Genomic DNA, 880,533 nt, shown 5'->3' with positions numbered 1-880,533 from the left:
CTAAAACAGTCAGGATGTTGGCTTAGAAGCAGCCATCATTTAAAGAAAGCGTAATAGCTCACTGATCGAGTCGTCCTGCGCGGAAGATGTAACGGGGCTAAGCCAGTTACCGAAGCTGCGGATGTGCAATTTATTGCACGTGGTAGGAGAGCGTTCTGTAAGCCTGTGAAGGTGTCTGGTAACGGATGCTGGAGGTATCAGAAGTGCGAATGCTGACATGAGTAGCGTTAAAGCGGGTGAAAAGCCCGCTCGCCGTAAGCGCAAGGTTTCCTACGCAACGTTCATCGGCGTAGGGTGAGTCGGCCCCTAAGGCGAGGCAGAGATGCGTAGCTGATGGGAAACAGGTCAATATTCCTGTACCGATCAATAGTGCGATGTGGGGACGGAGAAGGTTAGCTCAGCCAACTGTTGGATATGTTGGTTCAAGCCTGTAGTCGTGCCTGGTAGGCAAATCCGCCGGGCTTAGATGAGGGGTGATAACGAGTCTGCTTGCAGACGAAGTGAGTGATACCCTGCTTCCAGGAAAAGCCACTAAGCTTCAGCTATTGACGACCGTACCGCAAACCGACACTGGTGCGCGAGATGAGTATTCTAAGGCGCTTGAGAGAACTCAGGAGAAGGAACTCGGCAAATTGATACCGTAACTTCGGGAGAAGGTATGCCGCAAGTAGGTGAACTTGTACAAAGGGAGCCCAAAGCGGTTGCAAAAAATCGGTGGCTGCGACTGTTTAATAAAAACACAGCACTCTGCAAACACGAAAGTGGACGTATAGGGTGTGACGCCTGCCCGGTGCTGGAAGATTAAATGATGGGGTGCAAGCTCTTGATTGAAGTCCCAGTAAACGGCGGCCGTAACTATAACGGTCCTAAGGTAGCGAAATTCCTTGTCGGGTAAGTTCCGACCTGCACGAATGGCGTAACGATGGCCACACTGTCTCCTCCTGAGACTCAGCGAAGTTGAAATGTTTGTGATGATGCAATCTCCCCGCGGAAAGACGGAAAGACCCCATGAACCTTTACTGTAGCTTTGTATTGGACTTTGAACGGATCTGTGTAGGATAGGTGGGAGGCTTTGAAGTGAGGTCGCTAGATCTCATGGAGCCAACGTTGAAATACCACCCTGGTGCGTTTGAGGTTCTAACCTAGGTCCATTAGCTGGATCGGGGACAGTGCATGGTAGGCAGTTTGACTGGGGCGGTCTCCTCCCAAAGCGTAACGGAGGAGTTCGAAGGTACGCTAGTTACGGTCGGACATCGTGACGATAGTGCAATGGCATAAGCGTGCTTAACTGCGAGACTGACAAGTCGAGCAGATGCGAAAGCAGGACATAGTGATCCGGTGGTTCTGTATGGAAGGGCCATCGCTCAACGGATAAAAGGTACTCTGGGGATAACAGGCTGATACCGCCCAAGAGTTCATATCGACGGCGGTGTTTGGCACCTCGATGTCGGCTCATCTCATCCTGGGGCTGTAGTCGGTCCCAAGGGTATGGCTGTTCGCCATTTAAAGAGGTACGTGAGCTGGGTTTAAAACGTCGTGAGACAGTTTGGTCCCTATCTTCCGTGGGCGCTGCAGATTTGAGGAAGCCTGCTCCTAGTACGAGAGGACCGGAGTGGACACACCTCTGGTGTATCGGTTGTCACGCCAGTGGCATTGCCGAGTAGCTAAGTGTGGAAGAGATAACCGCTGAAAGCATCTAAGCGGGAAACTCGTTTCAAGATGAGATCTGCCGGGGCCTTGAGCCCCCTGAAGGGTCGTTGTAGACCACGACGTTGATAGGCTGGGTGTGGAAGTGCAGCAATGCATTAAGCTAACCAGTACTAATTGCCCGTGCGGCTTGACCCTATAACTTTGACTGCCAATCGCAGCTCAAGACTGTTATGCCAAGTACGCAATCAAATCCACGCTGATTCACAGACTCTATGAATTCGCTGTGCAGTCATCTCTGCTCAGCAACCCTTTATGCCTGATGACCATAGCAAGTTGGTACCACTCCTTCCCATCCCGAACAGGACAGTGAAACGACTTCGCGCCGATGATAGTGCGGGTTCCCGTGTGAAAGTAGGTCATCGTCAGGCTCTTACAGCCCAAACCGCCCTCCCACTAAAACAGTGGGAGGGCGTTTTGCTTTGGGCTTGCACGGTCAACATCGGCTGGCGACCAGCATTCAACAACTCCCAGTTGCCCTGTAGATCTGCAGCCGCTTGGTGTGTTGACGGGGATGTATCTGCTGTAGCATTGACGTTCACGTCAACTAATACGCTACATTGGAGCAGCCTCCCGGTCTGCAATGCATGGCTACCTACACCATCAGTGACCTTGCCAAAGAATTCGATCTCACGACTCGCGCCATGCGGTTCTACGAGGACATGGGCTTGCTGCGTCCGGAACGGGCAGGTCCCGGAGGACGGAATCGGATTTACAGCGCACGCGATCGCACACGGCTCAAATTGACACTGCGGGCAAAGCGCCTGGGTCTATCGCTCACCGAAGCCAAAGAAATCATCGACCTCTACGACAGCCCTCGTGACACGGGGGTGCAACTGCGCAAGTTCCTAGAGGTTCTCGCGGTTCATCGCAGGCAGTTGGAGTCCCAGATGACGGACCTGCAAGCCAATCTGGACGAGGTGCGGGAGCATGAGCGCGAGGCTCAGGAACTGCTTCAAAAAATTGAAGCCCCAACGCCTAAAGTCGTGGATAATTGACGTTTACGTAAACGTCATATTTGCGCGTCCTGGCTTTGTCCGGCCTGTAGCGTCGTCGTCTTGGGCGTATCGCAGTGGGGACATATCGAGCCAACGACCCGTGAGAGATCATCTTCCGAGGAGACACCCATGAGCACCGCCACCCAGTTGCCAGGCCTGAACTTTCAGTTGGGCGAAGACATTGACGCCCTGCGCGACGCGGTGCGCGAATTCGCGCAAGCCGAGATTGCGCCTCGCGCTGCCGAGATCGATCGCAACGACCAGTTTCCCATGGACCTGTGGCGCAAGTTCGGTGATCTGGGCGTGTTGGGTATTACCGTGCCGGAGCAATACGGTGGTGCCGACATGGGCTACCTCGCGCACATGGTGGCCATGGAGGAGATTTCTCGCGCCAGCGCATCGGTGGGTTTGAGCTACGGCGCGCACAGCAACCTGTGCGTGAACCAGATCAACCGCAATGGCAACGAAGCACAGCGTAAGAAATACCTGCCCAAGCTGATCAGCGGGGAGCACGTTGGCGCCCTCGCCATGAGCGAGCCCGGTGCCGGCTCCGACGTGATCAGCATGAAGCTGCGTGCGGAGGACAAGGGCGGCTACTACCTGCTCAACGGTTGCAAGATGTGGATCACCAATGGTCCGGATGCCGACACGCTGGTGGTGTACGCCAAGACCGAGCCTGAACTGGGTGCGCGCGGCGTGACCGCCTTCCTTATCGAAAAAGGCATGCAAGGCTTCAGCATTGCGCAGAAGCTCGACAAACTCGGCATGCGCGGCAGTCATACGGGGGAACTGGTGTTCCAGAACGTCGAGGTACCGGCTGAGAACGTGCTGGGCGGCGTGAACAACGGTGCCAAGGTGCTGATGAGCGGCCTGGACTACGAGCGCGCCGTACTGACGGGTGGGCCGCTGGGCATCATGCAGAGCGTGATGGACAACGTGGTGCCCTACATCCACGACCGCAAGCAGTTCGGCCAGAGCATTGGCGAGTTCCAGCTCATCCAGGGCAAGGTGGCCGACATGTACACCGTGCTCCAGGCGGGCCGCTCGTTCGCCTACACGGTGGCCAAGAACCTGGACATGCTGGGTTCCGACCACGTGCGCCAGGTGCGCAAGGATTGCGCCAGCGTCATCCTCTGGTGCGCCGAGAAAGCCACTTGGATGGCCGGCGAAGGTGTGCAGATCTACGGTGGCAACGGCTATATCAACGAATACCCGCTAGGTCGCCTGTGGCGGGATGCGAAACTCTACGAAATCGGCGCCGGTACCAGCGAGATCCGCCGCATGCTGATCGGCCGGGAGCTGTTTGCCGAAACCTGCTGATGGCCCGCACCGACGCCGCTCATTCATTCACAGCAAGAAGAAAAGGATTGCCTTTATGACCACCGCCTCCATCGACGAGCTGTTTGCCCACAACCGCGAGTGGGCGGAACGGATGGAGCGTGACCGGCCGGGTTTCTTCACCGGCTTGTTGGCGCAGCAAAAACCGCGCTACATGTGGATCGGTTGCTCCGACAGCCGCGTACCGGCCAACCAGATCACGGGGCTGGAGCCGGGCGAGGTGTTCGTCCACCGTAACATCGCCAACGTGGTCGTGCCCACCGACCTCAACTGCCTGTCGACCATCCAGTACGCGGTCGACCAGCTCAAGGTCGAGCACCTGATGGTCGTGGGGCACTACGGCTGCGGTGGTGTATTGGCGGCGCTGCAGGACGCACGCATTGGTTTGGCGGATAACTGGATCCGCCATGTGAAGGACGTGCGCGACAAGCACGCCGCCCTGCTTGAAGGCATGGACGTGCAATGGCGCCACGACGCGCTGTGCGAACTCAACGCGATCGAGCAGGTGATGAACATCGCCCACTCCACGGTGATGCAGGATGCCTGGGCGCGTGGCCAGAAGGTGCAGTTGCACGGATGGTGCTACAGCCTGAACAACGGCTTGATCACCAATCTGCAGATGTCCGTACCTGACGTGGCGGGGCTCGGCGAGGCGCACCGCCAGGCGGTGGCTCTGGTGGCCAGCCGCGTGCGCCAATAGGGCGCACCGCACTGCGCGCGGTTCTGCAGGCACGGTCATGTTTCCCGAGCGACTTGATGCCCCGCAGGCCTACGACATCGCCAAGGCGATGATGGATGGCTTCAACCGCCACTACCGCCTGTTTCGCGCCGAGTCTGCGCGCGCCAAGCACCGCTTCGAGACCGCCGACTGGCATGGCCAGCAACGCGCCCAGCGCGAGCGCATCGAGTTCTACGATCTGCGCGTCAAGGAGTGCGTGCGCCGCCTCGACAAGGAGTTCCACGCGGGCGACCAGTCCATGGAGGTGTGGCACCAGATCAAGCTGCACTACATCGGGCTCATGGTGAACCACCTGCAGCCCGAGCTGGCCGAGACCTTCTTCAATTCGGTCACCACCAAGATCCTGCACCGCACGCACTTCCATAACGACTTCATCTTCGTGCGTCCCGCGGTGAGCACGGAGTACATCGAAAGCGACGACCCCGGGGCGCGGCCCACCTATCGCGCCTACTACCCGTCGCGCGACAACCTGCACGAAACAGTGGTGCGCATCGTCGAGCACTGCGCGCTGCAGCGGGACTTCGAGGACCTGCCGCGCGATGCGGGCCACGTGGTGCATGCCCTGCAGCAGCGCCTGGGCGCGGTCAAGCTGCGCACCAACTTTCAGGTCCAGGTGCTGTCCAGCCTGTTCTTTCGCAACAAGGGTGCGTACCTGGTCGGCAAGGTCATCAACGGCTATAACGAACTGCCGTTTGCGTTGCCCATCCTGCATGGTGAGGATGGTCGCCTGCTGATCGACGCCGTGCTGTTCGGCGAGAACGACCTGCAGATGCTGTTCTCCTTTGCGCGGGCCTACTTCATGGTGGACATGGAGATCCCCAGTGCCTACGTGCAGTTCTTGCGCAGCCTCATGCCGCGCAAGCCCCGTGCCGAGCTCTACACCGCGCTGGGCTTGGCCAAGCAGGGCAAAACGCTGTTCTACCGCGATTTTCTGCACCACCTGCGTTATTCCACCGACAAATTCCGCATCGCCCCCGGCATCAAGGGCATGGTGATGCTGGTGTTCGACCTGCCGAGCTTTCCCTACGTCTTCAAGCTCATCAAGGACCAGTTCCCCGCACCGAAGGACACCACGCGTGAACAGGTGCAGGGCAAGTACCTGCTGGTCAAGCAGCACGACCGCGTGGGACGGATGGCCGACACGCTGGAGTACAGCCTGGTTGCCTTCCCGCGCGAGCGTTTTTCCGACGAACTCATCGAGGAGATCCGCAGGCATGCGCCGAGCCAGATGGAGATCAGCGACCGCGACGGCGATGGCCGCCAGGAGGTCATCATTGCGCACCTGTACATCGAGCGGCGCATGATCCCGCTGAACATCCACCTGCAGGAATGTTTCGATACCGGGCTCGACAAGCCCGAGGCACGCAGCGCGCTGGAGCATGCCGTCACCGAATACGGCAACGCCATCAAGGACATGGTCGCGGCCAACATCTTCCCCGGTGACATGCTCTGGAAGAACTTCGGCATCACCCGCAATGGCAAGGTCGTGTTCTACGACTACGACGAGATTGAGTACCTCACCGACTGCAACTTCCGCCGCGTGCCGCCGCCGCGTTGCGAGGAGGACGAAGTGTCTGGCGAGGTCTGGTGGCCCGTGGGGCCGCACGATGTGTTCCCCGAGACCTTCGGCCCGTTCCTGCTGGGTAACGACGCCGTGCGCGAGGCGTTCATGCGCCATCACGCCGACCTGCTGGACGTGGAGTTCTGGCAGTCGCACAAGGAACGCATCCAGGCCGGCCACGTGTACGACGTGTTTCCCTATGACAGTGCGCGGCGCTTTCGCTGCGCAAACCCTTCTTCATTTCAAACCCAAGGAGATTCCACATGAGCCAACACAACGACCCCGTCGTCATCGTCAGCGCCGCGCGCACGCCCATGGGCGCCTTCATGAGCGACTTTGCCGACCTCGCGGCGCATGACCTGGGCGGCGCTGCTATCAAGGCCGCCGTCGAGCGTGCCGGCCTTGCCCCCGAGAAGGTGGACGAGGTACTGTTCGGCAACTGCCTGATGGCCGGCCAGGGCCAGGCGCCTGCGCGCCAGGCGGGCTTCAAGGGTGGGTTGCCGCAGAGCACCGGCGCGGTGACGCTGTCCAAGATGTGCGGCGCGGGCATGGAGGCCACCATCTTGGCCCATGACCAGCTGATCGCCGGCAGCCGCGACGTGATGGTCTCCGGCGGCATGGAGAGCATGACCAACGCCCCCTACCTGCTCAAGAAGGGGCGCGGCGGCTACCGCATGGGCCATGACAAGGTGTACGACCACATGATGCTCGACGGCCTGGAAGACGCCTACGAGGCCGGCCGCTCCATGGGCACCTTCGGTGAGGACTGCGCCGCCAAGTACAGCTTCACGCGCGAGCAGCAGGACGCCTTTGCCATCGAAAGCGTCAAGCGCGCGCAGCAGGCGACGCAAAGCGGCGCCTTCGCCACCGAGATCACACCCGTCACGGTCAAGACCCGCAAGGGCGATGTGACGGTGAGCATCGACGAAGGCCCGGCCAAGGCCAAGCTGGACAAGATCGCCGGCCTCAAGCCCGCGTTCAAGAAGGACGGCACCATCACCGCCGCCTCCAGCTCCAGCATCAACGACGGCGCCGCCGCCCTGGTGCTGATGCGCCAGTCCACCGCCCAGCAACTGGGCTGCAAGCCCCTGGCCAAGATCGTGGCGCACGCTACGCATTCGCAAGCGCCCGAGTGGTTCACCACCGCCCCCGTGGGTGCAACCCAGAAGGCCCTGAAGAAGGCCGGCTGGACGGTGCAGGACGTGGACCTGTGGGAGGTGAACGAGGCCTTCGCCGTCGTGCCCATGGCGCTGATGGCCGAGCTGAACGTGCCGCACGACAAGGTCAACGTGCATGGCGGCGCTTGCGCTCTGGGCCACCCCATCGGCGCCAGCGGCGCGCGCATCATCGTCACATTGATCCATGCGCTGCAGCGCCATGGCAAGAAGAAGGGCCTGGCCACGCTGTGCATCGGCGGCGGTGAAGGCACGGCCATGGCCATCGAACTGGTCTGACCCGCCAGCCATGGGCGCCCCTGCACACGCAGTGGCGCTCTTTTTTTAATAGCTGCTAGCGCTTGCTGAATAAGCGCTGGAGGCCTATTTGGCTTATCACTTATGTCCACAGTCCTAGTGATTGGAGCGTCGCGCGGCATCGGTCTGGAGCTGGTGCGCCAGTACGCGGCCGACGGCTGGCGCGTGCTGGCTACGGTGCGTGACGAAGCCGGCCGCGCGCGCGTGCAGGCGCTGGGCGCGCAGGCCCTCACCGTGGACGTGGCCCAGCCCGCCAGCGTAAGCGGACTGGCCTGGATGCTGGACGGCGAAAAGCCCGACCTGGCGTTGTATGTCGCAGGCGTGATGCGCCGCCCCGGTGCGCGCACCCCGCCCACGCGCGAGGACTTCGACGCCGTCATGCACACCAACGTGCTGGGCGCCATGCAGGTCATTCCGCAGGTGGCGCCGCTGGTGGAGGCCGCGGGCGGCGTGTTTGCCTTCGTGTCCTCGTCCATGTCGCTGATCGGCGGCGTGCCGGACAGCAACGCTTGGCTGTACCGCACCAGCAAGGCAGCGCTGAACATGGCCGTGGCAGCGGCGCAGCACGATTACCCGGCCGCGACGCTCGTCACCATCGACCCCGGCTGGGTGCAGACCGATATGGGCGGCGAGGCCGCTCCGCTCACCGTGGCCGACAGCGTGCGGGGCATGCGCGCGGTGCTGGCGCAGGTCACACCCGCGGACCGCGCACGCCTGCTGCACCACGACGGCCGGCGCGCCACGCACTGGTAAGCCCGCGCAACGCGCCACTTCAAGAACCACTGAACCCTACGGAGACACGATGCTGCTGACCCAAGACCAGGAAATGATCCGCGACGCCGTGCGCGACTTCGCCCAGCAGGAGCTGTGGCCGAATGCCGCGCGCTGGGACAAGGAACACCACTTTCCACGCGAGGCGCACCAGGGCCTGGCCGCACTGGGCGCTTACGGCATCTGCGTGCCCGAGGATCTGGGCGGTGCGGGCCTGGACTACCTGACGCTGGCCCTGGTGCTGGAGGAAATCGCCGCGGGCGACGGTGGCACGAGCACCGCGATCAGCGTGACCAACTGCCCGGTCAACGCCATCCTCATGCGCTACGGCAACGCGCAGCAGCAGCGCGACTGGCTCACGCCCCTGGCGCGCGGCGAGATGCTGGGCGCGTTCTGCCTGACCGAGCCGCATGTGGGCTCCGACGCTTCGGCCCTGCGCACGACGGCCGTCAAAGAAGGCAACGAGTACGTCATCAACGGCGTCAAACAGTTCATCACCAGCGGCAAAAATGGACATGTGGCCATCGTGATTGCCGTGACCGACAAGGGCGCGGGCAAGAAAGGCATGAGCGCGTTCCTGGTGCCCACGAATACGCCCGGCTACGTGGTCGCGCGCCTGGAGGACAAGCTGGGCCAGCACAGCAGCGACACGGCGCAGATCAACTTCGACCACTGCCGCATCCCGGCCGAGAACCTCATTGGCGCGGAGGGCGAGGGCTACAAGATCGCGCTGGGCGCGCTCGAAGGTGGCCGCATCGGTATCGCCGCGCAAAGCGTGGGCATGGCACGCAGCGCGTTTGATGCGGCGCTGGCGTACTCGAAAGAGCGCGAAAGCTTCGGCCAGCCCATCTTCAACCACCAGGCCGTGGGATTTCGCCTGGCCGACTGCGCCACGCAGATCGAGGCCGCGCGCCAGCTCATCTGGCACGCCGCCGCGCTGCGCGATGCGGGGCGCCCCTGCCTGAAGGAAGCTGCCATGGCCAAGCTCTTCGCCAGCGAGATGGCCGAGCGCGTGTGCAGTGCCGCCATCCAGACACTGGGCGGCTATGGTGTGGTGAACGACTTCCCGGTGGAGCGCATCTACCGCGACGTGCGCGTGTGCCAGATCTACGAAGGCACGAGCGACGTGCAGAAGATCATCATCCAGCGTGCGCTGGCGTGATGGTGCTATTGATTGAATAGCTGCTCGCGCCCGCCAGACGGGCGCGACAGGCCATTTTGATGTAAAAGCGTCAGCGCTTCTTGAGCACCACGGTGATGGTGCCGTTGGTCTCCAGCGTGGCGCGCTCCACCTCGTGGGTGTGCAGGCAGCCGCCCATGCGCAGCGCGGCAGCCAGGTCGCTGGGAGAGATCAGCTCGCGCCGCAACAGCGCCTCGTCCACCTGTCCGTCCTGCACGACCACCTGCGCGTGGCCGTCGATCAGGCGTTCCAGCCACCGCATGCGGAACGTGAGCTGCGCCAGCGCCACATGGCACAGGATCAATGTGGAGGCCGAGATCAGCCCGCCGATGAGCGAGTTGTCGCCCGCGTTCATCGAGTTCTGCACCGCGTTCGAGAGGATCAGGAGCAGCACCAGATCGAACGGTGCGTACTGCCCCGTCTGGCGCTTGCCCGTCAGGCGCAGAAACACCAGCAAAAAGACATACACCACCACGCCGCGCAGCACGAATTCCCACCACGGAACACCCATAGACCACATGCAAGGCTCCCCATCTGCAACGTGAGGGGGGCAGTCTACGTTCAATAATCGCCGCATGACCTTGCCGATCTGCCCCTGCGGCGCCACCCACCGGCGCCGGCCGCTGGCCTATGCCGACTGCTGCGGCCGCTACGTGGAGCATTTCGACGCCGAGCCCGCGCCCAGCGCCGAGGCGCTCATGCGCTCGCGCTACAGCGCCTTCGTGCGCGAGAACGCCGCCTATTTGCTGGCCACTTGGCACGCCAGCACCCGCCCGGCGCAACTCGACTTCGAACCCGGTGCCAAGTGGCTGGGCCTGGAGGTGCGCGCCGGGGCGCAGACCGGCGAGCACAGCGCCGAGGTCGAGTTCGTCGCTCGCTACCGCGTGGGCGGACGTGGCGTTCGCCTGCATGAGCGCAGCCGCTTCGTGCGCGAGCAGGGGCGCTGGTATTACGTGGACGGCGACCTGAAGTGACACCAGGCTGCGGTCCTGGTGTTATCGCGCCAAAGGCCTTTGCTGGTGAGCGCGAGAAGCTATTAAATTTGTAGTAATTCAGCTGTCATTCCCACCACATGCCGGCGATGTTGTGCGCAAAGATGGGGTAGTTCATCCACGTGCCGCGCAGCCCCTTGCGCACCACGGTGCCGATCTGCGGTGCAAAGATCCAGGCGTTGACGGCATCCTGCGCCAAGTGCCGCTGCATCTGGGAGAACAGCATCTGGCGCTCGCGCGCGTTGGTGGCGCTGGCGTGGCGCTCCGCCAGGGCGCGAAAGGCCGGGCTGTCGTAGCCGAAGTAGTAGCCCGGGTCGGTGTAGATGCGGTAGTCCAGCGGCTCCACATGATTGATGAGGGTCATGTCGAACTGGCCCTTGAACGGCCCCTGCAGCCACTGCTGCCAGCTCAGCTGCTGGATGTTGGCCTCGATGCCCACCTGGGCCAGGTCGCGGGCGATCAATGGCCCGCCCACGTGTGCGTACGGTGCGGGCGGCAGGGCCAGTTCCAGCCGCAGCGGCGTCTGCACCCCGGCCTGTTTCAGCAGGGCGCGTGCGCGGGCGGGGTCGTAGGGGTGTAGGCTGGCCAGGTGCACGTAACCCGCGTCCGTGGGACTGAAGTGGCTGCCGATCACCACGCCGCGCCCATCCAGCGCGGTGCGGATAAAGCCCTCGCGGTCGATGGCGTGGGTGATGGCGCGGCGCACGCGCACGTCGTCCAGGGGTTTGCTGCGGTGGTTCAACGCCAGCATCCCCTTGCCGCCGGAGGCCCCGATCAACACCTGGTAATGGCTGTTGTCCTGAAAGCGCCGCACCGTCTGCGTGGCGAAGTTGAACAGCACGTCGATCTCGCCCGCGCGCAGGGCGTTGTCCTGCGCCTCCAGGTCGTGCAGAAAGCGGTACACGGCACGCTCCATGCGTACCTGGGCTGCATGGCGGTGGGACTCGGCCTTGACCAGCGTGATGCGTTGGCCGCGCTCCCAGCGCTGTACGCGGTAGGGGCCCGTGCCCACCGGGGCGCTGGCCGCCTGTGCGGCCGTGTCCGGGTGCAGGATCACGGCCGGCCCCTCGCCCAGGCGGAAGAGCAGGTGCGGATCGGGGTGGTGCAGCGTGAGCGTGACGGTGTGCGCATCGGGCGTGACCACCGTGGCGATGTTGTCGAAGAGCGCCTTGCGGGACTTGTTGGTGGAGCCGGGCGCGACGGCACGCTCGAAGCTGAAACGCACGGCCGCCGCGTTGAGCGCGCTGCCGTCGTGAAAGCGCACCCCCTGGCGCAGCCGGAAGGTGCAGGCGAGGCCGTTCGGGTCGGTGTTCCAGGACTCGGCCAGCAGTGGCTGTACCGCGCCGTTTTCCGTGATCTGCGTCAGCCCCTCCAGCACGTTGTAGTGCGTCACCTCGCCCACGGCGGCGGCAGCGGCCATGGTGGGGTCCAGGCTGTCGGGCTCCAGGGAGAGGTTGATCACCACGGAGCGTTCCGCGGCACGCGGTGAGACCTGTGCGGCGGCCGGCGCGGCGCACAGCGCGAGGGCCTGGGCCAGGCAGGCACGGCGGGTGAGGGAAGCGGGAGGCTGCGCAGGCATGGGCTACACCATCAGGGATGGGGCCTGTGGCCCCGGTGCTCAAATGCTACAGACTGTGACATAGTAGGGGCACATTGGCTATTCCTATCGTCCCCTGCGGGTTCAACCCGCGCCGTTTTCACCCATGACTTCGCCTGTGGCCTCGCTCCGCCTACCGGCGCCTGCCCGCGCGTGGTGGGCGCTCGGGTTGCTTGTCGCCCTGCTGTTTGCGGCGATTGGCTGGGGGGTGCATGCCATCTACCAGGCGCGTGAGCAACGCTACCGCCATCAGATCGAAGGCGGCCTGCAGGCCGTGAACCACATGCAGGTGCGGGGGGTGACGGACTGGCGGCGCCGGCGCTTGCAGGAGGCGGCGGCACTCACCGACGACCGCCTTCTGGCACAGGCCGTGGCCCGCTGGCGCGCAACGGCGGCGCCTGACGCCGAACAGGCGGTGCGTGAGCGGTTGCGCATCCTGGTCGAGCATGTGCGCTATACCGCTGCCTATTTCGTCGATCCGCAGGGCCGGCTGATCCTGGATGCCGGCGGGCCGGCCACGGGCACGCTGCAGCCACCCGAGATGCGCGCGCTGGAGGGCGCGCTGGCGCGGGCCGAGCCCGGCGTTGTCGAGCTGCGCCGCGACCCGGCCTTCGCCTTTCCGTTCTTCGGATTGCTGGCGCCGCTGTACGACGGAACCGCGTCGCTGGGGGCCATCTGGCTGGTGATGGATGCGCGCACCACGCTCTACCCATTGCTGGAGACCTGGCCCACCAGCAGCCGCACCGCCGAATCGGTGCTGGTGGAGCGGCAGGACGACACGGCCTTGTTCCTCAGCCCCCTGCGCCATCGCAGCGATGAACCACTGGCGCTGCGCCTTCCGGCGGAGCCGGGCAGCCGTGATCCCATGGTGCTGGCCGTCGCGGGCGTGCGGGGCGCCTTCTACGGCAGCGACTATCGCAACCAGCCGGTGCTGGCGGTGGCCAGCGCGGTGCCGGACTCGCCCTGGCTGCTGGTGTCCAAGGTGGACGTGGCCGACGCCTTCACCGCTGCCCAGCGGCGCGAATGGCTGGCCCTGAGCCTGTTCGTCAGCCTGGGGCTGCTGTCGCTGGGCTGCGTCGTGGTGCTGTGGCAGGGGCGGGCCTGGCGGCGCGAACGGGCGTTGAAGGCGGAGCTGGAGCGCAACCTGCGCTGGCTGGACAACGCGCAGAAAGCCGCCTCGGTGGGCTACTTCGTCTATGAGGGGCAGAGCGAGGCATTCATCATGTCGCGCATGGCCAGCGCTATCTTCGGCCTGCCATCCGACGGGCGCATGACGCTGCGCCAGTGGGTGGGGATGCTGCACCCCGACGAGCGCGCGCAGACCCTGGAGATCCACGGCCGTGCCATGAGCGAGCGCATTCCGCTGCGCACCCAGTACCGCATCCAACGCAACGGCGACGGCCAGGTGCGCTGGATCGAGGTGTGGGGCGAGTACGGCGACTCCGCCGGCGACGGCGAGCCGCTGCTCATGACCGGCACCGTGCAGGACATCACCGACCGCAAGCACACCGAGGACGAACTCGCGCGTTACCGCAACGCGCTGGAGTCGCAGGTGCGCATGGACCCGCTCACCCAGGTGGCCAACCGCCTGGCGCTGGACGAGGCCGTGGCGCGCGCCTGGAGCCAGGCGCTGCGCGAGGGTTCGTCGCTGGCGCTGCTGATGATCGACGTGGACCATTTCAAGGCCTACAACGACTATTACGGCCACGTGGCGGGCGACCGCTGCCTGCAGCGCGTAGCGTCGGCGCTGGCGTCGGCCTTGGGGCGGCCGGGTGACCTGCTGGCGCGCTATGGAGGCGAGGAATTCGCCGTGCTGCTGCCGGGCGCGGACGCCGATGCTGCCCTGGCCGTGGCGCACCGCCTGCAGGAGGTGCTACGCGCCCTGTCGCTGGAGCACCGCGCCAACCCGGGCGGATTCACCGTCACCGCAAGCATGGGCCTGGCCCACCTGCGTCCGGCCGACGTCGTGTCCGCAGGCACCGAAACGCGCGCCGGCGTGGACGCGGCCCAGCCCCTGTTCCAGCAGGCAGACGCCGCGCTGTACCGCGCCAAACAGCTGGGCCGCGACCGCGTGGTGAGCTACGACGCGCAGTGCGCGGCTACCCTGTACGAGGCCGGGCAGCCCGCGCCTGCGATCATGCTGACCTATGACATTTGAAGCGATATTGTTCGATTGCGACGGCGTGCTGGTGGACAGCGAGCCCATTACCAACGGCGTGCTGTGCGAGATGCTCAATGAAGCCGGCTGGCTGCTGGCGCCCGAGGAGTGCATGCGCCTGTTCATCGGCAAGACCGTGCGCAGCGAGGCTGCGCGCATCGAGGCGGAGACCGGCCGCCCGCTCACCGACGCGTGGATGGCCGAGTTCTACGCGCGCCGCAACGCACGCCTGCAGGCCGAGCTGGTGGCCATCCCCAACGCGCCCCAAGCCGTGCGCGCCGTGCACGGGCTGCTGCAGGGGCGCATCGCCTGTGCCTCCGGCGCCGACCGGCAGAAGGTGGAGATGCAACTGGCGCAGGTGGGCCTGGCGCCGCTGTTCGCGGGACGCGTTTTCAGCGGCCACGAGATGCCCGCCACCAAGCCTGCACCCGACGTGTACCTGGCAGCGGCGGCAGCCGTGGGCGTGCCGCCCCTGCGCTGCCTGGTGGTGGAAGACACGGTGACGGGCGTCACGGCCGGCGTGGCCGCGGGCGCCACGGTGCTGGGCTACAGCCCGTCGCCCGTGGGCCATGGCTCTGCCGAGGCGCTGCGCGCCGCGGGCGCCGTGCAGGTCATGGCCGATATGGCAGAACTGCCCGCGCTGCTGCAGGCCATGCGCGTTGCGGTTTAAGCCAAATTGAGCTCTAGCGCTTGCTGGGTAAGCGCTAGCAGCTACTAATAAATGAGCGTCTATACCGCGACGGAGCGTGCGCCGCGACGGAACTCCGCGGGCGACTGGCCCGTCCAGCCGCGAAACGCGCGGATGAAGCTCTTCTCGCTGGCAAAGCCCGTGGCCTGCGCCACCTGCTTGATGGGGCGGTCGCTGCGGTGCAGCAGCTCGATCGCGCGGCTGCGGCGCACCTCGTCTTTCAGCGACTGCAGCGACGCGCCTTCCTCCTTGAGTTGGCGGTGCAGCGTGCGCGCCGAGACGTGCAGCTGCTCGGCCAGCGTGTGTGCGCTGTGGGTCGCGTCGGGCAGGGCGGCCAGCACCTGGCGCACGCGCTGCACCAGCAGCCGGTCGCGGCGGTACTGGCGCACGGTGAGGGGCAGCGCGTGCTGCAGCATTTGGCGCATGGCCGCCTCGTCGCGCGTGATCGGCAGCGCGAGGTAGCGCGCATCGAAATGCACCGCCGCGCGCGGTGCCTGAAAGCGCGTCGGGCCGCTGAAGAGCACGCCATAGGCCTGCGCATGGGGCGGTGGCGCGAAGGGGAACTCGGCCGCCAGCACCGGCAGGCGCGAGTCGATGAACCAGCTGGCCAGCCCGAGCGCGTTGCGCAGCGTGGAAACCAGGCAGAACTCGCGCAGCGTGCCCAGGTCGCGCTGCTCGGCGATGGTGAGCGTGGCCTGCTCGCCCTCGGCGTGCAGGTGCAGCGTGATGTCGTCCGTCAGCAGGGCGTGGTGGCGGCACCAGCGCGCCAGCGCCAGGCCCAGTGTGGGTGCACTCAGCGAGGCGCGCGCCAGCAGGCCGTAGCTGCCCCAGGGCAGGCGGCGGGAGAACCAGCCCAGGGCTTCGTCGTCCAGCTCGCGCATCGCACCGGCGGACAGCACCTCCATCTGCTGCGCCGTGATGCGGCCCGCAGAGTTGCCAACCTGCTCTGGCGGGATTTGTGCCAGCGCCAGCACCTGCGCCGCGTCCATTCCGCGCGCTGCGTAGGCCTGCACGATGGCTTGCACAAATGCCATGGGCGTGGCGGCCGTGGGTGCAGCGAGGAGTGCGGTGGGTGCGGGCGGTGGCGGCGCGGGGTCAGGGCGGTCGGGCATGCATGGAGTCTGCAACTCTGTGGCGCAATTTGCAACCTTTCTGACCCATCCCGGTCACCGCGCGTGCGGGGGTGCGGCGTATGCTGTGCAGCCTGTTGCCGGGCCCCGCGCGGGCGCTGGCCCACCCCGACCAGGAGACAAGCCCATGGAACCCGCATCCACCCCATCGGCCGCGTTGAGCCATGCGCGTGGCAGTGCCGCCACCCCCCTCATCGAGCAGACGCTGGGCGACTTCTTCGCCGGCATGGCGCAGCGCCAGCCCACGCGCGAGGCACTGGTCAGCCGCCACCAGGGCCTGCGCTACACCTACGCCGAGCTGCACCAGGCGGCCCGCCAACTGGCCAGCGCGCTGCTGGGCCTGGGGCTCGCCAAGGGCGACCGCATCGGCATCTGGTCGCACAACAACGCCGAATGGGTGCTGATGCAACTGGCCACGGCGCAGGTGGGCCTGATCCTGGTGAACATCAACCCGGCCTACCGCACGGCCGAGGTGGAGTACGCGCTGAACAAGGTCGGCTGCAAGGCACTGGTGGCCATGCCGCAGTTCAAGACCAGCGACTATCTGGGCATGCTGCGCGAGCTGGCACCCGAATTGGCCGCGTCCCAGCCCGGCGCACTGCAGGCCGCGCGCCTGCCCACGCTGCGCACGGTCGTGTGGATCGACGCGGCCGGCTCAGGCGTGGCGGGCCAAGGCGACGAACAGCCGGGCATGCTGCGGTTTTCCACGCTGATGGCGCGGGGCGACGCGCAGGACGCGCGCATCGACGCCATTGCCGCTCAGCTGCACAACACCGACCCCATCAACATCCAGTTCACCAGCGGCACCACCGGGTTCCCGAAGGGCGCCACGCTCACGCACCGCAACATCCTGAACAACGGTTTCTTCATCGGCGAGTGCATGCGCCTCACGCCCGAGGACCGGCTGTGCATTCCCGTGCCGCTGTACCACTGCTTCGGCATGGTGCTGGGCAACCTGGCCTGCCTCACGCATGGCAGCACCATCGTGTACCCCAACGACGGCTTCGACGCCCTGACCGTGCTGGAGACTGTGCAGGCCGAGCGCTGCACCGGCCTGCACGGCGTGCCCACCATGTTCATCGCCGAGCTGGACCACCCGCGCTTTGCCGAGTTCGACCTGCGCACCCTGCGTACCGGCATCATGGCTGGCAGCCCGTGCCCGATCGAGGTGATGAAGCGCGTGGTGGGCGACATGCACCTGTCGGAGATCACCATCGCCTATGGCATGACCGAGACCAGCCCCGTGAGCTGCCAGAGCGACGCCGAAACGCCGCTGGCCAAGCGCGTGTCCACCGTGGGCCGCGTGCAGCCGCACCTGGAGGTGAAGATCATCGACCCCGAGACCGGCGCCGTGGTGCCGCGCGGCGAGCGCGGCGAGCTGTGCACCCAGGGCTACTCCGTCATGCACGGCTACTGGGGCGACGAGGCCAAAACCCGCGAGGCGATCGACGAAGGCGGCTGGATGCACACGGGCGACCTGGCCACCATGGACGACGAGGGCTACGTGAACATCGTCGGCCGCATCAAGGACATGGTGATCCGCGGCGGCGAGAACGTGTACCCACGCGAGATCGAGGAATTCCTCTACCGCCACCCCATGGTGCAGGACGTGCAGGTGGTGGGCGTGCCCGACCAGCGCTTCGGCGAGGAACTGTGCGCCTGGATCATCGCCAAGCCCGGCACGCGCCCCAGCGAGGACGACATCCGTGCCTTCTGCAAAGGCCAGATCGCGCACTACAAGGTGCCGCGCTACATCCGCTTCGTTACCAGCTTCCCGATGACGGTGACGGGCAAGATCCAGAAGTTCAAGATCCGCGACGTCATGAAAGACGAGCTGGGCCTTGCCGAAGACAAAACCGCTTGAAACGAGCCACCGCCATGATTCTTGAATCCCAACTCAACCCGCGCTCGGCCGACTTCCAGGCCAATGCCGCCGCCATGCGCGCCGTGGTGGAGGACCTGCGCGCCCAGATCGAGCGCGTGTCCCAGGGCGGCGGCGAGGCCGCCCGCGCCAAGCACGTGGCGCGCGGCAAGCTGCTGCCGCGCGAGCGCGTGGAGATGCTGCTGGACCCCGGCACGCCGTTCTTGGAGATCGCCCCCCTGGCGGCCCTCAACATGTACGGCAACGACGCGCCCGGCGCGGGCCTGATCGCGGGCATCGGCAGCGTGGCCGGCATCGCCTGCATGATTGTGTGCAACGACGCCACGGTGAAGGGCGGCACCTACTACCCCATGACGGTGAAGAAGCACCTGCGCGCGCAAGAGATCGCGCAGCAGAACTGCCTGCCGTGCATCTACCTGGTGGACTCGGGCGGCGCCAACCTGCCCAACCAGGACGAGGTCTTCCCCGACCGCGACCACTTCGGCCGCATCTTCTACAACCAGGCCAACATGAGCGCGCAGGGCCTGGCGCAGATCGCCGTGGTCATGGGTTCGTGCACGGCCGGCGGCGCCTATGTGCCGGCCATGAGCGACGAGACCATCATCGTCAAGAACCAGGGCACCATCTTCCTGGGCGGCCCGCCGCTGGTAAAGGCCGCCACGGGCGAGGTCGTCAGCAGCGAAGACCTGGGCGGCGGCGACGTGCACACGCGCCTGTCCGGCGTGGCCGACCACCTGGCACAGAATGACCTGCATGCGCTCTCGCTGGCGCGCGGGGCTGTTAAAAATTTGAATAGAAATCAGCCTGTAGCGCCCGCAGATCAAGCGCCAGTAGCTCCTAAATATGCAGCAGACGAGCTGTATGGCGTGATTCCCGTGGACACGCGCAAGCCCTTCGATGTGCGCGAGATCATCGCCCGCATCGTGGACGGCAGTGCGTTCGACGAGTTCAAGGCGCGCTACGGCAACACCCTGGTGTGCGGCTTCGCGCGCATCGAGGGCATGGCCGTGGGCATCGTGGCCAACAACGGCATCCTGTTCAGCGAGAGCGCGCAGAAGGGCGCGCACTTCATCGAGCTGTGCTGCCAGCGCAAGATTCCGCTCGTCTTCCTGCAGAACATCACCGGCTTCATGGTCGGGCGCAAGTACGAGAACGAGGGCATCGCCCGCCACGGCGCCAAGATGGTCACGGCCGTGGCGACGGCCAACGTGCCCAAGTTCACGGTGATCATCGGCGGCAGCTTCGGCGCGGGCAACTACGGCATGTGCGGCCGCGCGTACTCGCCGCGCTTTCTGTGGATGTGGCCCAACGCGCGCATCAGCGTGATGGGCGGCGAGCAGGCCGCCAGCGTGCTGGCCACCGTCAAGCGCGACGGCATCGAGGGCAAGGGCGGCAGCTGGAGCATGGAGGAAGAAGAGGCCTTCAAGACGCCCATCCGCCGCCAGTACGAGGAACAGGGCCACCCCTACTACGCCACCGCCCGCCTGTGGGACGACGGCATCATCGACCCCGCCGACACGCGCCGCGTGCTGGCGCTGGCGCTGGCGGCTTCGCGCCACGCGCCGATCGAAGACATGAAGTTCGGCGTGTTCCGCATGTAAGGCGCGGTCCATGGATGCCGTCACCCATTTCAGCCTGCTCGCGCGCTACAACGTGTGGGCCACGGCGCGCCTGCTGGCAGCCGTGCAGGTGCTGCCCGAGGCGGACTACCGGCGCGACATGGGCCTGTTCTTTCGCAGCATCCATGGCACGCTCAACCATCTGCTGGTGGGCGAGCACCTGCTGTGGTTCGCGCGCTTTGCCGAAGGCGCGTCGCCCCGCATGGCGCTGGATGCCGAGGTGGAGAGCGATCGCGCGCGCCTGGCCGAGCGGCTGCGGGAAGGCGCCGCGCGCTGGGAGCCGCTGATCGCCGGCTTTGCGCCAGCGCGCTGGCTGGGTGCGCTGTCCTACACCACCATGCGCGGCACGCCCGCCGTGCTGCCGTTTGCCGCCACGCTGGCGCATGTGTTCAACCACGGCACGCACCACCGCGGACAGATCACGGCGGCACTCACCGCGCTGGGCCAGCCGTGCCCGTCGCTCGACCTTGTCTACTTCCTGCAGAACCCGGATACGCCATGAGCCAGAACCTTTCCATCACCCAGTTGGGCGCGGTGGCGCGCATCACGCTGACGCAGCCCGAAATCCGCAATGCTTTCAGCGACGAAGTGATCGCAGAGATCACCGAGGCCTTCACGGAAGTCGGGGGCCGCGCCGATGTGCGCGCCGTGGTGCTGGCCGCTGAGGGGCCGGCCTTCTGCGCGGGTGCCAATCTGAACTGGATGCGCCGCATGGCCGACTACACGCGGCAAGAGAACCTTGCCGACGCCGCCAAGCTGGCCGAGATGCTGCGCGTGATCTACGAATGCCCCAAGCCCACCGTGGCGCGCGTGCAGGGTGATGTGTACGCCGGCGGCATGGGGCTGGTCGCGGCCTGCGACATGGCGGTGGCGGTCGATACCGCGGGCTTTTGCCTGTCCGAGGTGAAGATCGGCCTGATCCCCGCCACCATCAGCCCCTACGTGATCCGCGCCATGGGCGCGCGCGCCGCGCACCGCTACTTCCTCACCGCGGAACGCTTCAGCGCGGCCGAGGCCCTGCGCATCGGTTTCGTGCACCAAGTGGTCGGCGCAGAGCAACTCGACGCCCAGGTGGATGAGCTGCTCAAGGCACTGACGGCCGCGAGCCCTAACGCCGTGCGCGCCTGCAAGACGCTGGTGCGCGACGTGGCCGGGCGCGAGATCGACGCCGCACTCATCGCCGCCACGGTGGAGGGCATTGCCGACATCCGCGCGAGCAGCGAGGGCCGCGAGGGCGTGCAGTCGTTCCTGCAAAAGCGCAAGCCCTCCTGGCTGGGCTGATCCGCCATGGACGCGCTCTGGCTCCAGATCGTGCAGTGGCTCCACAGCGTGGGGCTGCATGTCGATGCGGGTACCGCCCAGGCGGTGGCCGAAGGGGCTGCGCGCGCCACGCAGCAGCTGGACATGCCCGCGCTGCTGGCGCTGGCCGCCGCATTGGGCTGGGCCAGCGGCTTTCGGCTGTACGCCGTGGTGTTCCTGGTGGGCATGATGGGCTTGGCCGGCTGGCTGCCTCTGCCGCCGGGGCTGGCGCTGCTGCAGCACCCGCTGGTGCTGATGGCCAGCGGCTTCATGCTGCTGGTGGAGTTCTTCGCCGACAAGGTGCCCTGGTTCGACAGCGCCTGGGATGCCATCCACGCCTTCATCCGCGTGCCCGCCGGCGCGCTGCTGGCCGCCGGCGTGTTCGGTGCCGACAACGCCACCATGGCGCTGGCCGCGGGGCTGCTGGGCGGTTCGCTCTCGGCCACGGCGCTGGCCACCAAGATGACCACGCGGGCGGCGGCCAACACCTCGCCCGAGCCGTTTTCCAACTGGGGCCTGTCGTTCTTTGAGGACGGCCTGGTCGTCGGCGTGGTCTGGCTGGCCACGCAGTACCCGCTGGCCTTCGGCATTGCGCTGGCGGTGATGCTGGCGCTGTCGGCGCTGCTTCTGGTGGTGCTGTTCAAGTTCCTGCGCGCCGTGCTGCGGCGCATTTCCTCTTTCTTTTCCGATTCCGCCAAGGTGGCCTGAATGTTCCAAAAAATCCTGATTGCCAATCGTGGGGAGATCGCCTGCCGCGTGGCCGCAACCGCCCGCCGCATGGGCGTGAAGACCGTGGCCGTGTACTCCGACGCCGATGCCCAGGCCAAGCACGTGGCCGCCTGCGACGAGGCCGTGCATATCGGCGGCAGCGCCCCCAAGGACAGCTACCTGCGCTGGGAGCGCATCATCGAGGCCGCCCAGGCCACAGGTGCGCAGGCCATCCACCCGGGCTACGGCTTCCTGAGCGAGAACGAAGACTTCGCCCAGGCCTGTGCCGCTGCGGGGCTGGTGTTCATCGGCCCGCCGCCTTCGGCCATCAAGGACATGGGCCTGAAGGCCGAGTCCAAGCAGCTGATGGAGAAGGCGGGCGTGCCGCTGGTGCCTGGCTACCACGGCAAGGACCAGGACCCGCAACTGCTGCAGCGCGAGGCCGACCGTATCGGCTACCCCGTGCTCATCAAGGCCAGCGCCGGTGGCGGCGGCAAGGGCATGCGCCTGGTGGAAAAGAGCGAGGACTTTGCAGCGGCGCTGGCCAGCTGCCAGCGCGAGGCCATCAACAGCTTTGGCGATGATGCCGTGCTGGTGGAGAAGTACGTGCTGCGCCCGCGCCACATCGAGATCCAGGTGTTCGGCGACACGCAGGGCAACTGCGTCTATCTGTTCGAGCGCGATTGCTCCGTGCAGCGCCGCCATCAGAAGGTGCTGGAAGAAGCCCCCGCCCCCGGCATGACCGAGGCCCTGCGTCGCCAGATGGGCGAGGCTGCCGTGGCAGCCGCCAAGGCCGTGGGCTACGTGGGCGCGGGCACAGTGGAGTTCATCGTGGAACAGCCCGGCGGCTACGACGCGCCCGAGCAGATGAAGTTCTACTTCATGGAGATGAACACCCGCCTGCAGGTGGAGCACCCCGTGACCGAGGCCATCACCGGCGAAGACCTGGTGGAGTGGCAGCTGTGCGTGGCCAGCGGGCAGCCTTTGCCCAAGCGCCAGGACGAGTTGAAGATCATCGGCCACGCCATCGAGGCGCGCATCTGCGCCGAGAACCCTGACAACAACTTCCTGCCAGCCACTGGCCAGCTGCACGTGTACCGCAAGCCGGCATGCACCAGCTTCGAACGGGGCAGCGTGCGCGTGGATGACGGCGTGCGCGAGGGCGACGCCATCAGCCCCTTCTACGACAGCATGATCGCCAAGCTCATCGTGCACGGCGACACGCGCGCGCAGGCCCTGGCGCGGCTGGACGATGCGCTGGCGCAGACCCACATCGTGGGCCTGGCGACCAACGTGCAGTTCCTGCGCCATGTGGTGAAGAGCGATTCGTTCGCCCAGGCGCGGCTGGACACCGCGTTGATCCCGCGCGAAGAGGCCGTGTTGTTCGGCCAGGAGCGCGTAGGCCTGCCTTTGGCCGCGGCAGCCGCCGTGGCCAGCCAGTTGCAGCGTGAGCAGGCGCAGGAAGGCGCCAATCCGTTCAGCCGCCGCGACGGCTGGCGTTCGCTCGTAGCGTGCCGCCGGCGTTTCGAGTTCGACTTCAATGGCACACATGCCAAGGCCTGGCTGACCTATGAACGCGACGGCGGCTACCAACTGACCGTGGGAGAAGGCGAGGGAGCCGCGCAGGGTCCGCTGGCTTTCACGCCCTTGGCGGGCGGCCTGGACCTGCAATACGCCGGCCAGCGTACCTGCGCAACGGTCTATGCCCAGGGCGAGACCGACCACATCTTCACCCCCCGTGGCGCCACGCGCATCGAGGCATTGGACCTGCTGGCCCATGCGGGCGAAGCCGCCAGCGAGGGCGGGCGTCTCACCGCGCCCATGCCGGGCAAGGTGGTGTCGTTTGCCGTGCAGGCCGGCGACAAGGTGACCAAGGGCCAGCCCCTGGCGGTGATGGAGGCCATGAAGATGGAGCACACCATCGCCGCCCCCGCCGATGGCGTGGTGCAGGAGCTGCTCTACGCGCCAGGCGACCAGGTGGCGGAAGGCGCAGAACTGCTGCGGCTTTCCGCCGAGTGACGGCGGGGGCTTGCCCAGCCGCGGTACGCTCGTTGGCCATGAAGATTACCTTTTGCTGTACCGATACCAAGGCCGAACCCTGGCTGCAGGGGCTGGCCGCCGCCCTGCCGGGAGCCGACATTACCGTCTGGCAGCCCGGAGCCCCGCAGGCCGACTACGCCGTGGTCTGGGCACCGCCCCAGCAGTTCATCGACGAACAGCCCGCTTTGCGGGCGCTGTTCAACATCGGTGCGGGGGTGGATGCGCTGCTCAAGCTGCGCCTGCCGCCGTCCGTGCGCGTCGTGCGTCTGGATGACGCCGGCATGGCCGTGCAGATGGCCGAATACGTGTGCCACGCGCTGATCCGGCATTTCCGCGAGTTTGACCAGTACGAGGCCGCCATGCAGGCGGGCCAGTGGAGCTACCGCAAGCCGCGCCTGCGCCAGGACTTTCCTGTGGGCGTGATGGGCCTGGGCGTACTGGGCGAGCGCGTGGCGCGCGCGGTGGCGCAGTTCGACTTTCCCGTGCTCGGCTGGAGCCGCAGTCCGAAGCAGATGGCGGGCGTGCGCTGTTTCAGTGGGCAGGAGGGCTTCAACGAGTTCCTGGCCGCTACCCGCGTGCTGGTCAATCTGCTCCCGCTCACGCCCGAGACGCAGGGCATCATGAACCGCGACACGCTGGCCCGCCTCCTGCCCGGCGCCTACGTGATCAATGTGGCGCGTGGTGCGCACCTGGTCGAGGAGGACCTGCTCGCGCTGATCGACGCCGGCCATGTGGCGGGCGCCACGCTGGACGTGTTCCGCACCGAGCCGTTGCCTGCCGGGCATCCCTTCTGGGGACATCCCAAGATCACCCTCACACCCCACACTTCGGCGCGCACGCTGCGCGACGAGAGCATTGCCCAGATCGCCGGCAAGATCGCGGCGCTGGCGCGCGGCGAGGCCGTGGCCGGCGTGGTGGATGCCGGACGCGGCTACTGACGAATCCCTCACCCAAGGACACCCACCGATGAACCCGAACATCCCCTCCCGCGTCAAGCTTGTGGACGTGGGCCCGCGCGACGGGCTGCAAAATGAGAAGCACCCGGTGCCGGCGGCCGTCAAGATCGAATTGGTACACCGCCTGCAGCAGGCGGGCCTCAAGGAAATCGAGGTCACCAGCTACGTTTCTCCGAAGTGGGTGCCGCAGATGGCCGACAACCACGAGGTCATGCAAGGCATTACACGCATGCCCGGCGTGCGTTATTCGGTACTGACGCCCAACCTGAAAGGCTGGGAGGCAGCCGTGCTCGACAAGCCCGACGAGATCGTGGTCTTCGGCGCTGCCAGCGAGGCCTTCAGCCAGAAGAACATTAACTGCAGCATTGCCGAGAGCATCGAGCGCTTCGCCCCCGTGGTCGAAGCCGCGCGCGCCGCTGGCGTGTATGTGCGTGGCGCCATGAGCTGCACCGTGGGCTGCCCCTACGAGGGCGAGATTGCGCCCGAGCGCGTGGAATACCTGGCCGGGCTCATGAAGGGCATCGGCGTGCAGCACATCGGCGTGGCCGATACCATTGGCGTGGGTACGCCGCGCAAGGTGCAACGCGCCATCGAGGCAACGCTCAAGCACTACGACCTGAACGACGTGTCCGGCCACTTCCACGACACCTACGGCCAGGCGCTGGCCAACACGCTGGCGGCGCTGGAGCTGGGCGTGTGGCAGTTCGACACGTCCGTGGCCGGCCTGGGCGGCTGTCCCTATGCGAAGGGCGCCACGGGTAACGTGGCCACCGAGGACGTGGTCTACATGCTGCACGGCATGGGCATCGAGACCGGCATCGATCTGGACCAGCTGATCGACGCCGGCGCCTACATCAGCGACTTCCTGGGCCGCAAGCCGCAGTCGCGCGTGGCCGTGGCGGTGCTCACCAAGCGCAAGGGCTGAGCGGCCAGCCGGCGTCAGGCCAACGGCAGAGCCGGCGCTGCCGGGTGCTGCGCCGCGTCCTTGTGCGCCTGCTTGGCCTGATACATGCGCTGGTCGGCGCAGCGCATCAGCTCCGTCAGCGTGGGGCCGTCCTGCGGGCTGTGCGCAACGCCCGTGCTGCCGCCCACGCACAGTTCCTGGTGCTGGAAGTACACCGGCTGGCAGATAGCCAGCTCCAGATGCTTGACCAGCGCCGTCAGGGCGTCGCCCGCGGGCGCGTGGGCCAGCATGACCACGAACTCGTCGCCGCCCAGCCGGGCCACGATGTCGCCGGACCGCGTGTGCGTCTGCAGCCGTGTGGCAACGGCGCGCAGCACCTCGTCGCCGGCGTCATGGCCATAGGTGTCGTTGATGGGTTTGAAGCGGTCCAGGTCGAGCAGCAGCAGGGCGTGCGTGCCCCCTTCCGACAGCAGTTGCGTTGCGCCCTGGGTCAGCCCCATGCGGTTGGTCAGGCCCGTGAGAGGGTCGGTGGTCGCGGCCTTGGCCAGATGGTCCGCGCGCAGCCGCAGGGCGATCTGGGAGGCGTTCAGGCTGTCGATGCGGGTGCTCAACGCAACGGCGAACACCACCATCTCGGCCGCCACGCCGATCTGCAGGCCGTTGGCGAGCATGAAGGGCGCGTCGATCACCTTCCAGTTGCTCAGCACCACGCCGGCCACCGTGACGAACAGCAGCGCCTGCGCGCCCAGGTACCAGCGCGCGGGCGTGAAGCCCCGGCGCAGCACCAGAATGGCCGCGAGCGACGCGGCCGCGATGCCGGCGCTGGCCAGCAGTTCGTTCTGCGTCTGGGCGATGGCAAATTGCCCGAGCCCGCCGAGCACGGCGGTGAGCGCCGCCAGCAGGCCGATTGCCACCAGCACTCCGTCCATCAAGGGCGTCTGCCGGGTGTCCAGGAAACTGCGCGTGAACAGCGCGCCGAAGAACAGCCACAGGCTGGGCAATACGAAATAGCTGCGCTCCTGCCACCACGGCGCGTCGCCCCACAGGTAATGGGCCGTGTGGCCGTTGAAGGTGGCCAGCGTCAACAGCGCGAAGATGCACTGGCCGACGTGGAAGGTGTACGTGGTGTCCCGAAAGACGCCCACGAGCGTGAGGTTGTAGACCAGCAGTGCGATCAGGATGCCGTAGCAGATGCCGTCGAACAGCCGCTTGTGCTGGCGCCATTGCAGGTATTCGGCCGTGTCCCAGACGGACAGGTCGAAGGACGGCGCCGTCTCGCTGTACAGCCGGGCGTAGACCGTGTAGGTGCCCGGGCCCGGGGGCTGCAGGCGCATGAGGTAGCGCTCGCTGCCCAGGGGCCGCGTGGCGAAGGGCTGCGCCAGGCCCGTATGCACTGGCGGCGCAAGCGCCGTACCCGACGCATCGAACGGGCCGTAGAACCGCACGTCCTGCAAAGACGTGGTCTGGGTGGCCAGCACCCAGTCGCCGCTGGCCGCGCGCTGCTCCAGGACCACTTTGAACCAGTGGTAGGCCGGTGTGGCCCCGCGCAGCGGCATGCGGGGGGCGGGCCGAAGCGCGCATCGGTAGCCGCTGCGCGCACATCGTCGATGGTGAGGGTGCCCAGGTCGTCCACGAGCCACAAAAGCTGGCCGGTGCTTCCCAGCGATAGGCCCTTGCGGTGATCGTCCAGCACCGCAGGGGCGCCACCGGCCCAGGCCAGTTTGCCGACGAGAAGCCACAAGAGCAGGCAGGCGCGAAGCAGGTTCATGGACAATGGATGGCAGCTATCACACTGTAACCCCGCCTGGGGCTTGTGGCTGCGCCGAGGCACTCCGCATCCGTGCGTGCGCTTCGCCGTCCCAGGCCCCGCATTGCCCTGTTATGCACGCATTACCTGAAAGCACCCAGCGGGTGGCTGCCGAGTTGCAGCGCCTGCGCCACCCCCACGCGCCGCGCATGCTTGACGACGCCGCGCGCACCGCGCAGCAGGCGGCTGACGGGCTGGGCGTGGCGCTGGGGCAGATCGCCAAGAGCATCATCTTCCGGCGCAAGAGCGATGACGCAGCCGTGCTGGTCGTTACCTCCGGCGACCGGCGCGTGGACGAGAAGAAGGTCGACGCCCTCGTGGGCAAGACGGGCCGCGCCGACGCGGAGTTCGTCAAGGCCAAGACCGGCTTCGCCATCGGCGGCGTCTCGCCCGTGGCCCATTCCACCGCGCCTGTCACCCTCATCGACCGCGAGCTGTTCCGCTTCGATGTGATCTGGGCTGCCGCCGGCCATCCCCACGGCGTGTTCCAGTTGAGCCCGCACGATCTGCAGCGGCTCACCGGTGCCCCGGTGGCCGACGTGGTTCAGGAGATCAGCGCATGAGCGACGCCGCAGTGAATGCTTCTGAATTGATAGCTGCTCGCGCTGGTGAAATAAGCGCTAGAGGCCAATTTGGCTTAAATTCCCAGGAGCCGGTTCCGTCGCCCTGTGTGTCGGTCTGCCGCATGACGGCCGACCGCAGCCATTGCGAGGGGTGCTTCCGTACGATCGACGAGATCCGCGCCTGGTCGCAAGCCGATGGCGCCGCGCGCCGCGCGATCTGGACTGCCGTATTGCAACGCGCGGGGGTGGACCTTCCCGAAGAGCTGGAGCCACTGGCATGAAGCACATCACGTTCTACCTGGATTTCGTCTCGCCGTACGCGTGGCTGGCCTTCGAGCGGCTGCCGCAGGTACTGGAGGGGCTGAGCTACCACCTGCACTACAAGCCGGTGTTGTTGGGCGCGCTGCTGCAGCAGCATGCCAACCCCGGGCCGGCCGGCGTGCCGCCCAAGCGCGACTGGACGTACCGGCACGCCACCTGGCTGGGCCATGCGCTGGGCTGCGGTCTGGACATGCCGGCGCGCCACCCCTTCAATCCGCTGCCGTTGCTGCGCCAGGCGCTGGCGTGCAGCGACGATGGCACGGTCAACCGCTATGTCGCCGGCACCGTGCTGCGGCATGTCTGGCTGGGTGGGCAGGATGCGCTGGACCCCGCGCGCCTGGACGTGCTGGCGCAGGCCCTGGCAGAGCAGTTGCGGCCCGACGCCGAAGGCGCGGGCGCCCTGCCCAAGGCCCTGCTGCGCGCCAACACGGACGAGGCGTCGGCCCGTGGCGTGTTTGGCGTGCCGGCCTTTGAGGTGGAGGGGCGCCTGTTCTGGGGGCTCGACAGCCTGCCTATGTTGCGCGCCTACCTGGACGGCGACGCGTGGTTTGACGGGCCGGCATGGGATGCGGCCCCCGCGGTGCCATCGGGCCTGCCTTCCGTGCGCTGAAGCGCATTCCTCGGCGGCGGTCGACGGGGCCGCGGCAGGCGTTCCAAGGCGCCGCAGACAGCGTTCTGCGGCGCCTTTTTGCATGGGGCCGTGCCCAGCACTGTGCGGCGGGTATGGGTTTGTCATGCGTCAAGGGTTTGTCCTAGGGAGGGCAAACCCTGGCGAAAAACTGCGGGGTTACCCGTGTCTGGTGCCGTGCGCGGGACTCACCGCAGCCTCGCGCAGTCCGATTTTTCGCATCAAGAAAAACGATCTGCGGGTTGCCACGGAGTTTGTCAGATGGCCGTAAGACTGGGGTGGCGGCAGCGTTTGGCGCATGTCAGCTTTCGGTCAGATGGCGGCCCGATATTGCGTCGCAAGCACCGCAGAGTGCTTCAGATCGTCGGTTTTTCGCGCTTTCTTACGCGCATTTTCGATTCCATCCCAATAAGCAGGAGACAGCATTCATGGCTACCAGCACTGCATACGCCGGCCGCCCCGGCGCTGCCGCCCGACCGATGTCGGCGGAAGAAAAGAAGGTGATCTTCGCCTCGTCCCTCGGCACCGTGTTCGAGTGGTACGACTTCTACCTCTACGGCTCGCTCGCGGCCATCATTGCCAAGCAGTTCTTCAGCGGGCTGGATGCTGGCGCGGCGTTCATCTTCGCGCTGCTGGCCTTCGCGGCCGGCTTCCTGGTGCGCCCGTTCGGCGCGCTGGTGTTCGGCCGCCTGGGCGACATGATCGGGCGCAAGTACACCTTCCTGGTGACCATCCTGATCATGGGTATCTCGACCTTCATCGTCGGCGTGCTGCCCAGCTACGCCAGCATCGGCATCGCGGCACCGGTCATCCTGATCGCGCTGCGCATGCTGCAAGGCCTGGCGCTGGGCGGTGAATACGGCGGTGCGGCCACCTACGTGGCCGAGCACGCGCCCCATGGCCGCCGCGGTGCCTACACCTCGTGGATCCAGACCACGGCTACGCTGGGCCTGTTCCTGTCGCTGCTGGTGATTCTGGGCACCCGCACCATACTGGGCGAGCCCGTGTTCAACGACTGGGGCTGGCGCATTCCGTTCCTGGTGTCCATTCTGCTGCTGGGCATCTCGGTGTGGATTCGCCTGTCGCTGTCCGAGTCGCCGGCCTTCCAGAAAATGAAGGCCGAGGGCAAGACGTCGAAGGCGCCGCTGTCCGAGTCGTTCGGCGAATGGAAGAACCTGAAGATCGTGATCCTGGCGCTGGTGGGCCTGACCGCCGGCCAGGCCGTGGTGTGGTACACGGGCCAGTTCTATGCGCTGTTCTTCCTGATGCAGCAGCTCAAGGTGGATGCCGTCACGGCCAACCTGATGATCGCCGCCGCGCTGCTGATCGGCACCCCGTTCTTCGTGGTGTTCGGCTCGCTGTCCGACAAGATCGGCCGCAAGCCCATCATCATGCTGGGTTGCGTGCTGGCCGTGCTGACCTACTTCCCGGCCTTCAAGATGCTGACGGAAGCCGCCAACCCCGACCTGGCCAAGGCCCAGGCGACAGCGGGTGTCGTGGTGACCGCCGATCCCGCCACCTGCTCGTTCCAGGGCAACCCCGTGGCACGCGAGATCGACTTCAAGAGCTCCTGCGACATCGCCAAGCGCTACCTGGTGCAGAACTCGGTGAGTTATGACAACGCCGCAGGCGCACCTGGCTCCCAGGCCGTGGTGAAGATCGGCGACAAGGTCGTTACGGCGCCCAGCGGCACCGTGGTCAACCACAAGTTCGACGAGGCAAGCGTGAAGGCCATCGCCGCCTTCAAGAAGGAGATGGCGGAAGACCTGAAGCTCGCCGGCTACCCCTCCAAGGCCGATCCCGCCAAGATGAACAAGGTGATGATGATCGTCATCCTGACGTATCTGGTGATCCTGGTGACCATGGTCTACGGCCCCATCGCGGCCATGCTGGTGGAACTGTTCCCCACGCGCATCCGCTATACCTCCATGAGCCTGCCGTACCACATCGGCAATGGCTGGTTCGGCGGCCTGCTGCCCACGACATCGTTCGCCATCGTGGCGTCCACCGGCAATATGTATAACGGCTTGTGGTACCCCATCATCATCGCCGGCATGACGGCAGTGATCGGCACGCTGTTCATCCGCGAAACCAAGGACGTGGACATCTACGCCAACGACTGACGTCGTTCCGCTCTTTTGTCAGGGTTTTCCCTGACTAAACCCTGCCGCCACACCTTTGCCTGTGCGAAAGTGTGGCGGCAATACGTCAGGGGTATTACAGGCGGGACTTTCCCCTGCGTTGGCCCAGATGGTTACACCTAGAATTTGCGCCGTAGCTGCACATTGTGCTAAGCGGCTCCCTGCGGGCGGCGAGCTGTGCCTACCACAACTGATGGACACAAGCATTCAAGGAACTCAAATGCAAAAACCAAGTCGTTTGCTGCTCGCTACCCTGGCTCTGCTGGGTACTTCCGCTGTTTTCGCGCAAAGCAGCGTGACCCTGTACGGCCGCGTGAACACGTCGGTGGAACGCCAGAAGGTCGGCGGTACCAGCAACACCGTCATGGAGAACAACTCCTCGCGCTTCGGCTTCAAGGGCACTGAGGACCTGGGCGGCGGCCTGAAGGCCGGCTTCCAGCTGGAAAGCGGCTTCAACTCCGATACCGGCACGGGCTCGGGCTGGACCCACCCCACCACCGGCATGACCTTCGCCCGCCAGAGCGAAGTGAACCTGTCCGGCGGCTTCGGCATGATCCGCCTGGGCAACTTCATGCCCGAGTCGTACTACGCTACGGCCGACTATGTGAGCATGCACAACCATAACACGGGCACGTCTTCGGACGCTCTGTACTACGATCCCGTGTGGTTCGGCGGCCTGAGCACCACCAACAAGATCGGCTATCGCACGCCCAGCTTCGGTGGGCTGACGGTCGACGCTTCCGTCTCGTTGCATGAGAAAAACGCTGCCATTCCGCAAAAGAATGGCTATGACCTGGCTGCCAACTACAACATCGGCGCGCTGAACCTGGGCGCCGGCTACAGCCAAGTGGACAGCAATCGCCAGCTGGGCCTGCGCGCGTTGTACACCTTCGGCCAGTTCGTCGTGGGTGGCTACTACCAGCGTAACAAGGACGACAACCAGCTCCTCGCCACGGGCGCAGGCAACCGCAACAACTTCCGCTTGGCGGGCGCCTACATGATGGGTGCTTCCGAGTTCCACGTGAACGTGGGCCGCGCTGGCAAGTGGAGCGACATTGCCGACAGCTCCGCTACGCAGTGGACCCTGGGCTATAACTACAACTTCAGCAAGCGCACCAAGGTGTACGCTTTCTACACGAAGGTGGACAACAAGGCAGGTGCTACCTACATGACGGGCGCAGCTGGCCAGGACTTCAGCTCGCTGGCGCTGGGCGTTCGCCACAACTTCTGATGCACCGGCAGCGTAAGCTGCCTGCAATGCAAGCCTGATTCAATGGAGTCGGGCTTGCGATCAGACAGGCCTCACACGATGGTGTGAGGCTTTTTTATTGGTGCCGCCCTTTTCCGTCGACAACAATTTTCAGGAGATGAGCATGTGGAAGATCGTGGTGGGTTTCGTGGTGTTCGCAGTGATCATGCTGTTCGTGATCATGAAGGCAGGAGACCAGGTGGACATGAGCGGTGAAAAGCATGGGGTGGAAGCGACGCATGTGCCCGAGTCCGCAGCTGCTCCCGCGTCCGGCGCCAGCGCCAGCGCAGCGCAGTAAACCGGCCCCACCCATCCAAAACGCGGAGCCAGGCTCCGCGTTTTGGATGGGGCGGTGGACTCCGCCACCGTGGCGTTACGGCCCGCTCAGCGCTGGAATCGGCCGTCCGCTCCGATGATGGACAGGTCGGCGAAGTCCAGCCCCGAGTGTTCCTTTGCGCTGTAGGAAAGCTCCAAGCCCCCCAGGTCGAATTTGCTCAGGCTTTCCAGGGCCGCGTGCAGCCGTGCACGGTCCGGCTTGGGGCCGGCGCGGCGCAGGCCCTCGGCCAGCACCTTGGCGTTCACGAAGCCCTCGACCATGGCCGGAGTGAGTTCCTTCAGCCCCTGCGCCTTCGCCAATTCCAGGGCTTCCTTGATCACCGGGTAGTTCAGCGACCGCTCGGACGGAAAGACCTGCGTGACGATGACGCCGCGGGCCTGGTCGCCCAGCGCCTTGGTGAAGCCCCCCGACGCATTGTTTGACAGCGTGACGATCTGCCCGCCCACGCCGGCCGCGCGCAGTGCCTTGATGCCGTCCACGACCGCCGCGCCCGTGCCGATGAAGATGACGGCCTGAGGTTCCTGCGCACGCACGCGCGGGGCGATGGCTGAGAAATCGGGCTTCGCCCGGTCGAACTTCTCCACGAACAAGGCGGGCAGCTTGTTGTTCTGCAGGCCCTTTTGCGCACCGGCCAGGCCGTCCTGGCCGAAGGCGTCGTCCACATGCACGATGCCGATGCGCTGAACTCCCAGCAGCGCAAGGTGGGCGATGGCTTTCTCCACCTCGCGCTGGTAGGGCGCGCGGACGTTGAAGATATTGCGGGAAACGGGCTGGTGTAGCGCCATGGCGCCCGTGGAGGGCCCCACCAGCGGCACGCCGTACTTGTCCAGCAGCGCAACGATGCCCTGGGTGTGGGGCGTGCCGCGCGTCATGAACAGTGCCAGCACACCCTTGTCCTCGATGAGCGTGCGGGCGTTGTCCTGCGTCAGCTTGGGGTCGAACTTGTCGTCGAGCGTGACGAGTTCGATCTTCTGCCCGTTCACGCCGCCGCGGGCGTTGACATGGTCCAGGTACAGCGACGCGCCCAGCATCGATTCCTTGACGGTTGCCGCGGCGGACCCGGTGATGCCGACGGTCTGGCCGACGAGCAACTGCGCGTGGGCCAATGATGAGGCCGCACTGATCACTGCCAGGGCGCACGCTGCGCCCCACTTCTTCCAATGTGTCTTCATGAGGTGTCTCTTCCCTGTGTATTTGCGCGCGAGTGCGAGCAGGGGCGAGTGTATCGGCGGCAGCCTACGCTGGAATGACGTGCCGCAGACGCCGCGCGATCACCCGGGCGGCGTCTGACCTCACGAAAAGGGCTTCAGCGGCGGAACTTGCCGTCCGTGCCGATGATGGAAAGATCGGCGAAGTCCAGGCCCGTGTGATCGTCGGGGCCGTAGGAGATGTCCAGCCCGCCCAGATCGAACTTCTGGATGGATTCCAGGGCCGTCTGAATCTTCTCGCGCGACGGCTTCGGGCCAGCGCGGCGCAGGCCTTCGACCAGCACCTTGGCGGCGGCGAAGCCTTCGAGCATGGCCGGGCTGACCTCGGTCATTCCCTTGGCCTTGGCCAGGTCGATGGCTTCCTTGACCAGCGGGAAGGTCAGGCTGCGTTCGTTCGGGTAGACCTGCGTGACGATCACGCCGCGGGCATTTTCGCCCAGGCTCTTGATGAAGCCGCCCGAGGCATTGTTGGACAGCGTGACCACCTGTGCCGTGGAGCCCGCCTGGCGCAGCGCGTTGTAGCCATCCACCACCGAGGTGCCCGAGGCGACCATCAGGACGGCCTGGGCCTGCGCCTGGGAGACCTTGGCCACCAGCGGGGTGAAGTCCGGCTTGGCGCGATTGAACTTCTCCAGCACCACGGGCTGCAGCTTGGCCTGGGCCAGGCCTTTTTGCGCGCCCGTCACGCCATCGGCGCCGAAGCTGTCGTCCGCATACAGCACGGCGATGCGCGTGATGCCCATCGAGGCCAGGTGGGTCATGGCCTTCTCGGCCTCGCGCTGGTAGGTGGCGCGCACGTTGAAGATGTGCTTGCGCACCGGCTGGTGCAGCACCATGGCGCCCGTGGACGGGCCCACCAGGGCCACGCCATGCTTGTCCAGGTGCGGGATCATGGATTCGGTGTGGGGCGTGCCGCGCGTGAGGAACATGACATGCACGTTCTTGTCCTCGATCAGCGTGCGCGCGTTCTCGCCGGCGGTTTTGGGGTCGAACTTGTCGTCCATCGAGATCAGTTCGATCTTCTGCCCGTGCACGCCGCCCTTGCCATTGACCGCGTCCAGGAACAGCTTGGCGCCCTGCGTGGTCTCCTGCACTCCTGCGGCCACCTGGCCGGAGAACCCGGCCGTTTGCCCCACCAGGATCTGTGCATGGCTTGCGCCCAGCGTTGCGCCCAGGACCAGGGCGGCCCCCCATTTATGCCATGGCTGCATGGCGTCTCCTCTCTTTGGTTGTTGGTGCGGCGCAGTCTAACGGATAGGGCCGGATGCGCCATCACCTGCGTGACCGGCTGTGGTGTGGTGTCCACCCGGTCGATGCGGAATCCGGCTCGTCCCTAGAATGTTCCGCCTCATTGCAGAAAGACCCGCTCATGACCCAGGGACTGATCCGTATCCACGGCGCGCGCCAGCACAACCTCAAGAACATCGACCTGGACATCCGCACGGGCGAGCTCACCGTGGTCACCGGCCCCAGCGGCTCCGGCAAGTCCAGCCTGGTGTTCGACACGCTGTATGCCGAGGGTCAGCGCCGCTATGTGGAGACCTTCAGCGCCTACGCGCGCCAGTTCCTGGACCGCATGGACAAGCCCGCCGTGGACAAGGTGGAGGGTGTGCCCCCGGCCATCGCCATCGACCAGACCAACCCGGTGCGCTCTTCGCGCTCCACCGTGGGCACGATGACCGAGCTGAACGACCACCTCAAGCTGCTGTTCGCGCGCGCCGGCCAGCTCTTCGACCGCGAGACGGCGCTGCCTGTGCGCCACGATTCGCCGGACACCATCCATGCCGAGTTGCAGCGGCGCTGCGCCGCCGAGGACGACCCGCGCATCGTGCTCACTTTTCCCGTGGAACTGCCCGTGGGCACCACCGCGGAACAGCTGGAGCAATGGCTGTCGGCCAGCGGCTTCACCAAGGTGCAGGCCGAGCGCGAGGTGGCCACGCCCACAGGCCCGCGCAAGCTGCTGGACGTGGTGGCCGACCGCTTCCGCATGGGCAACGTGGAGCGCGCGCGCGCGGTCGAGGCGATCGAGGTCGCGCTCAAGCGCGGCGGGGGGCGGCTCAACGTCTATCGCCTGCGGGACGATGGCGAAGCGGACCTGTGGCGCTTCTCCACCGGCCTGCATTGCCCCGAGAGCGACCTGCGCTACGCCGAACCCATCGCGTCGATGTTCTCGTTCAACTCCGCCGTGGGCGCCTGCGACACCTGCCGGGGCTTCGGCCGCGTGATCGGCGTGGACTACGGCCTGGTCATTCCCAACGACAAGCTCACGCTGCGCGCCGGTGCGATCAAGACCATCCAGACCCCCGCCTGGAAAGAAGCGCAGGACGACCTCATGCGCCATGCCGAGGCCGCCGGTATCCCGCGCGACACGCCCTGGTACAAGCTCACCGCGGAGCAAAAGCACTGGGTGATCGAAGGCACGCCCGGCTTCAAGAACGGCAACTGGAACAAGCAGTGGTATGGCATCCGCCGCTTCTTCGAGTACCTGGAGAGCAAGGCCTACAAGATGCATATCCGCGTGCTGCTGTCCAAGTATCGCAGCTACACGCCATGCCCTGTGTGCGCCGGCGCGCGACTGAAGACCGAGAGCCTGCTGTGGCGGCTGGGCAGCAAGGAGGACGCCGATGCCGTGCTCGACCCCGCGCAGCGCTTCCTGCCGCAGGGCGTGGCCTGGACGCGCGCGCAGCTGGAGGCGCTGCCCGGCCTGTGCCTGCACGACCTGATGTTGCTGCCCATCGACCGCCTGCGGCGCTTCTTCGCGCGCATGGCGGGTGTGCAGAATGCTCCTGTTTCAATAGCTGGTGGCGCTCTCCAGATAAGCGCTACAGGCCAAAACGACTCTCAGGCTGGCGATCGCCAGGCGCTGCAGTTGCTGCACGACGAGATCGCCACGCGCCTCAAGTACCTGTGCGACGTGGGCATCGGCTACCTCACGCTGGACCGGCAAAGCCGCACGCTGTCGGGCGGCGAGGTGCAGCGCATCAACCTGACCACGGCGTTGGGCACCTCGCTGGTGAACACGCTGTTCGTGCTCGACGAGCCCAGCATCGGCCTACACCCGCGCGACATGCACCGCATCACCGAGGCCATGCTGCGCTTGCGCGACGCGGGCAACACGCTCGTCGTGGTGGAGCACGACCCGGCCGTGATGCTCGCGGCCGACCGCGTCCTCGACTTCGGCCCCGGCCCCGGCGAGCGCGGCGGGCAGATCGTGTTCGACGGCACGGTGGGCGAACTGCGCCGCGCGCCCACGCTGACCGGCCAGTACCTCGGCGGGCACAAACAGATCGGCACCGGGCTCAAGCGCCTGGTGACGGATGCGACGCCGCGCCTGGTGCTGGAGGGTGCGCGCGAGCACAACCTGCGCGATGTGAACGTGGAGTTCCCGCTGCAGCGCCTGGTCACCATCACCGGCGTGTCGGGCTCGGGCAAGTCCACGCTGATCCAGGACGTGCTGGCGTCCGCGCTCATGCGCCACTTCGGCAAGGCCACGGAGACGCCCGGCGCGCACGAGCGCCTGCTGGGCGCCGACCACCTGAGCGACGTGGTGTTCGTGGACCAGTCGCCCATCGGCAAGACGGCGCGCTCCAACCCCGTGAGCTATGTGGGTGCGTGGGATGCCATCCGCGAGCTGTTCGCCGTGGCGCCGCTGGCCCGGGAGCGCAGCTACACCGCGGCCAAGTTCAGCTTCAACTCGGGCGACGGGCGCTGCCCCACCTGCGGCGGCTCGGGTTTCGAGCATGTGGAGATGCAGTTTCTGTCGGACGTGTACCTGCGCTGCCCCGACTGCGACGGCAAGCGCTACCGGCCCGAGATCCTGGAGGTGCGCATCGAACGCGGTGGCAGGCTGTTCAACGTGGCGGACGCGCTGGACCTCACCGTGCACGAGGCGGCAGAGCTGTTTGCGAAAGACCGCGAGGTGATCCGCGCGCTGCAGCCCATCGTGGACGTGGGGCTGGAGTACGTGAAGCTGGGCCAGCCTGTGCCCACGCTGTCGGGCGGCGAGGCGCAGCGCTTGAAGCTGGCGGGCTTCCTGGCCGAGGCGGCCCGGAGCCAGGCCAAGTCGCGCCAGCCGCTGGCCCGCAAGGGCACGCTGTTCCTGTTCGACGAGCCCACCACCGGCCTGCACTTCGACGACATCGCCAAGCTCATGCGCGCGCTGCGCAAGCTGCTGGACGCGGGGCATTCGCTCATCGTCATCGAGCACAACCTGGACGTGATCCGCGCCAGCGACTGGCTCATCGACCTGGGGCCCGAGGGCGGCGACGCCGGCGGCCAGGTGGTGGCCGAGGGCGCACCCGAGGAGGTGCGTCAGCACCCCACGTCGCACACCGCGCAGGCGCTGCGCGAGTACGAACTGGCGCTGGGCGAGGGCGGCCATTCGGTGCACGAGCAGCAGGCGGTGCTACGAAAAGAGAAGCTACTCGCGCTGGATGGAAAAGCGCCAGAGGTCAAAAACGCCATAGAGATCGTGAACGCGCGTGAGCACAACCTGCGGCACCTCACGCTGGACATTCCGCGCGGCCGGTTCAACGTGATCACCGGCGTGAGCGGCTCGGGCAAGTCCACGCTGGCGTTCGACATCCTGTTCAACGAAGGCCAGCGCCGCTACCTGGAGAGCCTGAACGCCTACGCCCGCAGCATCGTGCAGCCGGCCGGGCGGCCCGAGGTGGACGCGGTGTACGGCATACCGCCCACCGTGGCCATCGAGCAGCGCCTGTCGCGCGGCGGGCGCAAGAGCACCGTGGGCACGACCACCGAGGTGTGGCACTTTCTTCGCCTGCTGTATGTGAAGCTGGGCGTGCAGCACTGCGTGCACGACGGCGCGGCGGTGCAGCCACAGACGGCCGAGAGCATCGCCGCGCAACTGCTGCGCGACTACCGCGGCCAGCACATCGGCTTGCTCGCGCCGCTGGTGGTGAACCGCAAGGGCGTCTATACCGAACTGGCCGACTGGGCGCGCCCGCGGGGCTACACGCACCTGCGCGTGGACGGCCACTTCCTGCCGACCGCGGGTTTTCCGCGCATCGACCGCTTCAAGGAGCACACCATCGAGCTGCCCGTGGCCAGCGTGGACGTGTCGCCGGAGCATGAAGACACGCTGCGCACGCAACTGTCCAAGGCGCTGGAGTTGGGCAAGGGCGTGGTGCATGTGCTGAGCGGCCTGGACGGCCTGCAGCAGGCGCTGCAGGACGGAGCGCCCACGGCGCACATCGGGCGGCTGCAGGTGTTTTCCACCAAGCGCGCCTGCCCCGTGTGCGCCACCAGCTATGCCGAGCTGGACCCGCGCCTGTTCTCCTACAACAGCAAGCATGGCTGGTGCCCCGACTGCGTGGGCACGGGCGTCAAGCTGACATCGGCGCAGCGCAAGGTGTTGGACGACTCCGTGCAGTCGGAGGACAACCGCGGCCGCGAGCAAACCTTTGCCGAGCCCGAGATGGAGGACGTGGCCGACGCCGCCTGTCCCACCTGCCAGGGCACGCGCCTGAACCCGGTGGCGCGCGCCGTGCAGTTCGCCGGCACGCCGATCACCGAGGTGGCGCGCCTGTCGGTGGCCGAAGTGCGGCAGTGGATCGCCGGGCTGCAGCTGTCGGGGCGCGAGGCGGAGATTGCGCGCGACCTTGTGCCCGAGATCCAGAGCCGGCTGGAATTCCTGGAGGAAGTCGGGCTGTCCTACCTCACGCTGGACCGCGGCGCGCCCACGCTCAGCGGCGGCGAGGCGCAGCGCATCCGCCTGGCGGCGCAGCTCGGCAGCAACCTGCAGGGCGTGTGCTATGTGCTGGACGAGCCGACCATCGGCCTGCACGCGCGCGACAACCAGATCCTGCTGAACGCCCTGCACAAGCTCGGCGACAAGGGCAACACCCTGGTGGTGGTGGAGCACGACGAGGACACCATCCGCCGCGCCGACCACATCATCGACATCGGCCCCAGCGCGGGCAAGCGCGGCGGGCGCCTGGTGGCCCAGGGCACGGTGGCCGACGTGCAGGCGGCTGCGGACTCGCAGACCGGCCGCTACCTGCTGCATGCCATGCGCCACCCGCTGCAGGCGCGTCGCCCGGTGGATGCTATTGAAAAAGTAGCTGGTGGCGCACATCCGGCGGGCGCTGGAGGCCAAAACGATGCGGAACCCCTGCGCTGGCTCACCGTGCACGGCGCGCACCTGCACAACCTGCAGCAGGTCACTGCACGCGTGCCGCTGCAGCGGCTGGTGGCCGTCACGGGCGTGAGCGGCTCGGGCAAGTCCACGCTGGCACGCGACGTGCTGCTGGCCAACGTGGCGGCCTGGGTGGGCCAGCGCGCCACCAAGGCCGGGCGCGACGCCATGGATGCGGGCAAGGCGCCGCCGCTGGCCGGCTGCACCGGCCTGTCGGGCTTCGAGACCATCGACCGCGTGCTGGAGGTGGACCAGACGCCCATCGGCAAGACGCCGCGCAGCTGCCCCGCCACCTACATCGGCTTCTGGGACACCATCCGCAAGCTGTTCGCCGAGACCCTGGAGGCCAAGGCGCGCGGCTATGCTCCCGGGCGCTTCAGCTTCAACACCGGCGAGGGGCGCTGCCCGGCCTGCGAAGGGCAGGGCGTGCGCACCATCGAGATGAGCTTCCTGCCCGATGTGAAGGTGCCCTGCGAGGTCTGCCACGGCGCGCGCTTCAACCCCGAGACGCTGGCCGTCACCTGGCGCGGCAAGAGCATCGGCGATGTGCTGCAGATGGAGGTGGACGAGGCCGTGGAGTTCTTCGCCAGCATGCCCGGCATCGCGCACCCACTGCAGCTCTTGAAGGACGTGGGCCTGGGCTACCTCACACTGGGCCAGCCCAGCCCCACGCTCAGCGGCGGCGAGGCACAGCGCATCAAGCTGGTGACCGAGCTCACCAAGGTGCGCGACGACGTAGGCCGGCGCGGGCAGAAAAGCCCGCACACGCTCTACGTGCTGGATGAGCCCACCGTGGGCCTGCACATGGCCGACGTGCACAAGCTCATCCAGGTGCTGCACCGCCTGGTGAACGGCGGCCACAGCGTGGTCGTGATCGAGCACGACCTGGACGTGATTGCCGAGGCCGACTGGATCATTGACCTGGGCCCCGAAGGCGGCAAGGAGGGCGGGCGCATCGTGGCCGCGGCCACGCCGGAGGACGTGGTGCGCCAGGGCACGCACACCGGCAAGGCGCTGGCACCGGTGTTGGCGCGCTGACCGGGCCGCGGGGGCTTTTCCTACAGGGGGCGGCGTGCGTGGCTCACACGCCGCGCCCGGGCGCGCTTTCTAGGATCGAACCCATGTTGCCAGCACGCGTTGCTGGCGGTGTTCAACCCCCAACAGCACACAGCGCCATGCATACCTTTGTCAGAACCTCCTGCGCCGCGGCGGTGGCCGCCACTGCCCTTCTTCTCAGCGCCTGCGGCGGAGGCAACGACGACGATCCCACGCCCAGCGACCAACTGGGCGTGCTGACCGTCACCGGCTCCACCGTGGACGGCCTCAACGGGGTGTATGGCGACGGCAACATCAACCTCACCGATGTGGACAAGAAGAACCCCATCGGCTCCTATCCCGAGGTGTGCACCTTCCGCTTCGACGGTGCCAACCGCGTGGGCGGCAGCGGCCAGGCGTTTGGCGACATCCGCTACCGGCCTGATGCCACGTCGGTGTACGAGGCCTTCTTCACCTTCATGGACCGCGAGTTCCGCGCCGACGACGGCTGGAGCGACGTGGCCGTGGTGCGCGACACCGATCGCATCCGCCTGGTCAACAAGACGCTGACGGCCACCGACGGCTCGGGCGCCCGGGTGACGGTATCAGGCGTGATCCCCATGCGGCCCAACCGCCCGTCGGGCTGCTGAGTACCGCTTCCTCCCGCTCTTTTACGGCTCTCTTTTGCTTACCCCTCGCCCCTACTACGGGGTTTGCCCCGGCCCGCTACGGCGCCGGGGCTCTTTTTTGCGCGTGTTGCGCACGTAGTGGATGGGACAATGCGGTCCATGACCGCCACCACCGACACCCTCACGATCACCCGCCCCGACGACTGGCACCTGCACGTGCGCGACGGGGAGCCGCTGCGCACCGTGGTGCCGCACACGGCCGCGCAGTTCGGCCGCGCCATCATCATGCCCAACCTGCGACCGCCGGTGACCACGGCGCAGCAGGCCGCTGAGTACAAGCAGCGCATCCTCGCCGCCGTTCCGGAGGGGGTGGCCTTCGAGCCGTTGATGACGCTCTACCTCACCGACAACCTGCCGCCCGACGAGATCGCGCGCGCCAGGGATGCGGGCGTGGTCGCCGCCAAGCTCTACCCCGCAGGCGCCACCACCAACAGCGACGCGGGCGTGACCGATCTGCGCAAGACCTACAAGACGCTGGAGGCCATGCAGAAGGCGGGTCTGCTGCTGCTGGTGCATGGCGAGGTGACCAGCAGCGACATCGACCTGTTCGACCGCGAGGCGGTGTTCCTCGAGCAGCAACTCATTCCGCTGCGCCGCGACTTCCCCGAACTGAAGATCGTCTTCGAGCACATCACCACGAAAGAGGCGGCGCAGTACGTGCAGGAGGCTGGCCGCTTCACGGCCGCCACCATCACCGCGCACCACCTGCTGTACAACCGCAACGCCATCTTCACCGGCGGCATCCGCCCGCACTACTACTGCCTGCCCGTGCTCAAGCGCGAGGTGCACCGCCAGGCGCTGGTGCAAGCGGCCACCAGCGGCAGCGACAAGTTCTTCCTGGGCACCGACAGCGCGCCGCACCCCGCGCACCTGAAGGAGCATGCCACCGGCTGCGCGGGCTGCTATACCGCGCACGCCGCCATCGAGATGTACGCCGAGGCCTTCGACAACGCGGGCGCGCTGGACAAGTTGGAAGGCTTTGCCAGCGTCCACGGACCGGCGTTCTACGGTCTGCCGCGCAACACGGGCACGGTCACGCTGCGCCGCGAGAGCTGGACGCCGCCCGACAGCTTCGCCTTCGGCGAAGCCGCGCTCAAGCCGCTGCGCGCGGGCGAGGCGCTGCCCTGGCGCCTGGTGGCATAAAAAGCGTCACAACCCACACAGGGGGAGGTCACCCATGGCGGAACGCCAATTGCGCATTGCGCTGCTGATCGACGCCGACAACGCGCCGGCCGACAAGATCGACGAGATCCTCACCGAACTGTCCACGCTGGGCGAGATCAACGTGCGCCGCGCCTACGGCAACTGGACCAAGTCCGGCCTGGGCGGCTGGCAGCAGCGGCTGCTGGAGTTCGCCATCCGGCCGATCCAGCAGTTCGACTATTCCAAGCGCAAGAACGCCACCGACATGGCGATGACGGTGGACGCGATGGAACTGCTCTATTCAGAGCGGCCCGACGCGTTCGGCCTCGTGTCGTCCGACGCTGACTTCACCCCCTTGGTCATGCACCTGCGGGCCAAGGGCTCGGCGGTGTACGGCTTTGGCGCCGCGCAGACGCCCAAGCCTTTCGTGAATGCCTGCTCGCGTTTCCTGTACCTGGAGTCGCTGGTCAGCGAGGAAGACGCCGAGGGAGCACCCCTGCCGGCGCAGCCCGAGGCCACGGCCGCGCCCGCGCAACCCGCCCCCGCCAAGACCGAGGATGTGCCCGCCCCCGGCGTGCCGCTGTGCCCCGCCACGCTGCGCGTGCCCACGGCCCAGCTGCGCCAGGACACGCGCCTCATGAACCTGCTGCGTGATGCCGTGCAGGCGTGCGCGGACGAAACCGGCTGGGCCCGCGTGGGCGCGGTGGGCACACAGATTGGCAACAAGACCTCGTTCGATGCCCGCAACTACGGCTATGCCTCACTGTCCAAGCTGCTGGCGGCCACGCAGGCCTTCGAGTTCCGCGACGAGGGCACCTCGCGCGTGGCCGTGCGCGACAAGCGCGCGGCGCGTGCTCCGGCCCCGCTCGTCGGTGGGCCGGCCAGCACGTGAGCGAACTCTCCGCCGCGCAGGCGTTGGCGGCCATCGACTGGCAACGCCCCTGGCTTGCGCCGCTGGCGGTTCTGGGGCTACAGGTGGCGGCGCGCGTGCAGGCCGGCGCCAGCGTGGCCGACGCGCTCAACGCTGCCATGGACTGCGCGGGGCTGGCGCCGGGTATTCGCTTCGCGCCGCAGCAGGCACTCCCAGTGGGCGAGGCCTATGAACAGTTCGTCCATGGCCAGCGCCGCGTGCCCACGCGCGACAACCTGCATGACTTCTTCAACGGCCTGATCTGGCTGCACTACCCGGCTACCAAGCGGCGTCTCAACGACTTGCAGGCCCGCGCCATCGCTGCGCAGGGCGTGGGCGCGGTGCGCGGGCCGCTGCGTGACGCGGTCACGGTGTTCGACGAGAACGGCGCCGTGCTGCTGGCGCCGCAACCTCTGTACGAAGCCCTGGCCGCGCGCGAGTGGCGCCGGCTGTGCGTGGAACTGCGCCCGCTGTGGCGGCAGGCGCGGCTGCTGGTCCTGGGCCATGCCCTGCTGGAAAAACTGGTTTCACCCCGAAAATCGATCACAGCGCACGTCTATCAAGCGCAGGCAGCTATCAAAAACGAAGCAATGGTGGACCAGGCGCTGGCGCGAGACCTCAGCGCGCCATGGCTCGCGGCCAAGCCGTTCAATCCCCTGCCGATTCTGGGGGTGCCGGGCTGGTGGCCCGAGAACGAGAACTTTTGCTTCTATGATGACTCCCTCGTTTTCCGCAGCGCGCGCGTCGCATAACGCAACCACAACAGGCGCACCCTTCGCTGCCCGCGCGGCTTGAAGCGCCGCGCTCCATCCCCAACTTGTTTTCTGCCCGCCGCGCCTGTCCGCGGCCTTACCGTCGCTTTCCACGGAGAAGCCATCGATGAAACGCATTGCGCTCTTTTTGCTGACCAACGTCGCCGTCGTGGTGGTGCTGGGCATCGTTGCCAGCCTGCTGGGGGTGAACCGCTACCTGACGGCCAACGGCCTGAACCTGGGCGCCCTGCTGGGCTTTGCCTTCATCATGGGTTTTGGCGGCGCCATCATCTCGCTCCTGATGAGCAAGCCCATCGCCAAGATGAGCATGGGCGTCACGATCATCAACGCGCCGCGCAACGGGGATGAGGCCTGGATCGTGGAGACCGTGCGGGCCTTCTCCGAAAAAGCCGGCATCCAGATGCCCGAGGTCGGCATCTACGAGGGCGAGCCCAATGCCTTCGCCACGGGCGCGTTCAAGAACTCGGCCCTGGTTGCCGTCTCCACGGGTCTCTTGCAGGGCATGACGCGCGAGGAGGTCGAGGCCGTGATCGGTCACGAGGTCGCGCACGTGGCCAATGGCGACATGGTCACCATGGCGCTGATCCAGGGCGTGATGAACACCTTCGTGGTGTTCCTGTCGCGCGTGATCGGCTACGCGGTGGACAGCTTCCTGCGCAGGAACGACGAGAACAGCTCGGGCCCCGGCATTGGCTACATGATCACCACCATCGTGCTGGACATCGTGCTGGGCTTCTTGGCTGCCATCATCGTGGCCTGGTTCTCGCGCCAGCGCGAGTTCCGCGCCGACGCCGGCGCCGCCCAGCTCATGGGGCGCAAGCAGCCCATGATCAACGCGCTGCACCGTCTGGGCGGCATGCGCCCGGGCGCCATGCCCCAGAGCCTGCAGGCCATGGGCATCACGGGCAACATCGGCAAGCTGTTCAGCTCGCACCCGCCCATCGAGGAGCGCGTGGCCGCACTGCAAAACAGCCAGAGCGCCTGATCCAGCGCACGGTCTTTACCTTCGCTTCACAAGCCCCTGTCAACAACCGGCAGGGGCTTTTGCGTTGTAAAGGCATGACTGCCAGGAATGCGCCATGACGATGAACTTCCCTGTTTCTCTGGGCATGCGCCGCGTGCTGCCAGCCGTGGCGCTGGCCAGCGCCATCGCGGCACTGACCGGCTGCGTGGTGGCGCCGGCGTATCCCGTCGTGCCGCAGGGCGAGGTGGTATATGCGCCGGCGCCCCCGCCGCCGCTGCGCACCGAGGTGATTCCTGTCGCGCCCTCGCCGGTGCATGTGTGGATCAACGGTTACTGGGGTTGGGGTGGCGGGCGCTATGCATGGACGCCGGGCTACTGGGCCGTGCCGCCGCACCGCGGCCACGTGTGGCACCCCTACCGCTGGCAACAGGGCCCGCAGGGCTGGTACCGCGGCGGCGGGCGCTGGGGGCCGCGCTGAACCCGACCGGCGATCAACCGCCGGTCGCGGCTGCCTCTGGCGCCGCCTGCGGGGCGGGCGGCAGTGCACTGCGGCCGGCCTTGGCCAACAGGAAGTCGATGCAGGTGCGTACCGCGCGCGTCTGGTGCCGGTTGGGCATGTACAGCAGGTACATGTGGGTGCCGAAGATGCTCAGCCGGTAGTCCTGCAGCGTGGTCAGCACCTCGCCGCTGGCGATCTTGTCCTGCACCACATAGTCCGGCACCACGCCCACGCCCAAGCCCGCCAACACACCCTGGCGCAGGAAGGGAAAGTGCTCTGAGATCAGCGTGGGCTCCAGCATCACCTCTTGCCGCTCCAGCCCCTGGTAGGCCGCCAGGCGCAACTGGCGCCCCATCACGCCGGCGGTGATCACCGGGGCATTGCGCAGCTCCAGCAGCGTGCGCGGCAGGCCGTGGCGGGCGGCGTAGTCCAGCGATGCGCAGGCCACATAGCGCACGTCGCCCAGGCTGCGCGCCACCACCGACAGCGGCGGCTCCTGGATCACGCGGATGGCGATGTCCACCTCGTCGCGCAGGTTGTCGGCGCGGTTCTCGAACAGCACGTCCAGCACGATGCCCGGGTACAGCTGCTTGAACTCGATCATCCAGTCGCTCATCACCATCTGGCCGTAGCCGCTGGGCACGCTGATGCCCACGCGCCCGCGCAGCTCCTGGCCCAGGCTGGTGATGGTCTCCTGTGCGGCGGCCAACTCGTTGCGCACATTGCGGCCATGTTCATACAGGCGCAGCCCCACCTCGGTGGGCTCCACGCGGCGCGTGGTGCGCTTGACCAGCTGCACGCCCAGCGACTTCTCCAGCTGCGCCAGGTGGTAGCTGACGTTGGCGCGGGTCATCTTCAGCTTGCGCGCGGCCTGGCTCAGGTTGCCGCTGTCCACGATCTCCACCAGCAGGGTCAGGGCATTCAGGTCCATGTCAGGCTCCGGTGGAAGGTAGGTGTTTGTTCAAAAAGATTTGACGCTCTGTCAATTTGGCTGTGGATTGTAAAGAACCATTATCAGAACAAAAATGCGACTTTTCCGTTACGAGACACCGGAGACGTACGCATGAGCCCTGCCGCCCAGGCCCCTGAAGTCCAGACCCGCCGCGAAGGCGCGGTGCTGGTGGTCAGCATCAACAACCCGCCCGTCAATGCCTTGGGGCAGGCGGTGCGCGCCGGCCTGCTGGCCGCGGTGGAGCAGGCCGAGGGCGATGCCGCCGTGCGCGCCCTGCTGATCGTGGGCGAGGGCAAGGCCTTCATCGCCGGTGCCGACATCCGCGAGTTCGGCAAGCCCCCGGTGCCGCCGTCGCTGCCCGAGGTGTGCAACCGCTTGGAGTCCTGCGGCAAGCTGGTGGTCGCCGCCATCCACGGCGCCGCGCTGGGCGGCGGGCTGGAAGTGGCGCTGTCTGCGCACTACCGCCTGGCCTTGCCCGCGGCCAGCCTGGGCCTGCCCGAGGTGAACCTGGGCCTGCTGCCCGGCGCCGGCGGCACCCAGCGCGCGCCGCGCCTGATGGGCGTGAAGGCGGCAGCCGAACTGATGCTCAGCGGCAAGCATTTGAGCGCCAAGGCCGCCGCGGCGGCGGGCCTGGTGGACCGACTGGTCGAAGGCACCGACCCCGTGGCCGCCGGCCTGGCCTACGCCAACGAGCTGCTGGCCCAGGGCGCGCAGCCGCGCCGCACGCGGGACCTGAAGATTGCCGACCAGGCCGCCGCGCGGGCCGAGCTGGACGCGCTGGCGCTTGAGACCGCCAAGAAGACACGCGGCCTGTTCTCGCCCGGCAAGATCGTGGAATGCGTGCGAGCCGCTGTGGAGCTGCCGTTCGACGAGGGCATCGCCAAGGAGCGCGCGCTGTTCGTCGAATGCCTGAACAGCCCGCAGCGCCAGGGCCTGGTGCACGCGTTCTTCGCCGAGCGCGAGACCGCCAAGATCCCCGAGGCGCAGGCCGCCGCGCCGCGCCACTTCGCCAAGATCGCCATCATCGGCGGCGGCACCATGGGCGCGGGCATCACCGTGTCCGCGCTGGACGCCGGCCTCACCGTGACCATGATCGAGCGCGACGCCGAATCCATCGCGCGCGGCCAGAAGAACGTCGAGAAGGTCTACGACGGCCTGATCGCCAAGGGCCGCATGACCGCGGAAGGCAAGGCCGCCATCCTGGCGCGCTACACGCCCAGCACCCGCTACGACGACATCGCCGATGTGGACCTGGTGATCGAGGCCGTGTTCGAGGACCTGGAGGTCAAGAAGGCCGTGTTCAAGGAGCTGGACCGCGTCTGCAAGCCGGGCGCGGTGCTGGCCACCAACACCTCGTACCTGGACATCGACGCGATTGCCGCCGCCACCTCGCGCCCGCAGGATGTGATCGGCCTGCATTTCTTCAGCCCGGCGAACATCATGAAGCTGCTGGAGATCGTGGTGCCCGCCAAGGTGGCGCCCGACGTGGTGACCACCGCCTTCGCGCTGGCCAAGAAGATGAAGAAGGTGCCCGTGCGCGCCGGCGTGTGCGACGGCTTCATCGGCAACCGCATCCTGGCCGTGTACAAGCAGGCGGCTGACTACCTGATGGAAGACGGCGCCAGCCCCTACGAGATCGACGAGGCCGTGCGCGGCTTCGGCTTTGCGATGGGTCCGTTCCAGGTGACCGACCTGGCCGGTGGCGACATCGGCTGGGCCACGCGCAAGCGGCGCGCCGCCACGCGCGACCCCCAGGCCCGCTACGTCGAGGTGGCCGACCGCGTCTGCGAGCGCGGCTGGTTTGGCCAGAAGACCGGCCGGGGCTTTTACCTCTACCCGCAGGGCGCCCGCGTGGGCCAGCCCGACCCCGAGGTGCTGGCCATCGTGGACGCCGAGCGCGCCAAGAAGGGCATCACGCCGCGCCAATTCACGGCCGACGAGATCATGCGCCGCTACATGGCCGCCATGGTCAACGAAGGCGCCAAGGTGGTGCAAGAGGGCATTGCCCTGCGCCCGCTGGATGTGGACGTGACCTTCCTGTCCGGCTACGGTTTTCCGCGCTGGCGCGGCGGCCCGATGAAGTGGGCCGACATGACGGGCCTGGACAAGGTGCTGGCCGACATCCGCGCCTTCGCCAAGGAAGACCCGCTGTTCTGGAAGCCCGCGCCGCTGCTGGAACAGCTGGTGGCCGAGGGCCGCAACTTCGACAGCCTGAACAAGGCAGCTTGATTCTCTGGCCGATTATCAAAAACAGGAGCTGCCAGCGCTTGTCATTCAAAGGTTTCAATGGGTTTTCATTCTTGAAGGCCCGTTGAACAAGCGCTAGCAGCTATCAAAAACACAGCATCCCGAGACACCCAGGAGACCCGCCATGCGCGAAGCCGTCATCGTTTCCACCGCCCGCACGCCGCTCACCAAGTCGCACCGCGGCGAATTCAACCAAACCCCGGGCGCCCAGTTGGGGGCCTTCTCGGTGCAGGCCGCCGTGCAGCGCGCCGGCATCGACCCCGGCCTGATCGAAGACCTGGTCTGGGGCTGTGGCTACCCCGAGGGCACCACCGGCCGCAACATCGGCCGCCAGACTGCGCTGCGCGCCGGCCTGCCGGTGACGGTGGGCGGCACGGTGATCAACCGCTTCTGCTCCTCGGGCCTGCAGGCGATCGCCGTGGCCGCAGGCCGCATCGTGCTGGAGGGCGTGCCGGCCATGGTCGCCGGCGGCGTGGAGAGTATCTCGCTCATGAACCCCGCCGGCCGCAGCGGCGCCTCGCACCTGGACCCCTGGTTGGTGGAGCACAAGCCCGCGCTGTTCATGGAGATGATCGACACCGCCGACGTGGTGGCCCAGCGCTATGGCATCACGCGCGAGGACCAGGACGCGTTTTCGCTGCAAAGCCAGCAGCGCACGGCGGCCGCGCAGGCCAGCGGCGTGTTCGACAACGAGATCGTGCCCTGCGCCACCACCATGGCCGAGAAGAACAAGGAAACCGGCGAGGTGACCTACCGCGAGGTGGTCGCCACCATGGACAACTGCAACCGCCCCGGCACCACGCTCGAAGGCTTGGCCAAGCTGGAGCCCGTGAAGGGCGCGGGCAAGTTCGTCACCGCGGGCAATGCCTCGCAGCTGTCCGACGGCTCGGCCGCCTGCGTGATGATGGAAGCCAAAGAGGCCGAGCGCCGCGGCTTGCAGGCCCTGGGCGCCTTCCGCGGATTTGCGGTGGCGGGCTGCGAGCCCGACGAGATGGGCATCGGCCCCGTGTTCGCCGTGCCGCGTCTGCTGGAGCGTGCGGGCCTGAAGGTCGAAGACATCGCCCTGTGGGAGCTGAACGAGGCCTTTGCCTCTCAGGCCCTGTACTGCCAGCGCCAGCTCGGCATACCCATGGAGCGGCTGAACGTCAACGGCGGCGCGATTTCCATCGGCCACCCGTTCGGTATGACGGGCGCGCGGCTGGCCGGCCACGTCTTGCTGGAAGGCCAGCGCCGCAAGGCCAAGGACCCGTCCGTGAAATGGGCCGTGGTGACCATGTGCATCGGCGGCGGCCAGGGCGCGGCCGGGCTGTTTGAAATTTTCTGAAGAGACTCCCATGGATCTGCAATTCACCCCCGAGGAGCAGGCATTTCGCGACGAAGTGCGTGCGTTCCTGAAAGACAAGCTGCCCGCGCGCATCGCCGCCAAGGTCAAGGCCGGCCAGCGCCTGACCAAGGAAGACCAGGAGGAATGGCACGCCATCCTCAACGAGCGCGGCTGGCTGGCCAACCATTGGCCCCAGGAGCACGGCGGCCCCGGCTGGGGCGCGGTGCAGAAGTTCATCTTCGACACCGAATGCGCGCTGGCCGGCGGCCCGCGCATCGTGCCGTTTGGCGTGAACATGCTCGGCCCGGTGCTGATCAAGTACGGCAACGAGCAGCAAAAGAAGTACTGGCTGCCCCGCATCCTGAAGGGCGATGACTGGTGGTGCCAGGGCTATTCGGAGCCTGGCGCGGGCTCGGATCTGGCCTCGGTCAAGACCACGGCCGTGCGAGTCACTGACGAAACAGGCGACCACTACATCGTCAACGGGCAGAAGACCTGGACCACCCAGGGCCAGCACGCCAACATGATCTTCTGCCTGGTGCGCACCAACAAGGAAGCCAAGGCGCAGGCCGGTATCAGCTTCCTGCTGGTGGACATGACGGCGCCCGGCGTGGAGCTGCGCCCCATCCGCACGCTGGACGGCGACAAGGAAGTCAACGAGGTGTTCTTCACCGATGTGAAGGTGCCCGTGGAAAACCTGGTCGGCGAAGAGAACAAGGGCTGGACCTACGCCAAGTACCTGCTGACGTATGAGCGCACCGGCATCGCCGGCGTGGGCTTTTGCATCTCGGCGCTGGCCAAGCTCAAGGTCATCGCCGCCAAGGTGCACAAGAACGGCAAGCCTTTGAGCCAGGACCCGCTGTTCGCCGCGCGCATGGCGCGCGTGGAGATCGACCTGGAAAACATGAAGACCACCAACCTGCGCGTGATCGCCGCCGTGGCCGGCGGCGGCGTGCCCGGTGCGGAAAGCTCCATGCTGAAGATCCGCGGCACCGAGATCCGCCAGGAAATCCTGTCGCTGATCCGCCGCGCCATGGGGCCGTATGCCGTGCCCTACATCGACGAGGCCCAGTACGAGGGCTGGAACGAGGCGCCCGTGGGCGGCATCGACGAGGCCGCCACCGCCGCGGCCAGCTACTTCAACTACCGCAAGCTGTCGATCTTCGGCGGCTCCAACGAAATCCAGAAGAACATCATCTCCAAGATGATCCTGGGCCTGTGACCTGATCGCGCGGGAAGAAAAGCACATGAACTTCGCACACACCGAAGACCGCCGCATGCTGGCGGACACGCTCGGCCGCTTCGTCTCCGAGCAGTACGCCATCGAGGCGCGCAACCGCATCGCCTATGGCGACGAGGGCCACAGCCCGCAGCTGTATGCGCAGCTGGCCGAACTGGGCGCCATCGGCGCGCTGTTTCCCGAGTCCGAAGGCGGCTTTGGCGGCGCGGGCTTTGACATCAGCGTGGTGTTCGAGAGCCTGGGCCGCGGCCTGGTGGCCGAACCCCTGCTGGGCGCGCTGGTGGTGGGCCAGGCGCTGATTGCCGCGGGCAGCGACGCGCAGAAGGCGCGGCTGGAAGACCTCGTGGCCGGCACCGCCATCGCCGCGCTGGCGCATGACGAGCCCGGCGGCCACTACGAGCTGAACCGCGTGACCACCACTGCCGCACGCACGGCCAGCGGCTGGGAGCTGAACGGCGCCAAGGGCGTGGTCGCCTTCGGCGAAAAGGCCGACCTGCTGCTGGTCTCGGCACGCACGGCCTGCGGGCCGCTGGACGAGGCGGGCATCAGCCTGTTCCTGGTCGATGGCAATGCGGCCGGCATCGCCAAGCGCGCCTACAACCGCTTCGAGGGCGGCCGTGCGGCCGAACTCACCTTCAACAATGTGCAACTGCCGGCCGACGCGCTGCTGGGCGCCGAGGGCGAGGGCCACGCCGTGCTGCAGCACATCGCGGGCTATGCGCTGCTGGCGCTGGCGGCCGAGTCGCTGGGCGCGATGGACGTGGCCAAGGACCAGACGCTGGAATACCTGCGCACGCGCAAGCAGTTCGGCGTGGCCATCGGCACCTTCCAGGCCCTGCAGCACCGCATGGCCGACCTGCTGCTGGAAGTCGAGCAGGCGCGCTCGGCCGTGATCAACGCCGCCGACGCCATCGACAACGCCCAGGGGGCCGCGCGCGACCGGGCGCTGTCCGCCGCCAAGTACACCGTGGGCTACGTGGGCACGCAGGTGGCCGAGGAGAGCATCCAGCTGCACGGCGGCATCGGCATGACCTGGGAACTGCCGCTGGCGCACTACGCCAAGCGCCTGGTGATGATCGACCACCAGTTTGGCGACGAGGACCACCACCTGCAGCGCTTCATGGCCCTGGCGGCCTGAGGCGGGTCTCTGGAACCCCTTCTTTGCTGAAAGAGGGGGTTAAGCATAAAAATAGCCACGAGCCATTGCGCATCAAGCGCGGATAGCTACAAAATAAATAGCATAGGAGATGCCCGTGACCGACAAAACCCTGGATGGCGCGCCAGACGGCGTCCTGCGCACCCGCCGCGAAGGCGCGGTGCTCGTGTTGTCCCACAACAATGTGGCGGCGCGCAATGCGTTGTCGCCCGCGTTCTATGCCGCCGTCACCCAGGCCCTGGTGGACGCGGTGGCAGACCCCACCATCGGCGCCGTGGTGCTGACCGGTGAGGGCGGGCACTTCTGCGCAGGCGGCGATCTGCGCCAGTTGGCCAAGCGCCGGGAGCTGCCCATCGCGGAGCGCCGCGCCAAGCTGGAAGGCCTGCACGACCTGATCCGCGCCGTGCGCGACTGCCCCAAGCCCGTGATCGCCGCGGTCGAGGGCGCGGCCGCGGGCGCCGGCCTGTCGCTGGCGCTGGCCTGCGACATGCTGGTGGCGGCAAAGAACGCGGTGTTCTCCGTGGCCTACGTCAAGGTGGGCCTCACGCCCGATGGCGGCGCCACGGCTTTCCTGGCCGAGTTCGTCTCGCGCCAGGTGCTGACCGAGCTGTGCCTGACGGGTGAGCGCATCAGCGGCGAGCGCATGCACCAGCTCGGCCCGGTGAACAGGCTGTCCGAGCCCGGCCAGGCACTGGCCGATGCGGTGGCGCTGGCCGCGCAGGTGGCCAGCGGCCCCGCGTGGACCATGGCCCGCATCAAGGAGCTGTGCCGCGCCGCGCCGCGCACCACGCTGGAGCAGCAGCTGGAGCTGGAGGCGCAGTGCATGGTGCGCGCGCAGGAGACCGCCGAATCGCGCGAGGGCATCGGGGCCTTTCTGGAAAAGCGCGCACCCGACTACACGAAACTGCGCGGCGCGCACTGATTTTCGTATTGGCCGATATCCAAGGAGACAAGCCCATGGCATCCAACGCACCGACCCACGACATCGACTTTCCGCTCGACGGCGTGAGGGTGCTTGATCTTTCCCGCGTGTTCGCCGGGCCGCTGTGCGGCCAGGTACTGGCGGACCTGGGGGCCGAGGTCATCAAGGTGGAGCACCCGGGCCGCGGCGACGATACCCGCGACTGGGGCATGCGCATCGGCAAGACCGAGACCACCTACTACAACAGCATGAACCGCAACAAGCGGTCCATCACCCTCGACCTGCAAAGCCCCGAGGGGCTGAAGATCGTCCACGAGCTGCTGCCGCAGTGCGACGTGGTGATCCACAACTTCAAGACCGGCGGCGCCGAGAAGCTGGGCCTGGGCTACGAGCAGCTCAAGGCCCTCAAGCCCGACCTCATCTACTGCGCCGTGGCCGGCTACGACACCAGCGGCCCCGAGGCCAAGCGCCCCGGCTACGACCTGGTGATCCAGGGCGAGACCGGCCTCATGGCGCTCAACGGCGAGGCGGGCACGCCGCCGCTGAAGTTCGGTGTCGCCGTGGTGGACCTGATGACCGGCATGTACGCCGGCCAGGCCGTGCTGGCGGCGCTGTTCCAGCGCAGCAGAACGGGGCGCGGGCGCCTGATCGAGATGGCGCTGTACGACTGCGGCCTCACCATCACCGGCTACTACGGCCTGGACGCGCTCAAGCTCGGCCACGACCCCGAGCGCTACGGCAACGCCCACCCGTCCATCGTGCCGTACGGCATGTACGAGTCCGCTGACGGCCCGCTGATCATTGCGGTGGGCAACAACGCGCAGTTCGATAAGTTCTGCCGCCAGGTGATCGAGCGGCCCGACATCGTCGAGGACCCGCGCTTTGCCACCAACGTGAACCGCGCCAAGCACCGGCTGGAGCTGGGTCCCATGCTCAAGGAGCTGATCGCCACCTTACCGCGCGACCTGCTGCTGCAGCGCCTGACCGCGGCCGGCATCCCCTGCGGCAAGGTGGCAGGCCTGCACGAAGCGCTGACCAGCGAGCGCACGCGCCGCGGCCGCCTGGTGCAGGACATGCCGCACCCCGTCGAGGGCACCACGCCGGTGTTCGCACCGCCGTACCGGCTGGACGGCCAGCGCCTGCCGATCCGCAATGCCCCGCCCACGCTGGGAGAGGGCACGCGTGAGGTCTTGCACCGGCTGCTGGCGCTCAGCGATGAGCAGCTGCAGGCCTTGCAGGCGCAGGGCGTGCTGACGCTGCCGCCGCAGTGAGCTATCTAAAAGATAGCTGCCAGCGCTTGATGGGTAAGCGCTGGAACCATTTTTTATTCTAGGAGACGTCATGAAATTTTCTGCAATCACCCGCCGCACCGCACTGGCCCTGGCCGCCGCGCCCCTGCTCGCCAGTGTGGCCGGCGGAGCCATGGCGCAGGCCGCCTGGCCCGACAAGATGGTCAAGCTGATCGTCCCGTTCCCGGCGGGCGGACCCACCGACACGGCCTCGCGCATCGTGGGCCAGAAGCTGGCCGACCGCCTCAAGCAGCCCGTGGTGGTGGAGAACCGCGCGGGTGCCTCCGGCTCGATCGCTGCCGCACAGGTCGCCAAGAGTCCGGCCGACGGCTACACGCTGATGATGCTGGCCACCCCCACGCTGCTGGCGCCGCATCTGTACAAGAAGGCGGGCTACGACACGGTGAAGGACTTCACCCCCGTGGCCATGGTGTACGACCTGCCCATCGTGGTCGTGGTGAACCCCACGCAGCTGCCTAACGTGACCGACCTGGGCTCGCTCATCCAGCATGCCAAGGCGCAGAAGGTGCCGATGAACTACACCAGCTCGGGCACGGGCAGCTTCGGCCACCTGAGCATGGAACTGCTCAAGCAGATGGGCGGCTTCGACATGCAGCACGTGCCCTACAAGGGCAGCGCCCCTGCCATCACCGACACCATCGGCGGCCAGGTGCCCGTGATGTACTCGGACCTCATCGCCGCACTGCCGCACATCCAGGCCGGCAAGCTGCGCGCCATCGCCGTGGGCTCGCCCCAGCGCGTGGGCGTGGTGCCCGATGTGAAGACCATTGCCGAGCAAGGCTTCAAGGGCTACGAGGCCGTGTCCTGGGGCGGCCTGGTGGCGCCCTCGGGCACGCCCAAGGCCGTCGTGGACCGCGTGGCCCATGAGGTGCGCCAGATCCTGGCCGAGAAGGAAGTGCAGGACCGCCTGCTGGGCGCCGGGGCCATTGCCCATTTCATGGACCCCGCCCAGATGGGCCAGCGCGTGCAGCAGGACTACACCCGCTGGGGCCAGGTGATCCGCGACAAGGGCATCGCCAACGACTGAGCGAGCGTGCCATGAAGACCCGCATCACCGAGCTCTTCGGCATAGAGCACCCGATCCTCCAGGGCGGCATGCACCACGTGGGGTATGCCGAGCTGGCCGCAGCCGTCTCCAATGCCGGCGGGCTGGGCATCATCACCGGCCTGACGCAGAAGACGCCCGAGTTGCTGGCGCAGGAGATCGCACGCTGCCGCACGATGACCGACAAACCGTTTGGCGTGAACCTCACGTTCCTGCCGTCGGTGAATCCACCCGACTACCCGGGCTATGTGAAGGCGATCATCGAGGGCGGCGTGAAGATCGTCGAGACGGCAGGCAACAACCCGCAGAAGTGGATGCCCGCGCTGAAGGAGGCCGGCATCAAGGTCATCCACAAGTGCACCTCGGTGCGCCACGCGCTCAAGGCCGAGTCCATCGGCTGCGACGCGATCAGCGTGGACGGCTTTGAATGCGGCGGCCACCCGGGCGAGGACGACATTCCCAACTTCATCCTGCTGCCGCGCGCGGCCGAAGAACTCAAGATCCCCTTCGTCGCCTCGGGCGGCATGGCCGATGGGCGCAGCCTGGTGGCTGCGCTGGCGCTTGGCGCTGAGGGCATCAACATGGGCACGCGTTTCATCGCCACCCAGGAAGCGCCGGTGCACGAGAACGTCAAGCAGGCGATCGTTGCGGCCTCCGAACTGGATACGCGGCTCATCATGCGCCCGCTGCGCAATACCGAGCGCGTGCTCACCAACAGCGCCACCGAGCGCGTGCTGGACAAGGAGCGCGCACTGGGCGCCGCCATCACCTTCGCGGACATTGCGCCAGAGGTGGCCGGTGTCTACCCGCGCATCATGCAGCAGGGCGACATGCAGGCCGGCGTGTGGTCCTGCGGCATGGTTGCCGGGCTGATCCATGACGTGCCCACCGTGCAGCAGCTCATCGACTCCATCATGTCCCAGGCCGAAGCGCTGATCTCCCAGCGCCTGGCGGGCATGCTCCGATAACCCAGCAGAAAGAGACTTGTTATGAAAATCCTCGTCCCCGTCAAGCGCGTGGTGGACTACAACGTGAAGGTCCGGGTGAAGTCGGACGGCACGGGCGTAGACATCGCGAACGTGAAGATGAGCATGAACCCCTTTGACGAAATCGCCGTGGAAGAGGCGGTGCGGCTCAAAGAAAAAGGCGTGGCCACGGAAGTGATCGCGGTGAGCTGCGGCGTGGCGCAATGCCAGGAAACGCTGCGCACGGCGATGGCCATTGGCGCCGACCGCGGCATTCTGGTGGAAACCGATGCCGAGCTGCAACCCCTGGCCGTGGCCAAGCTGCTCAAGGCCCTGGTGGACAAAGAGCAACCGGGCCTGATCATCCTGGGCAAGCAAGCCATCGACGACGACGCCAACCAGACCGGCCAGATGCTGGCGGCCCTGGCCGACCTGCCCCAGGCCACCTTCGCCAGCAAGGTCGAAGTGGCCGGCGACAAGGTCAGCGTCACACGCGAAGTCGACGGCGGCCTGGAAACCCTGCAACTGACCACCCCGGCCGTCATCACCACCGACCTGCGCCTGAACGAGCCGCGCTACGTCACGCTGCCCAACATCATGAAGGCCAAGAAAAAGCCGCTGGACACCGTCAAACCCGAAGACCTCGGCGTGGACGTGGCCCCGCGCCTCAAGACCCTCAAGGTGGCCGAGCCCCCGAAGCGCGGCGCTGGCGTGAAAGTGCCCGACGTCGCCACGCTGGTGGACAAGCTCAAGAACGAAGCCAAGGTCATCTAAAGGCAGGACAGGAGAAACAACATGACCGTACTCGTCATTGCAGAACACGACAACGCCAGCCTCAAGGCCGCCACCCTGAACACCGTCACCGCCGCACTCGCCTGCGGGGGCGACGTGCACGTGCTCGTAGCCGGTGAAGGCGCGCAGGCCGCCGCCCAGGCCGCCTCCCAAATCGCCGGCGTCGCCAAAGTCCTGCACGCCGACGGCGCCAGCCTGAAGGACGGCCTGGCCGAGAACCTGGCCGCCCAGGTGCTGCAGATTGCCGGCAACTACAGCCACATCCTGTTCCCGGCCACCGCCAGCGGCAAGAACGTCGCCCCGCGTGTGGCCGCCAAGCGGGACGTGGCGCAGATCAGCGACATCACCAAAGTGATCTCCGCCGACACCTTCGAGCGCCCCATCTACGCGGGCAACGCCATCGCCACCGTGCAAAGCGCGGACAGCGTCAAGGTCATCACCGTGCGCGGCACCGGCTTTGACGCGGCGCCCGCCACGGGCGGCAGCGCCGCGGTGGAAACCACCGCCGCCGTGGCCGACGCCGGCAAGAGCAGCTTTGCCGGACGTGAAGTCACCAAGAGCGACCGGCCCGAGCTCACCGCCGCCAAGATCATCGTCTCGGGCGGCCGGGCGCTGGGCAGCAGCGAGAAGTTCAACGAAGTCATGACCCCGCTGGCGGACAAGCTGGGCGCGGCCATTGGCGCCAGCCGCGCAGCGGTGGACGCGGGCTACGCCCCGAACGACCTGCAGGTGGGGCAAACGGGCAAGATCGTGGCACCGCAGCTGTACATCGCGGCGGGGATCTCGGGGGCGATCCAGCACCTTGCAGGGATGAAGGACAGCAAGGTGATCGTGGCGATCAACAAAGACCCGGAGGCGCCGATCTTTGCGGTGGCCGACTATGGGCTGGAGGCCGATCTGTTCCAGGCCGTGCCGGAGATGGCCTCGCGCCTGTGACCTGCCTTGGCGCGGCGCAGGGCGCCCGGCGCAGCCGCGCTTTCGTTCGTCCGGCGGGAGCACCCGCGCCCGCAAGAACCCTGCTGGGGACTTCGTCGAGAGCCATGCAGGCATGCGGAGTCACCGCGTGCACCCGACGATGGTCTCGGTGCCTCGCGGTGCGCGGCCTTGGGACAGGGCAGGGGGCCGAAGCTCAGGCCGCCCCGCCCGAGCCGCGCGTGCCCGAGGAGGGCAGCGGCAGGCCCAGCATGGCACAGGCCACGGCTTCGCCGACCTTGATGCCGTCCACGCCGGCCGAGAGGATGCCGCCCGCGTAGCCCGCGCCCTCGCCGGCGGGGTACAGGCCGGCGGTGTTCAGGCTCTGGAAGTCGTCACCGCGGCCGATGCGCAGCGGCGACGAGGTGCGCGTTTCCACGCCGGTCAGCACCGCGTCGTGCATGTCGTAGCCACGGATCTTGCGGCCGAAGGCGGGCAGGGCCTCGCGCATGGCCTCGGTGGCGAAGGCGGGCAGGGCGTCGTCCATGCCGACCAGCGTGACGCCGGGCTTGTACGAGGGCTGCACGTCCCCCAGCGCGGTGGATGCGCGGCGCGCCAGAAAATCGCCCACGCGCTGCGCCGGGGCGTTGTAGTTGCCGCCGCCCAGGCGGTAGGCGTTCGACTCCAGCTGGCGCTGCAGAACGATACCGGCCAGCGGGTGCACCTGCCCGGTGGGCAACGTGTCCACGCCGTGGGCTGCGCCCAGCGCGGCCTCGAAGGCCGCGGGGTCGCGCGGATAGTCCTGCGGGTCTACACCCACCACCATGCCGGCGTTGGCGTTGCGCTCGGCGCGCGAATACTGGCTCATGCCGTTGGTGACCACGCGCCCGGGCTCGCTGGTGGCGGCCACCACGGTGCCGCCGGGGCACATGCAGAAGCTGTACACGGTGCGCCCATGGCTGGCGTGATGCACCAGCTTGTAGTCGGCCGCGCCCAGCAGCGGGTGGCCCGCATGCTTGCCCCAGCGCGCGCGGTCGATCACGCTCTGCGGATGCTCGATGCGCACGCCCACGGAGAACGGCTTGGCCTCCATGGACACGCCGTGCGTGTGCAGCATGGCGAAGCTGTCGCGCGCGCTGTGGCCCAGGGCCATGACCACGTGATCGGCGCGCAGCTCCTGCACTGCGCCGCTGGCCAGATCGCGCACGCGCAGGCCGCGCAGGTGGCGCCGGCCGGCGGTGTCGGTTTCGATGATCACGTCGTCCACACGCTGCTCGAAGCGCACCTCGCCGCCCAGCGCGATGATCTGTGCGCGCAGCGACTCCACCACCTTCACCAGCTTGAAGGTGCCGATGTGCGGGTGGGCCACGTACAGGATCTCGGGCGGGGCGCCCGCTGCGACGAATTCCTCCATCACCTTGCGGCCCAGGTGGCGCGGGTCCTTGATCTGGCTGTAGAGCTTGCCGTCACTGAAGGTGCCGGCGCCGCCTTCGCCGAACTGCACGTTGGACTCGGGGTTCAGTTCGCGCTTGCGCCACAGGCCCCAGGTGTCTTTGGTGCGCTCGCGCACGGGCTTGCCGCGCTCCAGCACGATGGGCCGGAACCCCATCTGCGCCAGCACCAGCGCCGCGAAGATGCCGCAGGGCCCGAAGCCCACCACCACCGGGCGCTGTGCGGGCGCATCGCCAGCGCAGCCCACCGGGTGCCAGGCCATGTCGGGCGTGGGCTGGATGTGCGGGTGGCCGGTATGGCGTGCCAGCAGGGCGCCGGCCTGGGACGCGTCCGCGAGCTGCAGGTCCAGGATGTACACCGCCATCAGGTCGGCCTTGCGCGCGTCGAAGCTGCGCTTGTGCACGTGCAGGGCGGCGATGGCAGACTCGGGCACGCCCAGCACCTGTGCGGCCTGGGCGCGCAGCAGGGCGTCGGGGTGGGTGTCGGCGTCGTAGGCGCCGGCGGGCAGGGCTGCCAGCGGCAGCTTGATTTCGGAGAGGCGGATCATGGGGTGCGGCCCGTGACTATCGGGCGGTGCCAAAGAGGAGGGCGATCATAAGGGAGCGCCGCACGGTCATGACCGGTGAGGAGAACTCAAATTGCTATTGTATTAATAGCTGCTCGCGCTTGTCTGAAAAGCGCTAGGGGCTGATTTTGCTTGAGAACTGGTGGTCGGCTGATGCCGCCGCCACCACAGCTCGGTCGCCAGCAGGGCCAGCGCCGCGGGCGCGAGCGGTGCGAAGTAGTACACCGCGCGGAAGGCCAGCACCACGGCCAGCGCCTGGCTCACGGGCAGGTGCACGGCCAGCACGGCCGTACCCACGGCCTCCAGCACACCCAGGCCGGCGGGGATGCGCGAGACCAGCCCGGCCACCGCGCCCAGCAGCACCGTGGCCAGCGCCGCGGCGTAGGGCACCTGCTGGCGCGCCAGCACCCACACGGACGCGGCCATTAACGCCCAGTGGGTGCACGACAGCACCAACTGCAGCAGCGCCACGCGCCAGGTCGGTAGCGGCAGGCGTCGCCCGCGCAGCATCAGCGGTCGGTGCCCGCCTCGCCGCGCGCACAGCGCCAGGTAGCCCAGCGCCACGCAGGCCAGCACCGTGCCCAACCAAGGGAGCTGGCCGCTGCCCATGCGCCAACCCTCGGGCAGCGGCGGTGTCCAGGCCCAGAACAGCGCACAGGCCAGCACGCAGTAGCCCAGCCAGTTGGTGGCGATGGACAGGCTGATCACCTGCGCGATCTGGCCCACGTCCAGGCCCTGTCGCGAATACAACCGGTAGCGCACCGAAGCGCCGCCGATCAGCGAGCCCAGGTTGAGCGTGAAGGGGTAGGCGATCAGCGTGACGCCCATGGTCCGGGCGGCGCCCAGCCCGTGGCGTACCACGTGGCGACCGAACAGGTCGAAGCACCCGTACACCAGGTGGCCGGCCCAGGCCAGGGCCGCGGCTGCGGCCAGCGTGGGCACAGGCAACGCGCGCAGCGCCTGCCATACGCTGGGCCAGTCCACCTGCAGGCCCTGGCGCACCAGCAGCCACACCACCAGAGCGGCCACCGCTGCCATGGCCACGCCGGCCAGCCAGCGCCAGCCCCGCAACCGGCGCCATCCGCTGCGGCGGCGGCGCGCGGTGTGGACAGGCGAAGTGGCAGGGCCGTGCATGGGCTGCCTTGCCTCAGGACGCGCGCGCCGTTTGGTCAGCGGGCGGCTCGGCCTGCATGACGGCGATGGCGGGCTCGTGTCGGGGCAGCCAGCCCGCCCAGGCGGGAAACCAGCGCATGAGGTGGTACACGCAGTAGCCGCGCAGCAGGCGCAGGGCCTCCCAGGCGCCGCGCGGAGCGGGCTCCACCTGGCGGCAGTGCCGCTGCATCAGGCGCGACAGGCGCTGATACAGCAGCGCATTGAAGGAGGCATCGCGGATGACGACGTTCGCCTCCAGGTTGAGCGACAGGCTGAGGGGGTCGAGGTTGCTGGAGCCCACGGTGGACCACTCGCGGTCCACCAGCGCCACCTTGCCGTGCAGCGGGCGCTCGCAGTACTCGTAAATGTGCACTCCCGCGCGCAGCAGGTGGTCGTACAGCAGGCCGGCCGCGGTCTTCACGATGGGCATGTCGGGTTCGCCCTGCAGGATCAGGCGCACGTCCACCCCGCGCCGCGCCGCGCGGCGTAGCTCGCGCACCAGCCGGTAGCCGGGGAAGAAATACGCGTTGGCGATCACCACGCGCTCGCGCGCGGCGCGCAGGGCGATACGGTAGTGGCGCTCAATGTCGTTGGTATGCCGGTGGTTGTCGCGCGTGACGAACATGGCGTGGGCCGAGCCCGCTGCGGGCAGCTGCGGCGGCGGTCCTTGGGTGCGCTGGACAGACGGGGGCAGGACCGCCGTGCGGGTGAAGCGGTGCATGTGCGCCACGATGGGGCCATGCACCTCGACGGCATAGTCTTGCTTGGCCTGCGGGCCGAAGTCCGCCACATGGTCCGCCGAGTAGTTGATGCCGCCTATGAAGCCCAGCGTGCCGTCCACCACCACGATCTTGCGGTGCATGCGCCGCAGCAGGTTCAGGCGCTGGCCGAAAAGGCGCCGCCCTGGGTCGAACACACGAAAACGCACGCCCGCCTGCACCAGGCTGTCGACAAAATGATCAGGCAGGTCGGGCGAGCCAAAGCCGTCCACCAGCAGGTGCACCGACACGCCGCGCCGCGCCGCCTGCAGCAGCGCCGCGTGCAGCCCCTGGCCGATGTGGTCGTCGAACAGGATGAAGGTCTCCACCATCACCTCACGCTGCGCCTGGGCAATGGCCTCGAACACGCGCGGGAAGAACTCCTCGCCGTTCTCCAGCAGGCGAAAGTGGTTGCCGGGTATCCAGCGCGAGGACGGGCGCGGGCGCATCACAGGAGGATCTCCGCGGCCAGCGGCGCATGGTCCGACAGGCGGTTCCAGGGCCTGCGCGGCAGGCTCATCGGCGTGTGCACCGAGGTGCCGCGCACATAGATGCGGTCCAGCGGCAGCAGCGGCAGCGATGCGGGAAAGGTGCGCACGGCACGCCCGCAGGCTTGCACGAACACTTCATGCAGGCCGGCTTCGCGCTGCAGCACGTCGTGCGCGCGGCCGCGCCAGTCGTTGAAGTCACCCGCGACGATCACCGGGTCCTGCGTGGGAAACGAATGCACCAGCGCGGACACGCGGCGCAACTGCTGCTGGCGGTGCGCCTCCTGCAGGCCCAGATGTACGCAGATGGCATGGACCGGCCGTGCATGCTGGGGCGGCTGCAGCACGCAGTGCAGCATGCCGCGGCGCTCCGGGCCGCTCACCGAGATGTCGTGGTTCTCGTAGTGCACGATCGGGAACTTGGATAGCAACGCGTTGCCGTGGTGGCCATCGGTGTAGACCGCATTGCGGCCATAGGCGTACTGCGTCCAGATGGAGTCGGCCAGGAACTCGTAGTGCGGCTCCTGTGGGAAATTGGTCACGCGCCCCGCATGGCGCTGGTGCGTGCCCAGCACCTCCTGCAGGAACACAAGGTCGGCCGATACCTGGCGCACCGCCTCGCGCAACTCGTGCAACATGAAGCGGCGGTTGAAGGACGTGAACCCCTTGTGCACGTTCACGGTCAGCACCTTGAACGCGACGGGGGAGGAAGAGGGCGGGTTCTGAGTCATGGGGAAATCCAATGCCGGCCCGCTGCCGGGGGGCGCACCGCAGCGCGGCAGCGGAGGGCGATGGGGCATTGTTTCCCTGGCCGCCGGCACGCGGCTGTAGGACGGTGGACCATGCCGGTGCGTGAACATGCCGCGTCGTTGCGTTGGCGGCAAGGCATAAAAAAGGCCCCTTGCGGGGCCTTGTCGAAAACGTGCGCCAGGCGTGTCAGGCGGGCAGGAAACCCTCGACCGACAGATAGCGTTCGCCGGTGTCGTAGTTGAAGCCCAGCACCCGCGCGCCCGCGGGCAACTCAGGCAGCTTCTGGGCAATGGCGGCCAGTGTGGCGCCGGAGGAAATGCCCACCAGCAGACCTTCCTCGCGCGCGGCGCGGCGGGCGTATTCACGCGCGGGCTCGGCCTCGACCTGGATCACGCCGTCCAGCAGGCTGGTGTCCATGATCTGCGGCACGAAGCCCGCGCCCAGGCCCTGGATGGGGTGCGGGCCGGGCTGGCCGCCCGACAGCACGGGCGATTGCGAAGGCTCCACCGCGAACACCTTGAGCTGCGGAAACTGCGCCTTGAGCACGCGCGCCACGCCCGTGATGTGCCCGCCCGTGCCCACACCGGTGACGAGTGCGTCCAGCCCGTCGGGGAAGTCCGCGGCAATTTCCTGCGCCGTGGTGCGCATGTGCACCTCGACGTTGGCCGGGTTTTCGAACTGTTGGGGCATCCAACTGCCGGGTGTCGCGGCCACCAGTTCCTGCGCGCGGGCGATGGCGCCTTTCATGCCCTTTTCCTTGGGCGTGAGGTCGAAGCGGGCGCCGTAGGCCAGCATCAGGCGGCGGCGTTCGATGGACATGCTGTCAGGCATCACCAGCACCAGCTGGTAGCCCTTGACGGCCGCTACCAGCGCCAAGCCAATGCCGGTGTTGCCCGAGGTGGGCTCGATGATGGTGCCGCCTGGCTGCAGCGCGCCACTGCGCTCGGCCGCCTCGACCATCGCCAGGGCGATGCGGTCTTTGATGGAACCGCCGGGGTTGGCGCGCTCGGACTTCACCCACACGTTGGCACCCGCGCCGAACAGGCGATTGATGCGCACATGGGGGGTGTTGCCGATGGTGTGCAGGATGTTGTCGACTCGCATGGTGTCTCCAGGGTAGAGGGCGGGAATCCGGCAAAGCGGGAGAGGCGTCCATTGTGGGGGAGTCGTTCAGCGGCGTCGCGATATGGATATTCCCGCTGTGGATATGGCGCCGGCGTGAATCGTCCGCCTGTGGGCCGGCTCGATTGATGTGCATCAAGATTTGCCGGCGCGTGCGCGCCTGCCTGTGCCATCAGTAGGGTGTGCGCGCGACAATGGTCTCGTCTTCACTTTCCCTCCTGCGCCATGACCTTGCTGCATACCACCATGCTCATGCTCACCGCGAGCTGTGCGCTGATGCTGATCGGTTTCTCGGCGCGCGAGTCGCGCTGGGGCCCGGCGCTGATGATGGTGGGCATCGTGGGCGCGCTGCTGCTCATCGCCTACAACATCTTCCAGTTGTTGCCCGCGCATTGAGCGCGTGGCCGCGCGCCACAGCGGAGAAACGCGGATAATTGCGTCCGTGAAGCACGCCAGACCGCCGCTGGTGCAATCTGGGAAACCAGGCACTGGAGGAACGTCCGGACTGCACAGGACAGCGTAGCAGCTAACGGCTGCCCACCGTGAGGTGAGGATCAGAGCAACAGAGACGAGTCCCGGGGGAGTGCCTGCGAAGGCAGACCACTGGGGGTGAAACGGGCAATCTCTACGCGCAGCAATACCAAGTAGGCCAGCGTTGACGTGGTTCCGCGGAGCTGGCGGGTAGGTAGCACCGAGCCGTGGTGGTGACACCCGGCCCAGATTAATGGCGGTCACGCTGCGGGCAACCGCAGTGCACAGAATCCGGCTTATCGGCGCGCTTCACACTTTTATGCCAAAACAGCTGCCAGCCCTTGCCAGTCAAGCGCTGGCAGCTCTTTTTTCAGGAGCACTCAGGAGCAATACGGCGCACGGCCGGCGCGCAGCGCGGTGGCGCGCTCCAGCGTGTCCGGATGGGTGCTCAGCAGCGTCCACAGGCCGTGGGATTGCGGCGGGTCCTCGGGCGTGGACGGGGCCTTGCCGGCCTGCGGGGAGGGGGTTGTGGAATCCTCGTCCCGCAGCATGGCCAACAGCAGATCGCCCATCGGTGCGGTGGGCAGGCCGGCATGGCGCATCAGTGCGAGCGCGTGGCAGTCGGCCTCGCGCTCATGGGTGCGGCTGTAGGCCAGGCCCGTGAGCAACGAACTGCCCGTGGCCACCAGGCCGGACACGTCACCCAGCGCCAGCCCCAGCCCCACCTGCAGCACCCCCTGCTCGACGAGCATGCGCGTGGTATGCCGGTGGGCCACATGGCCGATCTCGTGCGCCAGCACGCCCACCAGCGCGTCGTCTTCCAGGTGTTGCGCGCGGGCGGTTTCCACCAGCGCATCGGTCATCACCACCGTGCCGCCGGGCAAGGCGAAGGCATTGGGCCCCAGGCCGGAGCGGAACGCGAGCGTGTAGTGCGGCGCGTAACCGCCATACCGCTGCAGCGCCGCGGGCGAAGCGGCCAGCAGCGCATCGAAACGTGCGCGCAGCGCGGCTTGGCGCGCAGGTGTGAGCGTGGTGGGCTTGAGCGTGCCCGCGTCCATCTGCGCCAGCGCACTCTGGGCCAGCGCCACCTCCCAGGCCAGCGGCACATGGCGCGTGAGCTGCGCGGCCAGCCAGGGCGTGCCGTGGCGGTAGAACGCGAACAAGCCGGCCACGGCCAGCACCAGGACGACGGCAAACACGCCCCAGCGCGTTTGCATGCGCTGCGCCAGCCCCGGCCGGTGGCCGGCCGCATCCAGCGCGGCCTGCCAGGCGGCGGGGTCGTCGATCTCCAGGCTACCGTCGTCGCCCAGATCGACCACGAGTTTTGGTTGCGGACGCCGGGCGTTCCAGGCCTCGGGCCAGGCCACGGCGCGGTGGGCAAAGCGGCGCGGCGGCGCACCGGGCACATGCAGTTCCAGCGCGGGGCCGTCGGGCGCGGGCAGCAGCCGCACCTGCACCGCGCGCGGTCGGCTGCTGCGCCCGTCGAACCAATGGGCGAGCACCATGCCCGTCAATGACGTCTCCGCGAGGGGGCGTCGGGCGAAGGTGTTTTGGGGCGGCCGGTCATCCGATCAGGTCCAGGCCCGCCGCATCAGCCAGCGCGTCGCCGATGCCGCCCGGCTGCTGCCGGCCCAGGCGCCCCGCCACCTGGTCCACGCCGCCCTTGACATGGACGGTGACGGATTCGAGCTTCATGCGGTATTCGCTCACCATGGCGAATGGGCGGAAGAACCCCAGCGTCAGTACCGTGAGCAGCATGTTGCGCAGCCGCAGCAGCACATATCCGCCCGTGCTGAGGTTGCACTTGAAGCGCGCGATGCGGCTCACACCGATGTTGCTCCAGGTCAGGCGAAATAGCGCGGCCTCGCGATAGGCGCGTGCCGGCGCGGTGGCCAGCATCATCGCCAGCAGCGCGCCCACGAAGGCCGCCATGATCAGCACGAAGATGCCCAGCCCCATCCCGCCCTTGCCCAGCTTGGACACGAGTCCGAGCGAGCCCGTGAAGAGGCCCGCGACCAGCGCGACGAGCACCAGCAGCGAGACGAGAAACACCGCCAGCGTGGCCAGCCACAGCTTCACGAAATCCATGTACACGGGCTTCCAGCGGCCGGCCTCGTTGCCGATGCGTGAGCGCAGCACCAGGAGGCTGCGGTAGTTGAACTCCAGCCGGATGATGCACAGCACCGTGAGCAGCAGGCCCAGTGCCACCAGACCTATCAGCGGCGCGGTGACCTCGGGCAGCTTGCGGCCGGTTTCTTCGTTCACCACCGCGGCCGGGGCCAGGGACTGCAGGCCCCAGAACACGCCCAGCCACACCAGTGCCAGAGCGAACACGGGCCAGCTGGCGGTGTAGACCTCGCGCCAGCTCGCCGCGAACTGCAGACGCAGCCCGCGCCAGCGCGTGTTGGCCAGGCGAAAGCGCATGGCGCTGCCCCAGATCAGCGGCGACAGGGCCGCGCCGCCCAGGATGAAAAGGCCCACGGCCGTGTCCTGCCCCGTGTTGACGGCCAATTGGTAGGCGACCGTGAGCAGCAGCAGCACGACGAAGCCCACCACCATGCGCCGCTGCTGCGCGGTGAATTCCAGGGGGCTGCCTGCCACCAGCGTGTGGCCGTAGAAGTACTGAGCCGTACGCCGCCGCGCCCAGGGGGTGTACAGGCCCAGCGTCAGAATGCTCAGCAGTACGTTCACGATCCACACGCGGAAGTACTCGCCGCCGCTGCCCGTGAAGCGCATGGTGTGTGGCTCGATGTCCTGTGACTCGAAGGACGAGCGCAGCCCAGAGCGCGCCCGCGCGCGCTCGGACGATACCTGGACGTCCATGGTTTTTCCCTCTCTGGTGGTTGTTGGCGCGCAGTGTAGCGCAGCACTAGGAGTGCTGTATCTTCTTGTTAAGAATGGCTGTATCGGTTGTCAATAAAGCGCTAGCAGCTATGTTTAGAGTAGCAATTCAGGCTTGGGCCACGGACCTCAGAACCGCTCCCACGGTTGCAGGTAGCGCCACTGCCCCTGGGGCACCTTGGCGAGCGGCACGCGGCCGATGCGGATGCGCTTGATGGCCCGCACGGACAGGCCCACGGCTTCGCACATGGCCGGGATCTGGCCGGGGCGGATGCCCTTGAGCGCGAAGCGCAGGCGTGTCTCGCTTTGCCAGCTGACCTTGATGGGCGGCAGCGGTCGGCCGTTGAAGCTCAGGCCGTGGCAGAGCTTTTGCAGGCCGCCGTCCGCGATCTGGCCTGCCACCTCCACGATGCACTCCTGTTCCAGCGTTTCGATGTCTTCCTGCAGTTTGCGGGCCACGCGCCGGTCCTGCGTGTAGACCACCAGGCCGCTGGCCTCGGTGGGCAGCGGCGTGAAGCATTCGAGCTGTTTGAAATGGCGCAGCAGCACGCGCGTGCCGGCGGCGTCTTCGGGCAGGTGCGACTGCGCGTTGAGCAGCGTGACGGCTTGCGGCGCGCCCTGGCTGCGGCTGCCGTGCGCGCCCGGTGCGCCGTGCGTCGCGCCAGTGACCAGGCCTAGCCCCGCCTCGTAGCCCGGCGGCTTGTGCAGCAGCAGGGTGACGGGGGTGAGCTCCATCAGATTGGCGTCTGGCGCCAGCACCACGCTTTGCGCGGACGCCACGCGCGCACCGGGCAGCTCGACCACCTGGCCGTCCACCGACACCCATCCGCCCTCGATGTACTGCTCTGCCGTGGTGCGCGAGCACTGGAACTGCTGCGCCACGCGCTTGGACAGGCGCACCGCGTCCGTTGGATGGCTGGACTCAGTCATTGCCGGGCTCCAGCATGCGGATGCGCTCCACATGCGCGAGCAGCGAGCGCTGCGCGATGGGCCACATGCGCGGCGGCACGTCGTCGTAGGCCAGGCGCACCCAGTCGTCCATGCTGCCTTCGGGCTGGGCCTGCATGGCGGCCAGCACCTTGGCCTCGCGCGCCAGGCGGTGGGCCTTCAGGCGTGCGATGGCGGTGCGCGCCCCATCTTCCGGGCCTCCCAGCACGTAGCCGTGCGCGGGCAGGATGAATTCGGCGCCGTGCTCGGCGCACAGCGCGTCCAGCCGGTCCAGCGAATCCAGGTAGTCCGCCATGTTGCCGTCGGGCGGGTCGATGACCGTGGTGCTGCCGTTCAGGATGTGGTCGCCCGAGAACAGCAGCCCGTCCTCGCGCAGCAGCAGGCACAGATGGTTGGCTGCATGGCCGGGCGTGTGGATGACCTGCAGGGTATGGGTGATTTCGCCATCCGGCCCTTGTCCAGCAAGCGTGAGAAGCTCATTATCTTGTAGCGAACGGTCGGGCGTGAATTGGCTGGCTGCACGCGCCGTGGGCGCCGAGGGCAGTCCCAGGATGGGCGGTGCGGCGCGCCCGGCGCGCACGCACATCGCCTGCAGCGGCGCGGCGCCGGGGGAGTGGTCGGGGTGCGAATGGGTGCACACGATCATGCGGATGTCCCCCCCCGCGGCGCGCCAGAGCTTGTCCAGGTGCTCGGTGTCGGCCGGACCGGGGTCGATGGCGATGTAGCCCGTGGCCGGGTCGCCCACCAGGTAGCTGTTGGTGCCGGGGCCGGTCATCACGCCGGGGTTGGGGGCGGTGAGGCGCTGCACGTTCTTCAGCAGCGGCACGGGCGTCTCGCTCTGCCAGTCCAGCGCATGCTCGCCGCGGCCCGTGGGCGTGACCAGCGCTAGCTCGCCGAAAGGCGCCTCGTCCTCCATGAAGCGCGCCTCCTTGCCGCCCAGCAGGCCCGAGCGCGGGCTGCTGACCCACAGAGGCTGCTCGTGCGCGACGGCGGCGAGCACGGCGTCCACGTCCGCAAACTGCGCCAGGCGCTGCAGCGTGCGGATGGTGGGGAAGATCATGAAGAACTGCCCCGCCTCGTGGCGCGCCAGCGCGTCGGCCGGGCTCACCCACACGGGCTCGAACTGCTCGGACTCGTCGGCCACGGGCTCCTGCCCCTCGGGCATGCGCGCGACGAGAAAGGGCACGGCGAAGCGCTTCGGTAAATTGCGGTCGGCCGTCCAGTGGGCCAGCCAGTACACGCGGTCGGCCGCCAGGCGCAGGCCGCGCGCGGCGCATTGCGCGGCGAACGTGGTGCCGGCCGGTGCTTGGCGTGCGATGGCGGCGATGTCGTCGGCCCCGGCCCAGCGGCCGTCGCCGTGGCGCGCCAGCAGCACGCCCAGCTCCTCGAAGCTTTCGCGGATGGCGGCCAGCGCGTCGGTCAGGCGCGCGGCGGTCTGCGCCGGGCGGTGGTCGGCCAGGGCGTGGGTGGCGGGGTCGGCGTCCTGCGTCTCGATGCCGCCGCCGGGGAACACGTAGGCGCCGGGCACGAAGCTGGCCTTGTCGGAGCGGCGCGTCATCAGCACCTGCAGCGTGCTGCCGCCGCCGGGTTGGGGCGCATCGCGCAGCAGCAGCACGGTGGCCGCGTGAAGGGGGGTGACCGGTTCGCGGTGGGGGTGTAGTTGTTGGCTCAGGCGTGGCATCGGCGCATTATCGGCAGGCGCACGCCGCCCGCCATCAGCCCTGCAGCGGGCGCAGCTGGGACAGGCGCTCCAGCACCGGGCCGATCAGCGGCTTGGCGCGCGGGATGCCCACGCTCCAGAGCATCTCCAGCAGCTCGATCAGCGCGGCGCCGTCGGCGCTGCGCTGCACGAGATGGGTGGCGGTGGCAACGTCTTCGGCGTGCAGCCGGTCAAGTACGTCAACGGTCAGAGTCATGGTGGCCTCGCTCTCTCTTTTCTGGGGCGATCAAAGGGACAACCTGCCCATGCCGGCCGAACCGCATCCGCGGCGGACGTGTTCAATCCGTGGGACGCAGCTGCAGCAGCCGCTGGAGCACGGGCTCCAGCAACTGCGGCGCGCGCGGAATGCCGCAGTTCCACAGCATCTCCAGCAGTTCGATGAGCGCCACGGCGTCGGCGCTGTCTTGCACCAGTTCCGTCGCGGCATTCGGGTCGGCGGCATGCAGCCGGTCGAGTACATCCATCGTCAGGGTCATCGCACCTCCGTTGTCGTTATCGTGGCCCGCCGCTGCCGGCAGGGCGGCGCGGCGGGAACCCCGGATGCTCCCCATGCAGCCCAGGGCGGGCTGATCGAAATCAATAGCCGAGCAAAAAACTCGGATGTCAGCCGTGCGGGGTTTCCCCGTGGTTGCACCCAGGCGACGCGCGCATGCGGCGGATAATCGCGCCATGCACATCCGCTTCACCAAGATGCAGGGCGCGGGCAACGACTTCGTGGTACTTGACGAGACGCAGGGACGCCTGGGGCTCACGCCCGCGCAGTACCGCTTTCTGGCCGACCGCCACTTCGGCGTGGGCGCCGACCAGATCCTCACCGTGCGCCCCTCGCCCGGCGCGGGCATCGACTTCGAATACGTGATCCACAACGCCGACGGCGGCCAGGTGGAGCAGTGCGGCAACGGCGCACGCTGCTTCGCGCGCTATGTGCGCGACAAGGGCCTCACCGCGCAGGACACGATCCGCGTGCAGACCATGGCCGGCGTCATCGCCCCGCACCTGACCGCCGACGGCCGTGTGACGGTGGACATGGGCCGCCCCGAGCTGGAGCCGGCGCGCGTGCCGTTCGACACCACGGGCCTCGCGCCCGTGTCGCAAGGTTCAGGCCAAAAATGGCCTCTGGCGCTTGATGGACAGGCGTCAGAAGCTACGCTATTAGTAGCAGTGGTGTCCATGGGCAACCCGCACGCCGTCCAGTTGGTCGACGATGTGGACACTGCCCCCGTGGCGCAGACCGGTCCCTTGATCGAAAGCCACCCGCGCTTTCCCCAGCGCGTGAACGCGGGCTACCTGCAGATCGTGAACCGTGGTGAAGTGCGCCTGCGCGTGTACGAGCGCGGCGCGGGCGAGACGCTGGCCTGCGGCACGGGCGCCTGCGCCGCCGTGGTGGCCGGCATCCGCCTGGGGCTGTTGGATGCGCGCGTGCAGGTGCACACGCGGGGCGGCCTGCTCACCATCGACTGGGCCGGCGGCTTGCAAGACCCCGTGTTCATGACCGGCCCCGCTACCACCGTCTTCGAAGGCGAGATCGACATTCCGGACGCTTTATGACCTCTTCCTCTCCCGTATCCCCCATCACCGAAGACGACATCGCGCACTTCCTGGCGAACACGCCGGGCTTCTTCGAGCGCCATGCCGAGTTGCTGGCCAGTGTCACCATCGCCAGCCCCCACGGCCAGCGCGCCGTGAGCCTGCACGAGCGCCAGGCCGAGATGCTGCGCGAGAAGATCAAGGGCCTGGAACACCGCGTGATGGAGATGGTGCGCCACGGTACCGAGAACGCCGCCATCACCCAGAAGATCCACCAGTGGACGCGCGAGGTGGCCGCCGTGCGCGATGCGGCCCGCCTGCCGCGCGCCGTGGAGAACGGCCTGCGCACGCTGTTCGACGTGCCACAGGTCGCGCTGCGGGTGTGGAACGTCGCGCCCGAGCACGCGGGCCTCGTCGCCACCCAGCCGGTGAGCGAGGACCTGCGCCTGTTCGCCTCGTCGCTGACCATGCCGTTCTGCGGGCCCAACCTGGGTTTCGAGGCCACGGCCTGGCTGCCCGAGGCGGGCGAGGTGCAGTCGCTGGCGCTGCTGCCGCTGCGCGAAGGCGCGATCGACAGCGCCGACCAGCCGGCCTTCGGCCTGATCGTGCTGGGCTCGCACGATCCGCACCGCTTCGAGGCCACCATGGGCACGGAATTCCTCTCGCGCATGGCCGAGCTTGCCAGCTCGGCACTGTCGCGCATGCGATGAAAAAGTGAGCGGCTTGCGCTGAATGGATAAGGGTTTGCGTAGGTTTTTTGCCTGAAAACACCACGCATCAAGCGCAAGAAGCTTCTTATTCAGTAGCAAATGAACGGTACGCCAGTTGCCCTGCACCTGCCGCCTGAGGCGTTGCAGTACCTGGAGCATGTGCGCGTGGAAAAGCGCCTGGCCGCGCGCACCCTCACGCTCTACACGCTGGACCTGCAGCGCCTGGCCGCCATGGCCGCGGGCGTGGATCTGCCGCTGCTGCGCCTGACCAGCGCGCACATCCGCCGCTTCGTCGCGCAGATGCATGCCGGCGGGCGCAGCGGGCGCGGCATCGCGCTCATCCTCTCGGGCTGGCGGGGTTTTTACACCTGGGCCGCGCGCCAGGGGCTGGTGCCGCACAACCCCGTGCAGGACGTGCGCGCGCCCAAGGCGCCCAAGCCCCTGCCCAAGGCCCTGCCCGTGGACGAAGCGGTGCGCCTGGCCGAGCACCAAGAGACGGGCGCCGACCCCTGGCTGGAGGCGCGCGACGCGGCCATCGTCGAGCTGCTCTACGGCTGCGGCCTGCGTGTGGGCGAACTGGTGGGCCTGGACGTGGCGCCCAGCCCCGCCGCGCACCAGCAGGGGCGCGGCTGGGTGGACCTGCAGGCGGGCGAGGCGCATGTCTTCGGCAAGGGCTCCAAGCGACGCAGCGTGCCCGTGGGCCGTGCCGCCGCCGCGGCCCTGCAGGCCTGGCTGGCGCAGCGCGCGCTGCCGTTTGGCGCCGCGGGCGCGGCGCGGCTGGAGCCGGCGCTGTTCATCGGCCGGCGCGGCGCGCGGCTCACGGCGCAGTCCGTCTGGTTGCGCCTGCGCCAGCGCAGCCAGGTGGCGGGCCTGACCACGCCCGTGCACCCGCACATGCTGCGCCACTCGTTCGCCAGCCACCTGCTGCAGTCCAGTGGCGACCTGCGCGCCGTGCAGGAGCTGCTGGGCCACGCCAACATCACCACCACCCAGGTCTACACGCGGCTGGATTTCCAGCACCTGGCGCGGGTGTACGACGCGGCGCACCCGCGCGCGCGGCGCAAGCCCTAGGTGGGCGGCGGCGGGCGGTAGCCTGGTCCCGCACGCTCTGCGTCCGGCCGGTGCGACAAAAGCGCTCACCCGCGCGCGCACAATCCAGGGATGAAAACCATTCGACTGAAACCCGGCAAGGAGCGTTCGCTGCAGCGCCGCCATCCCTGGATTTTTGAAGGTGCCATCGCCAAGGGCGGCGGCGACAGCGGCGAGACGGTGCGGGTGGAGTCGGCGGAGGGCCAGTTTCTTGCCTGGGCAGCGTTCAGCCCCCAGTCGCGCATCCGTGCCCGGGTGTGGAGCTTTGACGAGAAGCAGCGCATCGATGCTTCTTTTTTTATAGCTGCTTGCGCCCGATCCATAAGCGCTAGAGGCCGTTTTTATATTGAAAGCAATGGCGTGCGGCTGGTCCATGGCGAATCCGATGGGCTGCCGGGGCTGATCGTGGACCGCTACGAGGACACGCTGGTGGCCCAGTTCACCAGCGCGGGCACGGAGCGCTGGAAGGCCGTCATCGCCGATGCGCTGCTTCAGGCGACAGGCCTGTCGCGCCTGTACGAGCGCTCCGACGCCAGCGTGCGCCAGTTGGAAGGCCTGGCGCCGGCCACCGGCTGGCTGCGCGGGCAGGGGCCGCAGGAGCTGACGATCCGCGAGCATCGCTGGCGGCTCACGCTCGATATTGCCGAAGGGCACAAGACGGGCTTCTACCTCGACCAGCGCGACAGCCGGCACCATTTCTTTGGCACGGTGCAGCGCCTGGGCCTGCAGCGTGTACTCAACTGCTATTGCTATACGGGCGGCTTCACGGTGGCGGCGCTGGCCGGCGGCGCGGGGCAGGTCACGTCCATCGATTCTTCCGGCCCCGCGCTGGAGCGTGCGCGGGCGCACGTGCAATTGAACGGGTTTGACGCGGCGCGGGCCGAATTTCTGGATGCCGACGTGAATGGATCCCTGCGCCGCTTCCTGGCCGAAGGGCGGCGCTTTGACGCCATCGTGCTCGACCCGCCGAAGTTCGCCCCCACGGCGGCGCATGCCGAGCGTGCGGCGCGCGCGTACAAGGACATCAACCGCCTCGCGCTGCAACTGCTGGAGCCGGGCGGCGTGCTGTATACCTTTTCCTGCTCGGGCGGCATCAGCGCCGACCTGTTTCACAAGATCGTGGCCTCGGCGGGTGCGGATGCGGGCGTGGACGGCTACGTGCTGGGGCGCTTGGCCGGCGCGCCCGACCACCCGATGACGCTGGAGTTCCCCGAGGGCGAGTACCTCAAGGGTCTGGCCATCATGCGCAAGCCGGCATGACGCTGCGGGCGCGAAGGTCTTGACAGGCTCTGTACACTGAAATTCGATTCCCATGCGGCGGTCGTCCAGGCCGCCGTTTTGCGTTTGCACTCCACGGAAAGCGACCCATGGCCCTGATTCCCGTCACCATCCTCACCGGCTTCCTCGGCTCCGGCAAGACCACGCTGCTCAAGCGCGTGCTGTCCGAAATGCACGGCCAGAAGATCGCCGTGATCGAAAACGAGTTCGGCGAGGAAAACATCGACACCGACATCCTCAAGACCGAGTCCAAAGAGCAGATTCTGCAGATGAGCAACGGCTGCATCTGCTGCACCATCCGCGAGGATCTGCGCGAAACCCTGCAGCTGTTGGCTGCCAAGCGCCGCAAGGGGCTGGTGGCGTTCGACCGCGTGGTGATCGAGACCACGGGGCTTGCCGACCCCGGCCCCGTGGCGCAGACTTTTTTCATGGACGATGAGATCGCCGAGACCTATCTTATCGATTCCATCATTACTTTGGTGGACGCCAAGCACGCCCAACAGCAGCTGGACGACCGCCAGGAGGCACGCCGGCAGGTGGGCTTTGCCGACCAGATCTTCCTGTCCAAGACCGACCTGGTGAGCGAGGAGGAAAAGAACGACCTGATCCACCGCCTCAAGCACATGAACCCGCGCGCGCCCATCCGCGCGGTGCATTTTGGCGATGTGCCGCTGGCCGAGGTGCTGGACCTGCGTGGCTTCAATCTCAACGCCAAGCTGGACATCGACCCGGACTTCTTGAAGGAAGAAGACGCGCACGACCACAGCCATTGCGACCATGACCACGGGCACTGCGAACACGAGCACGACCATGGTCATGGCCATGCGCACGGCGAGCACGGCGGCCACGACCATGGCCATGAGCACAAGCATGACGAGCACTGCAAGCACCCGCATCACCACCACCATGACGACGACGTCAAGAGCTTTGTCTACCGCGCCGACCGTGCCTTCGATCCGGCCAAGCTGGAGGACTTCCTGGGCGCCATCGTCAATATCTACGGCCCGCGCATGCTGCGCTACAAGGGCGTGCTGAATATGAAAGGCACCGACCGCAAGGTGATCTTCCAGGGCGTGCACCAGCTCATGGGCAGCGACCTGGGTCCCCAGTGGGCCGAAGGCGAGGCGCGCCAGAGCAAGATGGTGTTCATCGGCATCGACCTGCCGCAGGACATCCTGCAACAGGGGCTGGAGCAGTGCCTGGTGTGAGACCCGTGGTGGCTGGCGGTAAAGTGCACTACGCCTGTGTGGTATCCACAACGTTTTGCGCTCGGCCAGCGCAGGTCTATACAATCGCGCCCCGGCAAAAACGCCCCCTGGGGCGCGTGCCATTCGCACCGTGCTGCACGAGGGGCCCTGGGCCCCGCACGCAGGCGGAAAAAGCCCGAACTGCGAGGAGACAGGAAGTGAAAGCCCAGTCCAGCAAAGCCCAGGCTGCGGCCCAGGCCAAGCGCGCGGGCGACGAACCCGCGCCGGTAACCGCGCGGCGCCTCCGGCCTTCTCCTTCCGGTTCCGGGCAATTGACCGTACCATCCAAGGCCACCGCGGCGGCGCCCGGCGCCCCCGAAGCCAGCTTTACCCAAACTATGCCTACGACCCTGCAAACCCCTGTGGCGGCCGCCAAGAAAGATCCCAAGCTGGCCAACAACTGGAAGACCAAGTCTGCCGAAGACCTGACGGATGCCGAAGTGCTGGCCATGCCCGAGAGCGAGTACATGAATGAGAAGCAGCTGGCGTTCTTCCGCCACAAGCTGGCTCAGCTCAAGCAGGACATGCACAACAACGCGGGCGAAACCACCGAGCACCTGCGCGAGGACACCGTCGTGGTCCCTGATCCGGCCGACCGCGCGACGATCGAGGAAGAGCACGCGCTGGAACTGCGCACGCGCGACCGCGAGCGCAAGCTGCTCAAGAAGATCGAGCAGTCCATCGCGCGCATCGACGCCGGCGACTACGGTTATTGCGACGAGACGGGCGAGCCCATCGGCGTAGGCCGCCTGCTGGCACGCCCCACGGCTACGCTGTCGCTGGAGGCGCAGCAGCGCCGCGAACTCAAGCAGAAAATGTTTGGTGACTGATCCAGCGGTCGATTACCGCGAGACGCCCGCACTGCGCACGCCCATTTGCATCCATGAGCAAGGAAGACACCACCACATCCGGCGGCCTGCTGTCCAAGATGGTGCGGTTCGTGCGCAATCCCACCGTCAACTGGTCCGATCTCGATGCGGTCGAGGCGGACCGCGAGAGCCAGTACAGCAAGCAGATGCTCAAGGAGATGATCGAGCGCAAGCGGCGCAACGATTTCGTGCGCCGCCGCGAGTTCGATCAGCTGCGCAAGCTGCGCCAGCGCGAGGCCCTGCACGGCCAGCGCCCTGAAGACATCACTGCGCGCACGTCGTTCTTCCAGACCAGCATGACCTCGCCCGATGAGCGGGCCGTCACGCTCAAGAAGATCGACGAGATCGAGGCGCAGATGTCGCAGCAATGGTGGAAAGGCAAAGGGTCGGGCGAAACCCCGGCCCCAACCCCTGCGGCGCCCGCGCCTGACGGTGCGGCGCTGCCCTCAGCGTCCGCAGCCCCCGCGCCGCGACCCGCACCGGTGGCTGCCGCGGCTTTTGCCGCCGCACCCATCGCAGGACAACCGTCGCCTGCGGCCGCGGCCATGGCGGCGGCGCTGGCCTCCAGCGGGCTGGCCGGCGACCCCGCGCGCGCCTTTGCGCCGACTGCGCCGCTGAGCCTGCCGCCGACGCTCGACAAGGCGCCCGCCGTCGAGCCGATGTTCCACGACGCGAGCCCGGTGGTCGTACCCCCGCCGCTCGCGGAGGACGCGCCGCAACCCGCGCCGTCCCAACCGGAGAAGTTCGTGCACGAACCCGACCTGGAAGAGGCCGCGATCCGCTTTGCCAATGGCGACTATGCCGGCGCGGAGTCGGGCCTGAAGGAAGTGCTGGTCCAACACCAGCACAGTGACCCCCAGCAGCAGCATGACATCTGGATGACCCTGTTTGACCTGTACCGGGCTACGGGCCAGCAGGAGCCTTTCGACGCGCTGGCCATTGACTATGCCGCTCGTTTCGGTCGCTCGGCGCCGCTGTGGTTCTCGTTGCCCGAACAGCTGGGTTTGAAGGCCATGACGCCTGACGTGGGTGCACCCGCCATCCCGCAGAGGGAACTGAGCTGGAGTGCGCAATCCACCCTCACGCAGCAATCGATTGCGGCGCTGCAGGCCTCGCTGGCGCGTTCCGCGCCGCCCTGGACCCTGAACTGGACGCGGCTGACCGCGATCGATCTGCCAGCGGTCACCGCGCTGGCCGAGCTGTTCGAGGCCTGCGCGGAGCGGGATGTGCAGATCCACTTCGTTGGCACCGCCGCGCTGCAGGGGGTCCTGCAGGCCCACACCCAGTCGGGGGACCGCGGCGCCGATCCACAGTGGTGGCGGCTGCGCATGGCGGCGCTACGGCTCATGGGGCTGCCCGATGAATTCGAACTCGTCGCGCTGGACTACTGCGTCACCTACGAGGTCTCGCCGCCATCGTGGGTGCCTCCGCGCTGCGGCTACAGCGGCGACGACGGTGCGCAGCCACCGGCCACGCCCGAGGCGGCCGACAGCTCGCTGTACGCGTCGGGGTTCGCGCTGTCGCAGCCGGGCGGCGTGGACGAGGGGCCTGCCGCCACGCTCGAAGGCCACATCGAGGGGGATGCGTCCTCCGTCCTGGAGCCGCTGGAGCCTCTCGTGCGCCCCGGTGTGCCGCTGAACGTGGCCTGCGACCGGCTGATCCGCATCGATTTCGCTGCCGTGGGCTCGGTGCTGAACTGGGCGGCCACCCAGCAGGCGCAAGGGCATGTGGTGCAGTTCACCAACCTGCACCGGTTGGTCGCCGTGTTCTTCAACGTGATCGGCGTGAACGAGCACGCCTGGGTGGTGCCCCGCAAGAACTGAGGCCGCACCGGCTATTTGCCACTCCGGGGCCGTTGCCGAGAAGGTGCTCTGCCGTGCTTGCAAGGCGGCGCAGCGCCCCCATATGCACGAGCTATGGAACAGTACCACGGCACCACCATCCTCAGCGTCCGACGCCAGACGGCAGACGGCATCCAGGTCGCCCTTGGCGGCGACGGACAGGTCACCCTGGGCAACATCGTTGTCAAGGGCACGGCGCGCAAGGTGCGCAAGCTCTACCAGGGGCGGGTCCTGGCGGGCTTTGCCGGCGCCACGGCCGATGCGTTCACGCTGTTTGAGCGTTTCGAGGCCAAGCTGGAAAAGCACCAGGGCCAACTGACGCGCGCGGCCATCGAACTCACCAAGGATTGGCGTACCGACCGCGTGCTGCGCCGCCTGGAGGCCATGCTGGCCGTGGCGGACCATTCCGCGTCCCTCATCATCACCGGCAACGGCGACGTGCTGGAGCCCGAGCAGGGCATCGTCGCCATCGGCTCGGGCGGCGCCTACGCCCACTCGGCCGCCAAGGCGCTCTTGAGCAACACCGACCTGCCCGCGGCCGAGATCGTCAAGAAGTCGCTGGAGATCGCGGGCGAGCTGTGCATCTACACCAACATGCACCACACCATCGAGACGTTGTAGGCGTCGTGTGGTTGGCTATCTTTTTTGTAGCTGTTTGCGCTTGTCTATCAAGCGTTAGCGGCTCATTTGACTCATAAAGACAGGCAGGCTGCAGCATGTCCTCCATGACTCCCCAGGAAATCGTCTCCGAACTCGACCGCCACATCGTCGGCCAGAACGGCGCCAAGCGCGCCGTGGCCATTGCGCTGCGCAACCGCTGGCGCCGCCAGCAGGTGGACGCCAGCCTGCGGCACGAGATCACGCCCAAGAACATCCTCATGATCGGCCCCACGGGCGTGGGCAAGACCGAGATCGCGCGGCGCCTGGCGCGCCTGGCGGACGCGCCGTTCATCAAGGTCGAGGCCACCAAGTTCACCGAGGTGGGTTACGTGGGCAAGGACGTGGATTCCATCGTCCGCGATCTGGTGGAAGTGGCCGTGAAACAGACGCGCGAAGCCGACATGAAAAAGGTGCGCGTGCGTGCCGAAGACGCCGCCGAGGACCGCATCCTGGATGTGCTCATCCCTCCGGCGCGCGGCGCCAGCGTCGATACCGCGCGCACCGGCGATCCCGCGGGCGACAGCACGGCGCGCCAGGTGTTCCGCAAGAAGCTGCGCGAGGGCCAGCTGGATGACAAGGAGATCGAAATCGACCTGGCGGATGCGCGGCCGCAGTTTGAAATCATGAGCCCGGCCGGCATGGAGGAGATGACCGAGCAGTTGCGTGGCATGTTCAGCCAGATGGGCCAGGAGCGGCGTCGCGCGCGCAAGCTCAAGATCGCCGAGGCCATGAAGCTGCTGGTCGAGGAAGAGGCCGCCAAGCTGGTCAATGAGGAAGAGGTCAAGACGCGGGCGCTGGCCAACGCCGAGCAGAACGGTATTGTTTTCATCGACGAGATCGACAAGGTCGCGTCGCGCCAGGAGGCCGGCGGCGCCGACGTCTCGCGTCAGGGCGTGCAGCGCGACCTGCTGCCGCTGGTGGAGGGCACCACGGTGTCCACCAAGTACGGCATGGTCAAGACCGACCACATCCTGTTCATCGCCTCGGGGGCGTTCCACCTCGCCAAGCCGAGCGACCTGATCCCCGAGCTGCAGGGGCGCTTCCCGATACGCGTGGAACTCACCTCACTGTCGGTGCAGGACTTCGAGGCCATCCTCACGCAGACCCATGCCTCGCTGGTCAAGCAGTATCAGGCGCTGCTGGAGACGGAAGGCGTCACCCTGGATTTCACGCCCGAGGGCATCACCCGCCTGGCCCACATTGCCTTCGAGGTGAACGAGCGCACCGAAAACATCGGTGCGCGCCGCCTGTCCACGGTGATGGAGCGGCTGCTGGACGAGGTGAGTTATGACGCCACGCGCCTGTCGGGGCAGACCGTGGTGGTGGATGCCGGCTACGTGAATGCACGGCTGCAGTCGCTGAGCCAGGACGAAGACTTGTCCCGATACATCCTGTGATGCCTGGTTGCGCGGGGCGTCAAGCCTTCATAAACCACTTGCATACCTGCAGCTAAGTGCTTAATCAATAAGGACATTTGCCCGATTTTCACCTTGGAAATCGGCGCTAAGTCCTTGATTTCATTGCAAAATTTTGTTGCGGCGCCTCTTGCCTGGTGTTCTTTTCCTGCTACAGTGCAAAAAAGTGCAATTAAGTGGTGAAAAGTGCCCTTTGCGCCCTCTCTCGGGGTGGAAAGCGGCAGTAGCGGGCAAGGGGTTCCATCGGTGTTTCAAGGGGCGTCATCGCTGAGTCTGGATGCAAAGGGGCGGCTGTCCGTGCCGACCCGGCATCGTGACGCCCTCACGGCGCAGGCGGGCGGCCAGCTCACCCTCACCAAGCACCCCGATGGCTGCCTGATGGTCTTCCCCCGTCCCGAGTGGGAGAAGTTCCGCGAGCGCATTGCCCAGCTGCCCATGTCCGCGCAATGGTGGAAGCGCATCTTCCTCGGCAACGCGATGGACGTGGAGATGGACGGCACCGGCCGGGTGCTGGTCTCGCCCGAATTGCGCGAGGCGGCCGGCCTGTCCAAGGACGCCATCCTGCTGGGCATGGGCAACCACTTCGAGCTGTGGGACAAGGCCACCTACGAGGCCAAGGAAGCCGCGGCCATGCAGGCCGAGATGCCCGATGTCTTCAAGGATTTCTCTTTCTAGGGGCCGCGTGTGAACCAGCCCCTGCAACACACCACGGTCCTGCTCGACGAGGCGGTGCACGCCTTGCTGGGCGATGGCGATGCGCCTGCGGGCACCTTCGTGGACGGCACCTTTGGCAGGGGAGGGCATTCGCGGCTCATCCTGCAGCGGTTGGGGCCGCAAGGCCGGCTGGTGGCGTTCGACAAGGACACCGAAGCCATTCAAGCAGCGGCGCGCATCACGGATGCGCGCTTTTCCATTCGGCACCAGGGGTTCAGCCATCTCGGGGAACTGCCCGCCGCCAGCGTGTCCGGTGTGCTGCTGGACCTGGGCGTGAGCTCCCCGCAGATCGACGACCCACAGCGCGGGTTCAGTTTTCGTTTCGATGGTCCGCTGGACATGCGCATGGACACCACGCGTGGCCAGAGCGTGGCCGAGTGGCTGGCAGATGCCGAAGCGGCACAGATTGCGGAGGTGATACGTGACTACGGTGAAGAACGGTTTGCTGGCCCCATTGCAAAGGCGATTGTTGCTCGGCGCACGGAACGCGGCCCCATTTCAAGCACCGCCGAACTGGCCGACATCGTGGCTGGCGCGGTCAAGACCCGCGAGCCGGGCCAGAACCCTGCAACGCGCACATTTCAGGCTCTTCGGATTTTCATCAACGCCGAGCTTGAGGAGCTGCAGCAGGCGCTAGAAGGCAGTCTGCGCGTGCTGCGGCCCGGTGGCCGGCTGGTGGTCATCAGCTTCCACTCGCTGGAAGACCGCATCGTCAAGCAGTTCATCGCACAGCACTCCAAGGAGGTCTACGACCGCCGTGCACCGTTCGCGCCGCCCCAGCCGATGCGGCTCAAGGCGCTGGAGCGCATCAAGCCAAGCACGGACGAGGTGGCCGCCAACGCGCGTGCGCGCAGCGCCGTGATGCGCGTGGCAGAACGCACGGAGGTGCCCGCATGAGCGACGCGCGGATGTGCCATGTCGCCACGCCGCTGCGCGCGCATGTGCGGGGCGCGCTCGCTTCGCGGCACAGTCCTTCGAGCGTTGCAGGGCACACGGGAGGCGGGCGATGACGCGCATCAGCCTTGTGCTGCTGCTGGCGGTGATGGCCAGCGCGCTATACCTGGTGCATACGCAATACCAGTCGCGAAGGCTGTTCACCGAACTCGATCGCGCGGTGGCTGAGTCGCGCCGCCTCGAGACCGAGCACCAGCGTCTGCAGGTGGACAAGCGCGCGCAGGCCACGCCGCTGCGCGTGGAGCGCCTGGCGCGCGACCGGCTGCAGATGCGTACCGCCACGCCGGCCATTACCGAATACGTGACCGACGGCGGTAACGTCGTCGTGCCAGCTGGCGAGGGGCGCGCGCCGTGAGCAGCCGCAGCGTCAACTACACCTCCAGCCCTCTGCTGGCCAGCAAGACACCTGTCTGGCGCAGCAAGTTCATCGTCGCCCTGGTGGCGCTGGGTTTCGTGGGCCTGGCGGGGCGCGCCGCCTACGTGCAGGTGATCGGCAACGACTTCTTTCAGCGCCAGGGCGAGGTGCGCTTTGCGCGCACGCTGGAGCTGCCGGCCAACCGGGGCCGCATCCTCGACCGCAATGGCCTGATCCTCGCTTCCAGCGTTCCGGCGGCCAGCATCTGGGCCATCCCTGAAGATGTGGAAATGGCCAAACCCGAGGTGCGCGCCAAGCTCAAGGACCTGGCGCGTCTCATGGATATGCCGCTGTCCACGCTGCAGGGCAAGCTGGCCGACGAGGACAAGACCTTCGTCTGGATCAAGCGCCAGCTCGACTGGGACGTGGGCCAGCAGATCACCGCCCTGGGGCTGAAGGGCATCTACCTGCGCAAGGAATACAAGCGCCAGTATCCAGAGGGCGAAGCCGCCGCGCACGTGGTGGGCTTTACGAACGTGGAAGACCATGGTCAGGAAGGCATGGAGCTGGCCTTCGACAAGGATCTGGCGGGCAAGCCGGGGTCGCGCCGTGTCATCAAGGATCGCCTGGGCCGCGTGGTGGAGGGCGTAGGCGCCGAAGTGCCGCCCGTGGATGGCAAGGACATGCAGCTGTCCATCGACAGCAAGGTGCAGTTCTTCGCCTACCAGAAGCTGCGCGACACCGTGCAGGCGCACAAGGCCAAGGCCGGCAGCGTGGTGGTGCTGGATGCGCGCACGGGCGAGGTGCTGGCCTTGGCCAACTACCCCAGCTATGTGCCCGACAAGCGTCAGAACCTGACGGGCGAGCAACTGCGCAACCGCGCGCTCACCGACGTGTTCGAACCCGGCTCCACCATCAAGCCCATCACGGTGGGGCTGGCGCTGGAGAGCGGCCGCTTCAAGCCCGAAACCAGCGTGGACACCACGCCAGGCCGCCTGACCATTACCGGCTCGACGATCAGTGACACGCACAACTACGGGCTGTTGACCGTGGAGGGCGTGATCCAGAAGTCCAGCAACGTGGGTACCACGAAGATCGCGATGCAGCTGCCGGCGCAGGAAATGTGGGAAACCTTCTCTGCCGTCGGCTTCGGGCAAAAGCCGCAGATCGCCTTTCCGGGGGTGGCGAGCGGGCGGCTGCGCCCCTACAAAAGCTGGCGGCCCATCGAGCAGGCCACCATGTCCTACGGCTACGGGCTGTCGGCCAGCCTGTTCCAGATGGCGCGCTCCTATACCGTGTTTTCCAACGGCGGCAAGGTGATTCCCGCCACCATGCTGAAGACCCACGAAGCGCCCGTGGGCGTGCCCGTGTTTTCCGAACGCACCGCCAACCAGGTGCGCAAGATGCTGCAGATGGCCGCGGGGCCCGGCGGCACGGGCCAGAAGGCGCAGACGGTGGGCTATTCCGTAGGCGGCAAGTCCGGCACGGCGCGCAAGCAGGTGGGCAAGAGCTACGCCTCGGGCAAGTACCGCGCCTGGTTCACCGGGCTTGCGCCCATCGACCAACCGCGCATCATCGTGGCCGTGATGGTCGACGAGCCCAGCAACGGCGTGATCTACGGCGGTGCGGTTGCGGCACCGGTGTTCAGTGAAGTGGTGCAGCAGACCCTGCGCATGATGGGCGTGGCGCCCGACATGGCTGTCAAGCCGCTCATCGTCTCCAACGGTGTGGAGGAATCGCTGTGAACGCACTGCACACGCTCACCACCCTGCAGGAGGCCGTGGACTGGCTGCGCCAGCGCGTCACGGGTACGCTGCAGACGGACAGCCGCCTGATCCAGCCGGGCGATGGGTTCATCGCCTGGCCCGGCGCGGCCACGGACGGGCGCGCCCACGTGGGCGACGCCGTGGCGCGCGGCGCTGCCGCCTGCTTGGTGGAGTGCGAGGGCGTGGAGCCCTTCGCCCTCGCGGGAGACCACATCGCGGCGCTGCGCGGCCTCAAGGCCGCGACCGGCATGATTGCCTCCGAATGGTTCGGCCACCCCACCCAGCGCCTGCAGGTGCTGGCCGTGACTGGCACCAACGGCAAGACCAGCACGGCCTGGTGGCTGGCGGATGCGCTCAATCAGCTATCAAAAGAAGAGCTGCCAGCGCTTGCTGGATGCGCGCTGGTGGGTACTTTGGGCATGGGCGTGCCGCCAGCGTTGCAGACCACGGGCATGACGACCCCCGACCCGGTGCGCCTGCAGCGCGCCTTTGCGCAGTTTGCGGAAGCGGGCCATCGCGCCTGCGCCATCGAGGCATCGTCTATCGGCCTGGCCGAGCACCGCCTGGACGGCACACGCATTCACGTGGCGCTGTTCACCAACTTCACGCAGGACCACCTGGACTACCACCCGGGCATGGCCGCCTACTGGCAAGCCAAGCGCGCACTGTTCGACTGGCCGGGGCTGCGCGCATCCGTGGTCAATGTGGACGACCCGCAGGGCGCCGCTCTGCACGCCGAGCTGCAGGGCAGCGACCTGGATCTGTGGAGCGTCTCCCTGCAGGGCCCCGCCCGCCTGCAGGCCAAGCACATCGTGCACACGGGTGCCGGCCTGGCCTTCACGGTGGCCGAAGGCGCGCATACCGAGGTGCTGCAAACGCAGGTCATCGGCCTGTACAACGTGTCCAACCTGCTGGGCGTGATTGCAGGCATGCGTGCGCTGGGGGTGCCCCTGGCGCAGGCGCTCCAGGCCTGTGCGCGCCTGCGGCCCGTGCCCGGGCGCATGGAGCAGTTGGCGGCCGCTGGCCAGCCGCTGGTGGCTGTGGACTATGCCCACACGCCCGATGCGCTGCACCAGGCGCTGGCCGCGCTCAAGCCCGTGGCGGCGCAGCGCGGAGGGCGGCTGTGGTGCGTGTTCGGCTGCGGTGGCAACCGCGACGCCGGCAAGCGTCCGCTGATGGGAGCCGTGGCACAGCGCGAGGCCGACGAGGTCATCGTCACCAGCGATAACCCGCGGGGTGAGGAGCCGCAATCCATCATCCACCAGATCCTGCTGGGCACGATTGCAGGCACCAGCGTGCGTGCCGAGGTCGACCGTGCCGCGGCCATCGCGCAAGCGCTGGCCGATGCCGGCGCCAACGATGTGGTGCTGATTGCCGGCAAGGGCCATGAGGACTACCAGGAGACGGCGGGCCAGCGTGTGCCGTTCTCCGACATGGCGCATGCGCGTGCAGCGCTCGCGCGCCGAGGAGGCGTGGCATGAGCCACCACCAGAACAACTCCCCCATGATGACGCTGCAACAGGCGTTTGATCTGCTGCGCGCCCGCATTCCTGGTGCGCGACTGATCGGCGAAGGTGCCACGCCGCTTGCGCGCGTGCACACCGATACCCGCACGCTGGCCGCAGGTGACCTGTTCGTGGCGCTCAAGGGTGAGCGTTTCGATGCGCACCAGTTTCTGTCCCAGGCGCGAACGGCCGGCGCCGCGGCGGCCATTGCGCATGCGGGCCTGGCCGACGCTGGTCTGCCCGGCATCGAGGTACCCGACACCCTGGCCGCCCTGGGTGCGCTGGCCACCGGCTGGCGCGCGCAGCGGGATCTGCCGCTGATCGCCGTGACCGGCAGCAACGGCAAGACCACGGTCACGCAAATGATCGCGGCGGTGCTGCGGGCCTGGAAAGGCGACGCCGCGCTGGCCACGCAGGGCAACTTCAATAACGACGTGGGCGTACCCCTCACGCTGCTGCGCCTGCGGCCGGGCCATGAGGCTGCGGTGGTCGAGTTGGGCATGAACCATCCCGGCGAGATCGCGAATCTGGCGGACATTGCCCGGCCCACCGTGGCCCTGGTCAACAACGCCCAGCGCGAGCACCTGGAATTCATGCACACGGTCGAGGCCGTGGCGCACGAGAACGGCAGCGTGCTGTCTGCCCTGCCGGCCGATGGCACGGCTGTGTTCCCGGCGGCAGATGCCTTCACGCCCTTGTGGCGCGAGCTGGCCGGCACGCGGCACTGCCTGACCTTTGGCGAGGCCGCGGGCGAGGTGCGCTGCGCCGCAGCGCAATGGGGCGATGGCGCATGGCAGGTGCGCATCGACACCCCCAACGGCGCATTCGATACGCGGCTGGCCATCGCAGGGCGCCACAACGTCACCAATGCCCTGGCCGCCACGGCCTGCGCGCTGGCGGCGGGGGGGCCTCTGGCGAGCATTGCGCGAGGGCTGGCGGCTTTCGCACCGGTCAACGGGCGCTCGCGCGCATTGGCCGTGCGTTGCGGGGGGCGTTCCATCACGGTGGTGGACGACAGCTACAACGCCAACCCCGACTCGGTGCATGCGGCCATCGAGGTGTTGGCCGCACTGCCTGGCCCGCGCCTGCTGGTGCTGGGGGACATGGGCGAGGTGGGCGACCAGGGGTCGCAGTTCCACGCCGAGGCCGGCGCGCACGCCCGTGTGCGCGGCATCGAGCAGCTGTTTGCGCTGGGCGACCTGAGCGCCCACGCCGTGCAGGCCTGTGGGACGGCCGCACGGCATTTCAAGGACATGGCCACGCTGCAGGCCGCAGTGGGGCAGGCCCTGCCCACGGTGGGCAGCGTGCTGGTGAAGGGATCGCGATTCATGAAGATGGAACAGGTCGTGCAGGCGCTGCAGGCACTGCATGAGGACGGCGCCGCAGGCGCTGCCGCGCAAGGGGGAGCCGCATGCTGCTGATGCTGACCCAATGGCTGCAAGGCCTGTCGCCCGAGCTGAGCTTTCTGCGGGTGTTCCAGTACCTCACGCTGCGGGCGGTGATGGCGGCGCTGACGGCGCTGCTCATCGGCCTGATCGCGGGGCCGAAGGTCATCCGTATGCTGACCTCGCTCAAGATCGGCCAGCCGATCCGCGGCTACGCCATGCAGACGCACCTGTCCAAGAGCGGCACGCCCACCATGGGCGGCGTGTTGATTCTGGGTTCCATTGCCATCTCCACGCTGCTGTGGTTCGACCTGTCCAACCGTTTCGTGTGGATCGTGCTGGCCGTGACGCTGGGGTTTGGCGCCATTGGCTGGGTGGACGACTGGCGCAAGGTGGTCAACAAGGACCCCGAGGGCATGCGTTCGCGCGAGAAGTATTTCTGGCAATCGGTGATCGGGCTGCTGGCCGCGCTGTACTTGGTGTTCAGCATTTCCGAGAACTCCAACACGCGGGTGTTCGAGCTGTTCATCACCTGGGTGCAGTCCGGCTTTTTGATGGACCTGCCGCCCAAGGCAGGCCTGCTGGTGCCGTTCTTCAAGGAAGTGAGCTACCCGCTGGGGGTGCTGGGCTTCGTGATCCTGACCTACCTGGTGATCGTGGGCTCCAGCAACGCCGTGAACCTGACCGACGGCCTGGACGGCCTGGCCATCATGCCCGTGATCATGGTGGGCGCCTCGCTGGGCATCTTCGCCTACGTGACCGGTAACGCGGGCTATGCGAAATACCTGCTGTTCCCTTATATCGCCGGCTCGGGCGAGTTGTTGATCTTCTGCGCCGCCATGGCTGGCGCGGGCCTCGCCTTCCTGTGGTTCAACACCCACCCGGCACAGGTTTTCATGGGCGACGTCGGCGCGCTGGCTTTGGGCGCTGCGCTGGGCACGATCGCGGTCATCGTGCGCCAGGAGATCGTGCTGGCCATCATGGGCGGCATCTTCGTGGTGGAAGCGCTGTCTGTGATGCTGCAGGTGACCTGGTTCAAGTACACCAAGCGCAAGTATGGCGAGGGCCGGCGCCTCCTCAAGATGGCGCCGCTGCACCACCACTTTGAAAAGAGCGGCTGGAAGGAGACGCAGGTGGTCGTGCGCTTCTGGATCATCACCATGCTGTTGTGCCTCGTGGGTTTGACCACGCTGAAGCTGCGATGAACACTGGCCACCACGATCCCCTGCACCCCGACGCACTCGGCGCCGCAGCGACGACTGTGCCCCCGGCGCCCCCGTCCACTCCCACGCCCGGGGAGCGGGACGACGCGTTGCCGCGGGATGCGGCGCACGACAGTCCGCCGCAGGATCTATCGCCCTTGCCAGCGCCCGCGCAAGATGCAGCGGCGCGCTATGACTACACCGCACCCGCGGTGTCAGCCGCGGCCGCCGCGGCCGAGTTCGTGGCGCGCATCTTTGCCGACGCGGCTCCGGCAGACGGTGGCGCTGGCACGTCTGCTGAAGACACCCCCGTTTCTCCGGCTGCGGACCACGCCGTTGAGGAGCCTGCCGTCGCGTCCGAGGAGGCCCCGCAGGCGCCGCCCGCGCTTGCCGGCAAGCAGGTGCTGGTGCTGGGTCTGGGCGCCTCGGGCCTGGCCATGGCGCGCTGGTGTGTGCGCTGTGGTGCGCAGGTCACCGTGGCCGACACGCGCAGCAGTCCGCCGCAGCTGGCGGTGCTGCGCGCAGAACTGCCGCAGGTGGAGTTCATCGCCGGCGCCTTCGATGAGACCCTGGTGCGGGGGCGCGCGCTGCACGCGGTATACCGTTCGCCAGGTCTGAGTCCGAATGAGATTGCTCCTGTTGTTATAGCTGCTCGCGCCCGCCAGATAAGCGTGGAAGGCGAATTGGGTTTGTATGCGCAGGCGCTGCGCGAGCTGCGCGCCGGTCAGGGCTATGCGCCCGCGGTGCTGGCCATCACCGGCACCAATGGCAAGACCACCGTGACCTCGCTCACGGGGCTGCTGGTGGAGTGCGCGGACAAGCGCGTGGCGGTGGCCGGCAACATCGGCCCCACGCTGCTGGATACGCTGGCGCAGCACATCGACGCGGGCACGCTGCCCGAGGTGTGGGTGCTGGAGCTGTCGAGCTTTCAGCTCGATGGCGTGCAGGGCTTCGAGCCCACGGCCGCGGCCGTGCTCAACATCACGCAGGACCACCTGGACTGGCACGGCAGCCTGCAGGCCTACGCACAGGCCAAGGGGCGCATCTTCGGCGAAACCGGCCTCATGGTGCTCAACCGCGAGGACGCGGAAGTCATGGCCCTGCTGCCGCCGCCAGTGCGCGTGAAGCTGCAGAAGCCCCAGTTGCGCGCACACGTGACCTTCGGTGGCGACATGCCGCAGCGCCCGGGGGACTTCGGCATCGAGGTGGTCAGCGGCATGGCCTGGCTGGTGCGTGCACACGAAGCGGACGAAACGGCCAAGCGCGGCAAGGCGCAGGACGCCGAGCTGCACATCCAGCGCCTGATGCCCGCCGACGCGCTGCGCATCCGCGGGCGGCACAACGCCATCAATGCCCTGGCTGCGCTGGCGCTGGCCCAGGCTGCGGGCTGCCCGCTCGCGCCCATGCTCTACGGCCTGCGCGAATACCGCGGTGAGCCGCACCGCGTGGAGCCCGTGGGCATCGTGCGCGAGGTGGAGTACTTCGACGACAGCAAGGGCACCAACGTGGGCGCCACGGTGGCTGCGCTGACCGGGCTGGGCGCCGACCGGCGCCTGGTGGTGATCCTGGGTGGCGACGGCAAGGGTCAGGACTTCTCGCCGCTGGCCGCGCCCGTGGCGCGCTATGCGCGCGCGGTGGTGTTGATCGGGCGCGACGCGCCGCAGATCCGCGCCGCGCTGCAGGGCTGCGGCGTGCCGCTGCAGGACGCCGCCACGCTGCCCGAGGCCGTGCAGTTGGCCACACAGCGCGCCCATGTGGGCGACGCCGTGCTGCTGTCGCCCGCCTGCGCCAGCCTGGATATGTTCGACAACTACGCGCACCGCGCTCGCGTTTTCTGCGAAGCCGTGCAGGCGCTGGCCGAAGACGCCGGCCAGACGCTGGAAGGAGGGACGGCATGACCGCCGCGACCGCCGCTTCCCGTCCCTCGTTGTGGCAGCGCATGCGGGCCTGGGCGGGTGCCGCGCCGGCCGCAAACGCCGACGTCCTGCCCGTGCGCGTGGGCGGCACCGAATACCGTCGCACGGCCGCCACGCCCGCGCGCGTGCTGGGCTTCGACCAGGCACTGTTGTGGGTGGTGGTCCTGCTGCTGGCCTTCAGCGTGGTGATGGTGTATTCAGCCTCGATCGCCATGCCGGACAACCCGCGCTTCGGCAACATCGCGCCCACGCACTTCCTGCTGCGCCACGCAATTGCCATCGGCGTGGGGTTCGTCGCGGCACTGATCGCGTTCCAGGTATCGATGGACACCTGGGAGCGCATGGCGCCGTGGTTGTTCGTGGCCTCCATCGTGCTGTTGATCGCGGTGCTGATCCCGCACGTGGGCACCATGGTGAACGGCGCGCGGCGCTGGCTCAGCCTGGGGTTCATGAACTTCCAGCCGTCCGAGCTGGCGAAGTTCGCGGTGCTGATCTACGCATCGGACTACATGGTGCGCAAGATGGAGGTCAAGGAGCGGTTCTTTCGCGCCGTGCTGCCCATGGCCGCCGCCGTGGCGGTGGTGGGTGCGCTGCTGCTGGCAGAGCCCGACATGGGCGCCTTCATGGTGATCGCGGTGATCGCCATGGGCATCCTGTTCCTGGGGGGCGTGAACGCGCGCATGTTCTTCCTGATTGCGGGTGTGCTGGTGGCGGCCTTCGCCATCATGATCGCCAGCTCACCCTGGCGCCGCGAGCGCGTGTTTGCCTACCTCGATCCGTTCAGCGAGCAACACGCCCTGGGCAAGGGCTACCAGCTCTCGCATGCGCTGATCGCCATCGGCCGCGGCGAGATCTTCGGTGTGGGGCTGGGTGGCAGCGTCGAGAAGCTGCACTGGCTGCCCGAGGCGCATACCGACTTCCTGCTGGCGGTGATCGGCGAAGAATTTGGCCTGGTGGGCGTGCTCACGCTGATCGTCGCCTTCCTGTGGATGACGCGGCGCATCATGCACATCGGCCGCCAGGCCATCGCGCTGGACCGCGTGTTCTCGGGCCTCGTGGCCCAGGGCGTGGCGATCTGGGTGGGCTTTCAGGCCTTCATCAACATGGGAGTGAACCTGGGGGCGCTGCCCACCAAGGGGCTGACGCTGCCGCTGATGAGCTTTGGCGGATCGGCCATCCTGATGAACCTGGTCGCCATCGCGGTGGTCCTGCGTGTGGATTACGAAAACAAGCTGCTCATGCGCGGAGGCCGTGCATGAGGAACCTTATTCACCACCTCGGGCTTGTGGCAGTGCGTCGGTACTGCCGGCTTGCCATGCCCCTGCGCGCGCGCCGCGCACCAGGAGCGCCGACATGACGTCACGTTTCGGCCACAGCCATCACCCCCGCCGTGGGCGATCCGCGCGCGCGCGGGCCGGACGGCGCGAGGGCGTTCAGTCCAACTTTCCTGCGACGCAGGTCCTGGAGCGCTCTGCGCACTCCCTTCCCGCGCGCGAACGCACGGCGCTGGTCATGGCCGGTGGCACGGGCGGACATATCTTTCCTGGCCTGGCACTGGCCGAGGCGCTGCGCGAACGTGGCTGGCAGGTGCATTGGCTGGGCACGCCCGGCAGCATGGAAGAGCGCCTGGTGCCGCCGCGCGGTTTCGCGTTCGAGCCCATCGATTTCTCCGGCGTGCGCGGCAAGGGCCTGAAGACGCTGCTGGCCTTGCCGCTGCGGCTGGCACGCGCATGCCTGCAGGCGCGCGCGGTCGTGCGCCGGTTGCAGCCGGACGTGGTGATCGGTCTGGGCGGGTACGTCACCTTCCCTGGCGGCATTGCCGCGCGCCTGGCGCGCAAGCCGCTGCTGCTGCACGAGCAGAACTCAGTGCCCGGCATGGCCAACAAGCTGCTGTCGCGGCTGGCCACGCGGGTCTACACGGCCTTTCCCAATGTGCTGCCCGATGCGCAGTGGGTGGGCAACCCCATGCGGCGCGCCTTCACGCGCCAGCCCCGTCCCGAGCGGCGCCTTGCCGGGCGCGAAGGTCCGCTGCGCCTGCTGGTGGTGGGCGGCAGTCTGGGCGCCAAGGCGCTCAACGACATCGTGCCCCAGGCGCTGGCATGGATCCATGAGCAGGACCGTCCCATCGTCACCCACCAGAGCGGAGAGTCCCAGATCGAGGCGCTGCGCCGCAGCTACGCGGCGGCGGGCGTCGAGGCCACGCTCACGCCGTTCATCGAGGACACCGCGGCCGCGTTCGCCGAAGCGGACCTGGTGCTGTGCCGCGCGGGCGCCAGCACGGTGACGGAGATTGCGGCCGTGGGGGCTGCGGCGGTGTTCGTGCCATTCCCGCACGCGGTGGACGACCACCAGACCACCAACGCGCAGTACCTGGTGAAGGTGGGCGGGGGCTGGCTGGTGCAGCAGGCCGACCTGACCGCCCACGGCCTGGCCGAGATGCTGCAGAACATGAAGCGCCAGGACCTGCTGGCCAAGGCGCAAAAGGCACGCACGATGCGAAAGATCAACGCAACCCGCGACATCGTCGCGGCATGTGAAAGGCTGGCACGATGAAGCAGGCCATTCGCCACATCCACTTCGTCGGCATCGGCGGCTCCGGCATGTGCGGCATTGCCGAGGTGTTGCACAACCTGGGCTATGTGGTTTCCGGCTCCGACCTGGCCGACAGCCCCACGCTGCGCCGCCTGCAGTCACTGGGCGTGGCCACCCATGTGGGCCACGCGGCGGCGCACATCGCTGGTGCGGACGCCGTGGTGACCTCCACCGCTGTGCAGGCCGACAACCCCGAGGTGCTGGCCGCGCGTGAGCGCAAGATTCCCGTGGTGCCGCGCGCGTTGATGCTGACCGAGCTGATGCGCTTGCGCAAGGGCATCGCCATTGCCGGCGCACACGGCAAGACCACGACCACCAGCCTGGTGGCCAGCGTGCTGGGGGAGGCGGGGCTGGACCCGACCTTCGTGATCGGCGGGCGGCTGAACAGCGCGGGCACCAATGCCAAGCTCGGCCAGGGCGAGTACATCGTGGTCGAGGCCGACGAGTCGGATGGCTCGTTCCTCAACCTGCTGCCTGTGATGGCCGTGGTCACCAACATCGATGCCGATCACATGGAGACCTACGGCCACGACTTCGGCCGGCTCAAGCAGGCGTTCGTGGACTTCCTGCACCGTATGCCGTTTTACGGCACGGCCATCCTGTGCATCGACAACCCGGCGGTGCGCGACATCCTGCCGCTGGTGACCTGCCCGGTGACGAGCTACGGCCTGTCCGAGGATGCCGAGGTGCGCGCCGTGGATGTGCGTGCCGTGGGCACGCAGATGCATTTCACCGTGCAGCGGCGCAACGGCGTGACGCTGCCGGACCTGCAGGTCGTGCTCAACCTGGCCGGCGAGCACAACGTGCTCAACGCCCTGGCGGTGATCGCCGTGGCGGCCGAGCTGAACGTGCCCGACGACGCCCTGCTGCGCGCACTCGCCGGTTTCACCGGGGTGGGGCGGCGCTTCCAGCGCCACGGCGACCTGCCCGCGCAGGGTGGGGGGCACTTCACGCTCATCGAGGACTACGGGCACCACCCGGTGGAGATGGCGGCCACGCTTGCGGCCGCGCGCGGGGCGTATCCGGGGCGGCGCCTGGTGCTGGCCTTCCAGCCGCACCGCTACAGCCGCACGCGCGACTGCTTCGAGGACTTCGTCAAGGTGTTGGGCACAGCCGACGCGGTGCTGCTGACCGAGGTCTATGCCGCGGGCGAGGCTCCCATCGTGGCGGCCGACGGCCGGTCGCTGGCGCGCGCACTGCGCGTGGCCGGCACGGTGGAGCCGGTGTTCATCGACAACGTGGCCGACATGCCGCAGCGCATTGCCGCGGGCGCCCGGGATGGCGATGTGGTGCTGTGCATGGGGGCGGGCTCGATCGGTGGCGTACCCGCCAAGGTGGTTGATTTGCTACAAAAAAATGAGCTGCTAGCGCAGGAAGGACGGGCGCAATGAGCCAAAACGACCCCAAGATTGATGTGAAGGCGCTGGGCAAAGTGGCCGTGCTCATGGGGGGCACGTCGGCCGAGCGTGAGGTGTCGCTGATGTCGGGCGGCGGCGTGCTGCAGGCGCTGCGCTCGCGTGGCGTGGACGCGCATGCGTTCGACCCCGCGCACAGTGATCTGTCGGAGCTCAAGGCCCACGGCTACAGCCGCTGCTTCATCGCGCTGCACGGCCGCCATGGCGAGGACGGTACGGTGCAGGGCGCGCTGGAGCTGCTGGGCATTCCGTACACCGGTCCCGGCGTGATGGCGTCCAGCATCGCCATGGACAAGATCATGACCAAGCGCATCTGGCGCGCGGACGGCCTGCCCACGCCAGACTGGCGCCTGGTGTCCAGCAGTGCGGAGACGGCCCAGGCCTTCCAGGAGCTGGGCGCGCCGATGATCGTCAAGCCCTCGCGCGAGGGCTCCACCATCGGCCTGACCAAGGTCACTTCGCTGGGGCAGTGCGAACAGGCGTATCGGCTGGCCGCGCAGCATGACCCCGAGGTGCTGTGCGAGCAGTTCATCGATGGTGACGAGACCACCTGTCCCATACTGGGCCAAGGCGCCGAGGCGCGCGCGCTGCCGGTGATCCGCATCGAGGCGCCGCAAGGCAACTACGACTACCAGAACAAATACTTCACCGACGTCACGCAGTACCACTGCCCGAGCGGCCTGCCCGAGGCCGAGGAGCGCGAGATCCAGCGCATCGTCGTGCAGGCTTACCGTACGCTGGGTTGCCGCGGCTGGGCGCGCGCCGACATCATGATCCGCGCGAGCGATCGCAAGCCCTTCCTGCTGGAAATCAACACCTCGCCTGGCATGACCGGCCACTCGCTGGTGCCGATGTCGGCCAATGCCAGCGGCATCAGCTACCCCGACCTGTGCCTGCGCATCCTGGCGAGCGCGTCGCTGGACGCGCTGCAGGGCCGGGCCGGTGCGGCAGGAGGACGGGAGCCGGTATGAACAACACGCTGCCCGCACCGCTGGACGTTCGCCTCATGAACATGACCGCTACGGTCCTGTTCCTGGGCTGCGCCCTGGCCGTGCTGGCGGTGGGCGGGGGCTGGCTGCTGCGCCATCCCGCGTTCTCGATCGGGCGCATCGTGGTGGAGGGCGACCTCGTGCACACCAGCGCGTTGAGCCTGCGTGCCAACGTTGCGCCGCAACTCGTGGGCAACTTCTTCACCATCGACTTGCAGGCCGCGCGCCGCGCCTTCGAGCAGGTGCCCTGGGTGCGGCAGGCTTATGTGCGCCGCGAGTTCCCCAGTGGCCTGCGCGTGCAGCTGCAGGAGCACGACGTGGTCGCCTACTGGGGCGCCGAAGGCAGCGACACCCTGGTCAATAGCCGGGGCGAGGTCTTTGAAGCCGACGCGGGCGACCTGGAGCAGGACAACCTGCCGCGCCTGATGGGCACGCCCGAGCGCTCCGCGGAGTTGCTGCAGATGTACCGCCAGCTGGCCCCCGCGTTGGCGCCGCTGGGTTCCGGCATCGACTCGTTGCAGCTCACGGGGAATGGAGGCTGGCGGGTCACGCTGGACAGCGGGGCGGTGCTGGAGCTGGGGAGTGGCTCGACGCAATTGCTGATGCAGCGCGTGTCGCGTTTGGTGCACACGCTGCCGGACGTGGCGCAGCGGCAGGGGCGTCGCGTGGATGCGCTGGAGTACGCCGACTTGCGGCATGAAAGCGGCTATGCGCTGCGCCTGCGCGGCGTCACCACCGTGAGTACGGATGCACAGAAGGCGGCTGCGCTGCGCGCGGCGTCGCGTGCGCGCAGGGCGGGGCAGAACAACTGAGGGCAGGACAGAGAACTATGGCAAGAGAATACAAAGACGTGGTCGTGGGGCTGGACATCGGCACCGCCAAGGTCATGGCAGTCGTCGCTGAAGTGCTGCCCGGGGGCGAGCTGAAGCTGGCCGGCCTGGGCGTAGCCCCCAGCAACGGCTTGAAGCGCGGCGTGGTGGTGAACATCGACGCCACGGTGCAGAGCATCCAGCAGGCGCTGAAGGAGGCCGAGCTGATGGCCGACTGCAAGATCCAGCGCGTCTATACCGGCATCACGGGCAGCCATATCCGCGGCCTCAACTCCAGCGGCATGGTGGCCGTGAAGGACAAGGAGGTCACGCCGGCGGACGTGGCGCGCGTGGTGGAGACGGCCAAGGCCATCAACATCTCCAGCGATCAGCGGCTGCTGCTGGTGGAGCCGCAGGAATTCGTGATCGACGGGCAGGATGTCAAAGAGCCCATCGGCATGAGCGGCATCCGCCTGGAGGCCAAGATCCACATCGTGACCGGCGCGCAGAGCGCGGCCGAGAACATCATCAAGTGCGTGCGCCGCTGCGGCCTGGAAGTGGAGCAGCTGATGCTGAACCCGCTGGCGAGCAGCCAGGCTGTCCTTACCGATGACGAGCGCGAACTGGGCGTGGCCGTGGTGGACATTGGCGCGGGCACCACCGATGTGGCCATCTTCACCGGGGGGGCGATCCGCCACACGGCGGTGATCCCGATCGCGGGCGACCTGATCACCAGCGATATCGCGATGGCGCTGCGCACACCCACCAAGGACGCCGAGGACATCAAGGTGGAGAGTGGCTACGCCAAGCAGTTGCTCGCCGACCCTGAGGCGCAGGTCGAGGTGCCGGGCCTGGGCGACCGCAGCCCGCGCATGCTGTCCAAGCAGGCGCTGGCGGGTGTGATCGAACCGCGCGTGGAGGAGATCTTCTCGCTGGTGCAGCAGGTGATCCGCGAGTCCGGGTATGAGGAGGTGCTGTCCTCGGGCATCGTGATCACGGGCGGCAGCTCCGTCATGCCGGGCATGGTGGAGCTGGGCGAGGACATCTTCCTCAAGCCCGTGCGCCGCGGCATCCCGAAGTACTCCAGCGCGCTGGCCGACATGATTGCCCAGCCGCGCGCCGCTACCGTCATGGGCCTGCTGGAAGAGGCGCGCCTGGCGCGCCTGCGCGGCTTCAAGGTGGCAGCCAAGAGCGGGTCGGTGAAGACCGCATTTGGCCGGTTCAAGGACTTCATCGTGGGGAACTTCTGACATGACCTTCCCCCCGCTCTGGATGGCACGCGCCAGTCCGCCGCCGCGGCGCCGCGGGCGATGGCGAAGTACCGCGCCTCCGCCCGACGGCAATGACCGTCCCCTAACAAACACCAACCTACGGCAATTGCAAATCACAACCCAAGTTTCAGGAGCACCATCATGACCATCGAAATGATCGAGTCCGAAGAGTTCAACCAGGGCACGCAGATCAAGGTGATCGGTGTCGGCGGGGGCGGCGGCAACGCCGTCGAGCACATGATCTCGCGCAACGTGCAGGGCGTGGAGTTCGTCACGGCCAACACCGACGCGCAGGCGCTCACCCGCAGCACGGCGCATCGCACCATCCAACTGGGCGCAAGCGGCTTGGGCGCGGGCAGCAAGCCCGACAAGGGCCGCGAGGCCGCCGAGGCTGCGCAGGAGGACATCCGCCAGGCCATCCAGGGCTCGCATATGCTGTTCATTACCGCCGGCATGGGCGGCGGCACGGGCACGGGCGCTGCGCCCGTGATCGCGCGCGTGGCCAAGGAGATGGGCATCCTCACGGTGGGCGTGGTCACCAAGCCCTTCGACTGGGAGGGCGGGCGCCGCATGAAGAACGCCGACGATGGACTGGCCGAGCTCGAAGCCAACGTCGACTCGCTGATCGTCGTGCTCAACGAGAAGCTGCTGGAGGTGCTGGGCGATGACATCACCCAGGAAGAAGCCTTCGCGCACGCCAACGATGTGCTCAAGAACGCGGTCGGCGGTATCGCCGAGATCATCAACGAGTACGGCCAGGTGAACGTGGACTTCGAGGACGTGCGCACCGTGATGGGCGAACCCGGCAAGGCGATGATGGGCACGGCCACGGCCAGCGGCCCGGATCGCGCGCGCATTGCAGCCGAGCAGGCCATCGCCTGCCCGCTGCTCGAAGGCATCGACCTGTCGGGCGCCAAGGGCGTGCTGGTGCTGGTCACGGCAAGCAAGGGCAGCCTCAAGCTGGCCGAATCGCGGCTGGCAATGAACACCATCAACGCCTACGCCTCGCCGGACGCGCATGTGATCTTCGGCGCGGCATACGACGACACGCTGGGTGACGAGATCCGCGTGACCGTGGTGGCCACGGGCCTGTCGCGCCAGAACGCGCGCCGCCAGCCCATGCAGGTGGTGCAGGGCAGCCTGCGCACCGGCACGGACAACGTGGCGTACCAGATGCCGATGGCCGGCGCAGCGGTCGGAGTTTCCGCCGGCATGGTAGGCGGTGCGGCCCAGGCCGACTACGGCAGCATGGCCGTGCCGAGCGTCTGGCGCACCAACCGTTCCGTGGCCACGGCGCGCGTGGATGCGCTGTCTTCGGGCGGCATGGACGAACTGGAGATTCCGGCCTTCCTGCGCAAGCAGGCGGACTGAAGCTCCACCGGCGCCACGACCAAGGTGCCTGAATGAAAAAGCCGCTGGCGTGCCAGCGGCTTTTTCATGTGCGGTCGCGCATCCGTATGACGTGCGCTACACGGCGCGCGCTGGCGCCTGCGGGCACCGCACGGATCGGCGTCAGAACGACTCCCAGTCGCCGTCGTCCGGGCCGGCGCTGGGCGCCTTGGCGGGCTTGGCCTGTAGCGCGGGTGCCGCGGGAGTGGACAGAGCGCGAGGTGCGCTTGCGGCCGGGCGCGCCGCGGGGGTTGCAGCACGCGTGGTCGCCGTGGCGGGGCGGGGCCGCTGTACCTCGCCCGCCTGCACGCGGAACAGCGCCACCACGTCCGTCAGCTTCATGGCCTGCTCGCGCAGGCTGGCCGCCGCGGCGGTGGATTCCTCCACCAGCGCGGAGTTCTGCTGCGTCATCTGGTCAAGCTGGTGCATGGCGGTGCTGACCTGGGCAATGCCCTGGCTTTGCTCGGAGGTGGCGGCGCGCACTTCGCCAATGATGTCCGTCACCCGCTGAACGCTGCTGACGATCTCGGTCATGGTGCTGCCGGCGCTGTCCACCAGTGTCGTGCCGGAGCGGACCTTTTCCACCGAATCGTTGATCAACGCCTTGATCTCCTTGGCGGCTTGCGCACTGCGCTGCGCGAGCGTGCGGACTTCTCCGGCCACCACGGCAAAGCCCCGGCCTTGTTCGCCGGCGCGTGCGGCCTCCACGGCAGCGTTGAGCGCCAGGATGTTGGTCTGGAAGGCGATACCGTCGATCACGCCGATGATGTCGCTGATCTTGCCGCTGCTGGCGTTGATGCCTTCCATGGTGCTCACCACCTGGGATACCACGTCCCCGCCGCGTGCCGCCACTTGCGCGGCCGATGCGGCCAGTTGGTTGGCGGTCTGGGTGGCGTCGGAGGTCTGGCGCACCGTGCTGGAGAGCTCTTCCATGCTGCTGGCCGTGGCCTGCAGGTTGCTGGCCGTGTCCTCGGTGCGATGGGCCAGGTCGTTGTTGCCCTGCGCGATCTCGCTGGCCGCGGTGGCAATGCTGTCTGAGGCGCTGCGCACCTCGACCACGAGGCGGCGCAGCGAGGCCACCATCTGCGACAGTCCATCCATCAGCGATCCCGCGGGCGCGGGAGGGATAGCGGTGTCCAGATGGCCCTGCGCGACTTCCGACATGACGCTCATGGCGTGGGCAGGTTCGCCGCCGATCTGGCGCACCACCGAGCGGAACACCGCAAAACCGACCACTCCCACGGCAAGGGTGACGAGCGCGACCACCAGCAGGTCGGTCAGCAGCGCCTGGCGCACTGCGGCATCGATATCGTCGGTGTACAGGCCGGAGCCCACCATCCAGTTCCATCCATCGATGCGCACGGCGTATTGCAGCTTGGGTGCGAGCGTCTGCTCGCCAGGGCGCATGAACCTGGCAGAGACATACGCCTTGCCATCCTTGCTGCGCTGCAGTGCGTCCGTGATCTGCTTGAGCAGGTCGTTGCCATCGCCGTCCTTGAGCTTGCCGGCCATGTCCTGGCCTTCCCACTCGGGCTTGATGGGGTGCATCACGCCGCGGCTGTCCATGGTCCAGATGTAGAAATACTCGGTCTTGCCTTCCGCGCCGCCGTAGCGCGACAGGCGCAGGGATTCCTTGGCGGCCTTCTGCGCGTCCTCTACGCTCATCGCGCCCTTGTCGGCCGCTTCCTTGTAAGCGGCGACGATGCTGTGCGCCGTCTGCACGGCGGTGGTCAGCGTTTCCTTGCGGGCGTCGATGATGAGCTTGCGCTCCTGCAGCAACGACAGGGTAGACATCACGATCAGCGCGAGCAGCGCCGTTCCCAGCATGGCAAGAATCTTCATCTTGAGGCTGAGCTTGGTCATGGGGGGCTTTCTCCGAAATTCGCCAAGATGGCGGGTTTTGTAAACATTTATTAACATAACTATCGCATTTGTTCCAAATTTGTTCGGCGACCTGCGCGTTGTCCGTGCGTCAGCGCTTCTGCCGATCGACGCGCAAGGCAGGCGGCAGAACGTCTACCTGCTATCAACGTCATAGAAAAGGGGTACTGCCGGCCCGTGTCTGGCCGCCTAAAATCGCGGGATGCTTCAGCAACGCACCATCAAGACCCTGACCCGCGCTGTGGGCGTAGGCCTGCACAGCGGCCAGCGGGTCGAGTTGACGTTGCGTCCGGCACAGCCGGACACGGGGATCGTGTTCCGCCGCGTGGATCTGCCGGAGCCCGTGGACATTCCCATTACCGCCACGGCTGTCGTGGATACGCGCATGGCCTCGACCATTGGCGCCGGCGGTGCGAAGGTGCATACCGTGGAGCACCTCATGTCGGCCTGCGCAGGGCTGGGGCTGGACAACCTCTACATCGACATCACGGCGGAGGAGGTGCCGATCCTCGACGGATCGTCCGCTTCCTTCGTGTTCCTGCTGCAAAGCGCGGGGGTGGAGTTGCAGAACGCGCCCAAGCGCTTCATACGCGTCAAACGCCCCGTGGAAGTGCGTGAAGGCACGGGCCAGCAGCTCAAGTGGGCGCGGCTGGAGCCCTACCATGGCTTCAAGCTGCGCTTCGACATCGACTTCGCCCACCCCGCCGTGGACTCCACCGGGCAGAGCGCGGAGTTCGATCTGGGCGAAGGCAACTACGCGCGCGACATTGCGCGCGCCCGCACCTTCGGCTTCACGAAGGACGTGGAGATGCTGCGCTCCAGCGGCCTGGCGCTGGGTGGCGGGCTGGACAACGCCATCGTCATGGACGACTACAAGGTGCTCAACGCCGATGGTCTGCGCTACGACGCCGAGTTCGCCCGCCACAAGATCCTCGATGCCATGGGTGACCTGTACCTCGTTGGCAAGCCGCTGCTGGCGGCCTATAGCGCCTTCCGCTCGGGCCACGCCATGAACAACCTGCTGTTGCGCGAACTGCTGGCCCACGAGGATGCGTGGGAGATCGTGACCTTCGAGAATGAGCGCCAGGCGCCCGCAGGTTTCACACAGCCGGTGCGTGCCTGGTAATGGACGGGGGACGCGTGCATGTTGATCTTCCGATGGGCTGTCCTTCTGCTGCTGCTGGCTGCCGGCGTGTCGTTTGCCTTTTTTGCCGCTACGGGACAGCAGCGCTACAAGCGTTTTGGACTGGTCATCGTCAAATGGACCGTGATCGCGGCGTCCATGTTTTTCCTGGTGCTGATCCTCGAGCGTCTGCTGTAAGGCACCTTGCTGGCGGTCAAGTCGCCTATACTTGGCCCCGCTCCGGGGTGCACGTAACGGCGTGCTGAGATGGCGGACCTGACCGCCGGAACCGCGAACTTGATCTGGTTCATACCAGCGTAAGAAGAGCTGCAGTCGGATAGGGGGAAACGGGTACACCCGCAAGAAGGGTCGCGCTCCGTCCGTCCATCCGATCGATAGCGGAGCAATTCCATCCATCCCGCCGATGAAGGAGCTGCCCGCCATGAATGCCCCCGACAAGTTCGCCAGCCTGCTTGCGCTCACGCGCGAACCCTTTCCCGCTTCCACCAAGTCCTACCTCGCCGGCAGCCAACCGGGGCTGCGCGTGCCGGTGCGCGACATTCAGCTCACCAACGGCGAAGTGGTGAGCGTGTACGACACGTCCGGCCCCTATACCGATCCTGCCGTGCAGATCGACGTGCGCAAGGGCCTTGCGAGCGTGCGGGGCGAATGGATTGCCGCGCGCGGCGACACCGAGGGCTATGAGGGTCGCGTACGCAAGGCGCTGGACGACGGCCAGAAGGCCGAGGATGGCGACCGCCTGGCCCAGCTGCGCGCCGAGGCTGCGGCGCTGCAGCGCCAGCCGCTGCGCGCCAGGAGCGGCGCCAACGTCACGCAGATGCACTACGCGAAGAAGGGCATCGTCACTCCCGAGATGGAATACGTGGCCTTGCGCGAGAACGGTCGCCGCGAGTGGATGCAGCAATACATGCAGGACGCCGCGCGCGAGCAGCGCCTGGCCGGCAACCCACTGGGTGCGAGCATTCCGAAAATCATCACGCCCGAGTTCGTGCGCGACGAGGTCGCCCGTGGCCGCGCCATCATTCCCGCCAACATCAACCACCCCGAAGTGGAGCCCATGGCCATCGGGCGCAACTTCAAGGTGAAGATCAACGCCAACATCGGCAACTCCGCCGTCACGTCGAGCATCGAGGAAGAGGTGGAGAAGCTCGTCTGGGCCATCCGCTGGGGCGCCGACAACGTGATGGACTTGTCCACCGGCAAGAACATCCACACCACGCGCGACTGGATCGTGCGCAACTCGCCCGTGCCCATCGGCACGGTGCCTATCTACCAGGCGCTGGAAAAGGTCGGCGGCATTGCCGAGGACCTGACCTGGGAGATCTTCCGCGACACGCTGATCGAGCAGGCCGAGCAGGGCGTGGACTATTTCACCATCCACGCGGGCGTGCGCCTGGCCTACATCCAGCTCACCGCCGCGCGCCGCACGGGCATCGTGTCCCGTGGCGGCTCCATCATGGCCAAGTGGTGCATGGCGCACCACAAGGAGAGCTTCCTCTACACACACTTCGAGGACATCTGCGACATCATGAAGGCGTACGACGTGGCCTTCAGCCTGGGTGATGGCCTGCGTCCGGGCTGCGCCTCGGACGCCAACGACGAAGCCCAGTTTGCCGAGCTGCACACGCTGGGCGAGCTGACGCAGATTGCCTGGAAGCACGACGTGCAGACCATGATCGAAGGCCCCGGCCACGTGCCCATGCACATGATCCAGGCCAACATGACGGAGCAGCTCAAGACCTGCCACGAGGCGCCGTTCTACACCCTGGGCCCGCTGACCATCGACATCGCCCCCGGCTACGACCACATCGCCAGCGCCATCGGTGCCGCCATGATCGGCTGGATGGGCACGGCCATGCTGTGCTACGTGACGCCCAAGGAGCACCTGGGCCTGCCCGACCGCGACGATGTCAAGCAGGGCATCATTGCCTACAAGATCGCGGCCCACGCGGCCGACGTCGCCAAGGGGCATCCGGGTGCCCGTGCGCGCGACGACGCGCTGAGCCAGGCGCGGTTCGACTTCCGCTGGCAGGACCAGTTCAACCTGGGCCTGGACCCCGATACGGCCAAGGAATACCACGACGAGACCCTGCCCAAGGACAGCGCCAAGGTGGCGCACTTCTGCTCCATGTGCGGGCCGAAGTTCTGCTCGATGAAGATCACGCAGGAAGTGCGCGAATTCGCCCAACAGGGCCTGCAGTCCAAGGCCGAGGAGTTCAACCGCACGGGCGGCGAGCTCTACGTGCCCATCCACCGCGCCGACTGACCCGCGCAAAGCCGCCGGCCTGCCATGCCAGGCCGGCTCCAAGTGGCCGTATCAGGCCGCGGCCAGCAGCCGGGTGGGCATGGGCGACGGCAGTGCGTGCGCCAGTTCACCCGGCAGGCGAAAGCGGCTGACCTGCGCCGCCAGCTCATGGGCCTGGCCGCGCAAGCTCTCGGTGGCGGCCGCGGACTCTTCTACCAGGGCCGCGTTCTGCTGGGTCATCTGGTCCAGCCGCGACAGGGCCGAGTGGATGGAGAGGATGTCCTGCTGCTGCGCATGGTGGCTGGAGCGTATGTCGGCCATCGTGCGCGCGGCGTCCTGGATGGCCGCCACCACCTGCGCCATGGTTCGCCCCGCATCAGCGGCCAGGGTGGCGCCGGCATCCACCTGCTGCACGGATGCCTGGATCAATGCCTTGATCTCGCGCGCGGCTTCGGCCGAGCGGTTCGCCAGGCTGCGCACTTCGCTGGCCACCACCGCGAAACCGCGGCCCTGTTCACCGGCACGTGCGGCTTCCACCGCGGCGTTCAACGCCAAGATGTTGGTCTGGAACGCGATCGAGTCGATCATGCCCGTGATGTCGCCGATCTGGTGCGCGCTGTGGGCCACTTGCTGCATGGTCTGCTCCATGCGCGTCACCACGTTGCTGCCTTCGTGCGCGGTAGCTGCCGCCTGTGCGGCGCGTGCCTCGGCATGCTCGGCGGTCTCGGCCGATTGTTGAACGGCGCGTGTCACATGCTCCAGCGCGGCGGCCGTTTCCTGCAGGCTGGCTGCGGCCTCCTCGGTGCGGGTGGACAGGTGGGCGTTGCCGTTGGCCATCTCGGACGAAGCCGTGTGCAGGCTGTGCACGGAGGTGCTCACCTGTCCGGCCAGGCTGCGCAGCGCGGACTGCATGACCGACAGGGACGTCAGCATGTGCCCGGTTTCGTCCCGGTCGTGGCCCACGATGTCCTGGCGCAGGTCCAGCCCCGCAACACGCTGCGCGGTGTCGCTGGCCAGTGCAATGGGCCGCGTGATGCTGCGCACCAGCCACAGCGCGAGCAGGGTGCCCAACACCAGGGACAGGCTGCCGAACGCCAGCAGCGACCAGCGCGCCTGCTGGCTCCAGCCGCCCACGGCCAGGGCGGCCGTGTCGATGGACTGGCGCTGCGACTGCGTGAGCGCATCCAGCGACCCCAGCAATGCCTGGGACGCGGGCAGGAAGCGTTCGCCATACACCTGCTGAATGCGTGACGTGAGGCCGAAGTCGCGTGCCTGCACCAGTGCGGCCTGGGCCTCGTGGAAGTCGGCGGCCCGCGCCTTCACGCGGGACAGCAGTTCCTCGTCGGCTGTGCCGGCCAGCCGCTGTGCCAGGGTGGCTACCAGCCTGTCGTACTGCTGCTGCGTAGCGGCAATGTCGGCGCCGATGGCTTGCCCCACCTCGGGTTCTGAACTCAAGGCCACGGCCTTGTAGCGCTCGGCATTGATGGCCTGCAGCCGATAGGCGTCGGCCACCAGCCGTTCGTTGGCCACGCTGTGCTGAACCATGTCGTCGGTCGACTGGCCGATGTGCCGCAGCGACCACACGCCGATGGCCGAGCCGACCAGACTCAGCGCCAGCACCGTCATGAACAGGCCCAGCAGCCGGCGACCCAGCGGGCCGATGGAAAGAGAGCGGGTAGGGGAAGAAGAGAAGGACATGCGCGTGTTCGGGGTGAGCAAAGCCCTAGGGCCGAACCGCACTATGGACAAAGATTGTGACAATATGTTTTCTAGGCATGCCTTGCCGCGCTGCCTAAGCCCCGTCTCTCCAGAGACAACGGACCGTGATTACCCTGCCATGGAATGGAGCGCTTGCAACATACAGTTGCATTCCGGTCCGCCCACGAGGCGGTATCTCTGCCATGGCGTGGAACTTGCACACGCCGGTCATCATGTTCAGCAAAGGAATGCCATGAGGGTTCTGGGGCAGCTTTCCATTCGCGCGCGGCTGTATTTCGCCACGACTTTTTCCCTGGTCCTGCTGACTGCAGTGGGCGCTCTGGGCTACGTTGCGCTCGACCGCTCGCGCAGCACGCTGCAAGAGCTGTTTGCGCGCCAGGTGCAAACGCTCACCGACATGGCCGAACTTCGCACCGGCTTGGGGCACCTGCGCCGCGCCGAGAAGGACATCATCATCAACTTCAACAACGCCGTGGAGGTACAGGCGCTGCGTGAGGGCTGGAGCCGCCAGTTGGATGCGCTGCGCAAGAGCATGGCGCAGGTGCGCGAGGTGCAGGCCGGCAACGCGGAATTCACGGGTGCACTGGACAAGGCGCTGGCCGAGGTCGGGCAGTACGAAGGCGGGCTCGTGCCGATCTTCGACCAGATCGAGCGCGCCCTGCTCGATGGCGCGGGTGCGGGGGCGTATGCCGAGCGTTTCAAGGCCCACATGGACACCACCGATGCCCTGCTGGCCAGCCTGGCCACGCAGGCGCGCGGCCACATGGAAGAGGCGCGCGCCGCCCTGGACCAGCGCACCGCCACCATGTCCACGCTGATTGCTGCAGCCGTGCTGTTGGGGTTGGCGGTGCTGGTGCCGCTGACGTTGTTCAGCGTGCGTTCCATCACGCAATCGCTGGAGCAGGCGCGCGCGCTGGCCGAGCGCATTGCCGCAGGCGACCTGTCGCATGCGGTGCAGTCCCGCCAGCGTGACGAGATCGGCAGCCTCGTCGCTGCCATGGGCCGCATGCAGGATGCGCTGCGCACCCTGGTGGGCCAGGTGCAGCAGGCCGCGGGCAGCATCGCCACGGCCAGTGACGAGATCGCCCTGGGCAACCAGGACCTGAGCCAGCGCACCGAGCAGACCGCCGCCAGCCTGCAGCAGACCGCCTCGTCCATGGAGTTGCTCACCGGCACGGTGCAGCACAGTGCCGAATCGTCCCGCCAGGCCAGCGGGCTGGCGGCCAACGCGGCCGAGGTGGCGGTGCGCGGCGGCGCGGTGGTTGCGCAGGTGGTGCAGACCATGGGCGAGATTTCCGACAGCTCGCGGCGCATCGGCGACATCACGGGCGTGATCGACTCCATCGCGTTCCAGACCAACATCCTGGCACTCAACGCCGCCGTGGAGGCCGCGCGCGCCGGCGAACAGGGCCGGGGCTTTGCCGTCGTGGCCAGCGAGGTGCGCAGCCTGGCGCAACGCAGCGCCGACGCCGCCAAGGAAATCAAGGCGCTGATCGGCGCCTCCGTCGAGCGGGTGGAGGGCGGCTCGCGCCTGGTGGCGCAGGCGGGCGAGACCATGACCGAGATCGTGGCCAGCGTGCGCCGGGTTTCCGACATCGTGGCCGAGATCACCAGCGCGGCCGCCGAGCAGGCGGGCAGCATTGGCCAGGTGGGCCAATCGGTCAGCCACCTGGATCAGATGACGCAGCAGAACGCCGCGCTGGTGGAAGAGTCCGCAGCCGCGTCGCAGTCGCTGCGCGACCAGGCGGGCCGACTGACCGAGGCGGTCAGCCGCTTCAAGCTGCAGGGCAGCGCGCCGCAGCCGGGGGCCGTGGCGTTGGTGCGCGCAACCGCCGCGCGGGAAATGGCGGACAAGGACGTTGGCTTGCCCGCGCTTGCTGCGTAGGGAAAGGCCCCAGAGGCAAGGGCCGCGTTCAGTCGTTCAGTAACTGCGCCCGGCCTTGTACATGGCGTGCTGGCGCCGCGTGAGCTGCGCGACCTCGCCCACGCGGGCCATGGCCGCGCCGGCGTGCGCGTGGGTGATGGCCAGGCCCAGGGCGTCGGCGGCATCGGTGCCCGGCAGGCCGGGCAACTCCAGCAGACGGCGCACCATCTCCTGCACCTGCGACTTGGCCGCGCGGCCGTGGCCTACCACGGCCTTCTTCATCTGTAGGGCGGTGTATTCGGCCACGGGCAGGTTGGCATTCACCAGTGCGGTGAGCGCCGCGCCGCGCGCCTGGCCCAGCAGCAGCGTGGACTGCGGATTCACGTTGACGAAGATGATTTCCACCGCCGCCGTGCTGGGCTGGTAGCGCGCGGCCACTTCGCTCACGCCGTCGAACAGCACCTTGAGCCGGCCCGGCAGATCCCCCAGCGCGAGGCCCGTGGCGCGCCCCGTGGTGCGGATGGTGCCGCTGGCCACGTAGCGCAGGCGATGGCCGTCCACGTCCACCACGCCGAAGCCCGTGGTCTGCAGTCCGGGGTCGATGCCAAGGATTCTCATGGACTATTAAATTTATAGCTGTTCGCGCTTGCTGCTATTGGTTTTGAGGCTGATTTTGCTTGTATGAATGACATGTGGTTCAGGGCAACTCGCTGCGCCCCATGCGCGCCAGCAGCGCGCGCGTGCGCCCGGCCAGGTAGGCCGAGCCGGGCGCCTTCTCGAAGCGTTTGGGCGCCGGCAGCATCACGGCCAGGCGCGCGGCCTCGGGCGCGGTGAGCTGGCGTGCGCTCTTGCCGAAGTAGCGCTGCGCGGCGGCCTCGGCGCCGAACACGCCTGCCCCCCATTCCACGTTGTTCAGGTAGATCTCCAGGATGCGCTGCTTGGGCAGGAGCTGCTCCAGCGCCAGGGTGAGTACGAATTCCTGCCCCTTGCGCACCAGGTTGCGCTCGCCCGACAGCAGCAGGTTCTTGGCCAGTTGCTGCGTGATGGTGGAGCCGCCGCGGATCTTGGGCGCGCGCCCCGTGGCCGACGGCCGGGCGGCCAGTTGCGCCTCGATGCGCGCATTGCGCTCCCAGGCCTTTTCGATGGCATCCCAGTCCACGCCGTCGTGGTTGACGAAGTTGTCGTCCTCCGATGCGACCACCGCGCGCTTGAGGTGGTCGGATATCTGTGCGTACGGCACCCACTGCTGGCGCCAGCGCACGCCGCTGCCTTGGGACCATTGCGCCCAGGCCTCGGACCGCTGGAGGGTGGTGGATTCCGGGTCGATCACCGCCATGGCCGCGATGCGCGCCACGAAGAACAGCTGCAGCGCCAGCAGTGCCAGCAGCACCAGCATGCACCAGCGCAGTGCGCCCCGCATGCCTCAGGCCCCCGCGGCGATGGCCGCGCGCAGCTCCTGCAGCACCGGGGCCGACGGCGGGCGCACGCCGCGCCAGAGCAGGAACGCCTCGGCCGCCTGCTCCACCAGCATGCCCAGCCCGTCGCGCGCGGTGGCGCCGTGGGCCGAGGCCCAGTCCAGAAAGGGCTGCGCCGCGGGGCCGTACATCATGTCGTAGGCCAGGCTGCCGGGGCGCAGCACGCTGGCGGGCACGGGCACCGGGCCGCCTTCCAGGCTGCTGGCCGTGGCGTTGATGATCACATCGAAATCGGCCCCTGGCGCTTGCATGTCGAGCGCCAGTAGCTCTGTTTTTTGTAGCGCTGCGAGCGCGGCGTGGCTGTCCACCAGTGCCTGGGCGCGCGCGGGCGTGCGGTTCACGACGGCGATGCGCCGGGGGTGCTGCCGCAGCAGCGGGCCCAGCACGCCGGCGGCCGCGCCGCCCGCGCCCACCAGCAACACGTCGCGCCCGGCGAGCGGAACGCCCGCGCCTTGCGTGATGTCGGCCACCAGGCCCAGGCCGTCGGTGTTGTCGGCATGGATGCTGCCGCCGTCGAACACGAGGGTATTGGCCGCGCCGGCCAACTGCACGCGCTCGCTGCGCGTGGTGGCCAGCTGCGCGGCCTCCAGCTTGAACGGCACGGTGATGTTGCAGCCGCGCCCGCCTTCGGCGGCGAAGCTCTGCAGCGCCTGGGCGAAGCCGTCCAGCGGAACCAGGCGGCGCTCGTAGTGCAGCGACTGGTCCGTCAGTTGGGCAAAGCGCGCGTGGATCCACGGCGAGCGGCTATGGGCGATGGGATTGCCCATCACGCAGTAGAGGTCGGCGGCGGCGGTCATCAGCGCAGGTCGGTTTCCAGGGTCTGGTCGCGCGTGAACTTGAAGCGCGAGACCACGGCGATCTGATCGGCCTTGGCGCGCATCGCCGGGCCGAAGTGGCCAAAGGGCCCCGCGGCGCGGGCGATGGCCTCGGCGCGGCGGTCCAGCAGGCGGTTGCCCGAGCCCTGCACCACCTCGGTGGCCAGCACGCGGCCGTCATGGTTCACGGTCAGGATCATGATCAGCTCGCCGTAGAGCTTCTTGCCGCCCTGCTCGGGGAAGTTCTGCGTGCCCTTGTCCTCGACCTTGCGGCGCAGCGCGTCGTAGTACACGGCGTACACCTCTTCGCGCGTGGCGGGGCTGATGTAGCGCTTGCGCGGGCGGGCGTTTTCCTCGTTGATGCGCTTTTCGATCTCGGCCAGCAGCTTCACCAGCTGGCGGCGCTTTTCGTCCTGGGCCTGGCTGTCGGTGCTCTGGCTGGGCTTGCGCGGGTCGGGCTCGGGCAGCACGGCGAGCTGCTTGCGCAGCTGGGCCAGCATCTGGGTCTGCTGCTCCAGCATCTGGTCCATCTTGCGCTGGGCTTCTTCCAGGTCGTCGCCGATCGTGGTGAGGGCCGAGTAGGGCAGGGGGCTGGTGGCGCGTCCCTTGGCGGCCTCGCCGCCACCGGCCAGCGACGCCTGCGCGATGGCCTGCGCCTTGTCGGGGCGCTCGTTGGACTGCGCGTTGACCAGGATCACCTCCAGCGGCGTGTCCTGGAACACGCGGTTGAAGCTCTCGGGGTCCACGAAGCGCACCGTGAGCAGTGCGGCATGCACGGCGATGGAGACGCCCAGCGCGATCTGCAGCGTCGTCAGGCGTTGAAGCAGGGTGGAGATTTTCATCGTCGGGCCGCCATCACTGCAGGCCGCGGCGCCCCTGTGGGGCGGCGCGCTGCATGGCGGTGGAGCAAGGGAGCGGTTGTCACGGCGCCCGATTATCAGCGGTGCCGCCGGCGCCCTCGCCCTCGGCCTCGTTGACATCGACCGCGATGGCGATCGGGCCGGCCACGGCCTCCTCGTCGCCCTCGTCCTCGTCCACCGGGCCGTCGTCGCTGGCATCCAGCGGGTCGTCCAGGCGCGCCACCAGGGTGCCCGCCACGTCCAGCGTGATCTCGTCGATCTCGCCGAGCTTGACGCGCACGCGTGCGCCGCGCGGCAGCTGCTGCGCGCCCAGCACGGGCAGCACCAGTGGCAGGGTGTCGGCGCGCACCAGGAAGCTACCGTTTGGCCCTTCCTTGAACACGGTGGCGTCCAGCTCGGTGATCTGGTTCTGCTGCAGGTACTTGAGCGTCCAGAAGCGCTCCATGCCGGCCTGGTAGCCGTTGTAGGCGCTGTAGGCGGCATCGAAGCTGCTGATGATGGAGAACAGCTCCGCGTCCTTGGGCTTGAACGGTGCGGCCAGTGCAGCGGTCTTGCCGTGGCGCGCGCAGGCAATGATCTGCCACTGGTTCACCAGGTCCACGTAGCGGCGCAGCGGCGAGGTGGCCCAGGCGTAGCTCTTCACGCCGATGCCGGCGTGCGGCAGCGCCTTCGTGGACATGCGCACCTTGACCCCCGGCGCCAGGCTGGCCTGGCTGCGGTAGATGCCCGGCACGCCGTGCTCGGCCAGCATGTTGCCCCAGGTGCTGTTGGCGACGATGGCGGCCTCGGCCACGATCAGGTCCAGCGGCGCGCCGCGCTTGCGGGTGCCGATGTGCACCTGTTCGCTGCCATCGGGCTCGGCGCCGTCGTTGCGGGGCTTGTGGGCCCCCATGCTTGCCGCTTCGCTGCCTGCGCTGCCCCCCGCGGGGGCGTTCGCGCCTTCGGGCGGCCGGGCGGCGCTCAGCCGGAAGGTGTAGTCGGGGCGGTTGAAGGTTTCGGGCTTGCCGCGCACGACTTCGCGCTGGGCCTTGAGCTGCTTGGCCAGTCGGTGCAAAAAGGAGAGCTGCTCACGCAGATCCAGCAAGGCCTGAGGCGTATTTTCGGTCTGAATCGACGCATCCTGCAGCCATTCTTCGGTGACGATGTGGTCGAGCTGGTCGTGGCGCAGATTCACCGTCACGGGCACGCGCTCCAGGCGCGTCTCGGTGGCGGTGATGGCCAGCGTGGCCTCGTCGATCGTCACATACAGCGACACAGCCGGGTTGGCGCGCCCCTCGTCCAGCGTGTAGATCTGCACCACCTCGTCAGGCAGCATGGTGATCTTGTAGCCCGGCATGTAGACGGTGGACAGGCGCGTGCGCCCCAGCTTGTCCAGGTCGCCCCCGGGTTGGATCGCCAGGCCCGGCGCTGCAATGTGGATGCCCAGCGTCACGGTGCCGGTGCCCAGGCCCTGTACCGACAGGGCGTCGTCGATCTCGGTGGTGGCCGAATCGTCGATGGAATAGGCCTGTACATCCGCCAGCGGCAGGTCGGCCGGCGGCTGGGGTGCCGCCAGCGGGGGAAAGCCCGTGCCCTTGGGGAAGTTGTCGAACAAAAACCGCTTCCAGTGGAACTGGTAGCTGGAGTCGATCGCACCCGCGGCCTGCAACAGGTCCAACGGAGCCTTCTGCGCGCTGCGGCTGGCCTCGACCACGGCCTTGTACTCGGGCGCGTTCTTGTCGGGGCGGAACAGAATTTTGTAGAGCTGCTCGCGCACGGGCTGCGGGCAGGTGCCGGCGACGAGTTCGGCGGCCCAGGCGTCGATCTGCGCCTGGATCTGCTTCTTCTTCTCGATGGCGGCGAGGGCCTGCTGCAGCACCTCGGCCGACGCCTTGCGAAAACGCCCCTTGCCCGCGCGGCGAAAGTAGTGCGGCGCCTCGAACAGCGCCACCAGCATGCCGGCTTGCTCGGTCACTGGCGCCTGGGCAGAAAAATAGTCGCGCGCCAACTCGGCGAAGCCGAACTCCTCCTCGGGCGCGAACTCCCAGGCCAGCGGAAGCTCCACGCCGGCGGCGATCTCGCGCGCCTGCGCCAGCAGCTCGGCCGGGGCGGGCTTGTCGAACTTCAACAGGATGTTGGCGGCCTTGACCTTGACGCGTTTACCCGAGTCGAGCTCAATCTGTGCCGAGCTTTCGGCTTCGGAGAGGATGCGGCCGGCCAGGAACTTGCCGGCTTCGTCGAACAGTGCATGCATAGGGGCGCGATTTTCCCATGGCGGCGGGCAGCGCCCCTGTTCGTGGCAGGTGATTGCGGGTGTTTGTCACGCCAGGCCTTCGGCGTGCGTCCAATGGGCAAAGGGTCTCAACGAAAGCGAGGCGAGCCATGCACCCATCCGAGGACTTACCGCAGGCGGCGGTTGTCACTGCCATCCCGATCGCCGACCGTGCGGCGGACGCGGCCTTGGTGACGCGCGCCCTCGCCGGCGAGGCGGGAGCCTTCGCCGCCATCATGCGGCGCCACAACCGGCTGATGTTTCGCGCCGCGCGCGGCGTGGTGCATGACGACGCCGAGGCGCAGGACGTGGTGCAGGAGGCCTATTTGCGCGCCTTCACGCGGCTGCGGGCCTTCCGCGGCGATGCCGCGCTGGGCACCTGGCTGGCGCGCATCTGCCTGCGCACGGCCTTGGACGTCTTGCGCCGGCGTGCGCGCAGCGTGGCCATCGACCCCGCGCAGGCCAGCGACCAGGAGCCGCAGCCGGAGGATGCCATGTCCTATTTCGCCCCGCCCGACGACGCGCCCGACCAGGCACTTGCGCGTGCCCAGTTGCGCGCCCTGCTGGAGTCGGCCGTGCACAGCCTGCCGCCGCTGTACCGCAGCGTGTTCCTCCTGCGTGCCGTGCAGGAGATGAACGTGCAGGAGGCGGCCTTCTGTCTGGACATCAGCGAAGAGCTGGTGCGCACCCGCTACCTGCGCTCGCGCGCCATGTTGCGCGACGCGCTGGGCGCGCGGGTGGAAGCCTGCGCCGACAGCGTCTTTCCGTTTGCGGGCGCGCGCTGCGACCAGGTCGTGCAGCAGGTGCTGGACGCACTGGCGCGGCGCGGGCTGCTGGCCTGACGGGCCGGCGCCACCCCGCCCACACCTATGGCCCGTGCGCCGCTGTGCGCCGCGCCGATTACCCGCGCCGCCGGCGCGGCCCTTGTCCCTTTCTTCAAGGAGATGACCATGAACCGCTCTTCCTTCTTCCTTCCTCCTTCTTCTACTTCTGCACTGCTCGCGCGGCGCCGCACGTTGGGCGCGGCCGTGCTCTCGGCCTCGGCCGTGGCCCTGCTGGGCGGGCGCGACGCGCTGGCCGCTGGCGCCAAGACCGATGCGCGACAGCACGAGGCCGACGTGCGCATCCTCAACACCGCACTGGCGGCGGAGTACGAGGCCGTGGCCGCCTACCAGGTGGGCGCCGAGAGCGGTCTGCTCACCTCCGGCGTGCTGCCGCTGGCGCAGCAATTCCAGGGCCACCACAAGGAGCATGCCGACGCGATCGCCGGCGCCGTGCAGAAGATGGGCGGCAAGCCCGTGCAGGCCAACGCGCAGTACGGCTTTCCGACCGACAAGCTCAAGGCCGAAGCCGACGTGCTGCGCTTTGCCGCCGGACTGGAGCGCGGCGCCGTGTCGGCCTACCTGGGCGCGGTGCCGCTGTTTGCCGACCGTGCCCTGGCGCAGGAGGCCGCCAGCATCCTGGGCGACGAGGCCATGCACTGGGCCGTGCTGCGCCAGGCCCTGGGTGAGGCGCCGGTGCCCTCGGCGTTCATGTCGTGACCCGAGTCCAGGCAGGTGGGCGTAGGCGGGCCTGGGCGTTGGTGGGCGGATTGGCGCTCGGTGCTGCGGGCATGGCGGTCGCCGGGCCCGCACCGGCAACGCCAGCGCTGGCCGCGCCCCAGCCCATGGCGCCTGACGCAGCGCAGCTGGCGCGCGGTCAGCAGATCTACGCGCGCTGCGCGGGGTGCCACGCCATCGAGGGCCACCGCACGGGACCGCAGCACTGCGGCCTGTTCGGCCGCCGCGCGGGCACGGCGCCGGGGTTCGTCGGCTACTCCCCGGCCATGAAGGCCAGCGGCATCGTCTGGGACGAGCGCACGCTGCAGCGCTTCCTGATGGACCCGCCAGCCACCGTGCCGGGCACGTCCATGGGCTACACGGGCGTGAAGGACGATGGCGAGCGTGCGGCGCTCATCGCCTGGCTGCGCCAGGCCACGCGGCCGGGGAGCGCCTGCACGCCCAGGTAGTCCTTTGCTCTGCCTTTGATAGCTGCCAGCGCTTGCTGCAAAAGCGCTAGAGGCATTTTTGGCTTGAAGTGCGGCTGGTGCCATGGCGGCGCCTATGATGGGTGCCACCATGACGCCCACGATCGCCTTTGCAGCACCGCCCCGCCATGCGTCCTGATTTCACGCCGCTGGCGATTTTGGCGATGGCGCTGCCCTTCGTCTTTGGCATTACCGAGGCTCCGTATTCCAACTTTTGGCCGCTGCTGGCCAGCGGCGCCTGCGCCTGGCTGCTGGCGGCGCTGGCCTGGTGCGGCGCCTGGCGTCCCAGTGCCGCGCGCCTGGGCGCCCATCTGGCGGCGGGTCTGCTGCTGGCGGCGCTGGTGGCCGCGGCCATCGGCCTGGTGCAGTTCTTCATGGGCGACCCGGGGTGGGCGCCGTGGGTGCATGCCTCCAGCCCGGGCCTGGCCTTCGGCAACTTGCGCCAGCGCAACCAGCAGGCCACGTTGCTGGCGCTGGGCGTGTGGGCGCTGCTGTGGTGGGTGGCGCGCCTGCAGGAGCAGGTGGACGGCAACCCGGTGCTGGGAGGGCGCGGCGCGCGCTGGCCGGTGCTGGCGGCGGTCGCGGTGCCCTGGGCCATGGTGCTGCTGGCCACTGCGGGCGCGGCCACGGCCTCGCGCACGGGGGCGCTGGAGTGGCTGGTGGTGTTGGCGCTGCTCGTCGTGTGGCGGCGCAGCAGCGGCGCACTGGCGCTCGGCATGGCCGGCGTGGGGCTGGCGGTCTATGCGGTGGCCGCGTGGGGCTTGCCGCAGCTGCTGCTGCGGTGGACGGGCATGCGCATGGACGGCCTGTTCATGCGGATGGCCGATGGCTCCCAGACCTGCGTCGGCCGCGCTACGCTGTGGTCCAACGTGCTGGAGCTGATCGCCCAGCGGCCCTGGGCCGGCTGGGGCTGGGGCGAGCTGGACTACGCGCACTACATCCACCCGTTTGCGGGAGAGCGTTTTTGCGTGCTGCTGGACAACGCCCACAACCTGCCGCTGCATCTGGCAGTGGAACTGGGCCTGCCGGCCGCGCTGCTGCTGTGCGGCGTGCCGCTGTGGGCCGCGCTGCGCGCGCGCCCCTGGCGCGAGACGCAGCCCCACCGCCAACTGGCCTGGGGCGTGCTGGCCCTTGTGGGCGTGCACAGCCTGCTGGAGTTCCCGCTGTGGTACGGGCCGTTTCAGCTGGCCACCGCGCTGGCCGTGCTGGTGCTGCTGGCACCCTGGCTGTCGCGTGCGGCGCGCTGGCGCCCCGTGAGTGCGGTGGTGGCGGGCGTGGCACTGCTGGCGGCGCCGGCCATGGGGTTCGTGCTGGTACGGGACTACGCGCGCGTGAGCGCGCTGTACCGTCCCACGGCCGAGCGGCCCGCGGCGCTGCGCGCGCTAACGGCTGCCGACGCGGCGCGGCAGGTCTGGTTCTTCCGTGCGCCAGCGCAGTTCGCGCAACTCACCACTGCGGTGGTCACGCCCGCCAATGCGGCCGAGATGCATGCCCTGGCGTTGCAACTGCTGCACTACTCGCCCGAGCCGCGCGTGATCGAGAAGCTCATCGCCAGCGCGCGGCTGCTGGGCCGCGAGGACGAGGTGGCGCTGCACACCGACCGCTACCGCCGCGCCTATCCGTACGAATTCGGGCGCTGGCAGCGCGGCCAGCCTTCCGGTGGCCCGCCGCTGGAGCGCTGATCAGGCCAGGTCGCAGAACGCCAGCACCTCGGGCAGGTGCCGGGCGAAGTCGCTCAGCGCGTGGTCGCCGCCGGGCAGTACGCGCTGGGTGGCTTGCGGGTAGCGCGCGACCATCTCGCGCCAGTCCAGCAGTTCGTCACCCTGCGCGGCGATCAGCAGCTCCGGCCCCGCGGGCGGCAGGTGGCGCACGTCCAGCGCCTGCAGCTCGGCGATGTACTCGGGGCGGAAGAAGAACCGCTCTTCGGGGTTGTGCCACGCGGTCTGCTCGCCGATGTAGCGTTCCAGGTCGCGCGCGGGGTGGACGGCGGGGTTGAGCAGCACGCTGGTACAGCGCGCCTGTTGCGCCACCCAGCTGGCGTAGTAGCCGCCGAGCGACGAGCCGACCACCGCCATGCGCGGTCCCTGCGGCCAGGTGGCGATGCCGCCTGCGACCAGCGCCATCGCCGCGCGCGGCGAAGGGGGCAGCTGTGGGCACCAGAACGTCACGCCCGGGTGGTGCTGGGCCACGTGCGCGGCCACCTGGCGGGCCTTGGTGGACTGGGGCGAGGAGCGAAAGCCGTGCAGGTACAGCAGGTGGGTGGTGGGCATGGCTGTCAGCGTCGGCGCTGTCGAAAGGCAAATGCCGGTCCGGCAACGGTTTTTGGTGGATGATGCGTGGATCTTGTAGCCAGCTTACGCCATGCCCGATTCCGTTTCCCGTCCGGCCACCCTGGGCGCTGCAGCGGGCGCCATGCCCGCTCGCCAGCGCCTGGGGCGATTCGAGTTGCTGCACGTGCTGGGCCGGGGCGCGCAGGCGACCGTGTGGCTGGCGCGGGACACGCGCCTGCACCGCGAGGTCGCGGTCAAGTGGCTGGCCGACGGCGGCGACGCGCAGGCGCAGGAGCAGTGGCTGCGCGAGGCGCGCCATGTGGGCCGGCTGTCGCACCCGCGCATCGTGCCGGTGTTCGAGGCCGACGTGCACGAAGGCCAGCCCGACCTGGTGTTCGAATATGTGCCAGGCTGCACGCTGGCCGAGCATCTGGCGCATCAGGGCCGCTGTGCGGTGCACGACGCGGTGGAGCTGATGGTGGACGTGCTCGAAGGACTGCAGGCGGCGCATGAGGCCGGCATCGTGCACTGCGACCTGAAGCCGTCGAACGTGATGGTGGATGCCCAGCGCCATGCGCGGATCATGGATTTCGGCATCGCCGCGGCCATGGCCAGCCCTGGGGGCGGCCCCGTTGCGCGCGGCACGCCGGCCTACATTGGCGCCAGAAGCGGTGGCGGGCGCGGCGCCCGCGCCCGCGTCGGACATCTACGCCGCTGCGCTGGTGCTCGTGGAACTGCTCACCGGCAGGCGTTTGATTACTGAGCGCGATCCGGCGCAGGCGCTCGCGCATGTCGCCCGGCACGCGCCGCAGCTGCCCGACGATCTGGGCGCAGGCGTGGACGATGGCCTGCGCTCCATCCTGCGCCGGGCCCTGGCGCGCGACCCTGCCGAGCGCTACGCCAGCGCGCAGGAAATGTGCGATGCCTTGCGTGCCTGGGCGGCGCCGGTGAGCGCCCCTACCGCGGCAAGCAATGCCGCGCTGGACTTCCTGCTGCGGCGCATGCGCCACAAGAGTGACTTTCCGGCGCTGTCCGATTCGGTGGCGCGCATCCAGCGCATGACCCACTCGGAGGACGACAGCATTGCTGATCTGACCAACGAGATCCTCAAGAGCGTTGCCCTCACCAACAAGCTGCTGCGATTGGTCAACAGCGCCCCCTTTTCCCACCTGGGGGGCGGCATCGGCACGGTTTCGCGCGCGGTGAGTCTGGTGGGCTTCAATGCGGTGCGCAACATGGCGCTGTCGCTGGTGCTGCTGGAGCACATGCAGGACCGGGGGCATGCCAAGCAGATGCGCGAGGAATTCTTGCGCACCATGATGGCCGGCGCCGTGGCGGCGCAGCTGTGCGGGCCGAGTGACCAGCGCGAGGAAGCGTTTCTCGGCGCGATGTTCCAGGGCTTGGGGCGCATGCTGTGCTCGTTTTATTTCCCGGAGGAGGCGGCCCGGATCGGTGCGCTGGTGGCCTCTGACCGGCCGTCGGGGGGCGATGAGGCCGCGGCTTTGCAGGTGCTGGGACTGAGCCTGGAAGACCTGGGTGTCGGCGTGGCGCGTGTGTGGAGCCTGCCCGATTCCCTGCAGCGCTGCATACGACCGCCGCAGGGGCGGCCGCCGCAGCGCCCGCCCGAGGGCGTGGAGCGGTTGCGCTGGGTGGGACGTGCCGCGAACGAGGCGGCCACCATCATGCTGCAGCATGAGCCGGAACCCGCGGGCGCCCGCCTGCAGCAGCTGGCGGCGCACTATGCGGTCGCTTTCTCGATGACGCAGCAGGAGTTCGTCAAGGCCACGGTGCTGGCACGCGAGCAGCTCATCGCCATGGCCGACGCCCTGGACTTGCGCGTGGACAAGGGCTCGCCCGCGGCGCGCCTGCTGGCTCCGCCCGCCGCCCTGGATGCGCCGCCGGTATGGGCCGACCCGGCCACGGGCCATGAGCTGCATTACGACGCCCTGCAGACCCTGCCCCTGACGCTGGCGCCGTCCACTGATGCGGCGCCTTCCGTCAGCCAGGCGGCCGAGGTGCTGGCCGCTGGCATCCAGGAGGTCAGCAACGCCATGGTGGAGGACTTCCGCCTGAATGACATCGTGCGCATGGTGCTGGAAACCATGCTGCGTGCGCTGGGCGCGCGGCGCATCGTGTTCTGCCTGCGCGAGGTCAAGACCGAGCGCATGACCGGGCGCTTCGGACTGGGCGAAGGCAGCGCAGACGCCGTGCGCGCCCTGGCCGTGCCCCTGAAGGACGCGGATGACCTGTTTGCCGCCGTGTGCCAGCGGGGCGCCGATACCCTGATTGCCGACGCTACCGAGGAGCGTGTGCGAGCGCGTCTGCCGGCATGGTTCCTCGGCAGCTTCGATGCCACCAGCTTTCTGCTGCTGCCGCTGTCGATCAAGCAGCGTCCCTTTGCTCTCATCTATGCCGACCATGAGCGCCCTGGCGGCCTGGTGGTGGACGACAAGGTGCAGGGGCAGCTGCGCACGCTGCGCAACCAGTTGGTGCTGGCGTTTCGCCAGGCCGACTGATGCCTAGTCCTGGAATCACGCCGGGGGCTTGGCCGGGCGCCCGATAATCGCGCCCCATGGCCGCCGCTTTCGACAAACCTTCCCTGCCGCAACGCCTCCTGCCGCTGCTGCGCGGCTTTGACTGGCCGCTCATCGCGTTGCTGCTGGCGCTGTCTTCCATCGGCCTGGTGGCCATGTATTCGTCGGGTTTCGACCACGGCACGCGCTTTTACGACCATGGCCGCAACATGCTGCTGGCCGCGGGCATCCTGTTCGTGGTGGCCCAGGTGCCGCCGCAGCGGCTGATGATGCTGGCCGTGCCGTTGTACACGCTGGGCGTGGCGCTGCTGGTGGGCGTGGCGCTGTTCGGCATCACCAAGAAGGGGGCGCAGCGCTGGATCAACGTGGGTGTGGTGATCCAGCCCAGCGAGCTGCTGAAGATCGCCACCCCACTGATGCTGGCCTGGTGGTTCCAGAAGCGCGAGGGCCAGCTGCGTGCGCTGGACTTCGTGGTGGCGGGGGCGCTGCTCATGGTGCCCGTGGGCCTGATCATGAAACAGCCCGACCTGGGCACCTCGCTGCTGGTGATGGCCGCGGGGCTGTCGGTGATTTTCTTTGCGGGCCTGCCCTGGAAGCTGGTGGTGCCGCCGGTGCTGCTGGGCGCGGTGGGCATTGCGCTCATCGTCTGGTTCGAGCCGCAACTGTGCGCCGAGGGCGTGCGCTGGCCGGTGCTGCACGACTATCAGCAACAGCGCATCTGCACGTTACTGGACCCCACGCGCGATCCGCTGGGCAAGGGCTTTCACATCATCCAGGGCATGATCGCCATCGGCTCGGGCGGCGTGTGGGGCAAGGGGTTCATGGCCGGCACGCAGACGCACCTGGAGTTCATTCCGGAGCGCACGACCGACTTCATCTTCGCCGCGTTCTCCGAGGAGTTCGGCCTGGTGGGCAACCTCACCCTGATCGTCTGCTTTGTGCTGCTGGTGTGGCGCGGGCTGGCGATTGCGGCCAACGCCAATACGCTGTTCGGGCGCCTCATGGCGAGTGCCGTGGCGATGATCTTCTTCACCTATGCCTTCGTGAACATGGGCATGGTCAGCGGCATCCTGCCCGTGGTGGGGGTGCCGCTGCCGTTCGTCAGTTACGGCGGCACGGCCATGGTCACGCTGGGGCTTGCGCTGGGGGTGCTGATGTCGGTGGCACGCGCACAGCACCAGCCCGAGCAGGGGCCGCCGCGGGCGCGGTAGCGGGGCTGCGGGGGGAACCTGCGTGCACGCAGGGTCTAGGGCGCCTGCCTACAATCGGCCGATGATTTCCCGCGAACCCACCATTGAACGCCTGGGCCTGGCCCGTGAGCTGCTGCTCACCCCCTTCGGCCTGGACGAGTCCCACCTCTCCCGCGCCCTGGCGGAGATCCGCGCGCACCGCGTGGACGACGCCGACCTGTACTTTCAGTACACGCGCAGCGAAGGCTGGAGCCTGGAAGAGGGCATCGTCAAGACGGGCTCGTTCTCCATCGACCAGGGCGTGGGCGTGCGCGCGGTGAGCGGCGAGAAGACGGCCTTCGCCTACTCGGATGATATTTCCGAGGCCTCGCTGCTCGACGCGGCCCGTACCGTGCGGACCATTTCGGCCGCGGATAAGGTGGGACGTGCGCGAGTAGCTTCCAAGAAGATAGCAAAAAGCCGTTCACTGTACCCGCACATCGACCCCATCGCCTCGATGGACAGCACCGACAAGGTGCGCCTGCTGGAGCGCGCCGAGCAATGTGCCCGCGCCAAGGACCCGCGCGTGGTGCAGGTCATGGCGGGCCTGGCCAGCGAGTACGACGTGGTGCTGGTGGCGCGTGCCGATGGGCTGATGGCCGCCGATGTGCGCCCGCTGGTGCGCCTGTCGATCACCGTCATCGCCGAGCAGAACGGCCGCCGCGAGGTGGGCTCGGCCGGCGGGGGCGGGCGCTTCGGTCTGGCCTATTTCACCGACGAGCAGATCGGGCAGTATGTCCATGAAGCCGTGAATGCTGCGTTGGTCAACCTGGAGTCGCGCCCCGCGCCCGCGGGCGAGATGACCGTGGTGCTGGGCCCCGGTTGGCCCGGTGTGCTGCTGCACGAGGCCGTGGGCCACGGGCTGGAGGGCGACTTCAACCGCAAGGGGTCGAGTGCCTTCAGCGGCCGCATCGGCCAGCGCGTGGCGGCCAAGGGCGTCACCGTGCTAGACGATGGCACGCTGGCCGACCGCCGCGGCTCGCTCAACGTGGACGATGAGGGTCACGCCACGCAGCGCAACGTGCTCATCGAGGACGGCATATTGAAGGGCTACATCCAGGACGCGATGAATGCGCGCCTCATGGGTGTCAAGCCCACGGGCAACGGCCGGCGCGAGAGCTATGCCCACATCCCCATGCCGCGCATGACCAATACCTACATGCTGGGCGGCGACAAGGACCCGCAGGAAATCGTCGCCAGCATCAAGAAGGGCCTGTACGCCACCAACTTCGGCGGCGGACAGGTGGACATCACCAGCGGCAAGTTCGTGTTCTCCGCGAGCGAGGCCTACTGGGTGGAAAACGGCAAGATCCAGTACCCCGTGAAGGGCGCGACCATCGTCGGCAGCGGCCCGGAGTCGCTCAAGAAGGTGACCATGATCGGCAACGACATGCGCCTGGACAGCGGTGTGGGCACCTGCGGCAAGGAGGGCCAGAGCGTGCCTGTGGGAGTGGGCCAACCCACCATGCGCATCGATGGCCTGACGGTGGGCGGCACGGCCTGAGCGCCGCGGCCGGTTGTGTGCCATGCCCACGCCACTCTCCAGCCGCCCGCAGACTTTCACCGATCCGGACCGTAACCCGCATGGCGGCGAGGCGGACGAGGACGCGCGTGCGCTGCGCGACAGCTTGGGCGAGCTGGCCCAGCATATCGAGGCCGCCACGCGCGCGCGCCGGGGGCAGTTGGGGCCCGAGTCCGTGCGGCGCAGCGCCGAGGCGCTGGCGCATTGCGCAAGGCGCCACCAGTTGCACCTCACAGGGCTGGGGTCGGCCTGGCATGCGCTGTATGAATTCGGTGTCTACCAGCGCGCGTTGCGCGAATTGCGCGATGCCCTGGCGCAATGGCAGCAGGCCTTGCAGCAGCGCAGCCCCTCTGAGGCCGAGCGCTTCAGTACTTTTGAGCGGCAGGCGTGGCGCACGCTGGGAGAGGCGCGGCTGGTGCTCGACATCTATATGCAGGGCGACCCTTGCATGGAGCGATCGGCGCCCGACACCCGGCCTGCCGCGGAACGTCCGCCGCGTGCGCCACTGCTGGCGCGCCTGCGCCGGTGGTGGTTCGAGGGACGGCATCCGTAAGCGGTTGTAGCGCGACGGCAACACGGTGCCTATGTTGCGGTGCCGCAATACGTGCTACATTGGTTCGCATGTCAGTTCACAGCGCGTTTTACTTTTACTTTTGGTTCTCTGTCCCTGGCGGATGAGAGGTACGCGCGCACCCAGACTGAGCCCCCTTCTCTAAGAAACCGCCGAAGCTGAAAAGCCCGGCGGTTTTTTGTTATCTGTTCTTCGTTTTCCATCTTCACCCCCCCACACACCCGAGAGGAAGCACCCATGAACGCCCATGTCTCCAGCAGCGATGCCTGGTATCCCAACGTCGAGAAAACCAGCGAAACCGACGACCAACGCATCAAGGACATCACCGTGCTTCCTCCTCCAGACCACCTGATTCGCTTTTTCCCGATCCGCGGGTCGGAGGTGGAGTCGCTGATTGCCAACACACGCCGCAGCATCCAACGCATCATGAGCGGCGAGGACGACCGGCTGCTCGTGATCATCGGCCCCTGTTCGATCCACGACCCGCACGCCGCGGTGGACTATGCGCGCAAGCTCAAGGCCGTGCGTGAGCAGTACAAGGACCAGCTGGAAGTGGTGATGCGCGTGTACTTCGAGAAGCCTCGCACCACCGTGGGCTGGAAGGGCCTGATCAACGACCCCTACCTGGACGGCAGCTACCGCATCGACGAGGGCCTGCGCATCGCGCGCCAGCTGCTCATCGACATCAACCGCCTGGGCGTGCCGGCGGGCAGCGAGTTCCTGGACGTGATCTCGCCCCAGTACATCGGCGATCTGATCAGCTGGGGCGCCATCGGCGCGCGCACCACCGAAAGCCAGGTACACCGCGAACTGGCCTCCGGCATTTCGGCCCCCATCGGCTTCAAGAACGGCACCGACGGCAACATCCGCATCGCCACCGATGCCATCCAGTCCGCCAGCCGCGGCCACCACTTCCTGTCGGTTCACAAGAACGGCCAGGTGGCCATCGTGCACACCGCGGGCAACAAGGATTGCCACGTGATCCTGCGCGGCGGCAAGGCGCCCAACTACGACGCAGCCAGCGTTGCCGCGGCCTGCAAGGACCTGGAGGCCGCCGGCCTGCCGGCGTCGCTGATGGTGGACTGCAGCCATGCCAACAGCAGCAAGCAGCACGAGAAGCAGCGCGATGTGGCGCGCGACATCGCCGCGCAGATCGCAGGCGGCTCGCGCAGCGTGTTCGGCGTGATGGTGGAAAGCCACCTGCAGCCCGGAGCGCAGAAGTTTACGCCGGGCAAGGACGATGCCACGACGCTGGAATACGGCAAGAGCATCACCGATGCCTGCCTGGGCTGGGACGACTCCGTTGCCTGCCTGGCCGAGCTGGCGGCCGCCGTGCAAGCGCGGCGCGCGCGTTGAAGCGGGCGCGGTGTAAGCTCGCGGCACGGGAATGGCGCGGCCGCGCCGTCCCGTTCACCCGTCAACACTATTCCCTCAAGAGGCGAGACAGCTCATGCACAGCGAAGTATTGGTCACCCTGAGCCCCGATCAGGAATTCCGTCTGGACGCGCAGGGGGGACAGCCCCTGTCGCACGAGGACGCGCGCCGCTGGCTGGACGATGAATTTCTACGCCTGGAATGCGAGCCGCTGCGCGCCAGCGGCAAGGTACTGCTGGCCGACAAGGTGCTGACCGTGGCCCGCGCCGCGGGGGCGACGCTGCTGGCCGATCCTGCATGGTCCGGCCAGTTTGCCCGCGCCACCGTCGCTGCGCTTGCCAGGCCCGTCGTGCGCGTGGACGTGCCGGGCATGGCTGTCAGCTTCTAAGTCTCAAGCCAAAAAGGCTGCTAGCGCTTATTAATCAAGCGCTAGCAGCTATTGTTTTGATAGTTCTGCGAGCAGTTGGGCGTGCACTCCGCCAAAGCTGCCGTTGCTCATGCAGACGATGTGGTCGCCCGGCTGCACCGCCGCGCGGATCTGGCCCACCAGCGTGGGCAGGTCGCCCGCCGTCTGCGCGCGCGCACCCATAGGGGCCAGCGCTGCAGCGGCGTCCCAGTCCAGGCCGGCGGTATGGCAGAAGGCCAGGTCGGCCGGCTCCAGCGCCCAGGGCAGTTGCGCCTTCATGGTGCCCAGCTTCATGGTGTTGCTGCGAGGCTCGAACACCGCCAGGATGCGCCCGCGGCCTTCGCCTTTGGGGCCCACGCGCCGGCGCAGTCCGTCCAGCGTGGTGCGCAGCGCCGTGGGATGGTGCGCAAAGTCGTCATAGACAGCGATGCCCCGCACCATGCCGCGCAGCTCCATGCGGCGCTTGACGTTCTCGAAGCGCGCCAGCGCCTCGGCCGCCTGGGCAGGCGTCACGCCCACATGCTCGGCGGCCGCGATGGCAGCCAGGGCATTGAGCTGGTTGTGCACGCCCGTCAGCGTCCACTGCACGCGTGCCACTGTGCGGCCCCGCTGCAGCACCTCGAAATCGTGCGGCTCGCCTTGCGCGCCGAAGTCGCTCACCGCGGTGCCAAAGTTGGCCACGCCGCTCCAGCAGCCGGCGTGCAGTACGCGTGCCAGGCTCTCCTCCAACCCGTTGACCACCACGCGGCCCGAGGGCGGCACCGTGCGCACCAAGTGGTGGAACTGCCGTTCGATCTGGCCCAGGTCGTCAAAGATGTCGGCGTGATCGAACTCCAGGTTGTTCAGCACGGCGGTGCGCGGGCGGTAGTGCACGAATTTGCTGCGCTTGTCGAAGAACGCGGTGTCGTACTCATCCGCCTCGATCACGAACAGCGGCGCCGTGGCGAGCGGTCCTGGCCCGGCCAGGGGCCGTACGGGTGCGCCCAGACGCGCGGATACGCCGAAGTTCATCGGCACACCGCCCACCAGGAAGCCGGGCGCCAGGCCCGCGCATTCCAGAATCCAGGCCAGCATGGACGTGGTGGTCGTCTTGCCGTGCGTGCCGGCGACGGCCAGCACATGGCGGCCCTGCAGCACATGCTCGGCCAGCCATTGCGGCCCGCTGGTATAGGGCGCGCCCGCGTCGAGGATGGCCTCCATCAGCGGAAACTTCGGCGTGCCGTCCGCCAGCCGCGCGCGGCTGACCACGTTGCCCACCACGAACATGTCGGGCTTCAGCGCGAGCTGGTCGGCGCCATAGCCTTCGATCAACTCTATTCCCAAGGCGCGCAACTGATCGCTCATGGGAGGGTAGACGCCGGCGTCGCAGCCGGTGACACGGTGGCCCGCCTCGCGCGCCAGCGCGGCCAAGCCGCCCATGAACGTGCCGCAGATGCCCAGGATGTGTATATGCATGGCTCCCGATTCTATGGACCTCGGTGGAACCTCCAGGATTTATGAGGAAAATGGGTCTAACGCCTGTTGATCAAGCGCGAACAGCTATCGAATAAGGAGCAAATGGCGGATTCATGGTGCATTGCCCCTGCGGCGGGTGCGCCGTCACGGTTGCGTCAACGGTATTGCGGGGCATTGGGGCGACAATGGACGCCCTGCGTTCTGGACCGTGCCGCCATGCAAAACGCCCTTGCCATCGAAATCGCCAATGCCGCAGCCCGCCTGGTGGTCGAGGAGGGGCTGGAGTGGGGGGCGGCCAAGCGCCGCGCGGTCAAGGAGTTGGGGCTGCCCCAGCGCACGCCGCTGCCCGACAACGACCTCGTCGAGGACGCCGTGCGGGAGTACATCGGCCTGTTTTGCGCCGATACCCAACCCTCCGAATTGCGGGCGCTGCGCGAATTGGCGCTGGTGTGGATGCAACGCATGCAGGACTTCCGCCCCTACCTGGGCGGTGCGGTCTGGCACGGCACGGCCACACGGCTGTCCGACATCTACCTGGCGCTGTTCTGCGACGATCCCAAATCGGCCGAGATTGCCCTCATCGACCACCATGTGAATTACGAGCCGCGCACCGTCATGGGTTTCCGGGGCGAGCCGGTCGATGCTTTGAGTCTGAGCAGCCGATCCGCCGCGTTGCACGAAGAGATCGGCGTGCATCTGCTGATCTATGACCTGGACGACCTGCGTGGCGCGCTGCGCCCCGACGCCCGGGGGCGCGCCCCCCGGGGCGATCTGCAAGCCGTGCGCCGGTTGCTGCAGGAAATGCCTACTCCCACCCAGTCTTCATGAACGAACCCACTCTTTCCTCTTCGGCGTCTGCCGATTCCGCAAAGGCGCCGAGCGCCCATCCGCTCCGCCGCCGCCGCTGGCTGCTGGTGGGGGCCGGTGCCCTTGCCGCCCTGGGGGGCGCGGGGCTGGCGACCTGGCGGCTGCGGCCGGGCCCGGTGCAGGAGGGCGTGTCCGACGCCGTCTGGGGCGCGCAGTTTGAAGGCCCGGCGGGCGAAGTGCTGTCCCTGGCCGCCTTGAGGGGTCGGCCGTTACTGCTGAATTTCTGGGCCACCTGGTGCCCCCCGTGCGTGGAAGAACTGCCGCTGCTCAATGCCTTTTATGGGGAACACCGCGCCAAAGGGTGGCAGGTTGTGGGCTTGGCGATTGATCAGCCTTCCAACGTGCGCAAATTTTTGGAGCGCATGCCTCTCGATTTCCCAATCGCCTTGGGGGGGCTGGGCGGCACCGACCTGGCACGCGGGCTGGGCAACGAAAAGGGCGGGCTGCCCTTTACCGTACTGTTTGGCGCAAATGGCAGCATTTTGAAGCGTAAAATGGGCCAACTGACGGCGCAGGATCTCCAAGGTTGGTCCACAACGTTGTGAGCGCCTGTGTTTCCTCAATGGAGATGGTGGCAATTGGGGTCGTTTCGGTGAAATAGTCCGAAATTAGGGTAAATTCGCTCCCCATTCCGTTTCTAGCCGTTGGAGCCCCCATGGATTTGCGAAAACTCAAGACCCTCATCGATCTGGTCTCCGAGTCGAATGTTTCTGAACTCGAGATCACCGAAGCCGAGGGCAAGGTCCGCATCGTGAAGAGCGGCGGGGCCGTGGTGCAGCAGTTCGTCGCCGCTCCCGTCCAAACCCCCATGGCCGCCGCGCCCGTAGCGGCCGCGCCCACCGCGCCCGTCGCTGAATTGCCTGCCCCCGCGGCGGCGGCCCCTTCTGGCCATATCGTCAAGTCGCCCATGGTGGGTACGTTCTATCGCGCGTCCAGCCCGGGCGCGAAGCCGTTTGTCGAGGTGGGCAGCAAGGTCAAGGAAGGTGACACGGTGTGCATCGTCGAAGCCATGAAGATCCTGAACGAGATCGAGGCCGACAAGTCCGGCACGGTGACCCGCATCCTGGGTGAGAACGGGCAGGCGGTGGAATACGGGCAGCCGCTGTTCGTCATCGAGTAAGCCGCGCATGAGCGCTTCAGCCCCCGCCGCATGCGCTCGTTGCGCATGCATGGCAGCACCAGGCGCTGGCGCGGGTTTTTGTCTGCATGCGGCCTTGAGCCGCGAGGCCAACCATGTTTAAGAAGATTTTGGTCGCCAATCGCGGCGAGATTGCCCTGCGAATCCAGCGTGCCTGCCACGAACTGGGCGTGAAGGCCGTGATGGTCTATTCCGAGGCCGACCGCGACGCCAAATATGTCAAGCTGGCGGAGGAGGCCGTGTGCATCGGCCCCGCGCCCTCGCCGCTGTCCTACCTCAACATGCCTGCCATCATTTCGGCGGCCGAGGTGACGGACGCCGAGGCCATTCACCCGGGGTATGGCTTCCTGTCGGAAAACGCCGATTTCGCCGAACGGGTGGAAAAGAGCGGGTTCCAGTTCATCGGCCCGACGCCCGACTCCATCCGCATGATGGGTGACAAGGTGTCGGCCAAGCAGGCCATGATCCGCGCGGGCGTACCCTGCGTGCCGGGCTCCGATGGCGAGTTGCCGGATGATCCGGTGCAGATCCGCCGCATTGCCAAGAGCATCGGTTACCCGGTCATCATCAAGGCCGCTGGCGGTGGTGGCGGCCGTGGCATGCGGGTGGTGCACACCGAGGCGGCGCTGGTCAACGCGGTGCAGATGACCAAGGCTGAGGCGCAGGCCGCCTTTGGCAACCCGGCCGTGTACATGGAGAAATTCCTCCAGAACCCGCGCCATATTGAGATCCAGATACTGGCCGACAAGTACCGCAATGCCGTGTACTTGGGTGAGCGCGACTGCTCCATGCAGCGTCGCCACCAGAAGGTGATCGAGGAAGCGCCGGCACCGGGTATTCCGCGCAAGCTGATCGAGAAGATTGGCGAACGCTGCGTGGCCGCCTGCAAGAAGATCGGCTACCGCGGTGCGGGTACGTTCGAGTTCCTGTACGAGAACGGCGAGTTCTACTTCATCGAGATGAACACCCGCGTGCAGGTGGAGCACCCGGTGACCGAGTGGATCACGGGCGTGGACATCGTGCGTACGCAAATCATGGTGGCTGCGGGCGAAAAACTGCCGTTCACTCAGCGCCAGGTTCAGATCCAAGGCCATGCGATCGAATGCCGGGTGAACGCCGAGGACCCCTACAAGTTCATCCCGTCGCCGGGGCGCATCACGATGTGGCACGCGCCTGGCGGCCCGGGCGTGCGCGTGGACTCGCACGCCTATACGAACTACTACGTGCCGCCGAATTACGACTCCATGATCGGCAAGATCATCGTGCACGGCGATACGCGCGAGCAAGCCCTGGCGCGCATGCGCACGGCACTGTCGGAAACGGTGATCGAAGGCATCAATACCAACGTGGCGCTGCACCGCGAACTCATGGTGGACGCCAAGTTCGTAGCGGGCGGCACCAACATCCACTACCTGGAGGAGTGGCTGTCGCAGCGCCAGCGCTGATCGCTAGTACTTATGACCTGCCCGCTGGCATCCGGAAACGGATGCCAGCTTTTTTCATGGATCGCGTGCAAGGAGGCTGATCCCATGTTCGAGCTGAACCTGTTGTGTCCCGAGGAACGGGTGGAGACCGTGAGCGACGCGCTCGATGCGCTGGAAGCCTTGAGCGTGTCCGTGGAAGATGCCGACGCGCACACCGATGCCGAGCAGGCGCTTTTTGGGGAACCTGGCATGCCGGCCCCGCGTGAGGGTTGGCAGCGTAGCCGCATCACTGCCCTGTTTCCTACGCAAGAGGCGGCCGAGGAGGCGCGGCAGCTGCTGCAGGCGCAGGACTTCTTCGAGGGCTGCATCGTGCAGGGGGTGAGTGCCGTGCAAGAGCAGGACTGGGTCCGGCTCACGCAATCCCAGTTCGCGCCGGTGGACATCACGCCCGATTTCTGGATCGTGCCGACGTGGCACGAGATGCCTGCGGCTGCGCGCCGCAGCATCCGCCTGGATCCGGGGCTGGCCTTTGGCACTGGAACCCACCCAACCACGCGCATGTGCCTGCGCTGGATTGCCAAACATGGCGACGCGGCCGGGCAGGCGCTGGGGCGCGTGCTCGACTATGGCTGCGGCTCCGGCATCCTGGCGATCGGCGCCGCGAAATTTGGCGCCACAGAGATCGACGCGGTGGACATTGACACGGCAGCCGTGGAATCCACGCGACAAAATGCGCAAGCCAACGGCGTGCAGGTGAACGCGGGTCTGCCCGAGCGGGCGCAAGGGCAATACCAGACCGTGTTGGCGAATATTCTGGCGACGCCGCTGAAGGTGCTGGCGCCCTTGCTCAGCGGCCATGTTGCGCAGGGCGGGCACCTTGTGCTGGCCGGCATCCTGGAGCGGCAGGCGGAGGAGCTGCAGGAGGCCTATGCGCCGTGGCTGCAGCTGCAGGTGTCGGACCGTGAGGATGGCTGGATCCTGATGACCGCGCGTCGCTAACCGCGCGTCGCGGACCGCGCGGGCTGCGCGGGGTCGTAGAGGGGCCCCTACAATCCACAGCCGATGAGCCAGATCACCCGCTGCCCCCACTGCTCCACCACCTTTCGGGTGGTTGCCGATCAGCTGCGGATATCGGAAGGCTGGGTGCGATGCGGGCACTGCAAGGAAGTGTTCGATGCATCGCAGCACTTGCAGGTGCAGGAGGCGGAGCCGTTGCTTTCCGACCTGCTTCTGGATGCGCTCAAGCCTCCGCCACAGCCCGTCGGTAAAGCCTCGGAAGGCATTCAGGTCTGGGGCAGTGCGCGGCATGTGGAGGCTCCAACATCGCTTGCGCCGGACCCGGTGATGTCTGCAGCGGCCGCGTGTGCACCGCAGGAAGTGGTTCCCGCGGTGGATGAAGGCCTGCGTACGGAAAGCGAACCTCCACCATGGGTTCCCCCACCGCCCCCGGTCCCCGCCTTTCTGCTGGCGAATCCGGAGGGCGCAGCGCCTGCAAAGACGTCGAAAGCAATGGCCGCGCCCCCGGTGGATGCCGATGCGGCGCCCCTCTCTCCAGCCGCGCGCGATATTCCCGCCCCGCCAGTCCATACGCTCCCGCAGGGTTACGAGTTACCGGCGGCGCCTCTTGAGGACGATGCGGAATCGGAGGAACCCAGCAGCCACGAATCCGCGGAAGCCCCTGCCGTTCTGGTTTCACCGATGCCCACAGAGGAGGGGGGCACGTCCGCTACGGGGAGGGCCGCGCAGGAGACCATCGAATCACCAGAGATGGCGCCCAGCCCGGCTGAACCGCTGGAGTCCCTGGCGCCATCGGAGGATGCAGGCGCGCCATCGCTGGCACGGGAAGAAGGACATGCCGACGACCGCACGGATCCCGTCATTGAACCCGGCTTCGTGAAGGCTGCGCGGCGCAACGCGTTCTGGCGCAGGCCCTCCGTGCGTGTGGGCCTGTTCTTGGTCGGCTTGACGTTGGTGGTGGCCTTGCTTCTCCAAATAGCCATCCAGGAAAGGGACGACATCGCATCGCGTCATCCCGTGGCCCGCGCCTGGATGGAACGACTGTGCGGGCGCTTGCAGTGCGTGCTGCAACCTCCACGGCACATCACGGCCGTGGTCATCGACAGCTCATCGTTTTTGAAGGCGCGTCACGACCCGTCCGGGTACCAGTTGCAGATGAGCGTGAAGAATACGTCGACCCAGGCCGTTGCGATGCCGGCGCTGGAACTCACGCTGACAGATGCGCAAGACCAGCCGATTGTGCGGCGCGTATTGCTGCGTGACGAACTGGGGGCCCCCCTGGAATTGGCACCAGGTTTCGTGTGGAGCGGTGCACTGCCGTTGCAGGTGATCCAGGGCGCTGCGCAGGTGGCCGGCTATCGGCTGGTGGCCTTCTATCCCTGATTTTTTACTCTTGAGCTTTGACCCTATGGCTGCGCTGATTTGCGGTTCCCTGGCCTTCGACACCATCATGACGTTCGATGGGCGTTTTGCAGAGCAAATATTGCCCGAGCAACTGCATATCCTGAATGTGTCGTTTCTCGTTCCCACATTGCGCCGCGACTTTGGAGGATGCGCTGGCAATATCGCATACAGCCTCAAGCTGTTGGGAGGCAACCCGCTGCCCATGGCCATGCTGGGCGCTGATGGCGGCGAATACTTGGCGCGACTGCAGCAACTCGGCGTCGACACCCGCTTTGTCGGCCGCGTGGAGGATACATACACCGCCCAGGCGATGATCATGACCGATCGGGACAACAACCAGATCACGGCGTTCCACCCCGGTGCCATGATGCAGGCCCACCTGCACCGCATCCCGCCCGGGGCGGGTGCGCACGTGGGCATCATCGCGCCGGATGGCCGTGAGGCCATGCTGCAGCACGCGGCGCAATTCGTCGAGGCGGGCATTCCGTTCGTGTTCGATCCGGGACAGGGGTTGCCCATGTTCGATGGCGCAGACCTGCATCGATTCATCGAGCAGGCGAGCTGGATCGCCGTCAATGATTACGAAGGCAAGATGTTGTGCGACCGTACGGGCTGGAGCCTGGCAGAGATCTCGCATCGGGTCCGCGGCCTGATCGTCACACTGGGAGCACAGGGATGTGAAATTTGGGAACAGGGTGTCAGGACGCATGTTCCCCCTGTGCAACCGGCGCAGGTGGTGGACCCCACGGGCTGCGGGGATGCCTGGCGTGGCGGTTTGCTCTACGGCCTAGAGAAGGGGTGGACCCTGGCACGTTGCGCTCAGTTGGGCAACCGGCTGGGCGCGCTCAAGATCGCGCAACGCGGCCCGCAGAATTACCAGCTGGACTTTCAACCTGACTGAGCGAGCGCCGGGATTGAAGCAGCGTTTCTGACTGCAGCTTTGCCATAAAAAAACCCGGTGCAAGCACCGGGTCGTAGGCTGGACTGTCCCGTAGCCTTATGGCTTGCCACCCGTAGGGAAGGGCCATGCGGCTTGCGGGTTCAGCGTTGTTTGCGCGACAGGAGCGGGCGTTGCGGCAGGAGCCTTAGCCTTCTTCGCGGGCGCGGCTACCTTCTTGGCGGGTGCTGCCTTCTTGGCTGCTACAGCCTTTTTGGCAGGAGCGGCTGCCTTCTTGGCGGGTGCTGCCTTCTTGGCTGCTACAGCCTTTTTGGCAGGAGCGGCTGCCTTCTTGGCGGGTGCTGCCTTCTTGGCTGCTACAGCCTTTTTGGCAGGAGCGGCTGCCTTCTTGGCGGGTGCTGCCTTCTTGGCTGCTACGGCCTTTTTGGCAGGAGCGGCTGCCTTCTTGGCGGGTGCTGCCTTCTTGGCTGCTACGGCCTTTTTGGCAGGAGCGGCTGCCTTCTTGGCGGGTGCTACCTTCTTGGCTGCTACGGCCTTTTTGGCAGGAGCGGCTGCCTTCTTGGCGGGCGCTGCCTTCTTGGCTGCTACGGCCTTTTTGGCAGGAGCGGCTGCCTTCTTGGCGGGCGCTGCCTTCTTGGCTGCTACGGCCTTTTTGGCAGGAGCGGCTGCCTTCTTGGCTGGAGCCGTCTTCTTAGCGGGAGCTGCTTTCTTTGCAGCGGGTTTCTTCGCAGTTGCCATCATTTTCTCCTTGGGTCGATTTGCAAAGAGCACCCCACGCCTGCATTGGGCGTGGAGCGATCCATGGCGACGACTGAATATGCGTCACCACGAATGCGGAAACGCCCCAAGGCCGCAGCGCCGAACGGTGCTGTGTGCGCGGAGCGTGATTGAAAAGTCATGGCCTGGTCTACGAAGATGTCAGTCCCAGGACAAGGCGCCGCCCGACTGGTACTCGATGACGCGCGTCTCGAAGAAGTTGCGTTCCTTCTTCAGATCAATCATCTCGCTCATCCAGGGGAATGGATTCTCTTCATTCGGAAAGAGCGCTTCCAGCCCGATCTGTGTGGCGCGGCGGTTCGCGATGTAGCGCAGGTAGCCTTTGAACATGGAGGCGTTCATACCCAGCACGCCACGCGGCATGGTGTCTTCGGCATAACGGTATTCCAGTTCCACTGCCTTGATGAACAGGGCCTTGATCTCGTCCTTGAACTCGGCCGTCCACAGATGTGGGTTTTCGAGCTTGAGCTGGTTGATCAGGTCGATGCCGAAGTTGCAGTGCATGGACTCGTCGCGCAGGATGTACTGGTACTGCTCGGCAGCGCCGGTCATCTTGTTCTGGCGGCCGAGTGCCAGGATTTGCGTGAAACCCACGTAGAAGAACAGACCTTCCATCAGGCAGGCAAAAACGATCAGCGACTTGAGTAGTGTCTGGTCGCTCTCGGGTGTGCCGGTCGTGAAGCGCGGATCCATGATCGCTTCGATGAAGGGGATCAGGAACTCGTCCTTGTCGCGAATGGACTGGACCTCGTTGTAGGCGTTGAAAATCTCGCCTTCGTCCAAGCCCAGAGACTCCACGATGTACTGGTACGCATGGGTGTGGATGGCTTCCTCGAACGCCTGGCGCAACAGAAACTGCCGGCATTCCGGCGCCGTGATGTGGCGGTAGGTGCCCAGCACGATGTTGTTGGCGGCCAGCGAGTCGGCCGTGACGAAGAAGCCCAGGTTGCGCTTGACGATGCGCCGTTCGTCCTCGGTCAGGCCGTTCGGGTCCTTCCAGAGTGCGATGTCCCGCGTCATGTTCACTTCCTGCGGCATCCAGTGGTTGGCGCAGGTGGCGAGGTATTTCTCCCACGCCCACTTGTACTTGAACGGCACCAGCTGGTTGACGTCGGTCTGGCCATTGATGATGCGTTTGTCGACCGCAGACACGCGGCGGTGTTGGGGTGCTGCAGACGCGGTAGGGGCAGTGCGCGTCGAAGTGCTGGCGACGGACTGCAACACGGGTGCTTGGAAACCGTTTGGCGGAGGCTCCACAGGGCGGTCGTTGGAGTGACTGCCGTCCAAAAGTTTTTGCGATGAGGGCTTGACTTCGTCGTCCCAGGTGAGCATAGGTTTTCCAGTGGTCGGATTATGGAAGCAGTGCTTCAAAATGAAAAGCACCGAAGCGTTGCCAGGCGTGATCTGTTGCTTCACGACACATGCGAACGAGGCGACGATGTGTCGCGCTGCGCCCGCATGCGCACGGCATTACTGGCAGGCTTCGCAGCCGGGGTCGTCAATGGCGCAGAACTTCACGTCGGTCGCAGGGATGGCAGCAGCCTGCGCCTGCGCCTGCGCTGCGGCCACGGCAGCGTTCAGTGCCGAGCTTGGTGCCATCGTTCCCTCCCCCGTGTCGCTTGCGCCGGACGCGACGGCATTGAGCTGGCGTGTGTTCACGGTACTCATCTCCACATGCGTCGCGCTCTGCGTGCGCAGGTAGTAAGTGGTCTTCAGACCGCGTATCCACGCAAGCTTGTATGTCTCGTCGAGCTTCTTGCCTGAGGCGCCGGCCATATAGATGTTCAGGCTCTGCGCCTGGTCGATCCATTTCTGTCGACGCGCCGCCGCTTCGACGAGCCAGGTGGGAGCGACTTCAAAGGCCGTGGCATACAGTGCCTTGACGGTGAGGGGAACGCGGTCGATCGCGTGCAGCGACCCCTTGAAGTGCTTGAGGTCCATGAGCATCACGTCGTCCCACAGGCCCAGCTGCTTCAGGTCGCGCACCAGGTACTGGTTGATGACCGTGAACTCTCCCGAGAGGTTGGATTTGACGGAGAGATTGCCGAAGGAGGGCTCGATGGAGGCGTCCACGCCAACGATGTTAGAGATGGTGGCTGTGGGCGCAATGGCGATGCAGTTGGAGTTGCGCATGCCGTCTTGCGCGATCTTGGCGCGCAGCATGTCCCAGTCCAGACGGGTCGTACGGTCCACCTCCACGTACCCGCCACGTTCCTGCTCCAGCAACTGCAGTGAATCCAGCGGCAGGATGCCCTGGGACCACAGAGAACCCTGGTAACTGGAGTATTGGCCCCGTTCTTGGGCGAGATCGGTTGAGGCCCAGTAGGCGTAATAGCACAGAGCCTCCATGGAGGTATCGGCAAACTCCACTGCGGCGTCGCTTGCGTAGGGGATGCGCAGTTCATACAGCGCGTCCTGGAACCCCATCAGGCCCAGGCCGACGGGGCGGTGGCGCAGGTTGGAGTCCTTGGCCTTCTGTACGGCGTAGTAGTTGATGTCAATCACGTTGTCCAGCATGCGCATGGCCGTGCTCACGGTTTTGCGCAGCTTGTCGTGGTCGATGCCTCCGTCCTTGAGATGGCGCGCGAGGTTCACCGATCCCAGGTTGCACACGGCCGTCTCGGCATCGCTGGTGTTGAGCGTGATCTCGGTACAGAGATTGGAACTGTGCACTACGCCTACATGCTGCTGAGGAGAGCGGATGTTGCACGGGTCCTTGAAGGTGATCCAGGGATGGCCGGTCTCGAACAGCATGGACAGCATCTTGCGCCACAGGTCGACGGCCGGTACGCGTTTGAACAGAGGCAGCTCGCCGCTCTCGGCCTTGGCCTCGTAGGCGATGTAGGCTTTCTCGAAGGCCTGTCCGTACAGGTCGTGCAGGTCAGGGACATCCGAGGGGGAAAACAGTGTCCACAGGCCCTTTTCCATTACGCGTTTCATGAACAGGTCGGGAATCCAGTTGGCCGTGTTCATGTCGTGTGTGCGTCGCCGGTCGTCGCCGGTGTTCTTGCGCAGCTCCAGGAATTCTTCGATGTCCAGGTGCCAGCTTTCCAAGTAGGTGCAGACGGCACCCTTGCGCTTGCCGCCCTGGTTCACGGCCACGGCCGTGTCGTTGACCACCTTGAGGAACGGCACCACGCCTTGCGACTCGCCGTTCGTGCCCTTGATGCGTGCACCGAGGGCGCGTACGCGTGTCCAGTCGTTACCCAGGCCGCCCGCGAACTTGGACAGCAGGGCGTTTTCCTTGATGGATTCGTAGATGCCCTCCAGCTCGTCGGGCACCGTCGTCAGGTAGCAGCTGGACAGCTGCGAGCGCAATGTCCCGCTGTTGAACAGCGTGGGCGTGCTGCTCATGAAATCGAAGGAGCTGAGCAGTTCGTAGAACTCGATGGCGCGGGCGTTGCGGTCGTCCTCGCGCAGCGCCAGGCCCATGGCCACGCGCATAAAAAAGGACTGAGGCAGCTCGATGCGCGTTTTGCGCACATGCAGGAAGTAGCGGTCGTACAGCGTCTGTAGGCCAAGATAGTCGAACTGCAGGTCGCGCTCGGCCTTCAGTGCGCTTCCCAGGCGCTGCAGGTCGAATTCCATCAGGCGCGGGTCGAGCAACTCGTTGTCCACGCCCTGGCGGATGAACTGTGGAAAATTCTCGGCGTAGGCCAGGGCCATGTTGGCGGGATTCACGTCGCGGCCTAACACCTCGCGCACGATGGTGTGCAGCAACAGTCGTGCCGTCGCGTAGGTGTAGCCGGGATCTTTCTCAATCAGGGTGCGCGCCGCGAGGATGGATGCCTTGTACACCTCGTCCATGGGTACGCCGTCGTACAGGTTGCGCATGGTCTCCGCAATGATGGGCGCGGCCTGGACGTCCGATCCCAGGCCCGTGCATGCGGCTTCCACCAGGCTCTGCAGGCGCAGAATGTCAAGCTCCACGCGCTGACCTTGGTCCTGTACATACAGGGCCGGCATCTGGGGTAGCAGTTGTTCCTTCTTCTGTGCGCGTTCTTGCGCGCGGCGCTCGCGGTAGAGCACGTAGGCGCGTGCCACCTCATGATGGCTGCCTCGCATCAGGCCCAGCTCCACCTGGTCCTGCACGTCCTCAATGTGGAACGTTCCTCCCGCGGGGCGCGAGCGCATCAGCGCGCGCACGACTGCCTGGGTCAGCTGATCCACCACTTCGCGCACGCTCGCCGAGGCTGCTCCCTGTGCCCCGTGAACGGCCAGGAATGCTTTCATCATCGCCACGGCGATTTTTTGCGGCTCGAAGGGCACCACGGCGCCGTTGCGGCGGATGATCTGGTAGTGCATCAGTGGATGGGCCCCAGTCGGCGTGGCCGACGGGGTGGCCCGTGCAGGCGATGGGGTGTCAACAGGAACGGATAGGGGCGCAGCGTGCATGGAGGTCCTCGGAGGTGTTCGGAGAAATGGCCAGGCGGACGGGCAGTCACCTTCGGCCGGCGAAACGGCGGCTTAGACTGTCGCCGCACACTATATCTAGTGTGTCTTGATGGTTCAAGACACTAGGGGTAGTGTATCCCCGTAAGAGGCTGGCGAGATCGTTTCGTCGTGATTGAACGCCTGGGCCTTCTACTGCCGTCGCAGCCCCCGTAGGATCAGGCCCGCATCCGACGGCTTGAGCCATGGTGCGGCCTGCTGGCCGATCTTGCGCGCAAACGCGCGTGCAACTTCATCCTGAGCAGTGAAGGCGAGGCGAAGGCGCAAAGTGCGGCAATGCGTCCGGGTGCCTGGGGGGATCAACACCCTGGCGGAAAAAGAACACCCGTGCCGGCGAAGGCTCCACGAAGTACACGCCAGTCAAACCCAGGGCCTGGGTCGTGTTTGCGTTCAGGGGCGATGTGCTCATGCCCTGCGATGTAGCGCACGGGGTAGCGCTGCCGCAGCGCCTTGCAAAGGGTCACAAGGGTGGCGTACTGCGCCTGCTCGAAGCTCCCACCTTCCAGCCCCTCGAGCTCAACGCCGATCGAGTCGTCGTTGCAGGCATCGCGCCCCCGGTAGTGGGAACGGCCCGCGTGCCAGGCGCGTCGGCCCACGTCCACGAACTGCCACAGCACACCTGCGCGCGTGATGAAGAAATGCGTCGACACTTCCAGGCCGCGAATCTGCTGGAAATAAGGATGGGCGTCCCAGTCCAGCCGGTTCATGAAAAGCCGGTGCACATGACCCCCGCCAAACTCTCCGGGGGGAAGGCTGATGGAATGCACCACGATGAGGTCCACGCTGGCCTGCGGGGGACGTGGCCCGTGGTTGGGCGAGTCCATGCGTCTCGCATTCGCGTACCAGCCGCCGTGCCAGGCAGGCCGCCGGGCCGCAGGCTCAGGGCTGCGCGTCGCCATGGCTGTCGCCGTCTTGCGGTACCTCGATGTGCAGCCGGGCAATCCGGTAACGGATCTGGCGCAGGCTGATGCCCAGGCGGGCTGCGGTGGCCGTGCGGTTGAAACCCGCCTCGCGCAGGGCGCGCACGAGTATTTCCCGTTCCTGCTGGTCGAGCCAAGCTTGCAGATCGTTGGGCAGGGGCATGCCTTCGTTGATGCCGGACCAACGAGGGGGCGCGTGCGGCTCAGCGGGCTGCGCGATGGCTGGTGCGGACGGTACGGGCTGCGGTAGGGGTGGCGGTGCCTCCACGGTGGGGGCTGGCGCGCCTTCAACGTGCAGCTCATGGCCATCGCTGAGGGCTACCGCGCGATGCAGCAGGTTTTCCAGCTCGCGCACATTGCCGGTGAGCGGGTGCTGTGCGATGCACCGCAGCGCTTCTTCCGTCAGGCGGGGAACGGCCACCCCCGACTCTTGCTCGATACGGGCCAGCAAGGCCTCGCACAGCGCGGGCAGGTCCTCTCGCCGCTCGCGCAACGGTGGGATCAGCAGTTCGATGACATTCAGCCGGTAATACAGATCCTGGCGGAAGCGCCCCGCCTGCACGTCGGCGGCCAGGTCTCGGTGCGTGGCGCTGACGATGCGCACGTCCACGGCCTCTTCCTGCGTGGAGCCCAGGGGCCGTACCGTGCGCTCCTGGATCGCACGCAGCAGTTTGGATTGCATGGGCAGCGGCAGGTCGCCAATTTCGTCAAGGAACAGCGTGCCTCCACGGGCGGCCTGGAAGTAGCCCTCCCGGTCGTGCGTAGAGCCGGTGTAGGAACCCTTGCGCGCGCCAAAGAACTCTGCCTCCAGCAGGTTCTCGGGAATCGCGCCGCAGTTGACGGCGATCAGCGGGCCTTCGGAGCGCTGGCTGCTGGCGTGCAGCGCGCGGGCCACCAGTTCCTTGCCCGTGCCTGACTCGCCACGCACCAGCACGGGGGCCATGCTGCGCGCCACCTTGGCGATGCGCTGCTTCACATTGCGCATGGCTTCGGAGTCGCCGATCAGGCGATCCAGCACAGGATCTTGCATGTCCGGCCACTGCGTGACGTTGCGTGCGCCGGGGCGGGTGGCTTTGGGCGCCGCCAGTACGGCGCCAATACCCTGCACCGCCGAAGCCACCACGGCACGGAATTGCTTCAGGTCCACGGGCTTGGTCAGGTAGTCGAACGCGCCCGCGCGCAGCGCCTCCACCGCGTTCTCGGCGGATCCATAGGCCGTCATGACCACGCAGCGTTCACGCCGCTGCTGGCTGCGCAGGTCGTGCAGCAAGTCCATGCCGAAGCCGTCGGGCAGCCGCATGTCGGTGATCACGACGTCGAACTTCTGCGTCTGCAGCTGTTGGCGCGCGTCGTCCACGCTGGCGGCGGTCTCCACGCGGTAGCCTTCGCGCAGCAGGGTCAGCTCATAGAGGGTGCGCAGATCGGGTTCGTCATCAACGACAAGAATGGAGGCGGTGGATGCATTCATGGTCTGTGGGCCGTGTCAGACCACGATTGTGTCAAACAGTGATGCGCTGTCCGCAGGGCGCGAAAGGCTGCGAAAGGTCACAGTGAAGGCGTTTCCCGCCACCTCGCCGCGCGCCAGGCTGCGTGTGGTGCGCTGATGGCCGATCGCCGCCCCGTGGCGCTGGCACAGCTCGCGGCAGATGTACAAGCCCAGCCCGCTGGAGCGGCTTTCGGATGAGAAGAAAGGCTCGAACAGATGCCGCTCCACCGATTTGTCCAGCGGTGCGCCATCGCTCCACACCTGCACGCCGGCCTTCCCGCCGGGGGTGGCGCGCGTCGCGAGGCACAGCGAGTCGGGTTCGGGCCCTTTGTAGCGCAATGCGTTGTCCAGCAGGTTCACCAGCACGCGCCGCAGGTGCTCGGCGTCGAACTCCACCTGCGCCGCGCCCGCGTCCAGTACCAATTGCCCCTGCCGGCGTGCGGGGTCCTGCGCCGTCCAGTCGTTCCACACCTGCTGCACGGTGGCATCCAGTGCCACGGTGGAGGAGCTGGCCTGGTTGATCTGGTGCTGCACGCGCGCAATGTCCAGTACGTCTTCCGTGATGCGCACCAGCCGGTCGGCGTTTTGGCGCACCATGTGTGTCAGGCGCTTCTGTGTGGGGTCGTCCAGGTCTTCGTCCAGCAGTTCGTTGGCCTGCACGATCGCTGCCAGCGGGTTGCGGATCTCATGTGCCACGGCGGCCGACATGCGCCCCATGGCGGCCAGCTTCTCGGTGCGCAGGCGCGCTTCCATTTCGCGCAGGTCGTGCAGGAACATCACGCACAGCGGCTCCCCCGGAGAGTCGTCCGGGGCGTCCTGCGTGTGGGTGAGCCATGCGCGCACGCGCAGGGCCATGGGGATCTGGCCATCGTGCAGGACGTTGACATCGGCATGCTGGGGACGCTCCATCTGGAAAGTGGCGCACGCCAGATCCATGAGGGGTTTGAAGGCCGCCGTGTGCGTGAGCGTCAGGGAGGAATCTCCGGAGATCTTGTGGCCGAGCATCAGCAACGCCGCAGGGTTGGCCAGGCGGACCTGGCCATGCAGGTCCAGCACCAGCACGCCATCGGCCACGTGCTGCATCACCAGGGCACTGACCGCGCGGTGGGTGCGCGCATCCATCTGGCTGCGCCGGGCCATCTGCTGCTCGCTGGTGAGCTTGGCGGCCAGCAGGTGCACCAGATAGGCGACGATGAAGTAGCCGGTGCCTGTTAATGCCGCCTGCAGGTAGCGCTGCGTGCCGTCTCCGGCGCCGCCGTATGTGCCCAGCCACCAGGCCCAGGCCAGCAGCAGCAGCGTGGCGCCGGCCGTGGTTGCCAGAGCCAGTGTCAAGGATCCCAGCACGCCTGCCATCAGGACCGGAAGCCCGAACAACGGCGTGAAATTCAAGCCGCCCGACTGCTGCAGCGCCTGCAGCACGCTGACCAGCAACAGATCCAGCCCGATGGACGGCAACCACTGGATGCCGGGGCGCGGGTCGGGCACCGCGCCGTGTCCCCACACCCGCAGCGCCACCGTGGCCACCAGGTAGCCCAGGCAGATGCTGAACAGCAGCGGTTCGCCGGCCTGGTTGAGTGCAATGCCCAGCAACTGCAGCAGCAGCAGCGCCAGCGCCACCATCACGCGCGCTGTGAGGAAGGCATTCCACAGGCGATGAAAGGGCAGGGGAGAGGCGGCGGCTGCCAGCTTGGAGGGCATCGGCTCAGGCGGGCCCACGGTCCCGGTGGGCGGTGCTGCAGTACATATGCGCCCCCCCGGGCACGGCATCGCCACGTGGCAGGTGCACGCCGCAGTGGGCGCAGCGCACCATGTCCTGTGGCGGAGCGATGGACGGGCGCTGGGTGTTGCCTTGCCGCGGCGCAGACGCACGGCGCTGCGCGCGCCACACTGCGTAGACCACGGCCAGCACAGCGAACAGGACCAGGTATTTCATGCCGCCCGCCCCAGCACCACTTCCATCACGAAGCGCGAGCCCACGTAGGCCAGCAGCAGCAGTGCCGTGCCTGCATACAGCACGCGCACGGCGCTGCGGCCGCGCCAGCCAAAGCGCGAGCGGCCCAGCAGCAGCACTGCGAAGGTGATCCAGGCCAGCAGCGAGAACACGGCCTTGTGGTCCCACAGCCAGGCGCGGCCGTAGAGCTGCTCGCTGAACAGCCAGCCCGCCACCAGCGTGGCCGAGAGCAGCACAAAGCCCGCCGTCACGAAGCGGAACGTGAGCCGCTCCAGCGTCAGCAGCGGCATGCCGCTGTGCGAATCGGCAGCCAGGCGCATCTGGCGCTCGGCACGGCTCATGAGCCAGGCGTGCACCACCGCTGCGGCAAACAGGCCATAGCAGGCAATGCCCAGCGTGAGGTGCAGCGGCAGCCAGGGCGAGGCGGATACGTGCAGTGGCCGGCCCGGAAACAGCGCTGCCACCAACACGGCCGCGCCGCCCAGCGCGCACAGCACCCAGCGCGCGCGCATCTGCGGAAACAGCTGCCGCTCAACGGCGTAGGTGGTCAGTACCAGCCAGGCCGTCATCGACAGGGCGGCGGCAAAGCCGAAATGCGGCGTGCTGCCCAGCAGGCCCCAGACCAGCGCGGCGCCATGCAGCGTCCAGGCAGGGGCCATGATGGCCAGTTGGCCGCGGCCTGTGGCGGTGCGCGGCGCCAGGGCCGCCGCCAGCGCGTAGGCGGCCGCGGTGGCCAGGGCGAGCAGCCAGCCGAGCGGGGAAGCACTGGGTAAAATCATGGGTTCGCAGTTTAGCCTTTCGCCCCTGGTCGTCGGGGCTGTGCCATCGGCCGGCATTACGCCCGGGCCGGTGCATCTGGAGCATTTGGCCATGGCCTCCGCACTCACCGAAAAACTCACCCGTCTCGTCAAGGAGATGCGCGGCCAGGCCCGCATCACCGAAGCCAACGTGCAGGACATGCTGCGCGAGGTGCGCATGGCCCTGCTGGAGGCCGACGTGGCGCTGCCTGTGGTGCGCGACTTCATCGCCCGCGTGAAGGAAAAAGCCCTGGGCCAGGAGGTACTGGGCAGCCTGAAGCCCGGCCAGGCGCTGGTGGGCATCGTGAACAAGGAACTGGCCGCGACCATGGGCGAGGGCGTGGCCGACATCAACCTCAACGCGCAGCCGCCGGCGGTGATCCTGATGGCCGGCCTGCAGGGCGCGGGCAAGACCACCACCACGGCCAAGCTGGCCAAGCACCTGATCGAAAAGCGCAAGAAGAAGGTGCTGACCGTCTCGGGCGACGTGTACCGCCCCGCCGCCATCGAGCAGCTCAAGACCGTGACCAAGCAGGCCGGCGCCGAGTGGTTCCCCAGCACGCCCGACCAGAAGCCGAGCGACATCGCCCTTGGAGCGCTGGACTACGCCAAGAAGCACTTCTTCGACGTGCTGCTGGTAGACACGGCCGGCCGCCTGGCCATCGACGAGGTGCTGATGCAGGAAATCAAGGACCTGCATGCCGTGCTGAACCCGGTGGAGACGCTGTTTGTCGTCGATGCCATGCAGGGCCAGGACGCGGTGAACACCGCCAAGGCTTTCAAGGAAGCGCTGCCGCTCACGGGCATCGTGCTCACAAAATTGGACGGTGACTCGCGCGGCGGTGCGGCGCTGTCGGTGCGCCAGGTGACGGGCGCGCCGATCAAGTTTGCCGGCGTTTCCGAAAAGATCGACGGCCTGGAGGTGTTCGACGCCGAGCGCCACGCGGGCCGCATCCTGGGCATGGGCGACATCGTCGCGCTGGTCGAGCAGGTCACGGCCGGCGTGGACATGGAGGCGGCGCAAAAGCTCGCCGCCAAGGTCAAGAGCGGCGACGGGTTCGATCTGAACGACTTCCTGGCCCAGTTGCAGCAGATGAAGCAGATGGGCGGCCTGTCCAGCCTCATGGACAAGCTGCCCGCGCAGCTCACGGCCAAGGCAGGTCAGGTGGACATGGACAAGGCCGAGCGCGACATCCGCCGCAAGGAGGGCATCATCTGCAGCATGACGGCGCTGGAGCGCCGCAAGCCCGAGCTCATCAAGGCCACACGCAAGAAGCGCATCGCCCAGGGCGCCGGCGTGCAGGTGCAGGAGGTCAACCGCCTGCTCAACGAGTTCGAGCAGATGCAGGGCATGATGAAAAAGATGAAGGGCGGCGGCCTCATGAAGCTCATGAAGAAGATGGGCGGCATGAAGGGCGGCCTGCCGGGCATGGGAGGCATGCCGCGGTTCTGAACAGGGGAGCGGTGACCGCTCCTATAAATAGAGCTGCTTGCGCTGGTATTTCAAGGATTTCAGGTGGAAAACCATCTGAAATCTAGGAATGGCAAGCGCTGGTAGCTATGGTTTTTTGATGATTATCCGGCCGCGGTCGTGATCTCGCCCGTCACCACCTCGCCGCGCAGCGTGTAGGTACGCGCCTCGGTGATCTTCACGTCGATCATCTGGCCGATCAGCCGCTCGTGGCCGGGGAAGTTGACGACGCGGTTGCACTCCGTGCGGCCCATCAGCTCGCTGCCGTCGCGCTTGGACACGCCCTCCACCAGCAGACGCTGCACCGTGCCCACGCGCTCCTGGCTGATCTCCAGGATGTTGCGGTTGATCACGGCCTGCAGTTCCTGCAGGCGGCGCAGTTTCACCTCATGCGGCGTGTCGTCGTGCAGGTTGGCGGCGGGCGTGCCGGGGCGCGGGCTGAAGATGAAGCTGAAGGAATTGTCGAAGCGCACATCGTCGATCAGCTTCATCATCTTCTGGAAGTCTTCCTCGGTCTCGCCCGGGAAGCCCACGATGAAGTCGCTGCTCATCGCCATGTCGGGGCGGATGGCGCGCAGCTTGCGGATGGTGCTCTTGTATTCCATGGCCGTGTAGCCGCGCTTCATGGCCATGAGGATGCGGTCGCTGCCGTGCTGCACGGGCAGGTGCAGGTGGCTCACCAGCTTCGGGATCTTGGCGTAGGCCTCGATCAGGCGCGGCGTGAACTCGTTGGGATGGCTGGTGGTGAAGCGGATGCGCTCGATACCGGGGATCTCGGCCACGTACTCCAGCAGCAGCGCAAAGTCGGCTTTCTCCGCGGTGTCGCCCATGGCGCCCAGATAGGCGTTCACGTTCTGGCCCAGCAGCGTGACTTCGCGCACGCCCTGGTCGGCCAGGCCGGCGACTTCCACCAACACGTCCTCGAACGGGCGGCTGACCTCTTCGCCGCGCGTGTAGGGCACCACGCAGTAGCTGCAGTACTTGGAGCAGCCTTCCATGATCGAAACGAACGCGCTGGCGCCCTCCACGCGCGCGGGCGGCAGGTGGTCGAACTTCTCGATCTCAGGGAAGGAAATATCCACCTGCGGCCTGGCCTTGGCGGCACGGGCGTTGAGCAGATCGGGCAGGCGGTGCAGCGTCTGCGGGCCGAAGACCACGTCCACGAACGGGGCGCGCTTGATGATCTCCTCGCCCTCTTGGCTGGCCACGCAGCCGCCCACGCCGATGAGCACGCCCTTGTCCTTGAGGTGCTTGACGCGGCCGAGGTCGCTGAACACCTTCTCCTGCGCTTTCTCGCGCACCGAGCAGGTGTTGAACAGGATCAGGTCGGCTTGCTCCGGGTCGTCGGTGGGCTCATAGCCCTGGGCGGCGCCCAGCACATCGGCCATCTTGTCCGAGTCGTACTCGTTCATTTGGCAGCCGAAGGTCTTGATGAAAACTTTCTTGGACATGGCTTGTGTCTCTTTAATCTCGCGAAAGACCAGCCGCCGCGGCGCAGGCGGCAGCGGGGCGGTTGCGGGCTGGCCAGCGGGGCCGGCGAAACGCGAACGCGCGCCGGGCTTCAGCGCGGTGGATCAGCGCGGGTGTGTCAGCGCAGCGCGGCGGGCTTGGTGTCCCACTCGAAACGCACGTTGGTTTCGGTGTCGCTGCCCTTGCGGGGCAAGGCGGCCTCGGCGGGCGTGAGGATCCAGGCGGTGAGCAGCATGCCCGTGCTGGCCTCGGTCACGTAGTTCACCTTCAGGGGCTTGCCCTGCACGGTGTGGGTCATGACCAGCGCGTTCTGCGGGCTGAACAGGCGCATGCCGGGCGCCACCTGGATGGCATTGCCGTTGAGCAGGGCCGTCGTGCGGTCTTGGAAGTTCAGCGTGCCGCGCAGCGCATTGGCGGGGAAGGTGCGCGCAAGGCCGGTGGCCGCCACCGTCTGGGCCGTGGCGGCCGTGGACGCGGCGCCGCCCAGCAGTGCCAGGCATGCGAGGGTCGCCAGCCAGGCGCCGCGGGTGCGGGTGGACGCGAAGGTGCGGGTGTTGCAGCGATTCATGGTGTACATCCAGGGGCTGAAACGAAAATTCTAGTGGCAGGCGCCGGCCCGCCACGCGGCTAAAGAAAAACCCGCAGCACCTGGGGCGCTGCGGGTTGTATCTGGTGGTGGTACCGGGACTTGAACCTGGGACATCAGCATTATGAATGCTGCGCTCTAACCAACTGAGCTATACCACCGAAGCCGCGAATTATAGAACAAAAATTTATTGGTGCGTGAAGACTGCGGCGCGCTTGTTCACGAAGGCGTCCATGCCTTCCTTCTGGTCCTGGGTGGCGAACAGCGCATGGAACAGGCGGCGCTCGAACATCACGCCATCGCTCAAAGTCCCTTCGAAGGCGCGGTTCACCGATTCCTTGGCGGCCATCACGGCGATCTGCGAGAAACCGCTGATGACGAGGGCCGCGCCCAGGGCTTCTTCCATCAGCTTGTCCAGCGGCACCACGCGGCTGACGAGGCCGGAGCGCTCGGCTTCCGTGGCGTCCATCATGCGGCCGGTGAGGGCCATGTCCATGGCCTTGGCCTTGCCCACGGCGCGCGGCAGGCGCTGCGTGCCGCCCGCGCCGGGGATCACGCCCAGCTTGATTTCGGGCTGTCCGAACTTGGCATTGTCCGCCGCGATGATGAAGTCGCACATCATGGCCAGCTCGCAGCCGCCGCCCAGGGCGTAGCCGCTCACCGCCGCGATGACGGGCTTGCGGATGCTGCGGATCTGCTCCCAGTTGCGCGTGATGTAGTCGCCCTTGTACGCATCGGCAAAGCTGTACTTGGCCATGGCGCCGATGTCGGCGCCCGCGGCGAAGGCCTTCTCGCTGCCCGTCAGGATGATGCAGCCGATCTTCTCGTCGGCGTCGAACGCCTTGAGGGCCTCGCCCAGCTCGGTCATGAGCTGGTCGTTGAGCGCGTTGAGCTGCTTGGGACGGGCGAGCGTGATGATGCCGACCTTGTCCGCTTCGGTGCGGACTTCGATGCATTCGTAGGCCAAGGTGATCTCCTGTTTGTAGTGGGTGGGATGCCGGGAATATACCCAAGCCTTCATGCCTGAGGACCCGGCTGGGCCGGCCCCAGCCAGCGCTGGGCCACGGCGGCGTCCTGCACGTCCAGTCGCACCGTGTCAAAGGCCGCGCCGGCGCCTGGCAGAGTGAGCGCCAGGCGCATCAGACGCTGGTCGCGCGCCACCAGGGCCGTGATCTGGGTGGCGCTGGCGGCGTACAGCGGCACATCGTCCAACTTGTGCAGGCGCCAGGCCTGGCCCGGCGTTTCCAGCGCCAGCCATTCGTCGCCGGCCATGAAGCCGGCGGCCTCTGCCGCACCGCCGCGCAGCACGGTCTTGATGTGCACGCCGTGGTTCTCGTTCACGCGCAGGCCCAGGCGCTGGGCGATCTGCGCGGGCTCCGCCTGCAGCCGGATGCCATGGGCGGCCAGCAGCTCGGCCAGCGGCAGCTCCGCCGTGCCGTGCGCCCACTGCCCGATCTCGCCGGACCAGTCGCGCCCCGACAACTCCTGCAAAACGGCCAGCAGGTCGGTCTCGGCCATGGGGCCGCCGCCGGTGCGCTGCCACAACGCGCGCATCACGTCGTCCAGCGTGGTGCGGCCTTCGCGGCGCAGCGCGAGGTCCAGGCACAGGCCCACCAGCGCGCCCTTGGTGTAGTAGCTCACGGTGCTGTTGGGCGTGTTCTCATCCTGGCGGTAGTACTTGACCCAGGCGTCGAAGCTGGCCTGCGCCACCGACTGCACCTGGCGGCCCGGCGTCTGCAGCATCTGGTTGATGTTCTTGGTCAGCAGACGCAGGTAGGTGGCGTGGTCCACCAGGCCCGCGCGGCGCAGCAGCAGGTCGTCGTAATAGCTGGTGAAGCCTTCGAAAAACCACAGCAGCTCGGTGTAGTTCTCGCGCGTGTAGTCGTAGCGCGCGAATTCGGCGGGGCGCAGGCGCTTGACGTTCCAGGTGTGGAAGTACTCGTGGCTGATGAGGCCGAGCAGGGTGGTGTAGCCCTCGGGCGTGGCGGCCTCGCCCACGCGCGGCAGGTCGCGCCGGCCGCAGATGAGGGCGGTGGAGTTGCCGTGTTCCAGCCCGCCGTAGCCGTCGTGCACCACGTTGAGCAGGAACACGTAGCGTGTGAACGGCGGCTGCTGCGCGCCATGCCAAAAGCGGATGGCCTCCTCGCAGATGCGCTGCACGTCGCGCAGCAGGCGTTCGCCATCCAACGACGGCGCGGCGCCCGCCACCACCAGCTGGTGCGTCACGCCGCAGGCGGTGAATTGGGCGCTCCAGAACGGGCCCATCTCCACGGGGCAGTCGACCAGTTCGTCATAGTTGCGTGCGCGGTACAGCCCGAAGCCGGACGGTGCGACCGCCACCGGCTCCAGCCCCGTGGCCAGCGACCAGCCGGCCAGCGCGGGCGGGCACGCGACCTCCAGCGTGTGCGGCGCCTCCTCTTGCCCGTGCACGCGCAGGCACAGGCTGGTGCCGTTGAAGAAGCCCCGCGTGGCGTCCAGCCAGGCGGTGCGCACCGAGGTGTCGTAGGCGGCCACCTCGTAATTCAGCACCAGCGGCGTGCCCGCCGTGCACTGCGCGCGCCAGCGGTGCTTGTCCAGCTGCTGCAGGGGCACGGGGGCGCCGCCCTGCTGCGCTTGCAGCGACTGCAGGTTCTTGGAGAACTCGCGCACCAGGTAGCTGCCCGGAATCCACACCGGCAGCGACAGCTCCTGCTGCGCCGCCGGCACCGCCACGGTGAGCGTGACGCGGTACAAGTGGGCGTGGGTCTGCGTGGGGTCGATGCGGTAGTGGACGGCGGCGGTGCTGGCGGCAAAAGACATGGCGGAATGCAGCGAGAGGGGTGACGTCAAAAAAAATAGCTGCTTGCGCTTACTAGACAAGGGTTTCAATATGAAATGTATTGAAAGTCCTCAGTGAGCAAGCGCTAGCAGCTCTCATATTTGCAGCGCATGCCGATGAAGGATGCGCGGTGGGCGGCAGTGGCGCCTTACTTCCCGGCAGCGGCCAGGCGCTTTTCCACGTCCTGCGCGCCGATGGCGCCGGGCACGCGCGAGCCGTCGGCAAAGATCAGCGTGGGCGTGCCGGTGATCTTGTGCTTGCGCCCGAACGCCAGGTTGCGCTGCAGCGCTGCCGTGTCGCAGCTGGCCGCTGCGGGCGTCTTGTCGCGCAGCATGTGGTCGTCCCACGCGGCCGCGCGGTCCTTGGCGCACCAGATGTTGCGCGACTTCTCGGCCGAGTCGGGGCTGAGGATGGGGTAGAGGAACAGGTACACCGTCACGTTGTCCACGTTCTGCATGTCCTTCTCGAAGCGCTTGCAGTAGCCGCAGTTCGGGTCCTCGAACACCGCCAGCTTGCGCTCGCCGTTGCCACGCACCAGGGTGAAGGCGTCCTGCAGCGGCAGGGCCTTGAAGTCCACCGCCGTCAGCTTGTTAATGCGGTCCTCTGTCAGGTTGCGCCGCGCCTTGGTGTCGATCAGCTCGCCCTGGATCAGGTAGTTGCCCTGGGCGTCGGTGTAGAACAGGTCGGTGCCGATGCGCACCTCGTACAGCCCCTTCATGGGCGTGGAGCGCACTTCGTCGATCTGCTGCAGCTGCGGGATGCGCTCGGCCAGCGCCTTGCGGATCGCTGCGTCCTGTGCCGATGCGTTCAGGCCCAGGAACAGGGCAGTGGCGGCCAGCAAGGTGGGGAGGAGTTTCATTACGTTGGTTTCCGTTCTACTCAGAAAAAGGGGCTCGTCGTATCAGTCAGCGCCCATGGCCTGGCGGGCCACCCAGGCCTTGAGCGGGCCGCTGCGCTCGAAGCCCTTCATGCCCCAGTTGCGCAGCGCGGCCAGCGCGCCCTCGCGCCGGGTGAAGAGTTGCTGCAGGCCGTCCATGGCCATGCCCATCGGCAGCAGCGTGGCCTTGCGTTCGCGCTCGTAGCTGCGCAGCAGGCGCAGATCGCCCACGCTGCGCCAGGCCGCGCGCGCGTGCAGCACACGCGCCAGCGTGCGCGCGTCGCCCAGGCCCAGGTTCAGGCCCTGGCCGGCCAGGGGGTGCACGTTGTGTGCGGCGTCGCCGGCCAGTGCCCAGCTGCGGCGCGCACCGAGGGCGGACTGGCCGGGCAGGGCGCCGCACCAGTGGCGCGCCTGGGCCTGCTGCAGCGGCCAGCTGGCGCGCGGGCCCACGAGCTGCAAAGCGCCCAGCGCATCGCGGCTGGCTTCGCGCAGGCGCTGTGTGAAGCTGCCCTCGTCGGCCTGCAGCCAGTGCGGAGCCTGCTCCTGCGGCACCGACCACACCACGGCCACGGTGCGCCCCTGGGCGCCGTCCAGCGGCAGGAAGGCGAGGATGCCGCCGTCGGGCAGGAACCACTGGCGCGCCACCTGGCCGTGGGGCCGCTCGCACACCAGCCGCGTGGCGATCGCGTGCTGGGCGTAGGGGGTGATGTCGAATTCGGCACCGAACTCGGCGCGCGTGCGGCTGGCGCGGCCTTCGCACACCACGGTGAGCGCGGCGTCCACGGGCGCGGCGACCGGCTCCACCAGCGGCTGAAAGCGCACGGCATCTGCCAGGCGCGCCTCCAGCGCGGGCACGTCCACGATCCAGGCCAGCGCGTCGTGGCCCTGCTGGGCCGCATCAAAGCGCACCTGGCCGTCCTGGTCGGCGTGCACCTGCATCTGCAGCACGGCCGTCGCATGCTGCGCGTCGGGCCAGCCGCGCACGGATTCCAGCAGCGCGCGCGAGGCGGCGTTGAGCGCGTAGGCGCGCACGTCGCCGTCGGAGGGGGAGCCCTCCGGCGGGCCCACCAGCGCCACGCGCAGGCGGTCGCGCGCCAGCAAGAGTGCCAAGGTGCGGCCCACCACGCCCGCGCCGCGGATACATACGTCAAATGTCTGCGCCATCCCGGGATTGTAGGAGCCGCGCTACGCCCCTGCGCCGGGTGGGGCGGCGGCACAATCGCGGGCCAATCCCCTCATCCATCGCCAGCGACAGGAGCAGCAGCGTGAGCTTTCGTGCAGACCATGATTTGACCGGTACCGTGGCCCGGCTGTTCATCCATCCCGTGAAGTCCTGCGCGGGCATCGAGGTGCAGCAGGCTCTGCTGACCGATACCGGGCTGGACCTGGACCGCGCCTGGATGGTGGTCGACGCGCAGGGCGTGTTCCTGTCGCAGCGCACGCTGCCGCGCATGGCGCTGATTCGCCCGCAGTTGCGCAGCGACGACCTGGTGCTGCGCGCGCCCGGCATGCTGGCGCTGCATGTGGCGCTGGACCGGGTCGAGCAGCCGGCCACCGTGCAGGTGTGGGACGACACCGTGCCCGCCTGGGACATGGGCGACCTGGCCGCGCAGTGGTTTTCGGACTTTTTGGGGCTGCGCTGCCGGCTGGTGCGGTTTGACCCGGAGCACCGCCGGCTGTCCAGTCTGCGGTGGACCGGCGGCATCGAGGCGCCCACCCAGTTCGCGGACGGCTTTCCGCTGCTGGTGGCGAGCCAGGGGTCGCTGGACGGCCTCAACGAGCGGCTGCTGGCCGCGGGCGAGGGGGCGGTGGGCATGGAGCGCTTTCGGCCCAACCTGGTGATTGCCGGGGTCGAGGCGCACGACGAAGACCGCATCGACGAGCTGTTCATCGGCACGGGCGAAGGCGAGGTGCGGCTGCAGCTCGTCAAGCCGTGCACACGCTGCCCCATCCCCAACATCGACCCCGCTACGGCCGAGAGCACCCCGGCCGTCAGCACGGCCCTGCGCCGTTACCGCCAGGACCCGCGCATGGACGGCGCGATCACCTTCGCCATGAATGCCATCGTGCGCGAGGGCACGGGCACGGTGCTGCGCGTGGGCCAGCCCGTGGCGGCCAACCTGCGGTTCGACTGAGGGGGGCCCTGCGGGGGGCGCCTGGCGAGGGGAGCCCCTGCGGGGCATTGGCGCGCGCGCCTCGCTGCATACCCCCTCCCGTAAAATGGCGGGTTTGTCTCCCGAACCTACGAAAGCCCTGCCATGAGCCTGAAATGCGGCATCGTGGGCCTGCCCAACGTCGGCAAGTCCACCCTCTTTAACGCCCTCACCAAGGCCGGCATTGCCGCCGAGAACTACCCTTTTTGCACCATCGAGCCCAACACCGGCGTGGTGGAGGTGCCCGATCCGCGCCTGCAGCAGCTGGCAGAGATCATCAATCCCGAGCGCATCGTGCCCGCCATCGTCGAGTTCGTGGACATCGCGGGCCTGGTGGCCGGTGCCTCCAAGGGCGAAGGCCTGGGCAACCAGTTCCTGGCGCACATCCGCGAGACCGATGCCATCGTCAACGTGGTGCGTTGCTTCGAGGACCCGAACGTGATCCACGTGGCCGGCCGCGTGGACCCCATCGCCGACATCGAGGTCATCCAGACCGAGCTGTGCCTGGCCGACCTGGCCACCGTCGAGAAGGCCCTGCAGCGCTACAGCAAGGCGGCCAAGAGCGGCAACGACAAGGAAGCCGCCAAGCTGGTGCAACTGCTCACGCCCATCCAGGCTGCGCTGGATGAGGGCAAGCCGGCGCGCACCGTGCCCGTGTCCAAGGAAGACGCGCCGCTGCTCAAGCAGTTCTGCCTGATCACCGCCAAGCCGGCGATGTTCGTGGGCAACGTGGCCGAGGACGGTTTCGAGAACAACCCCCTGCTGGACAAGCTCAAGGCCTATGCCGAGGCCCAGGGCGCGCCCGTGGTCGCCATCTGCGCCAAGATCGAGGCCGAGATGGCCGAGATGGGCGACGAGGACCGCGACATGTTCCTGCAGGAAATGGGGCTGGAGGAGCCGGGCCTGAACCGCCTGATCCGCGCGGGCTTCAAGCTGCTGGGCCTGCAGACCTACTTCACGGCCGGCGTGAAGGAAGTGCGCGCCTGGACCATCCACGTGGGCGACACCGCGCCGCAGGCCGCCGGCGTGATCCACGGCGACTTCGAGCGCGGCTTCATCCGCGCGCAGACCATCGCGTTCGAGGATTTCATCCAGTACAAGGGCGAGCAGGGCGCCAAGGACGCGGGCAAGATGCGCGCCGAAGGCAAGGAATACGTCGTCAAGGACGGCGACGTGATGAACTTCCTCTTCAACGTCTGACCTGCGCCGCGCTGCGTATCCGCACTGGATAGGCCCGCAAAACCCCGTTGTGCTTTGCACCCGCGGGGTTTTTTCTTCTTGAGGCTATTGATCGAGCCGCTCCAGCGGGGCGGCGGCGGCCTGCGAACGCGCACGCAGTTCCGCGAGCAGTTGCGCGGCCGCGTCTTCCAGCGCGCCGTCGTTGCGGATGCGGATGCTTCCCTGGGGCAGCTGCAGCTGCACCTCGCGCGCCAGCCGGGCCTCTACGGCTTCTGCCGTTTCGCGCCCACGGGCGATCAGGCGCCGGCGGAGGATGTCGGCAGAGGCGCCGATGTGGACGACCTGGGCCGCAGGCCACTCGCGTAGCAGCGTCGGCAGGTGCTTGCGTGATCCGTTCACGAAGACCCAGTGGCCCTGGCGCAGGGGCGCCAGTTCGGCATGGCGCACGCCGTAGTGCAGACCGTTGGCACTCCATTGCAGCGCAAATGCCTGCGTGGCGCTCAACTGGCGGAAGGCCTGGGCGTCGACGGCCTCATGTTGCTCGCCCTGTGCCGCGCTGGGACGGGAGATGGTGCGGCGCGCCCAATGCACGGGGATATCCTGGGGCCAGCGGGCGCGCAGGGCGGCCAGCACGCTGTCCTTGCCTGCGCCCGAGGGGCCGATGACGTACACGAGTTGCCCCGTCATGGCTGGAAACTCATTTGCTCGATGAGGACGAAGTCCGCCCCGGGTGTCGGCTCCGCGAACAGGGAGAGTCGGTCTATCCGGCATGGCCCCAGGCCGCTGAAATGCCGTGAGGCGGCGTCGAGCAGTACCGCCTGGCAGCCCGCGGGTTGATCGTGCAGCGTTCCCGTCAACGACAGATGGAAGCGGTAATGGTCCAGCACCCACGGATAGCCCCAGGCTAGCAGCAGGGCGTCCTGTTCGGCGGTCAGGCCGGCGCGCCGGCGCCTTGCCAGTTCGCTTGCGCCCAAGGGCGCGGCCAGTGGGTGGAGCTGCCGCACGCAGTCTGCGGCCAGCTGCTCCAGCGCGGCCGGCGGCTGCACGGGCCGCAAGGCCAGGAAGCTGCCCATCGCACACGCTTGCAGCGCTGGTAAATCGAACGCGCTCCGCTGTTGGCAGAGCTGGTGGAGTGCCGCGCGCACCTGCTGCAGACCTTGGCCTTCCGCCAGTTGGAAGGGAGCCTTGAGCGTGGCATGCCAGCCATAACGCCGCGGCTCGGCCGTCAGTTGCGCAAATGCGTGGGGGCTCAAGCCGGGCGGGCAAGGCTGGGTCAGCGCCCGGCCGGTGGCCGCGCAACGGCCCAGCCAGTGGCTGCCGGCACTCCACCAGCCGGAGTCGGGAGCAGGCGCGTAGTACACGGCGACGCGGTGGGGACGGGCTGCGTCGTCAGTCATGTGCATGGTCCATCGTCAGCGTGACCCGGTCGCCGGCGAACCAGGCGCGGGCGAACTCCACGGGGACGCCTTCGGTGTCCACGTTCACACTGGTGACCAGCAACGTCGGCCGGCTGGCAGGCTGGTGCAGCAACGTGGCCACCTTCGCCTCCGGCAGGCGTGCGGAGATGCGGCTCTCCCGACGGGTGTAGTCGGCCACCCCCAGCTGTGCCAGCGATGCGGTGATGGAGCCCGTGGCCCGCAGGTGGGTGTCCAGCCCGGCGAGGCGGGGCAGGGGAAAGTACCGGTCGCTGACGTGCAGGGGCTGCCCGCCCCCGTCACCCAGCACGACGAGGTGGAGCACTTGCGAGCCGGGAGGCACCTCCAACGCCTGCGCGACCGCGGAGTCGGCGCGCAGCACATGGGACTGCAGCACCTTCATGCCGCCCTTCAGGCCCGCCTGGGCCAGGCTCTGGCGGTGCCGGGGGCGCTTGCCGAGGACGAGGTCCACGGCGAATTCCTCCACATAGGTTCCGCTGCCCTGGGCCGAACGCACCAGCCCCAGCTGCCCCAGCGTGGTCAACGAACGGCGGATGGTGTGCCGGTTGACGCCGTATTGCTGGGCCAGGGCATGTTCCGAGGGCAGGCGTTCGCCCGGCGCATAGATGCCGCGGCGAATCGCGTCGGCGATTTCGTGGGCGATGCGTGCCCAGAAGCTGTGCTCGGGGTGGGGCAGGACCAAAGTGGTGTTGTCGGCGGTGGCGGTATTTTTTGTCATGAAAGCTACACGAGGGGTGCCTAAGCTCCAGGCTACTGCATAAGTTGTCTACACAACATAGAAAGTAGCACCCCCATGTTTCATGCGTTTGACAGCGATGGGCCCCGCCGCAGCGGGTGCTCGCGCGCCGAATGGATAGCCCTGCTGGCCAGGGCGCCCCTGCCCCTGTTGGAGCAGGCCATGCGGCCCCACCAAGACCGGCGCCGCACCGAGTGGCTGCGCCCCCCCGAAACCGGCTTGTACATGGTGCAGGGCCGCGCAGGCGGCACCGGGCAGCGCTTCAACCTGGGTGAGGTCACCGTGACGCGTTGCGCACTGCGTTCACGCATGGACGGCGCGCACACCGCGCCCGTGGGCGTGGCCTATGTCTTGGGCCGCAACCACCGGCAGGCGGAGCTAGCGGCCATGGCGGACGCCCTGCTGCAGGAGCAAAACGCCGATCTGGAGCAGGTGCTGCTGGTTCCCGTGCGCGAGCACCTGGCCCAACAGCAGGCGCAAAGGCGGACCCGTGCACAGATGACCAAGGTGGATTTCTTCACCGTGGCCCGCGAAACCGGTGCGGGTGAAGGCGAGGAGGACGAGGCATGAGAAGCGAAGACCTGCAACAGGTGCGCCCCGGTTTCGATGACGCGGCCCTGGGCAGCCAAGCGGTGTTCCGCCAGGCGCTGCAGGCGTTGTCCCTGCCGGGCCGCGTGGTGGAGCTGCCGGCGGTGGCGCAGCTGCCGTCGCGCGGACAGGGCGCCGCGGCCTTGCTGCTGTTGGCTCTGCTGGACAGTGACTGCACGCTGTGGCTCTCGCCCTCGCTGGCGGGCTCGGATGCAGAGGCCTGGCTGCGCTTTCACACCGGATGCCGCTGCGTCGCCGCGCCGCAGCAGGCGCGCTTTCTCTGGCTGGCGGCGGGCGATGCATGGCCGTCGCTCACACAGCTGGCGCTGGGCAGCGACGAATACCCCGACCAGTCGGCCACCTGCGTGCTGGAGGTGGGCGTGCTGCAAGGCGACGCGGGCGACGAGCTGCGGCTGACGGGGCCGGGCATCCGAGACGAGGCGTGCCTGCGCGTGGCAGGGCTTCCCGCCGATTTCGCCGAGCAATGGGCGGCCAACCATGCGGCGTTTCCGCGCGGTGTGGATGCGTTCCTTGCGTCGGGCGTGCGCGTGGTGGGGTTGCCCCGCTCGACCCGCGTGCAATCCATGGTGGAGGCCTGAGCATGTACGTGGCCGTCAAGGGCGGGGAAACCGCCATCCTCAACAGCTACCGCCTGCTGGCCGAACAGCGCCGCGGCGACGAGACCCTGCCCGCGTTGAGCGTGGCGCAGATCCGCCAGCAGATGAAGCTGGCCGTGGACCGCGTGATGACCGAAGGGTCGGTCTACGATCCCGATCTGGCCGCGCTCGCCATCAAGCAGGCCTGCGGCGATCTCGTCGAGGCGATCTTTCTGCTGCGTGCCTACCGCGCCACGCTGCCGCGCCTGGGCGACGCCTGCCCGCTGCGCACCGAAGACATGGCGCTGTCGCGCCGTGTATCTGCCACCTTCAAGGACCTGCCCGGCGGGCAGATCCTGGGGCCGACATACGACTACACCCAGCGCCTGCTCGACTTCACGCTGATGGCGGATGCGCAATCTCCGGCGGACATCGACAGCAGTGCCGCGGTGCCGGCCGAGGTCCCCACGCCGCGCGTGGTGGACCTGCTCAACCAGGAAGGCCTGATCGAAAAACACCCGTTGCCCGAGGGCGACCCCGCGCCCCGGGACCTGACGCGCGAGCCGCTGCGCTTTCCCGCCGACCGGGCCACGCGGCTGCAGAACCTGGCGCGCGGCGACGAGGGCTTTCTGCTGGCCATGGCGTACTCCACGCAGCGCGGCTATTCGCACACCCATCCCTTCGTGGGCGAAATCCGGCTGGGCGCGGTGGCCGTGGAGCTCGCGCCCGAGGAACTGGACTTCACGATCTCCATCGGCGACATCGAGCTAACCGAATGCGAGATGGTCAACCAGTTCGCGGGCAGCAAGAGCGAGCCGCCGCAGTTCACGCGCGGCTACGGCCTGGCGTTCGGCCACAGCGAGCGCAAGGCCATGGCCATGAGCCTGGTGGACCGCGCCCTGCGCGCGCCCGAGCTGGGCGAGGCCGTGGAATCGCCCGCGCAGATGCAGGAGTTCGTGCTCTCGCACAGCGACAGCCTGGAAGCCTCGGGCTTCGTGCAGCACCTGAAGCTGCCGCACTACGTGGACTTTCAATCCGAGCTGGAGCTGGTGCGGCGCATGCGTGTGCAGGCCGCTGCGCCCCGGCACGCGACCCAAGAGCAGGAGCAGCAGCCATGAACGCCCCCATCGACACAAGCCTGCTGGGCGCGCCGGACGCAGCGGCGCAGGCCGCGGCAGAGGTCAACTTCGCCTACCTGGACGAGCGCACCAAGCGCATGATCCGCCGCGCCATCCTCAAGGCCGTGGCCGTACCGGGCTACCAGGTGCCCTTCGGCTCGCGCGAGATGCCGCTGCCCTACGGGTGGGGCACGGGCGGCATCCAGGTCACGGCTGCCGTGATCGGGCCGCAGGACATGCTCAAAGTGATCGACCAGGGTTCGGACGACACGGTGAATGCGGTCAACATCCGCCGCTTCTTCCAGCGCACGACGGGCGTTCCCGTCACCACGCGCACGGTGCAGGCCAGCATCATCCAGACGCGCCACCGCATCCCTGAGACGCCGCTGCGCGAGGGCCAGGTGATCGTCTACCAAGTGCCCGTGCCCGAGCCGCTGCAGCGGCTGGAGCCGCGCGAGACGGAGACGCGCACCCTGCATGCGCTGGCCGAGTACGGCCTCATGCACGTCAAGCTGTACGAGGACATCGCGCGCTTCGGCCACATTGCCACCACCTACGACTACCCGGTGATGGTCAACGGCCGCTATCTGATGGCGCCGTCGCCCATCCCCAAGTTCGACAACCCCAAGATGCACATGAACCCGGCGCTGCAGCTGTTTGGCGCGGGGCGGGAAAAGCGTATCTATGCCGTGCCACCCTACACCGCGGTGGAGAGCCTGTCGTTCGAGGACCACCCGTTCGAGGTGCAGAAGTGGGACGCTGCGTGCGCGCTGTGTGGGTCCACGGATTCGTTCCTGGACGAGGTTATCACCGACGACCAGGGGGCGCGCATGCATGTGTGCTCCGACTCCGACTATTGCCAGGAGCGCCAGGCGCACGAGATGCAGCCGGCAGGGCAGGGGGAGCGGCCATGAACCTGTTCGTCCGCGAGGCCACGGCCGATGACCTGCCCGACGTGCTGGCGCTGTACGCGCAGCCGGGCCTGGATGATGCCCAGGTGCTGGACCTGGAGCGTGCGCGGGAGATCCATGCGCAGTTCGCCCGCTACCCCCACTACCACCTGTATGTCGCGTGCGATGCCGATGCGCCCGATCGCGTCGTGGCCAGCTATGCGCTGCTGGTGATGCACAACCTGGCCCACATGGGCACGCCCTCGGCGATTGCCGAGGACGTGGTGGTGGATGCCGCCTGCCGTGGCCAGGGCATCGGCAGGCGCCTGATGGCGCACGCTGTGGAGCGGGCGCGCGCCGCCGGTTGCTACAAGCTCGCGCTCTCTTCCAACCGCCGGCGCACGCAGGCCCACGGGTTCTACGAGAGCCTGGGCTTCGAGCGCCACGGGTACAGCTTTGTGATCGAGACCCAAGCATGACCGTCACCATCCTTCCCCAACCCCTGCTGCGCGTGCGCGGCGTGGCCAAGCGCTATGGCGCATTCACCGCGCTGCACGAGGCATCGTTCGACCTGTGGCCCGGCGAGGTGCTGGCCGTGGTAGGCGAATCCGGCTCGGGCAAGAGCACGCTCCTCAACGCCATTGCGGCGCGCACGCGGCCCGACGCGGGCTGTGTCGAGTACCGCCTGCGCGACGGCAGCCTGGAAGACGTGCACGGCATGAGCCAGGCACGCCAGCGCCTGCTGGCGCGCACCGACTGGGGCTTCGTGCACCAGAACCCCGCCGACGGCCTGCGCATGGACGTGTCGGCCGGCGCCAACGTGGGCGAGCGGCTGATGGGACTGGGTCAGCGCCACTACGGTCAGCTGCGCTGTGCGGCCGAGGAGTGGCTGCAGCGCGTGGAGATCGACGCCATCCGTATCGACGACGCGCCGCGCACCTTCTCGGGCGGTATGCGCCAGCGCCTGCAGATCGCGCGCAACCTGGTGACCCGTCCGCGCCTGGTGTTCATGGACGAGCCCACCTCCGGCCTGGACGTGTCGGTGCAGGCACGCCTGCTGGACCTCCTGCGCCAGCTCACGCAGGAGTTGCAGCTGGCGGTGGTCATCGTCACGCACGACCTGGCCGTGGCGCGCCTGCTGGCGCACCGCATGGTGGTGATGCAGCGCGGTCGGATCGTCGAAAGCGGCCTCACCGACCAGGTGCTGGACGACCCCCAGCACCCCTACACCCAGCTTCTCGTTTCTTCGGTGCTCCAGCCATGACGCAAGCCGTTCTCTCCATGACAGGTGTGGCCAAGCGCTTCACGCTCCACCACCAGAACGGGGCCGAGCTGCCCGTGCTGGACGACGTTGACCTGCAGGCGCGCCCCGGCGAATGCCTGGTGCTGGACGGCCCGTCCGGCATGGGCAAGAGCACGCTGCTCAAGCTGGTCTATGCCAACTACCGCGCCAGCGCCGGGCGCATCGAGGTACACGCGCCGGGCGGCACCGCCCTGGACGTGACCCAGGCCAGCGCCCGCGAGCTGGTGCAGATGCGCCGCGACACCGTGGGCTACGTGAGCCAGTTCCTGCGCGTGATACCGCGGGTGCCGGCCATCGACGTGGTGGCGGAACCTCTGGTCGAAGGCCGGGCTGGCGACGCCGCCGCGGTGGCGCAGGCCCGCGCCGAGGCCGGGCGCTGGCTGCAGCGGCTGTGCATTCCCGAGCGGCTGTGGCAACTGCCGCCGGCCACCTTCTCGGGCGGCGAGCAGCAGCGCATCAACATCGCGCGCAGCCTCATCAAGCCCCGGCCCCTGCTGCTGGTGGACGAACCCACGGCTTCACTCGACCGCGCGAACACGCAAACCGTGGTGGAGTTGATCCAGGAGGCGGTGGCGCGCGGCGCAGCCGTGCTGGGCATCTTCCACGACCCCGACGTGGGCGCCCAAGTGGCCACGCGACGTATTGACATGACCCGTTTCCGGAGGAGCGCATGAGCACACTCGTTTTCCGCAACGGCCGCATCGTGCTGGCCGATGAAGTGGTGCAGGGCAGCGTGCAGGCAGACCGGGGCCGCATCACCGCCGTGGACAGCGGCTCCACGCACGCCGCGGGCCACGATCTGGAGGGCGACTACCTCATGCCCGGCCTGGTGGAGATCCATACCGACAACTTCGAGCGCCACCTGATGCCGCGCCCCAAGGTGCAGTGGGCGGAAATGCCCGCGCTGCTTGCCCATGACGCCGAGGTGGCGGCCGCCGGCATCACCACCGTGTTCGACGCGCTGGGGGTGGGCGACGCCGACCCCGACAGCCTGCGCGGCAGCGCCTGGAGCGGCGTGGTGGAAACCATCGACACCTGCGCCGCGCAGGGCCTGCTGCGCGCCGACCACCACCTGCATGTGCGCTGCGAGCTGCCGGCGCCCAACACCATCGACCTGTTCGAGCCCTTCGATGGCCACGAGCGCCTGTCGCTGATCTCGCTGATGGACCACACCCCCGGCCAGCGCCAGTGGGAGGACATTGAGCAGGCGCGCGTGTACTACACGGGCAAGAAGGGCTGGAGCCTGGAGAAGTTCCTGCGTCAGGTGGAGTATTCCACCGAGCTGCAGGCGCGCTACGCGCAGCCGCACCGCCAGTATTTCGTGGACTACTGCCGCACGCACGGCATTGCGCTGGCCAGCCATGACGACACCACCGAGGACCATGTCCAACAGGCCCATGCCGAGGGTGCTTCGGTGTCGGAATTCCCGACCACCGTGGCCGCGGCGCGCGCCGCGCATGAGCGCGGCATGTGCACGGTGATGGGCGGGCCCAACATCGTGCGCGGTGGCTCCCACTCGGGCAACGTCGCGGCGGCTGAGCTGGCGCGGCTGGGGCTGCTGGACATCCTCTCGTCCGACTACGTGCCGGGCAGCCTGCTCGGCGCCGTGGCGCGGCTGGTGCACGACGGCATCCTGACCCTGCCGCAGGCCGTGGCCACGGTCACGCGCAACCCGGCGCGTGCCTGCAGCATGGACGATCGCGGCGAGATCCGCCAGAGCCTGCGCGCCGACCTGATCCAGGTGCGGCTGGTGGATCTGCCCAAGGGCGGCCAGCAGGCCGTGGTGCGCGCGGCCTGGCGCGAAGGCCGGCGCGTGATCTGAGGGGTGATGCGAAGGAATTCATGAAAGCTTCCCCAAGCTGTCAAAACCCCTTCATATGCGGCGCACACACTGCAATCTTGTCTAGACAGATTTACCGGAGATGGATGATGGCTCTTCGCATTCAGAACCTCAGCAAGCGCTTTGCCAGCGGCAGGCTCGCGCTGGACAACGTCAACCTGGACATCCGCCAGGGCGAAATGGTGGCGTTGATCGGTGCATCCGGCTCCGGCAAGTCCACCCTGCTGCGCCACGTCGCAGGCCTGATGGCGGGCGATGCGTCGGGCGGCGCCGTCATCGAGGTGGCGGGCCAGTGCGTACAGCGCGACGGCCGCATCCAGCGCGATGTGCGCCGCATCCGCGCGCAGGTGGGTTTCGTGTTCCAGCAGTTCAACCTGGTCGACCGCCTGCCAGTACTGGTGAACGTGCTGGTGGGGCGCCTGCACAGCATGCCCTGGTGGCGCGCGTGGACGCGCTGGTTCACCCCGGGCGAGCGCGCCATGGCGCTGGAGGCCCTGGCGCGCGTCGGCATCGCGGATTGCCACGGCCAGCGTGCCTCCACCCTGTCGGGCGGGCAGCAGCAGCGCGCGGCCATTGCCCGTGCGCTGGTGCAGGGCGCCCGGGTGGTGCTGGCGGACGAGCCCATCGCGTCGCTGGACCCCGAATCGTCGCGCAAGGTGATGGATATCCTGCAGCGCATCAACCGCGAGGACGGCTGCACGGTGGTGGTCTCGCTGCACCAGGTGGACATGGCCATGCGCTACTGCCCGCGCGTGGTGGCGCTGAACCAGGGCCGCGTGGTGTTCGATGGCCCGTCCAGCGAGCTCACTCCCGCGCTGCTGCGCAACCTCTATGGCATGCAGGCCGACGAGATCCTGCACACCGGCATGGCGCCACAGCCCGCCGCTGCGACACCAGCACCGGCGCAGGCGGCCTGGCCGACTCCCATGGCTCAGGCCGCCTGAGCCGCCCGCTTCCTTCCCTCACCCTTCCTCAAGGAATCTCTCATGATCAAACAAACCCTTGCCGCCGTGGCCCTGGGCGTGACGCTGACCGCCTCCTGGGCGCAGGAGATCAACTTCGGCATCATCTCCACCGAATCCTCGCAGAACCTGAAGTCCGACTGGCAGCCGCTGCTGGACGACATGGCCAAGCAGACCGGTCTGAAGGTCAAGGCCTTTTTCGCGCCCGACTACGCCGGCGTGATCGAAGGCATGCGCTTCAACAAGGTGCACGTGGGCTGGTTCGGCAACAAGTCAGCCATGGAGGCCGTGGACCGCGCTCATGGCGAGGTCTTTGCGCAGATGGTGAATGCCGACGGCACGCAGGGCTACTACTCGCACCTGATCGTGCACAAGGACAGCCCGCTGCAGACGCTGGACGACGTCCTCAAGAACGGCAAGTCGCTGAGCTTCGGCAACGGAGACCCCAACTCCACCTCTGGCTTCCTCGTGCCGGGCTACTACGTGTTCGCCAAGAACCAGCTCGACCCCAAGGCCGTCTTCAAGGTGGTGCGCAACGCCAACCATGAAACCAACGCGCTGGCCGTGGCCAACAAGCAGGTGGACGTGGCTACCAACAACAGCGAAAACCTGGCGAAGGTCCAGGAGCGCCAGCCCGAGAAGTTCAAGGACTTGCGCATCGTCTGGACCTCGCCCCTGATTCCGCTGGACCCGCTGGTCATGCACAAGCAGCTGCCCGAGGAGGCCAAGCAGAAGATCCGCAACTTCTTCTACAACTACGCCAAGACCGACCCGCGCGAGAAGGAGATCGTCTACAAGATTTCCAAGCTCTCGGGCTTCAAGCAGTCGTCCAACGACCAACTGATTCCCATCCGCCAGCTGGACCTCTTCGGCAAGCGCAACAAGATCGAGGCAGACGCCACGCTCGCCGCCACCGACAAGGCCGCCAAGCTCGCCGAGATCGACAAGCAGCTGGCTGCCCTGCAGTAAGCCCGTGACCCTCAGGGCCCGCTCCTGCCAGGGCGGGCCTTGTCACACCTGGACATCCCCATGACACCGACGATCAACCCCACTCAACTGGCATCGCTGTCCCACGCGGCCGCATCCCGGCACGGCCTCGCGTGGTACGCGGGCTGGGCTGCCGTGCTGCTGGTGCTCGCAGCCTCGTGGAAGGGCGCCGACATGCGCCCCCTGGAACTGCTGCGCGACTCCGGCAACATGGCCGAGTACGCGGGCTCCTTCTTTCCACCCAACTTCGCCAACTGGCAGATGTATGTGCAGGAAATGCTGGTGACGCTGCAGATCGCCGTATGGGGGACCGCGCTGGCCGTGCTGACGGCGGTGCCGCTCGGGCTGCTGGCGTCTTCCAACATCGCGCCCTGGTGGGTGTACCAGCCGGTTCGCCGCGTGCTCGATGCCTTCCGCGCCATCAACGAGATGGTGTTTGCCATGCTGTTCGTGGTGGCGGTGGGCCTGGGGCCTTTTGCGGGTGTGCTGGCGCTGTGGGTCCACACGGCGGGCACGCTGGCCAAGCTGTTCTCGGAAGCGGTGGAGGCCATCGACCCGCAGCCGGTCGAAGGCATCCGTTCCACGGGCGCCACGGCGCTGCACGAGATCGTCTACGGTGTGATTCCGCAGGTCATGCCGCTGTGGATCTCCTACACGCTGTACCGTTTCGAGGCCAATGTGCGCTCGGCGTCGGTGGTGGGCATGGTGGGAGCGGGCGGCATCGGCGTGGTGCTGTGGGAGATCGTCCGGGGCTTCCAGTACGCCGAGACGGCGGCGGTAATGGTCATCATCATCGTCACGGTCAGCGCCATCGACCTCGTCTCCGCGCAGATCCGCAAGCTTGCGCTTTGACATGCGCGCGGCGGGATGAGCCGTTAATGCATGAAGAACGGCTGCAGCGCTTTATGGTAAAGCGCTAGCAGCTATCGTTTTTGAAGTGACGCACTCGCGGCGCGACCTGGCGAGCCCTCAGGTGCGCAGGAACGGCAGCGGCACATCGGCCGGGATCGGGCAGGTGTACGGCTGGCCCTGGCGGCGTTCCAGCAGTTCCACCCTGGCCTGTGCGATCAGGTCAGGCTGGGCTACGAGCTCGATGGCTGTCGCCGCCAGCACCCGCGCGGCGCGCACCATGCCGGCGTGCGCCAGGGAGGACTTGCCCTGCGACACCATCTGCCATGAGTGCAGCGGCGTTCCGAAGGCATAGCAGGCCACCCAGGCCTGCACGGTGGGGGTGATCCAGCTCACGTCGGCCACGTCGGTCGAGCCGAACATGGTCTCGTTGGCCGCAGGGTCGTAGGGCGCCACACCTTCGAACACGGCGGGCACCTGGCCGCGCAGCACGCTGGCCAGCGGGCGGCTGACGGCGTCGATGTCGCCCGGGCTGAGCGTGGCCTGGAAGTCCGCCGCCCGGCCCCGTTCGCGGGCATCCACGGCCAGCGCGCCCTCGGCCTGCAGCCTGGCGTAGAGCACCTGGTTCAGCGTGGTGTTTTGCAGCAGGTTGGAGCAGGCCTTGTCGAACACGATCTCCACGCGGCAGTCGGTCATCAGTGCCGCGCCGCGCGCCACGTTCTGCACGCGCTCGTAGAGCTCGGCGGCCTCGTGGTTGCGCGCCGCGCGGATCAGGTACAGCACCTCGGCGCGGGCCTGCACCACGTTGGGCGACAGGCCGCCCGAGTCCGTCACGGCGTAGTGCACACGGGCGTCCGAAGGCATGTGCTCGCGCAGGTAGTTCACGCCCACGTTCATGAGTTCCACCGCGTCGAGCGCACTGCGGCCCAGGTGGGGCGAGTGCGCGGCATGCGAGGCCTTGCCGTGGAAGATGAACCTGGCCTGGATGTTGGCCAGCGTGCTCTGGCTGAAGACGCCCGTGAAGCTGGCCGGGTGCCAGGTAAGCGCGGCGTCCACGTCGTCGAACGCGCCTTCGCGCGCCATGAAGGTCTTGCCCGAGCCGCCTTCCTCGGCCGGACAGCCGTAGAAGCGCACGCGCGCCTTCGCGCCCGTGGCCTGCAGGTGCGCCTGCAGCGCAATCGCGGCGAAGTGGGCCGAGGTGCCCAGCAGGTGGTGCCCGCAGCCGTGCCCGGCCAGGCCGGGGCTGTCCACGGACGGCGTGCACACCAGGGCGCCGCTTTGCTGGTTCATGCCCGAGAGGGCGTCGTACTCGCCCAGGAAGGCGATCACCGGCCCCTCGTCGCCCCACTCGGCCATGAAGGCGGTGGGGATGCCGGCCACGTTGCGCGTGACGCGAAAGCCCACACCGGCCAGGGCATCGATGTGCAGCTGGGCGGACGCCGTCTCGGCATAGCGCAGCTCGGCCAGCGACCAGATCTGGTCCGCCAGCGCATGCATGCGCGGTGTTTCGCGTGTGAAGAAGTCCTGCAGTGAGCGCATGGGAATCGGCCTGCTTACTCGGGCTTCACGCCGGCCTTGTCCAGCAGCACCTTGTGGCGTTGCGTCTGCGCGGTGATCTGGGCTGCGAACTGGCTCTGGTCCATGTCGGTGGGGGTGGCGCCCAGGGTCTTGAGGCGCTTTTGCACGTCGGGCAGGTGCGCCGCCTTGACAGCCGCCTCCTGCAGCCGCTTGACGATGGCGGCGGGCGTGTTCTTGGGCGCGACGATGCCGAACCAGCTGATGCCCAGCTGGTTCAGGTCGTTGTAGCCTAGTTCCTTGAAGGTGGGCACGTTCGGCAGCTCGGGCGAGCGGCTTTCGGAGGCCAGCGCCACCGCAATCAGCTTGCCGCTCTTGATGTGGGGCAGGGACGAGGGCAGCTGGTCGGGCATCACCTGCACCATGCCGGCCAGCGCATCGTTGAGCGCAGGGCCGTTGCCGCGGTAGGGCACGACCAGGATGTCGGTCTTCAGTGTCTCGTTGAACGACGCCAGCATCAGGTGGCCCAGCGTGCCCGGCCCCGGTACGGCGCCGCTGATCTGCTTGGGCTGTGCCTTGGCCTTGGCCACGAAGGCCTCGAAACTGTTCACGCCCAGGCTGGGGTGCACCATGTAGACGGAGGGCATGGTGACCAGGTTGGCCACGGGGGTGAGCTTGGCGCCCAGGTTGGCCGCGCGGGTGTACAGCAGCGGGTTGATGGTCATGGTGCTCACCGTGGCCATGCCGATGGTGTAGCCGTCGGCTGCCGCGTTGGCCAGGGCCTCCGTGCCGAGCAGGCCGCCCGCGCCGGCCTTGTTGTCCACCACGATGGACTGGCCCAGCGTCTGGCGCATGCCTTCGGCCAGCACGCGGGCCACGATGTCGGTCGAACCGCCGGCCGCGAACGGCACGATCAGCTTGACGGGCTTGCTGGGATAGGCGTCGGCGGCCCGTGCGGCAGGGAACAGTGCGAGGGCGGCGCCCGCGGCGAGGGTGGAGAGTGTGAGTGACTTGAGGCTCAGGCGTCGGGCGGGCACAGGGGTGTTGCGCATGGGAGGTGTCCTTCAGGTTCAAGCGTCGAAAAACCAGACGCCGGGGTATGCGTGAATCGTTGCTGCTCATGCACGCATTGCATGTGCCGCGAATATAGAAAAAACCGGTTGCCCGCGGGCACCGTTTTGACAGGAAGGTATAAGCAGGACCGATGGCTGCATACTGGAACATCCGAGTCTCTAAGGACAACCTGGAGAACCTATGCGCGAATCCGATAGCTTCCCCGAAGGCCGCGTGCTGTTCTCACGCCTGGCCAAGCATGTACGCCTGCGCCAGTTGCAACTGCTGCTGGCCCTGCAGCAGTGCTGCTCAATCGCGAAGGCGGCCGCCCATCTGGACATGAGCCAGTCCGCCGCCACCCAGGCGCTGGCGGAGCTGGAACGGGTGCTGGATCTGCGGCTGTTCGAGCGGCACTCGCGCGGCATCCGCCCCACCCAGGCTGGGCAGGCGCTGATCGACGCCGTGCGCAGCGTGATGAACCAACTGGAGGACGTGTCGGAAACACTGGCCGCGATCCGCATGGGCGCGTCGGCCGCGCTGCGGCTGGGCTCCATCCCCGCAGCCGCGCACGCCATCCTCGCGCAGTTGCTGGCGCAGTTCTATGCGCTGCGGCCCCAGGTGCATGTGGATGTGCAGGAGAGCGAGGGGCCGCGCCTGCTGTCGCTTTTGATCAGTGGCGGGCTGGACGCCGTGTTCTGCCGACGTCCTGCGCTGTTGCCCGAGAGCTTTGTGTTCGAGCCGCTGCTGCGCGACGAGGCAGTGGTTGTCGCAGCCGGCACCCATCCGCTGGCGGTGCGTCAGGCCGTGCCGCTGGCGGCGCTCGGGGACGCGCGCTGGGTGCTGCCGACTTCCAACATCGCTGTGCGCGACATCTTCGAGCACACGGTGCTGGCGCAGCTGCCGCAGGCGCAGTGGTTTCCGGTGTCCACCGTGTCGCTGCCGGTGCTGGAAGGGCTGCTCGGCCACCCGCGCGCCGTGGCCCTGGTGCCGCGCAGCATCGTGCCCGGCCTGGCGCATGACCGCCCGGCGGGCGGAATCCGCATTCTGGACATGGCGGTGGACCGCGCGGCCTTGGCGCTGGCCGACCTGGGGGTGATGCATGCGCGGGAGCCGGCTCCCCCGTTGCTGCAGGACCTGCTGAAGCTGTGGCGTGCCGCGCATCCCCTGGGGTGAGGCGCTCAGCCGGGCGCGGGGGTCAGGCGTGCAGCCAGCGTACCCAGTCGCCCGGCACCAGGTACAGCAGGCCGGCCGTCATGCTGGCATAGCGGAAGAACTTGCCAATCGCCATGTAGAGCAGGCAGGGCCAGAACGGCATGCGCAGCCAGCCGGCCACGGCGCACAGCGGGTCGCCCACCACGGGCAGCCAGCTCAGTAGGCAGGTCTTGGGCCCCCAGCGGCGCAGCCACACGCGGGCGCGCCGTTCGGTGCGGCTCAGTTCGCGGGCGGGCTTGGCGGGGGCATCGGCATGGCCCGCGTGGCGGTGCCGGCGAGCGGCGTCCCAGGCGCGGTGCGCGCCCAGGCCCATCCACCAGCTGACCGCGCCGCCCAGCGTGTTGCCGGCCGTAGCCACCAGGATCGCGGGCCAGAGCAGTTCGGGGTTCAGCTTGACCAGGCCGAACACCGCCGGCTCCGAGCCCACGGGCAGCAGCGTGGCGGAGATGAAGGCCACGATGAACACCGTGCTCAGGCCGAATTGGGGCAGAGCCAGCAGGTCCAGCAGTTGGTGCATCCAGATTTCCATAGCAGGGCTGCGAGTGTAGGGGCAGCGGTGCGCTGGCTGCGTCGCCACCCTCGGGCGCAACATGCGCAATCGCAGTGCTGGCTTTTCGGTTGCTGAAATTTTGGGCAGGTAGAATCCGCCCCTTCGCCCACACACCCCCAGCCCGCCCGTACCGTCCATGCAGATCGGCCCCATTCCCTTGGCCAACCGCCTGTTCGTCGCCCCCATGGCGGGCGTGACGGACCGGCCGTTTCGCCAGCTGTGCAAGCGGCTGGGCGCGGGCTATGCGGTGAGTGAGATGGTGACCTCGCGCAAGGACCTGTGGAACAGCCTCAAGACCAGCCGCCGCGCCAACCACGAGGGCGAGCCCGGCCCGATCGCGGTGCAGATCGCCGGCACCGACGCGGCCATGATGGCCGAGGCCGCGCTCTACAACATCGACCGCGGTGCACAGATCATCGACATCAACATGGGCTGCCCCGCCAAGAAGGTCTGCAACAAGTGGGCGGGCTCTGCCCTGATGCAGAACGAAGCCCTGGCCGTGGAGATCGCCGAGGCCGTGGTGGCCGCCTGCGCACCGCGCGGCGTGCCGGTCACGCTGAAGATGCGCACCGGCTGGTGCCAGCAGCACAAGAACGCCGTGGTGCTGGCGCGCCGCTTCGAGGACGTGGGCATCCAGATGCTGACCGTGCACGGCCGCACGCGCGAGCAGGGGTACAAGGGCCAGGCGGAGTACGACACCATCGCTGCCGTGAAGGCCGCAGTGCGCGTGCCCGTGGTGGCCAATGGCGACATCACGTCGCCCGAGAAAGCCCGGGCGGTGCTGGCCGCCACAGGCGCCGACGCGGTCATGATCGGGCGCGCGGCCCAGGGCCGGCCGTGGATCTTCCGCGAGATCGGCCACTACCTCGCCACTGGCGAGCACCTCGCGCCGCCGCTGGTGGCCGAGGTGCGTCGCCTGCTGCTGGAGCACCTGCAGGACCACTACGGCCTGTACGGCGAGGCCAGCGGCGTGCGCAGCGCGCGCAAGCACATCGCCTGGTATGTGCGCGCGCTGCCGGGCGGCGAGGCACTGCGACAACACATCAACACCATCGAGGACTGCGCGGCGCAGTGGCAGGCGGTGGCCGATTTCTTCAGCGCGCTGGGCGCGCAGATGGACCGGCTGCCGGCCGCACACGACGGCGCCGACGCGGTCCCGCCCCTGAGGGAAACAGAGCATGAGCCGGAACAACATTGAACAATGCGTGCGCGAGAGCCTGCAGGGCTACTTTCGCGACCTGGGCGGCGAGACGCCCGACGGCGTGTACGACATGGTCGTGCGCCTGGTGGAAAAGCCGCTGCTGGAGGTGGTGATGAGCCACGCCGACAACAACCAGTCCCGCGCCGCCGAATGGCTGGGGCTGAACCGCAACACGCTGCGCAAGAAGCTGGTGGAGCACAAGCTGCTCTGACGTTGCTTCTAAAAGAATAGCTGGGGGCGCTTGCCCATCAAGCGCTTCAGCCCGATTTCATCAAAACCATCACGAGTCCCCCATGAACGCACTCCTTTCCGTCTCCGACAAGACCGGCATCGTCGAATTTGCCCAGGCACTGCATGCGCTGGGCATCCGCCTGCTGTCCACCGGCGGCACCGCCAAGCTGCTGGCCGAGAGCGGCCTGCCCGTCACCGAGGTGGCCGAGGTCACGCAGTTCCCCGAGATGCTGGACGGCCGCGTGAAGACGCTGCACCCCAAGGTGCATGGCGGCCTGCTGGCGCGCCGCGAGCTGCCTGCGCACATGGCGGCGCTGAAGGAGCACGGCATCGACACCATCGATCTGCTGGTGGTCAACCTGTACCCGTTCGAGGCCACGGTGGCCAAGGCCGGCTGCACGCTGGCCGACGCCATCGAGAACATCGACATCGGCGGCCCCGCCATGGTGCGCAGCGCCGCCAAGAACTGGAAGGACGTGGGCGTGGTCACCTCGGCTGACCAGTACGAGGCGGTGCTGGGCGAGTTGAAGGCCGCGGGCAAGCTGTCCGACAAGCTGCGCTTCACGCTGTCGGTGGCGGCGTTCAACCGCATCGCGCAGTACGACGGCGCCATCAGCGACTACCTGTCGTCCATCCAGTTCGACGAGGCCAAGCTGTCCGAGAGCTACGTGCCCGAACGCGCGCTGTTCCCCGGCCAGAGCAACGGCATCTTCACCAAGATCCAGGACCTGCGCTACGGCGAGAACAGCCACCAGCAGGCCGCGCTGTACCGCGACCTGCACCCTGCGCCCGGCTCCATCGTCACCGGCGTGCAGCTGCAGGGCAAGGAACTCTCGTACAACAACATCGCCGACGCCGACGCCGCCTGGGAATGCGTCAAGAGCTTCAAGCTGCCGGCCTGCGTGATCGTCAAGCACGCCAACCCCTGCGGCGTGGCCGTGGGCACGAGCGCGCTGGAGGCCTACAGCAAGGCCTTCCAGACCGACCCGACGAGCGCCTTCGGCGGCATCATCGCGCTGAACCGCCCCGTGGACGGCGCGGCCGCGCAGCAGATCGCCAAGCAGTTCGTCGAAGTGCTGATGGCGCCCGACTTCACGCCCGAGGCGCTGGAGGTGTTCAAGGCCAAGGCCAACGTGCGCCTGATGAAGATCGCGTTGCCTGCCTCCGGCGGTGCCACGGCGTGGGAGCAGGGGCGCAACCTGATGGACGCCAAGCGCGTGGGCTCGGGCCTGCTGCTGCAGACGGCCGACAACCATGAGCTGCAACTGCCCGATGTGAAGGTGGTGACCCTCAAGCAGCCCACGCAGGAAGAGATGCAGGACCTGCTGTTCGCCTGGAAGGTGGCCAAGTACGTCAAGAGCAACGCCATCGTGTTCGTGAAGGGCGGCATGACCATGGGCGTGGGTGCTGGCCAGATGAGCCGGCTGGATTCGGCGCGCATCGCCAGCATCAAGGCGCAGGCCGCGGGCCTGTCCCTGCAGAACACCGTGGTGGCCAGCGACGCCTTCTTCCCGTTCCGCGATGGGCTGGACGTGGTGGTCGACGCGGGCGCGACCTGCGTGGCTCAGCCCGGCGGCTCCATGCGCGACCAGGAGGTCATCGACGCGGCCAACGAGCGCGGCGTGGCCATGGTCTTCACGGGCGTGCGCCACTTCCGTCACTGACACGCGCTGACCACGCCGCATGCCGGTGGACCCAGACCCGCTGCACGACGACACACCGCCGCCTCGGCCCCGCTGGCTGGGCTGGGCGCTGGTGGTGTTCATGGTGCTGGTGGTGCTGGGCGTGCTCAACGTGGGCTGGCGCATCCTGCAGCCGGGGCCCGCAGCCCAGGCGCTGGACGCCGCCCAGCAGGCGCACCCGGAACGGGCCGCGGGCCGCGCGCTGGTCGAGGCATCGGATTGCCTGCGCTGCCATGGCCTGGAGCGGCACGCCGTAGGCCCGGGCTTTCGCCAGATCGCCGCGCGCTACGCCGGCCGCAATGATGCGGCCGCGTACCTGGCCGGCAGGATCCGCGAGGGCAGCGTGGGCGTATGGGGCCGCACGCTGATGCCGCGCCATCCCCAGATCACCGAGGCGCAGGCCCTGCAGATGGCGCAGTGGCTGTTGGCGCTGCCGCCCGCCGAGGGTAGTGTGCTATTGAATCAATAGCTGTTAGCGCTTATTGGACGGGCGTTAGAGTCAGAAAACGCTGTAAACCCTCGCTTGGACGGCGGCACCGCTTGCGCCGTCCCGCTCACACCTTCAGCAGGCGGCCCGGCGTGCCGGCCTGTACGGCCAGCGTGGTCTCGGCGCTGGTGGTGAACTGGCGGCTGGTAATGGTGTTCACGTACACCCACTGCGCGCGGCATTCGGTGGCCGTGGCGGTCACCACCATGTAGCCGCGGCGCGCGGTGTCGCAGTACTTGAGTGGCTCCACCAGCTGCAGCAACGCCGCCGACAGCGTGGCCGGGTTTTCATTGGGCAGGTATTCCTCGAAGCCGGGCGAGCTCACCGACGAGGTGGCGAACTCCACGCCCACGGGGTTGCCGTTCATGTCGTTCAGCTCGCTGGCCCAGGCGTTGTGCGTGTCGCCCGCCAGCACCACCAGGTTCTTGTTCATGGCGCGGGCCATGCCCAGCACCGTCTCGCGGGCGGCCTGGTAGCCGTCCCACGCGTCCAGGTTGTAGGGGATGGAGGGCTGCGCCAGGATGGCTTGCTCCTCCGGCGTGAGCGTGGCGGGCGCCGTGCGCGCCTTGGCGACGATGGCCGCGTAGCGCGACACCGTCACGCCGCTGCCTGGCTGCAGCGTTTCCATGAGGATGGGCGCGGGGATGTTCATGCGGCCCATCAGCACCTGCTGGCCCAGCATCTGCCAGGTGGCGCTGGAGGCGGCCATCTGCTGCTGCAGCCATTGCGTCTGCGCGGTGCCCAGCAACTGGCGCGCGGGATTGCCGACGGCCGCGGTGAAGCCCGCTGCGTCGAAGCCGCCGGGCTTGAAGAAGGCGGCGTAGTCGACCTGCGCATCGCGTCCCACCACGCGCGTGTCCAGCATGTGCAGCGCCAGCAGGTTGCCGAAGGCGAAGCTGCGGTAAATGACGTCCGGCTGCGCGTTGCGTGTGGGCATCCACTCGTGGTACGCCTGCAGCGCCACGGCCTTGCGCGCGGCGAAGCTGCCTTCGGCGGCTTGGTGGTTTTCCGCGCCGTTCATCCAGGTGTCGTTGGCGATCTCGTGGTCGTCCCACACGGCGATCATGGGCGCGGCGGCGTGCAGCGCCTGCAGGTCGGCATCGGTCCGGTACTGGGCATGGCGCGTGCGGTAGTCGGCCAGGCTCAGGATCTCGTTGGCCGGCTGGGACAGGCGGCTCAGCGCCGCCGCGTTGCCCGAGGCGTAGCCGCCCTGGCCGTATTCGTAGAGGTAGTCGCCCAGGTGCACGGTGGCGTCCAGGTCGCCGCGCCGGGCGGCATCGGCGTACACGTTGAAGTAGCCGGCCGGGTAGTTGGCGCACGAGAACACCGCCAGCTTCACCTGGGCCACGCTGCCCGTGGGCAGGGTGCGGGTGCGTCCCGTGGGCGAGGTGGCCTCGAAAGCCTTGAAGCGGTAGTGGTAGGCGGTGGCGGGCTTCAGGCCCGTGGCGTCCACCTTGACCGTGTAGTCGCGCGTGGCGCTGGTGCGCACCTCGCCGCGCGCCACGATGCTGGCGAAGGCGGCGTCGCTGGCCACCTCCCACTGCACGGGGATCTCGGCACTGAAGTCGGCGGGCGGCGTGACGCGCGTCCAGAGCATGACGCGGTCGGCCAGCGGGTCGCCGCTGGCCACGCCGTGCGCGAACTGTACGGCGGGTGCGTCATCGTCGCCGCCGCCACAGGCCGCCAGGGGCAGGGTGCCCAGCGCGGCGGCGCCCAGCGTGATCTGCCGCACGAAACGACGGCGCCCGCCGTCTGCGGCTAGCGGGGTGCTGGCGTGCGCAGCCTGCAGGAGGTTGGTGAGGGGTTTGGAATCGTCGTGTCGCTGCATGGCGGGCGGGTGAAAGGTGATGAACCCGCCAAGGCTCGCAGCAAGGGATGACGGTTTCATGAACCACCGTCGCGCACGCGTCAGTGCGCCCATCCGCCGGTCACCCGCAGGGATGGATGCGGGCGAGTAAGCACGTTTTATGCCTCCAGCGCTTTCCCATCAAGCGCTGGAAGCTATGAAAACTATAGCTTCTGGAACACGTCGCGCGCCACGGCCACGGTGTCGGCGATGTCCTGCTCGGTGTGGGCGGCACTCACAAAGCCGGCTTCGTAGAGCGCCGGGGCAATGTAGACGCCGCCGTCCAGCAGGCCGTGGAACAGCGTGTTGAAGCGCATGCCGTCGGTGTTGAGCACCTCGGGGTAGTTCTGCGGCAGTTGCGGCAGCAGGAAGAAGCCGAACATGCCGCCCTGGGTGTCGCCGCAGAACGGCACACCCGCAGCGCTGGCAGCGCCCGCGAGGCCGTCGATCAGGGCGCGGGTGCGGGCGCCCAGGGCGTCGTAGAAACCGGGCTTGGCGATCTCGCGCAGCGTGGCCAGTCCGCAGGCCGTGGCCACCGGGTTGCCCGACAGCGTGCCCGCCTGGTAGACCGGACCCAGCGGCGCAAGCTGCTCCATCACGGCGCGCGAGCCGCCGAAGGCCGCCAGCGGCATGCCGCCGCCGATGACCTTGCCGAGCACGGTGATGTCCGGCTTGAAGCCCGGGATGGCCTGGGCGTACAGGCTTTGCGCCCCGCCCAGCGCCACGCGAAAGCCGGTCATCACCTCGTCGATGACCAGCAACGCGCCGTGCTGCGTGCACAGCTCGCGCGCGCGGCGCATGAAGGGCACGCTGGCGCGCACGAAGTTCATGTTGCCGGCGATGGGCTCCATGATCACGCAGGCGACGTCGGGGCCGTGCAGTGTGAAGGCCTCCTCCAGTTGGGCCACGTCGTTGTATTCCAGCACCAGGGTGTGCTGCACCACCTCTTGCGGCACGCCGGCGCTGGTGGCGTGGCCGAAGGTGGCCAGGCCCGAGCCGGCCTTGACCAGCAGCGAGTCGGCATGGCCGTGGTAGCAGCCGTTGAACTTGATGATCTTGTTGCGTCGGGTGGCGCCGCGCGCAAGGCGGATGGCGCTCATGCCGGCCTCGGTGCCCGAGCTGACCAGGCGGATCATCTCCATGGAAGGCACGTGGCGGATGATCTCCTCGGCCAGCTCCACTTCACGCTCGGTTGGCGCGCCGAAGCTGAAGCCCTCCAGGGCCGCTTTCTGCACGGCCTCCAGCACGGCCGGGTGGCCATGGCCCAGGATCATGGGTCCCCAGGAGCCGATGTAGTCGATGAAGCGCTGGCCGTTGGCGTCCCACATGTAGGCGCCCTGGGCACGCGTGATGAAGCGGGGCGTGCCGCCCACGGCGCGGAACGCGCGCACTGGCGAATTCACGCCGCCGGGGATGAGCGCCTTGGCGCGTTCGAAAAGGGGGAGATTGAGGTCAGTGTTGTGTGTCATGGGGTGGCAAATCGAAGCCCTCCACGACCGCGGAGGGAGATACGTCGTCGTCGGTGTCCTCGTCGTCGGGCTGCGCCCAGAACATGCGGTCGGGCAGCACATGGCCCATGCCGGGGCGGAATCCGTGCTGCAGGCAGCCGTCCAGGTAAGTGAGCGCTTCGCTCGTGGCCTCGCCCAGGTCGCTGCCGGTGGCAATGAGCGCCGCCAGGGTGGCCGACAGGGTGTCGCCCGCTCCGATAAAAGTCACTTCAAAGCGTTCGAAGCGCCCGCTGCCCAGCACCGTCTGCGGTGAGGCGAGCACATTGTCGATGTGCCGCTCCGCCGCGGGAATGCCGGTCACCAATAGATAGGGCACGCCTATCTCCGCGACTGCCATGGCCAAGTCGCGTGCCGAGGGTGGGCGCTCACTGCCCCAGTCCGGCAGCAGCCAGCGCCACAGGGTGCTGTGGTTTCCAACCAACACCGATGTCTGCGGCAGCAACAGCTCGCGGAAGGCGTCGTGGTACTGGTCGATGAGGTCGTCCTGCCACCACGACAGGTCCGGCATGAAGGCGATGACGGGCACGTCCGCATAGTCGGCGGCGATCTCGGAGATGGCGCTCAGGTTCTCGGGGCTCCCCACGAAGCCGACCTTGATCGCGTGCAGCGGCATGTCCTCCAGCACGGCACGGGCCTGCTCGGCGACCGTCTCGTCTTCGAAGGCGTAATGGTCGAATATCTCGGCGCTGTCACGCACATAGGTCCCGGTCACCACTGGCGCGACATGCCCCCCGACCGAGGACACCGCCGAAATATCGGCCGCCAATCCTCCCGCGCCGCTGGGGTCGTTTGCATTGAAAACCATCACGCAGATGGTGGGGGCGGTGGATTCGCTGTCATCCGCCGTCAAGCTTGGGCTGTCGGGTGCTGAAGGGGTATTCGATTGCATGGGTGGGTGCCAGCGTAACCGGTGGCACGAAAGCTGCATCCGGCAGTGATGACTAGATACAATCGTTGCATTCTATGTGAAGGCCCCTTAAGCTGTGACGGACCCAAAAACTTGGATGTGTTTGATTTGCGGTTGGATATATGACGAAGCTGCGGGCTGCCCCGAGCACGGCATTGCCCCCAACACCCGCTGGGCAGACGTTCCCATGAACTGGACCTGTCCCGAATGCGGCGCCCGCAAGGAAGACTTCGAGATGGTCGAGATTTGAGGCGCGGCTCCTGCCAGCGTTGTTTTTTCGTTCCTCAGGAGCAGTGAGAAATTGGCTACGACGACGACCGGTCCCACCTTCCGTGTCCTGGTGGTGGACGACAGCAATACCATACGGCGCAGCGCCGAAATTTTCCTCAAGCAGGGAGGGCACGAGGTTTTATTGGCCGACGATGGTTTCGATGCCTTGGCCAAAGTCAATGATTACCAGCCTCAGCTGATTTTCTGCGACATCCTCATGCCCAAGCTGGATGGTTATCAGACCTGCGCCATCATCAAACGCAACGCGCGTTTTGCTGATACGCCCGTGGTAATGCTTTCATCCAAGGACGGGGTTTTCGATAAGGCGCGCGGCCGCATGGTCGGTTGCCAGGAATATCTGACCAAACCATTTACCAAAGACCAATTGCTGCAGGCTGTGCAGCAATTTGGAAATGCCCAATAAGGAGTTTTGTAATGCCGATTCAGAAAGTTTTGGTCGTGGACGACTCGAAGACAGAGTTGATGTTTCTGACCGACTTGCTGCAGAAAAAGGGCATGCAAGTGCGTACCGCCGAGAATGCCGAAGAGGCATTTCGCCGTCTGGCCGAGGAAAAGCCGGACCTGATCCTGATGGACGTGGTCATGCCCGGCCAAAACGGTTTCCAACTGACCCGTGCCATTACCCGCGATCCGCAGTATGCGGATGTGCCCATCATCATGTGCACGAGCAAGAACCAGGAAACCGATCGCGTGTGGGGCATGCGCCAGGGCGCGCGCGGCTACATCACCAAGCCAGTCGATCCTGCAGAACTGCAGGCCAAGATCGACGCGCTGAACTGAGGCCGGCTGCATACCCATGGCTAACCGCGAAGCCCTGAAAGAGCTACAGACACGACTTGCCGCCCGGCTGCAGGCTGCCAGAGGCGAGGGTGTGTCCGTGTCGTCCTGGTTGGCCGTGGAGTCTGCCGGACGCTATTTCCTTCTCCCTCTTGGACAATCGGGGGAGATCTTCCCCTGGGGCGGGGTGCAGCCCGTTCCGTATACCCAACCGTGGTTCCTGGGCGTGGCCAACCTGCGTGGCGCGCTCACCGGCGTGGTGGATCTGGCGGGCCTCCTTGGCGCCGCGCAGATGCGCACGGAGCAGGTCTTGGCAGAATCCAGCCTGCTGGCCTTCAATGGTGCGCTGGACGTGAATGCCGCCTTGCTCGTGGACCGGCTGTCCGGCCTGCGGGGAATGGAGGCCTTCGTCGCCTCCGAGCCGCCGGAGGCCGATGCGCCCCCCTATTTCGGCACCACCTATCTTGATGCACAGGGCACGCGTTGGCAGGAATTGAACCTGCACGCCCTTTCCCAGCATCCCGCTTTTCTCAGCATCAGCGCTTGATTATTTCTGTAAGGCAGCACCATGTCCGTCGTCAATCCATTTGGAAAATTGTTTAACCGCAAGCCCGCCGACCCGGATGCTGAGCTGAACCCCACTGACTTGGCGCAGCACCCGGCGGGCGGACTGCTTGCCGATGCGTACCAGACCGATGGCATGGCCAGCGTGCAGGGCGATCCCGGCGATGCGGCGCAATATCCCGAAGGGGAGTTTGCGGATGAAGACTTGGTCTCGCTGCCTCTGCTGGGCCGCGCAACCACTGCCGTCCACCAGCGCCGCCTGCTGATGCTGCTGGGTGTTGGCTTGGTGGTGCTCGCCTTGATTGCCGGCTGGGTTCTGCAGCAAGCCAACCGCTCGGCGCAGCAGCTGACGGCGACCGGCCAGTCGCTGATGCAGTCGCAGCGGCTTGCAAAGTCCGTGTCGCAGGCCTTGGTGGGCAGCCCCCAGGCCTTCCCCGACGTGGTGGAGAGCTCGGGCGTGCTGGCGCGCAACGTGCGCGCACTCAACGGTGGCGACAACGAACTGGATGTGCAGGCACTGGGTGAGCCTTTCCGCCCCGAACTGGATGCCATCACGCCGCTGGTGGAGCGTGCCGAGCGCAACGCGGGCGTGGTGATGGGTCAGCAAAAGATCCTGACGCAGGTGGGCGACGCTCTGCGTACCATCAACCGCCAGTCCTCGGACCTGCTGGAGATCGCGGAGACGGTCTCGTCCCTGAAGCTTCAGCAAAATGCGCCCGCCTCCGAGATTTCTGCCGCAGGCCAGCTGGTGATGTTGACCCAGCGTATCGGCAAGTCGGCTAACGAGTTCCAAACGACGGAGGGCGTGAGCCCCGAGGCGGTGTTCCTGCTGGGCAAGGACTTGAACTCCTTCAAGGAAATCGCACAGGGCATGCTGGACGGTAGCGCCGACCTCCGCCTGGCAGCCACCCGCGACGCCCAAACCCGCGAGCAACTGGAGTCGCTCATCAAGCTGTATGAGCAGACGCGTACGCAAGCCGGCGCCATCCTGGGCAACCTCCAGGGTCTGGTGTCCGCACGTGAGGCGCAATCGGCCATCCTGGCAGACAGCGAACCGCTGCGCCGTCAACTGGAAGGCCTGCAGAGCAAGCTGTCGGCACAATCGGGCATGGGGGCGGGCCAGTTCGCCGCGCTCGCCGTGGCCGGTATCTTCGTGCTGCTGTGCGGCGTGGGTATTTCGCGCGTGCAGCTGCTGGACAGCCGCAGCCGCCAAGCCACGGCCGAAGCACAGCAGCGTGATGCCAAGCGTCAGGAACAGGAAGCCAAGCGCATCAACGACGCCAACCAAGCGGCCATTCTGCGACTGATGAACGAACTGCAATCGGTCGCTGAAGGGGACCTGACGCAGGAAGCCACCGTGACGGAGGACATCACGGGCGCCATCGCCGACTCGGTGAACTACACGGTGGAAGAGCTCCGCCAGCTGGTGGGCAACGTGCAAAACACCGCGGCCCGGATGGCCCAGACCACCGCGCAGGTGGACAGCACCTCTACGGAACTGCTGGCGGCTTCGACCGAGCAGCTGCGTGAAATCCGTGAAACGGGCCGTTCGGTGCTCGAGATGGCAACGCGTATTAACGACGTGTCTTCGCAAGCGCAGGAATCCGCCTCGGTGGCCCGCCAGTCGCTGCAGGCCGCCGACCAGGGTCTGCAGGCCGTGCAAAACGCCATCGGTGGTATGAACGCCATCCGCGACCAGATCCAGGATACGTCCAAGCGCATCAAGCGCCTGGGCGAGTCATCCCAGGAGATTGGCGAAATCACCGAGCTGATCTCGGACATTACCGAGCAGACCAACGTGCTGGCTCTGAACGCGGCCATCCAGGCTGCCTCCGCCGGTGAAGCCGGTCGCGGCTTCTCGGTGGTGGCGGAAGAAGTGCAGCGTCTCGCGGAGCGCTCCGCAGACGCCACGCGCCAGATCTCGGCGCTCGTGAAGGCCATTCAGACCGACACCCAGGACGCGGTGGCCGCTATGGAGCGTTCCACCCAGGGCGTGGTGGAAGGAGCGCGTCTGTCGGACAGCGCAGGAACGGCGCTTTCGGAGATCGACCGCGTGTCGCGGCGGCTGGCCGAGCTGATTGAGCAGATCTCATCGTCAGCCTCCCGCGAAGCGGACCTCGCCAACGGCGTGGCAGACAACATCCAGCATATTTTTGCGGTGACGGAGCAGACCGGAGAAGGTACCCGTACGACGGCGCAGCAGGTGCGTGAACTGTCTCACGTGGCCGAGGAACTGCGCCAGTCGGTGGCGCGATTCAAGATTGCCTGACGTCTTCCATTAACGAACTTGCTCCGGATCAGCCGGGGACGAATCCATGTCATCTGTTGACGCCGCAAACGCACAGGGCGCCGATTGGGCCCAGGGCGAGCAGGATCTTGGGCCGCTCGCATGGGTGCTCGATGAACTGCGCAAATCCTTGGATGGTGCCGTCAAGGCCATGCGCCGTTTCGTGCGCGATGCCGAGATAGCGCGGGAGTCCGATCTCGCCTCACTGGACGCGGGGCCTTTGCGCATCGCACGCCAGCAACTCCACCAGGCCAGCGGCGCGCTGGAGATGGTGGGCATGGCGCCTCCGGCCCTGGTGTTGCGCGCCATGGAAACTGCGGTCCAGCGGTTCGTTCAGCGGCCGGAGACCTGCAGCGATGATGCAGCGGCCGTCATCGAGCGCGCCAGCTTTGCCTTGATCGAATACCTGGAGCATGTGCTCGCAGGCAAGTCCGTGTCGCCGGTGGCGCTGTTTCCCCAGTACCGCGAGGCGCAGACGCTGGCGGGGGGCGAGCGGGTGCATCCAGCGGACTTGTGGCCCGTGGAGCGGCGCTTCCATGATCCTGACGTGCCGGTTGCCGCTGCGCCGCTGCCCTATGGCTCGGAAGCGCGTGCGCGGCTGGACAGCGCGGTACTGCGGCTGGTGAAGAATGCGGACCCGGGCGCCGCTGCAGACATGCAGACAACCTGCCTGGGCTTCGCTGCGGCGCAGACCGACCGCCAGGCTCGCGCTTTCTGGAAGATCTGTGCAGGCTTTTTCGAGGCGTTGGCGCAGCAGGCACTCAATCCGGACCTGTATGCCAAGCGCGTCGCTTCGCGCGTGCTGATGCAATACGCCACCTTGGCCAAGGGGGACACGGCGATCAGCGACCGTCTGGTGCAGGATCTTCTGTTCTTCTGCGCCCAGGCCGTGGTGCCTGCGACGGCGGATGCAGCTTCCCGCATGCCGGTACTGACGGCCGTACGGCGCGCGTTTGATTTGAATCGCTACCAGCCGGTGGACTATGACCAGCCGCGCTTCGGTCTTTTCGACCCTGCCATTCTTGCGCAGGCGCGCAAGCGCATTGCCGCGGCCACGGAAACCTGGTCCGCACTTGCGGGTGGAGACCGCAACAAGCTCAAACCGGCAGCGGACCAGTTCAGCCTGGTGTGCGATTCATTGCGCAAACTGCACCCGGACAGCGAAAGCCTGGCACTGGCCCTGACGCGTGCCCTGGAGGCCACCACACGGTCGGGCGAGCCTCCTTCGGCAGCGCTGGCCATGGAAGTGGCCACCTCTGTGCTGTATCTGCAGGCGTCCTTCGAGGAACTGGATGCCGCCCAGCAGTACATGGCCGAGCGAGCTGCGCGGCTGTCCGAGCGACTGGACAGCGTGGTTGCCGGCGGGGAATCGCAGCCTCTTGAACCCTGGATGGAAGAGCTGTATCGCCGCGTCAGTGACCACCAGACCATGGGTAGCGTGGTCGGTGAACTGCGTGCGACTCTGGCAGAGGCAGAGAAGTCCATGGACCAGTTCTTCCGCAGCCCGGAAGACATGACCCTGCTTGCCTCCGTGCCTGGCAGCTTGCAGCAGATGCGCGGCGTGCTGTCCGTGCTGGGACTGGATCAGGCCTCCTTGGCCGTGGTGCGTATGCGCGACACGGTCGAGCGCATGCTGACCAACGACCTGCCCGAGGAAGAGCGCCCGCAGGTTTTCGAGAAACTGGGCAACAGCCTGGGAGCGCTGGGTTTTCTCATCGACATGCTGAGCTACCAGCGTGCCATGGCGCGCAAGCTCTTCGTTTACGACGAAGAGGCGGGCGAGTTGCGTGTCCTCATGGGGCGGGCGCGTGCGCAACTGCCTCATCCGGGCGCGCATGATCAGGAAGCGCCTGCCGTACCAGCGTTGGAGCTCCCATTCCCCGACGCACCCGAACCCGCGGCTGCGGCTGTGGTCGAGAGCGCCACGCCGTCTGCACTGGCGGACATTGATTTTTCGCTGCTTGACGTGGACGCGGCGACGTCGGAAGGCGCCGTTTCGGCGGTGGCCGCTCCGGAAGAGCCCGCGCTTCCAGTGGTTCCTTCGAGCAACGTCGCTGCCGCAGCCCTGCCGGAGGACGATGGCGAGGATGAACTGCTCGACATCTTCCTGGAAGAGGCGCGCGAAGTTGTTGCCACCGGCTTGTCGGCCATTGACGCGCTGCGTGCTGCACCGGGTGACCTGAGCGAGCAGACCACGCTGCGGCGGGCCTTCCATACCCTCAAGGGTAGCTCGCGCATGGTGGGGCTGAACGAATTTGGTGAAGCCGCGTGGTCCATGGAACAGACGCTCAATGCCTGGCTGGCCGAGCAAAAACCCATCAAGGAAGCGCTGCTGCAACTCTCCTCCGAGGCGTTGGGCGCCTTTGGTCGATGGGCCGATGACATCGCAGCAGGAGCTGCCGACCCGTGGAAGGCCGAAGCCTTCCGGGTTGCGGCGGATGCGATGCGCACGGATGGCACGCTGCTGCCACTGGGCGTGCCCTCCCCCGATTCTGCGGACACCACTGCGGCCTTGGCGCCGCAAGTGCCCGCAGAACCGCTGCTGCCTGACGAGCCCGTGTTGTCGGTGCCAGACCTTCCGGAGCCCGCGGCCGAACCACAAGCATTTGCCATTGAACCGCCTGCACCGCTCGAAGCGGTTGACGCCCACGCCAACGCTGCCGTGCTGGAGTTTGATCTGGTGCTGCCAGATGTCGACGTGCCGTCTCAGGACGCGACGGCGGGCCATGAGGAAGTTGGCGGCGACTTTGTCGACACCTTCATCGATGCGGATGAGGCCGACCAGGCCGTGTTGCCGGTGGAGGAGGTGCCCGCAGCTCCCGAGACGGTGACGGAGGAGGTGGATTTCTCCCTGTTCGAGGCTGCGCTGCAAGCCACCGATGCGCCAGCACAGGAGGTCGGCGAACCCGCTTCAACAGTAGCGGCTGACACGGTGGCGGAGCCGGCGGATAACGCATCCGCGTTGCGGCAGGACGAGACATTCTTTATCGGCACGGATGGCGTCCAACCCGAGTTCATCCTGGACGAGGAGCCAGCGGCGGACGTACCGTCTGCGCAAGCCGCCGAAACCGTGGCTGGGACGGACGGTCCGGTGGAGGAAGCGGTCGACGAAGCGGTCAAGGTCATCGAGCACCTGCGCATCGGCATACCGTTATACAACGTGTACCTCAACGAGGCCGATGAATGGTCGCGCCGCCTCGTGACTGCGTTGCAGGAATGGTCGCTGGAATTGCACCAGCCGCTGCCGGACAGCGCGGTGGCGTTGGCGCACTCGCTGGCAGGCAGCTCTGCCACTGTCGGGTTCTCGGCACTGTCCAATCTTGCGCGTACCCTGGAACATACGCTGCAGCATGTTCAACTGCTGCAGCAGGGTCTCCCCGAGCATGCGCAGGCATTCAACGCCGCTGCCGAGGACATCCGGAGGCTGCTGCACCAATTCGCCGCAGGCTTCCTGAAGGAGCCCAGCGCCTCGGTGCTGGAACAGCTCAACGAGATCCTGCAGACCGAAGTGATCAGCGGCATGGTGTCGCTGGAAGACCGTGCTTTCGCCGAGGCAGAGGCACAGGCATTTGAGACGCAGGAGCCGGCTCCGGCAACGCCTCAGGGCACCCTGCATGCGACGGCCGTCGACGAGCCGGCTGCCCCATCGCCCGTGGTGGCGCCTACGCTCCCCGTAAGCCGCGACCGCGTGATTGGCGATACTGTCGCGCCTGCCGTGCCGACCACCGTCGATATCGATGACGACATCGATGCGCTGGACAACATCGACCCCGATCTGTTTCCCATTTTCGAGGAAGAAGCGGTTGAACTGCTGCCCACGCTGGGTGGGGCGTTGCGCCAGTGGTCGTCCCGGCCGGAGAACCTGGGCGCACGCAGCGAACTGCTGCGCGCCCTGCACACCCTCAAGGGCAGTGCGCGCCTGGCAGGCGCGATGCGGCTTGGCGAAATGGCGCACCGCATGGAAACGGCCGTGGAGCAGATCGACACGGAAACCGTGGCGGCCGCAGACATTGAGCCCTTGCTGGTCAACTTCGACGCATTGCAGGCGAGTTTCGACGCGCTGCGCGCAACTGGAGCGGAGCCGGCGGTACCGGCCGCTGAGCATGGACAGGACGCAGAGGTGGTCCAATCCGCTCCCGCGCCAGGGCTTTCCCAGCCGCTCGCTCCGCCCGTTGCGTTGCGTGCGCCGTTGGGTGCAGCCCCTGCGCCGGCCCCTCTGCGTGCGGCAGGTGGGCATTCCGTGCGCGTGCGTTCGCAACTGCTCGACCGGCTGGTGAACCAGGCGGGCGAAGTGATGATCGCGCGTTCGCGGCTGGACGTGCGCATGTCGCAACTGCGCAGTTCGCTGACCGATTTGTCGGGCAACCTGGAGCGCCTGCGCCAGCAGTTGCGTGACATCGAGGTACAGGCGGAATCGCAGATGCAGTCCCGCTTGGCACTGTCCAAGGACATGGCGGCGGGCTTCGATCCGCTGGAATTCGACCGCTTCACCCGCGTTCAGGAACTGACGCGCATGATGGCGGAGTCGGTCAACGACGTGGCCACCGTGCAGCGCAACATGCAACGTGCGATGGAAGACGCCGAAGACGATCTGATCGCCCAGGGCCGCCAGGCACGTGAGTTGCAGCGCGACCTGCTGCGCACGCGCATGGTGGAGTTCGAGGGCATCTCGGAACGCCTCTATGCGGTGGTGCGCCAGGCATCCAAGGAAACCGGCAAGCAGATCAAACTGGACATTTCGGGTGGTTCCATCGAAATGGACCGCGGCGTGCTGGACCGCATGACCCCTGCGTTCGAACACCTGCTGCGCAACTGCGTGGGGCACGGCATCGAGGAACCCGAGACGCGCGCTGCTGCCGGCAAGGCTCCTGTGGGCTCGATCTCCATCGACTTGCGGCACGAGGGCAACGACGTGTCGGTGGCATTCCGCGACGACGGGGCAGGCCTGAACATCGCCCGCATCCGGGACAAGGCCGTGGCGCAAGGGTTGATTGCCCCCGATGCGCAGCTGAGCGATGGCGAGGCGGCTAACCTGATCTTCATGCCGGGCTTCTCCACGGCGTCGGAGATCACGGGCCTTTCCGGCCGTGGTATCGGCATGGACGTGGTGCGCTCGGAGGTGAATGCCCTGGGTGGCCGTATCGAGACCTCTACCGAGGCGGGCAAGGGAACGTCCTTCCGCATGGTGCTGCCGCTCACGACAGCGGTGACCCAGGTGGTGATGCTGCGCGCGGGCAACCTGACCATCGGCGTGCCAGCCAACCTGGTGGAGATCGTGCGCCGCAGTTCCGGCACGGAGCTCGACGCTGCCTACGCCAGCCATACCTTCTCGGATGGCCTGGAGGATCTGCCCTTCTACTGGGCGGGTGCATTGCTCCAGTCGTCCTCGCGCAGCACGGAGGTCACGGGCAAGAGCCGCCCCGTGGTGATCCTGCGCAGCGCGTCGCAGCGCGTCGCGATGCACGTGGACGAAGTGCTGGGCAACCAGGAAGTCGTGGTGAAGAACCTGGGGCCGCAGCTGTCGCGTCTGCCAGGCCTCGCGGGCATGTCCGTGCTGGCTTCGGGCACCGTGGTGCTGATCTACAACCCGGTGGCGCTGGCCACGGTGTACGGCGACCAGGTGCGCGCGGCCACGCACGCACCGGCGGTGGACCAAGCCGGCGCGGTGGTGGCTGCCGAGGGCGGCACGCCCGCCGCTTCGCTGCTGGTGCCGGTGCAGCAGGTGCCCTTGATCCTGGTGGTGGACGACTCGATCACCGTGCGCCGCGTCACGCAGCGCCTGCTGCAGCGCGAGGGCTACCGAGTGGCCCTGGCGGCCGACGGCCTGCAGGCGCTGGAGCGCCTGCAGGAAGAGCGCCCCGCGGTCGTGTTGTCCGACATCGAGATGCCGCGCATGGACGGTTTTGACCTCGCGCGCAACATCCGCTCCGACGCTGCGCTGCAGGACCTGCCGATCATCATGATCACTTCGCGCATTGCGCAGAAGCACCGCGACCATGCGATGGAACTCGGCGTGAACCACTACCTGGGCAAGCCCTACTCCGACGAGGAGCTGATGAGCCTGGTGCGCCACTACGCCAGCCTGAACACGGAGGCAGCAACCGCCTGACGGCGACACAGTCCAGTGTCACCCAGGCCCGGCAGGCTGCACGCCTGCCGGGCCTTGTCTTTTGTGCGCCGGGGCGATGCCCTCGGATAACGGGCCGATGCGGTGGTTGGCCGTAAAATTGCCGCATGCCTGCCGATACCGCGCCCATGAATCTGACGCACCACTTCCTGATCGCCATGCCGGGCGTGGAAGATGCCTCTTTTTCGCGCAGTGTGGTGTATTTGTGCGAGCACAGCGAGCGCGGCGCGCTGGGGTTGATCATCAACAAACCCACGCCTATCAGCCTGGAAGGGCTGTTCGAGAAGGTGGACCTGTCCCTCGGGCGAGAGGATCTCACGCTGCAGCCGGTGTTCCAGGGCGGCCCGGTGCAGACCGAGCGCGGCTTCGTGCTGCACGAGGCTATGCGCGGCCCGCAAGAGAGCGAGGACGAGTCGCCCTACGCCTCCACGATGACCATCCCCGGCGGGCTGGAAATGACCACTTCCAAGGATGTGCTGGAGGCGCTGGCCCATGGTGCGGGCCCACGGCGCGTCCTCGTGACGCTGGGCTACTCGGCCTGGGGCGAAGGTCAACTGGAGTCCGAATTGGCCGAAAACAGCTGGCTCACCGTGGGTGCGGACGTGTCGGTCATCTTCGAAACGCCTGTGCAAGAGCGCTATGACCGTGCCCTGGGGTTGCTGGGCCTGCAGTCGTGGATGCTGTCGCCCGAAGCGGGGCATGCATGAGCGGCCAGCCTGCTCCAGCCGTCGTCCCCGCGCATTTCCAATCCTTTCTGGCTTTCGATTACGGGCTCAAGCGCACCGGCGTCGCCGTGGGTACGCGCATGCTGCGCAGCGCCACGCCCCAGGGCACGATCCGCGCGGAGGGCGATGCCCGCTTCGCCCAGGTGGCCGAGCGCATCCGCGAGTGGCAGCCCGATGCCCTGGTGGTGGGCGTGCCGCTGCATCCCGACGGGGCTGCCCATGAGAACACCGCCCGTGCGCTCAAGTTCGCGCGCCAGCTGCGCGGGCGCTTCGGCCTGCCGGTCTTCGAGGTTGACGAGCGCTACAGCACCACCGAGGCCCTTTCTGCGGGCGCGGCTGATGCCGACGCCGCGTCGGCCTGCATCATCCTGGAACAGTTTTTGAGGAACCTGCCATGAGTTCTGCTACGACCCCGCCGGGTGCCACGCGCCCGGGCCATCTCACGCTGGATGCCGAGGCGCTGTACGCCGAGCTGCTGCGCGGCGTGCGCATGCTGCGCGAATCTGACACCTACTTGGCGGGCATCGCCTCGGGCGGTGCTTGGCTGGCCGAGCGTCTGCAAAAAGACCTGGGCTTGCCGGGCCAGGCCGGGGTGCTGTCGTCTGCCATGCACCGCGACGATTTCTCCCAGCGGGGCCTGGCCTCCAGCGCGCAGACCACGCTGCCGTTCGACGTGAATGGTGCGGACATCCTGGTGCTGGACGATGTGCTCTACACCGGCCGCACCATCCGCGCCGTACTCAATGAGCTGTTCGACTACGGCCGCCCGGCGCGCGTGCGCCTGGCGGTGCTGGTGGACCGCGGCGGCCGCGAGCTGCCGGTGGCCGCCGAGTTCGCTGCGGCGCGCGTGGCGCTGCCGCCCACGCAATCGCTGGCACTGGCCCGCAGCGAGGCCGGCGCTTTCCATTTCGACGTCAAAGAGGTCTGACGGTGCTGTACAAGCGCAACCCCCAACTCAACAAGAACGGCGAGCTGATCCACCTGCTGTCGATCGAGGGCCTGCCCAAGGACATCGTCACGCACATCCTGGACACGGCCACCAACTTCGTCAGCGTCCAGGAGCGCGAGGTCAAGAAGGTGCCGCTGCTGCGCGGCAAGAGCGTGTTCAACCTGTTCTTCGAGAACAGCACGCGCACGCGCACCACTTTCGAGATCGCGGCCAAGCGCCTGTCGGCCGACGTGTTCAATCTGGATATCGCGCGCAGCTCCACCGCCAAGGGCGAGACGCTGCTGGACACCATCGACAACCTGAGCGCCATGGCGGCGGACATCTTCGTCGTGCGCCACAGCGAATCGGGCGCGCCCTACCTGATCGCACAGCATGTGGCACCGCACGTGCACGTGGTGAACGCCGGGGACGGCCGGCACTCGCACCCCACGCAGGGGCTGCTGGACATGTACACCATCCGCCATTACAAGAAGGACTTCTCCAACCTCACGGTGGCCATCGTGGGCGACGTGCTGCATTCGCGCGTGGCGCGATCGGACATCCATGCCCTGACCACTCTGGGCGCAGCCGAGGTGCGCGTGGTGGGCCCACGCACGCTGGTGCCTTCCGACATGGCGCAGATGGGCGTGCGGGTGTTCCACAACCTGGAGGAAGGCATCAAAGGCTGCGACGTGGTCATCACACTGCGCCTGCAGAACGAGCGCATGAGCGGTGCGCTGCTGCCTTCCAGCCAAGAGTACTTCAAGAGCTTCGGACTCACGCCCGAGAAGCTGCGGCTGGCCAAACCCGATGCCATCGTCATGCACCCGGGCCCCATCAACCGCGGCGTGGAGATCGACTCCGCCGTGGTGGACGGTCCGCAGGCCGTGATCCTGCCGCAGGTCACCTTCGGCATCGCGGTGCGCATGGCGGTCATGTCCATCGTGGCAGGGAATGAAGCATGACCTCGCTGAGCCGCTTCGCGCAATCCCCCCGGGGGACGCCGCGAACGCGGCGGGGCGGCCCTTGCACGGCGGCCCTGACCTGGGTTGCGCCAGTTTCATGGGGTGTGGGTGGCGCACGGCGCCATGGATCACCAGCATGACTTATTTGCTATTGTGTTGATAGCTGCTAGCGCTTGTGGGACGGGCGCTAACGGCCAATTTGGCTTAGAACCATGAAAATCCTCATCCAGAACGGCCGCGTCATCGACCCCGCCAGCGGCCTCGACAAGGTGTGCAACGTGGCGCTGGCGGCGGGCCGCATCATCGCGGTGGACCGCGAGCCCCAGGGTTTCACGCCCACCCGCGTGATCGATGCCAGCGGCTGCCTGGTGCTGCCGGGTCTGGTGGACCTGGCGGCGCGCCTGCGCGAGCCGGGGCATGAGCATGAGGGCATGCTGGAGTCCGAGATGGCGGCGGCCGTCGCGGGTGGCGTGACCAGCCTGGTCTGCCCGCCCGACACCGACCCGGTGCTCGACGAGCCTGGCCTGGTGCAGATGCTCAAGTTCCGCGCCGAGAAGCTGCACCAGGCGCGGCTGTTCCCCTTGGGCGCAGTCACGCGTGGGTTGGCCGGCGAGGTGCTGACCGAGATGGCCGAGCTGACGGAGTCCGGCTGCGTGGGCTTCAGCCAGGCCGAGGTGCCGCTGACCAGCACCCAGGTGCTGCAGCGCGCGCTGCAGTACGCCGCGACCTACGGCTACACCGTCTGGCTGCGCCCGCAGGAACTGCACCTGGGCAAGGGCGTTGCCGCCAGCGGCCCCCTGGCCACACGGTTGGGCCTGTCGGGCGTGCCCGTGGCAGCGGAGACGATCGCACTGCACACCATCTTCGAGTTGCTCAAAACCACGGGCGCGCGCGTGCACCTGTGCCGCCTGTCCAGCAGCGCGGGGGTGGATCTGGTGCGGCAGGCCAAGGCGGCGGGTCTGCCGGTGAGCTGCGACGTGAGCATCAACTCGCTCATGCTCACCGATGCGGACATCGGCTACTTCGACAGCCGCGCGCGCCTCACGCCGCCGCTGCGCCAGCAGCGCGACCGCGATGCGCTGGCCGCGGCGCTGCTGGATGGCACCATCGACGCGTTGGTGTCCGACCACACGCCGGTGGACGAGGATGCCAAAGCTTTGCCATTTGCCGAGGCCGAGCCCGGCGCGACGGGGCTGGAGTTGCTCCTGTCCGTGGCTCTCAAGTGGTCGCAGGAAGGCGGCGCGCCGCTGCAGCGTGCGCTGGCCGTGGTCACCGCAGAGCCCGCGCGGGTGCTGGGCACGTCGCTGGGCACGCTGCAGGCCAGCGTGGGCCGCATTATCGAAGGCGGGGTGGGCGACCTGTGCGTGCTGGACCCTGCGGCGCATTGGACCGTGCAGGCCGACGCACTGGCCAGCCAGGGCAAGCACACGCCGTTCTCGACCTATGAACTGCCGGGCCGGGTGCGCTGCACGCTGGTGGGCGGCCAGGTCGCGTTCGAGCGCGGCTGAGCGACGCCGGCACACGCACATGCTGCGGGGTTTACGGGCCTGCTGGCGGGTGTTGCGGCTGGTGCTGCACGCTGCACAGGGGTTGCTGGTGGTGGCGTTGCGCTTCCCCCGCCTATCGGTGGAGCAGCAGCAGGCGCGGGTGCAGGCGTGGGCGCTGGGCCTGCTGGCCTGCGCGGGGGTCACGCTGGAGGTGCGCGGCACCCCGCCGAGCCAGGGGCCGGTGCTGCTGGTGGCCAACCATCTGTCCTGGCTCGACATCCCGGTGATGCATGCGGCGCGCTACTGCCGCTTCATCTCCAAGTCCGACGTGCAGGCTTGGCCCATCGTCGGCACGCTCGCCACGGCAGCGGGCACGCTGTACATCGAGCGCGCGTCGCGGCGCGATGCCCTGCGCATGGTGGGCAGCATGCGGGATGCCCTATTGCGGGGCGAAATACTCGCGGTGTTTCCCGAAGGCACGACCGGAGACGGTCGCACGCTGCTGCCCTTTCACCCCAACCTGCTGCAGGCTGCGCTGCAGGCGGACGTGCCCGTGCAGCCCATCGGCCTGCGCTTCGTGGACCGCGCAAGCGGCCAGACCACCCACGCCCCGAGCTACATCGGCGACGAAACGCTGGTGGGCTCCATCTGGCGCACGCTCACCGCGCCGCCCATCACGGCGGTGGCGCATTTCGGCATGCCCGAGCGTGCGCAGGGGCGCGACCGCCGGGTGTGGGGCCAAGCATTGCATGCCGCAGTGGACGATCTGCGCCAACGCTGAATAGCCTCCTGCTGTCGCCAAAAGTGCACATGTGTGTGCAACGGGGCTGTAACGGTCTGTTTACATCCATCGCATCGACATGCGCCTGCAGTATGGTGCGCCTCTTTGCCAATAACCGAGGGAGGGATGCATGCAATTGATGGAGCGCGTGAAGGGGATTTTGCTCAAGCCCCGCGAGACCTGGGCCGCCATTGATGGAGAGCCTGCCGATACGGCACGCCTGTTCACGGGCTATCTGATGATCCTCGCGGCCATTCCGGCTGTCTGCGGATTCATCGGCATGTCGCTGATCGGCATGGGAGGCTTTGGCTTCAGCATGCGCGTGCCGGTGCTCGCCGGGCTTGCCAACATGGCCGTGTCCTATGTGTTGAGCCTGGTCGGCGTGTATGTGCTGGCCCTGGTCATCAATGCGTTGGCACCCACGTTCGGCGGCACCCAGAACCAGGGACAGGCGCTCAAGGTCGCGGTCTACGCCAGCACGGCCGCCATGCTGGGCGGCGTGTTCAGCCTGTTGCCGGCGCTGGCCATCCTGGGCCTGGTGGCGGCGCTGTATTCGCTGTACCTGCTGTACCTGGGCCTGCCGCTGCTGATGCGCAGCCCGGCTGCGCGCGCCGTGCCCTATACGGCGGTGGTCGTGGTGGTGGCCATCGTGCTGGGCATCGTCATTGCGGCCATCGGTTCGCTGTTCATGCCGCATGGCCCCGCCATGTGGGGCAGTGCGGGCGGCCCGGCCGTGGTCATCGACACGCCGCGTGGGCAGGTCACGCTGGATACCGCCAAGCTGGAAGAGGCCGGCAAGAAGATGGAAGAGGCTGCCCGCCGTATGGAGCAGGCGCACAAGAGCGGCGATACCCAACAGATGACCGAAGCCGCAGGCCAGGCGATGGCGGCGGCCATGGGAGGTGCCAAGCACCAGACGGTGGGGGTCGATGCGCTCAAGGCCGCGCTGCCCGCCAAGCTGGGATCGCTGGAACGCACCAGCTATGAGGTCCACGACGGCGCTGCCACAGGCCTGCCGACCAGCCAGGCGGAGGCCGAGTACGGCAACGGTGACAAGGTTGTGCGCATTTCGGTCGTGGATGCGGGTGCATTCGGCCAGTTGGCCCAACTGGCAGGCATGGTGCAGGGCGAGCGCGAGAGCGACGGCATCGTGGAAAAGACCTGGCAGGAGAATGGCCGCACGTTGCACCACAGCTACGCCAAGGACGGCAGCCAGGCGGAACTGCGCGCGGTGCTCAAGAACGGCGTGGTGGTCACGGTGGAGGCGGAGAACCTGCCGTTGAAGGACGTACAGGGCTTCATGGGCCAGATCGACCTGGCCGCGCTGGAGAACCTGCCGCGCAAGGACAAGTCCTGAGCCTGGCGCCCCCCGACGGCAGGGGCGCTTGAGGGGGCCGCGGTCAGCGTGCGGCGCTCTCCCGTGCGAACGCCACCACGTGGTCGACCTGCGTGCGGATGCCGATCCATTCGCCCATGGCATGGTCATGGTGGCTGGGCACGTGGGCCATCACGGTGAGGCCGTTGGCCAGTTCCAGCGTGTACAGAAATTCCGAGCCGCGGAAGGCCTTGCGCACGATGCGCGCCCGCACGGGTGAGCTGTCGTCATGCACCACGTCGTCGGCACGCAGCAGCACGTCGCATTCGCCGCCGGGATAGCTTGCCGGCAGCAGGCAGCCGTCGATGTCGGTCAGGTCGCCCAGCGGGGTGCGCGCCACCACATGGCTGCCCTGCTGCACCAGCGTGGCGGGGGCGAACACGCCATGGCCGATGAAGTCGGCCACGAAGCGCGTGGCGGGGCGGTGGTAGAGGGAGTAGGCGTCGTCCCACTGGTGCAGGTGGCCGCCCTCCAGCACGCCGATGCGGTCGCCGATGGCGAAGGCCTCCAACTGGTCGTGCGTGACGAACAGTGCCGTGGCGCCGGCGGTCTTGAGGATGCTGCGCACCTCGTGGGCCAGTCGCTCGCGCAAGTCCACATCCAGATTGGAAAACGGCTCGTCCAGCAGCATCAGCCGCGGGCGCGGTGCCAACGCGCGCGCCAATGCCACGCGCTGCTGCTGGCCGCCCGAGAGCTCATGCGGAAAGCGCGCCTCGCTGCCCTCCAGACCCACCAGAGCCAGGGACTCGCGCACGCGTTCGGCCTGCTCCGCCCGGGGGAGTGCGTGGATGCCGAAAGCCACGTTGCGCCCGACGCTGAGGTGCGGAAACAGCGCATAGTCCTGGAACACCATGCCCATGCGCCGCTGCTCGGGGGGCATGCTGCGCCCCGGTGCGCCCACCACCTCGCCCCCCAGGCGGATGGCTCCTTCGGTGACGGGTTCCAGCCCCGCCACCGCGCGCAGCAGGGTGGTCTTGCCGCAGCCCGAGGGGCCGATGAGCACACCGATCTCGCCGGCGGCCAAGCCCAGGGTCACGCCGCGCACGGCGGCTTGCGGGCGGTTGGCGTACCGCACGTCCAATTGAGACACTTCCAGAAACATGGCGTGAGTTTAGGGCGTGTCCTGCCCTGAATGACCCCACGCCACAGCGCCGTACTGCGCAGGCGTGGCCCCGCGCTGCGCCGCCGCCCCGGGGCCCGCATGCCGGCGGGGGCGTGGCCGACCAGCGGCCCGCGGTTGCGTAGAATTGTTCCCATTTGCATCACAGTCGCCAGGGTTCACCGGGCAGGCGGTGGATGCGCTCTCTTCGCCTTGCACCTCGCTACCGGCCGTCCCTTGCTGCCACGAATCCGCCGCGCCCTGCGCTCCACTTCACTGATCCTGTTGGCCTTGCTGCTCACGCTGCCCCTGCTGGCCGTGCTGGGGGCGTGGCTGCCCTGGGGCGAGGGCGGCGCGCAGTCCGGCGCAATTCTGCGCGCCATGGCCACCACGGTGCTGCCGGGGTACCTGTGGACCACGCTGTGGCTGGGTCTCGCCGTGGCCGTGGGCGCGGCCGTGGTGGGCACGGCCTGCGCTGCGGCGGTCACGCTGTTCGACTTCCGTGGCCGGCGCTCGCTGGAGTGGCTGCTGCTGCTGCCCCTGGCCATGCCGGCCTATGTGACGGCCTACGCGTATACCGACTTCCTGCAGTTCAGCGGCCCGCTGCAGGTCTGGCTGCGCGCCACGTTCGGGCTGGAGGGCCGCCTGCTGCCCGAGGTGCGCAGCCTGGGTGGTGCGGTGTGGGTGTTCATCTTCTCGCTCTACCCCTACGTGTACCTGCTGGCGCGCACGGCGCTGGGCGAGCGTGCTGCGCACCTCATGGAGGCGGCGCGCCTGCTGGGCGCATCGCCCGCGCGGCGCATCCGCAGCGTGGCGCTGCCGCTGGCACGCCCGGCGGTGGCCGCGGGCGTGGCGCTGGTGCTCATGGAGACGCTGGCCGACTTCGGCGTCGCGGCGTACTTCGGCATCCAGACCTTCACCACGGGCATCTACAAGGCCTGGCTGTCCATGGACGACCGGCTTGCCGCGGCGCAGCTCGCCACCGTGCTGCTGGTGCTGGTGGTGCTGCTGCTGCAGCTGGAGCTGCGCGCGCAGCGGCGCATGCGCTTTGCCACGGGCGGCGTGGGCCACGCCGGCTCGACCGAGGCGCAGCCCACGCGGCTGCACGGTGCAAGCGCCGTGGCGGCGTGGCTGGTGTGCGCCCTGCCAGTACTGATGGGCTTCGTGGCGCCGGTGCTGTTCATGCTGCGGCCGCTGGCGGCCGACTGGTCGGTGCTGCCCTGGTCGCGTTTCATCGAATGGGCGGGCAACAGCGTGCGGCTGGGGGGCATTACGGCCGTGCTGGCCGTGGGCATTGCCCTGGTGCTGGCGTTTGCCGTGCGCCGCCGGCGCGATGCGCTCACGCGTGGCGTGGTGCAGCTGGTCAGCCTGGGCTACGCCGTGCCCGGGGCGGTGATCGTCGTGGGTCTGCTGCTGCCCGTGGGCTGGATGCAGGCCGCGGCACCCGGCTGGGGGCTGCCCGCGATCATCACCGCCACGGCCGTGGGCATCGTCTGGGCCTACCTGGTGCGTTTCTGCGCGGTGGCGCTGCAGTCGGTGCAAAGCGGCTACGCGCGTGTCTCGCCCAGCCTGGACGACTCGGCGCGCATGTTGGGCGTGGGCAGCCTGGGCGTGCTCACGCGCGTGCACTGGCCGCTGCTCAAGCGCTCCACCGCAGCGGCGGCGCTGCTGGTGTTCGTGGACGTGATGAAGGAGCTGCCGGCCACCATGGTGCTGCGCCCCTTCAACAGCGACACCCTGGCCGTGGTGGCCTACCAGCTGGCCCGCGACGAGCGCCTGGGCGAGGCCGCGCTGCCCTCGCTGGCGCTGGTGGCCGTGGGGCTGGTGCCAGTGATCCTGCTGAGCCGCACGCTGCGCGCGTCGTCGCGCTGACCCGGCGCCGCCTCATTGGACACCGAGGCGGCCCGGTACGGCCCAGCGTGGCGGCCTACACTGCGCGTATGACCTCTGCCGCCATCACCATCTACCACAACGCCCGCTGCAGCAATTCGCGCGGCGCCTTGGCGCTGCTGCGCGAGCGCGGAATCGAGCCCACCGTCGTGGACTATCTCGCCCAGCCGCTGGATGCCGTCCAGCTCACCGCCTTGGTGGCGCGCCTGGGCGTGCCCGTGCGCGAAGTCATGCGCACCAAGGAGGCCGCCTACACCGCGCTGGATCTGGCCGACCCGGGCCGCACCGATGCCGAGCTCATTGCCGCCATCGCCGCGCACCCGGTGCTGCTCAACCGCCCCATCGTCGTGACGCCGCGCGGTGCCCTGCTGTGCCGCCCGCCCGAGCGGGTGCTGGAGTTGCTCTGATACCGAGCCATCGGAATTTCGGGTATTTCGGTTAAATTGGCCTGTAACGCTTATTTTTCAAGCGCCAATAGCTATTAAATAAATAGCAAAAAGACCCATTTTCCCTGGCGCCGCGCCGCTTTCCTACAGTCGCGCGCGGCGCCGGGCCGATATGCTGGGCGGCATGCTGCCTGTTCCGGGCCGTGGGAGAGCGCCATGACACCACCCGTACCGCCAGAAGAATGCGCCCCGCATGCGGGGCCCATGCATGCGGTCGCTGGCCGTGCGGCCGCGGCGCGCGCTGTGCAGCAATGGTCGTCGGCGGGCCCTCGCCGCGTGCTCCACCCCCGCGCATGATCCGCGTGGCCGTGCTCTCGGGCCTGGGCCACGCGATCTTCGTGGCCGTGGGGCTGCTGGTGTACGTGATGGGCACGCGCATCGGCCACCAGCGCCGCCACCCCTCGGCCGCGATGGGCTGGGTGCTGGGCATCGTCACGTTTCCCTATCTGGTCGTACCGCTGTTCCTCTTGTTCGGCACGCGCAAGTTCGCGCGGCCCGCACGCCGCCCGCACGGCCCGCCGCTGGAGGCAACGGAAGGCGGGCCGCCCTGGGCCACGCGGCTGCTGGCCAGCCTGGAGCTGGCGCCCGCCGTGCGCAATGCGCAGGTGGTGCTGCATGCCGACGGCACGCAGGCGCTGCAGGGGCTGCTAGCCACCATTGCGTCGGCCCGCCACCGGCTGGACCTGTGCACCTACGTGTTTGCCTACGACGAGGTGGGGCGCGAGGTGGCGCGCGCGCTGCTGGACTGCGTGCACCGCGGCGTGCGCGTGCGCCTGCTGGTGGACGCCTTGGGCAGCATGCGCACGCCGCCCGGCATGCTGCGCGCGCTGCGGCGCCAGGGCCTGCAGGTGCGCCGCTTCATGCCGCTGCTGCACAACCCGCTGCACGGGCGCACCAACCTGCGCAACCACCGCAAGCTGGTCGTGGCCGACGGCGAGCGGCTGTGGAGCGGCGGGCGCAACCTGGCCTGCGAGTACTTCATCGACCGGCCGGGCCACCCCGCCTGGGCGGACTTGAGCTACGAGGTCCATGGCCCGCTGGCCGCGCAGGCGCAGGCCCAGTTCGCCACCGACTGGCGTGTGGCGCGCGGCCTGGTGCTGCGCCGCCGCCGCAAGGCGCGGAGCACCGCCGCGCCGGCGCTGCCCGCGCCGCCCGCACACGGCCCGTTGGCGCAGTGGCTGCCCAGCGGTCCCGACCATGCCGACGACACCGTGCATGCGCTGCTGCTGGCGGCTGCCTACCATGCCCAGCGGCGCATCGTGGCCGTCACGCCGTACTTCGTGCCCGACGACGCGCTGCTGGACGCCTGGTGCCTGGCCTGCCGGCGCGGCGTGCAGGTCAGCGTGGTGGTGCCGGCGCGCTCCAACCACCGCCTGGCGGACCTGGCCCGCGAGCGCGCGCTGCGCCAGCTGGCCGCCGCGGGTGCGCGGGTATGGCTGTCTCCGGCCATGGTGCATGCCAAGGCGGTGCTCATCGACGACGAACTGGCTCTCGTCGGCTCGCTCAACCTGGACGCGCGCAGCCTGTTCCTGAACTACGAGGCCATGACCGTGTTCTACGGCCCGCAGGAACTGCACTGGCTGGCGCAGTGGAGCGACCAGCTGCTGGCCCGCGCGCGCCCCTACCACGCGCGTGCGCCCTCCTGGCTGCGCGACGTCATCGAAGGCGTGGTGCGCTCGGTGGGTTTTCAGCTCTAGGCGGCTGTCGCGCCCGTGCAGGCGAAGGGTAGGCCGGCGCGTTCGCTGTTGGGCGGCGCGGCTGCGATGGGTAGTCGTGGTGCCCGGGTTGCCCGGCACAGGTGCGCCGCACGTCCCTTCGGACCCATGGGGCGTGGGATGCGCGATCGGGGCCGTGCAGTGATGCGGTGGCGCCCTCGTCCGACACGCCTGCGGCCGGCTGGCGGGCACGCCCGCAGCCACCGCCACACTACAACGGGGGTATCGGGCGCACGCAGCGTGCGTCCACCACTGTTTTAAGGAGTGCGCCATGAACGCCACCGATCCGCGATTTCCCCAGAACCCACCCATCGACCCCGACCTGGCCGAACAGGCACGACCCGGCCACGGCGTGCCGTCGCAAGACCCGGAGCCGCAGGCACAGCAGCCCCTGCCGCCCGAAGACCAGGAGCGTGAATCCAAATCGGTGCTGATGGGCGGTGGCGCGATGGCGGGCGCAGCTGCCGGCGCGGCCGTAGGCGCTGCCACAGCGGGGCCGGTGGGCGTCTTTGTGGGCACCCTGGCGGGCAGTGTGGCGGGGGCGCTGGGCGGCGCTGCGGCGGGCCGGCTGGTGGACACCGACCCCACGGCACCGGAAACCGACCCCAAGGCCGGGCCGGACGGCGAGCGCTAGATGATCCTGCGCCGGCATCTGCCCGGAAAGTGGTCCCTCCGACAGGAATCGAACCTGTATCTAGCGCTTAGGAGGCGCTCGTTCTATCCATTGAACTACGGAGAGGGAGGCAAGATTGTAAGGGCGGTGCCATACCGCCCTTTTGCTATTGAGTTAATAGCTGCTTGCGCTTGAAGGGAAAGCGTTACGGCCGATTTTTGGCATAGAACTTCAGTCGTAGCGCACCGTGTAGATCAGGTCCACCGCGCTTTGCATGCCCGTCTGGCCGCGCAGCGTGAGGTGCTGCGACAGGTCGTAGAAGATGTACAGCGTGCCCAGCACGCCCGAGAGGCTGCGCTCGTAGGTCACGTACAGGTCCTTGGACAGGCGTTTGCCGAAGGTGAGGGCGGCGGCGCTCGCGTCCTCGCCCGTGCCGGGGCCCTTGAAGCCGATCTCGTCCAGTCCCACGCGCTTAGCGATACCGCCGGTGCCGCTGCCGGAGCCCCCGCCCAGCAGGGCCAGCGCGGCCTGCTGCAGCAGCGCGGCCTCGGCGCCGCCGCTGGCGGCACTGCGGCCCAGCACCACCCACGAGAGCTTCTCGGCGTCCGGCAGGTCGGGGTCGGCATACAGGCGCACGCGCGGCGACTGGGCCGTGCCGGTGACCTGCACGCCGGCGCGCACGCTGATGTTGGGCCGGATGGCCAGCACGTCCAGCGACGGGTTGTCGTAGGGGCCGTTGAAGCGCAGCAAGCCCGTCTCCACGTCCAGCGCCTGGCCCCAGGCGCGGTAGCGGCCCTGCACGGTGCGCACCTCGCCGGTCACGCGCGGCGGGGCGCCGGCCGTGCCGCTGCGGATGTCCAGCTGCCCCGTCAGGCGTGTGGTGATGCCGTGGCCCTGAAGGGCGAAGTCGTTGCCCAGGTCCAGCGTGACGGCGATGTCGGGCGGGCGCGCGGCCTGCACCTGCCCGCCGGCCTCGGCCTTCTGGGCCTGCTGCGCGTCACGCGCGGCCTTGGCGGCGGCTTCCTTGTCCAATGCGGCGGAGCGCACCACCACGTCGCTGCCCAGCGTGGGCGCGCCCGCCTCGGGCAGGATGATGGTGGCGCGGTCGGTGGTGAGCTGGCCGCGCAGCGTGAATTGCCCGCCCTGCAGCCGCGCCGTGAGGTCGCCCGAGACGCTGACCTGCCGGTCGGCGCGCACCAGCAGCTGCAGCGCGCGCGCCTGCGCGCGCAGATCCATGCGGATGCCGGAGCTACCTTCGCCCGCCGTGCCCCACGATACGGTGCCGCTGCCGGTGAGCGTGCCGCCGTCCTGCGGCGCCGCGGTGCGGTTGCCGCTGTAGCCCGCAATGCGTGCGCGGCTGCCCTGGCCGCCGTGCAGGCTCAGCTCGGTGATGGTGAGCCGGTCGCCCTGCAGCGCGGCGCGCAGGCGCCCGTCCTGCAGGTCCACGCCGTCCAGCAGCGAGCGGATGGCGAACTGGTCCGCCGCCAGCTGTCCGCTCCACTGCGGCGCGGTGCGCGTGCCGGACAGGCGCGCGTCGGCGCTCAGCGTGCCGCGCACGCGCCACCCCGGCGGCGCCAGGGCGGACCACACGCCCACGTCGGGCAGTTCGGCACGCACGGTGGCGGCCAGTGGGGCCTCGGCGGGCCAGGTCCAGCCGTCGGGCGTGCGCGCCAGTTGGGTGCTGCCTTCGGCGTGCAACTGGCCGGCGCGCTCACTGTCCCAGTCCAGTCGGGCACGCAACGCCGGGCCTTCGGCGCTGACCGTGAGTTCGGCCTGGCGCACGCCGGCGGGCGTGCCGCGCGCGGGCACGGCCTGCGCCGCCTGGGCGCCCTTGCCCTGGCCGCTGCTGTGCACCACGGTGGTCGGCGCGGCATCCAGCGTCAGGATGCGCAGGTCGCCGCCGCTGCGCCGCAGGCTGGCGCTGGCGCGCAGCGTGTCGCCGGCGTCGATGTCCCAGGTGCCGTCCAGCAGCAGGTCGCCCGCCAGGCCCGCCCGCTCCAGCATGCCGTCGCCGTCCATGCGCCAGGCGTTGGCCCAGTCCAGCGGCAGGCCCTTCAGTTCGCCCTGGCTGCGCAGCTGCAGGGCACCCTGCGCGCCCTGGGCATAGCGCAGGGGTTGCCAGCGCAGTTGCAGATGACCGGGCCGCGGCCCTTCGACGAAGGCCTGGCCGGCGCCGGCCTCCACCACCAGCTGGGGGGACTGGCGCAGCTGGATGGCCACCGGCTCGGCCAGGCGCAGCTTCCACGGGCCGGGCTGGCCGGCCGCGTCGGCCTGCATCTGCAGGGATTCCAACCGGGCCTGCCATTGGCCCGCGCCGCGGCTGGCCGCCGTGGCGCGCAGGCGCAACTGGGCACGCTGGCCCGTGAGGGTGGCGCTGCGGGCGGAAGGGCCCTCGTCAGGCTGCGGGCCGTGGCGCAGCTCGCCGTCCCAGTCGAGCGCGGCGCGCGCCAACGAGCCCTGCAGCGTGGCGGTGGTGCGCCGCAGCTCCAGCGTGAGGGGGCCCGCGTCCGTGCCGGGCTGGGGTGCGCGCGCGATCTGCAGGCGCGGTGCGGACAGCTGGGCCTGCAGGTCAAAGCGCTGCGGCGCGGCTGCGGCGGCCACGGCCGTGCCTGCCGGCAGGCCCGCGGCCTGCAGTTGGCGCTGCAGGTCGTGCCAGCCGCCGCGCCAGGTGGCGGCCAGCGTGGCGTTGCCGTCCAGGCTCCAGCCCGCCAATGCAGCGGGCAGGCCCGGCAGGCCCTGCAGCCAGCGCTGCGCGCGTTGCGCGTCCGTCATGCGCAGGTCCAGCGTGCCGTTGCCGCGCTGGGGTGCGAGCTGCCCGTCGAACTGCGCGCTGGCGCCTGGCAGCGTGGCCTGCAGCGCGCCTTGCACGGCCGGTCCCGCCAGGTCGATGCGCAGCGCCTGGGCGCGCACTTGCGCCCGCAGGGCGTCCAGCTGCAGGCGGGCGATGTCGATCCGATCGCCCTGCCACTGGCCCTGCACGGTCAACTGGTCCAGGCGCAGCGGCGCGGGGGCGCCCGCCTTCGCCGCGGCCGTGGGGGCGGGGCGGCCGGCGGCGCGCAGATCGGCGCTGAAGCGCACGGCGCCGCCCTCGGCAGCATCGCGGCTTTCGGCGCTGGCGGTGCCGTTCACGGGCGCGGCGTCCAGCAGGGTGTGCAGCGCCGCAGGGTTGAGGGCGCGCACCTCGGCTTGGCCCTGCAGCGCGCGCGTGGCGGGTGTGTAGGCGCCCTGCAGCGTGACGCTGCCGCTGCCCACCCGCGCCAGCGATTCGGACACGGTCCAGGTGGTGCCGTCGAACGCAGCGCGGGCCTGCAGTGTGTCGACAGGCAGGCGCTGCTGGTCCCACGGGCCGGGCAGGGCGTTGCGCAGCGCGGCCTGGACCTGCCAGCCGGGCGCGTCGGCCTCGGCGGGCTCCAGCGCGGCGGTGCCGCTGAGCTGGGTGGCCGGCGCCTGCGGCCACAGCGCGGCGAGGTCCAGGGCCTGCACCTCGGCCGCGGCCTGCAGCAGCGGTTGACCGGCCCAGGGGGCGATGCGCGCTTGCAGGTCGGCACGCAGCGGTGGATGGGTGGGGCCTGCGCCATCGGTGCCGCGCAGCTGGGCCGTGAGCTGGATCTGTGCGCCCGCGCCGGCCAGCGTGCCCTGCGCGCTGGCCTGGGCCAGGGCCTGCAAGGGTTGCGCGCTGCCGGGCACTGGCGTGCGCAGCGTGCCGTTGAGCGTGGCGGTGAGCGCCATGGGCGCCTGGGCCTGCAACGTGGCCAGCAGCGCGTAGCGGCCCTGGGCCAGCGTGACCTGGTCCACCGCCAAGCGGTGTTGCTCGCCGTCGTAGCGGTAGGTGCCCTCCAGTTGCTGGGCGACGGTGTTGCCGGCCCAGTCGATGCGGTCCGCGTGGAAGGGCAGCTCGATCCGCAGCGGCAGCCCCAGTTGCTGCAGCGGCGGGGTGGGCTCCTGCGGGCCGGGCGCGTCCTGCGGCGTGATGAGCACCTGCGCGGCCCGCACCTCGCCCAGGCGCAGTTGGCGGCGCAGCAGCGGCGCGACGCTCCAGGCGATGCGCGCGTCGTGCACCTCCACGGCCAGCGTGGGGCTGCTCCAGCGCAGCCAGCCAATCGTGCCGCCCGAGCGCAGCGAGCCGCTCACGTCGCGCGCCTGCAGGCTCTGCCCCTCGGGCAGGTATTGCGCCGCGCGTGCCAGTGCGCTGGCCAGCGAGGTGTTGCTGCCGGCCCACCACCACAGCCCGCCCAGCAGCACCAGCGCCGCCATGAGCAGGCCCCCCAGCGTGGCCAGCACCCAGCGCCCGGCGCGGCGGCGCGGCGGCGGCCGCGGCGTGGGCGTCGCGCCTGCGGCGTAGGGCTGGTGGCTGGAGGGGTGGGTCATGGAGGTTTAAAAACAATAGCTGCTAGCGCTCGCCAGCAAAGGAATCCGGAATGAAAACTATCAAAATCCCTTGTTTATCAAGCGCTGGCAGCTCACTTTTTTGCATGTCAGAACGTGTAGCCCAGCCGCAGGTGCAGCCGTACCTGGTGCGTGTGCAGGCCATAGGCCAGGTCGGCCTGCAGCGGGCCCACCGGGCTTTGCCAGCGCAGGCCTGCACCCACGCCCACGCGCGCCGTGAGATCGCCAGGTGTGTCGGCCACGGCGCCGGCGTCGATGAACAGGGCGCTCTCAAAGTCGGTGCGGTTGCCGCGCACGGTGATGGGGCGCTGCCATTCGGCGCTGCCCACGGCCATGTAGCGCCCGCCGAAGAGCTTGTCCGCGTCGGTGCGCGCGCCGATGCTGCGGTAGCCGTAGCCGCGCACGGTGGTGTCGCCGCCGGTCAGGAACAGCTGGGTAACGGGGATGTCGGCGCCGTCGCGCGCCAGCACCGCGCCGCCCTCCAGGCGCAGCGACAGGCGGCTGCCGCGGCGCACGTTGTTCCCCAGGTCCACGCGGCCCAGCCCGACGAAGGACTGCCAGCGCAGCAGGGTGCGCACGAAGGGGTCGCGCTCCGGGCGCAGTGTGGTGCCCACGCCCAGCTCGGCCGCCAGGCCCCAGCCGCGCGTGGGGTTGGTGTTGTTGTTGAAGTAGCGCCCCGTCCAGCCGTAGTTGGCGGAGATCGCGCTGCTGGACGGCGGCGCGTCCTCGCCGCGGTTCTTGGCCGTGTCGTGCTGCAGGAAGTAGCTGCGGTCGATGCGGTCCGTGCTCTTGGTGCGCCCGGCGCGCAGCCGCGAGCTGTCCACGTCGTAGCTGCCCGTGGCCTCGCGCTGCAGCTGCAGGCCCGTGAACCAGCGCCAGCCGTTCGCATGCGGCAGCCCGGTCCAGTCGGTGGACAGCAGCTTGCGCTTGTTGTCCACCGCCACCTTGCTCACGGCGCGCCAGCCCAAGCCCGGCAGGCGGTTGTGCGTGTGGTCCATGGACAGGCGCGGCCCGCTGTCGGTGGAGATACCGACGCCGAAGACCATTTTTTGCAGCGGTGCGTCGCGCACCTGGGCAATCACGGGGGCGGACTGCGGGTCGCCGTGCTCGGTGTCCAGCGTGAGGAACACCGCGTCGTAATAGCCGCTGCTGGCCAGGCGCTGCTGGGTGTCCAGCAGGCGCGCCTCGCTGTAGTCCTCGCCCGTGGGCAGGCGCGCAATACGGCGCATGCCCTCGTTGTCGTAACGCTCGCCACCCTGGATCTGCAGGGTGCCAAAACGGTAGGCCGGGCCAGGCGCGTAGGCCACCTGCAGCTTGGCCTCGGCGCGGTCGGCGTCCACCTCGGCGCGGCTGCTGGCGATGCGCGCCGTGGGGTAGCGGCGCGCCTGCAGATCGCGCAGGCCCTGGTTCTTGGCACTGTCCCAGCCCTGCTGCGTGAACGGCTCGCCGGGCGGCAGCGACCAGCCGCGCTGCAACCGGGCCTGGCGGCGTGCGAGCTCGGTCGCGTCGGCACCGTGGCCGTCCTCGCCCATCAGCGTGATGTCGGCGCTGGCGATGTGCGTGCGCGGGCCGGGCGACACGCTGACCAGCACGGTGCGCGGGGGCGCGTCGGCGTCGGTGGCCTGCTCGCGCAGCTCGATGGTGATCTCGGGACTGAAGTAGCCCTGCGTGGCCAGCAGGTCGCGGGCGTTCGCGTCGGCGGAACCCAGCAGCCGCGTGAGTTCATGCGCCTGCAGGTCGGGCAGTTGGCGAAAGCGCTGCAGCTCCAGATGGCGCGTGAGGTACTCGCGCAGGGTGTCGTCCTCCACCTGCACATCCAGCGCGAACGCATCGGGGCCGGAGTCCGGGCCCGCCTCGGAGGTGATGGAAGAGGGTGCGTCGTGCGGCGCGGAAGAGGGGCGCTGCAGCAGGCTGCAGCCCTGCAAGAGGGCCAGGCCGATCAGCAGAAACAGCAACGCCGGCCACCGGGCCGGCGCTGAGCTTGGCTTGGTCATGCGGGCTATTTTGACAAAAGCCGCATCGTTTCTTCGAGGCCTTTGAGTGACAAAGGGTACATGCGATCGCCCATGAGCTGCTGGATGATGCTGATGCTCTGGCGGTACTGCCACACGCCCTGGGGTTCGGGGTTGATCCACGCGAACCTGGGGAAGGCGTGCGTGAGGCGCTGCAACCACTCGGCGCCGGGCTCCTCGTTGTTGTATTCCACGCTGCCGCCGGGCTGCAGGATCTCGTACGGGCTCATGGTGGCGTCGCCCACAAAGATGAGTTTGTAGTCCTTGTTGTACTTGCGGATGATGTCCCAGGTCGGGAACTTCTCCGCGAAGCGGCGGCGGTTGTTCTTCCACATGAAGTCGTAAACGCAGTTGTGGAAGTAGTAGAACTCCAGGTGCTTGAACTCGCTCTTCACGGCAGAAAAGAGTTCCTCCACGCGCTGGATGTGCTCGTCCATGGTGCCGCCCACGTCCATCAGCAGCAGCACCTTCACGTTGTTGTGGCGCTCGGGCACCATCTTGATGTCCAGCCAGCCCGCGTTGGCCGCCGTGGCGCGGATGGTGTCCGGCAGGTCCAGCTCCAGCTCATGCCCCTCGCGCGCGAACTTGCGCAGGCGGCGCAGCGCCACCTTGATGTTGCGCGTGCCCAGCTCCTGCGTGTCGTCGTAGTCGCGGTAGGCGCGCTGCTCCCACACCTTCACGGCGCTCTTGTTCTTGCCCGCGCCGCCGATGCGGATGCCCTGCGGGTTGTAGCCGCCGTGGCCGAAGGGGCTGGTGCCGCCCGTGCCGATCCACTTGTTGCCGCCTTCGTGGCGCTCCTTCTGCTCCTCCAGGCGCTTCTTGAGCGTCTCCATCAGCTCGTCCCAGCCCATCTTCTCGATGGCGGCCTTCTGCTCGGGCGTCAGCTCGCGCTCCAGCATCTTGCGCAGCCAGTCGGCGGGGATCTCCTTGCGGAAGTCGGCCAGCATTTCCACGCCCTTGAAGTAGGCAGCGAACGCGCGGTCGAACTTGTCGAAGTGCTTTTCGTCCTTCACCAGCGCGGTGCGCGCGAGGTAGTAGAAGTCGTCCAGGCTCCAGGCATCGTCGGACTTGGGGCCGACCACGCCGGCCTGCAGCGCCTCCAGCAGCGTGAGGAATTCCTTCACGGACACCGGCAGCTTGCCGGCGCGCAGGGTGTAGAAGAAGTCGATCAACATGAAACAGGCCTCCAGCGCTTATTCAGCGGGCACATGGCGCTGCAGAAGGTATAGCAACTGCGCGCGCGCTTCGGGCCATTCGCCGCTGCGCATGCTGTACATCACCGTGTCGCGGATGGTGCCGTCGCGGCGCAGCGCATGGCCGCGGATCACGCCGTCCTTCTTCGCGCCCAGGCGTTCGATGGCGCGCTGCGATGCAAAGTTGAAGTTGTCCGTGCGCCAGCCCACCACGTGGCAGCCCAGCGTGTCGAAGGCATGGCCCATCATCAGCAGCTTGGCAGTGGTGTTCACATGCGTGCGCTGCACGCTCTGGGCGTACCAGGTGTAGCCGATCTCCACCCGCTTCACGGCGGGCAGGATGTCGTGGTAGCTCGTCGTGCCCAGCACGCGGCCCGTGGCATCGTCGAGCACGGCAAACGCGAAACGGGCGCCTTCGTCGCGCATGCGCAGCGCCGTCTCGATGTAGGCGCGCGTGTCCTGCGGCTCGGGCACGCTGGTGACGCGCAGTCTCCACAGCTCGCCGTCGGCCGCGGCGGCGGCGAGGCCGGCTTCATGCGCCAGGGCCAGGGGCTCCAGCCGCAGGCCGCTCTGGCGCAGGGTGACGGGCTCGACGAAGGCCATGGACTGTCGCTCCTTGCTCATTCTTTCCGCGCGCTGCGGGCCGCACGCCAGCGCCGTGCCAGGTGCAGGCCCAGCCCGCCCCCGATGCCCACCAGGGCGATGCCTGCAATGCTGGCCGCCCCGTAGCCCTCGCTGAAGATATCCATCCCCAGCAGCAGGCCCACGCCATAGCCCGCGAGCGCGCCGCCCACGAACCCTATCGCGTCGGACGCACCTTCCATCAGAAGCCGCTGTGCAGTGCTCATGACGGGCTCTGGCTCAGCGGTTGCGCTGGTTCATGAAGACCAGCTTCTCGAACAGGCTCACGTCCTGCTCGTTCTTGAGCAGCGCGCCCACCAGCGGCGGCACGGCCACCTTGTTGTCGGCGCTTTGCAGGGCTTCGAGAGGGATCTCCTCGGCCACCAGCAGCTTGAGCCAGTCGATGAGCTCACTGGTCGAGGGCTTCTTCTTCAGGCCGGGCAGGTTGCGCACGTCGTAGAAGGTCTTCATCGCCACGGTGAGCAGTTCGCTCTTGAGCGTGGGGAAGTGCACGTCGACGATCTTCTTCATCGTCTCGGCCTCGGGGAACTTGATGTAGTGGAAGAAGCAGCGGCGCAGGAAAGCGTCGGGCAGCTCCTTCTCGTTGTTGGAGGTGATGAACACCAGCGGGCGGTGCTTGGCCCGGATCATCTCGCGCGTTTCGTAGCAGTAGAACTCCATGCGGTCGAGTTCGCGCAGCAGGTCGTTGGGGAATTCGATGTCGGCCTTGTCGATCTCGTCGATCAGCAGGGCCACCGGCTTGTCGGCCGTGAAGGCCTGCCACAGCACGCCCTTGACGATGTAGTTGTGGATGTCCTTGACGCGCTCGTCGCCCAGTTGCGAGTCGCGCAGGCGGCTCACCGCGTCATATTCGTACAGACCCTGCTGCGCCTTGGTGGTGGACTTGATGTGCCACTGCAAGAGCGGCATGTCCAGCGCCTGCGACACTTCCTCGGCCAGCATGGTCTTGCCCGTGCCGGGCTCGCCCTTGACCAGCAGCGGGCGCTGCAGTGTGATGGCTGCATTCACCGCGAGCATCAGGTCCTGGGTGGCAACGTAATTCTGGGATCCTTGGAATTTCATGGGCCTGGGAATAGGGAAATCGTTGATGAAAGGGCTTGACAAGCGCTGGCTATAATCGTCCACGAACTAGAACGCGGAGACAACCAATCGCCTGATTGTGCGCGCAAAATGAAGAAGACACTGACCACGATATTCGGCCTGTCTGTCGCTTGTGCGACCGGTTTTCTCCATGCCGAGGAGATCAAGGGAGATGCCAAAGCTGGGGCGCAAAAGATCGCCATGTGCATCGGGTGCCACGGCATCCCGGGCTACCAGGCCAGCTTCCCCGAAGTGCACAAGGTGCCGATGATTTCCGGCCAGGGCGCCAAGTACATCGCGTCCGCACTCGACGCCTACAAGAAGGGCGATCGCAAGCATCCCACCATGCGCGGCATCGCCGATTCGCTGTCCGAGCAGGACATCGCCGATGTGGCGGCCTACTATGCCGAGCACGGCACGAGCGCCGGGGCACCCGCCAAGCCCTCGCGCGAACCCAATGCCCAGGTGGCGCAGCTGCTGCAAAAGGGCGCTTGCGTGTCCTGCCACGGCGAGAACTTCGCCAAGCCCATCGACCCGTCCTATCCCAAGATCGCGGGCCAGCATGCGGACTACCTGTTCGTGGCGCTCAAGTCATACAAGACCGACAAGGGCGCGTACGTGGGCCGCAGCAACGGCGTGATGGCCGGCATTGCCAAGCAGTTTTCCAACGCCGAGCTGAAGGCGCTGGCGGGCTACCTGGGTTCGCTCGATGGAGACCTGCAGGTCGTTCCGCAGCCGCGCTTTCGCTGACCGTGGCACGCACCCGAAGAAGCCCGCAAACGCGGGTTTTTTTACGCCCGGTTGAGGCAAGCGGGCCGGGTTCCTTATCTGGCACGCCCAGGTGCGGAATGGTTGCCCCGGAGAGAGGGACTTCCTACAATCGGCCTTATGCGTTTCCTGGTTTCCACCCCGTGCGTCCGTATCGCGCGGCTTGCATCTGCAGCCGTCGTGATGGCGCGCGCCATGCGCAGGATGGGTGTTCTGAAACCAGCTTCGCCGGCCGCAGATCACTAGGCCCGGCGGTTCTCCACTCCTTTCATCCAAGCGTCACGCGTACCGCCGGGCAGCCAGCTCCGGTGCGCTGGGGCCTGCTTGCCGCGCGCCCCGCCGTGCGGCACCCCGGATGCGCACCTTCTTCCCGCCGATGACGCGCCGCTGACGGTCGCTTTGTGCGCCGTTGTTCCCGCTTGTTGACCAGGAGTTTTGACCATGCGCCTTCAGACCATTGTGGCCCTCACCGATTTCTCGACCGCGGCGGAGCATGCGCTTGACCGTGCCGCGCTGTTGGCTGCCGAGCACAAGGCGCGCCTGCATCTTCTGTTCGGTGCGGAGCAGCCGGACCCGAAGTTCGTCGACCCGCAGGCGCGGCTGGAGCAGCGCGCGCGCCAACTGGCGCGCCGCCACGACCTGCCGGTCAAGGCCCTGGCGTACCGCGGCGCCGGCGTGGTGGATGAGGTCTTGCGCGCGGCCGTGGGCGCGGACCTGCTGGTGCTGGACAAGCGCGCGCACCAGGGCGTGGAGCAGTTGTGGCGCGGTGGCACGTTGAGCCAGATCCTGCGGCGCAGTCCGTGCCCCGTGCTGGTGGTGCAGCGTGCGGCGCGCGAGGCTTATGCGCATGTGCTGCTGGCCGTGGATTTTTCGCCGGCGGCCGATGCCATGGTGCGCTACGCGAGCGGGCTGGATACTGCTGCTGCGGTGGAGCTGTTCCATGCCGTGGACCTGCGCGATGAGGCCAAGCTGCGCAGTGCCGAGGCATCGGCCCAGGCCGTGCGCGCGTGGCGCGCGCAAATGCAGCGGCATGCGCACGACCGGCTGGTGCGGCTGTCCGATGCCTTCGAGGCGCGGCGCAATCGTGTGGGAATGACCGTCGGCATGGGCGATGTGGCGCGGCAGGTGGCCGTGCAGCAGGAGCGCTCGCGTGCGGAGCTGGTGGCGCTGATGCACCGGCGCCGGGGATGGATGCTGGATCTGCTGCTGGGCAGCGTAGCCCAGCGGCTGCTGGGGGGCGTGGGCTGCGACGTGCTGGTGTACCCGCACGACTACGCGGGCGCCGCACCGCGCGGCACCACGGCTCAGCCCCGCGTGGCGCGCCGCTGGACGCAGGCGATATAGGCGTCGCCGTCGGGTGCCCGGCCCGCGCGCTGTGCCTCCCACAGCATGGTGCCCAGGCACTCCATGGCGGCGTGGTGCGCGTCGTGCAACGACCCCAGGCGCGCGGCCAGCAGCTCCACGGCCTGGCGGATGCCGCGCGGCTGGTCGATGCTGCACTGCTCGCTGATCGAGAGGTGCATCGACAGGTGCAGGAAGGGATTGGTGCGGTCCGGCGTCTCGTCGTAGTTGCGCGCCAGGGCGGTATCCACATCGGCCAGCTCGGGCTGGTACTCGGGGTGCTCCGTGATCCACAGGCCGGCCAGTGTCTCGATGGCCTCCATGGGCTGGCCGGCCTGCTGCTTGGCATGCGTGGCGCAGAAGAAGCGGCGTACGTCGGCTTGGGTGGGATTGAACATGGATTCCAGAGTAGCATGCAACGCAGCGGCTCTGCCGCGGGATGTCGCGGTGGCCTCCTACGCCGGCGGGGTTACGCCGGCTCTACAGTAGCGGCGGGCGCCGCTGGCGGTTGCCGACCCTACGACCAACATAAAAAAGAGGTGGACACCATGACGGGCATGCGCATTCTGGGCGTGATCTTGCTGATTCTGGGCCTGGCCGGGTTCTTCACCGGGGGCTTCAGCTTCACCAAGGAAACCACGCAGGCCCGCATCGGGCCGCTGGAGCTGTCAGTGAAGGAAAAGGAATCCGTCAATGTGCCGCAATGGCTCAGCATTGGCGCGATCGCCGTGGGCGCCCTGGTGCTGGTGCTCAGCATGCGCAAGCCCTGACGCAGGTTCCATGGCCGCGCACGGTTTGCGCCGTGCGCGCGGGTGTAGGCCCAGGTCCTACGTGCGTCAGGGCCTGCGCGTGCCCAGCATGCGCGAGATGGTCTGAGCCGTGGCCAGCAACTCGGGCAGCAACTGCTCGCGCAGCATTTCGGTGCTGGTGCGATTGGCCTGGCCGCTGATGTTCAGGGCCGCCACCACCTGGCCCGCCCGATTCTTGAGCGGCGCGGCCACCGAAATCAAACCCTCTTCCAGTTCCTGATCCACCAGGCACCAGCCTTGGGCGCGTGCCTGGGCGATGCGCGCGAGCAGCGTCGCATCGTCCAGCACCGTGTGGCGCGTGAACTGCTGGCGCGGCAGCGCGGCCAGTCGGGCGCGCAGTTCCTGCTCGGGCAGCTCGGCCAGCAGCACGCGGCCCAGCGACGTCCAGAATGCCGGCAGGCGTGAGCCCACGGCCAGGTTGGTGCTCATGATCTTGTGGGTGTGTACGCGCAGCACATAGACGATGTCCAGCCCGTCCAGCACGGCGGCGGAGCAGGACTCATGCACGCGGTCGGTGAGGGCCTCCATCAGCGGCTCGGCCAGGTCCCAGATGGGCATGGAACTGAGGTAGGCAAAGCCCAGGTCCAGGATGCGCGGCGTGAGGCGGAACAGCCGGCCATCGCTCTCCAGATACCCGAGCGTCTGCAGCGTCAGCAAGATGCGGCGCGCGCCTGCGCGCGTCAGGCCGGTGCGTGCCGCGACTTCGCTCAGGGTCTGCTGCGGCGCCGCCGCGCTGAAGGAGCGGATCACCTCCAGCCCGCGTGCAAACGACTGCACGTAGCTATCCCCCGGCTTGTGGGTATTACTTACGGAAAGGGGGGTGTCATCCATGGCAGTTCGTCCTAAAATTCATTATACGAACATTTGTTCTATATACGAACAAAGTGACACGATCACGACAGCCGGCCCGGGCCGGCTCCTTTTCCCCTCACTGGACCAGCAACACATGATCAACAAGATTGCGGATTCCGTTGCCGAGGCGCTCGCGGGCGTGCAGGACGGCGCCACCGTACTGATTGGCGGCTTTGGCACTTCGGGCAACCCCATTGAACTGATCAACGGCCTGATCGCCCAAGGCGCGCGCGACCTCACCGTGGTCAACAACAACGCCGGCAACGGCGATGCCGGCCTGGCCGCGCTGCTCAAGAGCGGGCAGGTGCGCAAGATCATCTGCAGCTTCCCGCGCCAGGTGGACAGCTATGTGTTCGACGAGCTGTACCGCAGCGGCAAGATCGAGCTGGAACTGGTGCCCCAGGGCAACCTGGCCGAGCGCATGCGCGCCGCGGGCGCTGGCATCGGCGCCTTCTTCTGCCCCACGGCCTATGGCACGCAGCTGGCCGAAGGTAAAGAAACCCGCGAGATCAACGGCAAGCACTACGTGCTGGAGTACCCCATCTACGGCGATGTGGCCTTGGTCAAGGCCGAGAAGGGCGACCGCTGGGGCAACCTGACCTACCGCATGTCGGCGCGCAACTTCGGCCCCGTGTGCGCCATGGCGGCCAAGTACACCGTGGCCACCGTGCACGAACTGGTGGAGCTGGGCGAGATGGACCCCGAGGCCGTGGTCACCCCTGGCATCTATGTGAGCAAGGTCGTCCAGGTGCCGCGCGTGGCCACCCAGGCCGGTGGATTCAAGAAGTAAAGCCCGTTCAGCCCAAGGAGATACAGCGTGAGCAGCTATCAAAAACGAACCAAGGACGAACTGGCCGCACGAGTGGCCCAGGACATCTTCGACGGTGCCTATGTGAATCTGGGCATCGGCCAGCCGACCCTGGTGGCCAACCACATCCCCGCAGGCCGCGAGGTGGTGCTGCATTCCGAGAACGGCATCCTGGGCATGGGCCCCGCGCCCGCCAAGGGCCAGGAGGACTATGACCTGACCAACGCCGGCAAGCAGCCCGTGACGCTGCTGCCCGGTGGCTGCTACTTCCACCATGCCGACAGCTTCGCCATGATGCGCGGCGGCCACCTGGACATCTGCGTGCTGGGCGCCTTCCAGGTGTCGGCCACGGGCGACCTGGCCAACTGGAGCACCGGCGAGCCCGGCGCCATTCCCGCCGTGGGCGGCGCCATGGACCTGGCCGTGGGCGCCAAGTCCACCTGGGTGATGATGGATCTGGTCAGCAAGACCGGCGAATGCAAGGTGGTCCAGGCCTGCAGCTACCCCCTGACGGGCCTGGCCTGCGTCAAGCGCATCTACACCGACCTGTGCACGCTGGAATGCACGCCCCAGGGCCTGCGCCTGATCGACACCGTGCCCGGCCTCTCGCACGAGGAACTGGAGCGCATCGTCGGCCTGCCGATCCAGCCCGCACAGAAATAAGTGCCAAAACGGCCTCCAGCGCTTGATGGACGAGCGCTGGCAGCTCACTTTTTTGATATTCCCCTCGGAGACACCATGAGCAACGCCCGCCAAGCCTTCATCTGCGACGCGATCCGCACCCCCTTCGGCCGCTACGGCGGCGCCCTCTCCAGCGTGCGCACCGACGACCTGGGCGCGTTGCCCATCAAGGCGCTGATGGAGCGCAACCCCGGCGTGGACTGGGCAGCGGTGGATGACGTGCTGTATGGCAACGCCAACCAGGCCGGCGAGGACAACCGCAACGTGGCGCGCATGTCCAGCCTGCTGGCCGGCCTGCCCATCGACGTGCCCGGCGCCACCATCAACCGCCTGTGCGGCTCGGGCCTGGACGCCGTGGGCTCCGCCGCGCGCGCCATCAAGTCGGGCGAGGCGCGCTTGATGATCGCCGGCGGCGTCGAGTCCATGAGCCGCGCGCCCTTCGTGATGCCCAAGGCGGAAAGCGCCTTCAGCCGCAGCAACGCGGTGTACGACACCACCATCGGCTGGCGCTTCATCAACAAGCTGATGAAGGCTCAGTACGGCGTGGACTCCATGCCCGAGACGGCCGAGAACGTGGCTGACGATTTCAAGATCGAGCGCGAGGCCCAGGACCGCATGGCCCTGGCCAGCCAGCAAAAGGCCGCCGCCGCGATGGCCGCCGGCTACCTGGCCAAGGAAATCGTCAACGTCGTCATTCCCCAGAAGAAGGGCGACGCCGTCGTGGTCAGCCAGGACGAGCATCCGCGCGCCACCACGCTGGAGGCGCTGGCCAAGCTCAAGGGCGTGGTGCGCGAGGGCGGCACCGTCACGGCCGGCAACGCCAGCGGCGTGAACGACGGCGCCTGCGCGCTGCTGCTGGCCGATGAGGCGGCAGCCCAGCAATACAACCTGGTGCCCCGCGCCCGTGTGGTGGGCATGGCCGTGGCCGGCGTGGCGCCGCGCATCATGGGCTTTGGCCCCGCGCCCGCCGTGCGCAAGGTGCTGGCCCAGACCGGCCTGACGCTGGATCAGATGGACGTGATCGAGCTGAACGAAGCCTTCGCCGCACAGGGCCTGGCCGTGCTGCGCGACCTGGGTGTTGCCGATGACGACAAGCGCGTCAACCAGTGGGGCGGCGCCATCGCCCTGGGCCACCCGCTGGGAGCCTCGGGCGCGCGCCTGGCCACCACCGCCGTGAACCAGCTGCACACGCTGGGCGGCCGCTACGCACTGTGCACCATGTGCATCGGCGTGGGCCAGGGCATCGCCGTAGTGCTGGAGCGCGTGTAAGCGCGCGGCGTGACCCGAGGAGCGAGCATGAACAAGCAAGAACGCTGGGTGGACGTGCAAGGCGGGCGCCTGCGCGTGTGCGTGCAAGGCCCCGAGGGCGCCCCGGCCCTGGTGTTTTCCAACTCCCTGGGCACCACGCTGGAGATGTGGGACGCGCAGGCCGCGCGCTTCGCCCAGGACTTCCGCGTGGTGCGCTACGACACGCGCGGCCACGGCGCGAGCGTGGTGACACCCGGCCCCTACACCTTCGAACTGCTGGGCGGCGACGTGGTCGCGCTGCTGGATGCGCTGCGGATCGAGCGTGCGCACTTCTGCGGCATCTCCATGGGCGGCTTCACGGGCCTGTGGCTGGGCGTGCACCAGCCCCAGCGCCTGCTGAGCCTGGCCGTGTGCAACAGCGCCGCCAAGATCGGCACGGCCGAAGGCTGGCAGGCCCGCGCCGCGCTGGTGCGCGAAAAGGGCCGTGACGCCATGGCGGAGCTGGCCGCATCGTCACCCGCGCGCTGGTTCACCCCAGCCTTCTGCGCGGCCGAGCCGGACGTGGTGCTGCGCGCGCAGAGCTGGATTGCCGGCATTTCCCCCGAGGGCTATGCCGCCTGCTGCGAAGCCCTGGCGCTGGCCGACCTGCGCTCGCAGATGGGTGGCATCGACGTGCCCACGCTGATCGTGGCCGGCAGCGCCGACCCCGTGACCACCGTGGCCGACGGCCGCTTCATGCAGGCGGCCATTGCCGGTGCGCGGCTGGCCGAAGTGCCGGCTTCGCACCTGTCCAACCTGGAAGCGCCGCAGGCCTTTGACGAGGCCCTGGCGCAGTTCCTGCGCGGCTGAGACCGCAGGTAGCGATGCAGTGCGGCTTGCTGCGCTGCCCACGCCGCTCCCTTCCATTCATCCAATCCTAGAGAAAGAGGAAACAAGCATGACCAACCTTCATCACACCACCCGCCGCACGCTGCTGGCCTCCCTGGCCGTGGCCGCCGCCGGCGCGCTGCCCCTGGGCGCCCTGGCGCAGAACTTCCCCACCAAGCCCATCACCATCATCGTGCCGTTCTCGGCCGGCGGCACCACCGACATCCTGGCGCGCATCGTGGGCCAGGGCCTCACCACCGAGCTGGGCCAGTCCGTCGTGGTGGACAACAAGCCCGGAGCGGGCGGCAACATTGGCGGATCGCTGGCCGCCAAGGCCGCAGCCGACGGCTACACCCTGTTCATGGGTACCGTGGGCACGCACGCCATCAACCAGTCGCTGTACAAGAAGATGCCCTTCGACCCGGTGAAGGACTTTGCGCCGCTGTCGCGCGTGGCCACGGTGCCCAATCTGCTGGTGGCACACCCCAGCCAGCCGTTCAAGACCGTGAAGGAAATGATCGCCTACGCCAAGGCCAACCCCGGCAAGATCACGTTTGGCTCGCCCGGCAGCGGCGCGTCGCCCCACGTGTCGGGCGAGCTCTTCAAGAGCATGACCGGCACCGACCTGCTGCACATCCCCTACAAGGGCAGCGCCCCCGCCATGACCGACCTGCTGGGCGGCCAGACCTCCGTCATGTTCGACAACATGCCCTCGGCCATCCAGCACGTGCGCTCGGGCAAGCTGCGCCCCATCGCCGTGACCACCGCCAAGCGCTCGCCCGAGCTGCCTGACGTGCCGACCATCGCCGAAGCCGGCGTGCCCGGCTACGAGGCAACCTCCTGGTTCGGCATGTTTGCGCCGGCCGGCACGCCCAAGCCGGTGCTGGACAAGCTGCACGCCGCGCTGATCAAGGTGCTGAACCAGGCCGACGTGAAGAAGAAGATCGCCGAGCAGGGCGGTGACGTGGTGGCCGAGACCCCCGCGCAGTTCGCCGCCTTCATCAAGGCCGAAAGCGTGAAGTGGGGCAAGGTGGTGAAGGAGTCCGGCGCGACGGCCGACTGACCCTTCGCTGAGCGGTTCAGCCGCTTACCCCTCCCTCACACGGCGGGTGGAGGGGTAGCGGTAATCTGCTATTGATACGAGAGCTTGTAGCGCTTGATAGGCGGGCGCTACAGGCTCTTTTGTTATGGAGCCTTGGGTGCCTGGGGCACCTCGGGCGGCAGGCCGGCGCCAGCCTCCGCCGCGGCCAGGCGTTCCTGGCGCTCCTTGGCCATCTGCTCCACCAGCTGGGCACGGCCCTGCTTGGCGACGGCGATCATGGCCTCGCGGTCGTTGTGGTGCTCGTACATGCGGTTGGACAGCGCCATGTTGTGCGCGCGGAAGCGCTCGGCCAAGGTGTCGGCCTCTTGCGGCGACAGGCCGTTGAGCTCCAGCACCGTGCGTGCGGTGCGCAGGCTGGACTCGAACACCTCGCGTTCCACATGCTCCACGCCCAGATCGCGCAGCGCGTGCCAGTGCGTCACGTCGCGCGCACGCGCCACGATCTGCAACTGGGGGAAGTGCTTCTTCGCCAGTTGCACGATCTTGAGCGACTGCTCCGGCGCGTCCACCGCCACCACCAGGATGCGCGCATGCTCGGCGCCGGCCATGCGCAGCAGGTTCACGCGCGTGGCGTCGCCATAGAACACGCGGTAGCCAAAGGTGTGGGCCACCTCCAGCATCTCCACGCTGTGGTCCAGCACCGTGGCGGGCACGCCCTGCGCCAGCATCATGCGCGCAACGATCTGCCCATAGCGCCCGAAGCCGGCAATGATCACCGGGGCCGACTGCGGCTCGGAGATCTCCTGCGCCTGCGGGGCGGTCTTCAGCGTGGCAAAGCGCTTGAGCAGCACCCGGTCCAGCAGCACCAGCAGCAGCGGGCTGATCAGCATGGACAAGGCCACCGCGCCGATCAGCAGCGACGCCATCTCGGCCGGAATCGCGCGAAAGCCCGCGCCGGCCTGGAACACCACGAAGGCGAACTCGCCGCCCTGCGCCAGCAGCAGCGTGAACACCGGCCGCTCCTGGTAGGGCATGGCGGTCACGCGCGCCAGCGTCCAGATCACCAGTGCCTTGATGCCCAGGAAGCCCAGCAGCAGCGCCAGCATGCCCCACGGCGTGCGCAGGATCACACCGAAGTCGATGCTCATGCCCACGGCGATGAAGAACAGGCCGAGCAGCAGGCCCTTGAAGGGCTCGATGTCGGTCTCCAGCTCGCGGCGGAACTCGCTGTCGGCCAGCAGCACGCCGGCAAGGAACGCGCCCAGCGCCATCGACAGGCCCACCGACAGCATCAGCATGGCGATGCCCACCACCAGGAACAGCGAGGTGGCGGTGAAGATCTCGGGCGTCTTGCTCTTGGCGATCCAGCGCAGCAGCGGGCGCAGCGCGAGGCGCCCGCCAAGCACGATGGCGCCCACCACGCCCAGGATCTTGGCCGCCTCCAGCAGCAGCTCCTGCACTTCGTGCGGATGGTCCAGCTCGGCCGCGCGCGCGGCCACGCCCAGCAGCGGCAGCAGCGCCAGGATGGGGATCGCCGCCACGTCCTGGAACAGCAGGATCGAGAAGGCCTTCTGCCCGCTGTCCGTGCGCATCAGGTTGCGCTCGTGGATCACCTGCAGCGCGATGGCGGTGGACGACAGCGCCAGCCCCAGCGCGCCCACCAGCCCCACGCGCCATGGCAGCCCGAACGCCCAGGCCGCGGCCCACAGCAGTGCGGCGCAGCCCACCATCTGCGCCGTACCCAGGCCGAAGATGGGGCGGCGCAGGCTCCACAGGCGGCTGGGTTGCAGCTCCAGCCCCACCAGAAACAGCATCAGCACCACGCCGAACTCCGCGAAATGCAGGATGTCCTGCACATTGCTCACCAGCGCCAGGCCCCAGGGGCCGATGGCGATGCCCGCGGCCAGGTAGCCGATGATGGCGCCCAGCCCCAGCGCGCGGGCGATGGGGACGGCGATCACAGCCGCGGCGAGATAGGTGAATCCGTAGGTGAGCCAGACGGGGGCTTGGGCCATGGTGTGCAGGAAGAGGGCGCGAAAAGTGATGCGGGGAAGTGCGTGCGCCGCACTTGGGCGCGGGCAGAAATTGTGCACCCGGCCCGCGGGCGGCGCAGGCGCGGGGGCCCGCCGGGCGGGCAGGGTGCCGTGGATGCTCTGTTTTTGATAGCTGTTAGCGCTGAATGGAGAAGCGTTAGGCCGCGTTTTCATGCCAGACGCCAGGGGGCCGCCGCGCAGCGTGCCGGCGGCGTCGGCCGATAGAATCGACGCTTCCCTTCCCCCTCATTTCCCAACGGACCACGACATGGACTGGCATACCTGGATGGCTTTTTTTGCGGCGTCGTGGGTGATCGCCATCTCGCCGGGCTCGGGCGCCGTGCTGTCCATGAGCCACGGGCTGTCCTACGGCGTGCGCCAGGCGGGCGCCACGATCCTGGGGCTGGAACTGGGCCTGCTGCTGATCCTGGTGGTGGCCGGCGCGGGCGTGGGGTCGCTGCTGGTGGCGTCGGAACTGGCCTTCAGCATCGTCAAGGTGCTGGGTGCGTGCTACCTGATCTACCTGGGCTTCATGCAGTGGCGCGCGGGCGCCGCCGGCACGCTGCAGGGCGACCTGCAGGCGCAGCCCGCGAGCTGGCGCCGCCGCGTGCTCACCGGCCTGCTGACCAATGCCACCAACCCCAAGGGCATCATCTTCATGGTGGCCGTGTTGCCGCAGTTCATGACCGACACGCGCCCGCTGTGGAGCCAGCTGCTGGTGATGGCCGTCACCATGCTCTCGGTGGACCTGATCGTGATGAACGGCTACGCCGCCAGCGCCAGCGCGCTGCGCACGCTGATGCGCAGCGGCCGCGCCATGCGCACGCAGAACCGCGTGTTTGGCGGCCTGCTGATGCTGGTGGGCGCAGGGCTGTTTTTCGTCAAGCGCGGCACACAGCACGGATAGCCGGTGGTTAGCTACTTTTATGATAGCTATTAGCGCTTGATGGACGGGTGCTAAGGCCTGTTTTTGCTTATGTCGAGCCAGCGGCCGTGACCGCCGGCACTACGATGCGGGCTGGCCCCGCGCGGGTACGGAACACAGGAGGCAGGCATGACCGTGGTCGCAGTTGCAAATCCCAAGGGCGGCGTGGGCAAGTCCACGCTGGCCACCAACATCGCCGGCTACTACGCCAGCCGCGGGCATGCGGTGGTACTGGGCGATGTGGACCGCCAGCAGTCCGCGCGGCTGTGGCTGCAGCAACGCCCGGCCGCGGCGCGCCCCATCGGCGCGTGGGACGTGGAGCCCGATCGCTTTGACAAGCCGCCCAAGCACGCCACCCACGCCGTGCTCGACACGCCCGCGGGCCTGCACGGCTGGCGGTTGAAGGACATGCTCAAGCTGGCCGACCGCATCATCGTGCCGCTGCAGCCCAGCGTGTTCGACATCTTCGCCACGCGCCAGTTTCTGGACGAGCTGGCCACGCACCGTCGCAGCGCGGGCGTGCCGATCGGCATCGTGGGCATGCGCGTGGACGCGCGCACCATCGCGGCGGACAAGCTGCATGCCTTCGTGGACAGCCTGGGCCTGCCCGTGCTGGGCTACCTGCGCGACACGCAGAACTACATCCACCTGGCGGCGCACGGCCTGTCGCTGTTCGATCTGTCGCCTGGCCGCGTGGCGCGCGACCTGGAGCAGTGGCAGGGCATCTGCGCCTGGCTGGACGGCGCCTGACGCGCGCGCTGGCCGAGTTCCAGCGCCAGGGCTGTCGCGGTGCCGACAGGCGCCGGCGCGCGCAGGCCGCTACAGTGGCCGCATGAAAACCTTCCGCAGCTATTCCGAAGTGGCCTCCTGCGTCGGGCAGGAAGTGGCCGTCACCGACTGGGTGGAAGTCACCCAGGCGCAGATCGACCGGTTTGCCGACGCCACGGGCGACCACCAGTGGATCCATGTGGACCCGCAGCGCGCAGCGCAGGGGCCGTTCGGCACCACCATCGCGCACGGCTTTCTGACACTGTCGCTGCTGCCGCGCTTCATGGAGGCATCGTTTGCCATCACCGGCGCGCGCATGGGCGTGAACTACGGGCTCAACCGGGTGCGCTTCCCCGCTCCCGTGCCCGTGGGAAGCCGGCTGCGCGCGCACATGGTGCTGGCAGCGGCCGAGCCCGTCGCGCCCGACGGCATGCAGATGACCTGGGAGGTGACCCTGGAGCGCGAGGGCGGCGACAAGCCCGTGTGCGTGGCCGAGGCGCTGGTGCGCAGCTACGGCGCACCCGCCTGACGGGGCTGCGCCGGGGGCCTGCCGGTCCGGTTCAGGCAGGCTGGGTCTGCGTGGACGGAGTGAGAAAGCTGTTTTGCCGCCACGCCTCGTAGACCGTCACGGCCACGGCGTTGGACAGATTCAGGCTGCGCTGGTTGGGCAGCATCGGCAGGCGCAGGCGCTGCGCGGGGGGGAACGTCTCGCGCAGTTCCGGCGGCAGGCCGCGCGATTCGGCGCCGAACACGAACCAGTCGCCCGGCAGGAAGCCCGTGTCATACACCGACTGCGTGCCATGGGTGGTCAGCGCGAACATGCGCGACAGGTCGGGCTGCATGTCGCGCAGCAGGGCCGTCCAGCCCGGGTGGCGGCGCACCTCGGCGTACTCGTGGTAGTCCAGCCCCGCGCGGCGCATGAGAGGGTCTTCCATGGAGAAGCCCAGCGGTTCCACCAGATGCAGCATGCAGCCGGTATTGGCGGCCAGGCGGATCACGTTGCCGGTGTTGGGCGGAATCTCAGGCTCGACGAGGACGATGTGAAACATGGTGGCTATTGTCGGCGGCCCGCACGCTGCGGGCTGACGGATGAGGCGGCAGATGGTAATGAATCGTATACCGGCGGCCATGCCCGCGCGTCACGGCGTGCGGGCCAGCACCAGCGCGCAGACCTGCAGCGCACCCGCATCGCGCAGGGGCGCTGCGGCCGCATGCAGCGTGGCGCCGGTGGTCATCACGTCGTCCACCAGCAGCACCCGCTTGCCGGCCAGTTGCGCGGCCCGCAGCGGGTCGGGCACGAAGGCGCCGCGCAGGTTGCGCAGCCGTTCGGCACGTGCCAGGTGGCTCTGCGCCTCGGTATCGCGCATGCGCAGCAGCATCCGCGCGTGCACCTGTGGGTGGCCCAGCGCGCGCGCCAGCAGCAGGGCCTGGTTGTAGCCGCGCTGGCGCAATCGCTCGGGTGACAGCGGCACGGGCAACACCAGGTCGGCCTGGGCCAGGGCTGCCTGCGCGCCTGGGGCACGCGCCATCAGTTGCGCCAGGGCGCCGGCCCAGCCGGGCTCCGCATGGAACTTGAACTGGGCCAGCAGGTCGGCCCATGGAAAGGCGTAGTTCACCGCGGCCACGCAGGCATCCAGCGGCGTTGGGTGGCGCAGGCAGTCGCCGCACTGCGCGACGCCGTGGGGCAGCAACCGCGCGCAGGTGGCGCAGCGCGGGAGCGGCGGAGCAAACTGCATGCGGCAGGCGTCGCACACGGGGCGCGCGGGCCAGGCATGGCAGACCGCGCAGCGGCTGGGCACTGCCGCGCCCATGCGGGCCAGGCCGCGCGATATCCCTGCCAGGTGCGTGGCCAGATGCGTGAACAGCATGGGCTCAATATACTCGCGGCCATTTGCGGCCCGCCATGTCCGAACACCTTCCGCCCACCATCGACCCGGTTGCCGCTGCACGCTGGCATGCCATGGTGCCCGAGGTCTCGCCCTGGTTGCACGAAGAGGTGGCGCAGCGCATGCAGGAGCGGCTGCAGTGGATCGTGCAGGCGCCGCAGGCCTGGTGCGACTGGGATCCGCTGCGCGGCGGCGTGCAGGGCCATGGCCTGGTGGGCCAGCATTTCGAACAAGCCGCCAGCCATATCACCGAGACTTCATCACCCGCGGGGGAGGCGCTGGCGCGCGTGCGCTTCGCAAAGCCCTGGTGGAGCCCCGCGCGCTGGTCCGCGGCGGCGCCGCGCTTCGGGGTGCCGCCCGAGGGCAGCGTCCAGATGCTGTGGTCCAACATGGCCCTGCACATGGCGGCGGACCCGCAGGCGCTGATCACCCAGTGGCATCGGGCACTGGCGGTGGACGGTTATCTGATGTTCTCGTGCCTGGGCCCTGACACGCTGCGCGAGCTGCACGCGCTGTATGCCGAGCTGGGCTGGCCCGCCGCCGGTCACGCCATGACCGACATGCACGACTGGGGCGACATGCTGGTGCATGCGGGGTTTGCCGAGCCTGTCATGGACATGGAACGCATCACGCTCACCTTTGCCACGCCCGAGCGGCTGCTGCAGGAGCTGCGCGGCCTGGGGCGCAACCTGCATCCGCAGCGCTTTCCCGCGTTGCGCGGGCGCCACTGGCGCCAGCGACTGGAAGAGGCGCTGGCCCAGCGGCTGGCCGATCCTCGCCATGAGGGGCAGCTTGCATTGACCTTCGAGGTCGTCTACGGCCATGCCTTCAAGCCCGCGCCCCGCGTGCGCGTGGAGGGTAGCAGCGCGGTGTCGCTGCAGGACATGCGCGCCATGCTCCACGCAGGACGCACGCTGCCGCGCTGAGGGGGCTGCAGCGCAATTTGCGCTGTCAATGACCTCAATCAATGCAGGCTACAATTCTTTAAGATTGCAGATTCGGAACTCTCTTGGCGCGCCTGCATCGGGTGGTCGCCCGCGGCCGGCGTCGCGTCTTCTGGAGTTCTGATGGCGCCGCGCGGCGCCCTCAGGCCTCCTTTCTGCGTCACTTCTTGGCAGTGTTCTCTCGGGACTAACGTGTATTGCAGCCATGTCCCGTGCTGGGCATGCTGAATGCGATCAAGAGAGTCCGTGTTGGATTGCGGAGACAACAGGCTGCCAGGAAAGCGGTCTGGACTGATTGGTGAAAGCGGGTGCACGGCATGCCCGCATGGCTTTGTGCGCCGCCTGACCCCACGCAGGCGCGCACCGAGAGATTGGTCAATTGGAGCTTAGAAGTAAGTGAGAACTATGAAGAGCATTTCCAACAAGCTGGCTTCTGGGCTGCTGATGGCCGGAGCATGGGTGGGCACGGCGGCCCATGCGGTTCAGAGCCTGCCCGGCGGCCCGGCGGTGAACCAGCTGAACTTGCACCCCCCCGTGACCAAGATCGCCGAGGAGCAGCACTTCCTGCATTGGATGATGCTCATCATCTGCACGGTGATCTTCGTCGGCGTGTTCTCGGTGATGTTCTATTCGATCTGGAAGCACCGCAAGTCGCGCGGCGCCCAGGCCGCCAATTTCCACGAGTCCGTCACCGTCGAGGTGGTCTGGACGGTGATCCCCTTCATCATCGTGGTTCTCATGGCCCTGCCGGCCACCAAGGTGCTGGTGGCGCAAAAGGACACGACCAATGCCGACCTCACGGTGAAGGTGACCGGCTACCAGTGGAAGTGGGGCTACGACTATCTGTCGGGCGAGGGCGAGGGCCTGTCTTTCATCTCCACGCTGGACAGCAGCCATCGCCGGATGTCCGACAGCGGCAACGTGGCCAACGCGCCAGCCGACTACCTGCTGAAGGTGGACGCACCCCTGGTGGTGCCGGTGGGCAAGAAGGTGCGCGTGATCACCACGGCCAACGACGTGATCCACGCCTTCATGGTGCCGGCGTTCGGCATCAAGCAGGACGCGATCCCCGGCTTCGTGCGCGACACCTGGTTCCGCGCGGAAAAGGTGGGTGACTACTACGGCCAGTGCGCAGAGCTGTGCGGCAAGGAGCACGCCTACATGCCGATCCACGTCAAGGTAGTGTCCGCACAGGAATACACGCAGTGGGTGGATGGCGAGAAAAAGAAGGCCGCCGCCAAGCTGGACGACCCCAGCAAGGTCTGGACGCTGGACGCGCTGCTGCCGCGCGGCGAGAAGGTTTACGCCGCCAACTGTGCCGCCTGTCACCAGGCCAACGGCAAGGGGGCCGGCCCCATCAAGCCGCTGGACGGTTCGGCCATCGTCACAGACGCCGACCACGCCAAGCAGATCCAGGTGGTGCTCAAGGGCGCTGCCAACGGCGCCATGCCCGCCTGGGCGCAGCTCAGCGACACCGATCTGGCCGCCGTGGTGACCTACACCAAGAACGCCTGGTCCAACAAGACGGGTCAGCTGGTGCAGCCGTCTGAAATTGTGGCCCAGCGCGGCAAGTGAACCGCAACGCCCAACGCATTGAGGAATCGAACATGAGCGCAGTTCTGGACAATCACGGGCACGCCGGCGGCCACGCACACGACCACGGTGACCACCACCACGGCCCCACCGGCTGGCGCCGTTGGGTGTTTGCCACCAACCACAAGGACATCGGCACGCTGTACCTGCTGTTCTCATTCACCATGCTGATGATCGGCGGCGTGCTCGCGCTGCTGATCCGTGCCGAGCTGTTCCAGCCCGGGCTGCAGGTGGTGAACCCCGAGCTGTTCAACCAACTCACCACCATGCACGGGCTGATCATGGTGTTCGGCGCCATCATGCCGGCCTTCGTGGGTTTCGCGAACTGGATGATCCCGTTGCAGATCGGCGCGTCCGACATGGCGTTCGCGCGCATGAACAACTTCAGCTTCTGGCTGATGATCCCCGCGGCCATCATGCTGGTGTCGTCGTTCTTCATGCCCGGTGGCGCGCCTGCCGCGGGTTGGACGCTGTATGCGCCGCTGACGCTGCAGATGGGGCCGTCCATGGACGTGGGTATCTTCGCCATGCACATCCTGGGCGCCAGTTCCATCATGGGCTCGATCAACATCATCGTGACAATCCTGAACATGCGCGCGCCGGGCATGACGCTCATGAAGATGCCCATGTTCGCCTGGACCTGGCTGATCACGGCCTACCTGCTGATCGCCGTGATGCCCGTGCTCGCCGGCGCGATCACCATGACGCTGACCGACCGCCACTTCGGCACCAGCTTCTTCAACCCGGCTGGCGGCGGCGACCCGGTGATGTACCAGCACATCTTCTGGTTCTTCGGCCACCCCGAGGTGTACATCATGATCCTGCCGGCCTTCGGCATCATCAGCCAGGTCGTGCCCGCCTTCAGCCGCAAGAAGCTGTTCGGCTACGCCTCCATGGTGTACGCCACCTCGTCCATCGCGATCCTGTCGTTCATCGTGTGGGCGCACCACATGTTCACCACGGGCATGCCAGTCACGGGCCAGCTGTTCTTCATGTACGCCACGATGCTGATCTCCGTGCCCACCGCCGTGAAGATCTTCAACTGGACGGCGACCATGTGGCGCGGCTCCATGACCTTCGAAACGCCCATGCTCTGGGCCGTGGGCTTCATCTTCGTGTTCACCATCGGCGGCTTCACGGGCCTGATCCTGGCCATGGCGCCGATCGATATCCAGCTGCAGGATACCTACTACGTGGTGGCCCACTTCCACTACGTGCTGGTGGCCGGTTCGTTGTTCGCCATGTTCTCGGCCTACTACTACTGGAGCCCCAAGTGGACGGGCATCATGTACTCGGAGACGCGCGGCAAGATCCACTTCTGGGGCTCGCTGATCACCTTCAACATCACCTTCTTCCCCATGCACTTTCTGGGGTTGGCGGGCATGCCGCGCCGCTATGCCGACTACCCCATGCAGTTTGCCGACTTCAACGCGCTGGCGTCCGTCGGGGCGCTGGGCTTTGGACTGATGCAGGTGTACTTTTTCCTGTTCGTCGTGCTGCCGGCCATGCGCGGGCGGGGCGTGAAGGCGCCGCAAAAGCCCTGGGAAGCCGCTGAAGGCCTCGAATGGGAAGTGCCGTCGCCCGCGCCGTTCCACACCTTTGAAGTGCCGCCCAAGCTGGACGCTACGGCCACGCGGGTGATCGGCTGACATTGCGGGAGATCGCCATGACCACGCCGGAGCAAAGAAAGTCCAACCTGCGCATGGCGCTGATCCTGGCGTCGGTGGCGGCGGTGTTCTTCATCGGATTCATGGTGAAGATCGCCTGGCTGCATTGACGAAAGGGCGGGACCATGGGTGCGCGTAGCGAGAACCTAAAGATGGTGGGCAAGCTGGCCGTGGTGACGATCGGCATGTTCGCCTTCGGCTACGTGTTGATCCCGATCTACAAGCACATTTGCGAGATGACGGGCATCAACATCTTGTCGCTGTCGGAGCGGCAGGTGCCCGGCAATGGCACGGCCGGCCGCAACGCCCAGGTGCCCGCCAACAGCCAGGTGGACAAGACCCGCCTCATCACTGTGGAGTTCGATGCGAACGCGCGTGGTCCGTGGCAGTTCCGGCCCGCGCAGCGCTCCGTGCAGGTGCACCCGGGCGAGCTGGCCACGGTGATGTATGAGTTCCAGAACGTGCAGGACCGCCGCATGGCCGCGCAGGCCATCCCCAGCTATGCGCCGCGCCAGGCGGCCGCCCACTTCACCAAGCTGGAGTGCTTCTGCTTCAACCAATACACCCTGGAGCCCGGCGAGAAGAAGGAATGGCCCGTGGCCTTCGTGATCGACCCGCGCCTGTCGAAGGACGTCACCACGATCACGCTGTCCTACACCTTCTTCGAAGTCGGCGGCAAGACGCCGGCCGCGCCCCAGTCCACGGCCGCCGCACTGCCGGCGACTTCCGCGGAGGCCGGTTCATGAGCCCCACGCCCCCGCGTCCGCCACGCAAGGGATCGCTGTTGCGCACCCTGCGTGCCGTGGCATGGTCGCTGATCGGGTTGCGCAAGGGGGAGCAATACCAGCGCGACCAGGAGACGCTGCAGCCGCTGCACATCGTGTTCGTGGGATTGGTCGCTCTGTTTGTGCTGGTGCTGCTGCTGATCGGACTGGTGAACTGGATTGCTTGAGGCCTGCCGCCGCTGATAACAACGAGACAACCGAGAACTTTGAGAACGAGGAGCTGAAATGAGTGCATCTACCCACGGCACGACGCCTTACTACTACGTCCCCGCGGAGTCTCGCCACCCCGTGCTGGCGGCGGCGGGGTTGTTCTTTGTCCTCCTCGGCGCGAGCCAGTGGATCAACGGCCATGACTGGGGCAAGTATTCGCTGGCCTTCGGCCTGGCGTGGTGGCTGTTCGTGCTGTACCAGTGGTTCCGCGATGCCGCGCGCGAGAGCGAGGGCGGGCTGTATGGCCGCAAGATCGACATCTCGTACCGCTGGAGCATGAGCTGGTTCATCTTCTCGGAGGTGATGTTCTTCGGCGCTTTCTTCACCGCGCTGTGGTGGGCGCGTGCGCACTCCGTGCCGGCCCTGGGCAGCCTGGACAACGCGCTGCTGTGGCCCGACTTCAAGGCGGTCTGGCCCAGCCTGGCGGCCGGGGCGACCGCCTCGCCGGCCAACACCGTGGAGCCGTTCCAGACCGTGGGGCCATTCTGGCTGCCCACCATCAACACCGCGCTGCTGCTGACGTCGGGCGTTACGCTCACCATCGCCCACCACGCGCTGCGCGAAGGCCAGCGCGCCAAGACGATCGGCTTCATGTGGGTCACGGTGCTGCTGGGCTTCGTGTTCCTGTGCGTGCAAGGCTACGAGTACTTCCACCTCTACACCGACCTGAACCTCAAGCTCACCTCGGGCGTGTTCGGCTCCACCTTCTTCATGCTCACAGGCTTCCACGGTTTCCACGTGTTCGTGGGCATGCTGATGCTGCTGTTCATCACGCTGCGCCTGCACAGCGGCCACTTCACGGCCGAGCGCCACTTCGGCTTCGAGGGCGCGGCCTGGTACTGGCACTTCGTGGACGTGGTCTGGCTGGGCCTGTACATCCTGGTGTATTGGATGTAATCCCGTCTCCGGATCGGGAAAAAGCGCCGCAAGGCGCTTTTTTTACGCGGAGGTGGTTGCTTCAAAAACAGGAGCTGCCTGCGCTTGATAGATAAGCTCTTTGGATATAAATACTATTGAAAGCCCTGTGCACCAAGCGCAAGGCGCTCACTTTTTTGATAGCCATCGGCGTGCGCCTCAGCGCACTGCGGCGGGCAGCCCGGTTGGCTGGATGTACCCCAGCTTCCAGGCCAGCAGCAGGCACAGGAACAGCACGATGGACAGCCCCACGCGCAGCCCCAGCGCGCGGGCCATGCGCTTGCCCTGCTGCCGGTCGTCGCCCTTGCCGCGCATCATGAAAAACAGCGCCGAGCCCAGGCTTGCGATGATGGCGAGAAACGCCAATGCCACCAGAATCTTCATGAGGCCCATTATCCGGTGAACCCTGCCCGACAACCCTTCGGTCTGCGCTTCTGGCTGGTGACCCTCGCGGCGCTGGTCGCCATGGTGGTGACCGCGTCCCTGGGCCGCTGGCAGCTATCGCGTGCCGCGCAGAAGACCGCGCTGCAGGCGGCCATGGACGAACGCCAGTCCCGCGCACCGCTGCAGGGTGCCGAACTGGCACAGGCGCTGCAGTCGGCATCGCAGGAGGCCACCGCGCCGCTGCTGCACCGCCGCGCCGAGCTGCGCGGCCAGTGGCTCCCCGAGGCCACGGTGTTCCTGGAGAACCGCCAGATGTACGGGCGCCCGGGCTTTTTCGTGTTCACGCCCCTGCAACTGGCGGGCAGCCCGCGCGTGGTGCTGGTGCAGCGCGGCTGGGCGCCGCGCAACTTCCTGGAGCGCACGCGCCTGCCGGAGATCACCACCCCTGCCGGACCGGTGCAGTTGGAGGGGCGGCTCGCCGGCCCACCGGCGCGGCTGTACGAGTTCACCCCCACCGCCCAGGGCGAGGGGTCTTCGCGCATCCGGCAGAATCTGGACCTGGCCGCCTATGGGGCCGAGACCGGCCTGGCGCTGGCGCCCCTGACCGTCGTGCAGACCGGCGCCGCCAGCGACGGGCTGCAGCGCGACTGGGCGCCCATCGACAGCGGCGTCGACAAGCATTACGGCTACGCATTCCAATGGTTCGGGCTTTGCGGCCTGGTGGCAATCCTCTATGTCTGGTTCCAATTCGTCCGACGCTTCCTTCGCCCAGGCCGCCAGCGTGGTGCCTGAGACCGGCGGCCAGCAGCCGCTGGGCCTCACGGTGCACAGCCTGCCCCAGGCCGGCGATGCCATGGCGGCGCTGCAGCGCTCGCGCAGCGGCCGCTGGCAGATGCTGGGGCTGTTGCTGGTGTGCGCGGCGCCCGTGATCGCTTCGTACTTCACCTATTACGTGCTGCGTCCCGAGGGCCGGCGCAACTTTGGTGAGCTCATCGAACCCCAGCGCGCCTTGCCCGCGCAGGCCGCAGCCACCGCATTGGACGGCACGGCGCATACGCTGGGCGAGCTGCGTGGCCAGTGGCTGCTGGTGAGCGTGGCACCCGGCGCCTGCGACGACGGCTGCCGCAACAACCTGTACCTGCAGCGCCAGTTGCGCGAAACCATGGGCCGCGAGAAGGAGCGCATGGACTGGGTCTGGCTGGTGTCCGACGGCGCCGTGCCCCCGGCGGAGATCGCCCCCGGCCTGCAGGGCGCCACCGTGCGCCGCGTGGATGCCGCCACCTTGGCCACCTGGCTGCAACCCACGCCCGGCCATACGCTGGAAGAACACCTGTACGTCGTAGACCCGCAGGGCCACTGGATGATGCGCTTTCCCGCGCGGCTGGACCGCGCTGGCGCGGCCAAGGCCAAGCGCGACCTGGATCGGCTGCTGCGCGCCTCGGCATCGTGGGACCAGCCGGGCCGCTTGCAGGAGACCCCGTGACGGACATGCAGCCGCTGTACGACCTGGCGCCGGCACTGGAGCTGATGGCCCTGGGCATCGTGATCGCCCTGGGCCCGCTGGCCTGGGTGTGGTGGCGCGGGCGGGGCGGCACACCGGTGCGGCGTCTGCAGGCGCTCACCGTGCTCACGCTGTTCCTCACCTTCGACCTGGTGCTGTTCGGCGCCTTCACGCGCTTAACGGACTCCGGCCTGGGCTGCCCCGACTGGCCGGGCTGCTACGGCAACGCCAGCCCCGTGGGCGCGCGTGCGGAGATCTCCGCCGCGCAGGAAGCCATGCCCACCGGCCCCGTCACCCACGGCAAGGCCTGGGTGGAGATGATCCACCGTTACCTTGCCACCGGCGTGGGCGTGCTGATCATCGCGCTCACCGTGGGCGCGTGGCGCCAGCGCCGCGCAGTCGCGCAGTTGCCTCAGTTGGCAGGGGCGGCGCCTGCGCTGAGCCCCTGGTGGCCCACGGCCACGCTGGTGTGGGTGTGCCTGCAGGGCGCTTTCGGCGCGCTCACCGTGACCATGAAATTGTTCCCGGCCATCGTCACGCTACACCTCATCGGCGGGCTGGTGCTGTTGGCGCTGCTGTGCGTGCAGGCCGTGCGCCAGACGCAGATGACGCGGGGCGTGGTGCCCGTGGCGCTGCCACGCGGCCTGCGCTGGCTGCTGGGCGTGACGGCGGCGCTGGTGGCGCTGCAGGTCATGCTGGGCGGCTGGGTCAGCACCAACTACGCGGTGCTGGCCTGCACCACCTTTCCGCAGTGCCAGGGCAGCTGGTGGCCCGACATGGCGTTTGCCGAGGGCTTTCAGGTCTGGCGCGCGCTGGGCCTGCTGCAGGACGGCAGCCACATCAGCTTCGCCGGGCTCACGGCCATCCATTACGTGCACCGGCTCGCGGCCTACCTGGTGCTGGCGGCGCTGGTGGTGCTGGCCTGGCGCCTGCGCCGCGCGGGCGTGTTGCGCGACCCGGCGCGCTGGCTCGCCGGCCTGGCGCTGCTGCAGTTTGTCACCGGCCTGTCCAACGTGGTGCTGGACTGGCCGCTGGTGGCCGCCGTGCTGCACACGGGCGGCGCTGCCGCGTTGGTGGTGGTGCTGACCTGGGCGCTCACGGCCAGCCGCGCCACTGCCGGCGCCACGGCTTCGCAGCCGCGCGCCGGTGCCGATTCCGTCAAGAGAGTTTCCGCATGAGTGCCGCTCCTGCTCCCGCCCCCGCCGCCGCAGCGCCGCGCGCTCTGCCGTCGCGGCTGTCCCAGTTCTACGCGCTGACCAAGCCGCGTGTGGTGCAGCTCATCGTGTTCTGCGCCTTCATCGGCATGGTGCTGGCCGTGCCGGGCATGCCCAGCGGCGCGCAGTGGGCGTTGATGGCCGTGGCCAGCGCGGGCATCTGGCTCGTGGCTGGTGCGGCGGCGGCGTTCAACTGCATCGTGGAGCAGGGCATCGACGCCAAGATGAAGCGCACGGCCTGGCGCCCCACGGCCAAGGGCGAGCTGTCCAACACGCAGACGCTGCTGTTCTCGGCGCTGCTGTGTGCGGCGGGCTCGGCGCTGCTGTACTGGTGGGTCAACCCGCTGACCATGTGGCTGACCTTCGCCACGTTTGTCGGCTATGCGGTGATCTACACGGTGATCCTCAAGCCGCTCACGCCGCAGAACATCGTGATCGGCGGCGCCAGCGGCGCCATGCCGCCCGTGCTGGGCTGGGCTGCGATGACCGGCGAGGTGGGCCCCGAGGCACTGATCCTGTTCCTCATCATTTTCCTGTGGACGCCGCCGCACTTCTGGGCACTGGCGCTGTACCGCGTGGAGGACTATCGCAAGTCCGGCCTGCCCATGCTGCCCGTCACCCACGGCAACGAGTTCACGCGCCTGCAGGTGTTTCTCTATACCTTGATCCTGTTCGCAGGCTGCCTCATGCCTTTCGTGTACGGTATGAGTTCGTGGATCTACCTTGCAGCCGCCGTGGTGCTGAGCGCGGGCTTTTGCCTGTACGGCTTCCGGCTGTGGCGCGACTACTCCGACACGCTGGCGCGCAAGACCTTTCGTTTCTCGCTGATCCACCTGAGCCTGCTGTTCGCGGCGCTGCTGGTGGACCACTACCTCCTGTGAAGCAAGCTTATGGATAAACGTGATGCTCTGAAAAAAATAGCTGCTGGCGCTCTCTGGATGGGCGTTGCAGGCACTTTTGCCGCATGTTCTCCGAAGGCGCCCAAGTTCCAGGGGGTGGACCTCACGGGTGCCGAGTACGCGCGCGACCTGCAGTTGACCGACCACAACGGCCAGCCGCGCAGCCTCAAGGACTTCGCGGGCAAGGTGGTGGTGGTGTTCTTCGGCTACACGCAATGCCCGGACGTTTGCCCCACGTCGATGTCCGAACTGGCCGACGTCAAGCGCGCCCTGGGCGCGGACGGCGACAAGCTGCAAGGCATCTTCGTCAGCGTGGACCCCGAGCGCGACACGCCCGAGGTACTCAAGGCCTACATGGCCAACTTCGATCCCAGCTTCCTCGCGCTGCGCGGCACGCCCGAGCAACTGGCCGCCGTGGCCAAGGACTTCAAGATCTACTACAAGCGCGTGGAGGGCCAGACCCCCACGAGCTACACCATGGACCATTCCGCCGGCAGCTATGTCTACGACCCCGCCGGCCGCCTGCGCGTGTACCACCGCTACGGCAGTGGGGCACAGAGCCTGGCGGCCGACGTGCGCGCGCTGCTGGACGAAACCCGCTGATTCCACGCGCTCCACGCGCCCAGGGGCTGGCGTGTGGCAAAAACCACATTGCCCGTAGGGCCTGAATTGACGTGTGCGTCACCTTGGGTGGCGATAGGCGCCAGGAGAGCGTCGCGCCTGCCTAGAGTGCACAGTGGCTGGTCGCCATGCGCATCGACGGTGATGGCGCAGGCGCCGGCCACGGCCTCAACCTACCGACGCCCTACCGACGCGCCATGGATTCCTTTGCCCCTGCCGCCCGCCCCCGGTCCGAGGACGGCGTGACGCACCCGCCGCCCCATCGGACCGATGACGCCTCCGACGACAGTGCGGCGGCCTTCCTGCAGCGCATCGGCAGCCTGCGCGCGGGCACGCTGGAGCGCGCTGCCATGGATGCGGCGCCCGACGGCATCGTGCTGGCCGACCGACAGGGCCGCATCCTCATGGTCAACGCCCCCATGGAGACCATCAGCGGCTACACCAACGCGCAGTTGTGCGGCCAGTCCATCGACCTGCTGGTGCCGGTGCACGCGCGGCCCGAGCATGGCCAGCATATGCAGCGCTACCACCAGTCTCCCAGCCGCCGGCCCATGGGCATGGGGCGCGACCTGTGGTTGCAGCGACGCGACGGTAGCCAGGTGCCGGTGGACATCGCCCTCGGCCATTCCTCCGCCCACGGGGGCACGGTGGTGGCTTTTGTGCGCGACGTCTCCGACCTGCGGCGCCTGGAGGCGCGTATGCACTACCAAGCCACGCACGACACGCTGACCGGTCTGCTCAACCGCTGGAAGTTCGGCCAGCGGCTGGAACAGGCGATCGCGGAGCAGGCGGCAGCGCAAAGCCCGCCCTTCGCGCTGCTGCTGCTCGATCTGGACGACTTCAAGGCCATCAACGATGGCTACGGCCATGCCGCCGGCGACCAGGTGCTGCAGGAGGTGGCGCGGCGCCTGCGGGGTGCGCTGGGCACGGGCGACATCCTTGCGCGCCTGGGCGGCGACGAGTTCACCGTGCTGTTGCCCGGGGTGGCCTGCGCCACGCAGGCCGAGTGCGTGGCCGCGCGGCTGATGCAGGCGCTGTGCGTGCCCTGCCGCGTGCAGGGGTTCGAACTGAACTTCGGCGCCAGCATGGGCATCGCGCTGTGTCCGCAGGATGCGGGCGACGCCGCCACGCTGCTGCGCTATGCCGACATGGCCATGTACCACGCCAAGCACCGCGGGCGCGCCAACTTCGCGTTCTACGCTCCGTCCATGGGCCGCAAGATGGCCGAGAAGATCCAGTTGCACGACCGGCTCAAGCTGGCGCTGGCCTACGGCGGGCTGACGCTGCATTACCAGCCGCAGGTCGAGGTGGCCACCAACCGCATGGTGGGTGTGGAGGCCCTGCTGCGCTGGCACGACCCGCAGCTGGGCGAGGTGTCGCCCGAGCGCTTCGTGCCCGTGGCGGAGGCCACGGGACTGATCCTGGAGTTGGGCGCCTGGGTCATGGCCGCGGCCTGTCGCCAGATCGCGGCGTGGGAGCGCCAGGGCATGCGTTTGCGCGTGGCGGTGAACCTGTCCGCCCAGCAGCTGCGGCAGACCGACCTCGTCGAGCAGGTGGCGCGCAACCTGCGCACCCACCATGTCCCGCCCGAGTTGCTGGAACTGGAGGTGACCGAGTCCGAAGCCCTGGCCGACCCCGAGCAGGCCTGCCAGGTGCTGAACGAGCTGCGCGCGCTGGGCGTGGCCGTGGCGCTGGACGACTTCGGCACGGGCCACTCGTCGCTGGCCTACCTCAAGCGCCTGCCGGTGTCGCACATCAAGGTGGACCGGGAATTCATGCGCAACGTGCCTGCCAGCGGAGGCGACACCACGCTGGTGCGCGCCGTGGTCGCGCTGGCGCACACCATGGGGCTGCGGGTGGTGGTGGAGGGGGTGGAAACACGCGAGCAGCTGCAGTTTTTGCGCGAGATGCAGTGCGCCTGCTACCAGGGCTGGCTGTTTGCCAAGGCGCTGTCGCCCGACGACGTGGCGCTGCTGTACGCGGCCGCTGCCGACGCGGCGGCGGAAGGCGCGCTGGGCTGAGGTGCCGGCAGCGACGCTGGCTTACAGCGCGGCGTGCACCGGCGCTTGCGCCGCAGGGGTGGTGCGCGCAGCCGCACGCGCCTGGTACAGGTTGGCCGCCGAGCGGCGGCCGCCGCGCGTGAGCGCCAGCAGCGGCGCGCGCTGGATCTCGCAGTGCCAGCGGTCGCGCCGCAGCACGCCTTGCTCCTGCGCCAGCAGCGCCAGGGCGCGCGCCACGGACTCGCGCGTGGTGGCGAGCAGGGCAGCCAGCACCGTATGGCTGGGCAGGCGCACCAGCGTGCTGCGCTGCAGCTCGGCCAGTTGCAGCAGCGCGCCCGCCAGTTGGCCCACCACGCCGCGGATGCGGGCGATGCGGCCCCAGTCGGCCAGGCGCGCGTTGGCGTTCAGTTGTTCGCGCGCCAGTTCCAGCAGGAATTCGCCTTGGGACTGGCGGCCCGCCCCCAGCAGGGGCGCCAGGTCCAGTTGGCAGACGCGCCCCGGCGTGACCGCCACGTAGGACAGGTCCGCCGGCTGCTGCAGCAGCGCGGGGGCGCCCAGGGCCTCGCAGCAGCCCGCCATGCCTACGGGGTGCTCCACTCCATCGTCGCCGCGGCGCTGCACCAGCAGCGTACCGATCTTGACCACCTGCACACTGTGGATGCTCTCGCCCTGGCGCTGCAGCATCTCGCCCTTGCGAAAGCGCCGCTCCGTCAGGTGCCCGCGCCAGGCCGCGCGCGTTTGCGGGTCCAGGCGGCCCAGCAGGCACTGCTGCTGGCAGGCGCAGTCGTTGCAGGTATGGCCGCCGGAGGACGGATGGTCGGTCATGAGTACAAGCCAAAATGGGCTTCAGCGCTTGTCTGGCAAGCGGTGGAAGCTATGAATACCGTAGCGTCTCGCGGAGGGCCGGTCAGCGGCCTCGGAGTGCTGGGGATTGGCGGAGAGTGTGCAAGGCGGGGCCGTCCTGCCCCGTGACCTAGGTCAACGTTTGGGACCAAGTGCCTGCACTGCGCGCCCCACGCCGGCCCTTACCGGCGTGGCCGCCGCGCTGCGGCGGTGCGCGGTCACTCGGCGCGGATGCCCTGTTCGCGGATGACGCGGCTCATGGTGGCCGTGTCGGCCTGGATCCGGTTGGCCAGCCCCTCGGCCGAGGAGCCAATGGCCTGCCAGCCCTGCTGGAACAGCTTGGCGCGCACTTCCGGGCTGCGGGCGATCTCACCGATCACGCGGGACAGCCGTGCGCGCACCGGGGCGGGCATGGACGCGGGTGCGGCAAAGGCGTTCCAGATCTCCAGCTGGAAGTCGCGCACGCCGGCCTCCGCCAGGCTGGGCACCTCGGGCGCCAGCGTGCTGCGGCCCGCAGAGGTCACACCGATCAGGCGCAGCTTGCCCGCCCGTGCCTGGGCCTGCGCGAGCGCGGGCGGCAGCAGCGCCATTTGCAACTGGCCACCCAGCATGGCGGTGGCCACCTGCGGGTAGCCGGGGTAGGGTACGTGCACCGGGGCGATGCCGGTGCGCGCCTTAAGCAGCTCGGTGCCCAGATGGCCCACGGTGCCCACGCCGGGAGTGCCGTAGCTCCAGCGGTCGCCCGCGGTGCGCGCGGCCTGCAGGAAGGCGCGTGCGTCGGCGCCCGCGGGCACGTCGGGCTGGCTCACGGGAGCGGTCAGGACCAGGGGCGATACGCCGATCAGCGACAGCGGCGCGAAATCCTTCACGGGGTCGTAGGGCACGTGCGCGTTGAGCAGCTTGGCGATCGTCAGGTTGCCGTTGATAAACAGGCCGATGGTGTGGCCGTCCTGCGCCTTGGCGACCGCATCGGCGCCGATGTTGCCGCCCGCACCCACCTTGTTTTCCACGACCACGGGTTGGCCCAGGGCCTGGGACAGTGGCTCGGAGAAGGTGCGCGCCGTCAGGTCCGGCGAAGAGCCCGGTGGGAAGCCCACGATGATGCGCAGGGGTTTGGCGGGCCAGCCGGGGGTGGCGGGCGCGGCATCCTTCTGGGCCATGGCGGCACCGCAGGCCGAAGCCAGGGCCAGTGCCAGCAGGCCGCGGCGGGAGAGGGGGTGGGGGAACATGGGTGGCGATCTCCAGTCTGGGCCGGGCAGCCAGGTGCGGCCCCGCCGGCAAAGAAAAAGGCGCGTAGCCGGTAAGGGCTGCGCGCCTGGATTATCTGCCCGCGATCCGGGCTGCTGGGCGACGGCTCAGGCGTACTCGGCCAGCGCCTTCTTCATCTTTTTCATGGCGGCCACCTCGATCTGGCGGATGCGCTCCGCGCTCACGCCATACTCGGCCGCCAACTCGTGCAGTGTCATGCCGCCCGAGCCATCGTCGTTCACCTGCAGCCAGCGCTGCTCCACGATGCGGCGGCTGCGTGCGTCCAGGCTGTCCAGGGCGGTGGCAATACCGTCCGTGGCCAGCGCGTCACGCTGGCGCGACTCGATCATGGCGGTGGGCTCATGGCCCGCGTCGGCGAGGTAGGCGATGGGGCCAAAGGCCTGCTCGCCGTCGTCGCTGGGAGCGGGGTCCAGCAGCACGTCGCCACCGGACAGGCGGGTTTCCATCTCGATGACTTCCTCGCGCTTCACGTTGAGCTGCTCGGCCACCAGGTCGATCTCGTGGTCGGATAAGGTCTCGCGGTGCGTGTCGGCGTCCAGCGCGTCGGCCTTGAAGCCCTGCTTCATGGAGCGCAGGTTGAAGAACAGCTTGCGCTGCGCCTTGGTCGTTGCCACCTTGACCATGCGCCAGTTCTTCAGGATGTACTCGTGGATCTCGGCCTTGATCCAATGCATGGCGTAGCTCACCAGGCGAACGCCCTGGTCAGGGTCAAAGCGCTTGACGGCCTTCATCAGGCCCACGTTGCCCTCCTGGATGAGGTCGCCATGCGGCAGGCCGTAACCCAGGTACTGGCGCGAGATGGACACGACCAGGCGCAGGTGCGACAGCACCAGGCGGCCGGCAGCCTCGACATTGTTGTCATCCTTGAGCTGGCGCGCGTAGCGCTGCTCCTCCTCCTGCGTGAGCAGGGGAATGCGGTTGACGGCGGAGATATAGGCGTCCAGGTTGCCCAGCGGGGGAACCAGTGCCCACGGGTTCGCGGGCGCGAGGGTCGTCACGGAGGTTGCAGTCTGGAGTGCCATATCGGTAGTCCTTTCTTCCATGCAAATCATATTAGCACTCCATTGGATAGAGTGCTAAAGGCATAGTTCCCCTACGGATGTAGGAAATAACCACCAAGAGGCGCAACGACGGCCCTTAAAACGCAGGTGGGGCTGGTTCGCCGCGCGTCAAGGGTCCATTGTGCAGGTACGCCTTGTGCCAGACTTCGAGCATGACATCTTCCCCAGAGGCCCAGATCGCCGTTGTGACCACCACCGTGGGCGACGCCGCCGCCGCACACCGACTGGCCAGCGGCGCTGTCCAGGCGCGCCTGGCCGCCTGCGTGCAGGTGGAGGCCCTCACCTCGCACTATGTCTGGCAGGGGGTGCAGCAGGCGGAAGCAGAGTGGCGGCTGGTGTGCAAGACGCTGTTGTCTGCCGCGCCCGCCTTGCGGGACTGGCTGCGTGCCCAGCACCCCTACGAAGTGCCGCAACTGCTCACCCACGCCGTGCAGGCAGAGCAGGACTATGTGCTGTGGGTGGCGCAGCAGGTGGACCCGGCCTCGATAGCCGGGCCTGGTCAAGCGCCGCGTTGAAGCCAATGGCTGGCAGATGCCGCCTGCATCCGCCCACAGGGGGTAACTATCTCAGGTCAGCAGGGCCTGGGCGAATTCGCGTGCGCTGAAGGTCTCCAGGTCTTCCACCTTCTCGCCCACGCCAATGAAGTACACGGGCACGGGCCGCTCCTGCGCGATGGCGGCCAGCACGCCGCCCTTGGCCGTGCCGTCCAGTTTGGTGACGATCAGGCCGGTGAGTTGAAGCGCGTCGTCGAACGCGCGCACCTGCGCCAGGGCGTTCTGGCCGGTGTTGCCGTCGATCACCAGTAGCACCTCGTGCGGGGCGCTGGCATCGGCCTTGGTGACCACGCGGCGGATCTTCTTCAGCTCTTCCATCAGGTGCAGCTGCGTAGGCAGGCGGCCGGCAGTGTCCACCAGCACCACATCTTTGCCGCGCGCGCGGCCGGCGGTAACGGCGTCAAAGCTCACGGCGGCAGGGTCGCCCCCTTCCTGGCTGACGATCTCCACCGTGTTGCGCGTGGCCCAGACACCCAACTGCTCGCGCGCCGCGGCGCGGAAGGTATCGGCGGCGGCCAGCAGCACGCTCTCGCCATGGTCGGCCAGGTGCTTGGTGAGCTTGCCGATGGAGGTGGTCTTGCCCGCGCCGTTCACGCCGGCCACCATGATCACGGTGGGTGTGTGCTCGCCGATCACCAGCGGCTTTTCCAGCGGCCGCAGCAGGTCGGCCAGCGCATCGGCCAGCAGTCCCTTTACGGCAGCAGGCTCGGTGGTCTTGGTTTCTTTCACGCGGCGCTTGAGGTCCTCCAGCAGGTGCTGTGTGGCTTTCACCCCGGTGTCGGCCATGAGCAGGGCTTCCTCCAGCTCGTCGTACAGCGCGTCGTTGATCTGCGTGCCCGTGAAGACGGTCGCGATGCTGCTGCCGGTCTTGCGCAGGCCGGATTTCAGCCGGTCCATCCAGCCCTGGCGTGCGCCCCCGGGCTTCGGGGTGGGCTCGGGGACGGCAAGGGGCGCGTCGATGGCTGCGGGGGCACCGGCCGAAGGGGCAGCCGGGTCCGCCACGCTGGTGGCGCCTGCGCCAAAGGGCTTGCGCAGCCAGCCGAATGCGCCGCCGCTGGCGGGGGCGTCGGCCGCGGGCGGCGCCGCAGGGCTGGCCACGTCCTCGGGTGCAAGGGCGGGTTCGGTGGGGGTGGGCGGTTTCTTCTTGAAAAAACTGAACATTGGCGGGTTCTTAGAATCGCAGCCATTCTATGAAACGCGCTATCACCCTTGTGGGCCTGCTGGCCTGTCTGCACGCCTGGGCGCAAAACCCGGCGCATGAGTCCCCACCTGCTGCGTCTGCCGCGGCGGCGCACGCCCAGGCCACCACGGCCAGCGGTGCGCAGCAATTCACCCTGAAGAACGGCATGCAGCTCATCGTGCAGCCCGACCGGCGCGCGCCGACGGCGGTGCACATGGTCTGGCTGCGCGTAGGCGCCATGGACGAGGTGGACGGCACCTCGGGCGTGGCGCATGTGCTGGAGCACATGATGTTCAAGGGCTCGAAGGCCGTGCCGCCGGGCGAGTTCTCGCGCCGCGTGGCGGCGCTGGGCGGGCAGGAGAACGCCTTCACCAGCCGCGACTACACCGGCTATTACCAGCAGATACCGGCCGACCGGCTGGCCGACGTGATGCGGCTGGAATCCGACCGCTTCGCCCACAACCAGTGGCCCGACGCGGAGTTCACCAAGGAGATCGAGGTCGTCAAGGAAGAGCGCCGCATGCGCACCGAGGACCAGCCCCGCGCCGCGCTCATCGAGCAGCTGTTCGCCTCTACCTTCATCGCTTCGCCCTACCGCCGTCCGGTGGTGGGCTGGATGAGCGACCTGGACTCCATGACCCCCGAAGACGTGCGCCGCTTTCACCGCGACTGGTACGTGCCCGGCAATGCCGCCGTGGTGGTGGCGGGTGACGTGGACCCGGCGCAGGTGCTGGCCCTGGCGGAGAAGACCTACGGCACCATTCCCGCACGTGCCCTGCCGGCGCGCAAGCCGCGCACCGAGCCGGCGCAGCAGGGCCTACGCCGCATCGCCTTCAAGGCGCCGGCCGAGCAGGCCTACGTGGCGCTGGCCTTCCGCGTGCCGGGTGTCACGCGCCTGGAGGACATGACCGATGCTGACCGTGACGGCCTGGCGCTGCTGGTGCTGTCGGCCGTGCTCAGCGGCTACGACGGCGCGCGCCTGGAGCGAGCCCTCACGCAGGGCGCGGACCGTGTGGCCGACGGCGCGGACAGCCAGGCGTCCATCCTCGGGCGCGGACCGGCGCTGTTTCTGATGACCGGCGTGCCCGCCGCGGGCAAGACCTCGGCCCAGGTCGAGGAGGCGCTGCGCGCCGAGGTGGCCCGCGTGGCGCGCGAGGGCGTGAGCGAGGCCGAGCTCTCGCGCGTGAAAACGCAGTGGGCGGCCTCCACCATCTACGCGCGCGATTCGCTTTACAGCCAGGCCAGCGATCTGGGCAGCAACTGGGTGCAGGGCCTGCCGCTGGACGCGGACGAGCGCATGCTCAAGCTGCTGCGCGCGGTCACGCCGCAGCAGGTGCAATCCGTGGCGGCGCGTTACTTCGGCGACGATCAGCTCACTGTTGCCACGCTGCTGCCCCAGCCCGTGGCGGCCGGTGCCAAGCGCGCTGCCCCAGCACCCGACGCTGCCGGTGGCCGCGTGCATTGAGCCAAGGTGTCAGCGATGTACAAAACTCTTAAAACGATAGCTGCTCGCGCCTTTCTGATAAGCGCTGGAGCCATTTTTTATACCCAATCCGCGTGGGCGCTGCTGCCCATCCAGCACTGGACCGAGCCCAGCGGCGCGCGCGTGTGGCTGGTGGAAAGCCCGGCCATTCCGATGGTGGACGTGCAGGTCGACTTCGATGCCGGCGCGCGCCGTGATCCCGCGCCGCAGGCGGGCCTGGCTGCGGCGGCGGCCCTGATGAGTTCCAAGGGCGTGACTGCGGGCGGGCCGAACGAGCCCCCAATGGACGAGAACGAACTGGGCGAGGCCTGGGCCGACCTGGGCGCCAGCTTCGAGGCTGGCGCCGAGCGCGACGGCCTGGCGTTCTCGCTGCGCTCGCTGACCGAGCCCGATCTGCTGGACCGTGCCGCGCGCCTGGCCGCGCGCCAGCTGGGCCAGCCCAGCTATGCACCGGACGTGTGGCAGCGCGAGCGGGCCCGTTGGAGCGCCGCCATCAAGGAGGCCGACACACGCCCCGGCACGGTCGCCGGCAAGGCCTTCAACGCCGCGGTGTTCGGCAGCCACCCCTACGGCCAGCGCGCCACGGCCGAGACACTGAACAACATCCAGCCGGCCGATCTGCAGGCTTTCCATGCCCAGTACCTGCAGGCCTGCCGTGCGCGGGTGAGCATCGTGGGAGCCCTCACGCGTTCCCAGGCGCAGACGTTGGTGCAGACGCTGCTGTCGCGCCTGCCTGCGCCCCAGGCCGGGGCCTGCGCGCCGTTGCCGGCCGTGGCCGAGGTGCAGCCGCTGGCACGCGCCGTGCAGGAGGATGTGCCCTTCGCTTCGGCCCAAGCCCATGTGCTCATCGGCCAGCCGGGCTTTGTGCGCCGGGATCCGGACTTCCTCGCGCTGCTGGTGGGCAACCACATCCTGGGCGGCGGTGGGTTCACCTCGCGCCTGACCAATGAGGTGCGCGAGAAGCGCGGCCTGTCCTACAGCGTGGGCAGCAGCTTCTCACCTGGCTTGAACGCCGGGGCCTTCGTCGTCGGCCTGCAGACCCGGCCCGATCAGGCCGCCCAGGCCGTGCAGGTCACGCGCGATGTCCTCGCCCGCTTTGTGGCCGAAGGGCCCACCGAGGCCGAGCTGCGCGCCGCCAAGGACAACCTCGTCGGCGGCTTTGCGCTGCGCATCGACAGCAACCGCAAGCTGCTGGCCAACGTGGTCAACATCGCCTGGAACGACCTGCCGCTGGACTACCTGGAGCACTGGACCGACCGCGTGGAGGCCCTCACCGTGGCCGACATCCGCGCCGCCCTGCAGCGCAAGCTGCAGCCCGAGCGCATGGTGACCGTCACCGTGGGCGCGCAGCCGGCCGCCACGGCAAAGGCCCGGCCATGAACCGGCGCGCCGCGGCGCCAGCCGCCCCGCGCACAGCCCCACGTACGGCAGTGCGTGCGCCCGCCAAGGGCGCCGGCGAGGTGCGCATCATCGGCGGGCAGTGGAAACGCACGCGCCTGCCGGTGCTGGACAAGCCCGGCCTGCGTCCCACGCCCGATCGCGTGCGCGAAACGCTTTTCAACTGGCTAGGCCAGGACCTGACGGGCTGGCGCTGCTTGGATGCCTTCGCCGGCACCGGCGCCTTGGGTTTCGAGGCCGCCTCGCGCGGGGCGGCCAGCGTGCTGCTGGTGGAAGGGGACGCTGCGCTGGCCGCGCAACTGGAGACGCTGCGCCAGCGCCTGCAGGCCAACGCCGTGCGCGTACAGCGCGGCGACGGCGTGGCCGCGCTGCGCCAGTGCACGCCGGCCAGCATGCACCTGCTGCTCATCGACCCGCCGTTTGGCGGCGAGCTGTTCGCCCCTGCGCTGCAGGCCGCCGCACAGGCCGTGGCGCCCGACGGCTTCATCTACCTGGAGGCGCCTGCAGCCTGGACGCAGGAGCAGCTCAACCCGCTGGGGCTGGCGCTGCACCGGCACCTGAAGGCCGGGGCCGTGCATGCGCACCTGCTCCACAAAGCCTGATTGCTATTGATATAGGAGCTGTTGGCGCTTGTTGGTAGGGCGCTGAAGGCTGATTTGGCTTCAATGGCCCATGGGCAGGCGTGCGCTGCATAATCCGCCCCACGGGGCCCGTGCGGGCTCCGCCACTGCAAGGAGACCCCACGCCATGGCGCATGTGCTCGCCGTTTATCCCGGAACCTTCGACCCCATCACGCTGGGGCATGAGGACCTGGTGCGCCGCGCGGCAAGACTGTTCGACCGCGTAATCGTGGCCGTGGCCATTGCCCACCACAAGAAAACCCTGTTCAGCCTGGACGAGCGCATGGAGATGGCGCGCCAGGCGCTTGCCGACTGTCCGCAGGTGCAGGTCGAGTCCTTCGAGGGGCTGGTGACGGAGTTCACTGCCGCGCGCGGCGGCACGGCCATGGTGCGCGGGCTGCGCTCGGGCACGGACTTCGACTACGAGTTCCAGCTTGCCGGCATGAACCGCGCGCTGGTGCCCGGTGTCGAGACGGTGTTTCTCACACCCGCGAGCCAGTACCAGTTCATCAGCAGCACGCTGGTGCGCGAGATCGGCACGCTGGGCGGCGACGTGGCGCAGTTTGTCTCGCCCGGCGTGCACGAGCGCCTCTTGCACAAGCTGGGCCGCACCGCCGCGGCGTGATCAGCGCCGCGCCACGGTGTCGTGCACGAAGCGCAGCTTGCGCAGCGCGCCCGTGGACAGGGCAAACGGATAGGCATCGCGCTGGCCCATGCTGCGGTTCAGGCTGTTGAGCAGCAGCGTCAGCGGCATCCACGCCGAGACCATGGCATCAAAACCGGGCGCCGGCTGTGCAAACGGGTCGGGCATGGCGTAGTGCTGCGCGTGGTCGGGTGTCGTACCGGGAATAGCCATGTGGGTCTGAAAGCTGGCGGCCGTCTCCAGCAGATCGACCAGGTGCAGGTAATGCGCCCACGTTTCGGCCCAGTCCTCCCAGGGGTGCGCGGCGGCATAGGCGCTGACGTGCTGCGGCTGCCATTGCGCAGCGGGCAGGGGGGCACGCTGGTAGTGCGCCTGCAGCGCCTGGGCGTAGTCGCGCCGCTCGTCGCCGAAGAGTGCGCGGAAGGTCTCCACGTGCCCGGCGCGCAGCACCAGTTCTTCCCAGTAGTAGTGGCCGGATTCATGCCGCAGGTGACCCAGCAGCGTGCGGTAGGGTTCATGCATGGCCTGGCGCCGGCGCGCGCGCTCGTCGTCATCGGCCTCGGCCACGTTGAGGGTCACGACACCCTGGGCATGCCCCGTCATGACGGGCGGCGCGCCCGCCACGTCCGCCAGGAATTCATACACTGGCCCGGGCTGCTGCGTGCTCAACAGTCCCAGGCGCGCCAGCGTGTAGAACAGGTGCCGCTTGGCGCTCTCTATCTGCGACCAGCGGCGCAGGTTGTCGGGCAGGGACAGGTCCGGTAGCACGCGCGTCCGGCGGCAGGCGGCGCACAGCCCGCCGTGCGCCTGGGCATCTGCGGCCGGTAGCGCAAAGGTGCAGGCGCCGTAGGTGGTGCGGTTGGTGCATAGCTGGTAGTGGGCCGGTGGCGCAGCACCGTCGCTGCCGCGTGTAGGAACACGCTGCCAGGTGCGCGACAGGGCGTGGTCGCCGTCGTCCGCAGGCGCGAGCGCCAACATGGCCATGTCTTCGGGAGAGAACGCCAGCGTGCAGCCGCAGTGCACGCATTGCACGCTCTCGAAGAACACGAGGGAGCCGCATTGGCCGCAGTGGAACAGTCGCATGCGTAGGGATTCTGACGCAGGTAGTGCGCGTCACCTACCAGCCGAAAAAAAACGCCGCCCAGAGGGCGGCGTTCCTGCGCAGTCGTGTGCGTCACGGGCGCACGACGATGCTGTTGCGCACCTCGCGCACATGCTTGGTGTTGCGCGCGATGGCTTCGGCGCGGTCCTTCTCGGCCTGGGTCTTGGCAAAGCCCGAGAGCTGGACGGTGCCGTTCAGCGTCTCCACGCTGATGGCGGTGGCAGAGACGCTCTTGTCCTCTGCCATCTTGGCCTTCACGGCGGTGGTGATACCTGCGTCGTCCATGTAGGAGCCCACGGTTTGCTGGTTGCGTGCTACCGAGCAGCCGGTGGAAACGATGGTGGCGCCTGCAAGCAGGGAAAAGGCGATGGCACGTGCGTATTTCATGGTTGTGTCCTTGGGTTATGGTTGAAAACACGGGTGCTGGGATAACCCCGCTGCGGCCTGTTGCACCCTCCGGTGGCCTCAACGGTTGGGAAAGGGAGGCTAGCGGTGCAGCCAGTCCTTCAGTTCATCCGCATGCTCCTCCTCGTCGGCCAGGATGCCTTCGAGCATGCGCCGCGTGGTGGGATCCTTGTCGCCGATCAACTGGATCATCTGGCGATAGGCCTCCACCGCGATGCGCTCCGCCACCAGGTTGGCGCGCACCATGTCTTGCAAATCGGATGACTCATCGTATTGCGCATGGCTGCGCGACAGCAGCGTAGAAGGGGAGAAGTCCGGCGAGCCGCCCAACTGCACGATGCGTTGGGCGAGCAGATCGGCATGGGCTGCCTCCTCGTTGGCGTGCACCAGGAACTCTGCGGCGATCGCCGGCGACTCGCGGCCGTCCGCCGTGAAATAGTGCCGCTTGTAGCGCAGCACGCAGACCAACTCGGTCGCCAGAGCGTCGTTGAGCAGGGCAATGATGGCATCGCGGTGTGGGCCGTACGCGGGCGTCACGGCGCCTTCGTCCAGATCCGCGGTGGCTGCCTGGCGCAGCGCGGCTTCGTCAAGCTGAAGCGCGCTGGCGTGGGTATCGCTGTGCATCATCGGGTCGGTTCCTGCGGTAGTCTCAATAACGCTCGCCGCGGTGGCGTGTCCACATCAGCGCAGTGGCAAAGGCGGCGCCCGCGGCTGCGGCGATCAGCAGGGACTTGCCGGGTTGTTCCGCGACGTAGCGGTTCGTGGCGTCCGCAGCCTGGTGGAACTGGCGCCGAGCGCGTTCGCCCGTGTGCGCGCAGTACGAAATGCCGCGCGTGGCCAGGTCCTGCGCCTTGGCGGCCAGGTCGTCGATCATCGGGTCCACGCCCTCTTGCATGCGCTGCATGCGGGTCTCGGCCTTGTCGATGGACTCATTGGTCATCCGGCGGGTGGACTGCAGTGTTTCGGACGCCTTGTCGAACACGCCTTCGGCCACGTTGTGCGCCGTCTCTGCCGCCTTCTGGGTGGTGGTTTGGATCGTCATTGGGGGAGTTCCTTTCTGTGGTGGCATCTGCCTGGCGGGCCAGGTTGCTGGGGCGTCAGCCCCTCTTCAACAAGCTGAGCACGAAGGTCACAACCGCCATGATCACGAACACGAAGAACAGGATCTTCGCGATGCCCACGGCGCCGGCGGCGATGCCGCCAAATCCGAACAGGGCGGCCACCAAGGCGATGACCAGGAATACCACTGCGTAATGCAACATAACCAGCTCCTTGTTTTCGGCGCGGTGCGCCGGGTGGTTGCGAATGCGCCTGAGCACATGGCTTGACTGTAGGGAGGCTGGCGTTGCATGAGTGCCGGTGGCTGGCGCACCCCGCTGTAGGACGCCACCGATCAGATGAGCAGCCCGGACGCAGGGCTGCGAACGCGTCAGGTCAGCGTGTGCGGCAGCACGGCGCTGACCAGGGTGCCCTCGCCGGGCGTGGACGTGACCGTGAGCTTGCCGCCCGCCGCCTCGACACGGTGGCGCATGCCGAACAGACCATGCGCGTCGGGGGCGATGCTTGAGATGTCGAACCCGTCGCCGTCATCCCGCACCTGTACCGATACATGGTTGGGATAGCTGTGGACCGACACCAGCACCTTGCGCGCGTTGGCGTACTTGCTGATGTTGGTCAGGGACTCCTGCACCAGCCGGTAGACGGTGAGCTGCGCTGCGTCGGACAGCTTGGCAGACTCCAGGCTGGTGTCTATCTGCAGGTTGCTGCGCTGCGCGAAGTCGCGCGTGAGGATTTCCAGCGACGTGGTGAGCCCGAGATTGGAGAGCGACGAAGGGCGCAGGTCCTCGATGATGCGCCGCTTGAGCGCGATGCCGCTGTTGAGCGTCTCGGTGAGGTGCTGCACGCGCTCGGCGTTCTCGGGGGTGTGCAAATCGATGCGCGACTTCAGGCGTGCCACGTCCAGCTTGGCGGCCGTGAGCAAAGCACCCAGCTCGTCGTGCAGCTCGCGCGCCAGGTGTGCGCGCTCTTCCTCGCGTACTTGCTGCAGATGGCTGGCCAACTCGGAGAGCGCGGCAGTGCGTTCACGTACCAACTGCTCCAGTCGGTCGCGTTCGCGCGCCAACACCTCCTGCTCGCGCGCATGCGCAGCCTGCAAGGCGCTGGTCTGGCGCAGGTACAGGTAGAACGCCAGCAGCCCCACCACCGCCACGGCGGCGATGCCGATGCGCGAGAGCATCAGCGAATGCAGGATCTCCTGCGTGCTGTGTTCCGTTTGCTGGGCGCTGCGCGCCACCAGTCGCGCTGCGATCGCCCGGATGGCATCCATGTTCTCCTTGCCCACGTCGGTGGAGAGCACGAACTTCCAGGCGTCGTCGTTGTCCTGGCGGCGCAGCTTGAGGCTGAGGTCGAGTTCGGAAAGCTTGCGCGTGATCTGCTGCGACAGCTGGGAAAAGTCGTCCAGGTCCTGCGGTGCGTGCCGGTAGGTCTGGCGCAGCTCATCAAGGTTGGTGTTGATGGTGGCGACCGCCTGCTCGTAGGGCTGCAGATAGCGCTCGTCGCCGGTGAGCAGGTAGCCGCGCAGCCCCGTCTCGGCGTTGAGCATGTTCTGCAGAAGCCGGTCGAGCGCAGCGCGCGTGGCGTGCGAGCGGGCCAGGTCGCCCACGGCCGCGTGCGAGCGCATGTACCCGGTTTCGTTGATGCCGACCAGCAGGGCCACAGCCAGCAATGCCAGCGGCAGACTGACGGCGATCTTGCGCAAACGGGACCAACTCATGCTTGGGCTTCTCCAAGGGGACTGGCAGGGCACGGTTGAAAATGCATATCATCGGCCTGCGCTGCCATGCTAGTGCAATGCAGAGCAGATGGGCAGATCTTCAGACCATACCTTACCGGGGAGCAAGGCGCTCTCCTCTTGAAAGAAGGCTCAATGATCAAGATTGGCATTGTGGATGACCATGCGATAGTCCGTGCCGGGCTGCGCCAATTTCTCTCGGAACATGTGGACCTGCGGGTCGTTGGCGAGGCAAGCAACGGCAGGGAAGCCATTGATCTGGTGCGCGTTCACGAGATCGACGTGCTGGTGATGGACCTGTCCATGCCCGGCCAGAGTGGCTTGGATGCGTTGGCCATGCTGCGCGCCAAGGCGCCCGACATGGGCATCCTGATCCTCAGCGGCTACCCCGAGGAGCACTATGCGATCAATCTGATCCGCCAGGGTGCGAGCGGCTATCTGAACAAGGAATGCGAGCCCAAGGAGATCGTGGAGGCCATCCGCACCATCGCCCTGGGGCGCCGCTACCTGACCCCGTCCGTGGCCGACCTGCTGGCCCAGCAGCTCAACCGCAAGGACGATGCACCGCCCCACGAGCAGCTGTCGGAGCGCGAGTTCCAGGTGTTCCTCAAGCTGGCCAAGGGCGAGACGGCGGGTGACATCGCCAAGTCGCTGTCGCTGAGCGTGAAGACCGTGAGCACCTACCGCACGCGGCTCATGGAAAAGATGGGGCTGTCCTCCAACAGCGATCTGACGTACTACGCGCTCAAGAACAAGCTCATCGATTGAGCGCAAAGCGCACAAAGCACAAGGGCCAGTCACTGACTGGCCCTTGTGCTTTGTGCAGAGGTTTGAGAGTAAGGATGGGCGCGTGTCAAAGTGCAGATGGGGCCCGCGCAGCGCCGTCAATTGGTGGCCGCTGAACTAGCAGCTGCCCGCTGCGTGCTGTTGCTGTGTTCGATGCAATAGTCCACCAGTGCCTCGATCTCGTTGGATTTGTCAAACACGGCGTCCACCCCCAGCTGCGCACAGCGCATGCGCACGTCAGGTGTCGCGTAGTTGCTCAGCACCACCATCTTCTGCGCTGACAGGCGGTTGCGGCAGGCGGCCAGCACGCCCAGCCCACTGCCTTGGCGCAGGAACAGGTCCACGATGGCCAGGTCCCACTGGGAGGTGTGCGAGGTAAGCCACTCCTTGCCCTCGTCCTCCGTCTCGGCGATGCCGACAGCTTCCACCTCCGCCAGTTCTTCGAGCGTTCCGATCAGGTTTTCGCGGATGGTGGCGTTGTCTTCGACGATGTACGTGCGCAGTTTCACGGTGCTTCCTGTTCGGCCGGGAACGAAAAATAGGGCGTCGGCGTTACTGTATGAAAACAGGCTGGCGGATTCTGCCAGCAGCCGGGTGCAGTGCCCGTAGGTGCATTCCTACCTGGCTGGCGAGTGCAGGGAACCGCACACGGGGCAGGCCGGGTCGCGCTCGGTGCGCACTTCGGTCCACTGCATGTCGCGCCCGTCCAGCATCAGCAGCCGGCCTGCGAGCGAGCTTCCGACCCCCACGAGCAGCTTGAGCGCCTCGGCCGCCTGCATGGTGCCGATGATGCCGACCATGGGCGCGAACACGCCCATGGTGGCGCACTGCACCTCCTCAAAACGGGCGGTGGGAGAGAACAGGCAGGCATAGCAGGGCGTGTCATCCCGGCGGGGGTCGTACACGGAAATCTGCCCGTCGAAGCGAATGGCCGCGCCTGCCACCAGGGGCTTGCGTTGGCGTACGCACGCGGCGTTGATGGCCTGGCGCGTCTGGTAGTTGTCCGTGCAGTCGAGCACCACGTCTGCGGCGTTGACCAGCCCATCCAGCGCGGCTGCGTCCACACGCTGGCGCACGGTGCGCACTGAAACCAGGGGGTTGATGGCCTGCACGGCCTGGGCCGCGGAGTCGACCTTGGGCGTGCCGACGCGCGCCGTGGTATGGGCGATCTGGCGCTGCAGGTTCGTGAGGTCCACCACGTCGTCGTCCACCAGCGTCAGGGTCCCCACGCCTGCGGAGCCGAGAAATAGCGCGGCCGGCGAGCCCAGACCGCCGGCACCGATGACGAGTACGTGGGCTGCCAGGATGCGCTCCTGTCCCTCGATACCGATCTCGTCGAGCAGGATGTGGCGGGAATAGCGCAGCAGTTGATCGTCGTTCATGGGGTGGTGGGCGTGAAAAAGGCCGGGCTCCGCGGGAGTCCCGGCCTGGTTGCCAAGAAAGACAGCGTCAGTTGTCCTTCTTCTCTTCCTTGCGTTCCGTGAGGGTCTTGCTGGCCAGCACGGTGCGGCCCTTGAGCTGGTTGAGTGCCTGGCTGAGCTGGAAGTCCTTGTCCGAACCGTACTCGGGCAGCTTGCGCTCGGACACGGGCTTCTTGGCCTCTTCCTCGAGGCGCTTGCGGGCCTCCTCGCGCGCCTTCTCGCGGCCGGCATCCTTCGCTTCCTCGCCCTGGCCGCTGGTCAGGTGTTTTTCCAGGTCGGCTTCGCGCATGCGCAGCGATGCGTAGATGTCGCCCTCGGCGGTCTCGTCGAGCATGACGTCTGGCACGATCCCCTTGGCCTGGATCGATTTGCCCGACGGTGTGTAGTAGCGCGCCGTCGTGAGCTTGATGCCCGTGTCGGGGCCCAGCGGCCGCACGGTTTGCACCGAGCCCTTGCCGAAGGTTTGGCTGCCCATGATGGTGGCGCGCTTGTGGTCTTGCAGCGCTCCCGCGACGATCTCGCTGGCCGAAGCCGAGCCTTCGTTGACCAGCACCACCAGGGGCACCGTCTTGATGGCGGCGGGCAGGCGCTTGAGCGGGTCGCCGCTGCCCCGGCGCAGATAGAACTCGGGCGAGGCCTTGAAGGTGGCCTTGCTCTCGGCCAGCTGGCCGTTGGTGGAGACCACCGTCACGTTCTCCGGCAGGAAGGCAGCCGACACGGCCACGGCCGCATCCAGCAGGCCGCCGGGGTCGTTGCGCAGATCCAGCACCAGCCCCTTGAGGCGGGGATCCTGCTTGTAGACCTCTTCGACCTTGCGCACGAAGTCGTCCACCGTGCGCTCCTGGAACTGCGACAGGCGGATCCAGGCGTAGCCCGGCTCGATGATCTTGCCCTTGACCGATTGGGTCTTGATCTCCTCGCGCGTGATCGTGACGGGAAAGCTGCGGCTCTCGTCGCGGCGCAGGATGGTTAGCGTCACCTGCGTGTTCGGCTCGCCCCGCATGCGTTTGACCGCGTCGTTGAGCGACAGGCCCTTCACGGCGGTATCGTCGATTTTCGTGATGAGGTCGTTGGTCTTGAGCCCCGCGCGGTCGGCGGGGGAGCCCTCGATGGGGGAGACAATCTTGATCAGGCCGTCTTCCTGGGTGATTTCGATGCCCACGCCCACGAAGCGGCCGGTGGTGCCTTCGCGGAATTCCTTGAACGACTTCTTGTCGAAGTACTGCGAATGCGGGTCGAGGCTGGCGACCATGCCACCGATGGCATCGGTGATGAGCTTGCGGTCATCGACCGGCTCTACATAGTCGGTCTTGATCAGGCCGAACACGGCCGAGAGCTGCTGAATCTCCTCCAGCGGCAGCGGGGTCATGGCGCCGCGTGCCACGGTCTGCAGCGAGACGGTCGTGAGCGCTCCGGCCACCACGCCCACCGATATCCATCCAGCAATTTTGAGTTTGTGGCCCATAGAACACCTCTACCGATTCAATATACACCTTGGAAGGGCTGCGGCCTGGGCAGTTCCTTCAGGATCTGCCTATTTTTCAAGCAAGACCGCGCTACGCTTTCCAGAAGGCGGCGGCTCAGGCCTTGCCTTGCGATGCCACCGCGGCTGCGGCCTTGGCGGCGGCCTCGGCGTCGCCCAGGTAGTAGTGGCGCAGCGGCTTGAGGTCCGCGTCCAGTTCGTACACCAGCGGAATGCCGTTGGGAATGTTCAGGCCCACGATGTCCTGGTCGGAAATGTTGTCCAGGTATTTGACCAACGCACGGATGGAGTTGCCGTGCGCGGCGATCAGCACACGCTTGCCCGAGCGGATGGCCGGCGCGATGGATTCGTTCCAATAGGGCAGCACGCGCGCCACCGTGTCCTTCAGGCATTCGGTCAGGGGCACTTCGCCGGCCTGCAGTCCGGCATAACGCAGATCGCCGCGTTCGCTGCGCGGGTCGGTCGTTTCCAGGGCTGGCGGGGGGGTGTCGTAGCTGCGGCGCCAGACCAGCACTTGCGCGTCGCCATACTGCTTGGCCATGTCGGCCTTGTTCAGGCCCTGCAGAGCGCCGTAGTGGCGCTCGTTCAGGCGCCAGCTGTGCTCCACGGGCAGCCAGGTGCGGTCCATCTCGTCCAGGCAGTGCCAAAGCGTGCGCGTGGCGCGCTTGAGCACACTGGTGTAGGCCAGGTCAAACTCGTAGCCCTCGGCCTTGAGCAGGCGGCCGGCATTCTTGGCCTGCTCGATGCCCGTGGGGGTCAGATCCACATCGGTCCAGCCGGTGAAGCGGTTTTCCAGATTCCACGTGGATTCGCCGTGGCGGATCAGAACGAGTTTGTGCATGGTGTCCCTTGGGGCTTCAGGTCAAAAACCCGACATTCTAGAATTGCGCGGTTTGCATACCCCAAGGAACCCCGTGAATTTCGTTCTCGACAATTGGTATTTGATCTTCCTCGCGCTGGCCTCGGGCGTCATGCTGCTGCTGCCCGCGCTCAAGGGGGCCGGGGCTGGTACCCTGGGCACGGCGCAGGCCGTACAGCTCATCAACCGTGAGAAGGCGGTGGTGATCGACGTGTGCGAGCCTGAGGAGTTCGCCGCGGGCCACGTGGGTGGCGCCAAGAACATCCCGCTGGGGCAGTTGCAGGAGCGCCTGCCGCAGGTGGCCAAGAACAAGGCCGTGCCCATCATCCTCGTCTGTGCCAAGGGCGCGCGCGCCTCGCGGGCTGCAGGCATCGCCAAGGGCCTGGGCTACGAGAAGGCGCAGGCGCTGGCCGGCGGCCTGACCGCTTGGCGCGAGGCCAACCTGCCGGTTGAAAAGGCCTGAGGCGCCCGCATCTACCAGCATTGTTCGTTACGCAGAAAGGTCGCCGTCCCATGCAAGCCGTGAAGATGTACACCACCGCCGTGTGCCCCTATTGCATCCGCGCCAAGCAATTGCTGAAGCTGAAGGGTGTGGAGCAGATCGAGGAAATCCGCGTGGACACCGACCCCGCCGCGCGCCAGCACATGATGGAGATCACCGGCCGGCGCACCGTGCCGCAGATCTTCATTGGCGACACCCACGTCGGCGGACACGACGACCTCGTGGCCCTGGACAGCCGTGGCGGCCTGGTGCCGCTGCTGGGCGCCTGAGCCTTTGCCGCCATTGGCGCGTTGCATAATGCGCCCCATGTTGCCCGCTGCGGGAGCCTCTCCCGGGCGGGCTTTGTTTTGACCGAAAGACCGAGACCACCATGGCCGAAGAAACCCCCGTGTTCCAGATTCAGCGCGTGTACCTGAAGGACCTGTCGCTGGAGCAGCCCAATTCGCCCGCGATCCTGCTGGAGCAGGAGCAGCCCAGCGTGGACATCCAGTTGGGGGTCGAGGCCACACCCGTGGTCGAAGGCATCTTTGAAGTGGCCGTGACCGCCACCGTGCAGACCAAGATCAAGGACAAGACCGTGTTCCTGGTGGAGGCCAAGCAGGCCGGCATCTTCGAGATCCGCAACGTGCCCGAGGACCAGATGGGCGCCATCATCGGCATTGCCTGCCCCCAGATCATCTACCCCTACTTGCGCGGCAACGTGGCCGACACCGTGACGCGTGCGGGCTTTCCGCCCGTGCACCTGGCCGAGATCAACTTCCAGGCCATGTACGAGCAGCAACAGGCCGCAGCCGCCGAGGCTGCCACCAGCACAGCCCAGTAAACGGCTTCTTGGTCGTAACGGGTGTTAGAGCCATTTAAGGCTCTAGCGCCCGCCTGATAAGCGCGAGTAGCTATGAAAATAGTAGTCCTTGGCGCAGGCGCCTGGGGCACTGCCCTGGCCATAAGCGCGGCTGCGCACGCAGCCTGCCATGAGGTGCAGCTGTGGGCCCGTGACGCACAGCAGGCGCAGGCCATGCAGGCGAAGCGGCAGAACCAGCGCTACCTGCCCGGCCTTGCGTTCCCGCCCGGCCTGCACGTGGCATCGGGTGACATGGCTGCGCTGGCCGCGGACGCCGACCTCGTCGTCGTCGGCACGCCCATGGCTGCGCTGCGCGGCATGCTGGAACGGCTGGACGGCTGCGCGGCGCCCATCGCGTGGCTGTGCAAGGGCTTCGAGGCCGGCACGGGGCTGATGGCGCATGAAGTGTGCGCGCAGGTCGCACCGCGGCTGCACAGTGGCGTGTTCAGCGGCCCCAGCTTCGCCCAGGAGGTCGCCACCGCCCAACCCACGGCCATGGTGGCCGCCAGCCCCCGCGCCACGGTGCGCGATGCGCTGGTGCAGGCCTTCCACGGGCCCGCGTTGCGCGTGTACGCCAGCGAGGACATCGTAGGCGTGGAAGTCGGCGGTGCGGTCAAGAACGTATTGGCGATTGCCACCGGCCTGTGTGACGGGCTGCAACTGGGGATGAATGCGCGTGCGGCATTGATTACCCGCGGTTTGGCGGAAATGACCCGCTTAGGCCTTGCCCTGGGGGCGCGGCCCGAGACCTTCATGGGCCTGTCGGGCCTGGGGGATCTGGTGCTGACTGCTACAGGCGACCTGTCGCGCAACCGCCGTGTGGGGTTGTTGCTGGCCGAGGGGCGGACCTTGGCACAGGCGGTGGAGTCGCTGGGCCATGTGGCTGAGGGGGTGTACAGCGCCCGCACCGTGGTACAGCGCGCGCGCGCGGTGGGCGTTGAGATGCCCATTGCGGAGTGTGTCGTCGCGCTGCTCGACGGTGAACTGCGCGCTGCCGAGACGGTGGCCCGGCTCATGGAGCGCGAGCCTACCGTCGAGCGCCATTGATGCGCACACATCTCCAGTGAACGACAAAAAGCGGCCTGCAGGCCGCTTTTTGTCGTGCGCGGTTCAGGGTGCTTGGGTCACACGACACCGAACAGCATCAGCAGCAAAACGATACTCAGCGGGACACCCAGAAGCCAAAGAATGATCGGCATGTACGCCTCCTATAGGGATGGTTGAAACATGCCTTCACCTTAGCGATGGGCCAGACGCCCCGATGTCCGTCCAGGCTGCCACGCCGCGTAGGTCATCGCGGTCCTGTGCTTGTGCGAGTGCGCCTACGCACGGGCCGCCGCCGCGCGGTCTCAGAACTCCAAGTTGTCGATCAGCCGCGTGCTGCCCAGGCGTGCCGCGCCCAGCGCCACCAGCGTACCGGCGGCCGCGCCTGCAGCGGGGGGCTGAAGATCGTGGCGCTGGCGCACGGTGAGGTAGTCGGGCGCCCAACCTTGCTGCGCCAGGGTCTGCAGGGCCTGTTGTTCCAGGGCGGCCAGCGGGGGGGCGCCGGGTGCCTGCGCCGCCTGGGCCAGCGCGCGCAGCGCCGCGGACAGTTGCACGGCCTGGGCGCGCTCGGCGGTGCTCAGGTAGCCGTTGCGTGAGCTCAGGGCCAACCCATCGTCGGCGCGGGCCGTCTCGCCTGCCACCACCTCCACGGGCAGCGCGAACTGCTGCACCATGCGGCGGATCACCATGAGCTGCTGGTAGTCCTTCTTGCCGAACACGGCCGTGCCGCCGCCGCTGGCGAAGAACACTGCGGAAAACAGCTTCATGACCACGGTGCACACGCCCGTGAAGAAGCCTGGGCGGAAATGCCCTTCCAGGATGTCGGCCAGTTGCGGGTCGGGCTGCAGCTTGAAGGTCTGGGGCTCGGGGTAGAGATCGCTCTCGCGCGGCGCGAAGACGATGTCGCAGCCCGCGGCCTCCAGCTTGGCGCAATCGGCCTCCCAGGTGCGGGGGTAGCTGTCGAAGTCCTCGTACGGGAGGAATTGCAGGCGGTTCACAAAAATGCTGGCGACCAGCACGTCGCCCAGCGGCCGGGCCTGGCGCACCAGGGCGATGTGGCCGTCGTGCAGATTGCCCATGGTGGGCACGAAGGCGGGGCGGCCCTTGCCGGGGCGGCCTGTGCCGGGATGCGCGGCGATGGCGGCGCGCAGTTCGGGAATGGTGCGGACGGTGATCATGGGTGAAGGTGTTTGGTCAGTTCCAGGCGTGCAGTGCGTCGTCGGGAAAGCGCCCTTGCTTGACGGCCTGCACATAAGCCTCGATGGCGCCGCGCACGCTGCCCGCGTCCCGCATGAAGTCGTGCACGAACTTCGGGTTCTTGCCCAGGTTGATGCCCAGCATGTCGTGCATCACCAGCACCTGGCCGGCCGTGCCGCTGCCCGCGCCGATGCCGATGGTGTGGCAGCGTGGCAGGGCCTGCGTGAGGTCGCGTGCCAGGGGAGTCGGCACCATCTCCAGCACCAGCATGGCGGCGCCGGCGTCCTGCAGCTCCAGTGCCTGGCGGCGCAGCTGCTGGGCGGCCTGGTCGCCCTTGCCCTGCACACGGTAGCCGCCCAGGGCGTGCACCGTCTGAGGGGTGAGGCCCAGGTGGGCGCACACTGGCACGCCGCGCTCCACAAGGAACTGCACCGTGGGCGCGGTCCAGCCGCCGCCTTCGAGCTTGACCATGTGGGCGCCCGCCTGCATGAGCTGGCAGGCACTGCGCAGCGCTTGCTCGCGGCTCTCGGCATAGCTGCCGTAGGGCAGGTCGGCGATCAGCCAGGCCGTGCCCTGTACGCGGTGCAGGCCGCGTGCCACGCTGGCCGTGTGGTAGGCCATGTGCTCCAGCGTCACGCCCACGGTGCTGGGCAGGCCCTGGCAGACCATGCCCAGCGAATCGCCCACCAGGATGCACTCCACACCCGCCGCATCAGCCACGGCTGCGAAGGTGGCGTCGTAAGCGGTGAGCATGGTGATCTTCTCGCCCGCCTCGCGCATCTGCGCCAGGCGGGGCAGGCTCACGGGGCGTCTCTGGGGCAGCGGCGACGCGGGCGGCAGCGTGCCATAGGGCGTGCCGGCGGTGGGGGAGTCGGTCATGGCGCTTGGGATCCGTCGGGTTGCAAAAGTGCGGCGAGTCTATGCGATGCGGCTATGCTCGCCCCATGACGACGAGAGACTTGTTTGGCGCCGACGCACTCGCGGCGCTGGCCCGTGCCGATGTGGACCGCGCCCTGCAGGAAGACGTGGGCAGCGGCGACCTGACGGCCGGCCTGATCGACCCCGCGCGCCGCGTGCGTGCGCGCATCCTGGCGCGCGAAGCCGCCGTGATCTGCGGCGCTCCTTGGGTCGAGGCCGCGCTGCGTGCGCTGGACCCCGGTGTGAAGCTGACCTGGCATGTGGCCGAGGGCGCGCGCTGCGCTACCGACCAGGTGGTATTGGAGATCGAAGGCCAGGCGCGCGCGCTGCTGAGCGCCGAGCGCACGGCGCTCAACTTCCTGCAGCTGCTGTCGGCCGTGGCCACCAAGACGCGCACCTATGTGGATGCCGTGGCCGGCACCCGCGCCCACATCGTGGACACGCGCAAGACGTTGCCGGGCCTGCGCCTGGCGCAGAAGTACGCCGTGCGCACGGGCGGTGGCACCAACCATCGCATCGGCCTGCACGATGCCGTGCTCATCAAGGAAAACCACATCGCTGCCGCGGGCGGCGTGACGGCGGTGCTGCGGGCCGCCCAGGCGGTGGCTGCGCAGGCTGCATTCATCGAGATCGAGGTGGAAACGCTGGCGCAGCTGCAGGAGGCGCTCGATGCGGGCGCGACGATGGTGCTGCTGGACAACATGCCGCTGGCACAACTGCGCGAGGCCGTGCGCATCAACGCGGCGCATGCCGGCGGGGGCGCCATCCTGGAGATCTCGGGCGGCGTCACGCTGGAAGGCCTGCGTGCGCTGGCCGAGACGGGCGTGGACCGCATCTCCATCGGCACGCTGACCAAGGATGTGAAGGCTACGGATTTCTCCATGCGCCTGCAGGAATTGGCCTGACACGGCGTAGCGTCTTCCAAGGCGCGACAATCGATTCCCCCTCGTGAAGCCGTCGCGCCCCGGCGGCGAGAGCATTGCCATGAATACGACCGCCATCAAGGACGTCGAGTACGAACAGCCCCTCGCGGGCGCGGACGGCGCCACCTGCTCCACTAAGCACGCCTGGGCGCGTGTGCCGCCCGAGTTATCGCCCGCCGAGCGTGCCGCGCTCAAGGACAAGATCCGCCGCCTGCTGAAAGAGAAGAACGCGGTGATGGTGTCGCACTACTACGTGCACCCGGACCTGCAGGACCTGGCCGAGGAAACCGGCGGCATCGTCAGCGATTCGCTGAAGATGGCGCGCTTTGGCCGCGACCACGCGGCGCAGACACTGGTGGTGAGCGGCGTGCGCTTCATGGGCGAGACGGCCAAGATCCTCAGCCCCGAGAAGACCGTGCTCATGCCCGACCTGGACGCGACCTGCTCGCTGGACCTGGGCTGCCCCATCGACGAGTTCAGCGCTTTCTGCGACCAGCACCCCGAGCGCACGGTGGTGGTCTACGCCAACACCAGCGCCGCCGTGAAGGCGCGTGCCGACTGGCTGGTCACGTCCAGCTGCGCGCTGGACATCGTGCGTGCGCTCAAGGATGCGGGCCACAAGATTCTGTGGGCCCCCGACCGCCACCTGGGCGCCTACATCGAGCGCGAAACGGGCGCCGACATGGTGTTCTGGAACGGTGCATGCATCGTGCACGACGAGTTCAAGGCGCTGGAGCTGGAGTTGCTCAAGAAGGAACACCCGCAAGCCAAGGTGCTCGTGCACCCCGAGAGCCCGCCCGAGGTGGTGGCCCTGGCCGACGCCGTGGGTTCGACGTCCGCCATCCTCCAGGCTGCGCGTGAAATGGACGCGCGCGAGTTCATCGTCGCCACCGACAACGGCATGATGCACAAGCTGCGCAGGCTCAACCCCGGCAAGACCTTCCACGAGGCCCCCACCGCCGGCAACAGCGCCACCTGCAAGAGCTGCGCGCATTGCCCCTGGATGGCCATGAACGGGCTGGCCGACGTGGCGCGCGTGCTGGAGACCGGCGCCAACGCCATCCATGTGGACCCCGCGCTGATCCCGCGCGCGCGCCAACCCATCGACCGCATGCTGGCCTTCACCGCGGCGCTCAAGAGCGGGCAGCCCGCGGGTGCGCTGGTGCCGCATTTCGGGGCGGCCTGACGGGGTGTTTGGTTGCTATAAATTGAGTAGCTGTTCGCGCTTGATGGATAAGCGCTACGGCCTGTTTTGATGCCCACCACATCGCTGATCGATTTTGCCGATCCGCGCGACGCCGCCGCGCCGCGCCTGCGCCACGCCTTCGCGTCGCCGCGCCAGGTGCTGGTGGCTGCACGTCTGCAGGAAGTGACGGGTGTGTTGCATGCGGTGGAAGCCGCGGCGCGCGCCGGCCACTGGTGCGTGGGCTGGGTGCGCTACGAGGCCGCGCCCGCGTTCGACCCGGCATTGGCGGTGCATGCCGAGGCGCAAGGGGAGGGCGCGCCCGCGCTCGCCTGGTTCGCGGTGTACGACGCCCCCGCGCCCTGGCCCGCGCACGAGGCCGCGGGAACGGCGACCATCGACTGGACGCAGGCGCTGCCACGCGCCGCATTCGATGCAGCGCTGTCGCAGATCCAGCAGGGCATCGCGGCGGGGCGCTACTACCAGGTCAACTACACCGCACCGCTCATGGGCACATGGCAAGGCGACGCGCAGGCACTGTTCGCGGCGTTGCGCCGCGCGCAGCCCGGCGGTTACGCGGCGCACCTTGACGACGGCGTAGGCACGCAGGTGCTGTCGGTGTCGCCCGAGCTGTTCTTCGATTGGCGCTCCGGGCCCACGGGCGCGGGCGGCATCCTCACCCGTCCCATGAAGGGCACGGCCGCGCGCGGCGCCACGCCCGAGGCCGATGCGGCGCAGGCCGCAGCGCTGCGCGGCAGCCCCAAGGAACGCGCCGAGAACGTGATGATCGTGGATCTGCTGCGCAACGACCTCTCGCGCATCGCCGCGCCGCACAGCGTGCGCGTGCCGGCGCTGTTCCACACCGAGCAGTTGCCCACCGTCTGGCAGATGACCTCCGACGTGGTGGCGCGCACGCGCACCGGCACGCGGCTGGCCGACGTGTTCGGCGCGCTGTTTCCCTGCGGTTCGGTCACGGGTGCGCCCAAGGTGGAAGCCATGCGCGCGATTGCCACGCTGGAGACCGGCCCGCGCGGCGTGTACTGCGGCGCGGTGGGCGTGGTGCGGCCCGATCCGGCGGCGGGCGCGGGCGCCATCGCCGCCACCTTCAACGTCCCTATCCGTACCGTGGAGCTGCGGGGCGGCCACGCGCGCTGCGGCATCGGCAGCGGCATCGTCTGGGGCGCCGACCCGGCGGCCGAGTGGGGCGAGTGGGCGGCCAAGCGCGCCTTCGTGGATCGCGCCAGCGCGCCGTTCGACCTGTTGGAAACGCTGGGGCTGCATGCCGGCGTGCTGCGCCACCGCGCGGAGCACCTGGCGCGCATGCAGGCCGCCGCCGTGCACTTTGGCTATCCCTGGAATGCCGCGCGCGTGCAGGCTTGCCTGGATGCACTGGCCGCTTCCCATGCGCAGGGCGACTGGCGTGTGCGCCTGCTGCTGAACGCACACGGCGTGCCGCGCGCCGAAGCCTTCGCGTTGGCCGCGACGCCCATGCCCGTGCGGCTGGCACTGGCTGATCGCCCCTTCACCGAGGCGCACAGCGAATTCACGCGGCACAAGACCACGCGCCGCGCGCACTACGCCGCTTTCGCACCGGCGGCGGGCGGCGGTGGGTTCGACACCGTGCTCTACAACGCGGCGGGTGAGATCACCGAGGGCACCTTCGGCAACCTGGCGTTGCTGCTGGACGGTCGCTGGGTCACGCCGCCGCTGGCCTGTGGCCTGCTGCCCGGTGTGGGCCGCGCCGTCGCCCTGCGTGAGGGACGCATGGTGGAAGCCGTGGTGCGCTTGCAGGATCTGCCGCGCGTGCAGGGCTGGGCCTTCATCAACAGCCTGCGCGGCTGGCTGGACGCGACGTTGGACGGGATGCCTTAAGCGGGGCCCGCCTGCTAAGGCGGTGGTTCCGCACCCGCGCATATCGGCGTTTACGGCAAAACCCGCTGAACCTGCTGAACCCGCCGAATTTCCCACTTGGTGCAGGATTGCGCGAAGTTGTTTGTTCCATAGGCTCGGCCCCACCGCAGGGACGGCCGGGGAGTGGGGACGTGCGCACGGAGGCAGCGCGGGTGCGTGCGTAAGCAGCCTGCACATGCCGTGCGCCGTGCCTCGGCGGCGTTCTCCCGGTGAGGAACGGCCGGGCCGGGCAGGCACCCCAACCGCTGTGACTCTCAGAGCACAGCGGTTTCTTTTTTACATTCCGGATTCCCAGGTGCTTACAGGCGTTCCTTCACGTAGCTCGGCCGGTCCATGTCCACGATCTCCACGCTGAGCTGTACCAGCACGCCCGCAGGGTGCGGGGTGTGGCGGCGCAACACCTCGGCGATGCGACCCGCCAGGTCTTTCTTGGCTTCGGGGCTGCGGCCGGACAGTAGGCGCAGCTGCGCATGCACGAACGCGCGGTTGGCGGGCTGCGTGCCGATCTGGAAGCTGCCGCTGGTGCGCACGAAACGCGACTTGAGGTCGGCTTCGTCCAGGATCTCAGGGCTGGCGCACAGGGACGCGTTGAGATCGGCCAGTGCCTGGGCCTCGGGATAGCCGGGCAGGTTGCTGGAGTATTCGATGGTCAGATGGGGCATGGTGTGTTCCCGGGAGTGGAGGGGGGTGGATCAAAGTGCCTGCGTGGGTACGTGGTGGCGCAGTTCCACCTGGCGGTTCTGGTCGTTCACGAACACCAGTTGCGGCTGGTGTGCGGCCACGTCGGCTTCTGCCACTTGGGCGAAGGCCGCGATGATGAGCAGGTCGCCCACGCAGGCGCGGCGCGCGGCCGATCCGTTCACCGAGATCATGCCGCTGCCACGCTGGCCCTTGATGGCGTAGGTGACGAAGCGTTCGCCGTTGTCCACGTTCCAGATGTGCACCTGTTCGTTCTCGCAGATGTTGGCGGCCTCCAGCAGGTCTTCGTCGATGGCGCACGAGCCTTCGTAGTGCAACTCGCAGTGCGTGGTCTTCACACGGTGGATCTTGGACTTGAGCAGGGTGCGGTACATGGAATCTCCTTGGATTGTGAAAAGGGGTCAGCGTGCGGGCGGCACCAGGATGGTGGGCGCGGCGGGGGCGGCCACGTCGGGCCAGTCGCGGCTGAAGTGCAGGCCGCGGCTTTCATGGCGCATCTGCGCGCTTTTCACGATCAGGTCGGCCACCTGCACCAGGTTGCGCAGTTCCAGCAGGTCGCGCGTGACGTGGAAGTTGGCATAGAACTCCTGGATCTCGCCCTGCAGCAGCGCGATGCGGTGCGCCGCGCGCTCCAGCCGCTTGGTGGTTCGCACGATGCCCACGTAATCCCACATGAAGCGGCGCAGCTCGTCCCAGTTGTGGGAGATGACCACGCACTCGTCGGCGTCGGTCACGCGGCTGTCGTCCCACGCGGGCAGCGCGGGCAGGTCCGCGCGCTGCGCCTGCTGGATGTGCGCGGCCGCGGCGCGCGCGAACACCATGCATTCCAGCAGCGAGTTGCTGGCCAGGCGGTTGGCGCCGTGCAGGCCGGTGCAGGCGGTCTCGCCAATGGCGAAGAGGCCGTGCAGGTCGGTGCGGCCCGCCAGGTCGGTCAGCACGCCGCCACAGGTGTAGTGCGCGGCGGGCACCACGGGGATGGGCTCGCGCGTGATGTCGATGCCCAGCTCCGCGCAGCGCGCGAGGATGGTGGGAAAGTGCTCCTGCAGGAACGCGGGGCTTTGGTGCGAGATGTCCAAGTGCACGCAGTCCAGGCCGTGCTTTTTCATCTCGAAGTCGATGGCGCGCGCCACGATGTCGCGCGGCGCCAGCTCGGCGCGCGCGTCGTGCTGGGGCATGAAGCGCGTGCCGCCGGCCTGCGGCGGCAGCTTGAGTTGCCCGCCCTCGCCACGCACGGCCTCGGTGATGAGGAAGCTCTTGACGTGCGGGTGGTACAGGCACGTGGGGTGGAACTGGATGAACTCCAGGTTGGACACGCGGCAGCCCGCGCGCCAGGCCGCGGCAATGCCGTCGCCCGTGGCCGTGTCGGGGTTGGTGGTGTACAGGTACACCTTGCCCGCGCCGCCCGTGGCCAGGATGGTGTGCGGTGCGCGAAAGGTGAGTACCTCGTCGGTGGCCTCGTCCAGCGCGTACAGGCCCAGGCAGCGCTGCGCGCCAGCCAGTCCCAGCTTGGCGCTGGTGATCAGGTCCACCAGGGTGTGGTGTTCGAACAGCGTGATGCCGGGCGTGGCGCGCACCACGTCGATCAGCGTGCGCTGCACGGCCGCGCCCGTGGCGTCGGTGGCGTGCACGATGCGCCGCGCGCTGTGGCCGCCTTCGCGCGTGAGGTGCAGGGCGCCCTCTTCCTGCGAGAACGGCACGCCCAGGCCCTGCAGCCAGCGGATGGCCTGCGGCGCGTTCTCCACCACGAAGCGTGTGGCCGCCAGGTCGCACAAGCCGGCGCCGGCCACCAGCGTGTCCTGCACGTGCGACTCGAAGCTGTCGCCCTCCGCCAGCACCGCGGCGATGCCGCCTTGGGCCCAGCCGCTGGCGCCGTCGGCCAACTGGCGCTTGGTGAGGACGGCCACGCGGTGGGTGGGCGCCAGCTGCAGCGCGGCGGTCAGCCCTGCGAGGCCGCTGCCTACGATGAGTACGTCGAAGTCGTGTGAGGTCATGGCAATGTGCGCCGCAGCCACCCGGCCGTGGCGAGGGGGATGGGGGCGATCAGACAGGCGTATAGGCCAGGCGCACGTAGATGGGTGCGAACGCCTCGGCCTGGGTGATCTCGATGAGGGTTTCCTTGGCCAGCTCCAGCAGGGCGATGAAGGTCACCACGAGCACGGTGCCGCCCTTCTCGGGCTGGAACAGTTCCTCGAATTCCACGAAGCGCCGGCCCTGCAGCGCCTTGAGCACATGGCTCATGTATTCGCGCACCGAGAGTTCCTCGCGTGTGATCTTGTGGTGCTGCACCAGCTTGGCGCGCTTCAAGATGTCGCGCCAGGCTTCCTGCAGGTCGGTCAGGCTCACGTCCGGAAAGCGCGGCTGCAGGCTCTGCTCGATGGTGACCTGCGCGCGGAGGAAGTCGCGGCCGTACTGCGGCACCTGGTTCAGGTGCATGGCGGCCAGCTTGATCTGCTCGTACTCCAGCAGGCGGCGTACCAGTTCGGCGCGCGGGTCCTCGGGCTCGGCGCTGCCTTCCTGCTTCTTGGGCGGCAGCAGCATGCGCGACTTGATCTCGATGAGCATCGCCGCCATCAGCAGGTACTCGGCCGCCAGCTCCAGGTTGCGGCTGCGGATCTCCTCCACGTAGCCGAGGTACTGGCGCGTGACATCCAGCATGGGGATGTCCAGGATGTTGAAGTTCTGCTTGCGGATCAGGTACAGCAGCAGATCCAGCGGGCCTTCGAAGGCCTCCAGGAACACCTCCAGCGCGTCAGGCGGGATGTACAGGTCCTGCGGCAGCGCGAACAGGGGCTCGCCATACAGGCGCGCCAGCGCCACCTGGTCCACCACCTGCGGCAGGCCGTCGCCAGAGGCCGGCGGCGCACCGTCGGCGGCAGTCGCGGCGAGACGCGGAGCGGCCATGGAGCTTACTATTTATTCAATAGCTGCCAGCGCTTGCTGCATGGGCGCTGGAGCCTGATTTGATGTGTGGCGCGCTCAGGAGCGCGACTGGTACACGTAGGGCTGCTGGGGGATGCGCCCGGCGTTGTAGTCCTGCCAGGCATCGTGGTCCACCTGCTTGTCCCACAGCAGGGCGCGGCCGGCCTGCTGCTGGGCATCCAGCTCGGGCTTCTGGGCCTTGAGCTGCTTGATGAACTGGGTGGTGTCGGATTCGTAGTCGGGGCGGCGAAAGAAGGACATGGTGCGGTGCGTGAGCCTCTTGGTAACCGCGCATTTTAGCCCCGGCCCCTGGGCGACGGCCCGTGCGGCAGGCCCGTGGACGCTCTACAGTGCAGCCTGTGCGCCGCGACCGGGCGGCCGATCACCATGAGGATGGACCTACCGATGGCTTTTCACCACTGGCTCAAGGGCGCGGGCGCCTCCGTGCTGGCCTTGCTCACCCTGCTGGCGGGCTGCGACGAGCAGCGCATCCGCGAACTGGAAGAGGGCGTCTCCACCGAGCAAGACGTACGCGCGCGCTTTGGCGAGCCCGAGCAGGTCTGGCAGGAGGCCGACGGCTCGCGCACCCTGGAGTACAACCGCCAGCCGGCCGGGCGGCGCAACTACATGATCACCATCGGCACCGACGGCAAGATGAGCGCGCTGCGCCAGGTGCTGGCACCGCACCACTTCGCCAAGGTGCAGCCCGGCATGACGCAGGAGCAGGTGCGCCGCCTGCTGGGCAAGCCCGGCAAGCAGGTGACCTACGAGCTCAAGCAGGAGACCGAGTGGGACTGGCACTGGACCGACGCCCCCGCGCAGGAGAAGCTGTTCACCGTGGTGTTCGGCGCCGACGGGCGCGTGCTGCGTGCGGCCAGCACCGAGAAGCTGCACGACGGTCCTTGATCCGATCCTGGGCCGCTTCCTGAAGCCGCCCTGAAATGCGCGGGCGGGGAGGGACGGGCGCGGGTGTCCAGCAGACCTAGGGTTTTCCATGAGATGATTGCGCCCCGGCGCCACCAGCGCCGACCCGCAGGATGCTCAGGAACCACACCATGGCCAGCCGCACCGCACACACTTTGCACGCCCAATCGTCTCTTTCCGCACTCGCGCCCGCTGGCGCGGCGCACGTTCCCTCTTCCAACGCCACCCTGCGCCACGGCCCGTTCGAGGACGCCCAGGCGCTGTTCGCCGGCTCGCTGTTCGTCGGGCTGGCCATGCTCATGTACGCCCAGGCCGGGCTGCTCACGGGCAGCACGGCGGGGCTGGCGTTCGTGCTGCACTACGCCACGGGCTGGTCGTTCGGTGCGGTGTACTTCCTCATCAACCTGCCGTTCTACTGGTTTGCCTGGCGCCACCTGGGGCGCGTCTTCACGCTCAAGACGTTCGTCTGCGTGGCCATGCTGTCGCTGGTGATGGTGCTGGCGCCGCGCGTGTTCCACATCGACTACCTGCACCCGGCGTTCGCCGCGGTGGCCGGAGGGTTGCTGATGGGCACGGGCGTGCTGTTCCTGGCGCGCCACCAGTCCAGCCTGGGCGGCGCGACCATCGTGTCGCTTTACGCGCAGCAGCGCCACGGCATCCGCGCGGGCAAGGTGCAGTTGGCCATCGACTGCTGCGTGGTGCTGCTGGCGCTGTGCGTGGTGCCGTGGCAGCGCGTGGCCTGGTCGGTGCTCGCCACGGTGGTGATGTGCGTGTTCCTGTGGGTCAGCCACCGGCCGGGACGCTACCAGGGCGGTTGATGCCGTTGTTATGAAAAAGTGAGCTGCTCGCGCTTGTCTGGAAAGCGCTAGAGGCTGAAATCATGCATATAAAGAAAGCCCCGCGGTGCGGGGCTTTCTTGCGTGGGGCTCTCGGCCGCCTTACGGCGCAATCTTGCGCTTGAGCGCGCGCGCCACCTGCGGCGGCAGGCTGGGCAGGGCGCGCAGCAGCCAGGGCAGCACCTTGCGCTTCGGGCCGGCGAGCGACTCGGGCACCAGTGCTTCGATCAGGTGCGGCCCGGGGTGCGCCAGCGCGTATTCCAGCGCCTGGCAAAAGTCCTCGGCCGTGCTGGCGCGCACCGCATGCACGCCCATGCCCTGCGCGAGCTGGGCAAAGTTGAGTACCGGGCCCTTCAGGTCGAGCTGCGACTTGGCCTTGGGGCCCGCTTTCTCGGCGCCCACGCGCTCCAGCTCCACGTTCAGCACCGAGTAGCTGGCGTTGTTGAAGATCACGGACACCACATGCAGGTTCTCACGCGCCATGCTCCACAGCGCCTGGAGGGTGTACATCGCCGTGCCGTCGCCGATCAGTGCGATCACCGGGCGGTCGGGGCAGGCGATGGCCGCGCCCACGGCATTGGGCAGGCCCTGGCCGATGGCGCCGCCGGTCAGCGTGATCAGGTCGTGGCGCGGGCAGCCCGCCGTCATCACGCCCAGCATCAGGCCGGAGGTGATGGCCTCGTCGATGAGGATGGCGTTCTCGGGCAGCAGGTGGCCCACGGCCTTGCACACTTTGGGCGCGGTGAGCGGCCCGCGCGGGCGGCCGGGGCGCTGCGCCAGGGCCAGGGGCGGCTGCGTGGCGCTGGCGCCCAGCGCGGCGGCCAGCTTGTCCAGGCTCGCCGCCGCGTCCTGCGCCGGGCTGCACAGGGTGTGCACCGTGCAGCCCGCGGGCACCAGGTCGCTGGCCTTGCCGGGGTAGGCGAAGAACGAGACGGGCGACTTCGCATCGACCAGCACCAGGTGCCGCGCGCCCGCCAGTTGCACGCCGGCCAGCTCGGCCAGGTAGGCCACGCGCTCTACGGCGGGCAGGCCCGCGCCGCGCTCCATGCGGGTGGGAAACACCTCGGCGAGCAACTGCACGCCGCTGTGGGCCGCAATGCGCGCGGCGCTGCGCAGCGCCCCCTCGCGCAGCGCGTGGCCGCCCAGCAGCACGATGGTCTTTTCGCCCGAGCGGATGGCCTGTGCGATGGCCTGCACGGCTTCGTCGCTGGCAGCGGTGGGCGCCGGCAACGCCGGGGGCAGGCAGGGCTGGCCGCCCTCGCCCCACGACACGTCGGCGGGCAGGACCAGCGTGGCCACCTGGCCCGGCAGGCCGCGCGCGGCGGCAATGGCATCTGCCGCGTCCTGGCACAGGGCCGCAGTGCTTTGCGCGGTGCGCACGAAGCCGGGCGAGACGTTGCGCGCCACGGTCTCGATGTCGGACTGCAGCTGCGCGTCGTACTGCGTGTGGTACGTGGCATGGTCGCCCACGATGTTGACCACCGGCACCTTGCCCTTGCGTGCGTTGTGCAGGTTGGCCAGGCCGTTGCCCAAGCCGCAGCCCAGGTGCAGCAGCGTGGCGGCGGGCTTATCCGCCATGCGCGCGTAGCCGTCGGCCGCGCCGGTGGCCACGCCCTCGAACAGCGCCAGCACGGCGCGCATGCGCGGCTCGCTGTCCAGCGCGGCGACGAAGTGCATCTCGCTCGTGCCGGGGTTGGTGAAGCAGACCTCGATACCGGCATCGGCCAGGGTCTTGAGCAGGGCTTGTGCGCCGTTCATGGGAATCTCCTTGCTTCCTTATTCATAGCTGCTAGCGCTTGATGGGTAAGCGCTGGAGCCGTTTTTCGTTATCAATCCGTGTCGAGGTGCTGGGATCCGATGTCGGCCACGCGCGTCACGCCCGCCAGCGTCATGGCCAGCAGCAGCTCGCGCTGCCACTGGGCCAGCAGGGTGTGCACGCCCGCCTCGCCCTGCGCCGCCAGCGCCCACACCCAGGGGCGGCCGATGAGCACGCCGCGCGCGCCCAGCGCCAGGGCCTTGAACACATCCACGCCGCTGCGCACGCCGCCGTCCACCAGCACCTCGGTCTGCGCGCCCACGGCCTGGGCGATGGCGGGCAGCTTGGCGGCGGTCGAGGCCACGCTGTCGAGCTGGCGCCCGCCGTGGTTGGAGACGACGATGCCGTCCGCGCCCACCTGCACGGCGGCCTGGGCGTCCTGCACGTCCAGGATGCCTTTGAGCAGCAGGCGGCCCTGCCACTGGCTGCGCAGCCAGTCGATGTCGCGCCACGTCACGCTGGGGTCGAACTGCGCGTCCACCCAGGCCTTGAAGGCGCCCAGGTCGCGCGCGCCGGGCACCTGCGCGGTCAGGTTGCCAAAGCGCAGCGGCTGGCCGCGCAGCGCCACGTCCCGCACCCAGCCGGGGCGCGCCAGCACCTGTGCGGCGCGGATGAGCGCAGGGCGCGCGCCGCTCGCGGCCATGCCGTGGCGGATGTCGCGCAGGCGCATGCCGGGCAGCGGCAGGTCGACGGTGAAGACCAGCGTGCGGCAGCCGGCGGCCCAGGCACCGTCCAGCAGTGCGCGCACGGCGCCGCGGTCGCGCAGCATGTAGAGCTGGAACCAGGGAGGCGTACCGGCGGCGGCCGCCACCTCGGAGATGGGGCAGATGCCCACGGTGGAGAGCGTGAATGGCACGCCCGCTGCGTGCGCCGCGCGCGCGGCCTGCGCCTCGCCCCGGCGCGCGGCCATGCCCGCCAGGCCGATGGGTGCCAGCGCCAGCGGCAGCGCGCAGGGCTGGCCGGCCAGGGGGGCGCGTGTGTCCACCTGCGCCACGTCCACCAGCACGCGCTGGCGCAGGCGCAGGGCGGCGAAGTCCTGCACGTTGGCGGCCAGCGTGCGCTCGTCGCTGGCGCCGCCGTCGATGTAGTCGAACAGAAAGCGTGGCAGGCGCTGCGCTGCGAGGCGGCGCCAGTCGGCGACCGATACGGGGTAGCCCCTCATGCGCCGGCCCTCCCGGTGATGGCGCGCGCCGCTGCGCGTGCGGTGAGGATGCAGCCGGGCAAAAAGGTGCCTTCCAGCGAGCGCTTGCCGTTCGCACCGCCGCCGCCAAAACCTGCCGCCTCGCCCACGCAGTACAGCCCGTCGATGGGCTGGCCTGCGCCGTCGAGCGCGCGGCTGTGCAGGTCCGTTTGCAGCCCGCCCAGGCTCTTGCGCGTGATGAGCTGCATCTGGATGGCGATGAACGGCCCCGCGCCGGGTTGTTGCAGCGGCGCGGGCGCGCAGGTGCGCAGCCGGTCTGGCCCCCACTGGCGCGCGTGCAGGATGCGGCGGATCTGGTCGTCGTTGTGCAGCTTGCTGCCGTGGGCGAAGTTGGCGTCGAACGCATCGGCCGTGGCCTGCAGCACATCCGGGCGCACGTCGAGCGAGGCGGTCAGCGCGTTCATCTTGGCGGCCAGCCCGGCCAGCGTGTCGTCCACCAGGAAATGTGGGCTCTGCCGCTGCATCTGCCGCACCAGGCGGTGGTTGCCCAGCAGCGTTTCCTTGAGGAACTTCGGGAACTGCATGTCGCGGATGCGCTGGTTGTGCTCGGCGCCGGAGATGGCGAATTCCTTGGCTGCGATGCGCCAGTTGAGCAGGTGCCAGGTCCAGGGCTTTTCCTGCGCGGCCACACGCTGGCACAGCCAGTGCGTGTCGAAGCCGGTGACCAGCGGCGCGGGGCCGATGCGCTCGCCCCGGTGGTTCAGCCACAGCGCCGACTTGCACGGGATGGCCGACAGGCCGTGCCCGTCGAAATGCGGAAACGGGTGTGGAAAGCCCGCGGCGTAGTTCCACATCTCGCCCGCGTGGGTGATCTGCGCGCCCAGCGTGGCGGCGTGGCGGTGCAATTTGCCATCGGCGAAGGGGTGCGCGCCATTGAGCATGGCGGCGGGGCGCGGCCGGCCATGGGGCCAGTTGGCGCGGGTCTCCTCGTGCCCGCCGTTGATGCCGCCCATGGCCAGCACCACCACCGGGGCGTGCAGCCGCACCTCTTCGCCCGTGGCTTCGTTCACCGCCACGGCGCCGGAGATCCGTCCACCCTGGTGGTCCAGTGCCGTGGCGCGGTGGCCGTGCAGCAGTGTGAGCCTGCTGCCTTCACCCGCACGCCGCAGTGCCGCGATCAGGCAGCGCGTGAGTTCGCGCGAGGTGCCCCAGACGATGTGGTAACGCGGCAGGCTGTTGCCCTCGCCCTGCAGGCCGCGTTCCACCCAGTTCACCGCGGGCATGAACTTCACGCCCTCCTGCAGCAGCCAGTCGTGCACCTGCACGCGCGAATGCTCCACGTAGTAGCGCGCCCAGGCGTGGGGCCAGTGGTCGTCAGCGTCCAGCTCGCCAAAGCGCAGCCAGTCGGCCAGCGCACGCTCGGGCGTGTCGGGGATCTTCATCTTTGCCTGCAGCGGCGTGCCCACCAGGGCCATGCCGCCGAAGGCCCACAGCGCCAGGCCGCCGAAGCGTTCAGGCGTGTCGCGGTCCACCAGCGTGACGCGCTGGCCCGCGCGCAGCAGCTCCAGCGCGGCCACGATGCCGGCCAGGCCGCCGCCAATGACGACGGTGTCGGAATGTTGGATTGCCATGCGGCTGTCTCCTTGCGCGCTCTGTGTGGCGCACTGCCGGCCAAGATAGCGGCATATCATGGCGCGGCATAGACTTTGGAGGCCATAGAAATTGACCTTGCAGGCCAGCGTTTCGATGAGTTGGGTGAACACCGTGCTGGCCGCCGCCGAGCGCGCGGGCGTGGCGCGCGAGCGCCTGCTGGCGCAGGCGGGTATCGCACCGGCCGAATTGGCGCACGAGCGCTGGCCCATTGACCACATCACGCGGCTGTGGCGCGCAGCCGTGCATTGCACGCAGGATTCGGGTTTTGGCCTCAAGGTGGGGGCACAGGTGGGGCCGGGCAGTTTCAATGTGGTGAGCTACCTGCTGCAGTCCGCGTCCAGCCTGCGCGCGGCCATTGCCGCGGTGCAGCAGTACCAGCGCCTCATCAGCGACGGCGGGCGTTTCCAGATGATCGCGGGCGAAACCGCCAGCTGGGTGGTGTACCACCCGCGCCAGGGCGCGCTGGCATTCAGCCCGCACCAGATCGAGGCGGTGCTGGCCGCGGTCGTGGCGTTTGCGCGGTGGGTCACGGGACAGGTGGTGCGTCCGCGGCAGGTGCAGTTCAGCCAGGCACGCATCGGGCCGCTGGCGGGTTACCGCGAGGCCTTCGGCTGCGCCGTGGAATTCGAGCAGGCCTTCAGCGGCGTGCTGCTGGACAACGCGCTGCTGGACGCGCCGCTGCCCCAGGCCGACGAGCAGCTCGCGCGCCTGCACCGCGAACATGCGACGACACGGCTGGCGGCACTGTCAGCGCCGGCCGACCTTGCACAGGCGCTGCACGCATGGATGGCCGATCAATTGCAAGCGCCGCTGCACGGCAAGGCCCCCGAGCGCGCCCAGGCCGCGGCAGCGCTGGGACTGAGCGAGCGCACCCTGGCGCGACGCATGCAGGCGCTGGGCTTGAGCTACACCGCCGTACTGGACGCGGCGCGGCACCAGGCCGCACTGCACGCGCTGGCGCAGGCGGACCGCCCGCTGGGCGAGATCAGCCAGTCGCTGGGGTTCGCGGAGCCCAGCGTGTTCAACCGGGCCTTTCGCCGCTGGACAGGCTGCACACCGGGGCTGTGGCGGCAGGCCGCGCGGCCACCGGGCGAGCCCTCGGCGTGACCATGCGTCCGTCCTGTGGCGGGTGCCGCCAGGCTACGCGCGCAGCGGCTACGGCAGCGCCTCAGGCGTGGGTGCCGCCTGCTCCTGCGGCGGGGCATCCGGCAGCGGCTGCGGTGCGCCGCCTTCGCGGTAGCGGATGGTGATGCCGCTGTGGTCTTCTTCGTCGATCATCGCGTCATAGGCCTTGCCCACGCCTTTACCGACAACCTTGGCCGTGCCCACGGCGGCGTCGGCCGCCAGCCCCACGGCGGTCGCCGTGACACTGACGGCGGCTGCACCCACCGCCACCACCGTGCACCCCGAAAGCAAGGCGCACAAAAAAACCCCTGCAGCCGCAAGGCGCAGGGGCTGGCGCGATCGCCGAGGCTGGGGCATCAGTGGATGCGCATGCCCGGCTGCGCACCGGGGAAGGGCTCCAGTACGAAGATGCCGGGGTGCGCCTTCTCGTCGGCGTGGCTGGCGGCCAGCACCATGCCCTCGCTCAGGCCGAACTTCATCTTGCGCGGCGCCAGATTGGCCACCATCACCGTGAGCTTGCCCTGCAGGTCCTCGGGCTTGTACATGCTGGCGATGCCGCTGAAGACGTTGCGTGTCTGCCCTTCGCCCGCATCCAGTGTCAGGCGCAGCAGCTTGGTGGAGCCTTCCACGGCCTCGCATTTCACGATCTTGGCGATGCGCAGGTCCACCTTGGCAAAGTCGTCGATGGTGATCGTCGGGGCGATTTCCTCTCCGCCAGGGATGACCTTTTCGACTGCGGGAGCAGGGGGTTCGAACAGCGCGTCCAACTGCTCCTGCGTCACGCGCTGCATCAGGTGCTGGTACTGGCCGATCTGGTGGCCGGCGCCCAGGGGCTGGGCCACTTCGGCAAACTGCTCGGGCGGCACGATGAGAAAGCGGGCCACCTCGGCAGCCACCTGCGGCAGGATGGGCTTGAGGTAGATCGTCAGGATGCGGAAGGCCTCGATGCAGGTGGTGCAGACGTCCTGCAGGCGCGCCTCCATGCCCTCCTGCTTGGCCAGCTCCCAGGGCTTGTTGGCGTCCACGTAGCTGTTCACGCGGTCGCACAGCAGCATGGTCTCGCGCACGGCGCGGGCCGTGTCGCGCGCCTCGTAGGCTGCAACGATGGGACCGGCCTGCTCGCGCAGCTGCGCCAGCAGCGCCTGGCCATCGGCGCTGACTTCGCCCAGCTTGCCGCCGAAGCGCTTGAAGATGAAGCCCGCGGCACGGCTGGCGATGTTCACGTACTTGCCGATCAGGTCGGAATTCACGCGGGCCATGAAGTCTTCGGGGTTGAAGTCGATGTCTTCGTTCTTGCCGTTGAGCTTGGCGCCCAGGTAGTAGCGCAGCCACTCGGGGTTCATGCCCAGGGCCAGGTATTTGAGCGGGTCCAGCCCCGTGCCGCGGCTCTTGCTCATCTTCTCGCCGTTGTTCACGGTCATGAAGCCGTGCACGCAGATCTTCGTGGGCGTCTTGCGGCCGCTGAACTTCAGCATGGCGGGCCAGAACAGCGTGTGGAAGGTGATGATGTCCTTGCCGATGAAGTGGTACTGCTCCAGCTGCGGGTCGGCCATGTAGGCGTCGTAGTCCTCGCCGCGCTTGTTCAAGAGGTTCTTGAGCGAGGCCAGGTAGCCCACGGGGGCGTCCAGCCACACGTAGAAGTACTTGCCCGGCGCATCGGGGATCTCGATGCCGAAATAGGGGGCGTCGCGGGAGATGTCCCAGTCGTCCAGACCTTCGCTGGTCGTGCCGTCGGGATTGGTGCGCGTGCCGAACCATTCCTTGATCTTGGCGGCCACTTCGGGCTGAACATGCTGGCCGTTCTGCGTCCACTCGGTCAGGAACTCCACCGCGCGCGGGTCGGAGAGCTTGAAGAAGAAGTGCTCGGAGGTCTTGAGCACCGGCTTGGCGCCCGACAGCGCCGAGTAGGGGTTGATCAGGTCGGTGGGCGCGTAGACCGAGCTGCAGACCTCGCAGTTGTCGCCGTACTGGTCCTTGGCATGGCAGCGCGGGCACTCGCCCTTGATGAAGCGGTCGGGCAGGAACATGTTCTTCTCGGGGTCGAAGAACTGCTCGATGGTGCGCGTCTCGATGAAGCCGGCGGCCTTCAGGTCCAGGTAGATCTGCTGGGACAGCTCGTGGTTCTCCGGGCTGTCGGTGTTGCTCCAGTTGTCGAAGGCAATGTGAAAGCCATCCAGGTATTGCTTGCGTCCGGCGGCGATGTCGGCCACAAACTGCTGGGGCGTCTTACCCGCCTTCTCGGCGGCAATCATGATGGGCGCGCCATGGGCGTCGTCCGCGCCGACGAAATTGACCGCGTTGCCCTGCATGCGCTGCGCGCGCACCCAGGTGTCGGCCTGGATGTACTCCATGATGTGGCCGATGTGGAAATTGCCGTTGGCATACGGCAGGGCGGTGGTGACGAAGATCTTGCGTGCGGTCATCGGGGGCGGCTCTCCAGTCGCCTCGGGTTTCGAGGCGCAACCCTCGATTTTAGGGCGTGTCAGTTCCGCGGCGCCCGCACGGGATTGCCGTGGTCCTGCCAGCCGAAGAAGGCGCAGATCTCGCTGCGCCGCGCCAGCGCGTCCCCGTGGCCCAGTGCCATGAGCTCGCGCGTGTAGCCGCGCTCGAACAGTAAATAGCTGGCCAGCGCGCCGGTGCCCGCGTCAGGCCGGTCGGCGCGCACGCCCAGCGCGCTGAGCAGGGTGCGGATGGTCCCCGGCAGATCGCACACATGCCGTGCCGCCATCTCGTCCAGGTTGCGCGAGGGGGCGAACACCAGCAGCTCCAGCGGCCGCAGCGGGCTGTGGCTGCGCGCCTCGGGCGGAATCAGCGCCAGCGTCTGGTTGATGCGCTGGGCGCGCTCGATATCCACCGACAGCGCATCCAGAAAGATGTTGGACAGCGTGTGGCCCGCCACCTGGGCCAGCGCCGGGTAGGGCTGCTGCGTGCCAGCCATGCAGGGGCGCGGCGGCTCATAGGTGCGGCTGGTGCCCACCACCAGCAGGCGCCGCGCACCCAGGTGGATGGCGGGCGCCAGCGGCGCGGTCTGGCGCATGGAGCCGTCGCCGAAGTATTCGGTGTGCCCGTCGATGGCCAGTGGCGCTGCCGGGAACATGAAGGGAATGGCCGACGAGGCCAGCAGGTGGTTGCGCGTGATGGGGCCGCGCGCGGATTTGCGCAATGAGCGTACCCAGGGCTCCTGGGCGTCTCCGGCGTCAAAGAACGCCACGTGCTGGCCCGAGCTGTAGCTGGACGCTGTCACCGCCAGGGCGCGCAGGTGGCCCGCGCGGATCAGCCGCGACACGCGCGCCAGTGGCACCAATTGGTCCAGCAGTTGCGCGAGCGGCGCGTTGTCCAGCAGCGAGTGCGGGCGCATGCGGCTCCAACGGGTGAGGGCCCAGCCCAGCGACAGCAGCGTGAGCCAGCGTGCGCCGCTGCGCATCACGCTCAGGGAGTCGGCGCGGTACACCTGTCGGGCATGGAACTGGGTCCACACGCGCGCCAGGCGCCGCACCGTGCGGTCGAACTGGTCCGCGCCACAGGCCAGGGCCGCCGCGTTGATGGCGCCGGCCGAGGTGCCGGTGAGGATGCCGAATGGCCCCGGCCCGCGCCGCTCGCCGCAAGCCAGCCGCAGGTCGGCAATCGCCTGCAGCACGCCCACCTGGTAGGCGGCACGCGCGCCGCCGCCCATCAGCACCAGGCCGGTGTGCGCAGGGGCAGGGGAGTGGGTCATGGAGCCACGCGGCTTGGGTTGCGCCTTTTTTTAACCTGCGGGCGTGGCCTTGAGCAGCAGGGCAGCCAGGGCATCGCCCTCCAGCAGCACCACGCCATGCTCGCGCGCAAAGCTGCGTGCGGTCTCGCTCACGGTGCCGGTCAGCGCCACGTACACGGCCTGCGCGCCTTGCTGCTGCGCTTGGGCGTGCAGTTCACGCAGGGGTTCCACACCATGGGTGGCGGCCTTCCAGCGGCGTGCGGCCACCAGCACCGCGCGGTCGCCCTGCGTGATGCGCAGGTCCGCGTGCAGGCCGGCCAGGCGCTGCACCTCGTGCCCCTCGGTGCGCCATGCGCGCTCCAGCGTGTTGGCGAAATCCTTCCACGGCATGGCGGCAGCGGCCTGCAGGGCACCCTGAACGCGCGCGGCGCTGGGGGCGCGCCACTGGCGCCACGCGGCGATGCAGCCGATCACGGCGATCGGCAGCGCGCCCATGGCGGCGAACGGGGCGATGTCCCTCGGCAGCAGCGCGCCGCAGACGAGCACGATGGCGGCGGCGATGGCAAAGCTCACCCACCAGGGCGAGCGCAGCAGGATTGCGAAGCCCGAGTTCGGGGCCATCTTCAGTTTCACAAAGGAGTCCTTGAGGAATGAGGTGGGTTTGAGCCTAGCCGAAGGCGGCGTGTTCCCGCACGAATCGCCGGGATTTCATGTGCGCGAGAGGGTTTCAAAAATGATAGCTGCTTGCGCTTATCCATAAAGCGCTGCAGCTTGATTTGACGCCGAACTATTCCAGCGCCAGCACGGCTTGTGCCACACCGGCGATGCCCTCTGGCGACAGGTCCGGCGCGCCCACGCGCTGGCGTGTCTCCCAGTGCGTGAAGTTGCGCGCCTGCGAGCGTCCGTAATGCGGGTCGTAGTGCAGCAGCATCAGCTCGGCGAACAGCGCGGACAGCTCCCCCGCCCGGGCCCAGGCCTGCCAGCGCTGCACGACTTCCTTGCCCTGCAGCTCGGTGAGCGTGCCCAGGCGCTTGGCCAGTGCATCGGGGTCGTCGCCCAGGTAAGCGTAGTCGCGCAGCAGGTAGGCCAGGCGCTCTTCGGGCGTGGCTTCGATCTCGATGCACGCGGCGGCGCGCAGGCGTTGCACCAGCGGCACGGGTACCGTGAGGCGGCCGATGCGCGCGCTCTCACCCTCCACATACACGGGGCGGGACAGGTCCAGCGCCTCCAGTGCGGTGGCGATCTGTGTCTCGAAATTTTTCTGCGATGGCTGGGGCACGCCCGGCAGCGCGCCGAGCAGTGAGCCCTTGTGGCGGGCGTAGTGCTCCAGGTCCAGCACCTGCGCGCCCATGCCGGCCAGCTGCTGCAGCACGCGCGTCTTGGCACTGCCGGTGGCGCCCACCAGCACGCGCAGCTCCAGCTGCGGCACCAGGGTCTCGATCTGCGTCATCACATGGCGGCGAAAGGACTTGTAGCCGCCGGCGAGCTGCTGCGCGTCCCAGCCCACCAGGCGCATCCACTGCACCATGGAGCCGCTGCGCATGCCGCCGCGCCAGCAGTAGACCAGCGGGCGCCAGTGCGCAGGCTTGTCGGCGAAATGCGTGCGCAGGTGGTGCGCCAGGTTGGCCGCCACCATGGCCCCGCCCACGCGGCGCGCCTCGAAGGCGCTTTGCTGCACGTAGATGGTGCCGACGATGGCGCGCTCCTCGTCGTTCAGCACCGGGCAGTTGATCGCGCCGGGGATGTGGTCCTCGGCGTATTCGGCGGGCGAGCGCGCGTCGATGAGGGCGTCGAACTGGTGGCGGTCTTCGGGACGGATGGGGCGGTGGTGGGACACGGGAATGCGGTGCTGAACAAAGCCGGGTAGGTGCGAATCTGGGATGATGCGCGCGGCGCGCCCGCGGCACACTTTTGTGCGTCGGGGCAGGCGCCATTGTCCGTCACCGCGCTTTTTCCCTGTTTGCCATGAATGCTTCCGCCCCCACCGCCGCCCCTTCCCATCCGCGCCTGACCTCGCTGTCGCATGGCGGCGGCTGCGGCTGCAAGATCGCGCCGGGCGTGCTGTCGCAGATCCTGCAGCAAAGCGGCGCGGGCGCCGTCATGCCGCCCGAGTTGATGGTGGGCATCGAGACCTCGGACGACGCGGCCGTGTACCGCCTGAACGAGAGCCAGGCGCTGGTGGCTACCACGGACTTCTTCATGCCCATCGTGGACGACCCATACGAGTTCGGCCGCATCGCCGCCACCAACGCGCTGTCCGACGTGTACGCCATGGGCGGCAAGCCCATCGTGGCGTTGGCGCTGGTGGCCATGCCGGTGAACACGCTGCCGCTGGACGTGATCGGCGCCATCGTGCGCGGCGGGCAGGACGTGTGCCGCGCGGCGGGCATCCCGATCGCGGGCGGCCACACCATCGACTCGGTCGAGCCCATCTACGGCCTGGTGGCCATGGGCCTGGTGCACCCGGACCGGGTGCGCCGCAACGCCGGCGCCCAGCCGGGCGACGTGCTGGTGCTGGGCAAACCGCTGGGCGTGGGCGTGTATTCGGCCGCGCTGAAGAAGGAGCAACTGGCCGACGCCCACTACCGCGAGATGATTGCCGCCACCACGCGCCTCAACACCCCCGGCCCGCTGCTGGCCGAGCTGCCCGGCGTGCACGCCATCACCGACGTGACGGGCTTCGGCCTGGCCGGCCATGCGCTGGAGGTGGCGCGCGGCGCGGGCGTCACGGTGCAGATCGACTGGTCGCGCGTGCCGCTGCTGCCCGGCGTGGCGGACCTGGCCGCGGCGGGCTTCGTGACCGGCGCCAGCGGCCGCAACTGGGCCGGCTATGGCGAGGGCGTGGCGCTGGCCGCCGGCCTGCCGGCCACCGCACAGGCGTTGGTGACGGACCCGCAGACCTCGGGCGGGCTGCTGGTGGCCTGCGCGCCGGACAGCGTGCAGGACGTGCTCGGGGTGTTCGCGCGCGAGGGCTTCGCGCAGGCGGCGGTGATCGGCAGCGTGCAGGCGGGGCCGGCACGGCTGGAGCTGCGTTGAACACGCCGCCGGGGTCGCCGCCGCAGCTGGCTACTCCGGCGGGGCAGGGGGGATTGCGCGAGCTGTCGCCTGCCTACTTCGGCCTGGTCATGGCCACAGGCATCGTTTCACTGGCTGCGGACATGCTGGGCCATCCCCTGCTGGCGCGCGCGTTGCTGGCCCTGAATGCCGTGCAGTACGTGGTGCTGTGGGTCTTGTATGTACTGCGGGCCTGGCGCTATCCCCGGCGTTTCTTTGGCGACATGGTGGACCACGCGCGCGGGACCGGCTACTTCACCATGGTGGCTGCCACGGGCATCCTGGCCAGCCAGTGCATCGTGCTGCTGGGCCATGTGCCGCTGGGCTTCGCGCTATGGGCGCTGGCGGCGCTGCTGTGGCTAGTGTTGACCTACACCATCTTCACGGCCTTCACCATCCGCCGGGACAAACCTCCGCTGGACCGGGGCATCAGCGGTGCCTGGCTGCTGGCCGTGGTGTCCACGCAGGCGCTGGCCGTGTCCAGCGCCCTGCTGGCCGCGCGCATCGGCCAGCCGCTTCGGCTGGAGCTCAACCTGCTGGCGCTGTCCATGTGGCTGTGGGGCGGCATGCTCTACATCTGGATGATGGCGCTGATCTTCTACCGCTACTTGTTCTTTCCCTTCTCACCCGGCGACCTGTCTCCGCCGTACTGGATCAACATGGGGGCCATGGCCATTTCCACGCTGGCCGGCTCGCTGCTGATCCTGAACGCGCCACAGGCGCCGTTCCTGGTGTCGCTGCTGCCGTTCCTCAAGGGCTTCACGGTGTTCTACTGGGCCGCGGGCACCTGGTGGATTCCCATGCTGGTGCTGCTGGGCATCTGGCGCCACGGCGTGCGCCGCTTTCCGCTGCGCTACGACCCGCTGTACTGGGGCGCAGTGTTTCCGCTGGGCATGTACGCGGCCTGCACCTGGCAGATGGACCAGGCCATGGCCTTTGGCTTTCTGGATGCGCTGCCCCGGCTGTTCTTTGCCGTGGCGCTGCTGGCCTGGCTGCTGGCGTTCATCGGCATGCTGCGCAGCGTGGCGCGCCAGCTGCGTGGGCTGTAGGCAAACAAAGGCACAGGCGCGCCAGTGCCAAGGCCGCTTGGCTAGACTCCGGCTTTCTCTTCAGCAAACCACACAACCATGGCACTCACAGAACAGGCATTGTTGGCGGCGATCGCCGGCGTCCAGGATCCGCACACGGGCAAGGACTTCGTGAGCACGCGCGCGGTGCGCAATGTGCAGATCAACGGCGGCGATGTCGCCTTCGACGTGGAGCTGGGCTACCCCGCCAAGAGCCTGGTGCCCGAGTTGCGCCGCCAGTTCATCGCCGTTGCCAAGGCAGTGGCGGGTGTGGAGAACGTGTCGGTCAACATCAACACCAAGGTGATCGCACACGCGGTGCAGCGGGGCGTACAGCTGCTACCGCAGGTGAAGAACATCATCGCCGTGGCCTCGGGCAAGGGCGGCGTGGGCAAGAGCACCACGGCCGCCAACCTGGCCCTGGCGCTGGCCGCTGAAGGCGCCCGCGTGGGCGTGCTGGATGCCGACATCTACGGCCCCAGCCAGCCCATGATGCTGGGCATCAGCCGCCGCCCGGAGAGCGAGGACGGCAAGACCATGGAGCCGCTCGAGAACTACGGCGTGCAGGTCATGTCCATCGGCTTCCTGGTGGACCAGGACGAGGCCATGATCTGGCGCGGCCCCATGGCCACGCAGGCGCTGGAGCAGCTGCTGCGCCAGACCAACTGGAAGGACCTGGATTACCTCATCATCGACATGCCGCCGGGCACGGGCGACATCCAGCTCACGCTCTCCCAGCGCGTGCCCATGACCGGCGCGGTGATCGTCACCACGCCGCAGGACATTGCGCTGCTGGACGCCAAGAAGGGCATCAAGATGTTCGAGAAGGTGGGCGTGCCCATCCTGGGCATCGTGGAGAACATGGCCGTGCACGTGTGCAGCAACTGCGGCCATGTGGAGCACATCTTCGGCGCCGACGGCGGCAAGAAGATGGCCGCCGACTATGGCATGGACTACCTGGGCGCGCTGCCGCTGGACATGCACATCCGCCTGCAGGCCGACAGCGGCAAGCCCACCGTGGTGGCCGACCCTGACGGCGAGGTCGCGCAGATCTACAAGAAGGTGGCGCGCGATGTAGCCGTGAAGATCGCGCAGCAGGCCAAGGACTTCTCCAGCAAGTTCCCCACCATCTCGATCAGCAAGAACACTTGATCTGCCAGGGCGCGTTGCGGCTCAGCGCAGCGCGAGCCGCGCGCCCGCGCCTTCCTCTGCTCCGCCCATCACGGGCAGCGGCTTGCCGTCCGGTGCGCGCACCGTGCTCAGCAGCGCCACCACGCGGGCCTGCGTCTCGGCGGGCAGCGGCGCAAAGCCGGTGCCGGCCACCGCGCGGTCGCCCATCAGGAACGAGCGATAGAAGAAGTTGAGCGCGCGTGCCGTGCGCTCGGGCGCGGCGGGCTTGCTGTTGATCACGATGTAGGTGGCCGACACGATGGGCCAGGCCATGGGGCTGTCCACGTCCACCAGCGGCGGCGCGTTCAGGCCGTCACGAAACAGGTTGGCGCCGCGCACGGCGGCGCGGTAACTCGCCAGCGAAGGGGTCACCCATTCGCCGCGCCGGTTGCGCAGCGCGACGGCGGCGGGACCGTCGCCCACCACATAGTCCGATGAGACGTAGCCCAGGGCACCGGCGGTGGCCTGCACCGCCGCCACCATCTTGCTGGAACCCTCCACGGTCTGGATCGCGCCGCCGGCGGGCCAATTCGCACGTCCTTCCTTGAGGGGGATGGCGCTGTCGTCCGCGGCCGCGGCCTGCCGCAGGTAGGCGAGCAGCACTTGCGTGGTGCCCGAGCCGTCGGCCCGCACGACGCGCGTGATCGGCAGGTTGGGCAGCTTCAATTCAGGGTTCAGCGCGGCAATCGCCTTGTCGTTCCAGTGGTCGATGCGTGCGGCGAAGATGGCGGCCAGCACCTGCGCGTCCAGGCGCAGCCGCCCGCTGGCTACGCCCGGCAGGTTCACGACCGGCACCACACCGCCCACCAGCGTGGGGAACTGGATCAGGTGATGCTGGGCCAGCTCCTGCTGCGACAGGGGAATGTCGGTGGCGCCGAAGTCGACCTGCTGCGCCTTGATCTGCTGCACGCCTTGGGTAGAGCCGACGGCTGCGTACTGGACCTTGGTGCCGCGCTCCTGCGCATAGTGGCTGGCCCACTGGGCATACACCTTGGCAGGAAAGGATGCGCCCGCGCCACGCAGGGTGATGTCTTGGGCCAGTGCGGGTGCGGCCAGGCCCAGGCTGATCAGCGCGGGGGCGGCGATCAGCGCGATACGCGATCGGAAAGTCGTTTGCATAGCGAGAAAGCGTCGGAAAGAGTGGTATGGCAGGGCCCGCATGCGCCGCAATCCAGGGGCGCGGCGGCTGGGGGCCTGCAGGGCCGGGCGGGAGCCAGCGGAGCGCGGCTTTGAAGGGCGCGCATCTTACCGGCCTTTGCAAGGAGGCAGGACGGCTGGATGAGATGCCATGCAGAGGGAGCGGTATGGGAACAAGGTGCCGAGGGCAAGCGAAGTGCGCGCAGGCAAGCGCGGGGCGGCGTGCCGGACAGCAGGGCCCGGCCTTAGTCCTGCCCGGTGGGACCGCGTGCATTGACGCCGCGGGGGGCGCGGCGCACACTGCCTGCGCTTCCTTTCCCCCGCGATTCCATGATCTCCCGACCCGAATTCACCGCCGTGCCCGTGGCCACGGCAGACGATCTGCGCGAGCGCCTGCGCCGCAAGGCCCACCTCAAGGGCCGCCAGCCCGAGGCCTCTGCCCTGGCCGAGGTGCAGACGCTGATCGGCGCGCGCCCGCCCGAGGGCTATGCGCGCGACCGGCTTATCGAGCACCTGCACCTGATCAACGATCGCCACGGTGCGCTGTACGAGCGGCACCTGGTGGCGCTGGCGCGCCTGATGAACCTGCCCATGGCCGAGGTGTACGAGGTGGCAAGCTTCTACCACCACTTCGAGGTGCTGCGCGACGCCGACGGGCCGCCGCGCCTGGTGCTGCGCGTGTGCAACGGGCTGTCCTGCTGCATGGCCGGGGCCGACGCGTTGCTGGCCGAACTGCCTGGGCGGCTGAGCGCCGCGGGCCATGGCGACGTGCGTGTGCAGGCCGCGCCGTGCGTGGGCCGCTGTGAGCAGGCGCCTGTGGCCGTGGTGCACCAGTGCCCGGTGCCGCGTGCCACGCTGGGGGCGGTGCTGGAGCGGGTCGATTTGATGCCGGATCGGGCTCAGGCCCAGCACCCTCAAGCGCCGACAGCTCCTGTTTTTGAAGCGCTGCCGCAAACGGCGATCACGCGCGGGCCGGAGGCGGTCGCGCCGCCGTGGGTGGGATTGGCCGCCTATCGGGCGCGCGGCGGCTATGCGTTGGCCGCCGGCCTGGCGCAGGGGCACGTGCCGGCCGACGGCGTGCTTGCGGCCATGGAGGACTCGGGCCTGCGCGGCCTGGGCGGTGCGGGTTTCCCGGCGGGGCGCAAGTGGCGCATCGTGCGCGAGCAGGCGGCCCTTGCCGGGCGCCAGGCCGCCCCGAGCGAGGCAGCGGCCCCCTCGGCGGGCAGCGGACCACGCGAAGCCGGGGAGCGTGGGAGCGTGGCCCTCATGGCGGTGAACATCGACGAGGGTGAGCCCGGCACGTTCAAGGACCGCACTTACCTGGAGCGCGACCCGCACCGCTTCCTGGAGGGTGTGCTGGTGGCTGCACAGGTGGTGGGCACCGCAGAGGTGTACATCTACCTGCGCGACGAATACCACGGCTGCCGCGCCCTCCTGCAGGCAGCGATTGCCGAACTGCAGGCCGACCCGCCGTGCGCCTTGCCGCGCATTGAGCTGCGCCGCGGGGCAGGCGCCTACATCTGCGGCGAGGAGTCCGCGATGATCGAGAGCATCGAAGGCAAGCGCGGCGAGCCGCGTATGCGCCCGCCCTATATCGCCCAGGTGGGGTTGTTCGGCCGGCCCACGCTGGAGCACAACTTTGAGACGCTGTACTGGGTGCGCGACATCGTGGAAAAGGGCCCCCAGTGGTTTGCCAGCTTCGGCCGCCACGGGCGCAGGGGGCTGCGCAGCTTCAGCGTGAGCGGGCGGGTGAAGGAACCCGGCGTGAAGCTGGCGCCCGCTGGCATCACGCTGCGTGAACTGGTGGATGAATACTGCGGCGGCATGGCCGAAGGGCACGTGCTGTATGCCTACCTGCCCGGTGGCGCGTCGGGCGGCATCCTGCCGGCGCGGCTGGCCGATGTGCCGCTGGACTTCGACACGCTGCAGCCGCACGGCTGCTTCATCGGATCGGCGGCCGTGATCGTGCTCAGCCAGCACGACCGCGCGCGCGATGCCGCGCTGAACATGATGCGTTTTTTTGCGCACGAGAGCTGCGGCCAGTGCACGCCGTGCCGCGTGGGCACGGCCAAGGCGGCGCAGCTCATGCAGGCACCGCTGTGGGACGAGGACACGCTGGACGACCTGGCGCAGGTGATGGCCGACGCCTCCATCTGCGGGCTGGGGCAGGCGGCACCCAACCCGATCCGCTGCATCCACAAGTACTTTGCGCATGAGGTGGGCGAGGGCCCCTGGCCCGGTGACCTGCCGCTGCCGCGTGGCGGCGTGCGCACCGAGCGCATCCCGCCCGCCGCAGTGCCGGAGGATCGCCCATGAGCGCCGCACCGCACACCGGCGCCGTGCCGTTCGAGCTCGACGGCGAACTCTTGCAGGCCCTTCCGGGCGAAACCCTGTGGCAGGCCGCGCGCCGCCACGGCGTGCAGATCCCCCACCTGTGCCACACCGATGGCCTGCGGCCCGACGGTAACTGCCGCGCCTGCGTGGTGGAGATCGAAGGCGAGCGCACGCTGGCGCCCAGCTGCTGCCGCGCGCCCACGCCTGGCATGCGCGTGCACGCCCAGAGCCCCCGCGCGCTCAAGAGCCAGCAGATGGTGCTGGAACTGCTGCTGTCCGACATGCCAGAGACCGGCTACAAGTGGAACGATGCTGCAAAAACAATAGCTGGTAGCGCTTGCCAGGAGAGCGCTGGAGCACAATTTGACCAAGTACAAACGCCCCCGGGGCAGCATGGCGAGTTGAGCGCCTGGGCCGATGCGCTGGGCGTGGCCGTGCGTCCCGCGCTGGCCGCGCTGCGCCGCGCGCAGCCCGCGCCCGACCTGAGCCACCCGGCCATGGCCGTGCACCTGGACGCGTGCATCCAGTGCAACCGCTGCGTGCGCGCCTGCCGCGAGGAACAGGTCAACGACGTGATCGGCTATGCACTGCGCGGAGCCGACAGCAAGATCGTCTTCGACCTGGACGACCCTATGGGCGCCAGCACCTGTGTGGCCTGCGGCGAATGCGTGCAGGCCTGCCCCACGGGCGCGCTGAGTCCCAAGACCCACATCGGCCCGCAGAAGGTGGACCGCACCGTGGACTCGGTCTGCCCGTTCTGCGGCGTGGGCTGCCTCGTCACCTACCACGTGAAGGACGAAAAAATCGTGCGCGTGGACGGCCGTGACGGCCCGGCCAACCGGGGCCGCCTGTGCGTGAAGGGGCGCTTTGGCTTTGACTACGCGCACCACCCGCAGCGCCTCACGGCGCCGCTGGTGCGCAAACCTGGCGTTCCCAAGGACTGGCAGGGCGCTGTGAGGCCCGAGGACTGGCGCGAGGTCTTCCGCGAGGCGACCTGGGACGAGGCGCTGCAGCGCGCCGCAGGCGGACTGCGTGCGCTGCGCGATGCGCACGGCCCCAAGGCGCTGGCGGGGTTTGGCTCGGCCAAGGGCAGCAACGAAGAGGCCTACCTGTTCCAGAAGCTGGTGCGCACCGGCTTTGGCAGCAACAACGTGGACCATTGCACGCGCCTGTGCCACGCCTCCAGCGTGGCGGCGCTGCTGGAGGGCGTGGGCTCGGGCGCGGTGAGCAACCCGGTGAGCGACGTGGCGCATGCCGAGGTCATTCTGGTGATCGGCTCCAACCCCACATCCAACCACCCCGTGGCCGCCACATGGATGAAGAATGCCGCCCGGCGGGGTGCAAAGATCGTGCTGGCCGACCCGCGCGTGACCGACATCGGGCGCCACGCCTGGCGCGTGCTGCAGTTCCGGCCCGACACCGATGTGGCCGTGCTCAACGCGCTGATCCACACGGTGATCGAGGAGGGCCTGGCCGACGAGGCCTTCATCCGTGACCGTGCGCTCAACTACGAGGCCCTGCGAGAGAACGTGCGCGCCTACAGCCCTGAGGCCATGGCGCCGCTCTGCGGCATTCCCGCGGACACGCTGCGCGAGGTGGCGCGCGCGTTCGCCACGGCCAAGGCGTCGATGGTCCTCTGGGGCATGGGCGTGAGCCAGCATGTGCATGGCACCGACAACGTGCGCTGCCTGATTGCCCTCGCCACCGTCACCGGGCAGATCGGCCGGCCCGGCACGGGCTTGCATCCGCTGCGCGGCCAGAACAACGTGCAGGGCGCAAGCGACGCGGGCCTGATCCCGATGATGTTCCCCAACTACCAGCGCGTGGACAACGCCGAGGCGCGCGCGTGGTTCGAGCAGTTCTGGGGCTTGCCGCTGGACGACGCGCCGGGTTACACCGTGGTCGAGATCATGCACAAGGCCCTGGCCGATGAGGCCGACCCGCACAAGGTGCGCGGCATGTACATCATGGGCGAGAACCCGGCCATGAGCGACCCTGACCTGAACCATGCGCGCCAGGCGCTCGCGAGCCTGGCGCACCTCGTGGTGCAGGACATCTTCCTGACCGAAACCGCCTGGCTGGCCGACGTGGTGCTGCCCGCCAGCGCCTGGCCCGAGAAGACCGGCAGCGTGAGCAACACCGACCGCATGGTGCAGCTGGGCCGGCGCGCGCTCACGCCACCGGGTGACGCGCGGTCCGATCTGTGGATCGTGCAGCAGATGGCGAAGGGCATGGGCCTGGCCTGGGACTACGAGGGCGCAGAAGCTGGCGTGGCTGCCGTCTATGAGGAAATGCGCCAGGCCATGGCCGGCGCCATCGCGGGTATCAGCTGGGACCGGCTGGAGCGCGAGTCCAGCGTGACCTACCCCTGCCTCTCGGTCGAGGATCCGGGCCAGCCCATCGTATTCACCGAGCGCTTTCCCACGCCCACGGGCCGCGTCACGTTGGTGCCGGCCGACATCATCCCGGCCGACGAGCGGCCCGATGCCGACTATCCGCTGGTGCTCATCACGGGCCGCCAGCTGGAGCACTGGCACACGGGCAGCATGACGCGGCGATCGGCCGTGCTGGACGCCATCGAGCCGCACGCTACGGCCTCGCTGCACGGCGACGAACTGGCGCGCCTAGGGCTGGCGCCGGGCGACTGGGCGGAGATCCGCTCGCGCCGTGGTGCCGTGCAGGTGCGTGTGCGCCGCGACGACGGCACGCCGCGCGGTGCGGTGTTCATGCCGTTTGCCTATGTGGAAGCGGCGGCCAACCTGCTCACCAATGCGGCGCTGGACCCGTTCGGTAAGATTCCCGAGTTCAAGTATTGCGCCGTGGCCGTGCGGGGCATTGCGCAGCCGCAGAGGCAGGGCGGCTGACTCCGGCGTACAGTGGCGCGCATGTCCTCCCGCCCCTTTATCTCCGTTGCTGTGGTCATGCGCCGCGAGCACCTGAACAACCGCTGGCAGCCCTGGCGCTGGTCCCTGGGCGAGGTCGTGCCGCATGAAGACGTGTTTGGCTCCGTGCCCCGCCTGTTGCGCCAGAGCGAGGCCGAGGAGCACTGGCTGTTCCCCGGCTTCGCCGTGGAGCTGTTCCGCGACGATGTCGAGGGCTACCACCTCAATCTGAGCGCGCCCGAGCCCTGTTGGTTCGTGCACTGGCGCATGGACGAGGAGCCCGGCGCGGACGGGCACCAGTTGGCGCGCCCGGTCGATGTGAGCCTGAGCTACCACGATGCGGGCCGATGGCTGGATGCGCAGGAAAACGTGGACCAGGTGCCCGCGCCCGGCCCGGTGCGCGAATGGCTTCAGGCCTTCGTGACGGAGCACTACCAGCCCGAGCCCAAGCGCCGCCGCCGGCCCGAGAGCTTCCGCCCACTGACCGACCGGTTCGGCAACCCTGCTTCCATCTCTACGGGCAAGACGCGCGGAGGCGGCGGTGGCGGTGGTGCGCCGGCAGAAGGCGAGGGCGGTCATGGCTGAGGGCTTCCTGGGCCGCTGGTCGCGGCGCAAGCAGGAGGCGCGAGACCCCGAAACCGCTTCCCAAACCGAGGTGGAGGTTGCTGCGGCGCCCGATCTGCCGCCGCAGCGTGAAGCACCTGCGGCACCCGTGCAGCAACTCACCGCACAGCCAGCAGCGCAACCGGCAGCCGCAGCGCGGCCGTTGCCTACGCTGCAGGACGTGCAGGCACTCACGCCAGAGTCCGACTTCTCCAGTTTCGTGACGCGCGGCGTGGCGCCGGAGGTTCGCAACGCCGCCATGAAGAAGCTGTTCAGCGACCCGCACTTCAATGTGATGGACGGGCTGGATGTCTATATCGACGACTACACCCAGCCCACGCCGCTGCCGCTGAGCACGCTGCGTCAGCTCGCCAGCGCCAAAGTGCTGGGGCTGGTGCAGGAGGACGCGCCGCAGGAGCGCGCCAGCGCGGCAAAGGCCAGCCAGGGTGCTGGGGTGATCGAGCCGCAGCAGGCCGCGGGCGACCTCGATGTGGCACAGTCCGGCGTATGCAACGCCATTCCTAGCCCGCAGGCGCCGGATGCTGCACCGCAGCAGACCGCGCCCGCCAGCCACCTACCCGATGCCCAACACGCTGATATGCGATTGCAACCGGACCATGCCTCTGGACCCCAAGGCACTGGGAACGGCTCTGCATGAGGAGCTGACGCTCCACTCCACCCTGTGCCGCCGCGAGGCCGGTGCCTTCCAGCAGGCCGTGCGCAGCGGCGAGACGGTGCTTGTCGCCTGCACCCAGGAACAACGCCTGTTCACCGAACTGGCCGAGCAGACCGAAGGGGCCACTTCGCCCCTGCGCTTCGTCAACATTCGCGAGACTGGCGGCTGGAGCCGCGATGCGCGCCAGGCCGGCCCCAAGATCGCTGCGTTGCTGGCGGCGGCCCATCTGCCAGAGCCCGAGCCTGTGCCCACCGTGAGCTTTCGCAGTGGTGGACGTCTGCTGATCATCGGCGCGCTGGATGCCGCCGAGCGTGCGGCCACGCTGCTGGCCGACGTGCTGGACGTGACGCTGTTCGCGCAAGGCCCCGGTGATGCCGGTGGCCGGCAAGAGCGGCGCTTTCCCGTGCTGGGCGGGCGCGTTGTGTCACTCAAGGGTTGGCTGGGGCGATTTGCGCTGCAATGGACGGCGGACAACCCCATCGACCTGGACCTGTGCACGCGCTGCAATGCCTGCGTGACCGCCTGCCCCGAGAACGCCATCGGGCTCGATTACCAGATCGACATGACGGCCTGTACCGGCCACCGCGATTGCGTGAAGGCCTGCGCGGTGGCGGGTGCCATCCGCTTCGAGCGCGAGGCCGAGGTGCAGTCGCAGGACTTTGATCTGGTGCTGGACCTGCGTCCTGCCGGCACCGGGCCCACCTTTTTGCAGCACGCGCTGCCGCAGGGGTACTTCCGCTGGGACGGGCAGGACCTGCAGGCGCTGCTGCGCCTGCGCGACCTGATGGGTGAATTCGAGAAGCCCAAGTTTTTCAACTACCGCCAGAAGCTCTGCGCCCACAGCCGCAACCGTGGGGTGGGCTGCAATGCCTGCGTGGACATCTGCTCGGCCGAGGCCATCAGCAGCGACCCCGTGCGCCAACAGGTGGTGGTCAATCCACACCTGTGCGTGGGCTGCGGCGCCTGCACCACGGTCTGCCCCACGGGCGCCATGGGCTATGCCTACCCGTCCGCGCAGGACATGGGCACGCGCATCCGTACCCTGCTGTCCACTTACGCCCAGGCCGGAGGCCGACAGCCCAGCCTGCTGCTGCACAGCCAGGAGAGCGGGCAGCAGCTCGTGCATGAACTGGGGCGCGCGGCCCAATTGGGCGTGGCCCAGGGCGTGCCCGCGCACATGATCCCCGTGGCGCTGTGGCATACAGCCAGTGTCGGTATCGATCTGTGGCTCAGTGCCATCGCGCAGGGGGCGACACCGGTGGCGGTGCTGTTCACGGGGGACGAGGCACCGCAGTACGTGGAAGGCCTGCAGTCGCAGATGGCGGTGGCGCAGGCGTTGTTGCACGGCCTGGGCTATACGGGCACGCATCTGCATTGCGTGCATGCGCGCTCCGCGACCGATCTGGATGCGGGGCTGCGCGCGATCGGCGGCGCGTGCGGCAGCGTACCGGCGCAGGCCGCCCGCTTCACGCCGACCAATGACAAGCGCGCCACGCTGGAGCTGGCGCTGGATCATCTGGTGACCAATGCCCCCGCGCGCGAGTTGCCCGAGGCTATTGCGCTACCCAAGGGGCCGTCTCCGTGGGGTACGGTGGTGGTGGACAAGGACCGCTGTACGTTGTGCCTGAGCTGCGTGAGCGCCTGCCCCGCCGGCGCGCTGCAGGACAATCCGCAGGCACCGCAGCTGCGCTTCACTGAGCAGAATTGCGTGCAATGCGGCCTGTGCGAGCGCACTTGCCCCGAAAACGCCATCGCGCTGCAGCCGCGCATGCTGCTGACACCGGAGCGCGGCCAGCCGCGCGTGCTGAACGAGACCCAGCCCTATGGCTGCATCCGCTGCGGCAAGCCTTTCGGCACGCTGCAGGCCATCGAGGCCATGCTGGGCAGGCTGGCCGACCACCCGATGTTCCAGGGCGAGGCGCTGGAACGCCTCAAGATGTGCGGCGACTGCCGTGTGATTGACCTGTACTCCGCCCAGAACGAAGCGAAAGTGACCGACCTGTGAGCAGTCCCACCACAGCCCACCTCACCGCCCCGGCCACCACCTCCGCGCTGGATGAGGAAACCGCGCGCGCAGAGTTGTACGGCCTGTTGGCCCAGCTGTACTACGCCTCGCCCGATCCGGCCCTGCTGGATGCGTTGCGCGTCGCTGTGACCGAGGCGCCCGCCAGCGGCGCCTTTTTGCAGGAGCCTTGGCAGCAGCTCGTGGCCGTGGCACGCGAGCTGACGGACGGCGCGGTGGCCGACGAGTACGACGCGCTCTTTGGCGGCGTGGGCAAGCCCGAGGTATTCCTGTACGGCTCGCACTACCTGAGCGGCTTCCTGAACGAAAAACCCCTGGCGCGGCTGCGCACCGACCTGCAGCGCCTGGGCCTGGCCGCACCGGAGGACATGCCCGATACCGAGGACCACATCGCCTACCTGTGCGAGGTGATGCGTTACCTGATCGCTGGTGACGATGGGGGCGTGTGCCACCTGGAGTCGCAGCGCACCTTCTTTGCCGCGCATATCCAGCCCTGGGTGCTGCAGTTGTGTGATGTGCTGGAGCAGCAGCCGCGGGCGCGCTTTTACGCCGTCCTGGCGCGGTTCACGCGCGCCTTCGTGGCTGTGGAGTCGCAGGGCTTCGACATGCTCGAGTAAGCGCGGCGCCGCACCTAGCGCGGAACGTGTAACGGTGCAGCACGCCCATCGCCAAAGGCGAGCCCGGTCCTCGGGTGACGTTGCCGCATTGTGACCAATGTCATAGACTGTATGAATGCGGCTTCATACGCCGCGATTTTTCCGTTTTCTTGCCAGCATTCCTGGAGACAAAAATGCAGGACCGCCAGCCCACCCCTTCCCGTCGTCGTTTCTTTGCAGGTGCTGCCACCGTCGGTGCCGCAGCTGCTTCCGTGGCCGTGCTTCCGCGCATGGTGACCACCCCGCAGGCTGTGGTGGAACAGGCCCCGCGCCCTACCCCCGAGCGGGGCGGCGGCTACCACGAGTCGGACCATGTCCGCCACTACTACAACACCACCCGCATCTGATGCGGCACAGCGGGGTTCGCCATGTTGCTGACTAAAAAATCTTCCCATGCGCCGCAAGGTGCACAGGCCTCTTCCCCTTTCGTGCACAGCCTGCGGCGCGGACTCTCGCAGGCGCTGCCCACCATGGACCGCCGCGCGTTCCTGCGCCGCTCGGGCCTGGGGGTGGGGGTGGGCATTGCCGCTTCGCAGCTCACGCTGGTGCGCAAATCCCAGGCAGCCGAGGGTGCCAAGGTCGCCATCGGCGATACCAAGGTCGAGGTGCGTCGCACCGTGTGCACGCACTGCTCGGTGGGCTGCGCGGTGGACGCCGTGGTGGAAAACGGCGTATGGGTGCGCCAGGAGCCGGTGTTCGATTCACCCATCAACCTGGGCGCTCATTGCGCCAAGGGCGCTTCGGTGCGCGAACATGGCCACGGCGAGTACCGCCTGCGCTATCCGATGAAGCTGGTCAACGGCAAGTACGAGCGCATCAGCTGGGATACCGCCCTCAACGAAATCACCGCCCGCATGAAGGAACTGCGCGAGGCCAGCGGCCCCGACAGCGTGTACTTCATCGGTTCGTCCAAGCACAGCAACGAGCAATCCTATCTGCTGCGCAAGTTTGTGAGCTTCTGGGGCTCCAACAACTGCGATCACCAGGCGCGCATCTGCCACTCGACCACGGTCGCGGGCGTGGCCAATACCTGGGGGTACGGTGCGATGACAAACTCGTACAACGACATGCAGAACAGCAAGTGTGCGTTGTACATCGGCTCGAATGCCGCCGAGGCCCACCCGGTGAGCATGCTGCACATGCTGCATGCCAAGGAAAACGGCTGCAAGATGATCGTGGTGGACCCGCGCTTCACCCGCACGGCCGCCAAGGCTGACGAATACGTGCGCATTCGCTCCGGCACGGACATTCCGTTCCTGTTCGGCCTGCTGTACCACATCTTCAAGAACGGCTGGGAAGACAAGAAGTACATCAACGACCGCGTCTACGGAATGGACAAGGTGCGCGAGGAGGTGCTGGCCAAGTGGACGCCCGACAAGGTCGAGGAGGCCTGTGGCGTGGGCGAGGCGCAGATGTACAAAGTGGCCGAGATGATGGCCAAGAACAGCCCGGCCACATTGGTGTGGTGCATGGGTCAGACGCAGCACAGTATCGGCAACGCCATGGTGCGTGCCTCGTGCATCGTGCAACTGGCGCTCGGCAACGTCGGCAAGAGCGGCGGCGGGGCCAACATCTTCCGTGGCCACGACAACGTGCAGGGCGCGACGGACGTCGGCCCCAACCCCGATTCACTGCCCGGCTACTACGGCCTGGCCGAAGGCTCGTGGAAGCACTTCGCCAACGCCTGGGGGGTCGACTTCGAGTGGATCAAGGGCCGCTACGCATCGCCCGCCATGATGAGCAAGAACGGCATCACCGTCTCGCGCTGGATCGACGGCGTGCTGGAGAAGAACGAGCTCATCGACCAGGATTCCAACCTGCGCGGTGTCTTCTACTGGGGTCATGCGCCCAACTCGCAGACGCGCGGCCTGGAGATGAAGCGCGCGATGGACAAGCTGGACCTGCTGGTGGTGGTTGATCCCTATCCGTCGGCCACGGCGGCCATGGCGGCCATGCCCGGCAAGCCAGAGGATCTGAATCCCAACCGGGCCGTGTACCTGCTGCCGGCCTGCACCCAGTTTGAAACCAGTGGTTCGGCCACGGCATCCAACCGCTCGCTGCAGTGGCGCGAAAAGGTCATCGAGCCGCTCTGGGAGAGCCGCAGCGACCACATGATCATGTACCAGTTCGCGCAGAAGCTCGGCTTCGACAAGGAACTGGTCAAGAACTACCAGATGCAGAAGGTCAAGGGCATGGACGAACCCGTGCCCGAGGACATCCTGCGTGAGATCAACCGCTGTGTCTGGACTATTGGCTACACCGGCCAGAGTCCGGAGCGCCTGAAGGCGCACATGAAGAACATGCACATGTTCGACGTGAAGACGCTCAAGGCCAAGGGCGGCAAGGACAAGGAAACCGGCTACGACTTTACGGGCGACTACTTTGGCCTGCCCTGGCCGTGCTTTGGCACGCCCGAGATGAAGCACCCGGGCTCGCCCAACCTGTACGACACCAGCAAGCATGTGATGGATGGCGGCGGCAACTTCCGCGCCAACTTCGGCGTGGAACGCGACGGCGTCAACCTGCTGGCCGAAGATGGCTCGCACTCGGTGGGCGCCGATCTCACCACCGGCTACCCCGAATTCGACCATGTGCTGCTCAAGAAGCTGGGCTGGTGGGCCGACCTCACCGAGGCGGAGCAGAAGGCGGCCGAGGGCAAGAACTGGAAGACCGACCCCTCGGGCGGCATCATCCGCGTGGCGATGAAGGTGCACGGCTGCCACCCGTTCGGCAATGCCAAGGCGCGCGCGGTGGTCTGGAACTTCCCCGACCCCATTCCGCAGCACCGCGAGCCCATCTACGGCACGCGTCCGGATCTCGTGGCCAAGTACCCCACGCACGATGACAAGAACGCGTTCTGGCGGCTGCCCACGCTCTACAAGAGCCTGCAGCAGAAGAACGTGGCCGACAAGGTGTACGAGAAATATCCGCTGATCCTTTCGTCCGGCCGTCTGGTCGAGTACGAGGGTGGTGGCGAGGAAACCCGCTCCAACCCCTGGCTGGCCGAGCTGCAGCAGGAGTCGTTCGTCGAGATCAACCCCAAGACGGCGGCCGATCGCGGCATCCGCAACGGTGAGCGCGTTTGGCTCAGCACCCCCACGGGCGCGCGCCTGAATGTGCAGGCGCTGGTGACCGAGCGCGTGGCGCCGGATACCTGCTGGATGCCCTTCCACTTCTCGGGCCGCTGGCAGGGCCAGGACATGCTGGCCTATTACCCCAAGGGTGCGGCTCCCGTGGTGCGCGGCGAGGCGGTCAACACCGCCACGACCTATGGCTACGACAGCGTGACCATGATGCAAGAAACCAAGACCACGATCTGCAACGTGGAACGCGCATAAGGAGGCAGCGATGGCACGGATGAAATTCATTTGCGACGCGGAGCGTTGCATCGAGTGCAACAGCTGCGTGACGGCGTGCAAGAACGAGCACGAGGTGCCCTGGGGCGTGAACCGCCGCCGCGTGGTCACGCTCAACGACGGCGTGCCCGGCGAGAAGTCCATCTCGGTGGCCTGCATGCACTGCAGCGATGCCCCTTGCATGGCCGTCTGCCCCGTCAACTGCTTCTACCGCACGGAAGAGGGTGTGGTGCTGCATGACAAGGACGTATGCATTGGCTGCGGCTATTGCAGCTACGCCTGCCCGTTCGGTGCGCCGCAGTTCCCCTCGCAGGGCACTTTTGGTGTGCGCGGCAAGATGGACAAGTGCACCTTCTGTGCCGGTGGTCCCGAGGAGCACGGCAGCCAGGCCGAGTTCGAGAAGTACGGACGCAACCGTCTGGCCGAGGGCAAGCTGCCCGCCTGTGCCGAAATGTGCTCCACCAAGGCGCTGCTGGCCGGTGACGGCGACGTGGTCGCCGACATCTTCCGCACCCGCGTGGTCCAGCGCGGCAAGGGCGCCGAGGTCTGGGGCTGGGGCACGGCCTATGGTTCCAAGCAGGCCGGCCAGCCGCCGGCGGGAGCAAAGTCATGAAGACGCGTGCATGGCATGTTCTGGGCGCCTTGGGCGCAGCCGTGGCCCTGACGGCCTGCGGCGAAAAACCGCAGACCGGCGGCGGTGTGAAGTACGACGCACCGCCCTACGCGGGCACGGGCAGCAACTTCACTTCTCCCGACTGGAAGGCGGGCGATGCGGGCAGCTGGGAGCAAAAGCTCAAGGCCCGCATGCAGTACGGCCAAAACGAATACAACCGCGTGCGGTGATGCGAGGTCTGCCATGAAACACCTCTTGTGTGCATTGCTGCTCGCCAGCGGTGCCGCGTGGGCGCAGGCCCCGGCGGCGCCCGCCAGCGACGCGGCAGCGCCCGCGGCGGCAGTCGCTGCCCCTGTGCCGGCGGCGGTTGGTGCCGTCAAAAGCCAGAACATCTTCGACGTGAAGCCCGATGCCAGTGAGGAGCCGGGCTACGCCCAGCAGACCAACGGTGAGCGTGCCAAGGTTCAGCCGGGCAACAACGCGCCCATGTGGCGGCAGGTGCGAGATGGGGTGACGGGCTACAGCAGCCTGCCGGCGAGCCAGGCCCCTGAGGCCGGCAACCTGATCCAGCCGTTCGCGCAATACCCCGGCTCGCGCTACACCACGGCAGGCCAGGCGTGGCGCGAGGTGCGCAATAACTGGATCATTCCCTACGGCGCGGCCTTGCTGGGCATCACCGTGCTGGCGCTGGCCATCTTCTTTGTGACCAAGGGCACCCTGGGCCACGCGGATGCCGAGGCTGGCGGTCGCCGGATCGAGCGCTTCACGCCCTTCGAGCGCGCGGCGCACTGGTCCAATGCGATCGCCTTCGTCACGCTGGCCATCACGGGCATCCTGATGGCGTTCGGCAAGTTCTTCCTGCTGCCCGTGCTGGGTGCACAGCTCTTCGGCTGGTTGGCGTACGCGGCGAAGAACGTGCACAACTTCATGGGCCCGCTGTTCGCCGTGTCGCTCACGGTGATCATCATCACTTTCATCAAGGACAACATCGCCAACCGCGCGGACTTCGTCTGGCTGTCCAAGGCAGGTGGCATGTTCACCAACAAGGAAGTGCCATCGCACCGCTTCAACGCAGGCGAGAAGGGCATGTTCTGGTGGGGCATCACTATTCCCGGCGTGTTTGTTGTGCTGTCGGGCCTGGTGCTTGACAAGTTGATCCCCGGCTGGGGCCTGCTGCGCGGAGAGATGCAGATCGCCCACATGGTGCACGCCACGCTGGCCCTCTGGATGATGGCGCTGCTGCTGGGCCACATCTACATGGGCACGATCGGCATGCGCGGGGCCTACAAGGCCATGAAGACCGGTTACGTGAGCGAGGCCTGGGCGCGCGAGCACCATGAGCTGTGGGCCGACGATGTCCGCAGCGGCAAGATTCCCGCACAGCGCAGTGGTGCGGCTCCCGCCGCGCAAACCACGCCTTCCCACCCCGCCGTAGGAGGAACCTCATGATTTTTGCAGCAACTCTCGTGCGCCGCTGCACAGCGGGTCTGGCGCTGGCGTCGTTGGCCGGCGTGGCAGCCGCCAAGCTGCCGCCCCTGTCGCCCGAGGCACAGGCCAAGGCGGCAGAGACCGCCGCCAAGGCCGCATGGTCCGGCAAGGTGGACGCCTATAAGCTGTGTCAGGCACAGGACCGCGTGGTGGCGCACTACCGCCGCACCGCGCCGAACGCCGCGCCTGCGGTTTCTGCCCCCGCGTGCCTTGATCCGGGTCCTTTCAGCTACACACCGCCGGAGGCCAAGCCGCTAGAGGCCGCGGGTGCTCACTCGCCTGCGGGCACTGCCACCAGCCCCCCCAACACGGCCGTGCCGGCCGCCGCCGCGTCTGCCCCCAAGAGCTGACCGAGCCGCCAGTCCGCGGTGCCTGGAGGCCCGTGGGCCGGTGACCGTGGCCTCTGTCCTGCACGCCCCGCCGCGCTCTGCGCGCCGGGGCGTCGTTACGTGTACGCTGCACCCATGACGCCAACGTCCCAACCACAGACCCTCTCTCGCCATGCCAGTGTGCCGCGGCTCACGCAGGCGGTTGCGCCGCTCACCCATGCGGTGCAAGCCATCAACGAAAGAGGCGAGCGCGAAGAGCTGCACATTCCCGCCGAACGCCCGCTCACGGTGTACGTGGATCGGCGCGAACTGGTCACGCTGATGACGCTGGGAGCACACCCCGAGCTGCTGGTGTTGGGATACCTGCGCAACCAGCGGTTGGTGGATTCCGTGGAGGAGATCGAGTCCATCACCGTGGACTGGGAGGTCAACGCCGCCGCCGTCGCCACGCGCCGCGGCATCGCACGCATCGAAGAGCGCACCGCGCGCAAGGTCGTCACCACCGGCTGTGGCCAGGGCAGCGTGTTCGGCGGCTTGATGGACGAGGTGGCCGGCATACGCCTGCCTCCCGCGCAACTGACGCAGGCCGAGCTGTACGGCATCGTCAACGCCATCCGACTTCAGGAATCCACCTACAAATCCGCCGGCTCGGTGCACGGCTGCGCCCTGTTCCAGGGGCCGCAGATGCTCGTCTTTGTGGAGGACGTGGGACGCCACAATGCCATTGACACCATTGCGGGCTGGATGTGGATGCAGCAGCCTGCCGAGGCCATGCAGGGCAGCGACAAAGTGTTCTACACCACGGGTCGCCTCACGAGCGAGATGGTCATCAAATCCGCCCAGATGGGGGTGCCCATCGTGGTGTCGCGCAGCGGCATGACGCAAATGGGGCATGCGGTGGCCAGCCAACTGGGGCTGTGCGCCATCGGACGTGCGACCAATCGGCGCTTTCTCTGCTACAGCGGGGCGGATCGGCTGGTGCTGCAGCCAGAGCTGGCACAGGCACCGCCTGTACCCGCTGCGTAGCGGCGCAAGGGGCCCTATGTGGCCAATGGCGGGCACTGAGGTACACATAGTGCCCGGTGGCATGATGCACGCCATGCCCGCATCCCCAGCCTCCGCATCTTCGCAAGACTCGCCAACCGGCCGCATCTCTGTGCCATGGGCTCGCCTGGGCTGGCGCACGCTCTGGCGTGATCTGCGCGCGGGCGAGTTGCGCCTGCTTATGGTCGCTGTGACGCTGGCCGTGGCAGCGCTCACCTCGGTGGGTTTCTTTGCAGATCGACTTCAGGGTGGCCTGGCGCGCGACGCGCTGCAACTGCTGGGTGGCGACGCAGTGGTGGCCAGCGACAACCCCACGCCCGTCGCGTTTGTGGAGCAGGCACGGGCGCTGGGTTTGACGGGCGTGACCACCCTGAGCTTTCCCACCATGGGGCGCGCGCCCGACCTGCAGGGCGGCGCCAGCCGGCTGGTGGCGCTCAAGAGCGTGGAGCCGGGCTACCCGTTGCGCGGCCGCCTGCAGGTGGCGGACGCCCCTCAGCGCCCCGGCATTCCCACACAAAGCATTCCAGCGCAGGGCGAGGTCTGGGTGGACGCTCCGCTATTGGAGTCGTTGGCGCTCCAGTTGGGCGACTTCCTGCTGCTGGGGGACACGCAACTGCGCATCACGCGCATCATCACGCTGGAGCCCGACCGCGGGGCGGGCTTCATGAACTTTGCCCCGCGCGTGATGCTCAATGCGATGGATCTGCCCGCTACCGGGCTGGTGCAGCCCGCCAGCCGCATCACTTACCGCTTTGCGGTGGCCGGCACACCGGACGCCGTCAAGCGCTTCACCGCCTGGGCCAGTGCGGCAGCGGCCGAGCCGGGCATGCGCGGCGTGCGTGTGGAGTCGCTGGACAGCGGCAGGCCTGAGATGCGCCAGACGCTGGACCGCGCGCAGAAGTTCCTCAACCTCGTGGCGTTGCTGGCGGCGTTGCTCTCGGCCGTGGCCGTGGCGCTGGCCGCGCGCGGCTTCGCCAACGAGCATCTGGACGCCGCCGCGCTGCTGCGCGTGCTGGGCCAGAGCCAGCGCACGATCGCCGGCGCCTACGTGATGGAGTTCGCTCTGGTCGGCCTGTTCGCCAGCGCGCTGGGTGTGCTGCTGGGCTTTGCGGTGCACCATGTGTTCGTGTTGCTGCTTGCGGGGCTGGTGGAATCGGCACTGCCTGCGGCCAGCCTCTGGCCCGTGGCCTTCGGCGTGGGCGTGGGCCTCACGCTGATGTGCGCCTTCGGCCTGCCGCCGGTGCTGCAGCTGGCGCAGGTGCCGCCGCTGCGCGTGATCCGGCGTGACCTGGGGAATGTGCGGCCCACGTCCCTGGCTGTGCTGGGCCTGGGCGTGGCGGGGTTTGCGGCGCTGCTGCTGGTGGTCAGCCGCGACTGGAAGCTGGGCGCGATCGCCGTGGGTGGTTTCGCCGCAGCCGCGCTGCTGTTTGCCGCGCTGGCCTGGGCGGCCGTGGGGCTGCTGCGCAAGAGTGTGCGCGAGACCACGGCGCCGCGCTGGCTGGTGCTGGCCACGCGCCAGATCGCCGCGCGCCCCGCCTATGCCGTGGTGCAGGTCAGCAGTCTGGCGGTGGGGCTGCTGGCGCTGGTGCTGCTGGTGCTGCTGCGCACGGACCTCATCGCCAGCTGGCAGCGTGCCACGCCGGCCACGGCGCCCAACCGTTTCGTGATCAACATCCTGCCGGACCAGGCCGAGGCCTTTCGCCAGATGCTGCAGCGGGCGGGCGTGGCGCAGTACGACTGGTACCCCATGTTCCGCGGCAGGCTGGTGGCCATCAACGACCGCCCGGTGGGCATGGACGACTATGAGGACGACCGCGCCAAGCGCCTGGTGGACCGTGAGTTCAACCTCTCCAACGCCCACGACGCGCCGGAGCACAACCCCATCGTGGGCGGGCGCTGGACCCCTGACGAGCACGGCGCCGTGAGCGTGGAGGAGGGTATCGCCAAGACGCTGGGCCTCAAGCTGGGCGATCGACTGCGCTTTGACATCGCCGGCGTGCAGAGCGAGGCGCGCATCACCAGCCTGCGCCAGGTGGACTGGAGTTCCATGCGTGCCAACTTCTTCGTGATGTACCCGGTGGCGCAGATGCCCGACGTGCCCTACACCTACCTGGCCGCCTACCGCGCACCGCAGCAGCCGGGCTTTGACAACGCGCTGGTGCATGCCTTCCCCAACATCACCAACGTGGACATGAGCGCCACGCTGGCCCAGGTGCAAGGGGTGCTGGCGCAGGTGATCCGCGCGGTGGAGTTTCTGTTTGCCTTCACGCTGGCGGCTGGGCTGGTGGTGCTGTTCGCGGCCGTCACCGCCACGCGCGAGGAGCGCGCACGCGAATTCGCCATCATGCGTGCCGTGGGCGCGCGTGCCAGCCTGCTGCGACAGGTGCAGCGTGCCGAATTGGCCGGCGTGGGCCTGCTGGCGGGCTTCCTGGCCAGCTGTGTGGCCGTGGCCGTGGGCTGGGCGCTGGCGCGCTATGTGTTCGACTTCAGCTGGACGGCCCAGTTCTGGGTGCCGATCGCCGGTGCGCTGGCGGGTGCGCTGCTGGCGCTGGCGGCGGGTTGGTGGGGTTTGCGCGAGGTGCTGCGCCGCCCCGTGGTACAGACGTTGCGCAGCGCAGCGCAGGAGTGAGGAGGGCCATGCCGCAACACGACACGCCGCATTGGGAACCCGACTGGTCGCAGGCGCCCGAGGGCTGGGATTGGCTGGCGCAGGACGAAGACGGGCGCTGGTACTGGTACCGCACGCAGCCGCAGGTGGGCGTGGGCGGCGGCGTGTGGCGCTCCAACTCGCGCAACCAGCAGTACGCCGGCCAGGGCCTGCCCAACCCGGCCTGGGACGCCTCGCTGCGCCATCGTCAACAATGATTTTGATAGCTGCCAGCGCTTGCTGGTATTGCGCTGGAGGCCAATTTGCTTATTGACGCAGACGAGAGTGCCGATCTGGCTGCCGCGCTGTGTCGGGCCCTGGGCGTGGCCGAGGGGGGGCCGGTGGAGCATGTGCAGACGCACCTGTCGCATCTGCTGCTGACCCCTACGCATGCCTACAAGCTCAAAAAGCCGCTGCACCTGCCCTTTGCCGATTTCCGCACGCTGCAGGCGCGGCGCCATTTCTGCGGCGAGGAACTGCGGCTGAACCAGCGCCTGGCGCCCATGCTCTACCGGGACATACTGCCGGTGGTGGGCAGCGCCAAGGCGCCGCGCCTGGGGAGCGTGGAGGAAGCCGGCAACGCTATCGACTGGGTGCTGCGCATGCGCCGCTTTCCCAAGGGCAGCGAGGCCGACGCCCTGGTGCGCGCCGGCGCGCTGCTGCCCGCGCAGGTGGACGCGTTTGCCGTGCATCTCGCGCGCTTTCACGTCGGCGCGCCGGTGGCGCCGCCGGATGGCGGCAGGGGCACGGCCGTGCAGGTGGAGCAGGCCATCACCGGCGTGCTGGACACGCTGGCGCCGCTGCTCGGCGAAGCCGAGCGCGCGCGGCTGGCGGCGCTGCGCATGTGGTTCAGCGCGCAGCAGCCCCTGCTGGCCCAGTGCTGGGCCGTGCGCCACGCCACGGGCCATGTACGCGAAGGCCATGGGGACCTGCACCTGGGCAACGTGGTGCTTTTGGAGGGTGCGCTCACCGCCTTCGACTGCATCGAGTTCAGCCCGCCGCTGCGCTGGATCGACACGCTGGCCGACGCCGGTTTCTTCAGCATGGACCTGCATGCCCATGGCCGGTCGGACCTGGCCTGGCGCTTCCTGGACGGCTACCTGGCGGTCACGGGCGACTATGCCGGCCTGGCCGTGCTGCGCCCCTACGAGGTCTACCGCGCGCTGGTGCGGGCCATGGCCGCGCGCCTGCGTGCCGCGCAGGGTCTGGCGGGGACATCGGGGCCGGACTATCTGGCTTGCGCCGAACGCCTGGCCGCGCCGCTGGCCCCCCGCCTGCTGATCACCTACGGACTGTCGGGGTCTGGCAAGTCCACCCTCGCCGCCGCGCTGCTGGAGCAAGGTGCCGTGCGCCTGCGCTCGGATGTAGAGCGCAAGCGCCTGTATGGCCTGGCGGCGCTGGACAGCTCCGCCGCGCGGGGTGTGGACATCTATACCTCCGAGGCCTCGCAGCGCACCTTCGCGCACCTGCGCCAGCAGGCCCGCGCCGTGCTGCAGGCAGGCTACCCAGTGATCGTGGACGCGGCCTTCCTGCACCGGCGCGAGCGCGACGCCTTTCGCGCGCTGGCAAGCGAATTGAGCGTTCCGTTCACCATCCTGCATTGCCATGCGGACCCACAGCAACTGCGCGAGCGCGTGCTGCGCCGCAGCGCGGCCGGCACCGACCCGTCGGAGGCTAGCCTGGCCGTGCTCGCGCGCCAGCAGGACAGCGCCGAGCCACTGGCGCCCGACGAGCAGGCACAGGTGCTGGACGTGGCCACCGACCGGGCATGGGATGCGGTGGCGCTGTGCGGCCGTTGGCAGGCGGCGGGCCGTGGCGCGGAGGGTGGTGCTTGATGTGTGTCAACATGTCCCGTATCGCCAGTGGCATGCTGAAACCATGAACACCACCCCTCTCTCCGATTCCCAACGCGAACAGCTGCGCGGTGCGCTGGAGCAGCGCAAGCAGCAATTGCTGGCCGAACTGGGCGAGGCCCAGCGCGACACGCTGGCCGTGGCCACCAACCGCGCCGATGCCGAGCGGCTGGACGACCGCAAGGACCAGGCCGACCGCATGGCGCAAGCCACCGTGCGCGACGCCGAGGCCACGCGCGACCACGACGAACTGGTGGCGGTGCGCGCTGCGCTCGCTCGCCTGGCCGACGGCAGCTATGGCGAGTGCACCGACTGCGGCCAGCCCGTGGGCGTGGCCCGCCTGCTGGCGCAGCCCGCGGCGGCGCGCTGCATTGCCTGCCAGTCCAAGGCCGAGGCGCGCGGCGAGCGTTGACAGCCCTGAGGAAGCGGCGCCGGCGCCGGCCCGCTTTCTACAATGGCGCGTATGTCAGCACCTGATTCCGCGCCGTCCGCCCCCACGCCTGCCACACCGTTCGAGCGGATCGGCGGCGAGCCGCGCATCCGCCAACTGGTGGACCGTTTCTACGACCTCATGGACCTGGAGCCCGGCTACGCCGAGCTGCGTGCCAGCCACGGCACTACGCTGGATGACGCGCGCGACAAGCTGTTCTGGTTCCTCTGCGGTTGGCTCGGCGGGCCCGACCATTACCAGAGCCGCTTCGGCCACCCGCGCTTGCGCGCGCGCCACATGCCGTTTTCCATCGGCATCCTGGAGCGGGACCAGTGGGTCGCCTGCATGGACCAGGCCATGGGGGAAGTGGACGTGCCCGACGACCTGCGCGCGCGCCTGAACGAGAGCTTCATGGGCACGGCCGACTGGATGCGCAACCGCGGCGGTTGAGATAGCTATTGATTCAATAGCTATTGGCGCTTGTGGCAAGCGCGGTGAAGACGGATGCGACATGTGGACCCGCGGCGTCACATGCCTGTCAAACCCGCCCTACAGACTCTGGCGTTTTATCCACCACCAGGGTCTTCCATGCAGGACACTTTCTTGCGCGGCCAGCCATTTGCCGCGCGCCTTGCCTTTGTTTTCCCCCGTCGCCATGCGCTGGGCGCGCTGGCCTGTGCCGCGCTGCTGGCCGCCTGCGGCGGCAACGACGACGATGGCGACAGCTCCGCCGCCACGCCCGCCACGGCCACGCTGGCCGTGCTGGAAACCACCGATCTGCACTTCAACGTGCGCAGCTTCGACTACTTCAAGCTGGCTGAGGACAAGACCTACGGCTTCGAGCGCACGGCCACGCTGGTGCGCGCCGCGCGCAAGGAGTTCGCCAACACCCTGCTGGTGGACAACGGCGACACCATCCAGGGCACGGCTCTGGCCGACTACGAGGCCACGGTCAGCCCCATCCCGTGCACGCAGCAGCTGTCCATGTACAAGGCCATGGGCGCTTTAGGCTTTGACGCGGGCACGCTGGGCAACCATGAGTTCAACTACGGCCTGCCGTTCCTGAACCAGGTGCTGGGCGGCGGCCTGGAGGTGGACGGCGTGGACGACACCAAGAAATGTGCGGGCAACGGCTATCCCGCCGTGCTGGCCAACGTGTACAGCAGCAAGACCAAGAAGCCCCTGGTGCAGCCCTACACGGTGCTGGAGCGCACGCTGGTGGCCAAGTCCAGCGACGGCAAGGACGTCCAGCTGCCCATCAAGATCGGTGTGATCGGTTTCACCACGCCGGGCATCATGAACTGGGACAAGCGCTTCCTGGAGGGCAAGGTCTACACCGAAGGCGCCGTGGAGGCCGCGCAGAAGTACGTGCCCGAGCTGCGTGCCAAGGGTGCCCAGCTGGTCGTCGCGCTGCTGCACGGCGGCCTGGACGCCAGCAGCTATTCGCCCACCATGGAGAACCCGGGCCTGCACCTGTCCAAGGTGCCGGGCATCGACGCCATGGTCATGGGCCACCAGCACAGCGTGTTCCCGGACCTGTCGGCCAAGCCCGCCTTCACGCAGGCTGGCGTGGACAACAAGGCCGGCACCATCAATGGCGTGCCTGCCGTGATGGCCAGCTCCTGGGGCAAGTCGCTGGGCGTGATCCAGCTTGCGCTGAAGTGGGACGGCAAGGCCTGGAGCGTGGACAAGGCCGCCAGCAAGAGCGAGCTGCGCAACATCCAGACCAAGGACGCCGCAGGCGCCAACGTATTCGTGGCCGCCGACCCCGCCGTGGCACCGCTGATCGAGAGCCAGCACCAGGCCGCCATCAACTACGTGAAGACGCCGATCGGCAACACCGACTTCCGCATGAGCACGCTGTTTGCCGACGTGGGCGACCCCGGCGCGATCCAGATCGTGAACCAGGCGCAGCAGGCCTACGTGGCGGCCTACATCCAGGCCAACCTGCCGCAGTACGCGCAGCTGCCCGTGCTGTCGGTGAGCGCGCCGTTCAAGTCGGGCTTCCAGGGCGGCAAGGACTTCACCGACGTCGCGGCCGGCCCGCTGGCCATCTACAACGCGGCCGACCTGTACCTGTACCCCAACACCGTGTACGCGGTGAAGGTGAACGGCGCCGACATCAAGGACTGGCTGGAGGCCGCCGCCAAGCGCTTCAACCAGATCGACCCCGCCAAGGCCGGCGAGCAGGCGCTCATCAGCACCTTCCCCGGCTACAACTTCGACATGTTCACCACCGCGGACGTGCAGTACGAGATCGACGTGACGCAGCCCGTGGGCAGCCGCATCAAGGGCCTGACCTACAAGGGCCAGCCCATCGATCCGGCGCAGGAGTTCGTGATCGCCACCAACAACTACCGCGCCACCAGCGGCAAGAGCTTCATCCCGAAGCTGGACGGCTCGGCCACCATCTGGGCCTCGCCGGATGCCAACCGTGACGTGGTCATCGAGTACGTGCGCAAGAACCCGCAGGTCACGCGCGTGGCCAACGGAGCGGCCAAGAGCTGGCGCTTCACCCAGGTGACGACCGCGGGCGACGTGGTGTTCAGCTCCGGCGCGGACGCGCTGCCCGTGGCCCAGGCCGCGGGGCTGGCCGGCGTGTCGCTGCTCGCGGCCGATGACGGCTCGGGCAAGGGCATGGCCAAGTACAAGATCGACCTGTCCAAGTAAGCGCTGCGCGTCCCCCCGCACGGGGGCTGGCCCACGGTGGTGCACGCCCCCGTGGGCCATTTGCTTCTAAAACAATAGCTGCTGGCGCTTTATGGATAAGCGCTGGAGGCTGTTTTGGCTTGTGGTGCTGGTCGTCAGCCGCCCGGCCTGCGCCGCCCGGGCTGCAGCAGCACCACCAGCGCGCCCGCGCCGCCGTCCAGCGGCCGCGCCTGCACGAAGGCCAGCACCTCTTTCTTTTGCACCAGCCAGCGTTGCACCCGGCCCTTGAGCACCGGTGTGCGGCCCGGCGACCCCAACCCCTTGCCATGCACCACGCGCACGCAGCGCAGGCCCGTGCGGTGCGCCAGGCGGATGAACTCGCCCAGCGCCTCGCGCGCCTCGTCGGTGCGCAGGCCGTGCAGGTCCAACTGGCGCTGGATGCTCCAATGCCCTCCGCGCAGCTTGCGCGTCACGTCCAGCCCGATGCCGGGGCGGCGAAAGCTGAGCTGGTCGTCCACGTCCAGCAGCGTGGTCACGTCGAACTCGTCGCTCAGCGACTCGCGCAGCACGCGCTCTTCGTCCAGCGCGCGCTGCACGGGCAGCGGCTCGGGCGGCTCGGGCGTGGACCAGCGCCGCTCGTGTCCCCGCTTGAGCGGCTGCACGGGGCCCACCGCGTCGGCGAACAGGTGGCGCTCGGCGCGGGCGCGCCGCTCGGCCTCGCGGCGCAGGCGCTCGCGCTCGGCCCGCTGCTGCGCGGCCTCCTGCAACGCACGGCGCAGGGGCTTGAGGTCGGCGAAGGAACGGGCGGTGAGGGCAGCGTTCATGGGCTGGGGGCGGTTGTACCGCATCGTCCATGTCCGCCCTGGGGGTCCAGGTATTCGGCGGCAATGAACTGCGTGACCTGCGCGGGGTTGAAGTTGTCGTCGCTCACGAAGACCAGCACGCAGCTGCCCGCCGTGCTGCCGCCTGCGCCACCGCCGGGCAGGGACGGGCCCCAGGTCATGCCCTCCAGGTTGTCCACATCCAGGCCCAGGGCGGCGAAGTCGGCCACCAGGGTCTTGGGGGGGCTGTGGTGGTTGGCGGGGGTGAGCGCATCCAGCGCCAGCGTGTCGCTGCCCGCGCGCGTGTCGATGCGGTACAGCCGCGCGGCAAAGCCGGCGCCGGCGCTGTAGGCGCGCTCCAGCACCAGCAGGTGGTGCGCACCGTCGGCCAGGATCTCGCTCACCCCGTTCATCTGCGGCCCCCAGGGCAGGCGGCGGGCCTGCGGCACGGCGTCGGGCGGGTAGGCGATCTGGCGCAGCGCTTGGCCGCTGACCAGGTCGATGGCCGTGATGCGCACCGGTGCGCCGCCCGACGCGGGCGTGGCCGGGGGGCCGTCCTGGCGCCAGGGCAGTTCCATGGACAGCCATGCGGTGCGGCCATCGGGCGCCAGGGCGAGGCCCTCCAGCGTGCCGTTGCTGCGCGGTCCGCTGCCGGCCTGGGGCGTGAAGCGGGCGGGCAGGGCGACATCGCGCACGGCCGCGCCGTCGGCGCGGCTTACGCGCAGTTGCGGGCCGAAGCCGCGGCTGAAGTCGCCCTCGCTGGTCCACACGAACTGCGCGCCGCCAGGCAGCCAGCGCACGGCTTCCGCGTCGGGCACGTCCATGCCGGGGTGCGCCCTCAGCCACGGCGCGTAGGGCCGGCCGCCGGCATGCAGCAGCGTATGCACGCCGGTGAATTCGGGCGGGGCGAGGGCGGTGGCGTCGTAGCGCAGCCGGGCGGTGTAGATGCGCGCCGGGTCATGGCTGGAGCGGTCGTCGCTGATGAGCAGGTAGGTGTCTTGCGCGGCGTTGTAGTCGATGCCGGAGAGGCCGCCCACCGTGGTGCCGCCATAGCGGGTGAGCGGCGGCACGGTGGCAGTGCCGATGAGCCGCAGCAGCGGGGCCTGGGCCGGCGGCTGCGGGGGCGGCAGGCGCGTGGCCAGCGGGGCGCAGCCCGCCATGGCCAGCAGCAGCGCCTGGGCCAGTACGCGCCGCGCGCGCCCCGGTGCGCTCACACCAGCCCTTGCTCGGCCATGGACAGGGCCGCGCCTGGCGCCACGATCACATGGTCGAGCACGCGCACGTCCACCAGCGCCAGCGCGGCCTTCAAGGTCTGGGTCAGCGCCTCGTCGGCGCGGCTGGGCTGCACGCTGCCGCTGGGGTGGTTGTGCGCCAGCACCACGGCGGCGGCATGGTGGTGCAGGGCGCGCAGCACCACTTCACGAGGGTAGACCGAGGTCTGCGTGAGCGTGCCCCGGAACAGCTCTTCCATGGCGATCAGGCGGTTGCCGCTGTCCAGGAACAGCACGGCGAACACCTCGTGCGTGCGCCCCGCCAGGTGCAGCTGCAGGTAGTGCTGGACGGCCTGCGGCGAGTCGAACACCTCGCGCTCGCGCAGCTGCTGGGCCATGGCGCGGCGGGCGAGTTCCAGCACGGCCATCAGCTCGGCGCGCTTGGCGGGGCCCAGGCCCTTGATGCGCTGCAGGTCCTGGCTGCTGGCGTGCAGCAGCCCGGCAATGCCGCCAAAGCCGCCGCCGGCGCTGCGGCCCGTGGCGGGGTCGCGCACGGGATCATCCAGCAGCTCCTGGGCCAGCTGCAGCACGCCCTTGCCCGCCAGGCCCGTGCGCAGCAGGATGGCCAGCAGTTCGGCGTCGGACAGTGCAGCGGGGCCGCGTGCGAGCAGCTTTTCGCGGGGCTGGGCATCCAGCGGCAGGTCTTTGAGGGGCATGGCGCGGTGGGCGCCGCCCCGGCATACGGCCGTGGGGGCTTGCCCGGTTTTCTACAATGCCGGCAGTTTATCGAGAGCTTTCATGACCGCAGACGCCTTCGCATCCTCGTCCTCCGTGCCCACTGTGCAACAGGGCTCGTTCCTCACGCTGCACTACCGCCTGGCCGGCCCGGCGGGTGACGTGATCAATACCTTCGAGGACAAGCCCGCCACGCTGTCGGTCGGCACGGGCGAGCTCTCGCCCGCGCTGGAGCAGCGCCTGATCGACCTGCCCGAGGGTGCGCGCGCCACGTTCGAGCTGGCCGCGGGCGAGGCTTTCGGCGAGCGCAACCCCGACATGCAGCAATGGGTGGCCAAGAAGCTGCTGAACGAGCTGGGCGACCCCCACGAGGAATACACCGTGGGCGACGTGGTGCAGTTCCCCACGCCCGACGGCACGGGCCAGTACGCCGGCGTGGTGCTGGAGGTGCGCGAAGACGGCGCCGTGCGCTTTGACTTCAACCACCCGCTGGCGGGCGTGCCCGTCACCTTCGAAGTGCTGCTCATCGGCGTGCTCTGAACGGGACGCCGCCATGCAAAAACCCCAGGAAATCGTTCTGGCCGAGCCGCGCGGATTTTGCGCGGGGGTGGACCGGGCCATCGAGATCGTCGAGCGCGCCATCGCCAAGTTCGGCGCGCCCATCTACGTGCGCCACGAGATCGTGCACAACACCTACGTGGTGAACGACCTGAAGGCCAAGGGCGCGATCTTCATCGAGGACCTGGACGAGGTGCCGCCCGGCGCCACGCTGATCTTCTCGGCCCACGGCGTGAGCCGCGCTGTTCAGGACGAGGCGCGCGCGCGGGGTTTCACCATCTTCGACGCCACCTGTCCGCTGGTGACCAAGGTGCATGTCGAGGTGGCCAAGCTGGCCAAGGAAGGCTACGAGTTCATCATGATCGGCCACAAGGGGCACCCCGAGGTCGAGGGCACCATGGGCCAGTTGGACCATGGCATCCACTTGGTGGAAGACGTGGCCGACGTGGCCCGTGTGCAGCCCGCGCAGACCGAGAAGCTGGCCGTGGTCACGCAGACCACGCTCAGCGTGGACGACGCGGCCGAGATCACCGCCGCCGTGCGCGCCCGCTTTCCTTCCATCCGCGAGCCCAAGCAGCAGGACATCTGCTACGCCACGCAGAACCGCCAGGACGCGGTGAAGCTGCTCAGCCCGCAGGTGGATCTGGTGATCGTGGTGGGCAGCCCCACCAGCTCCAACAGCAACCGCCTGCGTGAGCTGGCAGCGCGCCTGGGCACGCCGGCCTACATGATCGACAGCGTGGACGAGCTGCGCCACGAGTGGTTTGACGGCATCTCCCGCGTGGGCCTCACGGCCGGTGCGTCGGCACCCGAGGTGCTGGTGCAGGCCGTGATCACGCGCATCAAGGAACTGGGCGCGGTGGCCGTGCGCAAGCTGGACGGCATCGAGGAAACCGTGAAATTCCCGCTGCCCAAGGGCCTGAAGCTGGACACCGTGACGGGCCTGGAGATCACCGAGCGCACGCCCGAAACCGGCCCGGGCGGACACTGAACGCACTTTCTCGCCCGCTAAAGCCGGGCGTCGCGGGGCTGCACGAACCCTGTCTGCGACAGCTTTGCTTCATTATTGATAGCTGCTCGCGCTTGATGGATAAGCGCTAATGGCATATTTGGTATCTGTATTGCAATGCCTGCGCGTGGGTGGGGCATGTGGCGCCGGATGGCCAATCCCCCGCAGAATGTGGGCCTCTTTACAATTTCCGCTTCTTCACACCGTGGGGGCACGCTGGGCCCCCTGCATATGGAAATAGCAATACTGTTCGCCCTCATCCTGCTCAATGGCGTGTTCGCCATGTCCGAGCTGGCTCTGGTCTCCGCGCGCAAGACGCGCCTGCAGAAGCTGATCGATGAGGGCGATAGCGGGGCGATCGCAGCGGCCAAGCTGGGTGAGAACCCCACGCGCTTTCTCTCCACCATCCAGATCGGCATCACCTCGATCGGCGTGCTCAACGGCATCGTGGGCGAGTCGGCCCTGGCCAAGCCGCTGGGCGAGTGGCTGCTGAGCCTGGGGGTGGAGCCGCAACTGGCCGGCTACCTGGCCACGGGCCTGGTGGTGGTGCTGATCACCTACTTCTCGATCGTCGTCGGCGAGCTGGTACCCAAGCGGCTGGGCCAGAGCTACCCCGAGACGCTGGCGCGCGTCGTGGCGCGCCCCATCAACTGGCTGGCGCTCGCCACCAAACCCTTTGTGCGCCTGCTGTCGATCTCCACCGAGGGGCTGCTGCGCGCCCTGGGGGTGAAGGAGTATTCCGCCAGTGCCGTGACCGAGGACGAGATCCACGCCGTGCTGGCCGAGGGCACGAGTGCCGGCGTGATCGAGTCGCACGAGCACCAGATGGTGCGCAACGTGTTCCGCCTGGACGACCGGCAGATCGGCTCGCTGATGGTGCCGCGCGCGGACGTGGTGTTCCTCGATGTGGAGGAGCCTTTCGAGGAGAACCTGCGGCGCATCGAGGAGTCCGACCATGCGCGCTTTCCGGTGGTGCGCGGCGGCATGGAGAACATCCTGGGCGTGCTCAACGCGCGCCAGTGGCTGTCGCGCACGGTGCGCGATGCCCAGGCGCGCGACCTGACGACCCAGCCGCTGCAGACGGCGCTGTACGTTCCCGAGACCATCAATGCCATGGAACTGCTGGACAACTTCCGGCAGTCCGACGTACAGATGGCCTTCGTTATCGACGAATACGGCGAGGTGCAGGGCATCGTGACCGTGCAGGACATCATCGAGGCCATCACGGGCGAGTTTCAGCCGCGCGACCCCGAAACCTCGTGGGCCATGGAGCGCGAGGACGGCAGTTGGCTGCTGGACGGCCACATCCCGGTGCCCGAGCTCAAGGACCGGCTGCAGTTGGCCACCGTGCCCGAAGAAGACCGCGGCCGTTACCACACGCTCAGCGGCATGGTCATGCTGCTCACCGGCAAGCTGCCCAAGGTCACCGACACGGTGCAATGGGAGCGCTGGCGCTTCGAGGTGGTGGACATGGACGGCAAGACCATCGACAAGGTGCTGGCCTCGCGCCTGCCCGATGAGGAGGCCAGCGCCGATCCCGCGAGCGGCGACTGAGGCTCAACTCCACAGGTCCAGCGGCGGGTCCGCCGCCACCGCGCGCAGGATGTCGGTGCGTGAGATGAAACCCGCGAGCAACCCACGCTCATCCGTCACCGGCAGGCCGGGCAGGCCGGTGTCCAGCAGCACGCCCGCCACGCGGCGCAGTTCCGTGTCGGCCGCCACCGTGGGCACGGGACTCACCATCACTTCGGAGACCGGCCGGCGCGCGAGCTCAATGGCCTGCTTGACCGCGCCGGGCTCGGGCAGCAGGTCCAGGGGCGCCATGTCGGCGCGCAGCAGCAGGCCCACCACTTGGCCTTGATCATTCACCACGGGGGCCTGTGCGATTTCGTGCTCGGCCAGCGTCTGCCACGCATCGTTCACGCGCTGATCGGGGGCCACCGTGAGCGCGCCCCTGGTCATCACGTCGCCCACGCGCGACAGCGGCTGACGCGGCTGGGCGGGGCCCTGCTCGGTCTGTACATAGGCCGATACGGCCTCCAGCAGGCGCAGGGGCTTGGGCGTCGCCGTCTGCGCCGTGGCGGGAGGGGCTGCGGTCGCAACAGGTGCCGCGTCGCTGTCCAGGGCACGTGTGCGCAGGGCCTGGGGGCGGTGCACGCGCCGCACCGGCGCCACCTGCGCCAGCTTGTCCGGTCCACCCCGGTAGATTTGCCCCGAAGGGCCGAACACGAAAAACATGGCTTTGCCTCCTGACCCCTGGCCAATGCACCCGCATTGGTGGTGCATTGCCATGTTATCGGCGCGAACGCCGCGGCTTTCGCCCCAGTACGCTCTTAGCATGCCGGGCTGCGCCACTAAAATCGCCGCCTATGCTAGACATCCTCCTCCTTCGCAAAGACCTCGCATCGGCCGTCGCACGGCTGGAAACCCGCAAGAAGCCCCAGGCCTTCCTGAATGTGGAGGCGTTCCAGGCCCTGGAGTCCGAGCGCAAGACCATCCAGATGCGCACCGAGGAGTTGCAGTCGCAGCGCAACCAGCTGTCCAAGCAGATCGGCATGCTCATGGGCAAGGGTGAGAAGGACGCCGCCGAGGCTGCGAAAGCCCAGGTGGCCGCGATCAAGGCGGAACTGGACGGTTCTGCCACCCGGCTGGATCAGATCCAGGGCGAACTGCAGTCGATGCTGGCCGCCGTCCCGAATCTGCCGCACGAGAGTGTGCCCGTGGGCTCGGACGAGAGCGCCAATGTGGAGGTGCGCCGCTGGAGCCCCGATGGCCCACAGCCGCGCAGCCTGGGCTTCACCCCCAAGGACCATGTGGACCTGGGCGAGCCGCTGGGGCTGGACTTCGACATGGGCGTGAAGCTCTCGGGATCGCGCTTCACGGTGATGAAGGGGGGCATCGCGCGCTTGCACCGGGCCCTTGCGCAGTTCATGCTGGACGTGCAGACCCAGGAGCACGGCTACACCGAGTGCTACGTGCCCTACGTCGTCAATGCGGACTCGCTCAAGGGCACGGGCCAATTGCCCAAGTTCGAGGGCGACCTCTTCGCGGCCCAGAAGGGCGGTCAGGATGCCGAGCCCGTACCCGACAACGCGCAGCTGTACCTCATCCCCACGAGCGAGGTGCCTCTGACCAACTTCGTGCGTGACGAAGTCTTGGCCGAGGCGCAGCTGCCGCTCAAGCTCACGGCCCATACGCCCTGCTTTCGGTCGGAAGCCGGCAGCTACGGCCGGGACACGCGCGGCATGATCCGCCAGCACCAGTTCGACAAGGTCGAGATGGTGCAGATCGTGCATCCCGACAAGAGCTACGAGGCGCTGGAGGAAATGACCCGCCATGCTGAGGCTGTACTGCAGAAGCTGGGCCTGCCCTACCGCGTGATGAGCCTGTGTACGGGCGACATGGGCTTTGGCGCCGCCAAGACCTACGACCTGGAAGTGTGGCTGCCCGCCCAGAACACCTACCGTGAGATCAGTTCGGTGAGCAACTGCGAAGCCTTCCAGGCCCGCCGCCTGCAGGCGCGCTTCAAGAACGCGCAGGGCAAGAACGAGCTGGTGCACACCCTCAACGGGTCTGGCCTGGCCGTGGGCCGCACGCTGGTGGCGGTGCTGGAGAACTACCAGAACGAGGACGGCAGCGTGACCATTCCCGAGGTGCTGCGCCCCTACATGGGCGGCCAAGCCACGCTGCCGGTCTGAAATTTCCTGCTAGAATCGCGGGCTTCGACACACAGGAGAGGTGGCAGAGTGGTCGAATGTACCTGACTCGAAATCAGGCGTAGTGGCAACACTACCGTGGGTTCGAATCCCACCCTCTCCGCCAAACTAAAAAGCCTTGCAAGCCAGTCGCTTGCAAGGCTTTTTTCTTGGTGCGTCCCTTATGGGGCCAGATCTTGTGACCAAATTTCGAGCGATTTTGCCCCCGGGGCCTTGCTGAGCTAGCGCCGGCAGCTATGTAAATAATAGCAACGGGCGCCGGGATTCATTCCTGCGCAGCTGCCAGAGCCAGCAGCGCTGCCTCCACCTCTGATGCTGGCACGCCGTCCACTGGCGTCAACAGGGGGGCCAGGGCCTGCAGTGCGCCGGCTTCCTTTTGCAGCCGAGCGATGGACTGGCCGGCGTCGCGCGGGGCGTCGAAACCCGTGCTTTGCAGCAGCAAGCGGCCGTCGGCAGCCACCAGCTTGAAGTAAAACTTGCCGTCGGCCTCGCGGTATTGCTTGAACGCGGGCAGGGCGGCTTTGCTGGTCTTCTGTGTGGCCGGTGCGGGGTGTGCGACGGCGCTCAGGCTGCGCAGGCCTACGGCGGCGCGCAGGCGCTGCAGGAAGGGGGCGGCGATGGCGCGGGCGCGCTTGGCGCCGATTTGCAGGGCGGCCTCCACCTTCTCGGGATGGGCCATCAGATCGTCATAGCGCGCGCGCATGGGCGCGATTTCGCGGTCGATCCGCTCGAACAGCATCTGCTTGGCGTCGCCCCAGGCGATGCCGTCCGCATAGGCGCGCCGCATGGCGGCGGTCTCTTCGGGTGTGGCGAAGGCCTGGTAGATCTGGAACAGAGCCGAGCCCTCCACCTGCTTGGGCTCGCCAGGGGCGCGCGAGTCGGTGACGATGGAGCCGATGAGCTTCCTCAACTGCTCGCGCGTCGAGAACAGCGGAATGGTGTTGTCGTAGCTCTTGCTCATCTTGCGCCCGTCCAGGCCCAGCAGCAACGCCACGTTGTCCTCGACGGCCGCCTCGGGCAGCGTGAAGTGTTCGCCGTAGAGGTGGTTGAAGCTGGCCGCCATGTCGCGGGCCATCTCGATGTGCTGGATCTGGTCGCGGCCCACGGGCACCTTGTGGGCGTTGAACATCAGGATGTCGGCCGCCATCAGCACGGGGTACATGAACAGCCCTGCGCTCACGCCGTCGTCCAAGTCGCGGCCGGCTTCCTGGTTCTTGTCCTGTGCGGCCTTGTAGGCGTGGGCGCGGTTGAGCAACCCCTTGCCGGTCACGCAGGTCAGCAACCAGTGCAGCTCAGGAATTTCAGGGATGTCGGACTGACGGTAGAAGGTGACCTGCTGCGGGTCCAGTCCGGCGGCGAGCCAGCTGGCGGCGATCTCCAGCGTGGAGCGGTGCACGCGCTCGGGCTCCTGGCACTTGATGAGGGCGTGGTAGTCGGCCAGGAAGTAGAAGCTCTCTACGCCTGCGTTGCGGCTGGCGGCCACGGAGGGGCGGATGGAGCCCACGAAGTTGCCCAGGTGCGGCGTGCCCGAGGGGGTGATGCCGGTGAGGAAGCGGATGGTCTTTGGCATGAGGGGAATCAGAGAAGGAGCCGGTCAGCGCAGCAGCGCGACCAGTGGCGACAGCATGAGGTTGATGGCGCTGTAGCCCAACGCCATCAGGGGGCGCAGCCACAGCGCGCCCACGACGCCCGCCACCACCAGTGCGAGCACGATGAAGAAGCCGTAGGGTTCGATGCGCGAGAGAAAATGGGCTTGTTTCCACGGCAGCAGGCCGACGAGGATGCGCCCCCCGTCCAGGGGTGGCAGCGGAAACAGGTTGAACGCCCACATCACGAGGTTGACGGCAATGCCGGCACGCGCCATCTCCAGGAAGAAGCGCTCCTGTGTGCCGGTGGCGACCAGCGCGACCAGCAGCAGCGCCCAGCCGATGGCCTGGATGAAGTTGGATGCGGGACCCGCCAGCGCCACCCAGATCATGTCGCGCTTGGGGTGGCGCAATTGGCTGAAGTTCACCGGCACGGGCTTGGCATAGCCAAACAGAAACGCCCCCGAGGTGGCGAAATACAGCAGCAGCGGCATGAGCACGGTGCCCACCGGGTCGATGTGCTTGAGGGGGTTGAGCGTGATACGGCCCATCATCAACGCGGTGTTGTCGCCAAAGTGCCGGGCGGCATAGCCGTGCGCGGCTTCGTGCACGGTGATGGCAAACAGCACCGGCAGGGCGTAGATGAGGACGGTCTGGATAAGGTCGGTCATGGGCACCCGCCGATTGTCGCCCATGCGCGCCGCGGGTTCCTGTCTTACAGCGCACGGGCAGTTGTCCGACAGCCGCATGCTGGACAGGCGGTCACCATGCACGGCAGTGGCGCGCGCTCCCACGGCGCGCCGGCCCAAACAACAAGCTAGAGGAGGCCACCCCATGCATGCCTGGTATCTGCCTGTGAAGGTGTTCGCGCTCGTCGTGGTGCTGCTGATGGTCGTGGCCATGGTCTACGCCGGCACCATGGCCGTTATGTACTGGTCTGGCATCGGCGTGTGAAAGGGAGGGCCCCATGAACAAGCGCCAGACGCGTCTTTTCGCCATCGTCGCCACGGGCATCTCGGCGGCGGTGTTCCTCCTCCTCACTTTTGACAGCCACCGCAAGTTCGATGCGCTGACCAATGCCGAGTCCATTACTCCGGCGGTTGTGCACGGCAAGGATGTCTGGCACAAGAACAACTGCATCAACTGCCACACCATCTTTGGCGAAGGCGCCTACTACGCGCCCGATCTGACCAAGATCACCAAGCTGCGCGGCGAGGCTTATCTGAAGGCTTACCTGAAGGATCCTTCCAAGTTCTACGACGAGCAGCGCCACCGTCGCCTGATGCCCAAGCAAGACCTGAGCGACGAGGACATTGCCGGACTCATCGCCTTCTTCGACTGGGTCAGCAACGTGGACAACCAGGGATGGCCGCCGCGGCCCATCCTCGTGACGGGCTCCACACTGCCAGGGGCTGACCGCAGCGCCGCGCAGCAGGCGGACGACGCAAAGATCGAACGGGGCGGCATCGCTGCGCCCCCCGGTGCGCGCCCGCTGTCGGGCAACGAAGACCCGATTGCCCTGGGCGAGCGGGTATTCCGCACGGCCACGCCCGCCTGCACCGCCTGCCACTCCACCGCGCCTGGCGTGAATATGGCCGGGCCGTCCCTCGCAGGTGTGAAGGGCCGCACCGAGGCACTGCTGGGCTCGGCCGACTACAAGGGTCAGGCCAAGGATGTGGCGGCCTACTTGCATGAGTCGATCGTTTCGCCCAGTGCGCACCTGGTGCCCGGGCCCATGTACTCGGCTGATGGGACCTCTTTCATGCCCACGACCTACGCCAAGGACCTCACGGCCGAGCAGATCGACCAGCTCGTGGCCTACCTGATGTCCATGAAGTAAGCACGCCCACAGCCATCGTCGGAGTCCGCCATGAGATACAAGTCCCAATCCGTCGCCTACTGGTACTTCGCCGTGGCCGTGGCCCTGTTCGGGCTGCAGCTGGTGTTCGGCCTGCTGTCGGCCACCAAGTACCTGGGGCCGGATCCGTTGCTGTACATCCTGCCGTTCGACGTGACCAAGATGATCCATACCAACATCCTGATCGTCTGGGTGTTGTGCGGCTTCATGGGGGCCACGTACTGGATGGTGCCCGACGAGTCGCGCACCGAACTGCACAGCACACGGCTGGCCTACATCCAGCTCGTGCTGTGGACGGTGATGGGCGTGGCCACGGTAGTGGGCTACCTGTTTCGCTGGGGCACGGGCAACAAGCTGCTGGAGCAGCCGCTGCCCTCCAAGATCGTGATCGTGATCGTGATGCTCATGTTCCTCTACAACGTCGGCATGACGATCCGCAAGTCCGGCCGTTTCACGACACCGGAGGGTGTGCTGCTGGGCGGCCTGGGCCTGGCGGCGGTGCTGTACCTGCCGGCGTTGCTGGAGTTTCACAACTACACCGTGGCCATCTTCTACCGGTGGTGGACCATCCACCTGTGGGTGGAGGGCGTGTGGGAGATGATCCAGGGCGGCTTCCTCGCGTACCTGCTGATCCGCCTGTCGGGCGCAGACCGCGAGGTGATGGAAAAGTGGCTCTATGTCATCGTAGGGCTGGTGTTCATTGCCGGCATCCTGGGTACGGCGCACCACTATTACTGGGTGGGCGTGCCGCAGTACTGGCTGCCCATCGGGGGTTTCTTCAGCGCACTGGAGCCCGTGGCCCTGGTGGGCATGGCCATGTATGCCTACTTCGCCATGCGCCGCTCGGGCATGGCCCACCCCAACAAGCTGGCGCTGCACTGGACGGTGGGCAGCGCCGTGTTCACGCTGTTCGGTGCCGGCCTGCTGGGCCTGGCCCACACCTTCCCCAGCGTGAACAAGTGGACGCACGGCACCCTCATTACCGCCATGCACGGGCACGCGGCGTTCTACGGAGCCTACGCGATGATCGTGATGGCCATGATCAGCTATGCGCAGCCGGCCCTCACACGCAGGCCTGAGGAAGGCACATCCATGGGCTACCTGTCGTTCTGGATGCAGCTGGCGGGCATGTTTGGCATGACGCTGTCGTTCGCCACCGCGGGCATTGGGCAGGTGTACCTGGAGCGCATCATGGGCATGGGCTACCTGGATGCGCAGCTCAAGATCCAGGTGCACTTTGTCATGCTGGTCATCACCGCGTCCATCTTCGCGATTGGCGTTGCGTTGTTCATCATCGATTTCTTCCGCCACCCGCTGCGGCTGGAGGTCAGCGCCAGCGATCCGGTGGACCGTCCCCTCGATACGCACCGTGCTGCAGCGATTTGATCTACAGGGCGGGGCGGGGATGGCCCGCCCGGCAACGTCCCCTGCGCCGGAGCCTCCCTATTACCTGCCCAGCGGCGACGAGATCGAGGTCTTCGCGCAGTGCCACGCGCAGGGCCTGGCCGTCATGCTCAAGGGGCCCACAGGCTGCGGTAAGACGCGTTTCGTAGAGCACATGGCCTGGCGCCTGAAGCGCCCGCTCATCACCATCGCCTGCCATGACGACCTGAGTGCCAGCGACCTGATCGGCCGCTTCCTGATCCAGGGCAGCGGCACCGCGTGGCACGACGGACCGCTGACCCGCGCCGTGCGCGAGGGCGCGCTGTGCTACCTGGACGAAGTGGTGGAGGCACGGCAGGACACGGTGGTGGTGTTGCACCCGCTCACCGACCACCGTCGCATCCTGCCCATCGACAAGACAGGCGAGGTGGTCGAGGCCGCGCCAGGCTTCGGGCTCATCGTGTCGTACAACCCCGGCTACCAGCGCATGCTCAAGGACCTGAAGCCCAGCACGCGCCAGCGCTTCGTGGCATTGGATTTCGGCTTTCCCGCGCCCGAGACAGAGGCGCGCATCGTCGCGCAGGAAAGCGGCATTGCCGAGCCTGAGGCGCGCGCGCTGGTACAGCTGGCCACGCGGCTGCGCGCACTGCAGGACCGTGGCCTGGCCGAGGTGCCCAGTACGCGGCTGCTGGTGGCGGCCGCGCAGCTGGCGGTGCGCGGCGTGGACTTGCGCCGCGCCTGCCTGCACGCCATCGTGGCGCCGCTGTCGGACGAGGCATCGCTGGTTGGCGCCATGCGCGACCTTGTCGACGCCACCTTCGTCTGACCATGGCCGAGGCCGAGGACGTCATCACCGACGCGGCGCGACACGCCACGATCTATGCCCAGGCGCTGTGGCGCCGCCACCGCCCCCCGCCGGCCGGCCCACCCCGGCTGCATCTGGCCGATGTGGCGCCGCGCCTGGACCTGTTGGTAAGCGCCGCGCTGGGCATCCGCCTGCAGCTGCGCGCGGCGCAACCGCCTGCTCCGCCTACCTTACTCTCGCGCTGGATGCAGCGAGCAGAGGCCCCCAGCCAGCGCGACGCCGTGCCCGCCACCGACGGCGCCAACCTGTGGCTGCCCCCCGCGCTGACGGACATACCCGGCGCGCAAGCGGGGAAGGACGGGGCGCCCCCCGCCGACGAGCGCTACCGCACGCTCGCGCTGGTGCACGGCATGCGCGCACTGCGGGGGGCGCCGGCATGCGCTGCCCAGGCGGTGGACGGTTTCGAGCGGGCCTTGTTCGCACTGCTCGAAGCCCACGCCGCCGACCACGCGCTGGCCCTGCGCCTGCCGGGCATGGCCGCGCCACTGGCGCGCCTGCGGCAGGCCATGCTGGCAGCGCGCCCGGCCGTGGCAGCGCTGCCGCCGCACCTGCAACCACTGGAGTCGCTGGCGCACGCCCTGCTGGCCGGCCCACCCGCGGGCGCCGGGCCTCCCGGCCTGATGCCATCGCTGCCGGCCCAGGCGCCACAGGTGCTGGCGCATGCACGTGCCCTCGCTTCGCGCCTGCGTCCGGCTGCGGCCCCCGCGCGCCAGCAGCGCTGGTGCATGGCCGACGCGTGGCTGGGCGAGCTGCGCACGCCGGCTACCCCCGCGCCTGCGCACGCCACGGCGGACGGCGCAGAGGATGCCTCTGGCACGACCCATGCTGCCCGTCTGGCGCGCCGTCCGCAGGTGCGCCAGGCGCTTCCCGATGAGGACGATGCGAACGGTCCCGGCGCTTGGATGGTGCAGACCGCTCAGCCGCACGAACAGGCCGCGGACCCCATGGGCATGCAGCGCCCGAGCGATCGTGACGCCAACACGGCGGCCGAGGAGTTCGCCGATGCGCTGTCCGAACTGCCCGAGGCGCGCCTCGTGGCCACGCCCGGCCGTCCCAAGGAGGTGCTGCTGTCCGATGACCCGCCGGAGCATCTGGCGCGCCAGGCGCGGGCGGGCGGCGGTGCGGGCGCCGGGCCGGGCGTCGACGTTCTGTACTACCCCGAGTGGGACGGCGCCAGCGGCAGCTACCGGCGCCCCGGCGCCGCCGTGTGGGTGCACGACGCAGCCCCGGGCGCGCCCGATTGGCTGGAAGCCACGCTGCATGAGCGCCGGGCCATGCTGCACGCCGTGTGCAGGCGGTTCGAGCTATTGCGCAGCCGCCGCGTGGCCGTGCGCCGCCAGCTCGACGGCGACGAGATCGACCTGGAGGCTTGCATCGAGGCGCGCGCAGACTTTGCCGCGGGCCTGCCGCTGCCCCAGCGCCTGTACCGCAGCGAGCGCCGCCTGCACCGCGATCTGGCGGTGCTGGTGCTCATGGATGTGAGCGGCTCCACCGACGGCTGGGTGGCGCCGGGCCGGCGGGTGGTTGACGTAGCGCGTGAGGCGCTGCTGCTGGTGAGCATGGCGCTGGACGGCATGGGCGCGCCGTTTGCGGTGCAGGCGTTCTCCGGCGAGGGGCCGCAGGGGGTGGTGGTGCGCAACGTCAAGCGTTTTGACCAGCCCTACGGGCGGGACGCTGCGCTGCGCATCGCCGGTCTGGAGCCCGAGCACTACACGCGCGCCGGCGCCGCGCTGCGCCATGCCACCAGTACGCTGATGCGCCAGCCGGCCGCGCACCGCCTGCTGTTGCTGCTGTCCGATGGCAAGCCCAACGACATCGACGCCTATGAAGGCCGCTATGGCCTGGAGGACATGCGCCAGGCCGTGACCGAGGCGCGGCTGCAAGGCATTGCGCCGTTTTGCCTGACCATCGATCGCCAGGCGGCCCGCTATCTGCCCATGGTGTTCGGTGCCCATCACTACGCGCTGCTGCCCCGGCCCGAGGAACTGCCGCAGGTGCTGCTGCAATGGCTGCGCCGGCTGGTGGTGGTGTGACTGATTGCTACTGTTTTAGTAGCCGTTAGCGCTTGCTGGATGGGCGCTAGAGGCCTGAAACGTTCTGATTCTTCCGTCGGGCGTATTTCGCCGCTGTGGCAGGCATCCAGCCCGGGCGCGTGCCCTTAAAGCCCCAGCTTGGCCAGGCTGCCGCCACCTTCGCGCACCACGATGGGGTCGCCGCCGGTATTCATGGGCGTGAGGTCCAGCACCGTGGTGGGCTCCAGCGGGCAGCCGCCCGCGTCGAGGATGCCATCGAGCTGCTTTTCAAAGCGCTCGCGGATCTCCTGCGGGTCGTTCAGCGGCTCGCTTTCGCCCGCCGGGATCAGTGTGGTGGCCAGCAGCGGCGCGCCGTGCAGCTCCAGCAGCATCTGCAGGCCCTTGCGGTCGGGCACGCGCAGACCGATGGTCTTGCGCTGCGGATGGCTCACGCGGCGCGGCACTTCCTTGGTGGCGTCCAGGATGAAGGTGTAAGGCCCCGGCGTGGCCAACTTCAGCAGGCGATATTGGCGGTTGTCCACATGCGCGTAATTGGCCAGCTCCGACAGGTCGCGGCACAGCAGCGTGAGGTGGTGCTTGTCGTTGATCTGCCGAATACGACGAATCCGGTCCACGGCGTCCTTGTCGTCCAGGCGGCAGACCAGCGCGTAGCTGGAGTCGGTGGGCACGGCCAGGATGCCGCCGCTCGATAGCAGCGTGGCGGCCTGCTTGAGCAGGCGCGGCTGCGGGTTGTCGGCGTAGATCTCGAAATATTGGGCCATGGAGGGGCGCGGCGGTCAGCCGGCAGTGGTGCGGGGGGCGCGCAGGATGCGATCGGACAACAGCTCCCACACGGGGGTGAGCTGGCCTGGCAAATCCGGCAGGGCGCCCAGGTCGGTGTGTGATTCGTTCGGGCTGTGGAAGTCGCTGCCGCGCGAGGCGGCCATGCCGAACTCCTGCGCCATGGCGGCGTACACGGGATATTCGGATGGCGTATGGCTGCCGGTTACCACTTCCACGCCCTGGCCGCCGTGCTGCTTGAACTCGGAAAACAAGGCGTATTCCTCATTCGCCGTGAATCGGTAGCGTGCAGGATGGGCGATCACGGCCATGCCGCCGGCCTCGCGGATCCAGCGCACCGCATTGCCCAGCGTGGCCCAGCGGTGGGGTACGTAGCCGGGGTTGCCCTCGGTGAGAAAGCGCCGGAACACTTCGGAGGTGTCGTGGCACACGCCAGTCTCCACGAGGAAGCGGGCAAAGTGCGTGCGCGAGACCAGTTCGGGGTTGCCCGCGTAGCGCAACGCCCCTTCGAATGCGCCGCGGATACCCACGTGCGCGAGTTGCTGCGCCATCTCCTGTGCCCGTTCGCTGCGCCCGCCGCGCGTGGCCGCGAGGCCCTGGGCGAGTTGTGCATTGTCCGGGTCGAACCCCAGTCCCACGATATGCACCGTGGTGTCGGCGAAGGTGACCGAGATCTCTGTGCCCGTGAGGTAGTCCATGCCCAGCGCGTGCGCGGCGGCGGCGGCGCGGTGCTGGCCGCCGATCTCGTCATGATCCGTCAGCGCCCACAGCGCTACACCGTTGGCATGCGCACGGGCTGCCAGCGCTTCGGGTGTGAGGGTGCCGTCAGACACCACGGAGTGGCAGTGGAGGTCGGCATTGAGGAGGATGGACACGATTTCATTTTAGGGGGAGCCCGCAGGGCATGTTGTCGTGGTGGTTACAACACAGTGACAAACGGGTCGGGCTGCAGGCAGCGACGAATATTTGTAATCAAATGTGCATAAATGCGACAATATGAGCCCCTTTTTGTCCAGGCTGCCGGGTTGTTGCGCCCGTGTGCCTCCTTCCACCGCTATGGCGCCACGACGCCCCTGATTGCGTAGAACATGAACTTCAACCATTTGCCCGTCGCCCGCAAACTGTGGGGACTCGTCCTGGGGCTGCTGGTCTCCATGCTGCTTTTGCTGGCGGGCCTGTTGGCCTACTCCGCCCAGCTCGATGATGAGGCGGCGCGCATCGTGCAGGCCAACGAAGACCGCATCAGCCTGGCCCTGCGCTGGAAAGGGCTGACCACGCTGGCCGTGGACCAGTCCGTGAGCGCGCTGGCCTCGGCCGACGAGACCCTGGCGTCGGGCCTGCAGAAGAAAGCCAAGCAGGGGATCGAGGCCATCAACGCCCTGCAAAAACAGGTGGAGGCTGTGGCCTTCTCTGCGGAGGACAAGGCCCAGATGGAACGCGTGGCCGCCGCCCGCAAGGTGGTGCTGGACGCGCTGGCGGAAGCCACCAAGGCCCGGGCCGAAGGCGACTTCGCCCGCACGCTGACCCTGGTGGACAGCAAACTGCTGCCCGCCGTGGAGCGCTACGTGGGCGAACAGGACTCCTTCGTCCAACTGCAAGAACGCCAGCGCGACGCCGCCAAGCAAGAGGCCCAGGCCTTGCGCCAGCGCGCCATGTGGATGGGCGCGGGCATCGCCGCGGTGGTGGTGGTCTTGGGCCTGGTGCTGGCGAATCTGCTCGTGGGCTCCATCACGCATCCCCTGGAGCGGGCCGTGGGGCTGGCTGACGCGATTGCCGGTGGCGACTTGACGCAAGACGTGCACGATGACCGTCGTGACGAACTGGGCCACCTGCTGCGTTCGCTGTCGGCCATGGGAGCACGTCTGCGCGGCGTGGTGGGCGAAGTGCGCTCGGGCGTGGAATCGGTCTCGGCCGCGTCCAGCCAGATCGCCACGGGCAACCACGACCTGTCTGCGCGAACCGAGCAGACCGCGGCCAACCTCGAAGAGACGGCCGCCAGCATGGAAGAGCTCACCGCCACCGTCACCCAGTCGGCGGACACCGCGCGCCAGGCCAACCAACTCGCCGCCAACGCCGCGCAAGCCGCAGAGCGTGGCGGCGAAGTGGTGGGCCAGGTGGTCACCAGCATGCAGCAGATCACCGAATCCAGCCGCAAGATCGCCGACATCATCGGCGTGATCGATGGCATTGCCTTCCAGACCAACATCCTGGCGCTGAACGCCGCCGTGGAAGCCGCACGCGCGGGCGAGCAGGGCCGCGGCTTTGCCGTGGTGGCGGGTGAAGTGCGCAGCCTGGCGCAGCGCAGCGCCGAGGCCGCCAAGGAGATCAAGCAGCTCATCACCACCAGCGTGGACAACGTGCAATCGGGCTCGGCCCAGGTGGAGCAGGCCGGCCAGAGCATGCAGGACATCGTGCACAGCGTGCGCCGCGTGAGCGACCTGATCGGCGAGATCACCGCTTCGTCCACCGAGCAGCGCGACGGCATCGGCCAGGTGAACCAGGCCGTGGCGAACCTGGACCAGATGACGCAGCAAAATGCCGCGCTGGTGGAAGAGTCCAGCGCCGCCGCCGCCGCCATGCATGAACAGGCGCAGCGCCTGGCGCAGGTAGTGGCCGTGTTCAACGTGGGCAATGGCGCCGTCGCGGCGCCCCGCAGCCCGGCCCGCGTGGCGCCGCCAGCGGTAGCGCCCGCCCCGGTCAAGACACCGGCCGCAACGCCGGCGCGCGCGACGCTGGCCAAGCCCATGCCGACAAAGGCTGCCGCCAAGGTGTCCGCCCCCCAGATCGCGCCGGCCAAGACGCCTGCGGCATCGGATGGGGATGGCGAATGGGAGAGCTTCTAAGCTCTAAAAAATAGCGTCATTGGTACGTCCCGTCCCCAGTCGGGACAAAAAAAGCGCGGCCTGTGGCGCGCCTTTCGCCATCCCATACACCGCTTAGGACGTTACGTGGTCATGGCTTGCTGTCTGCTCCGTACTTGGGAGAGCGAGGCCCATGCAATAGTCCTCCCGGACGGCCGGCATACAGCAGTCGGCCGTTTGCGACCTCGGCGATCTGCACGCTGCGGTCTGACAAGGTTTCCACAATCTGGTCAATGAGCGCAGACACCAGCATGCCCACCAAGCCGCCGCTTGAACTCTTGTTTTCTGCACTCGAGGCTGTTGCCTCCCCGGACCACAGTTGCTCGCCCGTGCGCAGATCCATGAGTCGGGCGGCCAGCGTTACCCGGGTTTCACTGCTCACGATGGAGTACACCGAGCCGTACTGCCGCACGTCCAGGTAGAGCGCCGCATCCGCACCAAAAATTTCCCGCAACTTGGCCACGGGCAATTCCTGTGCGTCTTGGGCCGAAATGATGCCGTTGTTCCTGAAAGTCTCTTCGGTCACGGCCACTGGCAGCACGTAATAGCCGGACTCCGCCAGGGGGAGCGTGGCGCGTGAGAGCACTCCCGCCGGCGCAGTCACTTCGGGCGTCTGGTTCAGTGGAGGCAGCACCAGAATGGACTGGGGCTTGGCTTGACGCAGTGCCGAATAGTCGTAGGGCTGAGGGGTCGCGCAACCACTCAAAAGCAGGATGGCGGCGGCGCCGGCCGCCACGGCAGTGCGAACGCCAATACGGGAAATCATTGCGGGGCCTTTCCGGTGAGTGTGCGCAAAAGGAAGTCCATGAAAGACGCCGATTCGGGGAAGGTGGTCTTTTCCGCGGTAAGGGCCGCGACGCTTTTTTCTTCCTGCCCTGCCTTGGCGTACAGCATGCCCATATGGGCGCGATAGCCAGGGGGCAAGGCTTGGCCGCGCTGCTCTATTTTTTGCTGCGCTTCTTCCAGCTTGGCCACTTGCTGTTCAGCATCGGCATTGCCGCTGCTTTTGAGGTATTCGTACACCTGAGGCTGATAGCCGTCCCAGCCATACAGGGGCTGATGGGATGTGGTGGCGCAGCCCGCCATGACCAACGCAGCTGCGATGGGAAGCGCCAAGCGGGTGGTGGTGTGGCGGCTCATTGTGCGGGCACCCATGCGCCAGATTCGACACCGCTCACGAGCTTGTCCACGGCTTCGCGGATGGCTAAGTCAAGCACTTTGCCGTTCAGGGTGGAGTCATACCCTGCGCGGCTGCCAAAACCTACGACCTCGCGGCTGGACAGGCTGTATTCGCCGGCCCCCTGGGCCGCAAAGACCACTTCACCGGTCTGTACGCGCACTACGTTCAGGCTGACTTTGGCGTAGGCCACCTGTTCCTTGCCGCGCCCCAGCACCCCGAACAGCTGCCGGTCACCGACTTCCTTGCGACCGAATTCGGTGACATCGCCCGTGATGACGAACTGCGCCCCCTTGAGGGTCTGTGCTTGCTTGAGGAGGGCGGCCTCTTGCTGCGTTTCCGACATATTGGTGCGGTCGAGCACGTTAAAGCGTCCGCTTTGCTGCAGGTGCGTCATCAAAATGGTTTGCGCCTGACCGCCGAGACGGTCCACACCATCAGAAAAGATTCCGCGTTGGAAGTTGGACCGGTTGGCGAACTTGCCAATGGAAATGGGGCTGCGCACCCCCTGATACGCGCGCGCGGACGCGGTGGGCTTCGGAGTTTCGAGGGTGCGCGATTGCTCGGTGGTCACGCAGCCGGCAGTCAGGGCGGCGACTGCAATGACGAGGGCGTGGCAACGCCAGAGAGAACCATTCATGGGGAAAACCAATAAGAGTCCAGGAATGGCGCTGGATCATACGGTTTAATGCATACAAAATTCACATTTTGTTGCGTTTAGGCTGCTACGAGCGTCACATTGCAGGCGACTCGAGTCCCTCCACTAGAAACTGCACCCGCCGCTCGCCGCGCCACTCGTTCACGTCCAGCCGGAAGGCCAGCAACGCCCGTTCGGGCAGCGGGTCGGTGTGGCCGAACCAGATGGCGTCCACGGGCTGGCCCTGGTGCAGCAGCTTGATAGACAGGTGGTTGCGCGCCTCGCCCACCAGGCGCTGGCTGAGCACCTGCACCTCCTCGCTGAAGGTGGGGGGCGCAAAGCCCTGGCCCCAGACCTCGCGGTGCAGGGTATCCACCAGCTCGGCGCGGCAGTACTCCGGGGCCAGCGGGCCGTCGGTCTCCAGCCGGCGCGTGAGCGTCGCGGCATCCAGCCATTCCTGTGCGACCTGGGCGAAGGCCTGCTCGAAGAGGTCGAAATGCTCCTCGGCCACGGTGCAGCCGGCCGCCATGGCGTGGCCGCCGAACTTCAGGATCACGCCGGGGTGGCGCTTGGCTACCAGGTCCAGCGCGTCGCGCAGGTGAAAACCGGGGATGGACCGCCCCGAACCCTTCAGCTCATGCTCCTTGCCCGGCGCGCTGCTGGCAGCGAACACGAAGGTGGGGCGGTGCAGCTTGTCCTTGAGGCGCGAGGCCACGATGCCCACCACGCCCTCGTGGAAGTCGGGGTCGAACACGCTGATGGCTGGCGGCGGCTCCTCGCCTTCGTCGAACAGGCTCTCCGCCAGCAGCAGGGCCTGCTCGCGCATGCCCCCTTCCAGCTCGCGCCGCTCGCGGTTGATGGCATCCAGTTGCCGGGCCAGGTCGGCGGCGCGCGCCGGGTCGTCGGTCAGCAGGCATTCGATGCCCAGCGTCATGTCGGCCAGGCGCCCCGCGGCATTGATGCGTGGGCCGAGGGCAAAGCCGAAGTCGAAGGTGGTGGCGACGGGGGCCTTGCGCCCGGCCGCGTCGAACAGGGCCTGGATGCCGGGCTGCATCTGGCCGGCGCGGATGCGCTTCAAGCCCTGCGCCACCAGGCGGCGGTTGTTGTTGTCCAGGCGCACCACATCGGCCACGGTGCCCAGGGCCACCAGCGGCAGCAGCGGCTCCAGCTTGGGTTGCGTGGCCTTGTCGAACACGCCGCGCGCGCGCAGCTCGGCGCGCAGCGCCATCAGTACATAGAACATCACGCCCACGCCGGCGATGGACTTGCTCTCGAAGCCGCAGCCCGGCTGGTTGGGGTTCACGATGGCGTCGGCCGCGGGCAGTTCGGAGCCTGGCAGGTGGTGGTCGGTGATGAGCACCGTCAGCCCCAGCGCCTTGGCGCGCGCCACGCCCTCGATGCTGGCGATGCCGTTGTCCACGGTGATGAGCACGTCGGCGCCGCGCTCGTGCACGCGCTGCGCGATGGAGGCGGTGAGGCCGTAGCCGTCCACCACGCGGTCGGGCACCAAATACTGAACATGGCGTGCGCCCAGCAGGCGCAGGCCGCGCACCCCCACCGCGCAGGCGGTGGCGCCGTCGCAGTCGTAGTCGGCCACGATGAGCAGGCGCCGGTCCTGGCTGATGGCATCGGCCAGCAGCGCCGCGGCCTGCCGCACGCCCATGAGGGTGTCCGGCGGCAGCAGGCGGGCGAGGGCGTCGTCCAGCTCCTCCTTGGCGCGGATGCCGCGCGCCGCGTACAGGCGTGCCAGCAGCGGGTGCACGCCGGCCTGCTCCAGCGCCCAGACCACGCGCGGTGGGATGTCTCTGGCTACTATTTTCATAGCTGCTCGCGCACGCTGGAAAAGCGCTGGGGCTTAAAAAGACTCTGAATGCGCTGGCCCAGGCTGCGCGGCGCCGTATGCCAGGACTGTGCGCCGCGTTCGCCGCACAGCGTGAGGCGCGCCGCGCCGCCGCCCGCCACATGCGCGGCCAGGCGCGCCACGGGGCCGGCGTCCAGCGCGGCCCAGGCCTGGCGCCAGGCGTGCCAGTCCTCGCGCAGCGCAGCGTCCAGCAGGGTGGTGGGCATCTCGGGCGCCGGCACGGGGGCGGGTGGCTGGGGCAGGGCGCCTGCGCCGTGCACCCAGAAGGCATTGACCGGCGGCAGGCCCTGGGCCGCGCGTGCGTCGTTGAAGGGGTGGGTGTACAGCAGCATCTGCATCTCGCTGTGCAGGCGGTGCAGCAGGCGCGCGCGGGCGGGGTCGGGCATCCAGGCGCGCACGTCGCGCTGGATCACGCGGTCCAGCGATGCGGTGGGCAGGTTGTCGAACACTGCACCTTGCGCGACCCAGCGCGTCGGCTGGTCGTAGGCGAGCGTGATGCCGTCCTCGGCAAACCAGGGCGCCACAATGGCCAGCAGCGCACGCGAGGCGGCCTCGTCCAGCTGCAGCCGCGCCGGGTCGCCCAGCGTGACATGGTCGGCACCGACCTGCCAGTGGCAAGGGGTGATGAAGGCCCAGACGCTGGTGGCCGCATGGGGAGCGCTGACCTGCTGGTGCTGGTGCCACGCGGCCCAGGGCGTGGTGCCCTCGCTGGTGGCGGGCAGGCCGTGGTGGCGGGCCAGGGCGCGTTCGTGGGGCGGGGCGAAGTCCGTCTCGGCGCCGGCGTCCAGGCCGGTGCTGGACAGGCGGGCCAACAGCCGGTCCAACTGGGGCAGTTCCAGGCCTTCAAGCGCCTGCTGGCATCCCTGGGCCGGGCTGGCGGCCAGCGGGATGAGTAAATGGGGCATGTCCGACATAGGGGTGTATTGTCCCGGATGCACCCGATGACGGTGGGCGCAAAACCCACAGCGTCATGCAAGCGTCACAAGTGCAACAGAGACTGGATCGCTCACTTTTACGGCCAAGGATGCCCATGTCTTCTCACCGTCTTCCCCTGATCATTGCGATGAGTGCCTCCCTGCTGGCGACCGCCTGTGGCGGCGGCGACGACCCCGCACCGCTGCCGACGCTGAGCGGCCAGGCTCCGCTGGTGGTGGGGCACCGCGGCGCCTCGGGCTACCGCCCGGACCACACGCTGGAGAGCTATGCGCTGGCCATCCAGATGGGGGCGGATTTCATCGAGCCCGATTTGGTAGCCACCAAGGACGGCCACCTGGTGGCACGCCACGAACCCAACATCACCAGCACCACCGATGTGGCCAGCCGCCCCGAGTTCGCCAGCCGCAAGACCAAGCGCATGGTCGATGGCGTGGAAGAAGAAGGCTGGTTCGCCACCGACTTCACGCTGGCGGAACTGAAGACCCTGCGCGCCATCCAGCCGCTGGCCGAGCGCGACCAGTCCTATAACGGCAAGTTCCAGATCCCCACGCTGCGCGAGGTGCTGGACCTGGCCAAGACCGAGGGCGGCAAGGTGGGCCGCGTGATCGGCGTCTATCCCGAGACCAAGCACCCCACCTACCATGAAGATGCGGGCCTCAAGCTCGAAGACCGCCTGCTGGCCATCCTGGCCGAGTACGGCTACACCAAGAAGGATTCGCCGGTCATCCTGCAGTCGTTCGAGACGGCCAACCTCAAGTACCTGCGCACCAAGACGCAGGTGCGCCTCATCCAGCTGGTGGATGGCAACGACTACGACTTCAAGACCGGCGCGGTCACCTTCGAGGCGCCATATGACCGCCCCTACGACTGGACACGCGCGGGCCGCAAGGACCTGTTCGCCTCCATGGTCACGCCGGCGGGCCTGGCCGAGATCGCCAAGTACGCCGACGGCGTGGGCCCCTGGAAGCCCTACATCGTGCCGGTCAAGGGCACCTTTGGCGCCGACGGCAAGATGGTCGACGTGAACAAGGATGGCGTGGTCAACTACGCCGACGCTTCCAGCAGCACCCCCACCAGCCTGGTGGCCGACGCACACAAGCTGGGCCTGATGGTCCACACCTGGACCATGCGCAACGAAAACCGCCGCCTGGCCTTCGACTACAAGGGCGATCCCCAGGCCGAGTACCTGCAGTTCTACCGCCTGGGCGTGGATGGCGTGTTTTCCGACTTTGCCGACACCGCGGTGGCTGCGCGCAAGGCCTATCTGACGGAAACGGGCCGCTGAGCCGCGGGCCGGCGCCGCGCAGGGCAGGCGGCCTTGGCGCGTCAGCCCCTGCGGCACCCGGCTTGCGCTGAGGCCGCCGCGCGTTGCTGCCCTGGGCCCGCGCCGCGGGCCCGGGTCGATGACACAATCGCGCTTCCATGCAAATTCCCTACGAACTGGCCCTGGGCTGGCGCTACACCCGGGCAGGCCGGGCCACGCGGCGCAACGGCTTCATCTCCTTCATCTCGGGCGTGTCCATGCTGGGCATCTCTCTGGGGGTGGCGGCACTCATCATCGTTCTGTCCGTGATGAACGGCTTTCAGAAAGAGGTGCGCGACCGCATGCTCAGCGTGGTCTCGCACATCGAGATCTTCGCGCCGGGCGGTGCAGCGCTGCCCGACATGCCGCGCACGCTGGCCGAGGCGCGGGCCAATCCGAACGTGGTGGGCGCCGCGCCCTTCGTCGCCGCCCAGGCGCTGCTGGCGCGTGGCGAGGACATGAAGGGCGCGCTGGTGCGCGGCATCGACCCCGCGCATGAGGCCGAGGTGACCGACCTGGCCGCCGAGAATCTGGAGGGCCTGAAGGCCCTGGTGCCGGGCGAGTTCCGCGTGATCCTGGGCAGCGAGCTGGCGCGCCAGCTGGGCGTGCGCGCGGGTGACGCGGTCACGCTGATCGCCCCGGCCGGCCAGGTCACGCCTGCGGGCGTGGTGCCGCGCCTCAAGCAGATGACGGTGGCGGGCACCTTCAATTCGGGCCACTATGAATACGACTCTGCGCTGGTGATGCTGCACCACGAGGATGCCGAGCGCATCTTCCGCCTGGAAGGGCCGACTGGCGTGCGCCTGAAGCTCAAGAACCTGCATGACGCACCCGAAGTCACGCAGCAGCTGGCGCACAGCCTCTCGGGCAACCTGTTGATCCGCGACTGGACGCAGCAGAACCGCACCTGGTTCGCGGCCGTGCAGCTGGAAAAGCGCATGATGTTCATCATCCTCACGCTGATCGTTGCGGTGGCGGCATTCAACCTGGTGTCCACGCTGGTGATGACCGTGACCGACAAGCGCGCGGACATCGCTATCCTGCGCACGCTGGGCGCCAGCCCCGCCAGCATCATGGGTGTGTTCATGGTGCAGGGCGCCATGGTGGGCGTGATCGGCACGCTGGCCGGCCTGCTGCTGGGCCTGGGCGTGGCCTTCAACATCGACGTGATCGTGCCCGCCATCGAGCGGGCGCTGAACGCCAGCTTCCTGCCCAAGGACATCTACCTCATCAGCAAGATGCCCAGCGACCCGCAAAGCAGCGACATCGTGCCCATTGCCGTCATTTCCCTGATCCTGGCCTTCGTGGCCACCCTGTACCCGAGCTGGCGCGCCAGCCGCGTGAACCCCGCGGAGGCGCTGCGCTATGAGTAATGGGCAAGTGGTGCTGCAGGCGCAAGGCCTGACCAAGCGCTTTACCGAGGGCCGGCTGGACGTCACCGTGCTCAAGGGCGTGGACCTGGCAGTGCACGCCGGCGAGACGCTGGCCATCGTGGGGGCGTCGGGCTCGGGCAAGAGCACGCTGCTGCATCTGCTGGGGGGGCTGGACGCGCCCAGCGCCGGCACCGTCACGCTCCAGGGGCAGGCGCTGCAGGCGCTATCGCCCGCGCAGCAGGGGCGCCTGCGCAATGCGCACCTGGGCTTCATCTACCAGTTCCACCACCTGTTGCCCGAGTTCAGCGCCCAGGACAACGTGGCCATGCCGCTGCGCATCCGCCGCGAGCCGTACGCGCAGTGCATCGAGCGGGCGGTGCGCATGCTCCAGGCCGTGGGCCTGGGCGAGCGTGTGCACCATCGCCCGGCGGAACTGTCGGGTGGCGAGCGCCAGCGCGTGGCCATTGCCCGGGCGCTGGTCACGCAGCCGGCCTGCGTGCTGGCCGACGAGCCCACCGGCAACCTGGACCGTGCGACCGCCGATGCCGTGTTCGCCCTCATGCTGCAGCTAGCGCGCGAGCAGGGCACTGCCTTCGTGATGGTCACGCACGATGAATCGCTGGCCGCGCGGTGCGACCGCGTCGTGCGCTTGGTCTCCGGTGTTTTGAGCTAAAACGGCCTCCAGCGCTTGTTGGACAAGCGCTGGCAGCTATATATTCGATAGTAAATCAGGCCGTCGCGGCGGGCGCTTGCGCGGGGGCGCACTCGTCGAACGCGGCCACGGCATTGGCCGCGTACATCAGCGCGGGGCCGCCGCCCATGTACACCGCAATGCCCAGCACCTCGTGCACCTCGGCGCGCGTGGCGCCCAGGCGTGCCAGGGCCTGGGTGTGAAAGCCGATGCAGCCATCGCAGCGCGCGGCCACGCCAATGCCCAGCGCGATCAGCTCCTTGGTCTTGGCGTCGATGGCGCCGCCCGCGAGAGCCGCCTTGCCCAGCGCGTTGAAACCTTGCATCACCTGCGGAACGCTGTTGCGCAGCTCGCTGACGTTGCTAGAGATTTCGCGCGTGAGGGCCTTGTAGTCGGTGGACGAGGTCATGGTGGAACTCCTGGTGGTGAAAGGAATGCGCCTGCTCGGCGCTGTTGACACGTTTATTAGTATCTACTAAATTAGAATACGTTAATTTAGATATTTATCAACAAGGAGCGCAGGTGGCCACTACCGCCGACCTGGAATTCATGCAGCAGGGCGCCGCGCGCGCTGCCGCGCTGCTGCGCGCGGTGGGCAACGAACACCGGTTGCTCGTGCTGTGCCTGCTGATCGAGCAGGGCGAGGCCTCCGTGGGCACGCTGCTGGAGCAAGTGCGCCTGAGCCAGTCCGCGCTGTCGCAGCACCTGGCGCGCATGCGCGATGAGGGGCTGGTGACCTTCCGCCGCGACGCGCAGACTCTGTACTACCGCATTGCCGACCCGGCGGCGGAAAAGCTCGTGGCTGCGCTCAAGGACATCTTCTGCCCCTGAGCGGCCGCGTCGCTGCGCAGAGGTACCGTTTTTTCGTCAACTAGGAGAAGTGTCATGAAACACAACGTTGGGGGTTGGGACCGCGGGCTGCGCATCGCGGTGGGTCTGGTGCTCATCGGCCTGGCGGCCACGGGCACCGTGGGCTGGTGGGGCTGGCTGGGCGTGGTGCCGCTGCTGACCGGCCTGGCGGGCACCTGCCCTGCGTACTCGCTGCTGGGCATGAACACCTGCCCGCTGAGCAAGAAGGGCTGATGGGGCACAGCAGCTCTTGCGGCGCCGATGCGCCGCCGACCGATCCGCAGGACATTGGCGCTGAAACGCACTGAGACACTGCGGGCCGGCGCTGGGGGCGTGCGGTGGCATGATCCGACGCATGGACGTCTGGATCGACACCCATTGCCACCTGGATGAATTTGCAGATCACGGCGGCGCAGCGCTCGCAGATGCCGAGCGTGCACGCGCCGCGCAGGCCGGCGTGGCCCACTGCGTGCTGCCCGCGGTGGAACTCGCCAATCTGCAAGCCGTGCGGGACCTGGCGCACCGCCACGGCGACAGCTATGCGCTGGGCATCCATCCCCTGTTCACTCCCGTCGCAGGCGACGAAGACCTGCCCGCCCTGGCGCGCGCGCTGGAGCAGTACCAGGACGACCCGCGTCTGGTGGCCGTCGGCGAAATCGGGTTGGACCTCTTCGTGCCCCATCTGGACAGGGGACGCCAGCAGCACTTCTACCGGGTGCAGCTGCAGTTGGCGCGCCGGTTCGACCTGCCCGTGATCCTGCATGTGCGCCGCTCGGCGGACCAGTTGCTCAAGGCGCTGCGCGAGCTGCCGGTGCGCGGCGGCATCGCCCATGCCTTCAACGGCAGCCTGCAGCAGGCGCAGGCCTTCATCGATCTGGGCTTCAAGCTGGGCTTTGGCGGCGCGGTCACCTTCGACCGTGCGCTGCAGTTGCGCCGCCTGGCCACCGAACTGCCGCTGGACGCGCTGGTGGTGGAGACCGATGCGCCCGACATTCCGCCGCACTGGCTCTACGTGACCGCGGCCGAGCGCGCCGCTGGCCGCCCGCCCGCACGCAACACGCCTGCACAGCTACCGCGCATCGGTGCGGTGGTGGCGCAGCTGCGCGGCATCTCCAGCACAGAACTGGCCCATGCCACGCGCGCCAACGCTTGCGCAGCGTTGCCACGGCTGGCTGAACTGTTGGCACAGGTTTGATTACTTTCGGGCTTCAAGGCTTATGCAGCAAGCGCAAGCAGCTATACAAACAATAGTAATGGAGGGCCGGTGGCTGCGCAGAAAAAAACGGTAGTGCTGTCCGCCGGTCGTCTGGTCGGCCTGCCGCCCGTGGTGGGCTCCGGCACGCGGGTGCTGGTGCTGGGCAGCTTCCCCGGTGTGGCATCGCTCGCCGCGCAGCAGTATTACGGCCATCCGCAGAACCACTTCTGGCGCATCCTGGCGGCGCTGTGGCCGCAGCATCCGCTGCCGGGCCGCGACCAGTACGCCGCGCGCTGCGACTGGCTGCTGGCCCGCGGCCTGGGCCTGTGGGACGTGTATGCCGCCTGCGAGCGCGAGGGCAGCCTGGATACCAGCATCCGCAACGCGCAGGTCAACGACTTCGCCGGCCTGCATGCCCGCGCGCCGGGGCTGGCCGCCATCGCCCACAATGGCGGGGAAAGCTTCCGCCACGCCAAGGCCGTGCGCGCCAGCCTGGGGCTGAAGGCAGATGCGCCGATGCCATCGCTGCGCCTGCCGTCCACCAGCCCGGCCAACGCGTCGTGGAGCTTCGAGAAAAAACTGCACGCCTGGGGCGAGGCCCTGGCGACTTTTGGATTGGTATAACGATTTGACCCGCAAGAAAACCGCCGCCACCGAACTGCCCGAGGTGAGCGTCTCCGATGATGGCGAAGTACGCCATCTGCACCTGGGCACGCCGTGGATCCAGGGCTCCATGCGCATCGCGCAGCCGTTCGAGATCGAACTGGAATACGTGCAACGCATGATGGCCTGGCTGCTGTTCGTGGAGCCCGCCAGCGTGGCCAAGCGCCACGCGATGCAACTGGGCCTGGGGGCCGGCGCCATCACCAAGTTCTGCCGCAAGAAGCTGCGCATGTGCTGCACCGTGGTCGAGCTGAACCCGCGCGTGGAGGCCGTCTGCCGCGCCTGGTTCAAGCTGCCGCCCGACGGCCCCATGCAGCGTGTGGTGCTGGCCGACGCGGCCCAGGAAATCAAGAAGCCCGAATGGCACGGCACGGTGGACGCGCTGGCGGTGGACCTGTACGACCATGAGGCCGCTGCGCCGGTGCTGGACAGCGCGGAGTTCTATGCCGACTGCCGTGCGCTGCTGACGCTGGACGGCTGCCTCACGGTGAACCTGTTCGGCCGCGCCTCCAGCTACGAGCGCAGCCTGGACAAGCTCGCCGAGGCCTTTGGCGCCGACGCGCTCTGGGCCTTCAAGCCCACGCGCGAGGGCAATACCGTGGTGCTGGCCCAGCGCACGCCCACGCGGCCTAAACGTGCCGAGCTGCTGGCCCGCGCCGAAAGCGTGCAGGCCCGCTGGGACCTGCCGGCCACCAAGTGGCTGCGCGTATTCAAACCGGTCGCCTGACCTCTGCCGCCACTCGCACCATGACTGCCGAAGCATTGCCCGCATCCCCCCCCACGGCCGCCGGCGGGCCCACCGGCCCGTTGCAGTGGCGGCTCATCGTCGATTGGCTGCGTGCCGATGGCGTGATCACCGCCGAGCAGGCGCAGCGCACCATCGCACGCTGCTCGCAGGCCGAAAGCAGCCAGCACCCGCTGGTGCGGCTGGGCAACGTGGCCATGCTGCGCGCCAGCGACGGCAAGCCGCTGGACGTGGACATCCTCACCGAATACGTGGCCCAGCGCTGCGGCCTGGCGTTTCTGCGCATCGACCCGCTGAAGGTGGACGTGGGCCGTGTGGCCGACGCCATGAGCGCGAGCTACGCCGAGCGCCACAAGGTGCTGCCGGTGCAGGTGACCTCCAAGGAGGTGGTGGTGGCCACGGCCGAGCCCTTCCTGCATGACTGGGTGGCCGAGGTGGAGCGCCAGTCCCGGCGCACGGTGCGGCGCGTGCTGGCCAACCCCCAGCACATCACGCGCTACACGGCGGAGTTCTATGCGCTGGCCAAGTCGGTGCGCGAGGCGCAGAAGGCCGGCGGCGGCGCCGCGGGCAGCAGCTTCGAGCAGCTCGTGGAGCTGGGCAAGACCAACAAGCAGCTGGACGCCAACGACCAGGGGGTGGTGCGCGTGGTGGACTGGCTGTGGCAGTACGCCTTCGACCAGCGCGCGAGCGACATCCACCTGGAGCCGCGCCGCGAGCAGGGCGTGATCCGCTTTCGCATCGACGGCGTGTTGCATGCCGTCTACCAGATGCCCATGGGCGTGCTCAATGCCATGGTGGCGCGCGTGAAGCTGCTGGGCCGCATGGACGTGGTGGAAAAGCGCCGCCCGCAGGACGGCCGCATCAAGACGCGCAACCCGCGTGGCGACGAGGTGGAAATGCGCCTGTCCACGCTGCCCACCGCTTTCGGCGAGAAGATGGTGATGCGCATCTTCGACCCCGACAACGCCGTGAAGGACCTGGACGCGCTGGGTTTCACCGCGCACGATGCGCAGCGCTGGGAGCAACTCGTCAAGCGCCCGCACGGCATCATCCTGGTGACCGGGCCCACGGGTTCGGGCAAGACCACTACGCTGTACTCCACCCTGAAGCGCGTGGCCACCGAGGAGGTGAACGTGAGCACGGTGGAGGACCCGATCGAGATGATCGAGCCCAGCTTCAACCAGACGCAGGTGCAGCCGCAGCTGGACTTCACCTTCGCCGAAGGGCTGCGTGCCCTCATGCGCCAGGACCCGGACGTGATCATGGTGGGCGAGATCCGCGACCTGGCCACCGCGGACATGGCCGTGCAGGCCGCGCTCACCGGCCACCTGGTGTTCTCCACCCTGCACACCAACGACGCGCCCAGCGCCGTCACGCGACTCATGGAGCTGGGCGTGCCGCCGTACCTCATCAACGCCACGCTGCTGGGGGTGCTGGCGCAGCGCCTGGTGCGCACGCTGTGCCGGCACTGCCGGCAGGTGGACGAGGCGGCCGACCCCGAGGCGCTGGCCGACATGATCCGCCCCTGGAAGATCAACGGGGGCTATCGCGCCTACAAGCCCGTGGGGTGCGTGGAGTGCCGCATGACGGGCTTTCGCGGCCGCATGGGGCTTTATGAACTGCTCACCGTGAGCGAGGCGCTCAAGACCCAGGTGAACCAATCGCCCTCCATCGACGCGCTGCGCCGCCAGGCCGTGCAGGACGGCATGCGCCCGCTGCGCCTGGCGGGCGCGCTGCGCGCGGCCGAGGGTGTGACCACGTTCGAGGAAGTCATCGCCGCCACCCCGCCGCTGGAGTAGCGCCTCGATCTCTGCCATCGCGGCGCAGCAGATGCGCCGTTCCGCCGCATTCACCAGGCGCGCGCCCATCCTTCACAACGCGGTGGAAGGCGGTATTTCCGCGCTCCTGCGGCGCAGGCCCGGCCTGACCAGGGCCCTCGCGCCACCTTCGACGCCGCGCAGCGGTCGGTGCCGTGCTAAGGGCAGTTCCGGGGGTGTTGCCTCTAGGGAAAACTTGTATCCACCGGTAGGTGGAATCCACATCGAGAAGCGCTGCCCGACACTCCACAATCGCCCGTCGCGTTCCTTTTGGGAGACATTCGTGAAAATCAAGAGTCAGAAAGATTTCTTTTCCGGCCTCATGTTCCTCGTCGTCGGCGGTGGTTTTGCCTGGGGCGCCACCACCTACAGCGTAGGAACCGGCGCCCGCATGGGCCCGGGCTACTTCCCCCTGATGCTGGGCATTCTGCTGGGCATCATCGGCGCCGCCATCATGTTCAAGGCCACCGTGGTCGAGACGGTGGACGGCGACAAGGTCGGCAAGTGGGCGTGGAAGCAGATCTTCTTCATCATTTCCGCCAACCTGTTGTTCGGCGTGCTGCTGGCGGGCCTGCCCAGCTTCGGCGTGCCGGCCATGGGCCTGATCGTTGCCATCTACGGCCTGACTTTCGTGGCCAGCCTGGCGGGGAACCAGTTCCACTTCAAGGAAGTGTTCATCCTGGCCACCATCCTGGCCGTGGGCAGCTACGTGGCATTCATCTGGGGGCTGGCTCTGCAGTTCCCCGTCTGGCCTAGCTTCATCGTGGGTTGATTCGGAGATCTAGACCATGGAATTGTTTGAACACCTCTCGATGGGTTTTGGCGTCGCGTTTACGTTCCAGAACCTGATCTACTGCTTCATCGGCTGTCTGCTGGGCACGCTGATCGGCGTGCTGCCCGGCGTGGGCCCCGTGGCCACCATCGCCATGCTGCTGCCGGCCACCTATGCGCTGCCGCCCGTGGCCGCGCTGATCATGCTGGCAGGTATCTACTACGGCGCGCAGTACGGCGGCTCCACCACCGCCATCCTGGTGAACCTGCCGGGCGAGTCGTCCTCCGTGGTGACCGTGATCGACGGCTACCAGATGGCGCGCGCGGGCCGTGCGGGCCCGGCACTGGCGGCTGCCGGCATTGGCTCGTTCTTCGCGGGCTGCGTGGGTACGTTGATCCTGGCGGCCTTTGCGCCCCCGCTGACGGAAGTGGCCTTCAAGTTCGGCCCCGCCGAGTACTTCTCGCTGATGGTGCTGGGCCTGATCGGTGCCGTGGTGCTGGCTTCGGGCTCGCTGCTCAAGGCCGTGGCCATGATCGTGCTGGGCCTGTTGATGGGCCTGGTGGGCACGGACGTGAACTCCGGCGTGGCCCGCTACAGCTTCGACATCCCCGAGCTGACCGACGGCATCAGTTTCACCGTGATCGCCATGGGCGTGTTCGGCTACGGCGAAATCATCGCCAACCTGTCCAAGCCCGACGACGAGCGCGAAGTGTTTGCCGCCAAGGTGCAGGGCCTGTTCCCCACGGCACAGGATTTCAAGCGCATGTTCCCCGCCATGATCCGCGGTACGGCCCTGGGCTCGTCCCTGGGCATCCTGCCCGGCGGCGGCGCGCTGCTGTCGGCCTTCGCGGCCTACACCATCGAGAAGAAGACCAAGCTCAAGCCCGGCGAAGTGCCGTTCGGCAAGGGCAACATCCGCGGCGTGGCGGCTCCCGAGTCGGCCAACAACGCGGGTTCGCAGACCTCTTTCATCCCGCTGCTGACGCTGGGCATTCCGCCCAACGCCGTGATGGCGCTGATGGTGGGTGCCATGACCATCCACAACATCCAGCCCGGCCCGCAGGTGATGACCAGCAACCCCGAGTTGTTCTGGGGCCTGATCGCCTCGATGTGGATCGGCAACTTGATGCTGGTGATCCTGAACCTGCCGCTGATCGGCATGTGGATCAAGCTGCTCTCCGTGCCTTATCGCTGGCTGTTCCCGTCCATCGTGCTGTTCTGCGCGGTGGGGGTGTACTCCACCAACAACAACACGTTCGACGTGTGGCTGGTGGGCGGATTCGGTTTCATCGGCTACCTGTTCTACAAGCTGGGGGTGGAACCCGCTCCCTTGCTGCTGGGCTTCATCCTGGGCCCGATGATGGAAGAAAACCTGCGCCGTGCGCTGCTGTTGTCGCGTGGCGACTGGAGCGTGTTCGTCACGCGTCCCATCTCTGCCGGCCTGCTGGCGGCCGCGGCCCTGCTGCTGGTCATCGTGCTGCTGCCCGCGGTGAGCAAGAAGCGCGAGGAAGCGTTCGTCGAGGACTGACGCAGATGGCCGCCCTGGCATGTGCCAGGGCACCCCTCGCAAGGCGCCCCTTTCCGGGGCGCTTTTTTTATGCGTGGCGGCAACGGGGTAGTGGCGCAGATGCTCCTGAAAGGGGCGCTGGTGGCGCTTGGGCGACAAGCGTTGGAAGGGTGAGGGATGCTTTGGTGGGGGGCGCGTTCCGGCCTGCCTTCAACGTAGCTGCCGGCTACGCAGCCGCGTGTCGCGCCGACAACCGCCGCGCGGTGCCCGCCCGCTGCGATGCCGCGGTCGCCGGTCTTCCTGGCGGGCGATGCGGTGTATCTCGTCTACAGTGGCGGGCTGGTGCGGCGACGCATCGGGTGAAAACGCAGAAGGAGCAGGTACTGGACGCCAGCGCCGGCTGCCTGGGCGACACCCGACGGCGCTGCAGCCGCTGCTCAGGCGCACCGCAGAGAATCGCCTTCCAGCACACGGGCCCTGGCATGGCGGCACACAGGAGCATGATCGGTGCAACACCCGTCATGGCCGCGCGCGTCTGACGGTTCGGTTGATGGTCATTCCCTGGGACGGAGGACGGGTTTTCGTACCCCGCGCGGTGTTCGACGCGGGAGGTGGTCCTGATGCGGGTGTGGCAGTGTCCACTATGATCGTTTCAAATTGTTTTGCAGGAACCGCCTCCGGCGGCGATGGAGCACGGTATGGATCTGGGTATCGCGGGTAAATGGGCGCTGGTCTGCGGGGCCAGCAAGGGGTTGGGCCGCGGCTGCGCCGAAGCGCTGGTGCGCGAGGGCGTGAACGTGGTGATCAACGCCCGCAATGCCGGCGAATTGCAGCGCACCGCTTCTGATTTGATAGCTGTTGGCGCAGAGGCATCGGGCGTTAGAGGCCAAAATGGTAACCAACCCAAGGTGCTGGCTGCGGCGGCCGACATCACCACCCCAGAGGGGCGCGCAGCCGTTTTTTCCATAGCTGGCGGGCCGGGCCGGGACTTCGACATCGTGGTCACCAACGCCGGCGGCCCCCCGCCCGGCGATTTCCGCGAGTGGGACCGCGATGCCTGGATGCGCGCGGTGGATGCCAACATGCTCACGCCCATCGAACTGATCCGCGCCACGGTGGACGGCATGGCGCAGCGGGGCTTTGGCCGCATCGTCAACATCACCTCCAGCGCAGTGAAGGCCCCCATCGACATCCTGGGCCTGTCCAATGGCGCGCGCAGCGGCTTGACCGGCTTTGTGGCCGGCGTGGCGCGCAGCGCCATTGCCGCGCAGGGCGTCACCATCAACAACCTGCTGCCGGGCAAGTTCGATACCGACCGGCTCGCGGGCACCCTCCAGGCCGCGGCCGGCAAGACCGGCAAGAGCCTCGATGAAGTGCGCCGCGCCCAGCAAGGCGCCATCCCGGCGCGCCGTTTCGGTACGCCGCAGGAGTTCGGCGCAATCTGCGCCTTCCTGTGCAGCGTGCACGCGGGCTATATGACGGGGCAGAACGTATTGGCCGACGGCGGTGCCTATCCCGGCACCTTCTGAGGGACGCGCCAGACCACAACGGGCGAGAACGCGCCGACCGACCGCCATGCCCCGCGCCGCGATGGGGGCGGGCGGCTGCAGGGCTCAGGTGCCGAAAGGGTGTTGCATGCAACTGCTGGGACGACCGATGCGCTGCCCCGCACTGCGCGGGCGGCTGGCCCTGTGGGGCGCGGCGCTGCTGTGCGCGGCCGCGCACGCCGGCGCGCCGGACACGCCCGCGGCCGATGCCCCGCCGTTGCGCCTGCGCGTGGTGGGAGGGCTGGCCGGCGTCACGCAGTACACGCAACTGGAGGCGCCCTTCTGGACGCGCGATTTGCCGCGCCTGAGCGAGGGCCGCTACCGCGCCGATATCGTGCCCTTCGACCGTGCCGGCGTTCCCGGCATGGAGATGCTGCGCCTCTTGCAACTGGGCGTGGTGCCCTTCGGCACGGTGCTCATGAGCTCCCTGTCGGCACAGTACCCCCAGTACACCGCCGTGGACCTGCCGGGGCTGAATCCGGACCTGGCGACGCTGCGCGCTTCGCTCGCGGCCTTCCGTCCGTACCTGGAGAAAGCCCTGCGCGAGGAGCATGGCGTGGAGCTGCTGGCGGTTTACGTTTACCCGGCGCAGGTGCTGTTCTGCAAGGACCCGCTGCTGGGCCTGGATGACCTGCGCGGGCGGCATGTGCGGGTGTCCTCGGCCGCGCAGGGCGATTTTTTTGTGGCGCTGGGCGCCAAGCCCCAGCGCGTGCCCTTCGCGCAAGTGGTCAAGAGCATGGAGACGGGCGCCAGCGAATGCGCCGTCACCGCCAGCATGTCGGGCAACATCCTCGGTCTGCACGCACATGCGGCCTATCTCTACCCCATGCCCATCAGCTGGGGCATGGCGGTGTTTGCGGCCAATCGCGCGGCCTGGCAGGCGCTGCCCGCCGATCTGCGCCAGCTGCTGCAGGCCGAGCTGCCCAAGCTGGAGACGGCCGTGTGGCTCAATGCCCAGGGCGAGACCGAGCAGGGCCTGGCCTGCAATGTCGGGAGCCCCAGCTGCACCACGGGGCGCCAGGGCGCCATGGCGCTGGTGCCGGTGCGCGCGCAGGACGAGGCGCGGCGCGAGACCATCTTCAACACCGTGGTGCTGCCGCGCTGGGTCCGGCGCTGCGGAGCCCGCTGCCGCGATATCTGGGATCGCACCATCGGTCCTGCGCGCCGCATGAGTGCGCCGGTGCAGCCATGAAGCCCACGCCCGGCAGGCGCCTGCACCTGATCACCTGGGGGGTGGTGGCTGCGCTGCTCGCAGGGCTGGCGGTGGCGGTGGCCGTGCTGCTGTGGCATACGCGTGCGGACGCGCTGGACGTTGCCGAGGCGCGCGTCACCCGTTTTGCCGCGGGGGCGGAGGCGGGCATGAACCGCACGCTGCTCTCTTTCGACGTGCTGTTGGCGCATACGGAAGAGCTGCTGGCCCTGCGCGCACGCGACCGTGCGGGCCTTGACGTGGTGGGGGCCGACACGCTGCTGCGCGGCGTGGCGCGGCAGAACCTCCTGCTGCGCTACGTGGCGCTGCTCGATGCGCGGGGCGCCGTGCTGGCATCTTCGGCGTCCACCGGCGAACTGGACGGCGTGGAGCTGCCCGAAGGCTTCCTGGCGGCCGCCCTCGCGCCCGCGGTGGCCACGCTGTCCGTCAGCCAACCCGTGGTGAGTCCTACCAGTTCCGAGCGGGTGCTGTACATGGCGCGCCAGTTGCGCATGGGCGACGGCACGCCGCTGCTGGTCGTCGCGCAGGTGCCGACGGAGGCGCTGGTGGCGGTGCTGATGCAGGGGCTGGAGGTTCCCGACATGGAATTGACGCTGGAGCGCACGCAAGGCGTGCTGCTGCTGGGCGTGGAGGCGCCACAGGGGACCGTGGAGCGCCAGGAGCGCGCAGCGCCGGCCCTGCAGGAAGGCGGCGCGGACGATGGCGTGCACGCATGGCAGGCCAGCGCACGGCTGTCGGGCAAGCCGGCTATGGTGGTGGCGCGGCCGCTCATCTACCCCGATCTGTGGGCCACCGTCAGCCTGCCGCGCGACGCGGCGCTGGCGGGCTGGCGGCAGGAGGCGCAGACGGTGCTGTTCGGCGCGCTGCTGTTTGCGGCCACGGTGGTGGCCGCGGGAAGCGTGGTCGCCCTGTACTTGCGGCGCATGCACAGTGCGCGGCGGGTGGTGGCGCGCTCCAAGGCCACGCTGGACCAGGCGCTCGAAGCCATGGTGAGCGGCTTCGTGTTGCTGGACGCACAGCGCTGCGTGGTGCAGTGGAACCTGCGCTTCGAGGAGATGTTCCCCTGGCTCGTCAGCACCATCGGGGAGGGCGTGCCGTTTCGCCGCGTGCTGGAGACGACTGTGCACTACCACCTGCCCGGCGCCAGCGCGGAGGAAAAGCGCGCGTGGGTGGAGGAGCGCCTGCAGCAGCAGTGCACGCCGCGAGGCGGGGTGGAGCAGCTTTTGCCCAACGGCCATTACGTGCAGATCACCGAGCGCGCCACGGCCGATGGCGGCGTGGTCATCATCTACCACGACGTGACCGACCTGCGGCTGGCCACGGCCGAGGTGGAGCACCTGGCGTTCTACGACCAGCTCACCGGCCTGCCCAACCGGCGCCTGCTGCTGGATCAGCTGGGCGACGCCAGCGCATCGGCGGTGCGTACGGGCACGCATGGCGCGGTGCTGTTCATCGACCTGGACCACTTCAAGACCCTTAACGACACCCTGGGCCACGAGATCGGGGACTACCTGTTGCAGCAGGTGGCCCGCCGCCTGGAAAGCGGCGTGCGCGTGGGCGACATCGTGGCGCGCCTGGGCGGGGACGAATTCGTGGTGCTGCTGGCCGGCCTGGCGACCGAGGCGGAACGCGCCCGCGAGCAGGTGCGCGCCGTGGCCGAGAAGGTCGTGCAACTGCTGGCGCAGCCCTATCCGATCGCGGGGCAGAGCTACCACGGCAGCTGCAGCGTGGGCGCCGCGCTGTTCGGCAGCGTGCTGCAGACCGCGGCCGAAGTACTCAAGCAGGCGGACATCGCCATGTACCAGGTCAAGGCGCAGCGCGGCAACGCGGTGTGCTTCTTCGACCCTCGCATGCAGGTGGCGCTGAGCGCGCGTGCGCGGCTGGAGTCGGACCTGCAGGATGCGCTGCGCGAAGGGCAGTTCCTGCTGCACCTGCAGCCCCAGTTCACGCGCGACGGCGCCGTGGTGGGGGTCGAGGCGCTGCTGCGCTGGCAGCACCCGGAGCGCGGCCTGGTGCTGCCTGCGGAGTTCATCGGCGTGGCGGAGGACAGCGAGCTCATCGTGCCCCTGGGCCGCTGGGTGCTGGCCAGCGCCTGCGAGCTGCTGGCGCGCTGGCAGGCATCGCCGCGGCTGCGCGAGCTGTCGCTGAGCGTGAATGTGAGCGCGCGCCAGTTCCGCAGCCCCGACTTCGTGGAGCAGCTGTCGCAACTCTTGCTGCGCAGCGGCGCACCGGCGCACCGGCTGGAGTTGGAACTTACCGAATCCCTGGTGCTGGAGGACGTGGAAGACTCCATCGCCAAAATGCACCAGCTGCGCACCAAGGGTGTGCGTTTCGCCGTGGACGATTTCGGCACGGGCTACTCTTCACTGGCCTACCTCACGCGGCTGCCATTGCATCGGCTGAAGATCGACCGCACTTTCGTGCACCACCTGGGCGAGAGTCGCAGCGACGATGTGGTGGTGCAGACCATCCTGGGCATGGCGCGCAACCTGGATCTGGAAGTGGTGGCCGAGGGGGTAGAGACAGAGGAACAGCGCAGCTTTCTCGCGCTGCATGGCTGCGACGTGTACCAGGGCTACCTGCTCGCGCACCCCATGCCGGTGGAGGCGCTGCAGGCCCGCTACGGCGACGCGCCGCAGGCGCAGCCCACAGCAGCGCACTGACGCCTGTGCGCGGGCCGGCCTAGGCCCTGCGCGACGACACCACGATGCCACCCACGATCAGCGCGAACGCCAGGGCGTGGTACAGGTGCGGCGCTTCTCCGAGGAAGACCGTGGACAGCACTGCCGCGAACAGCGGTGTGAGGTTGATGAAAAATCCCCCCACCACCGGCCCCGCGCGTTGCGCCGCCACGCCCCAAAAGCGATAGGCCAGGATGGCCGGGCCCACGGCGATGAAGGCCAGGCCAGCAGCCAGCGGCCAGCCCCAGGTGATCTGCGTGGCGCCCAGTGACCATTCCACGCCCGCAAAGGCGCCCGACCAGCCCAGTCCAAAGATCATCTGCGCCATGAGGAAGGCCGCCCAGTCGCCGCGCAGTTCGCGCGGCTCGCTGGTGCGCACCAGCAGCCAGCTGTAGAACGACCAGGAGATGGTGGCCGCGACCATGTACAGGTCGCCCGGCACCAGGCGCAGTGCCAGCAACTGCTCCCAGCTGCCGCGGCTGAGCACCAGCACTACGCCGGCCACCGACAGCAGCACCCCCGCTATTTGCCTGCGCGAGGCCGGCACGCCGAAGCACAGCGCGCCGATGATGAGCATCCATACCGGCATGCCCGAGCCCACTAGCGTCACGTTCAGCGGCGTGGAGGTCTGCAGCGCCAGGTACTGCAGCGCGTTGTAGCTGCCGATGCCCAGCAGGCCCAGCAGCGCATAGCGGCGCCAGTGCGGCCACAGCGGGCTGCCGGGGCGCAGCACCTGCCAGGCTAGCGGCAGCAGCAGCGCAAACGCCAGCAGCCAGCGCACGAAGTTCAGGGTGATGGGCGGGATCAGCGTGTTCAGCGCGCGTCCGACCACGGCATTGCCGGCCCATAGCAGCGGCGCGGCCACGAGCATCGCAATCGTGCCCGGTGAGAGTCGTTGGGTCATAGGGGCAGCAACTGTAAGCGAAAGGCGTGACAGTCGGCGTCCTCCCGTGTGTGTCCCGCGCACGGCAAGGGCTGGCAAATCATGGCAGCATCTGCGGCGTTCGCTTGCAATCATTCCAGGAGACCCATTCCCATGACCCTCGCCGTTCAGATCCGCCAGCACGGTGGCCCCGAAGAACTCCAGATCGTTGACGTGCAGGTCGGCGAGCCCGGCCCGGGCGAGGTGCGCATCCGCCACCGCGCGGTGGGCCTGAACTTCATCGACGTGTACCACCGCACCGGCCTGTACCCCTTGAACATGCCGGCCAGCATCGGCATGGAGGGCGCGGGCGTGATCGAGGCGGTGGGCGAGGGCGTCACGCACCTGCGCGTGGGCGACCGCGCGGCCTACGCCAGCCAGCCGCCCGGCAGCTACTGCGAAGTGCGCGTGATGCCCGCCAAGTGCGTGTGCAAGCTGCCCGATGCGATCAGCTTCGAGACCGGTGCGGCCATGATGCTCAAGGGCCTGACCGCCCAGTATCTGCTGAAGAAAACCCGCCCCGTCGAAGGGCTGGAGCCCGGCGACTTCGTGCTGTTCCACGCGGCCGCGGGGGGCGTGGGCCTGATCGCCTGCCAGTGGGCCAAGGCCCTGGGCCTGCAGCTCATCGGCACCGCAGGATCGGACGCCAAGTGCCAGCTGGCGCTGGACAACGGCGCGGCCTACGCCATCAACTATGCCAAGGAAGACTTCGCCGCCCGGGTCAAGGAGGTCACCGGCGGGCGCGGCGTGAAGGTGGTGTACGACTCCGTGGGCAAGGACACCTGGGACAAGTCGCTGGATTGCCTGCGTCCCTTCGGGTTGATGGCCAGCTTCGGCAACGCGTCGGGCCCCGTGGCGCCGTTCGCACCCGGTATGCTGGGCGCCAAGGGCTCGCTGTACGTCACGCGCCAGACGCTGTTCAGCCACATCACCACGCGCGAGGCCACGCAGGCCATGGCAGACGACCTGTTCGCCGTGGTGGCCAGCGGCCAGGTGAAGATCCACATTGCCCAGCGCTATGCGCTGCGCGACGTGCAGCAGGCGCACCGCGACCTGGAGGCGCGCAAGACCACGGGCTCCACCATCCTCACGCTGGAATGACGGCGCCCAGCCAGCCGGCGCCCGCCTGGGTGGCCGCCGCACGCCGGCAGGCGCATTGCCCGCCAGTGGCACCGCGCGTGCCGCTGCTGTTGGGGCGCGAGTGCGTGGGGTCGGTGGATGCCGCGGTTTTTGACCAGATTGGCATTCAAAGGTTACTGGACAAGCGCTGGCAGCTATCACAAGTAGAGCATCAAGGGCAACCCGCGTGGGCCCTGCCGGCGCAGGAGGCCACGGCGGCGCTGAATGCGCTGGCCCATGCGCTGCGCACGGCGGGCTGCTGCGGCCCCTGGCGCGACGAGCAACTGGCCGTGTGCACGCCCGATGGCCGGCGCCTGGCGACCGTGGAGCGCGGGGCCGTGCGCGTGCTGGGTTTGGCCACGCAGGCCGTGCACCTGGTGGGCTGCACGGCGGGGGGCGCCCTGTGGGTGCAGCAGCGCTCCTTCACCAAGCCCAACAACCCCGGCCAGTGGGACACGCTGATGGGCGGAATGGTGTCCGCGGCCGACAGCCTGCATGAAGCCGTGGCGCGCGAGACATGGGAGGAGGCCGGGCTGCGCCTGGAGCAACTGCAGGCCCTGGCAGCCGGCGGCCAGGTGCAGTTTGCGCAGCCCAGCAGCGAGGCGGGTGGCACCGGCTACATGGTGGAGCGCATCGACTGGTTCCACGCCACCGTGCCCGAGGGCGTGGTGCCGGTGAACCAGGATGGCGAAGTGGCGCGCTTCGAATGTCTCACCCATGGCGAGGTGCACGAGCGCCTGGCCCAAGGGATGTTCACGCCGGAGGCGGCGCTGGTGCTGGCTGGTTTCTACGGTTGGTGATTTGCTATTAAAATAATAGCTGTTACCACTTGATTGACAAGCGTTAGACAGCGATCTCATTCGTTATTGAAGCGCCGCCGCGGCGGTTGCCTGTGCAGCGGACTGGAGAACATGCGGCGCGCCGACGCCATAGGGGTACTTGCCCGACAATCCAGGCCTCATGCCTGCGCCGGCAGGCTCGCCGCACTACGGCACGCTTTCTCCACCGCTCCTCGCACACCATGGCCCGTTCCCGTCTGCTGCCCGACAACTTCACCCTTGCCCTCGTGGCCACCGTCACGCTGGCCAGCCTGCTGCCAGCATCCGGCGCCGTGGGCGCGTTTTTCGAGAAGGCCACCGTGGGCGTGGTGGCGCTGTTGTTCTTCATGCATGGCGCCAAGCTGTCGCGCGAGGCCGTGATCGCAGGCATCGGCCACTGGCGGTTGCACCTGCTGGTGGTGGCCAGCACCTTCATGCTGTTTCCGGTGCTGGGCCTGGTGCTGCGGCCGGTGCTGCAGCCGCTGGTGACGCCAGAGCTGTACACCGGCGTGCTGTTCCTGTGTGTGCTGCCGGCCACGGTGCAGTCGGCCATCGCGTTCACGGCGGTGGCGCGTGGCAACATGGCGGCGGCCATCTGCAGCGCCTCGGCCTCCACCCTGCTGGGTATCGTGATCACGCCGCTGTTGGTGGGCGTGGTGCTGCCGCAGGCCTCGGGCACGGTGCAGCAGGATGTACTGGGCAGCATCGGTCGCATCATGCTGCAGCTGATGCTGCCCTTCGTTGCGGGGCACCTGCTGCGGCCGTGGATCGGCGGTTTCATCAGCCGCCACGCAGCGACGCTCAAGTACGTGGACCAGGGCTCGGTGCTGCTGGTGGTCTACACCGCATTCAGCGCAGCCGTGGTGGGCGGCCTGTGGCGCGAATTGCCGCTGCCCGCGCTGGCCGGCCTTCTGGTGGTGTGCGCGGTGATCTTGGGGCTGGCGCTCACCGCCACCACCTGGCTGGCGCGGCGCCTGGGTTTTTCCAAGGAGGATGAGATCACCATCGTGTTCTGCGGCTCCAAGAAGAGCCTGGTGAGCGGCGTACCCATGGCCAAGGTGCTGTTCCCCTCGGAGGCCGCGGGCGCCATCGTGCTGCCACTGATGGTGTTCCACCAGATGCAGCTCATGGTGTGCGCGGTGCTGGCGCAGCGCTATGCGCGCCGTCCCCAGGCGGCAGCGCCTCAGGGGTGATCGTTCAGCGGCGCGGGCGCCGCGCGCAGGGCCTTGAGGCGGCTGGGGGCCAGCGCGCCGGCCGACTCCAGGATGGGGTAGGCGATGGAGCAGATGTGCGAGTTGATGCGCTTGAGGTCGCTGATCAGGTCGATGTGCAGCGAGCTGGTCTCCATGGCCGGCACCGTGCCGTCCGACAGTCGTAGTAGGTGGCTGGCGGCGTAGGCGCGCTCCAGGTCGCGAAAGCGCACCTTCTCCTCCAGCAGGCGCTGCGCGTCGCGCAGGTTGCCGTTCAGGAACACGCTCATGCCCAGGCGCAGGTTGTCCACCAGGCGCTGGTGCAGTTCGGTGATCTCGGCCATGCCGGCCTCGGAGAAGTCGCGGCCCTTGCGGATCTTCTTGTCCTCGATGTCCTGCAGCACGCGCTCGATGATGTCGCCCACCTGCTCCATGTTGATGGTGAAGCTGATGATGTCGGCCCAGCGGCGGCTTTCCTCCTCGCCCAGGGCCTCGCGCGAGATCTTCGTCAGGTAGTACTTGATGGCGGAGTACAGCTCGTCCACCTCGTCGTCCATCTTGCGCAGGCGTTCGGCCAGGTCCTGGTCGTTGTGGCGTATGACCTGCAGCACGCCCAGCAGCATGGTCTCCACCACGTCGGCCTGGTACAGCGCCTCGCGCGCCGCGCAGGAGATGGCCAGCGAGGGCGTGGACAGCGCGGACGGGTCCAGGTGCTGCGGGCGGCGGCGCTGCGCGCTTTCGGGCTTGGGCAGCAGCCACGCCACGGCGCGCGCCACCCATTGCGTGAAGCCGATGAAGCCCACGCTGATGAGGATGTTGTAGGCCAGGTGGAACAGCACCACGCCCTGGGCCGTGCCGGGCATGTGCGGCTGCAGGTGCCGCAGCCACAGCCCGATGAACGGGGCCACCAGCAGCACGCCCAGGACCTTGAACACCAGGTTGCCCACGGTCACCTGGCGCACCTCCACGGCCGACTTGGCGGTGGTCAGTACCGCCACCAGGCCGCTGCCCAGATTGGCGCCCAGCACCAGGCCCAGGGCCACGTCCAGCGGCACCACGTGCGAGGCGGCCATGGCCGCGATCAGCAGCACGATGGCGAGGCTGGAGTAGGCCAGCACGGCCAGCACCGTGCCCAGGATGATCTCCAGCGCAATGTCGCTGCGCACCGAGCCCAGCACCATCTTGATGACGGGCGAGGCCAGCATGGGGCCGCTGGCCTGCATCACCATCTCCAGCGCCAGCAGCATCAGCCCCAGGCCGATCAGCACGCGCCCCACGCGCCCGGCGGTGCCGGCCTGGCGCGCGATGAACAGCACCACGCCCACGAAGATGAACAGCGGCGACAGCCACGACAGGTCCAGCGAGAACAGCACGGACATGAGCGCGGTGCCCACGTCGGCGCCGCGCATCACGGCCAGCGCCGCGGGCAGCGTGATCAGCCCCTGGCCCACGAAGGACGAGGTCATGAGCGAGGTGGCGGTGCTGGACTGCACCAGGGCCGTCACCCCCATGCCCGAGAGCGCGGCGGAAAAGCGGTTGCCCATGCTGCGCGCCAGCATGGTGCGCAGATTGGCGCCGAACACGCGCAGCACGCCGGTGCGCACGAGGTGCGTGCCCCAGACCAGCAGGGCAATGGCGGCCAGCAGATTCAGCAGGTGTTTCATGGGTGGGCTTGGGCTCTTCCAACGGGTCGTCGTGCGACCATGAAACAGCGCAGCATACCCGCGAACGGGCGCCGTGGTTGCGCCCAGGCGGGTGTCAGCCGGTGCGGCGCACGCGCAGCAGCTCGTCCAGGATCAGGCAGGCCGCACCCACGGTGATGGCGCAGTCGGCCACGTTGAACGCGGGGAAGTGCCAGCCGCGCAGGTGAAAGTCCAGGAAGTCCACGACGTAGCCGTGCTGCAGGCGGTCCACCACGTTGCCGATGGCACCACCCAGGATGCTGGACAGCGCGAAGCAGAACAGCTTCTGCCCCGGGTGGGCGCGCAGCTGCCACAGGATGAAGACCGCCGTTGCCAGCGCAATGCCCGTGAACAGCCAGCGCTGCCATCCCCCGGCATCGGCCAGGAAGGAGAACGCCGCCCCGGTGTTGTGCGCCCGCACGATGTTGAAGAAGCTGGTCACGTAGGTCGCGTCGCCCAGGCGGTAGTAGCCCAGGATCAGCGTCTTGGTGAACTGGTCGGCAATGACGAGCAGCACGGCCCAGGCCAGCCAGGGCCACAGGCTGGCGCTGCGGGAGGCAGCGGCGCGCGCCATCAGGCGTGCACCCGGTTTTCACCGGCGCCATGCAAGTTGCTGTCGCAGCGCCCGCAGAGCGTGGGGTGCTCGGGATTCTGGCCCACGTCGGCACGGTAGTGCCAGCAGCGCTCGCACTTGGCATCGGAACTGGCTGCAACGCTGATCTGCAGGGCGCTTCCAGCTACCAAATGTGTAGCTGAAACGATGAGCACGAACTTCAGGTCGTCGCCCAGGCTGGCCAGCAGCGCATGGTCTTCGGGCGCGGCAGTGAGCGTGACCACAGCCTGCAGCGACGAGCCCACGGTGCCGGCAGCGCGCACGGTCTCGATCTCCTTGTTCACCGCGTCGCGGATCTCACGCAGGCGCTCCCACTTGGCGGCCAGGCCCTCGTCGGCCGTGGGAATGGTCTGGTAGGTCTCCAGGTAGATGGTCTCGGACTGGCCGAACACCTTCCACGCTTCTTCGGCCGTGAAGGACAGGAACGGCGCCATCCAGCGCAGCATGGCGTGGGTGATCTGGTAGAGGGCGGTCTGCGCGCTGCGGCGCGCCAGGCTCTTGGGCGCCGTGGTGTACAGGCGGTCCTTGAGCACGTCGAGGTAAAAGCCCCCCAGGTCTTCCGAGCAGTACAGCTGCAGCTTGGCGACCACGGGGTGGAACTCGTACACCTTGTAGTGCGCCAGGATGTCCTGCTGCAGTTGCGCCGCGCGCGAGAGGGCGTAGCGGTCGATCTCCAGCATCTGCTCGAACGGCACGGCGTCCTGGGCTGGGTCGAAGTCGCTCACGTTGGCGAGCAAGAAGCGCAGCGTGTTGCGGATGCGGCGGTAGGCGTCCACCACGCGCGCCAGGATCTTGTCGTCGATGGCCAGGTCGCCCGAGTAGTCGGTGGCGGCACACCACAGGCGGATGATTTCGGCGCCCAGCTTGCCGCTCACCTCCTGCGGCGAGACCGTGTTGCCCAGCGACTTGCTCATCTTCTTGCCCTGGCCGTCCACCGTGAAGCCGTGCGTGAGCAGGCCGCGGTAGGGTGCGCGCCCGAAGATGGCGCTGGCCAGCAGCAGCGAGCTGTGGAACCAGCCGCGGTGCTGGTCATGGCCTTCGAGGTACAGGTCGGCCTCGGGACCCTCGTCATGGTGCATGGTGGGGTGGGTGCCGCGCATCACATGCCAGAAGGTGGAGCCGGAGTCGAACCACACTTCCAGGATGTCGGTGCTCTTGGTGTAGTGCTTGGCGTCCTCCGCACCCAGGATCTCCTCGGCCGTCACACGGCTCCAGGCTTCGATGCCGCCCTGCTCGACGATCTCTGCGGCCCGGTCGATGATCTCCATGGTGCGCGGGTGCAGCTCGCCCGAGTCCTGGTGCAGGAAGAACGGGATCGGCACGCCCCAGCTGCGCTGGCGCGAGATGCACCAGTCGGGCCGTCCGGCAATCATGTCGCGCAGGCGGGCCTTGCCGTTGTCCGGGTAGAAGGCCGTGTGCTCGATGGCTTCCAGCGCGATCTGGCGCAGGGTCTGTGCGGGTTTCTGCGCCGGGTCGGTGAATACGCCCTCGCCCTCGTCCATGCGCACGAACCACTGCGCCGCGGCGCGGTAGATCACGGGCGTCTTGTGGCGCCAGCAGTGCGGGTAGCTGTGGGTGATGGTGGTGGTGTTCAGCAGGCGGCCGGCGACCTTGAGTGCGTCGATGATGACGGGCACGGCCTTCCAGATGTGCTGGCCGCCGAACAGCGGAAAGTCCGCCGCGTAGGTGCCGTTGCCCTGCACGGGGTTCAGGATCTGGTCGTAGGCCATGCCGTGGGCGACGCAGGAGTTGAAGTCGTCCACGCCATAGGCGGGCGAGGAGTGCACCAGGCCCGTGCCATCGCTGGCAGTGGCGTAGTCGGCCAGGTACACGGGCGACAGGCGCCGGTAGCCCGCGTCCATGTCGTACAGCGGATGCTCGAACTCCAGGCCCGCGAGCTTTTCGCCGGGCACCACGGCCAGCACCTGGCCCGTGAGGCCCCAGCGCGTCATGCAGGCCTCGACCAGTGATTCGGCCACGATGAACAGGCCGCGCTCGGTGTCCACCAGCGCGTACGGCAGCTCGGGATTGAGGTTCAGTGCCTGGTTGGCGGGAATGGTCCAGGCGGTGGTGGTCCAGATGACCGCGAAGGCGTCCTTGGACAGGGCGGGCAGGCCGAAGGCAGCGGCCAGCTTGGCCGGCTCATGTGCCTTGAACGCCACGTCCAGCGTCTGGCTCTTCTTGTCCTGGTATTCGATCTCGAACTCCGCCAGCGACGAGGCGCAGTCGAAGCACCAGTACACGGGCTTCAAGCCACGGTACACGAAACCGCGCTCCATGACCTTCTTGAGCGCGCGGATCTCGCCGGCCTCGCTCGCAAAATTCATGGTCTTGTACGGGTTGTCCCAGTCCCCCAGCACGCCCAGGCGCTTGAAGTCCACCATCTGCTGCGCGATCTGCTCGGTGGCAAACGCGCGGCCCTTGGCCTGCATCTCGTCGCGCGGCAGGTTGCGGCCGTGCAGCTTTTCGATGGCGTTCTCGATCGGCAGGCCGTGGCAGTCCCAGCCCGGCACGTAGATCGCGTCAAAGCCCTCGAGCTGGCGCGCCTTGATGATCATGTCCTTCAGGATCTTGTTCACCGCGTGGCCGATGTGCAGCTGGCCGTTGGCGTACGGCGGGCCGTCGTGCAGGATGAACTTCGGCGCGCCGCTGCGGGCGTCGCGCAGCTTCTTGTAGATGCCCTTGTCGTCCCATTCCTTGACCCAGCCCGGCTCGCGCTTGGGCAGGTCGCCGCGCATGGGGAAGGGCGTGTCGGGCATGTTCAGCGTGCCGCGGTAGGCACTGGCGGGGGCGTTCTTGGGGTTGGAATCGGACATGGGAACCTTCAGGTCAAGGGCGTTCCGGGCGTGGCCCGAAAGGCAAACACGGGGGCAGGACACGGGCGGGGCTGGCGCGGCCCGCCAAGCGCTGGCGGGGCGAAGGCGGCCCCGTCAAATTCGGTCGCGGGTGGTCTGGCGACGGGTCTCTGCGTGGGAGGATGCGAAGTACGCGCGGGCGTCATCGCAGTCCTTGGCGATGCCGGTTGTGAGGGCGCCCAGGCTGTCGTACTTCAGCTCGTCGTGCAGTTTGTGCAGGAGTTCCACGCGCACGATTTTACCGTAGGCCCCCTCGGCCCCCAGGTGAGCGGGCCACTGCAGGCAATGCGTCTCCAGCAGCACGCGCCCGCCGTTCACGTCGCTCGGGTCCAGCGACGGGCGCACGCCCAGGTTGGCCACACCGGGCAGGGGCTCTGCGTCCAGCCCGTGCACCAGTACCGCGAAGATGCCGCTGGCGGCCGGTTTCCAGTGCGCAAAGCGCAGGTTCAGCGTGCGAAAGCCGTCCTGGTGAGGCCCGCTGGCGGCGGAGCGGCCCAGCGACCGGCCCAGCTTGCGTCCATGCACCACGTGGCCAGAGATCGCGTACGGGCGCCCCAGCAGGCGAGTGGCTTCCTCCATGTCGCCGGCGCCCAGGGCGTCGCGCACGGCGGAGCTGGAAACACGCAGCCCGTGCACCTCGTAGCTGTTCATGCGCGCCACCTCGAAGCCGCGCTCGCGGCCGGCGGTGTCCAGCATGGCGTAGTCCCCCGCGCGCTGCGCGCCGAAGCGGAAATCGTCGCCCACCAGCAGGTAGCGCGCACCCAGGCCGCCCACCACCACATCGTCGATGAAGGCCTGGGGTGCCTGGCGTGCCAGCTTTTCGTTGAACGGCAGCACGATGGTCTGCTGCACGCCGCAGCGCGCCAGCTCGGACAGCTTGTCGCGCAACGTGCCGATGCGCGCGGGCGCGAGATCCGGGCGCTTGTGCACCCCGGCGAAGTAGTCGCGCGGATGCGGCTCGAAGGTCAGCACGCAGCTTTGCACGCCGCGGTGCTGCGCCTCGCTGTTCAGCAGGGCCAGCATGGCCTGGTGGCCGCGGTGCACGCCGTCGAAATTGCCGATGGTGAGGGCGCAGGCCGATGCCACGTCCGGGTGATTGAAGCCGCGGAAGATCTTCATCGCAGTGCTTTTCTTTTGATAGCGGCTGGCGCAAGTCCATCAAGCGCTTGACGCCAATTTGTCATGAAAAAGAGTATATTGTGCGCTACCGGCTGCGCTGCACAGTGCGACCGGCGAGACATCAACGTTCCGATTCTTGTGTTCCATGGCAGGAGGCGTGTTGTGAAGGTCTTGAAGCTGTCGGCCCAGGGGCTGCCGCAATCCTGGATAACGCTGGAGCAGGCGGTCACCCACTACGCCGCGGGCGAGGTGCGCTGGGAGATCGGCGCGCAGGTCGCGCTGTTTCGCGGTGGCCATAACGCCATCACCGGCGAGCAGTCACAGATCGCGGTAAGCAGCATCATCGGTACGCGTGGCGTGCCGAACATCAACCCCTTCGACCTCTACCCCAGCCTCACCAACGCCAAGCTGTTCGCACGCGACCGCAACGTGTGCGCCTACTGCGGAGGGCATTTCCAGGAACAGGACCTGACCCGTGAGCACATCGTGCCGTTTGCCAGGAACGGCGTGGACCACTGGATGAACGTGGTCACCTCGTGCCGCCCCTGCAACCACCGCAAGGGCCCGCGTACGCCCGAGCAGGCGCATATGCCGCTGCTGTACACGCCTTACGTACCCAGCCTGTGGGAAGACTTCATCCTGCGCAACCGGCGCATCCTGGCCGACCAGATGGAGTTCCTCATGGCCCACGTGCCCAAGTCGTCGCGGCTGTTGAGCTGACGTTGGCAGCATTCAAAAAAACGCGGCCGAGGGGCCGCGTTTTGCGTTGAGGACGGGCCCTTAGGCAAACACCCCCGCCGTGTCCTGCATGCGCGCGCCCACCTCGCCCAGGTGGTGCAGCGTGTCGCCCCACGACATCTCCAGCTGCGTGAGCGTCTTGAAGTAGTGGCTGATGATGTACTCGTCCGTCACGCCGATGCCGCCGTGCAGTTGCACCGCCTGCTGGCCGACGAAGCGCATGGACTGGCCCAGTTGCACCTTGGCGCGCGCCAGGGCGCGGCGGCGCTCGCCGGCTTCCTCGCCCAGCTTCAGGCTGGCGTAGTAGCTCATGGAGCGCGCCAGCTCCAGCTGCATCTTCATGTCGGCGATGCGGTGGCGCAGCGCCTGGAAGCTGGCGATGGGCACGCCGAACTGCTTGCGCTGGTTCATGTAGTCGGCGGTGATGGACAGGGTCTGCTCCATGGCGCCCACGGCGTAGGCGCAGGCGGCGGCAATGCCGGTGTCCACGGCCAGCTCCAGCGCGGCCAGGCCGTCGGCGGTGGCGAGTGTGGCGGGCGCCTGGGTCAGCGACAGTTCGGCGGCGCGGCTGCCGTCCTGCGTGAGGTAGCCGCGCGTGGCCACGCCGGCCGCGCTGCGTTCCACCAGGAACAGCGCGATGCGGCCATCGAGCTGTGCGGGCACGAGGAAGGCGTCCGCTTGGTCGCCCGCCGGAACTACGCTTTTGATAGCTGTGAGCGCATATCCACCGGGCGCTGCAGCCGCTTTTGCCTCGCAAACGTCGAGGCGGTAGCGGGCCTTGCGCTCCTGGTGGGCCAGCACCACCAGGGCTTCGCCGCTGGCGATGCGCGGTAGCCAGGCGGACTGCATGTTGTCGTCGGCGCATTCGCTAAGCACGCGGGCCGCAATGAACGCATGCGCCAGCGGCTCCAGCACGATGCCGCGGCCCAGCTCTTCCATGGCCACCATGGCATCCACGGCGCCCTGGCCCAGGCCGCCGTGGGCCTCGGGCACGGTGAGGGCCGTGAGGCCCAGCTCGGCCAACTCGTTGTAAGCGGCGCGGTCAAATCCGCCCGCGGCCACGATGGCGCGGCGGCGCTCGAAACCGTAACCCTTGTCCACCCAGCGGCGCACGGCGTCGCGCAGTTGCTGCTGGTCGTCGGAGAAGTTGAAATCCATGGTCTTGTCTCCTTAACCCAGCACGGTCTGAGCGACGATATTGCGTTGCACTTCATTGCTGCCGCCGTAGATGGTGGTCTTGCGCAGGTTGAAGTAGGTGGAGGCGAGCGGGGCGTTGGCGGCCACGCCGCCAGGGAAGTCGCCCTGCCAGCCGGCTTCCATGGCTTCCTCGATGAAGGGCAGGGCGAACGGGCCGGCGGCCAGCATCATCAGCTCTGCGTAGCGCTGCTGGATCTCGCTGCCGCGGATCTTCAGCAGGCCGGCGATGTCCAGCGGGTTCTTGCCGCTCTTTTCCATCGACAGCACGCGCAGCACCAGCATCTCCAGCGCGACGATGTCCACCTCCAGCAGCGCGATCTGGTCGCGAAAGCGCATGTCGTCCCACACGCCCTCGGCCTTGGCGATGCGCTTCAAGCGCTCCAGCTCGCGCTTGGCGCGGTTCACGTCGGCGATGTTGGTGCGCTCGTGGCTGAGCAGGTGCTTGGCGTAGGTCCAGCCCTTGTTCTCCTCGCCGATGAGCTGGTCGGCAGGCACCTCGACGTTGTCGAAGAACACCTCGTTGACCTCGCACTCGCCATCCAGCAGCTTGATGGGCCGTACGGTGACGCCGGGCGACTTCATGTCCAGCAGCAGGAAGCTGATGCCCGTCTGCGGCTTGCCCTCCGTGCTGGTGCGCACCAGGTTGAACATCCAGTCGCCGTACTGGCCGAGCGTGGTCCAGGTCTTCTGGCCGTTGACGATGTATTTGTCGCCCACGCGCTCGGCGCGGGTCTTGAGGCTGGCCAGGTCCGAGCCCGAACCCGGCTCGCTGTAGCCCTGGCTCCACCACACCTCGCCGCTGGCGATGCCGGGCAGGAAGCGCTGCTGCTGCTCCTTGCTGCCAAAGGCCATGATCACGGGTGCCACCATCACCGGCCCGAAGGGCACGATGCGCGGCGCGCCGGCGAGGGCGCATTCCTCTTCGAACAAGTGCTTTTGCACGGCGTTCCAGCCGGGTCCGCCGAACTCCCGGGGCCAGCCGTAGCCCAGCCAGCCCTTGGCGCCGAGGATCTTGGCCCAGCGCTGCATGTCGTCCTTGGTCAGGCGCAGGGCGTTGTGCACCTTGTGTGCGATGTCCTGGGGCAGGTGGGTGCGCACCCAGGCGCGAATTTCCTCGCGGAATGCCTGCTCTTCGGGGGTGAATGCAAGGTCCATGTGCTGTCTCCTGTGAAGCCGCCGTTGTAGCACGGGCGTGCTTTTCAGCCCTGTCCGAACCGTGACAGGGGCGGGGTCTTGACGAGGTCAGTGCTCGGCCACGCCCAGTTGCTCGCACAGGCGCTGCACGGTGGCGCGCAGCGCGGCCACCTCATCCTCCAGGGCCTGTACGCGCTGGGCCAGTGCGCCGTCTTCCTCGCTGCGTGACGCGGGCGATGCGCTGGCCATCTGGACGGGGCTGGCATCCACAGGGCCGCACAGCAGGTGGGCCCAGCGCGGCTCGCGCGCGCCCGGTGCGCGCGGCAGCAGCGTGACCAGCGGCCCGCCCTTGTCATCGGAGCGCGACTGCAGCTCGTCCAGGAAGGCCTCCACCGAGGAGATATCGGCAAAGCGGTGCCAGCGCTCGGCGTTGATGCGCAGCTCGCCCGCGGTTTGCGGGCCGCGCAGCATCAGCAGGCCCAGCAGCGCGGCGGACTGGTCGGGTACGCCCACGCCGCGGGTGAAGTTGTGCTCCCAGCGCGCCACGCGCGCGCCGCCGATCTCCAGCACCAGCGTCTGCTGGCGCAGCTCATCCAGCGCCTGCTGCACCTCGCTCTCGGTGAGCTGCATGACTGGATCGCGGCTGCTCTTTTGGTTGCAGCCGGCCAGCAGGCTGTTGAGGGTGAGGGGATAGCTGTCGGGCACGGTGCGGGACTTTTCCAGCAGCGTGGCAAGCACGCGCGCTTGCGGCGCGGTCAGGGGGCGGGTGCGGGCGTCAAAGGGCATGGGCAGGGGATAATTTCCGGCAAATGAAGAACATCGTGATTTTGATCTCCGGCGGCGGCTCCAACATGGCGGCCATCGTGCGCACCGCGCAGCAGCAGGACTGGGCAGGACGCCACGGCATCCGTGTGGCCGCGGTGCTGAGCAACAAGGCAGATGCCAAGGGCCTGGCGCTGGCGCGCGAGCAGGGCATTGCCACCCAGGTGCTGGACCACAAGGCCTATCCCTCGCGCGAGGCGTTCGACACCGCGCTGGCCCAGGCCATCGACGCTTACGAGCCGTCCCTGGTGGTGCTTGCCGGCTTCATGCGCATCCTTACCCCGGGGTTCGTGGACCATTTCGCGGGCCGGCTGGTCAACATCCACCCCTCGCTGCTGCCGGCCTTCACGGGCCTGCACACGCACCAGCGCGCCATCGACGCCGGATGCAGGTTCGCCGGCTGCACGGTGCACGAGGTCACGGCAGAACTGGACGTGGGCCCCATCCTGGACCAGGCGGTGGTGCCCGTGTTGCCGGGTGATACGGCCGACGCGCTGGCCGCTCGCGTGCTCACGCAGGAACACCTGATCTATCCACGCGCCGTACTGGCGCATTTGCTCGCAAATCGATAGCTTTTAGCGCTGATGGGGCGTGCGCTGGAGCGTGATTTGCTTGCAATCCGCCCGGGCAGCACGCTCACAGCGTGCGCGCCACCTGCGCGCCGCCGCCATCCTGCAGTAGTGCGCGCGCCTGCCGTGTCTGCGCGGTGTCGGTCGGGTGCACCACCACCGCCCAGCGGCCCTGCTCCAGGGCTTCCCGCACCTCGGTGATCAGCCCCACGTGGTCGGGGCGCATGGTCACCAGGCCGCCGGCCAACAGGCCGAAGGTGGTGCAAAAGCCCACCACGGCGATGAAGGCCAGCAGTGGGCTGCTGGCGATCAGCGGGGTGCCCGAGCGCAGCAGCCACGCGTACAGCAGCAGGCCGACCACGCCGCCCGCGAAACCGGCCACCACGTGGGCGCGGATCATCGTGCGGAAGATACCGCGCTGCTCCGGCTCCAGCGTGCGGCCGAAGTGCTCGGCATGGTCTTCCCGCGCATCCTCCGGCCCCAGCATGCGCACCTGGCCGGGCGCCATACCGGGCAGGCTTTGCAGCCGCGCCACCATCGCCTGCGCGTCGGCCCGGTCGTTGAACACGGCGACCACCTTGGTCAGCGACCGCTCGCCAAACATTCCCTGTAGCAGATAGTCCATGAAAGGCTCCTTTCCGCGGCGCACGGGGCTCGCCTGCGCACGCCGCCGCTTGTCGTCCTGACTACACCGTAGTGCCCGCCTTTGGGCACCGGCGTAGGACAAGGGAGGGCAGGGGTGCCGGGCCGCGCGCGCAGCCAGTAGGCGGTATTTGCTATTGAAAGAGGAGCTGCTACCGCTTGATGGACAAGCGCAAGGGCCGTATTTGGCTTCAATCCTCGGGTGTGCCCGCGCACGCGGCGAAGCGCGGCTGCTCGAGGCCATCGACCACCACCGTCCCGTTGAACATGGCGGCCGGGCGCACCCACAGGCCCTGCTCGCCGTACAGCGCGCGGTACAGGGTCATGGGCTCCAGCGTCTCGCTGTGGCGTACCGTGCCGAGCACCTCGTACAGCCCGCCTTTGTAGTGGCGATAGCGGCCGGGGGGTGTGCAAACCAGGGGTGGCAGTTCATCGTTCATGGATAGCATTCGCGGTGGAAAAAATACGCATCACAACGGGAGGGCGGTTGATGGAGAAGGCGGACTTCATACACATGGTGCGCATGAGCGAGATGGCCAGCGCCGACGACAGCCGTGCCTACCGCCGCGGCGTGGCCGCCTTTGCGGCGCTGGGCTACGCCTGGGTGCTGGGCTGCCTGGCGCTGGCCGTGGGCATGCTGGTGTGGGTGGTGCCCCAACTCCTCCACGGCAAGTTCCGCTTCGCCTGGGTATGGATTGTGATGGCCGCGTGCGGCCTGTTATGGCTGAGCCTGCGTGCGCTGTGGGTGCCGCGCAGCCCGCCCCAGGGCGTACAGATCACCGCGCGTGAGGCGCCGGCACTGTTCGATGCGCTGGAGCGCATCCGCCGCAAGATCAAGGGGCCGCCCATCCACGAGGTGTATCTGGACGACGACTTCAACGCCAGCATCCGCCAGGAGGCACGCTGGGGCATGCTGGGCGGTGCGCGCAATCAGCTCACGCTCGGTCTGCCGCTGCTCATGGCGCTGGACAAAAAGCGCCTGCTGGCGGTGCTGGCCCACGAGTACGGCCACCTGCGTGGCGACCACGGGCGCTTTGCGGCCTGGATCTACCGCACCCGCCTGAGCTGGCACCGCCTGCACGAGGGCATGCAGGACGATGCCGGCCCCATGGCCGTGGCCACGCGGGCGTTTCTGGACTGGTACTGGCCGCGCTTTGCCGCCAAGACCTTCGCCCTGGCCCGCCAGGACGAATACGAGGCCGACCGCATCGCCGCGCGCCTGCTGGGCCAGGATGAGGTGGCCGCCGCGCTCACCGAGGTCGAGATCAAGGGCGCCTGGCTGGGCGAGCAGTTCTGGCGCCAGCACTGGCAGGGCGCGCTGTCCCAACCGCTGCCCGCCGGGCCCTACGGCGCCCTGCAGCGCCTGCTGGCACTGCCGCCGGAGCCGGCCTTCGCCCAGATGGCGCTGCGCGAAGCGGTACGGCGCCTGAGCGGCGTGGACGACACCCATCCCGTGCTGCGCGACCGGGTGGAGGCGCTCACGGGTGGGCGCCCCACGCTGCCGCCGTGGTCGCAGCGCGGGGCGCTGTCGCTGCTGGGGGCGCAGGCGCGCGGCTGGCTGGCGCACTTCGATGATCAGTGGTGCAAGGCCAACGCCACGGTGTGGAAGCAGCACCACGCCCGCCTGCAGCGGGCGCAGGAGCGCGTGCGCACCCTGCAGTCCACCCAGGCCGGCAACAGCGCCACCGAGACCGTGGAGTTGGCGCGGTTGATGCGCCGGCTGGACCCGCAGGCCGCGGTGCAGCCGCTGTACGAGCGCGTGCTGGCGCGCGAACCCGCCCATGTGGGTGCGCTGCTCGGGCTGGCCGACAGCCTGGCGCCACAGGACGTGGCAGGGCGCCTGCGCTGTTGCGAGGCATTGTGGGACTGCAGTCCCACCCATCGCTGGGGTGCGGCCCGCGGCGCGGTGCAGGCGCTGGAGCAGCGTGCCGAGGCCGGTGGGGACTATGACGCCGAGGCCCTCAAGCGCTGGCGCGAGCGCGTGCGCCAGGCGGAGGAGGTGGAGGATGCCGCCCTGGAGGAGCTGTACGACACGCCTTTCTTCCAGCGCGTGACGCGCCACGATCTGAGCGCGTTCGAGCTCGGCGAGTTGCAGGCCGAATTGGCCCTGCACCGCGCGGTAGCGCGCGCATGGCTGGTGTGCAAGCAACTGCGCGCCATGCCCCAGCGGCGCACCTACCTGCTGTTCGTGCAATTGCGCGGTCTGGATGCGCAGGCGCGCTTTGCCCTGTGCCGCCGTCTGGAGAGCGAGCTGGAACTGCCGGGACAGGTGCTGGTGCTCGCGGCCGGTGACACGGCGGCGCTGGAGGACATCGAGCGCCAGGCGTTCGAACCTGTGCACGCCGGGCCCGGAGGGGCTTGAGGCGGCGGCGGATGATGCGGGCGCGAGATGGGACAATCGCGCCATGCATCCCAAAGCCCTTGTGGACGCCTGCGCGGAACTCGTCAGGCTGGTCCTTACTTTTGAACACCCGGCCGACGCCGTGGTCTCGCGCTACTTCCGCGAGCACCGCGGCCTGGGCCCGCGCGAGCGCGCCACGCTGGCCGAAACCGTCTACAACGTCCTGCGCAAGAAGCTGCTGTTCGAGCAGCTGGCGCGCTCGGGCGCGGGCCCCAAGGAGCGGCGCCTGGCCATCCTGGGCTTTCACGGCCCGCGCGACTTCGTCAAGAGCGCACTGACCGAGCAGGAAAAGTCCTGGCTGGACCAGTGCGACGCCGTGCGTCCTGAAGACCTGCTGGCGCCGCACCGCCACAACCTGCCCGAATGGCTGGTGGCGCCGCTCAAGGAGCAGCTGGGCGAGAGCGGCTTCTGGGCCCTGGCCGACAGCCTGGCGCAGCCTGCGCCATTGGACCTGCGCGTCAATGCCTTGAAGGAAAAACGCGACCAGGTGCAGAAGGAGCTTGCGCAAGCAGCTATCAAATCGGTAGTGACACCCTATTCTCCCTGGGGACTGCGCATCGCCGGCAAGCCCGCGCTCACCAAGCTGGACGCGTTCACGCGCGGCGCTATCGAGGTGCAGGACGAGGGCTCGCAGTTGCTCGCGCTGCTGCTGGACGCCAAGCGCGGCGAGATGGTGGTGGACTTCTGCGCCGGTGCCGGCGGCAAGACGTTGGCCATCGGCGCGGCCATGCGCAGCACGGGGCGGCTGTACGCCTTCGACGTGTCGGCCCACCGGCTGGAGGCGCTCAAGCCCCGCCTGGCGCGCTCGGGCCTGTCCAACGTGCACCCCGCGGCCATCGCCCACGAGCGCGACGAGCGCGTCAAACGCCTGGCCGGCAAGATCGACCGCGTGCTGGTGGACGCCCCCTGTTCGGGCCTGGGCACGCTGCGCCGCAACCCCGACCTGAAGTGGCGCCAATCGCCCGAGGCGCTGCGGGAGCTGGCCGGCAAGCAGACCGCCATCCTGGAAAGCGCGGCGCGCCTGGTCAAACCTGGCGGGCGGCTGGTCTATGCCACGTGCAGCGTGCTGCCGCAGGAAAACGAGGCCATTGCCGAAGCCTTCGGCGCGGCGCATGCCGATTTCGAGCCGCAGGACGCCGGCGCGCTGCTCACGCAGCTGAAGGTGCCCGATGCCGCACGCCTGTGCCATGGCGGCGCCAGCGGCACTGGATATCTGCGGCTGTGGCCTCATCTGCACCAGACGGACGGTTTCTTCGCTGCCGTCTGGACCCGCCGCGCGTAACTTTCCTACGCGTTGGCACGCAACGCGAAGCCATCCTGGCGGCCGGGCATGTTCCGGTCCGCGGAGACGGCGCCCGACAATGTGGAACGCCGCCGGCTGTGCGGCGGTATTGGATAGTGGATCGAGGTTTGTATGTTGTTTGATAGCGCCGCGTGGAATACCGCGCTCGACTGGCTGGCGCATGGCGTGTGGGACCTGGCCTGGTGGCAGATCGTGTTCTACACCCTGGCCACCACACACATCACGATCGCGGCGGTGACGATCTTCCTGCACCGCTCGCAGGCGCACCGTGCGCTGGACCTGGGGCCTGTGCCTGCGCATTTCTTCCGTTTCTGGCTGTGGCTGGGCACGGGCATGGTCACCAAGGAATGGGTGGCCATCCACCGCAAGCACCACGCCAAGTGCGAGACGCCCGACGACCCCCACAGCCCGCAGACGCGCGGCCTGCGCACCGTGATGTGGCGCGGGGCCGAGCTGTACCGCGCCGAGGCGGCCAACGCCGAGACGCTGAAGAAGTTCGGCCACGGCACGCCGGACGACTGGATGGAACGCAACGTCTACAGCCGCTTCACCTGGCAGGGCGTGGGGCTGATGCTGGTCATCAACCTGGTGCTGTTCGGCGCCGTGGGCGCCGCCGTGTGGGCGGTGCAGATGGCGTGGATCCCGTTCTGGGCCGCGGGCGTGGTCAACGGCGTGGGCCACTATTGGGGTTACCGCAACTTCGAGGCGCAGGATGCCTCCACCAACCTCGTGCCCTGGGGCGTTGTGATCGGCGGTGAAGAACTGCACAACAACCACCACACCTATCCGACGGCCGCGAAGTTTTCGGTCAAGCCGTACGAGTTCGACGTGGGGTGGCTCTACATCAGCGCGTTGCAGCGCCTGGGCTGGGCCAAGGTCAAGAAGGTGCCGCCCAAGCTGCGCCTGGGCGCCGTGAAGCCGGTGGCCGACGAAAAGACGCTGGAGGCGCTCATCGCCAACCGCTACGAGGTCATGGCCGGCTATGCGCGCGGCGTGCGCCAAGCCTGCAAGGACGAGATCGCCGCGCTCAAGGCGCGCAAGGCCGATGTGTCGGCCCTCAAGCGCGCCAAGCGCTGGCTGCACCGCGACGCCGAGAAGGTCCCTGCCCAGGCCCAGCCGACGCTGGCCGAAGTGCGTGCAGCGCACCCCGTACTCGACAAGATGGTCACCATGCGCGAGGAGCTGCGCCAGCTCTGGCTCAACACTTCGCAGTCGCGCGACCAGCTGACCGCGGACCTGCAGGCCTGGTGCCAGCGGGCCGAGGCCAGCGGCATCGCGGCGCTCAAGGAGTTTTCGCTGAAGCTGCGCGCGGCCCACGCCTGAGCGACACGGCGGCTGGCTTTCACCGCAGTACCGCGGCGACCCGAAAGGGTGCCGCGGTTTTTTATGCCCACGCCGGACATGAAAAAAGCCGCCGGGCGCAACGCCGGGCGGCTTTTTGACAGGAGCCGGGCCGAATTACTTCAGCTTGGCTTCCTTGTACTCGACGTGCTTGCGAGCCTTGGGGTCGAACTTGATGATCGACATCTTCTCAGGCATCGTCTTCTTGTTCTTGGTGGTGGTGTAGAAGTGACCGGTTTCGGCCGTGGACACCAGCTTGATCTTTTCGCGTCCGCCTTTGGAAGCCATGGTTGTTCTCCTTGAGGAAATTAGGCTTGGCCACGGGCACGCATGTCTGCGAGCACGGAGTCGATACCGTTCTTGTCGATCAGGCGCAGAGCGGCGCTGGACACGCGCAGGCGCACCCAACGGTTCTCGCTTTCCACCCAGAAACGGCGGTACTGCAGGTTGGGCAGGAAACGGCGCTTGGTCTTGTTGTTGGCGTGGGAGACGTTGTTTCCCACCATGGGCTTCTTGCCCGTTACTTCACATACGCGTGCCATCAGGACACTCCGATAGTTGCAACGGCTGCCGGCGCTGAAGTCCCGCGAGAGCAGGAGCGTGCCGGTCAGCCTCACCTCGCCAGTTTGAACGGGTGGCGGTAACCCGGTCGCCGCAGCCTTTGCGCTGCAATTGCAGGCGCAGGATTTGGCAAAGCCGCGCATTATAGCCCGAATATCAAAAAGCCCCTGCATGCCGAAACCTGCAGGAGCCGGATGCGCGGGGCTTAGTGCGTTATTCCTGCTGTTCCAGGAAGCGCTGCGCGTCCAGCGCGGCCATGCAGCCCGTGCCGGCGCTGGTGATGGCCTGGCGGTACACATGGTCCTGCACGTCGCCGGCGGCGAACACGCCCGGCACGCTGGTCTGCGTGGCAAAGCCCTTGAGGCCGCCCTGGGTCACGATGTAGCCGTTTTCCATCGCCAGCTGGCCCTGGAAGATGTCGGTGTTGGGCGCATGGCCGATGGCAATGAAGCAGCCTTGCAGCGCGATGTCCTCGGTGTGGCCGTCTTCGGTGTGCTTGAGGCGGATGCCGGTCACGCCGGTGGCGTCGCCCAGCACCTCGTCCAGCGTGAAGAAGGTCTTGAGCTCGATCTTGCCGGCCGCCACCTTCTCCATGAGCTTGTCGATCAGGATGGGCTCGGCGCGGAACTTGTCGCGGCGGTGCACCAGCGTCACCTTGCGAGCGATGTTGGACAGGTACAGCGCTTCCTCTACGGCGGTGTTGCCGCCGCCGACCACGCACACGTCCTGTTCGCGATAGAAGAAGCCGTCGCAGGTGGCGCAGGCGGACACGCCCTTGCCCATGAAGGCTTCCTCGGAGGGCAGGCCCAGGTACTTGGCCGATGCACCCGTGGCGATGATGAGCGAGTCGCAGGTGTAGGTGCCACTGTCGCCCGTAAGGGTGAAGGGGCGCTTGGACAGGTCCACCTGGCTGATGTGGTCGAACACGATCTGCGTTTTGAAGCGCTCGGCATGTTCCTGGAAGCGCTGCATCAGCTCGGGGCCTTGCACGCCGTTCACGTCGGCGGGCCAGTTGTCCACCTCGGTCGTGGTCATGAGTTGGCCGCCCTGGGCCAGGCCCGTGATGAGCACGGGGTTGAGGTTGGCACGGGCGGCATACACCGCAGCGGTGTAGCCCGCCGGGCCGGAGCCGAGGATCATGACTTTGGCGTGTTGGGTAGTGGACATGGCTGAAAAGTAAGGTTTTGTTATGCCGGGCGACCGGCGTGCCCCGTAAGAACCTGGGGCCGGGCCCCCCAGTATCAACCGGTCCGCGCGGGCGCCTGCGGTCGGGTTTTCAATCGCGGCCATTGTAAGAAGCCATGAATAACACGGCCGGGGCGGGCGTATCGGCCTTTGCGCTGGCGCAGCGCGGTGACAAAAAGGCGCGCAGCCGGCAGGCCTGGGGCGGGTTGCGGCACGCAGCGCACGGCGCACAGACGCGTCGTCGGCATGGGGTAAGCTTGCGCGCTCTTATCCCATGACGTACTCCCTCAACACCCTGAACGCTTCTTCCTCCAGCAAGTCGGCGCCACGCACCGGCGCGGCGCGCTTCGGCCATGAGATCGGCCTGGTGCTGGGCCTGCTGGGCCTGGTGTTCTGGCTGCTGGCCCTCGTGAGCTATTCCGCGCAGGATGCGGCCTGGTCCACATCGGGTGCGGGCAATGGACAGCCGCTGTCCAATTGGGTGGGCAGGCTCGGGGCGTGGCTCGCCGACGGCAGCTACTTCGTGCTGGGCTTTTCCGTCTGGTGGTGCGTCGCCGCGGGCGTGCGCGCCTGGTTTGCGTCGCTGGCGCGCTGGATGCGCGGCGATGGCGCCGCCGGCCACGCGCCGTGGCAGCGCCGCGGCGTATTCTGGGGCGGCCTGGCGCTGCTGCTGTGCGCCAGCACGGCACTGGAATGGTCGCGGCTGTACCGGTTCGAAGCCCTGCTGCCCGGCCATGCGGGCGGCATGCTGGGCTATATGACGGGGCCGCTGGCCGTGCGCTGGCTCGGGTTCACGGGCTCGGGCCTGGCCGGCGTGGTGGTGGTCGTGCTGGGCGCAGCGCTGGTGTTCCGTTTCTCCTGGGGACATCTGGCCGAGCGCCTGGGCGGGCGCATCGATGCGCTGGTGCAGCGCGGCCGGGCGCGGCGCGAGAAGGCCAAGGACGTGGCCGTGGGGCGGCGCGCCGCGCGCGAGCGCGAGGAAGTGGTGCAGGAAGAGCGCCACGAGATTGAGGTGCAGCACCCGCAGCCTGTCACCATCATCGAGCCCGTGCTGTCCGATGTGGTGCAGAGCACCCGCGTGGTGAAGGAGCGCCAGAAACCTCTGTTCAGCGAGATGCCCGACAGCAACCTGCCGCAGGTGGACCTGCTGGACGCCGCGCAGGCGCGCCAGGAGACGGTGTCGCCCGAGACGCTGGAGATGACCAGCCGCCTGATCGAGAAGAAGCTCAAGGACTTCGGCGTGGACGTCACCGTGGTGGCCGCCATGCCCGGCCCGGTGATCACGCGCTACGAGATCGAGCCCGCCACGGGCGTGAAGGGCTCGCAGATCGTGAACCTGGCCAAGGACCTGGCGCGTTCGCTGTCGCTGGTGTCCATCCGCGTGATCGAGACCATTCCTGGCAAGAACTTCATGGCGCTGGAACTGCCCAACGCCAAACGCCAGACCATCCGCCTGTCGGAGATCCTGGGCTCGCAGGTCTACCACGACGCCAAGAGCCTGCTGACCATGGGCCTGGGCAAGGACATCGTGGGCGCGCCCGTGGTGGCGGACCTGGCCAAGATGCCGCACGTGCTGGTGGCGGGCACGACGGGCTCGGGCAAGTCGGTGGGGATCAACGCCATGATCCTGTCGCTGCTCTACAAGGCCGAGGCGCGCGACGTGCGCCTGCTGATGATCGACCCCAAGATGCTGGAAATGTCGGTTTACGAGGGCATTCCGCACCTGCTCGCGCCGGTGGTCACCGACATGAAGCAGGCCGCCCACGGGCTGAACTGGTGCGTGGCCGAAATGGAGCGCCGCTACAAGCTCATGAGCAAGCTGGGCGTGCGCAACCTCGCGGGCTACAACACGAAAATAGACGACGCCAAGGCGCGCGAGGAGCACATCCCCAACCCCTTCAGCCTCACACCGGAGAGCCCGGAGCCGCTGGAGCGGCTGCCGCACATCGTGGTGGTGATCGACGAGCTGGCCGACCTGATGATGGTCGTGGGCAAGAAGATCGAGGAGCTCATCGCCCGCCTGGCGCAGAAGGCGCGTGCTGCCGGCATTCATTTGATTCTGGCCACGCAGCGCCCCAGCGTGGACGTGATCACCGGCCTGATCAAGGCCAACATCCCCACGCGTATCGCTTTCCAGGTCAGCAGCAAGATCGACAGCCGCACCATCCTGGACCAGATGGGCGCCGAGGCCTTGCTGGGCATGGGCGACATGCTTTACATGGCCAGCGGCACGGGCCTGCCCATCCGCGTGCACGGCGCCTTTGTCTCCGATGACGAGGTGCACCGCGTTGTCAGCTACTTGAAGGAACAAGGGGAGCCGGACTACATCGAAGGGGTGTTGGAAGGCGGTACCGTCGAGGGCGACGACAGCGGCTTCGGCTTTGGCGACAGCGAAGGCGGCGGCGAGAAGGACCCCATGTACGACCAGGCCGTGGAGGTGGTGCTGAAAGACCGCAAGGCCAGCATCTCCTACGTGCAGCGCAAGCTGCGCATTGGCTACAACCGCTCCGCGCGCCTGCTCGAAGACATGGAGAAGGCCGGCCTGGTGAGCGCTCTCACCGCCAGCGGCCAGCGCGAGGTGCTGGTGCCCGCGCGCAGCGAGTAAAGCAGCCTGGGCACGCTCCCTGGCCCGCTGTCCACGCAACCGCTTGCATGGAGAAATGGTGTTGAAGAAAATATTTGCTGCGATTTTGATAGCTGCTGGCGCTGGTTGCGCCTGGGCTGACGGCCTGAAAAGCCTTGAAACCTTCATGAAGTCCGCCCAGAGCGGCCGGTCCGAGTTCACGCAGACCGTGACCTCGCCGCCCAAGGACGGCCAGGCGGGCCGCACCAAGACCTCCAGCGGCAGTTTTGAGTTCCAGCGTCCGGGGCGCTTCAAGTTCCATTACCGCAAGCCGTTCGAGCAGCTCATCGTGGCCGATGGGCAGACCCTGTGGCTGTACGACGCGGACTTGAACCAGGTGACCCAGCGCACGCAATCCAAGGCGCTGGGCAGCACGCCCGCGGCGCTGCTCGCGTCCGCGCCCGACCTAGCGGCGCTGCGCGCCGACTTCGCGCTGGAGTCGGCGCCCGAGCAGGACGGCCTGCAGTGGGTGCTGGCTACGCCCAAGGCCAAGGATGGCCAGCTCAAGAGCGTGCGCGTGGGCTTCGCGGGGGAGCAACTGGCGGCGCTGGACATCCTGGACAGCTTTGGGCAGCGCTCGCTGATCCGCTTCACCGGCATGCAGCTCAACCCGGCGCTGCCGGCAGGCACCTTCCAGTTCAAGCCGCCTGCGGGGGCGGATGTGCTCTCGCAGTAGTTGCTTCTGTTTCGATAGCTGCTAGCGCTTATGGGGTAAGCGCTAGAGCCCTGTTTTGCTCTAAACCGCCAGCACGGTCGCCACGCGTGCCCGCACCAGCGGCAGCAACTCGGACTCGAACCACGGGTGGCGCTTGAGCCAACCGTTGTTGCGCGGGCTGGGGTGCGGCAGGGCCAGGACGGGCGCATCCGGCAGGGTGCAGGTGCTGCGCACGGTTTCCCCCAGCGGCTGCCCGCGGCAGGCGGCCAGATGCCAGGCCAGCGCGTATTGGCCCACGGCCACGGTCAGCGCGATGTTCGGCAGCCGTGCCAGCAGCGGCACGCGCCACGCGGGGGCGCATTCGGGGCGGGGCGGTGCATCGCCCGAGGCGCCACGGCCCGGATAGCAAAAACCCATCGGCACGATGGCCACGCGCGCCGGGTCATAGAAAGTCTCGCGCGTCAGCCCCAGCCACGTGCGCAGGCGCTCGCCGCTCGCATCATCGAAGGGGATGCCCGAGGCATGCACCTTGCGCCCCGGTGCCTGCCCCACGATCAGCAGGCGCGCGCGTGCATCGGCCTGCAGCACGGGGCGTGGGCCCAGCGGCAGGTAGGGCGCGCAGATCGTGCAGGCGCGCACGCGGCGCAGCAGCGCATCCAGCGGCTCGTCGCGGCGTGTGTCGTCGCGCGGCAGTCCGTTGCGTGGCAATGCATGACCCGGCAATTCGTTGCGCGGCGGCTTCGCCATCAGTCCGCAATGCGTGCGCCGGCTTCGGACAGCAGCGCGCGCAACACCGAGCGGTGGCAGCGCGCCTCGTCCTCGCAGTAGCAGCCCACCGAGAAATTGTTGTGCTGCGACAGCGCGGCCAGCAGCGCGATGGTGTGGCGGTTCTCCGGCGTGGCCATCTCCTGGCGGAACTGCTGGGTGAAGGCGGCCCATTCCTTGGGCGTCTGCGCGGCCTGGGCGCGCTTGACGGTCTCGGGGCTGGGCGAGAGGTTGGGGTACCACACGTCATACCAGTCCTGTGCCGCGAACTGCTCCTTGGGCACGCCGCGTGGCGGCCGGCGCACGGTGCCGATGCGCGTGCCTTCGTCGCGTGCGCGGGGAGTGCCGAGGCGGACGATGCGGATGGGCATGGTGCGGTACAGATACGGGCGACAGGAAGAGCTAACACCTGAACTCAGCCGCGCTGCACAGTGGCGGCAACGCTGCTAGCGTAGCGCATGCACGCGACTGCTGCCACGAACCAACGTCTGATACTCGCGGTAAGCCGCGCCGGACTGCGAAGCAGGGAGGGCACCCGCAAGCGGAGTTTGCCGGCGTCGGCTTGACCAATTGGTCAGGCAGCCCCAGCACGTCAATTGTTAGGCATACGCTACCCATCCACGGAACGTAAAAGCGGCGTAGAACAAGGAAACGCGCTTGAAGCCGGCTTTGCGCATCAGTTCTTCGTCCTGCATCGGCGACAGGATTTTTCTTCGGTGCTAACGGCCAAGGTAAGCCGCCCGCCGTAGGCGGGTCGGCTTGAACGCCGGGTTAGACCCGCAGGCCAAAAGGGAGCGCCCGGACTTGAACAAGGGCGCAGCCCACGAAAAAGCGCTGGGCCAAGAAAGCGGCGCAGCGCTGCAAGAATGATAGCTGGTGGCGCTTGCTGCACAAGCGCTGGAGGCCAAAAAGGCTTGAAAACCTTTGGAACAGGGCCGAGCGCTGGAACGAGTGGCTGCGCGCATGAAGCGGGTGATGGGACTAACGCCCTGAGTTCAGCCGCCGCCGTAGGCGGTCGGCTGCGACGAATGGTTAGAACTATTTTTGAAGGCATCTGATTTCAACCACTTCTCGCGGAGTTTGGGATACCGCTCACGATCATCATTGCCTGTGATGTCAATAAATGGGTATGAAGTAAATGAATTATCTTTTTTGTATGCGTAAAGTGATTTGCCGGATAAGTTGACTCCACCCCTATCTGCTAAATGCTGTTTTACTAATTCGGACATTCTCTCTGCTGGCTGCAGGTCGTAAAAGTTATTTTTATACTGTACCTTTTCTACACCATTTGGAAATTTGTAGACCACTCGCTCAATAGAGTCTGAAATGTATAAAGTGCAAAAACCAGTTCCGCACAGCATTTCCAAGAGGTAACATTTGACGGAACGATGAACTCTGTATCTATTGTCCCCTTTTGGGGGGTGTTGTATTTCTTTTGTCATGTGAATTTCTAACTAGAATTAGATCTCTGCATGCTATCGACCGGCCGCGGCCTAAGTCAAGCAGGCTGTCAAGCCTCTCCATAAATGCCCATGGCAGCGGTAATTTAGACCGCCTAAAATTTCACGGATGGATGCGCCTTCCGTTTCACGCCCACCCGCCGTGCGACAGCCGCCCCGGCTGCTGGAGTCGATGCGCGAGCGCATCCGGGTGCTGCACTATTCCATTCGCACCGAGCAGGCTTACGTGGATTGGGCGCGCCGCTTTATCTTGTTCCATGACAAGCGCCATCCGCGCGAGATGGGGGCACCGGAGGTCACCGCTTTTCTAACCCACCTGGCTGTTGAGCGCAATGTGTCCGCCTCTACGCAGAACCAAGCCAAGGCCGCCATTTTGTTTCTCTACAAAGAGGTGCTGCAGCAAGACTTGCCCTGGCTGGATGAGATTGTTTCGGCCCGCAAGGCGCGCCGCCTGCCGGTGGTGTTGACGCAGCGCGAAGTGCGCGAGCTGCTGATGCACCTGCAGGGCACGCAGTGGCTGGTTGCCTCGCTGCTGTACGGCACGGGGATGCGCATTCTGGAGGCACTGCGCCTGCGCGTGAAGGATGTGGAGTTCGAACGGCGTGAACTGATCGTGCGCGAAGGCAAGGGGAACAAGGATCGTGTGACCGTCCTGCCCGAGAATCTGATCACACCGTTGCGCGAGCAGATGGAGCGCGCCCGTGCGCTGCACCGCAAGGACTTGGATGCGGGTCTTGGTGCCGTGTGGTTGCCTGATGCGTTGGCCGTGAAGTACGCGAATGCAGCCACGGCTTGGGGATGGCAGTACGTATTCCCCAGCGCGGTGCGTTCGGTGGACCCGCGCTCGGGCGTGCAGCGGCGCCATCACCTGCTGGAGCAGTCGGTGCAGAAGGCCGTGGCGCTGGCTGCGCGCCGCGCGGGCATCGACAAGCCTTGCACACCGCATGTGCTGCGGCATTCTTTTGCCACCCACATGCTGCAGGCAGGTTACGACATCCGCACCGTGCAGGAGTTGCTGGGTCACAAGGATGTGAGTACCACCATGATCTACACCCATGTCTTGAACAAGGGCGGGCGCGGGGTGTTGAGCCCGCTCGATACGCTATGAGTCGCGCTTCCCCGCTGGCCCACCAGCCCTTGGCCGAACGCCTGCGTCCGCGTTCGCTGGCAGAGGTCATTGGCCAGCAGCATGTGCTGGGGCCGGGCATGCCGCTGCGGCTGGCGTTTGAATCGGGCCGCCCGCACAGTTGCATCCTGTGGGGGCCGCCCGGCGTGGGCAAGACCACGATTGCGCGCCTGATGGCCGAGGCGTTCGATGCGCAGTTCATCAGCATCAGTGCCGTGCTGGGCGGCGTGAAGGACATCCGCGATGCCGTGCAGCAGGCCGAGAGCGCACGCGACGGGCTGATGCAGCAGCGCACTATCGTTTTCGTGGACGAGGTGCACCGCTTCAACAAGAGCCAGCAGGACGCGTTCTTGCCGCATGTGGAAAGCGGCCTTTTCACTTTCGTGGGGGCGACCACCGAGAACCCTTCGTTCGAGGTCAACTCGGCCCTGCTGTCGCGTGCCGCGGTCTATGTGCTGCAGCCTCTGGGCAGCGACGACTTGAAGCAAATTGTGGCCAAGGCCCAGGCGCTGCAAGCGCTACCAGCTATTGAAAATGCAGCACTGGAGCGCCTCATCGCCTATGCCGACGGGGATGCGAGGCGCCTGCTCAACACGCTGGAAACCCTGGAGGTCACCGCAAGCCAGGCGGGCATCGAGCGCATCGAAGACGCCTGGCTGCTGCAGGTGCTGGGCGAGCGCATGCGCCGCTACGACAAGGGTGGCGAACAGTTCTACGACACCATCAGCGCGCTGCACAAGTCGGTGCGCGGCTCCGATCCTGATGCTGCGCTGTACTGGCTGGTGCGCATGCTCGACGGCGGGGCGGACCCCCGCTACATGGCGCGGCGCATCGTGCGCATGGCCTGGGAGGACATCGGTCTGGCCGATCCGCGTGCCATGCACATCGCGCACGACGCTGCGCAGACCTATGAACGCCTGGGCAGCCCTGAGGGCGAGCTCGCGCTGGCGCAGGCCGTGATCTACCTCGCCGTGGCGCCCAAGAGCAATGCGGGCTACATGGCCTACAACAAGGCCCGCGCCTTCGTGAAGCAGGACGGCACGCGCCCCGTGCCGCTGCACCTGCGCAATGCGCCCACCCAACTCATGAAGCAGTTGGACTACGGCAAGGACTATCGCTACGCGCACGACGAAGAGGGCGGCTTTGCCGCGGGCGAGAACTACCTGCCCGATGGCATGGATCCGCCGGGCTTTTACGCACCGGTGCCGCGCGGGCTGGAGATCAAGATCGGCCAGAAGCTCGATGAACTGCGCGCGCGCAATGCGGCAGCGCAGCGTGGCCCCGACGACGTGCCCCCAGACGCCTAGGCTTCGAGTGGCTTCTTGTGTGAGGGGCTAGCGGCGGGCCGACCACGGTCCCGTTGTACGGCTTTGTTCAGCCCAATCCATGGCCGTTGGGAATAAGCGCATTCCCTGATCGCGTCGCAATCATCAATATTTCTAATGCGCGCGGCACCCGCCTGATGCGCCCTCCAATCAAGGGAAAACCCCGTCCAAACGTGGTAGGGACGGCGTGTTTCCTCTGACTACAATTTCTTCACAAACCCGCGCAGACCCTTGCCTGGCGGGTTTTTTGCTAGATGGCGAACGGGCCCACAAGGCTGCATCGATTCGCGGTGCTTGGCTGGTGTGCACGTCAATAGTCGATACAAAGGACTCAACATATGGACATCTTGCTGCAGCAGATCATCAATGGTCTGGTTCTGGGCAGCATGTACGCCTTGATAGCCTTGGGCTACACCATGGTGTACGGCATCATCCAGCTCATCAACTTCGCGCACGGGGAAGTGCTCATGGTCGGCGCGCTGACCAGCTGGAGCTGCATCGGCCTCATGCAGGAGGCCATGCCGGGTGCGCCCGGCTGGCTCATTCTGCTGCTGGCCACGCTGATCGCCTGCGTGGTGGCGGCGGTACTCAATTTCACCATCGAAAAAGTCGCCTACCGGCCGCTGCGCAACAGCCCGCGCCTGGCCCCCTTGATCACCGCCATCGGCATGTCGATCCTGTTGCAGACGCTGGCGATGATCATCTGGAAGCCCAACTACAAACCGTACCCCACGCTGCTGCCCACCCAGCCGTTCCAGGTGGGCGGCGCGGTGATCACCACCACGCAGGTGCTGATCCTGGGCGTGACGGTGGTGGCGCTGGCTTCCATGGTCTACCTGGTCAACTACACACGGCTGGGCCGCGCCATGCGCGCCACGGCAGAGAACCCGCGCGTGGCCGCGCTCATGGGCGTGAAGCCCGACATGGTGATCTCGGCCACCTTCATCATCGGCGCGGTGCTGGCCGCCATCGCCGGCATCATGTGGGCCTCCAACTACGGCACGGCGCAGCACACCATGGGCTTCTTGCCGGGGCTGAAGGCGTTCACCGCGGCGGTGTTCGGCGGCATCGGCAACCTGGCTGGCGCCGTGGTGGGCGGACTTCTGCTGGGGCTCATCGAGGCCATCGGCTCCGGCTACATCGGCACCCTCACCGGGGGTGTGCTGGGCAGCCACTACACCGACATCTTCGCCTTTATCGTGCTCATCATCATCCTGACGCTGCGCCCCTCGGGCCTGCTGGGTGAGCGTGTGGCCGACCGCGCCTGAGGAGCCAACGACCATGAAAAACCACAAGATCCAATGGATCCTGGGCGGCATTGCGCTGCTGGTTCTGCCCCTGGTGCTGCAGTACTTCGGCAACGCCTGGGTGCGCATCGCCGATCTGGCCCTGCTGTACGTGATGCTGGCGCTGGGCCTGAACATCGTGGTGGGTTACGCCGGCCTGCTCGACCTGGGGTACGTGGCCTTCTATGCCGTGGGCGCCTACATGTTCGGCCTGCTGGCCTCGCCGCACCTGGCGGACAACTTCGCGTGGTTCGCCGCGCAATTCCCCACCGGGTTGCACATGTCGCTGTGGATGGTGATCCCGCTGGCCCTGGTGCTGGCGGCATGCACCGGCGTGCTGCTGGGCATACCGGTGCTCAAGCTGCGCGGCGACTACCTGGCCATCGTGACGCTGGGCTTTGGCGAAATCATCCGCATCTTCATGAACAACCTGGACCACCCGGTCAACATCACCAACGGCCCCAAGGGCCTGGGGCAGATCGATTCGGTGAAGATCTTCGGGCTGGACCTGGGCAAGCGGCTGGAGCTGTTCGGCTACGACATCAACTCCGTCACGCTGTACTACTACCTGTTCCTGTTCCTGGTGCTGGTCACCATTTTGGTGTGCTATCGCCTGCAGGATTCGCGCATCGGGCGCGCGTGGATGGCCATCCGCGAAGATGAGATCGCCGCCAAGGCGATGGGTATCAACACGCGCAACATGAAGCTGCTGGCCTTCGGCATGGGCGCTTCGTTCGGCGGCGTGGCCGGCGCCATGTTCGGCGCGTTCCAGGGCTTCGTCTCGCCCGAGTCGTTCAGCCTGATGGAGTCGGTGATGATCGTTGCCATGGTGGTGCTGGGCGGCATCGGCCACATTCCCGGCGTGATCCTGGGTGCCGTGCTGCTGTCCGCGCTGCCCGAGGTGCTGCGCTACGTGGCCGGCCCGCTGCAGGCGATGACCGACGGGCGGCTGGATTCCTCCATCCTGCGCCAACTGTTGATCGCCTTGGCCATGATCATCGTGATGCTGCTGCGCCCGCGGGGCCTGTGGCCAGCGCCCGAGCATGGCAAGAGCCTTGCGCAGAAGTCCTGACACCACCGGTAGAGCAACAACATGGCAGATACATCGAAAGAAGTGGTGCTGAAGGTCGCGGGCATCTCCAAGCGTTTTGGCGGCCTGCAGGCGCTGTCCGACGTGGGCATCACCATCCAGCGCGGCCAGGTCTATGGCCTGATCGGCCCCAACGGCGCGGGCAAGACGACGTTCTTCAACGTCATCACCGGCCTGTACACGCCCGATGCGGGCAGTTTTGAACTGGCGGGCCAGCCCTACGAGCCCCGCGCCGTGCACCTGGTGGCCAAGGCGGGCATTGCGCGCACCTTTCAGAACATCCGGCTGTTCGCCGACATGACGGCGCTGGAGAACGTGATGGTGGGGCGGCACATCCGCACGCATTCCGGGCTCTTCGGGGCCATCTTCCGCACCAAGAGCTTCAAGGAGGAGGAGGCGGCCATCGCCAAGCGCGCGCAGGAGCTGCTGGACTACGTGGGCATCGGCAAGTACGCCGATTTCAAGGCGCGCACGCTGTCGTACGGCGACCAGCGCCGCCTGGAGATCGCGCGCGCCCTGGCCACCGATCCGCAACTGATCGCGCTGGACGAACCCGCCGCCGGCATGAACGCCACCGAGAAGGTGCAACTGCGCGAGCTGATCGACCGCATCCGCAACGACAACCGCACCATCTTGCTCATCGAGCATGACGTGAAGCTTGTGATGGGCCTGTGCGACCGTGTCACGGTGCTGGACTACGGCAAGCAGATTGCCGAGGGAACCCCTGCCGACGTGCAGAAGAACGAAAAAGTGATCGAGGCCTATCTGGGCACCGGCGGGCACTGAAGGACGCAAGACATGGCCGAAAAATCCAACAAAATTCTATTGCAGGTCAAGGGCCTGAAGGTGGCCTACGGCGGCATCCAGGCCGTCAAGGGGGTGGACTTCGAGGTGCGCGAGGGCGAGCTGGTCACGTTGATCGGCTCCAACGGGGCGGGCAAGACCACCACCATGAAGGCCATCACCGGCACACTGGGCATGAACGATGGCGACATCGAGTACCTGGGCCAGAGCATCAAGGGCAAGGGCGCGTGGGACCTGGTCAAGCAGGGGCTGGTGATGGTGCCCGAGGGGCGCGGCGTGTTCGCGCGCATGACCATCACCGAGAACCTGCTCATGGGCGCCTACACGCGCGACGACAAGGCGGGGATTGCCGCCGACATCGAAAAGATGTTCACCATCTTCCCGCGCTTGCGCGAGCGCAAGGACCAGTTGGCGGGCACCATGTCCGGTGGCGAGCAGCAGATGCTGGCCATGGGCCGCGCGCTGATGAGCCAGCCCAAGGTGCTGCTGCTGGACGAGCCCTCCATGGGACTGTCGCCCATCATGGTGGACAAGATCTTCGAGGTGGTGCGCGACGTGTACGCCCTGGGCGTGACCATCGTGCTGGTGGAGCAGAACGCCAGCCGCGCGCTGGCGATTGCCGACCGCGGCTACGTGATGGAGTCCGGCCTGATCACCATGGCCGGCGGGGGACGGGATCTGCTCAGCGATCCGCGCGTGCGCGCCGCCTACCTGGGTGAGTGAAAGGGCGGCCGCTGGCCGCTGGAACAGGCACCGCTGCGGCGGTGCTTTGTTTTTTATAGCTACCAGCGCTTGATGGATATGCGCTAGAGTGTGATTTGGCTTGTAAAATCCGCCGCGCCATGCACGCTCTGCAATCCCTGCCCATCCCCCTCCAGACCATCCTGCTGCTGGTTGCCAGCAACATCTTCATGACCATGGCCTGGTACGGCCACTTGAAGAACCTGGCCACCGCCCCGTGGTACGTGGCGGCGCTGGTGAGCTGGGGCATCGCCCTGTTCGAATACCTGTTGCAGGTGCCGGCCAACCGCATTGGGCATACGCAGTTCAGCGTGGGGCAGCTCAAGATCATGCAGGAGGTGATCACGCTGACGGTGTTCGTGCCCTTCGCCGTGTTCTACCTGAACGAGCCGCTCAAATGGGACTACCTCTGGGCGGGCCTGTGCCTCGTCGGGGCGGTGTATTTCATCTTCCGCAGCGCGTAGGAGCCGAGCCGCGCAGACCCTGCCGGGGGCGCCGATCTCTGCGCATCCGCTTTGACCTGGTGCGCCGGGCGGCTGTCTGGCGCCGGTTAAACTCGCGGTTTTCGCAGATTTGTCACGTCTTGGTCATCTCTGCGTCACATATACCGCCAGAAGGTTCGATCAGGAGTCGGCATGTTGTTTGGAAAGCTGTTGCCCCGCGAGGGCAATTTTTTCGAGATGTTCAACCAGCATGCAGACCGCATCGTCGAGGCCGCGCGGGCGTTCTCGCAACTGGTGGCGAACTACAGCGACACCCACCTGCGCGACCAGTACAACCAGGACGTGGACAACGCCGAGCGCGCCGCCGACCGCGTGACGCATGAGGTCAACCGCACGCTGCACAAGACCTTCATCACGCCCATCGACCGTGAGCAGATCCACTCGCTGATCAACACCATGGACGACGTGGCCGACCTGATCCAGGACTCGGCCGAGACCATGGCGCTGTACGACATCCACCACATGACGGACGAGATCACCCGCCTGACGGACCTCAGCCTCAAGTGCTGCGAGCGCGTGCAGGACGCGGTGAAGCTGCTGTCGCGCATTGCCGATCCGGCCGTGGCCGAGGCCGCGCTCAAGACCTGCGAGGAAATCGACCGCCTGGAGGGCGACGCCGACCGCGTGCTGCGCAGCGCCATGAGCAAGCTGTTCCGCGAGGAGCCGGACGTGCGTGAGGTCATCAAGCTCAAGGCCATCTACGAGCTGCTGGAGACCATCACCGACCGCTGCGAAGACGTGGCCAACCTCATCGAGGGCATCATCCTCGAGAACTCCTGAGGCGCGGCCGCAGGCCTGCGCTTCGCATTCCTGGCAGGGCTCGCCCCCTCATTCCCAGCATGGAAACAGTACAAACCGCCCTGTGGATCGTGGTCGTGCTCGTGGCGCTCGCCATCGTGTTCGACTTCATGAACGGGTTCCACGACGCCGCCAACTCCATCGCCACCGTGGTCTCCACGGGCGTGCTCAAGCCCACGCAGGCCGTGGTCTTCGCGGCCTTCTTCAACTTCGTCGCCATCTTCGTGTTCCACCTGAGTGTGGCGGCCACCATCGGCAAGGGCATCGTGGATCCGAGCGTGGTGGACACCCACGTGATCTTCGGCGCGCTGGTGGGGGCCATCACCTGGAACGTCATCACCTGGTACTACGGCATCCCCAGCAGCTCATCGCACGCACTGATCGGCGGCATCGTGGGCGCGGTGATCGCCAAGACCGGCGCGGGCGCACTGGTGGCCAGCGGCATCTTCAAGACCGTGGCCTTTATCTTCGTGTCGCCCATGCTGGGTTTCCTGCTGGGCTCGTTGATGATGCTGATCGTGGCCTGGGTCTTCCGTCGCACCAGTCCGAACCGCGTGGACAAGTGGTTCCGCCGGCTGCAGCTCGTCTCCGCCGGGGCCTACAGCCTGGGCCACGGCGGCAACGACGCGCAAAAGACCATCGGCATCATCTGGCTGCTGCTGATCGCCACGGGCTACGCCTCGGCGGGCGATGCCTCGCCCCCCATGTGGGTCATCATCTCGTGCTACGCGGCCATCGGCATGGGCACCATGTTCGGCGGCTGGCGCATCGTGAAGACCATGGGCCAGAAAATCACCAAGCTCAAGCCCGTGGGGGGCTTCTGCGCCGAGACCGGCGGCGCGATGACGCTGTTCATCGCCACTGCGCTGGGCATCCCCGTGTCCACCACCCACACCATCACGGGCGCGATCGTGGGCGTGGGTTCCACCCAGCGCGCCAGCGCCGTGCGCTGGGGCGTGGCCGGCAACATCGTCTGGGCGTGGATCCTGACCATCCCCGCCAGCGCCTTCGTGGCGGCGATCGCCTATTGGGTGAGCCTGCAGCTCTATTGACCTTCGCGGGGCGGCGGAGCCGGTGGGCGCCAGCTTTGCGCCGCAGTGCGCGGCGCCCGCGATCTGCCAGGCTGGAGTGGTTTTGCTATCGTTTGAGTAGCTGCTAGCGCTTGTCCATCAAGCGCTAGAGCCTGATTTCATTGTGAAATCTTGCGCGCTTCCTCGATCTGGTATTCAAAGTAGCGCTGGAAGCTGAAGGCAATGCTGGCCATCAGCACGGCCGTGCCCACCAGCAGCGATGTCGCAATGGCAAACACCGTGAACCAGTGCGTCCGCCCCGGCGCGGCGTCGGGCGCCGCAGCGGGGTTGAAGCGCGCGTTCCACCGCTCGGGCGTCATCAGACCGTAGAGGATCGCGCGCAGTGCGCAGCCTGCGATCGTGAATCCCAGCAGCGGAATCAGCATCCAGCTCAGCTGATCGTCCTGCCCCCATTGCTGCACGCGCTGGATGCCGTACACGCCCAGGGCCGTGGGGATCGGCAGCAGCCAGCCGATCCAGTCGCCCAGTCCGTACAGGTAAAAGCGGTGCAACCCCAGCGGGCCGCCCAGGAACGCCAGCCACGCGGCAACAGTCTTGTTCTTCATGGCCGCGATTATTGGCGCGCCTTCATTCGGGGGCGGTGGTATCGCCCGCGCCCAGGGGCTTTTCCATGAGCACGATGTCGCGCCAGGCGCCGAACTTCCAGCCCACGGAGCGCATCACGCCCACATCGGTGAAACCTGCGGCCCGGTGCACGCCGATGGAGCCCGCATTGGCCGAGTCGCCGATCACTGCCAGCAGCTTGCGTACGCCGGCGGCCTCGGCCTGCATGGCGAGGGCCTCCAGCAACTGCCGTCCCAGGCCCCGGCCGCGCGCCGCGTCGGCGACATAGATCGAATCCTCGGCTGAGAAACGGTAGGCAGGGCGGGGCTTGAACCAGTTGCAGTAGGCAAAGCCCAGGACCTGGCCTGCTTCTTCGGCCACCAGATAGGGCAGGCCCTTGGCCAGCACATCCGCGCGACGCGCCGCCATGTCCTGCGCCGTGGGCGGGTCGATCTCGAAGGTGCCCGTGCCGTGCAGCACGTGGTGGGTGTAGATGGCGGTGATGGCGGCGACGTCTTTGTCCCGGCTGGCGCGGATGAGGGGCATCTTTTCTGTGTTGTGGATATAATCGCGGACTTTGCAGCGTGTCGCTGGCCGGGTGGCCAAGTCGCGTGTCTCAAACGCCGCAAAACAGAGCGCAGCCACTGCTGTGTAACCACCCGAAGGATTCATTATGGTCGTGATTCGACTCTCCCGCGGCGGCTCCAAGGGCCGTCCGTTCTTCAACATCGTCGTTGCCGACAAGCGCGTGCGCCGTGACGGTCGCTTCATCGAGCGCCTGGGCTTCTACAATCCTTCCGCCAAGGAAGGCGAAGAAGGCCTGCGCATCGCCCAGGACCGCCTGACGTACTGGAAGGGCGTGGGCGCACAACCCTCTCCCACCGTGGACCGTCTGATCAAGCAAGCCGCCCAGAAGGCCGCCTGATCGTTCGCACTCCCGAAAAGGGCGGGCTCCGTTGGTGCAACTGACGGACCCCGCCTTTTTTCTTTGCCTCACCCTCGCATCCCGCCGCCATGCCCCAGCTGCCTGTCCTGGAAACCGCCGAACTGCCCTCCGACGCCGTGGAGGTGGGCCGCATCACCGATGCCTGGGGCGTGAAAGGGTGGTTCAAGGTGCTGCCCTACAGCAGCAACCCCGAGGCACTGCTCGCCGCCAAGTCCTGGCTGTTGCAGCCGGCGGAAAAGGGCGCCAAGAGTTTTTTCGCTGGCACCGTGCTGCTGCCCATCCGGCAGGCGCGCACGCATTCGGACTCGGTGGTCGCCTGGGCACAGGGTGTGGACGACCGTGACGCAGCAGAGGCGCTGCGCGGCGCGCGCATCTTCGTGCCCCGCGCCACCTTCCCAGCGGTGGGCGATGACGAGTACTACTGGGTGGACCTGATTGGCCTGCCTGTGGTCAACCGCGAGGGCGTGGCGCTGGGCACCGTGCGCGACCTGCTGCCCACGGGGCCGCAGACCACGCTGGTGCTAGCCTACGAGCACGAAGGCAAGCCGCACGAGCGCATGATTCCCTTTGTGTCGGCCTATGTGGACAAAGTGGACCTGGCGGGGCGCTGTATCACCGTGGACTGGCAACCCGACTATTGAGGCGGTTGTCCGCGTGCCATGCGTTTCGATGTCATCACTCTGTTTCCCGAGCTGTTCGAGCCGTTTCTTGCCAGCGGCGTGACGCGGCGCGCCTACGCGTCGGGCCAGGTAGCGGTGCGGCTGTGGAACCCGCGCGACCATGCGGAGGGCAACTACCGCCGCGTGGATGACCGGCCCTTTGGCGGCGGCCCCGGCATGGTCATGCTGGCCGAGCCGCTGGCGCGCTGCCTGGCCGCCATCCGCGCCGATCGTGGCGAGGCCGAGCAGGCGCGGGCGCCCCTGGTGCTGTTCTCCCCCATTGGCCGCCGGCTGGACCATGCCGCGGTGCAGGACTGGTCCGCTGGCGCGGGTGCCATCTTGCTGTGTGGACGCTACGAAGGCGTGGACCAGCGTTTCATCGACGCCTACGTGGATGCGCAGATCAGCCTGGGCGACTTCGTGCTTTCGGGCGGCGAGATCGCGGCCATGGCGCTGCTGGACGCCGTGGCGCGCCTGCAGCCGGGCGTGTTGCACGACGAGGGTAGCCACCAGCTCGACAGCTTCAACCCCGCGCTGGACGGGCTGCTGGACTGTCCGCACTACACGCGCCCCGAGGAATGGGCCGGCCGCGCCGTGCCCGCGCCGCTGCTGTCTGGCCACCATGCGCAAATCGAGCGCTGGCGGCGCGATCAGCGCCTGCTCATCACCGCGCGCCACCGCCCGGACTTGCTGCAGGCCGCGCGCGAGCGCGGGCAGCTCACGCGCGCGGACGAGGCCCTCTTGGCGCAAAACGCAAGCTTGCTATAATCGCCTGTTCTCGATCCTCTGGCCGGCCGCTGTGGGCCTGAACCATAGCCACAAAGGCGCCAATAGGGGCGCCCTGCCAATCCTGGCGCGGACATGATCGTCGGAAACCAACCATGAACCTGATCCAGATCCTCGAGCAGGAAGAAATCGCCCGCTTGAACAAGACCATTCCCTCGTTCGCGCCTGGCGATACCGTCATCGTGAACGTGAACGTGGTGGAAGGCACCCGCAAGCGCGTGCAGGCCTACGAAGGCGTCGTGATCGCCAAGCGCAACCGTGGCCTGAACAGCGGCTTCACCGTGCGCAAGATCTCCAGCGGCGAAGGCGTGGAGCGCACGTTCCAGACCTACAGCCCGCTGATCGCCAGCATCGAAGTGAAGCGCCGCGGCGACGTGCGCCGCGCCAAGCTGTACTACCTGCGCGAGCGCAGCGGCAAGTCGGCGCGTATCAAGGAAAAGCTGCCTTCGCGCGTCAAGGCAGCTGCAGTGGCCGCATAAATACGGCTGCGCTCACCGCGCGACTCGAAACCGCTACAGTGCGAAAGCCTGTAGCGGTTTTTTCTTTTTTGAACCCCCGTGAGTTCTCATCGTCCTGTCGGCGCGTCCTCTGCGGCGGCCCTGCCTTCGCTGTCCTTGCTGCCTCACTTCGATCCGCGCACCGTGCCGCTCGTAGGGGTGGACGACCATTTACCCGCCGTGCCCCCGCATGCGCAGACGCCGGAGGCACTGCGACTGCGCTTTGCCGCGCCGCCGCCCTGGACGCCTGAGGTGCAGCGCGAGAAGAAGTTCGCGGAACGCGAGCCCGCGCACGCCGCCGTCCTCGTGCCCATCGTGCTGCGCGAGCGGCCCACGGTATTGCTCACCGAGCGCACGGCGCACCTGTCCACGCATTCCGGCCAGGTGGCCTTTCCGGGAGGGCGCACCGATCCCGAAGACCGCGATGCCGCCGCCACCGCGCTGCGCGAGGCGCAAGAGGAGGTGGGCCTGGAGCCGCACTGGGTCGAGGTGCTGGGCAACCTGTCGATGTATGTGACCGGCACCTCGTTCCTCGTCACGCCGGTGGTCGCGCTGGTGCGGCCGGGCTTCGCGCTCCAGCCCAACCCGTACGAGGTGGCTGACGTGTTCGAGGTGCCGCTGGACTTCCTGCTCAACCCCGCGCACCACGAGCGCCATCGGCTGCAGTGGCAAGGCGCGCAGCGCGAATGGTTCGCCATGCCCTACCAGGACGGCGCGACGACGCGCTACATCTGGGGTGCCACGGCTGGCATGCTGCGCAACTTCTACCGCTTCATGATGGCCTGAAGGGGGCGCCGCAGCGAGGCTGCCGCACTGTCGCCTGTGGTGTTGGGCCTTGTAACAAGCGCCAGTATGATTGCCGCATGAGTTTCTTTGCCATCCTGTTCGCATTGCTGATCGAGCAGGCGAGACCGCTCGCGCGCAGCAACCCCATCCATGCAGGACTGCGTGCCTGGGCGGTGTCGGTGAACCGCAACTTCGACGCGGGGCAGTCGCACCACGGCTGGGTGGCCTGGGGACTGGCCGTGCTGGTGCCGCCGCTGGTGGTGTTGGCGGTGCACTTGGCGCTACTGCACTGGCTGGCGTGGCCGTTCGCCCTGGTCTGGAACGTGGCCGTGCTCTACGTGACGCTGGGCTTTCGCCAGTTCAGCCACCATTTCACGGGGATACGCGACGCGCTGGAGGAGGGCGACGCGGCCGATGCGCGGGCGCGTCTGGCGCAGTGGAAGCAGGTGGAGGTGAGCGAGCTGCCACGCAGCGAGATCGTGCGCCACGTGATCGAGTACTCGGTGATTGCGGCGCACCGCCATGTGTTTGGCGTGCTGGCGTGGTTCTCCATTCTTGCGGCGCTGGGGTTGGGCCCGACCGGGGCGGTGCTCTACCGCCTGGCGGAGTTCGTGTCGCGCTACTGGGGCGCGCGTGCGCGCGAGACGACGCAGCCGCCCAGCGAGTCGCTGCAGCAGGCCGCGGCCCAGGCATGGACGGTGATCGATTGGCTTCCCGCACGGCTGACGGCGTTGTCTTTTGCCGTGGTGGGCAGCTTCGAGGAGGCCATCGAGGGCTGGCGCTTCCACGCACAGCGCTTCCCCAACGACAACGATGGCGTGGTGCTGGCGGCAACCGCCGGGGCCATCAATGTGCGCCTGGGCGGCGAGGCGCTGCGCAGCCGCGCAGGTGCGCAGGAGCAGCCGGGCTTCGAGGTGGACGCCGACATTGGCGACAGCGACAGTACTCCTGGCCGCGAGCCCGAGGTAGGCCACCTGCGCAGCGTGGTGGGGCTGGTGTGGCGCTCGGTCGTGGTGTGGATGCTGCTGCTGGCCTTGCTCACCTTCGCGCGGCTGCTGGGGTGATGCTCCTTATTTAATAGCTGTCAGCGCTTGCTGAATAAGCGCGAAAGCCACTTTTCGCTTCAAACTCAGTAGGGACTCTCGCTCAACTCCGCAAACAACTCGCCATAGATGCGGTAGCGCTGGGGGCTGATGGCCTGCGCGTCTTGTTCGTCGCGCACCTGGGCCTGCACCGCGCACCCGGGCTCGTGCAGGTGGGTGCAGTTGTAGAAGCGACAACCCTCGGCATGGGCTGCGATGTCGGGCATGTAGCGCGCCAGGTCGGTGGGCGCGAGGTGGCGCAATCCAAATTCCTGAAAGCCGGGCGAATCGATGAGCGCCGTAGTGCGCTGCGGGTCGATCCAGTACAGCGTGGTGGTGGTGGTGGTGTGGCGGCCCGAATTGAGGGCCTGCGAGATCTCGCCCGTCTGCGCCGAGGCGCCGGGCACCAGCAGGTTGACCAGCGTGCTCTTGCCGGCGCCCGAGGGGCCCAGCACCAGCGTGGTCTTGCCGGCCAGCAGGTGCATCAGCATGTCGCGGTCCACCGCCCCCGATTCGCTGAGTGACAGCGGCAGCACGCGGTAGTGGTGCTGCGTGTCCTGCTCGCCCCCCATATGGCGGTAGGGCCACAGGCGCTCCCAGGCGCGCGCGAACGGCTCGACCAGGTCGCTCTTGTTGAGCGCGATCAACGGCGTGATGCGCGCCGCTTCCGCGGCGATGAGAGCGCGCGCGAGTTGGCTTTCGGAGAACACAGGCTCGGCCGCGATCAGGATCAGCACCTGGTCCAAATTGGCGGCGAACGACTTGGTGCGCACCTCGTCCTGGCGGTACAGCAGGTTGCGCCGTTCCAGCACCTTTTCGATGGTGCCCTCGTCGCCATGGCCGCGGCCCTGGCCGGGCGCGGCGGGCTGCCACAGCACGCGGTCGCCCACCACGGCCTGGCTCTTCTTGCCGCGCGGGTGGCAGATGCGGCGCTCGCCGCCCGCGCTCTCCACCACGCAATGGCGGCCGTGGCTGGCGACCACCAGGCCTTCAAGGCGCGCAGGGGCTTGGGCCATGGGCTCAGGGTGCGAGCAGTGCATCGATGCGCGTCGCGCAATCGATGTCGGTCGCCGAAATGCCGGCCACATCATGCGTATTCAGGCGCACCACGCAGCGGCCGTAGTGCACCGACAGATCGGGGTGGTGATCCTGCGCATGGGCAATGAAGGCCACGGCATTCACGAAGGCCATGGTCTCGTGGTAATTGGCGAAGCGGTAGGTCTTCTCGATGGCGACATCGGCGCCGTCGCCGGACAGTTGCCAGCCCGGCAGATCGACCAGTTTTGCTACTATTTCAGTAGCTTTCAGCGCGCGCCTGGTTTGTGTGGACCAGTCTTTCTTGGGGAACATCGAATTCATGGCTGCAAGGCCACGGGCAGACGCGCCAGGCGCTCCGTGGCGGGAGGGTGAGAGTAGTAGAACTTCGCAAACACCGGATCGGGCGTGAGCGTGGAGGCGTTGTCTTCGTAGAGCTTGAGCAGGGCGGACGCCAGGTCGTCGCCGCTGCTCTGGGCCGCAGCGTAGGCATCGGCCTGGAACTCATGGCGCCGCGAGAGCTGCGCCAGTACGGGCGTGACGAACAGCGTGAACACGGGCGCTGCAAGTAGGAACAGCAGCAGCGCCAGCGCGTCGTTGGGCGCGGCGCCGGGCACGCCCGGCAGCATCAGGTTGGGTTGCACGCCCAGGCCCGTGTAGAACCACGCGCGCGTGGACAGCCAGCCCAGCAACGCAAAGCCCGCCAGGCTGATGGCGAACATGCCGACCAGGCGCCGCGTGATGTGCTTGTGCTTGAAGTGGCCGAGTTCGTGCGCGAGCACGGCTTCCACTTCGCCGGGCGACAGCTGTTTGAGCAGCGTGTCGTAGAACACCACGCGCTTGGCCTTGCCCACGCCGGTGAAATAGGCGTTGGCGTGCGCGCTGCGGCGGCTGCCGTCCATCACGAACAGGCCCTTGGCTGCGAAGCCGCAGCGCTGCATCAGCGCGGTGACGCGCGCCTTGAGCGATTCGTCCTCCAGCGGCTGGAACTTGTTGAACAGCGGCGCGATGAACAGCGGGAAGACCACCATCAGCAGCAGATTGAAGCCCATCCACGTGCCCCAGGCCCACAGCCACCACAGCGGTCCGGCGGCGCCCATGAGCCACAGGATCAGCGCCGCGATCGGTAGGCCGATCACCGCGCCCAGCAGCGTGGACTTGAGCAGGTCGGCCAGCCACAGGCGCGGGGTCATCTGGTTGAAGCCGAAGCGCTGCTCGATCACGAAGGTCTGGTACAGCGCGACGGGCAGGTCGATGGCACCCCCGATGAGCACGAAGCAGGCCAGCAGTGCCAATTGCTGCAGCATGCCACCGCCTAGCCAGGACAGCAGCGCCTGGTTCAGCGCATCCAGCCCACCCAGCAGCGTCCAGCCCAGCACCACGGCGGTAGCCAGCGCCATTTCCAGCAGGCCGAAGCGCGCCTTAGCAATGGTGTAGTCGGCCGCCTTTTGGTGCGCGGCGAGCGGAATGCGGTGGGCGAAGGCCGTGGGCACGGCGCCGCGGTGCTGCGCCACGTGGCGGATCTGGCGTGTGGCCAGCCACAGGCGCAAGGCAAGGCCTGCGAGCAGCAGTCCGGCGAACACCAGTGTGGTCAGGTGGGATGGCGAGAGGAGGGAGGCGGAAGGAGGCTGCATCTGCGCGCGAGTTTAGGCCATCGGCGACAATTCCCGGCATGTCTGACACTGCCAACCCTACTGTTCCCGCGCTTGCCAAATCCGACCAGAACCTCGTCTGGCTGGACTGTGAAATGAGCGGCCTCAACCCCGAAACCGAACGCCTGCTGGAGATCGCCGTGGTCGTTACCAGTGCCGACCTCACGCTGCGCGTCGAAGGGCCGGTGTTCGCCATCCACCAGGCGGACGCGGTGCTGGACGGCATGGACGCCTGGAACAAGGGCACGCATGGCCGCAGCGGCCTCATCGACAAGGTGCGGGCCTCCACGATCACCGAGGCCGATGCCGAGCGCGAGCTGCTCGCCTTCCTGTCGCGCTATGTACCCAAGGGCGTGGTGCCGATGTGCGGCAACAGCATTGGGCAGGACCGGCGCTTCCTGGTGAAGTACATGCCCAAGCTGGAGGCGTTCTTCCACTACCGCAATGTGGACGTGAGCACGCTGAAAGAGCTGGCCAAGCGCTGGAAGCCTGAGGCCTACAGCTCGTTCAAGAAGGCGCAGCGCCACACGGCCCTGGCCGATGTGCACGAATCCATCGACGAACTACTGCACTACCGCACGCATCTGCTGGCCGTTTGATCCTCGTTTGCGGGAAAACCCGAATCGTGCGACAATCGCAGGCTTGCGTGAAAACGACCCCCAAACCCGACTGAAGGTTTGGCCGCATCGCGCAGCCCTTGCGCATCTCCCTTCTCACAATGGGTTGCGGGCCTTGAACGGTTTCCAGCGTTCCAGCGCCTGCGTCAATGACCCACCCGCCCAGCTCTCACTGCTGGTGCAGGTTTCGTTGGATGGTTGATGTTTTGATGAACCACTGACGAAGCCGCCGCGGGTTGCACCCGCGCGCTTCATACATACGACATGACAGACACCATGCACGTGCAGGGCGAGATCGCGCCTGCCCAATCCCCTATGGCCGCTTCGATTGAGGCGCCTGTTTCTCCGATTACCGCCGCGCCCGCTCTGCCCGCCGGCTTCATCGAACTGGGCCTTGCGCCCGAACTGGTGCAGGCTGTGGCCGACCTCGGCTACACCGAGCCCACGCAGGTGCAGACTCGCGCGATTCCCTTGGCCATGGGCTCGGGCGATGACGCGAGCTTCATCGATCTGATGGTCTCCAGCCAGACTGGCAGCGGCAAGACTGCGGCCTTCCTGCTGCCCGTGCTGCACACGCTGATCCGCCAACAGGCCGAGGCCGAAGTCGCCGAGCGCGCCGCTTTCGAGCGCGCCGCCGCCGAGGCGGCCGCGCGTGGCGAGGCCCCCCCGAAGCGCCCCAAGCGCAAGAACCCCACGCAGGCGCGCAACTTCAAGGCGGCGACGCCCGGTGCGCTGGTGCTGTGCCCCACGCGCGAACTGGCGCAACAGGTGGCGCACGATGCCATCGATCTGGTCAAGCACTGCAAGGGCCTGCGCATCGCCAACGTGGTGGGTGGGATGCCCTACCAGTTGCAGATCGCCAAGCTGCAGAATGCCAACCTGGTGGTGGCGACGCCGGGCCGCCTGCTGGACCTGCAGCGGTCGCAGCAGATCAAGCTGGACCAGGTGCAGTTCCTGGTGGTCGATGAGGCCGACCGCATGCTGGATCTGGGCTTCTCCGACGACCTGGCCGAGATCAACCAGCTCACCGCCCAGCGCAAGCAGACCATGATGTTCAGCGCCACCTTCGCGCCGCGCATCCAGCAGCTCGCCATGCGGGTGATGCACGACAACGGCGCGTCGGTGAAGAAGATCCAGATCGACACGCCGCAGGAAAAGCACGCCAACATCAAGCAGATGCTGTACTGGGCCGACAACGCGCAGCACAAGCGCAAGCTGCTGGACCACTGGCTGCGCGATGCCTCCATCGACCAGGCCATCGTGTTCGCCAGCACCCAGGTGGAGTGCGATGGTCTGGCCAATGACCTGCAGCAGGAAGGTTTCAGTGCCGTGGCTTTGCACGGCGCCCTGAGCCAGGGCCTGCGCAACCGCCGCCTGATGGCGCTGCGCAATGGCCAGGTGCAGATCCTGGTGGCGACCGACGTGGCCGCGCGCGGCATCGACGTGCCGACCATCACCCACGTCTTCAACTTCGGCCTGCCCATGAAGGCCGAGGACTACACGCACCGCATCGGCCGTACGGGCCGCGCCGGCCGCGACGGTTTGGCCGTGACCTTTGCCGAGTTCCGCGACCGCCGCAAGATCTTCGACATCGAGGGCTACAGCCGCCAGCAGTTCAAGGCCGAGGTGGTCGCAGGCCTGGAGCCTACCCAGCGCTTCCCGCAAGGCGGCCGCGCAGACTTCGGCGGTCGTGGCGGGCGTGATGGCCACCGTGGCCCGCGCGAGCAGCGCTTTGGCCGCGGCGGCAGCGAGCGCGGCTTTGGTGATCGTGGTGGCTATGGCGACCGTGGCGGCTTCAATGACCGTGGCGGCTTTGCCGACCGCGGCCCGCGCGGCGCAGCCCCCCGCTCTGGCGAGGGCTATGGCGCACCGCGCGGTGGCGATCGTGGCAACAGCTTCGGCGGCCGCCGCGACGGTGAAGGCTATGGCCGCAAGAGCGGGTTTGGCGAAGCCTCCCGGTTTGGCGACGCCGGCCGCCATGGTGGTGGCCGCGGCGACGCTGCAGCACCCCGCGCAGACTTTGGCCGCAAGCCCGCGTTTGCCAAGCCGCAGGGCGCGGGCAAGCCGTTCGTACCCCACGGTGCCGGCAAGCGCCCGGCGCGCAACGACCGCTAAGCCGGCAGCGCGGACCCCATGACAAGCCAGCCCTCTCGTCCAGGGCTGGCTTTTTTATTGCGCGCCAACTCCCCGCGAAGCGCACCGGGCCGCGCAGGAGATCAACAACCCGTTCGTCCGGGCCGGGGCCGTGGACCTCTCGGAGGGCAGGCTATTGCGGCTTGAGGGGCGAGTTGCTGGGTGCACCGAGCCGGCCCGGCGAGTAGATGCAGAAGCTGCACGACTGCGGCGCCAGGGGCGCCGGTCGCCCCGGCACACGGGGCCGCGCGCCGCTCTCAGCCCACGTGCATGGTGTGGCGGCCGATGTCCGGCCAGCGGTGGTGCAGGTAGATCCAGGACACCAGCCCCACCAGCATCAGCAGCAGTGAGGCCGCCGCCAGCGCCAGGGCCGAATGCATGACCAGCGGCGCCACTACGCCCGCCACCAGGCCGTTGGCCGTGGCGCCCACGAATGCCTGCAGCGACGAGGCCATGCCCCGGCGCTGCGGGTACAGGTCCAGCACCAGCAGCGTGACCACGGGCACCATCAGGGCCCAGCCGAACGAGAAAATGCCGATGGGCCACAGCGCCCACGACACGTGCGGCGCCAGCGCCAGGTTGGCGCCCAGGTTGAGCAGCGCCATCGCCAGCATGATCACGAAGCCGTGGCGGATCTGGCGCTTGGGCGGGATGCGACCGGCCAGCCGGCCGCTGGCCCAGGCGCCGCCCATGATGCCGGCGATGTTGATCACGAAGAACCAGAAGAACTCCGTGGGCCCCAGGCCCAGCAGCTCACCCAGGAAGGCCGGGGCCGACAGCACGTAGAGGAACATGCCGTTGAACGGCACGCCGCTGGCCAGCGCTAGCAGGATGAATCGTGGGCTGGTGCCCAATTCCCAATAGCCGCGCAGCAGGTGGCCCATGTGGATCGGCTGGCGCTTGTGCGCGGGCAGCGACTCGGGCAGCAGGCGCCAGTTGGCCACCCACAGCAGCACGCCCACGCCCGTCAAAAACCAGAACACGCTGTGCCAGCCCAGGTGCACCGACAGCCAGCCGCCTACGATGGGCGCGATGGCCGGCGCCACGCCGAAGAAAATCGTCACCTGCGCCATGACCCGCTGCGCCTGCGTGGGCGGGAACATGTCGCGGATCACGGCGCGCGACACCACGATGCCTGCGCCGGCCGACAGGCCCTGCAGCGCCCGGAACGCTACCAACTGTCCGATGCTCTTCGACAGCGCGCAACCCAGGGAAGCGAGCGTGAAAACGGCCAGGCCCCACAGCACCACGGGCCGCCGCCCGAAGCTGTCGGACAGGGAGCCATGGAACAACGTCATGAAGGCGAACGCGAACAGGTAGGCCGACAGCGTCTGCTGCATCTGCACCGGTGTGGCCTGCAGCGCGCCCGCGATGGCGGGGAAGGCGGGCAGGTACGTGTCGATGGCGAACGGCCCCACCATGCCCAGCAGAGCCAGCAGGATGGCCAGTGCCCAGCGCGGCGCGCGCCACAGGTGTTCCGCGTCAGAGTGCATGGTGTGGGAAATCGGGGGAGGGCGCGCAACGCAGGCGCCGTGCAAAGCGCCGCATTATCGGCCAACCCCCTCGTCCTCGCCCGCAATGGGCGCGTGTGGACGCTATGCTATTGATAGCTGTCAGCGCTTGCTGTGCAAGCGCTAGAGGTCTAAAAAAGCCTTCAGCCGTACCGGATGAGTCTCAGTGGCCGCCGTGCGGCTTGCCATGGCCCATGGCCGGCGCGGCCGTGGCGCTGACGGCGCGCACGGGCGCCTGCAACTCCTGTGTCGTGCGTTGGCCGTCCTTGGCTTCGAAAACCAGCGTCAGGGGCACGGTCGAGCCTTGGGCGACGGGCTGCTTCAGGTCCAGCAGCATGATGTGGTAGCCGCCGGGCTTGAGTTCCACGGCCTGGCCGGCTGGCAGATCCAGCGCGGGCAGTGGGCGCATCTTCATCACGTTGTCCACGAGCTTCATTTCATGGACTTCGGTGACGCCGGCCACCGGGCTGCTGGCGCCGACCAGACGGGCATCCTGCGCGGCCGTCAGGCGCATGAAGGCGCCGGTGGCCTTCTGCTGCGGCACCGTGGCGCGCACCCAGGCGTCCTGCACGGTGACCTGGGCGTGGGCTGCGCCGGCCACGAGCAGGGTGGCGGCGACGGCGATGCGGGAGACGAACGATTGGGAGAACATGAAAAATCCTTGAATAAACGATGGGGCAGGCGGGCAGCGCTGCCGTGGTATGCGAGAAGAGTGCGGGTGCACGGGGGCCCGTGCCCGCCGTTTTCAAAACGGTGCGAGGGCGAGTGGCGCCGCAGGCGGGGCGCGCGGCGGGAAAGGCGCGCGGCTGAGCGCCGGTACATGGGTCTGGCGCACCACATCCGCAGATGGGACATGCGGGAGCTGCTGCAGGCCGCGCCACGGGGGTGCATCCAGAGCGGGCAGCAGGGGCGGCAGGCACAGGGCGCAGTCCAGCGCATGCGCGGGGTGGGAGGCATCGTTGGTGCCCACCGCGCTGTTGCCGCCGGCGGCAACCCAGCGCTCCTCGCCCGAGGCGGTGCAGACGCGCTCTAAATGGTCTGCCTGCACGAAGGGCGCTGCCGTCGCCACGCCCAGCGACACGGCAAAGCACGCCAACAACAGGCGTGCCAGGTGACGGGCGTTGCGCAGGATGTGCATGGTGGGCGCATTATCGGTGGGTGAGGGCGCGCCGGCCAGCCGCCAGCCACCCGAGTTGCGGTCCCGCGGCCAGGGCGTCAGAACGTGCGCGTGCCGGGCGCGGCGAGTTGACGCAGCTGGTGCGCATCGCACAGGCGCCAGGTGCGCCGCTCGCCGCGGATCCAGCCTTTGGCCTGCCACTGGGCGAGCAGGCGGTTCAGCGTCTCGGCGCGGATGCCCAGGCGCGCCGCCAGGTGCCGCTGGCTGGTGGGCAGCTCGACCGGCTCGCCGCCCTCGCTGCACCGCGCCACCAGGTAGGCGGCCAAGCGCTGCTGCGCATTGCTGCTGGTGAGCCAGTCCACCTCGTTCACGCAGTGGTACAGGCGCAGGCTCAGCGACTCCAGCAGCCGCAGCGCCAGCGACGGGTGGCGCTCGCACGCCGTGCGCAACGCCTGCCGGGGAATGCGCCAGACCCGCGTGGCGCCTTGCGCGCGCGCTGTCATCGGATAGAGCCCGTGCGGCATGAACATGGCCGCCTCGGCCACCCACTGCCCGGGGGTGAAACAGTGCAGCATGCGCTCCTCGCCCGTGGCGTCATAGCGCAGCACTTCCACGGCACCTTGCGCCACCAGCAGGCAGTGACAGGCGGCTTCGCCTTCGTGGAACAGCGTTTCCCCATCGGGGTGCGTGCGCGCGAGGGCATGCTGGGCCAGATCTTGCAATGCCGGCGCCGGCAAGCCCTGCAGCAGCGCGTTCGTGCCCAACAGGCTGCTCGCCTCTCTGAAGCCGCTCTGTTGCGCGTCCGCCGCGCCGCCCGGGGTCGCGTTGATAAAAGTCATTTCATATTCGGGTTATGTGGTGGCATGCTTTGAGAATACGAATGAATCGCATTTATTTCAAATTCTCTCACTTTCATGCCGCCGCACCACCTTCCTTCCCTTCGCTCCAGACTTCGTGCATGGACCCGCACGACGGCCCCCGCCCTGGCGCTGCTGTGCCCACTGGCAGTAGCGGCCGAGCCTGCCGCGCAGGCCCCGGCGCAACTGCCCACGGTGACCGTGCGTGCCGAGGGCGATGCCGATGCGGCCGCGCCGCTGCGCCCCTCCGTGGCGGCGGAGCAGCAGCGCCTGGACCGCGTTCCCGGCGGGACCAACCTGGCCACTCCGCAGCAGGAGACGCGCCTGGCCACGCTGCGCGACGCCCTGGACTACCAGCCGGGCATCGTGATCCAGGACTTCTTTGGTGCCATGGACCAGCCGCGCCTGTCCATACGCGGGTCGGGCATCCAGAGCAACCCGCTGAACCGCGGCGTGCTGCTGCTGCAGGACGGACTGCCGCTGAACGACGCCGATGGCTCCTTCATCATCGGTCTGGTGGAGCCGCGCAATGCCGCGTTGGTCAGCGTGCGACGCGGCGCCAACACGCTCATGCCGGGCGCGACCACGCTCGGAGGCGAGTTGGACTTCCAGTCGCTCACGGGCGCCGATGAGCGGGGCCGCGTGCGCACCGAGGTGGGCAGCTTCGGCCGCCAGGCGCTGCAGGGCGCGGTCGGCCTGCAGGGCGCGCAGTGGGATGGGCGCATCAGCGTGAGCGGCGACCGCTACGACGGCTACCGCCACCATTCGGCGTCGCAGCGCGATGCGCTGCATGCCAACGTGGGGTTCCAGGCCGCCGGCGGGTTCGAGAACCGCACCTACCTGTCGTGGACCGATCTGGACTTCGACATCCCCACCGTCGTGCCCAAGGACCGCGTGCGCACCCAGCCGCGCGGTGTGATGGGCGACGGCGCCACGCCGCAGGACCAGTTGCTCAACGTCTACCGCCGCGACCCGCGCCGTGAAGCCACGCAGCTGCGCCTGGCCAACCGCTCGCGCTGGGGTGACGATGCGCTGCGCCAGGAGCTGGGCGTCTACTGGCAAGACACGGACGACCTGTTCAACAACCAGACCAGCTACACCATCACCCGCAGCCGCACGGCAGGTGCGCAGTGGCAGGCCAGCGGGCAGACGGCCGGTCCCCTGGCCTGGCGCGCGGCGCTGGGCTGGTCACGCAGCCGCATGGACCGCGATCTGGATGCCACCAGCCCCGTGAACGGGGCAGCGCTGCAGCGTTTTGGCGCCTATGACCTCACGGCCGACAACCTGCAGGCGCTGCTGGCGGCCGACTGGCGCCTGGCGTCGGCATGGACGCTGGTCGGCCAGTGGGGCTGGAGCCACCAGGAGCGCGACGCCGCCAGCCGCCTGGACGGCCGCACGCTGCAACAGCAGTGGAGCTTTTCCACGCCCAAGGTGGGGGTGAACTGGACGCCCACCCCGGCCGTGCGCTGGTGGGCCAACTTGAGCCGCAGCCAGGAGGCGCCCACATTCTGGGAGATCGTCTCCGCCACCGTGGCGCCCAACGCGCCCGCGGCGGCCAGCAGCGAGCTGGTGCGGCTGGACCTGCAGCGCGCCACCACCTTCGAGGTCGGCGGGCAAGGCCGCTGGGGCGAGGGTGCCCGTGCGCTGCACTGGACGGCCGCCGTGTACCGCAGCCAGGTGGCCGGCGAACTCATGAGCACCACCGATGCCAACGGCATCAAGGTGGGCACCTACAACTACGCCGGCGGCACGCGCCACCAGGGCGTGGAGGCAGGGCTGTCGGGCAGTTGGCCGCTGGGCATGGGCGCACTCGACTGGCGTGGCTCCTGGACGTACAGCGACTTCCGCTTCAAGGACGGCATCTACGCCGGCAACCGCATCGCCGGCGTGCCGCGCCACCTGATCAATGCCGAGGTGCTGTGGCGCGTCGCCACGGGTGCGGGTGTGTGGCGCATGGGTCCCAGCCTGCGCTGGATGCCCACCGACACGCCCACCGACCACGCCAACACCGCCGGCAGCGAGCAGGACGCCTACGCGCTGCTGGGCTTCAAGCTGGAGTGGAAGAGCGGCCCCTGGACGGCCTACCTGCAGGCCGACAACCGCACCGACCGGCGCTACGCCAGCAGCTATGCCATTCGCAACCAGGCCACGGCCGCGCAGCCGGGCTACCTGCCGGGCCTGGGCCGCAACGTGGCGGCGGGCGTGAGCTACCAGTTCTGAGGGCGATGCGATGCTGATGAACCCTGTGCAGTCCGTTGACCAGGGCCGCCGCCGCCTGCTGCAGACCTCGGGTGCGTTCGCGCTGGCCGGGTTGCCGGCATGGGGTGCGGCGGCTCCCGCTGCGCCTGCCGCTCCTGCCGCGCCGCTGGCCCGCCTGGTGCTGGCCGGGCCGCCAGCCATCGTCTCGGCGCCCCTGATCCACATGGCCGAGACTCAGGCGCTGGCGGGCGTGGCCGAGCGTGTGGAGTTCACCCCCTGGCGCGACCCCGACCAGCTGCGCGTGATGGCCTTGGGCCGCAAGGCGGATGTGCTGGCCATGCCCAGCAACGTGTCGGCCAACCTCTACAACCGTGGCGCGGGCGTCACGCTGCTGAGCATCTCCACCTGGGGCGCGCTGTGGATCGTCACGCGTGATGGCGCGCGGCGCACGCTGGCGGATTTTCGCGGCGAGGAAATCGCCGTGCCTTTCCGCGGCGACATGCCGGATCTGATGCTGCAACTGCTTACAGCCCGGCAGGGGCTGGACGTGCGGCGCGACTTCCGCGTGCGCTACGTGCCCACGCCCATGGAAGCCATGCAGTTGCTCATCACACGCCGGGTGCGCCATGCGCTGCTGTCGGAGCCCGCCGTGTCCCTGGCGCTGCGCAAGACGCAGTCCTTTCCCCTCGGGCTGGTGGCGCCCGAGCTGCACCGCGGCGCCGACCTGCAGCAGGAATGGGGCCGTGTGTTCCAGCGCGCGCCGCGCATCCCGCAGGCGGGCATTGCCGCCGTGGGCGCCCTGCGCGGGCAAGGCGCCGCGCTCGCGGCCGTGGACGCAGCCTATGCGCGCTCCGTCGCCTGGTGCCGTGCCCATCCCCAGGAGTGCGGCCGCATGGTGGCCGCACGCATCGACCTGCTGACCCCCGACGCCGTGGCCGACGCGCTGGCCACCAGCCAGCTGGACGCGGTGCCGGCGCAGCGCGCGCGCGCCGAGATCGACTTCTTCTTCCAGCAACTGCTCGCGCGCGACCCCGCGCTGCTGGGCGGGCGGCTGCCCGACTCCGGTTTCTTCCACTCTCCCGCCCAGCCCCACGCCAGCAATGCGGCGCCAGCGTCCAGCCACTGCGGTCTTTCCTCAGGACGTTCATGCCACACCACTTGATCCATGTGACCCTTTGCCGTCGCCATCCGCTGGCCCTGGCCGCCTTGCTGTGCTTGTTGGGCGCCGCGCGTGCCCAGGCCGCGGCCGAGGCCCCGGCCGCCACCGCCCTGGCGCCCGTCACCGTGACCGCCACACTGACCGAGCAGGACGCCCGCACGGCGCCCGCCAGCGTCACCGTGATCACCGCGCAGGAGCTCGCCGAGCGCAACGCGGCCGACCTGCTGGACGCCGTGCGCGGCGCGCCGGGCATCACCTTCAGCGCGCGCCAGGTGGGGGGGCGCAAGACGCTCGCGCTGCGCGGGCTGGAGGGCAAGCACACGCTCACACTCATCGACGGGCGGCGCATCAGCGCGAGCGACGACGTGATCGGCCATTCCGACTACCAGTACGGCTGGCTGCCGGTGTCGGCCATCGAGCGTGTGGAAATCATCCGCGGGCCGATGTCGGCGCTGTACGGGTCCGAGGCGCTGGGCGGCGTGGTCAACATCATCACGCGCAAGCCGGGCGACCGCTGGATCGGCTCGCTGGGCTTCAACGCCGCCTTCCCCGCCGGCGGCGAGGCCGCGGCCGAAGGGGGCGCCTCGCTGTTTGCGGCGGGCCCACTGAACGACCGGCTGCGCCTGTCGGTGAATGCCGAATACGCCCACCGCGACGCCGTGGCGCAGCGCGAGGACCCGCGCTACAGCGAGATCGAGGGCCGCAAGCCGCGCAGCCTGGGGCTGAACGCCGAGCTGGACCTGGCGCCCGGCCACCGGCTGGAGGCCGGCGTGACCGATGGCGAGGAACGGCGCTTTTACGACGACGTGAGCGGCACGCGCCCCTATGCCAACCGCTATGACCTCGACCGCCGCCAGGCGCACGTGGGGTGGAAGGGCGAGATAGGCGCCTGGAAGGCGCAGGCACGCGCCTACCGCAGCGAGATCAGCGTGCGCAACAGCCGCACCAACGGCGTCAGCCCCACGCGGGCGCAGGACATGACGGACGATGTGGTGGACGGCCACGCCACCACCCGCTGGGGCGGCCACCAGGTCACCGTGGGCGGCGAGTGGCGCAATGAAGAGCTGGTGAATTCCGGCCTGCTGAACGGCCGCGACGACGTGTCGCACAAGGCCCTGTTCGTGCAGGACGAGTTCGCGCTGGGCACGAACCTGCTGGCCACGCTGGGCCTGCGCGCGGACCACCACGGCATCTTCGGCTCCGAGCTGAGCCCCCGCGCCTACCTGGTGTGGGAGGCCAGCCCCGCGCTGGTGGTCAAGGGTGGCCTGGGACATGCCTTCAAGGCGCCCACGCTCAAGCAGATCTCGCCGAACTATGTGGGCGCTGAAGGTCCGCACACCTTCCGGGGCAATGCCGACATCCAGCCGGAGACCTCCAACTCCTTCGAGATCGGTGCCGACTGGCAGGTCAGCCCGGCCTGGTCGCTGCGCGCCACCGCGTTCCATACCGAGGTCAAGCAGCTCATCACCTACCGCCTGATCCAGCAGGTGGGCACGCGCCGCACCTACCTCTACGACAACGTGGACGCTGCGCGCATCCAGGGCCTGGAGGCCGGCTTCACCTGGGCCATCACCGACGCGCTGCGCTGGAGCATGGACGCCACGCTTCTGCGCACCCGCGACAAGGCCACGGGCGAGCGCCTGTCCGACCGGCCCGACACCAGCGTGGCCTCGCGCCTGGCATGGCGCGTGGCGGGCTGGGACGCGCAGCTGGGCGCCGAGTACACGGGACGCCAGACCAGCTCCGGCCAGCGCCTGCCCGCCTACACGCTGTGGAACGCGAGCGTGGGCCGCGCCTGGGCGCTGGGCGCGCACCAGCGGCTGAACCTGCGCGCCGGCCTGGAGAACCTGGGCGATCTGCGCCTGGCGGAGAAGTCCCCCGCGTTCGGCTATGCCGAACAGGGCCGCCGCGTCTTTGTGAGTGCGCGGCTGGATTTCTGAACGCTTTGCGCGGGCGGTACTGTTTTGATAGCTGCTTGCGCTTGATACACAAGGGTTGGAGGCCGATTTGCTCAAAAAATGGTTGATGGGCCTGATGCTGCTGCTTACGGGCGCGGCGCAGGCGGCATCGGTGCTGTTCATTGCCACGGGCAACGTACCGGCTGGCAAGTTCCACCAGCTGGCCGAGATCGCGCGCCCGCACGGGCTGACCGTGGAGGTGCGCTTCCTGGGCAGCTTGCCCGCCGACGTGGACGGCGGGCTGTGGCGTGGGCATGACGCGGTGTTCTTCGACAGCTACCTGCAGGACGAGGTGCGCGCGCGGCTCACGCGCGCGCTGCCCGCCCTGGCGCTGCCGCATGCCTGGCTGTACGACGCGCGTCCCGCCTGGGGCGGCGGCCTGCCCGAGGCCGTGGCGCAGCGGCTCGTGCGCTACTACGCCAGCGGCGGGCGCCAGAACTTCGAGGGGTTCTTCGCCACGCTGGCCGCACAGTTGCAGGGGCGCGACGCGCTGGGGGCGGCGCAGGCGCCCGTGGTGTTCCCCAAGACCGGCATTTACCACCCGCGCACGCCGGGCCTGGTGACGGCCGACCCCGCCGCCTACCTGCGCACGCAGGGTGTCGATCCCACGGACGGCCAGCGCCGCCCCGTGATCGCCATCGCCCTGCACCAGCAGTACATCGCCTCAATGCAGACGGCATTCATCGACGACCTCATCGCGCGCATCGAAGCCGCCGGCGCCACGGCGCTGGCGTTCTACACGCCCATGCTCGACCCGGGCGGCGTCACGCGCGTGCTGCAGCCCGGCGGCGCGGGCACGCCGGTGCTGGCCGACGTGCTCATCAACACGCAGATCATGTTGAACGCCGACGAGCGGCGCGCCGAGTTCACGCGGCTGGGCATGCCCGTGCTGCAGGCCATGCCCTACCGACGGGGCGACGAGGCCGCGTGGGCCGCCAGCCCGCAGGGCGTGGCCCTCATGGACGTGCCCTTCTACCTGGCCCAGGCCGAGTACGCGGGCGTGGTGGACATCCAGGTGGCCGCCGCCACGCGCGCGGGGGACGAGCAGGTCGTGCCCATCGCCGCGCAGGCCGCCGCTGTCGTCGGCAAGGCGATCAACCTGGTGGCGCTGCAGCGCAAGGCGAACGCCGACAAGCGCATCGCCGTGTTCTTCTGGAATTACCCGCCGGGGGAGAAGAACCTGTCGGCCTCGTTCCTCAACGTGCCGCGCAGCCTGCAGGCCACGCTGGCCGCGCTGCGCGGGGCGGGCTACGACACCCAGGCCGCGGACGAGCAGCCGCTGATCGCGCAGCTGCAGCGCCTGCTCGCGCCCGCCTACCGCGACGGCATGCTGGCGCCCTTGCTGCGCGACGGTCTGGCCGACCGCCTGCCGGTGCAGGAATACCGCGCCTGGCTCGCCACGCTGCCCGCGGCCACGCGTAATGCGCTGCACAAGAGCTGGGGGGCGCCCGAGGACTCGTCGATGGTGGTGCGCGAAGGCGGTCAGGCGTTCTTCGTCATCCCGCGCCTCATGCTGGGCAAAGTGGCGCTGCTGCCGCAGCCGCCGCGCGGCGAAAAGTGGGCAGACAAGGAGAAGTCGCTCTACCACTCCACCAGCGCCTGGCCTTCCCACCACTACCTGGCCGTGTACCTGTGGGCGCGGCGGAACGTGGGCGATGCCTTCGTGCACTTCGGCACGCACGGCAGCCAGGAATGGCTGCCGGGCAAGGAGCGCGGCCTGGCCGTGACCGACCCCGGCATGCTGGCCGTGGGCGACGTGCCCGTGGCCTACCCCTACATCGCCGACAACATCGGCGAGGCGCAGCAGGCGCGGCGGCGCGGGCGCGCGGTGATCGTGAGCCACCAGACGCCGCCGTTTCAGCCCGCGGGGCTGCATGCGCAGCTCACCGCGCTGCACGACCTGCTGCACGCCTGGGTGGCGCAGGACGAGGGCGCGGTGAAGGAGCGCATCGCCGCCGATCTGCTGGCGGGCGCCGAGAAGCAGCGCATCGTGGCCGACATGGGGCTCACCGCCGCGCAGGCGCGCGCCGACTTCGCGGGCTTCGTCAACCAGTTGCATGCGCACCTGCACGAACTGGCGGAGACCGCCCAGCCCCTGGGCCTGCACACGCTGGGCACCGCGCCGGCCGACGCACACCGCCTGGGCACCGTGCTGCTGATGCTGGGCCGCCCCTACTGGGAGGCTGCCGCGCGCCATGCGGGCACACCGGCCGAGGACATCGACGAAGCCCTGGTGGGCGACTACGAGCGCATGGCGCAGACCGTGCCCTACCGCCTGCTGGCGCGCCATCTGCTGGAGGGCGAAGCCGACGACGCGCTGCCCGCGCCGCTGCGAGACCACATGGCCCAGGCGCGGCAGTGGTGGCAAGCCATCGGCGCGCAGAACGAACTGCCGGCGCTGCTCGCCGTGCTGGCGGGGCGGCACCTGCCCACGTCCTACGGCGGCGATCCGCTCAAGAACCCCGACGCCTACCCGACGGGCCGCAACCTGTATGGCTTCGATCCTTCGCGCGTGCCTACTCCGCAGGCCTGGGAGGCCGGCAAGCGGGCCGCCGAGCAGCTCATTGCCGTCTACCGCGAACAGCATGGCGGCACCGCGCCCACCAAGGTCACCTTCTCGCTCTGGTCGGTGGAAACCATGCGCCACCAGGGCATGCTGGAGGCGCAGGCGCTGTGGCTCATGGGGGTGGAGCCGGTGTGGGACCAGGGCGGGCGCGTCACCGGCATGCGGCTGGTGCCGCGCAAGCAGCTCGCCCGCCCGCGGGTGGACGTGGTGCTGTCGGCCACCGGCCTGTACCGCGACCATTTCCCCAACGCCATGCAGCAGCTTGCGCGCGCCGCGCAGCTGGCCGCGCAGGCCGACGAGCCCGACAACCCCGTGGCGGCCAACGCCCGCGCCATCGCCGAGCGGCTGCGCGCGCGCGGCATGGCGGAGGGCGCGGCGCTGCGCGCGGGCCAGACACGTATCTTCTCTTCCGAGTCGGGCCGCTACGGCACGGGGCTGGACGACGCGGTGCTGGCCACCGACACCTGGCAGGGCAACGCCGAGGGCGACCGCAAGCTCGCGCAGCTCTATCTCTCGCGCATGCAGTACGCCTACGGGCCCGACGAGTCCGAGTGGGGCAGCCTGCCTGCCGCGCAACGCGGCGGCAAGGACGGGACGGGCAACCTCTATGCCGAGCACCTGCGCGGCACGCAGGCTGCAGTGCTCTCGCGCAGCTCCAACACCTACGGCATGCTGACCACGGACGACCCGTTCCAGTACCTGGGCGGCATTGCGCTGGCCGTGCGCCACCTCGACGGCAAGGCTCCGCAGCTGCTCATCAGCAATCTGCGCGGGCCGGGCAGCGGGCGCGTGGAAGGCGCGGCGCAGTTTCTCGCCAAGGAGCTGGCGACGCGCCAGTTCCACCCCGGCTACATCCAGGGCCTGATGAAGGAAGGCTACGCGGGCACGCTGCAGGTGCTGGACGCCACCAACAACTTCTGGGGCTGGACGGCCGTAGCGCGTGAGATCGTGCGCGACGACCAGTGGCAGGAGATGGCCGACGTCTACGTGCGCGACAAGCACCGCCTGGGCCTGGATGCGTGGTTCGAGCAGCACAACCCGCACGCCCTGGCGCAGACCATCGAGCGCATGCTGGAGGCCGCGCGCCAGGGCTACTGGCAGGCCGATGCGCAAACGCTGCAGACCCTCAAGAGCCGCTGGCGCGACCTGTCGCGGCGCTTCGACGTGCGCAGCGACAACGCGCACTTTGCGTCCTTCGTTGCCGAGGGGGCGCCGCAGGCTGCCGCGATGGGCTTCGGCCTGCAGTCGCCTGCGCGCGCCGCGCGTCCCACGGCAACGCCAGCCGTGGCCCCGCGAGCAGCGACGGTGCCTGAGCCGCAGGCCCCGCCCGAACCGGCCCCCGAACCCGTGCCGCCACCGCCCACGGTAACGGGCATGCGCCTGGCACCCGTGGAGCCGGTGCAGCCCCCCCGACCTACGCTGGCCACGGTCGCGCTGGGGCTGCTGCTTGCGGCCATCACCGCGGCGGGCGCCCTGCGCCAGCGCCGGCGCACCCTTGTTCCATCCCATTGAACCTCGATACACCATGACCAATCCGATCGAATCGGCGATGTACGTCGCCAGCCAGCTTTTCCTCTATCCCGTGCTCATCGCCATCGCGCTGCTGTTCGTGCATGCGTTCTATGCGCTGGGGGCTTTCGCATGGCAGGCGTGGCAGCGCCACCGGGGCCAGCCCGGCGGGTTTGAACTGGCCACCGCGCGGGCGCGCAATCCGGCGCTTTCGCTGATCGACCTGGAGGCGCTGGCCACGAAGCGGCTGGAGTTCGCCCGCATTGCCACCCGCGTGGCGCCCATGCTGGGTCTGGTGGCCACCATGATCCCCATGGGGCCTGCGCTCATGGCACTGGCCGACGGGCAACTGGCCGACGTCTCGCGCAACCTCATGGTGGCGTTCTCGGCGGTGATCCTCGCGCTGCTGGCGGCGGCCATCAGTTATGCCGTGGTCAACGTGCGCCGGCGCTGGTATGCCGTGGACCTGGCCGTCATCGAACAGGGTGCGCCGGTGCTGCCGCCCGCGCCGGCGCCCGTGCACGACCCCGTGGCCGCGCTGGCGATGGAGGGGGTGCAATGAGCCGCCTGCGCCTGCTGGACGACACGGAGACGGATGACCCCATCCTCTCGGTCGTCAACCTCATCGATGTGTTCCTGGTCATCATCGCGGCGCTGCTGCTGGCGGTGGCCAACAGTGCGGTCAATCCCTTTGGCAGCGAATCGGTCACCGTCATCAAGAACCCCGGCCAGCCCAGCATGGAGGTGATCGTGAAGGACGGCCGCAAGATCGACCGCTACCGCGCCAGCGGCGAGATCGGGGAGGGCGAGGGCGCCAAGGCCGGCGTGGCCTACCGGCTCAAGGACGGCTCCATGGTCTACGTGCCCGAGCCGGGGGAGGGCGGCTGACATGGGCCTTGCCTGGCGCTGGCTGCGCGGCATTCCCGCGTACCTCTGGAGCGGCTGGGGCGCGGCTGCCAGCCTGCTGCTGTTCGTGGCGCTGTGGGAGCTGGGCGCGGGCTTGTATGGCCCGCTGATCCTTCCCGACCCGATGACCACCTTCGCCACCCTCTGGGGCCTGGTGCAGTCGGGCGTTGCCTGGCCCGAGCTGGCCGTGACCGCGCGGCGAGCGCTTGCCGGCCTGCTGCTGGCGGTGACCGTGGGCAGTGCGCTGGGGCTGCTGGCGGGGCTGTCGATGACGGCCTCGATGATGGCGCGGCCCTGGGTCACGCTGCTGCTGGGCATGCCGCCCATCGCCTGGCTGGTGCTGGCCATGCTGTGGTTCGGCGCGGGGGATGGCACGCCGGTGTTCACGGTGTTCGTGGCCTGCCTGCCGGTGGTGTTCATCGGCGCGCTGCAGGGCACGCGCACGCTGGACCACCACCTCAAGGACATGGCGCGCGCCTATCGCCTGCCCTGGCGCATGCGCCTCACCGATCTGTACCTGCCGCATGTGGCGGCGTACCTCTTCCCCGCGTGGATCACGGCGCTGGGCTCGTCGTGGAAAGTGGCCGTGATGGCCGAACTGCTGGCCACCAGCGACGGCGTGGGCGCGGCGCTGGCGGTGACGCGCTCGCACCTGGACACGGGCGCATCGCTGGCCTGGATCTGCGCCGTCGTGGGCAGCCTGCTGGTGCTGGAGTACGCGCTGCTGGAGCCCATCAAGCGCGAGCTGGAGCGTTGGCGGGGAGCGGGCACATGAGCGGCCTGCAGATTGAGGCGCTGCACCACGCCTACGGGCCGGCGATGGTGTTGCAAGGCATCGATTTGCAGGTGCCACCAGGGCGCATCGTTGCGCTGGTGGGCCCCTCGGGCTGCGGCAAGACCACGCTGCTGCACCTGTGCGCCGGCTTGCTGGCGCCGCAGCAGGGCCGCATCGAACAGCCCCTGCAGCCCACTGCGGTGATGTTCCAGCAGCCGCGGCTGCTGCCGTGGATGACCACCCGCGACAACATCGCACTGGGCCTGAAGGCCCGAGGGGCCGCGCGAGCCGAGCGCCACCGCCACGCCGCCGAGATGGCGCAGGCCCTGGGCCTGCCGGTTGCGGCTCTGACGCAATACCCGGCCGAGTTGTCGGGCGGCATGCAAAGCCGCGCGGCGCTGGCGCGCGCGTTGGTACTGGCACCCGCGCTGCTGCTGATGGACGAGCCCTTTGCCGCGCTGGATGTGGGCTTGCGTAGCCAGTTGCACCAGTTGCTGCTGGCCCGGCAGGCGCACACGGGCATGGCCGTGCTGCTGATTACCCACGACCTGATGGAAGCCGTTCGGCTGGCGGACGAGGTGCTGGTGATGGCCGCATCGCCGGGCCGCATCGTGGCGCGCTACCACCCGCCCGGCGCGGCGGTAGCGCGTGGCGACGCGCTGGTGCACCGCTGCGCGGCGGAGTTGCAGCAGCATCCCGCGGTGCGTGCCGCGTTCGGGTTGCCCGACAGGGCGGGCTCCGCCACGGACGCGGACGACAGCTTGGCGGCTGCGGGCACGTGGCACGCCACCGCCGCCATGGTCGGCGGGCCGCAGCGCAGTGGTTGTTGAATTTGATATGAAAAATGCCGCCAGCCATTGCAGGGCAAGCGCGAGCAGCTCCTTTTTTTGAAATGAATCACCCCGCGAACCTGCTGCGCAGCGGCCACCCCATTTGGATGTGCGGCATGCGCCCCTTCTTTGTATTGACCATGGTGGCGGCCATCGGCTTGCTGGGCTGGTGGGCCTTCGTGCTGGCCCTGGGCTGGCCTGTGCCCCGGGTGGTCGGCGGGCCGCTGGTGTGGCATGTGCATGAACTGGTCTACGGCTTTGCCATGGCGGCGGTGGCGGGCTTTGCGTTGACGGCGCTGCCGGAGTTCACCGGCAGGCCTGGCGCCACGCGAAGCCAGTTGCGCGCGCTGGTGCTGCTGTGGCTGTGTGGCCGGCTGGGGTTTTGGGTGTCAGGCCATGCCGGCGGTGCGGCGTTGTGGCTGGCGACCGCGGCGCAGGTGGGCCTGCCGCTGGCGCTGCTGGCGGTGTTGGCGCCCGCGCTGCGCAGCCCGCAAGGGCGACGGCACGGGTCGTTTGGCGTGCTGCTGCTGGCTCTGGCAGGAACGGCGGCGGGCTTCTACGCCGATGCGCTGCGCGGCATGGCGGGGCTGCGGTGGCTGCATGCGGCGCTGGGCGTGCTCATGTTGCTCATCGTGGTGGCGGCCAGCCGCATTTCGATGCGCATCGTGAACCGCGCCATCGAGGAGGTCACGCCGGGTGCCGCTCCCTACGTAGCCCGCCCGCCGCGGCGCCACCTGGCGGCACTGTGCATCACGTTGTACACCGCGGCCGAGTTCCTGCGCCCGGCGAGCGCGCTGGCGGGCTGGCTGGCGCTGGCTGCCTCGGCGGCGGTCTTTCACCTGATGGGCGACTGGCATGTCGGTGCCGCCCTGTGGCGCCGGCGGTTTCCGCTGCTGCTCTACGCCATGTACGCCTGCATGGCCCTGGGCTATGGCGCACTGGGGCTGGCGCATCTGGGTGTCCTTCCCGGTACCGCTGCAGGCCGGCACCTGATGGGCATGGGCACTGTGGGGCTGGGCATTTACGTGGTGATCGCCATCGCCGGGCGTGCCCACGCCGGTCTGGCACCAGACCCCGGGCGGTGGGTGCCCCTGGGCGCGGCCGCGCTGCTGGTGGCGACGGCCGTGCGTGCGGCCGCTGGCGGGATGGGCGGGGGAGGTGGTTGGCTGGCCCTGGCGGCTGCAGGTTGGTGCCTGGCCTTCCTGGCGGTTCTGTGGCGCATCGGCCCGCCGCTGTGGCGGCCGCGCAGCGATGGGCGCCAGGGGTGCGATGGGCCTGAATAGGTGGGGAGGAGAAGGCCCGCATCAAGCGGGCGAAGGAGCGGGAGAGCCGGGCTGGCGTGGAGCCCAGATCGCCATGAAAAAAGCCGAATCCGCGCTGCGGATTCGGCTTGGCTGTCTTTGGTGGGCCCTGAGTGACTCGAACACTCGACCAACGGATTAAGAGTCCGCTGCTCTACCAACTGAGCTAAGAGCCCTCTCTTTTCAGAGGTGCCGCGTTGCAGCACAGCCATGGATTATGCACCATTTTTTTCGCCTCGCTGCGACGTCGGCCGAAAAATTTACATCAACAGGTGCTCGCCGGCGTTGTCGCCGCCCAGGATCACGTAATTCACCTTGCGGATGTCCATGAGCTTTTTGCCGCCCGAATAGCTGATGGAGCTCTGGATGTCCTGTTCCATCTCGGTCAGGGTGTCCGCCAGCTTGCCCTTGATGGGCTCCAGGATGCGCTTGCCCTCGACGTGCTTGTACTCGCCCTTGTTGAAGTCGGACGCCGAGCCGTAGTACTCCTTGTACAGCTCGCCGTCCACTTCCACGGTCTTGCCGGGCGATTCTTCGTGGCCCGCGAACAGCGAGCCCACCATCACCATCGTGGCGCCAAAGCGCACGCTTTTGGCAATATCGCCGTGGCTGCGGATGCCGCCGTCGGCAATGATGGGCTTGGTGGCCACGCGCGCGCACCACTTCAGCGCCGACAACTGCCAGCCGCCCGTGCCGAAGCCGGTCTTGAGCTTGGTGATGCACACCTTGCCGGGGCCGATACCCACCTTGGTCGCGTCCGCGCCCCAGTTCTCCAGGTCGATCACGGCCTCGGGCGTGCCCACGTTGCCGGCGATCACGAAGGCCGCGGGGATTTTGGCCTTCAGGTACGTGATCATGTTCTTCACGCTGTCGGCGTGGCCGTGCGCGATGTCGATGGTGATGTACTCGGGGCAGATACCCTCGGCCACAAAGCGGTCCACCGTGTCGTAGTCGGGCTGCTTCACGCCCAGCGAGATCGATGCGAAGCACCCTTGTGCATGCATGTCCTTGACGAATTGCACATTGTCCAGGTCAAAGCGGTGCATGACGTAGAAGTAGCCGTTCTGCGCCAGCCAGGTGCAGATCTTCTCGTCGACCACCGTCTTCATGTTGGCGGGCACCACGGGCAGGCGAAAGCGGCGCCCGCCCAGCTCCACGCTGGTGTCGCACTCCGAGCGGCTTTCCACGCGGCACTTGCGCGGCAGCAGCAGGATGTTGTCGTAGTCGAAGATTTCCATGAGGTTCCAAGCTCCTGTAGAGGTCGCGCGCGAGGGATTTCGCGGGCGATGGGGCGCTTGGCTTGCTTTCCGGCTTTTGCGGGCCGCAGGCGTGATGGCCGGGCCGGTCCCTGCAGTGCGCAGGCACAAAAAAACCGGGCGCAAGAAACTTGGGCCCGGTGATTGATTCTACCCGCCGCGCTGCCTTCGCTTTAATGACCCGTGCCGCAGTAGGTGTGTGCGGCGCCTACCCAGTCGCCGCCATCGCCTTGCACCCAGGCCGCCATGCGCAGGCGCTCGGGCTGCGCTCCGTGGGGTATGCGCATGGGACGTATCTCCAGCCAGCCGCCCCGCTCCTGTGAGGGGCGCTGCCCGGGCGCGTCCCACACGCCGTGAAAGACATTGCGCACCAGGTGGCGCGTGACCGGGTTGCCCTCGGTGCCTGCGGGTATTTCCTCCAGCATGAGCAGCGTGATCTGGAGGCGGCGCGGAGTCTTGCCATGCGGGGGAATGAAGCGCAGATGCGCGCCCACGTAGTCCGCCACGGCGGGCCCGTGGGCCACGCGCAGCAGGGCGGTGGTGGGCAGCGTGGGCAGGCTGCTCACGAAGGTGTCGCTGCGCTGCGGCACCTCGCGCCCCAGTGACCGCAGACGTTCCAATGCATCGGGCGTGGCCGCGGCAGACAGCGGGGCATCTTCGCCCTGCGTGCCGGGCACGATCCAGTCGAGCACCAGCGCATCCCGGCCGGTGGCCGCGACCGCCGGCGGCTCCGCCCAGCAGCTGGCGCAGTCGGCGTTGAGAAAGCGCTCCACCAGCACCGTGGGCTTGGGCTGGGCGTCGCTGGAGCAGGAGGCGCGCGGCTGCGCCATCGCCAGGGGCATGGCGAGACAGGCAAGCAGGGTGAGCAGTGGATAGCGCATGGGTGCCATGGTTCCACAAAGCCCGAGCGGCTGCATGCGCCAGCCGCGTTCCTACAATGGCGGAATGCTCCCACACGACCTGTTTTCCGGCGCGCCAGCGCCTTTTGGCACTGGCAATGGTGCCGGCGCTACCGGGGTTTCGTCCCAGGCGGTGCAGCCGCTGCTGCAAAACCTCAACCCCGAGCAGCTGGCCGCCGTGACGCTGCCTGCCGGCCATGCGCTCATCCTGGCGGGCGCCGGCTCCGGCAAGACCCGGGTGCTCACCACGCGCATTGCCTGGCTGCTGCAGAACGGTCTGGCCACTCCGGGCGGCATCCTGGCCGTGACCTTCACCAACAAGGCGGCCAAGGAGATGCTGACGCGCCTCTCGGCCATGCTGCCCATCAACGTGCGGGGCATGTGGATCGGCACGTTCCACGGCCTGTGCAACCGCCTGCTGCGCGCGCACCACAAGCTGGCAGGCCTGCCGCAAGCGTTCCAGATCCTGGACACGCAGGACCAGCTCTCGGCCATCAAGCGGCTGTGCAAGCAGTTCAATGTGGACGAGGAGCGCTTCCCACCCAAGCAACTGGCCTACTTCATCGCAGGCTGCAAGGAAGAGGGCATGCGCCCGCGCGACGTGCCGGCGCACGATGCCGACACGCGCAAGAAGGTGGAACTGTACCAGTTGTACGAGGAGCAGTGCCAACGCGAGGGCGTGGTGGACTTTGGCGAGCTGATGCTGCGCAGCTTTGAGCTGCTGCGCGACAACGACCCCGTGCGGGCGCATTACCAGCGGCGCTTTGCGCACATTTTGGTGGACGAGTTCCAGGACACCAACAAGCTGCAATACGCCTGGCTCAAGCAGATGGCGGGCGACGTGGTGGACGGATGCCTGCACACGCAGGGCAGCGTGCTGGCCGTGGGTGACGACGACCAGAGCATCTACGCCTTTCGCGGTGCACGCGTGGGCAACATGCAGGACTTCGTGCGCGAGTTCGACGTGCAGCACCAGATCAAGCTGGAGCAGAACTACCGCAGCTACAGCAACATCCTGGACTCGGCCAACGCGCTGATCAGCCACAACAGCCGGCGCTTGGGAAAAAACCTGCGCACCACGCAGGGCCCGGGCGAGCCCGTGCGCATCTACGAGGCCAACAGCGATCTGGCCGAGGCGCAGTGGATGGTCGATGAGATCAAGCAGCTCGTGCGGGACGGCGAGATGCCGCGCAAGGAGATCGCTGTGCTCTACCGCAGCAATGCGCAGAGCCGGGTGATCGAATCGGCCCTGTTCAACGCCAGCGTGCCCTACCGCGTGTACGGCGGGTTGCGCTTTTTCGAGCGCGCCGAGATCAAGCACGCGCTGGCCTACCTGCGCCTGCTGGAGAACCCGCACGACGACACCAGCTTTCTGCGCGTGGTGAACTTCCCGCCGCGCGGCATTGGTGCGCGCACGCTGGAGGTGCTCCAGGATGCGGCGCGCAGCAGTGGCTGCTCGCTGCACGACGCGGTGAGTGCGGTGCCTGGCAAGGCCGGCACCAACCTGGGGGCCTTCGTGGCCCTGGTTCAAGTGCTGCGCGAGCAGACGCAGGGCCAGAACCTGCGCGGCATCATCGGCCAGGTGCTGGAATCCAGCGGCCTGCTGGAGCATTACCGCCACGAAAAGGAAGGCGCGGACCGGCTGGAGAACCTGGACGAGCTCATCAACGCGGCCGAGAGTTTCGTCACCCAGGAGGGCTTTGGCCGCGATGCGGTCGCGCTGCCGCTGGACGAGCACGGCAACGCCCTCACGCAAAGCCCGGCCAGCCAGGGGCTGGACCCCGACGCGCCGATGCTGAATGCCCCTGGCAACGTGGATGCCGACACCGGCGAAACGCTGTCGCCGCTGGCGGCCTTCCTGACCCACGCCGCATTGGAGGCGGGGGACAACCAGGCCCAGGCGGGGCAGGATGCGGTGCAGCTCATGACCGTGCATGCCAGCAAGGGGTTGGAATTCGACTGCGTGTTCATCGGCGGCATGGAGGAAGGGCTGTTCCCGCATGAGAACTCCATGAGCGACCGCGACGGCCTGGAGGAAGAACGCCGCCTGATGTACGTGGCCATCACCCGCGCGCGCAAGCGTCTGTACCTGAGCCATTCGCAGACGCGCATGCTGCACGGGCAGACGCGCTACAACGTCAAGAGCCGCTTTTTTGATGAGCTACCCGAGGAGGCGCTCAAATGGATCACACCGCGCCAGGCAGGGTTTGGATCTTTTGCTCCTGATTCAGGAGCTGCTCGCGCTTACCAGTCGGGCGCTAGAGGTCAATTTGGCTTCAAGACCGAAGTGTTCGCCAGTCCCCCCGTACCCCCGGTCAAGGCGGCGCCGGGCCATGGCCTGCGCGTGGGGCTGGCGGTGTTCCACACCAAGTTCGGCGAGGGCAAGGTGCTGGCCATCGAGGGCGCGGACGCCGACGCGCGGGCGCAGGTGCACTTTCCGCGCCACGGCACCAAGTGGCTGGCGCTGTCGGTGGCCAAGCTCACCATCGTCGAATAAGTGCTCGCCCAGAGATCGCGGCCTTCTGTCTTGCTTATTCAAAAGTAACTTGAAATTTCCCCGACATCGGGAGGCAGCGCGGGCTTCACGCCCAGGGAATACCGCGTGGGGCTTGAGACGTATGGGGTCAGCGCATGTCCCTCATCGATTTTTTCAGGATAACTTTTGATTACAGGAAACCCCGCTGGCACGCATTGCCACGAATAAATTGCTCCTTGGGAATGAACGCCGCCAGTGCCCCTGTGATGCGCGTTCACTGTCAAGCACCACGCAAGGAGTAGAGATGGGGATGGAATACAGAGGAACCCTGGGTTGGATGGCGGTGGCCATGGCGACGTTGTGGCTCGCGGGCTGCAAGGATCCGGCGGGCACGGCGGCGGGGCCGGCCTCCGCACCGACTCCGGCCACGGCTCCACCCCCCGCCACGGCTGCGGCGCCGGCGGCAACAGCCACGGCGGCGCCTGCCGCAGCAGCGGTGGTTGCGGCTCCCCCTGGTGCTGCTCCGGCCGCGCCACGCACCTTGCCGCTGGGCGTGCAAGGCGTGGCACCGGCGGGGGTGACGGTGCGCGTCAAGAGTGTGCAGATCGGGGGCGACGCCACGGTGCTGGATGTGAGCATCTCCTTTGCCAACCGCATCACCGACTCCACCATGCTGGCGCTGGCCGATACCTACCTGCAGGACGAAAGCGGCGCGCGCCTGCACGTCAAGCGGCCGGACCACAACCGGGACATCACCATCCGCGAAGGCCAGACCCTGGATGGGCAACTGGTTTTCCTGGGCCGCGTGCTGCCCACCGCGCGCACGCTCAAGCTGGTCTTCAATGACGGCAACGATGGCGATAACATCGTGGCGCCGGGGCTGTCCATGGACCTGCCGCTGCAGGCGGGCTGATGGCGGTGCGGTGTTCGCCAGCCTGGCGGGCTGTCCTGTGGGCCGCGTGCTGCGCCGCCGTGGCCTCTGCGGCGCAGACATTGGAAGTGCGGCGCAGCCGCCAGTCGCTCGCGGCGACGCCCACCCATTTGCAACCAGCGGACGCTGCCCCGCTGACCCAATTGCAGCCGCACGTGACGCACGGCGGCCTGGTGCCGCGCGAGACCGAAACCCGGCTGCAGGCGGCGGCAGGGCCGGCCACGCTGCTGCGCGCGGCCGAGGTGCCGCCGCAGCGGCTGGAGCAGACCCACGCGCTGCTGGTGGAACTGCAGGCCCAGCCCACGCCCGAGCAGGCCATCTCCATCGACCTGCCTGCCGATGTGTTGTTTGACTTTGACAAGGCCGAGTTGCGGGCCGATGCCGCGCGCTCGCTTGACAAGGCGGCCGAGCTGCTCAAGAGCTACCCCCAGGCGCCCATCGACGTGGTGGGACACACAGACGGCAAGGGGGGCGATACCTACAACGACGCCTTGTCGCAGCGCCGCGCCGCCGCCGTCGCCGCCGCGCTGCAGTCGCGCACGGGGCGGCCGATCGCCACGCGCGGCATGGGCAAGCGCCAGCCTGTCGCGCCCAATACCACGCCGGATGGACGGGACGATCCTGATGGGCGCCAGCGCAACCGGCGCGTGCAGATCGTGATCGGGGCATTGCCGGTGCGGTAGGGGATGGGACCCGGGCCCGCGCGTCGCTCAGGCGCTGTGGGTCTGTGTGTCCTCGCGTGTGCACGGAAGGCCCGGCGTGCGAAGCAATGTCTTGAAGATGTCATGTACACGTCATGCTGGCGCAACAGACGTACTCCAGGATCGCGGGACCTTGATTGCCACTACCGAGTCCAACGACCCATGAACACCACGATCGTTTCCGAGTACGACGACAATGAAATCGTCAACCATTCGTCCAACCAGCACATCGACAGCGTCCTGGCCGCGCGCTTGAGCCGTCGCAGCGCCCTCAAGGGCGGTGTCGGCGCCACCACTGCGGCTCTGCTGGGCGGCGTGAGCCTGAGCGCCTGCGGCGGCGGCAGCGACGATGACGAAACTCCCGCACCCGAGCCGATCCGCCTCAACTTCAATGCCGTCGCCAAGAGCAATGCCGACCTGGTAACGGTACCCGAGGGTTACCAGGTCAGCATCCTGCACGCCCTGGGCGACCCGATCCACTATGGCGACGAGTCCTGGAAGGACGATGGCTCCGAGACGGCCGAGTCCTATGACCGCCGCATCGGCGACGGCCACGACGGCATGTACTACTTCGGCATGTCCGACGACGGCAAGTTCGACCCCAGCCGCTCCGACCGCGGCCTGCTGTGCGTGAACCATGAGTATGTGGTTGCGCCTTATGGTCTGCATCCCACGGGGCGCATCACGGTGGACGGCAAGCGCCCGGCCGAGCAGGTGGACAAGGAAATCCGAGCCCACGGTGCCAGCGTGGTGGAAGTCAAGCGCAAGAGCGGCAGCAACGAGATGGAGATGGTGCGCGGCTCCAAATACAACCGCCGCATCACCTCGGCCACGCCGATGGACTTTGGCGGCCCCGCCGCCGGCAACGCCAAGCTGTTCAACAAGCTCTCGCCGGACGGCAAGCAGGCCTTCGGGATGAACAACAACTGCGCCAACGGCTACACGCCCTGGGGCACCTACCTGACGTGCGAGGAGAACTTCCTGAACGTCATCGGCCGTGCCGCCGGCGACGACGCCCAACGCTCCGCCACCGAAATCGTGGCCCTGAAGCGCTATGGCTTGCCCGAGAACCGCAAGAGCCCTTACCTGTGGGACACCGCCGAGGGCGAGCAGTACCAGCGCTGGAACAGCAAGGTGAGCGCCGCCAGCGCCGCTGAGGACTATCGCAACATCTTCAACACCTTCGGCTGGGTGGTGGAGATCGACCCCTTCCGCCCCGACAGCAAGCCCGTCAAGCGCACGGCGCTGGGCCGCTTCAACCATGAAGGGGCATGGCCGGCGCCCGCCAAGGCCGGCGAGCCGATCGTCATCTACTCTGGCGACGATGCGCGCAACGAGTACGTGTTCAAGTTCGTGTCCGATGCCAAGTGGGATCCGAAGGACATCAACGGCGGCGTGGCCGCCGGTGCCAAGTACCTGGACAAGGGCACGCTGTACGCCGCCAAGTTCAACAACGATGGCAGCGGCGAGTGGCTGGAACTGACGTTCGGCAAGAACGGCATCGACGCCACCAACGCGCTGTACCCGTTCGCCGACCAGGCCGATGTGGTCATGCACTGCCGCCTGGCGGCCGACGCCCGCGGCGCGACCAAGATGGACCGTCCCGAGTGGGGTGGCGTGAACCCGTTGAACAACGAGGTGTACATGACCATGACCAACAACTCGCAGCGCACGGCCGCCACGCTGAACGCCGCCAACCCGCGCGTGGGCAACACCAATGGCCACATCATCCGCTGGAAGGAAGAGGGCGGCCAGGCGGGTACCAAGTTCCAGTGGGACGTGTACCTGTTCGGCGCGCGCAGCGACAATAAGCAGAGCGAGAACCTGTCGGGCCTGACCGCCGTGAACGATTTCTCCAGCCCCGACGGCCTGCATTTCGACCAGCGCAGCGCCAATGCCGGCGGCCTGCTGTGGATCCAGACCGACGACGGTTCCTACACCGATGTGACCAACTGCATGATGCTGGCCGCCATTCCCGGCAAGGTCGGTGACGGCGGCAAGGTCACCACCAAGGAGGGCCAGGCCACGATCATGGGCTCCAAGCCCACCGAGGCCACGGTGCGCCGCTTCCTGGTCGGCCCGTTCGACTGCGAGATCACGGGTGTGGTGGTCACGCCCGACGGCAAGACGCTGTTCTTCAACGTGCAGCACCCGGGCGAGGACGCTGAGAAGGCCAACTTCGCCACCAGCACCTTCACCAGCTACTGGCCCGGCAACCAGCCTGGGATCACCAGCAGCCACAAGGGCCTCAAGCGTCCGCGCTCGGCCACCGTGGTGGTGACGCGCAAGGACGGCGGCACGATCGGTATCTAACCGGCTTGCACGGGAGCCGCCTCTCGCCTTGTGCGCAGGACGGCTCCGCGGCACTTCCAACCCGCCTCTGGCGGGTTTTTTCTTGCCGGTTCAGGGCGAAGGTACGGGTGGAGTCTTGTTCGAGGAGCAGACACCCCACGCGCACTGTTTGGCTCGGGACACGCTCGCGTGCGCCGAAGCGCGCGGGGACTCGGCCCGCTCCGTCCGACTCTCTGGAAGCGCGGGACCGGGCGGAGCGCCCTGGCGACTCCGCTGGCGCAGCTTTATGAATCCTGCTCGGGTGACGCTGCCGCGGACGAGTCGCCGTGGTCGTGGTGGGGCGCGTCGAAGCTGTCGCGGAATGTGAACACCACCGACGAGAAGAACATGGCGGCCAACATCATCGCCGTCGCCACCATGATGCCGCCGGCCATGCCGGCGCCCAGGCCGATGGCGCTCAGCATCGTGACCAGCAGGCTGATGACCACGCCTGCGCCGAGGAACACGCCCATCCACGACAGCCCATACACCGTGAAGGCCCCGAAGTTGCGCAGGCAGGCGACGATGCTGAAAAACAGCGCCTTCACGGGCGGCACGTTGTGCCAGTGCACCAGGCCAGGCGCGTGCCAGAACAGCAGCGACAGCGGCACATACAGCAGCAGCGACAGCCACATGGCCGCCTGGAAGCTGCCCGACTCGGCCATCTCGCGCGTCAGCGGCTCGCCGCCCAGGTACACGCGAGCGAACTGCCCGCCGTCCACCAGGGCCGACAGCCCCATCAGGCCGAGGAAGCCCACGGCATAGAGCGCGCCCAGGGTCAGCATGTGGTTCAGCCGCTGCTTGCCGGTGCGAAACGCCACCAGCAGCAGTGCGGGCGTCGGCACGCGGTCCTGGCTGGCATCGGCCGCGGCCACCATCATGGCCAGCGTGGCCGAGGGCAGCAGGCCCAGCGCCACGGCGGGGCCGACCAGGGGCAGCATGGTGGCCAGCGACATCGCCGCCATGGTCATGAAAAACAGCGCGGCCAGCGCCATGGGCTGGCGCCAGAACACGCGAATGCCCAGGCGTACCCATTCCAGGCCCGCGCGCGCGGGGACGATGTGCAGTTTCATGGATTGGAAATCGAAGGTGGAGCGCCGCGGCAGCGGTGCGGGCGCATGGGGGAATTTACCCCAGTTGCCGCTGCACAGGCCGCAGCGGTGAATGAAACCAACGGTTATGTGTGGAGTGGCTGTTGTGGGGCGCGCGGCGCACCATGGCGGCTACAGAGTCACCGGGTGGGCCGCTCGCTGGCGCAGCACGCGCTCAAAGTGTGTGGGGTCGTGGGGCTTGAGCATGGCGGCCTCGCGCGGCAGGTAGAAGTCCCACAGGCGCGAGATCCAGAAGCGCAGCGCTCCGGCCCGCAGCATGGCGGGCAGCAGGGCGCGTTCATGCACGGTGAGCGGGCGCACGGCTTGGTAGGCGTCGATCATGGCCTGGGCGCGCGGCGCGGCGTGCGCGCCTGTGGACAGGTCGATGCACCAGTCGTTCAGGCATACGGCCAGATCGAAGAGGAAGGTGTCTACGCCCGCGAAATAGAAGTCGAAGAGGCCCGTGAGTTCCTCGCCTTCGAACATCACGTTGTCGCGGAACAGATCGGCATGGATGGGGCCGCGCGGCAGCGCCGCGTAGGCGCTGGAGGCCGCCACATGGTTCTGGTAGGCCAGTTCGGACTGCAGCAGCGCCGCCGGCTCGGCGCCGATGTGCGGCAGCACCACCGGCACGGTCTCGTTCCACCAGGGCAGGCCGCGCAGGTTGGGCTGCTGGCGTTCATAGCTGCTTGCGGCCAGGTGCATGCGCGCCAGCATGGTGCCCACGGCCGCGCAGTGCGCTTCCTGGGGGCTGAGCTGGCTCTTGCCGCGCAGCTTGGTTGCCAGCGCAGCGGGCTTGCCGCACACCTGGTGCAGGATCTCGCCATGCTTGTCGGCCTGCGGGTCCGGCACGGGGATGCCCGCGTGCGCCAGATGCTTCATCAGGTGCAGGTAGAAAGGCAACTGCTCTGCGGTGAGGCGCTCGAACAGCGTGAGTACGTACTCGCCCTGCTCGCAGGTGACGAAGTAGTTGGTGTTCTCGATGCCGCCCTCGATGCCGCGCAGCTCAAGCAGCTTGCCCAGCTGCAGCCGGCGCAGCAATTCGCGCGCCTCTTTGGTGGAGACTTCGGTGAAAACGGCCATCGGTCAGTACGTCAGTGCACTCGGCGTGCTGAAAAAAGCGGGGGAAGGAGCGGGCGATACGGGCCGCCCAGGAATGCCGCGTTGGCTGCGGTCAGAAATTGCGCAAGTTCCACACGCGCGGTGCGGTCACGGTGTCCGACTCGTTGAAGTTGCCGGGGCGTGCGCGGGCTCCGTCGTTGGAGCGCACTTCGTACGCGGGCAGCGGCGTGCCGGTCTTGGGTTGCACGGTGATGCTCTGCGTCTGCCCGCCCACGCGCAACTCTTGCACGCGGCTGCCGGCGTCCTCCACCACGATGTGCTCTACGCGCTGGTTGTGGCGCCCTTCAGCCTGCTGCTCTCTTTCCAATAGCTGGCCGCGCCCGTCCGTACTGGGCTGAATGGCATTTTGGCTTGCATTCTGAGCCAGGGCGGGAGCACTGGCCAGGGCCAGCAGCAGGACGGTGGAGTGGAGAGCGCGCATGGCGCGATTGTAGGCGCCGTGCGCCGGCGTGCGCGCTCAGCGCTGCGGCGGGCAGGTGCTGGCGCTGCAGGCCTGCGTGTACTTGCCGATGAAGGTGCGGAAGTTCTTGCCGAGCTTGCCCATCTCCTCGCACACGTCGCCACGCGCATCGAAGGCAAAGCCCTGCGCCCCGGCGGCGTTGAACAGCTCCACGCGCGTGAGGCCCAGGCGCGCGAACTGCGCTGGGTCGTGCCACTGCTGCGCGCAGATGTTGTGGAAGACGAAGGTGTTGTACACCAGCTCGGTGACCTCGGGCTTGTTCATCTGCGCGCGCAGCACGCCGCCGTCAAACTGTGCGGCACTGATGCCGTGCAGCGACTTCTGCATCGAAGGCGGCACGTTCTTGAAGTCCGGGTTGGCCCACGCCAGGGTGGTGGTGGCGCAGGCGACGAGTGCGAGCAGGTGGTGTTTCATGGGGCAGCCTTGGGGAGAGGGGAGGGCGCGGCGCACCGCCGGGCCATGGCGACGGATTGTGCCGCTTTCCACTGCACCTGCCCGTGCGCGGGGTGCTGATTGCGATGGCGGCCACGGCCGATGAGCGTGGGAGAATTCACCGATGACACGCCCCAAGACCCTGGTGCTGGTGGATGGCTCCAGCTACCTGTACCGCGCATTCCATGCCATGCCCGACCTGCGCGCCGTGCCGGGCGACCCTGCCAGCGCACCCACAGGGGCCATCCGCGGCATGATCAACATGCTGCAGGCGCTCAAGAAAGAAGTCCCGGCCGACTACGCCGCCTGCGTTTTCGATGCCAGCGGCCCCACTTTTCGCGATGCGCTGTACCCCGAGTACAAGCAGCACCGCGCGCCCATGCCCGATGACCTGCGTGCGCAGATCGAGCCCATCCACGAGGTGGTGCGGCTGCTGGGCTGGCCGGTGCTGTGTATCCCCGGCGTGGAGGCCGACGACGTGATCGGCACGCTGGCTGCTACCGCGGCCGGCCAGGGCATGCAGGTGGTGATTTCCAGCGGCGACAAGGACCTGAGCCAGCTGGTGAACGAACACATCACCATCATCGACACCATGAACGGCAAGAAGCGGGACGTGGCCGGCGTGACCGCCGAGTTCGGCGTGCCCCCGACGCTCATGGTGGACTACCAGGCCCTGGTGGGCGATGCCGTGGACAACGTGCCCGGCGTGCCCAAGGTCGGCCCCAAGACCGCCGCCAAATGGCTCACGGAATACGGTTCGCTGGATGCGCTGCTGGCCAACGCGGGCGCCATCAAGGGCGTGGCCGGCGAGAACCTGCGCGGGGCGCTGGACTGGCTGCCCACCGCGCGCACGCTGGTCACCATCAAGACCGACTGCGACCTGGCGGGCCACCTCGATGGTCTGCCTGCTATCGATGCGATAGCTGTTGGCGCTGAGCAGGCGGACGTGTTGCGCGATTTTTATCAAAAGTATGGCTTCAAGAGCCTGGCACGAGCGCTGCCGTCCGCGGTGGTGCCGGATGCTGGCGCCAGCGGAGACCTCTTCGCCACGCCCGACGCCAGCGCCGTCGCCGTGCAGGCGCAGCAGCGCGAGGTGACCTACGACACCATCCTCACCTGGGAGCAGCTCGACGGCTGGCTCGCGCGCCTGAAGGCCGCGCCGCTGGCGGCGCTGGACACCGAGACCACGTCGCTGGACGAGTTGCGCGCCGAGATCGTGGGCGTGTCCTTCAGCGTTGAGCCCGGAGCCGCCGCTTACATCCCGCTGGCGCACAACGGCCCTGACGCGCCGCCGCAGCTGCCCTTGGCCGAGGTGCTGGAGCGCCTGCGCCCCTGGCTGGAAGACCCGGCCTGCCCCAAGCTGGGCCAGCACGTGAAGTACGACCGGCATGTGTTCGCCAACCACGGCATCCAGGTGCGCGGCTATGCGCACGACACCATGCTGCAAAGCTACGTGCTGGAAGTGCACAAGCCCCATGGCCTGACCAGCCTGGCCGAGCGCCACACGGGCCGCACCGGCATCAGCTACGAAGACCTGTGCGGCAAGGGGGCCAAGCAGATCCCGTTTGCCCAGGTCCCGGTGGACAAGGCTGCGGCCTACTCGTGCGAGGACTCCGACCAGACGCTGGATGTGCACCGCGTGCTATGGCCCCAGCTGCAGGCCGACGACAAGCTGCGCGGCATCTACGAGCTGGAGATGGCCTGCAGCGAGACCTTGTTTCGCATCGAGCGCAATGGCGTGCTGATCGACGCGGGCAAGCTGGCCGCCCAGAGCCACGCGCTGGGCCAGCGCATCCTGCAGCTGGAGCAGGAGGCGTACGCCATCGCCGGCCAGCCCTTCAACCTGGGATCGCCCAAGCAATTGGGTGAAATCTTCTTCGACAAGCTGGGCATGCCCGTGGTGAAGAAGACCGCCACCGGCGCGCGCAGCACCGACGAAGAGGTGCTGGAGAAGCTGGCCGAGGACTACCCGCTGCCCGCCAAACTGCTGGAACACCGCAGCCTGTGCAAGCTCAAGGGCACCTACACCGACAAACTCAGCACGCTGGCGGACCCGCGCACCGGCCGCGTCCACACCCACTACGCGCAGGCCGTGGCCGTCACCGGGCGGCTGTCCAGCAACGAGCCCAACCTGCAGAACATCCCCATCCGCACGCCGGAGGGCCGGCGCGTGCGCGAGGCCTTCGTGGCACCCGCGGGCCGCGTGATTGCCAGTGCCGACTACAGCCAGATTGAGCTGCGCATCATGGCGCACATCAGCGGCGACGAGGCGCTGCTGCACGCCTTCCGCGAGGGCCTGGACGTGCACCGCGCCACGGCGGCCGAGGTGTTCGGCGTGGCGCTGGACCAGGTGAGCAGCGAGCAGCGCCGCTACGCCAAGGTCATCAACTTCGGCCTGATCTACGGCATGAGCAGTTTCGGCCTGGCCAAGAACCTGGGCATCGAGACCAAGGCCGCCGCCGCCTATATCGACCGCTACTTCCAGCGCTACCCCGGCGTGAAGCAGTACATGGAAGAGACCAAGGCCCAGGCCAAGGCGCGCGGCTACGTGGAGACGGTGTTCGGCCGGCGCCTGTACCTGCCGGAGATCAACTCGCCCAACGGCCCGCGCCGCGGCGCGGCCGAGCGCGCCGCCATCAACGCGCCCATGCAGGGCACGGCGGCCGACCTCATCAAGAAGGCCATGGTGGCCGTGCAGGGCGAGCTGGACGCGCGCAAGCCCGAGGTGCTCATGATCATGCAGGTGCACGACGAACTGGTGTTCGAGCTGCCCGAGGGCGAGGTGGACTGGCTGCGCCGTGAGATCCCGCGCCTGATGGCCGGCGTGGCCGCGCTGCAGGTACCACTGCTGGCCGAAGTGGGCGTGGGGCCCGACTGGGACAAGGCGCACTGATAACGCTTGTAGCCCGGTGGCGCGGGCGGGTCGCATGCGCAAAACGGCCATTGCCGCTACATTGGCACGCCATGCCTCCTGGCCAGCGCCGGGGGGCGTCCGTCCCCCAACCCTTGCCACCCCTTGCCAGGAGCCTCCGTCATGCACAGCGATCTCCAGAACGACTTCGATGCACTCGTCCCCGGCCGTAGCACGGCAGCGGGCGCCAGCCGCCGCACCGCGCTGGGCGTCATGCTGGGGGCCGGCTATGCCGCCGCGGCCGCGCCGGTGATGGCGCAGACAGCGGTCTCCACCCCGGCCGACGGGCTCACGGCGGGGGAGGTGCACTTTGCGGTGAACGGCTTTGACGTGCGCGCCTACCGCGCGGCGCCGCAGGGCAAGACGGGGCTGCCCGTGGTGCTGGTGATTTCAGAGATCTTCGGCGTGCACGAGTACATTGCCGACGTTTGCCGCCGCCTGGCGCACGAGGGCTACCTTGCCGTTGCCCCCGACCTGTTCGCGCGCCAGGGCGACCCGCGCGCCTACAGTGAAGTCGCCAAGCTCATGAGCGAACTGGTGTCCAAGGTGCCCGATGCCCAGGTCATGGCCGACCTGGACGGCGCCGTGCAATGGGCCGGAGCCCATGGCGGTGACCTCCAGCGCGTGGGCATCACCGGCTTTTGCTGGGGCGGCCGCATCACCTGGCTCTACGCCGCGCATGGCCCGGTGAAGGCCGGGGTGGCCTGGTATGGCCGTCTGGTGGGGCAGGCCAGTGCCCTGAATCCCAAGCACCCCGTGGACCTGGCGCCCATCCTCAAGGCACCCGTGCTGGGTCTGTATGGCGAAAAAGATGCCGGCATACCTCTTGACACGATTGATAAGATGAAAAGCGCCCTGTCAGAAGGGTCTGCCGCAGCGAAAGCCTCGCGGTTCGTGGTCTACCCGGACGCGCCGCATGCCTTCCATGCCGACTACCGCCCGAGCTTTCGCAAGGAAGCCGCGCAGGACGGCTGGAAGCGCACGCTGGCCTGGTTCAAGCAGCACGGCGTGGCGTGAGCCGCGGCAGCCAGCACGCTCACAAGCCCTTCGGGGCTTTTTTTGATGGCGCGGCGAGAGTTTGTTTTTGAATGAAATTGGCATCTAGGCCAATAAGAGAAAGCGCAAGCAGCTATGACATTGATAGCGATCATCCTGGCCACGTTGGCCGCGGGCATTGGCAGTGTGTGGGTGGCGGCGGCGCTGCTGCGCCTGGGCATGGGCACGCGCCAGCGCGTGGGGCCGCAGCACCTGCTGAGCTTGGCCGCGGGCGCGCTGCTGGCGACCGCCTTCATGCATCTGCTGCCCGAGGCGTTCGAGAGCCAGGCCAGTGCGCACGACCTTTTTGCCACGCTGCTGCTGGGGCTGGTGTTCTTCTTCCTGCTGGACAAGGCGGAGCTGTGGCACCACGGCCATGAACACAGCCCGTCCGAGCGGCACATCCATGGCCAGGGCCACCACGATCACCACCCTGACCACGCGCACGACCACCACCATGGCCCGGGCCAGCACGGGCATGGCGGCTGGGCGTTGCTGACCGGCGACAGCGTGCACTGCTTTGGCGACGGCGTGTTGATCGCCTCGGCCTTCATGGCGGACATGCGGCTGGGCGTGGTGGCCGCGCTGTCGGTGCTGGCGCACGAGGTGCCGCACCACATCGGCGACCTGGTGGTGCTGCGCCACAGCATCCGCCACCGCAACGCGGCGCTGCTCAAGGTCTCGCTGGCGGGCGCGCTGACGGCGCTGGGCGGCCTGGTGGGCTACTACCTGGTGGGGCTGTGGGACGGCGGGCTGCCGTATTTCCTGGCCATCGCCTCCAGCAGCTTCGTGTACGTGGCGCTGGCCGACCTGATCCCGCAACTGCAAAAACGCCTCTCGGCCGCGCAGACGCTGGCGCAGATCGCCTGGCTGGCGGCCGGCATCGCGGTGGTGACCTTTGTGAGCGGGCTGGCGCACGCGCATTGAGCACGGCAGGGCGTTCGCCGGTGTGCGCGCCGCGCATGCCTGCCCGGGGAGGACCGCGGCGCCAGTCCAAGGGCCGGCGGCCGCGCAGAGGGTGCAGGCGTTTAGAGGGTGCGGGCGTGTGGGCGCCTGGGACGCCGCAGCCGTATCAACCCGTGGCCAGCGCCTCGCGCACCCCGGCCACCTGGCGGCGCGAGACCGGCAGGGGCTCGGTGAGTCCGTGCAGGCGCACGGCCCAGCCTTCGCCCTCCTCGGCGTCGTAATAGCGCTCCAGCGCGCGCATGGCGCGGCGGGCCACCAGCGTGCTGCGGTGCACGCGCAGAAAGTGGCCCGCGTGGCGCGCCTCCAGGTCGGACAGCGCGCTGTCGATGACGAAGCTGCGCGTGAGGGTGCGCACCGTCACGTATTTCTGCTCGGCGCGCAGGAACAGCACGTCGTCCAGCGGCACGCGCTCGGTGCGCCCGCGCTCCTGGATCAGCAGCACCTCGCAGCTGGGCGCCGGCAGCGGCGAGCGCGTGGGAGCGGCGCTGGGGGCCGCGGCGCGCTGCGCCTTGGCCAGCGCCTGCTGTAGGCGCTGCAGGCGCACGGGCTTGGTGAGGTAGTCCACGGCATCCAGTTCGAAGGCCGACAGCGCATGGTCCGCGTGGGCGGTTACGAACACGATGGCCGGCGGGTGCGGCAGGCGCTGGATGTGGTGCGCCAGTCCCAGGCCGTCCTGGCCGGGCATGTGGATGTCCAGCAGCACCACGTCCACCGCGCGGCCGCCGCTGGCCTCGAGCTGCGCCAGCGCGTCCGCGGCGTGCGCGGCCTCCGTCACGCTGTGGCGGGGGTCGCAGTCGGCCAGCAGCGTGCGCAGGCGGCTGCGGGCCAGGAGTTCGTCGTCCACGATCAGGATGTGCATGGGGCGTCGACTGTAGTGGATGTGGCGTGCCGCGTGGCCCGGGGATTCAGGGCGCGGGCAGCGAGATGCGCACCTGGTACAGGCCGCCCTGTACGCCGGCGCTGAAGTCGCAGTCCACGTCGTGCAGCAGGCGCAGGCGGTCGCGCACGTTTGCCTGGGCGATGCCGTGGCCGCGCGGCGCGTCCTCGGCCGTGGGGCGATCGGTGGGCAGGGTGTTGGTGATGGTCAGCACCACGCGGCCGCCGCGCCGCTCGGTGGCGATGCGCAGCTTGCCCCCGCGCGCGCTGGGCTCCACGCCGTGCTTGACCGCGTTTTCCACCAGCGGCTGCAGCAAGAGCGGCGGCAGGCGCGCGGCGTTGGCGCGCGCATCCAGCACCCATTGCACGCGCATGCGTTCGCCAAAGCGCACCTGCTCGATGTCCAGGTAGCGGCGCGCCAGCACGATCTCTTCCTCCAGCGTGGCGGACTCGCCCTGCTCCACCAGGGCGTGGCGGAACAGGTCGCTCAGGTCTTCCAGCAGCGCCTCGGCCTTGGCGGGTTCGTCGCGCACCAGGGCAATGGCGCTGTTGAGCGTGTTGAACAGGAAGTGCGGGCGGATGCGCGCCTGCAACTCGGTCAGGCGCGCGGTAGTGGCGGCGGGTGTGCGCGCGCGTGCGCGCATTTTCAGCGCGGTGACCAGCAGCGCCGCCAGCAGCGCGCCGCTGGCGGCGCTGGCCAGCCACGGCGGCGGGGTGCCCGCGGGGCCGCTGGCCCGGGCCAGCATGGCGCAGGCCAGCAGGCCGGCCAGTGCGCCCAGCAGCACGCCGGCGGCGTACTGCAACGGCTCCTGCAGGCGCTGCAGCGCCGTCTTGAGGCTGCAGGCTGTGATCAGCCAGGCGAGGGTGGCCGGCAGCGCGCCGCCCGTGAGCAGCGCCAGGCGCGCCAGCCATTCGGCCAGGCTGCCCGCGGCGAACAAGGCGCCCACGCCCAGCACCAGTTCCACGAACAGCACGGCGCGCAGCACCACGCCCACCTGGCAGGCGTCGAACACCAGCGCGCGGCCGCGTACCGCACTGCGCGGTGCGGCTTCGGGCAGGGCGGCGGGGCGGGTCGATAAAATTTGCGTCTCTTGCATTGCGGCATCCGGGCGTTCCGGGTGTCGAAACCCCCGGATTATTGCCCCCATGTCCTCTTCTTCCGCCTCGCAACCGTCCCACGACCAGCTCGCCACCAAGGCCCAGGCCTGGTCGGCCTTGTTCTCCGAGCCCATGAGCGATCTGGTCAAGCGCTATACGTCGAGCGTGTTCTTCGACAAGCGCCTGTGGCAGGCCGACATCGCGGGCAGCCTGGCCCATGCCGAGATGCTGGCCGCGCAAGGCATCATCAGCGCGCAGGACCACGCCGACATTCAGAAGGGCATGGCCCAGATCACGCAGGAGATCGCGTCCGGCGCGTTCGAGTGGAAGCTGGACCTGGAAGACGTGCACCTGAACATCGAGGCGCGCCTGACCCAGCTGGTGGGCGACGCCGGCAAGCGCCTGCACACCGGCCGCAGCCGCAACGACCAGGTGGCCACCGACGTGCGCCTGTGGCTGCGCGGCGAGATCGACCTGATCGAGGGCCTGCTGAGCGAGCTGCAGCTGTCGCTGGTCGAGGTGGCCGAGCAGAACGTCGAGGTGATCCTGCCCGGCTTCACCCACCTGCAGGTGGCGCAGCCCGTGAGCTTTGCGCACCACCTGCTGGCTTACGTGGAGATGTTTGCACGCGATGCCGAGCGCATGCGCGACGTGCGCCGCCGGGTGAACGTGCTGCCGCTGGGCTCCGCCGCGCTGGCCGGCACCACCTACCCGCTGGACCGCGAGCGCGTGGCCAAGACGCTGGGCATGGAGGGCGTGTGCCAGAACAGCCTGGACGGCGTGAGCGACCGCGACTTCGCCATCGAGTTCACGGCCGCCGCCAGCCTGTGCATGGTGCACGTGAGCCGCCTGTCCGAAGAACTCATCATCTGGATGAGCCAGAACTTCGGCTTCATCAAGATCGCCGACCGCTTCACCACCGGCTCGTCGATCATGCCGCAGAAGAAGAACCCCGACGTGCCGGAGCTGGCGCGCGGCAAGACCGGCCGCGTGGTGGGCCACCTGATGGGCCTGATCACGCTGATGAAGGGCCAGCCCCTGGCCTACAACAAGGACAACCAGGAAGACAAGGAGCCGCTGTTCGACACAGTGGACACGCTCAAGGACACGCTGCGCATCTTCGCCGAGATGATCGGCGGCCAGATGAACCCCGCCACCGGCTGCAAGGACGGGGGCATCACCGTGAACGCCGAGGCCATGCGCGCCGCGGCGCTCAAGGGCTACGCCACGGCGACCGACCTGGCCGACTACCTCGTCAAGAAGGGCCTGCCGTTCCGCGACGCGCACGAGACCGTGGCCCACGCGGTGAAGGCCGCCGTGTCGCACAGCGTGGACCTGTCGGAGCTGCCGCTGGCCGTGCTGCAGGGCTTTCACCCGGCGATCGAGAAGGACGTGTTCGATGCCCTGAGCCTGCAGGGCTCGCTGAACGCGCGCAACACCCTGGGCGGCACCGCGCCCGCGCAGGTGCGCACGCAGCTGGCGCGCCACCGTGCGCGGCTGTCCGCCTGATTGCCCGTCAAAAATAGGAGCTGGCAGCGCTTGATGTAGGCGGTTTTCAGTATCTTTTGATGCTGAAACGCTTTACTGGCAAGCGCGAACAGCTCCTGAATTTGTATCGCCCTGCCGCCCCAGGAGAGCCACCATGAACCTGCACCGCCGCCACCTGCTGGCCCGCGCCCTTGCCGCCAGCGTGCTGCCGGCGTTGCCCGCCTGGGCCGACGGCACCAAGCCGGTGCGCATCCTGGTGGGCTTTCCGCCCGGAGGCGGCTCGGATGCCATCGCCCGCCTGCTGGCCGACAAGCTCAAGGACGTGCTGGGCGTCCCCGTGGTGGTGGACAACCGACCCGGCGCGGGCGGGCAGATCGCGGCGCAGGTGCTCAAGGCCGCGCCGGCCGACGGGACCACGCTGTTCCTCACGCACGACCACACCCTCTCCATACTGCCGCTGGTGGTGAAGAACCCCGGCTTCGACCCGGTGAGCGACTTCGTGCCCGTGGCGGGCTTTGCCACCTTCGTGAACGCGTTCGCCGTTTCGGGCGGCACGCCCGCGCGTTCGTTCAACGAGTATGTGCAGTGGCTCCAGGCCGCGCGGGGCGGCCAGGGCGCGGTGGGCGTGCCGGCGCCGGCATCCACGCCGGAGTTTCTGGTCAAGCTGCTGGGCCGCAAGTACCGGCTGGACCTGGTGGCCGCGCCCTACCGCGGCAGCGCGCCCATGATCGGCGACATGCTGGGCAACCAGATCGCGGCGGGCGTGGGATCGGTGCAGGACTTCATCGAGCACCACCGCGCTGGCAAGCTGCGCGTGGTGGGCGTGCTGGGCACGCAGCGCCAGGCCGCGCTGCCCGATGTGCCCACGTTCGACGAACTGGGCCTCAAGGGCTTCGAGGACCTGCCGTACTACGGCATCTACGCGCCGGCCGGCACGCCCGGCGCTTTCATCGCGCAGTTCTCCGCCGCACTGGCGCAGGTGCTGGCGCAGCCCGCGGTGCATGAGCAACTCACCACCCTGGGTCTCACCGTGGGCCACATGGCGCCCGGGCAACTGGCCGCGCGCCAGAAAGCCTACACCGCAGCCTGGGCGCGCATCATCCGCAACAGCGGCTTCACGGCGCAGTAGGCGTGCAGTAGCCGCGTGGTAGGGCGCGGTAGGGGCGCACCCCGGCCCCCGCCCCGCAGGCCAGCGCAGGCCCGCGTTCACGCCAGCGTGCGCACCTGCGGCTCGCGCGCCCACTGGCGCGTCTGCGCGGCGGCGATGAAGCCCTGTGCGTCGGCCGGGTCCACCACGCCCGCGTCGGGTTCGATGCCGCCGGCCTGCAGGATGGCCTGCGTGCCCTTGCAGGCAGCGATGGCCTTGAGGTGGCCGAAGGCGTCGCGGAACCAATCCACCGCCACGGCCTCGCGCGCCAGCTGCGCGCCCATCTCCGGCGACAGCACCGAGGCCACCGCGTCGAACACCGCCGAGGGCGTGCCTGCCAGCTGCCCGTCGGCAGGCAACTGCGTGCCGTCCTTGAGCAGCGCGCCACCCACCTTGGGCGCGACGATCTTCACCTGCGCGCCCGCCTTCTCCAGCGCCTTGCGCAGGTTGGCCACGGTGGTGCCGTTGGAGCCGTCGGCCACCAGAATGCCCACGCAGCGGCCCTGCAGCGTGGGCTTCATGCGGTCGATGATGCGCAGGGCGGGCGAGGGCGGCAGGTCCTGCACCGGCACGGCCAGCGGGGGGGCGGGCGGCAGCTGCGGCAGCGCCAGGCCATCGGCCACGCGCTGGGCCAACTCCGTATCGATGTGCAGCAGATGGCCCACCACGCCTTCGCGCACATGCAGCGTCTGTACCTTGGACAGCTCGAACACCAGCGCCGACGCCAGGTGCGCCTGCTCCAGCGGGCTCTGGCTGCGGTAGAACATGCGCGCCTGGCTGTAGTGGTCGGCAAAGCTCTCGGGGCGGATGCGCCCCTTGCCGCTGCCTTCGTCGGTCTGCGCCACGTGCCGAAAACCCGCCGCCTGCGATGCGCGGGGCGAGTCGGCCTGCAGGCTGCTGGGCTCGTAGTTCACGCGGCCCTGCGGCACGAGCATCTGCATGTGGCCGTCGCGCTGGTTGTGGGCGAAGGGGCACTTGGGCGCGTTGATGGGGATCTGCACGAAGTTGGGGCCGCCCAGGCGCAGCAGTTGCGTGTCCAGGTAGCTGAACAGGCGCCCCTGTAGCAGCGGGTCGTTGCTGAAGTCGATGCCCGGTGGCAGGTTGGCCGGGCAGAAGGCGACCTGCTCGGTCTCGGCGAAGAAGTTGTCGGGCCAGCGGTTGAGCACCATGCGCCCGATGGGCCGCAGCGGCACCAGCTCTTCGGGGATGAGCTTGGTCGCGTCCAGGTGGTCGAAGGGGAACGAGCCGGCCTCTTCCTCGGTGAACAGCTGCACGGACAGCTCCCACTCGGGGTAGTCGCCCGCCTCGATGGCCTCGAACAGGTCGCGGCGGTGGAAGTCGTTGTCCGCCGCCTGCAGCTTCATCGCCTCGTCCCACACGGTGGACTGGATGCCCAGCTTGGGCCGCCAGTGGAACTTGACGAAGGTGCTTTCGCCCGCGGCATTCACCAGCCGGAAGCTGTGCACGCCAAAGCCCTCGATCATGCGCAGGCTGCGCGGAATGGTGCGGTCGCTCATGATCCACATCACCATGTGCATGGATTCGGGCATGAGCGAGATGAAGTCCCAGAACGTGTCGTGCGCGCTGGCGGCCTGCGGGAAGGCGCGGTCGGGCTCCATCTTCACGGCGTGCACGAGGTCGGGGAACTTCATCGCGTCCTGGATGAAGAACACCGGGATGTTGTTGCCCACCAGGTCCCAGTTGCCCTCGGGCGTGTAGAACTTCACGGCAAAGCCCCGCACGTCGCGCGGCGTGTCCACCGATCCGGCGCCACCGGCCACCGTGGAAAAGCGCGTGAACACGGGCGTGCGCGTGCCGACTTCGGTCAGTACCCGTGCCGTGGTGTAGTCCGCGAGGGAGTGGGTGAGCTCGAAGAAACCGTGCGCCGCGGAGCCGCGCGCGTGCACCACGCGCTCGGGAATGCGCTCGTGGTCGAAGTGGGTGATCTTCTCGCGCAGGATGAAGTCTTCCAGCAGCGCCGGCCCGTGCGGCGAGGGGCGCAGGGTGTTCTGGTTGTCGGGCACGGCAATGCCCTGCTGGGTGGTCAGCACCGGGTGCTGGCCGGCAGCCTGCTGCTGCAGTTCTCCGGCATGGCCGCGGTAGCTGTCCGCATGGGCCGCGGCCTGGCGGGCGGGTAGGGGTTGCTTGGTGGCGGGGGTTCGTGGCATGGACGCTCCTTGGGCGAAATGGCGGTGGGTGTTGCACGGTGCCGCGCTGCGGCGAGCCGCCATGTTTCGCGCGGTTTTGCGGCGCCTGGGTAGGACTTGCGCCCCTTTGCGCGTCGTCATGCGCCACCGCGCGGGACGGTGTCTGCCCAGCCTGTAAGCGCATGCAACAGCCGCGTGGCGCATGGAGCGCTTTGATACGCTCGGCCAAAGCACTGCAGGGGGGATCTCTTGAATACATGGATACGGTGGGTTGCCGCGGGTGGCGCACTGCTGGCGGGCGGCGCGCAGGCGCTGCAGGTGAGCAGCTTTTCGCCCCAGGGCGAGGTGGCGCAGGTGCGCCAGGTGGTGGCGCGGTTTGACGCGGCCGCCGTGCGCTTTGGCGACCCACAGGCGCCGGCTCCCTTCACGGTGCAGTGCAGCGACGCCGATGCGGCCAAGGGCACGGGCCGCTGGACGGGCGAGCGCGAATGGGTGTTCGACTTCGCGCGCGACCTGCCGCCGGGCGTGCGCTGCACGGCCACCGCCAGGTCGGGGTTCAAATCGGCCTCTGGCGCAGAGCTGTCGGGCGCGAAAAGCTATCAATTCAATAGTGGCGGCCCGTTTGTCCAGCGCATCCTGCCCGGCACCTACCAGTCCATCGACGAGGAGCAGGTGTTCGTGCTGCAACTGAACGGCGCGGCCACGCAGGACAGCCTGCGCAGCCATGCCTGGTGCGCGCTGGACGGCGTGGGCGAGCGCGTGCCTGTGCGCCTGGTCGAAGGTGCGCAGCGCGGCGACATCCTCAAGGCCCTCGGGCTGGACAAGCGCGCCGCGCAGGCGCCGCTGCAATACGCCACGTTGGCATGCAACCGCCGCCTGACCTCGGGCACGCGCATGCAGCTCGTCTTCGGCAAGGGCGTGGCCACGCCCAGCGGCGTGGCGAACACGGTGGAAAAGCGCTTTGCCTTCCAGGTGCGCGAGCCCTTTGCCGTGGAGTTCCAGTGTGAGCGCGAGAACGCCCAGGCCGCGTGCCTGCCGATCCGCCCCATGGTGCTGTCGTTCAACGCACCCGTGTCGCGCAAGGTGGCGGCGGGCATACGTCTGAAGTCCAGCTACGAGACGCTGCTGCCGCGTTTTGAGGGCGAAGGGGAGGGCACGGCCGCGCAGCCGGGCGACACGCTGGTGAACGCCGTGCGCTTCGGCGTGCCGCTGGCCGAGAGCACGTCCTTCACGGTGGAGCTGCCGGCGGACTTTCGCGATGCCGCGGGGCGCGCGCCGCGCAATGCGGCGAGTTTCCCGCTCAAGGTGGCCACGGGCGGCATGCCGCCGCTGGCCAAGTTTGCGGCGGCGCCTTTTGGCATCGTCGAGCGCTTTGCCGAAGGCCCGGCCGAGGACCACCCGCCCGCGCTGCTGCCCGTGACGCTGCGCAAGGTGGAACCCGCGCTGCGCGTGCAGGGCCTGCAACCCGCGTCCACCCCCGAGGCGCCGGCAGGCCGGGTGCGCACGCTGCAGCCCGGCGGCGATGCGGAGATCGTCGCCTGGATGCGCAAGGTGCGCCGCTACCACGGCGCGCTGGTGGAGCGTGGGCAGGCCCGCCGGGACGGCGTGAGCACACTGCCCCAGCCGCTGCAGGGGCAGGAGAACAAGGAGTACGTGCAGACCCGCATGCTGTCGCTGCTGGCCGGCCAGAGCGGCGCCAAGGCGCTGGAGCTGCCCCGCGCCGCGGCAGCGGACCCGCGGCCGTTCGAGGTCGTGGGCATACCGCTGGCGCCGGGTTTCCATGTGGTGGAGGTGGCGTCGCAGGCGCTGGGCGGCGCGTTGCTGGACGAGCGCCACGGCGCCGGCCGCACCATGTATGTGCGCACGGCGGCGCTGGTGACCAACCTGGGCGTGCATTTCAAGCTGGGCCGCGAGAACGCGCTGGCCTGGGTGACCACGCTGGACAAGGGGCAGCCCGTGCAGGGCGCGAGCGTGCGCGTGTCCGATTGCCGGGGCCGCCTGCTGGCCCAGGCGCAGACCGATGCGCAGGGTATTGCGCGCTTTGACGGACTGTCGCCCGAGCCGCCGCGCTGCGGCGACGCAGACGGCTACGACGACTACGGCGATGGCTCGCAGGCCTACTTCGTGAGCGCGCGCCACCGCGGCGCGGACGGGGTGGAGGATCTGGCCTTTGCCTGGAGCGACTGGCAGCGCGGCATCGAGCCCTGGCGTTTCAACCTGCCCACCAGCAGCGACCCGCGCCCGGATACCGTGGCCCACACCATCTTCGACCGCACGCTGCTGCGCGCGGGCGAGACCGTGTCCATGAAGCACGTGCTGCGCCTGCAGAACCGTCAGGGCTTTGCGCTGCCGCAGGAGCGGCCGTCGGAACTGGCGATCACCCACGTCGGCAGCGGCCAGCAGTTCACCCAGCCGTTGCAGTGGCGCAAGACGGGCACGGGCGGTCTGTCGGCCACCAGCGAGTTCGCGGTGCCGCCGGCGGCCAAGCTGGGCCTGTACCAGGTGGAACTGCGCGGCACTGACGTCAATGGGGGCGAGCGCTCGTTCGAGTCCGGGAGCTTCCGCGTGGAGGAGTTCCGCCTGCCGGTGCTGGAAGGGCGTATCGCGCCCGCGGACAGCAAGCCGCTGGTGCGCGTGCGCTCGGTGCCGGCCGACGTGCGGGTGGGCTACGTGTCTGGCGGCCCTGCCGGCCAGTTGCCAGTGCGGGTGTCGGCCATGGTGCGCGGCAAGTTCCTGCAGTTCGGCGACTTCGACGCCTTCAGCTTCCAGCCGCCCCGCAAGCGCGGCGCGCAGGCGGACGATGACGACGAGGAGCCCGCGGCGCGGCAGGACACGCGCGTGGTGGCCGACAAGCTGGCGCTCACGCTGGACAAGAGCGGCGCGGGTCGCGTGACCATCGAAGAACTGCCCCCGGCCCGCCAGGCGCAGGACCTGGTGCTGGAGGCCACCTATGCCGACCCCAATGGCGAGGTGCAGACGGTGCGCAGCACGCACACGCTGTGGCCGGCCGCCGTGGTGGCGGGCGTGAAGACCGAGGGCTGGGCATCGGCTGCGAGCCGCGTGCGCTTCCAGGCGCTGGCGCTGTCGCTGCAGGGCCAGCCCCAGGCCGGTGTGCCCCTGGCCGTGCAGGCCATCGCGCATGTCACCACCACCAGCCGCAAGCGCATGGTGGGAGGCTTTTACAGCTACGACAACAAGACCGAGACCAAGGACCTGGGCACCGTGTGCACCGGCAAAAGCGACAGCCGCGGCCTGCTGCTGTGCGACGCCAAGCTGGACGAGCCCGGCGAGGTGGAGCTGGTGGTCACCGCGCGCGACAAGGACGGCAACGAGGCCCAGGCCGCGTCCTCCGTCTGGGTCACGCGGCGCGGCGAGCTGTGGTTTGGCGGCGAGGACCATGACCGCATCGACGTGCTGCCCGAGAAAAAGAGCTACCAGCCCGGCGAGACGGCGCGGCTGCAGGTGCGCATGCCGTTTCGCCATGCCACGGCGCTGGTCAGCGTGGAACGCGAGGGCATCATCGACACGCGCGTGGTGCAGCTCAATGGCCAGGACCCCACGGTGCAGGTACAGATCGGGCAGGACTGGAGCCCCAACGTCTACGTGAGCGTGCTGGCGCTGCGCGGGCGCCTGCGCGAGGTGCCCTGGTACAGCTTCTTCACCTGGGGCTTCAAGGCGCCGCGCGAATGGTGGAACGCCTTCTGGTACGAGGGCCGCGAGTACGTCGCCCCCACGGCCATGGTGGACCTGTCCAAGCCCGCCTACCGGCTGGGCGTGGCCGAGCTGCGTGTGGGCCATGCCGCGCACCAGATCGCGGTGCAGGTCAAGGCCGACAAGGACAGCTACCCGGTGCGCGGCAAGGCGCAGGTCACCATCACCGCCACGCTGCCGGACGGCAAGCCCGCTGCCGGCGCCGAGGTGGCGCTGGCCGCCGTGGACCAGGCGCTGCTGGAGCTGATGCCCAACACCAGCTGGAACCTGCTGGAGGCCATGCTGCAGCGCCGGGCGTGGGGTGTGGAGACTTCCACCGCGCAGATGGAGATCATCGGCCGGCGCCACTACGGCAAGAAGGCCGTGCCTGCGGGCGGCGGCGGCGGCCACACGGCCACGCGCGAGCTGCTGGACACGCTGCTGCTGTGGCGGCCCGCCATTCAGCTGGACGCGAACGGCCGGGCGCAGGTGACCGTGCCGCTTAACGACGCGCTCACCACCTTCAAGGTGGTAGCGGTGGCGGATGCGGGAACGGGCCTGTTCGGCACCGGTGCCACGCAGATCCGCGCCACGCAGGACCTGCAGATCATCAGCGGCCTGCCGCCGCTGGTGCGCGAGGAAGACCAGTTCCGCGCGCAGCTCACGCTGCGCAACACCACCAAGGCGGCGATGAAGGTCGAGGTCACGCCGCGTGCCACGCTGCTGCAGCTGGACCAGCAGACCGTGGAGATCCCCGCAGGCGAGTCGCGCGAGGTGGCGTGGTCCGTCACCGCGCCCGCGCAGCTGGCCCAGACGCGTGCCCAGGCGCTGCTGTGGGAGATCGAGGCGCGCGATACGGTGAGCGGCGCGCGCGATGCGCTCAAGGTGACCCAGCGGCTGGTGCCGGCCGTGCCGCTGGCCGTGCAGCAGGCCACGCTGGTGCAGCTGGACGGCAGCTTCCAGACCGAGGCGGCGCCGCCCGCCGGTGCGCTGCAGGGGCGCGGCGGCCTCAAGCTGGCGCTGCAGCCCCGGCTGGCCGAGGGCCTGCCCGGCGTGCGCGACTGGTGGGCCAACTACCCGTTCGCCTGCCTGGAGCAAAAGGCCAGCAAGGCCATCGGCCTGCGCGATGCCGCACTGTGGCGCAGCGTGGCCGCGCAGATGCCCACCTACCTGGACGGCGACGGCCTGGCCTATTACTTCCCGCCGAGCGAAGGCAGCGCGAACCGGGGCAGCGACACGCTCACCGCCTACCTGCTGGCCGCCACGCACGAAGCGGCCGCGCTGTACCCCGAGTTCACGCTGCCTGTCGAAGTGCGCGAGGCCATGGAGCGCGGGCTGACGGCCTTCGTGGAAGGGCGCATCCAGCGCGACTTCTGGAGCCCGCGCAAGGATCTGGACCTGCGCAAGCTGGCGGCCATCGAGGCGCTGTCGCGCACGGGCCATGCCCCGGCGCGGCTGTTGGAGAGCATCACCATCGCGCCCAACCAGTGGCCCACGCATGCGGTGATCGACTGGGTCAACGTACTCAAGCGGGTGCAGGGTGTGCCGCAGCGCGAGCAGCGCCTGGCCGAGGCGATGCAGATCCTCAAGGGCCGCCTGTCCTACCAGGGCACCAAGCTGCTGTTCAGCACCGAGCAGCAGGACTACTGGTGGTGGCTGATGCAGAACGGCGACGTGAACACCGCGCGCCTCATGCTGGCCGTGCTGGACGACCCCGCGTGGAAGGACGACATGGGGCGCCTGGCCAGCGGCTTCATCGCGCGCCAGCAGGGCGGCGCATGGCACACCACCACGGCCAACCTGTGGGGCGGGCTGGCGCTGGAGAAGTTCAGCGCCCGTTTCGAGTCCACGCCGGTGGCCGGCACCACCCGCGCCACGCTCGGCGGCCACAGCGCCAGCGTGGACTGGGCCAAGGTGGAGCCGGCCAAGGCCAGCGACGCCACGGGCGCCGCGCACCAGACCCGCTGGTTCGGCGCGCCAGCGGCGCCCGGCATGCTCAAGAACAACGGCATGTTCCTGCCGTGGGGCACGGGCGCTGGCGCGGCGCAGCCGCTCGTGGTCACGCACCAGGGGCCGGGCAAGCCGTGGCTCACGCTGCAGTCGGTGGCGGCCGTGCCGCGCCAGCAGCCGTTCAGCGCGGGCTACACCCTCAAGCGCACGGTCACGCCGGTTGAGCAGGCCGACAAGGCACTGCCCGCGGGCAGCTACTCGCGCGGCGACGTGCTGCGCGTGACGCTGGAGGTGACCGGTACGGCCGACATGACCTGGGTGGCGATCACCGATCCCATCCCCGCAGGGGCGACCATCCTGGGCAGCGGCCTGGGGCGCGACTCCGAGATCGCCACGCAGGGCGAAAAGCGCGAGGGCCGGGGCTGGCCCGCGTTCGAGGAACGCGGCTTCGAGTCCTTCCGCAGCTACTACGAGTACCTGCCCAAGGGCACGGTGACGATGCAGTACACCGTGCGCCTGAACAATGCGGGCGACTTTGCGCTGCCGCCCAGCCGCGTCGAGGCACTGTACGCGCCCGAGATGTTCGGCGAGGCACCGAATGCGCGGGTGAACGTGGTGCAGCGCCCTTGACTATTCAATGCATAGCTGCTGGCGCTTGATGGACGGGCGTTAGCGGCAGTTTTGGTGTGGTACCGCCACGGACCGATCGACGGGCCGTGGCGGGTGGGCGGGTGGCCCGCCGCGGCGTGCGGGTGCGTAACGCCAGCGTCACAAGCGGTCCCTACACTGCCGCGATGTCACTGATCGAACTTGATGCGGTTGCCAAGTCCTGGGGGAGCACCACGGCATTGCAGTCCATGAACCTGCGCATTGAGCCCGGTTCTTTCTGCGTGCTGCTGGGACCCTCGGGCTGCGGCAAATCGACCACGCTGCGCATCATCGCCGGGCTGGAGTCACCCACGTCGGGCAGCGTGCGCATCGACGGGCAGGACGTCACGCAGCTGCCGCCGGCGCGGCGCGGCATCGCGATGGTGTTTCAGAACTATGCGCTGTTTCCGCACCTGAGCGTGGCGCAGAACATCGGCTTTGGACTGGCGGTGCGCAAGGTGCCCAAGGCCGAGGCCGCGCAGCGCGTGGCGCAAGCCGCCGAGCTGCTCGGCCTGGCCCCGCTGCTGGAGCGCCGACCCGCACAGTTGTCCGGCGGGCAGCAGCAGCGCGTGGCGCTGGGCCGCGCCCTGGTGGCCCAGGCCCGCGTGTGCCTGATGGACGAGCCGCTGTCCAACCTGGATGCGCAATTGCGCCAGGAGATGCGCACCGAGCTGCGCGAGCTGCAGCAGCGCCTGGGCCTCACCGTGGTGTACGTGACGCACGACCAGGCCGAGGCCATGAGCATGGCTGACCAGGTGGTGCTGCTGCACCAGGGGCGTGTGGAGCAGTGCGCGCCGCCGCGCGATGTGTACGCCGCGCCCGCTTCCACCTTTGCCGCGCGCTTCATCGGCACGCCCGCCATGAACCTGGTGCGCCTGGAACAGGGCCGCATCGCGGGCACCGATATCGCCGTGGGTCGCACGCAGGCGCACTGGCTCGGCCTGCGTCCCGAGGCCGTGGCCCTGGACGATGGCAGCGGTGGGTCGAGCGGCGTGGCCGCCTCCGTGCACAGCCAGGAATACCTGGGCGCGGATGCCGTGCTGCGCTGCGCTATCGGCACCGAATTCATCACCGTGCGCGCGCCGGGGCAGCACGCCCCCGCAGCCAACGGCCAGGGTGTGCGCCTGCGGTGGTGCGGGCACGACCAGCATTTCTTTGACGCCCAGGGCCAGCGCCTGGCGGCTTGAGCCACTTCTTACACAGCCTGCGCCGCATGCGCGTGCACGGCGCTGCCTTTCGTTTCCTCTCCCCACTCTTTCCAGACCTCAGGAGCTTTCGCAATGCAACGCAAGATGTTTTTGAAGACCTTGGCTGCGCCCGCCCTCGCGGCCATGGCGCTGTGTGCCGTTACTGCCCATGCGCAGGCCCCGGTGGAGGTGCCGTTCTACTACCCCGTGGCCGTGGGCGGCCCCATCACCAAGGTGATCGACGGCTACGCGGCCGATTTCAACAAGGCGCATCCGCAGTACAGGGTGGTGCCCATCTATGCCGGCACGTACCAGGAGACCATCGTCAAGGCGCTCACCGCGCACAAGTCCGGCAAGGCGCCGGCCACTTCGGTGCTGCTGTCCACCGACATGTTCACGCTGATCGACGAGGACGCCATCGCCCCCATCGACGACTTCGTGAAGACCGACGCCGACCGTGCCTGGATCAAGGGCTTCTACCCGGCCTTCATGGCCAACAGCCAGACGGGCGGCAAGACCTGGGGCGTGCCGTTCCAGCGCTCCACGGTGGTCATGTACTACAACAAGGAGGCCTTCAAGGAAGCCGGCTTGGACCCCCACAAGGCGCCCCAGAACTGGAAGGAACTGAAGGAAGCGGCGCACAAGCTCACCAAGAAGGACGCCAGCGGCAACGTGACGCAGTACGGCATCCAGATCCCGTCCACCGGCTTTGCCTACTGGATGCTGCAGACGCTGACCACGCCCAACGACGTGCTGCTGGCCAACGGGGCCGGCACCCAGGTCACCTTCGACCACCCCAAGGTCATCGAGGCGCTGGACTTCTGGGTCAACCTGACCAAGGAAGGCGTGCACCCCAAGGGCGTGGTGGAGTGGGGCACGACGCCCAAGGACTTCTTCGAGAAAAAGGCCGCGATCATCATCACGACCACGGGCAACCTGACCAACGTGAAGAACAACGCCAAGTTCGACTTCGGCGTGGCCCAGATTGCCGGCAACCTGCGCAAGGGCTCGCCCACGGGCGGCGGCAACTTCTACATCTTCAAGAAGGCGCCACAAGAGCAGCAGCAGGCCGCGTTCGAGTTCGCCAAGTGGATCACCCAGCCCGAGCGCGCTGCGCAGTGGAGCATGGACAGCGGCTACGTGGCCGTGTCGCAGGCCGCCTATGACACGCCTGCCCTCAAGAAGTACGGCCAGGACTTCCCGCCCGCGCTGGTGGCGCGCGACCAACTGCCGGTATCGGTGGCCGAGTTCTCCACGCACGACAACCAGCGTGTGACCAAGGTGCTCAACGACGCCATCCAGGCCGCGCTGAACGGCACCAAGACCTCGGCGCAAGCGATGAAGGACGCACAGCGCGAGGCCGACCGCATCCTGCGCAGCTACAAGTAAGGGCGAGCCTCCCATGCCGGTGATGCGCAGCACGCCGGATGCGGGCAGCAGCCAGCGTGCCGTGCACGCCTGGCTGCTGCTGCTTCCGGCCCTGGTCCTGTTGGTGGCCTTCACGCACTGGCCCACGCTGGCCACGCTGATCGACAGCTTCCATTCCACGCCCCGCGGCGGCCGTGCGGGGGTGTGGGTGGGGCTGGAGAACTATGCGGCCATGGTGCACGACCCCGTGTTCTGGCAGGCCGTGCGCAATAACCTGTGGTTCGCTGGCGCGACCATTCCGCTGTCCATCGGCCTGGCGCTGATCATGGCGCTGTGGGTGAATGAACGCATGGCGGGACGCACGTGGGTGCGCATGGCGTACTTCACACCCACCGTGCTGCCGATGATCGCCGTGGCCAACATCTGGCTGTTCTTCTACACGCCGCAGTACGGGCTGCTGGAGCAGATCACCAGCCTGCTCGGGCTGCCGTCGCGCAACTGGCTCGGCGACCCGGCCACGGCGCTGGCCTGCGTCACGGTGGTGGCGGTGTGGAAGGAGGCGGGCTTCTTCATGATCTTCTACCTGGCCGCGCTGCAGACGCTGAACCCCAGCCTGAAGGAGGCCGCGGCCATCGAGGGCGCGTCGCGCTGGTACTTCTTTCGCCGCGTGCAGTGGCCGCTGCTCATGCCAACCACGCTGTTCGTGCTGGTCAATGCCGTGATCAACGCCTTCCGTCTGGTGGACCATCTCTTCATCCTCACGCGCGGCGGGCCGGACAACGCTTCCACGCTGCTGCTGTACCACCTGTACGAGGTGGGCTTCAAGTTTTGGGACACGGGCTATGCCGCGGCGCTCACGGTGGTGCTGGTGGTGGCGCTGGCCGGCGTGGCGCTGGTGCAGTTCTTCGTGTTCGACAAACGGGTGCATTACCAGTGAAACAACCCCCGGAGCGGCTGCGCCACTACCCCCTTCTCTCACGCCTTCTCTCACGCTGCGCGTGGGAAGGAGGACGCTGCCCGTGCGGTGGGGCGGCCCTTGCACGGCGGCCCTGGCTTAGGTGGTGCCGGTTTCATCCCTTAGGAGGGCGCGACGCGCCATGAGAACCAATACGCTGTACCAGGTCACCCTGCTGGACACCCTGGCCGCCTGGACGCTGGCCCTGCTGTGGCTGCTGCCGCTGGCCTATGCGGTGTGGACGGCCTTTCACCCCGCGGAGTACGCCACGCGCTTCGATCTGCTGGCGCCCTGGACGCTGGAGAACTTCCGCCGCGCCTGGGAGGCCGCGCCCTTCGCGCGCTACTTCCTCAACACCACCGTGCTGGTGGCGATGATCCTGGCCGCGCAGCTGGTGCTGTCCACGCTGGCGGCCTATGCCTTCGCGCGCTATCGCTTTCGCGGCCAGAACGTGGCCTTCGCGCTGGTGCTGGTGCAGCTCATGGTCATGCCCGACATCCTGCTGGTCGAGAACTACAAGACCATGGGCCGCCTGGGCCTGGTGGATTCGCTGGTGGCCATCGGGCTGCCGTACTTCGCCTCGGCGTTTGCCATCTTCCTGCTGCGCCAGACCTTCATGGGCATTCCCAAGGAGCTGGATGAAGCCGCGCGCGTGGAGGGTGCCAGCGCCCTGCAGATCCTGTGGCGCGTATACGTGCCGCTGGCGCGGCCGGTGTACACCGCCTTTGCGCTGGTGTCGGTGAGCTTTCACTGGAACAACTTTCTGTGGCCGCTCATCATCACCAACAGCGTGGAATCCCGCCCGCTCACCGTGGGGCTGCAGGTGTTCTCGTCGGTGGAGCAGGGCGTGGAATGGTCGCTCATCACCGCGGCCACGCTGATGTCCACCGCGCCGCTGCTCATCGGGTTCATACTCTTTCAGCGCCAGTTCGTGCAAAGCTTCATGCGCGCGGGCATCAAGTAGCAATTCAAACCAAATCAGCCTCCAGCGCCCGTGCAGCAAGCGCGAACAGCTCTGTTTTCAGGAGTAAACCATGCAGCTCGTCACCTGGAACACTCAGTGGTGCCGCGGCCTGGACGGCCGCGTGGACCCCGCGCGCATCGTGCAATACGCAGTGGCGCTGGGCGACGTGGATGTGCTGTGCCTGCAGGAGATCGCGGTGAACTACCCCGGCTTGGCCGGTTCGCCCGGCGACCAGGTGGCGCAGGTGCAGTCCGCGCTGCCCGCAGGCTGGCAGGTGTTCTTTGGCGCGGCGGTGGATGAGTGGACCGCCGCGGGCCGCCAGCGCTTTGGCAACCTGATCGCCACGCGCCTGCCCGTGCTGCAGCTGCAGCACCACCCGCTGCCATACCCGCCCGATGCCGGCGTGCGCAGCATGCCGCGCCTGTGCAGCGTGCTCACCGTGCAGGACCCCGCATTGGGCCCGGTGCGCGTGATGACCACGCACCTGGAGTACTACTCCAAGCCCCAGCGCATGGCGCAGGCGTTGGCGCTGCGTGCGCTGCACCTGCAGGCCTGCGCGCAGGCTGCGCAGCGGCCGCAGGGCCTGGCCGACGGCTCGCCGTTCCAGCCCAAGGCGCACACGCCCCATGCCGTGCTGTGCGGCGACTTCAACCTGCAGGCGCACGAGCCTGAATACGCCATGCTGGCCGCTGCGCTGGCGGACGAGGAGGGCGCGACCGCGGGTCAGGCAGGCCAGCCCCCGTTGTGGGATGCATGGCGACTGCTGCACCCCGGCGCGCCGCAGCCGCCCACTTTTTGCGTGTTCGACCAGACCTATGCGCCGCAGCCGCTGGCCTGCGACTTCATCTGGGTCAGTGATTCGCTGAGGAGCCGGGTGCGCGCGGTGCGGGTCGATGGCGTGACGCAGGCATCAGACCACCAGCCCGTGCTGCTGGAGCTGCAATGAGTGGCCGCGCGGTCAGGCTGGCTGTGATGCGGCGGGCTGCTGCTGTGCAGGCGCCTCGCCGGCAGAAGGCGGCTCCCACTCGGCCCAGTCGGGGCCGAACAGCTCCGCCGGATGCTGGCTGCGCTCCGATCCGTTGCCGCACTGCATGGCATCGGCGGCGCAGTAGCGGTCGCAGCCCCAGCACGTGCGCTCGGGATGTGCGGGGTTCAGCGGAAACTTCTTGGCCATGGGGCAGGGGAGGGGGTCGAAGGGGGAATGCAGCCACTGTCGTCACCCGATCCCAGTGGGGTTTTGATGTACATCAAGCCATTTCCGCGCGGGGCAGTTCGTACGATGCAGCCCTTTGGATGAATCCCCCCGCCTGAACACGCCATGGGACTGCTGCAAACCGCCAAGCAATGGGCGCGTGCGCTCAAGCGCGACGTGCTCGTCGTCTACCTGGCTGCGCGCGACCCGCGTACCCCATGGGCGCTGCGCCTGCTGGCGCTGGCCGTGGCCGCCTATGCGCTGAGCCCCATCGACCTGGTGCCCGATTTCATTCCCGTGCTGGGCTATCTGGACGACCTGCTCATCGTGCCCCTGGGCCTGGCGCTGGTGCTGCGCCTGCTGCCGCCGCCGGTGCTGCTGGCCGCGCGCATGCTGGCGCGCCCGCGCAGCTGGCTGGCCGCGGCGCTCATCATCATGCTGTGGGTGCTGCTGGCTGTGCTGCTCTTCGCCTGGTGGCGTGGCCGGTAAGGTCGCGGCAGCGGTGGCGTGTGCGGCTGCGACTATGCTCGGCAGTTGTCCCTCTTCTTCGTCTGAAAGCCTTTGCACATGCTGATGGGTCTAGCCGCCAACCGTTTGCACCACCATACCGAAGACGGTGCGCTGTTCGCCTTCCTGCGCGCCTGCGAGGCGGGCATACGCGAACTGCGGCTGGGCCTGCACACCGTGGGCCGCACCCATGATGCGATCGCCGCCGCCGGCATGCTGCAGGGCTACCGGCCGCTGGTGCGCTACCCCTATGGGCGTGAGGGCGGGCTGATGAAGCTCGTGGCCGAGGTGGTGGGCATGCCCGAGCCGGGCCGCACGCTGGACGGCGCCATCTACCTCATCGACCCGGTGGACCCGTCGTCCATCTTCCCGGAGGCGCTGGCGCTCAAGCGCCAGTGCGTGATCCACGGCAAGCCGTTCCTGTCCACGGTGGCCAGCGCGCGCGACTGGGTGGAGATGGAGCGCATGCATGCCGGCCTGCCGGCCGACCGCAACGCCGACCGCTTCCATGACTACGGCGCGCAGACGCTGGCATTGATCGCGCACGATGCGATGAAGTCCGCCATGCTGGACTTTGCGGCGCGCAACTTCGAGCTGCTCTCGCGCTTTCGCCAGCGCGTGGCCACGGGCACCACGGGCCAGCGCCTGAACGAGCTGGCCTGGGCGCGCGGCTGGCCCGCCGATACGCCCTGGGTGCAGCGCTTCAACAGCGGCCCGCTGGGCGGCGACGCGCAGATTGCCGACTGGGTGTTGCAGCGGCGCTGCCACCGCGCCATCTTCTTCGAGGACCCGCATGTGGCGCGCCAGCACGAGGCCGACATCCAGTTGCTGGAGCGCGCCGTGACCACCGCCACGCACGACGCGGTGTGCACCACCTCGCCCCAGGTGGCGCAGCGCTGGTGCGATGCGGCCGCGCTGCGCGCCACGCGGTGACGCGCCTGTGAGGTGGCGACACGCCCTCGCGGCGGCGTGTCTGGCGCTGGCCAGCACCGTCAGCCTGGCGCTGCCCACGTTCGATGAGGTGCGCGCCGATTTCCGCTCGTCCGAGACCTTGGTGCTCTCGCGCGAGGGCGAGGTGCTGCAGCGCCTGCGTACCGACGCCACCGTACGCCGCGGCCAGTGGCTGGGCGTGGCCGATGTGTCGCCCGCGCTGCGCCAGGCGCTGGTGCTGAGCGAGGACCGGCGCTTTTACGAACACAGCGGCGTGGACTGGGCCGCGGTGTCGGCCGCCGCCTGGGGCAACCTGTGGAACCAGCGCACGCGCGGCGCCAGCACGCTGACCATGCAGCTCGCGGGGCTGCTCGACGGCCCGGATGCCGATTTCTTGCGCCAGGGCCCCGGTGGGCGCAGCGTGCCGCAGAAGCTGGGGCAGGCCGTGGCCGCGCAGGTGCTGGACCGCCGCTGGCGCAAAGACCAGATCCTGGAGGCGTACCTGAACCTGGTGCCGTTTCGCGGGGAGATCGTGGGCATCGACGCGCTAGCGCGCACGCTGTTCGGCAAGGCCGCGCACGGCCTGGATGAGCGAGAGGCCGCCGTGGCCGCGGCCCTGGTGCGCGCGCCCAATGCGCGGCCCGCATTGGTGGCCCGGCGCGCCTGCGGCGTGCTGCGCGACATGCGACGGGCGGGCCACAGCGGCGCGCGGGGTACCGATTGCGACGCGCTGGACCTGTTCACCACCGCCGCGCTGCAGCGCCGCGCGTTCGACGCCAGCGAGGGCATCGCGCCGCACTTTGCGCGCCAGCTGCTGCGCCAGGCTGGGCGCACGCAGGAGCGCGTGTCGCAAGATGGTGCATCGCGGGATGGCACTGCCGCGCAGCGCGTGCGCTCCACGCTCAGCGCGCCGCTGCAGCGCATGGCGGTGGACACGCTCACGCGCCACCTGCGCGAGCTGCGCGGGCGCAACGTGGAAGACGCCGCGCTGGTGGTGCTGGACAACGCCACGGGCGAGGTGCTGGCCTGGGTGGGCTCGTCCGGCCCCTTGAGCCAGGCGGCCGAGGTGGATGGCGTGCTGGCCCTGCGCCAGCCTGGCTCCACGCTCAAGCCCTTCCTGTACGCGCAGGCGATTGCCGAGCGGCGGCTCACGGCCGCCTCGCTGGTGCACGATTCGCCCGCGCACATCGCCACCGCCGGCGGGCTGTACATCCCGCAAAACTACGACCGCCAGTTCAAGGGCTGGGTGTCCGCGCGCACCGCGCTGGCCGCCTCGCTGAACGTGCCGGCGGTACGCACGCTGGTGATGGTGACGCCCGACGCCTTCTTCGAGCAACTGCGGCGCCTGGGGCTGCCGCTGCCGGAATCGGGCGGCTATTACGGCTACAGCCTGGCGCTGGGCAGCAGCGAGGTGCCGCTGCTGCACCTGACCAATGCCTACCGTGCGCTGGCCAACGGCGGGCGCCTGAGCCCCGTGGCCTATGCGCCTGCGCAGCGCCCGGCGTTCACGCCGGCGCTGGATGCCGGCGCGGCCTTCATCGTGGGGGACATCCTGTCGGATGCCAACGCGCGCGTGCGCACCTTTGGCACCGACAGCGTGCTGGCCACGCGCTTCTGGACGGCGGTGAAAACCGGCACCAGCAAGGACATGCGCGACAACTGGGCCGTGGGCTGGTCGCAGCGCTACACCGTGGGCGTGTGGGTGGGCAACGCCAGCGGCGCCGCCATGCATGACGTGAGCGGCACCAGCGGCGCAGCGCCCATCTGGGCCGAGGTCATGGGCTGGCTGCATCGCAGCACGCCCAGCCGCGCGCCGCGCCCGCCACAGGGCCTGGTGCGGCAGGCGGTGCGCTTCGGGCCGGGCGACGGCGGCCAGCCGCTGGAGGGTGCGCGGCAGGAGTGGTTCATGGGCGGCACGCAGCAAGCGTTATTTGCTATTGAAAGTGAAGCTGGTGGCGCAAGCGAGACGGGCGTTACAGGCACAAATGATGCAAGTCCTGAGGCGGTAGCGGCGCGCATCCTGGCGCCGGCGTCGGGCACCGTGGTGGCGCTGGACCCGGACATTCCGCCCGCGCACCAGCGCCTGCAATTCACGGCGGGCGGTGTGGGCCGCGCGGCGGTGCGCTGGCGCATCGACGGGCGGATGGCCGGCAGCGGCGCGCAGTGGGCATGGCTGCCTTGGCCGGGCCGCCACCGCGTGGAGCTGGTGGACGCCCAGGGCAAGGTACTGGACCAGGTGCAGATCGAGGTGCGCGGCGCGGGCGTGCGCGCGCGGCGCTGACGCAGCGGCACGTGCGAGCCCGGCGCCTGGCGCCCGCGCCCGCGCTGCAAAATTTTCACAGTGCGCTCAAATCCTTCAAGCACGCGGCGCCGGGCTGGGACTACGATCCACGCTTTTCCGTCAACGCACTCACCAAGAGCCTGCCGGACTGGGAAGGCGCCGGCCATTCGCTGGCGCTCCAGGCGCGGCACGCTCGCACAGCCCGAGGGATTTGCCGTGGCCGACCTGTCCAAAATCACCTGCATCGAAGACCTGCGCGTGGTCGCTGAACGCCGCGTGCCGCGCATGTTCTATGACTACGCCGACTCGGGCGCCTGGACCGAGGGCACCTACCGCGCCAACGAGGACGACTTCCACCCCATCAAGCTGCGCCAGCGCGTGGCGGTGAACATGGAAGGGCGTACCACGGCCACCACGCTGGTGGGGCAGCAGGCCAAGATGCCCGTGTGCATCGCGCCCGTGGGCCTCACAGGCATGCAGCATGCCGATGGCGAGATCCACGCCGCGCGCGCGGCCGAGAAGTTCGGCATTCCGTTCACGCTGTCCACGATGAGCATCTGCTCCATCGAGGACATTGCCGAAAACACCAGCGCGCCGTTCTGGTTCCAGCTGTACATGATGCGCGACCGCGATGCCATGGCCCGCATGATCCAGCGCGCCAAGGACGCCAAGTGCAGTGCCCTGGTACTCACGCTGGACCTGCAGGTGATCGGCCAGCGCCACAAGGACATCAAGAACGGCCTGACCGCGCCGCCGAAGCCCACGCTGGCCAACATCCTCAACCTCATGACCAAGCCCCAGTGGTGCCTGGGCATGGCCGGCACGCGCCGGCGCACCTTCCGCAACCTGGTGGGGCATGTGAAGGGCGTGTCGGACATGAGTTCGCTGGCCGCCTGGACCAACGAGCAGTTCGACCCGCGCCTGTCCTGGGCCGACGTGGCCTGGGTGAAGGAGCAGTGGGGCGGCAAGCTGATCCTCAAGGGCATCATGGTCGAGGAGGACGCGCGCCTGGCCGTGCAGCACGGCGCCGACGCCATCGTGGTCAGCAACCACGGCGGGCGCCAGCTGGACGGCGCGCCGTCCGCCATCCACGCGCTGCCAGCCATCGTGGATGCCGTGGGCACGCAGACCGAGGTGTGGATGGACGGCGGCATCCGCAGCGGCCAGGACGTGCTCAAGGCCTGGGCGCTGGGCGCGCGCGGCACCATGATCGGCCGCGCCATGGTGTATGGCCTGGGCGCATTCGGCGAGGCGGGCGTGACCAAGGCGCTGCAGATCCTCCACAAGGAGCTGGACGTGACCATGGCCTTCTGCGGCCACACCAACATCCAGAACGTGGACCGCTCCATCCTCGTGCCCGGCACCTATCCCACCGCGCCGCAGAGCTGACGCGCACTATTGTTTTAATAGCTGCTGGCGCTTGGTAGATAAGCGCTGGCGGCCGATTTGGCTTCGGGTATTCAGGATGGCCATCGCCATGGGCTGAGGCGCCCCTCGCCAATCGCAGGGGCTGCGCGGCGATGGCGCTGGCTATGCTCGGCGGCGCATGACCTCCTCCCTGACCGCCGTTGCACCCTGGCTCTGGGTGCCCGTGGTGCTGTTTGCCGCGCTGGCGCAGACCGTGCGCAACACCGCGCAGCGCTCCCTGACCGCCGAGCTGGGCACGCTGCCCGCCACGCTGGTGCGCTTTCTCTACGGCCTGCCGTTTGCCGGCGTGTGGCTGGCGTTGCTGTACGCCTGGCCCGCGCAGCCGCCGGCCGTGCCGCATTTCAGCGCCGCCTACCTGGGCTGGATCGCGCTGGGCGCGTTCTTCCAGATCGCGGGCACGGCCTTCCTGCTGCTGGCCATGGCCGAGCGCAACTTCGCCGTTGCCGTGACCCTGTCCAAGACCGAGGTGCTGCAGGTGGCGCTGTTCGCCAGCGTGTTCCTGCACGAACTGCCCACGCCGCTCGCGCTGCTGGCGATGGTGGTGGCCACGCTGGGCGTGCTGCTGCTGTCGCTGCCCCCGCGCGGACAGCTGCTGTCGCCTGCGGCCTGGCTGAGCCGCCCGGCCCTCTATGGCCTGGCCTGCGGCGCCAGCTTTGCGATCGCCTCGGTGGGTTTTCGCGGCGGGGCGCTGGCGCTGGGGGCCGAGACGCCGTGGCTGTCGGGCGCCTGGGGCGTGCTGATCGCGCAGACGCTGCAGACGCTGGGCCTGGGCGCCTGGGTGGCGCTCAAGACCGAGCGGGGCCTGGCGCCGCTGTGGCCGGCGTGGCGCATGTCGCTGGTGGCGGGCAGCATGGGTGCGGCCGCGTCGCTGGCGTGGTTCACCGCCTACGCCATGCAGACCACGGGCGCCGTGCGCACGCTGGGCATGGTAGAGGTGGTGTTCAGCTACCTGGTGTCGCGCCGCCTGTTCAGCGAGTCCTTCACGCGGCCCGAGAAGATCGGCATGGCGTTGATGCTGGTGGGGTTGGTGCTGATCTGCCTGCAGGGCGTGTGAAGAGAAACACCCCCTGAGTCGCTTCGCGCCTTCCCCCCGCTCTCGCATTGCCGCGCAATGCGGGCAGGGGGACGCCACCAGCGCGGCGGGGCGGCCCTTGCGCGGTGGCCCACGCCGGGGGGCGCGCCAGTTTCCTAGGCGGCACGACTCGCGCAGCGCGCGACAATTGCGGCCGTGACCGCTACTGCCTCTGATCGCCGCATCGCCCACCTCGACATGGATGCGTTCTACGCCTCCGTCGAACTGCTGCGTTACCCGCAGCTCAAGGGGCTGCCCGTGGTGATCGGCGGCGGCCGCCGTCCGCAGGACGAAGCGCTGGCCGCTGCCTACGCCGGGCGGCCGGGGGATATCCCGGTGGCGGCGTTTCCGCTGCTGAAGGAATACGCGGGCCGCGGCGTGATCACCACCGCCACCTATGCGGCGCGGCAGTTTGGGGTGGGCTCGGCCATGGGCATGATGAAAGCGGCCAAGCTGTGCCCGCAGGCGATTGTGCTGCCGGTGGATTTTGAAGAGGTGCGCAAGTATTCGCGCATGTTCAAGAACGCCATCACCGAGATCGCGCCCGTGATGCAGGACCGGGGGGTGGACGAGGTTTACATCGACTTCACCGATGTGCCCGGCGGCCAGCGCGAAGGCGGGCGGGTGCTGGCGCGGCTCATCCAGAAGAGCATTTTTGAAAAGACGGGGCTGACTTGCTCCATCGGTGTGGCTCCGAACCGGCTGCTGGCCAAGATGGCCAGCGAGTTCAACAAGCCCAACGGCATCTCCATCGTTTACGAGGAAGACCTGCAGAGCAAGATCTGGCCCTTGAACGTGCGCAAGATCAATGGCATTGGCCCCAAGGCCGGCGAGAAGCTGGCGCGGCTGGGCATCGAGACCATCGGGCAGCTGGCCGCGCAGGATGAGCAATGGCTGATGGGCCACTTTGGTAAGTCCACCGGCGCCTGGATGCACCGCGTGGCTTGGGGCCGCGATGACAGCCCGGTGGTGACCGAGAGCGAGCCCGTGAGCATGAGCCGCGAGACCACCTTTGACCGCGACCTGCATGCGGTGCGCGATCGGGCCGAGTTGGGCGCGATCTTTACCGACCTGTGCATGCGCGTAGCCGAGGACCTGCAGCGCAAGGGCTATGTGGCACGCACCATCGGCATCAAGCTGCGCTACGACGACTTTCGCGGCGTCACGCGCGACCAGACCATCGCCGAGCCCACGCAAGACGCTGCCACCATCCGCCGCGTGGCCGGCCTGTGCCTCAAGCGCGTGCCGCTGGACCGGCGCCTGCGCCTGCTGGGGGTGCGCGTGGCATCCCTGGTGCCGGTGGCGCCGCACAGCGCCGACAGCATGCCGCCGGCGCGCAAGCAAGGCGCCACTGTGGGGCTTTTCTGACAATCAGGGGTATTGTGTAAATATTTGTGTCAGAAGAGGGGCACAATGGTCTGCACTGTTTCAACGCGGAATCTTTCATCGGCTTTATCTATGCGCGTCAACCTTCCCGTCACCAAGAACGAATACGATTTTCCGGCCGACGAACTGCTGATGTCGACCACAGATACCAAGGGGGTGCTGACGCACTGCAACGCGCCCTTTGCCCGTGTGAGTGGCTTCGCCATGGAAGAACTCATGGGCCAGCCGCACAACATGATCCGCCACCCGGACATGCCCCCTGAGGCCTTCAAGGACATGTGGGCCACCATCGGACGCGGGCGCAGTTGGACGGGCTTTGTGAAGAACCGACGCAAGAACGGCGACTTTTATTGGGTGCAGGCCCATGTCACGCCCATCATGCGCGAGGGCAAGCCGGTGGGTTACATTTCGGTGCGCACCAAGCCCACGCGCGAGCAAGTCCAGGCGGCCGAGGCCTTGTATGTGCGCGTCAAGCAGGAGCGCGAGTCTGGGCGCCAGACCATCCGGATGCACGCCGGGGGCGTGCGCAGCACCAGTGTGTGGGACAACGTTCGCAGGGCCTATCGCTCGGGCCCCACGCTGCGGCTGACGGCCATGATGCTGCCACTCATGCTGGTGTCCCTGGTGCCGGGCTGGATGGGCTGGAATGACGGCATGGCCGTGGCCTTGCAAACCCTCGCCTGGTTGGTCGTAGCGGGCCTGGTGCTGGCGCGTTACCACGTGAGCATGACGCTGCCCATCCGCAGCCTGCGCAGGCTGCTCAACGGCATGGCCAGCGGTGATCTGACGCACCGTGAGCCCACCTTGCCCATGACCCATGTGCTGGGCAAGGTCATGGCGCGCGTGCAGCGCCTGCAGCTCAACATCCGCGCCGTGGTGGGCGATGCGATGGAGGAGATGGAAAAGTTCAGTGCGGTGTCGGTCGAGATGGCCCAGAGCGCGCTGGATTTGTCCGGCCATGCCGAATCCCAGGCCAGCAGCCTGGAAGAATCTGCCGCGGCCATGGAGCAACTCTCTGCCACGGTGGAAAACTCCAGCGAGGCCGCCCAGATGGTGGTGCGTGAAAGCCACCAAAGTGCCGAACTGGCGTCCCAGGGCGGGCAGGCGGTGGCTCAGGTTAGCCAGGTGTTTGGTGCCATCGAGCAGTCTTCACGCAAGATGGGGCAGATCATCTCGACCATCGAGGGCATCGCCTTTCAGACCAACATCCTGGCGCTCAATGCAGCCGTCGAGGCCGCGCGTGCGGGTGAGCAGGGGCGTGGCTTTGCTGTGGTGGCGGGGGAGGTGCGCAGCCTGGCGCAGCGCTCGTCCGAGGCGGCCAAGGAAATCCAGGCGCTCATCAACGAGTCGGCCAGCAACATCGGCCGCGGTGCGGGCCTGATGCAGTCGGCCAGCAAAACCATCGAACACTTGGTGCAGTCGGTGGCGCACGTCAATACCCTGATGGGCCAGATGGGTGTCGCAGCGCGCGAGCAGGCAGAGGGCATCTCACAGGTCAACGAGGCCGTCACCTTGCTCGATCGGGACACCCAGCAGAACGCAGCCTTGGCGGAGCAATCGGCCGCAGCATCCCGCGTCATGAGTGACAGTGCTGCCGTGCTCGGGCGCACGTTGGAAGTGTTCCGCGTGCGCTGAACTTACTGACGCGCGGTGCGGACGTTCTTCGGCATCGTCTGCGGGTGGCTGGTGCGCCAGGGGTTGATGTCCAGCCCCCCGCGGCGCGTATAGCGCGCATACACCTTCAGTTTGATGGGCTTGCAGCGCGTCCACAGGTCCATGAAGATGCGCTCCACGCACTGCTCATGGAACTCGTTGTGGTTGCGAAAGCTCACCAGGTACTGCAGCAGGCCTTCCTGGTTGATCTGTGGGCCGCTGTAGCTGATCTGCACGCTGCCCCAGTCGGGCTGACCGGTCACCAGGCAGTTGCTCTTGAGCAGGTTGCTGGTGAGGGTCTCGGTCACGGGCGCTTCGTTGAATGTGGCCGTCAGCAGATCGGGCGCGGGTTGGTAGCGCGTGCATTCCACGTCCAGACGGTCCAGGCTCAGGCCGTCCAGCTCGTGCACGGGCTCCTGGTCAAACAGCTCGGGTGCAATCAGCTTGACCCCCACCGTGGCGGGGTGGGGCGCGCCGCGCCACACGGCCTCGCTGATGTCGGCACGCAGGCGGGCCTGCACCTCGCTGGCATCGCCAAAGCGGGTGTTGTTGAAGCTGTTCAGGTACAGCTTGAACGACTTGCTCTCGACGATGTGGGGCGTCTCGCAGGGAACGGTGATGTGGGCGATGGCCACCTGCGGCTTGCCGCGCAGGTTGAGCCACGACAGCTCGAACGCCGTCCACAGGTCCGCGCCGAAGAAGGGGGCGTTGCCGTCGATGCCGATCTCGGCGCGCTTGTCCGCGCGCGGGATGGGAAACAGCAGCGACGCGTCGTACTGGTCGGCATAGGCCGAGGCCTTGCCGAGCTGGGAGTGTTCCGGGGTGTTCATTGTGTGCTATGGATTGGATAGCTGCTGGCGCTTGTCGAATAAGCGCTAGCGGCCCATTTCATTTGAATTCCCGTTCGCGCAGCCATTTGGTGGCGATCCACTTCTCGCCCTCGATCACCGAGGCGCCGCCGTGCAGCGTGCGCGTGCTGGGGTGGGGCCGTTCGTAGCTGAAGAACACCGCATTGCCCTGGCGCGGCGCCACTTCCAGGGGCACGTCGGGGAAGGTGGTGCCGCCGCCCTTGCGCGGGTTGTTCAGGTAGATCACCAGCGTTGCCACGCGCTGGCCGCCGCGGCGCACGATGGTGGAGGTGCCGGGCTGGTCGGGGTCGAAGTAGTCGTAGTGCGGCTTGTACTCCGCGCCGGGGCGGTAGTGCAGCACCTGCAGGCCTTCGCCGTTCTGGATGGGCCAGCGCACCAGGCGGGCGATGCGCTCTTCCAGCCGCTGCACCACGGGCGTCTCGCCGCGCTGAAAGAACATGCCGTCGCTGGTGCGGTCCGCGTTCACCTCTTCGCCGCCGGTGGTGGTCTGCACGGTGAGCGAGCGTGCCATGCGTGGCTGTGCGGCATCGATGATGGCCTGGCATTCCTCGGGCGACAGCAGGTTGCCGAACAGCACCACGCGCGGGTTGGCCATCGACATCAGCACCTCGACCTGGCGGTCGCCCACGTCGATGAAGAGCGGCGCGTCGGCGATGTCGGGCTCGGGCACCGGCACGGCGGGCGGCAGGCCTTGCGGCTGCACCGCGCCGTCCAGATGCGCGCGCAGTACCTCCTCCACCGCGCGCACGGCAACGCTATCGGCCCAGCCCGCGTTGCGCATGGCCTCGATCAGTGCGGGCGTGGTGATGCCGGCGCCGGACTGGTCGAGGATCCACTGGCGCAGCTCGGGCGTAACGGACTGGGAGGAGGCGAAGCTGTGATCGGGCATGGGCTTTCGTTGGGGCAGGGTTTCAGGTGCGCTTAAGGCCCAGCACCTGCAGTTCGGCATCGCTCAAGCGCGACAGCACGTCGCTGCGCAGCGTCTGCAGGCGCTGGTGGTGGCGAAAGTCCAGGTCTACACCCTGCAGCGGCTGCACGCCGTCGGACGCGAGCGCATAAGCCTCGCCGGCCGTCTCGTTCACCAGCAGCCACATGCGCCGCACCTGGCCCCGCTGGCCGCCATGCGTGTGCTGGGCGGCAAACGCCTCCGCGTCGGCGCGCCGCGTGAAGGTGGCTTTCAGGAATTCTTCGCGCATGAACGTGATCCACACGCCCCAGCCTTCGCGCACGGTGGCCTCGAAGGGCTGGTCGACGGCTTGGGTGGCGGGGTAGTGCGCGGTTTCGACGGCGTGGTTCATGGGGGGCGTCCAGGAAAGGAGGGGAACCTGTCTAGCTGCCGGCGGCGTGGCGGCGGAACACGAGCCGGTCGGGCTGGGACGAGGCCGGGTGGAAAGCATAGCCTTCCAGGTCGAATTCCTCCAGCCGCCGCGGGGTGGCCGCGCGCTGCTGAATGGCCCAGCGCGCCATCAGGCCGCGCGCGCGCTTGGCGTAGAAGCTGATGATCTTGTACTGGCCGGCCTTGTGGTCCTCGAACACGCATTCGATCACGCGCGCCTTGAGCACCTTGCGGTCCACGGACTTGAAGTACTCCTGCGAAGCCAGGTTGACCACCACCGGCGTGGCGTCCGCGGCCAGGCGCTGGTTCAGGTGTTCGGCGATGCGCGCGCCCCAGAACTGGTAGAGGTTGGCGCCGGCATCGGTCGCCAGGCGCGTGCCCATCTCCAGGCGGTAGGGCTGCATGCGGTCCAGCGGCCGCAGCACACCGTACAGGCCGCTCAGGATGGCGACATGCTGCTGCGCCCACTGCAGGTCTTCGAGGGAGAGCGACTGTGCCTGCAGCCCTTCGTACACGTCGCCGTTGAAGGCCATCACCGCCTGGCGCGCGTTGGTGGCCGTGAAGCGCGGCTGCCAGGCCGCATAGCGCGCCACGTTGAGGGCGGCCAGCGGGTCGCTGATCGACATCAGCGCGGCCACTTCCTGCGGCGACTTCTCGCGCAGCACCGCGATCAGGCGCTGTGCGTCGGGCACGAACGCGGGCAGCGTGTGCGGCAGGCCGGCGGGCAGGGGGGTGTCGTAGTCCAGCGACTTGGCGGGCGACAGCAGGAACAGCACGGTCATTACTCCCAATGTGCGAGCTGCCGTGGCTATCAGCTGAATATGCCTCTAAGGCTTATCCATCAAGCGCCAGCAGCTCATTTATCGATAGCGTAAAACGCCACCGGGGGCATGATGCCCCCGGTGTTCTGCCATGGCGCGGGCTTAGGCGGCCGCGTTGCCCTGGTCGAACGGCAGCTGCATCGCGCCCAGGTCGCGGCGGGTTTCCACCAGCACCAGCGGACCTTCATCCAGCACCACCACGGGCGCACGCTCGCGCGGCACGTGGACGGGCTTGGGCTCGGCCGCAATCGCGGCCTGCGCGGCGGCGATCTTCTGGGCGTCGGAATTCACCCATTGCAGGCCCGAAGCCTGCGCCACCTGCTGCAGCGTGTCCACGGGCAGCGTGAATGCCTGCACGCGCGGCATGCCACCGGTTGCCGGCGCCACCGCAGCGGCAGCCGGAGCCGGTGCGGGCACAGGTGCCGCTGCAACGGGCGCGGGCGCCGGTGCGGGGGCTGGCACGGCGGCCGGGAGTGGCGTCACTGCGGCCGTGGCTTCGGGCGCGGCCTGCGGCGCTGCCGCCGGGGCAGATGCCGGAGCGGAGGCGAAATAGCTGCGGCGCGCGGGGGCGGAGTCTTCCTCGGCCGGCGCAGCGGGAGCGGGGAGGTCCAGGTCCATCAGCGGCGCGGCAGGCGCTTCGGCATCGGCACCGGTGGCGCTGGCCTCGGCATTGCGCGGGCCGCGCTCGCCACGTTCGCGGCGGTCGCGTCCATAGCGGTCGCGCGAACGGCGCTCGCGGCGCTCCTCGCCGGCGGGGGCCTCGGCGCCGGACGTACCGACTTCAGCGCCGGACAGGTCCAGGTCCGGCAATGCGGCCAGGGGCGCAGTGTCGGCAAAGTCGGCGCCAGCGGCGGGGGCGTTGGCGTCGATGGTGCGCGGGCCGCGTTCGCGGCGCTCGCCGCCGCGTTCGCCACCGCGCTCACGGCGCTCGCCTCGTTCACCCCGTTCGCGGCGTTCACCGCGCTCGCCGGTGCGTGCCGTGCGCTCCTCGGTCACTGCCACGTCGGCATCGGTCGTGACCGGGGTGTTGGCCAGATCGGCCGCAGACTGCACGGGCGGCTGTGCGTTGCGCTCACCGCGCTCGCGGCCGCCACGGCCGTCGCGCGGCTCGCGGCGGCTCTCACCTTCCGCGCGATCGCCACGGCGTTCGCCGTCGCGGCCATTGCGTGGCTCACGCGGTTCGCGGTTCTCGCGGCCCTCGGCGCTGCGCTCGCCGCCACGGCCTTCGCTACGGCGGCCGCGGCCTTCGCCGCCTTCGCGGTTGCCATTGCGCTCACCGCCACGCTCGCCGCTGCGTTCACCAGTGCGTTCGCCACGGCGACCGCCGCGCTCACCGCGACGCCCTTCGCCGCGTGCGCCGGGTTCCGCGGGCGTCTGCGCGGGGGCCGCCACAGGTGCGGGCGCGGGTGCGGCGCCAAAGCCGAACAGGCTCTTGATCCATGCGAAGAAGCCCTGCTCGGGCGCCGGTGCGGCGGCCGGGCGCTGGGGCGCAGGCGTGGGGGCTGTTGCCGGGCGCTGCTGGCCGTGGCCCTGCGGGCGCGTGGCGCCGCGGGCGGCGCCTTCGGGGCGCGGCTCGGCCACAGGGGCGGGTGCATCGGGCAACACGCCCTTGATCACGGGCGTCTGCTTGTTGGTAGGCTCCTGCGAGCGGCGCGTGACCTTGGTCTGGTCTTCCTCCACGTCGGCCAGCTTGTAGCTGGCGTCCAGGTTTTCCAGACGCGGGTCGTCGTGCTTGAGGCGCTCCAGCTTGTAGTGCGGCGTTTCCAGCGACTTGTTGGGGATCAGCACCACGGAGACGCGTTGCTTGAGTTCGATCTTGGCGATCTCGGTGCGCTTTTCGTTCAGCAGGAAGCTGGCCACCTCCACCGGCACCTGGCAGTGCACGGCGGCGGTGCTGTCCTTCATGGACTCTTCCTGGATCATGCGCAGCATCTGCAGCGAGAAGCCTTCCGTGTCGCGCACGTGGCCGGTGCCGTCGCACAGCGGGCAACGGATATGCGCGCCTTCGGACAGCGACGGCTTCAGGCGCTGGCGGCTCATCTCCATGAGGCCGAACTTGCTGATGGTGCCGAACTGCACGCGGGCGCGGTCCTGGCGCAGCGCGTCGCGCAGGCGGTTTTCCACTTCGCGGCGGTTCTTGCTCTCCTCCATGTCGATGAAGTCGATCACGATCAGGCCGCCCAGGTCGCGCAGGCGCATCTGGCGCGCCACCTCGTCGGCGGCCTCCAGGTTGGTGCGCGTGGCGGTTTCCTCGATGTCGCCGCCCTTGATGGCGCGTGCCGAGTTCACGTCCACGCTGACCAGAGCCTCGGTGTGGTCGATCACGATGGCGCCGCCCGAGGGCAGGGTCACGGTGCGCGCGTAGGCAGATTCGATCTGGTGCTCGATCTGGAAGCGCGAGAACAGCGGTGCGTCGTCGCGGTAGCGCTTGACCTTGCCGGCATGCTCGGGCATGACGTGCGCCATGAACTGGTGCGCCTGCTCGTAGATGTCGTCGGTGTCGATGAGGATGTCACCGATGTCGCTGTTGAAGTAGTCGCGGATGGCGCGGATCACCAGGCTGGATTCCTGGTAGATGAGGAAGGCGCCCTTGCCGGCCTTGGCGGCGCCATCGATGGCGGTCCACAGCTTGAGCAGGTAGTTCAGGTCCCATTGCAACTCGGGCGCGGAACGGCCGATGCCGGCGGTGCGCGCGATGATGCTCATGCCCTTGGGGTACTCCAGCTGGTCCATCGCCTCCTTGAGCTCGGCGCGGTCCTCGCCCTCGATGCGGCGCGACACGCCCCCGCCGCGTGGGTTGTTGGGCATCAGCACCACATAGCGGCCGGCCAGGCTGATGAAGGTGGTCAGGGCCGCGCCCTTGTTGCCGCGCTCTTCCTTCTCGACCTGAACGATCAGCTCCTGGCCTTCCTTGATCACGTCCTGGATCCTGGCCTGGCTGGGTGATACGCCCTCGGCGAAATACTGTTTGGAGATTTCCTTGAACGGCAGGAAGCCGTGGCGGTCTTCGCCATAGTCAACGAAGCAGGCCTCCAGCGACGGTTCCACGCGCGTGACGACGGCTTTGTAGATGTTGCCCTTGCGCTGCTCGCGCCCTTCGATCTCGATCTCGTAGTCCAGCAGCTTCTGGCCGTCCACGATGGCCAGGCGCCGCTCCTCGGGCTGCGTGGCATTGATGAGCATCCGCTTCATGATGCAATTCCTTTTCGTTGTGTCGTGGCGGCCCGCGCGCAGCGCTCTCTCAGGGCTGCAGCGGCGCGTACCGCCGGTTCCAAACCAAACAGGCTCTACACGAGCCGGAAATGCCTGGACTGACGCATCGAAACGAGGGAATTGCCGGGATGCACCACGACTGCTGGGTTGGCTAACTCAGCAGGCGGGGTGGTGGCGCGTGGATGGGGGCGAGCCGGTCAGCGCGCAGGCGTGCTACTAAAAATGTAGCTGTTGGCGCTTGACCGGCAGGTGTTGGTGGCGATTTGCGTGCACGTGGCAAAGGCTGACGCCCTCGCCACAATGACACCATCCATGCCAGCAACACCCACATGATTTTCGCTTTGATCCGCTGGCCGCAGTGCCCGGGTGGGGTGAGCGGCCAACTTGGGATTCCGTAGATTCAGTGTTTCGATTTGTCAGCCTGCACGGCCGGCATGCGGACCTTCGCAGGCAACCGGCCTGCAATCTGCGCGCATGACGCCCGTTGGCATCAACCATGCTGCGCGCCGAGCCGGGCTGGGTCCATTAAACTCCAGACAAATCAACCACTTACACATTCGTCGCGCAGGTGAAACACATTATAGGGGGCAAACCGGCCGCAGGCCGCACCCCGCCAGAAGCCCCAGCGGCCCGCATCGTCGAGGTCGACGCCGAATCCGCGGGCCAGCGGCTCGACAATTTCCTCATCCGCCACCTGAAGGGCGTGCCCAAGACCCACGTCTACCGCATCATCCGCAGCGGCGAGGTCCGCCTGAACAAGGGGCGCACCAGCGCCGACGCGCGCGTGGCACCGGGCGACCTGGTGCGTCTGCCCCCCGTGCGCGTGTCCGACAAGGTGCTGGACAAGGCGGAGCGCCCCGCGCCCGCGCGCGAATTCCCCATCCTGCTGGAAGACGAGCACCTGATCGCCATCGACAAGCCCGCCGGCACGGCCGTGCACGGCGGCAGCGGCGTGAGCTTTGGCGTGATCGAACAGTTGCGCCAGGCGCGCCCGCAGGCGCGCTTCCTGGAACTGGTGCACCGGCTGGACCGGGAGACCTCGGGCATTTTGCTGGTGGCCAAGAAGCGCTCGGCGCTCACACATCTGCAGGACCAGTTCCGCGGGCGCGAGACGGGCAAGACCTATCTGGCGCTGGTCACCGGCCACTGGCCCGCCAACAAGAAGGTCATCGACACGCCGCTGCACAAATACCTGCAGGAGGATGGCGAGCGCCGCGTGCGCGTGACCACGCCCGACGACCCGGACGGCATGCGCTCCGTCACCCTGGTCAAGGTGCGCAGCCAGCTCGCTCCGCGCCCCTTGCAGGGCCTGCCGGCGATGAGCCTGCTGGAGGTGACCATCAAGACCGGGCGCACGCACCAGATCCGCGTGCACCTGTCCTCCCAGGGCCACCCGATCGCGGGCGACGACAAGTACGGCGACTTCGACTTGAACCGGCGCCTGCAGAAGCAAGGCTTGAAACGCATGTTCCTTCACGCATGGCGGCTACAGTTTGACCACCCGGCCAGCGGTGAGCGCCTGGAATTGCGCGCCGAATTGCCGCCCGAACTGACCGCTTTCCTTTCCGACGACCCTGCACATGCCTGATTTCCGCCCGCGCCGATTCGATCTCATTGCCTTCGACTGGGATGGCACGCTGTTTGACTCCACCGCCATCATCGTGCGCAGCATTCAGGATGCGGTGCGCGATGTGGGCGGCACCGTGCCTACGGATGAAGCCGCCGCCTGGGTGATCGGCATGGCGCTTCCGCAGGCCCTGGCCCATGCGGCCCCCGACGTGCCGCGCGAGCGCTATACGGAGTTGGGCAACCGCTACCGCTACCACTACCTGCAGCACCAGGACGACCTGAGCCTGTTCGACGGCGTGCTGCCCATGCTGGAGGGCCTGCGCACCCGCGGCCACCTGCTGGCCGTAGCCACGGGCAAGAGCCGACGCGGCCTGGACCAGGTGCTGCACCAGGTGCAGTTGCGCGGCATGTTCGACGGTTCGCGCACCGCGGACGAAACCGCCGGCAAACCGCACCCGCTGATGCTGCAGGAGCTGATGGCCGAGTTCGGCGTGGAGCCCGAGCGCCTGCTGATGATCGGCGACACCACGCACGACCTCGCAATGGCCCGCGCCGCGGGCTGTGCCAGCGTGGGCGTGGGCTATGGCGCGCACGACACGGCGGGCTTTGCCGAACTGGGGCCGCTGTGCGTGGCTTCGTCCGTGGCCGATCTGCACCGTTGGCTGCAGGAGCACGCGTAATGGCGACTCCGGTGGAGCAACGCATCGACCTCTGCCCCAGCGAGGCACTGGTGGATGGCGGCCGCGCCGTGGCGTTCGACGTGCGCTACTGCGGCCAGATCTGCCGCGCTTTCGCCATCCGCTATCAGGGCCGCGTGCACGCCTACCTGAACCGCTGTACCCATGTACCGATGGAGATGGACTACCAGGAAGGTCAGTTTTTCGACGACACCGGCCGCTGGCTGCTGTGTGCCACGCATGGCGCGGCCTACCAGCCCGACACGGGAGCCTGCGCTGGCGGTCCGTGTCGCGGCGGGCTGGTGAAGATCGCCTTGTCCGAGGAAGGGGGCAGGGTGCGCTGGCATACTGCCCTCCATCTGCACACCGTAGAGTTTTGACTCCATGACCGATCCCACCCGCACCGAACCCACGGGATTCGAGGGAAATCCGCCCGCGGCGCCCGACCTGTGGGCGCAACAAGCTACAAAAAATGAAGCGAGCAAGGCCGCAGCCGCCCCCGGCTGGGAGCGCGAGACGCTGGAGAAGCTGGTGCTCGGCACCCTGGCCGAGCAGCGCGCGGCGCGCCGCTGGCGCAACTTCTGGCGCCTGGCGTGGGTCCTGTTGGCGGGCGCGGTGATCTGGGCCGCGCTTTCGCGCGAAATGACCGCCACCAGCAAGAGCACGCCGCATACGGCCGTGGTGGACGTGAAGGGCGAGATCGCCGCGGGCGCCGAGGCCAGCGCCGAATTTGTCGTAGCCGCCATGCGCAGCGCATTCGAGGATTCGGGTTCGCAGGCCGTGGTGCTGCTCATCAACTCGCCGGGCGGCAGTCCGGTGCAGGCGGGCATCATCAACGACGAGATCGTGCGCCTGAAGGCCAAGTACAACAAGCCCGTCTATGCCGTGGTCGAGGAAACCTGTGCCTCGGCGGCCTACTACATCGCCGCGGCGGCGGACGGCATCTTCGTGGACAAGGCCAGCATCGTGGGCAGCATCGGCGTGCTGATGGACGGCTTCGGCTTCACCGGCGCCATGGAAAAGCTGGGGGTGGAGCGCCGCCTGCTCACCGCCGGTGAGAACAAGGGGTTTCTCGATCCGTTCAGCCCCCAGACCGAAACCCAGCGCGCATACGCCCAGGCCATGCTCGACCAGATCCACCAGCAGTTCATCGGCGTGGTGAAGCAGGGGCGGGGCGACCGGCTCAAGGTCACGCCTGAAACCTTCAGCGGCCTGTTCTGGACGGGCCAGCAGGCGGTGGAGATGGGACTGGCCGACCAACTGGGCAACCTGGACTACGTGGCGCGCGAGGTGGTCAAGGCCGAAGACGTGATCGACTACACCCGCCGCGACAACGTGGCCGAGCGCCTGGCCAAGAAGTTTGGCGCCGCGGTAGGCATGGGCGCCGTGAAGGGCCTGGCTGCGCTGCAGTTGCCGCAGCTGCGCTGATATTGGGTTAAATCAGGCTCCAGCGCTTATCTATCAAGCGCTGCAAGCTATTATTTTTGAATTAACCGGGGCCGTACGTGCGGCCTACGCACCGATGGCGAAGACCGTGGGTACGCGGTTGTCCGGCGTGCCGGCGGTGTGGTGGCGCCATTCGCGCACCGTGTGGCTGGCAACTTGCGCATCGGCCAGCGTCAGGCCGCTTGCGCGCGCCAGCCGGGTCTGCGGCTGCAGTCCCTGCAGCAGCGCCTGCCACAGTGCGGCGTTGCGGTAAGGCGTCTCGATGAAAAGCTGTGTCTGGCCCTGCTTGTGGGCCAGAGTTTCCAGCTCGCGCAGGCGTTTGGTGCGCTCGCCTGCGTCCTGCGGCAGATAGCCCACGAAGGCGAAGTTCTGGCCGTTGAGTCCGCTGGCTGCCAGTGCCAGCAATAGCGACACCGGTCCCACCAGCGGTACCACGCGCAGCCCCAGGTCATGCGCCGCGCGCACCACGGAGCTGCCGGGGTCGGCGACGGCGGGCATGCCCGCCTCGCTGACCAGGCCCATGTCGTGCCCTGCCAATGCCGGCGCCAGCAGCGGACGTGCGTCGAACGATGCATGGCCCCGGGCGCCGTGGTCGCCCTTCTTGTGCACTTCGCGCGGCAGTTCGGTGATCTGCTGCGCCTGCAGCGGCGCCCCCAGCGGGTGCAGCGCGTCCACGCGCTTGAGGTAGGCGCGGCAGCTCTTGGCGTTCTCGCAAATCCAATGGGTGAGGCGTGCGGCCTGGCGCAACGTGCCCTCCGGTAGGGCTTCGGTCAGGGGTGCCTGGCTCTCGCAGCCGAAGTCCAGCGGCGCTGGCACCAGATACAGGATGCCCCGACCCGGGGTCGGGCCAACCGTTGCAGTGCTTTCGCTCATGGCAGCACCAGCCCCGCGGCGCGCAGCATGCGGCAGGTGCGTATCAAGGGCAGCCCGATCAGGGCGGTGGGGTCGTCGCTGTCGATCGCGTCGAGTAACGCGATGCCCAGGCCCTCGCTCTTGGCGCTTCCGGCGCAATCGTACGGCTGCTCGGCGCGCAGATAGCGCTCGATCTCCTCGTCCGAAAGGTCACGAAAGCGCACCCGCACCGGCGCCAGGTCCACCTGCTCGAAGCCGCAGTCCTGGCAGACCACCGCCACGGCGGTGTGGAACACCACGGTCTTGCCGCGCATGCGGCGCAACTGGACGGTGGCGCGTTCGTGGTCGCCGGGCTTGCCCAGCGGCTCGCCGTCCAGGTCTGCCACTTGGTCGGAGCCGATCACGATGGCCCGCGGATGCGGGCCGGCCACGGCGCGCGCCTTGGCCAGCGCCAGGCGCAGTGCCAGCGCGCGCGGGGCTTCGTCCGGCCGCGGTGTCTCGTCCACCGCGGGGGCAGCCACGTCGAAGGGCAGGCCCAGTCGGGCCAGGAGTTCGCGCCGGTAGCGCGAGGTCGATGCCAATATCAGGGAGCGGGGCAGGGGGGAGAAATCCGGCATGCCTGGATTCTCTTACACTGCCCAGCATGACCAAGGAACACTCCCCCGACCGGCTGGACGTCAAGGCTTTTGCACAGGCCGGCGCTCACCTGTCCGGTCATGACACGCTGCTCAAATACAAGCGTCTGGCCGAGGAGGCGCAGGGGCTGCACCCGGATCTGCGCGTGGATTGGGCGGCGGACGGCGAAGTGCGCACCACGCACGGCGTGGGCGGCCAGGTCTGGCTGCGCCTGAAAGCCAGCGCCACCTTGCCGATGACCTGCCAGCGCTGCCTGCATTCCGTGGACGTGCCCCTAGAGGTAGAGCGCGAATTCCGCTTCGTGGCCGATGAAGCCACCGCTGAGGCACTGGATGGCGACAGCGATGAGGATCTGCTGGCATTGAGCCGCGAGTTCGATCTGCGCGAGCTGATCGAAGACGAACTGCTCATGGCCCTGCCGGTGGTGCCGCGCCATGAGGAATGCCCGACAGATGTCACGCTGGCCTCCAGCGACGAGGACTTCGAGCAGGCCAGTGCCGACAAGCCCAATCCGTTCGCAGCCCTGGCAGGGCTTCGCAAGGACAATCCGGACGCCTGAGAAACGGCCCGTTCGGCGGTTTCGATCAAAAACCATTTGAGATATAATCGAGGGCTTCGCGCGAATCCCCTCGTGTCTTCAATGGGCTGATCGCGTTTTTCACCAACCCTTTCAAGACCCTAGGAGCCGATCATGGCTGTTCAGCAAAACAAGAAGTCTCCCTCCAAGCGCGGCATGCACCGTTCGCACAATGCCCTGACGGTGCCTGGCATCGCCGTGGAGCCCACGACCGGCGAAACCCATATGCGCCACCACATCAGCCCCAACGGCTTCTACCGCGGCCGTCAGGTACTGAAGAACAAATCCGAAGCCTGATCCAGGCTGCGCACCCTCCGGGCCCGCTGCTACGAAAGAAGTAGCGCGGGCCTTTGTCGTTTTGGCATGCGCCAAAATGGCCCATTTATTTACGGCCGCCTGACGGCTTGACGATTTGCCGATGATCACACTGGCTGTTGACTGCATGGGGGGCGATCATGGCCCCAGCGTCACGCTTCCCGCGTGCCGACAGTTCCTGGAGCATCACCCTGACGCACGCCTGATTCTGGTGGGTGGGCAGGACAGCCTGCAGGGTCTGGTACACGAGCGCGTGACGCATGTCGTGGCGTCGGAGGTGGTCACGATGGACGATGCGGTGGAGGTCGCGCTGCGTCGCAAGAAGGACTCCTCCATGCGCGTGGCCATCCAGCAAGTCAAGGATGGCGTGGCGCATGCGGCCATCTCCGCCGGTAACACTGGCGCGCTGATGGCCATCGCGCGCTATCTGCTCAAGACGCTGGACGGCATCGACCGCCCCGCCATCGCCACCCAGATGCCCAATGCACAAGGCGGTGCCACTACCGTGCTGGACCTGGGGGCGAATGTCGATTGCACGGCCGAGCATTTGCTGCAATTCGCTGTCATGGGATCTGCGTTGGTGTCGGTGCTGCAGGACAGCGATGAACCGCTCGTAGGATTGCTGAACATTGGCGAAGAGGTCATCAAGGGCAACGATGTCATCAAAAAAGCCGGGGAACTGCTGCGTTCTGCGGCCAAATCCGGCGACCTGAACTTTCACGGTAATGTGGAAGGCAACGACATCTTCAAGGGCACTGTGGACATCGTGGTGTGTGACGGTTTCGTTGGCAATGTGGCACTCAAGGCCAGTGAGGGCGTGGCATCGATGATTGCGGGAGCGCTCAAACAGGAGTTTTCGCGCAACATTTTCACAAAAATGGCTGCCATCGTCGCTTATCCGGTGTTATCTGCCATCATGAGGCGCATGGATCACCGACGTTACAACGGTGCCGCCCTGCTCGGACTGCGGGGGCTCGTGTTCAAGAGCCATGGTTCGGCCGACGTGCTGGCTTTCGAGCAGGCTTTGATCCGGGCGTATGATGCGGCCCGCAACAACCTGCTCGACCGCGTCCGCGCGCGGGTTGCGCATGCGGCGCCTTTGCTGGCAGCCGCAGACGCCCAGCCCGCTTCCTGACCGGCCGTGCCTCCCCCAATGACACGCTATTCACGCATTACCGGCACCGGCAGCTATTTGCCGCCGCACCGGGTAACCAATGATGACCTGGTGGCCCAGCTGGCGCAGCAGGGCATCGAGACCTCCGATGAATGGATCGTGGAGCGCACGGGCATCCGCGCACGCCATTTCGCCGACCGGGACGTCACCAGCAGCGACCTGGCGTTGGAGGCATCGCGCCGCGCGCTGGAGGCCGCCGGTTGCCAGGCGCAAGATCTTGACCTGATCATCGTCGCCACCTCCACACCGGACATGGTGTTTCCCTCCACCGCCTGTATTCTGCAAAACAAGCTGGGTGCCAATGGCTGCCCCGCCTTCGACGTGCAGGCCGTGTGCAGCGGCTTCGTCTATGCACTCACGGTGGCCGACGCCATGATCCGCTCCGGGGGAGCGCGCCGTGCGCTGGTCGTGGGGTCCGAGGTCTTCAGCCGCATTCTGGATTTCAACGACCGCACCACCTGTGTGCTGTTCGGCGACGGCGCCGGCGCAGTGGTGCTGGAGGCCTCGGAAGCGCCCGGCATCCTTGCGAGCGACCTGCATGCCGATGGCAGCCATGTCGGCATCCTCTGCGTGCCGGGCAACGTCTACGGCGGCCAGATTCTGGGCGACCCTTTGCTCAAGATGGATGGCCAGGCCGTCTTCAAGCTGGCCGTCGGCGTGCTGGAGAAAGCGGCGCGGGCCACGCTGGACAAGGCGGGCATGACCGACGCCGATATCGACTGGCTGATTCCCCACCAGGCCAACATTCGCATCATGCAGAGCACGGCGCGTAAGCTGAAGCTGTCCATGGACAAGGTGGTGGTCACGGTGGATCAGCACGGCAATACGTCGGCCGCCTCCATTCCCTTGGCACTGGACCATGGCGTGCGCAATGGCCAAGTCCAGCCGGGCCAGACGGTGCTGCTGGAAGGGGTGGGCGGCGGCTTCACCTGGGGTGCGGTGCTCCTGAAAATGTAGCTGCTTGCGCTTGCTGTGCAAGCGCTGGAGCCGCTTTTGTCTTGAACTGTTTGACCATGTCGAAAACTTTTGCATTTGTGTTCCCCGGCCAAGGCTCGCAGTCGGTGGGCATGCTGGACGCTTGGGGTGGCCATCCCGTGGTGGCCGAGACGCTGCGCGAGGCTTCAGAGGCGCTCGGCGAAGACGTCGGTGCGTTGATTCATGCGGGGCCCAAGGAGGCGCTGGCCCTTACCACCAACACCCAGCCGGTGATGCTGGTGGCCGGGATTGCGGCTTGGCGCGTGTGGTGCGCTGAGGGCGGGGCACTGCCGGCTGCCGTGGCCGGGCACTCCCTGGGCGAATACTCCGCGTTGGTGGCCTCGGGTGTTTTGAGTCTGGCCCAGGCAGCCCCGCTGGTGCGCCTGCGTGCCGCTGCCATGCAGGAGGCCGTGCCCGTGGGGGTTGGCGCCATGGCGGCCATCCTCGGACTGGAGTCAGCCAAGGTGATCGCCGGTTGCGCCGAGGCTACGGCCAGCTTTGGTGCTGGATCCACCGATGTGGTGGAAGCCGTGAATTTCAACGATCCCGCTCAGACCGTGATTGCGGGTACCAGGGCGGGCGTGGAGAAAGCCTGCGAAGTGCTCAAGGCAGCGGGCGCAAAGCGCGCACTGCCACTGCCGGTGTCGGCGCCCTTCCACTCCAGCCTGATGAAGCCCGCCGCTGAAAAACTGCGTGCCGCGCTTACTGCACTGGAATTGGGCGCTCCGCGCATTCCCGTGGTCAACAATGTGGACGTCGCGGTGCAGCAAGACGCAGATGCCATCCGCGATGCACTCTATCGGCAGGCCTTCGGCCCGGTGCGCTGGGTGGAGTGTGTGCAGGCGCTGAAGGCGCGTGGCGTGACGCATGTGATCGAATGCGGGCCCGGCAAGGTGCTGGCCGGGATGACCAAGCGCATCGACCCCGAACTGGTCGGCGCCTCACTGTTTGACCCGGCCACGCTGGCCGAAACCAAGGAACTGCTGGCATGAGTGAATCCGCCTCTCCCCAGATTGCGCTGGTTACCGGCGCCACCCGCGGCATCGGAGCCGCCATTGCCGCCGAGCTCGCCCAGCGGGGCTTGCGCGTGATTGGTACGGCCACCACGGATGAAGGCGCACAGCGCATCGGCCAGGCCCTGGCGGCCTACGGCGGCAAGGGCGTCAAACTGAACGTGACCGACGGCGCAGCAGTGGACACGCTGGTGGATGCCATCGTCAAGGAGCATGGGGGCCTGCATGTGCTGGTGAACAACGCGGGCATCACGCGTGACACGCTGGCCATGCGCATGAAGGACGACGACTGGGATGCCGTGCTTGACACCAATCTCAAGGCCGTTTTCCGCGTCAGCCGTGCGGCTATTCGGCCCATGATGAAACAGCGCTTTGGGCGCATCATCAGTATCACGAGCGTGGTGGGCGCATCGGGCAACCCCGGACAGGCCAACTACGCGGCCGCGAAGGCTGGTGTGGCAGGTATGACCCGCGCGTTGGCGCGTGAACTGGGCAGCCGCGGTATCACGGTGAACTGCGTGGCTCCGGGTTTTATTGCTACCGACATGACTGCCGATCTGCCGGAAGAGCAGAAAAAAGCGCTGAAATCCCAGATCGCCATGGGCGAATTGGGGCAGCCCAGTGACATCGCCCATGCCGTGGCTTACCTTGCATCGGCTGGTGCAGGTTATGTGACGGGACAAGAGTTGCATGTCAATGGCGGCATGTACATGTAATTAAAGTCAGTTGACGCCGTTTTGTCCGTACGGCGGGCTGCTACGGGGCTTTACCCGGAGCGGCTAGAATCGCGGATTCATTCACAACCCCCTGAGGGAAACCATGAGCGATATCGAAGCACGTGTCAAAAAAATCATTGCCGAACAACTCGGCGTGGAAGAGTCCCAAGTCACCAACGAAAAAGCCTTCGTGGCAGATCTGGGTGCCGACTCGCTGGACACGGTGGAACTGGTGATGGCGCTGGAAGACGAGTTCGGCATCGAGATCCCTGACGAAGACGCAGAGAAGATCACGACGGTGCAAAACGCCATCGACTACGCCAATACCCACCAGAAGGCCTAAGTCGCTGCCGCCCCGCACTCCCTGGGGCGCGGCATCCCATCAGCAAAGGTTTAGCGCATGAGCCGTCGTCGCGTTGTCGTGACCGGCCTGGGTTGCATCACCCCCGTTGGCAATACGGTGGCCGATGCCTGGGCCAACATCCTCGCCGGGAAATCCGGCATAGACCTCATCACCAAGTTCGATACGACGAACTTTGCCTGCAAGATAGCTGGCGAGGTCAAGGGTTTTGACCTGGACTCCTTCATCAGTGCCAAAGATGCGCGCACGATGGATACGTTCATCCATTACGGTATCGCGGCGGCCGAAGAGGCAGTGCGCGACGCTGGTCTGCCCACGGGCGAGGCGCTGGACGATGAATTGGCCACCCGCATCGGCTGCATCATTGGTTCCGGCATCGGCGGACTGCCGCTGATCGAGAACACGCATGCGGAGTTGACCAACCGGGGGCCGCGCCGCATCACGCCGTTTTTCGTCCCTGCATCCATCATCAACATGGTGGCTGGCCAGGTGTCGATGCGCTTCGGCTTCAAGGGACCGAACCTGTCGGTGGTCACAGCCTGCACCACGGGCCTGCACTGCATCGGCGAAGCGGCCCGCAAGATCGAATACGGGGATGCCGATGTGATCGTCGCTGGCGGTACGGAGTCCACCGTCTCGCCCCTGGGTGTGGGCGGCTTCGCAGCCATGCGTGCCCTGTCCACGCGCAACGATGATCCGCAGACGGCGTCACGCCCCTGGGATAAGGACCGCGATGGCTTCGTTCTCGGCGAGGGTGCGGGGGTTCTGGTGCTGGAAGAGTACGAACACGCCAAGGCGCGTGGCGCGCGCATCTACGCCGAGGTGTTGGGCTATGGCATGAGCGCCGACGCCGGGCACATGACGGCACCCAATATGGATGGCCCGCGGCGTGCCATGGTTGCCGCACTGCGCAATGCCGGCGTGAATGCCGACGAGGTGGATTACCTCAATGCGCACGGCACGTCCACGCCGCTGGGGGATCTCAACGAAACCAATGCCATCAAGGCGGCACTGGGTGACCATGCCAAGAAGATGGTGGTGAGTTCGACCAAATCGATGACCGGGCATTTGCTTGGTGGAGCGGGAGGCATTGAGAGTGTGTTCACCGTACTCGCTTTGCACCAGCAGAAGGTGCCTCCTACCACGAATATCTTCGAGCAGGATCCGGAGTGCGATCTGGACTACTGTGCCAACACGGCGCGGGACATGAAGATCGACATCGCAGTCAAGAACAATTTTGGCTTTGGTGGCACCAACGGAACGCTGGTGTTTCGGCGCGTCTGATTGATCGGGCCTGGCGCGGCGGCCGGCGCGTCCGCGAGTCTCTGGATCATCGGGCGGGCTCGTCCTCACCAGTGTTTGGCTAACGTCCGCCATGCGTGAGTCCTTGCACGCTCCCGCCGTTCGTTACCCCTATGGCCGCTCGGTCGTGGTGGCCCGCACCCTTGTCGTGTTGGCGCTGGCCGGCATGGCCTGTCTATCGGTCTGGTTGCTATCCCATGGACGTCAGCCCGACCTGGCCATGCGCGCCTGGGTTGGCGCTGTGGCCTGGGTGTTGGGTATGGCGGCGGCCTGGCGCTTCTGGCGCCGCCTGCCGGAAGGCTTTTTGGTGTGGGATGGCAGCCTATGGTGGTTGGAGACTGGGCGAACGGGCATACGTATGCCCGTGGATCCGTCTCTCAGGGTGCATCTTGACTTTCAGACCATCCTGATGCTTTCCGTGCAAGGGGCATCCCACACACGGCAATGGCTGTGGATGGAATGCAGGAGCGACCCTCTCCAATGGCCGGCTCTGCGGCGTGCGGTATATTCGCGCGCCCGTGGCGGCCCCCTCGCTAGCGCGCCCGCGAAGCAGACAACCGACGGAATGCCACCCCCGCAGGGTGGCGGAGCATCCCACAAGACATGACGACCCCATCGCCCGCGCCCCAAGAGCCCGCCGACAGTGATCTGCGATTGGTCGAGCGCACCGTCGCGGGGGACCAGCGCGCCTATGAACTTCTGGTTATCAAATACCAGCGGCGCATTGAGCGCCTGGTGGGGCGTATGGTGCGCGATACCGATCTGGTGGCCGACATCACGCAGGAAACCTTTCTGCGCGCCTACCGAGCCTTGCACCAGTTCCGTGGAGAGGCGCAGTTCTATACCTGGCTCTACCGCATCGCCGTGAACACCGCCAAGAAGGCGCTGGTAGACATGAAACGCAATCCGGTTGTCACGGAGAGCGCTCTTCGCGGCAGCAGCGACTCCGAAGATGAAACTTCCTTCCTGGATCGTGAACTAATCAGCGACGAAACCCCCGAAACCGTGTTGGCGGCCCAGGAAATCGCTGCCGCTGTCAATGCGGCCATGGAGGCATTGCCCGAGGATTTGCGGCAGGCCGTGACTCTGCGGGAGATCGAGGGGTTGAGTTACGAGGAAATTGCCTTAGCCATGGAATGCCCCATCGGTACGGTGCGCTCGCGGATCTTCCGTGCGCGCGAGGCAATTTCCGCGCGGGTCAAGCCTTTGCTGGAGAAGCGCTCCGGCAAGCGGTGGTAGGCGTGTGAATGGCAATGGCGCGGTTTGGCGAGTAAACACCATGAACGACGACATGATGATGCGAGAACAGCTGTCGGCTTTGGCCGATGGGGAGTTGCAGGGCGAAGAATTTGCGCACGCGCTCACCTATGCCGCGAACGCCGAGGGGCGGGCGACGTGGCAGCTCTACCATTTGATAGGTGACACCCTGCGCAGTTCTGAAGCAGCGGGCATGGGAGACCTTGAACTCGTAGACCGCCTGCGCACGCAACTGGCGCGCGAACCGGCGCCCCGTTTGGCGGCCGTGGAAGTAGGTCACGTGGCCTCTATGAAGGTGGGGCGGACGAAAGACAACGCAGCCAACGCCGCAGTGTTCCGCTGGAAGGTGGCGGCAGGGTTCGCGTCGTTTGCCGCAGTCGCGGCTGTTGGATGGAGTGTTTATCTGGGCGTCGAAGGTGACGGCCGCGCGGCAGGCGCGCAGTTGGCGGCGGCCCAGCCAGTCATGACGGCCACGGCGCCCGCTCTGCTGGCCACAGCCGCCGGCCCTGATGGGCAACAGGTCATGTTGCGTGATCCGCGTCTGGATGAGTTGCTCGCGGCGCACAAGCAGTTTGGCAGCACGACCGCACTGCAGATGCCCGCAGGCTTCCTGCGGAACGCCACGTTTGAAGCGCCTGCGCGCTAAAGGGTCGGGCTCATCGTTGGAATGTCTAGGCTAGGGAGTCCAGGCGCGTGATTCGGTGGCAAGTAATGCAGTGCTGCCGCAGGTTGCGGTCATGGTGGTTGGTGTGTGGCGGTTTGATGCTCTATGGCGTGGCTACGGCGAATTGCATGTCAGGCCCCGCACCAACGACCCCTGGCGAACCACGCGATGTGGCGGAGTGGGTTGCGCGCATGCACCATGCTTCGCTGTTTCGCAGCTACCGTGGCACGTTCGTGGTTCTTTCTTCCAACGGGGCCATGGTCAGTTCCCGGATCTGGCATGCCTGCGAGGGTGCGCGGCAAATTGAGCGGGTCGAGGCGCTGAGCGGAACACCACGGGTGGTCTTCCGGCGCGAAGAGGAGGTCCGCACCTTCCTTCCGCAGGCCCGTGTGGTACGCAGCGAACTGCGCGATGTGCCTGGTGCTTTTCCGCGTGTTGCCGATGCCAAGGGTGTCCATCCTTCGCAGCATTACGCACTGCGGGCGCTTGGGCAGGAGCGCGTGGCCGGGAGGGATGCCGATCGGCTTTTATTCCAGCCCCGTGACGCCTGGCGATTCGGCTACCAAATCTGGGTGGATCGTGTGTCTGGACTGGTTGTCAAGATGCAGACCTTGGACGGCGAGGGTCGGCTCCTGGAGCAGGCGGCGTTTTCGGAACTGAATCTGGATGTCCCGGCGGATCTGTCGCGCATCGAACAGATGATGGAGGACTTGCAGGGGTATCGTCTCGTGAAGGTCCCTCTTCAGCGGACGACGGCCGAAGCGCAAGGCTGGACCATGGGCGAGGCGGTGAACGGATTCGTCTCCCAGGGCTGCTATCGCAAAGACGTGATGGCCATGGCGTCCGGCCCGCTGTTGCAGTGCATTTATTCAGACGGTTTGGCCACGCTTTCCGTCTTTGTGGAGCCGTTCGATGCCGCACGCCATGCTGCATCTGTGCGCAGTGCCAGCATGGGCGCCACACAAGTGGTGGGCCGGCAGGTGCACAAAACTGCCTGGGTGACCGCTGTGGGGGAAGTTCCCGCCCGAACGCTCCAGCGGTTCATCGAGTCCGTCCAACGCAAGGACGAGTGATGCGCGCCGTTCCCGGTGTACGGGAACCAATGCGCGCCGCTTTCCCACAAACCGCTATTCCCGCTGTTGCGGGTTGTCTGGAAAAGAAAGGCTGATGATGACGAAACTCCGTGCAAAGCGCGCATGGTGGCCCTGCGCTGTGGCCATCGCCTTGGCAATGGGCGGCGCAGGCTTGGTGGCGGCGCCCGCTTCGGTGCAGGCCCAGCCTGCGGCCGTGGTGCGTGGCCTGCCTGACTTCACCGAACTGGTCGAGCAGGTGGGGCCGTCCGTGGTGAACATTCGCACAACCGAGAAGGTGACGGCGAGGCCCTCCATCGGGGGCATGGATGAAGACATGCTGGAGTTCTTCCGGCGTTTTGGTGTCCCGGTGCCCAACATTCCACGCCAGCAGGGGCCGCAGCGTCCGCAGCCAGAAGAACAGCCGCGTGGCGTGGGGTCGGGGTTCATTCTGAGTCCTGACGGCTATGTCATGACCAACGCCCACGTGGTGGAGGGTGCGGACGAAGTGATCGTGACGCTGACGGACAAGCGGGAGTTCAAGGCCAAGATCATTGGCTCGGACAAGCGCACCGACGTTGCCGTCGTCAAGATCGACGCCACGGGACTGCCCGCGGTAAAGGTGGGTGACGTGGGCCGTCTTAAGGCGGGTGAATGGGTCATGGCAATCGGCTCTCCCTTTGGCCTGGAAAACACCGTGACCGCCGGCATCGTAAGTGCCAAGCAGCGCGATACGGGCGACTATCTGCCCTTCATCCAGACGGACGTGGCCATCAATCCCGGTAACTCCGGCGGCCCTCTGATCAACATGCGGGGTGAGGTGGTGGGCATCAACAGCCAGATCTACTCCCGCTCCGGCGGATTCATGGGTATCTCGTTCGCCATTCCCATTGACGAGGCCATGCGCGTGAGCGAGCAACTGCGCGTGAGCGGTCGCGTGAGCCGTGGCCGCATTGGTGTTCAGATTGGCTCGGTTCCCAAGGATGTGGCGGAGTCCATCGGGCTTGGCAAAACCGACGGCGCGCTGGTGCGCGGCGTGGAGACTGGATCCCCCGCGGAGAAGGCTGGCATCGAGGCGGGCGACGTGATCACGCGCTATGACGGCAAGGCCGTCGAGAAGGTGTCTGACCTTCCCCGCTTGGTGGGCAACACCAAGCCAGGAACCAAGACCCATATCACGGTGTTCCGCCGTGGCGCATTGCGCGACCTGTCGATCACCATCGCCGAGGTGGAGCCCGATGAAAAGGTGGCAGCCAAGGCAGCCGAAGCAGAAGGCAAGGGCAAGTCCTCGACAGCGGCTCAGCAGATCGGCTTGGTCGTTGCCGACCTGACCGCTGCGCAGGCGAAGGAGCTGAAGGTGAAGGGGGGGGTGCGCGTGGTCTCTGCCAACGACGCGGCGGCGCGTGCCGGCCTGCGGGCAGACGATGTGATCGTCGCGCTGGCTAACACCGAAGTCCGTAACCTCAAAGATTTCGAAGCGGTACTAGCGAAGGCTGACATGGGGAAACCCATCAACGTGCTTTTCCGTCGCGGCGAATGGGCGCAATATGCACTGATCCGCCCGAACCGCTAAGCCGCGTCGCCAGGGATCGCTGGCGCCCTGCGATTCCGTAGCGGGGAACGCTCTTTCGCAGGGTTGGTATCAACGGGGCGCTATGTACTTATTGATAGAATAAGTGCGTTTCAAAGGCGCCAATCAATATAACTCCACCTTGAACGTCGCCATGCGGAAAACGCGCTAAGTCATGCACAGGTTTTCCATGGCTTGTTCACTTGTTATTCAGCAATTTGAGATGTGTTGGTTGAATAAGATGTGGATAAGTGCCTCGTTGCAGCCCGGCAACGACCCCGGGCGCTTGTAGGACGCACCCCTTGTCGGGGCCTTTTTGCCTACAATGAAGCTCCAACTATCGCAGTTGCCAAAGATTGTTGGTTCAGGGCGCGTCGCTTGTTTGACGCGCCCTTTTTTCTTGTCATGAGCCTTGCAGTTCAAATACTTGTCGTATCCCGTTGATGAACCACATCAGAAATTTTTCGATCATTGCGCACATTGACCACGGCAAGTCCACGCTTGCTGACCGCATCATCCAACGCTGCGGGGGACTGGCCGACCGGGAGATGGAAGCACAGGTGCTCGACTCGATGGACATCGAGAAGGAGCGCGGGATCACCATCAAGGCGCAGACCGCGGCACTGCAATACAAGGCGCGTGATGGCAAAGTCTACAACCTGAACCTGATCGATACGCCGGGCCACGTGGACTTCTCTTATGAGGTGTCGCGCTCGCTTTCGGCGTGTGAGGGTGCATTGCTGGTGGTCGATGCATCGCAGGGCGTCGAGGCGCAGACCGTGGCCAACTGCTACACCGCGCTGGATCTGGGTGTGGAAGTGCTGCCCGTGCTCAACAAGATGGATCTGCCCCAGGCCGATCCAGACACCGCCAAGGCCGAGATCGAGGATGTGATTGGCATCGACGCAAGCGAAGCCATTGCCATTTCGGCCAAGACAGGCATGGGCATCGACGACGTGCTAGAGCAGATCGTCGCCAAGGTGCCGGCACCGCGCGGCAAGCCCGACGCGCCGCTGCGCGCGATGATCATCGATAGTTGGTTTGACTCCTACGTGGGCGTCGTCATGCTGGTCCGTGTGGTCGATGGCCGGCTGCAGAAGGGCGAACGCTTCAAGATGATGGCCAGCGGCGCTGCCTACGAGGCGAACAACCTCGGTGTGTTCACGCCCGCGCAGCAGTCGCGCGATGCGTTGGAGGCGGGCGAGGTGGGCTACATCATCGCCGGCATCAAGGAACTGAAGGCAGCGAAGGTGGGCGACACCATCACGCTGGAAAAGAAGCTGCCCAACAACCTGGGCCCCGCCACGGAGGCGCTGCCGGGCTTCAAGGAAATCCAGCCCCAGGTGTTTGCCGGCCTGTACCCGACAGAAGCCAACCAGTACGACGCGCTGCGCGACGCGCTGGAAAAGCTGCAGCTCAACGATGCCTCGCTGCACTTCGAGCCCGAGGTGTCGCAGGCGCTGGGCTTCGGCTTCCGGTGCGGCTTCCTGGGGCTGCTGCACATGGAGATCGTGCAGGAACGCCTGGAGCGCGAATTCGACCAGGACCTGATCACCACCGCGCCCAGCGTGGTGTACGAGGTGGTCAAGGGCGACGGCGAGGTCATCATGGTCGAGAACCCGTCCAAGATGCCCGACCAGGGCAAGATTCAGGAGATCCGCGAGCCCATCGTGACCGTGCACCTGTATATGCCGCAGGACTACGTGGGCCCGGTCATGACGCTGGCCAACCAGAAGCGCGGCGTGCAAATGAACATGCAGTACCACGGCCGCCAGGTCATGCTGACCTACGAACTGCCGCTGGGCGAGATCGTGCTGGACTTCTTCGACAAGCTCAAGAGCGTCTCGCGCGGCTATGCCTCGATGGACTATGAGTTCAAGGAGTACCGCCCTTCCGACGTGGTCAAGGTGGACATCCTGCTCAACGGCGAAAAGGTGGACGCGCTGTCCATCATCGTCCACCGCAGCCAGTCGCAATACCGCGGCCGCGCGGTGGCGGCGAAGATGCGCGAGATCATCTCGCGCCAGATGTTCGACGTGGCCATCCAGGCGGCCATCGGCGCCAACATCATCGCGCGCGAGACCATCAAGGCATTGCGCAAGAACGTGCTGGCTAAGTGCTACGGCGGCGACATCACCCGCAAGCGCAAGCTGCTGGAAAAGCAGAAGGCAGGCAAGAAGCGCATGAAACAGATTGGGTCGGTGGAGGTGCCGCAAGAGGCCTTCCTGGCGATTCTGCAGGTTGAGGATTGATCGCTGTGCAAGTCATGCAATACATCACGGCCGCGGTTCTCGCGGCATTCGTGGGCTATGTGGGCGCGTGGTATTTCGGCGCGCTCGAAGGCAACTTCGCGCTGCTGCTGTTCCTGGCCACGGTGGTGACCGGGGCGTACTGGCTGGCCGAGCGCTTCATCTTCCTGCCCCGGCGCCGCCAGGCCGCGCAGGCACTGGAGGCCGCAGCGGCCCAGCGCCGCGCCGAGTTGGATCGCATGGGCATCCAGAAGGTGGACCAGGACGACCTTCAGGAAGCCAAGGGGCGCATCCTCATGCAACCCTGGTGGCTGGACTGGACTGCGGGGCTCTTCCCCGTGATCGCCATCGTCTTTCTGCTGCGCTCGTTCCTGTTCGAGCCCTTCAAGATTCCCTCGGGTTCGATGATCCCGACGCTGCTCGTGGGCGACCTGATCCTGGTGAACAAGTTCACCTATGGCTTGCGTCTGCCCGTGGTCAACACCAAGATCACTGAAGGCAATCCACTGCAGCGTGGTGACGTGGTGGTGTTCCGCTACCCGCCCCAACCCAACATGGACTACATCAAGCGCGTGGTGGGTATCCCAGGGGATGAAGTGGCCTACCTGAACAAGCGCCTGACGGTGAATGGCACGCCAGTGCCCACCACGGCACTACCGGACTTCTTCGACCCGGACGCGATGCGCTATTTCAAGCAGTTCGAGGAGCAACTGGGCGCACACCCGCACCGTCTTCTCAACAACCCCGAAGTTCCGGCGTTCGTGCAGGGTGCGAGCAATTACCAATTCCGCGATCAGTGCCGCTACAGCGTCGAGGGCGTGACCTGCAAGGTGCCTGAAGGGCACTACTTCATGATGGGTGACAACCGCGATAATTCGCTCGATTCGCGCTACTGGGGTTTCGTGCCGGACGGGAACATCGTAGGCAAGGCCTTCTTCGTGTGGATGAACTTCGGTAATCTCAAGCGCATCGGACCATTCAACTAACCAGTATTGGCAGAGAGGGAAGCAGACATGGGAGCACAACGCACCACCACTCGTTCGCGTCAGCGGGGGCTGTCGTTCATCGGCGTGATTTTCGTGGGCCTGATCGCTGTGGCCGCATTCGCGATCGGCGGGCAGTCCGTACCCATCTTCCTGGAATACTTAGCGATCAAGAAGGCCGCGGTGAAGGCGGCGCGCGACGGCTCGACGGTGCCCGAGATCCGCGCAGCGTTCGACCGGGCAGCAGCCATTGACGACATCCATTCCATTGCCGGCAAGGACCTGGAAATCACCAAGCGCAATGACAAGATCGTGGTGTCATTCAGCTATTCGCGTGAAATTGCCCTGGCGGGACCGGCCTTCCTGGTCTACCGCTTCCAGGAATCGACCCAACCCCCGAATTACTAGTCTTAGTGCAACCGGCCAGTCTCTCCACACTGCAGCAACGCCTGCAGCATCAGTTCTCCGATGCGTCGCTGCTGCAGCGCGCGCTCACCCACCGCAGCTTCAGCGCGGACCACAACGAACGCCTGGAATTCCTGGGCGACTCGGTGCTGAGCCTCGCGGTCTCCAGCCTGCTGTTTCGCCGCATGCGCGACCTGCCCGAAGGGGAGTTGTCGCGCGTGCGTGCACTGCTCGTCAAGCAGGACTCGCTGCACCAGATCGCCGTGCGGCTGCAGTTGCCGCCGGTGCTGCGCCTGGGGGAGGGCGAGGCCAAGTCCGGCGGCAAGCTGCGCCCGTCCATCCTGGCCGATGCATTGGAGGCGATCATCGGCGCGGTGTACCTGGATGCGGGCTATGAGTGCGCCGAGCAGCTGGTGCACCGCCTGTTCGAGGGCGTGGAATTGAGTCCGCGCTTGCAGGAGGCGGCGAAGGATGCCAAGACCGCGTTGCAGGAGTGGCTGCAGGGCCGCAAAATGAATCTGCCTCAGTACCGGGTCGTCTCCACCACGGGCGCCGCGCACAACCAGGTGTTCCATGTGGAGTGCGAGGTGGTCGAGTTGCAGCGCGTGGAGCGCGGCAGCGGCGCATCGCGCCGCGCCGCTGAGCAGGCCGCCGCCAGTGCCATGCTGGTCCAGTTGAAAGCGAAAAACGTATGAATGCTACTGAAACCGTAGCTGGTAGCGCAGACGATTCGGGCGCTAGCGGCCAAAATGACCTGGAAGCCATGCTGGCGGCCGCGCGCCCCGGCGGCGATGCCCCGGCCGAGGCCAGCGGGCAGCGCTGCGGGCTGATCGCCATCGTGGGCAAACCCAATGTGGGCAAGTCCACGCTGATGAATGCGCTGGTGGGGCAGAAGATTTCCATCACCAGCCGCAAGGCGCAGACCACGCGCCACCGTATCACGGGCATCCGCACACGCGGCGCCACGCAGTTCGTGTTCGTGGACACGCCGGGCTTTCAGACCCGGCACTCCACCGCGCTCAACAAGTCGCTCAACAAGACCGTGATGGGCGCGATCGGCGACGTGGACCTGATTCTCTTCGTGGTCGAGGCCGGCAGCTTCACGCTGGCCGACGCCAAGGTGCTGTCGCTGTTCAAGCCGGGCATCCCCACGCTGCTCATCGCCAACAAGCTCGATACCGTGCATCGCCGCGCCGAGATCGCACCGTGGCTGCGGGACATGCAGGGCCGCCACCCGTTCGCGGAGTTCGTGCCCATGTCGGCCAAGAACAAGGGCGATATCGAGCGCCTGTACGGCATCTGCGAAAAGTACCTGCCCGAGCAGCCCTGGTGGTATGCCGAGGACGAGTTGACCGACCGCAGCGAGAAATTCCTCGCCTCTGAAACCGTGCGCGAGAAGCTGTTCCGCTTCACGGGCGACGAATTGCCCTACACCTCCACGGTGGTCATCGACAAGTTCGATGAGGAAAAGAGCAAGCAGCACAAGCGCTTCATCCGCATCGCGGCCACCATCGTGGTGGAGCGCGACGGCCACAAGGCCATGGTGATCGGCGAAAAGGGCGAACGCCTGAAGCGCATCAGCACCGAGGCACGGCAGGAGCTTGAAAAGCTCATGGATGCCAAGGTGTTTTTGGAGGTCTGGGTCAAGGTGCGTTCCGGCTGGGCCGATGATGAAGCGCGCGTGCGCTCCTTCGGTTATGAATAGGACCGTCCCGTGAACGGCTGTGCCGTCTTCCCCTGCGCGCAGCGCTGCGTTTCGCGGGCACAGGGGTGACGCGGTGGCTGGGCAAGGCTCGCTCCGCGCAGGCTTCTGGCGTGGCCCGTTTCGCTGCTCTCTGACGGGTGGTGCAGTGGCGACGTCACGCGGCGCGGGGGATGCTTGCACACGGATTTTCAAGCAAATCAGCCTCCAGCGCTCATCTGTCAAGCGCTGGGAGCTATTGAAAAGATAGCAATTCATGGCCGCCCGCCGCATCGCCGACGAGCCCGCCTACGTACTCCACAGCTACGACTGGAGTGATTCCAGCCTGATCCTGGAGACGTTCACGCGCCATTACGGCCGCGTGGCGCTGGTCGCCAAAGGGGCGAAGAAGCCCACCTCCAACTTTCGGCCCGTGCTGCTGCCGCTGCAGCCGCTGCGGGTGACCTACACGCTGGGCGGCGAGGGGCATGGCGAGATCCATGCGCTCAAGGGCGCGGAGTGGGCGGGTGGCCATGTCATGCCGACGGGCGATGCGTTGCTATCGGGCCTGTACCTCAACGAACTGCTCCTGCGGCTGCTGGCGCGTGAGGACACCCACGCGCCGCTGTTCGATACCTATGCCGGCGTGGTGCGCGTGCTGGCAACCGTGGACCACGAGGGGGAACATGGCGATGCGCTGGAGCCCGTGCTGCGCAGCTTCGAGCTGCTGCTGCTGCGCGAGATCGGCCTGCTGCCGGGCCTGGATGCGGAGACCTCCACGCTTGCTCCGCTGCACGCGGCGGCGCGCTACGCGCTCGTGCCGGAAGCCGGCCTGCGCCCGGCCCTGTCGGCCGACCGGGCAGCGCTTTCGGGGGGCCAGTGGCTGGCCCTGCAGGGCGCGCTGGACGAACCCGCGCGCTACACCGCCACGCTGCGGGCCATCGCGACAGCCGAGGCGCCGGTGGCGGCCGATCTCAAGACACAGTTGCGTGCGCTGCTGCAATACCACTGCGGCAGCCCCTTGCTGCGCACGCGCCAGCTGATGATGGATCTGCAAAAACTCTGAGAGGCTGTCCTCAGGCTTTCCACGCGGCGCTTGGCCCCGCACCCGGCGGCGTGGTATCTCTTGCCAATGGCACGCGCTGTCAGCGCCCGATGTGCCGCGCAGACGGGCCAGTCCGCGAGAATCGCTTCCGCGATGGGTTTGAGGGCAGCTTCTGAAACACAGACAACGGGAGGGAACAGGGCATGGAGCATGGCAGGGCAAGAGGGTGGATGATCGGCTGGGCGATCGCGCAGGGCGCCGCATTGTGGGCGTTGCACGGGCTGCTGCCGAAGGGCGACGCCGCTGTGCTCTGGCCGCTCTACGCCGTGGTGCTGGCGGTGCCGCCGACCCTGCAACTGCTGGCCGCGTACCGTGCACGCCGCCTGCTGTGGGTGTACGCAGCGGCCCTGGCCATGGTGTTCGCCGCGGCCGCGGCTTATGCGGGCCATGCCTCGCTGGGTGAGAACCGCGGCCGCGCCGCCATGGCCCTGGGGGTGCTGCTGTCCTGCAGCTGGTTCGTGCTGCTGCCTTTTGCCGAGCAACGCCTGGCCAGCGGCACCTGGGCGCGCGACTACGCCCGGCTCTTCGCCACGGCCTGGCGCCATGCCTTCCAGTTGCTGTTGGCGGGCCTGTTCGCCGGGCTGTTCTGGGCGCTGCTGTTCCTGCTGGCCGGGCTGTTCAAGGTGCTGGGCGTGTCGCTCTTCATGGACACATTCACCAGCCGCCCGTTCGTCTACATGGCCACCCCGATGGCGTTCAGCATGGGGTTGTCGCTGTACGCGGCGCGGGAAGAAGCGTTGGCGGGGTTCTGGCGTTCGATGCTCCAGGTGCTGGGCTGGCTGTTGCCGCTGGCCTGCCTGATCGCTGTGCTGTTCCTCGTGGCGCTGCCGGTGCGCGGCCTGGCACCGCTGTGGAAGACCGGGCACGCCACGGCGCTCATGCTCGGTCTCATGGCGTGGCTGGTGTTTCTGTTCAACGTGGCCTGGAGCGACGGCCGGGCGGAAAGCCAGCGCTTCGGCCCCGGGCTGCAGCGCTTTTGCGCGGCCGGCCTGCTGGCAATGCCCGTGTATGCCGCGCTGTGCGCCTATGCGCTGGGACTGCGGGTGGCGCAGTACGGCTGGAGCGCGGACCGCGTCTGGGCCGCGCTGGCTGTGGCCCTGATGGCGGTCTACGCCGTCGGGTATGCGGTGGCCGCACTGCGGCGCGGTGCGCCCTGGATGGCGCTGGCGCGGCGGGTGAACGTGGCGGCGGCCTGGCTGGCCGTTGCGCTGGCCTTGTTGACCTGCACACCCGTGCTGGACCCGGCGCGCATCGCTGTCGCCAGCCAACTGGCGCGCCTGCAAGCGCAGCGCGTGGACGTGCAGGCCTTCGACTTCCGCTACCTGCGCTGGGACGCGGGCCGGGCCGGTCGCGCGGCGTTGGAGCAGTTGGCGCAGGAGCAGAGCCACCCCCAGGCCGCGCAGATCCGGGAACAGGCCCAGGCCGCCCAGCAGGACACGCACCGGTACGCGCGGGGCCGTGGAACGCCTGTTTGGACCGCCGAGACCCTGCGCGCCCGGTTGCAGCCGTTTCCCGCCGAGGCGGCGCCCGATGCCGCATGGCTTGAATTCCTGCTCACCCAGCTGCGGGGGAACCGGCTGTCGCTGACCTGCACCGAGGCCGCGCCCTGTCCCGTGCTGCGCATCGACCTGGACGGTGACGGGCAGGCGGAGCAGGTGCTGCTCAGCGGCTATGCGAGCCAGGTGTTCGCGCGGGACGGTGCGCAGTGGCGGACGGTGGGGCGTCTGCAGGGCAACCTCCGGCATGTGCAGGGCGCGCGGGCCGGGCAGTGGGTGGAGCAGGGCGTCCAGACCCAGCCGCCCCGCTGGCGCGACCTGGTGATCGGCGGCGAGCGCTACTCGGTGCGCGAGACGGACTGAGGTGGCCCGGCGGCGTTGCGCAGGCGCCCCGGCGCGGCCGCAACCCGCGCCGCCGCGCGCCGCGGCCTTGCGCAGCGTCGTCCCCGCCCCCGTCGCAGATTGCTATATTGCCTAGCTTCACGCCACCGCTTCGCATCCCATGACCACCTCCCACGCGCGCACCGCCCTCTCCGTGAACGTCAACAAAGTGGCGCTGGTGCGCAACACGCGCCATCTGGGCATTCCCAGCGTGCTGCGCGCCGCGCAGCTGTGCCTGGAGGCGGGGGCGCAGGGCATCACCGTCCATCCGCGCCCCGACGAGCGGCACATCCGTGCGCACGATGTGTACCAACTGGCCGAGCTGCTCAAGCAATGGCCGCAGGCCGAGTACAACATCGAGGGCAACCCCACGCACAACCTGATGGAGTTCATCCGCCAGGTGCGCCCGCACCAGGCCACCTTCGTGCCCGACAGCCAGGACCAGTTCACCAGCGACCACGGCTGGAGCTTTCCGCAAGATGCCGAGCGCCTGGCGCCCCTGATTGCCGAATGCCGGCAGTTGGGCGTGCGCGTGAGCCTGTTCATGGACCCCTTGCCCGAGCAGATGGCCGCCGCGCGCGCCGTGGGGGCCGACCGCGTGGAGCTGTACACCGAGCCTTACGCCGCCGCCTGGGGCACGCCGCAGCAGGCTGCGCAACTGGAGCGCTACCGTGCTGCCGCCCAGGCCGCGCTGGATGTCGGCCTGGGGGTGAACGCGGGCCACGACCTCAGCCGCGATAACCTGGCGGACTTCCTGGCCCACGTGCCCGGCGTGCTGGAGGTGTCCATCGGCCATGCGCTGATCGCCGATGCGCTGGAGTTGGGCTACGGCGACACGGTGCGTGCCTACCAGCGCTGCATCGCCCAGGGCATGACGGAGCGGGGACTCCTGAAACCATAGCTGCTGGCGCTTGTTGGATAAGCGCTAGAGACCTATTTGACTCATAACCCCATGATCTACGGCATCGGTACCGACATCTGCGACGTGCGCCGCATCCGCGCCAGCCTGGCGCGCCATGGCGATCGCTTCGCCGAAAAGGTGCTGGCCGATGGCGAGCTGGCCACCTGGCGCGCACGCTCGGCACGCTGGCCCGAGCGCGGCGTGCGCTACCTGGCCACGCGCTTTTCTGCCAAGGAGGCGTTCAGCAAGGCCATCGGCTTGGGGCTGCACATGCCCATGACCTGGCGGCATTGCGAGGTGGCCAACCTGCCCAGCGGCCAGCCCACAATCGTGCTGCACGGCGCGCTGCAGGACTGGTTTGCCGCGCGCGGCCTGCGCTGCCACCTGAGCGTGACCGACGAGAGCGACTACGCCGCCAGCTTCTGCGTGGTCGAGAAAGATTGAAGCCAAATCAGCCCGCAGCGCTTGTGTGGCAAGCGCTGATAGCTATCAAAATGAAAGCATGCAACCCATGACAGAACACGCACCCCTCATCATCGACGTGGCCGGCACGCAGCTTACCGCCACCGATCGCCAGCGCTTGGCCCACCCGCTCGTGGGCGGCGTGATCCTGTTCGCACGCAACTGGGAGCACCGCGCGCAGTTGCTGGAACTCACCGCCGCCATCAAGGCCGTACGGGGCGACCTGCTGATCTGCGTGGACCATGAGGGCGGTCGCGTGCAGCGCTTCAAGACCGATGGCTTCACGCACATCCCGCCCATGCGCGCCTTCGGTGAACTGTGGATGGACGACGGCAAGGGCAGCAAGCACCGCGAAGGCAGCGGCGCCCTGCGCGCCATGGACGCCGCCACGGCGGCGGGCTACGTGCTGGGCAGCGAGCTGCGCGCCTGCGGTGTGGACTTCTCCTTCACGCCGGTGCTCGACCTGGACTACGGCGCCAGCGGCGTGATCGGTGACCGGGCCTTTGCCCGCGACCCGCGCGTGGTCGCCATGCTGGCGCGCGCGCTCATGCAGGGCCTGCTGCAGGCGGGCATGGCCAACTGCGGCAAGCATTTTCCCGGCCATGGCTTCGTCAAGGCCGATTCGCACACCGAGATTCCGGTGGACCGCCGCAGTCTCACGGCGATCCTGGCCGACGACGCGGCCCCGTACCCGTGGCTGTCCACGGTGCTCACCAGCGTCATGCCCGCGCATGTGATCTACCCCAAGGTGGACAACCGCCCGGCGGGCTTCTCCACCAAGTGGCTGCAGGACATCCTGCGCGGACGGCTGCGCTTTGACGGCGCCGTTTTCAGCGACGACCTGAGCATGGAGGGCGCCCGTCGTTTGAACGGCCTGGACGGCGAGGTGGTCAGCTACACCGACGCCGGTGTGGCCGCGCTCAATGCCGGCTGCGACCTGGTGCTGCTGTGCAACCAGAGCCTGGGCGGCGGCGCGGCGGTGGACGAACTCATCGATGGCCTGGCCGCCGCGCAGGCCGCGGGCCGCTGGCAGGCCAGCGGTGCGAGCGAGGCGCGCCGCCTGGCTCTGCTGCCCGAGACACTGCCCCAGCCGTGGGACGACCTCATGGTGCAGCCAGCGTACATGCACGCGCTGGACCTGCTGCCTTGAAACGGGTGGCGGCGATGCGTGTCGGCGTACTCACCGGCGGGGGCGACTGCCCGGGGCTGAACGCGGTGATCCGCGCGGTCACCAAGTCGCTGATCCACCACGGACACTGCGAGGTACTGGGCATCGAAGACGGCTTCGAGGGCCTGAGGGGCGAAGCGTCGCGCGCGCGGCTGCTCACCTGGGACCAGGTCTCGGGCATCGTGCACATGGGCGGCACCATCCTGGGCACGAGCAACAGCGCCAACCCGCTGAAGGACGACGCGACGCTGGCCCAGGTGGAGCGCAACGTGCGCGCGCTGGGCCTGGACGTGGTGGTGGCCATTGGCGGCGACGGCACCATGAGCCTGGCCCATGGCCTGGCGCGGATCGGGCTGCAATGCGTGGGTGTGCCCAAGACCATCGACAACGACATCGCGCTGTGCGAGCGCAGCTTCGGCTTTGACACCGCCGTGGCCACGGCCACCGACGCGATGCGCCGCATCGAGAGCACGGCTTACAGCCACCACCGCGTCATGATCGTCGAGACCATGGGCCGCCATGCGGGCTGGCTGGCCCTGGAAAGCGGCATTGCCGCCGCGGCCGACGTGATCCTGCTGCCCGAGATCGACTACGACCTGCAGCCCATCATCGAGCGCTGCCGTCGGCGCGAGCAGCGCCAGCGTTACACCGTCATCTGCATCGGCGAAGGCGCCAAGGAGCGCGGCGCCGGCCTCACGGTGCGCGAGCAGGTGGCCCACAGCCCCGACCCTGTGCGCCTGGGTGGCGTGGGCCATGTGCTGCGCCAGCGGCTGCAGCCGCACCTGCAAAGCGAGGTGCGCACCACCGTGCTGGGCCATGTGCAGCGCGGGGGCGACCCGACCGCGTTCGATCGTGTGCTGGCCACGCGCTTCGGTCACCGGGCGGCGCAACTGGTGATCGATGGCCAGTTCGGCCACATGGTCACGCTACAGGGCGGGCACATCGCCAGTGTCCCCATCGCCCAGGTGGCCAACACCCAGCGCAAGGTGCCGCTCGACCATGAACTGATCGCCATCGCGCGGGCGATCGACGTGTGCCTGGGGGAGTAGGTACGCTGGCTGTGCTTCATTTTTAGGAGCTGCTTGCGCTTGATACGAAAGGCTTAGAGACAAAATCGATTCGCATTTTGTCCTGCATGCCAACGCGGTCTTACGACCGTGTCGGCCGGGTGTTCTGCCGCGCATCTGCGACGATCAGGGCTGGCCGGAACGCCGGGCCAGCCAGCGGTAGCCCATCGCTGGCGCCGGGTTTTTCTGCCGGACAGGCATCGGGAGCGGTATGCGTGAACGGGTGAATCTTGGAAAGAGCGCCCCCGCGCTGTATCAGGCGGTGGTGGAGTTGGACCGGTTGGCGTCCGAGGCTGCGGCACAGGCCGGCATCGCGACGGGGTTCGCGCACCTCCTGCGCCTGCGGGCATCCCAGCTCAACCAGTGCGCCTTCTGTGTCAGGCTGCACGCACGGGACGCGCTGGCCAGCCAGGAGAGCGGCGACCGCATTGCGGTGCTGCCCGCGTGGCGTGAGACCGATTACTTCAGCCCGAAGGAGCGCGCCGCTCTGGAACTGGTGGAAGCCATCACCTTGGTCGCGGATGGGCAGGTGTCCGATGCCGTTTACGCGCAGGCGGCAGGCGTCTTGTCCAAGGAGGAGATAGCCGCCGTTGAATGGCTGGCGGTGGTCATCAACGCCTGGAACCGGATCGCCATCTCCAGCCGCTACCCCGTCGGGGCCTGACGGCGGCGGGCCGCCGCAGCGGCCCATGCCCTTACGTAAAGTCCGCCGCACGGTGCGGGCCCTGGACAAGCGCGCGTGCGGACGACACGCCCTGCGGGCGCCGGCATGGCTGGATGGGGAAGGATGTTCACACGCATCAGGTGGGCCTGAACGCACTCACCGTGCCTTTGGCGCGAATGACGAGGGTGCCGCGGAGCTGTGCTCTGGTTGCCAAGCGAGCGGTGGGCGGTAATCGACCGCGCTGATGGGGCCGGGAAACCCGTTCGGGAGATTGGTAGACGGCGGCAGCGACGGTGCCTGCCCGCAGGTGCCGAAAGCGCTTGCGCGCCCAGGCACCGTTGGGATTACCACGTTCAGCGATCCTGCTGGTTCTGCTTGCTTCCCATTTGGTTGGGGCTCTGCTGGCTCTGCAATTTCTGCTGATCACGCTGATCCTGCGGGTTCAGGTTCTGCTGCCGGCTCGGATCCTGCTGGCCTTGTTGGCCCTGCTGTTGGTTCTGTTGGTTTTGCTGGTTTTGCTGCTGTTGTTGCTGATTCTGGGTTTGGTTGCCTTGCTGTGCCATGGTCGTTCTCCAAAGAGGTGGACAGGCGGGATTGCCTGCAGATCCATTGAAATGGTCGCGTACGGGGAAACAGGTCAGCGGTTTCCTACTGAGTGGTAGGAGGCTCGCTACTGCGGCGGCCATTCTTTGGGCTGCGACGTGGGGCAGTCCCGGCACTTGCCACGGGAAACGCGGGGGGGCCTCAGCACCGCACGCGTTGCAAACCAGTGCGCGCTTGGCGTTCGGGTGGAATCTGAAGGAAATATGATTCCAAGCCTTATGGAGTAACCGCGAGCAGCTATCAAAAGAAAAGCGGCCTGTAGGCCGCTTTCGTGTCGCACCAGCTTTGCGTCAAGCGCCCAGATAGGCCTTGCGCACGTCCGCATTGGTGAGCAGAGCGGCGCCTGTGTCCTCCAGCACCACGCGGCCGTTTTCCAGCACGTAGCCGCGGTCGGCGATCTGCAGGGCGCGGTTGGCGTTCTGCTCCACCAGAAACACGGTCACGCCCTCGGCACGGATGGCCTGGATGATCTCGAAGATCTGCGCAATGATCAGCGGCGCCAGGCCCAGCGTGGGCTCGTCCAGCAGCAGCAGGCGGGGCTTGCTCATCAGCGCGCGGCCGATGGCCAGCATCTGCTGCTCGCCACCCGACATGGTGCCGGCACGCTGCGCTGCGCGGTCCTTCAGGCGCGGAAACAGCTTGAACACGTGTTCCATGCCCTCCTCAATGGCCGCGCCGTCCTGGAAGAAGCCACCCATCTTCAGGTTCTCGACCACGGTCAGGTTCGAGAAGATGCGGCGTCCCTCGGGCGAGACGGCGATGCCCTTGCGCATGATGAGGTGCGTGGGTTGCTGGGTGATGTCCTCGCCCTCGAAGCGCACGGTGCCGCCGCTGGCGCGCGGCGTGCCGCACAGGGTCATGAGCAGCGAGGTCTTGCCCGCGCCATTGGAGCCGATCAGCGAGACGATTTCGCCCTGGTTCACGTGCAGGCTCACGCCATTCACGGCGCAGATCGCGCCGTAGTGCGTGGACAGGTTTTCTACTTGCAGCATGGGCTGGGCCATCACGCTTCCCCCAGATAGGCCTTGATGACCCGTTCGTCGTTGCGGATGGCGTCGGGCGTGCCCATGGCGATGGGTTTGCCGTATTCCATGACCAGGATGCGCTCGGAAACGCCCATCACCAGCCCCATGTCGTGCTCGATGAGCAGCACCGTCACGCCGTACTGGCGGCGCAGCTGATCGATCAGCGCCTGCAGGTCCTTCTTCTCCTGCGGGTTCAGGCCCGCGGCGGGCTCATCCAGCATGAGCAGGCGTGGCTTGGTGATCATGCAGCGCGCGATCTCCAGGCGGCGCTGGTGCCCGTAGGCCAGGTTGCCGGCCTCGCGGTTCACGAACTCGCGCAGGCCCATGACGTCCAGCCAGTGCATGGCTTGATCGATCTTCTCGGCCTCGCTCCGGCGGTAGCGCGCGGTGTTGAACAGGCCCGCCAGCAGCGGCGCCTGCGACTGGTGGTGCTGGGCCACCAGCAGGTTCTCCAGCACCGTCATGCCCTTGAACAGGCGCACGTTCTGGAACGTGCGCACCACACCTTGGCGCGCGACCTGGTGGCTGGTGTAGCCCGCAATGGCCTGGCCCTGCAGCGCGATCTGGCCGCTGCTCGGTTGGTAGAAGCCGCTGATGCAGTTGAACACCGTGGTCTTGCCCGCACCGTTGGGGCCGATGATGGCAAACACCTCCTGCGGTTTCACGTCGAAGGCCACATGGTCCACCGCCAGCAGGCCGCCGAAGCGCATGCACAGGTCCTTGACCTCAAGCAGGGGGGCGCTCATGCGGGCACCTCCACATGGTGGCGTTTCATGGGCAGCAGGCCCTGCGGGCGCCACACCATCATCAGGATCATGACCAGGCCGAAGATCAGCATGCGGTACTCGGAGAATTCGCGTGCCAGTTCGGGCAACACGGTAAGGATGATGGCCGCCACGATCACGCCCAGCTGCGAGCCCATGCCGCCCAGCACCACGATGGCCAGGATCAGCGCAGACTCGATGAAGGTGAACGACTCGGGGTTCACGATGCCCTGGCGCGCCGCGAAGAACGCGCCGCCGAAGCCCGCGAACATGGCGCCCAGCGTGAAGGCCGAGAGCTTGATCTTCATGGGGTTCAGGCCCAGCGACCGGCAGGCGATCTCGTCCTCGCGCAGTGCCTCCCAGGCGCGGCCGATGGGCATGCGGATCAGGCGGTTGCTGATGAACAGCGTGACCACCGCGAGCAGCAGCGCCATCAGGTACAAGGCGATCACCATGTGCAGGGAGTTGAACTCCATCCCGAAGAACTGGTGGAAGGTGGTGCCGCCCTCGACGGTGGGCGAGCGCGTCATCTCCAGGCCCAGCACGGACGGCTTGGGGATGCTGGAGATGCCGTCTGGTCCGCCCGTCCAGTCGGTCAGGTTGACCAGCAGCAGCCGGATGATTTCGCCAAAGCCCAGCGTCACGATGGCCAGATAGTCACCCCGCAGGCGCAGCACTGGAAAGCCCAGCACGAAGCCGAACAGCGCCGCCGCCGCGCCGGCCAGGGGAAGGGCTTCCCAGAAGCTCCAGCCGGCCCAGTGGAATAGCAGCGCATAGGTGTAGGCACCCACGGCATAGAAGCCCACGAAGCCCAGGTCCAACAGGCCGGCGAAGCCCACCACGATGTTCAGGCCGAGGCCCAGCATCACGTAGATCATGGCCAGCGTGGCGATGTCCACCGCGTTGCGGCCGGCGAAGAACGGCCACGATGCCGCGATCATCAGCGCCACGAAGATCAGCACCTTGCGCTGGCCCGGCGCCGCCTGAGGCAGGCTGGGCAGCGACAGCTTGGGCAGCCGCGCACCCAGCAGCGGGCGCAGCAGCTGCACCACGAACACGGCGAGGCACCCCCACAGCAGCGTGCGCCATTCGGGCACGATGATGGTGCGCGTGCCCGCGCGCTCCAGGTGCAGCGTGAAGATGGGCAGTACCACGATGGCCGCCAGAAAGGTGGCGATCAGCGCGTTCTTGAGATGGGAAGAAAAACCGGTGGCGTGCATCAGACTTTCTCCACTTCAGGCTTGCCCAGCAGGCCCGTGGGGCGCACCAGCAGGATGAGCACCAGCAGGCCGAAGGCCACGATGTCCTTGTACTCCGACGAGATGTAGGCGGCGGCGAAGGTCTCGGCCACGCCCAGGATCACCCCGCCCAGCATGGCGCCGGGAATGGAGCCGATGCCCCCGAGGACGGCCGCCGTGAACGCCTTGATGCCGGCGATGAACCCGATGAAGGGGTTGAGCTTGCCCACGGCGAGCGCGATCAGCACGCCGCCCACGGCCGCCAGCATGGCGCCCAGGATGAAGGTGAACGAGATCACGCGGTTGGTGTCGATGCCTAGCAGGTTGGCCATGTGCATGTCCTGCGAGCAGGCGCGCGAGGCACGGCCCATGCGCGAGTGCTGGATGTACAGCGTGAGCGCAATCATCAGCACCACCGCCACGGCGATGATGAGGATGCGCGAGTAGGGCACGTAGACCTCGAAGCCGCCTTCGCTGCCAAAGCGCAGCGCGCCGGGGATCAGCGAGGGCACGGCCATGTCGCGCGCGCCCTGGCCCAGCGCCACCCAGTTCTGCAGGAAGATGGACATGCCGATGGCCGAAATCAGTGCCACCAGGCGCGGGCTGCTGCGCAGCGGCTTGTAGGCCACCTGCTCCACCACGAAGCCGTAGACGCCCGTGATGGCCACCGCTACCACCAGCATCAGGGCGATGATCGCCCACACCGGCAGGCCACTCTGCACGCCGACGGCCGACAGCGTGACCAGGCCGATGTAGGCGCCGATCATGTAGATGTCGCCATGGGCGAAGTTGATCATTCCGATGATGCCGTAGACCATCGTGTAGCCGATCGCGATCAGCGCGTAGATGGCGCCCAGCGAAAGACCATTGAACAGCTGTTGTACCAGCTGGGGTATGAGATCAGACATGCATGCCACCCCTCAACAGGAAAAGGCCCCTCCAGGGGCCGAATGCAATGGACCAAGGGTGCGTGGCTTGCGCAACGCACCCTTGGGACGGGGAGGTGGTTTTACTTGGCGGCCAGGCTCTTGCTGCCGTCCTTGTGCCACTGGAAGACCTGGAAGTCGAAGCTGTTCAGGTCGCCCTGCTTGTTCCAGGACACGGGGCCCAGCACCGTTTCGATGGTGCTCTTGTGCAGGTGGTCGGCCACCTTGGCAGGGTTGTCGCCCACGGCCTTGATGCTGTCCAGCAGTGCCTGGGTGGCGGCGAACGAGGTCAGCTGGAAGGCGCCGGACGCATTGCGCTTCTTGTCCTTGAAGGCGGCCACGACGGCAGCGTTCTTCGGGTTGGCAGCGAAGTCGGCCGGCAGCGTCACCAGCATGCCTTCCACGGCGTTACCGGCAATGGCGTTCACCTCAGGGTTGCCCACGCCCTCGGGGCCCATCATGCGCACCTTCAGGCCTTGCTCGCCGGCCTGGCGCAGCAGCAGGCCCATCTCGGGGTGGTAGCCGCCGTAATACACGAAGTCCACGCCAGCGCTCTTGAGCTTGGTGATGACGGCGGAGTAGTCGCTGTCGCCGGCGTTGATGCCTTCGAACAGCGCCACGGTGATGCCGGCCTTCTTCAGGTCGTCACGCACGGAGGAGGCGATGCCCTGGCCATAGGACTGCTTGTCGTGCAGCACGGCGACCTTCTTGGGCTTGGCCTTTTCGGCGATGAACTTGGCAGCGGCAGGGCCTTGTTGGTCGTCACGGCCGATGGTGCGGAAGATGAAGTGGTAGTTCTTGCCGTCGGTGAGCGCCGGGGAGGTGGCCGACGGGGTGATGACGACCACGCCCTCGTTGTTGTAGATGGGAGCGGCAGCGATGGAGGCACCCGAGCACACCGGGCCGATCACGTAGCCGATCTTGGCATTCACCACACGGTTGGCGGCCACGGGGCCTTGTTTGGGTTCGCAGGCATCGTCGATGGAGACCAGCTCGATCTTCTTGCCGCCCACGCCGCCAGCGGCGTTGGCCATCTCGACGGCCGTGGTCACGCCTTCCTTGACCATGTCACCGTACTGCGTCAGCGGGCCAGTGGTGGGCATCACCATGGCGATCTTGACTTGCGCATGCGCGGTGGAGAACAAAGCGGCACCGGCCAGACCCAGTGCGGCAACGACGGTGTGCATGCGGAACGGAATGCTCATAGGACTCTTTCAACTTTGGGTAAAGCGGTCTGAAAAATCAACAGGCCCCGGTGGGGGCCTGAGACGTAGGCCGCAGAGATTAACGGGATGTGTGGCGTTGGCAACAGGGTAACCGGGGGTGGCCCTGCCGGAAGGTTTTTGCTAGGGCTGTTGCCGAAAGACGGGCAGCGTTGTCCGCGGGGCTTACGGCGGACTGCCATGCGCGGGGGCGATAGGGTTTTGCCCGTCACCCGGGGCGCAGTGACCGCGCTGTGCGGCCGTGGGGTGCCCGAATATATGTCAAAAAGGCCTGCAGCGCCCGCCCATCAAGCGCAGACAGCTATATTTTGATGAGCATCAACTCCGTCGATGTACTTGGGCCATCAAGGAAAGCTCGCCGGCTTGGGCGCGGGCGTGCTGGCGGGCTCGCGAGCGGTGGCGGCGCAGGCGGCGGAATCCGGAGCAGGATGTAGCCGTGACTCCGGCACCGGCGTGCCGGCACGCCAGCGGCGCACCACGCGCTGGAAGATCAGTGTGTTGGGAATCTGCAGCAGCGTGCCAGGCTCGGGGGCGGTGGCGTCCTCCAGCGTGATGTAAAGCAAGTTGATGTCCATCACGCGGCCCAGGGCGCCGGGCTTGTCGGCGGTGTCCAGCAGTTCGATGTGGTCTCCCACGCGGAACGGGCCAACGGTGAAGATCAGAAAGGCGCAAAACAGATTGGACAGCACGCTCCATGCCGCGAAGAACGCCACCGCGCCCACTGTGGCGAAGCCGGTGAAGGCCGTCCACAGCACGGCCGCTGACACCCCCAGGCGCTCCAGTACCAGCAGGCCGGCGCTGCCCAGGATGAGCCAGCGCACCACGGCGTTGATGGGTATGAGCAGTTCGTGCGGGAACTGGTAGTGGTCGCTGGCCCGCATGATGATGCGCAGCAGCAGGCGCTGCAGCAGCAGCGCGGCCAGGACGATGAGCACAATCTGCACACCGGGCACGATGATGTCGAGCCAGTCGTGCATCCAGACGGGAAGGGCGGTTTTCAGTCGCGGCAGCATGTCGGGGGAACGAACGGGTGGGCCAACGTCGGATGCGGCTCAAATCTGCCGCTGCTCGATGGTGTCCATCTGCATCTCGAAGCTGAAGAAGCGGTCCCGGCCCTGGGCCTTGGCGGCATACAGGGCCTCGTCGGCGCGCATGAGCATGGTCTCGGCGCTGGTACCGTCGTCGGGCACGCACGTGGTAATGCCACCCGACAGCGTGAGCGTTTCGCCGTTGGGCGAGCCCGGATGGGCGATGGCGCGGGACTTCAACAGCTTGCCCAGCGCGCGCGCGAACGTCATGGCGCCCGAGCGCGGCGTGTTGGGCAGGATCAGTGCAAATTCTTCGCCGCCATAGCGCGAGGCCACGTCGCGCGGTCGCATGCAGACGTCGTGCAGCACGCGGCCGACCTCCTTCAGGCAGGCATCGCCCTGCACATGGCCCAGGGTGTCGTTGTATCTCTTGAAATGGTCCAGGTCGCACAGCATCAGCGTGAGCGGCACTCCGTCGCGCCGCGCGGCGAGGATCTCGCTGTGCAGGATGCGGTCGAAGCCGCGGCGGTTGACCAGCCCCGTAAGCGGGTCCATCTCCACCATTTCGTTGAGGTGCTGGTTGGCCACGTGCAGCTCTTCGGTCAGTTCCACGAGGCGCCTGCGCATGTCGCGCAGCCGGCGCATGGCGCGCAGCTTGGCGGCCAGAACGATCGGCTTGACGGGCTTGACGAGGTAGTCATCTCCGCCGGCTTCGATGCCGCGCCACACATCCAGGTCGCCATCCAGCCCCGAGAGGAAGATGATGGGCGTCCAGCCGCCGGGTTCTGCCTCGCGCATGCGCTGGGCCACCCAGTAGCCGTCGTTGCCGCCAGGCAGGCGTATGTCCAGCAGCACCAGGTCGGGACGCCGCAGCTTGAACAGCTGTAGCGCCGCGTCGGCCGAGGCGGCCTCCAGTACCTCCGATACCCCCACATGGCGCAGCTCGCCTGCCAGTGTGGCGCGCACGGACGCCTGGTCCTCCACCAGCAGCACGCTGAAGGGCTCATGCAGGAACTGCGGAAATGCGTTGGCGCTGGCAGGAGGGCTCATGAGGCGGTGCGGTAGAGGCCGCTGGTGCGGCGGGATGTCAGCGTGGCCACGTGCGGCCACGCATGCCCACGGGTCAGTGCTCGCGCCGCAGGGCCGGAAACAGGATCACGTCACGGATGCTCGGGCTGTCGGTGAGCAGCATCATCAGCCGGTCGATGCCGATGCCGCAACCACCTGTGGGCGGCATGCCGTATTCCAGCGCACGTACGAAGTCGTGGTCAAAGAACATGGCCTCGTCATCGCCCGCGTCCTTGGCAGCCACCTGCGCATGAAAGCGGGCGGCCTGGTCTTCGGCGTCGTTCAGCTCCGAGAAGCCATTGCCGAACTCGCGGCCGGTGATGTAGAGCTCGAAGCGCTCCGTCACCTCGGGGCGCAGGTCGTTGGCGCGCGCCAGAGGGCTGATCTCGGTCGGGTGCTCCATGATGAAGGTTGGCTGCCAGAGCTTGTCCTCCACCTCTTCCTCGAAGTAGAGCACCTGCAGGCTGGCGAGGGTCCGGATGGACAGGCGGTCCTTCTCCTCGGTCATGCCCAGTTTCTTGAGCGCGCTGATGAGCCAGGCGGCATCGTCCACATGTGCGCCGGCCTCGGTGTGCTGGTAGATGGCCTCGCGGATCGTGAGGCGCTGGAAGGGCTGGGCCAGATCCACCGCGCGGCCACCGTAGGTGAGCTGCAGCGTGCCCGTGGCCTTGAGTGCGGCATCGCGCACCAGCGCCTCGGTGAAATCCATCAGATCGCGGTAGTTCCAGTAGGCCGCATAAAACTCCATCATCGTGAACTCGGGGTTGTGGCGCACCGAGATGCCTTCGTTGCGGAAGTTGCGGTTGATCTCGAACACGCGCTCGAAGCCGCCGACGATCAGGCGCTTGAGGTACAGCTCGGGCGCGATGCGCAGGAACATCTCCTGCTCCAACGCATTGTGGTGGGTGACGAAGGGCTTGGCGTTGGCGCCGCCGGGAATGGGGTGCAGCATGGGCGTTTCCACTTCCAGGAAGCCGTGCTCCATCATGAAAGAACGGATGCTGCCCACAGCCTTGCTGCGCGCGACGAAGCGCCGGCGCGCGGCCTCGTCGGTCATCAGGTCCACGTAGCGCTGGCGGTACTTGACCTCCTGGTCGGCTACACCGTGGAACTTGTCGGGCATGGGGCGCAGGCTCTTGGTGAGCAGGCGCAGGCGCGACACCTTGACCGATAGCTCGCCGGTCTTGGTCTTCATCAGCGTGCCTTCGGCACCCAGGATGTCACCGAGGTCCCAGCGCTTGAAGTCGGAATAGGCTTCTTCGCCAATGGCATCGCGTGTCACGTAGAGCTGGATGCGCCCGCCGGTGTCACCCAGCGATCCATCCTGCAGGGTCGCGAAGCTGGCCTTACCCATGACGCGCTTGAGCATCATGCGGCCGGCCACGCTCACCGTGATCGCCTGCGCTTCGAGCGCTTCTCCATCCAATGTGCCGTACTGCTGCTGCAGCACTGCGGCATGGTGCTGGGGCTTGTAGTCGTTGGGAAATGCCACGCCTTGACCCTGGGCCTGGTTCTCGCGCAGAGCCTTGAGCTTTTCACGGCGTTCGGCGATGAGTTGGTTTTCGTCCTGGGGGGCTGGTGCGGGAGTGGCTTCAGTGGACATGGCGGAGTGCTGGCTGGAATTTGGGCAGAAACCCTCTATTTTGCCATCCAGGCCGACAGCATCAGCAGCCCAGCGGTGCAAAGGCCGGTGAGCCACCACAGGTGCACCTGCGGCGTCCAACCCATGGGGGCGAGCAGCACCATTATCTGCATGATATTGAAACCTATGGTCAGCAATGAGTAGTGGCGCGCCAGTCCCTGCTGGAACGGCCGATGGCTCAGTGCCGCGAAGATGCATGCGCTACCCTGCCACAGAGTGATGGGCAGGATATAGGGCAGCAGGCCCTGCCATGTAGGCGCCAGCACCGTGGTCTGCAGTACGGCGGCGCTCCCCAGACCGATCAGCCCTGTGACCAGGGCAGCTCCCATTCCTACGCCCAGCGACTTCAAGCGTGAGGGCCGCGCTTGTGCCAGCAGCACTTGTGACCAAGCCGCGTGCACGATCGCGGGCATTAAGCCGAACAGCCGTAGCAGCACTGCTAGATAGCTGGCGTCCGCCGTGCCATGCTGCCGCTGCCAGGCCAACACCAGAGCTACGCCGGCCACGGCATCCATTACCGCGTGCGCCATGCGCAAGAGAGCGCTGCGGCCGTCGGATTGCCTTGCTGCGGATTGAGGTGGATGGTCGGTGCGGCTACCGTGAAGCAACCAGAGCGCCCCCACTGCATAGCCGCACGCCGCCGCGGCCAGTAGGCCGGTGGCGTTGTCAGCGTTTCCACGCACACCCAGCCCGGCGGCCAGCGCCAGTGCCAGCAAGGGGGGGGCTGTGCGTACGCAGGCGGCGGACATCGGTGATGCCGTGCGCAATACCCAGGGCTGGGCCAGGTACCAGCCCATTTGCAACAGCGCTAGCAGCCCGGCCCAGGCCACCACGGTGGTCAAAGGGAGGACGGGACTCGACCACCATAGGGCTGCGGCCACCAGGGGCAGCAGCAGTATCCAGCGCAGCAGGCTGGCGCGCAGAGCAGCACGTAGCGCCCGCTGTGGGGGCAGGTGTGCGTCGGCAAGGAACTGAAGTGGGCTTTGTGCCAGTGCCAGCGTGACCCAGAAAAACGCCACTTGTGCTACGACGGCGAAGTGGCCTGCCGCCGTGGGCGTGAAGAAGTGGAGCATGGCCGCACCCATGAGCGCTTGTGCGATCAGCGCGATCAGGCTGGCTCCGGCCATCAGCAGCGAGGTGCGGTTCACGGGCACAGCCCCAGGCGGCGCCAGAGTGCCAGTCGTTCAAGTACGCGCGGCCATGCCAGTGTGGATACATCAGGCACCACGCAGCCAGCCATGTCTGGTATGGGCAGGTAGGCAAAGCGCGCTCCGTGCCGCGCTTCGAAGGCCCGCACCCAGTCGTAGTCGGTGCTGACCACTGGCAAACCTGCCGCGCAGTATTCGATGAGTTTGGTGGACGTCTGTTGGCTGTACGGCAATTGGTCAGGAACCAGGTTCAGTCCGTAGCGCGCGCGGCGCAGCAGGGTGGGCACCTGACCGTGCGGAACGCGACCCGTGACGTGCCCCAAGGTGTGCAGTGTTTTACACAGATCGACAGGCGGCTCGCCAATCAGCAGAGTGCGCTGGCCTGCCTGTTGTAGTGCGGTCAGGAGTGGCACAAACTGCCGCAGACGTTGCATGTCCCCCAGATAGACTCCGTCGAACTCGGGCGCAGCCCGTCTCGCACACGGGGCAAGAAAGGACGGCTCCACGCCCATGTCACGGAACTCGTACGGCACGCCGTCGGAAAATCCCAGCCGATCGCGCACCCAGGTATTCTGGAAAAGGCGGTACTGCGGCACGGGCTGCAGGGCGCGCTTGGCCCGGTCCTTGACCTTAGGCCAGGGCGGCACTGAAGCCGATGCGTATTCATGGATGTGAAAGGCATGGCTGAGCCGCCGCGCCGCGTCGTGCGGCACGCGGCCGCACATCCACCAGCAGATGACCGCATCTGCAGGTACGCTCGCAGGGCGGGAATGCACCTGCGCGCTGTGCCCCAGCGCCGCAAGGAAGTCGCCATATGCCGCCAGTTCGGGCAGGTAAGCGCTGCCGGGGTGAATGAAGTGGATCAGCACGCCGCCTCCTGCAGCACGCGTTGCCAGTTATGCGAAAAGCGCTCAGGACTGTAGCGGCGCAGCACCTGGGCCATGTCGTGCGCCAGCTGTTCGGGTGGCATGGCGCACACGGTTTGCACGGCGCGAGCGAGCGCAGCCGCGCTGCAGTCGTGGGCCAGCGCATAGGGCATGTCTGGCCCCAACATTTCGCGCAGCGCGGGGATAGGCAGGCCCACGCAGGGCCTGCCAGCGGCCAGCGATTCCAGCGCTGCCATGGGGCAGCCTTCGTAGAGCGATGCGAGCACGGTAACTTGCCATGGGGCGTACACCGTGGCCTGTACGAGGTGAAAAGGGCGCAACTCCAGCCGGCCGACTTGCTGCAGGTCAGCACCGGCTGCACACAGCGCCGGTTGTGAAGGGCCATCGCCTACCATGCAAAGCCGATAAGTAGTCGGCAGCAAGCGCAGCATCTGCACCAGCAATTCGGGCTGCTTCTCCGGCGCAAGCCTGCCCACGAAACCCAGGTATTGCGGTGACGCGCCCATTGGCGCGGGCTGCCAATCAGGATGGGCGTTGGGAATCACCTCCAGGCGTTGCCCTGCCGCTGCACCGCCCGTGAATTCAAGGAACGAGTCGCGTGTGTGGGCTGAGACGAACACCACCCAGCGTAGTCGGCGATACAGCCACCGCAGCCAGGCGCGTTTGGCAGCACTGGCATGGGCGTGCTCCAGCACCTCCTGCGTGGGGCCGTGAAGCCATGCCACCACGGGCCGGCGCAGCAGCATGCCCAGCAGCCAGGCTGCATAGGACGGCAGAAAGCCGTTCGTGGCTACGATGATGTCGGCCCGCCAAACGGCACGCAGAAGCGCTCCGATGTGCGTATTGCGCAGGGCCAAGGCGACCGGTATCTGGCCTGCGCACCGCAGTGCATTCGCCAGCGCCTGTGTGGCGGTGTGAATACCGCCAACGGCCAAGTCTTCTTGCAACAGCAGGATGTAGCGCGTGTGCATTCTGGTGGAGGGCGCGCCAATAATTGCACGATGCCACACATTGAAACCTATTTGCTGGGCGAGGCTTTCAGCGACGATTTGCCTTTCAGGCCGGGGATTATCGGACATGCCCAGCCACGCGGTGATTTGCTGGCCGGCTGGGTCGCGCAGCAGTGCGTGCTGCATGTGGGCTTTGCCGACCATGCACCGCTGATTGCACGTCGCGCCTCCGACGGCAGTTGGTTGCACGCGCTTCTCAGCCGCAGCGCACGGATCTGCCATGGTGTCGACATCAACGCCACCGCTGTGGAAACGGCGCGCAGCCTGGGTTTTGACCACGTGCAGCAGCTCGACGTGTTCGCTCACGAGGCCCCGCAGGTGCTGGCCCGGTGTGCGCCCGACATGGTGCTGGTGCCTGACGTAATTGAGCACCTGCCTGACCCCGCCGCGTTCCTGCGTCGGCTGGCGCAGTGCCTGCCAGAGGCGGAGTTCGTCGTCAGTGTGCCCAATGCGTTGTCCCTGCGCAATGCGCTTCACGGCGTGTGCGGGGTGGAGCATGTCAACACCGACCATCGGGCGTGGTTTTCACCCTTCACACTACTGAAGGTGCTGGCGGATGCAGGGCTAGTGGGCGCCGAACTGCACAGCTGCCAGGTGGCGGCGCCGGGGACGATGAAGGGGCGCCTGTTGCATCGGCTGGCAGTGCGCAGGCCGTTGTGGGCGGATGTGCTGGTTGCGCGAGTGAAGGCACGTTGACAACTAGCGCGCTCCGAAACCTGTGAGCACCGTGCGCACCGTCTTGTAGGCAATGAGCAGATCCAGAGCCATGGAGCAGTGCGTCACGTAATACAGGTCATAGCTCAGCTTGATAGCGGTCTGCTCGGCGCTATCGGTATAGCCATGCTGCACCTGCGCCCAGCCCGTGAGACCGGGGCGCATCAAGTGGCGGTAGGGGTAGGCGGGCATGGCTGCGGCAAAGTGGTGCGCGAACTCTGCCTGCTCGGGACGGGGGCCGATGAGGCTCATTTCTCCGCGCAGTACGTTCCAGAGCTGGGGTAGTTCATCGAGCCGCGTGCGGCGGATGAAGCGGCCAACTGACGTGATACGGTCGTCCTGCTGTTTGGCGAACTGAACGATGTGGCTGGCAGGCTCGTGACGCATGCTGCGCAGCTTCCATATGCGGAAGCTGCGTCCGTGGCGACCCATGCGCTGCTGCGAGTACAACATGGGGCCGGGTGAATCGAACTTCACTGCCAGCCCCGCGGCCATACACAGCGGAACCCATAGCGGCACCGTGATGAGGGTCAGGCCCAAGTCCAGCATGCGCTTGGCGATGTCGTAAGCAGGGTAATTGGTCAGTTGCCATAGATCTTGCTCGCCCAGCGTCCCGGTGATTTTGCGGCCCGACAGCATTTCCGCTGCCGCTTCTGCGCTGTAGAGAGGGATGCGCTGGAGTTTGAGCTCGCTGATCCATTGTTGGCGTTGCGGGTCGGGATCAGCCAGCCGGTCTAGCACCACACCGTCCACGGCTACGCGCTGTTTTCGCGCTGGTAGTCCGGCCACCCAGCTGGTCAGGCGCAGTCGGTCATCGCCTTGCTCCTGCGGGCGCAGCATTTGGCGCAGGACGTAGGGTAAGTCGGCATCCACGTAGGCCAGGTGCAGCGTACGACGGGTCCCCCACAGCGCATGCCCGCACAGCAGCCAAGCCAAGGCCAGCATGTAGGCCATCAATACGGCGCCGCGCGAATAGGGCGCTTGCAGCAGTGCAAAGCCCAACGGGGTGAGCAGAAAGGCCACCGTGATCACCACCAGCAAAAAGCCACCCTGCTCCCGCGGCGGTAGATGGGCACCCTGGTGCAGCCAGCGTGTTGCCAACAGGTAGGACACCGCACACCACAGCACGGTGGCGGGGAACAGCGGTGTGACCCAGCCTGCGTGTTGCATCTTGTGCGCTATGGCGTAACCCAGCGCTTGAGGCAACAGGCCGAGCAGGCTCCACCACAACAGCGCGCCATCACGCCGTGCCGGGTCGGGTTCGGCGCAGGGTCGGGAGGTGACAACAGGCTGGGTCATGCACGGACTTGGGTGTAGATGGCGAGTATGGCCGACGCCATGCGTTCCGGGGCATGATGTTCTTCGTAATGGCGGCGGGCCATTCGGCCCATGTACTCGCGCAGCGCGGGGCTGCGGATTAGGCGCTCCATGGCTTGAGCGATGGCCTCCACGTCATTGGACACCAGGAATCCGTATTGTTCGGAGGGGAGCAATTCCGCCATCCCAGGCAGTCGACTGACCACGACGGGCAGCCCCGCCCGCATGGCTTCGATCACGGAGATGGGAAGACCTTCGTGGTCAGACAGCAACACGAAAAGGTGGTGCTGCGCGAGGCGCTGGGGCACGTCATCCACGTCGCCCACAAAACTCACTTGAAATAAGCCCAACCCGGATGCCAGCGCCTGCAAGGCCGTGCGATCCGGGCCATCGCCGATGAAACTGGCCGCTACCTCATGCCCCAGGCCATCGCGCAGCCGGACCAGGGCATGCAGGAGCAGGTCGGGGCGCTTGGGTGCGGCCAGCCGGGCTACCATGGCGACGCGCACGGGTTCCAGCCCAGGCTGAGCGCGTTGGCTATTGTTTTCTATGGCATTGGGTACGACGGTCAGCCGGTCAGCGCGAATCGGCAAACCTCGGGCAAGTTGTCGCTCGTGCTGCGATACACACACCATGTGCTCCGTCCAACGCGCCAGCAACCATTCACAGCACCACGCCACTGTGCGGCGTACCCGGGGTACTTCGGGTTTGAAAGCGAAGCCATGCACTGTGTAGATCACGGGCTTGCGGCACAGTCTGCCCGCCAGGCGTGCGACTACGCCCGATACGGCGCTGTGCGCGTGCAAGATGTCGGGTTCGTGCTCGCGGATCAGAGCGCGCAGTTGCAGTACCGAACGGAACAGATGCCAAGGCGCCAGCGAATTGCGCAGACTTGGCAGGCGGTAAATCGGCAGTCCCAGCGTGTGTAGGTCGCTTTCGAGCGGCGTGGGACCCGTGCCGCCAATGACAGCGCTGAAATGGATGCGGGAGGCCAGAGCCTGGCACAAGGTGCGCACATGGGTCTGGGCACCTCCTCGTTCGCCCTTGGTGATCACTTGCATCACCTTCAGTTTGGCCTGCATGCTACGCTAGCCAGAAATGCCGGTACGTTCCAGGATGTCACTCACCAGCTCCAGCCGCACCAGCGGGTTGTCCAGTTGCATGAGCTGCTGCTTGAGTTCCAACGGAATGGGCAATAACTCGCACCAGCGATTGGCAAGCCAACCGCAGTCTTGGAGATCTGTGCGTGAGGGCTGTGCGTGTGCGGCTGGTCCCCCGGCTGCTCCTGCCGCCTGCTCGCGCAGTGACGACAACACCTGCGTGAGTGTGCTAGCTGCACGCTGCAAGTCTGGGGGAACTTGGACCGGCGTGTCGCAAGGGATCTGTTCCACATTGGCGGTCCACAGCCCGTGGGGCAGCAGTTGTTGGCGCACGACACGAAAGCGGGCGATCCCCCGGCAACGTACGTGCATCAGCCCCGCTTGCAGTTCTTCTAAATGCTCGATCATGGCCAATGTGCCGACGCTGTATAGGCTTTCCGGCAGGGCTCCCGCCTGGCGCACCTCATGGCCGCGGGCCAGGGCCACGACGCCGAAGGGGGCACCCGCGCGGTGGCATTTGCGCACCATGTCCAGGTAACGCACCTCGAACACACGCAGCGGTAGAACACCACCGGGAAACAGCACGGTGTTGAGCGGAAACAGGGGCAGGGAGGTCAGCGTGAGGGGATCGGACATGGCGGCATGCGTAGCGTCGCTATCATCCCACGTTGAACCCGTGTGCGGCGCACTGCAACGGGGTCGACCTATTTGCTAATCGGCCATGCTGTTTCAAATTCTGTCTTTTCTCCTCGACGTTGCCAGCGGCCTGCTTACCGGGGCTTGCCTGTTGCGGCTGTACATGCAGCTGCAGCGGGTGTCGTTTGCCAATCCCGTGGGCCGTCTCGTGTTTGCCTTGAGCGACTGGCTGGTGCTGCCACTGCGCAAACTCGTTCCGTCGGCGGGGCGGTGGGATCTGTCTTGCCTTGCGGCGGCGCTGCTGCTGCAACTGGTCCAGTATCTGCTGCTGTGGCTTCTGGTGGGCGGGGGGATGGGACTGGCCTGGCTGCCGTGGATGGCGCTTTTTGGCCTGGCGCGCGTGGCCGTGTCGGGACTGATGGGCTTGCTGATCGTTTATGCCGTGCTCTCGTGGGTGCAAACGCGATCGCCCATCAGCGATGTGATCACCCGCCTGTGCGAGCCGTTGTTGCGCCCCGTGCGCCGTGTTCTGCCGCTACTGGGCGGGGTGGACCTGTCGCCGCTGGTGGTGCTGGTGCTGCTGCAGGTCGTGATGATCGTGCTGGGGCATCTGCAGGCCAGCGTCATGATGTAGCGACATTGTTCTCAATAAAAATAGCTGCTAGCGCCCGTCCAGCAAGCGCTAGCAGCTATTGTTTTTGATGCCCGTGGTTCAGGCTATCGCGTCGGCCGGCAGGCGCTGCAGCATGGACAGGCATTGCGCCACGGTCTGGCGCAGTTCGCGGCGGTCGCAGATGAAGTCCACAGCGCCCTTGGTCTGCAGGAACTCCGCGCGCTGGAAACCCTCGGGCAATGTGACGCGCACGGTGGATTCGATCACGCGCGGGCCGGCAAAGCCGATCAGTGCCTTGGGCTCGGCGATCACGATATCCCCCACGAAGGCGAAGCCGGCCGACACGCCACCCATGGTAGGGTCGGTCAGCACACTGATGTAGGGCAGGCCTTTCTTGGCCAAACGGGTGAGGGCCGCATTGGTCTTGGCCATCTGCATCAGGCTGAGCAGGCCTTCCTGCATGCGTGCGCCGCCCGTGGCGGTGAAGCAGATGAAGGGCACCTTCTGCTCGATGGCGGTTTCCACGCCGCGAACGAAGCGCTCGCCCACCACGGAACCCATGGAGCCGCCCATGAAATCGAATTCGAAGCAGGCCACCACGACGTTGATGCTCTTGACCGCGCCGCCCATGACGATGAGCGCGTCGGTCTCGCCGGTGTTCTCCAAGGCTTCCTTCAGGCGTTCGAGATACTTGCGGCTGTCCTTGAACTTGAGAGCGTCGACCGGCAGCACTTCCTGGCCGATCTCATAGCGTCCCTCGCCGTCCAGGAAGGCGTTGAGCCGCGCACGGGCGCTGATGCGGTGGTGGTGGCCGCATTGGGGACAGACGTTTTCGTTGTGCTCCAGATCAGTCTTGTAGAGCACGTTCTCGCAGCTCGGGCACTTGATCCACAGGCCCTCGGGCATCTGGCGACGCTCGGTAGGGTCGGTCTGCTGGATTTTGGAGGGCAGGAGTTTTTCGAGCCAGGACATAGGTTTCCTCTGTTCAGATCGCGGCTGCGCACGGGCCGTGGCCGGCGCGCAGGGCCGTTATTATGCGTCCAGCGCCTTGCGCACCCCGCGCAGAAAGTCCACGGTGATGCCGACCACTTTCTCATGGGGCTGGTCTTCGATGAGCTGGATGATGCGGCTGCCGATGACCACCGCATCGGCCACGCGGCCGATGGCCTGCGCGGTGGCGGCATCGCGAATGCCAAAGCCCACGCCGACGGGGATCTTCACATGCTCGCGGATGCGCGGCAGCATGGCCTCGACGGCGGCCGTGTCCAGCGCGCCGGAGCCGGTCACGCCCTTGAGTGAGACGTAGTAGACGTAGCCGCTGGCTACGCGAGCCACCTGCTGCATGCGTTCCGCCGTGGAGGTAGGTGCCAGCAGGAAGATCAGGTCGATGCCGTGGCCGCGCAGGTCGGCGGCGAACTGCTCGCACTCCTCGGGCGGGTAGTCCACGATCAGCACACCGTCCACGCCGGCTTCGCCCGCGTCGCGGGCGAAGGCGCCCTTGCCGTGGCGCTGCTCGTAGCGCTCCACCGGATTCGCGTAGCCCATCAGCACCACGGGCGTGGTGCTGTTGCGCAGGCGGAAGCTGCGCACCATCTCCAGCACCTGGGCCAGGCCCACGCCCAGTGCCAGGGCCTTCTCGCCCGCCTTCTGGATGACGGGGCCGTCGGCCATCGGGTCGGAAAAGGGCACGCCCAGTTCGATCACATCGGCGCCGGCCTCGACCATGCCGTGCATCAGGGCCGGTGTGATGTCGACGAAGGGAAAGCCTGCTGTGACGTAGGGGATGAGCGCCTTGCGGCCCTTGGACTGCAGCTCTGCAAAAGTGTCAGCGATGCGGCTCATGCGGCGGGTCCTCCCTTGACGGTCAACCCGCGCATGGAAGGACGGTCGTAGAAGTCCACGCCAGACAGGTCGGCCACGGTGCCGATGTCCTTGTCGCCGCGGCCGGACAGGTTCACAAGGATGGATTGCTGGGGCGTCATGGTCTTGGCGAGCTTGAGCGCGTAGGCCACGGCGTGGCTGGATTCCAGGGCCGGGATGATGCCCTCGGTGCGGCACAGGTAGTGAAAGGCTTCCAACGCTTCCGTATCGGTGATGCCCACGTACTCGGCTCGCTTGATTTCCTGCAGCCAGGCGTGCTCGGGGCCCACTCCGGGGTAGTCCAGGCCGGCGCTGATGCTGTGCGTCTCAGTGATCTGGCCATTCTCATCTTGCAGGATGAAGGTGCGGTTGCCGTGCAGCACGCCACTGGAGCCGCGCTGCAGGCTGGCGGAATGCTTGCCGCTGTCCAGGCCTTCGCCTGCGGCTTCCACGCCGATCAGGCGGGTTTTCTCGAACGGGATGTAGGTGTGGAAGATGCCCATGGCATTGCTGCCACCGCCCACGCAGGCCACGACGGCGTCGGGTTGCTCGGCGGCGATCTTCTGTTCGGCCAGCATGGCGGGCATCTGCGTGAGGCATTCCTTGCCGATCACGCTTTGGAAGTCACGCACCATCATGGGATAGGGGTGGGGGCCGGCCACGGTGCCGATGATGTAGAAGGTGTTGTCCACGTTGGCCACCCAGTCGCGCATGGCCTCGTTGAGCGCATCTTTCAGCGTCTTGCTGCCCGACTCGACGGGCACCACGGTGGCGCCCAGCAGCTTCATGCGGTAGACGTTGGGACTTTGGCGCTTGACGTCCTCGGCGCCCATGTACACCACACACTCCAGGCCATAGCGCGCGCAGATGGTGGCGGTGGCCACGCCGTGCTGGCCGGCGCCGGTCTCGGCAATGATGCGCGGCTTGCCCATGCGCTTGGCGAGCATGGCCTGGCCGATCACGTTGTTGATCTTGTGTGCGCCGGTGTGGTTCAGGTCTTCGCGCTTGAGGTAGATCTGCGCGCCGCCCATCTCGCGGCTGGTGCGCGCCGCGTGGTAAACCGGCGAGGGGCGGCCCACGAAGTGCGCAAGCTCATAGTGGAATTCCTTGAGAAACTCCGGGTCGTTCTGGTAGCGCGCATAGGCTTCGCGCAGTTCATTGATGGCGTGCGTCAGCGTCTCGGAGACGAAGCTGCCGCCATAGGGGCCAAAATGGCCCGAAGCATCGGGTTGGGTATATGCAGGCATTTACAAATAAGGAACTGGTGCCGCATCGGCCGCGCGTACGGCGGCGATGAAGCGGTCGATCTTGCCGGCGTCCTTGATCCCCTTCAGGAGCAGACCATCGGGGCCCGTGGCCTCCACGCCGGAACTGACATCAACGGCCAGCGCCCGGCAACGCGGGCGCACTTGCCGTATGCCATCGGTCACGTTTGCAGGCGTGAGTCCACCAGACAAAACGAGATGACAGTCGACGTTTGTTGGAAGGAGTGACCAATTGAATGCCTTGCCACCGCCGCCATAGCCCTCGACATGGGCGTCGAGCAGGATGGCGCGGGCGTGAGAGTGATCGTGGGCGTATTTTACGAGGTCGAACCGTGCCGCACCTTCGCCCAGGGGAATGCGCGCGGCGCGCAGGAAGGGAATGCGGCCCCCGTCGCTGGAGCGCAGGCAGTCCTCGGGCGTTTCGTCACCATGGAATTGCGCTGTCGCGCCCGGTACAGCAGCGCAGGCAGCTATCACATCAGTAGCATGGGCGTTCACGAACAACAGCACTGGCGTGACAAAGGGCGGCAGCCGCCGGGCCAGTTGCGCTGCGCGCTCTGGGGTGACGGCGCGCGGGCTCGCGGGATAGAGCACGAAGCCGACGGCGTCGGCACCGCTGGCGACGGCCGCGTCCACGTCCTGCTCGCGCGTGAGGCCGCAGATCTTGATGCGTGTGCGCGCGGTGGAGTGGACGGGGGTGGTCTGTGCTGCGGTCGGACTGCTCATGGCAGCCAATCATACGCAGCCGTGCGCGTCGGCAGGCCCCATTCCGCGCCGTATACCGGGCCCTGGAAGTACAGGCCATCGGGCGAAAAGGTAGGAGCAGCCGCGTCGCGCGACCGCGCCTCCAGCACCGTGCGCATCCATTCGGGCGGATACAGCCCCTGGCCAATGGCGACGATGCAGCCCATGATGTTGCGGATCATGTGGTGCAGGAACGCATTGCCTTCGAATTCAAAGCGCCAGTAGCAGGGGATACACCCGTGGGTGCCGGTGGACTCGCCCGCTGGCGGAGCCCGGCGTGTGATGTCGATGCGGTGCAATGTCTTCACCGGCGACTTGGCCTGGCAGGCCGAGGCGCGAAAGGACGTGAAGTCATGCTCGCCCAGCAAATGCTGCACGGCCCTGTGCATGGCCTGCTCATCGAGGGCATGAAACACCCAACCCACGCGCCCGGCATCGACGCTAGGGCGTACGGGCGACTGCAGCAACACGTAGGCATAGCGCCGGGCCACGGCGCAGGCGCGGGAATGAAAGGCATCGGGAACGGGTTGCGCCCACTGCACGGCGATGTCCGTCGGCAGGAAGGTGTTGGTGCCGCGGACCCAGGAAAACGGCGCACGCTGGAGTTGCGTATCAAAGTGCACCACCTGCATCAGCCCGTGCACGCCGGCGTCGGTGCGCCCGGCACAGATCGTGTGCACCTCCTGCGTGGCAAAGCGGCCCAGGGCCGCTTCCAGACGGTCTTGTACCGTGTTGCCAGAGGGCTGACTCTGCCAGCCGTTGTACGCCTGGCCGTTGTAACTGACGCCCAGGGCCATCCTCATCGGATGCTCCTTTCGGAGGGCAATGGCACGTCAGCGCGGCAATGGCCGCGTGCCCACCGCCGCATGAACATCAGCCCAGTTCGGCGAGCAGTCGCTGGGCGCGGGCCTTCAGCTCACCGGACGATTCGGCGATGACCTCTTCCACCAGGGCCCGCGCGCCTTCGCTGTCGCCAATGGTGTTGAACTCTTCCGCCAGTGCGAGCTTGGTGGCCAGAGGGTCGTCCGGCAGCGCGTCGGCAGCGGAGGACGCTGCCTTGGCGGCGACCGAGGGCGCGACGGGAACGGCCGCCGTGGGGGTGTCAAGGTCCAGCGACAGATCGCCGAGGTCGAATTCCAGGGATTCCGAGGTGGCGGCCTTCGCGTCGCGGCTGGTCAGGGGGGCGACGCCGGAGTCCATCAGGGACAAGTCATCGTCCAGGTTCAACGGAAGAGGCTCGCTTTGCACGTCGGGCTCTGTCGTCGCCTGCGGCGTCACCGCTGGCTCGTCCCAGGAGGCCTGGGGTAGTTCCAGGTCGCCCAGATCCAGGGACGGGACGGGCGCCTGGGCGGCCGGCACTACCGGCGCGGCTGCGGCGGTGTTGTTGGCTGCGGCCATGGCAAACGTGCTTGGCGCCGGGGCCGGAGCCGACGGTGCTTCGTGCAGATCGAGATCCAAGTCCAGATCGAGGTCTGGCAGCACAGAGTCCGGTCCGCCCGTGGGTGCCGCGGGAGCAGTTGCTGCGCCCAGCGTACTTGCAAAGGCCGCGGTCGATGCAGCGGCTGCTGTGGCGCTGGCGGCAACGGCAGGACGGCCACCGGGCTGGTACAGCGGATTTTCGGGGTCGAGCGTACGGCCCAGGTCGGACACGCGGGTCCAGTCGGGCCCCTGGCCGTTGGTGAGCCTGAACACGTCGTTGGCGACGGACTCCAGCGCCTTGCGGTCCTGGCGCTTGGCATAAATCTCGGCCAGTTTGGCGGGGATGGAGACGCGCTCCGGATGGTGGCGCAGGGCCTCCTTGAGAATTTCCTCCGCCTGCAGGTCACGGCCGTAGGCGAGGTAGACGTCGGCTTCCGCCACCGGATCCACATCGCCACCGGCATCCAGTTGGCTGGGCGAATAGGTCATGGACGAGGAGCCGGTCGTGAGTTCGCTGTTGGCCGTGTCCACACGCTGACCGCCACTGGCGCCGAAGAAGGAATCCGGCTGCAGGCTGCTTTCCGAGAACGAACTGTCCAGGGCACCCTGGTTGCGGCGGCTTTGGACCACGCGGTAGCCGCCATAGCCCAGCAACGCAAGTACGAGCGCCAGCGCGCCTCCTGCCAGCAGCGGGTCCTCCGTGAGGGCATCCAGGAAGCTGGGCTCTTCGTAGGGAACGGGCTGGGGGGCTGGACGCGGGGCCACGGTGGCGGGAGCGGGTGCTGCGGCAGAGGCCTGAGATGCTGCTTCGGCGGGAACAGCCGCCTCGGCGGCAGAGGCCTCGGGCGCTGGTGCGGCAGCTTCTGCCGTAGCAGTGCTCATGTCGGCGCTTGCAGCCGCGGTAGCGGGCGCGGGCAGCCCCCCGGCGGCGGGTACTGCCACCGCCGGCTGGCTGGCAGGGGCGGAAGGCGCCGTGGCTCCTGGCGCAGCTGCGCCAGCGCCGGCTGGCGCGGAGGCGCCGCTGAGCTGGTTCAGGTCCGAGATGTTCTTGGACAGCTCCGCCATGCGGGCGCTGTTCTGTTCGGCCTGCTTGTCGCGGGCCATCTGCTCCTCGGTCTTTTGGGCCTGAACGCTGCCTTTGGAGAGAGTGAGCTTATCGGGGCCGGCAGCGGCGGGCTTGCTCTCGTCCACCTGGGTCTGCACAGTGCCGCGCGCGGAGCGCTCTGCGGCCGCAACCTCGGCCTTGGGCGCTGTCGCAGCCATGCGGCGGCGGAATTCATTGAAATCGCGGCTTTGCGCGGCGACGATCTTGCGAGCTTCGGTGGCGTCCGTGGCTTGCGCCTCCGTTTCGCTAGGCATCTGCAGCACTGCGCCGGAACGCAGACGATTCACATTGCTGTTGACGAACGCGTCCGGATTGGCGCGCATCATTGCTACCAGCATCTGGTCCAGCGAGACGCCAGCGGGGCGATGGGCTTCCGCGATGCGGCCGGCCGTATCCCCGGGGCGCACGCGAATCTCGTCAACGCCAGCGGACGCGGGTGCCTCTGCGGGGGTGGGACGGCCAGCAACGGCGGGTGCGGGAGGGGTTGCTGGGCGTGCGACAGGCGCGGGCGCCGCGGTGGTGGCGGGGGTGCGCGGCGCAGTTGCCGCGGCACGGGGTGACGTTACCTGAGGTGCGGCGGTCACCGCCGCCTGCGGGCGGCTCGCCGGCGGGTCGAACAGCATCGTGTAGCTACGCACGATATGGCCGGAACTCCAGGTCGCATCGATAACCAAATCCACGAAGGGATCGTTGACCGGGCGGGTACTGCTCAAGCGCAGCACCATGGAGCCATTCGTGCGGCGGTGCAGTTGCACTTGCACGCTGTGCGCAGCGGGGGAATATTCCATGCCCTGGCTGCGGAAAACTTCAGGGCTGGCGGTGCTCACGCGCAGCGATTCGGCCTCGGCAGCAGTGATCTGGGGCAGTTCGACTTCCGCGCGCAGGGGCTCGCCAAGCGCCGACTGGACATTCACGCGGCCCAGGGCGAGAGCACTTGCATCGGTGGTGTAAAGACCAGCCGAGAGGATGGCCGCGGTGGCCAGGACAGAAAATTTCCAGCGATGCATGTGTGCGACGAATGAAGAGATGGATGGTGCCGAGGGGGCGGTATTTTTCTGGTCGTGATCGAGCCGCCCAGGCGCGTGAAAATATGTAAAAAGCACCATAGCATCAATGTTTTGCACTGACAAGCTGAGGTGTCGCGCCACGTTTTATACGGCGCAGGAAGAGGCCGGGACGGCCTTATTCCTGTTGGTAATGGACAACGATCGGTAACAGGCCGTATCAATCTATGACCTCGAAAAAACGCCACCCGAAGGTGGCGTTGAATCGGCGTCAGGCGTCCAGCAGGATGCGCAGCATGCGGCGCAGCGGCTCGGCGGCGCCCCACAGCAACTGGTCGCCGATGGTGAACGCGCCCACATACTCCGGACCCATGGCCAGCTTGCGGATGCGGCCGACGGGAATGGTCATGGTGCCGGTGACGGCCACGGGAGTCAGGTCCTTCAGCGTCGCCTCACGCGTATTGGGAACCACCTTCACCCAGTCGTTGTCGGCAGCGATCATGGCCTCGATGTCGGCTACGGGCACATCCTTCTTGAGCTTGAAGGTCAGTGCCTGGCTGTGGCAGCGCATGGCGCCTACGCGCACGCAGAAACCGTCCACCGGCACTGCGGCGGTGTTGAAGCCTTCCCCCTGGCCCAGGATCTTGTTGGTCTCGGCCATGCCCTTCCACTCTTCCTTGGACATGCCGTTGCCCAGGTCCTTGTCGATCCACGGGATGAGCGAGCCGCCCAGCGGCACGCCGAAATTGGCCGTCTCCGCGCCCGACAGGCTGCGCTGCTTGGCGATGACCTTGCGGTCGATTTCCAGGATGGCGCTCTTGGGGTCGTCGAGCAGGGCCTTCACCTCGGCATTCAGCGTGCCGTACTGCGTCAGCAGTTCGCGCATGTGCTGCGCGCCGCCGCCGCTGGCCGCCTGGTAGGTCTGGGTGCTCATCCACTCGACGAGCCCGGCCTTGTACAGCGCACCCACGCCCATCAGCATGCAGGACACGGTGCAGTTGCCGCCTATCCAATCCTTGCCGCCGTTCGCCAGCGCGTTCTTGATGACGGGCATGTTCACCGGGTCGAGCACGATGACCGCGTTCTTTTCCATGCGCAGGGCAGAGGCGGCGTCGATCCAGTGGCCGTTCCAGCCGGCCGCGCGCAGCTTGGGGTACACCTCGTTGGTGTAGTCGCCGCCCTGTGCGGTGAGGATGATGTCGCAGCGCTTGAGCTGTTCGATGTCGAACGCGTCCTGCAGCGTGGTCTCGTTCTTGGCCTGGGCGGGCGCCTTGCCGCCTGCGTTCGAGGTGGAGAAGAACAGGGGCTCGATCAGATCGAAGTCCTTTTCCTGCGCCATGCGGTCCATCAGGACCGAGCCGACCATGCCGCGCCAGCCGACCAAACCTACCAACTTGCTCATTTCATCGCCCTTTCAAAGTAAAAAACAGTACGCACGCGACCGGTGGCTGCTTTCTTCCGCCCCCGGCTCGTCTAGGCCAGGGAGGGCGCACGACGATGCCGGAGCTGGATCAGCCCGTAATGGTCGTGGTTTTGGTGATTGCGCGCGCAGCCTTGCGTGCCTTGACGGCAGAGGCGGTGTTCAGGGCGAACGGGCGGGCGGCAAACATAGCTGGGCATTGTAGCGGAACCCATGCAGGCCATGGCTGGGCATGCCGCCGCCATCACCGCTGCGCTGCGGTCATCCCCGCTGGATGGACACCCCGCCATCCACCAGCATGGCTGTCCCGGTGACGAACGATGCCGCGTCGGACGCCAGGTACAACGCGGCCTGGGCAATCTCCCGGGGCTGTGCCAGGCGCTTGAGTGCATGCAGTTGGGCGACCTGGGCCAGCGCCTCGGGTGTTCCGTTCATGGCGCGCGCCATGGGGGTGAGGGTGCCGCCGGGCAGCAAGGCATTCACACGGATGGCCTTCGCTCCGAACTCCGTGGCCAGTGCCTGGGTCAGGCCGATCAGGCCGGCCTTGCTCGCGGCATACGCGGCCGTGCCCGCAAATGCGGCGGTGTACCCCACGAAGGTGGAGGTGAGGATGATCGAACCACCTCCGCGCGCCAGCATTGCGGGAATCTGGTGCTTGGCGCCCAGGAAGGCACTGGTGAGGTTGGTCTCCAGGGTGTCGCGCCAATCGCTCGACTGCACGTCCGGCGTGGGTTGCAGCGGCCCCATGGTGCCCGCATTGTTGAAGGCGATATCGAGGCCGCCAAAACGCTCCACGGCAGTGGCGACGAGCGCTTGTGCGTAGGCTTCGTCGCGCACGTCGCCGGCCACTGCCGCAGCCGACCCTCCCTGCTGGGTGATGGCAGCGACGAGTTGGTCCAGCTCCGCTTGGCGCCCTGCGCCCACGACGACGGCCGCACCGGCCTCCGCGAAAAGCAGGGCCGCTGCGCGGCCGATGCCGGAGCTGGCGCCGGTGACGATGGCGACGCGCTGGGAGAGGGACGGTTGGTGGGACATGGGACGCTCCTTCGGGTTGGGTGAAGGAAGAGTCTCCCGGCCCGCGGGCGACGCGTCTGGCCGGATCCGGACTTGCGATGCCGCTTGTGCCGCTGGTGCTGCTTGCGCGCCACGAAAAAGCGGCCCCGAAGGGCCGCTGGCGCGTTGTGCGGGATGCCGCCCGTCAGGCAGCGAGGGCCTTCACCACGGCATCGCCCATCTGTGCCGTGCCCACCTTGGTGGTGCCGTCGCTGTAGATGTCAGGCGTGCGCAGGCCTTGGGCCAGCACCTGCTGCACCGCGGCTTCGATGCGGCGCGCGGCTTCTTCCTGGTTCAGGCTGAAGCGCAGCATCATGGCGGCGCTGAGGATGGTGGCCAGAGGGTTGGCTACGCCCTTGCCGGCGATGTCCGGGGCGCTGCCGTGGCTGGGCTCGTACAGGCCTTGCTTCTTATCGTTCAGGCTGGCCGAGGGCAGCATGCCGATGGAGCCGGTGAGCATGGAGGCTTCGTCGGAGAGGATGTCGCCGAACATGTTGCCGGTGACGATCACGTCGAACGCCTTGGGCGCTTTCACGAGCTGCATGGCCGCGTTGTCCACGTACATGTGCTGCAGCTCCACGTCGGGATAGTCCTTGTGTACCTCGGTCACGACGTCCTTCCAGAACTGGAAGGTTTCCAGCACGTTGGCCTTGTCCACGCTGGTGACCTTCTTGTTGCGCTTGCGCGCGGCCTCAAACGCGACGCGGGCGATGCGCTCGATCTCGGGCTTGCTGTAGCGCATGGTGTCGAATGCTTCCTCGGCGCCGGGGAAGTGGCCGTCGGCGGCGGTGCGACGCCCGCGCGGCTGGCCGAAGTAGATGTCGCCGGTCAGCTCGCGGATGATGAGGATGTCCAGGCCGGCCACCAGCTCGGGCTTGAGGCTGGACGCATGCGTGAGCTGCTCGTAGCAGATCGCGGGACGGAAGTTGGCGAACAGGCCCAGGTGCTTGCGCAGGCCCAGGATGGCCTGCTCGGGGCGCAGCGGGCGCGCCAACGTGTCGTACTTCCAGTCGCCCACGGCGCCGAACAGGATGGCGTCGGCACTCTTGGCGAGATTCAACGTGGACTCCGGCAGCGGGTGGCCCGCGGCCTCGTAGGCGGCGCCGCCCACGGGTGCCGTCTCCATCTCCAGCTTCAGGTCCAGGGCTTCGAGCACCTTGACGGCCTCGGCGACGATCTCGGGGCCAATGCCGTCACCCGGCAGAACTGCGATTTTCATGGTCATTCACTTCTGTTTTGATAGCTGTCAGCGCTTGATGGATAAGCGCCGGAGGCTGTTTTTGCTTGTAATCAATCGGTCAGGGCCGGTGGCGGGTCACGCGGCCATGGTGTGGCTCAGCCACGGCTTGCTGGCCAGGCGTGCGGCTTCGAACGCGCGGATCTTGTCGGCATGGCGCAGCGTCAGCCCGATGTCGTCAAAGCCGTTGAGCAAGCAGTACTTGCGAAACGGCACCACGTCGAAGGGGATCTCCTCGCCCTGGGGACGCACCACCACCTGGCGCTCCAGGTCCACGGTGAGCTGGTAGCCGGGGAAGGCGGCCGCTTCGTTGAACAGCTGGTCCACCGTGGCTTCGGGCAGCACGATGGGCAGCAGGCCGTTCTTGAAGCAGTTGTTGAAGAAGATGTCGGCGAAGCTCGGCGCGATGATGGCGCGAAAACCGTATTGGTCCAGCGCCCAGGGCGCGTGCTCGCGGCTGGAGCCGCAGCCGAAGTTCTTGCGCGCCAGCAGGATGCTCGCGCCCTGGTAGCGCGGCTGGTTCAGCACGAAGTCGGGGTTGGGCTTGCGCTGGGATTCGGGCACGCCCGGCTCGCCCTTGTCGAGGTAGCGCCACTCGTCGAACAGGTTGGGGCCGAAGCCCGTCTTCTTGATCGACTTGAGGAACTGCTTGGGGATGATGGCGTCGGTATCGACGTTCTCGCGGTCCATGGGGGCGACGAGGCCCTTGTGGAGGGTGAATTTCTGCATGGTGGTGTGTCCGGAAAGAAGTGGCGTTGGGGCCCGCGGGCTTACTGGCCGTTGGTCCAAGTGCCGGCCTTGATCTGTGCGCTGGAGGTTTCGCAGGCCTTGCGCTTGTCCTGCAGCGCATCGGCGGTCAGGTTGTAGTAGTAGGCATCCACGGGCTGACCCATCAGCCCCTTGCAGGCGCCGCTGGCCGGGCGCGGGCACTGCGGCAGGTGGCTCACCTTGCCGGGCTTGCCGCCCAGTTGGGCGGACATCTGCGCCAGGCCGCCGCAGCTGCCCTTGATCTGGTCGTCGGGCACGCCGGCGGCGAATTCCATGCAGTCCTTGACCTGCGTGGTCTTGCCACTGAAGGTGATGCTGCCTTCGATGACGCAGGCGCGGTTGGCGGCCCACGACAGGGCGGGGCTGGCCAGCAGCAGCGTGGTGGCGAGGCAGGCGAGGGCTTTCTTCATGCGGAGCTCCTGGGATGGCGGTGTGGAGGGGCTTACTTGGCGGCGCGTTCGATGGCGCTGCCGGCGCGCTGCACGTCCTGGCCCATGCCCTTGACGGTGTTGCAGCCGGCCAGCACGAAGGCCAGCGCGAGCAGGGCGGCGAGAGACTTGTTCATGGTGGGAGGCTCCTTAAGCGAACTGGCGGATGTCCACGAAGTGGCCATGGATGGCGGCGGCCGCGGCCATGGCGGGGCTCACGAGGTGCGTGCGCCCGCCCGCGCCCTGGCGGCCTTCGAAGTTGCGGTTGGACGTGGAAGCGCAGCGCTCGCCGGGCTCCAGGCGGTCGGCATTCATGGCCAGGCACATGGAGCAACCGGGCTCGCGCCATTCAAAGCCCGCGGCCTTGAAAATCGCATCCAGCCCCTCGCGTTCGGCCTGTTCCTTCACCAGGCCCGAGCCAGGTACCACCATGGCCAGCTTGATGTTCTTGGCGACCTTCTGGCCGAGCTTCTTCACCACGGCGGCGGCTTCGCGCATGTCCTCGATGCGGCTGTTGGTGCACGAGCCGATGAACACCTTGTCCACGAAGATGTCATCCATCGGCTTGCCGGGCTGCAGACCCATGTAGGTCAGCGCACGCTCGATGGCGCCGCGCTTGGACGGGTCCTTCTCCTTGTCCGGGTCGGGCACCACGGCGTCGATGCCCAGCACCATCTCGGGGCTGGTGCCCCAGGTGACCTGCGGCACGATCTCGGCGGCGTTCAACTCCACCACCGCGTCGAACTTGGCGTCCGCGTCCGAGTGCAGCGTCTTCCAGTACGCCACGGCCTGGTCCCACTCCACGCCCGTGGGCGCGAGCGGGCGGCCCTTGACGTAGTTGATCGTCTTGTCGTCCACCGCTACCAGGCCCGCGCGCGCGCCGGCTTCGATGGCCATGTTGCACACGGTCATGCGGCCTTCCATGCTCAGGTCGCGGATGGCTTCCCCGGCAAATTCAATCGTGTAACCCGTGCCGCCGGCGGTGCCGATCTTGCCGATGATGGCCAGCACGATGTCCTTGGCCGTGATGCCAGGGGCGACCTTGCCATTCACTTGGACCAGCATGTTCTTGGCCTTCTTGGCCAGCAGGGTCTGCGTGGCCATCACGTGCTCGACCTCGCTGGTGCCGATGCCGTGGGCCAGCGCGCCGAACGCGCCGTGGGTGCTGGTGTGGCTGTCGCCGCAGACCACGGTCATGCCCGGGAGGGTGGCGCCGTTCTCGGGGCCGATCACGTGCACGATGCCCTGGCGCTTGGACAGGAAGGGGAAGAACGCCGCCGCACCGGACTCCTGGATGTTCTTGTCCAGCGTGACGATCTGCTCCTTGCTGATCGGGTCGGCAATGCCGTCGTAGCCGCGCTCCCAACCGGTGGTGGGAGTGTTGTGGTCGGCCGTGGCCACGATGGAGCTCACGCGCCAGACCTTGCGGCCCGCCTCGCGCAGACCCTCGAAGGCCTGCGGGCTGGTCACCTCATGCACCAGGTGGCGGTCGATGTAGAGCACGGCGGTGCCGTCCTCTTCCGTGTGGACGACGTGCTCGTCGAAGATCTTGTCGTACAGGGTGCGTCCCATGGCAGTCTCGTTTCTTGGGTTCAGTGGGGTGGTGAGAATTCTAGGTGGGGGTGTCGCCGTCCTCGGCGGGCGCCAGGTGTTCGACCAGCAGCCGTGCCGTGACGGGCAGGGCCTCGAAGTCGCGCGCCACCAGGCGCAGCGCGCGCCGGGCCCAGGGCTCGTCCAGCGGTACGGCGGCCAGTTGCCCCACGCCGCGCATCAGCGAAAACGCCCGGTCGGGCAGCAGGCCCACGCCCAGGCCGTTGTCGATCATGCGGCACATCGCGTCCAGGCTGGTGACCTGGATGCGCTGGCGCAGCGGGCGCGCGGCCTGCGCGGCGGCCTGGCGCATGGCCAGGCTGATGCTGCTGCCCGCGTGCAGCCCGACGATGTCCCAGTCCAGCACTTCTTCAAAGCGGATCGATGCGCGGGTCGACAGGGCGTGCGTCTGGGGCACGACCAGCACCAGCCGGTCGCTGCGGTAGGGGCGGCTTTGCAGGCCTTCGTGGGCGGCCGTGGCGGGTACGTTGCAGATCCCCAGATCCGCCGCGCCTTCGTGCACGGCCTGCAACACGTCGGGCGAGAGGTGCTCCTGCAGATCGATCTTGATCTGGCTGTGTGCCTGGGCGAACGCGCCCAGGTCCTCGGGCAGGAACTGCACGATGGCCGAGATGTTGGCGTGCATGCGCACATGGCCGCGCACGCCGTCGGCGTACTCGGAAAGCTCACCCTGCATGCGCTCCAGCCCGAACAGCACGTTGCGCGCGTGGTGCAGCAGGCTTTCGCCGGCGGGGGTCAGCGTCACGCCGCGGCTGTGGCGGTACAGCAGGGCCGTGTCGACCGCAGCCTCCAGGTCGGACAGGCGCTTGCTCACCGCCGAGGCGGCGATGAACTCCCGCTCGGCCGCGCGGCCGATGCTGCCCAGTTCGCAGACGGCCACGAACAGTTGCAGCGAGGTGAGGTCAATGCGGCGCGCAAAGCTGCGCTCTGAGCTTTTCATCGGGGGGTGGAGCGACTTCTCGTTTGACGAGGTGATTCCCCTATTTTCCCCTTTATATCCGACGGTTGTCATCGCGATACGCGATGGCTCACATGCCGCTGGATGGGGCATAGCGGCGGATTTGCTATGAAAAATATAGCCTCCAGCGCTCATCAGATAAGCGCTGGAGGCTGTTTTAACTCTTGTTTTAGAGCGTTACGCTGTCGCCATGCTCGGGAACCTCCACGGGGCAGCCCAGCGCATGGTCGATGCGCTGGCGCAGCATGTCGGCCGCAGCCATCTCCCCATGCACCACGTACACCTGACGGGGTGTGGAGGGCATGGAGCGCAGCCAGGCCACCAATTGGTCGCCATCGGCGTGGGCCGAGGCCGTGGCCAATTGCACCACCTCGGCGCGGATGGCCACGTCGCGCCCGTGGATGCGGATGGTTTTTTCGCCCGCGGCGATGCGGGCGCCGCGCGTGCCGCCCGCCTGGTGCCCGGTGAGGATGATCATGTTGCGATGGTCGCCCGCGTGCAGCGCCAAATGGTGCAGCACGCGCCCGCCCGTGGCCATGCCGCTGGCCGACAGGATCACGCGCGGCCCGTGCAGACGGGCCAGCGCCTTGGATTCGTCCACGCTGTGCACCAGCGTCGTGCCGCGCGCCATGGCGTGCAGTTCGGATCGGTTGATCCGGGTCTCGCTCAGGTGGTTCTGGAACAGCTCCGTGGCGCTCACGGCCATGGGGCTGTCCAGGTACACGCGCAGTCCGGAAGGCACTTCGCCGCGGGCCTTCAGCTGGGCGATGGCGTACATCACCGTCTGCGCGCGCCCCACGGCGAATACCGGCACCACCGCCACGCCGCCGCGTGCAGCCAGGCGTGCCAGCGCGGGCCCCAGCTCGTCCAGCACCGTGCCGGGTGGGTGGCTGCGGTCGCCGTAGGTGGACTCGATGAGCACGGTGTCGGCCGCGGGCGGCGCGTCGGGCGCGTGCATCAGCAGGTCGTCCGGGCGGCCCAGGTCGCCCGAGAACAGGATGCGCCGCCCTCCCACCTCCAGCAGCACGCTGGCCGCACCCAGGATGTGGCCTGCATTCTGGAAGGTGGCGCGCCAGCCGCGCATGGGCTCGAAGGTCTGGTGCGTGGGCTGCACTTGCAGCAGCGACAGGCAGTGCTGCGCGTCCAGGCGCGTGTACAGCGGCAGGGCGGGTTCGTGCTTGCTGAGCTTGTGCCGGTTGAGGAAAGCCGCGTCTTCTTCCTGCAGATGGCCGCTGTCGGGCAGCAGGATGGCGCATAAATCGCGCGTGCCGGCCGTGCAGAACACCGGCCCGCCAAAGCCGTCCTTGGCCAGCAGCGGCAGGTAGCCCGAGTGGTCCAGGTGGGCATGGGTGAGCAGCACGGCGTCAATGTCCTGCGGCGCCACCGGCAGCGGGTTCCAGTTGCGCAGGCGCAGCGGCTTGTAGCCCTGGAACAGGCCGCAGTCCACGAGCAGCGCCTGGCCGCCGTGGCGTACGAGGTATTTGGAGCCGGTGACGGTGCCGGCCCCGCCGAGGAAAGTGATGCTGACGGACATGGCATGGTTTTGTGAAGTGACGACCGTCAGCGTAGCAGGCGGCGCTACGCGGGTGTTTGATGCAAACGCACCCGCAGCGCGGCGTAGCCGGCGTCCGGGGCTGTGGCCCGCGTAGGCGCATGGCCTGCGGGCAGTGCGATGGCGCTGGTGCGCGCCAGCAACTCCTCCATCAGCACCCGCAGTTCCAGCCGCGCCAGCGGCGCGCCGGGGCAGACGTGGATGCCTGCGCCATACAGCAGGTTGAGCGTGGGATCGCGGTCCATGCGGAACTCATCCGGGTCGCCGAACACGCGCGGGTCGCGGTTGGCGGCGATCCAGTGGATGGACAGGCGCTCGCCCATCGGCACGGGGCAGCCGCCCAGCGTCACGTCGCGGGTGGTGATGCGGCGGTTGGCCACGAGCGGGCCGTCGATGCGCAGCACCTCGTCGATGGCCGCGGGCAAGAGGCCGGGCTGCGCGCGCAGGCGTTGCTGCCAGTCGGGGTGGCTCGCCAGCCAGTGCAGCAGGATGCCGATGGAGGCGGCAATCGTGCCGACCTCGCCCACCGTCCAGTTGCGCAGCACGCTGGCAAGCTCGCGCAGGTCCAGCAGGCGGCCCTCCACACGGGTGTGCATCAGTTCGCTGGTGATGTCCTGCGTGGGCGGCGCCTCCAGGCGGGCCTGGCGCACGCGCCCGACCAGGTCTTCGAACTCCTGCGCAACGGCCGAGGTCTGCGTGCGGTCGCCCGAGCGGGTGGCGGCCTGGCTGCGGCGCAGCCAGCCGAGCAGCTCGTCCTGCAGCAGCGTGGGCCAGCCGAGGAACGCGGACTGCACGCGCACCGCGAAGGGCAGGGCGAACTCGTGGGTGATCTCCAGCTCGCCGCCCAGGGCCAGGGCCTCCTGCACCGTGGCGGCCGACAGCGCGCGGCACACGGGCTCGAAGTGCGCCATGCGCTCGGGGGCGAAGAACGGGTCAAGCGCGCGGCGGTACTGCGTGTGCAGGGGCTGGTCGTAGCCGTTGGGCACGGCCGGGTGGGCGGACACCGCACTGCTGAAGGTGGCGTGATCCTGCAGCACCTGCATGACTTCGGCGTGGCGCAGCACGGACCAGTGCTGCGCGTCGCTGTGCGCCAGCGGGCAGCGCTCGCGCAGCTGGTCGTAGGCGGCGCGCTGGTCGCGCAGGACTTCGGGGGCTTGCGGGTCCCAGCGGGGCGGTGTCGTGGTCATGGCAGTCTCCTTGGAAGGCTTCCTGCGGCTTCGCCCACCCGGCGAGGCGATCGCAGACGGGTTCTACAGTCCCAGCGCGTCGGCCAGCGCGTTCATGCGCTGGCTCACGCCGGCATCCATGGCCATGGGACGGCCCCATTCGCGCTGGGTCTCCCCGGGCCATTTGTTGGTGGCATCCAGTCCCATCTTGCTGCCCAGGCCTGCCACGGGTGAAGCGAAGTCCAGGTAGTCGATGGGCGTGTGCTCGATCAACAGGGTGTCGCGCGCCGGGTCCATGCGTGTGGTCAGGGCCCAGATGACTTCCTTCCAGTCGCGTGCGTCCACGTCTTCGTCCACCACCACGATGAACTTGGTGTAGAGGAACTGGCGCAGGTGGCTCCACACGCCCATCATCACGCGCCGTGCATGGCCCGCATAGGCCTTGCGGATGCGCACCACCGCCATACGATAGCTGCAGGCCTCGGGCGGCAGGTAGAAGTCGATGATCTCCGGGAAGGCGCGCTGCAGCAGCGGCACGAACAGCTCGTTCAGCGCCAGGCCCAGCATGGCCGGCTCGTCGGGTGGTTTGCCGGTGTAGGTGCTGTGGTACAGGGCGTCCTGGCGCTGCGTGATGCGCTCTACGGTGAACACGGGGAACTCGGCGCACTCGTTGTAGTAGCCAGTGTGGTCGCCGTAGGGGCCTTCCAGCGCGTGCTGCCAGCCGCTCTTGTGGTTAGCATCGGGATGGATGTGGCCTTCCAGCACGATCTCGGCGCTGGCCGGTACCGACAGCGGCACGCCTAAAGCGGGCGCCACTTCGGTGCGCGCGCCGCGCAGCAACCCGGCGAACTGGTATTCCGACAGCGTGTCGGGCACGGGCGTGACGGCGCCCAGGATGGTGGCCGGGTCGGCCCCGATGGCCACGGCCACCGGGTAGGGCTGGCCGGGGTTGAGCCGGCAGTGGTCGGCAAAGTCCAGCGCACCGCCGCGGTGCGACAGCCAGCGCATGATGAGCTGGTTCTTGCCCAGCAGCTGCTGGCGGTATATCCCTAAGTTCTGGCGTGCCTTGCGCGGCCCGCGCGTGATGGTGAGGCCCCAGGTGACCAATGGCGCCACGTCGCCAGGCCAGCAGTGCTGGATGGGCAGGCGGGTCAGGTCGACGTCGCTGCCCTCCCACACCACCTCCTGGCAGGGCGGGCGGCGCACGGTGGCCGGGGCCATGCTCCACAGGGTCTTGAGCAGGTCGCGCTTGCCCCACAGGTCCTTCATGCCGCGTGGCGGCTCGGGCTCCTTGAGCTGCGCCAGCACCTCGCCGAAGGCGCGGATCTCCGGCAGTCCGGCCACGCCCAATGCGCGGGCCACGCGCCCGGGCGTGCCGAACAGATTGGCGAGCACCGGCATGGTATGGCCCGCGGGGTGCTCGAACAGCAATGCGGGGCCGCCCGCGCGCAGCACGCGATCGGCCAGCGCGGTCATTTCCAGGTGAGGGGATACGGGCTCGGCAATGCGGCGCAATTCGCCCGCGGCCTCCAGCTGGGCCATGAAGTCGCGCAGGTCGCGGTAATGCATGCTTTGAATGAAATCAGGCTCCAGCGCTTATCCAGCAAGCGCTAGCAGCTATTGTTTCAGGAGTCCAACGGCAGGCCCTGCCATTGCGGCGCCAGGGCGTGCTCCAGCCCCAGCAGGTCCAGCACGCGGGCCACGCTGTGGTCCACGATCTCGCCCACGCTGGTGGGGCGCTGGTAGAACGCGGGCATGGGCGGGCACACGATGCCGCCCATCTCGGTCACCGTCGCCATGTTGCGCAGGTGCACCAGGTGCAGAGGGGATTCGCGCACCATCAGCACCAGGCGGCGGCGCTCCTTGAGCACCACGTCGGCCGCGCGCGTGAGCAGGTTGTCCGCCAGGCCGTGGGCCACGGCCGCCAGCGTGCGCATGGAGCAGGGCGCCACCACCATGCCGTGCGCGGCGAACGAGCCGCTGGCAATGCTGGCGCCTACGTTGGCGAGGTCGTGCACCACGTCCGCCAGCGCCTCGACGCTGGCGCGGTCCATGTCCAGCTCGTGGCGCAGGTTGCGCCAGCCGGCGTCGGAGACGACCAGGTGCGATTCCACGTTGGGCATGTCCTGCAGCGCCTGCAGCAGGCGTGCGCCATACACGGCGCCGCTGGCACCCGAGATGCCCACGATCACGCGGCGGGGCGGCTGGCTCATGCGGCGGCCTTGGAGCGCAGGGGATGGTCGTGCAGGTCGGCCTGGATGCGCGCCAGCACCTGGGCGGCCTCGGCCGGGTCGAAGTCCTGGTGGTTGCGCTTCTTCACGCCGTATTCATGCAACTGGAAGTGGCGTGCCGGCGTAATGCCGTGGCGCGCCAGGCTGCTCTTCACGCACACCAGGGGGCAGCCGTCGAGCGCGATGATGGGACGGCCCGAGCGCGCCAGCTTGACCAGCTTGGGCACGTCGCCCCCCACGCCAGCGATGCACGACATCTCCGCCACGCCCTCACGGTCCAGCCGCACGGCGACATGGTTGGCCAGCTGCGCGGCGCTGGAGCAGCCGGAGCAGGAATAGACCAGCGGGTGGACATCGCAAGGGGCAGGTTCCGTCACGAACGACCTCCAAAGAAGGGCGCAAGAGGCGGCAATTGTTGCGCAAGCTGCGGGGCCCAGCGCGAGAGCACGGCGCGCGGCGCCCAGTGGCGCGGGTCGAGCACGGGCAGGTCGATGGCGTCCAGCGCGTTCTTGACCACCAGGCCCAGCTCGGTGTCGCCCTCCATCACCAGGCGGCGGTTGAAGAACAGCGTGTCCGGGTCCTGGCGGCGTTGCGCCAGCAGCACGAAGTCCTGCGCATTGGCGCTGATCGCGAGGTCCGGGTTGCCCTGCGGCGCGCTGGGCGCAAAGCGTTGGCCGTTCCAAGTGAAGTCGAAGGCCACGCGCGCGTCGCGCACGCGGATGGACAGGCGCTTGTCCTTGAGCAGGTCCTTCACGTCCTGCGGCAGGTGGCGCGACAGGGCCAGGTTGATGGCCGTAACCAGCAGGACCGAGCCCGGATAGGCGGGCAGACGCGAGAGCACGGCGCCCACGGGGCGCGGCAGGGTGAACGGTGCGGGTGGGGTAGCGGTCATGGCTTGAAGGAGTAAGTGCGGTGGCTCAGGATGTCACGGCGGGCTGCACCAGATCCAGCCCGGGCTTGCCGTGCCAGTAACCGTTGCAGGGGGCCTCGGGCATCAGGGGGCGCATGCGGTCAAGGGCACCTGCATCGGGTTGGGGCGCCTTGCGGGCCGCGTCGAAGGCGGCGATGACCTCTGCCATGTGCTGCGATTGGGGGGACAGGCGCAGCAGTTCCACGCCCAGCGCGCGCAGCGCAGGTACGTCCTGGATGAGGTTGTGCACGCGCGCCGACTGGGTCTGGATGCCGTTGAGCACCAGGAAGCCCTCGCCTTCGCGGGTGGCCAGCAGCTGGCCGTCCGGGTGCTCGATGCAGCGAAAACCGCAGTCGTCCTTGGGCAGGTTGTGGTGGCGTGCCGTGAAGCAGCGCGCCGAGAACGCCAAGGGCATGCGGCCGTAGGCGAAGACTTCGGTTTCCAGCCCCGCGGGCTTGTGCTGATGCAGCACGGCCAGGTCGGCCTGGCGCATCTCCAATGGCATGACCCAGCGGCTGGCGCCCAGGCCGACCATCCAGTTCAGCGAATCGGCATTGAACAGGTTGAGCTGGGGGCCGGCGACGAAGGCGCGCTTGCCTGCGAGCTGGTGCACGGCGCCCATGTCGTTCGCCTCGATGAGGAATTCCTCGTCCTGGGCGATCTTGTGCATGGCAGATACGTCGGAGGTGGACTCCAGCAGCACCATGGTGGAGAGCACAGCCTGCTTGCCGGCGTCGCGCAGCATGCGTGCGATGTCGATCCAGTCGCTCTGGCGCAGCTCGCGGCGGCGCGAGCACACGGCTTCGCCAAGGTAGACGACGTCCACCGGCGTCTCGGCCATGGCCTGGTAAAAATCAAAAACGGTATCGCGCGGCCAGTAGTACTGCAGCGGGCCCAGGGCTAATTTCATCTTGATGCTCTCAGTTCTTCAGGGGGCCAAGCGCAGTCCCCGCCGCATAAATCGGCGTGACCCAGGCCCAGGCTGCCGGGCAACGGCACAGGGGGGTGTTCTTCGCACTTCATTTCCAGGGGCGGTGGTAGGCGCCCAGCGTGTGCTGCTGGCCCTCGGCCACCTGGTCCAGGCTGGCCATCCAGGCGGTCTTGGGGCTGTACAGGCGGCCTTGCGCCATGCAGTGGTCGATGGCCTCGCGCCAGACCTTGGTCACCTGGGCCACGTACGCGGGGCTGCGCTGACGGCCCTCGATCTTGAAGGCACGCACGCCCATCTTCACAAGCTTGGGCAGCAGTTCCAGCGTGTTGAGGCTGGTGGGTTCCTCCAGCGCGTAGTAGTTGCTCTCGTCGCCCACGTCGAAGCGGCCCTTGCACAGCGTGGGGTAGCCGGCGTTCTCGCCGTTGCCGTAGCGGTCGATGAGCACGCCATTCAGGCGCGACTCCAGGCCCTTGGGCGTCTCCTGCCAGCGCACGAACTTCGCGGGTGAGCACACGCCGTGCGTGTTGGGCGACTCACCCGTGGCATAAGACGACAGCGCGCAGCGCCCTTCGACCATCACGCACAGGCTGCCGAAGGCGAACACCTCGATCTCCACAGGCGTGCGGTCGATCACCTGGCGCACCTGCTCCAGCGAGAGCACGCGCGGCAGCACGGCGCGCTGGATGCCGAACTGCTGGTGGTAGAAGTTGATGGCGTCGTGGTTGGTGGCCGAGCCCTGCACCGACAGGTGCAGCCGCAGCTGCGGATGGTGGCGCATGGCGTATTGCATAAGGCCGGGATCGGCCATGATCACGGCGTCGATCCCCCAGGCGGCCGCGCGGTCCAGGGCGGCGCGCCAGGGGGCGGGGTTGGCGGCCTGCGGGTAGGTATTGAGTGCCAGCAGCACCTTGCGCCCGCGCGCATGGGCGTAGGCAATGCCGTTCTGGATGGCCGCCTCGTCAAAGTTCAGACCCGCGAAATTGCGTGCATTCGTCGCGTCGCGCAGTCCGAGGTAGACGCAGTCGGCTCCGCCGTCAACGGCCGCCTTGAGTGCAGGCAGGCTGCCGGCGGGGCAGACCAGTTCGGGTGCGGAAGGGAGGTCGGGGGAAGTCGGTTGGCGGGCTGGGTCGGTCACGGGGGCGCTCTTTCGGCTGGCTTGTGCGCGGATCGTCTGATCCTGCGCAGGCTGCGTACCTTAGGTCGCGGTGAATACCCATAACCTGATTTTTGTCAACGATGGGCCGGTCGTTCCTGAATAAACAGATCGGGATTGACCAAAGCCCAGGCAAAAAAAGGCCCGCTGTCCGCGGGCCTTGTCCAGGGGGTCAGCTGAAGAAGCTCTTGAGCCGGTCGGTCCAGCTCTCGGTGGACGGCGAATGCTTGGCGCCGCCCTTCTTGAGCGACTCGTCCAGTTCCTTGAGCAGCTTGCGCTGATGCTCAGTGAGCTTGACCGGGGTTTCCACGATGATGTGGCAGTACAGATCGCCGGGGTAACTGGCGCGCACTCCCTTGATGCCCTTGCCCCGCAGGCGAAACTGTTTGCCGGCCTGTGTGCCTTCGGGGATATCGATGGCCGCCTTGCCCTGCAGCGTGGGCACCTCGATCTCGCCGCCCAGCGCCGCGGTGATGAAGCTCACCGGAACCTGGCAGTGCAGATCGTCGCCGTCGCGCTCGAAGATGTCGTGCTTCCTGATGCGGATCTCGATGTACAGGTCGCCCGGCGGCCCGCCATTGGTGCCCGGTTCCCCGTTGCCGGTGGAGCGGATGCGCATGCCGTCGTCGATGCCGGCGGGGATCTTCACCTCCAGCGTCTTTTGTTTCTTGACCCGGCCCTGGCCGTGGCAGGCCGTGCAGGGCTCGGGAATGATCTTGCCCGTGCCGCGGCAGTGGGGGCAGGTCTGCTGCACGCTGAAGAAACCCTGGCGCATCTGCACCGTGCCAGAGCCCTGGCAGGTGCCGCAGGTCTTGGCGCTGGTGCCGGGTTTGGCGCCGCTGCCGTGGCAGGTCTCGCAGCTTTCCCAACTGGGAATGCGGATCTGCGCTTCCTTGCCCTTGGCAGCCTCTTCGAGCGTGACGTCCATGGCGTAGGACAGGTCGTTGCCGCGGTACACCTGCCGGCCGCCGCGCCCGCGCGCGCCGCCGAACATGTCGCCGAAGATGTCTCCGAAGGCTTCGGCAAAGCCACCAAAGCCCTCGGCGCCACCCATGCCGCCACGCATGTTGGGGTCTACGCCCGCGTGGCCGTACTGGTCGTAGGCGGCGCGTTTCTGTGCGTCGGACAGGATCTCGTAGGCCTCCTTGGCCTCCTTGAACTTCTCCTCGGCGGGCTTGGCAGCGTCACCCTGGTTGCGGTCAGGGTGGTACTTCATGGCGAGCTTGCGATAGGCTTTCTTGAGCTCGTCGTCCGAGGCGTTCTTGGGAACGCCAAGGACCTCGTAAAAATCTCTCTTGGACATGGGCAATCTTCAGGCCGGTTGGGAGCACGAACGCCGCGCGAACCCCGGCTGGCGGGGCCCGACGCGGCGGCTAGGCACGGGATGCGCTGGCGCGATCAGCCCTTCTTGACTTCCTTGACCTCGGCATCCACCACGTTGTCGTCCTGCGCGGCGGCGCCGGCGGAGCCACCGGCGGCAGCTTGCGCAGCGGCAGCCTCGGCCCCTTGAGCGGCCTGCGCATCGCCGTACATCTTCTCTCCGAGCTTCTGGCTGGCAGCCATCAGTGCGGTGGTCTTCTCGTCGATGGCGGCCTTGTCCTCGGTCTTGAGGGCAGCTTCCAGGTCCTTCACGGCGGCCTCGATCTTTTCCTTCTCACCGGCGTCCAGCTTGTCGCCGTGCTCGGACAGGCTCTTGTTCACGGTGTGCACGGCGGCTTCACCCTGGTTGCGAGCCTGCACCAGCTCCAGCTTCTTCTTGTCGTCGGCGGCGTTGAGCTCGGCGTCCTTCACCATCTTCTGGATCTCGTCCTCGGACAGGCCGGAGTTGGCCTTGATGGTGATCTTGTTCTCCTTGCCCGTGCCCTTGTCCTTGGCGCCCACGTGCAGGATGCCGTTGGCGTCGATGTCAAAGGTCACTTCGATCTGGGGCGTGCCGCGCGACGCCGGGGGAATGCCTTCCAGGTTGAACTCGCCCAGCAGCTTGTTGGCGCTGGCAATCTCGCGCTCGCCCTGGAACACCTTGATCGTCACGGCGGGCTGGTTGTCCTCGGCCGTCGAGAAGGTCTGAGCGAACTTGGTCGGGATGGTCGTGTTCTTGGTGATCATCTTCGTCATCACGCCGCCCAGGGTTTCGATACCCAGGGACAGCGGGGTGACGTCCAGCAGCAGCACGTCCTTGCGGTCGCCAGAGAGAACCTGGCCCTGGATGGCGGCGCCCACGGCCACAGCTTCGTCAGGGTTGACGTCCTTGCGCGGCTCCTTGCCGAAGAATTCCTTCACCTTTTCTTGCACCTTGGGCATGCGGGTCATGCCGCCGACCAGGATCACGTCGTTGATGTCGGACACGCTGATGCCCGCGTCCTTGATGGCCGTGCGGCAGGGCGCAATGGTGCGCTCGATCAGCTCGTCCACCAGGCTTTCCAGCTTGGCGCGGGTGAGCTTGATGTTCAGGTGCTTCGGGCCCGACGCATCGGCGGTGATGTAGGGCAGGTTGATGTCGGTTTGCGCGCTGTTGGACAGCTCGATCTTGGCCTTCTCGGCGGCTTCTTTCAGGCGCTGCAGGGCCAGCACGTCCTTGGACAGGTCCACGCCCTGTTCCTTTTTGAACTCGCCGATGATGTAGTCGATGATGCGCTGGTCGAAGTCCTCGCCGCCCAGGAAGGTGTCGCCGTTGGTGGACAGCACCTCGAACTGCTTCTCGCCATCGACGTCGGCGATCTCGATGATGGACACGTCGAACGTGCCACCACCCAGGTCATACACGGCGATCTTGCGGTCGCCCTTGTCCTGCTTGTCCAGGCCGAAAGCCAGCGCGGCGGCGGTAGGCTCATTGATGATGCGCTTCACATCCAGGCCCGCGATACGGCCGGCGTCCTTGGTGGCCTGGCGCTGGGCGTCGTTGAAGTACGCGGGAACCGTGATCACGGCCTCGGTCACCGGCTCGCCCAGGAAGTCCTCGGCGGTCTTCTTCATCTTGCGCAGCACTTCCGCGGAGATCTGGGGGGGGGCCAGCTTCTGGCCGCGCACTTCCACCCAGGCATCGCCGTTGTCGGCGCGGGTGATGGTGAAGGGCATCAGGTCGATGTCCTTCTGCACTTCCTTTTCCTCGAACTTGCGGCCGATCAGGCGCTTGGCGGCGTAGATCGTGTTCTTGGGGTTGGTCACGGCCTGGCGCTTGGCCGAGGCGCCGACCAGAATCTCGCCGTCTTCCTGGTACGCGATGATGGACGGCGTGGTGCGCGCGCCTTCGCTGTTCTCGATCACGCGCGTGTTGTTGCCTTCCATGATGGCCACGCAGCTGTTGGTGGTGCCCAGGTCAATACCGATGATTTTTCCCATGTTTTTCTCCGTGATGTCTGAAATGGCTGGATAGCCAGTAACTTGTGGATAACTTGCCCGTCTTCAAGCGGCGGTGCTGAGATTTATTTACTTGGGCGCGGCCACCGTGACCAGCGCAGGGCGCAGGACGCGGTCAGAGATCAGATAGCCCTTTTGCAGCACGCTCACGACGGTGTTGGCTTCCTGGTCGGCGGGCACCATGCTGATGGCCTGGTGCTGGTGCGGGTCGAACTTGGTGCCGGCCTCGGGGTTCACGATGACCACCTTGTTGCGCTCCAGCGCCGACATCAGCTGGCGCAGAGTGGCGTCCGAACCCTCGCGCAGTTGCTCGGCCGTGGCGTTCTCGATGGCCAGGGCGGCGTCCAGGCTGTCGCAGACAGGCAGCAGGCTTTCGGCGAAGCTCTCAATGCCGAACTTGCGGGCCTTGGCTACCTCATCCTCCGCACGCCGGCGGGCATTCTCGGCCTCGGCCTTGGCGCGCAAAAATTGATCGGCCAAGTCGGCGCTCTTGGCTTTGAGCTCGGCCAGTTCGCCCTGCAGGCGGTTCAGTTCGTCGGCGGCATTGGCGGACATCGCCGCTTCAATCTCTTCAGGAGAGGGAGAGGGATTCTGGTTCTCGGACATGTCGACTCGGGTTGAATTGGGATGCTTGTGCGCGTTAGTTAAGGGCGCATCCGCGGTTTTCAAGCGCGAATGGGGCAAATGGCGTTCTTTGCGTGCAACGCGGGGGCTTTGGCGTGCTGCGTGCGGGGGTGTGGACGGTGCGCAGTGTACAAGTTGAGTGCGCGTTGCTATAATCTCGCGCTTTGCCTTGCCACACCGCTACACGACGCGGCGGGTGGTGTCATCCAAAAGGAGTTTGCATGCGTCACTACGAAATCATTTTGTTGATCCATCCGGATCAGAGCGAACAGGTTCCGGCCATGCTGGAGCGCTACAAGGGCATGATCGTTGCCGGCGGCGGCCAGGTGCACCGTGTGGAAGATTGGGGTCGCCGTCAACTGGCTTACCTGATCAACAAGCTGGCCAAGGCCCACTACCTGTGCCTGAACATCGAAGCCGACCAGGCTGTGATGGCCGAACTCGAGCACGCCTTCAAGTTCAACGACGCCGTGCTGCGTCACCTGACGGTGCAGAAGAAGAAGGCCGAAACCGGCGCGTCCTCCATGATGAAGACCGTCGAGCGCGAAGAAGCACGCAAGGCCAGCCAGGCCGAGTTTGCCGCTTCGAACGAGCGCTGATCGACCAGCCTGTCAGCCAGGAGGTGTGAACAACCATTGGGTCCTGACAGCCTGTATCGCCGAGGTCCAGCCTTTGCGCTACACGCCCGCCGGCCTGCCGGCGCTGGATATACGACTCGAGCACGAGTCGCTCCAGCGGGAAGCCGGGGCGGATCGGCAGGTCAAGGCCAGCGTAAAAGCCCTCGCATTTGGCGCTCTTGCGGAGCGCCTGGCCCGGCAAGCACTGGGAAGCGTTTGGAGGTTCCAGGGCTTCTTGGCCACGGGGCGCGGCGGCAAGGGATTGGTGTTCCACATCCAGGATATTCAACAAGATTAATTTTCAAGAGGTCCGAAAATGGCCACGTTCAAGAAATTCAACAAGGACAAGCGCCCGAAGCGCAACACCCAGTCGCTGCTGTTCAAGCGCAAGCGCTTCTGCCGCTTCACGGTCGCAGGCGTCGAAGAAATCGACTACAAGGATGTCGACACCCTGCGTGACTTCATCGCCGAGAACGGCAAGATCATCCCCGCGCGCCTGACCGGCACGCGCGCGATCTACCAGCGCCAGCTCAACACCGCCATTAAGCGCGCCCGCTTCCTGGCTCTGTTGCCCTACAGCGACCAGCACAAGATCTAAGGAGCACGATTACCATGCAAATCATCCTGCTCGACAAGGTCGTGAACCTCGGTAACCTCGGCGAGATCGTCAAGGTCAAGGACGGTTACGCCCGCAACTTCCTGATCCCCACGGGCCGCGCCCGCCGCGCCACCGAAGCCGCCAAGGCCGAGTTCGAGGCCAAGCGCGCCGAACTTGAAAAGGCCGCCGCCGAGAAGCTGGCTGCCGCCCAGGCACAAGGCGAAAAGCTGGCCGGCACCACCGTCAAGCTGACGCAGAAGGCTGGCGTGGACGGCCGTCTGTTCGGCTCCGTGACCAACCATGACATCGCCGAAGAGCTGAACAAGCAAGGCTACAACGTGGTGAAGTCGCAAGTCCGCCTGCCCAACGGCCCGATCAAGGTCGTGGGCGACAACACCGTCACGGTGGCCCTGCACACCGACGTGGCCGTTGAAGTCACCGTGTCCGTCTACGGCGAAACGGCCTGATCGGTTCGCACCCTGGCTCTGCCATACAAAGCCGCCCTTGGGCGGCTTTTGTTTTTTCACCCGCACCTGTGCACCTGCTGCCCACTGCCTTTGCACGCCTTATCCACAGAGTTGTGCAATGACGGGCGTGGCACCGCCCGCTAGCATCGTCTGCTTGCCCTCCTGAAAGCCCCTGAGTCCCATGTCTGCCGTTGTGCCCACCCTTCCTGACGGTTATGCCGTCCCATCGCTGGATCGCGAGGTGGCCCAGTTGCGCGTTCCGCCCCATTCCATCGAGGCAGAGTCCAGCGTGCTGGGCGGCCTGTTGCTGGACAACATGGCGTGGGACCGCGTGGGTGACCTGCTGGTGGATGGCGATTTCTACCGCCACGAGCACCAGCAGATCTACGCCGCCATCGGCGCGCTGATCAACGCCAGCAAGCCTGCGGACGTGATCACGGTCTACGAGCATCTGCAGGGCATGGGCAAGGCCGAGGAGATCGGCGGGCTGGCCTATCTGAACAGCCTGGCCCAGTACGTGCCCAGCGCCAGCAACATCCGCCGCTACGCAGAGATCGTGCGCGAGCGCGCCATCCTGCGCAAGCTGGTGACCGCCAGCGACGACATCGCCACCAACGCCTTCAATCCCCAGGGCCGACCGGTGGAGCGCATCCTGGACGAGGCTGAGCAGAAGATCTTCGCCATCGGCGAAGAGGGCTCGCGGATGAAGCAGGGCTTCCAGTCGCTTGACTCGCTCGTGATCGACCTGCTGGACCGCGTACAGGAGATGGCCGACAACCCCATGGACGTGACCGGCGTGCCCACGGGCTTCGCCGACCTGGACCGCATGACCAGCGGTCTGCAGGCAGGCGACTTGGTGGTGCTCGCGGCGCGCCCCTCCATGGGCAAGACCTCGTTCGCCGTGAACATTGCCGAGCATGTGGCGCTCAACGAGGGCCTGCCGGTGGCCATCTTCTCGATGGAAATGGGCGCCGCCCAACTGGCGGTGCGTATCGTGGGCTCGATCGGGCGCGTGAACCAGGGCAACCTGCGCACCGGCAAGCTCAGCGACGAGGAGTGGCCGCGCCTGACCGAAGCCATCGAGCGGCTGCGCACCGTGAGCCTGCACATCGACGAGACGCCGGGCCTGACCCCATCCGAGCTGCGCGCCAACGCGCGCCGCCTGGCGCGCCAGTGCGGCAAGCTCGGCCTGATCGTGGTGGACTATCTGCAGCTCATGAGCGGCTCGGGCAGCAACAGCTCCGACAACCGCGCCACCGAGCTGGGCGAGATCTCGCGGGGCCTGAAGATGCTGGCCAAGGAGCTGCAGTGCCCGGTGATCGCGCTGTCGCAGCTCAACCGTTCGGTGGAGCAGCGCACCGACAAGCGTCCGATGATGAGTGACCTGCGCGAATCGGGCGCCATCGAACAGGACGCGGACATCATCATGTTCATCTACCGCGACGACTACTACAACAAGGAGTCCAAGGAGCCGAACATTGCCGAAGTCATCATCGGCAAGCAGCGTAACGGCCCCACGGGCACGGTGAAGCTGTTCTTCCAGAAGAACCAGACGCGCTTTGAGAACCTGGCGGTGGGCGCAGGTGACGATTACTATTAAGAGTCAAAAATGGCTCTAGCGCTTACTGGGTAAGCGCTAGCAGCTATTTATTTAGTAGTGATTGAGCGGTCTCAACGCGACAGTGCCCAGGCGAGCAGCGCCAGCGTGCATACGCCGAGCCCGCAGACGGCGAGCAGCAGGTGCAGGCTGCGCCGGCGCAACCCATCGACGGCGCGCACCAGTTGGGCGTTCTGCTCGGCCAGCGATTCGATCAGCGCGGCGGACGCGCGCTGGTCTTCTTCCAGCTGGGCCATCCGCGCTTGCAGTACTGCCAGTTGATCGGGCGTGCTATCGATCCGCTGCGCGGGCGCCTCGGGCGGCGGCGCCTTGCGCGTGTTGCTGATGAGTTTGCGCGCGGCCTGCATGATCTGGGGCGTGGCCTCGATCACGTCGCCCCAGGGCACAAGCTTCAGCGCGGACATCCAGCCCACGGCCATCAGAGCACCTCGCTGGCGAAGTCGGCCAGGCGCGAGCGCTCGCCGCGCGCGAGCAGGATGTGCCCGCTGTGCGGCCAGCCCTTGAACCGGTCCACCGCATAGGTCAGGCCGGAGGAGCCTTCCGTGAGATAGGGCGTGTCGATCTGTGCCAGGTTGCCCATGCAGATGATTTTGGTGCCGGGGCCCGCGCGGGTGACCAGCGTCTTCATCTGCTTGGGCGTCAGATTCTGCGCCTCGTCGATGATGACGTACTTGTTCAGAAAGGTACGCCCGCGCATGAAGTTCATGCTCTTGATCTTGATGCGGCTGCGGATCAGCTCGTTGGTGGCCGCGCGGCCCCACTCGCCAGCATTGCCCCCGTCGCCCTTGGCAAGAAATTCCAGGTTGTCGTCCAGCGCGCCCATCCAGGGGCCCATCTTTTCTTCCTCCGTACCGGGCAGGAAGCCGATGTCCTCGCCCACGCTCACCGTGGCGCGGGTCATGATGATCTCGGTATAGCGGCGCTCGTCCAGCACCTGGGTCAGGCCCGCGGCCAGCGCCATCAGCGTTTTGCCGGTGCCGGCCGTGCCGGTCAGCGTCACGAAGTCCACGTCGGGGTCCATGAGCAGGTTCATGGCGAAGTTCTGCTCGCGGTTGCGGGTGTTCACACCCCAGACCGTATTCTTGGACGAGCCGTAGTCCTTGAGCGTCTCCAGCACCGCCGTCTTGTCCCGGATCTCGGTCACGCGCGCATACAGGCTGGGTTCGCCCGGCGCCTCGAAATACACAAACTGGTTGATCATCAGCTGCGCCACCACGGGGCCGCTGATGCGGTAGTACATGTGCACGCCGCTCTGCCAGCTTTCGACGTTCTTGCCGGCCTTGGTCCAGAAGTCCGTCGGCAGCGCAAGGCTCCCCGAATAGAGCAGGTCGCCGTCTTCCAGCGTCTTGTCGTTCTGGTAATCCTCCGCGACCAGGCCCAGGGCGCGCGCCTTCACGCGCATGTTGATGTCCTTGGACACCAGCACCACCTCGCGCGGCGCATGCAGCTTACGCAGCGCTTCCACCACGCCCAGGATCTGGTTGTCGGCCTTGCCCTGGGGCAGGCTGGAGGGCAACTGGTAGTTCAGCGGGGCAGTCTGGAAATACAGGCAACCGCCGGCGGCGCGCTGGCCCGTGGAATCCAGGCGCAGGCCCAAGGCCATGTCGGCGCTGCCATGGGCTGCCGCCAGCGCATCCAGCGTGCGGCTGGCCTGGCGGCCGTTGCGGGCCACCTCGGTCATGCCCTTCTTGTGGCCGTCGAGTTCCTCCAGCACGATCATTGGCAGGAAGATGTCGTGTTCTTCGAAGCGGAACAGGCTCGTGGGATCGTGCAGCAGCACGTTGGTGTCTAGCACGAACATTTTCTTCGGCCCGGCAGCACGCTTCTTGCGAGGTGCAGCGTCCGGTGCGGCGCGCGGCGCGGCAGCCGGGGGCACTGCGGTGACGGCGGGCCTCATGCGCACTGCGCCCTCATCCGCAGGGCGTGCGCGCGAATGGGCGGGTGCAGCAGATACCCCTGCTTTGGTCGAGCGGCCTGCACCGGATGGGATGGCGGTATCAGGTGCGGCGGCTTTCTTGGCGGCGCTGGTCTTGGTGGCCGCGCGCTTGCGAGTGGGAGCGGCCGCTGTAGCGGGCGGGGCCGCGGAAGCCTCCGCGGCCTCGTCATCCTCGAAAACCGTCATGCGATAGGCGTCTGGTTTGAGCAGGGCGGCGCGCTGGGTCGGGGCGGGGGGCAGGGGCATTGCAGGGAGCCTTGAGGAAAGTAACGTTCAAGAAGCACAAAGCCGCCTAGGAGACCGAGGCGGCTTTGGATTGCGGGGAGCGTGTTGCGTTTCTCAGCAGCATTGACCCATTATGCATGCTCCCCGTGACGGCCCACGGTAGAGCCGTTGGGTGTTCAAGCGGCTTTCTTGACAGGGGCTTTGATCGCCTTCACGGCCTTCAATACCTCGTCCACATGGCCGGGTACCTTCAGGCCGCGCCATTCCTGCACCAGAATGCCTTCGGGATTGACGAGGAAGGTGCTGCGCTCGATGCCCTTGACCTTCTTGCCGTACATGATCTTGTTCTTCACTACGCCGAACATGTGGCACATCTTCTCTTCGGTGTCGGCGATCAGCTCGAAGGGCAGCTCCAGCTTTTCCTTGAAGTCGTCATGCGACTTCATGTTATCGCGCGACACGCCGAAGACCACAGCACCGGCCTTCTCGAAATCCTTGAACTTGTCGCGGAACTGCATGGCCTCGGTAGTGCAGCCCGGGGTGTTGTCCTTCGGGTAGAAATACAGAATCAGAATCTGGCCCTGGTGCGAGACGTTGGAAACCTTGATTCCGCCAGTCGCGTTGGCTTCAAATTCAGGAAGGGGTTTGTTGACAACGATCGCCATGGCACTTCTATCTCTCACGAATTAGTCGAAGAAAAGCCGGGGGAGTGGGGGTGTACTCTTTTTTGGGTGGTGCCCCCGACCGCAACAGGCTATTTTACCCCGAAACCCCCTCCAGGAGAACCGGCCGCCCTGGCACCCGGATACGGCGACAGGGGAAATCTGCTGTTACTCGGTTTCCAACAGCAGGGCCGCGACCACGTTGCGCCCTTCGCCTGCCAGGACGTTGTAGGTCCGGCAGGCGGCCTGGGTGTCCATGGTTTCCAGGCCGATGCGCCGCGCCATCAGTGGCTGCAACCAGGCGGGCGGTGGAAAGCGGTTGCGCAGGCCACTGCCGAAGATCACCACCTCGGCGTCCAGTTCGGCGAGTTGCGCGAAGTGCGCGGCAGTCAGGTCCTCGAAGCGGCGGCAGTTCCAGGCGATGCGCTGGCCGCGCGCACCGATGATGACGCTCTCGGTCACCCGATCGGCGTCCACGCCGATCCAGTCCGGCCCGTAGGCGGTGATGGACTGGGTATCGGGGCGTTCGGGCTGGAATTTCATGGGCGTTGCGGAGGCTGCCCGCACCCTGCGCGGTTGTGCGGCGGCCGGGGCCTTGGGTGGAACTGTGGTCAAATTATAGGTTTCACCGAGGCGCCCTGCGCCCGGCGGGGCCGCAGCCCCACTTGTGCCCCTCTCCTCACGCCTGCCCGCACATGAAGCCCATCCGCAAATCCGCCAAGCTCAACAATGTTCTCTACGATGTCCGCGGCCCCATCGTGGACGCGGCCAAGCAGATGGAGGACGAGGGGCAGAAGATCATCAAGCTGAACATCGGCAACATGGCGCCGTTCGGTTTTGATGCGCCCGAGGAAGTGCAGCAGGACATGATCCGCAACCTGCCCAACTCGGCGGGCTACTCGGACAGCAAGGGCATCTTCGCCGCGCGCAAGGCGGTGATGCACTACACCCAGCAGCTCGGCATCGCGGGCGTGACGCTGGACGATATCTACCTGGGCAACGGTGCCAGCGAACTGATCGTGATGGCCACGAACGCGCTGCTGGACGACGGCGACGAGCTGCTGGTGCCCATGCCCGACTACCCGCTGTGGACTGCCGCGACCTCGCTTTCAGGGGGTACGCCGGTGCACTATCGCTGCGACGAGGATGCAGGCTGGCTGCCCGACCTGGACGACATGCGCGCCAAGATCACGCCACGCACGCGCGGCATCGTGGTCATTAATCCGAATAACCCAACGGGCGTGCTCTACCCCGTGGAAATACTCAAGGGCATCATCCAGATCGCACGCGAGCACGGCCTGGTGCTGCTGGTGGACGAGGTGTACGACAAGGTGCTGTACGACGGCGTGAAGTTCACCTCGATGGCGAGCCTGTCGACCGACGTGCTTACGCTGACGTTCAACTCGCTGTCCAAGGCCTACCGCTCCTGCGGCTACCGTGCGGGCTGGATGGTGCTCTCCGGCCCCAAGGCGGACGCGCGCGACTACATCGAAGGCCTGAACATGCTGGCCAACCTCAAGCTCGGCTCCAACGTGCCGGGCCAGTGGGCCATCCAGACCGCCCTGGGCGGCTACCAAAGCATCAACGATCTGGTCAAACCCGGTGGGCGCCTGTGCCGCCAGCGTGACCTGGCCTACGAGCTGATCACCGCCATCCCCGGCGTCACCTGCGTCAAGCCGCAGGCGGCGCTGTACATGTTCCCCCGCCTGGACCCCGAGATGTACCCCATCGCGGACGACCGCCAGTTCTTTATGGAAGTGCTGCGCGCCACGCGGGTCATGCTGGTGCAGGGATCGGGCTTCAATTACCCCGACAACCAGCACTTTCGCATCGTGTTCCTGCCGCACGAAGACGACCTGCGCGAGGCCATCGGCCGGCTGGCGGGCTTCCTGGCCGCCTACCGGCAGCGCCACGCCAAGGCGGCGTGAACTTCATTTTTGATAGCTGCTGGCGCCCGTCAATAGGGCGCTGGAGCCTTTTTTGACGGGTAACCCTGATATGAAACCGATCCAAGTGGGCCTGCTGGGCATTGGCACCGTGGGCAGCGGCGTGTTCAACGTCCTGTCGCGCAACCAGGAAGAAATCCGCCGCCGCGCCGGCCGCGGCATCGAGATTGCTTGTGTGGCCGACCTGGACACCGCCCGCGCACGCGCCATCGTGGGCGAGAACGCCCGCGTGGTGGGCGATACGCGCGAAGTGATCGCCAACCCTGAGATCGACATCGTGGTCGAGCTGATCGGCGGCTACGGCATCGCCAAGCAGCTGGTGCTGGAGGCGATCGCCGCCGGCAAGCATGTCGTGACGGCCAACAAGGCCCTGCTGGCCGTGCATGGCACGGAGATCTTTAAGGCCGCGGCCGAGAAGGGTGTGGTGGTCGCCTACGAGGCGGCGGTGGCCGGCGGCATCCCGATCATCAAGGCGCTGCGCGAAGGCCTGGCGGCCAACCAGATCCAGTGGGTGGCCGGCATCATCAACGGCACCACCAACTTCATCCTGTCCGAGATGCGCGACAAGGGCCTGGACTTCGACGTGGTGCTCAAGGAAGCGCAAGCGTTGGGCTACGCCGAGGCCGACCCCACCTTCGACATCGAGGGCGTGGACGCCGCGCACAAGGCCACCATCATGAGCGCTATCGCCTTCGGCATTCCGGTGCAGTTCGACAAGGCCTACGTGGAGGGCATCACCAAGTTGTCCGCCGTCGATATCCGCTATGCCGAGCAACTGGGCTACCGCATCAAGCTGCTGGGGATCGCCAAGCGCCGCCAGGGCGACGCGACCAAGCGCACGCCCGATGGCGTGGAGCTGCGCGTGCACCCCGCGCTGGTACCGGCCAAGCGCCTGATCGCAAATGTTGAAGGCGCGATGAACGCCGTGGTGGTGCACGGGGACGCCGTGGGCACCACGCTGTACTACGGCAAGGGTGCGGGCAGCGAGCCCACCGCCAGCGCCGTGATCGCCGACCTGGTGGACATCACCCGCCTGATCGAGGCCGACCCCGCGCACCGCGTGCCGCCGCTGGCCTTCCAGAGCCACACGCTGCGCGAGGCGGGGCAGGAGCTGCCCGTGCTGCCCATGGCCGACGTGGTCACCAGCTACTACCTGCGCATCCGCGTGGCCGACGAGGCCGGCGTGCTGGCCAAGATCACCGGCATCCTGGCCGGCGCGGGCATCAGTATCGACGCCGTGCTGCAGCGCGAAGCCGACGAGGTGGGCGGCGAAGGCAGCACGCAGACCGACCTGATCATCCTCACGCACGACACGCGCGAGGGCGACATGGACGCCGCGCTCGCCCAGATCCAGGGCCTGCCCACGGTGCTGGCCAGCATCACGCGCATCCGCAAGGAAGAGCTCAACAACTAAGAGGGGCTGCACGCCATGCTGTACCTGTCCACCCGCGGCCACGCGGACCGCAAGCATTTCTGCGACATCCTGCTCGAAGGCCTGGCGCCCGACGGCGGCCTGTACCTGCCCGAGCGCTACCCGCAGATCAGCGACGCCGAGCTGACCGCGCTGCGTACCGCCTATCACACGCAAGGCTATGCCGAACTGGCCTTCCGCATCCTGTCGCTGTACATCGACGACATCCCGCCCGCGGACCTGAAGCGCCTGTGCGAGAAGACGTACACCGCCGAAGTGTTCGGCACGGGCGAGATCGTGCCGCTGCGCCACCTGGAAGACGGCCTGTGGATCGAGGCCCTGTCCAACGGCCCCACGCTGGCCTTCAAGGACATGGCCATGCAACTGCTGGGCAACCTGTTCGAGTACGAGCTGGCCCGCCGTGGCGAGCAGCTCAACATCCTGGGCGCCACCAGCGGCGACACCGGCAGCGCGGCCGAGTACGCCATGCGCGGCAAGCAGGGCGTGCGCGTGTTCATGACCAGCCCGCACGGTCGCATGAGCCCGTTCCAGCAAGCGCAGATGTTCAGCCTGCAGGACGCGAACATCCACAACCTGGCCATCGAAGGCGTATTCGACGACTGCCAGGACATCGTCAAGGCGGTGAGCAACGACCACGCGTTCAAGGCCCAATACAAGATCGGCACCGTCAACTCGATCAACTGGGCGCGCCTGCTGGCGCAGGTGGTGTACTACTTCGCGGGCTACATCCAGGCGACGGAGACGAACGGCCAAAAGGTCAGCTTCACCGTGCCCAGCGGCAACTTCGGCAACATCTGCGCCGGGCACGTGGCGCGCCAGATGGGCCTGCCGATCGACCGCCTGATCGTTGCCACCAACGAAAACGACGTGCTCGACGAGTTCTTCCGCACCGGCGCCTACCGCGTGCGCGGCGCGGCCGACACGCACGAGACCAGCAGCCCCAGCATGGACATCAGCAAGGCCAGCAACTTCGAGCGTTTCGTGTTCGACCTGCTGGGGCGCAATGCGGAGCGCACGCGCGAGCTGTTCGCCGAGGGCGTGGCCAAACAGGGCTTCTTCGACCTGGGGAGCGACCCCGTGTTCCGAGACGCACGCGCCAAGTACGGCTTCGAGAGCGGCAAGAGCACGCACGCCGACCGCCTGGCCACCATCCGCGACACGTACGAGCGCTTCGGCCAGATCATCGATACCCACACCGCCGACGGCGTGAAGGTGGCGCGCGAGCACCGTGGCGATCCCGCTGTGCCCATGATCGTGCTGGAGACGGCCCTGCCCATCAAGTTTGCCGAAACCATCCAGGAAGCCCTGGGCCGCGCACCCGAGCGCCCGGCCAGGTTCGAGGGCATCGAGCAATTGCCCAAGCGCCTGCAGGTGCTGGCGGCCGATGCCGAGCAGGTCAAGGCCTATATCGCAGCCCATTGCGATTAGGGATCAAATCGGCCTATGGCGCTTATCCATCAAGCGCTGGTAGCTATTAATAGATGAGTGAAACTGAAGGAGTGTCGGGATGAAGGTGGTTGGCTTTGCCGGCTATTCAGGCAGCGGCAAGACCACGCTGGTGGAGCAGCTGATTCCCGAACTGCGCCTGCATGGCCTGCGCGTGTCGGTGGTCAAGCATGCGCACCACAAGTTCGACATCGACCATGTGGGCAAGGACACCTGGCGCCACCGCGAGGCCGGCGCCTATGAAGTGGCCGTGGCCTCCGACCGGCGCATGGCGCTGATGCGCGAATTCGAGCAGGAGCACACGCCCAGCGTGCACGAACTGCTGGCCGAGCTGGATCCGCGCGTGGACTGGGTGCTGGTGGAAGGCTTCAAGGAAAGCGACCTGCCCAAGATCGAGATCTGGCGCGCCGCTTCACCCGATTACCGCGAACGGCCCGCTCTCTATCCGCACGATCCCTGCATCGTCGCCGTGGCCACCGACGCGCCGCTGCCGCCGGTGCCTACCGCGCTGCCGGTGCTCAACCTGGACGACCCTCACGCCGTGGTGCAATGGCTGCTGGCACAGGGCGCGCGTTTTGACTATGTGCCCGACCGGGCGGAGGCCTGCGAATGAAACCCCAAGCGCGTGCACCCCTCAAGCCACTGGACGAAGCCCTGGCCGAACTGCTGGCGCAGGCCGCCCTGCTGGCAGGCGCCGACACCGTCAACACCTTCGACGCCGACGGTCGCGTGCTCGCGCAGGCCGCCACCTCGCCGCTGCAGGTGCCGCCCAACGACAACAGCTCGATGGACGGCTACGCCGTGCGCTGCGCCGACGTGCCGGCAGCGGGGGTGGAGTTGCCGGTGGCGCAGCGTATTCCCGCGGGCGCCTTCGGCGTGCCGCTGGCGGCGGGTACGGCGGCGCGCATCTTCACGGGCGCGCCGGTGCCCGAGGGGGCCGATGCCATCGTGATGCAGGAAGACTGCGAGGCGCTCGACGGGGATCGCGTGCGCGTGAATGCCGTACCGGTCCAGGGTCAGTGGATTCGGCGCGCGGGCGAGGACATCACCCGGGGTGCTGAGGTGCTGGCCGCTGGCACGCGCCTCACCCCCGCAGAGCTGGGCCTGGCTGCCAGTATCGGCTTGGGCACCCTGCAGGTGGCGCGCCGGCCCCGCGTGGCGCTTTTTTCCACGGGCGACGAACTCGTCATGCCGGGTGATGTGCCGCCCGCGCAGATGAAGCCCGGCGCCATCTACAACAGCAACCGTTTCTTCCTGCGCGCCATGCTGCTGCGCCTGGGCTGCGAGGTGAGCGACTTAGGCATCGTGCCCGACCGGCGCGATGCCACCGTGGCCGCGCTGCGCGAGGCTGCTCAGGGACATGACCTGATCCTGACCAGCGGCGGCGTGAGCGTGGGCGAGGAAGACCACATCAAGCCGGCGGTGGAGCGCTTGGGCACGCTGCAGCTCTGGCAGATCGCCATGAAGCCGGGCAAGCCCTTCGCCTACGGCCAGATTCCCCACGCGGGCGGCAGCGCGCACTTCATGGGCCTGCCGGGCAACCCCGTGTCCAGCTTCGTCACCTTCGGCCTGCTGGTGCGCCCCTTCCTGTTGCGCCTGCAGGGCGTGCGTGATGTTGCTCCTAAAGCGATAGCTGCTACCGCTGGATTCGACTGGCCTCGGGCCGATAAACGCCGTGAATTCCTGCGCGTGCGCCAGGGCGCCGATGGCACGCTGGAGCTGTTTCCCAACCAAAGCTCGGGCGTGCTTACCTCGGCCGCCTGGGCGGACGGCGTGGTGGACAACCCCGCCGGCCAGACCATTGCACGCGGCGATACCGTGCGCTTCCTGCCATTTGCGGAGTTGCTGTCATGACCACGCCCTTCACGATCACGGTGCGCTACTTCGCCTCCATCCGCGAGGCCGTGGGCATGGGGCAGGAGACGGTGCAGACCGGCGCCACCACGCTGGGCGCCTTGCGCGATGAACTCATCGCCCGTGGCGAGCCCTGGGCCACCTGCCTCTCGCGCGGGCGCGCCGTGCGCGTGGCCCTCGACCAGACCATGGCGCATGACGCCACGCCGCTGGCGGCAGGCGCCGAGGCGGCGTTCTTTCCGCCCGTCACGGGCGGCTGACGGCGTTCAAGGCTGCTGCACCGCCAGGGCGGGCAGCTCGGGGCTGCGCCACCCCAGCAACTCGGCCAGGCGCAGCGTGATCCAGCGCGCCTCGGCCGGGGTCACGCCCGCGTCCGGGCCGGCCAGGCCGGCGTGGATGCCCAGCAGCACCCCTTCTTCCGACCGCGCACCGCCGTGGTACAGCTGCTGCGCCTGTTCCACCAAGTGGCAGGCCAGGTCCTCGCACCACTCGTAGCGCGCCCGCACCTCGGCGGCAGGCGCCTGCAGCCGTGCGCGTGTGTCGCTGTACAGCGCGATGAAGGAGGGCGGGACCAGGATCTGGTTGTCGTCGTGCATCCGCCTATTGTCTGGCACGGCGAAAAAACACAGGCGCCGCTCCTGCCGGAGACGGCGCCCGCGCGGGTCTGGAGCGGATCAGCGCTTTTGCTGTGCCGGGGGCGCATCGTTGCGCGTGAACAGCCAGACGAAGAAGCCCCCCATGCACAGCATGAAACCGATGCCTATGGCGCTGAACAGGCCCACCTCGGTGGTGAAGAGTTGCTTGAGCAGTTGCATGGCGTTTTTCCTCCGTCGTTATGTGATGGAGCCATTGCAGCGCAGCCCGGCGGGAGCCCCTTTGAGACAAGTCAAAAATCCGGGTATACCCCACTATTGTCGTCAAGTACCTTCAATCAGGCACGAACAGGCGCTCAAAGCGCTGCTGGTCGCCTTCCAGCTCGAAGGTCACGAGCTGGCCCATCTTCGCGTCAGCCTTGCGGTGGGCGGAGAACAGGCTGTAGCGGCCCGCCAGGTCGAAGCTGGGCAGATCGATCAAGGCATAGGGGTGGGGCACGAAAGTCTGGAACTCAAACACCACACGGTGCGCATTGCGCGGCGAGGGGTAGAGCAGGTAGTCGTCGGTGGTGATGGTCTGCAGGGCCATGGTGTGCAAGTGTGGGGGGTGGGCGTTAAAGTGCCGTCAATCCCGCAATTCTGCCGCTGACCACTGCCATGCACCGCGTTTCCATCCAGACCCATGACTTCGACGTTTCCACCGAGCTGGCGGCGCTGCGTGCGCGGGACGCGCGCGTGGGGGCGGTGTGCTGCTTCGTGGGCACGGTGCGCGACCGCAACGAAGGGGACAGCGTGGCCTCCATGGAGCTGGAGCACTACCCGGGCATGACCGAGAAATCCATCGAGGCCATGGTGGATGCGGCGTTTGCACGTTTTAACCTCTATGGCGTGCGCGTGATCCACCGCGTGGGGCTGCTCGCGCCCATGGACCAGATCGTGATGGTGGCAGTGACCTCGGCGCACCGCGGCGAGAGCTTTCAGGCCTGCGAGTTCGTCATGGACTACCTCAAGACCCAGGCGCCGTTCTGGAAGAAGGAGCAGACGCCAGATGGTGCGCGCTGGGTGGATGCGCGCGTGAGCGACGATGCGGCGCTGGCGCGCTGGGGCATCGCCGCGCCGCCCCAGGTGGGCTGACTTTTATCGTCCGGCGGCTTGAAATCGAGGCCCCGGAGCCCTAGCTAGCGACAAGTTGGAGGTTTCACATGCGTCTCGATAAATTCACCACGAAGTTCCAAGAAGCGCTGTCTGATGCACAGTCGCTGGCCCTGGGACATGACAACGCCTACATAGAGCCCGTGCACATGCTGGTGGCCATGCTGCGCCAGGATGAAGGCCCGCGCGCGCTGCTGCAGCGTGCCGGCGCCAATGTGCCGGGCCTGCTGGCCGCGGCCGAGGCCGCCGTCAAGCGCCTGCCCCAGGTGCAGGGCCAGGACCAGGTGCAGGGCAGCCCCGAGCTGGGCCGTGTGCTGCAGGCCACCGAGAAGGAAGCCATCAAGCGCGGCGACCAGTTCATCGCCAGCGAATTGTTTTTGCTGGCGCTGGTCGACAGCAAGGGCGAGGCCGCGCAGCTGGCCAAGGACAACGGCGTGACCCGCAAGAGCCTGGAGGCGGCCATCGACGCCGTGCGCGGCGGCCAGAAGGTGGACAGCGCCGAAGCCGAGGGCCAACGCGAGGCGCTGAAGAAATACACGCTGGACCTGACCGAGCGCGCCCGCCAGGGCAAGCTGGACCCGGTGATCGGCCGCGACGACGAGATCCGCCGCGCCATCCAGGTGCTGCAGCGGCGCAGCAAGAACAACCCCGTGCTGATCGGCGAGCCCGGCGTGGGCAAGACCGCCATCGTCGAGGGCCTGGCCCAGCGCATCGTCGAGGGCGAGGTGCCCGAGACGCTGAAGAACAAGCGCGTGCTGGTGCTGGACATGGCCGGCCTGCTGGCGGGTGCCAAGTACCGCGGCGAGTTCGAGGAGCGCCTGAAGTCCGTGCTGAAGGAAGTGGCGCACGAGGAAGGCCGCATCATCCTCTTCATCGACGAGATCCACACCATGGTCGGCGCCGGCAAGGCCGAAGGCGCCATGGACGCGGGCAACATGCTGAAACCCGCACTGGCGCGCGGCGAGCTGCACTGCATCGGCGCGACCACGCTGGACGAGTACCGCAAGTACATCGAGAAGGATGCGGCGCTGGAGCGGCGCTTTCAGAAGGTGCTGGTGGACGAGCCCAGCGTGGAAGACACCATTGCCATCCTGCGCGGCCTGCAGGTGCGCTACGAGGCGCACCACGGCGTGGACATCACCGACCCGGCCATCGTGGCCGCGGCCGAGCTGTCGCACCGCTACATCACCGACCGTTTTTTGCCCGACAAGGCCATCGACCTGATCGACGAGGCCGCGGCCAAGATCAAGATCGAGATCGACTCCAAGCCCGAGTCGATGGACAAGCTCGAGCGGCGCATGATCCAGCTCAAGATCGAGCGCGAGGCGATGAAGAAAGAGACCGATGAGGCCTCGCAAAAACGCCTGCAGCTCATCGAGGAAGAGTTGGGCAATGTGGAGCGCGAGTACGCCGATCTGGAAGAGGTCTGGAAGGCCGAGAAGGCCAGCGCGCAGGGCTCTGAGCAGATCCGCAAGGACATCGATGCCATCCGCACACAGATCGACGACCTGAAGCGCAAGGGCGACTTCAACAAAGTGGCCGAGCTGCAGTACGGCACGCTGCCCGAGCTGGAAAAGCGCCTGAAGGAAGCGCAGGACAGCGAGGCCGGCGGCACGGGCACCAAGCACAAGCTGCTGCGCACCCAGGTGGGTGCCGAGGAAATCGCCGAGGTGGTCAGCCGCGCCACCGGCATTCCCGTGGCCAAGATGATGCAGGGCGAGAAGGACAAGCTGCTGCACATGGAGGAAAAGCTGCACGAGCGCGTGGTGGGCCAGGACGAGGCGATCTCCGCCGTGGCCAACGCCATCCGCCGCTCGCGCTCGGGCCTGTCGGACCCCAACCGGCCGCTGGGCAGCTTCCTGTTCCTGGGCCCCACGGGCGTGGGCAAGACCGAGCTGTGCAAGGCGCTGGCCGGGTTCCTCTTCGACAGTGAAGAGCATCTGGTGCGCATCGACATGAGCGAGTTCATGGAAAAGCATAGCGTGGCACGCTTGATTGGCGCGCCTCCCGGCTATGTGGGCTATGAAGAGGGCGGCTACCTGACCGAGGCCGTGCGCCGCAAGCCCTACAGCGTGCTGCTGCTGGATGAGGTGGAAAAGGCCCACCCCGACGTGTTCAACGTGCTGCTGCAGGTGCTTGACGACGGACGCCTGACCGATGGCCAGGGCCGCACCGTGGACTTCAAGAACACGGTGATCGTGATGACCAGCAACATTGGCTCGCACCTGATCCAGGCCATGGTGGGCCAGGATGCCGAGGACATCAAGGAAGCCGTGTGGGGGGAACTCAAGGGCCATTTCCGACCCGAATTCCTCAACCGCATCGACGAGACGGTGGTGTTCCACGGGCTGGATGCCAAGCACATCGAAGCGATTGCACGCATTCAGTTGCGTCTGCTGGAGGCGCGGCTGGCCAAAATGGACCTGGCCCTGCAGGTGTCGCCGGCCGCGATGGGCGAACTGGCCAAGGTGGGGTTCGATCCGGTGTTCGGGGCGCGTCCGCTCAAGCGGGCCATCCAGCAGCGCATCGAGAACCCGCTGTCCAAGCTGCTGCTGGAGGGCCGCTACCCGCCCAAGAGCGTGATTCCGGTGGATGTCGATCCTGTGACAGACCCAGGGGTATTCCACTTCGGCGAGGCCCGCCCCGCGGGGTGAGGTCTACCATTGAACGAAGGCGCGGGCCTTTCCCGCGCCTTCATCTGCCAGAAAGGGGCATGGTTTGAACGACATTGTGGCCGGCGCGATCCGGTGGACGTTGCGGCTCGTGGTCTTCGCCATGGGTGCGCTTTTTTTCCTCAGTCTGCTGGCCGCGGCCGCCGTTCTGGCACTCGTGTGGGGCGCCCGCGCATTGTGGGCGCGCCTGACGGGCCGCCCGGTCATGCCCTGGGCGATGCGCATGAACCCGCGCGAGGGGTGGAGCACCGTGTACCGCAGCACGGCGCGCTGGACGGCGCCCGGCCCGACGGCGCATGCCCCGCAGCGCAGCACGGACGTCACCGACGTCGTGCCGCGCGAAGTGCATTGATTGCTATTGAAACATGAGCTGCTTGCGCTTGCTGGATAAGCGCTGGAGGCTTAAAAGGCTATAACACTCTCCACCCCGTGCATTCAGCCGTTGGGCGGCCCGTATTGCGCGATCACCTGTTGCTCGGTGAGCGTCGGCGTCTGGTTCGCGAAGGCGTAGTACGCGGGCTTCTTGTCGATGTAGATCTGGCTGGCCAGTTCGAAGTCCTGCGTCTCGAAGGCCCCGGCGGGAATGAAATATTCGCCAGTCGCCAGCAGCTTGTAGTACAGGTGTGTTCCGCAGCGCGTGCAGAAGGCCCGCTGTGCCCAATCAGAGGACGCATACACGCCGATATGCTCCTCACCCGTGAACTCCACCTCCGGCCCGCAATGCACGGCCAGCAGCGGCCCGCCACCCCAGCGGCGGCAGAAGCCGCAATGGCAGGCGCCGATTTCCTTGGCCACGGGGGACGTGAAGTGGACTGCGCCGCAAAGACAATGACCGTTCATCTCGTGTTCCTTTCAAGCGGAAGGGCAGGGGCGCATCTTACGGGGGCAGGGCGGCAACACAATGTCACGCGCGGCTCGGTCTGGCGGTGGGGCGGCGAGCCCTATCATGCACGGCATGAGCCCTGATGACATCCGCCACCTGTTCGACCTCCAACGCCAAGCCAGCCGCGCCCACCCCGATGTGCCCTTGATGGTGCGTCGAGAGCGCTTGCTGCGGCTGTCCAAGATGCTGGACGAACATGGGCCGGTGCTGGCGGCGGCGGTGCAAGCGGACTTTGGCATGCGCTCACAGCGCCTGACGGAGGTGGCCGACCTCTTCGTGCTGCGCGCGGAACTGGGGCATACGCTCAGGCATCTGGCGCGCTGGAGCCGGCGCACCAGGGTGCGCACGCCGCTGTTCCTGCAGCCCGCGCGTGGCTGGATCGAGCGCCAGCCGCTGGGCGTGGTGGGCATCATCTCGCCGTGGAACTACCCGGTGCAGCTGGCGCTGGGGCCGGCCATTGGTGCGCTGGCCGCGGGCAACCGGGTGATGCTCAAGCCGAGTGAGCTCACGCCCCACACGTCCGCCCAACTGGCCGCGCTGGTGGCGCAGTTCTTCGCACCCGAAGAGTTCTGCGTGGTGCAGGGCGACGCGGCCACGGCCGCGCTCGTGGCATCGCTGCCGTTCGACCATCTGGTGTTCACCGGCTCCACCGCTGTGGGGCGCAAGGTGGCGCAGGCGGCGGCGGCCAATCTCACGCCGACCACGCTGGAGCTGGGCGGCAAGTCGCCGTGCATCATCGATGCGGACTGCGACATGCAGGAGGCCGCGCTCAAGATCGCCCACGGCAAGCTGCTCAACGCGGGCCAGACCTGCATCGCACCCGACTACGTGCTGCTGCCGCGTGGCAACGAGGCGGCCTTTGCCGAAGCGTTCCGCGTGGCGGTGGCGCGGCTGTTTCCGTATTTCGAGGGCAACCCGGACTACGCCTCCATCATCAGCACACGCCACCTCGCACGGCTGCGCACCATGCTGCAGCAGGCCCAGACGCAAGGGGCGGAGGTACACGTGCTGCAACCCGTGCCGGGCTCGCCCCCGCCACCGCCTCCGGGTATCGGCGACGGGGTAGGGCGGCAGATGGCGCCAACGCTGGTGTTCGGTGCCAGCCCGAACATGCAGCTCATGCAGGAAGAAATCTTCGGGCCCGTGCTGCCCGTGCTCAGCTACGAGCGCCTGGACGATGCCATTGCCCACATCAACGCGCACCCGCGTCCGTTGGCGCTGTATTGGTTCGGGCGCAGCGAGGCGGTGCGCGATGATGTGCTGCGGCGCACCGTGAGCGGCGGCGTCTCGGTGAACGACACGCTGATGCACATCGCGCACGACGCGCTGCCTTTTGGCGGCGTGGGTGACAGCGGCTGGGGCGCCTACCATGGCGAGGCGGGCTTTCTGCGCTTTTGCCATCAGAAGTCGGTGCTGGCGCAGTCGCGCTGGTCGCTGGGACACCTGCTATACCCGCCCTATGGCGCGCGTTTCGACCAGGTGATGGCGCTGCTGCGCCGCCTGATGTAGCGCGGCGTGGCCGTGGCATGCGCGCTATGCCACAGATGGCCGCGTTTGCGTGCAATGGCGGGGTTGGCAAGGTGGAAACTGCGGGGCATGAGAGGCGAAGCGGCATTTGCGCGAAAATGCTGGGTTTTTCGCTTTTCACCTGCTTTCGTTTTCCCATGTCCAGTATCCAGGTTCGTCCCGCCACCCTTCGCGATGCCAAAGCCATTGCCCAGGTTCATACCTCCGCCGCGTTGGAAGCTTACCGAGGGCTGCTGCCTGACGATCAGTTGAAGTCCATGTCGTCCGTCGAGAAGCGCCAAGCCTACTGGCGCGAGGCGATCGAGTATTGCGAGCCCCAGGTCCAAGTGGCCGTGGACGGCGACAAGATCGTCGGTTTCGTCGGCTTCGACCGCTCGCGTGATGAAAAGACGCGCAACACCACCGGTGAAATCTGGGCCATCTACGCGGCCCCCTCGCATTGGAACAAGGGGGTCGGAGTGGCCCTGTGGGACGCCGCGCGCGACGGCCTGCACGAAGAGGGTTGCACCACCGTGACGGCCTGGGTGCCGCTGCGCAATGAGCGTGCCCTGCGCTTTCATGAACTTGCCGGCTTCAAGCGCGAGATGACGACCGCCAAGACCGCCGTGGTCGGTGGCGTGAAGATCGAGGAAGTGCGCCTCAAGCGCCCGATCAACTGAGCCCCGCCATGATCCACTGGAGCGAACACGGCGAGGACCGCAGCGCGCCGTGGCGCTCCGAAAGCGGCGCCAGCGCGCCGCGCCGGGTGGTGTTGGCTGACGATACGCTGGCTGCCGATGCGGCCTATCGCCTGGTATGCGAAGGCACGGGCCTGCTGTGGCGCGGCGACTTTCAGAACGCGCGCCATCTGCTGGACGCGCTCAAGCGCCGTATCGAACGTCCGCGCAAGAGCGGCAAAGGCGGTCGGAACAACGCCGTGCCCGCGGCGGAGTTCCCGCACGCCTTTCATTTGCATCGCCAGGCGCAGGCACAGCGCGCCCGCCTGCTGGGGCTGCTGCTGATTGAGCTGCAGCCCGACTGGCGCATCGCCCTGCGCCGCGCGCCCGACTGGCGCGCGGCCTGCGCCGAGGCCTGGGGCCCGGCGCTGCAGGAGTCCACCATTGTCTCGCTGCGCGAGTTGCTGGGCGCCGTGGGGGCGCACGAATGGCGCCGCAAGGGCGTGGATGTGCCCGCTCTGGGCGCACGCATTTACCCGCATTACGGCGTGTTTTCGCCCGTGCGGGGCGAGTATGTGGACCTGGTCGCCCAGGCCCCGCTGCCGCCGGGCGCGGATGCGCTCGCTTTCGAGATCGGCACCGGCACCGGCGTGCTGGCCGCCGTGCTGGCACGGCGTGGCGTGGCCCGCGTGGTGGCGACCGAGTTGGACCCGCGTGCCCTGGCCTGCGCGCGGGACAACCTGACGCGGCTGGGCCTGGAGGACCGCGTGCAGCTGCTGCAGACCGATCTGTTCCCGCCCGCGACCACCTTCGGGCGGGCGCCACTCATCGTCTGCAACCCGCCCTGGCTGCCGGCCAAGGCCAGCGCGCCCATCGAGCGCGCGGTGTATGACGAAGACAGTCGCATGCTGCGTGGTTTTCTGACGGGGCTGCCTGCGCACCTGGCGCCGCACGGCGAGGGATGGCTCATCCTGTCGGACCTGGCCGAGCATCTGCGCCTGCGCAGCCGGGCTGAGCTGCTGGGCTGGATTGCGGCGGCGGGGCTGGAGGTGCGCGGCCGCCACGACATCCGTCCGCGCCACGGCAAGGCCACGGCCGGCGATGACGCACTGGCCGGCCCGCGCGCGGCCGAGGTCACGTCGCTGTGGCGCCTGGGCGTGGCCGGCGGTACGCAGCAGCCCTGACACGCATGCCAGCAGGCCATGCAAAACTACGGTTTTGATAGCTGCTAGCGCTTGTCCAGTAAGCGTTAGAGGCCAATTTAATACATAAGTCCCGATGAGCGCATCCGCACCGCTGCTGCTCGCCCCGATGGAGGGGCTACTCGACTTCGTGCTGCGTGACGTGCTCACACAGGTGGGTGGCGTGGACCGGTGCGTGTCCGAGTTCATCCGCATCACCGGCAGCCTGCTGCCCGACAAGGTGTTCCTGCGCTACATCCCCGAGCTGAAGAACGGCGGGCGCACGCTGGCCGGCGTGCCGGTGCGGGCGCAGCTGCTGGGCTCGGACCCGGTAAGCATGGCCGAGAACGCCGCCCGCCTGGCCGAGCTGGGGCCCGAGGGCATCGACCTGAACTTCGGCTGCCCGGCCCGGACCGTGAACCGCCATGGCGGCGGCGCGGCCCTGCTGCGCGAACCCGAGGCCATTGCCGCCGTGGTGGCGGCCGTGCGCCGCGCCGTGCCCGCCCACCTGCCCGTGTCGGCCAAGATGCGCCTGGGCTATGACGACGCCAGCCTGGCGCGCGAATGCGCCCAGGCCATGGAGCAGGGCGGTGCCTGCGAGCTGGTGGTGCACGCACGCACCAAGGCCGACGGCTACCGCCCGCCCGCGTACTGGGAGCAGATCCCGGCGATCCGCGCGGCGGTCCGCATTCCCTTGGTGGCCAACGGCGAGATCTGGACCGTGCAGGATGCGCTGCGCTGCCGCGCAGCGTCGGGTTGCGACGCGCTGATGCTGGGCCGCGGCATCGTCGCCGACCCCGGGCTGGCGCTGGCCATCCGCGCGCACGACGTGGGCCGCCACACCATCGCGCTGCCCTGGGCCGCGCTGCTGCCGCAGCTAGAGCGGTTCTGGCAATTGGTGTGCGCGGACCTGGAGCCGGGCCAGCGCGCGGGCCGGCTCAAGCAGTGGCTGAACCTGCTGCGCCGGCGCTATCCGCAGGCGCAGGACGCGTTCGACCAGGTGCGCGTGATGACCGACCAGCGCGCCATCAGTGCCTGGGTGGCGCAGGCCGTGGCCCGCGCGGGCGCGGCGGCTACAGCAGGTGATCGGGCGCCAGCGGCCCCAGCAGCTTGAGCAGCAGGCGCAGGCCGGCGCTGCTGTCGGGGTCGGTGTGCGCGTCCTGCAGGCCGCTGCCCTCGGGCGCGTGCCACACCAGCCGGCCGTCGTCCTCCCGCTGCAGATGCCAGGCGTTGGCGCGCATGGCGGAATCGATCTGCTGGCCGGCCTCGGCCGCCAGCGCGCGGCTGCGGATCAGCAGCGCGATCTCGGTGTTCTGCAACTGCGAGCGCAGGTCCAGATTCATCGACCCCACGACCAGCAGCCGGCCGTCCACCACCATGACCTTGGAATGCAGCATGGACCGCGACGCGCCCGTTGCGCTGCCCGAGCTGCCCGAGCTGCCGAAGGCCGAGCCCAGGCCCGCCTGCTCGCTGCGCAGCTCATACAGTTCCACGCCCATGGCCAGCAGCTCTTTGCGGTGGCGCGCGTAGCCCACATGGGCGATGGGCGCGTCGTTGGAGGCCAGCGAGTTGGTCAGCACGCGCACGCGCACGCCGCGGGCGCGCGCGTCGGCAAAGGCGCGCTTCATGTCGTCGCCCGGCACGAAATAGGGCGAGATGATGAGCAGCTCGCGCTGCGTGCGGCGCATCAGATTGAGCAGGCCGTCGACCACCGTGTCGCCGGGCGACGCGGGTGGTCGCGTTGCGGACAGGGGCGCGTTGGGTAGCGCATCGTCACCGTCGCCATCAAGCGGGATCTTGGTGGGTTGGTCCGCCAGCAGCACGGCGGGGGCCCAGACGAATTCGGCGTTGCGCAGGTCCATGGGTTGGGAGTCCCAGGCGGGGGCGGCGTCGGGCAGATCGGGTGCCGGCGTTGGCTGCGTTGATGTTGCCGGTGCCGGCGCGGCTTCGGCGGCAGGTTCATCGTCATCGTCATCGCTGCGCAGCAGCTGCGCTCGCAGACGCTCCAACTCTTCGCGCGTGATGAGCGACTGCACGGGGTAGGCGCGCGGGTTGTTCCAGTAGGCGTCGAAGCTGCGCGACATGTCGGCCACGATCGGGCCGATGGCCAGCACGTCGAGATCGACGAAGTTTTCCGCCTGCGACTTGCCGAAGTAGGCGTCGCCCAGGTTGCGCCCGCCCGTCACGCCCATGACGTTGTCGGCCAGGAACAGCTTGTTGTGCATGCGCTGCTGCACGCGCGAGAAGTCGGTGATGGAGCCCCACAGCCGCCCCAGGGCGGAGGCGCGCGGGCCCGCCACGGGGTTGAACATGCGCATCTCGATGCGGGGCTCGAACGCCATGCGCATCACCAGCGCATTGCGCCCCGTGCTGTGAAAGTCATCCAGCAGAATCCGCACCCGAACCCCGCGCCGCGCGGCGGCCACCACCCCGCGCAGCAGCCGCCCGGAGCTGGCATCGGCCTGGATGGCGTAGTACTGCAGGTCCAGCGTTTTTTGCGCCGCCTGGGTCAGGGCCAGCCGGCTGCCATAGGCCTCCTGCGGGCCGCTGAGCAGCATGAATCCGGATGCATGGCGCGCGCCGGCCGCCGTTCGCCGCTGCTGCACCAGGCTGGCCAGCGCGGTGGCCTGCTGCGAGGTGTCCAGCGCGGTGGACACGGGCCTGTCCACATCCTTGGGCAGACCGGCGCAGCCGCCGCAAAACCACGCCAGCAGGCCCATGGCGCACCAGCGCAGCGGGGCGGTCCAGGCGGGACTGAGCGGGATGGCGGCGGGCATAAGCGTGAGGGAGTGCGGCAACTGCGTTTATATAGCCCCTGCCGGCCGCACCCCGATGTCGGACAACGGCGCCGAACCGCGCTGCTGTCGCTATCGCCACTTCAATGGCTGACTCCCCGCCAAGGGTGCCGTCAGAAGTCCGCGCGCCCCGCCACGCGGGCCACCACCCGCAGGTCCGGCCCAATCTGCCGCACGCTGTGGAACTCCATGCGCACCCCGTCCGACAAGGCTTGCAACGGCCCCCAGCTTGCCAGCCCGTGGGCCCCGCTGCCCAGCAACAGGGGGGCCTGGTACAGCAGCATTTCATCGACCAGGCCTTCGCGCAGGAAGGAACCGTTGAGCTTGTGGCCGGCCTCCACATGCAACTCGTTCACGCTGCGCCGCGCCAGATCGCGCAGCATGGCGGGCAGGTCCACCTTGCCCCGCGCATTGGGCAGCACGACCACCGTGGCGCCGCGCGCCCGCAAGGCCTCTGCCGCCTGGGCCTCGCCTTGAGCCGCGTAGATCAGCACCTGCCGGTCCGCCACGTCGAACAGCCGTGCGCCTGGCGGCGTCTGCAGCCGGCTGTCCACGATCACCAGGTGGGGTTGGCGCGGGGTGGCCACCTCGCGCACATTGAGCAGCGGGTCGTCCTCCAGCACCGTGCCTATGCCGCTCAGCACCGCACAGGCGCGCGCACGCCAGGCATGGCCATCCGCGCGCGCGGCGGGGGAAGTGATCCACTGGCTGGCGCCATTGCCCAAGGCCGTCACTCCATCCAGCGAGGCCGCGGCCTTCATGCGCACCCAGGGCATGCCGCGCACCATGCGGCTGAAGAAGCCAATGTTCAGTTCGCGTGTTTCCGCTGCGCCGGGCCCCGCCTCCACGGCGACCCCCGCCGCACGCAGCCGTGCAAAGCCCTGGCCCGCCACCAGCGGGTTCGGGTCGGCCACCGACGCCACCACGCGCGCTATGCCGGCCTGGATCAGCGCATCGCAACAGGGACCGGTGCGCCCTTGGTGCGCACAGGGCTCCAGCGTCACATAGGCCGTGGCCCCGCGCACGTCATTGCCACGGGCCGCCGCGTCGCGCAGCGCCATCACCTCGGCATGCGGGCCGCCGGCCTGCTGGGTGAAGCCCTGGCCCAGCACGGCACCCGCGTCGCTGGTGATGACGCAGCCCACGCGCGGATTGGGGTTGGAAAGAAAAAGCGCCTGGGCGGCAAGCCCAAGCGCTTGGCTGATGAAGGGGGAGGCGTCTGTCATGGCGCAGCGATGGTAGCGCGCCGGGCCATGGTGCTATGCCAGCAGTTCCGGCACATCGGCATACACATCGCGCAGGCTCACGGCCACGTCCAGGCAGCGCAGGGCCAGCACCTCATCCGGCCGGGTGAGCACCAGATGTTGCCAGCGGCCTTCGTCGCCCAGCTGGTACAGGTCGGCGTGCACGCGATCCTGGCGCAGCAGCAGGTATTCGCGCAGGCTGGGCAGCAGGCGGTAGGCCAGCAGCTTTTCGCGGGTATCGATGCGCTCGGTGCTGGGCGAGAGCACCTCCACCAGCAGGCAAGGCTGGCTCCGGTAGTAGGGGGGTTCTTTGTCGTCCGGCTGGCAGCTCAACAGCAGATCGGGGTAATAGAAATCGCTGTCACCGTCGTGATCCACGCGCACCTTCATGTCCGCCATGAACAGCTGGCAGCCCTTACGCCGTGCCGCAGGGAGCAGCATTGCATGCAAAGAGCCAGCAATCAAACCATGCTTGTCACTGGCGCCGCCCATGGCCACGACCTGCCCACCCAGGTACTCATGCTTGGTCTCGGTGGCTTGCTCGCCGTCGAGGTAGTCCTGGATGCTGGTTTGCTCTTGTGGCTCGGTCGGAGTAGTCATGTGCGGTACTCCTTGGGTGATGGGGCTGTGGATCGCACCATCCTACAAGAGCAGGATTACTTGCCCCAGCAGTCGGGGTTGTAGCCGGTGTCGCCAGATTTCTTGCCGGCGGCGCCACGCACGCCGGTATTGCTCAGCGTGTAGGTGCCGCATTTGTCGCCCGTCTGCGCGCCCTTGGGTGCGGCCGTAAGCGTGAAAGCGGCATTGGTGTTACCCGCTTGAAAGGCAATGTCATATCGCTTGGTGGTGTCTCCTGACCATGTCAGGGCAATCGGCAGTGCGGTGGGATACACCCCCTGGGCTGTCGCCGCCCGTTCCAGCCACTGCTGCGCCTGTAGCAGCCCGGCGCGCGCATCCGCACGGTGGCCGCGCCGCACGTACTCGGTATAGCTGGGGTAGGCGATGGCCGAGAGGATTCCGACGATCGCCACCACGATCATCAACTCGATCAGGGTAAAGCCTTGTTGCTGGTGTTTCATCACAAATCCATTCAAAAAGCATAGCTGGTTGCACCTAACTGAAGCCGACTTCAGAGGAGTTTCTATGAAGTCAAACAGCGCGAGGCACAAGCAATCAAGGTGTGACTCCAGTGGAGTTATTTCAGTTGGCGCCAATTCGGGCGCAAGGACATTTCCGGCATGCGGCGCATCTTTTCCTCGACGAGGTCCGAGCCCGTCCCGCCTTGCTTCGGCTGTCTGCCACGCATGTGGATGCGATTGCCCTTTACGATCATTGTCAGGGCACCCGGCGGCATGCCGTAGCGGGCAAGGCCGTTCGGTCCGTCAATGATCGGAACGCGAGGTGCTTGGCCGTCCATGATGTTGATGAACGTCACGTACTGGCTTTCCTTGTCAACTGCACCGCCTTCGCAGCTTTCGATTGCGGGGTCCAGGCGCGATCCCTTGGCGGGAATTTGCGTGGGCACCATCAACAGGTTGCTGCCGTCGTAGAACTGCATGGGCTTGAGCAGGCGTTCGCGGGTCAGGGGAAAGTCCATGAACCAGCCTTTCTTGTCGGCCCAATTCAAGGTAGAGGCATTCAGCTTCCAGAAACTCCTGCCGTCGCGCGTCTGTGCGGCTGTGTCGGGAATCGTGCTCTGCACCAAGTCGCTTTGGGCCACGGCATGGGGCAGGTCGTCGCTGCTTTTCACCAGCTTGGCGCAGACGCCGGTAGTGGTGGCACATACCTTCACGCGGCCAGTCGGCTTCTCGTTGGGGGCGGTGCCGGTCATTTCGCGCTCGTAGCGCGTGTTGTCCAGCACGGAGTACAGCGTCTGCTGCTGCAGTTCTGCCTGGTCCAACTTGGTCACGTTGCGGCCGGTGCCGAAGGCCACCATCATGCCGCCCACGGCACCGGTCACGGCGCTGGTGCCGGTGCCGGTGGTCTTGGTACGGTCGTTCACCCGCGCTGAGGGGGCAGCGGTGATGGACTGCCGCGTGGAGCTGTTCGTGTTGGCCGAATGTCCCGTGCCGCGATTGGCCGTGAACAGCGGTGTGCCGGCAGCCTTGCCTTCCCAAGTTGCTACGCCCCATTGGCTGGCATCTTCGGTGTTGATGAGGAACTTCCACAGGTTGCCCTTGAGGTCGCCCGCGTACACCACGTCTGGCCGGCCATCGCCGCTGATGTCCACCAGGCGGGGGGCCGACAGGCCGTTGTCCGTGTCCGTCGTCAGGGCCGGGATGCGCAGCAGCTCCTTGGCGCCGTCCAGATACTGGATCAGCAGCACGGGCCGTCCGTTGGCGCTGTTGTAGCCATTGCCCATCACCGCGGCCCAGCGGTTGTCGTTCATGCGCACGATCTGCGTGGTGCGTTGCGGGTTGGCATCGTCCATCACCGGCTTGGCGAAGATATGGCCCAGGTCGTCCACGTCGTCATTGCTCGCGGTGGTGGTGCTGGCGGGGAGGGTCTTGTCCATCACCACCAGGCTGTTCGCATTGGTTTCGGTGAAGTTGCTGCTGCCTGTGCCGTCCGTCTTGCCGGGGTTGGTCACGTCCAGCACAAAATAGCCCCGGCCACCCGCGCCCAGCGTGCCTATCAGCAGGGTCTTCCACTCGCTGTCGAACACATCGCCCGTCATGGGAGAGCCATCGACGAAGTACTGGTGATTGTTGTTGAAGGTCGGGTTGGTGAGCTTGGGCAGGTCGCGCATCACGCCACGGGGCACGTAGGCGATGCGTTCCGTGCCGTCCGCGGCGGTAAAGCCGTGCAGCATGCCGTCATTACCGCCCACATAGAGCATGGGCTCGCGCTTGGCCCAGGTGCGTGTAAAGGCGGTGTAGCCCTCCAGGGCGTAATTGCTTGTAGGTGCGCCCAGGTACCACACCTCGGAATTGATGATGCTGCCCTGGCGGCTCCAGCGCTTGCGGAAAGGTTTGTCGGTCGTGCAGCCAGCGTCGGGGCACTCCAGATCGCGCACGCCGCGCAGGTAGTTCACACGGTTGTTTCCATCGGCGCCAGCAGTGCCCGAGGGGCCGCCATTCGTGCCGGTGGCGGTCAGCAGGACCTTCTGGTCCGCGCTTAGGTTGGTATTGCCGCTGGTCCACTTGAACGGCCTGCCGCCCACTTCTGCCGTACTTCCGGAGGGGATGTCGTCATTCCAGGTCAATACCAGGCGGTTGGTCACGTTGAAAGCTGTGTCGTCCAGCTTGTCGGCCGTGGTCTTGCCGTCCCAGGCTTGCACGGTGGTGCCGTCGTCGCTCTTGAAAGTCTCGGACGATACGGCGCCCCGCCAGCCCTCCTTGGGTACGTAGCTGGCAGTGAAGATACCCACGTCGTTCTGTGATGCGTTGCTGCCGCTGGTGGCGGTGGAGCCACGGTCTGGCTCGGTTTCGGCGTTGATGGTGCGCACGATCTGCCTGAATGCCTCTTTCAGATCTTCACCCTTTTCCACGGCGTAGAAGCGTCCCCGGCCGTTGAGGGCTGCATGCCACATGTCGTGCCCCCTGTCGCGGGTACTGGTAACGGTGGTTCCAGTGGAGCTGCCGCCGTAAGCGCGCCATGTATAGGTGCCATTGGCATAGTCGGCCAGATTGCCATCATCGCCATAGGGCAGCAGGGTGGTCGGAGCGGTGATCGCGCCTTGATCCGTGACCGATGTGCCGTCTTTGTTGAGGCTGTAGTTTTTCTGGGGAAGCGCGTCCGTGCTGAAACCGATGGTGAAAGTAACCATGTGCGCCCAGTCGGCCGGGTCGTATTTGGGGTTCCAGAATTTCTCCAGCGTGGCCGTTGTTTTGGTCACGCGGTTCGTGATGGTTTCAGAGGCAGGCGCATTGTCATACTCGGGCAGGGGAGACACTTTGCCGTGGAGATCAGTGGCGGGGCGCAGCGGATTGGCCCAGCTTTGGAAGGCCCAGTCGGCAATGGTGGTGAAGTCCTCGCTATCCCGGTAGAGGCGGGTTTGCGCCGTGGCGGTATAGGGTTTGCCGTTGGGCAGGTCGGGGCTCGTGCGGTTGTCGTAATTGAGGGGGGTGGTGGACTGAACGTATTGGTTCCAGCCACCGTCAGTCAGTAGGATGTGGTAATTGCGGCGGCAGCCCAGTGGTTTGTTGTCGTTTTTCGCGTCCGCCAGCTTTGTGCCGGGAACATCGGCCCAGGGGCCGTTCTGGTGTGGAGTCGCGCGCATGTAGTCGTCTGCACGTTGCACCATGCGATGGGTGGGGGTGTTGCCGCTAGCACTGTACTTATTGGCATACGCGATGAAGTTGGCGCGATGGGTTGCGTCCAGTACGCGCATCATGTTGTGGCTGGTTCCATTCGTTGCTGCGGCAGTGCCCAGGTCGCTGAGCGTCAGGCCGGAGCCGGTGGTGCTGTTATTCATGGATTGCCAAGCCATGCGGATTTTTCCGTTGGGCAGCAGAGCGGTGTCACTGAACGTGTCCTTGAGGGCGTCAGCCAGCACCTTCGTGCGGGTAAGGGTTTGGGGCGCGGTTACCCAGGGGTTGTAAGCGTTGCCACCGCTACACCCTCCTGTTCTGTTGCAGTAAGGCCTACTGGGATCTCGCAGTACCCCAGGGAGTGTCATGTCTGCGGTATTCATACTGCCCGAATCGTCCAGCGACAAGATCACGTTCGGCGCCACATACGGCTCCACCGTGCCCGGCGGCGCCTGGGCAAAGTCCAGCGCCAGCGCAGTGTGCGGCGCGAGCGCCGCGCCGATCAGCGACGCGAGCAGGGTTTTCTTGAAACGGGTGTGGGAGGGGGCATGGAAAGTCATGGCGTTCTCCGGTTTGAATTCGGGTGAAATTGGTGTTTTGAGCTTATGTGTCAAGCGTCATGTGCTATTTATTTTGCAGCTATCAGTCCTTGAGCCTGTGGCGCACATAGGTTTGCTGCAGGACGACCCGCGTGCTGTCCTTGCGGCCCTGGGCCATGGCGGTGACGCGGTAGATCACGTTGGGCTGGACGTTGACGGCCAGGTAGTTGGCATTGCCGCCCGCGATGAGGCTGGCATTGGCCGCGTCGGGGGTGTAGGGCAGCACCTCGATCCAGTACCAGCCGCCTTGTCCGGCGGCGGTGTTGCGCAGGATGGGATTGGCGGGCGCGTCGTCGTCACCCACTTTGGCGCCGGTGTAGGTGCCGTAGCGCGTGCCAACGGCTTGCATGGCGGCCAGCCCCGTATTGGCGTCGCTTTCGTTCCAGAAGTCCTGATTGCCGGTGCGCTTGAGGCACAGGCCGTTCTTGCAGCGGGGGCCGGTGCTGACGGTTTCCAGGTCGGCGAGCAGGTTGGCGACGTCCTTCGCTTCCACAGGCATCGTGGCGACGCTGCCCTGGCGGCAGACGGGGGCCGTCCCGGTGCACATGCCGCCATCTGCGCGCTCGCCGCGGATGTCCAGCTCGGCGTCTTGCAGCAGGGCCTGGGCGGCTTCGGTGGCGCGCTGGTAGTCGGCATCGTTGCCCACCACCATTTCGTTGAACAGCGAGGTGCGTGATGCCCATAGCGCCAGCAACATGGAGAGCATGACGAAGACGAGGACGACGAACAGGGCGATGCCGCCCTGGCGGTGGGTGCCGCGTGGATGGCGTGGGTGGCGTGAAGAAGGGGGCATGCGTTGCGGCATGGTGTTGTTCCCGTCGATGGTTAGAGCACGGCGCCGGTCTGGCCCTGGCCGCGCAACTGGAAGACGTTGCGGAAAGTGAGGTGCATGCGCCGCGCGCGGGCGCCCGTGAGGGTGTCGTAGGCGACCGGGCCGGCGCAGCCCGTGTAGGTGCTGCCCGCTGGCAGGTCAATGGCTTCGTTGCCGAACAGCTCCAGGCAGACTTCGACGGCTTGCACCTTGGCCCAGCCGTTGGCAACGGCTTCGACGGTGGCATTGGAGGCGGCGTAGTTAATCTGGGGGATGCCGGGAGTGGTTGTGATGTCTTGCATCAGATAGCGCACCTGGAAGGCGGCGACGTTACGCACGATGGGCTGGTTGTCGTTAACTATGCCGCTGCCGCATCGAAGTTCACCGTTTGCCAGGAAGAAGTTGCTGCGCGTGGCGGCCCCGCTTGGTTGCTGGCCCAGGCAGTTGGCGGTTTGCGAACCTGTGGGGGGGGATCCGGTGCCGGTCGTGAGAACTTCTGTTGTGTCGTTGGCAAAGCCGACGACGGGGCCGCCATTCAGGAACCCGATGGTGTCGGTGGCGGGGGCCCAGCCGGGGTCGCCCGAGATGCCTGCGGCAGGGTCGGCCCTGGCTTCCAATGCTACCGGCAGCAGGTGGTCGAAGGCATTGCTGGCGGCGGCAGCTTGGGCAGCTGCGGGGATGAGGTCGAGCTTGAGCGAGCCCGCCTGGCGCATTTGTTGGCCGATCACGCGCATGGCGTAGGTGCCCTGCTGCTGGATTTCACTGGCGTCGCTGACCGTGCCGCTGATGCCGCGCGAGACCATGAGCGCACCCATGGCAACGGCCACGGTGAGCAGGCCGATGACGACGCCGACCATCAGCTCAAGGAGGGTTACGCCACGCTGGCGTTGCGGGCGGCGAGGGGCGAGGTGGGTGAGGTGTGTCATACCGGGGGGCCTTGCGGATGGGGCGGGTGCGCGTGAATCAGGCGCCTGCACAGAAGTGCCAGGTTTGGCCGGCCCAGAAATCGGGAGCGCAGCGGGCGCTGATAGGGATGTATTGCAGGTGGCAGGTGAAGCCCGCCGTGCCGCAGCCGTTGTCCAGTGCGGTTTTTCCCGTGCCGCTAATGAAGGTGCCATCGGTTTTCTTGGCCTGGGCGGCGTCGATATTGTCTCTATGAATTTTTTTGTCATCGGCATCGGCAATATCGCGCTCGTTCTCGCGCCAGCGGAGCATCACGCCGAGCTGCCGCTGGTTGCCCGCGTCGCCATCCTCACCTTGGGTGAGAAAGACCACGCCGTCGCCCGCGGGCAGGCTGCTGCGCACCAGCGTGCGCCAGGCCCACAGGTCATAGGCGGCGAGCTGGTCGGGCGTGCATTGGCCTGTGGCGCAGTTGGTGCCAGGTGCCGTCAGTGCGGAGGCCCAGGTGTCGCCCACGTAGCTTTGTGTGCCCCCGGCCGTGGGGTTGACGGCGTTGAGGGCGTTGGGGTGCACTTTCAGCCGTTCGCTCAGGTCTTCGATAAGGCGGATGGCCTGCGCGCGGCGCACGGTGGTTTGTGTGTCGCTCAGGGTGCGCATCTGCACGCCCACAACGCCCAGGATGCCCAGGGCAGCGACGACGATGGCGACAAGCGATTCGATGAGGGTAATGCCGCGCTGGCGAGCTTTTTGGGGCATGGGTTTCAGTTGTTGCGGCATGGAATGTCCTCGGGGGGAATGACTCGGATGCGTCCGCCAGAGCTCATGCAGACGCCGCGCGCGGCGGGGTGGTTCGTGGACTGGTCTTTGGGGACGATGCTGAAGCCCAGCCAGGTGCCGCTGACCAGTCCCCAGCGGTTGATCTTGATGCTGGTGCCGCCGCCGGTGCGGGTGACTTCTACGTTGGCAGGGGTGTCGTAGCGCTGCAGCACGGGTTCACTGGCGTTGCATGTGCCGTTGCCGTTGGTGTCCGCGCAGACGTACCAGCCGCAGCCCCAGTCCCTGGTGCCGCTGGCGGTGGTGCAGCCGTTGGTGCCATTGGCCAGTTTCTGGATGGCGATACTGCCGCCACGCTTGATCGCCTCGGAGCGAGCGTAGTACAGCGTGGACTTGAGCGATTCGGTGGTTTGCATAATGCGCCAGCGCTCAGCGACAGCAGCGAAGCTGGGCGCCGCCAGTGCGGCAAGAACGCCCAGGATGGCAACGGTGACCATGAGCTCGATGGCCGTGAACCCCCTAACGGTTACTCGGCGGGTGGGCAAGGCAGTTGTGGCTGTGGCGCGCATGGTGAGGCGGGGGTCAGGGGGGGCAGGCAGCCCCCTGCTTTGTTTGCACGATGCGTCCGCCACCCGCGATGCATAGCCGGATGGCGCTGCTGTCGGTAGTGCTTTTGCCGGCAGGGTGGAGCAGGACATCCATGGTTGTTGATGCGCCCCCAACGGTTTCAGAAAGCATGCCCCAGCGGTCAACGAAAAGCGTGGTGCTGCCATTGCTCTGGGTGATGCTGAGGCTTGTGGGCGCCGGGCTAACTTGCAGGTCGGTGGTGGCTCCGGCTTGGGTGTGGGTGATCTTCCAACCCTGGTCCCAGCCTCCGGGGGCATCGATTGCAATCCCACCGCCGCGCTTGATGGCTTCCGAGCGTGCCATGTAGACAGTGGACTGCAGTTCCTCGGCCGCCTGCCGCACGCGCCAGCGCTCGATGATGGAGTTAAAGCTGGGCGCGGCCAGCGCAGCCAGGACGGCCAGCACGGCCACCGTCACCATCAGTTCAATGACGGTGAAGCCACGCACGCTGGTGCGGCGGCCCGGATGCGCAGGTGTGAGGCAGGAAACACGCGAGGGTTGCATGCGGCCCATGCTAGGGTGGGGCTGGCCGGTTGCCGCCCCATGCGTGGATGAACGGGGGGCGAATGCGGACAGACGGCAGGGAATGTTGTATCTAGCGCACCAAACCCGTAACGAAATGAAGGCTGACGCCGGCCCGGCTTTGCAGGCGCTGGCCGGTTCGCACCCGTCTGTTGCCCGGCTGGGTGCCATGGCTGCGGTAGGCTCGCCCCATGTGGTTTGGACAATTTGACAACTTGGGCTGGCTGGGCGTTGCCGCGCTGGCCTGCGTGCCTGCGCTGGCGCTGGCCGTTGATGCCCTGTGGGGCGAGCCGCCCGCGCCCCTGCACCCGGTGGTATGGATGGGGTGTGGGCTGGGCTGGTGCGGCGAGCGTCTTGCGCCGCTGTCGCCTCGGGCGCAGGATTTCAAGTCTTTTTGGCTTGGAGCGCTTATGTGGTGTGCGCTGGCAGCTATTGTTCTGATAGTTGCCCTGGGCCTGGAGCGGTTGGCGTTGCAATTGCCCGCACCGCTGGCGGCGCTGGTGCTGGTGCTGCTGCTCAAGCCGCTGCTGGCGTGGCGCATGCTGAAGGGCGAGGTGCTGGCGGTGGAGGTGGCCCTGTCGCAGTCGCTGCCCGCCGGGCGCGAGCGGCTGGCGCGGCTGGTCAGCCGCGATGTGGAGCGGCTGGACGCCGCGCAGGTGCGCGAATCGGCCATCGAGTCGCTGGCCGAGAACCTCAGCGACTCCGTGGTCGCGCCCATCTTCTGGTTCGTGCTGCTGGGCCTGCCGGGCGCGGCGCTCTACCGGTTTGCGAACACGGCCGATGCGATGTGGGGTTACCCCGGTATGCGCGACGGGCGCTACTGGCAGTGGGCGGGCAAGTGGGCCGCCCGTGTGGACGACGTGCTCTCGTGGCTGCCCGCGCGCCTCACCGCGCTGCTGCTGGCGCAGGTGGCGCGCGGCCTGCCGCTGCGCACCTTGGCGCACGAGGCGCGCAAGACGCCCTCGCCCAACAGCGGCTGGCCCATGGCGGCCATGGCGCTGGCGCTGGGCGTGCGGTTGGCCAAGCCCAACGTGTATGTGCTGCATCCGCGCGGTCGCCAGGCCGGGCCGCTGGACACACGGCGCGCGGCCTCCCTCGGGTCGCAGGCGGTGCTGCTGCTGGTGCCCGTGGCGGCGCTGGCGCTGGCCGCGGTGCTGTCGTGCCGGGCCGTGGGGTGACGGGCAGCGCCGTGACGCAGGCGGTGCACGGCGGCCCGGATGCGCTGGGCGTGCCGTTGCACGACTTTTCCACCAACGCCAACGCCTGCGGCCCCTGTCCGCAGGCTCTGGCGGCGCTGCAGCAGGCCGACCACCGCCACTATCCCGACCCGGCCTACACCGCATTGAGCGCGCGACTGGCGGCGTTTCATGGCGTGGCGGTTGAGCGCGTGGTGCTTGCGGCCAGCGCCAGCGAATTCATTCACCGCATCAGTGCCCATGCTGCGCGCGCCGGCCTGCGCCATGCCGTGCTGCCCGCGCATGGCTATGGCGACTACGCGCGCGCGGCCGATGCATGGGGGCTGGCGCGGGTGAGAGCGACAGGGCAGCCCGCGCTGCACTGGGCCTGCGAGCCTGCCAGCCCGCTGGGCACGGCGGACGAGGCACTCGTGCAATGGGCGCGGGCCAACGCGCCATGCACCGGCCTGCGCGTGCTGGACTGCGCCTATGCCCCGCTGCGGCTGGACGGCCGCGCCACGGCGATGCCCGAAGGCGTGTGGCAGCTCTGGTCGCCCAACAAGGGCCTGGGTTTGACGGGCGTGCGCGCCGCTTATGCCATTGCGCCCGACGCGGCGCGGGCCGCCGCCGTGCGGGCGCTGGCGCCGTCCTGGCCGCTGGGGGCGGACGGCGTGGCGCTGCTGGGGGCCTGGGTGCAGGCGGACACGCAGGCGTGGCTGACGCAGTCGCTGGCCACGCTGCGCGACTGGAAGGCCGCGCAGCTGCGGCTGTGCGCGGGTATGGGCTGGCGGGTGCTGCCGGGCAGCCTGGCCAACTTCTTCACAGTGCAGCCGCCGCCAGGCGACCTGCCCGCCGCACTACGGGCGCTGCGCGCGCGGGGCATCAAGCTGCGTGATTGCACATCGTTCGGGCTGCCGGGCCATGTGCGCCTGGGCGTGCTGGCGCCGGCGTCGCAGCAGGCGCTGCGGGCCGCCTGGGCGGGCCTGGGCGCCGGCTACCATTCGGCATGAGTTTTGAATCCATCCCACCCCTGCGTACCGTCACGGTGGAGCGTTACGTCACGCCGCTGCGCGAGGGCGGTTCGCTGCCGGCCGTGGTCGAGGCCGATGACCTGGGCATGTACGTGCTCAAGTTCCGCGGCGCGGGCCAGGGCGTGCGCGCCCTCATGGCCGAGATCATCGCCGGCGGCATTGCGCGCGCCCTGGGCCTGCCCATGCCCGAGGTGGTGCTCGCGCAGCTCGACCCGGCGCTGGCGCAGACCGAGCCCGATCCCGAGATCCAGGACCTGATCCGCGCCAGCGCGGGCGTCAACGTGGGGCTGGACTACCTCTCGGGCGCAGTGAACTTCGACCCGTCGGCCGACGTGGTGACGGACGACTTCGCCTCGCGCCTGGTGTGGTTCGACGCCCTCATCGGCAACGTGGACCGCACCGCGCGTAACACCAACCTGCTCATGTGGCACCGCCAGCCCTGGCTCATCGACCATGGCGCGAGCCTGACCTTCCACCACGCCTGGAACGGCGCGGTGGCCGATCCCGGCAAACCCTTCGCGCCCATCGCCGAGCATGTGCTGCTGCCGCGCGCCACGCGGCTCGCGCAGGCGGACGCCGCGCTGGCGCCACGCCTCACGCCGGACGTGCTGCAGGCCATACTGGCGGGCGTGCCCGACGGGTTTCTCGCGCAGGCCGCGGCGGACCGCGAAGGCGACCCGCTGGCCGACCCGGCCGCGCACCGCGCGGCCTACCTGCACTATTTTCAGGCCCGCCTGGCCGACCGGGGCCGCTGGCTGCAAGGAGCGATCGATGCGCGCGGCTGAGGTTTACGACTACGCCATCGTGCGCGTGGTGCCGCGCGTGGAGCGCGAGGAATTCATCAACGCGGGCGCCATCGTCTCGTGCCAGCGCACGGGCTTTCTGCAGGCCGCCATCGAGCTGGACGAGGCGCGCCTGCGGGCGCTGGACCCGCACGCCGATGTGGAGACCGTGCGCCGCCACCTGCGCGCCATCGTGGCCATCTGCGCGGGCCTGCCCGAGGGCGGGCCGATCGCGCAACTGCCGTACCGTGCGCGATTCCACTGGCTCACCGCGCGGCGCAGCAGCATCATCCAGACCTCGCCCGTACACACGGGCCTGTGCGCGGATACCGGCTCGGCGCTCAATCGCATCATGGACCGCATGGTGCGCCCGCTGGCCACGCCACGGAGCCCCGCATGAGCGCGCGCTGCATCATGGTGCTGGGCACCACCAGCGGTGCCGGCAAGAGCTGGCTGGCCACGGCGCTGTGCCGCCACTACAGCAACCAGGGCCTGAAGGTGGCGCCCTTCAAGGCGCAGAACATGAGCAACAACGCGCGCGTGGTGGCGGCCCCGGGCGGCGAGGGCAGTGAAGCAGGCGGCTTCGGCGCCTGGGGAGAGATCGGCAGCGCCCAGTACTTCCAGGCCCTGGCCGCGCGCGCCGTGCCCGACGTGCGCATGAACCCGCTGCTGCTCAAGCCCGAGGCCGACACGCACAGCCAGGTGGTGCTGCTGGGGCAGGTGAGCGATGCGCTGTCGCAAATGCCCTGGCGCGGCCGCAGCGAAAAGGTGTGGCCGCAGATCGCGGCGGCCCTGGATGCGCTGCGCGCCGAGAACGACGTGGTGGTGATCGAGGGCGCGGGCTCGCCGGCCGAGATCAACCTGCACGCCAGCGACATCGTCAACATGCGCGTGGCGCGCCACGCCCAGGCGCGCTGCCTGCTGGTGACCGACATCGACCGCGGCGGTGCCTTCGCCCATCTGTACGGCACCTGGGCGCTGCTGCCGGCAGACGAGCGCGCGCTGATCGCCGGCTTCGTGCTCAACAAGTTCCGCGGCGACGAGGCGCTGCTGGCGCCCGCGCCGCAGATGCTGCAGGACAAGACCGGCGTGCCCGTGGTCGCCACCATCCCCATGCAGTGGGACCACGGCCTGCCCGAGGAGGACGGCGTGTTTGATGACCGTGCGCGCGCCAGCGGTGCCGTGCACACGCGCATCGCCGTGGTGGCCTACCCGCGCATCAGCAACCTGGACGAATTCCAGCCGCTCAAGAACGTGCCCGGCGTGCGCCTGTCCTGGGCGCGCAGCCCGGCCGACGTTCATGGTGCCGACTGGATCATCCTGCCCGGCAGCAAGGCCACGGCGGCTGACCTGGCCTGGCTGCGCGCACAGGGGTTGGACGCGGCGATTGCTGCGCATGCGGCACGCGGTGGCCGTGTGCTGGGAGTCTGCGGTGGGCTACAGATGCTCGGCGAGGCGTTGATCGACACCGTGGGGGTGGACGGCAATGGCCCCGGCCTGGGCCTGCTGCCGTTGGTGACGAGCTTCGAGGCCACCAAAACCGTGCGGCCCACGCGCCAGTGCTTCGGCGCCGTACAAGGCGCCTGGCGGCATCTCGCCGGCGTGGCTGTGCAAGGCTACGAAATCCACCACGGCCAGACTGCTCAGCACCCGGCCATGGCAGCCAGCGGCGATGTGGCGCGCGAACTCATTCCCGGGTTGGCGTGGCAGAACCCCGGGGGCAATGTGCTGGGCCTGTACCTGCACGGCCTGTTCGAGGACGCAGCCGTGCTGCGGGCACTGTTCGGTGCCGACGCTCCGACGCTGGATGCGGTGTTTGAGGGGCTGGCCGCCGGCATCGCACGGCACTTCGAGCCTGGGGTGTTGGATGCCCTCGCTGTGCAGTAAAGGACGATAACTGCGGTTGTTATCATCCCCGTCCTCAGGTGCCCGCTGCCGCAAGGCAAAGGGAGAATCGGGAAGGCGGTTGGAGTCCGCCGCGTGCCCAACGCTGTAAGGAAGATGACCCCCGCTCAATGCCACTGGCCGCCAAGGCCGGGAAGGCGCGGCGGGTCAGATGAATCCAAGCCAGAAGACCGGCCTGAACGTTCATCGCGCTGCAAGGCCAGGCAGCGTGCGACCTATTCACGCACAGGGGACTGCCATGAATACCGCGCAGGCGCAAGCCACGCAAAGCGTTCACGCCTTTACGCAAGAGGCCCGCGACGCCATTTACCACACCATCTTTTCACGCCGTGATGTGCGCGGGCAGTTTCTGCCCACTCCGGTACCAGACGAGGTGCTCAGCCGCATCCTGACCGCGGCGCACTATGCGCCTTCCGTAGGCTTCATGCAGCCATGGAACTTCCTGGTGGTGCGATCGCAGGACACCAAGCGCCGGGTGCATGGTGCCTTCGCCAAGGCCCATGCCGAAGCGGCCGGTATGTTCGAGGGCGACAAGCGCGCGGTGTACCAGCGTCTCAAGCTCGAGGGCATTCTGGAGTCGCCCATCGGCCTCTGCATCACGTGCGACCGCGAGCGCACCGGTCCGGTGGTGGTAGGGCGTACCCACATGAAAACCATGGACCTGTACAGCAGCGTCTGTGCCGTGCAAAACCTGTGGCTCGCCGCGCGCGCCGAGGGGCTTGGGGTGGGATGGGTGAGCATCTTTCACCAGGCCGACCTGCAGCAGGCGCTGGGTATTCCCAGGGGCATCACCCCCATCGCCTACCTGTGTGTCGGCTACGTCAGCCACTTCCACGCCAAGCCCGAACTGGAAACCGCTGGCTGGCTTCCGCGCCTGCCCGTGGAAGACCTGGTGTACTTCGAGCAATGGGGGCAGCGCGACGACCAGCAGCCCCTCATCGCGCATCTGCGGTGCGACCAGGCTGCGGCGCAGTGCAGTCGCCAAACCGCACCGGCATAAGCCAGCCACAAGGCATGGGGCCCGCCCCGCAATACGGCCACTTCTGGATGTGCGCCCCGTGAGTCGGGGTTGCGCTGGACCTTTTTTGACAATCGAAACACGCCATGATCATTGACCTGCCTTTCGTTGCTGACCTCACCGATCTGCCGCTGACGCAGGCCCTGCAGCACAAGCTGGACAACAAGACCAAACCACTGGGTGCGTTGGGGCGCCTGGAGCAACTCGCCCTCCGTCTGGGCCAGATCCAAGGTACCGAATCACCCATGCTGCAGGCGCCGCAGATGCTGGTGTGCGTGGGCGACCATGGCCTGACGGCCAAAGGCGTATCGGCCTACCCGAGCGACGTGACCTGGCAGATGGTCGAGAACTTTCTGGCAGGCGGCGCAGCCGTGAGCGTGCTGGCGCGGCAGCACGGCCTTCAGCTCACCGTGGCCGACTGCGGCGTGGCGCGCGAAGTACCCGCGCGCGACGCCGTTCCCGGTGCGCCCCGCCTGGTGCACTGCCGCGTGGCGGCGGGCACGCAGGACGCGAGCGTCGGCCCTGCGATGACCGAGGCGCAGTGCGCCCAGGCGCTGCGCAACGGCATGGATATCGTGCGCGCCATGCCCGGCAACGCGCTGCTGCTGGGCGAGATGGGCATCGGCAACACGTCCGTGGCGTCCCTGCTGTTGGCGCGTCTGGCGGGCGTGCCGCTGGCCGAGTGCACGGGTGCTGGTACGGGACTGGATGCGGCAGGCATCGCGCGCAAGCAGGCCGTGCTGGAGCAGGCGCTGGCGGCCAACGCCGGCGCTACGCAGCCCTTGGAGGCCCTGGCAGCCCTGGGTGGTTTTGAAGTCGCCACGCTCACCGGCGCCGCGCTGCAGGCCGCCGCCGAGCGTCGTGTGATCGTGGTCGACGGCTTCATCACCTGCGCGGCTGTGCTGGTGGCCGTGCGCCTGGCGCCTGCCGTGCTGCAGCGCTGTGTGTTTGCCCATCGCTCCGGCGAACGGGGCCATGGCCACATGCTGCAGGCTTTGCAGGCGCAGCCGCTGCTGGACCTGGGGCTGCGCTTGGGAGAAGGCTCAGGTGCCGCTCTGGCTTGGCCGTTGCTGGAGTCGGCATGCCGCGTGCTGCGCGAGATGGCGAGTTTTCAAGCGGCCGGGGTGGACGGAGCGATGCGCTAAGTGTCTTGCCGGCACTTGCCATCTTCAGGATGGGCGCATGAGGAATTCGAAGGGGCTGTGCAACCAGAAGCTGTCCTATCACGCACCGGGTAAATAGTTAAATACTATCGATCGAATTTGCCAATTGATGAAAAAGTAGTAAGAATCTTCTCTACCAAGTGACCTATTGAAACCCTGGTAAGGGCGCGTGAAAATCACAGCGCGCGACGCCAGCGGCTACGCGGCAGTGGCCCCCGGGGGCTGCTGATCGATAGGTTGAAGGGAAGAGAGGCACCTTATGACTTGCATCGATGAACAGCCCGCTCCCGTCCTGATCATTTCCGGCACGCGCCCCGAGATCATCAAGCTGGCACCGGTATATCACGCCCTGCGAGGCGCGCAAAGTGTTCGCCCCGTGTGGCTGCACACCGGCCAGCACAGCGACATGGCCGTGCAGATGCTGGACTGCTTCGATATCCGGCCCGACCATATGCTCGAGCGCCAGGGAAGCACGCTCCTGGATTTCAGCCTCGGGTGCCGCCGCCAACTGGAAGGCGTGATGGGGCAGCAGCCCTGGAGCGCCGTCATCGTGCAGGGCGACACCGAAAGCGCGTTCCAGGGAGCGCTGGCGGGTTTCTCCCATGGCCTGCCGGTGTTGCATGTCGAGGCTGGGCTGCGCACCTACAACCTGCGCCGCCCGTTCCCCGAGGAAGGACTGCGGCAGATGATCAGCCGCATCAGCCGCCTGCACTTCGCGCCCACTTTGCGTGCAGCGCAGGCGCTGGAGCGTGAGGGGATCGCCTCGCGCGACATCCTGGTGACCGGCAATACGGTGGTGGACGCGCAATTGTGGGTGTGCGAGCGCCATCACATCCGCCGTCGTGTGCAAGGTCGCGGCCATATCCTCGTCACCATGCACCGGCGCGAGAACTGGGGGCCTGACATCGACAACGTGTGTGCGGCCATTGCCGACATCGCCCGCGAGTTCCCGTGGATGACCGTGCTGTTCCCGGTGCACCTCAATCCCGTGGTACGCGACCCCGTGCACCGGCACCTGGGCGCGCTGCCCAATGTGCGCCTGACGGCGCCGCTGGACTACCTGGCCATGCAGCAGGCGATCGCCGATGCCTGGCTGCTGCTCACGGACTCGGGTGGTCTGCAGGAAGAGGCGCCGACCTTCAAGGTGCCGCTGCTGGTACTGCGTGAAGAAACCGAGCGGCCGGAGGTCATCGATGCGGGCTGCGCCGCGTTGGTCGGGGCCGACCGCCAGTTGATCGTGCGCTCCGTGCGCCATCTGATGGACGACGGAGAGGCCTACGGCCGCATGCAGGCCGCAGCCAACCCCTTTGGGGATGGCCAGGCGTCCCAGCGCATCGTGGCACGGCTGGAGCAGATGCTGGCGCCCGCGCCCGCGCCCGCGCCCGCACATGCGGCTGCGCCCGCGGTTGCGGCCCTGAGTGTCTAGAGGAGCAGCACCATGTCCTGGATAGATGTTTTTACCGCCTATTGATCCGGCGGGAATTATTCATGAGGCCGCATAGGCGACATGCTTGTCGCCAAAGTACTTCCGGACCCGCTCTGGCGTGTTCTCCAACATCGTCATGTGTTCTGTCGCCGCCGCGCGCAGCTTGGCCTTGGTTCGCACCGGAACCTTGCTGCCAATCGCATGCTTCAAATCGGCATTGAGCCGCTCCTCTGGGTTGAGTTCGGGGCTATAGCTGGGCAGGTAGAACAACTCAATGTCCTCTTTGCGCTGGGCCGACCACTCCTTGACAGGCTTGCTGTGGTGCACCCTCAGGTTGTCCAGAATCAGGAATATCTTCTTGCCCTGTGACTCCTTGATCAAGGCCTGCATGAACTCGATCAGTTTGTCTGAATTGAACGCCTCGTCAATGATCATCCAGCGCGTTTTGCCCTGGTTTGTGACGGTGGCAATCATGGAGAGTTTTTGCCGTGTGCCACCCACTGCCCGCGTCACCGGCGTCTGGCCTGCTGGTGCATAACTTCTGCCACGCACATCTGTGTTGACCAAGGCCGTTTCATCACCCCAATGGATCTCTGCGCCTTCACGCTTGGCCCTGGCCTCGATGGCGGGGTATTCATCTTCGAGCCAGGCCTGGACGGCCTCAGGCCTCTGCTCGTAGGCTTTTTTGATCGGCTTTTGCGGCGTAAAACCCCAGCGCGCCAGATAGTCGCCCACCGCCCGCACGGATAGCTTGAGCCCCAGGTCGCGTTCGATGAGTTCGCGCACTGCGGGCCGACTCCAAAGGGCGAACTCCATCTTGATCTGCTCAGGGCGCTTGTCGATGATGGTCATTCGAATGACGCGCTCTTGCTCAGCGCTCAGGCTGCGTCCACTGCCCAGCTTCTTTCCCCTGGCGTTAGGCTTGAGTGCAGCCGCCCCGCCTTGCTCGAACAGGCGCAGTGCAGTGTTGACCCCAGACCAACTGAGCCCAGTTTGCTCAACGATCTGCATCACGCCAACACCTTTTCGATGCAAGCGGATGACCTGCTTGCGACGCTCATGCAGTACTTCCCGCGACTGCTTGCGTGCATCTTCTTTTTCCATGAACTTTGGAGTCATGAAATCAATACAAGTTCATGAATAAATCATGCCTGGTCTATATCTCTACCTGCTCAAGATGGTGGCGATCGGGGTGGCTGTCGTCATCTTCATCAGCAGCCTGGATGACCTGTTCATCGATATCGCCTACTGGGTCCGCCGCGTCTGGCGCGCCTTCACGGTGTACGCACGCCACGCGCCGCTGAACTACAAGACGCTCTACGACGCCGAGGAGAAGCCGCTGGCCATCATGGTGCCCGCCTGGCAGGAGCACGGCGTGATTGGCCAGATGGCGCAACTGGCCGCCACCACGCTGGACTACGAGAACTACCACATCTTCATCGGCACTTATCCCAACGACCCGCAAACGCATGCCGACGTGGAGCAGGTGCGTGCACGCTTCCCCAACGTGCACACGGTGGTCTGCGCGCGTCCCGGACCGACCAGCAAGGCCGACTGCCTGAACAATGTGGTGGACGCCATCCTGCAGTTCGAGAAGCGTTCTGGCGTGCGCTTTGCCGGCTTCATCCTGCACGACGCCGAGGACGTGCTCTCCAAGTTGGAACTGCGGCTGTTCAACTACCTGGTCAACCGCAAGGACCTCATCCAGCTGCCCGTGTACCCGCTGGAGCGGCCCTGGAACGACTTCACCGGCGGGCACTACCTTGACGAGTTTGCGGAGCTGCACGGCAAGGACATCGTGGTGCGCGAGGCCCTGGTCGGCCAGGTGCCGAGCGCGGGCGTGGGGACGTGCTTCAGCCGTCGCGCCATCATGGCCCTGCTGCAACAGGGCGATGGCATTGCCTTTGACACGCAGAGCCTGACCGAGGACTACGACATCGGCTTTCGCCTCAAACAGCTGGGCATGCAGGAGGTGTTCGTGCGCTTTCCCGTCGAGGAGGACGATCACATTGGTCGCACGCCCTCGCCAGAACGTGTGCCCCTGCGCAGCGAACGCGAGGCCAGCGTCATCTCCGTGCGCGAATTCTTCCCTGACACCGTGGCCGCCGCCGTCCGGCAGAAGTCCCGCTGGATCACGGGCATTGTCATCCAGGGTTTTCGTACGCTGCGCTGGACGCACAGTGCCGTGCTGAACTACTTCCTCTGGCGCGACCGCAAGGGAATCATCACCAATTTCGCCAGCTTCACAGCCACGCTGCTGGCCATGCAGCTGATCGGCATCTGGCTCTACCAGCGCCTAGTGCCGGATGCCTACCGGTTCCTCTCGGTCTTCGAAGGCGACTGGTGGTTCTATGCGCTGCTCTTGGCCAACCTGGTGCTCATGTTCAACCGCATCGTGCAGCGCGTGTTTTTCGTCACCAGCTACTACGGCGTGGTGCAGGGATTGCTGTCGGTGCCTCGGCTGCTGTGGGGCAACTTCATCAACTTCCTTGCCGCCTGGCGGGCGCTGGCCCAGGCATGGCGCGCCAAGGACCTGCGGCGCATGGCCTGGGTCAAGACGGACCACGAATTTCCCCTCTTGGGCGAAGGGCCGCGTCAGCATCGCGCACTGGGGCAGATCCTGGTCCACCAAGGCGCCCTGACCGAGGCGCAACTGCTTGATGCGCTGGAGCATCCCATGCGTGGGCTGCGTCTGGGCGCAGCGCTGGTGCACCGTGACGTCATCACGCCCCAGCAACTGGCTGCCGCGGTTGCCGAGCAGGCCGGCGTGCCATGGGAAACCCTGGGAGGGCAGGCCGTGGACAGCGACCTGGCGGCACTGGTGCCAGCGGCCGTGGCGCTGCGCTATAGCGTCGTGCCGCTGCGCCAGCAGGGGCGGGTCCTGGTGGTGGCCAGCGAGGCGGCGATCGACCCGGTGTCGCTGGCCGCCATCGAGCGCAAGCTGGGACGTACCGTGCGCTACGTCATCGTGCCCAAGGGCGAGGTCACCGTGGAACTGCGGCGCCTGTATGCACACCACGGCACAGAACCCGCACGCGACCTGCTGGCGCAGGCCGTGCAGCAGCAGCGCGTTACCGCCGAAGAGGCGCGGGGCATCTGGGCCCGCTATCTCTCGCGCCAGTTGCTGCTGGGCGACGTGCTTCTGGCCGTGGGCAAGATTGACCAGGCGGTGCTGGGTGCCCTGCTGCTGCAAAAGGAGAAGTCCGATGCCAGCCTGGGCGCCTTCCTCGTGGAGCATGGCGTTCTGACGGAGTCGGCCGCGCAGGAGGCGCTGCAGCTGCAGCAGCAGCTGCAGGTCACCATGGAGCAACTGCTGTGCCGCGCCAATGCGCAGCCCACCGTCCGGGCCATTGCTTGAGAAGGCCGTCATCATGAATTTCGCCCCCCGCATTCTTGCCCTCGCCGTCATGCTGGCCTCCACGGGCGCCCCGGCGCAGACCCTGGACCTGGGCCCCGACATCAGTCCGCTGAAGCGGTTCCAGGTCTATCCCCACATCGACAAGGCGTTCGAGGCGATGGCCCGCGGCGACGGCACGCGCGCGATTGCCGAGCTGGAACATGCCCACCGGCTCGCCCCAGAGAACACCGCGATTGCGCTGCACCTGGCCCAGGCGTACCAGCGCTTTGGCCAGCCCGCGCGTGCCGCGGCGTTGCTGCGGGCCCAGCGGTCACGCCATCCGGGCGATGCGCGCATCGCCCAGGCACTGCGTGACTTGCAGCCCCCACCCGCACCCGTGCAGGAAAGCGCCACGGTCGTCGCGCAGCCCGAGGCAGCACCCGCCGCACCAGTGCTCGCCGCTGCGCCTTCCGCAACTGCGCCCGAACCCGCGTCGGAACACGGCACGCCTGCGGCGGCTCCGGCCATTGCGGCGCCGCCCGATCAGCTTGCCAAGCCTGCGCCTGCGGTGCGTGCGCAGCGGCGCATGGCGCAGGTGCCACGGCCTCGGCGGGCCGACGGCGCCCCGGGTTATGCCGCTGCCAGCCGTGCCTACGAAGCGGTGGAGCGTGCAGAGTTGCCCGCCGCCCTGGCGTGGGCGCGCGAGGCCGCGCAGGCCGCCCCTGCCAATGCCGACTACCAGCGCCTGCTGACCTACCTGCTGATCGAGAACGGGTTGTACGAGGAGGCACAGGCCAAGGCACGGGAAGCGGAACTGACTTTCGCCCCGCAAGGCGATACGCAATGGCAGGCGTTGGGCGACACCGCGCGGCAGCGCCACGCCTATGCGCAGTTTGAAGCCGCATCGCAAGCGCAGCGGCAGGGCCGCGCCAGCGATGCCCTTGCCCATGCGCAGGCGGCAGCGGAACAAGCCCCGGGTGTGCCGGCGTATCGCCTGCAGTGGGTAGGCCTGCTGTTGGCCGCGGGCCGCCATGCGCAGGCGCAGCAGGTGGCCGAGCAGGGCCTGGCCCAGGGCGATGGCGCGGCACTGCAGGTTCTGCGCGGCGCGGCGTTGCAGGCGCAGGGGCAGACGGACGATGCGGCGCGGGTTTTCGACGGTGTGATTGGCAGGCCGGATCTCGCGCCGCACGAGCGTAAGCGTCCGGCAAACCCAGGCCTACCGAGGCCGGTGATCAGGCGTCGGCGGGTTTCCAGCGGTGTGGCAGGAGCTCGACGATGCGGCTGGCCTTGTGCGTGGGCAGTCGCGTGAGCACGTCCTTGAGGTAGGCATACGGGTCGTGCCCGTTCATACGGGCCGACTGGATCAGGCTCATGACGGCGGCCGCTCGCTGGCCCGCACGCAGGCTGCCGGCAAACAGCCAGTTGTTACGACCGATGGCAATGGGCCGGATCTGGTTCTCGATCCAGTTGTTGTCGACCGGCAGTTGTCCGTCATCCACGAATCGGGTCAGCGCATCCCAGCGCCGCAGGCTGTAGTCCAGCGCCTTGGCGGTTGCTGATCCGTCGGGCACCTGGCGCCGTTGCAGCGTCATCCACTCGTTAAGAGCGTCCAGGATCGGCCGGGTCTGCTGCTGCCGAACGGCTTGCCGTTGCTCGGTGTCCAGCTCTTTGACGTCCCGCTCGATCTCATAGACCCGGGCGAACTGCTGCAGGGCGAACTCGGCGATCTGGCTCTGGTTGGCCGCGTGCAGGTCGAAGAACTTGCGCCGGGCATGGGCCAGACAGCCCACCTCGGTCACGCCGCTGGCGATCAAGGCCTTGTAGCCGCTGAAGTCGTCGCAGGTCAGGCAGCCCTTCCAGGCCTTGTCGGTGCCGTGGCCCAGGAAGCGCCGGGCGTGTTCGCCCGAGCGGGATTCGCAGAAGTCGTAGACCACAGCCTTGATGCTCTCGAAGGCCCCCGGCGCATAGGCCCAGAGGTAGGCGCGGTGCGTCTTGCCATCGCCGGGCTTGAGCATGGCCACCGGCGTCTCATCGGCGTGTAGCACCCGGTGGCTGAGGATCTCGGTCTTCAGGGCATCGACCAGCGGCTGCAGCCGCACCCCGCAGGTGCCCACCCACTGCGCCAGGGTCGAGCGAGGGATGGCCAGGCCAGCGCGGCCGAAGATCGCCTCCTGCCGGTACAGCGGCAGGTGATCGGCGTACTTGCCCACCAGCACCTGGGCCAGCAGGCCGGTGGTGGGGATACCTTTGTCGATGACGTGCGCCTCGACCGGCGCTTGTTGAATGGTCTCGCACCGGGCGCAGGCCCACTTGCCGCGGATGTGGCGCTCGACACTGAAGACGCCGGGCACATAGTCCAGCTTCTCGGCCACGTCCTCGCCCACGCGTTTCATCTGGCAGCCACACGCGCACGTGGTGGACGTGGGTTCGTGGCGGATCTCGCGGCGTGGCAGGTGCGCCGGCAAGGGCATCCGCTTGGCCTGTCTCTTCTCGGGGGTGGCCGGTGCTTGCGTCTGCGCCAGCGCGTCGATCTCGCTGGCCACGGCCGCCAGGTCCGCTTCGATCTCGTCGTCGAGCAGGCTCTTCTGCTCAGGGCTGAAGCGCTCTGATTGGGCGGCGAACTTCATGCGCTTCAAGAGCGCGTTCTCGTGCGTGAGCTTGTCGATGAGGGTCTGCTTGAAGGCAAGCTCCTGGTCCTTGGCAGCAGCGGCTTGCAGCATGGACAGCAGCGCCGAGCGCAATTGCTCGGGACTCAGACTATCCAGGGATTGCGGCTCTACGACCATGGGCATGACTGTGCCAGCGCCGGTAACGCCACGCCATTGGCACATGCACCGATTGGCAGGCCGCATGTCAGCGATCAGATTCAGAGCACGGTGATGAGGCCACCATCGCCCAGGCGCTGCCAAGGCAACCCGAGCACCAGAGCGTCGAACTGCGAGCGGCTGAGCGTGGTGGTCAACGCACCGTCACGCGGCCAGACGAACTTGCCGCTGTTCAGGCGCCGCGCCGCCAGCCACACCCCAATGCCGTCGTGCACCAACACCTTCATGCGGCTGGCTCTCCGGTTGGCAAACAGGTAGGCGTGATGCGGACGCGCAGCACCGAAGACGGCCACCACACGGGCCAGCGCGGTGTCTGTGCCGGCACGCATGTCCAGCGGCTCGGTAGCCAGCCACAGGGCGTCGATGCGGATCACTTGAGCAGGTCCCGCATCCAGGCCGCGCAGTGCTCGGCCGCGCAGACCGGCCAGGTCAGCGAGATGCTGGTAGCGCCACGGCGCAACTCGATGCGGATGTCTGGGGCCGGCGCACAGCTGGGCGCAGGCAGCGTCACCGGCACGAAGGTGGGAACTTGCATATCTGTGCTGGGGGCATGGGCCAGTCGGCGCCATTTGTGCACGACGTTGGCGTTGATGCCGTGCGAGAGCGCCACGCTGGCCACCGATGCACCGGGCTGGGCGCACTCGGCCAGGATCTGCTGCTTGAGCTCGGCGCTGTGGCGCCGACGGGTCTTGTTCTGGGCTTCGGTCATGGTGTCCACCTATCTGGTTTGGTGGACACCATCGTTGCCGCTTACGCCGCCGCCCTCAAGGGTGGGATGACCGTGCGCTTACGCACGAGCAGCAGAACTACCGGGTGATCGCCGCCGATGCGGCGCTCGCGGCGCGCCAGCCCGAACGCGCTAAAGCCCTGCTGCAGCCGCTGGCGCAAGGGGGCGCCGTGGATGTGTCGGGGCGAGAGGCTGAGATACGGGCCGCCACGCGCCGGCCGATCTCGGCCGCATCCCTGCAGACGTTCTCCCTGCGCTTGCCGGTTGTCAACTGCTTTGGCAGCGCCCAGGCGCCCGGCTGCGAAGTGTGGCCCGGGCAGGACGCGCCGGACCCTGCGCGTGCCGTGGCGCAGGAGGCGTTCCGCGCCTATACCGAGCGCGACTATGGACTGGCCGCGGCCAAGGCCGAGGAAGCCGCGCGGCTGCAGCCTGCGCATTTGCCGTACCGCCTGTTGCGGCTGCAGGCCTTGGTGGCCGCGGGCCAGGTGGAGCAGGCTCTGCGCGAGGCTGACGACACCCTGCAGTCGCGCGCCGACGGGGCGGAGGTGCTGGCCCTGCGCAGCCGGGTGTACCACGACCTGGGGCGGCGCGAGCAGGCCACTGCCGATGCGCGCGCGGCCCTGCAGGCAGGTGGCCTGTCCCTGTCGAGTGAAATCAACCTGCTGCTGCAGGAAGGCCGGCGCGACGAGGCCGTGCAGCAGTTCGCACACGCGATGGCGGGGCCGGATTTCGCGGGCAGCGCAGACCCCGATCTGGCCTACCTCGCTGCCCGGGTGGGCGACGACCGCACCGCGCTGGCCGTGTTCGACCGCGCGCACGCCAACGACGCGCTGCCGGCCGCCGCGTTACCCGACGGCGCCTACACCGCGAGCCGCCTGGCCGAGAACGACCGCGCCATCTACTACCTGCAGCAGACCATCGATGCGGTGGAAGCGGGACGGCTGGAGCAGACGCCCCGCCAGCAGTTCGCCACCCGGCGCGAGCTGGCGGACCGCACCCGCACCTGGGGCATCAATGCGTTGCTGGGTTACCGGGGCATGTCTCCCGGCTCCATCTCGCCCGTGCCCGGGCTGTACCGGGATGCCGCCCAACTGGTGGGAGAGGCCTATTGGCGCCCGCAGGGCTATCGCGACGGCAGCTTTTGGGAAATCTATGGCGGCGTAGTGCAGACGGTCTACAGCCGCCACGGCGGCACGAGCGGCAGCGACACCACGCAAGGCGCGCTGGGCGTGCGCGCCAAGCCTTTGCGCGACCACAACCTCGTGTTGTCCGCCGAGCGGCGCATCCGCATCGGCTCGTTGTCCTTCAGCGACTGGCTGCTGCGCGCCGGTTATTCCTACGGCGTGGGCACCGACCTGCGCGTGGACGTTCCGGACTGGTTCACGTTCAACGTCTATGCCGAGGCGGGGCGGTTCCTGCAGCGCAAGCAGGACTACGTGACCTTCGAGGCGCAGGCCGGGCGCAGCTTCCGCATGGGGGATGCGGACTCGCGCCTGGTGCTGTTCCCGCACGCAGTGGTGGGTGTGGACTACAACTCCGCACGCACGGCCGCGGGCTACAACGGCGCTGCGGGCGCGGGCGTGGGCATTGCGCTGCGCCGCTGGTTCCACGAGGACCGCTACAACGCGCCGCGTTCGTACCTGGACCTGTCGCTGCAGTACCGCGCGCGCCTTGCGGGGGACGAGCGGGGCAAGGGCGTGTTCCTGCGCGCTGCGCTGGTCTTCTGACGGCAGCGATCGATAGTTTGTATTTTGCTTCAATAAATATAGCTAGGAGCGCTTAATTCAAAACGGTTTCAAGGTGTTTTATGCATGAAACCTTTGATGGAAGAGCGCGAGCTGCTATTCGTTTTGTTCAACCTTGGCTGCCGCGGGAGGAGACCATGAACCGACTGTTGCGATACACCCTTGTGGTACTGGGCGCCCTCGCGCTGCACGCGTGTGGTGGCGGGAGTGATCCGTTCTACAGCGCGCCGAGCGTGCCGCTCTCGCCGTTTGGCACCAACGACCCCGTCCGGCGCGACCCCATCGCCTCGATGCCGGCGCCCGTGCGCGCGCAGCCGGCCGGGCCGCGCGTGCTGGTGCTCTACGACCAGCCGCCTGGCAGCCCCTTCGCCAAGATGGGGGTGGGCTACGCGATCATGCTGCAGAACCTGCTGGGACATTTCGATGCGGCGGTGGACATGCGCCCCGTGGAGCAATACGCGGCGCAAAGCCTGGCGGGCTACCAGGCCACGTTCTACATCGGCTGGGCCGAAAGCGACAGCATTCCCGCAGCGTTCTTGCAGGACGTGGCCGCGGCCAGCCAGCGCGTGATCTGGCTGGGTCGCAACCTGCAGCAACTGGCGGATGAGCAGGGCGCGGCATTCGTGAGCCAACGCGGCTTTCAGCCCGTGGGGCCGCGCACGAAGGACAACGCACCGGCCGGCGTGGAGCCGAGCTTTTTCAGCGATGTCTACTACCGCAAGCACCCGGGCCTGTTGTTCCAGAAGGCAGTCAAGACGATCAACGGGGAGCCTGCCGCCGCGTGGGACATGTTCATGACCCAGGTGACCGACGGCGCCAAGGCGCTCGTGCATGCGGACATCATCAACCCGGCATCGAACGAGCAGGGACCCTATGTGCTGCAGTCGGGCAATTTCTGGTTCGTGGCCGATACGCCCTTCGATTACGCGGGTCCGCGCGACCGGTACGTGATCTTCTCGGACTTGCTGCACGACATGCTGGGCATCGACCATGCCGAGAACCACCAGGCGATGATGCGTTTCGAGGATGCGGACGCGAAGGTGAACCCGGTCGCCTTCAAGCGGGTGGTGGACCTGGCGTTTGAGCGCAAGGTGCCTTTCTCGGTGGGGGTGGTACCGCACTACAAGGACCCGCTGGGCGCCCAAAGCGCGGGCGTGCCCACCGACATTCCCATGGCGAACGCCCTCAACCTGCGGCTGGCGCTGGACTACGCGCTGGCACGTGGCGGCGAGATCCTGCAGCACGGCACCACGCACCAGACCGAGGGCATGATCAACAACGCATCGGGTGCCACGGGCATCGACTACGAGTTCTGGGACACCGTCAACGACCGCCCGCTGCCCGGTGATTCCGTGGACTGGGCGAAGAACCGCATCAACAACGGCCTGCGCCAGATGCTGGACCTGGGCTATATGCCCGTGGCGTGGGAGACGCCGCACTACGTGGGCTCGCCGTCCACGCTGCAGGCCGTCGCGCAGATCTACGAGATGGGCTACCAGCGGCACACGTACTACACGTTCGACCAGCCCGACCTCAAGGCCGGGGACTACATGGTGGACCAGTTCTTCCCCTTCGTCATCGAGCGCGACCGCTATGGCCTGCGCGTGCTGCCGGAGAACCTGGGCAACCTGCAGTATTTCGAGTTCGGGGCGGATGAGGAGCTGACATCCAAGGAGGTGCTGGAAAACGCGCGCTACCAGAAGGTCGTGCGTGACGGCTTTGCCTCGTTCTTCTTCCACCCCTTCCTGGCGGTTGAGTCCCAGGCGCAGAAGTATGACGGGCGCGGTTATACGCACCTGAAGGAAATCGTGGATGGCCTGACGGCCATGGGCTACACGTGGACCTCACCCAGCCGCCAGCGCAAGCGCTGACCCTGACACGGCGCGCGGCCATGGCGGCCATGCTGCCGTGCGCGGTGTCTTGGCCGCCGTCGTCCGGCGCGCCATTGCGCCACCTTGGCGGCATGGTGTGGCAGCCCAGCCTGCGCACGCTGCGCCCCCAGGGCAACTGGGCGCAACTGGGCGTTCGCCGCCTGTTGGTGCAATGGACGGCGGTGGATTCACAGGCTTTTGTGCCGGGCACCGGCTTGCCTCCGATCGCGGCTGAGCTACCCGACTGGGAGCGCATCGCCGTCGAGCCCTGGGCCCAGGAGGTGATCGTGGGCCTGGCGGCCATGCATGGCGAGGCGCAGGCACGTGCCTCGGTGGCGCTGCTGGTGGAGCAGGCGCACGCCCTGGTGCCCATCGTGCAGCGGCTCCCGCTGAAGCTGGGTGGCTGGTATTTCCCCCTGGAGGTGGATCCCACCTGGCTGCCGGGGCCAGAGTGGTCCCAGGGCCTGGCGCAGTTGCCACGCCCGCTGTGGATCAGCGCCTATGACAGTGCCAACCTCGGCCCGCACGCGCTGGCGGACTGGATCGAGCGCTGGCTGCCGGCCGATGTAGGGGTGTTCTTCCAGGACGGCGTGGGCGTGCATGCGCGCAGTCCGGAGGTTGCGCTGAAGTACTTGCAGGTGCTGACCTACCGTCTGGGGCAGGCGCGCGTGCAGATGATTGCCGAGGCTTTTCGCCCCGCGCCAGAAGGCGGGTTCCGCAGCGCCACGGCGGCGGAGTTCCTGCCGCAGATCGATGCCTACAAGGGGTGGGAGGTGCTGGCCTTCGACGGCCCGCACTACCTGGGAGAGCCGCTGGTGGCTGAGCTGGTGGCGCAGGGCGTGCGCTGATGCCGGCGGCTGCCGCGGCAGCACCCCGCAAGGTTGATCAGCCCGCGTTGAACGGCGCCGGCGTCTTCGGCTCGTAGTCGCACCAGGGTGCGACCACGCATTCCCAGCAGCGCGGTTTGCGTGCCTGGCACACGTAGCGGCCCAGCAGAATTAGCCAGTGGTGGGCGTCCACCAGATACTGCGGTGGCACGCGCTGCAGCAGCTGCATCTCCACGGCCAGCGGGTTCTTGCCGGGCGCCAGGCCGGTGCGGTTGCCCACGCGGAAGATGTGCGTGTCCACCGCCATGGTGGGCTGGCCGAACGCCACGTTCAGCACCACGTTGGCGGTCTTGCGGCCCACGCCGGGCAGGGCTTCCAGCGCCTCGCGCGTGCGCGGCACCTGGCCGCCGTGCTGCTCCACCAGGATGCGGCAGGTCTGCATCAGGTTCTTCGCCTTCGTGCGGTACAGGCCGATGGTCTTGATGTAACCCTCCAGGCCGTCCAGGCCCAGCTCCAGAACGGCCTGCGGTGTATTGGCGACGGGAAACAGCCGGCGCGTGGCCTTGTTCACCCCCACGTCGGTGGCCTGCGCCGACAGCAGCACGGCGGCCAGCAGCTCGAACACGTTGGTGTATTCCAGCTCGGTGTTGGGCTGCGGGTTGGCGGCCTGCAGCGCCGCGAAGAAGGGCTCGATGTCCTGGGGCTTCATGGGCGGCGATTGTCGCCGGCTGTGGGGCGCGCCGCAGGAAAGCTGCGCGGCAATTGGCGACAATGGGGGCTACCGTCTTTCACCCATCCACCCGATTGCCGTCCATGCCGCTTGCCTTTGCCGACCGCCTGAATAACGTTGAAACCTCCGCCATCCGCGAACTGTTCAAGCTGCTGGGCAAGCCCGGCATCATCAGTTTTGCGGGCGGCTTCCCGGACAGCGCCATGTTCGACGTGGCCGGCATCCGCGCCGCCAGCGAGCGCGTGCTGGCCGAGGAGCCCGGCGCCGCGCTGCAGTACGGCGCCACCGAGGGCTACCAGCCGCTGCGCGAGCAACTGGCCACCTTCATGCAAGGCAAGGGCGTGGCGGGGCTGGCGCCCGAGCAGCTCATCGTCACCACGGGCAGCCAGCAGGCGCTGGACCTGCTCGGCAAGACCATGATCGACCCCGGTGACAAGGTGATCGTCGAGGGCCCCACCTTTCTCGCGACCATCCAGTGCTTTCGCCTCTATGGCGCTGAGGTGATCAGCGCGCCCGTGGACGGCGAGGGCGTGCAGCCCGATGCGCTGGAGCGGCTGATCGTCGAGCACCACCCCAAGCTCGTCTACCTGATTCCTACCTTTGGCAACCCCAGCGGCGCCACCTTGAGCCTGGAGCGCCGCAAGCGCGTGCTGGAGCTGGCTGCGCGGCATCAGGTACTGGTGGTGGAGGACGACCCCTATGGCGACCTGTACTTCGGCGAGGCGCCGCCGGCCAGCCTGCTGGCGCTCTCGGCCCAGGTGCCGGGCAGTCGGGAGTGGCTGGCGCACTGCGGCAGCCTGAGCAAGGTGCTGTCCCCCGGCCTGCGGGTGGGCTGGCTGATCGCGCCGCCCGAGTTGTTGGCGCGCGCCGTGATGTGCAAGCAGTTCAGCGATGCACATACCAGCACCTTTGCCCAGGCCACGGCCGCGCAGTACCTCAAGAGCGGCGCCATGCCCGCGACGCTGGCCCATGTGCGCACCGTGTATGCCGAGCGCGCGCAGGCCATGGGCGATGCGCTGCGTGCGGAACTGGGCGACGCGGTGGAGTTCGTGCAGCCGCGCGGCGGCCTGTTCCTGTGGGTGCGCCTGACAGGGGCGCGCGGGCAGGAGCGTGATGCCGGCGCATTGGCCAAACGCGCGATCGACAAGGGCGTGGCCTTCGTGCCCGGCACGCCGTTCTTCAGCCAGAACCCCGACGCGGCCACGCTGCGCCTGTCGTTCGCCACGGCCGATGTGGCCAAGATCCGCGAAGGCGTGGCGCGCCTCGGGCAGGCGCTCAAGGGTTGATGGCGATGGTGGACGCACGCACGCAGGAGCGGGTGGAGGCGCTGGAGGTCAAGGCCGCCTTCACCGAAGACCTGCTGGACCAGCTTAACCTGACCATCTACCGCCAGCAGCAACAGATCGACGAGTTGGCGCGCACCGTGGCGCAGTTGCGCCAGCAGGTGCCCGAGGGGGGCGGCGCCACCGTGCGCAGCCTGCGCGACGAACTGCCGCCGCATTACTGAGGTTTACGTCAAATTGGCCGCTAGCGCCCGTCCATCAAGCGCTAGCAGCTCTTATTTCAATAGCGAAGGCTGCCCCATGCAATACCGCTTTCTTGGCAAGAGCCAGCTCCAGGTGTCCACGCTGTGCCTGGGCACGATGATGTTCGGCGACCAGACGGATAAGGCCGAGGCCGCTTCCATCGTGGCCCACGCGCGTGCGCATGGCGTGAACTACATGGACACGGCCGACGTGTACACCAAGGGCGCGTCGGAGCGCATGCTGGGCACGCTGCTGCAGGGCCAGCGCCACGACTGGGTGCTGGCCACCAAGCTGGGCAACAAGATGTCCGAGCGGCCCAACGAGGGCCGCTACTCGCGCGCCTGGATGCTGCGCGAGGTGGAAGCCAGCCTGACGCGGCTGCAGACGGACCATGTGGACATCCTCTACCTGCACCGCGACTACGAGGGCATGGACCTGGAGGAGCCGCTGTTCGCCATCGATGCGCTGCTGCGCGCGGGCAAGATCCGCTACTGGGGCGTGTCCAATTTCCGCGGCTGGCGCATTGCCGAGCTGGTGCACGGTGCGCGCCGCATCGGCATGCCCGGCCCCGTCGTGTGCCAGCCGTACTACAACCTGCTCAACCGTATGCCCGAGGTGGAGATCCTGCCGGCCTGCCAGCATTACGGGCTGGGCGTGACGCCCTACAGCCCTGTGGCGCGCGGTGTGTTGACCGGCAAGTACCTGCCAGGCCAGGCACCCCAGCAAGGCACACGTGCCGGGCGCGGCGACCGGCGCATGGGCGAGACCGAGTTCCGCGAGGAGTCGCTCCAGATCGCCCAGCAGCTCAAGCTGCATGCCGAGGCCCGGGGCATCACGCTTGCGCAGTTCGCCACGGCCTGGGTGCTGGCGCACCGCGGCGTCAGCTCCGTCATCGCCGGGCCGCGCACGCTGGCGCAGTGGCAGGACTACCTGCCGGCGCTCGACTATGGAGTCACGCCCGAGGACGAGGCGCTCATCGACAGCCTGGTGGCCCCCGGCCACCCGTCGACGCCGGGCTTTACCGACCCGGCCTATCCGCTGCAGGCGCGCCGCGCCTGACGCCCGAGGACCGGAGCCATGTATCCCTACGTCTTTGCATTGCACCTGCTGGCCGCCACCGTCTGGACCGGCGGCCATCTGGTGCTGGCATTCACCGTGTTGCCGCGCGCGCTGCGCCAGCGGTCGCCCCAGGTGCTGCTGGACTTCGAGCAGGGCTACGAACACGTGGGCATGCCCGCGCTGCTCATTCAGGTTGCCACCGGGCTGTGGATGGCGTTGCAGCTCGTGCCCGACTGGGAGCAGTGGTTCAGCCCTGATGCGCCACTGGAACGCGCCGTGTCGCTCAAGCTCGCGCTGCTGGCCGCCACGCTGTTGGTGGCCGCCCATGCGCGGTTGCGCGTCATTCCCACGCTGAGCGCACGCACGCTGCCGCTGATGGCGTGGCACGTGGCGGCCGTCACGCTGCTGTCGGTGGGTTTCGTGCTCACGGGCATCGCGTTCCGCTACGGCGGACTGGGAATGTGATGGAAGGGGCGGGCCCTGCGGTGCCGGGCTGCGATGCGCGGCGCCTGCAGTTGCTGCTGACGCGCGAGATGCCGTTTGGCAAACACCGTGGCACGGTGATTGCCGATCTGCCCGCCAACTACCTGCATTGGTTCGCCCGCGAGGGGTTTCCGCGCGGCGAGATCGGCCAGCTTCTCGCGCTGATGTACGAGCTGGACCATAACGGCTTGCGCGATCTGCTGGCCCCGCTGCGCGCTGCGCCAGGGCGGTGAGCGGCAGTCGCGGGCCGCTTTCACGCTTTTTACGCAAGGGCGCGGAGCGCCGCCATGCGGGCCCCGTCCGCGCCTAGCGGCTCACGCCCGTTGGCGCGCGCCGCTGACGGGCATCAGCCGCCGCTGCACGAGCATGCCGAGCCGCTGCCGCAGCCCTGCGAGGCTCCGGCCTCGAACTGTGGGAACAGCACGTTGTTCTCCAGGTGGATGTGGTTCACCAGGTCGTCGCTGAGCTGCGCGAGGCCCGCATACAGCGCGCGCCAGGTGTTGCAAGCGCCCATGGGCGGGGTGATGTCGTTGGTCAGGCGCGCGATCTGCTCCAGTGCCTCGCCGTGGTCCACGTGCTCGCTGCGCATCATGCCGATGGGCTGGGTCACGAAGGCGTTGCCGCCGCTGCGCAGCATGGGGAACAGGATGGCTTCCTCCTTGTGCATGTGGGTCAGCAGCTCCTGCTGCATCTCTTCCAGCGCGTCGGCCAGGCCGTGCGGGGTGTTGGGGTTGTCGCGGTGCACGGCTTCCACGCGGCGCGCCATGCGCACCAGCTCGGGCAACTGGGCGCGGTGCACCTCGTGGTAGCGCGCGACGATGTGGTCGATCAGTTCCGTGGGTGTGCCGGCGTCGGGCAGTTCGTTGGGGCGTTGCAGGGCGGAAAGCTCATCCACCACGGCCTGCAGGTCCAGGCCTTTGTCCGCGGCCGCCTGCTCCAGCGGCACTTGGCCGCCGCAGCAGAAGTCCAGCTTCAGGCGGCGGAACACGGCGGTCGCGCCAGGCAGTTCAACGGCAATCTGGCCGATGGCCTGACGGGGGTCGAGGGAGGGAGAGGTGGCGGTATTCATGGGGCTTCCTTAAAGGTTCACTTGTGATGAATATTTTATTCATTAAAATCCACAATGAGTGAATCTTTGTGTGAACCCTTGGTGCAACCATGCGACTGACCCAGTGGACCGACTACACGCTGCGCGTGCTCATGTACTGCGCCGCCTGCCAGGAGCGCGAGCAGCCCGTGACCATCAGCGAGGTGGCCGAGGCACACGGCATCTCGCGCAGCCATCTCACGAAGATCGTGCAGCAACTCGCGGCCCAGGGGCTGCTGGACACCACGCGCGGGCGTGGCGGCGGCATGCGCCTGATGAAGCCGGCCAGTGAGATCAACCTGGGCCAGATCGTGCGCATGACGGAGACCGACTTCGACATGGTCGAGTGCTTCAATGCCGAGTTGAACCAGTGCCGCATGAGCAGCCACTGCCGTCTGCAAGCCGTGCTGTCCGACGCCACGCGGGCCTACCTTGCAGTGCTGGACAGCCTCACCGTGGCCGATCTGGTCACCCCGTCCATCTCTGCGCAGCGGCAGGGCGGGGCGGCGCTGGTGCAGTCCATGCGCTGGGTGCCAGGGTTGCCCATCACCCGCCCCGAGACATTGGCGTAAAAACGGGCTCCAGCGCTTTACCTGCAAGCGCGAAGCGCTCTACTTTTGATGATTCAGACCGCCAGCGGAGGCTCCAGCCACTGGCCCGCCGCTGCCATCACGCACTGGGTGAGGCGCTCCAGCGCCACCTGCGCCGTGCGCGGGTGGGCCCAGTACAGCGGCACGTCCATGGCGGTGTTCGGCAGCAACTGCACCAAACGGCCCTCGGCCAGTTGCTGGCCGATCAGCGTCAGCGGGTGCATGCCCCACCCCATGCCCACCTCGCAGGCGCGCACGTAGCCAAAGTTGGACGGCAGGAAGTGCCTGGGTGCATGCGTGCGCGACGTGAGGCCGTGCGCCTGCATCCATTGGTCTTGCAGACGGTCCTTGCGGTCGAAGGTCATGATCGGCGCGCGCGCCAGCGTGGCGGCCGTCACACCGTCGGCAAAGTGCCGCGCAATGAACCCGGGGCTGGCGGCGGCCACATAGCGCATGGTGCCCAGCGGCCAGGTGTTGCAGCCGGCGATGGCCGTGCCCGTGGCGGTGACGGCGGCGATCACCTCGCCCTGGCGCAGCCGCTCGCCCGTGTGCTCCTGGTCGTCGATGCGCAGGTCCAGCAGTTCGTTGCCGCCCGCGGTGAAGGCGGCCATGGCGTCCATGAACCAGGTGGACAGCGAATCCGCGTTGACGGCCAGCTTGAGCGTTGGTGCCGGCGCGGGCATGTCGGGCAGCAGGTCGGGGTTGGTACGGCGCAACTGGTTTTCCAGCAGCGCCACCTGTTCCAGGTGCAGGCACAGCCGGCGTCCGGCGTCGGTGCCGGTGCAGGGGCTGCCGCGCTGCACCAGCACCTGTCCCACGCGCTCCTCCAACTGCTTGATGCGCTGCGACACGGCCGATGGCGTTACGTGCAGGCGGCGCGCCGCCCGCTCGAAGCTGCCTTCGCGCACCACGGCGGCCAATGCTTCCAGTCCAGCGTAGTCCAGCATTCAGTTTTACTTAATATCGGTTAGAAGTTTGAAGTGTACTTAAATGAATGCGCGGCCTACCATCAGGCGCATGTTCACTCAACACGCCGCCGCTTCCTCCTGGCTCACGGGCTTCACCGTGTGCCTGTCGCTCATCGTCTCCATCGGAGCGCAGAACCTGTACGTGCTGCGCCAGGCCGTGCAGGGTCAACACGTGCGCGCCTGCGTGGCGTGGTGCGTGGCCAGCGACGCGCTGCTGGTGGCGCTGGGCGTGGCGGGCATGGCGCAGGTGCTGGGCCGTTCGCCCACGCTGGCGCATGCGCTGCAACTGGGCGGTGCGCTGTTCCTGCTGGCCTACGGCTTGTTTGCCTGGCATCGCGCTTTCTTTGCACCGGATGCGGGGCTGAACGCCTCGGGTGGCGAACGCGTGGCGCGCGGGGTGCTGGGTGTGCTCAGCGGCCTGGCCGTCATCACGCTGCTCAACCCGCATGTGTACCTGGACACGGTGGTGCTGATCGGCTCCATCGGTGCGCGCCAGGATGGTTGGCTCAAGTGGGTGTTCGTGCTGGGGGCGGCGTCGGCCAGTCTGACCTGGTTCGTGGTGCTGGCTTTCGCCGGGCGGCGCCTGCAGGGCGTGTTTGCCAACCCGCGCGCCTGGCGCGTGCTGGACACGCTGACGGGCGCGATGATGTTCGTGCTGGCCTGGTGGGTGTGGCAGGGTGCCTGACGTCGTGCCCGCACCCATGAAAAAAGCGCTGCCGCGGCAGCGCTTTTCTTCGTACAGCGTTGCCGCTGCGCGGTCAGAACGCGGGGACCACGGCGCCCTTGTACTTGTCCTGGATGAACTTCTTCACCTCGGGCGTGCGCAGCGCCTTGATCAGCTTGGCGATGTTGGGGTCGTTGGCGCGGTCGGCACGGGCCGCCACGATGTTGGTGTAGGGCGAGTCGGCGCCTTCGATGAACAGCGCATCCTTGGTGGGGTTGAGCTTGGCTTCGATCGCGTAGTTGGTGTTGATCAGGGCCAGGTCCACATCGGCCAGCGCACGCGGCAGCAGCGGGGCTTCGAGCTCCTTGAACTTGAGCTTCTTGGGGTTCTTCACCACGTCCAGCGGCGTGGGCGTGAGGCTCTTGGGGTCCTTGAGCTCGATCAGGCCCTGCTTGGCCAGCAGGATCAGGGCGCGGCCGCCGTTGGAGGGATCGTTGGGGATGGCCACAGTGGCGCCGTCCTTCAAGTCCTTCACGTTCTTGATCTTGTTGGAGTAGGCGCCAAAGGGCTCCACGTGGATCTTGCCGTTGGGCACGGCCACCAGGCTGCTCTTGCGGTCCTTGTTGTAGCTGTCCAGGTAGGGCTGGTGCTGGAAGAAGTTGGCGTCCAGCTGCTTGTCCTCGACGGCGGCGTTGGGCTGCACGTAATCGCTGAATTCCTTGACCTGCAGGTCCAGGCCCTGGGCCTTGAGCTGGGGCTTCACGAAGTTCAGGATCTCCGCGTGCGGCACGGCCGTGGCGGCTACCTTGAGCACGTCGGCGGCTTGCGCGCCCAGCGCGGCAGCGGCCAGGGCAATGGCGGACAGGGTTTTCTTCAGCATGGAGAACGGTTTCCTTGTAGCGGTGACTTGAGAGCACCGCCCTGTGCAAGAGGGCGATGACCAGGGTGTGAAGTGTAAGCGGGACGACTCAACCGCAAGTCGTTTTTATTTTCATATTCATATATGAAGTAGGTTCTTTATCTTTTATTATTTTGATAAAAAACCGCACTAGCGCCCATTTGACAAGCGCTAGAAGCTATGAATATGGGAGCGTGAATGGGGCTGCGGTATGGGTGCTCAGCGCAGCACTTCCAGCAGCCGGTCCAGTCCACCCTGGTTGATGGCCACGCGGGCCTGTGCGCGCACGGCGGGCTTGGCGTGGTAGGCCACGGACAGCCCGGCCGCGCCCATCATGGGCAGGTCGTTGGCCCCGTCCCCCACCGCAATGGTCTGGCGCGCGTCGATGCCCATGAGCGAGGCGACCTCCAGCAGGGTGCGCCGTTTTTCCGCGCCATCGCAGATGTCGCCCCAGGGTTGGTCCACCATGCGACCGGTGAGTAGGCCGTTCTCGATCTCCAGCACGTTGGAGCGTGCGAAGTCGATCCCCAGGTGCGCCTTCACGCGGTCGGAGAAGAAAGTGAATCCACCCGAAACGAGTAGCGTGGCCAGCCCCGCGGCCTTGGCGGCGGCGATGAGTTCGGCCGCGCCGGGGTTGAAGCGCAAGCGCTCGGTGAACACGCGCTCCAGGTGGTCCGTGCCCACGCCCTTGAGTAGCGCCACGCGCTGGCGCAGGCTTTCCTTGTAGTCGGCGATCAGGCCCTGCATGGCGGCCTCGGTGATGGCAGCCACCTCGGCCTTGCGGCCGGCGGCGTCGGCGATCTCGTCCACGCATTCGATGCTGATGAGCGTGGAGTCCATGTCGAAGGCGATGAGCTTGTAGTCGGCCAGCCGCAGCGGCGGCGTGATGCCCTGCACGACGAGACCGGGGGCAAATTCAAAAGGAGTCTGGGACATGGAGGCGGAGTAGAGCGGATGCAAAGGGGGGATTGTCGTTCAGGGCTTGGGCAGGTACAGCTGGTCGGACCAGGTGGCCAGCCAACCGGGTTTGAAGGCCACGAACACCGCGCACAACATGCCCGTGACCATGCCATCGCCCCAGGCCATGAGCCAGCGCGCCACCAGTGACAACTGCTCGCCCACGCCCGGCAGCACATGGCCCGCCCATTGCGACAGTGAGCCTGCCACGAACACGCACAGCGCCGTGCCCAGGAAGCCCCGGCCCAGCACGTAGATGAAGATGCGCACGCCGGTGAGCGCCCGCGCGCCCGCCAGGCGCCGCAGCAGCACGCCCACGAGCAGCGCGAGCGTGGCGGGGACGATGCCCTGCCACACGGCCAGGCCTAGCGCGTCGCCCCAGCCCAGGCTGGGCGAGATCAGCGCGGCGATCGTGCCGACGGCCAGCAGGGCCGGAACCGCCAGCGGCCAGCCCAGCATGAGCAGCACCAGGCAGGCGCCTGACCACTGCAGCTGCAGCGGCATGCGGTGCAGCGTAGGCAGGGCCCAGGCCCAGGGCAGCAGCACGAGCGTGGCGAGCAGCGGCGTCCACAGCGTGGCAGGTGCGCCATGGGCCTCGTGCGCCAACGGTTTGCGGCTGCCCAGCAGCCGCCAGGGCCGCGCGGCCAGCGCGAAGGCCAGTGCCAGCAGGGCGAGGGCGGCTTCCAGTGCCATGGATCTGCCTAAGCGGGGACGGCGGCCTGCACCTCGGCCAGCGGCTGGCCCAGGCTGCGCAGTACGTCGCGCACCATCTGGGCGCGCGCGGCGGGGTCGGGCAGCTCGCGCTCGATGCGCAGCTTCTCGTTGCCCGCCAGCTTGATGTGCTTGTTCTTCTGGATCAGGTGGATGATGGCCATGGGGTCCACCGGCGGCTGCGGCTTGAAGGTGATGGTGATCACGCCGGGGGCGGCATCCACCTTCACCACGCCGTAGGGCGCGGACAGCACGCGCAGGCGGTGCACGTCGATCAGCGTCTGCGCCTGCGGCGGCAGCTTGCCGAAGCGGTCCACGATCTCTTCGAGCAGGCCATCGATCTGGTCGCCGGTCTTGGCCGTGGCCAGCTTCTTGTAGAACGACAGGCGCAGGTGCACGTCGCCGCAATAGTCGTCGGGCAGCAGGGCCGGGGCGTGCAGATTGATGTCGGTGGCGGCCTGCATGGGGGCGAGCAGATCGGGCTCCTTCCCAGCCTTGAGTTGCTTCACCGCCTCGGCCAGCATCTCGTTGTAGAGCTGGAAGCCGATCTCCATCATGTTGCCGCTCTGGCTCTCGCCCAGCACCTCGCCCGCGCCGCGGATCTCCAGGTCGTGCATGGCCAGGTAGAAGCCGCTGCCCAGCTCCTCCATCTGCTGGATGGCGTCCAGGCGCTGCTGCGCCTGCTTGGTCAGGCCGTCGATGTCGGGCACCATCAGGTAGGCGTAGGCCTGGTGGTGGCTGCGCCCCACGCGCCCGCGCAACTGGTGCAGCTGCGCCAGGCCGAACTTGTCGGCGCGGCTGATGATGATGGTGTTGGCCGTGGGCACGTCGATGCCGGTCTCGATGATGGTCGAGCACAGCAGGATGTTGTAGCGCTGGGCCACGAAGTCGCGCATCACGCGCTCCAGCTCGCGCTCGGGCATCTGGCCGTGGGCCACGGCGATGCGCGCCTCGGGCAATATCTCTTCGAGCTTCTGGCGCCGGTTCTCGATGGTCTCGACCTCGTTGTGCAGGAAGTAGCACTGGCCGCCGCGTTTGAGCTCGCGCAGCACGGCCTCGCGGATCACGCCCGTGCCTTCGTTGCGCACGAAGGTCTTGATGGCCAGGCGCCGCTGCGGCGCGGTGGCGATCACGGACAGGTCGCGCAGCCCCTCCAGCGCCATGCCCATGGTGCGCGGGATCGGCGTGGCGGTGAGCGTGAGCACATCCACCTCGGCGCGGAACTGCTTCATCGCCTCCTTGTGGCGCACGCCGAAGCGGTGTTCCTCGTCGATGATGAGCAGGCCCAGGTTCTTGAACTGGGTCGATTCGCTGAGCAGCTTGTGCGTGCCCACGACGATGTCCACCGTGCCGTCGGCAATGCCCTTGACGGCGGCGGTGATCTCCTTGCCCGAGCGAAAGCGCGAGACCTCGGCCACCTTCACGGGCCACTTGCTGAAGCGGTCGCTCAGCGTGCGGTAGTGCTGCTCGGCCAGCAGCGTGGTGGGCGCCAGGAACGCCACCTGCTTGCCCCCGGCCACGGCCACGAAGCAGGCGCGCAGCGCCACCTCGGTCTTGCCAAAGCCGACGTCGCCGCAGACCAGGCGGTCCATGGGGCGCGGGCTGATCATGTCCTGCACCACGGCGTGGATCGCGGCCTTCTGGTCCGCGGTCTCCTCGAAGCCGAAGTCGTTGGCGAACTGCTCGTAGTCGTTGGGCGAGTAGCGGAAGGCATGCCCCTCGCGCGCGGCGCGGCGGGCGTAGATGTTGAGCAGCTCGGCCGCGGCGTCGCGCACCTGCTCGGCGGCCTTGCGCTTGGCCTTTTCCCACTGGCCGCTGCCCAGCTTGTGCAGTGGGGCCTCGTCGGCAGACACGCCCGTGTAGCGGCCGATAAGCTGTAGCTGACTCACGGGCACGTAGAGCACGGCCTTGTCGGCGTATTCCAGGTGCAGGAACTCCTGCAGCGCGGGGCTGCCGTCGGGGTTCTTGTTGCCCACATCCATGTGGATGAGGCCGCGGTAGCGCCCGATGCCGTGCTGGTTGTGCACCACGGGGTCGCCCACCTTCAGCTCGGACAGGTCCTTGATCAGCGCTTCGACGTCGCTGGCCTGCTCCTGCTTCTTGCGCCGGCGCGTGGTGGAGCCGGCGGCGAACAGCTCGGTCTCGGTGACCAGGTCCAGCCCTTCTTCCATCCACGCGAAGCCCGAGGCCAGCGCCGCCGTGGCGATGCCGACGCGCTCTTCGGGCGTCCCCTGGAATTCGGCCAGCGAATCGAAAGCCGGCGGGTTCAACCCCGAGGCCCGCAGGAAATCCAGCAGGCTCTCGCGCCGGCCGTCGCTTTCGGCCAGCAGCAGCACGCGCTGGCCGGTCTGCCCGGTGGCGCGGATGTGCGCCTGCAGCCGCGCCAGCGGGTCCTCGGCGCCGCGCACCACGGACAGGTCGGGCAGCTTCTGGAACTGCGCGTTGTCCGCCACGTCTTCCACACCGGGGCGCAGCGACAACTGGGCATGCTGGTTGGCCTGGGCGTAGAACTGCTCGGCGCCCAGGAACAGCGCCTCCGGCGGCAGAGTGGGGTGGTCCGGGTCGCCCTGGATCAGGCGGTAGCGGTCGCGCGTGTCCTGCCAGAAGCGCTGGAAGGCCGTCTCCAGGTCGCCGTGCAGCACCACGGTGGCTTCGTTGCCCAGGTAATCGAACACGGTGGCCGTCTCGTCGAAGAACAGCGGCAGGTAGTACTCGATGCCGGCCGTGGCCACGCCGTTGCCCATGTCCTTGTAGATGCGGCTCCTCGTGGGATCGCCCTCCAGCAGCTCGCGCCAGCGCTGGCGGAACTTGGCGCGCGCCGCGTCGTCCATGGGGAACTCGCGCCCGGGCAGCAGGCGCACCTCGGGCACCGGGTAGAGGCTGCGCTGGCTGTCGGGGTCGAACGTGCGGATGGAGTCGATCTCGTCGTCGAACAGGTCCACCCGGTACGGCACGGCCGAGCCCATCGGGAACAGGTCGATCAACCCGCCGCGCACCGCGTATTCGCCATGGCCCACCACCTGGGACACATGCTGGTAGCCCGCGAGCGTGAGCTGGGCGCGCAGCTTGGCCTCGTCGAGCTTCTGCTTGACCTTGAAATGGAAGGTGTAGCCCGCCAGGAACGAGGGCGGCGCCAGCCGGTACAGCGCCGTGGTGGCCGGCACCAGCACCACGTCGGCGCCCGTGTCCCTGTCGCGCTGCTGGATGCGCCAGAGCGTGGCCAGCCGCTCGCTGATCAGGTCCTGGTGCGGCGAGAAGCTGTCGTAGGGCAGCGTTTCCCAGTCGGGAAACAGCGCGCAGCGCAACTCGGGCGCGAAGAAGGCCATCTCGTCGATGAGGCGCTGGGCGTCGGTTGCATCGGCGGTGACGATGGCGGTGGTGCGGCCTGCGGCCTTTTCCCGCTCGCCCAGGCGGGCCAGCAGCAAGGCGTCGGCGCTGCCCACGGGGCGGGGCAGGGTGAATCGTTTTTCGGGGGAGAGTTTGGGCAGCTGCATGCAGGTGGCGTCGCCCCATGGTGTGGGATAGGGCGCAGGACACGGAGCAGTGTGCGCCAGGAGGCTCAAGACGACGATCGGGGATTTTAGAATGCCCGCCCATGACCGACCTGCTGCCGCCCACCACCCCTGCTCGCCCTGTGGCCGGGCGCTTCTGGGGGCTGGTGCCCTGCGCCGGCACCGGCACGCGCGCCGTGCGCAGGGGCGGGCAGGACGGCCCCCCAGTGCTGCCCAAGCAGTACCACACAGTGGCCGGCCACCCGATGGTGCTGCACACGCTGGCGGCCTTTGCGGGCGTGGCGCGCCTGGCGGGCACGCTGGTGGCCGTGGCCGCGGGCGACACCTTCTTCGACGGTCACCCCCACCCGGCCTTCTTTGCCGTGCCCTGCGGCGGGCCCGCGCGCGCCGACACGGTGCTGGGCGGCCTGAAGGCCCTGCAATCGCGCGGCGCGCAGGATGAGGACTGGGCGCTGGTGCACGATGCGGCGCGCTGCCTGGTGACGGCGCAGCAGATCGATGCGCTCATCGACGCCTGCCAGCACGACAGCGTGGGTGGGCTGCTGGCGCACAAGCTCGCGGACACGCTCAAGGTGGCGAGCGACGGCCCCGGCGGCGTGCGCGTGGCCGCCACCGTGGACCGCAGCGACAAATGGCTGGCGCAGACGCCGCAGATGTTCCGCATCGGTGCGCTGCGCCATGCGCTGGAGCGGGTGGGCGCCACCGCCACCGACGAGGCCAGTGCCATGGAGGCCATGGGCCTGCGCCCGCGCCTGGTGCCTGGCGGCGCGCAGAACTTCAAGGTGACCTACCCCGAGGACTTCGCGCTGGCCGAGGCCGTGCTGGCCCAGCGCATGCACGGCGCCACGCTGGAGCGCTTTGGCGGCGAACGCGGCGCCGCGGCGAGCGACCCGGTCAAGACTTTCTTTTCTTCCAAGGCATGAGGGCGGCGGACGCAATGGGCATGAATTTCAGAATCGGCGAAGGGTGGGACGTGCATGCGCTGGTGCCCGGGCGGCGCCTGGTCATCGGCGGGGTGGAGATCCCGCACACCATGGGCTTGCTGGGCCATTCCGATGCCGATGTGCTGCTGCATGCCATCACCGATGCGCTGCTGGGTGCTGCGGCGCTGGGCGACATCGGCAGCCACTTCCCCGACACCGACGCGCGCTTCAAGGGCGCGGACTCGGTGGCGCTGCTAGAGGAGGCGGCGCGCCGCGTGGGCGACAAGGGCTACGCCATCGGCAACATCGACAGCACCGTGGTCGCGCAGGCGCCGCGGCTGGCGGCGCACATCCCCGCCATGCGCGAGCGCATCGCCGCCGCGCTGGGCCTGGTGCTGGACCAAGTGAACGTGAAGGCCAAGACCGCCGAGCGCCTGGGCCCCGTGGGGCAGGGTCTGTCCATCGAGGCGCGCGCCGCCGTGTTGCTATTCAAAAAATAGCTGCTTGCGATGGAAGAGTGCCGGTTTCCGGCAGAAAACGATGTAAATCAGCCACGCAGCAAGCGCTGGCTGCTATCAATTTTGCTGGGATGACGGCACACCGCTGCGCGGTGGCAGGTGGCGCTTGATCTGCGGGCGCTGCAGGCGCTGCTGGGGGTCTTGGCCCTGCCGCAAGTTCATCGCGCGCTGCAACTGGATGTGGGCGACCAGCCCGCCCGAGCCCGAGTTGGCCAGCGCGAAGATGCCGCCCATGCGCTGCACGGTCTTGTCCACGATCGACAGGCCCAGGCCCGCGCCAGCGGCGGCCGTGCGCGCGGAGTCGCCGCGAAAGAACGGCTTGGTGAGGTTGGCCAGTTGCTCGGGTGGTGCGCCGGGTCCGTGGTCGCGCAGCTTCACCAGCACCCACTTCTCGCGCGCCTTGGCGGCGATGTCCACGGTGGTGATGCCGGTTTCGCGGTTCTTGCCGTAGCGGCGGGCGTTCTCCAGCAGGTTGGAGATCACGCGCGCCAGCTCCACCTCGTCGGCCATCACGATCAGGTCCTCGGGCACGTTCATCGAGATCTGCAGCTCGCGGTGGTCCTGCACCGCGTACACGCAGGACGACACCACGCCATGCAGGTTGACAGGGCTCAGGGCCACCGTGGTGTCGGGCCGCGCATAGTCCAGGAACTTGTCGATGGTGGCGTCCAGTTGCACGATGTCGGCCACCATGTGCTCGCGCGCCACGTCGTCGGTGACGCTCATCTCGGTTTCCAGGCGCAGCCGCGCCAGCGGCGTGCGCAGGTCGTGCGAGATGCCGGCCAGCATCACCGCGCGGTCCTGCTCCAGCTTGGCGAGCTTTTGCGCCATGCGGTTGAAGCCGATGTTGACCTCGCGGATCTCGCTGGTCACGGCCTCTTCGTCCAGGCGGCTGTTGGCAAAGTCGCCGTCGCGCACGCGGTTGGCCGCGTCGCTGAGCTGCTTGAGCGGGCGGTTGATCAGCCGCGCGATGACGGCGGCACCCGCCAGCGACAGCGCGCCCGCGGTGATCAACCAGATCATCCAGGTCTTGCCGCCAGCGGCACTCAGGCGCGAACGGTCCATCAGCATCCAGTTCGGGTCGCCATTGATGGTGAAGCCCACCCACAGCCCCGTCTCGCCATTCACGCTGGCGGCCACGATGGTGCCGGGCCCCAGGCGCTGGGTGAGTTCTTCGGTCAGGCGCGAGCCGAGCGGGGAGGGCGAGAGCAGCTCGAACTTGTCACCCGGCTCGCGCGGCAGGATGCGCACGCCCTCCTGGTCGGCCATGGTCTTGAGCAGCGACACACGCGCGATGGCATCGGAGTGGATGAGCGCCGCGCGGCTCAGGTTGACCAGCGATGCAATCTGCTGCGCCGTCTGCAGGGCGCGGGGCTCGAACTCCAGCGCGCGCAGCGTCTGCAGCCACGCCATGATGCTGCCGATCAGCAGCACGGCCAGCAGGAAGAAAGTGCGCCAGAAGAGGTTCAGCCCCACGCGTGCACGCTGGGCCCGCCGGCTGGCGGACGTTTCCAGCGGCGCGGGGCTGGTGGCATCGGAAGGCGCGTCGTGGGTGGCGCTCATGTCAAGGTGGCGTGCAAGCGGTCATGCAGGGCACGGCGTGCCGGTGGAGTGGGGCCGCCGTTCCTTTCGCAGGGATGCCCTGGTCAGTTCGTGCCGTCCGGCACGAACACGTAGCCCACGCCCCACACGGTCTGGATGTAGCGCGGCGCGGCGGCGTCCACCTCGACCAGCTTGCGCAGGCGCGAGATCTGCACGTCCAGGCTGCGGTCGAACGGCTCGAACTCGCGCCCGCGTGCCAGCAGCGCGAGCTTTTCGCGCGACAGCGGCTGGCGCGGGTGGCGCACCAGGGCTTTCAGCATGGCGAATTCGCCCGTGGTCAGCGGCAGTTCCTCGCCGTTCTTTTGCAGCGCGCGCGTGCCCAGGTCGAAGGTGAAGGGGCCGAAGGTCACCACTTCGTTGTCGCCCGACGGTGCGCCCGGGGCCTCCTGCGGCGGGCGGCGGCGCAGCACGGCGTGGATGCGGGCCAGCAGCTCGCGCGGGTTGAAGGGCTTGCCCAGGTAGTCGTCGGCGCCCACTTCCAGGCCCACGATGCGGTCCACGTCCTCGCCCTTGGCGGTGAGCATGATGATGGGCGTGCGGTCATTGGCCGCGCGCAGGCGCCGGCAGATCGACAGGCCGTCTTCACCCGGCATCATCAGGTCCAGCACGATCAGGTCCACGGTCTCGCGCAGCAGGATGCGGTTGAGGGCCTTGCCGTCTTCCGCGACCATAACTTCAAAGCCTTCCTGGGTGAGGTAGCGGCGCAGCAGGTCGCGGATGCGCGCATCGTCATCCACCACGAGAACTTTGTCGGTACGGTTGGTTGTTGAAGCCATGCTTTCTTTCCCAGTCCAATTTGTAACAGAGCCGATTCTGACCAGCTTGCGAACGGAAAGTCCGGTTTTACCCCAGGGTCTGACCAACTGTTACAGGTTTTGCGACACCTCGCAACGACATTACCGGGCATTCATGCCAGCGCTGCGCTGACGCGGTTAGCGTCGGTCCTGGGGCATGCTGCACATGCCCGTACAACGTCAACCCAAGAAAAGGAACACCATGCAAAGAACTATAAAAACAATAGCTGCTTGCGCACTGATGGCGGGCGCTGTGGCCGCTTACGCTCAGAATCCTCCGGCGCCGCCGCAGAACGTGCTGCAGCTCTCCGCATCGGGCACGGTGCAGGTGCAGCAGGACTTGCTGGTGCTGACGCTGGCCGCCACCAAGGAAGCCGCGGACGCCGCAGGCGTGCAAACGCAACTCAAACAGGCGCTGGACGCCGCGCTGGCCGAAGCCCGCCGCGCCGCCCAGCCGCAGCAGATGGACTTGCGCACGGGGGCCTTCGGCATGTACCCGCGCTATGGCAAGGACGGCAAGATCACCGGCTGGCAGGGCCGCGCCGAGCTGGTGCTGGAAGGGCGTGACTTCCCGCGCATCACGGCCACGGCGGGCAAGATCCAGAGCATGTCCATCAGCCAGATCGCATTCGACCTGTCGCGCGAGGCGCGGGCCAAGGTGGAGACCGAGGCCCAGGCGCAGGCCATCGAGGCCTTCAAGGCACGCGCCTCCGAACTGGCGCGCGGCTTTGGTTTTGGCGGCTACACGCTGCGCGAGGTGGCGGTGAACAGCAATGAGATGTCGCCCGGCCCGCGCCCGCGCATGATGGCCATGGAGGCCAAGGCAGCATCCTATGCGTCCGACGCTCCCGTGCCTGTGGAGGCCGGCAAGGCCCAGGTGGTGGTGACGGTGGCTGGCTCGGTGCAGCTCAAGTGACCCCAGCGGCCGCTATCAGCCATTTTGGACTGCAGCGCCCGCCAATCGGGCGTTACCAGCTATCTTGTTGATAGCGGTCTTACTGCGCCACCCAGCCGCCGTCCATATTCCATGCCACGCCGCGCACGTTGTTGGCGGCGGCCGAGCAGAAGAACACGGCCAGTTCACCCAGCTCTTCGGGTGTGGTGAACTGCATGGAGGGCTCCTTCTCGCCCAGCAGCACTTTCTTGGCTTCTTCGTTGGAGATGCCCAGCGCGGCGGCCTTGGCGTCCACCTGCTTTTGCACCAGCGGTGTGAGCACCCAGCCGGGGCAGATCGCGTTGCAGGTCACGCCCGTCGGGGCGGTCTCCAGCGCCGTCACCTTGGTCAGGCCCACGATGCCGTGCTTGGCCGCCACGTAGGCCGACTTCTGCGCCGATCCCACCAGGCCGTGCACCGACGCCACGTTGATGATGCGGCCCCAGTCATTGGCCAGCATGCCGGGCAGTGCCAGGCGCGTGGTGTGGAAGGCGCTGGTCAAGTTGATGGCGATGATGGCGTCCCACTTCTCCACGGGGAAGTCCTGCACGCTGGCCACATGCTGGATGCCGGCGTTGTTGACCAGGATGTCCACGCGGCCGAACTGGGATGCGGCGTACTTGAGCATGTCCTCGATCTCCGCGGGGCGGCTCATGTCCGCGCCGTGGTAGGCCACGCGGGCGCCTGCGGCCTCGCCGGCGGCCAGCACCTCGGCGCGCGGACCGTCCACGTCGCCAAAGCCGTTGAGCACGATGTTCGCCCCCTGGCGCGCGAGCGCCTTGGCGATGCCCAGGCCGATGCCGCTGGTGGAGCCGGTGACGAGGGCGGTTTTGCCGTTCAGCATGAGAGTCTCTCCGAATGAATTAGGATGCAGCGCAGGCATTATCGAGCGCTGCATGACGGTACCGTTTCCATGATTCAACCTACGCTGAAATACGTACCGTGCCCCGGCCCCGCGGCCGCCGGCCACCCGGAGCAAGGCCATCGCATGGCCTACTGGGAGTGGAACGAGACGGGCGACGCGGCCCATCCCCATGTGATCATCTGCGTCCACGGGCTGGCACGCCAGGGGCGGGACTTCGACACCCTGGCACGCGCGCTGGCCCGCCATGCGCGCGTGGTCTGCCCCGATGTCGTGGGGCGCGGACGCAGCCATTGGCTGGCCGATCCGATGCAATACCAATTGCCGGTGTACGCGGCCGACATGCGGGCCTTGCTGGTCCAGCTGCATAGCCAGGGCCCCATCGCCACCCTGGATTGGGTGGGCACGAGCATGGGCGGGCTCATCGGCACGGGCCTGTGCGGCCAGCCGGGAGTGTTGCCGGTACCCGTGCGGCGCCTGGTGCTCAACGATGTGGGACCGCGGGTGGAGTGGCAAGCGCTCGCGCGCATCGGCCAGTACCTGGGCCAGCCCGCGCATTTCGCGACGCTGCAGCAGGCGGCCGACGCGCTGTGGGCGGTGTCGCGCAGCTTCGGGCCGCACACGCCTGCGCAGTGGCTGGAACTGTCTCGCGCCATGGTGCGCGAGACGCCCCAAGGGGGCTTGGCCCTGCACTACGACCCGGCGATCGCCGTGCCCTTTCGCGCCCTCACGCCCGAGGCCGCGCTGGCGGGTGAGCAGCAGCTATGGCAGCTGTACGACCAGATCCCGGCCCAGGTGCTGCTGCTGCGCGGTGCGGAGTCGGACCTGCTGTCCAGCGCCACGGCGCGCGAGATGACCGCGCGCGGCCCGCGTGCGCGGCTGGTGGAGTTCGCCGGCGTGGGCCACGCGCCGACGCTGGTGCAGCCGGACCAGGTGGCCGTGGTCGCGCAGTTCCTGCTGGAGCGGCAGGAGGAGTTGACAGCATGAAGAGCAGTTCCATCGGCCATCTGCCCATGGGGCAGGGCGCGGCCGCCGGGCCCCGACCCGAGGCGGTGCCGCAGCTCATCGCAGCCACCGCGCAGGCGGGACCGGAGCATGCCGACGCCCTGGTGCGCGCCCGCGCCTTTGCCGAGCCGCTCTTGATCGGCGAAACGTTGGAAACCGGAGAGAACACCCTCGTCCATGCCGATGCGGTGTCCGCCATCCTCAAGCACCTGGGCGGCTCGGAAACCATGCAGGCGGCGGTCTATCTGGTGTATGCCTGCTCGCACCTGAACAAGCCCGAGGAAGTGATCACCAAGGCCTTCGGTAGCAATTTCGCCGCGCTGGCGCTGGAGACCACCAAGCTCATGCGCGTGCAACTGCAGGCGCGCGAGGCGCAGGTGACGGGCCAGCAGGTGGACGATGCGGCCACGCAGACCGAGAACGTGCGCAAGATGCTGCTGGCCTTCTCGCGCGACCTGCGCGTGGTGATGCTGCGCCTGGCGTCCCGCCTGCAGACGCTGCGCTTTTATGCCGCAGCCAAGCGCCCGGTATCGCCGGCCATCGCGCGCGAGGCGCTGCAGGTGTTCGCGCCGCTGGCCAACCGCCTGGGCATCTGGCAGATGAAGTGGGAGCTGGAAGATCTGGCCTTCCGCTTCCTGGAGCCCGAGACCTATAAGGAGGTGGCCCGCCTGCTCGACGAGAAGCGCGTGGAGCGCGAGCTGTACATGGAGCAGGTGCGCAGCCGGCTGGAGTCCGAGTTGCGTGCGCGCAGCATCAGTGCCAGCGTGCAGGGCCGGCCCAAGCACATCTACAGCATCGTCAAGAAGATGCGCGGCAAGTCGCTGAACTTCGACCAGGTGTTCGACATCCGTGCGCTGCGTGTGGTGGTGCCCAGCGTCAAGGACTGCTATGCCGCCTTGAGCTGGGTGCACAGCCAGTTCAAGCCCATCGAGGCGGAGTTCGACGACTACATCGCCCGCCCCAAGCCCAACGGCTACCAGTCGCTGCACACCGTGGTGCGCGACGAGGCGGGCAAGGCCATCGAGATCCAGATCCGCACCCAGGCCATGCACGACCATGCCGAGCATGGCGTGGCCGCGCACTGGGCCTACAAGGAGGCGGGCACCAAGGGCTACGCTGGCGTGTCGGCCAGCAGCGAGTACGACGCCAAGATCGCCGTACTGCGCCAGCTGCTGGCGTGGGAGCGCGACCTGGTGGGCTCCGCCAGCCGCAGCGGGTTGTTCGAAGACCGCATTTATGTGCTGACCCCGGACGCGGCCGTGGTGGAACTGCCCCAGGGCGCCACGCCCGTGGACTTCGCCTATGCCGTGCACACCAGCGTCGGCCACCGCTGCCGGGGTGCGCGTGTCGACGGCAACATGGTTCCGCTGAACACGCCGCTGCAGAACGGCCAGACGGTGGAGATCATCACCGTGAAGGAAGGGCGTCCTTCGCGCGACTGGCTCAACCCGGAACTGGGCTACCTCACCAGCAACCGCGCGAAGGCCAAGGTGCGCGCGTGGTTCAACGCACAGGCCACCCATGCCACGGTGGCGCGCGGCCGCGAGCTGGTGGAAAAGCTGCTACAGCGCGAGGGCAAGACGGCCCTCAAGCTTGACGACCTGGCGGTGCAGCTGGGCTTCAAGTCGGCCGAGGCCTTGTTCGAAGTGGTGGGCAAGGACGAATTCTCGCTGCGCAGCATCGAGACCCTGTTGCGCCCACCCGAGCCGGCGGTCGATGAGCCTGACGTGCTGCTCAAGAAGGCGCGCACACCCGACGGCGCGCCCAAGGGCGGCGTGCTGGTGGTGGGCGTGGATTCCCTCATGACGCAGTTGGCCAAGTGCTGCAAACCCGCGCCGCCCGATGAGATCCGTGGTTTCGTCACGCGCGGCAAGGGCGTGAGCGTGCACCGCGCCGACTGCAGCAATTTCCGCGAGATGGCGGCGCGCAATGCGGAGCGCGTGATCGACGTGGAGTGGGGAAAGTCGCAGCGCGCCGCCGGAGAAGCCGCCGTCTACCCCGTGGACGTGGCGGTGGAAGCCTCGGACCGCCAGGGCCTGCTGCGCGACATCTCGGAAGTGTTCGCGCGCGAGAAGACCAACGTCATCGGCGTGCAGACACAGTCCGTCAAGGGAACGGCATGGATGACCTTCACCGTGGAAGTGTCCGATGCGGGGCGGCTCAACAAGGTGCTGGGTATCGTGGCCGCGGTGCAGGGGGTGCGGTCGGCGCGCCGGCGATGACGGCCGCCAGGGCCGAGGCGGCATTTTTTGCTGCTATACTCCCGCTTCTCGAACAAACACAGGCGCGTAGCTCAGCTGGTTAGAGCACCACCTTGACATGGTGGGGGTCGTTGGTTCGAGTCCAATCGCGCCTACCATTTCTCTCTGCTGAAGCCACCCAGACTTCAGCATGCAAAGAGAGAAATTCTGTACAAAACGCCGCTCGACAGAGCGGCTTTTTTGTTTCCGGATCCCCCGCATTCAGCCTGGAGCAGGCGGTCGTGCAGGCCATCAGGGTATTCCTGCGCGCTGCGCGGGTGCGGCCTGCCTAGAATCTGCTGCACTGCAATACAAGCCATGACGGGCCATGTACCCGAGGAGCCGCCTGTGCCAGACAAGAACCCAGCACCTGACCCAAAAACCGCCCAGCGCGTGATCAAGAAGTACCCCAACCGCCGGCTGTACGACACGTCCACCTCCACCTATGTCACGCTGGCCGAGGTCAAGCAGCTGGTGATGCAGGGCGAATCCGTCGTGGTGCGCGACGCCAAGACCAGCGAAGACCTCACGCGCAGCATCCTGCTGCAGATCATCCTGGAGGAGGAGGCAGGCGGCGCGCCGATGTTCAGCGAGGCGGCGCTGGCCAACATCATCCGCTTCTACGGCCACGCCATGCAGGGCTTCATGGGCGCGTACCTGGAAAAGAACGTGCAGATGTTCACCGAGATCCAAGCCAAGCTGGCCGAGCAGTCGCAAGGCCTCACGCCCGAGATGTGGACGCAATTCATGAATCTGCAGTCGCCCATGATGAAGGGGCTGATGGGCAACTACGTGGAGCAGTCGCAGAACATGTTCCTGCAGATGCAGGACCAGATGCAGAAGCAGACCGAGCAGATGCTGGGCGCGTTTGGCCTCAAAAAGCGCTGAGCCTGGCAGAACTGGGAAAATGCGGGGATGAGCCAAGCACTCTCCCCCGCCAAGACCCCCAAGATCGGGTTCGTCAGCCTCGGCTGCCCCAAGAACCTCACCGACTCCGAACTCCTCCTCACGCAACTCAGCGCCGAGGGCTACGAAACCTCCAAGACCTTCGAGGGCGCAGACCTCGTCATCGTCAACACCTGCGGCTTCATCGATGAAGCCGTGAAGGAAAGCCTGGACACCATTGGCGAGGCCTTGGCCGAGAACGGCAAGGTGATCGTTACCGGCTGCCTGGGCGCGCGCGCCGGCGAGACGGGCGGCAACCTCGTGAAAGAGGTACACCCCAGCGTGCTGGCCGTGACCGGGCCGCATGCGGCGCAGGAAGTGATGGAGGTCGTGCATACCCACTGCCCCAAGCCGCACGACCCCTTCCTTGACCTGGTGCCGGGCAGCTTCGGCGAGGCGGGCATCAAGCTCACGCCGCGCCACTATGCCTACCTGAAGATCAGCGAGGGCTGCAACCACCGCTGCACCTTCTGCATCATCCCCTCGATGCGCGGCGACCTGGTGTCGCGCCCGGTGGGCGATGTGCTCAAGGAAGCCAAGGCGCTGTTCGAGGGCGGGGTGAAGGAACTGCTGGTCATCAGCCAGGACACATCGGCCTATGGCGTGGACGTGAAGTACCGCACGGGCTTCTGGGACGGCAAGCCCGTCAAGACGCGCACGCTGGAGCTGGTGCAGACGCTGGGCGAGATGGCCGCCACCTACGGCGCGTGGGTGCGCCTGCACTATGTCTACCCCTACCCGAGCGTGGACGACATCATTCCGCTGATGGCGCAGGGCTTGGTGCTGCCGTACCTGGATGTGCCCTTCCAGCACAGCCACCCCGACGTGCTCAAGCGCATGAAGCGCCCCGCCAGCGGCGAGAAGAATCTGGAGCGCATCCTGCGCTGGCGCGAGGCCTGCCCGGAGATCGTGATCCGCAGCACCTTCATCGCGGGCTTCCCCGGCGAGACGGAAGAAGAGTTCCAGCACCTGCTGGACTTCGTGCGCGAGGCGCAGATCGACCGTGCGGGCTGCTTTGCCTACAGCGACGTGGAGGGCGCCGCTGCCAACGAGCTGCCGGGCATGCTGCCCATGGAACTGCGCGAGGAGCGCCGTGCGCGCTTCATGGCGGTGGCGGAGGAAGTCTCCACCGCCAAGCTGCAGCGCCGCGTGGGCCAGACCATGCAGGTGCTGGTGGACCAGGCCGTGGGCCTGGGCAAGAAGGGCGGCGTGGGCCGCAGCTACGCCGATGCGCCCGAGATCGACGGCGTGGTGCACCTGCTGCCGCCCGAGAAATTCAGCAAGACCTACAAGGTGGGCGACTTCGTGAAGGCGCGCATCGTGGGAACGCAGGGGCATGACCTGGTGGGCGTGCCGGTGTAATCAACGGCGGCCATACAGCGCCCACAAAAAAGGGAACGTGCGAACCACGTTCCCTTTTTTTTCCGGGCGCCCCGCCAGCGGGGCGCGGAGTTCCGTCAGACGCCGACGGCCAGCAGCTCCACGTCGAACTTCAGCGTGGCGTTGGGCGGGATCACGCCGCCGGCGCCGCGTGCGCCGTAGCCCAGGGCTGCCGGGATGATCAGTGTGCGCTGGCCGCCGATCTGCATGCCTTGCACGCCCTCGTCCCAGCCCTTGATGACCATGCCCGCGCCCAGGGGAAACTCGAACGGGTCGTTGCGGTCGCGGCTGGAATCGAACTTGGCGCCTTGCTGGCCGTCGTTGTAGAGCCAGCCGGTGTAGTGCACGCGCACCGACTGGCCGCGCGTGGCCTGCGCGCCGGTGCCGACGACGGTGTCTTCATACTGCAGGCCCGAGGCGGTGGTGGTGAATGCCATGGTGAACGGTTCCTTGATTTGATTCAAAAAAGATAGCTGTTAGCGCTTATCCAATAAGCGCTAGGGGCCAAAAAGACCACAACCCGCACACGGCGGGCTGGTGGGGGCCGAAGGGCTTGCGGGGCGCTTTACTTCTTCACGCGCGCGGCGGACCAGCGGGTGGCAAAAGCCTGCACATCGGACAGGCGCTTGAGCAGATCCTGGCCCACGGGGGTGACGGTGTAGCCGTCGCTGCCGTGGTCCAGCAGCCCGCACTCGCGCAGTTCCTTGATGCGGGTGTTGAGCGTGTTGGGCGTGATGCCGCCTACGCTGTCTTGCAGCAGGCGGAACGTCTGCGGATGGCCGTCGCGCAGGGCCCACAGCACGCGCAGCGCATAACGGCATTCGAGTTTCTCGAACAGCTGGTTGACGGCGGCGTTTTCCTTGGAGCTCATGAACGCTTCTCCTTGCGCATAGGGTGGTGGGGTGCCGCGCCGCGCAGGGGCGGAGCGGCGGTGGTTGCAAAAAACGATAGCAATATAGCCTGGAAATGTACCTGCTACAAGTTTAGTAGCTCGTTGCGTCCGGCTGACATGTGCAAACCCTGAAAAATGGGGTAGCCATGCGGCTCACTCCGGCGCCCTGCGCACGAGGTGCTCCACCAGCAGCCGGGCGGCGGGTGACAGGCCATCCTCGCTGCGAAAGCAGATGGCAAAGCGCCGCCGTGCCCAGCCGTCGGCCAGCGGAATCACGCGCACGCCGGTGGCGGCGGCAAACGGCTCGGCCACTTCGCGTGGGATCACGCTGATGGCCAGGTTGGCGCGCACCACGCGCAGCGCAGCGTCGAAGTTGGACACCTGCACGCGGTGTGCCAGCATCTTGCCCTCCACGGCCGCGGCGCGCGCCAGCAGCACCTGTACGGCGCTCAGCGCCGGCATGCTGACGAACTCATGCCCCAGCACGTCGGCAAAGCGCACGCGCGCCGACTGGGCCACGGGGTGATCGGGGTGCGCGACGATGGCCAGATGGTCGTGGCGGTAGCTGCGGGTCTGCAGCCCCTGCAGGTCCGCCGCGTCCCAGCAGATGCCCACGGTGGCGCTGCCCTCGCGGATGCCGCGCACGACCTCGGGACTCACGCGCTCCTCCATGCTCACCTGGATGTCGCGGTGCGCGGGGTCCTGCAGGAACGCTGCTACGTCGTCGGCCAGCGACTCGGCCATGACCGACGCGGTGACCAGCATGCGCACCTGTCCGCGGATGCCGGTGTTGAACGCGGCCATGTCCCGCTCGATGCGCCCCACGCTGGCCAGCATCTCGCGCGCATGCTCCAGCAGCGCCTCACCCGCCGGGGTGGGCGCCACGCCATGCCGGCGGCGCACCAGCAGGCGCGCGCCCACGGTGTCTTCCAGTTGCGCCAGCCGTTTGCTGACGGCCGAGCCCACGATGGCCTCCTGCTGCGCGGCATGCGCAATATTGCGGTGCTCGCACACGGCGACGAACAGCTTGAGCGAGAGCAGGTCGGGCAGACGCATGAAAATTTCCGTTTGGGAACGCGTGGGGTTCCAAAATTGAGGTTTCGTAGTTTGCTGGAATTTTTAAAATCCACAACGGCACTGACGCACATCAACCCTCCAGGCAATTCCATGGCTTCGCTACCCACCCTCTGCGACCCGCGCCCCGGCCACGCCACCGTGCGCGAGGTGGGCCTGCGCGATGGCCTGCAGAGCATCGCCACCACGCTGCCGACAGCACACAAGATCGCCTGGCTGGACGCCGCCTATGCCGCAGGCCAGCGCGAGATCGAGGTCGGCTCCTTCGTACCCGCGCGCCTGCTGCCGCAACTGGCCGACACCGCCGAGGTGCTCGCGCATGCGCTCACGCTGCCGGGGTTGGTGGCCTCGGTGCTGGTGCCCAACCTCAAGGGGGCCGAGCGCGCCATCGATGCGGGTGCGCACTGGATGGTCGTGCCGCTGTCGGCCAGCCATGCGCACAGCCTGGCCAACCTGCGCAAGACGCCCGACGAGGTGGTGGCGGAGGTGGCCCGCATCCGCGCCACCCGCGATGCGGCGGGCAGCGCGTCGCGCATCGAGGGCGGCGTGGGCACGGCCTTCGGCTGCACGCTCCAGGGCGACGTGGCCGAGGACGAGGTGCTGCGCCTGCTGCAGGCCCTGCTGGATGCGGGCGCCGACCGCGTGAGCCTGGCCGACACCGTGGGCTATGCCGATCCGGCCGGCGTGCAGCGCCTCTTCGAGAAGGCGCGCACGCTGGTGGGCGACCGCCTGGCCGCCGCGCATTTCCATGACACGCGCGGCATGGGGCTGGCCAACTGCTACGCCGCCTGGCAGGCGGGCATCACGCGCTTCGACGCCTGCCTGGGCGGTATCGGCGGCTGTCCGCATGCGCCCGGCGCCAGCGGCAACGTGACCACCGAAGACCTGGCCTTCATGCTGGAGCGCATGGGGCTGTCCACGGGACTCGACGTGGCCGCGCTGCTCGCGCTGCGCCAGCGCGTGCAGGGCTGGCTCGCGGGCGAGACGCTGCATGGCACGCTGTGGCAGGCCGGTCTGCCGCGCCACACGGGCGCTTCTGTTTCCACCCTGGCGCAGCCTGCCTGAGCGGGCGCGCCTGTTTTAGCTTCTTCTTTGGGACACCATGGATTCCAACGCTTCCTCTTCTCCCCGGCTGCCCCTGGAGGGCCTGCGCGTGGTGGAGTTCACCCACATGGTCATGGGCCCCACCTGCGGCATGGTGCTGGCCGACCTGGGCGCCGAGGTCATCAAGGTCGAGCCCGTGGATGGCGACCGCACACGCCACCTGCTGGGCGCGGGTGCCGGCTTCTTTCCCATGTTCAACCGCAACAAGAAGAGCATCGCCATCGACCTGCGCAGTCCCGCGGGGCTGGAGGTGGCCATCCGCCTGGCCTCGTCGGCCGACGTGGTGGCGCAGAACTTCAAGCCCGGCGTGATGGCCAAGTACGGCCTGGACTACGCGGCCCTGTCGCGCCTGAACGAGCGCCTGGTGTATGTGAACCACACGGGTTTCCTGCCCGGCCCTTACGAGCACCGCACGGCGCTGGACGAGGTGGTGCAGATGATGGGGGGGCTGGCCTACATGACCGGCCGCCCGGGCGACCCGCTGCGCGCCGGCAGCAGCGTGAACGACATCATGGGCGGCATGTTCGGCGCCATCGGCGCCATGGCGGCGCTCATGCAGCGCCAGCAGACCGGGCGCGGCCAGGAAGTGGACTCGGCGCTGTTCGAGAACAACGTGTTCCTCGTGGGCCAGCACATGATGCAGTACGCGGTGACCGGCCAGCCCGCCGCGCCCATGCCCGACCGCATCTCGTCCTGGGCGGTGTACGACGTGTTCAGCGTGAAGGACGGCGGCCAGATCTTCCTGGCCGCGGTGAGCGACGCGCAATGGCAGACCTTCTGCGACGCCATGGGCTATGCCGACCTCAAGGCCGACCCGCGCTATGCCACCAACAACGACCGCGTGCGCGCGCGGCCCACGCTGTTGCCCGAGCTGCGCCAGCGCCTGGCAGCGCACACGGCCGATGCACTGGCGGCGGTCTTCGAGCGCCGTGGCCTGCCGTTCGCACCCATCCTGCGGCCCGAGCAATTGTTTGACGACCCGCACCTCAACGCCACGGGCGGCCTGGCCGAGATCACCCTGCCCGACGGGGAGCGCGCGGGCGGCACCGCGCGCACCACGCTCATGCCGCTGCGCCTGGACGGCCAGCGCATGGGCGTGCGCCTGGACCCGCCGCGGCTCGGCCAGCACACGCAGGATCTACTGGCAAGCCTGGGCTACACGGCCGACCAGGTGGCCGCGCTGCGCGCTTGCGCGGCCGTGGCCTGAGGGGGAGCAACCGGGTCACGGCCTTGTGCATGCGTGGCCCGCCAATCCCTGAGTCCGCGCTTTCTGAGACCCCTATAAAAACCACCGGAGACACCCATGCCCCTCGATACATTCCCCGCACCCCGCCGCCTCACGCGCCGCCAGGCGCTGGCCTGGAGTGCTGCCCTCTGTGCGCCCGCGCTGGCGCATGCGCAGGGCCCCGGTGCGGCCGACCGGCCGCTGCGCGTGATCCTGCCGCTGTCAGCCGGCTCGGGCGCGGACGGCGCCATCCGCGCCATTCAGGCCAGCCTGTCCAAGGCGCTCGGCCAGCCGGTGGTGATCGAGAACCTGCCCGGCGCGGGCGGCATCACGGGCACCACGCAGCTCGTGCGCGCACCCAAGGACGGCTCGGTGATCGGCGTGGTGTCCAACAACCACGTGGTGAACCCGCATGTGTACCCATCGGCGCCGTTCGATGCCATCGAGGACATCACGCCCATCACCGTGATCGGCGCCACGCCCTTCGTGCTCGTCGCCCATCCCTCGGTGCAGGCTCGGAACGCGCGCGAACTCATCGCGCTCGCCAAGGCCAAGCCGGGGGTGCTCAACTACGGCTCGTCAGGCAACGGCACCATCCTGCACCTGGGCGCGGCCATGTTCGTGGACCAGGCGCAGCTGGACATCAAGCACATCCCCTACCGCGGCATGGGCCCGCTGATGAATGACATCCTGGGCGGGCAGGTGCAGCTGGGCGTGGTGGCCGTGGCGCCGGCGGCCGCGCACATCAAGTCCGGCAGCCTGCGCGCGCTGGGCGTGACCACGGCCGCCCGCGTCCCCTCGCTGCCCGGCGTGCCCACCCTCGCCGAGCAGGGCCTGCCGCGCTATGAACTGGAGGGCTGGATCGCCGCCGTGGCGCCTGCCGGCGTGCCCCCGGCGGACGTGGCGCGGCTGTACAACGGCTTCAAGGCCGCGCTGACCATGTCGGAGGCGCGCGACGCGCTGGTGGCGCAAGGCTACGAGATCAAGCTCACGCCGCCCGATGCCTCGGCCGCGTTCTTTCGCAGCGAACTGGCGCGCATGGGGCAGGTGGTGAAGAGCGCCAGCGTGAAGATGGACTGACTTCGCTATCGTTCAAGGAGCTGTCAGCGCTTGCTGGATAAGCGCTACAGCCACCTGCGCACCCTGGATCGATAGGCGGTGAAATCCGGCCCGAACTTCTGCGCCAGCACCCGCTCTTCCGGAACGATCTGAAAACGCGTGATGTAGGCCACGAACGCCGCCACGCCCAGCAGCGCCAGCGGCGCACCCAGGTACACCGTCCATGCGAGCAGCAGGAGGGCGAGGCCTACGTACATCGGGTTGCGCGTGACGCGGTACACGCCGCCCACCACCAGCGCCGAAGCACCGCCCGGCCGCAGCGGGTTGACGGTGGTGCGCGCGCGCCGAAACGCGTGCAGGCCGGCCACGTCGAACGCCAGGCCCACCAGCGCGAGCAGGACGGCCGCCGCGGTGCGCGGCGCGCTGTCCGTCACGCCGCCGCTGGCCTGCGCGGTGAACCACATCGCCACGCCGGCAAGGGCGGCGACGAGCGGCGGAGGGATCTTGTGTTCAAGCCAGTGCATGGGTGTGGGCCGGCGGGCGCCCGGCGGCGGAAAAGGGGAAGGGTGCACGCGCAGCCAGTGTAGGCCGGTCCCGAGGCGGCGCCCAGCCCGCGGTGCGGCGCGTCTGCGTTGTGGCGATTCAGAATGTTTTTGGCCTCCAGCGCTTACCTATCAAGCGCTGGCAGCTATGTTTTTTGATGGTCCTGGGGGCCACGCACGCCACTGGCCTCGGCCATGCGTACCAGCACCAGCAGCGCGCGGTTGACCGGCGTGGCGACACCCAGCGCGGCGCCGCGCTGCACCACGTAGCCATTCAGGTGGCCGATCTCGGTGGGGCGGCCCCGTGCCAGGTCCTGCGCGGTGGAGGACCGTTGGCCCGCCATGCTCTGCGCGATGCCGCGCACGGCCGCGTGGATGTCTGCGGGAGGGGGCACCCCGTCCGCCTGCGCCACGGCCAGGCATTCGGCCACGACGTCGGCGATCACATCGGTCGCGCCGTCCTGCTGCACCAGCCAGCCGTAGGGCTGCTGCACGATGGCCGACAGCGCGTTGTAGGCGCAGTTGATGACCAGCTTGGCCCACAGGGCGCTGCGCACGTTGTCCGACACCTCGGCGGGGATGCCCGCGTCGCACAGCTCCCGCGCCACGCGCGCGCTGGCGGGCGACGGGCCGATCACCAGCTCACCCCGCCCAAAGTGACGCACGTGCCCAGGCCCGGCCATGGCTGTGGCCACATACACCACGGCGGCCGCCACGGGGTGCGCCGCGCCCAGCACAGCGCGGGCGCGCTCGTCGTTGTCCACGCCGTTTTGCAGCGTGAGCACCAGCGCGCCCGGTGCCAGGTAGGGCTGCATCTGGCGCGCCGCTTCTTCGGTGTCGGTGGACTTCACGCACAGCAGCACCACGTCGGCGCCACGCACGGCGCTGGCATCGGTACTGGCCTCCAGTGGCACATGGGTGTCCTGCGTGGCGGTTTGCAGTCGCAGGCCGTGGGCCTGGATCGCCTGCACGTGGTCCGGGCGGCCGATGAGCGTGACCGCGTGGCCCGCACGCGCCAGCAGGGCGCCAAAGTAGCAGCCCACCGCGCCTGCGCCCATCACGGCGAAGCGCAGACGGCCGGTGTGCGAAGGGGTGTTCAGAGGCATGGCGGGCAGCTTTCAGGAAGGACGGGACGGCCATTGTCCACCGATCGGGCGTTCCATGTTTTGCTATCAAAAATATAGCTGCTGGCGCTTGCTGTATAAGCGTGAAAGGCCGATTTGGCTTGAAACCCTGACGCGCAATAAAAAACGCCCCGGCCGAGCGGCGGGGGCGTTGGCTGCGCGAGGTGTGCGCGGAAGATGCGTGGCTTACAGCGAGTCGATGAAGCTGCGCAGCTTGTCCGAGCGGCTCGGGTGCTTGAGCTTGCGCAGCGCCTTGGCCTCGATCTGGCGGATGCGTTCGCGCGTCACGTCGAACTGCTTGCCCACTTCTTCCAGCGTGTGGTCGGTGGACATTTCGATGCCGAAGCGCATGCGCAGCACCTTGGCTTCGCGCGGGGTCAGGCCGTCGAGGATGTCCTTCACCACGTCGCGCAGGCCGGCTTGCATGGCGGCGTCCACGGGTGCGGTGTTGCTGCTGTCCTCGATGAAGTCGCCCAGGTGGCTGTCGTCGTCGTCGCCGATGGGGGTTTCCATCGAGATCGGCTCCTTGGCGATCTTCATGATCTTGCGGATCTTGTCCTCGGGGATCTCCATCTTCGCGGCCAGGATGGACGCATCGGGCTCGAAGCCGAACTCCTGCAGGTGCTGGCGGCTGATGCGGTTCATCTTGTTGATGGTCTCGATCATGTGCACCGGGATGCGGATGGTTCGAGCTTGATCCGCGATGGATCGTGTGATCGCCTGGCGGATCCACCACGTGGCGTAGGTCGAGAACTTGTAGCCGCGGCGGTATTCGAACTTGTCCACCGCCTTCATCAGGCCGATGTTGCCCTCCTGGATCAGATCCAGGAACTGCAGGCCGCGGTTGGTGTACTTCTTGGCGATCGAGATCACCAGGCGCAGGTTGGCCTCGATCATCTCCTTCTTGGCGTCGCGCGAGCTGGCTTCACCCGCGTTCATGCGCTTGTTGATCTCCTTGAGCTCGGACAGCGGCACCACCACGCGCGCCTGCAGGTCCATCAGCTTTTGCTGCAGTTCCTGGATCGGCGGGATGTTGCGCTGCATCACGGCGCTCCAGGGCTTGCCGGCGGCGGCCTGCTTCTCGACCCACTGCAGGTTCAGCAGGTTGGCCGGGAAGTCCTTGATGAAGGTCTCCTGGGGCATACCGCACTTGTCCACGATGATGCGGCGCAGCTCGCGCTCCTTCTTGCGCACGTCGTCCACCTGGGCGCGCACCATGTCGCACAGCTTCTCGATGGTCTTGGCCGTGAAACGGATGGTCATCAGCTCTGCCGAGATCTCGTGCTGCACCTTCATGTACGCGGGACCGCCGTAGCCGTCCTTGTCGTAGATCTTGTGCATCTTCTCGAACAGCGCGCGCAGCGTGTCGAAGCGGCGCAGGGCCTCGTTCTTGAGCTCTTCCAGCTTCTTGGTCAGCGCCTTGGAGCCGCCCTTGCCGTCGTCGTCGTCTTCCTCGTCGAACTCGTCGAAGTCTTCCTCGGCCACGTAGTCGTCGGCCTCGTTGGGATTGGAGAAGCCGTCCACCACGGTGGAGATGACGACCTTGCCCTCGCGGATTTCCTCACCCATGTTGAGGATCTCGGCGATGGTGGCGGGCGAGGCGCTGATGGCCTCCATCATGTCCATCAGGCCGCCCTCGATGCGCTTGGCGATCTCGATCTCGCCTTCGCGCGTGAGCAGCTCCACCGTACCCATCTCGCGCATGTACATGCGCACGGGGTCGGTGGTGCGGCCGAATTCCGAGTCCACGGTGGACAGGGCGGCCTCGGCTTCTTCCTCGGCCTCCTCCACGGTGGTGGCCGTGGGGGTCACGTTGTTCTGGAACAGGGTTTCCGCGTCGGGCGTTTGCTCGTACACGGCCACGCCCATGTCGCCCAGCATGGCGACCACGACTTCCATGGTTTCGGCGTCCACCAGCTTGTCGGGCAGGTGGTCGGAGATTTCCACCTGCGTGAGGTAGCCGCGCGTCTTGCCCAGCGTGATCAGCTTCTTGAGCTGCGAGCGGCGCTTGGCCATGTCCTCTTCGGACAGCACGGTCTCGTCCAGGCCGAACTCCTTCATCAAGGCGCGTTCCTTGGCCTTGCTGATCTTCATGCGCAGGGGCTTGGCCTTCTCGACCGGGGCGGCTTCGGCGGCCTCAACCACCTCGGCTTCGGGCTCGCCTTCGAGGTCGGACTCGATGTCGGACAGGTCGGCGTCGTCCTCCAGGCCTTCTTCCTTGGCCTTGGGCTTGCGGCCGCGCTTGGCAGGGGCCTTGGCGGCAGCGGTGGTGCCGGCGGCCTTGGCGGGGCGGCCGGGCTTCTTCTTGGGCGCCTCTTCGGCGACTTCGGGCTCGGCAGCAGCCGCCTTGGCGCGCGCGGGCTTCTTCTTCAACAGTTCATCAGCGGCTTTTTTCAGCTCGGCAGCAGTTTTCGGCGTGGACACAGTCTTGACTTTCGGCGCAGCCTTGGGCGCGGCGGCAGCGGCCTTGACAGGGGCGGCTTTCGCGGGCGCCTTGGCGGCGGCTTTCACAGTGGTTGCGGCTTTGGAAGCGGCCTTCGCGGGGGTGCCAGAGGCAGACTTGGGCGACTTCGCGGACTTTTGAACGGGCATGGACAACCTCAAGGTCAAAAACGGACACACAAAGAAAACACAAGCGCCAAGGAACCCGGCGCGGGCAGGCACGGCGACGGCAAGGGCCTTCGCGGTTTGAGGGGAAAACCCTCAGGGGCAAGATGTCTGGGCGAACATTTGGTGTGCAGTCCTTGCGGTGGGGGAGGGCGGTTGTGCGCGTTTGTCACGGTCGCCTGGTCCGGAGGTGCTGCTGTCGCTCTTGCCGACAAACCGTACATTATACCGGCGCAGCAAAATTCAAGGGGCTTTGTCAAGCCCCTGAGGTCATTTTTGTAAGCCCCTCTTCCAGCGCGCGGCGGCGCTCCTGCAATTGCCGGTAGCGCTCGATGGCCGCCGGGTCCTGCGAGGCCGCGGCGATCAGGGCGTTCTGCTGCAGCTTGATGGCTTCGATGAGCATGCGGTTGAGCAGTCCACGCAGTTCGGCGCGCAACTCGGTCTCGTCCCCCTCGGTCTGGGCGTGGGAGCCAGTCATCACCCGCTCGGCCAGGGCCTGGCAGTCATGGCCTGCCAAGGCCTCGCGCAGCACCGCCCAGGACTGTGGTCCGTGCTCGTGCAATTGCCCTTCCAGCCAGACGAACAGCGCGCCGTGCGGCGCGGGCTGGTCGCACAGCAGGGTGTGATCTTCGTGCGACAGCTCTTCGAGGAATTCCATGTGCGACAGCAGCAGGCGCGCGGCATGGTCGGCGCGCCCCGTGAGGGGGCGGCGCGGCAGCGGCGGCTGTGGGGGGCGCTGCTCTTCGCGGCGCCAGCGCCCGCCCTTCCATTCGCCGCCCTTGCGCCAGCGGCGTGCGGGCTCGCCACCGGCGGGGCTGCCGTATTCCATGCCCGGCGGTTCCTGCCCCCAGGGCGGCTCGTCGCCGAAGGGGGCGCCGTCGTGCGCGGGCGGGTGCGCGGCGGAGCCGGGGCGCGGGCTGTCCTGCGCCCAGAGCTGGGCCAGATCCGGCGCGGGCAACTGGCCCAGTTCACCCAGCTCGGTCAGCAACTGGCGCTTGAGCGCGCCGTCGGGTAGCGCTGCCCACAGCGGGCGCGCGTTGCTCAGCATGTGGGCGCGGCCCTCGGCCGTTCCCAGGTCGCAGCCCTCGCGCGCAGCCTCCAGCAGGAAGCGCGACAGCGGCACGGCGTCGCCCACATGGCGCGCGAACGCCTCCGGTCCATAGGCGCGCACGAAGCTGTCGGGGTCGTGCTCGGCCGGCAGGAAGAGGAACTTCACGCTGCGCGTGTCGCTGGCGTAAGGCAGGGCGCCGTCCAGCGCCTTGCGCGCCGCGCGCCGCCCGGCGGCGTCGCCGTCGAAGCTGAACACCACCGTGTCGGTGAAGCGAAACAGCTTGTGCACATGCTCGGGCGTACATGCCGTGCCCAGCGTGGCCACGGCATTGGGAAAGCCCAGTTGCGCCAGCGCCACCACGTCCATGTAGCCTTCGGTGACCAGGGCGTAGCCGTGTTCGCGGATGGCGTTGCGCGCCTCGTACAGGCCGTAGAGCTCGCGGCCCTTGTGGAACACCGGGGTTTCGGGGGAGTTGAGGTACTTGGGCTTGTCGTCGCCCAGCACGCGCCCGCCAAAGCCGATGCACTCGCCCTTGACGTTGCGGATGGGGAACATCACGCGGTCGCGGAAGCGGTCGTAGCGCTTGCCGTCTTCGTCGTTCACGATCACCAGGCCGCTTTCCTCCAGCAGCGGGCTGTCGTACTCGGGGAACACGCTGGCCAGGCCCCGCCAGCCCTCCGGCGCGTAGCCCAGGCCGTAGCGCTTGGCTACCTGGCCTGATACGCCCCGGCCCTTGAAATACTGGACGGCGCGCGGCGACTCGCGCAGGTGGCGTCGCCAGGCGTCGCCGGCCTTCTCCAGCACGTCGGTCAGCGTGGCCTGCTTCTGGCGCTGGGCGGCGGCGCGTTCGCGGTCCTGGGGCGAGGTGTTCTCGTCGTCGGGCACCTGCATACCGATCTGCTGGGCCAGGTCCTGCACGGCCTCGCGAAAGCCCATGCCCGCGTGGTCCATGAGAAACCCGATCGCATTGCCGTTCTTGCCACAGCCAAAGCAGTGGAAGAACTGCTTGGACGGGCTGACGCTGAATGAGGGTGATTTTTCCCCGTGGAAGGGGCACAGGCCCATGAAGTTGGCGCCGCTCTTCTTGAGCTGCACATAGCGGCCGACCACATCGACGACGTCAACGCGCGCAAGCAACTCCTGGATGAACGACTGGGGGATGGACACCGGGGTATTTTCCATCAGCCCGCCGTCAGCTGGCTTTGCTCTAATGAACGGGGTCTTGCATTCCCGACCTGAACAAGAAACAAAGGAGCCCCGCACGTGACCAGCATGTACGACCAGAATCTGCCGCGCACCGAAGCCAACCATGCGCCGCTGTCGCCCCTGTCCTTCATCGAACGCACGGCCGAGGTCTACCCCGACCGCCTGGCTATCGTGCATGGCGAGCTGCGCCAGACCTGGGGGCAGACCTACGCGCGCTGCCGCCGCCTGGCCAGCAGCCTGCGCCGCGCGGGCATCGGCAAGAACGACACCGTGGCCGTGATGCTGCCCAACACCCCGCCGATGGTGGAGGCGCACTTCGGCGTGCCCATGGCGGGCGCGGTGCTCAATGCGCTGAATACCCGGCTGGACCCGGAGACCATCGCCTTCATGCTGGACCACGGCGAGGCCAAGGCGGTGATCGTGGACCCTGAATTCGCCCCCGTGATGGCCAAGGCGCTGGCGCTGCGCCAGTCGCAGGCGCCGCTGCTGCTCATCGACGTGGAAGACGCCGTGTACGGCCCGGCCGCGCAGCGCCTGGGCACGCTGACGTACGAGGACTTCCTGGCCCAGGGTGACGCGCAGTTCGCGTGGGAACTGCCCGGCGACGAGTGGGACGCCATCGCACTCAACTACACCTCGGGCACCACGGGCAACCCCAAGGGCGTGGTCTACCACCACCGCGGCGCGCACACCAATGCCGTCAGCAACGTGCTGGAGTGGGACATGCCCAAGCATGCCGTCTACCTCTGGACGCTGCCCATGTTCCACTGCAACGGCTGGTGCTTTCCCTGGACGGTGGCGGCGCGCGCGGGCGTCAATGTGTGCCTGCGCCGGGTCGAGGCGCAGGCCATCTTCGACGCCATCCGCAACCACGGCGTCACACACTACTGCGGCGCGCCCATCGTGCATGGCCTGCTGGTCAACGCGCCTGCGGCGATGAAGGAGGGCGTTCCCGCGGGCGTGAAGGCCATGGTGGCCGGGGCAGCGCCGCCGGCCTCGATGATCGAGGGCATGGAGCAGATGGGGTTCGACCTGACCCATGTGTACGGCCTCACGGAGGTATACGGCCCGGCCACCGTCTGCGCCAAGCACGCGGCCTGGGACGCGCTGGACATCGGCGAGCGTGCGCGCCTCAATGCCCGCCAGGGCGTGCGCTACCACCTGCAACGCGCGGCCATGGTGCTCAACCCAGACACCATGGAGCCCGTGCCGCACGACGGCGAGACCATGGGCGAGATCATGTTCCGCGGCAACATCGCCATGAAGGGCTACCTGAAGAACCCCAAGGCCACCGAGGAGGCCTTCCGTGGCGGCTGGTTCCACAGTGGTGACCTGGCGGTGCAGTACCCCGACGGCTACATCAAGATCAAGGACCGCAGCAAGGACATCATCATCTCGGGCGGCGAGAACATCTCCTCCATCGAGGTGGAGGACGTTCTCTACCGCCACCCCGACGTGCTGGCCGCCGCCGTGGTCGCCAAGCCCGACCCCAAGTGGGGTGAGACGCCCTGCGCCTTCGTGGAGCTGAAGGCGGGCGCGCAGGCCACGCCTGAGGACATCGTGGCGCACTGCAAGAAGCACCTGGCGGGCTTCAAGGTGCCGCGTGCCGTGGTGTTCGGCGAGTTGCCCAAGACCAGCACCGGCAAGATCCAGAAGTTCGAGCTGCGCAAGCAGGCGGGATCGGCCGCGGCCATCAACGTCTGACGTCCGCCGAGGGCCGGCGGCGGCCAGCGCCACGGCCTGGCTGCTAACCTTCCGCGATGCGCGCGTCCCCTTCGCCTTCTGCCGGCGCACCCCCGCTGTGGCTGCTGGTGCTCATCACCCTGAGCGGCACCCTGGCCATGCACATGTTCGTGCCCGCGTTGCCGGACGCGGCGCGCGCGCTCGGCGTGGGGCCCGCGGCGGTGCAAGCCACGATCAGCATCTACATCGTCGGGCTGGCGCTCGGGCAACTGATCTACGGCCCCTTGTCCGATGCGTTGGGACGGCGTCCCCTGCTGCTGGGCGGGCTGGCGCTGTACGCGGCGGGCAGCATCGCTGCCATGCTGGCGCCGACCGCACCGGCCCTGATCGCTGCGCGGTTCATCCAGGCGCTGGGCGGCTGCGCCGGGCTGGCGCTGGGGCGCGCCATGGTGCGCGACACCAATGGCCCGGTGGAGGCCGTGCGCGCCCTGGCACTGCTCAACTTGATGATGATGGTCGGCCCCGGCATGGCGCCGCTGGCGGGTTCGGGCCTGGTGGCGCTGGGCGGCTGGCGGGCGGTGTTCGTGGCACTGGCCTTGGCCGGTGTGGCGACGCTGCTGCTTTCCTGGCGCAAGGTGCCCGAAACGGGTACGCCCACGGGCCGTGTGAGCCCGGGCCGGCTGGCACGCGCCTACGCCGCGCTCTTGCGCTCGCCCACCTTCCTGGCCTATGCGGTGGGCGGTGGTTGCGCGACCACGGCGGTGTATGCCTTCATCGCGGCGGCGCCGTTCATCATCACCGAGCAGTTGGGGCACCCGCTGCGCGACGTGGGCATTGCCCTGGGCGTGGTGATGGTGGGCATGGCGATCGGCAATGCGCTCACGCGGCGCCTGGCACTGAGCATGCGGCTGGGCCGGCTGCTGGTCTGGGGCAACGCGGTGAGCGTGGCCTGCGCGCTGGTCTTTCTGGCGCTGGAGCTGCTGGGCTACCTGACGCTGGAAGCCACCGTGGGGCTGATGCTGCTGTTCGTGCTGGGTGCCGGCATGGCCAGCCCGGCGGCGCTGTCCAAGGTGCTGACGGTGGATGCGCGCCAGGTCGGCGCGGCTGCCGGGTTGTACGGTTTTGCGCAGATGGCGCTGGGCGCGCTGTTCACCCTGCTGGTGGGTTGGGGCTCCAACCCGGCGCTGGCCTCGTCCTGCGTGCTGCTGGGCGCGGCGCTGGTGGGGCAGGGGTGTCTGCAGTTCGCGCTGCGGCGCGAGAAGCGGGTGCGCGGCGAGCGGGCGCGCGGCGAGTAGACGCGCAGTTCCCGGAGTGAACCCTGAATGCTATTGTTTTAATAGCTGTTGGCGCTTATTAATTGGGCGCTGTAGGCCCATTTGATTCAATTTTCTAAATTGGCCCGTCGGCGAGGCGTTGCAGCTCGGCCCAGGTGGTGGCAGGCAGCGGTATGCCGTCCTTCAGCGACCGCGCGCGCTGGCGGTAGCGGCGCTCGCCGGGCTGGCGCGTCTGGCCCGCGGCCGCCATGGCCTGCACCAGGTCTTCGCAACGCTGCGCAAAGCTGCGGCCCGCGCTCTTGGCTGGGTCGATGGTGATGATCAGCTCGCCCGTCCAGGGCGTCTGTGCGCCGGGGTGGGCGCTCCAATCGAACTCGAACGAGAAGTTGCCGCCCGTGAGCGCGGCCGCGAGCAGCTCCACCATCATCGACAGGGCCGAGCCCTTGTAGCTGCTGTGCACGCCGCCGAAAGGCAGCAGCGCGCCGCCGTCCAGGATGGCGCGTGGGTCGTTCGTGGGCTGGCCGTGGCGGTCCACGCCGTGGCCGTCGGGCAGCAGGCGGCCCTCGCGCGCGGCGATCTGTACGTCGCCGTGGGCGATGGCGCTGGTGGCCAGGTCGAACACCAGCGGCTCATGGCCCGCGCGGGGCGCGGCGAAGGCGATGGGGTTGGTGCCGAAGAGCGCCGTGGTGCCGCCGCTGGGCACCACGCAGGCCATGCTGTTGACGAGCGCCAGCGCCACCAACCCGTCGTCAGCGAGCGGCTCCACGTCGGGCCACAGCGCCGCAAAGTGGTGCGAGTTGCGGATTGCCAGCAGCGCCACGCCGTTCGCGCGCGCTTTGGCCACCAGCGCCGAATAGGCGGCCCGGTAGGCGGGTTGGGCAAAGCCATTGCCGGCATCCACCGCCAGGTAACCGGGTGCCACATCCTCCACACGCGGCACGGCGTGGCCGTCCACCCAGCCGCTGGCCAATGTCGACAGGTAGCCAGGGATGCGGAACACGCCATGGCTGTGCGCGCCGTCGCGTTCGGCGCTGGCGCAGTTGTGGGCCAGCACGGCGGCCACTTCGGCGCTGGTGCCATGCCGCTCGAAGATGCGCGCGAGCGTGCCGCGCAGGTCATCGAAGGGCACGTGCTGGACGTCGCCGCTGGCGGTGTGAGAAAGGGGCATGCAGAGGTCTCCTGTGTGGGGCGCGTAAGTGGTGTGCAGGGGCGCTTTGCTTCCAAAAGCATAGCTTCTCGCGTTCTCCCACTATGGGGTTAACGGTGTTTTTGCTTCAATCTTCGCATGATCCGCCCCGCTGGGGCGCGTGTGGTGCGCATGCCGCTAAATGCCGAGTGGGTCCTGCGTGCTGCGCCGCAGTAATTGCAGGGCCATACCCCACCACCATGCTTCGCAATTCGTAGCGCCCTGCGCCAGATATGAAGGGCATTGCACAGGTGCGGTGCGCTGGAGCTGCGCAGGTGTGCACTGCGCAAAAAGCGGCGGAACGCCGTGGGGGGGTGCGCGATGCTTCGCGTAAACCCTCTTTGGTATGCATTTGCAACCCGCCAAAGATGCAGGTCTGGATTGTCCAGGCATCCCAATCAAGGAGTGAAGTAGATGACAGAGCAGACCAAGACCCCAGGCCGCCGAAACCTACTCAAGGGTGCTGCGGTTGCCGCGGGAGCCATGTCCGTGCCCATGATCAGCACGGCCCAGACCACGGTGTTCCGATTCCAGAGCACCTGGCCCGCCAAGGATATCTTTCACGAGTTCGCGGGAGACCTGGCCAAGAAGATCAACGACATGGCGGGCAGCCGCCTGAAGATCGAGGTGTTGCCCGCGGGTGCCGTGGTGCCGGCCTTCCAGTTGCTGGATGCCGTGGCCAAGGGCACGCTGGACGGTGGCCATGGCGTGGTGGCCTACTGGTACGGCAAGAACCAGGCCGTGGCGCTGTGGGGCTCGGGCCCGGCCTTTGGCCTGGATGCCAACGGCGTGCTCGCGTGGCATTACTACGGCGGCGGTAAGGAGCTGCTCGACGAGATCTACAAGAGCCTGAACCTGGACGTGGTCTCCAAGCTCTACGGCCCCATGCCCACGCAGCCGCTAGGCTGGTTCAAGAAGCCGGTGGCACGCGTGGAAGACCTCAAGGGTTTGAAGTTCCGCACCGTGGGGCTGGCGGTGGACGTGTTCACCGAGATGGGCGTGGCCGTGAACCCGCTGCCCGGCGGCGAGATCGTGCCCGCGCTGGACCGCGGCCTGCTGGATGCGGCTGAGTTCAACAACGCCTCCAGCGACCGCGTGCTGGGCTTTCCCGACGTGGCCAAGAACTGCATGTTGCACAGCTTCCACCAGTCCAGCGAGCAGTTCGAAGTGCTGTTCAACAAGAGCAAGTACGACGCGCTGTCGTCGGAGCTGAAGGCGGTCATCGACTACGCCGTGCAGGCCGCCAGCGCCGACATGAGCTGGAAGGCCGCCGACCGCTACGCCAAGGACTATGCCGAGATGCAATCCAAGCAGGGGGTGAAGTTCTACAAGACGCCGGACGCCATCCTGCGCGCGCAGTTGGCCGCCTGGGACAAGGTCACGGCCAAGAAAGCCGAAGAGAACGCCATGTTCAAGAAGGTGATGGACTCCATGCGCACCTTTGCGCAGAGGAGCGGCCGCTGGAAGAACGACACCGACGTCGACTTCAAGATGGCCTGGAACCACTACTTCGCGCAGCGCAAGAGCTGATGCCGCGGCAGGCCCGGCGGGCCTGCCTTTCATTCTGACGAGGGCCGGGGGCGCGCGCAGGCGGTGCCGCCCGGGCCAGCGTGTATCCGTTCATTGCCCCGCGGGGCCGCAGCGTTCTCTTCCAGCCATGCAAAAACTCTTACTCGGCATCGATGCCGTGTCCACCTTCATCGGCAAGGCGGCGGCCTGGGCCGTCGTGGGCCTGACGGCCCTGATCTGCTGGGAGGTCTTCTCGCGCTACGCGCTGAACAACCCCCATGCCTGGGTGCTGGACGCACAGATCATGCTGTACGGCACCATGTTCATGCTGGCGGGCGCCTACACCCTGGCCAAGAACGGCCACGTGCGCGGCGACGTGCTGTACGGCTTCTTCAGCCCGCGCGTGCAGGCCGGGCTGGACCTGCTGCTCTACATCCTGTTCTTCCTGCCGGGCGTGCTGGCCATGACCTGGGCCGGCTGGACCTATGCGCAGGAATCGCTGGCCATCCGCGAGCAGACGTTCTCCGCCACGCCGCTGCCGCTGTACCCCTTCAAGTTCGTGATTCCCCTGGCGGGCGCCGTGCTGCTGCTACAGGGGCTGGCGGAGATCGCGCGCTGCGTGATCTGCCTGCGCCAGGGCGCGTGGCCCCGGCGCGGCGAGGACGTGGAAGAGGTGGACGTCGAGAAGCTCAAGGAGATGGTGCACGTGAACGACAGCGACCTGCAGGTGCCGGCTTCCGCATCCGCCGCACAGGGGGGCAAGCCATGAAGATGCGCAAGGAACTGTGGTTCGGCTTTGCCATCATGGCGCTGGTGGTGGCCGGCGCCGTCGGGATGCTGCTGGGCGTGGAGACGATCATGCGCGGCCACCTGGGCTTGCTGATGCTGTCGCTGGTGGTGGTGGCCATCATGCTGGGTTTTCCCACCGCGTTCACGCTCATGGGCATGGGCATGATCTTCACCTGGCTGGCGTACGACAGCGACATCACGCGCACGCTGGACCTGATGGTGCAGGCGGCTTACAAGAGCATGGCCAACGACGTGCTCATCGCCATTCCGTTGTTCGTGTTCATGGGCTACCTGGTCGAGCGGGCCAACCTGATCGAAAAGCTTTTCAAGAGCCTGCATCTGGCCATGGCGCGCGTGCCGGGTTCGCTGGCCGTGGCCACGTTGATCACCTGCGCCATCTTCGCCACCGCCACGGGCATCGTGGGCGCGGTGGTCACGCTGATGGGCCTGCTGGCGCTGCCGGCCATGCTGCGCGCGGGCTATAGCACGCCCATGTCGGCCGGCGCGATCACGGCGGGTGGCTGCCTGGGCATCCTGATTCCGCCGTCGGTGCTGCTGATCCTGTATGGCGCGACGGCGGGCGTATCGGTGGTGCAGTTGTACGCGGGCGCCTTCTTCCCCGGCATCATGCTGGCGGGCCTGTATGTGATGTACGTGATTCTGATGGCCAAGCTCAAGCCGGCCTGGGCGCCGCCGCTGTCGGCCGAGGAACGGCAGGTGGTGCTGCCGGCCATGACCGCCGCGCTGCCCGCCGAGACGCAGCAATATGCCCCCGTGCGCTTGCTGGATGCCCTCAAGGGCAAGCGCAATGCGCAGGTACCCACGGCCTATGTGCTGCGGCAACTGGCACTGGTGGTGATGCCGGGGCTGCTGTTCGTACTGCTGGCCACCAGCAGCTGGCGTGCGGTCACCACGGTGTCGGTGGAGGAGGCGTACGGCATCCAACCCATCGGCTTCAACGACAACTCGCCCCGGGTGGCGTCGGAGTTTGGCTTGCAGGAGCCGCCGGTGGAGGGCGGCCTGCAAGAACCGCCGCAGGAATCCACGGGCCTGCAGGAGCCTCCGGGCGCGGACAGTGGTGCGCTGGCCGAACCCCCCGGCGCCGAGCCCGCGCAGTCCGCCCCATCCGCAGTGGGAGAGCCGCCCGGCTCCACCGCAGGTGCCACGCCCCAGGCCGCCACGCAACCCGCGCCCACCTGGTGGTGGGTCATGTTTGGCGTGCTGGGTGCGGCCACAGCGCTCTTCTATCTGTTCCTGAGCTTCGCGCGGCTGGAAATCTTCAAGATGCTGCTGGGCTCGTTCTTCCCGCTGCTGACACTGATCATGGCCGTGCTGGGCTCCATCGTGTTCGGTCTGGCGACGCCGACCGAGGCGGCGGCCATGGGGGCGTTCGGCGGCTTCGTGCTGGCCGCGGCCTACAAGCGTCTGAGCATGGATGTGGTGCGCGAGTCGGTGTACCTCACGGCCAAGACCTCGGCCATGGTGTGCTGGCTGTTCGTGGGCTCGGCCATCTTCTCCGCGGCCTTCGCGCTGCTGGGGGGGCAGGAGCTCATCGAGCAGTGGGTGCTCTCCATGAACCTGAGCAAGATCGAGTTCATGGTGCTGTCGCAGGTGGTGATCTTCCTGCTGGGCTGGCCGCTGGAGTGGACGGAGATCATCGTGATCTTCATGCCCATCTTCATCCCGCTGCTGAGCCACTTCGGCGTGGACCCGCTGTTCTTCGGCCTGCTGGTGGCGCTGAACCTGCAGACGGCCTTCCTGTCGCCGCCCGTGGCCATGTCGGCGTTCTACCTGAAGGGCGTGGCGCCGCCGCATGTGAGGCTCAACCAGATCTTCCTGGGCATGCTGCCGTTCATGGGCATCCAGGTGCTGGCGATCGTGCTGCTGTATGTGTGGCCGCAGATCGGTCTGTGGCTGCCGCAACTGCTCTACAAGTGATGCCGGGCCGGGGACTGCGGTCCCCGCCTCATGGCGTCAGCGCGCCGCGGCCCTGCGGCGCGTGAAGTTCCACCACGGCAGCACGCGGCTCATGGCCAGCACTTCGCCGCAGTGCATGGGCGCATAGCCGGGCATGGCAGCCATGCGCCGTTGCCAGGCAGGGGTCTGCAGCAGTTCGCGCAGCGCGCGCGTGGCCGGCTGCTCCAGTGAAGACTTCAGACAGGCCAGGTGGTAGCGCTCGTACACCAGCGGCACGAAGTCCAGCCCGCGCGCACGCGCCGCCAGCTCGATGCCCATGCCCACGTCGGCACTGCCGGCGGCGATGGCCTGCGCCAGCGCGGCGTGCGAGGGCTCATCACGGTCGTAGCCCTCGATCTCTGCGGGTTCCAGGCCCGCCTGCGCGAGCAGGTCGGTCAGCAGCACCCGCGTGCCCGTGCCCAGCGGGCGGTTGACGAAGCGCGCGCCCGTGCGCGCCACGTCCGCCAGCGAGGTCAGGTCCAGCGGGTTGCCGCGCGCCACGATCAGGCCCTGCGCGCGGCGCGCGAAGCCGATCACCTTGTGCAGCCCCGGCTGCAGCAGCGGGCGGTAGGTCTGCGCGGCCAGGGTATCCATGCCCGGCTCCTCCAGCGTGTGAAAGCCGGCGATGGTGCACCGCCCTTCGTTGAGTGCACGGATCGCGTCCACGCTGCCGGTGAAGCGGATGTCCAGATGCAGCGCGCCGCCCTGGCCCGCGTGGGCGGGCGCGGTGGCGAACGCACGCAGCACGGACAGCGCATCGTCGTGGCTGGCATACAGCGTGAGCACGTGGGCATGTTCGTCGAACGCCACGGCAAACGCGCGCTCCAGATCGGCGCGCAGCGCCTCGATCTGCGGCGCCAGCCGTGCCTGTGCCTGGCGCTCGGCCCACAGCAGCTTGGTGCCGAATTCGCTGAGCTGGGCGGACTGGCCCTTGCCCCAGACGATGAGCTCGCTGCCCAGTTGTTCTTCCCAGCGCTTGAGTGCGCCCCACACGTGGCGGTACGACAGGTCCAGCGCGCGCGCCGCGCCCGAGATGGAGCCCTGCTGCGCCACGGCCTGCAGCATGTCGAGCAGGGGATTGCGGATCAGCGCGTCGTCCGCGTCGCGGTCGAGCGTGTAGTGGAGTTGGATCCTATGCACAAGTTTTCATATCGCCGGGTATTGGATTGCTGCATACGATAGCCCAACCCATGTCCACAATGACCCAGAGCGTCGCCACGGCGCTGCACCTCATCACCTCCGCCGATGCCGCCTTGTGGACCATCGTCGTGCGTTCGCTCGCCGTGAGTGCCACGGCCTGCCTGCTCGCCTGCGGCGCGGGCGTGGTGCTGGGGGCATGGCTGGGCGTGGCGCGCTTTGCCGGGCGCGACGCGGTGCTCGCGGTGCTCAATACCCTGCTGGCCGTGCCCTCGGTGGTGGTGGGCCTGGGCGTGTACCTGCTGCTGTCGCGCACCGGCCCGCTGGGCAGCCTGGGCTGGCTGTTTTCTTTCAAGGCGATGGTGCTGGCGCAGGCGCTGCTGGTGTTGCCCGTGGTCACCGCGCTTACGCGCCAGGTGGTCGAGGACGTGGACCGCCTGCATGGCGAGCAGTTGCGCTCGCTGGGCGCCGGCACCCTGTTGCGTGCCCTGTTGGTGGCCTGGGACGAGCGCTATGCGCTGCTCACGGTGCTGATCGCCGCATTCGGCCGCGCCATCTCGGAGGTGGGCGCGGTGATGATCGTGGGCGGCAACATCGACGGCTTCACGCGCGTCATGACCACCGCCATCGCGCTGGAGACCAGCAAGGGCGACCTGCCGCTGGCGCTGGCGCTGGGCCTCGTGCTGCTGGGCGTCGTGTTGTTGCTCAACGTGGGCATTGCGCTGCTGCGTCGCTGGCGTGAACGCGTGGATGGTGCCGCCGTGGGAGGCCTGGCCGGGGTGGGGGCATGAGCGCGCTGCCGTCACCTGTCTTCCCCGGGGAGGAGAGCCCGGGCGACGTTTCCACCATCGAGCCGCCGTTGTTTGCACTGCGCGAGCTGTCCGTGCGCTACGGCGCGGTGCAGGCGCTGGCCGGAGTCAATCTGCGTGTGATGCCCGGCGAGCGCGTGGCTCTGGTGGGTGCCAACGGCAGTGGCAAGAGCACGCTGCTGCGCGCATTGCACGGCCTGGTGCGGCCCAGCGCGGGACAGCTGCGCCGCGACGGCGCGCCGCGCGTGGCCATGGTGTTCCAGCGGCCTTTCGTGTTGCGCACCAGCGCGCTGAACAACGTGGCGCTGGGATTGTGGCTGCGCCGGGTGCGCTGGCAGGAGGCCTGCGCCCAGGCCGCCGTGGCGCTGCACCGCGTGGGGCTGCAGGACATCGCGCGGCAGAACGCGCGCACCTTGTCCGGCGGGCAGCAGCAGCGGCTGGCGTTTGCGCGCGCCTGGGCCCTGCGGCCCGACGTGCTGCTGCTGGACGAGCCCACCGCCAGCCTGGACCCGCATGCCAAGCGCGAGATCGAATCGCTGATGGCCGACTTCGCCGCCAGCCACGGCAGCGCTGGCCCCGATCAGCCGGTGACCATGCTGTTCAGCAGCCACAACCTGGGACAGGTCAAGCGCCTGGCCAGCCGTGTGCTCTACCTGGAGCACGGGCGCGTGCTGGCGGACCTGCCCGTGCACGATTTTTTCAACGGCCCCCTGCCCGAGGCCGCCCGTCTGTTCGTCAAAGGAGAAATGGCATGAAGAGTTACAAGCGTTTTTGGCCCCTGGCGCTTACCCAGACTGCGGTAGCAGCTATTGCTTTGGTAGCTTATGGCAGCGCTGCGGCACAGGCCATCACGATGGCGTCGACCACCTCGACCGAGCAGTCGGGCCTGTTCACCCACCTGCTGCCGGCCTTCAAGCAGGCCACCGGCATCGACGTGAAGGTGGTGGCGGTGGGCACCGGCCAGGCGCTGGACATGGCGCGCCGCGGCGACGCCGACGTGCTGTTCGTGCACGACCAGGTGGCCGAGGAGAAGTTCGTGGCCGACGGCTGGGGCGTGAAGCGCTACCCGGTCATGTACAACGACTTCATCCTCGTGGGTGGCAAGGCGGATGCTGCCGGCACCAAGGGCAACGACATCGCCGCCGCACTCAAGAAGATCGCCGCGGCCAACGCGGAGTTCATCTCGCGCGGTGACAAGAGCGGCACCCATGCAGCCGAGCTGCGCTACTGGAAGATCGCCACCGAGGGCGTGAAGGGCAGCGGCTACAAGGAATGCGGGTGCGGCATGGGCCCGGCGCTGAACATCGCGGCCTCCAGCGGTGCGTACGCGCTGACGGACCGCGGCACCTGGCTCAACTTCAAGAACCGCGACAACCTCGCGGTGCTGGTGGAAGGCGACAAGCGCCTGTTCAACCAGTATGGCGTGATGATGGTGAACCCCGCCAAGCACCCGCATGTGAAGCAGGCCGAGGCGCAGAAGTTCGTGGACTGGGTGGTCTCGCCCGCGGGCCAGAGCGCCATCGCCGGCTACAAGATCAACGGCGAGCAGCTGTTCTTCCCCAACGCCAACCCGTAAGGCCATGCCATGGACCGCCGTTCCTTGCTCTGCGTGGCCGGCGTGGCCGCAATGGCCGCCGTGTTGAGCGGCTGCGCCCAGCCTGGCGACACGGCAATGGGTGCAAGCACGCCGTCCGCGGGTATGGGCGCGGCCACGAACGTGACCGTCTATGCCGCCGGCAGCCTGCGCGAGGCCTTCACCGAGATTGCGCGTGAGCACGAGGTGCGCACGGGCCAGAAGGTGGCATTGACCTTCGGAGCGTCCGGCCTGCTGCGCGAGCGCATCGAGTCCGGCGAGCCGGCCATGGTATTCGCCTCCGCCGATACCGAGCACCCGCAGCGCCTGGCGCGCGCGGGCGATTGGGGCGCGCTGCAGGTGTTCACCCGCAATGCCCTGTGTGCACTGGCTGCGCCCGGCGTGCCGGTGACCACGGCCAACCTGCTGGACACGCTGCTGCGCGCCGACATGCGGCTGGGCACCTCCACGCCCCAGTCGGACCCGTCGGGCGACTATGCCTGGGAGCTGTTTCGCCGGGCGGAGCAGGTACGCCCCGGCGCCTTTGCGCGGCTGGAGGCCAAGGCGCTGCAACTGACCGGCGGGCCCACCTCGCCCAAGGCGCCACCCGGTCGCGGCACCTATGCCTGGGTCATGGCCGAGGGGCGGGCGGACGTGTTTCTGACCTACTGCACCAACGCCGTTTCTGCCCAGCGCGAAGTGCCGGCGCTGCAGGTGGTGCAGGTGCCGCCAGAGCTGCAGGTGGCTGCAGCTTATGGGCTTACGGTGCGTCGCGGTGCGCCCCAGGCCGCGCTGGACTTTGCCCAGACCCTGATGGCCGAGCCCGCGCAGCGCGTGCTGCGGCGCCTGGGATTTGCCGCGCCCTGAGCGGCGCGCGGCACGGCTTCACCATCGCGGGCGTTGAACTTGACAATGGGTGGGCGCACCTGCGTGTCGCGGCATTTTTGGCCCAGATGACGTGTAGCGCCGTGCGTCCGCAGGAGTGATCGCCTCAGTCCACCAGCGCCACGCCCTTGACCTGCGCAAACACCTCATCGCCCACGGCCAGCGCCAGCGTGCGGCAAGAGCGCAGCGTGATGCGCGCCAGCAGCGTGGTGCCCGCCACGTCCAGCGCCACCAGCACCTGGCCGGGGCCGCCGTCGGCCAACTGCGTGATGCGCGCGGGCAGCAGGTTCAGGATGCTGCTGTCCGCCGCGCGTGTGCGCGCCAGGCTCACGTCGCGCGCCAGCACGCGCAGACGCACGCTCTCGCCCACGGCGCGCGGGCGGCCGCTGGCCAACTGAATCTGCCCGCTGTCGATGGCCACGGTCAGCAACTGGTCGTGCGCATCGTGCGCCAGCACGCGGCCCTGCACCAGCGCGGCGGCGGCGTCGCCGTGCGCCAGGGGCAGGTCCAGCCGCGCCATCAGCTCGGCCGTGGGGCCCTGGGCCGTGACGCGGCCGGCCTGCAGCAGCACCAGGTGGGAGGCCAGCCGGGCCACCTCGTCGCTCGAGTGGCTCACGTAGAGCACGGGAATGTCCAGGCTGCGCTGCAGGCGCTCCAGGTAGGGCATGACCTCGGCCTTGCGCCCGGCGTCCAGTGCAGCCAGGGGCTCGTCCATCAGCAGCACGCGCGGGCTGGTGGCGAGGGCCCGCGCAATGGCCACGCGCTGGCGCTCGCCGCCCGAGAGGGTGTGGGGCATGCGGGGCAGCAGGGCGCCCAGGCCCAGCAGTTCCACCGCCTGCTCCAGCGACACGCGGCGGCGTGCGGGTGGCTGGCGGCGCAGGCCGTATTCCATGTTGCGGCGCACGTCCAGGTGCGCGAACAGGCTGGCCTCCTGGAACACATAGCCCAGCGCGCGCTGGTGCGTGGGGCGCCACTGGCCGGTGGCGTCGTCCTGCCAGACTTCGCCGTTGACCTGTACGCTGCCGCGCGCGCTCTCCAGCCCCGCCAGCGCGCGCAGGCAGGTGGTCTTGCCGCAGCCCGAGGGGCCGAACAGCGCCGTCACCCCATGGCCCGGCAGCGCCAGCTGCACGTCCAGCGTGAAGTCCGGCCGCGCCAAAGACAGCCGGGCGTGAATGCCGTTCATTGCGCCCGTCATCGCCCCCCCCTGGGCTGCAGCCAGTGCAGCAGCATGAGCACGATGAACGAGAACGCCACCATGCCGCCGGCGAGCCAGTGCGCCTGGGCGTACTCCAGGGCTTCCACATGGTCGTAGATCTGCACCGACACCACGCGCGTCACCCCGGGGATGTTGCCGCCCAGCATGAGCACCACGCCGAATTCGCCCACCGTGTGCGCAAAGCTCAGGATGGCGGCCGTCACGAAACCGGGGCGCGCCAAGGGCAGGGCGACACTGAAGAACCGATCCAGCGGGCTGGCGCCCAGCGTGGCCGCCACCTCCAGCGGCCGGCGGCCCAGCGCTTCGAAGGCGCGCTGCAGCGGCTGCACGGCGAACGGCAGCGAATACACGAGGGAGCCGACGACCAGCCCCGGGAAGGTGAACGGCAGCCGTCCCAGGCCCAGCGCCTCGGTCAGCTGCCCGATGGCGCCGCCTGGCCCCATGCTCACCAGCAGATAGAAGCCGATCACCGTGGGCGGCAGTACCAGCGGCAGCGCCACCACGGCCCCCACGGGGCCGCGCCAGCGCGAGCGCGTGTGGGCCAGCCACCAGGCCAGCGGTGTGCACAGCACCAGCAGCAGCACGGTGGTGACGCTGGCCAGCTGCAGCGTGAGCCAGATGGCGGCCCAGTCGTCAGGGCCAATCGGGGGTGTGTTCAATGCTATTAAAACAAGAGCTTTCGGCGCTTGTTTTGTCGGGCTTGTTAGTCGGAATGGCTGGGAAACTCCCCACCATCATGCGCAAGGCGCTTCAAAAATCATAGCCGTAGGCACGGATGACGGCGCGCGCTTTCTCGCCGCGCAGGTACTGCATGAGCGCGTCGGCCGCGGGGTTGCCCTGGCCCCGCTGGAGCACGATGGCGTCCTGGCGGATCGGTGCGTGCATGGTGGCGGGCACGACCCAGGCCGAGCCTTCGCGCAACTGGCCGTTCTCCATCACCTGCGAGAGCGCCACGAAGCCCAGTGGCGCGTTGCCCGATGCGGCGAACTGGTAGGTCTGGCCAATGTTCTCGCCCGTGACCACGCGTGGCTGCACCTGCGCCGCAAGGCCCAGCTTGTCCAGCGTCTGCATCGCGGCCAGGCCGTAGGGCGCCAGCTTGGGGTTGGCGATGGCGATGTGCTTCCAGTCGCCGGTGCGCAGCACCTGGCCTTCGGCATCCACATAGCCGGGCTGCTTGCTCCACAGCACCAGCCGGCCGATGGCGTAGGTGAAGCGCGTGGCGCCGTTACCCAGGCCCTCGCGGGCGATCTTCTGCGGCGTGGCGTCGTCGGCCGCCAGCAGCACCCCGAACGGCGCGCCGTTGGCGATTTGCGCGTAGAACTTGCCGGTAGCGCCGAAGGACAGCACGGCCTTGTGGCCCGTGTCCTGCTCGAACTGCGCGGCGATCCGTTGCATGGGCGCGGTGAAGTTGGCGGCCACGGCCACCGATACCTCACCCGCGTGCGCTGCCGGCAGCAGGGCAGCGGCAGCCAGAGCGGACCACAGTATGGAGCGAACAGGGAAACCGGACATGAGAGGACCTCGCTATTCCATTTGTGAATAGCGAGAAGTATAGCTACCCACCCGTGCATGCCGTTTGCAACATGCCGCGCGCGCCCCAAGCGCCTTGTCGCCCGCGCGCGCAAGGCGGCATGATCGCGCCCATGCAGCATTCCGTATCGTTCCTCGACGCCCTCGGCCATGGCATGGCCGACAAGCGCATCGACATCCTGCGCCAGATCGGGCAGGGCGGCTCCATCTCCCAGGCGGCGCGTGCCGTGGGCGTCAGTTACAAGGCCGCGTGGCAGGCGCTGGATACGCTGACCAACCTGGCCGGCGCACCGTTGGTGGAGCGCGTGGTGGGCGGCGTGGGCGGCGGCGGCGCGCGCCTCACGCCCGCGGGGTGGCAGTTGCTGGAGGCGGCCGATGCGATGCGGCAGGTACGCGCCACGGTGCTGGCTGGGGTGGGCGAGGGCGGCGGCGCACAGGCGGTCGCCGCGCGGCTGGCGGTGCGCACCAGCATGCGCAACCAATGGCCCTGCATCGTGCAAGGCATGCAGGCGTGTGGGCAGATCGTGCGCGTGCATCTGCGTGGGGCGGGCGACTCGGCGCAGCTGCAGGTGTTTTCGCGCATCACGCGCGAGAGCGCCGAGCTGCTGGGCCTGCGCCCGGGCGTGCCCGTGCAGGCGCTGTGCAAGGCCACGGCCGTGCGGGTGCTGGCTGCGGCACGCGCGCCTGCGCTGGGTGCCGCCAATCAGTGGGCCGCTCGGGCCGCGCGCGTGTCGCGCGGCGAGTTGGGAGACGAGGTCGCGGCGCAGTTGGAAGCGGGCATGCAGATGGTGGGATTCGCTGCCGCGGGATCGGGGCTGCGCGTGCGCTCGCGTGTCGTCATGGTGGCCGAGGAGTCGGCCATCGTGATCGCCGCCGAGAGCGCATGAATGACCCGCAAGGCCCCGTGTTGGCCGGGGGCATGAAGCGTTCCTACGTAGGCGTTTATACATAGGCATTTCTCCCAGTTATGGCGCACGGGGTGGCACTTTAGGATGCGGTGCAACATAAACATGGAGACGGTCTGTGTCGCGCACCCCGCGCGGCGCGTGCCTGATGACAATGAGCGACGTCATACTGCAAACATCCCGCCTCACCAAGGAATTCAAGGGCTTCACCGCGGTCAGCGATGTGAATCTGAGCGTGCGCCGCGGGTCCATCCACGCATTGATCGGCCCCAACGGCGCAGGCAAGACCACCTGCTTCAACCTGCTGACCAAGTTCCTGGAGCCCACATCGGGCACCATCCATTTCAACGGCCACGACATCACGCGTGAGCAGCCGGCGCAGATCGCGCGGCGCGGCGTGATTCGCTCGTTCCAGATCTCGGCGGTGTTCCCTCACCTCACGCTGATGGAGAACGTGCGCCTGGGCCTGCAGCGCAAGCTGGGCACGAGCTATCACTTCTGGCGCAGCGAGCGCAGCCTCAGCCAGCTCAACGACCGTGCGGTGCAACTGCTGACCGAGGTCGGCCTGCAGGAGCTGGCCGACGAGGTCACGGTGAACCTGCCCTATGGCCGCAAGCGTGCGCTGGAGATCGCCACCACGCTGGCCATGGAGCCCGAACTGATGCTGCTGGACGAGCCCACGCAGGGCATGGGCCACGAGGACGTGGACCGCGTCACGCAGCTCATCAAGAAGGTGTCCGCGGGCCGCACCATCCTCATGGTGGAGCACAACATGAAGGTCATCTCGACCATCGCCGACCGCATCACGGTGCTGCAGCGCGGCGCCGTCCTGGCCGAAGGGCCCTACGAAGAAGTCTCAAAGAATCCGCAAGTCATGGAAGCGTACATGGGCACGACCGACGGCCAACTGCAGGGGGCGCACTGACATGGCCGGCACCCCCGCACTGGAAATCCGCAATCTCGAAGCCTGGTACGGCGAGTCGCACGTGCTGCACGGCGTGGACATGGTCGTGCAGCCCGGCGAGGTGGTCACGCTGCTGGGACGCAACGGCGCGGGCCGCACCTCCACCATGCGCGCCATCATGGGCCTGACCGGCGCACGCAAGGGCTCGGTGAAGATCCACGGCGTGGAGACCATCCACCTGCCCACACACCGCATCGCGCACCTGGGCCTGGGCTACTGCCCCGAAGAGCGCGGCATCTTCTCCAGCCTGTCGTGCGAGGAGAACCTGATGCTGCCGCCCGTGCTCAAGACGGGCTCGCAGGGCATGTCGATCGACGAGATCTACGCCATGTTCCCCAACCTGGCCGAGCGCAAGAACAGCCAGGGCACGCGCCTGTCGGGCGGTGAGCAGCAGATGCTGGCCGTGGCCCGCATCCTGCGCACCGGCGCCAAGCTGCTGCTGCTGGACGAAATTTCCGAAGGCCTGGCGCCCGTGATCGTGCAGGCGCTGGCACGCATGATCATCACGCTGCGCGAGAAGGGCTACACGGTGGTGATGGTGGAGCAGAACTTCCGCTTCGCCGCGCCGCTGGCCGACCGCTTCTACGTCATGGAGCACGGCCAGATCGCCCTGCAGTTCGGCGCCGACGAGCTGGCGGCCAAGATGCCCGTGCTCAACCAGTTGCTGGGCGTCTGACCGACCCCTTTCCCATTCGTTTCGCACCCACCAAGGAGACAACAATGCAAAAGACACTCAAGACACTGGTCGCAGTGATGGGGGCCGCCGGCCTGGCGGTATCCGCCATGCAGGCCCATGCACAGGACAAGGTGAAGATCGGCTTCATCACCGACATGTCCAGCCTCTACGCCGACGTGGAAGGCAAAAACGGTGCTCTGGCCATCCAGATGGCCATCGACGACTTCGGCGGCAAGGTGCTGGGCAAGCCCATCGAACTGCTCTCCGCCGACCACCAGAACAAGGCCGACATCGCTGCCAGCAAGGCGCGCGAGTGGATCGACACGCAGAACCTGACGATGCTGTTCGGTGGCACCAACTCCGGCACCGCCCTGGCCATGGCCAAGGTGGCCGAAGAGAAGAAGCGCGTGTACTTCAACAGCGGCGCCGGTTCCTCCGCGCTGACCAACGACCAGTGCACGCCCTACACCGTGCACTACGCCTACGACACCGTGGCCCTGGCCAAGGGCACGGGCGGCGCCGTGGTGAAGCAGGGCGGCAAGGACTGGTTCTTCCTGACGGCCGACTACGCCTTCGGCCAGGCGCTGGAGAACGACACCGCCAAGGTGGTCAAGGAAAACGGCGGCCGCGTGGTAGGCAACGTGAAGCACCCGCTGAACGCGTCCGACTTCTCCTCCTTCCTGCTGCAGGCACAAAACTCCAAGGCGCAGATCCTGGGCCTGGCCAACGCCGGCGGCGACACCATCAACGCCATCAAGGCGGCCAAGGAATTCGGCATCAACAAGAACATGAAGCTGGCCGGCCTGCTGGTGTTCCTGACCGACATCCACAGCCTGGGCCTGCGCAACACCGAAGGCCTGCTGCTGACCACCAGCTGGGACTGGAACCTGAACGATAAGACGCGCGAGTTCGGCAAGAAGTTCTTCGCCAAGACCAAGCGCATGCCCACGGACATCCACGCGGCCGACTACTCCGCCACCATGAACTACCTGAAGGCCGTGCAGGCCGCCGGCACCACCGATGCCGACAAGGTCATGGAGAAGCTCAAGTCCACGCCGATCGACGACTTCTACGCCAAGGGCACGATCCGCGCCGACGGTCGCTTCGTGCACGACATGTACCTCATGCAGGTGAAGTCGCCCTCCGAATCCAAGGAACCCTGGGACTACTACAAGGTCGTGGCCAAGCTGCCCGGCGACCAGGTGTTCACCACCAAGGCCGAGAGCAAGTGCGCCCTGTGGAAGTGAGTTGAGCCACGGCCCCGGGCACTGCCCGGGACCGCGCGCGTCGACGTTGCAAACCAAAGCATGAAAGACAAAGGAGACACCACATGAAAGCGAAGCTCACGACATTGGCGTTCGTGCTCGGGGCCGCAGGGCTCATGGCGTCGACCGCGCACGCGCAGGACAAGGTCAAGATCGGCTTCATCACCGACATGTCCAGCCTCTACGCCGACGTGGAAGGCAAGAACGGTGGCGTGGCCATCCAGATGGCCATCGACGACTTCGGCGGCAAGGTGCTGGGCAAGCCCATCGAGCTGCTGACGGCCGACCACCAGAACAAGGCTGACATCGCTGCCAGCAAGGCGCGCGAGTGGATCGACACGCAGGGCCTGACCATGATCTTCAGCGGCACCAACTCCGGCACTGCGCTGGCGCTGGCCAAGATCGCCGAAGAGAAAAAGCGCGTGATGATCAACAATGGCGCGGCGTCCTCTGCGCTGACCAACGACCAGTGCACGCCCTATACCGTGCACTACGCCTACGACACCGTGGCCTTGGCCAAGGGCACGGGCGGTGCCATCGTCGATGGCGGCGGCAAGAGCTGGTTCTTTCTGACGGCGGACTATGCCTTCGGCCATGCGCTGGAAGCCGACACCTCCAAGGTCGTGAAGGACAAGGGCGGCACGGTGGTGGGCGCGGTGCGCCACCCGCTGAATGCGTCCGACTTCTCGTCCTTCCTGCTGCAGGCGCAGAACTCCAAGGCGCAGATCCTGGGCCTGGCCAATGCCGGCGGCGACACCATCAACTCGATCAAGGCGGCCAAGGAATTCGGCATCGGCAACAGCATGAAGCTGGCCGGCCTGCTGATCTTCTTCAGCGACGTGCACAGCCTGGGCCTGCGCAACACCGAAGGCCTGCAGTTCACCACCAGCTGGTACTGGGACCTGAACGAAGAGACGCGCAAGTTCGCCGACAAGTTCATGGCCAAGACCAAGCGCCGCCCCACCGAGATCCAGGCTGCCGACTACTCGGCCACGATGAACTACCTGAAGGCCGTCGAGGCCGCCAAGACCACCGACGCCGACAAGGTGATGGAGGCCTGGCGCGCCATGAAGATGAACGACTTCTTCGGTTCCGGCTACCTGCGTGCCGACGGCCGCTACGTGCACGACATGTACCTCATGCAGGTGAAGTCGCCGTCCGAGTCCAAGGGCACCTGGGACTACTACAAGCTCATCAAGAAACTGCCGGGTGAACAGGTGTTCACCACCAAGGCCGAGAGCAAGTGCGCCCTCTGGAAGTGATCGCGCTGCTCTCCTGATCCGACTCCCCTACATCAGCGTTCAGTTCCCATGGAAATTTTTGGTGTTTCATTGCCGGCCATGCTGAGTCAGCTCCTCCTGGGGCTGGTCAATGGCTCGTTCTACGCGATCCTCAGTTTGGGGCTGGCCGTCATCTTCGGCCTGCTCAACGTGATCAACTTCGCGCATGGTGCGCTGTTCATGCTGGGGGCGCTGATCACCTGGATGGCCATGAACTATTTCGGCGTCAACTACTGGGTGATGCTGATCTGTGCTCCGCTGATCGTAGGGGTGATCGGTGTGGTGATCGAGCGGCTCCTGCTGCGCTGGATCTACAAGCTCGACCACCTGTACGGCCTGCTGCTCACGCTGGGCCTCACGCTGATGATCGAGGGCGTGTTCCGCTCCATCTACGGCGTCTCCGGCCTGGGCTACGACACGCCCGAGCTGCTGGAGGGCGCGACCAACCTCGGCTTCATGATCCTGCCCAACTACCGCGCCTGGGTGGTGGTGGCCTCCATCGTGGTGTGCGTCGCCACCTGGTACGTGATCGAGAAGACCAAGCTGGGCGCCTACCTGCGCGCCGGTACCGAGAACCCCCGCCTGGTGGAAGCCTTCGGCGTCAACGTGCCCGTCATGGTGACGCTGACCTACGCCTTCGGCGCAGCGCTCGCGGCCTTTGCCGGCGTGCTGGCGGCGCCCGTGTACCAGGTCACGCCGCTGATGGGCCAGAACCTCATCATCGTCGTGTTCGCGGTGGTGGTGATCGGCGGCATGGGCTCCATCATGGGCTCCATCCTCACCGGCCTGGGCCTGGGCGTGATCGAGGGCTTCACCAAGGTGTTCTACCCCGAAGCCTCGTCCACCGTCGTGTTCGTCATCATGGCCATCGTCCTGCTCATCCGCCCCGCCGGCCTGTTCGGCAAAGAGAAGTAAGCCAACGGGGTGAACCACATGAACGTCAATAAATTCGCTCCCATTGGCTACGGCCTGCTGCTGCTCGGCCTGATCGTCGCGCCCTTCCTTGGCGCCTACCCGGTGTTCGTGATGAAGCTGCTGTGCTTCGCGCTGTTCGCCTCGGCCTTCAACCTGCTGCTGGGCTACACGGGCCTGCTGTCCTTCGGCCATGCGGCCTTCCTGGGCGGCGCGGCCTACGTGACGGGCCATGCCGTGAAGGTGTGGGGCGCCACGCCCGAGCTCGGCCTGCTGGCCGGCCTGCTGGCCGGCGCGCTGTTGGGGCTGGTGATGGGCTTCTTCGCCATTCGCCGCCAGGGCATCTACGCCACCATGATCACGCTGGCCCTGGCACAGATGCTGTTCTTCGCGGCATTGCAGGCGCCCTTCACGGGCGGCGAGGACGGCCTGCAGGGCGTGCCGCGCGGCAAGCTGTTCGGCGTGCTCGACCTGTCGAGCGACCTGACCATGTACTACGTGTGCCTGATCGTGGTGGTGGTGGCCTTCCTGCTGATCGTGCGCACCATCCACTCGCCGTTCGGGCAGGTGCTCAAGGGCATCAAGGAAAACGAGCCGCGCGCCATCTCGCTGGGCTACGACACCAACCGCTTCAAGCTGCTGGCCTTCGTGATCTCGGCCGCCATTGCGGGTCTGGCCGGCGCGCTCAAGACCCTGGTGCTGGGCTTCGCCACGCTGTCCGACGTGCACTGGAGCGCCTCCGGCCACGTGGTTCTGATGACGCTGGTGGGTGGCCTGGGCACGCTGAGCGGCCCGCTGGTAGGCTCCGCCGTGGTGGTGCTGCTGGAGAACAAGATCGGCGAGCTGGGCACGCTGCTTGCGCAGCTCACGAGCATCGACTGGTTCAACACCCTGGGCGAGTCGGTGACCATCGTCACGGGCCTGATCTTCGTGGTCTGCGTGCTGGCCTTCCGCCGCGGCATCATGGGCGAGATCATCGCCTGGCTGGAGCGCCGCCGCACGGGGGGCAGCGGCAGCCATTGACGCCCTCGTCACCGCATGCCGGCTGGGCCAAGCCCCCAGGCCGGCGGCACCCTCGGCCATGCGCGGCAACCGCCCTGCATGGCCGCTTTGTTTTTGATAGCTGGCGGCGCTTGTTGTGTCTAGGTTTTAGATACAAACCGGGTGGAAATACCCAAAAGCAAAGCGCTGGCAGCTATCACATGCATAGCGACAGGCCGCGCCGTCAGCCCAGCCGCAGGCGCTGCGCATAGCCCGTCATTTCCAGATAGCCGCGCCCCACCTCGGGGCCGGCCGGTTCGCCCGCATCGCCCCGCGCCCGCGATGCATGCAGCGTGCACAGTCCTTCCCAGTAGATCGCGCCGGTGGAGCCGCGGCTGTCCAGCTCCTGCGCGTCCAGCAGCGCACGCACGATGAAGCCGCCCGCGGGCGTGTCCACGCGCCACTGCACCGGGTAGCGCGCGCCGCTGGCCGGGCTGTGCCAGTGGCGCAGCGGGGAGAACACCACGGCCTCGGACGCGAACACCTGCGCGGCGTCCGCTCCTGCGGGCCGCCAGGAACCCCCGGTCCAGAGCGTGCTGCCGTCGGCGCGCCGCAGGCGGAACGCGGTGAGTGCGGCGCCGTCGTGCAGGTTCATGCCGATCCAGTCCCAGCCCACGGCCTCGGGGTGCATCAGCGCCTCGCTCCACTCATGGTCCATCCAGGCGCGGTTGGCGGGCGCGGCCAGTGGTTGCACCGGCATGCGCCGGCCCGCGAGGGTGATAGCGCCCGTCACGGCCAACTGGGGCTGGCTGTAGTAGTAGCTGGCCTGCGCCGCGTGGGGCCCTTTGCGCGACAGGCCGGCCTGGCCCTGCAGCAGCACGGGCTGGGTGCTGGCGCAGTCCAGCTCCAGCGCAAATCCTTCTGCCTGCGCGCGCACCTCGTAGCGGCTGCCGCCCGGCGCGCTGCTGGCATGGCGCGTGAGCGACCAGTCGCGCAGGCGCACCTGCGTGTCGCCCTCCAGCGCCTCGGCAATGCCGAAGCCCGCGCGGGCAATGCGCTGGTCGTGCAATTGGCGACGGCCTTGCACGTCGGTCAGCGCCGCGTGCGCAAACACGAGCTGGCGCGCGGCGAAGGCCGACTGCATGCCCTGCGTGGCCTCCACGCGCGTGCGAAAAAAGGTGATCTGAAAGCCCCACTGCCGCTCGTCGGCCTGCGCATGGCCGGTGATGTACCACCACTCGGTGCGCAGATCGGGGTGACTGCCGTGGTCGCGCGGGAAGGCCAGCGTGCGCGGCGCCAGGGCCCAGGCGGGAGCAGCCCAGCCGCAGGCAGCACTACCCAGCGCGCCCTGGGCCGCGAATGCCAGCACCGCGCGGCGCCCGACCATCAGGCCAGCAGCGCCTGCAGCCGCCCGTGCGCGGCCGCGCAGTCGCCCAGGCAGCGCTGCACCCAGGCGTCGTCGTGGTAGGTGGGCAGGTAGCGCTCGCCCGCGTCGCACAGCAGCGAGAGGATCGACCCCTGCTGCCCCTGCGTACGCATCTCCTGCGCCAGCCGCAGCATGGCGACGAAGTTGGTGCCCGTGGACGGGCCGACGCGCCGCCCCAGCAGGGTGGACAGCGCGCGCATGGCGGCGACGGAGTCGTCGTCGGCCACTTCTTCCATGCGGTTCACCAGCGTGCGGATGAAGCTCGGCTCCACGCGCGGGCGGCCAATGCCTTCGATGCGCGAGCCCGGCGCGGTGAGCGTGGCATCGCCCGTGCGGTGGTAGGCGCTGAACACCGAGCCCGCCGGGTCGGCCACGCACACCTGCGTGGCGTGGCGCTGGTAGCGCACGTAGCGGCCGATGGTGGCGCTGGTGCCGCCCGTGCCTGCACCCACCACGATCCAGCGCGGCACCGGGTGCCGCTCGCGCGCCATCTGCGTGAACATGCTCTCGGCAATGTTGTTGTTGCCCCGCCAGTCGGTCGCGCGCTCGGCGTACGTGAACTGGTCCATGTAGTGGCCGCCCGTGTCGGCGGCGATGGCGCGCGCAGCGTCGTACACGTCGCCCGCACGCTCCACGAAGTGGCAGCGTCCGCCGTAGAACTCGATCAGCGCGATCTTCTCGGCCGAGGTGCTGCGCGGCATCACCGCCACGAAGGGCAGGCTCAGCAACCGCGCGAAATACGCCTCGCTCACGGCGGTGGAGCCGCTCGATGCCTCCACGATGGTGGAACCCTCGCGCACCCAGCCATTGCACAGGGCGTACAGGAACAACGAGCGCGCCAACCGGTGCTTGAGGCTACCCGTGGGATGGGTGGATTCGTCCTTCAAATACAGGTCGATGCCGGCGCCGGCGAACGCGGGCAGCGGCAGCGGGATCAGGTGGGTGTCGGCGCTGCGCTGGTAGTCGGCCTCGATGCGGGCGATGGCCTCGTGTAGCCAGCCGCTGCCGGCCGCCGGGGCGGAAAGAGAGGAGGGGGACAACATGGCCCGCATTGTCGGCGACTACCAGTCTTCCTTGACCGCCATCACCGCGTCGCGCCCCGCGGCCAGGCGGCCTGCCAGCCAGGCGGTCAGCGAGCCTACCGCCACCACGGCCAGGGCCAACGCGCCCAGGCGCGGCCACGGAACGGCCAGGTCCATGGTCCAGTGAAAGCTCTGCGGGTTCACCACATGTACCAGCACCGCCGCCACGGCCAGGCCCAGCAGCGTGCCGGCCACCGCGCCCACGGCCGTCCAGGCCGCGCCCTCGCCGGCGACCACCGCCAGGATCTGCCGCCGCGTGAGCCCCAGGTGGGCCAGCAGCCCGAACTCCTTGCGCCGCGCCAGCACCTGCGCGCTGAAGCTGGCCGCCACGCCGAACAGCCCGATGCCGATGGCCACCGCCTGCAGCCAGTAGGTGACGGCGAAGCTGCGGTCGAAGATCGCAAGCGACCGTGCGCGGATCGCATCGGCCGAGGTGAATTCCAGTGCATCCGCCGCCGAGGCGCCCAGACTCTCGCGGGCCTGCTCCAGCACCTCGCTGCGCAGCGCGCCGGCCTCGCTGCCCGGCGCGGGCCACAGCGCCAGGTCGCTGGCGCGCGCGTCACCCGTTAGGCGCGCGAAGTCCTGCAGGTCCAGCGCGATGGCGCCGTGCTGGCGCACATAGTCGCGCCACACACCAGCTACGAAAAATGTAGCTGCTGGCGCTTTTCCAGACTGGGCTGGAGGCCTGAAAACCTCTGAAAGCCGCGGCCAGTCCGCGCCTGGGCGGGCGCCGTACAGGTCCACCACCGCCTCACTCACGTACACGCCGACGCGCCCTGGCGGCACGGGGCGCGCAGGGTCCACCAGTGGCAGAGCGCGGGCCGGATCGCCCTCCAGCGGCCGGGCCAGCAGCGCGACGGGGGCGCGGTCGGGTGCCAGTTGCAGGCTGCTGGTGCGCAGCGCCTGCACGCGCGCCACGGCGGGCAGGCGCGCCACGGCATGGACGAAATCCGGGGGAAACACCGCGGCCTCGTCGCCGCTGGCGCCGCCGGCCGCGCGCAGGTACAGCGGCGCGGGCAGCACGCTGTCCAGCCACTGGCTGACCGAGCCGCGAAAGCTGCCCACCATCACCGTCAGCGCCACGGCCAGGCTCAGCGCCGCCACCACGCCGCCCACGGCCACGGCGGCGCTGGCGCGCATGCGGCGGGCGCGCTCCAGCGCCAGCAGGGCCAGGGCATGGCCCGCCGCCAGCGGCTGCAGCCGCGCCAGCAGCGCCTGCACCAGCCAGGGCAGCAGGGCAATGCCGCCGATCAGCAGCAGGCCCACCGCCACGTAGGCCGCCAGCGGTATGCCAAAAATGGGCGGAAGCTTTGCCAGCAAAGCGCTAGCAGCTATCAAAACAAGACCGATCCAGGCGCGCGCGCCGCGCCCGGCCTGCGCACCCAGGCCCTTGAGGGTCTGCGCCGGTGGCAAGTGCTGTGCATGGCGCGCGGGCCACCAACCCCCGATCAGCGCGGCCGCTACGCCCAGCAGGCCGTAGAGGAGCGCCGCCGGTGTACTCCACTGCAGCGCAGGCTGTGCGCCGGTGAAGTAGCCGCCGCCCAGGTCGCCACCCAGCAGGGTGAGCGCCAGCGCCGCCAGCGCCGTGCCCAGGGCGATGCCGGCCACGCTGCCGATGAGGCCCAGCGCGCAGGATTCCAGCAGCACCAGCGCCTGGCGCTCACGCGGCGTGGTGCCCAGCACGGCCAGCAGCGCGAACTGCGGCGCGCGCTGCGCCACGCTGAGCGCCAGCACCGAATACACCAGGAAGCCTCCGGTGAACAGCGCCACCAGCGCCAGCACCGTGAGGTTGACGCGGTACGCGCGCGAGAGGCTGTCCACCCGCTGCACATCGTCCTGCGGTGCGGCGAACTGCACGCCCGCCGGCCAGCCGGGCAGGGCGGCCAGCGCCTGCTGCACGCTGGCGGGCGTGCTGCCGGGCTGCAGTCGCAGGTCGATGCGGGTGAGTTGCCCCGTGCGGCCGAACAGATCCTGCGCGGCGCCGATGTCCATCACCGCCAGGGGCGCGCCGCCCGCGGCCACCGTGCCCGCCACGCGCACGGGGTGCGCCGCCAGGCCTGCCTGCAGTGTGATGGCGGGGGTCTGTGCGTCGATGGTGCCCAGGCCCAGCGCCTGTTGCGCCGCAGGGTTGAGGAACACGCTGGCGGGCGCCAGCATGGCCAGGCGGTCGGCGCCGTCGTAGGCACGCGGCGCCAGGGCCGGCGCCATGGCGGGCAGCAGCAGCGCATCGGCGCCCAGCACGCGCAGCGCCACGGGTGTCTGGCCGCTGGTCGCGGTCGCCCGTACCGGCACTTCCAGCCACGGGCTGGCCAGGCGCACTTGCGGCTGGCGGGCAACCTCGCCATAGAGCGATTCGGGCAGCGCGCCGCGTGTGGCGCGCAGTTCCAGGTCGGGCTGGCCGTTGACCGCGCGCACGGCCTGCGAAAACTCGTCCAGCGCCGACGCATTGATCACATGCACTGCGAACCCCAGCGCCACGCCCAGCATGACGGCGGCCACGGCGGCTGCGCTGCGCCAGGGGTGGTGGCGCAGCGCACGCCAGGAGAAGGTGCGCAGCAGGGCGGTCAGCATGCCGCGATTGTGCGGCCCGCGGCGCGTGGAGTTGCGCTGCATCAAATTCAAACGTGCGGGGGTTCTTGAACCGCGGCGCGACAGCGCCTATATAGCCTGAAGACGGCGGGGGCTGACCTCGCCGGACGGATGGCCCGTGCGGGCCGCTTCACCTTGTTCTCGAAAGAAGGAGTTTCATCATGAATTCACTGGTCACCCGTGGCAGCTTGTTTGACGATTTCTTCAAGGACTTTGCGCCGGGCTTCTATGTCCGCCCGTTGCACGGCGATGGGCTGCCCACGCCGTCGCAGATCAAGATCGACGTGAAGGAGGACGACGCCGCCTACACCGTGCATGCCGAGGTGCCCGGCGTGCCCAAGGAGGACATCCATATCTCCATTGATGGCAACGTGGTCAGCCTGCGCGCCGAGGTGCGCCAGCACGACGAGAAGAAAGAAGGCGAGAAGGTGCTGCGCAGCGAGCGCTACTTTGGCTCGGTGGCGCGCAGCTTCCAACTGCCCGTGGATGTGGACGCCGCCCAGTGCAAGGCCAAGTACGACAACGGCGTGCTCACGCTCACGCTGGCCAAGAAGCAGGGCAACAAGACTCAGCGCCTGACGATCGACTAAATCGCTTGCGCCGGGCGGATACCCTGCGCCGTGAGGCGCAGCACCCGGTCCGCCCGCGCCGCGGCGGCCTGCGAATGGGTCACCAGCACCAGCGCGGCGCCGTGCTCGCGGGTCTGGGCGATGAGCAGATCCATGACCAGCGCCGCCGTGGTGGGGTCCAGATTGCCCGTGGGCTCGTCGGCCAGCAGCAGGGCGGGGCGGTGCACCAGCGCGCGGGCAATGGCCACGCGCTGCAACTGCCCCCCGCTGAGCTGCTGCGGTAGCCGCTCGCCCAGGCCTTCCAGGCCCACGGCGGCCAGCATCTGCTGCACGCGCCGCGCATCGGAGCGGTTGAGCAGCATCAGCGGCAGGCCCACGTTCTGTGCCACGTCCAGATGCGGCAGCACATGGAAGGCCTGGAACACGAAGCCCACATGGGCGCGGCGCCACAGGGCGCGCTGCGTGTCGTCCAACTGCCCCAGATCCACGCCCTCGTGCAGCACCTGACCGGCATCCCAATGGTCCAGCCCCGCCAGGCAGTTGAGCAGCGTGGACTTGCCCACGCCCGAGTCGCCAACGATGGCGACGAACTCTCCGCGCTGCACCTGCAGATCCACGCCCTCGAACACCGCCTGCCCGCCGTAGCGCTTGGCAAGGCCGCGCACCTGCAGCAGGGTCGTGGGTTGGGGGCTCATGCGCCGCCACCCCACACGCGCGCGCGCACGGCCTGCACCAGTTGCGCAGTGGCGTCGGGCGCGTCGCAGGCGATCGAATGGCGCTCGGGCATGCTGCGCAGCCAGGTGATCTGGCGCTTGGCCAACTGGCGCGTGGCGGCAATGCCGCGCTCCGGCAGGCTGCTCATCGGGTAGAGGCCGTCCAGTGACTCCCACGCCTGGCGGTAGCCCACGCAGCGCATGCTGGGCAGGTCGGCGTGCAGGTCGCCGCGCGCACGCAGGCGCAGGACTTCGTCCAGAAAGCCGGCGGCCAGCATGGCGTGAAAGCGCTCGGCAATGCGCCCATGCAGCCAGGCGCGGTCGTGTGGTTCCAAGGAAAAAAGGCTTGCAGCGCTCATCGGGCGGGCGCTGGCAGCGACGGTTTTGGTCGTGTGAAAGCTCGACAGCGGCCGGCCCGAGACATGCCACACCTCCAGTGCGCGCTGGATGCGCTGGCTGTCGCCGGGTGCCAGGCGCGCGGCGGTCGGCGGGTCCACGCGCGCCAGTTCGGCATGCATGCCGCTCCAGCCGATGGCGGCCGCCTGGGCCTCCAGGCGCGCGCGCACGGCGGCGTCGGCGGGCGGCATGTCGTCGATGCCGTCAAACAGCGCCTTGAAGTACAGCATAGTGCCGCCCACCAGCAGCGGTAGCGCGCCGCGCGCGCGGATCTCGCCGATCAGGCGCGTGGCGTCCTGCACGAACTCGGCCGCGCTGTAGGCCTGCAGCGGGTCGCGGATGTCGATCAGGTGGTGCGGCACGCGGGCCTGCTCGGCGGGCGTGGGCTTGGCGGTGCCGATGTCCATGCCGCTGTACACCAGGGCCGAGTCCACGCTGATGATCTCCACCGGCAGGCGGGGCGCGAGCGCGTCGGCAATGGCAAACGCCGCTGCCGTCTTGCCCGAGGCCGTGGGCCCAGCCAGTGCGAGCGCGGGAATGTGGTCAGCGGGCATGGGCAACCTCCTGCGGGGCATGGCGCTGCACCAGCGTCCAGGCAATGGCGGCCAGCAGCAGCGACCACAGGGCCACGCCTTGCACCAGCGGCCACACGCTGCCGTCCAGCGCCCCGCCCAGCCACTGGCCGATGGCGAAGCCCGCCAGCATCATCATGAAACCATTGAGCGCCGAGGCCATGCCCGCCGCCTGCGGGAACGGTCCCACCGCGCCCGACTGCCCGCAGGGCTGGTGGATGCCGTGGCCCACCATGTAGAGGTAGAACGGCGGCAGCAGCGCGGCCACGCTGTGCCAGCCCAGCGCGGCGGCCAGCAGCATCAGCAGGCCGCCGCTGGCCGACAGCGCGCCGGCGATGGCGACCGTGCGCTTGAGGCCCTGGCGCGCCAGCAGCCGCCGGCACAGCAGCGTGCCCAGCAGGTACGCCACGGCCGTGGACAGCAGCGCCAGCCCGTACTGCGTGCGCGAAATGCCCAGCACGTCGAGGTAGACGAAGGACGAAGCAGCCAGGAAGGTGAACAGCCCGCCATAGCTGGCCGTGGTGAGCAGCGAGAACGCCCAGAACGCGGGCGTGCCCAATATCTGCGCCGCGGTGCCTGCCAGCATGGCGGGGCGCAGGGCGTGCGGGTTGCGCTGGTGCAGCGTCTCGGGCATGCGCAGCGCCACCAGCGCCAGCGTGCCCATGGCGTAGCCGGTGAGCGCCAGCAGTGCCGCGCGCCAGTTGAACCATTCGGTCAGCAGCCCGCCCAGCGGCGCGCACAGGCAGGCCACGAACCCCAAGCCGGTCAGCGCCTTGGACATGGCGCGTGCGCCCGCCAGCGGCGTGTACAGGTCGCGCACGATGGCGCGCGCGCACATCACCACGGCGCCCATGGCGACGCCCTGGGCCGTGCGCCAGGCGATGAGCACCGCCATCGACGGCGCCAGCGCCGCGCCCACCGCCGCCAGCGTGTACATCGCCAGCCCGGTGAGCAGCACCGGCCGGCGGCCGAATCGGTCGGACAGCGGCCCCCATGCCAGTTGCGAGCAGCCAAAGGCCAGCAGCAGCGCGGACAGCGTGAGTTGGCCTGCGGCCACGGGTGCGTTCAGGCTGCGCGTGAGCGCGGGCAGGGCGGGCAGGTACAGATCGGTGGTGACGGGCTGGATGCTCAGCAGCAGGGCCAGCACCAGGATGGCCAGGCCGGGAGGCACAGGCACGGGTACCGGAGGCGCCTGCTGCGGGCCGATGGCGGCGGACGGGACGGACATGATGCGCGCGAGGGTAGCAGAGTCGATGGCGCGGCAGACCCAAGGCCCCGCACCCCCGCCGGGGCTTGCAGCGGTGCGCAGGACAGGCCCAACGCATTTGAATGAAAATGGCCTGTACCGCCCTATAGACAAGCGCGAGCAGCTATGAAAAACATAGTCCACTGCGCGCATTCAGCTTCGAGCAACGCCGTGACCTCCACCACCCGCATTCCCTTGCTTATCCTCAACGGCATGACGCCGCAGCACCTGGACCAGATCGGCCAGCGTTTTGACGTCTGCTATGCCCCCACGCCCGACGCGCGCGCCCAGGCCATCACACAGCAGGGCGCGCGCTTCAGGGCGGTGCTGACCATCGGCGCCGTCGGTCTCACGGCGCAGGAGATCGCCGCCATGCCCGCGCTGGAGCTGGTGTGTGCCCTGGGCGCGGGCTACGAGAACGTGGCGCTGGACGCCGCCCGCGCGCGCGGCATTGCGCTGGCCAACGGCGCGGGCACCAACGACGACTGCGTGGCCGACCATGCGTTCGGGCTGCTGATTGCCATCGTGCGCGGCATGCGCACCCTGGACCAGCAGTGCCGCGCGGGCGTGTGGCGCGATGCGATCGGCCTGCCGCCCAATGTCTCGCGCAAGCGGCTGGGCATCTTTGGGCTGGGCACCATCGGCCACAAGATCGCGCGCCGGGCGGCAGGCTTTGACATGGAGATCGGCTACCACAACCGCAGCCCGCGCGCGGAGGTGCCGCACCGCTACTTCCCCAGCCTGCAGGAGCTGGCCGCCTGGTGCGACGTGCTGGTGTGCGCCACGCCGGGCGGGGCGTCCACGCGCCACCGCGTCAATGCCGAGGTGCTGCAGGCGCTGGGCCCGCAGGGCTACCTGGTGAACATCGCGCGCGGCAGCGTGGTGGACACGCAGGCCCTGGCGGCTGCGCTGCGCGAGCGCCGCATTGCCGGTGCGGGGCTGGATGTGTACGAGAGTGAGCCCGCGCCGCCGCAGGAGCTGGTGGGCCTGGACAACGTGCTGCTCACCCCGCACGTGGCCGGCTGGTCGCCCGAGGCCGTGCAGGCCAGCGTGGACCGCTTCCTGGCCAACGCCGAGGGCCACTTTGCGGGCCGCGGCGTGGTCTCGCCGATCTGACCGCGGACTACAGCGCCGCGCGCAGGCGCTCGGCATAACCGGCCAGCACGGCGGCTGGCGGCTCCTGGCGTGGCCAGGTGAAGGTGATGCCGTCGTCCTCATGGCGCGGCACCACGTGCAGGTGCACATGCGCCACCGTCTGCCCGCCCAGCGCGCCATTGGCCTGCAGCAGCGTGAGCCCGGGCGGGTCGAACGCCGTACGCACCGCCAGCGCGACGCGGCGCGCGGTCTGCATCAGCGCCGCGGCCTCTTCGGGGGTCGTGTCGAGCAAGGTGGCCGCATGCCGTTTGGTAGCGACGAGGACATGGCCCGGCGTGACCTGGCCGATGTCCATGAAGGCGATCGTGAGCGCGTCCTCATAGACCTTGGCACTGGGGATTTCGCCGGCCACCAGCCGGCAGAAGATGCATTGGCCGGGCGGCGAGGTGTCAACGAACATGGGCACGGGTGGTCTCTCCTGTAGGTTGGAATGTCCGGGTTGGCCGCGGATGGGGATGCGGCGACCCTGTCGCGCTGGAGTGTAAGGACCTAGTGCGCGCCGGCCTGGGCCCGCGGCGCGGCGCGCGCCGCATCGATGGTCGTCAAGGGCGATTGCAGGCAGACCAGCCCGCCTGGGCCGGCGTCGCGCCAGGCGATGCCCGCGTGCGACTGCTTGGCATCGCGCTTGGCCAGCGCCGCGAGGTTGGCCACCTCTTCGGCATGCTCCATGCTGCCCGGCGGCACGCGCACCGCGCCGATCGACAGCGTGGTGCAGCGAAAGAAACGGTTCACGCCATGCCGGTCCTCGGCCCAGATGCCGCCTTCTTGGCGCGCGGATTCATCGAACAGGGCGATGGCCTCGCGCGCGAACGAGTCCACGATGCGCTGGCAGCGCGCCAGCCAGTCGCTGCTCTGGAACAGCAGCATGAAGTCGTCACCGCCCACATGGCCCACGAAGTCGGCCTGCGGGTCGCAGTGCGTCAGCGCCAGCCGCGCCACCAGGCGGATCATCTGGTCGCCGCGCCAGTAGCCGTAGTGGTCGTTGAAGGGCTTGAAGTGGTTCAGGTCGGCGTAGCAGGCGACGAAGGCCGCGCGGTTGTCCAGCAGGCGCTGCATGTGCAGGCTGATGGGGATGTTGCCGGGCAGGAAGGTGAGGGGGTTGGCGTGGCGCGCGGCCTCGATGCGCGCTTCGGTCACGCCGCGCACCAGTTGCTCGCCGGTGCCCAGGCCCGCGTAGCGCCCGTTGTCGGTGACGATGAAGCCGTCGTTGAGGTAGCGCTGGTCCTGCGAGGTGAGGATGCCCACCAGATGCTCCACGTCGCAGTCCATCTCCACCACGCGCGGCGACGTACTGGCGAACGCCATGCAGGGTTTGCGGCCGTGCACCTCGCGAAAGTACAGCGTGGCGTAGTGGTTCATGAACTCTTGGCGGTTGATGAGCGCCACGGGGCGTTCGCACTCCAGCACCGCAATGGCGTGCAGATCGCCATGCGTGCGAAACAGCTCGGCCACCGCATCGTTGCTGGTGCAGGGCGTGACGGTGGGCGCCTGCGCCATGAGCAGGTTGCGCAGGATGCCCGGGCGCATGGGCTGGCCGCCGTGCGGCAGCACGGCCACGCGGCGGTCCCGCAGCACGGACAGCGCGGGCGGCTCGATCGCCATGCGAGCGGTACGCGCGGGCCGGCCCAGCAGGTAGCCCTGGCCGTAGGAAATATCGAGGTCGCGCAGCGCGCGCAGCTCGTCGCTGGTCTCGATGCCTTCGGCCACCAGCGTAGTGCCGAACACTTCGGCAATGCCGCGGATCGCCTGCAGCATCTGCAGCTTCTCGGGGTGCTGGCCGATGTCGCGCGTGAAGTACTTGTCGATCTTCACGAAGTCGGGGCGCACCTCCGACCACAGGCGCAGGCTGGAATGGCCGTCGCCGAAGTCGTCCAGCGCCAGGCGCATGCCACTGGCGTGCACCTGGCGCAGTGCGTCGCGCAGCGGCACCAGGTCGTGCACGCGCTCGTGCTCGGTGATCTCCAGCACCACCATGTGCGGGGACACGCCCAGCCGGCGCACCACGTGGGCCAGAGGCTCCGCGCCGCACAGCCCGACGCCCCAGACCAGCGCGTCGGCGCTGATGTTCACGAACAGCCGGCCCGGCGTGGCCTGCTGGCCCCATTGGGTGAGTGCCTGCGCGACGCACAGCAGTTCGAAGTCGTGCAGCAGGTCTTCGGCGCGTGCCTGGGCCAGCAAGGCGTCGGGCGACTGCAGCGGCGAGTCCTCTGGGCCGCGGATCAGCGCCTCGTGTGAATAGATGTTCCCCTCGCGCAGGTCGGCCAGGGGCTGGAATACGCAGTGCAGCCCACCCGCGCGCAGCAGCCGCGCCAGCGGCCCTTCGCCCCGCCGCACCCTGGGTGACAGCGAAGGCAGCAGTGCGCGCAGAGACAGCCGCGGAGCATCAGGCATCGGTAGCAATTGGTAACTGTTAAAAGGGGAGCGTAGGCCTTCCGGGTGACAAGCCCGTGACGCGCATGCGCCGGGCAAGGGCGATGGACGGTATTGAATTAATAGCTGCTGGCGCTTTGTCCGTAAGCGTCAGGGCCACTTTTCATTGGTGTATCTGCGGGCAAAAAAAAGCACGCGGCGCATGGCGCCGCGTGCCGTGCAGTGGCCGACAGGGCCGGCTTCGTCAGAACCGGTGGCGGATGCCCACGCCGAAGCTGTTGCCCGTGGACTGGTTGGTGATCTTGTCGTTCATGTACATCGCGTACACGTCCGTGCGCTTGGACAGGTTGTAGTCATAGCCCAGCGTGAAGGTCTTGCGGTCCAGGTCCGAGTCCGTCAGCTCGGTCTTGACCCAGGAAGCCAACAGGCTGCCGCCGCCCAGCGGGGCCGATGCGCCGACCTGCATCGTCTTGGCCTTGCCGGGGCTGTTGTCGGCCTTGGTCTGGCCGTAGCTCAGGTACGGCTTCACGACGTTGAAATCGTAGGCTGCGGCCAGCATCCAGTCCTTCTTGGTCGTGCCCAGGTAGGTGCCCTGGCCGGGGTTGCTGATCTGGTCGCGCTCGTAGTAGCCAGTCAGCGTCAGCGGGCCGCCGAAGTAGAAGAAATTAGCGCCGACGTTCTTCTTGCCGTTATCGCCCGGCAGTTCGCCGAACTGGTACTGCAGGTTGGCCTTGAAGCCGCCGATGTCGGGCGTGCTGTAGGCGATCTGGTTGCTCCAGCCTGTGTCGGACGGGGTGGTGGCCTGCCAGCCGGAGGCGTTGAACAGCGGCACGTTCTTGTGCAGGATCAGCGGCGAGAACGTGAACGAGTCGCCCAGCGGGTTGCCCACCACGGACGGCAGGAAGTTGGGTGCCATCCAGCGGCCCAGCAGCACGGAGCCAAAACTGCCCGACAGGCTCACGTTGGCGTCGCGCGAGAAAAACGTATCGCCCGGAAAGCGGCCCTGGGTGCCGGCATCCACCTGGATGAACGAGGTGAGCTGGAAGTTGGCCTTCAAGCCGCCGCCCAGGTCTTCGGAGCCGGTGAAGCCGAACCACGAGGTGGTCATGCCACCGCTGTTGACCACCGAGCTGCGGTCGGCGTCGCCGGCCATCTTCATGGAGCCGACGTAGACGTCGGTCAGACCCGAAAGCGTGACGGAGGTTTGGGCGTGCGCCGTGGCCGCGCACAGCGTGGCGGCGGCAAGGGCGATCAAATGGCGGTACATGGGTTCTCCTCTGTAGGGCGGGGATGCGCGGCTGGCGCAGGGGTTGTTATGACGGTTTCGTGTCAGGCAGCGATTGTGGTCAAGCAAACATCATGCCGCCAGCCTTTTTCGTGTTTTTGCAACACTGCGAACGCAAGTTGTTGCGCCCGTACCCGCCGGAACGGCGCGTGAGGCGGCCCGGCACGCCCGCGGTTGCACGTCCACTTTTGATTTCGCTCAAAGCAGGACGGGCGGTGCGCCGGCACAGTGGCGGTCATGTTCCCCCTACCGTCCTCCGACCAGTCCGCACAGATCGAGGTGGCCACCGCGGGCGAGGTGCTGCGTGAGCGCCACCAACAACCTGCGTCCGTGCTCTACCTTGACAGTGGCCGCGTGCTGCTGGGCGTGCGCGAGGACGGCGTGATGCGCCACCAGCTTGGCGTGGTCGAAGGGCCGTTCTGGCTCGACGCCGCCACCGCGCTGCTGGAGCAGCCCTGCGCCGTGGACATGGTGGCGGACACCCGCGTGCAGTTGCGCCGGCTGCCGCTGGAGGACTTCAAGCGCACCTTTGATGAGTTGCCCGTGGGCGCACAGGCGCTGCTGCGCGACATGGCCACCGGTTACTGCCAACAGACAGAACTGGCCGTGAGCCGCCTGGCCCAGGACGCCGAAGCCCGCTGCGCCCAGTGGCTGCTGCGCCATGCGCAAAACAGTGAAGACGGCGGCTTGCGCGTCACGCTGCACCAGCGTAAGCGCCTGATTGCGGCGCAGTTGGGCATTGCGCCCGAGACGCTCTCGCGTGTGCTGCGCCATCTGCGCGAGCACGGCCTGATCGCTGGCACGGGCAACGTGCTGAGCCTGCCGCAGCCCCGCGCGCTGCAGCTGGTGGCCGGCGCCTGAGCACACGCTGGGCACTCCGCCCGATGGGGCCGCTGCGGCGGCCCTTTTGCATCCAGTTGTTACTGCTCTCTACCTGAAGGCCTGAGGCGTCAGGGTTTTTCCCGCGCCGTCACAGGGTTCCACCCAGTCTGGAGCCGGGGGTGCCTGCGTATATTGGTTCGGGCCTCTGGTGAGGCTGCAGCCCCCCTACGACCATGGTTCGCGCCTTCCTCGATCCTCTCGTTTCGGGCGCTTCGAACGCGGAGCGCCCATGACACCGCCCGAGCATGTTGCCGCGTGGGAAGACGTGGCGCCCGAGCGGGAGCCTGAAGGCTTCGCATGGCTGCCCGGTCCGCTGGTGGGCAAGCTGCTGGCGGTGGCGGCGCTGGCCATCGTGCTCTCCGCAATGCTCACCGTGTGGGTGCTGTCGCGCGCCGCGGGTCAGGAGGTCATGCAGCGCCTGGTCAGCCAGCAGAACGACGAGGTGGAACTGGTGGCGCGGTTGCTGGCCAGCAAGATCGAGCAGAGCCAGAAGGTGCTTGCCACCGTGGCCGAGGGCATCACCCCCGAGCTGTTGGAGTCCCCCGCGTCGCTGGAATGGCTGCTGCAGCAGGGCCTGCCGGCCGTGCGCTTCTTCGACGCCATCCAGGTTGCGCGCAAGGACGGCAACCTCGCCATCAACCTGCGCTATGGCAAGCTGGAAAAGGCCTCGGGTCTGGACCCGGGCGAGCGCGATTACCTCGTGCGCACGCTGCTGGACGGCAAGCCGCTGGTGTCGGGCCTCATTGGCGCCACGCCGGCCGAGGCGCGCGTGATGTTCACCATGCCGCTGCTGCGGGGGGAGGGGCGCGTCATCGGGGCCGTGGCGGGCGTGCTGCGGCTGCAATCGCAGGGACTGCTGCCACATTCCCTGGCGCTGCCCGCACGCAGCGATTCGCAGCTGGTGGTGTTCACGCGCGATGGGGTGATCCTGGCGCACCCCAATATGGAGCGCGTGCTGGGCCAGGTGGCCGACGAGCCCGGCCTGGGCGAGGCCTATGCGCGCTGGCGCCGCGCGGACGATGCGCCGCTGGCCGGGCGCGCGCAAACCACCGTGCAGGCGGACCACGTGGTGAGCTTGGCCAGCGTGCCCATGCCGCAATGGGTGGTGGCCCGGGTGAGCGCTTCGCAGGCCGTGCTGGCGCCAATGCAGGGTGTCCAGCGCCGGGCCTGGGCGCTCGCGGCCGCGGCCACGGCGCTGGTGGCCCTGCTGGCGCTGGGCGCCATGCTGTGGATCGCGCGCCCGCTGATCCTGCTGCGCCAGCGTGCCCGAGCGCTGATGGACGCGGAGGCCGCTGGTGCGCCGGCGAGCGGGTCCGCCGGGTATGACGGCCCATGGCCGCACAGCCCTGGCGAGGTGGACGATGTGGTGCGCGTCTGCACCCGGCTGCTGGAACACCGGCGGCTGCAACAGCGCGGGTCGGAAGCGTCGGCGCGCCAGTTGCGTGCGGTGCTGGCGCACGTGCCGCTGGGCATCGTCGTCAGCCGCGACGAGCAGGTGGAGGTCGTGAGCCAGCAGGCCGGCCGCATGCTGGGCTATGCGCCGGCGCAGCTCCAGGGGCGCCGGCTGACGGATCTGCTGGCTTCGCCGCCCGGCGCAGTGGATGTGGCCCAGCAGGTGCGTGCGCGGTTTGCGGCCCACGGCAGCTTCGATGGCGAACTGCCGCTGCTGCGCAAGGACAGCAGCACGCTGTGGGTGCGGGCGCAGGGGCAACTGGTGGAGCCCGGCGTGCCGGCTAGCGGCCTGGTGTGGTCGCTGGAAGACTTCACTGCGGAGCGTGCAGCGCGCCAGCAGCAGTCCTGGGAGCGCGCCCACGACCCCTTGACCCAACTGCTCAACCGCGCGGAGTTTGAGTTGCGCCTGCAGATGCTGCTGGACGCGCGTGCTGCGCGGGGCCCGCGGGGTGTGCCGGAGGAAGACGGCGGGGTGCTGCTGTTCATGGACCTGGACCATTTCACCGTGGTCAACGACGTTGCCGGCCATGATGCGGGCGATGACGTACTGCGCCATCTGGCACGTCTGCTCGAATCGGAAGTGCGGCACAACGGCTGGGCTGCGCGCGTGGGCGGCGACGAGTTCGCCATCGTGCTGCCGGGCAGCTCCTTGGCGCGCGGGCAGGCCGTGGCCGAGCAGTTGCGCGCCGCCGTGCAGGCGTGGGAGCCCGCATATGGCGGGCGCAGCTTCACCCTGGGCCTGAGCGTGGGGCTGGTCCCGCTGGCGCCCGGTGCGCACGGTGTGGCGGCGCTGCTCTATGCCGCCGACATGGCCTGCTACCAGGCCAAGCGCGCCGGGCGCAACCGCATCGCCGTAGGCAGCGTGCAGGTACCGGCCTGAACGGCTCGGCTGGCATGGCCGCACACGGCGGCGGGTTACTCCAGCCGCCCGATCGCGCGCAGCACGTTTTCTGCCGTGGCGGGCGCGCTCAGTTGCACGGGCGCGCGCGCATCGGCGCCGCCGTCCCCCCGGGCCGCAGCGATTGCATTGCGCAGTGCTTCGTACACGCTGATGGCCAGCATGAACGGGGGCTCGCCCACGGCCTTGCTGCCGCCCACGTTGTCCTCGCGGTTGGGCTGGTGCCACAGCTGCACGCGCAGGTGCTCGGGCACGTCGCCCGTGGCGGGGATCTTGTAGGTGCTGGGGGCGTGCGTGGCCAGGCGCCCTTCGTCGTTCCACACCAGCTGCTCGGTGGTAAGCCACCCCATGCCCTGCACGAAACCGCCCTCGATCTGGCCGAGGTCGATGGCCGGGTTGATGCTGTGGCCCACGTCGTGCAGGATGTCCACGGCCAGCACGCGGCTCTCGCCGGTGTGGGTGTCGATGGCCACCTCGGTGCAGGCGGCGCCATAGGCGAAGTAGTAGAAGGGCCGGCCGGTGAGCGTGGTCTTGTCGTAGTGGATCTTGGGCGTGCGGTAAAAGCCGTCGCTCCACAGCTGGATGCGGTTGGCGTAGGCCTCCTTCACCACGTCCTCCCAGCGCCGCGTGCGCTTTGGGGATATGACCTGCCCACCCGCGAAGCGGATGGCGCCCGCGCCGCAGCCGTCCAGCCCGCAGACGAACGCCGCCAGGTTGTCGCGCACATGGCGCGCCGCGAATTGCGCGGCGCGGCCGTTCAGGTCGGTGCCGCTGCTGGCGGCGGTGGCGCTGGCGTTGGGCACCTTGGCGGTGTCGCTTGCGGTGACCAGCACGCGGGAGAGGGGCACGCCCAGCTCATCGGCCACGATCTGCGCCACCTTGGTGTGCAGGCCCTGGCCCATCTCGGTGCCACCGTGGTTCACCTGCACGCTGCCGTCGGTGTACACATGCACCAGCGCCCCGGCCTGGTTGAACAGCGTGGCCGTGAAGCTGATGCCGAACTTTACCGGCGTCAGGCCCAAGCCGCGCTTGAGCACGGGGTTCGCGGCATTCCATGCCAAAACGGCCTCCTGCCGTTGCCTGTAGAGCGCGGACTGCTCCAATTGCGGTAGCAAATCGTGCAGGATGTTGTCCTCCACGGTCATCTGGTAGTGGGTCACGTTGCGCTCGTGCAGCCCGTAGAGGTTGGCCATGCGCACGTCCAGCGCGTCCCGGCCCAGGGCGCGGGCGATGTCGCCCAGAATGGTTTCGATGGCGATCACCCCCTGCGGTCCGCCAAAGCCGCGGAACGCGGTATGGCTCTGGGTGTGCGTCTTGCAGCGGTACGAGGCGATTTCCACATGCTCCAGGAAGTACGCGTTGTCGCAGTGGAACACCGCGCGGTCGGCCACGGGGCCCGACAGGTCGGCGCTGAAGCCGCAGTTGGCGGCCATCATCAGTTTGAGGCCGGTGATGCGCCCGGCGTCGTCAAAGCCCACGTCCCATTCGTAGGCGAAGGGGTGGCGCTTGCCGGTGACCATGAAGTCGTCGTCGCGGTCCAGGCGCAGCTTGACGGGCCGGCCGAACTTGTGCGCCGCCAGCGCCGCCCACACGGCCAGGTGGCCGGCCTGCGTTTCCTTGCCGCCAAAGCCGCCGCCCATGCGCCGGCACTCCACGCGCACCGCGTGGCTGTCGATGCCCAGCGCATGCGCCACCCAGTGCTGCACCTCGCCGGGGTGCTGGGTGCTGGAGTGGATCAGCCACTGTCCCTGTTCCTGCGGCAGGGCATAGGCGATCTGACCCTCCAGATAGAAATGCTCCTGCCCGCCGACTTCCAGTCGCCCCTGCAGGCGGTGCGGCGCCTGCGCCAGCGCCTGGGCCGCGTCGCCCCGGCGTACGTGCACGGGCGGTAGAACATAGCTCTCGGCGGCCAAGGCGTCCTGTACGGTGAGGATGGCGGGCAGGGGGGTGATGCTCAGCTTCACCTGCCGCGCCGCGCGCCGCGCCTGCATGACCGACTCGGCCACCACCAGGCCGATCACCTGGCCGATGTGTTGCACCGTAGCCTGCGCGAACACCGGCTCATCATGGGCGAACGCCGCCAGTACCGGATCGCCCGGAATGTCCTGTGCCAGCACCACGCCGTGCACGCCCGCAAGCTGCAGTGCGGCTTGCGTGTCCACGCCTTCCAGCCGCCCGTGCGCCACGGTGCTGAGGATGGGGGCGGCGTAGAGCGTGCCCTTTACCTCGGGCAAGTCGTCGATGTAGTAGGCGCTGCCCACCACCTGTGCGCGTGCGCTCTCGTGCGCGTGGGGCTGGCCCATGGCGGGCTGGCCCATGGCGGGCTGGCCCATCGCGGGTTGGGTCATGACCGTTGGGTTGCCAGCGGCCGCGCGGCCAACGGGCGTGCGCGCAGTGGGAGCGTGGTCGTCATCGCGCTTCATGGCGTGGCCTCCAGCGTCAGGGGTTGCAGGCGCTCCAGCGCTGGGGTCTCCGCACCGCCGCGGGTCTCGCGCCAAAAGCGGCGCACCAGCGCGCCTAGCACTTCACGGCGATAGGCGCCGCTGGCGCGCATGTCACTGATGGGGTTGAATTCGGCCTGCAGCACGGCGGCGGCGCGCTCCGCCGTTGCGGCGGTCCAGGGCTGGCCGGTCAGCGCAGCCTCGGTCTGGCGGGCGCGTGCCGGGGTGGCGGCCACGCCGCCCGCGCCGATGCGCGCCTGGGTGATGGTCTGCCCTTCGATGTGCAGGTGGATGGCCAGGCACACGGCAGAGATGTCGTCATCAAAGCGTTTGGAGACTTTGTAGGCCGCCAGCCGCTGGTCCGCCAGCCGCTGGTCCGGCGTGGGCAGAGGTAGGTGGATGAAGGTGAGCAGCTCGTCTGCCGCCAACTGGTTCTGCCGGTAGCCGGTGTAGAAATCCTCCAGGGGCATGCGCCGGCTGCCGCGCGTGCTGGCCAGCTCCACCTGCGCCCCCAGCGCGATCAGCAGCGGCATCGAGTCGCCAATGGGTGAGCCGTTGGCCACGTTGCCGCCCAGCGTGCCACTGTTGCGCACCGGCAGGCCCGCAAAGCGCGCGGCAAAGCGGTGCAGTTGCGGCCAGCGGGCCTGCAGCGCAGAGAAGGCATCGGTGAGCGATACGGCCGCGCCCAGCGTGAGCAGGCCGTCGTGCTCGGCCACGCCGGTCAGTTCCGCGGCGCGCGTCACGTCCAACAGGCGCGGGAAGCGGCGGTGCTGCTTGGTGATCCACAGGCCCAGGTCGGTGGCGCCGGCCACCAGTTGCGCGTCGGGGTGGGCGGCGCGCGCGGCCAGCAGATCAGGGAGCGTGGCCGGCGAGATATAAGAGAAATCGGCCTCTAGCGCTTGCGGGGTAAGCGCGAGAAGCTCCAATTGTTGTAGCAACGCGGTTTCGTCCACCTGCACGCGCGGCAGTTGCTGCATCTGCTGTGCGGCATCCAGGATGGGGCGGTAGCCCGTGCAGCGGCACAGGTTGCCCGACAGCGCCTCGGCCGCCTGTGTGCGCGTGATGCCTCGGTTCTGGCAGACCTCGTTCTGGTACAGGCCGAACAGGCTCATGGCAAAACCCGGCGTGCAAAACCCGCACTGCGAGCCGTGGCATTGGACCAGCGCCTCCTGCACGGGATGCAGTGCGCTGCCCTTTGGGTCGGACGCGGGCCGGATCAGCGGGTCGTGCGCCAGGTCCTCCACCGTCCACAGCGCCATGCCGTCGATGGAATGGGCCAGGCGGATGCAGCTGTTGACGGCCTGGTAGTGCATGCGGCCCTGGCGCGCCTCGCCCAGCACCACGGTGCAGGCGCCGCAGTCGCCTTCGCCGCAGCCCTCCTTGGTGCCGGTGGCGCCCAGGTCCTCGCGCAGAATCTCCAGCAGGGTGCGGTCGGGCGCGATGCCGTGCAACTGCACGATCCGGCCGCGGCGGATGAAGCGTAAGGGGCGGGGCGTTGTCATGTGCCCAAGGGTATGCCGCAGGCGCCGGCTTGACCATAGGGCGGTACACACAACCCCGCCGGCGTGGTTGGTGGCCGACGGTTTGCTATAAAAAAAGTAGCTGCTGGCGCCCGGTGGGTCGGCGCCGCATGCTGTTTTGATTCCAGGCAGCCGTCCAAAAAACTAGGAGACAATCGCAGGATGAATCCCTCACCCCCTTCTGCCCCCGCCACCGGCGCGCCGCGGCTGCAGCTGACGGGCATCACCAAGCGATACCCGGCCGTGGTGGCCAACGATGGCGTATCGCTCACGGTGCAGCCCGGCGAGGTGCATGCGGTGCTGGGCGAGAACGGCGCCGGCAAGTCCACGCTGATGAAGATCATCTACGGCGCCGTGAAGCCCGACGAGGGCCAGATGCTGTTCGACGGCCGCCCGGTGCAGGTGCGCAATCCTCAGGAGGCGCGCCAGCTGGGCATTGCCATGGTGTTCCAGCATTTCAGCCTGTTCGACACCCTGACCGTGGCCGAGAACGTCTGGCTGGGCCAGGACAAGAGCGTGCCGCTGGCCGAGGTGGAGCGCCGCATCCGTGCCACGGCCTCCGAGTACGGCCTGGGTATCGACCCGCTGCGGCCCGTGCACACGCTCTCCGTGGGCGAGATGCAGCGCGTGGAGATCATCCGCGCGCTGCTCACGCAGCCCAAGCTACTGATCTTGGACGAACCCACTTCGGTGCTCACGCCGCAGGCGGTGGACAAGCTCTTCGTGGTACTCAAGCAATTGGCCGGCGAGGGATGCAGCATTCTCTACATCAGCCACAAGCTGCATGAAATCCGCGCGCTGTGCACGGCCTGCACGGTGATGCGCGGCGGGGTGGTCACGGGCGTGTGCGATCCTTCGCAGGAGTCCAACGCGTCGCTGTCGCGCATGATGATCGGCGCCGAGCCGCCGGCCCTGGCGCACCGTGAGGTGACCACGGGCGGGGTGGTGCTGCGCGCCAGTTCCTTGAGCCTGCCGGCGGCCGACCCCTTCGGCGTGCCGCTCATCGACATCGACCTGGAGGTGCGTGCGGGCGAGGTGGTGGGCATTGCCGGCATCTCGGGCAATGGGCAGAAAGAGTTGCTCTACGCCCTGTCGGGCGAGGACCAGCGCGCCGCGCCCGCCATGGTGCAGGTGGCGGGGCCGCAGGGGCTGGTGCCCGTCGGCCGCATGAACCCGCGCCAGCGCCGCGCGCTGGGCCTGCACTTCGTGCCCGAAGAGCGCCTGGGCCGCGGCGCCGTGCCCAGCATGGGGCTGGCGCACAACCTCCTGCTGACCCGCACCGATGCGGTGGGCGCTTTCGGCTGGCTGCGCATGGGGCAACTGCAGGCGCAGGCGCGCGCCATCATCGCGCGCTTTCAGGTCAAGGCGGGCGGGCCGAATGCGGCGGCCAAGTCGCTGTCGGGCGGCAACCTGCAGAAATTCATCGTGGGGCGCGAGATCGACGCCGGCCCGCGTCTGCTCATCGTCTCGCAGCCTACCTGGGGCGTGGACGTGGGCGCGGCCGCGCAGATCCGCGGCGAGATATTGAAGCTGCGCGACCAGGGCTGTGCCGTGCTGGTGCTCAGCGAGGAGTTGGACGAATTGTTCGAAATCTGTGACCGGCTGCACGTGCTGGCCAAGGGGCATCTGTCGCCGTCGGTGCCACGCGCCGAGGCGACGGTGGAGCGCATCGGCGAATGGATGAGCGGCCTGTGGCACGCCGAGGTGCAGGCGCACCTGCGCGCGACCAGCGCACCCGAGGAGGCCGGCCATGCTCAAGCTTGAGGTGCGCCCCGAGGCGTCGCGCCTGTTCGTTTTTGGCTCGCCGCTGCTTGCGCTGGCGATCACGGTGCTGATCGGCGTGCTGCTGTTTGCGGCCCTGGGCAAGGACCCGGTGCGCGGGCTGCAGGTGTTCTTCTGGGAGCCGATCAAGTCGCCCTATGCGTTGGGCGAATTGGCGGTGAAAGCCACCCCGTTGCTGCTCATCGCGCTGGGACTGGCGGTGTGTTTTCGCTCCAATGTCTGGAACATTGGCGCGGAGGGGCAGTTCGTGATCGGCGCCGTGGCTGCGGGCGGCGTGGCACTGCTGGCCGACAAGGCCACCGGTCCGTGGATCGTGCCTGCCATCCTGGTTGCTGGAGTGCTGGGAGGCATGATGTGGGCGGGCATCACTGCGCTGCTGCGCGACCGCTTCAATGCCAACGAGATCCTGGTCAGCCTGATGCTGGTGTACGTGGCGACGCTGGTGCTGGGCTATCTGGTGTACGGCCCCTGGAAGGACCCGATGGGCTTCAACTTCCCGCAGACCAAGATGTTCGAGCCCGTCACGCAGATGCCCAAGCTGTTCACGGGGTCGCGCGTGACCATCGGGCTGCCGCTGGCGCTGCTGGGTGCGGCGCTGCTGTGGGTGTTTCTGTTCCGCATGCGCGCGGGCTTCGCGCTGCAGGTGGGCGGGCTGGCGCCGGCGGCGGCGCGCTACGCGGGCTTTTCGTCGCGGCGCGCGCTGTGGACGGCGCTGCTGATCTCCGGCGGCCTGGCGGGCCTGGCGGGGGCGCTGGAAGTGGCCGGACCCATTGGCCAGCTCACGCCGTATGTCCCGGCGGGCTATGGCTTTGCGGCCATCATCGTGGCCTTCGTAGGGCGGCTGCATCCGGTGGGCATGGTGCTGTCGGCGCTGCTGATGAGCATGTTCTACATCGGCGGCGAACTGGCGCAGTCGCGCATGGGGTTGCCGAGGTCGCTCACGGGCGTGTTCCAGGGCCTGCTGCTGTTCACGCTGCTGGCGTGTGACACCTTGATTGCCTACCGCGTGCGGTGGGTGGGTGCCAGGGGAGGGCGCGCGTGATGGAATCGTACGCATTGCTGCTGGGCAGCACGCTGAGCGCAGGCACGGTGCTGGCCATCGCCGCGCTGGGCCTGCTGATCAACGAGAAGGCCGGCATCGTCAACCTGGGGGCCGAGGGCATGATGCTGTGCGCGGCCATCGCCGCGTTTGCCACCGTGGTGCACACGGGCAGCTTCACGCTGGGGCTGCTCGCGGGCATGGCGGCCGGCGCGGTGCTGGCGGCGCTGTTCGGCGTGCTGGTGATCTGGTTCAACACCAACCAGTACGCCACCGGCCTGGCCCTGAGCCTGTTCGGCGTGGGCTTCTCGGCCTTCGTGGGCATCGGCTATGTGCAGGCCAAGCTGCCGGACACGCCCAAGTTCGCCTGGCCGGTGTTGGGCGATCTGCCGGTGGTGGGCCAGGCGCTGTTCAGGTTGCACCCTCTGGTCTATCTGACCGTGGTGCTGGTCGCGCTCATGGTGTGGTTCCTCTACCGCACGCGCGCCGGCCTGGTGCTGCGCTCGGTCGGCGAGTCGCCCGAATCCGCCCACGCGCTGGGCTACCCCGTGCGCGGCATTCGCCTGGGAGCCGTGGCGGCGGGCGGTGCGCTGTGCGGGCTGGCGGGCGCCTACATCTCCACCGTGTATACGCCGCTGTGGGTGGAGGGCATGGTGGCCGGGCGCGGCTGGATCGCGCTGGCGCTGACCACTTTCGCCACCTGGCGGCCCGCGCGCGTGCTGCTGGGCGCCTACCTGTTCGGCGGCGTGACCATGCTGCAGTTCCACCTGCAGGCCACGGGCGTGCAGGTGGCCAGCCAGTTGCTGTCCATGCTGCCCTACGTGGCGACCATCGTGGTACTGGTCCTCATTTCGCGCAACCCGGCCTGGATTCGTGCGAACATGCCGGCCGCGCTCGGAAAGCCGTTCCATCCGGGCAGCTGACCCCGTTTCCCATCCATAAAACCCATCGCAATGAACGTACTGAATAAACGATCCCTTTTAAAGGCTGTGGCCCTGTCGGCTGTGGCCCTCGCCACGCTGGCGGCCTGCGGCAAGAAGGAAGAGGCGCCTGCCGCCGCACCGGCACCGGCTGCCGCACCCGCGGCCGACAAGCTGAAGATCGGTTTCATGTACGTGAGCCCCATCGGCGATGGCGGCTGGACCTACCAGCATGAGCTGGGACGTAAGGCCATCCAGGAGAAGTTCGGGGACCGCATCGAGACCTCGTTCGTGGAAAGCGTGCCCGAGAGCGCCGACGCCGAGCGCGTGATGCGCGACATGGCAGGCCAGGGCAACAAGCTGATCTTTGCCACGAGCTTCGGCTACCAGGAGTTCGTGCAGAAAGTTGCGGCCGACCTGAAGGACGTGAAGTTCGAGCACGCCACTGGCTACAAACAGGCCGACAACGTCGCCACCTACGACACCAAGACCTTCGAAGGCGCGTACCTCGCGGGCATCGTGGCGGGCGGCATGAGCAAGACCAAGACCGTGGGGGTGGTGGCCTCGGTGCCGATCCCCGAAGTGGTGCGCAACATCAACAGCTTCGTGCTGGGCGCGCAGAGCGTGGACCCGTCGATCAAGGCCAAGGTGGTGTGGGTCAATGAGTGGTTCAGCCCGCCCAAGGAGGCCGAGGCCGCCGCATCGCTGCTCAACGGCGGCGTGGACGTGATGTACCAGAACACCAACTCGCCGGCCGTGCTCAAGGCGGCAGAGGAGCGCGGCGCGCGCGCCTTCGGCAAGGACGGCGACATGAGCGCCTATGCGCCCAAGGCGCACCTGGGCTCGGCCGTGATCGACTGGACGCCCTACTACACCAAGGTGGTCGAGGACACGCTGGCCGGCAAGTGGCAGGGCGGCGCGCACTGGTGGGGTGTGAAGGAGGGGGCGATCGACCTCTTGAAGATTGCTGACGACGTGCCGCAGGAGATCAAGGACCGCGTGGCCAAGGCCAAGGCAGGCATGCAGGACGGCAGCTTTGCCGTCTGGACCGGTCCCATCAAGGACAACGCTGGCAAGGAAGTGCTGGCCGCCGGCACGGTGGGCGATCTGAAGTTCCTCTCCGGCATCAATTTCTACGTGGCCGGCGTGGAGGGCAAGGTGCCCGGCACCGACGGCAAGTGACAAACACGGGCGCGCCCCTCAAGATGGGCGCGCCTTTTGCTTTGAAACCTGGGTCCGCTTTCACATTCCGACGAAAGAAAAACCATGACTGATCTGCGCAAACGTTCCCTGTTCCAGATGGCTGCACTGACGGCCGTCGCCGCCACCGCTTTGGTGGCCTGCGGCAAGAAGGAGGAGCCGGCTCCGGCGGCCCCCGCGCCGGCTGCGGCACCAGCGGCTGCGGCCGGCCCGCTGAAGATCGCCTTCGCTTACGTGGGGCCGGTGGGCGATGGCGGCTGGTCCTACGCGCATGACCAGGCGCGCAAGAAGCTGGAGGCCGAGTTCGGCGACAAGATCCAGACGTCGTACGTGGAAAGCGTGCCCGAAGGCCCAGACGCCGAGCGCGTGCTGCGCGACATGGTCACGCAGGGCAACAAGCTGATCTTCGGCACCACGTTCGGCTACATGGACGTGATCCAGAAGCTGGGCGCCGAGTTCAAGGACGTGAAGTTCGAGCACGCCACCGGCTACAAGACCAGCGACAACACGCGCATCTACGACAGCCGCACCTACGAGGGCGCGTACCTCGCGGGCATCATCGCGGGCGCCATGACCAAGACCAATACGCTGGGCGTGGTGGGCTCGGTGCCGATTCCCGAGGTGATCCGCAACATCAACAGCTTCACGCTGGGCGCGCAGAGCGTGAACCCGCAGATCAAGACCAAGGTGGTTTGGGTCAACGAGTGGTTCAGCCCGCCGAAGGAGACCGAAGCCGCTACTTCGCTGATCAATGGCGGCGCCGACGTGCTGTTCCAGAACACCGACTCGCCCGCCGTTCTCAAGACCGCCCAGGAAAAGGGCAAGCGCGCCTTCGGCTGGGACAGCGACATGACAGCGTACGGCCCCAAGGCCCACCTGGCGTCGGCCATCATCAACTGGGCTCCGTACTACACCAAGGCCACCAAGGACGTGCTGGAAGGCACCTGGACCACCGGCCAGCACTGGTGGGGTGTGAAGGAAGGCGCGATCGACCTCGTCTCCATCGCCGAGGACGTGCCCGCCGAGGCCAAGGCCAAGGTCGATGCGGCCAAGAACGGCCTGAAGGATGGCAGCTTCGTGATCTGGAAGGGCCCCATCGTGGACAACGCGGGCAAGACCGTTCTCGACCAGGGCGCAGTGGCTGATGACAAGTTCCTCACCAGCATCAGCTTCTACGTCCAGGGCGTGGAGGGCCAGGTGCCCGGCGGCGACAAGAAATAAGCGGCCATTGCCGCACCAGGCGGCTTTCTTTGCGGAGATCGTCCGCCCGGTACAACGAGCCACCCTTCGGGGTGGCTTTTTTGTCGGTATGGCCATGCCCGCCGTTGCGGGCCGGGAGGTGTTGCACATGGGCGCCGACAAGGCATCATCGGCCTACCGCCGCGATGTCCCGTAGGTTGCGGCCTCATTTTTTGGAGCCTGCCGATGTTCAAGGTCCCGCCCATTCCCGCCGAACGCCTGCCCGGCCTGCTGAGGGCCATGCCCAAGGCCGAACTGCACATCCACATCGAGGGCTCGCTCGAGCCCGAGATGATCTTCGCGCTGGCACAACGCAACGGTGTGCCGCTGCCCTACGCCAGCGTGGAAGAACTGCGCCGTGCCTACGCCTTCACCGATCTGCAGAGCTTCCTGGACATCTATTACGCAGGCGCCAGCGTGCTGCTGCATGAGCAGGATTTTTACGACATGGCCCGCGCCTATCTTGCGCGAGCAGCTATGGATAACGTAGCGCATGCGGAAATCTTCTTCGACCCGCAGACGCACACCGCGCGGGGCGTGCACATCGAGACCGTGATCAACGGGCTGCACCGTGCCTGCGCGGACGCGCGCAGCAGCCACGGCCTGTCTGCGTCGCTCATCCTGTGCTTTCTGCGGCACCTGAGCGAGGAGGATGCCCTCGCCACGCTGGAGCAGGCCCTGCCGCTGCTGGACCGCATCGTCGGCGTGGGGCTGGACAGTAGCGAGCGAGGCCACCCGCCCGAGAAGTTCGCCCGCGTGTTCGAGCGCTGCCGCGCCCTGGGCCTGCATGTGGTGGCCCATGCGGGTGAAGAGGGTCCGCCGGCCTATATCTGGAGCGCGCTGGACGTGCTGCAGGCCGAGCGTATCGACCACGGCGTGCAGGCCGTTCACGACCCGGCGCTGATGCGCCGACTGGCCGATGAGCGCATACCGCTCACCGTGTGCCCCTTGTCCAACCTGAAGCTGTGCGTGTTCCCGCGCCTGGCCGATCACAACCTGCTGCAGCTGCTGGAGGCGGGGCTGGCGGTGACCGTGAACTCCGACGATCCCGCGTACTTCGGCGGTTACGTCAACGACAACTTCACGCAGCTCTTCGCGGCGGTGCCGGCGCTCACGGCGCGCCATGCCTACCAGTTGGCCTGGAACAGCTTCGAGGCCAGCTTTGCCGCCGAAGCCGACAAGCGCGCATGGCACCACCGGCTCAAGGAGTGCTTCGAGCAGTTCACGGAGAACGACTGAGGCACCGCAGGGCGTGTCGCTCCCGCGCAGCCGGGTGCTAGGCATTCCGCTGCGTTGCGTCTATCCTGCGTTGGCCCGGGCCGGTGGACCGGCGGGGGTGCACCACAACAAAGGAGACAACGCATGCAAGAGAGAGTCACTCGTGCTGCGGCGCCACGCGCGCTGTTGGCGACGGCGGTCCTGGCCCTGCTGGCCGGCTGCGGGGGCAACGACGATGCGGACGACGCGCCGCTGGCGTACCAGGCGGAGATCCGCCGCACCGCGATGGGCGTGCCGCACATCAAGGCCTCCAACTGGGCCGGCGGTGGCTTCGGCATGGGGTATGTCCAGGCGCAGGACAACCTGTGCACGCTGGCGGATGCGTTCCTGACCTACCGGGGCGAGCGCTCGCGCTACTTTGGCGGCAGCGCACAGCTGGTCTACAACAGCACCATCGGGCGCCCGCGCAACATCGACTCGGACTTCTTCCACCGCCATGTGATCTCCGCCGACGTGGTGCAGAAGATGGCCGCGGCGCAGCCCGAGAATCTGCGGCAGATGGTCGAGGGCTTCGTGGCCGGTTACAACCAGTACGTGGACGTTGCCAAGAAAGGGACGGCCCACGCCGCCTGCCGCAGCGAGGCATGGGTGCAGCCCATCACGCAGGAGGACGTCTGGCGCCGCATGTACGCGGCCAACCTGGCGGGGGGGTACAGCAATTTCGTGGAGGCCATCGCCAATGCCGTCGCCCCTGCCGCAGCCAAGGCCGGCGCGGCGCAAGACGCGCAGACCGCCCCCTCCCTGGACCAGCGCCTGACCACACCTCCCGCCCTGCAGGTGGGCGGTGACGCGGGCATCGGCAGCAACATGTATGGCTTTGCGCCGGCGGCCACGGGCGAGTCCAGCGGCGTGATGTTCGGCAACCCCCACTGGTACTGGAAGGGGCCGGACCGGTTCTACCAGGCCCAGGTCACGATCGACAATCAGGTGAACGTCAGCGGCGTCGGATTCCTGGGCGTGCCGCTGGTGCTGATCGGCTTCAACGACAACGTGGCCTGGAGCCACACGGTCTCCACGGCGCGGCGCTTTGGCTTCTTCCAGCTGCAGCTGCAGTCGGGCGACCCCACCACCTACCTGCGTGACGGCCAGCCGGTCAAGATGGCGCCGCGCAGCATCACCGTGGCCAGCCGCAATGCCGACGGCACGCTGAGCGATGTGACGCGCACGCTGTACACCTCCGAGTACGGGCCGTTGGTCAACCTGGCGGGGCTCAACCCCGCTCTGGCCTGGAGCCAAAGCACGGCCTTCGCCATCCGTGACATCAACGGTGAGAACTTCCGCACCTTCCGCAACTGGATGCGCTGGAACCAGGCGCGTTCGCTGGAAGAGTTCATGGCCATCCAGAAGGAAGAGTCCGCGATTCCATGGGTCAACACGGTGGCCGTGGGGCGTGGCAGCGCGCGGGTCTGGTACGCGGACATCGGCGCGGTGCCCAACGTGTCGCCCGAGCAGGTGGCCGCGTGCACCACGCCGTTCGGCGCGGCCGTGGGTGCGGCGCTGCCCAACGTGCCGTTCTTCGACGGCTCGCGCAGCGCCTGCGACTGGCAGACCGATGCGGACTCCAAGCAAAAGGGCGCCATCGGCCCGTCGCGCATGCCCAGCCTGTTGCGCGAGGACTATGTGGGCAACATGAACGACAGCTACTGGCTGTCCAACGCGAATGCCCCGCTCACAGGATACCCGGCCATCTTCGGTCCCGCGGGCACGGCGGCGTTGACGCTGCGCACGCGCCTGGGCCACACCGTGGCCCTGGAACGGCTGGCCGGCACCGACGGCTACACCGGCAACAAGGCCAGCGCCGCCATCGTGCGCGACATGGTGCTGAACAGCCGCGTGTTCTCGGCCGAGCGGTTCAAGGACGAGATCCTGACGCTGATCTGCACGCCCTCGCAATGGATGGTGAACGGTGCCACGGTGGACGCCACGCAGGCCTGCGCCACGCTGCGTGCGTGGGACAACCGCGGGAACAAGGAGTCCCGGGGCTCCCATCTGTGGGACGAGTTCTGGACCCGCGTGCCCACCACGGGGCTGTACTCGGTGCCCTTTGACGCGGCCGACCCGCTGAATACCCCGCGCGGTATCAACGTGGCGGCCGTGACCGCACTGCGCCAGGCCATGGCCACGGCCATCAGCCGCGTGGGGCAGAGCGGGTTCGCGCTGGATGCACCGCGCGGCGAAGTGCTGTTTGCCACCAAGGGCGGTGCCAAATTGCCGCTGTACGGCGGCTGTGGCAGCGTGGGCTATTTCACCATCACCTGTTCCGAGAACGACATCACGGCGGGCGGCTACAGCATGGACGGGCAGCCGCATGGCAACTCATACATGCAGGTGGTGAGCTTCCCCTCCAGCGGCGTGCAGGCCCACACCTTCCTGACGTTCTCGCTGTCCGACGACCCGGCATCGCCGCATTTTGGCGACTACACCAAGGCCTACAGCGCCAAGCAGTGGGTGCGCATGCCATTCTCGGAGTCCGAGATCACGGGCCACCCGGACTACCGGACGACCACCGTCTCCGCCAGCGCCAAGTAACGGCGCGCAACGGCGCGCCGGTGCCATGCGCACCGGCCGGGACGACCCTCTGTGCAAAGGCCCCGCCATGCGGGGCCTTTGTTCATGGAGCGCCGGGGAGGCGGCAGTTCACAGCGCGGTGCGCAGCCGCCAGATCTCGGGGAACAGCACCACATCCAGCATCTTGCGCAGGTAGCTCACGCCGCCGGTGCCGCCGGTGCCACGCTTGAACCCGATCACGCGTTCCACCGTGGTCACGTGGCGAAAGCGCCAGAGGCGGAAGGCATCTTCCAGGTCGGTGAGCTCCTCGCCCAGCTGGTACAGGTCCCAATACCTTTGTGGATCGCGGTACACGGTCAACCAGGCCTGCTCCACGGCTTCGCTGGCCTCGTAGGGCTGGCGCCAGTCGCGCTCGGTATGGCTGGCCGGCACGGGCAGGCCGCGGCGCGCCAGCAGGCGCAGTGCTTCGTCGTAGAGCGAGGGCGCCTCGTAGGCCGCCTGTACCTGGGCCAGGCGCTCGGGGTGGTGGGCATGGGGCTGCAGCATGGCGCGGTTCTTGTTGCCCATGGCGAACTCGATGCACCGGTATTGGTAGCTTTGGAAACCGCTGGACTGGCCCAGGTACGGGCGCATGGCGGTGTACTCGGGCGGCGTCATGGTGGCCAGCACGTCCCAGGCGTGCACCAGCTGCTCGAGGATCTTGGACACGCGCGCCAGCATCTTGAAAGCGGGCGGCAACTCGTCACGCGCGATATGGGCGATGGCCGCGTGCAGCTCATGCAGCATGAGCTTCATCCACAGCTCGCTGGTCTGGTGCTGCACGATGAACAGCATCTCGTCGTGCGCGGGCGACAGGGGCTTTTGCGCGCCCAGCACGCTGTCCAACTGCAGGTAGTCGCCATAGCTCATGCTGTGGCTGAAGTCGAGCTGTGCGCCCTCCTGGCGCACGATGGCTTCGGTGGCGCTGGAGGATGCGCTGGGGTGGTGGGGGCAGGTCATGGTCAGGTCACGGCGTTGAGGTGGTTGAACTCGGGCTTGCGCCATTCGCCGGATTCCAGCACCTGGCGCAGGTGCTGCACGGCATTCCACACGTCTTCAAATCCGACATACAGCGGCGTGAAGCCAAAGCGCAGGATGTCCAGGTGCTTGCCGCCGTCACCCTTGCGGAAGTCGCCGACCACGCCGCGCGCGATCAGGGCCTGCACGATGGCGTAGGCCCCGCTGCCGACGCCCTGAACGCCCAGGCCCTCGCCGCGTGTCAGGCACACCTGCGAACCGCGCGCCGCATGATCGCGCGGCGTGGCCAGTTCCAGGCCGTGGCCGGCGCAGTGCTCCTCGACCAGCGCGATGAACAGGTCGGTCAGTGCGAGCGACTTGGCGCGCAGCGCCGCCATGCCGCCCAGAGGCTCGGCGGCGGTAAAGATGTCCAGCCCGCACTGCAGGGCCGACAGGCTCACAATGGGCTGCGTGCCGCAGAGGTAGCGTGCGATACCCGGTGCGGGCTGGTAGTCGGGCGTGAAGGCGAAGGGTGCGGCATGGCCGAACCAGCCCGACAGCGGCTGCGCAAATGTCGCACCCGGGCGGTCCGCCAGGCGCGGGTGCACCCACACGAAGGCGGGCGCGCCAGGGCCGCCATTCAGGTACTTGTAGCTGCAGCCCACCGCATAGTCGGCATTCGCGTCCAGCAGGTGCACGGGCACGGCGCCCGCGCTGTGGCACAGGTCCCAGACGCACAGAATGCCGTGGGCGTGCGCCTGCGCGGTCACGGCGGCCATGTCGTGCATGGCGCCGGTGCGGTAGTTCACGTGGGTGAGCAGCAGGACGGCGACCTGGGGCGTCAGCCGCGTGGCGATTTCCTCGGGCTCCACCAGCACCAACTCCAGTCCGTACTCCTGGCACACGGACTGGGCGATGTACAGGTCGGTGGGGAAGTTGCTGCGCTCGCTGACGAGCTGGGTGCGACCGGGATGGTCCGCGCGGGCCACGCGCGCGGCAGCCGACAGCACCTTGTACAGGTTGACCGAGGTGGTGTCGGTGAACACCACCTGGTCCGGCCCCGCGCCGATCCAGGGAGCGAACTGGTTGCCCAGGCGCTGCGGCAGGCTGACCCAGCCAGCCTTGTTCCACGAGGTGATGAGATCCTGTCCCCATTCCTGCTGCACTACTTGGGCCACGCGCGCCGGCGTGGCGCGGGGCAGAGCGCCCAGGGAATTGCCGTCCAGGTAGATCACGCCCTCGGGCAGGCTGAAATGGTCGCGCAGGCTGCGCAGCGGGTCCTGCGCATCGCGTGTGCGGCACTCTTGCAAGGTAGTCATGTGGTTTTTGCTATTAATAAGATAGCTGTTAGCGCTTGCTGCATGAGCGTTAGAGGCCAAAACGGCTTAATGGTCATGCGCGCGGCGGCAGCGCACGCAGCACGGCGCGCACGGGCGATGCGTCGGCCGTGGTGAGCTTGAGCGGCAGCGCGATGAGTTCGTAGTCGCCCTCGGGCACATCGTCCAGCACCAGGTTCTCCAGCACGCGCAGGCCGCGCCGGCGGATCACCTGGTGGCTGGGCAGCGGCTTGCTGTCGGCGGGGTCGATGCTGGCGGTGTCGATGCCCACGAGCACTACGCCGGCGTCGGCCAGGCGCTCGATGGTGTCGGGCGCGTAGGCCGTGAGGCCCGCGTCCCAGCGGTCCACGGGCATGCGGGCGTAGGTGCGCACCAGCACCCGCGGCGGCAAAGTGCCCGTCATCGCATGGGCAATGTGGGTCCATTCGATGAGCGGCCCGCAGTCCAGCGCATGCACCACACGGCAGGGGCCGATGAAGGCTTCCAGCGGCACGGCGCCGATGGCTGCGCCGTCCGCTGCGTAGTGCAGGGGCGCGTCAGCGTGCGTGCCCACGTGGGGCGAGAGCGTGAGTGCGCTCACGTTCACCGGGCAGCCGGGGCCCAGTGTGGCGCTCCACTGCTGCTGGTAGGGTGTATCGCCCGGGAACACCGGGCTACCCGCATGCACGGGGGCAGAGATGTCCCAGAGCGCAGGCGATGGCGTGGAGGTGGCGGTCATGGCGCGCATGCTATGCGCGGCGGAGGGGCGGGTAAATGGTTTATCCCTGATGGGTGATTCATTTGGATAATCCATTCTCACAGAGACATTTTTGGGTTAAATCATGCAAGCCGAGATCGACCGTACCGACCGCCAGCTGCTGCGCGCGCTGCAGGACAACGCCCGCCTGACCTCCGGCGAACTGGCCGAAATGGCGCACCTGTCGCAGTCGCCCTGCTGGCGGCGCGTGAAGCGGCTGGAGGACGCCGGTGTAGTGCGCGGCTACCACGCGCAGCTGGACCGGCGTGCGGTGGGGCTGGGTGTGATGGCTTTCGTGATGGTGGGCATCGACCACCAGACGGAGGCGCTGTCCGTGGCGTTCGAGGAGGCGGTGTGCGCCATTCCCGAGGTGGTGCTGTTCCACGGCATCTCGGGCCCCGCGGACTTCCTGCTGGTGGTCGTGACGACCGACCTGGACGCGTATTCCGAGCTGCTGCAGCGGCGCCTGCACCGCCTGCCGGGCGTGCGCCAGGTGCAGACCTATTTTTCGCTGCAGGAATTCAAGGGGCGTATCGGCGGGCTGCCCGTGTGAAAGCGGGTCCTGCGGCGTTCAGAGCACCAGCCCGTCCAGTGCCGGCAGATGGTGGCGCTGGCGCGCGCGGTTGCAGGCAGCGCTGCCGGCTTCGAATTCGCGGCAGGGCGATGGGCGCCACTCGTAGATGCCGCAGGCGGCGCGCTCGCCCACCTGGCCCGTGAGGGCCGCGCAGCGCGGCTGCGCATGGTCCGTGCCGCGCATGCGTGCAGTGTGGTCCGTGACCGGCACCACCAGCCCATCGGGAACGCAGCCGCCCAGCTCCTCCGTCTCGTGCACCGAGAAGTCCACGCGAAAGCTGGCGCAGCAGGCGCCACAGGTCAGGCAGGGGTGAAGAGTGGTCATGGCGTACGTCGCAGGGGTTGCCATTGTGACGCGCCACAGGTCCTGATGTGCATCAATCCAGCAGCGTGCAGTTCCATTAGAATGAGAATTAATTTTATTCATTGACTGCAATACAACATGCTTCACACGGGGAATGACGCCGCGCAGCCGCGGGGGCTGGACACCTTGCCGCATGGCGTGCCGGCCACGGTTGCCGGGCTGCTGCCGGCGCAGGATGGCCGGTCGCAGGCCATGGTGCTGCGCCTGATGGAGATCGGCTTCCTGCCGGGCGAGCCCGTGCGCGTGATTGCCCGAGGCTTTCCCGCGGCCGACCCCCTGGCCGTGCGCGTGGGCCAGGCCACTTTTGCCCTGCGCCGCCATGAGGCGGCCCTGGTGCAGGTGCGCGTGGATGCGCTGGAGGCCGCGGCATGAGCACGGCGGCATCTCCCCTGCACATCGCGCTGCTGGGCAACCCCAACTGCGGCAAGACGGCGCTGTTCAATGTGCTGACCGGCGCACGCCAGAAGGTGGCCAACTACGCGGGCGTCACCGTGGAGCGCAAGGAAGGCCTGTTCACCACCGCCAGCGGCCGGCGCGTGCGCGTGCTGGACCTGCCCGGCGCCTACAGCCTGCACGCGCAGAGCCTGGACGAGGCCGTCACCCGCGATGTGGTCACCGGCCGCCGTCCGGGCGAGGCCATGCCCGAGCTGCTGGTCTGCGTGACCGATGCCACGCACCTGCGCCTGAACCTGCGCCTGGTGCTGGAGGCGCGTGATCTGGGCCTGCCCATGGTGCTGGTGCTGAACATGAGTGATATGGCGCAGCAGCAGGGCATCCAGATCGACCGCGAAGTCCTGGCGCGCGAACTGGGCCTGCCCGTGGTGACCACCGTGGGCGTGCGCGCCGACGGGGCGCGCGAGCTGCTGCAGTGGCTGGACACGGCCACCCCGCAGGCCGCCCGCGGCGCCGCCGTGGGCACGCAGGCGCCACCGCCCGTCAATGCGCTGGAGGAAGACCGCCCGCAGCGCGTGCAGCAATTGCACCAGGAAGTGCGCCGCATCATGGGGCTGGCCGTGCGCGAGCCCGCGCTGCGCCTGCAGCGCGACGACCGCATCGACGCCGTGGTGCTGCACCCGCTGTGGGGCACGCTGCTGCTGGCGGTGACGCTGTTCCTGATGTTCCAGGCCGTGTTCAGTTGGGCAGAGGTGCCCATGGGCTGGATCGAAGGCGCCACGGCCGCCGTGGCCGAATGGCTGAGCGCCCACATGGCCGAGGGGCCGCTGCGCAGCCTGCTGGCCGACGGCGTGATCGCCGGCGCAGGCGGGGTGCTGGTGTTCCTGCCGCAGATCCTGATCCTGTTCTTCTTCATCCTGGCGCTGGAGGAATCCGGCTACCTGCCGCGCGCGGCCTTCCTGCTGGACCGCGTGATGGGCACCGTCGGCTTGTCGGGACGCTCGTTCATCCCGCTGCTGTCCAGCTTCGCCTGCGCGGTGCCGGGCATCATGGCCACGCGCTCCATTCCGGACTGGCGCGACCGGCTCGTCACCATCCTCATCGCGCCGCTGATGACCTGTTCGGCCCGCCTGCCGGTGTACGCGCTGCTGATCGCGGCCTTCATCCCCGATCGCACGGTGGCGGGGCTGTTCAACCTGCAGGGGCTGGTGCTGTTCGCGCTGTACCTGGGCGGCATCGTGAGCGCCATGGCCGTGGCGGCCGTTGCGCGGCTGGCGCGGCGCGGCGACGGCGCCACGCCGCTGCTGATGGAGCTGCCCGCCTACCGCTGGCCCAGCGTGCGCAACCTGGCGCTGGGGCTGTGGGAGCGCGCGGGCATCTTCCTGCGCCGCGTGGGCGGCATCATCCTGCTGGTCACCATCCTGCTGTGGTTCCTGTCGTCGTACCCCGCGCCGCCGGCCGACGCCACGGGGCCGGCCATCGAATACAGCTTCGCCGGGCGCATCGGCGCGGCGCTGGAGGTGATCTTTGCGCCCATCGGCTTCAACTGGCAGATCAGCATCGCCCTGGTGCCCGGCATGGCCGCGCGCGAGGTGGCGGTGAGCGCCCTGGGCACGGTGTACGCGATTGCCGCTTCGGCCGACGACACGGCCGCGCAGCTCGCGCCCATGCTGGCGGCGCAATGGTCGCTGGCCACGGCGCTGTCGCTGCTGGTGTGGTTCATCTTCGCGCCGCAGTGCGTCTCCACCATCGCCGCCGTGCGCCGCGAGACCAACGGCTGGCGCTGGCCGCTCGTCATGACGGGCTATCTCTTCGCACTGGCCTATGCGGCCAGCTTCATCACCTACCGCGTGGCCCTGGCGCTGGGCGGTGGTTGAAAACCGTCACCAAGGAGCAGAACCATGTGGCAAGACATTCTCACCGCCGTGATCGTGGCCGTGGCCGCCCTGGCGCTGCTGTGGCGCTGGCTGCCACAGCGCTGGCGCGCCCGCGCCGCGCGCGTGCATCCGGCACTGGCGCCCATGGCCAAGACCGGCAGCAGTTGCGGGGGCTGCAATGCCTGCGCCGGAGACCGCTGCGCGCCGGCACGCAAGCCCTGAAGCCGGGACAGCCCCGGTCGCGGGCCTAAAAGCATAGCTGCTAGCGCTTTCCAGGCAAAGGTTTCAGTATCAAAACTATCTGAAATCATTGCCTGGCAAGCGCCAGCAGCTCTTCTTTTTGAAGAACCACTTCAAGCGGCCTGCGGCCACTCCTGCGTGTCGCCTTCCGTCAACGGCGGCAGGCCCAGCTTGGCGCGCGTGTCGTGGCAACCGTAGGAGGCGAACGGAAAATCGCGGCACGGCTGGGGCCGCTGGTCGTAGATGCCGCAGCCGATGCAGCCGTTGCCCAGGTCGGCCAGTGCCACGCAGCGCACGGGGTGGCGCTCGGTGCCGTTCATGCGGTAGCGGTTGCCTCCGGCCTCATGGGCCAGGGCGTCGGGCACGCGCCCGCCCATGGACTGCAGTTCATAGACGGAGAACTCCACGCGGTAGTTCTGGCAGCATGCACCGCAGTGCAGGCAGGGGTGGACGGGGACGGACATGCAGGTTCCTCGGGTTCTGGTGCATCGGCAACGGGCCCCATCCCAGGTGCGACGCGCAGCCGGCACCGGGGATCGCGGGCGATCAGGGGGAGCGATGGGAGGGCGGGCATGCGCTGGGGCGCCTGCCGCGCAGAACCGGGCCGCTAGGTGTGGCCCTGGAGGAACTTCAGGTAGAAGGTATGAATGCGCACCTGCAGCGCATGCACGCGTGCCGCCATGCGCCGGGCGGCCGCGTACAGTTCAGGCGCCAGCGGGCGCTGGCGGGCGGGGCAGGGTGGATGGCCCGGGCGCGTGGGGCGGAGTTGCGCCGGGGCCATGGGTGGGATGCGGGATGGGTTTAGACGCGGCCGAGCAGCAGGTACTCCATGAGTGCCTTCTGCACGTGCATCCTGTTTTCCGCCTCGTCCCAGACGACGGACTGGGGGCCGTCGATCACGTCGGCCATCACCTCCTCGCCGCGGTGCGCGGGCAGGCAGTGCATGAACAGCGCGTCGGGCTTGGCCACGGCCATCATCTCGGCGTCCACGCACCAGTCGGCAAAGGCCTTGCGGCGCGCTTCGTTCTCGGCCTCGTAGCCCATGCTGGTCCACACGTCGGTGGTCACCAGGTCGGCGCCGCGGCAGGCATCCATGGGATCGGCAAAGACCTTGTAGCAGCCCGCGCGGTGGGGCTTGCCGCCGAAGGCGAGCTTCTCATCCACCTCGTAGCCGCCGGGGGTGCTCACGTGCACGGTGAAGCCCAGCAGATCGGCCGCCTGCAGCCAGGTGTTGGCCATGTTGTTGCCGTCGCCCACCCAGGCGACGACCTTGCCCGCGATCGAGCCGCGGTGCTCGATGTAGGTGAACAGGTCCGCCATGATCTGACAAGGATGAAACTCGTTGGTCAGGCCGTTGATGACAGGCACGCGCGAGTATTCGGCGAAGCGCTCGATCTTGTCGTGGCCGAAGGTGCGGATCATCACCAGGTCGGTCATGCGGCTGATCACGCGCGCGCTGTCCTCGATGGGCTCGGCGCGGCCCAACTGGCTGTCGCCCGTGGTCAGGTGCACCACGCTGCCGCCCAGCTGGTACATGCCGGCCTCGAAGCTCACACGCGTGCGGGTGCTGGCCTTCTCGAAGATCATGGCCAGGGTGCGGTCGGCTAGCGGGTGGTACTTCTCGTAGCTCTTGAACTTGCCCTTGATGATGGCGGCGCGCGAGAACAGGTAGTTGTATTCGTCGGCGGTGAAGTCGGTGAATTGCAGGTAGTGCTTCATACGCGGTCGATCTTCTTCATTCAGCCAGGAAGGTCTGCACCAGGGGTGTGAGCAGGGCGACGATCTCGTCGGCTTCTGCGCGCGTGAGGGTGAGCGCGGGCACCAGGCGGATCACGCGCTCGGCGGTCACCGACAGCAGCAGGCCGGCCTCGGCCGCGCGATCGATCAGCACGCCGCAGGGGCGGTCCAACTCCATCCCGATGATCAGGCCCTGGCCGCGGACTTCGTTCACGCCAGCGGTCTCACCCAGTGCGCGCTGCAACTCGGCCTTCAGGTGGGCGCCCACGTCCGCGGCGTTCTGCAGCAGGCCGTCTTCTTCCATGATGCGGATGGTCTCCACACCCGCGCGCATGGCGAGCGGGTTGCCGCCGAAGGTGGAGCCGTGGTTGCCCGGCTTGAGCACCTGCGCGGCGGCGCCGTGCGCCAGCACTGCGCCCACGGGAACGCCCGAGCCCAGGCCCTTGGCCAGCGTCATCACGTCCGGGACAATGCCGGCCCACTGGTGGGCAAACCACTTGCCGGTGCGGCCCATGCCGGCCTGCACCTCGTCAAGCATCAGCAGCCAGCCGTTGGCGTCGCACAGCGCGCGCACCTGCTGCAGGTAGTCGGCGCGCATGGGATGCAGGCCGCCTTCGCCCTGGATGGGCTCCATCATCACGGCGACGATGTTGGGGTTGCCTTCGGTGGCCTCCTGCAGCGCCTCGATGTCATTCGGCGCCACGCGCAGGAAGCCCTCCAGCAGCGGGCCGAAGCCGTTGCGCACCTTGGGGTTGCCAGTGGCGGTCATGGTGGCGATGGAGCGCCCGTGGAAGGCATGGTCGTAGACCACGATCACGGGTTTTTCGATGCCCTTGTCCACGCCGTACTTGCGCGCGATCTTGATGGCAGCCTCGTTGGCCTCCAGGCCAGTACTGCAGAAGAACACATTGGTCATGTGCGCGCGCTCGGTCAGCAGCTGGGCCAGCTTTTCCTGTCCCGGCACATGGTAGTAGTTGGAGGTGTGGATCAGCTTGGCGATCTGGTCCTGCAGCGCCGGCACCAGCTTGGGATGGTTGTGGCCCAGCGTATTCACGGCGATGCCGCCCAGTCCGTCGAGGTACTGCTTGCCGTTCACGTCCCACACACGCACGCCCTGGCCTCGCTCCAGCGCGATGGGTACGCGGCCATAGGTGTTCATCACGTGGGGCGAGGCAGCCTCGACAAATGCGGTCATGCGGACATCTCCTGACAAGAGAGGGAAACGGGGAACAGCCCCAAAAAGGGAAATGCGATTCTAGGGGCTGCCCTCGCGCGCACCATTGAAGATTGCGCATCACAGTCATGCGCTGCGCTTGCGTTCAATGCTGGCAGGCGGTGCTGGGGCATTGGAGGGTAGCTCTTATATAAGAGTTAGAATCCGTGCCACGCCGACGCACAAGGTCGGCGCCCCTTACACGACCCGAACCCGATGGTTGCTCCCTCCTCCAAAGAAGTCTTCATCCAAGGCATTACCCTCGAAGGGAGGACCTTTCGGCCCAGCGACTGGGCCGAGCGCCTGGCGGGGGTCATGAGCCAGTTCCGCCCCGGCGGTGCCGTGCCTGGCAGCCACCTGAACTACTCCCCCTGGTGCATTCCTACCAGCATGAACGGAGTGAAGTGCGTGGTGGTCCACCGCGACCTGCAGGCGCACGAGCCCATGGCGTGGGACTTCGTGCTCAACTTTGCCAGAGACAACAACTTGCAGGTCGTCGAAGCCTGCCTGCTCCCCGATCCCAAGGCCTGACAACACAGGCCTTTTCTTTTGGGTGGGCGTGTGTGCCCCCGAAGTGCTGTGCCGAGCAGCGCCGGGCACAAAAAAACCGCCCGGAGGCGGTTTCTCTGCTTTGCTGACAGCGCACCCGTTACAAACGGCGGGTGGCGAGCCACCCGGGCTGTTGGCCTGCGCGGGGCAGGCGGTGAATTTAGGCGGCTGCCAGAGCCAAGGCTTTCACCTTGGCGGACAGGCGGCTCTTGTCGCGAGCTGCCTTGTTCTTGTGGAAGATGCCCTTGTCGGCGATGGTGTCCAGCACGGACTGGGCCTTGGCGAACAACTCGGTTGCCTTGGTCTTGTCACCGGCCAGAACAGCCTTCTCGACGTTCTTGACGGCGGTGCGGTACTTGGAGCGCAGCGAGGTGTTGGCTGCGTTCAGCTTGAGGCCTTGGCGGGCGCGCTTGCGGCCCGATGCCAGGCGGGGGTTCTTTTTCTTTGGCTTTCCAGATGCCATGGTATGTGTTCCTTGTGTCTGAGGATGTTGTCAGCAAAGCCGGCCATTATAGCGCAGCCGCCATTTCGGGCGTGGCGCGGCGCCAAACGCATACACTTGCGCCGGTGTCCCTGTTCAAAGCCGCTTCCACCGTATCGCTGTTGACCCTGGCCTCCCGCGTGACGGGCCTGGTGCGTGATCTGCTCATGGCCTCGATGTTCGGGGCCAACGTTCTGACAGACGCTTTCAACGTCGCTTTTCGCATTCCCAACCTGTTTCGCCGCTTGTTCGCGGAAGGGGCGTTCAGCCAGGCCTTCGTGCCCGTGCTGGCCGCGCACAAGGCGCAGCATGGCGATGAGGACACCCATGCACTCGTGAACGCCGTGGCCACGGCGCTGTTCTGGGCGCTGCTACTGACCTGCGTGCTGGGGGTGGTGGGAGCGCCGCTGCTCGTGTGGGCGCTGGCCAGCGGGTTGCGCCAGAGTCCGGAGGGGTTCGACGCCGCCGTGTTCATGACGCGCTGGATGTTCCCCTACATTGGATTCATGTCGCTGGTGGCCCTTTCGGCGGGCGTGCTCAACACCTGGAAGCGCTTTGGCGTGCCGGCCGCCACACCCGTGCTGCTGAACCTGTGCATGATCGCGGCCGCTTGGCTGGGCGCGCCACAACTGGCGGCGCGGGGCATAGAGCCCATCTACGCCATGGTGGGCGGGGTGATGGGCGGCGGGGTGCTGCAACTGGCGGTGCAACTGCCCGCATTGCGCCGCCTGGGGCTGCTGCCCCGCATCGGCATGACCTGGGGCAGGGTACGCAGTGCCTGGCAGGACCCAGGCGTGCGCCGCATTCTTACCCTGATGGCGCCGGCGTTGCTGGGCGTGGGGGTGGCACAGATCTCGCTGATGATCAACACGCAGATCGCGTCCTATCTCACACCGGGCAGCGTGACATGGCTGTTTTATGCCGACCGCCTCATGGAATTTCCCACGGCCCTGCTGGGCGTGGCGCTGGGCGTGGTGCTCACGCCGCAGTTGTCGGCCGCCAAGGCTGCGGGAGATGGTGAACGCTACTCGGCCATGCTGGACTGGGGGCTGCGCATCGTGGTGCTGCTGGCTGTACCCTGCGCCGTGGGACTGCTGACCTTCGCAACGCCGCTGGTGGCCACGCTGTTCCACCATGGTGCGCTGAACGACGGCGACGTAAGGCAGATCTCCGTGGCGCTGGCAGGCTATGGAGCGGGGTTGCTGGGCCTGGTGGCCATCAAGGTGCTGGCGCCGGGTTACTACGCCAGCCAGGATATCCGCACGCCCGTGCGCATCGCCATCGTGGTGCTGGTGGCCACGCAGATCATGAATGCCGCGCTGGTGCCCCTGCTGGCGCACGCGGGGCTGGCGCTGTCGATCGGCTTGGGTGCGCTCATCAACGCCCTGTGGCTGCTCACGGGGCTGCTGCGTCGGGGAAGCTTTCGCCCCCGCGAAGGCTGGGGCCGCTTTGCGCTGCAGGTGATTGCCGCCAGTGCGCTGCTGGCCGTGTTCCTGCTCTGGGCCTCCCACCACTTCGACTGGCTGGCGCTGCGGGCGCACAGCTTGCAGCGTGCGGGACTGCTGGCGCTGCTGCTCGCCGTATCGGCCGCGCTGTACTTTGGCGCGCTGTGGGCCTGCGGGCTCAAGCTGCGCCAGCTGTTGCGCCGCTGAAGGGAGAGGGCGCATGGCGTTGAGCTATTCCGTTCCCACGCCGCTGGAGTATTTCGCGTCGCTGGTCCAGGTGCCGCAGGGCGGCGCCATCGCGTTGCTGGAGTCGGCGGCCTGCATCGCGCAGGACGAGTATCCGCGCCTGGATGTGCAGCAGTTCCTGGACGAAATGGACCGCCTGCAGGCGCGGCTGCAGCGGCGCATTGCGCAGGATGCCGAACCGCTGCTGCGGCTCAATCTGCTCAACCAGTTTTTCTTTGGCGAACTGGGCTTCGCGGGCAATCTCAACGACTACTACGCGCCGGGCAACAGCTATTTGCACGTCGTGCTGGAGAAGCGGCGCGGCATTCCCATCTCGCTGGCGGTGCTGTGGTTGGAGCTGGCGCAGGGCGTGGGCCTGCGTGCGCACGGGGTGGCCTTTCCCGGGCATTTCCTGGTCAAGGTGCTCATGCCCACGGGCCAGGTTGTGATGGACCCGATGACGGGGCTTTCCCTCTCGCGCGAAGCGCTGGGCGAGCGGCTGGAACCTTTTCGCCGCGGACACGGACCGCTGGAGGACGAAGCTCCGCTGGGCCTGTATCTGCAGGCCGCCACGGAGCGGGACATTCTTGCGCGCATGCTGCGCAATCTGAAGGAAATCCACCGCGCGCGCCAGGACTGGAGTCGCCTGGTGGCGGTGCAGGACCGGCTCATCGTGTTGCTGCCCGATGCCTGGAGCGAGTGGCGCGACCGCGGGCTGGCGTATGCGGAGACCGGCGCATCCCTGCAAGCGCTGGAGAACCTGGAGACCTATCTGGCCCATGCTGCGGGTGCCGAAGATGCCCCTGCGATCGCACAGCGCGTGAAAGAACTGCGCCGTTTCTGATCCAGGCCAAGCGTGCCATGTGACAAAAACATGGCAAAAGCGCACCATGTCATGTGCTGGACACGAAGAGTTGTCACCATCTTCTGCCTGCCGAGAAGGTACCAGTCATGCCGCATATATCCGAGATCAATTCCCACGAACTCATGGAACGCATCGCCGACGATCTGGCCGACGGCTATGACGAGGAGTTGGAGCTGGAGATCGAGGACCGCGCCTTCGATGAGCACGGCCTGCAGGCGCCCGTGGACCGGCTGGCACGCCAGCAATATTTCCGGGAGCTGTTCCGCCTGCAGGGCGAGCTGGTCAAGCTGCAGGACTGGGTGCAGCACTCAAGGCAGAAGGTGGTGGTGATCTTCGAGGGGCGCGATGCCGCCGGCAAGGGCGGGGTGATCAAGCGCATTACGCAGCGGTTGAACCCGCGCGTGGTGCGCGTGGCGGCGCTACCTGCGCCCAATGACCGCGAGCGCACGCAGTGGTACTTCCAGCGCTATGTGGCGCACCTGCCCGCGGCAGGCGAGATCGTGCTCTTTGACCGCAGTTGGTACAACCGCGCGGGCGTCGAGAAAGTGATGGGTTTTTGCACGGAGGAGGAGTACGAGGAGTTCTTCCGCAGCGTGCCGGAGTTCGAGAAGATGCTCGTGCGCTCAGGCATCCGGCTCATCAAGTACTGGTTCTCGATCTCCGACGAGGAGCAGCACCTGCGTTTCCTGGGGCGCATCCACGACCCTCTCAAGCAGTGGAAACTGAGCCCCATGGACCTGGAGAGCCGCGTGCGCTGGGAGGAATACACCAAGGCCAAGGAGGCGATGCTGGAGCGCACCCACATCCCCGAGGCCCCCTGGTGGGTGGTGCAGGCCGTGGACAAGAAGAAAGCGCGCCTCAACTGCATCGCCCACTTGCTGGAGCAGCTGCCGTATGCCGATGTGCCGCATACCGAGGTGGTGCTGCCCGACCGCGTGCGCCACCCGGACTACCTGCGCCAGCCCACACCCGGCAGCATGATCGTGCCCGAGAGGTACTGACGATTGACGATTGGGCGGGTGATTCTGTCCACGCCATGGCAAGCGGAGGCCGGGGGGAGCCGAGCGCCTTGGGGCGCTCGGACGTGCCTTTAAGCGGCCTTGACGGCCAATACCGGGCAATCGACGTTGAGCAAGATCTCCTGTGCCATGCTGCCCAGCAGCAGCTTGCCGACGGGCGAGCGTTTGCGCAGGCCGATCACCAGCACGGATACCTGCAGCGCCGCGACCATTTCCTCGATCTCCTCGATGGTGCTCTTGCCGCGCACGAACTGCTTGAACTCGGCCTCGATCGGCAGCGTGGCCAGGCGCTCCTCCACACGTTCGGCCTCGTAGCCGTTGACGATGCTGGGGTCTTCCTGGCGCCCGCCGGGGCCGGCGTTGACGACGACCAGGCGTTCATTGCGACGGGTGGCGATTTCGATGCCCTTGTCCAGCGCGGCCCGGCCTTCGGGGCGTGGAACGTAGGCGACGAGAATGGTCATGCAAAGTCTCCCTTATGGCTGTGATGACGATGTGTCTGGCGCACTGCGCGCCAGCCGCCAGAATAGCCCAACATCGCCGGCGTTGGCGAGTGTCAACCCGGGTGCGGGGCGCGCGATGAAGGCCAGGCGCCGCGGCGGACGCGGGAAGAGGTTTTGGGGGTGAAAAAGCCTTGCAACGCTTGCTGGATAAGCGCTGGCAGCTATGGTTTTTGCGGAGCGGCGGTTATACCAGCCGCGCGGCTTCCAGCTCTTTTTTCAGGTAGGCGTAGAACAGCGGTGCCGCCACCAGCCCCGCAGGGCCGAAGACGGCTTCGGCCACGAACATCACCGACAGCAGCTCCCACACGCCCATGTGGGTGCGCCGCCCCACGACCTTGGCGTTGATCACGTACTCGGCCTTGTGGATCAGGATCAGGAAGGCCAGGCAGGCCACGGCCGCAACGGGCGATACCGACAGTCCCACCAGCGTGATGACCGCGTTGCACAGCAGGTTGCCCACGATGGGCACCAGGCCGGCCACGAAGGTCAGGGTGATCAAAGCGGGGGTGTAGGGCAGGTCCAAGTCCCACAGGGGCAGCACCAGCAATAGGAACAGTGCGGTGAGCAGCGTGTTGAAGGCGGCAATCCAGAACTGCGCCGCGACGATCTGACGGAAGGCCTCTCCCATACGCGCGATGCGCAGCACCAGCTCTTGTGCCAAGGGGCCGCGTGAAGCGCCCACGCTGCGTACGGCGGCCAGTGCCCCGATCAGCAGGCCCACATAGGCATACAGCAGGCCCGTGAGCCAGGCGCGCCCCGCCATGGCCAGGGCGCCGGCCTTGGCGGCCAGATAGGCGGCGATGGTGCGCTGGATTTCGGCGGCGCCTTCGGGCAACTGGGCCGCGATGTCGGTGGGCAGCTTCAGCCGCAGTTCCAACACGGTGCGGGCGAGGAAGTCCAGCAGTTCGCGGTATTGCTGGGGGGCGTCGACGATATAGGTGCGCGAATGCGACAGCGCCAGCGCCAGCAGCAGCAAGGGAGACAGCATGACCAGCGTGGCGGCTGCCGTCTGGCCGCGGGTTGCCATGCTGTTCGCCGTGCGCGACGGGAACCACGCCAAGCGTGGCGCCAGCCAACGCGTGAGCAGAAAACCCAGGCACACGCACAGCAGCCCGGGCAGCAGCCCGCGCAGCATCACCAGCAGCAGCGCGGCGCCCATCAGCACGTAGCTGGCGATCACCACGCCCCGCGTGGCGGGCGCGAATGGCGGCCTCAGGGCGTCAGGCGTGGCGGCGGAGCCTTGCGGCGGCTGACCCGAAGGCATCGTGCCAATCGCGATGGATCAGCCCACGACGACGGCGGCGCCGTCGCCACGCTCGGCAATGGCGCCGATGGCGTACACCGCCTCGCCCAGCGCGCGCAGCGTGGCGGCCGTGGCATCGGCGGCCTCCGCCGGCACGACCACCACCATCCCGATGCCGTTGTTGAACGTGCGGTTCATCTCGATGTCGTCGATGCCGGCGGTCTTTTGCAGCCAGGCGAACAGCTCCGTCTGCGGCCAGCTGCCGGCCTTCAGGTGGGCGGCCGTGCCTTCGGGCAATACCCGCGGAATGTTCTCCAGCAGGCCACCACCGGTGATGTGGGCCAGGGCCTTGATCGGATGCTGTGCCAGCGCGGCCAGCACGTTCTTCACGTACAGGCGCGTGGGCTCCATGACGGCGGCCTTGAAGGGCTTGCCGTCCAGCGTGTCGGGCAACGTGCCGGCGGCCGCGGCGCGCTCGATGCACTTGCGCACCAGCGAAAAACCGTTGGAATGCACGCCGCTGGAGGCCAGGCCCAGCACCACGTCGCCGGGTTTCACCGTCTGGCCGGTGAGGATCTTCGACTTCTCGACCGCGCCCACGGCAAAGCCGGCCAGGTCGTACTCACCGTCGGGGTACATGCCGGGCATCTCGGCCGTCTCGCCGCCGATCAGTGCGCAGCCGCTCAGATCACAGCCATGGGCGATGCCCCCCACCACTGCGGCGGCGGTGTCCACGTCCAGCTTGCCGCAGGCGAAGTAGTCCAGGAAGAACAGGGGCTCGGCGCCCTGTACCAGCACGTCGTTGACGCTCATGGCCACCAGGTCGATGCCCACGGTGTCGTGCATGTTCCACTCGAACGCCAGCTTGAGCTTGGTGCCCACGCCGTCGGTGCCCGAGACCAGCACCGGCTCCTGGTAGCGCTTGGGCACCTCGAACAGCGCGCCAAAGCCGCCGATGCCCGCCATCACCCCCTCGCGCAGGGTCTTCTTGGCCAGCGGCTTGATGCGCTCGACCAGCGCGTCGCCCGCGTCGATGTCGACGCCGGCGTCTTTGTAGGAGATGGGAGTGGAGGGGGCAGAGGAACTCATGGGATGTGCGTCAGTGCTGAGGGCCGCGGTCGGCGGGCCGGAAAGCGGGGATTTTAAGGGTCCGCCCGGGCGGGCCGCGAATGCCCCCGCGCGGCGGGCTGCGCCGCACGCGGCCCGGGCTCGGGTCGTCTGGGCCATCGACGCACTAAAATCGCGGGTTGCACGCCCTGCGTGCCACCCGCTTTCCGGGTGCCTCCGTGGTTTCGCGGCGGTGAACCGCGGCGCGTCCCCTACCTTGCCTCCCATGCCATCCACTCCATACCGTTACGGCCCGGCCACGCTCCGCATTGCGCGCGGAGGCCGGGGCGCGCCGCATTTGCGCGGGTGGCGCTCGCCATGAAGCAGCTGGCCCTGGACATTGGCCTGGTGACCGGCCCCACGCTCGACAACTTCCATGCCGGCCCCAACGCGCAGGCACTGCAGCACCTGCGGCTGGCGGTGGCCGGTGGCGCCGCGCCGCGCTCGCCCGTGCCTACCTACCTGTGGGGCGAAACGGGCACCGGCAAGTCGCACCTGCTGCGGGCCACGTACGAGGCGCTGCGCGGGCAGGGCGCCAGCGTGGGCTGGCTCGACGCCTCCGTCGCGCTGCCCTCGGCCTTCGACGAGCGCTGGAGCGCGGTGTTGCTCGACGAGGTGCACCTGTACACCACGGCGCAGCAGGCGGCGGCTTTCAACTGGTTCGTCAACGCCATCAACCCCACCGAAGGAGCGCCCCGCTGGGTACTGGCGGCGGGCGACCTGCCGCCGGCCGACCTGCCGCTGCGCGACGACCTGCGCACGCGACTGGGCTGGGGCCACGTGTTCCAGCTCCAGCTGCTGGACGAGCAGGAGCGCCGCGCCGTGCTGCGCCAGCAGGCCGACGCGCGCGGCATCTTCCTGGCCGATGAGGTCATGAACTACATGCTGGGCCGTTTTTCGCGCGACCTGGGCAGCCTCATGCAGCTGCTGGACCGGCTCGACAGCTTTGCGCTGCGCACGCAGCGCGCCGTCACCGTCCCGCTGCTCAAGACCATGCTGGAGACCGAGTAGCGCGCGGCCATCGGTGCAGGGCGCTTTCATCCACCCATTGCAATCAACGCATGACCTTTGACACGCAGGTACAACGCCGCCGACTGGCCCTGTTCGACCTGGACCACACCCTGCTGCCCCTGGATTCCGACTACGAGTGGGGCGAATTCACCATCCGCATCGGCTGGGCCGACCGCGAAGAGTTCGGCCGGCGCAACAAGGCGTTCTACGACGACTACGTCGCCGGGCGGCTGGACGTGCACGACTACGTGCGCTTCGCGACCGACGCCATTCGCCAGCGCGGCGCCGAGGCGGCGGCCCTGGCGCACGCGCAGTTCATGCGCGAGGTGATCCAGCCCGCGCTGCGCGAGGAAGCGCGCGCACTGGTACAGCGCCACCGCGACGCGGGCGACGAGGTGCTCATCATCACCGCCACCAACGAGTTCGTCACCCGCCCCATCGCTCTGGCGTTGGGCGTGGATCAGCTGGTCGCCGTGGAGCTGGAGCGCGGCGACGACGGCTGGATCACCGGTGGCATTCGCGGCGTGCCCTCCATGCGCGAGGGCAAGGTGCAGCGCATGGAGCAATGGCTGGCCGAGCGCGGCCTGCGCTGGACGGACGTGGACAGCACGTTCTACAGTGACTCCATGAACGATGTGCCGCTGCTGGAAAAGGTGGATCATCCCGTCGCCACCAACCCCGATCCACGCCTGCGCGCACTGGCTTCCCAGCGCGGCTGGCGCATTCTGGACCTGTTTCCCCCACACCCATGATCAAGACCTTCATCGACAAACTGCTGGGCAAGGGCGCCGCCGGCGCGGGCCGTGGCACACGCGGCCGCTTTGGCAAGCGTGCGGAAGTGCCCGCCGCGGTGCACGGCATCAACCCTGAACTGGTGGACCGCCGCGCCAGCGACGTGGTGCGCACACTCAAGCAGGCGGGCTACGAGGCCTACATCGTCGGCGGCGCGGTGCGCGACCTGCTGCTGGGCCTCAAGCCCAAGGACTTCGACGTGGCCACCAACGCCACGCCCGAGCAGGTCAAGAGCCTGTTCCGGCGTGCTTTCATCATCGGCAAGCGCTTTCGCATCGTGCACGTGGTGCACGGCCGCGGGCGTGAGCATGAGGTGATCGAGGTCTCCACTTTCCGCGCCTACATGGACAACGCGGCAGCCGAGCAGGTGGGGGGCAACGAAAAGACCAGCAAGGCCCAGCTGGCCGGCATGCACCATGCCGTGGACGCCAGCGGCCGCGTGCTGCGCGACAACGTCTGGGGCCCGCAGGACGAGGACGCCACGCGGCGCGACTTCACCGTCAACGCCATGTACTACGACCCAGAGACCGAGGTCGTGGTGGACTTCCACAAGGGCATCGAGGACGCCAAGAAGCGCGTGCTGCGCATGATCGGCGACCCGGCCACGCGCTACCGCGAGGACCCCGTGCGCATCATCCGCGCCGTGCGCTTCGCGGCCAAGCTCAGCCCGCTGGGCTTTGCCCTGGAGCCCAAGACCGCCAAGCCCCTGGTGGAGTGCGAGCCGCTGCTGCGGGAGGTCCCGCAAAGCCGCCTGTTCGACGAGATGCTGAAGCTGCTGCAGACCGGCCACGCACTGGCCTCGATCGCGCAGCTCAAGTCCCTGGGCCTGGCCACGGGCATCTACCCGCTGCTGGACGTGGTGGTGGACCGTTCCAGCCACCCGTTCGTGCAGGCCGCGCTGGCCGACACCGACCGCCGCGTGGGCGAGGGCAAGCCCGTTGCGCCCAGCTTCCTGCTGGCCTGTGTGCTGTGGCAGGACGTGAAGGCCGGCTGGGAGCAGCGCCTGGGGCGCCAGCAGCCCTTCCCGGCGCTGCAGGATGCGATCGACGATGTGTTCGACAAGCGCATCGGCGATGTCTCCGGCCGCGGCAAGCTGGCGGCGGACATGCGCGAGATCTGGGTCATGCAGCCGCGCTTCGAGAAACGCTCGGGTAGTACGCCCTTCGGCATGGTGGCGCACCTGCGTTTTCGCGCGGGCTTCGACTTCCTGCGCCTGCGCGCGGACGTGGGCGAGGTGGAGGAGGCGCTGGCCGAGTGGTGGCAGGAATTTTCGCTGGCCGACGATGCGCGCCGTGAGGACATGATCGAGCAGGCGCGCGAGGAGCAGCGCGCGCGCCAGCGCAAGGCCCAGCCCACGGTACGGCGCGTGCCCAAGGCCGCGCCAGTCGCCACGGACGACGCCGAGCCCCCGCGCAGGGCCAGCGATGCCGGTGATTCCATGGCCGAGCCAGCGGCAGAGGACGCTGCTGCGCCCAAGAAGCGCCGCCGCCGTCGCCGCAAGCCCACGGGCAGCGGTGCATCCGAGGGTGGCGCGCCCGCGGGCGAGGTGTGACCTCGCCTTCCGTAGCGGCCAGCGCCTGGGTGGGCCTGGGCGCCAATCTGGGGGATGCGCGCGGCGCGCTGCGCGACGCGGTGCGGGCGATGGGCGCGTTGCCCGGCACCCAGGTGCGGCAGGTCTCGTCGCTGTACCGCAGCGCGCCGGTGGATGCCGGCGGGCCCGACTATCTCAATGCCGTGGCGCAGTTGCAGACCACCTTGGCGCCACTGGCGCTGCTGCATGCCCTGCAGGCCATCGAGCAGGCCGCGGGGCGCGAGCGCCCCTACCGCAACGCGCCACGCACGCTGGACCTGGATCTGCTGTTGTACGGGGAGGAGCGCCTGGACGGCGCCGAACTCACGCTGCCCCACCCGCGCATGGGCGAGCGGGCCTTCGTGCTCCTTCCTTTGGCGGAACTGGCGCCCGGCCTGGCCCAGACGTGCGGAACGGACGTCCAGCGCGCCCAGGCCAGCGGCCAGCGCATCGAGCGCCTGGCCGAAGCCACCGAATGGCTGGGCACAAACTCCTGAATTAATAGCTGCTTGCGCTGGTCGTACGGACGTTTGAAGGTGAAACCACCTGAAAACCGCCATATGGCAAGCGTGAGGCGCTCTTATTTTTTATGTAAGCACGCCGCCGGTTGCGAGGCGTCCCCGCCGTGGCGGCGGGTGCGGCAGCGCAACAGGGGGGCGCCGTTGGGGCGGCTTGGCCCCAGGCTGACGACGACACGCCCGGACAGTCGCGCCGTGCGCCGCCCGCGGCACTCCGGTGGCACCCGGAATGCCGCGTTCCGGTCAGTCCACCTTGGCGCCGGAGGCCTTCACCACCTGCTGGTACTTGGCGCGCTCGGCGGCCATGAAGGCGTCGAACTGCTCGGGCGTGGTGGCCACGGGCTCGGCCATCAGCGCGGAAAAGCGCGTCTTGGTTTCCGGTGCCTTGAGTGCCTCTGTGAAGGCCTTGTTGAGCTTGGCGATCACGGGCTTGGGCGTGCCGGCCGGTGCCACCAGACCCCACCAGGTGTCGATGGCAAAACCCTTGAAGGTCTGCGACAGCGGGGGCACGCCGGGCAGCATGGGGCTGGCTTCCAGCGAGGTGACGGCCAGGGCCTTGAGCTTGCCCGACTTGATGTTGGGCGCGGCGGCGGCCAGGTTGTCGATGTTGAAGTCCACCTCGCCGGCCAGCAGGGCCAGCTGCGCGGGGCTGGCGCCGCGGTAGGGGATGTGCAGCGCGAAGATGCCGGCCTTCTGCTTGAACATCTCGCCCGCCAGGTGGCCGGCGCTGCCGTTGCCGCCGCTGCCGTAGTTGAGCTTGGCGGGGTTGGCCTTGGCGTAGGCGATCAGGTCCTGCAGGGTGTTGATCTTGAGCTGCTCGGCCCGCGCGGCGTTGACCACCAGCACGTTGGGCACGCGCACCATCTGCGTGATGCCGGCGAAGTCCTTGGCCGCGTCATAGGGCATGCGGTTGTACAGCCAGGGGTTCACGGCGTGCGTGGCCGTGGCGGCGATGCCGATGGTGTGCCCGTCGGGCGCGGACTTGGCGATCAGATCGGCGCCGATGTTGCCGCCCGCACCCGCCTTGTTGTCGACGACCACCACGCCGAGCGTGTCGCGCACGCGCTCGGCCAGCGCACGCGCCGTCACGTCCAGCGGGCCGCCAGGCGCGTAGGGCACGACCAGGCGGATCGGCGCATCCTGCGCGTGGCTCAGGGGGGCTGCGAGTGCCACGCCAATGGCAGCGGCCGAAAGAAGAAGGTGTCTGCGGTTCATAGGCCTCCATTGTGCAAAAAATGGAAGACGCTTCCGTGGCGCCGCAATGCTGCCCTGTCCTACGAAAAGGCGCGGCGCATCTTTCTACGATGGGCCCGGGCCTTGCCTGCCCCCACCCATGAAAGGACTGACATGCTGGACGCCCCCACCATCCTGGACGAATCACGCTACTCCCACTGCATCGCGGCCTGCAACGCATGCGCTGCCACCTGCGATTTCTGCGCCGCGGCGTGCCTGCGCGAGCCCGACCCGCGCCACATGGCCAAGTGCATCGCGCTGGACATGGACTGCGCCGACATCTGTCGCCTGGCCGCTGCCACTATGGCCCGCGAGAGTCCGCACGTGAACTATGTCTGCGAGCTGTGCGCGCGCATCTGCGAAAGCTGCGCACAGGAATGCATAAGCCACGCGGCGGATCATTGCCAGGACTGCGCGGAAGCCTGCAAGCGCTGCGCCAGCCTGTGCCGCGACATGATCGCTTGAGCGAAGCACGCTCCCTGAGCGGCGGCGCTTATCGCGGCCCTGTTGCAGCACTTCGCGGTGCCGTGCGCCGCGGATCGCGCACGGCGCCCGTGGTCTGGCAGATCCCGTTCCACGACACCTGCTGGCCGGGCGCAACGCCCGTTGCGTGGCGCAGGGTCGTGCGCGGTGCGCCGCGGGGAAGCGCCCGTCAGCCGCCGTGCTTGTCGGCCTCGGACGTGAACGCGTCGGCGTAGAACTCGTCGGGCGGCAGGCCACGCTCCGCGCTGTAGGCGGCGCGGGCCGAGTCCACCACGATGGGCGCGCCGCAGGCATAGACCTGATAGCCCGAGAGGTCGGCAATGTCTTCCATGACCGCCTGGTGCACGAAGCCCGTGCGGCCGGTCCAGCCGTCCTCGGGCAGGGCGTCGGAGACCACGGGCACGTAGCGCAGGTTTGGCAGTGCAGCCAGGCGCTCGCGGATCCAGCCGTCCATGTACAGGTCCGCCGGGCGGCGCCCGCCCCAGTACAGCGTGGCCGGGCGCGTGATGCCCTTGTGCTGCATGTGTTCGATCAGCGCCTTGATGGGCGCAAAGCCCGTGCCCGATGCCAGAAACACCATGGGCTTGTCGGAATCCTCGCGCAGGAAGAAGCTGCCGAAGGGGCCCTCCACGCGCAGGATTTCCTTCTCCTTCATGGCGTTGAACACATGGTCGGTGAAGCGCCCGCCGGGCATGTGGCGGATGTGCAGCTCCACGCCTGGCGCGCCTTGCTGCGTGTGGGGTGCGTTGGCCATGGAGTACGCGCGGCGCGCGCCGTCACGCAGGATGAATTCGATGTACTGGCCCGCGTGGTAGCGGAAGGTGTCGGCCGCGGGCAGCTGCAGACGCACCTGCATCACGTCGTGCGATGCGCGCGTAAGCGCTGCCACGCGCACCGGCAGCTTCTTGATGGGATAGGCGCTCTCGTCGGTCACCTGGCGCGATTCCAGCACCACGTCGGTCAGCGGCTGGGCACAGCAGGTGAGCACGAAGCCGGCTTCTTCCTCCTCGGTGCTCAGCGCCTTCTGTTGGTGCTCGCCATGCACCACCGAGCCGCTGAGCTTTTTGCACTTGCACGAGCCGCAGGCACCGTCCTTGCAACCGTAGGGCATGCCCACGCCGCCGCGGATGGCCGCGGACAGGATGGTTTCGCCAGCCTGCGCCTCGAAAGCACGGCCACTGGGCTGCACGGTGATCTGGAATGCGGTCTCTGCGCTGGTCATGACAGTGGGTATCCTTGGAGTTGTCTTCAAGCAAACCGACCGATTTTGCCCTCAATCCAAAACCCTCTCGGCGCCCTGCCGGCGCGCTTTCGCCGCCAGCGCGTGCTCATCATTGGCTGCGGCGACGTGGGGCTGCGCGTGGTGCGCAGCCTGAACGGACCCCAGGGCGGGAGTGGCCGCCCGCGCGTGCTTGCGCTCACGTCCTCGCCCACGCGCGTGCCGCAGTTGCGTGGGGCGGGCGTCACGCCGCTGCTGGGCAATCTGGACGATACGGCCACGCTGGCGCGCCTGGCGGGCGTGGCCACGCGGGTGCTGCATCTGGCGCCGCCACCTGGCGAGCGCGAGGTTGGTCCGCGCTGGTGGCTGGACCCCCGCAGCACGGCGCTGGCGCGTGCGCTGCGCCGGCGCACGCTGCCGCAATCCCTGGTGTATGCCTCCACCAGTGGCGTGTATGGCGACTGCGCGGGGGCCTGGGTGCCCGAGTCGCGGCCCGTGGCGCCTGCCACGCCGCGCGCGCAGCGCCGCGTGAATGCCGAGCGCGCCATGCGTCACCTGGGTCGTGCGGGCGTGCCCGTGAGCATTCTGCGCGTGCCCGGCATCTACGCCCCTGACCGTGAGGGCGGCACGCCCGAAGCGCGCCTGCGCCGCGGCACGCCCGTGCTGGCCGAGCCTGACGACGTCTATACCAACCACATCCATGCGGATGACCTGGCGCGGGCCTGCATGCTGGCGCTGTGGCGCGCTCGTGCGCAACGCATCTACAACGTGGCAGACGACAGCCAGCTCAAGATGGGAGACTACTTCGACTTCGCGGCCGACCTCTATGGCTTGCCGCGTCCGCCGCGCGTGCAGCGCAGTACCGCGCAGGAGCAGCTACCGCTGTCGCTGCTGAGTTTCATGGGCGAATCACGGCGGTTGACCACTAAGCGCATGGCGCGCGAACTGCGCCTGCGCTTGCGCTATCCCACCGTGCGCGAAGGGCTGCAGGCACCGCACCCTTAGCGGGGGTAGGTGTTGCCCTGCTTGTCGTAGCAGCGAAACACGTTGCAGTGCGTGATTTCGCGCCGCGGCGGCGGCGCGGGCCGTGGTGGCACCACCACCACCGGCGGGGCGTAGTAGGGCGAGGGATAGACGGTGCGGCTGGAGCGCGCGCTCTCCGCGCGTGCATAGTCCGCCGGACTCAGGCAGGCGAGGTCGGCCTGGCGCTGCGCCGCATCCAGCCGCGCCTGCTCGTCGTACATGCCGCGGCCCATGGTGGAGAGCACCTCCTGCAGGTTGCGCCGTGCGCGCTGGCAGTCTACGGATTGCGATGGATCGGCCGGGGTGGCGCGAGGGCGCGCTGCGCGCGTCGCGGGCTCGGCGTCGCGCTGTTGCTGGCGCTCCCATTGCTGTCGCTCCTGCTTGCGCTCCAGGGCTTCGGCGGCTTGCTCGCGCTCCTGCTGGATTTCCTGGGGGGTCTTGCGGGCTTCGACTTCGCGTGCGGACTGGCCGCGGCCGCAGTCGCCATCGGTGTAAGTCACCTTGCCCGTGGCCGGGTCGGTGCAGCGCACCACCTGGGCCATTGACGGCAGGGGCAGACAGGTAACCAGCGTCAGCGCCAGGGCGGCACTGACGGTGCCAAGGGAGCCAGGCAGGGCGCGGGTCATGGGTGGCCTTCGGTGCGCGGCGCTGCTTCAGCGCCAGTCGGGGCGCGGGTTGGGGCGATCGCCGGGCTGGGGCTGGAATGCCTGGTTGCGTCGCTCCCGCTCGGCTTCGCGCTCCGCGCGGCGGTCACGTTCGAACTGCAGCTGCCGTTCGCGTGCCACGTCGGGGTTGGGGTGGCGCAGCAGTTGGTCTTCCTTACGGCGCTGGTCCCAGTCGCGGCGGCGTTCGGCCTCCCAGCGTTCGGCGTCGCGGCGGCGTTCCGCTTCGCGCCGGTCGGCTTCACGGCGGTCCGCATCGCGGCGGCGGTCGGCTTCGCGACGACGGTCCGCCTCACGGCGTTCGCGCTCCTGGGCCTCGCGCCATTGGCGCTCACGCGCTTCCCGCCACTGGCGCTCGCGCCAGGCGTCTTCACGCCAGCCGGAAGGCGGCGGGGGGTAGTCGCGCCAGCCTAACGGCGGGGCGGTATAGATCACGCCGGGCTGCTCGTACACCGTCATGGACGATGGCGCGGGATAGTAGCCGCCCCCATCGTAGTAGGGGTCACCCGGCACAGCGGCGCAGCCGACAGCCAGCGAGGCGAGCACGCCGGCGGTGAGGATGCGCACAGAAGTCCAACGCGAAAGAGGCATGGAGAGGTCTCCCGGGTAAGCACGCCGGGCGGTCCGGGCCGGCGCTGTGATGGTAAAGGCGGTGGTCTCGCTGCCACCTCTTGTGTGTCAGACGCGCGTCGGGCCATTTTGGTTGACCCTACCGGACCGGCTTTGTCAGGCTTTGCCGCCTCTTCACCATTGTGACCGGGTGTTTCGCCGCCAGCGCAGGGCCTGGCGGCCGCGCGGCGCGCGATGATTCCGCCTGGCGCAAGAGCGCCTACGCTGCCTATCCGCGCTGTTGCGCTGCGGGCACGGAGCCGTCGGCGCGCAGGCGGAACAGGGCCACGGACTGCACCAGTTGCTCGGCCTGCAGCTTCAGGCTGTCGGCGGCGGCTGCGCTTTCCTCCACCAGTGCGGCGTTCTGCTGCGTGGCCTGGTCCATCTGTGCCACGGCATCGCTCACCTGGTGCACTCCGGCGCTTTGCTCCTGGCTGGCGGTGCTGATCTCGGCCACGATGCCGCTCACCCGCTGGATGGCCGTCACCACCTCCGTCATGGTGGCGCCGGCTTGGCCGACCAATGCGGACCCCTGCTCCGCCCGCTCCACGCTGGTGTGGATCAGTTGCTTGATCTCCTTGGCCGCGGCGGTCGAGCGCTGGGCCAGCGCACGCACCTCCCCGGCCACCACGGCAAACCCGCGGCCCTGCTCGCCGGCGCGTGCGGCCTCCACCGCGGCGTTCAGCGCCAGGATGTTGGTCTGGAAGGCGATGCCGTCGATGACGCCGATGATGTCCGCGATGCGGTGGCTGCTTTCGTTGATGCCCTGCATGGTGGTGACGACCTGGGTCACCACTTCGCCGCCCTGGCTGGCGACCTGCGAGGCGTTGCGGCCAGCTGGTTGGCCTGGCGCGCGTTGTCGGCGTTCTGGCGCACGGTGGAGCTCAGGTCCTCCATAGAGGCGGACGTTTCCTCCAGCGCGCCGGCCTGCTGCTCGGTGCGGGCCGACAGGTCGTTGTTGCCCTGGGCGATCTCGGTGCTGGCCAGTGCCACCTGGCGCGCGTTGACTCTTTCTTGTATTTTGTTTCAATAGGTAATTGCCCTGTAATGCTTGGGCATGTCAGGAAGGCCTGCCGTTGCACCCATGGCGCAAACGAAAAAGCCCCGCGGGGGCGGGGCTGGTGAGGGTTGGGGCGGTGCGCGCTCAGTCCATGGTGAGCTTCTGCTTGTCCACCACGTTTTTGTAAGCCGTGTATTCGGCCTTGATTTCCTGGGCGAACTTCGCCGGCGTGTCGGCCACGATCAGCGAGCCCGTGTCCTCGATGCGCTTGCGCACCGCAGGGTCCTTCAGCACCTTGTGCACGGCGGCGTTGACCTTGTCCACGATGTCCTTGGGCAGGCCCTTGGGTCCGATGATGCCGTAATAGGCCATACGGTTCACGTTGGGCAGGCCCACTTCGGCCAGTGTGGGCACGTCGGGCAGCACGGCCAGGCGCTGCGGGGCGGCCACCACCAGGGCGGTCAGGCGCTTGTCCTTGATGAAGGGCAGGGCGGACGGCAGGTTGTCAAAGATCAGCGGGATCTGGCCGGCGACGGCGTCGTTCAGTGCCGGGCCCGAGCCGCGGTAGGGCACGTGCACCAGCTGGGTGCCGGTCTCCAGCATGAACATTTCCATCATCAGGTGGCCGATGCTGCCGGTGCCGGGCGAGCCGAACGAGTACTTGCCTGGAGTCTTCTTGACTTCGGCCAGGAAGCTCTTGTATTCCTTGCCGACGAACTGCGGGTTGGCCGCAATCACGTTGGGCGTGGCGGCGATGTTCACGACCGGGGTGAAGTCGGTGAACACGTTGTAGGGGATCTTGGGGTTGATGGCCGGGTTGGTGGCCGTGGTGGACACGGTGGCCACGCCCAGGTTGTAGCCGTCCGGCGTGGCACGCGCGGTTTCGGCCGCACCGATGGCGCCGCCGCCGCCGCCCTTGTTCTCCACCACCACGGGCTGGCCCAGCTCGCGGCCCAGGGGCTCGGCCACCACGCGGGCGATCAGGTCGGTGGTGCCGCCCGCGGCGAAGGGCACCAGCAGGCGGATGGGCTTGTTGGGGTAGCCGGACTGGGCCTGGGCGGCCGTGCCGAGCAGGGCCAGCAGGCCCAGGGTGAGTGCGCTGCGACGAATCATGCTTTTATCTCCTGTTATCGATGTGGTGAAGCAATGGCGTGCCAGTGATGGCGGGAAGGAAGCACCGGCGGGGCCGGTGCGGGAAAAGGGTCAGATGGCACCCCCCGCTTTGAGCGCTGCGATGGCCGAAGCATCCAGGCCCAGCTCGCGCAGCACCTCGTCGGTGTGCTGGCCGAGCGCGGGTGGCGCGCGATGGTAGCTGACGGGCGTGCCCGACAGCCGCATGGGGTTGGCCACCGTGGCCACGTGGGCGATGCCGTCGCCGGCGTCGCGGGGCAGCTCCCTGCGGATGCCGCGCGCGCGCACCTGTGGGTCGTCGAAGGCCTGGGCGATGGTGTTGATGGGGCCGCAGGGCACGGCCTTGTCCTCCAGCAGGGCGATCCACTCGGCGGTGCTGCGGGTCTGCAGGACGGGCTCCATCAGCGCCAGCAGCGCAGCGCGGTGCTGCACGCGTGCGGTATTGGTGGCAAAGCGTGCGTCCTGTGCCCATTCGGGGTGGCCGCACGCCTGGCAAAAGCGCGCGAACTGTCCGTCGTTGCCGATCGCCAGCAGCACGTTGCCGTCGCGGCTGCGAAAGTCCTGGTAGGGCGCCAGGCTGGGGTGGATGTTGCCGGCGCGTCCGGGCGCCTGCCCGGTGGCCAGGTAGCCCGCCGCCTGGTTGGCCAGCACGGCCATGCCCACGTCGAGCAAAGCCATGTCGATGTGCTGCCCTTCGCCGGTGCCGTTGCGGGCGTTGTCGCGCGCGTTCAGCGCGGCCAGGATGGCGTTGCTGGCGTACAGGCCGGTGAACACGTCCACCACGGCCACGCCGACCTTTAGAGGCCCGCCGCCGGGCTGCCCGTCGGCATGGCCGGTGATGCTCATCAGGCCGCACATGGCCTGCACCATCAGGTCATAGCCGGCGCGTTCGGCATACGGCCCGTCCTGGCCGAAGCCGGTGATGGAGCAGTAGACCAGGCGCGGGTTCAGCGCTTTCAGGCTGGCGTAGTCCAGCCCGTATTGCGCCAGACCGCCGACCTTGAAATTCTCGACCACCACGTCGGCCTCGGCGGCCATGCGGCGCAGCAGCGCCTGGCCCTCGGGATGGGCCATGTCCACGGTGATGCTGCGCTTGTTGCGGTTGCAGGCGGTGAAGTAGCTGGCCTCGCGCGTGTCGCGGCCAGCGTCGTCCTTCAGGAAGGGCGGGCCCCAGTGGCGCGTGTCGTCACCGGCCTGGGGGCGCTCGACCTTGACCACGTCGGCGCCCAGATCGGCCAGCATCTGGGTGCACCAGGGACCGGCAAGCACGCGCGAAAGATCCAGTACCTTGATACCGTCCAAGGCGCCGCGGGGGGTGGAAGCACTCATGAAATCGCTATTGAAAACGTAGCTGCTCGCGCTTGTTGTGCCAACAATTCAAGGATAAAAACCATTGAACTGATTGCAGGGTAAGCGCGAGAAGCTCCTATTTTGAGAGCGCGCGTGACGGGCCTTTGATGCGGCCCGCGCGCCGCGCCGGGTCAGTTGGCGAACGCGGCGATGCCCGTCTGCGCGCGGCCCAGGATGAGCGCGTGCACGTCGTGCGTGCCCTCGTAGGTGTTGACCACCTCCAGGTTCACCAGGTGGCGTGCCACGCCGAACTCGTCGCTGATGCCGTTGCCGCCCATCATGTCGCGCGCCAGGCGGGCGATGTCCAGGGCCTTGCCGCAGTTGTTGCGCTTGATCAGCGAGGTGATCTCGACCACGTTCTGGTGCTCGTCCTTCATGCGGCCCACGCGCAGCGCGGCCTGCAGGCCCAGCGTGATCTCGGTCTGCATGTCGGCCAGCTTTTTCTGCACGAGCTGGTTAGCGGCCAGCGGGCGGCCGAACTGTTTGCGGTCCAGCGTGTACTGGCGGGCCGTGTGCCAGCAGAACTCGGCCGCGCCCATGGCGCCCCAGGCGATGCCGAAGCGTGCGCTGTTCAGGCAGGTGAACGGGCCCTTCAACCCGCGCACTTCGGGGAAGGCGTTCTCCTCGGGCACGAACACGTCGTCCATCACGATCTCACCGGTGATGGAGGCGCGCAGGCCCACCTTGCCGTGGATGGCGGGGGCGGACAGGCCCTTCATGCCCTTGTCCAGGATGAAGCCGCGGATCTGGCCCACGGTGCCGGATGCCTCCACTTCCTTGGCCCAGACGACGAACACGTCGGCCACGGGGCTGTTGGTGATCCACATCTTGTTGCCCTTGAGGCGGTAGCCGCCGTCGACCTTGTAGGCGCGCGTGGCCATGCTGCCGGGGTCGGAGCCGTGGTCGGGCTCGGTCAGGCCGAAGCAGCCGATGAACTCGCCGGAGGCCAGCTTGGGCAGGTACTTCTGCTTCTGCGCCTCGGAGCCGAACTCGTTGATCGGCACCATCACCAGCGACGACTGCACCGACGCCATGGAGCGATAGCCCGAGTCCACGCGCTCGATCTCGCGCGCCACCAAGCCGTAGCTCACGTAGTTCAGCCCGGCGCCGCCGTATTCGGTGGGGATGGTGGGGCCCAGCAGGCCCAGCTCGCCCATCTCGCGGAAGATGGTCACGTCGGTCTTCTCGTGGCGGAACATGTCCAGCACGCGGGGCGCCAGCTTGTCCTGGCAGTAGGCGCGCGCGGCGTCACGAACGGCGCGCTCGTCCTCGGTGAGCTGCTGGTCGAGTTGGAAGGGGTCGTCCCATTGGAAGGCGTTGCGGGTCATGGTGTCTCCAGTGCTGGAATGCGGGGTGGGTGGCGGGGACCCAAGCATGCACAAGGTGCATTGCTTGGTTAACGAAGGTGATCGTATGGCGTCTGAATAAGTGACGGCAAGCGAGTTATTCGCATCCAGATATTTGATTTAAGAATATCTGGCTAAGATGCTGCAATGCGACGACACCTGCCATCCACCCAGGCGCTGGCCTGCTTTGAAGCTGCTGCGCGCCACGAGAGCTATACCCGCGCCGCGCAGGAGCTGGCGCTGACGCAAAGCGCGGTGTCGCGCCAAATCCTGGCGCTGGAGGAGCAACTGGGCGTGCAACTCTTTCGCCGCACGCGCCACGGGGTGGTGCTCACCCCCGCGGGGCGGCATTACGGGCAGCAGGTGGCGCGCTGGCTGCAGGGGCTGGAGCGCGACACGCTCGACGTCATGGCCCACCAGGGGCATGGCGGCGCCATTTCGCTCGCGGCCGTGGCCACCTTTGCCACGCGCTGGCTGATTCCGCGCCTGCCTCTGCTGGCCGCGCGCCACCCCGAGATCGTGGTGCACATCGAGACGCAGACCCGGCCCTTCCTGTTCACCGATACGGCCTTCGACGCGGCGCTGTACGCGGGCACGCCCGAGCAGGTCGCCAACTGGCCCGGCGTGCAGGCGCAGCTGCTGATGCAGGAAGACGTGGTGCCCGTGTGCAGCCCGCGCCTGCTGGAGACGGCGGCGCAGCAATTGGGCATGCCGCGCGGCACGGGCCGTGCACACCAGGGCCTGCCGCCACCGGCGCTGGCGCGGCTGCCGCTACTGCAGCAAAGCACCCGGCCCTATGGCTGGCGACAGTGGTTCGATGCCATGGGAGTGTCGGATGCGCCGCGCGCGCTGGAAGGGCCGCGTTATGAGTTGTTCTCCATGACGGCTGCCGCGGCGGCCTACGGCCTGGGGATTGCGCTGATGCCGCCCATGCTGATCGAGGCCGAGATCGCGCGGGGCGAGCTGGTGGTGGCCTGCCCGCGTCCGTTGCGTGGCGAGCGGGGTTACTACCTCGTGAGCCCCGCGCAGCCCCAGCCGCCGGTGCTGGCCGCGTTCGCTGGCTGGCTGCAGGACATGGCGGTGGCCGGGCCGCTGGCGTAGCCGCTCTTCAGCATCTGTCGATCAGCGTCCACCCATCAACGCGACGCATACCGGCACCAGCACGGCAGTGGCCACACCGTTCAGGCCCATCGCCAGCGCGGCGAAGGCACCGGCCGTGGGATGCACCTGCAGTTCGCGCGCCGTGCCGATGGCATGGGCCGTGAGGCCGATGGCAAAGCCGCGCACGGCCGGGTCGTGCACGCGCAGCAGGCGCAGCAGCGGCCCCGCCAGCACCGCCCCCGCAATGCCCGTGATGGCCACGGCCACCGCTGCCAGCGATGGCGCGCCGCCGATGCGCTCCGCCACGGGCAGCGCGATCGGCATGGTGGCGGATTTGGGTGCGAGCGCCATCAGCGTCTCATACGATGCGCCCAGCGCCCAGGCCAGCAGCAGGGCGGAGACGATCGCCGCCGTGCAGCCCACGAGCAGCGCCACGCTGATCGGGCGCCAGAGCTGGCGAATGCGCTCGCGCTGCGCGAACAGCGGCACGGCCAACGCCACCGTGGCGGGGCCGATGAGAAAGCTCAGCAGTTGCGTGCCCTCGCGGTAGGTGGCGTAGGGCGTGCCCGTGAGCAGCAGCACCGCCACGACGAGCGCCGTCGCCGTCAGTGGTGGGATTAGTAGCGGGTGTGCGCCGCTGCGCCGATACAGCGCCAGCGTCAGCGTGTAGGCCGCGAGAGTCAGCGCCAGCCAGGGCAGGGGCGACGCCGTGAGCCATGCGGCCAGCCCGGGGAGAGACGCGCTCACTGGGCCTGCTCCTGCTCGCGCGGGCGTGCGTCGGCGCTGTCGCGCAGCAGCCAGCGCAGCGTCCAGGCCGTTACCACCAGCGTGATGGCCGCCCCCACAATGCCGGCCACGAGGAACGGCAGCCATTCGCGCGCGATGCGGTCAAAGTGCAGCATGACCCCGGCGATCGCCGGGATGAACAGCAGCATCATGTTCTGCAGCAGGCTGCCCGCGGTGCTCTCCAGCGCCTGCGGGACGCGCCCGTATGCCAGCAGCGCCGCCAGCAGCAGCAACATGCCTGCGAGAGCGCCGGGCAGGGGCAGACCCAGGAGCTGGACCAGAAGTTCTCCCAGCAACTGGAGGATGAAGAGGGCGGTCAGGGCGTAGAGCATTGAAGGCGGGCAGGGCGGCGCGCAGGCGCAAAAACCATGATCATCCCTGATACCCACCGCCCCGCGCTGGCGCTGGGGTGATGCCGCCTCTTTGCGGGAGGTCGGGGGCTCCGCCGGTTGCGCGCAACGGCCATCCGCAATACCCTGGTGTGCAGCGGTCGTCCGGCGAAGCACCCTCCGGTGCAACGCAACGGTCGCCGCACCATTGCACCAGGAGGACTTGCCATGGCTACCGCCCAGCCCCTGTACCACGCACCCACGTTTGAACCTACCGTGGATGAGATCGCCACGCTGAAGCAGCTCGAAATGGGCCAGGCCCTCAGCGTGCCCGACGCGCTCAAGCACCATCTGTCCGGGCGCCTGCTGGATTGGGCCTATATCGGCAAGACGCCCGGGGGCGAGTTCCACATCACCGACCTGGGCCGCCAGCTCATCAAGCGCCAAAACAACTGAGCCGGGTCACCGCTGCGGGGCGGATTCGCCTCCGTCCTACACGGCGTCCCGTGCGGGCGAAGGTACCTTACGGCGACCGCGGCAAACACCCGACGGGTGCGCATCGCAGCTTCGCTGCCATGCCCAGGCGGCGCGGGCCGGGCTTCTCGGCTCCCATTGCGGGAGCCCTGGCGCCAGGTCTGGGTCGAACGCTGTGGCCGCATGCATGGCAAGGGTGGCGTCCTCTTATCGCCGCCCGGCGGCATGTGGCTAACACCCGTAAGCTTTGCCCTTTGGCAGCGTCCCGTGCTGGCCAGTCCTCACGGGGCCCCGCGTACTCGATTGCCGAGGCGCGGGCGGCAGGCACATCGTCCTGCCGCTGCCTCTGGCGCGGTATGCCACCGACCCGGAGATGGCTGACATGATTCACCGCACCGCTCTCGCTCATCGCCAACCGGCCGATCCCCCCGTGGAGCCGGATGTGCCCGCACCACCCCCGGAGCCCGCTGACACGCCTCCGCGCCTGGGCTGAATGGCGGTACGTACGGGCAGTACGCGCACTTGCGCGGGTGGCTGTCTTACAAGGCAGGCCCCCCCAGGCGCTTATGGTGGACCGCAACTACCGGAGCGTGACATGCCACCCAAACCCGCCTCAGGCGAAGTACCCCATTCTTCAGGCCGCAACCGCGTGGCCACCTCCAGGACTGTGACACTGCTGCTCATCGCCGTGGCGGTGATGCTGCTGTTCCTGTGGGCGCCGTGGTAGCGCCGGGAAAGACCGATGGTTTTTTTGCGCTGTTGAACGGGACGTTCGAACGGGGCATTCGTCTGACAGTGGCGGTGCACCTGCGTTCCTAACGTGGTGCTTCGTGTAACACAGGAGCTTCACCATGAACCGCACCCCCAACCGTCCGGGCGCTGCACCATCCCCGGGCACCACCCCGCCGAGCCAGCGCGACGACAAGCGCGCCATTCGCATCGCCCTTGTCACCGCCCTGATCGCGCTGGTAGCCGTTGTCGTATTCAACTTGCGCGCTTCAAAGGATCGCCTGAGCGCGCCTGGCGAAGGGGCTCCCGCAGCCACCCAAGGGTCCGCCGGAATGGCAGGTCCGTCGGTGGATGCCCCCCAGCCCTCAGCGCCCCAGCGCGGCGACACGCCTACCACCCCGGGTCGCGAAGGCATGGGCGCACCTGCCGGGGGCGCGCCCGCGGCGCAGTAAACGATGCGGGCACGCGCATTGCCGCACGACTGACCGGCTACGAACGTGGGTCAAAGAAAGGCGCACGCCACTGAGCGCGTTTTCGATCCCACGTAGGCTTCTTTTCCCGCTGCTCGCTGGTACATGCAGTCAATGGGGCGGGTGCGCAGGATCCTGGCGCTTGTGCGTGACCCAGATGAGAGCGTGCGTATCCACCCCCAGCGCCTGGGCGCGAGCCACGATGGCATCGCGCTGCGCAGCGTCCAGTTGTTTGTCGCGCGCCAGAATCCAGCAGTAGCTGGTATCAGGCCCCAACACCAGCGCCCAGCGGTAGTCAGGGTCAAGCGCCGCGACGTGGTAGCCGCCGTAGAACGGGCCGAAGAAGGACACCTTGAGCGATCCGGTGGTGGGAGCACCCGTGAACAGCGCCTTGCCAACGGCTTCGCGCCATTGGCCCGATGCGGCGGCAAAGCCGCGGTTGACCACGCGCACGCTGCCGTCCGCCTGGGGGGTGTAGGTGGCGGACACATCCGTCATGCCGCGCTCGAATGAGTGGTCGAGCCGGGCCAGCTCATACCAGCGCCCCTGATAGCGCTGTAGATCGAATGGCGTGACCGCTTCTACGCCCGGCGGGGGGCTGGTGTTTGCACAGCCGGCCATTACGGCGACGCCCGCCATCCACAGCGCCCATAGGCCTGCGCGGCAGGACTGGATGACTGCGCGCCGCACAGAAAATAGAAAAGCCGAGAGCAGGTACATGTGATGTCCTTGACCAAGTGGTGGATCAGTGTGTGTGGCGCCATTGCGCCACCAAGGGTTGAAGCCCCGTCAGGTGCTGGACGGGAGTGATCCCTTCCAGGGGCTTTTGGTACAGAGCGGTGCACGAGCCGCCGACCCACAACGCGGTGGTGGGAGACAACTGGGCCCGCAACTCACGCAGGCTGGCGTGAACGACTGTCCCGTTATGCACATTGCTGAAACTCAAAGCCACCACATCCGCCCGATGGGCCACGGCGGCTTGGGCCACGTCGCCCACGGGTGTTTGCGTACCCAACGAAACACAGGTACAGCCCTCCAGTGCCAGCAGTGCTTCAACCATGAGCAACCCTAGGCTATGCAATTCCTGGGGTAGCGTGGTGAGCAGGACCTTGGGACCTTGCGGTATGGGCAGCGGCGCTAGGGAAGCAATGGCGTTGCGCAGAACCCCGGTGATGACCTCGGTGAAGAGGTGTTCCTCGAAGACCTCGAAGCGCCCTTGCACCCAGGCCTCGCCCACGGCCGTGGTCAGGGGAGCCACCAGGTCGGTGACGAACGGAGCGAGCCCCATGCGCAGCTGCGCGTGACTCAGGGCATACCGCAGGGCTTGCGGATCGTGCGCTCCGATGGCGTTAAGAAGGGGAGCCAGGGTCGCAGGTGAGGAGAACGCCTGAAGATTTGTCTTGGACAAAACTGAACTGGGGGATAAAGGTCTCTGGTTCAGCAAGGACAGCAGTTCTGCACTGTCCAAGCCCACCACCTTGCCGGGCCTGGCCCCTGTGTCGAGCAGGCGGCGAATCAGCTTCAGCCGTTGCACCTGCTCGCTCGGATACAGGCGGTCCCCCGCCCCGTCGCGCAAGGGTTGCGGGAAGCCATAGCGTTTTTCCCATACGCGCAAGGTGTCCTTGGCTACGCCGGTTTCGCGCTCCACGGCCGCGATGGGCAAACCTGCGCTCTCGGGATGGTCTGGCGTGCTCATGCGCCAACCTTTATGCGGCGTACAGGCCTCAGGAGGGTATTGAAAGTCATGGACAAACTGTGGGGATTGGTGAAATTGTCTAGGACAAAATTTGTTTTGTCCACTACATTACGCCCATTGTCTGCGCACAGCGCTACCTCTGGTATTTCGCCGAGGGTTGGAGTGATCATGAAAATCGCCATCATTGGTTCGGGAATTTCAGGTTTGGTCGCAGCCCACCGCCTGCGGGCGCAGGCCCGTGTCACGGTCTTCGAGGCGGGGCATTACTTCGGCGGCCACACCCACACGGTGGACGTGTGCCTGCCGGACGCGGCGGGGGAATTGGTAACGCATGGCGTCGACACCGGCTTTCTGGTCTTCAACGAACGGACCTATCCCGGGCTGATTGCCTTGTTTGACGAGCTGCGGGTACCCACCGCGCGCTCGGACATGTCGTTCTCGGTGCAGGTGCCTGGCGCCGGCGCACTCGGCACGGGGACGCTGGAGTGGAGCGGTGCCAACCTGGCAACCGTGTTTGCCCAGCGCCGCAACCTGCTGCGTCCGCGTTTCTGGGGCATGCTGCGCGAGCTGCTGCGTTTCAATCAGCTGTGCACCACCCTGGCGGAGTCGGGCGAAGAGGCCGCGCTGGCCCAGCCCCTGAGCGAGTTTCTGGCGCGGCATGGCTTTGGCACAGCGTTCCGCGACTGGTATTTCCTGCCCATGCTGGGCTGCATCTGGAGTTGCCCCACCGACCAGATGCTGCGCTTTCCCGTGGCCACCATGATCCGTTTCTGCCACAACCACGGGCTGATTCAGGTGAGCAACCGCCCGCAGTGGTTCACGGTGGCGGGTGGCGCACGCCAGTACGTGCACCAACTGCTGCGGGGGCTTGATGCGCGACTGGCCACGCCCGTGGAGCGCATCGTGCGCGATGCCGCTGGCGTGCAGGTGCATGCAGGGGGGCAAAGCGAGCGCTTCGACGCCGTGGTGCTGGCGGTGCACAGCGACCAGGCCCTGCGCCTGCTGGCGCAGCCGACAGAGCAGGAAACCCAGGTGCTGGGTGCCATCCACTACCAGCCCAATCGTGCGGTGCTGCATACCGACGCGCATGTGATGCCGCGGCGGCGCAGCGCCTGGGCCGCCTGGAATTACGAGCGCGCGGCCAGCAAGGAACGTGAATCGGCGCGCGTGTGCCTGCATTACTGGCTCAATCGCTTGCAGCCTTTGCCTTTTGCCGACCCCGTGCTGGTCTCTCTCAATCCGACGCGTTCGATTGCGGCGGAGAAGGTGCTGGCCGAATTCGACTACGACCACCCCGTATTCGATCTGGCCGCCATTGCCGCCCAGGACCAGGTGCCGCAATTGCAGGGCGTGCAGCGCACGTGGTACTGCGGTGCTTGGACGGGGTATGGCTTTCATGAAGACGGCCTGCAGTCGGGCTACCGCGCCGCCGATCTGCTGCTGGAGCAGTTGCGCCAGCGGGAGGCCGCATGAACCCTCCAGTCACCGCGGTCACCGGCAACCGGCCGCACATCGGCTTCGGTCATGTGTGGCACACCCGGCTGCGCCCGCGCCGCCACCGCTTCATCGTCCCGACCTTCTTCCTGCTGCTGCCCATGCGCACGCTGCGCGCGCAGCCGCAGGCCGCGGGCGTGTTGGCGCTGAACCGACCGGGTGCTCTGGCGTTTCGCGATGCCGACCACGGCGATGGCCGCAGCCCGCAAGCCGGGGGGGCATTGGCCTGGCTGGAAGAGCTGCTACGCGGCGAAGGCATTACCGATGCGCAGGGTGAGATCTGGCTGCACTGCTATCCGCGCATCCTGGGCTACAGCTTCAAGCCGGTGAGTTTCTGGTACTGCCACCGCCGCGATGGCAGCCTGCGCGCCATCGTGGCCGAAGTGAACAACACCTTTGGCGAGCGCCATGCCTACCTGCTCGACACACCAAGGTACGGCGAGGAATTACGCGCGCGCAAGGTTTTCCATGTGTCGCCGTTTTGCCCGGTGGAAGGCGGCTACCGCTTTGAATTCAAGCGCAGTGGCACACAGGGGCTTGAGTCCACGCGCGTGCGCATCGACTTTGACGATGCCCAGGGCCCGCTGGTGCTCACTGGCGTGGCAGGGCGCCTGCAACCCTTGGACGCCAGCAGCCGCCGCCGGGCGCTGTGGCACTACCCGTTTCTGACATGGGGCGTCATTGCGCGCATCCACTGGCATGCACTGCTGCTGTGGATCAAGCGTGCGCCCTTGCATTCCAAACCCACGCCGCCTGCACGGCCCGTGACCCGATCTTCCTCGCCGAGCACCTGACCATGAACACCACCACTGTCTCGCCGTCCGCGCTCCCCTTGCCTGACATGCCTGCCGCGGCACGCCATGGACTGCGACTGTTGCAGCGCCTGCAGCGTGGCACGCTCCATCTGGAGCTACCCGACGGCAACGTCGTGCAATTGGGTAGCGGCCAACACCCGCATGCCAGCATGCGCCTGCACAACTGGAAGGTGTTTGGAGCCGTCCTGCGCTCGGGTGATATTGGCCTGGCGGAGAGCTACATCGCCCAGGATTGGAGTACGTCCCACCTGGCCGACTTGTTGCGGCTGCTGATGGACAACCGCGATGCGCTGGAGTCTCTGGTCTATGGCGGCTGGTGGGGGCGGCTTGCGTACCGTCTGCGTCACCTGCTCAATCGCAACACCCGTGCCGGGAGCCGGCGCAACATCCACGCGCACTACGACCTGGGCAACGCCTTCTACACGCTGTGGCTGGACCCGAGCATGAACTACTCCAGTGCATGGTTCGAGGGCAACCTGGGGGGAGACCTGACCCAGGCGCAGCACGCCAAAGTACGCCGCGCCCTGCACAGCGCGGGCGTGCAGCCCGGCCACCGGGTGCTGGAAATCGGTTGTGGCTGGGGTGCCCTGGCAGAGATGGCCGCTGGCGAGTTCCGGGCGCAGGTGACAGGGGTGACGCTGTCCACGGAGCAACTGGCCTGGGGCCAGGCACGCATGCAGGCCGCGGGCCTGGCCGCCCAGGTGGATTTACGGCTGCAGGACTACCGTGATATCCAGGATGGCCCGTTCGATGCCATCTGTTCCATCGAAATGGTCGAGGCCGTGGGGCAGGCTTATTGGCCTAGTTACTTTGGTGCCATGGCGCGCCTGCTCAAGTCGGGCGGGCGCGCCTGCGTGCAGAGCATCGTGATCGACGACGCGCTGTTCGACCGCTATGTGCGGGGTACCGATTTCATCCAGCAGTACATCTTCCCAGGGGGGTGTCTTCCCAGTCCATCGCGTTTTCGCGCCGCCGCACAGGGCGCGGGGCTGCGGGTGGTGGAGGAGTTTGCCTTCGGCCGCGACTACGCGGAAACCCTGCGCCGCTGGCACCAACGCTTCGTCCAGCAGCGAGCCCAGGTACAGGCCCGGGGATTTGATGCGTCTTTCCAGCGCACCTGGGAGTTCTATCTAGCGTACTGCGAGGCCGCATTCGACGCACGCAGCATCGATGTCGTGCAGTACACGCTGGTGAAGGACTGAAGCGCCCCTCACGGGCAACGATCCCCGCTTTTCATGACCCCGTACGGCCCCCTTTTTTTCAACAAGAAAATCATCATGTTCTTATCTCGAATGACGGTCGCCGCCCGCTTGTACGCCGGGTTCGGATTGATCCTGGTCCTTTTGGTGGTGCTGACGGGTATCGCCCTGGTGAAGGTGAACCGCATTGACCAGGCGCTGCGAACCAACAACGACATCCACGTGCAGGTGCAGCGCTACGCCATCAACTTCCGTGGTTCGGCCCATGACCGCTCCATCGCCGTGCGCGACGTGGTGCTGAGTCCGTCCCCCGCCGAGCGCGACCGGGAGATCGCCACCATCGCTGCGCTGGCGGACTTTTACGCCCAGTCGGCTGCGCCGCTGGAAAAGCTCATCACCCGCAAAGGCGCGGCCCCTGAACTGGGGCAGCTGTATGCCGATATTCGCAGCGCTGAATCCAAGGCCGTGGCCACCACTCAGGCCATCATTGCCCAGGTGCAGGCGGGCGACGCCGCTGCGGCACAAACCCTGTGGACGCAGGCCAAGCCGCAATACGTGCAGTGGCTTGCAACCATCAACAAGCTCATCGACTTCAAGGAAGCGCGCATCCAGGCGACCAACCAGGGCGCCATGGACGAGGCGGGCAGCTTCCTCGGCGTGATGTTCTCGGCGCTGCTGCTGGCGTTGGTGCTCAGCGTGGCGGTGGCCTGGAGCGTGGCGCGCAGCATCGTGCGTCAGCTCGGGGCCGAACCCGCAGCGCTGGCCGACGTGGCCAGCCTCGTGGCGCAGGGCAACCTGCGGCCGGTGACGGGCGCTGCCCAGGCGCAGCCGGGGAGTGTGCTGGCATCGCTGGGGGCGATGCAGGCCAGTCTGGCGAGCGTGGTAGGCCAGGTACGCCAGGCGTCGAACGCCGTCACCGTGGGTTCCGAAGAGATTGCCGGCGGCAACGCCGGGCTGCTGCAGCGCACCGAAGAGCAGGCCGCGAACCTGCAGCAGGCCGCCGCGTCCATGGAGCAGATGACCGCTTCGGTGAGGAACAACGCCGACTCGGCCCGCCAGGCCACCCAGGTCGCGGCCTCCGCCAGCCAGGCGGCCCACAAGGGCGGTGCGGTGGTGGCCCAAGTGGTCAGCACCATGGAGGAAATCACGGCCAGCAGCCACAAGATGGCCGACATCATCGGCGTGATCGATTCGATTGCGTTCCAGACCAACATTCTGGCGCTCAACGCCGCCGTGGAGGCTGCGCGCGCCGGTGAGCAGGGCCGCGGCTTTGCCGTGGTGGCCGGCGAAGTGCGGGCGCTGGCGCAGCGCAGCGCCGACGCTGCCAAGGAGATCAAAGGACTGATCGACGGCAGTGTGGCCAAGGTGGAGGAGGGCGCGCGCCTGGTGGGCGATGCAGGAGCCACCATGACCGACATCGTGGAACAGGCCCAGCGCGTGGCGGGCCTGATTGCGGAAATCAGCACCGCCACTGCCGAGCAGACCGACGGTATCGCCCAGGTGGGCAATGCCGTGACCCATCTCGACCAGGCCACTCAGCAAAACGCGGCCATGGTGGAGCAAAGCGCCGCGGCTGCACAAACCCTGAAGCAGCAGGCTGCGCAACTGGCAGAGGCCGTCAGTGTGTTCCGCTTGGCGCAGGACGCAGGCGGTGGTGCACCGGTGTCGGTGGTGCGCCGCACTTCCCCCATGGTGACTGCTGCACCCTCTGCCTTGCGGCTCCGGGGCGATGTTGCAGCTTCTGTTGCATATTAAAACGATAGCGGCTAGCGCTTGACCCATATGCCCTGGAGCCGAATTTCATCCTTGAAGCGCTGGGCTTTTGCAGGCGGTGCGGCCTTGGCGTTGGCGGTGGCTTCGGCCGGTCCCACGACCGGACAGGACGGTGGCGCTGCCCCGGCCTGGGTGCGGCAATCCCTCGTGGGGGCCACCCTGGCGGGGGAAGGGCAGATGCGGTTTTTGGGCTTGCGCATCTACGACGCACGGCTGTGGGTCACGCCTGGTTTTGACGCCAGCCGCTTTGGTGCGCACCCGCTGGCGCTGGAGTTGACCTACCACCGTGGCTTCACCGGTGCGGCCATTGCCCGGCGCTCGGTAGAGGAAATGCAGCGCCAGGCCAGCGTGCCTTCTGAACAGGCCGAGCGCTGGCAGCAGCGCCTGGCGGCCGTGATTCCCGACGTGCAGCCAGGCGAGCGGCTCACCGGCCTGTACCAGCCGGGCCAAGGCATGCGTCTGTGGCGTGGCAGCCAGGAGTTGGCCGCGATTGACGATGCGGAGCTGGCGCGCCTGTTCTTTGGCATCTGGTTGTCACCGCAGACCTCGGAGCCGGGTCTGCGCAGTGCCTTGCTGGCCCGCATCCCCGGCGGAGCGGCCCCATGACTCCCCGGGCTGCGCCCGTGCGTGCGGTTCCGCTGCCCCATTGGTGGTCCGGGCCGGCCTATGGCCTGCTCGGTCTGCCGCTGGCCTTTGTGGCCTTGCCGCTGTATGTGGTGTTACCGCATTACTACGCCACGGAATTGGCTTTGCCGTTGGCCAGTGTGGGTGCTTTGCTGATGCTGGTGCGTCTGCTGGATGCGGCCGCCGAGCCCCTGCTGGGGCGCTTGAGCGACCGCCTGTACCAAGGCCCGCTGCGTGCGGTCTTGTGGGTAGCGGGGGGCTCGGCCTTGGTGCAGGTCCTGGGGTTGTCGGGGCTGTTCTTTCCCGCGGTGCAAGGACCGCAGGCGTTGGCGGCGTGGATGGTGGCGGGGTTGTTGGTGACCTGCCTGGCGCACAGCCAGTTGGTGATTGCGCACCAGGCCTGGGGCGTGCGTCTGGGCGGTGACGCGCTGCAGCGCAGCCGTGTGGTGGCCTGGCGCGAAGGTCCGGGGCTGATCGGCGTGGTCACGGCCAGTGCGTTGTCGGTGGCCTGGGGCGCCGGGCCCATGCTGGCGGTGTTCGCGCTGAGCTTGCTGGCCGGGTGGCTGGCCCTGTGGCACGCCCCACGCCCTGCAGCACCTGCGCAGCGGGATTTGTCTGCCGCTTTTGCCTGGGCCACGGTCTGGCAACCCTTGCGCCAGCCAGCCTTTCGCCGCTTGCTGGCGGTGTTTTTGTGCAACGGCATTGCCAGCGCAGTTCCGGCGGCGTTGATGCTGTTTTTTGCCCAGGACCGGCTGCAGGCCACACAGGCGCAGATTGCCTTGTTTCTGGTGCTGTACTTTGTCAGCGGGGCGCTGTCCATGCCAGGGTGGTTGCGCGCGGTGCGCCGCTGGGCGCTGGAGCGCGCCTGGCTGGGCGGCATGCTGCTGGCGGTGGCCTGTTTTGGCTGGACGACGCTTCTGGGCAGCGGGCAGATTGCGGCCTTTGCGTGGATCTGTGCGTTGTCCGGTATCGCCTTGGGGGCGGATCTGGCCTTGCCCGGGGCTTTGCTGGCGCGCTTGGTGGAACGCCAGGGGGCTCAGGGGCGCAGCGAAGGGGCGTACCTGGGGTGGTGGAACCTGGCCACCAAACTGAATCTGGCCCTGGCCGCAGGCGCGGCGCTGCCGTTGCTGCAGTGGCTCGGCTACAGCCCCGGCATCCAGGACGCCCACGCGCTACAGCGCCTCGCTTGGGCTTACGCGCTGCTGCCTTGCGCCCTCAAGCTTCTGGCAGCAGGTTTGCTGTACCGCCTGCTGATCCACCCCTCCCCGCCGTTGCATGACCAAGGAGTTTCCCCATGAACACCCGCCGCCACGCCTTGCTGGCCTTGCTCGCGGGCACTGCCGTGTTGACCGGCTGTGCCAGCCCCCAGGTGACCGACTATGCCCAGGAGCGTCCACAGCTGGAGCTGGACCGCTACTTCAACGGCCGCATCCTGGCCCACGGTATTTTTCAGCAGCGAGGCGGCGAGGTGGTGCGCCGCTTCACCGTGGTGATGGATTGCCACTGGGAGGGCAATCAAGGCGTGCTGGACGAGGCCTTCACCTATTCGGACGGCAGCACCCAGCGCCGCATCTGGCGCCTGACCAAGCATGCCGATGGGCGCTACACCGGGACCGCTGACGATGTGGTGGGTGAGGCCCAGGGCCAGACCGCGGGCAATGCCTTCCGCTGGAACTACACGCTGCGCCTGCCGGTGGACGGCAAGGAGTATGAAGTGCAGTTTGACGACTGGATGTTCCTGGTCGATGACCGAGTCATGCTCAATCGGGCCACGATGCGCAAGTTCGGCGTCACCCTGGGCGAGGTACTGCTGTCGTTCACCAAGACATAAGGAGCCGCACTGTGTCTTTGAACCCTGCCATCACTGACTGGCGCGGCAAGCGCGTGTGGCTGGTGGGCGCCTCCAGCGGTATTGGCCGGGCCGTCGCAGCGCAATTGCACGCCCAGGGCGCGCAGGTGATCGTGTCGGCACGCCAGCAGGCGCTGCTGGCGTCGTTTGCGCACGAACACCCTGGCAGCCAAGCAGTGGTGCTGGATGTGACCGACGCCCAGGCGGTCCTGGACGTTGCCGCGCGCCTGCAGACCGAGTCACCACTGGACCTGGTGTGCTACTGCGCCGGCCACTACACCCCCATGCGAGCCGACGCGCTGGCGCTGCCCGAGCTGCTGCGCCACCAGCAGGTCAACCTGACGGGCGCGCTGCATGTGCTCGCCGCCGTGGTGCCAGGCCTGTTGGCTTCGGCCCAGGCCGGCCGTGCGCCCCACCTGAGCCTGGTCGCCAGCGTAGCCGGCTGGCGCGGTCTGCCGCAGAGCCTGGCCTACGGACCGACCAAGGCGGCCCTCATCAACCTGGCCGAGACGCTGTTCCTTGATCTGCGCCCGCAGGGCGTGGGCGTGAGCGTGGTGAACCCCGGCTTTGTCGATACGCCCCTGACGCGCCAGAACGACTTCACCATGCCCGCGCTGCTCACGCCGGAGCAGGCGGCCCAGGCCATGTTGCGCGGCTGGGGAAGGGGCGCGTTTGAACTGCATTTTCCACGCCGCTTCACGCTGTGGCTCAAGCTGCTGCGCGTGCTGCCGTACCGCTGGTACTTTCCGCTGGTCCACCGTATGACCGGGCTGTGACGTATGCACCCACCTATAGACACCCACGCTTGCGCCGCCCGTCTGGCCCAGCTCTACGAACAGCTGACTCCCGCACAGCTGTCCCTCCTGGGGGACTACTACGCGCCTGATGCGCGGTTCAAGGACCCCTTCAACGACGTGCGCGGAGTGCCCGCCATCCGTGCCATCTTTGCCCACATGTTCGAGAACCTGGAGCAGCCGCGCTTTATCGTCACCCAGCGGCTGGTGCAGGACGACCGGGCCTTTTTGCAGTGGGAGTTTCACTTCCGCATGAAGCGCTGGCGGGCACAGGTGCCTCAGTGCATCCACGGCGCGACCCTGGTGCATTTTGATGCCCAAGGCCGCGTGACGCGGCACCGCGATTACTGGGACCCGGCGGAAGAGCTGTATGAAAAACTGCCTGTTTTGGGGGCTCTGATGCGCTGGCTGCGCAAGGCTGGCGCGGCACCCCTGCCGCATCCTCATCGCTGTTCACCCCCTAGCGACCGTTAAGGTGGAGAAGGGGAGAGGTTCATGCCGATGAACGTCCATGAAGCCACGATGCTCCCCACCACAAAGACGAACACCCCGACGACTTTCGTCATCGGGGTGTTCGAGGCCAAGAAGGAGATGGGGCGACCATCTCGTCAACGGCATAAGACGCGGCGGAGGGCTCTGCGGGAGGTGGTCAGCGTCCAAAACACGGACTCACCCGGATGGTCCGGAGCACTCTAAGGCAATTGCCGCGGCAAGGCCCTATCAGTAGCGGCCACCGCGGTAGCCACCACGGTCTGCGCCGCCGCCAAAACTTGGGCGAGCTTCCATGGGACGCGCGACGTTGACCGTCAGTGCACGTCCATCGACAGAACGGCCGTTCAGACCGTTAATGGCATCCTGTGCCTCGGAATCGCTGCCCATTTCTACAAAGCCGAAGCCCTTGGATCGGCCTGTATCGCGCTCCATCATCACCTTGGCGGAGGTGACGGAACCAAATTGGGAAAACTGCTGGTGCAGCGATTCATCACGCACGGAATAGGCCAAGTTGCCCACGTACAGTCGGTTGTTCATGTCAGTGTCTTTCTTTCGGGAAATGAAGGGACGGCTTGTAAGCGCATCCCAGAGGAAATGAGTGGGGGAACCAAAATCAATGGCGCCGGCGCGCTGGAGGGGTGGTGCGCGTGCGGTTCTCGATATGCCGAAATGTCACTCGCCCCTTGTTGAGGTCGTACGGAGACATCTCCAGGGTCACCAGGTCACCGGCCAGAATGCGGATGCGGAACTTACGCATCTTGCCCCCGGTATACGCGATGAGCTGATGCCCGTTGTCAAGCGTGACGCGGTAACGGGCGTCAGGCAGAACTTCATCGACCTTGCCCTGCATTTCAATCAACTCTTCTTTGGCCACGGGTACCTCCGTCAATAGCAGGATCAGCCCAGTTGGTTGTGTAGCACCATGCGGCGCCCTTGCGCTAAGGCGTACTGGACTGCTTGTGCATCGCAGGGGAAGCTTGGGAGAAAGCGGAAGATGCGGTCGTACATTCCCCGGCGTATGGAAACCGAAGCAGTAACACCGACATTGGTGGTTTTGGTCAGCGGCGTGACAACGTAGTTGCCCACGCGCTCGGCGTTTTGTTTTTCAAGCATTGCAAACAGACAGGATGTAATCGCGAAGGCGACCATCCAGGAGAGAAAAGAGGGGAAAAGACCTGCCGCGCGTCGGCGCAGGAAAGGCGGGGCAGACCCTGAAAGAGGTTGAAGGTCTGCGATGAGCTTGCTGCTTTGGAGAGTGACGGCCGACACTTTGCAAGAAGTGCGGCGCAAGGCGCATCAGCCAGGATGCTGTCAGGCAGGCGCTATCGAAGCAAGCAGTGGGTAGCGCGTTAGTGGATTATTACTCACCGAAATGAAAAAAGCAAACTTAATTCTTGTGGATGTACCCGATACCGACCAGCAGGCGCCTTAGGGCCCCGGATTGCCGCACAGTCCCCCCGCACCTTTGCGCCCGACGCTATCGAGGGTTTCGGAGGAAAAAGAAAAGGCCGCACGTTCTGGGAACTGTGCGGCCTTGTATGTGGTGCCCGGGGCCGGAATCGAACCGGCACGCCTTGCGGCGGGGGATTTTGAGTCCCCTGCGTCTACCAATTTCACCACCCGGGCAGGCGCGAAAGCGAAGTCGCAAATTATGGCACAGTAACGCGGTATGAAGACCTACCCCACCATTGAAGACGCGATCGGACACACGCCGCTGGTCGCACTGCAGCGCATCGGTGCACAGGACAACGCGGCACGCGGCAATGTCATTCTGGGCAAGCTGGAAGGCAATAACCCGGCGGGTTCGGTGAAGGATAGGCCGGCACTGTCGATGATCCGCCGGGCCGAAGAGCGCGGGGAGATCAAACCCGGCGATACGCTGATCGAGGCGACGTCGGGCAACACCGGTATCGCCCTGGCGATGGCTGCGGCCATCAAGGGCTACCGCATGGTGCTGATCATGCCGGAGGATCTGTCCGTGGAGCGCGCGCAGACCATGAAGGCCTTCGGCGCGGAGCTGGTTCTCACGCCCAAGAGCGGGGGGATGGAATACGCGCGGGATCTGGCCGATCAGATGGTGGCGCAGGGCAAGGGCGTGGTGCTGGACCAGTTTGCCAACCCGGACAACCCCCGCATCCACTACGAGACCACCGGCCCCGAACTGTGGGAGCAGACCGAGGGGCGCATTACCCATTTCGTGAGCGCCATGGGCACCACGGGTACCATCACGGGCGTCGCGCGCTTCCTGCGCGAGAAGAACCCCGCGGCGCGCATCGTGGGTGCGCAGCCGCAGGAAGGCTCGCGTATCCCGGGCATTCGCAAGTGGCCCGAGGAATACCTGCCCAAGATCTACGAGCCCCAGTTGGTGGACGAATTGGTGCTGGTGAGCCAGGACGATGCCGAGGACATGGCACGGCGCCTGGCGCGCGAAGAGGGCATCTTTGCCGGCATCTCCGCAGCCGGCGCCTGCTGGGTGGCGCAGCAGATCGCGCAGCGCGAGGAAAACGCCACCATCGTTTTCGTGGTGTGCGACCGAGGCGACCGCTACCTCTCCACCGGCGTCTTCCCGGCGTGAACGTGAAGATCACAGTGAGCATCAATAAGGCCGCTGGCGCCCGGTAGTCAAGCGCGAGCAGCTATTAATTACGGAGCGCTGTGACTGCCATGGCGCATGCTGGAGGAGCATCGCTATGTCGTACGAAACCCGCTATTGCACCCACTGCGCCACGGCGCTGGCGCCCATCGTGGTCATTGAGGACAGCGGCGAGAAGGAACGCCTGCGCTGCCCCGCCTGCGGCTGGACGCACTGGAACAACCCGACGCCCGTGCTGGCGGCCATCGTGGAGGTGGACGGCCGCGTGCTGCTGGCGCGCAATGCGCTCTGGCCACCCAAGATGTTCGCGCTGATCACTGGTTTCATGGAGGCCGGCGAGACGCCCGAGGACGGCATTGCCCGCGAAGTCAAGGAAGAAACCAACTTGGACGCGCGCAGTGTGCAGCTGGTGGGCGTGTATGAGTTCATGCGCATGAACCAGGTCATCATCGCCTACCATGTGCGGGCCGAAGGCGAGGTGCGCCTGTCGCCGGAGCTGCTGGAGCACCGCTTTTATGAGCTGGACCAGCTCAAGTGCTGGCCCGCGGGCACAGGCTATGCGCTGGCCGACTGGCTGCGCTCGCGTGGCCACGAGCCGGTGTTCTTCACCGCCGAGGAAAATGCAGAGCGCCGCCGCGGACTGGACGCGCCGAAGGACTGAGAAAAATGGACATCCACAAGGAAATCGACACCCGGGGCCTGAACTGCCCCCTGCCCATCCTCAAGGCCAAGAAGGCCTTGGCCGACATGGCCAGCGGCCAGCTGCTCAAGGTGGTGGCGACCGACAGCGGCTCGCTGCGCGACTTCCAGGCGTTTGCCCGGCAGACCGGCAACGAACTGGTCGAACAACAGACCGTGGGCGAAGAATTCATCCACGTGCTGCGCCGTCGCTGAGTGATTAATGGCTAAATAGCCGTCCAGCGCTTGTTGGGTAAGCGCTGGTAGCTATCAAAACAGGAATCCCATGCCCGGGCGGCGGGCAGGGGCACCGCCCCGGCGGTGCGTTACAGCGCCAGGGATTGGAGGTATTCGCGGAACTGTGGGCCCACCTGGGGGTGCTGCAGTGCCAGTTCGACCGTGGCTTCCAAAAAGCCTTCCTTGCTGCCGCAGTCGTACCGTTTGCCGGCGTACTGGTAGGCATACACCGTCTCGTGCTGCATCAGGCGCGCGATCGCATCGGTGAGTTGGATCTCGCCTCCCACGCCCTGCGGCTGGTTGCGGATCTCTTCGAAGATGCGCGGCGTGAGCACATAGCGGCCGGCCACGCCCATGCGTGACGGTGCCTTTTCGGGCGCGGGCTTTTCCACGATCTCGTCGACGCGGATCAGCGCGCCGCCAGCGCTCTCGCCCTTGACGATGCCGTAGCGCTTGGTGTGCTCCAGCGGGACTTCCTGCACGGCCAGCAGCGAGCGCCCCTGCTTGGCGAAAGCGGCCGTCATCTGCGCCATCACGCCGGGGCCGCCGGGCTCGCCGGTCATCAGGTCGTCGGCCAGGATGACGGCAAAGGGCTCGTTGCCCACCAGGGGCTCGGCGCACAGCACGGCATGGCCCAGGCCCAGCGAGCGTGGCTGGCGCACAAACAGGCAGTTCATGTCGTCGGGCGCGATGCTGCGCACCAGCGCGAGCATCTCGCGCTTGCCGGCGTTCTCCAGCTCGTTCTCCAGTTCGTACGCGGTATCGAAATGGTCTTCGATCGCGCGCTTGCTGCGGCCGGTGACGAACACCATGTCGCGGATGCCGGCCTCGTAGGCCTCCTCGACCGCGTACTGGATCAGGGGCTTGTCCACCACCGGCAGCATCTCCTTGGGCGATGCCTTGGTGGCGGGCAGGAAGCGGGTGCCGAGCCCTGCGACGGGAAAGACGGCCTTGCGGACACGGGTGGGTGCGTTCAAGTCGGGTGCCTCACGAAAAAGGGTGCCGGGTAAAAACAAAGGCGCCTGCAGCGCCCTTGTCCGGTGATCGGGCTGATCTTAGCCCAGGCGCGCGAGCTGCTCCTGGATGCGCGCTAGCGTGGCCCCGAAGTCGGCCACGCGCTTCTTTTCCTGCTCGATCACGGCCGGCGGGGCCTTGGCCACGAAAGCCTCGTTGCCCAGTTTGCCGTTGGCCTTGGCGATTTCGCCGGACAGGCGCGCGGCCTCCTTGGACAGGCGGGCCTTTTCAGCAGCGATGTCGATCTCCACGAACAGCGCCAGGCGGGCGTCGCCCACCACGGCCACGGGCGCGCTTTGCGCGGCCTGGGCCCAGGCGGCCTCGTCGTCGAACACCTTCACCTCGCTGAGCTTGGCCAGGTTCTGCAGCACCGGGGCGATGTCGCGCATGAAGTCCGCGTCGCCCGCCACCAGCAGCGGCAGGCGCTGTGCGGGCGACACGCCCATCTCGCCGCGCAGCGTGCGGCAGGCGTCCACCACCTGCTTGATGCGCGCCACGTAGGCGATGGAGCCCTCGTCGATTTTCTCGGGCTGGGACTGCGGATAGGCGGCGATGGCAATGGAGTCGCCCTTCAGGCCCGCCAGCGGGGCCACTACCTGCCACAGTGCTTCGGTGACAAAGGGGATGACGGGGTGCGCCAGGCGCAGGATGGCCTCCAGCACGCGGATCAGCGTGCGGCGCGTGGCGCGCTGCTGCGCCTCGTTGCCAGTCTGGATCTGCACCTTGGCGATTTCCAGGTACCAGTCGCAGAACTCGTTCCAGACGAAGTCGTAGAGGGTGTTGGCCACGTTGTCCAAGCGGAACTCGGCGAAGCCTTTGGCCACTTCGGCCTCGACCTGTTGCAGCTGCGAGACGATCCAGCGGTCGGCCTGGCTGAAGCGCAGGTAGCTTTCAGTGCAGCCCTGCGCGGTGTCCATGCCGCAGTCGTAGCCCTCGCAGTTCATCAGCACGAAGCGGCTGGCGTTCCACAGCTTGTTGCAGAAGTTGCGGTAGCCCTCGCAGCGCTTGCTGTCGAAGTTGATGCTGCGGCCCAGCGACGCCAGCGCGGCGAAGGTGAAGCGCAGGGCGTCGGCGCCATAGGCGGGAATGCCCTCGGGGAATTCCTTTTGTGTGTTCTGGCGCACCTTGGGCGCGGTCTCGGGGCGGCGCAGGCCTTGGGTGCGTTTGTCCAGCAGCGGCTCCAGCGCAATGCCGTCGATCAGGTCCACCGGGTCGAGCACGTTGCCCTCGGACTTGCTCATCTTCTTGCCCTGTGCGTCCAGCACCAGGCCGTGGATGTAGACATGCTTGAACGGCACGCGCCCGGTGAAGTGCGTGGTCATCATGATCATCCGGGCGACCCAGAAGAAGATGATGTCGTAGCCCGTGACCAGCACGCTGCTGGGCAGGTACAGGTTGTAGTCGTCGGTGGCACCATCGGTCTGGTTTGGCCAGCCCATGGTGCTGAAGGGCACCAGGGCGCTGGAGTACCAGGTGTCGAGCACGTCCGCATCGCGGGTCAGCGTCTTGCCGGGGGCCTGGGCCTGGGCCTCTTGTTCGTTGCGGGCCACGTACACATTGCCGTCCTCGTCGTACCAGGCAGGGATCTGGTGGCCCCACCACAGCTGGCGGCTGATACACCAGTCCTGGATGTTGTTCATCCACTGGTTGTAGGTGTTGACCCAGTTCTCGGGCACGAACTGCACCTGGCCGCTGGCCACGGCGTCGATGGCCTTTTGCGCGATGCTCTTGCCGGTGGCGTCGCCCGTGCCTTCTTGGGCCACCTTGTTCATGGCCACGAACCACTGGTCGGTCAGCATGGGCTCGATCACCTGGCCGGTGCGGGTGCAAATGGGCACCATCAGCTTGTGCTTCTTGGTCTCGACCAGCAGGCCCTGGGCCTCCAGGTCGGCCACGATGGCCTTGCGCGCCACGAAGCGGTCCATGCCCTGGTACTTGGCGGGGGCGTTCTCGTTCACCGTGGCCTGCAGGGTGAGCACGCAAATCATGGGCAGCTTGTGGCGCTGGCCCACCTGGTAGTCGTTGTTGTCGTGCGCGGGCGTGACCTTGACCACGCCGGTGCCGAACTCCTTGTCCACATAGGCGTCGGCAATCACCGGGATCTCGCGGTCGCACAGCGGCAGCTTGACCATCTTGCCGATCAGGTGCGCGTAGCGCTCATCCTCGGGGTGCACCATCACCGCCACGTCGCCCAGCATGGTCTCGGGCCGCGTGGTGGCCACCACCAGCTGGCCCGAGCCGTCGGCCAGGGGGTAGGCGATGTGCCACAGCGACCCGTCTTTTTCCTCGTTCTCCACTTCCAGGTCCGACACGGCGGACTGCAGTTTGGGGTCCCAGTTCACCAGGCGCTTGCCGCGGTAGATCAGGCCCTGCTGGTACAGCTTCACAAAGGTGTCGGTGACGACCTTGGAGAGCTTGTCGTCCATGGTGAAGTACTCGCGGCTCCAGTCCACACTGTCGCCCAGGCGGCGCATTTGGGTGGTGATGGTGTTGCCGCTCTTTTCCTTCCACTCCCACACCTTCTTCACGAAGTCGGGGCGGCCCAGGTCATGGCGGCTCACGCCTTGCTCTTGCAGCTGGCGCTCGACGACGATTTGTGTGGCAATGCCCGCGTGGTCGGTGCCCGGCACCCAGACGGTGTTGTGCCCCAACATGCGGTGGTAGCGCGTCAGGCTGTCCATGATGGTCTGGTTGAACGCATGGCCCATGTGCAGCGTGCCCGTCACGTTGGGCGGAGGCAGCTGGATGGCGAATGCCGGCTGCCCGGCCTGCGCCGCGCCCGTGCCGCGGTAGCCTGCCACGCCGTAGCCGCGCTTTTCCCATTCGGGGCCCCAGTGGGCCTCCAGGGCGGCGGGCTCAAAGGACTTGGAGAGGCTGTTCAGGCCGGGTTGTTCGATCGTGTCGCTCATGGCAATGAAAAACGGCATCCCGTGGGATGCCGCCTGGGCAGTGGTTCGGAGGATGGGGGCATTTTATTCGGTTACCGCCATGCTTCCATACTGATAGCTGCTTGCGCTTGCTGGATAAGCGCTGGAGGCGCTTTTTACTCAGACCCTGTGGTGGGCACGAATTCGGGGCGGTCGTTGGTCTGGGGTTTGAGCGGCGCGCTGGTATGGCCGCCGGCGCGTTCCTTGCGCCATTGCTCCTTGCGCGCCGTCCACTCGGCCAGCCGGGCGTGGGCGGTGGTGCTTTCGCGCTGCATCTGCGCGGTGTCGGCCAGTTGGGCCGACAGCTCCAGCCGGATGCCGTTGGGGTCGAAGAAGTAGATGCTCTTGAAGATGTGGTGGTCGGTCACTCCGAGCACCTGCACGCCGTGTGCCTGCAGACGGGTTTTGGTGTCCTCCAGCTCCTGCACGGTGTTCACGCGGAAGGCGATGTGGTTGACCCACGGGGGGGTGTTGGGCGAGGGCTCGGGCTTCACGTCGTCGCCCAGGTCGAAGAACGCGATGAACGAGCCGTCCTGCAGCCGGAAGAAGAAGTGGGTGTAGGGGCAGTACTCGCCCGTGCTGGGCACGTAGTCGCTCTGGATGATGTGGTACAGCGGCAGGCCCAGGATGTCCTCGTAGAAATGGCGCGTCTCCTCCGCGTCGCGCGCCTTGTAGGCGTAGTGGTGCAGCTGCTGGATGGCGGCGGGGGGCGGGAGGGTGTCGTGGGGAGCAGTCATGGCGTTGTCTCCGGGATAGGGCGCCAGGGCGCATGCTGGTATGAAGAAGTGCCTGAAATTCTACTATTCGTAATTGATTTGCGTTAAGTGAATCTGAAAAACCGCTGTCCAGCAGGCATGGCGCAGCCGCCGCGGCAAAGGCGGCCGGTGGCTTCAAACGGGAAAGGGGGAGTGGTGCTCAGGCGTTCGCCTGGGCGGCTTTCTTCCAGGCATCCGCGGCGGCCTCTGCGTCGCCGCGCTGCTCGGCCAGCTCGGCCAGATGGCGCCAAGCGCTGGCGCGCAGCGACGCATCGGTAAGCTGCTGAGCGGCCTGGGTGAAGAGTTGCTGGGCCTTGCCCCACAGGTTGCGCTGCAGGCAGGCCTTGGCCGACAGGTATTGCAGACGCGCGTTGCGCGGAGCCGCCTGCTGGGCGGACTCGATGCGCGCCAGCCAGTTGGCATCCAGCGCCTGCAGGCTGCCCTCAAGCGCGCGCACCAGCTTGAGCACCTGGGCATCGGGCAGCGGGGGCTGAGCGGGGTCCGTCATGCGTTCCCACACCGGCAGAAGCCATGCGCGCACCTGCATCGCATCGCCGCCCAATTGGCCCAGCCAGATGCGCTGCAGTTGGGCCGGGTCGTAGGCGCCGTTGATCAGTTCCATTGCCAGGCCGCGCACGATGCTCTCGGCGGCGGCCGGCGAAAAAGCGTGGTGCTTGCCCAGCAGACGGGCCGTTTCCAGCGCCTGCTCGGTCTGGTGCGACAGGCGCGATGCCTTGAGTTTGGCGCGCAGTGCCAGCGTGCGGCGCGCCGTGCCGGCCGGCAGGACGGAAAGGCGCTCCAGCGCGGTGGTGGCGTCGCGCTCGTCCAGCGACCAGCGTGCAGCGCGCAGCTGCGCGCCCTCGCACAATTCCTGCTCGATGGCGACCGCACGATCGGGAATGTTGTCCAGCGCCTGCTGCAAGTGTGCTTCCCGCGTGGCACGGTCCTGCAGCGCATGCGAGCTTTCCGCGGCCACCATGTGGGCCAGCGTGCGCAGCCGACGGCCATGGGGCAGGGCTTCCTTGGCGTCTTCGAGGGCGCGCTCCTGCGCGATCGCGGATTCCGCGGATTTGCGGGCGCGCAGGAAGCGCCCTCCCAGCATCTGCGACAGCGCATCCAGCAGCGCACCGTGCATGGCACGCTCCTTTTGCAGCAGGCGCCAGCGGCGCGCCTGCATGGGTAGCTCCAGCAGCGCCGCCAGGGCACGCAGCGCCGCGTACAGCAGCGTGAAGCCGCCGAACAGCAGCATCAGCACCATGTTGAGGGACAGGTCGATGCGGTAGGGCGGCCAGAACAACGTGACCGTGCCCTGGTTGTTGCCCGCAAACAGGGCGACGGCAACGGCCACACCGAACAGGGCCAGGAACCAGAGTGCTGCGCGCATGGGCAGAGTGTCCTAGGGGCGGGTCAACGGCCGGCCGCGGCCGTGGCCAGCGCGGCGAAGGTGTCCTCCAGCGCGGGCATTTCGACGGTCTTCATGTGCGCCTGCAGCTGCTGCAGGGCCTCGATGGCGTTCTGCGTGCGGCGCGAGGCAGGATCGAAGTACTTGCCCAGCGCGCTGTAGGCGCCGGCCAGGTCGGCGCGCGCCGAATCCATGCGACGCGCCAGCAGGCCCAGCCGTGCATTGAGCAGCTTGAGCTTGAGGTTCTCGCGCAGGAAGAAGGCCTGGTCGGGGGCGAGCAGGATTGCGTCGGGATGGTCGATGCGGCTCACGCGCACCAGGCCGCGCACCTCGTCGCGCACGCCTTCCCAGGTGCGGTGCAGCGTGGCTTGCCAGCGCGGCTGGCTGGCGGTGCTCGCGGCGGGGGCGGGCGCCGTCGCCTCGCCCGTCGGGCGGCGCATGCTGGCTGCCTGGGCCACGCTGCCCAGCAGGGGCAGCTCGTCCACCTGGAGCACCAGGTCGTCCAGGCGGCCGAGCAGACCCGCAGTGTCGATGACGTTGGCGCGCTCCAGGCGCTCCAGGTCATGGCCCATGGCGCGCAGCACGGGCGCCAGGCGCGGCTGCGATGCGCGCTCCACGCGCTGGCTCGCGCTCTTGAGCGCGGCCACCAGGGGCTGCAGGCTGCCCGTGAGTTGGGCCTGCTGCTGCGCCAGGCGGATGGCGGCTTCCACGTCCACCACCAGGTTCTCGTCGCGCGTGCGCGAGAGGCTTTGCATGAGCTCTTCCAGCTGGCTGCGCTGCAGCGCGACTTCGCTCACGCGGGCTTCTGCCACGGCCAGGCGCGTGGAGGTCTCGCGCGCCAGTTCCTGCGCTTGCTGGGCCATGGTGCGCGCCTCGATGGCCTGGGCGCCGGAGTCGGCCGACTGGCGTGCCAACTGCTCCTGGATGGACGACAGCCGCTGCCACAGCATCACCGAACTGGCCAGCGCGGCAATGGCGATGGCGCTCAGCGCGAACAGGGTCGCGCGGCCGCCGTGGGGCGCGGCGGGCCGGGGAGCGGCGGGCGCCGGTGCGGGCAGCCCGGATGAGGACTCATTGCTCATAAAGCGATTCTATCGAGGCTGCCACTTCATCGAACGCCGGACGGCATTCGTGCACGCTGCCAAAGCCGGCCGCACGTGCGGCCTGCGCGATACGCGGGTGGGTGGTCAGGGCGCGGGCCATGCCCCAGTGTTGCGCGGGCAACACAGCACGCAGGTTGGCGATGGCCTCGGAACTGCTCAGCAGCCAGACCGAGCCGTCGCTGGCGGCTGCTTGCGCCAGCACCAGTTGCTGGGCGTCGAGGCAGGGTGCGCCGCGCTCGTACGCGGCGACGAAGTCCACCGCGCCACCCGCAGCGGCAATCTGCCGGGCCAGCCATTCGCGCCCGTTGCCGCCTTCGGCCGTGGGGGCGTTGGCTCCACGCACGATGAGCACGCGGTCGCCCGGGCCGATCTGCGGCGCGACCACCTGCCACAGGGCTTCGGAGTCAAACTGCGCGGCGTCGGCGCCGGGAGCGTCAATGCGCTCGGTCGCAACCCCGGCCTGCACGAGTGCCGCCACGGTACCGGGGCCGGGAGCCCATACTCTCGTTTTGGTAGCTGCTAACGCTTGTCCAGAAAGCGCTAGAGGCATATTTGATTCAAAGAAATACTGCGCCGCGTTGCCGCTCACGAACATCACCGCGCAGTAGCGGTCCACGCATGCGCGGGCCTGTTGCAGTTCCTCGCGCAGAGCCGGGTTGGTCACCGGGCCGATGGCGATGAGTGGCAGCGCCAGCGCGGCGATGCCGCGCGCCTGCAGATCGGCGGCCCACTGCGTGGCCTCGCGCGCGGGGCGCGTGACGATGGCCCGGGGCGACTGCACGGGCAAGGTCAGAGCGCTCCCACCGCGCCCGCAGTGCGCAGCTGTGCGGCGACGGCCAGTCCCAGCGCATCGGCCTGCTCCAGCGTATGCACGGGGGCCGCGCCCTCGGCGCGTACCAGCGGCACCCGGGCCGCGACGTCGCCCCAGGCGGCGCGCAGCGAGAGCGTGTCGCCGTCCCACTGGCCATGTGCTGCCAGCGGCATGGAACAGCTCCCCCCCATGGCGCGGCTTACGGCACGCTCGGCCGTCACCGTGAGCCAGGTGCGCTCATGGGCCAGCGGCGCCAGCGCCTCGCGCAGGTCGTGGCGGTCGCCGCGGATCTCGATGCCCAACGCGCCCTGGCCGGCGGCGGGCAGCATCTGCTCGGGCGTGAACACGGCGCGGATGCGCTCGTGCAGGCCCAGGCGCTTCAGGCCTGCGGCCGCGAGCACGATGGCCGCGTACTGGCCCTCGTCCAGCTTGCGCAAGCGCGTCTGCACGTTGCCGCGCAGCGGCTCGATCTGCAGGTCGGGGCGCAGCGCTTGCAGCAGCACCTGGCGGCGCAGGCTGGACGTGCCCACCACCGCACCGTGGGGCAGCTCGTCCAGCGATGCGTAGCCGGGCGACACGAAGGCGTCGCGCGGGTCCTCGCGCTCCATCACACAGGCCAGGGCGAAGCCCTGGGGCAGCTCCATGGGAACGTCCTTGAGCGAATGCACTGCGATGTCGGCGCGGCCTTCCTCCAGCGCCACTTCCAGCTCCTTCACGAACAGGCCCTTGCCGCCCACCTTGGACAGCGTGCGGTCCAGGATCTGGTCGCCGCGCGTGGTCATGCCCAGCAGCGCCACGGCGTGGCCGCGCGCGCGCAGCAAGGACTGCACATGCTCGGCCTGCCAGAGCGCGAGTTGGCTTTCGCGCGTGGCGATCACGATGGAAGGAAGCGAGGGGGAGGGAGTGGTCATTGCGGCGTCTGTCTCGGCCCCCGCAGGCACGGCGGCGGGGCAGCGGGGAATGCTAGCATGCTGCGCTGCAACAGCCGCGCCATTCCATCAACCATCCCATCGGCGCGCCAGGAGACCTTTGCGCATGACCGCCCCCGCCCGCAAGACCGACGCCGCCGCGGCGTCGGCGCCCGCCCGCAAGACCGACAAGGACCTGCCGCTGATCCAGGACATCCGCCTGCTGGGGCGCATCCTGGGCGACGTGATCCGCGAACAGGAGGGCGTGGCGGCCTATGACCTGGTGGAGCAGGTCCGCAAACTGTCAGTGGCCTTCCGGCGCGACGCGGACCACGAGGCCGACAAGGCGCTGAAGAAGCTGCTCAAAGGCTTGACGGGCGACCAGACGGTGAGCGTGATCCGCGCCTTCACGTACTTCAGCCACCTGGCCAACCTGGCCGAGGACCGCCACCACATCCGCCGCCGCGCCGTGCATGAGCGCGCGGGCAGCGCGCAGGAAGGCAGCATCGAGGTGGCACTGGCGCGCCTGCGCTGGGCCGGCATCGCGCCGCGCACCGTGGCGCAGACGCTGGCCACCAGCTATGTGGCGCCGGTGCTCACGGCCCACCCGACCGAGGTGCAGCGCAAGAGCATCCTGGACGCGGAGCGCGAGATCGCCCTGCTGCTCACCCAGCGCGACGATATTCAGGCGCGCGCCCAGCTCTACAACAGTGCGAAGGACACGCTCACCCCGCGCGAGCTGGCCGCCAACGAGGCGCAACTGCGCGCGCGCGTGGCCCAGCTGTGGCAGACGCGGCTGCTGCGCTACTCCAAGCTCACCGTGGCCGACGAGATCGAGAACGCCCTTTCGTACTACGAATACACCTTCCTGCACGAGATCCCCAAGATCTATGCCGAGCTGGAGCGCGAGCTGGGCGGCAGCCACCCCGTGGCGAGCTTCCTGCGCATGGGCCAGTGGATCGGCGGCGACCGCGACGGCAACCCCAACGTGAGCGCCGACACGCTGGCCCTGGCCCTGCGCCGCCAGGCCGAGGTGGCGCTGCGCCACTACCTGACCGAGGTGCATCACCTGGGGCGCGAGCTGTCGCTCTCCAGCAACCTGGTGCAGGTCTCGGCCGAGATGCTGCAGCTCGCCGCACGCTCGCCCGACACCAGCGAGCACCGCCGCGACGAGCCCTACCGCCGCGCACTTACGGGCGTGTACGCGCGCCTGGCCGCCACGCTCAGGGATTTGACGGGCGGCGAGGCTGCACGCCATGCCGTAGCCCCACAGAATGCGTACGCCAGCGCGGGCGACTTCCTGGCCGATCTGCGCGTGATCGAGGCTTCGCTGCGCTCGCACCGCGGTGCGGCCCTGGTGGGCGAACGCTTGCGCCCGCTGATGCGCGCAGTGGAAGTGTTCGGTTTCCACCTGGCCACGGTGGATCTGCGCCAAAGCTCCGACCAGCACGAGCGCGTGGTGGCCGAACTGCTGGCCACCGCCCGGGTGGAGTCCGACTACGAGGCCCTGCCCGAGCCCGCGCGCCGCGCGCTGCTGCTGCGCCTGCTGTGTGACGCACGGCCTCTGCGCGTGGTGGGGGCGCCGTATTCCGAGCACACGACGGGCGAGGTCGCCATCTTCGAGACCGCGCGCCAGATGCGCGAGCGCTATGGCGACGACGCCATCCGCCACTACATCATCAGCCACACCGAGACGGTGAGCGACCTGCTGGAGGTGCTGCTGCTGCAAAAGGAAGTGGGCCTGTTGCAAGGCACGCTGGACACGGGCGCCAGGGCGGACCTGATCGTGGTGCCGCTGTTCGAGACGATCGAGGACCTGCGCAATGCCGCGCCCATCATGCGCGAGTTCTACGCGATCCCTGGCATCGCGCAGTTGGTGCGCGCCAGCGGGGCCGAGCAGGACATCATGCTCGGCTACAGCGACAGCAACAAGGACGGAGGCATTTTCACCAGCAACTGGGAGCTGTACCGCGCCGAGATCGCGCTGGTGGCGCTGTTCGACGAGATGAACGCCGCCCAGGCGGGCACGCCCATCCAACTGCGCATGTTCCACGGCCGTGGCGGCACGGTGGGGCGTGGCGGCGGGCCCAGCTACCAGGCCATCCTGGCGCAGCCGCCCGGCACCGTGCGCGGGCAGATCCGCCTGACCGAGCAGGGTGAGGTGATCGCCTCCAAGTACGCCAACCCCGAGATCGGCCGGCGCAATCTGGAAACCCTGGTGGCCGCCACGCTGGAAGCCACGCTGCTGCAACCCACCAAGTCCGCCACCAAGGCGTTCCTGGAAGCGGCCGAGCAGCTCTCGCAGGCCAGCATGGAGGCTTACCGCGCGCTGGTGTACGAGACACCGGGCTTCACCGATTACTTCTTCAATTCCACGCCGATCCGCGAGATTGCCGAGCTCAACATCGGCTCGCGCCCAGCCAGCCGCAAGGCCAGCCAGCAGATCGAGGATCTGCGCGCCATTCCCTGGGGCTTCAGCTGGGGCCAGTGCCGCCTCACGCTGCCGGGATGGTTTGGCTTCGGCGCGGCGGTGGATGCCTTCACGCATGCACCGGGCAAGGACCCCAAGGCCCAGCTGGCGCTGTTGCAGAAGATGTACCGGCAGTGGCCGTTTTTTCGCACGCTGCTGTCCAACATGGACATGGTGCTGGCCAAGAGCGACCTGGCGCTGGCCTCGCGCTACAGCGAGCTGGTGGCCGATGCGCGCCTGCGCAAAAAGGTGTTCGGTGTGATCGAGGCCGAATGGCAGCGCACGGCCGACGCGCTCACGCGCATCACGGGGGAAAAGCAGCGCCTGGCGGCCAACACGGCGCTGGCGCGCTCCATACGGCACCGCTTCCCCTACATCGACCCCCTGCACCACCTGCAGGTGGAGCTGGTGCGCCGCTGGCGCGCGGGCCAGGGCGACGAGCGCGTGCAGACCGGCATTCACATCTCCATCAACGGTATTGCCGCGGGACTGCGCAACACGGGCTGAGGTACGGGCGTGGTAGACGGCATCACGGCACAGTGGCTGCAACGCCTGGGCGCGCAGGTCGCCTGGGCTTACGGCCTGCGCGTGCTGCTCGCGCTGGGCGGCGCCATGGCCTGGAGCTGGGGCACGCACCAGGTGGAGCTGGTGGTGCCGCTGTTCCTGGGCGTGCTCGCGTCTGCGCTGGCCGAGACGGATGACAGCTGGCGCGGCCGCCTGAAGGCGCTGCTGGTCACACTGGCGTGCTTCGCGCTCGTGGCCTTTCCGGTGGCGGCGCTCGTGGACCAGCCGCTGTGGTTCCTGCTGGTGCTGCTGGTGTGCAGCTTCGTCTTCACATTGCTGGGCGCGGTCGGCGGGCGCTACCGCGCGATCGCTTCGGCCACGGTGATCCTGGCGCTGTATGCGGCACTCAGCGTGCCCCAGGGTGCGGGCGACACGCAGCCCTGGTGGCGCATGCCTGCGCTGCTGCTGGCGGGCGCGGGGTGGTACGGGCTGTTGTCGTTGGCGTGGTGTGTGCTCACGCCGTTGTTGCCCCTGCGGCATGGCATGGCTGCGCTGTATGAGGAGCTGGGCGCCTACCTGCGGCTCAAGGCCAGCGTCTTCGAGCCCGTGCGCGGCGTGGATGTGCAGCAGAGGCGGCTGGCGCTGGCACAGACCAATGCGCGCGTGGTGGCGGCGCTCAACAGCGCCAAGGAAAGCCTGTTCAGCCGCATGGGCGCGCAGCCGCCCCAGGGACGGCTGCTGCAGCTGCTCAACCTGTATTTCATCGCCCAGGATATTCACGAGCGCGCGAGCTCCTCGCACTACCACTACAACGAATGGGCGGACGTGCTCTTTCACAGCGATGTGTTGTACCGCTGCCAGCGCGTCCTCACGCTGCAGGGCATGGCCTGCACGCAACTGGGTGAAGCACTGCGCCGGCGCCGCCCGCTGGTGCGCGATGCGGGGCATGCGCAGGCGCTGGCAGACTTGCATGATTCCATCACCTACCTGGAGCGCCAGGGCCAGAGCGCCTGGCAGCGCCCGCTGCGCTCGCTGCGCGCGCTGGCGCGCAACCTCAGCACGCTGGACGCGCAACTCACCACCGCCACGCTGCCCATGCAAAACGCTGTGCTAGGCGACATCGCATTGTTCGACCGCACACCGCGCTCGCTGGCCGATGCGTGGGGCCGCGTGCGTGCGCAGCTGCATGCGCGCTCGGTGCTGTTTCGGCATGCGGTGCGCCTCACGCTGGCGCTGGCCGCGGGGTATGCCGCCATGCAGCTCACGGACCCCAGGCACGGTTACTGGATCCTGCTGACCACGCTGTTCGTCTGCCAGCCGACCTATGGGGCCACCGTGTCCCGCGTGGCGCGGCGCGTGCTGGGCACCGCGCTGGGGCTGGTGGCGGGCTGGGCGTTGCTGGAGCTGTTCCCCAGCCCGACCCTGCAGGCGCTCTTGGCCGTGGCGGCGGGGGTGCTGTTCTTCCTTATGCGAACCCAGCGCTACCTGCTGGCCACGGCGGCCATCACGCTGATGGTGCTGCTGTGCTTCAACCAGACCACGGGCGAGGGCTACACGCTCATCCTGCCGCGCCTGCTGGACACGGTGATCGGCAGTCTCATCGCGGCGGCCGCCATGTTTCTGGTATTGCCTGACTGGCAGGGCAAGCGCCTGGGTGCCGTGGCGGCCGAGGCGCTGGAGGCCCATGCGCTGTACCTGCGCGAGATCATGTCGCAGTACGCCACGGGCAAGGACGACGACCTGGACTACCGCCTGGCGCGCCGCGTGGCGCACAACGCCGATGCGGCCCTGTCTGCCGCCCTGTCGCACATGCTGCTGGAACCGCGCTGGGTGCGCCGCCACGCGCGCGTGGGCCTGCAGTTGCTGGTGCTCTCGCACACGCTGTTGAGCTATCTGTCGGCCCTGGGTGCGCACCGCGGTCTGCCGGCCGACGTGGCGGCCGATTCGTTGGCAGAGCGCGCCGCCCGTGAGGCCGCGAACCAGATCGAGCAGATGGCTCAGGCGCTGCGCGGGCGGCATGCGCTGGCGCAGGAGGATGGCGCTGCCGAGGGGTTGGCGCTGGCGCTGGAGCAGGCGGCCGATGCCTCCGGCGACGGCCTGTCGCTCGTGCAGGCCCAGTTGGCTCTGGTGTGCCGGCAGGTGGCGCCGCTGCGGGCCGCGGTGCGCTCGCTTGCCGGGCAGGGCGCGGCGGCCTGAGGCTGATCTAGCCTGCAAAGCCCCTCTTGTTCCACCCTTGGCGCGCAGGTGCACCGGCTAGCATGGCCGGTCGTCACGCAATACATATTCTTCGATCATGAGAAACCGGGTTTTGGCCTTCTGCGTCCTGGCCGGGCTGGCGGCCGGCTGTGCGCCCTTGCCAACGGCGCCGCACGGCGCGACGCCGGAGGGGGCGCACGCGCCCACGGAGCAACAGGCGGTGAACGCAGTCCGCCAATGGGACGTGCTGGCTGCCGACGTGGCGGCGCATGTGGCCGACCGGCTGCGTGCGTGGCCCGCGGGGCAGCACCCGATCCATGTGGAGATGGCCCCCCAGGCCTCCGACTTTCAGCGCGGCTTTCGCGAGTTGCTGGTCACGCATTTGGTGGAGCGGGGCATCGCCGTGACCACCGAACCCGCAGCCCTGCGGTTGCGGGCCAGCACCCAGCTGGTGCAGCACCACGCGGGTGCGGCGTCCGCGGCGCCGTTGCAGCGCCTGGCCGAAGGTGTGTACGTGCGGCGCAATGCAACGCATGCGGACGCGAGTGTGCCGATGCGCACCGAGGTGCTGGTCGTCACGTCGCTGGAAAGCGAGGGCCGGGTGCTGGTGCGCACATCTGACGTGTACACGATCGCGCAGCCGGACGCACCGCTGTACCAGCGCCCCGCTGCGGCGCCGGGGCCCCTCACGACCTGGCGGGTCGTGCCATGAAGGAGGGAGACCGCATGACGCAACGCATTGGAATACAGCGGCGCGTGCTGCTGGCAGCGGCGCTGACCGCCAGCGCATTGGCCCTGCCGGGCTGCGCACGCTACTACTACGGCGCTGCGGCCAGCAGCGACCCCGTGGACCTGATGGCCAGCAACCACGGCGCCGCGGATGCGCTGTTGCTGCAAGTGCCGCTGGATCCCGATACCCCCGTGCTGGTGGGAACGGTGGTGCAGTTGGACCGGTTGGATGAATCTTCGCGCCTGGGGCGCTTGGTGGCCGAGCAACTGGCGGGCCGGCTGGTCCAGCGCGGCTTGCGCGTGACCGAGCTGCGCATGCGCGAGACCCTGGCGATGCGCCCCGGCCAGGGCGAGCTGCTGCTGTCGCGGCACGCACAGGAGGTGGCGCGCGCCCAGGCGGCGCAGGCCGTGCTGGTGGGCACCTACGCGGTGGCGCCGCAGGCGGTTTACGTGAGCCTGAAGCTGGTGGGCGCGGGCAACGCGGTGCTGGCGGCGCACGACTATGCACTGCCCATGGATGCCAACGTGCGCGGTCTGCTGGCGGGCCGGTAGCCCATTGCCGCGCCGTTATGCTATTTATTTAATAGCTGTTAGCGCTTGATGGGTAAGCGCTAGAAGCCATTTTGACTTGAATTAGTGCAGCGTGAGTGCGCCGGCGCTCTTGCTCTTGCCGGCACGTGCGGGCGGGTTGCACAGGCCGCAGGTGTAGTGGCGGTTCTCGTACAACTCGGTGACGAACTGGCCGCTGCACTGCGAGCACTTGGTGCGCGTGAGCATGCCGGCATCCACGAACTTCACCAGCCGCCAGGCGCGCGTGAAGGACAGCAGCGGGTCGATCTGCGCCGCGGCCACCTGCTCGTTGTAGAGGCGATAGGCCTTGGTGAGCAGCTCCACCGCGTCCAGGCTCACGCCCTTGGACAGGTATTCGTAGATGTTCAGGAACAGCGAGCTGTGGATGTTCTCCTGCCAGGTGAGGAACCAGTCCGTGGAGAAGGGCAGCTGTCCCTTGGAAGGCGACTTGCCCGCGATCTCCTTGTACAGGCGGATCAGGCGCTCGTACGACAGCGTGGTCTCGGACTCCAGCACCTGCATGCGGGCTCCCATCTCGATCAGCATGGCGGCGCGTTCGATTTGCTTGGATTCGTTGAGAACGCTCTTGGCGGGTGCGGACATGGCGGGCTTTCGGAAGAAGAGGGAACGCTGGCGTGGGACTTCAGAGCACTTCGGAGACGCGGCTGGCCATCAGGATGTTGGCGTGCAGCGTGTTGGTGGCTTCGCTGGCGGCTTTGCGCGGCGTGTTGTGGCTGGTCAGCAGGGTCCACACCAGTTCGTCATCCACGCGGAAGCTGCACAGCAGCGTGTTGCGCGAGGCCAGCTTGAGCACCTGTGCGGCGGACAGCGATGCCAGAATGTCGGCCGCTTCTTCGTTCAGCCCCAGACGGAAAACGGCTTCGGCCTTGTCCTGGCGGATCAGGGTCTGCGCCAGCATCAGGTAAGTGAGGTTGGCTTCGCGGATTTCGGCGAGCAGTTGTTCGGAGGTCATGGGGCAATCCTTTCCAAGAGGGGATCACTGCGTTGCATAACGTTGCATGTGTTGCGTGATCCAATGAAATGGATTGTGAAACCGGGGCAAAAAGAAATTAAGTCGGGGTTCGGCGCTGCGTAGCGTCTGGCGGATGAGCAGCCTTTGTAGGAATTTGCCTTACAGCGGCGTCGGCGTGTGGCGCGTGTTTGCGGTAGTGGTTTCGCCGGTACAGGCATGAAAAAACGGGCCGCAGCCCGTTGGATGGAGTGCGCGCGGTCGTGCGCAGGGGGAAGGCACCGTGTCAGGCGCCTGGCGCCTGGCTCAGTCGGCGTCGCCCATCTGGGACTGCAGGTAGTTCTGCAGCCCGACCTTGGCGACCAGTTCGATCTGGGTTTCCAGAAAATCGATGTGCTCTTCGGTGTCTTCGAGGATGTCTTCCAGCAGTTCGCGCGAGACATAGTCGCGTACCGACTCGCAGTAGGCAATGCCTTCCTTGATGGTGGCCTGCGCTCCGCGCTCGGCGCGCAAATCGCATTCCAGGATCTCGGGTACGTCTTCGCCCACCTGCAGCTTGGCCAGGTCCTGCAGGTTGGGCAGGCCGTCCAGCATGAAGATGCGGTCCATCAGGCGGTCGGCGTGCTTCATCTCGCCGATGGACTCGTCGTATTCCTTCTTGGCCAGCTTGTCGAAGCCCCAGTGCTTGAGCATGCGGTAGTGCAGGAAGTACTGGTTGATGGCCGTGAGCTCATTCTTCAGCTGGGCCTGCAGGTGTGCGATGACTTGCGCGTCGCCTTTCATGGGGCTTCTCCTTTCAGTCAGAAAGGGGCATTGTCATGACCCTGGCACCAGGGGGCAAGACAATGCCCCTGCATGCAGGCTTTGCCTGCGTGTGATGCTGAGTCGTGTTCTCGAATGGAATGAACTGATAGTCAATGTCAATCCAATTGATGTGTTCAATTTATTGGATTTATCATTCGATCCGGCCTAGACTTCAGTCTTGTTCTAGCCCATCAACCTAAGTAAGAGGAAACAGCAATGTCCGTGCTTAACACCACTATCAAGCCTTTCAAGACGCAAGCCTTCAAGAACGGCAAGTTTGTCGAAGTGACCGAGAAGGACGTCCTGGGCAAGTGGGCCGTGTTCTTCTTCTACCCGGCCGACTTCACCTTCGTGTGCCCCACCGAGCTGGGCGACGTGGCCGACCACTACGACGAGCTGCAGAAGCTGGGTGTTGAGGTGTACTCCGTGTCCACCGACACGCACTTCGTGCACAAGGCATGGCATGACGCCTCCGACACGATCCGCAAGATCAAGTACACCATGCTGGGCGACCCCACCTGGCAAATCAGCCAGAACTTCGACTGCCTGCGCGAAGGCCAGGGCCTGGCAGACCGCGCCACGTTCATCGTGGACCCCCAGGGCGTGATCCAGGCGATGGAAATCACCGCCGAAGGCATCGGCCGCAACGCCGCCGATCTGCTGCGCAAGGTCAAGGCCGCCCAGTACGTGGCATCGCATCCTGGCGAAGTTTGCCCCGCCAAGTGGGAAGAGGGCGCCAAGACGCTGGCTCCTTCGCTGGACTTGGTCGGCAAGATCTAAGCTGGCACCAGCCGCGTTCAGCCGCCGCGGCGGCTGACCAAGACGCCCGGGTGCCAGGCGCCCGGGTTTTTTTTGCCCATAACTAGATTGATTAGGAGTAACCCTATGCTCGACGCCAACCTCCAAGCCCAATTGAAAGCCTATCTGGAGCGCCTGCAGCGCCCGGTGGAGCTGGTCGCCACGCTGGACGATGGCGCCACTTCCCAAGAGCTGCGGGAACTGCTCCAGGAGATCCGCTCCCTCTCCGACAAGATCACTGTGGTCGAGAAGAACGACGCGCCCGTGCGCAAGCCGTCCTTCCTGATCACCAACCCCGGGGTGGACACCGGCGTGCGTTTCGCGGGCGTCCCCCTGGGCCATGAGTTCACCTCGCTGGTGCTGGCGCTGCTGCAGGTGGGCGGCCATCCCTCCAAGGAATCGGCGGACCTGCTGGAGCAGGTCAAGGGCCTGGACGGCGACTTCCATTTCGAGACGTACTACTCGCTGTCCTGCCACAACTGTCCCGACGTGGTCCAGGCCCTGAACCTGATGAGCGTGCTCAACCCGCGCATCACGCACACGGCCATCGACGGCGCCGTGTTCCAGGACGAGATCAAGGAACGCCAAATCATGGGCGTGCCCACCGTGTTCCTGAACGGCAAGAACTTCGGCCAGGGCCGCATGGAGCTGGCGGAGATCGTCGCCAAGATCGACAGCGGCGCCCATGCCCGCGTGGCCGCCAAGCTCAACGCCATGGAGCCGTTCGACGTGCTGGTGGTCGGCGGTGGTCCCGCCGGTGCCGCGGCCGCTGTGTATGCGGCGCGCAAGGGCATCCGCACCGGCGTGGCGGCCGAGCGCTTCGGCGGCCAGGTGCTGGATACCGTGGACATCGAGAACTACATCTCGGTGAGCAAGACTGAAGGCCCCAAGTTCGCCATCGCGCTGGAGCAGCACGTGAACGACTATGACGTCGAGGTGATGAACCTGCAGCGCGCCAAGGCGCTGAAGCCCGCCGCAACGGAAGGCGGCCTGGTGGAAATCGAACTCGACAACGGCGCAACGCTCAAGAGCAAGACCGTGATCCTGTCGACAGGCGCGCGCTGGCGCAACATGAACGTGCCGGGCGAGGAGCAGTACCGCACCAAGGGCGTGACGTACTGCCCGCACTGCGACGGCCCGCTGTTCAAGGGCAAGGACGTGGCGGTCATCGGCGGCGGCAACTCGGGCGTAGAGGCCGCGATCGACCTGGCCGGCATCGTCAAGAGCGTGACGGTGCTGGAGTTCGCCAGCGAGTTGAAGGCCGATGGCGTACTGCAGAAAAAGCTGCGCAGCCTGCCCAACGTGACGGTCATCCTGAACGCCCAGACCACGGAAGTGAATGGCGACGGCAGCAAGGTCACCGGCCTGACCTACAAGGACCGCACGACGGACGAGGCCAAGACCGTGGCGGTCGAGGGCATCTTCGTGCAGATCGGTCTGTTGCCCAACACCGACTGGCTCAAGGGCACGGTGGACCTGACGCGCTTTGGCGAGATCATCATCGACGCCCGGGGCCACACCAACGTGCCGGGCGTGTTCGCCGCGGGAGACTGCACCAACGTGCCGTACAAGCAGATCATCATCGCCGCGGGGGCGGGCGCGACGGCGGCCTTGTCGGCCTTCGACCACCTGATTCGCCACTGATATCTAAGCCAAATTGGCCTTTAGCGCTTACCGGTCAAGCGCTGATAGCTATCAAAAACAAAGCGCCTTTCGGGGCGCTTTTGTTTTGATGCAGGGGCGGTCAGTACTGCAGCCGTTCCGGCCGCACCTCCTGCAGGATGGTGGTCGCGATCTCCTCGATGCTCTTGGTGGTGGTGGACAGCCAGCGAATGCCCGAGCGGCGCATCATCGCCTCGGCCTCGGCCACCTCGTTGCGGCAGTTCACCAGATCGGCGTACCGGGAGCCGGGGCGCCGCTCATTGCGGATCTGCGACAGCCGTTGCGGGTCGATCGTCAGGCCGAAGATCTTCTTGCGGTGCGGCACCAGCGCGGGCGGCAGTTGGCGGCGCTCGAAGTCCTCGGGGATCAGTGGATAGTTGGCCACTTTCAGGCCGCACTGCATGGCCAGGTACAGGCTCGTGGGCGTCTTGCCGCTGCGCGACACGCCGATCAGGATCACGTCCGCACCCGACAGGTCGCGGTGGCTCTGGCCGTCGTCGTGGTCCAGGCTGAAGTTGATGGCTTCGATGCGGTCGCTGTATTCCTTGGACACGCTGATGTCCGAGAAACGCCCCACGCGGTGGTGTGACTTCACGCCCAGCTCGGACTCCAGCGGGCGGATGAAGGTGCCGAACATGTCCAGCAGCATGCCCCTGCAGCCGTCCTCGATGATCTTGAGCACGCTCATGTTCACCAGCGTGGTGAACACGATGGGCTTCTTGCCCTCCAGCTCGGCCGTGTGGTTGATCTGGCGCACCACCTGGTGCGCCTTGTCCTCGGTATCGATGAAGGGCAGGCGCACGTGGCGCGGGCGGATGTCGAACTGCGCCAGGATGGCATTGCCGAAGGTCTCGGCCGTGATGCCGGTGCCGTCGGAGATATAGAACACGGTGCGCGTGTGCGTGGCAAGCATGGGAAAGGAAGAGCGGGAAGGAGAGCGTGGTGAAGCGATGGCGCGTGCGCTGCGGCGGGCAGCCCGCCTACAATGGCGCCCATTATTCCCAATTTCTCCCCATGCACCGCGCCGGCCCACAACCACAACAGCAAAGCCGTGGCCGCTGCATGAGCGACGACTGCCCTCCTTCCCTTGACGCGACGGTGGGCGCAGACCGGTTTTTAAACTCTGGAGCTTTCCCATGTCTGCACGTTTCGAGGCGACCGCCCTGGTCGTACCGTTTGAGAACCTGAGAATGAGCGACGTCGAGGTCGTTGGCGGCAAGAACGCCTCCCTCGGCGAGATGATCTCCCAACTGCCCCAGGGGGTGCGCGTGCCCACGGGCTTCGCCACCACCGCGCATGCGTTCCGCGAGTTCCTCAAGTACGAAGGCCTGCACGACCGCATCAGCCAGCGCCTGGCCGCGCTGGACGTGGACGACGTGCGCGCGCTGGCCGAGGCCGGCGCCGAGATTCGCGGCTGGGTGGAAAACCAGCCGTTCCCTGCCGACCTGGAAAAGGCCGTGCGCGAGGCATTTGCCGCGCTGTCGGCGGGTAACGACCAGGCCAGCTTCGCCGTGCGCTCCTCCGCCACGGCCGAGGACTTGCCCGACGCCTCCTTTGCCGGTCAGCAGGAGACCTTCCTGAACGTGGTGGGCATCGAAGCCGTGCTGCACAAGATGAAGGAAGTGTTCGCGTCGCTGTACAACGACCGCGCCATCTCCTACCGCGTGCACAAGGGTTTTGCCCATGACGTGGTGGCCCTGTCGGCGGGCGTGCAGCGCATGGTGCGCTCCGACCTGGGCGCGGCCGGGGTGATGTTCACCATCGACACGGAAAGCGGCTTTGAGGACGTGGTGTTCATCACCTCGAGCTACGGCCTGGGCGAAACCGTGGTGCAGGGCGCCGTGAACCCCGACGAGTTCTACGTGCACAAGCCCATGCTCCAGGCCGGCAAGCAGGCCGTGATCCGCCGCAACCTGGGCTCCAAGCTGATCCAGATGGTGTTCTCCACGGCGCAGGAAAAGGCCGCCAGCGGCAAGCTGGTGAAGACCACCGAGGTGGCAACCGAGCTGCGCAATCGCTACTCGCTGACCGACGCCGAGATCGAGCAGTTGGCCCACTACGCGCTGGTGATCGAGCAGCACTACGGCCGCCCCATGGACATCGAGTGGGGCAAGGACGGCACTGATGGCCAGCTCTACATCCTCCAGGCGCGCCCTGAGACGGTGAAGAGCCAGGCCAAGGGCCAGGCCGAGCAGCGCTTCAAGCTCAAGGGCCACGGCCCGGTGCTGGCCGAAGGCCGCGCCATCGGACAGAAGATCGGCACCGGCCCGGTGCGACTGGTCAACGACATCGCCGAGATGGACAAGGTGCAGCCCGGTGACGTGCTGGTCACCGACATGACCGACCCCAACTGGGAGCCGGTGATGAAGCGCGCCAGCGCCATCGTGACCAACCGGGGCGGGCGCACCTGCCACGCGGCCATCATTGCGCGCGAACTGGGCATTCCGGCCGTGGTGGGCTGCGGCCACGCCACCGACGTGCTCAAGGACGGCACGCTGGTCACCGTGAGCTGCGCTGAGGGCGACACCGGCCGTATCTACGACGGCCTGCTCGAGACCGAGGTGACCGAGGTGCAGCGCGGCGAGATGCCGCCCATCTCCACCAAGATCATGATGAACGTGGGCAATCCGCAACTGGCCTTCGACTTCGCCCAATTGCCCAACGAAGGCGTGGGCTTGGCGCGCCTGGAGTTCATCATCAACAACAACATTGGCGTGCACCCGAAGGCCATCCTGGACTACCCCGCCGTGGATGCCGACCTGAAGAAGGCCGTGGAGAGCGTGGCGCGCGGCCATGCCAGCCCGCGCGCGTTCTACGTGGACAAGGTGGCCGAGGGCGTGGCGACCATCGCCGCCGCGTTCTGGCCCAAGCCCGTCATCGTGCGCCTGTCGGATTTCAAGTCCAACGAGTACCGCAAGCTCATCGGCGGCAGCCGCTACGAGCCCGAGGAAGAGAACCCCATGCTGGGCTTCCGTGGCGCAGCGCGCTACGTGAGCCAGGACTTCGGCGAGGCCTTCGCCATGGAGTGCGAGGCTATCAAGCGCGTGCGCAACGACATGGGCCTGACCAACGTGCAGGTCATGGTGCCCTTCGTGCGTACGCTGGGCCAGGCCGAGCGCGTCACCAAGCTGTTGGCACAGCACGGCCTGCAGCGCGGCGAGAACGAGCTCAAGCTCATCATGATGTGCGAGATCCCGAGCAACGCGATATTGGCCGAGCGCTTCCTGGAGTACTTCGACGGCTTCTCCATCGGCTCCAACGACCTGACCCAGCTCACCCTGGGCCTGGACCGCGACTCGGGCCTGGAACTGCTGGCCGCCGACTTTGACGAGCGCGACCCGGCCGTGGAGGCGCTGATCCACCTGGCCATCAAGGCGTGCCGCGCGCAGGGCAAGTACATCGGTATCTGCGGGCAGGGCCCCAGCGACCATCCCGACTTTGCCCAGTGGCTGGCGCGTGAGGGCATCACGTCGATCTCGCTGAATCCTGACAGCGTGATCGATACCTGGCAGCAACTGGCGCGCTGACCGCGCCGCAGCCGCAGGCCATGCCCCACCGCCGGTCGCTCACGCAGGAAGAGATCGAGGGGGCGCCTTTTGCCCCCGACCTGCACGATGCACGCCACCTGTGGCTGAAGGCGGGCCTGCTGCTCGTGTGGGTGCTGGTGTCGTTCGGCACCGGCTACTTCGCGCGCGACCTGCAATTCCTGGTGGGCCCGTGGCCGTTGAGCTACTGGATTGCCTCCCAGGGGGCAGTCCTCATGTTCATTGGCATCGTCTGCGTTTACTGTACCGCCATGAGCTACTTCGAACGGCAGGACATGGCGGCGCAGCGCAACGCTGCCACAGCCCCACCCCATGATTGAACGCGGCGGCGAGGGGCGCAGCTACATGGCGCGCCTGAACCGCATCGTGGCGCTGTACATCGCAGGGCTGCTGGGGTTCGTGGCCCTGATGGCCTGGGCCGAGCAGCGCGGGCTGTCGCGCCAGTGGATTGGCCCCATCTTCCTGTTTCTCACCGTGATGGCCTACGCCGCCATCGGCGTGTACGGCCGCACCACGGATGCGGACGAATACTACGTGGCGGGCCGCCGCATTCCGCCGTTCTACAACGGCATGGCCGCCGCCGCGGACTGGATGAGTGCGGCCTCGTTCATCAGCCTGTCGGGCGCGCTGTATCTGCAGGGCTTCTCGGGCACGCCGGAGCAGCCGGGCGGGCTGGCCTATCTGTTGGGCTGGACGGGCGGCTTCGTGCTCGTGGCCATGCTCATCGCGCCGCACCTGCGGGCGATGAACCTCTACACCGTTCCGGACTTCTTCCAGGTGCGTTTTGGCGGGCGCTGGCCACGCATCATCGCGGCCCTGTCGGCCGTGCTGTGCTCTTTCACCTACGTGGTGGCGCAGATCTACGGCGTGGGGCTGATCGCCTCGCGCCTGACCGGGGTGCAGTTCGAGATCGGCATCATGCTCGGCCTGGGCGGCGTGCTGCTGTGCTCGTTCCTGGGGGGGATGCGCGCCATCACCTGGACGCAGGTGGCGCAGTACATCGTCATCCTGCTGGCGTTCCTGATCCCCGTGTCGTGGCTGGCGTACAAGCAGCTCGGCAACCCCGTTGCACCGGTGGTGGCGGGGGCACAGATCGGCAAGATCACCACGCTGGAGGGCGGGCTGCTGGCCTCGGAGGTCGAGCAAGACGTGGTCGCGGCCTACCTGCAGCGCGCCGAGGATTACAAGACGCGACTGGCCGACGTGCCCGCCGCACTCGCGCGTGAGCGCGAAGCGGCGCGCGAGCGCATCCAGCGCCTGCGCGCCCAGAACGCCGACGTGGGGCTGATCGTGGCCGCCAGCCGGGATTTGGCCTCCATGCCGCGCGACGAGGCTGCCGCGCGCGATCGCTGGACGCGCGAGATGCGCGACAACTATGAGCGCGCCCGCGCCATGGGCGGCTTGCCGCGCCACAGCCAGGCGTTTGCGGGCGATCCGCAGGGCACCCCGCAGGAGCGCCAGACCTTCGACGATGCGCGCCGCAACTTCCTGGCGCTGATGTTCTGCCTGATGGTGGGAACGGCCGGCCTGCCGCACCTGCTGACGCGCTACTACACGGTGCCCTCGGTGGCGGGTGCGCGCGCGTCGGTCGCGTGGTCGCTGTTCTTCATCGCACTGCTGTACCTGAGTGCGCCGGCGCTCGCCGTGCTGGTGAAGTTCGAGGTCATGAACAACCTCGTGGGCAGCAGCTTCGACCAACTGCCCAACTGGATGGCGCAATGGGCGCGTGTGGACGCGTCGCTGCTGTCCGTGGAGGACGTGAACGGCGACGGCATCGTGCAGTTCGGCGAAATCCGCTTCGGAGCCGACCTCATCATGCTGGCCACGCCCGAGATCGGCGGGCTCCCCTACGTGATCTCCGGCCTGGTGGCCGCGGGCGGGCTGGCCGCTGCGCTGTCCACTGCCGACGGCCTGCTGCTCACCATCAGCAACGCGCTGGTGCGCGACCTGTACCACCAGGAAACGCGCCGCAAGGCGTCGCCCGAGCAGCGGGTGATCCTGACCAAGTTCACGCTGCTCTCCGTGGCGCTGTCCGCGGCGTTCGTGGCGGCGCTCAAGCCGTCCGAAATCCTGCCCATGGTGTCGGCGTCGTTTTCCATCGCCGCATCGGCCTTCGTGCCCGCGATGGTGATGGGCATCTTCTGGCGCGGTACTACGCGCCAGGGCGCGGTAGCCGGCATGCTCGCCGGCCTGTCTGTCACGGTGTATTACCTGTTGGCGCAGGTGGACAGCGTGCGCGATTGGGTGCCTTCCGCGCTGCTCGTCGATGGCCTGTGGTTCGGCATCCATCCGATTTCGGCCGGGGTCTTCGGCGTGCCGGTGGGTCTGGCTGTGGCGTGGAGCGTCAGCCTGGCCACGCGGCCGGGCCGCGTGCGGCCGGCTCCCGCGGACGGGCTGTAGCGCGCCGCGCCCCGCGGCTGCGCGCCCACGGCGACCTGCGGTTTGACCTCATTCACAAATGGTCACATTCGTGCCACGCTGATCCCGTGCGGCGTTCCATGCCGCTTTTCCATCACGTACCAAGCGAAGAGGTGGGCATGATTCTCGTGAAGACACCGGCTGGGCAACTGGCGCTGAAGGATCGCCAGGGTGCGCTGTCGCCGCGCCAGCGCTCAGCCTTCATCCTGTTCGACGGCAAGCGCACCCTGGACCAGGTGCTGACGGCCACGGCGGCCATGGGCATCTCGCGCGAGGACGTGCAGCTCATGATCGACCAGGGGTTGCTGGAGAGCGGACCGGGAGCGCCGGCAGCCGCGGCCGCAGCGCCGGCGGACGGCGCCGAGGTGCAGGTCGATGGCACGGGGCGCACGCAGCGCGAGCGCTATCAGGCCGCCTACCCGATCGCTACCGAACTTACCGCCAGCCTTGGGCTGAAGGGCTTCCGCCTGAATCTGGCGGTCGAGGGGGCTGCCGGGTATGAGGATCTGGCGGCGCTGGCTCCCAAGATCCGCGAGGCCGTGGGAGACGCCAAGTACACCAGGCTGGAGAGGGCGTTGTTCGCGTGAATGCGGCGCTGGGCGTGGCCCCTGCCGGACCCACCCAGTCCTCAATAAAAAAGGGAGCGTGCATGACACGCTCCCCTTGCATGAACAGCGTCCGCAGCCGGACGCAAGGTGTTCTTAGACGCGCTTGCGGTATTCGCCCGTGCGCGTGTCGATCTCGATCTTGTCGCCCTGGTCCACGAACAGCGGCACGGCCACTTCGAAGCCGGTGGCGATCTTCGCGGGCTTGAGCACCTTGCCGGACGTATCGCCCTTCACGGCGGGTTCGGTCCAGGTGATCTCGCGCTCCACGCTGGTGGGCAGTTCCACGGAGATGGCCTTGCCGTCGTAGAACACCACTTCGGCCGCCATGCCGTCTTCGAGGTAGCTGATGGCATCGCCCATGTTGGAGGCTTCCACTTCGTACTGGTTGTACTCGGCGTCCATCCACACGTACATCGGGTCGGCGAAGTAGGAGTAGGTGCACTCCTTCTTGTCCAGGATCACGTTGTCGATCTTGTCGTCGGCCTTGAAGACGACTTCGGTGCCCATGTTGGACAGGAGCGCCTTCAGCTTCATGCGCACGGTAGCGGCGCCGCGGCCGCCGCGGGCGTATTCGGTCTTCAGCACGATCATGGGGTCTTTGCCCTGCATGATCACGTTGCCGGCGCGGATTTCTTGAGCGATTTTCATGGCTTGCTTGGGAAGGAAAGGTTGACCGCTCCACAAGTCGGGGCGGGCGGGCGTGGCCCAGGCGTTTGCGTGAACTGGGCCGCCTTCCACCCCGGCGCATGTTCCGCGGCGGGGGCGCCGGCTGGGCACGCGAGTGCCGCCTTCGAATGGCGCAAAACCGGGGATTCTAGCTTTTCTCCGCCACAAACCCTAGTAGTAAGGTCAATAAATCCTGCTGTGCCAGCAGCCGCGCACGCGCGGACTGTATACATGCGCGCCATTCGCCCAGGGTGGCCGCGTCCAGCGGCGGCAACTCGCTGCGAGTCTCCAGACCGTTCCAGAGGGCCGACCAGCGCCGCAGCGACGCTGGTGCGTGCAGCCAGTCCAGGAAGGCCAGTAGCTTGGCGTGGTGCGCATCGTCGTGCTGCGGATAGATCTGCCACACGAACGGCTGGCCCGCCCACAGGGCGCGCACCAGTGAGTCCTCGCCGCGCACGAAGTTCAGGTCGCAGGCCCAGAGCATTTCGTCAAAGGCCGGCTGAGGGCAGGGTGGAAGATATGAAATTGATAGCTGCTCGCGCTTGCTGTATGAGCCTTGGAGGCTTTTTTGACTCTCAAACTGCTGCTGCCATTGGCGTACGGCCGCCGTGGCACGTCCGGGCGTGACCAGCAGCCGCACGTCGCTGCGCGGTTGCCATTGCGCCAGCAGCTGGGGCAGGGCGGGTGGTTCGTAGCAGAACAGCGAGATGGCGACTTCATCTGCCCCGATGCCGTGGCCGGCGCGCCAGGCGGTGCGGTCGAACGCGGCCTGGCGCGCCAGCAGGTCTGGCTCACGCAGCAGGCCGCCCGTGCGCTCGGTGAAGCCGGGGTAGTAGAACCAGCGTGTCAGGCCTGCCCCCGGGCCGCTCATGAGCGGAGACGGCAGCCGGTGGCAGCGTTCCACATAGGCCTCGGCCGACAGGTACTCCAGGTTGATCCATAAGGGTTTTGGGCCTGTGGCGTTTGTGTGGTGAGCGATGGCAGCTATGAATTGCGGAGCAATCTCGCAGCCGAAGGCCTCCACCACCACGTCGCCAGGCCCGTCTGCGGGCGCCTGCATGGGCCAGGGCAGCACCTGTACGCCAGGTGCGCCCTGCGGCGCCATCCAGGCCAGAGCGCTGGCGTCATCCACCCACAGGCGCACGCGGTGGCCGCGGCTGCCCAGATCGGCCGCCAGGCGCCAGCACACGCCGATGTCGCCAAAGTTGTCGATCACCTGGCAAAAGATGTCCCAGCGCAGGTGGGCCGTGGCCTTCGTCATGGCGCCTCCTGGGCGCCGGCGCGCAGGTGGTCCACCAGCAAGCGTGCGACGCTGGACAGCGACTCCTCCGAGCGCACGCACAGCGACAGCCGCCGCCGTGCCCAGGGCTCATCCAGCGTGATGGCGCGCAGGGCCAGCGTGCCGCGGTAGATCTGGGCGCTGCCGCGCGGCAGCACGGCCACGCCCAGACCGGCGGACACCATCAGGCACAGGGCGTCATAGCTCGTGACCTGGATGCGCAGCTTGAGGGGCATCTCCTGCTCGGCCGCGGCGCGTGTGAGCAGGTTGTTGATGGCGCTGCCCGGATGCATGCCCACAAAGTCGCAGGCCAGGGCGTCTGCCAGGCGCACGCTGCGGCGGCGTGCCAGCGCATGGCCCGTGGGGACGATGAGGACCAGCTCGTCCTCGCGGTAGGGCAGCAGGGTCACGCGCTCGCCATAACTGCCGTGGTTGAGGATGCCCACGTCGGCTGCGTTCTCGGCCACCGATTGCGCCACGGCGGTGCTGATCTGCTCCTGCAGCCGCACATCGACCTGCGGATGCGCGGCCATGAAGCGCTGCAGTTCGCCCGGCAGGAACTGCGTGATGGCCGAGATGTTGGCCACCACGCGCACGTGGCCGCGCACGCCGGCGCGAAAGTCCTGCATCTGCGTGGCGATGCCGTCCAGGTCGTTGAGCACGCCGCGCGCCAGGTGCAGCAGGGCGTAGGCCGCGGCCGTGGGCTCGGTGCCGCGGTTGCTGCGGGTGAACAGCTCCACGCGCAGCGCGTCCTCCAGCTCGGCCAGGCGGCGGCTGGCGGCGGAGGGCGCGATGTGTTCGCGCGCGGCGGCGCGGGCGATGGCGTTTTCCTCCATCACCGCGACGAACAGGCGCAGGGAGACCGGGTCGAGCTTCATGGGCGGCGATGGTACTGCGGCGGCGGCGGGCCATGCCGGTTTGCGATGGCAGCTTCGCGCTTGAGCGTTTTGCGGCCCGGCCGGGGCGCCGCATCATGCCGCCTGGATTGCAGGAGACATATGACCCCCAAGTACTACACCGCTGCCCCCACGCCCGCGGCACTGGCCGGCGTGCGCGTGATCGAAATGGGCCAGCTCATCGCCGGGCCGTTCTGCGGCAAGACATTGGGCGAGTTCGGCGCCGATGTGGTGAAGATCGAGGCCGTGGGCGCGGGCGACCCCCTGCGCAACTGGCGCCTCATCAAGGAGGGCACCTCCGTGTGGTGGCAGGTGCAGTCGCGCAACAAGAAGTCGGTGGCGCTGGACCTGCGCCAGGCCGAGGCGCAGGACATCGCGCGCCGCCTGATTGCCGAAGCCGACGTGCTCATCGAGAACTTCCGTCCCGGCACGCTGGAGGGTTGGGGCCTGTCGCCCGAGGCGCTGCACGCCCTCAACCCGGGCCTGGTCATCCTGCGCATCTCGGGCTACGGGCAGACCGGGCCGTACCGCGACCTGCCGGGCTTTGGCGTGATCGGCGAGGCCATGGGCGGCCTGCGCCACCTCACGGCCGAGCCCGGCCGCGTGCCGGTGCGCGTGGGCGTCTCGATCGGTGACACGCTGGCCGCGCTGCACGGCGCCATCGGCGTGATGATGGCGCTGTACCACCGCAAGGTGAACGGCGGCGCGGGCCAGGTGATCGACGTGGCCCTGCACGAGGCGGTGTTCAACTGCATGGAAAGCCTGATCCCCGAGTACAGCGCCTTTGGCGCCGTGCGCGAGGCCGCGGGCAGCGCGCTGCCGGGCATTGCGCCGAGCAACGCCTACCCCTGCCAGGACGGCTGGGTGCTGGTGGCCGGCAACGGCGACAGCATCTTCAAGCGCCTGATGGCCACCATCGGCCGCCAGGATCTGGCCGATGACCCGCAACTGGCCGACAACGCCGGCCGCGTGGCGCGCGTGGCCGAGATCGACGCCGCCATTGGCCGCTGGACCGCCGAGCGCACCGTGGCGCAAGTGATGGAGTTGCTGGCCGCCGCACGCGTGCCCGCGGGCAAGGTCTATACCGCCAAGGACATCGCCGAGGACCCGCACTACCAGGCGCGAGACATGCTGCTCACGCAGCGCACGCGCGACGGCTACGAGCTGCAGGTGCCGGGCATCGTGCCCAAGCTCTCGGCCACGCCGGGCACCATCCGCACCAGCGCGCCGCGCCTGGGGGACGACACCGATGCCGTGCTGGCCGAGGCGGGGCTGACGGCCGAGCAGATCGCGCTGCTACGCAGCAAGGGAGTGATCCAATGACGACCAGCGTGTGGAACGGCGCCGGGCGGCGCATCGAGCTGTGCGACGTGGGCCTGCGCGACGGCCTGCAGATGGAGGCGCAGTTCGTGCCGACCGAGGACAAGATCGCGCTCGTGAATGCACTGTCCCACGCGGGCCTGTCCAAAATCGAGGTGACCTCGTTCACCTCGCCCACGGCCATCCCCGCGCTGCGCGACGCCGAGGTGGTGATGCGCGAGATCGAGCGCCGCCCCGGCGTGACCTACACCGCGCTGGTGCCCAACGCGCGCGGCGCGGAGCGCGCCATCGAGTCGCGCACCGACGAGCTGAACCTGGTCATGTCCGTCAGCGAGACGCACAACCTCGCCAACCTGCGCATGACGCGCGCGCAGTCGTTCGCGGCACTGGCACAGGTGATCACCATGGCGCAGGCGGCGCAGGTGCCGGTGAACGTGTCGCTGTCGTGCGTGTTCGGTTGCCCCATGGAGGGCGACGTGGCGCTGGACGCCGTGTGGGAGCATGTGCAGCGCTTCGCCGACCTGGGCGTTGCGGGCATCACGCTGTGCGACACCACGGGCATGGCCTTTCCCACGCAGGTGGGGCAGGTGGTGGCCGCTGCGCGCGCGCGCTGGCCGGGCATGGCCTTCACGCTGCACTTTCACAACACGCGCGGCATGGGCCTGGCCAATGTGCTGGCGGCCATCGATGTGGGGGCGCAGCGCTTTGACGCATCGCTGGGCGGCCTGGGTGGCTGTCCCTATGCGCCGGGTGCCACGGGCAATGTATGCACCGAAGAAGTGGTGCATGCGCTGCAGCTCATGGGTTACGACACGGGCATTGATCTGCCGGCGCTGATCGCCACTGCGGCCCGCCTGCCCGCGCTGATCGGCCACGAGGTGCCCAGCCAGATCGTGAAGGCGGGGTGCCGGCTGGACCTGCATCCGGTGCCGGCCGGCTTCGACGCAATCCGCGAGCGTGCGCTGGCGCGGTAGCTTTCACCGCACATCCATAACGACAGGAGACAACCCCATGCCTTTGACCACTGCATCCCACGGCCGCAGGGCCGCGCTGGCCTTTGGGGCCGCTGTGGGCGTCCTGCTGTGCAGCGCCCCCCTGGGCGCCGCCGCGCAGGACAAGTACCCCTCCAAACCCATCACCCTGGTGGTGCCGCAGGCCGCGGGCGGCGCCAACGACGCGATTGCGCGCGTGCTGGCGCAGCGCCTGAGCGAGCAGATGGGCCAGAGCGTGGTGGTGGACAACCGCCCCGGCGCGGGCGGCACGCTGGCCACGGCGGCCCTGGCACGTGCCAAGCACGATGGCTACACGCTGCTGGTCACGGCCGACAGCGCGCACGTGATCGGCCCGGCGCTCTACAAGAACCCGGGGTTCGACGCCGTCAAGGATTTCGAGCCCGTGGCGCCCGTCGCCACCGCCGGCTATGTGCTGGTGGCGCATCCTTCGTTTCCGGGCAACAACGTGGCGGACCTGATCCGGCTGGCCAAGGCCAGCCCCGGCAAGTACGCCATCGCCTCGGCTGGCAATGGCACGCTCAACCATCTGATCGGTGAGTTGCTGCAAAAGGCCGCGGGCATCCAGTTGCAGCACATTCCCTACAAGGGCTCGGCGGCGGCCGCCACCGACGTGGCGGGCGGGCAGGTGCCGCTGTCGGTGCAGAGCCTGCCCTCGTCGATCGCCTTCATCAAGGCGGGCAAGCTCAAGGTGTTGGGCGTGGTGAACGAAAAGCGCGTTGCCGCGCTGCCCGACGTGCCGACCATCGGCGAAACGCTCAAGGGCTTCGCCCAGGCACCCTGGTACGCCATGTTCGCCCCGGCGGGCACGCCCGCGCCCATCGTCGAGCGGCTGCAGGCCGAAGTGGCACGCGCGCTGGACCACAAGGATGTGGTGGACAAGCTCGCCGTCGTGGGCTGCGAGCCGTTCAAGGGCACGTCCGCCCAGCTGGGTGCGCTGGTGCAGTCCGACCTGCCCAAGTGGGCGCGCGTGGTCAAGGACACCGGCGCCACCGTGGACTGATGCTTTCACCCCCGATTTCGCACAACTTTCAACAAGGAGACACAACCCATGATGACCACGCGCATCACACGCAAATATTTCGGCGCACTGGCGCTGGCGGCTTTGGCGCCCCTGGCGCTGTCCACGGCCTGGGCGCAGGGCGGCTACCCGTCGCGCACGGTGACCTTCGTCGTGCCGGCCGCCGCCGGCGGCACCACCGACATCTCGGCCCGCATGGCCGCGCAGGCGCTGGCGCCGGTGCTGGGCCAGTCGGTGGTGGTGGACAACAAGGGGGGCGGCAACGGCGCCATCGCGGCCAACATCGTCAAGCGCGCCGAGCCCGATGGCTACACGCTGCTCATGCAGTACTCGGGCTACCACGTGATCTCGCCCCATCTTGCCAAGGCACCGCAGTGGGATCAGAAGGATTTTCAGCCCATCGCCAACGTGATCTCGGCGCCGCAGATCATCGTGGTGCGCGACGGCCTGCCCGTGAAGACCATGGCCGAGCTGGTGGCCTACGCCAAGGCCAACCCCGGCAAGCTCAACTACGCCTCGTCGGGCAACGGCTCGCTGCAGCACGTGACCGGCGCCATGCTGGAGCAGCAGGGCGGCATCAAGATGGTGCACGTGCCCTACAAGGGCACGGGCCCCGCGCTGCAGGACCTGCTGGGCGGCCAGGTGGACCTGACCTTCGGCACCGCTCCGCCGTTCATGCCCCACATTGCCGCCGGCAAGCTGCGCGTGTTGGCCGTGACCGGCAAGGAGCGCCTGGCCAGCCTGCCCGACGCCCCCACCACGGCCGAGGCCGGCTACCCGGGCGTGAACGCCACCTCGTGGTTCGCGCTGTTTGCGCCCGCAGGCGTGCCCAAGCCGGTCATCGACAAGCTGGCCGCCGACATGAAGAAGGTGGTGGAAGACCCGGCCTTCCGCAAGAAGGCGCAGGAACAGGGTGCCGCGGCCGACTACCAGGGCCCGCAGCAGCTGGGCGAGCGCGTGAAGAGCGACTTCGCCAACTGGGCGGGCGTGATCAAGAGCTCCAAGATCGAGGCGGAATAAATCCGCCCTACACTGGGCGCCCTTTGGAATGCGGCGGCACGCCCGGTGCCGTCGTCCGGCGCCCTGATGACGACAGCCCCTCTCGATCTGCCCTACCTGCGGGCCTACGCGCCCGCGCTGCAGGCCCAGGCCCATGCGCTGCTGGCGCAGGGCCAACTGGGGGCGCTGCTGCAGCGCAAGTACCCTGAGGGCCACGCGGTGCGCAGCGACAAGGCGCTGTACGACTACGCCCAGGAATTCAAGGCGCGCCACCTGCGCAACGCGGGCACGGTGAACAAGGTGCTGTTCGACAGCAAGATCCACGTGGTGCGCCATGCGCTGGGGCTGCACACCCACCGCACGCGGGTGCAGGGCGGGCGGCTGGCGGCGCGGCATGAGATCCGCGTGGCCGCGCTGTTCAAGCAGACGCCCGACGAGTTCCTGCGCATGATCGTCGTGCACGAGCTGGCCCACCTGCGCGAGAAAGACCATGGCAAAGCCTTCTACCAGCTGTGCACCCACATGGAGCCGCAGTACCACCAGTTCGAGTTCGACCTGCGCCTGTACCTCACGCACCTGGACGCGGGCGGTGAGCTGCTGTGGTGAAATGCTATTGAAAAAATAGCTGCCAGCGCTTGATAGGTAAGCGCTACGGCCCATTTTGGCTTAAATATCAGTCGATCTGCAGCGCCGCGCAGTACTGCGCGGGCAACTGTAGCCAGCGTTCGGCTGCCGACTGCAGCGCGGCCAACTGGCCGGTGGTGTAGAGCTGGATATGCCCCGGCGCGGCGGGCGCGCCATCCACCGCGTGCTCGGGTGCGAGGGCGTGGGTCTGGTCGAGGATGCGCCGGGTCTGGCGCGCCACGGGCGCACCTGTGTCGATGATCTGCACATCCGGCCCCACCAGGGCGCGCAGCATGTCCTTGGCGAACACGTAGTGGGTGCAGCCCAGCACCAGCGTGTCGATCTCGCCCGTTTTCAAGCCAAAAGTGCCCAGCGCGCCCGTGTACTGGACGCAAAGCGCTTCTATTTTTGCCATGGATGCGGCGGCGGGCAGCGGCTCCTCGGTGCTTTGCTCGATGGCGCGCGCCAGGCCGTCGCAAGGCTGCACCGAAAAGCGCGTGCCGGCCGAATGCCCATCGCGCAGGCGCTGAAAGCGCGCGCTGCCCACCGTGCCGCGCGTGGCCAGCACGCCCACGTGGTGCGTCTGGCTGCTGGCGGCGGCGGGCTTGAGCGCCGGCTCCACCCCGATGGCGGGCAGGTCGGGCAGGGCGGCGCGCAGTTGTTCCACCGCGGCGGCGGTGGCCGTGTTGCAGGCCACCACCAGCGCCTTGATGCCGTGGTGTTCGCGCAGCCAGCGGGCGATGGCCAAGGTGCGCTGCTGCACGAAGGCGTCGCCCTTGGCGTCGCCGTAGGGAGCGTTGCCGCTGTCGGCCAGGTAGACGAAATGCTCGTGCGGCAGTTCGTGGCGCAGCGCCTGCAGCACGCTCAGGCCGCCAATGCCGCTGTCGAACACACCAATGGGCCGGGCGGCAAGGGGCGATGTCATGGAAGGCGTGGCAAGAAATCGGGGGAAGGGAACCGCCAGGAGGGGGCGGCGGCGCACGGGCCTCCAGTATGCCCGTGCGGCGGCCGGGCTGCAGGGGCGCGCTCTAGGCCGCGCCGGGCGGTACGTACCCCTGCGGGTGCTGGGGTAGGTCGTCCTGGAGGGGCCACCAGCTGCAGCGCGAGGCCACATGCATGTGGAATGCCGGCTCCGCCGCCACGGGCTCGTCCAGCAGGCCTGCGCGGATGCGCACCACGCCGGGCAGGCTGTCGCGCTCGCTCAAGACCGGCGAACCGCAGACGCCGCAGAACACGCGCCGCTTGCCGGGGGAGGACTCGAAGCGCCGCAGCAGGTCCTGGCCGGCCTGGAACTGCAGCCGCTCCACGTCCACCGGCAGGTTGGCGGCAAACGCGCTGCCCTGCGCGCGGCGGCACTGCGCGCAGTGGCAGATCTGGATCGGGGCCAGCGGCCCGCGGATCGTGAAGCGCACGCCCTGGCAGAGGCAGGCGCCGTGGTGCAGCGGCTCGGATGGGTTCATGGCAGACGGCGAGGGTGTGTTGGCGTCACTCTACGGCAGGATCTGCCGGGGCGGCCGTGCGGTGGAACACCAGCAGCCGGTTGTTCGCGGGCATGGCGTGGTCGTGCGCGAGCGCGAGGCCGTGCTGTGCCGCCAGGGCCACGATGTCCTCGAAGTGGCGGATGCCGCTGTGCGGGTCGCGCTGGCGCAGCCAGGCATCAAAGGCGCGGTTGCTGTCACTGGTGTAGGTGCCGCCGTAGTTGAAGGGGCCGTACAGCGCCAGCACGCCGCCGCCAGGCAGGTGGGCACCGGCCAGCGCGAACAGCCGCTGCACCAACGGCCAGGGCACGATGTGCGCGGTGTTGCTGCTGAATACCGCGTCGAACGGCCCGCTGCCAGGTTCGCCCTGCGGCCAATCGCTGTGCGCCAGGTCCAGCAGCAGCGGCGGGCGCAGGTTGGGCGCCGGGTGCTGCGCATGCCAGGCGCGTATGCCTGCGTGGTTGTCCGCCAGGTCGCTGGTCTGCCACACCAGGTGGGGCAGGCGCGGCGCGAAATACACGCTGTGCTGGCCCGTGCCCGAGCCGATTTCCAGCACATGGCGCCGGTCGGCGAAGGCCTGCTGCAGCACGGCGAAGATGGGCGCCTGGTTGTTTTCGCAGGCCTGGGAAAACGGCAGGGGAGGGTGATTCATGGCATGTGTGCTCAAAACGCCTGTACTTCCACGGTGACGTGCGACAGCTCGTGCACCGGCAGCAGCAGGGCCTTGTAGTGCTGCGCGGGCTGCGGCGTGGCCGAGGCGACGGAGATGATGGCAGCAAAATGGCCCGGGCCGATTTGCCAGACGTGCAGGTCTTTCAGCGTGTCGCCCGTGGCGGCGAGGATGTCCTCGATCTCCTGGCGGACCTGCGGCCCTTCGGCTGGCGCATCCAGCAGCACGCTGCCGGCGTCACGGATCAACCCCCAGGACCAGCGGGCGATCACCAGCGCGCCCACCACGCCCATGGCCGGGTCGGCCCAGAGCCAGCCGTAGCTGCGCCCCACGAGCAGCGCCGCGATGGCCAGCACGGAGGTCAGCGCGTCGGCCAGCACATGCAGGTAAGCCGCGCGCAGGTTGTTGTCGTGGCCATGGCGGCCGTGATCGTGGTCGGCGTGGTGATGGTCATGCCCGTGATCGTGGCCATGGTGGTGGTGCCCATGTCCGCCATGCAGCAGCCGGGCGGACACCAGGTTCACCACCAGGCCGATCACCGCCACGGCGATCGCCTGCTCGAAGCGGATGGGCACGGGGTTGGTCAGCCGCAGGAAGCTCTCCCACGCGATGAGCAGCGCCACGATGGCTAGCACCACGGCGCTGGCGAAGCCGGCCAGGTCGCCCATCTTGCCGGTGCCGAACGAGAAGCGTGGGTTGGCCGCATGGCGGCGTGCATACCCATAGGCCAGCGCCGTGATCAGCATGGCACCGGCGTGCGTGGACATGTGCCAGCCGTCGGCCACCAGGGCCATCGAACCATACAGCTTGCCCGCCAGGATCTCGGCGACCATCATGCCGGCCGTCAGCGCGATCACGAGCCACACACGCCGCTCGTTGCGCTGGTGCTCTGCGCCCAGGAAGACGTGGTGATGGTCGGCGGGGAAGGGTGCGGGCGCCGCGCCCGCAGTGTGCAGGGTGGAGGAAGTCATTTCAGGTACGAGCGCAGGATGTCCATCATTTCTTCGCCGCCGGTGCGGCGCTCGGCATCGGTGCCGGCGTCCACCACATGAGCCTGCAGGTGGCCCAGCATGACTTCGGTGGTCAGACCATTCATGGCGCCGCGTGCCGAAGCGAGCTGCCGCAGCACTTCTGCGCACGCGGCGTCACCCTCCAGGGCGCGCTCGATACCCTCCATCTGGCCCTTGATGCGCCGCACGCGTGCGATCAGCTTGTCTTTTTGCCCGTGGGTGTGGGACATGGAATGACTCGAAAATATAGTGTGGGGGGCTATACTAACCCGGCCGGGCGGACCGCGGCGGGAATGCGGCCATTGCGCGCAGCGGGCGCTTGCGCAATATATTGTTGAAATGGACCGCAGCGCTTGATGGATAAGCGCTGCATGCTATTTAATCAATAGCGTAAGTCCGTTGACGGAAACATGCCGCGCCATGCGGGCAGTGGTTACCCGTGCGCGATGCGCGCGGCGATGGCCTCGCCCACCTGCGTGGTGCTTGCCGCACCGCCCAGGTCTGGCGTGCGCGGGCCGCTTTTGATGATCTCTTCGATGGCCGCAACGATGGCATCGTGGGCCTGCCGCCCCGCGCCCTGGCCGTGGGTCAGGAAGTCCAGCATCAGCGCACCGGACCAGATCATGGCGATCGGGTTGGCGATGTTCTGGCCATAGATGTCGGGCGCCGAGCCGTGCACGGGCTCGAACAGGCTGGGGAAGGTGCGTTCGGGGTTGAGGTTAGCGGACGGCGCCAGGCCGATGGTGCCGGTGGTGGCGGGCCCCAGGTCGGAGAGGATGTCGCCGAACAGGTTGGTGGCGGCCACCACGTCGAAGCGGCCGGGCTGCAGCACGAAGCGCGCGGTGAGGATGTCGATGTGCTGCTTGTCCAGCGTGACTTCGGGGTAGCCCTTGGCGACATCGTCGGCGCGCTGGTCCCACCAGGGCATGCTGATGGCGATGCCGTTGCTTTTGGTGGCCAGCGTCACGTGTTTGCGCGGGCGGCTTTGCGCCAGGTCGAAGGCGAACTTCAGCAGGCGGTTGGCGCCGTGGCGCGAGTAGACCGACTCTTGGATCACGATCTCGCGGTCCGTTCCCTCGTACATGATGCCGCCCAGCGACGTGTATTCACCCTCGGTGTTCTCGCGCACCACGAGGTAGTCGATATCGCCGGGCTTGCGGCCGGCCAGCGGGCAGGGCACGCCCTCGAACAGACGCACGGGGCGCAGGTTGATGTACTGGTCGAACTCGCGGCGGAACTTCAGCAGCGAACCCCACAGCGAGATGTGATCGGGTACGGTCGCCGGCCAGCCCACAGCGCCGAAGAAGATCGCATCCATGCCCGACAGCTGCGCCCTCCAGTCGTCGGGCATCATCTGGCCGTGCCGGGCGTAATAGTCGCAATGCGCCCAGTCGAAGGTGTGCAGTTCCAGGTTCAGACCGAAGCGCCAGGCGGCGGCCTGCACGGCGCGCAGGCCTTCGGGCATGACTTCCTTGCCGATGCCGTCTCCGGCGATCACGGCGATCTTGTGGGTGTGTTGCTGCTGCATGGGTGGCTTTTCAAACGATGTAAGCCCGCCATTGTTCACCGAGGAGAGCGTCTGTTCAATGCGCGCGCCCGTGTCTGCGTCTTTCGTGACGTTGGCAGGACGTTTGCCGCCGCTGCGCACGGAATGGCGGGGGAAGCCCAACGCGGGGCCGTGCCCCGCGCAGCCCAGCGGTCTGCCAGCAGTCAGGTCTGTGGGTGTCCGAGCGGCTGTTGAGCGGGGCGTGTGCGGCGCAGCAAAAACGATAGCTACCAGCGCTTGCCAGCGAATGGACTCAATGCCAAATTGGTCTGTGATCGAGACAGATCAAGCGCAAGCAGCTATGAATAGCATAGTGGCAATTAACTGCTCAGCGCGGCCTTCACGGCGGCCGACACCTGGCCCATGTCGGCCTTGCCGGACAGGCGGGTCTTGACCACGCCCATTACCTTGCCCATGTCGCCGGGGCCCACCGTCTTGCCCAGTTCTGCGCCGACTTCGGCCACGATGGCCTTCACGGCGGCAGCCACTTCGTCGGCCGACATGCGTTCGGGCAGGTAGGCCTGCAGCACGGCCATTTCGGCCTTTTCCTTGTCGGCCAGGTCCTGGCGGCCCGCGCCCTCGAAGGCGGTGATGCTGTCCTTGCGCTGCTTGATCAGCTTGTCCACGATGGCCACGATGGCCGCGTCATCCAGCGTGATGCGCTCGTCCACTTCCTTTTGCTTCATGGCGGCCTGCAGCAGGCGGATGGTGCCCAGGCGCTCGCTGTCCTTGGCGCGCATGGCGGTTTTCATGTCTTCGGTGATCTGGTCCTTGAGGCTCATGGTGTTTCTCCAGTCAAACGGTGTAGAAAACAAAAAACCCGCGCTTGGCGTCCCTAGCGCGGGTTTTGTGGCGTCTGGTGTCAACGCCGGGCTGTGCTTAGTACAGCTTCTTGGGCAGCTGCATGCTGCGCACGCGCTTGTAGTGGCGCTTCACGGCGGCAGCCTTCTTGCGCTTGCGCTCGGCGGTGGGCTTTTCGTAGAACTCACGGGCGCGCAGGTCGGTCAGCAGGCCCAGCTTTTCGATGGTGCGCTTGAAGCGGCGCAGGGCCACGTCAAAGGGTTCGTTTTCTTTTACACGAATGGTCGTCATTAGCTAATGTTTTCCAATAGGTGCCGCTAGCGGGTTTTCGGGAAGATCGGGCCCAAAAGCCATATACGGCGGTTTTCCCCGTCTGTAACTAGTATCCGGCCGACGGGGTCATGCCAGCAGAGCCGAGCATTATAACGGCTCTGCGCTGCCGGGCAAGCGGCTGCCCGGCGCGGGGTTGGGCACAGGCCGCGGCGCATGGCAGGCGCGCGAGTCGGCGGGTGCCTCTCCTCGCGCATGTAGGCCGTAGTCGCGCTGCACGGTGGCCACGCGCAGCCGGTAGTCGGCAAACACGCCTGCGCGGCCCGTCGCCTGGGCCTGGCGGTGCTGCGGCAACGCGCGCCAGCGGGCCACGGCCTCTTCGTCGCGCCAGAAGCTCAGCGACAGCAGCTTGCCTGGCGTGGACAGGCTCTCGAAGCGCTCCACGGAAATGAAGCCGTCGATGGCCTGCAGCGCGGCGCGCAGGTCTGCCGCCAGGTCCAGGTAGGCCTGGCGGCCGTTGCTGCTCGGCTGCACTTCAAAGATGACGGCGATCATGGCTGGGCCTGCGTGGTGGTGGGCGATGCGGGGCGCGCGAGGGTGCCCGCCACTGCCTCGGTGAAGCTGCGTTCCTCGCGCAGGATGAAGCGCTGGCGCTGCGCCATCTCGAAGTTGGCGCGGCCCTCGGGGTCGGCCTTGAGCCGGGCGCGGTAGGCCTCGTAGTCGGCCAGGCTGGCGAAGGCGATCAGGCCCCAAGCCTCGTAATTGGTGCCCTCGCTGGGCAGAAAGTAGCCCAGCAGGTGGCCGCCGCAGCGCGGGATGATGCGCCCCCAGGCTTCGGCATAGGCGCGGAAGGCCTCGCGCTGAAAAGGGTCGATCTCGTAGCGGATGAAACAGGTGATGGGCATGGCGTGCTCCTGTGGTGGGTGGATGCGTCCATGGTGCCGGCCGTCGCACGGCCGATGTTTCGTCCTGGAGCGAAGCGTGCGCCGGGCTGGCTGCGGCACACTGCGCGCATGAACACCAACCAGATTGCGCATGTCGCGGCCCTGGTGGGCGAGCCGGCACGCACCGCCATGCTGGTCGCGCTGATGGACGGACGCGCCCTCACGGCACGTGAATTGGCCGAGGCTGGGCGCGTGTCTGCCGCCACGGCCAGCCGCCACCTCGGCCTGTTGGTGGAGGCCGGGCTGCTGGTGCTGGAACGCCAGGGGCGCCATCGGTACCACCGCCTGGCTTCGCCCGAGGTGGCGCATTTGCTGGAAGGGCTGATGCAGCTGGCCGTGCGGCAGGCGACGGCGTCGCGGCCCGTGGTCGTGGGCCCGCGCGACGCGGCGCTGCGCCAGGCGCGTACCTGCTATGACCATATTGCCGGCCGCCTGGGCGTGGCCATCGCCGCGCACCTGTTGGAGGAGGGTGCCATCGTCTTCGATGACGATGCGGGTGGGCGGGTGACCGGCCGGGCGCAGGCTGTGCTGGCACCGCTGGGGCTGGCCGCGCAGGACGCACTGGCCGCAGGCGCCGCGCGGCGCCCGCCGTGCCGGGCCTGTCTGGACTGGAGTGAGCGCCGCCCCCACATGGCCGGGCGCCTGGGGGCGCTGCTGTGCGTGCATTGCCTGGAGCGCGGCTGGCTGCGGCGCGCGCAGGCATCGCGCGCGCTGGAGATCACGCCGCCCGGCGTGGTGGCGCTGCGCAACTGGCTGGGCGTGGTGCGCTGGGGCGAGGTGACCGGCTGACCGGGGGTGGTGGCTGGCCTGACGGCAAGCCGCTGCCCGCCCGAAGCGGCGAGCCGGTAAACCCCTGATGCGGGTGCAGGGACCGCATGCGGGTTTGGCGGATTTTTAAAAGATTCATAACATATGAATATTAAAACTCCGCCCCACGGTCATGTCCTCACAACCCGCCATCCTCGATGCGCCCGTCGCCGGTCGCGAGGCGCCGCAGGCGCCCGCGCTGGAGCAGGCGCTGCAGCGCCCGTACCAGCACGGTTTCGTCACCGACGTCGAGTCCGATTCCCTGCCGCCGGGCCTGGACGAGGACACCATCCGCGCCATCTCGCGCAAGAAGCGCGAGCCGCAGTTTTTGCTGGACTGGCGGCTGGCGGCCTTCGAGCGCTGGCGTGCGATGGAGCTGCCCGACTGGGCGCACCTGAAGATCGAGCCCATCGATTTTCAGGCGCTGAGCTACTACTCGGCACCCAAGTCGCTCAAAAACGCACCCAAGAGCCTGGACGAGGTGGACCCCAAGCTGCTGGAGACCTACGAGAAGCTCAACGTGCCGCTGCACGAGCGCGCCCGCCTGGCGGGCGTGGCGGTGGACGCGGTGTTCGACTCGGTCTCGGTGGGCACCACCTTCCGCGAGCAGTTGGCCGAGGTGGGCGTGATCTTCTGCTCGTTCTCGCATGCGGTGCAGAACCACCCGGAGCTGGTCGAGAAATACCTGGGCACTGTGGTGCCGCAGGGCGACAACTTCTACGCCGCGCTGAACTCGGCGGTGTTTTCCGATGGCTCCTTTGTCTACATCCCCAAGGGCGTGAAGTGCCCCATGGAGCTGTCGTCCTACTTCCGCATCAACGCGCAGAACACGGGGCAGTTCGAGCGCACGCTGATCATTGCCGAGGAGGGTAGTTCGGTCAGCTATCTGGAGGGCTGCACCGCCCCGCAGCGCGACGAGAACCAGTTGCACGCCGCAGTGGTGGAGTTGATCGCGCACGACGACGCGTTCATCAAATACTCCACTGTGCAGAACTGGTACCCCGGCGACGAGAACGGCGTGGGTGGCATCTACAACTTCGTGACCAAGCGCGGCCTGGCGGCCGGCAGGCGCTCGCGCATCGCCTGGACGCAGATCGAGACCGGCTCGGCCATCACCTGGAAGTACCCGAGCGTGGTGCTGCGCGGCGACGAATCGAACGGCGAGTTCCACTCGATCGCCGTGTCCAACCACTTCCAGCAGGCGGACACCGGCACCAAGATGATCCACCTGGGCAAGAACACCACCAGCCGCATCGTCTCCAAGGGCATCAGCGCAGGCCACGCGCACAACAGCTACCGCGGCCTGGTGCGCGTGAACCCCGGTGCCGCCGGCGCGCGCAACCACACGCAGTGCGACTCGTTGCTCATCGGGCCCGACTGCGGCGCCCACACCTTCCCTTACGTGGACACCGCGCGCAGCGATGCCGTGGTGGAGCACGAGGCCACCACCACGCGCATCTCGGAGGAGCGCCTGTTCTATTGCCAGCAGCGCGGCATCGACCCGCAGGAGGCCACGGCCCTCATCGTCGGCGGCTTTTGCCAGGCGGTGCTGGAAGAGTTGCCCATGGAATTCGCGCTGGAAGCCAAGGCGCTGCTTGCCGTGTCGCTGGAAGGCGCGGTGGGTTGAGATGACAAAGTTTGAATGAAAAAGGCCTCTAGCCCTTATCCATCCAGCGCGAATAGCTATCAAATTAATAGGGAATCCACATGACCTCCACCACCCCCCTGCTGCAAGTGCGCGACCTGCGTGTGCGCGTTGGCGAGCGCACCGTGCTGCAATCGGTCTCGCTGGACGTGCCCGCCGGCGCGCTCGTTGTGCTGATGGGCGCCAACGGCAGCGGCAAGAGCACGCTGGGCATGGCGCTGGCCGGCCACCCGAGTTACCAGGTGCAGGACGGCCAGGCGCTGCTGGACGGGCAGGACCTGCTGCAGCTGCCGGCGCATGAGCGCGCCCGCGCGGGGCTGTTCGTGTCCTTCCAGTCGCCGCCCGATGTGCCCGGCGTGAAGAACAATCTGTTCATCCGCACAGCGCTGAATGCCGTGCATGAGGCGCGCGGCCAGCAGCCGCTGGACGCGTTCGACTTCCTGGCCAGCGCCAAGCAGGCCGCCCAGGAACTGGGGTTGCCACAGGCCATGCTGGGCCGCCCGGTGAACGAAGGTTTTTCCGGCGGCGAGCGCAAGCGCAACGAACTGCTGCAACTGGCGCTGCTGCAACCGCGCCTGGCGCTGCTGGACGAAATCGACTCGGGCATGGACGTGGACGGCGTGCGCGCCGTGGTCACGTTGGTGCAGAAACTGCGCGAACAGGGCACGGCCTTCATCGTCGTATCGCACTACCTGCACCTGATCGAGCAGCTGCAGCCTGACACCGTGCTGCGCCTGGACCAGGGCCGTATCGCCGAGACGGGCGACGTGGAGCTGGCGCGGCGCATCGCCCGCACGGGCTTTGCGCGCCAACCTGCCACGGCGGAGGCATGACACCATGAACAACGCACAAGCCGAGATCCGCGCCGCGCGCGAGCGCCTGCAGACGCAGGGCTGGATTGCCCGGCGCAGCGAAGCCTTTCACCACCTGCCCCCGCCCGCGCTGCAGGACTGGCTGGGAACGCAGGCCGGGGTCGTCGATGAGGCCTCGTTGCCCGCGGGTGCGGGCTGGACGCTGCGCCTGCCCCACGCACAGGCGGCCACCAGCGTCCAGGCGCGTTGGCTGGATGCCCTGGACCCGGCGCAGCGCGCCGAGTTGATGGCAGGGCTGCCGTCGCCAGAGTCCGGCAGTGGGGATGGGGCTGCTGCCCCCTTCACCTGGGCGCACCGCGCCCTGTGCCGCCGGGGCCTGCGCCTGCGCGTGGCCGCCACGCCGGGCCGTGAGCGCGAGCCCGTGCGCCTGGAGCTGCACCACCAGCCCGGCGCCGCGGCCGAGGCGCCCTTGCTGGTGCTGGACGTGGAAGCCGGCGTGCAGTGCGTTCTGATCGAAACCCATGAGCGGCCTGCCGCAGACGGTCTGTCGGCCGTGGCGCAAAACCTGCACGCCCACATCCGTCTGGCGCAGGGGGCACGGCTACAACACCTGCGCGTCGCTGCGCCGTTGGCCGACGACCGCATGGCGCACCACCTGCAGGTCCATGTGGCGTCAGGTGCCGCTTATGCCCAGGCGCTGGTCGCCACGGGCGCCAGCTACCACCTGCAACGCAGCCACATCACGCTGCAGGGGGCGGGCGCCAGTGCGCGGCAGGCCGCGTTGCTGCTGGTGGCGGACGGCAAGCTGGACCAGCAGACGCACACCGAGTTGCAAGCTGCACAGGCCGTGAGCCAGGTCGAGACCCTGGCCCTGGCCCAGGGCCGCGCCCACGCGGTGGCGAATGCCTATACGCGCATCGCGCCCGGCAGCGACGGGGCCGATGTGCGCCAGCGCCTGGCCGGCGTACCGCTGGCGGGCCAGCCACGTTTGATCCTGCGCCCGCACCTGGAGATCCTGCACGACAACGTGCAGGCCGCGCACGGCGCTACCTGGGGCGCGTTGCCCGAGGATGCGCTGTTCTACGCCCGCCAGCGCGGGTTGGATGACGCGGCTGCGCGCGCGCTCATCATCGAAGGCATGGCCCAAGCATTGCTTGATCGATGCCTGGCGGCCGAGGGGGACGGCATGCTGGAGCAGTGGCTACAGAGCGGCTGGCTGGCCGGTGCGATCGCCCGGCTGCAGCCCACAGCCGAGGAGGCACACCATGGGTAAACCACATCCTTTGTTGCACACCGGCGGCCTGCCGGTGCAGGCACTGCGCGCGCAGTTTCCGGTGCTGGCGCAACGCATCCACGGCCAGCCGCTGGCCTATCTGGACAACGCCGCCGCCACGCAGATGCCGCTGGCGGTGCAGGAAGCCATGCAGCGCTTCGAACGCCATGACCGCGCCAACATTCACCGCGGCGTGCACACGCTGAGCCAGCGTGCCACCGACGCCTTTGAAGAGGCGCGCGCCACGCTCAAGCGCTTCATCGGCGCGGGCACGCAGCATGAACTGGTCTTCACCAGCGGCACGACCGAGGCGCTGAACCTCGTCGCCCAAGGGTTATGGGCAGCGGGGCCGGGCAAGGCCTGGCTGCGCCCCGACGACCGCATCATCGTGAGCGGGCTGGAGCACCATGCCAACCTGGTGCCCTGGCAGCAGGCCGCGCGCATGAGCGGGGCGGAACTGGTCGTTCTCCAACCCGACGCGCAGGGGCGCGTGCATGAGGCCGATCTGACGCCATTGCTCACACCCAACACCCGCGTGCTGGCACTCACGGCCTGCGCCAATGCCACCGGCGAGCGCCCGCCATACGAGGCGCTGCTGGCCATGGCACGCGCGGCTGGCGCCCTCACGGTGCTGGATGCCGCGCAGGCGGTGGGCCATGCCATGCCCGCTCTGGCGGAGCTGGAGGCCGACTTCATGGCCTTCTCCGGCCACAAGATGTACGGGCCCATGGGCACCGGCGCACTGGCCGGCCGGCGCGACGCGCTGGAGCGGTTGTACCCGCTGCGCCTGGGTGGCGACATGGTGGAGTGGGTGAGCTACACCGCTGCGGGCTATGCGGCGCTGCCCGCGCGGCTGGAAGGCGGCACGCCCAACGTGGCCGGGGCCGTGGGTCTGGCGGCGGCGGCGCGCTTCATCGATGGTATCGGCCGCGAGGCCATTGACCTGCACGTGCAGGCCCTGCGCGCGCAGGCGCTGGCGGGCTTGTCGGCACTGGAGGGTGTGACGGTGCTCGCCCCGCATGCCACGCAGGCGTCGCTGGTGTCGTTCGTGGCTCGCGACGTGCACCCGCACGACATCGGCACGCTGCTGGACGAGCGCGGCATCGCCGTGCGCACGGGCCACCACTGCGCACAGCCGCTGCAGGAGCACCTGGGGCTCGGACCGACCACGCGCGCATCGTTCGCGCTGTACAACAGCCATGAGGAGGTCGAGTGTTTGATCGCCGGCGTGGCACAGGCGCTGGAGGTCATGCGATGACTGGATTCACCCGCAACGCCGAGAACGAGCTGTACCAGGAGGTGGTGCTGGAGCACAAGCGCGCACCGCGCAACTTCGGCCATCTGCCGCAGCCCACGCACCAGGCGCAGGGCACCAACCCATCGTGTGGCGACCGCATTGCCGTGGAGCTGCAGCTGCAGCAAGGGCGCGTGCAGGACATCCGCTTCACCGGCCAGGGCTGCGCGATCTGCATGGCCTCTACCTCGATGATGACCGAGGCCGTGAAGGGCAAGGAGGTTGCCGCCGCGCAGGCGCTGCAGCAGCACTTTCGTGCTGTGTTGACGGGAGAGGAAGCGCCTGAGGACGCCCCGCTGGGCAAGCTGGTCAGCCTGGCCGGCGTGCGCCAGTACCCCAGCCGCATCAAGTGCGCCCTATTGGGCTGGCATGCGCTGATGCATGCGATTGCCGACAACGGCAACGGCCAGAGCGTAAGTACTGAGGAGGAGCCCGCATGACCTACCGCCGCCATCGCGAGGATGTGCTGGTGCGCCGCAACGTGACCGTGGAGGCGATTCCCAGCGGCGAGCCGATCGAACTGGAGGCCGGGCAACTGGCGCAGATCACGCAGGCGCTGGGTTCGTCCTTCACGCTGCTGGTCGAAGGCCAGCTCATGCGGCTGAAGGGTGTGGATGCCGACGCCATCGGCAAGACGCCACCCGAGACCATCACTGCGCCCGCGGACCTGCCCATCGAGGAACTGGAGCCGCTGGTGTGGGAGACGCTGCGCACCTGCTACGACCCGGAGATCCCGGTGAACATCGTGGACCTGGGCCTGGTGTACCGGCTGGCTTTCGAGCCGCTGCCCGACGATGCCCACAAGGTGCGCGCGCTGGTGGACATGACGCTCACCGCCCCCGGCTGCGGCATGGGCGAAGCGATTGCCGACGAGGTGTGCGACAAGCTACTGGCCCTGCCGCGCGTGGGCGAGATCACGGTGAATCTGGTGTTTGACCCGCCCTGGGACCGCTCCATGATGAGCGAGGAGGCGCAGCTGGCGCTGGGGCTGTGAAGCAGGGACGATCAAAAAGGGGCAGGTGATACCTGCCCCTTTTGCTTTGGTTGAGTGGCTTCGCCGATCAGCCGCAGCAGGCACCGCCCGAGCAGCAGGAGTCTTCTGCCTCTGCGGCGGCCTGGGTCTTGGATGCCAGCTTGGTGATTTCGATCTGCCACTGGCGGGGGCCTGCCTCCAGGTACGCCCACTGGAACTGGCCGGGTGCACGGCCTTCCAGTTGCATGCGCAGCGGCACGGGGTCGTGGTCGTTCACGATCTGCAGCGACTCGCCCGCGCCCAGCGCGTCCAGGCGGCCAAAGATTTGCGCATGGCGCTCATAAGGAGCGATGGTGCGTACGTCGATCACGGAAACGGTGTTGCTCATGGTTCAACCTTTCGGGTGTGTGTAAAAAAAGGGGGAGGGAGCTTGCAGTTGTGAGGCATGGGCCGGCATCAGCCGTCCTTGCCGTCCAGACGGGTGCGCATCAGCCAGGGTGTGTAGATCACGAGGTAGATCGCGAAGGCGATGGCCCACAGGCAGGCGGCGCCTTCCAGCGCATAGGCGTACCACGCGGGTTGCACGGCGGGCACCAGCACGCGCAGCACGGCGGCCAGCATCACCAGGGCATAGGCCACCACCTCGCCGCGCGAGGGCTGCAGCGGCCTGCCCGTATGGCCGCGCGCGGTGCGTGTGACCATGCCGATGATCAGCCCGCCGATCACGCCCACGGCAAAGGCATGCACGGCCAGCGACGGCACGACCCAGCCCAGTTGCGCCAGCGCCAGCAGCACGAAGCCCAGGGGCAGCCATGCGTACGAAGCGTGCAGGATCCAGAGGATGGGGCGCTTGAACGTGACCTGCGGATGCCACTTCCACAGCCGCACCGCATGCATCACACCCGCCGCGAGGCTGGCCACCAGCACCACCGGCGCGGGCGCTGCGAACACCCACAGCGCCAGCGCCACGGCCGTGACGGCCAGCAGCGACAGCTCGAACTTGCGCGGCATGTTGATGACCAGGCCGGGCGTCACGTTGCGCGTGAACATGGGCACCACGCGGCCGGTGATCACGCTCACCACCATGAGGATCAGCGCCAGCTCGGCATACAGCGCGCTCACGGCCGGCACCGCCACGATGCCCAGCACCGAAAGATGGAACACCAGGTTGGCCGCAGCCATCAGCAGCAGCAGGCAGATCAGCGGAATGTTGCGTTTGTTGCCGGCCTTGATCAGCACGCGCAGCAGCACGGCGGCCACGGCGGGCAGCAGCAGCATGTCCAGCGTGGCATAGACGGCGTAGGGCGCCACCAGCGAAGCCAGCCGCGCGGCCAGCCACAGCAGGGCCAGCGCGCCCAGCAGCGGACCACGGGCCGTCTCCAGGCCGGTCCAGGCCTTGACGGCGGTGAGCAGAAAGCCCACCACCACGCCTGCGGCGAAGCCGAACAGCATCTCGTGCGCATGCCACAGCAAAGGTGACATCGGCAACGGCACCTGGATGCGGCCCAGAAAGATCGCTATCCACAGTGGCACCGCCAGACAGGCCAGCAGGGCCGTGCCCAGGTAGAAGGGCCGAAACCCCAGTCGCAGCAATGGCCAGCCGTGCAGCGAAGCGGCGGACTGGGCCGGGCGGGAGGCGGAGACGAGCGGGGGCAGGGACATGGCAGGCCTTTGGCAGGGCGGTTTTCTTAAGATTCATTTTACATGAATATTAAAAATCGGCCAGAAGTTCGAGCGCAGACGGCCCGTTGAGACGGAGGGCGTTCAGTGGAGCGGCAGGGCCTGGGCGCAGGCGTGGGCGCTAGCCCAGGCCCATTGGAAGTTGTAGCCGCCCAGCCAGCCGGTGATGTCTACCACCTCGCCGATAAAGTACAGGCCCGGCTGGGCCTTGCATTCCATGGTCTGCTGCGACAGGGCGCGCGTGTCCACGCCGCCCAGCGTCACCTCGGCCTTCTTGTAGCCTTCGGTGCCCGTGGGGGTGAGCTCCCAGCGCGCCAGCCGCTCGGCCAACCGCGCCAGGGCCTTGTCCGCGGCTTCGTTGATGGGGCGCTGCCAGTCCGCGCTCTGGCTGGCCCAGGCGTCGGCCAGACGGCTGGGCACGAGCGCGGCCAGTTCGTTGGCGATCAGCTTGCGCGAGCGCACTTTGGCCTGGGCCAGTGCGGCCGGCAGGTCCACGCCCGGGGCGAGGTTGATGGCCAGCGGCGTGCCCGGCTGCCAATAGCTGGAGATCTGCAGCACGGCCGGGCCCGACAGCCCACGGTGCGTGAACAGCAGGTCTTCCACGAAGGCCATGCGTTCCTTCTTGGCGCCGGTGCTGATCTCCACCGGCAGCGCCAGCCCGGCAAGCTGCGCGTAGGGCGCCCAGGCCTGGCCGTCGAAGGTCAGCGGCAACAGGCCGGGGCGCTGCGCCACCAGCGGCAGTCCGAACTGCTGCGCCAGCCGGTAGCCGAAGTCCGTGGCACCGATCTTGGGGATGGACAGCCCGCCCGTCGCCACCACCAGGCTGCGTGCTTGCACCGGGCCGCGATCGGTATCAATTTGATAGCTGCCAGCGCTTGAGCCGCCTGCCTCATCGGCCAAAAAGACTACATTCTTGACGCCGCAGGGCTGCCAGCGCTCCACGCGCCCCTGGGCGCATTCGGCCAGCAGCATGGCGATGATGTCCTCGGCCGAGCGGTCGGCAAACAGCTGGCCCTTGTGCTTCTCGTGGTAGGCGATGCCGTGGCGCTCCACCAGCGCGATGAAGTCCGCCGGCGTGTAGCGCGACAGCGCGGAGCGGCAGAACTGCGCGTTCTGCCCCACGAAGTGCTTGTGCGGCGCGCGCACGTCCAGGTCGCGGTTGGTGAAGTTGCAGCGCCCACCGCCCGAGATGCGGACCTTCTCGGCCACTTTGTCGGCATGGTCGACGAGCAGCACCTTGAGCCCGCGCTGGCCCGCCTGGGCGGCGCAGAACAGACCGGCGGCGCCGGCGCCGATGATGACGGCATCAAAGAAGGGTGTGGACACGGGCAGCAACCTGGCGGGCAAAGCCGCCGATTGTCGCGTACGGGCTCCGAGGCCGTGCAGTGCAGGCAGTTCAGTGCATGTAGTTGCCGTCGGGCCCGATCACGGCAATGTCCACATAGCTGGAGCCATTGCGGTTCTGCGCACTGTACTGGTAGGTGTAGCCGCCCAGGTCCACCTTGTGCAGCCCTTCCAGGGTCGCGGCCAGCGACGCGCCCGTCACCGAAGGGCCCGAGGCGCGCAGGCCTTCAATGAGGATGCGCGCGTCCAGGTAGCCCCTGAAGCGGTCGTAGTCCACGGGGTGGCCGTGGCGCTTCATGGACGCCTGGAACTCGCGTGCCACGGCGGTGGTCAGCCGCGTGGGCGGCGGCGTGGTGCGCGCCACGGCCAGCCCGCGCGCGTCACTGCCCAGTGCGCGGATGACCTGCGCACCCGCGCCCAGCGACAGCGTGTACACCGGCACGCCCAGGTGCGCCTTGTTGGCGCGCACGTAGGCCACCACGGGCGGGCCCGCGGCAATCATTACCACGGCTTGCGGCCGCAGGGCCGCCAGGGCCTTGGCGGCGGCCTCGGCGTCCTGGCCGCTGCTGTGCGTGGCATGGGCGCCCACGAAGGTGCCGCCCTCGGCCGTGATGGCCTTCTCGACCAGGGGCAGCGCGAGCTTGCCGAAGTCGTTGTTCTCGTAGGCGACGCCGATGCGCGTGGTCTGAATGGCCACGAGGTTGCGCACGATCTTCACCAGCTCGTCCGCGTAGCTGGCGCTGGTGGTGAACAGGTAGGGGCTGCGCGCGCCGTGCACTGCGGGGCTGCCGGTGTAGACGGCCACCAGCGGGGTGCGCGCCTGCGCCAGGTAGGGCAGCAGCGCCAGCACCTGCGAGGTGCCGGCCTGGCCGAACAGCGCGACCACGCCGCTGTCCTGCACGAGTCTGCGGGCGTTGTCCAGGGCGAGCGCGGCGTCGAACTTGTCGTCCAGGGACACGAGCTGCACCTTGCGCCCTGCGACGCCGCCGGCCTCGTTGAAGTCCGCCAGGGCGGCCTCCTGCCCCTCGTGCACGGGCGTGAGGAACGGCGCCATGGGGCCCGACAGGGCCGAGGAGCGCCCGATGAGGATGGCTGCCTTGGCGTCTGCCGAGCGCTGCTGGGCCAGCGCCGGCCACGCGAGCGCACAGGCACTCGCGCACAGCGACTGCAGCAGCCGCCTGCGCGGCGCACAAGGGTGGACGATGAACGGCGTGGTCATGAGAGCTCCCTGCTTTTTGTATTGGGCTGGCGCTGCACCGTCATGGGCAGCGCAGGGGCCATGCTAGGAACGCCGGCGTACGCGCCCACTGGGGGAAACCAAGAAACCGTGACGCGGGTGTGACACGGGCGTGGCGGGTGAAGGCACGTGCTCCGGCCCCGCACAGTCGGCGTAAACACGCTCTAATACCGCCATGCACCTTCCCGCGCACCAACTCAGCATGACCGTGCTCATGTCACCCGACATGGCCAACTTCTCCGGCAACGTCCACGGCGGCGCCATCCTCAAGCTGCTGGACCAGGTGGCCTATGCCTGCGCCAGCCGCTATTCGGGCAGCTACGTGGTCACGCTGAGCGTGGACCAGGTGATGTTCCTGCAGCCCATCCACGTGGGCGAACTGGTGACCTTCCTGGCCAGCGTCAACCACACGGGCACGTCGTCCATGGAGATCGGCATCAAGGTGGTGGCCGAGAACATCCGCACCCAGGTCGTGCGGCATGTGAACAGCTGTTTCTTCTCGATGGTGGCGGTGGACGATGCGGGCAAACCCACCCCCGTGCCGCCGCTGGCCCCCACCAGCTACGACGAGCGCCGCCGCTGGGAGGCCGCGCTGCTGCGCAAGGCCCTGCGCAAGGAACAGGCCGAACGCTTCGCCCAGATCCGCCAGGCGGCGCAGGCCAGCGCCGCCGGCTGAGCCGTCACACCGCCCGGCTGCGCGCGCCTGCTACCGGGGCTGCATCTTCGCCTTGCGCCATGGCCTGGATGCCGCGCACCACGTCGCCGATCACGATCACCGAGGGGCTGGCAAGCCCCTCGCGGGTGATGGTGGACTGCAACTGGCCCAGCGTGGTCACCGCGTGGCGCTGCTGCGGCAGGCTCACATGCTGGATCACCACCGCCGGCGTGTGTGCAGGCAGGCCGGTGAGCAGTTCCTCCTGGATGTGGGCGCAGCCGGTCACGCCCATGTAGATCACCAGGGTCAGGCGTGCATCGCGCGCGGTGGCGGCCAGCTGGCGCCAGTCGGTGCCTTGGTTCCCAGGCTTGTTGTGGCCCGTGATGAAGACCACGCCGTGCGCATGTTCGCGGTGGGTGAGCGGCGCGCCCAGCTGCGTCATGCCCGCCAGGCCGGCGGTGATGCCATTGACCACCTGCACCGGCACGCCCGCCGCGCGCAGGTGCTCCACTTCTTCGCCGCCCCGCCCAAAGATGAACGGGTCGCCGCCCTTCAGGCGCACCACGGTCTCGCCCTCCTGCACGGCGGTGAGCATGAGCTTTTCGATGAACGCCTGGGGCGTGCTCTTGCAGCCGCCGCGCTTGCCCACATGCACGACGCGGGCGCCGGGGCGGGCCAGCGCGACGATGGCGTCGCTCACCAGGTCGTCCACCAGCAGCACGGTGGCGGCCTGGATGGCCTTCACTGCCTTGAGGGTGAGCAGCTCGGGGTCGCCGGGGCCGGCGCCCACCAGGGTGCAGCTGCCTGCATGGGCTGGAAGAGAAGGTGTGGTCATGACGAGGCCTGTGCAGTGATTTGACGGCTCAAGTGCAAGATATGTTCCACCTGCTGGCGCAGGGCAGGGGGCACGGGCGCGTCGCCCGCCAGCACGCGCCGGGTATAGGCGGCGGTGGTGGCCACGTCGATCTCGGCCGGCAGGCCGGGCACTTCGGCGGCCGTGCCGGGCTGCTGGTCTTGCAGCAGTTGGTGCGTGCCGCCAATGAAGGCGTCGTAGCGCGGCGTGCGGCGCGGGTCGGCCGCCACCTCGCCCTCCAGCCCGCGCGACAGCAACGCGTGCGCGCCCAGCGTGGCAAAGGTGCCGCTCAGGATGTCGAAATATTCGGGGTGGGTGAAGCTGCTCACCACCAGCGCCGGGCCGGCGCAGGGGTTCATCAGCTTGGCCACGCTGTGCCCCGGTGTGCGCAGGCCGATCACCTCGCGCACCGCCAGCAGGCGCGCCAGCCCGGGCAGCAGCACCGCGGTGCCGATGTGCGCCACGCTGCCGGGTGCTATGGATTGAGGAGCTGTTAGCGCAGGTATATCCAGCGCTTCAAGCACATCTGATGCCAGAACGCGGCGCGCCTCGGTGCGCATGCCGTGCAGCAGCACGGGCAGGCCTTCGCGCGCCAGCAGTAGCGCCAGCAGCGGCGTGAGCACGGGCAGCTTGCGCGCGCCGTTGTAGCTGGGCAGCACGATGAGCGGCTGCCCGCCCGCACAGGCCGGTATGGCGGCCATGCGCGCATGCACCGCGTCCAGCAGGCCGCACATTTCCTCGGCGGTTTCGCCCTTGATGCGCATGGCCACGCAGAAGGCGCCGATCTCCAGATCGGTCACCTGGCCGTCGAGCACTTGCCCGAACAGGTCGGCGGCTTGCGCGCGGTCCAGTGCCTTGGCGCCGCGTGCGCCGCGGCCGATTTCCTTGATGTAGTGGCTGATGCCCATGGGGTATTGGCTGGCGGGTGGGACGAGTGGTGTCCATTCTGCGGCATGTCTGATAACCGCCTGTTATATGCGTGCAGCGGATTGCGTGCCGCGTCACGCTGCCTGCACCGCAGTGGTGCCTATGCCCGCGACCGCCGCCTGCACCATGCGCTTGAGCTCGGGTACGCAGGAGCCGCATTGCGTGCCGCAGCGCAGCGCGCCCTGCAACTGCGCCAGGCGCTCGGCCGGGCTGCCCTGGCACTGGCCCAGGCGCTCGGTGATGTCGGTATCGGTCACGTTCAGGCAGACGCACACCCGCTTGCCGCGTGCGGGCACGGCCACGGGCGGCTGTTGGGTGGGCAGCAGCAGCAACCGGCCATAGGTCTGCACGGGCAGTTCTTCCTGCAGCAGGGTGCGCAGCCAGCCGCCAGCGCTGCCATTGCCGGCCAGCAGCAGTGCGTCCAAAGTGGTGCGGCCGTCGGCTTGGCGCTGCAGACGCGCGGCCCGGTGCTGGGCGCGGCGGCGGTCGGCGTAGCGCAGCGTGCCAGGCCCGTCCAGGTGCAGCAGGTGCTCGATGCGCGCGAGCAGGGCTGGTGGCGGCGCCTCGTGCGCGGCGCCGCGCAGCAGAACGCCCGTGCGCGCGGGACCTGCCGCCGGCGCGGCGCCGCTGAAGGGCACGCAGTGGGCGAAGGGTAGTTCGGGCATCAGCGCGGCCAGGGCCTCGCGCGCGGCCAGGGCTTCATCTTCGGGCAGCCAGGCCATGGCCAGCAGCGTCCAGGGCAGCTCGGCCTTGAGCACCTTCACCGCCGCGTGCTTGAGCTCCGGCTGTTTGGAGCCAGGGCAGAAGGCCGGCGTGGTGAGCGCGTTCACGCCCGCCAGCGGCCGGCCCATGCTGGAGCGTCCGCCCAGGTATTCGCCGCCCCAGTGCATGGCCATGAAAACCTGCCCGGGTGCCAGTGTGTCGTCGGCCTGCACGGGCGCGATGATGGAGCCGCGCGCGCTGGTCACATGCGCCAGGTCGCCAGCGGCCAGCTGCAGGCGCGGCAGGTCCTGCGGGTGCATCTGCAGTGCGGGCTCGGACGCGTGGCCGAACAGCTGCCCCAGCGTGCCGGTGCGGCTCATGCCGTGCCACTGGTCGCGCAGGCGTCCCGTGGTCAGGCTGAACGGGTAGCGCGCGCTGGGCGGCTCGGACAGGGGCTGCCAGGCCGCGGGGACGAAGCGCGCACGCCCGTCGGGAGTGGGAAAGACGCCGTCCGCATACAGGCGCGCGCGGCCCGCGCGGGCGCCGCTCGGGTAGGGCCACTGCTGCGGCCCGTCGGCCTCTAGCGCGGCCCAGGTCAGGCCGGTGATGTCCAGGTCGCGCCCGCGCGTGGTCTCGCGGTGTTCGTTCCAGATGGCCTCGGCGCAGGCCTGCGCCGTGTCGCCGGTGTAGGGGAACAGCGTGGGCTGGCCGGGGCGCAGGTGCCTCTCCAGCCGCTGCGCCAGCGCCAGCGCGATCTGCCAGTCGTGCCGCGCACCGCCGGGTGCGGCCACTGCCGCGCGCACGCGGCTGATGCGGCGCTCGCTGTTGGTGACGGTGCCGGTCTTCTCGCCCCAGGTGGTGGCGGGCAGCAGCAGGTCGGCGTACTGCGCGGTGGCGGTGGTGGCGAAGGCCTCTTGCACCACCACAAACTCGGCGCGCTGCAGGGCGCGGCGCACGGTGGTCTGGTCGGGCAGGCTCTGCGCGGGGTTGGTGCAGGCGATCCACAGCGCCTTGATCTCGCCGTCGGCCGCGGCCTGGAACATCTCCACCGCCGTCTTGCCGGACCGCGCGGGCACCGACTCCACGCCCCACAGCCGGGCCACTTCGGCGCGGTGGTCGGGGTTGGCCATGTCGCGGTGCGCGGGCAGCAGGTTGGCCAGGCCCCCCACCTCGCGTCCGCCCATGGCGTTGGGCTGGCCCGTCAGGCTGAAGGGGCCGGCGCCCGGTTGGCCGATCTGCCCGCAGGCCAGGTGCAGGTGGATCAGCGCGGCGTTCTTGGCCGTGCCGCTGGTGCTCTGGTTGAGGCCCTGGCAGTACAGGCTCAGCGTGGGCCGGCGTGGCCCACCCTCCGCTATGCCCTCCACGCCGGCGAACCAGCGCGCTGCGGTGGCAATGTCCTGCGGCGGCAGGCCGCAGACGGCAGCGGCGCGCTCGGGCGTGCAGTCCTGCACCACGGCCTGCAGATCGGCGAAGCCGCTGGTGTGCCGCGCGATGTAGCCCTGGTCCACCCAGCCCTCGCGCAGCATCACGTGCAGCATGGCGTTGAACAGCATCACGTCGCTGCCCGGCAGCAGGGGCAGGAACAGATCGGCCATGGCCGCGGTGTCGGTGCGGCGCGGATCGGCCACGATGATCTTCATGGCCGGGTTGGCGGCGCGCGCGTCCTCGATGCGGCGAAACACGATGGGGTGCGCCCAGGCCGTGTTGCTGCCGGCGATGAACAGGCACTGCGCGTGGGCCAGGTCGTCGTAGCAGGCGGGCGGCGCGTCGGCGCCCAGCGTGGCCTTGTAGCCGGCCACGGCGCTGCTCATGCACAGGCGCGAATTGGTGTCGATGTTGTTGGTGCCGATCAGGCCCTTGGCCAGCTTGTTGAAGACGTAGTAGTCCTCGGTGAGCAACTGGCCGCTCAGATAGAAGCCCACCGCGTCGGGGCCGTGGCGGTCGATGGTGGCGGCGAAGCGCTGCGCCGCGGTGTTGAGAGCCGCGTCCCAGTCGATGGGGTGCGCTGCCTGGCCGCGCTGCGGGCGCAGCTGGGGTTGCAGCAGCCGGGTCTGCAGTGTGACGGGCCGGCTGGCGGTGAGGTGCAGGGTGCTGCCCTTGGTGCACAGGCGGCCGAAGTTGGCGGGGTGGTGGGGGTCGCCGCGCACGCCGGTGATGGTGTCGCCGTCGGACTGGATGATCACGCCGCAGCCTACGCCGCAGTAGGGGCAGGTGGAACGGTTTTCTTGCATGGCGTGTTCTCTTGGTATTTTTGGGCTTTAGGGCTTGTGGTGTGGGCGCGAGTAGCTATTCTTTTTGGATGTGGCTGGCCGGGACTCGCCCCGGCGGGCGAGGTACTTTTCTTTGCTTCGCCAAAGCAAAGTACCCAAAAGAAAGGCGACCCTACAGGCTGCGTCTCTTCGCTTCGCTACGGGCAACCTGCGGTGCTTGCGTCCAGCGGGGTCTCGCTCAAACTCGCTTCGCTCAAACAATCGCGAGCCCTGATCCGCTGGCCGCTGCGCTCCTCGGCGCATCCTGAAGGGAACCCGGAAACCGGACAGCCCATTCGGGCCATCGCTGCGCTCGGCCTGGCCTTGCGCGGCGCGTTGCGCCTGCGCGGGGTCATGGTGGGTTTGCCTTGCAGCGCAGCGCGGGGCCGGCCACCGGGCGTTGCAGGTCCAGGGCGTGGTGGGCCAGCTCCTGGGCGTCCAGGTAGACGGTGCCCGCTTCCACCTTGACCTGAAAGCGCGGCGTGCAGCCTTCGTCGGGGGCGGCGGCCTGGCCGTCGCACAGGCCGATGGTCCAGTTGTGCAGCGGGCAGGCCACGCTGTTGCCGAAGACGATGCCCTGGCTCAAGGGGCCGCCCTTGTGGGGGCAGCGGTCGAGCAGGGCGAACACACCGCCGGCGTCGTTGCGGAAGACGGCCACGTCCATGCCGTGCGGGCGGGCCACGCGGCGCGCGCCGAGCACGGGGATGTCGTCCAGGGGGCAGATCGGGGTCCAGGTGGTCATAGCTATTCCTTTAGGAGCTGTTAGCGCTTGCTGGCAGGGCGTGTCAGGCACTTTTGGTTGAAACTCATGCCAACGTTCATGCGGGGATCGGCGTGATCGGGATGAACTGGCGCCGGTCCACCGCCGCCGGCTCGAACTCGAACCACGGGTCGGGCTCGCCCGCCAGCGCGTCCTGCAGCTCGCGCCACAGCGCCTGGCGGCCGGGGGCATCTTGGAGTACGCGGCGCTTGACGTAGTCCAATCCCACGCGGGCGACGAAGTGCACCGTGCGCTCCAGGTACCAGCCTTCCAGGCGGTACAGCTGCATGAAAGCGCCCGTGTACTCCAGCACCTCCTCGGCGGTCTTGAGCTTGGTGAAGAACTGCGCCACCTCGGTCTTGATGCCGCCGTTGCCGGCCACGTACATCTCCCAGCCCGAGTCCACGCCGATGATCCCCACGTCCTTGATGCCGCTCTCGGCGCAGTTGCGCGGGCAGCCGCTGACGGCGAACTTGACCTTGTGCGGCGCGTACATGCCCACGAAGGCGTGCTCCAGGTCCTTGCCGAGCTGCGTGCTGTCCTGCGTGCCCATGCGGCACCACTCGCTGCCCACGCAGGTCTTCACCGTGCGCAGCGCCTTGGCGTAGGCGTGGCCGCAGGGCATGCCGATGTCGCGCCAGACGTTGACCAGGTCTTCCTTCTTCACGCCCAGCAGGTCGATGCGCTGGCCGCCCGTGACCTTCACCGTGGGGATCTGGTACTTGTCCACCACGTCGGCGATGCGGCGCAGTTCGGCGGCACTGGTCTCGCCGCCCCACATGCGCGGCACCACGCTGTAGGTGCCGTCCTTCTGGATGTTGGCGTGGCTGCGCTCGTTGATGAAGCGGCTTTGCGGGTCGTCCCGCGCCTCCTTGGGCCAAGTGCTGATGAGGTAGTAGTTCACGGCCGGGCGGCAGGTGGCGCAGCCGTTGGGCGTCTTCCACTCCAGGAAGCGAAACACGCCGTCCACGGTCAGCAGCCGGTGTGTGCGGATGGCTTCGCGCACGGCCTGGTGGCCGTGGTCGGTGCAGGCGCACACGGGCTTGGTCTTGGGCGTGGCGGAATAGTCGCCGCCCGCGGTGGCCATGAGGATCTGCTCCACCAGCCCGGTGCACGAGCCGCAGCTGGCGCTGGCCTTGGTGTGCTTGCGCACCTCGTCCAGCGTGAACAGGCCCTTGTCCTTGATCGCCTTGCAGATCTGGCCCTTGGTCACGCCGTTGCAGCCGCAGACCTCGTCGCTGTCGGCCATGGCGGCGGCCTTGTTCTGGCCCTGATGGCCCGCGTCGCCCAGGTGCGATTCGCCGAACATGAGCCGGTCGCGGATGTCGGCCACGCTGCGGCCGTCACGCAGCAGCTTGAAGTACCAGCTGCCGTCCACCGTGTCGCCATAGAGGCAGGCGCCCACGAGCCGGTCGTTCTTGAGCACCAGCTTCTTGTATACGCCGCCGCCCTCGGCATGCGGGTCGCTGAGCACGATTTCCTCCGTGCCCTCGCCGCCCTGGAAGTCGCCGGCGGAAAACAGGTCGATGCCCGTGACCTTGAGCTTGGTGGAGGTGAGCGAGCCCTGGTAGCGCCCGATGCCCCATTCCGCCAGGTGGTTGGCCAGCACCTTGCCCTGCTCGAACAGCGGCGCCACCAGCCCGTAGGCGATGCCGCGGTGCGCCGCGCATTCGCCCACGGCGTAGATGCGCGGGTCGGTCACGGTCTGCAGCGTGTCGCTGACGACGATGCCGCGGTTGACGTGCAGGTGCATCTGCTCGGCCAGGGCCGTGTTGGGGCGGATGCCCACGGCCATCACCACAAGCTGGGCGGGCACCTCGCTGCCGTCCTTGAAGCGCACCGCGGCCACGCGGCCGTCGCCGCCGGCCACCAGTTCCTGCGTCTGCGCCTGCATCAGGAACTGCATGCCGCGCTCGGCCAGCGACTGCTGCAGCAGCTTGCCCGCCACGTCGTCAAGCTGGCGCTCCATGAGCCACTCGCCCGCATGCACCACGGTGACCTGCATGCCGCGCTTCATGAGGCCGTTGGCCGCCTCCAGGCCCAGCAGGCCGCCGCCGATCACCACGGCGTGCTTGTAGCTGGCGGCAGCGTCGATCATGGCCTGCGTGTCCGCGATGTCGCGGTAGGCCAGCACGCCGGGCAGCTCACGGCCCGGAATGGGCAGCATGAACGGGTTGGAGCCCGTGGCGAGGATCAGCCGGTCGTAGGGCGCCTCGACGGTGCGCCCGTCCTGCGCCACGCCGTGTACGGTGCGCCGCGTGCGGTCCACATGGGTCACGGTGCACCCCGCGTGCAGTGTGATGTGGTGGTCCGCATACCAGGACCAGTCGTTGAGGACGATCTCCTCCAGCGTCTGCTCGCCCGCCAGCACGGGCGACAGCAGGATGCGGTTGTAGTTGGGGTGCGGCTCGGCGCCGAACACCGTGATGTCGTAGAGGTCGGGCGCGATCTTGAGCAGCTCTTCCAGCGCGCGCACGCCTGCCATGCCATTGCCCACCATCACCAGCCTGGATTGCTTCACCATCGTCTCCCCGGCGGGAATGCCCCGCGCAGCCACATCAACAAAAAAGGCGTCCGCACGCCGCACCGGGCAGGGGCCTGGTTGCGGGTGGGGACGCCTTCGTCCCGCGAGCCCTGCCTCCGCCGTTGGAGAGGGCACGCGCTGCGGCCTACCGTGGCCGCGCTGGCTTCAATGCAATGGGCGTGCCAGGGTGCGGCGGGGTGAGAGGTGTGCGCTCATGGGTTGGGCTGAATAGTCCGCTAACGTTTGATGGGCAAGCGCGAACAGCTATGGTTTCAGGAGCGATCGCGCGCTTGGCCGGGCGTGGCGGGCTGCGCACCGCCGTGGTGCAAGTGGCGGCGCGATGGTGCGGGCGCTGGCGTCCTGATGGCGCCCGGACCTCGTAGGGGATGTTGTGCCGGTGGCGTGGCCCCTGCGTGCGCGCCCGGTGCACCGCAATTGAACAAGAGCAGCGTCCAGCGCTTGCCCCTCAAGCGCTACCAGCGATGGAATCAGGAGCCGCCTGCCGGCGGTGGTGTTGGGTCCGTCCAGGCGCCGCCTAGCACCTTGTAGAGCGTCACGCGGTTGACCTGCTCGGCCAATTGCAGCGTGATCTGCGCCTGCTGTGCGGCATACAGCGTGCGCTGCGCGTCCAGCACGGCGAGGTAGTTGTCCGCACCGAGGCGAAAGCGTGCGTCCGACAGCTGCAGCGTGCGCTGTGTGGCCTGCACCAGCGAGCCCTGCGCCTGCAGGCGCTCGGTGAGCGTGGCGCGCTCGGCCAGCGCGTCGGACACTTCGCGGAAGGCGGTCTGGATGGCCTTCTCGTACTGGGCCACGGCGGTGTCGCGCGTCACCTCGGCCACGCGCAGGTTGGCCTGATTGCGGCCGGCGTCGAAGATCGGCAGGCGGATCTGCGGCGCGAACGCCCAGGTGCCGTTGCCGCCCTCGAACAGGCCCGACAGCGCATTGCTGGCCGTGCCCACCGAGGCCGTGAGCGTGATCGACGGAAAGAACGCCGCGCGGGCCGCGCCGATATTGGCCGTGGCGCCCTGCAGTGCATGCTCGGCCGCGCGCACGTCGGGGCGGCGCAGCAGCACGCTGGACGGAACGTCTGCAGGCACGGCCAGCAGCGCCGTTGCGGGCGCCGCGGGATCGGCCAGCGCGGGGACGGAGGACCGGGGGGCAGGACTGTCCGCAGTACCGGTGCCGGGAGAGGGCTGGGTTGCAGTCGTGGCCGGGCCCGCCATGGCCGTGACCGGCATGGCCGTTTCCACGGTGGCCACGCTGGCGGGCAACAACGCTGGGGGCACGGGCGATCCCACCAGCAGGGCCAGGGCGTTGCGGCTGCGCGCCAGCTGCGAGACGAAGGCGGCCGCATCCACGCGTGCGGTGTCGGCCGCCGACTGGGCCTGCGCCAGCACCAGGCCCGAGCTGGCGCCCAGTTCGTGGCTGCGCTGCGTGAGCTCCAGGGCCTGCTGGCGCGTGCGCAGGGTCTCGCGTGCCAGTTGCAGGCGGCGCGCGTCGGCGTCCAGCGTGAGCCAGGCGCCGATCACCTCGGCCACCAGGCTGAGCTGCACGCTGCGGCGGTTCTCCGCCACGCGCAGGAACTCCTGCAGCGCGGCATCGTTCAGGTTGCGCACGCGGCCGAAGAAGTCGATCTCGTAGCTGCTGAAGCCCAGTGTGGCGCTGTACTGGCTGGTGGTGTTGGAGCGGCCCGCGGCGGTCAGGTCGTCAGCGGTGCGGCTGCGGTTGCCCGCGCCGGCCGCGTTCACCGTGGGAAAACTGTCGGCCTGCACCACGCCGTACTGCGCGCGGGCCTTGTCGATGGCCAGTACCGCCACGCGCAGGTCGCGGTTGTTCGCCAGGGCCTGTTCCACCACCGTGCGCAGGCGGGCGTCCTGCACGAAGTCCTGCCAGGCCATGGGGCCGCCGTCCGGCAGCGCCACGGCGCCGGCGGTCTGTGGCTGGGGCAGGGGCGATGCCATCGTGCCCGGCACGGGCAGCGGCGGCGTCTGGTAACGCGGCGCCAGGTTGCAGCCGGCCAGCAGGGCGCAGGCCAGGGCGGCGGTCAGAGGCGTGAAGGAATGGGGGCGCGTCATGCGGCACTCTCCGGATGGATGGGGGCAGGCTGGGCCGCGTCTTCCTGGCGCGAGCGGCTCTTGAACCAGCTGCGGATCAGCAGGAAAAACACCGGCACCATGAAGATGCCCAGCACCGTGGAGGCCACGGTGCCGCCCAGCACGGCCGTGCCGATGGCGTTGCGCCCGCCTGCGCCGGCGCCCGTGCCCAGGGCCAGCGGCACCACGCCGAAGCCGAAGGCCAGCGATGTCATGAGGATGGGGCGCAGGCGCATGCGCACGGCTTCCAGCGTGGCATCCAGCAGCTTGCGGCCCTGTTCCTGCAACTGCACGGCAAACTCGACGATCAGGATGGCGTTCTTGGAGGCCAGGCCCACCGTGGTGATCAGGCCGACCTGGAAGTACACGTCGTTGGCCAGGCCCCGCGTCCAGGTCGCCAGCAGCGCGCCCAGCACGCCCAGCGGCACGGCCAGCATCACCGACAGGGGCACGGTCCAGCTCTCGTACAGCGCGGCCAGGCACAGGAACACGAACAGGATCGAGATGGCGTACAGCAGCGGCGCCTGCGCGCCGGATTGGCGCTCCTGCAGCGAGGCGCCCGTCCATTCGTACGCAATGCCGGGCGGCAGGCCCTTGAGGATGTCCTCCACGATCTTCATGGCCACGCCCGAGCTGACGCCCGGCGCGGCGCTGCCCACCATCTCATAGGCGGGCGCGCCGTTGTAGCGCATGAGCTGCGGCGAGCCATAAGCCCAGTGGGCCTTGGAGAAGGCGCCGAACGGCACCATCTCGCCGTTCTTGTTGCGCACGGTCCACTTGCCGATGTCCTGCGGCAGCATGCGGTGCGGCGCGTCGCCCTGGATGTAGACGCGCTTGACGCGGCCGTTGTTCAGAAAGTCGTTCACGTAGGTGCCGCCCATGCCGCTGGAGAGCACGCTGTTGATGGCGTCGTAGTTCAGGCCCAGCGCGGCGGCCTTGCGGTCGTCGATGTCCAGGCGCAGCTCGGTGGCGTCGTCTAGGTTGGTGGTGCGCAGGTTGGTCAGCTCGGGGTGCTTGCGCGCCTCGGCCAGGAACCGGTCCTTGGCGGCCAGCAGCGCCTCGTGCCCCAGGCCGTTGATGTCCTTGAGCATGAAGTTGAAGCCCGCGTTGGAGCCCAGGCCGCGCACGGCCGGCGGCTGCGACACGAAGATGCGCGCGTCGCGGATCTTGGCCAGCTCCTGGGTGGCGCGGTGGGCGATGGCCGCCGCGGACTGGCTGGCCAGCGGCCGCTGGTCCCAGGGCTTGAGGCGGATGAATGCGCGCGCCGAGCTCTGGTCGCCGTTCAGGCCCGAGACCTGGTTGAAGCTGATGACCTCGGGCACGTCCTTGAAGTACAGATTCACCTGGTCCAGCACGTCCTGCAGTCGCGCGTCGGTGGCTCCAGCGGGCAGGTTGACGTTGGCCAGGATGTAGCCCTGGTCTTCATCGGGCAGGAAGGCCGTCGGCACGCGGCCGATGATCCACCACACGGCCAGGCAGATGGCGGCAAAGATCAGCAGCATGCGCTTGGCGCGGTGCAGCATCCAGCCCACGCCGCGCTGGTAGCGCAGCGTGTTGGTCTCGAAGTGGCGGTTGAACCAGACGAAGAAGCGGTCGTTCAGCCCCAGCAGGCCGCGGCGCACCTGCGGGTCCTTGCCCAGGTGGGCGGACGGCTTGAGGATGCTGGCGCACAGCGCCGGCGTGAGCGTGAGCGCCACCAGCACCGACAGCGCCATCGCCGCCACGATGGTGATGGAGAACTGCCGGTAGATCACCCCCGTGGAGCCGCCGAAGAACGCCATCGGCACGAACACCGCCGACAGCGTGAGGCCGATGCCCACCAGCGCGGGCGTGATCTCGCGCATCGAGTGGCGCGTGGCCTCTTTGGGCGAGAGACCCGACTCGTGCATCACGCGCTCGACGTTCTCCACCACCACGATGGCGTCGTCCACCAGCAGGCCGATGGCCAGCACCAGCGCGAACATGGTCAGCGTGTTGATCGAGTAACCCGCCGCGGCCAGCACGCCGAAGGTGCCCAGCAGCACCACTGGCACGGCGATCGCAGGGATCAGCGTGGCGCGGAAGTTCTGCAGGAAGATGAACATCACGATCACCACCAGCACCATGGCCTCGCCCAGCGCGGTGGCCACTTCGCGGATCGAGGCGCGCACGAAGGGCGTGGAGTCGGAGCTGACGAAATAGTCGATCTGGTTGGGGAAGTAGGGCTTGAGCTCCGCCAGCTTGGCGGCCACGGCGTCCGACACCGCCATGGCGTTGGCGCCGTCGGCCAGCACGATGCCCATGCCCGCGCCCGGGCGGCCGTTGAGCTTGGCCTTGACCGACAGGTTGTCGGGGCCCAGTTCCACGCGCGCGACGTCCTTCACCGTGACCACCGAACCGTCGGTGGCGGTCTTGAGCACGATGTCCTCGAACTCCTGCACCGTCTGCAGCTTGGTGCGCGCGGTGATGGTGGCGTTGAGCTGCTGGTCGGGCACGGCGGGCAGCGCGCCGAGCTGGCCGGCCGAGACCTGTGCGTTCTGCGCGTTCAGCGCGCTGATCAGGTCCGACGGCATGAGCTGGAATTTCTCCATCTTGGCCGGGTCCATCCACAGGCGCATGGCGTAGAAGGTGCCGAACACGCGGATGTCGCCCACGCCATCCAGGCGGCCGATCACGTCCACGAGGTTGGAGTTCAGGTAGTCCCCGATGTCCACCGCGCTCATATTCGGGTCGCCCGAGAAGAAGCTGTAGGTGACCAGGTAGTCCTGGCCGCCCTTGTTGACGAACACGCCCCGGCTCTTCACGGCATCGGGCAGGCGGTTCATGGCCGACTGCAGCTTGTTCTGCACCTGCACCTGGGCCACGTCGATGTTGGTGCCCGGCGCAAACGTGAGGGTGGTGGCCGATCGGCCCGACGCATCCGACGTCGAGCCCATGTAGATCATGTTGTCGATGCCCTTGAGCTGCTGCTCGATGATCTGCGTGACCGAGTTTTCCACGGTCTCGGCCGAGGCGCCCGTGTACTGCGCGGAGATGGTCACGCGCGGCGGCGCGATGTCGGGGTACTGCTCCAGCGGCAGCGTGAAGATCGCCAGGCCGCCCGCCAGCATGATGATGATGGACAGCACCCACGCGAAGATGGGGCGGTTGATGAAGAACTGGGCCATGTGCGCCTGACCTCGTGCTCAGCGGGATGCGCCGGGGCGGGCGGTGATGTCCACGCTCTGGCCCGCCGCGGGGGGGGCGCTGGCGGCGGGTGCTGGCGCCGCGGCGGCCGGGCCCTTCTTGGTGTTCAGGTCCACCACCTGGGGCGCCACCTTGTCGCCGGGCTTGATGCGTTGAAAGCCATCCACCACCAGGCGCTCGCCGGGTTGCAGGCCGCTGTCCACCAGCCAGCGGTTGCCCAGGGCGCGCGCCAGTTCCACGGGGCGTTTCTCGACCACGTTGTCGGCGTTGACCACCAGCACGCTGGCGCGGCCCGTCAGGTCGCGGTTCACGGACTGCTGCGGGATCAGCAGCGCGTCGCTGGCCAGGCCCGTGGGCAGCAGCGCCTGCACGTACATGCCGGGCATGAGCACGCCGTCGGGGTTGGGCACCACGGCGCGCAGCGTCACCGTGCCCGTGGTGTCGTTGACGATCACGCCCGCAAACTGCAGCCGGCCTTCGTGCGGGTAGTCGCTGCCGTCGTCCAGCCGGATGCGCACGCGCATCTGGTTGCCGTCCACCTTCTGGTAGCGGCCGGCCTCCCAGTCGCGCTTGAGCTGCACCAGCTCGGTGCTGGACTGGGTGAAGTCCACGTACATCGGGTCCATCTGCACGATGGTGGTGAGCGCATTGGCCTGGTTGGCCGTCACCAGCGCGCCAGGGGTGACGCTGGACAGGCTGATGCGTCCGGCGATGGGCGCCTCGATGCGGCTGTAGCGCAGGTTGATGCGCGCCGTCTCCAGGTTGGCGCGGGCCACGCCCACGTCGGCGCGGGCCTGCGCGGCTGCGGCCTGGCTCTCGTCATAGGCCTGGCGGCTGATGGCGTCGATCTTGACCAGTTCGGCATTGCGGCGCGCATTGGCCTCCTGCGTGCGCGCCGTGGCCTCGGCGCGGGCCAGGGTGGCCTCGGCGCTGGCCTCGGTGGCGCGCAGCGGGCGGTCGTCGATCTGGTACAGCGGCTGGCCCTTGCGCACCAGCGCACCCTCGGTGAACAGACGCTGCTGCACGATGCCCGAGACCTGGGGGCGCACTTCGGCGGTCAGGTAGGCACGGGTGCGGCCGGGCAAGGTGGCGTCCAGTTGCTGCGCGCGCGTTTGCAGGGTGACCACGCCCACGGCGGCGGGGCCCTGTGGCTCGGTGGCTGGCGCGTCCTTGCCGCCACAGGCCGCCAGGCCCAGCGCCAGGGCCAGGCCAGCCAGCCGCAGCGCGAGCGCGCCGTGACGGGCCGCAGTGGTGCACGAGGGGGAGAAAGCGGGTGAAGCGGAAAGACGGGGGGCGCGGGCGGGGCGCTCAATGGGCGCGGGTGTCGTCGCGTGGATCATGGGGCGAAGGCGCAAGGTCTGGAAAGGGTGGCGCAGAGCAGGAAAGCGGGGCCTGGAAGGGCGTCGCAGGGCACTCCGCTCTGCAGGCAAGCGTTGCACTTTCGCACATTGACGGCAAGGCTGCCGTGGTAGCAGCGATTCTTCATGCTTCTTTACAAGGCATTGTCAAAGGGCATCGCGCGCCGCAGAGCCCCCGCCGGCAGGGTGTGGGGGGCAGCTGCTGGCGCTTTAAATCGGCGCTTGAGGCTTGGGTGTTCAGCGCCTAAAGCTATGTAAATGATAGCGAACGACATGCAGCGAAGCCGTGCAGCGCCTACCATGTACGCCTGACGCGGCTGCCGTGGCCGCGCACCACCGTCTGAAGGAGTTGCCTGCCATGAACACTTCCACTTCCGCATCGACCCCGCTGCTGACCCAGCAGCTTTTACAGCACCTGCAGGGGGCGCCGCTGCAGCAGATGGCCCAGCGCCTGGGCACCGACACCGCCCAGACGCAAAGCGCCGTGGAGATGGCCCTGCCGCTGCTGCTGGGTGCCCTGGGGCGCAACGCCGAGGGGCCGCAGGGTGCGCAGTCGCTGCTGGGGGCGCTGCAGCGCGACCACATGGACGCCGCGGCCCCTGCGGCGCAGGGCATCGGCGGCCTGGACCTGGGCGGGCTGCTGGGGTCGGTGCTGGGCGGCGGCATGGCCGGCGGCGCCGGGCAGGGCGGCGATGCGGGCGCCATCCTGGGCCATATCTTCGGCGGCGGCCGCGAGAGGGCCGAAGCCGGCCTGGGCCAGGCCAGCGGACTGGGTGCGAACGCCGGTCAGCTGCTGCAGATGCTGGCGCCCATCGTCATGGCGTTCCTGGCGCAACGGGTGCGCAGCGACGGGCTGGACGCGGGTGGCCTGGGGCAGGTGCTGGGCCAGGAGCGCGCCCAGGTGCAGCGCACGGGCGCGCCCGGCGGCGATCTGCTGGGCAGCCTGCTGGACCAGGACGGCGACGGCCAGGTGGGCCTGGGCGACCTGTTCAAGATCGGTGGCAGCCTGCTGGGTGGGCGGCGCTGAGCGCAGCGGCTCACGCCCCATTGGCAGCTTCAAAAAGCATAGCTGCACTCGCCCGGCCCGTGGGCGCTGCGACCACTTGGTTGCAACAAATTTTGAACCCGGTTGCGCGCCCGCCCTGGTTCGGCGGACACTGTGGGCGCGTGTTCGGTTTCGTTCCATCCACAGCCAGGGAGGCAGCCATGACGACTGTTGCAGAAATCCTCAGAACCAAAGCCGATGGGCAGGTCCATGCCGTCGAACCTTCGGACACCGTGCTCACCGCGTTGCGGCGCATGGCCGACAAGGGCATCGGCGCGCTGCTGGTGATGGAAGGCGATCAGATCGCGGGCATCTTCACCGAGCGCGACTACGCCCGCAAGATGGTGCTGTTGGGCCGCTCCTCGGGCGACACCCCGGTGAGCGAGGTGATGACGCGTGCGGTGCGCTTCGTGCGGCCCACGCAGAGCGCCGAGCAGTGCATGGCGCTGATGACGGAAAACCGGCTGCGGCACCTTCCGGTGGTGGAGGCCGGGCGCGTGGTGGGGCTGGTGTCCATCGGCGACCTGGTCAAGAGCGTGATCTCGGAGCAGCAGTTCATCATCGAGCAGATGGAGCTTTACATCACCGGGGTGCGGTGACCGTGTTCCGGGCGGGCCCGTGCTGAGCGGGGCGCGGGCTCTGTGAAGCCTTGCGGTGTGAGTTTCTTCGTCGCTGGCCGGGACTCGCCCCGGCCAGCGACATGGAACCCAAGGGCAAAGAATCAAAAACAATAGCTGCCAGCGCTTACCCAGCAAGCGCTAGAGCCAAAAAACCCTCAAGCCGCTCTCTCCACGTGCCCCTGCCGCGTGTAGAGAAAGTCGATCACCGCCTTGCGGCACTGCAGGTACCGCGCATCCTCCGCCAGCGCCACCCGGTTGCGCGGGCGTGCAATCCCCACGTCCAGCACCTCGCCAATGGTGGCGGCGGGGCCGTTGGTGAGCATCACGATGCGGTCGGACAGCAGCACCGCCTCGTCCACGTCGTGCGTGACCATGACCACGGTGCTGCACGTGCGCACCACGATCTCCAGCAGCTCGTCCTGCAGCCGTGCGCGCGTGAGCGCGTCCAGCGCGCCGAAGGGCTCGTCCATCAGCAGCACCTGGGGCTCCATCGACAGCGCGCGTGCGATGCCCACGCGCTGCTTCATGCCGCCCGATATCTCGCCGGGGCGCTTGTGCGCGGCATGGGCCAGGCCCACCAGTTCCAGCGCGGCGTGGGTGCGCTCCTTCAGCCGGGCCTTGGACTCGCGCGCGCCGAACACGCGTTCCACGGCCAGGTGCACGTTGCCTTCGCAGGTCAGCCAGGGCAGCAGCGAGTGGTTCTGGAACACCACCGCGCGCTCGGGACCGGGGCCCTTGATCTCGCGCCCGGCGCAGATCAACGCGCCGGCGGTGGGCGTGGTCAGGCCCGCGATCAGGTTCAGCAGCGTGCTTTTGCCGCAGCCCGAGTGGCCGATCAGTGCCACGAATTCGCCCCGGGCGATGGCCAGGTCGATGCCGCGCAGCGCGGGAAACACGCCCTTGGCGGTGCGGAAGGTCTGCTCGACCCCCTGGATCTGCAGGAATTTTGCGTCGCTCATGATTGCACCTCCTCGAACGTGAAGGCCGTGGCCAGCCGGACCAGCGCCCATTCCAGCAGCAGGCCCACGCCGCCGATGACGAAGATGGCCACCAGGATGTTGGTGACGTTCAGGTTGTTCCACTCGTCCCACACCCAGAAGCCGATGCCCACGCCGCCGGTGAGCATCTCGGCCGCCACGATCACCAGCCAGGCCGTGCCCACGGCCAGGCGCACGCCGGTCAGCATGTAGGGCAGTACCGCCGGGAACAGGATGGTGGTGGCGATCTTCCATTCGCTCAGGTTGAGCACGCGCGCCACGTTCATGTAGTCCTGCGGCACGCGTTGCACACCCACGGCGGTGTTGATCACCATGGGCCAGATGGAGCAGATGAAGATCGTCCAGATGGCGGCCGGGTTGGCGCCCTTGAACACCAGAAGGCCGATGGGCAGCCACGCCAGCGGCGAGACGGGCCGCAGCAGGCTGATGACCGGGTTGCACATGCGCGAGAGGAACGCGAAGCGCCCGATCACGAAGCCCGCCGGTATGCCCACCAGTGCGGCCAGGCCGAAGCCCACGGCCACGCGCTGCAGGCTGGCCAGCACGTTCCAGCCCACGCCCTGGTCGTTGGGGCCGTTGCGGTAGAACGGGTCGCTGAAGATCTCCACCGCCTGCGCCCAGGTCTGCAGCGGGCCGGGAATGCTCTGGCCCGTGGTGGCCGAGACCACGGCCCACAGGCCCAGCAGCAGGCCCACGCCACACAGCGGCGGCAGCACGGCCAGCCAGAGGGCGCTCCAGCGCTGGCGCGCGTCGCTGCGCGGGGGTGGGCTGGCAGGCCCTGAGGCTTTTGGGCCTGCAGCGCTTGTGGGATGAGCGTTGGCAGCTATCGATTTGGAAGCATCGGACGCGCCGGCCGGCGCTTGCGGCTCCAGCGGGCTGTGAAAGACGGCACTGACCATGGTTTCTCCTGGTGGGGGTGGGGCGATCGGGGCGTCAGGCCTTGAGCTTGAAACCGTCGGCGTACTTCGCGGGGTCCTTGCCGTCCCAGACCACGCCATCCACCAGCTTGTGGCTGCGCATGTCGCTCGCGGGCAGGGGGGCCTTCGCGGCCGTAGCGGCTTGGCGGTACACGTCGGTGCGGTTGATGGCCTTGGCCACGCCCAGGTAGTCCGGGTGGTTCTTGAGCAGGCCCCAGCGCTTGTGCTGGGTCAGGAACCACATGCCGTCGGACAGGTAGGGGAAGTTCACCGCGCCGCCGCCATAGAACTTCATGTGGTCGGGGTCGTCCCAGGTCTTGCCCAGGCCGTCCTGGTAGCGCCCCAGGATGCGCTGATTGATGGCGTCCACGCTGGTGTTCACGTAGGCCTTGCCGGCGATGGTCTCGGCCATCTGGTTCTTGTGGGCCAGGCTTTCGTCGATCCAGCGGCTGGCCTCCAGGATGGCGGCCGTCACGGCGCGCGCGGTGTTGGGGTACTTCTGCACGAAGTCGGCGGTCGTGCCCAGCACCTTTTCGGGGTGGTCCTTCCAGATCGCCTGCGTGGTGGTGGCGGTGATGCCGATGCCGTCCATGATGGCGCGGTGGTTCCAGGGCTCGCCCACGCAGAAGCCGTCCATGTTGCCCACGCGCATGTTGGCCACCATCTGCGGGGGCGGCACGGTGATGACCTTGGCGTCCTTCAGGGGGTGGATGCCGTGCGCGGCCAGCCAGTAGTACAGCCACATCGCATGCGTGCCGGTGGGGAAGGTCTGCGCAAAGGTGTACTCGCGCCGTTCCTTGGCCATCAGCTGGGCCAGGCCTGCGCCGTTGACGGCCCCCTTGTCGGCCAGCTTGCGCGACAGCGTGATGGCCTGGCCGTTGTGGTTGAGCGTCATCAGCACGGCCATGTCCTTCTTGGGGCCGCCCACGCCCAGATGCACGCCGTAGACCAGGCCGTAGAGCACATGGGCGAAGTCCAGCTCGCCGTTGACCAGCTTGTCGCGCACGCCGGCCCAGCTGGCCTCCTTGGTGGGGATGATCTTCACGCCGTACTTCTGGTCGATGCCCAGCACCGATGCCATGACCACGCTGGCGCAGTCGGTGAGGGGGATGAAGCCGATGCGCACCTCTTTCTTCTCGGGGGCGTCCGAGCCCTGGGCGTGCACCAGGGCACGCAGCGCGGGGCTCACGCCCACGGCGCCCACGGTGGCCGCCTGCAGCACGGTGCGTCGGGGGATTCGGGTGTGGAGCAGATCGGTCATGCAAGAGTCCTTTGGGGTCGTCAAAAAAGCAGTGCAGCAACGGAAAAAGGCGTCCTCACGCCGCGCGGCCGGCGCATGTGCGCTGCCCGAGCGGGTGGGGACGCCTTTGTCCTGGGAGCCCGGCCCTTCCGCCGTTGGAAGGGCCTGGTGCGTGACCAGCGGTGGTCACCGGGCCTGTTGCAAGCGGTGTGCCATCTTTGGGGTTGCTTTCATTTTGATAGCTGTTTGCGCTTGATGGTCGGGCGTTTCAGTCTGTTTTGTTTGAATACTTCATCGCCGTGTGGCGCGGCATCGGATGCACCGCATTTGTGCAATGCACAAACCGGCGCATCAACCCAGCAAATCGGCCGCGTCCAGCATGCGCTGCGCCACCTCGGCCAGGCGCAGGCCGCGGTCCATGGCGGCGCGGCGCAGCCGCTCGTAGGCCTGCTGCTCGGTCAGGCCCTGGCGCTGCATCAGCAGGCCCTTGGCGCGGTCGATGGTCTTGCGCTCGTGCAGGGCGGTGCGTGCCTGCGCCAGTTCGGTGCGCAGCGCCTGTTCGTGGGCAAAGCGGGCCAGCGCCACCTCCAGGATGGGGCGGATGCGCTGCGGCGCCAGGCCCGCGACGATGTAGGCCGTCACGCCCGCGGCCAGCGCGTCCTTCACGTGGCGCGTGTCCTCGTCGTTGGTGAACATGACGATGGGGCGGGGCGCCTCGCGCGTGGCCATCACCACATGCTCCAGCGCGTCGCGCGCCTCGCTTTCGGCGTCCACGATCACCAGGTCGGGCTGCAACTGGGCCAGGCGCTCGCCCAGGAACATGTCGCCCGGCAGCGTGGCCACGAGGTTGAAGCCGTTCTCCAGCAGCCCGATGCGCAACGCGCGCGAACGCTCGGCCTGCAGCGCCGCATGCGCGTCGCCGTCGGCCGCCAGGTCCGGCGCCACCACCACGATCCGCAGTTGTTCAGTCATGCTGCAGGCGCCAGCAAGAAATACGCCACACCCGCCCCGATGCGTTGTGGAAGATTGCCGAAACGCCCCGGTTGGGGCCGCGGGCAATCCCCCTGGCGCGAGCGGCATCCTTTCGCGAACATCCTGTCACATATCCACATGAATGAGAGAGGAGTCGACTGTGCAGCAGGGAATCAAACGACGCGGTTTTTCCGCCAGCCTGGGGCTGGCGGCGCTGGGGGTGGGCGGGTGGATCACGGGATGCAGCAAGGTGCCGGACACCATCAAGATCGGTGTGGCGCAGCCCTTGTCCGGCCCGTTGGCGGGTCTGGGGCAGGACCTGCTCAATGGCGTGAAGCTGGCAGTGGACGAGATCAACCGATCCGGCCTGAACGTGGACGGCAAGCGCGTGACGCTGGAGGTGGTGGCGCAGGACGACCGCGCGGACGCCGCTTCGGGCAAGGCGGCTGCGCAGCAGCTGCTGGAATCGGGCGTGGTGGCCGTCATCGGGCACCTGAACTCGGGCGTGAGCCTGGAGACCGCGCCCATCTATGCCGCCAAGGAGGTGCCGCAGCTCATCATCTCCACCAACCCGCGCATCACGCAGCTGGGGCTGGCCACCACCTTCCGCATCGTCGCCAACGACAACCTGCAAGCGCGCGCCATCGGCGCGTTCGCGGCCGCGCAGCTCAACGCCGATGCCTACGCGGTGGTCGACGACGGCTCCCCCTACGGCAAGGGACTGGCCGAGGGCGCGGCCGCGCAGTTGCTGGCGGCCAAGAAGCACATCGCCGTGCGCCAGAGCTTCGACGACAAGACCCAGGCCTTTGCCGAACTGGCGGCCCGGCTCAAGGAGGCGCAGGTGCGCGTCATCGTCTGCATGCTCAACGACTTCCAGGCGCTGGCGCTGCTGCAGGAACTGCAGAAGCTGGGCCACAGCCGTGTGGCGCTGCTGGGCGGCGACCTGGTGAAGACGGCCGACATGGCCAAGGGCATGGGCGTGATCGACGGGATCTACGCCACCTCGCCGGTGCTGGACGTGGCCGAGTTCACCACCGGCCGCCAGTTCCTGGAGAAGTACATCGCCGCCTTCCAGAAGCCCCCGGCCTATGGCGGCCACTACACCTACGACGCCGTGTACGTGGTCAGCGAGGCGATCAAGAAGGCCGGCTCCGCCGCGCCCGCCGACATCACGCGCGCGCTGCGCGGCATCAACGGCTACGCCCCCGTCACCGGCACCATGGCCTGGGACGGTCAGGGCGAGCTGCGCTATGGCGCCGTGGGCGTGTACGAGCTGCGCAAGGGCCAGTGGGAGCTGCGCATGCGCTCCGACCGCTGGTAGCCGCCGTCCGGGTATGCGCGGGCGTGCGATTGCCCCCGGTCCGGCGGGCGCGGGGGGCGGCCACTACACTCACGGGCATGAGTCAGCTGATCCTCGGTATCGAATCTTCCTGTGACGAAACCGGCGTGGCCCTGGTGCGCGCCGGCGAGGGCGGCGCCGTGCCCGTGTTGCTGGCGCATGCGCTGCACAGCCAGATCGACATGCACCAGGCCTATGGCGGCGTGGTGCCCGAGCTGGCCAGCCGCGACCACATCCGCCGCGTGCTGCCGCTGACCCGCGAGGTGCTGCGCGAATCGGGCGAGCGCCTGGAGGATGTGGACGTGGTGGCCTACACGCGCGGGCCGGGCCTGGCGGGTGCGCTGCTGGTGGGCGCGGGCGTGGCCTGCGCGCTGGGCGCAGCGCTGGACAAGCCCGTGCTGGGCGTGCACCACCTCGAAGGCCATCTGCTGTCGCCGTTCCTGAGCAGCGACCCGCCGGAGTTTCCGTTCGTCGCGCTGCTGGTGTCGGGCGGGCACACGCAGCTCATGCGCGTGGAGGGCGTGGGGCGCTACGAGATCCTGGGCGAGACCATCGACGACGCGGCGGGCGAGGCCTTCGACAAGTCGGCCAAGCTCATGGGCCTGGGCTACCCCGGCGGGCCGGCGCTGTCGCGCCTGGCCGAGCAGGGCAGCGCCACCGCGTTCAAACTGCCGCGCCCGCTGCTGCACAGCGGCGACCTGGACTTCTCGTTCGCGGGCCTGAAGACCGCCGTACTGACCCAGGCCAAGAAGCTGGGCGACGAGCTGACCGCGCGCAAGGCCGACCTGGCCGCGAGCACCGAGGCCGCCATCGTGGAGGTGCTGGTCAAGAAGACGCTGGCCGCCCTTCAGAAAACAGGGCTCCAGCGCGTGGTGGTGGCCGGCGGCGTGGGCGCCAACCGGCATCTGCGCGCGCAACTCAACGCGGCCTGCGCGCAAGCCAAGGTGCGTGTGCACTACCCCGAGCTGCACCTGTGCACCGACAACGGCGCCATGATCGCCATGGCCGCGGCCATGCGCCTGCAGGCCGGGCAGCAGCAGCCCAACCGCGATTACGCCTTCGACGTGAAGCCGCGCTGGCCGCTGGACGCCATCACGCTCGCGGCCTGAAGATATTGATCAAAATAGGCTCCAGCGCTTGTCCATCAAGCGCTGGTAGCTCACATTTTTGATAGCGGGCTAGAACGGGTAGTGGCGCGGGGCGGTCTGCACCGTGATCCAGCGCAGTTCCGTGAACTCGCGCACGCCCGCCATGCCGCCAAAGCGTCCCCAGCCCGACTGCTTCACGCCGCCAAAGGGCATCTGTGGCTCGTCGTGCACCGTGGGGCCGTTCACATGGCAGATGCCGGACTCGATGCGTGCGGCCACGTTCCAGGCGCGCGCCACGTCGCGCCCGAACACGGCGGCCGACAGGCCGTAGGTGGTGTCGTTCGCGGCGGCGATGGCTTGCTCCACGCCGCGCACCCGCACGATCGCCTTGACCGGGGCAAAGGTCTCCTCGTGGTAGATGCGCATGGCGGGCGTCACCCGGTCCAGCAGCGTGGCGGGCATCAGCGGGGTGTCGCTTTTGCCGCCGCACACCAGCGTCGCGCCCTGGCCCAGCGCGTCGTCGATCAGCGCATTGCAGCGCTGCACGGTGGCCATGTCCACCACCGGGCTCAGCACCACCGGGCCCTGGCGCGGGTCGCCCAGCGGCAGGGCACGGGCGCGTTCGGCCAGTTGGTGCACGAACGCATCGGCTACAGCCTCGTCCACCACCAGGCGCTCCGTGGACATGCAGATCTGCCCCGAATTGCGAACGCGCCAAACACGGCGGCGTTCACGGCGGCATCCACGTCGGCATCGTCCAGCACCACCAGCGGGGCCTTGCCGCCCAGCTCCAGCACCACGGGTTTGAGGTGGCGTGCGCAGGTTTGCGCGACCAGCCGCCCCACCTTGGTGGAGCCCGTGAAGTTCACGCGGCGCACGGCTGGGTGGGCCACCATGGCCTCCACCACGTCGGCCGCATCGCCGGGCGCATGGGTGATGAAGTTCACCACGCCCGCGGGCAGGCCGGCGTCGTGCAGCGCCTCGGCAATGAGGCGGTGGGTGGCCGGGCAGGTTTCCGAGCCCTTGAACACCACCGTGTTGCCGCACGCCAGCGGCGTGGCAATGGCGCGCACCCCCAGGATGACCGGCGCATTCCACGGCGCCATGCCCAGCACCACGCCGGCGGGCTGGCGCACGCCCATGGCCAGGCTGCCCGGCATGTCGGACGGGATCACCTCGCCGGCGATCTGCGTGGTGAGGGCGGCGGCCTCCTGCAGCAGGTTGGCGGCCAGGTGCACGTTGAAGCCGGCCCAGGCGGCAGAGGCGCCGGTCTCGGCCGCCATGGTGGCGGCGAAGGCATCGGCGCGCGCCGTGAGGGCCTGCGCGGCGCGCTGCAGCAGGTCGCGCCGCGCGGCGGGGCCCAGCGCGGCCCACGCGGGAAAGGCCTGGGCGGCCGCCTGCACGGCGGCCACGGCGTCTTCGGGGGTGGCCGCAGCGGCCGTGGTGGCAATGCGGCCATCCAGCGGGTTGCGGCGCTCGAAGGTGGCGCCGCCCGAGGCGGGCCGGGGCGCGCCGTCGATCAGCAGGGGAAGAGGGGGCATGGGAACTCCTTTGCGAGGGGCGGCCGCGGCGGTGAGGCCACGCGGGCATTTGGCACGCAAGGGTAGCAGCGTGCCACGCCACGGGTTCTCCGGTTTTCTTTACAAAAGTTCATCTGCCGCTGGTGGCGCTGACAAGGAGCGCTGTAACAATTGCCCTCATGTTTGCCGCAGCGCTTCCTTCTCGCTCCCGCCGTCGCCCGCGCGCTTCGGCGCCACTGGCCTTGCTGGCCGCCCTGGTGCTGGCCGGTTGCGCCACGCGGCCGCCTCCCGCGCTGGAGGGGGCGGTGGCCACTCCCGCCGCCTGGGCCGGCCAGGGGGCAGTGCAGGGCGGCGCGGCCGCGACCCCGCAAGACCTGGCCCAGTGGTGGCGGCAACTGGGCGATGCGCAGCTCACCGGCCTGGTGGAACGCGCGCTGCAGTCGCACACCAGCATGCGCAGCGCACGCGCCGCCGTGGAGCAGGCGCGTGCCCAGCGCGACGTGCAGGCCGCCGGCCTGCTGCCTTCCGTGAACGCATCGGGCTCCGCCCAGCGCAGCCGCAGCAATGGCAGCACCGGCAACACTTTCCAGGCGGGACTGGACGCGAGCTGGGAGCCCGACCTGTTTGGCCGCCTGTCCAGCGGGGTGCGCGCCAGCGAGGCCGACCTGCTGGCCGCCGAGGAAGGCGTGGCCGCCGCCCAGGTGGCATTGGCCGCCGAGGTGGCGGTGAACTACATCAGCCTGCGCAGCCAGCAGCAGCGCCTGCAGATTGCCCAGCAGAACCTGGCGGCGCAGAGCGAAACCGCGCAGATCGTCCAATGGCGTGTGCAGGCGGGGCTGGCCAGTTCGCTGGCGGCCGAGCAGGCCCGCGCCGCCGTGGAGCAGACCGCCGCCCAGGTGCCCACGCTGCAGGCGGGCATCGCGCAGGCGCGGCATGCGCTGGCGGTGCTCACCGGCCAGCCGCCCGCGGCGCTGGACGAGGCCCTGGCCGCGCACGCGCCCGTGCCCCAACCGCCGGCGGACCTGGCGCTGGCCTTCCCCGCAGACACGCTGCGCCAGCGCCCCGACGTGCGCCAGGCCGAGCAGCGCGTGCGCGCCGCCTGGGAGCGCGTCGCCCAGGCCGAGGCGCAGCGCATGCCCAGCCTGCGCATCAGCGGAACGCTGGGCCTGCGCGCCCTCACGCTGGGCGCGCTCACGGGTGGGGGCGCCACGGTGGCGTCGCTGCTGTCCAGCGTGTCGCTGCCGGTGTTCGATGGCGGGGCGCTGCGTGCCCAGGTGCGCGCGCAGGAGGCTGCGCTGCAGCAGGCGCAGGTGGGCTACGAGGAATCGGTGCTTGGCGCGCTCAAGGATGTGGAAGATGCGCTCGTCGCGCTGCAGGGCGACCGTGACCGACTGCAGCGCCTGTCCGCCGCGGCCGAGGCTGCGGGCAACGCGGCGCTGCTGGCGCAGAACCAGTATGCGAGCGGGCTGGTGGACTTCCAGACCGTGCTGGACACCCAACGCACGCTGCTGTCCGCGCAGGACAGCGTGGCCAGCACGGCCGCCAGCGTGAGTACCGACCATGTGCGCCTGTACAAGGCGCTGGGAGGCGGCTGGCCCGCGCCCTGAGCGGCCCCCCCAAAAAACCTGCTGAATGACCCGGCGCTGCCGCCCAAGCGGCGCCTTCCCAGGCAAGAACCATGACCGACCAAGAATCCCCAAGCTCTTCCAGCGCCCCCGCTTCCCATGCCGCCGCGGCGGCCCCGCAGCGCCTGCAGGCCCTGCTGGGCGACGGCCTGCGCCGGCGCTGGTGGCAGAGCATCACCCTGTGGCTGGCGGTGCTGGTGCTGGCCGCCGCTGCCGGCGGCTGGTGGTACTGGCAGGACCGCCAGCGCGCCCAGGCGGCGCCGCGCTATGTCACGCAGGAGGTGCAGCGTGGGCAGATCACGCTCACCGTGGCGGCCAACGGCACGCTGCAGCCCACGCGGTCGGTGAACATTGGCAGCGAACTCTCAGGCACCGTGCGCCGCGTGCTGGTGGACGTGAACGACCAGGTCAAGAAGGGCCAGGTGCTGGTGGAGCTGGACACCACCAAGCTCGACTCGCAGGTGCTGCGCTCGCGCGCTTCGGTCGCGTCGGCGCAGGCGCGCCTGGCACAGGCGCAGGCGACCATGCAGGAGGCGCGCGCCAGCCTGTCTCGCCTGGAGGAGGTGGCCCGCCTGTCCGGCGGCAAGGTGCCTTCGGCGGCCGAGCTGGACACCGGCCGCGCCGCCTACGAGCGCGCCCAGGCCGACGAGGCCGCTGCGCGCGCCAGCGTGCAGGATGCGCGCGCGGCGCTGGCCACCGACGAGACCAACGTCACCAAGGCCTCCATCCGATCGCCGATCGACGGGGTGGTGCTCTCGCGCGCGGTGGAGCCGGGCAATGCCGTGGCCGCGTCGCTGCAGGCGGTGACGCTGCTCACCCTGGCAGAGGACCTGACCAAGCTGCGCCTGGAGGTCAACGTGGACGAGGCCGACGTGGGCTCGGTGCGCCCGGGCCAGAAGGCCACCTTCACCGTGAGCGCCTACCCCTCGCGGCGCTACCCGGCGCGCACCACGCGCGTGGCCTTCGGCTCCACCAAGACCGACAACGTGGTCACCTACATCACCTACCTGGAGGTGGACAACGGCGATCTGAGCCTGCGCCCCGGCATGACGGCCGCGGCCACCATCACCTCCACCGAGCGCAATGACGTGCTTACCGTGCCCAACACGGCCCTGCGCTTCAAGCCCGCGGGCGCGGCGGGGGAAGCCCCGCAGGCAGGCCGGCCCGGTGCACAGGGCAGCTCTGGCGCAAGCGCGGGCGGCGGCGGCGGCATCATGTCCCAGCTGATGCCGCGCATGCCACGCCCCTCGGGCCAGCGGCGCAGCGCGGGCGCGGACGGCAGCCGCGGCGACGGCTCCCAGCGCCAGGTGTGGGTGCTGCAGGACGGCGCGCCCAAGCCCGTGCGCGTGAAGACCGGCATCAGCGACGGCCGCGTCACCGAGGTGGAGAGCGACGAGCTGCAGCCGGGCATGCAGGTCATCACCGACCAGCTTGCGAGCGGGGCGAAGCCATGATGGCGCCCGCCGATGCGCAGCCGCTGATCCGCCTGCGCGGCATCACCAAGGTGTACGGCGAGGGTGCGCTGGCTTTCCAGGCGCTCAAGGGCGTGGACCTGGACATCGACAGCGGCGACTTCGTGGCCATCATGGGCCCCAGCGGCTCGGGCAAATCCACGGCCATGAACGTGCTGGGCTGCCTGGACCGGCCCACCGCGGGTACCTACCTGTTTCGCGGGCTGCCGGTGCACTCGCTGTCGCGCGACGACCGTGCGCGCCTGCGGCGGCGCTTCCTGGGCTTCGTGTTCCAGGGCTTCAACCTGCTGGCGCGTACCTCGGCGCAGGAGAACGTGGAGCTGCCGCTGCTGTACCGCGGCGAGAGCACGGCCGCGCGCCATGCGGCTGCGGCCCGCGCCCTGGACGCCGTGGGCCTCAAGGGCTGGGAGCACCACACACCGGCCGAGCTGTCCGGCGGGCAACAGCAGCGCGTGGCGATTGCGCGCGCCATCGTCACCGAGCCTACGGTGCTGCTGGCCGACGAGCCCACCGGCAACCTGGACACGCAGCGCAGCCGCGAGATCATGGAACTGCTGTGGCGCCTGAACACCGAGCAGGGCATCACCGTACTCATGGTCACGCACGAGCCCGACATGGCGCAGTACGCGCGGCGCATCGTGCGCTTCGTGGACGGGCGCATCGAAAGCGACGAGCGCAATCCGCACCCGCATGCGCAGGTGCCCCGGGAAGCGCCTGCAAGTGCAGGCACGGGGGAGGTGGCGCCATGATGCTGCTCAACTCTCTGCTGCAGGCGCTGCGCTCGATACGGCGCAACCTGATGCGGTCCTTTCTCACCGTGCTGGGCATCGTGATCGGCGTGAGCGCGGTGATCACCATGGTCACGCTGGGCAACGGTGCCACGCTGGCGGTGCAGGCGCAGATCTCCAGCCTGGGCACCAACCTGCTGCAAGTGCGTCCTGGCCAGCGGCTGGGCCCCGGCGGCAGTGGCGGCGCACCCTCGTTCAAGGATGTGGATGCCGAGGCCATCGCGCAGCAGATCGGCGGCATTCTGGCCGTGGCGCCCGAGGCGCGCACCAGCGCCACCGTGGTGGCCAACGGGCGTAACTGGGCCACCAGCGTCATGGGCAGCACCAATGCCTGGCTGCAGACCGGCAACTGGACGCTGGAAAGCGGGCGCGAATTCACCACCGACGAGCTGCGCGTGGGCGCTGCCGTGTGCCTGATCGGCCAGACGGTGCGGCGGGAGCTGTTCGCCGGCGGCGATGCGCTGGGTGAGCGCGTGCGCGTGCGCCAGTTTTCGTGCGAGGTGGTGGGCGTGCTGGCCTCCAAGGGGCAGGGCGCCTTCGGCAACGACCAGGACGATCTGGTGCTGCTGCCGCTCAAGACGCTGCAGCGCCGCGTGACGGGCTCCACGCGCGTGCCGACGCTGCTGGTGTCCATGAAGGATGGCAGCGACCCCGAGCGCGTGAAGGCCAGCCTGACCGAGTTGCTGCGCGAACGCCGCAAGCTGGCCGACACCGACGATGACAACTTCAACGTGCTGGACACCAAGCAACTGGCCGACACCTTCTCGGGCACCACGCGCGTGATGACCACGCTGCTGGGCGCGGTGGCGGCCGTGAGCCTGCTGGTGGGCGGCATTGGCATCATGAACATCATGCTGGTGAGCGTGACCGAGCGCACGCGGGAGATCGGCCTGCGCCTGGCCATCGGCGCGCTGGAGCGCGAGGTGCTGATGCAGTTCCTCATCGAGGCCGTGGTGCTGGCCGCTTTGGGCGGTCTCATCGGCATCGTGCTGGCCACGGGCGCGTCGATTGCGCTGGCGCAGGTGATGGGCATCCCCTACGTGTTCCACGCGGGCGTGAACCTGCTGTCGTTCGTGTTCTCGGCGGGCATCGGGGTGCTGTTCGGCTACTTCCCGGCCCGCCGCGCCGCGCGGCTGGACCCCATCGAGGCGCTGCGCCATGAGTGAGGCGCTGCGATGGGGCAGCACCCGGCCGCGGCGTTCGATGCGGACAGGCGCCGGACTGGACAAGCCGGGACAAGGCCCCACATGCGTCGAACGCGGACGGTTTAGTCGGAGTCTCGCTGTGGTGTGCCCTGGAAGAGGATCAGGTTAAAAATGGGCGGTAGCGCCCATCCGGCAAGCGGCAGTAGCTAGATAAAACATAGCAAATGGGCGGCCGCCCGGCCGCCCTGGAATCAGGCGACGCTCTGCGTCTTGTCAGTCGATGGCCAGTCGAACGGCGCTGCTCTGCGGCGGCTTCTTGGCCAGCACCAGGGTGAGCACGCCATGTTCCAGTCGCGCCGTGCTGGCCTGCGGGTCGATGTCCTGCGCCAACTCCCATGCACGCTGCACGCGCCGGGGCGCACCTTCGGCGCTGGCGACGCGCACTTGGTTGCCTTCGATCGTGACCGCGAGTTGCTCGCGCGACAGGCCTGGCACGTCCAGCTGCACGGTGATGGCCTTGTCGTCCTGCTGCACGTTCACGCCAGTGGCGCGTGCATCGTGCGGCGCGGCTGCGGGGGCAGTGAGTGTGTGGTGCAGGAAGCGTTGCACGGCGGCGTCTCCCACGCGCGGTGCGACATAGGTGGCGTGGCGGATCACGGGGGCGAAAATCATGTCGGAGGCTCCTGGGTCAGACGCGGCACGGGTCGGCCGCATGGACCGCACATGTGTTTGCGTGCGGTGTTTTTCAAGAGTGCCCCGCCGCGCGGATGGAACGTCGCCTTGCAATGGGTTACAACGAGCGCGCGCGGGAGGGACATCGCTCAGGCTTCACAATGCGGCCCTGCTGCGGATTTTTCTAGCTGATGCCCGTGTCTCGATTCCCACGCCTTTCCCCCTTCGCTTCCCCGGGCTGCCGGCTGGGCCTGGTGGCCTGCGCCCTGCTGGCTGGCTGTGCCCACATTCCCGACACCATGCCCGGCCTGGACCGCAACCTGCAGTTCTCGCCCAACGACTTCGATACCGCCGGCATGCACACGCGCCACATGGCGGCGCCGCAGGCCAGCACCTGCGAGGCGGCCCGGCGGGCGCTGCTGAGCCAGGGCTACATGGTGCACGTGGCCTCCAGCGACACGGTGGCGGGCCGCAAGTACTACCAGCCCCACACCGACGTGCACTACGTCGTGGAGATGCGCGTGGTCTGCGCATCCGAAGGGCAGGGCGACGAGCGTACGTCGGCCTTTGCCAGCGCGCTGCAGGACCGCTACGTGATCAAGAAGATCAACAACTCGGCGTCGCTTGGCGTCGGTGGCATCGGCTCGGTGTCGCTGCCCGTCACGGCGATCGACGACACGCTGGTGAAGGTGGGCAGCGAGACCATCGCCGATCCGCAGTTCTACGAGCGGTTTTTCCAGCTCTTCGAGCAGTTCGTGCGCGCGGCGCCCGTGGTGCCGGCCGCGCCGACGGTGGCGGCCAAGCCAGCCCTGCACGAGCGCGAAGCCGTCCCGCACGCTGCGGTCGCCGCGACCGTTGCGGCGCAGCCGCCTGCCGCTGCTGCTGCAGCCGCCACCGCCAGCCCGGCTGCAGAGTCCAGCACCCCGGCGCCCATGGTTCCCGCCGGGGAGCAGCCGCGCACGCAGGCGTCCGCGCAAGCGCCTCAGCCAGCGCCAGAATCGCAGCCGGCCGGCGCATCCGACGGCGCTGCGCCGCCGGGCATCCAGCAGCTCATGGCCCAGTGAATTCCATTCTTCGTGAGCCAGCGCGCCGCTGCGCTGCCATCTTTTCCTGCTTGTGCCCGTTGCCATGATGATCCTGCCCCGCCGCCATGTTCTGCGCGCCTGTGCGTTGGCTCTGTCCTCCCTGCTGGGCGTTGCGGCGCCGCTGGCCGGTGCGGCGGCGCCGCCCCAGGGCGCGCCGATCCGCGTGGCGCTGATCGAGAGCCTGTCCGGCAGCTTTGCCAATACCGGCGAGGCGGTGTTCCGCAACATCGCCTGGGCCATGGAACGTGTGAACGCGCGCGGCGGCGTGGCACTGCCCCCTGCGGCGGGCGGGGCGCGGCCGCTGATGCTGGTGCGCTACGACAGCAAGGGCACCAACGAAGAGGCGCTGTCCGCGCTGCGCGCCGCCATTGACGGCGGCGCGCGTTTCGTCATGCAGGGCAACTCATCGGCCACGGCCGCTGCGCTCATCGACGCGATCAACAAGCACAACCAGCGCGAGCCCGGCAAGCGTGTGGTGTTCCTGAACTACTCGGCCGTGGACCCCGCCCTCACGAACGAGAAGTGCAGCTTCTGGCACTTTCGCTTCGACGCGCATGCCGACATGCGCATGGCAGCGCTCATGGAGGTGATCCGCGAGGACAAGGCCCTGCAGCGCGCCTACCTCATCGGGCAGGACTACAGCTTCGGCCAGGCCGTGCTGCGCGAAGCCCGGCGCCAGCTGGCCGCGCAACGGCCCGATGTCGCCATCGTCGGCGACGAGCTGCACGCCGTGGGCCGCGTGAAGGACTTCGCGCCCTACGCCGTGAAGATCAAGGCCAGCGGCGCGCAAGCCGTCATCACGGGCAATTGGGGCAATGACCTCACGCTGCTGGTCAAGGCTGCGCGGGAGGTGGGCTACGACGGCATGTTCTATACCTTCTACGGCAACGCGCTCGGCGCGCCCGCGGCCCTGGGCGATGCGGGCGTGGGAAAGGTGGTGGCCGTGGCCGACTGGCTGCCCAATCTGCCCACGCAGGGCAGCGAGACCTTCTACCGTGCCTTCCGCGAGCGCTTTCCCAGCCCGCAGGACGACTATGTGCACATGCGCATGCAGCTCATGGTCGAAGCGCTTGCGCAGGCCCTGCAGCAGGCGGGCAGTGACGATCCGTTGGCCGTGGCGCGCGCGCTGGAGCATGCCAGTGTGCGCCTGTACGGCCAGGCAGGCGCCATGCGCGCGCAAGACCATCAGTTCCAACAATCGCTGGTCATAGGCGTCATGGACCGCCAGGGCGCGCCGGGTGTGAAGTTCGATGTGGAGGGTTCAGGCTACGGCTTTCGCGTGGTACGGCAGATCGCGGCGGACAAGGCGCAAATGCCCAGCACCTGCCAGATGCAGCGGCTTTGATCACAGCCACGCGGGTAGATAACGGCTCAGCAGCAACCCCGCAACCAGCAGCCAGGCAAACAGTGCAGCGGCCAGCAGCAGTGGCTTGAGGCCCGCGGCGCGCACGGCATGCACATGCGTGGTGAGCCCCAGGGCCGCCATGGCCACGGCCAGCAGCAGGTCGTCGAGTCGCACACCGGCCTGTACCAATGCCGGAGGCAGCATGTCCAGCGAGTTCACGCCTGCCATGGCTACGAAGCCCAGCGCAAACCACGGGATGGTGATGGCGCCCGGGCTGCCTGTCTCCCCCCGGCTCGCGTCCGAAGCCTGTTGAGCACGCAACAGGAGGAATGACAGGATGAGCAGGAAGGGCGCCAGCATCATCACGCGCACCATCTTCGCGATAACGGCGGTGCTGGCGGCATGGGAGCTGATGGCTGTGCCGGCGGCCACCACCTGAGCCACCTCATGTACTGTGGCGCCCACATACAGGCCGTACTGCTGCGCATCCATGCCGATCCAGCCCCCGGCGGCGTTCCACCGGTAGAGCGCGGGATACAGGAACATGCCCACCGTGCCGAACACCACAACGGTGGCCACAGCCACGGCAACATCCTGGGGGCGTCCCCTGGCCACGGGGGCTGTGGCCAGCACCGCCGCCGCACCGCAAATGGAGCTGCCTGCACCGATGAGCAGCGTGGTGCGCCGGTCCAGCCCCAGCACCCGCTGGCCCAGCCAGCAGGCCAGCCCAAAGGTGCTGGCCAGCGCCAGGGCGTCGACGGCAACGCCACCCCAGCCCATGTGGGCGATGTCCTGGAAGGTCAGACGCAGGCCGTACAACACGATGCCTGTGCGCAGCAGCTGCTGTTTGGCCAAGCCCACGCCGGGCGCACAGGTCTGTGCCAGGCGTGGGTATAGGGTGTTGCCTAGCAGCAGCCCGAACACGATCGCGAGCGTCAGGGTACTCAGGCCATGCCCTACAAAAAACGGTTGACCGGCCAGGTGCAGCGCGCCCGCCGCGATGGCGCCGCTCAGCAGCAGCCCTGGCAGCCAGCGGACTGGCTCGGTAGTGAAGGAGGCGAGGGTAAGCGGAGCAAGGGGCATGACAGCGGCCGCTGGTAAAAGGTCCTTACGGCAGGCGCCCACTTTAGAAATATTAGTTATATTTGTATAACAAATACTTTTTGTAAAATCTACCTGGAAAACTGGTTCGTCTTATGCTGCATATCACCTTGCGCCAGCTCGAGATATTCAGCGCCGTGGCGCAAAGCGGCTCCACGGTGGCTGCGGCACACGTGGTGGCGCTGTCGCAGTCGGCCACCAGCGCGGCGCTGCAGCAGCTGGAGCATTGCCTGGGCGCGCCGCTGTTTGAGCGCGCGGGCCGCAGCCTGGTGCTCAACGATGCGGGACGTGCACTGCTGCCGCAGGCGCTGGAGCTGTTGGCGCAGGCGCACACCATCGAGCAGGCCTTTGGCGCGCAGAGTGCGGTCCTGCCGGTACGCCTGCGCGTGGCGGCCAGCACCACCATCGGCAGCTATGCGCTGCCCCGCGTACTGGCCGCCTTTGCGCGCAGCCACCCACAGGTGAGCGTGGACCTGCAGATCGGCAACACGCGCGAGGTGGCACACGCCGTGCAGGCGCTGGAGGCCGACCTGGGGCTGATCGAGGGCGCCAGCCACTGGCCGGGGCTGCAGGTCCAGCCTTGGCAGCGTGACGAGCTGGTCATCGTCTCCGCACCACACGACCCGTTGGTGAAGGCAGCTCAAGCCCGGCCGCTGGGCGCGGCCGCATTACGCAGTGCGCGCTGGCTGCTGCGCGAGCAGGGGTCAGGTACGCGCGAGATGGTGGAGCACGCTTTGCTGCCGCGTCTGCACCAGCTGCCCTCAGCCGCTACGCTAGGCAGTTCTGAGGCGATCGCGCGCTGCGTGGCCCAAGGGCTGGGCATCAGCTGCCTGTCGCGCGTGTTGGTGCAGCCGCTGCTTGATGCCGGCGAACTGGTGCTGCTGTCTACCCTGCTGCCGCGCATGTGGCGCCATTTTTCGCTGCTCCAGCGCGCGGGGCATAGGCAATCGCCCACGCTGGCAGCCTTCGTGCAGACTTGCCAGGCGCATGCCCGAGGGACGCCCGCATGAGACGGGTGCGCCGCTACCGTGGCGTGGCACGCGCCGTTGCGATTTCACGGCCCAGCTCAATCACCGCCATGGCGTAGTAGCTCGACCAGTTGTAGCGCGTGATCGCATAGAAGTTCTCGGTGCCGGCCACGTAGCTGGGCGCCTCAGCGCCATTCTGCAGTTCCACCAGCGCTAATGGACCCGTGTGCTGCGCGCCTTCGCTCTGCACGTGCGCCCCTTGGGCCGCCATGCTGGCGACGCTGAAAGTGGGCAGGATGTCCGGCGCCAGCAGCGCGTCCAACTGCAGCGTGGCCGCGTCGAACGCCACTGCGTAGTGCGTGGGCATGCCGCTCTGCCAGCCGTGGCCCACGAAGTAGTTGGCCACGGAGCCGATGGCGTCCTGCGCGCTGCGCCACAGGTCGATGCGGCCGTCGCCGTCGAAATCCACCGCGTAGCGCGACCAGCTCGACGGCATGAACTGCCCCAGACCCATGGCGCCCGCGTAGCTGCCGCGCGGGGTGTGCGGGTCGATGCCCGTGCGGTCCATGAGGGTCAGAAACTGCTCCAGCTCGCGCTGGAAGAACGCGCGCCGCTCGGCCGCGCGCGGGTGTGCGTCGGGAAAGTCGAAGGCCAGCGTGGCCAGCGCGTCGATCACCCGCAGGTTGCCCATGTGCTGGCCGTAGAGTGTCTCCACGCCGATGATGCCCACGATGATCTCGGCGGGCACGCCGTATTGCGTTTCAGCGCGTGCCAGCGCTTCGGCGTTGTCCTGCCAGAAGCGCAGGCCCGCGCGGATGCGCGTGGGCTCCACGAAGCGCGCACGGTAGGCCGCCCAGTTCTTGGGCGTACCCCGCGCGGGCGGCAGCACCAGGCGCGGCACCTGGGGCAGCAGCCGCGCTTGCCCGATCGCCTGGCGCACCCATTCGCGGTCCAGCCCGCGCCGCTCTGCCAGATCGTCTGCGAACTGCATGGCCTGCGCACGTTGCGCATAGTGGTAGGTGGCCGCGGTCTTGGTGGCTGTCTTTTTAGAATGATTTTGGGCTAAAGCGCTTATGGGTAAAGCGCTGACAGCTATGAAAAATGTAGCTTTTGCAAGGGTGCGGATCATGGGGCAGAGGGGCGTGGATTCTGCGCGGTGGGCCAGGGCAGGCGGCGCAATTCGCGCTGCAGGTCGGCCAGCAGGGCGCGGGGTTCGGGGGCGTAGCGGGCCTGCTCCACGCGCAGCAGCCACTGCGCGGCGGCTTCGGCGGGGGCGCCCAGTTCGGCGCGCGCACGCGCGGCCATGGTGCGTGGCGGCAGGTGGGGTGGCAGCGGCAGGCCGGCGCGTGCCAGTCGCTGGCGGGCCTGCAGCAGCAGGCGCTGCCAGGGGTCCTGGCGGCTGCGCTCCCACAGGGTCCAGCCTGCGCCCGTGGCGGCGGCCAGCGCGGCCAGCAGGCCCAGCAGGCGCACCAGGTCCTGCCAACTGGGCGACTGCAAGCCCAGCGACTTGAGCAAATCGAGCTGGCGCCCCTGGGTGTAGTTCAGCACCCATTGGTTCCAGCCGTTGTTCACGGCCTCCCACACCGACCGCAGACGGCGTACCAGCGAAGGGTTGACGACGGCATCCATCGCGGTGCCCAACACGCCGCGTGGCGCCTGCAATCGCTGGAACTGGCCGATGCGCCCCGGCGACACGGCCCCCGTGGGGTCCACGCGCACCCAGCCGCGGCCCTCCAGCCAGACCTCGGCCCAGGCGTGTGCGTCGCTCTGGCGCACAGTCCAGTAGCCGTCGATGTCGTTCATCTGACCACCCTGGTAACCGGTGACGATGCGCGATGGCACGTGCAGCGCGCGCATCAGCACCACGAAGGCCGAGGCGATGTGCTCGCAAAAGCCTTCCTTGCGGTCGAACCAGAACTCGTCGGCCGTGTGCTCCCCGTACACGCCGGGCTCCAGCGTGTAGGTGTAGCCGCCCGTGCGCAGCCGTGCCAGCGCGGCGTCGATGTAGGCCTGTGCCCCGCTGGCGGCCACGCGCGCCGCGATCGCGGGGTCGGCCTGCATCTGTTCGGCCAGGGCCAGGGTGCGGGGGTTCATCTCCGCGGGCAGTTCCACGTAGCCGTTCAACAGGGAGGTGCGCCGCGTGGGGCCGTGGGTGAAGCGCAGGTGGCTTTCGGCGCGGTAGCGCAGCACGCTGGAGATGGGCCGGCTGGCGGACCACAGCAGTTCGGGCGACATCATCGCGCCAGTGCCCTGTGGGAGTTCGGGCCGCTCCTGCACGGCGTCCAGCGTCAGCAGCCAGGGGCGGCGGCTGGGCTCCAGCGTGACCTCGTAGCGCACGGACTCACCCTGCATTTGCAGGTTGGCCGGCGTGGGGTAGGCCCAGGTGATGCCGCGCGCCTCGGGCTGCGACAGCGCATACCAGTCACGCCCGTTGAAGGCCGTGAGCACCGGGCCGCGAAAGTACAGGCTGCTTTGCGGCGGTGGGGCTCCGCCCGGCGTGTCAAAGCGCACGCGCAGCGCCACGCTGTCGTCCAGCACCAGCGACGCCATGCTGCCGATGGACATCTCCCCCGACAGGCCGCTGCGCCCCGAGCGCGCATCGTCCGGCACGCCCCACAGCGGTGCCATGCGCGGAAACAGCAGGAACAGCGCCACCATGATGGGCGCGCCCAGCAGCGCCATGCGCGCGGCGGTGCGCATGGAGGCCGCCAGCGGCGGCCGCCCCACCGGCATGTGGGCGTTGACCAGCGCGGTGAGCAGCCCGAGCAGCGCCACCAGCAGGGCGGCGGCCGTGGGCAGCGACTGCGAGAAGAAGAAGTTGGCCAGCAGCGTAAAGAAGCCGAGGAAGAACACCACCATGGCATCGCGCCGCGCGCGCAGCTCCAGGGTCTTGAGCGCCAGCAGCACCACGATCAGCGTCACGCCCGCGTCGCGCCCGACGATGGTGCGGTGCGACAGCAGCGTGAGCGCCACAGCCGCCGCAAGCAGTGCGCCAATCACCCAGCGCCCCGGCAGGGCACGCGCGCCCACGGCCAGCCAGCCGCGCCAGCCCAGCAGCGCGGCGGTCAGCGCGCTGGTCCACAGCGGCAGGTATGCGGCCAGCGGCGCCACGCAACAGGCCACCACCGCCAGCAGGAACAGGGTGTCGCGCGCTTCGCGCGGCAGATGCGAAAGCCGCTGGGCCAGATTCACGTCGAGGCTCCCGCGCGTCGATAGGGTCTGCTATTGAATGAATAGCTGGCCGCGCTTGTTGGTAGTGGGCTAGGTGCTTTTTTCATGTCAAACACAGAATCAGCACAGCGCCAGTGCCTCCAGGCAGCGGTGGCGGTGTGCGGCGCCGCTGTCCGGTGCAATCTGCTGGCCGGGCAGGCGCAGGCCGTATTCCACGCCCAGCCGGTCGGCCTGCAGCACCCAGGCCGTGAGGCGCGAGACGCGGGCCTCCGGGTCCTGCAGGCCGGTGGCGGCGCCGTCCAGCCAGAGTTCGTGGTGCTGCGCCTGCTGGGTGTCGCGGCTCACCAGGTCGTCGGTGCCGGTGGCAAGCGACTTGGCGGCTTTCTTCCAGACCACCAGCTTGAGCGGGTCACCCCGGCGGTACGCGCGCACGCCATCGAATTCGCCGATGCCGCGCGCCGGTGCCTGGCCGCCGCTGCCCGAGCGCGGCTCGCCGGCGGGCAGCGCAGGGGCGCCCACCTCCGGGCGCGGGTAGACCAGCAGCTGCGCGGCGGGCTGCCACAGCGTCCACACGCGGAACGTGCCCAGCGGGTAGCGGGTTTCCGCCATCAGCACGGGCACGTCCTGCAGCCCGCGCCGCGCGGGCAGGAACGCCACCCGCACGGTGGCGGAGCCTTCGGCGGGCACGTCGGTCCAGGCCCATTCCGCGGCCTGGCCGCCGCGCACCGCCAACGCGATGCCATGGCGCGTGGCGCGCTGCGGGTTGTGCAGCTGTACCTGCAGCAGCGCGCCAGCACCGAGGAACTGCGGCTGCGGCGGCACCAGGTGCAGCGTGAGTCCGCGCAGTGTGGCGTGGCACAGGTGCACGCCCACCACCACGCTGCCGGCGAGCAGAAAGGTGAGCAGGTAGCCCAGGTTGAGTTGGAAGTTGATGGACGCCACCAGCAGCACCAGCAGCGTGAGGGCCAGCATCCATCCCGCGCCTGTAGGCAGGATGTAGATGTTGCCCTGCGTGAGCGTGAGCGTGTCGGTGCGCCGCAGGCGTGCCAGCCACCAGCGCTGCCAGCGCGCGGCCACGGCACGCCAGGGCATCTGCCGCGGGGCCGCGGCACCGGGCGGTGCGGCCTGCTCGAATGCTGCGGGCATGGCGTCAGGGCAGGGGAACGGACTCGACCATGGCGCGCACCTGCTCCACGGCGCCGCGGCCGGCGTCGCCCACCGGCACCAGGCGGTGGGCAATGGTCTGCGGCAGGATGGCCTGCACATCGTCCGGCGCCACGTAGTCGCGCCCCTCGATGAGCGCCTGGGCCTTGGCCGCCCGCATCAACGCGATGCCCGCGCGCGGCGACAGGCCCTGGAGGAACCAGCGGCCCGAGCGCGTGGCGGCGATGAGATCCTGCACATAGTTGAGCAGTGGCTCGGCCGTGTGCACGGCCAGCACCTGGTGCTGCAGCGCGGCCAGATCGTCCAGCGACAGCAGCGGCAGCAGGCCGTCCAGCATGTCGCGGCGGTCGCTGCCGGCCAGCAGCAGGCGCTCGGCGCCACGGTCGGGATAGCCCAGCGAGATGCGCATGAGGAAGCGGTCGAGCTGGCTCTCGGGCAATGCGAAGGTGCCCAGCTGGTCGTGCGGGTTCTGCGTGGCGATCACGAAGAACGGGTGGGGCAGGGCGCGCGTCTCGCCTTCCACCGACACCTGCTTTTCCTCCATGGCCTCCAACAGCGCGCTTTGCGTCTTGGGGCTGGCGCGGTTGATCTCGTCGGCCAGCAGCACCTGGGCGAACACCGGCCCGGGGTGGAACACGAAGGCCTCCTTGCCACGCTCGTACACCGACACGCCGGTGAGGTCGCTGGGCATCAGGTCGGCCGTGAACTGCACACGCGCGAACTGCAGGCCGAAGGTGCGTGCCAGCGCATGGGCCAGCGTGGTCTTGCCAACGCCTGGTACGTCCTCGATGAGCAGGTGCCCGCCGGCCAGCAGGCAGGCCACGCAGTCCTGTACCTGCGCGGTTTTGCCCACGATCACCGTGTTAAGCTGATCCAAAAGCGACTTGATCTTCTGCTGTGCATGCATGGCGTGACGTTATCCGAAAACGATTGAGACACCGGGGAATGACTGTGAGCAAGACGGGCTATTACACCCACCGTGACTGCTGGAAGCACGAGATGGGCCCAGGACACCCCGAATGCCCGGCGCGGCTGGACGCCATCGAGGATCGGCTGCTGGTGACCGGCGTGGCCGATGCCTTGCAGCATTGTGAGGTACCGTTGGCCTCCCTGGCCGACATCGAGCTGGCCCACGACCGCATGCACATGGCTGCGCTGCGCGGCCTGTCCGACCGTCTGATCGAGGAAGAGGCCGCGGGCGGACCGCCCTATGTGCAGGTGGACACGGACACCTCGATGAACCGCCACACCTGGACGGCCGCGCTGCGCGCCGCGGGCGCCGCACTCGCCGCCACCGACGCGGTGATGGCCGGAGAGATCGAGAACGCCTTTTGCAGCGTGCGCCCGCCTGGCCACCACGCCACGCGCACCAAGGCCATGGGCTTTTGCTTCTTCAACAACGTGGCCATCGCCGCCAAGTACGCGCTGCAGCGCTACAACCTCAAGCGCGTGGCGGTGGTGGACTTCGATGTGCACCACGGCAACGGCACGGAGGACATCCTGGCCGGCGACCCGCGCGCGCTCATGGTGAGCATCTTCCAGCATCCGTTCTACCCGTACTGCGGGGACCAGGAGCCGGCGTCCAACATGCTCAACGTGCCCGTCCCCGCCTACACCAAGGGCATGGAGGTGCGCGACATCGTGGACATGGTTTGGATGCCGCGGCTGGAATCGTTCAAGCCCGAGATGATCTTCGTGAGTGCGGGCTTTGATGCGCACCGCGAGGACGACATGGGCCAGCTCAGCCTCAACGAGCAGGACTACGCCTGGATCACCATGCGCGTCAAGGATGTGGCCCGGCGCTTTGCCCGCGGCCGCATCGTGTCGTGCCTTGAGGGCGGCTACATGATGGGGCCGCTGGCGCGCAGCGTGGAAGCCCATGTGCGCGTGTTGGCAGACCTTTGATTCTTCCCCGCGCGCGCCGCGCGGTATTCGTACTCAGGAGACTTCGCCATGACTTCCTCCCCCTCCACGGCGGCCGGTGGCGGCCCACTGCGTGTGCAGCGCGACGATCGCGGCGTGGTCACCCTCACGCTGGATGACGCGCCGCGCTTCAACGCCCTCGGCCACGAGATGCTGGCAGCACTGCAGCAGGCACTGGACGATGTTGCGCGCGACGACAGCGTGCGCGTGGTGGTGCTCGCCGCGGCTGGCAAGGCCTTCTGTGCGGGCCACAACCTCAAGGATATGGCGGCCAACCCGGACTTGGCGTGGTACCAGCGCCTGTTCGCCCAGTGCAGCCGCATGATGCTGAGCATTCACAAGCTGCCCGTACCGGTGATTGCGCGTGTGCACGGCATGGCCACGGCGGCGGGCTGTCAGTTGGTGGCCCAGTGCGACCTGGCCGTTGCCAGCGAAAACGCGACTTTTGCGACCAGTGGCATCCACTATGGCCTGTTCTGCGCCACGCCCAGCGTGCCATTGGTGCGCAACGTGCCGGCCAAGCGGGCCATGGAGATGCTGCTCACCGGGGACTTCATTGACGCGCGCACCGCGTTGGACCAGGGGCTGGTCAACCGCGTGCTGGCGCCCGAGTCGCTGGACGCCGAGGTGGAGTCGCTGGTGCAGTCCATTCTGCAGAAACCCCGCGTAGCCGTGGCCATGGGCAAGGCGCTGGTGTACCAGCAACGCGAACTGGGCCTGGACGCGGCGTACCAACTGGCGGGCCAGACCATGGCCACCAACATGATGGACGACGCCGCGCAAGAAGGTGCGCGCGCCTTTGCAGAGAAGCGTCAGCCGGCCTGGAAGCCGGCTGCTGATAAGGCCTGAGCCGAGGAGCGCCGCGCTGATGGAATGGTGGGAACGGCTGGCGGCCGACTTCCGGCTGTCCAGCCTGTGGCTGGAACTGGCGGTGCTGGCCGGTAGCGTGGCACTTGCTTATGTGCTGAGCCGGCGGGCCGGTCGAGGACAGCCGCCGGAGTCGGTCTGGTTCGGCCGCCGCATCGTGGACGGGTTGATGTTTCCAGCGGTGGTGCTGGCACTGGTGTATGCGGCGCGCGTGGTGGTGGAGCATTACCAGGCGGTTTTCCTGCTGCGCCTGGCGGTGCCGGTGTTCACATCGCTGGTGCTGATCCGCTTCGTGGCACGCGTGCTGGCCATGGCGTTTCCGCGTTCAGGCCTGATGCGCCTGATGGAGCGCGTGCTCTCCTGGCTGGCCTGGGGCGTGGCCGCCTTGTGGATCGCCGGGCTGCTGCCGCGCGTGCTGCAGGAACTGGACGACATCCGCATCGCGTTCGGCAAGTCCAGCGTCAGCCTGCTGGCGCTGCTGCAAGGCGGCCTGTCCGCGGTCCTGGTGCTGGTGGCTGCGCTGTGGGCGGCGTCGACCTTCGAGCGGCGCGTGCTCGACCATGCGGTGGCCGACCTGTCCATGCGCAAGGTGGCGGTGAATGCCACGCGGGCGCTGCTGCTGTTCGTGGGGTTGCTGCTGGCGCTGGCCGCTGTGGGGGTGGACCTCACCGCGCTGTCGGTTCTGGGCGGTGCGCTGGGCGTGGGCCTGGGCTTTGGCCTGCAGAAGCTGGCGGCCAATTACGTCAGCGGCTTCGTGATTCTGCTGGAACGCTCGCTGCGCATTGGGGACAACGTGCGCGTGGATGGTTTCGAGGGCCGCATCACGGACATCAAGACGCGCTACACGTTGATCCGCGCGGGCAACGGGCGCGAGTCCATCGTGCCCAACGAAAGCCTGATCACCCAGCGCGTGGAAAACCTGACCGCGTCCGACCGCAAATTCAACCTCACGACCAATATCACCGTCGCCTACGGCAGCGATGCCGCAAAGGTGCAGCAGATCCTGTGTGCTGCGGCGAGTGCGCAAGCGCGCGTGCTGGGCGACCCGGCGCCCGTAGCCTTCTTGCTCGACTTCATGCCCGACGGGCTGGTGTTCAACCTCAATTACTGGATCAATGATCCGGCTGCCGGTACTGCCAGCGTGCGGTCTGCCGTCAACCTCGCGGTGCTGGAAGGCTTGCGCACAGCGGGTATCGAGATCGCACAGCCGCAGCGCGTGGTGCATGTCGTGGCTTCGACGTCGGGGCAAGACGGAGTCGCGCCGGCGGCATTGCCACCGGCGTAGGCCTCGACCTGCCATGAATGCACTGGCATAATCGTCAAAAAGCACGATCGTTCGTTTTTGCCGTGTGCACCATGTTTCCATGACGGAGATGCTGCAGTGCGCAATAGAATGGACCGGTTTACGTAAACGTCAAGCAATCAACTATTGAAGGAGCCGCAGCAATGAAGGTTTTGGTCCCCGTCAAGCGCGTGGTGGACTACAACGTGAAGGTCCGGGTGAAGTCGGACGGCACGGGCGTAGACATCGCGAACGTGAAGATGAGCATGAACCCCTTTGACGAAATCGCCGTGGAAGAGGCGGTGCGGCTCAAAGAAAAAGGCGTGGCCACGGAAGTGATCGCGGTGAGCTGCGGCGTGGCGCAATGCCAGGAAACGCTGCGCACGGCGATGGCCATTGGCGCCGACCGCGGCATCCTGGTGGAGACCGATGCCGAGCTGCAACCCCTGGCCGTGGCCAAGCTGCTCAAGGCCCTGGTGGACAAAGAGCAACCGGGCCTGATCATCCTGGGCAAGCAAGCCATCGACGACGACGCCAACCAGACCGGCCAGATGCTGGCGGCCCTGGCCGACCTGCCCCAGGCCACCTTTGCCAGCAAGGTCGAAGTGGCCGGCGACAAGGTCAGCGTCACACGCGAAGTCGACGGCGGCCTGGAAACCCTGCAGCTGACCACCCCGGCCGTCATCACCACCGACCTGCGCCTGAACGAGCCGCGCTACGTCACGCTGCCCAACATCATGAAGGCCAAGAAAAAGCCGCTGGACACCATCAAACCCGAAGACCTCGGCGTGGACGTGGCCCCGCGCCTCAAGACCCTCAAGGTGGCCGAACCCCCGAAGCGCGGCGCTGGCGTGAAAGTGCCCGACGTCGCCACACTGGTGGACAAGCTCAAGAACGAAGCCAAGGTCATCTAAAGGCAGGACAGGAGAAACAACATGACCGTACTCGTCATTGCAGAACACGACAACGCCAGCCTCAAGGCCGCCACCCTGAACACCGTCACCGCCGCACTCGCCTGCGGGGGCGACGTGCACGTGCTCGTAGCCGGTGAAGGCGCGCAGGCCGCCGCCCAGGCCGCCTCCCAAATCGCAGGCGTCGCCAAAGTCCTGCACGCCGACGGCGCCAGCCTGAAGGACGGCCTGGCCGAGAACCTGGCCGCCCAGGTGCTGCAGATTGCCGGCAACTACAGCCACATCCTGTTCCCGGCCACCGCCAGCGGCAAGAACGTCGCCCCGCGCGTGGCCGCCAAGCTGGACGTGGCGCAGATCAGCGACATCACCAAAGTGATCTCCGCCGACACCTTCGAGCGCCCCATCTACGCGGGCAACGCCATCGCCACCGTGCAAAGCGCGGACAGCGTCAAGGTCATCACCGTGCGCGGCACCGGCTTTGACGCGGCGCCCGCCACGGGTGGCAGCGCCGCGGTGGAAACCACCGCCGCCGTGGCCGACGCCGGCAAGAGCAGCTTTGCCGGACGCGAAGTCACCAAGAGCGACCGGCCCGAGCTCACCGCCGCCAAGATCATCGTCTCGGGCGGCCGGGCGCTGGGCAGCAGCGAGAAGTTCAACGAAGTCATGACCCCGCTGGCGGACAAGCTGGGCGCGGCCATTGGCGCGAGCCGCGCAGCGGTGGACGCAGGCTACGCCCCGAACGATTTGCAGGTGGGGCAAACGGGCAAGATCGTTGCGCCGCAGCTGTACATCGCGGCGGGGATCTCGGGGGCCATCCAGCACCTGGCAGGGATGAAGGACAGCAAGGTGATCGTGGCGATCAACAAGGACCCGGAGGCGCCGATCTTTGCGGTGGCCGACTATGGGCTGGAGGCCGATCTGTTCCAGGCCGTGCCGGAACTGGTGAAGGCCCTGTAAGCCGCTGCGCCGGCAAAAAGGCATCGCTTGCGATGCCTTTTTTTTGATCACATTCGTACCGTTTTGAGTTGGAGACACCCATGAGTTACACCGCCCCCGTCAAGGACATGCTGTTCGCCATCGAGCACTTGGCACGCATCGACCAGGTCGCGCAGATTCCCGGTTTCGAGGACGCTGGTCTGGACACGGCCGCTGCCGTGCTGGAAGAGTGCGCGAAGTTCAACGAGGGCGTGGTGGCTCCGCTTAATGTGGTTGGCGACGAGAAACCCTCCTGGTTCAAGGATGGTGCCGTGACCACCACGCCGGGCTTCAAGGAGGCCTTCAGCCAGTTCGCCGAGGGCGGCTGGCAGGGCTTGCAGCACCCTGCCGACTTCGGCGGCCAGGGCCTGCCCAAGACCATCGGCGCGGCCTGCGTGGAAATGCTCAACAGCGCCAACCTGAGCTTTGCGCTGTGCCCGCTGCTGACCGATGGTGCCATCGAGGCGCTGCTCACGGCCGGCAGCGACGAACTCAAGGCTACCTACCTGGAAAAGCTGGTCACGGGCGAGTGGACCGGCACCATGAACCTGACCGAGCCGCAGGCAGGCTCCGACCTGGCGCTGGTGCGCACCAAGGCAGACCCCCAGCCCGACGGTACGTACAAGGTCTTCGGCACCAAGATCTTCATCACCTATGGCGAGCACGACATGGCGGAGAACATCGTGCACCTGGTGCTGGCGCGCGTGGCGGGTGCGCCCGAGGGCGTGAAGGGCATCAGCCTGTTCGTGGTGCCCAAGTTCCTCGTGAACCAGGATGGCAGCCTGGGCGCGCGCAACGACGTGCATTGCGTGTCCATCGAACACAAGATGGGCATCAAGGCGTCGCCCACGGCCGTGCTGCAGTACGGTGATAACGGCGGCGCCATCGGCTACCTCGTGGGTGAGGAAAACCGGGGCCTGGAATACATGTTCATCATGATGAACGCCGCGCGCTACGCCGTCGGCGTGCAGGGCATCGCGGTGGCCGAGCGCGCCTACCAGAAGGCCGTGCAGTATGCGCGCGACCGCGTACAAAGCCGCCCGGTCGACGGCAGCGTGGCCGGCAGCGCAGCCATCATTCACCACCCCGACGTGCGCCGCATGCTGATGACCATGCGCGCCTACACCGAGGGTTGCCGCGCCATGGCCACCACGGCTGCTGCGGCCTACGACGCCGCGCACCACCATCCCGATGCCGAGGTGCGCAAGCAGAACGCGGTGTTCTATGAATTCATGGTGCCACTGGTCAAGGGCTACAGCACCGAAATGAGCCTGGAAGTGGCCAGCCTGGGCGTGCAGGTACACGGCGGCATGGGCTTCATCGAGGAAACGGGCGCTGCGCAGTACTACCGCGACGCGAAGATCCTCACCATCTACGAAGGCACGACCGCCATCCAGGCCAACGACCTGGTGGGCCGCAAGACGGCGCGCGACGGCGGCCAGACGGCCAAGGCGATTGCCGCGCAGATCGAGGCCACCGAGGGCGAGCTGCGCGCCAGCGGCACGGCCGACGCTCAAGCGGTGGCCCAGCGCCTGGCTGCCGCACGCCAGGCATTCCTGGAAGTGGTGGATTTCATCGCCGGTGGCGCCAAGGCCCACCCCAACGACGTGTATGCGGGCAGCGTGCCCTACCTGATGCTGGCCGGCAATCTGGTGGCGGGCTGGCAGTTGGCGCGCGCGTTGCTGGTGGCGCAGGAGCTGTCCGCCAAGGGACAGGACGTGGCCTTCATGCAGGCCAAGATCGCCACGGCGCGCTTCTATGCCGACCACCTGCTGACCAAGGCGCCGGGCCAGCGCGACGCAATCGTGCACGGTGCGGCCAGCGTCACGGCTCTGCCGCTGGAAGCATTCTGAAAATTGCTTCTGTTTTGATAGCTGCTAGCGCTTGCGGGTAAAGCGCTACAGCCCATTTTTATTATGGAGACCGTCCGAATGTCCAAACTGCCCCCACCGTTGCAGAAACCCTCGCTGCCCGTCATTGGCTCGCCGCTGTTCATCATCAGCAACCCCCAGCTCGTGATCGAGCAGTGCAAGGCCGGCATCGTGGGCTCCATGCCTGCGCTCAACGCACGGCCGGCGGAGCAACTCGACGACTGGCTCGCCGAGATCACCGAGACGCTGGCGGCGTGGGACAAGGCGCATCCCGAGTCGCCCTCCGCTCCGTTCGCCATCAACCAGATCGTGCACAAGAGCAACGACCGGCTGGAGCACGACATGCAGGTCTGCGCCAAGTACAAGGTGCCGATCGTCATCACCAGCCTGGGCGCGCGCGAGGACGTGAACCAGGCCGTGCACAGCTGGGGCGGCATTGTGCTGCACGACATCATCAACAACAAGTTCGCGCACAAAGCCATCGAAAAGGGGGCCGACGGCCTCATCGCCGTGGCGGCGGGCGCGGGGGGGCACGCAGGGGTGAAGAGCCCGTTTGCGCTGATCCAGGAAATCCGCCAATGGTTTGACGGTCCGCTCGCGCTGTCGGGCTCCATCGCCTCGGGCGGCGCCATTCTGGCCGCGCAGGCCATGGGCGCGGACTTCGCCTATATCGGCTCGGCCTTCATCGCCACGCACGAGGCGCGCGCCATCGATGCGTACAAGCAGGCCATCGTCGAGGGCAACTCCGACGACATCGTCTACAGCAATCTGTTCACGGGTGTGCACGGCAACTACCTGGCGCCGTCGATCCGCGCGGCAGGCCTGGACCCCGACAACCTACCGGAGTCCGATCCGAGCAAGATGAACTTCGGTGGCGACGCCAAGAAGGCATGGAAGGACATCTGGGGCTGCGGCCAGGGCATCGGCAGCATCACCGAGGTCACTTCGACGGCTGAACTCGTCGCGCGCCTGCGCCGCGAATACCAGCAAGCGCGCGAGCGCCTGGCCCTGGGCTGATGCCCGCGCGGGGCTGCCACGTAGCCCCGTTGGCCCAACGGCGCCCCAGGGGCGCCGTTTTTGTTGATGCGCGTGCGCTGTGTAGCGGTCAGCAGCATCAGCGCAAAAGGCGCAAAATCTTGGGCTTGCCCGATTACCGTGAACCCCCGTCGCAGGCTTGTTGCCGGCACGGGGTTCCTGTTTTGGATGTCCCAGCACACCCCGTCTCATGCCTCCCGCAGTGCGTTGATCGACTGCACCAAAGGCCTGGCCTGCGCCGCCATCGTCTGGCACCACCTGGCGTTCTACGGGCCCATGTCCGACGTGGCGCGCCAAGCGGTGCCGGGGTTGATCGACTGGCTCTACGAATACGCGCGCATGGCGGTGCAGGTGTTTCTGGTGCTGGGGGGCTTCCTGGCAGCGGCCAGTCTGGCGCCGCAGGGGCAGGCGCGCTTTACCGACCCAGCCCAGCGCATCGCACGGCGCTTCGTGCGCCTGGTGGTGCCCTACGCGGTGGCGCTGGTGATCGCCATCGTCGTGCAGGCGGCCGTGCAACCGTGGTTCGACCACGCCTCGGTGTCCGACGTGCCGGACCTGGACCAGTTGCTTGCGCATGCGTTGCTGCTGCAAAGCGTGCTGGACGAGGAGTCGCTGTCGGCCGGCGTGTGGTACGTGGCCATCGACTTTCAGCTGTTCGCGCTCACCACGCTGGTCCTGGCTGGCGTATCACGCGCGGCGGTGGCGCTGCGCGCGCGTGGTATGTCCCGCTACTGGCCCTGGGCCCTGAGCGGCGCGCAGGTACTCGTGGCGACGGGCGTCGCCGCCTCGCTGCTGTACTTCAACCGCGACGCCAATTGGGACGTCTGGGCGGTGTATTTCTTCGGCGCCTATGGCCTTGGCATGCTGGCCTACTGGGCCGTGCAGTCGCCCCGCGCGCTGGGAGCCTGGAGCTGGGCGCTGCTGATCGCGGCGCTGGTGGTGGCTGCGTTGGCACTGGAGTGGCGCCCCCGCATTGCGCTGGCCGGCGTGACTGCGCTGCTGCTGGTGGTGGCCATGCGCAGCCCGGCCATGCAGCGCTGGCAAGGCTGGGCACCGCTCAGCCGGCTGGGGCAGATCTCGTATTCGGTATTCCTCGTGCACTTTGCGGTGTGCGTGCTCGTCAACGCGGTGGAAAGCTACTTCTGGCCGCAGTCAGTAGCCGCCGCGATGGCGGGCATGGGCATCGCTTTCGTGCTGTCGATCGCCGCGGGCCACCTGCTGTACGAGCGTGTGGAGCGCCACGTTCCCACATGGCAATCTGCGCTGCGCTGGCAGGCCGGGCTCGTGGGAACCGGCCTGCTGACCACCGCGCTCATGGCAGGCCTGCGCTGACGAAAAAAAGGCAGCCAGTCATGGCTGCCTCGGGTCTTGGGTGGTGCGATCGCGCTCAGCGATGCAGTTCACCCGCGTTCTCGGGTTGGAAATCAATGGCGTCCACGCGGACGGTGACCTGGCCGGTGGGGCTGGGCATCTGGAATTCGTCGCCCACGCCCAGGCCCAGCAGTGCGATGCCGACGGGTGCGAACACTGACACCTTGTCGCCCGAGCCGTCCATCTCCTTCGGGTAGACCAGCGTCAGCGTGTTCGTCTTGCCGGTTTCCAGCAGCGTGAAGCGCACGGTGGAATTCATGGTCACCACATTGGGGGGCATGTCCTTGGGATCGAACACGTCGGCGCGGTCCAGCTCGGCCTCCAGTGCCTCGCGGCCAGGAAAGGGGGCGGTTTGTTTTTCCAGCAGGGCTTCGATGCGCTCCAGGTCCAGGGACGACAGGATGATGTGGGGCTTGCGCTGCATGGTGTGATTCCCTTGTAAACGATAGTGAAAGCGCGTCTGCCGGGCAGCCGCGCTCAAACGGACAAAAGCCCGGGCAACGGGGTTGTCCGGGCCAAGGCATGTTCTCAAAAAAAGCACCAAATTGGGTGCGGAAGTGGTGAATTGTGCGGCCTGGTGCCGCGTTTGCCAAGCGATCTCACACGCGCGCAGTGCGAATTGCGCTGCGCTTGCAGCCCTCCGGCAAATGGCGTAGGCCTTTGGATATTGCCAGAATAACTGTTTATTTATACAGTCATTCAATGCATTCCGAAGACGACCCCCCGCCCTCACTGGCTCCTGTCGTATGGGCGCCCGCGCAGCCGCTCAAGGGGCGGGGTACGGCCACGCGTATGGCCCACCGCTTTATGCGCGATGCGCGCGAGGCGTTTGACGACGGCTGGGGCGGGCCGGAGGAGGGTGTGACGGGCGACGAAAGTGCCGCGCCCGCCGCGCCGCTGACCCAGGTGATCTGGGAAGACGCGCGCAGCGCGCTGTGCGGCAATGATTCGCCCGACATTTTCTTCGAGCAGTCGGTGAACCCTTACCGCGGCTGCGAGCATGGCTGTGTGTACTGCTACGCACGGCCCACGCACAGCTACCTCAACCTGTCGCCGGGGCTGGACTTCGAGACCCGCATCATCGCCAAGCGCAATATCGCCGCGGTGCTGCGGGACGAGTTGGCGCGCGCCAGCCATCGGCCTTCGGTGGTCAACATCGGCTCCGCCACCGACTGCTACCAGCCGGTGGAGCGTGAGCTGCGCCTCACGCGCGCGCTGATCGAGGTGATGCGCGATGCGCGACACCCGTTCTCGCTGATCACCAAGAGCAGCGGCGTGGAACGTGACCTGGACCTGCTGGCTCCGCTGGCGCACAGCCGGCTGGCGGCGGCCTACGTGACCATCACCACGCTGGATGCGCGCCTGGCCCGCGTGCTGGAGCCGCGCGCGGCCGCGCCGCACCGGCGGCTGCGCACCATCCGCGCGCTGGCCGAAGCCGGCGTACCCGTCGGCGTGAGCGTGGCGCCGCAGATTCCTTTCATCACGGAGGACATGGAGCAGGTGCTGGCCGCTGCGCGCGATGCGGGCGCCACCTCGGCCTTCTACACGGTGATCCGCCTGCCGTGGGAACTCAATGCCCTGATGCGCGAGTGGCTGCAACTGCACTACCCGCAGCGTGCCGAACGCGTGCTGGCGCGCATTCAGGATCTGCACGGCATCGACGCAACCGCGCGTATCGCGGGCAAGAGCTACGACAGCAGCCACGCCACGCGCATGAAGGGCTCGGGCCTGTGGGCCGACCTGTTGCGCCAGCGCTTCGAGAAGACCTGTGCGCGCCTGGGCCTGAACCGCCAGCGCACGGAACTGGACCTGTCGCAGTACCGCCCGGCGCTGGCGCGCGGGCAGGGCGTGCTGTTCTGAGCGCGGTGCGCGCCGCGGCTAGCATGGGCGCTTTGCTGTGGGGAGGGGTGCCGAATGCTGTTGATCGTAGGAACCATTCGCCTGCCGGCGGACGGGCTGGCCGCCGCGCTGCCGGCCATGCGGGCGATGGTGCAGGCTTCACGGGCCGAACCGGGCTGCATCGAATATGCGGATGCGCAGGATGTGCTGGACGCCGGGCTGATCCACGTGCATGAGCTGTGGCGCAGCCAGGACGACCTGGACCGGCACTTCGCCAGTGCCCACATTGCGCAGTGGCGCGCCCTGTGGCCGGCGCTGGGCATCGGCGGGCGCGACCTGCGCGCCTATGCGGTGGGTGCGCCCCGCCCGGTGTGAGCGGTTTGGCGGGCGCCGGGTGTCAGACGGTGCATGACCTCGGGCGGCCCGGGCCACCGCGAAAGGGCGGCAGAAACGCGGCCAATCGCGGCCAGTCGCGGCGCCAGGCGCACCCCTCGTGCGGGCTGTAGCGGGCATCCGCAACGGCGAGCGGACAGGTTGGGCGGAACGAGAGAGCCGGGCGGTTCGTTCACACTGCCTCAGGCGCGCCCAACTGCTGCGCGTGGTGGCGCAGGTGGTCGTCGATGAAGCTCTGGATGAAGTAGTAGCCGTGGTCATAGCCCGCGTGGCGGCGCAGCGTGAGCGGCTGGCCGATGGCGCTGCAGGCCGCCTCGAACAGGTGCGGGTGCAATTGATCGGCCAGGAATTTGTCGTCCAGCCCCTGGTCGATGAGGATGCCGCCGGGGTAGGGCGCGAGGGGCTGGTTCTCCATGAGCACGGTGGCGTCGTGCTCTCCCCAGGAGGTGCGGTCCGGGCCCAGGTAGCCGGTGAACGCCTTCTCGCCCCAGGGGCAGCGCGTGGGGGCGCAGATGGGTGCGAAGGCCGACAGGCTCTTGAACCGGCCCGGGTGGCGCAGTGCCAGCGTCAGCGCGCCATGGCCGCCCATGCTATGGCCAAACAGGCCCAGCCGGGCACCGTCGATGGGCAGGGCGTTGGTGACAAGCGGCAGCAGTTCTTCCAGCAGGTAGCTTTCCATGCGCCAGTGCGTGGACCAGGGGGCTTGCGTGGCGTCCAAATAGAAGCCCGCGCCCACGCCGAAGTCCCAGGCGTCGGCCTCGCCCGCCACGCCCGCGCCGCGCGGGCTGGTGTCGGGGGTGATGAGGGCCAGGCCCAGCTCTGCCGCCAGGCGCTGGGCGCCGGCCTTGGTGGGGAAGGTCTCCTCGGTGCAGGTCAGGCCCGCGAGGTAGAGCAGCGCTGGGACCTTTCTATCCGCACTCTCGGCTGCCAGCGCACGGGGCGGCAGGTAGACGGCGAAGCGCATCGGCAGACCCACTGCGTGCGAAGCATGGCGGTAAAAGCGTTGCTCGCCGCCAAAGCAGGCGTGGGCCGAGAGTTGTTCTAGGGTGTCGGACATGGGCGTGTTGCTCCTTTTTAAGTAGCTGCTGGCGCTTGGTATGGGCGGGATTCAGTAATAAAAGTACTGGAATCCCTTGCGCATCAAGCGCCAAGCGCTCCTGTTTTTATGTAGCGTAGTTCACCACCGAGCGGATCGACTTGCCCTCGTGCATCAGGTCGAACGCCTGATTGATGTCCGTGAGGCCCATGGTGTGGGTGACGAACGGGGCGAGCTGGATCTTGCCGGCCATGGCGTCCTCCACCATGCCGGGCAGTTCGCTGCGGCCCTTGACGCCGCCGAAGGCCGTACCCAGCCACTTGCGGCCCGTGACGAGCTGGAAGGGACGGGTGGAGATCTCTTGTCCCGCACCGGCCACGCCGATGATCACGCTCTGACCCCAGCCGCGGTGTGCGCATTCCAGCGCCGCACGCATCACGTTGACGTTGCCAATGCACTCGAAGCTGTGGTCCACACCCCAGCCAGTCATCTCCACGATCACCTGCTGGATGGGCTTGTCGAAGTCCTTGGGGTTCACGCAGTCGGTGGCTCCGAAGGTGCGTGCCAGGTCGAACTTGCTCGGGTTGGTGTCGATGGCGATGATGCGGCCCGCGCCGGCCAGTCGGGCGCCCTGGATCACCGCCAGGCCGATGCCGCCCAGGCCGAACACGGCCACGCTGTCGCCCGGCTGCACCTTGGCGGTGTTCTTGACCGCGCCCAGCCCGGTGGTCACGCCGCAGCCCAGCAGGCAGACCTGCTCGGGGTTGGCATCGGGGTGAACCTTGGCCAGCGACACCTCGGCCACCACGGTGTATTCGCTGAACGTGGAGCAGCCCATGTAGTGGTACACGGGCTGGCCGTTGTACGAGAAGCGCGTGGTGCCGTCGGGCATTACGCCCTTGCCCTGCGTGGCGCGCACGGCCACGCACAGGTTGGTCTTGCCGCTCTTGCAGAACAGGCATTCGCCGCATTCGGCGGTGTACAGCGGAATCACATGGTCGCCCGGCTTGACGCTGGTGACGCCTTCGCCCACCTCCACCACGACGCCCGCGCCCTCATGGCCCAGCACGGCGGGGAAGATGCCCTCGGGGTCGTCGCCGCTGAGCGTGAAGGCATCGGTGTGGCATACGCCGGTGTGGGTGATCTTGACCAGTACTTCGCCCTTGCGGGGCGGGGCCACGTCGAGTTCGACGATCTGCAGAGGTTCACCAGCTTTGAAGGCGACGGCGGCGCGGGATTTCATGGGAGGGCTCCTTGTGGTGAAAGGGTGGGGGGACGTTACTTCAGGTACGAGCGCAGTAGGGCCAGCGTCTCGTCCACGGCCTCGGGCGAGGGGGCGGGCTCTTGCGCCAGGGTTTCGCGCACATGGCTGTCCAGCATGTCGGCCATCAGCCCATGCACGGCGCCGCGCAGGGCGGCCAGCTGCTGCAGGATGGGTGCGCAGTCGCTGCCCGCCTGCACGGCGCGCTCCAGCGCCTCGGCCTGGCCGCGGATGCGGCGCAGGCGCGTGATGGCGCGTTGCTTGTCTTCGGCGGTATGGGGCATGGCGGTTGGATGGGCGGGCGTTGTGCCGGGACGTTGCTATTTGTCTTGTACTAGGGGGAAGTATAAATCGATGGCGCTTTAGGATAAAGCGCTGGAGGGCAATAAATTCCTATTACTGGGAGGGGGTATAGGCGGTGCGCTTGATCGGGGTGTCGCGCGGGCATTGGCGGCGTAGCGGTTGACCGCGGGCTGCAGCACGCTTCCCGTTGTGCGCAGCAAAAAGGCCCGGACGCAAAAAAGCCCGCAGGCAACAGGTGCGTGCGGGCTGGGGGCGGGGCACGCCTGCCTTCGCGGCAGGCGGCGCTCCTTGATCAGCGCTTGTTGAGGGCCGGAACGTCGCGCCGCTCGGCGCCCACGAACAGCTGGCGGGGGCGGCCGATCTTGTACTCGGGGTCGCCGATCATCTCGTTGAGCTGGGCGATCCAGCCCACCGTACGGGCCAGCGCGAAGATGCCGGTGAACAGGTTGACCGGGATGCCGATCGCGCGCTGCACGATGCCGGAGTAGAAGTCCACGTTCGGGTAGAGCTTGCGCTGCACGAAGTAGTCGTCCTCCAGGGCGATCTTCTCCAGCTGCTTGGCCAGGGCGAACAGCGGGTCCTTTTCCAGGCCCAGTTCGGCCAGCACTTCGTTGCAGGTTTCCTGCATCAGCTTGGCGCGGGGGTCGTAGTTCTTGTACACGCGGTGGCCAAAGCCCATCAGCTTCACGCCGGAGGACTTGTCCTTGACCTTCTCCATGAACTCGCCCACCTTGGACACGCCGCCCATGGCCTGGATTTCTTCCAGCATGTTCAGGCAGGCTTCGTTGGCGCCGCCGTGGGCAGGGCCCCACAGGCATGCCACGCCGGCAGCGATGGCGGCGAACGGGTTGGTGCCCGAGGAGCCGCACAGGCGCACCGTGGAGGTGGAGGCGTTCTGCTCGTGGTCGGCGTGCAGGATGAAGATGCGGTCCATCGCGCGTTCGATCACGGGGTTGACCTTGTAGTCCTCGCAGGGCGTGCCGAACATCATGCGCAGGAAGTTGCCTGCGTACGAGAGGTCGTTGCGGGGGTACATGTAGGGCTCGCCCTTGCCGTACTTGTACGCCATGGCCACCAGCGTGGGCATCTTGGCGATCAGGCGAATGGCGGAGATCTCGCGGTGCTCGGGGTTATTGATGTCCGTGCTGTCGTGGTAGAAGGCCGACAGCGCGCCCACCAGACCGGTCAGCACGGCCATGGGGTGTGCGTCGCGGCGGAAACCGCGCAGGAAGAACTGCATCTGCTCGTTGACCATCGTGTGCTTGGTCACGCGGTCGTTGAACGTGGCCTTCTGCGCGGCGTTGGGCAGCTCGCCATTCAGCAGCAGGTAGCACGTTTCGAGGTAGTCGCACTGGGTGGCGAGCTGCTCGATGGGATAGCCGCGGTACAGCAGCTCGCCCTTGTCGCCGTCGATGTAGGTGATGGACGACTGGCAGGAGGCCGTGGAAAGGAAACCGGGGTCATAGGTGAACATGCCCGTTTGCGCGTACAGCTTGCGGATGTCGACCACGTCCGGGCCGATGCTGCCTTGGTACACGGGGAGTTCCACGCTCGGGCTGCCGTTGCTGAACGATAGCGTCGCTTTGTTGTCTGCCAGTTTCATTTCCAGTTTCCTTCTGTAGTTTGCCTTGCACGGGGCTGGGGCTTAAGCGCGGTTGCGCAACTGCTCCAGCACTTCCTTGACTTCGTCCTTAGAGACTTCGCCCGTGGGTTCCTTGCGGCGCAGCAGCAGGTCCAGCAGGTCGTTGTCCGACAAGTCCATCAGTAGCGTGAGTCCTCGCGCCTGACGGATCGTCAGGCAGGAGCCGTGGGTTGCGAAGAACCGCTCGAGAAACAGGTCGTTCTCCACCAGCCCGCGGCGGCAGCGCCACCGCAGGATGGCCACTTCGCGTTCGTCCAGCAGCGCTTCGTCAGCCATGGTTCTCAGATGGCACGGCGTGCCATCAATTCCTTGATCTTGCCAATCGCGCGCGTGGGGTTCAGGTGCTTGGGGCACACGTCCACGCAGTTCATGATGGTATGGCAGCGGAACAGGCGGTAGGGGTCTTCCAGGTTGTCCAGGCGCTCGCCCGTGGCCGTATCGCGGCTGTCCGCGATGAAGCGGTAGGCCTGCAGCAGGCCGGCGGGACCCACGAACTTGTCGGGGTTCCACCAGAACGAGGGGCAGCTCGTGGAGCAGCTGGCGCACAGAATGCACTCGTACAGGCCGTTGAGCTCTTCACGCTCTTCGGGCGACTGAAGGCGCTCCTTGGTGGGCGACGCGTAGATGTCGCTTTGCAGGTAGGGCTTGATCGAGTGGTACTGCTTGAAGAACTGCGTCATGTCCACGATCAGGTCGCGGATCACCGGCAGGCCGGGCAGGGGCTTCAAGACGATGTCACCCGAGAGGGTCTTCATGTTCGTCAGGCAGGCCAGGCCGTTCTTGCCGTTGATGTTCATGGCGTCGGAGCCGCACACGCCTTCGCGGCAGGAGCGGCGGAACGACAGCGTGGGATCCTGTGCCTTGAGCTTGAGCAATGCATCCAGCAGCATGCGTTCGTGGCCGTCGAGCTCGACCTCCACGGTCTGCATGTAGGGCTTGGCGTCCTTGTCCGGGTCGTAGCGGTAGATCTTGAAAGTGCGTTTCATGGGTTGTTTCTCTCGTGGGCAGCGGCTGTCTTAGAACGTGCGGACCTTCGGAGGAATGCTGTCCACCGTCAGGGGCTTCATGTTCACGGGCTTGTAGCTCAGGCTGTTGCTGGCGCTGTGCCACAGCGTGTGCTTGAGCCACTCCTTGTCATTGCGGCCCAACGGGAAGTCGGGATGGTCGGCAGGGTGCTCGTAGTCGTCCACGGTGTGTGCGCCACGGCACTCCTGGCGGGCCGCGGCCGAGGTCATCGTGGCCTGGGCGACCTCGATCAGGTTGTCCACTTCCAGCGCTTCCATGCGTGCGGTGTTCCAGACCTTGGACTTGTCCTTCAGGGTCACGGTGCCCACGCGCTCGCGGATGGCGTTGATCTTGACCACGCCTTCGTCCATGCCCTTTTGCGTGCGGAACACGCCGGCGTGCTGCTGCATGGTCTGGCGGATGTCGTTGGCCAGGTCCTGGGCGTAGACGCCGTCCTTGGATTCTTCCAACTGGTTCAGGCGCGCCAGGGTGCGGTCGCTGCCATCGGCCGGCACGGCCTTGTGCTCGCCGTAGCCCCCAACGAATTGCACGATGTGCTTGCCGGCCGACTTGCCGAACACCAGCAGGTCGAGCAGCGAGTTCGTGCCCAGGCGGTTGGCGCCGTGTACCGACACCGCGGCGCATTCGCCGACGGCGTACAGGCCATTGACCACGTTGTTCTTCTCGCCGTCCCAGGTGACCACCTGGCCGTGGATATTGGTCGGAATGCCGCCCATCTGGTAGTGGATGGTGGGCACGACGGGGATCGGTTCCTTGGTGATGTCCACGTTGGCGAAGTTGTGGCCGATCTCTTCCACCGACGGCAGGCGCTTGCGGATGGTGTCAGCGCCCAGGTGGTCGAGCTTCATCAGGATGTAGTCCTTGTTGGGACCGCAGCCACGGCCTTCCTTGATCTCCTGGTCCATCGAGCGGGACACGAAGTCGCGCGGTGCCAGGTCCTTCAAGGTGGGCGCGTAACGCTCCATGAAACGCTCACCATTGCTGTTCAGCAGGATGGCACCTTCGCCGCGGCAGCCTTCGGTCAGCAGCACGCCCGCGCCGGCCACGCCGGTGGGGTGGAACTGCCAGAACTCCAGGTCCTGCAGCGGGATGCCCGCGCGTGCGGCCATGCCCAGGCCGTCACCGGTGTTGATGAAGGCGTTGGTCGATGCCGCAAAGATGCGGCCAGCGCCGCCTGTGGCCAGCAGCACGGCCTTGGCGTGCAGTTCGTACAGGTCGCCGGTTTCCAGTTCCAGCGCGGTTACGCCGACCACGTCGCCCTCAGCGTCGCGGATCAGGTCCAGCGCCATCCATTCCACGAAGAAGTTGGTCTTGGATTCGACGTTCTTCTGGTACAGCGTGTGCAGCATGGCGTGGCCGGTACGGTCGGCCGCGGCGCAGGCGCGCTGCACGGGCTTCTCACCGTAGTTGGCCGTGTGGCCGCCGAAGGGGCGCTGGTAGATGGTGCCGTCGGGGTTGCGGTCGAACGGCATGCCGAAGTGTTCGAGCTCAATCACCACCTTGGGTGCTTCGCGGCACATGAACTCGACGGCGTCCTGGTCGGACAGCCAGTCGCCGCCCTTGATGGTGTCGTAGAAATGGTAGTGCCAGTTGTCTTCGCTCATGTTGCCCAGCGATGCGGACACGCCGCCTTGCGCTGCCACGGTGTGCGAGCGGGTGGGGAAGACCTTGGACAGGCAGGCCACGTTCAGGCCTGCGCGGGACAGTTCCAGCGAGGCGCGCATGCCCGAGCCGCCGGCACCGACGATGACCACGTCGAACTTGCGCTTGGTGATGTTGGCTTTGGTGTAGCTCATTGTTTTCTTTCAGTCGCGGGAATCAGAGACGCCACAGAACCTGGATGCCCCAGCCGGTGCAGGCCACCAGCCAGACGATGGTGAAGACTTGCAGCGTCAGACGCAGGCCTGCCGGCTTGATGTAGTCCATCCACACGTTGCGCACGCCTACCCAGGCGTGCCAGGCCAGCGCCACGATGACGGACAGGGTCAGAACCTTCATCCACTGGCTGGAGAAGATGCCGGCCCACAGGTCGTAGCCGATGGGGCCCTTGCTGAAGATGACGCAGGCCAGCAGCACCAGGGTGAACAAAGCCATCAAGACGGCGGTGGCGCGCTGCACCAGCCAGTCGCGCACGCCATAGTGGGCACCCACGACGGTGCGCTTGGAGCCGTAATTCACGGACATGGAAATTCCTTTTTTATGTGAAAAAGTGATCTGCGCAGGTGCGCCGATCAGTACAGGCCGAAGAGCTTGGCGCCCAGAATCGCGGTCAGGCCGAAGCTTGCGACCAGCGTGACGGCAGCAGAGCTCTTGCCAAATTCCTTCGTGACGGCGGCATGGTTCATGTCCATCAGCAGGTGGCGCAGGCCGGCGATGAAGTGGTGCAGATAGCCCCAGATCAGGCCCAGGGTCAGCAGCTTGATGAGCCAGCCAGGCGCGAAGCCCAGGCCCGACGAGAAGGCAGAGGTGAACTTGCCGAAGGAGATTTCCGACGACACCGAGGTATCGAACATCCAGATCACCAGAGGCAGCAGCAAGAACATGATCATGCCGCTGATGCGGTGCATGCCAGAAACCAGCGCGGCCAGCGGCCACCGGTAGCTGGGCAGGTCGCGAAACGCGTGGATGTTGCGGTATTCAGGCCGTTGCTTGGCAAGTTCTGTCATGGCGTGTGTGCTTTCGTGGATGTAACTGCGTTGTAATTGCGCGGATGCAAACAACCCAAAATTCTATTGCAATGCATTACGGGAAGCTTGCGGAGACTGCGTATTTTCCCTGGTTGCATTCGTGGTCGGGCAGTGGATCAGCTCAGTTCATTGTGATAGTGATGTGTGTCAGTCCGGTACAGCCCGCGCCGTAACTCCATGGGAACATCGTTATAGGTGTAAGCGAGGCGCTCCACGCTGAGCAGTGGTGTAGCGACGGGGATGTTCAGCCATTGAGCCTGCGTTTCATCGGGAAACACGGCGCGGATCTTTTCTTCGGCGCGCACCATCCGCACGCCAAAATCCAGCTCGAACATGGCGTAGGTGGGTCCCTGGTAGTGGGCCATCTGCTCCGCAGTCAGGCCCTTGAAGGCCTGCCCTGGCAGCCAGATGTCCTCCAGGATGGTGGGTACGCCCACAAACGACAGGATGCGCTTGACCTGCACCACCACATCTCCGGTCCGCAGCGCCAGCGTGCGTGCGATCTCCGCACTGGCGCGCATGCGCCGGCACTCCAGGATGGTGCGCTGCGCCGGGCCTTCTACGCGGGCGTCCCCCGTGTCAGGTAGCAGTTTCAGGAAGCGGTACTGCACCTGCCGCTCTGCGTGAGTGGCCACGAAGGTGCCTTTGCCCTGGCGGCGCATGACGAGGTTTTCGGCCGCCAGCTCGTCGATGGCCTTGCGCACCGTGCCCTGGCTCACGCGAAAGCGCGCAGCCAGTTCCATTTCGCTGGGGATGGCTTCACCGGGCTTCCATTCACCATGCTGCAGGCTGTGCAGGATGAGCCCCTTGATCTGCTGGTACAGGGGGCTGAATGCGGGAGTCGATGCCCCCGCGCCCGCACCTGCGGGCGTGCCTTCTGTGGTCGGAGGGGGCGAGGAGGACATGGTGGGCTGTGCCGGGGGCGGAGCATGCCGCTGAATTGAGGGCGATCATATCTTATATAAGACATAAGACAAATTGACCCTGCGCAGTAATCGGCGGTAAACTCCTGGGCTGTTCTGCGGGGCACGGGCTGCTGATGACTGGCGCTGGTGCGACCTTGCACCAACACCACCTCCCTCACACCTCTTTCTGGAGTTTTCGCATGAGCAAGAAACCCGTTCGTGTCGCCGTGACCGGCGCTGCAGGCCAAATCGGTTACGCGCTGCTGTTCCGCATCGCTTCCGGCGAAATGCTGGGCAAGGACCAGCCCGTCATCCTGCAACTGCTGGAAATTCCCGACGAGAAGGCCCAGAACGCGCTCAAGGGCGTGATCATGGAATTGGAAGACTGCGCGTTCCCGCTGTTGGCCGGCATCGAAGCCCACTCGGACCCCATGACCGCCTTCAAGGATACCGACTACGCCCTGCTGGTCGGCGCCCGTCCGCGCGGCCCCGGCATGGAGCGTGCCGACCTGCTGGCTGCCAATGCCCAGATCTTCACGGCCCAGGGCAAGGCCCTGAACGCCGTGGCCTCGCGCAACGTGAAGGTGCTGGTGGTGGGCAACCCCGCCAATACCAACGCCTACATCGCCATGAAGTCGGCCCCCGACCTGCCGGCCAAGAACTTCACGGCCATGCTGCGCCTGGACCACAACCGTGCAGCTTCCCAACTGGCGGCCAAGGGCGGTTTCAAGGTGGGCGACATCAAGAAGCTGACGGTGTGGGGCAACCATTCGCCCACGATGTACGCTGACTACCGTTTCGCCACCGTGGACGGCAAGTCCGTGAAGGACGCCATCAACGACCAGGCCTGGAACAAGGATGTGTTCCTGCCCACCGTCGGCAAGCGCGGCGCAGCCATCATCGCCGCTCGTGGCCTGTCCTCGGCTGCTTCTGCCGCCAACGCCGCCATTGACCACATGCGCGACTGGGCCCTGGGTTCCAAGGGCGAGTGGGTGACGATGGGTGTGCCCTCCAACGGCGAATACGGCATTCCCGCCGGTATCGTGTTCGGCTTCCCGGTCACCACCGAGAACGGCGAGTACAAGATTGTCGAAGGCCTGGCCATCGACGCTTTCTCGCAAGAGTGCATCGACAAGACCCTGGCCGAGCTGCAAGGTGAGCAGGACGGCGTCAAGCACCTGCTGTAATCGCGCATCTCCATGCACGACTGGGATCCCGCGCTCTACCAGCGCTTCGAGAGCGAGCGCACACGCCCGGCTGTCGAGTTGCTGGCGCGGGTCTCCCATCCCGCACCCCGCCACATCGTGGACTTGGGCTGCGGGAATGGCAATTCCACGCAATTGCTGCTGGAGCGGTTCCCACAGTCGCAACTCATCGGTCTGGACAACTCCGAAGCGATGCTGGCCAGTGCGCGCAAGCGTCTGCCCGGTGTGCCCTTCGTGCAGGCCGACATTGCCGACTGGGCGCCCACCGTGGCGCCCGATTTGATTTTTGCCAACGCCTCCCTGCAGTGGGTGGCGGGGCATGCCGGGCTGTTCGCCCGGTTGATGCGCTGCCTGGCACCCGGCGGTGTCCTGGCGGTGCAGATGCCCGACAACCTGGACCAGCCGTCGCACCAGCTCATGCGCGAGTTGGCGAGCCAGTCTGCGTGGCGTGATCAGCTGGCGCATGCCGCGGACCAGCGTGCGGCGCTGTTGTCGGTGGAGGCTTATTACGACCTTCTCGCGCCCATGGCCTGCCGGGTCGATATCTGGCACACCGCGTACCGCCATGTCATGCCTTCGGTCCAGGCCATCGTCGAGTGGCTGGAGTCCACAGGCCTGAAACCCTTCCTTGATCCTCTCTCCGCCGTGTTGCGGGATGCGTATCTTCAGGCCTACACGCAGCGCATTGGCGAGGCCTATACCAAGCGCGCGGACGGCCATCGGCTGTTCGCGTTTCCCCGTTTGTTCATCGTTGCCCAGCGTGCCCCATGACCTCGTCCGCTGCCCATCCCGCTGAAGTCCTGCTGGGCGCTCAGGCGCGCGCCCATGCGATTCCCGTGTGCGACCACTACAGCGGCGTGGAAGTGCGCATGCGCAAGAGCCTGCAATTGCAGCAGGAGCTACTTGCCGAGTTTGGCCATTGCGTGTTTGACGTGACGCTCGACTGCGAGGACGGCGCGCCCGTGGGGCAAGAGCGCGAGCACGCCATGCTGGTGGCACGCCTGGCGCGCGAAGCCGGAGCCGGCGCGCGCGTGGCGGCACGTGTGCACACGGTCGACCACCCCGCCTTCGCGCAGGACATGGCCATCATCGCCGGTGAGGCGGGGCAACACCTGTGCCACATCATGCTGCCCAAGGTGGAAACCGTGGATGACGTGCTCGCAGCCGAGCGAGCGCTGGAGGCCGCAGGCGCCAGCCATCTGCCGCTGCACGCCCTTATCGAGTCTCCCGCTGCCGTGCACCGGGCCTTCGAGATCGCCGCGCACCCGCGCATCCAGAGCCTGAGCTTCGGCCTGATGGACTTCGTTTCCGCCCATGGCGGTGCGATTCCCGCCTCGGGCATGACGTCCACCGGGCAGTTCGAGCATCCGCTCGTCGTGCGTGCCAAGCTGGAGATCTCCGCCGCCTGCCATGCCAATGGCAAGGTGCCATCGCACTGCGTGGTCACTGAATTCAGCGATCCCGACGCCATGCAGGCCGCGGCCGGCAGGGCCGCGCGCCAGTTCGGCTACACGCGCATGTGGAGCATCCACCCCGCGCAGATCCGGCCTATCCTGGCGGCTTTCGCACCGGAAGGTGCGGAAATCGCGCGAGCCAGCCGCATCATCTCTGCCGCCATCCAGGCTGACTGGGCTCCCATCAGCGAGGAGGGCGTACTGCACGACCGCGCAAGCTACCGCTATTTCTGGCAGGTGCTCGAGCGTGCACACCAGACCGGCCGCATGCTGCCCGCCGAGGCGCAGGGCTGGTTTGCCAAGGCTGAGACCACCTTCACCTGATACGGGTATTCTTGTCGCCCCATCTGCCTTCCATTCATTCTTTCCCCGCAGGAGTCACCATGAAGACCCTCATCGCTTCCGCATTGATACTGTTGGCGCCCGCCCTCACCACGGCGCAGACGGCGACCAAGCCCGCCGCCCCCGCCGAGGCCAAGAAGAGCAGCGCCAAGCCTGCGGCGAAGAGCACCTCCGCCAAGGCGACCAAGCCCAAGGCCGAGAAGAAGAGCGACACCGTCGCCAAGGCGTCGCCCACCAGCAGCCGCACGCGCCTGCACAGCGGTGCCGTGCAGGTGGCGTCGGGCCTGGCCGCAGCCGAGGCGGCGCTCACTCCCGAAGAACTGCAGATCGCCGAGCGCGTGTACACGGGCCGCATGGCGTGCGAACTGGGCGCGTTCGTGAGCATCGAGGCCGATACGCAGTCGCCCGGCCGCTTCCATGTGGAAGGCAAGGGCTTCAAGTACCACATGGCCCCGGTGGCCACCACCACCGGCGCGGTGCGCCTGGAAGACCAGCGCGCGGGTGCCGTGTGGGTGCAGATCGCCAACAAATCCATGCTCATGAACCAGAAGCTGGGCCAGCGCATGGCTGACGAATGCATGAGCCCGCAGCAGGTGGTGGTGGCCGAGGCCATCAAGAAGAACCCGCCGCAAAGCTTGCTGGACAACCCGGCCGCCAAGTAAACCTAGAACCGCCTGCCGGCGGGGCCACGCAGTGCACGCCTGCCGTGTGCGCCAGTGTGGCCGGCCGGTTGTCGCCCCACTTTGAAAACCTAGACTATCCCGGAGAAAGAAGACATGTTGAAAGCCTACCGCGACCATGTGGCCGAGCGCGCTGCATTGGGCATCCCGCCGCTGCCGCTCGATGCCAAGCAGACGGCCGAACTGATCGAGCTGATCAAGAACCCGCCCGCTGGCGAGGAGGCTTTCCTGGTGGACCTGCTGACCCACCGCGTGCCGCCGGGGGTGGACGACGCAGCCAAGGTCAAGGCGTCCTTCCTCGCGGCCGTCGCCCATGGCGACATCACGGTCGGCCTGATTTCCAAGGCCAAGGCCACCGAGCTGCTGGGCACCATGGTGGGTGGCTACAACGTGCACCCGCTGATCGAGCTGCTGGACGACGCCGAAGTCGCTTCCGTGGCTGCCGAAGCGCTGAAGAAGACGCTGCTGATGTTCGACTTCTTCAACGACGTGGCCGCCAAGGCCAAGGCCGGCAACGCCAAGGCCCAGGAGGTCATGCAGAGCTGGGCCAATGCCGAGTGGTTCACCAGCCGCCCCAAGGTCGAGCAAAAGATCACCGTCACCGTGTTCAAGGTGCCCGGCGAGACCAACACCGACGACCTGTCGCCCGCGCCTGACGCCTGGAGCCGCCCCGACATCCCGCTGCACTACCTGGCGATGCTGAAGAACACGCGCCCCGACGCAGCCTTCAAGCCCGAGGAAGACGGCAAGCGCGGCCCGATGCAGTTCATCGAGGACCTGAAGAAGAAGGGCCATCTGGTCGCCTACGTGGGTGACGTGGTGGGTACCGGCTCGTCGCGCAAGTCCGCCACCAACTCCATCATCTGGGGCACGGGCGTGGACATTCCCTTCGTGCCCAACAAGCGCTTTGGTGGCGTGACGCTGGGCGGCAAGATCGCTCCCATCTTCTTCAACACGCAGGAAGACTCCGGCGCTCTGCCGATCGAAGTGGACGTTTCCAAGCTGGAGATGGGCGACGTGATCGATGTGCTGCCCTACGACGGCAAGATCGTGAAGAACGGCGAGACCGTGGCCGAGTTTGCGCTCAAGTCCGACGTGTTGCTGGACGAAGTGCAGGCCGGTGGCCGCATCAACCTGATCATCGGCCGCTCGCTCACCGCCAAGGCGCGTGAGTTCCTGGGCCTGCCCGCCTCGACCGCGTTCCGCCTGCCCCAGGCACCTGCGGCGTCCAATGCTGGTTTCACGCTGGCCCAGAAGATGGTCGGCCGCGCCTGCGGCCTGCCCGAAGGCCAGGGCATCCGCCCCGGCACCTACTGCGAACCCAAGATGACCACCGTCGGCTCGCAGGACACCACGGGCCCCATGACGCGCGACGAGCTGAAGGACCTGGCCTGCCTGGGCTTCTCGGCCGATCTGGTGATGCAGTCCTTCTGCCACACCGCTGCCTACCCCAAGCCCGTGGACGTGAAGACGCACCGCGAACTGCCGGCCTTCATCAGCAACCGCGGCGGCGTGGCTCTGCGCCCCGGCGACGGCGTGATCCACAGCTGGCTCAACCGCCTGCTGCTGCCTGACACCGTGGGCACCGGCGGTGACTCGCACACCCGCTTCCCCATCGGCATTTCCTTCCCCGCAGGCTCGGGCCTCGTGGCTTTCGGCGCCGCCACCGGCGTGATGCCGCTGGACATGCCCGAGTCGGTGCTGGTGCGCTTCAAGGGCGAGATGCAGCCCGGCGTGACGCTGCGCGACCTGGTGCACGCGATCCCGCTGTACGCCATCAAGGCGGGCCTGCTGACCGTGGCCAAGGCCGGCAAGAAGAACATCTTCTCGGGCAAGATCCTCGAAATCGAGGGCCTGCCGGACCTGAAGGTGGAGCAAGCCTTCGAGCTGTCCGACGCCTCGGCCGAGCGTTCCGCCGCCGGCTGCACGATCAAGCTCAACCCCGAGCCGATCAAGGAGTACCTGCGCTCCAACATCGTGCTGATGAAGAACATGATCGCCGATGGTTACCAGGACGCGAAGACGCTGCAGCGCCGCATCGAGAAGGTGGAAGCCTGGCTCGCCAAGCCCGACCTGCTCGAAGCCGACAAGGACGCCGAATACGCCGCCGTGATCGAGATCGACCTGGCCGACATCAAGGAGCCCATCGTCTGCTGCCCGAACGATCCGGACGATGCCAAGTTCCTGTCCGAAGTGGCCGGCACCAAGATCGACGAGGCCTTCATCGGCTCGTGCATGACCAACATCGGCCACTTCCGCGCAGCGGCCAAGCTGCTGGGCGGCCAGCGCGACATTCCCGTCAAGCTGTGGGTGGCACCGCCCACCAAGATGGACCAGAACGAGCTGATCAAGGAAGGCCACTACGCTGCCTTCGGCACGGCCGGCGCGCGCACCGAAATGCCCGGCTGCTCGCTGTGCATGGGCAACCAGGCGCAGGTGCGTGAAGGTGCGACGGTGATTTCTACCTCCACCCGCAACTTCCCCAACCGCCTGGGCAAGAACACCAACGTGTTCCTGGGTTCGGCCGAGCTGGCCGCCATCGCCTCGCGCCTGGGCAAGCTGCCCACCAAGGAGGAATACCTCCAGGAAATGGGCGTGATCGATGCCGACAAGGCCAGCGTGTACCGCTACATGAACTTCGACCAGATCGAGGAATATGCAGAGGTCGCCAAGGGCGTGACGGCCTGATCGCCGGCTGAGGCCCGGGCCGCGGCGCGGCCCCTCCCGTCAACCCCCGCAGGGCGCATGCCTGGCGGGGGTTTTCTTTTGCTCATTAATTAATAGCTGCTGGCGCTTGCTGGTGCTGCGTTAGCGGCCATTTTCACTTAAATGCTCGCGCCGCGTGTGCCGCGCGTCGGGGGATGTCGCACGCCGAGACCGTGGTCACGACCCGGGAGACGGTGCCGTTCAGGCCGCGGCCAGCGCGCGCAGCGCAGCGGCGCTGGCGTCGTCGGCGGGGAAGAACGTTTCCAGCGCCAGCTCCTGCAGCGTCACATCGACGGGCGAGCCGAACACCGTGGTGGTGCTCACCAGCTGGAGCGTGCCGGCCGGCGTGCGGAACTCGAACGGCATGAGCACGCCCAGGTGCTCGCCCGGCAGCGGCGGGCTGGCAGGCGGCAAAGGGTAGGCCTGCAGTTCCTGCAGCAGGGCGGCCAGCACCGGGTCGCTGCTCTCGTGGATCTGCTGGCGCAACCGCTCCAGCAGGTGCGCGCGCCATTGCTCCAGGTTGGCGATGCGCGGTGCCAGGCCTCCCGGGTGCAGGCTGAGGCGCAGCACGTTCACGGGCGGCTGCAGCAGCTCGGCGTCCACGCCGGACAGCAGCAGGGGCACGATGCGGTTGGCCATGAGCAGGTTCCAGTGCCGGTCCATCGCCAGCGCCGGCCAGGGTTCGTGGCAGTCCAGGATGCGCTGCACCGCCGCGCGCGCATCGGCCATCTCGGGCGCATCGAGCGGGCGTTCGCGGTACATCGGGGCATAGCCCGCGGCCACCAGCAGCGCGTTGCGCTCGCGCAGGGGCACGTCCAGGCGATGGGCCAGGCGCAGCACCATGTCGCGGCTGGGGCTGGCGCGGCCCGTTTCCACGCAGCTCAGGTGGCGCGTAGACACCTCGGCCGCGTGTGCCAGGTCCAGTTGGCTCAAGCGCCGGTGCTGGCGCCAGTGGCGCAGGCGTTCTCCAAAAGGCGCGGGTGTCGATAGGGCGGGAGCATGGTGCATGGCCTGCATGGTAGGGCCGGCCGCGCGACGTGGGCATGACCTGCCAGGTCATGGACGCGCAGCCGCCGCGTGCCGACGATGCAGGCCATGTTCAACCCCTCAGGAGATCACACCATGGCCTTCATCGATGCTTTCACGTCCCCCGGCGGCCTGCGCCGCGTGCTCTGGGCCGATGCCGCCGCAGGCGCCGGCATGGCGGCGCTGCACCTGGCGGCGGCAGCGCCGCTGGCTGAATGGCTGGGCATGTCGCCCCGGTTGCTGTTGGCCAGCGGCTGGCTGCTGCTGCCTTTCGTGCTGCTGGCCGGGTCGCTGGCCCTGTGGCGCGAGGCAGCCGGCGGCGCGCTGGCGCTGCTGGTGGCGGGCAATTTCCTGTGGGTGCTGGCCAGCGCAGTGGTGCTGTGGGGCACGACGTGGGTGACCGGCGGCTGGGGCCAGGCCTATGTGGCCGTGCAGGCGGTGGCCGTGCTGGCCCTGGCGGAACTGCAGTGGATGGCGCTGCGCCGCGCACGCGTGGCGGTGCAGGGCGTGCGCGCGGCGGTCTCCTGACGGGTGCTCAGCCCTGCTCGGCCAGCAGGTCTTGCAGGGCCTTGACCTGTTGGCGCAGGCGCTCGTTTTCGGCCTCCAGTTCCGCCACGCGCTGCTGCAGCTTTGCGGTGTCGGGGGCGGCCGTCGATTCCGGCCCGGCGGTGCCGTCGGCCTCCGTTGCGGCGGCATCGGCCTTTGGTTTTTTCTTGCCATCGCGCACGCGCTTGGCGGCCTGCTTGAGTTCCTGCGCACCGCCGGCCGCGGCGCTCTTTTGCTCGTCCACCGGCAGGGTGGCCACCACGGCTGCGGCGTTCAAGGACAGTTCGCCCGACTTGACGGCGGCCACCACTTCCGGCGCTGCGTTCTGGTGGATGGTCTCGATGGCCTTGACCTGGGCGGCCGTCAGGCGGGCGGCGCGGGCCAGGGCCTCGCGCGTGTCCAGCGCGTCTTCGGGCACCTTGGGCACGCTGGCCAGCGCCTGGGCGACGACCGGGTCGGTGTCACCCTCCCAGGGGGCCTGCTCGGGTGCCTGGGCGGCCTCGGCCTTGGCGGCCACCACGGCGGCAGCGGCTGCGGCGCGGCGCTCGGCAATGATCTCGCGCTTGCGCAGTGCCAGCACGCCGCGCTGGAACTCCGATACGCTGCGCCTCCCCAGGTGCTGGTCGATCATCCACAGGTGCACGTCCTCCATGTTCTGAAAGCGGGTGTTTTGCACCGTCTGGAAGGGCAGGCCGTGCTTGTGGCAGATGCCGAAGCGGTTGTGGCCGTCCACGAGGATGTTGCCCCACAGCACCAGCGCGTCGCGGCAGCCCTCTGCGAGGATGCTGCGCTCCAGCGCGTCGTGCTCTTCGGGCGTGAGCGGGTCGATGTAGGCCTTGAGTTCGGGCAGGACGACGATGTCTTCAGGATTCATGGGTTCTTGGTATGGGGAGGGGCAAGAAATGGGCAAAGGCCCCGCTGGGGCCTTTGCAAAAAGAGGAGCTGCTCGCGCTTGATGGCTGGGCGTTTCGGTATCAAATCTACCTGAAACGCCCTGTGGACGGGCGCTGCCAGCTATGGTTTCAGGAAGGCTGCAGCAATCGCGCGATGAGCGCGCCTTCCACCGGGCCGTCGATCGGAATGCGCACACGCAGCGGATTGCCCGGCGCCACCTGCACGCTTTCGCCGTCCAGGTTGAACATCTGCGTGAGCTGCACCGTGCGGTTGCCGCTGGGGTGGATCACCTCCAGCGTGTCGCCCACGGCGAAGCGGTTCATGGTCTCGACCTCGGCCATGCCGTCGGCGTAGCCGCGCACCTGGCCGACGAAGTGGGCGCGCTGCAGCACGCTGTTGCCGGTCTCGTAGTTCTGGTAGTCGTTGGCCGGGCGGCGCTCCAGCAGGCCGCCGGTGTAGCCGCGGTTGGCCAGGCCTTCCAGCTCGGTGATCAGGTGCGGATTGAACGGGCGGCCTGCCACCGCGTCGTCGATCGCGCGGCGGTACACCTGGGCGGTACGCGCCACGTAGTACAGGCTCTTGGTGCGGCCCTCGATCTTGAGCGAATCCACGCCGATCTTCACCAGGCGCTCCACATGCTCCACGGCGCGCAGGTCCTTGGAGTTCATGATGTAGGTGCCGTGCTCATCCTCCATGATGGGCATGAGCTCGCCGGGGCGGCCGATCTCCTCGATCAGGTAGACCTGGTCGGCCTTGGGGTGGCGCTGGCCGCTGCCGCAGGTGCTGGTGAACTGGCTGTCGGCTTCCTCGCGCGCCTGTTCGAAGTTGAAACCCTGCTCCATGGACGTGGCCAGCGCTTCGCCGGTGTTGGGGTCCACCGCCGCGTCGTGGGTCTTGTATTCCCAGCGGCAGGCGTTGGTGCAGGTGCCCTGGTTGGGGTCGCGCCGGTTGAAGTAGCCGCTGAGCAGGCAGCGGCCCGAGTAGGCAATGCACAGCGCGCCGTGCACGAAGACCTCGATCTCCATGTCAGGGCATTCCTGGCGGATCTTCTCGATCTCGTCCAGGCTCAGTTCGCGCGAGAGGATGATGCGCGATACGCCGGCTTTCTGCCAGAACTTCACCGTGGCGTAGTTGGTGGTGTTGGCCTGCACCGAGAGGTGGATCTCGGTCTCGGGCCACTTTTCCTTCACCATCATGATCAGGCCGGGGTCGGCCATGATGAAGGCGTCGGGCTTGCACTCGATGACGGGCTCGATGTCGCGCAGGTAGGTGCGCACCTTGTCGTTGTGCGCGATCAGGTTGCTGGTGACGAAGAACTTCTTGCCCCGCGCGTGCGCCTCCTGGATGCCCTGGGCTATCTGCTCCAGGCGGAACTCGTTGTTGCGCGCACGCAGGCTGTAGCGCGGCTGGCCGGCGTAGATGGCGTCGGCGCCGAAGTCGTACGCCGCACGCATCTTGTCGAGCGAGCCGGCGGGCAGCAGCAGTTCGGGGGCTTTGAGGGTCATAGCCTGCAATTTTCGCTGATGTGCGGGGTGAGGGTGGGGCGCGTGGGTAATGACCGGGTTGGGGTCTTTGGGGCGGTTGCTTTGCGTTGTCGGCGGTGGCAGTTGGGAGGATCAGGAGGGGTGTGTGACGTAGGGGCGAGAGGCTGGGGCGAGAGCGGACTGCTCGCCGGTGGCGGAGTTTGGCCTCCAGCGGCTTGTGCCGGACGCGAATCCGACGCCACGAACCGTGGCTCAACGCCTCGTGCGCCCGGCCTTCCCTTGGATATTGCAGCCATGAACAGGTATATCCAAGACGAGGGCCTGTTCACATTCCGTGCCAACAGGCCCTAGCTTCGTGGCATCGCCTCGAAATCGCTCGGGGCGGCGGCGCGGAAGGAGGGCAGCGCTTCACAGTGTTCGGCCAGTGAGATCAGCGCGGCGTGGGCGGACGGTGACAGCACTTCATCCATCCGGTCCTGCATGTACCAGATCAGCGTGGTGATCATCACATCGGCATGGGTGAGTGCCGCCCCGCAGGCATACGGTGTGGCAAGGCGTTTGGTCAGTTCGTCGAGACCAGCGCGTGCCTGGCCAAGGCAGCGATCCAGCCAGACGGCGCTGCGGTGTTCGGGGGGGTGAAAGTGCCTCTCGTACACCACAGCCGCGACCTTTTCGAGGGTGCCTTGCGCCAGTGCCGTCATCTGGAGAACGCGCCGGCGTTGGGGGCCGGAGCGGGGGATCAGCGCCGCGTCGCCTGCCTGCTCATCGAGATGATCCAGGATGGATGCGCTGTCGATCAGCACTTCGCCATCGTCGAGGACGAGGGCCGGGATGCGGGTCAGCGGGCTGATCCTACCGATTGCTGCCGCATCGCCAAAGATGGATCGCGTATCGCGGGTGAAGGGGATGCCGTAGTGATGCAGCGCGATGGCGACACGGCGCGTGACGGGGCTGTCATATTGGCCGACAAGGATCATGGGCAGGTCTTCCATCTCAAACAACGCGCTTCGAGGATCCTGAATGAATACGGCGACAGCCTCCCCATCAGCCGCCCTTCGTAAAGACAGGCTCTGGCCGATGACAGCCCATGCGCGATCAAGGCGCTAAACCCGCCGCTTGTCCAGCTTGCGCGTGAGCGTGCGGCGGTGCATGCCCAGGCGGCGCGCGGCCTCGGAGATGTTGAAGCCGGTCTCGGCCAGCACTTCGTGGATGCGCTCCCACTCCAGTGTCTTGATGGAGCTGGCGCGGTTGGTCAGTTCGACGTCGGCATTGCCTTCGGTAAGGCCGAAGGCGGCCTCGATATCGTCAGTGTTCGATGGCTTGGCCAGGTAGTGGCAGGCACCCAGCTTTACGGCCTCGACGGCGGTGGCAATGCTGGCGTAGCCCGTGAGCACGACGATGAGCATGTCCGGGTTGGCCGCGTGCAATGCCCGAACGCAGGCCAGGCCTGTGGCCTCGCCCTTGAGCTTGAGGTCCACGACGGCATAGTCGGGCGTGTGCCCGGCCAGCAGTGCTTCGGCCTGTGCCAGGCTGTCGGCGTGCAGCACGCGGTAGCCGCGCCGCTCGAACGAACGGGCCAGCGTGCGCGCGAAGGCCTCGTCGTCTTCCACGATGAGCAGCAAGCGTTCAGCGTCCATGGTGCGTGGGTGTCTCCTGCAACGCAATCGCGGCCAGCGGCAGCGTGATCGTGACCTGGGCGCCGCCGCCCGGAAGGTTGCGTGCCTGCACGGTGCCCCCCAGGGTGCGCGCCACGTTCATTGCCAGGAACAGGCCCAGCCCGCCGCCGGGGCGGCCCTTGCTGGACTGGTAGGGCTTGCCGAACTGCGACAGCATGGCCGGCGCGAAGCCGGGGCCATTGTCTGTGACGGTAATGCGCAGCAGGTCTTGATCACGCTCGGCCACCAGGCCGACCCGATGGGGCGATGCGTCGCGGGCATTGTCCAACACATTGAAAACCATTTGCTGCAGCGTGACATCGGACACCATGGGGGTGTCCTGGCCGAAGCGGTTGTCATAGATGAACTCGTCAACCGAGCGCGTGGCCTGCCACTCGCTGGCGAGCGTGTCCAGGAACTGGCACACGGTGGTCTGCGCCGATGCCTCGCCGCGCGTCTCGCCGGCGGACATCAGGATGCCGCTGACGATGGTCTTGCAGCGCTGCACCTGCGCCTGCATCTCGGCCACGTCTTCCTGCAGCGCGGGGTTGGCGGCCAATGCAGGATCACGCTTCCAGTCCCCCAGGATCACCGCCATGGTGGCCAGCGGCGTGCCCAGCTCATGGGCAGCGCCTGAAGCCAGCAGCCCCATGCGCACCACGTGCTCTTCCTCGGCGGCGCGTTGGCGTATGGCGGCCAGACGCGCGTCCCGCTGGCGCAGGTTCTGGCCGATGCGGCTGATGAAGATCACCACCAGCGCCGCGTTGAGCATGAAGCACACCAGCAGGCCCAGCACGTAGGGGCTGCCCAGCCCGCGCGCGAAGTCGGGCGCCAGTTGCAGTGGCACGCTGTAATGCGCCAGCAGCGCAAAGCAGGCTGCGGTGACGAGCACCATGGTCCAGACGTAGGCGCTGCGCAGCAGCGCCGCGCCCAGCGCCACCTGCAGCAGGTACAAGAAGACGAATGGGTTGCGGATGCCCCCGCTCAGATACAGCTGCACGGTGAGCACGGCCACGTCCACCAGCAGCGCCAGGAACAGCTCCACGTTGCGCACGCCGCGGCCGGTGCGCCAGCGCACGAAGCTCACCGCGTTGTAGAGCACCAGGCAGCCCACGACCATGAGCATCTCGCGCAGGGGCAGGGGAAGTTGCAGCACGTAGTGCGCCACCTCGATGGTGAACACCTGGCCCACCACGGCGATCCAGCGCAACTGGATGAGCTGGTGCAGGTTTTTCAGCCCGGCCGCGGCATCGGCCGAGCGCGCCTTCAAGGCGGGCGGGGAGGCGGAGGGGGTGGAGGTGGCGGAAGCTGTCATCGGGAGCGCAAGGTGGCACGCAGGCGAAGCTCGTAGCGTGCCACATACGCAGCCGCTGCCGCCACCATGGCGGCCAGCCCGAACCAGGTGATGGCATACACCAGGTGGCTGTTGTGGAAGCGAACCACCGTTAGTCCCGGGCGGGGCCAGGGACCGGCGGTGGTGGAAGTCTCGGCATCCATCGGCGCTGGGGCGTTCGCGTCGGGAATGCCCGCGTCGATGAAAAACGGGGCCGCGGCGTCCAGGCCCTGGGCCTGGGCGATGGCCGCCACGTCGCGCGAATGCCAGCGCTGCGCCCCGGGGTCGTTGCGGCGCAGGAAGCCGCCTCCGGGCTCGCTCATGCGCAACAGGCCCTGCAGCTGTACGGCTTCGCCTTCCTGCATGCCGGGGCCGCCAGCGGCCCACTGGGCGCGCTGCGCCTGGGGGATGAAGCCGCGGTTGACGAGCACCTGGCCGCCGCCGTCCAGCTGCAGCGGGGTCATGACCCAGAAACCCGCGCCGAGCGCCGTGGTGGCCTGGGTCAGTACGGTTTTGCTGGCCAGCCAGTGACCCTCAGCCTGCACAGGCTGGTATTCAAAGCCAGCCGCATCCACGCCAGGCCACTGCGCGCGCGCGGGCAGCGGCACGGGCGCGGCATGCAGACGCTGCTCTACGCGTTCCATCAGGGCCAGCTTCCAGGTGCGCCGCTCCACCTGCCACCAGCCGAGGGCACAGAACACAACGAACAAGGCGATGCCCGCCAGAGCGAGCACCGCCATCGTCAGGTTGGAGTGCGCGCGGGTGCGCTGCGGCTCCGGGGCGTGCATGGTCGGAGCGGTCAAGGCGCCTTCGGCTGGTGTGCCTCGCTGCCCTGGTGCTGTGCGGCCATGGGGTTGGCGTGCGCGGGCATCATGTTGGCGTTCATGTGGAACATGACCCACAACGTGCCGATGATGGTCACTGCCAGGAACACGATGGTGAAGATGGTGGACAGCATCGTCCAGCCGCCCTGGATCTTGCCGTTCATGTGCAGGAAGTACACCATGTGCACCACCACCTGGACCATGGCGAAGATGCCCAGCACCAGCACGGCGGTGGTGCGGTTCTGGATCACGTCGGCCATGACCAGCCAGAATGGGATTACGGTGAGGATCACGGCGAGGATGAAGCCCTTGACGTAGTCCCCCTTGGTGACGTGCAGGTCGTCATGGTCGTGGCCATGGTCGTCGTGGCCGGCGTGAATTTCGTGTGCGCTCATTTACAGCACCCCCATCAGGTACACAAAGGTGAAGACGCCGATCCAGACCACGTCCAGGAAGTGCCAGAACATGGACAGGCAGTTCAGGCGGCGCTTGTTTTCATGGATCAGGCCGTGCTTGCTGATCTGAATCATCAATGTCACCAGCCAGATCAGGCCGAAGGTCACGTGCAGTCCGTGCGTGCCCACCAGCGTGAAGAAGGCCGACAGGAACGCGCTGCGCTGGGGTGTCGCGCCCTGGTGGATCAGGTGTGCGAACTCGTACAGCTCCACGCCCAGGAAGGCCAGGCCCAGCAGGCCGGTGACGGCCAGCCAAGCCAGCGTGCCGCGTGCGTTGCCCGCCTGCTTTTGCAGCATGGCAAAGCCGAAGGTGATGGACGACGTCAGCAGGAAGGCCGTGTTGATGGCCACCAGCGACAAGTCGAACAGCTGCGCGCCCGTGGGGCCCGCGGCGTAGCTGCGGCCCAGCACGCCGTACGTGGCGAACAGCGCTGCGAAGATGAGACAGTCGCTCATCAGGTAGAGCCAGAAGCCCAGGGACGTGCCGTTCTCGGGGTGGGGTTCATGCGCGAGGTGGTACTCGCGCGGTGCCAGGGCGGCGGTGCCGCCCGCTTGGAGGGTGTGCGTATTAGACATGGGCTGCGGCAAGCTGCTTGGTGCGTGCGTCTTCCGTGGCGGCCACTTCGGCTGCCGGAATGTAGTAGTCACGCTTGTAGTTGAAGGTGTGGATGATCGAGGCCAGCACGGTCGCGGCGAACGAGGCGACCGCCAGCGGCCACATGTGCCAGATCATGGCGAAGCCGAACACGGTGGACAGCGCGGCGATCACCACGCCGGCGCCAGTGTTGGCGGGCATGTGGACGGGCTGGAAGCCGGTCAGCGGGCGCTTGTAGCCGTGCTTCTTCATGTCCCACCAGGCGTCGATCTCGTGCGCCACGGGCGTGAAGGCGAAGTTGTACTGCGGCGGGGGCGAGGAGGTGGCCCACTCCAGCGTGCGGCCGTCCCAGGGGTCGCCGGTCACGTCGCGCAGCTGGTCGCGCTTGAGGTAGCTCACGAACAGCTGGATGAAGAAGCAGGCGATGCCCGCCGCGATCAGGCATACGCCCACCGCGGAGATGATGAACCAGATGTGCAGCGAAGCGTCTTCCACATGGTTGACGCGGCGCGTGATGCCCATCAGGCCCAGGATGTACAGCGGCGTGAACGTGACCCAGAAGCCAGTCAGCCAGAACCAGAACGATGCCTTGCCCCAGGACTCGATCAGGCGGAAACCGAAGGCCTTGGGGAACCAGAAGTTGATGGCAGCGAACACGGCGAACACCACGCCGCCGATGATCACGTTGTGGAAGTGCGCGACCAGGAACAGGCTGTTGTGCAGCACGAAGTCGGCCGGGGGCACGGCCAGTAGCACGCCAGTCATGCCGCCGATGGCGAAGGTGCACATGAAGCCCACCGTCCACAGCATGGGCACGCTGAAGCGGATGCGGCCCTTGTACATGGTGAACAGCCAGTTGAAGATCTTGGCGCCCGTCGGGATCGAGATGATCATCGTCGTGATGCCGAAGAAAGTGTTCACCGTGGCGCCCGAGCCCATGGTGAAGAAGTGGTGCAGCCACACCAGGTACGACAGGATGGTGATACACACCGTGGCGTACACCATGGAGGTGTAGCCGAACAGGCGCTTGCGCGAGAACGTGGCGACGACCTCGGAGAACACGCCGAAGGCCGGCAGCACCAGGATGTAGACCTCGGGGTGGCCCCAGATCCAGATCAGGTTCACGTACAGCATGGAGTTGCCCCCCAGGTCGTTCGTGAAGAAGTTGGTGCCGATATAGCGGTCCAGCGACATCAGCACCAGCGCTGCCGTCAGCACGGGGAACGAGGCGACGATCAGCGCGTTGGTGCACAGCGCGGTCCAGGTGAACACGGGCATCTTCATCAGGTTCATGCCCGGCGCGCGCATCTTGATGATGGTGACGATCAGGTTGATGCCCGACAAGGTGGTGCCCACCCCCGCAATCTGCAGGCCCCAGATGTAATAGTCGAGACCCACGCCAGGGTCCTGCGCCCCGAGGTTGGACAGCGCCAGCCAGCCGGAGGTGGAGAACTCGCCCAGGAACAGCGAGATCATCACCAGCACGGCGCCGCCGGTGGTCATCCAGAAGCTGAAGTTGTTCAGGAAGGGAAACGACACGTCGCGCGCGCCGATCTGCAGCGGCACGAGGTAGTTCATCAGGCCCGTGACGAAGGGCATGGCCACGAAGAAGATCATGATCACGCCGTGGGCCGTGAAGATCTGGTCGTAGTGGTGCGGCGGCAGGTAGCCCATGCTCTCGCCCACAGCCATGGCCTGCTGCAAGCGCATCATCACCGCGTCGGCGAAGCCGCGCAGGAACATGACCAGGCCCAGGATCATGTACATGATGCCGATCTTCTTGTGGTCGATGGAGCAGATCCAGTCGCGCCACAGCGGGCCCCACAGGCGGAACTTGGTGAGGCCGGCCAGCATCACGATGCCACCCAGGACCACCGCGATGAAGGTCCACAGCACGATGGGCTCGTGCGCCATCGGGATCGAGTCCCAGGTGATGCGGCCCAACAGCCAGTGGGCTGGGGTAGTTTGTTCAGACAACATATCGAATCTCTTGGCTAATGGGCCCGGCGCCGGCTTGGCGCCCGCGTCGGGTCCGTCAAATTCACTGTTGGGTGGTGGCCTCGGGGAGGGCGGCTGCGGGCTGCAGCGCGGCCAGGATCTGTGGCGCGTTGCCGGCGGTGCATACGTCCTGCGGCAGCGTCAGACCGTTGGCTTTGACGAAGGCTTCGCCGCCGAGCGCGTCGATGGCCATCATGTCGTGCATGCACATCTGCCCGTCTTCCACGCAGCGGTTGAGCACCTTGCCGTACAGGCCGTCTTCCACGGTGGAAAAGCGCTGCACGGGGTCGCGCTGGCTGGGCTTGGCCAGTTGCAGGTAGGTGGTCTTGTCCAGGGGCTTGCCTTCGGTCTTGGCCTTGTCCACCCACTGGGCGAACTCGGCATCGCTCAGGCCGTGGAACTTGAAGGTCATGCCGGAGAAGCCGGGGCCGCTGTAGTGCGAGGCAAGGCCATGGAACACGCCGGGCTTGTTGATGATGGCGTTCAGCTCGGTCTGCATGCCAGGCATGGCGTAGATCATGCCGGCCAGGTCCGGCACATAGAACGCGTTCATGGTGGATGTGGCGGTGAGCTTGAACAGGATCGGGCGGTCCACTGGCGCGGCCACCTCGTTCACCGTGGCAATGCCCTGCTCGGGGTAGAAGAACAGCCACTTCCAGTCCATGGCCACCACCTGCACTTCCAGCGGTTTGACGTCGGCGGCCAGCGCGCGCTGGGCGTCGATGCGGTCCAGAGGGCGGTAGGGGTCCAGCTTGTGGGTAGCGATCCAGGTCAGCGCGCCCAGGGCAATGATGATCATCAGCGGCACGCTCCAGATCACCAGCTCCAGCGAGGTGGAGTGGTGCCAGTCGGGGTCGTACTCGGCGTCGGTGTTGCCCTGGCGGTACTTCCAGGCGAACAGCAGCGTCAGCAGGATCACCGGCACGATGACGATCAGCATCAGCACCGTGGCAGTCACCACCAGGTTGCCCTGCTGGGCAGCGATATCACCCGCCGGGTTCAATACGACGGCCTTGCTGCAACCAGCCAGGCTGGCTGCGGCCAAAGCCGCGGCGAGCCAGGTGGGCCCGCGGAGTTTCTTCAGTTGGAGCATTGCTAGGCGTGTCAAAAAGCGTGCACGGCCTTGCGTCGCGCGGGCGGGCGCGGCGCTAGGTGTAAACGCGAATTACTGGACGGAGACGAATGTAATACGCCTAGCGCATTTGTCGATTGGACATTTTGTCCAGGGTCAAACTTATGGCGTGATGGCAGGCCGTATGCGGCCTGCGGGCGCGACCATGGCGGCGCGGATGGCCGACTGGGCGTGAGGGTTTTCCCGCGCGAGACGTCAGTGTAAGCGTACTTGTTGACCGCGGGGCTTGCGTGTAGAACGGAGCTGTGTCTGCAAAGCCAAGGAGTACGGTCATGAGTAGCGGTTCCGTCGCATACCCCGTTTACGGCCCCGAGAGCGCGGCATCGCTGTCGCGCGCGCACACTGACGAAGACGTCACCCCGGGCGAGATCGCCGTGGGCGTGATCATCGGGCGCGCGTCGGAGTATTTCGACTTCTTCGTATTCGGGATCGCCTGCGTGCTGGTCTTCCCGTCGCTGTTGTTTCCCTTCATGACGCGGCTGGACGGCACGCTCATGGCTTTTGCCATCTTTGCCATCGCCTTCATCGCCCGGCCGCTGGGCACCGCCATCTCCATGGCCGTGCAGCGGCGCTGGGGGCGCGGCACCAAGCTGACGCTGGCGCTGTTCCTGCTGGGCGGCTGTACGGTAAGCATGGCCTTCCTGCCCAGCTACCAGGTGGCGGGGCTGGCAGCCGCTGGGGCGCTGGCGGTGCTGCGCTTCGGCCAGGGGCTGGCGCTGGGCGGCTCCTGGGACGGGCTACCGTCGCTGCTGGCGATGGCGGCACCGCCGGAGCGCCGCGGCTGGTATTCCATGGTGGGGCAACTGGGCGCGCCCGTAGGGTTTGCATTGGCCGCCGGGTTGTTCGCCTACCTGTACGGCAGCCTCTCCAGCGAAGAATTCCTGGCCTGGGGCTGGCGCTACCCGTTCTGCGTGGCCTTTGCGATCAACGTGGTGGCGCTGTTTGCGCGGCTGCGCCTGGTGGTGGGGCAGTCCTATGCCGAATTGCTGCAAGAGAAGGAACTGGAGCCCGTGGGCGTGGCCCGCGTGATGCGCGAAGAGGGGAGCAATGTGGTGCTGGGCGCCTTTGCGGCACTGGCCAGCTTCGCACTCTTTCACGTGGTGACGGTGTTCCCGCTGTCGTGGTTCGCCCTGTTCTCCGACCGCTCCATGGCCGAGGTGCTGTGCGTGCAGATCGCCGGCGCATTCCTGGCCATCGGCGCGGTGGTGGTGTCGGGGCGGTTGGCCGACCGCATGGGCCGGCGCAACCTGCTGGGCTCCATGGCCGTGCTGATTGGCCTGTTCAGCCTGGCCACACCCTGGCTGCTGGGCGGTGGCGCGGTGGGCGGCACGGTGTTCCTGCTGCTGGGCTTCGTGCTGCTGGGCCTGTCGTACGGCCAGGCATCGGGCACGGTGACGGCCAACTTCTCCACCCTGCACCGCTACACCGGGGCGGCACTGTCGTCCGACCTGGCCTGGCTGATCGGCGCGGCCTTCGCGCCGTTGGTGGCTCTGGGGTTGTCGGCACGTTTCGGGCTGGGGGCGGTGACGCTGTATCTGCTGTCGGGCGTGGTCTGCACACTCGGCGCGTTGCGTATCAATCGCCTCATCGAGCAGCGCAGCTGAGTTCGACTGGCTGTCGGCTGTTCTCGAAAATGATAGCTGCCGGCGCTTGCTGCAACTAGGGTTCACAGTGTTTTCAATGTGAAACCCTTGAGGGACAAGCGCAGGCAGCTCTCTTTTTTGCTTCAGTCGCGCGGGCGGAAGCCGATCACCAGGGACGACGGCACGCGGCCGTCCACGTCGCGTGGCAGGGTTTCCGTGCGGTGCAGCGCACGAATCACCGCGTCGTCCCACGCCTTGTTGCCGCTGGACTGGGTGATGCGCGCGCCGACGATGGTGCCGTCCGGAGCGGCGCGCACCTCGACCTCGGCGCGCGGGTTGCCCGAGATGGTGTCGGGATAGACGATGTTGGGGCGTACCTTGGCGGCCACCTTGCCACCGTAGCTGCCCGAGGGGCCGGAGCTGCGCTGCGCGGTGCCCGTGGCGGTCTCGCCGCCCGTGGCGCCTGCCAGCCCCTGCATGCGGCGCAGGTTCTCCTGGCGGCGCGCCTCGGCCTCCTTGGCTTCACGGGCTTCCTCGGCCTTGCGGCGCTTGTCCTCGGCCAGCTTCTTCTGTTTGTCCTGCTCGGCCTTGGCGGCCTTCTCCTTCTCGGCCTTTTCGCGTTCGGCTTTCTCGCGCTCGGCCTTTTGCTGCGCCAGCAGGCGTTCCTTCTTCTCCTGCTCCAGCCGCTCGCGGCGCTCTTCTTCCTTGCGCTCGCGTTCGCGCTTCTCGCGCTCCAGTTGCTGTTCGCGCTTTTTCTTTTCTTCTTCCAGGCGCTTCTTCTGCTGCTGCAGGGCGATATCGGCCTCGCGCGTGTCGGCTTGCTCCGGACGCGGTGGTGGCGGTGGAGGCGGCGGTGCGGGCGCGGGCTCTGGTGCGGGGGTAGGGGCCGGAGCAGGGGGTGGGGGCGGCTCCACGGCGCGCGGCGCCGCTTGCTGGGGGACGGCAGACCAGAGTTCGGCCTCCACCGCCGGTTGGTCGGAACTGCTCTTCCAGTTCACGCCCCAGGTCAGCGCGCCGATCAGCGCGGCATGGGCGAGTACCGCCAGGGCGATGGCCCGCATGCGTCCGGGCGGGCGGGGCGGGGCAAACTGGTCGCGGTCGTTCGTGGCGTGCATTAGATCGTGTGAAAGTTCTCGTCAGCCGCCGCTCTTCACCGCCAGGGCGACGCGTGCCACGCCCGCCTGTTGCAGCGCAGACATGGCCTTCATCACCGCGTCGTACGACACGTTCTTGTCGGCACTGATGAGCACGGGTGTGTCCTCTGGCTGGTCCTTGAGCCAGTTCTTGGCGGTGGCGCCCAGGTTCTGCAGCGGCACGGTGCGTTCGTTGCCGTCGGCCTTGAAGCGGATGCTGCCATCCTTGTCGACGATGACGTCCACGCGCGTCTTGGGCACCTTGGCGCCTTTGCCCACGGAAGGCACGTTCACCGAACTGGGCGTGAGCATGGGCGCGGTCACCATGAAGATGATGAGCAGCACCAGCATCACGTCGATGAACGGCACCATGTTGATTTCGTTCATGGAGCGGCGGCGGGTGCCGCTGCGTGAGGCCATGGCAGGCATTTCAGTTCTCCATTGCGCTGAGCAGTGCGCGCTGTGGATAAAACGGACGTGTCCGATGCCAGCAGACGCCGCGCAAGGGCCGTCCCGCCGCGCTGAGCAATCGATCCCCTTTCCCGCAGTGCGTAGCGCTGCGAGAGAAGGGGGAAGCCGCGCAGCGGCTCAGGGGGATGTCCTTCATCTCAATGCCCCGAGGGGGACGCGGGGTGTGCGCCCAGGTTGCGCTGCAGGATGTTGGAGAACTCCTCGATGAAGGTCTCCTGGTGCGTCGCCACGCGGTCGATGTCGCGTGCGAAGCGGTTGTACGCAATCACGGCGGGAATGGCGGCGAACAGGCCGATGGCGGTGGCCACCAGCGCTTCGGCGATGCCGGGCGCCACCGTGGCGAGCGTTACCTGCTCCATGCCGGCGAAACCGGTGAAGGCGTGCATGATGCCCCAGACGGTGCCGAACAGGCCCACATAGGGCGACACCGAGGCCACCGAGCCGAGGAACGAGAGGCTGGACTCGATCACGTCCATCTCGCGCTGGAAGCTCGCGCGCATGGCGCGGCGCGCGCCGTCCAGCAGTGTGCCGGGGTCGCTGATGCGGCGTTCCCGCAGCTTTTGGTATTCGCGCATGCCGCTGGCGAAGATGCGCTCCATCGGGCCCGCGCTCTTGGCGTTGTGCGTGGCGCTGGCGTACAGGTCATTCAGGCTGGTGCCCGACCAGAAGTCGCGCTCGAAGTCTTCGTTCAGAGCCTTCACGCGCTTGAGTGCGAACAGCTTGCGGAAGATGGCGGCCCAGCTGGCCACGGAAACCGCGAGCAGCAGCAGCATCACCAGCTGCACCACCCAGCTGGCATTGAGCACCAGGCTCAAGATGGACATGTCTTGGGAATTCATGATGAGGAGAGTCGTTCCAAAAGGGACCCCGGAATGCGTGCAGGGCGCATGGTGGCGGCATCCACCCAGCCGATGCGGATGGTGCCTTCGCACAGCAGTGCGGGGGGAGAGTCGGGGATCATCTGCTCTGGTTTCAAGAGCGCCTGCTGCTCGATTGTGAGCGAAGCGCGGCCCCCTTCGCGCAGGCTGGCGGTAACAATCAGTTCATCGTCCAGGCGGGCGGGGCGCAGGTAGCGCAGGCGTGCGTCGGTTACGACAAACATGCCGCCCGTGAGTTCCCGCAATCGTTGCTGGCCCAGGTCCCGCGAGCGCAGCCACTCGGTGCGCGCGCGCTCGAAGAACTTGAGATAGTTGGCATAGAACACGATGCCGCCGGCATCGGTGTCTTCCCAGTAAATGCGAACGGGCCACTCGAAAGCCATGCTGGCACGCCTGGAGGGGTCAGCCGATCAGGCGCTGCAGGCGCGCCACCGCTTCCTGCAACTGCGCCATGGAGTTGGCCGTGGAAAAGCGCACGAAGCGTTGGGTGTCGGCCGTGCCGAAGTCGCGCCCCGGCGTGATGGCCAGGTGGGCACGGCGCATCAGCTCGTAGGCGAAGTCCCAGCTGCCGGCGACGCCCAGGCGCTCGGCGGCCTGCGTGCAGTCGGCCCAGGCGTAGAAGGCGCCATCGGGCTGCACCGGCACCGTGAGGCCCAGTGCATCGAGTGCGGGGATGAAGTAGTCTCGCCGCGCCTTGAACTCTGCGCGGCGGCGTTCGTACTCGGCGATGCTGTCCGGCTCGAAGCAGGCCAGCGCCGCATGCTGCGACACCGTGCTGGCGCAGATGAACAGGTTCTGCGCCAGACGCTCCACCACGGGCACCATGGCCTCGGGCACCACCATCCAGCCCAGGCGCCAGCCGGTCATGTTGAAGTACTTGCTGAAGCTGTTGATGCTGATGATGTCCTCGCCCAGCGCCAGCGCCGTCTGGCCGAAGGCGTCGTCATAGGACAGGCCGAGGTAGATCTCGTCGATGATGGTGAGCCCACCCTTACCGCGCACCACATCGTGGATGCGGCGCAGTTCGTCCGGCGCAATCGAGGTGCCCGTGGGGTTGGAGGGCGATGCCAGCAGCACGCCGCGTGTCTTGGTACCCCATGCGGCCTCGACCTTGGCGGCGCTGAGCTGGAAGCGCTCCTCGGCCGTGGTGGGGATCAGCACCGCTTTGCCTTCCGCCGCGCTCACGAAGTGGCGGTTGCAGGGGTAGCTGGGGTCGGGCATCAGGATCTCGTCGCCCGCGTCGATCAGCGCCAGGCAGGCCAGCTGCAGCGCGGCCGATGCGCCGGCCGTGACCACGATGCGCCGCGCCGGCACATCCACGCCAAAGCGCTCGGCATACCAGCCGCTGATGCGCTCGCGCAGCGCCTCCAGGCCCAGGGCGTTGGTGTACTGCGTGACGCCGCTGCGCACCGCGCGGTCGGCCGCCTCCACCACCAGCGGGGGCGCGGTGAAGTCGGGCTCGCCGATGTTCAGGAAGATCATCGGCTCGCGGGTGCCGGCGACCTCGCGCGCCAGGGCCTGGGCGGCCTTGGCCACTTCCATCACGTAAAAGGGTTCGATGCGCTCGGCGCGGGTGGAAAACTTCATGGCGATGCAACGTGCAGGCACCCGCCGGCTGAGGCCAGCGGCGGGTGCGCTGAGGGAACGAACAATGCGAAGCGGCGCAAGAGGGCGGGGCCTTCAGCCGCGGGCGGCGGCCTTGTCGGCCGCGACCTCGGTGGCGCGCAATTGCGGCGCCAGGCCGTTGAGCACGCCGTTGACGTACTTGTGGCCGTCGGTGCCGCCGAACTCCTTGGCCAGCTCGATGCACTCGTTGATGACCACGCGCCAGGGCACGTCCTGGCAATGTTGGAATTCGTACACGCCGATCCACATCACCGCATGCTCGATGGGCGAGATCTCGCTCATCTTGCGGTCCAGCTGCGGTGCGATCAGCTCGTCCATGTACTGGGCGGTGGTGATGCAGCCGTGCAGGAGCGCGTCGTAGTGCGCAGCGTCGGCCTTGTGAAAGCCCGACAGGTCGCGCGTGAACACGTCGATGGCGGTGGCGTCGTTGCCTCCCACCAGGTGCTGGTAGAGCGCCTGCAGGGCGAATTCGCGCGCGCGGCTGCGGCCCGACTTGGAGCCGGCCTTGCGCGCGCCGGTGCCGGTGGTGCCGGTGCGCGGCTGGCGCGGCGGCCGCGCGGATGGCGTGGGGTTGGCGGAATCGGTCACGACAGCTCCTCCAGCAAGTTGGCCATTTCCACGGCCACGCGGGCCGCGTCCACGCCCTTTTCGGTCTGGCGGGCGAGGGCCTGATCCAGGTTTTCGGTAGTGATGATGGCGTTGGCGATCGGTACCTGGTAGTCCAGGGCCAGGCGGGTCACACCCGCGCCGGATTCGTTGGCCACCAGCTCGAAGTGGTAGGTCTCGCCGCGGATGATGCAGCCCAGCGCGATCAGCGCGTCGTACTCGTCGCGCTCGGCCAGGGCCTGCAGCGCCACGGGCACTTCCAGCGCGCCGGGCACCAGCACATGGCGGATGTGCTTTTCCTGCACGCCTAGGCGCAGCAGCTCTGCACGGCAGGCCGCGGCGAGGGTGTTGGTGATGTTCTCGTTGAAGCGGGCCTGCACGATGCCGATGTGCAGCTTCTTGCCATCAAGCTTGTCCGCGGTTCCTTTGTCTGCGCCAAACATGTCTTATTCCTTGGGGATGTAGCCGGTGATTTCGAGTCCATAGCCCACCATGCTGGGCATGCGGCGCGGCTGGCCCATGAGCTGCATCTTGGCCACGCCCACTTCGCGCAGGATCTGCGCGCCCACGCCGTAAGTGCGCAGGTCCATGCGACCGCGCTCGGGCGCCTGGGCGGCGCGGGCCGTGCCTTCGAACTGCTCCAGCAGTTGCTCGGCACTCTCGCCGCAGTTCAGCAGCACGGCCACGCCCTGGCCGTGGTGGTGGATGTATTGCAGGCTGGCGTCCAGGCTCCACGAGTGCATGCCGCGGCCCACTTCCAGCAGATCCAGCACCGACAAGGGCTCGTGCACGCGCACGGGCACGCTCTCTGCGGCGTCCCACTGGCCCTTGACCAGGGCCAGGTGCACGGCCTGGCTCGGCTCGTCGCGGAAGGCGTGCATGGTGAACTCGCCGAACGCCGTGGTGATCTGGCGCGAAGCCACCTTATGCACCAGCGACTCGGTGCGGCTGCGGTATTCGATCAGGTCGGCGATCGTGCCGATCTTGATGCCGTGCTCGGCCGCAAACAGCTGCAGGTCCGGCAGGCGGGCCATGGTGCCGTCGTCCTTCATCACCTCGCAGATCACGGAGGAGGGGCTGCAGCCGGCCATGGCGGCCAGGTCGCAGCCGGCCTCGGTGTGGCCGGCGCGCATGAGCACGCCGCCATCCACCGCCTGCAGCGGGAAGATGTGGCCGGGCTGCACCAGGTCGGCAGCCTGGGCGTTGGCGGCCACGGCGGCCTGCACGGTGCGCGCGCGGTCGGCGGCGCTGATGCCGGTGGTCACGCCCTCTGCCGCCTCGATGGAGACGGTGAAGGCGGTGCCCATCTTGGTGCCGTTGCGCGCCACCATGGGCGGCAGGCGCAGGCGCTCGCAGCGTTCGCGCGTGAGGGTCAGGCAGATCAGGCCGCGGCCGAAGCGCGCCATGAAGTTGATGGCCTCGGGCGTGACATGGTCCGCGGCGATCACGAGGTCGCCTTCGTTCTCGCGGTCTTCCTCATCGACGAGGATCACGATGCGGCCGGCGCGCAACTCGGCCACGATGTCCTGGACGGGCGAGATGGGCGCGGGCGTGAGGGGGGTGGTCATGCAGGGCTTTCGGATGGGCCATGCGGGCCGGGGCGGTGTGCGTTCCCCGGCGGGCGGGCAACGGGCGTGCCCCCAAAGAACGGCGATGCGGCCCCTGCCGCACGGAGGAGGGACGCGCGGTCCCGAAGCGGCCAATTCTAGTCGCGCCGCCGGGCCGTTGTCCGCGCGCCGCCGCGGTAAGTCTGCCGCAGGTGGGGGCAAGCGGGCCGCAGGTTGCGCTGCCTCAACCGTACCGGTGCGCGGAGCGCGGCACAGGGCTCAGATGGCGGGGGCCTCCAGCTTCACGTCGCTCACGGGATAGGCCACGCAGGGCAGCACGCAGCCCTCGGCCTTTTCTTCTGCCGTCAGGCCCGGCCAGTCGATGGCATAGCGCACCTCGCCCTCCGCCAGCACGCCGATGCAGGTGCGGCAGGTGCCGTTGCGGCAGGAGCTGGGCCAGTCGATACCGCCTTGCTCCAGCGACAGCAGCAGCGGCTGCTCGGGCCAGGCATCGCACTGGGTGCCGTCGTCGCCCACGCGGGCCGTGAAGAAGGGGGCTACGGGGGAGTTCATGCGCAGTTCTAAGCAAAAAGTGGCTCCAGCGCTTGTGGGGTGAGCGCTGGTAGCTATAAAAAAAATAGTGAAAGCGTTGGGTCAGCTGCGCTGCTGCGTCTGGATCATCTTCATGGCCGAGCTGACGAGTGCGGATACCTCGGTCATGTTGCTGGGCACGATGAGCGTGGTGGTGGCGTCCGCGGCCACCTTGCCATACGCCTCCACGGCCTTTTCGGCGACCTTGAGCTGCACGGCCTGCTCGCCGCCCGGCTGGCGGATGGCGGCGGCAATGCGCTCGATGGCCTGGGCGGTGGCGTCGGCCACGGCGGTGATGGCGGCGGCCTCGCCCTGGGCGTTGTTGATGGCGGCTTGCTTTTCACCTTCGGAGCGGGCGATGAAAGCCTCACGCTCGCCGGTGGCGATGTTGATCTGTTCCTGGCGGCGGCCTTCCGAAGCGGCGATCAGCGCGCGCTTTTCACGCTCGGCGGTGATCTGGGCCTGCATGGCGCGCAGGATCTCGGCGGGCGGCGTCAGGTCCTTGATCTCGTAGCGCAGCACCTTCACGCCCCAGTTCAGCGCCGCCTCGTCGATGGCCTGCACCACCTGGGCGTTGATCATGTCGCGCTCTTCGAACGTTTTGTCCAGCTCCAGCTTGCCGATCACGCTGCGCAGCGTGGTCTGGGCCAGCTGCGAGATGGCGGTGATGTAGTTGGACGAACCGTAGCTGGCGCGCATGGGGTCGGTCACCTGGAAGTACAGGATGCCGTCCACCTGCAGTTGGGTGTTGTCCTTGGTGATGCAGACCTGGCTGGGCACGTCCAGGGGGATTTCCTTCAGGCTGTGCTTGTAGGCGATGCGGTCGACGAAGGGGATGATGAACTTCGGCCCCGGCGTGAGCGTGCCGGCGTACTTGCCCAGGCGCTCCTTCACCCAGGCATGCTGCTGCGGCACGATCTTGACGGCGCGCGCGATGAAGATCACCGCGATGACGAAGAGGATGATGGCGATTTCCATGAGGTTTTTTCTTTCTGTGCCGCGTGCGGCGGTGAAGGGCAGGGCGGATGGTAGCGAGGCCGCCCCCGGTTCCGGATGACTACAGCGGATCCACCAGCAGGCGGTTGCCCACCAGTTCGGCCACGCGGTGCGGGCCAGTGGCGGGCGTGATGCCCGGGCGGTGGATGGCGGTCCAGCTCGCGCCGCGGTACTTCACGACGGCCGTGCCGTCGGGCTGCCAGGCGTCGATGAACACCGTCTCGCCCACGTCCAGGTTCACGCTGCGGTCGGCCCGCGCGGACGGCTCGCCCGGCCGGCTGCGGCGCTTGACGTAGGCCCCCAGCACGGTGCCGGCCCCGACCAGTGCGCTCACCAGGATCTGCGCCGTGTTGCCCAGGCCCGCGTGGGCCGCGAGTGCGCCGGCCGCCAGGCCCACGGCCAGCATCAGCAGGTAAAAGGTGCCGGTGAGCAGCTCGGCCACCACGGCCACCCCGGCCATGAGCCACCAGAGCGTGGATGCGTCCAGATTCATGTGTTTTCTCCTTCCCTCTCTGTCGGGTGCGCGCTGGCGGGCGGCGCGGTGTTGTTTCCAGGTCGATGGATTCTGGGCGAAATGCTGCGGTGTTCATAGGGATAGCACGCATATTCCTTACACTGCGCGCCTCTTTCGTTTTTTTGGCCCGGTCATCGGAGGCAGCGCATGAAATTTCGCTTTCCCATCGTCATCATCGACGAGGACTATCGTTCAGAGAACACCTCCGGCCTGGGGATTCGGGCGCTGGCGCAGGCCATCGAGGCGGAAGGGTTCGAGGTCTTGGGAGTGACCAGCTACGGCGACCTGTCCCAGTTCGCCCAGCAGCAAAGCCGCGCCAGCGCGTTCATCCTGTCGATCGACGACGAGGAATTCACGCTGGGCACGGGCCAGGACCCCATCGTGCACAGCCTGCGCGCCTTCATCGAAGAGGTGCGCCGCAAGAACGCCGACGTGCCGATCTACGTGCACGGCGAGACCAAGACCGCGCGCCATCTGCCCAACGACATCCTGCGCGAGCTGCACGGCTTCATCCACATGTTCGAGGACACGCCCGAGTTCGTGGCCAAGCACATCATCCGCGAGGCCAAGAGCTACCTGGAGGGCGTGCAGCCGCCATTCTTCAAGGCGCTGCTGGACTACGCGGAAGACGGCTCCTACAGCTGGCACTGCCCGGGCCACTCGGGCGGCGTGGCGTTCCTCAAGAGCCCCGTGGGCCAGATGTACCACCAGTTCTATGGTGAGAACATGCTGCGCGCGGACGTCTGCAATGCCGTGGAAGAACTGGGCCAGTTACTGGACCACAACGGCGCCATCGGCGAGAGCGAGCGCAACGCCGCGCGCATCTTCAACGCCGACCACTGCTTCTTCGTGACCAACGGCACGTCCACCTCCAACAAGATGGTGTGGCACCACACCGTGGCACCGGGCGACGTGGTGGTGGTGGACCGCAACTGCCACAAGTCCATCCTGCACAGCATCATCATGACCGGGGCGATCCCCGTGTTCCTGAAACCCACGCGCAACCACTTCGGCATCATCGGGCCCATTCCGCAAAGCGAATTCGAGCCCGCGACCATCCAAGCCAAGATCAAGGCCAACCCGCTGCTCAGGGGCGTGGACGCCAAGAAGGTCAAGCCGCGCGTGCTGACCCTCACGCAGTCGACCTACGACGGCGTGCTCTACAACACCGAGACCATCAAGGGCATGCTCGACGGCTACGTCGAGAACCTGCACTTCGACGAGGCCTGGTTGCCGCATGCGGCCTTCCACCCGTTCTACGGCAGCTACCACGCCATGGGCAAGAAGCGCGCGCGGCCCAAGCAGTCGGTGGTGTACGCCACGCAGTCCATCCACAAGCTGCTGGCCGGCATCAGCCAGGCCAGCCATGTGCTGGTGCAGGACAGCCAGACCACCAAGCTGGACCGTCACCTGTTCAACGAGGCGTACCTGATGCACACCTCGACCAGCCCGCAGTACAGCATCATCGCCAGCTGCGACGTGGCTGCAGCCATGATGGAGCCGCCCGGCGGCACCGCCCTGGTGGAGGAAAGCCTGGTCGAAGCGCTGGACTTTCGCCGCGCCATGCGCAAGGTGGAGGACGAATTCGGCAAGGACGACTGGTGGTTCAAGGTCTGGGGCCCCGACAAGCTCGCCGACGAGGGTGTGGGCCGCGCAGACGACTGGATCATCCGCGGCGACGCCAAGGGCAAGAAGAACGGCCCGAGCAAGTGGCATGGCTTCGGCGCGCTGGCCGACGGCTTCAACATGCTGGACCCGATCAAGTCCACCATCGTCACGCCCGGCCTGAACCTGGACGGCAAGTTCGACAAGACCGGCATTCCGGCCAGCATCGTCACCAAATACCTGTCTGAGCACGGCGTGGTGGTGGAGAAGACGGGCCTGTACTCGTTCTTCATCATGTTCACCATCGGCATCACCAAGGGCCGCTGGAACACGCTGCTGGCCGCGCTGCAGCAGTTCAAGGACGACTACGAGAAGAACCAGCCCATGTGGCGCATCCTTCCCGAGTTCTGCCAGCAGCACAAGCGCTACGAGCGCATGGGCCTGAAGGACCTGTGCCAGCACGTGCACCAGCTGTACGCCAAGTACGACATCGCCCGCCTGACGACCGAGATGTACCTCTCGGACCTCACGCCCGCCATGAAGCCCAGCGACGCCTATGCCCACATCGCGCAGCGCAAGACCGAGCGCGTGGAGATCGACCAACTGGAAGGCCGCATCACCACCAGCCTGATCACGCCGTACCCGCCGGGTATTCCGCTGCTGATTCCCGGCGAGGTGTTCAACAAGAAGATCGTGGACTACCTCAAGTTCTCGCGCGAGTTCTCCAAGCTCTGCCCGGGGTTCGAGACCGACATCCACGGCCTGGTGGAGATCGAGGACGACAACGGCAACGTGCGTTATTACGCCGACTGCGTGGCGCAGGGCACGGGCGGCAGCCGCAAGCCCCGCGCCAACGACCCTGAGTCGCTGGTGCAGGTGGGCAGCGACGGCCCGTTTGGCCGCACCATCTGAAGTGCCGGCAGCGCCTCTCGCAGGAGGGGCGGGCTGAAAAGGGGCGGACGACCGCCCCTTTTGCTTCTGTTTTAGTAGCTGACAGCGCTTGCTGGGCGTGCGCTAGGGCCTCATTTACCTCTGTTTCTTGCTGGGGCGGGCTCCAGATTGGCCTGCCCGCCGGCAGCGGCCGCGTTGGCCGCAGAGGGCGCGTCGGCGCGCACTCGCCAGAAGCGCGCAAACCGCGGCAAGCCACTTGCGTGGGTGCCGTTGAAGCGGTAGGTCACCACGGTGCCCACAGGCGGTGGATTGCGCCGCACCGCATCCGGCAGGCCGCTGCCCAAGCGCAGGCGCCGGCCGTCGGGCAGCGCCACCAGCAGCGCGCCGGTCTGGCCCGCGTATTTGCCGCGTCCGGGCTCGTGCCCTACCACCACGGCCTCCGCATCCTCGAAGGTCTTGAGCTTGAGCAGATCGTCGCTGCGCCCGCCACGGTAGGGCGCGTCGTCCCGGCGCAGCATCAGTCCCTCGGCGCCGGCCTTCTCCAGCCGGTGCAACTGCCCCATCAGTTCCGTGTGGCTGGACACCCGCCACTGCGCGGCAGGCTGGACCCACGGCTGGCCCAGATGGGCCACGGTGCGGCGCAGCAGGGGCAGGCGCTCGCCGAAACCGCCCGGCGCGCGCGGCAGGTCGAACACCATGTACCGCAGCGCGCGCCACCGGGCATCGTCGGGCGTGGCCTGCGCCACGGCCGCCTGCGCGGCGGCAAACTGGCCGCGGCCGGCCCACAGTTCGCCATCCATCGGTACCGGCGGCCAGCCGGCGGTGAACCACGCTGGCGCCCGGATGGGCAGGCCCTGCCGGCTGATCAGTTGCTGACCGGTCCAGAGGGCGCGCACACCGTCGTATTTTTCGCTCACCCAATAGTCCGCGACCACCACGCCCGGGTGGTAATGCTGCGCCAGCGTGGGCGAGGGCGCCGCCGGGTCCGCGGAGGAGGGCGACTCCATGGCAGCAGCCGGCTGCGCGTTTGCTGCTCCTACACAAGCAGCGACGACCAGCACCCAGGCCCGGCGCCGGAGGGCCAACAGTGCGAAGTGCGTTGCAGGGAGCATGGCAGGGTCCGGGTTCAGGGACTCTGGATTGTCGGCGATGCAAAAAATATAGCGGTCAGCGCTTGCTGGATGCTCGCTAGAGGTCGAAGGGGTCTTTAAGTCGGCTTTGCGGTGCGGCGGGTGGATGGTAGAGAAGCCGCAACGCATGGTTCAAAGCTCCCGAGAGCGCCGACTTCCCATGCACTCCGCAAAGCAAAAGCCCCTGACTCTTGCGAATCAGGGGCTTTCATTGTGGTGCCGGAGACATGAATCGAACACGCGACCTTCTCATTACGAATGAGCTGCTCTACCGACTGAGCTACACCGGCGAAGACTCACATTATATACCGGAGTGGTAACTTGTCACGCGATCGACCTCATTCTTTGAGCCCAGGATCACGCTCACGCGTTCGTGCAACTGGGCGGGCTGGATGTCCAGGATGCGCTGGCGGCCGTTGGTGGCGGCGCCGCCGGCCTGCTCAACCAGCCAGCCCATGGGGTTGGCCTCATACATCAGGCGCAGCTTGCCGGGCTTGTTTGGCTCGCGCTTGTCCCAGGGGTACATGAAGATGCCGCCGCGCATCAGGATGCGGTGCACGTCGGCGACCATGCTGGCGATCCAGCGCATGTTGAAGTCCTTGCCGCGCGGGCCTTCCTTGCCCTGCAGGCATTCGTCGATGTAGCGGCGCACGGGCGCATCCCAGTGGCGCATATTGCTCATGTTGATCGCGAATTCCTTGGTGTCTTCGGGAATACGGATGTTCTCGCGCGTGAGCACGAAGGAGCCCTGTTCGCGGTCCAGCGTGAACATGGCCACGCCGTCGCCCACGGTCAGCACCAACGTGGTCTGCGGGCCATAGATGCAGTAGCCTGCGGCGACCTGCTGGTGGCCGGGTTGCAAGAAGTCGGCTTCGGTGACGGGTTCGTCGGTGGTGGGATCGTCATGGTGCTTGTGCAGCACCGAGAAAATGGTGCCAATGCTCACGTTGACGTCGATGTTGGACGAACCGTCCAGGGGGTCGAACATCAGCAGGTACTCGCCCTGGGGAAAGCGGTTGGGCACCACATAGATCCCATCCATTTCCTCAGACGCCATCGCAGCCAGATGCCCGCCCCATTCGTTGGCTTCGATCAACACCTCGTTCGCAATGATGTCCAGCTTCTTCTGCACCTCACCCTGAACGTTCTCGGTTCCGGCGGTGCCCATCACGTCGCCGAGATCGCCCTTGTTCACGGCGAAGCTGATGCGCTTGCAGGCGCGCGCAACCACCTCCACCAGCAGGCGCAGCTGAGGGGGGATGCGGCCATGGACGCGCTGCTGCTCGACAAGGTAGCGGGTGAGGCTGATACGTTCGGTCATGGAGGCCTTTCTTAATCGGCAAGGGCGCGGGTGACGACTTCGCGCACGTCGTTGGAGAGGTCGGACTTGGCGGCCACGCGGGAGATGGCTTCGTGGGCGGCCGTGCGGTAAGGCTCGGCCAGCTTCTTCCAGCGGTCCAGCGCACGCGCCAGGCGGGCGGCCACCTGGGGGTTGAGACTGTCCAGCTCCAGCACGCGGTCGGCCCAGAAGACGTAGCCGGCGGCGTCGGTGCGGTGAAAGCCCCCGGGGTTGCCGTTGCAGTAACTGAAGATCACGCTGCGCGCGCGGTTGGGGTTCTTGATGTGGAAGTCCGGGTGCTTCATGAGCTGGCGCACGGCCGGCAGCACCTGGCCGCCGCGGTCGGGCGCGCCCGCCTGCAGCGCGAACCACTTGTCCAGCACCAAGGCGTCGTCCTTGAACAGCGCATGAAAGCGCGCCAGCGCGGGCGCCGCCAACTCGTGGCCGCTGCCGACCAGCGCCGCCAGCGCGTTGAAGCGGTCGGTCATATTGCCCGCGTCCTTGAAGCGCTGGTAGGTCTTGCCGGGCCACACGATGTCGCCGCTGGAACGCGCGGCCAGGCACAGCATGCCCAGGGCCAGGCCGGCCAGGGCGCGGCGGCCCGCCGACACGGCATCCGGGCGGTAGCCGCCCGTGGCGTGGTGCTCCTCCCAGGCCCAGACCCAGTCGTCACGCAGGGCCAGGGCCAACTGCTCGCGCAGCGCCTCGCGCACGGCATGCACGCGCTGCGGGTCCACCGTGTCCAGCTGCTCGGCGATGTAGCCCTCGGACGGCAGGGTCAGCACCAGTTCCTTGAAGGCCGCGTCCAGCGTGGGGTGGCGCAGTACGTCGCGCATGGCCTGCACCAGCGGCTGGGGCAGGAGGTTCTGGCCGATCTGGCCGTTTACGCCCGCCAGTAAAGCGCCATCAGCTATCGCATTGATAGCGATGCGCAGCATCAGGCGCTGGCCGGCTTCCCAGCGGTTGAAGGCATCGCTGTCGTGCGCCAGCAGGGTGAGCAGCTCGGCGTCGCTGTATTCGCAGTCCAGGACCACCGGTGCGCTGAAGGAGCGCAGCAGCGAGGGCACGGGCGGCACGTCCACCCCTGTGAAGGTGAGCGTCATCTCGCCCTCGGTCAGCACCACGGTGCGCTCCGGAGCGCCCGCCGCGGCTTCGCCGTCCAGCTGCAGTGCCAGGGCGCGGCCGTCGGTGCCCACCAGGCCCAGCGTCACGGGGATCACAAAGGGCAGCTTGTCGGGCTGGCCCGGCGTGGCGGGGCAGCTTTGGGACAGCGTGAGCGTGTAGCGGCGTGCGTCGGCGTCGTACTGGCCAACGGCCTTCACGCGCGGCGTGCCTGCCTGGGAGTACCAGCGCTTGAATTGCTCCAGGTGCTGGGCCAGCGGGCTGCCGGGGTTGGCGTCGGCCATGGCCTGGGCGAAGTCGTCGCAGGTCACGGCCTGGCCGTCGTGGCGCTCGAAGTACAGCTTCAGCCCCTTGGCAAAACCGTCGCGCCCGACCAGGTTGTGCTGCATGCGCACGACCTCGGAGCCCTTCTCATAGATCGTGACGGTGTAGAAGTTGTTGATCTCGACATAGCTGTCGGGCCGCACGGGGTGGGCCATGGGGCCCGCATCCTCGGGGAACTGCACGGTGCGCAGCACGCGCACGTCCTCGATGCGCTTGACGGCGCGCGCGGACGGGCTGCCCGCCATGTCCATGCTGAATTCCTGGTCGCGAAAGACGGTGAGGCCTTCCTTGAGCGACAGCTGGAACCAGTCGCGGCAGGTGACGCGGTTGCCTGTCCAGTTGTGGAAGTACTCGTGGCCCACCACGGACTCGATGTTGGCGAAGTCCACGTCCGTCGCCGTGGCCTGGCTGGCCAGAACGTACTTCGTGTTGAAGATGTTCAGGCCCTTGTTTTCCATGGCGCCCATGTTGAAGTCGCTGGTGGCGACGATCATGAAGCGGTCCAGGTCCAGGCTCAGGCCGAAGCGCGCCTCGTCCCACGCGATGCTGGCCATGAGGGAGTTCATGGCGTGCTCGGTCTTCTCCAGGTCGCCCGGGCGCACGTACACCTGCAGCAGATGCTCGCGCCCCGCGCGGCTCTTGATCTTCTGCTCGCGCGCGACCAGCTTGCCGGCCACCAGGGCGAACAGGTAGCTGGGCTTCTTGTGCGGGTCCACCCACTTGGCGAAGTGGCGGCCGTCTTCCAGCTCGCCGCTGTCCACCAGGTTGCCGTTGGACAGCAGCACGGGGTAGTCGGCCTTGCTGGCGCGCAGCAGCACGCTGTAGCTGGCCATGACGTCGGGGCGGTCCAGGAAGTAGGTGATGCGCCGAAAGCCCTCGGCCTCGCACTGCGTGAAGAAGGTGCCCTGGCTCACGTACAGGCCCGACAGCTGGGTGTTCTTGGCGGGCGCGCAGGTGGTGAAAATCTCCAGCTCGAAGGGCCCGGTGCCCTCCGGCAGGTTTTCCAGCACCAGCTGGCCGCCGTCCAGCTTGAACGAGGTGCCGGCGCCGTTGACCATCACGCGCGCCAGGTTCAGCTCGTCGCCATCCAGGCGCAACGGCTGCGCGGGTACGTCGGCATTGCGGCGCACGCGCAGGCGGCTCAGCACGCGGGTCTTGGCCGGGTCCAGGTCAAAGGTGAGATCCACCGTGTCGATCCAGTACGCGGGGGCCGCGTAGTCGGCACGGTGGATGGCGATGGCTTGTCCTTCTCTCATCATGGCGATGGGCTTTCCAATCTGTGCGGGCGCGATTGCACGCCCTGTTTAGACACCCTGCTTGAGCGAGGCTTCGATGAACACGTCCAGGTCGCCGTCCAGCACCTTCTGCGTGGCGGAGACTTCGACGTTGGTGCGCAGGTCCTTGATGCGGCTGTTGTCCAGCACGTAGCTGCGGATCTGGTGGCCCCAGCCCACGTCGGTCTTGGTGTCTTCCAGCTTCTGCTGCTCTTCCATGCGCTTGCGCATTTCGAAGTCATACAGGCGCGAGCGCAGGCGCTGCCAGGCCACGTCGCGGTTGCTGTGCTGGCTGCGGCCATCCTGGCACTGCACCACGATCCCCGTGGGGATGTGTGTCAGACGGACGGCCGAATCGGTCTTGTTGATGTGCTGGCCGCCCGCGCCTGAGGCACGGTAGGTGTCGGTGCGCACGTCGGACGGATTGATGTTGATCTCGATGGAGTCATCGATCTCGGGGTAGACGAACAGCGACGCAAACGATGTGTGGCGCCCGCCCGACGAGTCGAACGGCGACTTGCGCACCAGGCGGTGCACGCCGGTCTCGGTGCGCAGCAGGCCGTAGGCGTACTCGCCCTCGATCTTGATCGTGGCGCTCTTGATGCCGGCCACGTCGCCCGGAGTTTCTTCTTCCACCGTGGCCTTGAAGCCCTTGCGCTCGGCGTACTTCAGGTACTGGCGCAGCAGCATGCTGGCCCAGTCGCAGGCCTCGGTGCCGCCGGCGCCGGCCTGGATGTCCACGAAGCAGTTCAGCGGGTCGGCCTCATTGCTGAACATGCGGCGGAATTCCAACTCCTCGATGAGCGGGCGCAGCTTCTCGGCCTCGGCTTCGATGGTCGTCAGGCCGGCCTCGTCGCCTTCTTCCTTGCTCATTTCGTAGAGCTCGGCGTTGTCGGCCAGCTCGGTGGTGAGCTTTTGCAGCGTCAGCACCACGGCGTCGAGCGACTTCTTTTCCTTGCCGAGCTCCTGGGCCTTCTTGGGGTCGTTCCAGACAGCCGGGTCTTCTAGCGATGCGTTGACGGTGCGCAGGCGTTCGAACTTGGCATCGTAGTCAAAGATACCTCCGTAGCTCTTGGGTCCGCTCGGTCAGGTCTTCGAGGGTGGTGCCGATGAGGTTGATGCGTTCTGCTTCCATGGTGCGGGTGTCCTGGTGGTGTCTTGTGAATAACGCGCGATTTTCTCATGGCGGGCTGATGCCCCCGCTAACGCACCCTGCAGCGCCGGGAACCGACCGGGGTTATATGTGATTGCTATCTTTGCGATAGCTACCTGCGCTTGATGGGTGGGCGCTAGAGGCTGTTTTGGCCTGATTCCCGGGGGGCTTACAGGAACTGCTCGCGCAGTTCCGCCGCACTCTTGGCCGACAGCAGGGCGGGCGCCACGTCCAGCACGGTCTTGCAACCGAACTGACCCGCCGCGTGCATGCGGTGCACCGCGCGTGCATAGGCCACCAGCACGCTGGCGGTGAACTCGGGGTTGCTGTCCAGCTGCAGTCGGTATTCGATGACCTGCTTGCTGGACGCCGAGGTGTTGCCGCTGCGGATCACGAACCCGCCGTGCGGCATGGCGCCATGGTCGCGCGCCAGTTCCTCGGCGCTGATGAACTGCACCGTGGTGTCGTACTGGTCAAAGTAGTGCGGCATGCCGACGATGGCCCGGCGCACCGCGTCAGCGTCGGCACCGTCCTGCAGCACCACGAAGCACTCGCGCCGGTGCTTCTCGCGCGTGGACAGCTCAGGCCGCACGCCGCTGCGCACCTTGTCCACTGCCTCGGGCACGGGGATGGTGTACTGCACGCCACCCGCCACGCCGGGCACGCGGCGCACCGCGTCGGAGTGGCCCTGGCTCAGGCCCTTGCCCCAAAAAGTGTAGGTGGCCCCGTCGGGCAGCAGGGCCTCGCCCACCACGCGGTTGATGGAGAACAGGCCCGGGTCCCAGCCGGCCGAGATCAGTGCGGTGGTCTGGCCGGCCTGGGCCGCGGCGTCCACGGCGGCGAAATGCCCGGGGATGCGCGCATGGGTGTCGAAGCTGTCCACCAGGTTGAAATGCGCGGCCAGCTCGGGGCTTTGCCAGGGCAGGTCGTCCTTGGAGCCGCCGCACAGCACCAGCACGTCGATAGCGCCCTTGTGGCGCAACAGGCTGTCCATGCCGTGCACCGGAACGCTTGCGCCCAGCGGCTGGAGCTGCGCGGGGTCGCGGCGCGTGAAGATGCCGGCGATCGCCATGTCGGGGTTCTTGGCGATTGCGGCCTCGACGCCGCGCCCCAGATTGCCGTAACCGACGATGCCGATGCGGGTGGCGGGAGGGTGGGCGTCGCGGTTCTGGTCCATGCGGTGGGGCTACCTTTCGTGGGCTGACAACAAAGCGGCAAAGCGCGGTTGCCCGATTGTCGGCCACGGCCGGCAGCGCCTGCCACGACACCGCGCTGCGCGGCGGGGATATCTGCGGTGGGGCCGCCGCGTGGGCCGCGGCCGCGCCCGTTGCACGGCGCACAGGCGAGCGTGGGCAGCGCGAGCGCCGCGTGTGGAAGGCGTCGACTCAGGCTGCGGGCGCCGGCCCGGCCACGAACGCCTCGATCAGCGCCGCCACGGCCTGCGGCTGGTCGTGGTGCAGCATGTGGCCTGCGTCCTCGACGACGGCATGCCGCACGTCGCGCACCTGGGTCAGGCGCTGGTGGTATTCCTGCAGCGTGTAGCGGCCCTTCCACCACTGGCCCAGGCTGTCGTCGCTGGCATGCACCGAGAGCACCGGCGCGGTGATGGCCTGGTACAGCGCCAGCACCTCGTCCACCCGGTACAGCTGCGGGTTCACGATCTTGTGCGCCGCGTCGCCCTGGATGTGCCAGCGGCCCTGGGCATCTTGCGCCGCCCAATGGCGGGCGAGCCATGCGGCCTTGTCGGAGGGCAGGCGCGGGTTGGTCTTCATCAGCCGCAGGGCCACGCCGTCGGCGCTGTCGTAGTGCTTCAGGGCCAGGTCGCCGCGCTCGAACTGGCGGATCTCGTCCATCCACTGCGCCAGCCGCTGGGGGGCCTGCGCCGGCTGGGTGGCGGGCAAGCCGAAGCCCTCCAGGTTCACCAGGCGGCGGATGCGTGACGGCCGCGCGCCGGCATACAGCATGGCCACGTTGCCGCCCATGCTGTGGCCCACCAGGTCCACGGGCTGCTCGCCGGCATAGTGGTCCAGCAGCTGGTCCAGGTCGGCCAGGTAGTCCACGAAGTGGTAGCTGTCGCTCGGTGCGGGCGTGCGCGTGTGGCCGAAGCCGCGCCAGTCCGGCGCGATGATCTGGCGGCCCGCGGCAAAGGCGGCGCTGAAGGCGTCCACCACGAACTGGTAGGACGCGCCCACGTCCATCCAGCCATGCAGCAGCACGAGGGGCGGCGCATCGGCGGGGCGCTCGCCCCAGACCCGCACGTGGTAGTGCAGCGTGCGAACGGGAACGGTCTCGGTGCGGCAAGGGCGTTGGGCTTGGTACATGGGTGGATTATTTCGCGGTGAACCGTCCGCGGCGCGTCGTGGCCGCGACAACGCGGCGGAGTGGGTGCGGCCTGCGCGATGTGACGCGAATCCGTAAACTCGGGCGCAACTGTGTTTCGGAGCCTGCATGCATACCCTTCCCCTTGGCCACAGCGACCTGCACGTCACGCCGATCTGCCTGGGCACCATGACCTTTGGCGAACAAGTGGCGGAGCCGGCGGCGCACGCCATCCTCGACCGCGCGCTGGAGCGCGGCGTGAACTTCATCGACACGGCCGAGAT

Annotated in this window: 811 protein-coding genes, 7 tRNA genes, 2 rRNA genes, 1 other RNA gene, 2 pseudogenes and 2 riboswitches (2 of these 825 running past the window's edge); of the genes and pseudogenes, 460 read left to right on the top strand and 363 right to left on the bottom strand. The window is 67.7% G+C overall.

Annotation, left to right across the window (positions count from 1 at the left end; translation table 11 throughout):
- The 9 genes from DTPSY_RS15310 to DTPSY_RS15270 all read left to right on the top strand — a co-directional run.
- Positions 1 to 1,845: ribosomal RNA gene (locus tag DTPSY_RS15310) — 23S ribosomal RNA — on the top strand; it begins 1,031 nt to the left of the window's first position.
- A gap of 120 nt (positions 1,846 to 1,965) precedes the next feature.
- Positions 1,966 to 2,078: ribosomal RNA gene (rrf, locus tag DTPSY_RS15305) — 5S ribosomal RNA — on the top strand.
- 216 nt (positions 2,079 to 2,294) lie between these two features.
- A complete protein-coding gene (locus tag DTPSY_RS15300; RefSeq protein ID WP_011806870.1) occupies positions 2,295 to 2,705 on the top strand; it encodes a MerR family transcriptional regulator in 411 nt (136 codons plus the stop codon).
- Between the two features lie 129 nt (positions 2,706 to 2,834).
- Positions 2,835 to 4,025 carry an isovaleryl-CoA dehydrogenase gene (locus DTPSY_RS15295; RefSeq protein ID WP_015914331.1) on the top strand — a complete coding sequence of 397 codons (1,191 nt, stop codon included), beginning with the start codon at positions 2,835 to 2,837 and terminating at the stop codon, positions 4,023 to 4,025.
- A 55-nt stretch (positions 4,026 to 4,080) separates the two neighbouring features.
- Positions 4,081 to 4,743, top strand: a complete 663-nt coding sequence (gene can, locus DTPSY_RS15290; RefSeq protein WP_015914330.1) for a carbonate dehydratase — start codon at positions 4,081 to 4,083, stop codon at positions 4,741 to 4,743.
- A 37-nt stretch (positions 4,744 to 4,780) separates the two neighbouring features.
- A complete protein-coding gene (aceK, locus tag DTPSY_RS15285; RefSeq protein WP_015914329.1) occupies positions 4,781 to 6,610 on the top strand; it encodes a bifunctional isocitrate dehydrogenase kinase/phosphatase in 1,830 nt (609 codons plus the stop codon).
- Entirely contained in the window at positions 6,607 to 7,797 is a 1,191-nt protein-coding gene (locus DTPSY_RS15280) for an acetyl-CoA C-acyltransferase (RefSeq protein WP_015914328.1), read from the top strand. The genes aceK and DTPSY_RS15280 overlap by 4 nt, the downstream gene beginning before the upstream one ends.
- Before the next feature lie 102 nt (positions 7,798 to 7,899).
- The gene (locus DTPSY_RS15275) at positions 7,900 to 8,568 is read left to right on the top strand and encodes an SDR family oxidoreductase (RefSeq protein ID WP_015914327.1); all 669 of its coding nucleotides are present in this window, start codon (positions 7,900 to 7,902) and stop codon (positions 8,566 to 8,568) included.
- A 49-nt stretch (positions 8,569 to 8,617) separates the two neighbouring features.
- Positions 8,618 to 9,748: an acyl-CoA dehydrogenase family protein gene (locus DTPSY_RS15270; protein ID WP_015914326.1), complete on the top strand. Its 1,131-nt coding sequence runs from the start codon at positions 8,618 to 8,620 to the stop codon at positions 9,746 to 9,748.
- A 70-nt stretch (positions 9,749 to 9,818) separates the two neighbouring features.
- Here DTPSY_RS15270 and DTPSY_RS15265 read toward each other — a convergent pair whose 3' ends face one another.
- A complete protein-coding gene (locus tag DTPSY_RS15265; protein ID WP_015914325.1) occupies positions 9,819 to 10,286 on the bottom strand; it encodes a DUF421 domain-containing protein in 468 nt (155 codons plus the stop codon).
- A gap of 55 nt (positions 10,287 to 10,341) precedes the next feature.
- Here DTPSY_RS15265 and DTPSY_RS15260 point away from each other — a divergent pair, with 55 nt between their 5' ends.
- Positions 10,342 to 10,740, top strand: coding sequence for a YchJ family protein (locus DTPSY_RS15260; RefSeq protein WP_015914324.1), 399 nt, complete (start codon positions 10,342 to 10,344; stop codon positions 10,738 to 10,740).
- Between the two features lie 85 nt (positions 10,741 to 10,825).
- Here the strand turns inward: DTPSY_RS15260 and DTPSY_RS15255 are convergent, their stop codons facing one another.
- Entirely contained in the window at positions 10,826 to 12,337 is a 1,512-nt protein-coding gene (locus DTPSY_RS15255) for an ABC transporter substrate-binding protein (protein ID WP_015914323.1), read from the bottom strand.
- A gap of 124 nt (positions 12,338 to 12,461) precedes the next feature.
- Here DTPSY_RS15255 and DTPSY_RS15250 point away from each other — a divergent pair, with 124 nt between their 5' ends.
- Together DTPSY_RS15250 and DTPSY_RS15245 are read left to right on the top strand one after the other, a co-directional pair.
- Positions 12,462 to 14,513, top strand: a complete 2,052-nt coding sequence (locus tag DTPSY_RS15250) for a diguanylate cyclase domain-containing protein (protein WP_015914322.1) — start codon at positions 12,462 to 12,464, stop codon at positions 14,511 to 14,513.
- A complete protein-coding gene (locus DTPSY_RS15245; protein ID WP_015914321.1) occupies positions 14,503 to 15,183 on the top strand; it encodes an HAD family hydrolase in 681 nt (226 codons plus the stop codon). Before DTPSY_RS15250 ends, DTPSY_RS15245 begins: the two co-directional genes overlap by 11 nt.
- Before the next feature lie 59 nt (positions 15,184 to 15,242).
- Here the strand turns inward: DTPSY_RS15245 and DTPSY_RS15240 are convergent, their stop codons facing one another.
- Complete coding sequence (locus DTPSY_RS15240; RefSeq protein ID WP_015914320.1) at positions 15,243 to 16,313, bottom strand: AraC family transcriptional regulator; 1,071 nt, start codon at positions 16,311 to 16,313, stop codon at positions 15,243 to 15,245.
- 145 nt (positions 16,314 to 16,458) lie between these two features.
- On the opposite strand from DTPSY_RS15240, the gene DTPSY_RS15235 reads away from it, so the two are divergent.
- Genes DTPSY_RS15235 through DTPSY_RS15200 form a run of 8 tightly spaced genes read left to right on the top strand, consistent with a single transcriptional unit; the run spans position 16,459 to position 25,760 of the window.
- Positions 16,459 to 18,195, top strand: coding sequence for an AMP-binding protein (locus DTPSY_RS15235; RefSeq protein WP_015914319.1), 1,737 nt, complete (start codon positions 16,459 to 16,461; stop codon positions 18,193 to 18,195).
- Positions 18,196 to 18,209: 14 nt separating this feature from the next.
- A complete protein-coding gene (locus DTPSY_RS15230) occupies positions 18,210 to 19,814 on the top strand; it encodes a carboxyl transferase domain-containing protein (protein ID WP_015914318.1) in 1,605 nt (534 codons plus the stop codon).
- A gap of 10 nt (positions 19,815 to 19,824) precedes the next feature.
- Positions 19,825 to 20,334: a DinB family protein gene (locus tag DTPSY_RS15225; RefSeq protein WP_015914317.1), complete on the top strand. Its 510-nt coding sequence runs from the start codon at positions 19,825 to 19,827 to the stop codon at positions 20,332 to 20,334.
- Complete coding sequence (locus tag DTPSY_RS15220; protein ID WP_015914316.1) at positions 20,331 to 21,113, top strand: enoyl-CoA hydratase/isomerase family protein; 783 nt, start codon at positions 20,331 to 20,333, stop codon at positions 21,111 to 21,113. The genes DTPSY_RS15225 and DTPSY_RS15220 overlap by 4 nt, the downstream gene beginning before the upstream one ends.
- 6 nt (positions 21,114 to 21,119) lie before the next feature.
- Positions 21,120 to 21,839 carry a DUF4126 domain-containing protein gene (locus DTPSY_RS15215; RefSeq protein ID WP_015914315.1) on the top strand — a complete coding sequence of 240 codons (720 nt, stop codon included), beginning with the start codon at positions 21,120 to 21,122 and terminating at the stop codon, positions 21,837 to 21,839.
- Entirely contained in the window at positions 21,840 to 23,858 is a 2,019-nt protein-coding gene (locus DTPSY_RS15210; RefSeq protein ID WP_015914314.1) for an acetyl/propionyl/methylcrotonyl-CoA carboxylase subunit alpha, read from the top strand. It abuts the gene before it with no gap.
- Between the two features lie 38 nt (positions 23,859 to 23,896).
- Positions 23,897 to 24,817, top strand: coding sequence for a 2-hydroxyacid dehydrogenase (locus DTPSY_RS15205; RefSeq protein WP_015914313.1), 921 nt, complete (start codon positions 23,897 to 23,899; stop codon positions 24,815 to 24,817).
- Between the two features lie 28 nt (positions 24,818 to 24,845).
- Positions 24,846 to 25,760, top strand: a complete 915-nt coding sequence (locus tag DTPSY_RS15200; protein WP_015914312.1) for a hydroxymethylglutaryl-CoA lyase — start codon at positions 24,846 to 24,848, stop codon at positions 25,758 to 25,760.
- Between the two features lie 14 nt (positions 25,761 to 25,774).
- Here DTPSY_RS15200 and DTPSY_RS15195 read toward each other — a convergent pair whose 3' ends face one another.
- Entirely contained in the window at positions 25,775 to 27,295 is a 1,521-nt protein-coding gene (locus DTPSY_RS15195) for a diguanylate cyclase (protein ID WP_015914311.1), read from the bottom strand.
- Between the two features lie 325 nt (positions 27,296 to 27,620).
- Between DTPSY_RS15195 and DTPSY_RS15190 the strand changes: the two genes are divergently transcribed.
- From DTPSY_RS15190 to DTPSY_RS18585, 6 genes are all read left to right on the top strand, one after another.
- Complete coding sequence (locus DTPSY_RS15190; RefSeq protein ID WP_015914310.1) at positions 27,621 to 28,109, top strand: YbaK/EbsC family protein; 489 nt, start codon at positions 27,621 to 27,623, stop codon at positions 28,107 to 28,109.
- Positions 28,106 to 28,390 (top strand): DUF1289 domain-containing protein, encoded by a 285-nt coding sequence (locus DTPSY_RS15185; protein WP_015914309.1) that lies wholly within the window; start codon positions 28,106 to 28,108, stop codon positions 28,388 to 28,390. Before DTPSY_RS15190 ends, DTPSY_RS15185 begins: the two co-directional genes overlap by 4 nt.
- Positions 28,387 to 29,040, top strand: coding sequence for a 2-hydroxychromene-2-carboxylate isomerase (locus DTPSY_RS15180; RefSeq protein ID WP_015914308.1), 654 nt, complete (start codon positions 28,387 to 28,389; stop codon positions 29,038 to 29,040). The genes DTPSY_RS15185 and DTPSY_RS15180 overlap by 4 nt, the downstream gene beginning before the upstream one ends.
- A 446-nt stretch (positions 29,041 to 29,486) precedes the next feature.
- Complete coding sequence (locus DTPSY_RS15175) at positions 29,487 to 31,181, top strand: MFS transporter (RefSeq protein WP_015914307.1); 1,695 nt, start codon at positions 29,487 to 29,489, stop codon at positions 31,179 to 31,181.
- A 238-nt stretch (positions 31,182 to 31,419) separates the two neighbouring features.
- The gene (locus tag DTPSY_RS15170; protein WP_015914306.1) at positions 31,420 to 32,430 is read left to right on the top strand and encodes a porin; all 1,011 of its coding nucleotides are present in this window, start codon (positions 31,420 to 31,422) and stop codon (positions 32,428 to 32,430) included.
- Positions 32,431 to 32,566: 136 nt separating this feature from the next.
- A complete protein-coding gene (locus DTPSY_RS18585; RefSeq protein WP_187148632.1) occupies positions 32,567 to 32,746 on the top strand; it encodes a hypothetical protein in 180 nt (59 codons plus the stop codon).
- Between the two features lie 86 nt (positions 32,747 to 32,832).
- On the opposite strand, the gene DTPSY_RS15160 is transcribed toward DTPSY_RS18585, so the two are convergent.
- Together DTPSY_RS15160 and DTPSY_RS15155 are read right to left on the bottom strand one after the other, a co-directional pair.
- The gene (locus DTPSY_RS15160; RefSeq protein ID WP_015914304.1) at positions 32,833 to 33,957 is read right to left on the bottom strand and encodes an ABC transporter substrate-binding protein; all 1,125 of its coding nucleotides are present in this window, start codon (positions 33,955 to 33,957) and stop codon (positions 32,833 to 32,835) included.
- Positions 33,958 to 34,091: 134 nt separating this feature from the next.
- Positions 34,092 to 35,204 carry an ABC transporter substrate-binding protein gene (locus DTPSY_RS15155; protein ID WP_015914303.1) on the bottom strand — a complete coding sequence of 371 codons (1,113 nt, stop codon included), beginning with the start codon at positions 35,202 to 35,204 and terminating at the stop codon, positions 34,092 to 34,094.
- A 158-nt stretch (positions 35,205 to 35,362) separates the two neighbouring features.
- On the opposite strand from DTPSY_RS15155, the gene uvrA reads away from it, so the two are divergent.
- The 7 genes from uvrA (at position 35,363) to DTPSY_RS15120 (ending at position 46,142) form a co-directional block, all read left to right on the top strand.
- Complete coding sequence (gene uvrA, locus DTPSY_RS15150) at positions 35,363 to 41,188, top strand: excinuclease ABC subunit UvrA (protein ID WP_041838894.1); 5,826 nt, start codon at positions 35,363 to 35,365, stop codon at positions 41,186 to 41,188.
- Between the two features lie 137 nt (positions 41,189 to 41,325).
- Positions 41,326 to 41,835, top strand: coding sequence for a hypothetical protein (locus DTPSY_RS15145; protein WP_015914301.1), 510 nt, complete (start codon positions 41,326 to 41,328; stop codon positions 41,833 to 41,835).
- Between the two features lie 138 nt (positions 41,836 to 41,973).
- Positions 41,974 to 43,017 (top strand): dihydroorotase, encoded by a 1,044-nt coding sequence (gene pyrC / locus DTPSY_RS15140; RefSeq protein ID WP_041839081.1) that lies wholly within the window; start codon positions 41,974 to 41,976, stop codon positions 43,015 to 43,017.
- A 34-nt stretch (positions 43,018 to 43,051) separates the two neighbouring features.
- Positions 43,052 to 43,909 (top strand): NYN domain-containing protein, encoded by an 858-nt coding sequence (locus DTPSY_RS15135; protein WP_015914299.1) that lies wholly within the window; start codon positions 43,052 to 43,054, stop codon positions 43,907 to 43,909.
- Entirely contained in the window at positions 43,906 to 44,679 is a 774-nt protein-coding gene (locus DTPSY_RS15130) for a DUF3025 domain-containing protein (RefSeq protein WP_015914298.1), read from the top strand. The genes DTPSY_RS15135 and DTPSY_RS15130 overlap by 4 nt, the downstream gene beginning before the upstream one ends.
- A gap of 127 nt (positions 44,680 to 44,806) precedes the next feature.
- The gene (gene htpX / locus DTPSY_RS15125; RefSeq protein WP_015914297.1) at positions 44,807 to 45,685 is read left to right on the top strand and encodes a protease HtpX; all 879 of its coding nucleotides are present in this window, start codon (positions 44,807 to 44,809) and stop codon (positions 45,683 to 45,685) included.
- A 94-nt stretch (positions 45,686 to 45,779) separates the two neighbouring features.
- On the top strand, positions 45,780 to 46,142 hold the full coding sequence (locus tag DTPSY_RS15120; RefSeq protein ID WP_011806832.1) for a YXWGXW repeat-containing protein: 363 nt from the start codon (positions 45,780 to 45,782) through the stop codon (positions 46,140 to 46,142).
- 13 nt (positions 46,143 to 46,155) lie between these two features.
- Here DTPSY_RS15120 and DTPSY_RS15115 read toward each other — a convergent pair whose 3' ends face one another.
- Positions 46,156 to 47,094, bottom strand: coding sequence for a LysR family transcriptional regulator (locus DTPSY_RS15115; RefSeq protein ID WP_015914296.1), 939 nt, complete (start codon positions 47,092 to 47,094; stop codon positions 46,156 to 46,158).
- 132 nt (positions 47,095 to 47,226) lie between these two features.
- On the opposite strand from DTPSY_RS15115, the gene DTPSY_RS15110 reads away from it, so the two are divergent.
- The 10 genes from DTPSY_RS15110 to DTPSY_RS15065 all read left to right on the top strand — a co-directional run bounded on the left by DTPSY_RS15110 (position 47,227) and on the right by DTPSY_RS15065 (position 59,052).
- A complete protein-coding gene (locus DTPSY_RS15110; protein ID WP_015914295.1) occupies positions 47,227 to 49,344 on the top strand; it encodes a 3-hydroxyacyl-CoA dehydrogenase NAD-binding domain-containing protein in 2,118 nt (705 codons plus the stop codon).
- A 142-nt stretch (positions 49,345 to 49,486) separates the two neighbouring features.
- On the top strand, positions 49,487 to 50,686 hold the full coding sequence (locus DTPSY_RS15105) for an acetyl-CoA C-acyltransferase (RefSeq protein WP_011806829.1): 1,200 nt from the start codon (positions 49,487 to 49,489) through the stop codon (positions 50,684 to 50,686).
- Positions 50,687 to 50,696: 10 nt separating this feature from the next.
- Positions 50,697 to 51,908, top strand: a complete 1,212-nt coding sequence (locus DTPSY_RS15100; protein ID WP_015914294.1) for an acyl-CoA dehydrogenase family protein — start codon at positions 50,697 to 50,699, stop codon at positions 51,906 to 51,908.
- Positions 51,909 to 51,933: 25 nt separating this feature from the next.
- Positions 51,934 to 53,064 carry an acyl-CoA dehydrogenase family protein gene (locus DTPSY_RS15095; protein ID WP_015914293.1) on the top strand — a complete coding sequence of 377 codons (1,131 nt, stop codon included), beginning with the start codon at positions 51,934 to 51,936 and terminating at the stop codon, positions 53,062 to 53,064.
- Between the two features lie 109 nt (positions 53,065 to 53,173).
- Positions 53,174 to 54,004: an oxepin-CoA hydrolase, alternative type gene (locus DTPSY_RS15090; RefSeq protein WP_049760613.1), complete on the top strand. Its 831-nt coding sequence runs from the start codon at positions 53,174 to 53,176 to the stop codon at positions 54,002 to 54,004.
- Positions 54,005 to 54,039: 35 nt separating this feature from the next.
- Positions 54,040 to 55,275, top strand: coding sequence for a CaiB/BaiF CoA transferase family protein (locus DTPSY_RS15085; protein WP_015914291.1), 1,236 nt, complete (start codon positions 54,040 to 54,042; stop codon positions 55,273 to 55,275).
- Positions 55,276 to 55,345: 70 nt separating this feature from the next.
- On the top strand, positions 55,346 to 56,341 hold the full coding sequence (locus tag DTPSY_RS15080) for a Bug family tripartite tricarboxylate transporter substrate binding protein (RefSeq protein WP_011806824.1): 996 nt from the start codon (positions 55,346 to 55,348) through the stop codon (positions 56,339 to 56,341).
- Between the two features lie 11 nt (positions 56,342 to 56,352).
- Positions 56,353 to 57,327, top strand: a complete 975-nt coding sequence (locus tag DTPSY_RS15075; RefSeq protein ID WP_015914290.1) for an NAD(P)H-dependent flavin oxidoreductase — start codon at positions 56,353 to 56,355, stop codon at positions 57,325 to 57,327.
- A gap of 21 nt (positions 57,328 to 57,348) precedes the next feature.
- Complete coding sequence (locus tag DTPSY_RS15070) at positions 57,349 to 58,098, top strand: electron transfer flavoprotein subunit beta/FixA family protein (RefSeq protein ID WP_015914289.1); 750 nt, start codon at positions 57,349 to 57,351, stop codon at positions 58,096 to 58,098.
- 21 nt (positions 58,099 to 58,119) lie between these two features.
- Positions 58,120 to 59,052, top strand: coding sequence for an electron transfer flavoprotein subunit alpha/FixB family protein (locus DTPSY_RS15065; protein ID WP_015914288.1), 933 nt, complete (start codon positions 58,120 to 58,122; stop codon positions 59,050 to 59,052).
- A 193-nt stretch (positions 59,053 to 59,245) separates the two neighbouring features.
- Here DTPSY_RS15065 and DTPSY_RS15060 read toward each other — a convergent pair whose 3' ends face one another.
- The 5 genes from DTPSY_RS15060 to cysK form a co-directional block, all read right to left on the bottom strand.
- A complete protein-coding gene (locus DTPSY_RS15060; protein WP_015914287.1) occupies positions 59,246 to 61,027 on the bottom strand; it encodes an NAD(P)/FAD-dependent oxidoreductase in 1,782 nt (593 codons plus the stop codon).
- A gap of 102 nt (positions 61,028 to 61,129) precedes the next feature.
- Positions 61,130 to 62,179 carry a lysylphosphatidylglycerol synthase transmembrane domain-containing protein gene (locus tag DTPSY_RS15055; protein ID WP_015914286.1) on the bottom strand — a complete coding sequence of 350 codons (1,050 nt, stop codon included), beginning with the start codon at positions 62,177 to 62,179 and terminating at the stop codon, positions 61,130 to 61,132.
- A 13-nt stretch (positions 62,180 to 62,192) separates the two neighbouring features.
- Positions 62,193 to 63,404, bottom strand: coding sequence for a cardiolipin synthase ClsB (gene clsB / locus DTPSY_RS15050; protein ID WP_015914285.1), 1,212 nt, complete (start codon positions 63,402 to 63,404; stop codon positions 62,193 to 62,195).
- The gene (locus DTPSY_RS15045; protein WP_187148581.1) at positions 63,404 to 64,174 is read right to left on the bottom strand and encodes an endonuclease/exonuclease/phosphatase family protein; all 771 of its coding nucleotides are present in this window, start codon (positions 64,172 to 64,174) and stop codon (positions 63,404 to 63,406) included. Before DTPSY_RS15045 ends, clsB begins: the two co-directional genes overlap by 1 nt.
- Positions 64,175 to 64,379: 205 nt before the next feature.
- The gene (gene cysK, locus DTPSY_RS15040; RefSeq protein ID WP_011806815.1) at positions 64,380 to 65,297 is read right to left on the bottom strand and encodes a cysteine synthase A; all 918 of its coding nucleotides are present in this window, start codon (positions 65,295 to 65,297) and stop codon (positions 64,380 to 64,382) included.
- 243 nt (positions 65,298 to 65,540) lie between these two features.
- Between cysK and DTPSY_RS18580 the strand changes: the two genes are divergently transcribed.
- Together DTPSY_RS18580 and rnpB are read left to right on the top strand one after the other, a co-directional pair.
- On the top strand, positions 65,541 to 65,711 hold the full coding sequence (locus tag DTPSY_RS18580) for a hypothetical protein (RefSeq protein ID WP_015914283.1): 171 nt from the start codon (positions 65,541 to 65,543) through the stop codon (positions 65,709 to 65,711).
- Positions 65,712 to 65,759: 48 nt separating this feature from the next.
- An RNA gene (gene rnpB / locus DTPSY_RS17815) (RNase P RNA component class A) lies at positions 65,760 to 66,101 on the top strand.
- A 65-nt stretch (positions 66,102 to 66,166) separates the two neighbouring features.
- Here the strand turns inward: rnpB and DTPSY_RS15035 are convergent.
- The 6 genes from DTPSY_RS15035 to DTPSY_RS15010 all read right to left on the bottom strand — a co-directional run bounded on the left by DTPSY_RS15035 (position 66,167) and on the right by DTPSY_RS15010 (position 71,771).
- Positions 66,167 to 67,291, bottom strand: a complete 1,125-nt coding sequence (locus DTPSY_RS15035) for a M48 family metallopeptidase (protein ID WP_015914282.1) — start codon at positions 67,289 to 67,291, stop codon at positions 66,167 to 66,169.
- 58 nt (positions 67,292 to 67,349) lie between these two features.
- The gene (locus DTPSY_RS15030) at positions 67,350 to 68,609 is read right to left on the bottom strand and encodes a YjgN family protein (RefSeq protein WP_015914281.1); all 1,260 of its coding nucleotides are present in this window, start codon (positions 68,607 to 68,609) and stop codon (positions 67,350 to 67,352) included.
- A 147-nt stretch (positions 68,610 to 68,756) separates the two neighbouring features.
- Positions 68,757 to 69,557, bottom strand: a complete 801-nt coding sequence (locus DTPSY_RS15025) for an rRNA pseudouridine synthase (RefSeq protein WP_015914280.1) — start codon at positions 69,555 to 69,557, stop codon at positions 68,757 to 68,759.
- Positions 69,550 to 71,256 carry an MBL fold metallo-hydrolase gene (locus DTPSY_RS15020; RefSeq protein ID WP_015914279.1) on the bottom strand — a complete coding sequence of 569 codons (1,707 nt, stop codon included), beginning with the start codon at positions 71,254 to 71,256 and terminating at the stop codon, positions 69,550 to 69,552. The genes DTPSY_RS15025 and DTPSY_RS15020 overlap by 8 nt, the downstream gene beginning before the upstream one ends.
- Positions 71,257 to 71,290: 34 nt before the next feature.
- The gene (locus tag DTPSY_RS15015; protein ID WP_011806784.1) at positions 71,291 to 71,491 is read right to left on the bottom strand and encodes a hypothetical protein; all 201 of its coding nucleotides are present in this window, start codon (positions 71,489 to 71,491) and stop codon (positions 71,291 to 71,293) included.
- An 82-nt stretch (positions 71,492 to 71,573) separates the two neighbouring features.
- Positions 71,574 to 71,771, bottom strand: a complete 198-nt coding sequence (locus DTPSY_RS15010; protein WP_015914278.1) for a hypothetical protein — start codon at positions 71,769 to 71,771, stop codon at positions 71,574 to 71,576.
- Between the two features lie 193 nt (positions 71,772 to 71,964).
- Here DTPSY_RS15010 and dapF point away from each other — a divergent pair, with 193 nt between their 5' ends.
- The 24 genes from dapF to ftsZ all read left to right on the top strand — a co-directional run bounded on the left by dapF (position 71,965) and on the right by ftsZ (position 100,175).
- The gene (dapF, locus tag DTPSY_RS15005) at positions 71,965 to 72,843 is read left to right on the top strand and encodes a diaminopimelate epimerase (protein ID WP_015914277.1); all 879 of its coding nucleotides are present in this window, start codon (positions 71,965 to 71,967) and stop codon (positions 72,841 to 72,843) included.
- Positions 72,840 to 73,532, top strand: a complete 693-nt coding sequence (locus tag DTPSY_RS15000; protein ID WP_011806781.1) for a DUF484 family protein — start codon at positions 72,840 to 72,842, stop codon at positions 73,530 to 73,532. The genes dapF and DTPSY_RS15000 overlap by 4 nt, the downstream gene beginning before the upstream one ends.
- Before the next feature lie 99 nt (positions 73,533 to 73,631).
- Positions 73,632 to 74,603 (top strand): tyrosine-type recombinase/integrase, encoded by a 972-nt coding sequence (locus DTPSY_RS14995; protein WP_015914276.1) that lies wholly within the window; start codon positions 73,632 to 73,634, stop codon positions 74,601 to 74,603.
- A gap of 90 nt (positions 74,604 to 74,693) precedes the next feature.
- Positions 74,694 to 75,881: a class I SAM-dependent rRNA methyltransferase gene (locus tag DTPSY_RS14990; RefSeq protein ID WP_015914275.1), complete on the top strand. Its 1,188-nt coding sequence runs from the start codon at positions 74,694 to 74,696 to the stop codon at positions 75,879 to 75,881.
- A gap of 107 nt (positions 75,882 to 75,988) precedes the next feature.
- On the top strand, positions 75,989 to 77,107 hold the full coding sequence (locus tag DTPSY_RS14985) for a CobW family GTP-binding protein (protein ID WP_015914274.1): 1,119 nt from the start codon (positions 75,989 to 75,991) through the stop codon (positions 77,105 to 77,107).
- Between the two features lie 23 nt (positions 77,108 to 77,130).
- On the top strand, positions 77,131 to 77,976 hold the full coding sequence (dksA, locus tag DTPSY_RS18700) for an RNA polymerase-binding protein DksA (protein WP_228403853.1): 846 nt from the start codon (positions 77,131 to 77,133) through the stop codon (positions 77,974 to 77,976).
- Positions 77,977 to 78,029: 53 nt separating this feature from the next.
- Positions 78,030 to 79,838, top strand: coding sequence for an STAS domain-containing protein (locus tag DTPSY_RS14975; RefSeq protein ID WP_015914272.1), 1,809 nt, complete (start codon positions 78,030 to 78,032; stop codon positions 79,836 to 79,838).
- 93 nt (positions 79,839 to 79,931) lie between these two features.
- The gene (gene hslV, locus DTPSY_RS14970; RefSeq protein WP_015914271.1) at positions 79,932 to 80,477 is read left to right on the top strand and encodes an ATP-dependent protease subunit HslV; all 546 of its coding nucleotides are present in this window, start codon (positions 79,932 to 79,934) and stop codon (positions 80,475 to 80,477) included.
- Positions 80,478 to 80,572: 95 nt separating this feature from the next.
- Entirely contained in the window at positions 80,573 to 81,913 is a 1,341-nt protein-coding gene (hslU, locus tag DTPSY_RS14965; RefSeq protein ID WP_015914270.1) for an ATP-dependent protease ATPase subunit HslU, read from the top strand.
- A gap of 264 nt (positions 81,914 to 82,177) precedes the next feature.
- The gene (mraZ, locus tag DTPSY_RS14960; RefSeq protein ID WP_011806773.1) at positions 82,178 to 82,606 is read left to right on the top strand and encodes a division/cell wall cluster transcriptional repressor MraZ; all 429 of its coding nucleotides are present in this window, start codon (positions 82,178 to 82,180) and stop codon (positions 82,604 to 82,606) included.
- Positions 82,607 to 82,615: 9 nt separating this feature from the next.
- Entirely contained in the window at positions 82,616 to 83,542 is a 927-nt protein-coding gene (gene rsmH, locus DTPSY_RS14955; RefSeq protein WP_015914269.1) for a 16S rRNA (cytosine(1402)-N(4))-methyltransferase RsmH, read from the top strand.
- Positions 83,543 to 83,651: 109 nt separating this feature from the next.
- A complete protein-coding gene (ftsL, locus tag DTPSY_RS14950; protein WP_015914268.1) occupies positions 83,652 to 83,954 on the top strand; it encodes a cell division protein FtsL in 303 nt (100 codons plus the stop codon).
- Positions 83,951 to 85,699, top strand: coding sequence for a peptidoglycan D,D-transpeptidase FtsI family protein (locus DTPSY_RS14945; RefSeq protein ID WP_015914267.1), 1,749 nt, complete (start codon positions 83,951 to 83,953; stop codon positions 85,697 to 85,699). Before ftsL ends, DTPSY_RS14945 begins: the two co-directional genes overlap by 4 nt.
- Positions 85,696 to 87,201, top strand: a complete 1,506-nt coding sequence (locus DTPSY_RS14940; RefSeq protein WP_015914266.1) for a UDP-N-acetylmuramoyl-L-alanyl-D-glutamate--2,6-diaminopimelate ligase — start codon at positions 85,696 to 85,698, stop codon at positions 87,199 to 87,201. The genes DTPSY_RS14945 and DTPSY_RS14940 overlap by 4 nt, the downstream gene beginning before the upstream one ends.
- The gene (locus tag DTPSY_RS14935; RefSeq protein WP_015914265.1) at positions 87,198 to 88,646 is read left to right on the top strand and encodes a UDP-N-acetylmuramoyl-tripeptide--D-alanyl-D-alanine ligase; all 1,449 of its coding nucleotides are present in this window, start codon (positions 87,198 to 87,200) and stop codon (positions 88,644 to 88,646) included. Before DTPSY_RS14940 ends, DTPSY_RS14935 begins: the two co-directional genes overlap by 4 nt.
- Positions 88,637 to 89,815: a phospho-N-acetylmuramoyl-pentapeptide-transferase gene (gene mraY / locus DTPSY_RS14930; protein WP_011806767.1), complete on the top strand. Its 1,179-nt coding sequence runs from the start codon at positions 88,637 to 88,639 to the stop codon at positions 89,813 to 89,815. Before DTPSY_RS14935 ends, mraY begins: the two co-directional genes overlap by 10 nt.
- On the top strand, positions 89,812 to 91,710 hold the full coding sequence (gene murD, locus DTPSY_RS14925; protein WP_015914264.1) for a UDP-N-acetylmuramoyl-L-alanine--D-glutamate ligase: 1,899 nt from the start codon (positions 89,812 to 89,814) through the stop codon (positions 91,708 to 91,710). Before mraY ends, murD begins: the two co-directional genes overlap by 4 nt.
- The gene (gene ftsW, locus DTPSY_RS14920; RefSeq protein WP_015914263.1) at positions 91,707 to 92,987 is read left to right on the top strand and encodes a putative lipid II flippase FtsW; all 1,281 of its coding nucleotides are present in this window, start codon (positions 91,707 to 91,709) and stop codon (positions 92,985 to 92,987) included. The genes murD and ftsW overlap by 4 nt, the downstream gene beginning before the upstream one ends.
- A gap of 94 nt (positions 92,988 to 93,081) precedes the next feature.
- Positions 93,082 to 94,281, top strand: a complete 1,200-nt coding sequence (gene murG, locus DTPSY_RS14915) for an undecaprenyldiphospho-muramoylpentapeptide beta-N-acetylglucosaminyltransferase (RefSeq protein WP_015914262.1) — start codon at positions 93,082 to 93,084, stop codon at positions 94,279 to 94,281.
- Positions 94,278 to 95,711 (top strand): UDP-N-acetylmuramate--L-alanine ligase, encoded by a 1,434-nt coding sequence (gene murC, locus DTPSY_RS14910; RefSeq protein ID WP_011806763.1) that lies wholly within the window; start codon positions 94,278 to 94,280, stop codon positions 95,709 to 95,711. Before murG ends, murC begins: the two co-directional genes overlap by 4 nt.
- Complete coding sequence (locus DTPSY_RS14905) at positions 95,708 to 96,706, top strand: D-alanine--D-alanine ligase (RefSeq protein WP_015914261.1); 999 nt, start codon at positions 95,708 to 95,710, stop codon at positions 96,704 to 96,706. The genes murC and DTPSY_RS14905 overlap by 4 nt, the downstream gene beginning before the upstream one ends.
- Positions 96,703 to 97,536 carry a cell division protein FtsQ/DivIB gene (locus DTPSY_RS14900; protein ID WP_015914260.1) on the top strand — a complete coding sequence of 278 codons (834 nt, stop codon included), beginning with the start codon at positions 96,703 to 96,705 and terminating at the stop codon, positions 97,534 to 97,536. The genes DTPSY_RS14905 and DTPSY_RS14900 overlap by 4 nt, the downstream gene beginning before the upstream one ends.
- A 17-nt stretch (positions 97,537 to 97,553) precedes the next feature.
- A complete protein-coding gene (gene ftsA / locus DTPSY_RS14895; RefSeq protein WP_015914259.1) occupies positions 97,554 to 98,783 on the top strand; it encodes a cell division protein FtsA in 1,230 nt (409 codons plus the stop codon).
- Between the two features lie 162 nt (positions 98,784 to 98,945).
- Complete coding sequence (gene ftsZ, locus DTPSY_RS14890) at positions 98,946 to 100,175, top strand: cell division protein FtsZ (RefSeq protein ID WP_011806759.1); 1,230 nt, start codon at positions 98,946 to 98,948, stop codon at positions 100,173 to 100,175.
- Positions 100,176 to 100,316: 141 nt separating this feature from the next.
- Here ftsZ and DTPSY_RS14885 read toward each other — a convergent pair whose 3' ends face one another.
- On the bottom strand, positions 100,317 to 102,056 hold the full coding sequence (locus DTPSY_RS14885; protein WP_015914258.1) for a methyl-accepting chemotaxis protein: 1,740 nt from the start codon (positions 102,054 to 102,056) through the stop codon (positions 100,317 to 100,319).
- Between the two features lie 220 nt (positions 102,057 to 102,276).
- Between DTPSY_RS14885 and lpxC the strand changes: the two genes are divergently transcribed.
- The 3 genes from lpxC to thiC all read left to right on the top strand — a co-directional run bounded on the left by lpxC (position 102,277) and on the right by thiC (position 105,484).
- Entirely contained in the window at positions 102,277 to 103,200 is a 924-nt protein-coding gene (lpxC, locus tag DTPSY_RS14880) for a UDP-3-O-acyl-N-acetylglucosamine deacetylase (RefSeq protein ID WP_015914257.1), read from the top strand.
- An 18-nt stretch (positions 103,201 to 103,218) separates the two neighbouring features.
- Positions 103,219 to 103,395 carry a hypothetical protein gene (locus DTPSY_RS18575; RefSeq protein ID WP_011806756.1) on the top strand — a complete coding sequence of 59 codons (177 nt, stop codon included), beginning with the start codon at positions 103,219 to 103,221 and terminating at the stop codon, positions 103,393 to 103,395.
- 33 nt (positions 103,396 to 103,428) lie between these two features.
- Positions 103,429 to 103,538: riboswitch (TPP riboswitch) on the top strand.
- A 101-nt stretch (positions 103,539 to 103,639) separates the two neighbouring features.
- Positions 103,640 to 105,484: a phosphomethylpyrimidine synthase ThiC gene (gene thiC / locus DTPSY_RS14875; RefSeq protein WP_015914256.1), complete on the top strand. Its 1,845-nt coding sequence runs from the start codon at positions 103,640 to 103,642 to the stop codon at positions 105,482 to 105,484.
- Positions 105,485 to 105,535: 51 nt separating this feature from the next.
- Here thiC and DTPSY_RS14870 read toward each other — a convergent pair whose 3' ends face one another.
- On the bottom strand, positions 105,536 to 107,161 hold the full coding sequence (locus DTPSY_RS14870) for a methyl-accepting chemotaxis protein (protein ID WP_015914255.1): 1,626 nt from the start codon (positions 107,159 to 107,161) through the stop codon (positions 105,536 to 105,538).
- Between the two features lie 253 nt (positions 107,162 to 107,414).
- Between DTPSY_RS14870 and DTPSY_RS14865 the strand changes: the two genes are divergently transcribed.
- The gene (locus tag DTPSY_RS14865) at positions 107,415 to 109,067 is read left to right on the top strand and encodes a methyl-accepting chemotaxis protein (protein ID WP_015914254.1); all 1,653 of its coding nucleotides are present in this window, start codon (positions 107,415 to 107,417) and stop codon (positions 109,065 to 109,067) included.
- Positions 109,068 to 109,103: 36 nt separating this feature from the next.
- Here DTPSY_RS14865 and ruvC read toward each other — a convergent pair whose 3' ends face one another.
- The 5 genes from ruvC to DTPSY_RS14840 all read right to left on the bottom strand — a co-directional run bounded on the left by ruvC (position 109,104) and on the right by DTPSY_RS14840 (position 114,429).
- Complete coding sequence (gene ruvC, locus DTPSY_RS14860) at positions 109,104 to 109,664, bottom strand: crossover junction endodeoxyribonuclease RuvC (RefSeq protein ID WP_015914253.1); 561 nt, start codon at positions 109,662 to 109,664, stop codon at positions 109,104 to 109,106.
- Between the two features lie 79 nt (positions 109,665 to 109,743).
- On the bottom strand, positions 109,744 to 110,466 hold the full coding sequence (gene mtgA / locus DTPSY_RS14855; protein WP_041838892.1) for a monofunctional biosynthetic peptidoglycan transglycosylase: 723 nt from the start codon (positions 110,464 to 110,466) through the stop codon (positions 109,744 to 109,746).
- 3 nt (positions 110,467 to 110,469) lie between these two features.
- The gene (gene aroE / locus DTPSY_RS14850) at positions 110,470 to 111,318 is read right to left on the bottom strand and encodes a shikimate dehydrogenase (RefSeq protein WP_015914251.1); all 849 of its coding nucleotides are present in this window, start codon (positions 111,316 to 111,318) and stop codon (positions 110,470 to 110,472) included.
- A complete protein-coding gene (locus DTPSY_RS14845; protein ID WP_015914250.1) occupies positions 111,318 to 112,178 on the bottom strand; it encodes an energy transducer TonB in 861 nt (286 codons plus the stop codon). Before DTPSY_RS14845 ends, aroE begins: the two co-directional genes overlap by 1 nt.
- A gap of 79 nt (positions 112,179 to 112,257) precedes the next feature.
- Complete coding sequence (locus tag DTPSY_RS14840; RefSeq protein ID WP_015914249.1) at positions 112,258 to 114,429, bottom strand: ribonuclease catalytic domain-containing protein; 2,172 nt, start codon at positions 114,427 to 114,429, stop codon at positions 112,258 to 112,260.
- 128 nt (positions 114,430 to 114,557) lie between these two features.
- Between DTPSY_RS14840 and DTPSY_RS14835 the strand changes: the two genes are divergently transcribed.
- The 4 genes from DTPSY_RS14835 to DTPSY_RS14820 all read left to right on the top strand — a co-directional run bounded on the left by DTPSY_RS14835 (position 114,558) and on the right by DTPSY_RS14820 (position 118,155).
- Positions 114,558 to 115,289: an RNA polymerase sigma factor gene (locus tag DTPSY_RS14835; protein WP_015914248.1), complete on the top strand. Its 732-nt coding sequence runs from the start codon at positions 114,558 to 114,560 to the stop codon at positions 115,287 to 115,289.
- A gap of 108 nt (positions 115,290 to 115,397) precedes the next feature.
- A complete protein-coding gene (locus DTPSY_RS14830) occupies positions 115,398 to 115,988 on the top strand; it encodes a ferritin-like domain-containing protein (protein WP_015914247.1) in 591 nt (196 codons plus the stop codon).
- A gap of 71 nt (positions 115,989 to 116,059) precedes the next feature.
- Positions 116,060 to 116,455 carry a c-type cytochrome gene (locus DTPSY_RS14825; protein ID WP_041838891.1) on the top strand — a complete coding sequence of 132 codons (396 nt, stop codon included), beginning with the start codon at positions 116,060 to 116,062 and terminating at the stop codon, positions 116,453 to 116,455.
- 146 nt (positions 116,456 to 116,601) lie between these two features.
- Positions 116,602 to 118,155 carry a Wzy polymerase domain-containing protein gene (locus DTPSY_RS14820; RefSeq protein ID WP_015914245.1) on the top strand — a complete coding sequence of 518 codons (1,554 nt, stop codon included), beginning with the start codon at positions 116,602 to 116,604 and terminating at the stop codon, positions 118,153 to 118,155.
- Here the strand turns inward: DTPSY_RS14820 and DTPSY_RS14815 are convergent, their stop codons facing one another.
- Complete coding sequence (locus DTPSY_RS14815; RefSeq protein WP_015914244.1) at positions 118,156 to 118,743, bottom strand: YqiA/YcfP family alpha/beta fold hydrolase; 588 nt, start codon at positions 118,741 to 118,743, stop codon at positions 118,156 to 118,158.
- A gap of 91 nt (positions 118,744 to 118,834) precedes the next feature.
- Between DTPSY_RS14815 and DTPSY_RS18695 the strand changes: the two genes are divergently transcribed.
- From DTPSY_RS18695 to DTPSY_RS14785, 7 genes are all read left to right on the top strand, one after another.
- Positions 118,835 to 119,506, top strand: a complete 672-nt coding sequence (locus DTPSY_RS18695; RefSeq protein WP_238526543.1) for a serine/threonine-protein kinase — start codon at positions 118,835 to 118,837, stop codon at positions 119,504 to 119,506.
- Positions 119,400 to 121,259, top strand: coding sequence for an HDOD domain-containing protein (locus tag DTPSY_RS14810; RefSeq protein ID WP_238526542.1), 1,860 nt, complete (start codon positions 119,400 to 119,402; stop codon positions 121,257 to 121,259). Before DTPSY_RS18695 ends, DTPSY_RS14810 begins: the two co-directional genes overlap by 107 nt.
- Positions 121,260 to 121,315: 56 nt before the next feature.
- Positions 121,316 to 122,488 (top strand): rod shape-determining protein RodA, encoded by a 1,173-nt coding sequence (rodA, locus tag DTPSY_RS14805; protein WP_011806742.1) that lies wholly within the window; start codon positions 121,316 to 121,318, stop codon positions 122,486 to 122,488.
- A gap of 61 nt (positions 122,489 to 122,549) precedes the next feature.
- The gene (tldD, locus tag DTPSY_RS14800; RefSeq protein WP_015914243.1) at positions 122,550 to 124,010 is read left to right on the top strand and encodes a metalloprotease TldD; all 1,461 of its coding nucleotides are present in this window, start codon (positions 122,550 to 122,552) and stop codon (positions 124,008 to 124,010) included.
- Between the two features lie 22 nt (positions 124,011 to 124,032).
- Positions 124,033 to 124,581, top strand: coding sequence for a hypothetical protein (locus DTPSY_RS14795; RefSeq protein WP_015914242.1), 549 nt, complete (start codon positions 124,033 to 124,035; stop codon positions 124,579 to 124,581).
- 255 nt (positions 124,582 to 124,836) lie between these two features.
- Positions 124,837 to 125,955: a 3-deoxy-7-phosphoheptulonate synthase gene (locus DTPSY_RS14790; RefSeq protein ID WP_011806739.1), complete on the top strand. Its 1,119-nt coding sequence runs from the start codon at positions 124,837 to 124,839 to the stop codon at positions 125,953 to 125,955.
- Between the two features lie 94 nt (positions 125,956 to 126,049).
- On the top strand, positions 126,050 to 126,361 hold the full coding sequence (locus tag DTPSY_RS14785) for a hypothetical protein (protein ID WP_011806738.1): 312 nt from the start codon (positions 126,050 to 126,052) through the stop codon (positions 126,359 to 126,361).
- 48 nt (positions 126,362 to 126,409) lie between these two features.
- Here the strand turns inward: DTPSY_RS14785 and mpl are convergent, their stop codons facing one another.
- Entirely contained in the window at positions 126,410 to 127,834 is a 1,425-nt protein-coding gene (gene mpl / locus DTPSY_RS14780) for a UDP-N-acetylmuramate:L-alanyl-gamma-D-glutamyl-meso-diaminopimelate ligase (protein WP_015914241.1), read from the bottom strand.
- Positions 127,835 to 128,050: 216 nt separating this feature from the next.
- Between mpl and DTPSY_RS14775 the strand changes: the two genes are divergently transcribed.
- The 7 genes from DTPSY_RS14775 (at position 128,051) to DTPSY_RS14745 (ending at position 134,585) form a co-directional block, all read left to right on the top strand.
- Complete coding sequence (locus DTPSY_RS14775; protein WP_015914240.1) at positions 128,051 to 128,662, top strand: hypothetical protein; 612 nt, start codon at positions 128,051 to 128,053, stop codon at positions 128,660 to 128,662.
- A complete protein-coding gene (locus tag DTPSY_RS14770; RefSeq protein WP_015914239.1) occupies positions 128,659 to 129,246 on the top strand; it encodes a TlpA disulfide reductase family protein in 588 nt (195 codons plus the stop codon). Before DTPSY_RS14775 ends, DTPSY_RS14770 begins: the two co-directional genes overlap by 4 nt.
- Before the next feature lie 110 nt (positions 129,247 to 129,356).
- Positions 129,357 to 129,821, top strand: a complete 465-nt coding sequence (gene accB / locus DTPSY_RS14765) for an acetyl-CoA carboxylase biotin carboxyl carrier protein (protein ID WP_011806734.1) — start codon at positions 129,357 to 129,359, stop codon at positions 129,819 to 129,821.
- 113 nt (positions 129,822 to 129,934) lie between these two features.
- The gene (gene accC / locus DTPSY_RS14760; RefSeq protein WP_015914238.1) at positions 129,935 to 131,284 is read left to right on the top strand and encodes an acetyl-CoA carboxylase biotin carboxylase subunit; all 1,350 of its coding nucleotides are present in this window, start codon (positions 129,935 to 129,937) and stop codon (positions 131,282 to 131,284) included.
- An 84-nt stretch (positions 131,285 to 131,368) separates the two neighbouring features.
- Complete coding sequence (prmA, locus tag DTPSY_RS14755; RefSeq protein WP_015914237.1) at positions 131,369 to 132,262, top strand: 50S ribosomal protein L11 methyltransferase; 894 nt, start codon at positions 131,369 to 131,371, stop codon at positions 132,260 to 132,262.
- A gap of 63 nt (positions 132,263 to 132,325) precedes the next feature.
- Entirely contained in the window at positions 132,326 to 133,663 is a 1,338-nt protein-coding gene (locus tag DTPSY_RS14750) for a zinc-ribbon and DUF3426 domain-containing protein (RefSeq protein ID WP_015914236.1), read from the top strand.
- Between the two features lie 25 nt (positions 133,664 to 133,688).
- Positions 133,689 to 134,585, top strand: coding sequence for a carbohydrate kinase family protein (locus tag DTPSY_RS14745; RefSeq protein ID WP_015914235.1), 897 nt, complete (start codon positions 133,689 to 133,691; stop codon positions 134,583 to 134,585).
- 96 nt (positions 134,586 to 134,681) lie between these two features.
- On the opposite strand, the gene DTPSY_RS14740 is transcribed toward DTPSY_RS14745, so the two are convergent.
- The 8 genes from DTPSY_RS14740 to DTPSY_RS14705 form a co-directional block, all read right to left on the bottom strand.
- Positions 134,682 to 135,320 (bottom strand): hypothetical protein, encoded by a 639-nt coding sequence (locus tag DTPSY_RS14740; RefSeq protein WP_015914234.1) that lies wholly within the window; start codon positions 135,318 to 135,320, stop codon positions 134,682 to 134,684.
- Between the two features lie 180 nt (positions 135,321 to 135,500).
- The gene (locus tag DTPSY_RS14735; protein ID WP_011806728.1) at positions 135,501 to 136,691 is read right to left on the bottom strand and encodes a ribonucleotide-diphosphate reductase subunit beta; all 1,191 of its coding nucleotides are present in this window, start codon (positions 136,689 to 136,691) and stop codon (positions 135,501 to 135,503) included.
- A gap of 138 nt (positions 136,692 to 136,829) precedes the next feature.
- Positions 136,830 to 139,754: a ribonucleoside-diphosphate reductase subunit alpha gene (locus tag DTPSY_RS14730; protein WP_015914233.1), complete on the bottom strand. Its 2,925-nt coding sequence runs from the start codon at positions 139,752 to 139,754 to the stop codon at positions 136,830 to 136,832.
- Between the two features lie 356 nt (positions 139,755 to 140,110).
- A complete protein-coding gene (gene ampD, locus DTPSY_RS14725) occupies positions 140,111 to 140,710 on the bottom strand; it encodes a 1,6-anhydro-N-acetylmuramyl-L-alanine amidase AmpD (protein WP_015914232.1) in 600 nt (199 codons plus the stop codon).
- Positions 140,691 to 142,199, bottom strand: coding sequence for a sigma-54-dependent transcriptional regulator (locus tag DTPSY_RS14720; protein WP_015914231.1), 1,509 nt, complete (start codon positions 142,197 to 142,199; stop codon positions 140,691 to 140,693). Before DTPSY_RS14720 ends, ampD begins: the two co-directional genes overlap by 20 nt.
- A 15-nt stretch (positions 142,200 to 142,214) precedes the next feature.
- Positions 142,215 to 143,915 carry a sensor histidine kinase gene (locus DTPSY_RS14715; protein ID WP_015914230.1) on the bottom strand — a complete coding sequence of 567 codons (1,701 nt, stop codon included), beginning with the start codon at positions 143,913 to 143,915 and terminating at the stop codon, positions 142,215 to 142,217.
- A 4-nt stretch (positions 143,916 to 143,919) separates the two neighbouring features.
- Entirely contained in the window at positions 143,920 to 144,150 is a 231-nt protein-coding gene (locus DTPSY_RS14710; protein WP_015914229.1) for a PP0621 family protein, read from the bottom strand.
- On the bottom strand, positions 144,147 to 144,947 hold the full coding sequence (locus tag DTPSY_RS14705) for a cytochrome C assembly family protein (protein WP_015914228.1): 801 nt from the start codon (positions 144,945 to 144,947) through the stop codon (positions 144,147 to 144,149). Before DTPSY_RS14705 ends, DTPSY_RS14710 begins: the two co-directional genes overlap by 4 nt.
- Positions 144,948 to 145,038: 91 nt before the next feature.
- On the opposite strand from DTPSY_RS14705, the gene ffh reads away from it, so the two are divergent.
- Positions 145,039 to 146,418: a signal recognition particle protein gene (gene ffh / locus DTPSY_RS14700; RefSeq protein ID WP_015914227.1), complete on the top strand. Its 1,380-nt coding sequence runs from the start codon at positions 145,039 to 145,041 to the stop codon at positions 146,416 to 146,418.
- A 122-nt stretch (positions 146,419 to 146,540) separates the two neighbouring features.
- On the opposite strand, the gene miaB is transcribed toward ffh, so the two are convergent.
- The 7 genes from miaB to DTPSY_RS14665 all read right to left on the bottom strand — a co-directional run bounded on the left by miaB (position 146,541) and on the right by DTPSY_RS14665 (position 153,351).
- The gene (gene miaB / locus DTPSY_RS14695) at positions 146,541 to 147,887 is read right to left on the bottom strand and encodes a tRNA (N6-isopentenyl adenosine(37)-C2)-methylthiotransferase MiaB (RefSeq protein ID WP_015914226.1); all 1,347 of its coding nucleotides are present in this window, start codon (positions 147,885 to 147,887) and stop codon (positions 146,541 to 146,543) included.
- A 137-nt stretch (positions 147,888 to 148,024) separates the two neighbouring features.
- Positions 148,025 to 148,474, bottom strand: a complete 450-nt coding sequence (locus tag DTPSY_RS14690) for a hypothetical protein (RefSeq protein ID WP_015914225.1) — start codon at positions 148,472 to 148,474, stop codon at positions 148,025 to 148,027.
- A gap of 102 nt (positions 148,475 to 148,576) precedes the next feature.
- A tRNA-Met gene (locus DTPSY_RS14685) sits at positions 148,577 to 148,653 on the bottom strand.
- A 26-nt stretch (positions 148,654 to 148,679) separates the two neighbouring features.
- Positions 148,680 to 149,459, bottom strand: a complete 780-nt coding sequence (locus tag DTPSY_RS14680; RefSeq protein WP_015914224.1) for an enoyl-CoA hydratase — start codon at positions 149,457 to 149,459, stop codon at positions 148,680 to 148,682.
- 50 nt (positions 149,460 to 149,509) lie between these two features.
- Positions 149,510 to 151,291, bottom strand: a complete 1,782-nt coding sequence (locus tag DTPSY_RS14675; RefSeq protein WP_015914223.1) for a M61 family metallopeptidase — start codon at positions 151,289 to 151,291, stop codon at positions 149,510 to 149,512.
- A gap of 167 nt (positions 151,292 to 151,458) precedes the next feature.
- The gene (locus tag DTPSY_RS14670; protein WP_015914222.1) at positions 151,459 to 152,169 is read right to left on the bottom strand and encodes a DsbC family protein; all 711 of its coding nucleotides are present in this window, start codon (positions 152,167 to 152,169) and stop codon (positions 151,459 to 151,461) included.
- 42 nt (positions 152,170 to 152,211) lie between these two features.
- The gene (locus tag DTPSY_RS14665; protein WP_015914221.1) at positions 152,212 to 153,351 is read right to left on the bottom strand and encodes an FAD-dependent monooxygenase; all 1,140 of its coding nucleotides are present in this window, start codon (positions 153,349 to 153,351) and stop codon (positions 152,212 to 152,214) included.
- A 101-nt stretch (positions 153,352 to 153,452) separates the two neighbouring features.
- Between DTPSY_RS14665 and DTPSY_RS14660 the strand changes: the two genes are divergently transcribed.
- Both DTPSY_RS14660 and ychF read left to right on the top strand, forming a co-directional pair.
- Complete coding sequence (locus DTPSY_RS14660) at positions 153,453 to 154,322, top strand: MOSC domain-containing protein (protein WP_011806714.1); 870 nt, start codon at positions 153,453 to 153,455, stop codon at positions 154,320 to 154,322.
- A gap of 123 nt (positions 154,323 to 154,445) precedes the next feature.
- Positions 154,446 to 155,540, top strand: a complete 1,095-nt coding sequence (gene ychF, locus DTPSY_RS14655; protein WP_011806713.1) for a redox-regulated ATPase YchF — start codon at positions 154,446 to 154,448, stop codon at positions 155,538 to 155,540.
- A gap of 84 nt (positions 155,541 to 155,624) precedes the next feature.
- Here ychF and phnN read toward each other — a convergent pair whose 3' ends face one another.
- The 3 genes from phnN to phnF are packed head-to-tail and all read right to left on the bottom strand — an operon-like array spanning position 155,625 to position 157,673.
- Positions 155,625 to 156,206 (bottom strand): phosphonate metabolism protein/1,5-bisphosphokinase (PRPP-forming) PhnN, encoded by a 582-nt coding sequence (phnN, locus tag DTPSY_RS14650; protein WP_015914220.1) that lies wholly within the window; start codon positions 156,204 to 156,206, stop codon positions 155,625 to 155,627.
- Positions 156,203 to 156,916: a DUF1045 domain-containing protein gene (locus tag DTPSY_RS14645; RefSeq protein WP_015914219.1), complete on the bottom strand. Its 714-nt coding sequence runs from the start codon at positions 156,914 to 156,916 to the stop codon at positions 156,203 to 156,205. Before DTPSY_RS14645 ends, phnN begins: the two co-directional genes overlap by 4 nt.
- The gene (phnF, locus tag DTPSY_RS14640; RefSeq protein ID WP_015914218.1) at positions 156,909 to 157,673 is read right to left on the bottom strand and encodes a phosphonate metabolism transcriptional regulator PhnF; all 765 of its coding nucleotides are present in this window, start codon (positions 157,671 to 157,673) and stop codon (positions 156,909 to 156,911) included. The genes DTPSY_RS14645 and phnF overlap by 8 nt, the downstream gene beginning before the upstream one ends.
- A 75-nt stretch (positions 157,674 to 157,748) precedes the next feature.
- Here phnF and phnG point away from each other — a divergent pair, with 75 nt between their 5' ends.
- From phnG to phnE, 11 genes are all read left to right on the top strand, one after another.
- A complete protein-coding gene (gene phnG / locus DTPSY_RS14635; RefSeq protein WP_015914217.1) occupies positions 157,749 to 158,261 on the top strand; it encodes a phosphonate C-P lyase system protein PhnG in 513 nt (170 codons plus the stop codon).
- Complete coding sequence (gene phnH / locus DTPSY_RS14630; protein WP_015914216.1) at positions 158,258 to 158,878, top strand: phosphonate C-P lyase system protein PhnH; 621 nt, start codon at positions 158,258 to 158,260, stop codon at positions 158,876 to 158,878. The genes phnG and phnH overlap by 4 nt, the downstream gene beginning before the upstream one ends.
- 2 nt (positions 158,879 to 158,880) lie before the next feature.
- Entirely contained in the window at positions 158,881 to 159,993 is a 1,113-nt protein-coding gene (locus tag DTPSY_RS14625; RefSeq protein ID WP_015914215.1) for a carbon-phosphorus lyase complex subunit, read from the top strand.
- A complete protein-coding gene (locus DTPSY_RS14620; protein WP_015914214.1) occupies positions 159,990 to 160,907 on the top strand; it encodes an alpha-D-ribose 1-methylphosphonate 5-phosphate C-P-lyase PhnJ in 918 nt (305 codons plus the stop codon). Before DTPSY_RS14625 ends, DTPSY_RS14620 begins: the two co-directional genes overlap by 4 nt.
- Complete coding sequence (locus DTPSY_RS14615) at positions 160,904 to 161,362, top strand: GNAT family N-acetyltransferase (RefSeq protein ID WP_015914213.1); 459 nt, start codon at positions 160,904 to 160,906, stop codon at positions 161,360 to 161,362. Before DTPSY_RS14620 ends, DTPSY_RS14615 begins: the two co-directional genes overlap by 4 nt.
- Positions 161,359 to 162,147 (top strand): phosphonate C-P lyase system protein PhnK, encoded by a 789-nt coding sequence (gene phnK / locus DTPSY_RS14610; RefSeq protein WP_015914212.1) that lies wholly within the window; start codon positions 161,359 to 161,361, stop codon positions 162,145 to 162,147. The genes DTPSY_RS14615 and phnK overlap by 4 nt, the downstream gene beginning before the upstream one ends.
- Positions 162,144 to 162,860, top strand: a complete 717-nt coding sequence (gene phnL, locus DTPSY_RS14605; RefSeq protein WP_015914211.1) for a phosphonate C-P lyase system protein PhnL — start codon at positions 162,144 to 162,146, stop codon at positions 162,858 to 162,860. Before phnK ends, phnL begins: the two co-directional genes overlap by 4 nt.
- The gene (locus DTPSY_RS14600) at positions 162,857 to 164,008 is read left to right on the top strand and encodes an alpha-D-ribose 1-methylphosphonate 5-triphosphate diphosphatase (protein WP_015914210.1); all 1,152 of its coding nucleotides are present in this window, start codon (positions 162,857 to 162,859) and stop codon (positions 164,006 to 164,008) included. Before phnL ends, DTPSY_RS14600 begins: the two co-directional genes overlap by 4 nt.
- A 107-nt stretch (positions 164,009 to 164,115) precedes the next feature.
- Entirely contained in the window at positions 164,116 to 164,970 is an 855-nt protein-coding gene (gene phnC / locus DTPSY_RS14595; protein WP_015914209.1) for a phosphonate ABC transporter ATP-binding protein, read from the top strand.
- A gap of 42 nt (positions 164,971 to 165,012) precedes the next feature.
- A complete protein-coding gene (phnD, locus tag DTPSY_RS14590; RefSeq protein WP_015914208.1) occupies positions 165,013 to 165,957 on the top strand; it encodes a phosphonate ABC transporter substrate-binding protein in 945 nt (314 codons plus the stop codon).
- A gap of 60 nt (positions 165,958 to 166,017) precedes the next feature.
- Positions 166,018 to 166,827, top strand: a complete 810-nt coding sequence (gene phnE / locus DTPSY_RS14585) for a phosphonate ABC transporter, permease protein PhnE (protein ID WP_015914207.1) — start codon at positions 166,018 to 166,020, stop codon at positions 166,825 to 166,827.
- A 117-nt stretch (positions 166,828 to 166,944) separates the two neighbouring features.
- Here the strand turns inward: phnE and DTPSY_RS14580 are convergent, their stop codons facing one another.
- On the bottom strand, positions 166,945 to 168,363 hold the full coding sequence (locus tag DTPSY_RS14580) for a M20 family metallopeptidase (protein WP_015914206.1): 1,419 nt from the start codon (positions 168,361 to 168,363) through the stop codon (positions 166,945 to 166,947).
- A 14-nt stretch (positions 168,364 to 168,377) separates the two neighbouring features.
- Positions 168,378 to 169,391: a tripartite tricarboxylate transporter substrate binding protein BugE gene (locus DTPSY_RS14575; protein WP_015914205.1), complete on the bottom strand. Its 1,014-nt coding sequence runs from the start codon at positions 169,389 to 169,391 to the stop codon at positions 168,378 to 168,380.
- Between the two features lie 202 nt (positions 169,392 to 169,593).
- On the opposite strand from DTPSY_RS14575, the gene DTPSY_RS14570 reads away from it, so the two are divergent.
- The gene (locus DTPSY_RS14570; RefSeq protein WP_015914204.1) at positions 169,594 to 170,565 is read left to right on the top strand and encodes a LysR family transcriptional regulator; all 972 of its coding nucleotides are present in this window, start codon (positions 169,594 to 169,596) and stop codon (positions 170,563 to 170,565) included.
- 22 nt (positions 170,566 to 170,587) lie between these two features.
- On the opposite strand, the gene DTPSY_RS14565 is transcribed toward DTPSY_RS14570, so the two are convergent.
- Positions 170,588 to 171,121 (bottom strand): YqaA family protein, encoded by a 534-nt coding sequence (locus DTPSY_RS14565; protein WP_041839077.1) that lies wholly within the window; start codon positions 171,119 to 171,121, stop codon positions 170,588 to 170,590.
- Positions 171,122 to 171,290: 169 nt separating this feature from the next.
- On the opposite strand from DTPSY_RS14565, the gene dusB reads away from it, so the two are divergent.
- From dusB to DTPSY_RS14545, 4 genes are all read left to right on the top strand, one after another.
- Entirely contained in the window at positions 171,291 to 172,352 is a 1,062-nt protein-coding gene (gene dusB, locus DTPSY_RS14560; RefSeq protein ID WP_015914202.1) for a tRNA dihydrouridine synthase DusB, read from the top strand.
- A complete protein-coding gene (locus tag DTPSY_RS14555; protein ID WP_011806682.1) occupies positions 172,333 to 172,566 on the top strand; it encodes a Fis family transcriptional regulator in 234 nt (77 codons plus the stop codon). The genes dusB and DTPSY_RS14555 overlap by 20 nt, the downstream gene beginning before the upstream one ends.
- A gap of 82 nt (positions 172,567 to 172,648) precedes the next feature.
- A complete protein-coding gene (gene purH / locus DTPSY_RS14550; RefSeq protein WP_015914201.1) occupies positions 172,649 to 174,250 on the top strand; it encodes a bifunctional phosphoribosylaminoimidazolecarboxamide formyltransferase/IMP cyclohydrolase in 1,602 nt (533 codons plus the stop codon).
- A 19-nt stretch (positions 174,251 to 174,269) separates the two neighbouring features.
- The gene (locus DTPSY_RS14545) at positions 174,270 to 174,737 is read left to right on the top strand and encodes a c-type cytochrome (protein WP_015914200.1); all 468 of its coding nucleotides are present in this window, start codon (positions 174,270 to 174,272) and stop codon (positions 174,735 to 174,737) included.
- Positions 174,738 to 174,822: 85 nt separating this feature from the next.
- Here the strand turns inward: DTPSY_RS14545 and DTPSY_RS14540 are convergent, their stop codons facing one another.
- The 3 genes from DTPSY_RS14540 to thiD all read right to left on the bottom strand — a co-directional run bounded on the left by DTPSY_RS14540 (position 174,823) and on the right by thiD (position 178,998).
- Positions 174,823 to 176,583: an alkaline phosphatase D family protein gene (locus tag DTPSY_RS14540; RefSeq protein ID WP_041838890.1), complete on the bottom strand. Its 1,761-nt coding sequence runs from the start codon at positions 176,581 to 176,583 to the stop codon at positions 174,823 to 174,825.
- Positions 176,584 to 176,765: 182 nt separating this feature from the next.
- A complete protein-coding gene (gene hemL / locus DTPSY_RS14535; RefSeq protein ID WP_015914198.1) occupies positions 176,766 to 178,070 on the bottom strand; it encodes a glutamate-1-semialdehyde 2,1-aminomutase in 1,305 nt (434 codons plus the stop codon).
- Complete coding sequence (thiD, locus tag DTPSY_RS14530) at positions 178,054 to 178,998, bottom strand: bifunctional hydroxymethylpyrimidine kinase/phosphomethylpyrimidine kinase (protein ID WP_015914197.1); 945 nt, start codon at positions 178,996 to 178,998, stop codon at positions 178,054 to 178,056. Before thiD ends, hemL begins: the two co-directional genes overlap by 17 nt.
- Before the next feature lie 115 nt (positions 178,999 to 179,113).
- On the opposite strand from thiD, the gene DTPSY_RS18220 reads away from it, so the two are divergent.
- The 13 genes from DTPSY_RS18220 (at position 179,114) to DTPSY_RS14470 (ending at position 195,305) form a co-directional block, all read left to right on the top strand.
- Complete coding sequence (locus DTPSY_RS18220; protein WP_011806676.1) at positions 179,114 to 179,266, top strand: rubredoxin; 153 nt, start codon at positions 179,114 to 179,116, stop codon at positions 179,264 to 179,266.
- Positions 179,267 to 179,317: 51 nt separating this feature from the next.
- Complete coding sequence (locus DTPSY_RS14525; protein ID WP_015914196.1) at positions 179,318 to 179,710, top strand: response regulator; 393 nt, start codon at positions 179,318 to 179,320, stop codon at positions 179,708 to 179,710.
- 11 nt (positions 179,711 to 179,721) lie between these two features.
- On the top strand, positions 179,722 to 180,087 hold the full coding sequence (locus DTPSY_RS14520) for a response regulator (RefSeq protein ID WP_011806674.1): 366 nt from the start codon (positions 179,722 to 179,724) through the stop codon (positions 180,085 to 180,087).
- Between the two features lie 16 nt (positions 180,088 to 180,103).
- Positions 180,104 to 180,631 (top strand): chemotaxis protein CheW, encoded by a 528-nt coding sequence (locus tag DTPSY_RS14515; RefSeq protein WP_015914195.1) that lies wholly within the window; start codon positions 180,104 to 180,106, stop codon positions 180,629 to 180,631.
- Between the two features lie 21 nt (positions 180,632 to 180,652).
- Positions 180,653 to 182,917 (top strand): methyl-accepting chemotaxis protein, encoded by a 2,265-nt coding sequence (locus tag DTPSY_RS14510; protein WP_015914194.1) that lies wholly within the window; start codon positions 180,653 to 180,655, stop codon positions 182,915 to 182,917.
- A gap of 46 nt (positions 182,918 to 182,963) precedes the next feature.
- Entirely contained in the window at positions 182,964 to 189,044 is a 6,081-nt protein-coding gene (locus DTPSY_RS14505) for a hybrid sensor histidine kinase/response regulator (RefSeq protein WP_015914193.1), read from the top strand.
- A gap of 125 nt (positions 189,045 to 189,169) precedes the next feature.
- Positions 189,170 to 189,769, top strand: a complete 600-nt coding sequence (locus DTPSY_RS14500) for a YqgE/AlgH family protein (RefSeq protein ID WP_011806670.1) — start codon at positions 189,170 to 189,172, stop codon at positions 189,767 to 189,769.
- Positions 189,766 to 190,185 carry a Holliday junction resolvase RuvX gene (gene ruvX / locus DTPSY_RS14495; RefSeq protein WP_015914192.1) on the top strand — a complete coding sequence of 140 codons (420 nt, stop codon included), beginning with the start codon at positions 189,766 to 189,768 and terminating at the stop codon, positions 190,183 to 190,185. The genes DTPSY_RS14500 and ruvX overlap by 4 nt, the downstream gene beginning before the upstream one ends.
- A complete protein-coding gene (gene pyrR / locus DTPSY_RS14490) occupies positions 190,182 to 190,715 on the top strand; it encodes a bifunctional pyr operon transcriptional regulator/uracil phosphoribosyltransferase PyrR (RefSeq protein ID WP_011806668.1) in 534 nt (177 codons plus the stop codon). Before ruvX ends, pyrR begins: the two co-directional genes overlap by 4 nt.
- A 2-nt stretch (positions 190,716 to 190,717) precedes the next feature.
- Positions 190,718 to 191,680, top strand: coding sequence for an aspartate carbamoyltransferase catalytic subunit (locus DTPSY_RS14485; protein ID WP_011806667.1), 963 nt, complete (start codon positions 190,718 to 190,720; stop codon positions 191,678 to 191,680).
- Between the two features lie 212 nt (positions 191,681 to 191,892).
- On the top strand, positions 191,893 to 193,188 hold the full coding sequence (locus DTPSY_RS14480) for a dihydroorotase (protein ID WP_011806666.1): 1,296 nt from the start codon (positions 191,893 to 191,895) through the stop codon (positions 193,186 to 193,188).
- Between the two features lie 19 nt (positions 193,189 to 193,207).
- Positions 193,208 to 193,948 carry a lysophospholipid acyltransferase family protein gene (locus DTPSY_RS14475; protein WP_015914191.1) on the top strand — a complete coding sequence of 247 codons (741 nt, stop codon included), beginning with the start codon at positions 193,208 to 193,210 and terminating at the stop codon, positions 193,946 to 193,948.
- Between the two features lie 130 nt (positions 193,949 to 194,078).
- Entirely contained in the window at positions 194,079 to 195,305 is a 1,227-nt protein-coding gene (locus tag DTPSY_RS14470; protein WP_011806664.1) for a Yip1 family protein, read from the top strand.
- Positions 195,306 to 195,348: 43 nt separating this feature from the next.
- On the opposite strand, the gene DTPSY_RS14465 is transcribed toward DTPSY_RS14470, so the two are convergent.
- Complete coding sequence (locus DTPSY_RS14465; RefSeq protein WP_015914190.1) at positions 195,349 to 196,425, bottom strand: ABC transporter ATP-binding protein; 1,077 nt, start codon at positions 196,423 to 196,425, stop codon at positions 195,349 to 195,351.
- A gap of 234 nt (positions 196,426 to 196,659) precedes the next feature.
- On the opposite strand from DTPSY_RS14465, the gene DTPSY_RS14460 reads away from it, so the two are divergent.
- The 4 genes from DTPSY_RS14460 to DTPSY_RS14445 all read left to right on the top strand — a co-directional run bounded on the left by DTPSY_RS14460 (position 196,660) and on the right by DTPSY_RS14445 (position 201,107).
- A complete protein-coding gene (locus DTPSY_RS14460; protein WP_015914189.1) occupies positions 196,660 to 198,294 on the top strand; it encodes an ABC transporter permease in 1,635 nt (544 codons plus the stop codon).
- 68 nt (positions 198,295 to 198,362) lie between these two features.
- A complete protein-coding gene (gene arsC, locus DTPSY_RS14455) occupies positions 198,363 to 198,719 on the top strand; it encodes an arsenate reductase (glutaredoxin) (protein WP_015914188.1) in 357 nt (118 codons plus the stop codon).
- Between the two features lie 332 nt (positions 198,720 to 199,051).
- Entirely contained in the window at positions 199,052 to 200,455 is a 1,404-nt protein-coding gene (locus DTPSY_RS14450) for a phospholipase D-like domain-containing protein (protein ID WP_015914187.1), read from the top strand.
- A gap of 289 nt (positions 200,456 to 200,744) precedes the next feature.
- A complete protein-coding gene (locus tag DTPSY_RS14445) occupies positions 200,745 to 201,107 on the top strand; it encodes a hypothetical protein (RefSeq protein ID WP_015914186.1) in 363 nt (120 codons plus the stop codon).
- A gap of 30 nt (positions 201,108 to 201,137) precedes the next feature.
- Here DTPSY_RS14445 and DTPSY_RS14440 read toward each other — a convergent pair.
- From DTPSY_RS14440 to DTPSY_RS14410, 7 genes are all read right to left on the bottom strand, one after another.
- A tRNA-Arg gene (locus tag DTPSY_RS14440) sits at positions 201,138 to 201,212 on the bottom strand.
- A gap of 105 nt (positions 201,213 to 201,317) precedes the next feature.
- Entirely contained in the window at positions 201,318 to 205,454 is a 4,137-nt protein-coding gene (locus DTPSY_RS14435; protein ID WP_015914185.1) for a translocation/assembly module TamB domain-containing protein, read from the bottom strand.
- Between the two features lie 107 nt (positions 205,455 to 205,561).
- Positions 205,562 to 207,466, bottom strand: a complete 1,905-nt coding sequence (locus tag DTPSY_RS14430; RefSeq protein ID WP_015914184.1) for an autotransporter assembly complex protein TamA — start codon at positions 207,464 to 207,466, stop codon at positions 205,562 to 205,564.
- Positions 207,467 to 207,471: 5 nt separating this feature from the next.
- Positions 207,472 to 208,659 carry a vWA domain-containing protein gene (locus tag DTPSY_RS14425; RefSeq protein ID WP_015914183.1) on the bottom strand — a complete coding sequence of 396 codons (1,188 nt, stop codon included), beginning with the start codon at positions 208,657 to 208,659 and terminating at the stop codon, positions 207,472 to 207,474.
- 18 nt (positions 208,660 to 208,677) lie between these two features.
- Positions 208,678 to 209,280, bottom strand: a complete 603-nt coding sequence (locus DTPSY_RS14420) for a GNAT family N-acetyltransferase (RefSeq protein WP_015914182.1) — start codon at positions 209,278 to 209,280, stop codon at positions 208,678 to 208,680.
- 17 nt (positions 209,281 to 209,297) lie between these two features.
- The gene (locus DTPSY_RS14415) at positions 209,298 to 209,525 is read right to left on the bottom strand and encodes a hypothetical protein (protein ID WP_011806654.1); all 228 of its coding nucleotides are present in this window, start codon (positions 209,523 to 209,525) and stop codon (positions 209,298 to 209,300) included.
- A gap of 13 nt (positions 209,526 to 209,538) precedes the next feature.
- A complete protein-coding gene (locus DTPSY_RS14410; RefSeq protein ID WP_015914181.1) occupies positions 209,539 to 210,381 on the bottom strand; it encodes an AAA family ATPase in 843 nt (280 codons plus the stop codon).
- Positions 210,382 to 210,489: 108 nt separating this feature from the next.
- Between DTPSY_RS14410 and DTPSY_RS14405 the strand changes: the two genes are divergently transcribed.
- Together DTPSY_RS14405 and DTPSY_RS14400 are read left to right on the top strand one after the other, a co-directional pair.
- The gene (locus DTPSY_RS14405; RefSeq protein ID WP_015914180.1) at positions 210,490 to 211,149 is read left to right on the top strand and encodes a c-type cytochrome; all 660 of its coding nucleotides are present in this window, start codon (positions 210,490 to 210,492) and stop codon (positions 211,147 to 211,149) included.
- 459 nt (positions 211,150 to 211,608) lie between these two features.
- Positions 211,609 to 212,511 (top strand): universal stress protein, encoded by a 903-nt coding sequence (locus tag DTPSY_RS14400; RefSeq protein WP_015914179.1) that lies wholly within the window; start codon positions 211,609 to 211,611, stop codon positions 212,509 to 212,511.
- Here DTPSY_RS14400 and DTPSY_RS14395 read toward each other — a convergent pair.
- A complete protein-coding gene (locus DTPSY_RS14395; RefSeq protein ID WP_015914178.1) occupies positions 212,472 to 212,906 on the bottom strand; it encodes a DUF1841 family protein in 435 nt (144 codons plus the stop codon). The genes DTPSY_RS14400 and DTPSY_RS14395 overlap by 40 nt on opposite strands.
- Positions 212,907 to 213,056: 150 nt before the next feature.
- On the opposite strand from DTPSY_RS14395, the gene DTPSY_RS14390 reads away from it, so the two are divergent.
- Positions 213,057 to 213,278, top strand: coding sequence for a hypothetical protein (locus DTPSY_RS14390; RefSeq protein WP_015914177.1), 222 nt, complete (start codon positions 213,057 to 213,059; stop codon positions 213,276 to 213,278).
- 66 nt (positions 213,279 to 213,344) lie between these two features.
- Here DTPSY_RS14390 and DTPSY_RS14385 read toward each other — a convergent pair whose 3' ends face one another.
- On the bottom strand, positions 213,345 to 214,148 hold the full coding sequence (locus DTPSY_RS14385) for an IclR family transcriptional regulator (RefSeq protein ID WP_015914176.1): 804 nt from the start codon (positions 214,146 to 214,148) through the stop codon (positions 213,345 to 213,347).
- 115 nt (positions 214,149 to 214,263) lie between these two features.
- Between DTPSY_RS14385 and DTPSY_RS14380 the strand changes: the two genes are divergently transcribed.
- From DTPSY_RS14380 to DTPSY_RS14360, 5 genes are all read left to right on the top strand, one after another.
- Positions 214,264 to 214,959 carry a 3-oxoacid CoA-transferase subunit A gene (locus DTPSY_RS14380; RefSeq protein WP_015914175.1) on the top strand — a complete coding sequence of 232 codons (696 nt, stop codon included), beginning with the start codon at positions 214,264 to 214,266 and terminating at the stop codon, positions 214,957 to 214,959.
- Between the two features lie 27 nt (positions 214,960 to 214,986).
- The gene (locus DTPSY_RS14375; RefSeq protein ID WP_015914174.1) at positions 214,987 to 215,640 is read left to right on the top strand and encodes a 3-oxoacid CoA-transferase subunit B; all 654 of its coding nucleotides are present in this window, start codon (positions 214,987 to 214,989) and stop codon (positions 215,638 to 215,640) included.
- Between the two features lie 75 nt (positions 215,641 to 215,715).
- Entirely contained in the window at positions 215,716 to 216,927 is a 1,212-nt protein-coding gene (gene pcaF, locus DTPSY_RS14370; protein WP_015914173.1) for a 3-oxoadipyl-CoA thiolase, read from the top strand.
- Positions 216,928 to 216,954: 27 nt separating this feature from the next.
- Positions 216,955 to 217,755 (top strand): 3-oxoadipate enol-lactonase, encoded by an 801-nt coding sequence (gene pcaD / locus DTPSY_RS14365; protein WP_015914172.1) that lies wholly within the window; start codon positions 216,955 to 216,957, stop codon positions 217,753 to 217,755.
- A gap of 88 nt (positions 217,756 to 217,843) precedes the next feature.
- A complete protein-coding gene (locus tag DTPSY_RS14360) occupies positions 217,844 to 218,836 on the top strand; it encodes a Bug family tripartite tricarboxylate transporter substrate binding protein (protein WP_015914171.1) in 993 nt (330 codons plus the stop codon).
- Between the two features lie 122 nt (positions 218,837 to 218,958).
- Here the strand turns inward: DTPSY_RS14360 and kefC are convergent, their stop codons facing one another.
- Positions 218,959 to 220,830 (bottom strand): glutathione-regulated potassium-efflux system protein KefC, encoded by a 1,872-nt coding sequence (gene kefC, locus DTPSY_RS14355; protein WP_015914170.1) that lies wholly within the window; start codon positions 220,828 to 220,830, stop codon positions 218,959 to 218,961.
- 286 nt (positions 220,831 to 221,116) lie between these two features.
- Between kefC and DTPSY_RS14350 the strand changes: the two genes are divergently transcribed.
- From DTPSY_RS14350 to DTPSY_RS14340, 3 genes are all read left to right on the top strand, one after another.
- Positions 221,117 to 221,755 carry a LysE family transporter gene (locus tag DTPSY_RS14350; RefSeq protein WP_015914169.1) on the top strand — a complete coding sequence of 213 codons (639 nt, stop codon included), beginning with the start codon at positions 221,117 to 221,119 and terminating at the stop codon, positions 221,753 to 221,755.
- 147 nt (positions 221,756 to 221,902) lie between these two features.
- The gene (locus DTPSY_RS14345; RefSeq protein ID WP_011806641.1) at positions 221,903 to 222,523 is read left to right on the top strand and encodes a ParA family protein; all 621 of its coding nucleotides are present in this window, start codon (positions 221,903 to 221,905) and stop codon (positions 222,521 to 222,523) included.
- An 82-nt stretch (positions 222,524 to 222,605) separates the two neighbouring features.
- A complete protein-coding gene (locus DTPSY_RS14340) occupies positions 222,606 to 223,070 on the top strand; it encodes a MaoC family dehydratase (protein ID WP_011806640.1) in 465 nt (154 codons plus the stop codon).
- 31 nt (positions 223,071 to 223,101) lie between these two features.
- Here DTPSY_RS14340 and DTPSY_RS14335 read toward each other — a convergent pair whose 3' ends face one another.
- Positions 223,102 to 223,590, bottom strand: coding sequence for a tRNA (cytidine(34)-2'-O)-methyltransferase (locus tag DTPSY_RS14335; RefSeq protein ID WP_015914168.1), 489 nt, complete (start codon positions 223,588 to 223,590; stop codon positions 223,102 to 223,104).
- 90 nt (positions 223,591 to 223,680) lie between these two features.
- Entirely contained in the window at positions 223,681 to 224,409 is a 729-nt protein-coding gene (locus DTPSY_RS14330; RefSeq protein WP_015914167.1) for a ComF family protein, read from the bottom strand.
- Positions 224,410 to 224,444: 35 nt separating this feature from the next.
- Between DTPSY_RS14330 and DTPSY_RS14325 the strand changes: the two genes are divergently transcribed.
- The 7 genes from DTPSY_RS14325 (at position 224,445) to DTPSY_RS14300 (ending at position 230,523) form a co-directional block, all read left to right on the top strand.
- Positions 224,445 to 225,353, top strand: a complete 909-nt coding sequence (locus tag DTPSY_RS14325; protein WP_015914166.1) for a class I SAM-dependent methyltransferase — start codon at positions 224,445 to 224,447, stop codon at positions 225,351 to 225,353.
- 423 nt (positions 225,354 to 225,776) lie between these two features.
- Positions 225,777 to 226,946, top strand: coding sequence for a cytochrome c oxidase subunit II (coxB, locus tag DTPSY_RS14320; protein ID WP_015914165.1), 1,170 nt, complete (start codon positions 225,777 to 225,779; stop codon positions 226,944 to 226,946).
- A gap of 32 nt (positions 226,947 to 226,978) precedes the next feature.
- Positions 226,979 to 228,613 carry a cytochrome c oxidase subunit I gene (gene ctaD / locus DTPSY_RS14315; protein WP_015914164.1) on the top strand — a complete coding sequence of 545 codons (1,635 nt, stop codon included), beginning with the start codon at positions 226,979 to 226,981 and terminating at the stop codon, positions 228,611 to 228,613.
- Between the two features lie 17 nt (positions 228,614 to 228,630).
- Positions 228,631 to 228,741 carry a cytochrome oxidase small assembly protein gene (locus DTPSY_RS18690; protein ID WP_015914163.1) on the top strand — a complete coding sequence of 37 codons (111 nt, stop codon included), beginning with the start codon at positions 228,631 to 228,633 and terminating at the stop codon, positions 228,739 to 228,741.
- A 15-nt stretch (positions 228,742 to 228,756) separates the two neighbouring features.
- A complete protein-coding gene (locus DTPSY_RS14310) occupies positions 228,757 to 229,377 on the top strand; it encodes a cytochrome c oxidase assembly protein (protein WP_011806632.1) in 621 nt (206 codons plus the stop codon).
- Positions 229,374 to 229,583: a DUF2970 domain-containing protein gene (locus DTPSY_RS14305; protein ID WP_011806631.1), complete on the top strand. Its 210-nt coding sequence runs from the start codon at positions 229,374 to 229,376 to the stop codon at positions 229,581 to 229,583. The genes DTPSY_RS14310 and DTPSY_RS14305 overlap by 4 nt, the downstream gene beginning before the upstream one ends.
- A gap of 58 nt (positions 229,584 to 229,641) precedes the next feature.
- Entirely contained in the window at positions 229,642 to 230,523 is an 882-nt protein-coding gene (locus DTPSY_RS14300) for a cytochrome c oxidase subunit 3 (protein ID WP_015914162.1), read from the top strand.
- A 177-nt stretch (positions 230,524 to 230,700) separates the two neighbouring features.
- On the opposite strand, the gene DTPSY_RS14295 is transcribed toward DTPSY_RS14300, so the two are convergent.
- Complete coding sequence (locus DTPSY_RS14295) at positions 230,701 to 230,925, bottom strand: twin transmembrane helix small protein (protein ID WP_015914161.1); 225 nt, start codon at positions 230,923 to 230,925, stop codon at positions 230,701 to 230,703.
- 15 nt (positions 230,926 to 230,940) lie between these two features.
- On the opposite strand from DTPSY_RS14295, the gene DTPSY_RS14290 reads away from it, so the two are divergent.
- The 6 genes from DTPSY_RS14290 to DTPSY_RS14265 all read left to right on the top strand — a co-directional run bounded on the left by DTPSY_RS14290 (position 230,941) and on the right by DTPSY_RS14265 (position 237,181).
- Positions 230,941 to 231,717: an SURF1 family protein gene (locus DTPSY_RS14290; protein WP_015914160.1), complete on the top strand. Its 777-nt coding sequence runs from the start codon at positions 230,941 to 230,943 to the stop codon at positions 231,715 to 231,717.
- Positions 231,659 to 232,408 (top strand): redox-active disulfide-containing membrane protein, encoded by a 750-nt coding sequence (locus DTPSY_RS14285; RefSeq protein WP_041838888.1) that lies wholly within the window; start codon positions 231,659 to 231,661, stop codon positions 232,406 to 232,408. The genes DTPSY_RS14290 and DTPSY_RS14285 overlap by 59 nt, the downstream gene beginning before the upstream one ends.
- Positions 232,405 to 233,604, top strand: coding sequence for a COX15/CtaA family protein (locus DTPSY_RS14280; RefSeq protein WP_015914158.1), 1,200 nt, complete (start codon positions 232,405 to 232,407; stop codon positions 233,602 to 233,604). Before DTPSY_RS14285 ends, DTPSY_RS14280 begins: the two co-directional genes overlap by 4 nt.
- A complete protein-coding gene (gene cyoE, locus DTPSY_RS14275) occupies positions 233,601 to 234,521 on the top strand; it encodes a heme o synthase (RefSeq protein ID WP_011806625.1) in 921 nt (306 codons plus the stop codon). Before DTPSY_RS14280 ends, cyoE begins: the two co-directional genes overlap by 4 nt.
- A gap of 57 nt (positions 234,522 to 234,578) precedes the next feature.
- The gene (locus tag DTPSY_RS14270) at positions 234,579 to 235,142 is read left to right on the top strand and encodes an SCO family protein (protein ID WP_015914157.1); all 564 of its coding nucleotides are present in this window, start codon (positions 234,579 to 234,581) and stop codon (positions 235,140 to 235,142) included.
- A 215-nt stretch (positions 235,143 to 235,357) separates the two neighbouring features.
- Positions 235,358 to 237,181, top strand: coding sequence for a putative bifunctional diguanylate cyclase/phosphodiesterase (locus DTPSY_RS14265; protein ID WP_041839075.1), 1,824 nt, complete (start codon positions 235,358 to 235,360; stop codon positions 237,179 to 237,181).
- A 21-nt stretch (positions 237,182 to 237,202) separates the two neighbouring features.
- Here DTPSY_RS14265 and DTPSY_RS14260 read toward each other — a convergent pair whose 3' ends face one another.
- From DTPSY_RS14260 to rpoH, 3 genes are all read right to left on the bottom strand, one after another.
- On the bottom strand, positions 237,203 to 237,985 hold the full coding sequence (locus DTPSY_RS14260) for a Crp/Fnr family transcriptional regulator (RefSeq protein ID WP_015914155.1): 783 nt from the start codon (positions 237,983 to 237,985) through the stop codon (positions 237,203 to 237,205).
- Positions 237,986 to 238,221: 236 nt separating this feature from the next.
- Complete coding sequence (locus DTPSY_RS14255; protein WP_015914154.1) at positions 238,222 to 239,232, bottom strand: Bug family tripartite tricarboxylate transporter substrate binding protein; 1,011 nt, start codon at positions 239,230 to 239,232, stop codon at positions 238,222 to 238,224.
- Positions 239,233 to 239,358: 126 nt separating this feature from the next.
- Complete coding sequence (rpoH, locus tag DTPSY_RS14250) at positions 239,359 to 240,294, bottom strand: RNA polymerase sigma factor RpoH (RefSeq protein ID WP_015914153.1); 936 nt, start codon at positions 240,292 to 240,294, stop codon at positions 239,359 to 239,361.
- Positions 240,295 to 240,485: 191 nt separating this feature from the next.
- On the opposite strand from rpoH, the gene cutA reads away from it, so the two are divergent.
- Positions 240,486 to 240,848: a divalent-cation tolerance protein CutA gene (gene cutA, locus DTPSY_RS14245; RefSeq protein ID WP_015914152.1), complete on the top strand. Its 363-nt coding sequence runs from the start codon at positions 240,486 to 240,488 to the stop codon at positions 240,846 to 240,848.
- 51 nt (positions 240,849 to 240,899) lie between these two features.
- On the opposite strand, the gene ftsY is transcribed toward cutA, so the two are convergent.
- The gene (gene ftsY / locus DTPSY_RS14240) at positions 240,900 to 242,048 is read right to left on the bottom strand and encodes a signal recognition particle-docking protein FtsY (protein ID WP_015914151.1); all 1,149 of its coding nucleotides are present in this window, start codon (positions 242,046 to 242,048) and stop codon (positions 240,900 to 240,902) included.
- Between the two features lie 29 nt (positions 242,049 to 242,077).
- Here ftsY and DTPSY_RS14235 point away from each other — a divergent pair, with 29 nt between their 5' ends.
- The 4 genes from DTPSY_RS14235 (at position 242,078) to coaD (ending at position 246,193) form a co-directional block, all read left to right on the top strand.
- Positions 242,078 to 243,532 (top strand): M16 family metallopeptidase, encoded by a 1,455-nt coding sequence (locus DTPSY_RS14235; protein ID WP_015914150.1) that lies wholly within the window; start codon positions 242,078 to 242,080, stop codon positions 243,530 to 243,532.
- Positions 243,533 to 243,547: 15 nt separating this feature from the next.
- A complete protein-coding gene (locus DTPSY_RS14230) occupies positions 243,548 to 244,930 on the top strand; it encodes a M16 family metallopeptidase (RefSeq protein WP_015914149.1) in 1,383 nt (460 codons plus the stop codon).
- Positions 244,927 to 245,550 carry a 16S rRNA (guanine(966)-N(2))-methyltransferase RsmD gene (gene rsmD, locus DTPSY_RS14225; protein WP_015914148.1) on the top strand — a complete coding sequence of 208 codons (624 nt, stop codon included), beginning with the start codon at positions 244,927 to 244,929 and terminating at the stop codon, positions 245,548 to 245,550. The genes DTPSY_RS14230 and rsmD overlap by 4 nt, the downstream gene beginning before the upstream one ends.
- Before the next feature lie 145 nt (positions 245,551 to 245,695).
- Complete coding sequence (coaD, locus tag DTPSY_RS14220; RefSeq protein WP_011806614.1) at positions 245,696 to 246,193, top strand: pantetheine-phosphate adenylyltransferase; 498 nt, start codon at positions 245,696 to 245,698, stop codon at positions 246,191 to 246,193.
- Here coaD and DTPSY_RS14215 read toward each other — a convergent pair whose 3' ends face one another.
- The 6 genes from DTPSY_RS14215 to DTPSY_RS14190 all read right to left on the bottom strand — a co-directional run bounded on the left by DTPSY_RS14215 (position 246,194) and on the right by DTPSY_RS14190 (position 250,491).
- Positions 246,194 to 247,294, bottom strand: coding sequence for a zinc-binding metallopeptidase family protein (locus DTPSY_RS14215; RefSeq protein WP_015914147.1), 1,101 nt, complete (start codon positions 247,292 to 247,294; stop codon positions 246,194 to 246,196).
- 91 nt (positions 247,295 to 247,385) lie between these two features.
- Complete coding sequence (locus DTPSY_RS14210; protein WP_015914146.1) at positions 247,386 to 247,700, bottom strand: BON domain-containing protein; 315 nt, start codon at positions 247,698 to 247,700, stop codon at positions 247,386 to 247,388.
- Positions 247,701 to 247,799: 99 nt separating this feature from the next.
- A complete protein-coding gene (locus DTPSY_RS14205) occupies positions 247,800 to 248,345 on the bottom strand; it encodes a ferritin-like domain-containing protein (RefSeq protein ID WP_011806611.1) in 546 nt (181 codons plus the stop codon).
- Positions 248,346 to 248,367: 22 nt separating this feature from the next.
- On the bottom strand, positions 248,368 to 248,760 hold the full coding sequence (locus tag DTPSY_RS14200) for a CAP domain-containing protein (RefSeq protein ID WP_015914145.1): 393 nt from the start codon (positions 248,758 to 248,760) through the stop codon (positions 248,368 to 248,370).
- A gap of 55 nt (positions 248,761 to 248,815) precedes the next feature.
- Complete coding sequence (locus tag DTPSY_RS14195; protein WP_011806609.1) at positions 248,816 to 248,980, bottom strand: DUF1328 domain-containing protein; 165 nt, start codon at positions 248,978 to 248,980, stop codon at positions 248,816 to 248,818.
- Between the two features lie 167 nt (positions 248,981 to 249,147).
- A complete protein-coding gene (locus DTPSY_RS14190; RefSeq protein WP_015914144.1) occupies positions 249,148 to 250,491 on the bottom strand; it encodes a sensor histidine kinase in 1,344 nt (447 codons plus the stop codon).
- Positions 250,492 to 250,644: 153 nt separating this feature from the next.
- Between DTPSY_RS14190 and DTPSY_RS14185 the strand changes: the two genes are divergently transcribed.
- Positions 250,645 to 251,277, top strand: coding sequence for a response regulator (locus DTPSY_RS14185; RefSeq protein ID WP_015914143.1), 633 nt, complete (start codon positions 250,645 to 250,647; stop codon positions 251,275 to 251,277).
- A 116-nt stretch (positions 251,278 to 251,393) separates the two neighbouring features.
- On the opposite strand, the gene DTPSY_RS14180 is transcribed toward DTPSY_RS14185, so the two are convergent.
- The 4 genes from DTPSY_RS14180 to gpmA form a co-directional block, all read right to left on the bottom strand.
- Positions 251,394 to 251,804 (bottom strand): response regulator, encoded by a 411-nt coding sequence (locus DTPSY_RS14180; RefSeq protein ID WP_015914142.1) that lies wholly within the window; start codon positions 251,802 to 251,804, stop codon positions 251,394 to 251,396.
- Between the two features lie 108 nt (positions 251,805 to 251,912).
- Positions 251,913 to 252,677, bottom strand: coding sequence for a HesA/MoeB/ThiF family protein (locus tag DTPSY_RS14175; RefSeq protein WP_015914141.1), 765 nt, complete (start codon positions 252,675 to 252,677; stop codon positions 251,913 to 251,915).
- A 67-nt stretch (positions 252,678 to 252,744) separates the two neighbouring features.
- The gene (locus DTPSY_RS14170) at positions 252,745 to 254,181 is read right to left on the bottom strand and encodes a S41 family peptidase (RefSeq protein WP_015914140.1); all 1,437 of its coding nucleotides are present in this window, start codon (positions 254,179 to 254,181) and stop codon (positions 252,745 to 252,747) included.
- 115 nt (positions 254,182 to 254,296) lie between these two features.
- Positions 254,297 to 255,040, bottom strand: a complete 744-nt coding sequence (gpmA, locus tag DTPSY_RS14165; protein WP_015914139.1) for a 2,3-diphosphoglycerate-dependent phosphoglycerate mutase — start codon at positions 255,038 to 255,040, stop codon at positions 254,297 to 254,299.
- A gap of 73 nt (positions 255,041 to 255,113) precedes the next feature.
- Between gpmA and DTPSY_RS14160 the strand changes: the two genes are divergently transcribed.
- The 4 genes from DTPSY_RS14160 to DTPSY_RS14145 all read left to right on the top strand — a co-directional run bounded on the left by DTPSY_RS14160 (position 255,114) and on the right by DTPSY_RS14145 (position 257,448).
- Positions 255,114 to 255,521, top strand: a complete 408-nt coding sequence (locus DTPSY_RS14160; RefSeq protein ID WP_015914138.1) for a rhodanese-like domain-containing protein — start codon at positions 255,114 to 255,116, stop codon at positions 255,519 to 255,521.
- Positions 255,522 to 255,571: 50 nt separating this feature from the next.
- Positions 255,572 to 255,829, top strand: a complete 258-nt coding sequence (gene grxC / locus DTPSY_RS14155) for a glutaredoxin 3 (protein ID WP_011806601.1) — start codon at positions 255,572 to 255,574, stop codon at positions 255,827 to 255,829.
- A 101-nt stretch (positions 255,830 to 255,930) separates the two neighbouring features.
- Positions 255,931 to 256,383 carry a protein-export chaperone SecB gene (gene secB / locus DTPSY_RS14150; protein WP_011806600.1) on the top strand — a complete coding sequence of 151 codons (453 nt, stop codon included), beginning with the start codon at positions 255,931 to 255,933 and terminating at the stop codon, positions 256,381 to 256,383.
- Between the two features lie 72 nt (positions 256,384 to 256,455).
- Positions 256,456 to 257,448: an NAD(P)H-dependent glycerol-3-phosphate dehydrogenase gene (locus DTPSY_RS14145; RefSeq protein ID WP_015914137.1), complete on the top strand. Its 993-nt coding sequence runs from the start codon at positions 256,456 to 256,458 to the stop codon at positions 257,446 to 257,448.
- Between the two features lie 302 nt (positions 257,449 to 257,750).
- On the opposite strand, the gene panC is transcribed toward DTPSY_RS14145, so the two are convergent.
- Together panC and panB are read right to left on the bottom strand one after the other, a co-directional pair.
- Positions 257,751 to 258,623, bottom strand: coding sequence for a pantoate--beta-alanine ligase (gene panC / locus DTPSY_RS14140; RefSeq protein WP_015914136.1), 873 nt, complete (start codon positions 258,621 to 258,623; stop codon positions 257,751 to 257,753).
- A 16-nt stretch (positions 258,624 to 258,639) separates the two neighbouring features.
- Positions 258,640 to 259,521, bottom strand: coding sequence for a 3-methyl-2-oxobutanoate hydroxymethyltransferase (panB, locus tag DTPSY_RS14135; RefSeq protein WP_011806597.1), 882 nt, complete (start codon positions 259,519 to 259,521; stop codon positions 258,640 to 258,642).
- A 65-nt stretch (positions 259,522 to 259,586) separates the two neighbouring features.
- Between panB and nadC the strand changes: the two genes are divergently transcribed.
- The 3 genes from nadC to DTPSY_RS14120 all read left to right on the top strand — a co-directional run bounded on the left by nadC (position 259,587) and on the right by DTPSY_RS14120 (position 263,538).
- Positions 259,587 to 260,465, top strand: a complete 879-nt coding sequence (gene nadC, locus DTPSY_RS14130) for a carboxylating nicotinate-nucleotide diphosphorylase (RefSeq protein WP_015914135.1) — start codon at positions 259,587 to 259,589, stop codon at positions 260,463 to 260,465.
- A 79-nt stretch (positions 260,466 to 260,544) separates the two neighbouring features.
- A complete protein-coding gene (gene nadA / locus DTPSY_RS14125; RefSeq protein ID WP_015914134.1) occupies positions 260,545 to 261,669 on the top strand; it encodes a quinolinate synthase NadA in 1,125 nt (374 codons plus the stop codon).
- Positions 261,670 to 261,738: 69 nt separating this feature from the next.
- Entirely contained in the window at positions 261,739 to 263,538 is a 1,800-nt protein-coding gene (locus DTPSY_RS14120; protein WP_015914133.1) for a chorismate-binding protein, read from the top strand.
- Between the two features lie 338 nt (positions 263,539 to 263,876).
- Here the strand turns inward: DTPSY_RS14120 and DTPSY_RS14115 are convergent, their stop codons facing one another.
- From DTPSY_RS14115 to DTPSY_RS14095, 5 genes are all read right to left on the bottom strand, one after another.
- A complete protein-coding gene (locus DTPSY_RS14115) occupies positions 263,877 to 264,239 on the bottom strand; it encodes a 5-carboxymethyl-2-hydroxymuconate Delta-isomerase (protein WP_011806593.1) in 363 nt (120 codons plus the stop codon).
- Positions 264,240 to 264,269: 30 nt separating this feature from the next.
- Positions 264,270 to 264,650 (bottom strand): aspartate 1-decarboxylase, encoded by a 381-nt coding sequence (panD, locus tag DTPSY_RS14110; RefSeq protein ID WP_011806592.1) that lies wholly within the window; start codon positions 264,648 to 264,650, stop codon positions 264,270 to 264,272.
- Between the two features lie 27 nt (positions 264,651 to 264,677).
- Positions 264,678 to 266,267 carry an L-aspartate oxidase gene (nadB, locus tag DTPSY_RS14105; protein ID WP_015914132.1) on the bottom strand — a complete coding sequence of 530 codons (1,590 nt, stop codon included), beginning with the start codon at positions 266,265 to 266,267 and terminating at the stop codon, positions 264,678 to 264,680.
- A gap of 49 nt (positions 266,268 to 266,316) precedes the next feature.
- The gene (locus tag DTPSY_RS14100) at positions 266,317 to 267,177 is read right to left on the bottom strand and encodes a segregation and condensation protein A (protein WP_015914131.1); all 861 of its coding nucleotides are present in this window, start codon (positions 267,175 to 267,177) and stop codon (positions 266,317 to 266,319) included.
- A 75-nt stretch (positions 267,178 to 267,252) separates the two neighbouring features.
- A complete protein-coding gene (locus tag DTPSY_RS14095) occupies positions 267,253 to 267,456 on the bottom strand; it encodes a DUF3460 family protein (protein ID WP_015914130.1) in 204 nt (67 codons plus the stop codon).
- 144 nt (positions 267,457 to 267,600) lie between these two features.
- Between DTPSY_RS14095 and bamE the strand changes: the two genes are divergently transcribed.
- Positions 267,601 to 268,101: an outer membrane protein assembly factor BamE domain-containing protein gene (bamE, locus tag DTPSY_RS14090; RefSeq protein ID WP_015914129.1), complete on the top strand. Its 501-nt coding sequence runs from the start codon at positions 267,601 to 267,603 to the stop codon at positions 268,099 to 268,101.
- Between the two features lie 149 nt (positions 268,102 to 268,250).
- Positions 268,251 to 268,937: a YitT family protein gene (locus tag DTPSY_RS14085; protein ID WP_015914128.1), complete on the top strand. Its 687-nt coding sequence runs from the start codon at positions 268,251 to 268,253 to the stop codon at positions 268,935 to 268,937.
- 120 nt (positions 268,938 to 269,057) lie between these two features.
- On the opposite strand, the gene DTPSY_RS14080 is transcribed toward DTPSY_RS14085, so the two are convergent.
- The 3 genes from DTPSY_RS14080 to DTPSY_RS14070 all read right to left on the bottom strand — a co-directional run bounded on the left by DTPSY_RS14080 (position 269,058) and on the right by DTPSY_RS14070 (position 273,543).
- Entirely contained in the window at positions 269,058 to 270,713 is a 1,656-nt protein-coding gene (locus DTPSY_RS14080; RefSeq protein ID WP_015914127.1) for an acetolactate synthase large subunit, read from the bottom strand.
- A gap of 71 nt (positions 270,714 to 270,784) precedes the next feature.
- Positions 270,785 to 271,933, bottom strand: coding sequence for an L-lactate dehydrogenase (locus DTPSY_RS14075; RefSeq protein ID WP_015914126.1), 1,149 nt, complete (start codon positions 271,931 to 271,933; stop codon positions 270,785 to 270,787).
- Complete coding sequence (locus tag DTPSY_RS14070) at positions 271,930 to 273,543, bottom strand: FAD-dependent oxidoreductase (RefSeq protein ID WP_015914125.1); 1,614 nt, start codon at positions 273,541 to 273,543, stop codon at positions 271,930 to 271,932. The genes DTPSY_RS14075 and DTPSY_RS14070 overlap by 4 nt, the downstream gene beginning before the upstream one ends.
- A gap of 115 nt (positions 273,544 to 273,658) precedes the next feature.
- On the opposite strand from DTPSY_RS14070, the gene DTPSY_RS14065 reads away from it, so the two are divergent.
- The gene (locus DTPSY_RS14065; RefSeq protein ID WP_015914124.1) at positions 273,659 to 274,672 is read left to right on the top strand and encodes an AraC family transcriptional regulator; all 1,014 of its coding nucleotides are present in this window, start codon (positions 273,659 to 273,661) and stop codon (positions 274,670 to 274,672) included.
- A gap of 48 nt (positions 274,673 to 274,720) precedes the next feature.
- Here the strand turns inward: DTPSY_RS14065 and DTPSY_RS14060 are convergent, their stop codons facing one another.
- The 5 genes from DTPSY_RS14060 to mnmH all read right to left on the bottom strand — a co-directional run bounded on the left by DTPSY_RS14060 (position 274,721) and on the right by mnmH (position 280,221).
- Positions 274,721 to 274,990 carry a hypothetical protein gene (locus tag DTPSY_RS14060; protein WP_238526541.1) on the bottom strand — a complete coding sequence of 90 codons (270 nt, stop codon included), beginning with the start codon at positions 274,988 to 274,990 and terminating at the stop codon, positions 274,721 to 274,723.
- A gap of 56 nt (positions 274,991 to 275,046) precedes the next feature.
- Entirely contained in the window at positions 275,047 to 277,113 is a 2,067-nt protein-coding gene (gene metG / locus DTPSY_RS14055; protein ID WP_015914122.1) for a methionine--tRNA ligase, read from the bottom strand.
- A gap of 59 nt (positions 277,114 to 277,172) precedes the next feature.
- A complete protein-coding gene (locus DTPSY_RS14050; protein WP_015914121.1) occupies positions 277,173 to 278,405 on the bottom strand; it encodes a patatin-like phospholipase family protein in 1,233 nt (410 codons plus the stop codon).
- A gap of 30 nt (positions 278,406 to 278,435) precedes the next feature.
- Complete coding sequence (locus DTPSY_RS14045) at positions 278,436 to 279,005, bottom strand: restriction endonuclease (protein WP_015914120.1); 570 nt, start codon at positions 279,003 to 279,005, stop codon at positions 278,436 to 278,438.
- 166 nt (positions 279,006 to 279,171) lie between these two features.
- Positions 279,172 to 280,221, bottom strand: coding sequence for a tRNA 2-selenouridine(34) synthase MnmH (mnmH, locus tag DTPSY_RS14040; RefSeq protein ID WP_015914119.1), 1,050 nt, complete (start codon positions 280,219 to 280,221; stop codon positions 279,172 to 279,174).
- Between the two features lie 128 nt (positions 280,222 to 280,349).
- Here mnmH and selD point away from each other — a divergent pair, with 128 nt between their 5' ends.
- The 3 genes from selD to apbC all read left to right on the top strand — a co-directional run bounded on the left by selD (position 280,350) and on the right by apbC (position 283,657).
- Complete coding sequence (selD, locus tag DTPSY_RS14035; RefSeq protein ID WP_015914118.1) at positions 280,350 to 281,420, top strand: selenide, water dikinase SelD; 1,071 nt, start codon at positions 280,350 to 280,352, stop codon at positions 281,418 to 281,420.
- Positions 281,417 to 282,487 (top strand): tellurite resistance/C4-dicarboxylate transporter family protein, encoded by a 1,071-nt coding sequence (locus tag DTPSY_RS14030; protein ID WP_015914117.1) that lies wholly within the window; start codon positions 281,417 to 281,419, stop codon positions 282,485 to 282,487. Before selD ends, DTPSY_RS14030 begins: the two co-directional genes overlap by 4 nt.
- A gap of 78 nt (positions 282,488 to 282,565) precedes the next feature.
- Positions 282,566 to 283,657 carry an iron-sulfur cluster carrier protein ApbC gene (gene apbC / locus DTPSY_RS14025; RefSeq protein ID WP_015914116.1) on the top strand — a complete coding sequence of 364 codons (1,092 nt, stop codon included), beginning with the start codon at positions 282,566 to 282,568 and terminating at the stop codon, positions 283,655 to 283,657.
- Positions 283,658 to 283,678: 21 nt separating this feature from the next.
- Here apbC and pstS read toward each other — a convergent pair whose 3' ends face one another.
- On the bottom strand, positions 283,679 to 284,794 hold the full coding sequence (pstS, locus tag DTPSY_RS14020; RefSeq protein WP_015914115.1) for a phosphate ABC transporter substrate-binding protein PstS: 1,116 nt from the start codon (positions 284,792 to 284,794) through the stop codon (positions 283,679 to 283,681).
- A gap of 348 nt (positions 284,795 to 285,142) precedes the next feature.
- Here pstS and DTPSY_RS14015 point away from each other — a divergent pair, with 348 nt between their 5' ends.
- From DTPSY_RS14015 to DTPSY_RS13925, 19 genes are all read left to right on the top strand, one after another.
- Positions 285,143 to 287,128 (top strand): NADH-ubiquinone oxidoreductase-F iron-sulfur binding region domain-containing protein, encoded by a 1,986-nt coding sequence (locus DTPSY_RS14015; RefSeq protein WP_015914114.1) that lies wholly within the window; start codon positions 285,143 to 285,145, stop codon positions 287,126 to 287,128.
- Positions 287,125 to 290,010, top strand: coding sequence for a formate dehydrogenase subunit alpha (gene fdhF / locus DTPSY_RS14010; protein ID WP_015914113.1), 2,886 nt, complete (start codon positions 287,125 to 287,127; stop codon positions 290,008 to 290,010). The genes DTPSY_RS14015 and fdhF overlap by 4 nt, the downstream gene beginning before the upstream one ends.
- A 21-nt stretch (positions 290,011 to 290,031) precedes the next feature.
- A complete protein-coding gene (locus DTPSY_RS14005; RefSeq protein ID WP_015914112.1) occupies positions 290,032 to 290,613 on the top strand; it encodes a DUF3305 domain-containing protein in 582 nt (193 codons plus the stop codon).
- Positions 290,606 to 291,289 carry a DUF3306 domain-containing protein gene (locus DTPSY_RS14000; protein ID WP_015914111.1) on the top strand — a complete coding sequence of 228 codons (684 nt, stop codon included), beginning with the start codon at positions 290,606 to 290,608 and terminating at the stop codon, positions 291,287 to 291,289. The genes DTPSY_RS14005 and DTPSY_RS14000 overlap by 8 nt, the downstream gene beginning before the upstream one ends.
- Positions 291,249 to 293,312, top strand: a complete 2,064-nt coding sequence (locus DTPSY_RS13995) for a 4Fe-4S dicluster domain-containing protein (RefSeq protein ID WP_015914110.1) — start codon at positions 291,249 to 291,251, stop codon at positions 293,310 to 293,312. The genes DTPSY_RS14000 and DTPSY_RS13995 overlap by 41 nt, the downstream gene beginning before the upstream one ends.
- Positions 293,309 to 293,947 carry a TorD/DmsD family molecular chaperone gene (locus DTPSY_RS13990; protein ID WP_011806566.1) on the top strand — a complete coding sequence of 213 codons (639 nt, stop codon included), beginning with the start codon at positions 293,309 to 293,311 and terminating at the stop codon, positions 293,945 to 293,947. Before DTPSY_RS13995 ends, DTPSY_RS13990 begins: the two co-directional genes overlap by 4 nt.
- Before the next feature lie 173 nt (positions 293,948 to 294,120).
- Entirely contained in the window at positions 294,121 to 294,333 is a 213-nt protein-coding gene (locus DTPSY_RS13985) for a formate dehydrogenase (RefSeq protein ID WP_015914109.1), read from the top strand.
- Positions 294,334 to 294,354: 21 nt separating this feature from the next.
- A complete protein-coding gene (locus tag DTPSY_RS13980; protein ID WP_015914108.1) occupies positions 294,355 to 297,324 on the top strand; it encodes a formate dehydrogenase subunit alpha in 2,970 nt (989 codons plus the stop codon).
- Positions 297,325 to 297,334: 10 nt separating this feature from the next.
- Complete coding sequence (fdh3B, locus tag DTPSY_RS13975) at positions 297,335 to 297,955, top strand: formate dehydrogenase FDH3 subunit beta (protein WP_011806563.1); 621 nt, start codon at positions 297,335 to 297,337, stop codon at positions 297,953 to 297,955.
- Positions 297,952 to 298,185 carry a hypothetical protein gene (locus DTPSY_RS13970; protein ID WP_011806562.1) on the top strand — a complete coding sequence of 78 codons (234 nt, stop codon included), beginning with the start codon at positions 297,952 to 297,954 and terminating at the stop codon, positions 298,183 to 298,185. The genes fdh3B and DTPSY_RS13970 overlap by 4 nt, the downstream gene beginning before the upstream one ends.
- Positions 298,186 to 298,198: 13 nt before the next feature.
- On the top strand, positions 298,199 to 299,404 hold the full coding sequence (locus tag DTPSY_RS13965) for a formate dehydrogenase subunit gamma (protein WP_015914107.1): 1,206 nt from the start codon (positions 298,199 to 298,201) through the stop codon (positions 299,402 to 299,404).
- Entirely contained in the window at positions 299,401 to 299,793 is a 393-nt protein-coding gene (locus tag DTPSY_RS13960) for a hypothetical protein (RefSeq protein ID WP_015914106.1), read from the top strand. Before DTPSY_RS13965 ends, DTPSY_RS13960 begins: the two co-directional genes overlap by 4 nt.
- A gap of 114 nt (positions 299,794 to 299,907) precedes the next feature.
- Positions 299,908 to 300,798 carry a formate dehydrogenase accessory sulfurtransferase FdhD gene (locus DTPSY_RS13955; RefSeq protein ID WP_015914105.1) on the top strand — a complete coding sequence of 297 codons (891 nt, stop codon included), beginning with the start codon at positions 299,908 to 299,910 and terminating at the stop codon, positions 300,796 to 300,798.
- A 73-nt stretch (positions 300,799 to 300,871) separates the two neighbouring features.
- Positions 300,872 to 303,445: an ABC transporter permease gene (locus DTPSY_RS13950; protein ID WP_015914104.1), complete on the top strand. Its 2,574-nt coding sequence runs from the start codon at positions 300,872 to 300,874 to the stop codon at positions 303,443 to 303,445.
- An 8-nt stretch (positions 303,446 to 303,453) separates the two neighbouring features.
- Positions 303,454 to 303,681, top strand: a complete 228-nt coding sequence (locus DTPSY_RS13945; protein WP_015914103.1) for a hypothetical protein — start codon at positions 303,454 to 303,456, stop codon at positions 303,679 to 303,681.
- A 45-nt stretch (positions 303,682 to 303,726) separates the two neighbouring features.
- Complete coding sequence (locus DTPSY_RS13940) at positions 303,727 to 305,298, top strand: bifunctional aminoglycoside phosphotransferase/ATP-binding protein (protein ID WP_015914102.1); 1,572 nt, start codon at positions 303,727 to 303,729, stop codon at positions 305,296 to 305,298.
- Positions 305,299 to 305,341: 43 nt separating this feature from the next.
- Positions 305,342 to 305,728, top strand: coding sequence for a TraR/DksA family transcriptional regulator (locus DTPSY_RS13935; protein ID WP_015914101.1), 387 nt, complete (start codon positions 305,342 to 305,344; stop codon positions 305,726 to 305,728).
- A gap of 42 nt (positions 305,729 to 305,770) precedes the next feature.
- Positions 305,771 to 306,196, top strand: coding sequence for a group II truncated hemoglobin (locus DTPSY_RS13930; protein WP_015914100.1), 426 nt, complete (start codon positions 305,771 to 305,773; stop codon positions 306,194 to 306,196).
- 138 nt (positions 306,197 to 306,334) lie between these two features.
- Positions 306,335 to 308,416: a bifunctional 2',3'-cyclic-nucleotide 2'-phosphodiesterase/3'-nucleotidase gene (locus DTPSY_RS13925; RefSeq protein ID WP_015914099.1), complete on the top strand. Its 2,082-nt coding sequence runs from the start codon at positions 306,335 to 306,337 to the stop codon at positions 308,414 to 308,416.
- Positions 308,417 to 308,550: 134 nt separating this feature from the next.
- On the opposite strand, the gene DTPSY_RS13920 is transcribed toward DTPSY_RS13925, so the two are convergent.
- Genes DTPSY_RS13920 through radC form a run of 3 tightly spaced genes read right to left on the bottom strand, consistent with a single transcriptional unit; the run spans position 308,551 to position 311,143 of the window.
- A complete protein-coding gene (locus DTPSY_RS13920; RefSeq protein WP_041838884.1) occupies positions 308,551 to 309,219 on the bottom strand; it encodes a Smr/MutS family protein in 669 nt (222 codons plus the stop codon).
- Entirely contained in the window at positions 309,216 to 310,430 is a 1,215-nt protein-coding gene (locus DTPSY_RS13915) for an esterase-like activity of phytase family protein (protein WP_015914097.1), read from the bottom strand. The genes DTPSY_RS13920 and DTPSY_RS13915 overlap by 4 nt, the downstream gene beginning before the upstream one ends.
- The gene (gene radC / locus DTPSY_RS13910; protein WP_015914096.1) at positions 310,427 to 311,143 is read right to left on the bottom strand and encodes a RadC family protein; all 717 of its coding nucleotides are present in this window, start codon (positions 311,141 to 311,143) and stop codon (positions 310,427 to 310,429) included. Before radC ends, DTPSY_RS13915 begins: the two co-directional genes overlap by 4 nt.
- Positions 311,144 to 311,225: 82 nt before the next feature.
- Between radC and DTPSY_RS13905 the strand changes: the two genes are divergently transcribed.
- The 3 genes from DTPSY_RS13905 (at position 311,226) to DTPSY_RS13895 (ending at position 314,283) form a co-directional block, all read left to right on the top strand.
- Positions 311,226 to 311,702, top strand: coding sequence for an FKBP-type peptidyl-prolyl cis-trans isomerase (locus tag DTPSY_RS13905; RefSeq protein ID WP_015914095.1), 477 nt, complete (start codon positions 311,226 to 311,228; stop codon positions 311,700 to 311,702).
- A 13-nt stretch (positions 311,703 to 311,715) separates the two neighbouring features.
- Entirely contained in the window at positions 311,716 to 312,711 is a 996-nt protein-coding gene (gene ispH / locus DTPSY_RS13900) for a 4-hydroxy-3-methylbut-2-enyl diphosphate reductase (protein WP_015914094.1), read from the top strand.
- Between the two features lie 249 nt (positions 312,712 to 312,960).
- Positions 312,961 to 314,283 carry a hemolysin family protein gene (locus DTPSY_RS13895; RefSeq protein WP_015914093.1) on the top strand — a complete coding sequence of 441 codons (1,323 nt, stop codon included), beginning with the start codon at positions 312,961 to 312,963 and terminating at the stop codon, positions 314,281 to 314,283.
- 3 nt (positions 314,284 to 314,286) lie between these two features.
- Here DTPSY_RS13895 and DTPSY_RS13890 read toward each other — a convergent pair whose 3' ends face one another.
- Positions 314,287 to 314,967, bottom strand: coding sequence for a CBS domain-containing protein (locus DTPSY_RS13890; RefSeq protein WP_015914092.1), 681 nt, complete (start codon positions 314,965 to 314,967; stop codon positions 314,287 to 314,289).
- A gap of 131 nt (positions 314,968 to 315,098) precedes the next feature.
- Between DTPSY_RS13890 and serS the strand changes: the two genes are divergently transcribed.
- Positions 315,099 to 316,427, top strand: coding sequence for a serine--tRNA ligase (gene serS / locus DTPSY_RS13885; protein ID WP_015914091.1), 1,329 nt, complete (start codon positions 315,099 to 315,101; stop codon positions 316,425 to 316,427).
- Positions 316,428 to 316,461: 34 nt separating this feature from the next.
- Positions 316,462 to 316,551: transfer RNA gene (locus DTPSY_RS13880), tRNA-Ser, on the top strand.
- 159 nt (positions 316,552 to 316,710) lie between these two features.
- Here DTPSY_RS13880 and DTPSY_RS13875 read toward each other — a convergent pair.
- The gene (locus DTPSY_RS13875; RefSeq protein WP_015914090.1) at positions 316,711 to 318,015 is read right to left on the bottom strand and encodes a tryptophan--tRNA ligase; all 1,305 of its coding nucleotides are present in this window, start codon (positions 318,013 to 318,015) and stop codon (positions 316,711 to 316,713) included.
- A gap of 24 nt (positions 318,016 to 318,039) precedes the next feature.
- Entirely contained in the window at positions 318,040 to 318,726 is a 687-nt protein-coding gene (locus DTPSY_RS13870; protein WP_015914089.1) for a site-2 protease family protein, read from the bottom strand.
- A gap of 272 nt (positions 318,727 to 318,998) precedes the next feature.
- On the opposite strand from DTPSY_RS13870, the gene DTPSY_RS13865 reads away from it, so the two are divergent.
- From DTPSY_RS13865 to DTPSY_RS13850, 4 genes are read left to right on the top strand one after another with little or no spacing between them, the layout of a single operon-like run.
- Complete coding sequence (locus tag DTPSY_RS13865; RefSeq protein WP_015914087.1) at positions 318,999 to 319,871, top strand: c-type cytochrome; 873 nt, start codon at positions 318,999 to 319,001, stop codon at positions 319,869 to 319,871.
- A gap of 30 nt (positions 319,872 to 319,901) precedes the next feature.
- Positions 319,902 to 321,275, top strand: coding sequence for a cbb3-type cytochrome c oxidase subunit I (locus DTPSY_RS13860; protein WP_015914086.1), 1,374 nt, complete (start codon positions 319,902 to 319,904; stop codon positions 321,273 to 321,275).
- A 19-nt stretch (positions 321,276 to 321,294) separates the two neighbouring features.
- Complete coding sequence (locus DTPSY_RS13855) at positions 321,295 to 322,098, top strand: CbbQ/NirQ/NorQ/GpvN family protein (RefSeq protein ID WP_015914085.1); 804 nt, start codon at positions 321,295 to 321,297, stop codon at positions 322,096 to 322,098.
- Positions 322,099 to 322,100: 2 nt separating this feature from the next.
- Positions 322,101 to 324,170: a nitric oxide reductase activation protein NorD gene (locus DTPSY_RS13850; RefSeq protein ID WP_015914084.1), complete on the top strand. Its 2,070-nt coding sequence runs from the start codon at positions 322,101 to 322,103 to the stop codon at positions 324,168 to 324,170.
- A 125-nt stretch (positions 324,171 to 324,295) separates the two neighbouring features.
- Here DTPSY_RS13850 and DTPSY_RS13845 read toward each other — a convergent pair whose 3' ends face one another.
- Complete coding sequence (locus DTPSY_RS13845; protein WP_015914083.1) at positions 324,296 to 324,931, bottom strand: L-threonylcarbamoyladenylate synthase; 636 nt, start codon at positions 324,929 to 324,931, stop codon at positions 324,296 to 324,298.
- Between the two features lie 15 nt (positions 324,932 to 324,946).
- Positions 324,947 to 325,825, bottom strand: a complete 879-nt coding sequence (locus tag DTPSY_RS13840) for a 3',5'-nucleoside bisphosphate phosphatase (RefSeq protein ID WP_011806534.1) — start codon at positions 325,823 to 325,825, stop codon at positions 324,947 to 324,949.
- A gap of 213 nt (positions 325,826 to 326,038) precedes the next feature.
- On the opposite strand from DTPSY_RS13840, the gene DTPSY_RS13835 reads away from it, so the two are divergent.
- The gene (locus DTPSY_RS13835) at positions 326,039 to 327,793 is read left to right on the top strand and encodes a methyl-accepting chemotaxis protein (protein ID WP_015914082.1); all 1,755 of its coding nucleotides are present in this window, start codon (positions 326,039 to 326,041) and stop codon (positions 327,791 to 327,793) included.
- Between the two features lie 109 nt (positions 327,794 to 327,902).
- Here the strand turns inward: DTPSY_RS13835 and DTPSY_RS13830 are convergent, their stop codons facing one another.
- The 5 genes from DTPSY_RS13830 to DTPSY_RS13810 all read right to left on the bottom strand — a co-directional run bounded on the left by DTPSY_RS13830 (position 327,903) and on the right by DTPSY_RS13810 (position 332,400).
- On the bottom strand, positions 327,903 to 328,577 hold the full coding sequence (locus DTPSY_RS13830) for a DUF799 domain-containing protein (RefSeq protein ID WP_015914081.1): 675 nt from the start codon (positions 328,575 to 328,577) through the stop codon (positions 327,903 to 327,905).
- On the bottom strand, positions 328,574 to 328,951 hold the full coding sequence (locus tag DTPSY_RS13825) for a DUF4810 domain-containing protein (RefSeq protein ID WP_015914080.1): 378 nt from the start codon (positions 328,949 to 328,951) through the stop codon (positions 328,574 to 328,576). The genes DTPSY_RS13830 and DTPSY_RS13825 overlap by 4 nt, the downstream gene beginning before the upstream one ends.
- Entirely contained in the window at positions 328,948 to 329,628 is a 681-nt protein-coding gene (locus DTPSY_RS13820; protein WP_015914079.1) for a CsgG/HfaB family protein, read from the bottom strand. The genes DTPSY_RS13825 and DTPSY_RS13820 overlap by 4 nt, the downstream gene beginning before the upstream one ends.
- Before the next feature lie 94 nt (positions 329,629 to 329,722).
- Complete coding sequence (gene recJ, locus DTPSY_RS13815) at positions 329,723 to 331,447, bottom strand: single-stranded-DNA-specific exonuclease RecJ (protein ID WP_015914078.1); 1,725 nt, start codon at positions 331,445 to 331,447, stop codon at positions 329,723 to 329,725.
- A complete protein-coding gene (locus tag DTPSY_RS13810; protein ID WP_015914077.1) occupies positions 331,444 to 332,400 on the bottom strand; it encodes a phosphoglycerate mutase in 957 nt (318 codons plus the stop codon). Before DTPSY_RS13810 ends, recJ begins: the two co-directional genes overlap by 4 nt.
- Positions 332,401 to 332,516: 116 nt before the next feature.
- Here DTPSY_RS13810 and DTPSY_RS13805 point away from each other — a divergent pair, with 116 nt between their 5' ends.
- The 3 genes from DTPSY_RS13805 (at position 332,517) to lolD (ending at position 335,771) form a co-directional block, all read left to right on the top strand.
- A complete protein-coding gene (locus DTPSY_RS13805) occupies positions 332,517 to 333,707 on the top strand; it encodes a glycerophosphodiester phosphodiesterase (protein ID WP_015914076.1) in 1,191 nt (396 codons plus the stop codon).
- A 137-nt stretch (positions 333,708 to 333,844) separates the two neighbouring features.
- A complete protein-coding gene (locus DTPSY_RS13800; protein WP_015914075.1) occupies positions 333,845 to 335,098 on the top strand; it encodes a lipoprotein-releasing ABC transporter permease subunit in 1,254 nt (417 codons plus the stop codon).
- On the top strand, positions 335,091 to 335,771 hold the full coding sequence (gene lolD / locus DTPSY_RS13795) for a lipoprotein-releasing ABC transporter ATP-binding protein LolD (RefSeq protein WP_011806525.1): 681 nt from the start codon (positions 335,091 to 335,093) through the stop codon (positions 335,769 to 335,771). Before DTPSY_RS13800 ends, lolD begins: the two co-directional genes overlap by 8 nt.
- Positions 335,772 to 335,826: 55 nt before the next feature.
- Here lolD and DTPSY_RS13790 read toward each other — a convergent pair whose 3' ends face one another.
- On the bottom strand, positions 335,827 to 336,198 hold the full coding sequence (locus DTPSY_RS13790; RefSeq protein ID WP_011806524.1) for a carboxymuconolactone decarboxylase family protein: 372 nt from the start codon (positions 336,196 to 336,198) through the stop codon (positions 335,827 to 335,829).
- A gap of 140 nt (positions 336,199 to 336,338) precedes the next feature.
- Here DTPSY_RS13790 and DTPSY_RS13785 point away from each other — a divergent pair, with 140 nt between their 5' ends.
- The 11 genes from DTPSY_RS13785 (at position 336,339) to DTPSY_RS13735 (ending at position 348,757) form a co-directional block, all read left to right on the top strand.
- On the top strand, positions 336,339 to 336,620 hold the full coding sequence (locus DTPSY_RS13785) for an ArsR/SmtB family transcription factor (RefSeq protein ID WP_172209352.1): 282 nt from the start codon (positions 336,339 to 336,341) through the stop codon (positions 336,618 to 336,620).
- Between the two features lie 54 nt (positions 336,621 to 336,674).
- Positions 336,675 to 336,872, top strand: coding sequence for a YgaP family membrane protein (locus DTPSY_RS13780; protein ID WP_011806522.1), 198 nt, complete (start codon positions 336,675 to 336,677; stop codon positions 336,870 to 336,872).
- Positions 336,873 to 336,993: 121 nt separating this feature from the next.
- Complete coding sequence (locus DTPSY_RS13775; protein ID WP_015914074.1) at positions 336,994 to 337,833, top strand: TatD family hydrolase; 840 nt, start codon at positions 336,994 to 336,996, stop codon at positions 337,831 to 337,833.
- Between the two features lie 93 nt (positions 337,834 to 337,926).
- Positions 337,927 to 338,457, top strand: coding sequence for a DNA-deoxyinosine glycosylase (locus DTPSY_RS13770; protein ID WP_103737203.1), 531 nt, complete (start codon positions 337,927 to 337,929; stop codon positions 338,455 to 338,457).
- A 4-nt stretch (positions 338,458 to 338,461) separates the two neighbouring features.
- The gene (locus DTPSY_RS13765) at positions 338,462 to 339,223 is read left to right on the top strand and encodes a class I SAM-dependent methyltransferase (protein WP_011806519.1); all 762 of its coding nucleotides are present in this window, start codon (positions 338,462 to 338,464) and stop codon (positions 339,221 to 339,223) included.
- A gap of 20 nt (positions 339,224 to 339,243) precedes the next feature.
- Positions 339,244 to 341,040 (top strand): type IV pilus assembly ATPase TfpB, encoded by a 1,797-nt coding sequence (gene tfpB, locus DTPSY_RS13760; RefSeq protein ID WP_011806518.1) that lies wholly within the window; start codon positions 339,244 to 339,246, stop codon positions 341,038 to 341,040.
- A 301-nt stretch (positions 341,041 to 341,341) separates the two neighbouring features.
- Entirely contained in the window at positions 341,342 to 341,830 is a 489-nt protein-coding gene (locus DTPSY_RS13755) for a tripartite tricarboxylate transporter TctB family protein (protein WP_015914071.1), read from the top strand.
- Positions 341,831 to 341,846: 16 nt separating this feature from the next.
- Entirely contained in the window at positions 341,847 to 343,358 is a 1,512-nt protein-coding gene (locus DTPSY_RS13750; RefSeq protein WP_015914070.1) for a tripartite tricarboxylate transporter permease, read from the top strand.
- Positions 343,359 to 344,035: 677 nt separating this feature from the next.
- Positions 344,036 to 344,866, top strand: a complete 831-nt coding sequence (locus DTPSY_RS13745; RefSeq protein ID WP_015914069.1) for an SDR family oxidoreductase — start codon at positions 344,036 to 344,038, stop codon at positions 344,864 to 344,866.
- A gap of 127 nt (positions 344,867 to 344,993) precedes the next feature.
- Complete coding sequence (locus tag DTPSY_RS13740) at positions 344,994 to 346,076, top strand: TRAP transporter substrate-binding protein (RefSeq protein WP_015914068.1); 1,083 nt, start codon at positions 344,994 to 344,996, stop codon at positions 346,074 to 346,076.
- Complete coding sequence (locus DTPSY_RS13735; RefSeq protein WP_015914067.1) at positions 346,073 to 348,757, top strand: bifunctional diguanylate cyclase/phosphodiesterase; 2,685 nt, start codon at positions 346,073 to 346,075, stop codon at positions 348,755 to 348,757. Before DTPSY_RS13740 ends, DTPSY_RS13735 begins: the two co-directional genes overlap by 4 nt.
- A gap of 19 nt (positions 348,758 to 348,776) precedes the next feature.
- On the opposite strand, the gene DTPSY_RS13730 is transcribed toward DTPSY_RS13735, so the two are convergent.
- Positions 348,777 to 349,679 (bottom strand): DMT family transporter, encoded by a 903-nt coding sequence (locus DTPSY_RS13730; RefSeq protein WP_041838882.1) that lies wholly within the window; start codon positions 349,677 to 349,679, stop codon positions 348,777 to 348,779.
- A 132-nt stretch (positions 349,680 to 349,811) separates the two neighbouring features.
- Here DTPSY_RS13730 and DTPSY_RS13725 point away from each other — a divergent pair, with 132 nt between their 5' ends.
- The 3 genes from DTPSY_RS13725 (at position 349,812) to DTPSY_RS13715 (ending at position 352,827) form a co-directional block, all read left to right on the top strand.
- On the top strand, positions 349,812 to 350,798 hold the full coding sequence (locus DTPSY_RS13725; protein WP_015914065.1) for a quinone oxidoreductase family protein: 987 nt from the start codon (positions 349,812 to 349,814) through the stop codon (positions 350,796 to 350,798).
- Positions 350,795 to 351,616: an NUDIX hydrolase gene (locus tag DTPSY_RS13720; protein ID WP_015914064.1), complete on the top strand. Its 822-nt coding sequence runs from the start codon at positions 350,795 to 350,797 to the stop codon at positions 351,614 to 351,616. The genes DTPSY_RS13725 and DTPSY_RS13720 overlap by 4 nt, the downstream gene beginning before the upstream one ends.
- Positions 351,617 to 351,837: 221 nt before the next feature.
- Complete coding sequence (locus DTPSY_RS13715) at positions 351,838 to 352,827, top strand: bile acid:sodium symporter family protein (protein ID WP_015914063.1); 990 nt, start codon at positions 351,838 to 351,840, stop codon at positions 352,825 to 352,827.
- Here the strand turns inward: DTPSY_RS13715 and DTPSY_RS13710 are convergent.
- The 4 genes from DTPSY_RS13710 to DTPSY_RS13695 form a co-directional block, all read right to left on the bottom strand.
- Positions 352,818 to 354,488: a Na/Pi cotransporter family protein gene (locus DTPSY_RS13710; protein WP_015914062.1), complete on the bottom strand. Its 1,671-nt coding sequence runs from the start codon at positions 354,486 to 354,488 to the stop codon at positions 352,818 to 352,820. The genes DTPSY_RS13715 and DTPSY_RS13710 overlap by 10 nt on opposite strands.
- A gap of 94 nt (positions 354,489 to 354,582) precedes the next feature.
- Positions 354,583 to 355,080 (bottom strand): signal peptidase II, encoded by a 498-nt coding sequence (lspA, locus tag DTPSY_RS13705; protein WP_015914061.1) that lies wholly within the window; start codon positions 355,078 to 355,080, stop codon positions 354,583 to 354,585.
- Positions 355,080 to 357,935: an isoleucine--tRNA ligase gene (gene ileS, locus DTPSY_RS13700; protein WP_015914060.1), complete on the bottom strand. Its 2,856-nt coding sequence runs from the start codon at positions 357,933 to 357,935 to the stop codon at positions 355,080 to 355,082. Before ileS ends, lspA begins: the two co-directional genes overlap by 1 nt.
- A gap of 114 nt (positions 357,936 to 358,049) precedes the next feature.
- On the bottom strand, positions 358,050 to 359,093 hold the full coding sequence (locus DTPSY_RS13695; protein WP_015914059.1) for a bifunctional riboflavin kinase/FAD synthetase: 1,044 nt from the start codon (positions 359,091 to 359,093) through the stop codon (positions 358,050 to 358,052).
- Between the two features lie 162 nt (positions 359,094 to 359,255).
- Between DTPSY_RS13695 and DTPSY_RS13690 the strand changes: the two genes are divergently transcribed.
- Positions 359,256 to 359,813 (top strand): HNH endonuclease, encoded by a 558-nt coding sequence (locus DTPSY_RS13690; protein WP_011806507.1) that lies wholly within the window; start codon positions 359,256 to 359,258, stop codon positions 359,811 to 359,813.
- Positions 359,814 to 359,873: 60 nt separating this feature from the next.
- Here the strand turns inward: DTPSY_RS13690 and DTPSY_RS13685 are convergent, their stop codons facing one another.
- The 3 genes from DTPSY_RS13685 to DTPSY_RS13675 all read right to left on the bottom strand — a co-directional run bounded on the left by DTPSY_RS13685 (position 359,874) and on the right by DTPSY_RS13675 (position 362,948).
- Entirely contained in the window at positions 359,874 to 360,989 is a 1,116-nt protein-coding gene (locus DTPSY_RS13685; protein WP_015914058.1) for an acyl-CoA dehydrogenase family protein, read from the bottom strand.
- 12 nt (positions 360,990 to 361,001) lie between these two features.
- Positions 361,002 to 362,183: an acyl-CoA dehydrogenase family protein gene (locus DTPSY_RS13680; protein ID WP_015914057.1), complete on the bottom strand. Its 1,182-nt coding sequence runs from the start codon at positions 362,181 to 362,183 to the stop codon at positions 361,002 to 361,004.
- Between the two features lie 87 nt (positions 362,184 to 362,270).
- Positions 362,271 to 362,948, bottom strand: a complete 678-nt coding sequence (locus tag DTPSY_RS13675; protein WP_015914056.1) for a YceH family protein — start codon at positions 362,946 to 362,948, stop codon at positions 362,271 to 362,273.
- Positions 362,949 to 362,971: 23 nt separating this feature from the next.
- On the opposite strand from DTPSY_RS13675, the gene purN reads away from it, so the two are divergent.
- Positions 362,972 to 363,556: a phosphoribosylglycinamide formyltransferase gene (gene purN / locus DTPSY_RS13670; RefSeq protein ID WP_015914055.1), complete on the top strand. Its 585-nt coding sequence runs from the start codon at positions 362,972 to 362,974 to the stop codon at positions 363,554 to 363,556.
- Positions 363,557 to 363,620: 64 nt separating this feature from the next.
- Here purN and DTPSY_RS13665 read toward each other — a convergent pair whose 3' ends face one another.
- Both DTPSY_RS13665 and DTPSY_RS13660 read right to left on the bottom strand, forming a co-directional pair.
- Positions 363,621 to 364,178 (bottom strand): hypothetical protein, encoded by a 558-nt coding sequence (locus DTPSY_RS13665; RefSeq protein WP_015914054.1) that lies wholly within the window; start codon positions 364,176 to 364,178, stop codon positions 363,621 to 363,623.
- A 208-nt stretch (positions 364,179 to 364,386) separates the two neighbouring features.
- Positions 364,387 to 364,635 carry a DUF1653 domain-containing protein gene (locus DTPSY_RS13660; RefSeq protein ID WP_041838881.1) on the bottom strand — a complete coding sequence of 83 codons (249 nt, stop codon included), beginning with the start codon at positions 364,633 to 364,635 and terminating at the stop codon, positions 364,387 to 364,389.
- 50 nt (positions 364,636 to 364,685) lie between these two features.
- Here DTPSY_RS13660 and DTPSY_RS13655 point away from each other — a divergent pair, with 50 nt between their 5' ends.
- The 3 genes from DTPSY_RS13655 to DTPSY_RS13645 all read left to right on the top strand — a co-directional run bounded on the left by DTPSY_RS13655 (position 364,686) and on the right by DTPSY_RS13645 (position 369,222).
- Complete coding sequence (locus DTPSY_RS13655) at positions 364,686 to 366,557, top strand: M48 family metallopeptidase (RefSeq protein WP_015914052.1); 1,872 nt, start codon at positions 364,686 to 364,688, stop codon at positions 366,555 to 366,557.
- Between the two features lie 43 nt (positions 366,558 to 366,600).
- The gene (locus DTPSY_RS13650; RefSeq protein ID WP_015914051.1) at positions 366,601 to 367,878 is read left to right on the top strand and encodes an RsmB/NOP family class I SAM-dependent RNA methyltransferase; all 1,278 of its coding nucleotides are present in this window, start codon (positions 366,601 to 366,603) and stop codon (positions 367,876 to 367,878) included.
- 132 nt (positions 367,879 to 368,010) lie between these two features.
- A complete protein-coding gene (locus tag DTPSY_RS13645; RefSeq protein WP_015914050.1) occupies positions 368,011 to 369,222 on the top strand; it encodes a DesA family fatty acid desaturase in 1,212 nt (403 codons plus the stop codon).
- A gap of 135 nt (positions 369,223 to 369,357) precedes the next feature.
- Here DTPSY_RS13645 and rpmG read toward each other — a convergent pair whose 3' ends face one another.
- From rpmG to trxB, 3 genes are all read right to left on the bottom strand, one after another.
- Positions 369,358 to 369,528: a 50S ribosomal protein L33 gene (gene rpmG / locus DTPSY_RS13640; protein WP_011806495.1), complete on the bottom strand. Its 171-nt coding sequence runs from the start codon at positions 369,526 to 369,528 to the stop codon at positions 369,358 to 369,360.
- Positions 369,529 to 369,548: 20 nt separating this feature from the next.
- Positions 369,549 to 369,782, bottom strand: coding sequence for a 50S ribosomal protein L28 (gene rpmB / locus DTPSY_RS13635; protein WP_003058229.1), 234 nt, complete (start codon positions 369,780 to 369,782; stop codon positions 369,549 to 369,551).
- 232 nt (positions 369,783 to 370,014) lie between these two features.
- Positions 370,015 to 370,968 (bottom strand): thioredoxin-disulfide reductase, encoded by a 954-nt coding sequence (trxB, locus tag DTPSY_RS13630; protein WP_015914049.1) that lies wholly within the window; start codon positions 370,966 to 370,968, stop codon positions 370,015 to 370,017.
- A 292-nt stretch (positions 370,969 to 371,260) separates the two neighbouring features.
- On the opposite strand from trxB, the gene DTPSY_RS13625 reads away from it, so the two are divergent.
- A complete protein-coding gene (locus DTPSY_RS13625) occupies positions 371,261 to 373,591 on the top strand; it encodes a DNA translocase FtsK (protein ID WP_015914048.1) in 2,331 nt (776 codons plus the stop codon).
- 55 nt (positions 373,592 to 373,646) lie between these two features.
- Entirely contained in the window at positions 373,647 to 374,285 is a 639-nt protein-coding gene (gene lolA, locus DTPSY_RS13620) for an outer membrane lipoprotein periplasmic chaperone LolA (RefSeq protein ID WP_015914047.1), read from the top strand.
- A 60-nt stretch (positions 374,286 to 374,345) separates the two neighbouring features.
- On the opposite strand, the gene DTPSY_RS13615 is transcribed toward lolA, so the two are convergent.
- From DTPSY_RS13615 to DTPSY_RS18420, 4 genes are all read right to left on the bottom strand, one after another.
- On the bottom strand, positions 374,346 to 375,011 hold the full coding sequence (locus DTPSY_RS13615) for a uracil-DNA glycosylase family protein (protein ID WP_015914046.1): 666 nt from the start codon (positions 375,009 to 375,011) through the stop codon (positions 374,346 to 374,348).
- Positions 375,011 to 375,400 carry a DUF488 domain-containing protein gene (locus DTPSY_RS13610; protein WP_015914045.1) on the bottom strand — a complete coding sequence of 130 codons (390 nt, stop codon included), beginning with the start codon at positions 375,398 to 375,400 and terminating at the stop codon, positions 375,011 to 375,013. Before DTPSY_RS13610 ends, DTPSY_RS13615 begins: the two co-directional genes overlap by 1 nt.
- Before the next feature lie 348 nt (positions 375,401 to 375,748).
- Positions 375,749 to 375,994 carry a DUF1010 domain-containing protein gene (locus DTPSY_RS18205; RefSeq protein ID WP_015914044.1) on the bottom strand — a complete coding sequence of 82 codons (246 nt, stop codon included), beginning with the start codon at positions 375,992 to 375,994 and terminating at the stop codon, positions 375,749 to 375,751.
- Positions 375,995 to 376,024: 30 nt separating this feature from the next.
- A complete protein-coding gene (locus tag DTPSY_RS18420; protein ID WP_148215378.1) occupies positions 376,025 to 376,471 on the bottom strand; it encodes a hypothetical protein in 447 nt (148 codons plus the stop codon).
- Between the two features lie 127 nt (positions 376,472 to 376,598).
- On the opposite strand from DTPSY_RS18420, the gene DTPSY_RS13605 reads away from it, so the two are divergent.
- The 9 genes from DTPSY_RS13605 (at position 376,599) to DTPSY_RS13565 (ending at position 385,214) form a co-directional block, all read left to right on the top strand.
- Entirely contained in the window at positions 376,599 to 377,597 is a 999-nt protein-coding gene (locus tag DTPSY_RS13605; RefSeq protein WP_015914043.1) for an integron integrase, read from the top strand.
- Entirely contained in the window at positions 377,594 to 378,922 is a 1,329-nt protein-coding gene (locus DTPSY_RS13600; RefSeq protein ID WP_015914042.1) for a replication-associated recombination protein A, read from the top strand. Before DTPSY_RS13605 ends, DTPSY_RS13600 begins: the two co-directional genes overlap by 4 nt.
- 356 nt (positions 378,923 to 379,278) lie before the next feature.
- A complete protein-coding gene (locus DTPSY_RS13595) occupies positions 379,279 to 380,208 on the top strand; it encodes a branched-chain amino acid ABC transporter permease (RefSeq protein WP_011806482.1) in 930 nt (309 codons plus the stop codon).
- Between the two features lie 13 nt (positions 380,209 to 380,221).
- The gene (locus DTPSY_RS13590) at positions 380,222 to 381,298 is read left to right on the top strand and encodes an ABC transporter permease subunit (RefSeq protein WP_015914041.1); all 1,077 of its coding nucleotides are present in this window, start codon (positions 380,222 to 380,224) and stop codon (positions 381,296 to 381,298) included.
- Positions 381,299 to 381,319: 21 nt separating this feature from the next.
- Entirely contained in the window at positions 381,320 to 382,102 is a 783-nt protein-coding gene (locus DTPSY_RS13585) for an ABC transporter ATP-binding protein (protein ID WP_011806480.1), read from the top strand.
- 12 nt (positions 382,103 to 382,114) lie between these two features.
- A complete protein-coding gene (locus tag DTPSY_RS13580) occupies positions 382,115 to 382,843 on the top strand; it encodes an ABC transporter ATP-binding protein (RefSeq protein WP_015914040.1) in 729 nt (242 codons plus the stop codon).
- Between the two features lie 119 nt (positions 382,844 to 382,962).
- Positions 382,963 to 383,325 carry a DMT family protein gene (locus DTPSY_RS13575; protein WP_011806478.1) on the top strand — a complete coding sequence of 121 codons (363 nt, stop codon included), beginning with the start codon at positions 382,963 to 382,965 and terminating at the stop codon, positions 383,323 to 383,325.
- Positions 383,326 to 383,496: 171 nt separating this feature from the next.
- On the top strand, positions 383,497 to 384,144 hold the full coding sequence (locus DTPSY_RS13570) for a DUF47 domain-containing protein (RefSeq protein WP_011806477.1): 648 nt from the start codon (positions 383,497 to 383,499) through the stop codon (positions 384,142 to 384,144).
- Between the two features lie 59 nt (positions 384,145 to 384,203).
- On the top strand, positions 384,204 to 385,214 hold the full coding sequence (locus tag DTPSY_RS13565; protein ID WP_011806476.1) for an inorganic phosphate transporter: 1,011 nt from the start codon (positions 384,204 to 384,206) through the stop codon (positions 385,212 to 385,214).
- Between the two features lie 137 nt (positions 385,215 to 385,351).
- Here the strand turns inward: DTPSY_RS13565 and DTPSY_RS13560 are convergent, their stop codons facing one another.
- The gene (locus DTPSY_RS13560; protein ID WP_011806475.1) at positions 385,352 to 385,798 is read right to left on the bottom strand and encodes an NINE protein; all 447 of its coding nucleotides are present in this window, start codon (positions 385,796 to 385,798) and stop codon (positions 385,352 to 385,354) included.
- A 22-nt stretch (positions 385,799 to 385,820) separates the two neighbouring features.
- Positions 385,821 to 386,342 carry a GNAT family N-acetyltransferase gene (locus DTPSY_RS13555; RefSeq protein WP_015914039.1) on the bottom strand — a complete coding sequence of 174 codons (522 nt, stop codon included), beginning with the start codon at positions 386,340 to 386,342 and terminating at the stop codon, positions 385,821 to 385,823.
- Between the two features lie 127 nt (positions 386,343 to 386,469).
- Between DTPSY_RS13555 and rpsP the strand changes: the two genes are divergently transcribed.
- The 6 genes from rpsP to DTPSY_RS13525 all read left to right on the top strand — a co-directional run bounded on the left by rpsP (position 386,470) and on the right by DTPSY_RS13525 (position 390,534).
- Positions 386,470 to 386,721, top strand: coding sequence for a 30S ribosomal protein S16 (gene rpsP, locus DTPSY_RS13550; RefSeq protein ID WP_011806473.1), 252 nt, complete (start codon positions 386,470 to 386,472; stop codon positions 386,719 to 386,721).
- 89 nt (positions 386,722 to 386,810) lie between these two features.
- The gene (gene rimM / locus DTPSY_RS13545) at positions 386,811 to 387,383 is read left to right on the top strand and encodes a ribosome maturation factor RimM (protein WP_015914038.1); all 573 of its coding nucleotides are present in this window, start codon (positions 386,811 to 386,813) and stop codon (positions 387,381 to 387,383) included.
- A gap of 18 nt (positions 387,384 to 387,401) precedes the next feature.
- Positions 387,402 to 388,169, top strand: a complete 768-nt coding sequence (trmD, locus tag DTPSY_RS13540; RefSeq protein WP_015914037.1) for a tRNA (guanosine(37)-N1)-methyltransferase TrmD — start codon at positions 387,402 to 387,404, stop codon at positions 388,167 to 388,169.
- Between the two features lie 113 nt (positions 388,170 to 388,282).
- Complete coding sequence (gene rplS, locus DTPSY_RS13535; protein ID WP_011806470.1) at positions 388,283 to 388,666, top strand: 50S ribosomal protein L19; 384 nt, start codon at positions 388,283 to 388,285, stop codon at positions 388,664 to 388,666.
- A gap of 78 nt (positions 388,667 to 388,744) precedes the next feature.
- The gene (locus DTPSY_RS13530; RefSeq protein WP_434060543.1) at positions 388,745 to 389,470 is read left to right on the top strand and encodes a CoA pyrophosphatase; all 726 of its coding nucleotides are present in this window, start codon (positions 388,745 to 388,747) and stop codon (positions 389,468 to 389,470) included.
- A gap of 77 nt (positions 389,471 to 389,547) precedes the next feature.
- Entirely contained in the window at positions 389,548 to 390,534 is a 987-nt protein-coding gene (locus DTPSY_RS13525; RefSeq protein ID WP_015914035.1) for a CobD/CbiB family protein, read from the top strand.
- 65 nt (positions 390,535 to 390,599) lie between these two features.
- On the opposite strand, the gene rsgA is transcribed toward DTPSY_RS13525, so the two are convergent.
- From rsgA to DTPSY_RS13510, 3 genes are read right to left on the bottom strand one after another with little or no spacing between them, the layout of a single operon-like run.
- The gene (gene rsgA, locus DTPSY_RS13520) at positions 390,600 to 391,568 is read right to left on the bottom strand and encodes a ribosome small subunit-dependent GTPase A (RefSeq protein WP_041838880.1); all 969 of its coding nucleotides are present in this window, start codon (positions 391,566 to 391,568) and stop codon (positions 390,600 to 390,602) included.
- Positions 391,569 to 391,572: 4 nt separating this feature from the next.
- Positions 391,573 to 391,911: a 4a-hydroxytetrahydrobiopterin dehydratase gene (locus DTPSY_RS13515; protein WP_015914033.1), complete on the bottom strand. Its 339-nt coding sequence runs from the start codon at positions 391,909 to 391,911 to the stop codon at positions 391,573 to 391,575.
- Entirely contained in the window at positions 391,908 to 393,221 is a 1,314-nt protein-coding gene (locus DTPSY_RS13510; protein WP_015914032.1) for a M48 family metallopeptidase, read from the bottom strand. Before DTPSY_RS13510 ends, DTPSY_RS13515 begins: the two co-directional genes overlap by 4 nt.
- A 38-nt stretch (positions 393,222 to 393,259) precedes the next feature.
- Between DTPSY_RS13510 and orn the strand changes: the two genes are divergently transcribed.
- Both orn and DTPSY_RS13500 read left to right on the top strand, forming a co-directional pair.
- On the top strand, positions 393,260 to 393,838 hold the full coding sequence (gene orn / locus DTPSY_RS13505) for an oligoribonuclease (RefSeq protein ID WP_015914031.1): 579 nt from the start codon (positions 393,260 to 393,262) through the stop codon (positions 393,836 to 393,838).
- Between the two features lie 282 nt (positions 393,839 to 394,120).
- Positions 394,121 to 395,971, top strand: coding sequence for a DEAD/DEAH box helicase (locus DTPSY_RS13500; RefSeq protein WP_015914030.1), 1,851 nt, complete (start codon positions 394,121 to 394,123; stop codon positions 395,969 to 395,971).
- A 275-nt stretch (positions 395,972 to 396,246) separates the two neighbouring features.
- On the opposite strand, the gene DTPSY_RS13495 is transcribed toward DTPSY_RS13500, so the two are convergent.
- The 4 genes from DTPSY_RS13495 to DTPSY_RS13480 form a co-directional block, all read right to left on the bottom strand.
- The gene (locus tag DTPSY_RS13495; protein WP_015914029.1) at positions 396,247 to 397,482 is read right to left on the bottom strand and encodes a multidrug effflux MFS transporter; all 1,236 of its coding nucleotides are present in this window, start codon (positions 397,480 to 397,482) and stop codon (positions 396,247 to 396,249) included.
- 181 nt (positions 397,483 to 397,663) lie between these two features.
- On the bottom strand, positions 397,664 to 398,152 hold the full coding sequence (locus tag DTPSY_RS13490; RefSeq protein WP_015914028.1) for a copper chaperone PCu(A)C: 489 nt from the start codon (positions 398,150 to 398,152) through the stop codon (positions 397,664 to 397,666).
- Positions 398,153 to 398,245: 93 nt separating this feature from the next.
- The gene (locus DTPSY_RS13485; RefSeq protein ID WP_015914027.1) at positions 398,246 to 398,638 is read right to left on the bottom strand and encodes a DUF2946 family protein; all 393 of its coding nucleotides are present in this window, start codon (positions 398,636 to 398,638) and stop codon (positions 398,246 to 398,248) included.
- A gap of 77 nt (positions 398,639 to 398,715) precedes the next feature.
- Positions 398,716 to 399,456, bottom strand: a complete 741-nt coding sequence (locus DTPSY_RS13480) for a Crp/Fnr family transcriptional regulator (RefSeq protein ID WP_015914026.1) — start codon at positions 399,454 to 399,456, stop codon at positions 398,716 to 398,718.
- Between the two features lie 75 nt (positions 399,457 to 399,531).
- Between DTPSY_RS13480 and DTPSY_RS13475 the strand changes: the two genes are divergently transcribed.
- The 9 genes from DTPSY_RS13475 to DTPSY_RS13435 all read left to right on the top strand — a co-directional run bounded on the left by DTPSY_RS13475 (position 399,532) and on the right by DTPSY_RS13435 (position 412,659).
- Positions 399,532 to 401,694, top strand: coding sequence for a TonB-dependent receptor family protein (locus tag DTPSY_RS13475; protein ID WP_015914025.1), 2,163 nt, complete (start codon positions 399,532 to 399,534; stop codon positions 401,692 to 401,694).
- Between the two features lie 10 nt (positions 401,695 to 401,704).
- Complete coding sequence (locus DTPSY_RS13470) at positions 401,705 to 402,835, top strand: ABC transporter substrate-binding protein (protein ID WP_015914024.1); 1,131 nt, start codon at positions 401,705 to 401,707, stop codon at positions 402,833 to 402,835.
- The gene (locus DTPSY_RS13465) at positions 402,820 to 404,772 is read left to right on the top strand and encodes a TonB-dependent receptor plug domain-containing protein (protein ID WP_015914023.1); all 1,953 of its coding nucleotides are present in this window, start codon (positions 402,820 to 402,822) and stop codon (positions 404,770 to 404,772) included. Before DTPSY_RS13470 ends, DTPSY_RS13465 begins: the two co-directional genes overlap by 16 nt.
- Positions 404,773 to 404,857: 85 nt before the next feature.
- Positions 404,858 to 408,868 carry a cobaltochelatase subunit CobN gene (gene cobN / locus DTPSY_RS13460; protein ID WP_015914022.1) on the top strand — a complete coding sequence of 1,337 codons (4,011 nt, stop codon included), beginning with the start codon at positions 404,858 to 404,860 and terminating at the stop codon, positions 408,866 to 408,868.
- Between the two features lie 13 nt (positions 408,869 to 408,881).
- Positions 408,882 to 409,427, top strand: a complete 546-nt coding sequence (locus DTPSY_RS13455) for a MotA/TolQ/ExbB proton channel family protein (protein WP_015914021.1) — start codon at positions 408,882 to 408,884, stop codon at positions 409,425 to 409,427.
- Positions 409,424 to 409,753 (top strand): DUF2149 domain-containing protein, encoded by a 330-nt coding sequence (locus DTPSY_RS13450; protein ID WP_015914020.1) that lies wholly within the window; start codon positions 409,424 to 409,426, stop codon positions 409,751 to 409,753. The genes DTPSY_RS13455 and DTPSY_RS13450 overlap by 4 nt, the downstream gene beginning before the upstream one ends.
- A gap of 1 nt (position 409,754) precedes the next feature.
- Positions 409,755 to 410,546: an ABC transporter permease gene (locus DTPSY_RS13445; RefSeq protein WP_015914019.1), complete on the top strand. Its 792-nt coding sequence runs from the start codon at positions 409,755 to 409,757 to the stop codon at positions 410,544 to 410,546.
- Positions 410,543 to 411,376, top strand: coding sequence for an ATP-binding cassette domain-containing protein (locus DTPSY_RS13440; RefSeq protein ID WP_015914018.1), 834 nt, complete (start codon positions 410,543 to 410,545; stop codon positions 411,374 to 411,376). Before DTPSY_RS13445 ends, DTPSY_RS13440 begins: the two co-directional genes overlap by 4 nt.
- Positions 411,377 to 411,390: 14 nt before the next feature.
- Positions 411,391 to 412,659, top strand: coding sequence for an NnrS family protein (locus DTPSY_RS13435; RefSeq protein ID WP_350303889.1), 1,269 nt, complete (start codon positions 411,391 to 411,393; stop codon positions 412,657 to 412,659).
- Positions 412,660 to 412,777: 118 nt separating this feature from the next.
- Here DTPSY_RS13435 and DTPSY_RS13430 read toward each other — a convergent pair.
- The 3 genes from DTPSY_RS13430 to DTPSY_RS13420 all read right to left on the bottom strand — a co-directional run bounded on the left by DTPSY_RS13430 (position 412,778) and on the right by DTPSY_RS13420 (position 414,814).
- Positions 412,778 to 412,853: transfer RNA gene (locus DTPSY_RS13430), tRNA-Lys, on the bottom strand.
- Positions 412,854 to 412,937: 84 nt separating this feature from the next.
- The gene (locus DTPSY_RS13425) at positions 412,938 to 413,915 is read right to left on the bottom strand and encodes a GMP reductase (RefSeq protein ID WP_015914016.1); all 978 of its coding nucleotides are present in this window, start codon (positions 413,913 to 413,915) and stop codon (positions 412,938 to 412,940) included.
- A 191-nt stretch (positions 413,916 to 414,106) separates the two neighbouring features.
- Positions 414,107 to 414,814 carry a hypothetical protein gene (locus tag DTPSY_RS13420; protein ID WP_041838879.1) on the bottom strand — a complete coding sequence of 236 codons (708 nt, stop codon included), beginning with the start codon at positions 414,812 to 414,814 and terminating at the stop codon, positions 414,107 to 414,109.
- A gap of 64 nt (positions 414,815 to 414,878) precedes the next feature.
- On the opposite strand from DTPSY_RS13420, the gene DTPSY_RS13415 reads away from it, so the two are divergent.
- From DTPSY_RS13415 to DTPSY_RS13400, 4 genes are all read left to right on the top strand, one after another.
- Positions 414,879 to 417,329: a UvrD-helicase domain-containing protein gene (locus DTPSY_RS13415; RefSeq protein ID WP_041839066.1), complete on the top strand. Its 2,451-nt coding sequence runs from the start codon at positions 414,879 to 414,881 to the stop codon at positions 417,327 to 417,329.
- A 289-nt stretch (positions 417,330 to 417,618) separates the two neighbouring features.
- Complete coding sequence (locus DTPSY_RS13410; RefSeq protein ID WP_238526539.1) at positions 417,619 to 418,221, top strand: hypothetical protein; 603 nt, start codon at positions 417,619 to 417,621, stop codon at positions 418,219 to 418,221.
- Positions 418,221 to 418,922, top strand: a complete 702-nt coding sequence (locus tag DTPSY_RS13405) for an OmpA family protein (RefSeq protein WP_015914012.1) — start codon at positions 418,221 to 418,223, stop codon at positions 418,920 to 418,922. The genes DTPSY_RS13410 and DTPSY_RS13405 overlap by 1 nt, the downstream gene beginning before the upstream one ends.
- 180 nt (positions 418,923 to 419,102) lie before the next feature.
- The gene (locus DTPSY_RS13400) at positions 419,103 to 421,253 is read left to right on the top strand and encodes a PhoX family protein (protein WP_015914011.1); all 2,151 of its coding nucleotides are present in this window, start codon (positions 419,103 to 419,105) and stop codon (positions 421,251 to 421,253) included.
- Between the two features lie 263 nt (positions 421,254 to 421,516).
- Here the strand turns inward: DTPSY_RS13400 and DTPSY_RS13395 are convergent, their stop codons facing one another.
- From DTPSY_RS13395 to DTPSY_RS13380, 4 genes are all read right to left on the bottom strand, one after another.
- The gene (locus DTPSY_RS13395) at positions 421,517 to 422,344 is read right to left on the bottom strand and encodes a BPSS1780 family membrane protein (protein ID WP_015914010.1); all 828 of its coding nucleotides are present in this window, start codon (positions 422,342 to 422,344) and stop codon (positions 421,517 to 421,519) included.
- A 150-nt stretch (positions 422,345 to 422,494) separates the two neighbouring features.
- A complete protein-coding gene (locus DTPSY_RS13390) occupies positions 422,495 to 423,445 on the bottom strand; it encodes a homoserine kinase (protein ID WP_015914009.1) in 951 nt (316 codons plus the stop codon).
- A gap of 91 nt (positions 423,446 to 423,536) precedes the next feature.
- Positions 423,537 to 423,905, bottom strand: a complete 369-nt coding sequence (locus DTPSY_RS13385) for a hypothetical protein (protein WP_015914008.1) — start codon at positions 423,903 to 423,905, stop codon at positions 423,537 to 423,539.
- Between the two features lie 36 nt (positions 423,906 to 423,941).
- Positions 423,942 to 424,358: a hypothetical protein gene (locus DTPSY_RS13380; protein WP_015914007.1), complete on the bottom strand. Its 417-nt coding sequence runs from the start codon at positions 424,356 to 424,358 to the stop codon at positions 423,942 to 423,944.
- Between the two features lie 142 nt (positions 424,359 to 424,500).
- Here DTPSY_RS13380 and polA point away from each other — a divergent pair, with 142 nt between their 5' ends.
- The 3 genes from polA to DTPSY_RS13365 all read left to right on the top strand — a co-directional run bounded on the left by polA (position 424,501) and on the right by DTPSY_RS13365 (position 429,249).
- The gene (gene polA, locus DTPSY_RS13375) at positions 424,501 to 427,269 is read left to right on the top strand and encodes a DNA polymerase I (RefSeq protein ID WP_015914006.1); all 2,769 of its coding nucleotides are present in this window, start codon (positions 424,501 to 424,503) and stop codon (positions 427,267 to 427,269) included.
- Positions 427,270 to 427,410: 141 nt separating this feature from the next.
- The gene (locus DTPSY_RS13370) at positions 427,411 to 428,304 is read left to right on the top strand and encodes a dienelactone hydrolase family protein (RefSeq protein WP_011806435.1); all 894 of its coding nucleotides are present in this window, start codon (positions 427,411 to 427,413) and stop codon (positions 428,302 to 428,304) included.
- Between the two features lie 114 nt (positions 428,305 to 428,418).
- Positions 428,419 to 429,249: a ZIP family metal transporter gene (locus tag DTPSY_RS13365; protein WP_015914005.1), complete on the top strand. Its 831-nt coding sequence runs from the start codon at positions 428,419 to 428,421 to the stop codon at positions 429,247 to 429,249.
- 145 nt (positions 429,250 to 429,394) lie between these two features.
- On the opposite strand, the gene DTPSY_RS13360 is transcribed toward DTPSY_RS13365, so the two are convergent.
- Both DTPSY_RS13360 and DTPSY_RS13355 read right to left on the bottom strand, forming a co-directional pair.
- On the bottom strand, positions 429,395 to 430,147 hold the full coding sequence (locus DTPSY_RS13360; RefSeq protein WP_015914004.1) for a LytR/AlgR family response regulator transcription factor: 753 nt from the start codon (positions 430,145 to 430,147) through the stop codon (positions 429,395 to 429,397).
- Positions 430,148 to 430,193: 46 nt separating this feature from the next.
- Positions 430,194 to 431,261 carry a sensor histidine kinase gene (locus DTPSY_RS13355; RefSeq protein ID WP_015914003.1) on the bottom strand — a complete coding sequence of 356 codons (1,068 nt, stop codon included), beginning with the start codon at positions 431,259 to 431,261 and terminating at the stop codon, positions 430,194 to 430,196.
- A 49-nt stretch (positions 431,262 to 431,310) separates the two neighbouring features.
- Between DTPSY_RS13355 and argH the strand changes: the two genes are divergently transcribed.
- Together argH and DTPSY_RS13345 are read left to right on the top strand one after the other, a co-directional pair.
- Positions 431,311 to 432,771 (top strand): argininosuccinate lyase, encoded by a 1,461-nt coding sequence (gene argH, locus DTPSY_RS13350; protein WP_011806431.1) that lies wholly within the window; start codon positions 431,311 to 431,313, stop codon positions 432,769 to 432,771.
- A gap of 133 nt (positions 432,772 to 432,904) precedes the next feature.
- On the top strand, positions 432,905 to 433,879 hold the full coding sequence (locus DTPSY_RS13345) for a Bug family tripartite tricarboxylate transporter substrate binding protein (RefSeq protein WP_015914002.1): 975 nt from the start codon (positions 432,905 to 432,907) through the stop codon (positions 433,877 to 433,879).
- A gap of 77 nt (positions 433,880 to 433,956) precedes the next feature.
- Here the strand turns inward: DTPSY_RS13345 and DTPSY_RS13340 are convergent, their stop codons facing one another.
- Positions 433,957 to 436,065: a catalase gene (locus DTPSY_RS13340; protein WP_015914001.1), complete on the bottom strand. Its 2,109-nt coding sequence runs from the start codon at positions 436,063 to 436,065 to the stop codon at positions 433,957 to 433,959.
- Between the two features lie 228 nt (positions 436,066 to 436,293).
- Between DTPSY_RS13340 and DTPSY_RS13335 the strand changes: the two genes are divergently transcribed.
- The 6 genes from DTPSY_RS13335 (at position 436,294) to DTPSY_RS13310 (ending at position 447,752) form a co-directional block, all read left to right on the top strand.
- Positions 436,294 to 442,314 (top strand): alpha-2-macroglobulin family protein, encoded by a 6,021-nt coding sequence (locus DTPSY_RS13335; protein ID WP_015914000.1) that lies wholly within the window; start codon positions 436,294 to 436,296, stop codon positions 442,312 to 442,314.
- Between the two features lie 164 nt (positions 442,315 to 442,478).
- Positions 442,479 to 443,519, top strand: a complete 1,041-nt coding sequence (locus tag DTPSY_RS13330) for an ABC transporter ATP-binding protein (RefSeq protein ID WP_015913999.1) — start codon at positions 442,479 to 442,481, stop codon at positions 443,517 to 443,519.
- Positions 443,520 to 443,612: 93 nt separating this feature from the next.
- A complete protein-coding gene (locus tag DTPSY_RS13325) occupies positions 443,613 to 444,908 on the top strand; it encodes an ABC transporter substrate-binding protein (RefSeq protein ID WP_015913998.1) in 1,296 nt (431 codons plus the stop codon).
- 13 nt (positions 444,909 to 444,921) lie between these two features.
- On the top strand, positions 444,922 to 445,824 hold the full coding sequence (locus DTPSY_RS13320) for a carbohydrate ABC transporter permease (RefSeq protein WP_015913997.1): 903 nt from the start codon (positions 444,922 to 444,924) through the stop codon (positions 445,822 to 445,824).
- Positions 445,825 to 445,984: 160 nt separating this feature from the next.
- Positions 445,985 to 446,806, top strand: a complete 822-nt coding sequence (locus DTPSY_RS13315) for a carbohydrate ABC transporter permease (protein WP_011806423.1) — start codon at positions 445,985 to 445,987, stop codon at positions 446,804 to 446,806.
- Between the two features lie 70 nt (positions 446,807 to 446,876).
- Entirely contained in the window at positions 446,877 to 447,752 is an 876-nt protein-coding gene (locus tag DTPSY_RS13310) for an endonuclease/exonuclease/phosphatase family protein (RefSeq protein WP_015913996.1), read from the top strand.
- A 12-nt stretch (positions 447,753 to 447,764) separates the two neighbouring features.
- On the opposite strand, the gene DTPSY_RS13305 is transcribed toward DTPSY_RS13310, so the two are convergent.
- Positions 447,765 to 447,980, bottom strand: coding sequence for a DUF3079 domain-containing protein (locus DTPSY_RS13305; protein ID WP_011806421.1), 216 nt, complete (start codon positions 447,978 to 447,980; stop codon positions 447,765 to 447,767).
- Between the two features lie 144 nt (positions 447,981 to 448,124).
- Between DTPSY_RS13305 and DTPSY_RS13300 the strand changes: the two genes are divergently transcribed.
- The 7 genes from DTPSY_RS13300 to DTPSY_RS13270 all read left to right on the top strand — a co-directional run bounded on the left by DTPSY_RS13300 (position 448,125) and on the right by DTPSY_RS13270 (position 457,237).
- Positions 448,125 to 448,487 (top strand): YkvA family protein, encoded by a 363-nt coding sequence (locus DTPSY_RS13300; RefSeq protein WP_015913995.1) that lies wholly within the window; start codon positions 448,125 to 448,127, stop codon positions 448,485 to 448,487.
- A 78-nt stretch (positions 448,488 to 448,565) separates the two neighbouring features.
- Positions 448,566 to 449,438, top strand: a complete 873-nt coding sequence (locus DTPSY_RS13295; protein ID WP_015913994.1) for a methylglyoxal synthase — start codon at positions 448,566 to 448,568, stop codon at positions 449,436 to 449,438.
- Positions 449,410 to 451,716 (top strand): penicillin-binding protein 1C, encoded by a 2,307-nt coding sequence (gene pbpC, locus DTPSY_RS13290; RefSeq protein ID WP_015913993.1) that lies wholly within the window; start codon positions 449,410 to 449,412, stop codon positions 451,714 to 451,716. Before DTPSY_RS13295 ends, pbpC begins: the two co-directional genes overlap by 29 nt.
- A gap of 216 nt (positions 451,717 to 451,932) precedes the next feature.
- Complete coding sequence (locus DTPSY_RS13285) at positions 451,933 to 453,105, top strand: alpha-hydroxy acid oxidase (protein WP_015913992.1); 1,173 nt, start codon at positions 451,933 to 451,935, stop codon at positions 453,103 to 453,105.
- 157 nt (positions 453,106 to 453,262) lie between these two features.
- Entirely contained in the window at positions 453,263 to 454,198 is a 936-nt protein-coding gene (locus DTPSY_RS13280) for a DMT family transporter (RefSeq protein WP_011806416.1), read from the top strand.
- Positions 454,199 to 454,414: 216 nt separating this feature from the next.
- The gene (locus tag DTPSY_RS13275) at positions 454,415 to 455,584 is read left to right on the top strand and encodes a Y-family DNA polymerase (RefSeq protein WP_094766849.1); all 1,170 of its coding nucleotides are present in this window, start codon (positions 454,415 to 454,417) and stop codon (positions 455,582 to 455,584) included.
- A gap of 90 nt (positions 455,585 to 455,674) precedes the next feature.
- The gene (locus tag DTPSY_RS13270) at positions 455,675 to 457,237 is read left to right on the top strand and encodes a methyl-accepting chemotaxis protein (RefSeq protein WP_015913990.1); all 1,563 of its coding nucleotides are present in this window, start codon (positions 455,675 to 455,677) and stop codon (positions 457,235 to 457,237) included.
- A gap of 2 nt (positions 457,238 to 457,239) precedes the next feature.
- Here DTPSY_RS13270 and queF read toward each other — a convergent pair whose 3' ends face one another.
- The 5 genes from queF to DTPSY_RS13245 all read right to left on the bottom strand — a co-directional run bounded on the left by queF (position 457,240) and on the right by DTPSY_RS13245 (position 463,473).
- Complete coding sequence (queF, locus tag DTPSY_RS13265; RefSeq protein WP_015913989.1) at positions 457,240 to 458,085, bottom strand: NADPH-dependent 7-cyano-7-deazaguanine reductase QueF; 846 nt, start codon at positions 458,083 to 458,085, stop codon at positions 457,240 to 457,242.
- Between the two features lie 58 nt (positions 458,086 to 458,143).
- Positions 458,144 to 459,013, bottom strand: coding sequence for a 2OG-Fe(II) oxygenase (locus DTPSY_RS13260; RefSeq protein ID WP_015913988.1), 870 nt, complete (start codon positions 459,011 to 459,013; stop codon positions 458,144 to 458,146).
- Positions 459,014 to 459,035: 22 nt separating this feature from the next.
- Positions 459,036 to 459,422 (bottom strand): hypothetical protein, encoded by a 387-nt coding sequence (locus DTPSY_RS13255; RefSeq protein WP_011806411.1) that lies wholly within the window; start codon positions 459,420 to 459,422, stop codon positions 459,036 to 459,038.
- A 31-nt stretch (positions 459,423 to 459,453) separates the two neighbouring features.
- A complete protein-coding gene (gene yaaA, locus DTPSY_RS13250) occupies positions 459,454 to 460,236 on the bottom strand; it encodes a peroxide stress protein YaaA (protein WP_187148624.1) in 783 nt (260 codons plus the stop codon).
- Positions 460,237 to 460,383: 147 nt separating this feature from the next.
- A complete protein-coding gene (locus DTPSY_RS13245) occupies positions 460,384 to 463,473 on the bottom strand; it encodes an Rne/Rng family ribonuclease (RefSeq protein ID WP_015913986.1) in 3,090 nt (1,029 codons plus the stop codon).
- A 589-nt stretch (positions 463,474 to 464,062) separates the two neighbouring features.
- On the opposite strand from DTPSY_RS13245, the gene DTPSY_RS13240 reads away from it, so the two are divergent.
- Genes DTPSY_RS13240 through DTPSY_RS13225 form a run of 4 tightly spaced genes read left to right on the top strand, consistent with a single transcriptional unit; the run spans position 464,063 to position 467,168 of the window.
- The gene (locus tag DTPSY_RS13240) at positions 464,063 to 465,082 is read left to right on the top strand and encodes an RluA family pseudouridine synthase (protein WP_015913985.1); all 1,020 of its coding nucleotides are present in this window, start codon (positions 464,063 to 464,065) and stop codon (positions 465,080 to 465,082) included.
- Positions 465,075 to 465,743 (top strand): HAD family hydrolase, encoded by a 669-nt coding sequence (locus tag DTPSY_RS13235; protein WP_015913984.1) that lies wholly within the window; start codon positions 465,075 to 465,077, stop codon positions 465,741 to 465,743. Before DTPSY_RS13240 ends, DTPSY_RS13235 begins: the two co-directional genes overlap by 8 nt.
- Positions 465,743 to 466,120: a Rieske (2Fe-2S) protein gene (locus tag DTPSY_RS13230; RefSeq protein ID WP_011806407.1), complete on the top strand. Its 378-nt coding sequence runs from the start codon at positions 465,743 to 465,745 to the stop codon at positions 466,118 to 466,120. Before DTPSY_RS13235 ends, DTPSY_RS13230 begins: the two co-directional genes overlap by 1 nt.
- A gap of 4 nt (positions 466,121 to 466,124) precedes the next feature.
- On the top strand, positions 466,125 to 467,168 hold the full coding sequence (locus DTPSY_RS13225) for a S49 family peptidase (RefSeq protein WP_015913983.1): 1,044 nt from the start codon (positions 466,125 to 466,127) through the stop codon (positions 467,166 to 467,168).
- An 84-nt stretch (positions 467,169 to 467,252) separates the two neighbouring features.
- Here DTPSY_RS13225 and DTPSY_RS13220 read toward each other — a convergent pair whose 3' ends face one another.
- Positions 467,253 to 468,059 (bottom strand): SAM-dependent methyltransferase, encoded by an 807-nt coding sequence (locus tag DTPSY_RS13220; RefSeq protein WP_015913982.1) that lies wholly within the window; start codon positions 468,057 to 468,059, stop codon positions 467,253 to 467,255.
- Positions 468,056 to 468,655: a Maf family nucleotide pyrophosphatase gene (locus DTPSY_RS13215; RefSeq protein WP_011806404.1), complete on the bottom strand. Its 600-nt coding sequence runs from the start codon at positions 468,653 to 468,655 to the stop codon at positions 468,056 to 468,058. Before DTPSY_RS13215 ends, DTPSY_RS13220 begins: the two co-directional genes overlap by 4 nt.
- Positions 468,656 to 468,681: 26 nt before the next feature.
- Here DTPSY_RS13215 and DTPSY_RS13210 point away from each other — a divergent pair, with 26 nt between their 5' ends.
- From DTPSY_RS13210 to DTPSY_RS13090, 24 genes are all read left to right on the top strand, one after another.
- Positions 468,682 to 469,233, top strand: coding sequence for a YceD family protein (locus DTPSY_RS13210; protein WP_015913981.1), 552 nt, complete (start codon positions 468,682 to 468,684; stop codon positions 469,231 to 469,233).
- 132 nt (positions 469,234 to 469,365) lie between these two features.
- A complete protein-coding gene (rpmF, locus tag DTPSY_RS13205) occupies positions 469,366 to 469,548 on the top strand; it encodes a 50S ribosomal protein L32 (RefSeq protein ID WP_011806402.1) in 183 nt (60 codons plus the stop codon).
- A gap of 121 nt (positions 469,549 to 469,669) precedes the next feature.
- Positions 469,670 to 470,701: a phosphate acyltransferase PlsX gene (gene plsX / locus DTPSY_RS13200; protein WP_015913980.1), complete on the top strand. Its 1,032-nt coding sequence runs from the start codon at positions 469,670 to 469,672 to the stop codon at positions 470,699 to 470,701.
- 18 nt (positions 470,702 to 470,719) lie between these two features.
- Positions 470,720 to 471,697, top strand: coding sequence for a beta-ketoacyl-ACP synthase III (locus tag DTPSY_RS13195; protein WP_011806400.1), 978 nt, complete (start codon positions 470,720 to 470,722; stop codon positions 471,695 to 471,697).
- 56 nt (positions 471,698 to 471,753) lie between these two features.
- On the top strand, positions 471,754 to 472,707 hold the full coding sequence (gene fabD, locus DTPSY_RS13190) for an ACP S-malonyltransferase (protein ID WP_015913979.1): 954 nt from the start codon (positions 471,754 to 471,756) through the stop codon (positions 472,705 to 472,707).
- Complete coding sequence (gene fabG / locus DTPSY_RS13185; RefSeq protein WP_015913978.1) at positions 472,704 to 473,444, top strand: 3-oxoacyl-ACP reductase FabG; 741 nt, start codon at positions 472,704 to 472,706, stop codon at positions 473,442 to 473,444. The genes fabD and fabG overlap by 4 nt, the downstream gene beginning before the upstream one ends.
- 103 nt (positions 473,445 to 473,547) lie before the next feature.
- A complete protein-coding gene (acpP, locus tag DTPSY_RS13180) occupies positions 473,548 to 473,787 on the top strand; it encodes an acyl carrier protein (RefSeq protein WP_003058049.1) in 240 nt (79 codons plus the stop codon).
- Positions 473,788 to 473,844: 57 nt separating this feature from the next.
- Positions 473,845 to 475,089, top strand: a complete 1,245-nt coding sequence (fabF, locus tag DTPSY_RS13175; protein ID WP_015913977.1) for a beta-ketoacyl-ACP synthase II — start codon at positions 473,845 to 473,847, stop codon at positions 475,087 to 475,089.
- A 621-nt stretch (positions 475,090 to 475,710) separates the two neighbouring features.
- Positions 475,711 to 476,346, top strand: a complete 636-nt coding sequence (gene rpoE / locus DTPSY_RS13165) for an RNA polymerase sigma factor RpoE (RefSeq protein ID WP_015913975.1) — start codon at positions 475,711 to 475,713, stop codon at positions 476,344 to 476,346.
- Between the two features lie 40 nt (positions 476,347 to 476,386).
- Positions 476,387 to 477,010: a sigma-E factor negative regulatory protein gene (locus DTPSY_RS13160; RefSeq protein WP_015913974.1), complete on the top strand. Its 624-nt coding sequence runs from the start codon at positions 476,387 to 476,389 to the stop codon at positions 477,008 to 477,010.
- A 65-nt stretch (positions 477,011 to 477,075) separates the two neighbouring features.
- Positions 477,076 to 478,101: a MucB/RseB C-terminal domain-containing protein gene (locus DTPSY_RS13155; RefSeq protein WP_015913973.1), complete on the top strand. Its 1,026-nt coding sequence runs from the start codon at positions 477,076 to 477,078 to the stop codon at positions 478,099 to 478,101.
- Between the two features lie 97 nt (positions 478,102 to 478,198).
- Complete coding sequence (locus DTPSY_RS13150; protein WP_015913972.1) at positions 478,199 to 479,671, top strand: DegQ family serine endoprotease; 1,473 nt, start codon at positions 478,199 to 478,201, stop codon at positions 479,669 to 479,671.
- A 440-nt stretch (positions 479,672 to 480,111) separates the two neighbouring features.
- Positions 480,112 to 481,920, top strand: a complete 1,809-nt coding sequence (gene lepA / locus DTPSY_RS13145) for a translation elongation factor 4 (protein WP_015913971.1) — start codon at positions 480,112 to 480,114, stop codon at positions 481,918 to 481,920.
- A 5-nt stretch (positions 481,921 to 481,925) separates the two neighbouring features.
- On the top strand, positions 481,926 to 482,903 hold the full coding sequence (gene lepB, locus DTPSY_RS13140) for a signal peptidase I (RefSeq protein WP_041839063.1): 978 nt from the start codon (positions 481,926 to 481,928) through the stop codon (positions 482,901 to 482,903).
- Positions 482,904 to 482,930: 27 nt separating this feature from the next.
- Positions 482,931 to 483,308: a DUF4845 domain-containing protein gene (locus tag DTPSY_RS13135; protein WP_015913969.1), complete on the top strand. Its 378-nt coding sequence runs from the start codon at positions 482,931 to 482,933 to the stop codon at positions 483,306 to 483,308.
- A gap of 5 nt (positions 483,309 to 483,313) precedes the next feature.
- Complete coding sequence (rnc, locus tag DTPSY_RS13130) at positions 483,314 to 484,000, top strand: ribonuclease III (protein WP_015913968.1); 687 nt, start codon at positions 483,314 to 483,316, stop codon at positions 483,998 to 484,000.
- Complete coding sequence (gene era / locus DTPSY_RS13125; RefSeq protein WP_011806387.1) at positions 483,997 to 485,010, top strand: GTPase Era; 1,014 nt, start codon at positions 483,997 to 483,999, stop codon at positions 485,008 to 485,010. Before rnc ends, era begins: the two co-directional genes overlap by 4 nt.
- A 253-nt stretch (positions 485,011 to 485,263) precedes the next feature.
- The gene (gene recO, locus DTPSY_RS13120; RefSeq protein ID WP_015913967.1) at positions 485,264 to 486,052 is read left to right on the top strand and encodes a DNA repair protein RecO; all 789 of its coding nucleotides are present in this window, start codon (positions 485,264 to 485,266) and stop codon (positions 486,050 to 486,052) included.
- A 209-nt stretch (positions 486,053 to 486,261) separates the two neighbouring features.
- Entirely contained in the window at positions 486,262 to 487,950 is a 1,689-nt protein-coding gene (locus DTPSY_RS13115) for a DUF4153 domain-containing protein (protein ID WP_238526537.1), read from the top strand.
- A gap of 139 nt (positions 487,951 to 488,089) precedes the next feature.
- A complete protein-coding gene (locus tag DTPSY_RS13110; RefSeq protein WP_015913965.1) occupies positions 488,090 to 488,869 on the top strand; it encodes a pyridoxine 5'-phosphate synthase in 780 nt (259 codons plus the stop codon).
- A gap of 51 nt (positions 488,870 to 488,920) precedes the next feature.
- Positions 488,921 to 489,313, top strand: coding sequence for a holo-ACP synthase (gene acpS / locus DTPSY_RS13105; RefSeq protein ID WP_011806383.1), 393 nt, complete (start codon positions 488,921 to 488,923; stop codon positions 489,311 to 489,313).
- A 67-nt stretch (positions 489,314 to 489,380) separates the two neighbouring features.
- Positions 489,381 to 490,481, top strand: a complete 1,101-nt coding sequence (nagZ, locus tag DTPSY_RS13100) for a beta-N-acetylhexosaminidase (RefSeq protein WP_041836391.1) — start codon at positions 489,381 to 489,383, stop codon at positions 490,479 to 490,481.
- 14 nt (positions 490,482 to 490,495) lie between these two features.
- Positions 490,496 to 491,548, top strand: coding sequence for a 6-phosphofructokinase (locus tag DTPSY_RS13095; protein ID WP_015913964.1), 1,053 nt, complete (start codon positions 490,496 to 490,498; stop codon positions 491,546 to 491,548).
- A 229-nt stretch (positions 491,549 to 491,777) separates the two neighbouring features.
- Entirely contained in the window at positions 491,778 to 492,230 is a 453-nt protein-coding gene (locus tag DTPSY_RS13090) for a carboxymuconolactone decarboxylase family protein (RefSeq protein ID WP_015913963.1), read from the top strand.
- 353 nt (positions 492,231 to 492,583) lie between these two features.
- Here the strand turns inward: DTPSY_RS13090 and DTPSY_RS13085 are convergent, their stop codons facing one another.
- The 12 genes from DTPSY_RS13085 to DTPSY_RS13030 all read right to left on the bottom strand — a co-directional run bounded on the left by DTPSY_RS13085 (position 492,584) and on the right by DTPSY_RS13030 (position 504,639).
- A complete protein-coding gene (locus DTPSY_RS13085; protein ID WP_015913962.1) occupies positions 492,584 to 492,793 on the bottom strand; it encodes a hypothetical protein in 210 nt (69 codons plus the stop codon).
- Positions 492,794 to 493,123: 330 nt separating this feature from the next.
- Entirely contained in the window at positions 493,124 to 493,837 is a 714-nt protein-coding gene (locus DTPSY_RS13080; RefSeq protein ID WP_011806378.1) for an ABC transporter ATP-binding protein, read from the bottom strand.
- Positions 493,837 to 494,604, bottom strand: coding sequence for a high-affinity branched-chain amino acid ABC transporter ATP-binding protein LivG (livG, locus tag DTPSY_RS13075; RefSeq protein WP_015913961.1), 768 nt, complete (start codon positions 494,602 to 494,604; stop codon positions 493,837 to 493,839). Before livG ends, DTPSY_RS13080 begins: the two co-directional genes overlap by 1 nt.
- On the bottom strand, positions 494,601 to 495,842 hold the full coding sequence (locus tag DTPSY_RS13070; protein ID WP_011806376.1) for a high-affinity branched-chain amino acid ABC transporter permease LivM: 1,242 nt from the start codon (positions 495,840 to 495,842) through the stop codon (positions 494,601 to 494,603). Before DTPSY_RS13070 ends, livG begins: the two co-directional genes overlap by 4 nt.
- Entirely contained in the window at positions 495,842 to 496,768 is a 927-nt protein-coding gene (gene livH / locus DTPSY_RS13065; RefSeq protein ID WP_011806375.1) for a high-affinity branched-chain amino acid ABC transporter permease LivH, read from the bottom strand. Before livH ends, DTPSY_RS13070 begins: the two co-directional genes overlap by 1 nt.
- A gap of 101 nt (positions 496,769 to 496,869) precedes the next feature.
- The gene (locus DTPSY_RS13060) at positions 496,870 to 497,991 is read right to left on the bottom strand and encodes a branched-chain amino acid ABC transporter substrate-binding protein (RefSeq protein WP_011806374.1); all 1,122 of its coding nucleotides are present in this window, start codon (positions 497,989 to 497,991) and stop codon (positions 496,870 to 496,872) included.
- A 362-nt stretch (positions 497,992 to 498,353) separates the two neighbouring features.
- Positions 498,354 to 499,022: a mechanosensitive ion channel domain-containing protein gene (locus tag DTPSY_RS13055; protein WP_015913960.1), complete on the bottom strand. Its 669-nt coding sequence runs from the start codon at positions 499,020 to 499,022 to the stop codon at positions 498,354 to 498,356.
- A gap of 39 nt (positions 499,023 to 499,061) precedes the next feature.
- Positions 499,062 to 500,087, bottom strand: coding sequence for a GGDEF domain-containing response regulator (locus tag DTPSY_RS13050; RefSeq protein ID WP_015913959.1), 1,026 nt, complete (start codon positions 500,085 to 500,087; stop codon positions 499,062 to 499,064).
- Between the two features lie 73 nt (positions 500,088 to 500,160).
- Positions 500,161 to 501,708, bottom strand: coding sequence for a lysine--tRNA ligase (gene lysS / locus DTPSY_RS13045; protein WP_015913958.1), 1,548 nt, complete (start codon positions 501,706 to 501,708; stop codon positions 500,161 to 500,163).
- Positions 501,709 to 501,743: 35 nt separating this feature from the next.
- Positions 501,744 to 502,895, bottom strand: coding sequence for a hypothetical protein (locus tag DTPSY_RS13040; protein WP_015913957.1), 1,152 nt, complete (start codon positions 502,893 to 502,895; stop codon positions 501,744 to 501,746).
- Positions 502,892 to 503,764: a glycosyltransferase family protein gene (locus tag DTPSY_RS13035; RefSeq protein WP_015913956.1), complete on the bottom strand. Its 873-nt coding sequence runs from the start codon at positions 503,762 to 503,764 to the stop codon at positions 502,892 to 502,894. Before DTPSY_RS13035 ends, DTPSY_RS13040 begins: the two co-directional genes overlap by 4 nt.
- Complete coding sequence (locus DTPSY_RS13030; RefSeq protein ID WP_238526536.1) at positions 503,758 to 504,639, bottom strand: glycosyltransferase family 4 protein; 882 nt, start codon at positions 504,637 to 504,639, stop codon at positions 503,758 to 503,760. Before DTPSY_RS13030 ends, DTPSY_RS13035 begins: the two co-directional genes overlap by 7 nt.
- On the opposite strand from DTPSY_RS13030, the gene DTPSY_RS13025 reads away from it, so the two are divergent.
- The gene (locus tag DTPSY_RS13025) at positions 504,619 to 505,488 is read left to right on the top strand and encodes a class I SAM-dependent methyltransferase (RefSeq protein ID WP_238526535.1); all 870 of its coding nucleotides are present in this window, start codon (positions 504,619 to 504,621) and stop codon (positions 505,486 to 505,488) included. The two genes, DTPSY_RS13030 and DTPSY_RS13025, sit on opposite strands and share 21 nt — an antisense overlap.
- A gap of 3 nt (positions 505,489 to 505,491) precedes the next feature.
- On the opposite strand, the gene DTPSY_RS13020 is transcribed toward DTPSY_RS13025, so the two are convergent.
- The 3 genes from DTPSY_RS13020 to DTPSY_RS13010 are packed head-to-tail and all read right to left on the bottom strand — an operon-like array spanning position 505,492 to position 508,559.
- On the bottom strand, positions 505,492 to 506,805 hold the full coding sequence (locus DTPSY_RS13020) for an exopolysaccharide biosynthesis polyprenyl glycosylphosphotransferase (protein ID WP_015913953.1): 1,314 nt from the start codon (positions 506,803 to 506,805) through the stop codon (positions 505,492 to 505,494).
- Complete coding sequence (locus tag DTPSY_RS13015) at positions 506,802 to 507,905, bottom strand: glycosyltransferase family 4 protein (RefSeq protein ID WP_015913952.1); 1,104 nt, start codon at positions 507,903 to 507,905, stop codon at positions 506,802 to 506,804. The genes DTPSY_RS13020 and DTPSY_RS13015 overlap by 4 nt, the downstream gene beginning before the upstream one ends.
- 6 nt (positions 507,906 to 507,911) lie before the next feature.
- Complete coding sequence (locus DTPSY_RS13010; RefSeq protein ID WP_015913951.1) at positions 507,912 to 508,559, bottom strand: LON peptidase substrate-binding domain-containing protein; 648 nt, start codon at positions 508,557 to 508,559, stop codon at positions 507,912 to 507,914.
- A gap of 85 nt (positions 508,560 to 508,644) precedes the next feature.
- Between DTPSY_RS13010 and DTPSY_RS13005 the strand changes: the two genes are divergently transcribed.
- A complete protein-coding gene (locus DTPSY_RS13005; protein WP_015913950.1) occupies positions 508,645 to 509,193 on the top strand; it encodes a YggT family protein in 549 nt (182 codons plus the stop codon).
- Between the two features lie 78 nt (positions 509,194 to 509,271).
- Here the strand turns inward: DTPSY_RS13005 and accD are convergent, their stop codons facing one another.
- From accD to grpE, 25 genes are all read right to left on the bottom strand, one after another.
- On the bottom strand, positions 509,272 to 510,144 hold the full coding sequence (gene accD / locus DTPSY_RS13000; RefSeq protein WP_015913949.1) for an acetyl-CoA carboxylase, carboxyltransferase subunit beta: 873 nt from the start codon (positions 510,142 to 510,144) through the stop codon (positions 509,272 to 509,274).
- A gap of 60 nt (positions 510,145 to 510,204) precedes the next feature.
- On the bottom strand, positions 510,205 to 511,014 hold the full coding sequence (gene trpA / locus DTPSY_RS12995) for a tryptophan synthase subunit alpha (protein WP_015913948.1): 810 nt from the start codon (positions 511,012 to 511,014) through the stop codon (positions 510,205 to 510,207).
- On the bottom strand, positions 511,011 to 512,279 hold the full coding sequence (gene trpB, locus DTPSY_RS12990; RefSeq protein ID WP_015913947.1) for a tryptophan synthase subunit beta: 1,269 nt from the start codon (positions 512,277 to 512,279) through the stop codon (positions 511,011 to 511,013). The genes trpA and trpB overlap by 4 nt, the downstream gene beginning before the upstream one ends.
- Positions 512,280 to 513,023: a phosphoribosylanthranilate isomerase gene (locus tag DTPSY_RS12985; protein ID WP_015913946.1), complete on the bottom strand. Its 744-nt coding sequence runs from the start codon at positions 513,021 to 513,023 to the stop codon at positions 512,280 to 512,282.
- Positions 513,020 to 513,844 carry a tRNA pseudouridine(38-40) synthase TruA gene (truA, locus tag DTPSY_RS12980; protein ID WP_015913945.1) on the bottom strand — a complete coding sequence of 275 codons (825 nt, stop codon included), beginning with the start codon at positions 513,842 to 513,844 and terminating at the stop codon, positions 513,020 to 513,022. Before truA ends, DTPSY_RS12985 begins: the two co-directional genes overlap by 4 nt.
- 70 nt (positions 513,845 to 513,914) lie before the next feature.
- A complete protein-coding gene (locus DTPSY_RS12975) occupies positions 513,915 to 516,572 on the bottom strand; it encodes a motility hub landmark protein FimV (protein ID WP_015913944.1) in 2,658 nt (885 codons plus the stop codon).
- A gap of 268 nt (positions 516,573 to 516,840) precedes the next feature.
- A complete protein-coding gene (gene asd, locus DTPSY_RS12970; protein ID WP_015913943.1) occupies positions 516,841 to 517,971 on the bottom strand; it encodes an aspartate-semialdehyde dehydrogenase in 1,131 nt (376 codons plus the stop codon).
- A 279-nt stretch (positions 517,972 to 518,250) separates the two neighbouring features.
- The gene (locus DTPSY_RS12965; RefSeq protein ID WP_015913942.1) at positions 518,251 to 519,024 is read right to left on the bottom strand and encodes an SDR family oxidoreductase; all 774 of its coding nucleotides are present in this window, start codon (positions 519,022 to 519,024) and stop codon (positions 518,251 to 518,253) included.
- A 163-nt stretch (positions 519,025 to 519,187) separates the two neighbouring features.
- Positions 519,188 to 520,261: a 3-isopropylmalate dehydrogenase gene (gene leuB / locus DTPSY_RS12960; RefSeq protein ID WP_011806354.1), complete on the bottom strand. Its 1,074-nt coding sequence runs from the start codon at positions 520,259 to 520,261 to the stop codon at positions 519,188 to 519,190.
- Positions 520,262 to 520,357: 96 nt separating this feature from the next.
- Positions 520,358 to 521,008: a 3-isopropylmalate dehydratase small subunit gene (gene leuD, locus DTPSY_RS12955; protein ID WP_011806353.1), complete on the bottom strand. Its 651-nt coding sequence runs from the start codon at positions 521,006 to 521,008 to the stop codon at positions 520,358 to 520,360.
- A gap of 41 nt (positions 521,009 to 521,049) precedes the next feature.
- Positions 521,050 to 521,457, bottom strand: a complete 408-nt coding sequence (locus DTPSY_RS12950; RefSeq protein ID WP_015913940.1) for a hypothetical protein — start codon at positions 521,455 to 521,457, stop codon at positions 521,050 to 521,052.
- A gap of 32 nt (positions 521,458 to 521,489) precedes the next feature.
- Positions 521,490 to 521,612, bottom strand: coding sequence for an entericidin A/B family lipoprotein (locus DTPSY_RS12945; protein ID WP_011806351.1), 123 nt, complete (start codon positions 521,610 to 521,612; stop codon positions 521,490 to 521,492).
- 13 nt (positions 521,613 to 521,625) lie between these two features.
- Positions 521,626 to 523,047 (bottom strand): 3-isopropylmalate dehydratase large subunit, encoded by a 1,422-nt coding sequence (leuC, locus tag DTPSY_RS12940; RefSeq protein WP_015913939.1) that lies wholly within the window; start codon positions 523,045 to 523,047, stop codon positions 521,626 to 521,628.
- Between the two features lie 40 nt (positions 523,048 to 523,087).
- Positions 523,088 to 524,026 (bottom strand): LysR family transcriptional regulator, encoded by a 939-nt coding sequence (locus DTPSY_RS12935; RefSeq protein WP_015913938.1) that lies wholly within the window; start codon positions 524,024 to 524,026, stop codon positions 523,088 to 523,090.
- A gap of 187 nt (positions 524,027 to 524,213) precedes the next feature.
- On the bottom strand, positions 524,214 to 525,578 hold the full coding sequence (locus DTPSY_RS12930; RefSeq protein WP_015913937.1) for an MBL fold metallo-hydrolase: 1,365 nt from the start codon (positions 525,576 to 525,578) through the stop codon (positions 524,214 to 524,216).
- Between the two features lie 44 nt (positions 525,579 to 525,622).
- On the bottom strand, positions 525,623 to 526,783 hold the full coding sequence (locus DTPSY_RS12925; protein WP_015913936.1) for a cytochrome P450: 1,161 nt from the start codon (positions 526,781 to 526,783) through the stop codon (positions 525,623 to 525,625).
- A gap of 63 nt (positions 526,784 to 526,846) precedes the next feature.
- Positions 526,847 to 528,331: a 4-hydroxy-3-polyprenylbenzoate decarboxylase gene (gene ubiD / locus DTPSY_RS12920; protein WP_015913935.1), complete on the bottom strand. Its 1,485-nt coding sequence runs from the start codon at positions 528,329 to 528,331 to the stop codon at positions 526,847 to 526,849.
- A 56-nt stretch (positions 528,332 to 528,387) separates the two neighbouring features.
- Positions 528,388 to 528,975, bottom strand: coding sequence for a UbiX family flavin prenyltransferase (locus tag DTPSY_RS12915; RefSeq protein ID WP_011806345.1), 588 nt, complete (start codon positions 528,973 to 528,975; stop codon positions 528,388 to 528,390).
- Positions 528,972 to 529,370 (bottom strand): putative zinc-binding protein, encoded by a 399-nt coding sequence (locus DTPSY_RS12910; protein WP_015913934.1) that lies wholly within the window; start codon positions 529,368 to 529,370, stop codon positions 528,972 to 528,974. Before DTPSY_RS12910 ends, DTPSY_RS12915 begins: the two co-directional genes overlap by 4 nt.
- Positions 529,367 to 529,885 (bottom strand): ubiquinone anaerobic biosynthesis accessory factor UbiT, encoded by a 519-nt coding sequence (ubiT, locus tag DTPSY_RS12905; RefSeq protein ID WP_015913933.1) that lies wholly within the window; start codon positions 529,883 to 529,885, stop codon positions 529,367 to 529,369. Before ubiT ends, DTPSY_RS12910 begins: the two co-directional genes overlap by 4 nt.
- A gap of 25 nt (positions 529,886 to 529,910) precedes the next feature.
- Positions 529,911 to 530,813 (bottom strand): U32 family peptidase, encoded by a 903-nt coding sequence (locus DTPSY_RS12900; protein WP_015913932.1) that lies wholly within the window; start codon positions 530,811 to 530,813, stop codon positions 529,911 to 529,913.
- A gap of 109 nt (positions 530,814 to 530,922) precedes the next feature.
- Positions 530,923 to 531,969: a ubiquinone anaerobic biosynthesis protein UbiU gene (ubiU, locus tag DTPSY_RS12895; RefSeq protein WP_015913931.1), complete on the bottom strand. Its 1,047-nt coding sequence runs from the start codon at positions 531,967 to 531,969 to the stop codon at positions 530,923 to 530,925.
- 190 nt (positions 531,970 to 532,159) lie between these two features.
- Entirely contained in the window at positions 532,160 to 533,290 is a 1,131-nt protein-coding gene (gene dnaJ, locus DTPSY_RS12890; RefSeq protein WP_015913930.1) for a molecular chaperone DnaJ, read from the bottom strand.
- 95 nt (positions 533,291 to 533,385) lie between these two features.
- Complete coding sequence (gene dnaK, locus DTPSY_RS12885; protein ID WP_015913929.1) at positions 533,386 to 535,326, bottom strand: molecular chaperone DnaK; 1,941 nt, start codon at positions 535,324 to 535,326, stop codon at positions 533,386 to 533,388.
- A gap of 87 nt (positions 535,327 to 535,413) precedes the next feature.
- Positions 535,414 to 535,950 carry a nucleotide exchange factor GrpE gene (gene grpE / locus DTPSY_RS12880; protein ID WP_015913928.1) on the bottom strand — a complete coding sequence of 179 codons (537 nt, stop codon included), beginning with the start codon at positions 535,948 to 535,950 and terminating at the stop codon, positions 535,414 to 535,416.
- Between the two features lie 239 nt (positions 535,951 to 536,189).
- On the opposite strand from grpE, the gene rpsF reads away from it, so the two are divergent.
- The 5 genes from rpsF to dnaB all read left to right on the top strand — a co-directional run bounded on the left by rpsF (position 536,190) and on the right by dnaB (position 539,250).
- A complete protein-coding gene (gene rpsF / locus DTPSY_RS12875) occupies positions 536,190 to 536,567 on the top strand; it encodes a 30S ribosomal protein S6 (RefSeq protein WP_011806337.1) in 378 nt (125 codons plus the stop codon).
- Positions 536,568 to 536,592: 25 nt separating this feature from the next.
- A complete protein-coding gene (gene priB, locus DTPSY_RS12870; RefSeq protein ID WP_011806336.1) occupies positions 536,593 to 536,883 on the top strand; it encodes a primosomal replication protein N in 291 nt (96 codons plus the stop codon).
- A gap of 18 nt (positions 536,884 to 536,901) precedes the next feature.
- Positions 536,902 to 537,183, top strand: coding sequence for a 30S ribosomal protein S18 (gene rpsR / locus DTPSY_RS12865; RefSeq protein ID WP_011806335.1), 282 nt, complete (start codon positions 536,902 to 536,904; stop codon positions 537,181 to 537,183).
- A gap of 14 nt (positions 537,184 to 537,197) precedes the next feature.
- A complete protein-coding gene (gene rplI, locus DTPSY_RS12860; protein ID WP_011806334.1) occupies positions 537,198 to 537,650 on the top strand; it encodes a 50S ribosomal protein L9 in 453 nt (150 codons plus the stop codon).
- Positions 537,651 to 537,831: 181 nt separating this feature from the next.
- The gene (dnaB, locus tag DTPSY_RS12855) at positions 537,832 to 539,250 is read left to right on the top strand and encodes a replicative DNA helicase (protein WP_011806333.1); all 1,419 of its coding nucleotides are present in this window, start codon (positions 537,832 to 537,834) and stop codon (positions 539,248 to 539,250) included.
- Positions 539,251 to 539,321: 71 nt separating this feature from the next.
- Here dnaB and DTPSY_RS12850 read toward each other — a convergent pair whose 3' ends face one another.
- The 4 genes from DTPSY_RS12850 to DTPSY_RS12835 all read right to left on the bottom strand — a co-directional run bounded on the left by DTPSY_RS12850 (position 539,322) and on the right by DTPSY_RS12835 (position 542,634).
- A complete protein-coding gene (locus tag DTPSY_RS12850; protein WP_015913927.1) occupies positions 539,322 to 539,687 on the bottom strand; it encodes a hypothetical protein in 366 nt (121 codons plus the stop codon).
- Entirely contained in the window at positions 539,687 to 541,450 is a 1,764-nt protein-coding gene (locus DTPSY_RS12845; RefSeq protein ID WP_015913926.1) for a PhoH family protein, read from the bottom strand. The genes DTPSY_RS12850 and DTPSY_RS12845 overlap by 1 nt, the downstream gene beginning before the upstream one ends.
- A gap of 155 nt (positions 541,451 to 541,605) precedes the next feature.
- Positions 541,606 to 542,094: a peroxiredoxin gene (locus tag DTPSY_RS12840; RefSeq protein ID WP_011806330.1), complete on the bottom strand. Its 489-nt coding sequence runs from the start codon at positions 542,092 to 542,094 to the stop codon at positions 541,606 to 541,608.
- Positions 542,095 to 542,259: 165 nt separating this feature from the next.
- Positions 542,260 to 542,634, bottom strand: a complete 375-nt coding sequence (locus DTPSY_RS12835; protein ID WP_015913925.1) for an Mth938-like domain-containing protein — start codon at positions 542,632 to 542,634, stop codon at positions 542,260 to 542,262.
- Positions 542,635 to 542,786: 152 nt separating this feature from the next.
- On the opposite strand from DTPSY_RS12835, the gene DTPSY_RS12830 reads away from it, so the two are divergent.
- From DTPSY_RS12830 to moaD, 6 genes are all read left to right on the top strand, one after another.
- Positions 542,787 to 544,019 (top strand): pyridoxal phosphate-dependent aminotransferase, encoded by a 1,233-nt coding sequence (locus DTPSY_RS12830; RefSeq protein WP_015913924.1) that lies wholly within the window; start codon positions 542,787 to 542,789, stop codon positions 544,017 to 544,019.
- Between the two features lie 70 nt (positions 544,020 to 544,089).
- Positions 544,090 to 545,451 (top strand): homoserine dehydrogenase, encoded by a 1,362-nt coding sequence (locus DTPSY_RS12825; protein WP_015913923.1) that lies wholly within the window; start codon positions 544,090 to 544,092, stop codon positions 545,449 to 545,451.
- 15 nt (positions 545,452 to 545,466) lie between these two features.
- Entirely contained in the window at positions 545,467 to 546,897 is a 1,431-nt protein-coding gene (gene thrC / locus DTPSY_RS12820; protein ID WP_011806326.1) for a threonine synthase, read from the top strand.
- 79 nt (positions 546,898 to 546,976) lie between these two features.
- Positions 546,977 to 547,528 (top strand): molybdopterin-guanine dinucleotide biosynthesis protein B, encoded by a 552-nt coding sequence (gene mobB / locus DTPSY_RS12815; protein ID WP_015913922.1) that lies wholly within the window; start codon positions 546,977 to 546,979, stop codon positions 547,526 to 547,528.
- Positions 547,525 to 548,769, top strand: coding sequence for a molybdopterin molybdotransferase MoeA (locus tag DTPSY_RS12810; protein ID WP_015913921.1), 1,245 nt, complete (start codon positions 547,525 to 547,527; stop codon positions 548,767 to 548,769). The genes mobB and DTPSY_RS12810 overlap by 4 nt, the downstream gene beginning before the upstream one ends.
- A complete protein-coding gene (gene moaD / locus DTPSY_RS12805) occupies positions 548,766 to 549,029 on the top strand; it encodes a molybdopterin converting factor subunit 1 (RefSeq protein ID WP_011806323.1) in 264 nt (87 codons plus the stop codon). The genes DTPSY_RS12810 and moaD overlap by 4 nt, the downstream gene beginning before the upstream one ends.
- Positions 549,030 to 549,035: 6 nt before the next feature.
- Here moaD and DTPSY_RS12800 read toward each other — a convergent pair whose 3' ends face one another.
- From DTPSY_RS12800 to DTPSY_RS12795, 3 genes are all read right to left on the bottom strand, one after another.
- The gene (locus DTPSY_RS12800; RefSeq protein WP_011806322.1) at positions 549,036 to 549,365 is read right to left on the bottom strand and encodes a hypothetical protein; all 330 of its coding nucleotides are present in this window, start codon (positions 549,363 to 549,365) and stop codon (positions 549,036 to 549,038) included.
- A gap of 78 nt (positions 549,366 to 549,443) precedes the next feature.
- Positions 549,444 to 549,584 (bottom strand): DUF3149 domain-containing protein, encoded by a 141-nt coding sequence (locus DTPSY_RS18195; RefSeq protein ID WP_015913920.1) that lies wholly within the window; start codon positions 549,582 to 549,584, stop codon positions 549,444 to 549,446.
- 112 nt (positions 549,585 to 549,696) lie between these two features.
- Positions 549,697 to 549,951, bottom strand: coding sequence for a hypothetical protein (locus tag DTPSY_RS12795; protein ID WP_011806321.1), 255 nt, complete (start codon positions 549,949 to 549,951; stop codon positions 549,697 to 549,699).
- Positions 549,952 to 550,019: 68 nt separating this feature from the next.
- On the opposite strand from DTPSY_RS12795, the gene moaE reads away from it, so the two are divergent.
- The 3 genes from moaE (at position 550,020) to DTPSY_RS12780 (ending at position 553,538) form a co-directional block, all read left to right on the top strand.
- Entirely contained in the window at positions 550,020 to 550,496 is a 477-nt protein-coding gene (moaE, locus tag DTPSY_RS12790) for a molybdopterin synthase catalytic subunit MoaE (RefSeq protein WP_015913919.1), read from the top strand.
- 68 nt (positions 550,497 to 550,564) lie between these two features.
- Entirely contained in the window at positions 550,565 to 553,168 is a 2,604-nt protein-coding gene (gene clpB / locus DTPSY_RS12785) for an ATP-dependent chaperone ClpB (protein ID WP_015913918.1), read from the top strand.
- Positions 553,169 to 553,232: 64 nt separating this feature from the next.
- The gene (locus DTPSY_RS12780; RefSeq protein WP_015913917.1) at positions 553,233 to 553,538 is read left to right on the top strand and encodes a hypothetical protein; all 306 of its coding nucleotides are present in this window, start codon (positions 553,233 to 553,235) and stop codon (positions 553,536 to 553,538) included.
- 83 nt (positions 553,539 to 553,621) lie between these two features.
- Here the strand turns inward: DTPSY_RS12780 and DTPSY_RS12775 are convergent, their stop codons facing one another.
- Positions 553,622 to 554,026: a GFA family protein gene (locus DTPSY_RS12775; protein ID WP_015913916.1), complete on the bottom strand. Its 405-nt coding sequence runs from the start codon at positions 554,024 to 554,026 to the stop codon at positions 553,622 to 553,624.
- Positions 554,027 to 554,141: 115 nt separating this feature from the next.
- On the opposite strand from DTPSY_RS12775, the gene DTPSY_RS12770 reads away from it, so the two are divergent.
- The 4 genes from DTPSY_RS12770 to DTPSY_RS12755 all read left to right on the top strand — a co-directional run bounded on the left by DTPSY_RS12770 (position 554,142) and on the right by DTPSY_RS12755 (position 558,547).
- Positions 554,142 to 555,578 carry a coniferyl aldehyde dehydrogenase gene (locus DTPSY_RS12770; RefSeq protein WP_041838875.1) on the top strand — a complete coding sequence of 479 codons (1,437 nt, stop codon included), beginning with the start codon at positions 554,142 to 554,144 and terminating at the stop codon, positions 555,576 to 555,578.
- A 155-nt stretch (positions 555,579 to 555,733) separates the two neighbouring features.
- Positions 555,734 to 556,255, top strand: coding sequence for a GNAT family N-acetyltransferase (locus tag DTPSY_RS12765; protein ID WP_015913914.1), 522 nt, complete (start codon positions 555,734 to 555,736; stop codon positions 556,253 to 556,255).
- An 8-nt stretch (positions 556,256 to 556,263) separates the two neighbouring features.
- On the top strand, positions 556,264 to 557,436 hold the full coding sequence (locus DTPSY_RS12760) for a methyltransferase (RefSeq protein ID WP_015913913.1): 1,173 nt from the start codon (positions 556,264 to 556,266) through the stop codon (positions 557,434 to 557,436).
- Between the two features lie 94 nt (positions 557,437 to 557,530).
- The gene (locus tag DTPSY_RS12755) at positions 557,531 to 558,547 is read left to right on the top strand and encodes a tRNA dihydrouridine synthase (protein WP_015913912.1); all 1,017 of its coding nucleotides are present in this window, start codon (positions 557,531 to 557,533) and stop codon (positions 558,545 to 558,547) included.
- Here DTPSY_RS12755 and DTPSY_RS12750 read toward each other — a convergent pair.
- From DTPSY_RS12750 to DTPSY_RS12705, 10 genes are all read right to left on the bottom strand, one after another.
- Complete coding sequence (locus DTPSY_RS12750; protein WP_015913911.1) at positions 558,507 to 560,210, bottom strand: phospholipase D family protein; 1,704 nt, start codon at positions 560,208 to 560,210, stop codon at positions 558,507 to 558,509. The two genes, DTPSY_RS12755 and DTPSY_RS12750, sit on opposite strands and share 41 nt — an antisense overlap.
- A 131-nt stretch (positions 560,211 to 560,341) precedes the next feature.
- Positions 560,342 to 561,454, bottom strand: coding sequence for a bifunctional diaminohydroxyphosphoribosylaminopyrimidine deaminase/5-amino-6-(5-phosphoribosylamino)uracil reductase RibD (ribD, locus tag DTPSY_RS12745; protein WP_015913910.1), 1,113 nt, complete (start codon positions 561,452 to 561,454; stop codon positions 560,342 to 560,344).
- Between the two features lie 33 nt (positions 561,455 to 561,487).
- On the bottom strand, positions 561,488 to 562,072 hold the full coding sequence (locus DTPSY_RS12740; protein ID WP_015913909.1) for a Uma2 family endonuclease: 585 nt from the start codon (positions 562,070 to 562,072) through the stop codon (positions 561,488 to 561,490).
- A gap of 56 nt (positions 562,073 to 562,128) precedes the next feature.
- Positions 562,129 to 562,551, bottom strand: coding sequence for a type IV pilin protein (locus DTPSY_RS12735; RefSeq protein WP_015913908.1), 423 nt, complete (start codon positions 562,549 to 562,551; stop codon positions 562,129 to 562,131).
- Positions 562,552 to 562,667: 116 nt separating this feature from the next.
- Positions 562,668 to 566,285: a pilus assembly protein gene (locus tag DTPSY_RS12730; protein ID WP_015913907.1), complete on the bottom strand. Its 3,618-nt coding sequence runs from the start codon at positions 566,283 to 566,285 to the stop codon at positions 562,668 to 562,670.
- Between the two features lie 82 nt (positions 566,286 to 566,367).
- A complete protein-coding gene (locus DTPSY_RS12725) occupies positions 566,368 to 567,129 on the bottom strand; it encodes a pilus assembly PilX family protein (protein WP_015913906.1) in 762 nt (253 codons plus the stop codon).
- A 20-nt stretch (positions 567,130 to 567,149) separates the two neighbouring features.
- A complete protein-coding gene (locus DTPSY_RS12720; protein WP_015913905.1) occupies positions 567,150 to 568,061 on the bottom strand; it encodes a PilW family protein in 912 nt (303 codons plus the stop codon).
- A gap of 37 nt (positions 568,062 to 568,098) precedes the next feature.
- Entirely contained in the window at positions 568,099 to 568,812 is a 714-nt protein-coding gene (gene pilV / locus DTPSY_RS12715; protein WP_015913904.1) for a type IV pilus modification protein PilV, read from the bottom strand.
- Complete coding sequence (locus tag DTPSY_RS12710) at positions 568,797 to 569,378, bottom strand: GspH/FimT family pseudopilin (RefSeq protein ID WP_015913903.1); 582 nt, start codon at positions 569,376 to 569,378, stop codon at positions 568,797 to 568,799. The genes pilV and DTPSY_RS12710 overlap by 16 nt, the downstream gene beginning before the upstream one ends.
- Positions 569,379 to 569,391: 13 nt before the next feature.
- Positions 569,392 to 569,940, bottom strand: a complete 549-nt coding sequence (locus DTPSY_RS12705; RefSeq protein ID WP_148215376.1) for a GspH/FimT family pseudopilin — start codon at positions 569,938 to 569,940, stop codon at positions 569,392 to 569,394.
- A gap of 209 nt (positions 569,941 to 570,149) precedes the next feature.
- Here DTPSY_RS12705 and cbiB point away from each other — a divergent pair, with 209 nt between their 5' ends.
- The 8 genes from cbiB to wecB all read left to right on the top strand — a co-directional run bounded on the left by cbiB (position 570,150) and on the right by wecB (position 578,458).
- Positions 570,150 to 571,136 carry an adenosylcobinamide-phosphate synthase CbiB gene (gene cbiB / locus DTPSY_RS12700; RefSeq protein WP_015913901.1) on the top strand — a complete coding sequence of 329 codons (987 nt, stop codon included), beginning with the start codon at positions 570,150 to 570,152 and terminating at the stop codon, positions 571,134 to 571,136.
- A complete protein-coding gene (locus tag DTPSY_RS12695) occupies positions 571,118 to 572,143 on the top strand; it encodes an aminotransferase class I/II-fold pyridoxal phosphate-dependent enzyme (RefSeq protein WP_238526534.1) in 1,026 nt (341 codons plus the stop codon). Before cbiB ends, DTPSY_RS12695 begins: the two co-directional genes overlap by 19 nt.
- Before the next feature lie 20 nt (positions 572,144 to 572,163).
- Positions 572,164 to 572,949, top strand: a complete 786-nt coding sequence (locus DTPSY_RS12690) for a HipA family kinase (RefSeq protein ID WP_041839058.1) — start codon at positions 572,164 to 572,166, stop codon at positions 572,947 to 572,949.
- Positions 572,936 to 573,346 carry a DUF3037 domain-containing protein gene (locus tag DTPSY_RS12685; RefSeq protein ID WP_015913898.1) on the top strand — a complete coding sequence of 137 codons (411 nt, stop codon included), beginning with the start codon at positions 572,936 to 572,938 and terminating at the stop codon, positions 573,344 to 573,346. The genes DTPSY_RS12690 and DTPSY_RS12685 overlap by 14 nt, the downstream gene beginning before the upstream one ends.
- On the top strand, positions 573,343 to 574,833 hold the full coding sequence (locus tag DTPSY_RS12680) for a cobyric acid synthase (protein WP_015913897.1): 1,491 nt from the start codon (positions 573,343 to 573,345) through the stop codon (positions 574,831 to 574,833). The genes DTPSY_RS12685 and DTPSY_RS12680 overlap by 4 nt, the downstream gene beginning before the upstream one ends.
- Before the next feature lie 19 nt (positions 574,834 to 574,852).
- Positions 574,853 to 575,044: riboswitch (cobalamin riboswitch) on the top strand.
- 45 nt (positions 575,045 to 575,089) lie between these two features.
- Complete coding sequence (gene bluB, locus DTPSY_RS12675) at positions 575,090 to 575,851, top strand: 5,6-dimethylbenzimidazole synthase (RefSeq protein ID WP_015913896.1); 762 nt, start codon at positions 575,090 to 575,092, stop codon at positions 575,849 to 575,851.
- Between the two features lie 104 nt (positions 575,852 to 575,955).
- Complete coding sequence (cobT, locus tag DTPSY_RS12670; protein ID WP_015913895.1) at positions 575,956 to 577,014, top strand: nicotinate-nucleotide--dimethylbenzimidazole phosphoribosyltransferase; 1,059 nt, start codon at positions 575,956 to 575,958, stop codon at positions 577,012 to 577,014.
- 277 nt (positions 577,015 to 577,291) lie between these two features.
- Positions 577,292 to 578,458, top strand: a complete 1,167-nt coding sequence (wecB, locus tag DTPSY_RS12665; RefSeq protein WP_015913894.1) for a non-hydrolyzing UDP-N-acetylglucosamine 2-epimerase — start codon at positions 577,292 to 577,294, stop codon at positions 578,456 to 578,458.
- A 60-nt stretch (positions 578,459 to 578,518) separates the two neighbouring features.
- Here wecB and DTPSY_RS12660 read toward each other — a convergent pair whose 3' ends face one another.
- Positions 578,519 to 579,562, bottom strand: coding sequence for an IS630 family transposase (locus tag DTPSY_RS12660; protein WP_012435376.1), 1,044 nt, complete (start codon positions 579,560 to 579,562; stop codon positions 578,519 to 578,521).
- A gap of 43 nt (positions 579,563 to 579,605) precedes the next feature.
- Between DTPSY_RS12660 and nfrB the strand changes: the two genes are divergently transcribed.
- Positions 579,606 to 581,816: a cyclic di-3',5'-guanylate-activated glycosyltransferase NfrB gene (gene nfrB, locus DTPSY_RS12655; RefSeq protein WP_015913893.1), complete on the top strand. Its 2,211-nt coding sequence runs from the start codon at positions 579,606 to 579,608 to the stop codon at positions 581,814 to 581,816.
- A 13-nt stretch (positions 581,817 to 581,829) separates the two neighbouring features.
- The gene (locus DTPSY_RS12650) at positions 581,830 to 583,104 is read left to right on the top strand and encodes a tetratricopeptide repeat protein (protein ID WP_238526533.1); all 1,275 of its coding nucleotides are present in this window, start codon (positions 581,830 to 581,832) and stop codon (positions 583,102 to 583,104) included.
- Here DTPSY_RS12650 and tnpC read toward each other — a convergent pair.
- The 3 genes from tnpC to tnpA all read right to left on the bottom strand — a co-directional run bounded on the left by tnpC (position 583,028) and on the right by tnpA (position 585,329).
- Positions 583,028 to 584,587 (bottom strand): IS66 family transposase, encoded by a 1,560-nt coding sequence (gene tnpC, locus DTPSY_RS12645; protein ID WP_015912733.1) that lies wholly within the window; start codon positions 584,585 to 584,587, stop codon positions 583,028 to 583,030. The genes DTPSY_RS12650 and tnpC overlap by 77 nt on opposite strands.
- A 74-nt stretch (positions 584,588 to 584,661) precedes the next feature.
- Entirely contained in the window at positions 584,662 to 584,994 is a 333-nt protein-coding gene (tnpB, locus tag DTPSY_RS12640; RefSeq protein ID WP_015912732.1) for an IS66 family insertion sequence element accessory protein TnpB, read from the bottom strand.
- Positions 584,991 to 585,329 carry an IS66-like element accessory protein TnpA gene (gene tnpA, locus DTPSY_RS12635; RefSeq protein ID WP_015912731.1) on the bottom strand — a complete coding sequence of 113 codons (339 nt, stop codon included), beginning with the start codon at positions 585,327 to 585,329 and terminating at the stop codon, positions 584,991 to 584,993. Before tnpA ends, tnpB begins: the two co-directional genes overlap by 4 nt.
- Positions 585,330 to 585,433: 104 nt before the next feature.
- On the opposite strand from tnpA, the gene DTPSY_RS12630 reads away from it, so the two are divergent.
- The 3 genes from DTPSY_RS12630 to DTPSY_RS12620 all read left to right on the top strand — a co-directional run bounded on the left by DTPSY_RS12630 (position 585,434) and on the right by DTPSY_RS12620 (position 589,811).
- The gene (locus DTPSY_RS12630) at positions 585,434 to 587,074 is read left to right on the top strand and encodes an NfrA family protein (RefSeq protein WP_049760608.1); all 1,641 of its coding nucleotides are present in this window, start codon (positions 585,434 to 585,436) and stop codon (positions 587,072 to 587,074) included.
- Between the two features lie 155 nt (positions 587,075 to 587,229).
- Positions 587,230 to 588,963, top strand: a complete 1,734-nt coding sequence (locus tag DTPSY_RS12625) for a DUF2334 domain-containing protein (RefSeq protein ID WP_015913891.1) — start codon at positions 587,230 to 587,232, stop codon at positions 588,961 to 588,963.
- Positions 588,930 to 589,811, top strand: a complete 882-nt coding sequence (locus tag DTPSY_RS12620) for an alpha-amylase family protein (RefSeq protein ID WP_350303888.1) — start codon at positions 588,930 to 588,932, stop codon at positions 589,809 to 589,811. Before DTPSY_RS12625 ends, DTPSY_RS12620 begins: the two co-directional genes overlap by 34 nt.
- Before the next feature lie 37 nt (positions 589,812 to 589,848).
- On the opposite strand, the gene nth is transcribed toward DTPSY_RS12620, so the two are convergent.
- Positions 589,849 to 590,499, bottom strand: coding sequence for an endonuclease III (nth, locus tag DTPSY_RS12615; protein WP_015913889.1), 651 nt, complete (start codon positions 590,497 to 590,499; stop codon positions 589,849 to 589,851).
- A gap of 104 nt (positions 590,500 to 590,603) precedes the next feature.
- Here nth and DTPSY_RS12610 point away from each other — a divergent pair, with 104 nt between their 5' ends.
- The 5 genes from DTPSY_RS12610 to DTPSY_RS12590 all read left to right on the top strand — a co-directional run bounded on the left by DTPSY_RS12610 (position 590,604) and on the right by DTPSY_RS12590 (position 593,821).
- A complete protein-coding gene (locus DTPSY_RS12610; RefSeq protein ID WP_015913888.1) occupies positions 590,604 to 591,806 on the top strand; it encodes an aminotransferase-like domain-containing protein in 1,203 nt (400 codons plus the stop codon).
- Between the two features lie 5 nt (positions 591,807 to 591,811).
- Positions 591,812 to 592,027, top strand: a complete 216-nt coding sequence (locus DTPSY_RS12605; RefSeq protein WP_011806292.1) for a SlyX family protein — start codon at positions 591,812 to 591,814, stop codon at positions 592,025 to 592,027.
- A 76-nt stretch (positions 592,028 to 592,103) separates the two neighbouring features.
- Positions 592,104 to 593,105, top strand: a complete 1,002-nt coding sequence (locus tag DTPSY_RS12600; RefSeq protein ID WP_015913887.1) for an aldo/keto reductase — start codon at positions 592,104 to 592,106, stop codon at positions 593,103 to 593,105.
- Positions 593,106 to 593,123: 18 nt separating this feature from the next.
- Positions 593,124 to 593,570 carry a CopD family protein gene (locus tag DTPSY_RS12595; RefSeq protein WP_015913886.1) on the top strand — a complete coding sequence of 149 codons (447 nt, stop codon included), beginning with the start codon at positions 593,124 to 593,126 and terminating at the stop codon, positions 593,568 to 593,570.
- A complete protein-coding gene (locus DTPSY_RS12590; RefSeq protein WP_015913885.1) occupies positions 593,570 to 593,821 on the top strand; it encodes a DUF3820 family protein in 252 nt (83 codons plus the stop codon). The genes DTPSY_RS12595 and DTPSY_RS12590 overlap by 1 nt, the downstream gene beginning before the upstream one ends.
- Before the next feature lie 113 nt (positions 593,822 to 593,934).
- On the opposite strand, the gene ytfE is transcribed toward DTPSY_RS12590, so the two are convergent.
- Positions 593,935 to 594,657, bottom strand: a complete 723-nt coding sequence (gene ytfE, locus DTPSY_RS12585) for an iron-sulfur cluster repair protein YtfE (protein ID WP_015913884.1) — start codon at positions 594,655 to 594,657, stop codon at positions 593,935 to 593,937.
- Positions 594,658 to 594,746: 89 nt separating this feature from the next.
- Between ytfE and DTPSY_RS12580 the strand changes: the two genes are divergently transcribed.
- Positions 594,747 to 595,247 carry an RrF2 family transcriptional regulator gene (locus tag DTPSY_RS12580; protein WP_015913883.1) on the top strand — a complete coding sequence of 167 codons (501 nt, stop codon included), beginning with the start codon at positions 594,747 to 594,749 and terminating at the stop codon, positions 595,245 to 595,247.
- 53 nt (positions 595,248 to 595,300) lie between these two features.
- On the opposite strand, the gene DTPSY_RS12575 is transcribed toward DTPSY_RS12580, so the two are convergent.
- Positions 595,301 to 596,212, bottom strand: a complete 912-nt coding sequence (locus DTPSY_RS12575; protein ID WP_015913882.1) for an HTH-type transcriptional regulator ArgP — start codon at positions 596,210 to 596,212, stop codon at positions 595,301 to 595,303.
- A 70-nt stretch (positions 596,213 to 596,282) separates the two neighbouring features.
- Between DTPSY_RS12575 and DTPSY_RS12570 the strand changes: the two genes are divergently transcribed.
- The gene (locus DTPSY_RS12570; RefSeq protein WP_015913881.1) at positions 596,283 to 596,918 is read left to right on the top strand and encodes a LysE/ArgO family amino acid transporter; all 636 of its coding nucleotides are present in this window, start codon (positions 596,283 to 596,285) and stop codon (positions 596,916 to 596,918) included.
- A 73-nt stretch (positions 596,919 to 596,991) separates the two neighbouring features.
- On the opposite strand, the gene DTPSY_RS12565 is transcribed toward DTPSY_RS12570, so the two are convergent.
- The 4 genes from DTPSY_RS12565 to mfd all read right to left on the bottom strand — a co-directional run bounded on the left by DTPSY_RS12565 (position 596,992) and on the right by mfd (position 602,957).
- Positions 596,992 to 597,777 (bottom strand): MetQ/NlpA family ABC transporter substrate-binding protein, encoded by a 786-nt coding sequence (locus tag DTPSY_RS12565; protein ID WP_011806284.1) that lies wholly within the window; start codon positions 597,775 to 597,777, stop codon positions 596,992 to 596,994.
- 237 nt (positions 597,778 to 598,014) lie between these two features.
- The gene (gene serB / locus DTPSY_RS12560; RefSeq protein ID WP_011806283.1) at positions 598,015 to 598,731 is read right to left on the bottom strand and encodes a phosphoserine phosphatase SerB; all 717 of its coding nucleotides are present in this window, start codon (positions 598,729 to 598,731) and stop codon (positions 598,015 to 598,017) included.
- A gap of 39 nt (positions 598,732 to 598,770) precedes the next feature.
- Positions 598,771 to 599,445 (bottom strand): hypothetical protein, encoded by a 675-nt coding sequence (locus DTPSY_RS12555; RefSeq protein WP_015913880.1) that lies wholly within the window; start codon positions 599,443 to 599,445, stop codon positions 598,771 to 598,773.
- 8 nt (positions 599,446 to 599,453) lie between these two features.
- Positions 599,454 to 602,957: a transcription-repair coupling factor gene (mfd, locus tag DTPSY_RS12550; protein WP_015913879.1), complete on the bottom strand. Its 3,504-nt coding sequence runs from the start codon at positions 602,955 to 602,957 to the stop codon at positions 599,454 to 599,456.
- Between the two features lie 101 nt (positions 602,958 to 603,058).
- Between mfd and DTPSY_RS12545 the strand changes: the two genes are divergently transcribed.
- Together DTPSY_RS12545 and ispF are read left to right on the top strand one after the other, a co-directional pair.
- Positions 603,059 to 603,898, top strand: a complete 840-nt coding sequence (locus tag DTPSY_RS12545; RefSeq protein WP_015913878.1) for an IspD/TarI family cytidylyltransferase — start codon at positions 603,059 to 603,061, stop codon at positions 603,896 to 603,898.
- A gap of 20 nt (positions 603,899 to 603,918) precedes the next feature.
- Positions 603,919 to 604,398: a 2-C-methyl-D-erythritol 2,4-cyclodiphosphate synthase gene (gene ispF / locus DTPSY_RS12540; RefSeq protein ID WP_041839054.1), complete on the top strand. Its 480-nt coding sequence runs from the start codon at positions 603,919 to 603,921 to the stop codon at positions 604,396 to 604,398.
- Between the two features lie 75 nt (positions 604,399 to 604,473).
- Here ispF and DTPSY_RS12535 read toward each other — a convergent pair whose 3' ends face one another.
- Positions 604,474 to 605,979, bottom strand: coding sequence for an ATP-binding protein (locus DTPSY_RS12535; protein ID WP_015913876.1), 1,506 nt, complete (start codon positions 605,977 to 605,979; stop codon positions 604,474 to 604,476).
- Between the two features lie 83 nt (positions 605,980 to 606,062).
- Positions 606,063 to 606,794, bottom strand: coding sequence for an osmolarity response regulator transcription factor OmpR (gene ompR, locus DTPSY_RS12530; RefSeq protein WP_011806277.1), 732 nt, complete (start codon positions 606,792 to 606,794; stop codon positions 606,063 to 606,065).
- A 220-nt stretch (positions 606,795 to 607,014) separates the two neighbouring features.
- On the opposite strand from ompR, the gene DTPSY_RS12525 reads away from it, so the two are divergent.
- Positions 607,015 to 607,728 carry an SIMPL domain-containing protein gene (locus DTPSY_RS12525; protein ID WP_015913875.1) on the top strand — a complete coding sequence of 238 codons (714 nt, stop codon included), beginning with the start codon at positions 607,015 to 607,017 and terminating at the stop codon, positions 607,726 to 607,728.
- Between the two features lie 79 nt (positions 607,729 to 607,807).
- Here DTPSY_RS12525 and DTPSY_RS12520 read toward each other — a convergent pair whose 3' ends face one another.
- Complete coding sequence (locus DTPSY_RS12520; protein ID WP_011806275.1) at positions 607,808 to 608,590, bottom strand: 3-hydroxybutyrate dehydrogenase; 783 nt, start codon at positions 608,588 to 608,590, stop codon at positions 607,808 to 607,810.
- 69 nt (positions 608,591 to 608,659) lie between these two features.
- Between DTPSY_RS12520 and DTPSY_RS12515 the strand changes: the two genes are divergently transcribed.
- The 5 genes from DTPSY_RS12515 (at position 608,660) to rimO (ending at position 614,160) form a co-directional block, all read left to right on the top strand.
- Positions 608,660 to 609,595, top strand: a complete 936-nt coding sequence (locus DTPSY_RS12515; RefSeq protein WP_015913874.1) for an alpha/beta fold hydrolase — start codon at positions 608,660 to 608,662, stop codon at positions 609,593 to 609,595.
- A 26-nt stretch (positions 609,596 to 609,621) separates the two neighbouring features.
- Complete coding sequence (locus tag DTPSY_RS12510; protein ID WP_238526600.1) at positions 609,622 to 611,835, top strand: RelA/SpoT family protein; 2,214 nt, start codon at positions 609,622 to 609,624, stop codon at positions 611,833 to 611,835.
- A 60-nt stretch (positions 611,836 to 611,895) separates the two neighbouring features.
- Positions 611,896 to 611,972: transfer RNA gene (locus DTPSY_RS12505), tRNA-Val, on the top strand.
- A 199-nt stretch (positions 611,973 to 612,171) separates the two neighbouring features.
- Positions 612,172 to 612,741 (top strand): polyhydroxyalkanoate synthesis repressor PhaR, encoded by a 570-nt coding sequence (phaR, locus tag DTPSY_RS12500; protein ID WP_011806272.1) that lies wholly within the window; start codon positions 612,172 to 612,174, stop codon positions 612,739 to 612,741.
- A gap of 27 nt (positions 612,742 to 612,768) precedes the next feature.
- On the top strand, positions 612,769 to 614,160 hold the full coding sequence (gene rimO, locus DTPSY_RS12495; RefSeq protein ID WP_015913872.1) for a 30S ribosomal protein S12 methylthiotransferase RimO: 1,392 nt from the start codon (positions 612,769 to 612,771) through the stop codon (positions 614,158 to 614,160).
- A gap of 95 nt (positions 614,161 to 614,255) precedes the next feature.
- On the opposite strand, the gene DTPSY_RS12490 is transcribed toward rimO, so the two are convergent.
- The 3 genes from DTPSY_RS12490 to DTPSY_RS12480 form a co-directional block, all read right to left on the bottom strand.
- Positions 614,256 to 614,615: an FKBP-type peptidyl-prolyl cis-trans isomerase gene (locus DTPSY_RS12490; RefSeq protein ID WP_011806270.1), complete on the bottom strand. Its 360-nt coding sequence runs from the start codon at positions 614,613 to 614,615 to the stop codon at positions 614,256 to 614,258.
- A gap of 128 nt (positions 614,616 to 614,743) precedes the next feature.
- Positions 614,744 to 615,049 (bottom strand): winged helix-turn-helix transcriptional regulator, encoded by a 306-nt coding sequence (locus DTPSY_RS12485; protein WP_011806269.1) that lies wholly within the window; start codon positions 615,047 to 615,049, stop codon positions 614,744 to 614,746.
- Between the two features lie 174 nt (positions 615,050 to 615,223).
- Complete coding sequence (locus tag DTPSY_RS12480) at positions 615,224 to 616,126, bottom strand: LysR family transcriptional regulator (RefSeq protein ID WP_015913871.1); 903 nt, start codon at positions 616,124 to 616,126, stop codon at positions 615,224 to 615,226.
- 111 nt (positions 616,127 to 616,237) lie between these two features.
- Here DTPSY_RS12480 and DTPSY_RS12475 point away from each other — a divergent pair, with 111 nt between their 5' ends.
- The 3 genes from DTPSY_RS12475 (at position 616,238) to DTPSY_RS12465 (ending at position 619,553) form a co-directional block, all read left to right on the top strand.
- Complete coding sequence (locus DTPSY_RS12475) at positions 616,238 to 617,209, top strand: hydroxymethylglutaryl-CoA lyase (protein ID WP_015913870.1); 972 nt, start codon at positions 616,238 to 616,240, stop codon at positions 617,207 to 617,209.
- A 37-nt stretch (positions 617,210 to 617,246) separates the two neighbouring features.
- Positions 617,247 to 618,455, top strand: a complete 1,209-nt coding sequence (locus DTPSY_RS12470) for a CaiB/BaiF CoA transferase family protein (RefSeq protein ID WP_015913869.1) — start codon at positions 617,247 to 617,249, stop codon at positions 618,453 to 618,455.
- A gap of 96 nt (positions 618,456 to 618,551) precedes the next feature.
- The gene (locus DTPSY_RS12465; protein WP_015913868.1) at positions 618,552 to 619,553 is read left to right on the top strand and encodes a Bug family tripartite tricarboxylate transporter substrate binding protein; all 1,002 of its coding nucleotides are present in this window, start codon (positions 618,552 to 618,554) and stop codon (positions 619,551 to 619,553) included.
- 44 nt (positions 619,554 to 619,597) lie between these two features.
- Here DTPSY_RS12465 and DTPSY_RS12460 read toward each other — a convergent pair whose 3' ends face one another.
- The 4 genes from DTPSY_RS12460 to dnaG form a co-directional block, all read right to left on the bottom strand.
- Positions 619,598 to 620,056 (bottom strand): methyltransferase family protein, encoded by a 459-nt coding sequence (locus DTPSY_RS12460; RefSeq protein ID WP_015913867.1) that lies wholly within the window; start codon positions 620,054 to 620,056, stop codon positions 619,598 to 619,600.
- Positions 620,057 to 620,220: 164 nt separating this feature from the next.
- On the bottom strand, positions 620,221 to 621,180 hold the full coding sequence (locus DTPSY_RS12455; RefSeq protein ID WP_015913866.1) for a ketopantoate reductase family protein: 960 nt from the start codon (positions 621,178 to 621,180) through the stop codon (positions 620,221 to 620,223).
- Between the two features lie 204 nt (positions 621,181 to 621,384).
- The gene (gene rpoD, locus DTPSY_RS12450) at positions 621,385 to 623,790 is read right to left on the bottom strand and encodes an RNA polymerase sigma factor RpoD (RefSeq protein WP_015913865.1); all 2,406 of its coding nucleotides are present in this window, start codon (positions 623,788 to 623,790) and stop codon (positions 621,385 to 621,387) included.
- Between the two features lie 271 nt (positions 623,791 to 624,061).
- Entirely contained in the window at positions 624,062 to 626,038 is a 1,977-nt protein-coding gene (dnaG, locus tag DTPSY_RS12445) for a DNA primase (protein WP_015913864.1), read from the bottom strand.
- Positions 626,039 to 626,119: 81 nt separating this feature from the next.
- Between dnaG and DTPSY_RS12440 the strand changes: the two genes are divergently transcribed.
- Together DTPSY_RS12440 and DTPSY_RS12435 are read left to right on the top strand one after the other, a co-directional pair.
- The gene (locus DTPSY_RS12440; RefSeq protein WP_015913863.1) at positions 626,120 to 627,766 is read left to right on the top strand and encodes an acyl-CoA synthetase; all 1,647 of its coding nucleotides are present in this window, start codon (positions 626,120 to 626,122) and stop codon (positions 627,764 to 627,766) included.
- A 56-nt stretch (positions 627,767 to 627,822) separates the two neighbouring features.
- Positions 627,823 to 629,040, top strand: a complete 1,218-nt coding sequence (locus tag DTPSY_RS12435; protein WP_015913862.1) for a multidrug effflux MFS transporter — start codon at positions 627,823 to 627,825, stop codon at positions 629,038 to 629,040.
- Between the two features lie 94 nt (positions 629,041 to 629,134).
- Here the strand turns inward: DTPSY_RS12435 and DTPSY_RS12430 are convergent, their stop codons facing one another.
- Positions 629,135 to 630,187 (bottom strand): Ldh family oxidoreductase, encoded by a 1,053-nt coding sequence (locus DTPSY_RS12430; RefSeq protein ID WP_015913861.1) that lies wholly within the window; start codon positions 630,185 to 630,187, stop codon positions 629,135 to 629,137.
- A gap of 432 nt (positions 630,188 to 630,619) precedes the next feature.
- Between DTPSY_RS12430 and DTPSY_RS12425 the strand changes: the two genes are divergently transcribed.
- The 3 genes from DTPSY_RS12425 to DTPSY_RS12415 all read left to right on the top strand — a co-directional run bounded on the left by DTPSY_RS12425 (position 630,620) and on the right by DTPSY_RS12415 (position 634,441).
- A complete protein-coding gene (locus tag DTPSY_RS12425; protein WP_011806257.1) occupies positions 630,620 to 631,735 on the top strand; it encodes a TRAP transporter substrate-binding protein in 1,116 nt (371 codons plus the stop codon).
- A 127-nt stretch (positions 631,736 to 631,862) separates the two neighbouring features.
- On the top strand, positions 631,863 to 632,483 hold the full coding sequence (locus DTPSY_RS12420; RefSeq protein WP_015913860.1) for a TRAP transporter small permease subunit: 621 nt from the start codon (positions 631,863 to 631,865) through the stop codon (positions 632,481 to 632,483).
- Complete coding sequence (locus DTPSY_RS12415; RefSeq protein WP_015913859.1) at positions 632,480 to 634,441, top strand: TRAP transporter large permease; 1,962 nt, start codon at positions 632,480 to 632,482, stop codon at positions 634,439 to 634,441. The genes DTPSY_RS12420 and DTPSY_RS12415 overlap by 4 nt, the downstream gene beginning before the upstream one ends.
- A 36-nt stretch (positions 634,442 to 634,477) precedes the next feature.
- Here DTPSY_RS12415 and DTPSY_RS12410 read toward each other — a convergent pair whose 3' ends face one another.
- On the bottom strand, positions 634,478 to 635,599 hold the full coding sequence (locus DTPSY_RS12410; RefSeq protein WP_015913858.1) for a substrate-binding domain-containing protein: 1,122 nt from the start codon (positions 635,597 to 635,599) through the stop codon (positions 634,478 to 634,480).
- A gap of 50 nt (positions 635,600 to 635,649) precedes the next feature.
- Here DTPSY_RS12410 and DTPSY_RS12405 point away from each other — a divergent pair, with 50 nt between their 5' ends.
- The 4 genes from DTPSY_RS12405 to DTPSY_RS12390 are packed head-to-tail and all read left to right on the top strand — an operon-like array spanning position 635,650 to position 638,845.
- Positions 635,650 to 636,387 (top strand): ABC transporter permease, encoded by a 738-nt coding sequence (locus tag DTPSY_RS12405; RefSeq protein WP_011806253.1) that lies wholly within the window; start codon positions 635,650 to 635,652, stop codon positions 636,385 to 636,387.
- Positions 636,384 to 637,160 carry an ABC transporter ATP-binding protein gene (locus DTPSY_RS12400; RefSeq protein WP_015913856.1) on the top strand — a complete coding sequence of 259 codons (777 nt, stop codon included), beginning with the start codon at positions 636,384 to 636,386 and terminating at the stop codon, positions 637,158 to 637,160. Before DTPSY_RS12405 ends, DTPSY_RS12400 begins: the two co-directional genes overlap by 4 nt.
- On the top strand, positions 637,157 to 637,981 hold the full coding sequence (locus tag DTPSY_RS12395; protein WP_015913855.1) for an ABC transporter substrate-binding protein: 825 nt from the start codon (positions 637,157 to 637,159) through the stop codon (positions 637,979 to 637,981). Before DTPSY_RS12400 ends, DTPSY_RS12395 begins: the two co-directional genes overlap by 4 nt.
- Positions 637,982 to 637,990: 9 nt before the next feature.
- Positions 637,991 to 638,845 carry a molybdate ABC transporter substrate-binding protein gene (locus tag DTPSY_RS12390; RefSeq protein ID WP_015913854.1) on the top strand — a complete coding sequence of 285 codons (855 nt, stop codon included), beginning with the start codon at positions 637,991 to 637,993 and terminating at the stop codon, positions 638,843 to 638,845.
- 124 nt (positions 638,846 to 638,969) lie between these two features.
- Here DTPSY_RS12390 and modC read toward each other — a convergent pair whose 3' ends face one another.
- The 3 genes from modC to modA form a co-directional block, all read right to left on the bottom strand.
- Positions 638,970 to 640,046, bottom strand: a complete 1,077-nt coding sequence (gene modC, locus DTPSY_RS12385) for a molybdenum ABC transporter ATP-binding protein (RefSeq protein ID WP_041839052.1) — start codon at positions 640,044 to 640,046, stop codon at positions 638,970 to 638,972.
- 8 nt (positions 640,047 to 640,054) lie between these two features.
- On the bottom strand, positions 640,055 to 640,738 hold the full coding sequence (gene modB / locus DTPSY_RS12380; protein ID WP_015913852.1) for a molybdate ABC transporter permease subunit: 684 nt from the start codon (positions 640,736 to 640,738) through the stop codon (positions 640,055 to 640,057).
- A gap of 91 nt (positions 640,739 to 640,829) precedes the next feature.
- The gene (gene modA / locus DTPSY_RS12375; RefSeq protein WP_015913851.1) at positions 640,830 to 641,591 is read right to left on the bottom strand and encodes a molybdate ABC transporter substrate-binding protein; all 762 of its coding nucleotides are present in this window, start codon (positions 641,589 to 641,591) and stop codon (positions 640,830 to 640,832) included.
- Positions 641,592 to 641,710: 119 nt separating this feature from the next.
- On the opposite strand from modA, the gene DTPSY_RS12370 reads away from it, so the two are divergent.
- The 7 genes from DTPSY_RS12370 to DTPSY_RS12340 all read left to right on the top strand — a co-directional run bounded on the left by DTPSY_RS12370 (position 641,711) and on the right by DTPSY_RS12340 (position 648,634).
- Positions 641,711 to 642,496, top strand: coding sequence for a TOBE domain-containing protein (locus DTPSY_RS12370; RefSeq protein WP_015913850.1), 786 nt, complete (start codon positions 641,711 to 641,713; stop codon positions 642,494 to 642,496).
- Between the two features lie 172 nt (positions 642,497 to 642,668).
- Complete coding sequence (locus DTPSY_RS12365; RefSeq protein ID WP_015913849.1) at positions 642,669 to 643,439, top strand: ABC transporter ATP-binding protein; 771 nt, start codon at positions 642,669 to 642,671, stop codon at positions 643,437 to 643,439.
- A gap of 1 nt (position 643,440) precedes the next feature.
- Complete coding sequence (locus tag DTPSY_RS12360; RefSeq protein WP_015913848.1) at positions 643,441 to 644,154, top strand: ABC transporter ATP-binding protein; 714 nt, start codon at positions 643,441 to 643,443, stop codon at positions 644,152 to 644,154.
- A gap of 44 nt (positions 644,155 to 644,198) precedes the next feature.
- Positions 644,199 to 645,401: an ABC transporter substrate-binding protein gene (locus tag DTPSY_RS12355; protein WP_015913847.1), complete on the top strand. Its 1,203-nt coding sequence runs from the start codon at positions 644,199 to 644,201 to the stop codon at positions 645,399 to 645,401.
- An 83-nt stretch (positions 645,402 to 645,484) separates the two neighbouring features.
- Positions 645,485 to 646,681 (top strand): ABC transporter substrate-binding protein, encoded by a 1,197-nt coding sequence (locus tag DTPSY_RS12350; protein WP_015913846.1) that lies wholly within the window; start codon positions 645,485 to 645,487, stop codon positions 646,679 to 646,681.
- A 48-nt stretch (positions 646,682 to 646,729) separates the two neighbouring features.
- Positions 646,730 to 647,614, top strand: coding sequence for a branched-chain amino acid ABC transporter permease (locus tag DTPSY_RS12345; RefSeq protein ID WP_015913845.1), 885 nt, complete (start codon positions 646,730 to 646,732; stop codon positions 647,612 to 647,614).
- An 18-nt stretch (positions 647,615 to 647,632) separates the two neighbouring features.
- Positions 647,633 to 648,634, top strand: a complete 1,002-nt coding sequence (locus tag DTPSY_RS12340) for a branched-chain amino acid ABC transporter permease (RefSeq protein WP_015913844.1) — start codon at positions 647,633 to 647,635, stop codon at positions 648,632 to 648,634.
- A gap of 202 nt (positions 648,635 to 648,836) precedes the next feature.
- Here DTPSY_RS12340 and DTPSY_RS12335 read toward each other — a convergent pair whose 3' ends face one another.
- Genes DTPSY_RS12335 through DTPSY_RS12325 form a run of 3 tightly spaced genes read right to left on the bottom strand, consistent with a single transcriptional unit; the run spans position 648,837 to position 653,713 of the window.
- Positions 648,837 to 649,979, bottom strand: coding sequence for a lipocalin-like domain-containing protein (locus DTPSY_RS12335; protein ID WP_015913843.1), 1,143 nt, complete (start codon positions 649,977 to 649,979; stop codon positions 648,837 to 648,839).
- Positions 649,979 to 651,070: a PLP-dependent cysteine synthase family protein gene (locus DTPSY_RS12330; protein ID WP_015913842.1), complete on the bottom strand. Its 1,092-nt coding sequence runs from the start codon at positions 651,068 to 651,070 to the stop codon at positions 649,979 to 649,981. Before DTPSY_RS12330 ends, DTPSY_RS12335 begins: the two co-directional genes overlap by 1 nt.
- Before the next feature lie 9 nt (positions 651,071 to 651,079).
- Complete coding sequence (locus DTPSY_RS12325) at positions 651,080 to 653,713, bottom strand: ABC transporter permease (protein ID WP_015913841.1); 2,634 nt, start codon at positions 653,711 to 653,713, stop codon at positions 651,080 to 651,082.
- A gap of 137 nt (positions 653,714 to 653,850) precedes the next feature.
- Here DTPSY_RS12325 and DTPSY_RS12320 point away from each other — a divergent pair, with 137 nt between their 5' ends.
- Entirely contained in the window at positions 653,851 to 654,279 is a 429-nt protein-coding gene (locus DTPSY_RS12320; protein ID WP_015913840.1) for an Hsp20/alpha crystallin family protein, read from the top strand.
- On the opposite strand, the gene DTPSY_RS12315 is transcribed toward DTPSY_RS12320, so the two are convergent.
- From DTPSY_RS12315 to DTPSY_RS12305, 3 genes are read right to left on the bottom strand one after another with little or no spacing between them, the layout of a single operon-like run.
- Positions 654,276 to 654,953 (bottom strand): ABC transporter ATP-binding protein, encoded by a 678-nt coding sequence (locus DTPSY_RS12315; RefSeq protein WP_015913839.1) that lies wholly within the window; start codon positions 654,951 to 654,953, stop codon positions 654,276 to 654,278. The genes DTPSY_RS12320 and DTPSY_RS12315 overlap by 4 nt on opposite strands.
- On the bottom strand, positions 654,950 to 655,921 hold the full coding sequence (gene miaA / locus DTPSY_RS12310) for a tRNA (adenosine(37)-N6)-dimethylallyltransferase MiaA (RefSeq protein ID WP_015913838.1): 972 nt from the start codon (positions 655,919 to 655,921) through the stop codon (positions 654,950 to 654,952). The genes DTPSY_RS12315 and miaA overlap by 4 nt, the downstream gene beginning before the upstream one ends.
- The gene (locus DTPSY_RS12305; protein ID WP_015913837.1) at positions 655,911 to 657,167 is read right to left on the bottom strand and encodes a multidrug effflux MFS transporter; all 1,257 of its coding nucleotides are present in this window, start codon (positions 657,165 to 657,167) and stop codon (positions 655,911 to 655,913) included. The genes miaA and DTPSY_RS12305 overlap by 11 nt, the downstream gene beginning before the upstream one ends.
- Before the next feature lie 144 nt (positions 657,168 to 657,311).
- Here DTPSY_RS12305 and DTPSY_RS12300 point away from each other — a divergent pair, with 144 nt between their 5' ends.
- A complete protein-coding gene (locus DTPSY_RS12300) occupies positions 657,312 to 658,301 on the top strand; it encodes a 2-hydroxyacid dehydrogenase (protein ID WP_015913836.1) in 990 nt (329 codons plus the stop codon).
- Positions 658,302 to 658,308: 7 nt separating this feature from the next.
- On the opposite strand, the gene DTPSY_RS12295 is transcribed toward DTPSY_RS12300, so the two are convergent.
- From DTPSY_RS12295 to DTPSY_RS12285, 3 genes are all read right to left on the bottom strand, one after another.
- Positions 658,309 to 658,746 (bottom strand): HIT family protein, encoded by a 438-nt coding sequence (locus tag DTPSY_RS12295; RefSeq protein WP_015913835.1) that lies wholly within the window; start codon positions 658,744 to 658,746, stop codon positions 658,309 to 658,311.
- 83 nt (positions 658,747 to 658,829) lie between these two features.
- A complete protein-coding gene (locus DTPSY_RS12290) occupies positions 658,830 to 660,731 on the bottom strand; it encodes an EAL domain-containing protein (RefSeq protein ID WP_015913834.1) in 1,902 nt (633 codons plus the stop codon).
- A 223-nt stretch (positions 660,732 to 660,954) separates the two neighbouring features.
- Complete coding sequence (locus tag DTPSY_RS12285) at positions 660,955 to 661,977, bottom strand: porin (protein ID WP_015913833.1); 1,023 nt, start codon at positions 661,975 to 661,977, stop codon at positions 660,955 to 660,957.
- A gap of 255 nt (positions 661,978 to 662,232) precedes the next feature.
- Between DTPSY_RS12285 and DTPSY_RS12280 the strand changes: the two genes are divergently transcribed.
- Both DTPSY_RS12280 and DTPSY_RS12275 read left to right on the top strand, forming a co-directional pair.
- On the top strand, positions 662,233 to 662,856 hold the full coding sequence (locus DTPSY_RS12280) for a Crp/Fnr family transcriptional regulator (RefSeq protein ID WP_011806230.1): 624 nt from the start codon (positions 662,233 to 662,235) through the stop codon (positions 662,854 to 662,856).
- Between the two features lie 250 nt (positions 662,857 to 663,106).
- Positions 663,107 to 665,209 carry a sensor domain-containing diguanylate cyclase gene (locus DTPSY_RS12275; RefSeq protein ID WP_015913832.1) on the top strand — a complete coding sequence of 701 codons (2,103 nt, stop codon included), beginning with the start codon at positions 663,107 to 663,109 and terminating at the stop codon, positions 665,207 to 665,209.
- Between the two features lie 35 nt (positions 665,210 to 665,244).
- Here the strand turns inward: DTPSY_RS12275 and xdhB are convergent, their stop codons facing one another.
- Together xdhB and xdhA are read right to left on the bottom strand one after the other, a co-directional pair.
- The gene (xdhB, locus tag DTPSY_RS12270; RefSeq protein ID WP_015913831.1) at positions 665,245 to 667,650 is read right to left on the bottom strand and encodes a xanthine dehydrogenase molybdopterin binding subunit; all 2,406 of its coding nucleotides are present in this window, start codon (positions 667,648 to 667,650) and stop codon (positions 665,245 to 665,247) included.
- Positions 667,647 to 669,170, bottom strand: coding sequence for a xanthine dehydrogenase small subunit (gene xdhA, locus DTPSY_RS12265; protein WP_015913830.1), 1,524 nt, complete (start codon positions 669,168 to 669,170; stop codon positions 667,647 to 667,649). Before xdhA ends, xdhB begins: the two co-directional genes overlap by 4 nt.
- A gap of 180 nt (positions 669,171 to 669,350) precedes the next feature.
- On the opposite strand from xdhA, the gene DTPSY_RS12260 reads away from it, so the two are divergent.
- The 7 genes from DTPSY_RS12260 to DTPSY_RS12230 all read left to right on the top strand — a co-directional run bounded on the left by DTPSY_RS12260 (position 669,351) and on the right by DTPSY_RS12230 (position 679,175).
- On the top strand, positions 669,351 to 670,952 hold the full coding sequence (locus tag DTPSY_RS12260) for an ABC transporter ATP-binding protein (RefSeq protein WP_015913829.1): 1,602 nt from the start codon (positions 669,351 to 669,353) through the stop codon (positions 670,950 to 670,952).
- Positions 670,939 to 672,012, top strand: coding sequence for an ABC transporter permease (locus tag DTPSY_RS12255; protein ID WP_015913828.1), 1,074 nt, complete (start codon positions 670,939 to 670,941; stop codon positions 672,010 to 672,012). Before DTPSY_RS12260 ends, DTPSY_RS12255 begins: the two co-directional genes overlap by 14 nt.
- Positions 672,012 to 672,932, top strand: coding sequence for an ABC transporter permease (locus DTPSY_RS12250; protein ID WP_015913827.1), 921 nt, complete (start codon positions 672,012 to 672,014; stop codon positions 672,930 to 672,932). The genes DTPSY_RS12255 and DTPSY_RS12250 overlap by 1 nt, the downstream gene beginning before the upstream one ends.
- A gap of 30 nt (positions 672,933 to 672,962) precedes the next feature.
- Positions 672,963 to 674,111 (top strand): BMP family ABC transporter substrate-binding protein, encoded by a 1,149-nt coding sequence (locus DTPSY_RS12245; protein WP_015913826.1) that lies wholly within the window; start codon positions 672,963 to 672,965, stop codon positions 674,109 to 674,111.
- 84 nt (positions 674,112 to 674,195) lie between these two features.
- Positions 674,196 to 675,350, top strand: a complete 1,155-nt coding sequence (locus DTPSY_RS12240; protein WP_015913825.1) for a BMP family ABC transporter substrate-binding protein — start codon at positions 674,196 to 674,198, stop codon at positions 675,348 to 675,350.
- A gap of 204 nt (positions 675,351 to 675,554) precedes the next feature.
- Complete coding sequence (locus DTPSY_RS12235) at positions 675,555 to 676,607, top strand: adenosine deaminase (protein ID WP_015913824.1); 1,053 nt, start codon at positions 675,555 to 675,557, stop codon at positions 676,605 to 676,607.
- A 123-nt stretch (positions 676,608 to 676,730) separates the two neighbouring features.
- Positions 676,731 to 679,175, top strand: a complete 2,445-nt coding sequence (locus DTPSY_RS12230) for a penicillin acylase family protein (RefSeq protein WP_015913823.1) — start codon at positions 676,731 to 676,733, stop codon at positions 679,173 to 679,175.
- 108 nt (positions 679,176 to 679,283) lie between these two features.
- Here DTPSY_RS12230 and kynA read toward each other — a convergent pair whose 3' ends face one another.
- From kynA to kynB, 3 genes are all read right to left on the bottom strand, one after another.
- Positions 679,284 to 680,153, bottom strand: coding sequence for a tryptophan 2,3-dioxygenase (kynA, locus tag DTPSY_RS12225; protein ID WP_015913822.1), 870 nt, complete (start codon positions 680,151 to 680,153; stop codon positions 679,284 to 679,286).
- Positions 680,154 to 680,155: 2 nt separating this feature from the next.
- Complete coding sequence (gene kynU / locus DTPSY_RS12220) at positions 680,156 to 681,469, bottom strand: kynureninase (protein ID WP_015913821.1); 1,314 nt, start codon at positions 681,467 to 681,469, stop codon at positions 680,156 to 680,158.
- A 73-nt stretch (positions 681,470 to 681,542) separates the two neighbouring features.
- Positions 681,543 to 682,214, bottom strand: a complete 672-nt coding sequence (kynB, locus tag DTPSY_RS12215) for an arylformamidase (RefSeq protein WP_015913820.1) — start codon at positions 682,212 to 682,214, stop codon at positions 681,543 to 681,545.
- Between the two features lie 94 nt (positions 682,215 to 682,308).
- On the opposite strand from kynB, the gene DTPSY_RS12210 reads away from it, so the two are divergent.
- On the top strand, positions 682,309 to 682,776 hold the full coding sequence (locus tag DTPSY_RS12210; RefSeq protein ID WP_015913819.1) for an Lrp/AsnC family transcriptional regulator: 468 nt from the start codon (positions 682,309 to 682,311) through the stop codon (positions 682,774 to 682,776).
- An 18-nt stretch (positions 682,777 to 682,794) separates the two neighbouring features.
- Here DTPSY_RS12210 and DTPSY_RS12205 read toward each other — a convergent pair whose 3' ends face one another.
- On the bottom strand, positions 682,795 to 683,121 hold the full coding sequence (locus tag DTPSY_RS12205) for a YkgJ family cysteine cluster protein (protein WP_015913818.1): 327 nt from the start codon (positions 683,119 to 683,121) through the stop codon (positions 682,795 to 682,797).
- A 117-nt stretch (positions 683,122 to 683,238) separates the two neighbouring features.
- Here DTPSY_RS12205 and DTPSY_RS12200 point away from each other — a divergent pair, with 117 nt between their 5' ends.
- Genes DTPSY_RS12200 through DTPSY_RS12190 form a run of 3 tightly spaced genes read left to right on the top strand, consistent with a single transcriptional unit; the run spans position 683,239 to position 685,652 of the window.
- Entirely contained in the window at positions 683,239 to 683,532 is a 294-nt protein-coding gene (locus DTPSY_RS12200; protein WP_015913817.1) for a FeoA family protein, read from the top strand.
- Positions 683,529 to 685,430 carry a ferrous iron transporter B gene (feoB, locus tag DTPSY_RS12195; protein WP_015913816.1) on the top strand — a complete coding sequence of 634 codons (1,902 nt, stop codon included), beginning with the start codon at positions 683,529 to 683,531 and terminating at the stop codon, positions 685,428 to 685,430. The genes DTPSY_RS12200 and feoB overlap by 4 nt, the downstream gene beginning before the upstream one ends.
- Before the next feature lie 24 nt (positions 685,431 to 685,454).
- On the top strand, positions 685,455 to 685,652 hold the full coding sequence (locus DTPSY_RS12190; protein ID WP_011806146.1) for a hypothetical protein: 198 nt from the start codon (positions 685,455 to 685,457) through the stop codon (positions 685,650 to 685,652).
- 131 nt (positions 685,653 to 685,783) lie between these two features.
- On the opposite strand, the gene DTPSY_RS12185 is transcribed toward DTPSY_RS12190, so the two are convergent.
- The 4 genes from DTPSY_RS12185 to DTPSY_RS12175 all read right to left on the bottom strand — a co-directional run bounded on the left by DTPSY_RS12185 (position 685,784) and on the right by DTPSY_RS12175 (position 688,602).
- The gene (locus DTPSY_RS12185) at positions 685,784 to 686,134 is read right to left on the bottom strand and encodes a YkgJ family cysteine cluster protein (RefSeq protein WP_015913815.1); all 351 of its coding nucleotides are present in this window, start codon (positions 686,132 to 686,134) and stop codon (positions 685,784 to 685,786) included.
- A 143-nt stretch (positions 686,135 to 686,277) separates the two neighbouring features.
- Positions 686,278 to 686,451: a hypothetical protein gene (locus DTPSY_RS18570; protein ID WP_015913814.1), complete on the bottom strand. Its 174-nt coding sequence runs from the start codon at positions 686,449 to 686,451 to the stop codon at positions 686,278 to 686,280.
- Between the two features lie 20 nt (positions 686,452 to 686,471).
- Positions 686,472 to 687,389 (bottom strand): ornithine carbamoyltransferase, encoded by a 918-nt coding sequence (gene argF, locus DTPSY_RS12180; protein ID WP_011806144.1) that lies wholly within the window; start codon positions 687,387 to 687,389, stop codon positions 686,472 to 686,474.
- Positions 687,390 to 687,405: 16 nt separating this feature from the next.
- On the bottom strand, positions 687,406 to 688,602 hold the full coding sequence (locus DTPSY_RS12175; protein ID WP_015913813.1) for an aspartate aminotransferase family protein: 1,197 nt from the start codon (positions 688,600 to 688,602) through the stop codon (positions 687,406 to 687,408).
- A 234-nt stretch (positions 688,603 to 688,836) separates the two neighbouring features.
- On the opposite strand from DTPSY_RS12175, the gene DTPSY_RS12170 reads away from it, so the two are divergent.
- On the top strand, positions 688,837 to 689,151 hold the full coding sequence (locus tag DTPSY_RS12170) for a DUF3579 domain-containing protein (RefSeq protein ID WP_011806142.1): 315 nt from the start codon (positions 688,837 to 688,839) through the stop codon (positions 689,149 to 689,151).
- A 178-nt stretch (positions 689,152 to 689,329) separates the two neighbouring features.
- Here DTPSY_RS12170 and rpsT read toward each other — a convergent pair whose 3' ends face one another.
- Complete coding sequence (rpsT, locus tag DTPSY_RS12165; protein ID WP_011806141.1) at positions 689,330 to 689,632, bottom strand: 30S ribosomal protein S20; 303 nt, start codon at positions 689,630 to 689,632, stop codon at positions 689,330 to 689,332.
- Between the two features lie 104 nt (positions 689,633 to 689,736).
- Here rpsT and murJ point away from each other — a divergent pair, with 104 nt between their 5' ends.
- The 3 genes from murJ (at position 689,737) to ppk2 (ending at position 693,186) form a co-directional block, all read left to right on the top strand.
- Positions 689,737 to 691,302, top strand: a complete 1,566-nt coding sequence (gene murJ, locus DTPSY_RS12160; protein WP_015913812.1) for a murein biosynthesis integral membrane protein MurJ — start codon at positions 689,737 to 689,739, stop codon at positions 691,300 to 691,302.
- A 13-nt stretch (positions 691,303 to 691,315) separates the two neighbouring features.
- Positions 691,316 to 692,164, top strand: a complete 849-nt coding sequence (locus DTPSY_RS12155; protein WP_015913811.1) for a SirB1 family protein — start codon at positions 691,316 to 691,318, stop codon at positions 692,162 to 692,164.
- A 107-nt stretch (positions 692,165 to 692,271) separates the two neighbouring features.
- Complete coding sequence (ppk2, locus tag DTPSY_RS12150; protein WP_011806138.1) at positions 692,272 to 693,186, top strand: polyphosphate kinase 2; 915 nt, start codon at positions 692,272 to 692,274, stop codon at positions 693,184 to 693,186.
- Positions 693,187 to 693,275: 89 nt separating this feature from the next.
- Here the strand turns inward: ppk2 and DTPSY_RS12145 are convergent, their stop codons facing one another.
- From DTPSY_RS12145 to purM, 3 genes are all read right to left on the bottom strand, one after another.
- Positions 693,276 to 693,668 carry a universal stress protein gene (locus tag DTPSY_RS12145; protein ID WP_011806137.1) on the bottom strand — a complete coding sequence of 131 codons (393 nt, stop codon included), beginning with the start codon at positions 693,666 to 693,668 and terminating at the stop codon, positions 693,276 to 693,278.
- 223 nt (positions 693,669 to 693,891) lie between these two features.
- Positions 693,892 to 694,971 (bottom strand): AI-2E family transporter, encoded by a 1,080-nt coding sequence (locus DTPSY_RS12140; RefSeq protein WP_015913810.1) that lies wholly within the window; start codon positions 694,969 to 694,971, stop codon positions 693,892 to 693,894.
- An 18-nt stretch (positions 694,972 to 694,989) separates the two neighbouring features.
- Positions 694,990 to 696,039 carry a phosphoribosylformylglycinamidine cyclo-ligase gene (gene purM, locus DTPSY_RS12135; RefSeq protein WP_015913809.1) on the bottom strand — a complete coding sequence of 350 codons (1,050 nt, stop codon included), beginning with the start codon at positions 696,037 to 696,039 and terminating at the stop codon, positions 694,990 to 694,992.
- A 336-nt stretch (positions 696,040 to 696,375) separates the two neighbouring features.
- Between purM and hda the strand changes: the two genes are divergently transcribed.
- Genes hda through folK form a run of 4 tightly spaced genes read left to right on the top strand, consistent with a single transcriptional unit; the run spans position 696,376 to position 699,927 of the window.
- The gene (gene hda, locus DTPSY_RS12130) at positions 696,376 to 697,068 is read left to right on the top strand and encodes a DnaA regulatory inactivator Hda (protein ID WP_011806134.1); all 693 of its coding nucleotides are present in this window, start codon (positions 696,376 to 696,378) and stop codon (positions 697,066 to 697,068) included.
- Positions 697,069 to 697,118: 50 nt separating this feature from the next.
- Positions 697,119 to 697,820 (top strand): histidinol-phosphatase, encoded by a 702-nt coding sequence (locus DTPSY_RS12125; protein ID WP_011806133.1) that lies wholly within the window; start codon positions 697,119 to 697,121, stop codon positions 697,818 to 697,820.
- On the top strand, positions 697,817 to 699,412 hold the full coding sequence (gene pcnB, locus DTPSY_RS12120) for a polynucleotide adenylyltransferase PcnB (RefSeq protein WP_015913808.1): 1,596 nt from the start codon (positions 697,817 to 697,819) through the stop codon (positions 699,410 to 699,412). Before DTPSY_RS12125 ends, pcnB begins: the two co-directional genes overlap by 4 nt.
- A complete protein-coding gene (folK, locus tag DTPSY_RS12115; RefSeq protein WP_015913807.1) occupies positions 699,409 to 699,927 on the top strand; it encodes a 2-amino-4-hydroxy-6-hydroxymethyldihydropteridine diphosphokinase in 519 nt (172 codons plus the stop codon). Before pcnB ends, folK begins: the two co-directional genes overlap by 4 nt.
- Before the next feature lie 264 nt (positions 699,928 to 700,191).
- Here folK and DTPSY_RS12110 read toward each other — a convergent pair whose 3' ends face one another.
- Positions 700,192 to 701,163: a Bug family tripartite tricarboxylate transporter substrate binding protein gene (locus DTPSY_RS12110; RefSeq protein WP_015913806.1), complete on the bottom strand. Its 972-nt coding sequence runs from the start codon at positions 701,161 to 701,163 to the stop codon at positions 700,192 to 700,194.
- A 132-nt stretch (positions 701,164 to 701,295) separates the two neighbouring features.
- Here DTPSY_RS12110 and DTPSY_RS12105 point away from each other — a divergent pair, with 132 nt between their 5' ends.
- Entirely contained in the window at positions 701,296 to 701,646 is a 351-nt protein-coding gene (locus tag DTPSY_RS12105) for a four-helix bundle copper-binding protein (RefSeq protein WP_015913805.1), read from the top strand.
- Positions 701,647 to 701,833: 187 nt separating this feature from the next.
- On the opposite strand, the gene DTPSY_RS12100 is transcribed toward DTPSY_RS12105, so the two are convergent.
- Entirely contained in the window at positions 701,834 to 702,886 is a 1,053-nt protein-coding gene (locus tag DTPSY_RS12100) for a CDP-6-deoxy-delta-3,4-glucoseen reductase (RefSeq protein ID WP_015913804.1), read from the bottom strand.
- Positions 702,887 to 702,931: 45 nt separating this feature from the next.
- Between DTPSY_RS12100 and DTPSY_RS12095 the strand changes: the two genes are divergently transcribed.
- Entirely contained in the window at positions 702,932 to 703,888 is a 957-nt protein-coding gene (locus DTPSY_RS12095) for an SDR family oxidoreductase (protein WP_015913803.1), read from the top strand.
- Here DTPSY_RS12095 and DTPSY_RS12090 read toward each other — a convergent pair.
- The 6 genes and pseudogenes from DTPSY_RS12090 to DTPSY_RS12065 form a co-directional block, all read right to left on the bottom strand.
- A complete protein-coding gene (locus DTPSY_RS12090; RefSeq protein ID WP_011806126.1) occupies positions 703,885 to 704,532 on the bottom strand; it encodes a DUF4124 domain-containing protein in 648 nt (215 codons plus the stop codon). The genes DTPSY_RS12095 and DTPSY_RS12090 overlap by 4 nt on opposite strands.
- Positions 704,533 to 704,559: 27 nt before the next feature.
- Entirely contained in the window at positions 704,560 to 705,114 is a 555-nt protein-coding gene (locus DTPSY_RS12085; protein ID WP_376747290.1) for a hypothetical protein, read from the bottom strand.
- A pseudogene (locus DTPSY_RS12080) lies at positions 705,024 to 706,188 on the bottom strand (methyl-accepting chemotaxis protein); the annotation flags it as partial. The pseudogene DTPSY_RS12080 and the gene DTPSY_RS12085, both read right to left, overlap by 91 nt.
- A 133-nt stretch (positions 706,189 to 706,321) precedes the next feature.
- A complete protein-coding gene (locus tag DTPSY_RS12075; protein ID WP_015913802.1) occupies positions 706,322 to 707,290 on the bottom strand; it encodes a tripartite tricarboxylate transporter substrate binding protein BugE in 969 nt (322 codons plus the stop codon).
- Between the two features lie 90 nt (positions 707,291 to 707,380).
- On the bottom strand, positions 707,381 to 708,637 hold the full coding sequence (locus DTPSY_RS12070) for a CaiB/BaiF CoA transferase family protein (RefSeq protein WP_015913801.1): 1,257 nt from the start codon (positions 708,635 to 708,637) through the stop codon (positions 707,381 to 707,383).
- A 152-nt stretch (positions 708,638 to 708,789) separates the two neighbouring features.
- Complete coding sequence (locus DTPSY_RS12065; RefSeq protein WP_015913800.1) at positions 708,790 to 709,986, bottom strand: acyl-CoA dehydrogenase; 1,197 nt, start codon at positions 709,984 to 709,986, stop codon at positions 708,790 to 708,792.
- Between the two features lie 165 nt (positions 709,987 to 710,151).
- Here DTPSY_RS12065 and DTPSY_RS12060 point away from each other — a divergent pair, with 165 nt between their 5' ends.
- Positions 710,152 to 711,105 carry a LysR substrate-binding domain-containing protein gene (locus DTPSY_RS12060; RefSeq protein WP_015913799.1) on the top strand — a complete coding sequence of 318 codons (954 nt, stop codon included), beginning with the start codon at positions 710,152 to 710,154 and terminating at the stop codon, positions 711,103 to 711,105.
- 21 nt (positions 711,106 to 711,126) lie between these two features.
- On the opposite strand, the gene DTPSY_RS12055 is transcribed toward DTPSY_RS12060, so the two are convergent.
- Together DTPSY_RS12055 and DTPSY_RS12050 are read right to left on the bottom strand one after the other, a co-directional pair.
- On the bottom strand, positions 711,127 to 711,852 hold the full coding sequence (locus DTPSY_RS12055; protein ID WP_015913798.1) for an LrgB family protein: 726 nt from the start codon (positions 711,850 to 711,852) through the stop codon (positions 711,127 to 711,129).
- The gene (locus tag DTPSY_RS12050) at positions 711,849 to 712,223 is read right to left on the bottom strand and encodes a CidA/LrgA family protein (protein WP_015913797.1); all 375 of its coding nucleotides are present in this window, start codon (positions 712,221 to 712,223) and stop codon (positions 711,849 to 711,851) included. The genes DTPSY_RS12055 and DTPSY_RS12050 overlap by 4 nt, the downstream gene beginning before the upstream one ends.
- A 225-nt stretch (positions 712,224 to 712,448) precedes the next feature.
- Here DTPSY_RS12050 and DTPSY_RS12045 point away from each other — a divergent pair, with 225 nt between their 5' ends.
- The 3 genes from DTPSY_RS12045 (at position 712,449) to DTPSY_RS18185 (ending at position 713,875) form a co-directional block, all read left to right on the top strand.
- Positions 712,449 to 712,676 carry a hypothetical protein gene (locus DTPSY_RS12045; protein WP_015913796.1) on the top strand — a complete coding sequence of 76 codons (228 nt, stop codon included), beginning with the start codon at positions 712,449 to 712,451 and terminating at the stop codon, positions 712,674 to 712,676.
- A gap of 613 nt (positions 712,677 to 713,289) precedes the next feature.
- Positions 713,290 to 713,421, top strand: coding sequence for a hypothetical protein (locus DTPSY_RS18745; RefSeq protein WP_015913795.1), 132 nt, complete (start codon positions 713,290 to 713,292; stop codon positions 713,419 to 713,421).
- Between the two features lie 124 nt (positions 713,422 to 713,545).
- The gene (locus tag DTPSY_RS18185) at positions 713,546 to 713,875 is read left to right on the top strand and encodes a hypothetical protein (RefSeq protein ID WP_015913794.1); all 330 of its coding nucleotides are present in this window, start codon (positions 713,546 to 713,548) and stop codon (positions 713,873 to 713,875) included.
- Between the two features lie 129 nt (positions 713,876 to 714,004).
- Here DTPSY_RS18185 and DTPSY_RS12040 read toward each other — a convergent pair whose 3' ends face one another.
- Complete coding sequence (locus DTPSY_RS12040; protein ID WP_015913793.1) at positions 714,005 to 714,613, bottom strand: lipocalin family protein; 609 nt, start codon at positions 714,611 to 714,613, stop codon at positions 714,005 to 714,007.
- 25 nt (positions 714,614 to 714,638) lie between these two features.
- Entirely contained in the window at positions 714,639 to 715,589 is a 951-nt protein-coding gene (locus DTPSY_RS12035) for a MerR family transcriptional regulator (RefSeq protein WP_015913792.1), read from the bottom strand.
- 168 nt (positions 715,590 to 715,757) lie between these two features.
- Here DTPSY_RS12035 and DTPSY_RS12030 point away from each other — a divergent pair, with 168 nt between their 5' ends.
- The 9 genes from DTPSY_RS12030 to DTPSY_RS11990 all read left to right on the top strand — a co-directional run bounded on the left by DTPSY_RS12030 (position 715,758) and on the right by DTPSY_RS11990 (position 724,611).
- Entirely contained in the window at positions 715,758 to 717,062 is a 1,305-nt protein-coding gene (locus tag DTPSY_RS12030; RefSeq protein ID WP_015913791.1) for an NAD(P)/FAD-dependent oxidoreductase, read from the top strand.
- A complete protein-coding gene (locus DTPSY_RS12025) occupies positions 717,059 to 717,877 on the top strand; it encodes a DUF1365 domain-containing protein (protein WP_015913790.1) in 819 nt (272 codons plus the stop codon). The genes DTPSY_RS12030 and DTPSY_RS12025 overlap by 4 nt, the downstream gene beginning before the upstream one ends.
- A 2-nt stretch (positions 717,878 to 717,879) precedes the next feature.
- A complete protein-coding gene (locus tag DTPSY_RS12020; RefSeq protein ID WP_015913789.1) occupies positions 717,880 to 719,100 on the top strand; it encodes an SAM-dependent methyltransferase in 1,221 nt (406 codons plus the stop codon).
- 75 nt (positions 719,101 to 719,175) lie between these two features.
- Positions 719,176 to 720,852, top strand: a complete 1,677-nt coding sequence (locus DTPSY_RS12015; protein WP_041839048.1) for a methyl-accepting chemotaxis protein — start codon at positions 719,176 to 719,178, stop codon at positions 720,850 to 720,852.
- Between the two features lie 27 nt (positions 720,853 to 720,879).
- A complete protein-coding gene (locus DTPSY_RS12010; RefSeq protein ID WP_015913787.1) occupies positions 720,880 to 721,476 on the top strand; it encodes a chalcone isomerase family protein in 597 nt (198 codons plus the stop codon).
- Complete coding sequence (locus DTPSY_RS12005; protein ID WP_015913786.1) at positions 721,473 to 722,792, top strand: MFS transporter; 1,320 nt, start codon at positions 721,473 to 721,475, stop codon at positions 722,790 to 722,792. The genes DTPSY_RS12010 and DTPSY_RS12005 overlap by 4 nt, the downstream gene beginning before the upstream one ends.
- Positions 722,789 to 723,325, top strand: a complete 537-nt coding sequence (locus tag DTPSY_RS12000; protein WP_015913785.1) for a DUF3833 domain-containing protein — start codon at positions 722,789 to 722,791, stop codon at positions 723,323 to 723,325. Before DTPSY_RS12005 ends, DTPSY_RS12000 begins: the two co-directional genes overlap by 4 nt.
- An 11-nt stretch (positions 723,326 to 723,336) precedes the next feature.
- Positions 723,337 to 724,119: an SDR family NAD(P)-dependent oxidoreductase gene (locus DTPSY_RS11995; protein WP_015913784.1), complete on the top strand. Its 783-nt coding sequence runs from the start codon at positions 723,337 to 723,339 to the stop codon at positions 724,117 to 724,119.
- A 3-nt stretch (positions 724,120 to 724,122) separates the two neighbouring features.
- Positions 724,123 to 724,611: a nuclear transport factor 2 family protein gene (locus DTPSY_RS11990; RefSeq protein ID WP_015913783.1), complete on the top strand. Its 489-nt coding sequence runs from the start codon at positions 724,123 to 724,125 to the stop codon at positions 724,609 to 724,611.
- 246 nt (positions 724,612 to 724,857) lie between these two features.
- Here the strand turns inward: DTPSY_RS11990 and rbp are convergent, their stop codons facing one another.
- From rbp to DTPSY_RS11970, 4 genes are all read right to left on the bottom strand, one after another.
- Positions 724,858 to 725,166, bottom strand: coding sequence for an RNA-binding regulator (gene rbp / locus DTPSY_RS11985; RefSeq protein WP_011806105.1), 309 nt, complete (start codon positions 725,164 to 725,166; stop codon positions 724,858 to 724,860).
- Positions 725,167 to 725,242: 76 nt separating this feature from the next.
- The gene (infA, locus tag DTPSY_RS11980) at positions 725,243 to 725,503 is read right to left on the bottom strand and encodes a translation initiation factor IF-1 (RefSeq protein WP_011806104.1); all 261 of its coding nucleotides are present in this window, start codon (positions 725,501 to 725,503) and stop codon (positions 725,243 to 725,245) included.
- Positions 725,504 to 725,526: 23 nt separating this feature from the next.
- A complete protein-coding gene (locus tag DTPSY_RS11975; protein WP_041839047.1) occupies positions 725,527 to 725,742 on the bottom strand; it encodes a hypothetical protein in 216 nt (71 codons plus the stop codon).
- 428 nt (positions 725,743 to 726,170) lie between these two features.
- Positions 726,171 to 726,255, bottom strand: a tRNA-Leu gene (locus DTPSY_RS11970).
- A gap of 43 nt (positions 726,256 to 726,298) precedes the next feature.
- Here DTPSY_RS11970 and cysM point away from each other — a divergent pair.
- From cysM to DTPSY_RS11955, 3 genes are all read left to right on the top strand, one after another.
- Complete coding sequence (gene cysM, locus DTPSY_RS11965) at positions 726,299 to 727,204, top strand: cysteine synthase CysM (RefSeq protein WP_015913781.1); 906 nt, start codon at positions 726,299 to 726,301, stop codon at positions 727,202 to 727,204.
- 115 nt (positions 727,205 to 727,319) lie between these two features.
- Positions 727,320 to 727,883 (top strand): NUDIX hydrolase, encoded by a 564-nt coding sequence (locus DTPSY_RS11960; protein WP_015913780.1) that lies wholly within the window; start codon positions 727,320 to 727,322, stop codon positions 727,881 to 727,883.
- 5 nt (positions 727,884 to 727,888) lie between these two features.
- Positions 727,889 to 728,116 carry a sulfurtransferase TusA family protein gene (locus tag DTPSY_RS11955; protein ID WP_011806050.1) on the top strand — a complete coding sequence of 76 codons (228 nt, stop codon included), beginning with the start codon at positions 727,889 to 727,891 and terminating at the stop codon, positions 728,114 to 728,116.
- A gap of 110 nt (positions 728,117 to 728,226) precedes the next feature.
- Here DTPSY_RS11955 and galU read toward each other — a convergent pair whose 3' ends face one another.
- The 7 genes from galU to hemC all read right to left on the bottom strand — a co-directional run bounded on the left by galU (position 728,227) and on the right by hemC (position 737,060).
- The gene (galU, locus tag DTPSY_RS11950) at positions 728,227 to 729,114 is read right to left on the bottom strand and encodes a UTP--glucose-1-phosphate uridylyltransferase GalU (protein ID WP_011806049.1); all 888 of its coding nucleotides are present in this window, start codon (positions 729,112 to 729,114) and stop codon (positions 728,227 to 728,229) included.
- Between the two features lie 78 nt (positions 729,115 to 729,192).
- Positions 729,193 to 732,060, bottom strand: a complete 2,868-nt coding sequence (locus tag DTPSY_RS11945) for a valine--tRNA ligase (protein ID WP_041839046.1) — start codon at positions 732,058 to 732,060, stop codon at positions 729,193 to 729,195.
- A gap of 134 nt (positions 732,061 to 732,194) precedes the next feature.
- Positions 732,195 to 732,815: a VOC family protein gene (locus DTPSY_RS11940; protein WP_015913778.1), complete on the bottom strand. Its 621-nt coding sequence runs from the start codon at positions 732,813 to 732,815 to the stop codon at positions 732,195 to 732,197.
- A gap of 178 nt (positions 732,816 to 732,993) precedes the next feature.
- Entirely contained in the window at positions 732,994 to 734,217 is a 1,224-nt protein-coding gene (locus DTPSY_RS11935) for a heme biosynthesis HemY N-terminal domain-containing protein (protein WP_015913777.1), read from the bottom strand.
- A gap of 23 nt (positions 734,218 to 734,240) precedes the next feature.
- Positions 734,241 to 735,317: a uroporphyrinogen-III C-methyltransferase gene (locus DTPSY_RS11930; RefSeq protein ID WP_015913776.1), complete on the bottom strand. Its 1,077-nt coding sequence runs from the start codon at positions 735,315 to 735,317 to the stop codon at positions 734,241 to 734,243.
- Positions 735,307 to 736,125, bottom strand: coding sequence for a uroporphyrinogen-III synthase (locus DTPSY_RS11925; protein ID WP_015913775.1), 819 nt, complete (start codon positions 736,123 to 736,125; stop codon positions 735,307 to 735,309). The genes DTPSY_RS11930 and DTPSY_RS11925 overlap by 11 nt, the downstream gene beginning before the upstream one ends.
- 2 nt (positions 736,126 to 736,127) lie before the next feature.
- Positions 736,128 to 737,060, bottom strand: a complete 933-nt coding sequence (hemC, locus tag DTPSY_RS11920; protein WP_015913774.1) for a hydroxymethylbilane synthase — start codon at positions 737,058 to 737,060, stop codon at positions 736,128 to 736,130.
- 124 nt (positions 737,061 to 737,184) lie between these two features.
- Between hemC and ppc the strand changes: the two genes are divergently transcribed.
- The 4 genes from ppc (at position 737,185) to DTPSY_RS11900 (ending at position 743,508) form a co-directional block, all read left to right on the top strand.
- The gene (gene ppc / locus DTPSY_RS11915; protein ID WP_015913773.1) at positions 737,185 to 740,034 is read left to right on the top strand and encodes a phosphoenolpyruvate carboxylase; all 2,850 of its coding nucleotides are present in this window, start codon (positions 737,185 to 737,187) and stop codon (positions 740,032 to 740,034) included.
- Positions 740,035 to 740,043: 9 nt separating this feature from the next.
- Positions 740,044 to 742,227, top strand: a complete 2,184-nt coding sequence (gene yccS, locus DTPSY_RS11910) for a YccS family putative transporter (RefSeq protein WP_015913772.1) — start codon at positions 740,044 to 740,046, stop codon at positions 742,225 to 742,227.
- 97 nt (positions 742,228 to 742,324) lie between these two features.
- Positions 742,325 to 742,939, top strand: coding sequence for a hypothetical protein (locus tag DTPSY_RS11905; RefSeq protein WP_015913771.1), 615 nt, complete (start codon positions 742,325 to 742,327; stop codon positions 742,937 to 742,939).
- Positions 742,940 to 742,953: 14 nt separating this feature from the next.
- Positions 742,954 to 743,508 (top strand): FlgO family outer membrane protein, encoded by a 555-nt coding sequence (locus DTPSY_RS11900; protein WP_015913770.1) that lies wholly within the window; start codon positions 742,954 to 742,956, stop codon positions 743,506 to 743,508.
- Positions 743,509 to 743,589: 81 nt separating this feature from the next.
- Here the strand turns inward: DTPSY_RS11900 and flhC are convergent, their stop codons facing one another.
- The 3 genes from flhC to bfr all read right to left on the bottom strand — a co-directional run bounded on the left by flhC (position 743,590) and on the right by bfr (position 745,279).
- On the bottom strand, positions 743,590 to 744,129 hold the full coding sequence (flhC, locus tag DTPSY_RS11895; protein WP_015913769.1) for a flagellar transcriptional regulator FlhC: 540 nt from the start codon (positions 744,127 to 744,129) through the stop codon (positions 743,590 to 743,592).
- 40 nt (positions 744,130 to 744,169) lie between these two features.
- Complete coding sequence (gene flhD / locus DTPSY_RS11890) at positions 744,170 to 744,499, bottom strand: flagellar transcriptional regulator FlhD (protein ID WP_015913768.1); 330 nt, start codon at positions 744,497 to 744,499, stop codon at positions 744,170 to 744,172.
- 303 nt (positions 744,500 to 744,802) lie between these two features.
- Positions 744,803 to 745,279 (bottom strand): bacterioferritin, encoded by a 477-nt coding sequence (gene bfr / locus DTPSY_RS11885; RefSeq protein WP_011806036.1) that lies wholly within the window; start codon positions 745,277 to 745,279, stop codon positions 744,803 to 744,805.
- Between the two features lie 237 nt (positions 745,280 to 745,516).
- Between bfr and ahpC the strand changes: the two genes are divergently transcribed.
- Together ahpC and ahpF are read left to right on the top strand one after the other, a co-directional pair.
- Positions 745,517 to 746,080: an alkyl hydroperoxide reductase subunit C gene (ahpC, locus tag DTPSY_RS11880; RefSeq protein WP_015913767.1), complete on the top strand. Its 564-nt coding sequence runs from the start codon at positions 745,517 to 745,519 to the stop codon at positions 746,078 to 746,080.
- A gap of 105 nt (positions 746,081 to 746,185) precedes the next feature.
- Positions 746,186 to 747,742 (top strand): alkyl hydroperoxide reductase subunit F, encoded by a 1,557-nt coding sequence (gene ahpF / locus DTPSY_RS11875; RefSeq protein ID WP_015913766.1) that lies wholly within the window; start codon positions 746,186 to 746,188, stop codon positions 747,740 to 747,742.
- A 100-nt stretch (positions 747,743 to 747,842) separates the two neighbouring features.
- On the opposite strand, the gene ppsR is transcribed toward ahpF, so the two are convergent.
- Entirely contained in the window at positions 747,843 to 748,673 is an 831-nt protein-coding gene (gene ppsR, locus DTPSY_RS11870; protein WP_011806033.1) for a posphoenolpyruvate synthetase regulatory kinase/phosphorylase PpsR, read from the bottom strand.
- A gap of 223 nt (positions 748,674 to 748,896) precedes the next feature.
- Between ppsR and ppsA the strand changes: the two genes are divergently transcribed.
- From ppsA to DTPSY_RS11850, 4 genes are all read left to right on the top strand, one after another.
- A complete protein-coding gene (ppsA, locus tag DTPSY_RS11865) occupies positions 748,897 to 751,287 on the top strand; it encodes a phosphoenolpyruvate synthase (RefSeq protein ID WP_011806032.1) in 2,391 nt (796 codons plus the stop codon).
- Between the two features lie 20 nt (positions 751,288 to 751,307).
- Positions 751,308 to 751,625, top strand: coding sequence for a DUF4212 domain-containing protein (locus DTPSY_RS11860; protein ID WP_015913765.1), 318 nt, complete (start codon positions 751,308 to 751,310; stop codon positions 751,623 to 751,625).
- Complete coding sequence (locus tag DTPSY_RS11855; protein WP_015913764.1) at positions 751,618 to 753,705, top strand: VC_2705 family sodium/solute symporter; 2,088 nt, start codon at positions 751,618 to 751,620, stop codon at positions 753,703 to 753,705. Before DTPSY_RS11860 ends, DTPSY_RS11855 begins: the two co-directional genes overlap by 8 nt.
- 137 nt (positions 753,706 to 753,842) lie before the next feature.
- Positions 753,843 to 754,310, top strand: a complete 468-nt coding sequence (locus tag DTPSY_RS11850) for a hypothetical protein (RefSeq protein WP_015913763.1) — start codon at positions 753,843 to 753,845, stop codon at positions 754,308 to 754,310.
- Between the two features lie 114 nt (positions 754,311 to 754,424).
- On the opposite strand, the gene efp is transcribed toward DTPSY_RS11850, so the two are convergent.
- The 3 genes from efp to DTPSY_RS11835 all read right to left on the bottom strand — a co-directional run bounded on the left by efp (position 754,425) and on the right by DTPSY_RS11835 (position 757,154).
- The gene (gene efp, locus DTPSY_RS11845; RefSeq protein ID WP_011806028.1) at positions 754,425 to 754,979 is read right to left on the bottom strand and encodes an elongation factor P; all 555 of its coding nucleotides are present in this window, start codon (positions 754,977 to 754,979) and stop codon (positions 754,425 to 754,427) included.
- Between the two features lie 166 nt (positions 754,980 to 755,145).
- Entirely contained in the window at positions 755,146 to 756,258 is a 1,113-nt protein-coding gene (earP, locus tag DTPSY_RS11840) for an elongation factor P maturation arginine rhamnosyltransferase EarP (protein WP_015913762.1), read from the bottom strand.
- Positions 756,255 to 757,154 (bottom strand): LysR family transcriptional regulator, encoded by a 900-nt coding sequence (locus tag DTPSY_RS11835; protein ID WP_015913761.1) that lies wholly within the window; start codon positions 757,152 to 757,154, stop codon positions 756,255 to 756,257. The genes earP and DTPSY_RS11835 overlap by 4 nt, the downstream gene beginning before the upstream one ends.
- Before the next feature lie 120 nt (positions 757,155 to 757,274).
- Here DTPSY_RS11835 and DTPSY_RS11830 point away from each other — a divergent pair, with 120 nt between their 5' ends.
- The 5 genes from DTPSY_RS11830 to DTPSY_RS11810 all read left to right on the top strand — a co-directional run bounded on the left by DTPSY_RS11830 (position 757,275) and on the right by DTPSY_RS11810 (position 762,128).
- The gene (locus tag DTPSY_RS11830; protein WP_015913760.1) at positions 757,275 to 758,495 is read left to right on the top strand and encodes a CaiB/BaiF CoA transferase family protein; all 1,221 of its coding nucleotides are present in this window, start codon (positions 757,275 to 757,277) and stop codon (positions 758,493 to 758,495) included.
- Positions 758,492 to 759,466, top strand: a complete 975-nt coding sequence (locus tag DTPSY_RS11825; RefSeq protein ID WP_015913759.1) for a hydroxymethylglutaryl-CoA lyase — start codon at positions 758,492 to 758,494, stop codon at positions 759,464 to 759,466. The genes DTPSY_RS11830 and DTPSY_RS11825 overlap by 4 nt, the downstream gene beginning before the upstream one ends.
- 37 nt (positions 759,467 to 759,503) lie before the next feature.
- Positions 759,504 to 760,505: a Bug family tripartite tricarboxylate transporter substrate binding protein gene (locus tag DTPSY_RS11820; RefSeq protein ID WP_015913758.1), complete on the top strand. Its 1,002-nt coding sequence runs from the start codon at positions 759,504 to 759,506 to the stop codon at positions 760,503 to 760,505.
- 51 nt (positions 760,506 to 760,556) lie between these two features.
- On the top strand, positions 760,557 to 761,543 hold the full coding sequence (locus tag DTPSY_RS11815; RefSeq protein WP_041839045.1) for a Bug family tripartite tricarboxylate transporter substrate binding protein: 987 nt from the start codon (positions 760,557 to 760,559) through the stop codon (positions 761,541 to 761,543).
- A 66-nt stretch (positions 761,544 to 761,609) separates the two neighbouring features.
- Positions 761,610 to 762,128, top strand: coding sequence for a M48 metallopeptidase family protein (locus DTPSY_RS11810; RefSeq protein WP_015913756.1), 519 nt, complete (start codon positions 761,610 to 761,612; stop codon positions 762,126 to 762,128).
- Between the two features lie 67 nt (positions 762,129 to 762,195).
- Here the strand turns inward: DTPSY_RS11810 and murI are convergent, their stop codons facing one another.
- From murI to DTPSY_RS11760, 10 genes are all read right to left on the bottom strand, one after another.
- Complete coding sequence (gene murI, locus DTPSY_RS11805; RefSeq protein WP_015913755.1) at positions 762,196 to 763,071, bottom strand: glutamate racemase; 876 nt, start codon at positions 763,069 to 763,071, stop codon at positions 762,196 to 762,198.
- A gap of 103 nt (positions 763,072 to 763,174) precedes the next feature.
- A complete protein-coding gene (locus DTPSY_RS11800) occupies positions 763,175 to 763,606 on the bottom strand; it encodes a GFA family protein (RefSeq protein WP_015913754.1) in 432 nt (143 codons plus the stop codon).
- Between the two features lie 25 nt (positions 763,607 to 763,631).
- On the bottom strand, positions 763,632 to 764,276 hold the full coding sequence (locus tag DTPSY_RS11795) for a DUF938 domain-containing protein (RefSeq protein WP_015913753.1): 645 nt from the start codon (positions 764,274 to 764,276) through the stop codon (positions 763,632 to 763,634).
- An 11-nt stretch (positions 764,277 to 764,287) separates the two neighbouring features.
- Positions 764,288 to 765,265 carry a CDF family Co(II)/Ni(II) efflux transporter DmeF gene (gene dmeF / locus DTPSY_RS11790; RefSeq protein WP_015913752.1) on the bottom strand — a complete coding sequence of 326 codons (978 nt, stop codon included), beginning with the start codon at positions 765,263 to 765,265 and terminating at the stop codon, positions 764,288 to 764,290.
- The gene (locus DTPSY_RS11785) at positions 765,262 to 765,534 is read right to left on the bottom strand and encodes a metal/formaldehyde-sensitive transcriptional repressor (RefSeq protein WP_015913751.1); all 273 of its coding nucleotides are present in this window, start codon (positions 765,532 to 765,534) and stop codon (positions 765,262 to 765,264) included. The genes dmeF and DTPSY_RS11785 overlap by 4 nt, the downstream gene beginning before the upstream one ends.
- Before the next feature lie 203 nt (positions 765,535 to 765,737).
- A complete protein-coding gene (locus DTPSY_RS11780; RefSeq protein ID WP_015913750.1) occupies positions 765,738 to 766,832 on the bottom strand; it encodes a tartrate dehydrogenase in 1,095 nt (364 codons plus the stop codon).
- Positions 766,833 to 767,170: 338 nt separating this feature from the next.
- Positions 767,171 to 767,632, bottom strand: coding sequence for a GatB/YqeY domain-containing protein (locus tag DTPSY_RS11775; RefSeq protein WP_015913749.1), 462 nt, complete (start codon positions 767,630 to 767,632; stop codon positions 767,171 to 767,173).
- A gap of 97 nt (positions 767,633 to 767,729) precedes the next feature.
- A complete protein-coding gene (gene rpsU, locus DTPSY_RS11770; RefSeq protein ID WP_007833691.1) occupies positions 767,730 to 767,942 on the bottom strand; it encodes a 30S ribosomal protein S21 in 213 nt (70 codons plus the stop codon).
- A 129-nt stretch (positions 767,943 to 768,071) separates the two neighbouring features.
- Complete coding sequence (locus DTPSY_RS11765) at positions 768,072 to 768,476, bottom strand: antibiotic biosynthesis monooxygenase family protein (protein ID WP_015913748.1); 405 nt, start codon at positions 768,474 to 768,476, stop codon at positions 768,072 to 768,074.
- Positions 768,473 to 768,826, bottom strand: a complete 354-nt coding sequence (locus DTPSY_RS11760; RefSeq protein ID WP_011806012.1) for an NIPSNAP family protein — start codon at positions 768,824 to 768,826, stop codon at positions 768,473 to 768,475. Before DTPSY_RS11760 ends, DTPSY_RS11765 begins: the two co-directional genes overlap by 4 nt.
- Positions 768,827 to 768,934: 108 nt before the next feature.
- On the opposite strand from DTPSY_RS11760, the gene DTPSY_RS11755 reads away from it, so the two are divergent.
- The 7 genes from DTPSY_RS11755 to sufT all read left to right on the top strand — a co-directional run bounded on the left by DTPSY_RS11755 (position 768,935) and on the right by sufT (position 775,690).
- Positions 768,935 to 769,654 (top strand): ArsR/SmtB family transcription factor, encoded by a 720-nt coding sequence (locus DTPSY_RS11755; RefSeq protein ID WP_015913747.1) that lies wholly within the window; start codon positions 768,935 to 768,937, stop codon positions 769,652 to 769,654.
- Between the two features lie 151 nt (positions 769,655 to 769,805).
- Positions 769,806 to 771,299 (top strand): Fe-S cluster assembly protein SufB, encoded by a 1,494-nt coding sequence (gene sufB / locus DTPSY_RS11750; protein WP_015913746.1) that lies wholly within the window; start codon positions 769,806 to 769,808, stop codon positions 771,297 to 771,299.
- Between the two features lie 80 nt (positions 771,300 to 771,379).
- A complete protein-coding gene (gene sufC / locus DTPSY_RS11745) occupies positions 771,380 to 772,150 on the top strand; it encodes a Fe-S cluster assembly ATPase SufC (protein WP_015913745.1) in 771 nt (256 codons plus the stop codon).
- Positions 772,151 to 772,154: 4 nt separating this feature from the next.
- The gene (locus DTPSY_RS11740; protein WP_015913744.1) at positions 772,155 to 773,402 is read left to right on the top strand and encodes a SufD family Fe-S cluster assembly protein; all 1,248 of its coding nucleotides are present in this window, start codon (positions 772,155 to 772,157) and stop codon (positions 773,400 to 773,402) included.
- Positions 773,395 to 774,660, top strand: coding sequence for an aminotransferase class V-fold PLP-dependent enzyme (locus DTPSY_RS11735; RefSeq protein WP_015913743.1), 1,266 nt, complete (start codon positions 773,395 to 773,397; stop codon positions 774,658 to 774,660). Before DTPSY_RS11740 ends, DTPSY_RS11735 begins: the two co-directional genes overlap by 8 nt.
- Positions 774,657 to 775,136 carry a Fe-S cluster assembly sulfur transfer protein SufU gene (sufU, locus tag DTPSY_RS11730; protein ID WP_015913742.1) on the top strand — a complete coding sequence of 160 codons (480 nt, stop codon included), beginning with the start codon at positions 774,657 to 774,659 and terminating at the stop codon, positions 775,134 to 775,136. Before DTPSY_RS11735 ends, sufU begins: the two co-directional genes overlap by 4 nt.
- Positions 775,133 to 775,690, top strand: a complete 558-nt coding sequence (sufT, locus tag DTPSY_RS11725; protein WP_015913741.1) for a putative Fe-S cluster assembly protein SufT — start codon at positions 775,133 to 775,135, stop codon at positions 775,688 to 775,690. The genes sufU and sufT overlap by 4 nt, the downstream gene beginning before the upstream one ends.
- Before the next feature lie 67 nt (positions 775,691 to 775,757).
- Here sufT and DTPSY_RS11720 read toward each other — a convergent pair whose 3' ends face one another.
- From DTPSY_RS11720 to DTPSY_RS11705, 4 genes are all read right to left on the bottom strand, one after another.
- Complete coding sequence (locus DTPSY_RS11720; RefSeq protein ID WP_011806004.1) at positions 775,758 to 776,057, bottom strand: DUF2249 domain-containing protein; 300 nt, start codon at positions 776,055 to 776,057, stop codon at positions 775,758 to 775,760.
- 68 nt (positions 776,058 to 776,125) lie between these two features.
- Complete coding sequence (locus tag DTPSY_RS11715) at positions 776,126 to 777,331, bottom strand: NnrS family protein (protein WP_015913740.1); 1,206 nt, start codon at positions 777,329 to 777,331, stop codon at positions 776,126 to 776,128.
- Between the two features lie 102 nt (positions 777,332 to 777,433).
- On the bottom strand, positions 777,434 to 778,675 hold the full coding sequence (locus tag DTPSY_RS11710) for a BaiN/RdsA family NAD(P)/FAD-dependent oxidoreductase (RefSeq protein ID WP_015913739.1): 1,242 nt from the start codon (positions 778,673 to 778,675) through the stop codon (positions 777,434 to 777,436).
- A gap of 70 nt (positions 778,676 to 778,745) precedes the next feature.
- The gene (locus DTPSY_RS11705; protein ID WP_015913738.1) at positions 778,746 to 779,912 is read right to left on the bottom strand and encodes an ABC transporter substrate-binding protein; all 1,167 of its coding nucleotides are present in this window, start codon (positions 779,910 to 779,912) and stop codon (positions 778,746 to 778,748) included.
- 193 nt (positions 779,913 to 780,105) lie between these two features.
- On the opposite strand from DTPSY_RS11705, the gene DTPSY_RS11700 reads away from it, so the two are divergent.
- Positions 780,106 to 780,606: an acyl-CoA thioesterase gene (locus DTPSY_RS11700; RefSeq protein WP_011806000.1), complete on the top strand. Its 501-nt coding sequence runs from the start codon at positions 780,106 to 780,108 to the stop codon at positions 780,604 to 780,606.
- A 4-nt stretch (positions 780,607 to 780,610) separates the two neighbouring features.
- Here DTPSY_RS11700 and cobA read toward each other — a convergent pair whose 3' ends face one another.
- The 8 genes from cobA to DTPSY_RS11660 all read right to left on the bottom strand — a co-directional run bounded on the left by cobA (position 780,611) and on the right by DTPSY_RS11660 (position 795,198).
- Positions 780,611 to 781,420: a uroporphyrinogen-III C-methyltransferase gene (cobA, locus tag DTPSY_RS11695; protein WP_015913737.1), complete on the bottom strand. Its 810-nt coding sequence runs from the start codon at positions 781,418 to 781,420 to the stop codon at positions 780,611 to 780,613.
- Positions 781,417 to 782,346 (bottom strand): DNA-binding protein YbiB, encoded by a 930-nt coding sequence (ybiB, locus tag DTPSY_RS11690; RefSeq protein ID WP_015913736.1) that lies wholly within the window; start codon positions 782,344 to 782,346, stop codon positions 781,417 to 781,419. Before ybiB ends, cobA begins: the two co-directional genes overlap by 4 nt.
- A gap of 93 nt (positions 782,347 to 782,439) precedes the next feature.
- Positions 782,440 to 785,298: a nitrate reductase gene (locus DTPSY_RS11685; RefSeq protein ID WP_015913735.1), complete on the bottom strand. Its 2,859-nt coding sequence runs from the start codon at positions 785,296 to 785,298 to the stop codon at positions 782,440 to 782,442.
- A gap of 370 nt (positions 785,299 to 785,668) precedes the next feature.
- Entirely contained in the window at positions 785,669 to 786,058 is a 390-nt protein-coding gene (gene nirD, locus DTPSY_RS11680) for a nitrite reductase small subunit NirD (RefSeq protein ID WP_015913734.1), read from the bottom strand.
- A gap of 76 nt (positions 786,059 to 786,134) precedes the next feature.
- Complete coding sequence (gene nirB / locus DTPSY_RS11675) at positions 786,135 to 788,600, bottom strand: nitrite reductase large subunit NirB (protein ID WP_015913733.1); 2,466 nt, start codon at positions 788,598 to 788,600, stop codon at positions 786,135 to 786,137.
- A 488-nt stretch (positions 788,601 to 789,088) separates the two neighbouring features.
- Positions 789,089 to 790,675 carry an efflux transporter outer membrane subunit gene (locus tag DTPSY_RS11670; protein WP_015913732.1) on the bottom strand — a complete coding sequence of 529 codons (1,587 nt, stop codon included), beginning with the start codon at positions 790,673 to 790,675 and terminating at the stop codon, positions 789,089 to 789,091.
- Positions 790,672 to 793,839, bottom strand: coding sequence for an efflux RND transporter permease subunit (locus DTPSY_RS11665; protein WP_015913731.1), 3,168 nt, complete (start codon positions 793,837 to 793,839; stop codon positions 790,672 to 790,674). Before DTPSY_RS11665 ends, DTPSY_RS11670 begins: the two co-directional genes overlap by 4 nt.
- Positions 793,840 to 793,857: 18 nt before the next feature.
- On the bottom strand, positions 793,858 to 795,198 hold the full coding sequence (locus tag DTPSY_RS11660; RefSeq protein ID WP_015913730.1) for an efflux RND transporter periplasmic adaptor subunit: 1,341 nt from the start codon (positions 795,196 to 795,198) through the stop codon (positions 793,858 to 793,860).
- A 376-nt stretch (positions 795,199 to 795,574) separates the two neighbouring features.
- On the opposite strand from DTPSY_RS11660, the gene DTPSY_RS11655 reads away from it, so the two are divergent.
- The gene (locus DTPSY_RS11655) at positions 795,575 to 796,243 is read left to right on the top strand and encodes a DUF937 domain-containing protein (protein WP_015913729.1); all 669 of its coding nucleotides are present in this window, start codon (positions 795,575 to 795,577) and stop codon (positions 796,241 to 796,243) included.
- Between the two features lie 179 nt (positions 796,244 to 796,422).
- Positions 796,423 to 796,860: a CBS domain-containing protein gene (locus tag DTPSY_RS11650; RefSeq protein WP_015913728.1), complete on the top strand. Its 438-nt coding sequence runs from the start codon at positions 796,423 to 796,425 to the stop codon at positions 796,858 to 796,860.
- 176 nt (positions 796,861 to 797,036) lie between these two features.
- On the opposite strand, the gene DTPSY_RS11645 is transcribed toward DTPSY_RS11650, so the two are convergent.
- The 4 genes from DTPSY_RS11645 to DTPSY_RS11630 all read right to left on the bottom strand — a co-directional run bounded on the left by DTPSY_RS11645 (position 797,037) and on the right by DTPSY_RS11630 (position 801,008).
- Complete coding sequence (locus tag DTPSY_RS11645; RefSeq protein WP_015913727.1) at positions 797,037 to 797,840, bottom strand: ABC transporter ATP-binding protein; 804 nt, start codon at positions 797,838 to 797,840, stop codon at positions 797,037 to 797,039.
- Positions 797,837 to 798,778, bottom strand: a complete 942-nt coding sequence (ntrB, locus tag DTPSY_RS11640; RefSeq protein WP_015913726.1) for a nitrate ABC transporter permease — start codon at positions 798,776 to 798,778, stop codon at positions 797,837 to 797,839. The genes DTPSY_RS11645 and ntrB overlap by 4 nt, the downstream gene beginning before the upstream one ends.
- A 34-nt stretch (positions 798,779 to 798,812) precedes the next feature.
- Positions 798,813 to 800,057 (bottom strand): CmpA/NrtA family ABC transporter substrate-binding protein, encoded by a 1,245-nt coding sequence (locus tag DTPSY_RS11635; protein WP_015913725.1) that lies wholly within the window; start codon positions 800,055 to 800,057, stop codon positions 798,813 to 798,815.
- 330 nt (positions 800,058 to 800,387) lie between these two features.
- Positions 800,388 to 801,008 carry an ANTAR domain-containing response regulator gene (locus DTPSY_RS11630; protein WP_011805986.1) on the bottom strand — a complete coding sequence of 207 codons (621 nt, stop codon included), beginning with the start codon at positions 801,006 to 801,008 and terminating at the stop codon, positions 800,388 to 800,390.
- A 142-nt stretch (positions 801,009 to 801,150) separates the two neighbouring features.
- Between DTPSY_RS11630 and DTPSY_RS11625 the strand changes: the two genes are divergently transcribed.
- Positions 801,151 to 802,329: a branched-chain amino acid ABC transporter substrate-binding protein gene (locus tag DTPSY_RS11625; RefSeq protein ID WP_187148579.1), complete on the top strand. Its 1,179-nt coding sequence runs from the start codon at positions 801,151 to 801,153 to the stop codon at positions 802,327 to 802,329.
- A gap of 77 nt (positions 802,330 to 802,406) precedes the next feature.
- The gene (gene tsaD / locus DTPSY_RS11620) at positions 802,407 to 803,456 is read left to right on the top strand and encodes a tRNA (adenosine(37)-N6)-threonylcarbamoyltransferase complex transferase subunit TsaD (RefSeq protein ID WP_015913723.1); all 1,050 of its coding nucleotides are present in this window, start codon (positions 802,407 to 802,409) and stop codon (positions 803,454 to 803,456) included.
- Positions 803,457 to 803,525: 69 nt separating this feature from the next.
- Here tsaD and DTPSY_RS11615 read toward each other — a convergent pair.
- Positions 803,526 to 804,976 (bottom strand): annotated as a pseudogene (locus DTPSY_RS11615) (aldehyde dehydrogenase).
- 158 nt (positions 804,977 to 805,134) lie between these two features.
- Here DTPSY_RS11615 and DTPSY_RS11610 point away from each other — a divergent pair.
- The 4 genes from DTPSY_RS11610 to DTPSY_RS11595 all read left to right on the top strand — a co-directional run bounded on the left by DTPSY_RS11610 (position 805,135) and on the right by DTPSY_RS11595 (position 810,006).
- Positions 805,135 to 806,562, top strand: a complete 1,428-nt coding sequence (locus tag DTPSY_RS11610; protein ID WP_011805982.1) for an efflux transporter outer membrane subunit — start codon at positions 805,135 to 805,137, stop codon at positions 806,560 to 806,562.
- Positions 806,563 to 806,633: 71 nt separating this feature from the next.
- Positions 806,634 to 808,034, top strand: a complete 1,401-nt coding sequence (locus DTPSY_RS11605) for an efflux RND transporter periplasmic adaptor subunit (RefSeq protein WP_015913722.1) — start codon at positions 806,634 to 806,636, stop codon at positions 808,032 to 808,034.
- On the top strand, positions 808,031 to 808,801 hold the full coding sequence (locus DTPSY_RS11600) for an ABC transporter ATP-binding protein (RefSeq protein WP_011805980.1): 771 nt from the start codon (positions 808,031 to 808,033) through the stop codon (positions 808,799 to 808,801). Before DTPSY_RS11605 ends, DTPSY_RS11600 begins: the two co-directional genes overlap by 4 nt.
- Positions 808,801 to 810,006, top strand: a complete 1,206-nt coding sequence (locus tag DTPSY_RS11595) for an ABC transporter permease (RefSeq protein WP_187148620.1) — start codon at positions 808,801 to 808,803, stop codon at positions 810,004 to 810,006. Before DTPSY_RS11600 ends, DTPSY_RS11595 begins: the two co-directional genes overlap by 1 nt.
- 252 nt (positions 810,007 to 810,258) lie before the next feature.
- On the opposite strand, the gene DTPSY_RS11590 is transcribed toward DTPSY_RS11595, so the two are convergent.
- Positions 810,259 to 810,657, bottom strand: coding sequence for an Hsp20/alpha crystallin family protein (locus DTPSY_RS11590; RefSeq protein WP_015913721.1), 399 nt, complete (start codon positions 810,655 to 810,657; stop codon positions 810,259 to 810,261).
- A 191-nt stretch (positions 810,658 to 810,848) separates the two neighbouring features.
- Here DTPSY_RS11590 and DTPSY_RS11585 point away from each other — a divergent pair, with 191 nt between their 5' ends.
- On the top strand, positions 810,849 to 811,721 hold the full coding sequence (locus tag DTPSY_RS11585) for a DUF2242 domain-containing protein (protein WP_015913720.1): 873 nt from the start codon (positions 810,849 to 810,851) through the stop codon (positions 811,719 to 811,721).
- Positions 811,722 to 811,785: 64 nt separating this feature from the next.
- Entirely contained in the window at positions 811,786 to 813,087 is a 1,302-nt protein-coding gene (locus DTPSY_RS11580; RefSeq protein WP_015913719.1) for a branched-chain amino acid ABC transporter substrate-binding protein, read from the top strand.
- Here the strand turns inward: DTPSY_RS11580 and DTPSY_RS11575 are convergent, their stop codons facing one another.
- Positions 813,088 to 814,170: a YeiH family protein gene (locus tag DTPSY_RS11575; RefSeq protein ID WP_011805975.1), complete on the bottom strand. Its 1,083-nt coding sequence runs from the start codon at positions 814,168 to 814,170 to the stop codon at positions 813,088 to 813,090.
- A gap of 113 nt (positions 814,171 to 814,283) precedes the next feature.
- Here DTPSY_RS11575 and DTPSY_RS11570 point away from each other — a divergent pair, with 113 nt between their 5' ends.
- Positions 814,284 to 815,198 carry a LysR family transcriptional regulator gene (locus tag DTPSY_RS11570; protein WP_011805974.1) on the top strand — a complete coding sequence of 305 codons (915 nt, stop codon included), beginning with the start codon at positions 814,284 to 814,286 and terminating at the stop codon, positions 815,196 to 815,198.
- Between the two features lie 13 nt (positions 815,199 to 815,211).
- Here the strand turns inward: DTPSY_RS11570 and mltB are convergent, their stop codons facing one another.
- The 4 genes from mltB to DTPSY_RS11550 form a co-directional block, all read right to left on the bottom strand.
- Positions 815,212 to 816,285: a lytic murein transglycosylase B gene (mltB, locus tag DTPSY_RS11565; protein WP_011805973.1), complete on the bottom strand. Its 1,074-nt coding sequence runs from the start codon at positions 816,283 to 816,285 to the stop codon at positions 815,212 to 815,214.
- The gene (locus DTPSY_RS11560) at positions 816,282 to 818,348 is read right to left on the bottom strand and encodes a transglutaminase TgpA family protein (protein WP_015913718.1); all 2,067 of its coding nucleotides are present in this window, start codon (positions 818,346 to 818,348) and stop codon (positions 816,282 to 816,284) included. Before DTPSY_RS11560 ends, mltB begins: the two co-directional genes overlap by 4 nt.
- A gap of 99 nt (positions 818,349 to 818,447) precedes the next feature.
- Entirely contained in the window at positions 818,448 to 819,473 is a 1,026-nt protein-coding gene (locus DTPSY_RS11555; protein ID WP_015913717.1) for a DUF58 domain-containing protein, read from the bottom strand.
- Positions 819,474 to 819,477: 4 nt separating this feature from the next.
- Positions 819,478 to 820,398 carry an AAA family ATPase gene (locus DTPSY_RS11550; protein WP_011805970.1) on the bottom strand — a complete coding sequence of 307 codons (921 nt, stop codon included), beginning with the start codon at positions 820,396 to 820,398 and terminating at the stop codon, positions 819,478 to 819,480.
- Positions 820,399 to 820,436: 38 nt separating this feature from the next.
- On the opposite strand from DTPSY_RS11550, the gene DTPSY_RS11545 reads away from it, so the two are divergent.
- The 8 genes from DTPSY_RS11545 (at position 820,437) to DTPSY_RS11510 (ending at position 829,687) form a co-directional block, all read left to right on the top strand.
- The gene (locus DTPSY_RS11545) at positions 820,437 to 821,396 is read left to right on the top strand and encodes a histone deacetylase family protein (protein WP_015913716.1); all 960 of its coding nucleotides are present in this window, start codon (positions 820,437 to 820,439) and stop codon (positions 821,394 to 821,396) included.
- A gap of 48 nt (positions 821,397 to 821,444) precedes the next feature.
- On the top strand, positions 821,445 to 822,263 hold the full coding sequence (locus tag DTPSY_RS11540) for an enoyl-CoA hydratase (RefSeq protein ID WP_015913715.1): 819 nt from the start codon (positions 821,445 to 821,447) through the stop codon (positions 822,261 to 822,263).
- Between the two features lie 19 nt (positions 822,264 to 822,282).
- Positions 822,283 to 823,566 carry a mechanosensitive ion channel family protein gene (locus DTPSY_RS11535; RefSeq protein ID WP_015913714.1) on the top strand — a complete coding sequence of 428 codons (1,284 nt, stop codon included), beginning with the start codon at positions 822,283 to 822,285 and terminating at the stop codon, positions 823,564 to 823,566.
- A gap of 161 nt (positions 823,567 to 823,727) precedes the next feature.
- Positions 823,728 to 824,477, top strand: a complete 750-nt coding sequence (locus DTPSY_RS11530; RefSeq protein ID WP_011805966.1) for an electron transfer flavoprotein subunit beta/FixA family protein — start codon at positions 823,728 to 823,730, stop codon at positions 824,475 to 824,477.
- 21 nt (positions 824,478 to 824,498) lie between these two features.
- Positions 824,499 to 825,431, top strand: coding sequence for an electron transfer flavoprotein subunit alpha/FixB family protein (locus tag DTPSY_RS11525; RefSeq protein ID WP_015913713.1), 933 nt, complete (start codon positions 824,499 to 824,501; stop codon positions 825,429 to 825,431).
- Positions 825,432 to 825,511: 80 nt separating this feature from the next.
- The gene (locus DTPSY_RS11520) at positions 825,512 to 827,302 is read left to right on the top strand and encodes an acyl-CoA dehydrogenase (protein WP_011805964.1); all 1,791 of its coding nucleotides are present in this window, start codon (positions 825,512 to 825,514) and stop codon (positions 827,300 to 827,302) included.
- Between the two features lie 78 nt (positions 827,303 to 827,380).
- Complete coding sequence (locus DTPSY_RS11515; protein ID WP_015913712.1) at positions 827,381 to 828,337, top strand: NAD(P)H-dependent flavin oxidoreductase; 957 nt, start codon at positions 827,381 to 827,383, stop codon at positions 828,335 to 828,337.
- Between the two features lie 186 nt (positions 828,338 to 828,523).
- Complete coding sequence (locus DTPSY_RS11510; protein ID WP_015913711.1) at positions 828,524 to 829,687, top strand: acyltransferase family protein; 1,164 nt, start codon at positions 828,524 to 828,526, stop codon at positions 829,685 to 829,687.
- Positions 829,688 to 829,742: 55 nt separating this feature from the next.
- Here the strand turns inward: DTPSY_RS11510 and rnk are convergent, their stop codons facing one another.
- Positions 829,743 to 830,150 (bottom strand): nucleoside diphosphate kinase regulator, encoded by a 408-nt coding sequence (gene rnk, locus DTPSY_RS11505; RefSeq protein ID WP_015913710.1) that lies wholly within the window; start codon positions 830,148 to 830,150, stop codon positions 829,743 to 829,745.
- Between the two features lie 278 nt (positions 830,151 to 830,428).
- Between rnk and DTPSY_RS11500 the strand changes: the two genes are divergently transcribed.
- Together DTPSY_RS11500 and DTPSY_RS11495 are read left to right on the top strand one after the other, a co-directional pair.
- Positions 830,429 to 831,586, top strand: coding sequence for a PA0069 family radical SAM protein (locus DTPSY_RS11500; RefSeq protein WP_015913709.1), 1,158 nt, complete (start codon positions 830,429 to 830,431; stop codon positions 831,584 to 831,586).
- Between the two features lie 54 nt (positions 831,587 to 831,640).
- Positions 831,641 to 831,940, top strand: coding sequence for a putative quinol monooxygenase (locus DTPSY_RS11495; protein ID WP_015913708.1), 300 nt, complete (start codon positions 831,641 to 831,643; stop codon positions 831,938 to 831,940).
- Between the two features lie 190 nt (positions 831,941 to 832,130).
- On the opposite strand, the gene fghA is transcribed toward DTPSY_RS11495, so the two are convergent.
- The 10 genes from fghA to DTPSY_RS11445 form a co-directional block, all read right to left on the bottom strand.
- Positions 832,131 to 833,015: an S-formylglutathione hydrolase gene (gene fghA / locus DTPSY_RS11490; protein WP_015913707.1), complete on the bottom strand. Its 885-nt coding sequence runs from the start codon at positions 833,013 to 833,015 to the stop codon at positions 832,131 to 832,133.
- A 106-nt stretch (positions 833,016 to 833,121) separates the two neighbouring features.
- Entirely contained in the window at positions 833,122 to 834,237 is a 1,116-nt protein-coding gene (locus DTPSY_RS11485) for an S-(hydroxymethyl)glutathione dehydrogenase/class III alcohol dehydrogenase (protein WP_015913706.1), read from the bottom strand.
- A gap of 35 nt (positions 834,238 to 834,272) precedes the next feature.
- Entirely contained in the window at positions 834,273 to 834,539 is a 267-nt protein-coding gene (locus tag DTPSY_RS11480; protein ID WP_015913705.1) for a metal/formaldehyde-sensitive transcriptional repressor, read from the bottom strand.
- Between the two features lie 311 nt (positions 834,540 to 834,850).
- On the bottom strand, positions 834,851 to 836,161 hold the full coding sequence (locus tag DTPSY_RS11475; RefSeq protein WP_011805954.1) for a citrate synthase: 1,311 nt from the start codon (positions 836,159 to 836,161) through the stop codon (positions 834,851 to 834,853).
- 42 nt (positions 836,162 to 836,203) lie between these two features.
- A complete protein-coding gene (locus tag DTPSY_RS11470) occupies positions 836,204 to 836,476 on the bottom strand; it encodes a succinate dehydrogenase assembly factor 2 (protein ID WP_015913704.1) in 273 nt (90 codons plus the stop codon).
- Between the two features lie 5 nt (positions 836,477 to 836,481).
- Positions 836,482 to 837,186 (bottom strand): succinate dehydrogenase iron-sulfur subunit, encoded by a 705-nt coding sequence (locus DTPSY_RS11465; RefSeq protein WP_011805952.1) that lies wholly within the window; start codon positions 837,184 to 837,186, stop codon positions 836,482 to 836,484.
- Between the two features lie 30 nt (positions 837,187 to 837,216).
- Positions 837,217 to 839,022, bottom strand: a complete 1,806-nt coding sequence (gene sdhA, locus DTPSY_RS11460) for a succinate dehydrogenase flavoprotein subunit (RefSeq protein ID WP_011805951.1) — start codon at positions 839,020 to 839,022, stop codon at positions 837,217 to 837,219.
- Positions 839,023 to 839,044: 22 nt separating this feature from the next.
- Positions 839,045 to 839,410 carry a succinate dehydrogenase, hydrophobic membrane anchor protein gene (gene sdhD, locus DTPSY_RS11455; RefSeq protein ID WP_015913703.1) on the bottom strand — a complete coding sequence of 122 codons (366 nt, stop codon included), beginning with the start codon at positions 839,408 to 839,410 and terminating at the stop codon, positions 839,045 to 839,047.
- Positions 839,411 to 839,457: 47 nt separating this feature from the next.
- A complete protein-coding gene (gene sdhC, locus DTPSY_RS11450; RefSeq protein WP_015913702.1) occupies positions 839,458 to 839,892 on the bottom strand; it encodes a succinate dehydrogenase, cytochrome b556 subunit in 435 nt (144 codons plus the stop codon).
- Between the two features lie 137 nt (positions 839,893 to 840,029).
- Complete coding sequence (locus DTPSY_RS11445) at positions 840,030 to 840,818, bottom strand: GntR family transcriptional regulator (protein ID WP_015913701.1); 789 nt, start codon at positions 840,816 to 840,818, stop codon at positions 840,030 to 840,032.
- 200 nt (positions 840,819 to 841,018) lie between these two features.
- Between DTPSY_RS11445 and DTPSY_RS11440 the strand changes: the two genes are divergently transcribed.
- From DTPSY_RS11440 to acnB, 5 genes are all read left to right on the top strand, one after another.
- The gene (locus tag DTPSY_RS11440) at positions 841,019 to 842,005 is read left to right on the top strand and encodes a malate dehydrogenase (protein ID WP_015913700.1); all 987 of its coding nucleotides are present in this window, start codon (positions 841,019 to 841,021) and stop codon (positions 842,003 to 842,005) included.
- A 12-nt stretch (positions 842,006 to 842,017) separates the two neighbouring features.
- Positions 842,018 to 842,794 carry a trans-aconitate 2-methyltransferase gene (gene tam / locus DTPSY_RS11435; RefSeq protein ID WP_015913699.1) on the top strand — a complete coding sequence of 259 codons (777 nt, stop codon included), beginning with the start codon at positions 842,018 to 842,020 and terminating at the stop codon, positions 842,792 to 842,794.
- Positions 842,791 to 843,801: an HpcH/HpaI aldolase/citrate lyase family protein gene (locus tag DTPSY_RS11430; protein WP_015913698.1), complete on the top strand. Its 1,011-nt coding sequence runs from the start codon at positions 842,791 to 842,793 to the stop codon at positions 843,799 to 843,801. Before tam ends, DTPSY_RS11430 begins: the two co-directional genes overlap by 4 nt.
- 59 nt (positions 843,802 to 843,860) lie before the next feature.
- On the top strand, positions 843,861 to 844,481 hold the full coding sequence (locus tag DTPSY_RS11425; protein ID WP_011805944.1) for a hypothetical protein: 621 nt from the start codon (positions 843,861 to 843,863) through the stop codon (positions 844,479 to 844,481).
- Positions 844,482 to 844,595: 114 nt separating this feature from the next.
- The gene (acnB, locus tag DTPSY_RS11420; RefSeq protein ID WP_015913697.1) at positions 844,596 to 847,187 is read left to right on the top strand and encodes a bifunctional aconitate hydratase 2/2-methylisocitrate dehydratase; all 2,592 of its coding nucleotides are present in this window, start codon (positions 844,596 to 844,598) and stop codon (positions 847,185 to 847,187) included.
- 219 nt (positions 847,188 to 847,406) lie between these two features.
- Here the strand turns inward: acnB and DTPSY_RS11415 are convergent, their stop codons facing one another.
- Entirely contained in the window at positions 847,407 to 848,222 is an 816-nt protein-coding gene (locus DTPSY_RS11415; protein WP_015913696.1) for a helix-turn-helix domain-containing protein, read from the bottom strand.
- Between the two features lie 105 nt (positions 848,223 to 848,327).
- Between DTPSY_RS11415 and DTPSY_RS11410 the strand changes: the two genes are divergently transcribed.
- A complete protein-coding gene (locus tag DTPSY_RS11410; protein ID WP_015913695.1) occupies positions 848,328 to 848,759 on the top strand; it encodes a hypothetical protein in 432 nt (143 codons plus the stop codon).
- 7 nt (positions 848,760 to 848,766) lie between these two features.
- Here DTPSY_RS11410 and DTPSY_RS11405 read toward each other — a convergent pair whose 3' ends face one another.
- From DTPSY_RS11405 to cyoA, 10 genes are all read right to left on the bottom strand, one after another.
- Positions 848,767 to 849,651, bottom strand: coding sequence for a hypothetical protein (locus tag DTPSY_RS11405; RefSeq protein ID WP_015913694.1), 885 nt, complete (start codon positions 849,649 to 849,651; stop codon positions 848,767 to 848,769).
- Positions 849,652 to 849,799: 148 nt separating this feature from the next.
- Positions 849,800 to 851,176, bottom strand: coding sequence for a prephenate-dependent tRNA uridine(34) hydroxylase TrhP (gene trhP, locus DTPSY_RS11400; RefSeq protein ID WP_015913693.1), 1,377 nt, complete (start codon positions 851,174 to 851,176; stop codon positions 849,800 to 849,802).
- Positions 851,177 to 851,502: 326 nt separating this feature from the next.
- Positions 851,503 to 852,147 (bottom strand): glutathione S-transferase family protein, encoded by a 645-nt coding sequence (locus DTPSY_RS11395; protein WP_238526532.1) that lies wholly within the window; start codon positions 852,145 to 852,147, stop codon positions 851,503 to 851,505.
- 111 nt (positions 852,148 to 852,258) lie between these two features.
- Positions 852,259 to 852,792 carry a response regulator transcription factor gene (locus DTPSY_RS11390; RefSeq protein WP_011805937.1) on the bottom strand — a complete coding sequence of 178 codons (534 nt, stop codon included), beginning with the start codon at positions 852,790 to 852,792 and terminating at the stop codon, positions 852,259 to 852,261.
- Positions 852,782 to 854,125: an ATP-binding protein gene (locus DTPSY_RS11385; protein WP_015913691.1), complete on the bottom strand. Its 1,344-nt coding sequence runs from the start codon at positions 854,123 to 854,125 to the stop codon at positions 852,782 to 852,784. The genes DTPSY_RS11390 and DTPSY_RS11385 overlap by 11 nt, the downstream gene beginning before the upstream one ends.
- Positions 854,122 to 854,931 (bottom strand): SURF1 family protein, encoded by an 810-nt coding sequence (locus DTPSY_RS11380; protein ID WP_015913690.1) that lies wholly within the window; start codon positions 854,929 to 854,931, stop codon positions 854,122 to 854,124. Before DTPSY_RS11380 ends, DTPSY_RS11385 begins: the two co-directional genes overlap by 4 nt.
- An 11-nt stretch (positions 854,932 to 854,942) precedes the next feature.
- Positions 854,943 to 855,362: a cytochrome o ubiquinol oxidase subunit IV gene (cyoD, locus tag DTPSY_RS11375; protein ID WP_015913689.1), complete on the bottom strand. Its 420-nt coding sequence runs from the start codon at positions 855,360 to 855,362 to the stop codon at positions 854,943 to 854,945.
- Positions 855,363 to 855,998, bottom strand: coding sequence for a cytochrome o ubiquinol oxidase subunit III (gene cyoC / locus DTPSY_RS11370; RefSeq protein WP_015913688.1), 636 nt, complete (start codon positions 855,996 to 855,998; stop codon positions 855,363 to 855,365).
- Positions 855,991 to 857,997: a cytochrome o ubiquinol oxidase subunit I gene (gene cyoB, locus DTPSY_RS11365; RefSeq protein WP_015913687.1), complete on the bottom strand. Its 2,007-nt coding sequence runs from the start codon at positions 857,995 to 857,997 to the stop codon at positions 855,991 to 855,993. Before cyoB ends, cyoC begins: the two co-directional genes overlap by 8 nt.
- 61 nt (positions 857,998 to 858,058) lie before the next feature.
- Entirely contained in the window at positions 858,059 to 859,108 is a 1,050-nt protein-coding gene (cyoA, locus tag DTPSY_RS11360; protein WP_015913686.1) for a ubiquinol oxidase subunit II, read from the bottom strand.
- Positions 859,109 to 859,419: 311 nt separating this feature from the next.
- Between cyoA and DTPSY_RS11355 the strand changes: the two genes are divergently transcribed.
- Positions 859,420 to 860,751, top strand: coding sequence for an MFS transporter (locus DTPSY_RS11355; RefSeq protein ID WP_015913685.1), 1,332 nt, complete (start codon positions 859,420 to 859,422; stop codon positions 860,749 to 860,751).
- A gap of 122 nt (positions 860,752 to 860,873) precedes the next feature.
- On the opposite strand, the gene tolA is transcribed toward DTPSY_RS11355, so the two are convergent.
- The 11 genes from tolA to DTPSY_RS11300 form a co-directional block, all read right to left on the bottom strand.
- The gene (gene tolA, locus DTPSY_RS11350) at positions 860,874 to 861,845 is read right to left on the bottom strand and encodes a cell envelope integrity protein TolA (RefSeq protein ID WP_011805929.1); all 972 of its coding nucleotides are present in this window, start codon (positions 861,843 to 861,845) and stop codon (positions 860,874 to 860,876) included.
- 21 nt (positions 861,846 to 861,866) lie between these two features.
- Complete coding sequence (locus tag DTPSY_RS11345) at positions 861,867 to 862,292, bottom strand: ExbD/TolR family protein (RefSeq protein WP_015913684.1); 426 nt, start codon at positions 862,290 to 862,292, stop codon at positions 861,867 to 861,869.
- A 179-nt stretch (positions 862,293 to 862,471) separates the two neighbouring features.
- The gene (gene tolQ / locus DTPSY_RS11340; protein ID WP_011805927.1) at positions 862,472 to 863,173 is read right to left on the bottom strand and encodes a protein TolQ; all 702 of its coding nucleotides are present in this window, start codon (positions 863,171 to 863,173) and stop codon (positions 862,472 to 862,474) included.
- Positions 863,170 to 863,595, bottom strand: coding sequence for a YbgC/FadM family acyl-CoA thioesterase (locus DTPSY_RS11335; RefSeq protein ID WP_011805926.1), 426 nt, complete (start codon positions 863,593 to 863,595; stop codon positions 863,170 to 863,172). The genes tolQ and DTPSY_RS11335 overlap by 4 nt, the downstream gene beginning before the upstream one ends.
- Positions 863,596 to 863,614: 19 nt before the next feature.
- Positions 863,615 to 864,799, bottom strand: coding sequence for a pyridoxal phosphate-dependent aminotransferase (locus DTPSY_RS11330; RefSeq protein ID WP_015913683.1), 1,185 nt, complete (start codon positions 864,797 to 864,799; stop codon positions 863,615 to 863,617).
- 93 nt (positions 864,800 to 864,892) lie between these two features.
- Positions 864,893 to 865,426, bottom strand: coding sequence for a transcription antitermination factor NusB (gene nusB / locus DTPSY_RS11325; RefSeq protein ID WP_015913682.1), 534 nt, complete (start codon positions 865,424 to 865,426; stop codon positions 864,893 to 864,895).
- Positions 865,423 to 865,887, bottom strand: coding sequence for a 6,7-dimethyl-8-ribityllumazine synthase (gene ribH, locus DTPSY_RS11320; protein WP_015913681.1), 465 nt, complete (start codon positions 865,885 to 865,887; stop codon positions 865,423 to 865,425). The genes nusB and ribH overlap by 4 nt, the downstream gene beginning before the upstream one ends.
- 3 nt (positions 865,888 to 865,890) lie before the next feature.
- A complete protein-coding gene (ribBA, locus tag DTPSY_RS11315) occupies positions 865,891 to 867,012 on the bottom strand; it encodes a bifunctional 3,4-dihydroxy-2-butanone-4-phosphate synthase/GTP cyclohydrolase II (protein ID WP_015913680.1) in 1,122 nt (373 codons plus the stop codon).
- A 258-nt stretch (positions 867,013 to 867,270) separates the two neighbouring features.
- The gene (locus tag DTPSY_RS11310; RefSeq protein WP_011805921.1) at positions 867,271 to 867,564 is read right to left on the bottom strand and encodes a 2Fe-2S iron-sulfur cluster-binding protein; all 294 of its coding nucleotides are present in this window, start codon (positions 867,562 to 867,564) and stop codon (positions 867,271 to 867,273) included.
- Positions 867,565 to 867,645: 81 nt separating this feature from the next.
- The gene (locus DTPSY_RS11305) at positions 867,646 to 868,560 is read right to left on the bottom strand and encodes an SPFH domain-containing protein (RefSeq protein ID WP_011805920.1); all 915 of its coding nucleotides are present in this window, start codon (positions 868,558 to 868,560) and stop codon (positions 867,646 to 867,648) included.
- 79 nt (positions 868,561 to 868,639) lie between these two features.
- Positions 868,640 to 869,071, bottom strand: coding sequence for an NfeD family protein (locus DTPSY_RS11300; protein WP_011805919.1), 432 nt, complete (start codon positions 869,069 to 869,071; stop codon positions 868,640 to 868,642).
- 168 nt (positions 869,072 to 869,239) lie between these two features.
- Between DTPSY_RS11300 and DTPSY_RS11295 the strand changes: the two genes are divergently transcribed.
- Entirely contained in the window at positions 869,240 to 871,609 is a 2,370-nt protein-coding gene (locus DTPSY_RS11295; RefSeq protein WP_015913679.1) for an arginine/lysine/ornithine decarboxylase, read from the top strand.
- A gap of 110 nt (positions 871,610 to 871,719) precedes the next feature.
- On the opposite strand, the gene DTPSY_RS11290 is transcribed toward DTPSY_RS11295, so the two are convergent.
- From DTPSY_RS11290 to DTPSY_RS11260, 7 genes are all read right to left on the bottom strand, one after another.
- Positions 871,720 to 872,700, bottom strand: a complete 981-nt coding sequence (locus DTPSY_RS11290) for a DNA ligase (RefSeq protein ID WP_041838871.1) — start codon at positions 872,698 to 872,700, stop codon at positions 871,720 to 871,722.
- Between the two features lie 232 nt (positions 872,701 to 872,932).
- Positions 872,933 to 873,008, bottom strand: a tRNA-Thr gene (locus DTPSY_RS11285).
- Between the two features lie 11 nt (positions 873,009 to 873,019).
- Entirely contained in the window at positions 873,020 to 874,039 is a 1,020-nt protein-coding gene (locus DTPSY_RS11280) for a class 1 fructose-bisphosphatase (protein WP_015913677.1), read from the bottom strand.
- Between the two features lie 11 nt (positions 874,040 to 874,050).
- The gene (gene pepN, locus DTPSY_RS11275; protein WP_041839043.1) at positions 874,051 to 876,759 is read right to left on the bottom strand and encodes an aminopeptidase N; all 2,709 of its coding nucleotides are present in this window, start codon (positions 876,757 to 876,759) and stop codon (positions 874,051 to 874,053) included.
- Positions 876,760 to 876,807: 48 nt separating this feature from the next.
- Positions 876,808 to 877,912, bottom strand: a protein-coding gene (prfB, locus tag DTPSY_RS11270; protein WP_011805914.1) for a peptide chain release factor 2 whose coding sequence is annotated in 2 segments (ribosomal slippage) — positions 876,808 to 877,830 and positions 877,832 to 877,912 — 1,104 coding nt in all. Because the reading frame shifts where the segments join, the coding sequence is not laid out codon by codon here.
- 187 nt (positions 877,913 to 878,099) lie between these two features.
- A complete protein-coding gene (locus DTPSY_RS11265) occupies positions 878,100 to 879,107 on the bottom strand; it encodes a diaminopimelate dehydrogenase (RefSeq protein ID WP_015913675.1) in 1,008 nt (335 codons plus the stop codon).
- Between the two features lie 208 nt (positions 879,108 to 879,315).
- Positions 879,316 to 880,251 carry an alpha/beta fold hydrolase gene (locus tag DTPSY_RS11260; RefSeq protein WP_015913674.1) on the bottom strand — a complete coding sequence of 312 codons (936 nt, stop codon included), beginning with the start codon at positions 880,249 to 880,251 and terminating at the stop codon, positions 879,316 to 879,318.
- Between the two features lie 127 nt (positions 880,252 to 880,378).
- On the opposite strand from DTPSY_RS11260, the gene DTPSY_RS11255 reads away from it, so the two are divergent.
- Positions 880,379 to 880,533 carry the start of an aldo/keto reductase gene (locus DTPSY_RS11255; RefSeq protein ID WP_015913673.1) on the top strand. The gene runs 907 nt beyond the window's last position, so only the first 155 of its 1,062 coding nucleotides appear in the window; the start codon lies at positions 880,379 to 880,381; the stop codon falls past the right edge of the window.

The organism is [Acidovorax] ebreus TPSY (genome assembly GCF_000022305.1).
GTDB lineage: Bacteria > Pseudomonadota > Gammaproteobacteria > Burkholderiales > Burkholderiaceae_C > Diaphorobacter > Diaphorobacter nitroreducens.
The sequence above is the reverse complement of the archived record's forward strand: the minus strand, read 5'-3'. Positions and strand labels throughout refer to the sequence as shown.

Bases quoted from the DNA above. Each gene is read 5' to 3' on its own strand.
- moaD (WP_011806323.1), top strand. From the start codon at position 548,766: ATGACCACGCCCTTCACGATCACGGTGCGCTACTTCGCCTCCATCCGC.
- DTPSY_RS15060 (WP_015914287.1), bottom strand. From the start codon at position 61,027: ATGATCCGCCTCTCCGAAATCAAGCTGCCGCTGGCAGCCCTGCCCGCC.
- DTPSY_RS11795 (WP_015913753.1), bottom strand. From the start codon at position 764,276: ATGAATCACCCTCCCCTGCCGTTTTCCCAGGCCTGCGAAAACAACCAG.
- sufB (WP_015913746.1), top strand. From the start codon at position 769,806: ATGTCCTCACAACCCGCCATCCTCGATGCGCCCGTCGCCGGTCGCGAG.
- DTPSY_RS12305 (WP_015913837.1), bottom strand. From the start codon at position 657,167: ATGTCCGTCCCGTCCGCCGCCATCGGCCCGCAGCAGGCGCCTCCGGTA.
- DTPSY_RS13890 (WP_015914092.1), bottom strand. From the start codon at position 314,967: ATGTTTTTCGTGTTCGGCCCTTCGGGGCAAATCTACCGGGGTGGACCG.
- DTPSY_RS12795 (WP_011806321.1), bottom strand. From the start codon at position 549,951: ATGGCCCTGCAGACCATCACCACCGACGACTACCTGCTCTACCCCTCG.
- thiD (WP_015914197.1), bottom strand. From the start codon at position 178,998: ATGCAATCGAATACCCCTTCAGCACCCGACAGCCCAAGCTTGACGGCG.
- DTPSY_RS14690 (WP_015914225.1), bottom strand. From the start codon at position 148,474: ATGAATCGCTGCAACACCCGCACCTTCGCGTCCACCCGCACCCGCGGC.
- DTPSY_RS13055 (WP_015913960.1), bottom strand. From the start codon at position 499,022: ATGCTGCCGCGACTGAAAACCGCCCTTCCCGTCTGGATGCACGACTGG.
- murG (WP_015914262.1), top strand. From the start codon at position 93,082: ATGACGTCACGTTTCGGCCACAGCCATCACCCCCGCCGTGGGCGATCC.
- DTPSY_RS12070 (WP_015913801.1), bottom strand. From the start codon at position 708,637: ATGAGTGCTTCCACCCCCCGCGGCGCCTTGGACGGTATCAAGGTACTG.
- DTPSY_RS12720 (WP_015913905.1), bottom strand. From the start codon at position 568,061: ATGACACACCTCACCCACCTCGCCCCTCGCCGCCCGCAACGCCAGCGT.
- DTPSY_RS12595 (WP_015913886.1), top strand. From the start codon at position 593,124: ATGTATCCCTACGTCTTTGCATTGCACCTGCTGGCCGCCACCGTCTGG.
- rimO (WP_015913872.1), top strand. From the start codon at position 612,769: ATGAGCCAAGCACTCTCCCCCGCCAAGACCCCCAAGATCGGGTTCGTC.
- DTPSY_RS13995 (WP_015914110.1), top strand. From the start codon at position 291,249: ATGCCTCTGGACCCCAAGGCACTGGGAACGGCTCTGCATGAGGAGCTG.
- DTPSY_RS13925 (WP_015914099.1), top strand. From the start codon at position 306,335: ATGCAGGACACTTTCTTGCGCGGCCAGCCATTTGCCGCGCGCCTTGCC.
- DTPSY_RS14670 (WP_015914222.1), bottom strand. From the start codon at position 152,169: ATGAAACTCCTCCCCACCTTGCTGGCCGCCACTGCCCTGTTCCTGGGC.
- DTPSY_RS14990 (WP_015914275.1), top strand. From the start codon at position 74,694: ATGAAAACCATTCGACTGAAACCCGGCAAGGAGCGTTCGCTGCAGCGC.
- mobB (WP_015913922.1), top strand. From the start codon at position 546,977: ATGAAGGTGGTTGGCTTTGCCGGCTATTCAGGCAGCGGCAAGACCACG.
- acpS (WP_011806383.1), top strand. From the start codon at position 488,921: ATGATCTACGGCATCGGTACCGACATCTGCGACGTGCGCCGCATCCGC.
- DTPSY_RS11280 (WP_015913677.1), bottom strand. From the start codon at position 874,039: ATGACCGAACGTATCAGCCTCACCCGCTACCTTGTCGAGCAGCAGCGC.
- dmeF (WP_015913752.1), bottom strand. From the start codon at position 765,265: ATGACTTCCTCCACCCTGCACACTGCGGGCGCGGCGCCCGCACCCTTC.
- DTPSY_RS14050 (WP_015914121.1), bottom strand. From the start codon at position 278,405: ATGACCCACTCCCCTGCCCCTGCGCACACCGGCCTGGTGCTGATGGGC.
- DTPSY_RS12840 (WP_011806330.1), bottom strand. From the start codon at position 542,094: ATGGCGATCGTTGTCAACAAACCCCTTCCTGAATTTGAAGCCAACGCG.
- DTPSY_RS13565 (WP_011806476.1), top strand. From the start codon at position 384,204: ATGGAAACAGTACAAACCGCCCTGTGGATCGTGGTCGTGCTCGTGGCG.
- DTPSY_RS14745 (WP_015914235.1), top strand. From the start codon at position 133,689: ATGGCTGCGCTGATTTGCGGTTCCCTGGCCTTCGACACCATCATGACG.
- tolQ (WP_011805927.1), bottom strand. From the start codon at position 863,173: ATGAATTCCCAAGACATGTCCATCTTGAGCCTGGTGCTCAATGCCAGC.
- DTPSY_RS12050 (WP_015913797.1), bottom strand. From the start codon at position 712,223: ATGCTCTACGCCCTGACCGCCCTCTTCATCCTCCAGTTGCTGGGAGAA.
- DTPSY_RS12175 (WP_015913813.1), bottom strand. From the start codon at position 688,602: ATGACCGCATTTGTCGAGGCTGCCTCGCCCCACGTGATGAACACCTAT.
- DTPSY_RS12100 (WP_015913804.1), bottom strand. From the start codon at position 702,886: ATGACCAGCGCAGAGACCGCATTCCAGATCACCGTGCAGCCCAGTGGC.
- DTPSY_RS15020 (WP_015914279.1), bottom strand. From the start codon at position 71,256: ATGCCACGCCTGAGCCAACAACTACACCCCCACCGCGAACCGGTCACC.
- phnN (WP_015914220.1), bottom strand. From the start codon at position 156,206: ATGACGGGGCAACTCGTGTACGTCATCGGCCCCTCGGGCGCAGGCAAG.
- DTPSY_RS18575 (WP_011806756.1), top strand. From the start codon at position 103,219: ATGTTGATCTTCCGATGGGCTGTCCTTCTGCTGCTGCTGGCTGCCGGC.
- dusB (WP_015914202.1), top strand. From the start codon at position 171,291: ATGCAGATCGGCCCCATTCCCTTGGCCAACCGCCTGTTCGTCGCCCCC.
- DTPSY_RS13830 (WP_015914081.1), bottom strand. From the start codon at position 328,577: ATGATTTCCCGTATTGGCGTTCGCACTGCCGTGGCGGCCGGCGCCGCC.
- ahpF (WP_015913766.1), top strand. From the start codon at position 746,186: ATGCTCGACGCCAACCTCCAAGCCCAATTGAAAGCCTATCTGGAGCGC.
- DTPSY_RS11800 (WP_015913754.1), bottom strand. From the start codon at position 763,606: ATGAACCCATCCGAGCCGCTGCACCACGGCGCCTGCCTCTGCCAGGGC.
- xdhB (WP_015913831.1), bottom strand. From the start codon at position 667,650: ATGAAGCGCGATGACGACCACGCTCCCACTGCGCGCACGCCCGTTGGC.
- DTPSY_RS14555 (WP_011806682.1), top strand. From the start codon at position 172,333: ATGAGCCGGAACAACATTGAACAATGCGTGCGCGAGAGCCTGCAGGGC.
- truA (WP_015913945.1), bottom strand. From the start codon at position 513,844: ATGAGGATGGCCCTGGGCGTCAGTTACAACGGCCAGGCGTACAACGGC.
- rodA (WP_011806742.1), top strand. From the start codon at position 121,316: ATGGCCGCCGCTTTCGACAAACCTTCCCTGCCGCAACGCCTCCTGCCG.
- DTPSY_RS13835 (WP_015914082.1), top strand. From the start codon at position 326,039: ATGAACTTCAACCATTTGCCCGTCGCCCGCAAACTGTGGGGACTCGTC.
- DTPSY_RS11815 (WP_041839045.1), top strand. From the start codon at position 760,557: ATGACCACGCGCATCACACGCAAATATTTCGGCGCACTGGCGCTGGCG.
- DTPSY_RS12605 (WP_011806292.1), top strand. From the start codon at position 591,812: ATGGTGGACGCACGCACGCAGGAGCGGGTGGAGGCGCTGGAGGTCAAG.
- DTPSY_RS14675 (WP_015914223.1), bottom strand. From the start codon at position 151,291: ATGTCTTTTGCCGCCAGCACCGCCGCCGTCCACTACCGCATCGACCCC.
- ppk2 (WP_011806138.1), top strand. From the start codon at position 692,272: ATGCCGCATATATCCGAGATCAATTCCCACGAACTCATGGAACGCATC.
- DTPSY_RS15030 (WP_015914281.1), bottom strand. From the start codon at position 68,609: ATGGACGTCCAGGTATCGTCCGAGCGCGCGCGGGCGCGCTCTGGGCTG.
- DTPSY_RS14015 (WP_015914114.1), top strand. From the start codon at position 285,143: ATGATCTCCCGACCCGAATTCACCGCCGTGCCCGTGGCCACGGCAGAC.
- DTPSY_RS13920 (WP_041838884.1), bottom strand. From the start codon at position 309,219: ATGAACGCTGCCCTCACCGCCCGTTCCTTCGCCGACCTCAAGCCCCTG.
- DTPSY_RS14865 (WP_015914254.1), top strand. From the start codon at position 107,415: ATGAGGGTTCTGGGGCAGCTTTCCATTCGCGCGCGGCTGTATTTCGCC.
- DTPSY_RS13790 (WP_011806524.1), bottom strand. From the start codon at position 336,198: ATGACCTCGTCCACCGACTACAAGGCCCTCACGCGCGAAATCTCTAGC.
- DTPSY_RS12065 (WP_015913800.1), bottom strand. From the start codon at position 709,986: ATGACCCGCAACGCCTTCCAATGGGACGACCCCTTCCAACTCGACCAG.
- lspA (WP_015914061.1), bottom strand. From the start codon at position 355,080: ATGGCGCGCGCCGCTGCCTCCCGCAGCGCCAGCCTGTGGCCCTGGCTG.
- DTPSY_RS11660 (WP_015913730.1), bottom strand. From the start codon at position 795,198: ATGATCCACGCGACGACACCCGCGCCCATTGAGCGCCCCGCCCGCGCC.
- rpsF (WP_011806337.1), top strand. From the start codon at position 536,190: ATGCGTCACTACGAAATCATTTTGTTGATCCATCCGGATCAGAGCGAA.
- tldD (WP_015914243.1), top strand. From the start codon at position 122,550: ATGATTTCCCGCGAACCCACCATTGAACGCCTGGGCCTGGCCCGTGAG.
- DTPSY_RS14845 (WP_015914250.1), bottom strand. From the start codon at position 112,178: ATGAAAATCTCCACCCTGCTTCAACGCCTGACGACGCTGCAGATCGCG.
- ftsY (WP_015914151.1), bottom strand. From the start codon at position 242,048: ATGTTCAGTTTTTTCAAGAAGAAACCGCCCACCCCCACCGAACCCGCC.
- DTPSY_RS11820 (WP_015913758.1), top strand. From the start codon at position 759,504: ATGCCTTTGACCACTGCATCCCACGGCCGCAGGGCCGCGCTGGCCTTT.
- DTPSY_RS13750 (WP_015914070.1), top strand. From the start codon at position 341,847: ATGGAATTGTTTGAACACCTCTCGATGGGTTTTGGCGTCGCGTTTACG.
- DTPSY_RS11625 (WP_187148579.1), top strand. From the start codon at position 801,151: ATGAGAGAGGAGTCGACTGTGCAGCAGGGAATCAAACGACGCGGTTTT.
- DTPSY_RS14470 (WP_011806664.1), top strand. From the start codon at position 194,079: ATGCAATTGATGGAGCGCGTGAAGGGGATTTTGCTCAAGCCCCGCGAG.
- DTPSY_RS13725 (WP_015914065.1), top strand. From the start codon at position 349,812: ATGACCCTCGCCGTTCAGATCCGCCAGCACGGTGGCCCCGAAGAACTC.
- DTPSY_RS15280 (WP_015914328.1), top strand. From the start codon at position 6,607: ATGAGCCAACACAACGACCCCGTCGTCATCGTCAGCGCCGCGCGCACG.
- DTPSY_RS12485 (WP_011806269.1), bottom strand. From the start codon at position 615,049: ATGAGCTCCAAGGAAAACGCCGCCGTCAACCAGCTGTTCGAGAAACTC.
- DTPSY_RS14120 (WP_015914133.1), top strand. From the start codon at position 261,739: ATGCCCACCACATCGCTGATCGATTTTGCCGATCCGCGCGACGCCGCC.
- DTPSY_RS15295 (WP_015914331.1), top strand. From the start codon at position 2,835: ATGAGCACCGCCACCCAGTTGCCAGGCCTGAACTTTCAGTTGGGCGAA.
- DTPSY_RS12275 (WP_015913832.1), top strand. From the start codon at position 663,107: ATGACACCGCCCGAGCATGTTGCCGCGTGGGAAGACGTGGCGCCCGAG.
- cyoE (WP_011806625.1), top strand. From the start codon at position 233,601: ATGAGTGCCGCTCCTGCTCCCGCCCCCGCCGCCGCAGCGCCGCGCGCT.
- DTPSY_RS12760 (WP_015913913.1), top strand. From the start codon at position 556,264: ATGATCCACTGGAGCGAACACGGCGAGGACCGCAGCGCGCCGTGGCGC.
- htpX (WP_015914297.1), top strand. From the start codon at position 44,807: ATGAAACGCATTGCGCTCTTTTTGCTGACCAACGTCGCCGTCGTGGTG.
- DTPSY_RS14265 (WP_041839075.1), top strand. From the start codon at position 235,358: ATGGATTCCTTTGCCCCTGCCGCCCGCCCCCGGTCCGAGGACGGCGTG.
- DTPSY_RS14480 (WP_011806666.1), top strand. From the start codon at position 191,893: ATGAAAATCCTCATCCAGAACGGCCGCGTCATCGACCCCGCCAGCGGC.
- DTPSY_RS14310 (WP_011806632.1), top strand. From the start codon at position 228,757: ATGGGTGCGCGTAGCGAGAACCTAAAGATGGTGGGCAAGCTGGCCGTG.
- DTPSY_RS12845 (WP_015913926.1), bottom strand. From the start codon at position 541,450: ATGCCCCTGCCCCCCGCCCCGACCCAGCGCGCCGCCCTGCTCAAACCA.
- grpE (WP_015913928.1), bottom strand. From the start codon at position 535,950: ATGTCCGAGAACCAGAATCCCTCTCCCTCTCCTGAAGAGATTGAAGCG.
- DTPSY_RS13300 (WP_015913995.1), top strand. From the start codon at position 448,125: ATGGGACTGCTGCAAACCGCCAAGCAATGGGCGCGTGCGCTCAAGCGC.
- DTPSY_RS13785 (WP_172209352.1), top strand. From the start codon at position 336,339: ATGCAGCAGGGCGCCGCGCGCGCTGCCGCGCTGCTGCGCGCGGTGGGC.
- recJ (WP_015914078.1), bottom strand. From the start codon at position 331,447: ATGAAAATAGTAGCCAGAGACATCCCACCGCGCGTGGTCTGGGCGCTG.
- DTPSY_RS13010 (WP_015913951.1), bottom strand. From the start codon at position 508,559: ATGTCCGATCCCCTCACGCTGACCTCCCTGCCCCTGTTTCCGCTCAAC.
- DTPSY_RS13220 (WP_015913982.1), bottom strand. From the start codon at position 468,059: ATGAGCGAAAGCACTGCAACGGTTGGCCCGACCCCGGGTCGGGGCATC.
- DTPSY_RS14145 (WP_015914137.1), top strand. From the start codon at position 256,456: ATGAAAATAGTAGTCCTTGGCGCAGGCGCCTGGGGCACTGCCCTGGCC.
- DTPSY_RS12250 (WP_015913827.1), top strand. From the start codon at position 672,012: ATGGAATCGTACGCATTGCTGCTGGGCAGCACGCTGAGCGCAGGCACG.
- DTPSY_RS12255 (WP_015913828.1), top strand. From the start codon at position 670,939: ATGCTCAAGCTTGAGGTGCGCCCCGAGGCGTCGCGCCTGTTCGTTTTT.
- DTPSY_RS11345 (WP_015913684.1), bottom strand. From the start codon at position 862,292: ATGCCTGCCATGGCCTCACGCAGCGGCACCCGCCGCCGCTCCATGAAC.
- nadB (WP_015914132.1), bottom strand. From the start codon at position 266,267: ATGACCTCACACGACTTCGACGTACTCATCGTAGGCAGCGGCCTCGCA.
- DTPSY_RS15210 (WP_015914314.1), top strand. From the start codon at position 21,840: ATGTTCCAAAAAATCCTGATTGCCAATCGTGGGGAGATCGCCTGCCGC.
- ppc (WP_015913773.1), top strand. From the start codon at position 737,185: ATGACCGCCCCCGCCCGCAAGACCGACGCCGCCGCGGCGTCGGCGCCC.
- DTPSY_RS15175 (WP_015914307.1), top strand. From the start codon at position 29,487: ATGGCTACCAGCACTGCATACGCCGGCCGCCCCGGCGCTGCCGCCCGA.
- DTPSY_RS12040 (WP_015913793.1), bottom strand. From the start codon at position 714,613: ATGTACCTGCTCTCGGCTTTTCTATTTTCTGTGCGGCGCGCAGTCATC.
- DTPSY_RS15045 (WP_187148581.1), bottom strand. From the start codon at position 64,174: ATGACTCAGAACCCGCCCTCTTCCTCCCCCGTCGCGTTCAAGGTGCTG.
- accD (WP_015913949.1), bottom strand. From the start codon at position 510,144: ATGTCCTGGCTCGAAAAACTCCTGCCCTCCAAAATCCAGCAGACCGAC.
- DTPSY_RS11635 (WP_015913725.1), bottom strand. From the start codon at position 800,057: ATGACCGATCTGCTCCACACCCGAATCCCCCGACGCACCGTGCTGCAG.
- metG (WP_015914122.1), bottom strand. From the start codon at position 277,113: ATGACCGCACGCAAGATCTTCGTCACCACCGCCCTGCCGTATGCCAAC.
- tfpB (WP_011806518.1), top strand. From the start codon at position 339,244: ATGACTGCCGAAGCATTGCCCGCATCCCCCCCCACGGCCGCCGGCGGG.
- phnH (WP_015914216.1), top strand. From the start codon at position 158,258: ATGAGAAGCGAAGACCTGCAACAGGTGCGCCCCGGTTTCGATGACGCG.
- dnaG (WP_015913864.1), bottom strand. From the start codon at position 626,038: ATGGAAAATACCCCGGTGTCCATCCCCCAGTCGTTCATCCAGGAGTTG.
- pilV (WP_015913904.1), bottom strand. From the start codon at position 568,812: ATGCCGCAACAACTGAAACCCATGCCCCAAAAAGCTCGCCAGCGCGGC.
- DTPSY_RS13425 (WP_015914016.1), bottom strand. From the start codon at position 413,915: ATGGAAATCTTCGACTACGACAACATCCTGCTGCTGCCGCGCAAGTGC.
- ompR (WP_011806277.1), bottom strand. From the start codon at position 606,794: ATGGCTTCAACAACCAACCGTACCGACAAAGTTCTCGTGGTGGATGAC.
- DTPSY_RS11940 (WP_015913778.1), bottom strand. From the start codon at position 732,815: ATGACTGCTCCCCACGACACCCTCCCGCCCCCCGCCGCCATCCAGCAG.
- DTPSY_RS12035 (WP_015913792.1), bottom strand. From the start codon at position 715,589: ATGAGCACGCCAGACCATCCCGAGAGCGCAGGTTTGCCCATCGCGGCC.
- queF (WP_015913989.1), bottom strand. From the start codon at position 458,085: ATGAACACCCCGGAACACTCCCAGCTCGGCAAGGCCTCGGCCTATGCC.
- DTPSY_RS13960 (WP_015914106.1), top strand. From the start codon at position 299,401: ATGATTTTTGCAGCAACTCTCGTGCGCCGCTGCACAGCGGGTCTGGCG.
- moaE (WP_015913919.1), top strand. From the start codon at position 550,020: ATGCACCGCGTTTCCATCCAGACCCATGACTTCGACGTTTCCACCGAG.
- cobN (WP_015914022.1), top strand. From the start codon at position 404,858: ATGGGCCTGATGCTGCTGCTTACGGGCGCGGCGCAGGCGGCATCGGTG.
- DTPSY_RS14215 (WP_015914147.1), bottom strand. From the start codon at position 247,294: ATGCGACTGTTCCACTGCGGCCAATGCGGCTCCCTCGTGTTCTTCGAG.
- DTPSY_RS11475 (WP_011805954.1), bottom strand. From the start codon at position 836,161: ATGAAACTGGCAGACAACAAAGCGACGCTATCGTTCAGCAACGGCAGC.
- serB (WP_011806283.1), bottom strand. From the start codon at position 598,731: ATGTCCCAGACTCCTTTTGAATTTGCCCCCGGTCTCGTCGTGCAGGGC.
- DTPSY_RS18585 (WP_187148632.1), top strand. From the start codon at position 32,567: ATGAGCATGTGGAAGATCGTGGTGGGTTTCGTGGTGTTCGCAGTGATC.
- DTPSY_RS13560 (WP_011806475.1), bottom strand. From the start codon at position 385,798: ATGAAGAACAAGACTGTTGCCGCGTGGCTGGCGTTCCTGGGCGGCCCG.
- DTPSY_RS11530 (WP_011805966.1), top strand. From the start codon at position 823,728: ATGAAGGTTTTGGTCCCCGTCAAGCGCGTGGTGGACTACAACGTGAAG.
- DTPSY_RS13455 (WP_015914021.1), top strand. From the start codon at position 408,882: ATGACCAATCCGATCGAATCGGCGATGTACGTCGCCAGCCAGCTTTTC.
- DTPSY_RS13340 (WP_015914001.1), bottom strand. From the start codon at position 436,065: ATGCCACGAACCCCCGCCACCAAGCAACCCCTACCCGCCCGCCAGGCC.
- DTPSY_RS12925 (WP_015913936.1), bottom strand. From the start codon at position 526,783: ATGACCACGACACCGCCCCGCTGGGACCCGCAAGCCCCCGAAGTCCTG.
- nadA (WP_015914134.1), top strand. From the start codon at position 260,545: ATGAATACGACCGCCATCAAGGACGTCGAGTACGAACAGCCCCTCGCG.
- DTPSY_RS15035 (WP_015914282.1), bottom strand. From the start codon at position 67,291: ATGGTGCTCGCCCATTGGTTCGACGGGCGCAGCAGCCGACCGCGCGCG.
- ribD (WP_015913910.1), bottom strand. From the start codon at position 561,454: ATGACAGACGCCTCCCCCTTCATCAGCCAAGCGCTTGGGCTTGCCGCC.
- pstS (WP_015914115.1), bottom strand. From the start codon at position 284,794: ATGCAAACGACTTTCCGATCGCGTATCGCGCTGATCGCCGCCCCCGCG.
- DTPSY_RS13270 (WP_015913990.1), top strand. From the start codon at position 455,675: ATGCGCGTCAACCTTCCCGTCACCAAGAACGAATACGATTTTCCGGCC.
- DTPSY_RS12765 (WP_015913914.1), top strand. From the start codon at position 555,734: ATGTCCAGTATCCAGGTTCGTCCCGCCACCCTTCGCGATGCCAAAGCC.
- cobA (WP_015913737.1), bottom strand. From the start codon at position 781,420: ATGACCACACCTTCTCTTCCAGCCCATGCAGGCAGCTGCACCCTGGTG.
- DTPSY_RS11905 (WP_015913771.1), top strand. From the start codon at position 742,325: ATGAGAAACCGGGTTTTGGCCTTCTGCGTCCTGGCCGGGCTGGCGGCC.
- DTPSY_RS11735 (WP_015913743.1), top strand. From the start codon at position 773,395: ATGGGTAAACCACATCCTTTGTTGCACACCGGCGGCCTGCCGGTGCAG.
- sdhD (WP_015913703.1), bottom strand. From the start codon at position 839,410: ATGTCCGTGAATTACGGCTCCAAGCGCACCGTCGTGGGTGCCCACTAT.
- DTPSY_RS18205 (WP_015914044.1), bottom strand. From the start codon at position 375,994: ATGCGCGCAGCCACTCGTTCCAGCGCTCGGCCCTGTTCCAAAGGTTTT.
- DTPSY_RS15195 (WP_015914311.1), bottom strand. From the start codon at position 27,295: ATGCCGCTGCGCGGGGCCACACCGGCCTACCACTGGTTCAAAGTGGTC.
- DTPSY_RS12515 (WP_015913874.1), top strand. From the start codon at position 608,660: ATGATTCAACCTACGCTGAAATACGTACCGTGCCCCGGCCCCGCGGCC.
- DTPSY_RS13110 (WP_015913965.1), top strand. From the start codon at position 488,090: ATGACCACCTCCCACGCGCGCACCGCCCTCTCCGTGAACGTCAACAAA.
- hemL (WP_015914198.1), bottom strand. From the start codon at position 178,070: ATGACACACAACACTGACCTCAATCTCCCCCTTTTCGAACGCGCCAAG.
- accB (WP_011806734.1), top strand. From the start codon at position 129,357: ATGGATTTGCGAAAACTCAAGACCCTCATCGATCTGGTCTCCGAGTCG.
- rpmB (WP_003058229.1), bottom strand. From the start codon at position 369,782: ATGGCACGCGTATGTGAAGTAACGGGCAAGAAGCCCATGGTGGGAAAC.
- DTPSY_RS12575 (WP_015913882.1), bottom strand. From the start codon at position 596,212: ATGCTGGACTACGCTGGACTGGAAGCATTGGCCGCCGTGGTGCGCGAA.
- DTPSY_RS14905 (WP_015914261.1), top strand. From the start codon at position 95,708: ATGAGCCAAAACGACCCCAAGATTGATGTGAAGGCGCTGGGCAAAGTG.
- DTPSY_RS11945 (WP_041839046.1), bottom strand. From the start codon at position 732,060: ATGAGCGACACGATCGAACAACCCGGCCTGAACAGCCTCTCCAAGTCC.
- DTPSY_RS13260 (WP_015913988.1), bottom strand. From the start codon at position 459,013: ATGCCCGATCACAGCTTCGCCTCCTCCCAGTCCGTTACGCCCGAGCTG.
- DTPSY_RS11685 (WP_015913735.1), bottom strand. From the start codon at position 785,298: ATGCAAGAAAACCGTTCCACCTGCCCCTACTGCGGCGTAGGCTGCGGC.
- DTPSY_RS12200 (WP_015913817.1), top strand. From the start codon at position 683,239: ATGCTTCACACGGGGAATGACGCCGCGCAGCCGCGGGGGCTGGACACC.
- DTPSY_RS12285 (WP_015913833.1), bottom strand. From the start codon at position 661,977: ATGTACCGCCATTTGATCGCCCTTGCCGCCGCCACGCTGTGCGCGGCC.
- DTPSY_RS15200 (WP_015914312.1), top strand. From the start codon at position 24,846: ATGAACCCGAACATCCCCTCCCGCGTCAAGCTTGTGGACGTGGGCCCG.
- nfrB (WP_015913893.1), top strand. From the start codon at position 579,606: ATGCCTGGTCTATATCTCTACCTGCTCAAGATGGTGGCGATCGGGGTG.
- rsmD (WP_015914148.1), top strand. From the start codon at position 244,927: ATGAACCGGCGCGCCGCGGCGCCAGCCGCCCCGCGCACAGCCCCACGT.
- DTPSY_RS11510 (WP_015913711.1), top strand. From the start codon at position 828,524: ATGTCCCAGCACACCCCGTCTCATGCCTCCCGCAGTGCGTTGATCGAC.
- DTPSY_RS12800 (WP_011806322.1), bottom strand. From the start codon at position 549,365: ATGCACGACGACAACCAGATCCTGGTCCCGCCCTCCTTCATCGCGCTG.
- DTPSY_RS13210 (WP_015913981.1), top strand. From the start codon at position 468,682: ATGACCAAGGAACACTCCCCCGACCGGCTGGACGTCAAGGCTTTTGCA.
- DTPSY_RS14345 (WP_011806641.1), top strand. From the start codon at position 221,903: ATGACCGTGGTCGCAGTTGCAAATCCCAAGGGCGGCGTGGGCAAGTCC.
- DTPSY_RS11395 (WP_238526532.1), bottom strand. From the start codon at position 852,147: ATGGAAGACCTGCCCATGATCCTTGTCGGCCAATATGACAGCCCCGTC.
- trhP (WP_015913693.1), bottom strand. From the start codon at position 851,176: ATGACCCTCAAAGCCCCCGAACTGCTGCTGCCCGCCGGCTCGCTCGAC.
- sufC (WP_015913745.1), top strand. From the start codon at position 771,380: ATGACCTCCACCACCCCCCTGCTGCAAGTGCGCGACCTGCGTGTGCGC.
- DTPSY_RS12570 (WP_015913881.1), top strand. From the start codon at position 596,283: ATGTTCACTCAACACGCCGCCGCTTCCTCCTGGCTCACGGGCTTCACC.
- DTPSY_RS13395 (WP_015914010.1), bottom strand. From the start codon at position 422,344: ATGAAACTGCACATCGTCCCCGCGCGCGCGGGCCTGGAATGGGTACGC.
- DTPSY_RS18195 (WP_015913920.1), bottom strand. From the start codon at position 549,584: ATGCAACTGCTCAAGCAACTCTTCACCACCGAGGTGGGCCTGTTCAGC.
- can (WP_015914330.1), top strand. From the start codon at position 4,081: ATGACCACCGCCTCCATCGACGAGCTGTTTGCCCACAACCGCGAGTGG.
- coaD (WP_011806614.1), top strand. From the start codon at position 245,696: ATGGCGCATGTGCTCGCCGTTTATCCCGGAACCTTCGACCCCATCACG.
- DTPSY_RS12435 (WP_015913862.1), top strand. From the start codon at position 627,823: ATGCGCGCGTCCCCTTCGCCTTCTGCCGGCGCACCCCCGCTGTGGCTG.
- DTPSY_RS14600 (WP_015914210.1), top strand. From the start codon at position 162,857: ATGAGCACACTCGTTTTCCGCAACGGCCGCATCGTGCTGGCCGATGAA.
- DTPSY_RS13865 (WP_015914087.1), top strand. From the start codon at position 318,999: ATGAACAAGCGCCAGACGCGTCTTTTCGCCATCGTCGCCACGGGCATC.
- DTPSY_RS12545 (WP_015913878.1), top strand. From the start codon at position 603,059: ATGACCGACCTGCTGCCGCCCACCACCCCTGCTCGCCCTGTGGCCGGG.
- DTPSY_RS15010 (WP_015914278.1), bottom strand. From the start codon at position 71,771: ATGACCCTGACGATGGATGTACTCGACCGGCTGCATGCCGCCGACCCG.
- DTPSY_RS15075 (WP_015914290.1), top strand. From the start codon at position 56,353: ATGAAGACCCGCATCACCGAGCTCTTCGGCATAGAGCACCCGATCCTC.
- DTPSY_RS14350 (WP_015914169.1), top strand. From the start codon at position 221,117: ATGGACTGGCATACCTGGATGGCTTTTTTTGCGGCGTCGTGGGTGATC.
- DTPSY_RS12370 (WP_015913850.1), top strand. From the start codon at position 641,711: ATGATCGCGCCCATGCAGCATTCCGTATCGTTCCTCGACGCCCTCGGC.
- coxB (WP_015914165.1), top strand. From the start codon at position 225,777: ATGAAGAGCATTTCCAACAAGCTGGCTTCTGGGCTGCTGATGGCCGGA.
- DTPSY_RS12520 (WP_011806275.1), bottom strand. From the start codon at position 608,590: ATGCTGAACGGCAAAACCGCCCTCGTCACCGGCTCCACCAGCGGCATC.
- miaA (WP_015913838.1), bottom strand. From the start codon at position 655,921: ATGCCCGCTGACCACATTCCCGCGCTCGCACTGGCTGGGCCCACGGCC.
- cyoB (WP_015913687.1), bottom strand. From the start codon at position 857,997: ATGTTGTCTGAACAAACTACCCCAGCCCACTGGCTGTTGGGCCGCATC.
- DTPSY_RS15105 (WP_011806829.1), top strand. From the start codon at position 49,487: ATGCGCGAAGCCGTCATCGTTTCCACCGCCCGCACGCCGCTCACCAAG.
- DTPSY_RS13930 (WP_015914100.1), top strand. From the start codon at position 305,771: ATGGCGCGTATGTCAGCACCTGATTCCGCGCCGTCCGCCCCCACGCCT.
- DTPSY_RS14305 (WP_011806631.1), top strand. From the start codon at position 229,374: ATGAGCCCCACGCCCCCGCGTCCGCCACGCAAGGGATCGCTGTTGCGC.
- DTPSY_RS13525 (WP_015914035.1), top strand. From the start codon at position 389,548: ATGAGTTTCTTTGCCATCCTGTTCGCATTGCTGATCGAGCAGGCGAGA.
- DTPSY_RS14435 (WP_015914185.1), bottom strand. From the start codon at position 205,454: ATGACCCACCCCTCCAGCCACCAGCCCTACGCCGCAGGCGCGACGCCC.
- DTPSY_RS18420 (WP_148215378.1), bottom strand. From the start codon at position 376,471: ATGACAAAAGAAATACAACACCCCCCAAAAGGGGACAATAGATACAGA.
- DTPSY_RS13310 (WP_015913996.1), top strand. From the start codon at position 446,877: ATGCAGCTCGTCACCTGGAACACTCAGTGGTGCCGCGGCCTGGACGGC.
- DTPSY_RS13060 (WP_011806374.1), bottom strand. From the start codon at position 497,991: ATGAGCATTCCGTTCCGCATGCACACCGTCGTTGCCGCACTGGGTCTG.
- DTPSY_RS13745 (WP_015914069.1), top strand. From the start codon at position 344,036: ATGGATCTGGGTATCGCGGGTAAATGGGCGCTGGTCTGCGGGGCCAGC.
- DTPSY_RS11785 (WP_015913751.1), bottom strand. From the start codon at position 765,534: ATGTCCCACACCCACGGGCAAAAAGACAAGCTGATCGCACGCGTGCGG.
- DTPSY_RS15225 (WP_015914317.1), top strand. From the start codon at position 19,825: ATGGATGCCGTCACCCATTTCAGCCTGCTCGCGCGCTACAACGTGTGG.
- DTPSY_RS14840 (WP_015914249.1), bottom strand. From the start codon at position 114,429: ATGCATGCACTGTTCGACGAAGCCGGCAAGTTCCTGGCCGGCCGCATC.
- panB (WP_011806597.1), bottom strand. From the start codon at position 259,521: ATGACCGACTCCCCCACCGCCGGCACGCCCTATGGCACGCTGCCGCCC.
- DTPSY_RS14825 (WP_041838891.1), top strand. From the start codon at position 116,060: ATGGCGGTCGCCGGGCCCGCACCGGCAACGCCAGCGCTGGCCGCGCCC.
- DTPSY_RS13665 (WP_015914054.1), bottom strand. From the start codon at position 364,178: ATGGACTATCTGCTACAGGGAATGTTTGGCGAGCGGTCGCTGACCAAG.
- DTPSY_RS14230 (WP_015914149.1), top strand. From the start codon at position 243,548: ATGTACAAAACTCTTAAAACGATAGCTGCTCGCGCCTTTCTGATAAGC.
- nirB (WP_015913733.1), bottom strand. From the start codon at position 788,600: ATGGTGAAGCAATCCAGGCTGGTGATGGTGGGCAATGGCATGGCAGGC.
- DTPSY_RS13645 (WP_015914050.1), top strand. From the start codon at position 368,011: ATGTTGTTTGATAGCGCCGCGTGGAATACCGCGCTCGACTGGCTGGCG.
- DTPSY_RS11570 (WP_011805974.1), top strand. From the start codon at position 814,284: ATGCTGCATATCACCTTGCGCCAGCTCGAGATATTCAGCGCCGTGGCG.
- DTPSY_RS11265 (WP_015913675.1), bottom strand. From the start codon at position 879,107: ATGGACCAGAACCGCGACGCCCACCCTCCCGCCACCCGCATCGGCATC.
- DTPSY_RS14620 (WP_015914214.1), top strand. From the start codon at position 159,990: ATGAACGCCCCCATCGACACAAGCCTGCTGGGCGCGCCGGACGCAGCG.
- pepN (WP_041839043.1), bottom strand. From the start codon at position 876,759: ATGAGAGAAGGACAAGCCATCGCCATCCACCGTGCCGACTACGCGGCC.
- DTPSY_RS14170 (WP_015914140.1), bottom strand. From the start codon at position 254,181: ATGGGCCACAAACTCAAAATTGCTGGATGGATATCGGTGGGCGTGGTG.
- DTPSY_RS12600 (WP_015913887.1), top strand. From the start codon at position 592,104: ATGCAATACCGCTTTCTTGGCAAGAGCCAGCTCCAGGTGTCCACGCTG.
- DTPSY_RS15120 (WP_011806832.1), top strand. From the start codon at position 45,780: ATGACGATGAACTTCCCTGTTTCTCTGGGCATGCGCCGCGTGCTGCCA.
- DTPSY_RS15170 (WP_015914306.1), top strand. From the start codon at position 31,420: ATGCAAAAACCAAGTCGTTTGCTGCTCGCTACCCTGGCTCTGCTGGGT.
- DTPSY_RS11665 (WP_015913731.1), bottom strand. From the start codon at position 793,839: ATGGCCCAGTTCTTCATCAACCGCCCCATCTTCGCGTGGGTGCTGTCC.
- DTPSY_RS12510 (WP_238526600.1), top strand. From the start codon at position 609,622: ATGGGGCAGGGCGCGGCCGCCGGGCCCCGACCCGAGGCGGTGCCGCAG.
- ftsL (WP_015914268.1), top strand. From the start codon at position 83,652: ATGACGCGCATCAGCCTTGTGCTGCTGCTGGCGGTGATGGCCAGCGCG.
- DTPSY_RS11385 (WP_015913691.1), bottom strand. From the start codon at position 854,125: ATGACAGCTTCCGCCACCTCCACCCCCTCCGCCTCCCCGCCCGCCTTG.
- DTPSY_RS12810 (WP_015913921.1), top strand. From the start codon at position 547,525: ATGAAACCCCAAGCGCGTGCACCCCTCAAGCCACTGGACGAAGCCCTG.
- DTPSY_RS14070 (WP_015914125.1), bottom strand. From the start codon at position 273,543: ATGGCAATCCAACATTCCGACACCGTCGTCATTGGCGGCGGCCTGGCC.
- DTPSY_RS11590 (WP_015913721.1), bottom strand. From the start codon at position 810,657: ATGATTTTCGCCCCCGTGATCCGCCACGCCACCTATGTCGCACCGCGC.
- DTPSY_RS13405 (WP_015914012.1), top strand. From the start codon at position 418,221: ATGGCGGTGCGGTGTTCGCCAGCCTGGCGGGCTGTCCTGTGGGCCGCG.
- DTPSY_RS14720 (WP_015914231.1), bottom strand. From the start codon at position 142,199: ATGAATGCATCCACCGCCTCCATTCTTGTCGTTGATGACGAACCCGAT.
- DTPSY_RS11975 (WP_041839047.1), bottom strand. From the start codon at position 725,742: ATGCTTGAAAAACAAAACGCCGAGCGCGTGGGCAACTACGTTGTCACG.
- DTPSY_RS13490 (WP_015914028.1), bottom strand. From the start codon at position 398,152: ATGTTCTCCCAATCGTTCGTCTCCCGCATCGCCGTCGCCGCCACCCTG.
- DTPSY_RS15115 (WP_015914296.1), bottom strand. From the start codon at position 47,094: ATGGACCTGAATGCCCTGACCCTGCTGGTGGAGATCGTGGACAGCGGC.
- DTPSY_RS11595 (WP_187148620.1), top strand. From the start codon at position 808,801: ATGCTGCTCAACTCTCTGCTGCAGGCGCTGCGCTCGATACGGCGCAAC.
- DTPSY_RS14300 (WP_015914162.1), top strand. From the start codon at position 229,642: ATGAGTGCATCTACCCACGGCACGACGCCTTACTACTACGTCCCCGCG.
- DTPSY_RS11410 (WP_015913695.1), top strand. From the start codon at position 848,328: ATGGCCTTCATCGATGCTTTCACGTCCCCCGGCGGCCTGCGCCGCGTG.
- DTPSY_RS15025 (WP_015914280.1), bottom strand. From the start codon at position 69,557: ATGACTGAGTCCAGCCATCCAACGGACGCGGTGCGCCTGTCCAAGCGC.
- DTPSY_RS12240 (WP_015913825.1), top strand. From the start codon at position 674,196: ATGACTGATCTGCGCAAACGTTCCCTGTTCCAGATGGCTGCACTGACG.
- radC (WP_015914096.1), bottom strand. From the start codon at position 311,143: ATGCCCCTCAAAGACCTGCCGCTGGATGCCCAGCCCCGCGAAAAGCTG.
- DTPSY_RS13420 (WP_041838879.1), bottom strand. From the start codon at position 414,814: ATGCGCTATCCACTGCTCACCCTGCTTGCCTGTCTCGCCATGCCCCTG.
- DTPSY_RS12935 (WP_015913938.1), bottom strand. From the start codon at position 524,026: ATGAAAAGCTCAGAGCGCAGCTTTGCGCGCCGCATTGACCTCACCTCG.
- xdhA (WP_015913830.1), bottom strand. From the start codon at position 669,170: ATGACAACGCCCCGCCCCTTACGCTTCATCCGCCGCGGCCGGATCGTG.
- DTPSY_RS11630 (WP_011805986.1), bottom strand. From the start codon at position 801,008: ATGACTGAACAACTGCGGATCGTGGTGGTGGCGCCGGACCTGGCGGCC.
- bfr (WP_011806036.1), bottom strand. From the start codon at position 745,279: ATGAAAGGCGACGCGCAAGTCATCGCACACCTGCAGGCCCAGCTGAAG.
- orn (WP_015914031.1), top strand. From the start codon at position 393,260: ATGTCTGACACTGCCAACCCTACTGTTCCCGCGCTTGCCAAATCCGAC.
- aceK (WP_015914329.1), top strand. From the start codon at position 4,781: ATGTTTCCCGAGCGACTTGATGCCCCGCAGGCCTACGACATCGCCAAG.
- DTPSY_RS12735 (WP_015913908.1), bottom strand. From the start codon at position 562,551: ATGAAACACCAGCAACAAGGCTTTACCCTGATCGAGTTGATGATCGTG.
- DTPSY_RS18580 (WP_015914283.1), top strand. From the start codon at position 65,541: ATGACCTTGCTGCATACCACCATGCTCATGCTCACCGCGAGCTGTGCG.
- DTPSY_RS13860 (WP_015914086.1), top strand. From the start codon at position 319,902: ATGAGATACAAGTCCCAATCCGTCGCCTACTGGTACTTCGCCGTGGCC.
- DTPSY_RS13660 (WP_041838881.1), bottom strand. From the start codon at position 364,635: ATGAACGATGAACTGCCACCCCTGGTTTGCACACCCCCCGGCCGCTAT.
- purN (WP_015914055.1), top strand. From the start codon at position 362,972: ATGAAGAACATCGTGATTTTGATCTCCGGCGGCGGCTCCAACATGGCG.
- efp (WP_011806028.1), bottom strand. From the start codon at position 754,979: ATGAAAATCGCTCAAGAAATCCGCGCCGGCAACGTGATCATGCAGGGC.
- DTPSY_RS13225 (WP_015913983.1), top strand. From the start codon at position 466,125: ATGACCGATCCCACCCGCACCGAACCCACGGGATTCGAGGGAAATCCG.
- DTPSY_RS13305 (WP_011806421.1), bottom strand. From the start codon at position 447,980: ATGGCCAAGAAGTTTCCGCTGAACCCCGCACATCCCGAGCGCACGTGC.
- DTPSY_RS13330 (WP_015913999.1), top strand. From the start codon at position 442,479: ATGTCACTGATCGAACTTGATGCGGTTGCCAAGTCCTGGGGGAGCACC.
- miaB (WP_015914226.1), bottom strand. From the start codon at position 147,887: ATGTCCAAGAAAGTTTTCATCAAGACCTTCGGCTGCCAAATGAACGAG.
- DTPSY_RS13600 (WP_015914042.1), top strand. From the start codon at position 377,594: ATGAGTCGCGCTTCCCCGCTGGCCCACCAGCCCTTGGCCGAACGCCTG.
- cysK (WP_011806815.1), bottom strand. From the start codon at position 65,297: ATGCGAGTCGACAACATCCTGCACACCATCGGCAACACCCCCCATGTG.
- DTPSY_RS13315 (WP_011806423.1), top strand. From the start codon at position 445,985: ATGAGAACCAATACGCTGTACCAGGTCACCCTGCTGGACACCCTGGCC.
- DTPSY_RS12580 (WP_015913883.1), top strand. From the start codon at position 594,747: ATGCGACTGACCCAGTGGACCGACTACACGCTGCGCGTGCTCATGTAC.
- ubiT (WP_015913933.1), bottom strand. From the start codon at position 529,885: ATGACCGCTACCCCACCCGCACCGTTCACCCTGCCGCGCCCCGTGGGC.
- cyoC (WP_015913688.1), bottom strand. From the start codon at position 855,998: ATGTCTAATACGCACACCCTCCAAGCGGGCGGCACCGCCGCCCTGGCA.
- DTPSY_RS14835 (WP_015914248.1), top strand. From the start codon at position 114,558: ATGCACCCATCCGAGGACTTACCGCAGGCGGCGGTTGTCACTGCCATC.
- hslU (WP_015914270.1), top strand. From the start codon at position 80,573: ATGTCCTCCATGACTCCCCAGGAAATCGTCTCCGAACTCGACCGCCAC.
- prmA (WP_015914237.1), top strand. From the start codon at position 131,369: ATGTTCGAGCTGAACCTGTTGTGTCCCGAGGAACGGGTGGAGACCGTG.
- DTPSY_RS11550 (WP_011805970.1), bottom strand. From the start codon at position 820,398: ATGCATGCACAGCAGAAGATCAAGTCGCTTTTGGATCAGCTTAACACG.
- DTPSY_RS12185 (WP_015913815.1), bottom strand. From the start codon at position 686,134: ATGTCCGTCCCCGTCCACCCCTGCCTGCACTGCGGTGCATGCTGCCAG.
- DTPSY_RS13295 (WP_015913994.1), top strand. From the start codon at position 448,566: ATGCTGATGGGTCTAGCCGCCAACCGTTTGCACCACCATACCGAAGAC.
- DTPSY_RS14295 (WP_015914161.1), bottom strand. From the start codon at position 230,925: ATGAAGATTCTGGTGGCATTGGCGTTTCTCGCCATCATCGCAAGCCTG.
- DTPSY_RS13085 (WP_015913962.1), bottom strand. From the start codon at position 492,793: ATGGCACAGCAAGGCAACCAAACCCAGAATCAGCAACAACAGCAGCAA.
- clpB (WP_015913918.1), top strand. From the start codon at position 550,565: ATGCGTCTCGATAAATTCACCACGAAGTTCCAAGAAGCGCTGTCTGAT.
- purM (WP_015913809.1), bottom strand. From the start codon at position 696,039: ATGAGTTCCTCTGCCCCCTCCACTCCCATCTCCTACAAAGACGCCGGC.
- DTPSY_RS15205 (WP_015914313.1), top strand. From the start codon at position 23,897: ATGAAGATTACCTTTTGCTGTACCGATACCAAGGCCGAACCCTGGCTG.
- DTPSY_RS15160 (WP_015914304.1), bottom strand. From the start codon at position 33,957: ATGAAGACACATTGGAAGAAGTGGGGCGCAGCGTGCGCCCTGGCAGTG.
- DTPSY_RS11705 (WP_015913738.1), bottom strand. From the start codon at position 779,912: ATGACCACGCCGTTCATCGTCCACCCTTGTGCGCCGCGCAGGCGGCTG.
- DTPSY_RS12395 (WP_015913855.1), top strand. From the start codon at position 637,157: ATGAAGAGTTACAAGCGTTTTTGGCCCCTGGCGCTTACCCAGACTGCG.
- DTPSY_RS12490 (WP_011806270.1), bottom strand. From the start codon at position 614,615: ATGGCATTCACCACCACCGCCTCGGGCCTGCAGTATGAAGACACCGTC.
- DTPSY_RS12350 (WP_015913846.1), top strand. From the start codon at position 645,485: ATGAAAGCGAAGCTCACGACATTGGCGTTCGTGCTCGGGGCCGCAGGG.
- DTPSY_RS14520 (WP_011806674.1), top strand. From the start codon at position 179,722: ATGCCGATTCAGAAAGTTTTGGTCGTGGACGACTCGAAGACAGAGTTG.
- DTPSY_RS18220 (WP_011806676.1), top strand. From the start codon at position 179,114: ATGTGTTTGATTTGCGGTTGGATATATGACGAAGCTGCGGGCTGCCCC.
- tnpC (WP_015912733.1), bottom strand. From the start codon at position 584,587: ATGCCCATGGTCGTAGAGCCGCAATCCCTGGATAGTCTGAGTCCCGAG.
- dnaB (WP_011806333.1), top strand. From the start codon at position 537,832: ATGTCTGCCGTTGTGCCCACCCTTCCTGACGGTTATGCCGTCCCATCG.
- DTPSY_RS13020 (WP_015913953.1), bottom strand. From the start codon at position 506,805: ATGACCCAGCCTGTTGTCACCTCCCGACCCTGCGCCGAACCCGACCCG.
- secB (WP_011806600.1), top strand. From the start codon at position 255,931: ATGGCCGAAGAAACCCCCGTGTTCCAGATTCAGCGCGTGTACCTGAAG.
- DTPSY_RS11540 (WP_015913715.1), top strand. From the start codon at position 821,445: ATGACTTCCTCCCCCTCCACGGCGGCCGGTGGCGGCCCACTGCGTGTG.
- DTPSY_RS13570 (WP_011806477.1), top strand. From the start codon at position 383,497: ATGTTGTTTGGAAAGCTGTTGCCCCGCGAGGGCAATTTTTTCGAGATG.
- DTPSY_RS13435 (WP_350303889.1), top strand. From the start codon at position 411,391: ATGCCGCCAGCCATTGCAGGGCAAGCGCGAGCAGCTCCTTTTTTTGAA.
- DTPSY_RS15270 (WP_015914326.1), top strand. From the start codon at position 8,618: ATGCTGCTGACCCAAGACCAGGAAATGATCCGCGACGCCGTGCGCGAC.
- DTPSY_RS13595 (WP_011806482.1), top strand. From the start codon at position 379,279: ATGGACATCTTGCTGCAGCAGATCATCAATGGTCTGGTTCTGGGCAGC.
- DTPSY_RS15065 (WP_015914288.1), top strand. From the start codon at position 58,120: ATGACCGTACTCGTCATTGCAGAACACGACAACGCCAGCCTCAAGGCC.
- DTPSY_RS12465 (WP_015913868.1), top strand. From the start codon at position 618,552: ATGCCCCTCGATACATTCCCCGCACCCCGCCGCCTCACGCGCCGCCAG.
- DTPSY_RS14005 (WP_015914112.1), top strand. From the start codon at position 290,032: ATGTCCTCCCGCCCCTTTATCTCCGTTGCTGTGGTCATGCGCCGCGAG.
- DTPSY_RS13740 (WP_015914068.1), top strand. From the start codon at position 344,994: ATGCGCTGCCCCGCACTGCGCGGGCGGCTGGCCCTGTGGGGCGCGGCG.
- DTPSY_RS13390 (WP_015914009.1), bottom strand. From the start codon at position 423,445: ATGGCCGTTTTCACCGAAGTCTCCACCAAAGAGGCGCGCGAATTGCTG.
- DTPSY_RS12415 (WP_015913859.1), top strand. From the start codon at position 632,480: ATGAAGATGCGCAAGGAACTGTGGTTCGGCTTTGCCATCATGGCGCTG.
- tolA (WP_011805929.1), bottom strand. From the start codon at position 861,845: ATGCACGCCACGAACGACCGCGACCAGTTTGCCCCGCCCCGCCCGCCC.
- DTPSY_RS14715 (WP_015914230.1), bottom strand. From the start codon at position 143,915: ATGCCCTCCAAGCTGGCAGCCGCCGCCTCTCCCCTGCCCTTTCATCGC.
- DTPSY_RS12900 (WP_015913932.1), bottom strand. From the start codon at position 530,813: ATGAAATTAGCCCTGGGCCCGCTGCAGTACTACTGGCCGCGCGATACC.
- DTPSY_RS13215 (WP_011806404.1), bottom strand. From the start codon at position 468,655: ATGCCGGATTTCTCCCCCCTGCCCCGCTCCCTGATATTGGCATCGACC.
- DTPSY_RS13080 (WP_011806378.1), bottom strand. From the start codon at position 493,837: ATGGCCCAGCCCATGCTGCAAGTAGAAAACCTGTCCACGCACTACGGC.
- DTPSY_RS11990 (WP_015913783.1), top strand. From the start codon at position 724,123: ATGCACCCACCTATAGACACCCACGCTTGCGCCGCCCGTCTGGCCCAG.
- ribH (WP_015913681.1), bottom strand. From the start codon at position 865,887: ATGTTTGGCGCAGACAAAGGAACCGCGGACAAGCTTGATGGCAAGAAG.
- pcaD (WP_015914172.1), top strand. From the start codon at position 216,955: ATGAACAAGCAAGAACGCTGGGTGGACGTGCAAGGCGGGCGCCTGCGC.
- DTPSY_RS11580 (WP_015913719.1), top strand. From the start codon at position 811,786: ATGATGATCCTGCCCCGCCGCCATGTTCTGCGCGCCTGTGCGTTGGCT.
- dapF (WP_015914277.1), top strand. From the start codon at position 71,965: ATGCACATCCGCTTCACCAAGATGCAGGGCGCGGGCAACGACTTCGTG.
- mtgA (WP_041838892.1), bottom strand. From the start codon at position 110,466: ATGCGGGGCGCACTGCGCTGGTGCATGCTGGTGCTGCTGGCACTGCTG.
- DTPSY_RS15235 (WP_015914319.1), top strand. From the start codon at position 16,459: ATGGAACCCGCATCCACCCCATCGGCCGCGTTGAGCCATGCGCGTGGC.
- DTPSY_RS14625 (WP_015914215.1), top strand. From the start codon at position 158,881: ATGTACGTGGCCGTCAAGGGCGGGGAAACCGCCATCCTCAACAGCTAC.
- DTPSY_RS13360 (WP_015914004.1), bottom strand. From the start codon at position 430,147: ATGCACATCCTGATCGTGGACGACGAACTCCTGGCCCGCAGCCGCCTG.
- DTPSY_RS12110 (WP_015913806.1), bottom strand. From the start codon at position 701,163: ATGAACCGCAGACACCTTCTTCTTTCGGCCGCTGCCATTGGCGTGGCA.
- DTPSY_RS13500 (WP_015914030.1), top strand. From the start codon at position 394,121: ATGACAGACACCATGCACGTGCAGGGCGAGATCGCGCCTGCCCAATCC.
- DTPSY_RS13445 (WP_015914019.1), top strand. From the start codon at position 409,755: ATGGGCCTTGCCTGGCGCTGGCTGCGCGGCATTCCCGCGTACCTCTGG.
- DTPSY_RS11835 (WP_015913761.1), bottom strand. From the start codon at position 757,154: ATGAAGCTCGACCCGGTCTCCCTGCGCCTGTTCGTCGCGGTGATGGAG.
- DTPSY_RS14415 (WP_011806654.1), bottom strand. From the start codon at position 209,525: ATGAGCACTGCACAGCGGCTTCTGATGGAAGGTGCGTCCGACGCGATA.
- rplI (WP_011806334.1), top strand. From the start codon at position 537,198: ATGCAAATCATCCTGCTCGACAAGGTCGTGAACCTCGGTAACCTCGGC.
- argH (WP_011806431.1), top strand. From the start codon at position 431,311: ATGTCCTCTTCTTCCGCCTCGCAACCGTCCCACGACCAGCTCGCCACC.
- DTPSY_RS15240 (WP_015914320.1), bottom strand. From the start codon at position 16,313: ATGCCCGACCGCCCTGACCCCGCGCCGCCACCGCCCGCACCCACCGCA.
- DTPSY_RS13625 (WP_015914048.1), top strand. From the start codon at position 371,261: ATGACGTACTCCCTCAACACCCTGAACGCTTCTTCCTCCAGCAAGTCG.
- DTPSY_RS14570 (WP_015914204.1), top strand. From the start codon at position 169,594: ATGCGCGAATCCGATAGCTTCCCCGAAGGCCGCGTGCTGTTCTCACGC.
- DTPSY_RS11860 (WP_015913765.1), top strand. From the start codon at position 751,308: ATGCCCCACCGCCGGTCGCTCACGCAGGAAGAGATCGAGGGGGCGCCT.
- rpsR (WP_011806335.1), top strand. From the start codon at position 536,902: ATGGCCACGTTCAAGAAATTCAACAAGGACAAGCGCCCGAAGCGCAAC.
- DTPSY_RS12835 (WP_015913925.1), bottom strand. From the start codon at position 542,634: ATGAAATTCCAGCCCGAACGCCCCGATACCCAGTCCATCACCGCCTAC.
- DTPSY_RS11525 (WP_015913713.1), top strand. From the start codon at position 824,499: ATGACCGTACTCGTCATTGCAGAACACGACAACGCCAGCCTCAAGGCC.
- DTPSY_RS12365 (WP_015913849.1), top strand. From the start codon at position 642,669: ATGAGCGACGTCATACTGCAAACATCCCGCCTCACCAAGGAATTCAAG.
- fabD (WP_015913979.1), top strand. From the start codon at position 471,754: ATGTCGAAAACTTTTGCATTTGTGTTCCCCGGCCAAGGCTCGCAGTCG.
- selD (WP_015914118.1), top strand. From the start codon at position 280,350: ATGAATGCTTCCGCCCCCACCGCCGCCCCTTCCCATCCGCGCCTGACC.
- DTPSY_RS12205 (WP_015913818.1), bottom strand. From the start codon at position 683,121: ATGACCACTCTTCACCCCTGCCTGACCTGTGGCGCCTGCTGCGCCAGC.
- DTPSY_RS14505 (WP_015914193.1), top strand. From the start codon at position 182,964: ATGTCATCTGTTGACGCCGCAAACGCACAGGGCGCCGATTGGGCCCAG.
- murD (WP_015914264.1), top strand. From the start codon at position 89,812: ATGAACACTGGCCACCACGATCCCCTGCACCCCGACGCACTCGGCGCC.
- DTPSY_RS14115 (WP_011806593.1), bottom strand. From the start codon at position 264,239: ATGCCCCATCTGACCATCGAATACTCCAGCAACCTGCCCGGCTATCCC.
- trpB (WP_015913947.1), bottom strand. From the start codon at position 512,279: ATGCCTGCATATACCCAACCCGATGCTTCGGGCCATTTTGGCCCCTAT.
- fabG (WP_015913978.1), top strand. From the start codon at position 472,704: ATGAGTGAATCCGCCTCTCCCCAGATTGCGCTGGTTACCGGCGCCACC.
- arsC (WP_015914188.1), top strand. From the start codon at position 198,363: ATGACCTCTGCCGCCATCACCATCTACCACAACGCCCGCTGCAGCAAT.
- DTPSY_RS15080 (WP_011806824.1), top strand. From the start codon at position 55,346: ATGAAATTTTCTGCAATCACCCGCCGCACCGCACTGGCCCTGGCCGCC.
- DTPSY_RS14075 (WP_015914126.1), bottom strand. From the start codon at position 271,933: ATGAGGGGCTACCCCGTATCGGTCGCCGACTGGCGCCGCCTCGCAGCG.
- leuB (WP_011806354.1), bottom strand. From the start codon at position 520,261: ATGAAAATCGCAGTTCTGCCGGGTGACGGCATTGGCCCCGAGATCGTC.
- DTPSY_RS14325 (WP_015914166.1), top strand. From the start codon at position 224,445: ATGTCCGAACACCTTCCGCCCACCATCGACCCGGTTGCCGCTGCACGC.
- DTPSY_RS12625 (WP_015913891.1), top strand. From the start codon at position 587,230: ATGAACCGACTGTTGCGATACACCCTTGTGGTACTGGGCGCCCTCGCG.
- ybiB (WP_015913736.1), bottom strand. From the start codon at position 782,346: ATGGGCATCAGCCACTACATCAAGGAAATCGGCCGCGGCGCACGCGGC.
- clsB (WP_015914285.1), bottom strand. From the start codon at position 63,404: ATGCGCCCGCGCCCGTCCTCGCGCTGGATACCCGGCAACCACTTTCGC.
- DTPSY_RS13850 (WP_015914084.1), top strand. From the start codon at position 322,101: ATGGCCGAGGCCGAGGACGTCATCACCGACGCGGCGCGACACGCCACG.
- DTPSY_RS11605 (WP_015913722.1), top strand. From the start codon at position 806,634: ATGACCGACCAAGAATCCCCAAGCTCTTCCAGCGCCCCCGCTTCCCAT.
- DTPSY_RS11495 (WP_015913708.1), top strand. From the start codon at position 831,641: ATGCTGTTGATCGTAGGAACCATTCGCCTGCCGGCGGACGGGCTGGCC.
- DTPSY_RS11430 (WP_015913698.1), top strand. From the start codon at position 842,791: ATGACCTCGTCCGCTGCCCATCCCGCTGAAGTCCTGCTGGGCGCTCAG.
- leuD (WP_011806353.1), bottom strand. From the start codon at position 521,008: ATGCAGAAATTCACCCTCCACAAGGGCCTCGTCGCCCCCATGGACCGC.
- DTPSY_RS15110 (WP_015914295.1), top strand. From the start codon at position 47,227: ATGAGCCCTGCCGCCCAGGCCCCTGAAGTCCAGACCCGCCGCGAAGGC.
- mfd (WP_015913879.1), bottom strand. From the start codon at position 602,957: ATGCAGCTGCCCAAACTCTCCCCCGAAAAACGATTCACCCTGCCCCGC.
- DTPSY_RS12390 (WP_015913854.1), top strand. From the start codon at position 637,991: ATGGACCGCCGTTCCTTGCTCTGCGTGGCCGGCGTGGCCGCAATGGCC.
- DTPSY_RS11955 (WP_011806050.1), top strand. From the start codon at position 727,889: ATGGACATCCACAAGGAAATCGACACCCGGGGCCTGAACTGCCCCCTG.
- DTPSY_RS12850 (WP_015913927.1), bottom strand. From the start codon at position 539,687: ATGGCCGTGGGCTGGATGTCCGCGCTGAAGCTTGTGCCCTGGGGCGAC.
- DTPSY_RS13325 (WP_015913998.1), top strand. From the start codon at position 443,613: ATGCAACGCAAGATGTTTTTGAAGACCTTGGCTGCGCCCGCCCTCGCG.
- DTPSY_RS15215 (WP_015914315.1), top strand. From the start codon at position 21,120: ATGGACGCGCTCTGGCTCCAGATCGTGCAGTGGCTCCACAGCGTGGGG.
- DTPSY_RS13150 (WP_015913972.1), top strand. From the start codon at position 478,199: ATGACGAAACTCCGTGCAAAGCGCGCATGGTGGCCCTGCGCTGTGGCC.
- DTPSY_RS14995 (WP_015914276.1), top strand. From the start codon at position 73,632: ATGAACGGTACGCCAGTTGCCCTGCACCTGCCGCCTGAGGCGTTGCAG.
- DTPSY_RS14820 (WP_015914245.1), top strand. From the start codon at position 116,602: ATGCGTCCTGATTTCACGCCGCTGGCGATTTTGGCGATGGCGCTGCCC.
- rplS (WP_011806470.1), top strand. From the start codon at position 388,283: ATGAACCTGATCCAGATCCTCGAGCAGGAAGAAATCGCCCGCTTGAAC.
- DTPSY_RS11545 (WP_015913716.1), top strand. From the start codon at position 820,437: ATGACTGTGAGCAAGACGGGCTATTACACCCACCGTGACTGCTGGAAG.
- DTPSY_RS14270 (WP_015914157.1), top strand. From the start codon at position 234,579: ATGGGCGTTGCAGGCACTTTTGCCGCATGTTCTCCGAAGGCGCCCAAG.
- modA (WP_015913851.1), bottom strand. From the start codon at position 641,591: ATGTCCGGTTTCCCTGTTCGCTCCATACTGTGGTCCGCTCTGGCTGCC.
- DTPSY_RS14730 (WP_015914233.1), bottom strand. From the start codon at position 139,754: ATGCACGCTGCGCCCCTATCCGTTCCTGTTGACACCCCATCGCCTGCA.
- DTPSY_RS11670 (WP_015913732.1), bottom strand. From the start codon at position 790,675: ATGACGCGCCCCCATTCCTTCACGCCTCTGACCGCCGCCCTGGCCTGC.
- DTPSY_RS15180 (WP_015914308.1), top strand. From the start codon at position 28,387: ATGAAGCACATCACGTTCTACCTGGATTTCGTCTCGCCGTACGCGTGG.
- ampD (WP_015914232.1), bottom strand. From the start codon at position 140,710: ATGGCGACGCGCAGCCCTGAGCCTGCGGCCCGGCGGCCTGCCTGGCAC.
- trpA (WP_015913948.1), bottom strand. From the start codon at position 511,014: ATGAGCCGCATCGCTGACACTTTTGCAGAGCTGCAGTCCAAGGGCCGC.
- DTPSY_RS12430 (WP_015913861.1), bottom strand. From the start codon at position 630,187: ATGCCCCTTTCTCACACCGCCAGCGGCGACGTCCAGCACGTGCCCTTC.
- DTPSY_RS13590 (WP_015914041.1), top strand. From the start codon at position 380,222: ATGAAAAACCACAAGATCCAATGGATCCTGGGCGGCATTGCGCTGCTG.
- DTPSY_RS15260 (WP_015914324.1), top strand. From the start codon at position 10,342: ATGACCTTGCCGATCTGCCCCTGCGGCGCCACCCACCGGCGCCGGCCG.
- DTPSY_RS13780 (WP_011806522.1), top strand. From the start codon at position 336,675: ATGAAACACAACGTTGGGGGTTGGGACCGCGGGCTGCGCATCGCGGTG.
- DTPSY_RS13380 (WP_015914007.1), bottom strand. From the start codon at position 424,358: ATGAAACACCACCTGCTCGCACTCGTCGCCTGCGCCACCACCACCCTG.
- DTPSY_RS13070 (WP_011806376.1), bottom strand. From the start codon at position 495,842: ATGCACGCCACCGGTTTTTCTTCCCATCTCAAGAACGCGCTGATCGCC.
- DTPSY_RS11310 (WP_011805921.1), bottom strand. From the start codon at position 867,564: ATGAACTCCCCCGTAGCCCCCTTCTTCACGGCCCGCGTGGGCGACGAC.
- DTPSY_RS12245 (WP_015913826.1), top strand. From the start codon at position 672,963: ATGAACGTACTGAATAAACGATCCCTTTTAAAGGCTGTGGCCCTGTCG.
- DTPSY_RS11755 (WP_015913747.1), top strand. From the start codon at position 768,935: ATGAACACCAACCAGATTGCGCATGTCGCGGCCCTGGTGGGCGAGCCG.
- DTPSY_RS13385 (WP_015914008.1), bottom strand. From the start codon at position 423,905: ATGCGCGCTCTCCACTCCACCGTCCTGCTGCTGGCCCTGGCCAGTGCT.
- DTPSY_RS15000 (WP_011806781.1), top strand. From the start codon at position 72,840: ATGACCTCTTCCTCTCCCGTATCCCCCATCACCGAAGACGACATCGCG.
- DTPSY_RS11715 (WP_015913740.1), bottom strand. From the start codon at position 777,331: ATGTCCCTGCCCCCGCTCGTCTCCGCCTCCCGCCCGGCCCAGTCCGCC.
- lolD (WP_011806525.1), top strand. From the start codon at position 335,091: ATGAGTAATGGGCAAGTGGTGCTGCAGGCGCAAGGCCTGACCAAGCGC.
- DTPSY_RS12455 (WP_015913866.1), bottom strand. From the start codon at position 621,180: ATGCCTCTGAACACCCCTTCGCACACCGGCCGTCTGCGCTTCGCCGTG.
- DTPSY_RS14545 (WP_015914200.1), top strand. From the start codon at position 174,270: ATGCCGGTGGACCCAGACCCGCTGCACGACGACACACCGCCGCCTCGG.
- DTPSY_RS13615 (WP_015914046.1), bottom strand. From the start codon at position 375,011: ATGGCGAAGCCGCCGCGCAACGAATTGCCGGGTCATGCATTGCCACGC.
- DTPSY_RS13555 (WP_015914039.1), bottom strand. From the start codon at position 386,342: ATGCCCCTCATCCGCGCCAGCCGGGACAAAGACGTCGCCGCCATCACC.
- DTPSY_RS12930 (WP_015913937.1), bottom strand. From the start codon at position 525,578: ATGTCCGTCAGCATCACTTTCCTCGGCGGGGCCGGCACCGTCACCGGC.
- pbpC (WP_015913993.1), top strand. From the start codon at position 449,410: ATGCGGCCGCGCTGCGCGCCACGCGGTGACGCGCCTGTGAGGTGGCGA.
- aroE (WP_015914251.1), bottom strand. From the start codon at position 111,318: ATGACCGCCGCCGCCGACCTCTACTGCGTGATGGGCAATCCCATCGCC.
- asd (WP_015913943.1), bottom strand. From the start codon at position 517,971: ATGAGCAAGTTGGTAGGTTTGGTCGGCTGGCGCGGCATGGTCGGCTCG.
- DTPSY_RS12750 (WP_015913911.1), bottom strand. From the start codon at position 560,210: ATGCCCGCCGCCATCCCGCTCAGTCCCGCCTGGACCGCCCCGCTGCGC.
- DTPSY_RS14195 (WP_011806609.1), bottom strand. From the start codon at position 248,980: ATGTTGCATTACGCAGTGGTATTCCTGGTCATCGCCTTGGTGGCCGCC.
- era (WP_011806387.1), top strand. From the start codon at position 483,997: ATGAATGCTACTGAAACCGTAGCTGGTAGCGCAGACGATTCGGGCGCT.
- DTPSY_RS12945 (WP_011806351.1), bottom strand. From the start codon at position 521,612: ATGAACAAGTCTCTCGCCGCCCTGCTCGCGCTGGCCTTCGTGCTGGCC.
- DTPSY_RS13580 (WP_015914040.1), top strand. From the start codon at position 382,115: ATGGCCGAAAAATCCAACAAAATTCTATTGCAGGTCAAGGGCCTGAAG.
- DTPSY_RS11645 (WP_015913727.1), bottom strand. From the start codon at position 797,840: ATGAGCGACGCAAAATTCCTGCAGATCCAGGGGGTCGAGCAGACCTTC.
- DTPSY_RS18570 (WP_015913814.1), bottom strand. From the start codon at position 686,451: ATGGCCCCGGCGCAACTCCGCCCCACGCGCCCGGGCCATCCACCCTGC.
- phnD (WP_015914208.1), top strand. From the start codon at position 165,013: ATGATCAAACAAACCCTTGCCGCCGTGGCCCTGGGCGTGACGCTGACC.
- DTPSY_RS11425 (WP_011805944.1), top strand. From the start codon at position 843,861: ATGAAGACCCTCATCGCTTCCGCATTGATACTGTTGGCGCCCGCCCTC.
- DTPSY_RS14000 (WP_015914111.1), top strand. From the start codon at position 290,606: ATGGCTGAGGGCTTCCTGGGCCGCTGGTCGCGGCGCAAGCAGGAGGCG.
- DTPSY_RS12025 (WP_015913790.1), top strand. From the start codon at position 717,059: ATGAACCCTCCAGTCACCGCGGTCACCGGCAACCGGCCGCACATCGGC.
- DTPSY_RS14510 (WP_015914194.1), top strand. From the start codon at position 180,653: ATGTCCGTCGTCAATCCATTTGGAAAATTGTTTAACCGCAAGCCCGCC.
- DTPSY_RS13680 (WP_015914057.1), bottom strand. From the start codon at position 362,183: ATGGACCTTGCATTCACCCCCGAAGAGCAGGCATTCCGCGAGGAAATT.
- DTPSY_RS11600 (WP_011805980.1), top strand. From the start codon at position 808,031: ATGATGGCGCCCGCCGATGCGCAGCCGCTGATCCGCCTGCGCGGCATC.
- murI (WP_015913755.1), bottom strand. From the start codon at position 763,071: ATGACATCGCCCCTTGCCGCCCGGCCCATTGGTGTGTTCGACAGCGGC.
- DTPSY_RS14465 (WP_015914190.1), bottom strand. From the start codon at position 196,425: ATGTTTCTGGAAGTGTCTCAATTGGACGTGCGGTACGCCAACCGCCCG.
- DTPSY_RS13855 (WP_015914085.1), top strand. From the start codon at position 321,295: ATGGCCCGCCCGGCAACGTCCCCTGCGCCGGAGCCTCCCTATTACCTG.
- DTPSY_RS13710 (WP_015914062.1), bottom strand. From the start codon at position 354,488: ATGAAACACCTGCTGAATCTGCTGGCCGCCATTGCCCTGCTGGTCTGG.
- DTPSY_RS13720 (WP_015914064.1), top strand. From the start codon at position 350,795: ATGACGGCGCCCAGCCAGCCGGCGCCCGCCTGGGTGGCCGCCGCACGC.
- hslV (WP_015914271.1), top strand. From the start codon at position 79,932: ATGGAACAGTACCACGGCACCACCATCCTCAGCGTCCGACGCCAGACG.
- DTPSY_RS13735 (WP_015914067.1), top strand. From the start codon at position 346,073: ATGAAGCCCACGCCCGGCAGGCGCCTGCACCTGATCACCTGGGGGGTG.
- ytfE (WP_015913884.1), bottom strand. From the start codon at position 594,657: ATGAATACCGCCACCTCTCCCTCCCTCGACCCCCGTCAGGCCATCGGC.
- DTPSY_RS14900 (WP_015914260.1), top strand. From the start codon at position 96,703: ATGAACAACACGCTGCCCGCACCGCTGGACGTTCGCCTCATGAACATG.
- murC (WP_011806763.1), top strand. From the start codon at position 94,278: ATGAAGCAGGCCATTCGCCACATCCACTTCGTCGGCATCGGCGGCTCC.
- DTPSY_RS15155 (WP_015914303.1), bottom strand. From the start codon at position 35,204: ATGCAGCCATGGCATAAATGGGGGGCCGCCCTGGTCCTGGGCGCAACG.
- DTPSY_RS14775 (WP_015914240.1), top strand. From the start codon at position 128,051: ATGCAAAACGCCCTTGCCATCGAAATCGCCAATGCCGCAGCCCGCCTG.
- rpoD (WP_015913865.1), bottom strand. From the start codon at position 623,790: ATGCCCGTTCAAAAGTCCGCGAAGTCGCCCAAGTCTGCCTCTGGCACC.
- DTPSY_RS12230 (WP_015913823.1), top strand. From the start codon at position 676,731: ATGCAAGAGAGAGTCACTCGTGCTGCGGCGCCACGCGCGCTGTTGGCG.
- DTPSY_RS12775 (WP_015913916.1), bottom strand. From the start codon at position 554,026: ATGAACGGTCATTGTCTTTGCGGCGCAGTCCACTTCACGTCCCCCGTG.
- tam (WP_015913699.1), top strand. From the start codon at position 842,018: ATGCACGACTGGGATCCCGCGCTCTACCAGCGCTTCGAGAGCGAGCGC.
- DTPSY_RS13805 (WP_015914076.1), top strand. From the start codon at position 332,517: ATGTCTTCTCACCGTCTTCCCCTGATCATTGCGATGAGTGCCTCCCTG.
- ruvX (WP_015914192.1), top strand. From the start codon at position 189,766: ATGAGCGGCCAGCCTGCTCCAGCCGTCGTCCCCGCGCATTTCCAATCC.
- sdhA (WP_011805951.1), bottom strand. From the start codon at position 839,022: ATGAGCTACACCAAAGCCAACATCACCAAGCGCAAGTTCGACGTGGTC.
- DTPSY_RS12555 (WP_015913880.1), bottom strand. From the start codon at position 599,445: ATGGCACTGGAAGCCGCCCTCGCCCTGCTGGCACTGGCCTTCGCGCTG.
- pcaF (WP_015914173.1), top strand. From the start codon at position 215,716: ATGAGCAACGCCCGCCAAGCCTTCATCTGCGACGCGATCCGCACCCCC.
- DTPSY_RS12535 (WP_015913876.1), bottom strand. From the start codon at position 605,979: ATGAGCGCCACCCACGACGCGCCTTCCGATGCCACCAGCCCCGCGCCG.
- DTPSY_RS11300 (WP_011805919.1), bottom strand. From the start codon at position 869,071: ATGAATCTGGACGCATCCACGCTCTGGTGGCTCATGGCCGGGGTGGCC.
- kefC (WP_015914170.1), bottom strand. From the start codon at position 220,830: ATGGCCCAAGCCCCCGTCTGGCTCACCTACGGATTCACCTATCTCGCC.
- phnC (WP_015914209.1), top strand. From the start codon at position 164,116: ATGGCTCTTCGCATTCAGAACCTCAGCAAGCGCTTTGCCAGCGGCAGG.
- grxC (WP_011806601.1), top strand. From the start codon at position 255,572: ATGCAAGCCGTGAAGATGTACACCACCGCCGTGTGCCCCTATTGCATC.
- thiC (WP_015914256.1), top strand. From the start codon at position 103,640: ATGAATGCCCCCGACAAGTTCGCCAGCCTGCTTGCGCTCACGCGCGAA.
- sufT (WP_015913741.1), top strand. From the start codon at position 775,133: ATGACCTACCGCCGCCATCGCGAGGATGTGCTGGTGCGCCGCAACGTG.
- DTPSY_RS12475 (WP_015913870.1), top strand. From the start codon at position 616,238: ATGGCTTCGCTACCCACCCTCTGCGACCCGCGCCCCGGCCACGCCACC.
- DTPSY_RS14475 (WP_015914191.1), top strand. From the start codon at position 193,208: ATGCTGCGGGGTTTACGGGCCTGCTGGCGGGTGTTGCGGCTGGTGCTG.
- DTPSY_RS14185 (WP_015914143.1), top strand. From the start codon at position 250,645: ATGATCAAGATTGGCATTGTGGATGACCATGCGATAGTCCGTGCCGGG.
- DTPSY_RS13400 (WP_015914011.1), top strand. From the start codon at position 419,103: ATGAACACCACGATCGTTTCCGAGTACGACGACAATGAAATCGTCAAC.
- DTPSY_RS14975 (WP_015914272.1), top strand. From the start codon at position 78,030: ATGAGCAAGGAAGACACCACCACATCCGGCGGCCTGCTGTCCAAGATG.
- sufU (WP_015913742.1), top strand. From the start codon at position 774,657: ATGACTGGATTCACCCGCAACGCCGAGAACGAGCTGTACCAGGAGGTG.
- DTPSY_RS12045 (WP_015913796.1), top strand. From the start codon at position 712,449: ATGGCTACCGCCCAGCCCCTGTACCACGCACCCACGTTTGAACCTACC.
- DTPSY_RS12005 (WP_015913786.1), top strand. From the start codon at position 721,473: ATGACTCCCCGGGCTGCGCCCGTGCGTGCGGTTCCGCTGCCCCATTGG.
- DTPSY_RS14210 (WP_015914146.1), bottom strand. From the start codon at position 247,700: ATGAAATACGCACGTGCCATCGCCTTTTCCCTGCTTGCAGGCGCCACC.
- trxB (WP_015914049.1), bottom strand. From the start codon at position 370,968: ATGTCCACTACCCAACACGCCAAAGTCATGATCCTCGGCTCCGGCCCG.
- DTPSY_RS13980 (WP_015914108.1), top strand. From the start codon at position 294,355: ATGTTGCTGACTAAAAAATCTTCCCATGCGCCGCAAGGTGCACAGGCC.
- DTPSY_RS13610 (WP_015914045.1), bottom strand. From the start codon at position 375,400: ATGCCCATCCGCATCGTCCGCCTCGGCACTCCCCGCGCACGCGACGAA.
- DTPSY_RS11585 (WP_015913720.1), top strand. From the start codon at position 810,849: ATGCCCGTGTCTCGATTCCCACGCCTTTCCCCCTTCGCTTCCCCGGGC.
- acnB (WP_015913697.1), top strand. From the start codon at position 844,596: ATGTTGAAAGCCTACCGCGACCATGTGGCCGAGCGCGCTGCATTGGGC.
- DTPSY_RS11335 (WP_011805926.1), bottom strand. From the start codon at position 863,595: ATGGCTTTCGAGTGGCCCGTTCGCATTTACTGGGAAGACACCGATGCC.
- ahpC (WP_015913767.1), top strand. From the start codon at position 745,517: ATGTCCGTGCTTAACACCACTATCAAGCCTTTCAAGACGCAAGCCTTC.
- DTPSY_RS13135 (WP_015913969.1), top strand. From the start codon at position 482,931: ATGGGAGCACAACGCACCACCACTCGTTCGCGTCAGCGGGGGCTGTCG.
- mpl (WP_015914241.1), bottom strand. From the start codon at position 127,834: ATGCATATACACATCCTGGGCATCTGCGGCACGTTCATGGGCGGCTTG.
- DTPSY_RS13485 (WP_015914027.1), bottom strand. From the start codon at position 398,638: ATGCACATCCTGCGCAACGCCCGTCACCTGGCACGCCTGTTGTTGGCG.
- DTPSY_RS13355 (WP_015914003.1), bottom strand. From the start codon at position 431,261: ATGCAAGAGACGCAAATTTTATCGACCCGCCCCGCCGCCCTGCCCGAA.
- DTPSY_RS13415 (WP_041839066.1), top strand. From the start codon at position 414,879: ATGCTCCCACACGACCTGTTTTCCGGCGCGCCAGCGCCTTTTGGCACT.
- DTPSY_RS13510 (WP_015914032.1), bottom strand. From the start codon at position 393,221: ATGCAGCCTCCTTCCGCCTCCCTCCTCTCGCCATCCCACCTGACCACA.
- dnaK (WP_015913929.1), bottom strand. From the start codon at position 535,326: ATGGGAAAAATCATCGGTATTGACCTGGGCACCACCAACAGCTGCGTG.
- lolA (WP_015914047.1), top strand. From the start codon at position 373,647: ATGGTGTTGAAGAAAATATTTGCTGCGATTTTGATAGCTGCTGGCGCT.
- DTPSY_RS12420 (WP_015913860.1), top strand. From the start codon at position 631,863: ATGCAAAAACTCTTACTCGGCATCGATGCCGTGTCCACCTTCATCGGC.
- DTPSY_RS14785 (WP_011806738.1), top strand. From the start codon at position 126,050: ATGCACAGCGAAGTATTGGTCACCCTGAGCCCCGATCAGGAATTCCGT.
- DTPSY_RS12300 (WP_015913836.1), top strand. From the start codon at position 657,312: ATGAAAAACATAGTCCACTGCGCGCATTCAGCTTCGAGCAACGCCGTG.
- ispH (WP_015914094.1), top strand. From the start codon at position 311,716: ATGCAAAAACCCCAGGAAATCGTTCTGGCCGAGCCGCGCGGATTTTGC.
- nagZ (WP_041836391.1), top strand. From the start codon at position 489,381: ATGACAGAACACGCACCCCTCATCATCGACGTGGCCGGCACGCAGCTT.
- ppsR (WP_011806033.1), bottom strand. From the start codon at position 748,673: ATGCTTGCCACGCACACGCGCACCGTGTTCTATATCTCCGACGGCACC.
- DTPSY_RS15015 (WP_011806784.1), bottom strand. From the start codon at position 71,491: ATGACTCTGACCGTTGACGTACTTGACCGGCTGCACGCCGAAGACGTT.
- DTPSY_RS11650 (WP_015913728.1), top strand. From the start codon at position 796,423: ATGACGACTGTTGCAGAAATCCTCAGAACCAAAGCCGATGGGCAGGTC.
- DTPSY_RS12340 (WP_015913844.1), top strand. From the start codon at position 647,633: ATGAACGTCAATAAATTCGCTCCCATTGGCTACGGCCTGCTGCTGCTC.
- ftsW (WP_015914263.1), top strand. From the start codon at position 91,707: ATGACCGCCGCGACCGCCGCTTCCCGTCCCTCGTTGTGGCAGCGCATG.
- DTPSY_RS12280 (WP_011806230.1), top strand. From the start codon at position 662,233: ATGTTCCCCCTACCGTCCTCCGACCAGTCCGCACAGATCGAGGTGGCC.
- DTPSY_RS12355 (WP_015913847.1), top strand. From the start codon at position 644,199: ATGCAAAAGACACTCAAGACACTGGTCGCAGTGATGGGGGCCGCCGGC.
- kynA (WP_015913822.1), bottom strand. From the start codon at position 680,153: ATGACCTGCCCCCACCACCCCAGCGCATCCTCCAGCGCCACCGAAGCC.
- DTPSY_RS12335 (WP_015913843.1), bottom strand. From the start codon at position 649,979: ATGGTCGGGCGCCGCGCGGTGCTGGCATTCGCGGCCCAGGGCGCGCTG.
- DTPSY_RS13825 (WP_015914080.1), bottom strand. From the start codon at position 328,951: ATGAGCCGCCACACCACCACCCGCTTGGCGCTTCCCATCGCAGCTGCG.
- DTPSY_RS11825 (WP_015913759.1), top strand. From the start codon at position 758,492: ATGACGACCAGCGTGTGGAACGGCGCCGGGCGGCGCATCGAGCTGTGC.
- DTPSY_RS13935 (WP_015914101.1), top strand. From the start codon at position 305,342: ATGAACACCACCCCTCTCTCCGATTCCCAACGCGAACAGCTGCGCGGT.
- cutA (WP_015914152.1), top strand. From the start codon at position 240,486: ATGACATCTTCCCCAGAGGCCCAGATCGCCGTTGTGACCACCACCGTG.
- DTPSY_RS13450 (WP_015914020.1), top strand. From the start codon at position 409,424: ATGAGCCGCCTGCGCCTGCTGGACGACACGGAGACGGATGACCCCATC.
- DTPSY_RS12405 (WP_011806253.1), top strand. From the start codon at position 635,650: ATGTCCACAATGACCCAGAGCGTCGCCACGGCGCTGCACCTCATCACC.
- DTPSY_RS14190 (WP_015914144.1), bottom strand. From the start codon at position 250,491: ATGAGTTGGTCCCGTTTGCGCAAGATCGCCGTCAGTCTGCCGCTGGCA.
- DTPSY_RS14330 (WP_015914167.1), bottom strand. From the start codon at position 224,409: ATGCTGTTCACGCATCTGGCCACGCACCTGGCAGGGATATCGCGCGGC.
- livG (WP_015913961.1), bottom strand. From the start codon at position 494,604: ATGAGCGCCCCCCTGCTTGAGGTCAAGGACCTGTGCATGCGCTTCGGC.
- serS (WP_015914091.1), top strand. From the start codon at position 315,099: ATGCTAGACATCCTCCTCCTTCGCAAAGACCTCGCATCGGCCGTCGCA.
- phnF (WP_015914218.1), bottom strand. From the start codon at position 157,673: ATGACAAAAAATACCGCCACCGCCGACAACACCACTTTGGTCCTGCCC.
- DTPSY_RS14425 (WP_015914183.1), bottom strand. From the start codon at position 208,659: ATGTTGATCGACTTCTTCTACACCCTGCGCGCCGGCAAGCTGCCGGTG.
- rpmF (WP_011806402.1), top strand. From the start codon at position 469,366: ATGGCTGTTCAGCAAAACAAGAAGTCTCCCTCCAAGCGCGGCATGCAC.
- ftsA (WP_015914259.1), top strand. From the start codon at position 97,554: ATGGCAAGAGAATACAAAGACGTGGTCGTGGGGCTGGACATCGGCACC.
- DTPSY_RS12360 (WP_015913848.1), top strand. From the start codon at position 643,441: ATGGCCGGCACCCCCGCACTGGAAATCCGCAATCTCGAAGCCTGGTAC.
- DTPSY_RS15055 (WP_015914286.1), bottom strand. From the start codon at position 62,179: ATGCACGGCCCTGCCACTTCGCCTGTCCACACCGCGCGCCGCCGCCGC.
- DTPSY_RS12975 (WP_015913944.1), bottom strand. From the start codon at position 516,572: ATGCATCGCTGGAAATTTTCTGTCCTGGCCACCGCGGCCATCCTCTCG.
- DTPSY_RS18690 (WP_015914163.1), top strand. From the start codon at position 228,631: ATGACCACGCCGGAGCAAAGAAAGTCCAACCTGCGCATGGCGCTGATC.
- DTPSY_RS11470 (WP_015913704.1), bottom strand. From the start codon at position 836,476: ATGGCTGACGAAGCGCTGCTGGACGAACGCGAAGTGGCCATCCTGCGG.
- DTPSY_RS11290 (WP_041838871.1), bottom strand. From the start codon at position 872,700: ATGCTCCCTGCAACGCACTTCGCACTGTTGGCCCTCCGGCGCCGGGCC.
- DTPSY_RS11260 (WP_015913674.1), bottom strand. From the start codon at position 880,251: ATGTACCAAGCCCAACGCCCTTGCCGCACCGAGACCGTTCCCGTTCGC.
- purH (WP_015914201.1), top strand. From the start codon at position 172,649: ATGAACGCACTCCTTTCCGTCTCCGACAAGACCGGCATCGTCGAATTT.
- DTPSY_RS12985 (WP_015913946.1), bottom strand. From the start codon at position 513,023: ATGAGCAGTCCGACCGCAGCACAGACCACCCCCGTCCACTCCACCGCG.
- DTPSY_RS12030 (WP_015913791.1), top strand. From the start codon at position 715,758: ATGAAAATCGCCATCATTGGTTCGGGAATTTCAGGTTTGGTCGCAGCC.
- DTPSY_RS14870 (WP_015914255.1), bottom strand. From the start codon at position 107,161: ATGTCCTTCTCTTCTTCCCCTACCCGCTCTCTTTCCATCGGCCCGCTG.
- pcnB (WP_015913808.1), top strand. From the start codon at position 697,817: ATGATCAAGACCTTCATCGACAAACTGCTGGGCAAGGGCGCCGCCGGC.
- DTPSY_RS11850 (WP_015913763.1), top strand. From the start codon at position 753,843: ATGATTCTCGTGAAGACACCGGCTGGGCAACTGGCGCTGAAGGATCGC.
- DTPSY_RS13515 (WP_015914033.1), bottom strand. From the start codon at position 391,911: ATGAATTCGATGTTCCCCAAGAAAGACTGGTCCACACAAACCAGGCGC.
- DTPSY_RS13875 (WP_015914090.1), bottom strand. From the start codon at position 318,015: ATGCCAAAGACCATCCGCTTCCTCACCGGCATCACCCCCTCGGGCACG.
- DTPSY_RS11720 (WP_011806004.1), bottom strand. From the start codon at position 776,057: ATGAGCAACACCGTTTCCGTGATCGACGTACGCACCATCGCTCCTTAT.
- DTPSY_RS12235 (WP_015913824.1), top strand. From the start codon at position 675,555: ATGTTCAAGGTCCCGCCCATTCCCGCCGAACGCCTGCCCGGCCTGCTG.
- DTPSY_RS12125 (WP_011806133.1), top strand. From the start codon at position 697,119: ATGACCTTTGACACGCAGGTACAACGCCGCCGACTGGCCCTGTTCGAC.
- DTPSY_RS12525 (WP_015913875.1), top strand. From the start codon at position 607,015: ATGCAAAGAACTATAAAAACAATAGCTGCTTGCGCACTGATGGCGGGC.
- cysM (WP_015913781.1), top strand. From the start codon at position 726,299: ATGAAGACCTACCCCACCATTGAAGACGCGATCGGACACACGCCGCTG.
- DTPSY_RS13985 (WP_015914109.1), top strand. From the start codon at position 294,121: ATGCAGGACCGCCAGCCCACCCCTTCCCGTCGTCGTTTCTTTGCAGGT.
- DTPSY_RS13895 (WP_015914093.1), top strand. From the start codon at position 312,961: ATGGAAATAGCAATACTGTTCGCCCTCATCCTGCTCAATGGCGTGTTC.
- DTPSY_RS13970 (WP_011806562.1), top strand. From the start codon at position 297,952: ATGAAGACGCGTGCATGGCATGTTCTGGGCGCCTTGGGCGCAGCCGTG.
- DTPSY_RS14335 (WP_015914168.1), bottom strand. From the start codon at position 223,590: ATGTTTCACATCGTCCTCGTCGAGCCTGAGATTCCGCCCAACACCGGC.
- rpsT (WP_011806141.1), bottom strand. From the start codon at position 689,632: ATGGCATCTGGAAAGCCAAAGAAAAAGAACCCCCGCCTGGCATCGGGC.
- DTPSY_RS14885 (WP_015914258.1), bottom strand. From the start codon at position 102,056: ATGACCAAGCTCAGCCTCAAGATGAAGATTCTTGCCATGCTGGGAACG.
- tsaD (WP_015913723.1), top strand. From the start codon at position 802,407: ATGAGTCAGCTGATCCTCGGTATCGAATCTTCCTGTGACGAAACCGGC.
- DTPSY_RS13235 (WP_015913984.1), top strand. From the start codon at position 465,075: ATGCCTGATTTCCGCCCGCGCCGATTCGATCTCATTGCCTTCGACTGG.
- DTPSY_RS14645 (WP_015914219.1), bottom strand. From the start codon at position 156,916: ATGACTGACGACGCAGCCCGTCCCCACCGCGTCGCCGTGTACTACGCG.
- DTPSY_RS12660 (WP_012435376.1), bottom strand. From the start codon at position 579,562: ATGGAAAAAGAAGATGCACGCAAGCAGTCGCGGGAAGTACTGCATGAG.
- rpsP (WP_011806473.1), top strand. From the start codon at position 386,470: ATGGTCGTGATTCGACTCTCCCGCGGCGGCTCCAAGGGCCGTCCGTTC.
- DTPSY_RS12725 (WP_015913906.1), bottom strand. From the start codon at position 567,129: ATGCCGCAACGCATGCCCCCTTCTTCACGCCACCCACGCCATCCACGC.
- acpP (WP_003058049.1), top strand. From the start codon at position 473,548: ATGAGCGATATCGAAGCACGTGTCAAAAAAATCATTGCCGAACAACTC.
- DTPSY_RS11930 (WP_015913776.1), bottom strand. From the start codon at position 735,317: ATGAGCAATGAGTCCTCATCCGGGCTGCCCGCACCGGCGCCCGCCGCT.
- ftsZ (WP_011806759.1), top strand. From the start codon at position 98,946: ATGACCATCGAAATGATCGAGTCCGAAGAGTTCAACCAGGGCACGCAG.
- DTPSY_RS14085 (WP_015914128.1), top strand. From the start codon at position 268,251: ATGGCCAGCCGCACCGCACACACTTTGCACGCCCAATCGTCTCTTTCC.
- DTPSY_RS14580 (WP_015914206.1), bottom strand. From the start codon at position 168,363: ATGCGCTCACTGCAGGACTTCTTCACACGCGAAACACCGCGCATGCAT.
- DTPSY_RS13575 (WP_011806478.1), top strand. From the start codon at position 382,963: ATGCACGCTCTGCAATCCCTGCCCATCCCCCTCCAGACCATCCTGCTG.
- flhC (WP_015913769.1), bottom strand. From the start codon at position 744,129: ATGTCCGCACCCGCCAAGAGCGTTCTCAACGAATCCAAGCAAATCGAA.
- DTPSY_RS11485 (WP_015913706.1), bottom strand. From the start codon at position 834,237: ATGAAATCCCGCGCCGCCGTCGCCTTCAAAGCTGGTGAACCTCTGCAG.
- rpoE (WP_015913975.1), top strand. From the start codon at position 475,711: ATGACGACCCCATCGCCCGCGCCCCAAGAGCCCGCCGACAGTGATCTG.
- DTPSY_RS14395 (WP_015914178.1), bottom strand. From the start codon at position 212,906: ATGTTCAATCCCACCCAAGCCGACGTACGCCGCTTCTTCTGCGCCACG.
- DTPSY_RS18695 (WP_238526543.1), top strand. From the start codon at position 118,835: ATGCCCGATTCCGTTTCCCGTCCGGCCACCCTGGGCGCTGCAGCGGGC.
- DTPSY_RS14285 (WP_041838888.1), top strand. From the start codon at position 231,659: ATGTCTGGTTCCAATTCGTCCGACGCTTCCTTCGCCCAGGCCGCCAGC.
- DTPSY_RS11465 (WP_011805952.1), bottom strand. From the start codon at position 837,186: ATGAAACGCACTTTCAAGATCTACCGCTACGACCCGGACAAGGACGCC.
- kynU (WP_015913821.1), bottom strand. From the start codon at position 681,469: ATGACTACCTTGCAAGAGTGCCGCACACGCGATGCGCAGGACCCGCTG.
- DTPSY_RS12425 (WP_011806257.1), top strand. From the start codon at position 630,620: ATGACAGAGCAGACCAAGACCCCAGGCCGCCGAAACCTACTCAAGGGT.
- fghA (WP_015913707.1), bottom strand. From the start codon at position 833,015: ATGTCCGACACCCTAGAACAACTCTCGGCCCACGCCTGCTTTGGCGGC.
- DTPSY_RS15245 (WP_015914321.1), top strand. From the start codon at position 14,503: ATGACATTTGAAGCGATATTGTTCGATTGCGACGGCGTGCTGGTGGAC.
- DTPSY_RS14205 (WP_011806611.1), bottom strand. From the start codon at position 248,345: ATGATGCACAGCGATACCCACGCCAGCGCGCTTCAGCTTGACGAAGCC.
- pyrC (WP_041839081.1), top strand. From the start codon at position 41,974: ATGACCGCCACCACCGACACCCTCACGATCACCCGCCCCGACGACTGG.
- DTPSY_RS13160 (WP_015913974.1), top strand. From the start codon at position 476,387: ATGAACGACGACATGATGATGCGAGAACAGCTGTCGGCTTTGGCCGAT.
- DTPSY_RS14665 (WP_015914221.1), bottom strand. From the start codon at position 153,351: ATGGCGCAGACATTTGACGTATGTATCCGCGGCGCGGGCGTGGTGGGC.
- DTPSY_RS11295 (WP_015913679.1), top strand. From the start codon at position 869,240: ATGAAATTTCGCTTTCCCATCGTCATCATCGACGAGGACTATCGTTCA.
- DTPSY_RS18745 (WP_015913795.1), top strand. From the start codon at position 713,290: ATGCCACCCAAACCCGCCTCAGGCGAAGTACCCCATTCTTCAGGCCGC.
- fdh3B (WP_011806563.1), top strand. From the start codon at position 297,335: ATGGCACGGATGAAATTCATTTGCGACGCGGAGCGTTGCATCGAGTGC.
- DTPSY_RS12680 (WP_015913897.1), top strand. From the start codon at position 573,343: ATGAGCGCGCGCTGCATCATGGTGCTGGGCACCACCAGCGGTGCCGGC.
- DTPSY_RS11500 (WP_015913709.1), top strand. From the start codon at position 830,429: ATGCATTCCGAAGACGACCCCCCGCCCTCACTGGCTCCTGTCGTATGG.
- livH (WP_011806375.1), bottom strand. From the start codon at position 496,768: ATGTCTGATCTCATACCCCAGCTGGTACAACAGCTGTTCAATGGTCTT.
- ruvC (WP_015914253.1), bottom strand. From the start codon at position 109,664: ATGAGAATCCTTGGCATCGACCCCGGACTGCAGACCACGGGCTTCGGC.
- DTPSY_RS12325 (WP_015913841.1), bottom strand. From the start codon at position 653,713: ATGCAGCGCAACTCCACGCGCCGCGGGCCGCACAATCGCGGCATGCTG.
- DTPSY_RS12090 (WP_011806126.1), bottom strand. From the start codon at position 704,532: ATGACCCGCGCCCTGCCTGGCTCCCTTGGCACCGTCAGTGCCGCCCTG.
- DTPSY_RS13685 (WP_015914058.1), bottom strand. From the start codon at position 360,989: ATGGATTTCAACTTCTCCGACGACCAGCAGCAACTGCGCGACGCCGTG.
- DTPSY_RS12770 (WP_041838875.1), top strand. From the start codon at position 554,142: ATGAGCCCTGATGACATCCGCCACCTGTTCGACCTCCAACGCCAAGCC.
- DTPSY_RS12345 (WP_015913845.1), top strand. From the start codon at position 646,730: ATGGAAATTTTTGGTGTTTCATTGCCGGCCATGCTGAGTCAGCTCCTC.
- phnE (WP_015914207.1), top strand. From the start codon at position 166,018: ATGACACCGACGATCAACCCCACTCAACTGGCATCGCTGTCCCACGCG.
- DTPSY_RS14045 (WP_015914120.1), bottom strand. From the start codon at position 279,005: ATGGCCCCGAACTCGGGCTTCGCAATCCTGCTGCGCTCGCCCTGGTGG.
- DTPSY_RS12825 (WP_015913923.1), top strand. From the start codon at position 544,090: ATGAAACCGATCCAAGTGGGCCTGCTGGGCATTGGCACCGTGGGCAGC.
- DTPSY_RS13650 (WP_015914051.1), top strand. From the start codon at position 366,601: ATGCATCCCAAAGCCCTTGTGGACGCCTGCGCGGAACTCGTCAGGCTG.
- DTPSY_RS13495 (WP_015914029.1), bottom strand. From the start codon at position 397,482: ATGCACTCTGACGCGGAACACCTGTGGCGCGCGCCGCGCTGGGCACTG.
- bluB (WP_015913896.1), top strand. From the start codon at position 575,090: ATGAATACCGCGCAGGCGCAAGCCACGCAAAGCGTTCACGCCTTTACG.
- DTPSY_RS11740 (WP_015913744.1), top strand. From the start codon at position 772,155: ATGAACAACGCACAAGCCGAGATCCGCGCCGCGCGCGAGCGCCTGCAG.
- DTPSY_RS13845 (WP_015914083.1), bottom strand. From the start codon at position 324,931: ATGGCCCAATATTTCGAGATCTACGCCGACAACCCGCAGCCGCGCCTG.
- DTPSY_RS14235 (WP_015914150.1), top strand. From the start codon at position 242,078: ATGAAACGCGCTATCACCCTTGTGGGCCTGCTGGCCTGTCTGCACGCC.
- DTPSY_RS14540 (WP_041838890.1), bottom strand. From the start codon at position 176,583: ATGCAGCGACACGACGATTCCAAACCCCTCACCAACCTCCTGCAGGCT.
- DTPSY_RS11390 (WP_011805937.1), bottom strand. From the start codon at position 852,792: ATGGACGCTGAACGCTTGCTGCTCATCGTGGAAGACGACGAGGCCTTC.
- DTPSY_RS12320 (WP_015913840.1), top strand. From the start codon at position 653,851: ATGAATTCACTGGTCACCCGTGGCAGCTTGTTTGACGATTTCTTCAAG.
- trmD (WP_015914037.1), top strand. From the start codon at position 387,402: ATGCGTTTCGATGTCATCACTCTGTTTCCCGAGCTGTTCGAGCCGTTT.
- ctaD (WP_015914164.1), top strand. From the start codon at position 226,979: ATGAGCGCAGTTCTGGACAATCACGGGCACGCCGGCGGCCACGCACAC.
- DTPSY_RS11515 (WP_015913712.1), top strand. From the start codon at position 827,381: ATGTCCAAACTGCCCCCACCGTTGCAGAAACCCTCGCTGCCCGTCATT.
- rnk (WP_015913710.1), bottom strand. From the start codon at position 830,150: ATGCAGCGCAAGCCCCACATCATCCTGTCGTCCCTGGACCTGGAGCGC.
- cbiB (WP_015913901.1), top strand. From the start codon at position 570,150: ATGTGGTTTGGACAATTTGACAACTTGGGCTGGCTGGGCGTTGCCGCG.
- DTPSY_RS13370 (WP_011806435.1), top strand. From the start codon at position 427,411: ATGCACAGCGATCTCCAGAACGACTTCGATGCACTCGTCCCCGGCCGT.
- DTPSY_RS11535 (WP_015913714.1), top strand. From the start codon at position 822,283: ATGGAATGGTGGGAACGGCTGGCGGCCGACTTCCGGCTGTCCAGCCTG.
- DTPSY_RS14385 (WP_015914176.1), bottom strand. From the start codon at position 214,148: ATGGATGACACCCCCCTTTCCGTAAGTAATACCCACAAGCCGGGGGAT.
- DTPSY_RS14445 (WP_015914186.1), top strand. From the start codon at position 200,745: ATGAACGCCACCGATCCGCGATTTCCCCAGAACCCACCCATCGACCCC.
- DTPSY_RS11830 (WP_015913760.1), top strand. From the start codon at position 757,275: ATGACCCCCAAGTACTACACCGCTGCCCCCACGCCCGCGGCACTGGCC.
- pyrR (WP_011806668.1), top strand. From the start codon at position 190,182: ATGAGTTCTGCTACGACCCCGCCGGGTGCCACGCGCCCGGGCCATCTC.
- nadC (WP_015914135.1), top strand. From the start codon at position 259,587: ATGACGACGAGAGACTTGTTTGGCGCCGACGCACTCGCGGCGCTGGCC.
- DTPSY_RS12565 (WP_011806284.1), bottom strand. From the start codon at position 597,777: ATGCTGAAGAAAACCCTGTCCGCCATTGCCCTGGCCGCTGCCGCGCTG.
- DTPSY_RS11405 (WP_015913694.1), bottom strand. From the start codon at position 849,651: ATGAATCCTGAAGACATCGTCGTCCTGCCCGAACTCAAGGCCTACATC.
- DTPSY_RS15085 (WP_015914291.1), top strand. From the start codon at position 54,040: ATGGCATCCAACGCACCGACCCACGACATCGACTTTCCGCTCGACGGC.
- DTPSY_RS13255 (WP_011806411.1), bottom strand. From the start codon at position 459,422: ATGAACCACGCCGTCGAAACCGCGCACTACCCCGCCACCCAAGCCGTC.
- DTPSY_RS12730 (WP_015913907.1), bottom strand. From the start codon at position 566,285: ATGACTTTCCATGCCCCCTCCCACACCCGTTTCAAGAAAACCCTGCTC.
- DTPSY_RS11935 (WP_015913777.1), bottom strand. From the start codon at position 734,217: ATGCGCGCAGCACTCTGGTTCCTGGCCCTGTTCGGTGTGGCCGTTGCC.
- lepA (WP_015913971.1), top strand. From the start codon at position 480,112: ATGAACCACATCAGAAATTTTTCGATCATTGCGCACATTGACCACGGC.
- earP (WP_015913762.1), bottom strand. From the start codon at position 756,258: ATGACGAAGGCCACGGCCCACCTGCGCTGGGACATCTTTTGCCAGGTG.
- nth (WP_015913889.1), bottom strand. From the start codon at position 590,499: ATGAAGCCCCAGGACATCGAGCCCTTCTTCGCGGCGCTGCAGGCCGCC.
- DTPSY_RS11380 (WP_015913690.1), bottom strand. From the start codon at position 854,931: ATGCACGCCCCGGAGCCGCAGCGCACCCGCGCGCACTCCAACCTGACG.
- DTPSY_RS12400 (WP_015913856.1), top strand. From the start codon at position 636,384: ATGAGCGCGCTGCCGTCACCTGTCTTCCCCGGGGAGGAGAGCCCGGGC.
- DTPSY_RS11330 (WP_015913683.1), bottom strand. From the start codon at position 864,799: ATGAAGTTTTCCACCCGCGCCGAGCGCATCGAACCCTTTTACGTGATG.
- DTPSY_RS13695 (WP_015914059.1), bottom strand. From the start codon at position 359,093: ATGAAGATCTTCCGCGGCTTCAATCACCCGGACGTGGCATCGGCCTGC.
- tnpA (WP_015912731.1), bottom strand. From the start codon at position 585,329: ATGACCGAAGCCCAGAACAAGACCCGTCGGCGCCACAGCGCCGAGCTC.
- DTPSY_RS12705 (WP_148215376.1), bottom strand. From the start codon at position 569,940: ATGCAACCCTCGCGTGTTTCCTGCCTCACACCTGCGCATCCGGGCCGC.
- rpoH (WP_015914153.1), bottom strand. From the start codon at position 240,294: ATGGCACTCCAGACTGCAACCTCCGTGACGACCCTCGCGCCCGCGAAC.
- DTPSY_RS12950 (WP_015913940.1), bottom strand. From the start codon at position 521,457: ATGAAGAAAGCCCTCGCCTGCCTCGCCACCACGCTGCTGCTGGCCAGC.
- wecB (WP_015913894.1), top strand. From the start codon at position 577,292: ATGACTTGCATCGATGAACAGCCCGCTCCCGTCCTGATCATTTCCGGC.
- DTPSY_RS14735 (WP_011806728.1), bottom strand. From the start codon at position 136,691: ATGCTCACCTGGGACGACGAAGTCAAGCCCTCATCGCAAAAACTTTTG.
- sdhC (WP_015913702.1), bottom strand. From the start codon at position 839,892: ATGACAGAACTTGCCAAGCAACGGCCTGAATACCGCAACATCCACGCG.
- DTPSY_RS13475 (WP_015914025.1), top strand. From the start codon at position 399,532: ATGCCGCCGCACCACCTTCCTTCCCTTCGCTCCAGACTTCGTGCATGG.
- DTPSY_RS13320 (WP_015913997.1), top strand. From the start codon at position 444,922: ATGCCGGTGATGCGCAGCACGCCGGATGCGGGCAGCAGCCAGCGTGCC.
- DTPSY_RS13730 (WP_041838882.1), bottom strand. From the start codon at position 349,679: ATGACCCAACGACTCTCACCGGGCACGATTGCGATGCTCGTGGCCGCG.
- DTPSY_RS12260 (WP_015913829.1), top strand. From the start codon at position 669,351: ATGAATCCCTCACCCCCTTCTGCCCCCGCCACCGGCGCGCCGCGGCTG.
- DTPSY_RS14500 (WP_011806670.1), top strand. From the start codon at position 189,170: ATGCCTGCCGATACCGCGCCCATGAATCTGACGCACCACTTCCTGATC.
- DTPSY_RS13005 (WP_015913950.1), top strand. From the start codon at position 508,645: ATGCTGTTTCAAATTCTGTCTTTTCTCCTCGACGTTGCCAGCGGCCTG.
- mltB (WP_011805973.1), bottom strand. From the start codon at position 816,285: ATGATCCGCACCCTTGCAAAAGCTACATTTTTCATAGCTGTCAGCGCT.
- DTPSY_RS15275 (WP_015914327.1), top strand. From the start codon at position 7,900: ATGTCCACAGTCCTAGTGATTGGAGCGTCGCGCGGCATCGGTCTGGAG.
- cyoA (WP_015913686.1), bottom strand. From the start codon at position 859,108: ATGCTCCAACTGAAGAAACTCCGCGGGCCCACCTGGCTCGCCGCGGCT.
- DTPSY_RS12075 (WP_015913802.1), bottom strand. From the start codon at position 707,290: ATGATTCGTCGCAGCGCACTCACCCTGGGCCTGCTGGCCCTGCTCGGC.
- DTPSY_RS14815 (WP_015914244.1), bottom strand. From the start codon at position 118,743: ATGCCCACCACCCACCTGCTGTACCTGCACGGCTTTCGCTCCTCGCCC.
- DTPSY_RS13675 (WP_015914056.1), bottom strand. From the start codon at position 362,948: ATGCCCTTTGACGCCCGCACCCGCCCCCTGACCGCGCCGCAAGCGCGC.
- mraY (WP_011806767.1), top strand. From the start codon at position 88,637: ATGCTGCTGATGCTGACCCAATGGCTGCAAGGCCTGTCGCCCGAGCTG.
- DTPSY_RS14080 (WP_015914127.1), bottom strand. From the start codon at position 270,713: ATGAACGGCGCACAAGCCCTGCTCAAGACCCTGGCCGATGCCGGTATC.
- DTPSY_RS13365 (WP_015914005.1), top strand. From the start codon at position 428,419: ATGACATTGATAGCGATCATCCTGGCCACGTTGGCCGCGGGCATTGGC.
- DTPSY_RS14420 (WP_015914182.1), bottom strand. From the start codon at position 209,280: ATGGCCTTCGTCGAGCCCGTCACCCTGCGCCAGAGCGGCCTGCGGCTG.
- DTPSY_RS15070 (WP_015914289.1), top strand. From the start codon at position 57,349: ATGAAAATCCTCGTCCCCGTCAAGCGCGTGGTGGACTACAACGTGAAG.
- DTPSY_RS13775 (WP_015914074.1), top strand. From the start codon at position 336,994: ATGGACGTCTGGATCGACACCCATTGCCACCTGGATGAATTTGCAGAT.
- DTPSY_RS11480 (WP_015913705.1), bottom strand. From the start codon at position 834,539: ATGCCCCATACCGCCGAAGACAAGCAACGCGCCATCACGCGCCTGCGC.
- DTPSY_RS13095 (WP_015913964.1), top strand. From the start codon at position 490,496: ATGCGTGTCGGCGTACTCACCGGCGGGGGCGACTGCCCGGGGCTGAAC.
- fabF (WP_015913977.1), top strand. From the start codon at position 473,845: ATGAGCCGTCGTCGCGTTGTCGTGACCGGCCTGGGTTGCATCACCCCC.
- DTPSY_RS12710 (WP_015913903.1), bottom strand. From the start codon at position 569,378: ATGCGCGCCACAGCCACAACTGCCTTGCCCACCCGCCGAGTAACCGTT.
- DTPSY_RS12210 (WP_015913819.1), top strand. From the start codon at position 682,309: ATGCAAGCCGAGATCGACCGTACCGACCGCCAGCTGCTGCGCGCGCTG.
- DTPSY_RS14985 (WP_015914274.1), top strand. From the start codon at position 75,989: ATGGCCCTGATTCCCGTCACCATCCTCACCGGCTTCCTCGGCTCCGGC.
- lysS (WP_015913958.1), bottom strand. From the start codon at position 501,708: ATGTCCACTGAAGCCACTCCCGCACCAGCCCCCCAGGACGAAAACCAA.
- DTPSY_RS12000 (WP_015913785.1), top strand. From the start codon at position 722,789: ATGAACACCCGCCGCCACGCCTTGCTGGCCTTGCTCGCGGGCACTGCC.
- DTPSY_RS13050 (WP_015913959.1), bottom strand. From the start codon at position 500,087: ATGAGCCCTCCTGCCAGCGCCAACGCATTTCCGCAGTTCCTGCATGAG.
- accC (WP_015914238.1), top strand. From the start codon at position 129,935: ATGTTTAAGAAGATTTTGGTCGCCAATCGCGGCGAGATTGCCCTGCGA.
- ileS (WP_015914060.1), bottom strand. From the start codon at position 357,935: ATGTCCGATTCCAACCCCAAGAACGCCCCCGCCAGTGCCTACCGCGGC.
- DTPSY_RS12015 (WP_041839048.1), top strand. From the start codon at position 719,176: ATGTTCTTATCTCGAATGACGGTCGCCGCCCGCTTGTACGCCGGGTTC.
- DTPSY_RS13410 (WP_238526539.1), top strand. From the start codon at position 417,619: ATGGAATACAGAGGAACCCTGGGTTGGATGGCGGTGGCCATGGCGACG.
- DTPSY_RS15145 (WP_015914301.1), top strand. From the start codon at position 41,326: ATGCATACCTTTGTCAGAACCTCCTGCGCCGCGGCGGTGGCCGCCACT.
- DTPSY_RS14705 (WP_015914228.1), bottom strand. From the start codon at position 144,947: ATGATTTTACCCAGTGCTTCCCCGCTCGGCTGGCTGCTCGCCCTGGCC.
- DTPSY_RS12590 (WP_015913885.1), top strand. From the start codon at position 593,570: ATGGAAGGGGCGGGCCCTGCGGTGCCGGGCTGCGATGCGCGGCGCCTG.
- leuC (WP_015913939.1), bottom strand. From the start codon at position 523,047: ATGGGACGCACCCTGTACGACAAGATCTTCGACGAGCACGTCGTCCAC.
- DTPSY_RS14380 (WP_015914175.1), top strand. From the start codon at position 214,264: ATGATCAACAAGATTGCGGATTCCGTTGCCGAGGCGCTCGCGGGCGTG.
- DTPSY_RS11440 (WP_015913700.1), top strand. From the start codon at position 841,019: ATGAGCAAGAAACCCGTTCGTGTCGCCGTGACCGGCGCTGCAGGCCAA.
- DTPSY_RS14935 (WP_015914265.1), top strand. From the start codon at position 87,198: ATGAGCCACCACCAGAACAACTCCCCCATGATGACGCTGCAACAGGCG.
- DTPSY_RS14360 (WP_015914171.1), top strand. From the start codon at position 217,844: ATGACCAACCTTCATCACACCACCCGCCGCACGCTGCTGGCCTCCCTG.
- DTPSY_RS13470 (WP_015914024.1), top strand. From the start codon at position 401,705: ATGCTGATGAACCCTGTGCAGTCCGTTGACCAGGGCCGCCGCCGCCTG.
- DTPSY_RS11610 (WP_011805982.1), top strand. From the start codon at position 805,135: ATGTTTGCCGCAGCGCTTCCTTCTCGCTCCCGCCGTCGCCCGCGCGCT.
- DTPSY_RS14515 (WP_015914195.1), top strand. From the start codon at position 180,104: ATGGCTAACCGCGAAGCCCTGAAAGAGCTACAGACACGACTTGCCGCC.
- DTPSY_RS14175 (WP_015914141.1), bottom strand. From the start codon at position 252,677: ATGAACGACGATCAACTGCTGCGCTATTCCCGCCACATCCTGCTCGAC.
- DTPSY_RS14770 (WP_015914239.1), top strand. From the start codon at position 128,659: ATGAACGAACCCACTCTTTCCTCTTCGGCGTCTGCCGATTCCGCAAAG.
- DTPSY_RS13715 (WP_015914063.1), top strand. From the start codon at position 351,838: ATGGCCCGTTCCCGTCTGCTGCCCGACAACTTCACCCTTGCCCTCGTG.
- cyoD (WP_015913689.1), bottom strand. From the start codon at position 855,362: ATGAGCGCACACGAAATTCACGCCGGCCACGACGACCATGGCCACGAC.
- DTPSY_RS13585 (WP_011806480.1), top strand. From the start codon at position 381,320: ATGGCAGATACATCGAAAGAAGTGGTGCTGAAGGTCGCGGGCATCTCC.
- DTPSY_RS11520 (WP_011805964.1), top strand. From the start codon at position 825,512: ATGAGTTACACCGCCCCCGTCAAGGACATGCTGTTCGCCATCGAGCAC.
- DTPSY_RS14790 (WP_011806739.1), top strand. From the start codon at position 124,837: ATGAACGCCCATGTCTCCAGCAGCGATGCCTGGTATCCCAACGTCGAG.
- DTPSY_RS14200 (WP_015914145.1), bottom strand. From the start codon at position 248,760: ATGACGATCCAAACCACCACCCAGAAGGCGGCAGAGACGGCGCACAAC.
- recO (WP_015913967.1), top strand. From the start codon at position 485,264: ATGGCCGCCCGCCGCATCGCCGACGAGCCCGCCTACGTACTCCACAGC.
- DTPSY_RS13605 (WP_015914043.1), top strand. From the start codon at position 376,599: ATGGATGCGCCTTCCGTTTCACGCCCACCCGCCGTGCGACAGCCGCCC.
- kynB (WP_015913820.1), bottom strand. From the start codon at position 682,214: ATGCGCGCCATGACCGCCACCTCCACGCCATCGCCTGCGCTCTGGGAC.
- hda (WP_011806134.1), top strand. From the start codon at position 696,376: ATGAAGCAGCTGGCCCTGGACATTGGCCTGGTGACCGGCCCCACGCTC.
- DTPSY_RS12650 (WP_238526533.1), top strand. From the start codon at position 581,830: ATGAATTTCGCCCCCCGCATTCTTGCCCTCGCCGTCATGCTGGCCTCC.
- DTPSY_RS12290 (WP_015913834.1), bottom strand. From the start codon at position 660,731: ATGCCTGATGCTCCGCGGCTGTCTCTGCGCGCACTGCTGCCTTCGCTG.
- DTPSY_RS11700 (WP_011806000.1), top strand. From the start codon at position 780,106: ATGCACCTTCCCGCGCACCAACTCAGCATGACCGTGCTCATGTCACCC.
- DTPSY_RS15090 (WP_049760613.1), top strand. From the start codon at position 53,174: ATGCCCGTGACCGACAAAACCCTGGATGGCGCGCCAGACGGCGTCCTG.
- rbp (WP_011806105.1), bottom strand. From the start codon at position 725,166: ATGAACAACCGACTGTACGTGGGCAACTTGGCCTATTCCGTGCGTGAT.
- DTPSY_RS13195 (WP_011806400.1), top strand. From the start codon at position 470,720: ATGACACGCTATTCACGCATTACCGGCACCGGCAGCTATTTGCCGCCG.
- apbC (WP_015914116.1), top strand. From the start codon at position 282,566: ATGGCACTCACAGAACAGGCATTGTTGGCGGCGATCGCCGGCGTCCAG.
- ribBA (WP_015913680.1), bottom strand. From the start codon at position 867,012: ATGACCACCCCCCTCACGCCCGCGCCCATCTCGCCCGTCCAGGACATC.
- flhD (WP_015913768.1), bottom strand. From the start codon at position 744,499: ATGACCTCCGAACAACTGCTCGCCGAAATCCGCGAAGCCAACCTCACT.
- DTPSY_RS11855 (WP_015913764.1), top strand. From the start codon at position 751,618: ATGATTGAACGCGGCGGCGAGGGGCGCAGCTACATGGCGCGCCTGAAC.
- DTPSY_RS11760 (WP_011806012.1), bottom strand. From the start codon at position 768,826: ATGCCCATCACCTGTTTCATCCGCTACGAGATCGACCCTTTTCAGCGC.
- DTPSY_RS13800 (WP_015914075.1), top strand. From the start codon at position 333,845: ATGCAAATTCCCTACGAACTGGCCCTGGGCTGGCGCTACACCCGGGCA.
- DTPSY_RS13090 (WP_015913963.1), top strand. From the start codon at position 491,778: ATGCGTGAACGGGTGAATCTTGGAAAGAGCGCCCCCGCGCTGTATCAG.
- DTPSY_RS12140 (WP_015913810.1), bottom strand. From the start codon at position 694,971: ATGCCTTCGGGTCAGCCGCCGCAAGGCTCCGCCGCCACGCCTGACGCC.
- DTPSY_RS14340 (WP_011806640.1), top strand. From the start codon at position 222,606: ATGAAAACCTTCCGCAGCTATTCCGAAGTGGCCTCCTGCGTCGGGCAG.
- DTPSY_RS11780 (WP_015913750.1), bottom strand. From the start codon at position 766,832: ATGCAGCAGCAACACACCCACAAGATCGCCGTGATCGCCGGAGACGGC.
- polA (WP_015914006.1), top strand. From the start codon at position 424,501: ATGACACGCCCCAAGACCCTGGTGCTGGTGGATGGCTCCAGCTACCTG.
- DTPSY_RS12020 (WP_015913789.1), top strand. From the start codon at position 717,880: ATGAACACCACCACTGTCTCGCCGTCCGCGCTCCCCTTGCCTGACATG.
- DTPSY_RS14400 (WP_015914179.1), top strand. From the start codon at position 211,609: ATGCGCCTTCAGACCATTGTGGCCCTCACCGATTTCTCGACCGCGGCG.
- cobT (WP_015913895.1), top strand. From the start codon at position 575,956: ATGATCATTGACCTGCCTTTCGTTGCTGACCTCACCGATCTGCCGCTG.
- DTPSY_RS15250 (WP_015914322.1), top strand. From the start codon at position 12,462: ATGACTTCGCCTGTGGCCTCGCTCCGCCTACCGGCGCCTGCCCGCGCG.
- DTPSY_RS11765 (WP_015913748.1), bottom strand. From the start codon at position 768,476: ATGATCGCCGTCATCTTTGAAGTGCAGCCGAGCAGCAACGGCCGCCAG.
- phnL (WP_015914211.1), top strand. From the start codon at position 162,144: ATGACGCAAGCCGTTCTCTCCATGACAGGTGTGGCCAAGCGCTTCACG.
- DTPSY_RS15265 (WP_015914325.1), bottom strand. From the start codon at position 10,286: ATGTGGTCTATGGGTGTTCCGTGGTGGGAATTCGTGCTGCGCGGCGTG.
- DTPSY_RS12190 (WP_011806146.1), top strand. From the start codon at position 685,455: ATGTGGCAAGACATTCTCACCGCCGTGATCGTGGCCGTGGCCGCCCTG.
- ispF (WP_041839054.1), top strand. From the start codon at position 603,919: ATGAATTTCAGAATCGGCGAAGGGTGGGACGTGCATGCGCTGGTGCCC.
- argF (WP_011806144.1), bottom strand. From the start codon at position 687,389: ATGAAGCACTACCTGCAATTCACCGACTTCACCGCCGACGAATACAAC.
- DTPSY_RS12315 (WP_015913839.1), bottom strand. From the start codon at position 654,953: ATGAGCCCCCAACCCACGACCCTGCTGCAGGTGCGCGGCCTTGCCAAG.
- DTPSY_RS14565 (WP_041839077.1), bottom strand. From the start codon at position 171,121: ATGCACCAACTGCTGGACCTGCTGGCTCTGCCCCAATTCGGCCTGAGC.
- DTPSY_RS13480 (WP_015914026.1), bottom strand. From the start codon at position 399,456: ATGACTTTTATCAACGCGACCCCGGGCGGCGCGGCGGACGCGCAACAG.
- DTPSY_RS14710 (WP_015914229.1), bottom strand. From the start codon at position 144,150: ATGAAATACCTGGTCCTGTTCGCTGTGCTGGCCGTGGTCTACGCAGTG.
- DTPSY_RS15185 (WP_015914309.1), top strand. From the start codon at position 28,106: ATGAGCGACGCCGCAGTGAATGCTTCTGAATTGATAGCTGCTCGCGCT.
- DTPSY_RS14100 (WP_015914131.1), bottom strand. From the start codon at position 267,177: ATGGCCGCTCCGCGTCTCGCCGCGACTGCCGCCGACGGTGCGCCGCCG.
- DTPSY_RS12480 (WP_015913871.1), bottom strand. From the start codon at position 616,126: ATGCGTCTGCCCGACCTGCTCTCGCTCAAGCTGTTCGTCGCCGTGTGC.
- DTPSY_RS12155 (WP_015913811.1), top strand. From the start codon at position 691,316: ATGGCGTTGAGCTATTCCGTTCCCACGCCGCTGGAGTATTTCGCGTCG.
- bamE (WP_015914129.1), top strand. From the start codon at position 267,601: ATGGCTTTTCACCACTGGCTCAAGGGCGCGGGCGCCTCCGTGCTGGCC.
- DTPSY_RS12105 (WP_015913805.1), top strand. From the start codon at position 701,296: ATGCTGGACGCCCCCACCATCCTGGACGAATCACGCTACTCCCACTGC.
- DTPSY_RS15230 (WP_015914318.1), top strand. From the start codon at position 18,210: ATGATTCTTGAATCCCAACTCAACCCGCGCTCGGCCGACTTCCAGGCC.
- DTPSY_RS13275 (WP_094766849.1), top strand. From the start codon at position 454,415: ATGGATGCGTTCTACGCCTCCGTCGAACTGCTGCGTTACCCGCAGCTC.
- modC (WP_041839052.1), bottom strand. From the start codon at position 640,046: ATGAACGGCATTCACGCCCGGCTGTCTTTGGCGCGGCCGGACTTCACG.
- DTPSY_RS15190 (WP_015914310.1), top strand. From the start codon at position 27,621: ATGCACGCATTACCTGAAAGCACCCAGCGGGTGGCTGCCGAGTTGCAG.
- DTPSY_RS14255 (WP_015914154.1), bottom strand. From the start codon at position 239,232: ATGTTCCCCCACCCCCTCTCCCGCCGCGGCCTGCTGGCACTGGCCCTG.
- DTPSY_RS14450 (WP_015914187.1), top strand. From the start codon at position 199,052: ATGATCCGCGTGGCCGTGCTCTCGGGCCTGGGCCACGCGATCTTCGTG.
- DTPSY_RS12470 (WP_015913869.1), top strand. From the start codon at position 617,247: ATGGATTCCAACGCTTCCTCTTCTCCCCGGCTGCCCCTGGAGGGCCTG.
- gpmA (WP_015914139.1), bottom strand. From the start codon at position 255,040: ATGCACAAACTCGTTCTGATCCGCCACGGCGAATCCACGTGGAATCTG.
- DTPSY_RS13655 (WP_015914052.1), top strand. From the start codon at position 364,686: ATGGAGAAGGCGGACTTCATACACATGGTGCGCATGAGCGAGATGGCC.
- phaR (WP_011806272.1), top strand. From the start codon at position 612,172: ATGACGGGCCATGTACCCGAGGAGCCGCCTGTGCCAGACAAGAACCCA.
- DTPSY_RS14260 (WP_015914155.1), bottom strand. From the start codon at position 237,985: ATGACCGACCATCCGTCCTCCGGCGGCCATACCTGCAACGACTGCGCC.
- DTPSY_RS14750 (WP_015914236.1), top strand. From the start codon at position 132,326: ATGAGCCAGATCACCCGCTGCCCCCACTGCTCCACCACCTTTCGGGTG.
- lpxC (WP_015914257.1), top strand. From the start codon at position 102,277: ATGCTTCAGCAACGCACCATCAAGACCCTGACCCGCGCTGTGGGCGTA.
- DTPSY_RS15095 (WP_015914293.1), top strand. From the start codon at position 51,934: ATGAACTTCGCACACACCGAAGACCGCCGCATGCTGGCGGACACGCTC.
- DTPSY_RS14430 (WP_015914184.1), bottom strand. From the start codon at position 207,466: ATGACCAAGCCAAGCTCAGCGCCGGCCCGGTGGCCGGCGTTGCTGTTT.
- DTPSY_RS14795 (WP_015914242.1), top strand. From the start codon at position 124,033: ATGCCCACGCCACTCTCCAGCCGCCCGCAGACTTTCACCGATCCGGAC.
- feoB (WP_015913816.1), top strand. From the start codon at position 683,529: ATGAGCACGGCGGCATCTCCCCTGCACATCGCGCTGCTGGGCAACCCC.
- DTPSY_RS15100 (WP_015914294.1), top strand. From the start codon at position 50,697: ATGGATCTGCAATTCACCCCCGAGGAGCAGGCATTTCGCGACGAAGTG.
- DTPSY_RS14410 (WP_015914181.1), bottom strand. From the start codon at position 210,381: ATGAAATTCCAAGGATCCCAGAATTACGTTGCCACCCAGGACCTGATG.
- DTPSY_RS13905 (WP_015914095.1), top strand. From the start codon at position 311,226: ATGACCGCAGACGCCTTCGCATCCTCGTCCTCCGTGCCCACTGTGCAA.
- DTPSY_RS13945 (WP_015914103.1), top strand. From the start codon at position 303,454: ATGCCGCAACACGACACGCCGCATTGGGAACCCGACTGGTCGCAGGCG.
- DTPSY_RS13245 (WP_015913986.1), bottom strand. From the start codon at position 463,473: ATGAAGCGGATGCTCATCAATGCCACGCAGCCCGAGGAGCGGCGCCTG.
- DTPSY_RS12330 (WP_015913842.1), bottom strand. From the start codon at position 651,070: ATGCGGGCCATGTTGTCCCCCTCCTCTCTTTCCGCCCCGGCGGCCGGC.
- DTPSY_RS11775 (WP_015913749.1), bottom strand. From the start codon at position 767,632: ATGAGCCTCAAGGACCAGATCACCGAAGACATGAAAACCGCCATGCGC.
- DTPSY_RS13345 (WP_015914002.1), top strand. From the start codon at position 432,905: ATGAACCTGCACCGCCGCCACCTGCTGGCCCGCGCCCTTGCCGCCAGC.
- DTPSY_RS13810 (WP_015914077.1), bottom strand. From the start codon at position 332,400: ATGTCGGACATGCCCCATTTACTCATCCCGCTGGCCGCCAGCCCGGCC.
- fdhF (WP_015914113.1), top strand. From the start codon at position 287,125: ATGAGCGCCGCACCGCACACCGGCGCCGTGCCGTTCGAGCTCGACGGC.
- DTPSY_RS11810 (WP_015913756.1), top strand. From the start codon at position 761,610: ATGACGACAGCCCCTCTCGATCTGCCCTACCTGCGGGCCTACGCGCCC.
- DTPSY_RS14740 (WP_015914234.1), bottom strand. From the start codon at position 135,320: ATGGCAACTGCGAAGAAACCCGCTGCAAAGAAAGCAGCTCCCGCTAAG.
- DTPSY_RS12915 (WP_011806345.1), bottom strand. From the start codon at position 528,975: ATGAGCCAGCCGCCCCGCCGCGTGATCGTGGGCATCTCGGGTGCCAGC.
- DTPSY_RS15255 (WP_015914323.1), bottom strand. From the start codon at position 12,337: ATGCCTGCGCAGCCTCCCGCTTCCCTCACCCGCCGTGCCTGCCTGGCC.
- DTPSY_RS12060 (WP_015913799.1), top strand. From the start codon at position 710,152: ATGCGACGACACCTGCCATCCACCCAGGCGCTGGCCTGCTTTGAAGCT.
- DTPSY_RS14615 (WP_015914213.1), top strand. From the start codon at position 160,904: ATGAACCTGTTCGTCCGCGAGGCCACGGCCGATGACCTGCCCGACGTG.
- DTPSY_RS15220 (WP_015914316.1), top strand. From the start codon at position 20,331: ATGAGCCAGAACCTTTCCATCACCCAGTTGGGCGCGGTGGCGCGCATC.
- panD (WP_011806592.1), bottom strand. From the start codon at position 264,650: ATGTACCGCACCCTGCTCAAGTCCAAGATCCACCGTGTGAAGACCACG.
- DTPSY_RS15300 (WP_011806870.1), top strand. From the start codon at position 2,295: ATGGCTACCTACACCATCAGTGACCTTGCCAAAGAATTCGATCTCACG.
- DTPSY_RS12740 (WP_015913909.1), bottom strand. From the start codon at position 562,072: ATGACTACTCCGACCGAGCCACAAGAGCAAACCAGCATCCAGGACTAC.
- DTPSY_RS14095 (WP_015914130.1), bottom strand. From the start codon at position 267,456: ATGTCCTTCTTTCGCCGCCCCGACTACGAATCCGACACCACCCAGTTC.
- rpsU (WP_007833691.1), bottom strand. From the start codon at position 767,942: ATGACGACCATTCGTGTAAAAGAAAACGAACCCTTTGACGTGGCCCTG.
- DTPSY_RS14390 (WP_015914177.1), top strand. From the start codon at position 213,057: ATGACGGGCATGCGCATTCTGGGCGTGATCTTGCTGATTCTGGGCCTG.
- DTPSY_RS12685 (WP_015913898.1), top strand. From the start codon at position 572,936: ATGCGCGCGGCTGAGGTTTACGACTACGCCATCGTGCGCGTGGTGCCG.
- dnaJ (WP_015913930.1), bottom strand. From the start codon at position 533,290: ATGTCCAAGAGAGATTTTTACGAGGTCCTTGGCGTTCCCAAGAACGCC.
- DTPSY_RS13440 (WP_015914018.1), top strand. From the start codon at position 410,543: ATGAGCGGCCTGCAGATTGAGGCGCTGCACCACGCCTACGGGCCGGCG.
- DTPSY_RS11415 (WP_015913696.1), bottom strand. From the start codon at position 848,222: ATGCAGGCCATGCACCATGCTCCCGCCCTATCGACACCCGCGCCTTTT.
- ychF (WP_011806713.1), top strand. From the start codon at position 154,446: ATGAGCCTGAAATGCGGCATCGTGGGCCTGCCCAACGTCGGCAAGTCC.
- DTPSY_RS13965 (WP_015914107.1), top strand. From the start codon at position 298,199: ATGAAACACCTCTTGTGTGCATTGCTGCTCGCCAGCGGTGCCGCGTGG.
- DTPSY_RS14830 (WP_015914247.1), top strand. From the start codon at position 115,398: ATGAACCGCTCTTCCTTCTTCCTTCCTCCTTCTTCTACTTCTGCACTG.
- DTPSY_RS12965 (WP_015913942.1), bottom strand. From the start codon at position 519,024: ATGTCCCACCAACCGTCCCTCTCCCAGCGCGTCGCCATCGTCACCGGC.
- DTPSY_RS11555 (WP_015913717.1), bottom strand. From the start codon at position 819,473: ATGCCCGCAGCATTCGAGCAGGCCGCACCGCCCGGTGCCGCGGCCCCG.
- DTPSY_RS13280 (WP_011806416.1), top strand. From the start codon at position 453,263: ATGACCTCCTCCCTGACCGCCGTTGCACCCTGGCTCTGGGTGCCCGTG.
- DTPSY_RS13950 (WP_015914104.1), top strand. From the start codon at position 300,872: ATGCCCGCATCCCCAGCCTCCGCATCTTCGCAAGACTCGCCAACCGGC.
- DTPSY_RS14405 (WP_015914180.1), top strand. From the start codon at position 210,490: ATGAAGAAGACACTGACCACGATATTCGGCCTGTCTGTCGCTTGTGCG.
- ntrB (WP_015913726.1), bottom strand. From the start codon at position 798,778: ATGGTCAGTGCCGTCTTTCACAGCCCGCTGGAGCCGCAAGCGCCGGCC.
- DTPSY_RS11960 (WP_015913780.1), top strand. From the start codon at position 727,320: ATGTCGTACGAAACCCGCTATTGCACCCACTGCGCCACGGCGCTGGCG.
- plsX (WP_015913980.1), top strand. From the start codon at position 469,670: ATGATCACACTGGCTGTTGACTGCATGGGGGGCGATCATGGCCCCAGC.
- DTPSY_RS12830 (WP_015913924.1), top strand. From the start codon at position 542,787: ATGAAGCCCATCCGCAAATCCGCCAAGCTCAACAATGTTCTCTACGAT.
- DTPSY_RS11575 (WP_011805975.1), bottom strand. From the start codon at position 814,170: ATGCCCCTTGCTCCGCTTACCCTCGCCTCCTTCACTACCGAGCCAGTC.
- DTPSY_RS13870 (WP_015914089.1), bottom strand. From the start codon at position 318,726: ATGGGCGACAATCGGCGGGTGCCCATGACCGACCTTATCCAGACCGTC.
- ppsA (WP_011806032.1), top strand. From the start codon at position 748,897: ATGTCTGCACGTTTCGAGGCGACCGCCCTGGTCGTACCGTTTGAGAAC.
- rimM (WP_015914038.1), top strand. From the start codon at position 386,811: ATGCCCCAGCTGCCTGTCCTGGAAACCGCCGAACTGCCCTCCGACGCC.
- DTPSY_RS12170 (WP_011806142.1), top strand. From the start codon at position 688,837: ATGGTTGCTCCCTCCTCCAAAGAAGTCTTCATCCAAGGCATTACCCTC.
- phnG (WP_015914217.1), top strand. From the start codon at position 157,749: ATGTTTCATGCGTTTGACAGCGATGGGCCCCGCCGCAGCGGGTGCTCG.
- uvrA (WP_041838894.1), top strand. From the start codon at position 35,363: ATGACCCAGGGACTGATCCGTATCCACGGCGCGCGCCAGCACAACCTC.
- rsgA (WP_041838880.1), bottom strand. From the start codon at position 391,568: ATGGCCCAAGCCCCTGCGCGCCTTGAAGGCCTGGTGGTCGCCAGCCAC.
- hemC (WP_015913774.1), bottom strand. From the start codon at position 737,060: ATGACCACTCCCTCCCCCTCGCTTCCTTCCATCGTGATCGCCACGCGC.
- DTPSY_RS14065 (WP_015914124.1), top strand. From the start codon at position 273,659: ATGAGTTGGGTGAACACCGTGCTGGCCGCCGCCGAGCGCGCGGGCGTG.
- phnK (WP_015914212.1), top strand. From the start codon at position 161,359: ATGACCGTCACCATCCTTCCCCAACCCCTGCTGCGCGTGCGCGGCGTG.
- DTPSY_RS13015 (WP_015913952.1), bottom strand. From the start codon at position 507,905: ATGCAGGCCAAACTGAAGGTGATGCAAGTGATCACCAAGGGCGAACGA.
- DTPSY_RS13465 (WP_015914023.1), top strand. From the start codon at position 402,820: ATGCCACACCACTTGATCCATGTGACCCTTTGCCGTCGCCATCCGCTG.
- ffh (WP_015914227.1), top strand. From the start codon at position 145,039: ATGGCCTCCGCACTCACCGAAAAACTCACCCGTCTCGTCAAGGAGATG.
- DTPSY_RS13820 (WP_015914079.1), bottom strand. From the start codon at position 329,628: ATGAATGGTTCTCTCTGGCGTTGCCACGCCCTCGTCATTGCAGTCGCC.
- DTPSY_RS14575 (WP_015914205.1), bottom strand. From the start codon at position 169,391: ATGCGCAACACCCCTGTGCCCGCCCGACGCCTGAGCCTCAAGTCACTC.
- rpmG (WP_011806495.1), bottom strand. From the start codon at position 369,528: ATGGCTTCCAAAGGCGGACGCGAAAAGATCAAGCTGGTGTCCACGGCC.
- DTPSY_RS18185 (WP_015913794.1), top strand. From the start codon at position 713,546: ATGAACCGCACCCCCAACCGTCCGGGCGCTGCACCATCCCCGGGCACC.
- DTPSY_RS12145 (WP_011806137.1), bottom strand. From the start codon at position 693,668: ATGACCATTCTCGTCGCCTACGTTCCACGCCCCGAAGGCCGGGCCGCG.
- DTPSY_RS13955 (WP_015914105.1), top strand. From the start codon at position 299,908: ATGACGCCAACGTCCCAACCACAGACCCTCTCTCGCCATGCCAGTGTG.
- DTPSY_RS11305 (WP_011805920.1), bottom strand. From the start codon at position 868,560: ATGGAAATCGCCATCATCCTCTTCGTCATCGCGGTGATCTTCATCGCG.
- DTPSY_RS11445 (WP_015913701.1), bottom strand. From the start codon at position 840,818: ATGTCCTCCTCGCCCCCTCCGACCACAGAAGGCACGCCCGCAGGTGCG.
- DTPSY_RS15135 (WP_015914299.1), top strand. From the start codon at position 43,052: ATGGCGGAACGCCAATTGCGCATTGCGCTGCTGATCGACGCCGACAAC.
- DTPSY_RS12610 (WP_015913888.1), top strand. From the start codon at position 590,604: ATGCCGCTTGCCTTTGCCGACCGCCTGAATAACGTTGAAACCTCCGCC.
- panC (WP_015914136.1), bottom strand. From the start codon at position 258,623: ATGATCACCGTCCGCACCATTCCCGAACTGCGCGCCGCCATCGCCGCG.
- ubiD (WP_015913935.1), bottom strand. From the start codon at position 528,331: ATGCATTACCGCGACCTGCGCGACTTCATGGCCCAGCTGGAGGCCGCG.
- DTPSY_RS11900 (WP_015913770.1), top strand. From the start codon at position 742,954: ATGACGCAACGCATTGGAATACAGCGGCGCGTGCTGCTGGCAGCGGCG.
- DTPSY_RS13230 (WP_011806407.1), top strand. From the start codon at position 465,743: ATGGCGACTCCGGTGGAGCAACGCATCGACCTCTGCCCCAGCGAGGCA.
- nirD (WP_015913734.1), bottom strand. From the start codon at position 786,058: ATGACCACCTGGACCCCGATCTGCCCCCTGGACGACATCCCCGTGCTC.
- DTPSY_RS12460 (WP_015913867.1), bottom strand. From the start codon at position 620,056: ATGCACTGGCTTGAACACAAGATCCCTCCGCCGCTCGTCGCCGCCCTT.
- DTPSY_RS13115 (WP_238526537.1), top strand. From the start codon at position 486,262: ATGATCGGCTGGGCGATCGCGCAGGGCGCCGCATTGTGGGCGTTGCAC.
- DTPSY_RS12755 (WP_015913912.1), top strand. From the start codon at position 557,531: ATGAGCGCATCCGCACCGCTGCTGCTCGCCCCGATGGAGGGGCTACTC.
- DTPSY_RS11655 (WP_015913729.1), top strand. From the start codon at position 795,575: ATGAACACTTCCACTTCCGCATCGACCCCGCTGCTGACCCAGCAGCTT.
- DTPSY_RS11355 (WP_015913685.1), top strand. From the start codon at position 859,420: ATGAGTAGCGGTTCCGTCGCATACCCCGTTTACGGCCCCGAGAGCGCG.
- DTPSY_RS13155 (WP_015913973.1), top strand. From the start codon at position 477,076: ATGCAGTGCTGCCGCAGGTTGCGGTCATGGTGGTTGGTGTGTGGCGGT.
- DTPSY_RS12010 (WP_015913787.1), top strand. From the start codon at position 720,880: ATGCCCTGGAGCCGAATTTCATCCTTGAAGCGCTGGGCTTTTGCAGGC.
- thrC (WP_011806326.1), top strand. From the start codon at position 545,467: ATGCTGTACCTGTCCACCCGCGGCCACGCGGACCGCAAGCATTTCTGC.